This is a genomic window from Micromonospora nigra (assembly GCF_900091585.1).
Taxonomy (GTDB): Bacteria; Actinomycetota; Actinomycetes; order Mycobacteriales; family Micromonosporaceae; genus Micromonospora; species Micromonospora nigra.
On the sequence record NZ_FMHT01000003.1, the window covers coordinates 863,065 to 1,595,000 of the forward strand.

General features: G+C 73.0%; 639 protein-coding genes, 4 tRNA genes, 2 rRNA genes, 1 other RNA gene, 7 pseudogenes and 2 riboswitches (2 of these 655 only partly in view). Of the genes and pseudogenes, 247 read left to right on the forward strand and 406 right to left on the reverse strand.

Annotated features, from left to right (window positions below):
• The 4 genes from GA0070616_RS03220 to GA0070616_RS03235 form a co-directional block, all read left to right on the forward strand.
• A protein-coding gene (locus GA0070616_RS03220; RefSeq protein WP_091075951.1) for an amylo-alpha-1,6-glucosidase crosses the window boundary here: on the forward strand, positions 1-372 show its 3' portion. Its footprint begins 1,569 nt before the window's first position; the window shows 372 of its 1,941 coding nt (coding positions 1,570-1,941); its start codon lies off the left edge, out of view; its stop codon occupies positions 370-372.
• Between the two features lie 214 nt (positions 373-586).
• Positions 587-1,918, forward strand: coding sequence for a glycosyltransferase family 4 protein (locus GA0070616_RS03225; RefSeq protein ID WP_091075954.1), 1,332 nt, complete (start codon positions 587-589; stop codon positions 1,916-1,918).
• A 62-nt stretch (positions 1,919-1,980) separates the two neighbouring features.
• Positions 1,981-3,936, forward strand: a complete 1,956-nt coding sequence (locus GA0070616_RS03230; RefSeq protein ID WP_091075958.1) for a serine/threonine-protein kinase — start codon at positions 1,981-1,983, stop codon at positions 3,934-3,936.
• Positions 3,937-4,127: 191 nt separating this feature from the next.
• The gene (locus GA0070616_RS03235; protein ID WP_091075961.1) at positions 4,128-4,937 is read left to right on the forward strand and encodes a metal-dependent hydrolase; all 810 of its coding nucleotides are present in this window, start codon (positions 4,128-4,130) and stop codon (positions 4,935-4,937) included.
• On the opposite strand, the gene GA0070616_RS03240 is transcribed toward GA0070616_RS03235, so the two are convergent.
• The 8 genes from GA0070616_RS03240 to GA0070616_RS03275 form a co-directional block, all read right to left on the reverse strand.
• Positions 4,921-5,418, reverse strand: a complete 498-nt coding sequence (locus tag GA0070616_RS03240) for a hypothetical protein (RefSeq protein ID WP_091075965.1) — start codon at positions 5,416-5,418, stop codon at positions 4,921-4,923. The genes GA0070616_RS03235 and GA0070616_RS03240 overlap by 17 nt on opposite strands.
• A gap of 95 nt (positions 5,419-5,513) precedes the next feature.
• Positions 5,514-6,107, reverse strand: a complete 594-nt coding sequence (locus GA0070616_RS03245) for a nucleotidyltransferase family protein (protein ID WP_091075970.1) — start codon at positions 6,105-6,107, stop codon at positions 5,514-5,516.
• Between the two features lie 248 nt (positions 6,108-6,355).
• Positions 6,356-6,769, reverse strand: a complete 414-nt coding sequence (locus GA0070616_RS03250) for a carbonic anhydrase (RefSeq protein WP_091075974.1) — start codon at positions 6,767-6,769, stop codon at positions 6,356-6,358.
• 2 nt (positions 6,770-6,771) lie between these two features.
• Positions 6,772-8,532 (reverse strand): SulP family inorganic anion transporter, encoded by a 1,761-nt coding sequence (locus tag GA0070616_RS03255; protein WP_091075977.1) that lies wholly within the window; start codon positions 8,530-8,532, stop codon positions 6,772-6,774.
• Between the two features lie 123 nt (positions 8,533-8,655).
• Entirely contained in the window at positions 8,656-9,243 is a 588-nt protein-coding gene (locus GA0070616_RS03260) for a rhodanese-like domain-containing protein (RefSeq protein ID WP_091075980.1), read from the reverse strand.
• Between the two features lie 109 nt (positions 9,244-9,352).
• Positions 9,353-10,753 carry an MBL fold metallo-hydrolase gene (locus tag GA0070616_RS03265; protein ID WP_091075984.1) on the reverse strand — a complete coding sequence of 467 codons (1,401 nt, stop codon included), beginning with the start codon at positions 10,751-10,753 and terminating at the stop codon, positions 9,353-9,355.
• A gap of 135 nt (positions 10,754-10,888) precedes the next feature.
• Complete coding sequence (locus GA0070616_RS03270) at positions 10,889-11,158, reverse strand: metal-sensitive transcriptional regulator (RefSeq protein WP_091089764.1); 270 nt, start codon at positions 11,156-11,158, stop codon at positions 10,889-10,891.
• A gap of 79 nt (positions 11,159-11,237) precedes the next feature.
• The gene (locus GA0070616_RS03275; RefSeq protein ID WP_425412921.1) at positions 11,238-12,917 is read right to left on the reverse strand and encodes a bifunctional 3'-5' exonuclease/DNA polymerase; all 1,680 of its coding nucleotides are present in this window, start codon (positions 12,915-12,917) and stop codon (positions 11,238-11,240) included.
• 429 nt (positions 12,918-13,346) lie between these two features.
• Between GA0070616_RS03275 and GA0070616_RS29400 the strand changes: the two genes are divergently transcribed.
• On the forward strand, positions 13,347-13,664 hold the full coding sequence (locus tag GA0070616_RS29400; protein WP_175439974.1) for a TOBE-like domain-containing protein: 318 nt from the start codon (positions 13,347-13,349) through the stop codon (positions 13,662-13,664).
• Here the strand turns inward: GA0070616_RS29400 and GA0070616_RS03290 are convergent.
• From GA0070616_RS03290 to GA0070616_RS03325, 8 genes are all read right to left on the reverse strand, one after another.
• Positions 13,570-16,800 carry an ATP-binding protein gene (locus GA0070616_RS03290; RefSeq protein WP_217628178.1) on the reverse strand — a complete coding sequence of 1,077 codons (3,231 nt, stop codon included), beginning with the start codon at positions 16,798-16,800 and terminating at the stop codon, positions 13,570-13,572. The two genes, GA0070616_RS29400 and GA0070616_RS03290, sit on opposite strands and share 95 nt — an antisense overlap.
• Entirely contained in the window at positions 16,797-17,474 is a 678-nt protein-coding gene (locus GA0070616_RS03295) for a hypothetical protein (protein ID WP_091075990.1), read from the reverse strand. The genes GA0070616_RS03290 and GA0070616_RS03295 overlap by 4 nt, the downstream gene beginning before the upstream one ends.
• Positions 17,471-18,574 (reverse strand): endonuclease domain-containing protein, encoded by a 1,104-nt coding sequence (locus tag GA0070616_RS03300; protein WP_091075993.1) that lies wholly within the window; start codon positions 18,572-18,574, stop codon positions 17,471-17,473. Before GA0070616_RS03300 ends, GA0070616_RS03295 begins: the two co-directional genes overlap by 4 nt.
• Before the next feature lie 167 nt (positions 18,575-18,741).
• The gene (locus GA0070616_RS03305) at positions 18,742-19,704 is read right to left on the reverse strand and encodes a carbohydrate ABC transporter permease (protein ID WP_091075997.1); all 963 of its coding nucleotides are present in this window, start codon (positions 19,702-19,704) and stop codon (positions 18,742-18,744) included.
• Between the two features lie 13 nt (positions 19,705-19,717).
• Positions 19,718-20,659: a carbohydrate ABC transporter permease gene (locus GA0070616_RS03310; protein ID WP_091076000.1), complete on the reverse strand. Its 942-nt coding sequence runs from the start codon at positions 20,657-20,659 to the stop codon at positions 19,718-19,720.
• Between the two features lie 40 nt (positions 20,660-20,699).
• Positions 20,700-22,106, reverse strand: coding sequence for an N-acetylglucosamine/diacetylchitobiose ABC transporter substrate-binding protein (gene ngcE, locus GA0070616_RS03315; RefSeq protein WP_091076003.1), 1,407 nt, complete (start codon positions 22,104-22,106; stop codon positions 20,700-20,702).
• A gap of 25 nt (positions 22,107-22,131) precedes the next feature.
• On the reverse strand, positions 22,132-22,881 hold the full coding sequence (locus GA0070616_RS03320) for a sugar isomerase domain-containing protein (RefSeq protein WP_091076006.1): 750 nt from the start codon (positions 22,879-22,881) through the stop codon (positions 22,132-22,134).
• Positions 22,878-23,840, reverse strand: a complete 963-nt coding sequence (locus tag GA0070616_RS03325) for a MurR/RpiR family transcriptional regulator (RefSeq protein ID WP_091076010.1) — start codon at positions 23,838-23,840, stop codon at positions 22,878-22,880. The genes GA0070616_RS03320 and GA0070616_RS03325 overlap by 4 nt, the downstream gene beginning before the upstream one ends.
• 192 nt (positions 23,841-24,032) lie before the next feature.
• On the opposite strand from GA0070616_RS03325, the gene GA0070616_RS03330 reads away from it, so the two are divergent.
• Both GA0070616_RS03330 and GA0070616_RS03335 read left to right on the forward strand, forming a co-directional pair.
• Positions 24,033-25,022: an N-acetylglucosamine kinase gene (locus tag GA0070616_RS03330; protein WP_091076013.1), complete on the forward strand. Its 990-nt coding sequence runs from the start codon at positions 24,033-24,035 to the stop codon at positions 25,020-25,022.
• Between the two features lie 82 nt (positions 25,023-25,104).
• Positions 25,105-26,625 (forward strand): acyltransferase family protein, encoded by a 1,521-nt coding sequence (locus GA0070616_RS03335; protein ID WP_091089775.1) that lies wholly within the window; start codon positions 25,105-25,107, stop codon positions 26,623-26,625.
• 46 nt (positions 26,626-26,671) lie between these two features.
• Here GA0070616_RS03335 and murD read toward each other — a convergent pair whose 3' ends face one another.
• Positions 26,672-28,021: a UDP-N-acetylmuramoyl-L-alanine--D-glutamate ligase gene (gene murD / locus GA0070616_RS03340; RefSeq protein WP_091076017.1), complete on the reverse strand. Its 1,350-nt coding sequence runs from the start codon at positions 28,019-28,021 to the stop codon at positions 26,672-26,674.
• A gap of 86 nt (positions 28,022-28,107) precedes the next feature.
• Between murD and GA0070616_RS03345 the strand changes: the two genes are divergently transcribed.
• On the forward strand, positions 28,108-29,457 hold the full coding sequence (locus GA0070616_RS03345) for a MurL-like N-terminal domain-containing (RefSeq protein WP_091076020.1): 1,350 nt from the start codon (positions 28,108-28,110) through the stop codon (positions 29,455-29,457).
• Positions 29,458-29,543: 86 nt separating this feature from the next.
• On the opposite strand, the gene GA0070616_RS03350 is transcribed toward GA0070616_RS03345, so the two are convergent.
• On the reverse strand, positions 29,544-31,019 hold the full coding sequence (locus GA0070616_RS03350; protein ID WP_091076024.1) for a GDSL-type esterase/lipase family protein: 1,476 nt from the start codon (positions 31,017-31,019) through the stop codon (positions 29,544-29,546).
• A 190-nt stretch (positions 31,020-31,209) separates the two neighbouring features.
• On the opposite strand from GA0070616_RS03350, the gene GA0070616_RS03355 reads away from it, so the two are divergent.
• Positions 31,210-32,979, forward strand: a complete 1,770-nt coding sequence (locus GA0070616_RS03355; protein WP_139128837.1) for an ATP-binding protein — start codon at positions 31,210-31,212, stop codon at positions 32,977-32,979.
• A 52-nt stretch (positions 32,980-33,031) separates the two neighbouring features.
• Here the strand turns inward: GA0070616_RS03355 and GA0070616_RS03360 are convergent, their stop codons facing one another.
• The 6 genes from GA0070616_RS03360 to GA0070616_RS03385 all read right to left on the reverse strand — a co-directional run bounded on the left by GA0070616_RS03360 (position 33,032) and on the right by GA0070616_RS03385 (position 40,591).
• Positions 33,032-34,726 carry a PucR family transcriptional regulator gene (locus tag GA0070616_RS03360; RefSeq protein WP_483819049.1) on the reverse strand — a complete coding sequence of 565 codons (1,695 nt, stop codon included), beginning with the start codon at positions 34,724-34,726 and terminating at the stop codon, positions 33,032-33,034.
• A gap of 46 nt (positions 34,727-34,772) precedes the next feature.
• Positions 34,773-35,705 carry a TrmH family RNA methyltransferase gene (locus tag GA0070616_RS03365; protein WP_425412922.1) on the reverse strand — a complete coding sequence of 311 codons (933 nt, stop codon included), beginning with the start codon at positions 35,703-35,705 and terminating at the stop codon, positions 34,773-34,775.
• Between the two features lie 67 nt (positions 35,706-35,772).
• On the reverse strand, positions 35,773-37,974 hold the full coding sequence (locus GA0070616_RS03370) for a transglycosylase domain-containing protein (RefSeq protein WP_091076035.1): 2,202 nt from the start codon (positions 37,972-37,974) through the stop codon (positions 35,773-35,775).
• Between the two features lie 99 nt (positions 37,975-38,073).
• A complete protein-coding gene (locus tag GA0070616_RS03375; protein WP_091076039.1) occupies positions 38,074-38,865 on the reverse strand; it encodes a hypothetical protein in 792 nt (263 codons plus the stop codon).
• Positions 38,866-39,006: 141 nt separating this feature from the next.
• Entirely contained in the window at positions 39,007-40,116 is a 1,110-nt protein-coding gene (locus GA0070616_RS03380; protein WP_091076043.1) for an SPFH domain-containing protein, read from the reverse strand.
• Between the two features lie 4 nt (positions 40,117-40,120).
• Positions 40,121-40,591 (reverse strand): NfeD family protein, encoded by a 471-nt coding sequence (locus GA0070616_RS03385; protein WP_091076047.1) that lies wholly within the window; start codon positions 40,589-40,591, stop codon positions 40,121-40,123.
• A gap of 84 nt (positions 40,592-40,675) precedes the next feature.
• Here GA0070616_RS03385 and GA0070616_RS03390 point away from each other — a divergent pair, with 84 nt between their 5' ends.
• Positions 40,676-41,992, forward strand: coding sequence for a serine hydrolase domain-containing protein (locus GA0070616_RS03390; RefSeq protein WP_091089781.1), 1,317 nt, complete (start codon positions 40,676-40,678; stop codon positions 41,990-41,992).
• A 103-nt stretch (positions 41,993-42,095) separates the two neighbouring features.
• On the opposite strand, the gene GA0070616_RS03395 is transcribed toward GA0070616_RS03390, so the two are convergent.
• Positions 42,096-42,908 carry a DUF3097 domain-containing protein gene (locus tag GA0070616_RS03395; RefSeq protein ID WP_091076050.1) on the reverse strand — a complete coding sequence of 271 codons (813 nt, stop codon included), beginning with the start codon at positions 42,906-42,908 and terminating at the stop codon, positions 42,096-42,098.
• Between the two features lie 279 nt (positions 42,909-43,187).
• Here GA0070616_RS03395 and GA0070616_RS03400 point away from each other — a divergent pair, with 279 nt between their 5' ends.
• The gene (locus GA0070616_RS03400) at positions 43,188-43,982 is read left to right on the forward strand and encodes a hypothetical protein (RefSeq protein ID WP_091076055.1); all 795 of its coding nucleotides are present in this window, start codon (positions 43,188-43,190) and stop codon (positions 43,980-43,982) included.
• 29 nt (positions 43,983-44,011) lie between these two features.
• On the opposite strand, the gene GA0070616_RS03405 is transcribed toward GA0070616_RS03400, so the two are convergent.
• From GA0070616_RS03405 to fabG, 4 genes are all read right to left on the reverse strand, one after another.
• Positions 44,012-44,791, reverse strand: coding sequence for an HAD-IIA family hydrolase (locus tag GA0070616_RS03405; RefSeq protein ID WP_091089784.1), 780 nt, complete (start codon positions 44,789-44,791; stop codon positions 44,012-44,014).
• 161 nt (positions 44,792-44,952) lie between these two features.
• Positions 44,953-45,984: a ferrochelatase gene (locus tag GA0070616_RS03410; protein ID WP_091076058.1), complete on the reverse strand. Its 1,032-nt coding sequence runs from the start codon at positions 45,982-45,984 to the stop codon at positions 44,953-44,955.
• A gap of 80 nt (positions 45,985-46,064) precedes the next feature.
• On the reverse strand, positions 46,065-46,832 hold the full coding sequence (gene fabI / locus GA0070616_RS03415; protein WP_091076063.1) for an enoyl-ACP reductase FabI: 768 nt from the start codon (positions 46,830-46,832) through the stop codon (positions 46,065-46,067).
• A gap of 19 nt (positions 46,833-46,851) precedes the next feature.
• Entirely contained in the window at positions 46,852-47,556 is a 705-nt protein-coding gene (fabG, locus tag GA0070616_RS03420) for a 3-oxoacyl-ACP reductase FabG (protein WP_091076067.1), read from the reverse strand.
• A gap of 669 nt (positions 47,557-48,225) precedes the next feature.
• On the opposite strand from fabG, the gene GA0070616_RS03425 reads away from it, so the two are divergent.
• Entirely contained in the window at positions 48,226-49,152 is a 927-nt protein-coding gene (locus GA0070616_RS03425) for an NAD(P)/FAD-dependent oxidoreductase (protein WP_091076070.1), read from the forward strand.
• 127 nt (positions 49,153-49,279) lie between these two features.
• On the opposite strand, the gene GA0070616_RS03430 is transcribed toward GA0070616_RS03425, so the two are convergent.
• From GA0070616_RS03430 to GA0070616_RS03440, 3 genes are read right to left on the reverse strand one after another with little or no spacing between them, the layout of a single operon-like run.
• A complete protein-coding gene (locus tag GA0070616_RS03430) occupies positions 49,280-50,230 on the reverse strand; it encodes a VWA domain-containing protein (protein ID WP_091076073.1) in 951 nt (316 codons plus the stop codon).
• On the reverse strand, positions 50,227-51,234 hold the full coding sequence (locus GA0070616_RS03435; protein ID WP_091076077.1) for a DUF58 domain-containing protein: 1,008 nt from the start codon (positions 51,232-51,234) through the stop codon (positions 50,227-50,229). The genes GA0070616_RS03430 and GA0070616_RS03435 overlap by 4 nt, the downstream gene beginning before the upstream one ends.
• Positions 51,213-52,322 carry an AAA family ATPase gene (locus GA0070616_RS03440; RefSeq protein WP_091076080.1) on the reverse strand — a complete coding sequence of 370 codons (1,110 nt, stop codon included), beginning with the start codon at positions 52,320-52,322 and terminating at the stop codon, positions 51,213-51,215. Before GA0070616_RS03440 ends, GA0070616_RS03435 begins: the two co-directional genes overlap by 22 nt.
• Positions 52,323-52,561: 239 nt before the next feature.
• Between GA0070616_RS03440 and GA0070616_RS03445 the strand changes: the two genes are divergently transcribed.
• The 3 genes from GA0070616_RS03445 (at position 52,562) to GA0070616_RS03455 (ending at position 55,012) form a co-directional block, all read left to right on the forward strand.
• Positions 52,562-52,792 carry a hypothetical protein gene (locus GA0070616_RS03445; protein ID WP_091076083.1) on the forward strand — a complete coding sequence of 77 codons (231 nt, stop codon included), beginning with the start codon at positions 52,562-52,564 and terminating at the stop codon, positions 52,790-52,792.
• A gap of 22 nt (positions 52,793-52,814) precedes the next feature.
• Positions 52,815-53,351, forward strand: a complete 537-nt coding sequence (locus tag GA0070616_RS03450; protein WP_091076086.1) for a PH domain-containing protein — start codon at positions 52,815-52,817, stop codon at positions 53,349-53,351.
• A gap of 143 nt (positions 53,352-53,494) precedes the next feature.
• Positions 53,495-55,012 (forward strand): PH domain-containing protein, encoded by a 1,518-nt coding sequence (locus GA0070616_RS03455; RefSeq protein WP_425412923.1) that lies wholly within the window; start codon positions 53,495-53,497, stop codon positions 55,010-55,012.
• An 18-nt stretch (positions 55,013-55,030) separates the two neighbouring features.
• Here GA0070616_RS03455 and GA0070616_RS03460 read toward each other — a convergent pair whose 3' ends face one another.
• Positions 55,031-56,095, reverse strand: a complete 1,065-nt coding sequence (locus tag GA0070616_RS03460; RefSeq protein ID WP_091076093.1) for a phosphatase PAP2 family protein — start codon at positions 56,093-56,095, stop codon at positions 55,031-55,033.
• A 130-nt stretch (positions 56,096-56,225) separates the two neighbouring features.
• Between GA0070616_RS03460 and GA0070616_RS03465 the strand changes: the two genes are divergently transcribed.
• On the forward strand, positions 56,226-56,630 hold the full coding sequence (locus GA0070616_RS03465) for a thioesterase family protein (protein WP_091089786.1): 405 nt from the start codon (positions 56,226-56,228) through the stop codon (positions 56,628-56,630).
• On the forward strand, positions 56,627-57,496 hold the full coding sequence (locus tag GA0070616_RS03470) for an MBL fold metallo-hydrolase (RefSeq protein WP_245712641.1): 870 nt from the start codon (positions 56,627-56,629) through the stop codon (positions 57,494-57,496). Before GA0070616_RS03465 ends, GA0070616_RS03470 begins: the two co-directional genes overlap by 4 nt.
• Positions 57,497-57,540: 44 nt before the next feature.
• Here GA0070616_RS03470 and GA0070616_RS03475 read toward each other — a convergent pair whose 3' ends face one another.
• The gene (locus tag GA0070616_RS03475; RefSeq protein WP_091089793.1) at positions 57,541-58,476 is read right to left on the reverse strand and encodes a carbohydrate kinase family protein; all 936 of its coding nucleotides are present in this window, start codon (positions 58,474-58,476) and stop codon (positions 57,541-57,543) included.
• Positions 58,477-58,961: 485 nt separating this feature from the next.
• On the opposite strand from GA0070616_RS03475, the gene GA0070616_RS03480 reads away from it, so the two are divergent.
• Complete coding sequence (locus GA0070616_RS03480; RefSeq protein WP_091076097.1) at positions 58,962-60,077, forward strand: lytic polysaccharide monooxygenase; 1,116 nt, start codon at positions 58,962-58,964, stop codon at positions 60,075-60,077.
• 138 nt (positions 60,078-60,215) lie between these two features.
• Here GA0070616_RS03480 and asnB read toward each other — a convergent pair whose 3' ends face one another.
• The gene (asnB, locus tag GA0070616_RS03485) at positions 60,216-62,177 is read right to left on the reverse strand and encodes an asparagine synthase (glutamine-hydrolyzing) (protein WP_091089797.1); all 1,962 of its coding nucleotides are present in this window, start codon (positions 62,175-62,177) and stop codon (positions 60,216-60,218) included.
• A gap of 159 nt (positions 62,178-62,336) precedes the next feature.
• On the opposite strand from asnB, the gene GA0070616_RS03490 reads away from it, so the two are divergent.
• The 3 genes from GA0070616_RS03490 (at position 62,337) to GA0070616_RS03500 (ending at position 68,119) form a co-directional block, all read left to right on the forward strand.
• A complete protein-coding gene (locus tag GA0070616_RS03490) occupies positions 62,337-63,818 on the forward strand; it encodes an aminopeptidase P family protein (protein ID WP_091076100.1) in 1,482 nt (493 codons plus the stop codon).
• A 456-nt stretch (positions 63,819-64,274) separates the two neighbouring features.
• Entirely contained in the window at positions 64,275-66,062 is a 1,788-nt protein-coding gene (locus GA0070616_RS03495) for a hypothetical protein (RefSeq protein WP_091076102.1), read from the forward strand.
• Positions 66,063-66,475: 413 nt separating this feature from the next.
• On the forward strand, positions 66,476-68,119 hold the full coding sequence (locus GA0070616_RS03500; protein ID WP_091076108.1) for a hypothetical protein: 1,644 nt from the start codon (positions 66,476-66,478) through the stop codon (positions 68,117-68,119).
• 102 nt (positions 68,120-68,221) lie between these two features.
• Here GA0070616_RS03500 and pulA read toward each other — a convergent pair whose 3' ends face one another.
• The 5 genes from pulA to GA0070616_RS03525 all read right to left on the reverse strand — a co-directional run bounded on the left by pulA (position 68,222) and on the right by GA0070616_RS03525 (position 76,536).
• On the reverse strand, positions 68,222-73,726 hold the full coding sequence (gene pulA / locus GA0070616_RS03505; RefSeq protein ID WP_091076111.1) for a pullulanase-type alpha-1,6-glucosidase: 5,505 nt from the start codon (positions 73,724-73,726) through the stop codon (positions 68,222-68,224).
• Between the two features lie 118 nt (positions 73,727-73,844).
• Entirely contained in the window at positions 73,845-74,582 is a 738-nt protein-coding gene (locus GA0070616_RS03510) for a cellulose binding domain-containing protein (RefSeq protein WP_091076116.1), read from the reverse strand.
• A 91-nt stretch (positions 74,583-74,673) separates the two neighbouring features.
• Positions 74,674-75,336, reverse strand: a complete 663-nt coding sequence (locus GA0070616_RS03515; protein ID WP_139128838.1) for a hypothetical protein — start codon at positions 75,334-75,336, stop codon at positions 74,674-74,676.
• A 77-nt stretch (positions 75,337-75,413) separates the two neighbouring features.
• The gene (locus GA0070616_RS03520) at positions 75,414-75,803 is read right to left on the reverse strand and encodes a hypothetical protein (protein WP_091076124.1); all 390 of its coding nucleotides are present in this window, start codon (positions 75,801-75,803) and stop codon (positions 75,414-75,416) included.
• A 37-nt stretch (positions 75,804-75,840) separates the two neighbouring features.
• Positions 75,841-76,536 carry a hypothetical protein gene (locus GA0070616_RS03525; protein WP_091076127.1) on the reverse strand — a complete coding sequence of 232 codons (696 nt, stop codon included), beginning with the start codon at positions 76,534-76,536 and terminating at the stop codon, positions 75,841-75,843.
• Between the two features lie 19 nt (positions 76,537-76,555).
• On the opposite strand from GA0070616_RS03525, the gene GA0070616_RS03530 reads away from it, so the two are divergent.
• Positions 76,556-76,741, forward strand: coding sequence for a hypothetical protein (locus GA0070616_RS03530; RefSeq protein WP_175439932.1), 186 nt, complete (start codon positions 76,556-76,558; stop codon positions 76,739-76,741).
• A gap of 82 nt (positions 76,742-76,823) precedes the next feature.
• Here the strand turns inward: GA0070616_RS03530 and GA0070616_RS03535 are convergent, their stop codons facing one another.
• On the reverse strand, positions 76,824-77,177 hold the full coding sequence (locus tag GA0070616_RS03535; RefSeq protein ID WP_091076134.1) for a VOC family protein: 354 nt from the start codon (positions 77,175-77,177) through the stop codon (positions 76,824-76,826).
• Between the two features lie 161 nt (positions 77,178-77,338).
• Here GA0070616_RS03535 and GA0070616_RS03540 point away from each other — a divergent pair, with 161 nt between their 5' ends.
• Positions 77,339-80,224, forward strand: coding sequence for an aconitate hydratase (locus tag GA0070616_RS03540; protein WP_091076137.1), 2,886 nt, complete (start codon positions 77,339-77,341; stop codon positions 80,222-80,224).
• A gap of 72 nt (positions 80,225-80,296) precedes the next feature.
• On the opposite strand, the gene GA0070616_RS03545 is transcribed toward GA0070616_RS03540, so the two are convergent.
• Positions 80,297-80,881 carry a GTP-binding protein gene (locus tag GA0070616_RS03545; RefSeq protein ID WP_091076140.1) on the reverse strand — a complete coding sequence of 195 codons (585 nt, stop codon included), beginning with the start codon at positions 80,879-80,881 and terminating at the stop codon, positions 80,297-80,299.
• The gene (locus GA0070616_RS03550; RefSeq protein ID WP_245712642.1) at positions 80,862-81,230 is read right to left on the reverse strand and encodes a DUF742 domain-containing protein; all 369 of its coding nucleotides are present in this window, start codon (positions 81,228-81,230) and stop codon (positions 80,862-80,864) included. The genes GA0070616_RS03545 and GA0070616_RS03550 overlap by 20 nt, the downstream gene beginning before the upstream one ends.
• Positions 81,231-81,467: 237 nt before the next feature.
• Between GA0070616_RS03550 and GA0070616_RS03555 the strand changes: the two genes are divergently transcribed.
• On the forward strand, positions 81,468-81,716 hold the full coding sequence (locus GA0070616_RS03555) for a DUF2630 family protein (RefSeq protein WP_091076146.1): 249 nt from the start codon (positions 81,468-81,470) through the stop codon (positions 81,714-81,716).
• 58 nt (positions 81,717-81,774) lie between these two features.
• Here the strand turns inward: GA0070616_RS03555 and GA0070616_RS03560 are convergent, their stop codons facing one another.
• Positions 81,775-82,710 (reverse strand): serine protein kinase RIO, encoded by a 936-nt coding sequence (locus GA0070616_RS03560; RefSeq protein ID WP_091076150.1) that lies wholly within the window; start codon positions 82,708-82,710, stop codon positions 81,775-81,777.
• Positions 82,711-83,032: 322 nt separating this feature from the next.
• Positions 83,033-83,677, reverse strand: coding sequence for an HAD family hydrolase (locus GA0070616_RS03565; protein ID WP_091076154.1), 645 nt, complete (start codon positions 83,675-83,677; stop codon positions 83,033-83,035).
• Between the two features lie 183 nt (positions 83,678-83,860).
• Between GA0070616_RS03565 and GA0070616_RS03570 the strand changes: the two genes are divergently transcribed.
• The 6 genes from GA0070616_RS03570 to mug all read left to right on the forward strand — a co-directional run bounded on the left by GA0070616_RS03570 (position 83,861) and on the right by mug (position 88,222).
• Positions 83,861-84,433 (forward strand): TetR/AcrR family transcriptional regulator, encoded by a 573-nt coding sequence (locus tag GA0070616_RS03570; RefSeq protein WP_091076158.1) that lies wholly within the window; start codon positions 83,861-83,863, stop codon positions 84,431-84,433.
• 141 nt (positions 84,434-84,574) lie between these two features.
• Entirely contained in the window at positions 84,575-85,477 is a 903-nt protein-coding gene (locus GA0070616_RS03575) for a TIGR04222 domain-containing membrane protein (RefSeq protein WP_091076161.1), read from the forward strand.
• A 62-nt stretch (positions 85,478-85,539) separates the two neighbouring features.
• A complete protein-coding gene (locus tag GA0070616_RS03580; RefSeq protein ID WP_091089799.1) occupies positions 85,540-86,358 on the forward strand; it encodes an MbnB/TglH/ChrH family RiPP precursor modification enzyme in 819 nt (272 codons plus the stop codon).
• A complete protein-coding gene (locus GA0070616_RS03585) occupies positions 86,355-86,846 on the forward strand; it encodes an SCO6045 C-terminal-like domain-containing protein (RefSeq protein WP_091076164.1) in 492 nt (163 codons plus the stop codon). Before GA0070616_RS03580 ends, GA0070616_RS03585 begins: the two co-directional genes overlap by 4 nt.
• Before the next feature lie 51 nt (positions 86,847-86,897).
• Complete coding sequence (locus tag GA0070616_RS03590; protein WP_091076167.1) at positions 86,898-87,659, forward strand: SDR family oxidoreductase; 762 nt, start codon at positions 86,898-86,900, stop codon at positions 87,657-87,659.
• Complete coding sequence (gene mug, locus GA0070616_RS03595; protein WP_091076171.1) at positions 87,656-88,222, forward strand: G/U mismatch-specific DNA glycosylase; 567 nt, start codon at positions 87,656-87,658, stop codon at positions 88,220-88,222. The genes GA0070616_RS03590 and mug overlap by 4 nt, the downstream gene beginning before the upstream one ends.
• Positions 88,223-88,344: 122 nt before the next feature.
• Here the strand turns inward: mug and GA0070616_RS03600 are convergent, their stop codons facing one another.
• The 4 genes from GA0070616_RS03600 to GA0070616_RS03615 form a co-directional block, all read right to left on the reverse strand.
• Positions 88,345-90,321, reverse strand: coding sequence for an ABC transporter ATP-binding protein (locus tag GA0070616_RS03600; protein WP_091089803.1), 1,977 nt, complete (start codon positions 90,319-90,321; stop codon positions 88,345-88,347).
• Positions 90,322-90,444: 123 nt separating this feature from the next.
• The gene (locus tag GA0070616_RS03605; RefSeq protein WP_091076174.1) at positions 90,445-91,212 is read right to left on the reverse strand and encodes an enoyl-CoA hydratase/isomerase family protein; all 768 of its coding nucleotides are present in this window, start codon (positions 91,210-91,212) and stop codon (positions 90,445-90,447) included.
• Positions 91,213-91,258: 46 nt separating this feature from the next.
• The gene (locus tag GA0070616_RS03610) at positions 91,259-91,486 is read right to left on the reverse strand and encodes a helix-turn-helix domain-containing protein (protein ID WP_007072022.1); all 228 of its coding nucleotides are present in this window, start codon (positions 91,484-91,486) and stop codon (positions 91,259-91,261) included.
• A gap of 171 nt (positions 91,487-91,657) precedes the next feature.
• Positions 91,658-93,262, reverse strand: coding sequence for an ABC-F family ATP-binding cassette domain-containing protein (locus GA0070616_RS03615; protein ID WP_091076178.1), 1,605 nt, complete (start codon positions 93,260-93,262; stop codon positions 91,658-91,660).
• Between the two features lie 245 nt (positions 93,263-93,507).
• Between GA0070616_RS03615 and ypfJ the strand changes: the two genes are divergently transcribed.
• Positions 93,508-94,422, forward strand: a complete 915-nt coding sequence (gene ypfJ / locus GA0070616_RS03620) for a KPN_02809 family neutral zinc metallopeptidase (protein WP_091076181.1) — start codon at positions 93,508-93,510, stop codon at positions 94,420-94,422.
• Positions 94,423-94,633: 211 nt separating this feature from the next.
• Here the strand turns inward: ypfJ and GA0070616_RS03625 are convergent, their stop codons facing one another.
• The 10 genes from GA0070616_RS03625 to GA0070616_RS03670 all read right to left on the reverse strand — a co-directional run bounded on the left by GA0070616_RS03625 (position 94,634) and on the right by GA0070616_RS03670 (position 103,332).
• On the reverse strand, positions 94,634-95,290 hold the full coding sequence (locus GA0070616_RS03625; protein WP_091076185.1) for an acVLRF1 family peptidyl-tRNA hydrolase: 657 nt from the start codon (positions 95,288-95,290) through the stop codon (positions 94,634-94,636).
• A 78-nt stretch (positions 95,291-95,368) separates the two neighbouring features.
• On the reverse strand, positions 95,369-95,989 hold the full coding sequence (locus tag GA0070616_RS03630) for a LysE family transporter (RefSeq protein WP_091076188.1): 621 nt from the start codon (positions 95,987-95,989) through the stop codon (positions 95,369-95,371).
• Between the two features lie 318 nt (positions 95,990-96,307).
• Positions 96,308-96,808 carry a metal-sulfur cluster assembly factor gene (locus GA0070616_RS03635; protein ID WP_091076191.1) on the reverse strand — a complete coding sequence of 167 codons (501 nt, stop codon included), beginning with the start codon at positions 96,806-96,808 and terminating at the stop codon, positions 96,308-96,310.
• On the reverse strand, positions 96,805-97,281 hold the full coding sequence (sufU, locus tag GA0070616_RS03640) for a Fe-S cluster assembly sulfur transfer protein SufU (protein WP_091076193.1): 477 nt from the start codon (positions 97,279-97,281) through the stop codon (positions 96,805-96,807). Before sufU ends, GA0070616_RS03635 begins: the two co-directional genes overlap by 4 nt.
• A 45-nt stretch (positions 97,282-97,326) precedes the next feature.
• Positions 97,327-98,661, reverse strand: a complete 1,335-nt coding sequence (locus GA0070616_RS03645) for a cysteine desulfurase (protein ID WP_091076196.1) — start codon at positions 98,659-98,661, stop codon at positions 97,327-97,329.
• Between the two features lie 7 nt (positions 98,662-98,668).
• Positions 98,669-99,442: a Fe-S cluster assembly ATPase SufC gene (gene sufC / locus GA0070616_RS03650; RefSeq protein ID WP_091076200.1), complete on the reverse strand. Its 774-nt coding sequence runs from the start codon at positions 99,440-99,442 to the stop codon at positions 98,669-98,671.
• Positions 99,442-99,786 (reverse strand): non-heme iron oxygenase ferredoxin subunit, encoded by a 345-nt coding sequence (locus GA0070616_RS03655; protein ID WP_091076204.1) that lies wholly within the window; start codon positions 99,784-99,786, stop codon positions 99,442-99,444. Before GA0070616_RS03655 ends, sufC begins: the two co-directional genes overlap by 1 nt.
• On the reverse strand, positions 99,786-100,982 hold the full coding sequence (gene sufD / locus GA0070616_RS03660) for a Fe-S cluster assembly protein SufD (RefSeq protein WP_091076208.1): 1,197 nt from the start codon (positions 100,980-100,982) through the stop codon (positions 99,786-99,788). Before sufD ends, GA0070616_RS03655 begins: the two co-directional genes overlap by 1 nt.
• Positions 100,983-101,071: 89 nt before the next feature.
• Positions 101,072-102,502 carry a Fe-S cluster assembly protein SufB gene (gene sufB, locus GA0070616_RS03665; RefSeq protein ID WP_091076211.1) on the reverse strand — a complete coding sequence of 477 codons (1,431 nt, stop codon included), beginning with the start codon at positions 102,500-102,502 and terminating at the stop codon, positions 101,072-101,074.
• Positions 102,499-103,332, reverse strand: coding sequence for a helix-turn-helix transcriptional regulator (locus GA0070616_RS03670; RefSeq protein WP_091076214.1), 834 nt, complete (start codon positions 103,330-103,332; stop codon positions 102,499-102,501). The genes sufB and GA0070616_RS03670 overlap by 4 nt, the downstream gene beginning before the upstream one ends.
• A gap of 98 nt (positions 103,333-103,430) precedes the next feature.
• Between GA0070616_RS03670 and GA0070616_RS03675 the strand changes: the two genes are divergently transcribed.
• Positions 103,431-104,402, forward strand: a complete 972-nt coding sequence (locus tag GA0070616_RS03675) for a COX15/CtaA family protein (RefSeq protein WP_091076218.1) — start codon at positions 103,431-103,433, stop codon at positions 104,400-104,402.
• Positions 104,403-104,532: 130 nt separating this feature from the next.
• On the opposite strand, the gene GA0070616_RS03680 is transcribed toward GA0070616_RS03675, so the two are convergent.
• The 3 genes from GA0070616_RS03680 to GA0070616_RS03690 all read right to left on the reverse strand — a co-directional run bounded on the left by GA0070616_RS03680 (position 104,533) and on the right by GA0070616_RS03690 (position 107,132).
• Positions 104,533-105,456: an ATP-grasp domain-containing protein gene (locus GA0070616_RS03680; protein ID WP_091076222.1), complete on the reverse strand. Its 924-nt coding sequence runs from the start codon at positions 105,454-105,456 to the stop codon at positions 104,533-104,535.
• Between the two features lie 7 nt (positions 105,457-105,463).
• Positions 105,464-105,799 carry a hypothetical protein gene (locus GA0070616_RS03685; protein ID WP_091076225.1) on the reverse strand — a complete coding sequence of 112 codons (336 nt, stop codon included), beginning with the start codon at positions 105,797-105,799 and terminating at the stop codon, positions 105,464-105,466.
• Positions 105,800-106,178: 379 nt separating this feature from the next.
• Positions 106,179-107,132 carry a heme o synthase gene (locus GA0070616_RS03690; protein ID WP_091076229.1) on the reverse strand — a complete coding sequence of 318 codons (954 nt, stop codon included), beginning with the start codon at positions 107,130-107,132 and terminating at the stop codon, positions 106,179-106,181.
• Between the two features lie 267 nt (positions 107,133-107,399).
• Between GA0070616_RS03690 and tkt the strand changes: the two genes are divergently transcribed.
• The 5 genes from tkt to pgl all read left to right on the forward strand — a co-directional run bounded on the left by tkt (position 107,400) and on the right by pgl (position 114,407).
• Positions 107,400-109,538 carry a transketolase gene (gene tkt / locus GA0070616_RS03695; RefSeq protein ID WP_091076232.1) on the forward strand — a complete coding sequence of 713 codons (2,139 nt, stop codon included), beginning with the start codon at positions 107,400-107,402 and terminating at the stop codon, positions 109,536-109,538.
• 16 nt (positions 109,539-109,554) lie between these two features.
• Positions 109,555-110,736, forward strand: coding sequence for a transaldolase (gene tal, locus GA0070616_RS03700; protein ID WP_091076235.1), 1,182 nt, complete (start codon positions 109,555-109,557; stop codon positions 110,734-110,736).
• Positions 110,737-110,999: 263 nt separating this feature from the next.
• On the forward strand, positions 111,000-112,514 hold the full coding sequence (gene zwf / locus GA0070616_RS03705; RefSeq protein ID WP_091076239.1) for a glucose-6-phosphate dehydrogenase: 1,515 nt from the start codon (positions 111,000-111,002) through the stop codon (positions 112,512-112,514).
• Positions 112,511-113,527, forward strand: a complete 1,017-nt coding sequence (locus GA0070616_RS03710; protein ID WP_091076242.1) for a glucose-6-phosphate dehydrogenase assembly protein OpcA — start codon at positions 112,511-112,513, stop codon at positions 113,525-113,527. The genes zwf and GA0070616_RS03710 overlap by 4 nt, the downstream gene beginning before the upstream one ends.
• A gap of 109 nt (positions 113,528-113,636) precedes the next feature.
• Positions 113,637-114,407, forward strand: a complete 771-nt coding sequence (gene pgl / locus GA0070616_RS03715) for a 6-phosphogluconolactonase (RefSeq protein WP_091076246.1) — start codon at positions 113,637-113,639, stop codon at positions 114,405-114,407.
• Positions 114,408-114,601: 194 nt separating this feature from the next.
• Here pgl and GA0070616_RS03720 read toward each other — a convergent pair whose 3' ends face one another.
• The 8 genes from GA0070616_RS03720 to rapZ all read right to left on the reverse strand — a co-directional run bounded on the left by GA0070616_RS03720 (position 114,602) and on the right by rapZ (position 121,793).
• On the reverse strand, positions 114,602-114,946 hold the full coding sequence (locus GA0070616_RS03720) for an RNA polymerase-binding protein RbpA (protein ID WP_091076249.1): 345 nt from the start codon (positions 114,944-114,946) through the stop codon (positions 114,602-114,604).
• Positions 114,947-115,108: 162 nt separating this feature from the next.
• The gene (gene secG, locus GA0070616_RS03725) at positions 115,109-115,363 is read right to left on the reverse strand and encodes a preprotein translocase subunit SecG (RefSeq protein ID WP_091076253.1); all 255 of its coding nucleotides are present in this window, start codon (positions 115,361-115,363) and stop codon (positions 115,109-115,111) included.
• 95 nt (positions 115,364-115,458) lie between these two features.
• On the reverse strand, positions 115,459-116,250 hold the full coding sequence (gene tpiA / locus GA0070616_RS03730) for a triose-phosphate isomerase (RefSeq protein WP_091076258.1): 792 nt from the start codon (positions 116,248-116,250) through the stop codon (positions 115,459-115,461).
• Entirely contained in the window at positions 116,250-117,530 is a 1,281-nt protein-coding gene (locus tag GA0070616_RS03735; RefSeq protein WP_091076261.1) for a phosphoglycerate kinase, read from the reverse strand. The genes tpiA and GA0070616_RS03735 overlap by 1 nt, the downstream gene beginning before the upstream one ends.
• A gap of 52 nt (positions 117,531-117,582) precedes the next feature.
• Positions 117,583-118,587 (reverse strand): type I glyceraldehyde-3-phosphate dehydrogenase, encoded by a 1,005-nt coding sequence (gap, locus tag GA0070616_RS03740; protein ID WP_091076264.1) that lies wholly within the window; start codon positions 118,585-118,587, stop codon positions 117,583-117,585.
• A 267-nt stretch (positions 118,588-118,854) separates the two neighbouring features.
• Positions 118,855-119,835 (reverse strand): DNA-binding protein WhiA, encoded by a 981-nt coding sequence (whiA, locus tag GA0070616_RS03745; RefSeq protein WP_091076269.1) that lies wholly within the window; start codon positions 119,833-119,835, stop codon positions 118,855-118,857.
• Positions 119,836-119,889: 54 nt separating this feature from the next.
• A complete protein-coding gene (locus GA0070616_RS03750) occupies positions 119,890-120,879 on the reverse strand; it encodes a gluconeogenesis factor YvcK family protein (protein ID WP_091076273.1) in 990 nt (329 codons plus the stop codon).
• Complete coding sequence (gene rapZ / locus GA0070616_RS03755; protein WP_245712643.1) at positions 120,876-121,793, reverse strand: RNase adapter RapZ; 918 nt, start codon at positions 121,791-121,793, stop codon at positions 120,876-120,878. Before rapZ ends, GA0070616_RS03750 begins: the two co-directional genes overlap by 4 nt.
• A gap of 225 nt (positions 121,794-122,018) precedes the next feature.
• On the opposite strand from rapZ, the gene recQ reads away from it, so the two are divergent.
• Positions 122,019-123,854, forward strand: a complete 1,836-nt coding sequence (gene recQ, locus GA0070616_RS03760) for a DNA helicase RecQ (protein WP_091076277.1) — start codon at positions 122,019-122,021, stop codon at positions 123,852-123,854.
• Positions 123,855-124,464: 610 nt separating this feature from the next.
• On the opposite strand, the gene uvrC is transcribed toward recQ, so the two are convergent.
• Both uvrC and GA0070616_RS03770 read right to left on the reverse strand, forming a co-directional pair.
• Positions 124,465-126,522, reverse strand: coding sequence for an excinuclease ABC subunit UvrC (gene uvrC, locus GA0070616_RS03765; protein WP_091076280.1), 2,058 nt, complete (start codon positions 126,520-126,522; stop codon positions 124,465-124,467).
• A gap of 10 nt (positions 126,523-126,532) precedes the next feature.
• Entirely contained in the window at positions 126,533-127,867 is a 1,335-nt protein-coding gene (locus GA0070616_RS03770; protein ID WP_091076284.1) for a jacalin-like lectin, read from the reverse strand.
• Positions 127,868-128,056: 189 nt separating this feature from the next.
• Here GA0070616_RS03770 and GA0070616_RS03775 point away from each other — a divergent pair, with 189 nt between their 5' ends.
• On the forward strand, positions 128,057-131,296 hold the full coding sequence (locus GA0070616_RS03775) for a penicillin acylase family protein (protein WP_091089810.1): 3,240 nt from the start codon (positions 128,057-128,059) through the stop codon (positions 131,294-131,296).
• Positions 131,297-131,355: 59 nt separating this feature from the next.
• Here GA0070616_RS03775 and GA0070616_RS03780 read toward each other — a convergent pair whose 3' ends face one another.
• The 3 genes from GA0070616_RS03780 to rsgA all read right to left on the reverse strand — a co-directional run bounded on the left by GA0070616_RS03780 (position 131,356) and on the right by rsgA (position 136,238).
• Positions 131,356-131,838, reverse strand: coding sequence for a Rieske (2Fe-2S) protein (locus GA0070616_RS03780; protein WP_091076287.1), 483 nt, complete (start codon positions 131,836-131,838; stop codon positions 131,356-131,358).
• Positions 131,839-132,007: 169 nt separating this feature from the next.
• On the reverse strand, positions 132,008-134,983 hold the full coding sequence (gene uvrA, locus GA0070616_RS03785; RefSeq protein WP_091076291.1) for an excinuclease ABC subunit UvrA: 2,976 nt from the start codon (positions 134,981-134,983) through the stop codon (positions 132,008-132,010).
• A 199-nt stretch (positions 134,984-135,182) separates the two neighbouring features.
• The gene (gene rsgA, locus GA0070616_RS03790) at positions 135,183-136,238 is read right to left on the reverse strand and encodes a ribosome small subunit-dependent GTPase A (protein WP_091076295.1); all 1,056 of its coding nucleotides are present in this window, start codon (positions 136,236-136,238) and stop codon (positions 135,183-135,185) included.
• A 178-nt stretch (positions 136,239-136,416) separates the two neighbouring features.
• On the opposite strand from rsgA, the gene GA0070616_RS03795 reads away from it, so the two are divergent.
• Complete coding sequence (locus tag GA0070616_RS03795) at positions 136,417-137,070, forward strand: MBL fold metallo-hydrolase (protein WP_091076298.1); 654 nt, start codon at positions 136,417-136,419, stop codon at positions 137,068-137,070.
• A 54-nt stretch (positions 137,071-137,124) separates the two neighbouring features.
• Here the strand turns inward: GA0070616_RS03795 and GA0070616_RS03800 are convergent, their stop codons facing one another.
• Both GA0070616_RS03800 and GA0070616_RS03805 read right to left on the reverse strand, forming a co-directional pair.
• Positions 137,125-137,736: a DedA family protein gene (locus GA0070616_RS03800; RefSeq protein WP_091076301.1), complete on the reverse strand. Its 612-nt coding sequence runs from the start codon at positions 137,734-137,736 to the stop codon at positions 137,125-137,127.
• 94 nt (positions 137,737-137,830) lie between these two features.
• Complete coding sequence (locus GA0070616_RS03805) at positions 137,831-138,511, reverse strand: class I SAM-dependent methyltransferase (RefSeq protein WP_091076303.1); 681 nt, start codon at positions 138,509-138,511, stop codon at positions 137,831-137,833.
• A gap of 188 nt (positions 138,512-138,699) precedes the next feature.
• On the opposite strand from GA0070616_RS03805, the gene GA0070616_RS03810 reads away from it, so the two are divergent.
• Entirely contained in the window at positions 138,700-138,903 is a 204-nt protein-coding gene (locus GA0070616_RS03810) for a cold-shock protein (protein WP_007462771.1), read from the forward strand.
• 177 nt (positions 138,904-139,080) lie between these two features.
• Here GA0070616_RS03810 and GA0070616_RS03815 read toward each other — a convergent pair whose 3' ends face one another.
• Positions 139,081-139,965: a hypothetical protein gene (locus tag GA0070616_RS03815; RefSeq protein ID WP_091089813.1), complete on the reverse strand. Its 885-nt coding sequence runs from the start codon at positions 139,963-139,965 to the stop codon at positions 139,081-139,083.
• A 269-nt stretch (positions 139,966-140,234) separates the two neighbouring features.
• Positions 140,235-140,750, reverse strand: a complete 516-nt coding sequence (locus tag GA0070616_RS03820) for a MarR family winged helix-turn-helix transcriptional regulator (RefSeq protein WP_091076306.1) — start codon at positions 140,748-140,750, stop codon at positions 140,235-140,237.
• Positions 140,751-140,946: 196 nt separating this feature from the next.
• Here GA0070616_RS03820 and GA0070616_RS03825 point away from each other — a divergent pair, with 196 nt between their 5' ends.
• The gene (locus tag GA0070616_RS03825; protein WP_091076311.1) at positions 140,947-143,070 is read left to right on the forward strand and encodes an MMPL family transporter; all 2,124 of its coding nucleotides are present in this window, start codon (positions 140,947-140,949) and stop codon (positions 143,068-143,070) included.
• A 73-nt stretch (positions 143,071-143,143) separates the two neighbouring features.
• Here GA0070616_RS03825 and GA0070616_RS03830 read toward each other — a convergent pair whose 3' ends face one another.
• Together GA0070616_RS03830 and GA0070616_RS03835 are read right to left on the reverse strand one after the other, a co-directional pair.
• Entirely contained in the window at positions 143,144-144,007 is an 864-nt protein-coding gene (locus GA0070616_RS03830; protein WP_091076315.1) for a lytic transglycosylase domain-containing protein, read from the reverse strand.
• 35 nt (positions 144,008-144,042) lie between these two features.
• On the reverse strand, positions 144,043-145,527 hold the full coding sequence (locus tag GA0070616_RS03835; protein ID WP_091076318.1) for a DedA family protein: 1,485 nt from the start codon (positions 145,525-145,527) through the stop codon (positions 144,043-144,045).
• Between the two features lie 134 nt (positions 145,528-145,661).
• Between GA0070616_RS03835 and typA the strand changes: the two genes are divergently transcribed.
• Positions 145,662-147,530, forward strand: a complete 1,869-nt coding sequence (gene typA / locus GA0070616_RS03840) for a translational GTPase TypA (RefSeq protein WP_091076322.1) — start codon at positions 145,662-145,664, stop codon at positions 147,528-147,530.
• A gap of 139 nt (positions 147,531-147,669) precedes the next feature.
• Complete coding sequence (locus tag GA0070616_RS03845) at positions 147,670-148,512, forward strand: serine hydrolase (RefSeq protein WP_091076326.1); 843 nt, start codon at positions 147,670-147,672, stop codon at positions 148,510-148,512.
• 7 nt (positions 148,513-148,519) lie between these two features.
• Here the strand turns inward: GA0070616_RS03845 and GA0070616_RS03850 are convergent, their stop codons facing one another.
• Together GA0070616_RS03850 and GA0070616_RS03855 are read right to left on the reverse strand one after the other, a co-directional pair.
• Positions 148,520-149,317 carry a tyrosine-protein phosphatase gene (locus GA0070616_RS03850; RefSeq protein WP_091076330.1) on the reverse strand — a complete coding sequence of 266 codons (798 nt, stop codon included), beginning with the start codon at positions 149,315-149,317 and terminating at the stop codon, positions 148,520-148,522.
• A gap of 164 nt (positions 149,318-149,481) precedes the next feature.
• Positions 149,482-150,480 (reverse strand): TerC family protein, encoded by a 999-nt coding sequence (locus tag GA0070616_RS03855; RefSeq protein WP_091076334.1) that lies wholly within the window; start codon positions 150,478-150,480, stop codon positions 149,482-149,484.
• A 610-nt stretch (positions 150,481-151,090) separates the two neighbouring features.
• Between GA0070616_RS03855 and GA0070616_RS03860 the strand changes: the two genes are divergently transcribed.
• Positions 151,091-151,384: an antibiotic biosynthesis monooxygenase family protein gene (locus tag GA0070616_RS03860; protein ID WP_091076336.1), complete on the forward strand. Its 294-nt coding sequence runs from the start codon at positions 151,091-151,093 to the stop codon at positions 151,382-151,384.
• An 812-nt stretch (positions 151,385-152,196) separates the two neighbouring features.
• Here GA0070616_RS03860 and GA0070616_RS03870 read toward each other — a convergent pair.
• Complete coding sequence (locus tag GA0070616_RS03870) at positions 152,197-153,054, reverse strand: helix-turn-helix domain-containing protein (RefSeq protein ID WP_091076344.1); 858 nt, start codon at positions 153,052-153,054, stop codon at positions 152,197-152,199.
• Between the two features lie 110 nt (positions 153,055-153,164).
• Positions 153,165-155,267, reverse strand: coding sequence for an excinuclease ABC subunit UvrB (gene uvrB, locus GA0070616_RS03875; RefSeq protein WP_091076348.1), 2,103 nt, complete (start codon positions 155,265-155,267; stop codon positions 153,165-153,167).
• Between the two features lie 296 nt (positions 155,268-155,563).
• Between uvrB and GA0070616_RS03880 the strand changes: the two genes are divergently transcribed.
• Complete coding sequence (locus GA0070616_RS03880) at positions 155,564-157,174, forward strand: hypothetical protein (protein ID WP_091076352.1); 1,611 nt, start codon at positions 155,564-155,566, stop codon at positions 157,172-157,174.
• Positions 157,175-157,305: 131 nt separating this feature from the next.
• Here GA0070616_RS03880 and coaE read toward each other — a convergent pair whose 3' ends face one another.
• Both coaE and rpsA read right to left on the reverse strand, forming a co-directional pair.
• Positions 157,306-158,487, reverse strand: a complete 1,182-nt coding sequence (coaE, locus tag GA0070616_RS03885; protein WP_091076355.1) for a dephospho-CoA kinase — start codon at positions 158,485-158,487, stop codon at positions 157,306-157,308.
• Between the two features lie 229 nt (positions 158,488-158,716).
• On the reverse strand, positions 158,717-160,213 hold the full coding sequence (gene rpsA / locus GA0070616_RS03890; protein ID WP_091076359.1) for a 30S ribosomal protein S1: 1,497 nt from the start codon (positions 160,211-160,213) through the stop codon (positions 158,717-158,719).
• 368 nt (positions 160,214-160,581) lie between these two features.
• On the opposite strand from rpsA, the gene GA0070616_RS03895 reads away from it, so the two are divergent.
• Positions 160,582-161,382 (forward strand): class I SAM-dependent methyltransferase, encoded by an 801-nt coding sequence (locus tag GA0070616_RS03895; protein ID WP_091076364.1) that lies wholly within the window; start codon positions 160,582-160,584, stop codon positions 161,380-161,382.
• A 149-nt stretch (positions 161,383-161,531) separates the two neighbouring features.
• On the opposite strand, the gene GA0070616_RS27960 is transcribed toward GA0070616_RS03895, so the two are convergent.
• Complete coding sequence (locus tag GA0070616_RS27960) at positions 161,532-161,711, reverse strand: hypothetical protein (protein WP_175439975.1); 180 nt, start codon at positions 161,709-161,711, stop codon at positions 161,532-161,534.
• 86 nt (positions 161,712-161,797) lie between these two features.
• Between GA0070616_RS27960 and GA0070616_RS03905 the strand changes: the two genes are divergently transcribed.
• Positions 161,798-162,145, forward strand: coding sequence for a DUF3140 domain-containing protein (locus GA0070616_RS03905; protein ID WP_091076366.1), 348 nt, complete (start codon positions 161,798-161,800; stop codon positions 162,143-162,145).
• 20 nt (positions 162,146-162,165) lie between these two features.
• Here GA0070616_RS03905 and polA read toward each other — a convergent pair whose 3' ends face one another.
• The 8 genes from polA to GA0070616_RS03945 form a co-directional block, all read right to left on the reverse strand.
• Entirely contained in the window at positions 162,166-164,865 is a 2,700-nt protein-coding gene (gene polA / locus GA0070616_RS03910) for a DNA polymerase I (protein WP_091076369.1), read from the reverse strand.
• A 105-nt stretch (positions 164,866-164,970) separates the two neighbouring features.
• Positions 164,971-165,681, reverse strand: coding sequence for an ABC transporter ATP-binding protein (locus tag GA0070616_RS03915; RefSeq protein ID WP_091076372.1), 711 nt, complete (start codon positions 165,679-165,681; stop codon positions 164,971-164,973).
• Positions 165,671-166,588, reverse strand: a complete 918-nt coding sequence (locus GA0070616_RS03920; RefSeq protein ID WP_175439976.1) for an ABC transporter ATP-binding protein — start codon at positions 166,586-166,588, stop codon at positions 165,671-165,673. Before GA0070616_RS03920 ends, GA0070616_RS03915 begins: the two co-directional genes overlap by 11 nt.
• Positions 166,585-167,733: a branched-chain amino acid ABC transporter permease gene (locus GA0070616_RS03925; RefSeq protein WP_091076376.1), complete on the reverse strand. Its 1,149-nt coding sequence runs from the start codon at positions 167,731-167,733 to the stop codon at positions 166,585-166,587. Before GA0070616_RS03925 ends, GA0070616_RS03920 begins: the two co-directional genes overlap by 4 nt.
• Positions 167,730-168,680 carry a branched-chain amino acid ABC transporter permease gene (locus tag GA0070616_RS03930; RefSeq protein ID WP_091076379.1) on the reverse strand — a complete coding sequence of 317 codons (951 nt, stop codon included), beginning with the start codon at positions 168,678-168,680 and terminating at the stop codon, positions 167,730-167,732. Before GA0070616_RS03930 ends, GA0070616_RS03925 begins: the two co-directional genes overlap by 4 nt.
• A gap of 94 nt (positions 168,681-168,774) precedes the next feature.
• The gene (locus GA0070616_RS03935) at positions 168,775-169,938 is read right to left on the reverse strand and encodes a branched-chain amino acid ABC transporter substrate-binding protein (RefSeq protein ID WP_091076383.1); all 1,164 of its coding nucleotides are present in this window, start codon (positions 169,936-169,938) and stop codon (positions 168,775-168,777) included.
• A 251-nt stretch (positions 169,939-170,189) separates the two neighbouring features.
• Positions 170,190-171,491: a hypothetical protein gene (locus tag GA0070616_RS03940; RefSeq protein WP_245712644.1), complete on the reverse strand. Its 1,302-nt coding sequence runs from the start codon at positions 171,489-171,491 to the stop codon at positions 170,190-170,192.
• Between the two features lie 87 nt (positions 171,492-171,578).
• Positions 171,579-172,199, reverse strand: a complete 621-nt coding sequence (locus tag GA0070616_RS03945) for an ANTAR domain-containing response regulator (protein WP_091076390.1) — start codon at positions 172,197-172,199, stop codon at positions 171,579-171,581.
• A gap of 104 nt (positions 172,200-172,303) precedes the next feature.
• On the opposite strand from GA0070616_RS03945, the gene GA0070616_RS03950 reads away from it, so the two are divergent.
• Positions 172,304-172,377, forward strand: a tRNA-Leu gene (locus GA0070616_RS03950).
• A gap of 50 nt (positions 172,378-172,427) precedes the next feature.
• On the opposite strand, the gene GA0070616_RS03955 is transcribed toward GA0070616_RS03950, so the two are convergent.
• On the reverse strand, positions 172,428-173,639 hold the full coding sequence (locus GA0070616_RS03955; protein WP_425412924.1) for a trans-sulfuration enzyme family protein: 1,212 nt from the start codon (positions 173,637-173,639) through the stop codon (positions 172,428-172,430).
• An 83-nt stretch (positions 173,640-173,722) separates the two neighbouring features.
• On the opposite strand from GA0070616_RS03955, the gene GA0070616_RS03960 reads away from it, so the two are divergent.
• On the forward strand, positions 173,723-174,202 hold the full coding sequence (locus GA0070616_RS03960; RefSeq protein ID WP_091076393.1) for an Lrp/AsnC family transcriptional regulator: 480 nt from the start codon (positions 173,723-173,725) through the stop codon (positions 174,200-174,202).
• Between the two features lie 218 nt (positions 174,203-174,420).
• A complete protein-coding gene (locus GA0070616_RS03965) occupies positions 174,421-175,425 on the forward strand; it encodes an LLM class flavin-dependent oxidoreductase (RefSeq protein ID WP_175440232.1) in 1,005 nt (334 codons plus the stop codon).
• A 362-nt stretch (positions 175,426-175,787) separates the two neighbouring features.
• Here GA0070616_RS03965 and GA0070616_RS03970 read toward each other — a convergent pair whose 3' ends face one another.
• A complete protein-coding gene (locus GA0070616_RS03970) occupies positions 175,788-178,067 on the reverse strand; it encodes a rhamnogalacturonan lyase family protein (RefSeq protein WP_091076399.1) in 2,280 nt (759 codons plus the stop codon).
• Positions 178,068-178,282: 215 nt separating this feature from the next.
• On the opposite strand from GA0070616_RS03970, the gene GA0070616_RS03975 reads away from it, so the two are divergent.
• A complete protein-coding gene (locus GA0070616_RS03975) occupies positions 178,283-179,719 on the forward strand; it encodes a pyridoxal-dependent decarboxylase (protein ID WP_245712645.1) in 1,437 nt (478 codons plus the stop codon).
• On the opposite strand, the gene GA0070616_RS03980 is transcribed toward GA0070616_RS03975, so the two are convergent.
• From GA0070616_RS03980 to GA0070616_RS04000, 5 genes are all read right to left on the reverse strand, one after another.
• Positions 179,684-180,613, reverse strand: coding sequence for a sulfite exporter TauE/SafE family protein (locus tag GA0070616_RS03980; protein WP_091076405.1), 930 nt, complete (start codon positions 180,611-180,613; stop codon positions 179,684-179,686). The genes GA0070616_RS03975 and GA0070616_RS03980 overlap by 36 nt on opposite strands.
• A 129-nt stretch (positions 180,614-180,742) precedes the next feature.
• The gene (locus GA0070616_RS03985) at positions 180,743-181,210 is read right to left on the reverse strand and encodes an RrF2 family transcriptional regulator (protein WP_091076409.1); all 468 of its coding nucleotides are present in this window, start codon (positions 181,208-181,210) and stop codon (positions 180,743-180,745) included.
• 57 nt (positions 181,211-181,267) lie between these two features.
• Positions 181,268-182,152 carry an acyl-CoA thioesterase gene (locus tag GA0070616_RS03990; RefSeq protein ID WP_091076413.1) on the reverse strand — a complete coding sequence of 295 codons (885 nt, stop codon included), beginning with the start codon at positions 182,150-182,152 and terminating at the stop codon, positions 181,268-181,270.
• Positions 182,149-183,597 (reverse strand): pyruvate kinase, encoded by a 1,449-nt coding sequence (gene pyk, locus GA0070616_RS03995; RefSeq protein ID WP_091076416.1) that lies wholly within the window; start codon positions 183,595-183,597, stop codon positions 182,149-182,151. The genes GA0070616_RS03990 and pyk overlap by 4 nt, the downstream gene beginning before the upstream one ends.
• A gap of 215 nt (positions 183,598-183,812) precedes the next feature.
• Complete coding sequence (locus GA0070616_RS04000; protein ID WP_091076419.1) at positions 183,813-184,178, reverse strand: YciI family protein; 366 nt, start codon at positions 184,176-184,178, stop codon at positions 183,813-183,815.
• 169 nt (positions 184,179-184,347) lie between these two features.
• Here GA0070616_RS04000 and GA0070616_RS04005 point away from each other — a divergent pair.
• Positions 184,348-185,213: pseudogene (locus GA0070616_RS04005) on the forward strand (aldo/keto reductase).
• Positions 185,214-185,274: 61 nt separating this feature from the next.
• Here GA0070616_RS04005 and GA0070616_RS04010 read toward each other — a convergent pair.
• The 3 genes from GA0070616_RS04010 to GA0070616_RS04020 all read right to left on the reverse strand — a co-directional run bounded on the left by GA0070616_RS04010 (position 185,275) and on the right by GA0070616_RS04020 (position 188,077).
• A complete protein-coding gene (locus tag GA0070616_RS04010) occupies positions 185,275-186,141 on the reverse strand; it encodes an alpha/beta hydrolase (protein WP_245712646.1) in 867 nt (288 codons plus the stop codon).
• Positions 186,142-186,373: 232 nt separating this feature from the next.
• Positions 186,374-187,168, reverse strand: a complete 795-nt coding sequence (locus tag GA0070616_RS04015) for a TerC family protein (protein WP_091076422.1) — start codon at positions 187,166-187,168, stop codon at positions 186,374-186,376.
• A 537-nt stretch (positions 187,169-187,705) separates the two neighbouring features.
• Complete coding sequence (locus tag GA0070616_RS04020) at positions 187,706-188,077, reverse strand: YciI family protein (protein ID WP_091076425.1); 372 nt, start codon at positions 188,075-188,077, stop codon at positions 187,706-187,708.
• A gap of 193 nt (positions 188,078-188,270) precedes the next feature.
• On the opposite strand from GA0070616_RS04020, the gene GA0070616_RS04025 reads away from it, so the two are divergent.
• The gene (locus GA0070616_RS04025; protein WP_091076428.1) at positions 188,271-188,768 is read left to right on the forward strand and encodes a YcxB family protein; all 498 of its coding nucleotides are present in this window, start codon (positions 188,271-188,273) and stop codon (positions 188,766-188,768) included.
• A 129-nt stretch (positions 188,769-188,897) separates the two neighbouring features.
• Here GA0070616_RS04025 and GA0070616_RS04030 read toward each other — a convergent pair whose 3' ends face one another.
• The 3 genes from GA0070616_RS04030 to GA0070616_RS04040 form a co-directional block, all read right to left on the reverse strand.
• A complete protein-coding gene (locus tag GA0070616_RS04030) occupies positions 188,898-189,383 on the reverse strand; it encodes an SRPBCC family protein (RefSeq protein ID WP_091076431.1) in 486 nt (161 codons plus the stop codon).
• Between the two features lie 4 nt (positions 189,384-189,387).
• Positions 189,388-189,729, reverse strand: coding sequence for an ArsR/SmtB family transcription factor (locus GA0070616_RS04035; RefSeq protein ID WP_091076434.1), 342 nt, complete (start codon positions 189,727-189,729; stop codon positions 189,388-189,390).
• A gap of 113 nt (positions 189,730-189,842) precedes the next feature.
• Positions 189,843-191,450, reverse strand: a complete 1,608-nt coding sequence (locus GA0070616_RS04040; protein WP_175439977.1) for an RNA polymerase sigma factor — start codon at positions 191,448-191,450, stop codon at positions 189,843-189,845.
• A 131-nt stretch (positions 191,451-191,581) separates the two neighbouring features.
• Between GA0070616_RS04040 and GA0070616_RS04045 the strand changes: the two genes are divergently transcribed.
• Together GA0070616_RS04045 and GA0070616_RS28640 are read left to right on the forward strand one after the other, a co-directional pair.
• Positions 191,582-192,454 carry a hypothetical protein gene (locus tag GA0070616_RS04045; protein WP_139128840.1) on the forward strand — a complete coding sequence of 291 codons (873 nt, stop codon included), beginning with the start codon at positions 191,582-191,584 and terminating at the stop codon, positions 192,452-192,454.
• Positions 192,455-192,763: 309 nt separating this feature from the next.
• Entirely contained in the window at positions 192,764-192,937 is a 174-nt protein-coding gene (locus GA0070616_RS28640) for a hypothetical protein (protein ID WP_245712647.1), read from the forward strand.
• 29 nt (positions 192,938-192,966) lie between these two features.
• Here the strand turns inward: GA0070616_RS28640 and GA0070616_RS04055 are convergent, their stop codons facing one another.
• The 3 genes from GA0070616_RS04055 to GA0070616_RS04065 form a co-directional block, all read right to left on the reverse strand.
• The gene (locus tag GA0070616_RS04055; protein ID WP_091076444.1) at positions 192,967-193,431 is read right to left on the reverse strand and encodes a hypothetical protein; all 465 of its coding nucleotides are present in this window, start codon (positions 193,429-193,431) and stop codon (positions 192,967-192,969) included.
• Complete coding sequence (locus GA0070616_RS04060) at positions 193,428-193,874, reverse strand: hypothetical protein (RefSeq protein WP_091076447.1); 447 nt, start codon at positions 193,872-193,874, stop codon at positions 193,428-193,430. Before GA0070616_RS04060 ends, GA0070616_RS04055 begins: the two co-directional genes overlap by 4 nt.
• A 330-nt stretch (positions 193,875-194,204) precedes the next feature.
• A complete protein-coding gene (locus GA0070616_RS04065; protein ID WP_091076450.1) occupies positions 194,205-194,468 on the reverse strand; it encodes a DUF6244 family protein in 264 nt (87 codons plus the stop codon).
• Between the two features lie 391 nt (positions 194,469-194,859).
• Here GA0070616_RS04065 and GA0070616_RS04070 point away from each other — a divergent pair, with 391 nt between their 5' ends.
• Positions 194,860-195,225, forward strand: coding sequence for a winged helix-turn-helix domain-containing protein (locus tag GA0070616_RS04070; RefSeq protein ID WP_245712648.1), 366 nt, complete (start codon positions 194,860-194,862; stop codon positions 195,223-195,225).
• Positions 195,189-195,809 carry a transposase gene (locus GA0070616_RS04075; RefSeq protein ID WP_245712649.1) on the forward strand — a complete coding sequence of 207 codons (621 nt, stop codon included), beginning with the start codon at positions 195,189-195,191 and terminating at the stop codon, positions 195,807-195,809. Before GA0070616_RS04070 ends, GA0070616_RS04075 begins: the two co-directional genes overlap by 37 nt.
• A gap of 4 nt (positions 195,810-195,813) precedes the next feature.
• Here GA0070616_RS04075 and GA0070616_RS04080 read toward each other — a convergent pair whose 3' ends face one another.
• The 4 genes from GA0070616_RS04080 to GA0070616_RS04100 form a co-directional block, all read right to left on the reverse strand.
• Positions 195,814-196,761: a hypothetical protein gene (locus tag GA0070616_RS04080; RefSeq protein WP_139128841.1), complete on the reverse strand. Its 948-nt coding sequence runs from the start codon at positions 196,759-196,761 to the stop codon at positions 195,814-195,816.
• Positions 196,762-197,397: 636 nt separating this feature from the next.
• On the reverse strand, positions 197,398-198,177 hold the full coding sequence (locus GA0070616_RS04090) for a transposase family protein (RefSeq protein ID WP_091089831.1): 780 nt from the start codon (positions 198,175-198,177) through the stop codon (positions 197,398-197,400).
• A gap of 151 nt (positions 198,178-198,328) precedes the next feature.
• A complete protein-coding gene (locus GA0070616_RS04095) occupies positions 198,329-199,375 on the reverse strand; it encodes a DUF4236 domain-containing protein (protein WP_091076460.1) in 1,047 nt (348 codons plus the stop codon).
• A 297-nt stretch (positions 199,376-199,672) separates the two neighbouring features.
• Positions 199,673-199,891, reverse strand: coding sequence for a winged helix-turn-helix domain-containing protein (locus GA0070616_RS04100; RefSeq protein WP_091076463.1), 219 nt, complete (start codon positions 199,889-199,891; stop codon positions 199,673-199,675).
• A gap of 275 nt (positions 199,892-200,166) precedes the next feature.
• On the opposite strand from GA0070616_RS04100, the gene GA0070616_RS27465 reads away from it, so the two are divergent.
• Together GA0070616_RS27465 and GA0070616_RS04105 are read left to right on the forward strand one after the other, a co-directional pair.
• On the forward strand, positions 200,167-200,388 hold the full coding sequence (locus GA0070616_RS27465) for a hypothetical protein (protein WP_139128842.1): 222 nt from the start codon (positions 200,167-200,169) through the stop codon (positions 200,386-200,388).
• Entirely contained in the window at positions 200,385-201,362 is a 978-nt protein-coding gene (locus GA0070616_RS04105; protein ID WP_091076466.1) for a hypothetical protein, read from the forward strand. Before GA0070616_RS27465 ends, GA0070616_RS04105 begins: the two co-directional genes overlap by 4 nt.
• A 476-nt stretch (positions 201,363-201,838) precedes the next feature.
• On the opposite strand, the gene GA0070616_RS04110 is transcribed toward GA0070616_RS04105, so the two are convergent.
• The 6 genes from GA0070616_RS04110 to gltB all read right to left on the reverse strand — a co-directional run bounded on the left by GA0070616_RS04110 (position 201,839) and on the right by gltB (position 215,403).
• Positions 201,839-202,681 carry a hypothetical protein gene (locus GA0070616_RS04110; RefSeq protein ID WP_091076470.1) on the reverse strand — a complete coding sequence of 281 codons (843 nt, stop codon included), beginning with the start codon at positions 202,679-202,681 and terminating at the stop codon, positions 201,839-201,841.
• Positions 202,682-205,303: an FtsK/SpoIIIE domain-containing protein gene (locus GA0070616_RS04115; RefSeq protein ID WP_091076474.1), complete on the reverse strand. Its 2,622-nt coding sequence runs from the start codon at positions 205,301-205,303 to the stop codon at positions 202,682-202,684.
• A 112-nt stretch (positions 205,304-205,415) separates the two neighbouring features.
• The gene (locus GA0070616_RS28645) at positions 205,416-207,104 is read right to left on the reverse strand and encodes a type 1 periplasmic-binding domain-containing protein (protein WP_245712650.1); all 1,689 of its coding nucleotides are present in this window, start codon (positions 207,102-207,104) and stop codon (positions 205,416-205,418) included.
• Between the two features lie 1,104 nt (positions 207,105-208,208).
• Complete coding sequence (locus GA0070616_RS04125) at positions 208,209-209,009, reverse strand: SGNH/GDSL hydrolase family protein (protein WP_091076478.1); 801 nt, start codon at positions 209,007-209,009, stop codon at positions 208,209-208,211.
• Positions 209,010-209,207: 198 nt separating this feature from the next.
• Complete coding sequence (locus GA0070616_RS04130; protein WP_091076482.1) at positions 209,208-210,680, reverse strand: glutamate synthase subunit beta; 1,473 nt, start codon at positions 210,678-210,680, stop codon at positions 209,208-209,210.
• Positions 210,673-215,403, reverse strand: a complete 4,731-nt coding sequence (gene gltB / locus GA0070616_RS04135; protein WP_425412925.1) for a glutamate synthase large subunit — start codon at positions 215,401-215,403, stop codon at positions 210,673-210,675. The genes GA0070616_RS04130 and gltB overlap by 8 nt, the downstream gene beginning before the upstream one ends.
• Positions 215,404-215,550: 147 nt before the next feature.
• Here gltB and GA0070616_RS04140 point away from each other — a divergent pair, with 147 nt between their 5' ends.
• A complete protein-coding gene (locus GA0070616_RS04140) occupies positions 215,551-216,396 on the forward strand; it encodes a GNAT family N-acetyltransferase (RefSeq protein ID WP_245712651.1) in 846 nt (281 codons plus the stop codon).
• Between the two features lie 123 nt (positions 216,397-216,519).
• Here GA0070616_RS04140 and GA0070616_RS04145 read toward each other — a convergent pair whose 3' ends face one another.
• Both GA0070616_RS04145 and lgt read right to left on the reverse strand, forming a co-directional pair.
• Positions 216,520-217,716, reverse strand: a complete 1,197-nt coding sequence (locus tag GA0070616_RS04145) for an FAD-dependent oxidoreductase (protein WP_091076490.1) — start codon at positions 217,714-217,716, stop codon at positions 216,520-216,522.
• Positions 217,717-217,728: 12 nt separating this feature from the next.
• Positions 217,729-218,874, reverse strand: coding sequence for a prolipoprotein diacylglyceryl transferase (gene lgt / locus GA0070616_RS04150; protein WP_091076493.1), 1,146 nt, complete (start codon positions 218,872-218,874; stop codon positions 217,729-217,731).
• 102 nt (positions 218,875-218,976) lie between these two features.
• Here lgt and GA0070616_RS04155 point away from each other — a divergent pair, with 102 nt between their 5' ends.
• Positions 218,977-219,534, forward strand: a complete 558-nt coding sequence (locus tag GA0070616_RS04155) for an NUDIX hydrolase (RefSeq protein ID WP_091076497.1) — start codon at positions 218,977-218,979, stop codon at positions 219,532-219,534.
• Positions 219,535-219,644: 110 nt separating this feature from the next.
• Here GA0070616_RS04155 and trpA read toward each other — a convergent pair whose 3' ends face one another.
• Genes trpA through trpC form a run of 3 tightly spaced genes read right to left on the reverse strand, consistent with a single transcriptional unit; the run spans position 219,645 to position 222,532 of the window.
• Positions 219,645-220,448 carry a tryptophan synthase subunit alpha gene (trpA, locus tag GA0070616_RS04160; RefSeq protein ID WP_091076503.1) on the reverse strand — a complete coding sequence of 268 codons (804 nt, stop codon included), beginning with the start codon at positions 220,446-220,448 and terminating at the stop codon, positions 219,645-219,647.
• Between the two features lie 8 nt (positions 220,449-220,456).
• The gene (gene trpB / locus GA0070616_RS04165; protein WP_091076506.1) at positions 220,457-221,692 is read right to left on the reverse strand and encodes a tryptophan synthase subunit beta; all 1,236 of its coding nucleotides are present in this window, start codon (positions 221,690-221,692) and stop codon (positions 220,457-220,459) included.
• 36 nt (positions 221,693-221,728) lie between these two features.
• Complete coding sequence (gene trpC / locus GA0070616_RS04170; RefSeq protein ID WP_175440234.1) at positions 221,729-222,532, reverse strand: indole-3-glycerol phosphate synthase TrpC; 804 nt, start codon at positions 222,530-222,532, stop codon at positions 221,729-221,731.
• Positions 222,533-223,010: 478 nt separating this feature from the next.
• On the opposite strand from trpC, the gene GA0070616_RS04175 reads away from it, so the two are divergent.
• Positions 223,011-223,268: a hypothetical protein gene (locus tag GA0070616_RS04175; RefSeq protein WP_091089844.1), complete on the forward strand. Its 258-nt coding sequence runs from the start codon at positions 223,011-223,013 to the stop codon at positions 223,266-223,268.
• Here GA0070616_RS04175 and GA0070616_RS04180 read toward each other — a convergent pair.
• From GA0070616_RS04180 to GA0070616_RS29290, 4 genes and pseudogenes are all read right to left on the reverse strand, one after another.
• On the reverse strand, positions 223,261-223,878 hold the full coding sequence (locus tag GA0070616_RS04180; protein ID WP_245712652.1) for a Trp biosynthesis-associated membrane protein: 618 nt from the start codon (positions 223,876-223,878) through the stop codon (positions 223,261-223,263). The two genes, GA0070616_RS04175 and GA0070616_RS04180, sit on opposite strands and share 8 nt — an antisense overlap.
• The gene (locus tag GA0070616_RS04185; protein WP_091076513.1) at positions 223,875-225,428 is read right to left on the reverse strand and encodes an anthranilate synthase component I; all 1,554 of its coding nucleotides are present in this window, start codon (positions 225,426-225,428) and stop codon (positions 223,875-223,877) included. Before GA0070616_RS04185 ends, GA0070616_RS04180 begins: the two co-directional genes overlap by 4 nt.
• Complete coding sequence (gene hisI / locus GA0070616_RS28650; protein ID WP_091089841.1) at positions 225,425-225,850, reverse strand: phosphoribosyl-AMP cyclohydrolase; 426 nt, start codon at positions 225,848-225,850, stop codon at positions 225,425-225,427. The genes GA0070616_RS04185 and hisI overlap by 4 nt, the downstream gene beginning before the upstream one ends.
• A gap of 243 nt (positions 225,851-226,093) precedes the next feature.
• Positions 226,094-226,717 (reverse strand): annotated as a pseudogene (locus GA0070616_RS29290) (phosphoribosyl-AMP cyclohydrolase); the annotation flags it as partial.
• 179 nt (positions 226,718-226,896) lie between these two features.
• On the opposite strand from GA0070616_RS29290, the gene GA0070616_RS04195 reads away from it, so the two are divergent.
• The 3 genes from GA0070616_RS04195 to GA0070616_RS04205 all read left to right on the forward strand — a co-directional run bounded on the left by GA0070616_RS04195 (position 226,897) and on the right by GA0070616_RS04205 (position 229,100).
• The gene (locus GA0070616_RS04195; RefSeq protein ID WP_091076517.1) at positions 226,897-227,649 is read left to right on the forward strand and encodes an ABC transporter ATP-binding protein; all 753 of its coding nucleotides are present in this window, start codon (positions 226,897-226,899) and stop codon (positions 227,647-227,649) included.
• On the forward strand, positions 227,646-228,401 hold the full coding sequence (locus tag GA0070616_RS04200) for an ABC transporter permease (RefSeq protein WP_091076520.1): 756 nt from the start codon (positions 227,646-227,648) through the stop codon (positions 228,399-228,401). The genes GA0070616_RS04195 and GA0070616_RS04200 overlap by 4 nt, the downstream gene beginning before the upstream one ends.
• A 66-nt stretch (positions 228,402-228,467) precedes the next feature.
• Positions 228,468-229,100, forward strand: coding sequence for a TetR/AcrR family transcriptional regulator (locus tag GA0070616_RS04205; protein WP_091089848.1), 633 nt, complete (start codon positions 228,468-228,470; stop codon positions 229,098-229,100).
• 64 nt (positions 229,101-229,164) lie between these two features.
• Here GA0070616_RS04205 and GA0070616_RS04210 read toward each other — a convergent pair whose 3' ends face one another.
• The 3 genes from GA0070616_RS04210 to GA0070616_RS04220 form a co-directional block, all read right to left on the reverse strand.
• Entirely contained in the window at positions 229,165-229,926 is a 762-nt protein-coding gene (locus tag GA0070616_RS04210) for a DUF2470 domain-containing protein (protein ID WP_091076523.1), read from the reverse strand.
• A 63-nt stretch (positions 229,927-229,989) separates the two neighbouring features.
• Complete coding sequence (locus GA0070616_RS04215) at positions 229,990-231,792, reverse strand: ABC transporter ATP-binding protein (RefSeq protein WP_091076527.1); 1,803 nt, start codon at positions 231,790-231,792, stop codon at positions 229,990-229,992.
• 43 nt (positions 231,793-231,835) lie between these two features.
• Positions 231,836-233,704 (reverse strand): ABC transporter ATP-binding protein, encoded by a 1,869-nt coding sequence (locus tag GA0070616_RS04220; protein ID WP_091076530.1) that lies wholly within the window; start codon positions 233,702-233,704, stop codon positions 231,836-231,838.
• A gap of 260 nt (positions 233,705-233,964) precedes the next feature.
• Between GA0070616_RS04220 and GA0070616_RS04225 the strand changes: the two genes are divergently transcribed.
• The 3 genes from GA0070616_RS04225 to GA0070616_RS04235 all read left to right on the forward strand — a co-directional run bounded on the left by GA0070616_RS04225 (position 233,965) and on the right by GA0070616_RS04235 (position 237,630).
• Positions 233,965-234,594, forward strand: a complete 630-nt coding sequence (locus GA0070616_RS04225) for a TIGR03085 family metal-binding protein (RefSeq protein WP_091076534.1) — start codon at positions 233,965-233,967, stop codon at positions 234,592-234,594.
• 124 nt (positions 234,595-234,718) lie between these two features.
• Entirely contained in the window at positions 234,719-235,666 is a 948-nt protein-coding gene (locus GA0070616_RS04230) for a terpene synthase family protein (protein WP_091076538.1), read from the forward strand.
• A gap of 137 nt (positions 235,667-235,803) precedes the next feature.
• Entirely contained in the window at positions 235,804-237,630 is a 1,827-nt protein-coding gene (locus tag GA0070616_RS04235) for an AMP-dependent synthetase/ligase (protein ID WP_091076540.1), read from the forward strand.
• 226 nt (positions 237,631-237,856) lie between these two features.
• Here GA0070616_RS04235 and yczR read toward each other — a convergent pair whose 3' ends face one another.
• On the reverse strand, positions 237,857-239,314 hold the full coding sequence (yczR, locus tag GA0070616_RS04240) for a MocR-like transcription factor YczR (protein ID WP_091076543.1): 1,458 nt from the start codon (positions 239,312-239,314) through the stop codon (positions 237,857-237,859).
• A gap of 79 nt (positions 239,315-239,393) precedes the next feature.
• Here yczR and yczE point away from each other — a divergent pair, with 79 nt between their 5' ends.
• Positions 239,394-240,140: a membrane protein YczE gene (gene yczE, locus GA0070616_RS04245; protein WP_091076546.1), complete on the forward strand. Its 747-nt coding sequence runs from the start codon at positions 239,394-239,396 to the stop codon at positions 240,138-240,140.
• A 159-nt stretch (positions 240,141-240,299) separates the two neighbouring features.
• A complete protein-coding gene (locus GA0070616_RS04250; protein WP_091076550.1) occupies positions 240,300-240,761 on the forward strand; it encodes a hypothetical protein in 462 nt (153 codons plus the stop codon).
• Positions 240,762-240,767: 6 nt separating this feature from the next.
• Here GA0070616_RS04250 and hisF read toward each other — a convergent pair whose 3' ends face one another.
• From hisF to hisD, 11 genes are all read right to left on the reverse strand, one after another.
• Positions 240,768-241,535: an imidazole glycerol phosphate synthase subunit HisF gene (gene hisF, locus GA0070616_RS04255; protein ID WP_091076554.1), complete on the reverse strand. Its 768-nt coding sequence runs from the start codon at positions 241,533-241,535 to the stop codon at positions 240,768-240,770.
• 73 nt (positions 241,536-241,608) lie between these two features.
• Positions 241,609-242,607, reverse strand: a complete 999-nt coding sequence (locus tag GA0070616_RS04260) for an NADP-dependent oxidoreductase (RefSeq protein WP_091076558.1) — start codon at positions 242,605-242,607, stop codon at positions 241,609-241,611.
• A 42-nt stretch (positions 242,608-242,649) separates the two neighbouring features.
• A complete protein-coding gene (locus GA0070616_RS04265; RefSeq protein ID WP_091076561.1) occupies positions 242,650-243,081 on the reverse strand; it encodes an organic hydroperoxide resistance protein in 432 nt (143 codons plus the stop codon).
• 2 nt (positions 243,082-243,083) lie between these two features.
• A complete protein-coding gene (locus GA0070616_RS04270) occupies positions 243,084-243,557 on the reverse strand; it encodes a MarR family winged helix-turn-helix transcriptional regulator (RefSeq protein WP_091076564.1) in 474 nt (157 codons plus the stop codon).
• Between the two features lie 107 nt (positions 243,558-243,664).
• On the reverse strand, positions 243,665-244,390 hold the full coding sequence (gene priA / locus GA0070616_RS04275; protein WP_091076566.1) for a bifunctional 1-(5-phosphoribosyl)-5-((5-phosphoribosylamino)methylideneamino)imidazole-4-carboxamide isomerase/phosphoribosylanthranilate isomerase PriA: 726 nt from the start codon (positions 244,388-244,390) through the stop codon (positions 243,665-243,667).
• A gap of 18 nt (positions 244,391-244,408) precedes the next feature.
• A complete protein-coding gene (locus GA0070616_RS04280; protein ID WP_091076571.1) occupies positions 244,409-244,732 on the reverse strand; it encodes a hypothetical protein in 324 nt (107 codons plus the stop codon).
• Between the two features lie 75 nt (positions 244,733-244,807).
• Positions 244,808-245,440 (reverse strand): imidazole glycerol phosphate synthase subunit HisH, encoded by a 633-nt coding sequence (gene hisH / locus GA0070616_RS04285; protein ID WP_091076573.1) that lies wholly within the window; start codon positions 245,438-245,440, stop codon positions 244,808-244,810.
• Positions 245,437-245,610, reverse strand: coding sequence for a hypothetical protein (locus GA0070616_RS27970; protein ID WP_175439979.1), 174 nt, complete (start codon positions 245,608-245,610; stop codon positions 245,437-245,439). The genes hisH and GA0070616_RS27970 overlap by 4 nt, the downstream gene beginning before the upstream one ends.
• A gap of 43 nt (positions 245,611-245,653) precedes the next feature.
• Complete coding sequence (gene hisB, locus GA0070616_RS04295) at positions 245,654-246,265, reverse strand: imidazoleglycerol-phosphate dehydratase HisB (RefSeq protein WP_091076581.1); 612 nt, start codon at positions 246,263-246,265, stop codon at positions 245,654-245,656.
• A gap of 55 nt (positions 246,266-246,320) precedes the next feature.
• The gene (locus GA0070616_RS04300) at positions 246,321-247,391 is read right to left on the reverse strand and encodes a histidinol-phosphate transaminase (protein WP_091076584.1); all 1,071 of its coding nucleotides are present in this window, start codon (positions 247,389-247,391) and stop codon (positions 246,321-246,323) included.
• The gene (gene hisD, locus GA0070616_RS04305) at positions 247,388-248,710 is read right to left on the reverse strand and encodes a histidinol dehydrogenase (protein ID WP_091076588.1); all 1,323 of its coding nucleotides are present in this window, start codon (positions 248,708-248,710) and stop codon (positions 247,388-247,390) included. Before hisD ends, GA0070616_RS04300 begins: the two co-directional genes overlap by 4 nt.
• A gap of 107 nt (positions 248,711-248,817) precedes the next feature.
• Here hisD and GA0070616_RS04310 point away from each other — a divergent pair, with 107 nt between their 5' ends.
• Complete coding sequence (locus tag GA0070616_RS04310; RefSeq protein WP_091076592.1) at positions 248,818-249,519, forward strand: LON peptidase substrate-binding domain-containing protein; 702 nt, start codon at positions 248,818-248,820, stop codon at positions 249,517-249,519.
• Here the strand turns inward: GA0070616_RS04310 and GA0070616_RS04315 are convergent.
• From GA0070616_RS04315 to mraZ, 24 genes and pseudogenes are all read right to left on the reverse strand, one after another.
• Positions 249,431-250,423 carry a DUF2567 domain-containing protein gene (locus GA0070616_RS04315; protein WP_342672257.1) on the reverse strand — a complete coding sequence of 331 codons (993 nt, stop codon included), beginning with the start codon at positions 250,421-250,423 and terminating at the stop codon, positions 249,431-249,433. The two genes, GA0070616_RS04310 and GA0070616_RS04315, sit on opposite strands and share 89 nt — an antisense overlap.
• A gap of 52 nt (positions 250,424-250,475) precedes the next feature.
• On the reverse strand, positions 250,476-252,008 hold the full coding sequence (locus GA0070616_RS04325; RefSeq protein ID WP_091076604.1) for an AAA family ATPase: 1,533 nt from the start codon (positions 252,006-252,008) through the stop codon (positions 250,476-250,478).
• Positions 252,009-252,107: 99 nt separating this feature from the next.
• Positions 252,108-253,118: a hypothetical protein gene (locus tag GA0070616_RS04330; protein WP_091076608.1), complete on the reverse strand. Its 1,011-nt coding sequence runs from the start codon at positions 253,116-253,118 to the stop codon at positions 252,108-252,110.
• A 43-nt stretch (positions 253,119-253,161) separates the two neighbouring features.
• Positions 253,162-254,040 carry an RluA family pseudouridine synthase gene (locus GA0070616_RS04335; RefSeq protein ID WP_245712935.1) on the reverse strand — a complete coding sequence of 293 codons (879 nt, stop codon included), beginning with the start codon at positions 254,038-254,040 and terminating at the stop codon, positions 253,162-253,164.
• Positions 254,041-254,084: 44 nt separating this feature from the next.
• Entirely contained in the window at positions 254,085-254,684 is a 600-nt protein-coding gene (gene lspA, locus GA0070616_RS04340; RefSeq protein ID WP_091076614.1) for a signal peptidase II, read from the reverse strand.
• A gap of 66 nt (positions 254,685-254,750) precedes the next feature.
• Complete coding sequence (locus GA0070616_RS04345) at positions 254,751-255,170, reverse strand: TraR/DksA family transcriptional regulator (protein WP_091076618.1); 420 nt, start codon at positions 255,168-255,170, stop codon at positions 254,751-254,753.
• Positions 255,171-255,464: 294 nt separating this feature from the next.
• On the reverse strand, positions 255,465-255,764 hold the full coding sequence (locus tag GA0070616_RS04350; protein WP_091076621.1) for a DUF167 domain-containing protein: 300 nt from the start codon (positions 255,762-255,764) through the stop codon (positions 255,465-255,467).
• 13 nt (positions 255,765-255,777) lie between these two features.
• Positions 255,778-256,404 (reverse strand): hypothetical protein, encoded by a 627-nt coding sequence (locus GA0070616_RS04355; RefSeq protein WP_091076624.1) that lies wholly within the window; start codon positions 256,402-256,404, stop codon positions 255,778-255,780.
• A 74-nt stretch (positions 256,405-256,478) separates the two neighbouring features.
• Complete coding sequence (locus tag GA0070616_RS04360) at positions 256,479-257,273, reverse strand: DivIVA domain-containing protein (protein ID WP_091076626.1); 795 nt, start codon at positions 257,271-257,273, stop codon at positions 256,479-256,481.
• 44 nt (positions 257,274-257,317) lie between these two features.
• A complete protein-coding gene (locus tag GA0070616_RS04365) occupies positions 257,318-257,623 on the reverse strand; it encodes a YggT family protein (protein WP_091076630.1) in 306 nt (101 codons plus the stop codon).
• A 29-nt stretch (positions 257,624-257,652) separates the two neighbouring features.
• Positions 257,653-258,342, reverse strand: coding sequence for a cell division protein SepF (locus GA0070616_RS04370; RefSeq protein ID WP_091076634.1), 690 nt, complete (start codon positions 258,340-258,342; stop codon positions 257,653-257,655).
• Between the two features lie 194 nt (positions 258,343-258,536).
• Positions 258,537-259,283 carry a YggS family pyridoxal phosphate-dependent enzyme gene (locus GA0070616_RS04375; RefSeq protein WP_091076638.1) on the reverse strand — a complete coding sequence of 249 codons (747 nt, stop codon included), beginning with the start codon at positions 259,281-259,283 and terminating at the stop codon, positions 258,537-258,539.
• 8 nt (positions 259,284-259,291) lie between these two features.
• Positions 259,292-260,407, reverse strand: a complete 1,116-nt coding sequence (gene ftsZ, locus GA0070616_RS04380) for a cell division protein FtsZ (RefSeq protein ID WP_091076643.1) — start codon at positions 260,405-260,407, stop codon at positions 259,292-259,294.
• A 252-nt stretch (positions 260,408-260,659) separates the two neighbouring features.
• Positions 260,660-261,475, reverse strand: a complete 816-nt coding sequence (locus tag GA0070616_RS04385) for a cell division protein FtsQ/DivIB (protein WP_091076646.1) — start codon at positions 261,473-261,475, stop codon at positions 260,660-260,662.
• Entirely contained in the window at positions 261,472-263,094 is a 1,623-nt protein-coding gene (murC, locus tag GA0070616_RS04390) for a UDP-N-acetylmuramate--L-alanine ligase (protein ID WP_091076650.1), read from the reverse strand. Before murC ends, GA0070616_RS04385 begins: the two co-directional genes overlap by 4 nt.
• Positions 263,091-264,197, reverse strand: a complete 1,107-nt coding sequence (gene murG, locus GA0070616_RS04395) for an undecaprenyldiphospho-muramoylpentapeptide beta-N-acetylglucosaminyltransferase (protein ID WP_091076653.1) — start codon at positions 264,195-264,197, stop codon at positions 263,091-263,093. The genes murC and murG overlap by 4 nt, the downstream gene beginning before the upstream one ends.
• On the reverse strand, positions 264,197-265,624 hold the full coding sequence (locus GA0070616_RS04400) for an FtsW/RodA/SpoVE family cell cycle protein (RefSeq protein WP_091089851.1): 1,428 nt from the start codon (positions 265,622-265,624) through the stop codon (positions 264,197-264,199). The genes murG and GA0070616_RS04400 overlap by 1 nt, the downstream gene beginning before the upstream one ends.
• Before the next feature lie 396 nt (positions 265,625-266,020).
• On the reverse strand, positions 266,021-267,154 hold the full coding sequence (gene mraY, locus GA0070616_RS04405) for a phospho-N-acetylmuramoyl-pentapeptide-transferase (protein WP_091076657.1): 1,134 nt from the start codon (positions 267,152-267,154) through the stop codon (positions 266,021-266,023).
• Between the two features lie 131 nt (positions 267,155-267,285).
• Positions 267,286-268,689, reverse strand: a pseudogene (locus GA0070616_RS04410) (UDP-N-acetylmuramoyl-tripeptide--D-alanyl-D-alanine ligase); the annotation flags it as partial.
• Positions 268,686-270,245 carry a UDP-N-acetylmuramoyl-L-alanyl-D-glutamate--2,6-diaminopimelate ligase gene (locus GA0070616_RS04415; protein WP_175439980.1) on the reverse strand — a complete coding sequence of 520 codons (1,560 nt, stop codon included), beginning with the start codon at positions 270,243-270,245 and terminating at the stop codon, positions 268,686-268,688. The gene GA0070616_RS04415 and the pseudogene GA0070616_RS04410, both read right to left, overlap by 4 nt.
• Positions 270,246-270,297: 52 nt before the next feature.
• Entirely contained in the window at positions 270,298-272,514 is a 2,217-nt protein-coding gene (locus GA0070616_RS04420) for a peptidoglycan D,D-transpeptidase FtsI family protein (protein ID WP_091076667.1), read from the reverse strand.
• Between the two features lie 3 nt (positions 272,515-272,517).
• On the reverse strand, positions 272,518-273,123 hold the full coding sequence (gene ftsL, locus GA0070616_RS04425; RefSeq protein ID WP_091076671.1) for a cell division protein FtsL: 606 nt from the start codon (positions 273,121-273,123) through the stop codon (positions 272,518-272,520).
• Positions 273,104-274,231, reverse strand: a complete 1,128-nt coding sequence (gene rsmH, locus GA0070616_RS04430; RefSeq protein WP_091089854.1) for a 16S rRNA (cytosine(1402)-N(4))-methyltransferase RsmH — start codon at positions 274,229-274,231, stop codon at positions 273,104-273,106. Before rsmH ends, ftsL begins: the two co-directional genes overlap by 20 nt.
• 211 nt (positions 274,232-274,442) lie before the next feature.
• A complete protein-coding gene (gene mraZ / locus GA0070616_RS04435) occupies positions 274,443-274,874 on the reverse strand; it encodes a division/cell wall cluster transcriptional repressor MraZ (protein ID WP_091089857.1) in 432 nt (143 codons plus the stop codon).
• 610 nt (positions 274,875-275,484) lie between these two features.
• Here mraZ and GA0070616_RS04440 point away from each other — a divergent pair.
• The 3 genes from GA0070616_RS04440 to GA0070616_RS04450 are packed head-to-tail and all read left to right on the forward strand — an operon-like array spanning position 275,485 to position 278,121.
• Positions 275,485-276,732, forward strand: a complete 1,248-nt coding sequence (locus GA0070616_RS04440; RefSeq protein WP_091089861.1) for a MurT ligase domain-containing protein — start codon at positions 275,485-275,487, stop codon at positions 276,730-276,732.
• Entirely contained in the window at positions 276,722-277,444 is a 723-nt protein-coding gene (locus GA0070616_RS04445; RefSeq protein ID WP_091076675.1) for a type 1 glutamine amidotransferase, read from the forward strand. Before GA0070616_RS04440 ends, GA0070616_RS04445 begins: the two co-directional genes overlap by 11 nt.
• Positions 277,441-278,121, forward strand: a complete 681-nt coding sequence (locus GA0070616_RS04450) for a TVP38/TMEM64 family protein (RefSeq protein ID WP_091076679.1) — start codon at positions 277,441-277,443, stop codon at positions 278,119-278,121. The genes GA0070616_RS04445 and GA0070616_RS04450 overlap by 4 nt, the downstream gene beginning before the upstream one ends.
• Before the next feature lie 31 nt (positions 278,122-278,152).
• On the opposite strand, the gene leuS is transcribed toward GA0070616_RS04450, so the two are convergent.
• The 8 genes and pseudogenes from leuS to GA0070616_RS27975 all read right to left on the reverse strand — a co-directional run bounded on the left by leuS (position 278,153) and on the right by GA0070616_RS27975 (position 287,416).
• Positions 278,153-280,981 carry a leucine--tRNA ligase gene (gene leuS / locus GA0070616_RS04455; protein WP_091076683.1) on the reverse strand — a complete coding sequence of 943 codons (2,829 nt, stop codon included), beginning with the start codon at positions 280,979-280,981 and terminating at the stop codon, positions 278,153-278,155.
• A gap of 300 nt (positions 280,982-281,281) precedes the next feature.
• Complete coding sequence (gene mnhG, locus GA0070616_RS04460; protein ID WP_091076687.1) at positions 281,282-281,665, reverse strand: monovalent cation/H(+) antiporter subunit G; 384 nt, start codon at positions 281,663-281,665, stop codon at positions 281,282-281,284.
• Complete coding sequence (locus tag GA0070616_RS04465; RefSeq protein WP_091076691.1) at positions 281,662-281,922, reverse strand: MrpF/PhaF family protein; 261 nt, start codon at positions 281,920-281,922, stop codon at positions 281,662-281,664. Before GA0070616_RS04465 ends, mnhG begins: the two co-directional genes overlap by 4 nt.
• A complete protein-coding gene (locus GA0070616_RS04470; RefSeq protein ID WP_091076695.1) occupies positions 281,919-282,329 on the reverse strand; it encodes a Na+/H+ antiporter subunit E in 411 nt (136 codons plus the stop codon). The genes GA0070616_RS04465 and GA0070616_RS04470 overlap by 4 nt, the downstream gene beginning before the upstream one ends.
• Complete coding sequence (locus tag GA0070616_RS04475) at positions 282,326-283,792, reverse strand: monovalent cation/H+ antiporter subunit D family protein (protein WP_425412926.1); 1,467 nt, start codon at positions 283,790-283,792, stop codon at positions 282,326-282,328. Before GA0070616_RS04475 ends, GA0070616_RS04470 begins: the two co-directional genes overlap by 4 nt.
• A gap of 254 nt (positions 283,793-284,046) precedes the next feature.
• Positions 284,047-284,316, reverse strand: a pseudogene (locus GA0070616_RS04480) (sodium:proton antiporter); the annotation flags it as partial.
• Entirely contained in the window at positions 284,313-287,060 is a 2,748-nt protein-coding gene (mbhE, locus tag GA0070616_RS04485; RefSeq protein ID WP_091076698.1) for a hydrogen gas-evolving membrane-bound hydrogenase subunit E, read from the reverse strand. The gene mbhE and the pseudogene GA0070616_RS04480, both read right to left, overlap by 4 nt.
• A 215-nt stretch (positions 287,061-287,275) precedes the next feature.
• The gene (locus GA0070616_RS27975) at positions 287,276-287,416 is read right to left on the reverse strand and encodes a hypothetical protein (RefSeq protein WP_175439981.1); all 141 of its coding nucleotides are present in this window, start codon (positions 287,414-287,416) and stop codon (positions 287,276-287,278) included.
• Positions 287,417-287,662: 246 nt separating this feature from the next.
• Between GA0070616_RS27975 and GA0070616_RS04490 the strand changes: the two are divergent.
• The 3 genes and pseudogenes from GA0070616_RS04490 to GA0070616_RS04500 all read left to right on the forward strand — a co-directional run bounded on the left by GA0070616_RS04490 (position 287,663) and on the right by GA0070616_RS04500 (position 292,502).
• A pseudogene (locus GA0070616_RS04490) lies at positions 287,663-288,717 on the forward strand (AAA family ATPase).
• A 1-nt stretch (position 288,718) separates the two neighbouring features.
• Positions 288,719-290,014, forward strand: coding sequence for a DUF58 domain-containing protein (locus GA0070616_RS04495; protein WP_091076702.1), 1,296 nt, complete (start codon positions 288,719-288,721; stop codon positions 290,012-290,014).
• A 16-nt stretch (positions 290,015-290,030) separates the two neighbouring features.
• On the forward strand, positions 290,031-292,502 hold the full coding sequence (locus GA0070616_RS04500; RefSeq protein ID WP_091076705.1) for a transglutaminase TgpA family protein: 2,472 nt from the start codon (positions 290,031-290,033) through the stop codon (positions 292,500-292,502).
• Between the two features lie 355 nt (positions 292,503-292,857).
• Here GA0070616_RS04500 and GA0070616_RS04505 read toward each other — a convergent pair whose 3' ends face one another.
• The 9 genes from GA0070616_RS04505 to GA0070616_RS04540 all read right to left on the reverse strand — a co-directional run bounded on the left by GA0070616_RS04505 (position 292,858) and on the right by GA0070616_RS04540 (position 303,676).
• A complete protein-coding gene (locus GA0070616_RS04505) occupies positions 292,858-293,256 on the reverse strand; it encodes a DUF3040 domain-containing protein (RefSeq protein ID WP_091076708.1) in 399 nt (132 codons plus the stop codon).
• Between the two features lie 115 nt (positions 293,257-293,371).
• Positions 293,372-294,631: a DNA polymerase IV gene (locus GA0070616_RS04510; protein WP_091076712.1), complete on the reverse strand. Its 1,260-nt coding sequence runs from the start codon at positions 294,629-294,631 to the stop codon at positions 293,372-293,374.
• A gap of 38 nt (positions 294,632-294,669) precedes the next feature.
• Positions 294,670-295,854, reverse strand: a complete 1,185-nt coding sequence (locus GA0070616_RS04515; protein ID WP_091076716.1) for an alkaline phosphatase family protein — start codon at positions 295,852-295,854, stop codon at positions 294,670-294,672.
• On the reverse strand, positions 295,851-296,615 hold the full coding sequence (locus tag GA0070616_RS04520) for a methyltransferase domain-containing protein (RefSeq protein ID WP_091089868.1): 765 nt from the start codon (positions 296,613-296,615) through the stop codon (positions 295,851-295,853). The genes GA0070616_RS04515 and GA0070616_RS04520 overlap by 4 nt, the downstream gene beginning before the upstream one ends.
• Before the next feature lie 219 nt (positions 296,616-296,834).
• Entirely contained in the window at positions 296,835-297,008 is a 174-nt protein-coding gene (locus tag GA0070616_RS27980) for a hypothetical protein (RefSeq protein ID WP_175439982.1), read from the reverse strand.
• 104 nt (positions 297,009-297,112) lie between these two features.
• Positions 297,113-300,385 (reverse strand): error-prone DNA polymerase, encoded by a 3,273-nt coding sequence (locus tag GA0070616_RS04525; RefSeq protein ID WP_425412982.1) that lies wholly within the window; start codon positions 300,383-300,385, stop codon positions 297,113-297,115.
• A gap of 228 nt (positions 300,386-300,613) precedes the next feature.
• A complete protein-coding gene (locus GA0070616_RS04530; RefSeq protein WP_091076721.1) occupies positions 300,614-302,290 on the reverse strand; it encodes a Y-family DNA polymerase in 1,677 nt (558 codons plus the stop codon).
• A complete protein-coding gene (locus GA0070616_RS04535) occupies positions 302,287-303,072 on the reverse strand; it encodes a hypothetical protein (protein ID WP_091076725.1) in 786 nt (261 codons plus the stop codon). Before GA0070616_RS04535 ends, GA0070616_RS04530 begins: the two co-directional genes overlap by 4 nt.
• A gap of 154 nt (positions 303,073-303,226) precedes the next feature.
• Positions 303,227-303,676, reverse strand: coding sequence for an SAV_6107 family HEPN domain-containing protein (locus GA0070616_RS04540; RefSeq protein ID WP_091076728.1), 450 nt, complete (start codon positions 303,674-303,676; stop codon positions 303,227-303,229).
• A 498-nt stretch (positions 303,677-304,174) separates the two neighbouring features.
• On the opposite strand from GA0070616_RS04540, the gene GA0070616_RS04545 reads away from it, so the two are divergent.
• The 6 genes from GA0070616_RS04545 to GA0070616_RS04570 are packed head-to-tail and all read left to right on the forward strand — an operon-like array spanning position 304,175 to position 309,497.
• A complete protein-coding gene (locus tag GA0070616_RS04545) occupies positions 304,175-304,663 on the forward strand; it encodes a YbaK/EbsC family protein (protein ID WP_091076732.1) in 489 nt (162 codons plus the stop codon).
• Positions 304,660-305,394 (forward strand): monooxygenase, encoded by a 735-nt coding sequence (locus GA0070616_RS04550; RefSeq protein WP_091076735.1) that lies wholly within the window; start codon positions 304,660-304,662, stop codon positions 305,392-305,394. Before GA0070616_RS04545 ends, GA0070616_RS04550 begins: the two co-directional genes overlap by 4 nt.
• Complete coding sequence (locus tag GA0070616_RS04555; RefSeq protein WP_091076738.1) at positions 305,391-305,981, forward strand: GNAT family N-acetyltransferase; 591 nt, start codon at positions 305,391-305,393, stop codon at positions 305,979-305,981. Before GA0070616_RS04550 ends, GA0070616_RS04555 begins: the two co-directional genes overlap by 4 nt.
• Complete coding sequence (locus tag GA0070616_RS04560; RefSeq protein ID WP_091076740.1) at positions 305,978-306,877, forward strand: carotenoid biosynthesis protein; 900 nt, start codon at positions 305,978-305,980, stop codon at positions 306,875-306,877. Before GA0070616_RS04555 ends, GA0070616_RS04560 begins: the two co-directional genes overlap by 4 nt.
• Entirely contained in the window at positions 306,874-308,001 is a 1,128-nt protein-coding gene (locus GA0070616_RS04565; RefSeq protein WP_091076743.1) for a glycosyltransferase family 2 protein, read from the forward strand. Before GA0070616_RS04560 ends, GA0070616_RS04565 begins: the two co-directional genes overlap by 4 nt.
• Positions 308,002-308,012: 11 nt before the next feature.
• On the forward strand, positions 308,013-309,497 hold the full coding sequence (locus GA0070616_RS04570) for a phytoene desaturase family protein (RefSeq protein ID WP_091076747.1): 1,485 nt from the start codon (positions 308,013-308,015) through the stop codon (positions 309,495-309,497).
• A gap of 94 nt (positions 309,498-309,591) precedes the next feature.
• Here GA0070616_RS04570 and GA0070616_RS04575 read toward each other — a convergent pair whose 3' ends face one another.
• Both GA0070616_RS04575 and metF read right to left on the reverse strand, forming a co-directional pair.
• Positions 309,592-310,281, reverse strand: coding sequence for a CDP-alcohol phosphatidyltransferase family protein (locus GA0070616_RS04575; RefSeq protein ID WP_091076751.1), 690 nt, complete (start codon positions 310,279-310,281; stop codon positions 309,592-309,594).
• A 44-nt stretch (positions 310,282-310,325) separates the two neighbouring features.
• On the reverse strand, positions 310,326-311,243 hold the full coding sequence (metF, locus tag GA0070616_RS04580; RefSeq protein WP_091076755.1) for a methylenetetrahydrofolate reductase [NAD(P)H]: 918 nt from the start codon (positions 311,241-311,243) through the stop codon (positions 310,326-310,328).
• A gap of 205 nt (positions 311,244-311,448) precedes the next feature.
• Between metF and GA0070616_RS04585 the strand changes: the two genes are divergently transcribed.
• Both GA0070616_RS04585 and GA0070616_RS04590 read left to right on the forward strand, forming a co-directional pair.
• The gene (locus GA0070616_RS04585) at positions 311,449-312,855 is read left to right on the forward strand and encodes an NsdA family TPR-like regulatory protein (RefSeq protein WP_091076758.1); all 1,407 of its coding nucleotides are present in this window, start codon (positions 311,449-311,451) and stop codon (positions 312,853-312,855) included.
• A gap of 37 nt (positions 312,856-312,892) precedes the next feature.
• Positions 312,893-313,975, forward strand: a complete 1,083-nt coding sequence (locus GA0070616_RS04590) for a polyprenyl synthetase family protein (RefSeq protein ID WP_091076761.1) — start codon at positions 312,893-312,895, stop codon at positions 313,973-313,975.
• A 15-nt stretch (positions 313,976-313,990) separates the two neighbouring features.
• Here GA0070616_RS04590 and GA0070616_RS04595 read toward each other — a convergent pair whose 3' ends face one another.
• Entirely contained in the window at positions 313,991-314,380 is a 390-nt protein-coding gene (locus GA0070616_RS04595; RefSeq protein WP_091076763.1) for an Rv2175c family DNA-binding protein, read from the reverse strand.
• 142 nt (positions 314,381-314,522) lie between these two features.
• On the opposite strand from GA0070616_RS04595, the gene pknB reads away from it, so the two are divergent.
• Both pknB and GA0070616_RS04605 read left to right on the forward strand, forming a co-directional pair.
• The gene (gene pknB / locus GA0070616_RS04600) at positions 314,523-316,514 is read left to right on the forward strand and encodes a Stk1 family PASTA domain-containing Ser/Thr kinase (protein WP_091076766.1); all 1,992 of its coding nucleotides are present in this window, start codon (positions 314,523-314,525) and stop codon (positions 316,512-316,514) included.
• A complete protein-coding gene (locus GA0070616_RS04605) occupies positions 316,514-317,386 on the forward strand; it encodes a deoxyribonuclease IV (RefSeq protein ID WP_091076769.1) in 873 nt (290 codons plus the stop codon). Before pknB ends, GA0070616_RS04605 begins: the two co-directional genes overlap by 1 nt.
• A gap of 87 nt (positions 317,387-317,473) precedes the next feature.
• On the opposite strand, the gene GA0070616_RS04610 is transcribed toward GA0070616_RS04605, so the two are convergent.
• The 7 genes from GA0070616_RS04610 to GA0070616_RS04640 all read right to left on the reverse strand — a co-directional run bounded on the left by GA0070616_RS04610 (position 317,474) and on the right by GA0070616_RS04640 (position 326,688).
• A complete protein-coding gene (locus tag GA0070616_RS04610) occupies positions 317,474-318,505 on the reverse strand; it encodes a threonine aldolase family protein (protein WP_091076774.1) in 1,032 nt (343 codons plus the stop codon).
• A 14-nt stretch (positions 318,506-318,519) separates the two neighbouring features.
• On the reverse strand, positions 318,520-319,926 hold the full coding sequence (locus GA0070616_RS04615; protein WP_091076778.1) for a class II 3-deoxy-7-phosphoheptulonate synthase: 1,407 nt from the start codon (positions 319,924-319,926) through the stop codon (positions 318,520-318,522).
• An 86-nt stretch (positions 319,927-320,012) separates the two neighbouring features.
• Positions 320,013-320,507: a hypothetical protein gene (locus tag GA0070616_RS04620; RefSeq protein ID WP_091076782.1), complete on the reverse strand. Its 495-nt coding sequence runs from the start codon at positions 320,505-320,507 to the stop codon at positions 320,013-320,015.
• Positions 320,508-320,689: 182 nt separating this feature from the next.
• Entirely contained in the window at positions 320,690-322,315 is a 1,626-nt protein-coding gene (locus tag GA0070616_RS04625; RefSeq protein WP_091076786.1) for a glycosyl hydrolase family 18 protein, read from the reverse strand.
• A gap of 286 nt (positions 322,316-322,601) precedes the next feature.
• A complete protein-coding gene (locus tag GA0070616_RS04630; protein ID WP_091076790.1) occupies positions 322,602-323,171 on the reverse strand; it encodes a GNAT family N-acetyltransferase in 570 nt (189 codons plus the stop codon).
• Positions 323,172-323,416: 245 nt separating this feature from the next.
• On the reverse strand, positions 323,417-324,610 hold the full coding sequence (locus GA0070616_RS04635; protein ID WP_091076796.1) for an McrC family protein: 1,194 nt from the start codon (positions 324,608-324,610) through the stop codon (positions 323,417-323,419).
• Positions 324,607-326,688, reverse strand: a complete 2,082-nt coding sequence (locus GA0070616_RS04640; protein ID WP_091076799.1) for an AAA family ATPase — start codon at positions 326,686-326,688, stop codon at positions 324,607-324,609. The genes GA0070616_RS04635 and GA0070616_RS04640 overlap by 4 nt, the downstream gene beginning before the upstream one ends.
• Positions 326,689-327,016: 328 nt before the next feature.
• Between GA0070616_RS04640 and GA0070616_RS04645 the strand changes: the two genes are divergently transcribed.
• A complete protein-coding gene (locus tag GA0070616_RS04645; RefSeq protein ID WP_175439983.1) occupies positions 327,017-327,805 on the forward strand; it encodes an exonuclease domain-containing protein in 789 nt (262 codons plus the stop codon).
• Positions 327,806-327,888: 83 nt separating this feature from the next.
• Here the strand turns inward: GA0070616_RS04645 and GA0070616_RS04650 are convergent, their stop codons facing one another.
• From GA0070616_RS04650 to GA0070616_RS04665, 4 genes are read right to left on the reverse strand one after another with little or no spacing between them, the layout of a single operon-like run.
• Positions 327,889-328,146, reverse strand: a complete 258-nt coding sequence (locus GA0070616_RS04650; RefSeq protein WP_091076806.1) for a DivIVA domain-containing protein — start codon at positions 328,144-328,146, stop codon at positions 327,889-327,891.
• Positions 328,146-329,216, reverse strand: coding sequence for an oxidoreductase (locus tag GA0070616_RS04655; protein ID WP_245712653.1), 1,071 nt, complete (start codon positions 329,214-329,216; stop codon positions 328,146-328,148). Before GA0070616_RS04655 ends, GA0070616_RS04650 begins: the two co-directional genes overlap by 1 nt.
• Complete coding sequence (locus GA0070616_RS04660) at positions 329,213-329,569, reverse strand: globin family protein (protein WP_245712654.1); 357 nt, start codon at positions 329,567-329,569, stop codon at positions 329,213-329,215. The genes GA0070616_RS04655 and GA0070616_RS04660 overlap by 4 nt, the downstream gene beginning before the upstream one ends.
• The gene (locus tag GA0070616_RS04665; protein WP_342672259.1) at positions 329,566-329,835 is read right to left on the reverse strand and encodes a hypothetical protein; all 270 of its coding nucleotides are present in this window, start codon (positions 329,833-329,835) and stop codon (positions 329,566-329,568) included. The genes GA0070616_RS04660 and GA0070616_RS04665 overlap by 4 nt, the downstream gene beginning before the upstream one ends.
• 234 nt (positions 329,836-330,069) lie before the next feature.
• Between GA0070616_RS04665 and GA0070616_RS04670 the strand changes: the two genes are divergently transcribed.
• Positions 330,070-331,236 carry a helix-turn-helix domain-containing protein gene (locus GA0070616_RS04670; RefSeq protein WP_091076812.1) on the forward strand — a complete coding sequence of 389 codons (1,167 nt, stop codon included), beginning with the start codon at positions 330,070-330,072 and terminating at the stop codon, positions 331,234-331,236.
• A 9-nt stretch (positions 331,237-331,245) separates the two neighbouring features.
• The gene (locus tag GA0070616_RS04675) at positions 331,246-331,971 is read left to right on the forward strand and encodes a 5-formyltetrahydrofolate cyclo-ligase (protein ID WP_091076817.1); all 726 of its coding nucleotides are present in this window, start codon (positions 331,246-331,248) and stop codon (positions 331,969-331,971) included.
• Positions 331,972-332,040: 69 nt separating this feature from the next.
• Here GA0070616_RS04675 and GA0070616_RS27470 read toward each other — a convergent pair whose 3' ends face one another.
• From GA0070616_RS27470 to GA0070616_RS04715, 9 genes are all read right to left on the reverse strand, one after another.
• Complete coding sequence (locus GA0070616_RS27470) at positions 332,041-332,541, reverse strand: hypothetical protein (protein WP_139128843.1); 501 nt, start codon at positions 332,539-332,541, stop codon at positions 332,041-332,043.
• 488 nt (positions 332,542-333,029) lie between these two features.
• Entirely contained in the window at positions 333,030-336,953 is a 3,924-nt protein-coding gene (locus GA0070616_RS04680; RefSeq protein WP_091076820.1) for an Eco57I restriction-modification methylase domain-containing protein, read from the reverse strand.
• Positions 336,950-339,796 (reverse strand): helicase-related protein, encoded by a 2,847-nt coding sequence (locus tag GA0070616_RS04685; protein ID WP_245712655.1) that lies wholly within the window; start codon positions 339,794-339,796, stop codon positions 336,950-336,952. The genes GA0070616_RS04680 and GA0070616_RS04685 overlap by 4 nt, the downstream gene beginning before the upstream one ends.
• Before the next feature lie 34 nt (positions 339,797-339,830).
• On the reverse strand, positions 339,831-344,996 hold the full coding sequence (locus GA0070616_RS04690; RefSeq protein ID WP_091076824.1) for a DEAD/DEAH box helicase: 5,166 nt from the start codon (positions 344,994-344,996) through the stop codon (positions 339,831-339,833).
• Between the two features lie 224 nt (positions 344,997-345,220).
• Positions 345,221-345,571, reverse strand: coding sequence for a DUF2203 domain-containing protein (locus GA0070616_RS04695; protein WP_091076830.1), 351 nt, complete (start codon positions 345,569-345,571; stop codon positions 345,221-345,223).
• Between the two features lie 219 nt (positions 345,572-345,790).
• The gene (gene proC / locus GA0070616_RS04700; protein ID WP_091076833.1) at positions 345,791-346,609 is read right to left on the reverse strand and encodes a pyrroline-5-carboxylate reductase; all 819 of its coding nucleotides are present in this window, start codon (positions 346,607-346,609) and stop codon (positions 345,791-345,793) included.
• A 67-nt stretch (positions 346,610-346,676) separates the two neighbouring features.
• Positions 346,677-347,705: a 6-phosphofructokinase gene (locus GA0070616_RS04705; protein WP_091076837.1), complete on the reverse strand. Its 1,029-nt coding sequence runs from the start codon at positions 347,703-347,705 to the stop codon at positions 346,677-346,679.
• Positions 347,706-347,874: 169 nt separating this feature from the next.
• Positions 347,875-348,369: a pyridoxamine 5'-phosphate oxidase family protein gene (locus GA0070616_RS04710; RefSeq protein ID WP_091076840.1), complete on the reverse strand. Its 495-nt coding sequence runs from the start codon at positions 348,367-348,369 to the stop codon at positions 347,875-347,877.
• Between the two features lie 81 nt (positions 348,370-348,450).
• On the reverse strand, positions 348,451-348,948 hold the full coding sequence (locus tag GA0070616_RS04715; RefSeq protein ID WP_091076844.1) for a polyadenylate-specific 3'-exoribonuclease AS: 498 nt from the start codon (positions 348,946-348,948) through the stop codon (positions 348,451-348,453).
• Between the two features lie 333 nt (positions 348,949-349,281).
• Here GA0070616_RS04715 and GA0070616_RS04720 point away from each other — a divergent pair, with 333 nt between their 5' ends.
• Entirely contained in the window at positions 349,282-349,974 is a 693-nt protein-coding gene (locus GA0070616_RS04720) for a Crp/Fnr family transcriptional regulator (protein ID WP_091076847.1), read from the forward strand.
• Positions 349,975-350,114: 140 nt separating this feature from the next.
• Here GA0070616_RS04720 and GA0070616_RS04725 read toward each other — a convergent pair whose 3' ends face one another.
• Positions 350,115-350,312 (reverse strand): hypothetical protein, encoded by a 198-nt coding sequence (locus GA0070616_RS04725; RefSeq protein WP_245712656.1) that lies wholly within the window; start codon positions 350,310-350,312, stop codon positions 350,115-350,117.
• Positions 350,313-350,495: 183 nt separating this feature from the next.
• On the opposite strand from GA0070616_RS04725, the gene GA0070616_RS04730 reads away from it, so the two are divergent.
• Complete coding sequence (locus tag GA0070616_RS04730; protein WP_091076854.1) at positions 350,496-354,065, forward strand: ATP-binding protein; 3,570 nt, start codon at positions 350,496-350,498, stop codon at positions 354,063-354,065.
• A gap of 92 nt (positions 354,066-354,157) precedes the next feature.
• On the opposite strand, the gene GA0070616_RS04735 is transcribed toward GA0070616_RS04730, so the two are convergent.
• Positions 354,158-354,862 carry a lysophospholipid acyltransferase family protein gene (locus GA0070616_RS04735; RefSeq protein ID WP_091076857.1) on the reverse strand — a complete coding sequence of 235 codons (705 nt, stop codon included), beginning with the start codon at positions 354,860-354,862 and terminating at the stop codon, positions 354,158-354,160.
• A gap of 339 nt (positions 354,863-355,201) precedes the next feature.
• On the opposite strand from GA0070616_RS04735, the gene GA0070616_RS04740 reads away from it, so the two are divergent.
• Together GA0070616_RS04740 and GA0070616_RS04745 are read left to right on the forward strand one after the other, a co-directional pair.
• Positions 355,202-356,035 carry a hypothetical protein gene (locus GA0070616_RS04740; RefSeq protein ID WP_091076861.1) on the forward strand — a complete coding sequence of 278 codons (834 nt, stop codon included), beginning with the start codon at positions 355,202-355,204 and terminating at the stop codon, positions 356,033-356,035.
• Between the two features lie 172 nt (positions 356,036-356,207).
• Positions 356,208-357,641 (forward strand): alpha,alpha-trehalose-phosphate synthase (UDP-forming), encoded by a 1,434-nt coding sequence (locus tag GA0070616_RS04745; protein WP_091089880.1) that lies wholly within the window; start codon positions 356,208-356,210, stop codon positions 357,639-357,641.
• Positions 357,642-357,666: 25 nt separating this feature from the next.
• Here the strand turns inward: GA0070616_RS04745 and GA0070616_RS04750 are convergent, their stop codons facing one another.
• The 6 genes from GA0070616_RS04750 to GA0070616_RS04775 form a co-directional block, all read right to left on the reverse strand.
• Positions 357,667-358,470, reverse strand: coding sequence for an alpha/beta hydrolase (locus GA0070616_RS04750; protein ID WP_091089883.1), 804 nt, complete (start codon positions 358,468-358,470; stop codon positions 357,667-357,669).
• A 190-nt stretch (positions 358,471-358,660) separates the two neighbouring features.
• Positions 358,661-360,070: a flavin-containing monooxygenase gene (locus GA0070616_RS04755; protein ID WP_091076865.1), complete on the reverse strand. Its 1,410-nt coding sequence runs from the start codon at positions 360,068-360,070 to the stop codon at positions 358,661-358,663.
• A 95-nt stretch (positions 360,071-360,165) separates the two neighbouring features.
• Complete coding sequence (locus GA0070616_RS04760; RefSeq protein WP_091076869.1) at positions 360,166-360,873, reverse strand: endonuclease/exonuclease/phosphatase family protein; 708 nt, start codon at positions 360,871-360,873, stop codon at positions 360,166-360,168.
• Between the two features lie 10 nt (positions 360,874-360,883).
• The gene (locus GA0070616_RS04765) at positions 360,884-361,831 is read right to left on the reverse strand and encodes an ROK family glucokinase (RefSeq protein ID WP_091076872.1); all 948 of its coding nucleotides are present in this window, start codon (positions 361,829-361,831) and stop codon (positions 360,884-360,886) included.
• A 76-nt stretch (positions 361,832-361,907) separates the two neighbouring features.
• Positions 361,908-362,552 (reverse strand): hypothetical protein, encoded by a 645-nt coding sequence (locus GA0070616_RS04770; RefSeq protein ID WP_091076876.1) that lies wholly within the window; start codon positions 362,550-362,552, stop codon positions 361,908-361,910.
• A 67-nt stretch (positions 362,553-362,619) separates the two neighbouring features.
• Positions 362,620-363,075, reverse strand: coding sequence for an SRPBCC family protein (locus tag GA0070616_RS04775; protein ID WP_091076880.1), 456 nt, complete (start codon positions 363,073-363,075; stop codon positions 362,620-362,622).
• 201 nt (positions 363,076-363,276) lie between these two features.
• Between GA0070616_RS04775 and GA0070616_RS04780 the strand changes: the two genes are divergently transcribed.
• The 5 genes from GA0070616_RS04780 to GA0070616_RS04800 all read left to right on the forward strand — a co-directional run bounded on the left by GA0070616_RS04780 (position 363,277) and on the right by GA0070616_RS04800 (position 370,212).
• Complete coding sequence (locus GA0070616_RS04780; RefSeq protein ID WP_091089887.1) at positions 363,277-365,079, forward strand: AMP-dependent synthetase/ligase; 1,803 nt, start codon at positions 363,277-363,279, stop codon at positions 365,077-365,079.
• A 14-nt stretch (positions 365,080-365,093) separates the two neighbouring features.
• Positions 365,094-366,788, forward strand: a complete 1,695-nt coding sequence (locus tag GA0070616_RS04785) for a sensor histidine kinase (RefSeq protein WP_091076883.1) — start codon at positions 365,094-365,096, stop codon at positions 366,786-366,788.
• A 7-nt stretch (positions 366,789-366,795) separates the two neighbouring features.
• Complete coding sequence (locus GA0070616_RS04790) at positions 366,796-367,464, forward strand: response regulator transcription factor (RefSeq protein WP_007072219.1); 669 nt, start codon at positions 366,796-366,798, stop codon at positions 367,462-367,464.
• Positions 367,465-367,658: 194 nt separating this feature from the next.
• The gene (locus tag GA0070616_RS04795; protein ID WP_091076887.1) at positions 367,659-368,468 is read left to right on the forward strand and encodes an SAM-dependent methyltransferase; all 810 of its coding nucleotides are present in this window, start codon (positions 367,659-367,661) and stop codon (positions 368,466-368,468) included.
• Positions 368,419-370,212, forward strand: coding sequence for a putative bifunctional diguanylate cyclase/phosphodiesterase (locus GA0070616_RS04800; RefSeq protein ID WP_091076890.1), 1,794 nt, complete (start codon positions 368,419-368,421; stop codon positions 370,210-370,212). Before GA0070616_RS04795 ends, GA0070616_RS04800 begins: the two co-directional genes overlap by 50 nt.
• A 72-nt stretch (positions 370,213-370,284) precedes the next feature.
• On the opposite strand, the gene GA0070616_RS04805 is transcribed toward GA0070616_RS04800, so the two are convergent.
• The 4 genes from GA0070616_RS04805 to GA0070616_RS04820 form a co-directional block, all read right to left on the reverse strand.
• Entirely contained in the window at positions 370,285-371,409 is a 1,125-nt protein-coding gene (locus GA0070616_RS04805) for a glycosyltransferase family 4 protein (RefSeq protein ID WP_091076894.1), read from the reverse strand.
• Positions 371,406-372,665, reverse strand: coding sequence for a M48 family metallopeptidase (locus GA0070616_RS04810; protein ID WP_091076897.1), 1,260 nt, complete (start codon positions 372,663-372,665; stop codon positions 371,406-371,408). The genes GA0070616_RS04805 and GA0070616_RS04810 overlap by 4 nt, the downstream gene beginning before the upstream one ends.
• 160 nt (positions 372,666-372,825) lie before the next feature.
• Positions 372,826-373,044, reverse strand: a complete 219-nt coding sequence (locus GA0070616_RS04815) for a hypothetical protein (RefSeq protein WP_091089890.1) — start codon at positions 373,042-373,044, stop codon at positions 372,826-372,828.
• 97 nt (positions 373,045-373,141) lie between these two features.
• Complete coding sequence (locus tag GA0070616_RS04820; RefSeq protein WP_091076901.1) at positions 373,142-374,536, reverse strand: NYN domain-containing protein; 1,395 nt, start codon at positions 374,534-374,536, stop codon at positions 373,142-373,144.
• A 127-nt stretch (positions 374,537-374,663) separates the two neighbouring features.
• On the opposite strand from GA0070616_RS04820, the gene GA0070616_RS04825 reads away from it, so the two are divergent.
• From GA0070616_RS04825 to GA0070616_RS04845, 5 genes are all read left to right on the forward strand, one after another.
• On the forward strand, positions 374,664-376,418 hold the full coding sequence (locus GA0070616_RS04825) for a DEDD exonuclease domain-containing protein (RefSeq protein ID WP_091089894.1): 1,755 nt from the start codon (positions 374,664-374,666) through the stop codon (positions 376,416-376,418).
• Positions 376,419-376,547: 129 nt separating this feature from the next.
• Positions 376,548-378,338 (forward strand): RelA/SpoT family protein, encoded by a 1,791-nt coding sequence (locus GA0070616_RS04830; protein ID WP_091089897.1) that lies wholly within the window; start codon positions 376,548-376,550, stop codon positions 378,336-378,338.
• A 55-nt stretch (positions 378,339-378,393) separates the two neighbouring features.
• Positions 378,394-378,936, forward strand: a complete 543-nt coding sequence (locus GA0070616_RS04835; RefSeq protein ID WP_091076905.1) for an NUDIX hydrolase — start codon at positions 378,394-378,396, stop codon at positions 378,934-378,936.
• Entirely contained in the window at positions 378,933-379,769 is an 837-nt protein-coding gene (locus GA0070616_RS04840; protein WP_091076908.1) for a nucleotidyltransferase family protein, read from the forward strand. Before GA0070616_RS04835 ends, GA0070616_RS04840 begins: the two co-directional genes overlap by 4 nt.
• Positions 379,770-379,854: 85 nt before the next feature.
• On the forward strand, positions 379,855-380,142 hold the full coding sequence (locus GA0070616_RS04845; protein ID WP_091076911.1) for an Lrp/AsnC family transcriptional regulator: 288 nt from the start codon (positions 379,855-379,857) through the stop codon (positions 380,140-380,142).
• 122 nt (positions 380,143-380,264) lie between these two features.
• Here GA0070616_RS04845 and GA0070616_RS04850 read toward each other — a convergent pair whose 3' ends face one another.
• The 5 genes from GA0070616_RS04850 to ctaE form a co-directional block, all read right to left on the reverse strand.
• Positions 380,265-380,888: a DUF4142 domain-containing protein gene (locus GA0070616_RS04850; protein WP_091076914.1), complete on the reverse strand. Its 624-nt coding sequence runs from the start codon at positions 380,886-380,888 to the stop codon at positions 380,265-380,267.
• A 133-nt stretch (positions 380,889-381,021) separates the two neighbouring features.
• The gene (gene qcrB / locus GA0070616_RS04855; RefSeq protein ID WP_091076918.1) at positions 381,022-382,641 is read right to left on the reverse strand and encodes a cytochrome bc1 complex cytochrome b subunit; all 1,620 of its coding nucleotides are present in this window, start codon (positions 382,639-382,641) and stop codon (positions 381,022-381,024) included.
• Positions 382,638-383,723, reverse strand: a complete 1,086-nt coding sequence (gene qcrA / locus GA0070616_RS04860; protein ID WP_091076921.1) for a cytochrome bc1 complex Rieske iron-sulfur subunit — start codon at positions 383,721-383,723, stop codon at positions 382,638-382,640. The genes qcrB and qcrA overlap by 4 nt, the downstream gene beginning before the upstream one ends.
• 67 nt (positions 383,724-383,790) lie before the next feature.
• The gene (qcrC, locus tag GA0070616_RS04865) at positions 383,791-384,627 is read right to left on the reverse strand and encodes a cytochrome bc1 complex diheme cytochrome c subunit (RefSeq protein ID WP_091076925.1); all 837 of its coding nucleotides are present in this window, start codon (positions 384,625-384,627) and stop codon (positions 383,791-383,793) included.
• A gap of 73 nt (positions 384,628-384,700) precedes the next feature.
• Positions 384,701-385,300 (reverse strand): aa3-type cytochrome oxidase subunit III, encoded by a 600-nt coding sequence (ctaE, locus tag GA0070616_RS04870; protein WP_091076929.1) that lies wholly within the window; start codon positions 385,298-385,300, stop codon positions 384,701-384,703.
• Positions 385,301-385,456: 156 nt separating this feature from the next.
• On the opposite strand from ctaE, the gene GA0070616_RS04875 reads away from it, so the two are divergent.
• The 4 genes from GA0070616_RS04875 (at position 385,457) to GA0070616_RS04890 (ending at position 388,643) form a co-directional block, all read left to right on the forward strand.
• A complete protein-coding gene (locus tag GA0070616_RS04875; RefSeq protein WP_091089901.1) occupies positions 385,457-386,401 on the forward strand; it encodes a cytochrome c oxidase assembly protein in 945 nt (314 codons plus the stop codon).
• Between the two features lie 105 nt (positions 386,402-386,506).
• Positions 386,507-386,902: a response regulator gene (locus GA0070616_RS04880; protein ID WP_091076933.1), complete on the forward strand. Its 396-nt coding sequence runs from the start codon at positions 386,507-386,509 to the stop codon at positions 386,900-386,902.
• Positions 386,903-386,987: 85 nt separating this feature from the next.
• A complete protein-coding gene (trpD, locus tag GA0070616_RS04885; protein WP_091076936.1) occupies positions 386,988-388,034 on the forward strand; it encodes an anthranilate phosphoribosyltransferase in 1,047 nt (348 codons plus the stop codon).
• A 402-nt stretch (positions 388,035-388,436) separates the two neighbouring features.
• Positions 388,437-388,643 carry a hypothetical protein gene (locus GA0070616_RS04890; RefSeq protein ID WP_091076940.1) on the forward strand — a complete coding sequence of 69 codons (207 nt, stop codon included), beginning with the start codon at positions 388,437-388,439 and terminating at the stop codon, positions 388,641-388,643.
• A gap of 156 nt (positions 388,644-388,799) precedes the next feature.
• Here the strand turns inward: GA0070616_RS04890 and GA0070616_RS04895 are convergent, their stop codons facing one another.
• The gene (locus GA0070616_RS04895; protein ID WP_091076944.1) at positions 388,800-389,225 is read right to left on the reverse strand and encodes a cytochrome c oxidase subunit 4; all 426 of its coding nucleotides are present in this window, start codon (positions 389,223-389,225) and stop codon (positions 388,800-388,802) included.
• 10 nt (positions 389,226-389,235) lie between these two features.
• Positions 389,236-390,207 (reverse strand): aa3-type cytochrome oxidase subunit II, encoded by a 972-nt coding sequence (ctaC, locus tag GA0070616_RS04900; protein WP_091076947.1) that lies wholly within the window; start codon positions 390,205-390,207, stop codon positions 389,236-389,238.
• A gap of 197 nt (positions 390,208-390,404) precedes the next feature.
• Between ctaC and GA0070616_RS04905 the strand changes: the two genes are divergently transcribed.
• Together GA0070616_RS04905 and GA0070616_RS04910 are read left to right on the forward strand one after the other, a co-directional pair.
• Entirely contained in the window at positions 390,405-391,556 is a 1,152-nt protein-coding gene (locus GA0070616_RS04905; RefSeq protein WP_091076950.1) for a cysteine desulfurase family protein, read from the forward strand.
• On the forward strand, positions 391,553-391,786 hold the full coding sequence (locus GA0070616_RS04910) for a sulfurtransferase TusA family protein (protein WP_091076953.1): 234 nt from the start codon (positions 391,553-391,555) through the stop codon (positions 391,784-391,786). The genes GA0070616_RS04905 and GA0070616_RS04910 overlap by 4 nt, the downstream gene beginning before the upstream one ends.
• A gap of 138 nt (positions 391,787-391,924) precedes the next feature.
• Here the strand turns inward: GA0070616_RS04910 and GA0070616_RS04915 are convergent, their stop codons facing one another.
• From GA0070616_RS04915 to GA0070616_RS04925, 3 genes are all read right to left on the reverse strand, one after another.
• Complete coding sequence (locus tag GA0070616_RS04915; RefSeq protein WP_091076956.1) at positions 391,925-392,902, reverse strand: carbohydrate kinase family protein; 978 nt, start codon at positions 392,900-392,902, stop codon at positions 391,925-391,927.
• A 198-nt stretch (positions 392,903-393,100) separates the two neighbouring features.
• On the reverse strand, positions 393,101-393,469 hold the full coding sequence (erpA, locus tag GA0070616_RS04920) for an iron-sulfur cluster insertion protein ErpA (RefSeq protein ID WP_091076960.1): 369 nt from the start codon (positions 393,467-393,469) through the stop codon (positions 393,101-393,103).
• A gap of 181 nt (positions 393,470-393,650) precedes the next feature.
• Complete coding sequence (locus GA0070616_RS04925) at positions 393,651-394,814, reverse strand: glycerate kinase family protein (RefSeq protein ID WP_175439984.1); 1,164 nt, start codon at positions 394,812-394,814, stop codon at positions 393,651-393,653.
• 44 nt (positions 394,815-394,858) lie between these two features.
• Here GA0070616_RS04925 and nadA point away from each other — a divergent pair, with 44 nt between their 5' ends.
• The 3 genes from nadA (at position 394,859) to GA0070616_RS04940 (ending at position 398,322) form a co-directional block, all read left to right on the forward strand.
• Positions 394,859-396,034 carry a quinolinate synthase NadA gene (nadA, locus tag GA0070616_RS04930; protein ID WP_091089904.1) on the forward strand — a complete coding sequence of 392 codons (1,176 nt, stop codon included), beginning with the start codon at positions 394,859-394,861 and terminating at the stop codon, positions 396,032-396,034.
• A gap of 229 nt (positions 396,035-396,263) precedes the next feature.
• Positions 396,264-397,619: a UDP-N-acetylglucosamine 1-carboxyvinyltransferase gene (gene murA, locus GA0070616_RS04935; RefSeq protein WP_091076967.1), complete on the forward strand. Its 1,356-nt coding sequence runs from the start codon at positions 396,264-396,266 to the stop codon at positions 397,617-397,619.
• A 103-nt stretch (positions 397,620-397,722) separates the two neighbouring features.
• Positions 397,723-398,322: a DUF3043 domain-containing protein gene (locus tag GA0070616_RS04940; RefSeq protein ID WP_091076969.1), complete on the forward strand. Its 600-nt coding sequence runs from the start codon at positions 397,723-397,725 to the stop codon at positions 398,320-398,322.
• 52 nt (positions 398,323-398,374) lie between these two features.
• Here the strand turns inward: GA0070616_RS04940 and GA0070616_RS04945 are convergent, their stop codons facing one another.
• From GA0070616_RS04945 to GA0070616_RS04955, 3 genes are read right to left on the reverse strand one after another with little or no spacing between them, the layout of a single operon-like run.
• The gene (locus GA0070616_RS04945; RefSeq protein WP_091076972.1) at positions 398,375-399,340 is read right to left on the reverse strand and encodes an ABC transporter ATP-binding protein; all 966 of its coding nucleotides are present in this window, start codon (positions 399,338-399,340) and stop codon (positions 398,375-398,377) included.
• On the reverse strand, positions 399,337-400,137 hold the full coding sequence (locus GA0070616_RS04950; RefSeq protein ID WP_091076975.1) for an ABC transporter permease: 801 nt from the start codon (positions 400,135-400,137) through the stop codon (positions 399,337-399,339). Before GA0070616_RS04950 ends, GA0070616_RS04945 begins: the two co-directional genes overlap by 4 nt.
• On the reverse strand, positions 400,130-400,981 hold the full coding sequence (locus tag GA0070616_RS04955; protein WP_091076980.1) for an ABC transporter permease: 852 nt from the start codon (positions 400,979-400,981) through the stop codon (positions 400,130-400,132). Before GA0070616_RS04955 ends, GA0070616_RS04950 begins: the two co-directional genes overlap by 8 nt.
• A gap of 2,690 nt (positions 400,982-403,671) precedes the next feature.
• Between GA0070616_RS04955 and GA0070616_RS29405 the strand changes: the two genes are divergently transcribed.
• The gene (locus tag GA0070616_RS29405) at positions 403,672-405,888 is read left to right on the forward strand and encodes a WG repeat-containing protein (protein WP_425412983.1); all 2,217 of its coding nucleotides are present in this window, start codon (positions 403,672-403,674) and stop codon (positions 405,886-405,888) included.
• A gap of 81 nt (positions 405,889-405,969) precedes the next feature.
• On the opposite strand, the gene GA0070616_RS04965 is transcribed toward GA0070616_RS29405, so the two are convergent.
• The 3 genes from GA0070616_RS04965 to GA0070616_RS04975 form a co-directional block, all read right to left on the reverse strand.
• A complete protein-coding gene (locus GA0070616_RS04965; RefSeq protein ID WP_091076984.1) occupies positions 405,970-407,562 on the reverse strand; it encodes a hypothetical protein in 1,593 nt (530 codons plus the stop codon).
• Between the two features lie 65 nt (positions 407,563-407,627).
• Positions 407,628-408,143, reverse strand: coding sequence for a hypothetical protein (locus GA0070616_RS04970; protein WP_091076988.1), 516 nt, complete (start codon positions 408,141-408,143; stop codon positions 407,628-407,630).
• Positions 408,144-408,154: 11 nt separating this feature from the next.
• Complete coding sequence (locus GA0070616_RS04975) at positions 408,155-408,715, reverse strand: DUF3558 domain-containing protein (protein WP_175439985.1); 561 nt, start codon at positions 408,713-408,715, stop codon at positions 408,155-408,157.
• Between the two features lie 131 nt (positions 408,716-408,846).
• Here GA0070616_RS04975 and GA0070616_RS04980 point away from each other — a divergent pair, with 131 nt between their 5' ends.
• Positions 408,847-409,518 carry a TetR/AcrR family transcriptional regulator gene (locus tag GA0070616_RS04980; protein ID WP_245712660.1) on the forward strand — a complete coding sequence of 224 codons (672 nt, stop codon included), beginning with the start codon at positions 408,847-408,849 and terminating at the stop codon, positions 409,516-409,518.
• A gap of 103 nt (positions 409,519-409,621) precedes the next feature.
• Positions 409,622-410,620 (forward strand): aldo/keto reductase family protein, encoded by a 999-nt coding sequence (locus GA0070616_RS04985; protein ID WP_091076991.1) that lies wholly within the window; start codon positions 409,622-409,624, stop codon positions 410,618-410,620.
• 36 nt (positions 410,621-410,656) lie between these two features.
• On the opposite strand, the gene GA0070616_RS04990 is transcribed toward GA0070616_RS04985, so the two are convergent.
• Positions 410,657-411,460 carry a site-2 protease family protein gene (locus tag GA0070616_RS04990; protein WP_091076994.1) on the reverse strand — a complete coding sequence of 268 codons (804 nt, stop codon included), beginning with the start codon at positions 411,458-411,460 and terminating at the stop codon, positions 410,657-410,659.
• On the reverse strand, positions 411,457-411,657 hold the full coding sequence (locus tag GA0070616_RS04995) for a hypothetical protein (RefSeq protein ID WP_091076998.1): 201 nt from the start codon (positions 411,655-411,657) through the stop codon (positions 411,457-411,459). The genes GA0070616_RS04990 and GA0070616_RS04995 overlap by 4 nt, the downstream gene beginning before the upstream one ends.
• Positions 411,658-411,886: 229 nt before the next feature.
• On the opposite strand from GA0070616_RS04995, the gene GA0070616_RS05000 reads away from it, so the two are divergent.
• From GA0070616_RS05000 to GA0070616_RS05015, 4 genes are all read left to right on the forward strand, one after another.
• Positions 411,887-412,093 (forward strand): hypothetical protein, encoded by a 207-nt coding sequence (locus GA0070616_RS05000; RefSeq protein ID WP_091077001.1) that lies wholly within the window; start codon positions 411,887-411,889, stop codon positions 412,091-412,093.
• A 72-nt stretch (positions 412,094-412,165) separates the two neighbouring features.
• Positions 412,166-414,064 (forward strand): bifunctional adenosylcobinamide kinase/adenosylcobinamide-phosphate guanylyltransferase, encoded by a 1,899-nt coding sequence (locus GA0070616_RS05005; protein WP_091077004.1) that lies wholly within the window; start codon positions 412,166-412,168, stop codon positions 414,062-414,064.
• Positions 414,057-414,827 (forward strand): adenosylcobinamide-GDP ribazoletransferase, encoded by a 771-nt coding sequence (gene cobS, locus GA0070616_RS05010; RefSeq protein WP_091077007.1) that lies wholly within the window; start codon positions 414,057-414,059, stop codon positions 414,825-414,827. Before GA0070616_RS05005 ends, cobS begins: the two co-directional genes overlap by 8 nt.
• 65 nt (positions 414,828-414,892) lie before the next feature.
• On the forward strand, positions 414,893-416,188 hold the full coding sequence (locus tag GA0070616_RS05015) for a DUF2314 domain-containing protein (protein ID WP_091077010.1): 1,296 nt from the start codon (positions 414,893-414,895) through the stop codon (positions 416,186-416,188).
• A gap of 21 nt (positions 416,189-416,209) precedes the next feature.
• On the opposite strand, the gene gcvT is transcribed toward GA0070616_RS05015, so the two are convergent.
• Positions 416,210-417,337 carry a glycine cleavage system aminomethyltransferase GcvT gene (gene gcvT / locus GA0070616_RS05020; RefSeq protein ID WP_091077014.1) on the reverse strand — a complete coding sequence of 376 codons (1,128 nt, stop codon included), beginning with the start codon at positions 417,335-417,337 and terminating at the stop codon, positions 416,210-416,212.
• Positions 417,338-417,495: 158 nt separating this feature from the next.
• Here gcvT and GA0070616_RS05025 point away from each other — a divergent pair, with 158 nt between their 5' ends.
• A complete protein-coding gene (locus tag GA0070616_RS05025) occupies positions 417,496-419,061 on the forward strand; it encodes a leucyl aminopeptidase (protein ID WP_091077017.1) in 1,566 nt (521 codons plus the stop codon).
• A 148-nt stretch (positions 419,062-419,209) separates the two neighbouring features.
• Here the strand turns inward: GA0070616_RS05025 and GA0070616_RS05030 are convergent, their stop codons facing one another.
• Positions 419,210-419,539, reverse strand: a complete 330-nt coding sequence (locus GA0070616_RS05030; RefSeq protein WP_091089916.1) for a hypothetical protein — start codon at positions 419,537-419,539, stop codon at positions 419,210-419,212.
• A gap of 182 nt (positions 419,540-419,721) precedes the next feature.
• Here GA0070616_RS05030 and lpdA point away from each other — a divergent pair, with 182 nt between their 5' ends.
• The 4 genes from lpdA (at position 419,722) to GA0070616_RS05050 (ending at position 425,585) form a co-directional block, all read left to right on the forward strand.
• Positions 419,722-421,113, forward strand: a complete 1,392-nt coding sequence (gene lpdA / locus GA0070616_RS05035) for a dihydrolipoyl dehydrogenase (protein ID WP_091077021.1) — start codon at positions 419,722-419,724, stop codon at positions 421,111-421,113.
• 70 nt (positions 421,114-421,183) lie between these two features.
• Positions 421,184-423,043, forward strand: coding sequence for a 2-oxoglutarate dehydrogenase, E2 component, dihydrolipoamide succinyltransferase (sucB, locus tag GA0070616_RS05040; RefSeq protein ID WP_091077025.1), 1,860 nt, complete (start codon positions 421,184-421,186; stop codon positions 423,041-423,043).
• Positions 423,044-423,136: 93 nt separating this feature from the next.
• On the forward strand, positions 423,137-424,483 hold the full coding sequence (locus tag GA0070616_RS05045; RefSeq protein ID WP_425412927.1) for a low temperature requirement protein A: 1,347 nt from the start codon (positions 423,137-423,139) through the stop codon (positions 424,481-424,483).
• A gap of 202 nt (positions 424,484-424,685) precedes the next feature.
• Positions 424,686-425,585 carry a TIGR01777 family oxidoreductase gene (locus GA0070616_RS05050; protein ID WP_091077034.1) on the forward strand — a complete coding sequence of 300 codons (900 nt, stop codon included), beginning with the start codon at positions 424,686-424,688 and terminating at the stop codon, positions 425,583-425,585.
• 63 nt (positions 425,586-425,648) lie between these two features.
• Here GA0070616_RS05050 and GA0070616_RS05055 read toward each other — a convergent pair whose 3' ends face one another.
• Positions 425,649-426,884 carry an extracellular catalytic domain type 1 short-chain-length polyhydroxyalkanoate depolymerase gene (locus GA0070616_RS05055; RefSeq protein WP_091077037.1) on the reverse strand — a complete coding sequence of 412 codons (1,236 nt, stop codon included), beginning with the start codon at positions 426,882-426,884 and terminating at the stop codon, positions 425,649-425,651.
• 175 nt (positions 426,885-427,059) lie between these two features.
• Here GA0070616_RS05055 and GA0070616_RS05060 point away from each other — a divergent pair, with 175 nt between their 5' ends.
• On the forward strand, positions 427,060-428,880 hold the full coding sequence (locus tag GA0070616_RS05060; protein WP_091077040.1) for a DUF6311 domain-containing protein: 1,821 nt from the start codon (positions 427,060-427,062) through the stop codon (positions 428,878-428,880).
• A gap of 47 nt (positions 428,881-428,927) precedes the next feature.
• Entirely contained in the window at positions 428,928-429,569 is a 642-nt protein-coding gene (gene lipB / locus GA0070616_RS05065) for a lipoyl(octanoyl) transferase LipB (protein WP_091089919.1), read from the forward strand.
• 150 nt (positions 429,570-429,719) lie between these two features.
• Here lipB and aspS read toward each other — a convergent pair whose 3' ends face one another.
• Positions 429,720-431,006 (reverse strand): aspartate--tRNA(Asn) ligase, encoded by a 1,287-nt coding sequence (gene aspS, locus GA0070616_RS05070; RefSeq protein ID WP_091077045.1) that lies wholly within the window; start codon positions 431,004-431,006, stop codon positions 429,720-429,722.
• 352 nt (positions 431,007-431,358) lie between these two features.
• On the opposite strand from aspS, the gene lipA reads away from it, so the two are divergent.
• The gene (gene lipA / locus GA0070616_RS05075; RefSeq protein WP_091077048.1) at positions 431,359-432,408 is read left to right on the forward strand and encodes a lipoyl synthase; all 1,050 of its coding nucleotides are present in this window, start codon (positions 431,359-431,361) and stop codon (positions 432,406-432,408) included.
• 110 nt (positions 432,409-432,518) lie between these two features.
• Entirely contained in the window at positions 432,519-433,208 is a 690-nt protein-coding gene (locus GA0070616_RS05080; protein WP_091077052.1) for a DUF4191 domain-containing protein, read from the forward strand.
• A 69-nt stretch (positions 433,209-433,277) separates the two neighbouring features.
• Here GA0070616_RS05080 and GA0070616_RS05085 read toward each other — a convergent pair whose 3' ends face one another.
• Positions 433,278-433,679 (reverse strand): RDD family protein, encoded by a 402-nt coding sequence (locus GA0070616_RS05085; RefSeq protein WP_175439986.1) that lies wholly within the window; start codon positions 433,677-433,679, stop codon positions 433,278-433,280.
• 252 nt (positions 433,680-433,931) lie between these two features.
• On the opposite strand from GA0070616_RS05085, the gene glnA reads away from it, so the two are divergent.
• A complete protein-coding gene (glnA, locus tag GA0070616_RS05090) occupies positions 433,932-435,356 on the forward strand; it encodes a type I glutamate--ammonia ligase (protein WP_091077057.1) in 1,425 nt (474 codons plus the stop codon).
• A gap of 213 nt (positions 435,357-435,569) precedes the next feature.
• Positions 435,570-435,698, forward strand: coding sequence for a hypothetical protein (locus tag GA0070616_RS29115; protein WP_281187784.1), 129 nt, complete (start codon positions 435,570-435,572; stop codon positions 435,696-435,698).
• Between the two features lie 20 nt (positions 435,699-435,718).
• Here the strand turns inward: GA0070616_RS29115 and mptB (GA0070616_RS05095) are convergent, their stop codons facing one another.
• A complete protein-coding gene (gene mptB, locus GA0070616_RS05095) occupies positions 435,719-437,203 on the reverse strand; it encodes a polyprenol phosphomannose-dependent alpha 1,6 mannosyltransferase MptB (protein WP_091089923.1) in 1,485 nt (494 codons plus the stop codon).
• Between the two features lie 139 nt (positions 437,204-437,342).
• Complete coding sequence (gene mptB / locus GA0070616_RS05100) at positions 437,343-438,740, reverse strand: polyprenol phosphomannose-dependent alpha 1,6 mannosyltransferase MptB (RefSeq protein WP_091077060.1); 1,398 nt, start codon at positions 438,738-438,740, stop codon at positions 437,343-437,345.
• A gap of 45 nt (positions 438,741-438,785) precedes the next feature.
• Between mptB (GA0070616_RS05100) and GA0070616_RS05105 the strand changes: the two are divergent.
• Together GA0070616_RS05105 and GA0070616_RS05110 are read left to right on the forward strand one after the other, a co-directional pair.
• Positions 438,786-440,548: pseudogene (locus GA0070616_RS05105) on the forward strand (hypothetical protein).
• Between the two features lie 112 nt (positions 440,549-440,660).
• Complete coding sequence (locus GA0070616_RS05110; RefSeq protein WP_091077065.1) at positions 440,661-441,347, forward strand: SAM-dependent methyltransferase; 687 nt, start codon at positions 440,661-440,663, stop codon at positions 441,345-441,347.
• Positions 441,348-441,353: 6 nt separating this feature from the next.
• Here the strand turns inward: GA0070616_RS05110 and GA0070616_RS05115 are convergent, their stop codons facing one another.
• Positions 441,354-444,494 (reverse strand): bifunctional [glutamine synthetase] adenylyltransferase/[glutamine synthetase]-adenylyl-L-tyrosine phosphorylase, encoded by a 3,141-nt coding sequence (locus GA0070616_RS05115; protein WP_091077068.1) that lies wholly within the window; start codon positions 444,492-444,494, stop codon positions 441,354-441,356.
• Complete coding sequence (locus tag GA0070616_RS05120; RefSeq protein WP_091077073.1) at positions 444,494-445,258, reverse strand: type 1 glutamine amidotransferase; 765 nt, start codon at positions 445,256-445,258, stop codon at positions 444,494-444,496. Before GA0070616_RS05120 ends, GA0070616_RS05115 begins: the two co-directional genes overlap by 1 nt.
• 164 nt (positions 445,259-445,422) lie before the next feature.
• On the opposite strand from GA0070616_RS05120, the gene GA0070616_RS05125 reads away from it, so the two are divergent.
• Positions 445,423-446,298, forward strand: a complete 876-nt coding sequence (locus GA0070616_RS05125) for a S66 peptidase family protein (RefSeq protein ID WP_091089927.1) — start codon at positions 445,423-445,425, stop codon at positions 446,296-446,298.
• A gap of 180 nt (positions 446,299-446,478) precedes the next feature.
• Here GA0070616_RS05125 and GA0070616_RS05130 read toward each other — a convergent pair whose 3' ends face one another.
• Positions 446,479-446,904, reverse strand: a complete 426-nt coding sequence (locus tag GA0070616_RS05130; protein WP_091077075.1) for a DUF350 domain-containing protein — start codon at positions 446,902-446,904, stop codon at positions 446,479-446,481.
• A 133-nt stretch (positions 446,905-447,037) separates the two neighbouring features.
• A complete protein-coding gene (locus tag GA0070616_RS05135; protein ID WP_091077078.1) occupies positions 447,038-448,387 on the reverse strand; it encodes a glutamine synthetase family protein in 1,350 nt (449 codons plus the stop codon).
• Positions 448,388-448,574: 187 nt separating this feature from the next.
• Between GA0070616_RS05135 and GA0070616_RS05140 the strand changes: the two genes are divergently transcribed.
• The 3 genes from GA0070616_RS05140 (at position 448,575) to GA0070616_RS05150 (ending at position 451,906) form a co-directional block, all read left to right on the forward strand.
• Positions 448,575-450,338, forward strand: a complete 1,764-nt coding sequence (locus GA0070616_RS05140) for an NAD+ synthase (protein WP_091077081.1) — start codon at positions 448,575-448,577, stop codon at positions 450,336-450,338.
• A gap of 126 nt (positions 450,339-450,464) precedes the next feature.
• Positions 450,465-451,310 carry a 3-methyl-2-oxobutanoate hydroxymethyltransferase gene (gene panB, locus GA0070616_RS05145; RefSeq protein ID WP_091077085.1) on the forward strand — a complete coding sequence of 282 codons (846 nt, stop codon included), beginning with the start codon at positions 450,465-450,467 and terminating at the stop codon, positions 451,308-451,310.
• An 89-nt stretch (positions 451,311-451,399) separates the two neighbouring features.
• On the forward strand, positions 451,400-451,906 hold the full coding sequence (locus tag GA0070616_RS05150; protein ID WP_091077088.1) for a hypothetical protein: 507 nt from the start codon (positions 451,400-451,402) through the stop codon (positions 451,904-451,906).
• Positions 451,907-452,018: 112 nt separating this feature from the next.
• Here GA0070616_RS05150 and npdG read toward each other — a convergent pair whose 3' ends face one another.
• From npdG to GA0070616_RS05170, 4 genes are all read right to left on the reverse strand, one after another.
• Positions 452,019-452,717, reverse strand: a complete 699-nt coding sequence (npdG, locus tag GA0070616_RS05155; RefSeq protein ID WP_091077091.1) for an NADPH-dependent F420 reductase — start codon at positions 452,715-452,717, stop codon at positions 452,019-452,021.
• A 136-nt stretch (positions 452,718-452,853) separates the two neighbouring features.
• Positions 452,854-454,287: an RNB domain-containing ribonuclease gene (locus GA0070616_RS05160; RefSeq protein WP_091077094.1), complete on the reverse strand. Its 1,434-nt coding sequence runs from the start codon at positions 454,285-454,287 to the stop codon at positions 452,854-452,856.
• Positions 454,288-454,355: 68 nt separating this feature from the next.
• Positions 454,356-455,156 carry a histone gene (locus GA0070616_RS05165; protein ID WP_245712661.1) on the reverse strand — a complete coding sequence of 267 codons (801 nt, stop codon included), beginning with the start codon at positions 455,154-455,156 and terminating at the stop codon, positions 454,356-454,358.
• A 79-nt stretch (positions 455,157-455,235) separates the two neighbouring features.
• Positions 455,236-455,436, reverse strand: coding sequence for a hypothetical protein (locus tag GA0070616_RS05170; RefSeq protein ID WP_091089931.1), 201 nt, complete (start codon positions 455,434-455,436; stop codon positions 455,236-455,238).
• Between the two features lie 193 nt (positions 455,437-455,629).
• On the opposite strand from GA0070616_RS05170, the gene GA0070616_RS05175 reads away from it, so the two are divergent.
• From GA0070616_RS05175 to GA0070616_RS05185, 3 genes are read left to right on the forward strand one after another with little or no spacing between them, the layout of a single operon-like run.
• Positions 455,630-455,863 (forward strand): hypothetical protein, encoded by a 234-nt coding sequence (locus tag GA0070616_RS05175; RefSeq protein ID WP_091077098.1) that lies wholly within the window; start codon positions 455,630-455,632, stop codon positions 455,861-455,863.
• Between the two features lie 60 nt (positions 455,864-455,923).
• Positions 455,924-456,433, forward strand: a complete 510-nt coding sequence (locus tag GA0070616_RS05180; protein WP_091077102.1) for an NUDIX hydrolase — start codon at positions 455,924-455,926, stop codon at positions 456,431-456,433.
• Positions 456,426-457,298: a nucleotidyltransferase domain-containing protein gene (locus GA0070616_RS05185; RefSeq protein WP_091077105.1), complete on the forward strand. Its 873-nt coding sequence runs from the start codon at positions 456,426-456,428 to the stop codon at positions 457,296-457,298. The genes GA0070616_RS05180 and GA0070616_RS05185 overlap by 8 nt, the downstream gene beginning before the upstream one ends.
• Positions 457,299-457,309: 11 nt before the next feature.
• Here the strand turns inward: GA0070616_RS05185 and GA0070616_RS05190 are convergent, their stop codons facing one another.
• From GA0070616_RS05190 to rnpB, 5 genes are all read right to left on the reverse strand, one after another.
• Entirely contained in the window at positions 457,310-458,176 is an 867-nt protein-coding gene (locus GA0070616_RS05190; protein ID WP_091077109.1) for an AraC family transcriptional regulator, read from the reverse strand.
• Between the two features lie 145 nt (positions 458,177-458,321).
• On the reverse strand, positions 458,322-458,558 hold the full coding sequence (locus GA0070616_RS05195) for a DUF6289 family protein (protein WP_091089935.1): 237 nt from the start codon (positions 458,556-458,558) through the stop codon (positions 458,322-458,324).
• A gap of 193 nt (positions 458,559-458,751) precedes the next feature.
• Complete coding sequence (locus GA0070616_RS05200) at positions 458,752-459,699, reverse strand: GNAT family N-acetyltransferase (protein ID WP_245712662.1); 948 nt, start codon at positions 459,697-459,699, stop codon at positions 458,752-458,754.
• A gap of 204 nt (positions 459,700-459,903) precedes the next feature.
• Positions 459,904-460,230, reverse strand: coding sequence for a hypothetical protein (locus GA0070616_RS05205; protein WP_091077117.1), 327 nt, complete (start codon positions 460,228-460,230; stop codon positions 459,904-459,906).
• Positions 460,231-460,276: 46 nt separating this feature from the next.
• Positions 460,277-460,690: RNase P RNA component class A (rnpB, locus tag GA0070616_RS05210), an RNA gene on the reverse strand.
• A gap of 187 nt (positions 460,691-460,877) precedes the next feature.
• Between rnpB and GA0070616_RS05215 the strand changes: the two genes are divergently transcribed.
• A complete protein-coding gene (locus tag GA0070616_RS05215) occupies positions 460,878-461,639 on the forward strand; it encodes a sulfite exporter TauE/SafE family protein (protein ID WP_091077119.1) in 762 nt (253 codons plus the stop codon).
• A 63-nt stretch (positions 461,640-461,702) separates the two neighbouring features.
• Here the strand turns inward: GA0070616_RS05215 and GA0070616_RS05220 are convergent, their stop codons facing one another.
• The 5 genes from GA0070616_RS05220 to GA0070616_RS05240 form a co-directional block, all read right to left on the reverse strand.
• Positions 461,703-462,926 carry a bifunctional RNase H/acid phosphatase gene (locus GA0070616_RS05220; RefSeq protein ID WP_091077123.1) on the reverse strand — a complete coding sequence of 408 codons (1,224 nt, stop codon included), beginning with the start codon at positions 462,924-462,926 and terminating at the stop codon, positions 461,703-461,705.
• Positions 462,927-462,929: 3 nt separating this feature from the next.
• Positions 462,930-463,664, reverse strand: coding sequence for a zinc ribbon domain-containing protein (locus GA0070616_RS05225; protein WP_091077126.1), 735 nt, complete (start codon positions 463,662-463,664; stop codon positions 462,930-462,932).
• Entirely contained in the window at positions 463,661-464,488 is an 828-nt protein-coding gene (locus GA0070616_RS05230; protein ID WP_091089939.1) for a Nif3-like dinuclear metal center hexameric protein, read from the reverse strand. The genes GA0070616_RS05225 and GA0070616_RS05230 overlap by 4 nt, the downstream gene beginning before the upstream one ends.
• Before the next feature lie 111 nt (positions 464,489-464,599).
• Positions 464,600-465,172, reverse strand: coding sequence for a flavoprotein (locus tag GA0070616_RS05235; protein ID WP_091077130.1), 573 nt, complete (start codon positions 465,170-465,172; stop codon positions 464,600-464,602).
• Positions 465,173-465,188: 16 nt separating this feature from the next.
• Positions 465,189-466,418 (reverse strand): helix-turn-helix domain-containing protein, encoded by a 1,230-nt coding sequence (locus GA0070616_RS05240; protein WP_091077134.1) that lies wholly within the window; start codon positions 466,416-466,418, stop codon positions 465,189-465,191.
• 249 nt (positions 466,419-466,667) lie between these two features.
• Between GA0070616_RS05240 and GA0070616_RS05245 the strand changes: the two genes are divergently transcribed.
• Positions 466,668-467,339 carry a bifunctional DNA primase/polymerase gene (locus GA0070616_RS05245; protein WP_091077137.1) on the forward strand — a complete coding sequence of 224 codons (672 nt, stop codon included), beginning with the start codon at positions 466,668-466,670 and terminating at the stop codon, positions 467,337-467,339.
• Between the two features lie 314 nt (positions 467,340-467,653).
• Here GA0070616_RS05245 and GA0070616_RS05250 read toward each other — a convergent pair whose 3' ends face one another.
• The 5 genes from GA0070616_RS05250 to GA0070616_RS05270 are packed head-to-tail and all read right to left on the reverse strand — an operon-like array spanning position 467,654 to position 473,900.
• Positions 467,654-468,376 (reverse strand): FAD:protein FMN transferase, encoded by a 723-nt coding sequence (locus GA0070616_RS05250; RefSeq protein WP_091089942.1) that lies wholly within the window; start codon positions 468,374-468,376, stop codon positions 467,654-467,656.
• A 54-nt stretch (positions 468,377-468,430) separates the two neighbouring features.
• Complete coding sequence (locus GA0070616_RS05255; protein ID WP_091077141.1) at positions 468,431-469,027, reverse strand: FMN-binding protein; 597 nt, start codon at positions 469,025-469,027, stop codon at positions 468,431-468,433.
• A gap of 12 nt (positions 469,028-469,039) precedes the next feature.
• Positions 469,040-470,458 carry a ferredoxin reductase family protein gene (locus tag GA0070616_RS05260; protein ID WP_091077145.1) on the reverse strand — a complete coding sequence of 473 codons (1,419 nt, stop codon included), beginning with the start codon at positions 470,456-470,458 and terminating at the stop codon, positions 469,040-469,042.
• Positions 470,455-471,834, reverse strand: coding sequence for a DUF1501 domain-containing protein (locus tag GA0070616_RS05265; RefSeq protein ID WP_091077148.1), 1,380 nt, complete (start codon positions 471,832-471,834; stop codon positions 470,455-470,457). Before GA0070616_RS05265 ends, GA0070616_RS05260 begins: the two co-directional genes overlap by 4 nt.
• Before the next feature lie 8 nt (positions 471,835-471,842).
• The gene (locus GA0070616_RS05270) at positions 471,843-473,900 is read right to left on the reverse strand and encodes a DUF1800 domain-containing protein (RefSeq protein ID WP_091077151.1); all 2,058 of its coding nucleotides are present in this window, start codon (positions 473,898-473,900) and stop codon (positions 471,843-471,845) included.
• A gap of 493 nt (positions 473,901-474,393) precedes the next feature.
• Here GA0070616_RS05270 and GA0070616_RS05275 point away from each other — a divergent pair, with 493 nt between their 5' ends.
• Complete coding sequence (locus GA0070616_RS05275) at positions 474,394-474,651, forward strand: DUF3040 domain-containing protein (RefSeq protein WP_091077156.1); 258 nt, start codon at positions 474,394-474,396, stop codon at positions 474,649-474,651.
• Between the two features lie 132 nt (positions 474,652-474,783).
• Here the strand turns inward: GA0070616_RS05275 and GA0070616_RS05280 are convergent, their stop codons facing one another.
• From GA0070616_RS05280 to GA0070616_RS29410, 3 genes and pseudogenes are all read right to left on the reverse strand, one after another.
• On the reverse strand, positions 474,784-475,755 hold the full coding sequence (locus GA0070616_RS05280) for an SWIM zinc finger family protein (RefSeq protein ID WP_091077159.1): 972 nt from the start codon (positions 475,753-475,755) through the stop codon (positions 474,784-474,786).
• Positions 475,752-478,007 carry a DEAD/DEAH box helicase gene (locus tag GA0070616_RS05285; RefSeq protein WP_425412984.1) on the reverse strand — a complete coding sequence of 752 codons (2,256 nt, stop codon included), beginning with the start codon at positions 478,005-478,007 and terminating at the stop codon, positions 475,752-475,754. Before GA0070616_RS05285 ends, GA0070616_RS05280 begins: the two co-directional genes overlap by 4 nt.
• Before the next feature lie 26 nt (positions 478,008-478,033).
• Positions 478,034-478,979: pseudogene (locus GA0070616_RS29410) on the reverse strand (ATP-dependent helicase); the annotation flags it as partial.
• Positions 478,980-479,044: 65 nt separating this feature from the next.
• Here GA0070616_RS29410 and GA0070616_RS05290 point away from each other — a divergent pair.
• Complete coding sequence (locus GA0070616_RS05290; protein ID WP_091077165.1) at positions 479,045-479,914, forward strand: carbohydrate kinase family protein; 870 nt, start codon at positions 479,045-479,047, stop codon at positions 479,912-479,914.
• A gap of 51 nt (positions 479,915-479,965) precedes the next feature.
• Positions 479,966-480,172 carry a hypothetical protein gene (locus GA0070616_RS05295; protein WP_091077167.1) on the forward strand — a complete coding sequence of 69 codons (207 nt, stop codon included), beginning with the start codon at positions 479,966-479,968 and terminating at the stop codon, positions 480,170-480,172.
• A 65-nt stretch (positions 480,173-480,237) separates the two neighbouring features.
• On the opposite strand, the gene GA0070616_RS05300 is transcribed toward GA0070616_RS05295, so the two are convergent.
• Both GA0070616_RS05300 and GA0070616_RS05305 read right to left on the reverse strand, forming a co-directional pair.
• Positions 480,238-481,386, reverse strand: a complete 1,149-nt coding sequence (locus GA0070616_RS05300; RefSeq protein ID WP_091077170.1) for a polysaccharide pyruvyl transferase family protein — start codon at positions 481,384-481,386, stop codon at positions 480,238-480,240.
• Positions 481,387-481,475: 89 nt separating this feature from the next.
• Positions 481,476-482,060, reverse strand: coding sequence for a TetR/AcrR family transcriptional regulator (locus GA0070616_RS05305; protein WP_091077173.1), 585 nt, complete (start codon positions 482,058-482,060; stop codon positions 481,476-481,478).
• Positions 482,061-482,136: 76 nt separating this feature from the next.
• Between GA0070616_RS05305 and GA0070616_RS05310 the strand changes: the two genes are divergently transcribed.
• Both GA0070616_RS05310 and GA0070616_RS05315 read left to right on the forward strand, forming a co-directional pair.
• Positions 482,137-482,703, forward strand: a complete 567-nt coding sequence (locus GA0070616_RS05310) for a dihydrofolate reductase family protein (protein WP_091077177.1) — start codon at positions 482,137-482,139, stop codon at positions 482,701-482,703.
• Between the two features lie 73 nt (positions 482,704-482,776).
• Positions 482,777-483,712: a phosphotransferase gene (locus tag GA0070616_RS05315; protein ID WP_091077180.1), complete on the forward strand. Its 936-nt coding sequence runs from the start codon at positions 482,777-482,779 to the stop codon at positions 483,710-483,712.
• 9 nt (positions 483,713-483,721) lie between these two features.
• Here the strand turns inward: GA0070616_RS05315 and GA0070616_RS05320 are convergent, their stop codons facing one another.
• The gene (locus tag GA0070616_RS05320) at positions 483,722-484,519 is read right to left on the reverse strand and encodes an alpha/beta fold hydrolase (protein WP_091077183.1); all 798 of its coding nucleotides are present in this window, start codon (positions 484,517-484,519) and stop codon (positions 483,722-483,724) included.
• Positions 484,520-484,724: 205 nt separating this feature from the next.
• On the opposite strand from GA0070616_RS05320, the gene GA0070616_RS05325 reads away from it, so the two are divergent.
• The 5 genes from GA0070616_RS05325 (at position 484,725) to GA0070616_RS27480 (ending at position 488,323) form a co-directional block, all read left to right on the forward strand.
• Positions 484,725-485,084: an ArsR/SmtB family transcription factor gene (locus GA0070616_RS05325; protein WP_091077186.1), complete on the forward strand. Its 360-nt coding sequence runs from the start codon at positions 484,725-484,727 to the stop codon at positions 485,082-485,084.
• The gene (locus GA0070616_RS05330) at positions 485,081-485,779 is read left to right on the forward strand and encodes a cation diffusion facilitator family transporter (protein ID WP_091077190.1); all 699 of its coding nucleotides are present in this window, start codon (positions 485,081-485,083) and stop codon (positions 485,777-485,779) included. The genes GA0070616_RS05325 and GA0070616_RS05330 overlap by 4 nt, the downstream gene beginning before the upstream one ends.
• Positions 485,780-486,145: 366 nt before the next feature.
• On the forward strand, positions 486,146-486,691 hold the full coding sequence (locus GA0070616_RS05335) for a GrpB family protein (protein ID WP_091077193.1): 546 nt from the start codon (positions 486,146-486,148) through the stop codon (positions 486,689-486,691).
• 626 nt (positions 486,692-487,317) lie between these two features.
• On the forward strand, positions 487,318-487,869 hold the full coding sequence (locus GA0070616_RS27475; RefSeq protein ID WP_139128844.1) for a hypothetical protein: 552 nt from the start codon (positions 487,318-487,320) through the stop codon (positions 487,867-487,869).
• A complete protein-coding gene (locus GA0070616_RS27480; protein ID WP_139128845.1) occupies positions 487,856-488,323 on the forward strand; it encodes a hypothetical protein in 468 nt (155 codons plus the stop codon). Before GA0070616_RS27475 ends, GA0070616_RS27480 begins: the two co-directional genes overlap by 14 nt.
• A gap of 567 nt (positions 488,324-488,890) precedes the next feature.
• On the opposite strand, the gene GA0070616_RS05340 is transcribed toward GA0070616_RS27480, so the two are convergent.
• Both GA0070616_RS05340 and GA0070616_RS05345 read right to left on the reverse strand, forming a co-directional pair.
• Positions 488,891-489,433: an ATP-binding protein gene (locus tag GA0070616_RS05340; RefSeq protein ID WP_091077198.1), complete on the reverse strand. Its 543-nt coding sequence runs from the start codon at positions 489,431-489,433 to the stop codon at positions 488,891-488,893.
• Positions 489,433-490,248 (reverse strand): AAA family ATPase, encoded by an 816-nt coding sequence (locus GA0070616_RS05345; RefSeq protein WP_245712663.1) that lies wholly within the window; start codon positions 490,246-490,248, stop codon positions 489,433-489,435. The genes GA0070616_RS05340 and GA0070616_RS05345 overlap by 1 nt, the downstream gene beginning before the upstream one ends.
• Positions 490,249-490,488: 240 nt before the next feature.
• Between GA0070616_RS05345 and GA0070616_RS05350 the strand changes: the two genes are divergently transcribed.
• The 12 genes from GA0070616_RS05350 to GA0070616_RS05405 all read left to right on the forward strand — a co-directional run bounded on the left by GA0070616_RS05350 (position 490,489) and on the right by GA0070616_RS05405 (position 498,661).
• On the forward strand, positions 490,489-490,806 hold the full coding sequence (locus tag GA0070616_RS05350; RefSeq protein WP_091077203.1) for a hypothetical protein: 318 nt from the start codon (positions 490,489-490,491) through the stop codon (positions 490,804-490,806).
• A gap of 242 nt (positions 490,807-491,048) precedes the next feature.
• Positions 491,049-491,987, forward strand: coding sequence for a hypothetical protein (locus tag GA0070616_RS05355; protein ID WP_245712664.1), 939 nt, complete (start codon positions 491,049-491,051; stop codon positions 491,985-491,987).
• 83 nt (positions 491,988-492,070) lie between these two features.
• A complete protein-coding gene (locus GA0070616_RS05360) occupies positions 492,071-492,940 on the forward strand; it encodes an FtsK/SpoIIIE domain-containing protein (RefSeq protein WP_091077206.1) in 870 nt (289 codons plus the stop codon).
• The gene (locus GA0070616_RS05365) at positions 492,937-493,146 is read left to right on the forward strand and encodes a hypothetical protein (RefSeq protein ID WP_091077210.1); all 210 of its coding nucleotides are present in this window, start codon (positions 492,937-492,939) and stop codon (positions 493,144-493,146) included. The genes GA0070616_RS05360 and GA0070616_RS05365 overlap by 4 nt, the downstream gene beginning before the upstream one ends.
• Before the next feature lie 85 nt (positions 493,147-493,231).
• On the forward strand, positions 493,232-493,669 hold the full coding sequence (locus tag GA0070616_RS05370; protein WP_091077213.1) for a DUF6197 family protein: 438 nt from the start codon (positions 493,232-493,234) through the stop codon (positions 493,667-493,669).
• The gene (locus GA0070616_RS05375; RefSeq protein WP_091077216.1) at positions 493,666-493,965 is read left to right on the forward strand and encodes a hypothetical protein; all 300 of its coding nucleotides are present in this window, start codon (positions 493,666-493,668) and stop codon (positions 493,963-493,965) included. Before GA0070616_RS05370 ends, GA0070616_RS05375 begins: the two co-directional genes overlap by 4 nt.
• Positions 493,962-494,336 carry an RRQRL motif-containing zinc-binding protein gene (locus GA0070616_RS05380; RefSeq protein WP_091077220.1) on the forward strand — a complete coding sequence of 125 codons (375 nt, stop codon included), beginning with the start codon at positions 493,962-493,964 and terminating at the stop codon, positions 494,334-494,336. The genes GA0070616_RS05375 and GA0070616_RS05380 overlap by 4 nt, the downstream gene beginning before the upstream one ends.
• 121 nt (positions 494,337-494,457) lie before the next feature.
• Entirely contained in the window at positions 494,458-495,144 is a 687-nt protein-coding gene (locus tag GA0070616_RS05385; RefSeq protein ID WP_245712665.1) for a hypothetical protein, read from the forward strand.
• Positions 495,141-495,404: a hypothetical protein gene (locus tag GA0070616_RS05390; RefSeq protein WP_091077227.1), complete on the forward strand. Its 264-nt coding sequence runs from the start codon at positions 495,141-495,143 to the stop codon at positions 495,402-495,404. Before GA0070616_RS05385 ends, GA0070616_RS05390 begins: the two co-directional genes overlap by 4 nt.
• Positions 495,404-497,191 (forward strand): replication initiator, encoded by a 1,788-nt coding sequence (locus tag GA0070616_RS05395; protein ID WP_091077230.1) that lies wholly within the window; start codon positions 495,404-495,406, stop codon positions 497,189-497,191. The genes GA0070616_RS05390 and GA0070616_RS05395 overlap by 1 nt, the downstream gene beginning before the upstream one ends.
• A 31-nt stretch (positions 497,192-497,222) precedes the next feature.
• Positions 497,223-497,420 (forward strand): helix-turn-helix domain-containing protein, encoded by a 198-nt coding sequence (locus GA0070616_RS05400; RefSeq protein ID WP_245712666.1) that lies wholly within the window; start codon positions 497,223-497,225, stop codon positions 497,418-497,420.
• On the forward strand, positions 497,420-498,661 hold the full coding sequence (locus GA0070616_RS05405; protein ID WP_091077233.1) for a tyrosine-type recombinase/integrase: 1,242 nt from the start codon (positions 497,420-497,422) through the stop codon (positions 498,659-498,661). The genes GA0070616_RS05400 and GA0070616_RS05405 overlap by 1 nt, the downstream gene beginning before the upstream one ends.
• 74 nt (positions 498,662-498,735) lie before the next feature.
• Here GA0070616_RS05405 and GA0070616_RS05410 read toward each other — a convergent pair.
• From GA0070616_RS05410 to GA0070616_RS05430, 5 genes are all read right to left on the reverse strand, one after another.
• Positions 498,736-498,810, reverse strand: a tRNA-Val gene (locus tag GA0070616_RS05410).
• 82 nt (positions 498,811-498,892) lie between these two features.
• Positions 498,893-499,360, reverse strand: a complete 468-nt coding sequence (locus tag GA0070616_RS05415; RefSeq protein WP_091077235.1) for a peroxiredoxin — start codon at positions 499,358-499,360, stop codon at positions 498,893-498,895.
• Positions 499,361-499,414: 54 nt separating this feature from the next.
• Positions 499,415-499,852, reverse strand: a complete 438-nt coding sequence (locus GA0070616_RS05420) for a DUF3052 domain-containing protein (RefSeq protein WP_091077239.1) — start codon at positions 499,850-499,852, stop codon at positions 499,415-499,417.
• Between the two features lie 114 nt (positions 499,853-499,966).
• On the reverse strand, positions 499,967-502,486 hold the full coding sequence (locus GA0070616_RS05425; protein ID WP_091077242.1) for a transketolase C-terminal domain-containing protein: 2,520 nt from the start codon (positions 502,484-502,486) through the stop codon (positions 499,967-499,969).
• Between the two features lie 50 nt (positions 502,487-502,536).
• Positions 502,537-503,028, reverse strand: coding sequence for a MarR family winged helix-turn-helix transcriptional regulator (locus tag GA0070616_RS05430; protein WP_091089949.1), 492 nt, complete (start codon positions 503,026-503,028; stop codon positions 502,537-502,539).
• A gap of 178 nt (positions 503,029-503,206) precedes the next feature.
• Here GA0070616_RS05430 and GA0070616_RS05435 point away from each other — a divergent pair, with 178 nt between their 5' ends.
• From GA0070616_RS05435 to GA0070616_RS05450, 4 genes are all read left to right on the forward strand, one after another.
• Positions 503,207-503,686 (forward strand): GbsR/MarR family transcriptional regulator, encoded by a 480-nt coding sequence (locus GA0070616_RS05435; protein WP_091077245.1) that lies wholly within the window; start codon positions 503,207-503,209, stop codon positions 503,684-503,686.
• The gene (locus tag GA0070616_RS05440) at positions 503,679-504,590 is read left to right on the forward strand and encodes an ABC transporter ATP-binding protein (protein WP_091077249.1); all 912 of its coding nucleotides are present in this window, start codon (positions 503,679-503,681) and stop codon (positions 504,588-504,590) included. Before GA0070616_RS05435 ends, GA0070616_RS05440 begins: the two co-directional genes overlap by 8 nt.
• Positions 504,577-505,374, forward strand: a complete 798-nt coding sequence (locus tag GA0070616_RS05445; RefSeq protein WP_245712667.1) for an ABC transporter permease subunit — start codon at positions 504,577-504,579, stop codon at positions 505,372-505,374. Before GA0070616_RS05440 ends, GA0070616_RS05445 begins: the two co-directional genes overlap by 14 nt.
• A 224-nt stretch (positions 505,375-505,598) precedes the next feature.
• The gene (locus GA0070616_RS05450; RefSeq protein WP_091077253.1) at positions 505,599-507,284 is read left to right on the forward strand and encodes an alkaline phosphatase D family protein; all 1,686 of its coding nucleotides are present in this window, start codon (positions 505,599-505,601) and stop codon (positions 507,282-507,284) included.
• Positions 507,285-507,321: 37 nt separating this feature from the next.
• Here GA0070616_RS05450 and GA0070616_RS05455 read toward each other — a convergent pair whose 3' ends face one another.
• Positions 507,322-507,726 carry a YjbQ family protein gene (locus GA0070616_RS05455; RefSeq protein WP_175439988.1) on the reverse strand — a complete coding sequence of 135 codons (405 nt, stop codon included), beginning with the start codon at positions 507,724-507,726 and terminating at the stop codon, positions 507,322-507,324.
• A gap of 271 nt (positions 507,727-507,997) precedes the next feature.
• On the opposite strand from GA0070616_RS05455, the gene aceE reads away from it, so the two are divergent.
• The 3 genes from aceE (at position 507,998) to GA0070616_RS05470 (ending at position 513,233) form a co-directional block, all read left to right on the forward strand.
• On the forward strand, positions 507,998-510,736 hold the full coding sequence (gene aceE / locus GA0070616_RS05460) for a pyruvate dehydrogenase (acetyl-transferring), homodimeric type (protein ID WP_091077261.1): 2,739 nt from the start codon (positions 507,998-508,000) through the stop codon (positions 510,734-510,736).
• Positions 510,737-510,990: 254 nt separating this feature from the next.
• Positions 510,991-512,280, forward strand: a complete 1,290-nt coding sequence (locus GA0070616_RS05465; RefSeq protein ID WP_091077264.1) for a choice-of-anchor B family protein — start codon at positions 510,991-510,993, stop codon at positions 512,278-512,280.
• Complete coding sequence (locus GA0070616_RS05470) at positions 512,277-513,233, forward strand: hypothetical protein (protein WP_091077268.1); 957 nt, start codon at positions 512,277-512,279, stop codon at positions 513,231-513,233. The genes GA0070616_RS05465 and GA0070616_RS05470 overlap by 4 nt, the downstream gene beginning before the upstream one ends.
• Positions 513,234-513,359: 126 nt before the next feature.
• Here GA0070616_RS05470 and GA0070616_RS05475 read toward each other — a convergent pair whose 3' ends face one another.
• Complete coding sequence (locus GA0070616_RS05475; protein ID WP_091077272.1) at positions 513,360-513,806, reverse strand: SRPBCC family protein; 447 nt, start codon at positions 513,804-513,806, stop codon at positions 513,360-513,362.
• A 190-nt stretch (positions 513,807-513,996) separates the two neighbouring features.
• Between GA0070616_RS05475 and GA0070616_RS05480 the strand changes: the two genes are divergently transcribed.
• From GA0070616_RS05480 to gltX, 3 genes are all read left to right on the forward strand, one after another.
• Positions 513,997-515,346 carry a GH1 family beta-glucosidase gene (locus GA0070616_RS05480; RefSeq protein ID WP_091077276.1) on the forward strand — a complete coding sequence of 450 codons (1,350 nt, stop codon included), beginning with the start codon at positions 513,997-513,999 and terminating at the stop codon, positions 515,344-515,346.
• Positions 515,343-516,620, forward strand: a complete 1,278-nt coding sequence (locus GA0070616_RS05485; RefSeq protein ID WP_091077280.1) for an MFS transporter — start codon at positions 515,343-515,345, stop codon at positions 516,618-516,620. Before GA0070616_RS05480 ends, GA0070616_RS05485 begins: the two co-directional genes overlap by 4 nt.
• Before the next feature lie 91 nt (positions 516,621-516,711).
• Positions 516,712-518,121 carry a glutamate--tRNA ligase gene (gltX, locus tag GA0070616_RS05490; RefSeq protein ID WP_091077283.1) on the forward strand — a complete coding sequence of 470 codons (1,410 nt, stop codon included), beginning with the start codon at positions 516,712-516,714 and terminating at the stop codon, positions 518,119-518,121.
• A gap of 58 nt (positions 518,122-518,179) precedes the next feature.
• Here gltX and GA0070616_RS05495 read toward each other — a convergent pair whose 3' ends face one another.
• The gene (locus GA0070616_RS05495; RefSeq protein WP_091077286.1) at positions 518,180-518,812 is read right to left on the reverse strand and encodes a copper resistance CopC family protein; all 633 of its coding nucleotides are present in this window, start codon (positions 518,810-518,812) and stop codon (positions 518,180-518,182) included.
• 253 nt (positions 518,813-519,065) lie between these two features.
• Between GA0070616_RS05495 and GA0070616_RS05500 the strand changes: the two genes are divergently transcribed.
• On the forward strand, positions 519,066-519,713 hold the full coding sequence (locus tag GA0070616_RS05500) for a hypothetical protein (RefSeq protein WP_091077290.1): 648 nt from the start codon (positions 519,066-519,068) through the stop codon (positions 519,711-519,713).
• Positions 519,714-519,747: 34 nt separating this feature from the next.
• Here GA0070616_RS05500 and GA0070616_RS05505 read toward each other — a convergent pair whose 3' ends face one another.
• The 3 genes from GA0070616_RS05505 to GA0070616_RS05515 all read right to left on the reverse strand — a co-directional run bounded on the left by GA0070616_RS05505 (position 519,748) and on the right by GA0070616_RS05515 (position 521,773).
• On the reverse strand, positions 519,748-520,674 hold the full coding sequence (locus tag GA0070616_RS05505) for an NADP-dependent oxidoreductase (protein WP_091077294.1): 927 nt from the start codon (positions 520,672-520,674) through the stop codon (positions 519,748-519,750).
• A gap of 35 nt (positions 520,675-520,709) precedes the next feature.
• Complete coding sequence (locus tag GA0070616_RS05510) at positions 520,710-521,093, reverse strand: hypothetical protein (RefSeq protein WP_091077298.1); 384 nt, start codon at positions 521,091-521,093, stop codon at positions 520,710-520,712.
• 134 nt (positions 521,094-521,227) lie between these two features.
• On the reverse strand, positions 521,228-521,773 hold the full coding sequence (locus GA0070616_RS05515) for an orotate phosphoribosyltransferase (RefSeq protein ID WP_245712668.1): 546 nt from the start codon (positions 521,771-521,773) through the stop codon (positions 521,228-521,230).
• Positions 521,774-521,879: 106 nt separating this feature from the next.
• Between GA0070616_RS05515 and GA0070616_RS05520 the strand changes: the two genes are divergently transcribed.
• The 8 genes from GA0070616_RS05520 to GA0070616_RS05555 all read left to right on the forward strand — a co-directional run bounded on the left by GA0070616_RS05520 (position 521,880) and on the right by GA0070616_RS05555 (position 530,388).
• Entirely contained in the window at positions 521,880-523,115 is a 1,236-nt protein-coding gene (locus GA0070616_RS05520; RefSeq protein WP_091077303.1) for a sensor histidine kinase, read from the forward strand.
• Positions 523,112-523,774 carry a response regulator gene (locus GA0070616_RS05525; RefSeq protein WP_091089960.1) on the forward strand — a complete coding sequence of 221 codons (663 nt, stop codon included), beginning with the start codon at positions 523,112-523,114 and terminating at the stop codon, positions 523,772-523,774. Before GA0070616_RS05520 ends, GA0070616_RS05525 begins: the two co-directional genes overlap by 4 nt.
• Positions 523,775-523,877: 103 nt before the next feature.
• Positions 523,878-525,212, forward strand: a complete 1,335-nt coding sequence (locus GA0070616_RS05530; RefSeq protein ID WP_425412985.1) for a PucR family transcriptional regulator — start codon at positions 523,878-523,880, stop codon at positions 525,210-525,212.
• Between the two features lie 78 nt (positions 525,213-525,290).
• The gene (locus GA0070616_RS05535) at positions 525,291-526,460 is read left to right on the forward strand and encodes an acyltransferase domain-containing protein (RefSeq protein WP_091077312.1); all 1,170 of its coding nucleotides are present in this window, start codon (positions 525,291-525,293) and stop codon (positions 526,458-526,460) included.
• On the forward strand, positions 526,457-527,401 hold the full coding sequence (locus GA0070616_RS05540) for a beta-ketoacyl-ACP synthase III (RefSeq protein ID WP_091077314.1): 945 nt from the start codon (positions 526,457-526,459) through the stop codon (positions 527,399-527,401). Before GA0070616_RS05535 ends, GA0070616_RS05540 begins: the two co-directional genes overlap by 4 nt.
• A gap of 78 nt (positions 527,402-527,479) precedes the next feature.
• Positions 527,480-527,719: an acyl carrier protein gene (locus GA0070616_RS05545; protein WP_007072348.1), complete on the forward strand. Its 240-nt coding sequence runs from the start codon at positions 527,480-527,482 to the stop codon at positions 527,717-527,719.
• A 1-nt stretch (position 527,720) separates the two neighbouring features.
• Positions 527,721-528,947, forward strand: a complete 1,227-nt coding sequence (gene fabF, locus GA0070616_RS05550; RefSeq protein WP_091077318.1) for a beta-ketoacyl-ACP synthase II — start codon at positions 527,721-527,723, stop codon at positions 528,945-528,947.
• A gap of 22 nt (positions 528,948-528,969) precedes the next feature.
• On the forward strand, positions 528,970-530,388 hold the full coding sequence (locus GA0070616_RS05555; RefSeq protein WP_091077321.1) for an acyl-CoA carboxylase subunit beta: 1,419 nt from the start codon (positions 528,970-528,972) through the stop codon (positions 530,386-530,388).
• Positions 530,389-530,518: 130 nt separating this feature from the next.
• Here GA0070616_RS05555 and GA0070616_RS05560 read toward each other — a convergent pair whose 3' ends face one another.
• Entirely contained in the window at positions 530,519-533,398 is a 2,880-nt protein-coding gene (locus GA0070616_RS05560) for a glycosyl hydrolase (protein WP_245712669.1), read from the reverse strand.
• Positions 533,399-534,052: 654 nt separating this feature from the next.
• On the opposite strand from GA0070616_RS05560, the gene GA0070616_RS05565 reads away from it, so the two are divergent.
• Entirely contained in the window at positions 534,053-534,700 is a 648-nt protein-coding gene (locus tag GA0070616_RS05565) for a lipoprotein (RefSeq protein WP_139128846.1), read from the forward strand.
• 57 nt (positions 534,701-534,757) lie between these two features.
• On the opposite strand, the gene GA0070616_RS05570 is transcribed toward GA0070616_RS05565, so the two are convergent.
• Together GA0070616_RS05570 and GA0070616_RS05575 are read right to left on the reverse strand one after the other, a co-directional pair.
• The gene (locus GA0070616_RS05570; RefSeq protein ID WP_091077331.1) at positions 534,758-536,491 is read right to left on the reverse strand and encodes a glycoside hydrolase family 3 protein; all 1,734 of its coding nucleotides are present in this window, start codon (positions 536,489-536,491) and stop codon (positions 534,758-534,760) included.
• A 75-nt stretch (positions 536,492-536,566) separates the two neighbouring features.
• Positions 536,567-537,058, reverse strand: a complete 492-nt coding sequence (locus GA0070616_RS05575; protein ID WP_091077334.1) for a DUF3145 domain-containing protein — start codon at positions 537,056-537,058, stop codon at positions 536,567-536,569.
• A gap of 310 nt (positions 537,059-537,368) precedes the next feature.
• On the opposite strand from GA0070616_RS05575, the gene GA0070616_RS05580 reads away from it, so the two are divergent.
• From GA0070616_RS05580 to surE, 7 genes are all read left to right on the forward strand, one after another.
• Positions 537,369-537,698 (forward strand): hypothetical protein, encoded by a 330-nt coding sequence (locus tag GA0070616_RS05580; protein WP_091077338.1) that lies wholly within the window; start codon positions 537,369-537,371, stop codon positions 537,696-537,698.
• A 201-nt stretch (positions 537,699-537,899) separates the two neighbouring features.
• Positions 537,900-538,814, forward strand: coding sequence for an alpha/beta fold hydrolase (locus tag GA0070616_RS05585; RefSeq protein WP_091077341.1), 915 nt, complete (start codon positions 537,900-537,902; stop codon positions 538,812-538,814).
• Between the two features lie 132 nt (positions 538,815-538,946).
• Positions 538,947-541,064, forward strand: coding sequence for a HelD family protein (locus tag GA0070616_RS05590; protein WP_091077344.1), 2,118 nt, complete (start codon positions 538,947-538,949; stop codon positions 541,062-541,064).
• A 72-nt stretch (positions 541,065-541,136) separates the two neighbouring features.
• Positions 541,137-542,054, forward strand: a complete 918-nt coding sequence (locus tag GA0070616_RS05595) for a cation diffusion facilitator family transporter (protein ID WP_091089964.1) — start codon at positions 541,137-541,139, stop codon at positions 542,052-542,054.
• Between the two features lie 153 nt (positions 542,055-542,207).
• A riboswitch (cyclic di-AMP (ydaO/yuaA leader) is annotated at positions 542,208-542,339 on the forward strand.
• Between the two features lie 4 nt (positions 542,340-542,343).
• Positions 542,344-543,444 (forward strand): coiled-coil domain-containing protein, encoded by a 1,101-nt coding sequence (locus GA0070616_RS05600; protein WP_091077347.1) that lies wholly within the window; start codon positions 542,344-542,346, stop codon positions 543,442-543,444.
• A gap of 105 nt (positions 543,445-543,549) precedes the next feature.
• On the forward strand, positions 543,550-544,563 hold the full coding sequence (locus tag GA0070616_RS05605; protein WP_245712670.1) for a 1-phosphofructokinase family hexose kinase: 1,014 nt from the start codon (positions 543,550-543,552) through the stop codon (positions 544,561-544,563).
• Entirely contained in the window at positions 544,560-545,384 is an 825-nt protein-coding gene (gene surE, locus GA0070616_RS05610; RefSeq protein WP_091077350.1) for a 5'/3'-nucleotidase SurE, read from the forward strand. Before GA0070616_RS05605 ends, surE begins: the two co-directional genes overlap by 4 nt.
• Before the next feature lie 44 nt (positions 545,385-545,428).
• Here surE and GA0070616_RS05615 read toward each other — a convergent pair whose 3' ends face one another.
• Complete coding sequence (locus GA0070616_RS05615; RefSeq protein WP_091077354.1) at positions 545,429-545,791, reverse strand: STAS domain-containing protein; 363 nt, start codon at positions 545,789-545,791, stop codon at positions 545,429-545,431.
• A 330-nt stretch (positions 545,792-546,121) separates the two neighbouring features.
• On the opposite strand from GA0070616_RS05615, the gene GA0070616_RS27985 reads away from it, so the two are divergent.
• The gene (locus GA0070616_RS27985) at positions 546,122-546,268 is read left to right on the forward strand and encodes a hypothetical protein (RefSeq protein ID WP_175439989.1); all 147 of its coding nucleotides are present in this window, start codon (positions 546,122-546,124) and stop codon (positions 546,266-546,268) included.
• 148 nt (positions 546,269-546,416) lie between these two features.
• On the forward strand, positions 546,417-546,821 hold the full coding sequence (locus GA0070616_RS05620; RefSeq protein ID WP_091077359.1) for a hypothetical protein: 405 nt from the start codon (positions 546,417-546,419) through the stop codon (positions 546,819-546,821).
• Positions 546,822-547,041: 220 nt separating this feature from the next.
• Here GA0070616_RS05620 and GA0070616_RS05625 read toward each other — a convergent pair whose 3' ends face one another.
• On the reverse strand, positions 547,042-549,792 hold the full coding sequence (locus GA0070616_RS05625; RefSeq protein WP_091077361.1) for a cellulose binding domain-containing protein: 2,751 nt from the start codon (positions 549,790-549,792) through the stop codon (positions 547,042-547,044).
• 336 nt (positions 549,793-550,128) lie between these two features.
• Between GA0070616_RS05625 and GA0070616_RS05630 the strand changes: the two genes are divergently transcribed.
• Both GA0070616_RS05630 and GA0070616_RS05635 read left to right on the forward strand, forming a co-directional pair.
• On the forward strand, positions 550,129-550,827 hold the full coding sequence (locus GA0070616_RS05630; RefSeq protein WP_091077364.1) for a BON domain-containing protein: 699 nt from the start codon (positions 550,129-550,131) through the stop codon (positions 550,825-550,827).
• Positions 550,828-550,936: 109 nt separating this feature from the next.
• A complete protein-coding gene (locus GA0070616_RS05635) occupies positions 550,937-551,482 on the forward strand; it encodes a DsbA family protein (RefSeq protein ID WP_091089971.1) in 546 nt (181 codons plus the stop codon).
• Between the two features lie 19 nt (positions 551,483-551,501).
• On the opposite strand, the gene GA0070616_RS05640 is transcribed toward GA0070616_RS05635, so the two are convergent.
• Positions 551,502-554,318, reverse strand: coding sequence for a helix-turn-helix transcriptional regulator (locus GA0070616_RS05640; protein ID WP_425412928.1), 2,817 nt, complete (start codon positions 554,316-554,318; stop codon positions 551,502-551,504).
• Between the two features lie 82 nt (positions 554,319-554,400).
• Here GA0070616_RS05640 and GA0070616_RS05645 point away from each other — a divergent pair, with 82 nt between their 5' ends.
• The 5 genes from GA0070616_RS05645 to serS all read left to right on the forward strand — a co-directional run bounded on the left by GA0070616_RS05645 (position 554,401) and on the right by serS (position 559,850).
• Positions 554,401-554,838 carry an SRPBCC family protein gene (locus tag GA0070616_RS05645; protein WP_091077370.1) on the forward strand — a complete coding sequence of 146 codons (438 nt, stop codon included), beginning with the start codon at positions 554,401-554,403 and terminating at the stop codon, positions 554,836-554,838.
• Positions 554,835-555,989 carry an alcohol dehydrogenase catalytic domain-containing protein gene (locus tag GA0070616_RS05650; protein WP_091077373.1) on the forward strand — a complete coding sequence of 385 codons (1,155 nt, stop codon included), beginning with the start codon at positions 554,835-554,837 and terminating at the stop codon, positions 555,987-555,989. The genes GA0070616_RS05645 and GA0070616_RS05650 overlap by 4 nt, the downstream gene beginning before the upstream one ends.
• A 171-nt stretch (positions 555,990-556,160) precedes the next feature.
• Complete coding sequence (locus GA0070616_RS05655; RefSeq protein ID WP_091077377.1) at positions 556,161-557,354, forward strand: saccharopine dehydrogenase family protein; 1,194 nt, start codon at positions 556,161-556,163, stop codon at positions 557,352-557,354.
• 46 nt (positions 557,355-557,400) lie between these two features.
• Positions 557,401-558,468 carry a DNA polymerase III subunit beta family protein gene (locus tag GA0070616_RS05660; protein WP_091089975.1) on the forward strand — a complete coding sequence of 356 codons (1,068 nt, stop codon included), beginning with the start codon at positions 557,401-557,403 and terminating at the stop codon, positions 558,466-558,468.
• A 98-nt stretch (positions 558,469-558,566) separates the two neighbouring features.
• Positions 558,567-559,850 carry a serine--tRNA ligase gene (gene serS / locus GA0070616_RS05665; RefSeq protein WP_091077381.1) on the forward strand — a complete coding sequence of 428 codons (1,284 nt, stop codon included), beginning with the start codon at positions 558,567-558,569 and terminating at the stop codon, positions 559,848-559,850.
• Between the two features lie 16 nt (positions 559,851-559,866).
• On the opposite strand, the gene GA0070616_RS05670 is transcribed toward serS, so the two are convergent.
• Together GA0070616_RS05670 and GA0070616_RS05675 are read right to left on the reverse strand one after the other, a co-directional pair.
• Complete coding sequence (locus GA0070616_RS05670) at positions 559,867-561,330, reverse strand: NADH-quinone oxidoreductase subunit NuoF family protein (RefSeq protein ID WP_091077385.1); 1,464 nt, start codon at positions 561,328-561,330, stop codon at positions 559,867-559,869.
• Entirely contained in the window at positions 561,327-562,991 is a 1,665-nt protein-coding gene (locus GA0070616_RS05675; RefSeq protein ID WP_245712671.1) for a ferric reductase-like transmembrane domain-containing protein, read from the reverse strand. The genes GA0070616_RS05670 and GA0070616_RS05675 overlap by 4 nt, the downstream gene beginning before the upstream one ends.
• Positions 562,992-563,300: 309 nt before the next feature.
• Between GA0070616_RS05675 and GA0070616_RS05680 the strand changes: the two genes are divergently transcribed.
• From GA0070616_RS05680 to GA0070616_RS05690, 3 genes are all read left to right on the forward strand, one after another.
• Positions 563,301-564,749, forward strand: a complete 1,449-nt coding sequence (locus GA0070616_RS05680) for an alpha-amylase (protein ID WP_091077389.1) — start codon at positions 563,301-563,303, stop codon at positions 564,747-564,749.
• 121 nt (positions 564,750-564,870) lie between these two features.
• Positions 564,871-565,770 (forward strand): L,D-transpeptidase, encoded by a 900-nt coding sequence (locus GA0070616_RS05685; RefSeq protein WP_245712672.1) that lies wholly within the window; start codon positions 564,871-564,873, stop codon positions 565,768-565,770.
• Between the two features lie 152 nt (positions 565,771-565,922).
• Complete coding sequence (locus tag GA0070616_RS05690; RefSeq protein ID WP_091077393.1) at positions 565,923-567,077, forward strand: site-2 protease family protein; 1,155 nt, start codon at positions 565,923-565,925, stop codon at positions 567,075-567,077.
• A gap of 73 nt (positions 567,078-567,150) precedes the next feature.
• On the opposite strand, the gene GA0070616_RS05695 is transcribed toward GA0070616_RS05690, so the two are convergent.
• The gene (locus tag GA0070616_RS05695) at positions 567,151-568,383 is read right to left on the reverse strand and encodes a D-arabinono-1,4-lactone oxidase (RefSeq protein ID WP_091077396.1); all 1,233 of its coding nucleotides are present in this window, start codon (positions 568,381-568,383) and stop codon (positions 567,151-567,153) included.
• A gap of 87 nt (positions 568,384-568,470) precedes the next feature.
• On the opposite strand from GA0070616_RS05695, the gene GA0070616_RS27990 reads away from it, so the two are divergent.
• Positions 568,471-568,647, forward strand: coding sequence for a hypothetical protein (locus GA0070616_RS27990; protein WP_175439933.1), 177 nt, complete (start codon positions 568,471-568,473; stop codon positions 568,645-568,647).
• A 42-nt stretch (positions 568,648-568,689) separates the two neighbouring features.
• Here the strand turns inward: GA0070616_RS27990 and GA0070616_RS05700 are convergent, their stop codons facing one another.
• The 6 genes from GA0070616_RS05700 to GA0070616_RS05725 all read right to left on the reverse strand — a co-directional run bounded on the left by GA0070616_RS05700 (position 568,690) and on the right by GA0070616_RS05725 (position 573,098).
• Complete coding sequence (locus GA0070616_RS05700) at positions 568,690-569,619, reverse strand: LLM class F420-dependent oxidoreductase (protein WP_091089985.1); 930 nt, start codon at positions 569,617-569,619, stop codon at positions 568,690-568,692.
• A gap of 23 nt (positions 569,620-569,642) precedes the next feature.
• Complete coding sequence (locus GA0070616_RS05705) at positions 569,643-570,341, reverse strand: hypothetical protein (protein WP_091077399.1); 699 nt, start codon at positions 570,339-570,341, stop codon at positions 569,643-569,645.
• On the reverse strand, positions 570,338-571,255 hold the full coding sequence (locus tag GA0070616_RS05710; protein WP_091077403.1) for an ABC transporter ATP-binding protein: 918 nt from the start codon (positions 571,253-571,255) through the stop codon (positions 570,338-570,340). The genes GA0070616_RS05705 and GA0070616_RS05710 overlap by 4 nt, the downstream gene beginning before the upstream one ends.
• A complete protein-coding gene (locus tag GA0070616_RS05715) occupies positions 571,255-571,611 on the reverse strand; it encodes a GntR family transcriptional regulator (RefSeq protein WP_091077407.1) in 357 nt (118 codons plus the stop codon). Before GA0070616_RS05715 ends, GA0070616_RS05710 begins: the two co-directional genes overlap by 1 nt.
• A 180-nt stretch (positions 571,612-571,791) precedes the next feature.
• Positions 571,792-572,829, reverse strand: coding sequence for a hypothetical protein (locus GA0070616_RS05720; protein WP_091077411.1), 1,038 nt, complete (start codon positions 572,827-572,829; stop codon positions 571,792-571,794).
• On the reverse strand, positions 572,829-573,098 hold the full coding sequence (locus GA0070616_RS05725; protein ID WP_091077414.1) for a hypothetical protein: 270 nt from the start codon (positions 573,096-573,098) through the stop codon (positions 572,829-572,831). Before GA0070616_RS05725 ends, GA0070616_RS05720 begins: the two co-directional genes overlap by 1 nt.
• A 311-nt stretch (positions 573,099-573,409) precedes the next feature.
• On the opposite strand from GA0070616_RS05725, the gene GA0070616_RS05730 reads away from it, so the two are divergent.
• From GA0070616_RS05730 to GA0070616_RS05740, 3 genes are all read left to right on the forward strand, one after another.
• Positions 573,410-573,775 (forward strand): YciI family protein, encoded by a 366-nt coding sequence (locus tag GA0070616_RS05730; RefSeq protein WP_139128847.1) that lies wholly within the window; start codon positions 573,410-573,412, stop codon positions 573,773-573,775.
• On the forward strand, positions 573,745-575,004 hold the full coding sequence (locus GA0070616_RS05735; protein ID WP_245712673.1) for an RNA polymerase sigma factor: 1,260 nt from the start codon (positions 573,745-573,747) through the stop codon (positions 575,002-575,004). Before GA0070616_RS05730 ends, GA0070616_RS05735 begins: the two co-directional genes overlap by 31 nt.
• A 101-nt stretch (positions 575,005-575,105) precedes the next feature.
• Entirely contained in the window at positions 575,106-575,810 is a 705-nt protein-coding gene (locus tag GA0070616_RS05740; RefSeq protein WP_091077416.1) for a dihydrofolate reductase family protein, read from the forward strand.
• Positions 575,811-575,851: 41 nt separating this feature from the next.
• Here the strand turns inward: GA0070616_RS05740 and GA0070616_RS05745 are convergent, their stop codons facing one another.
• Together GA0070616_RS05745 and GA0070616_RS05750 are read right to left on the reverse strand one after the other, a co-directional pair.
• Positions 575,852-576,658: a hypothetical protein gene (locus GA0070616_RS05745; RefSeq protein ID WP_091077419.1), complete on the reverse strand. Its 807-nt coding sequence runs from the start codon at positions 576,656-576,658 to the stop codon at positions 575,852-575,854.
• A gap of 199 nt (positions 576,659-576,857) precedes the next feature.
• Positions 576,858-577,457: a helix-turn-helix domain-containing protein gene (locus GA0070616_RS05750; RefSeq protein ID WP_091077422.1), complete on the reverse strand. Its 600-nt coding sequence runs from the start codon at positions 577,455-577,457 to the stop codon at positions 576,858-576,860.
• Between the two features lie 325 nt (positions 577,458-577,782).
• Between GA0070616_RS05750 and GA0070616_RS05755 the strand changes: the two genes are divergently transcribed.
• From GA0070616_RS05755 to GA0070616_RS05770, 3 genes are all read left to right on the forward strand, one after another.
• Complete coding sequence (locus GA0070616_RS05755) at positions 577,783-579,390, forward strand: cellulase family glycosylhydrolase (protein WP_091077426.1); 1,608 nt, start codon at positions 577,783-577,785, stop codon at positions 579,388-579,390.
• Between the two features lie 406 nt (positions 579,391-579,796).
• Positions 579,797-580,237 (forward strand): VOC family protein, encoded by a 441-nt coding sequence (locus GA0070616_RS05760; RefSeq protein ID WP_245712674.1) that lies wholly within the window; start codon positions 579,797-579,799, stop codon positions 580,235-580,237.
• Positions 580,238-580,780: 543 nt separating this feature from the next.
• Positions 580,781-581,179, forward strand: a complete 399-nt coding sequence (locus GA0070616_RS05770; protein ID WP_175439990.1) for an NPCBM/NEW2 domain-containing protein — start codon at positions 580,781-580,783, stop codon at positions 581,177-581,179.
• 284 nt (positions 581,180-581,463) lie between these two features.
• Here the strand turns inward: GA0070616_RS05770 and GA0070616_RS05775 are convergent.
• From GA0070616_RS05775 to GA0070616_RS05795, 5 genes are all read right to left on the reverse strand, one after another.
• Positions 581,464-581,540: transfer RNA gene (locus tag GA0070616_RS05775), tRNA-Ile, on the reverse strand.
• Positions 581,541-581,601: 61 nt separating this feature from the next.
• A complete protein-coding gene (locus GA0070616_RS27995) occupies positions 581,602-583,296 on the reverse strand; it encodes a M16 family metallopeptidase (RefSeq protein ID WP_091077441.1) in 1,695 nt (564 codons plus the stop codon).
• Positions 583,293-584,243, reverse strand: a complete 951-nt coding sequence (locus GA0070616_RS05785) for a hypothetical protein (RefSeq protein WP_091077445.1) — start codon at positions 584,241-584,243, stop codon at positions 583,293-583,295. Before GA0070616_RS05785 ends, GA0070616_RS27995 begins: the two co-directional genes overlap by 4 nt.
• 46 nt (positions 584,244-584,289) lie before the next feature.
• On the reverse strand, positions 584,290-585,528 hold the full coding sequence (locus tag GA0070616_RS05790) for an FAD-dependent oxidoreductase (RefSeq protein WP_091077449.1): 1,239 nt from the start codon (positions 585,526-585,528) through the stop codon (positions 584,290-584,292).
• A gap of 549 nt (positions 585,529-586,077) precedes the next feature.
• A tRNA-Asn gene (locus GA0070616_RS05795) sits at positions 586,078-586,150 on the reverse strand.
• Between the two features lie 274 nt (positions 586,151-586,424).
• On the opposite strand from GA0070616_RS05795, the gene GA0070616_RS05800 reads away from it, so the two are divergent.
• Positions 586,425-586,829, forward strand: coding sequence for a hypothetical protein (locus tag GA0070616_RS05800; protein ID WP_091077453.1), 405 nt, complete (start codon positions 586,425-586,427; stop codon positions 586,827-586,829).
• A gap of 80 nt (positions 586,830-586,909) precedes the next feature.
• Here GA0070616_RS05800 and GA0070616_RS05805 read toward each other — a convergent pair whose 3' ends face one another.
• The 23 genes from GA0070616_RS05805 to GA0070616_RS05915 all read right to left on the reverse strand — a co-directional run bounded on the left by GA0070616_RS05805 (position 586,910) and on the right by GA0070616_RS05915 (position 615,555).
• Positions 586,910-587,917 (reverse strand): sugar phosphate isomerase/epimerase family protein, encoded by a 1,008-nt coding sequence (locus GA0070616_RS05805; RefSeq protein ID WP_091077457.1) that lies wholly within the window; start codon positions 587,915-587,917, stop codon positions 586,910-586,912.
• 222 nt (positions 587,918-588,139) lie between these two features.
• Positions 588,140-588,973, reverse strand: a complete 834-nt coding sequence (locus GA0070616_RS05810; RefSeq protein WP_091077461.1) for an ABC transporter permease — start codon at positions 588,971-588,973, stop codon at positions 588,140-588,142.
• Positions 588,970-589,899 carry an ABC transporter ATP-binding protein gene (locus GA0070616_RS05815; protein ID WP_091077464.1) on the reverse strand — a complete coding sequence of 310 codons (930 nt, stop codon included), beginning with the start codon at positions 589,897-589,899 and terminating at the stop codon, positions 588,970-588,972. Before GA0070616_RS05815 ends, GA0070616_RS05810 begins: the two co-directional genes overlap by 4 nt.
• 91 nt (positions 589,900-589,990) lie before the next feature.
• Entirely contained in the window at positions 589,991-590,656 is a 666-nt protein-coding gene (locus GA0070616_RS05820; protein ID WP_091077468.1) for a response regulator transcription factor, read from the reverse strand.
• The gene (locus GA0070616_RS05825) at positions 590,653-591,840 is read right to left on the reverse strand and encodes a sensor histidine kinase (RefSeq protein WP_091077471.1); all 1,188 of its coding nucleotides are present in this window, start codon (positions 591,838-591,840) and stop codon (positions 590,653-590,655) included. The genes GA0070616_RS05820 and GA0070616_RS05825 overlap by 4 nt, the downstream gene beginning before the upstream one ends.
• A 181-nt stretch (positions 591,841-592,021) precedes the next feature.
• Complete coding sequence (locus GA0070616_RS05830) at positions 592,022-594,136, reverse strand: ThuA domain-containing protein (protein WP_091077475.1); 2,115 nt, start codon at positions 594,134-594,136, stop codon at positions 592,022-592,024.
• Complete coding sequence (locus GA0070616_RS05835) at positions 594,133-597,000, reverse strand: carbohydrate-binding protein (protein WP_091077478.1); 2,868 nt, start codon at positions 596,998-597,000, stop codon at positions 594,133-594,135. Before GA0070616_RS05835 ends, GA0070616_RS05830 begins: the two co-directional genes overlap by 4 nt.
• Positions 597,001-597,290: 290 nt before the next feature.
• The gene (locus tag GA0070616_RS05840; RefSeq protein WP_175439991.1) at positions 597,291-598,682 is read right to left on the reverse strand and encodes an alkaline phosphatase family protein; all 1,392 of its coding nucleotides are present in this window, start codon (positions 598,680-598,682) and stop codon (positions 597,291-597,293) included.
• A complete protein-coding gene (gene eboE / locus GA0070616_RS05845; protein WP_091077483.1) occupies positions 598,679-599,860 on the reverse strand; it encodes a metabolite traffic protein EboE in 1,182 nt (393 codons plus the stop codon). The genes GA0070616_RS05840 and eboE overlap by 4 nt, the downstream gene beginning before the upstream one ends.
• Positions 599,860-600,714: a TatD family hydrolase gene (locus tag GA0070616_RS05850; RefSeq protein WP_091077486.1), complete on the reverse strand. Its 855-nt coding sequence runs from the start codon at positions 600,712-600,714 to the stop codon at positions 599,860-599,862. The genes eboE and GA0070616_RS05850 overlap by 1 nt, the downstream gene beginning before the upstream one ends.
• A 1-nt stretch (position 600,715) precedes the next feature.
• The gene (locus GA0070616_RS05855; protein ID WP_091077490.1) at positions 600,716-601,336 is read right to left on the reverse strand and encodes an EboA domain-containing protein; all 621 of its coding nucleotides are present in this window, start codon (positions 601,334-601,336) and stop codon (positions 600,716-600,718) included.
• 25 nt (positions 601,337-601,361) lie between these two features.
• Positions 601,362-602,267 carry a sugar phosphate isomerase/epimerase family protein gene (locus GA0070616_RS05860; RefSeq protein ID WP_091077494.1) on the reverse strand — a complete coding sequence of 302 codons (906 nt, stop codon included), beginning with the start codon at positions 602,265-602,267 and terminating at the stop codon, positions 601,362-601,364.
• Positions 602,264-603,127, reverse strand: a complete 864-nt coding sequence (locus tag GA0070616_RS05865) for an SCO3242 family prenyltransferase (RefSeq protein WP_091077498.1) — start codon at positions 603,125-603,127, stop codon at positions 602,264-602,266. The genes GA0070616_RS05860 and GA0070616_RS05865 overlap by 4 nt, the downstream gene beginning before the upstream one ends.
• Positions 603,111-604,271: an inositol-3-phosphate synthase gene (locus GA0070616_RS05870; protein WP_091077501.1), complete on the reverse strand. Its 1,161-nt coding sequence runs from the start codon at positions 604,269-604,271 to the stop codon at positions 603,111-603,113. The genes GA0070616_RS05865 and GA0070616_RS05870 overlap by 17 nt, the downstream gene beginning before the upstream one ends.
• A 700-nt stretch (positions 604,272-604,971) precedes the next feature.
• A complete protein-coding gene (locus tag GA0070616_RS05875) occupies positions 604,972-606,219 on the reverse strand; it encodes a Gfo/Idh/MocA family protein (RefSeq protein ID WP_425412986.1) in 1,248 nt (415 codons plus the stop codon).
• A 53-nt stretch (positions 606,220-606,272) separates the two neighbouring features.
• Entirely contained in the window at positions 606,273-607,316 is a 1,044-nt protein-coding gene (locus GA0070616_RS05880) for a substrate-binding domain-containing protein (RefSeq protein ID WP_091077506.1), read from the reverse strand.
• A 108-nt stretch (positions 607,317-607,424) separates the two neighbouring features.
• Entirely contained in the window at positions 607,425-608,564 is a 1,140-nt protein-coding gene (locus GA0070616_RS05885) for an ABC transporter permease (protein WP_091077510.1), read from the reverse strand.
• Complete coding sequence (locus GA0070616_RS05890) at positions 608,561-610,123, reverse strand: sugar ABC transporter ATP-binding protein (RefSeq protein WP_245712675.1); 1,563 nt, start codon at positions 610,121-610,123, stop codon at positions 608,561-608,563. The genes GA0070616_RS05885 and GA0070616_RS05890 overlap by 4 nt, the downstream gene beginning before the upstream one ends.
• Positions 610,120-611,298: an ROK family protein gene (locus tag GA0070616_RS05895; protein ID WP_091077514.1), complete on the reverse strand. Its 1,179-nt coding sequence runs from the start codon at positions 611,296-611,298 to the stop codon at positions 610,120-610,122. The genes GA0070616_RS05890 and GA0070616_RS05895 overlap by 4 nt, the downstream gene beginning before the upstream one ends.
• A gap of 422 nt (positions 611,299-611,720) precedes the next feature.
• Entirely contained in the window at positions 611,721-612,809 is a 1,089-nt protein-coding gene (locus GA0070616_RS05900; RefSeq protein WP_091077517.1) for a YihY/virulence factor BrkB family protein, read from the reverse strand.
• 64 nt (positions 612,810-612,873) lie between these two features.
• The gene (locus tag GA0070616_RS05905; protein WP_091077521.1) at positions 612,874-613,683 is read right to left on the reverse strand and encodes an ABC transporter permease; all 810 of its coding nucleotides are present in this window, start codon (positions 613,681-613,683) and stop codon (positions 612,874-612,876) included.
• 9 nt (positions 613,684-613,692) lie between these two features.
• On the reverse strand, positions 613,693-614,451 hold the full coding sequence (locus tag GA0070616_RS05910; RefSeq protein WP_091090001.1) for an ABC transporter permease: 759 nt from the start codon (positions 614,449-614,451) through the stop codon (positions 613,693-613,695).
• Between the two features lie 171 nt (positions 614,452-614,622).
• Complete coding sequence (locus GA0070616_RS05915; protein ID WP_091077525.1) at positions 614,623-615,555, reverse strand: ABC transporter ATP-binding protein; 933 nt, start codon at positions 615,553-615,555, stop codon at positions 614,623-614,625.
• Positions 615,556-615,893: 338 nt separating this feature from the next.
• Between GA0070616_RS05915 and GA0070616_RS05920 the strand changes: the two genes are divergently transcribed.
• The 5 genes from GA0070616_RS05920 to GA0070616_RS05940 all read left to right on the forward strand — a co-directional run bounded on the left by GA0070616_RS05920 (position 615,894) and on the right by GA0070616_RS05940 (position 622,969).
• The gene (locus GA0070616_RS05920; protein ID WP_245712676.1) at positions 615,894-618,158 is read left to right on the forward strand and encodes a TRAP transporter permease; all 2,265 of its coding nucleotides are present in this window, start codon (positions 615,894-615,896) and stop codon (positions 618,156-618,158) included.
• Entirely contained in the window at positions 618,155-619,174 is a 1,020-nt protein-coding gene (locus GA0070616_RS05925) for a TAXI family TRAP transporter solute-binding subunit (protein ID WP_091077528.1), read from the forward strand. The genes GA0070616_RS05920 and GA0070616_RS05925 overlap by 4 nt, the downstream gene beginning before the upstream one ends.
• Positions 619,175-619,236: 62 nt before the next feature.
• Positions 619,237-621,615, forward strand: a complete 2,379-nt coding sequence (locus GA0070616_RS05930) for a sensor histidine kinase (RefSeq protein WP_091077532.1) — start codon at positions 619,237-619,239, stop codon at positions 621,613-621,615.
• Positions 621,612-622,004 (forward strand): roadblock/LC7 domain-containing protein, encoded by a 393-nt coding sequence (locus tag GA0070616_RS05935; protein WP_091077535.1) that lies wholly within the window; start codon positions 621,612-621,614, stop codon positions 622,002-622,004. The genes GA0070616_RS05930 and GA0070616_RS05935 overlap by 4 nt, the downstream gene beginning before the upstream one ends.
• Positions 622,001-622,969: a TAXI family TRAP transporter solute-binding subunit gene (locus GA0070616_RS05940; protein ID WP_091077538.1), complete on the forward strand. Its 969-nt coding sequence runs from the start codon at positions 622,001-622,003 to the stop codon at positions 622,967-622,969. The genes GA0070616_RS05935 and GA0070616_RS05940 overlap by 4 nt, the downstream gene beginning before the upstream one ends.
• Positions 622,970-623,155: 186 nt before the next feature.
• Here the strand turns inward: GA0070616_RS05940 and GA0070616_RS05945 are convergent, their stop codons facing one another.
• Both GA0070616_RS05945 and dnaG read right to left on the reverse strand, forming a co-directional pair.
• Entirely contained in the window at positions 623,156-623,692 is a 537-nt protein-coding gene (locus GA0070616_RS05945; RefSeq protein ID WP_091077540.1) for a hypothetical protein, read from the reverse strand.
• Positions 623,693-623,694: 2 nt separating this feature from the next.
• Positions 623,695-625,563, reverse strand: coding sequence for a DNA primase (dnaG, locus tag GA0070616_RS05950; RefSeq protein ID WP_091077544.1), 1,869 nt, complete (start codon positions 625,561-625,563; stop codon positions 623,695-623,697).
• A gap of 331 nt (positions 625,564-625,894) precedes the next feature.
• On the opposite strand from dnaG, the gene GA0070616_RS05960 reads away from it, so the two are divergent.
• The gene (locus GA0070616_RS05960; protein WP_091077552.1) at positions 625,895-626,584 is read left to right on the forward strand and encodes a hypothetical protein; all 690 of its coding nucleotides are present in this window, start codon (positions 625,895-625,897) and stop codon (positions 626,582-626,584) included.
• 201 nt (positions 626,585-626,785) lie between these two features.
• Here GA0070616_RS05960 and GA0070616_RS05965 read toward each other — a convergent pair whose 3' ends face one another.
• The 3 genes from GA0070616_RS05965 to GA0070616_RS05975 are packed head-to-tail and all read right to left on the reverse strand — an operon-like array spanning position 626,786 to position 629,291.
• On the reverse strand, positions 626,786-627,622 hold the full coding sequence (locus GA0070616_RS05965) for a siderophore-interacting protein (RefSeq protein WP_091077556.1): 837 nt from the start codon (positions 627,620-627,622) through the stop codon (positions 626,786-626,788).
• Between the two features lie 59 nt (positions 627,623-627,681).
• Positions 627,682-628,935 (reverse strand): deoxyguanosinetriphosphate triphosphohydrolase, encoded by a 1,254-nt coding sequence (locus GA0070616_RS05970; RefSeq protein WP_091077560.1) that lies wholly within the window; start codon positions 628,933-628,935, stop codon positions 627,682-627,684.
• Positions 628,932-629,291, reverse strand: coding sequence for a VOC family protein (locus GA0070616_RS05975; RefSeq protein ID WP_091077564.1), 360 nt, complete (start codon positions 629,289-629,291; stop codon positions 628,932-628,934). Before GA0070616_RS05975 ends, GA0070616_RS05970 begins: the two co-directional genes overlap by 4 nt.
• A 286-nt stretch (positions 629,292-629,577) precedes the next feature.
• Here GA0070616_RS05975 and GA0070616_RS05980 point away from each other — a divergent pair, with 286 nt between their 5' ends.
• A complete protein-coding gene (locus GA0070616_RS05980; protein ID WP_091077568.1) occupies positions 629,578-630,075 on the forward strand; it encodes a roadblock/LC7 domain-containing protein in 498 nt (165 codons plus the stop codon).
• A 272-nt stretch (positions 630,076-630,347) separates the two neighbouring features.
• On the opposite strand, the gene ppdK is transcribed toward GA0070616_RS05980, so the two are convergent.
• Positions 630,348-633,107 (reverse strand): pyruvate, phosphate dikinase, encoded by a 2,760-nt coding sequence (ppdK, locus tag GA0070616_RS05985; RefSeq protein WP_091090009.1) that lies wholly within the window; start codon positions 633,105-633,107, stop codon positions 630,348-630,350.
• Between the two features lie 364 nt (positions 633,108-633,471).
• Here ppdK and GA0070616_RS05990 point away from each other — a divergent pair, with 364 nt between their 5' ends.
• A complete protein-coding gene (locus tag GA0070616_RS05990) occupies positions 633,472-635,283 on the forward strand; it encodes a beta-N-acetylhexosaminidase (protein WP_425412987.1) in 1,812 nt (603 codons plus the stop codon).
• Between the two features lie 439 nt (positions 635,284-635,722).
• Entirely contained in the window at positions 635,723-636,376 is a 654-nt protein-coding gene (locus tag GA0070616_RS05995; RefSeq protein ID WP_091077575.1) for a C39 family peptidase, read from the forward strand.
• A 124-nt stretch (positions 636,377-636,500) separates the two neighbouring features.
• On the opposite strand, the gene dusB is transcribed toward GA0070616_RS05995, so the two are convergent.
• From dusB to GA0070616_RS06030, 7 genes are all read right to left on the reverse strand, one after another.
• Positions 636,501-637,676 (reverse strand): tRNA dihydrouridine synthase DusB, encoded by a 1,176-nt coding sequence (gene dusB / locus GA0070616_RS06000; protein WP_091077578.1) that lies wholly within the window; start codon positions 637,674-637,676, stop codon positions 636,501-636,503.
• A 100-nt stretch (positions 637,677-637,776) separates the two neighbouring features.
• Complete coding sequence (locus GA0070616_RS06005) at positions 637,777-638,610, reverse strand: hypothetical protein (protein ID WP_091077581.1); 834 nt, start codon at positions 638,608-638,610, stop codon at positions 637,777-637,779.
• Positions 638,603-639,502: a hypothetical protein gene (locus GA0070616_RS28000; protein ID WP_091077583.1), complete on the reverse strand. Its 900-nt coding sequence runs from the start codon at positions 639,500-639,502 to the stop codon at positions 638,603-638,605. Before GA0070616_RS28000 ends, GA0070616_RS06005 begins: the two co-directional genes overlap by 8 nt.
• A gap of 31 nt (positions 639,503-639,533) precedes the next feature.
• Positions 639,534-640,367 carry a hypothetical protein gene (locus tag GA0070616_RS28005; RefSeq protein ID WP_091077587.1) on the reverse strand — a complete coding sequence of 278 codons (834 nt, stop codon included), beginning with the start codon at positions 640,365-640,367 and terminating at the stop codon, positions 639,534-639,536.
• Between the two features lie 188 nt (positions 640,368-640,555).
• Complete coding sequence (locus GA0070616_RS06020) at positions 640,556-641,935, reverse strand: glycine--tRNA ligase (RefSeq protein WP_091077590.1); 1,380 nt, start codon at positions 641,933-641,935, stop codon at positions 640,556-640,558.
• Between the two features lie 115 nt (positions 641,936-642,050).
• Positions 642,051-642,497, reverse strand: coding sequence for an Rv0361 family membrane protein (locus tag GA0070616_RS06025; protein ID WP_091077594.1), 447 nt, complete (start codon positions 642,495-642,497; stop codon positions 642,051-642,053).
• Between the two features lie 194 nt (positions 642,498-642,691).
• On the reverse strand, positions 642,692-643,033 hold the full coding sequence (locus GA0070616_RS06030; RefSeq protein ID WP_091077597.1) for an antibiotic biosynthesis monooxygenase family protein: 342 nt from the start codon (positions 643,031-643,033) through the stop codon (positions 642,692-642,694).
• A gap of 27 nt (positions 643,034-643,060) precedes the next feature.
• Between GA0070616_RS06030 and GA0070616_RS06035 the strand changes: the two genes are divergently transcribed.
• The 7 genes from GA0070616_RS06035 to GA0070616_RS06065 are packed head-to-tail and all read left to right on the forward strand — an operon-like array spanning position 643,061 to position 647,411.
• Complete coding sequence (locus GA0070616_RS06035; protein ID WP_091077601.1) at positions 643,061-643,318, forward strand: hypothetical protein; 258 nt, start codon at positions 643,061-643,063, stop codon at positions 643,316-643,318.
• 53 nt (positions 643,319-643,371) lie between these two features.
• Entirely contained in the window at positions 643,372-644,388 is a 1,017-nt protein-coding gene (locus GA0070616_RS06040; protein WP_091077603.1) for a metal ABC transporter substrate-binding protein, read from the forward strand.
• Positions 644,385-645,149 (forward strand): metal ABC transporter ATP-binding protein, encoded by a 765-nt coding sequence (locus tag GA0070616_RS06045; protein ID WP_091077607.1) that lies wholly within the window; start codon positions 644,385-644,387, stop codon positions 645,147-645,149. The genes GA0070616_RS06040 and GA0070616_RS06045 overlap by 4 nt, the downstream gene beginning before the upstream one ends.
• On the forward strand, positions 645,146-646,018 hold the full coding sequence (locus tag GA0070616_RS06050) for a metal ABC transporter permease (RefSeq protein ID WP_091090012.1): 873 nt from the start codon (positions 645,146-645,148) through the stop codon (positions 646,016-646,018). The genes GA0070616_RS06045 and GA0070616_RS06050 overlap by 4 nt, the downstream gene beginning before the upstream one ends.
• Before the next feature lie 37 nt (positions 646,019-646,055).
• Positions 646,056-646,355 carry an ArsR/SmtB family transcription factor gene (locus tag GA0070616_RS06055; protein ID WP_091077610.1) on the forward strand — a complete coding sequence of 100 codons (300 nt, stop codon included), beginning with the start codon at positions 646,056-646,058 and terminating at the stop codon, positions 646,353-646,355.
• Entirely contained in the window at positions 646,352-646,750 is a 399-nt protein-coding gene (locus GA0070616_RS06060) for a Fur family transcriptional regulator (RefSeq protein WP_091077614.1), read from the forward strand. The genes GA0070616_RS06055 and GA0070616_RS06060 overlap by 4 nt, the downstream gene beginning before the upstream one ends.
• A gap of 49 nt (positions 646,751-646,799) precedes the next feature.
• Positions 646,800-647,411: a hypothetical protein gene (locus GA0070616_RS06065; protein WP_091077618.1), complete on the forward strand. Its 612-nt coding sequence runs from the start codon at positions 646,800-646,802 to the stop codon at positions 647,409-647,411.
• A 79-nt stretch (positions 647,412-647,490) separates the two neighbouring features.
• Here the strand turns inward: GA0070616_RS06065 and GA0070616_RS06070 are convergent, their stop codons facing one another.
• From GA0070616_RS06070 to GA0070616_RS06090, 5 genes are all read right to left on the reverse strand, one after another.
• Positions 647,491-649,461, reverse strand: coding sequence for an acyl-CoA dehydrogenase family protein (locus GA0070616_RS06070; RefSeq protein WP_425412929.1), 1,971 nt, complete (start codon positions 649,459-649,461; stop codon positions 647,491-647,493).
• A 116-nt stretch (positions 649,462-649,577) separates the two neighbouring features.
• Positions 649,578-650,072 (reverse strand): DUF6328 family protein, encoded by a 495-nt coding sequence (locus tag GA0070616_RS06075; RefSeq protein ID WP_091077626.1) that lies wholly within the window; start codon positions 650,070-650,072, stop codon positions 649,578-649,580.
• Positions 650,073-650,177: 105 nt separating this feature from the next.
• Entirely contained in the window at positions 650,178-651,002 is an 825-nt protein-coding gene (locus tag GA0070616_RS06080; protein WP_091077630.1) for an alpha/beta fold hydrolase, read from the reverse strand.
• Positions 651,003-651,034: 32 nt separating this feature from the next.
• Positions 651,035-651,838 carry a TIGR03943 family putative permease subunit gene (locus GA0070616_RS06085; protein ID WP_091077633.1) on the reverse strand — a complete coding sequence of 268 codons (804 nt, stop codon included), beginning with the start codon at positions 651,836-651,838 and terminating at the stop codon, positions 651,035-651,037.
• Positions 651,835-652,881, reverse strand: a complete 1,047-nt coding sequence (locus GA0070616_RS06090) for a permease (protein WP_091077637.1) — start codon at positions 652,879-652,881, stop codon at positions 651,835-651,837. The genes GA0070616_RS06085 and GA0070616_RS06090 overlap by 4 nt, the downstream gene beginning before the upstream one ends.
• A 177-nt stretch (positions 652,882-653,058) precedes the next feature.
• Positions 653,059-653,163: riboswitch (TPP riboswitch) on the forward strand.
• A 73-nt stretch (positions 653,164-653,236) separates the two neighbouring features.
• Here GA0070616_RS06090 and GA0070616_RS06095 point away from each other — a divergent pair.
• From GA0070616_RS06095 to gndA, 4 genes are all read left to right on the forward strand, one after another.
• The gene (locus GA0070616_RS06095; protein WP_091077641.1) at positions 653,237-653,827 is read left to right on the forward strand and encodes an ECF transporter S component; all 591 of its coding nucleotides are present in this window, start codon (positions 653,237-653,239) and stop codon (positions 653,825-653,827) included.
• A 42-nt stretch (positions 653,828-653,869) separates the two neighbouring features.
• Positions 653,870-655,408 (forward strand): ABC transporter ATP-binding protein, encoded by a 1,539-nt coding sequence (locus GA0070616_RS06100; protein WP_091077644.1) that lies wholly within the window; start codon positions 653,870-653,872, stop codon positions 655,406-655,408.
• Complete coding sequence (locus GA0070616_RS06105) at positions 655,405-656,202, forward strand: energy-coupling factor transporter transmembrane component T family protein (RefSeq protein WP_091077648.1); 798 nt, start codon at positions 655,405-655,407, stop codon at positions 656,200-656,202. The genes GA0070616_RS06100 and GA0070616_RS06105 overlap by 4 nt, the downstream gene beginning before the upstream one ends.
• A gap of 213 nt (positions 656,203-656,415) precedes the next feature.
• Entirely contained in the window at positions 656,416-657,861 is a 1,446-nt protein-coding gene (gndA, locus tag GA0070616_RS06110) for an NADP-dependent phosphogluconate dehydrogenase (RefSeq protein WP_091077652.1), read from the forward strand.
• A 94-nt stretch (positions 657,862-657,955) separates the two neighbouring features.
• Here the strand turns inward: gndA and GA0070616_RS06115 are convergent, their stop codons facing one another.
• From GA0070616_RS06115 to recO, 3 genes are all read right to left on the reverse strand, one after another.
• Complete coding sequence (locus tag GA0070616_RS06115) at positions 657,956-658,141, reverse strand: hypothetical protein (protein ID WP_091077655.1); 186 nt, start codon at positions 658,139-658,141, stop codon at positions 657,956-657,958.
• 65 nt (positions 658,142-658,206) lie between these two features.
• A complete protein-coding gene (locus GA0070616_RS06120; RefSeq protein WP_091077659.1) occupies positions 658,207-659,019 on the reverse strand; it encodes an isoprenyl transferase in 813 nt (270 codons plus the stop codon).
• Positions 659,016-659,861, reverse strand: coding sequence for a DNA repair protein RecO (gene recO, locus GA0070616_RS06125; RefSeq protein ID WP_245712677.1), 846 nt, complete (start codon positions 659,859-659,861; stop codon positions 659,016-659,018). Before recO ends, GA0070616_RS06120 begins: the two co-directional genes overlap by 4 nt.
• A gap of 102 nt (positions 659,862-659,963) precedes the next feature.
• Between recO and GA0070616_RS06130 the strand changes: the two genes are divergently transcribed.
• A complete protein-coding gene (locus GA0070616_RS06130; RefSeq protein ID WP_175439992.1) occupies positions 659,964-660,740 on the forward strand; it encodes a DUF4097 family beta strand repeat-containing protein in 777 nt (258 codons plus the stop codon).
• On the opposite strand, the gene GA0070616_RS06135 is transcribed toward GA0070616_RS06130, so the two are convergent.
• The 8 genes from GA0070616_RS06135 to GA0070616_RS06170 form a co-directional block, all read right to left on the reverse strand.
• Positions 660,721-661,806 carry an acyltransferase family protein gene (locus GA0070616_RS06135; RefSeq protein WP_091077663.1) on the reverse strand — a complete coding sequence of 362 codons (1,086 nt, stop codon included), beginning with the start codon at positions 661,804-661,806 and terminating at the stop codon, positions 660,721-660,723. The genes GA0070616_RS06130 and GA0070616_RS06135 overlap by 20 nt on opposite strands.
• A 148-nt stretch (positions 661,807-661,954) precedes the next feature.
• Positions 661,955-662,851, reverse strand: a complete 897-nt coding sequence (gene era, locus GA0070616_RS06140; RefSeq protein WP_091077667.1) for a GTPase Era — start codon at positions 662,849-662,851, stop codon at positions 661,955-661,957.
• A gap of 64 nt (positions 662,852-662,915) precedes the next feature.
• On the reverse strand, positions 662,916-663,293 hold the full coding sequence (locus GA0070616_RS06145) for a cytidine deaminase (RefSeq protein ID WP_091077670.1): 378 nt from the start codon (positions 663,291-663,293) through the stop codon (positions 662,916-662,918).
• On the reverse strand, positions 663,286-664,695 hold the full coding sequence (locus GA0070616_RS06150) for a hemolysin family protein (protein WP_091077673.1): 1,410 nt from the start codon (positions 664,693-664,695) through the stop codon (positions 663,286-663,288). The genes GA0070616_RS06145 and GA0070616_RS06150 overlap by 8 nt, the downstream gene beginning before the upstream one ends.
• Positions 664,671-665,144, reverse strand: a complete 474-nt coding sequence (ybeY, locus tag GA0070616_RS06155; protein WP_091077675.1) for an rRNA maturation RNase YbeY — start codon at positions 665,142-665,144, stop codon at positions 664,671-664,673. Before ybeY ends, GA0070616_RS06150 begins: the two co-directional genes overlap by 25 nt.
• A gap of 14 nt (positions 665,145-665,158) precedes the next feature.
• Complete coding sequence (locus GA0070616_RS06160) at positions 665,159-666,217, reverse strand: PhoH family protein (protein ID WP_091077679.1); 1,059 nt, start codon at positions 666,215-666,217, stop codon at positions 665,159-665,161.
• A 149-nt stretch (positions 666,218-666,366) separates the two neighbouring features.
• Entirely contained in the window at positions 666,367-667,713 is a 1,347-nt protein-coding gene (locus tag GA0070616_RS06165; protein ID WP_091090019.1) for a serine hydrolase domain-containing protein, read from the reverse strand.
• 23 nt (positions 667,714-667,736) lie between these two features.
• On the reverse strand, positions 667,737-668,096 hold the full coding sequence (locus tag GA0070616_RS06170) for a histidine triad nucleotide-binding protein (RefSeq protein WP_091077682.1): 360 nt from the start codon (positions 668,094-668,096) through the stop codon (positions 667,737-667,739).
• Between the two features lie 68 nt (positions 668,097-668,164).
• Between GA0070616_RS06170 and GA0070616_RS06175 the strand changes: the two genes are divergently transcribed.
• Positions 668,165-668,926, forward strand: a complete 762-nt coding sequence (locus GA0070616_RS06175) for an SDR family NAD(P)-dependent oxidoreductase (protein ID WP_091077687.1) — start codon at positions 668,165-668,167, stop codon at positions 668,924-668,926.
• A gap of 19 nt (positions 668,927-668,945) precedes the next feature.
• Here the strand turns inward: GA0070616_RS06175 and GA0070616_RS06180 are convergent, their stop codons facing one another.
• From GA0070616_RS06180 to hrcA, 3 genes are all read right to left on the reverse strand, one after another.
• On the reverse strand, positions 668,946-669,680 hold the full coding sequence (locus tag GA0070616_RS06180; RefSeq protein WP_091077690.1) for a 16S rRNA (uracil(1498)-N(3))-methyltransferase: 735 nt from the start codon (positions 669,678-669,680) through the stop codon (positions 668,946-668,948).
• Position 669,681: 1 nt separating this feature from the next.
• Complete coding sequence (gene dnaJ, locus GA0070616_RS06185; RefSeq protein ID WP_091077693.1) at positions 669,682-670,827, reverse strand: molecular chaperone DnaJ; 1,146 nt, start codon at positions 670,825-670,827, stop codon at positions 669,682-669,684.
• 74 nt (positions 670,828-670,901) lie between these two features.
• Positions 670,902-671,924 (reverse strand): heat-inducible transcriptional repressor HrcA, encoded by a 1,023-nt coding sequence (hrcA, locus tag GA0070616_RS06190; RefSeq protein WP_091077697.1) that lies wholly within the window; start codon positions 671,922-671,924, stop codon positions 670,902-670,904.
• 223 nt (positions 671,925-672,147) lie between these two features.
• Here hrcA and GA0070616_RS06195 point away from each other — a divergent pair, with 223 nt between their 5' ends.
• A complete protein-coding gene (locus GA0070616_RS06195; protein ID WP_091077702.1) occupies positions 672,148-672,744 on the forward strand; it encodes a DUF4870 domain-containing protein in 597 nt (198 codons plus the stop codon).
• 42 nt (positions 672,745-672,786) lie between these two features.
• Here GA0070616_RS06195 and hemW read toward each other — a convergent pair whose 3' ends face one another.
• On the reverse strand, positions 672,787-674,010 hold the full coding sequence (gene hemW, locus GA0070616_RS06200) for a radical SAM family heme chaperone HemW (protein WP_091077706.1): 1,224 nt from the start codon (positions 674,008-674,010) through the stop codon (positions 672,787-672,789).
• 20 nt (positions 674,011-674,030) lie between these two features.
• Between hemW and GA0070616_RS06205 the strand changes: the two genes are divergently transcribed.
• The 3 genes from GA0070616_RS06205 (at position 674,031) to GA0070616_RS06215 (ending at position 677,033) form a co-directional block, all read left to right on the forward strand.
• The gene (locus tag GA0070616_RS06205; RefSeq protein ID WP_091077709.1) at positions 674,031-674,822 is read left to right on the forward strand and encodes an enoyl-CoA hydratase family protein; all 792 of its coding nucleotides are present in this window, start codon (positions 674,031-674,033) and stop codon (positions 674,820-674,822) included.
• 131 nt (positions 674,823-674,953) lie between these two features.
• Positions 674,954-675,910, forward strand: a complete 957-nt coding sequence (locus tag GA0070616_RS06210) for a hypothetical protein (RefSeq protein ID WP_091077713.1) — start codon at positions 674,954-674,956, stop codon at positions 675,908-675,910.
• Between the two features lie 220 nt (positions 675,911-676,130).
• Positions 676,131-677,033, forward strand: a complete 903-nt coding sequence (locus tag GA0070616_RS06215) for a phytanoyl-CoA dioxygenase family protein (RefSeq protein WP_091077716.1) — start codon at positions 676,131-676,133, stop codon at positions 677,031-677,033.
• 68 nt (positions 677,034-677,101) lie between these two features.
• Here the strand turns inward: GA0070616_RS06215 and GA0070616_RS06220 are convergent, their stop codons facing one another.
• The 8 genes from GA0070616_RS06220 to GA0070616_RS06255 all read right to left on the reverse strand — a co-directional run bounded on the left by GA0070616_RS06220 (position 677,102) and on the right by GA0070616_RS06255 (position 684,794).
• Positions 677,102-677,749, reverse strand: a complete 648-nt coding sequence (locus GA0070616_RS06220; protein ID WP_091077719.1) for an MOSC domain-containing protein — start codon at positions 677,747-677,749, stop codon at positions 677,102-677,104.
• 118 nt (positions 677,750-677,867) lie between these two features.
• Positions 677,868-678,668, reverse strand: coding sequence for a carbohydrate ABC transporter permease (locus GA0070616_RS06225; RefSeq protein ID WP_091090023.1), 801 nt, complete (start codon positions 678,666-678,668; stop codon positions 677,868-677,870).
• Between the two features lie 107 nt (positions 678,669-678,775).
• Positions 678,776-679,762, reverse strand: coding sequence for a carbohydrate ABC transporter permease (locus tag GA0070616_RS06230; protein ID WP_091077721.1), 987 nt, complete (start codon positions 679,760-679,762; stop codon positions 678,776-678,778).
• Positions 679,759-681,045, reverse strand: a complete 1,287-nt coding sequence (locus GA0070616_RS06235) for a sugar ABC transporter substrate-binding protein (protein WP_091077724.1) — start codon at positions 681,043-681,045, stop codon at positions 679,759-679,761. Before GA0070616_RS06235 ends, GA0070616_RS06230 begins: the two co-directional genes overlap by 4 nt.
• 210 nt (positions 681,046-681,255) lie before the next feature.
• The gene (locus GA0070616_RS06240; protein WP_091077727.1) at positions 681,256-681,540 is read right to left on the reverse strand and encodes a GlsB/YeaQ/YmgE family stress response membrane protein; all 285 of its coding nucleotides are present in this window, start codon (positions 681,538-681,540) and stop codon (positions 681,256-681,258) included.
• Positions 681,541-681,855: 315 nt separating this feature from the next.
• The gene (locus GA0070616_RS06245; RefSeq protein WP_091090027.1) at positions 681,856-682,143 is read right to left on the reverse strand and encodes a GlsB/YeaQ/YmgE family stress response membrane protein; all 288 of its coding nucleotides are present in this window, start codon (positions 682,141-682,143) and stop codon (positions 681,856-681,858) included.
• Positions 682,144-682,287: 144 nt separating this feature from the next.
• Positions 682,288-684,165 carry a translation elongation factor 4 gene (gene lepA / locus GA0070616_RS06250; protein WP_091077731.1) on the reverse strand — a complete coding sequence of 626 codons (1,878 nt, stop codon included), beginning with the start codon at positions 684,163-684,165 and terminating at the stop codon, positions 682,288-682,290.
• 92 nt (positions 684,166-684,257) lie between these two features.
• Entirely contained in the window at positions 684,258-684,794 is a 537-nt protein-coding gene (locus GA0070616_RS06255; protein WP_091077735.1) for a DUF4240 domain-containing protein, read from the reverse strand.
• Positions 684,795-684,914: 120 nt separating this feature from the next.
• On the opposite strand from GA0070616_RS06255, the gene GA0070616_RS06260 reads away from it, so the two are divergent.
• A complete protein-coding gene (locus GA0070616_RS06260) occupies positions 684,915-685,973 on the forward strand; it encodes a phosphotransferase (RefSeq protein ID WP_245712678.1) in 1,059 nt (352 codons plus the stop codon).
• Positions 685,974-686,119: 146 nt separating this feature from the next.
• A complete protein-coding gene (gene rpsT, locus GA0070616_RS06265; protein WP_091077738.1) occupies positions 686,120-686,386 on the forward strand; it encodes a 30S ribosomal protein S20 in 267 nt (88 codons plus the stop codon).
• Between the two features lie 115 nt (positions 686,387-686,501).
• Here the strand turns inward: rpsT and GA0070616_RS06270 are convergent, their stop codons facing one another.
• The 9 genes from GA0070616_RS06270 to pepN all read right to left on the reverse strand — a co-directional run bounded on the left by GA0070616_RS06270 (position 686,502) and on the right by pepN (position 696,918).
• Positions 686,502-687,056 (reverse strand): hypothetical protein, encoded by a 555-nt coding sequence (locus tag GA0070616_RS06270; RefSeq protein ID WP_245712679.1) that lies wholly within the window; start codon positions 687,054-687,056, stop codon positions 686,502-686,504.
• Positions 687,053-688,030 carry a DNA polymerase III subunit delta gene (gene holA, locus GA0070616_RS06275; protein WP_091077741.1) on the reverse strand — a complete coding sequence of 326 codons (978 nt, stop codon included), beginning with the start codon at positions 688,028-688,030 and terminating at the stop codon, positions 687,053-687,055. Before holA ends, GA0070616_RS06270 begins: the two co-directional genes overlap by 4 nt.
• A 97-nt stretch (positions 688,031-688,127) precedes the next feature.
• The gene (locus GA0070616_RS06280; RefSeq protein WP_091090034.1) at positions 688,128-690,497 is read right to left on the reverse strand and encodes a ComEC/Rec2 family competence protein; all 2,370 of its coding nucleotides are present in this window, start codon (positions 690,495-690,497) and stop codon (positions 688,128-688,130) included.
• Between the two features lie 38 nt (positions 690,498-690,535).
• Entirely contained in the window at positions 690,536-691,372 is an 837-nt protein-coding gene (locus GA0070616_RS06285) for a ComEA family DNA-binding protein (RefSeq protein ID WP_245712680.1), read from the reverse strand.
• Between the two features lie 241 nt (positions 691,373-691,613).
• Positions 691,614-692,474, reverse strand: coding sequence for a DegV family protein (locus GA0070616_RS06290; RefSeq protein WP_091090039.1), 861 nt, complete (start codon positions 692,472-692,474; stop codon positions 691,614-691,616).
• A gap of 152 nt (positions 692,475-692,626) precedes the next feature.
• A complete protein-coding gene (locus GA0070616_RS06295) occupies positions 692,627-693,256 on the reverse strand; it encodes a histidine phosphatase family protein (RefSeq protein ID WP_091077744.1) in 630 nt (209 codons plus the stop codon).
• The gene (gene rsfS, locus GA0070616_RS06300) at positions 693,253-693,651 is read right to left on the reverse strand and encodes a ribosome silencing factor (protein WP_091077748.1); all 399 of its coding nucleotides are present in this window, start codon (positions 693,649-693,651) and stop codon (positions 693,253-693,255) included. Before rsfS ends, GA0070616_RS06295 begins: the two co-directional genes overlap by 4 nt.
• 99 nt (positions 693,652-693,750) lie before the next feature.
• The gene (nadD, locus tag GA0070616_RS06305; protein WP_091077751.1) at positions 693,751-694,347 is read right to left on the reverse strand and encodes a nicotinate-nucleotide adenylyltransferase; all 597 of its coding nucleotides are present in this window, start codon (positions 694,345-694,347) and stop codon (positions 693,751-693,753) included.
• Between the two features lie 57 nt (positions 694,348-694,404).
• A complete protein-coding gene (gene pepN / locus GA0070616_RS06310) occupies positions 694,405-696,918 on the reverse strand; it encodes an aminopeptidase N (RefSeq protein WP_091077754.1) in 2,514 nt (837 codons plus the stop codon).
• 68 nt (positions 696,919-696,986) lie between these two features.
• On the opposite strand from pepN, the gene GA0070616_RS06315 reads away from it, so the two are divergent.
• Positions 696,987-697,205 (forward strand): DUF397 domain-containing protein, encoded by a 219-nt coding sequence (locus GA0070616_RS06315; protein ID WP_091077759.1) that lies wholly within the window; start codon positions 696,987-696,989, stop codon positions 697,203-697,205.
• Positions 697,206-697,277: 72 nt separating this feature from the next.
• Here the strand turns inward: GA0070616_RS06315 and GA0070616_RS06320 are convergent, their stop codons facing one another.
• A complete protein-coding gene (locus tag GA0070616_RS06320) occupies positions 697,278-697,676 on the reverse strand; it encodes a hypothetical protein (RefSeq protein WP_245712681.1) in 399 nt (132 codons plus the stop codon).
• Positions 697,677-697,950: 274 nt separating this feature from the next.
• Here GA0070616_RS06320 and GA0070616_RS06325 point away from each other — a divergent pair, with 274 nt between their 5' ends.
• Entirely contained in the window at positions 697,951-699,198 is a 1,248-nt protein-coding gene (locus tag GA0070616_RS06325) for a cytochrome P450 (protein WP_091077765.1), read from the forward strand.
• A 67-nt stretch (positions 699,199-699,265) separates the two neighbouring features.
• Here GA0070616_RS06325 and GA0070616_RS06330 read toward each other — a convergent pair whose 3' ends face one another.
• Both GA0070616_RS06330 and GA0070616_RS06335 read right to left on the reverse strand, forming a co-directional pair.
• Entirely contained in the window at positions 699,266-700,435 is a 1,170-nt protein-coding gene (locus tag GA0070616_RS06330; protein WP_091077769.1) for a zinc-dependent alcohol dehydrogenase, read from the reverse strand.
• Positions 700,432-701,067, reverse strand: a complete 636-nt coding sequence (locus GA0070616_RS06335) for an SRPBCC family protein (RefSeq protein ID WP_091077774.1) — start codon at positions 701,065-701,067, stop codon at positions 700,432-700,434. The genes GA0070616_RS06330 and GA0070616_RS06335 overlap by 4 nt, the downstream gene beginning before the upstream one ends.
• Positions 701,068-701,202: 135 nt before the next feature.
• Between GA0070616_RS06335 and GA0070616_RS06340 the strand changes: the two genes are divergently transcribed.
• Positions 701,203-702,261: a glycosyltransferase family 2 protein gene (locus GA0070616_RS06340; RefSeq protein ID WP_139128849.1), complete on the forward strand. Its 1,059-nt coding sequence runs from the start codon at positions 701,203-701,205 to the stop codon at positions 702,259-702,261.
• An 83-nt stretch (positions 702,262-702,344) separates the two neighbouring features.
• Here GA0070616_RS06340 and GA0070616_RS06345 read toward each other — a convergent pair whose 3' ends face one another.
• The 3 genes from GA0070616_RS06345 to GA0070616_RS06355 are packed head-to-tail and all read right to left on the reverse strand — an operon-like array spanning position 702,345 to position 704,280.
• A complete protein-coding gene (locus GA0070616_RS06345; RefSeq protein ID WP_091077776.1) occupies positions 702,345-702,995 on the reverse strand; it encodes a DUF3618 domain-containing protein in 651 nt (216 codons plus the stop codon).
• Positions 702,992-703,444: a phage holin family protein gene (locus tag GA0070616_RS06350; protein ID WP_091077779.1), complete on the reverse strand. Its 453-nt coding sequence runs from the start codon at positions 703,442-703,444 to the stop codon at positions 702,992-702,994. Before GA0070616_RS06350 ends, GA0070616_RS06345 begins: the two co-directional genes overlap by 4 nt.
• Before the next feature lie 20 nt (positions 703,445-703,464).
• Entirely contained in the window at positions 703,465-704,280 is an 816-nt protein-coding gene (locus GA0070616_RS06355; protein ID WP_091077782.1) for a hypothetical protein, read from the reverse strand.
• A 225-nt stretch (positions 704,281-704,505) separates the two neighbouring features.
• On the opposite strand from GA0070616_RS06355, the gene GA0070616_RS06360 reads away from it, so the two are divergent.
• Positions 704,506-704,985: a DUF4383 domain-containing protein gene (locus tag GA0070616_RS06360; protein ID WP_091077785.1), complete on the forward strand. Its 480-nt coding sequence runs from the start codon at positions 704,506-704,508 to the stop codon at positions 704,983-704,985.
• A gap of 10 nt (positions 704,986-704,995) precedes the next feature.
• Here the strand turns inward: GA0070616_RS06360 and GA0070616_RS06365 are convergent, their stop codons facing one another.
• The 8 genes from GA0070616_RS06365 to GA0070616_RS06400 form a co-directional block, all read right to left on the reverse strand.
• Positions 704,996-705,445, reverse strand: a complete 450-nt coding sequence (locus GA0070616_RS06365) for a GNAT family N-acetyltransferase (RefSeq protein WP_091077788.1) — start codon at positions 705,443-705,445, stop codon at positions 704,996-704,998.
• A gap of 88 nt (positions 705,446-705,533) precedes the next feature.
• The gene (gene obgE / locus GA0070616_RS06370; RefSeq protein WP_091077791.1) at positions 705,534-707,006 is read right to left on the reverse strand and encodes a GTPase ObgE; all 1,473 of its coding nucleotides are present in this window, start codon (positions 707,004-707,006) and stop codon (positions 705,534-705,536) included.
• A gap of 128 nt (positions 707,007-707,134) precedes the next feature.
• A complete protein-coding gene (gene rpmA, locus GA0070616_RS06375; RefSeq protein ID WP_091077796.1) occupies positions 707,135-707,389 on the reverse strand; it encodes a 50S ribosomal protein L27 in 255 nt (84 codons plus the stop codon).
• Positions 707,390-707,400: 11 nt separating this feature from the next.
• Positions 707,401-707,715 carry a 50S ribosomal protein L21 gene (rplU, locus tag GA0070616_RS06380; protein WP_091077800.1) on the reverse strand — a complete coding sequence of 105 codons (315 nt, stop codon included), beginning with the start codon at positions 707,713-707,715 and terminating at the stop codon, positions 707,401-707,403.
• A gap of 248 nt (positions 707,716-707,963) precedes the next feature.
• Entirely contained in the window at positions 707,964-708,509 is a 546-nt protein-coding gene (locus tag GA0070616_RS06385; RefSeq protein ID WP_091077803.1) for a hypothetical protein, read from the reverse strand.
• A 225-nt stretch (positions 708,510-708,734) separates the two neighbouring features.
• On the reverse strand, positions 708,735-711,998 hold the full coding sequence (locus GA0070616_RS06390) for an Rne/Rng family ribonuclease (RefSeq protein ID WP_245712682.1): 3,264 nt from the start codon (positions 711,996-711,998) through the stop codon (positions 708,735-708,737).
• 129 nt (positions 711,999-712,127) lie between these two features.
• Positions 712,128-712,883: a TIGR03936 family radical SAM-associated protein gene (locus GA0070616_RS06395; protein WP_281187830.1), complete on the reverse strand. Its 756-nt coding sequence runs from the start codon at positions 712,881-712,883 to the stop codon at positions 712,128-712,130.
• A gap of 198 nt (positions 712,884-713,081) precedes the next feature.
• A complete protein-coding gene (locus tag GA0070616_RS06400) occupies positions 713,082-715,121 on the reverse strand; it encodes a TIGR03960 family B12-binding radical SAM protein (protein ID WP_091077807.1) in 2,040 nt (679 codons plus the stop codon).
• Positions 715,122-715,309: 188 nt separating this feature from the next.
• Between GA0070616_RS06400 and GA0070616_RS28670 the strand changes: the two genes are divergently transcribed.
• Positions 715,310-716,842 (forward strand): hypothetical protein, encoded by a 1,533-nt coding sequence (locus GA0070616_RS28670; RefSeq protein ID WP_281187832.1) that lies wholly within the window; start codon positions 715,310-715,312, stop codon positions 716,840-716,842.
• Positions 716,843-716,975: 133 nt separating this feature from the next.
• Here GA0070616_RS28670 and GA0070616_RS06410 read toward each other — a convergent pair whose 3' ends face one another.
• From GA0070616_RS06410 to ndk, 3 genes are all read right to left on the reverse strand, one after another.
• Positions 716,976-717,674: a lysophospholipid acyltransferase family protein gene (locus GA0070616_RS06410; protein ID WP_091077810.1), complete on the reverse strand. Its 699-nt coding sequence runs from the start codon at positions 717,672-717,674 to the stop codon at positions 716,976-716,978.
• Positions 717,675-717,816: 142 nt separating this feature from the next.
• Positions 717,817-721,020: an isoleucine--tRNA ligase gene (gene ileS / locus GA0070616_RS06415; RefSeq protein ID WP_091077813.1), complete on the reverse strand. Its 3,204-nt coding sequence runs from the start codon at positions 721,018-721,020 to the stop codon at positions 717,817-717,819.
• A 342-nt stretch (positions 721,021-721,362) separates the two neighbouring features.
• Positions 721,363-721,788: a nucleoside-diphosphate kinase gene (ndk, locus tag GA0070616_RS06420; protein WP_091077816.1), complete on the reverse strand. Its 426-nt coding sequence runs from the start codon at positions 721,786-721,788 to the stop codon at positions 721,363-721,365.
• A 143-nt stretch (positions 721,789-721,931) separates the two neighbouring features.
• Here ndk and GA0070616_RS06425 point away from each other — a divergent pair, with 143 nt between their 5' ends.
• Positions 721,932-723,275, forward strand: coding sequence for a VOC family protein (locus GA0070616_RS06425; RefSeq protein WP_091077821.1), 1,344 nt, complete (start codon positions 721,932-721,934; stop codon positions 723,273-723,275).
• Positions 723,276-723,392: 117 nt separating this feature from the next.
• Here the strand turns inward: GA0070616_RS06425 and GA0070616_RS06430 are convergent, their stop codons facing one another.
• From GA0070616_RS06430 to GA0070616_RS06440, 3 genes are all read right to left on the reverse strand, one after another.
• A complete protein-coding gene (locus GA0070616_RS06430; RefSeq protein WP_091077824.1) occupies positions 723,393-723,794 on the reverse strand; it encodes a DUF4233 domain-containing protein in 402 nt (133 codons plus the stop codon).
• Entirely contained in the window at positions 723,791-725,062 is a 1,272-nt protein-coding gene (locus GA0070616_RS06435) for a bifunctional folylpolyglutamate synthase/dihydrofolate synthase (protein WP_245712947.1), read from the reverse strand. The genes GA0070616_RS06430 and GA0070616_RS06435 overlap by 4 nt, the downstream gene beginning before the upstream one ends.
• 101 nt (positions 725,063-725,163) lie before the next feature.
• A complete protein-coding gene (locus GA0070616_RS06440) occupies positions 725,164-727,782 on the reverse strand; it encodes a valine--tRNA ligase (RefSeq protein ID WP_091077831.1) in 2,619 nt (872 codons plus the stop codon).
• Positions 727,783-727,850: 68 nt separating this feature from the next.
• On the opposite strand from GA0070616_RS06440, the gene GA0070616_RS06445 reads away from it, so the two are divergent.
• Positions 727,851-728,534, forward strand: coding sequence for a hypothetical protein (locus tag GA0070616_RS06445; RefSeq protein WP_091090063.1), 684 nt, complete (start codon positions 727,851-727,853; stop codon positions 728,532-728,534).
• Positions 728,535-728,669: 135 nt separating this feature from the next.
• On the opposite strand, the gene rrf is transcribed toward GA0070616_RS06445, so the two are convergent.
• A 5S ribosomal RNA gene (rrf, locus tag GA0070616_RS06450) occupies positions 728,670-728,786 on the reverse strand.
• Between the two features lie 107 nt (positions 728,787-728,893).
• Positions 728,894-731,936, reverse strand: a 23S ribosomal RNA gene (locus GA0070616_RS06455); it runs 67 nt beyond the window's last position.

Here is a 731,936-nt window from a genome sequence, read left to right on the forward strand (position 1 = left end):
CCGCTGGAACCGGACGCGGCGACCCTGGGTTGGGTCGCCGCCGGCCTGCTCACGCCGCTGGGCCCGCGCAGCCTGTCCCCCGACGCACCGGAGTTCGCCGGCCAGCACCGCGGTGGGCCCGCCGAGCGGGACGGCGCATACCACCAGGGCACGGTGTGGCCGTGGCTGCTCGGCCCGTACGCGGACGCCTGCCGCCGGGCGGAGCTGCCGGTCGACGAGTTGTTCGTGGGCGTCGAGGCGCACCTGAGCGAGTACGGCCTCGGCTCCGTGAGCGAGACGGCCGACGGGTCGGCCCCGCACGCCGCCACGGGGTGCCCCTTCCAGGCGTGGTCGGTGGCGGAGGTGCTACGGGGGCGGCGGCTGCGCCGCTGACCTCCCCGCGGACGGCACCGCCCCGGTCGAACCGCTGCCGGTCACCGCCGCCGGCAGCGGTCGCCGGCAGCGGTTTACACCGCCGCAACGGTGATGTCTCCGCTGGTTATCCAGCCGCGAGCAGGATGGGTCCCGATCCAGCAGCGACCGTGGGACGCCGGGTTTCCGGTGCCGGCCGGCGCGCGGGTGCCGACAACTCCACCGAGGGGGCCGCATGTCACCGAACGCCGACGTGATCGACATCAACCCCGCCCGTCAGCAGCGGATACTGATGCTCTCCTGGGAGTACCCGCCCGTCCTCGTCGGCGGCCTCGGCCGACACGTACACGCCCTCTCGGTCGCCCTCGCCACCGCCGGCCACCACGTCACCGTCGTCACCCGCCACACCGAAGGCGCACCCCACGAGGAATACGCCGACGGCGTCCGCATCCTGCGCGCCGCCGAAGACCCCGTCACCTTCCCCCTCGCCACCGACTCACTGCTGGCCTGGACCATGGCCTTCAACCACACCCTCACCCGAGCCGCCCTCCGCGCCACCGAATCCGCCACCTACGACGTCATCCACGCCCACGACTGGCTCGTCGCCCACACCGCCATCACCCTCGCCGAACACCTCGACATCCCCCTCGTCACCACCATCCACGCCACCGAAGCCGGCCGACACCAGGGCTGGCTCCCCGACGACATGAACCGCACCATCCACGGCGTCGAACACTGGCTCAGCACCGAGTCCGGCCGGGTCATCGTCTGCTCCGGCTACATGCGCGACCAGGTCACCACCCTGTTCGGTGTGCCGACCGAACAGATCGACGTGGTGCCCAACGGGGTCGACGACCGGGCCTGGCGGGCGCGGCCCCGGGCGGTCGCGGCGGCCCGTGCCCGGTTCGCCGGTGCCGGGCCGCTGGTCGGGTACGCGGGCCGGCTGGTGTACGAGAAGGGCGTGCAGCACCTGGTGGAGGCGGTGCCGGCGCTGCGTCGCCGGCATCCGGGGCTGCGGGTGCTGATCGCCGGCGACGGGCCGTACCGGAGTGAGCTGGAAGACCGCGCCCGTCAGCTCGACGTGGACGGCACCGTCCGCTTCACCGGCTTCCTCGACAGCACCCAGCTGCCCGCCGTGCTGGGGGCCACCGACGCGACGGTGGTGCCCAGCCTCTACGAGCCGTTCGGCATGGTCGCCCTGGAGGCGGCGGCGGCCGGCGCGCCACTGGCCGTGGCCCGCACGGGCGGGCTGGCCGAGATCGTCGAGCCGGGCGTGACGGGGGTGTCCTTCCCGCACAGTGATCCGCAGGCCCTGGCGGGGGCGGTCGGGCAGCTCCTCGGCGACGAGGTGTTCGCCCGCCGGGTCGCCCGACAGGCCCGCGTCATGGTGGGCCAACGCTACGGCTGGGCGACCATCGCGGCGCACACCGCCGGCACGTACGCGGTCGCCGGCCGCGAGCACGGCCCGTGGCAGGCGCGGCGGGCCGCCGCCCGCCTGGCCGGTGGCCACCGGAGCGTCTCCGTTCCGGACGGCAACCTCCTCGCGGTCGGAGGCGCCGCCTGCTGAGCGGATAGGTCGACCCCGATCCCGGTGGCTAAGGTGTACGCCGACGGCGGGATGGGGGACGTGTGCGCCAGGTGCTGATCGCCGGCCGGTACCGGCTGCTCGACCTCGTCGGACGGGGCGGGATGGGCACGGTCTGGCGGGCCCGTGACGAGGTGTTGCACCGGGAGGTCGCCGCCAAGCAGGTGGTGCCGCCCGCGTGGCTGACCGGCGGCGAGCGCGACGAGGTACGCGATCGCACCCTGCGCGAGGCGCGCACGGCGGCCCGGCTCAGCCACCCCGGGGTGGTCCGCGTCTACGACGTGGTCCGGCACGGGGACAGCCCGTGGATCGTGATGGAGTACGTGCCCTCGCGCACCCTTCAGGATCTGCTGGACTCCGACGGTCCGCTGGCTCCCCGGCGGGCGGCCGAGATCGGGCTGGCCCTGCTGGCCGCGCTGCACGCCGCGCACACCGCCGGGGTGCTGCACCGTGACGTCAAGCCGCAGAACGTGCTCGTCGCCCACGACGGCCGGATCATGCTGACCGACTTCGGCCTGGCCGTCTTCGACGGTGGCGACGGGGTGATGACCCGGCCGGGCGTGGTGCTCGGCTCGCCGCAGTACGTCGCTCCCGAACGGGCTGCCGAGGGGGTGTCCAGCGTGGCCGCCGATCTCTGGTCGCTCGGGGCGACCCTGCACGCCGCGGTGGAGGGGCGGTCCCCGTACGCCCGCAGCACCGCCATGGCGACGCTGAGCGCGCTGGCCTCCGCGCCGCCGGACCCGGCACCCCACGCCGGGCCGTTGGCCCCGGTGCTGGCGGGCCTGCTGCGCCGGGATCCACGCCACCGCACCGGTCACGCCGAGACCCGGCGGCGGCTGGAGGGTGCCGTCGGGCCGCCCGCGCCCCGGCCGGTCGACGACGACGCCACCCTGGTGGTCCCGCGCGCGACGTCCGGGCCCGACGCACCCACCGACCCGATCGGGGTACGCCCGCCGACCGGCCCGTCCCCGCACGCCGGCACCGCGACGCCCGACGCGCCGACCGACCCGGTCGGGGTACGCCCGCCCCGGCGTCCCGGTGCCGTCGCTCCGGACGCGCCGACCGACCCGGTGGGTGTGCCCGCGCCGCGCCGCCGGGATCTCAGCCCGCCGGAGCGGTGGGTGTCGGCACCCGCCCAGGTCGACGCACCGGGGGGCGGGCACGGCGTTGCGGGGGCCCGGCGGAGCGTGGCCACCCCGGCCGGCGGCGAAGCACCCCGTCCGCCGGCCGCGACCCGCCCCTGGACGATGGTCGCGGTGTCGCTCCTGGTGGCCGTCGCCGCCGGGGTGGGCAGCGCCATCGCGGTGCTGGGGGCGACCGGCGACGAACCGGACGCACCGCAGGGGTCGGCGAACCTGCCCGCCCTGTCCCCGGGTGACGGCGGCCCGCCGGGCGATCCCCGGGTCACGACCGCCGACGACCGGTGGGCCGGCGACCCCGGCCGCCCACCCCGACCCGGGCCGGGCGGGCCCCTTCCACCGCCGCCGTTCCCCTGTGTCCGGCCGGTGATCCGGGGCGAGCCGGTGTCCGCCGCCGAACCGGCCGCCGGTGAGCAGTTCCGGCTGCCCAGGGGGTGGGCGTGGCACGCCGACGCCACCGGTTTCCGGGTGGCGGTGCCCGTTGGCTGGCGGTACTCACGCGACGGTGACGTGGCGTGCTTCCAGGACCCGGTCACCGGCCGGGCGTTGAGTGTCGCCGGTTCGGGCGACACCACCGCCGGGGCGCTGACCCGGCTGCGCGCCGCCCGCAAGCGGGCGCTGGACGCCGGCGCCCTTCCCGGCTACCGGGAGGTCCGGCTGGCCCAGGTGGGCGACGCCGCCGAGTGGGAGTGCGAGTGGACCACCCCGCACGGCGGCCGGCTGCGCGCCGCGCAGATCGTGCCGAACCGGCCGGCGCGAACCCGCTCCTGGACGCTCGGCTGGATCGCCCGGGACGCGGACTGGTCCGCGTCGACCCGGCAACTGTCCACGGTGCGGGCCAGTTTCCGGCCGGGCCGCTGACGCGGTCCCATCTCCGACAGATCGGTTCGCCGAGCCGGTCGACGCGCCATACTGCCTGGTGATCCTGGGTGGATCCGGGCCCTCTCCCCGGCACTGTCCGGTGTGGACCTCCTGGCGGTGCCCTCCGGCGACGGCGCCGACTACAGTGGCGTAGTTTTGGCGCTCAAGATCCCTGGGGAGGGTGAACCGCGATGATGGGACCGTCCCACGCGCTGTCCGGTGCCGCCGTGTGGCTGACCGGGTCCTGGGCGCTGGACCACTTCTGGGACTACGAGCAGTCACCGCTCGCGCTCGCCGTCGGCACCGCCGTCTGCGCCGGCGGTGCGCTCTTTCCCGACCTGGATCTCTCGGGCAAGGTGACCCGCAACCAGGGCGGCGCGACGGTGGCCCGCACCTTCGGCGTGTTCTCGCTGTTCGTCGCCGAGGTGGTGGAGAAGGTGTCGCTGGGGGTCTACTACGCGACCAAGCTGAGCAGGGACCCGCGCCGCAGCAACGGCCATCGCACCCTGACCCACACCATCCCGTTCACCGTCCTGGTCGGCTGGGGCACCACGGCACTGTGCGCCGCGTACGGCAAGTGGGCCGTCATCGGCATCCTGTTCTTCATGATCGGCCTGGCCCTGCGCGGCCTGTTCGACAAGTGGGCGGAACGGGCCGGCTGGGTCATCGTCACGCTCGTGTCGGCCGGCGCGGCCTGGTTCACCGCCGCCAACCTGCCCGGCGACCGGGGCTACCCGTTGATCGGGTTGGCTGTCGGGGTGGGCTGCTTCGTGCACATCCTCGGCGACATGATCACTCGGGCCGGTGTGCCGCTGTTGTGGCCGATCCCCATCAAACGGCGCATGTGGACGCCGATCAGCCTGCCCGACCGGATCGCCCTGCGGGCCGGCGGCAAGACGGAGGTGGTGGTCGTCCGCAGCGTACTGACCGTCGTCTCGGTGCTCGCGGCGGTGGGCCTGGTGGCCCCGTCGGTGCTCCAACGCTTCAACATCGAGATCTGACCCGCCCCGCGGCGGATGTGGGGGTCTGTCCGGCCGGCCCCGGTGCGTCCGCGTGGAGCCGGCCCACGGCGCGGGTCCCGTGCACCACGACGGCGTAGCCCACCGCCGGCAGCGGCAGCGCCAGGGCCAGCAGCGCCGGGGTGGTGCCGACGGCGCCGCCGACCATGCCGGCGGCGGTCGCGTACATCGCCCCGAGCGCCGACGCGACGGCGCTGGCGATCGCGATGCGGGCGGCGGGCCGGAGCCGGGCCGCGACGGCCTCGGCGATCGCCACGGCGGGCGTCACCGCCGTGGGCACCAGGACCAGGCCGAGCAGCACCGCCATGAGCACCATGACGGGTCCGGCGAGGGGGCCACCGGCGTCCGCGCCGGTGACCAGCGCCAGGCTCAGCAGGCCCAGGTAGTTGAGGAACCCTTCGGCGAGGAACACCGACAGCGCGGCCACCGCCGCCACAAGGTGCCGGGTGACGGTGGCGACCATCGGCGAACCTCCCCGTGTCGACGCGCGCGGCGCCGACCGTACCGCATCGCGACCGGGCCCAGCGCCGGCCCCGCCGGGCAGGGACACCGGCCCGGTCAGACGCCCACGCGCTGCGGTGGCACGGTGAGGCCGTAGAGGGCCATCAGTTCGGGGGTGTCGACGCGGCTGCCGTCGGCGACCGCGTCGCAGGCGATGTCGACGATCTGGTCCTTGTGCGCCAGCAGGTAGGGGCGGGCACCGACGTCCGCGCTGGCCAGGGTGGCGATGCCGGCCCAGTGCCGGCGGCCGAACAGCATCGGGTAGCCGCGCAGGCCGTCGTAGGTGGCGCAGACCAGCACGTCCGGGTACGGCAGGGCGGCCACCCGGCGGACGGCCACGGCGGTCAGTCCCGGCATGTCGACGGGGACCACCACGACGGCTTCGATCCCGTCGTCGTCGAGGGCGGCCAGCCCGGCCCGGATGGACGAGCCGACGCCGGTCCCCCAGGCCCGGTTGACCACCACCGTGGCGCGGGTCAGGTCGGCGGTCTCGCGGACCTGGTCGGCTGCCGCGCCGAGCACGACCACGATGCGGTCGCAGCCCGCCTCGGTCATCGTGTCGATCATCTGGTTCACCAGGGGCTTCTCACCCTGGTGCAGCAGAGCTTCGGGGCCGCCGATGCGGCGACCACCCCCTGCGGCGATGATCATTCCTGCGATCCGGTTCAGCTGCGCCCCCTCCACCGTGGAGCCTTGGCGCGAACCACGGCCCGCTCCGTCGTACGGACACCGGGAGAAACGAGGAGGCCCGGTGTCGGGTAGCGGGGCGAAACGGAGAAATAGTACAAGCCGTTCCGGCGGCCACCGGTCACGACCAGCGCGGCGGGGGGAAACGCCCGCCGGCGGGCCCGGGTCACCAGCCCCGAAGGGCTCCTGACCCGAGGGTCCGCCCGACACGGTCAGTCGGCGGCGGTGGCACCGGCGACGACCTCGGCGACCAGGGTGGGTGCCCAGCAGCCCGCACCGCAGGTGCCGGCGTGCAGTGCCAGGATGCGGGTGCCCGGTAGTTGGGCGGCGAGCCGGGTGGCGGCCGCCCGAAGCTGGCGTCGATGTTCGTCGTCGCTGACCGGGTTGCCGGCGCAGTCCGAGTGACCGGCGATAACCAGTACCCGGCTGCCGTGCGCGTCCTGCGAGACCCGCACCTTCGCCATCAGCGCCGCCAGGCCGTCGCCGCTGACGACCGCCGACTCGGGCCCGGGCTCGGTGATGGTGTCGACGTAGTCGACGTCGAGATGCGCCCTGGTCCACTCGTCGAGGGGCCGCTGGATCCGGCCGTCGATACAGGTGAGGATGGTGGCGAAACGGTCCGGCACTCTCAGATCACCTCGTCTGCCAGCGCACGGGACGATCGCTGCCCCGTCGCGGCGGTGCCGGCCGCCGCTGCCGCCACGGCATCGGCGACGTCGCGATGGACCAGGTTCGCCTCCCGCAGTGACTGCCACAACCCGGCCCGGCTGAGCAGGTCCCGAACCGGGCCACGGACGGTGGCCAGCCGCAGCGTGACGCCCCGGTCGGCCAGCCGCGCTCGCAGCTGGGCCAGCGCGTGGGCGCCGTCGGCGTCGCAGTCACCGATCCCGCTGGCGTCCAAAATCACCGTGTGGACCTGGTCCCGCTGCTCGGCCAGGCCCTGCAGCGAGTCCTCGATCTGCTGGGCGTTGGCGAACAGGAGCGGGCCGTCGACCCGGATCACCGCGATCCGCGCATCGGTCTCCAGGCCCTGGTAACGGGCCACGTTGCGGTAGGTGGTGCTGCCGGGCACCCGCCCCAGTTCGGCGGTGTGCGGGCGCGAGGATCGCCACAGGAACACGCCGATGCTGACGGCGACACCGGCTGCCAGGCCGGGCTCCACCCCGAACAGAAGGGTCACCAGGAAGGTCAGGGCCAGGGTCAGGCCATCGGCCCGACGGGTCCGCCAGGCCGCGACCGCGCCGGCGCGGTCGACCAGGCCCAGCACGGCCACGACGACGATCGCGCCGAGCACCGCCTTGGGCAGGTGGTAGAAGGCCGGGGTGAGGGCGAACGCCGTCACCGCCACCACGACGGCGGTGACGATGGTCGCCACGGGGGTCCGCGCACCCGCGGAGTGGTTCACCGCGCTGCGGGAGAAGCCGCCGGCCACCGGGAAGGCACCGAACACGCCCGCCGACGCGTTGGCCGCGCCGACGGCCACCAGTTCGGTGTTGGCCAGGACCTGCTGGCGTGACTTCGCCGCCAGCGACTTCGCCACGGCGATGCCCTCCATGTAGGACACCAGCGCGATCGCGATCGCGGCGGGCAGCAGCGCGGTGACGTCCGCTGCCGCCAGGCTGGGCAGTGCCGGCACCGGCAGCCCGGCGGGCACCTCGGTCAGGATCCTCACGCCTCGGTCGCCGAGGGCGAACACCGCGCTGACGGCCGTCACCCCGGCCACCACCAGCAGCGCCCCGGGCAGCTTCGGCAGGTGGCGCTTGAGCAGGACGAGGGCTGTGATGCTCGCGACGGAGACGGCGACCGTCAGGCCCTGAACGGTGCTGGCGGCCTGCCACACCGAGGTGACGATCCCGGGGAAGTTCTCCGCGCGCTCCGCGTCGAGACCGAGCAGGTCCTTGAGCTGGCTCGCGGCGATGACGATGGCCGCGGCGGAGGTGAAACCGGACAGGACCGAGTGCGACATGAAGGTGACGACCGCGCCCAGGCGCAGCGCACCCATGCCCAGTTGGATCGCGCCGACCAACAGCGCGAGCAGGCCGGCGAGGGCCGCGTAGCGATCGGCGTCCCCGTTGGCCGCGGGTGCCAGCGCGGCGGCGGTCATCATGGCGGTGATGGCGACCGGGCCGACCGCCAGCGACCCTGAGGTGCCGAGGACGGCGTAGACCAGCAGGGGCACGATCGAGGCGTAGAGCCCGGTCACCGGGGGCATGCCCGCGAGCGCGGCGTAGGCCATGCTCTGCGGCACGAGCATGACCGCGACGGTCAGGCCGGCGACGAGGTCGTGGCGCAACACGGTGCCGCGGTATCCCGGCAGCCAGCCGAGCAGCGGAACGAACCGGGCCGCACCGGTCCGTCGCTGCTGGGGGTAGGTGTCGGTGGTGCTCATGCCCGCACCGCCCGGTACGCGGCGGCACAGGTCGCGATCGGGGCCCGTACGGTGCCGACGACGACGATCGACTCGGCCATGGTTGCCTCCATCACGCTCGGTGGGTCCGGTGGAAGTCCGCGCCTACCGTGCCGGGCCCTCGCGCAACTGACCGACGATGCTGTCCAGGTCGCAGCTGGCACCCCGGTTGTAGGGGAGCTTGCCGAGCAGCATGCCCATCGCGCAGGTGTTGGTGACCGCGGCGAAGGTCAGGCCGGCTCCGATGAACCCGGCGACCCACTTCAGCTGTGGCACGAACACCGAGCCGAGGATGCTGGCCAGCACGACGGCCCCGGCGACGAGGCGGACCTGGCGCTCCAGGTCCCACCGGGGCCTGCCCTGGGCGATCGGGGCGTGGGCGGCCTGCCAGGCCATGATCCCGCCCTTGAGGACCTTCAGGCGGGGCAGGCCGGAGCCGGCGAGGACCTGTTCGGCCCGGGTGGCGCGGGCCCCGGAGCGGCAGATCAGCACGACGTCCTCGTCGAGGTGGCCGCGCAGCTCGTCGCGGTGCTCCTTGAGCAGGTCCAGGGGGACGTTGTAGGAGCCGGGGATGTGCGAGGTCTCGAACTCCCCGGGCGTGCGCACGTCGAGCAGGCGCGGGGCGCGGCCGGAGTCGATCAACTCGCGCAGGGTCGCGGCGTCGAGCGTCGAGGGGGTGGTCGGGGTGGTCATTTCTCTCCTCGGGTGTCGCTTCCTCAGGTGGGCGGGCCGACCTGCGCGGCCTCGCCGGGTGGGGCACCGTCCGGGCACCCCGGCCCGGCGGGGCCGGACGGCCGGGGCGTCAGGTGGTCGGGGCCATCCGGACGCCGGCGGACTCGGCCCGGCCGAACGTGTCGTCGATGACGACGACGTCGCGGCCGGCGTTGGCCAGCAGTGCGGCGGCGGCGGTGGCGCGGTAGCCGGAGCCGCAGTGCACCCACACCGTTCCGGGGGGTACCTCGCCGAGGCGGTCGGGCAGGTCGGGCAGCGGGATGTGCACCGCACCGTCGAGGTGGCCGGCCTGCCATTCGTTGGTCATCCGCACGTCGAGCACGACCTGGGGCGCGGGCAGCCCTCCGGGGGTGTTCCCGGCCTGCGCGGCGGCGAGGGACGGGAAGTCGGCCAGCGGCAGTTCCCGCAGGTCGGACCGGTCCGCGGCCCACTGCTCGGGTGCTCCGGTGGCCTGGGCGGCGGGTCGGTCGATGCCGATGCGGACCAGTTCCCGCTGGGCGTCGGCGACCTGCTCCGGCGTCTCGGCGAGCAGGGTGATCGGGGTGCCCCAGTCGATGAGCCAGCCGAGCCAGGTCGACATCGGCCCGTCGAGGCCCAGGCTGACGGTGCCGGCGAGGTGCGAGGCCGCGTACGCCTTGCGGTGGCGCAGGTCGACCACCCACTCCCCTGCCGCGATCCGCTCCCGCAACTGCCCGGCCTCGGCCCGGGTCACCGGGCTCAGGTCGACCGGGGTGGGGCCGGCGGTGTTGGCCACGCCCATGTGGGCGTAGTACGCCGGGTAGGCGTCCAGCCCGGCCAGGGTCTCGGTGACGAACTGGTCGGCGGCGAGGCGCAGCACGGAGTTGGCCTGCCTCTCCCGCCCGATGGTCGACTCGGGGGCGTCGGCCTGGCTGGCCGAGCAGAAGCTGCCGAAACCGTGGGTGGGCCACACCTGTGCACCGTCGGGCAGCAGGTCGGCGAGCCTGCGCGCCGAGGCGTGCTGGTGGTGGGCCAGGACGTGGGCGTGCTGTTGACCGAGCAGGTCGGTTCGACCGGTGGTGCCGAACAGCAACGACCCGCCGGTGAACACCCCCAGCGGCGACCAACCACCGTCGTCGGCCTCGTCCAGCACGTACGACAGGTGGTGGAACGTGTGCCCCGGGGTGCCGACGACCCGCAACCGCAGCAGGTCGGACACGGCCACCTCGTCGCCGTCGGCGACCCTCATCCGGTCGAAGTCCACCTCGTCGTCGGCGGAGACCAGGTAGTGCGCGCCGGTCAGCCGGGCCAGTTGCAGGCCACCTGAGACGTAGTCGTTGTGGATGTGCGTTTCCACCACGTGGGTGATCCGCACGCCCTTCTCACCCGCGAGATACACGATCCGGTCGATGTCCCGTTGCGGGTCCACCACCACCGCCACCCGGCCGTCCGTGGCCAGGTAGCTGCGGTCGCCCAGGGACGAGGTCGCGATGACCGCCACCTGCACCGTCATCTGTCTGCTCCTTTCATCACCCGCATACCTCCGGGGGTATATGGGATCCAGTCGTCACCCTTGGCCGAACATGCGAACGCGAGTACCCGTCCCGGCGGCAGGCACGCCGCCGGGCCCAGAGTCAGTCCCGGCGGATCACGCCAGGGCCAGGAACAACTTCTCCAGTTCCTCTTCGGTCATCTCCGGCTGCTCGCCGCGGTCACGGGCACCGGAGCAGTGCCGCATGCCGGAGGCAATGATCTTGTAACCCGCGCGGTCGATCGCCTTCGACACCGCGGCGAGCTGGGTCAGCGCCTCACGGCAGTCCTGCCCGCTCTCCATCATCTCGATGACCGCGTTGAGCTGCCCTCGGGCCCGCTTCAGGCGGGTCAGTGCCTCACCGGTCATCTCGGGACGCAACTTCATCTCATCCACCTCCGCCTCCACCGTAGCGCTTACCCCGGGGGGTATACACACGAGCCGCACGGCCACCCTCGCCCGGCCCTCAGGACGCGTCGGCATAGCAGTCGACGACGGACACGTCCAGCGGGAACCGCACCGGAGTGGCCCCGAAGAGCAGGGCGGTGGCGCGCTCACCCGACACGGTCACCGCCTCGGCCACCCGCCCCGCCTGCTCCGCCGGGCAGTGCACGACCACCTCGTCGTGCTGGAAGAAGACCAGCTCGGCGTCGGTGCCGGCGAGCGCCCCCCGCAGCACCGCCAGCAGCGTCGACGCCCACTCGGCGGCGGTGGCCTGGATGACGAAGTTGCGGGTGAACCGCCCCCGCGACCGGGCCGCCCGCGCCCGGGGCGACTGCGGATCGCCGGCCAGGACCGGATCGACCGGCTCCCGCTCCCCGTCGCCCGGGCCGGCCGCCCCCGGCGGGCAGGTACGCCCCAGCCAGGACCGCACCAACCCGCCGGCCTCGCCGGTGCGCGCCGCCGCCTCCACGAAGCCGAACGCCGTCGGATAGCTGCGCCGCAGCACCGCCAGCGCCGGCACCGCCGCGCCGCCGGTCTGCCCGTACATCGCCCCGAGCAGGGCCAGCTTGGCCCGCTCCCGGTCCCCGGCGAACGCGTCGCGGGCCAACGCCGCGTAGAGGTCACCCGTCGCCCCGGCAGCCGCCAGCCGGGCGTCCCCCGACACCGCCGCCAACACCCGGGGCTCCAGCTGCCCGGCGTCGGCCACCACGAACCGCCAGCCGGGATCGGCCACCACCGCCCGCCGGATCACCTTCGGGATCTGCAACGCGCCGCCGCCCCGGGTCGCCCACCGGCCCGACACCACCCCACCGGGCACGTACTCCGGCTGGAAGCGGCCGTCGCGCACCCAGGCGTCGCGCCAGGCCCGGCCGTGCGCCGTCCAGATGCGGTAGAGCTCCTTGTATTCCAGCACCAGCGGCACCGCCGGGTGGTCGACCTCGCGCAGCGCCCAGGCCCGGGTGTTGGGCAGCTCCACCCCGGCCCGGGCGAACGCCCGCAGCAGCTCCGCCGGGGAGTCGGCGTGCACCTGTCGTACGCCGAACGCGTCGGCGATCCGCGTGGCCAGTTCCGCCAGCCGGCGCGGCGGCCCACCCACCGGGGACACCTCGCCGAGCAGTTCGGCGAGGATCTCGTCGTGGACGTGGGCGCGCCAGGGCAGCCCGGCCGCCCCCAGCTCCGCCGCGACCAGCGCGCCGGCCGACTCGGCGGCCACCAGCAGCCGGAACCGGCGGGGATGCCCGGTGGCCGCGATCCGGGCGAGTTGGTCGGCGTACACCCGCCGCAACGCCTCGACGCCCGGACCCGGTGGGCCGGGCAGGGCGTCGAAGAGCGCGGCCTGGCCGTCACCCGGCGGCGCGGGGGGCCGAGGCGGCGGGTCGGCCGGCACGGGTGCGCCGGTCAGCCGGGCCCACGCCGCGGCCACCGAGCGGGGCTCGCCCCACCGGCCGGCGTGGCCGAGCAGCAGCGCCTCGGTCAGTTCGACGTCGTGGCAGCGTTCGACCCGGACACCGGCCCGCAGCAGCGCCGGATAGAGCGTGGCGCCGGAGGCCCAGACCCAGCGCGGCCGGCCGACCCGCTCCCGGACCGCGACGGCTCCGGGCAGGTCGCTGACCTGCTCGGTCGGGCCGGTCGGCAGGCCGGCGGAATCGAGGGGTTGCAGCACCGCACCGCCCCGCCCGTCGGGCACCACCGCCACCAGCACGGACGCGATTCTGCCCGGCCCCTGTGACACGCCTGCCGAAGGGACGCCCAGACGGCGGGCGGTCCACGAGGTCAACCCGGGTGCGGTGGTCGCCGTGACGAGTCCGCCGGACCGCGAAAGGTGCCACGCTGGCGTCGAGCCAGGCCATCCCGCACCTGTTCCTGCGAGACATCCTGCTCGACCTGCGTCGGGCCGATCCGGTGAACAGCCTCCGCGGTGCCGAGGGGGCTACCGCCTGACCCGACCACCGCACGAGACGAGAGCTGGTCCGCGCTGTCCACCAGGTTCTTCGACGAGAACAACGGCATCGTCGCCAAGATCATAGCTACTTCCGGGAAGGCGCAGTGACCTCCACCACGCTCGTCCCTGGCGGACCTCGTCCGGCCGCACGACCTGCAGATCCACACCCGTGGCGGGGCGCCTGCGGCGGTGGCCGGGCGGGTCACCCGGACCAGTCGCGTCGGCTTCGAGAACCGCGTCGAGGTCACCACCGTCGCGGGTCAGGTCGTCACCGTGACCCTGACCCGCGACGAGTTCCTCGCCCTCGGCCTCCACGACGGCGCGTCGGTCCCACCTGACGGTCTCACCGGACAGCCCCACGGTCGCCACCACGCCCCGGCCCCGCCCGTCGGCGTCACCGAGCCTCGCCATCTCACACTGCATCACCCCGGCCGGCGCCGGACTCCTGGGACCGGGCCCGGACGGCGACCTCCTCGGGGGTCAGCGGCGCCTTCGGATGGTGGGTGAGGCACAGCGGGGTGCGTACCTTGACGAACGAGAACCCCTCCCCCGCCGCGTAGAACTCGCCGCTGCTGAGCAGGCCGATGTCGGGCAGCCGCCCACCCTTGGCCTCGGCGAGCTGCCGGGCCGCGTCGATCTGCGCGGGCGCATTCAACAGCCCGAAGAACTGCGTGGTCGCGTTGCCGGAGATCTGGTTGTGCAGACCCTTGGGCGCCTGGGTGGCGAACACCAGCCCGAGGCCGTACTTGCGGGCCTGCGAGGCGAGCGCGATGGAGCTGGCCGTGCAGGCCGTGTTCCCGGTCGACGGGGCGAGCGTCTGCGCCTCGTCCATGACGAACAGCCCACCGAGCGGCCGGTCACCGGCGGGGTGCCGCTTGATCCAGGCGAAGAGCGCCATCTGCAACTGGTTGACGAAGCTCTGCCGCTCCTGTTCGGAGGTGAGACCGACGAAGCTGATCACCGACACCCGGGCTCGCCGGCCGGGCGACGGGGTCAGCAGCAGCCCGGGGTCGGCCGGTGCGCCGACCCCGCCGAAGAGCGGGTCGGTGACCATGGCCGCCTTGAGCGTCTCGGCCAGGTCGTGGGCGAGCCTGTCGGCGCGGGCCAGCCGGCTGACCCCGTCCGGCAGGTCGGCGAGGAACTCGGTGAAGCCGGGCAGGCCGACCATGCCGCTTCTCGCGTACGCCTGGAGGGCCTCGGTGAGGACGGCCTTGCCCTGCTGGGCGAGCCGGGTCGACCGGTCGACGCCGGCGCGCGGCGCGAGCGCCTCCACGGCGGAGCGGATCGCCTGGTCGAACTCGTCCGGCCAGTCACGCAGCGCGGTGAAGTCGGGCAGCGGCTGGAAGCTCAGCGGGCGGCCGGCGGTGACCCGGGGCGTCCACACGACGACCTCGGTGTGGGCGAGGTAGTCCTCGGCCCGGTCGGCGTCGCCGGGCCCCCAGCCGCCCGGCGGGTCAGGCCACGGGTCACCGAGCCGGGCGAGGTCGTTGTTGGGGTCGAGCACGATCGCGGAGACGCCCTGCCGGGCGCACTCCTCGACGAGGCGGCGGATGAGCACAGTCTTGCCCGAGCCGGAGCCGGCGAACACGACCGCGTGCCGGCGGAGCGACTCCAGGTCTACCCGGAAGGGGTGTCCTCCCTCGACCGTCCGGCCCAGCCCGATCGACCGCCCGTCGTCGACGGCGGCGATCGGGGGGTGTGTCCGGCTGTCGGCGCCCACGACGAGATCGACCGCGTCGCCGGGTACCGGTGGGGTGGCGTAACCGTTCGGCGGGGCGGGCACGGCCGCACCGGCCGTCGCGTCGGGTCCGGGCAGGACCGACCGGAACAGGGCGGTGCTACTGGCCGGACGCCGGGCCACCAGCCACTCCTGCAGGGCGGCGGACGGCTCGGCCACCAGCACCCGCAGTGCCGCGAAGACCCGCAGGTCCGCCTCCGCCACCGGGCATCGGACGCCGCCGGCCGCGTCGAAGGCGGTCAACACCTCGGTCGTACGCATCCCGGTCGGCCACGGGCCGTTGCGCAGCAGCACGAGCCGGCGTTGTGGCAGTTCGCGGTCCAGGCCGGCCATGACGCAGGCGGCCTTGACCCGTGCGGTGACCGCCACCGCGTTGGGGTGCGCGACGGCCCGGAAACACCAGTGCGCCTCGTTCTCGGTGGCCTCGTCGAGCACCTCGATCAGCCGCCCGTGCAGCGCGGGTTTACGCCCCGGCGGCGGGTCGTACTTGTAGGTGGCGCCGGTCGGGGCCTGCTCGGCGATCCAGGCCGCCAGGCCCGCCGCGAGCAGTGGCGGCATGTGCTCGTCCTCGGTGGAGGGGGCGAGGGCAGCCGCCACGTCCGCCGCCGCGACCAGCTCGGCGAACCGGACGTCCAGCCGGTGGAGCTGGCGCTCGTCCGCCGCCGGGTCGCCCGTACCGGCCGGGACGACGGTCGGTGCCGGTGCCGGGCCGGTGCTCTCGACGAGACGGTCGAGTTCCACCACCTCGTCGTGGTCTCGGCACCACGAGACGTGACGGTCCACCCGGCGCAGCAGGGCCCGCGGCGTCAGGGTGGGCGCGTCGGCGAACGCGGCCGGGTCGATCGGCCACGTGGGGTGGGGCGGCACGAAGCGCGGGCCGGCGAACGCGGCGGACAGCCGCTTCGCGACAATGGCCCGGCCGATCTCCGGGGTGGGGATCCGGTCCGGGAGCGCGGCCTGGCGGAACCGGTCGCCGACCGGGGTGGGCGCGCTGCGGGCCAGCAGCTCCCAGGTGTCCGGCAGGCAGGAGACGACGACGAGCGTACGGCGGGTGACGTCGCGCAGCTTGAGCAGTCCGTCGGCGATCGGGCCGATCACCTTGGCCTGGCCGTCCTCCAACCCGGCGTGCTGGTCCAGCAGGGACGTGCTGGTCTGGGCGAAGAGCGTGTCGAGCTGGTCGACGGCGAGGACCGTGGGATCCAGCGTCAACGCCATCAGCCGGGAGATGTCCTGGACGATCTGCTGCGGGGTACGGAGCGCGGCGCTCAGCCCCCACGCCGCCCGCCCGGCCGGATCGCCCGGTTCGGAGATCAGGTGGGCGTAGCCGACGTCCTGCGCCTCGAAGTCGACGGTGCCGTGCAGGACCAGCGCCCGGGCGGTGTCCTGACAGTCCCGCCCGACCTCCCGGTCCCGGGTACGCAGCGCACGGACGAACGCGTCGAGCTGCTCGCGCTCGACCGGTCGCATGCCGGCGACCGCGTCGCGTACGTCGGCGGGCAGGCCGATCTGGGCGGTGAGCCGGCGCAGGAAGGTACGCAGCTGGGTGCCCCAGCCGATCGCGTCACGCCCCATGCCCTCGACCAGGGCCAGCGCAACGCTCTCCCAGAACGTCTTGCCGCTGACCAGCTCGACCAGGAAGAAGTAACCGCCGTCGTGCTGGATGCGTTCGCGCACCGCGCCGAGAAGATGGGTCTTGCCGGCACCGGCACGGCCCTGCATCGCCACGCCGAGCGGCACGCTGGTGTCGTCGGTGCGCGCCCGCGCGACCCCGCGCAGGATCTCCGCGACCACCCTGTCGTGCAGCTCCGGCACGTTGTGTCGGCTGGGCCGCCACACGTCGTCCGGGGTGACGGCCGGGTTGAGGCTGACCGCCTCCAGGGCGGCGCGCTGGTCGTCGGGGATCACGCGGCGCCGATCGCCAGGGCGTGGTTGTCCTCGTTGCCGATGCGGACGGCCGCGGCCCGGTCGCGGGGGGTCAGCGACTTGGTGTTCGCCACCGGGATGATGCGGACGTCGTCGCGGACGACCATGGCCCGCAGGGTCGCGTCGACGGTCGCGCGGTCGTGGTCGGCGAGGCGGTCCCGGACGTCCGCGAGGCCGACCCAGGCGCCCGGCGCGGTGGCCAGGTCCCGGTAGGCCGCGCGGACCAGCGCCTCCACGTCCGCCGGCGTGGGTGCCGCCGCGCCCGGCTCGGGCGCGGCGGACACCGTGACCTCACCGGTCTGCTTGAAGAAGTCGCCGTGGCTGACGCGAAGCCGGTCCAGCGACCGGTGCAGGTTGGTCAGGACGGTGAACAGGGACCGGCTGGCGGACCCGCCCGACTTCGGCGGCGCGGCGGTGTGCAGCTGCCGCACCACGCGCCAGCCCTCGTCGGTCAGCTCGTGGGCGAACGGCCGGGTCGTCCGGTCGGTCTCGACCAGCCCCAGCGTGACGAGTTTCCGGTTGTCGGCACCGTTGAGCGGGAAGCCGGCCAGCTCCCGCAACTCGTTGTTGGTGAGTCGGCGTGCCTCGACCATCAGCACCACGAGGGCGTTGATCTGGTTCGGCGTCAGGTTCGGGACGTCCGCCGGGCTCGTCATGGTGTCTCATCTCCGTGGGGGTGAGTGCCGCCCGACCGGCGCCGGGCCAGCAGCCGACGGATCCCGTCGACCACCGCCGGCGCGTCGGCCAGCACCTGCTCGTTGGTGAAGCGGAGCACGTCCAGCCCGAGGACCTGCAGCTGCACGTCCCGCCGCCGGTCGTTGGCGAACGCGATCCGTCCCCGATGTTCCGGGCCGTCCACCTCCACCGCAAGTCCCTCAGCGGGCCAGAAGAGATCCAGCCGGTACGACTCACCGAGCGGGTGCCACTCGTACGTCTGGTTCCACCGTCTCCCGCGAGCCCACCCGTGGGGCGCGAGCGCGCGTTCCAGTGCCTGCTCGGCCGCGCTGTCGCCGCGCGGCACGCCCGCGATCGGCGGCCACGCGAGCACCGCCGGCTCCGGCGGCCAGGCCGGCACCGCCGGCTCCGGCGGCGGGCCGGTGTCAGTCATCCGACCGGCCGGGCCGGCCAGGTCCGCGAGACGCGCCGGCAGTACCACCGGCACCGCACGGACCCGGTCGGCGTGGCGCAGGTTCGCGCCGACCAGCCACACCGTGAAGCCGCCGTGCCGGACCAGCCACTCGGCCGCGGCCACGAGCGTCCGCTCGGCGTCCGGGTCCAGCTCCGACAGGGCGACCAGGAGTACGCAGCCCTCCCGGTCGTACGCCTGCGCGATCACCCGGGCGAGCCCGGCGGCGCGTACCTCCGCCGCGAAGCGGGACCGGCCACCGGGCCGGCGCGGACCGCGCAGCCCACGCTCGGCGAGGTCGGCCAGGAACGGACCGAAGTGCCGGGAGCGGGCGGCGGTGCGGGCCGCGAGGGCACGGACCGCCGCCACACCGAGCGTCCCGCCGCCGTCGAAGCCTTCGCCTCCCGGCAACCAGCGCGGGAACATCGCCAGCGCCACCGCGTCCAACTGGTCGAGGAGGGCGTCCACCAAATCGCCGAGCGGGCCCACGGCGGCGGGCCGGTAGTGCACGACCGCCGGGGCCGCCGCGGGCAGGGGGTCGAGCGCCACCCGCAGCAGTTCCGGGTCCAGGTCCGGCAGGTGGCTGACCCGCCGTGGCGGCGGAACCGCCCACCACGGGCGCGAGGTCACCGCAGGGCGGTGCCGCGGTACGCCCGGGCGCGCGCGGCGGGCCGGACCGGTGGCACCATGCGGGCACTGTACGACAGTGCCGCGACGGCGTTCGGTCGAGGTGTCCAGCCGGTTGACGGGTGGTGTCGAGCAGCCGGGCGACCGGCAACGTGCCGGCGTCCGGCCAGCTACTTGCTGACGCCGGCGGTGAGACCGGACTGCACCTGGCGCTGGAAGACGATGTACACGATGAGCACCGGCAGCATCGCCATGGTGACGCCGGCGAACAGACCCGACCAGTCGGACTTGTAACCCTGGTTGACCGACAGCTCGATCAGGCCCTGGGCGATCACCTGGTTCTTCGGCTCCCCTCCGACGGACTGCATCAGCAGCGTCGGCAGGTACCACTGGTTCCACTGGCCGAGCACGTTGAAGATGCCGATGCTGATCAGGCCGGGCTTGGCCATCGGCAGCATGACGCTGAAGAACAGCCGGCTGTGCGACGCCCCGTCGACCATCCCCGCCTCCGCGATGGCGGTGGGCAGCGTCCGGAAGAACGAGTGCATGAAGAACACCGTGAAGGCCAGCGACCAGGCCACGTACACCAGAATCAGCATGACGTGGCTGTTCGGGCCGAGCAGCGGGAAAACCACCCCGGTGTTGTAGACGCCCTTGAACAGCGGCACCGCCGCCAGGTAGATCGGCAGGGTCAGGCCGGACAGGAACATGTAGTAGATCAGCCGGTTGCCGGGGAACTGGTAGCGGGCCAGCACGTACGCGGCCATCGAGCCGAGCAGCATGGTCAGGAAGACACTGCCGACGAGCACCAGCAGGGTGTTGAAGAAGAACGACCCGAGCTGGCCCTCGGTCCACGCCCGGCCGAAGTTCTCCCACCGCAGGGTGTCGGGGATCAGCGACAGCGGCTCGCGGATGACCTCCGAGTCGCTCTTGAGCGCCGACATCACCACCCACACCAGCGGGTAGAGCACCATGATCGCCCAGACGGCGAGGAACAGGTGCGAGAAGCCGTTGAAGAACTTCGCGCCGATCACACCGCCGCGCCCGGCCGGCGGACCGGCCGGCGTACGGTGGCCGGGCGGAGCCTGGCCGGGCCCGGCCGTACCACCCGGGCTGTGGGTCACCGTGCTCATCGTCCAGGTCTCCTCAGAACTCGATCCGCTCACGACGGGTGATCCTCAACTGCGCGGCGGCCAGCAGGATCGTGAAGATCGCCAGCGCCACGCCCATCGCGCAGGCGTAGCCGAACTGGCCCTTCTGGAACGCGGTGAAGTTGAGCACCGACGCGAAGATCTCGCTGGCGTGGTTCGGTCCGCCCTGACTGGGCGTCATGACGAACACCAGCGCGTACATGTCCAGTGCGATGAAGCCCAGGTAGACCCAGGCCACCGACACCGTCTCCCGCAGCAGCGGCAGGGTGATGCGGAAGAAGGTGTGGAAGCGGCCCGCCCCGTCGAGCAGGGCCGCCTCGTAGATGTCCTTGGGGATCGACTGCATCGCGGCGGAGAACAGCACCATGTAGAAGCCCGCGCCACTCCACACCGCGATCAGCAGCAGCCACCACAGCACCGCCGGTACGCCGAGGAAGGGCTCCGGGTCGTACATGAAGGTGATCGGGTCGCTCTCGTCGACCAGGCCGAGCTTCATCAGCAGGCCGTTGATCAGGCCCTGGCCGTCGGCGCGGTAGACCTGCTGCCACATCACCGCGATGACCACCAGCGACAGCACCTGCGGGAAGAAGAAGATCACCTTGTACAGGCCGGAGCCGAAGACGCCCCGGATGCCGGCCCTGTCCTCGCGTCCGCCCACGTTGAGCAGGAACGCGAGGAACAGGGCCAGCGCGATGGTGAACAGCGGCACGGTGATCAGGAAGAAGACGTTGTGCCAGAACGCCTTCCTGATCAGCTCGTCGGAGAACAGCCGGACGTAGTTGTCCAGCCCGACGAACTGCTGCCTGTCGGAGTAGCCTCCCCAGTCGGTCAGCGAGTATCCCGCCGCCTGCGCGAAGGGCCACACCACGTAGAAGAGGTACAGCCCCACGGGCAGCGCCAGGAAACCCGTGACGAAACGCGCAACACCGTGCCGCATTTCCTCTCACTTCCTCGGTTCGGTCGGCTGGACAGCCGGGTCAGGCGTTGCGGGTCTGCTTGGTGATCGACGAGTCCTTGGCGACCTTGTCGGCGGCGGCCTGCATCTTGTCGACGAACTGCGCGGCGGTGAGCCGGCCGGCCATCAGCTCCTGGGTGAGGTTCTGGCTCTCCTTGTCCAGGTCGGCGTAGAAGTCCCAGAGCTTGACCGAGATGAGGTCCGACCCGGCGTTCTTCATCAGCTCGTTGGCGCTGGCCAGCGCCGAGTCCTGCACGTTGTCGCCGGAGCCCTTGGTCGAGGCGAGGGACTTGGTCAGCTCGGCGAACTGCGCCGCACCGGACTTGGACAGCACCGCGCGCAGGAACTCCTTGGCGGCGGCCTTGTTCGGGGCCTTGCTCGGCACCACGAAGCCCTCGCCGGAGCCGGCGAAGACGTCCTTCGGGGCCTTGTCGGTGGCACCGAGACCCCAGTAGTCGGACAGCTTCATCTCGAAGCCCGGCGGAATGGTGGCGGACATCTCGTTCTTGAGCCAGGTGCCGACCTGGATGAAGGCGGCCTTGCCGTCGAGCCAGGCCTGCTGCGACTGGGTGTGGTCGAGCTTGCCGGGCAGCAGCAGCTTGTCCTTGACCAGCTTCTCCCACGCCTCCAGGGCGGGCAGGACGCCCTCGGCGCGCCAGGCGTTCTCCTTGAGGTTGTCCATGTCGACCACGGCCTGCTTGCCGGCGGACTTCCAGATCGTGGCCATCAGCGCCCAGCGCGGGTAGTAGCCGTGCACGGCGTCGTAGACGTACGGAGCGATGCCCTTGGCCTTGATCTTCGGCGCGAGGGCGAAGAACTCGTCGAACGTCGTCGGCGGGGTCCAGCCCTCGCGGCTGAACAGCGCGCCGTTGTACCAGTTGCCCCAGACGGTGAAGGCCACGTTGACCACGTAGTACTTGCCCTGGAAGGTGCCGTCGCCGACGGTGCCGGGCAGCAGGGTTTCGGCGACCGTGCCGCCGCCGTCCCAGGCCGGCGCGGCGAGCAGGTCGTCCAGCGGCTCGATGGCGCCCTCGTTGACCAGCGTGCTGATGTCCATCATGTCGGCGCCCGAGTTCATCACCAGGTCGCTCGGCTGGGTGGCCATCTTCGGCTGCTCTTCGGTCTTGATCTTCTGGGTGGAGCTCATGTTGACCGTGACGCCGGGGTGCTTGGCGGTGAAGATCGCCTGGTCCGCCTTCGCCCAGGCATCGCCGAGCCCGCCGTTGAAGATCACCACCTTGACGGCGCTGTCGTCCTTGAGGCCGAACGGGTTGTCGGCGCTCTTCTGGCCGGACGACGTGTCGTCGGACGTGCTCGGCTCGCTGCCGGCGCAGGCGCCGAGCAGTCCGGCGGCGGGAACGGCCAGCAGCCCCGCGGCGGCTGCGCGGCGCAGCAGGGTCCGGCGGTCGAGATCGGGGGTAAACGACATCTTCGACTCTCCTTGTGGTGTTCGGTCAGGCGGTGCGCCGGAGACGCCCGGCGTACCGCGACTCGAGGGCGAGGTTGTGTTCGTCCCCACCGGGGACGTTGGCGGAGAGGTAGACAGGGGGAACCTCTCCGGCCTGGTGGAACCGTCGTACGACCTCCGCGGTCAGCAGCTGCGCCAGCAGCGCCGCGGTGACCGAGGAGACCGCACAGACCGCGCCGCCGCCCTCGAGCGGCAGCAGTGCGTCGCCGTACGGCGCGCCGTTGTCCAGCACGACGTCGGCGAGGTCGGCGAGCCGCCGGCCGGACGGGTGCCGGGGGGCGACCCGCGCGGTGTGCTCGACCGAGGTGACCGCGATCAGCGGATGACCGTGGCCGGTGACCAGCGCCGCCAGCTCGACCACCGAGCCGTTGATGCCGGACTGGGACGCCATCACGAACACGTCCCGGGGCTGGGGCGCCGCGAGGGCGTAGAGCTGGTGGGCGATGGCGGGGTCGCGTTCCAGCTTGGGATCGGCGAGCAGGTCGCGTGGGGCGTCGCCGTGCAGCACCAGATCGTGCAGGGAGAGCCGGTTGGCCGGCACCAGGCCGCCGGCCCGGGCCACCAGTTCGGCGGCGAACACCTCGGAGTGGCCGGCCCCGAACGCCTGGAGCACCCCACCGGCGCGCAGGCTGGCGGCGATCAGGTCGGCGGCGGCGGTGAGCGCGTCGCCGCAGGTGTCCACGACCCGGTCGAGCACCGGGCGGACCGCCTGGGCGTACCCCTGGGCGCTGATCATGCGATGGTCCCCTTCGCGGCCTTGTGTCCGTCGACGGCCTGGGCGGTTCGCCGGAAGGCCGCGTGGGCGCGGTCGTGGGTGCGCTGCGCCACGGCGATGTAGAGCAGGTCGAGCACGACGAGCTGCGGGTGCCGGGCGGACAGCGCGTCGGGTCGGAAGGTGGTGGCGTGGCTGGCGGTGAGCAGCACCACGTCGGCCAGTTCGGCCAGCGGCGAGCGCGGGAAGCCGGTCAGCGCGACGGTGGTCGCGCCCCGGCTGCCGCCCTCGGCGAGCATCTCGATGGTCTCCCGGGTCTGCCCGGTGTGCGAGATGCCGAGCGCGACGTCGCCGGGGCCCAGCAGGGCGGCGGAGGCGAGCCCGGAGTGGATGTCGCTCCAGGCCCAGGCGGCCACCCCGATGCGGTGCAGGCTGAACTGCATCTCCTCGCCGACCAGGGCGCTGCCGCTGGCGCCGAAGATGTTCACCCGGCTCGCCCCGGCGATGGCCACCGCGGCGCGTTCCACCTCGGCGAGGTCGAGCAGCGCGGCGGTGTCGTGCATGGCCCGGGTGTCGGCGGCCATGATCTGGTCGAGCACCCGCTCGAGGGGGTCGCCGGGCTGGATCTCCCGCCCGATGTCGACGGTCCAGCCGGCGGAACGGGCGCGGCCGGTCTCGGCGGCGATGCCCAACCGCAGGTCGGCGTACCCGTCGAAGCCCAGCGCCCGACAGAACCGGGTGATGGTGGCCGGTGACGTGCCGCTGCGTTCGGCCAGCTCGACGATGGTGGCCCGGGCCGCCGCCTCCGGGTCGCTGAGCACGTGCTCGGCGACCCGGCGCAGCGCACCCGTCAGCTCCCCCACCTCGGCGCGGAGCCGGGCCAGCACCCCGTCGCCGGGAGCCCCGATCACGCTCCGGCGGTCGGCCGTGGGGGCGTCGACCACCGCGGTCCCCGCGGCGCCGTCCACCTCGTGCTCGACCATCCGTCGCCCTTTCAAAAAAGACTGTTAACTGTTAGTGGTAAAAGTTCTTACTGGAGGGCCCCATGTGTCAAGAGCGTGGGCGAAGTTTTCAAACTGTTACCTGGCTCGCGGTCGCCGCCCGCGGCCTGCCCCTTGCCCCACACCACCATGCCCACCAGCATGAACGTGCGTCGAGCGGAAGGTGGTGGGGCCATGTCCGACACCGTCGTGGTCGGCCTCGACGTCGGGGGTACGTCCACCCGCGCGCTCGCGGTGCGGCTGGACGGCACCCGGCTGGGCACCGGACGCGCCGGCGGTGGCAATCCCACCAGCCACGGAGCCGACCGTGCGGCCGGTGAACTCGGGGCCGCCCTGCGGCAGGCGCTCACCGACGTCGACCCGGCCCGCGTCCGGGCCGGCACGATCGGACTGGCCGGGGCCGGTCGACTCCTCGCCGACCCGGACGGGCGCGCCGCCTTCGACCGGGCCTGGCACTCGGTCGGCCTGCGCTGCCCGTACGCGGTGCACGGCGACGCCCTCGTCGCGTACGCCTCGGGCACCGCCGCCGTCGACGGCACCATCCTCGTCGCCGGCACCGGAGCCATCGCCGCCGGAGTCCGCGACCTGCGGCTGGATCGCGTCGCCGACGGGCACGGCTGGCTGCTCGGTGACCTCGGCTCCGGCTACTGGCTCGGCCGGGAAGCCGTCCGTCGGCTGCTGGCTGCCCTCGACGCGGGCGACGAACCCGGCGGGTTGGGCCGGCGGGTGCTCACCGAACTGCTGGGCTCCGCCCAGCTCGCGGCCCGCCCCCGGGACACCGTCGACACGCTGATCCAGACGGTCACCCGACGTGCGCCGGTCGAGTTGGCCCGGCTCGCCCCGATCGTGGTCGCCGCCGCCGGGCACGGCGACCCGACCGGGGGTGCGCTGGTCGACGAGGCCGCGGCACACCTGGCCGGCAGCGCCGCCCGGATCCGCCCCGCCGGGGACACCACCCCCCTCGTGCTCGGTGGCGGGCTGCTCACCGGCGACACGCCGCTGGCCGCCGCCGTCCGGGTCGAGGTCGGGCGGCGCTGGCCCGCCGCCCCGCTCCGGTCGGCCGGTGACGGGGCCGCCGGGGCCGCCTGGCTCGCCGCCCGCGCGCTGCCCGAGGTCACCGACGCGGCGGCCCTGCACGACCGGCTGGTCCCCCGCACCTGCTGAGGGAGGCCAGGGTGGCGTGGCCGGTGGGGTCGGCGGCGGCAACCCCGCCGCGCCGGCAGCCGGCCTGCCGTACCCTCGGAACATGCGCCGCCTGGCCGCCCTCGCCGCGCGGACGCCGGCCGGCCGCGAGCGCTACGTCGACCTGCTCCGGGCGCTCGCCATCGCGCTGGTGGTCCTCGGCCACTGGCTGGTCGCCACCGTCGAGCACGACGCCGCCGGCCAGCCCACCGGCCGCTCGGCGCTGCCCGACCTGCCGTGGGCACACCCGCTGACGTGGGCCGTCCAGGTCATGCCGGTGTTCTTCCTGGTCGGCGGCTACGCCAACGCCGCCTCCCTGACCGCACACCGGGCCCGGGGCGGCGACGCCACCGGCTGGCTGCTCGGGCGCAGCGCCCGGCTGCTGCGCCCCACCACGACGCTGCTGGTGACCCTGACCGCCGGGGCCCTGGTCGCCTTCACCGTCGGGGTCGACGCCTCCCTGGTGCGCACCGTGACCTGGTTCGCCACCATTCCCCTGTGGTTCCTCGCCGCCTACCTGGTGATGGTGCCCCTGACCCCCCTGACCCACGCGGCACACCGGCGGTGGGGCCTGGCCGTGCCCGTGGCGCTGGCCGCGCTGGTGGCCCTGGGCGACCTCGGCCGGGCGTTCGGTCCCGCCGAGGCGGCCCTGCCCAACTACCTCTTCGGCTGGCTCGCCGTGCACCAGCTCGGGTTCGCCTGGCACGACGCCCGCGTCGCGGGCCGCGACGCCGGCACCGGCGGAACCACGGACGACAGCGCCGCCGGCCGGCGCGGCGAGCCCGGCGGGGCAGCAGGTGGGCGCGGTATCCGGTCGCGGCGGTTGCCGCTGTCACGCCGGGCGGCAGCGGCGATGCTGGCCGGCGGGCTGGCCGTCGCGGTGCTGCTGACCTGGCCCGGCCCCTACCCGGTCAGCATGATCAACGTGCCGGGCGAACGGCTGGACAACGCCGCCCCACCCAGCGTGGCGCTGCTGGCCGTGGCCACCGCCCAGCTCGGGCTGATCCTGCTGCTGCGGCAGCGCACCGAACGTTGGCTGCACCGTTCCGGCCCGTGGCAGGTGGTGATCGCGGTCAACGCCGTCGTGCTCACCGTCTTCCTGTGGCACCTCACGGCGGCGATCCTGCTGGTCGGCGCGCTGGACGCGGCGGGCGCGCTGCCGACCCCGGCAGCCGGCACCGGCGCCTGGTACGCGTGGCGGCTGCCCTGGCTGCTCATGCTGTTCGTCGTGCTCGCCGCCCTGGTCGCCGTGTTCGGCCCCGTGGAGGCCCGCACCCGCCGGCCCGGCGGCACGGCCGGCAGCGGCCGTGCCAGCGGTCGGACCGGCACGACGCGGCCTCCGGCCGGCCGGTGGGCGTGGCTGCGCACGGCGCTCACCGCCGCCGCCTTCGCCGCCGTGGTGTACGCCCTGGTCGCCAACAGCACCGTCCCCCGGGAGGCGGCCGAACCGCTCGGCCTGCCGGTCGCCGCCCTGGTGGCCTACCTGGCCGGCGCGGGCACCCTGCGACTGCTCAGATCCGGGTGGGCGAGCCCGGCCGTTCCCTCCCGGCGATCCGCTCCGCGATCCGGTCGGCGCGCGCCCTGACGGCGACGCTCGGCTGCGACCGCCGGCCACCCGGCGGGCCGCGGGGTCACCGGCCCGAGGTGTCGGCCACGGCTCGGGCGAAGACCTCGGAGCGGTGTTCGAAGTTGCGGAACCGACCGTAGCTGGGCGCCGCCGGTGACAGCAGCACCACGCCGCCGACCGGGGTGACCTCGCGGGCCAGCCGGACGGCGTCGACGAGGTCGTCGACCGTCTCGGTACGCACCTTCGGCAACCCGTCGAGCACGGAGACGATGCGGGGGCCACTGTCCGGGATGCCGATCACCGTCAGCTCCCGATCGGCCAGGTGCTCGCGCAGCGGCGCGTAGTCCACGCCCCGGTCGGTGCCGCCGACGATCACCGTCAGCGCCCGCCCGTCGTACGCGTCGATGGCGTGCATGGCCGCGTACGGGCTGGTGGCGAGGGTGTCGTCGACGAAGGTCAGGCCGGACGGGTCGGCGATCTCGGTGAGCCGGTGGGCCAGGCCCTGGAACTCGGCGACCGCCACGGCGAGGGTGTCGCGGCGGGCCACCACGTCGACATCGAGCGCGTCGAGCACCGCCAGGGCCACGCAGAGGTTGCCCTCGTTGTGCCGGCCCACCAGCGGCAGCACGGCGCGCGGGAACAACGGCCGGTCGGCCAGGTGGAACCAGGGCGTGCCGTCCGGGCCGGGAGCCACGTGGGTGGTGTCGGGGCGGCCCGCGCGCACGACCGGGCGGTCGCCCAACTCGGCGGCGAGCCGGGGATCCGACCCGTTGACCACGACCGTCTCCGGGCCGTGGGCGAGCAGGTTCAACTTGTCCCGGTAGTACTCGCGCTCGCCGCCGTGCGCGTCGAGGTGCTCGGGGAACAGCGCGGTGACCACGGCGATCCGCGGCGAGTCGGTCAGGTCGCTGCACTGGTAGCTGGACAGTTCCAGCACGTACAGCTCCGCGTCGGGCAGGTCGAGGGTGGGTACGCCGATGTTGCCGCCGAAGACGTTCGGCCGGTCCACGGCCGCGAACAGGTGGCTGATCAGGCTGGACGTCGTGGACTTGCCCTTGCTGCCGGTCACCCCGACGGTGCGGGCGGCGTGGTCGGCCATCCACAGCGCGGTGCCCTGGGTGACGGTCGCTCCGCGCCCGCGCAGCTCGACCAGCCACGGGTGGGTGTTCGGCACCCCGGGTGAGCGGACCACCACGTCGGCGGCGGCCAGCCGGGCGTACCCCTGCTCCCCGGTGACCAGCGGCGCCGCCTCCGCCAGGGGGCCCTCCCAGGGCAGGCTGAGGAAGTTGGCGCTGTCGTCGACGGCGACCAGGTCGGCCGGGCCGTGCGCGGCGATCGCGGTCACCGCCGCCCGGCCCTCCCGACCGGCACCCCAGACGGCGACGGTACGGCCGCGCAGGTCAGACAGGCGCACGGGCTCTCCTCGGGGGTCTCGACGCGGTGCTCGGGCCTGGTGCGCCAGCCGGACACGGCCGGACGAACCAGGGCCTAGTATGGCGTGTGCCCAACGAGCAGCTCCGGCGGATGGACGCCTTCACCTTCCCGTCCTACTCGATCGATCTCGCCACCGGTGAGGCGGTGTTCGACTACGCCCTGACCGGCCCCGACGGCGAGCGGCGGTTCACCGAGGTGATCACGCTGCCGCTGCCCGCCGAGCCACCGTCCGACACGACGGTCGCCGCCCTGGGCCGGGTGCTGGAGCTGCTGCACGTGGTCGCCGGGGTCAGCTACTACAAGGCTGCCGCGCCGCCCCGGCTGGTGCTGCCGGCACCGCTCGGCGGGGCCGCCACCGCGCTGGTCAGCGCCGTCTACACCAAGGGCCTCGCCGAGTACGCGTACCGCAACGCGCTGCCGCACGTGCTGGAACTGACCCCCGAGGTGCCGGCCGGCACCGTCGCGCCGGCCGCCCCGCTCGACGACGCGGACCGTCGGCCCCTGTCGGCGGTCGGCGGCGGCAAGGACTCCATCGTGAGCCTGGAGGCGCTGCGCCGGGCCGGCTTCGACCCGGTGCCGTTCTCGGTCAACCCCAACCACGTGATCGTGTCGGTCAACGAGGCGTCCGGGTTGTCGGCGCTGGCCGCCCGGCGTCGCCTCGACCCGGCGCTGTTCGACCTGAACGCGGCCGGGGCGCTCAACGGCCACATCCCGGTCACTGCGATCAACTCGCTGATCGCCGTCGCCACGGCGGTGCTGCACGGGCTGGGCCCGGTGGTGATGTCCAACGAGCGGTCCGCGTCCGACCCGAACCTGGTCTGGAACGGGCACGAGATCAACCACCAGTGGTCCAAGGGCGTCGAGGCCGAGGGGCTGCTGCGGGCGGCGCTGGCCGAGCACGCCGGGCTGACCGAGCCGTACTTCTCGCTGCTGCGCTCGCTGTCGGAGCTGCACATCGCCCGCCTGTTCGCCGCCATCGACCGGTATGACGACGTCGTGACCAGCTGCAACGCCGCGTTCAAGCTGCGCGACGCGAGCGAGCGGTGGTGCCGCGACTGCCCGAAGTGCCGGTTCGTCTTCCTGGCGATGGCGCCGTTCATGCCGCGCGGGCGGATCGTGCGCATCTTCGGCGGCGACCTGCTCGCCGACCCCACGCAGATCCCCGGCTACCGGGAACTGCTGGGCGTGGACGGGCACAAGCCGTTCGAGTGTGTCGGCGAGGTGGAGGAGTCGGTGGTGGCGCTGAGCCTGCTCGCCGAGCAGGACGAATGGCGCGACGCCCCCGTCGTACGGGCCCTGGTCGGGGCGGTCCCGCCGACCGCGTGGTCGGCGGCGGCCTCGTCGGACGTGTTCACCCCGGGCGGCCCGAACCACGTCCCGGCGCACTACGCGAAGGTGCTCGACGCCCTCACCTGAGTGCGGTGGGCCGACCACCGGGGGAGGTGGCCGGCCCACCGGCTACGGGCCCACCGACGGCTGCGGCAGTTCCCGACTGACGGGCGCTACAGGGTGTTGCGGATCAGCCGGGCCATCTCCATGTGCCCACGGGCGTTGAGGTGGTACCAGTCGTTGGTGTCGAAGCCCTGGTTGCCCGTGGTCCACGGGTCGGCCGCGCAGGCCGTGTGGGTGCGGAAGGAGGTGGCGATGTCGACCACCCGCAGCCGGGTGCCGAGCACGGTCCGGGCGTCGTTGACCGCGTCCTGGATCGTCTGGTTGAGGCGGTTCTGCGTCCGGGTCAGCATGCCGATCTCGGTGTCGCTGATCCCGACCCGACAGTTCCACGGGTCGGAGGTGGCCACCGGCAGCGGGTAGTTCGGCACCCGGATCTGGGCGTTGGGGGCCTTGCGTCCCATGTCGAGGTAGATGTCCTTCAGCCGGGTCCGCAGCGTCGGCATCGCGTTGGTGAGCACCTGCTCGGTGTTGCCACGGGTGCAGTCCTGGGGCCAGTACGGATCCAGGACGCAGTCCTTGAGCAGCCCGCTGAAGCCGAGGTCGTTGCCGCCGATGGTGATGGTGGCGACCGCCGTCTCCGCGCCGTTGAACTGGCTGCCGTACCCGCCGGTGGCGAGGTTCAGGGTCTGGTTGAGGAAACCGGTCTGCGCGGACCGGGTGTAGCCGTCCTTGGTCGCCTGCGGGGTCCAGTAGCCACCGCCGGTCTGTGCCCAGTAGACCAGCCCGCCCAGACCCGTCTGGGCACCGCCGCAGGACGGCCCGAAGGACCAGGTGAACGGGACCGTCCGGCCCGCCTCGCGGAAGGCGTCGTCGAGCTTGTTGGCGTAGTTGTCCCACGAGTTGTAGCACTTCGTGTCCACGTAGTTGCCGGCCCCGTTGCCGGCGGAGAACGAGTCGCCGAGCGCCACGTACCGGAACTTGGTGTGCCAGTCCAGGTAGAAGCGCTGGTCCCAGATGTTCACGCACCCGGTGGCGTGCGGGATGAAGGTGTAGCCGTTCCACCGGGCGGACAGGCACAGCTTGACGCCGTTGCTGTTGCGGGTCTCGTAGTAGTGCCCGCCCTGCGGGTGGCTCGAGATGTTCCACACCATTCCGCTGGTGTTGTTGCAGGACCTGGTGGTCACCGGGGAGTCGGTGGCGCTGGGGTTGAGCATGCCGAGACAGACGCCGTTGCCGGCGACGATCTTCCCGCTGGAGATCCGCTCCCACTTCTGCCGGTGGTTGCCCTCGCAGCTCCACGTCGTCACGGTGGCGTTAATGGCGTAGTTGCTGAAGGCCGGCTCCGGCACACCGAGACACATGTCGCCGTGGCCGAGGAAGTAGAACATCCGGCCGGCGCCGCTGCTGATGACGGCGGCCTGGGCGGGGGCACCGGCGCCGGCGACCACGGCCAGGCCGGCGACCAGCGTCGCCACCAGGACGGCCGCCAGCCGTCGGACGAACCACGGACGGGTCGGGCGGTTCAGGGGTTCGGGGAGAAGGCGGCGGGGACCGCGCGCGGAAGGGCCATCGGCCGTACCGATCATGGGTGTGTTCCTTCACGGACCGACAGGCGGGGTTACCTGTCGGCGGCAGTGTGCGGTGTGGTCGTTTAAGGACGGTCAAACCGCAGCTCAGCCGGCGTCAGGTGACGGCGGACGGGGCAGTCCGTACGATGCAGGCACCGACCGGCCGGCTTGTCCCGACCCCGATCGGTGGCGCGATTGAGGAGGCTCGGTGGCCCTTCCCACGGCACCCGTGACGCGCGGAGACCTGGAACGCGCGGCCGGCGGCTCGGACGAGGAACTGGCTGCCTGGCTGGACCAGCACGCCGCCGCGCTGCTGGCCGGCAACAGCACCCTGTTGATCCCGCACCTCGACCGGCTGCTCTCCCTGCCGTACCAGGGGCGTCCCTGGCTGGAACTGGTGACCGCGGCCACCCTGTTCACCCGCAGCAGCCGCGACGAGCGGGCGTGGCGGCTGCTGCGTACCGCCCGGGGCAGGTTCCAGCGGGCCGGCGACCGGACCGGCCTCGGCTGCGCCCACTACGTCGAGGGCAACTGGCAGGTCACCGTCGGCGACGTCCAGGACGCCGCCCGCAGCTGGCAGGAGGGGCGGGCCCACCTGGGGCCGCACACCCCGGCCTACGCGCACTCGCTGGCCAACCAGGCATGGGGTGCCTACGCCAGCGGGGAACTCGGCCACGCGTGCACCCTCGCGCAGGAGGCGGTGGCGCTGGCCGTCCGGGTCGGTGACAGCCGGGCCCTGGGCACGGCCTACACGCACCTGGCCGCGTACGAGATCTGGGTCGGGGCGTTCGGTCAGGCGGCCCTCGACCTGGACCGCGCCGACCGGGCCTTCCAGGGGCTCAGCGACCCCGGCGAGCGGTACGAATGGCCGCTGGCGCTGGTCATGACCGGGGCCGTCCACGTGCTGCGCGGCCGGCACGAGCTGGCCGAGGTGTCGTTCCGGCAGGCCGTGACGGCGGCGGAGGCAACCGGTTCGCAGTGGGTGGCGGGTGTCGTGCACGCCATCCGCGCCGACGTGTGCGCGCCACGGGTGCCACAGCGCAGCATCGAGGACGGGCAGCATGCGCTCGCCGTCCTCGCCGACGTGGGTGAACGCTGGTGGTCCACCTGGGCCCGGGTGGCGATCGGACGGGCGCTGGGCGCGCAGGGGCACCGGCACGCGGCGGCCCGCACGATCGGCGAGGTGCTGGACGAGGGCGGCACGCCGCCGGTGGAGGGTGCCCGGCACCTCATGCTGCTCGGCGAGCAGTTCGTCGACGTCGACCCGGCCCGCGCCGCCGACCTGTTCACCGACGCGATCCGGCGGTTCGACCAGTACCACGCGCCCTACTGGTCCGCGCATGCCCGCGCCCGGCTCGCACTCGTCGACCGGACCCGGTCGACCCGGCACTGGGACGCGGCCCGCGCGACGGCGCCGCACGAGCCGGCGGTGGCCCACATGATCCGTGAACTCGCCACCCTGCGGGTGTGTTTCCGGTCGATGCCGACGGTGCAGGTCGACGGCAGGGAGGTGCGCTTCCCCACCCGGCACGCCCTGCACGCCCTCCTGCTGCTCGCCGCCCACTCCCCGGACGGGTTGCGGGCCGACACCCTCGGCGCGCATCTCTGGCCCGACGCCGACACCGCCACCCAGGCGCACCGGCTCAAGACGACCCTGTGGCAGGTCCGTTCCCAGCTCGGCTCCGCCGCCGGCCGGCTGCACCGCCGCACCGACCGGGTGATCCTCGACCTGACCCCCGACGAGTGCGACCTGCGCGAGTCGGTCGAGCGGGCGAGGGTGCTGCTCCGCGCCGCGGACCCCGACGAGGCCGAGGTCGCCGCCACCTGCCGGGCGCTGCGGCAGCCGTTCGTCGTCGCGGACGCGGAGGAGTGGGCCGCCGAGCTGACCCGGCTGTGCGACGGTCTGGTGCACCGGCTCACCGAGGGCAGCCGGCGGCGGGCCCGGCGACATCCCGTCCGGCCGGCGACCCGCCACTGACACCGTTGCGGCCTGCCGGTCCGGCTGGAGGTCACGGGGGGCGGGGCCACGATCAGGGGTGGCGGACGGCGTCCAGGGCGAGCAGGGCCACGTGCAGGGACAGGCAGGCGTCGACCGAGTCGAGGTCGACGTCGAGGATCCGGCCGATGCGCGCCAGCCGCTCGTAGAACGCCGGCCGGGACAGGTGCGCCACCGCTGCGGCGGCGGACTTGTTGCGGCCCTGATCCAGATACACGCGCAGCGTGCCGAGCAACTGCTCGCGGGGGTGCCGGGCGTCGTGCTCCAGCAGAGCCCCGAGTTCCCGCTCCACGAACGTCTGCAACCGGGGCTCGTCGCGCAGCAGGTGCAGCAGCCCGGCCAGGCCGACGTGCGGCAGCCGGAAGATCGGCAGATCCCGCCGGTCCCGGCGGGCCGCGTCGGCGACCTGCCGGGCCTCGATGAGCGACCGGCGGGCCTCCCGCAGGCTGCCCACCCCGGAGCCGGCCGCCACCAGCAGGGCGGAGTCGGCGACCACCGGCCGGGCCGGCACGCCGTTGGCCGGCGGGTCGGGCCGGGCCCGCCGCAGCGCCGTGGCGAACGCGGCCAGCGCGCGGTCCTCCGCCGCCGCGTCGGGCAACGCGAGCAACGCCCCGACGGCCTGGTCGTCGAGGGCGCTGCTCAGGCCGGTCAGCCGGGCCTCGCGCAGTGCCTGCCCGACCGCCTCGGCGAGGTCACGCAGCCGGGCCGGGCCGGCCTCCGGGGCGTCCGGGTCCACGCCCGCGTCGCCGGGGTCGTCGCTGCGGTGGCGCACCACCACCCCGACCAGGTGCCGCCGTTCCAGCACCACGCCGAGTGCCCGGGCACGCAGGGCCACCTCGTCGACCGGGCGGGAGTGGTCCAGCAGCGCCGTGAGCAGGGTGCGGTGGATCTGCCGTTCCAGCCCTTCGGCGTCGCGGCGGATCAGCCGGCCCAGCGCCAGCGTGGAGGCGGCCCGCTCGACGAGGATGGTCAGCCGGGTCGGCGGCTGGCCCGGGGCCGGGTCACCACCAGCGGGCCAGCGCAGCAGCAACCGCCCCCAGTCCTGCCCGCGTGCTCCGACGGTGGTCACCAGCCACCCACTGTCCGCGTCGTACGCGGTGCGCCCGGACGGCCGGATCCGCCGGGAGTGCTGCTCCCAACCATCCAGCAGCAGTTCGGCGTTCTCCCCCGCCGGGTCGTACGCCAGCACCTGCCGGGACAGGTTCTCCAGCACCAGCGGGCAGCCCGACAGCTCGGCGGCCTGCCGCACCACCTCGCCCGGACCGGCGCCCTCCACGGACAGTTCGGTGAACCGCTGGTGGATCTCCTCGGTGGCGCGCAGCTCGTGCAGCTGGGCGTCGACGATCAGCGCGTGCACCGCCTCGGTGATCCGCACGAACGGGGTGGCCCGGCGCAGCTCGACCAGCGGCAGCCCGCGCCGCCGCGCGGCGGCAGCCATCACCTTCGGCACCCCGTCGAGGTAGCGGCGGCCCAGCTCCACCACCAACCCGGACACGCCCACGTCGGCCAGGTCGCCGATGAAGGCCCGCAGCCCGGCGTCGTCGGCGGGCAGCCCGATGCCGGTGGTGAGCACCAGTTCACCACCGCCGAGCAGGGTGGCGATGTCGGGCACCTCGGCCACGTGCACCCACCGCACCAGCCGGTCCAGGCCGGCGTCCCCGGCGACCAGGCGGGGCGCGCCGTGCCGGACGGGATCCAGCGCCAGCACCTCACGCACGGTAGGGAACACGGCCGACACGCTACCCTCCGTCACCGCAGGTCTCGACGGCCCCGGGTCAGAGCGGGTCGTCGCGCCCCAGTTCCCAGCAGGCCACGGCGGTCGCGGCGGCGACGTTGAGGGAGTCGACGCCCCGGCGCATGGGAATCACCACGCGTGCGTCGCTGGCCTGCATGGCCGCCCCGGTCAGGCCGGCTCCCTCCGCACCGAGCAGCAGCGCCGCGCGGGCGCGCTGCGCCCGGTCGAGCCGCTGGATCGGCACCGCGTCGGGTGCCGGGGTCAGGGCCAGCACCGTGAAGCCGGCCGCGCGCACCTCGGCCAGCCCGTCGGGCCAGGGCTCCAGCTTCGCGTACGGGACGGCGAAGACCTCGCCCATGCTGACCCGTACGCTGCGCCGGTACAGCGGGTCGGCGCAGGTGGGCGAGAGCAGCACCGCGTCCACCCCCAGCCCGGCCACGGCCCGGAAGATGGCGCCGAGGTTGGTGTGGTTGTTGACGTCCTCGAGGACGACCACCCGGCCGGCGGCGGCGAGCACCTCGGCGGCGCTGGGCAGCGGCGTGCGCCGGAACGACGCCAGCACCCCCCGGTGCACGTGGAAGCCGGTGGCCCGCTGGAGCACGTCGGGAGCGGCGGCGTAGACGGGCACGTCGCCGGTGTCGAGGTCGGCGAGCTGGTCGACCCGCTTGGCGTCCACCAGGTACGACCGGGCCGGGTACCCGGCCCGCAGCGCCCGGCGCAGCACCAGCTCCCCCTCGGCGATGAACAGGCCGTGCGGCGGTTCCCAGCGGGTGCGCAGCTCGACGTCGGTCAACGCCCGGTAGTCGGCGATCCGGTCGTCGTCGGGGTCGGTGATCAGGTGGACAGGCACCCGCCGATTCTGCCGGACCCGTCGTTCGGCGGCCGGTGCCGGTGCCCCTCTCGCCCGACGGCGGGGCGGACACGCGACCAGGTTGCGGTATCCGGACCAGGTGAAGGCGCCGCCCTGCCGCATGTCGCGGCGTTCCTGCGCCGAAGGCCCGCAGCGCGACCGCTACGGGCCTTCGTCCCGACCGCCGATCTCAGTCAGGATCGTCGAACCAGCGGCGCAGGTCGTCCAGCAGTTCCTGCCGGTACTCGGGCTGTGTCGGGTGGGGTGCCCCGCGTCGGGCCGCGCGCGGCGCCGGCCGACGCGGCTCGCCGACCAGCTCGCGGCTCGGAGCGGCGTACTCCTGCTCCTCCTGGCCGTCGACGGCGGTGGCGATGACCTGGGCCACCGCCTCGATGACCTGCCCCTGCACCGCTCCGCCGACCAGGTCGCTCGGGTCGTCCGGGTTGGCGGCGATCCCGGCCACCGCGACCTGCGGGGTGAAACCGACGAAGGTCTCCGTGGCGTTGCTTTCCGAGCTGCCGGTCTTGCCGGCCACCGGACGGCCGCCCAGGATCTGGTCCACCGCCGGGGCGGTGCCACCGTTGCACTGGTGGTTCGACGACTGCTGGCCCACCGGGCAACGAGCCGCGTCGATGGCCGCGCGGGCCACGTCGGCCTCCAGCACCCTCTTGCAGGCCGGTTCACCGACGGGCAACTGCTCGCCGTCGGACGTGGTGACCGACACCACCGGCAGCGGCGCGCAGTACGTGCCCTCGGCGGCCACCGTGGCGTACGCGTTGGCCAGGTCGAGCGGGGTCGTGGACGCCACGCCGAGGGTGAACGCACCCCAGTCGGCCGCGTTGTCGGCCGCGAAGGTGGCGTCGGACTCGGCACGGAAGGCGATGCCGAGCCGCTGTGCCATCTCCACCACCTTGTCCGGGCCGACCTGCTCGGCCAACCAGACGAAGTAGGTGTTCACGGAGCGCCCGAAGGCGTCCCACATCATCCGGTAGCCGTCCATCCACTCCGGGGTGGCGTTGGCCGGGCACCAGCGCCCGCCGCAGCTACCGTAGCCCTCGGCGGGATACCGGGTGGGCAGCCGGCTGGGGGCGTCGAACCCGGTGGACAGAGGCTTTCCGGCCTCCAGCGCGGCCAGCATGGTGAACATCTTGAAGGTGGAGCCGGCCTGGTAGCCGGCGACGTCGTCGCCGCCGGAGATCAGCGGGTTGACGGTGTTCGGATAGTTGGCCTGCCCTTCGGGGTTGGCGTCGAGGCTGAAGTGCCGGTTGACCGCCATCGCGAGGATCCGGCCGGTGCCGGGTTCGACCGCGGCGATCGGCAGGGCGCGCTCGCTGTCGTGGCCGTACACGGCGGTGGCCTGCTTCTGGGCGGTGGCCTGGACCTGCGGGTCGAGCGAGGTGACGACGGTGTAGCCGCCCCGGCGCAGCGCCTGCCGCCGTTCCTCGACCGTCCCACCGAACTCTGGCCGGGCCAGCCACCACTGGCGCAGGTAGTCGCAGAAGAAGCCCCAGTTGTCGTGGTCGCCGTCGACGGCGGTGCACCCGTTGGGCTGGGCGGTGGGACGCAGCGCCAGCTTCTCGGCCTTGGTCTCGGTGGCCTGCGCCGCCGTGATCGCCCCGGTGTCGGCCATCGCGTCGAGCACGTCGGCCCGGCGGGCCAGTGCGGCGTCGGTGTCCCCGTTGATCGGGTTGTACGCCTCCGGCGACTGCACCAGGCCGGCGAGCAGTGCCGCCTCGGCCAGGGTCAACTCTGCGGGCTCCTTGCCGAAGTAGCGCTGGCTGGCCGCCGCGACACCGTACGCGCCGGAGCCGAAGTAGGCGATGTTGAGGTAACGGTTGAGGATCTCGTCCTTGCTCAGCCGCTCCTCAAGCGCCGCGGCGTACCGGATCTCCTGGAGCTTGCGGCCTACGGTCTGCTCGGTGGCCGCCGCCCGTTCCTCGGCGGTGCGGTTCGGGTCCGCCTTGAGCACGTTGCGGACGTACTGCATGGTCAGGGTGGAGGCGCCCTGGGTGCTGCCGCCGGTGACGTTGGCCACCAGGGCCCGGAACATCCCGCGCAGGTCCGTGCCGCCGTGGTCGTAGAAGCGGCGGTCCTCCACGGCGACGATGGCCTGCCTCATGGCCGGGGCGATGTCGGACAGCGCGACGTCTGTCCTGTTCACCTCGTAGAACGTGGTGACGAGCGTCTTGCCGTCATTGGCATAGAGGTAGGAGCGTTGCGGGGTGGCCGGGTTGCGCAGCGCCTCCGGCAGCGCGGCGTGGCTGTTGAGCGCGGCCTTGGCGGCGAACCCGAGGACCAGGTTGCCCGGCAGCGCGGCGACCAGGACGAGGCCGGCAAGCGTACCGGCGAGCACCAGGGTGAACAGCCGCGCCAGCGGCGAACGGGGGAGCATGCCCGCAACGACTGCCAGGAAGGACCTCAAGCGCCCACCTCCGAAGTAAGCTTTGTCAGCAATTGCACGCCTCCTGCCAGCACTTCCCCGGCCGGTGGGTCACCCGGTGGCACGGGGGCCACCGGGCAGGCCGGGAGTGGCGAGGCTGGCGTTGGCGGCGTCCCGGATGATGTCCCGTGGGACGAGACGGCCCGACCGGTAACCGATGCCGATTGCGGCGATCAGCACGAAGATCGCGCCGAAGGTCTGCAACGGGTTGATCAGCGCCCCGGCCAGGCCGAGCAGCGGCGCGGCGATCATGAGCAGGACGCCGTCGCCCATGGCGAACATCCCGGACCGGGCGACCGCCCAACCGGTCAGCAGCCAGCCGACCGAGTAGCAGCCGGCTCCGACGAGCACCAGCGTGCGGGCGGTGGTGCCGAAGACCGGCGTCTGTTCGGCGAGGCCGGCGAACGGCAGCATCAGCACCGTCCCGGCGATGCCGACCAGCAGCCCGGCGGCGGCGCACCGGCGGCTGCGGGTGGCGGCGAGCAGGCCGGTGAGCCCGAGCTGCGCGAGCAGTCCCAGCCAGATCGCGGCCACCCAGCCGACCAGGTGGAGCGGGCGGCCGTCGGCCGGGTACGGGGAGTTGACCGCCCCGCCGTCGCCGGCCATCGCCACCGCGCCGTAGAGCAGCGCGTAGACCGGCAGCAGCCAGATCGCCACCCGGGACAGTCGGCGCAGCGACCACGCCCAACTCGCGTTGGTGGCGGGGCCGGCCGGTCCCGGGTCGTCAACGAAGGGCAACACGCCGAAACCGCCGCCGGTACGCCGGGTGCCCAGCGGTCCCGCCGGATCGTGCGCGCCGGTCACCGGTGCCGTGGACCGCGCCCGCTTCGCCGGATCCTTCATGCGTCACCTCGCTCGTCCGAGAGCGGTGCGGGACGCGCGCCGAGGCGCCCCGTTGCCTGGTCAACCACCCGTCCTAGGACCAATGGTGGCAGGCAGCGGAGCGCCTCGTGAGAACTTCTCGCATTTATCCCCGGCAGCCGGTCAGGCCCGGTCACGCTCCTGCGCCGGGTCGGCGACCAGGCTCGTCGGGGACACCGGCTCCGGGGCCGGCAACCCCTGCGGCTGCTTGCCACCGCTGGCCTGCGCCTCGGCCACGCGTACCTCGTCGTGGATCTGCGCCGCTGCCGCCGCCGCGGCCTCGGCCGCCTCGACCGCCTCCCGCTCGACGGCGCTGGCGTCGTCGGCCGCCTGCGGCGACGGGGAGTCACCCACCATCTGGCTCAGCCCGCCCAGCGCACCGCCCATGCCCTCCAGGGCCTTGGTCAGTTCCGCCGGCACGATCCACACCTTGTTGGCGGTGCCGTTGGCGATCTGCGGCAGGGCCTGAAGGTACTGGTAGGCCAGCACCTTCTGGCTCGGGTTGGCGGTGTGGATCGCGTCGAACACGGTCCGGATCGCCTTCGCCTGCCCCTCGGCCTGCAGGATCCGGGCCTGCCGGTCACCGTCGGCCCGCAACACCGCGGACTGCTTGTCACCCTCGGCGGTGAGGATCTGCGACTGCTTGTGCCCCTCGGCGGTGAGAATCGCCGCCCGGCGGTCCCGCTCGGCGCGCATCTGCTTCTCCATCGAGTCGCGGATGCTCGGCGGCGGCTCGATCGCCTTGATCTCCACCCGGGTCACCTTGATGCCCCACCGGCCGGTGGTCTCGTCCAGCACCCCGGACAGGTGCCGGTTGATCTCGTCGCGGCTGGTCAGCGCCCGCTCCAGATCCAGCGAACCGATCACGTTACGCAGCGTGGTGACGGTGAGCTGCTCGATCGCCTGGAGGAAGTTGGCGATCTCGTAGGTCGCCCGCACCGAGTCGACCACCTTGAAGTAGAGCACCGTGTCGATCGAGACGACCAGGTTGTCGGAGGTGATCACCGGCTGCGGTTCGAAACTGACCACCTGCTCGCGCATGTCGACCTTGGTTCGCACCGCGTCGACGAACGGCACCAGCAGGTTCAGGCCCGGATTCAGGGTGCGCTTGTACTTACCGAGCCGCTCGACCACGTCCTGCCGCTGCTGCGGAACGATCCGCACCGCCTTGGCCAACGTGATGACGCCGATCAACGCGAGCGCTATCAACAGGACGGGGAGGATGAATTCCATCCGCTCACCTTTCCACTTCAGGAAGTTGCCCAATGATGGAGTCGTCACGCCAGACCAGGGCCACCGCTCCCCGAACCTGGATGACCTGCACCCGGTCACCGGGCGCGAAAGCCTGCGTGGCGTCGTAGGAACGGGCGCTCCACATCTCGCCGTCGATCTTCACCATGCCCCGGTCGGCGTCGACCGTCTCCAGCACCAGGGCCGTGGATCCCTCGATCGCCTCGACCCCGAACGGCGTCTCGCCGCTCTCGACCGCCGAGCGACGGTGCCGCTGGATCGTCGGCCGGGCCGCCAGCACCGTCAGGGCCGACACCACGGCGAACACGACCGCCTGCACCGCCACGGGAGCGCCGAGCGCCGCGGCGCCCGCCGCGGCGAACGCGCCGACCGCGAACATGATCAGAAACAGCGTCGCCGTGAAGATCTCGGCGACCGCCAGTACCACACCCAGCACGATCCAGAACACGGCGTCCACCACCCGATCGTGACACGCCCGCGCTCGTGTCATCGAACTGTCATGATCGGTGCGCTTCCCGGCCACCCGATCGAGGAGGATCCGTTGCCCCTGTCGCCCGGCACCGCCCGCGAGGTCGACAATCTCGTCGCCACCGCCCAGGCCGAGGGCCGCACCCCGTCGCTGGCCGTCGGCGTGGTCCGCGACGGCGCGCTCACGCACCTGGCCACCGCGGGCGGGCACCCACACCCCCACGCCGACCTGCAGTACCGGATCGGCTCGATCAGCAAGACCATGACGGCGGTGCTGATCATGCAGGAACGTGACGCCGGCCGGTTGACCCTCGACGACCCCCTCGACCGGCACCTGCCGGGCACCGCCGCCGGCGCGCTCGCCCTGCGTCACCTGCTCGGGCACGCCAGTGGCCTGCAACGCGAGCCCGACGGCCCCTGGTGGGAACGCAGCGAGGGCGTCGACCTGGCCACCCTGCTCGCCGGGGTCACCCCCGCCAAGGTAGCCCTGCCGCCGTACCGCGCCTACCACTACTCCAACCTGGCGTACGGGCTGCTCGGCGGGGTGCTGCACCAGCTCACCGGCACACCGTGGTCCGAGCTGGTCCGCGAACGGATCCTCGAACCGCTGGGCATGCGGCGCACCACGTACGCGGCCACCGAGCCGTACGCCCGGGGTTGGGTGCGCCACCCGTGGCGGGACACGATGCGCGAGGAGCCGCGTACCGACACCAGGGCGATGGCGCCGGCCGGGCAGCTCTGGTCGACGGTGGCGGACCTGGCCCGCTGGGCGGCCTTCCTGGCCGACCCCGACCCGACGGTCCTGGCCCCCGACACCCTCACCGAGATGTGCGCCCCCGTGGTGATCAACGACCTGGAGTCCTGGCGCGGCGGGCACGGGCTCGGCGTGCAGCTCTACCGCGACGGCGACCGGGTGTACGTCGGGCACGGCGGCTCCATGCCCGGGTACGTGGCCGTCCTGACGGTGCACCGGGCCAGCCGCACCGGGGTGGTCGGCTTCGCCAACTCGTACGGCTTCCGCACCGGCGGCATCGGCGGGCTCGGCCAGCGGGTCCTCACCACCGTGCTGGACGCCGAACCGACGGCTCCCCGGCCGTGGCAGCCGGCCGACGCCCCGCCCCCGGCCGACGTGGCCCCGCTGACGGGTCGCTGGTGGTGGATGGGCATCCCGCTGGACGTCACCTGGGACCACGCGGCCGGCGAGTTGGTGGGCCACCTGCGCGGCGAACGGGTCAGCCGGTACGCCCCGGAGGGCGTCGACCGCTGGCGGGGCCGCAGCGGCCCGGAGCACGGCGAGGTGCTGACGGTCCTGCGCGACGGCACGGGCTTCCCGGTGGCTCTGGACATCGCCACCTTCGTCTTCACCCGATCCCCCGACGACGAGCCCTGATCCACCACCCTGACCGGCGGCCCTGGCGGTCTTGCTTGCCGGCCCCGGCCCGGACCGGCAGCCCTGACTGGCGGTCCGGGCCACGCCGGGCGACCGGAGCGCGTCAGGCCGGTTCGGTGACGAAGTCGATCAGCCGTTCCATCGCGTTGATCAGCGGGGTCTCCACGTCGGCGAAACTGTCCACCCGGGACAGGATGAGCCGCCACATGTCCGCCGGTTCGGCCACGCCGAGCGCCGCGCAGACCCCTTCCTTCCACGGCCGCCCCGGCGGCACCACCGGCCACGCCGCGATGCCCAGCGCCTTCGGCCGGACCGCCTGCCACACGTCGACGTACGGGTGCCCGGTGACCAGGACGTGCGGCGACGTCACCCGGGCCACGATCCGGCTCTCCTTCGAGCCGGGCACCAGGTGGTCGACCAGCACGCCGAGGCGGCGACCCGGTCCGGGGCCGAAGTCGCGGATCTGCGCGTCGAGGGCGTCGATGCCGTCGAGCGGCTCCACCACGACGCCCTCGATCCGCAGGTCGTCGCCCCAGATCCGCTCGACCAGGGCGGCGTCGTGCACGCCCTCCACCCAGATCCGGCTGGCCTTGGCCACCCGGGCGCGTACCCCGTCCACCGCGACCGACCCGGAGGCGGTGCGGCGGCGGGCGGCCGGCACGGGCGCGCGGGCCGGCCGGCGCAGCGTCACCGGACGCCCGTCGAGCAGGAACGCCGCCGGCAACAGCGGGAAGTTGCGGCGCTTGCCGTGCCGGTCCTCCAGCACGACCGCGCCGGCCTCGAAGCCGACCACCGCACCGCAGAAACCCGAGTCGACGTCCTCGACCACCAGATCCGGCTCCGCGTCGACCTCGGGGGTCACCTTCCGCCGCCGCCAGTCGCCCGCCAACACGTCGTCCGCGTACCGCCCCGCCATACCGATCACGTTAACTCCGGCCCCGCCCTCGCACCGGTCGGACGCGCCGCCCACCGCAGCCGGGCCACCGCAGCCGGGCCCGCCCGCGCCGCCCGCGCCGCCCACTCCCGCCCGTTCGTCACCGGGCCCGCCCGCGTCGCCTCACGAAAGGCGCGTAGCTAACGAACCGGGCGCCACGGCGGGACGGAACGCCGGGAACAACCGGGCCCCGGGGCAGGTGGGGCGGGTCGCAGAGCGGCAGTCGAGACACGGACGGTGGTGACCACGTACCCTTTCGGCATGTCCACCCCCGCTGCGGGTGCGGCCATCCTCACGCCGCGCCGGTCGAGCCGGTTCGTTGCCTGGGTGCGTGCCTGGCGCGCCGGGCTCGTGCCCTTCGACGAGGTTCCCGACGCCGTTGCCGGCAACGAGGAACACCTCGTCGCCGACTCGCCCGGCACCTGGACCGACGTCCCGCTGCGCGAGGCGCTGCCCGCCCTGGCCAAGCTCTCGCCGGACGAGATCCGGCTCGTGCTCCCCGCGCCGGGCGACCCGCGTGGCCTGCCCGGGCCGGGCGACTTCGCCGGGGCCGCGCTGCTGGCCGGCGAGGCCGTGGTGGCCGGCGGGCTGGGCCTGATTCCGCAGGTGCGGGAACACATCTCCGGCTCCGGCGACATCTTCGAGACCGTGCTGTGGCGGGTGTACCCGCTGCCGGCGGACGCCCCCGCCGCCTCGCTGACCCTGCCCGGCGCGGCCGAGGCCGAGGCCGAGCTGGCCGCCGCGCTGGCCGACACGACCGCCGCGCTGACCCGCCTCGACGTGGCACAGTGGCGGCCCGAGCTGGCCGGCGCGCTGGCCGCGCTGCGCCGCCCCGACGGGACCACCGACCTGCCGCCCGGCTTCGACCCGCGAGCCCGCCGGCTGTTCGCCCGGGCCGCCGTGCTCGACCGGGTGCTCGCCCTGGCCGGCCACGCCGCCCCCGGCGGGGCGATCAACAACTACGAGGCCCAGCAGCGGGACGCGGCCCTGCGTCCCCTCACCACCGCCTGCCGGCAGGCCCTGGTGGCCGCCTGCAACGCTCCCCTGCGCCCCTGACCCACCCCACCCCCGGGCCCCGGGTGGGGTCAGAGGTCGTCGATGAGGTCCGCGACCGAGTCGACGATCCGCGACGGGCGGTACGGATAGCGCTCCGCCTCGGCGCGGGTGCTGATCCCGGTCAGCACGAGGATCGTCTCCAGGCCCGCCTCCAGGCCGCACAGGATGTCGGTGTCCATCCGGTCACCGATCATCGCGGTGGACTCGGAGTGCGCGTTGATCGTGTTCAGCGCCGAACGCATCATCATCGGGTTCGGCTTGCCGACGAAGTACGGCTCCACCCCGGTCGCCTTGGAGATCATCGCCGCGACCGAGCCGGCCGCGGGCAACGCCCCCTCCACCGACGGGCCGGTCACGTCGGGGTTGGTGCAGATGAACCGCGCCCCGTCGTTGATCAGGCGCACCGCCTTGGTGATCGCCTCGAAGCTGTAGGTGCGGGTCTCCCCCAGCACCACGTAGTCGGGGGCGAAGTCGGTCAGCACGTAACCCACCGCGTGCAGGGCGGTGGTCAGCCCGGCCTCCCCGATCACGTACGCCGTGCCACCCGGCCGCTGGTCGGCCAGGAACTGGGCGGTGGCCAGCGCGGACGACCAGATCGCCTCCTCGGGCACGTCGAGGCCCATCCGGGCCAGCCGGGCCTGAAGGTCGCGCGGCGTGTAGATCGAGTTGTTGGTGAGCACCAGGAAGGGCTTGCCGGAGGCGCGCAGGCGCTTGACGAACTCCGGAGCGCCGGGCACGGGCTGACCCTCGTGCACCAGCACGCCGTCCATGTCGGTCAGCCAACTCTCGACGGGCTTGCGGTCATGCATGTGTCGTCCCAGGGGTGTGTCGGGGTCGGCGCGAAAGGGCGGCCGGCGCGGGCGGGGCGGGGCGGGCAGGTGATACGCCGATGGCGGTGCGGGCGGGGCCGGCAGGTGGTTCGCCGGGCGGCCGACGGCGCTCCCGGTGGGACCGCCCGTCGGTACGGCGGTCAGGCGGGGCGGCGGGTCGGCACGCAGCAGACCGTCGGGCAGGTGTCCCACATCGGCAGCTCACCCAGCCGGCGGCGCAGGGCCGCCCCGTCGGGGTCGGTACGCTCCCGCACCAGCTCCCGCACCATCGCCACGAATCGCGGGTCGGTGCCCGGGGTGCCGGCCCGCGCGTAGTCCAGGCCGAGCTGCTTGGCGGTCTCCATGGCCTCGGTGTCGAGATCCCACACCACCTCCAGGTGGTCGGAGACGAACCCGATCGGGCTCACCACCACCCCGGTCACGCCCTGCCCCGCGAGGGTGGCCAGGTGGTCGTTGACGTCCGGCTCCAGCCACGGCACCTGCGGTGGGCCGGAGCGGCTCTGCCACACCAGGTCGTACGGCAGGTCCGGGGCCGCCGCCGCGTGCACCAGCCGGGCCGTCTCGGCGAGCTGCGCCTCGTACCGGCCGCCGTGCGGCCCGGCGTTCGCGGCCATCGAGTTCGGGATGGAGTGCGCCGTGAACACCAGGCGGGTGCTGTCCCGCTTCGCCGGGTCGAGCTGGGCGAGCGCCGCGCGTACCGCGTCCACGTGCGGCTCGACGAAGCCCGGATGGTCCCAGAACTGGCGGAGCTTCTCGATCACCGGCGCGTCCGCGCCGACCGCCGCGCGGGCGGCGGCGATGTCCTCCTGGTACTGCCGGCACGAGGAGTAGCCGCCCAACGCGCTGGTGACGAACGCCAGCGCGTGCGTCACCCCGTCGTCACGCATCTGCGCCACCGTGTCGGCGAGCATCGGGTCCCAGTTCCGGTTCCCCCAGTAGACCGGCAGGTCGATGCCGTTGGCGGCGAAGTCCGCCCGGACCGCCGCGAGCAGGTCGCGGCACTGCTGGTTGATCGGGGAGACCCCGCCGAAGTGCAGGTAGTGCTCGGCGACCTCCGCCAGCCGCTCCGGCGGGACGCCCCGCCCCCGGGTCACGTTCTGCAGGAACGGCATCACGTCCTCGGGTCGTTCAGGACCGCCGAAGGACACCAGCACCACCGCGTCGTACGCCATGCCCCCATTGTTCCCCGCCGACGGCGATCGTCCACCGACGCCCCCGGATCCGGTGCCACGGGCGTCGGTGGACGGCGTCGTCAGGCGCCGATGGCGTGGTAACCGCCGTCGACGTGCACGATCTCACCCGTGGTGGCGGGGAACCAGTCCGACAGCAGCGCCAGGCAGGCCCGGGCCGCCGGCTCGGTGTCGGTCAGGCTCCAGCCGAGCGGAGAACGCCGGGTCCAGACCTCCTCGAACTGGTCGAAACCCGGGATGGACTTGGCGGCGATGGTGCGCAGCGGCCCCGCCGCCACCAGGTTGCTGCGGATGCCCTTCGGCCCGAGGTGCAGCGCCAGGTACCGCGACGCCGACTCCAGCCCGGCCTTGGCCACCCCCATCCAGTCGTAGACGGGCCACGCCTTGGCGGCGTCGAAGGTCAGGCCCACCACCGCACCGCCGGGCGCCATCAGCGGCAGCGCCGCCATCGCCAGGGACTTGTAGGAGTACGTGGAGACCTGCAACGCCGTGGCGACGTCCTCCCAGGGTGCGTCGAGGAAGCCACCGCCGAGGCAGTTCTGCGGGGCGAAGCCGATCGAGTGCACCACACCGTCGAGCCCGTCGACGTGTTCGCGTACCCGGTCGGCGAGGCCGGCCAGGTGTTCGGCGTTGGTCACGTCCAGCTCGATCACCGGCGCGGGTTGGGGCAGCCGCTTGGCGATCCGCTCCACCAGGGAGAGCCGGCCGTAGCCGGTGAGCACGACCTGAGCGCCGTTCTCCTGGGCGAGCCTCGCCACCGCGAAGGCGATCGAGGCGTCGGTGATGACACCGGTGATCAGCAGGCGCTTGCCGGCCAGCAGTCCGGACATCGTGTTCCTCCGTCTTCCCTCAGTGACCCATGCCCAGGCCGCCGTCGACCGGGATGACGGCGCCGGAGATGTAGCCGGCGGCGTCGCCGGCCAGCCAGGTGACCACACCCGCGACCTCGTCGGGAGCCGCGAACCGACCGGCGGGGATGCTCCTGCGGTACTCGGCGCGGCGCTCCTCGGTCAGCGACGCGGTCATGTCGGTGTCGATGAAGCCGGGCGCGACCACGTTGGCCGTGATGTTGCGGCTGCCCAGCTCCCGGGTGACGGACCGGGCCACGCCGACCAGCCCGGCCTTGCTCGCCGCGTAGTTGACCTGCCCGGGACCGCCGTACAGGCCCACCACCGACGACATGAAGATCATCCGACCCCACTTGGCGCGGAGCATCCTCCCCGAGGCCCGCTTGGCGCACCGGAACGCGCCCGTCAGGTTGGTGTCCAACACCCGGGTGAACTGCTCCTCCGACATCCGCATCAGCAGCGTGTCGTCGGTGATGCCGGCGTTGGCGACCAGCACCTCCACCGGGCCGAGTTCGGCCTCGACGGTGGTGAACGCCGCGTCGACCGAGGCCATGTCGGTCACGTCGCACCGCACCCCGAACACCCCCTCCGGGGCGTCGCCGGACCGGTGGGTCACCGCCACCCGGTCGCCCTGCTTGGCGAAGGCCTGGGCGACGGCCAGACCGATTCCCCGGTTGCCGCCGGTCACCAGCACGGTACGGGCCACGGGTCCCCCTCTGCTCTCACGCTGATCTCGCGGTCGGTCGGAGCCTAGGCGTTACCGGCAGGTAAGCGCTAACACCGGTGCCGTTGTCGCAGTTCAGGAGGCGTGCCTGACCGGGGCGGACCCGGATCGGCGGCCAGCCGGAGAAGCCATCAGCAGCCGGGTGTACGATGATCGGCGTTCGCGGGTGGCGTACGCCCCCGCACTCCGGGCCCCGCCGACCACAGGAGGTGATCGCTGTGCGAGATAGCGATCCTCCCAGTCGTGGCCGGGCCGTCCGTCCGCCCCGCTGAGCCGCCGCTCGGCCCGGGCTGACCAGCTCGCTCCCCGCCACCACCCACCACCCGGCCGACGGCCGGGACGGTCGGCGCGTGGTGCGCCCGGGAGCCACCCCGGTCACGACTTCGTGTGTGTGCGTCCTGATCCACCCCCCGCGGTCCCCGTGGACCGACCCGTCGCCACCCCGGAGCCTCCCATGAGCCGCTACGTCGCCCCGCTGGGCTTCACCCTCGCCGCCGTCTGGGTCGCCGTCGTCTTCTTCCTCGCCAGCGCACCCCACTAGACCCACCCCACACGCGCGATGCGTGGATCAGACGACCCTCCTCCCATAACCGTTTGCCGATATGGCAAGGATTCTTTGCACGCCTCATGGTTTGCCAGTGCACTGGAATCATGAGTGAACGGTGGGATGTGATCGTGGTCGGTGGTGGTGTGGCCGGTCTGTCGGCGGCGCTCACCCTGGGTCGGGCACGCAGGCGCGTGCTGGTGGTCGATGCGGAGGAGCCGCGTAACCGGTTCGCGGCGCAGGTGCACGGCGCGCTGGGTCACGAGGGGACGGACCCGGCCGAGTTGCTGCGGCGGGGGCGTGAGGAGCTGGGCACCTACGACGTGACCATCCGTCCCGGCACGGTCGAGCAGGTCGCGGACACCGAGGGCGGCCTGACCGTGGCACTCGGCGGCGGCGATACGGTGTCCGCTCGGGCGTTGATCGTCGCGAGTGGTCTGACCGATGAGCTGCCTGACATCGCTGGCACCGGTGAGCAGTGGGGCGTCGGCGTCCTGCACTGCCCCTACTGCCACGGGTGGGAGGTCCGCGACCAGCGTCTCGCTGTGCTGGGCACCTCGCCGGTGTCGCTGCATCAGGCCGAGCTGGTCCGTCAGTGGAGCGACCGGCTCACGTTCTTCACCGCCGCGTGCGGCCCGCTCGACCCCGAGATCGCGGCACGTCTGCGCTCGCGGGGTGTGGAGCTGATCGAGACGCCCGTGGCCGAGATTCTCAGCGACAACGGCCGGTTGACCGGTGTACGACTGACGGACGGCAGTCAGGTCGCGCTCGATGCGGTGTTCATCGCACCGACCCTCCGTCCGCATGACGAGTTCCTCGCGGCGCTGCGGCTGGAGCGCGCCGAGAACCCGATGGGCAGCTTCATCGCCGTCGACCCCACCGGAAGGACGAGCCACCCGCGCGTCTGGGCGGTCGGCAACGTGGTCAACCCCGGAGCGAACGTGCCGATCTCCATCGGAGCCGGGTCGATGACCGGCGGTGTGGTCAACATGGCGTTGGTGACCGAGGACTTCGAGCACGCCGCCTCCGAGTGAGAGGCCACGGCCGGGGAGATCCACAGCCGTCAGGCCACCGGCCCGGACGGGCAGGAGACGGCGACGGTCAAGGACGGAGTGGCTCTCGTGCGACGCCGGACCACCCGGTGGCGCAGGCATCCCCAGGTCAGAGCATGCGGGAGGTCCACAGCAGGCTCAGCCCGCCGGCCGTCAGCGCCAGCAGCAGCGCCAGGCCCGCGTACCACTGGGTGATCTCGCGGGGTGCCGTCCGGAAGCCGATCGAGCTGCCCATGTCCTGGTAGACCTGCTTGAGTTCGGTCACCGAGGCCGCCTCGTAGAAGTAGCCCTCGGTCGTCTCGGCCAGGTCGGCCAGCGCCAACCGGTCCACCGGCACCCGCTGCAACTGCCCGCCGATGTCCACCTGGCCGCCGTCGGTGCCGAACGCGATCGTGGAGACGGGCACGTTGGCCGCCTGTGCGGCGGCCGCCGCCTCCTCCACCGGGCGGCCGGAGGTGCGGTACCCGTCGGAGAGCAGCACGATCCGCGCCGGTGGGATCCCCGCCGCCCCGTCCGCCGGCACCGACCGGATCGCCTCCAGGCAGGTGAACACCGCCTCCCCGGTGGCCGTGGACTCGGCCAGCGCCAACCCGTCGATCGCGCCGGTGACCGCGTCCCGGTCCTTGCCGGGCGGCACCAGCACGTTCGCCGCCTTGGCGAACGAGACCAGCCCCAGGTTGTAGCTGGCCGGCAGTTCCTCGACGAACTGCTTGGCGGCCTCCTGCGCCGCCTCCAGCCGGGTCGGTTCCACGTCGTCGGCCTGCATGGACAACGACACGTCGATGGCCAGCATGACCGTGGCCCGTTCCAACGGCTCGCGGGTGTCGATCGACGGCCGGGCCAGCGCGCTGGCCAGCACCAGCAGGCAGAGCAGGAACGCGGTCGCCGGAGCGTGCCGCCGCCAGCCCAGCCCCTGCGGCACGATGGTGCGCAGCAGCTCCACGTTGGTGAACCGCAGCGCGTACGCCCGGCGGTGACGCTGCCGCCAGACGTACAGCGCGGCCAGGGCGAGCACCGGCAGCACCGCCAGCAGCCACCACGGTTGCAGAAAACGGATCATCGCGTTGTCCCCCTGGTACGAGCGTGCCGCTGCGCGGCCACGAAGCGCACCATGTCCAGCAGCCAGTCTCGGTCCGTACGCAGTCGCAGGTGGGCCGCCCCGGCGGCGCGCAACGCGGCGGCGATCTCCGCGCGCTGCGCGGCGGCGGCCGCGGCGTAGCGGTGTCGCAGCGCCGGGTCGGCGGTCTGCACCTCGTGCAGCTCGCCCGTCTCCGGGTCCACCACCGGGAGCACCCCCACGTCGGGCAGTTCCAGCTCACGCGGGTCGACCACCTCGATCGCCAGCAGGTCGTGGCGGACCCGCAGCTTGCGCAGCGGCCGGGCCCACTGCCGCGGTGGAGCGAGGAAGTCGGAGATCACCACGGCCACCCCGCGTCGGCGGGGCGGCCGGTTGAGCATGTCCACCAGCGCTCCCAGGTCGCTGCGGCCGGGCCGCGGCGGTGTCTCGGCGATGGCCCGCAGCAGGCCCTGCGCCTCCCGCCGTCCCGACCGGGCAGGCAACCGGACCAGTTGGCCCGGCCCGACGGGCGGCGGCTGCGGACGCCAGCGGCGGGCCGGCGGGGCTTCGACTCCGCCACTGCCGACGACCGCACCCACCCGGTTACCACCCCGGACGGTGAGGTGGGTGACGGCGGTGGCGGCGGCGACCACCACGTCCCGCTTGAGCCACCGCCCGGTGCCGAAGTCCAGGCTGGCCGACAGGTCCACCGCCAGCCACGTCTCCAGCTCCCGGTCGGCCACGGTGCGCCGCACGTGCGGCATCGTCGTGCGGGCGGTCACCGGCCAGTCCATCCGGCGTACGTCGTCGCCGGGGCGGTACTCCCGCGACTCGCCGGCCTCGCTGCCCGGCCCCGGCAGCAGCCCCGCGTAGTCGCCCTGGAGCAGCCCGTCGAGCTTGCGGGTCACCAGCAGTTGCAGGCGGGCCAGCACGGCACCGGAACGGGTGGAGTCCGCCGCCCCGGCGGGTCGAGGGGTGGCTGGGGTCACGGCCGCTGCCCAGGCCACCCGGCGGCACCGGGGGCGGGCACACCCGGGGCGGGGGTGGCCTGCTGCCGGGGCGCGACCGAGGGCAGCGGGATGGTCGACATCACCCGGTGCACCACGTGGTCGGCCGGCACGTCGTCGGCGAGCGCGTCGTAGCTGAGCACCAGCCGGTGCCGCAGGATGTCCGGGGCGATGTCCTGCACGTCCTGCGGCAACGCGTAGTCGCGACCGCGCAGCAGCGCCAGCGCCCGGGTCGCGCGGACCAGGCCGAGCGAGGCCCGCGGGCTGGCCCCGTACTGGATGAGCTGCGCCACGTCCGGCATCCCGTGCTCGGCCGGGGAGCGGGTGGCCAGCACCAGCCGTACGGCGTAGTCGACCAGGGCGTTGTGCACGAACACCTGGTCGGCCTTGCGTTGCAGGGCGATCAGGTCGTCGGTGTCGAACACCGGGGTCGGCTCGGGCGGGGCGACGCCCATCCGGTAGACGATCTCCCGCTCCTCCGCGTCCGTCGGATACCCGACCACGATCTTCATCAGGAACCGGTCCCGCTGCGCCTCGGGCAGCGGGTAGACGCCCTCCTGCTCGATCGGGTTCTGTGTCGCCATCACCAGGAACGGGTCGGGCACCCGGTGGGACTCGCCGCCGATGGAGACCTGCCGCTCGCTCATCACCTCGAGCAGCGCCGACTGCACCTTCGCCGGTGCCCGGTTGATCTCGTCGGCGAGCAGGAAGTTGACGAACACCGGCCCCAGCTCGACGTCGAACTTCTCGCTGGACTGCCGGTAGATCCGGGTGCCCATGATGTCGGCCGGCACCAGGTCGGGGGTGAACTGCACCCGGGCGAAGGATCCGCCGACGACCTTGGCCAGGGTCTCCACCGCGAGGGTCTTCGCCACCCCCGGTACGCCCTCCAGCAGGCAGTGCCCCCGGGCGAGCAGCGCCACGAACATCCGCTCGACCATCCGGTCCTGCCCGACGATGACTCGCTTGATCTCGAACAACGCCCGTTCGAGCAGCGTCGCATCCTGCGCGGGCGTGCTCACCGGCGGCGGCGCGTCCGGGACGGTGCCGTTCGGCGTCGGGGCGTCGGGTGTGGTCGGCTGGGCCACCGGTCCTCCACAGCATGAATCGATCGTCGCGGCGTGGTGCGCTGTCAAGACTCCCATGCCCGGCTGAGTGCCGAGGCGGGGAGAACCCGATTTCCGCCGTGCCGTCCCGTACCCCCGAATCGCCGATCACCACTGGGTGGACAGCAACCGGTCACGGGTGTGTACCATTCACCCGTCGCCGGGCGGCTCCCCCCGTGGCCGCCCGGCGCTCATCCTTCCGTCGTCCTACACTGGCGGCGATGAACCTGCCGCACCCCGCCGACGATGCCCTGGTCTGCTCGTCCCGCGGGTGCCGCGCCCCCGCCGTGTGGGCGTTGCGCTGGAACAATCCCCGCCTGCACCCGCCGCAGCGGCGCAAGACCTGGCTCGCCTGCCCCGACCACCGGGCCACGCTCGGGGGCTTCCTGGAGGCGCGGTCCTTCCTGCGCGAGGTCGTCCCACTGCCGGGATCGCCTACGCTCGAAGGGTGAACGCGTACGACGGACTTCCGCGGTGACCGGTGCCGAGCCCGCCAACCAGCCAGCACCACCGGCCGGGCGGCCGGATCCCCTCGCCCCGTGGCCGGACACCGTGCGGTGGCAGTCGATCTCGCCCGACCTGGTCTGGGTGGAGCTGCTACGGATGGCGGCCTGGCTGGTCGTCCTGACAGTCGGGCTCGGCGTCGGGTGGGCCTTCACCGGCCACTGGACGTTCGGTGCCGCCCTCGGGGCCACCCTGCTGCTGGCCGTCTGGCGGGCGGTCACGATCGTGCGCGCGGTGCACGCGTGGGGGTACGCCGAGCGCGAGGACGACCTGCTCGTGCGGCACGGGCTGCTGATACGCCGGCTGTCCATCGTGCCGTACTCGCGGATGCAGTTCGTCGACGTCAGCGCCGGTCCGCTGGAGCGGGCCTTCGACCTGGCCACCGTCCAACTGCACACGGCCGCCGCCGCGAGCGACGCCCGGGTGCCGGGGCTGCGTCCGGCGGAGGCCGCCCGGCTGCGCGACCGGCTCACCGCCCTCGGCGAGGACCGGGCGGAGGGCCTGTGAGCGACCCGGGGGCGCCCGAACCTCACCGGCTGGAACCGCCCGCCCCACCTCCGCCGCCCCCCGCGACCGTCCCACCGGCCCCCACCGGTCCACCGCCCGCGGGTTCCCCACCCCCCGGCCCACCGACCGCGCACCCCGGACCGGTGCATCCCGGACCGGTACATCCCGGACCGGTACATCCCGGACCGGTACATCCCGGCCAGGCATACCCCGGCCAGGCGTACCCGGCCGGGCACGGCGCGGCGGCGCCATCATGGCCACCGGCCGGGTCGGGCTTCCCTCCCGGCCCGCCGCACGGGCCCGATCCCGGCTGGCACCCGTACCCCCAGGTGCCCGGCGAACCGACCGCCGGGGCACCCGAGCCCCGACAGCGGCTGCACCCGCTCAGCCCCGCGCTGCACGGCGCCAAGTCGCTGGTCGTGGTGATCGCCGGCCTGTCCTGGTCGACGCTGAACCGGGTCGGGTTCGGCTGGTTCGCGGCGATGGTGGTGGTGCTGGCGCTCGGCGCGACCGTGCTCGCGGTGGTGAGCTGGTACAACACCGGCTACCACGTGGTCGGCCGCGAACTTCGGGTGTACGAGGGGCTGCTCTGGCGGCGCACCCGGGCCATCCCGCTGGAACGGCTCCAGGCCGTCGAGGTGGTCCGTCCGCTGCTGGCCCAGCTCACCGGACTGGCCGAGCTGCGGCTGGAGGTGGTCGGCGGGGGCAAGACCGAGGCGCCGCTGGCATATCTGGGGGTGGCCGAGGCGGGTGCGCTGCGCCAGCGGCTGCTGGTGCTGGCGGGCCGTTCGGCGGGTACGCCGGACCCGGCGGGTCCGCAGGCCATGCCCGGCAGCGCCGAGCCGACGCCGCCCGGCCGGCCACTGCACGCGGTCCGCAACGTCGACCTGCTGGTCAGCCAGTTGCTCACCCCACAGGCGTTCCTGTTGCCCTTCGGTGTGGCGTTCGTGGTGGCGCAGTTCCTGTCCGAGGATTCCTGGTCGTTCATCGCGGTGGCGAGCACGCTGACCGCGATGGCCGGGGTCTTGCTGCAACCGGCCCGCCGGGTGCTCGACGACTGGCAGTTCCAGCTCGCCCGCGACGCCGGGACGCTGCGGGTGCGCAACGGTCTGCTGGAGACCCGGGCGCAGACCGTCCCGTTGGACCGGGTGCAGACCGTCGGTGCGACCTGGCCGCTGCTGTGGCGGGCCAAGGGCTGGCTGCGGCTGCGGCTGGAGGTGGCCGGCTACTCCGCCCTCGAGTCCGACGAGCGCAACCGGCCGGACCGCCTCCTGCCGGTCGGCGACCTGGCGACCGCCACGGCGATCGTCGGCGAGGTGCTGCCGGGGGTCCGCCTCACCGAGCTGCCGCTGACCCCGCCGCCGGTCCGGGCGCGCTGGCTCAACCCGCTCAGCCGGGCGGTCCTCGGCGCCGGACTCGCCGACACCGTCTTCGCCGCCCGCTCCGGCCTGCTCACCCGGCAGCTGACGATCGTGCCGTACGCCCGGATCCAGAGTGTGCGGGTCGTCCAGGGGCCGGTGCAGCGGTGGCTGCGGCTGGCGACGGTCCACGCGGACACGGCCGGCGGCGCGGGTGCCGCCGCCCGGGACCGGGACCTGGCGGAGGCGTGGGAACTGGCCGCCGACCTGACCGCCCGGTCCCACGCCGCCCGCCGCGGCTGACCCGGCGGGCGGGGCCGCTCAGCGGACGGCCGGGTCCGCAGCGGGCGTGGGCCGCTCGGCGGCCCCGCCCGCCGGCACCGTCCCGGTCTCGCCGGCCGGGTCCCGCTCCCCGTCGGCCGGCAGCGGGGTGCGCCGGGCCTGGCGGGCCGCCCACCAGCGCTCGGCCAGGCCGACGAAGAGGAAGGCCATTCCGACGTACGCCCAGCCCACCAGCACGTCGATCACGTAGTGCTCGCCGCTGTAGACCAGGGTGAAGGTCATGGCCAGCGGGTACGACAGCAGCAGCGGCCACCAGCGCCGACGCGTCTGCCGCAGGAAGAACAGCACCACGAACAGCGCGAAGGCGGTGTGCAGCGACGGCATCGCCGCCACCGGGTTCGAGGCGATCTGGCCGGCGTTGAGCAGGTTGCCGGCACCGTGCATGCCGAAGGCCTTCCAGCCCCGGGTGGAGATCCGGGCGACCTCCTCCAGCAGGCCGTTCTGGGCCGCCCACCACGGCGGTGCCGCCGGGTAGAGGAAGTAGGTGACCAGCCCGGTGGCACACAGGAACGCCCAGCGGCGCATGAACGCCGCCCATCGCGCCCGGTTGCGCATCCACAGCACCGCCGCGGCGGCCAGGGCCACCACGAAGTGCGAGAAGTACACCCAGCTGACGGCGACGTCCCACCACCGCACCTCGGGCTGGTAGAGGTGCTGCTGCAACCAGACCGTGGGCACCTCGCCGCCGGTGGCCCAGCCGAACATCAGCCGGTCGGCGACGATCAGCTCGTAGGCGTGCGGGACGGCACCGTTGTCGGCGAAGCCCCGGGAGAGGTTGTAGACGGCCAGCAGCAGGACCACCGGCACCCAGTCGCGGGCGAAGCGCAGGTGGCTGCGCCACGGCCGGGTGGAGTTCCAGGCGATCGTTCCCGCCCAGATCCACAGGAACGCGTAGGCCGGGTCGGTCGGCAGGCCGATGAGGAGCCAGCCGGCGACGAACGCGACCGACCAGATCGCCATGGCGACGACGCGGCGTCGCCCGCCGTCGGGGTCGGCCGGCGGGTCGGTCCGGACGGGGGGCTGGGCATCGGTCGCGGCAGACATCGCGGTCAAGGTTAACGGCGGACCCCGGGCACTCCCACGCAGGACCACCGGCGGGTGTCCGGCGGGGCGGATCCGGGGCGATCCGGCCGTGCGCGTGGTCGGCACGGAACCGAGCCCCTACGCTGTGGCCATGCCGGAGCAGCTGACGCACGCCCTGACGACCGGGCTGTCCGCCCAGGTCGAGTTGACCGTCACCGACGCCGACACCGCGCAGGCGGTGGGCTCCGGAGACGTGCCGGTGCTGGGCACGCCCCGGCTGCTCGCCCTCGCGGAGGCCGCCACCGTGGCGGCGACGACCCGGGACCAACCGGCCGGCACGACCACCGTCGGCACCCGCGTCGAACTGGACCACCTCGCCCCGACCGCCGTCGGCCGTACGGTCGTCGCGCACGCCCGGCTGGTCGAGGTCGCCGGCCGTCGGCTGGTGTTCGAGGTGCTGGTGGTCGAGGGCGACCAGACCGTGGCGCGGGGGCGGGTGGAGCGGACGGTGGTCGACCGGCAACGGTTCGTCGACCGGGTGGCGCGGACGTCATGACGGGCACCGACGGCCGGATGGTCCGCGACGGCGAACAGCTCGGCCGCTTCGTGCGGGTCGCCGACGGCGTGCACGTGCTGCGCGAGCCGCTGCTGCGGGTCAACGTCACACTGGTCGTCGGCGACGGCGCGGCGCTGCTGGTCGACACGCTCTCCACGGCCGGGCAGGCCACCGCGCTCGCCGCCGCCGTGCGCGCCGTCACCGACGAGCCGCTGACCCTGGTGAACACCCACCACCACTTCGACCACTGTTTCGGCAACGCCACGCTCGCCGGTGACCCGCCCCGGCCGGTGTGGGCCCACGAGCGGGCCGCGCGACTGGTGCGCGAGGAGCCGGACCGGCTGCGCCGGGAGGCCCACGAGGAGATGCGCGCCACGCAGCCCGAGCTGGCCGCCGAGCTGGCGCGGACGGAGCTGTTGGCGCCCGGGCACACGGTGCGCACCGAGGAGGTGCTCGACGTGGGGGGACGGCGGGTGGTGCTGCGCCACCCCGGGCCCGGGCACACCGCCGCCGACCTGGTGGTGCAGGTGCCCGACGCGGACGTGCTCGTCGCCGGGGACCTGGTGGAGCAGGGTGGGCCACCGGCCTTCGAGGACGCGTACCCGTTGCGGTGGCCGGACGCGGTGGCCGAGCTGCTGCGCCTGACCACCCCGGCCACGGTGGTCGTGCCGGGTCACGGCGAGGTGGTGGACGCGGAGTTCGTTCGCACCCAGCACGCCGAGCTGGCCGAGCTGGCCTGGCTGATCCGGGCGGCGCACACCGCCGGAGCCCCGCCGGACCGGGTGGCCGCCGAGGCCCCGTTCGGCGCCCGTCCCGCTCTGGTCGCGGCGCGACGCGGCTACGCGGAACTGGACGGCACGGCCTGACCCACCCACTTCCGTCGACGCCGACCGGTATCGGGGTGGACAGGTCAGGAGGGGAACCGGGAGTGGACGTGGGCACGGGTGGGCATGGCCACCGCCCCACCGGGGGACTCGCACACGACGGCGGCGACGCGCAGGGCGTAGGCGACCCGCTCGTGCCAGCCCGCCGGGTCGCCGGGTTCGCCGTCGCGCAGCAGGTCGGCCACGAGCGCGGCCATCACCGAGTCCCCCGCCCCCGTGGCGTCGACCGCCCGGACCGTCGGGGCGGGCACCCGGACCGGGTCGGCGTCGGCGGGGGCGACCACCGCGCCGTCCGCCCCGAGGGTGAGCACCACGGTGGCCGCCCCCAGCTCCCGCAGGTACGCGGCGACCCCCTCGACCGGCTCGCCGGGGTAGAGCAGCTCGGCGTCGGCCCGGCTGAGCTTCACCAGGTGTGCGCCCGCGGCGAACTCGGCCACGACCTCGCGGAGCCGGCCGAGAGCCTCGGGGCCGTCGAGCAGCCGGGGCCGCACGTTCGGGTCGAGCACCCGCAGCCCGCCGGCCAGTGACCAGGCCCGCCGGGACGCGGCCAACGTGGCCGGCTGGAGCAGCACGATGGACCCGCAGTAGAGCACGTCTGCCCCCTCGACCAGGGCGACGTCGAGGTCGTCGGCGGTGAGCAGGCCGTAGGACGGCGGGTCGCCGTAGAACCGGAAGTCGGGTTCGGGGCCGGCGTAGGTGGCCACGGCGAGGGTGGTCGGCGCGGTCACCGTGACCGTCCCGGCCAGCCCGACGCCCGCGCCGGCCAGCAGCGCCCTGATCCGGTCGGCCAGCACGTCGTCGCCCAGCGACCCGAGGAACTGCACCTGCCCGCCCAGCCGGGCCACCCCGACGGCGACGTTGAGCGGGCCACCGCCGACAGCCTGCCGGTAGACCGGCGCGCCGCCGCACTCGCCGTCGAGCAGGTCGACCAGCGCCTCGCCGAGCACCGCCGCGTACCCCATCCGCATGTCCCTTCACTCGGCCGGTCACCGCCGGCACGCGTCGCCGCGCCCGGTGCGGGCGGCACCGCCCCAGGTTGGCACACCGGGTGGCGACCCACCTTCCGGAACGGCCGAGGAACCCGCGGCCCGCCGGCCCGCCGGTGCGCGGTGTGCCGCACGGCGTGGGTCCTCGCGCGCCGGCGGTTGCCCCGGACCCGCCGGACATCGAGCGACGGCTATTGCGCGTCACGGGTCGGCGTGGTGGGATGAGGGAGCCGGGCGGTGCGGGGGCTGCGCACCGTCGGCGCCGGGTACATCACCACGCGAGGGCATCCGGCCCGCTCCAGGCGGGCCGTCGACGGTACGCGCCCGATCGGTGGGTCAACCATCCACCGGGGCAGGTCGCCGCGACCGTCGTGTCCGCTCGTCGTCGCGGGAGTGGTCGTCCACCTCCCGCGTTCGCAGCGGGGTCGCCGACGTGGTGTCCCCGCGAGTCAGGAGAACCCGTGCACCGTCGTTCCCGTACGGCCGCGCTGCTCACAGCGGCCGCCACCATCCTCGCGGGCGCGGTCGCCGTGACCGCCAGCCCCGAGCCCGCCGCCGCCCACGGCGCGGCGATGACCCCGGGCAGCCGCACCTTCCTGTGCTGGAAGGACGGCCTCACCGCCACCGGCGAGATCCGGCCCAACAACCCGGCCTGTGCCGCTGCCGTGGCGCAGAGCGGCGCCAACTCGCTGTACAACTGGTTCAGCGTGCTGCGCTCGGACGCCGGCGGCCGCACCGTCGGATTCGTTCCCGACGGCCAGCTGTGCAGCGGCGGCAACACCGGCTTCAGCGGTTACAACGCCGCCCGCACCGACTGGCCGCTGACCCACCTGACGGCCGGCCGCACGATGGAGTTCCGGTACAGCAACTGGGCCCACCACCCGGGCACGTTCTACTTCTACGTGACCAAGGACAGCTGGTCGCCCAACCGGCCGCTGGCCTGGAGCGACCTGGAGGAGCAGCCGTTCCTGCAGGTGACCAACCCGCCGCAGCGCGGCGCGGTCGGCACCAACGAGGGCCACTACTACTTCACCGGCGCCCTGCCGGCGAACAAGAGCGGCCGGCACATCATCTACTCGCGGTGGGTCCGCTCGGACAGCCAGGAGAACTTCTTCGGCTGCTCGGACGTCACCTTCGACGGTGGCAACGGTGAGGTGACCGGCATCGGCGGCGGCAACTCGCCCGCCCCGACGACCCCGCCGCCGAACCCCACCACCCCGCCGCCGAACCCGACCACTCCCCCGCCGAACCCGACCACCCCGCCGCCGCACGGTGGTGACTGCATGGCCGTCTACAAGGTGACCAACACCTGGTCGGGTGGCTTCCAGGGCGAGGTCACGATCATGAACCACACCGACTCGACGTGGTCGGGGTGGACGGCGAACTGGACCTGGGCCGGCGGGCAGACCATCAACAGCCTCTGGAACGGCACGTTGAGCGGTTCCGGGTCGTCGGTGACGGTGACCAACGCGGCGTGGAACGGCGCGCTCGCCCCGGAGGGTACGACCACCTTCGGCTTCGTCGCCAACAGCACCGGCACGAACTCGCTTCCCACGGTCACCTGCTCCGGCCGCTGACCGGTACCACCACCGCCACGGGGGCGGTCGGGCTTCCGCCCGGCCGCCCCCGTTCCCGCTGGTCCGAACGACCCGCCGCTCCCGGCCCGGCGGCTGCCGGTCCCCCGGGCGTTCCGACGACGCGTTCCCGCCCGGCGGTCAGCGGACCATGCTGCCGACCACCGGCTTCGTCAGCAGCGCCGACTGGTTGCGCTGGATGCCCGGATCGAGGGTCTTCGCCACGAAGATGGCGTGCCAGATGCAGAAGATCAGCACCGTCCACACCTTGCGGGAGTGGTCGGCCTCCTCCCGCTTGTGCTCCTCCAGCAGACGCAGCGCGTACGACAGGTCGAGCAGGTCACCGGCGCCGGAGGTGGTCAGCACGTGCCGGGCCCACTCGTACATCTCGCCGCGCAGCCAGACCCGGGTGGGAGTCGGGAAGCCCAGCTTCCTGCGGTTGACGATGGCCGGCGGGACGACGCCCTGCAACGCCTGGCGCATCGCGTACTTGGTGGCGTCGGAGCGCGGCGGCAGTTTCAGGTCCACCGGGATCTTCGCCGCGACGTCGAAGACCGCCCGGTCGAGGAACGGCACCCGCACCTCCAGCGAGTGCGCCATCGAGATGCGGTCGGCCTTGACCAGGATGTCGCCGCGCAGCCAGGTGTACAGGTCGACGTACTGCATCTTGGTGACGTCGTCCAGCTCGGTGCACTCCGCGTAGATCGGCGCGGTGACGTCGGTGTAGCGCACCGAGGGGTCGTAGCGGCGCAGCAGGTGCTGCTTCTCCTCCTCGGTGAACATCCGGGCGTTGCCGTAGTAGCGCTGCTCGATCGGGGTGGTGCCGCGCTCCAGGAAACTCTTGCCCTTGACGCCCTGCGGGATCGCCCTGGACACCGCGCGCAGGCCCTTCTGGACGCCGTCGGGCAGCCCGTTGACGGAACTGAGCGACAGCGGTTCGCGGTAGATGGTGTAGCCACCGAAGAACTCGTCGGCGCCCTCCCCGGAGAGCACCACCGTCACGTGCTCGGCGGCCTTCTTCGCCACGAAGTACAGCGGCACCAGCGCCGGGTCGGCCACCGGGTCGTCCAGGTGCCAGACGATCTTCGGCAGCGCGTCGATCATGTCCTGCGGCCCGATCTTCGTCGGGATGGTGGTCACGTCGAGGTGCCGGGCCGACTCCTGCGCGACGTCGATCTCCGAGTAGCCGGGCACGTCGTAGCCGACGGTGAAGGTGAGGATGTTCGGGTTGAACTCCCGGGCCAGGGCGACCACGGCCGTCGAGTCGATGCCGCTGGACAGGAACGAGCCGACCGGCACGTCCGAGCGCATGTGCATGCGCACGCTCTCCCGCAGCGTCTCCCGGATCTCGTGGTAGAGCTTCTGCTCGTCGGGCACCGGGGCGGGCCGGAACACCGGCCGGTACCAGCGCCGCACGTCGATCCGGCCGCCCGGGGTCCAGGTGAGGTACTCCCCCGAGCCGATCCGGCTGATGTCCCGGTGCAGGGTGCCCGGCTCGGGCACGTACTGCAGGGTCAGGTAGTGGCTGAGGTTGGCCGCGTCCACCCCGGCGTCGCCCTGGTAGTTGGAGTGCGCGAAGGGCAGCAGCGCCTTCTTCTCCGAGGCGAGGTAGAGGCCGTCCGGCGTCTCCAGGTAGTGCAGCGGCTTGATGCCGAAGTAGTCGCGGGCACCGAACGCCCGCCGCTGCTGACGGTCCCAGATCACGAAGGCGAACATGCCGCGCAGCCGGGTGAGCACCTGCTCGCCCCAGTGATGGAAGCCGGCGACGATCACCTCACCGTCGCCGTTGGTGGCGAACCGCGCGCCGTGCTCGCGGATCAGCTCCTCGCGCAGCTCGATGTAGTTGTAGATCTCGCCGTTGAAGGTGAGCAGGTAGCGCCCGTCGGCGTACGGCAGCGGCTCGTGACTGAGTGCCACGTCGATGATCGCCAGCCGCTTGTGGGCGAACACCCCGTCCGCGTACCGGCCGGAGGCGTCGCCGACCACCTCGACACCGGTTTCGTCCGGTCCGCGGTGGTGCAGGCATTCCAACGCCCCGGCGATGTTGTCGCGGTGGGCGGCGGCGTCGCCGCGCGCACTGAAGAAGGCCAGGAGTCCGCACATGGTGGTCATCTTTCCACGCCGCTTCACAGGCCGTGCCGGCCGCCGGTCGGAAGCGGGGACCGGTGGCCGGTAGCCGCCGAGACCGAAGGTGCCGGGGCGGCACGGCGGGTGGATCGCGCGGTACCGTCGGCACCAGCAACGTCGCGGAGGGAGCGGAGCATGACCGAGGAACGCACCGACGGCACGCCGACCGACGGCACCGAGTCCCACGACCCGGACTTCCCGGAGGCGTTTCTGTCCTTCATGCGGCGGGGCTGGCGGGACACGACCCTGCCGGTCGGTCCCCGGCCGGAGGTGCCGAACTACGCCAAGCGCCGGGCCGCGCTGTCGGCGGCCTTCCCGGGCGAGACGCTGGTCATTCCCACCGGCGGCGAGAAGGTACGCGCCAACGACACCGAGCACCCGTTCCGGCCCGGCAGCGACTTCGCGTACCTGACCGGCGACCACGCTCCCGACAGCGTCCTGGTGCTGCGACCCAACGGTTCGGGGCACGACGCCACGCTGTACATGCGACCACGGTCCTCCCGGCAGACCGACGAGTTCTTCCGCAGCCGCCACGGCGAGCTGTGGGTGGGCCGGCGGCACACCCTGGCCGAGAAGTCGGCCGAGCTGGGTCTGCCGACGGCCGACCTGACCGAGCTGGACGCGACCCTGGCCGACCTGGCTCCGGGGCGTACCCGGGTCCTGCGGGGTTTCGACGCCCGGGTGGATGCGGCGGTGCGCCCGTGGGACGGGCCGCGCGAGGAGGGCCAGCCGGCCCGCGACCGGGAACTGGCGATCGCCGTCTCGGAGATGAAGCTGGTCAAGGACGAGTGGGAGATCGCCCAGCTCCAGGAGGCGGTCGACGCCACCGTCCGGGGCTTCGAGGACGTCGCCCGGGTGCTGCCGGCCGACCGGGGCGTCTCCGAGCGGCTGCTGGAGGGGATCTTCGCGCTGCGCGCCCGGCACGACGGCAACGACGTCGGTTACAGCTCGATCGTGGGCGCGGGCGAGCACGCCACGATCCTGCACTGGGTGCACAACCACGGCTCCACCCGGCCGGGTGAGCTGCTGCTGATGGACATGGGCGTGGAGGGGCGGAACCTCTACACCGCCGACGTGACGCGGGTGCTGCCGGTCAACGGCCGGTTCAGCCCGTTGCAGCGCCAGGTCTACGACATCGTGTACGCCTCGCAGCAGGCCGGCATCGACGTCATCAGGCCGGGCGTGAAGTTCAAGGACGTGCACCTGACCTGCATGCGGGTGCTCGCCGAAGGGCTGGCCGACCTGGGTCTGCTGCCGGTGAGCGTCGACGAGGCGATGGACGAGAAGTCGACGATCTACCGGCGCTGGACGCTGCACGGCTTCGGGCACATGCTCGGCATCGACGTCCACGACTGCTCCAACTCCCGCAAGGAGATGTACAAGGACGGCGCCCTCGGCGAGGGCTACGTGCTCACCGTCGAGCCGGGGCTCTACTTCCAGCCCGAGGACGAACTGGTTCCCGAGGAGCTGCGCGGGATCGGCATCCGGATCGAGGACGACGTGCTGGTGACCACCTCCGGCGCGGTCAACCTCTCCGCGGGGCTGCCCCGGCGGGCCGACGAGGTGGAGACCTGGCTGGCCGAGCAGCGCGAGGCGGGCCCCCGTCTGCCGGGCTGACCTTCCGGGAAACCGTTCGCGCCTGCCGGCAGATCGTTCGCGGGCCGTGCCGGGGCCCCGACTGCCGTAGCCGACTCCGATTCCGGGGCAGGTTGCGGCGGTCGGGGCCCCGGCCGCGTCACGCCCGCGACGGCCAGCAGTGGCGCGGCCAGCAGTGGCACGGCCAGCAGTGGCACGGCGGTGACGGCCGACGCGCTCGCCCCGGCACCTGGAGCCACGGGGGGCGCGTGGGGTGGTCGGGCACCTCCGCGCCGGCCGGACCCTTTCGCCCGTACCCATACCGATTAGGGGTCTGCGCGAGATCCGAGAAGAATGCGGAGTTTCCTCGGATCCGTCCTCCTTACGAGGAACCTTCTCATACGGTGGTCGTCAGAGGCTGCAACCGATTTGTAGCTGGTCGCACCATCTTCGGAGGGTGCGACCCCGTCTGGTAGCAGGAAAGGGCGGAAAGCTCTGATGTCCGATGACGTGACGACTTCTCCTCCCGGTGAGGCCGCAGTGGGCCCGCCGGCGCGGGGACGACGCAAACTCTGGATGGCCGCCGGGGTCGCCGGACTGACCGGCGTGGTCGGCCTCGCGGCGCTCGGCGGCGTGGCCGCCCGGGACGACAGGTCGGGCGGGACCCAACGGGTGTCCGACGCGCGGGCGTCCACCCCCGAGCAGCAGGTCAGCGACGCCGGCGCGGCGGAGGGCGCCGACGCCAGGGGCGGGGACGACCGGGCCGACGGCCAGTGGGGTGGCGACACCGACAAGGACCGGTCGGGCAAGGATCACGGCCGGCAGGGCGGCGGCAAGGACCACAACCGGCAGGGCGGCAAGGGCCGGGAGGTGCCCTGCAACAGTGACAAGCTCATCCAGGCCGTCGTGGAGGCCAACCGCGAACACGGCGACGTGCTGCACCTGGCCAAGGGATGCACCTACGAGCTGACCCGGTCGGGCGAGGGCGGCGGGCTGCCGGTCATCACGCGGTCGATCACGCTCAAGGGGCACGACTCGAAGATCGTCCGGGCGGCTGTGTCGGACTACTTCCGCATCTTCACGGTCGGGCGCAGCGGTCACCTGACCCTGAAGAACGTGACGGTCATGGGCGGTCAGACCGGTCCTGAACTGGTCGGCCCCCCGGTCCCGCCGGCTGCGGTCGACCTGTTCGGGTCGACCACCGCCACGACCAGGGCAGCGAAGCCCGCCACGGCGGGTGCCACGCCGCCGGCCAAGCCGGCGAGGGCGGCGACCGGGACGGCGAACAAGACGGCCAAGGTCGCCAAGCCAAGCAAGGCGGCCAAGCCAAGCAAGACGGCCAAGGCGAACAAGCCCGTCAAGGCGGCGGCCGTGCCGCCGAGCGGTGCTGCCGTGGCGCCCCTGGTCGAAGCCGGGCCGAGCGACGGCGCGGGCATCCTCGTGCTGCGGGGCGGCACCGCCGACATCGAGCACAGCGAACTGGTGCAGAACCACGCGGGTGGCCACGGCGGCGCGATCGCCAACTACGGCACGACCCGGGTCGCCCACTCGCTCATCGAGCGCAACAGTTCCGCTGGCGTCGGCGGCGGCATCTTCAACGCCGGGGTGCTGCGCGTCGAAGAGTCGAAGGTGGCGAACAACAGCGCCCGGATCGGCGGCGGCGGCATCGGCAACGGGGTGCCCGCCAACGGCACCTCGGTCGAAGGCGGCACAGTCTGGGTGTGGAAGAGCACGATCAGCCACAACCGGACCTCCGGCCTCGGTGGCGGCGTCCTCGACGACGGGGGCACCACCACGCTCGCCCAGAGCCAGCTGACCGACAACGACGCCGGGCAGGACGTCGGCGGCGTGGTCGCGCTCAATGACAGCGAGCTGACCCTGGAACACGTTCTCGTGGCCCGGAACGCGGCCGACGGCGATGCCGGCGGCGTGGGGGTGGGCGAGGGCAGCACCGTGGTCGCCACGCACACCACGATCGCCGAGAACGTGGCAGTCACCTCCAGCGGCGGTCTGTTCAACGTCGGCGGTGACGTCGTCCTCCGCGACAGTGCGGTGGTGGCGAACCAGGCCGTCGGACTCACCGCGATCGGCGGGGGCATCCTCAACCGGTCCGGCACCATCCGGCTGGTCGGGACGAAGGTCAGCTACAACTTCGCCCCCCAGGCACCGGGTGGCATCTTCACGGACAACGACGGTGTGTCGATCGACCGCACGTCGGCCGTCACCGGCAACCGGCCGACCAACTGCGTCGGCAGCCCGGTGATCCCGAACCGCTGCTTCGGCTGACCCACCACGCGTCCGCATCACGGACAGCACCACCACATAGCAGGAACCCCGTCGCGCCGTCCTGACGGCGCGGCGGGGTTCCGAACGTGGTTACCCGGAGCCCCGTCGCGACGGGAGCGGGCGTCACCGCCGACCGGGTCCGCTCCGGGACCCGTCGTGGACGGTCCGTCCGGATCACGCCCGGCTGCCCGCCCTGGCCCGACTGCGGCGGTCCGGGAGCGAGGGAACGTGAATCGGGCTTCCCGGCCCGGACAGTCCGATCCCGCCCTTAATGCGGGCTTCTTTCGGATACGCCCGCGAAGCGAGGAACACTCTCATACGGTGGTTCTGGGAGCTACAACCGATTTGTAGCAGGGGACGCTCACCTGTGCGTGACGACCCTGTCTGGTACGAGGAGAGGGCAGAGAGCTCCGATGTCCAACTACCTAACTGAGAACAACGCCGAAGGGTCGCAGGTGGCGCCGAAGCGGCGCCGCAGGCTCTGGCTCGCCAGCGGTGTCGCCGGGCTCACCGGCGTGGTCAGCATCGCCGCCGTCGGAATCGCCACCGGTGCCGGCGCGGTCGGCAGCGAAAGCCTCCGCTGGTCCACCGCGCAGCAGGTCAGCAAGGACGGGGACCTGGGCGCGGAGGGCAGTGAAGGCGCGAAGGACCACAAGGGCAAGGGTGACCGCGCCGGGGACCACCGCGGCCGGTACGACGACACCAAGGACCACGGGAAGGAGGTGCCCTGCGACTCCGACAAGCTGATCCAGGCGATGGTCTTCGCCAACGAGAACCACGGCGGAGTGTTGCACCTGGCCAAGGGCTGCACCTACAAGCTGACCCGGTCCGACGCCCTCGGCAACGGCCTGCCGGTGGTCGAGGAGCACGTCGTCCTCAAGGGACACGACACCAAGATCGTCCGGGACGCGACAGCCGACCGGTTCCGGATCCTCAACGTCGGTCGCGGCGGGCACCTCACCGTCAAGGGCCTGACCATCAAGGGCGGACAGACCGTCGAAGTACCGGTCAACGGCGACACGCCGGAGGCGGTGTGGTCGCGGTTCTCGAACTCGGCCGAGGCGACTCGGGCGGCCGAGGCGGGCAAGCCGTACCTGCCGCTGCTCCAGGCCGAGCCGAAGGGGGCCGCGCTCAAGGCCGCCCAGGCCAAGGGTGAGGTTTCGCCTCTGGCCGAGCCGGAGCCCAACGACGGAGCGGGCGTGCTCGTCCAGCCGGGCGGCTCGGCGACGTTCGAGGAGACGCACATCGTCGGCAACCAGGCTGGTGGCGTCGGGGGCGGCCTGGCGAACTTCGGCAAGGCCAGCCTCCACCACACCACGGTCGCCGACAACACCGCCTTCTTCTACGGCGGCGGCATCTTCAACGCCGGCGTCCTGCGGGTGAGCAAGTCGAAGATCCACAACAACGACGCCATCATCGGCGGCGGCGGCATCGCCAACGGCGCGGCGTTCATCTTCCGTGATGACGTCGACGGCGGCACCGTGTCGATCGAGAAGACCGAGATCGTCGGCAACGAGGTCCTCGGCTTCGGCGGTGGCCTGCTCGACATCGAGGGCAACACCACCGTCGCGTACTCGAAGATCACCGACAACATGGCCGTCCTCGCGGGCGGCGGGGTGGCCGCGGCAGGCGACGACTCCACCATCGAGTTGTCGCACGTCGAGGTCGCCAGGAACACGACGGTGGGTGTCGGCGGCGGCATCGCGCTGGCCTTCGGCGCGATCGCCAACATCGAACACAGCAAGGTCGACGACAACAAGGCCGGCTTCTTCGGGGCCGGTGTGTTCAACGGCACCGGCGCGGCCACCTTCCGGCACAGCCAGATCAACGGCAACCGGGCCGTCGGCCCGCTGGGCAGCGGCGGCGGCATCTTCAACGTCTTCGGCGAGATCGACCTGCAGAAGACGAAGGTGGCGTACAACTTCGCCACCCTCCCGCCGGGCGGCGTGTTCAACTTCGGCGGGGTGGTCGACGTGGACGACAAGTCGGCCATCACCGCCAACAAGCCGACCAACTGCCAGGGAAGTCCCACCCCGGTTCCGAACTGCTTCGGCTGATCACCTCCGGGTGACGGGCGGCCACCGGCCGCACGGAGCACACCGGTAACGGGGACGGCCCCCTCCCGCCACGGCGGGAGGGGGCCGATCCGCGTTCCGGGGTCAGCGCTGCACGTACACGGCGACGCTGCGGGCCGGCACGGTGAACGTGCCGCTCGTCCGGTCGAACGAGGCCGTACGCAGCACCGGGTCGGCGGAGTCCCGCAGCACCGGGTGCAGGGACACGTCCGCCCCCCGCAGCCCGGTGACCCGCTGCGTCGCCACCTGCGGGGTGCCGTTGAACACCACGGTCACCGACTTCCACCTCCCGCCGAGCCCCCGGGCGTCGAGGGTCATCGTCAACACCCCCGGGGTCTCGTCCACCCCGGAGAGCGGGAAGGCGACCCGCATCTGCACCTGTTCGGCGGTGGGCAGCCCGAACACCGGCGTGGAAGCCCGGACCTTGAGCAGCTCGGCGTACCGGGCGTCGGTCAGCTCGACCGCCGCGCAGTCCGGCACCAGCGTCGCGTCGGCCAGCAGCGGCCGGGCGTACGACCACTTGTCCTGGTTGTCCTGCGCCGGGGGCAGGCCGATGCCGAACCCGTTGCCCTGCGCGCAGTCCCAGCGGATCTGGTTGAACCAGTCACCGGAGTTGTACGAGTTGCGGTCCAACGACTTCGACCGCAACCGCTCCGTGCCGGTGGTGACGAAGCCGGCGCCCTGGCCCATGACCACGGTGCTCAGGGCCAGCACCTGCATCCGGGCCCGATCGGTCACCGACGTGTCCTGCGGCAGCTTGTACGCCAGCGCGTCGAACAGGATCTCGTTGTCGTGCGCGTCGACGTAGGTGACCGCCTCCCCCGGCGCGGCGGTGTAGCCGGCGGGCGAGCCGTTGTAGTCGACGTCGGCACCGGTGACCCGATTGCCCGCCGAGTCGACGAACCGGTAACCGCGCAGGTTCCCGGTCAGCCCGACCTTGATCAGGTCGTGCTGGTGCAGCAGCCGGGCCTTCTGCTCGGCGGTCGTGCCGTTGACCGGGTCACCGTTCGGGTCGGTGAAGAGGCCCGACGCGAAGCCCTGCACGCGGGGGTTGCCGTCGAACGGGCCACCGCCGCGCACCGCGTCGCGGAGCCGGTCGTTGAAGGTGCCGATGCCGGTGCCGGCCATGTTGGCCTGGGTGGCCTGCACGAACCGGGCGTCGTCAGCCACCTCGCCGAAGTTCCAGCCCTCGCCGTAGAGCAGGATCGCCCTGCCGTCCACCCCGTCACGCCGGACGGTCAGCGAGTCCAGCGCCTCGCGTACCGCGAGGATGTTCGCCTTCGGGTGGTGGCCCATCAGGTCGAAGCGGAACCCGTCGACCTTGTACGCCTTCGCCCAGGTGACCAGCGAGTCGACCACCAGCTTGCCCATCATCGCGTGCTCGGGCGCGGTGTTGGCGCAGCAGGTGGAGTTGGCCACGGTGCCGTCGTCGAGCAGCCGGTGGTAGTAGCCGGGGACGATCTGGTCGAGCACCGACTTCGGGTCGGTGCCCGCCGCCGACGTGTGGTTGTAGACCACGTCCATCACCACGCGCAGACCCGCGTCGTTGAGGCCGGCGACCATCTGCCGGAACTCGGTGGTCCGCTGCGCACCGTTCGGGTCGACGGCGTAGCCGCCCTCGGGGACGGTGTAGTGCAGCGGGTCGTAGCCCCAGTTGTAGCCGTCGGTGTCCTTCACCGTCTCGATGCAGGCCTGCTGCCGGTCGGAGTCGCGCGGCAGCGCGGCCAGGTCGCAGGCCGGCTGCTGCTGGTCGGCCCGCCGCTCGGGAATGGTGGCGAAGTCGAACGCCGGCAGCAGGTGCAGGTGGGTGACCCCGGCGTCGCCGAGCTTGCGCAGGTGGCTCATCCCGGCGGTGGCCGGATCGGTGAAGGCGAGGAAGGTGCCCCGCCGCTGCGCCGGCACGGTGTTGTCGGCGATGGAGAAGTCCCGCACGGACAGCTCGGAGATCTGCACCTTCGCCGAGGGCACCGCCGCCGGCTTGCGCAGCGTCGACCAGCCCTTCGGGGCCAGCTCCGGGTCGGTCAGGTCGACGATCTGGCTGTGCGTGGAGTCCGCCGCCAGCGCCACCGAGTAGGGGTCGGTGACCGCCGCGGTGACCATCTTCTGCGCCGCGGGCTGCCAGGCCTCGACCTGGTAGCGGTAGAACTTGCCGGCCCAGGCGCGGGATCCGCGCACCGACCACACGCCGGTGCGGTCGTCGCGCCGCATCGACACCGTCCGGGCCGGAGCGGTGGGTGTGTCGAACAGTTGCAGCGACACGGCGCGGGCGGTGGGCGCCCACACCGACAGCGTCGGCACCCTGCCGGAGAACGTCACACCGAGCCGGGCCTTGGTGGCCCGGGCGTACAGGTCGTCGAGCACACCGGGGATCTGCAACCCGGTGGCCCCCAGCAGGGTCCCGTCGGCGGCCCGCTCGGTCACCAGCAGCTGTCCGCGCAGGGCGGCGGGCACCCGGGCCAGGTCACGCCGGTCCAGGGTGAAGGTGTCGTGGGTCCACAGGTGCGGGAAGGCCGTGCGCTGGGCCTCGGTGAGCCCGTTGCGCTGCGCGGTCAACGGCAGCGAGGTGTACGTCCCGGCCAGCTCGCCGTCAGCCACGGTGACCCCGCCGGCCGGGGCGGAGACCAGGGCGTACGTCCGGCCGTCGGTGGGCCGGGCCGACCAGGCGATCGTGGACCGGTCGATCCAGTGCGCCCTCTGCCGGCTGATGTCGATGTCGGTGGCGGTTCCGGTGGCCACCGACGGCAGCAGCCGTCCCGGTGTCGCGGCGAGCAGCCACACCTCCCGCCCGGCGTCGGCGAAGTCGAGCCGCTGGTCCTGCGGCAGGTCCTTCTCGTCGCCGGAGTGGATGATGTAGCTCAGCCCCGTGGCCCCGGCGGCCAACGGCACCCGGAACTCGGCGCCGAAGGAGTCGACGCGGGTGGGCGGCATCGGGGTGGCCCAGTCGGTGGGGTTGGCCGCGCCGTCCCACAGGTGCAGGCCCCAGCCGTCGTAGTTGTTGTCGGCCCGGCGGTAGTGGATGACGGCGACGCCGTCCTCGACGGGCGGGTCGGGTTCGCCGGTGGCCTCCTGCCGGGTCGGGTACAGCGCCGGGTCGCCCTGTTTGACCCACACCTCCCCGGTCCGTGTCACGTCGACGGTGCGGTCGTTGTCGACGTCCTTGTTGCCGTCGGCGTCGACGACCAGGAAACCGACCGACTTCGCGCCCGGCTTCAGCTTGACCCACGCGAACCGGCCGAAGGAGTCCTCACCGGCGAACGGCTGCCCGTCGGGCCACTCGGTGGCGTACGCGGGGTCGATGTCGCCCCAGGCGTACAGCCCCCAGTCGTCGTAGTCGCCGGCCGGGCGCTGGTAGTGCACCACCACCCAGTCCCGGGACGCGCCGCCGGCCACGGGGGTGCCGACGCTCGCGGTGGACCGGGCGGTCGCGGTGCGGCCCCTGCCGTCCCGGACGACGGCCTTGTACTCGATCCTCGTGCCGCCGGCCAGGCCGGTCAGGTCGTGGTGCACCGTGTACGGGGCCTTGTCGGCGCTGCCGAGCAGCGTCCACCTCCCGCCGGCCACCCGGGCGGCGACCGTGACCGTGGCCAACGGGTCGCCGGTCACCTGGGCGGTGACGGCGGCGCGGGTGGCCACCGGCTCGTCGGCGGTGGGGGCGGTGACGGTGATGCCCGGCTTGCCGTCCGCGTGCGGGATCGGCGTTGCGGCGCGGTGGACCACGGCCGACAGCGGCGGCACGGTCACGGTCAGCTTGCCGTCGCCGGCCGCGACGGGCGCGGCGCCGCTGCCGTACACGCCGGTGAAGGTCGCGCCGGCCGACCAGGTGTCCACGGTGACAGTCTGCTCGGTCGCCGCGTTGTTGACCGCGACGACGTACTCGGTGCGGTCGCCCGGGTCGATCCGGGAGAAGGCGAAGACGCCGGGGCCGTCGGCGGCGTGCCGGGTGACCTGGATGCCGTCGCGCAGCGCCGGGTGGGCCTGGCGCAGCGCGCCCAGCTCGGCGATCGCCCGGTACAGCGGGTGCGTCGGGTCGAACTGGTCCTCGGCGTGGGTGCGGTCGGTCCCGAGCAGGTCGTCGTCGAGGTAGTCGGGGGTCTTCGACGCGAACATGGTCTGCCGGGAGTCCTTGTCGCCGCCGGGGCCGGTGAAGCCCTGCTCGTCGCCGGAGTAGACGACCGGCTGGCCGCGGGTGAGGAACATCAGCTCGTGGGCGAGCTGGTCGCGGCGCAGGTGGGTGGCCGGGTCGGTGGGGCCGCCGGCGATGAAGGAGCCGATCCGGCCCATGTCGTGGTTGCCGAGGAAGGTGGTCAGCCGGTTCGCGTCGGTGTCCCGGGCGGAGTACAGGTCGTCGCGGGCGTACACGTCGGCGAGGGACTTCGCTGAACCGTCGTTGGCGGTGAACCCGCGCGCCGCCTCCTGGAACGCGAAGTCGAGCGTCGCGGGCAGGCCACCGCGCCGTACGTAGGTGGAGGTGATCTCCGGGTCGGCGCTGTAGACCTCACCGAACATGAAGAAGTCCTTCTTGCCGGCCCGCTGCGCCGCCTGGTCGATGCCCCGGCTGAACTGCGGCCAGAACTCCAGGTTGGCGTGCTTGACGGTGTCCAGCCGGAACCCGTCGACGCCGGTGGAGGTGACCCAGTCGGCGTACACCTTGGTCAGGCCGCGCACCACCTCGGGGCGTTCGGTCCACAGGTCGTCCAGGCCGAAGAAGTCGCCGTACTCGCTGTTCTCCCCGGCGAAGGTGGAGTCGCCCCGGTTGTGGTACATGGTCGGGTCGTTCAGCCACGCCGGGACCTTGACCCTCGCGTCGGCCGGGGTCTCGAAGGTCGGGGTGTACGGGAACGACTTCTCGTTGACCGTCGGGAACCTGCGGCTGCCGTCGGCGTAGTTGCGGTCCTCGAAGGGCCGGCCCTGCGCGTCGGTGTACGGCGCGGTGGTCTTGTCGACGTAGCTGTACTCGTCCTCGGCGTACCTGATGACGTCGGCGGTGTGGTTGACGATGACGTCGAGGTAGACCTTGATGCCCCGCCGGTGGGCGAGCCGGACCAGCTTCTTCAGGTCGTCCTTGCTGCCGAAGTGGGGGTCGACCTGGGTGAAGTCGGTGATCCAGTAACCGTGGTAGCCGGCGGAGACGTCGTCGCCGGTGCCCTGCACGGGCCGGTTCTTGAACACCGGCGCGAGCCAGATGGCGGTGGTACCCAGCCCCTGGATGTAGTCCAGGCGGTCCATCACGCCCTTGAGGTCGCCGCCCTGGTAGAAACCCTTGTCCTTCGGGTCGTACCCGGTCTTGAGCCGACCGCCGGTCAGGCCACCGCGGTCGTTGCGGCGGTCACCGTTGGCGAACCGGTCCGGCAGGACGAAGTAGAACTGTTCGGCCGTCGGGTCGTTCTTGCCGGCCCGCAGCAGCGCCTCGGCCGAGGGCTCGGAGCGCCACTGCACGGCACCGGCTGCGGCGAGCTGGTCGGGGCGCGCCGGGTGCGCGGCCTCGTCGGTGTCGAGCTGGCGTGCGGCGACCGGAACGCCGACGAGGGTGAGGGTGAGCAGGAGAACGAGGGCGAGCAGGGCCTTACGCGGTATCGGCGGGGGTGTCATCGACGGCCTTCCTCTGGTCGCTGATTGGCCCGCACGCTAGCCCTTGCTGCAACGTTCTGCAATACCTTGCAAACCAAGTCGCAACAAAGCAGTTACCTTGCAGGACGGGCGGGTGCCGTCACCCGCCGGCGCAGTCCCGCCCGTCCACCGTGCACGACGCCGGATGCCGGTCCGGGCCCTCGATGTGGAACCGCAACGACACCGAGGCACCCGCGGCCAGGTCCGGACCGCTGCGATAGGTGAAGCTGCCGCCGGACTGGTGCACGCTGCCCTGCGGCACCCCCTCCAGCCAGGCCGCCACCAGCCGGCCACCCGGGAAGTCCAGCCGCGCCGTCCACGCACGAGGCTCCGCCGAGGTGTTGCGGACCAGCACCTCGGCGATGAAACCACCTGAAAACGTTTGCAGGACCTGGTATCGGCCGACGACCGACGCGGGTGGCGGTGGCGCCTCCGACGACGCCGGCACCCCGGTCGAGGGCACCCCGGCCGGGGGCGGGGTGGCCGGCGCGGCGGCCCCGGAGCCCGGCTCCCCGGTCGGCAGGTCGCTGGGCAGGCTCGTGGCGCGCGGGGACAGTCCGGGTTGGCCGGGCACGGGGCCGGGCACGGCCGAGACGCCACGTCCCGCCGAGGACGCCTGGCCCACCGGCGGCACCACGAACCCGGGTCCGGGCGGAGCCGGGTCGAAGTCGGAGCCCCGCCCCCGGTAGGTGCCCACGGCGACGACGAGGAGGACCACCATCACCCCGACCCCGATCAGCACGACGATCCAGGGTGAGGACGCGACGGCGACGGGCTGCCGGGGCGGCTGGGGGTCGTGGGGGGTACCGGTGCGCGGGGCTCGGCGAGTGCCGGACATGTCCCTCCTCAACGGGGCGTCCGGAAAGCGTAGCGATCAGGGACAATGCCGGAAAGCGCCGGGACGTGCGCTGAAGAACCCTGCCAGTTCCCTACCCCAGGACACACTGCCCGTCCTCCACCGTGCACTGGTCCGGATACTCGTCGGCACCGCTGCCGGTGAACCGCAGGGTGACCGTCTGGCTGGCCCCGGCGGCGAGCGGCCCCCCGCGCACCACGTACCAGCCGGCGCCCCGCACCGTCACCGAGATGGCAGCGGAGCTGCTCACCCGTACCCCCTCCACGTTCCCCGCGAACCGCAGCTCCACCTCCCAGCCACGGCTGGCGCCGGTGTCGTTGCGGACGGACAGCTCGGCGCGGAACGTGTCCTGGTCGCTGTCGAGCGTCCGGTAGCGGGCGGTGACGGTGCCGAAGCCGGAGCCGAACAGCGACGGGCGGTCCGTGGTCGGCGACGGCCGGGGCGTGGGTCGCCCGGACGTCGAGGCCGACGGTGCCGCCGTCACCCTCGCGGTCGGCGTCGCCCGCCTCGGCTCCGCGGGCGTGGGTGACGCGGCGGTGGCCGGCAGGCTGGGAAACACCATCGGCGGCGCCGGGTCCGGTGCCGCCGCCCGCTCGGACCCCCGGAACGCCGACATCGCCAGGACCAGCAACGTCACCAGCAGCCCGACCCCGATCCCGACCACCGCCCAGGGCACCGAGGCCACCAGCCGCGTGGCCGCCCGGGCCGCGGGATCGCCGTCGGACCGCACAGACATAAGGTCTCCCTCGTCGAGCTGACGCGCCAGCCTAGCCAGCCACGGACGGGGAACGGAATCGCCCGGACGGCGACGCCTCAGCCGGCGCGGACGACGGTGCAGATGCGCGGACCGTCGTCGGTGCCGCGCAGCAGGTACTGGTACCGCTCGCCGGGCACCGAACGGCCCTGGCTGTCGAGGAACTCCCACCGCACGGCGACCATCGTGAGCAGGGCCGCCAGCGGTCGGACGTCCTCGATCTCGGCGTGCGCGGCGACCAGCTCCCGCTCCGTGTAGTCGGGTGCGGCGCCCACGAAGGACAGCGCAACCGCCGCCGGCGAGGTGAACGAGAAGCTGTAGGTGTCGGCGACCACCAGGCCGGGCAGCGCGTAGCAGCCGGCGATCGCGGGCAGGTCGCCGGCGGTCAGCGCCACGCCGTACCGGTCGAGGAAGTCGGTCAGCGTGGTCAGATCGGTGGAGGCAGTCACGACCTCGACAATTGCCGGACGCCCCGCGGGCCAAACCTCAGCGCGGCGGGATCCGCACCTCGATCTCCGCACCGAGCCGGGCGTCGCCGCCGAGGCCGAGGTCGTCGCCGCTCCAGAACCGCCCCGGGTCGTACCAGTTCGGTCGACGGCCTGCCGGCAGCAGCCCCATCTCCTCATAGGTCACCGCGACCACCTCGGCGCAGTACGCCGTCTCCAACGCCCGCTCCCGGGGGCCGGCGACGGCCCGGTCCCGCCCCGGCAGCTTCGGCATCCGGTGTGCCGGGACCCGGCCGCGCAGCCACCGCCACGCCAACTGGGCCGTCGACGGGAACGGGGTGCCGTCGAGACGGGCGATGGTGCGCAGCACCGCCCGCTCCATCTCCGCGTCGACCGGCGGGTCGAGCTGGCGCAGCCAGGCCCGCTGGCCGTACCGGTTGGCCCAGACGCAGACCGCGTCGCGCAGGTCGTGCAGCTGCACGCCGCGCTGGTGGGTGCCCGTCCACATGTCCGGCAGCGAGCGGCCCAGTTCGGCGTGCCACATCAGGGGCGGCAGGTCGTCGAGCACCACCGCCATGCCCACGTGGTTCACCGGGCTGTTCGTGGTCAGCTGAATCGCCCGGTCCGGCACGCTGCGACCACGGAACACCCACACGTCGCCGGTCCGGGACAGCTCCACCGCCTCGTCGAGGCTGATCCCGGTGCCGTGCCCGCCGTCGGCGATCTGTTCGCTCATGGGGGTCTACCCTAGGCGGATGCGGCAACGGGTGCGGTGGTGGAAGGTGCTGGGGCTGGCCGGGCTGGCCGGCGTCGCGGCGTCCGGTGTGGTGATCGCCCGGGCCGAGCGGCGGCGGCGCGCGTACACCCCGGAGGAGATCCGGGCCCGGCTGCGCGACCGGCACGCGGAGGCCGCCGCGTCGCCGGCCGACGAACCGCGCTGATCTGTTCCGCCCCTGTGGGAGCGTGTCCTGTTCCGCTCCGGCAGGAGCGCGCAGGGCGTGATGGCGCGTGACGGGCGGTCGGTCAGGGGTGTGGGGCGAGGAACTCCAGGCGGTTGCCGTGCACGTCGTGCGTGTGGAACCGGCGCAGCCCGGGCAGTTCGTCGCCCCAGGTGACCGGGTGCCCGGCGGCGATCAGCCGGTCGGCTAGGGCGTCCAGGTCGGGCCGCAGGAGGGCGGGGTGCGCCTTGCGGGCGGGCCGGAAGTCGTCCTCGACGCCGAGGTGCAGTTCTGCGCCGTACCCGCTGAACCAGCAGCCGCCCCGGGCGGCGAGGACGGGTGGCTTGGGCTGCTCGGTCAGGCCGAGCACGCCGACGTAGAAGGCCCGCGACGCGCCTTCGGAGCCGGGCGGGCAGGCGAGCTGTACGTGGTGGATCATCTGAACACCTCCTCGTCCCGCACACTGGCACGAGGTTGCGCTAATAGCAAGACGGACGTACGGTTTTGTAGACGAGCGGTAATCGGCGGTAAGTGTTGCCTAACCACGGCAGCCGTCCGGCCGGTGCGACAGACTGCTCAGGACTACTCACGGTCGCTGGTGTGAAGGAGTACGACGTGGCGAGCCTCGACACCTTCGGTGCGAAGACCCAGCTACGCGTCGGAGACGCGAGCTACGAGATTTTCAAGATCAGCAAGGTGGAGGGCCACGACCGGCTCCCCTACAGCCTGAAGATCCTGCTGGAGAACCTGCTGCGGACGGAGGACGGCGCGAACATCACCGCCGACCACATCCGCCAGCTCGGCGGCTGGGACGCCACCGCCGACCCGAGCGTGGAGATCCAGTTCACCCCGGCGCGGGTGCTGATGCAGGACTTCACGGGCGTACCCTGCGTGGTCGACCTGGCCACCATGCGCGAGGCCGTCCGGGACCTCGGCGGCGACCCCGCCAAGGTCAACCCGCTCGCCCCTGCCGAGCTGGTCATCGACCACTCGGTCATCGCCGACCTGTTCGGCCGCGAGGACGCCTTCGCCCGCAACGTCGAGCTGGAGTACGAGCGCAACAAGGAGCGCTACCAGTTCCTGCGCTGGGGCCAGACCGCGTTCAACGAGTTCAAGGTCGTGCCGCCGGGCACCGGCATCGTGCACCAGGTCAACATCGAGTACCTGGCCCGCACCATCATGGAGCGCGGCGGCCAGGCATACCCGGACACCGTCGTCGGCACCGACTCGCACACCACCATGGTCAACGGCCTCGGCGTGCTGGGCTGGGGCGTCGGCGGCATCGAGGCCGAGGCCGCCATGCTCGGCCAGCCGGTGAGCATGCTGATCCCGCGCGTGGTGGGCTTCAAGCTCTCCGGCGAGATGCCGGCCGGCACCACCGCCACCGACCTGGTCCTCACCATCACCGAGATGTTGCGCAAGCACGGCGTCGTCGGCAAGTTCGTCGAGTTCTACGGCCCCGGCGTCAGCGCCGTGCCGCTGGCCAACCGGGCCACCATCGGCAACATGTCCCCGGAGTACGGCTCCACCGTCGCGATCTTCCCCATCGACGCCGAGACCGTCCGCTACCTGGAGCTGACCGGCCGCGACGCCTCTCAGGTCGCGCTCGTCGAGGCGTACGCCAAGGAGCAGGGCCTGTGGCACGACCCGGACCACGAGCCGGAGTACTCCGAGCGCCTCGAACTGGACCTCGGCACCATCGAGCCGTCGCTGGCCGGCCCGAAGCGCCCGCAGGACCGGGTGCCGCTGGGTAACGCCAAGACGCTGTTCCGCTCGGCGCTGACCAACTACGTCGCCGCGGACGAGACCGGTGGCGACCGCGACCGCAAGGCGGGCGTACCGCAGCTGACCAAGCCGTTCGGCACCGCCGGCCCGGCCGACGAGGCCAGCGCCGAGTCGTTCCCGGCCAGCGACGCGCCGGCCAACGAGGTCAACGACCCGGCCGACGCGCCGCGTGAGCTGACCAACGCCGCCGTGGGCGCGGGTGGACGCGCCAGCAACCCGACCCGGGTGACCGGCGCCGACGGCGTGGAGTACGAGCTGGACCACGGCTCCGTGGTGATCGCGGCGATCACCTCCTGCACCAACACGTCCAACCCGCAGGTCATGATCGGTGCCGCGCTGCTGGCCCGCAACGCGGTGGACAAGGGCCTCACCCGCAAGCCGTGGGTCAAGACCACCCTGGCGCCCGGGTCCAAGGTCGTCATGGACTACTACGAGCGGGCCGGGCTGACGCCCTACCTGGAGAAGCTCGGCTTCCACCTGGTCGGCTACGGCTGCACCACCTGCATCGGCAACTCCGGCCCACTGCCGGAGGAGGTCTCCGCCGCCGTCAACGACGCCGACCTCGCCGTCGTCTCGGTGCTGTCCGGCAACCGGAACTTCGAGGGCCGGATCAACCCGGACGTCAAGATGAACTACCTGGCGTCCCCGCCGCTGGTCGTGGCGTACGCGCTGGCCGGCACGATGGACATCGACCTGGCCAACGAGCCGATCGGTTCCGACAGCGAGGGCAACCCCGTGTTCCTGCGGGAGATCTGGCCGAACACCGCCGAGATCCAGGACGTCATCGCCTCGGCGATCGGCGCGACCGGGTTCAGCTCGGCGTACGCCGACGTGTTCGCCGGCGACGAGCGGTGGCAGTCGCTGCCCACCCCGACGGGCGACACCTTCGCCTGGGAGGACGACTCCACCTACGTGCGCAAGCCCCCGTACTTCGAGGGCATGCAGCGGGAGCCGCAGCCGGTCGCCGACATCTCCGGCGCCCGCGTGCTGGCCAAGCTGGGCGACTCGGTGACCACCGACCACATCTCCCCCGCCGGTGCCATCAAGGCCGACTCCCCCGCCGGGAAGTACCTGGCCGAGCACGGCGTGCCGCGGCACGAGTTCAACTCGTACGGCTCGCGCCGGGGCAACCACGAGGTGATGATCCGGGGCACCTTCGCCAACATCCGGCTGCGCAACCAGTTGCGGGTCCCCGGCACCGGCTCCGAGCCGGGCGCTGCCCTGCCGGAGGGCGGCTTCACGGTCAACCACCTGACCGGGGAGCAGAGTTCGATCTACGACGCCTCGGTCGCCTACCAGGAGGCGGGTATCCCGCTGGTCGTGCTGGCCGGCAAGGAGTACGGCTCCGGTTCGTCGCGGGACTGGGCTGCCAAGGGCACCATGCTGCTGGGCGTCAGGGCGGTCATCGCCGAGTCGTACGAGCGGATCCACCGCTCCAACCTCATCGGCATGGGCGTGCTGCCGTTGCAGTTCCCCGGCGGCGAGAACGCCGAGTCGTTGGGCCTGACCGGCACGGAGACCTTCTCCATCACGGGGGTGACCGCGCTCAACGACGGCGACACCCCGCGCACGGTGACGGTCAACACCGACACCGGTGTGGAGTTCCAGGCCGTGGTCCGGATCGACACTCCCGGTGAGGCCGACTACTACCGGCACGGCGGCATCCTGCAGTACGTGCTGCGCCGCATGATCGCCAACTGACGTACCGCCCGCAGGGGCCCCTTCCCGCGTCTCGGCGCGGGAAGGGGCCCTGTCCGTTCCGGGGCGCGGTGGTCAGGCCCGCTGGGCCTCGCGGATCTCCATCACGTGTTCCAGCAGGGTCACCAGCACCTCCTTGCCGGAATCCCGGCGGCGGGCGTCGCACAACAGGACGGGCACGTCCGGGTCGAGGTTGAGCGCCGTCTGCACCACGTCGAGCCCGTGCCGACCGCCGTCGTCGAAGCGGTTGACCGCCACCACGAAGGGGGTGCCCCGCGCCTCGAAGAAGTCGACGGCGGGGAAGCAGTCCGCCAGCCGGCGGGTGTCCGCCAGCACCACCGCCCCGAGGGCCCCGATCGCCAGTTCCTCCCACAGGAATCCGAACCGGTCCTGGCCGGGGGTGCCGAACAGGTAGAGCACGAGGTCGTCGTCGATGGTGACGCGGCCGAAGTCCATCGCCACCGTCGTGGTGGTCTTGTCCTCCACACCGGACAGGTCGTCGACGCCGATCCCGGTCTCGGTGAGCAGTTCCTCGGTGCGCAGGGGCGGTGTCTCGCTGATCGACCCGACCAGGGTGGTCTTGCCCGCACCGAGCCCGCCCGCGACCAGGATCTTGACGGCGGTGAGCCGCTTCGGCCGCTCAGAGTGCCCGTAGTCCATCGATGACCGCCTCGAAGATGCTGGTGTCGGGTACGCCGGCCGGGGTCCAGGGCTCCTGCACGCGGATCAGGTCACGCGCCGCCAGGTCGCCGAGCAGGACCCGCACGGTGCCCAGGGGAAGGTCCAGGTGGGCGGCGATCTCGGCCACGGACCGCGCCAGCCGGCAGTGCTGCACGATCGCCCGGTGCTCGGGCCCCAACGCGACTTCCGCGTCCGCCACCGCCCCGGTGGCCGTGACCAGGGAGATCAGGTCGAACACACCGACGACGGGCCGGGCCCGTCCGCCGGTCACCGCGTACGGGCGGACGACGGGACCGGCCTCGTCGTCGGGGTCCGTGGGCCCGGTCACCGGCATCGCCTCCCGCCGCTTCGCTGCGGGGCACGGGTGCCACCGGCCCGACCCACACCACGCACACCCACTGTCACGCCGGAACGACAGACCGGCCCGATCCGTTCACTACTGTCGATCTCCGCCCACACCGGCGCAACGTAGCAGTGTCCGAAACGACACTCAAGCGACCGCGCGGGGTGTCGCGGGGCCGGCGAATCCGGGCGCACCCGGCGGGGGCTGTGCCAGGCTCAGGGCATGGACGACAAGACCATCCTGAGCCGGATCTCCGAGCTGGTCGACCAGGAGCACCGGCTGCGCGCCGAGGCGCAGGCCAACGAGGCGGGCACCGACGACGAGGCGCGCACCCGGCTGCGCGAACTGGAGGAATCCCTGGACCAGTGCTGGGACCTGCTGCGGCGCCGCCGCGCCGCCCGGCAGACCCACGGCGACCCGGACGCCCAGGGCACCCGCCAGGTGCCGGCGGTCGAGCGTTACCTCCAGTGAGCACCGCTGGTGCCCCGGGCAGCGCGACGCCACCCGGGGCACACCTACCGGAACCCTCTCAGCGGACGCCCGCCTCGCGCAGCAGCGCCCCGGTCAGCGCCTCCGGGTCCACCTCGGCCGCCGGCAGCCCCCGGGAGGCGAACCAGGTGGCGACGACCCGCACGTCCCGGGCCAGGAACTCGTGACCCTGGGGGTTGGCCACCACGTCGACCACCTGCGGCAGGTCGATCATGACCAGTCGCCCCTGGTGCACCAGCAGGTTGTACGGCGACAGGTCGCCGTGGGCGTACCCGGCGCGGGCGAGCACCACCAGCGCGTCGACCAGTTGCGTCCACAGGTCCCGCAGGTCGGCCGGGTCGGGTCGCAGCTGCGCCAGCCGGGGCGCGGCACTGCCCTCCCCGGGGTCACCCAGGAACTCCAGCATCAGTTCGGTGCCGCGCAACTGCACCGGGTAGGGCACCCGGATCGTGCCGTACCGGTCGCCGATCTCCCACAGTCGGGCCAGGGCGGCGAACTCGGCCGCCGCCCACTGGCCGGCGATCATCTGCCGGCCGAACGACGTGCGCCCGGCCATCGCCCGCATCTCCCGTGACCGGCGGACCCGGCGGCCCTCCAGGTATCCGGCGTCGCGGTGGAACAGCCGGTGCTGGGCGTCGCGGTACCGCTTCACCGCGAGCAGGCAGAAACGGTCGGTGCCGGGTACGCCGCGACGCACCAGGTGGACGTCGGCCTCCTTACCGGTCTTGAGCACACCGAGTTCGGAGTCCTTCGCGGCGAGTTCGGTGACCAGCCAGTCCGGGTGGGGCTGCGGGCCGTGCACGGCGTCGCCCCAGGAGGACCAGCGCTCGCCGGTCTGCGGGTCGGGCTCGTCGTCGGGGTCGGCGGGGGCAGGCTCGGCGGCCCGACCCCGCTTCAGGAACTGCGGTTCGTCGTCGTCGAAGCGGCGCTTGCCGCGGGTACGGCGCTCGGGCGCCGGAAGGTCGTGATCGCGCACTGCGGTGGTGTTCCCTTGTTCGAGGCTGATGGGGGCAGGTGGAAGCGACCTGCGAAGACGGTCATGACCGACCCCCTCTCCTCGACCGGGCGCCCGCCCGGGAGCACGTGTGCGGCGACCACACCCACGGCGCGGTCGCCGCCCATCGTCGCGGTACGACCACGACGGGGCAACCGATTTAACGGCTCACGGTGGCGACGCCCTCAGGCGGTCAGGGGGCGACGCGTTCAGGCGGTCGGGGGCGACACCATCAGACGGTCACGGTCGCCGCGACCTCCGGCGCCCGTGGTCCACGGGGCGACCTCAGGCGCTCATGATGGCGTCAGGCGCTCATGATGGCGGCGACGGCGGCGATCACGCCGTCGCAGACCGCCGTGGGCGCGAACCGGGTGTCGGTCCAGGATCGCCCCCGGTGCAGCCAGATGCTGGGGAGGCCGACGGCGGTCGCCCCGCCGATGTCCGCCTCCGGGCTGTCGCCGACCACCCAGGCACCCCGCAGCGGCAGCCGGACCCGCTGCGCGGCCAGCGCGAAGATCCGCGGGTTGGGCTTGCTGACTCCGGCCTCCTCGGAGATCACCCAGTCCGCCACGTAGCGGTCGAGTCCGGTCCGACGGATCTTGGTGTCCTGCTGGCGTACCGCACCGTTGGTCACCACGACCGGCACCCAGCCGGCCTCGTCGACGATCCGCAGCGCGCAGGCGACCAACGGGTCGAGCCGGGTGAACTCGGCCACGCCCTCGTGCAGCTCGTCGACCAGGTCGATGGAGGGGATCCGCAGGTCGTACCGGTCGCGGATGGCGTCGGCGACGTCCCACCGGTCGGTCAGCCCGTCGGCGTCGATGGACAGCAGCCAGTCGATGTCGGACGGGGGCGCGCCGATGCCGGCCAGGAAACGCTCCGCCCAGACGCGGAACGGGCCGGCCCGGTCGAGCAGCGTGTTGTCCAGGTCCAACAGGAGCAGCGGCACTCGGGAACCCTACGCGACCAGCCCGGGTGCTCGACAGGGCCGACCACCCACGGATCAGGCTGCCGACGGCCCGCGGACCAGGCTGGTGGCGACGACCGGACCCCGCCCCCGGCGAGAGCCGGGACAGATCACAAGCCGTACGTACGGTTTGCAGGACGCGCGTTCACCTGACACCATCCACCTGTGCCCAGAGTAAGTCAGGACCAGCTCGACGCGCGTCGGCAGGAGATCCTCACCGCCGCACGGGCCTGTTTCGCCCGGCACGGCTACGAGGGCGCGACCGTACGCCGACTGGAGGAGGCCACCGGCCTGTCCCGGGGTGCCATCTTCCACCACTTCCGCGACAAGGACTCGCTCTTCCTCGCCGTCGCCGAGGACGACGCCGGCGCGATGGTGGAGACCGTCGCCCGCAACGGTCTGGTCCAGGTCATGCGGGACCTGCTCGCCCGGGCGGTCTCCCCCGACACCACCGGCTGGCTGGGCAGCCAACTGGAGGTGTCCCGGCGGCTGCGCACCGACCCGGCCTTCGCCCAACGGTGGGCCGAACGTTCCGCGGCGATCGCGGAGGCCACCCGCGAGCGGCTGATCCGCCAGCGGGAGGCCGGCGTGCTCCGCGAGGACGTGACCATCGACGTGCTCGCCCGCTTCCTTGAGCTGGCCTACGACGGGCTGGTGCTGCACCTGGCCATGGGTCGGCCGGCCGGCGAGATGGGCCCCGTGCTCGACCTGGTCGAAGAGGCGGTCCGCCGCCGCTGAGCGCTGCCGTACCGGCGACCGCGCCGACGACCGATCGCCCGGCCCGGCCACGGCCGGCGGCTGCCCCGCCGTGCTGGATGCGCCCTGGTGTCCCTGGTTCACAATGGGGCCGCCGATCCCCTCCGGCGACAGGAGCAGCCCATGTCCGTCCTCGCCGCGCCCGGCGACACCTGGGGCGTCCCGGGCCCCGTGTTCCTGAGGCTGTACCTGCTGGCCGCCGCCCTGCTGGTCGTCGGCACCCTCGTCCACCGCGTGCGCGCCCTGGCCGGCCCCGACCAGACCGGCACCCTCGGCCCGCAGCAGGCCGCCTACCTCGCCGGCGGTTCCCGGCAGGCGGTGTGGACCGCGCTCGGCGGGCTGCGCGGCAGCGGGACGATCGGGGTCCGCCCCGACCGGCGACTCACCACCGAGGGCTACCCGCCCGCCGGCCTCACCCCCCTGGACCAGGCGGTCCATCGCGCGGCGGCGCGGCACGTCACCACCGGCGAGTTGCTCGGCGACGCGGGCGTCCGCGCCGCACTCGACCAGCTGCGCGCGGGCCTGGAGCAACGCGGCCTGCTGCTGACCGCGGGGCGGCGGGCCACCACCCGGGTCGGTGCGCTCCTGCTGACCGGCCTCCTGGCGCTCGGGGTGCTCCGCGTCCTCGCCGGTCTGGCGAACCAGCGCCCCGTGGGTTTCCTGGTCCTCAGCCTGATACCGCTGGCTGTCGTCACCCTCGTGTTCCACCGGGTACCCCGGCGCACCCGCGCCGCCGGCCGGGCACTGCGCGAGCTGCGCCGACAGCACACCTACCTGCGCCCCGCCGCCGCGCCCGCGTACGCCACGTACGGCGCGGCGCAGACCGCCATGGGCGTCGCGTTGTTCGGCACGGCCACGCTGTGGGCCATGGACCCGGGATTCGCCGAGCAGGCCGAGATCCAGCGCCAGGCGCTCGGCTCGGGCGGCGGGTCCGCCGGAACCGGCTGCGGAGGCGGCAGCTCCTGCGGCGGCGGCAGCTCCGACGGCGGCGGTGGTGGGTGCGGCGGTGGCGGGTGCGGCGGATGACCGGCACAACCGGCGCGGCGGCCGGCGCAACCGGCACAACCGGCGCAGCGGCCGGCGCAGCCGTGGTCGGTCCGGGTGGGGTCGGCATCGGCTGGCGGCCCGAGATCGCCGGGTTCGTCGCCGCGCTGCCCGGCCTGCGCTTCACCGAGGTCGTCGCCGAGTCGGTCGCCGTCACCGGGCCGTTGCCGGCCGAACTGGCCGAACTACGGCGGCGCGGCGTCGCCGTCGTGCCGCACGGGGTGCGGCTGTCACTCGGCGGCGCGGAACCGGTCGACCCGGCGCGGGTGGCCCACCTCGCCGCCGTCGCCGGACGGCTGGACGCGCCGCTGGTCAGCGAGCACATCGCCTTCGTCCGGGCCGGCGGCCTGGAGGCCGGGCATCTGCTGCCGCTGCCCCGCAGCCGGGAAGCGGTGCGGGCGGTCTGCGCCAACGTCACCCGCGCGCAGGCGCAACTGCCGGTGCCGATCGCGCTGGAGCCCGTCGCCGCGTTGTTCGACTGGCCCGACGACGAGCTGGACGAGGCGGCGTTCCTGACCGAGATCCTGGACCGCACGGGCGCGCTGCTGCTGCTGGACCTGGCCAATGTGTACGCCAACGCCCGCAACCGGGGCACCGACCCGGCGGCCCTGCTGGATCGGCTGCCGCTGGACCGGGTCGCGTACGTGCACGTGGCCGGCGGCGCCGAACACGACGGCCGGTACCACGACACCCACACCGACCCGGTGCCCCGTGCGGTGCTCGACCTGCTGGCCGACCTGTGCGCCCGGCAACGCCCACCGGCGGTGCTGCTGGAACGCGACGGCTGCTACCCGTCCGCCGCGACGCTGCGGGCGGAACTGGACGCCCTCGCCGCCGCGTCCGGCCACCCGGCGGTGACATGAGCACCCAACCCACGCCCGGCGGTGACGTGACCACCCCGCCCACACCCGGCGACCTGGCCGCCCGGCAGGCGGAGCTGGTGGCGGCGCTCGTGGCCGGCGGCGCGGATCCGCCCGGATTCGACTCCGCGCCGCTGGCCGCCGCGCGGGCCGCGCTGCTGCGCAAGCGGGCCGGCGACGTGGCCCGGCACTGGCCGCTGCTCGCCGCCGGCCTCGGGCAGCGCTGGTCGGCGGCGTTCGCCCGCTGGGCGGCGAACCGACCCACGACCGGATCGCTGCGCGACGGCTGGGACCTCGCCCGCGAGCTTCGGGACCGGGGGGAGTTGCCGGCGCTGGGCGCGGAGGAACTCGCCGCCCGCGAGGCCACCGCCCGCTACGACGGCCGTACCGCCCCCCGGCCGCGCCGGCTGCCGGGTCTCGGGCGGGCCGGCGGCGCCGTCGCGGTGCAGCTCGCCGGGCGGGTACGCCTGCTGCGTTCCGCCCGCCGCTGAGTGGCCGCCCCCGGGCGGGCGCCGGCGGGCCGGCTACGGCAGGATCGGGCCATGGATCTCGGACTGACCGATCGGGTGTACGTGCTGACCGGCGCCTCCCGGGGGCTCGGCCTCGCGACCGCACAGTGCCTCGTCGCCGACGGTGCCCGGGTGGTGGTGTCGGCCCGGGACGCCGCCGCGGTCACCGCCGCCGCCACGCAGCTCGGCGGCCCGCAGCGGGCCGTCGGCATCGCCGCCGACCTGGCCGATCCGGACACCCCACAGCGGCTGGTGGCCGCCGCCCGTGACCACTTCGGACGGCTCGACGGGGCGCTGGTGTCGGTGGGCGGCCCGCCGCCGGGCACTGCCGCCACCATCGACGACGCGCAGTGGCGGGCCGCCTTCGACACGGTCTTCCTCGGCACCGTCCGTGCGGTGCGCACCGTCGCGGACGCGCTGACCGACGGCGGCGCGATCGGGCTGGTGCTGTCGACGTCCGCCCGTGCCCCCGTGCCCGGTCTGGGCATCTCCAACGGCCTGCGGCCCGGCCTGGCCGGTGTCGCCAAGGACGTCTCCGACGAGTACGGCCCCCGGGGCGTACGCGTGGTCGGGCTGCTGCCCGGACGCATCATGACCGACCGCAACCGGGAGCTGTTCGCCGCCACGGGCGACCCCGACCGGGCGCGTGCCGAGGCGGAGGCCGCGATCCCGCTGCGTCGCATCGGCGAGCCGGCCGAGTTCGGTCGGGTGGCCGCGTTCGTCCTCTCTCCCGCCGCCAGCTACCTGACGGGCGTCACCGTGCCGGTCGACGGCGGCGCCTTGCGCGGCCTGTGACAGCGGCCGGCAACCGCCACCCCCGACCCAGCCGGGAGGAGTTGGCCGCCGCCGCGCACCGGACCCTGCCGGACGTGGTCGCACCCGGCCTGGACGTGCTGTTCGTCGGCATCAACCCGGGACTGTGGTCCGCGGCGACCGGCTGGCACTTCGCCCGGCCGGGGAACCGGTTCTGGCCGGCGCTGCACCGGGGCGGGTTCACCCCCCGGCTGCTGCACCCCGGCGAACAGGACCAGTTGCCCACACTCGGCCTCGGCATCACCAACATGGTGGCCCGGGCCAGCGCCCGCGCCGACGAGCTGACCGCCGCCGAACTGGTCGACGGTGCGCGGCTCCTCGCCGACAAGGTGGGGCGGTACCGCCCGCGCTGGGTGGCGGTGGTCGGGGTGACCGCGTACCGGATCGGGTTCGGCCGGCCGAAGGCCGGCTTCGGCCCGCAGCCGGAGCCGCTGGGCGGCGCCCGGCTGTGGGTGCTGCCCAACCCCAGCGGCCTGAACGCCCACTTCACCCCGGAGACACTGGGCGCGGCGTTCGCCGAGCTGCGGACGGCCGTACAGGCCTGACCGGCAGTTCGCCGACGACGGGGGCGTGGCGTTGGCCGGTCTGTCCACGGGTGTGCGCACCCGCCGGAATCGTGACGGCCGGCCGGGTCACGCCGATCTGCACCGTCGACGCCGTTCGAGCATCAGTTGGCGGCGGCCGGCGGCATCGCCTCGTCGGGCACGTACTCCCGCATCGGCATCACCACCGGTTCGGGGCCGGTGGCGTCCACGTAGGGGGCCGGCGAGTCGGCCACCGCGAACTGGGTGCGGTACAGCTCGGCGTAGAGGCCGCCGACGGCCACCAACTCGTCGTGCCGGCCGCGCTCGACGATGCGGCCGGAGTCGATGACCAGGATCTGGTCGGCGTCGCGGACGGTGGACAGCCGGTGCGCGATCACCAGCGCGGTACGCCCCGTCAACGCGACGGACAGGGCCCGTTGCACCGCTGCCTCGCTCTCGGAGTCGAGGTGGGCGGTGGCCTCGTCGAGGATCACGATCGACGGGGCCTTGAGCAGCAGCCGGGCGATGGCGATGCGCTGCTTCTCGCCACCGGAGAAGCGGTAGCCGCGTTCGCCGACGGTGGTGGCCAGCCCGTCGGGCAGCGACCGCACCAGCTCGGCGACCTGCGCGCCCGCCAGGGCCGCCCACAGCTCGTCGTCGGTGGCGTCGGGCTTGGCGTAGCGCAGGTTCTCCGCGATGGACTCGTGGAAGAGGTGCGAGTCCTGGGTGACCACGCCGATCTCGTCGCGCAGGGAGTCGAGGGTGGCGTCGCGGACGTCCACGTCACCGACGAGCACCTGGCCGTCGGTCACGTCGTAGATCCGGGAGATCAGCATGGACAGCGTCGACTTGCCGGCCCCGGACGGGCCGACCAGGGCGACCATCTGGCCGGGCTCGACGCGGAACGACACGCCCTTGAGCACCGGCTCGTTGACCGTGCGGTCGAGGGTCGCGACCTCCTCCAGCGACGCGAGGGAGATCTCGGCGGCGGTGGGGTAACGGAACCGCACGTCGCGGAACTCGACCGTGCCGGCCCCACGCGGCACCGGCACGGCGTCGGTCTTCTCCTGGATCGCCGGCTGGAGGTCGAGCACCTCGAAGACCCGGTCGAAGGAGACCAGTGCGCTCATCACGTCGACCCGGACGTTGCTCAACGCGGTGAGCGGGCCGTAGAGGCGGGTGAGCAGCAGGGCGAGGGTGACCACGGTGCCGGCGCTGACGTCGCCGGTGACGGCCAGCCAGCCGCCGAGTCCGTAGGTGAGCGCCTGCGCCAGCGACGCGACCAGCAGCATCGCCACGAAGAAGGTACGCGAGTACATCGCGGACTGGATGCCGATGTCGCGGACCCGCTCGGCGCGGCCGGCGAACCGGCGGGCCTCCACCTCGGGCTGGCCGAACAGCTTGACCAGGAGCGCGCCGGCGACCCCGAACCGCTCGGTCATCGTCGCGTTCATCCTGGCGTCGAGGTTGTACGACTCGCGGGTGATCTCGGCGAGCCGTCGGCCGACCCGGCGGGCCGGGATGATGAAGATGGGCAGCAGCACCAGGGACAGGGCGGTGATCCGCCACGACAGGGTGAACATCACGGCGGCCGTGAGCACCAACTGGATGACGTTGCTGACCACACCCGACAGGGTGGAGGTGAACGCCCGCTGCGCGCCCAGCACGTCGTTGTTGAGTCGGCTGACCAGGGCGCCGGTCTGGGTGCGGGTGAAGAACTGCAGCGGCATCCGCTGCACGTGGTCGTACACCCGGGTGCGCAGGTCGAGGATGATCCCCTCGCCGATGCGCGCCGAGTACCACCGCTGCGCCAGGGACAGCAGCGCGTCGACCACGGCGAGCCCCGCGATGAACAGGGCGAGCCGGACGACCAGCGAGGCGGCCTCCGGGCCACCCCGGTTGATCGCGTTGATCACGTTGCCGGCGAGGACCGGAGTCGCCACGCCGATGCCCGCGGCGAGCACCACGGTGACCAGGAAGACGACGATGTCGCGGCGGTACGGCCGGGCGAAGGCGACGATGCGGCGGGCGACGCCGCGTTGCAGGCGATGGGTGGAGACCTCGTCGCGGTGGCGCATCGACCGGAGCATGCTCCACCCGCCCATGCCCCCACCGGCCATCGGGTTGGACACCGCTCACCTCCGGGTTCGTCAGGCTGACGGGACCGTCTCCGTCGATTCTCCCGACGCCTGTGACAACCTCGGTCGTAACCCGAATCTTCCCGAACGGCCCTTACCGGTCAGTCAGTCTCCCCGGCCGGCCAGATCCCGCAGTCGACGGGTCTGCGCCTCGCGCTCGGCCCGTTGCTGCTCGGCGGCGGATCGCGTGCCGGCCCCGGCGAGCAGCGCCTTGATCTCCACGACGGCGTTCCGGTTGTTGGCGAGCAGTCCGGCCGTGAGGTCGCGCACGGCGCCGTCCAGCTCGGCGTTCGGCACCACCAGGGTGGCCAGGCCGATGCGGTCCGCCTCGGCGGCGTCCATCCGCCGGCCGGTCGCGCAGATCTCCAGCGCGCGGGCGTAGCCGACCAGGTCGACCAGGCGTTTCGTGCCCGCCAGGTCGGGCACCAGCCCGAGGGTCACCTCGGCCATCGACAGCTTCGCGTCCTCGGCGAGCACCCGCAGGTCACAGGCGAGGGCCAGCTGGAAGCCGGCTCCGATGGCGTGCCCCTGCACGGCCGCCACCGAGATCACGTCCGGCCGGTGCAGCCAGGTGAAGCCGCCCTGGAGTTCGGCGATCCGGTCGGCGCACTCCTGCTCGGGCAGCGTGGACAGCTCCGCGAAGGAGCCCGGCCCGGACGCGCCCGCCACCGAGAGGTCGAGCCCGGCGGAGAACGCCCGGCCCTCGCCCCGGACGACCACCACGCGCACGTCGCCGGGCAGGTCACGGGAGAAGTCGCTCATCGCGCGCCACATCGCCGGGGTCTGCGCGTTGAGCACGTCGGGCCGGCACAACGTGACCGTCGCGACCGGCCCGTCGCATTCCAGCCGGACCCCGGTCGCCTCGGCGGTCACCGGGCGGCCCGGGTCACGGCGCTGATGCACGACGGCGACAGGCGGGTCACGCCTTCTTGCGACGCCGAGCGCCGCCACGCTGCCGCAACTGCACCCCGGACTCGGTGAGTACGCGGTGGATGAACCCGTAGGATCGGCCGGTCGAGGCCGCGAGCGCACGGATGCTCTCGCCCCCCGTGTACCGCTTGACGAGGTCCTTGGCGAGCGTCTGACGCTCGGCTCCGACGATCCGGCGACCCTTCTCAGTGCTGGTGGCTGTGCCAGTGGCTGCCATGCTGTGTCCTCACGTCCCAGACTGTGCGGTTCGGATACGGTCCCACCTATTAGACCGCCTCGAACGATCATGCGCCAGATATCAACTATTCGCCAACCGACACGCTATGCGATGTCGGGTACCCGATAGGTGATCCTCGTCTTCCGCTGCGACCGGGCGCGCCGGGGAGGCTCAGGCGAGTTCGACCAGTTCGAGCAGGTCGTCGCTCCAGGCGTCCTCGTCGCCGTCGGGCAGCAGGATCGCCCGGTCCGGCTTGAGCGCGAGGACCGCGCCGGGGTCGTGGGTGACCAGCACGATCGCGCCCGGGTAGCGGGCGATCGCGTCGAGCACCTGCTCCCGGCTGACCGGGTCGAGGTTGTTCGTCGGCTCGTCGAGCAGCAGCACGTTCGCCCCTGAGCAGACCAGGGTGGCCAGGGCCAGCCGGGTCTTCTCCCCGCCCGAGAGCACCCCGGCCGGCTTGGCCACGTCCTCACCCGAGAACAGGAAGGCGCCCAGGATCTTGCGCAGATCGGTGTCGGTCTGCTCGATGGCGGCGGCACGCATGTTCTCCAGTACCGTCCGCTCCACGTCCAGGGTCTCGTGCTCCTGGGCGTAGTAGCCCAACCGCAGCCCGTGCCCGGCGTTGACCTGCCCCGTGTCCGGCTGCAACAGGCCGCCCAGCATCCGCAGCAGGGTGGTCTTGCCGGCACCGTTGAGCCCGAGGATGGCCACCCGGGATCCCCGGTCCACCGCCACGTCCACGTCGGTGAAGATCTCCAGCGAGCCGTAGGACTTCGACAGGCCGCTCGCGGTCAGCGGGGTCCGGCCGCAGGGCGCCGGGTTCGGGAAGCGGACCTTGGCCACCTTGTCGGCGACCCGGACCTCCTCCAGGCCGGAGATCAGCTTCTCGGCCCGGCGGGCCATGTTCTGCGCGGCCACGGTCTTGGTGGCCTTGGCCCGCATCTTGTCGGCCTGGGCCATCAGCGCGCCGGCCTTCTTCTCGGCATTGGCCCGCTCGCGGCGACGCCGCCGCTCGTCGGTCTCCCGGGCCTCCAGGTACGCCTTCCAGCCCAGGTTGTACACGTCGACCACGCTGCGGGTGGCGTCGAGGAACCACACCTTGTTGACCACCGACTCCAGCAGCGCGCCATCGTGGGAGATCACGATGAGACCGCCCTTGTGGTTGGCCAGGAAGCCGCGCAACCAGGTGATCGAGTCGGCGTCGAGGTGGTTCGTGGGCTCGTCGAGCAGCAGGATGCCGCCGCCGTTCTCGCCGGCGTCGCGGAACAGGATCCGGGCCAGCTCGATGCGCCTGCGCTGACCGCCCGACAGGGTGCCGATGGTCTGCGCGAGCGCGCGGTCCGGCAGGCCGAGGTTGGCGCAGATGCGGGCGGCCTCCGCCTCGGCCGCGTACCCGCCGAGCGCGGCGAACTGGTCCTCCAGGGCGCCGTAGCGGCGGACCAGCTTCTCGTCACCGCCATCGGCGAGTTGCTGTTCCAGGTCGTTCATCTGCGACATCAGCACGTCCAGGCCCCGCGCGGAGAGGACCCGGTCCCGCCCGGTGACCTCCAGGTCGCCGGTGCGCGGATCCTGCGGCAGGTAGCCGATCGCGCTGCGGCGGTCGATCTGGCCGGCGTAGGGCTGCCCCTCGCCGGCCAGGACCTTCAGCGTGGTGGTCTTGCCGGCACCGTTGCGCCCGACCAGGCCGATCCGGTCACCGGGCTGCACCCGCAGCGTGGTGTCCGACAGCAGGATCCGGGAGCCGGCGCGCAGTTCGAGGCCGGTGGCAGTGATCATCTCGCAGGACTCGCTCTCGGGGTCTGGAAGGGCTGACTCGGGGCACGCGAAAGCGCCGGCGGGCTCGGGGCCCGTCGGCGCGGGGCGGTTCAGCCTTCGCAGAGCAGCACGCGACAAGTGTACCGGGCGCGCCCCGCGCCCTCCGCCGGATTACCAACCAAGATCATCGGGTACCGGATCGCCGTCCGGACCCGGTCCGGTACCGCAACCACCGACAAGAGGACGACAGGGCGATCGGGGTAGACATGGAGCTGAACGAGAACGCGCGGATCGACACCGGTCAGGTGGACGACCGGCGGGGTTCCGGTGGCGGCGGCGGCATCGGCGGGATCCCGATCCCGATCGGCGGCGGCCGGGGCAGCATCGTCGGAATCGTCGTCGCCGTGATCGTCGCCCTGGTCGGCGGCGGTTTCGGCCTCAACGCCGCCACCAACGGCGGCGGCGAACAGGGCGACAACACCTCGCTGGAGCAGAAGTGCTCCGCCGAGGACGCGCTGGAGCAGCTCGACTGCCGCAACGCCCTCTACGTCAACTCGATCCAGGCGTACTGGACCAACGCCCTGCCCCAGGCGTTCGGCGAGCGGTACCAGCCCACCGACACCGTCTTCTTCAGCCAGGCCGTGAACACCCGCTGCGGCCAGGCCGACTCCGGCGTCGGGCCGTTCTACTGCCCCGCCGACTCGCTGGTCTACATCGACCTGTCCTTCTACCAGGTCCTCGGCCAGCAGCTCGGCGCCTCCGGCGAGTTCGCCCAGCCGTACGTGCTGGCCCACGAGTACGGCCACCACGTGCAGAACCTGCTCGGCACCAACGAGCAGGTGCGCCGCCAGCAGCAGCGGGACCCGGACAACGCCAACGACCTGTCCGTGCGGCTGGAGTTGCAGGCCGACTGCTATGCCGGGGCCTGGGCCAAGAACGCCACCGGCACCGCCGACGCGCAGGGCCAGAAGATCTTCACCAGCATCAGCGAGCGGGACATCCAGGAGGGCATCGACACCGCCGAGAAGATCGGCGACGACGCCATCGCGAGACGGGCCGACCGGCCGGTCAACCCCGACGAGTTCACCCACGGCAGCTCCGCCCAGCGCCGGGAGTGGTTCACCAGGGGCTACTCCACCGGCGACCCGAAGTCCTGCGACACCTTCAGCGGCGCGGTCTGAGCCCACCCTCAGCGGCGCGGTCTGAGCCCACCCTCAGCGGCGCGGTCTGAGCCCACCCTCAGCGGCGCGGTCTGAGCCCACTGCTCCGGCGGCACCCGGTCGCGGCGCTCCCTGAGCGCGACCGGGTGCCGTTCCCGCATCCGACGGCAGCCGACGGGCCACCATCCCCGGGCCGGGCCCGTGCGCACCCCGCACCAACCGGCCGGGCCGCTCAACCGGCCGGCTGTGGATCGCGGACCAGGACGTGCACCGCGCGGGCGGCCCCCGCCGCCGCCAGCAGCACCGCGTGCCGGGGCTCCGGCACGTCGAGCAGCCGCTCGGCGCGCAGCGCGGCCAGCGGAGCGAGACGACGGTCGGCCAGCACCGCGTCCACCGCCCGGCGGTCGCCGCCGGCCACCAGGGCGTCCAGCCGGTCGACCTCCGGCAGCAGCAGCCGCAGCGCCAGGTCCACCGCGTCGCCCGTCGCCGCCTTCGCCTGGTTGTCCCGCCGCCGGGCGAACCGCTGCTGGGACCAGCCACCGGCCGCGGTGCGCCCCTGTACGTACCGGGTGTCCACCTTGTGCACCGGCAGCTGCTCCCCCACCGCGACACCGACCGCCACCGCGCCCTTGCGGGCGAGCAGCAGGCCGATCCGGCGCGGCGCGACGGCCTCCGCCACGAAGGTGTCCAGGTTCGACGAGGCGGGCGCGCCCGGCGGGATGTGCAGCTCGGCCGTGGCGCCGTCCGGGGCGGTCAGCAGCAGGCCGTACTCCTGGATGGTGGTGGTCGGCGGGCCGTGCCGGTCGGCGAAACCGGCGACCCAGCGCGCGACGCGCGGCGGGTCGACCTCCACCCACCGCCCGCCTCCGGCCGCCGGCCTGCTGCTCACGCACCCGAACCTACGGCACCGTCGGCCACCGCACCCCGGCGGGCGGCGGCAAGCGGCCGCCCCTGCGGTCAGTCGCACTCAGCAGACCAGGGTCACCACGGCCAGCGCGGCGACGATGGTGCTGGAGACCAGGGCCGTGTACCGCCGGCCGCGAGGCCCGGACAGCACCCGTCCCACCACCGAACCGCCAACCGCGATCAGCAGTTGCCAGCTCGCCGAGGCGAGGAACGCCCCGAGTACGAACGCCAGCGTGGCGGCCGGGTCAGGGTCGGCGGCGTCGTCGCGGCCGAGCACCAACGCGGTGAAGTAGACGACGGTCACCGGGTTCAGCATGGTCAGCGCCAGCACCCCGGCGAACGCACGCGCCGGGGTGTCCAGCCCACGACGACGTCTCGCCGGCTCGACCGGAACCGGGCGCAGGGCCGGCCACGCGGTGTACGCGGCGAGAACGAGCAGGACCACGGCCGCCACGACCCGCAGCGGACCGGCGACCGGAGCGATCGTCGCCGCCAACGCCGCCCCGCCCAGCGCGGCGGCGGCGGCATACAGGCCGTCGGCCGTGGCGACACCGAGCGCGGCTGCCGTACCGACCCGGAACGACGTTCGGGCGGCCAGCCCCATGACGAGCACGGCGATGGCGCCGACCGGGATCGCGACGCCGTACCCGGCGACCACCCCCGCCAGGAACGCCGCCGTCACGACGGCCGGCGGCGCGGCGGGGCGGACGCCGTCGCGGTCCGCTGTCGGCGTGCGGCGGTGGCCGCACGGACGGGGACCTGCTTCGGGTACGCCTCGCTCACGGACCCATTGTGGATCCGAACCGACCGACGGCGCCTCTCGTTATACCGCGCCGGAGTAGGCCCTGGTGGACACGGTGCAGGCGACGCGACGGCATGGCTTCGGTACGCGGATCAGGCTCGGCGCACGAGGAGAACCCCCGTGCGCTCCACGCTCTGGTGCCCGGGAACGCGTCGAGCGCGGCACCCCGGCGGGGCACCGCGCTCGACGCGCAACGGGTCAGACGTTGAAGCCGAGGGAACGGAGCTGGTCGCGTCCCTCGTCAGTGATCTTGTCAGGGCCCCACGGCGGGAGCCACACCCAGTTGATCCGGATGTCGTCGACCAGACCGCCGCCGGGGCCGGTGGTCAGCGCCTGCCGGGTCTGGTCCTCGATGACGTCGGTGAGCGGGCAGGCCGCCGAGGTCAGCGTCATGTCCAGGGTGGCGACGTTGTCGTCGCCGACGTGCACCCCGTACAGGAGACCGAGGTCGACCACGTTGATGCCCAGCTCCGGGTCGACGACGTCCTTCATCGCCTCCTCGATGTCGGCCACCGCGGCCTTCCCGCCGGCAGCCGGCGCGGCGCTGCCGGCGGCAGCCCCGTCCGCCGTCGCGGGGGTCTGCGGGGCGGCGGTGTCGGCGGAGACGGTGGCGTCGCCCGCACCCCCGGCCGCCGGCGCGGCGGTGGCGGCGTCCGCCGCCTCCCCGGTCTCCGGCGTCGTCACGGTGTTCTCGCTCATGCCTTCACCTCCGTCGGGCTCACGCCCACACCGGCGCGTGCCGCGGCGTCCCTGAACGCCATCCACGGCAACAGCGCGCACTTGACCCGGGCGGGGTAGCGGGCCACGCCCGCGAACGCGACCCCGTCACCGAGCACGTCCTCGTCCGGCGTGACCTGGCCACGACCGGACAGCAACTCCACGAACGCCTCGTGCACCTCGAACACCTCACCCGCGCCCCGGCCGGCAAGCAGCTCGTGCAGCACGCTCGCCGACGCCTGGCTGATCGAGCAGCCCACGCCGTCGTACGACACGTCGTGCAGCACCTCGCCGTCGGTGGCGACCCGGACGGTCACCTCGTCGCCGCAGGTCGGGTTGACGTGGTGCGCCTCGGCGACCCGGTCGGTCGGATCGTCGGCGTCGCGCAGGCCACGACCGTGCGGGCGCTTGTAGTGGTCCAGGATGATCTCCTGGTAAAGAGACTCAAGCTGCATCGGGCTGAACTCCCGTCGATTCGCCGGACTCCTGCGTCGCCCGGCTCACCGGAACACCTTCCGCACCCGCTCCAGGCCCGCCACCAGGGCGTCGATCTCTCCGGTGGTCGTGTAGAGGTAGAACGAGGCCCGGGTCATCGCCGGCACCCCGAACCGGGTGCACACCGGCTTGGCGCAGTGGTGACCCACCCGCACCTGCACGCCCAGCGAGTCGAGCACCTGCCCGACGTCGTGCGGGTGGATGTCGCCCAGGGCGAAGGAGATCGTGCCGCCCCTTCCGACCGGCACCTCCGGGCCGAAGATCCGCAGGTCGGGCACGGTGGCGAGGGCTTCCAGCGCGTACGCCGTCAGCTCCTTCTCGTGCCACTGGACGGCCCGCATGCCGATGCCGGTCAGATAGTCCACCGCCGCGCCCAGCGCGACCGCCTCGGCGATCGGCGGGGTGCCGGCCTCGAACCGGGCCGGCGGGGCGGCGAACGTCGACCCCGCCATCGACACCGTCTCGATCATCGAGCCGCCGCCGAGCACCGGCGGCATGGCCGCCAGCAGCTCCCCGCGCCCCCACAGCACGCCGACGCCGGTCGGGCCGCACATCTTGTGCCCGGTGAACACGACGAAGTCGGCGTCGAGGTCACCCACGTCGATCGGCATGTGCGGCACGGACTGCGAGCAGTCGAGCAGCAGCAACGCCCCCACCTCGCGCACCCGCGCGGTGATCCGCGAGGTGGCGTTGATCGTGCCGAGGATGTTGGACATGTGCACCAGCGAGACGATCTTCGTCCGTTCGGTGACCAGGTCCTCCAGCCCCGACTCGTCGAGGCGGCCGTGGTCGGTGACCGGGAACCAGCGCAGGGTCGCGCCGGTGCGCTCGCAGAGCAGCTGCCACGGGACGATGTTCGAGTGGTGCTCCATCTCGGAGATCACCACCTCGTCGCCGGGGCCGATCCGGAACCGGTCGGCCGTCTCGCGGGGCCCCGCAGCCAGCGGAGCGGCGCCGGGGCGCAGCGAGGCGTTGGAGAACGCGTACGCCACCAGGTTGATCGCCTCGGTGGAGTTCTTGGTGAACACCACCTCGTCCACGCTGGGCGCGTTGACGAACGCCGCGATCTTCGCCCGCGCGCCCTCGTACGCCTCGGTGGCCTCCGTGCCCAGCGTGTGCACCGAGCGGGACACGTTGGCGTTGTGCCGCTCGTAGTGCCCCCGCAGGGCGTCGAGCACCTGGCGCGGCTTGTGGGAGGTGTTGGCGCTGTCGAGGTAGACCAGCGGGTGACCGTTGACCTCCCGGCCGAGGATCGGGAAGTCCGCGCGCACCGCCGCCACGTCGAAGCGGGGCACCTCGTCGTACTGCGGCATCCCCGGCGGGATCACGAGAGACGTCATGCCAGCCTCAGGCCCGCGCCGACCCGGCCCCGGCGGCGTACCGCTCGTAGCCCTCTTCCTCGAGCTTGTCGGCCAGCTCCCGGCCGCCCTGCTCGACGATCCGGCCGGCGACGAAGACGTGCACGAAGTCCGGCTTGATGTAGCGCAGGATCCGGGTGTAGTGGGTGATCAGCAGCATCCCGGTGTCACCGGTGTCACGGACCCGGTTGACGCCCTCGCTGACCACGCGCAGCGCGTCCACGTCGAGGCCGGAGTCGGTCTCGTCGAGGATGGCGATCTTCGGCCTGAGCAGTTCCAGCTGCACGATCTCGTGCCGCTTCTTCTCGCCGCCGGAGAAGCCCTCGTTGACGTTGCGCTGGGCGAAGGCCGGGTCCATCTGGAGCCGCTCCATCGCGCCGCGCAGCTCGCCGCCCCAGGTGCGCAGCTTCGGCGCCTCGCCGTCGATGGCGGTCTTGGCGGTCCGCAGGAAGTTCGCCACCGAGACGCCGGGCACCTCGACCGGGTACTGCATGGCCAGGAACAGACCGGCGCGGGCCCGCTCGTCGACGGACATCTCGAGGACGTCCTCGCCGTCGAGGGTCACCGTGCCGCCGGTGATCTCGTACTTGGGGTGGCCGGCGATCGAGTAGGCCAGCGTCGACTTGCCGGAGCCGTTGGGGCCCATGATGGCGTGGGTCTCGCCCGACCGCACGGTCAGGTCGACACCGGCCAGGATCGGCTTGAGCTCACCCTCGGGCAGCTTGACCGACACCTTCAGGTCGCGGATCTCCAGGGTGCTCATTATCGGGTCACTCCATTGCTCGGCATGGGGCGACCGTCGTCGCCCACGGGAAGGTAGATCTCGCCGTCGCGGACTTCGACGGGATAGACGGGAACGGGTTCGGTGGCGGGCAGCCCGGTCGGCTCGCCGGTCCTCAGGTCGAAACGGGAACCGTGCAGCCAGCATTCCAGCGTGCACCCGTCGACCTCCCCCTCGGAGAGGGCGACCGCGGCGTGCGAACACTCGTCGTAGACGGCGTGGAACGTGCCGTCCTCGGCGTGCACGACCGCGATCTTCGTGCCGTCGACGTCCGCGCTGACCACGGTGCCCTTCGGCACGTCCTCGGTGGAGCAGATCCGGATCATCAGGCCCTCGCCTTCGCCGTGGCGTCCCCGCTCGCGAGTCCGGCGGTCCCGAACTCGCTGCCTCCGCTCGCCAGCCGCGCCTCGATCGCGTCCCCCAGACGCTCACGCAGCTCCTCGACCGGGATCTTGTTGACCAGCTCGGCGAAGAAGCCGCGCACCACCAGGCGGCGGGCCTCGGCCTCGGGGATGCCCCGGGCCATCAGGTAGAACAGCTGCTCGTCGTCGAACCGGCCGGTCGCGCTCGCGTGGCCGGCACCGGCGATCTCGCCGGTCTCGATCTCGAGATTGGGTACGGAGTCGGCCCGTGCGCCGTCGGTCAGCAGCAGGTTCCGGTTGATCTCGTACGTGTCGGTGCCGGTCGCCTCGGCGCGGATCAGCACGTCGCCGACCCACACGGTGTGGGCGTTCTCCCCCTGCAACGCGCCCCGGTAGCCGACGTGGCTGCGGCAGTCCGGCACCGTGTGGTCGACCAGCTGCCGGTGCTCCAGGTGCTGCCCGGCGTCGGCGAAGTAGACGCCGTACAGCTCGGCCTCGCCGCCCCGGTCGGTGTACTCCACGGAGGTGTACTGCCGGACCAGGTCGCCGCCGAGGCTGACCTGGATGTGCAGCACCCGGGCGTCGCGCCCCAGCTTCACCTTCAGGTGCTGCGCCTGCACCGCGTCGTCGGCCCAGTCGGCCACGGTGACCAGGGTCAGCTTCGCGCCGTCGGCGACCGTGACCTCGACGTTGTCGGCGAGGGTGGTCGAGCCGACGTGCTCCAGCACCATCACGACCTCGGCGAACCGACCCACCTCGATGAAGGTGTGCCCGAAGGCCAACCCCTCGGCGCCCTCCCCGACGACCCGCAGGGTCACCGGGCCGCTCACCACGGCGTCCTGCGCCACCCGCACCAGCAGGGCCTGCCCGGCCCCGCCGAAGGCCAGGGCGCTGACCCGGTCGACGGGGGTGAGCACGCTGCCCACCCGCGGGTCGTCCCGGCCGATTCGCTCGATCGACACAGCTTCGGGCAGGTCGCCGTGCTCGTGCCGGACCGAGCCGGTCGCGGCCCGGTCGTCGCCGACCAGCCCGCGCAGGCGCTTGAGCGGGGTGAAGCGCCACTCCTCCTCCAGGCCGGTGAGGGCCGGGAAGTCGGCGACGTCGTACGAACGGAGCGCCTGCGACTTGGTGCTGGGCGGCGCGGAAGCCTGGGTAGTCATCTCTTCCTTGGTCTGTCTCTGCGACGACGGTGTCTGGTGCGGGATGGCGGGCCGGGTGTCCCCCGGCCCGCCGGGGAAGCGGTGCGGCGTCAGCCGACCGCGCCCTCCATCTGCAGCTCGATCAGGCGGTTGAGCTCCAGGGCGTACTCCATCGGCAGTTCCTTGGCGATCGGCTCGATGAACCCGCGCACGATCATCGCCATCGCCTCGTCCTCGCTCAGGCCCCGGCTCATCAGGTAGAAGAGCTGGTCCTCGCTGACCTTGGAGACGGTCGCCTCGTGCCCCATCGACACGTCGTCCTCGCGGATGTCGACGTACGGGTAGGTGTCGGAGCGGGAGATGGTGTCGACCAGCAGCGCGTCGCACTTGACGGTGCTGCGGCTGTTGGTCGAGCCCTCCAGCACCTGGACCAGCCCCCGGTACGAGGTGCGACCGCCGCCCCGGGCGATCGACTTGGAGACGATGGTGGAGGAGGTGTGCGGCGCGGCGTGCACCATCTTGGCGCCCGCATCCTGGTGCTGCCCCTCGCCGGCCATGGCCACCGAGAGCACCTCGCCCCTGGCGTGCTCGCCGGTCATGTAGACCGCCGGGTACTTCATGGTGACCTTGGAGCCGATGTTGCCGTCGATCCACTCCATGGTCGCGCCCTCGTGGCACACGGCACGCTTGGTGACCAGGTTGTAGACGTTGTTCGACCAGTTCTGGATGGTCGTGTACCGGCACCGGGCGTTCTTCTTGACGATGATCTCGACCACGGCGCTGTGCAGCGAGTCCGAGGAGTAGATGGGCGCGGTGCAGCCCTCGACGTAGTGCACGTACGCGCCCTCGTCGACGATGATCAGCGTCCGCTCGAACTGGCCCATGTTCTCGGTGTTGATCCGGAAGTAGGCCTGGAGCGGGATCTCCACGTGCACGCCCTTCGGCACGTAGATGAACGAGCCACCGGACCACACGGAGGTGTTCAGCGCAGCGAACTTGTTGTCGCCCACGGGGATGACCGTGCCGAAGTACTCCTTGAAGACGTCCTCGTGCTCGCGCAGGGCGGTGTCGGTGTCCAGGAAGAGGACGCCCTGCTCCTCCAGGTCCTCGCGGATCTTGTGGTAGACCACCTCGGACTCGTACTGGGCGGCCACACCGGCGACGAGCCGCTGCTTCTCGGCCTCCGGGATGCCCAGCTTGTCGTAGGTGTTCTTGATGTCCTCCGGCAGGTCCTCCCAGCTGGTGGCCTGCTTCTCGGTGGACCGCACGAAGTACTTGATGTTGTCGAAGTCGATTCCGGTGAGGTCGGCGCCCCAGGACGGCATCGGCTTGCGGTCGAACAGGCGCAGACCCTTCAACCGCAGGTCGAGCATCCAGGCCGGCTCGCCCTTCTTGGCCGAGATGTCCCGCACCACCGCCTCGCTGAGACCGCGCTGGGCGACCGCCCCGGCGACGTCGGGGTCGGCCCAGCCGTACTCGTAGGTGCCCAGGGCGGCGAGCTGCTCCTCCTGGGTCAGGGGCTGGACGATCTGCTCGGTCATCTATCTGTCCTCACAGTGGTGACGGTGTTACCGGACTGGGTGCGGGCCGGCTGGGCCGGGATGTGCGTGGTGCACACCCCGTCGCCGTGCGCGATGGTGGCCAGACGCTGCACGTGGGTGCCGACCAGGCGGGAGATCACCGCGGTCTCGGCCTCGCACAGCTGGGGGAACTCGGCGGCCACGTGCGCCACCGGGCAGTGGTGCTGGCAGAGCTGGCCGCCGGAGGCGATCGTGGACGCGTTGGCAGCGTAACCCTCGGCCGTGAGCGCCCCGGCGAGTGCCTCCGCGCGGGCGAGCGGGTCGTCGCCGGCGTCCTCCATCGCCGCCCGGCACCGGGTCTCCAACGCGGAGACCTGCTCGGTGGCGAACGCCTCGACCGCGGAGGAGCCTCCGTTGCGGGCGATCCAGCGCAGCGCGGCGGTTGCCATGTTGTCGTAGTGGTGGGTGCCGCAGCGGCCCCGGGCCGCGTCGGTCAGCAGGAAGACCTTGGCCGGCCGACCCCGGCCCCGGTGGCCGCGTACGGTCTGCTCCCGGGCGACGACGTCGCCGTCGGCGAGCATCGCGTCGAGGTGCCGGCGGATCGCGGCCGGGCTGAGCCCGAGCGCGTCGCCCAACTGGGCGGCGGTGGTGGCGCCCCGTTCCAGCAGGAGCCGGGTGACCCGGTCGCGGGTCGACAGGTCGGTGGCGGCCGGACCGGATGCGGACCGGGCGGCGGTGGAGGCGGCCTGGGCGGCGGCCCCGGTGGACGGCAGGCGGACGGCCGACGCCGACCGGCCGACGGCCCCCAGGGCAGCCGGCTGGCGCCCGGAGAGCCCCGCCGCGTTTTTCACAACGCCCACGTTACGTAATTCGGCAGGGGCCCGCAAACGCGGGGGTCGGTGATCCCAACCACCGCCGTGTCGGAGTCACCCGATCGGGCACCACTACGATGCGTAGGATTTGCGCCGTGAAGCCTGCCGTCCCGTTCTCTGTCTCCACCACCCTGCTGCGCCGCCTGGCGTACGCGAACATCGTCGCGAACGTCGCGATCGTCGTCACCGGCGGGGCGGTCCGGCTGACCGCGTCCGGACTGGGCTGCCCCACGTGGCCCCGGTGCACCGACGAGTCGTACACGACCACGCCGGAGATGGGCGTGCACGGGGTGATCGAGTTCGGCAACCGCCTGCTCACCTTCGTGCTGGTGCTGATCGCGGGCGCGACCCTGCTCGCCGCGCTGCTGCACCGTCCGCGCCGACGGGGCGTGGTGCTGCTCGCGCTGTCCGTGGTGCTGGGCATCGTGGCGCAGGCCGTGATCGGCGGGATCACGGTACGCACCCAGCTGCACCCCTCGATCGTGGGCATCCACTTCGTGGTGTCGATGCTGCTCCTGCTCGCCACGTACGCGCTGTGGCGACGCGTCGACGAGCCCGACGGGCCGACCGCCCCGGTGGTCCCGTCGCCGCTGCGGGCGCTGACCTGGCTCACGGTCGCCGCCAGCGCCGCGGTGATCGTCGTCGGGGTCGCGGTGACCGGCAGCGGACCGCACGCCGGTGACGCCGACGCGGTACGCAACGGCCTCGACCCCCAGGCGATCTCCCAGGTGCACGCCGACCTGGTGTTCCTGCTGATCGGCCTGACCGCGGGGCTGTGGCTGGCCCTGCGGGCCGTCGGCGCACCCGGCCGGGCGGTGCGCGCGGCCGGCGTGCTGCTCGTGGTCGAGCTGGCCCAGGGCGTGGTGGGTTTCGTGCAGTACGTCACCGACCTGCCCGCCATCCTGGTCGGCGCGCACATGCTCGGTTCGTGCCTGGTCTGGCTCGCCACGCTGGCGGTGCTGTGGTCGACCCGCGAACGCCGGCCGGCCGGGCCCATGCCGACCGTCGCACCGGCCGCCGCCCCACCACCGGTCCCGGCCCGCGTCTGACCTCCACTCGCCGGAACCCGGCCCCCGTGACCCAGCGGCGGGGGACCCGCCCGGGCGGGCGGGCGGAGGACTCGCCGGGCCCGACGGCACGCAGACCCGGCCGGGTGGGAGGCCGCCGGGTCGGGGTGGCTCAGGCGCCGCCGCGGGAGAGGTGGGTGACGATCGCGTCGGCCAGGCGGTCCGGGGCGCCGTCGGCGTACCCGAGGAACAGCGACGGCTCCGTCAGCTCCAGCTCCACCAGCACGGGGGTGCCGTCCGGGCCGGGGATCAGGTCCACCCGCGCGTAGAGCAGCCGGCCGGATCCGCCGGGCACCGCCGCGAGGGTCCGCTCCGCGACCGCGAGTTGCGCGGCGGTGGCGGTACGCGCGGTGATCTCCTCCGGCCGGTGGTGGTCCGCCACGCCCTCGTCCGGGCCGGCCAGCATGGGCCCCTTGCGGATGGCGTGGCTGAAGGCGGGGCCGTGCGGGCCGGCGAGGAAGAGCAGGGCCGTCTCCCCCTCGGTGTCGACCGCGGTGAGGTACGGCTGGACCATGGCGACCCGGCCGGCCGCGCCGAGCCGCCGCACGTGCGCCTCGGCCAGGTCGCGGTGGTGCGGGTCGGCCAGGTCGTAGCGGCCCGTGTCCTGGCTGCCGGCGCTGACGGCCGGCTTGACGACGTACTCGCCCCGCTCGGCGGGCGGTCGCCACGGGCGGCCGGGCAGCACCCAGCCCGTCGGCACGGTGGGAACCCCGGCGGCGGCCAGTTCGTCGAGGTAACGCTTGTCGGTGTTCCAGCGGACCACGTCGGCCGGGTTCGCCAGCCGGGGCACGCCGGCGGCCCAGGCCACGAACTCGTCGGGGCGGAGGATGTAGTCCCAGGGCGACCGGAGCACGACCAGGTCGTAGCCGGCCCAGTCGACGGTGGGGTCGTCCCAGACCGCGGGCACGGCCAGCACCCCCCGCTCGGCGAGCGGCCCGAGGACGAGCCGGTCGTCCGCCTCCAGAGCGGCCCGGTCGGCGCAGGTAACGAGAGCGACCCGGGGTTTCCCCCGGGTCGACTGGTGGAAATCGGTCACATCTATGTCAACGGGCCATCGTGCGCCGGGCCATCGACCGCCACAGGTCGTTGCTCGGCCGCATCTGGTCCATCAGTTCACGCTCCCAGGCGTTCTCGACGTCGACCCCCGCGGTCGCGCAGGCCTGACGGGCGACGCCCGTGTCCTCCGCGAACTGGTCGCCCCACGCCCCGTCCGCACCGACGAGGACGATGCGGGCACCGCGCTTGCCGACGTACTCGATGACCGCCTTCGCCCCGCCGTGCTCGGCGGCGAACGACTTGATACCCGCGACCAGGCCGTTGGGGGCCTGCCCGGAGACGGTCTGCTCAGCCGTCAGCGTCGTATCGGAACCATCTGCCATGACGCGAAGCCTAAGCAGACGCCCACCCGGGTGGGCGAGAACCATGAACCTTTTGTGATGCCAATTACCCGGAGGTTTAAGGAGATCCCAAGGCGATCTGCCCCGCTATGTCGGGACATGGCCGGGCCAAGCGGGCTGGCAAAAGCCGGTTACCACGGCGATTCGAGCAGGTCAGATCCTTGATCAGAATTTCGCAGATGTGACCTGAAACCCGGACATCATATCCATCATGATGATTTGTCGAAGGCTGACGACCACGTCCGGTGACCATCCAACCACTACCCCGACCGCATCGGCACGAGGCAGGTCCACGCCGCCCCGCCACGTGGGCGCGGGGCGGGGCGACACCGCCCGGCCGCCGGAGGGCCGACCCCGGAGGTCAGACCAGCGCGTCGAGCGCGACGGCCGCGAACAGGATCGTCAGGTACGTGGTCGACCAGTGGAACAGCCGCATCGGCTTGGCCGCCTCGCCGCGCGACACCCGACCCGCGAGCCTGTGCGCCTCCACCAGGAAGACCGCGCCCACCACCAGCGTCGGCACGCCGTAGACGGCGCTCAGACCCAGCGGCCAGGCGACCAACGAGGTCAGCACGGTGAGCCAGGCGAAGATGACGATCTCCGCGTTGACCCGGCGGGCGGAGGCGACCACCGGCAGCATCGGAATGCCCGCACGGGCGTAGTCGTCCTTGTACTTCATCGCGAGCGGGTAGAAGTGCGGCATCTGCCAGAAGAAGACCACCGCGAACAGCGCCCAGGCCACCGGCGACAGCGAACCGGTCACCGCCGCCCAGCCGATCAGCACCGGAGCGGCCCCGCACGCGCCGCCCCAGAAGGTGTTGGCCGGCGTGGTGCGCTTGAGCCACAACGTGTAGACGAGGTCGTAGTAGACGATCGCGGCGAGGGTCAGCCCGGCGGCGAGCAGGTTGGTCAGCGCCGCCATCATCGCGATCGACACCACCGCCAGCACCAGCCCGAAGACCAGGGCGTTGCGGGGCGACACCGTGTGCGCGGGCAGCGGGCGACGCTTCGTGCGCCGCATCAACTGGTCGATGTCCCGGTCGATGTAGCAGTTGAGGACGCTCGCCGCGCCGGCCGCGAGCGAGCCGCCGACCAGCACCACGGCCACCAGCCACAGCGGCGGCATCCCGCCGTCGGCGAGCATCATCGCCGGCACGGTGGTGACCAGCAGCAGCTCGACGATGCGCGGCTTGGTCAGTGCCACGTACGCGGCCACGACCGCCCGGACGTCCCGCGGACGGGCGACCTCGCCCACCGTGCCCACCGGCTGCGTCCCGGCAGGGTTGCTGACGGGGCGCTCGGTGATCATGCTCACGGATTGCCACCTTCCGGTGTCGGCAGGGGAGGTTCGGTTCGGTCGCCGCCCGGCTCGGGGCCACACACCGACCCACACACTACGCGTCGTCGTTCTGGCTGCCCGGGCGACCCGGCAACGGTGCGGGCCGTCACACCCACCGCTGAACGCCGAACCGGCCGCACACGTACAGACCAGCATGCTGAGATCCGCGGGCGCACGTTTAGGGCCGCTCGATAGGGTCACCAGTGAGGGTTCCGCCCATCTCGCCGAGGAGCACAAACCATCGTGGCTGCCAACCGACCCGAGTACCCCGCACTTGACTGGTCCGACCTCGACCGCCGGGCCGTGGACACCGTCCGCGTGCTGGCCATGGACGCCGTGGAGAGATCCGGCAACGGCCACCCCGGCACGGCGATGAGCCTCGCCCCCGCGGCGTACCTGTTGTTCAACCGGGTCATGCGGCACAATCCGGCGGATCCGAACTGGCCCGGCCGCGACCGCTTCGTGCTCTCCGCCGGCCACTCCAGCCTCACCCTCTACATCCAGTTGTTCCTCTCCGGCTACCCGCTGAGCCTGGAGGACCTCCGCTCGCTGCGGCAGTGGGGCTCGCTGACCCCCGGGCACCCGGAGCACGGGCACACCCCCGGGGTGGAGACCACCACCGGGCCGCTGGGCCAGGGCCTGGGCAACGCGGTCGGCATGGCGATGGCGGCCCGCCGCGAGCGCGGCCTGTTCGACCCGGAGGCCGAGCCGGGCACCTCCGTCTTCGACCACCACATCTGGTGCATCGCCTCCGACGGCGACATCGAGGAGGGCATCAGCCACGAGGCCAGCGCGCTGGCCGGGCACCAGCAGCTGGGCAACCTCTGTGTGATCTACGACGACAACGAGATCTCGATCGAGGACGACACCCGCATCGCCAAGAGCGAGGACGTCGCCGCCCGCTACGAGGCGTACGGGTGGCACGTGCAGACGGTCGACTGGCGCAGCGGCGACGCCGACCAGGGCGACTACCACGAGGACGTGGAGGCGCTGCACCGCGCGCTGCTCGCGGCGAAGGCGGAGACCGACCGTCCCTCGTTCGTCGCGCTGCGCACCATCATCGGCTGGCCCGCCCCGAACAAGCAGAACACCGGCAAGATCCACGGCTCGGCGCTCGGCGCCGACGAGGTGGCCGCCACCAAGCAGGTGCTCGGCTTCGACCCGGCGCAGACGTTCGAGGTGACCGAGGAGGTGCTCGCCCACGCCCGCACGGTGATGGGTCGCGGCGACGCCGCCCAGCGTGAGTGGCGGCAGGCGTTCGACTCCTGGGCTGCCGCCAACGCCGAACGCAAGGCGACCTACGACCGGATCGCCGGCCGGGTGCTGCCGCAGGGCTGGGCCGACGCGCTGCCGACCTTCCCCGCCGACGCCAAGGGCATCGCCACCCGCGCCGCCTCCGGCAAGGTCCTGGAGGCCCTCGCGCCGGTGCTGCCCGAGCTGTGGGGCGGCTCGGCCGACCTGGCCGAGAGCAACAACACCACCATGAAGGGCGAGCCGTCGTTCGTCCCGGCCGTCCACGCCACGAAGGACTTCCCGGGCCACGAGTACGGCCGGACGCTGCACTTCGGCATCCGCGAGCACGCCATGGGCGCGATCCTCAACGGCATCGCCCTGCACGGCGGCACCCGCCCGTACGGCGGCACCTTCCTGGTGTTCAGCGACTACATGCGCCCGGCGGTGCGGCTGGCCGCGCTGATGAAGCTGCCGGTGGTCTACGTCTGGACGCACGACTCGATCGGCCTCGGCGAGGACGGTCCCACCCACCAGCCGGTGGAACACCTGACCGCGCTGCGCGCCATCCCCGGCCTGGACGTGGTCCGCCCGGCGGACGCCAACGAGACGGCCTGGGCGTGGCGACAGGCGCTGGAGCACACCGACCGGCCGACCGCGCTGGCGCTGAGCCGGCAGGCGCTGCCGACGCTGGACCGCACGTCGCTGGCCGGGGCCGAGGGGGTCGCCAAGGGCGGCTACGTGCTGGCCGAGGCGTCCAACGGCAAGCCCCAGGTGATCATCATCGGCACCGGCTCCGAGGTGCAGCTGTGCCTGACCGCCCGGGAGCGCCTGGAGGCCGGCGGCACCCCCACCCGCGTCGTCTCGATGCCCTGCCAGGAGTGGTTCTTCGCGCAGGACGAGGCATACCGGGAGTCGGTGCTGCCGCGCGGGGTAAAGGCCCGGGTGAGCGTGGAGGCGGGTATCGCGATGTCCTGGCACGGCATCGTCGGCGACTGCGGCGAGAGCGTCAGCCTGGAGCACTACGGCGCGAGCGCCCCGCACTCCGTGCTGTTCGAGCAGTTCGGCTTCACCCCGGACCGGATCATGGCCGCCGCGCACGCGGCGCTGGCCCGGGTCGGGGACATCACCGGTTTCACGACCGGCAACTGAGGGGAGCGTTGGCGGCATGACGACGGACAGGCTGAGCGAGCTCACCGCCGCGGGAGTGGCGGTCTGGCTCGACGATCTTTCCCGGGTACGGCTGTCCACCGGCGGGCTGGACCAGCTGCGCCGGGAGAAGCACGTGGCCGGGGTGACCACCAACCCGACGATCTTCGCCAAGGCGTTGAGCGACGCCGACGAGTACGACTGGCAGCTGCGCGACCTGGCCACCCGGGGCATCGGGGTCGAGGAGGCCGTACGGATGCTCACCACGTACGACGTGCGGTGGGCGTGCGACGTGATGCGGTCCTCGTACGACGCCAGCGCCGGCGTCGACGGCCGGGTGTCCATCGAGGTGGACCCCCGGCTGGCCCACGAGACCACGAAGACGGTCGCCGAGGCCAGGGCGCTGTGGTGGCTGGTCGACCGGCCCAACCTGTTCATCAAGATCCCGGCCACCGAGGCCGGCCTGCCGGCGATAACCGCGGCCCTGGCCGAGGGCATCAGCGTCAACGTGACGCTGATCTTCGGGCTGGACCGCTACTCGCAGGTCATGGAGGCGTTCCTCGCCGGTCTGGAGCAGGCGAAGGCCAACGGCCACGACCTGTCGAAGATCGGTTCGGTGGCCTCGTTCTTCGTCTCGCGGGTCGACAGTGAGGTCGACAAGCGGCTGGAGAAGGTCGGCTCCGAGGAGGCCAGGGCGCTGCGCGGCAAGGCCGCCGTCGCCAACGCCCAACTGGCCTACCAGCGCTACGGCGAGGTGTTCGCCAGCGACCGCTGGCAGGCCCTCGCGGACGCCGGGGCCCACCCGCAGCGTCCGCTGTGGGCGTCCACCTCGACGAAGAACCCGGACTACCGGGACGTCATCTACGTCGAGGAGCTGATCGCCCCCGGCACGGTCAACACCATGCCCGAGCCGGTCATCCACGCCTACGCCGACCACGGCGAGACCCGGGCCGACACCATCACCGGCGCGTACGACGCCGCCCGGCAGGTCTTCGCCGACCTGGAGTCGGTGGGCATCGACATGGCCGACGTGATCGCCGTGCTGGAGCGCGAGGGCGTGGAGAAGTTCGAGGCCAGCTGGCTGGAACTGCTCGACGGCGTACGCCGCTCGCTGGAGGCCGCCGCCCGGGGCACCGGGCACCCGGGGGACGCCGCCCGCCCCAACGCGGAGGCCGCCCAGCAGGCCGGGGGCAACGCGTGAGCCGTGACGCGTCCCGCTGACCGGTCGGGACCGGCGGGCCGTGCCGCATCGGTGCGGTGATCCTCCGGCCCCGCCGGGCCGTACACCTTTCGCAACCCGCCCGCCGACGGAGCCGTCGACGGGCGAGCGGGCACCGGCCGACGTCGGACGATGCCCACCGCACCCGACCGACCGGTCGGTGCCCGGCCCGGCCGCGCGACGCGGCCGGGCCGCCGCCGACGGAGACGACTGACGATGTGGACCGAGCGGAGCGAGGAGGCGGCGTGAACCCGCTGCGCGACCCGCAGGACCGGCGACTGCCGAGGATCCCGGAGCCCTGTGCCCTGGTGATCTTCGGCGTGACCGGTGACCTGGCCCGGAAGAAGCTCCTTCCGGCTGTGTACGACCTGGCCAACCGGGGGCTGCTGCCGCCCGGTTTCGTGGTCCTCGGGTTCGCCCGGCGGGACTGGGTCGACGGCGACTTCGAGGCGCTGGCGCACGAGGCGGCGAGGGAACATGCGCGTACCCCCTGGCGGGACGAGGTGTGGGCCCGCCTGGCCGGCAACATCAAGTTCGTGGGCGGCTCGTTCGACGACGACGCCGCCTTCGACCGGCTGGCCCGGACCCTCGACGACCTGCGCGACAGCCACGGCATCCACGGCAACGCGGCGTTCTACTTCTCCATCCCCCCGACCGCGTTCCCGGTGGTGCTCAAGCAGTTGGCCCGCACCGGGATGGCCGACAACGAGAAGTGCGGCGGCTGGCGCCGGGTGGTCGTGGAGAAGCCCTTCGGCCACGACCTGCCCTCGGCGAAGGCCCTCAACGACCTCGTCGACGACGTCTTCACCCGGCAGGACGTCTTCCGGATCGACCACTACCTGGGCAAGGAGACGGTCCAGAACATCCTCGCCCTGCGCTTCGCCAACAGCCTGTTCGAGCCGCTGTGGAACTCCAAGTACGTCGACTCGGTGCAGATCACCATGGCCGAGGACGTGGGCATCGGCAGCCGGGCCGGGTTCTACGACTCGGTGGGCACCGCCCGCGACGTGCTCCAGAACCACCTGCTCCAACTGCTGGCCCTGGTCGCCATGGAGGAGCCGACCAGCTTCGACGCCGACGAGATCCGGGCCGAGAAGCTGAAGGTGCTCAAGGCGATCACCCTGCCCGGCGACGTCGCCCGGGACACCGTGCGCGGGCAGTACCTGCCCGGTTGGGTGGGCGGTCAGCGGGCCCGCAGCTACCTGGACGAGGAGGGCGTTCCCGCCGGCTCCACCACCGAGACGTACGTGGCGGTGCGGCTGGGCATCCAGAACCGGCGCTGGGCCGGGGTGCCGTTCTACATCCGCGCCGGCAAGCGGCTGCCGCGCCGGGTCACCGAGGTCGCCATCATCTTCAAGAAGGCGCCGCACCTGCCGTTCAACCCGGCCGACATGGAGATGCTCGGCAACAACCAGTTGGTCATCCGGGTGCAGCCGGACGAGGGCGTGGTGCTCAAGTTCGGTTCGAAGGTGCCCGGCACCACCATGGAGGTCCGCGACATCGCGATGGACTTCCAGTACGGCGAGGCGTTCACCGAGTCCAGCCCCGAGGCGTACGAACGGTTGGTGCTGGACGTGCTGATCGGCGACCGCACCCTGTTCCCCGACGCCGCCGAGGTCGAACAGAGCTGGGCGGTGGTGGACCCGCTGGAACACGCCTGGGAGGGCACCGCACCGGAACCGTACCGGTCGGGTGAGTGGGGCCCCCGGGCCGCCGACGAGATGCTGGCCCGCGAGGGCCGGGCCTGGAGACGAGCATGATCGGACTGTGGGACACCACCGGCAACGAGGTGGTCAAGGCACTCGCCGCCGAGCGGCGCAGCGCCGGCGGGGTGGCCAGCGGCATGGCCCTCACCCTGATCGTCGTGGTGGACGAGAAGCGGGTCCGCGAGGCGGAGGCGGCCGCCACCATCGCCGCCGCCGCCCACCCCTGCCGACTGCTGGTGGTGGTGCGCTCCGACGTCGACCGGGACCGCAACCGTCTCGACGCGGAGATCGTCGTCGGTGGTCGGCTGGGCCCGTGCGAGGCGGTGGTGACCCGGATGTACGGCCGGCTCGCCCTGCACGCCGAGTCGGTGGTCATGCCGCTGCTCGTGCCGGACGTGCCCGTGGTGACGTGGTGGCACGGTGAGCCGCCGGACGAGATCGCCACGGACTTCCTCGGCGTGGTCGCCGACCGGCGGATCACCGACGCCGCGCAGGCCGCCGACCCCATCGAGGCGCTGCGCCAGCGGGCCCGCGACTACGCGCCCGGCGACACCGACCTGGCGTGGACCCGGATCACCCCGTGGCGCACCCTCGTCGCCGGGGCCTTCGACACCACGGAGGCCCGGGTCACCGACGCCACCGTGGTCGCCCCGCCCACCGACCCGACCGCCGCGCTCATGTGCGGCTGGCTGAGCAGCCGGCTCGGCATCCGGCCGCGCTGGGAGCACACCGACGCCGCTCCCCGGATGCGCGAGGTGCAGCTGCGCTGCGTCAACGGTGACGAGCTGACGCTGACCCGCGACGACAGCAGGGCGACGTTCCGGCGTACCGGTCAGGAGGACCGCAACCTGCCGCTGGTGCGTCGCCCGCTCGGCGACGAGCTGGCCGAGGAGCTGCGCCGCCTCAACGCCGACCAGGTGTACGCCGAGGCCCTCGGCACCGCCGCCGGGCTCACCGGCCTGGAGCAGCGCCAGGGGCAGCGGGTGCACGTCTGGAAGGACCCGGCGACCGCCCAGCGGGCCGAGGCCGGGGTCACCGCGCACGCCGGCACGTCGGGGCAGGAGTGAACGCCCCGGGCCGGCGGGGCCGCCGGGTTCCGCAACGGGTCGACGTCGCCCCGAACACACAGGTACCGACACCGGCCGCCGGGCGGTCGCGGACACGAAGGCACAGCGAATGAGTGAGGCGAGTGTCGCCGTCCACGCCGACGCCGACCTGCTGGCGCAGGCCGTGGCGGCCCGACTGCTGGTCAAGGTGCTCGACGCGCAGGCGGAGCGGGGGCAGGCGTCGGTGGTGCTGACCGGCGGGCGGATCGCGGCGGCCGTCCACCGGGCGGTGGCCGCCCTGCCGGCCCGTGACGCGGTCGACTGGTCCCGCGTCGACGTCTGGTGGGGCGACGAGCGGTTCCTGCCCACCGGCGACCCGGAACGCAACGAGACCCAGGCCCGGGCGGCGCTGCTGGACGTCGTGCCGCTGGACCCGGCCCGGGTGCACGCCATGCCGGCCTCCGACGGCCCCGACGGCGCCGACCCGGAGGAGGCCGCCGCGCGGTACGCGGCCGAGCTGGCCGCCGCGGCCCGGCCGGGCACCGCCACGCTCCCCCACTTCGACGTGCTGATGCTCGGCATCGGCGAGGACGGGCACGTCGCCTCCGTCTTCCCCGAGCATCCGGTGCACTACGACACCCGGCCGGTCAGCGCGGTGCGGGGCAGCCCGAAACCGCCGCCGGTGCGCACCACGCTCACCCTCCCGGCGATCAACACGGCCGAGGAGGTGTGGCTGGTAGCCGGTGGCGCCGACAAGGCCCGCGCGGTCGGGATGGCCCTCGCCGGAGCGGGGCCCGTGCAGGTGCCGGCGGCGGGTGTCCGGGGCACCAGCCGGACCCTGTGGTTGCTGGACCGGGCGGCGGCGGCCGACGTCCCCACCCGGTTGCGCAGCCTGCGCTGAAGCCCTCCGGTGCCACCGCCGCGCCCGACGGGCCGACCAACGGCGGGACCGCTGGCGCCGACAACATGCGGCAAGTTGCGGTGTCCGGAGCCGGGGACACCGCGACTTGCCGCAACTTGCGGCAGGGGCGAGACGGGGCGGCCGGGGGCGAGACGGGGCGGCAGGGACGGGACGGGGCGGCCGGTCAGCGTGGGTCAGGAACGGCCCCGACGGCGGTGCAGGGCGGCGAGGGCCTCGGCGAGGATCGCCTCCCCCTCGGCCTGGGTGCGCCGCTCCTTCACGTACGCCAGATGGGTCTTGTAGGGCTCGGGGCGCGACCGGCCCGGCGGGTTCTGGGCGTCCTGCCCGGCGGGCAGACCGCAGCGCGGGCAGTCCCAGACGGGCGGAGCCTCCGCCTCGGCGGCGATGCTGATCTCGACCCGGTGGTCGTTGCGACACCAGTAGCTGACGGCCCGCCGGGGAGCCGGCTCGTAGCGCTGGGCGTGGCGGGCGGGTGCGGACCCGATCCGGGTGCCCCGGATGACATTGCCGTTCGGCACGGCGCTCGCTCCTGTCGTCGGAGGGGACCGCCGTCGGAGGGGGTGGCGGCGGGCGACGCGGTGCAGCGGAGAAAAGGACTGCGCGCGGCCCGTCAGTGACGGACCGCGCGCAGATTGTACGCTTCGGCGGGCACCCTCAGCTGCCCCCGGTGCGCGGAGTGTTCAGCTGCCCACCTGGAGTCGCAGCCAGAGCCCCAGCCCGACGATGCAGGCGAACCAGACGATACCCACCAGGACGGTGTAGCGGTCGAGGTTCTTCTCGGCCACCGACGACCCGGCCAGGCTGGAGCTGACGCCGCCGCCGAACATGCTCGACAACCCACCGCCCTTACCGCGGTGCAGCAGGATGAGCATGGTCAGGATGACGCTCGTGATGACCAGCAACACGATCAACGTGTATGCGAACCAGATCGGCATGGCTGGGGTCAGTCCTCTCGTTACGATCCTCGCCCGGGCAGATCGGGCACCGTGGCACCGACCGACGGACGGGCGGGATCAAGGATAGCGAGCGATCAGCGGGTGATGTGCTCCGGGAACCGGCAGATCTTCGCGAACTCCTCGGCGTCCAGGCTCGCGCCGCCCACCAGAGCCCCGTCCACGTCCGGCTGCGCCATGATCGCCGCCACGTTCGACGACTTCACCGAACCGCCGTAGAGGACCCGGACCTGGTCTGCGGTGCCCTGGTCGTAGTTCTCCGCCAGCCGCTGCCGTAGCGCCCCGCACACCTCCTGGGCGTCCTCGGGCGTCGCGGTCTTGCCGGTGCCGATCGCCCAGACCGGCTCGTACGCCACCACGACCTTGGTCACCTGCTCGGCGGAGAGGCCCTTCAGGGCGCCGTCGAGCTGCTCGTTGCAGTGCGCCACCTGGTTGCCCTGCTCGCGGACGTCCAGCCCCTCCCCCACGCAGAGGATCGGGGTCAGGCCGTTGGCCAGCGCCGCCTGCACCTTGGCGCCGACCAGCGCGTCGTCCTCCCGGTGGTACTGCCGCCGCTCCGAGTGGCCGACCGCCACGTACGTGCAGCCGAGCTTGGCCAGCATCGAGCCGGAGATCTCGCCCGTGTACGCGCCCGAGGCGTGCGGGGACAGGTCCTGCGCGCCGTAGCCGATGAGCAGCTTGTCGCCGTCGACCGCCGTCTGCACGGTGCGCAGGTCGGTGAACGGGGGCAGCACCACCGTCTCGACGTCGGTGAGTTGCTTCTCGGTGAGGCTGGCCGCCAGCTTCTGCAGCAGCAGGTTGGCCTCGAGGTGGTTGCAGTTCATCTTCCAGTTGCCGGCCATCAGCGGCCGACGGGTGGCGCTCGCCATCAGTTCTCCAGAGCCGCGATGCCGGGGAGGGTCTTGCCCTCCAGGTATTCCAGGGATGCCCCGCCACCGGTGGAGATGTGGCTGAAGGACTTCTCGTCCAGGCCCAGCGCCCGCACCGCGGCGGCGGAGTCGCCGCCACCGACCACGGTGAACGCGTCAGCGCCGGCGATGGCCTCGGCCACCCCGCGGGTGCCGTTGGCGAACGCCGCCATCTCGAACACGCCCATCGGGCCGTTCCAGAAGATCGTCCGCGCGCCGCCCGGCTCACCGGACGCGGTCTCCTTGATGGCGGCGGCGAACGCGGCGACCGTCTGCGGACCGATGTCCAGCCCGATCCGCTTGCTGGGGATGCCGTCGGCCGGCACCACGTCGTGCGCGGCGTCCGGGGCGAACGCGTCCGCGGCCACCACGTCGACCGGGAGCATGATCTTGCCCTCGGCGCGCTCCAGCAGGTCGCGGCAGGTCTGGACCATCTCCTCCTCGAGCAGGGAGGAGCCCACCTCGTGGCCCTGGGCCTTGAGGAAGGTGAAGCACATGCCACCGCCGATGAGCAGCCGGTCGACCGTCGGCAGCAGGGCCTCGATCACCGCCAGCTTGTCGGAGACCTTCGACCCGCCGAGCACCACCACGTACGGCCGCTCGGGAGAGGCGGTCAGCTTCGAGAGCACCTCCACCTCGCGCAGCACGAGACGGCCGGCAAAGTGCGGCAGCCGGGCCGGCACGTCGTACACGCTGGCGTGCCTGCGGTGCACCGCGCCGAACGCGTCGTCGACGTACGCGTCGCCGAACGCGGCGAGCTGGTCGGCGAACGCACCGCGCTCGGACTCGTCCTTGCTGGTCTCGCCCTTGTTGAAGCGCAGGTTCTCCAGCAGGGCGACCTGGCCGTCGGCCAGGGCGTCCACCGTGGACCGGGCCGAGTCGCCGACGGTGTCGGTGGCGAAGTGCACCGGCGCGTCGAGCAGCTCACCGAGGCGCCCGGCGACCGGACGGAGGCTGAACTGCGGGTCCGGAGCGCCCTTCGGGCGGCCCAGGTGCGAGAAGACGACCACCTTCGCACCGGCCTGCACCAGCGCGGTCAGCGTCGGCAGCACCGCGCGGATGCGGCCGTCGTCGGCGATCCTCGTTCCGTCCGGAGTGCCGCCCTGCGGCCCGGAGGCGGAACCATGATCGTTGATCGCTCCGGTCTGCTTGTCGAGCGGGACGTTCAGGTCGGCGCGCACCAGCACGCGCCGACCCGACACCCCCTCGGCGAGCAGGTCGTCGAGGGTACGGATGCTCACAGAGTCAGTCCTCCGTTCGTGACTGCGGGGCTCGCAGGCTCACTCCTCGCACTCACAGAGACTGACCCACCAGCTTCACCAGGTCGACCAGGCGGTTCGAGTAGCCCCACTCGTTGTCGTACCAGCCGACGACCTTGACCTGGTTGCCGACGACCTTGGTCAGCGGCGCGTCGAAGACGCACGACGCCGGGTCGGTCACGATGTCGGCGGAGACGATCGGGTCCTCGTTGTAGACCAGGATGCCCTTGAGCGGGCCCTCGGCGGCGGCCTTGATCGCGGCGTTGACCTCGTCCACCGTGGTCTCCCGGTTGACGTCCACGGTCAGGTCGGTCGCGGAGCCGGTCGGGATCGGCACCCGCAGCGCGTACCCGTCGAGCTTGCCCTTGAGCTCCGGCAGCACCAGGCCGATCGCCTTCGCGGCACCGGTCGAGGTCGGCACGATGTTCAGCGCGGCGGCGCGGGCGCGACGCAGGTCCTTGTGCGGCGCGTCCTGGAGGTTCTGGTCCTGGGTGTACGCGTGGATGGTGGTCATCAGACCGTGCTGGATGCCGAACGTGTCGTGCAGGACCTTCGCCATCGGCGCCAGGCAGTTCGTGGTGCAGGAGGCGTTGGAGATGATGGTGTGCTTGGCCGGGTCGTACTCGTCGTGGTTGACGCCCATGACGACCGTGACGTCCTCGTTCTTCGCCGGGGCGGAGATGATGACCTTCTTGGCCCCGCCGTCGACGTGCGCCTTGGCCTTGGTGGCGTCGGTGAAGAAGCCGGTGGACTCGATGACCACGTCGACGCCCAGGTCGCCCCACGGCAGGTTCGCCGGGTCCTTCTCCGCGTACGCCTTGATGGTCCTGCCACCGACGGTGATCTCGTCGGCGGTGGCCTTCACCTCGTGCGGGAGGCGACCCAGGATGCTGTCGTACTTGAGCAGGTGGGCGAGCGTCGCGTTGTCGGTCAGGTCGTTGACGGCCACGACCTCGACGTCAGCGCCGGATGCCAGCACTGCCCGGAAGAAGTTACGGCCGATCCGGCCGAAGCCGTTGATGCCAACCCGGATGGTCACAGGTTCCATCTCCTCGCGTTCTGGTCCGCCGGCGTGGAGATCCTCGGCACGGCGGAGTGATGTGCGCCGACCGTTGGAGCCGGCCGTTGACGGTTCATCTCGGCCGCCCCGCCGCGGTCTGAGAGGACCTGACCGCCCGAGGCGGTGAGTACGGCGGGAAGGCCGCTGCCGGCCCCCTTGCCGTACCCAGCGACCCTATCCGAGCATGCGGCAGCGCGCTGCGGCGGGTGGTGATCCCGCTCGCGTCGTACAGCCGGCACCGCCCTATCAGACCACGAGCATGTCGGGCGTGACGGCCGCTTCCGTATCCGGGATACCCAGGTCGCGGGCCCGCTTGTCGGCCAGCGCCAACAGCCGGCGGATCCGCCCGGCGATGGCATCCTTGGTCAGCGGCGGATCGGCCAGCGCGCCCAGCTCCTCCAGGGACGCCTGGCGGTGCTCCAGGCGCAGCCGGCCGGCCGAGGTCAGGTGGTTCGGTGCGTCGTCGGCCAGGATCTCCAGCGCCCGGGTCACCCGCGCGGCGGCGGCCACGGCGGCGCGGGCCGACCGGCGCAGGTTGGCGTCGTCGAAGTTGGCCAGCCGGTTCGCGGTGGCCCGCACCTCGCGGCGCACCCGGCGCTCCTCCCAGGCCAGCACGCTGGAGTGGGCCCCGATCCGGGTGAGCAGCGCCGCGATCGAGTCACCGTCCTTCACCACGACCCGGTCCACGCCGCGGACCTCGCGGTTCTTCGCGGTGATGCCCAGGCGGCGGGCAGCGCCGACCAGTGCCAGCGCCGCCTCCGGGCCCGGGCAGGTGATCTCCAGGGCGCTGGAGCGGCCCGGCTCGGTCAGCGAGCCGTGCGCCATGAACGCGCCCCGCCACGCCGACACCGCACAGCACACGTTGGCCGCCACGACGTGCGGCGGCAGGCCCCGCACCGGTCGTCCCCGCACGTCCAGCAGCCCGGTCTGCCGGGCCAGGGCCTCACCGTCCTTGACCACCCGGACGATGAAGTGGCTGCCCTTACGCAGCCCGCCCGAGGCCAGCACGTGGATCTCGCTCGGGTAGCCGTAGACCTCCGCGACCTCCCGCCGCAGCCGCCGGGCGGCCGCCCCGGTGTCCAGTTCGGCCTCCACCACCACCCGGCCGGAGACGATGTGCAGCCCGCCGGCGAAGCGCAGCAACGCCGCCATCTCCGCCCGCCGGCAGCAGGGCTTGGGCACGTCGACCCGGCTCAGCTCGTCCTTGACCGCCGCCGTCATCGCCATTGTGCGTCCTCTCACGGACCTGTTCCGGCGTGTCGCCGGAGATTACGTACGTGTCTAACGATCGGCGCCCAGGACGGGCACCAGTGCGGCGCCCAGGGCGGCCGGATCATGACGGGGCGTGCCGTCGGTCACCGCGACGGGGGCGAGGACCAGTCGGGCCCCCAGCGCCTGCGCCGCCCGCGCGACGGGCTCGAGTTCACCGACCGCCTTGACGTCGGCCAGCACGTGGTCGACCGTCAGCTCCGGCAGGTACCAGCGCAGGGCCGCCAGGTGGTCGGCCACCGACAGGCCGAGCGTCTCCTTCTCGGCCGCCAGGTTCAGCGTGACCAGCCGACGCGCCGGGCTGGCCAGGATCGCGGCGGCCAGCTGCGGAACCAGCAGGTGCGGCAGCACGCTCGTGTACCAGCTACCCGGACCGAAGATCAACCAGTCGGCCGCGCCGATCGCCGCGAGCGCCTCCCCGCACGCGGCCGGCGTCCGCGGGGTCAACCGCAACGACTCGACCCGCCCGGTGGTCACGGCGACCTGGTGCTGGCCGCGTACGGTGCACAGCTCGTCGGGTCGGTCGGGGTCCGCGCCCCGCACCCGCGCCTCGATGCCGACGGGCTGACGGGACATCGGCAGCACCCGACCCACCGTGCCGAGCATGGCCCCGGCGTGTTCCAGCGCCGCGACCGGGTCGCCGAGCAGCTCCATCAGCCCGCAGAGCACCAGGTTGCCCACCGCGTGCCCGGCCAGCCCGTCGCCGTGCCCGCCGTCGCTGTGCCCGCCGTCGCGGTGCACGGCCGCGAAGCGGTGCTGGAACAGGCCGGCGCTGCGCCGCGTCGCCGGGTGGTCCCCGGCCAGCGCGACCAGGGCCTGCCGCAGGTCGCCCGGGGGCAGTCCACCGCGCTCGGCGCGCAGCCGCCCGCTGGAGCCACCATCGTCACCGACGGTGACCACTGCGGTGATGTCCAGATCCAGTTCGGGAGCGCAGCGCCGCAACGCCCGCAGCGACGCCGACAGCCCGTGCCCGCCCCCGAAGGCGACCACCCGGGTCGTCACTCCCGCCCCAGATCCCGGTGCTGGGCGTTGGCCGCGAGACCGCAGCGGCGCAGACGGGCGGCCAGTTCCTCAGCGATCGCCACGCTGCGGTGCTTGCCGCCGGTGCAGCCGACCGCCACGGTCAGGTAGCGCTTGCCCTCCCGCTCGAAGCCGGTGGTGGTGGCGTTGACCAGGTCCACGTACGCCTCGACGAAGGCGTCCGCGCCCTCCTGCCCCAGCACGTACGCGCTGACGCCCTCCTCCTGACCGGTGTGTTCCCGCAGCTCCGGCACCCAGTACGGGTTGGGCAGGAACCGGGCGTCGAGCACGAAGTCGGCGTCGGGCGGCAGGCCGTACTTGAAGCCGAAGGAGATCACGGTCAGCCGCAGCCGGCGGGCGTCCTCACCGCCGAACAGCTCCTCGATGCGCCGCCGCAGCTGGTTGACGTTGAGCTGACTGGTGTCGATGATCACGTCGGCCTGGTCGCGGGCCTCCTCCAGCAGCCCGCGCTCGACGGCGATGCCGTCGGCGAGCCGACCGTCGCCCTGCAACGGGTGCGACCGCCGGACGCTCTCGAACCGACGGATCAGCACCTCGTCGTCGGCGTCGACGAACACCACCCGGGGGGAGTAGCCGCGGTCCTTGAGCTCCCGGATCGCGCCGGCCAGGTCGGTGGAGAAGGCGCGGGAGCGGACGTCGAGCACCATCGCCGTGCGGCGGGCGGCCCCGCCGGCCTTCACGGCCAGCTCCGCCATGTCCAGCAGGAGGGCCTGCGGCAGGTTGTCGACCACGTAGAAGCCGACGTTCTCCAGCGCCCGGGCCACCGTGCTGCGCCCGCCGCCGGACAGTCCGGTCACCACGACCAGAGTGGTGTCCGGTTCGGCCGGCAGACCCGCCGGGGCGGCGTGCTGCCCGTTCGTGTGCGCCTCGCTCACCCAGTACCCCCAAGACATGCCGCCGCGACCGGTCGCCCCCGGCCACGGGCGTCGAACAGCGACTCTAACCCGCCGGGCCGGCCGGGCGGCGGCTGCGCCCGCCCGGCCGGTCGCCGCAGGTCGGCCGCGTCGCGCCCCCCGACTGCCACAAGCTGTCAACGATCGGTGACCCGTCGAGATCGTGGCCGTCATGGCGGTGTCGGGGACAGCTCGTAGAATCCCGGGATGCCCTCCCCCACCGCACCGGCCGTCGGGGCCGCGCTGGACGTGTTGCGCCGGGTCTTCGGCTACGACGCCTTCCGTGGCTTCCAGCAGGAGGTCATCGAGCACGTCGCGGCCGGCGGCGACGCGCTGGTGCTGATGCCCACCGGCGGCGGCAAGTCGCTGTGCTACCAGATCCCGGCGCTGGTCCGCGACGGCGTCGCGGTGGTGGTCTCCCCGCTGATCGCGCTCATGCAGGACCAGGTCGACGCCCTGACCGCCGTGGGCGCGCGGGCCGGCTTCCTCAACTCCACCCAGGACCCCGCCGCCCGCCGCGCGGTCGAGGCGGCGTTCCTGGCCGGCGAGCTGGACCTGCTCTACCTCGCCCCGGAGGCCCTGGGCACCCGGTCGGCCCAGCAGCTGCTCGACCGGGGGCGGATCAGTCTGTTCGCCATCGACGAGGCGCACTGCGTGTCGCAGTGGGGGCACGACTTCCGCCCCGACTACCTGGCCCTGTCGATGCTGCACGAACGTTGGCCCGGGGTGCCGCGCATCGCGCTGACCGCCACCGCCACCAGCGCCACCCGCACCGAGATCGCCACCCGGCTCAGCCTCACCGACGCGCGGCACTTCGTGGCCAGCTTCGACCGGCCCAACATCCAGTACCGGATCGTGTCGAAGCGGGAGCCCCGCAAGCAGCTGCTCGCCCTGCTGCGCGACGAGCACCCCGGCGACGCCGGCATCGTCTACTGCCTGTCCCGGGCCTCGGTCGACAAGACCGCCGAGTTCCTCGTCGCCAACGGCATCGACGCGCTGCCCTACCACGCGGGTCTGGACGCGACGACCCGCGCCGCCAACCAGCAGCGGTTCCTGCGCTCCGACGGCCTGGTGATGGTGGCGACCATCGCCTTCGGGATGGGCATCGACAAGCCCGACGTACGCTTCGTCGCCCACCTCGACCTGCCCAAGTCCGTCGAGGGCTACTACCAGGAGACCGGCCGCGCCGGCCGCGACGGGCTGCCGTCGACGGCCTGGCTCGCGTACGGGCTCCAGGACGTGGTGCAGCAACGCAAGATGATCGAGACGTCGGAGGGCGACCTGGCCCACCGCCGCAACCTCGCCGCCCACCTCGACGCGATGCTGGCGCTGTGCGAGACCGTCCGCTGCCGCCGGGTCCAGCTGCTGGACTACTTCGGCGAACGCCTCGACTCGCCCTGCGGCAACTGCGACACCTGCCTCGATCCGCCGCAGTCCTGGGACGGCACGGTCGCCGCGCAGAAGCTGCTGTCGACCGTGTTCCGGCTCGACCGCGAACGCAACCAGCGCTTCGGCGCCGGGCAGTGCGTCGACATCCTGCTCGGCCGGCGCACCGACAAGGTCACCCAGTTCGGCCACGACTCGCTGACCGTGTTCGGCATCGGCACCGAACTCGGTGAGGCGGAGTGGCGCGGCGTGGTGCGCCAACTGCTGGCCGAGGGGCTGCTCGCCGTCGAGGGCGACTACGGCACCCTGGCGCTCACCGACGCCAGCGCGGAGGTGCTGGGCCGCCGCCGCACGGTCATGATGCGCCGCGAGCCCGAGCGCCCGGCGCGGACCGCCAAGCCCCGTGGCGCGGCCACCGTCGTGGCGGAACTGCCGGCGGAGGCGGCCGGCGTGTTCGAGCGCCTGCGCGCGTGGCGGGCGGCCACCGCCAAGGAACAGGGCGTTCCCGCGTACGTGATCTTCCACGACGCCACGCTGCGACAGATCGCCACCGACGCACCGGGTTCGCTGACCGAGCTGTCCCGGGTCGGTGGGGTGGGCGAGAACAAGCTGGCGAAGTACGGCGAGCAGATCCTGGGCGTACTCGCGGAGGGCTGAACGGCCCACCGTGGCCGGGGTCACGAACGTTGCCGACGGGCACGCCGCCGGACCGACGGGCTCGGCCGACCGTGGCACGGAGGACGAGAGACGACCGGGCTGGCGGTGTTCGGTCCCGCACGCCTCTATCGAGCTGCACCGGCTGCGCTCTCAGCGGGTTAGCCGGGCAGGCGAGGCGTGTCCGACAACGCCGACACCCACCCGCTCCGTCTACGCCATCAGCTCGGGAGGATCGGCGGCAACGCCCCCAGGCCAACGCCCGCAGGCGAGCCGACCTGCGGGCGAACCAGCCTGCGGGCGAACCAGCCTGCGGGCGAGCCAGCCGGGCCTGCGGGGGCCGGCCCGGCCTGCGGGCGAGCCGGCCGCGACATTCGCCATCCTGGCCTGTCCCACGACCTGCGGCCCAGAACCGACGGGCGCACGGCTTGCCCACGACCAGCCCAAGACTTGCGGCACCTCGGCCCATCGGGCGGCGCAGATACCGCAGGTTGCCGAAATTGGGGCGGGGTTACCTCCCGCCGGGGTGCGCAGCCGACCATCGTCGACCTGGTCAGCCAACTGGTGAGCCCGCGCCCGGGCCGACCGGAGGACGACCCCCGAGGCCGGCGCCTCACTCCCCGGCAGGCGGGGCCGGGATGACTGGGTTGGCCGGGGTCGCCGGGGTAGCCGAGTCCGCCGGGGTAGCCGGGTCCGCCGGGGTGGAGTCGGTGTCGAGGGCGGCCAGGATCGCCTCGGCGGTGCGCCGCCCCACGCCCGGCACCTCGGTGATCTCCTCCACCGTGGCGGCGGAGAGCCGCTTCAGAGAGCCGAAGTGCCGCAGCAGCGCCTTGCGGCGCATCTCGCCCAGGCCGGGGACGTCGTCGAGCGCGGAGGTGGTCATCCGCTTGGAGCGACGCTGCCGGTGGAAGGTGATGGCGAACCGGTGGGCCTCGTCGCGCACCCGTTGCAGCAGGTAGAGCCCTTCCGAGGCGCGCGGGAGGATGACCGGGAAGTCGTCGTCGGGCAGCCAGACCTCCTCCAGCCGCTTGGCGAGCCCGCACAGCGCGACGTCGTCGATGCCGAGTTCCGCGAGGGCCTGGGCCGCCGCCGCGACCTGCGGCGCGCCGCCGTCGACCACCACCAGTTGCGGCGGGTACGCGAACTTGCGCGGCCGGCCGGTGGTCGGGTCGACCAGGACCCCGACCCGGGGCTCGTCCGCCCCTGCCTCGGGGCCGCCCCGGCTCGGCGCGTCGAGGTCGTCGGCGGCCTCGACGCCCGCCTCGCCGGTCTCGGCGCGGGCGTCGAGGTAGCGGGCGAAGCGGCGGCGCAGCACCTCCGACATCGCCGACAGGTCGTCGGTGGCACCGCGGATGATGAACCGGCGGTACTCGCCCTTGCGGGGCAGGCCGTCCTCGAACACCACCATGCTGGCCACCACGTCGGTGCCCTGGATCTGCGAGATGTCGAAACACTCGATGCGCAGCGGCGCGGTGCGCATGCCCAGCGCCTCGGTGATCTCGTCGAGGGCCTTGCCCCGCGTGGTCAGGTCGCCGGCCCGCTTGAGCTTGTGGCGGGCCAACGCGTCCTTCGCGTTGCGCTCCACCGTTTCCAGCAGGGCGCGCTTGTCGCCCCGCTGCGGCACCCGCAGGCTCACCCGGCTGCCCCGTCGGCCCGAGAGCCAGTCGGCCAGGGCGTCGGCGTCGGCGGGCAGCTCCGGCACCAGCAGCTCGCGGGGCACGTCGGCCTCGCCGTGCTCGCCCCCGTACACCTGGGTGCAGAAGTGGTGCACCAGGTCGCCGGTGGTCAGTTCCTCGGTCTTCTCCACCACCCAGCCGCGCTGGCCGCGCACGCGGCCGTCGCGGACGCGGAAGACCTGCACGGATGCTTCGAGGGGATCGTCGGCGAAGGCCACCACGTCGGCGTCGGTGCCGTCGCCGAGCACCACGGTCTGCTTCTCCATGGCCCGGCGCAGCGCGGCCACGTCGTCGCGCAGCCGGGCGGCCCGCTCGAACTCCAACTGCTCGCTGGCCTGGAGCATCTCGCGTTCCAGCTTGCGGACCATGCTGTCGGTGCGACCTGCCATGAAGTCGCAGAAGTCGTCGACGATCTCGCGGTGCCGTTCGGCCGACACGCTGCCCACGCAGGGCGCCGAGCACTTGCCGATGTAGCCCAGCAGGCAGGGACGGCCGACCTGGCCGGCCCGCTTGAACACCCCGGCGGAGCAGGTGCGCGCGGGGAACACCCGCAGCAGCAGGTCGAGCGTCTCGCGGATCGCCCAGGCGTGCGAGTAGGGCCCGAAGTAGCGCACCCCCTTGCGCTTGGCGCCCCGCATGACCTGTAGCCGCGGGTAGTCCTCGTCGAGGGTGACGGCGAGGTAGGGATAGGACTTGTCGTCGCGGTAACGGACGTTGAACCGCGGGTCGTACTGCTTGATCCAGGTGTATTCGAGTTGGAGCGCCTCCACCTCGGTGCCGACGGTGACCCAGTCGACCGACTCGGCCGTGGTGACCATCTGCTGGGTGCGCTGGTGCAGCCCCCACGGGTCGGCGAAGTAGGAGTTGAGCCTGCTGCGCAGGTTCTTCGCCTTGCCGACGTAGATCACCCGGCCGGTGCCGTCGCGGAAGCGGTAGACCCCGGGGGACTCCGGGATCGTGCCGGACGCGGGACGGTAGGTCGAGGGATCAGCCACGTCACCGAGCCTAGTCGCCGGGGCTGACAGCCCAGATCACGCCGAGCTGGTCGACCTCGTCGCCGCAGCGGCCGAAGAGACCGGCCAGCCGCCCGCCGGGCGGCGCGGTGAAGGTGACCGCGTCGGCGGTCGGGGTGCCGCCGGTCAGGGTGCGGCCCAGGTTGGTGGTGAGCCGGGCCGAGAAGATCCGGGTGCGCCCGTTGCGCTGCCCCTGGGTCAGGGTGACCTGGGTGACGTGCTCGTCCGGGGCCAGGGTCAGCGTGGCGGGGGTGCCGCCGGTGCCACCGTGGGTCGACCGGGTGCCGTCGGCGAGGCCGACCCCGACGGCGTCGAGGCGGGAGCCGGCGCGCAGCGTGACGCTGGTGACCGGGGAGCCGACCAGGTCGGCGTCGGTGAACGGGGTGCCGTGCGGGCCGCCCCAGGTGTCGCTGGCGCGCAGCCCCGGGTCGCGGGTCCAGGAGAACCAGGCGGCGTGCGGCCAGTGGTCGGACAGCGCCGCCCCCGCGGGGTCGAGGAACCGGGTGTGCTCGTTGTGGTAGCGGGTCAGCTCCAGCCGGACCAGCCGGCTGCCCCGGTAGAGGATCTTGTCGACGACCTCGCAGGCGTCGGTCACGGCGGCCGGGTCGCAGACCAGGGCGGGGCTGCCGGCGGCCGGTGGGACGCCGCCGCGTTCCTGCTGCACCCAGGCGTCGGTCAGCCCGTTGGCGGTGAGCAGTTCGCGGACGTTGTCGCCGGCCCGGGTGTAGCGCGCGTTGAGGTCGCCCATCACGATCACCGCGTTACCGGTCGAGTTCGTGGCGACGTACCGCGAGAGCTGGCTGATGTTGGCGCGGCGGGCCGCCAGGTCGGCGTCGGTGCTGCCGGCGTTGGTGTGGGCGTTGTAGAGGTCGACGAAGACGCCCTCCGCGAGGCGGACCCGCGCGTACGTGAAGCCCTTCGGGGTCAGGCAGTCGGTGCCGTTGCAGCGGTCCCACCGCACCCGGGTGAACCCGGACGACGGGTACGCCGACATGGTGTTGAGACCGTCGCCGAAGGGCACCCCGCCGCTGGTGGGCGTGCGGTGCGGATGCATGTCGGTTTCGTACAGGTCGGCGTGGTAGTTGAAGTCCTCCTGGACGTTGACGATGTCGTAGGCGTTGACCCGTTCGCCGATGGGGCGGGTGTTGACCGCCGGGTTGCCGCCGGACAGGGGCTCGGGCAGGCCGGCGACGTTGTAGGTGAGCACCGAGAACGCGCCGGAGGCGGCGGCCGGTGCGGGGGCGGGTGCGGCGGCGGACGCCGGGCCGGCCACCGGCAGCAGCGCGGCCACCAGCGCCGCGGACGCGAGCAGACGTACGGGGTTCATCGGCCGTCCTATCAGGGCGCTGGTCGGCCGGGGCGCCGGCCGAGGGGCGAGCGGGAACAGAAGGTTATCCGCCCGCTGGAGCCGTCCTCAAGAGACCGATTCATGTCTTCCGATAATCGCCCCGGGAACGTTACCATCCGGTATCCGAATGTTCTTCGTGTAATGATCCCCACCCCCCGGGAGATCGTCATGCCCCGTACCGCTCACCGCCTGCTGGCCGGCGCGACCGTCCTCGTCGGAACCGCCGCCCTGCTGACCGCCCCCAACCCCGCCGCCGCCGACCCCCCGGCGGCAGCCACCCGCGCCTCCGTCACCACCTACACCCCCGACGACTACTGCCTCGGCGAGTGCGGCGACATCCTGCCGCCCGGCCAGAACGGCAACGCCACCCTGGTCGAGGTCCTCGGCAACCAGGCCCTCGGCACCCTCCCCCGGCACTCCGCCGACCAGCTCGACCGCTACGCCAACCTCGTCTACGGCTACGCCGGGCTGCGCGAGGACCAGGTCGGCACCTTCTTCAACGACGCCTCCTTCGGCGTCCCGCCCGACCAGGTCGAACGGGACTACTCCCCCCGCGCCGACGTACGCATCGTCCGCGACCGGGCCACCGGCGTCCCACACGTCACCGGCAGCACCCGCGGCGGCACCATGTTCGGGGCCGGCTACGCCGGTGCGGAGGACCGGCTGTTCACCATGGACCTGCTACGCCACGTCGGCCGGGGCACGTTGACCCCGTTCGCCGGCGGCGCACCCGGCAACCGGGCCCTCGAACAGAGCGTCTGGCGCACCTCCCCCTACACCGAGGCCGACCTGCAGGCCCAGGTGGCGGCGCTGCGGGCCAAGGGTCCGCGCGGTCAACAGCTCTACTCCGACGTGCAGGAGTACATCGCGGGGATCAACGCCTACATCGACACCTGCATGGACAACCGCAACTGCCCCGGCGAGTACGTCCTCACCGGCCACCTCGACGCGATCACCAACGTCGGCGGTCCGAAGCCGTTCCAGATGACCGACCTGATCGCCATCGCCGGCGTCGTCGGAGGCCTGTTCGGTGGCGGGGGCGGCACCGAGATGCAGTCCGCCCTGGTCCGCATCGCCGCCCGCGCCCGCTACGGCCCCACCGAGGGCGACCGGGTCTGGAACGGCTTCCGGGCCCAGAACGACCCCGAGACGGTGCTCACCCTGCACGACGGGCAGAGCTTCCCGTACGGCGCCGCCGACGACGACGCCCCCAGCGTCGTCATGCCCGACGCGGGGTCGGCGCGGGTGGAACCGATCGTCACCGACGCCACCGGTTCCGCCACCGGCACCGCGACGGCCGCCTCCACCCGCTCGTCGGAACTGGCCGCCGCCCTGTCGGGGCTCACCATCGCCCCCGCCAACCGGGGCATGTCCAACGCCGCCGTCGTATCCGCCGCCCACTCGGCCACCGGCCACCCGATCGCCGTGTTCGGCCCACAGACCGGCTACTTCTCTCCGCAACTGCTGATGGTGCAGGAGTTGCAGGGCCCCGGCATCAGCGCCCGGGGGGCCGCGTTCGCCGGCCTCAACCTGTACGTGCTGCTCGGCCGGGGCCAGGACTACGCATGGAGCGCCACGTCGTCGATCCACGACATCACCGACACGTACGCGGTGCCGCTGTGCTCCCCCGACGGTTCCACGCCGACGCTGGCCAGCAACCACTACCTGTTCCGTGGCGCCTGCCTGCCGATGGAGGAACTGTCCCGGGTGAACCGGTGGAGCCCCACGGTCGCCGACAGCACCCCGGCCGGGTCGTACAAGCTCATCGCCCGCCGAACCAACCTCGGTCTGGTGGGGTGGCGTGGCACGGTCGACGGCCGCCCGCACGCCTTCACCCAGCTGCGCTCCACCTACCGGCACGAGGCCGACTCCGCGATCGGCTTCCAGATGTTCAACGACCCCACCCAGATGGGCACCGCCGACGCCTTCGTGACCTCGGCGAACAACGTCGAGTACGCCTTCAACTGGTTCTACGTCAACTCCACCCAGGCGGCGTACTACAACTCCGGCCTCAACCCGGTGCGGGCCGCCGGGTCGAACCCGAACCTGCCGATGCGGGCGGAGCGGCGCTTCGAGTGGCAGGGGTACGACCCGGTCGCCAACACCGCCGCGTACGCGCCCCTGTCGGCCCACCCCCGCTCGGTCGACCAGGACTACTACGTCAGCTGGAACAACAAGCAGGCCAAGGACTTCGGAGCGGCCGACGGCAACTTCAGCTTCGGCGCGGTGCACCGGGGCGACCTGCTCGACCGGCCGATGCGCGCGGCGATCGCGGCCGGGCAGAAGTTCGACCGGGCCTCGCTGACCTCGCTCGTGCAGCGGGCCGGGCTGACCGACCTGCGCGCCAGCGAGGTGCTCGGTGAGCTGATCCGGGTGCTGGAGAGCCAGCCGGTCACCGACGCGGCGCTGGCCGCCGAGATCAGCCGGCTGAAGGCGTGGCGGGCCGCCGGAGCGCTGCGGGTCGAGACCGCCCCCGGCTCCAAGGTCTACCAGCACGCCGAGGCGATCCGGACCCTCGACGCCTGGTGGCCGCTGCTGGTCCGGGGCATGTTCCGCGCCCCGCTCGGACCGGATCTCTACCAGTCGCTGGTCAACACCCTTCAGGTCAACGAGTCGCCGTCGGGCCGCCAGGCCGGGGACGTCTCCGACCTGCCGGGCTCGGCCAGCAGCGCGCAGACCCACAAGGGCTCGGCCTTCCAGTACGGCTGGTGGGGCTGGGTCGACCGGGACCTGCGGGCGGTCCTCGGCGACCAGGTCCGGGGCGGCCCCGGCCGCACCTTCTGCGGCGACGGGAACCTCGCCGCCTGCCGCCAGGTCCTGCTCGACACGCTGCGCACGGCGAGCACCACCCCGCCGGTCCAGGTGTACCCGGGCGACGAGCACTGCGACGCCGGCGACCAGTGGTGCGCCGACTCGATCGTGCAGTCCCCGCTGGGCGGCATCAAGCACGCGAAGATCGCCTGGCAGAACCGGCCCACCTACCAGCAGGTCGTGTCGTTCCCGGCGCGTCGCGGTGACGTCTCGCCCAACCTGGCGGCGGGCCGGCCGGTGACGGCGTCGAGCAGCCAGCTGTTCAACGGCCCCGGCCGGGCGGTCGACGGCGACGACGGCACCCGCTGGGCCAGCTCCTGGTCCGACAACCAGACGCTCACCGTCGACCTCGGCACGACGCGGCAGGTCGGCCGCGTGGTGCTCGCCTGGGAGGCGGCGTACGCCCGGTCGTACCGGATCGAGGTCTCCACCGACGGGACCACCTGGCGGACGGTGTGGTCGACGGCCGCCGGGGACGGGGGCACCGACGTGGCCGCCTTCCCGGCTGCATCCGTCCGGTACGTGCGGATGCGCGGGCTGACCCGCGCCACCACGTACGGATTCTCCCTCTGGGAGTTGGCGGTGTACGCCCGCTGAACCGACGCGCGGCCGGCGCGGGAGTCCCCGCGCCGGCCGCGCGCGACGTCGTGGCGCCGTCAGGCGAGCGTGATGCGGTCGCCTTCGACCTTGACCGGCTTCTCCGCGAGCGGCTGCGTCGCGGGGCCGGCCTTGACCGAGCCGTCGGCGATCGAGAACTTGCTGTTGTGGCAGGTGCAGTTGATCGTGCCGCCGTCGACGTTCGAGACGGGGCAGCCCTGGTGGGTGCAGATCGGGTCGAAGCCTTTGAACTCACCGGCCTTCGGCTGGGTGATCACGATGCCCTGGGCGGCGAGGACGGCACCCCCGCCGACGGGGATGTCACCGGTGCGGGCCAGCGACTGGGCGCCCTCACGGTCGCCGCCGCCGGCGTCGCCGGTGTTGGTGACGGCCGGACCCCCGCTGGTCGGCGCGGCGCCGTCGCCGGGTTCGTCGCTGCCACACGCGGCCAGCACCACGGCCGCGCCGACCACGCCCGCACCGGTGAGCAGCGCACGACGGGTCTGCACACCCGGCCCGGTCAACACCTGATCGTCACTCATGCCTCGCCTCTCTCTCGGCTGCCGCCACCATGATGTCTCCGCTGCCGCCACCGTGATCTCCCGGGCTGCCGCCCACCTGATCCACGGCCACACCCGGCCGTCCGTACCACTGTGCCCGTCGGTTCACCCGATCGGCGACCCGCCCCGGGCGGGCGCCGCGACCCGGCCGTCAGCCGGCGGCGGCCGGGGCCTTGCGGGTGGTCCGGGTCTTCACGGGCTTGACGCCGTTGACCTTCCCGGCCTTGACGCCGTTGGCCTTCGCGGCGCGGGCGGTGGCCGCCGCCGCGCCCCGGGCGGCCCCGTCGAGCCCGAGCACCTGCCGCAGGAACTGGCCGGTGTGGCTCTCGGCGACCTCGGCGACCTCCTCGGGGGTTCCGGTGGCCAGCACCGTGCCACCCCGGTGGCCGCCCTCCGGACCCATGTCGATGATCCAGTCCGCCGACTTGATCACGTCGAGGTTGTGCTCGATGGTGATCACCGTGTTGCCCTTGTCGACCAGACCCTCCAGCACCAGCAGCAGCTTGCGGATGTCCTCGAAGTGCAGGCCGGTGGTCGGCTCGTCCAACACGTAGACCGTCCGACCGGTGGACCGCTTCTGCAGCTCCGAGGCGAGCTTGACCCGCTGGGCCTCGCCGCCGGAGAGCGTCGGCGCGGGCTGGCCCAGGCGTACGTAACCCAGACCCACGTCGACCAACGTCTTCAGGTGCCGGTGGATCGCCGGGATGGCGGAGAAGAACTCGGCCGCCTCCTCGATCGGCATCTCCAGCACGTCGGAGACCGTCTTGCCCTTGTAGTGCACCTCCAGGGTCTCCCGGTTGTACCGGGCGCCCTTGCAGACCTCACAGGGGACGTACACGTCGGGCAGGAAGTTCATCTCGATCTTGATCGTGCCGTCGCCGGAACACGCCTCGCACCGGCCACCCTTGACGTTGAACGAGAACCGACCCGGCCCGTACCCCCGGACCTTGGCCTCCGTGGTCTCGGCGAACAGCTTGCGGACGTGGTCCCAGACCCCGGTGTAGGTGGCCGGGTTGGACCGCGGCGTACGCCCGATCGGCGACTGGTCGACCCCGACGACCTTGTCGACGTGATCCAGCCCGGAGACCCGGGTGTGTCGGCCCGGCACCAGCCGCGCGCCGTTGATCTGGTTGGCCAGCACGGCGTGCAGGATGTCGTTGACCAGGGTCGACTTGCCGGATCCGCTGACCCCGGTGACCGCGATCAGCTGGCCCAGCGGGAACGACACGGTGAGGTTGCGCAGGTTGTGTTCCCGCGCCCCGTGCACCACCAGCTCCCGCCCCGGCGTCTGCGGCCGGCGCACCGCCGGCGTGGGGATGACCCGCCGCCCCGACAGGTACGCCCCGGTGATCGACTCGGGATTGTCGAGCAGCGCCGGCACCGAGCCGCTGTGTACGATCCGGCCGCCGTGCTCGCCCGCACCGGGGCCGATGTCGACGATCCAGTCGGCCGTGCGGATGGTGTCCTCGTCGTGCTCGACCACGATCAGCGTGTTGCCCAGCCCGCGTAGCCGCACCAGGGTCTCGATCAGCCGGTGGTTGTCACGCTGGTGCAGGCCGATCGACGGCTCGTCGAGCACGTACAGCACGCCGACCAGCCCGGAGCCGATCTGGGTGGCCAGCCGGATGCGCTGCGCCTCCCCGCCGGAGAGCGTGCCGGCGGGCCGGTCGAGGGAGAGGTAGTCGAGGCCGACGTCGAGCAGGAACCGCAGCCGGGCGTTGATCTCCTTGAGCACCCGCTCGGCGATCATCTTCTGCCGGTCGGTCAGCTCGATGCCCGCCAGCAGGTCGGCGCACTCGCCGACCGACAGGTTGCAGACCTCGGCGATGCTCCTGCCGGCCAGCGTGACGGCCAGCACCTCGGGCTTGAGCCGGGCGCCCCCGCAGGCGGCGCACGGCACGTCGCGCATGTAGCCCTCGTACTTGTCCCTCGACCACTCCGACTCGGTGTCGGAGTGCCGGCGCTCGATCCACTGCACCACGCCCTCGAAGCCGGTGTAGTAGGAGCGCTCACGGCCGTACTTGTTGCGGTAGCGCACGTGCACCTGGTCGCCGGAGCCGTGCAGGATCGTCTTCTGCGCCCGCGCCGGCAGCGCCCGCCACGGCGTGTCGATGTCGAAGTGCTCCGACTCGCCCAGGGCCTCCAGCAGACGCAGGAAGTATTCCAGGTTGTGCCCGGTCGACCAGGGCTGGATCGCCCCCTCGCGCAGGGTGCGCTCCGGGTCGGGGACGACCAGCTCCGGGTCGACCTCCTTGCGGGTGCCCAGGCCGGTGCACTCGGGGCAGGCGCCGTAGGGCGCGTTGAACGAGAAGACCCGGGGTTCCAGGTCCTCGATGGCCAACGGGTGGTCGTTGGGGCAGGCCAGGTGCTCGGAGTAGCGGCGTTCCCGGTCCGGGTCGCCCTCGGGAAGGTCGACGAAGTCGAGCAGGACCAGCCCGTCGGACAGCCCCAGCGCCGCCTCGACCGAGTCCGTCAGCCGCTGCTTGGCGGCGGCCTTGACGGTGAGCCGGTCGATGACCACCTCGATGGTGTGCTTCTCCTGCTTCTTGAGCTTCGGCGCCTCGGTGAGCTGGTGCACCACCCCGTCGACCCGGGCCCGGGCGTACCCCTTGGCCTGGAGTTCGGCGAACAGGTCGAGGTATTCGCCCTTGCGGCCCCGGATCACCGGGGCCAGCACCATGAACCGGGTGCCCTCGGCCATGGCGAGGACCCGGTCGACGATCTGCTGCGGGCTCTGCCTGGAGATCTTCTCGCCACACACCGGGCAGTGCGGCTGACCGACGCGGGCGAACAGCAGCCGCAGGTAGTCGTAGACCTCCGTGATCGTGCCGACGGTCGACCGCGGGTTGCGCGACGTCGACTTCTGGTCGATGGATACGGCGGGGCTCAGACCCTCGATGAAATCGACGTCGGGCTTGTCCATCTGGCCGAGGAACTGTCGGGCGTACGAGGACAACGACTCCACGTAGCGTCGCTGCCCCTCGGCGAAGATCGTGTCGAAGGCCAGGCTCGACTTACCCGAACCGGACAGCCCCGTGAACACGATCAGGGCGTCCCGGGGCAGGTCGAGACTGACGTCGCGCAGGTTGTGCTCGCGCGCGCCACGGATGATCAGTCGGTCGGCCACAGCCGTGTACTCCCGGGTCAAGGCGGTGAAGAGGATCTGTCCGCTCTGCGGGGATTCCGCAGCTGACCAGCCGTCTGGGTAGTCTGTGCGGAATCCGAGCGGTTGTTCGGGGCGCGAGGAAGCGCCCCGGCAACTCTAGCCCCGAGGTACGACAACATCCCGTGGGCGGGCGTTGCCCCAGCTCACCCGGCCCGCCGGCTCACGATCGCGTCGGGCGGCGGCGGCCCGCACGCCACCCACCGCGCCGCTCGGCAGCCAGACGCGCCGCACGACGGCCGCTCTCGTGGGCGACCTCGCGTTGCAGCCGCCGCCAGCTCTCCCAGCGCCGCACCGGCAGGTCCCCGGCGGCCAACGCCTCCCGCACCGCGCACGCGGGCTCGGACTCGTGCGTGCAGTCGGCGTAGCGGCAGCCGGCGGCCAACTCGGCGATGTCGGCGAAGGCCCGGTCGAGCCCGGCGGAGCCGTCGAGCAGGCCCACCGCGCGTACCCCGGGGGTGTCCAGCACCGCACCGCCGCCGGGTACCGGCACCAGCGACCGCCAGGTGGTGGTGTGCCGGCCCTTGCCGTCCACCCGACGGATCGCCTGGGTGGGCATCACCACCGTGCCCGCGAGCGCGTTGACGAGGCTGGACTTGCCGGCGCCGGACGGCCCGAGCAGGCCCAGGGTGCGCCCGGGGGCGACCTCGGCGCGCAGCGGGTCGAGGCCGGTGCCCCGCTCGGCGCTGACCGCCAGCACCGGCACGCCGGGGGCGACCCCGGCGAGCTGCCGCGCCACCGCGGCCGGGTCGGCGGCGAGATCCGCCTTGGTCAGGACCACCAGCGGCCGGGCACCCGACTCGTGGGCCAGGGAGAGCAGCCGCTCGATCCGGCCCACGTCCGGTTCCGGATGCACCGGTTCGACCACGGCGGCCGCGTCGAGGTTGGCGGCCAGCACCTGTCCACTGGCGTCCTTGCCGGCGGTGCGCCTGATCAGCGCGGTACGCCGGGGCAGGACCACCTCCACGGTCACCCGCCCGTCGGGCCAGGTGCCCAGCAACGCCCAGTCGCCGGCGCACGGTAGACAGGTCAGGTCGCGGGCGGCCGCGGCCAGCACCGCGCCACCCAGGGAGGCCCGGACGGGCCCGTCGGCGGTCAGGACGGTGCAGACCCCGCGGTCGACCCGGGCCACCCGGCCCGGACGGTGGTCGGTGCGCCGTCGTCGATGGTGGGCCGCCCGGTCGGCGTCCCAGCCGAGGGCGGTCAGGTCGATGGTCATGGCAACCTCGTCGAATGTCGGTACGGGTGATCCACGCGTGCTGCTGGGACCGGCATGACCACCACCTCCCCCGACTCTCCCGGTGCCGCGTACGCCGCGACCGTAGGCCCGCGACGGGGCACGGCGAAACTGATTTCCCCGCCCGACGCGGGCCCGCGCGGGCGACTAGGGTCGTCTGATGACCTACAGCGGCAATGTCACGCCCGGCGGAACGCCGGCGGTACGCGAACTCGACGGGCTCACCATCACGAAGGTGTCGGTCGGGCCGATGGACAACAACGCGTACCTGCTGCGCTGCCGGACCACCGGCGAGCAGGTGCTCATCGACGCGGCGAACGAGGCACCCCGCCTGCTCGACCTGGTGGGCGAGGCCGGGCTGGCCGCCGTGGTCACCACCCACCAACACATGGACCACTGGGTGGCGCTGGAGGAGGTCGTGGCCGCCACCGGCGCGCGGGCGCTGGTGCACGAGGAGGACCGGGCCGGGCTGCCGATCGAGGCGCAGACCGTCGCCGAGGGCGACACCGTGGCGGTGGGCCGGTGCGCGCTGGAGGTGATCCACGTGCGGGGTCACACGCCGGGCTCGATCGCGCTGCTCTACCGCGACCCGGCCGGCGTGCCGCACCTGTTCACCGGCGACTCCCTCTTCCCTGGTGGGGTGGGCAACACCGACCAGGACCCGCAGCGGTTCGCGGCGCTGATCGACGACGTCGAACACAAGCTCTTCGACCGGCTGCCCGACGAGACGTGGTTCTACCCGGGCCACGGCGACGACAGCACCCTCGGCGCCGAACGCGCGTCGCTGCCGCAGTGGCGTGCTCGCGGCTGGTGACGGTCGACGGTCACGTCGGTGGCCGGGGCGAACCGCCCGGAAACCCGGGCGCGGTCACGCCGCGGTGACGGCGCGGAGCTGACGGCGGGTGACCAGCAGCACCAGACCGGCCAGCAACAGGCCGACGGCCATGGTGACCAGCAGCGGGCTGGGCTGGCCGGGCAGCAGCCCGGCCAGCGACCGGGAGGCCGAGCCCAGCACCAGGTAGAGACCGGCCCAGGCCGCCGCCCCGAGGGCGGCACAGCCGAGGAACCGGCGGTACGACATCCGCAGTCCGCCCGCCGCCAGCGGCAGCAGCGCGTTGAACACCGGCAGGAACGGCGCGACCAGCACCATCCGGCCGCCGCCGCGGCGCAGGACGCCCTCGGCCGCCGCCCAACGGGGCTCGCCGATCCAGTCGCCCACCCGGCTGCGTCGCAGCCGGTCTCCCCAGTGCCGGCCGACGAGGAAGCTCAGCGACCAGCCGACCAGGCAGCCGGACACCACGGAGGCGAAGGTCGCCAGGCCGGCGGCGGGGCCACCCACCCCGACCGCCGCCAGCACCGCGACGTCGCCGGGCACCAGCACGCCGAGCAGGGGTACGGCGTCGACGAGCATGACCACACCGAGCACCCCCATCAACAGGCTGAGGGGGAGTTCTCCGACCTGGGCCAGCTGATCCGCCATGCTCCGTACGCTACGGCCGCCCGACCACCCGGGGGATCGGGTGTGACCCCCACCGTCCCCCGGAATCGGTCTCGGGGTCGCCCCTGAGGTGGGTTCACCGGGCCCGGAGCACCTGCACCCGGCGCACCGGGGAGCCGACGCAGGGTTCGGTGGTGGGCACCGGGTAGTCGGCGACCACCGCCAGCCGGTGGGCGGGCAGGTGACCGCGCCCCGGGTCACCGACCAGCACGTCGGTGCCGGCGGCGGCGGCCCGGTGCAGGAACGGCAGCACCCGGCGGGCCATGCCGCGGTCGTAGAAGACGTCGCCGGCGACCAGCAGGTCCACCCCGGCGGGGACGGAGTCGAGCAGGTCAGCGCCGCTGGTGGTGACCCGGACCCGGTTGGCGCGGGCGTTGAAGGTGACGGCGGCGACGGCGTACGGGTCGATGTCGTTGGCCTCGACCCGGTCGGCGCCGGCCAGGGCGGCGGCGACGGCGACCAGCCCGGAGCCGGCCGCCAGGTCGAGCACGCGACGGCCGGCGGCCAGTTCGGGATGGTCCAGCAGGTGCCGGGCCAGGGCCTGGCCGCCCGCCCAGACCGACGCCCAGTAGGGCGGGGGCAGTCGACGGCCGACGGACGCCTCCATGCGGGCCCACCAGACGATGGCGTCCTCGGCCAGGTGCAGCCGCACCTCGGGCACGAACGGGACCGGCGTCAGCCGCAGCCGGTCCAACCCGGCGCCGGGCACGACGATCTCCCGTTCCAGCTCGGCCAGCACGTGCGCGGCAGCCCTCATCGGCGCAAGCATGCCGCAGCGGACCGGCCGCCGTGGGAGTTTCGGTAGGCCGACTTTCGGAGTTCATGGGATCGCCTGCGGCACTTCGCACGCCATCGGGCCCGTTGGCCGGTTACTGTCATGGTGGTATCGGACGATCATCGGCCGTGGAGTCGAGGGTCGCCCGCAGTGAAACAGGGAGAAGACGCATGGCAACCGGCACGGTTAAGTGGTTCAACTCGGAGAAGGGCTTCGGCTTCATCGAGCAGGACGGTGGAGGTCCGGACGTGTTCGTCCACTATTCGGCGATCGCGAGCAGCGGTTACCGGGAGCTGAACGAGGGCCAGAAGGTCGAGTTCGAGGTGACCCAGGGGCAGAAGGGTCCGCAGGCGGACAACGTCCGACCGATGTGATCCGTGCCGGTGGCGGCGGCCGGACCACCGGCCGCCGCCGCAGCGCATGTCACCCTGACGGGACAGGCCCGCCTGCGGGGTGGCGACGCACGTGGTCAGGCAGTGCCCGCCTGCGGGTGGGTTCGATCACGGACGGGGGGACGTCGCTCGACGCGCCCAGCGTGCCGCTGACCGGCGTCAGGCGACCAGGCGACGGCTCAGTTCGTCGGCGACCTGCCGGGCGACCGTGGGCGGGATCGCCGCCGCGATCTCCTCCGGGCTGAGCCCGGCCAGCACGCCGGGGACCACCGACGACTCATCCTCCGTGAGGCCGGAGGCGAGCAGGGATGCCACGGTCGTCTGCAACGCGCTGAGCTGCGCGCCGATGGTCCTCAGGCTGGGATGCGGCACCACGTAGGACGGGTCGGTGTGGTCCTCGCCCATCGCCATCCGGGTGTAGATCTGCCCGATCGGGTTGCGCCCGTCCAGGACGGTCAGGTTGCGGTGGACGGTCTCCAGCCAGGCGTGCTCTTCGGGGGTCATGTCGTCCTCCAGAAGTCCGATGGTGCTCAGGTAGCGGCGAAAGAGTGGGGTCAGGTCGCGGTTGGCCTTGGTGGAGTCGCGGAAGAAACTGAAGTGCGTGTGCCACAGGTGTGAGCTGTCGCCGGAGCTGCGCCTGCCGAGCCGGTCCCACCGTCGGACGACCCTGCCGTCGGGTGAGTAGATGATCTCGCGGATGTCCCGGCTGTCCGGGGTGTTGGCGGCGCACTGCTGCACGCACCAGATCGAGAAGGTGAACAGGTTGTGCGTGCTCCCCGCGGAGCGCACCTGGAACATGCCGACGTCGAGCGCGGACGCGTTCAGGGTCAGCCCGGCGCGATCGCGGGGCGACTCGACGACGGAGTAGTCGTTCGTGATGACCCGGTCGGAGCCGGTGTGGTAGCCGCCACGATGGGAGGCGCTACCGACGATGCCGACCTCGGCGGGTTCGAGATCCTCGGAGCGGACCCGATCCGGGTCGACGTTGAGGTGGTCGAGTAGTAGGCGACGGACGGCAAGCAGATTCTCTGGTGCCCGCGTCATGGGATCCCCCTTGCGGACGTGGTCGGCACCGGACACGACGTGACGCCGCGTGTGCGGCGGGGGTTCGTGGACGAGGCCCGAGTATTGGTTGCACAGCGCCGGGCAGCGACTCCACCATAGCCCGCTCTTCGGACAAACGACCAGTTCAGGGCACCTTCAATCACTCTGGATCCGGGGCCAGACACCCCGGTGGACAGCCAGAGTCACCAATGCCGCACCCCACGCGCCCGCCCACCGACGATCACGCAACGTGAAGAGATCTCGGGCAGTCAGTCGGTCGGCGGGGACGGCGTACCGGTACGGGCGGCCCGCACCGCGTCCCGGTGCTCGCGCATCGAGGTGGTCATCGCCGACATGAAGCGGTGTACGGTCTCCAGCTCCTCGTCGCTGAAGCGGGCCATCACCTCGTCGGTGCGCCGACCCAGTGGACGGAAGAAGTCCATCGCCAGTGCGGCGCCACGGTCGGCGTAGTGCAGCAGCACCTTGCGACGGTCGGTGGCGTCCCGGTCGCGGCGGATGTGGCCGGCGCGTTCGAGTCGGTCGACGAGCGCGGTGACCGAGCCGGAGGAGAGGTTGAGCTGACGGCCGAGGCGGCCGGGGGTCATCGGGTCGCCGTACAGTTCGGCGTCCATCACGGCGATCAGGGCGTGCAGGTCGGTGGTGCCGAGGCCGTGCAGGCCGGCGAAGGCGTGGCCGATGTGCTGGGCGTCGACCGAGTATCGCCGCAGCTCGGCTGTGATCTCCGCGACCAGCAGGTCGCGGCGGGTGTCTCGCCGCCGGTACATCCCGTGAGCCGCCACGTCGCGCTGGTTCCTCCGCCCGTTCGATCCGACCTGCAGTCTAGTGGAGCGGCTAACAATCTCGATCGTCGAGATACTTTGCGATCGTGACATGCGCCGCGCCCGGTTGCCGACAGGCGGTTGATGAATCAGAATCTCGACAGCCGAAAGACTCATCCTTCGAGAGACCGCGAGGCATCGGATGTCCGTGTTCACCCACGTCGCCCGTGGCCGCCTGGCCGCGTGGCTCACCGTGGTCGCCGCGATCGTGTTCGGCGCGATCGTCTTCGGGCTCCCGAAACCCGACAACCCCGAACCCGTCTCCGCCACCGGACTGTCCGTACGGTGGCAGTCCACCCAGGTCGAACGCCTCCAGCAGGACCTGCCCTCCAACGACGTCCAGCCGGCACTCGTGGTGGTCAGCCGGGCCGACGGCGGCGTGCTCACCGACAGCGACCGGGCCGCGCTGGCCGCGCAGTCCGGGCAACTCGCCGGTCTCGCCGTCGGCGGACAGATCGGCCCACCCCGGATCGCACCGGACGGCACCGTGGCGTTGCTCGCCGTACCGCTGTCCACCGCAGGCGGGCAGCAGGCCGTCGCCGACACCGTCGACCGGCTCCGCAACACCGTCACCGACCTGCCCGAGGCCCTCACCGTCGAGGTGACCGGCGGCCCGGCGTTCACCGCCGACCTCACCAAGGTCTTCGACGGCGCCGACACCACCCTGCTGATCGTCACCGCGAGCGTCGTCGCGCTGCTGCTGCTCATCACCTACCGCAGCCCGTTCCTGTGGATCGTGCCGCTGGTCATCGTCGCCGCCACCGAGCAGCTCACCCTGCGCGCCCTCGACACGGTCGTCCCCGCCACCGGCATCAACCTCGCCGGCGGCGCGGTCACCGGCATCGCCAGCGTCCTGGTCTTCGGTGCCGCCACCGACTACGCCCTGCTGCTCATCGCCCGCTACCGCGAGGAACTACGCCGCGAGGAGAACCGCTTCACCGCGATGCGCGCAGCCCTGCGCCGCACCGCCGAACCCATCCTCGCCAGCGGCTTCACGGTCGTCCTCGGCGTGCTGACCCTGCTGCTGTCCGAGCAGGAACTCAACCGGGCCCTCGCGGTGGCCTGCGCCACCGGCGTGGTCCTGGCCATGCTGTCGGCGCTGTTCGTGCTCCCCGCCGCCCTGGTGCTGTTCGGCCGGGGCCTGTTCTGGCCCTTCGTGCCCCGCGTCGGCAGCCCCGCCCGCGAAGGCAGGCTGTGGGGACGGCTCGGCGGCCTCGTCATCCGCCGCCCGGCGCCCGTCGCCGTGCTCGCCGGGCTGCTGCTGCTCGGGCTGTCCCTCGGTGGCCTCGGCATCCGCACCGGGCTGTCCGAGACCGAGCAGTTCCGCGTCGAGCCCGAGGCCGTCGCCGGAGCACAGACCCTGGCGGAGGCGTTCCCCGCCGGCACGACCGCACCCGTGGCGGTGCTGACCGACCCGGCGGCCGTGCCGGCGGTCACCGCGGCCGCCGCCGCCGTGGACGGCGTGGCGTCCGCCCGGCCCGGCGAGACCACCGCCACCGTCGCCCAGGTCGACGTCGTGCTGGACGCCGAACCGGGCACCCCCGCCTCGGACCGGACCGTCGAGGCGTTGCGCGCCGCCGTCGCCGCCGTCCCCGGTTCCGCACCCCCCACGGTCGACGGTGCCGAACCCTTCGCCGGCGCGGTCGTGGGCGGCTCGGTCGCCGCGACCTACGACTCCGACGAGGCCAACGCCGAGGACCTGCGCCTGATCCTGCCGATCATCCTGCTGCTCGTCGGCGCGGTGCTGGTGCTGCTGCTGCGCGGCCTGGTCGCGCCGGTACTGCTGGTGCTCACCGTGATCGCCTCGTTCTTCGCCAGCCTCGGCGCGGCGTGGCTGCTGTTCGACCACGTCCTCGGCTTCCCCGCCCTGGACAGCGGGGTGCTCCTGCTGGCGTTCGTCTTCCTGGTCGCCCTCGGCGTGGACTACAACATCTTCCTGGTCACCCGTGCCCGGGAGGACGCCCGCACCGCCGGCACCCGCGACGGGATGCTCTCCGCGCTGCGGGTCACCGGCGGGGTGATCACCAGCGCCGGCATCCTGCTCGCCGCGGTCTTCGCCGTGCTGGGCGTGCTGCCGCTGATCACGCTGACCCAGATCGGCATCATCGTCTGCATCGGTGTGCTGCTGGACACCCTGCTGGTGCGGACCGTCGTGGTGCCCGCCCTGGCATTCCTGCTCGGCGACCGGTTCTGGTGGCCGGGACGGATCACCGCCGAACCGGACGACGACACCGCGCCCGAGGCGACCACGGCCCGCCGGACCTGAAACTCGGCGGCGACCCTGGTGTCGGCTGCGGAGACCCCCGGGGGTGCCACCCCGCGGACCCGCAGGAGCGCCGTCAGTAGTCCAGGCAGACACACCCGGTCATCAACGCGCGGACGTTGCGCACGTAGCCCGGATTGGGCACGACCAGCGGACGCCCCTCCCGGGCCACCGCGGCATGCCCGTAGTTGTACGCCGCGATGACCGCGTTCAGCAGACAGGAGTCGAGGTCGGCCGTGCACAGGGCGGCGTCAAGCCGATAGTCGCCGTCGAAGTACATGTCGCCGAGGTACTTCGTCAGCCACGCCAGGTAGGTGCCGCCGAGGTAGGCGTTGTCGCGATGGTCGTCGACGTCGTAGCTCTGCTCGAAACGCTGGTTCATCCAGACGGCGGTGTCCGGCATCACCTGCATCAGCCCGATCCCGCCGTCGCAGGCGACGATGTGCGACTGCCAGCCGCTCTCCTGCCAGGCCGTCGCCTTCACCAAGGCCAGCGGGATCCGGATCTGCGGCGCGGACGTCGGCCAGTACGTCCGCTGCGCGGCGTCGGTCAGGGCGGCCTTCACCTGCCCCCGGGTGGCCTTCTTGCCCTGGTAGCTCGGCTTGCAACCCGACGGCGACGGCACCGGCGGAGGTGGCGGCAGCTTCGTCTCGGTCGGCGGTCTCGGCACCGCCCGCGGCCCGGCCGAACGGGACGGCTTCGGCTTCGGCTTCGGCTTCGGTTTGGCCTTCGCCGTCGGTGACGGCCTGCTGCTCGGTGTCTCCTCCGGCTCCGCTGTCGTCGGCGACGGATCCGGCTGCCGCGCCTCGTCGGACCCCTCGACCTCCGGCAGCGCGACGGGCGCGGCCACCCGAGACGGGCGACGTTCCTGCCCCGCGCACCCAGCCGCCGTCAGCAGCACGGCCACGGCCACCACCGCACTCACTACGCTCCGACGCATCCCCGACCCCGTTCCGTGACGCAACCCGCCGAACCCTAACAGGCATCGACGTCCGGGCGCTGTCCCGCACGCTCCGCCCCAGCCCGGGGCACCGGAGCTTCCGCCCCGCCGGGAGATTCCGCCACCTCCACCCCGCCCCGGGACGCCGGAACCTCCGCCCCGCCCCGGGTTCCCGGCACCAGCACAGCACCCACCGCGCGGTCCCGGGTGGCCCAGGCCACCATGAACACGGCCGTCCACGCCGCGCCCAGCAGCACCGAGGTGACCGTGCCGCTGGCCGTGCTCCACCCCAGGTACAACCGGGCGCCGCCGGTGCCCACCACCCCGGCGACGGCCACCGTCCACGCCGCCACCGCGACCGGCCAGCGGGCCTGCCGCGACAGCAGCCACGCCAGCGTGCACAGGCTCGCGGTCACCACCGCGTTCTGGGTGGGCAGCGCCGCGCCGTCGCCACCCGGACCGGCCAGGTCGGCGACCACGGCCAACACCACCAGCGGTACGAAGGCTCCGACCGTGCCCACCACACTGAGCAGGTCGGCCCGCCAGGGCCGGTGCCGCCACGCCAGCACGGCCGCCACCACCGCCACCACCACGATCAGGAACGAGCCGCGCAACACCGACACGCCGGCCATCGTCACGTCCATCGCCCCCGGGGTGCGCCGCTGGGCGAACCAGCCGGCGATCGCCCCGTCGACGACGGCCAGACCGCTGTGCCGCACCACCGCGCCCAGCACCCAGGCGATCGCCAGACCTCCGGCGAACAACAGCAGCAGCCCCGCCGCCAGGTTCGCCAGCAGCGTCCAGGCCGGCCCGATGTGCATGGACAGCAGAAAGAACAGCACCCCGTAACGGGCGCGCAGCCACCGCACCGGCACCCACGCGCCGGCCCGGCCCAGCAGCACCCGCACCGGATCCGGGTTGCGGCCCAGCCACCGCCCCGCCAGAACCACCGCCACCAGCGCCGCCACCAACACCAGCACCGCCCCGGTAGCCTGGCCCAACAGCCGGGACACCGTGTCGTACGACTCACCGGCCAGGTTGCCCACCATCACCGACCCGCCCACCCAGGTCGCCACCCCGGCCAGGTTCCACGGCGCGAACCGGCGGTACGGCATCCCCGACGCCCCCGCCAACCGGGGTACCAGGGTGCGGGCGAACGCGACCCACCGGGCGGTGAACACGCCCCGCCCGCCCAGCCGGCCGAGCATCGCGTCGGCGCGGGCCCACCGGTGCGCCCCGATCCGCCGCCCGAACCGCCCGCCCCGCAGCCGCGGCCCGTGCCGGCGACCGGCGCGAAACGCCACCGCGTCACCGGCCACCGCTGCCACAATCATCACCAGCAGCGCCGGTCCGAGCCGCAACGCCCCGGTGTAGGTGAGGAAGCCGACCAGCAGGAGGGTGGCCTCGCCGGGGGCCAACAGCCCGACGATCACCGCCGTCTCCCCGGCCACGATCAGCGCGGCGACCAGGTACACCAGCAGCGACGGCAGGCCCTCCAGGGAGTTCAGCAGGTCGTGCATGGCGGCTCCGGGGTCACCTCGTCAGCCTGCCAGCCGGCGTACGGCAGGTGACAGCAGTTTCGGCCGGGATCCGGGACGAACCGGGGGGTGACCCCGACGCGGCCCCTGATCCCGCAGGCGGGAGGATGGAGCCCATGCAGCTTCGCACCGACCTCCGCAACGTCGCCATCATCGCTCACGTCGACCACGGCAAGACCACCCTGGTCGACGCCATGTTGCGGCAGGCTGGCGCCTACGGCGCCCGTGGCGAGACGACCGAGCGGGTGATGGACTCGATGGATCTCGAACGCGAGAAGGGCATCACCATCCTCGCCAAGAACACCGGCGTACGGTATATGCCGGCCGACGGGTCCGACCCGGTCACCATCAACATCATCGACACCCCCGGGCACGCCGACTTCGGCGGCGAGGTCGAGCGGGGCCTGACCATGGTCGACGGTGTGGTTCTGCTCGTCGACGCCAGCGAGGGCCCGCTCCCGCAGACCCGGTTCGTGCTCCGTAAGGCCCTCAAGGCCCGGATGCCGATCATCCTCGTGATCAACAAGGTGGACCGCCCCGACGCCCGGATCAAGGAGGTCGTCGACGACACCTACGAACTCTTCCTCGACCTGGACGCCGACGAGGAACAGATCGACTTCCCCATCGTCTACGCCTGCGCCCGCGACGGCATCGCCTCGCTGACCCAGCCCGCCGACGGCGCGGTGCCCGACGACAGCCACAGCCTGGAGCCGCTGTTCCGCACCCTGCTCGACACCATCCCGCCGCCCGCGTACGACGAGGACGCCCCGCTCCAGGCGCACGTCACCAACCTCGACGCGTCACCGTTCCTCGGCCGGCTGGCGCTGTGCCGGGTAAGGCAGGGCACGATCGCCAAGGGTCAGACCGTCGCCTGGTGCCGCACCGACGGCAGCACCCAGCGGGTCCGCATCTCCGAACTGCTGATGACCGAGGGCCTGGAGCGTAAGCCCGCCGACTCGGCCGGCCCCGGCGACATCATCGCCGTCGCAGGCATCCCCGAGATCATGATCGGCGAGACCCTGGCCGACGCGGAGAACCCGATCCCACTGCCGCTGATCACCGTCGACGAACCAGCCATCTCGATGACCATCGGCACCAACACCTCGCCCCTGGTCGGGCGGGTCAAGGGCGCCAAGGTCACCGCCCGGATGGTCAAGGACCGTCTCGACAAGGAGCTGGTCGGCAACGTGTCACTGCGGGTGCTGCCGACCGAGCGCCCCGACGCGTGGGAGGTGCAGGGTCGTGGTGAGCTGGCCCTGGCCATCCTCGTCGAGCAGATGCGCCGCGAGTCCTACGAACTGACCGTCGGCAAGCCGCAGGTCGTCACCAGGGAGATCGACGGGAAGGTCTGCGAGCCGGTGGAGCGCCTCACCATCGACGCCCCCGACGAGTACCTGGGCGCGATCACCCAACTCCTGGCGACCCGCAAGGGCCGGATGGAGCAGTTGGTCAACCACGGCACCGGCTGGATCCGGATGGAGTGGCTGGTCCCCGCCCGCGGCCTGATCGGCTTCCGCACCGAGTTCCTCACCGACACCCGGGGCACCGGCATCCTGCACCACGTCTTCGAGTCCTACGAGCCGTGGTTCGGCGAGCTGCGGACCCGCCAGAACGGCTCCCTGGTCGCCGACCGGGCCGGCGCGGTCACCTCGTTCGCAATGATCAACCTTCAGGAACGCGGCCAGCTCTTCGTCGAACCGACCACCGAGGTGTACGAGGGCATGATCGTCGGAGAGAACTCCCGCTCCGACGACATGGACGTCAACATCACCAAGGAGAAGAAGCTCACCAACATGCGCGCGTCGACCTCCGACGAGACCGAGAAGCTGATCCCGCCGCGCAAGCTGTCGCTGGAGCAGGCCCTGGAGTTCTGCCGCGAGGACGAGTGCGTCGAGGTCACCCCGACGGCGGTGCGCATTCGCAAGGTCGTGCTCGACCAGACCCAGCGGGCCCGCACCGCCGCCCGCCGCAAGCACACCGGCTGACCCGCCGACCCCAGCACGGGAGCCCGGACCGCCCACAGCGGCCGGGCTCCCGTCGACCACCGCCGCAGACCCACCCCGCCGCTCCGCCTGCACCACCACGACGGGGCGACACGCCAGCCGCGTCCGCTACCGTCGGCACATGACCTGGGACGACCTCGACGCCCGCCTGGACGCGGCACCCGGCACGGTGTCCGCGTACGTGGGCCGTCCCGGCATAACCCCCACCTGGACCCGGCACGCCGACGCGCCCCACTACGCGGCGAGCACCATGAAGGTCGCCGTACTGGCCGCCCTGCACCGTGCCGCCGAGGCGGGCCGCCTCGACCCCGACGCGCCCGTCGAGGTGCGCAACGACTTCACCTCCGCCCGGCCCGGCGCACCCCGGTTCACCTGCGCCCGGCACTTCGACAACGACCAGGTGGTCTGGGACCGTCTGCACCGCCCCGCGTCGCTGCGCTGGCTCGCCGAACGGATGATCGTGCGCTCCAGCAACCTCGCCACCAACCTGGTGATCGAACACGTCGGCCTGCCCGCCGTCGCCGAGGTGTGGGCGCTGGTCGGCGCCCGGCACAGCGTCACCGGCCGGGGCATCGAGGACTTCGCGGCCCGCGAGGCCGGCGTCACCAACCTGGTCACCGCCGCCGACCTGGCCGCCCTGTTGGGCGCGCTCGCCGACGGCGCCACCGCGCCGGGGCCCCTCGCCGCCCCGGCCGCCTGCGCCGCCATGCTGGACGTACTGTGCGCTCAGGAGTTCCGCGACGACCTGGCCGAGGGTCTGCCGCCCGGCACCCGCATCGCCCACAAGAGCGGCTGGGTGCGCGGCGTACGACACGGCGCCGGGGTGGTCTTCCCCGACGACGCGCCCCCGTACCTGGTCGTCACCTGCACCAGCACCGACCTCGTCGACGCCGACGCGGACGCCTGCCGGCTCGTCGCGGAGGTCTCCGCCGCCGCCTGGGCCGCCCGCCACGACCTCCGCTGAGGTCATCTCACTCCAGCAGGTTCGCCCGCAGCGCGGCAATCATCTCTCCGGTCACCCCCAGGCCGTCCCGCAGGTACGCCCCGAACGAACCGTGCACCTGTCGCACCTGCGCGTACGCGGCGTCCAGGTACTCCTCGCGCACCTCCAGCACCGCCCGCACGGCCGCCTCGTCCATGTCGGGCTGCCGCCGGCGGATCGCCTCCACGATCACCTCGCGCAGGCTGCTGGTCAGCCCGTTGTTGGCCAGGTAGTCGGCCCGCACCGCCGCCTCGTCCACCCCGAGGGCGTGCAGCAGCACCACCGTCAGCCAGCCGGTGCGGTCCTTGCCGGCCGAGCAGTGGTAGATCAGGGGAAGGTTCTCCTCCTCGGTCGCCAGCCGGACAGCCGCCGAGAACCCGGCCCGCGCCGCCTCCCCGGTGACGAACCAGCGGTAGATCGCCTCCATCGCCGCCGGAGTGCCCTCCCGGGCCAGGTCCACGTAGCCGGTCAGGTCGTGCCCCAACAGCACCGCCGAAACGTACGTGAACACGGGGTGCGCCGGGTCGTGGACCGGCAGGTGCACCACCTGCGGCTGTCCCGGCAACCGGTCCGGTGGTGCCACCGCCATCTCCGAGGCGGCCCGCAGGTCCACCACGCAGGCCGGCCCGAGGCCCGCCAGCAGCGGCAGGTCCTCGTCGGTCAGCCGACCCAACGCCGGGGTACGCAGCAGCCGCCCCGCGCGCACGCGCCGACCGTCGAATCCGATCATCCCGCCCAGGTCGCGGGCGTTCGGCGCGCCCACCATCGTCCGGTCCCGCCCGATCATCCGGCCTCCCCATCGCCACCGCCTGTGCCTACAGGGTGCCGCACCGGACGATCACCGCAGCAGGCACCCACCGGTGCACCGCGCCCCGCACACCCCGTTGGTGCCGCCCCGTGGCGCACTGGCCCGACGCAGGGACGGCGGATGCCGCACCCCTGCCACCGGGCTCAGCCGCTCACCTTGACCAGTTCCCGACGCCGGTCCCGGGACGACTTGAGCAGGCTCGCCACCGTCGCCACGGCCAGAGTGCCGAGGATGACCAGCAGGGAGAGCCAGATCGGGATGTGCGGTGCCCAGCCGACGGGCTCGCCGCCGTTGACGAACGGCAACTTGTTGTCCGCCAGGGCCTCCAGGATCAGCTTGACGCCGATGAATCCGAGCACCACCGCGAGCCCGTGGCTGAGGTAGATCAGCCGGTCCAGCAGACCGCCGAGCAGGAAGTAGAGCTGCCGCAGGCCCATCAGGGCGAACACGTTGGCGGTGAAGACCAGGTACGGCTCCTGGGTGATGCCGAAGATCGCCGGGATCGAGTCCAGCGCGAAGATGAGGTCGGTGGTGCCGATCGCGATCATCACGATCAGCATCGGGGTGAACAGTCGCCGGCCCTGCACGCGCGTGGTCAGTTTCGCCCCGACGTACCCGGAGGAGATCGGCAACGCCCGACGGCTCCAGCGGATCAGCACGTTCTCGGTGAACTCCTCCTCGCTGGACTCCCCCTGCCGGGCCAGGTTGATCGCGGTGTAGATGAGGAACGCGCCGAAGATGTAGAACACCCAGGTGAACTGCGAGATCAGTGCCGCGCCGGCAGCGATGAAACCGCCGCGCATCACCAGGGCCAGGACGATGCCGACGAGCAGCACCTTCTGCTGGTACGCCCGGGGCACCGCGAACCGGGCCATGATGATCACGAAGACGAAGAGGTTGTCGACCGAGAGGCTGTACTCGGTCAACCAGCCGGTGTAGAACTGCCCGGCCGCGCCCGCACCCGCCGTGGCCCAGAGGCCGACGCCGAACAGCAGGGCCAGGCCGACGTAGAAGCCGACCCAGAGGCTGGACTCCCGCACGCTCGGTTCGTGTGGTCGCCGGCCGATGATCAACAGGTCGACCAGGAGAACCGCGGTCAGCGCGACGAGCGTCGCCGCCCAGATCAGTCCGGACACATCCACGTTTTCGTTCCTCCGGCAGACACGCAGCGACCGGCACACCGTACTCCCCGGACCACGGGGGTCGACGTGCCGGTGACGCTGGCTGTGGTGACTGTCGGAGGTCTCTTCCGCCGCCGGCCCGGGACGGGACGGCGACCCACGGGGCCGGGTCGCGTCGCCGCGGTGTGCGGCACTCGACCGTGCTGACGACTCCGTCGCGGGGGAATACTCCCCTCCTCGGGGGTCATTGTGGCCTACCCCGTCCGGTCCACGCACGACCCGTCAGCCGAGGTGCTTTCCATACCCGGGCACCGGACCGCGTCGCGCCTGCGGCTTTACCGATCCGCTGTGACCGCACTCACCCCGCGCAGAGCATCCTAGGAGGCTAGGTGAAAGACGGGGCTCGGGAGGTCCCGGTGCGAGGGCCGCGAGGGCCGCGAGGGCCGCGAGGGCTAGGCCGTGACGCCGGGCCCAGACTGTGACGCCGGGGCTGGGCCCGGCATGGCCCAGCCGCTGGGCCGCCGGCTGCGGAGGCTGGGACGCACGAAGCCCGCGCTGCCCGGCCGGTCCGCGAGATGGGAACCGGGTCCCCGGACCGGCGGACGGGACGCCGCCGTGAAAGGCTGCGGCAATGGTGCTTGAGGTCGCGCTGATCGACGTCCTGCCGGGTCACGAGGACGAGTTCGCCGCCGCGTACGCGCAGGGGCATCCCGTGCTCGCCGGGACGCCCGGCTGCCGGTCGGTGCGGATGACCCGGGGGGTCGAGTCGCCGACGCGGTTCGTGCTGCTGGTCGAGTGGGACTCGGTGGAGGCCCACAACGACAACTTCCGGGCAACTGAACGGTTCACCCGGTGGCGACAGTTGATCGGGCCGCACTTCGCCGGCCCGCCCCTGGTCGAACACTTCGTCGACGTGCCGGCCTGACAGCCTGACGAACGCTCGACGCTCGACGCTCGACGCTCGACGCTCGACGCTCGACGCTCGACGCTCGACGCTCGACGCTCGACGCTCGACGCTCGACGCTCGACGCTCGACGCTCGACGCTCGACGCTCGACGCTCGACGCTCGACGAGAGTGTCGTACCGGGCACTTATCGTGCTCTCACCCGCCCGGCCACCGGTCCCGACGGGCTCGGGGGCGCCGGGCCCGGAGGCCGGGCGGGAAGCCACGTGCGTACATTCCGGGCACGACCGCACCAATAAGCCTGGAACGGTAGCGACAGGGCCCGAGCCCCAGGGCGACCGGCAGCGGCCGAGGCGCCGGTAGTAGGCCCCGCGCTTGGGTAGCTGACCCAGCACCGGCCGGGCAGGCACCGATGTTCGCGCACGTGCGCATCGGTGGCGTGCAAACGCGAACCCGACCACGCTGGCACCGTGGGTGTCGGTGTAGTTCGCGTCGGATTCGACCGGCCGGTACGCCGTGTTGTCGCAGCGGAACCTCCAGCGCGGCCAGCAGCTTCGGCAACATCGTCCGATGATGGTGCGAGTACGACCGCCTGATCCACCCGCAGCAACGGCCTGTACAGCCCTTACAGCGGGCAGGCCGTCGCCATCCTGCCGAGCAAGGATCAAAGCTTCGTGGTGCTGGGTCAACTAACCAGGCGTGGGGGCCTGGCTAGTAGGCAGGGCACCGAGCACAGGCAGGGTGCCGGCACCGGGTCGGTGCACCGCCCCAGCACCCGGCCGCCCGGCCCACCTCGTCCGTGGCGTCGTCCAGCGAGGCGCCGACGGGTGCCGTCAGCCGTCCAGGCGCAGGGTCAGGGCCACCATCGATTCCTCCGCCGACAGCGCCACCTCCAGCAACCATTCCGTGAGCCGCTCGTAGCGGTCCACGTCGGCGGCGGTGACCAGCCGCACGTCGGTGGTCGGTGCCTCCAGCATCACCGTGCGCGGATCCGCCGGGTCGGGGAACGAGTAGCAGGAGTACGGCGTGAGCGGGTACGGCCCTCGACCGTTCGCGCTGGTCGGCACCAGTCGGATCGTCACGTGGGGCACCTCCGCCAGCGTCACCAGGTGTCGCATCTGCTCGTGCCACACCTCGTGTGGATCGGCGCCCGGCTCGCACACCGCCTCGGCCAGCAGGGCCGTGTACCGGGGCGGGTCCGCCCTGCGCAGCACCGCCTGTCTGGCGGCACGGGCTCGCAGGTCGGCTTCGACGTCGATGCCGGGGTCGAGCAGACCGCCGGCGGCGATCCGCAGCCGCGCGTACGCCGGAGTCTGCAACAGCCCTGGCACGACGGCGGGCTGATATTCCGTGATGCCGGCCGCACCGGCCTCCAACTCGGCGTAGGTGCGTTGTCGCTCGCTCATCTCCCCCAGGGTCCGCCACCACCCGCGGCTGGTGGCCGCGTCCCGGGCGATGACGATCAGCGCGTCCCGCTGTTCGGGCTGCACCTGGTAGACGTCGAGCAGGTCGAGCACGTCGGCCAGATCAGGCCGACTCTGCCCCAGCTCGATGCGGGACAACTTCGAGGTCGAGGCCCAGCCCAGCTGGCCACAGACCTGTTCGAGCGTCAGGGCATCACGCCGCCTGAGCTGGCGCAGCTCTGCGCCAAGCCGTGCGCGTCGAATGACCGGACTCGTTGGCAACGGCATTCCCGCCTCCCCACCGAGCGAGATTACGCAGGACGATCACCCAGCGCAATAGCTTGCTTGCGGAAAGCGACGGGATCTGGGCCCCTGCCGCCACAACAGCGGCGCCGGGCTCACTTCACCCCGGCGGCGTCCATGCCGCGCAGTTCCTTCTTCAGGTCGGCCACCTCGTCGCGGATCCGGGCGGCCAGCTCGAACTGCAGCTCGCGGGCGGCGGCCAGCATCTGGTCGCTGAGCTCCTGGATGAGCTGCGCCAGCTCGGCACGGGCCATCCCCTCGCGGGCCGGAGCCCCGGCGGAACGGCTGCGGCTGCGGGTCTCCTTGACCGGGGCCTTGCCCCTCGACAACTGGCGGGCCGCCCCGCCCACGCGGTTGTCGGTGTCCTCCGCCTCGCGGTAGATGTCGTCGAGAATGTCGTGGATCTTCTTGCGCAGCGGCTCGGGGCTGATGCCGTTCGCCTCGTTGTGGGCGATCTGCTTGGCCCGCCGCCGGTTGGTCTCCTCGATGGCGTCCGCCATCGACGGGGTGATCTTGTCGGCGTACATGTGCACCTGGCCGGAGACGTTACGCGCCGCACGGCCGATCGTCTGGATCAACGAGCGCCCGCTGCGCAGGAAGCCCTCCTTGTCGGCGTCGAGGATCGCCACCAGGGACACCTCGGGCAGGTCGAGGCCCTCCCGCAGCAGGTTGATGCCGACCAGCACGTCGTAGTCGCCCTTGCGCAGCTCGCGCAGCAGCTCGACGCGGCGTAGCGTGTCCACCTCGGAGTGCAGGTAGCGCACCCGGATGCCGTTCTCCAGCAGGTAGTCGGACAGATCCTCGGCCATCTTCTTGGTCAGGGTGGTGACCAGCACCCGCTCGTCGCGCTCCGTGCGCAGCCGGATCTCGTGCATCAGGTCGTCGATCTGCCCCTTGGTGGGCTTGACCACCACCTCGGGATCGATCAGGCCCGTCGGGCGGATCACCTGCTCCACGTACTCGCCCTGGGCCTGCTCCATCTCCCAGGGGCCCGGGGTGGCGGAGAGGAAGACCATCTGGCCGACCCGCTCCAGGAACTCGTCGAAGCGCAGCGGCCGGTTGTCGGCCGCGCTGGGCAGCCGGAAGCCGTGGTCGATCAGCATCCGCTTGCGGGAGGCGTCGCCCTCGTACATGCCACCGATCTGGGGAATCGTCACGTGGGACTCGTCGACGACGGTGAGGAAGTCGTCCGGGAAGTAGTCGAGCAGGCAGTGCGGCGGGCTGCCGGGCAGCCGGCCGTCGATGTGCATGGAGTAGTTCTCGATGCCCGAGCAGAAGCCGACCTGCCGCATCATCTCGATGTCGTAGGTGGTTCTCATCCGCAGCCGCTGCGCCTCCAGCAGCTTGCCCTGCCGCTCCAGCTCGGCCAGCCGCTCGGCCAGCTCCGTCTCGATGTCGCCGATCGCCCGCTCCATCCGCTCGGGACCGGCGGCGTAGTGGGTGGCCGGGAAGATCAGCAGGTGGTCGACCTCGCGGACCACGTCGCCGGTGAGCGGGTTGAGATAGTAGAGCTTCTCCACCTCGTCACCGAACAGTTCGATGCGCACGGCAAGTTCCTCGTACGCCGGGATGATCTCCAGGGTGTCGCCACGGACCCGGAAGGTGCCCCGCTGGAACGCCATGTCGTTGCGGGTGTACTGGATGTCGACCAGCCGGCGCAGCAGCTGGTCCCGGTCGAGTTCCTGGCCGACCGTCACCCGCACCGCCCGGTCGAGGTACTCCTCCGGGGTGCCCAGGCCGTAGATCGCGCTGACCGTGGCGACCACCACCACGTCGCGGCGGGTCAGCAGCGACATCGTCGCCGAGTGGCGCAGCCGCTCGACCTCCTCGTTGATCGAGGAATCCTTCTCGATGTAGGTGTCGGTCTGCGGGATGTAGGCCTCGGGCTGGTAGTAGTCGTAGTAGGAGACGAAATACTCCACCGCGTTGTGCGGCAGCAGCTCGCCGAACTCCTTGGCCAACTGGGCACAGAGCGTCTTGTTGGGAGCCAGCACCAGCGTGGGGCGCTGCAACCGCTCGACCAGCCATGCCGTGGTGGCGCTCTTGCCGGTTCCGGTCGCGCCGAGCAGCACCGTGTTGCGGTCGCCGCGGCGCACCCGGCGCTCCAGGTCGTCGATCGCTGCCGGCTGGTCGCCGGCGGGCTGGAAGTCGCTGACCACCTGGAAGCGGCCGTCGAGACGGGGAATGTCGAGCGCCATGACCCCCACCGTACGCCCGGGGTCCGACAACCCGCGGCGACTACGGGCGGTCCCTGATCAGCTTCGATATTCGCATTGTGTGGGCCATCTCACCGGGCTACCCTTCTGCTGTAGGCCGCTCGCGGCGGCCGTCCGGGCCGGCGACCGGGCCACGAGGTCCCGTCGCCCCCGGCACAGGAGGTCGCAGCACCCGGTTCTCCGGCGTGCGCACCCGACGTGGTCGCGCTCGCGCGCTGACCGGCCGCCGCGAGCGCCCCTGCTCGTCACTCCCTGCTCTCCCAACCGTTCAACTAGCCGTGGACACCTCGCGCCCGGCACCCGAGCACCGTGACGTCCCCCCGGCCCGGGAGCCGGGTGACGCCGGGCCGGTCCCCGACGTCACCGGAGCCCCGCCTGCCGACCGGACCCGCCGGCCCCGCCGCGCCGGCAGCGCCGGTCCCCGCCGGCCGCGCCGGCACCGCGCCGGCACCGCCCCGCCGGCCGCGCTGGGCCTCGGCCTCGGCGACCCGGCCACCGTGCTCGGGCTGCACGGACCCGATCCGGTTCCGGCAGCCGGCGACCCCGCCGACGACGACGCCGATCCTGGACCGGAGCGGGCCAACCTCCGTGGTCGACGCCGCCTCCTGCTGGCCGTCCTCGCCGGCGTCGCCGTCGCCTCCGCCACCGCGCTCGTCGTCGGGCTCGTCGGGTGGGCCCCGGAGGAGACCCCGCCGCCGCGGAACCTCACCGCCGCCGAGCGGGACCGGCTCGCCGCGGTACGCGTGACCAACTTCCGGGACCTGCGGGCAGGGCTGCGGGTGACGGCCGGCACCGGCGCCGACCGCACCGACGTCGTCGGCTGGGTCGACTGGGCGCGTCCGCTGGTCTACGTCGACGTGGGCGGCCCCGGTGCGGGCCCGATCCGAGGGCTGGTGCAGGCCACCCCGCGGGTGGTGCTCGTACGCCCCGACCCCGGCGCCGTGCCCACGCCGGCCGAACCTCCGCTCGTCCCACCGACCGACCGGTGGCGGCTGCCCGACAGCCATGACCTCGACGCCCTGCTCGCCCTGGTGTTCGCGCTCGCCGCCGACCGGCCCGACCCGTCCGGCGCGACGGACGGCGGCCGCTGGGTGGGACGGGAGACCGTGGCCGGGCAACCCGTCGACGTCCTGGAGGCCCCCGCCCCGGCGGCTGCCGGCGCCACCGCCCGCCACTGGGTCGACGAGGCGGCCCGGCTGCACCGGCTGGAGACCCGGCTGCCCGGGATGGGGCCGGTGTCCGTGCACCTCGACCGCGCCAACCGGCCCACCCTGCGCCCGGTCGACGGTCTCGGCGGCCGACCCGGGCTGCCCCGCGCCCTCACCGCCGCCGAACGGGACCGGATCCGTCGACTGCCCGCCCGGCTGCGCGCGGCCCGGGGCGCCACCGTCACCCTGACGGCTCCCCTGGGGACGAACCTGCGCGGCGCCGGCTGGCTGGACTGGCGCGCCGGCCGGGCCTACCTCAGCGTCGCCGACCTCGCCGAACCGCAGACCCGTACGCTGGTGCGCCACGGCCGGGAGGGCGTGACACGGCGGGCGGACGGCCCCGGGGCCGGCACCCCCGAGACACCCGGTCCCCCGCCCTTGCCGGCACCCAGGACCGGCTGGCGGTCGGGCTCCCACCCGACGGAGGCGCTCGTCCCCCTGGTCGACGCGGCGCTGCGGGCCGCGGTGGACGGACCGCGGGGCGGGGTACGGCGGCTGCGCGGGGACGGGCTCGGCGGCACCACGGTCGACGTGGTCGAGTCCCGCGTCGCCGACGCGACCATGCGCTGGTGGATCGACCGGGCCGGCCTGCTCCGCCGGGTGGAGACCCGCACCCCGGCGGGGGCCTGGGCGCAACTCGACCTCCACCCCGGGCGGGTGCCCGACCTGCCGGGACGCTGACCGGCCGGCACGCTGCCGCGGGTCGACGGGACCAGCCGGCACCGTGCCGCGGGCCGACAAGGCCGGCCGGCCGCCGCGCACGGAATCCGGGCGCCGTCAGGGCCGCCATCCGGACGGAATCCGGGGCGCCGTCAGGGCCGCCAACCGGTCCGCGCGGCCCACTCCTCGGCCCGGTGGTGCTCCTCGTCGAACCACGGGTCCTTGGCGGTCGTGTACGTCGCGACGTCCGGTGCCGCGGCGGCCAGTTCCCGTTTGAACACCAGGTACGCGGCCCGCTGGTCCGGGTCGGCCCGCAGGTGGTCACGCATCATCAGGGCGTACCGCCAGCCAGGTGAGCCCGTCTCGCGGATGTGCAGGTTGACCGGGCGGGCCGGGTCCGCGCTGCCGTGCAGCCGCTTCTCCCACCGGCCGCTGCCGGCCGGTCGGGGGCTGTCCCACCACTCGCCGGGCAGCCGGGGGAAGCCCGCGTCGGCCAGGCGCTCGGCCAGCGGCCCGTCGGCGTCCGCCAGCGACGGCACGCCGAGCTGGATGTCGATGACGTCCTTGGCCGCGAGGCCCGGTACGGCGGTGGATCCGATGTGGTCGAGCCGCAGGTCCGCCGGGGTGACCGCGTGGCGGATCCGGGCCGCCAGCCGGGCGTACTGCTGCGGCCACGTCGGGTCGGCCTCGGCCAACGCGACCCGCGCCGGCCGGACGGCCCGCCGCTGCCGCAGGTTGACCTCGTAGGGCACCAGCCGGTCGTGCCACAGCGCGTCGACCGACCCGTGCAGGTCCGCCAGTTCGGCGTCGTTGGTCAGCACCACGTCCGCGGCGGCCCGCCGGCGCTCGTCGTCGGCCTGCGCGGCGATGCGCCGCTCGGCCTCCGCACGGCTCATCCCCCGGCTCCGCGTCAGCCGTTCCAGCCGGGTCGCCACCTCCGTCTGCACCACGACCACGAGGTGGTACGTCGGGGCGAGCCCCACCTCGACCAGCAGCGGGACGTCGTTGACGACGATCGCATCGGGGGCCGCCCCGGCGGCCAGTTCGGCGGCGCGGGCCCGGACGCGGGGATGGGTGATCGCCTCCAGCTGGCGGCGCGCGGCCTCGTCGTCGAAGACCAGCGCGCCGAGGGCGGCCCGGTCGAGGGCGCCGTCGGCGTCGAGCACCCGGTCGGAGAACGCGGCGACGATCTCGGCCAGCCCGTCGGTGCCGGGCGCGACGACCTCGCGGGCGAGGCGGTCGGAGTCGATGAGCACCGCGCCCCGCTGCACCAACCGGCTGGCCACGGAACTCTTGCCGGATCCGATTCCTCCGGTCAATCCCACCCTCAGCACCGCACCAGTCAACCGGATCATCGGCGCGACGCCAAACCCGGGCCGCTACGGCCCGATTCCGGGGCGGGGTCCACGGGGCACCGGTGCGCGCCGCGGCCGCAACAGGCGAGGGCGGCGTCCACAAGGCACCCGTGCGCGCCGCGGCGGCCCGACCGCAACAGGCGAGGGCCCCGCCCCCGGCGGCCCGGCGTACCGGATCGCGGGGGACGGGGCCCTCGTCGTCAGCGGGTCACTTACCGCCGGCGAGCTTCTCCCGCAGAGCGGCGAGCGCCTCGTCGGTGGCCAGGGTGCCGGCCGGCTCCTCGGCCTGGCGGCTCGGGGCCGCGCTGGTCGAGGAGGTGGTGGTGCCACCAGCGGTCGGGGCCGGAGCCGGGTTCGCGGCGGCCTCGGCCTCGGCGGCGCGGGAGGTCTGCACCTGCTTGGTGTGGGCCTCCCAGCGCTGACGCGCCTCCGCGTACTGGTTCTCCCAGGTCTCGCGCTGCTTGTCGTACCCCTCGAGCCACTCGCCCGTCTCCGGGTCGAAGCCCTCCGGGTAGATGTAGTTGCCCTCGTTGTCGTAGGTCGCGGCCATGCCGTAGAGGGTCGGGTCGAAGTGCTCCTCGCCCTCGACGAAGCCCTCGTTGGCCTGCTTGAGCGACAGCGAGATCCGACGGCGCTCCAGGTCGATGTCGATGACCTTGACCATGACCTCGGAGCCGACCTGGACGACCTGCTCCGGGATCTCCACGTGACGCTCGGCCAGCTCGGAGATGTGGACCAGGCCCTCGATGCCGTCGTCGACCCGGACGAACGCACCGAACGGCACCAGCTTGGTGACCTTACCCGGCACGATCTGCTGGATCGCGTGGGTGCGGGCGAACTGCCGCCACGGGTCTTCCTGGGTCGCCTTCAGCGACAGCGAGACCCGCTCGCGGTCCAGGTCGACGTCCAGGACCTCGACCTCGACCTCCTGGCCGACCTCGACGACCTCGGACGGGTGGTCGATGTGCTTCCAGGACAGCTCGGAGACGTGCACCAGGCCGTCCACGCCACCCAGGTCGACGAACGCGCCGAAGTTGACGATCGAGGAGACGACGCCCTTGCGGACCTGCCCCTTCTGGAGCTTGTTGAGGAACTCGGTGCGCACCTCGGACTGCGTCTGCTCGAGCCAGGCCCGGCGGGACAGGACCACGTTGTTGCGGTTCTTGTCCAGCTCGATGATCTTGGCTTCGAGCTCCCGGCCGACGTACGGCTGCAGGTCCCGCACGCGGCGCATCTCGACCAGGGAGGCGGGCAGGAAGCCGCGCAGCCCGATGTCGAGGATGAGGCCACCCTTGACCACCTCGATGACCGAACCGCGGACGACGCCGTCCTCGTCCTTGATCTTCTCGATCGTGCCCCAGGCCCGCTCGTACTGCGCCCGCTTCTTCGAGAGGATCAGCCGACCCTCTTTGTCCTCCTTCTGGAGGACCAGGGCCTCGATGTGGTCACCGACCGAGACAACCTCGGCGGGATCCACGTCGTGCTTGATCGACAACTCCCGAGAGGGGATGACACCCTCGGTCTTGTAGCCGATGTCGAGCAGGACCTCGTCCCGATCGACCTTGACGACGGTGCCTTCGACAATGTCGCCGTCATTGAAGTACTTGATGGTCTCGTCGATCGCGGCGAGGAAAGCCTCCTCGGAACCGAGATCGTCGTGGGTGACCCGGGTGGCGCTCGAGGGGGCCTCGATGCTGCTCGTCATGTGGGCGGTTGCTCCGGTCGGATGGGTTGTCACAGCAGGCTGGTGTCGCAGTGACCTGTTCGCGCCAGCGGACCCGCCGACCGGCACACCAGGAGATCGCTGGAAGAGATCACGATGTGCTCCGTCGACCGCGCACCTGCTCCCTGCCGAGGCACACGATCCGCGAGCGCATCCTCTACCCTACCCGCTGCATTACCACAGCGTGCAAGGCCTCCCGGCTCGTCGCCACCGCGCCACCTGCGAAAGCGGAGATTTCGCCCCGACTATCACCCACGTCACAACAACCCCAGCGACCATCGTCACCGCCGGCTGGTCCGCCCCGGCGGGCCGCCGTGCCCACCGGAGGGCGTGGGGCCTAGCGTGAACGGGTGGACGCAGAGGAGCGGGTGACCCGGCGCGGGGTCGACGACGCCGAGGCGCGCCGGGCCAACCGCCGCTGGTGGGACGCCGACGCGGATGCCTACCAGGCGGAACACGGCGACTTCCTGGGCGACCTCGACTTCGTCTGGTGCCCCGAGGGCGTCCGCGAGGCCGACGCGCGCCTGCTCGGAGAGCTGACCGGGCGGCGGGTGCTGGAACTGGGCTGCGGCGCCGCGTCCTGTGCCCGCTGGCTGGCGACCCAGGGGGCCAGACCGGTCGCCGTCGACCTGTCCGCCGGCATGTTGCGCCACGCCGCCCTCGCCGCCGACCGCACCGGGGTACGCGTGCCGCTGGCGCAGGCCGACGCCCTCGCGCTGCCGTTCGCCGACGCGGCCTTCGACACGGCCTGCACGGCGTTCGGCGCGGTCCCGTTCGTCGCCGACTCGGCGGCGCTGATGCGCGAGGTGCACCGCGTGCTGCGCCCCGGCGGGCGGTGGGTGTTCTCGGTGACCCACCCGATGCGCTGGATCTTCCTCGACGACCCCGGTGTGGGCGGGCTGACCGCCGTGCACTCCTACTTCGACCGCTCCCCCTACGTCGAGCAGGACGAGCACGGCGAGGCCACGTACGTCGAGCAGCACCGCACCCTGGGCGACCGGATCGGCGAACTCGTCGCTGCCGGCTTCCGCCTCACGAACCTGGTGGAACCGGAGTGGCCGGCGGGGCACGAGGGGATCTGGGGGCAGTGGAGCCCGCTGCGCGGGCGGCTGTTCCCCGGCACCGCCATCTTCGTGGCCGAGAAGACGTGAGCGGTCCGCCCGAGGGACGCACCAACCCGGACCCGACAGGTGGCGGGTCACACCTCCCGCGTCGAACTCGTCGACGGAGCCATCCAGGTGACGCCCTCCCCCACCCTGGGCCACCAGGACATCTCGTCGCTGCTGAGCCTGTGGCTGCGCTACGGCCCGCGGACGTCGTCCTGGCCGTCGAGATCGTCCCGCCGGGCACCCGCCGGGTGGTGAGCGGGCAGCACGAGCTGGCGGTCGACAGCGGCGGACCTGGTCGAGCTGACCGAGCCGTTCGACATCAGGCTGCCGACCGCCGAGATCACCCCGTAGCGGGAGTCGTTTCCGGTCATCGGGGGCGGGTAACCGGGCGGCATGGCCGACGAGGAGTTCCACCGTGAGGGCCGGGGCGTCGCCCACCGTCCGGGAGCGCTGCGCCATGAAGGCTGACGACGAGCAGGGAATCTACCGGGAGTTCACCGAGGCGGTGAACATGAAGCCCGGCGAGCTGTCGACGTGGCTGGAGACCGACGAGTCCAAGCAGGTCGGGTGGCACAAGGGCGGCCGGTCCGGCGGCGGCGAGTCGGTCGGCCACGAGTCCGGCCGCCGGATCATCGAGCTGCTCCGGCGCAAGCGCGGCGAGCTCTCCGCCGCCGACTATTCCCACATGCGCAAGGTGGTCGGCTACGTGCACCGGCACCTGGCGCAGCGCCCGTCCGGCGACGTCCGCGACACGAAGTGGCGCTGGTCGCTGATGAACTGGGGCCACGACCCGCTCAAGAGCTGACAACCAGCGCCGCCGGACGGTCAGTGGTCCGCGCTGTTCCAGTCTCGGCCTTCGCCGACCGACACCTCCAGCGGCACCGACAGCGGATAGGCCCCGCCCATCTCCCGGCGCACCAGGGCCTCCAGGGTCTCCCGCTCGCCCGGGGCGACCTCGAAGACCAGTTCGTCGTGCACCTGCAACAGCATCCGCGACCGCAGCCCGGCGTCGCGCAGCGCGGTGTCGACGTGCAGCATGGCGACCTTGATGATGTCGGCCGCCGACCCCTGGATGGGGGCGTTGAGCGCCATCCGCTCGGCCATCTCCCGGCGCTGCCGGTTGTCGCTGACCAGGTCGGGCAGGTAGCGCCGCCGGCCGAGGACGGTGGAGGTGTAGCCGTCCTGCCGGGCGCGGGCGACCACCTCCTGGAGGTAGTCGCGTACGCCGCCGAAGCCGGCGAAGTAGTTCTCCATCAGCCCGCGCGCCTCCTCGGCGGTGATGCCGAGCTGCTGGGACAGGCCGAAGGCGCTCAGCCCGTACGCCAGGCCGTAGTTCATCGCCTTGATCTTGCGCCGCTGGTCGGCGGTGACGTCGGTGACCGGCACGGCGAACACCGACGAGGCGGTGGCGGCGTGGAAGTCGTGGCCGGAGTTGAACGCCTCGATCAGCGCCGCGTCGGACGACAGGTGCGCCATGATCCGCATCTCGATCTGGCTGTAGTCGGCGGTGAGCAGGCACTCGTAGCCCTCCCCCACCACGAAGGCGCGGCGGATGCGCCGCCCCTCCTCGGTGCGGATCGGGATGTTCTGCAGGTTGGGCTCGGTGGAGGAGAGCCGGCCGGTGGCCGCCACCGTCTGGTTGAAGGTCGTGTGGATGCGACCGTCGTCGGAGACGGACTTCAGCAGACCGTCGACGGTGGACTTCAGCTTGGCCACGTCGCGGTGGCGCAGCAGGTGCTCCAGGACCGGATGCGGGTTCTGCCCGTGGAGCCACTGCAACGCGTCGGCGTCGGTCGTGTACCCGGTCTTGATCTTCTTCGTCTTCGGCAGGTTCAGCTCGCCGAACAGGATCTCCTGGAGCTGCTTGGGCGAGCCCAGGTTGAACTCGCGCCCCACCGCGGCGTACGCGCCCTGCGCGGCGGCCTTCACCTCGGCGGCGAAGTGCGCCTCCAGTTCCGACAGGTAGGTCGTGTCGGCGGCGATGCCGATGCGCTCCATGTCGGCGAGCACCCGCATCAGCGGCAACTCCACCCCGGCCATCAGCCGCGCCGACTGCTCGCCGTCGCGGGAGAGCTCGGCGTCGATCGCGTCGGCCAGGTCGAGAGTGGCCCTGGCCTGGAGCATCAGGTTCTGTTCGACTTCGCCGTCGTCGCCGAGCCCGGCGAGGGTCAGCTGGCCGGTCTCGGGGACGTCGACCCGAAGTTCGCGGTGCAGGTATCGCAGGGCCAGGTCGGTCAGGTCGTAGGACCGCTGGTCGGGACGGGCCAGGTAGGCCGCGATCTGGGTGTCGCGGGCGATGCCGTCCAGCGTCCAGCCGTGCGCGGCGAAGGCCAGTACGGCGGGCTTGCTGTCGTGCAGCACCTTGGGCCGGGCGGCGTCGGCCAGCCAGCCCGCGAGCGCGCCGTCGTCGGCCGGTTCCAGGCTCGCCGGGTCGAACCAGGCAGCCGCGCCGTCGGCGGTGGCCAGGGCCATGCCGGTGACGGTGGCGGTGTGCCGGCGGTTCGGGCCGGTGTCGAGCTTGACGGCGACGCCCACCGGGGTGCCGGCGGGGGCGTGTGTCTCCAGCCAGCCGGCCAGGGCACCGGGTGCGGCGAGCACCTCGCCGGCCAGGTCGAAGCCGGCCTCGGCCTCCGGCTCGACGGCCTCCAGGTACTGGTAGAGCCGGTCGCGCAGGATGCGGAACTGGAGGGTGTCGAAGACCTGGTGCACCGCCTCGCGGTCCCAGCCCTGCCAGCGGGCGTCCTCGGGACGGATCGGCAGGTCCAGGTCGGCGACCAGGCAGTTGATCTCGTAGTTCCGGATCACGTCGGCCAGTCGCTCGCGCAGGCTGTCGCCGGCCTTGCCCTTGATCTCGTCGGCCCGGGCGACGACGCCGTCGACCCCGCCGTAGGTGGTGATCCACTTGGCGGCCGTCTTCGGGCCGACGCCGGGAATCCCGGGCAGGTTGTCGCTGGTCTCGCCGACGAGGGCGGCCAGGTCGCGGTAGCGCTCGGGGGGCACGCCGTACTTCGCCTCGATCGCCGCCGGGTCCATCCGGGCCAGGTCGGACACGCCCTTGCGCGGGTAGAGCACGGTGATCTGCTCGCCGACGAGTTGGAAGGCGTCCCGGTCGCCGGTGCTGATCAGCACCGACATGCCCTGGTCACGGGCCTGGCAGGCCAGCGTGGCGATGATGTCGTCGGCCTCGTAGCCCTCCTTCTCGACCACCGGCACGCGCAGCGCGGCGAGGACCTCCTTGACCAGGCTGACCTGCCCCTTGAAGTCGGCCGGGGTCTCGCTGCGGCCCGCCTTGTACTCCGCGTACTTCTCCGTGCGGAAGGACCGGCGGGAGACGTCGAAGGCGACGACGATGTGGCTGGGCTGCTCGTCGCGCAGCACGTTGATCAGCATCGAGGTGAAGCCGTAGACCGCGTTGGTCGGCTGCCCGGTCGTGGTGGAGAAGTTCTCCACCGGCAGGGCGAAGAACGCCCGGTATGCCAGGGAGTGTCCGTCGACAAGAAGCAGGCGTGGGGTCGTAGCTGTCACGGCAGCGACTCTAGTCCGTACGCCCGACAGTCTTCGCCTCGACGTGACCGTCGGCAACGGAACCGGCCGGTGGGTTTCCACCCACCGGCCGGTCCGCGACGCGGGTCACGCCACGCCGAGGTACGCCTCCTTGACCGCCGGGTCGTGCAGCAGGGCCTGGCCGGTGCCCTCCTTGACGATCGAGCCGGTCTCCAGCACGTAGCCCCGGTGGGCCCGGGCGAGGGCCTGCTGGGCGTTCTGCTCCACCAGCAGGATGGTCGTGCCCTGCTCGTTGATCCGTGTGATGATCTCGAAGATCTGCTGGATCAGCTTGGGCGCGAGCCCCATCGACGGCTCGTCGAGCAGCAGCAGCCGCGGCCGGGCCATCAGGGCCCGACCGACCGCGAGCATCTGCTGTTCGCCGCCGGAGAGGGTGCCACCGGCCTGCTTGCGGCGCTCGGCCAGCCGGGGGAACAGGTCCAGCACCATCGCCATGTCCTTGGCGATCTCCGAGCGGTCCCGGCGGGTGTAGGCCCCCATCTCCAGGTTCTCCAGCACCGTCATGCCGGGGAACACGCCCCGCCCCTCGGGCGCCTGGCCGATACCCCTGATGACACGCAGATCGGCGCGCATCCGGGTGATGTCGGTGCCGTCGAAGACGATGGAGCCCGAGGCCACCGGCCGCAGCCCGGAGATCGCCCGCATGGTGGTGGTCTTGCCGGCGCCGTTCGCACCGATCAGCGCCACCACCTCGCCCTCGTTGACGACCAGGCTGATCCCGTGCAGGGCCTGGATGCGCCCGTAGAGCAGGGTCAGGTCCTTGATCTCAAGCAGCATCGGTCGGCACCCCCAGGTAGGCGGCGATCACGTGCGGGTTCTCGCGGACGTCCGCGGGCAGCCCGTCGGCGATCTTCTCGCCGAACTCCAGCACCACGATCCGGTCGGTGACGCCCATGACCAGTCGCATGTCGTGTTCGATGAGCAGCACGGTGGTGCCGCTGTCCCGGATCTTGCGGATGAGGACGAGCAGTTCCTCCTTCTCCGCCGGGGTGAAGCCGGCGGCCGGCTCGTCCAGGCAGAGCAGGGTCGGATCCGTCGCCAGGGCCCGCGCGATCTCCAGCCGCCGCTGCTCGCCGTACGACAGGTTGCGGGCCAGGTCGTTGACGCGCCGCTCGATGCCGACGAAACGCAGCAGTTCGTGGGCCTTGTCCCGGCCGTGCCGCTCCTCCTTCCAGTGCCTCGGCAGCCGCAGCATGGCGGAGATGACGCTGGTCTTGTGGTGGGCGTCCGCGCCCACCATCACGTTCTCCAGCGCGGTCATCTCCGGGAAGAGCCGGATGTTCTGGAACGTCCGCGCGATGCCCGCCTTGGTGATCCACGACCGGCGCCGGCCGCTGACCCGCTCCCCCTTGAACCGGATCTCGCCCTCGGTGGGGCGGTAGACGCCGGTCATGGCGTTGAAGCAGGTGGTCTTGCCGGCGCCGTTGGGGCCGATCAGCCCCAGGATCTCCCCCTTGTACAGGGTGAAGGTGACGTCGTTGAGTGCGACCACGCCGCCGAAGCGCAGCGTGACGTGGTCGACCTCCAGCAGCGGCTCCCGGCCGGCCGGGTCCACCGGTGCCCGATGCGCCTCGGCGGGGCCGGACGGCGGCTCGGGCGGCACGCCCACCGTGCTCCGGCCGTCGGCCACGATGTCGCGGTCGCTGCTCTCGTCCCGCTCGGTGTTCATCTTCGGCTCACTCATTGGGCACCGTCTCCTGCAACCGCTTCCTTGCGCCGGTCGGCGAACTCGGCCGCCCGCCGCCTGTTCGGCACCAGCCCCTGCGGGCGGAAGATCATCATCACGATGACCACCAGGCCGAAGATCAGGATGCGGTACTCGGCGGTGTCGATCTCCAGACCGATGATCCCACCGAACCCCCGGAACCACTCCGGCAGATACCAGGTGAGCGCACCACCCACGATGGCACCCTTGATGCCGCCCGCGCCACCGAGGATCACCGCGGCGAGCACCAGGATCGAACTTTCCAGCAGGAAGCTGTCGGAGTTGATGAAGGTCTGCTTGCCGGCGAAGATCGCGCCGGTCAGACCACCCACCGCCGCACCGATGGCGAACGCCCAGAGCTTGTACTTGAACGTCGGCACACCCATGATCTCGGCGGCGTCCTCGTCCTCACGGATCGCCACCCAGGCCCGGCCGACCCGGCTGTGCTCCAGGTTCCGCATCAGGAAGATGACCAGGATGATCACCGTGAGGATCAGCCAGTAGTACGGCTTGGAGTCCACCACGCTGAACAGCGGCTGGCCGTCCGAGCCCGTGCCCGGCGGGTGCGCCACCTCGGGGATGCCCCGCTGGCCCTGCAACAGGCCCTCGTTGCGGGCGGCGTAGAGCCGGATCATCTCGGCGAAGCCGAGCGTCACGATCGCCAGGTAGTCGCCCCGCAGCCGCAGGGTCGGGGTACCCAGGATGACACCCGAGACCATCGTCACGGCGATCGCCACCGGCACCGCCGCCAGCCACGGCCAGGTCAGGTCGAGTCGGCTCTCCGGCGAGGTCAGCAGCGCCACCGTGTACGCGCCGATCGCGTAGAAGCCGAAGTAGCCCAGGTCGAGCAGGCCGGTGAAGCCGACCACCACGTTCAGGCCGACGGCCAGCAGCACGAACACCGCGGTGTCGAACAGCACCGCCGCGAAGTCCGACCGGGTGGTGTAGAACGCGAAGTACTCGCTGCCGATCGGAAAGCCCAGGTACTCGTAGAACCAGCGGTTGGGCAGGATGTAGAGGAAGACGACCAGCGCTGCCAGGCCGGCCCAGCGGACCTGCCGGGGCATGTTCGCCCAACGCTGCTTGAACTGGGACAAGCGTCCCTTGTTCGCGGTGACGCTCATGCGCGTGCCCTCCCCAGCGACTCACCGAGCAGACCGGTCGGCCGGAACATCAGGAGGATGACCAGCAGCACGAAGCCGGTGAAGTCCTTCCAGTCGCCGCCGAACAGGCCGGCGGCGTAGTTCTCCGCGATGCCCAGCAGCAGCCCGCCGAGCAACGCCCCGCGCAGGTTACCGATCCCGCCGAGCACCGCCGCCGAGAACGCCTTCAACCCGATGAGGAAGCCGACGTTGAACTTGGTGTAGCCGTACCGGAGGTTCCACAGCAGGGCCGCCACGCCGGCCATGAGACCGCCGAGGACGAAGACCAGCATGATGACCCGGTCCTTGTTGACGCCCATCAGCGCGGCGGTGTCGGCGTCCTGGGCCACGGCCCGGATGCCGCGACCGAGGCGGCTGCGGTTCACGAACTGGTCCAGCGCCACCATCATCACCAGGGTGACACCGAGAACCATCACCTGGATGTTGGTCACCGAGGCGCCGAAGACCGTGAACAGCGTCTCCGAGGGGATCAGCACCGGCATGCCGAACGGGGCCCGCTCGGTGCCCACACCGAACGACTCGGCGATCACGAACGACGCGCCGATGGCGGTGATCAGGAACGCCAGCGGCGGGGCGTTGCGCTTGCGCAGCGGCCGGTAGGCCACCACCTCGACGGTGACCGCGGTGGCCGCCGAGGCCAGCGCGGCGGCACCCAGACCGGCGAGGACCGCGAGCAGCATCCCCCCGAAGGCGGGGGCGGCGGTGTTCTGGTTGTAACCGAACGCCTCCCAGGTCCACAGGCCGACGAAGGTGCCGACCATGAAGACCTCGGAGTGGGCAAAGTTGATCAGACGGAGGACACCGTAGACGAGGGTGTAGCCGAGGGCCACGAGCGCGTAGATCGCGCCCTGCTCCAACCCGGTAATGGTGAGTGCGGGAAAGTTCCCGATCAGCTCATCGAAGTTCACTGAGGGCTCCAACTGTGCGGCCAAACGGTGCGGCCGGGAGCAGAACTCCCGGCCGCGTCGTCTGGCGTCCCGTTAGGCGGAACCGGATATCCGGTCAGGCCTTGGGGATCTCGATGTCCGGAACGACCTGACCCGCGTTGACCTTGAAGGCCCAGACCACGACCTGGGTCGGGTCCAACTCACCGTTGGGCCCGAACTTGTAGGTCACACCGGTGGCGGTGCCGGCCTTGTTGTAGGCCTTGATGAAGGCGAGGATGTCCTCACGGCTGGACTTCCCGTCCTTGATGGCCTCGAGGAAGATCTTCGTGATGTCGTAGGACACGTCGCCGTAGGTGCCCGGTTCGGCGTTGAACGCCGCCTTGTAGTCGGTCAGGAAGGTGCCCTTGGCCGCGGTGGCCGGGGCGCACGGGCAGGTCAGGACGGTGCCCTCGGCGACCGCGTCGCCGGCGACCTTGATGAAGTTGGCGTCGTTGACGCCGTCACCGGCCACCATCGTGCCCTTCCAGCCGGCCTCCTTGAGCTGCTTGAGCAGCAGGCCCGCCTCGGTGTAGTAGCCACCGAAGAAGAGGACGTTGGAACCACTGCCAATGATCTTGGTGACGACGGCGGAGAAGTTGGTCTGCTTGACCTGGATCTTGTCCTCGCCGGCCACGGTGCCGAGGACCTTCTTGACCTCGTCCACCAGGCCCGCGCCGTACGCCGACTGGTCGTCGACGACGTAGACCTTCTCGGCCTTCAGCACGTTCTTGATGTACCGGCCGGCGGCCGGCCCCTGGGAGGTGTCGTTACCGACGCCCCGGTGGAAGATCTTCCAGCCCTTGGTGCTCAGGCTCGGGCGGGTCGCCGACGGGGTGATGATCGGCAGACCGGCCTGGTCGAAGATCGGGTCGGCGACCTCGGACTCACCCGAGAACGCCGGGCCGACGATGCCGACGACCTTGGCGTCGCCGACGGCCTGCTGGGCGAGCGCCGGAGCCTTGGCCGGGTCGCCCTGGGAGTCGTACTCCACCAGGTTGACCTTGCAGTCGGCGTTCTCCGCGTTGTACTGGTCGATGGCCAGCTTGGTGCCGTTGCGCATGTGGATGCCGAGACCCGCGGCGTCGCCGGTCAGCGGACCGAAGAAACCCAACTTGAGGTCACAGGCGGCCGAGCTGCCTTCGCCCTCGGTACCACTGTCGGCCTTACAAGCGGCCGCGCCACTGATGACGAGCGCGCTGATGGCCACACCACCGAGCACCCGTGCGAGCTTCTGCCTCACGGCTCGTACCCTCCTTGTTCGATGGCCCGACCCATCGCACGAAAGCACTGCGAGGTGGACCAGGCCGACCGCGATCCCGGTCTGGGCCGGGACGTTATCCCACACGTGAGCGATGGCGTAAGCCCTGGGCGGGGGGGTTGATCGAACCGTTACACGCGGTGGCGGATCGGAAACGATCGCTGTAAGAAACGTCAGTCGCGAGGCTCCTGCACCTTTGTTTCGTTGGTAACGACCGAATCGACCTTCACCCGCTACGAATCGAGCTTGGTAAACCCGGTTGACCAGGCACGGAATCCGTCGGCCCCGTCGGCGAACAGCACCAGCCGATCGTCACCCACCACCACCGACGAGACCCCGTCGCGCTCCGCCGGCACCATCACGGGCCGCCACGAGGAACCCGCGTCACCCGATGACCACACGGCCGCGCCGTCACCGGACACCGCCGCCACCACCCGAGCGCCCCTGGCCGCCAACCCGACCACCGACCGCACCCCGCCACCCCCGGTGGCACCTTCCGGGCCGGCGGCCCCGAACCGGGCGGCCAACTCCCAGCCGGCTGCCGCGCGCCGCCACACCGCGAAACCCGCCCCCGCCGGCCCCACCGCCACCACGGCGGCACCCGCCAGCACCACCCGCCGAACCGACCCCCCGTCCCCGCCGGCCGCCCCGCCCGCACCAGCCGACGGCAGCGGCCAGCGACGCCAGCCACGGCCGTCCGTCGATGTCCAGGCCACGGGCAGGAAACCGGTGCCGTCCGGCGGCAGCAGGTCCCCCACCACCAGCCACCCGTCCGGCACCGCCACGACGTCGTGGGCTGTCGTGCGCCCCCGCCCGTCCCCGGCCAGTTCGGGCAGCGCGGCCGGCGGCTCCAGTTCCGCCGCCCCGGGTTCCCCCGCCCCCGGCGCGGCCCCCCGGCCGGGCACACCTGACGGGTCGGGCGTCGACGTCCCGCCCGGGGTCGTGACCGCCAACGGCCCCCCGTCCGGCGGCGACCAGGACCAGACCGCCGCGCCCGCCACCCGGCTGCCCGCCACCAGCCATCCGGCCGGGGCACCCGCCACCCGGGACACGGCCACCGCCTCGGGCCCGCCGAACACCTCGAACTCCGCCGGCACCTCCACCAACGCGCCACCCGCGACCCGCCACGCGCTCACCCGGGGATTGCCGTGCACGCCACCGGACTTCGCCCCCACCGCGACCACCGAACGGCCGCGGCAGGCCACCGCGTACAGGACGTTCTGCGCGCCGTAGAACGACACCGCCCGCACCGCAGCCGCCGACCAGGTCACCGCGTCGGCGCTGGACCACAGCGCCGGCCGGGTGCCCCCGGCCGCGTCGCGCACCGCGCCCGCCGCGTAGAAGCGGCCCATGCACGCCGCAGCGTCACGCACCACGGGAACGCCGGGCGGGCCGGGCGGCACCGGGAGCACGGCGGGTTGCCACGCGGGGCGCAGCGGGGCCGGCGCCGGCGACGCGCCCCGACAGCCGGCCGCGGCGAGCACGCCCGAGAGGACCACCGCCGTCAGGGCCACCACCGCACGTCGCGCCCGCACCCATCCGATGCTATCGATCGGGTACGCCGCCGCCCCGTCGCGGAGGCCGCCGCCCGACGGACGTCGACCCCGGGGCGGCGCGACGGATCAGGAGGCGGGCAGAGCCACCTCGCCGCCGGCGGTCTCGGCGAGGATCCGCTCGGCGACCTCCTTCATGGTCATCCGGTGGTCCATCGCCGTGCGCTGGATCCACTTGAACGCCTGCGGCTCGGTCATGCCGTACGTCGTCATCAGCGCGCCCTTGGCCCGCTCCACCGTCTTGCGGATCTCCAGCCGGTCGGTCAGGCCGGCGACCTCCGCCTCCAGCGCGGCGAACTCCGAGTAGCGGGACAGCGCGATCTCCACCGCCGGCACCAGGTCGCTCTTCTGGAACGGCTTCACCAGGTAGGCCATGGCGCCGGCCGCCCGCGCCCGCTCCACCAGGTCACGCTGACTGAACGCGGTCAGGATGATCACCGGGGCGATCCGGGCGCCGGCGATCCGCTCGGCGGCGGCCAGCCCATCCATGATCGGCATCTTGATGTCGAGGATGACGAGATCGGGCTTGAGCTCCTCGGCCAGCCGGACGGCGGACTCGCCGTCACCGGCCTCGCCGACGACCTCGTAACCCTCCTCGGCCAGCATCTCCGCCAGGTCCAGCCGGATGAGCGCCTCGTCTTCGGCGATCAGTACGCGCCTGCGCTCGGCATCCGTCTGCATCTCGGCCACGAGCCACTCCCACCAGTCTGCGCGCGATACCCGCCGTGCCGGGTATCGCCGCCACTAGCGTAGTAGGTAACCTATGGCGTGACGCGACAGCGTCGGCTAGGTCGGTCCCCGTATTCCAACCGGTAGAGAAGCGGAGCTCAAACCTCCGACAGTGTGGGTTCGAATCCCACCGGGGGCACCGGAACTGTCATTCCAGGTGTTCGAAGATCGCGTGGCCCCGCCCACCGGTCAGCAGGCCACCCGGTCGAGCGCCTGCTCCAGATCGGCGCGCAGATCCTCCGGGTCCTCCAGCCCCACCGACAGGCGCAGCAGCCCGGCGGCCGGCTTCGCCTCGCCCTGCACCGGCCGGTGGGTCAGCGACGCCGGGTGCTGGATGAGGGTGTCCACCCCGCCCAGCGACACCGCGTGGGTGATCAGCCGGCAGGCGTCCGCGACGGCGCAGGCGGCGGGCGCACCACCGCGTACCTCGAAGGCGAGCAGGCTGCCCGGTCCGGACATCTGCCGGCCGACGAGCCCGGCAGGGTCGTGCAGCGACGGGTGGTGGACCCGGGCGACGGCGGGGTGGCCGGTGAGCCAGGCGGCGAGTTTCTCCGCACCGGCCTGCTGGGCACGGACTCGCACGGGCAGGGTCTGCAGGCCACGGTGCAGCAGGTAGCCGCCGAGGGGGTGCAGGACCGCCCCGGTCAGGGCGCGGACCTGGCGCAGCCGGGTGGCCCACTCCGTGTCGCAGGCGACCACGCCGGCGAGGACGTCGCCGTGGCCGCCGATGCTCTTGGTGGCGCTGTGCAGCACCAGGGCGGCGCCGTGGCGGGCGGGCCGCTGGAGCACGGGGGTGGCGACGGTGTTGTCGACCAGCAGGGGCACGTCGCCGGCGGCGCGGGCGAGGACGGCGATGTCGACCAGGTCGAGGGTGGGGTTGGCGGGCGTCTCGACGATCACCAGGGCGGTGTCGGCGCGTACGGCGGCGGCGACCTCGTGGGGTGGGGCCCAGGTGACCTCGGTGCCGAGCAGGCCGGTGGCGAGGACGTGGTCGGTGCCGCCGTAGAGGGGACGGACGGCGACGACGTGCCGGCTGCCGTCGCGGGTGGCGGCGAGCAGGGTCGCGGTGAGGGCGGCCATGCCGCTGGCGAAGGCGACGGCCTCGGCGGTGCCTTCCAGGTCGGCGAGCGCGGTCTCGAAGCGGGCCACGGTGGGGTTCCACAGCCGCTGGTAGACGGCGCTGCTGCCGGGTGGCAGAGGACCGCCGGTGGCGAGGGTCTCGTACGCGTCGCCGCCGTGCTCGACCGAGGACAGTGGGTTGGTGGTGGACAGGTCGATGGGCGGGACGTGGACGCCGAGGGCGGCGAGGTCGTCGCGGCCGGCGTGCACGGCTCTGGTGTCCACGGCTCTGGTGTCCACGGCTCTGGTGTCCACGGTCGTCATGCCGGAAGGATCGAACAAGACCACCGTGTCAGGCAACAGAACCGAAGATGATTCGTGGGAAGGGCTTGGGTTGTCGCATCGGTTCGGTAGAGGATGTCGGCATGCCCCTCGCGACGAATCCCGTGCGGCGCTTCGCCGCCCTCGACGACACCGACCGCACGATCCTGGCGGAGCTGGCCGCCGACGGGCGGATGCCGAACAACGCCCTCGCGGAACGGGTGGGGGTGGCACCGTCGACGTGCCTGACCCGGACCCGGGCGCTACGCGAGTGCGGGGCGATCCGGGGGTTCCACGCCGACGTGGACCCGGCGGCGGTGGGGCTGCCGTTGCAGGCGTTGGTGTCGGTGCGGCTGACCGCGCACGAGCGGGCGGCGGTGGACGCGTTCCGCGCCCGGTCGGTGCGGCTGCCGGGGGTGGTGTCGGTGTTCCACGTGGCCGGCGCGGAGGACTACGTGCTGCACGTGCGGGCGGCCTCGGCGGACGCGCTGCGCGACTTCGTGCTGGATTATCTGGCGGTGGACCCGGCGGTGCAGCACACGCAGACGAGTCTGATCTTCGAGCAGGCCCGGGGCAGAGGCTGAGTCGCCCGCCACACCGGCCGGGGCGATCACCGACCGGGCGGGGAGATCACCGACCGGGCGGGGAGATCACCGACCGGGCGGGGCGATGACCGACCGGGCGGGGCGATGTGCGGCATGTCGCGGTGTCCGACGCCGATTACACCGCCGGTTGCCGCAAAGCGCGCAGCGTGACCGCCTCTGGGGGAACAACGCAGGCGTGCGCCGGGTTGGCCAGCGGTGTGATCGACGTACCGTTGTCTGTTCTTGATCTTGCGCCGGTTGCCGCCGGAGCCCCCGCCGGGGAGGCGTTGCGGCACACCACCGAGCTGGCCCGGCGCACGGAGCAACTGGGCTACCGCCGGTTCTGGGTGGCCGAGCACCACAACATGCCGGCCATCGCCTCGTCCGCCCCGGCGGTGCTCATCGCGCACCTGGCCGCGCACACCGCCACCATCCGGCTGGGTTCGGGCGGCGTGATGCTGCCCAACCACGCGCCGTTGGTGGTGGCCGAGCAGTTCGGCACCCTGGAGGCACTGCACCCGGGCCGCATCGACCTGGGCATCGGCCGCGCGCCCGGCACCGACCAGGTGACGGCGCTGGCGCTGCGCCGCACCGTGGAGGGCCTGTCGGCGCAGGGTTTCCCCCGCGAGCTGGCCGACCTGATGAACTACTTCACCGGCGACGATCCGGGGCCGATCACGGCGACCCCGGGTCGCGGGCAGCAGCCGGCGGTGTGGCTGCTCGGGTCCAGCGGGTTCAGCGCCCAACTCGCCGGAACGCTCGGGTTGCCGTTCTCGTTCGCGCACCACTTCAGCGCGCAGAACACGGTGCCCGCGCTGGAGTTGTACCGGCGCAGCTTCCGGCCGTCGCGCTGGCTGGAGCGGCCGTACGCGATGGTGGCGGTGAACGTCGTGTGCGCGGAGACCGACGAGCGGGCGCAGTGGCTGGCCGGGCCGGCCGGGTTGTCGTTCCTGCGGCTGCGGTCGGGGCGGCCCGAGCCGCTCGCCACGCCGCAGGAGGCGGCGGCGTACCCGTACACCGACGTCGAACGCGAGTTCCTGGCGCAGCGCCGCGACGGCCAGGCGACGGGGTCGCCGGAGACGGTCCGCCGGCAGCTCGGTGAACTGCTGGGGCGTACGGGGGCGGACGAGTTGATGCTGACCACGCTGGTGTACGACGTGGCGGATCGGGTGCGCTCGTTCGAGTTGGTGGCCGGGCAGGCGACGGGTGGTCTGCGGAGCTGACGGGCGCGGTCCGGACCCGCGAAACACGATCTTCATGTCGGCGTCACCCTGGCGACCCCGGCCCTGCCTAATGTTGGTTCCGGTGGTGGTACGGCACTCCCCGGTCGGGACGGGTCGGGGGTGCCGCGGTGTGGGGCGCCGGGTCGCAACTGAGCGGATTCCGCGGTTGCGACCCGGCGCCTGTTCCGTTCTCCGGGCCGGGCGGCGAGGTCGACGGGCGCCGCCGGGCCGGGCGGCGAGGTCGACGGGCGCCGCCGGGCCGGGCGGCGAGGTCGACGGGCGCCGCCGGGCCGGGCGGCAAGGTCGACGGGCGCCGCCGGGCCACCCGTGCCCTGGCGGGGCCGGGCGGCCCGGGTGGGGCGTCAGCGCAGGTAGATGCGCGGGGTGGGCGGGGTGGTCATGCCGTCGCCCAGGAAGAAGCCCGGGTGCGGCGGCTGGTTGTAGGCGGTGTTCTGCCAGGCGATCGCCACCCGGTACTGCGGGTCGTGCATGAGGGTGTGGATGCGCGTGCCGGTCTGCGTCGGGGTGCTGTAGATCCGCAGCGCCCGGCTGTCGGTGGTCCGCCAGACCACCTCCTCCCGCCAGTCGCCCAGGATGTCGGCCGACAGCGCGGGAGTGGACTTGGTGCCGTTGTTGGACGACACGCCGCTGGCGGTGAGCAGCCGGGTGTCGCCGCCGGTGCCGTACTTGTCGATGCGGGTGCCGTCGAGCAGCTCGCGCACCGGGTCGCCGTCCCACCAGGCGAGGAAGTTCGTCGAGGACGGCTTGCGCCCGACGTTCTGGCCCCGGGTGTTCGCCAGGCCGCTCACGGCCGACGACCACGACTCCGCGCCGGGGCTGCCGGCCCAGATGTCGCCGGAGACACCCCGGCCGTTGTCGCCGCCGGTCGGGGTGGACCACAGGATCTGGCCGGTACGGGCGTCGGCGAACCAGGAGCTGGGCTTGCTGCCGTCCTCACTGACCTTGAAGTACTCCAGGCCGGGGCGGGACGGGTCGAGGTCGCCGACGTGCCCGGCGTCACCGTGGCCGTGACCGGTGGACCAGAGCAGCCGGCCGTTGTCGTCGATGGTGGCGGCGCCGTAGACGATCTCCTGTCGGCCGTCGGCGTCGACGTCGGCGATCGACAGGCTGTGGTTGCCCTGCCCGTACGCGGCGCCGTTGCCGGAGGCGTTCGAGTCGAACGTCCACCGCCTGGTGAGGGTGCCGTTGCGGAAGTCCCAGGCGGCGATCACGGCGCGGGTGTAGTAGCCGCGGGCCATGATCAGGGAGGGACGCTGCCCGTCGAGGTACGCGGTGCCGGCGAGGAACCGGTCGACGCGGTTGCCGTAGTTGTCGCCCCAGGAGGAGACGTTGCCGCGGGGCGGGTCGTAGTTGACGGTGGACAGGGCGGCGCCGGTGCGGCCGTCGAACATGGTCAGGAACTCCGGGCCGGCGAGGACGTAGCCGGAGGAGTTGCGGTGGTCGGCGGAGGCGCTGCCGATGACCTGGCCGGTGCCGGAGCGGGTGCCGTCGGCGGTCTTCATGGCCACCTCGGCGTCGCCGTCGCCGTCGTAGTCGTACACCTGGAACTGGGTGTAGTGGGCGCCGGCGCGGATGTTGCGGCCCAGGTCGATGCGCCACAACCGGGTGCCGGTGAGGGTGTACGCGTCGACGTAGACGTTGCCGGTGTAGCCGGACTGCGAGTTGTCCTTGGCGTTGGACGGGTCCCACTTGACCACGAACTCGTAGTCGCCGTCGCCGTCGAGGTCACCGACGCTGGCGTCGTTGGCGGAGTAGGTGTAACCCTCGCCGCTGGGCGTGGTGCCGGCGGGCGGGACCTGCAACGGCACGTCGAGGTGGCCGGACGGGAGCTGGAGGGCGGGCGCGGAGGCGGCCTGCTCGGCGCCGTTCACCACGGCCCGCACCGTGTACGCGGTGCCGGCCGCCGCCCCGTTGTCGAGCCAGTTCGTGGCGCCGGTGATCGGGCTGGCGTTGACCTTCGTCGAGCCTCGGTAGAGGTTGAACGCCACCCCGGAGGTCTCGGTGCCCAGCAGCCGCCAGGACACCAGGTTGCCCGAGCCGGAGCGGACGCTGACCAGGCCCCGGTCCAGGTCCTCCATCTGCACGGCCCCGGGGGGCGGGGTGGTCGGCGGAGGCGTGGTGGGGGGCGGGGTCGTCGGTGGTGGCGTGGTCGGCGGCGGGGTGGTCGGCGGTGGGGCGGTGGTCGGCGGCGCGGTGGTCGGGGTGGTCGCGCCGGTGCAGGTGGTGCCGTTGAGGGCGAAGCTGGTGGGGGCCGGGTTGCTGCCGGTCCAGGAGCCGTTGAAACCGAAGCCGGTGCTGGCGTTGGTGCCGAGCGTGCCGTTCCAGTCGACGTTGCGGGCGGTGGCCTGCGCGCCGCTCTGGGTGACGGCAGCTCCCCACGCCTGGGTGACCTGCTGACCGGCGGGCCAGGCCCAGGTGAGCGCCCAGCCGGTCAGCGGGTCGCCGAGGTTGGTGACGGTGACGTCGGCGCCGAAGCCGCCGGGCCACTGGTTGGTGACCCGGTAGTCGACGCGGCAGCCGGCGGCGGCGGCCGAGGCGGTGAGGGTGGTGAGCCCGCCGGCGGCGAGGGTGGTGGCGGCTGCCGCTGCGAGCAGTGCGACGCGGCGTGTGGTGTGGGGCATGGGGTGTCCTCCGGTGGAGGTCGGGGCGCGCGGTGACCCGTGGTCCGCCGGGCCTGCCCGGGGCCGGCGGGGGTGCGCCGCGCTGGCGGCAGGAGAGTGACGCATAGACGTCGATGCACGTGGCTCCGCGCATCGCCGATGCTAGGGCAAGCGCTTTCTCGACACAATCCGCCAGCGCGCTTGCCCCCGCGACGCAATCTTGATCGACTCTGCGGGTGGCAACGCACATGACGCCGGAGGAGTTCCGCCAGGCCGGGTACGCCGTGGTGGACTGGATCGCCGACTACTGGAGCACCCTCGGGCAGCGGCCCGTGACCTCGCAGGATCCGCCCGGCGCGGTGGCCGCCGCGCTGCCCGCCGGGCCGCCGGCCCACGGCGAGCCGGTCGAGGCGGTGCTGGCCGACCTCGACACCCTCGTCACGCCCCGGCTGACCCACTGGCAGCACCCGGGCTTCTTCGGCTACTTCCCGGCCAACACCTCCGGGCCCAGCGTGCTGGGCGACCTGGTCAGCGCGGGCCTCGGCGTACAGGGCATGCTCTGGGCCACCGGCCCCGCCTGCACCGAACTGGAGACCGTCCTGCTGGACTGGCTCGCCGACCTGCTGGGCCTGCCGGCCCGGATGCGGTCCTCGGCCACCGGTGGGGGCGTCATCCAGGACTCGGCCTCCTCGGCGACCCTGGTGGCCACCCTCGTCGCCGTGCACCGGGCCAGCGGAGGCCGGTGGCGGGAGGCCGGCGTCGACCGCCGGTACCGCGCGTACACCTCGACGCAGGGGCACTCCTCCATCGAGAAGGCCGCCCGGATCGGCGGGCTCGGCGCCGAGGGCGTCCGCCTGGTCGACGTCGACCCGGACACGCAGGCCATGTCCCCGGCCGCGCTGCGGACGGCTGTCGAGGCCGACCTCGCCGCCGGGGTGGTGCCCGCCATCGTGGTCGCCACCGTCGGCACCACCTCCACCACCGCGGTCGACCCGCTGCCCGAGATCGGCGCGATCTGCGCCGAGTACGGCATCTTCCTGCACGTCGACGCCGCCTACGCGGGGGCGGCGGCGGTCTGCCCGGAGCTGCGGGCCGGGCACGCCGGTCTGGAGTACGCCGACTCGTACTGCTTCGACCCGCACAAGTGGCTGCTCACCGGCTTCGACTGCGACGCCTTCTGGGTGGCCGACCGGGGTGAGCTGATCGAGGCGCTGACGGTGTTGCCGGAGTACCTGCGCAACGCGGCCACCGAGTCGGGTGCGGTGATCGACTACCGGGACTGGCAGGTGCCGCTGGGCCGCCGGTTCCGCGCGCTGAAACTGTGGTTCGTGCTGCGCTGGTACGGCGTCGAGGGGCTGCGGGCGCACATCCGCTCGGGCGTGGCGCTCGCCGCCGGCTTCGCCGACCGGGTGCGCGCCGACGACCGGTTCGAGCTGGTGGCCCCACACCCGTACGCCCTGGTGTGTTTCCGGCTGCGCGGCGACGACGCGACGAACGAGGCGTTGCTGGAGCGGGTGAACGCCTCCGGTCGGGTGCTGCTGACCCACACCCGGGTGCGCGGGCGGCACACGCTGCGGCTGGCCGTGGGCTCCCCGCAGACCACGCAGGCCCACGTCGACGAGGCGTGGGAGCTGCTGTCACACGCGGCTGACGAGCTGACCGCCGGCCGGTGACATCTCGGCCAGGGCGGCCTCGGCGACGGCCCGCTCGCGGCGGGTGCGCAGCAGCACCCGGGTCGCCAGGGTCAGCGCGACGATCCACGCGGCCGTGAGCAGCAGGTAGACCGCCGGTGGCACCGCGCCGTCGAACTCGGCGGCGCGCATCAACGTGCGCGCGTTGGTCAGCACGATCACCCCGCCGATCGCCGCGCCGAGCAGCTGGGCCGGCACGATCCGCACCAGCCAGGCGGCGATCGGGGCGGCGACGAGGCCACCGGCGAGCAGGGCCAGCACGATCGGCAGCACGAACCCGTCGGAGCCGAGGCCGATCAGGAAGCCGACGCTGGCGGCGCTCGCCACGACGAACTCGGACGTGTCCACCGAGCCGATCACCTTGCGCGGTTCGATGCGTCCGCTGACGAGCAGGGCGGGCGTGGCGACCGGGCCCCAGCCGCCACCGCCCGTGGCGTCGACGAAGCCCGCGACCAGCCCGAGCGGGCCGAGGAACCGGCCGCGCAGTCGCCCGGCGGCGGGGCCGCGGCGCAGGGGGCGGGTGAAGCGCACGAGCAGGTAGCTGCCGAGGGTGAACAGGATGGCGGCCATCCAGGGGGCGGCGGCCTCGGTCGACAGGGAGCTGAGGAACGTGGCCCCGGCGAACGCGCCGACCGCGCCCGGCAGGGCGATGCGGGAGACCACCCGCCAGTCGATGTTGCCGAACCGCCAGTGCGCCGCGCCGGAGGCCAGCGTCGTGCCGATCTCCGACAGGTGCACCGAGGCGGACGCCGCGGCGGGCGCCACCCCGGCGAGCAGCAGCAGGGTCGACGAGGTCAGGCCGTAGGCCATGCCGAGGGCACCGTCGACCAGTTGGGCGGCGAGCCCGACCAGCGCGAGGACCAGCAACTTCCGCACGAGTGCCCCCAACTTCTCGGCATGTCCTATCGACTTGGTCGAGAATGCGGGACAACGGTGGCGCGGTCAACCCCCGGATCGGTCAGTGAGACGACACTGGCCGGGCGGTCACCGCGACGGGGAGGTGGGTCAGATCCAGGCGCTGGGGTCGGCCACCAGCTCGGTTATCGGCTCCGGCAGCTCGCCGCTGGCCACGTCGGCGACGGTGACCAGTTCGAGGATCTGCCGTTCGCTGGCCCGCAGCGCGATCCACACGTCCTGCAGGGCGCGGGCCGCGCCGTGGTAGCCGAGCTGCTCGGGGCGCTGCCCGCGCACGTGCGCCAGCGGACCGTCGATCACCCGGATCACGTCGGCGAGGGAGATCTCGGCGGCCGGGCGGGCCAGCCAGTAGCCGCCCTCGGGGCCCCGCTGGGCCTGCACGATGCCGCCCCGACGCAGTTGTAGCAGGATGCTCTCCAGGAACTTCGGCGGGATCTCCTGGGTGCGCGCGATCTGGTCGGCGGTGACCGGGCGGCCCCGACCGGCACCGGCGGCGGCCACGGAGGCCAGCTCGGCGGTCGCTCGCAGGGCGTAGTCGACCCGGGCGGACAGGCGCATGCCGGCAAGGTTAGCCGCCGGTCACCCCGCCCGGCCGGTCACCCCTCGGCCGATCGGTCACTCGCCGACGCGGCGGAGCAGGCCCTCCTGCACGGCGCTGGCGATGTGCCGGCCGTCGGCGGTGAACATCCGGCCGGTGGCGAGCCCTCGCGCACCCGAGGCCGAGGGGCTCCAGCAGTCGTAGAGGAACCAGTCGTCGGCGCGGAACGGCCGGTGGAACCACAGCGCGTGGTCGAGGCTCGCGCCGACGACGCCGCCCGGCCCCCACACCTCGCCGTGTACCGACAGCACCGAGTCGAGCAGGGTGAGGTCGGAGGCGTACGTCAGGGCGCAGGCGTGCAGCAGCGGGTCGTCGGGCAGCTTCCCGTCGAGGCGCATCCACACCCGCTGGTGCGGGTCGGCGGGCCGGTCACCGGGGGGCACCCAGCCCGGCTCACCGACGTACCGCACGTCGATCGGCCGGGGGATCTGCCCCCAGATGCCCAGCCGCTCCGGGTACCGCGACAACCGCTCGGTCATCGTCGGCACGTCGTCCGGCCCCGGTACGTCCGGCGGGGTGGGGGCCTGGTGGTCCAGCCCCTCCTCCCGACGCTGGAACGAGGCCGACATGAAGAAGATCGGCTTGTCGTGCTGGAGCGCCACCGCGCGGCGCACCGAGAAGGACCGGCCGTCGCGGATGTTCTCCACCTCGTACGCGATCGGCTCGGCGGGGTCGCCGGCCCGGACGAAGTAGCCGTGCAGTGAGTGCACGAACCGTTCCGGGTCGACGGTGCGGCCGGCGGCCACCAGGGCCTGCCCGGCGACCTGCCCCCCGTACACCCGCTGGGGACCGACCGGGGGGCTCATCCCCCGGAAGGTCATCTCCCCGGTCGAGGTGAGGTCGAGGACCTCCAGGAGCTGGTCGACGGCGGCCTGGCCGGAGGGTGTGCCGTCGACGCTCACTGCAACGCCCGTGCCGACGCGGCGTCGACCAGCGAGCCGAGCTGGTGCACGCGCAGGGTGTTGGTGGAGCCGGGGGTGCCGGGCGGGCTGCCGGCGACGATCACCACGTAGTCGCCCGGGTCGGCCAGCCCCAGCCCGAGCAGTGCCTGGTCGACCTGGCGGAACATGTCGTCGGTGTGCTCGACGAACGGCATGTGGAAGGTCTCCACGCCCCAGCACAGCGCGAGCTGGTTGCGCACCTCGGGCACCGGCGTGAAGGCCAGCAGCGGCAGGTCGCAGTGCAGCCGGGACAGCCGCCGCACGGTGTCGCCGGTCTGCGAGAACGCGACCAGGGCCTTGGCGCCGATCGCGCGGGCGATCGACGAGGCGGCCACGGTGAGCGCACCACCGTGCGTACGCGGGTCGTGCTGGAGCCGGGGCACCCCGATCGAGCCGGCCTCGGTCGTGGTGACGATCTTGGCCATGGTGCTGACGGTCAGCACCGGGTACTTGCCGACGCTCGTCTCGCCGGAGAGCATCACCGCGTCGGCGCCGTCGAGCACCGCGTTGGCCACGTCGGACGCCTCGGCCCGGGTCGGCCGCGAATTCTCGATCATCGAGTCGAGCATCTGGGTGGCGACGATCACCGGCTTGGCGTTCTCCCGGCACAGCTGGACGGCGCGCTTCTGCACCAGCGGCACCTGGTCCAGCGGCAGCTCCACGCCGAGGTCACCGCGGGCCACCATGACGCCGTCGAAGGCGAGCACGATCGCCTCCAGGTGGTCGACCGCCTCCGGCTTCTCCACCTTCGCCAGGACAGGACGGTGCACGCCCTCCTCGGCCATGATCGCGTGCACCAGCTTGATGTCGTCGGCGGAGCGCACGAACGACAGGGCGATCAGGTCGGCACCGAGCCCGAGGGCGAACCGCAGGTCGTCCGCGTCCTTCTCGGACAGGGCGGGGACGCTGACGGCGACGTTGGGCAGCGAGACGCCCTTGTTGTTGGAGACGGGGCCGCCCTCGGTCACCAGGCAGCGGATGTCGTTGCCGGTGACGTCGGTGACCTCGACGGCGACCCGGCCGTCGTCGATCAGCAGCCGGTCACCGGGCCGGACCTCCTGCGGCAGCTTCCGGTAGGTGCAGGAGACCCGGTCCTTCGTGCCCACCACGTCGTCACCGGTGATCACCACGGAGTCGCCGGTGCGCCACTCGTGCGGGCCGTCGGCGAACCGGCCGAGGCGGATCTTCGGACCCTGTAGGTCGGCCAGGATGGCAACCGGCTTGCCGGCCGCGTCGGCGGCCTCACGCACCAGGCGGAAGACCGTTTCGTGGTCTTCGTGGCTGCCGTGGCTGAAGTTGAGCCTCGCCACGTTCATGCCGGCCTCGACGAGGCCACGGATGCGCTCCGGGGACGAGGTGGCAGGACCAAGGGTGCAGACGATCTTCGCGCGGCGTGTCACGCCCATCAGGCTAGTCTCTCCTCCGGGTCGGACTGCCGGCCGACCCCTTGCGCACTGCGGAACATAGAACCAACGACGCGCGCAGAGGGTGCGCGCGGCCGAGGGGCGGGCGAAACCCGCACCGGGACGTTGAGGCGGGCATCGGCGACCGCGCGCCGGAATCGTACGCCTCCGCCGCCACCCCGCACCCGCCCGCTCCCCCGGCCCCGCCCGGCCAGCCGTCAGCTCTGCGCCTTGACCAGCGGGAACTCCAGCGAACCCGCTGGACAGAGGAACGTCATCACGTCCACCTTGTAGAGGCCGGCCTGGACCGCCGGGTCGGCTTCCATGACGCTGCGGACGTCGTCGACGGAACCGGTGTAGGCCAGGCCGAAGCCCAGCGGCGGGTCGGGCCGCCGGGCCGGGCCGTCGATCGAGCCGGCGACCAGGATGATGCCGCGGCGCTGCAGGGCCTGCATGTGCTCGATGTGCTCGGCCTGGAGGCGCTGGACGGTCTCCGGTGCCAGCGCCCGGCCGGCCGCGCCCGGATAGAGCACGATGCACTCGTAGGTGTCGAGCGCGAAGTCGACCTCCGGCATGCCCGTCATGGTGCTCCCTCCCGACGACGCGCCCGACCGGCTGACCTCGCGCCCGCCCCGCGCCGACCCGCGCCCAGCCTCCCACGCAGCCCCGCGCCGGAGGTGACGATCCACGGGAAAGCGGGCACCGCGGTGGCAAGATCTGTCGCTGACGACCGCGAAGATCGGAGACCGCCCCATGGCGACCAGCACCCAGCCCGCGAAGGCGTCGGGCACCTACCGTATCGGCGGCGACCTCCAGGTCGACCGCCTCGGCTACGGGGCCATGCAGCTCACCGGTCCCGGCGTGTGGGGCGACCCGAAGGACCCGGCGGAGGCCGTACGCGTGCTGCGCCGGGCGGTGGAGCTGGGCGTGACGTTCATCGACACCGCTGACTCGTACGGGCCGTTCGTCAGCGAGCTGCTGATCCGGCGGGCGCTGCACCCGTACGCCGACGATCTGGTCGTGGCGACCAAGGGTGGGCTGACCCGTTCCGGTCCGGGCGACTGGCGGCCGGTGGCCGCCCCGAGTACCTGCGCCAGCAGTGCGAGCTGAGCCTGCGTCACCTCGGCGTGGACAGCATCGGGCTCTACCAGTTGCACCGCATCGACCGGAAGGTGCCGCTGGAGGACCAGCTCGGCGAGCTGACCCTGCTCAAGCAGGAAGGCAAGATCCGGCACATCGGTCTGTCGGAGGTGACCGTCGCGCAGATCGAGGCGGCCCGGAAGGTCACCCCGATCGTGTCGGTGCAGAACCTCTACAACCTGGCCGACCGCAGCGCCGAGGAGGTCCTCGACCACTGCGAGCGCAACGATCTGGCGTTCATCCCGTGGTTCCCGATCGCCACCGGGAACCTGGCGCGGCCGGGCGGCCCGCTCGACGCCATCTCGACCGAGCACGGCGCGACGCCCGCGCAGCTCGCCCTGGCGTGGCTGCTGCGCCGCTCGCCGGTGATGCTGCCCATCCCGGGCACGTCGTCGGTGGCGCACCTGGAGGAGAACGTCGCGGCGGCCGAGGTGCGGCTCACCGATGACGAGTACGAGGCCCTGGGCAAGGCGATCTGATCGCGTGTGGTGGGTGCCCGGGGGCGGCCGGTCGCGGTGCCGCCCGCCCCCGGTGCCGGGGCTACAGCGCGAAGCAGTTGGGGCGGATCGCCTGGTCGCGCAGGGCCTGCCGGATCACCGTGTAGGTGGTGCCGTCGAGCACCAGGGCCAGGTGCCCGACCACCCGCAGCGGGCACGAGGCCTGGATCAGCACGTTGGTCGCCCCGTCGGCCAGCCGGGCGTTGTCGACGGGTCGCACCAGCTCGTCCTGGAGGGTGCGCACGGCCGTCCAGCGGACCGCGCCGGGGGTGTCGTCACCGGCGTTGAGGCCGGCGAGGAACGTCGAGCCGATCGACATCTGCTGGCAGGCGACGATGCCGGCGCAGCTGCCCAGGCCGAGGAACTTCACGATGTTGGCCACGTACGTGCCGTACTGCGGGCTGCCGAGGCTGACGTAGCGGCCGACGGCACTGGCCCCGCCCAGGCTCTTGATGTAGTAGCGGGACACCAGGCCGCCCTCGGAGTGGGCGACGACGTCGACCTTGGCCGCGCCGGTGGACGCACGGACCTGCCCGACGAAGGTGCTGAATGCGCGGGCCGAGTCGGTGATGTCGCCGAGTCCGAGGTTGGGTAGCTGGTAGATCCAGACCCGGTATCCGTCGGCGCGCAGCCGGGCGGCCAGCGGCTGGTAGACGGTGGCGATGCCGCTGAGGCCGCCGACGACGATGACGGGGTTGCCGGCTGCTGCGGCGGCGATCTGGGCGGCGGTGCTGGTCTCGCGGTCCCCGGCGGCGGGGGTGCCGGTACGGCTGGCCGCCGGGTCGGCCGGGGCGGCCCGGTCGGCGTCGGCGGCCGGCCGGTCGGGGGCCGCGAGCGCGGTGGTGGCGGGGGCGGCCAGGACCGCGGCGACGGTGAACGCGAGGACGGGAACGATCTTTCGGAGCAGCAAGGCTGCACCTCCCATGGCGGAACCCGGTGGCACCGGGCTGAGGCGGGGGTGGGGCGGGTCCGATCGATCGTGGAATGATGATGCCCGTCACAATCCAGCAACGTCAATGGAAAGTTACGGTCGGGTAGCGCCGGCCGGGTCTGGGATTCGCGGTCGCGGCCCGAGGTCCGTCCGCCACGACGAACGCCGCACCCGCCCGGGTGGGCGGGTGCGGCGTCGGGGGTTCGTCGGGTCAGCTGGCCGGCGTCGCGGCCTCCGGCTCGGACTCCGGGCGGGCCTGGCCCTTCTTGACGTACGTCGGGTGCAGGTGCACCGGCTTCGCCTCCTGGCGCTTGCGACGGGCCCGCAGGTTGAGGAACTCGACGAAGATCGAGAAGGCGATCGGGCCGTACACGTAGCCCTTCGGGATGTGCTGGTCGAAACTCTCGGCGATCAGGCTGGCACCGATGAGCAGCAGGAACGACAGGGCCAGCATCTTCACCGTCGGGTGCTGGTTGACGAAGTTGCTCACCGCGCCGGCCGAGACCAGCATGATGATCATCGCGACGACGACCGCCGCCACCATGATGAACAGCTCGTCGACCATGCCCACGGCGGTGATCACCGAATCCAGCGAGAAGACCACGTCGAGGACGAGGATCTGCGCGATGACCGAGCCGAACGAGACGGCCTTGGACTTCTTCGCGTGCTCCTCGCCCTCCAGGTGCTCGTGGATCTCGTACGTCGCCTTGATCAACAGGAACAACCCACCCAACAGCAGGATGAGGTCCCGCCCGGAGATCTCCTGACCCAGCACCGTGAACAGCGGCGCGGTCAGCCCGATCACCCAGGACAGCGACGCCAGCAGGATCAGCCGGGTGACCAGGGCCAGGCTGATTCCGATCGTGCGGGCCCTGGCCTGCTGGTGCTCGGGCAGGCGCCCCGCCAGGATCGAGATGAACACGACGTTGTCGATGCCCAGCACGACCTCCAGCAGGAGCAGGGTCGCGAACGCGATCCACAGCTCGGGGCTGGCTAGAAACTCCATGTCATCCTCGTCTTTCGCGACCGCCGCCGGGTCGGCACCCGGTCCAACGGCTGATCGTCACCGCATGACGTACCCCGCGCAACCCCCCGCCGCAACCTGGAGCGCGTCACACACCTGAAGCCCACGTGGCCGAAGCAGCGGAACGTGTGTGCACGCCGCGCAGAATGGAGAGGCTCAGAGTAGGTCCCGCATGGTCGGCGATGAAGCCGCCTGAACCACGGGGCGAGCGGGCGGACTCTACGCTCTGCGGATGGCGGCTGCTGAATCTACTGGTCTGGGCACGGTCCAGTTCTACGACAACGGGGATGGGGTCCCCACCAGGTGGCCTGACGGCGACGTCGAGAACTACATCGACGTCGACCGCGTCTACGGGATCGACCACAACGTGACGGATGCCCGACGGCGGCCCGACCCGGTCATTCTTCAACGCCGACGGCGTAACCCCCCGGCGACTCCGCTACCCCCTCGACACATGGACGCTGATCAGTAGCCCGACTCGCTGGCGGCGAGCCGGGCCGCTGCCTCGGTGGTGTGTCGTCATCGCCTGTCTGCCGCGCGGAGTATCGCGTCTGTCTCCGGGTCGGGCATCAGGTGCCGGACCTCCTGCGCACAGCGGCAAGCGGCGGCGAACTTCGCAGCCCAGGCCAGCGCCTCTTCGCGTGCGGCAAGGTCGAGGACCACGAACCCGCCGATGACCTCCCTGGTCTCCGGGTAGGGCCCGTCGGTGACCATCCCGTCCGTGGCCACGATGCTCGCCTGCTGGCGTTGCAGCCCGGTGCCGAACACCCACACACCGGCGTCCACGGCCTCCTGGACCACTGCGTGCGCGGCCTTGCCCACGTCGGGAATCTCGTCGTCGGGGATGTGGTCCATCGCGCCGTCGTTGAACGAGATCAGATACCGCGTCATCCCATCACTCCCATCTCCCGGCGGCCCTCTCCGGCCGCCTCACACCTGTCCTACGAACGACTCACCCCGGATCCGACGCTATGCCGGGATACTTTTCTGACGGGACGTCCGCCACGCGGCACCTGCGGGCGCGAGGCCCGGGTCGCGGCCCTCAGGCGCTGCCCGCAAGCGGGTGGGGCACTATCGTTCTGACGTGCACATCCGTTTCGACGTCCCCGCCGATCCCGCCTATCCAGGCCGCGTGGCCGCTGCGCTCAGCAGTGTTCGGCTGCGCAGGTACGGCTACATCGGCGCGGTGCTGGCGGCCGTCGGAGCGATCGGTTTCGTCGTGTCGCGGGGGTTCGCCTGGGCCGATCAGGTCTCGTCGCTGTGCATGGCGATGGTCGTGGTCGGCCTGCTGTCGATGCTGTACTCACCGTGGGTGGCGTGGCGCGCCCGGCGTCGCTCCAGTCGCTACGCCGTCGAGGGCGGCTACGACATCACCGACGACAACATCATGATGCGCAGCGGCTCGGAGTCCGGCGGCATCGCCTGGGACGGTGTGACCAGGGTGAAGGACACTCCCGAGTTCTGGATCGTGTTCGTCGGCCGGATGCCGGCGACCGTGATCCCACGCCGCCTGATGGCCGCTGAGGACGCCGAGACGTTGCGTGCTTTCATGGCCGAACGAGGGCTGCTCCAGCTCCGCTGACCTCGTCTGCCGCCTCTGGTGTCCGGTCACCGCCGGGGCGTCTGGTCAGTGGCACGACACCATGTCCGTGCGCTCCGATGGTTGTTGGGAGGCCGGGTTGTCACCTCGGCCTCCCAACAGGTCGACAGTTCAGGAGGCGAGCAGGTCGTCGATCTGGTTGATCGCCGCGGTGGCACCCTCCACCACGCCCATGTCGAGCACCTGCTGCAACGCTTCGGCGGACTCGTACCTGCTTACGTAGGTGGCGCGGGTGCCGCCGTCGTGCTCGGTGAAGGTGTAGACGTTGGTCGAGACGGGCAGTCCCGGCTTCGGGTTGAAGTCCAAATCGGCGAAGCCGTCGTCGAAGGAGAAACTCCTCGGCTCGTCCACGGTGGTGACCAGCCAGTATCCGGCGAACTTGTCGCCCTCGGGGCTGGTCATGTAGTAGGTCACGCGACCGCCGGGCGTGAGGTCGTGGTCGACCACCGTCGCCGGGTAGGTCGGCGGTCCCCACACCTTCTCCAACTGGCGTGGATCGGCGTAGACCTGCCAGATCCGCTCGACGGGAGCGGCGAAGTCCGCCGTGATGGTCAGGGTGAGGTTGTCGAGGTCCTGCTGGACGTCGGTCACGGGCATGGTGTCAGTCCTCCTGGTCGAAGTCGGATGCGATGAGTACGTCGATGCGCGCGATGCGGCCACGCCACACCCTTTCCAGCTCGGTGAGCATGGACGCCACCGAACGCACCGCCTCCACGTCCCCGCGGGCCAGCTGCTCGCGACCGTGGCGTCGCTTGATGAGCAGACCGGCCTTCTCCAGCACGGCGACGTGCTTCTGTACCGCCGCGAAGCTCATGTCGTACTTCGCCGCGAGAGTGGAGATGGAGTGCTCCCCGGCCAGCACACGGCGCAGGATGTCGCGCCGGGTGCGGTCAGCGAGCGCGTGGAACAGAGCGTCCGCTCGGTCAGCGCTCTCGTCCGTCACAACCTCAATATACAACCGATCGGTTGTACGTTGTCAAGCTCGCCTGCGACTCTGCGCGCATCCCATCCGCACGTCGACAGTCCCGGCCGCTGACCGGTGCCACGACCCGGTGCCTACCCCGGCCGGACGCACGGGTCGGTGACCGCATGGGTCGGGCTCTGCGCCGTGCGACCGTCCGTGGCCGTCGCCCGTACCGACCACGTCAGCCTCGGCGCGCCCAGCCGCCCCACGCTGACCCGCGCGGCCGCCCCGTCCACCGTCATCGCCCGGACCGACGTGCTGCCGCCATTGGGCGTCCAGCGAACCTCGGCACCGTCGAGCGCGGCGCTGCCGGTGGCCTCCACCACGAGGGTGTACGTGTCCGAGCCGCACCGCACATGGGCGGTGGCGGTGACCGTGAACGCCGCGGCGACCGGCGGTGCGGCAGTCGGCCGGGGTGCCGTCGGAGGCCTGGACGGCGCCGCGGTCGGCGACGGCACGGGTCTGCCCGGCACGGCGTCGGGCGCGTCGGTCCTGGCGGCACCGTCGCCCTTCGACGGCGCGACCACGGCTCCGGGCGTCGGACCGGCGGCGCCTGCCGGCGGTTCGGCGGCCCGCGTACCGGTTGCCGGAGCGGCGACCGGCGGCGGCGCGGCGGCGTGCGTCGCCGAATCGCCGGCCGCCGGTCCACGCGCCTGCGACGCCGGCTGGCCGGAGGCGTCCCGGGCGGCGGTCGGACGCCCCGGTGCCAGCGCCCAGGTCCCGAGGGCGGCGAGGAGGATCAACAGGGCCACGGTCGCGGCCATCCGCCGCCGGTGCCGCTCGTGGCTCGCAGCCGAGGTCGTCCGCACCGGACGGGCCGCCGGCGAGAGGTCGGCCACGACCGCGCCCACCGGGTCAGCCGCCGCACCGGGCGCCGGGGCGGCCTCCGCGAAGGACGCCGGGTCGGCCCCGACGCCGGTCGCCCACGTCTCGACCAGTCGCGGCCACACCGTGTCAGCGGCGACCAGGAAGGCCGGTGCCGTGTACGCCGACAGCAACGCGGCCGGGCTGAGCTGTTCCCGCCGGAGCAGCCCGCACACCGCGCAGCTCTCGATGTGCCGGGAGACCCGCTTGCGCAACGTCGGGGTGAGCCGACCCTGCCAGCCGTCGATCAGACCGGCGAGAGTCGGGCAGTCCCGGGCCCCGGTGCTGGCCACCAGCAACGCCCCCAGTGCCCGTTCGAGCTGCGAGCGGGCGCGCGACAACCGGGCGTGCGCGTGGTTCGTGGGCACCCCGAGGGCCGTACCGATGTCGGCGGACGACAGGTCGTGACGGATGGCCAGGTGCACCACCTCACGGTCGCCCGGGTTCAACGCGGCGACCGCCGTGTGCACCAGGTCGCGTACCTGCTCGGCGTTGACGCCCGCGCCCGGGTCCGCCCCGTCGGCCGCCGGTTCGCCGGCCTCCTCCAGCGGCAGGGAACGGGACCGGTCCCGGAGCTGCCGGAGGCACTCGTTACGCACGATCGCGTACAACCAGGAGCGCAACCGGTCGGGCTCGCGGAGCTGGTCGATGCGCTGACTGGCCGCGAGGAACGCGTCGTGGACGGCGTCCGCGGCGGCCTCCGGCTCGCGCAGCACGGTGCGGGCGTACGTGTAAAGCCGGTCGACGTAGCGCCGGTACATGCCCTCCAGCCCGGCCCGCTCGCCGCGCCGCAGCGCCTCGACCAGGGTGGAGTCGTCCTGTGCCGCCGTGTCCATCGTGCCCCCGTTGCTCGTCGTCGGGTCCAGTGAAGCGGCGGAGCTTTCATCTCCGGAGTTTCTGTTGGCATCCCGACCCGCCCCGACTCCTACCGGTGTCATCACGACGAACAACCCGAAGGGACAACACCATGCGAGAAGGATCGAAGCACGTCCGGTGGGCACGTCGGACGGCCACCGTGGGCGGGGCCGCGCTGAGCGCACTCGTACTCGGTCAGCTCGCCCTCACCGGGCCGGTGGCGGCGGTGCCCGGCCTGAGCATCAAGACGACGACCGGCCCCAGCAACAGCAACGCGAAGACGCAGAACGCGGTCTGCCCGACCGGCACCAAGGTCATCGGCGGCGGCGGCGCGATCAGCGGTTCCGGCCTCGGCCAGGTCGGCATGGACATCATGCGGCCGCTGATCGGCGGGGACGCGTACTCGGTGACCGGACGGGAGGACGAGAACGGCGTCGGCGGCAACTGGGCGGTCACGGCGAACGCGATCTGCGCCACGCCGCCGGCCGGCCTGGTGATGGTGTCGGGCAGTTCGACGCCCAGCTTCGGCACGTCGAACTGGTTCGAGAAGCCCTGCCCTGCCGGCAAGCACGCCATCGGGGTCGGTGGCGCGGTCGTCGGGGCGTCGAACAGCGAGGTCGTCCTGGAAGACCTGCGCATCCACAAAAACAGCGTCGTCGTGGCGGGCGCCGAGGACGGCACGGGCTTCGCCGACACCTGGTGGCTGGACGCCACCGCGATCTGCGCCGACCCGCTGCCCGGCGAGCAGCGTGTGATCAACGACAGTGCCTACAGTTCCGCCGCCACGCGGTCGATCACGGCCACCTGTCCCCCCGGTACGCGGGTGCACGGCGTGGGCGGTGAGATCCTCGGCGGCGACGGGCAGGTGCGCCTGACCCAGATGCGGGCCACGACCTCGACCGTCGTCACGGTTTCCGCCGCCGAGGACGAAAACGGTTTCAGCAGCAACTGGAAGGTGCGCGCGTACGCCGTCTGCGCGAACTGACCCCGACAGGGGGGCCGGCGGGTCGCCGGCCCCCCTGTCTCGCGTGCGGACCGGATGGTCCTGCGGCCGGCCGGTCCGCCGGGTCCACTGTCATCGACACGACCAACGGCCGGGCCGTGCGGTCCGAGCTCATGGCCGACTTCGCGAACGCCTGGCAGGCGGCGGACAAGGTTGTCTACTCCACGACCCTCGCCGCGGTGTCGACCGCCGACACCCGACTCGAACGCCAATTCGACCCCGCCGCAGTACGCCAACTGAAGGCCACGGCCGGCAGCGACCTCACCCTGGGAGGTGCGAACCTCGCGACCCATGCCTGCAAAGGCCGGGCTGGTCGACGAGTGCCAGCTGTTCGTCTGGCCCGTGGTCGTCGGCGGGAGCGAGCCGGGGTTGCCGACCGGCATGCGCACCGACCTCGAACTGCTCGATGAGCGCCGCTTCCGAAACGGCGTCGTATACCTCCGCTACCGGCCTCTCGGGCAGTGACCGACAGCCCGCCTGCTGGCCGGGATGCTCTACTGGCCCGGCGCAGGTTCCTCCTGATTCTGCACCGTCACGATTGCCAGCGCCGTCGCCGTGAGTTGCTCCCGGTCCACCTGGCCGGGTTCGACCAGCACGTTGACGGCGACGCCAGGTTCGGCCAACCAGAACGCCTGGGAATCGTCACGAAGTCCCGTGGTGTCGCCGTGGGTGAACTCGGTCAACGGCCAGTCGGCCGGGTCGCGCTCGTGGTAGTCGGTGAGGAAGTCGCGCAGGGCGGCGAGGTCGGTCAGCCGCTCGCCCCGCATGACGTGGACGCGCAGGTCGACCCGGTAACCGTCGTCGGTCTGCCGCTCCCAGACGCGCGTGGCGAACCGGACGTCGTCCCATTCGCTGGCGAAGTCGGAAACCTCGGTGCCGACGTCACCCGGCACCTGCCGGATGTGGAACCCGTTCAGCACGCCGCCGTCGCGCCCCACCGGCCCGGACGCCCCGCTCATCCCGCCGCCTCGATCGCCGCCTCGACCTTGTCCAGGTAGTTGAACCACCACTCTCCCTCATCCGGCTGGGACGCAGCGGCAAGCAGGTTCGCCGCAATCACAAATGGAACGGCGGCCGACGCTGAACCACTCCCCATTGCCACCGGGCTTCCAGTCGTTATCGCCCGAAGCAGGGCGTCGACCTCGGCGGCTCGCACCCCGCTCCACCGTTCCTGCTCCGCTATCGTCCGGGAGATCTCCGTGACCTGGTCGGCCGAAGGCATCCCCTCGTGAACCTCGAAGAGCACGGCAGCCGCTACCGCGAGGCTGAGTTCCACAGCCTTCGTCACGGTTGCCTCGTCCCCGAGCGACGCCGTTGCCGCAGCAAGACGGTCGGCATCCTTGTGGACCGCCGCATCTAGAACAGATCTGACCAGCGCCTCGACACGGTCATCGATTTTCATCGACCCTACTCCGATCTTTCCGCTTTGCTTGCCATGCCTTGTACGAGCCGACAGATGTGGCGGCAGCCAGGACGGTGCCGGCGACCGCTTTCACCACAGGCGGCAGGAACTCCTGGAACGTCGCATACGCCGTCGCCGTAGCTGATGTCCACCAAACAATCGATTCACTGGAAAGGCGTTCACGGGGGCGCGCAGGAGGAGCAACCTGCTCGCGAGCGCCGGCATCGAGCCGTCGAGGAATCGCCGGCCGAATCACGGGTCCCGCGACAACGGGTGGCTGACTGGTCCGCGCCACGGGTGGTTGGCTGGTTGCGCCGCCACCACCCGTACTCAGTTTCCCAGCGCATGCACCTTGGCGATCGTCTCCTGCACCTGCTGCTTGGCGGGCTCACTACCCTGCGCGGCCCGCATCAGCGCCTCGCGGTACGAGTCGATCATGCCGATCAGGGGCCCGGCACCGATGCCCTGCAACGCGCCCGCGACGAGCTGCCGCGCCTCGGCCGCATCCTGCGCAGCCGCCGCCGTCTTCGCCTTCGCCTCGTCCAGCTTCTGCGACGCCGCCGCCAACCTGGCGATCATCTCCGCTGCGCTCACGTGCCCTCCCCCGGTGCACCGCTGATGACGGTCACGCCCCGCACGAGCCACGACCACAGAGGAGAGTACGAGATCAGCGCACCTAGCGCGACCGTCCGGTCACCGCAGCGCAGAAGCGCGGGCGAACAAATATCAGATGTGATGTGAAGCCCGGGCAACTTGCGGCAGGCGGTCATCGCCAGCCGTGGTGCTGCTACAGATCTTGATTGGTCAGGTTTGTCCGATGTGGTCTGTGTGACGTTATGGGGCTGGGGTAGATCGATGGGATGAGGTATCCCGATGGAGGTGGGTTGTCCGCGCGGGGGCGGGCGAAGCGTGAGGCGATACGACGGGAGGCGGCCGGGTGGTTCGCCCAGGACGTGTCGGTGCCGGAGATCGCGCGTCGGCTGCGGTGTCGCAGACCGCGGTGTACGGCTGGCGCAAGCGGTGGCGGGCCGGTGGTGAACAGGCCCTCGCCTCGAAGGGGCCGGGTGGGTCTCGGTGTCGGCTGGATGAGGGCCGGCTGCGGCGGCTGGCCGACGCCTTGGACGAGGGTCCGGCGGCGCACGGGTTCGGTAGTGATCAGCGGTGGACCCTGGCTCGGGTGTCGGACCTGATCGCTCGGATGTTCCGCACCCGGTACACACTGCGCGGGACGGCGAACATCATGTACCGGCTGGGCTGGTCGGTGCAGGTGCCCGCGCATCGTGCGGTCGAGCGGGACGAGGCAGCGATCATCACGTGGCGGCGGGAGACGTGGCCGGCGGGAAAACGGTAGCGGCGCAGCGGCAGGCGTGGCTGGTCTTCGAGGACGAGGCCGGTCAGACGCTGCGCCCACCGAAGGCACGCACCTGGGGACGACGCGGGCACACCCCCGTGGTTCCGGTGTCGGGCAAGGGCTCCGGCCGCGTCTCGATCGCCGGACTGACCTGTTACCGGCCCGGGCAGCGGTCCCGGCTGATTTATCGCACGATCGTGCACCGCGGCCGCAAGAACGAGCGGCGCAGCTTCAGCGAACGCGACTACATCGCCCTGCTGGATGCCGCCCACCACCAGCTCGACGGCCCGATCGTGTGTGTCTGGGACAACCTGAACACCCACATCAGCGCCGCGATGCGCGCCATGATCGACGTCCGGGACTGGCTGACCGTCATCCGGCTACCGGCCTACGCCCCGGACCTGAACCCGACCGAGGCCGTGTGGTCCCACCTCAAACGCAGCATCGGCAACCTCGCCGTGACCGGCGTCGACCACCTCCTCGCGATCATCCGCAACCGCCTCAAGCGCATCCAGTACCGCACCGACCTACTCGACGGCTTCCTCGCTCACACCGGCCTGACCCTCGAACCCGACACAACCTGACCATTCAAGATCTGTAACGGACGAGACCGAGCCGGTGCTCCGTCATCCGCCGCCGGATACCCCCGGCGGTCGCCTTTACTTCTTCCAGCAACTTCCTGGTCTGGTAACGGCTACGTCCCCGCAGCACTCCCAACAACCCGGCGCCGGTCGACAGGACGACGACGACGAACCCACCGAGCACGAGGATCGCGCCGGTACGGCCTTCGCTAGGCTGTGGCAGCGCTGCCAAGGTCACGGCAGCTAAGGTGAAGACCGCCCAAGCCACTACTGCAGTCGTGATGCCTGAGTGGTCGCGGAGCCATCGAATCAGGCTCCGATCATGGCGAGCCTGCAGCGCCGGCAGCAGGTCATCCAGTAGGGATGTCAGTACGGTGTTGAGCAGGGGGAGATCGGCATTCCTGAGGTCTGCGCTTTTCAGGCTCACTTTCCGCAGGGTGCTACGGATCTTGACCGGGTCGCCGGCCGGTACGATGACGTGCGGCCACTCCCGTTCGAACTCTGATTGGCGACACATCCGAATCCCGTTCCACGTCACCATGACGAGAGGTATCGGGAGAGCAAGGATCAGGCCAACCCAGCCCCAGGGGCTGTCTCCGGTTAACATGTTAATGCCGTAGCCGCTGACTGCGGCGACGAGGGCCGCTGCGGCTGGTCCCTGAATGTGTTTCAGGTACTCTTTATCGAGGACCCCTTGCAAGAAGCGGTTGACCGGCTCGATTCGATCTCGCAAGAGGTAAACGAGAAAGTTGCTCAGGAAAACCGTGATCATCACGACGGTGGAGTACACGGCGACGAACAGCGAAAGAGGGGTTTCTGCGGGCTCGGAAGAGGGGGCTAGTGCGAACCAGTTCATGGCCGGAAGGTTAGCCGAGCCGTCAACCATGTGCTGCCAGGGGTGCTGTCCGGCAAAGACGGAAGTGAGTCTATTTTTCAATGACAAGTTGAAGATCATTCACTTTGGGTCGCTGTGGGGTTCGGCAGCGGCAAATCGTTTCGATGTCGCCTCGATGCTCCCGGGCGTAGTCGAGCGCTTGGTCAATGGTGAACCGGACGCCCTCCGGGTTTCGCGGAACCCGTGCCCGAGCGGCAGGCTGAACCCGTACGCCTCGGCCACCGCTTCGTCGATCTCGACCCCGCAGCCGCCGGATGCCTGCGCCGGTTACCGACTCGTCGTGCACCAGGTTGTAAGCTTCGTCAGCCCCAACTCCCGCCCCGACATCACCCACCGCCGGTACGAATCCAACTCCGCGCCAATCTCCCTAATCCGGTCCTTCGGCGGTAGCTGCGGGTAGGTCTCAAACCCGTCTGAGGGTGTGTACAGGGGGTCAGATCGCAAGCTGGCAAACATGCCAAGTGCATGAGAGAGCGGCGACATGTCAGGCGCTGGCCGAGACCTTCTTGAGCAGCTGAATCTCGACTCGCTTGTTCTTGACGAATGTCAGGTTGTGCGAGGTGCAGCAGAGGATACCAAGCCGAAGAGTCATCAGTGAAATCGATGTCCTTAGCTGCCGTGACCGTGGCAGCGCTGCCACAGCCTAAAGGATGTCTCGTAACTCGGTGAAGGCGTTGCTCGGCAACGGCGCTGGTGTCACCCGGCGAGGATGATGTTGTGGAGGTGGGCGATGCCGGAAGCGGTGTCGGTCAATGTGTGGGCGGCGCGGCGGTAGTCGCGCAGGATCTTGAAGCACTTCATGCGGGCCAGTACGTGTTCGACCTGCGCTCGGATGGTGCGGTGCTGCTTGTTCAGCTCCGCTTTCCACTCGGGCAGTTCGCTGCCGTCGGCGGGCTTGCGGTAGGGGATGATCACCTCGGGGTTGCCGCGGTAGGCGCCGTCGGCCATGACCGGCCGTCCGGCCAGCTTCTGGTCGATGCCGCTGGTGCGGTAGACGATGGTGTCGTTGCGGTTGCCGGGCTGCGGGTCGCCGAGTGCGACCACGAGGCGGGTGTGGGCGTCGATGGCGACCTGCAGGTTGGTGCTGTAGCGGTAGTTCTTGCTCGGGGCGGCCAGGCGGTGATCCCGGGTTGGGATCAGGGTGCCGTCAACGATGGTGATCTGGTCGACCCGACGCCGGCGTACCGGGGCCAGGGCGAGCAGCGGACCGAGGGTGTCGATGACTCGATGGGCGGCGGAGTGCGACACCCCGAACAGCGGGCCGATCTGCCGCATCGTCAGGTTCGTGCGCCAGTAGGCGGCTACCAGCAGCACCCGATCGGCAAGGTTGAGAGACCACTGCCGCCCCGGCCGCCCGTCAGCGATCGCGTCACCGCCACGCTCGGCGACCAGCCGGACCAGTCTGCGGAACTGAGCGGGCTGCAGCCCCGTGAACGGGAAGATCCACTCCGGGCGGGCCGCCGTGATCACCTGCACCACGACATGATCCACCATGGACCGACCACCGAGTTACGAGACGTCCCTTAGCGTCGTGCAACTGGCGGAGTCACGGCCGAGCATCCAACCGCATCCCAGGCGGGCTTCGGTGTGATCCTTGAGCCCTGCACCGTGCCCGGTCGTTCCGCAGCTACCGCATCCCGCAAAGTGCTTCGGCCAGTTCCGCTGCAACGTCAGGCCGGGAAAAGTCCCAGACAATCAGCAGCCCTTCTGAGCTTGTGATGGTGAGCCTGCCATACAACATGACTGGCAATTGCCTGTTGTTCTTGAAGCGGCGATCTGGGCCACCGGACTTGTTGGTGTACTGCCAGGTCGTTCCAACACGCGGGGCGTCGGCTGGCGGCGTGTCCGACTCAATGAACCGCTGAACCTGCGCGTGGGCGTTCACTGCGGCATAGGGAAAGCCTGCGTACTGGGCGCCGTGACGGACGATCACCCGGTCTGGAAGGAAGTACACGGAGCGGTCTTTTCCGTGCAGGCTCGGCACGGCTATGTTTGTCACGAGCACGGGCGGACCAGCCAGATTCAGTTGGGCTGGGCTTCGGCGGATCAACGCTCCGGCCCCAGCGTTGACTTTCCGCTGATAGGAGGTGTCGAGGGCACCTTCGGCTTCGACGTGCCAAACGCGTTGAACCCGGCTAACGAAGCTGCTACTCGTGATGAGACGCTCGTAGTTAAGGGCTGGTACGTCATCGACCTGGTAGAAGACGACGACTGATCGCCGGGCAAGGTCGCGCTGCCGAAGCCACCACACTCCAGGCAGGCCGGGCACGAGCAGCAGGAGCCCATACGGTGCAGAAATTAGCGCCAGGAGTGTGAGGGAGGCAGCGACCCACGGCCACAGCAGATGCCGTCGGGCCGCTGCCTGGATCTGACTTATCAGGTCGGAGGGATGCGCTGCAACCAATTGCTGTACCGGTGCGCCGGACAACTCCTGCATGACGATCCCGTCGTTGCGAGTCGCTGGCGGCATCGGCATCGGACTACCGGAGGAGATCGGGGCGGTAGCCCCGCCGCCGAAGTAGGTCGTGCCGAGACCGGCAACCCGGACGTAGTTGCCGCGAGGCCCGGTGCCGACGCGAAACCCTGGAACCCCAGCGGAGACACCGACGCCCGAAGGTGACAGGTTGAATCTAAAGGGACCGGCCTTCAGGCTGGTCCGCAGGTAAAAGCCCATGAGTGCCCTCGCGTCGCCGCCGACAATGCGGGCAACGGTAGGTCTTAGTACGCGGCGAGAGAACCAGACTATCGGATATTGGGCAGCAAGCGGCCAAGGAAATCAGATGGAAGCACGCGAAGACCAAGTTGACTATCAAGCCGTGGTCCTGGACCTCTGGGGGGATCAATCGCCGGGCGTCGCCCGGGCACGTTCGGACGCCCCCGGTTGGGCGAGTTGGCCCGCACACCGGCAGTGGGTTGAAGGTTCCGACTCGGGACGCTCGGCTGACGACAGCGCAACGTCGAGTTCGGGTGTTCACTCATCAACGACGAAAACACCCACACCCTGAACACCCTCGATCAGCCCCTCGGTACGCAGCTTGAAGATGGCCTGGCGCACGGTGATCGCAGAGACCTTGTGCTCCGTGCACAGCTCGGCGGTCGACGGCAGTTTGGCTCCGGGCGGCAGCTCACCCGACTCGATCTGAGTGCGCAGATGGTCGGCGAGCCGCTCCCACTTGGGTTTGGCGGGCATGTGGACTCCCTGGTCAGCACCGCTATTCGATCACGCCAGGGCTTTACATGGCAAGAAATGACTACCCTTCCCCGCCGACGCTTGCTTTAGATGGGCGCACATGTAAAGCTGTCCCTCGACCGGCTCCCTGGTCAGCACCCACGGGACCCGGTTCTTCCCCACCGCACAGAGCGCCCGGCCGGTCGGTCCCCCTGGTCGGCCGGGCGTGCCGTGGGTCGCCCGCACGCGGCCCCGGCTGGATTCCGCACCGCCATCGACGGACGGGAGTTCCCCTCGTGCCCCACCCACCAGACTCACCAGACCCACCACCCGCCGACCGCACACCACCCGTCGGCACGGCGTTCGTGTCGGCGCAGGACGTCGAGGACGCCGACGACGTGCTGTTCGCCCACCCGCCCCGACCGGTGACGCGCTGGATGTGCGGGTGCGGCGAGCCGTACCCGTGCCCGGAGGTGAGCTTCGCCCACCTGGTGAAGCATGCCAGGGTCGCCCCGTGAACGCCGACGAGCTGCGCCGTCACGTGCTGCGCGAGTTGGCCGGGGCGCGTCGCACGGTCGTCGAGCACGACACGGAGGCGTACACCGGGATCTGCCGTAGCTGCGGGCGGCCCGGCCCCTGCGACGCGCAGCGCGCCGCGCGGGCCCGCCTCCACCAGCGCGACGCCCTGCCGCAGATCCGGCCGGCGTCGCCCGTACCACCGGCCACCCGAGGTCCGGTGATGCCGCCAAAGCTACCGGGGCACGAGGATGCCGTGGACCGGCTGCGTGATGCCTGGCTGGCCACCATCGCGGCGGCGGACCGGGCGGGCGGGTTGCTGCACGGCGCGGGGCCGCCCGGTCGGCGGCTGCCCTGGCAGGACGCCGTGACCGAGTGCTGGCGCGCGCTGGGTCTCGTGCACGCCGGCCTCGGGGAGGCCCGCGCCGGCTCCGGCAACGCCGGTGACCTGCTCGCCGGGCTGCGGTTGGCCCGCGCCGACGCGCACCGGGCCGCCGCCGAGGCGGCCAGGACCCGGTGGTGGCTGGCTGCGGCCGAGGACCGGTTGCGCCGCCGCCACCGCGCTGCCGTCGATCCGCCGCGCCGGACCGACGCGCGCCTCCCCGACCATGCGCGGCAGGCGGGTGAGCTGGCGGCGGCGAACCGGTTCCGGGCGGCCGTGGCCCGGCTCGACCTGGTGGCCGCGCGGCTGGCGCTCGGCGGCCGGGCCATCGACCGGTGGGCCGCCGCGTTGGCCGGTGACCCGGAGCCGACCCCCGCGCTGCCACCGCACCGGGTCGCCACGGCGCAGCCGTCGGCGACCGCGCAGGCAACGGCCCAGGAAGCAGCCCAGGCGACGGCCCGGGGGGCGCGGGCCGCCGCCGCCCTGGTCGTCGCCGGCACCAGGCGCAACGACCGGCGGGCCGCAGCGGGCCTGCCGGGCAGCCCACAGCACCCACGCAGCCGACAGAACCGAGGAAGGTGGAACCGAGCATGACCGACGACCCGACGACCGCCCTGCGGAGCCTGCTCGACGGGCGACTCGGCCGGCACGACCGCCGGTTGCGCCGGTTCACCGAGCCGCAGTGGCTGCGCTACGCCGACCTGCTCGCCGGGGCGCTGCTGGTGGCCGCGCGCCGCCGGTTCGCCGCCGGGCAGGACCGCGCGCCGCTGATCAGGTTCGTCGCGGCGGCCCGGGAACGCTACGACCTGACCGGCGTGGACGTCGACCCGACGCTGGCCGAGGCACTGCTCGGCGCGGCCCTGGGCGAGCGCCCGCCGCCGCCCGGCACGGCCGGTGCGGTGACCGCCGGTACGGTGCTGCTGCTGGCGTTGCTCGAGGACGAGGGTCTCACCCCCACCGAACTGGACGCCTTCCTCGCCGCCACCGAGACCGCCGCCCGACGCGACGACACGACCTCACCGCCGGGCACGGCAGCAGCGCGGGGCACCGTGTGCGCAGACACCACGACCTCAGCGCAGGGCGCGGAACACCAGCAGGTAGCCGCAGTACGCCAGCGGGACGGCCAGGAAGCACACCAGGATGCCCAGCAGGGGGTAGCGCGGTGGCGTGCCGGCGACCACGGCGGGAGTGCCCCAGCGACCGAGGATCAGCCACCCGGCGATCAACGACACGGCGGGCAGCCCGGCGCACATCCACGTGTAGAGCGTGCCGAGGCCGAGGGCCCCGACGCCGGAGGCGAGCACCATGACCAGCATCAGCACCACGCCGACGCCGGCACAGCCGAGATAGACGGCGAGCGCCCGAGCCATCGGTGACCAGCTCGGCAGCAGCGCCGGCCGTTGGGCCAGCAGCTCGGTCCGCTGGCCCAACCGGTCGGCCTCGTCGGCCCAGCGCCGCGCCGACTCCAGCTCCGCCGCCGGATCGGTCTCGCCGGCGCGCGGCGCGGGTACCCCGCCCGGCACCGCCAGTGCCGTCTCCCCCGGCCTCCCCTGGGGGTACGCCCCGACCCCCGGCCGCCCCGGCGCGGCGGCTGCGCCGCCGACCGACCCCGTGCCCGGTCGCGGCCCCGCGTCGCGCTGCCCGGCCGACGGCACCCCGACGGTCGACGGGATCGGCTGACCCGGCACAGGCTGACCCGGCAGCGGCTGGCCCGGAGGCGGAGGCGGGCTGCCGATCGTGTGGCCGAGCTGGTCGAGGCGCTGCCCCTGCGCGGTCAGCCGGCGGTCGAGGTAGTCGACGGCGGCGTGCAGATCCTGGCGGCGGGCCGACTCGGCGGCAGCGCCCTGCTCGCCGGCCCGCCGCTGCGTGGCGAGATGGCGGGCCAGCGCCGCGTAGTCCTCGAAGCTCGACACTCAGCTCTCCCCGTCCGGCGCGTGCCCGTCGCGGGTGAACGGCACGATGAGGCGTACCCGCTGGTCGTGCCGGTCGACCAGCAGCGCCCGGTCGGCGCGCGGCTGGTAGGCCAGGTCGTGCACGCCCAGGTGCAACCCCAGCTCGGCCCCGGTCACGTTCAGGGCGACCAGGCAGGCCACGTCGTCGCGGTTCTGGGTGCCGCCGATGTCGTCGGCAAGCCGCCGCAGGCCGCGCCACCAGCCCAGCAGGTGCACGCCGCGCCCCGGCCCCTGGCGCAGCAGGGCGCGCAGGTCCTCGTGGGCGGCGCGGAACGTCACCGGGTCGGCGGCGGCGAGCACGGCGGCAGCGGCGTCCATCCCGAACACGACGAGGTAGGTGCGGGCCGACCCCGCAGCCCCCGCCGGGCCGGTCGCCGCGCTCGGGCCGGTCGCCGCGTTGGGGTCGGCCGCCGCGCCGGGGGCCGCGTTCGAGCCGGGTGCAGGCGCGGCCAGCTCCACGACGCGGTCGCGCAGGGCGTGCGCGTCGAGGCGTTCCACGGGGTGGCCGGCGGCCACGAGCGCGGCGACCGTGTCGTCGACGGCGGGATCGGCGGCGGCCACGAGAGGCGCGAGCAGGAACCGCGCCTCGCCGGGGCGGTGCTGGCGGGCGAGGCTGAGGGTGGCCGCGCGCAGCACCTCGGCGGCGGTGGCGGCGGTGCCCACGACAGCCAGGTGCCGGCCAGGGCTGGTGTCCAGCATGAACAGCGCGGACGTGCCGTCCACGTCGACGGTGCGGCCGACCAGCGCCAGGGGACGCCGGCCGCCGGGGCGCAGCCCGACGAACGTGGCGTCGTCCTCGACGCGGGCGCCCTCGTACCCCCGGAACACCGACGGCGGGCGGGCCCCCTGCGGGCGGGCCTGCCACAGCTCGTGGCGCAGCCGGGCCAACGCGCCGGTCTCGGCGTGGGCGTCGGGGAACCGGACGACGGTGTCGGCCCCGGCGGCCCCGGCGGCGGTGTTGAGCACGGCCGTGCCGACGGCCAGGGTTGCGGCGGCGGAGTTGTCGCGGTCGAGCACGCCCCCGCCGCCGGGCAGCGCCACCCGCAGGGCGAACTGCCCGAACACGGCCTCGGCCCGCCCGTAGAGGGCCTCGATGCCGGTCATGGCCTGGCTGGCCAACACCAGGTGCACCCCGTAGGAGCGGCCCTTGCGGGCCAACTCCTCCAGCAGGTCGACCGACTCCCGGGCGATGGCGTCGTTGCCGGCCAGCAGCACCTGGAACTCGTCGACCACCGCCACGACCCGGGGCGCGGGCACGTCGGCGGGCAGGTCGGCGAGCTTCGTGACGCCGTGCCGCTTGAGCAGGGTCGCCCGGCGGTGCAGTTCGCGACGTAGCTCGCGCAGCACGGCGACGCCGTACTCGCGGTCGCTCTCGATGCCGACCGTGCGGGCGTGCGGCAACCAGGACGGGTCGCGCTCGGTCGGTACGAACTCGGTGAAGCTCACGCCCTCCTTGAAGTCGAGCAGGTAGAGCTGCAACTCGGCCGGGGAGTAGCGGGCGGCCAGCCCGTAGAGGACGTCGAGCAGGAAGACCGTCTTGCCGGCACCCGTGCGCCCGCCGACGAGCCAGTGCGGGGTGGCGTCGTCGAAGGCGACCGGAGCGGGATCGCGGCCGGCCCGCCCGACGACGGTACGCAGGCCCGCCCGCCCCGACTCCGCCCACCGGCGCGGGGGCAGCAGCTCGGCGAAACCCACGGCGGCGTGCCGGCGGGCGGCGGCGTCGAGATGCCCCGCGAGGGCCGACACGGCCGCCGGTGGCGGATCGCCGTCGAGCAGCACCGGCACGGCCAACCCGCTGCCGTCGGCGCTGAACGGCGCCCCGGGCGGGTCACCGACGTGGGCGTACCCGTCGGGGGTCAGCCGCAGCGCGGTGGTGGTGCCCAGCGGCGGCGGTGGGGTGGCCGACGACCCGGTCGGCCAGCCACCGACCAGCACGCAGACGGCGGCGGCCGGGCCGGCGTGGGTGAGCGCGGCGAGCCGGGCGGCCTCACGGGGCGGTGGGGCGGACGCGGCCACCACCAGCAGCAGCTCCTGGTCGTCGCGGTCGCTCTGCCGGGCGGCGCGGGCGTGCCGCTCGGCGTCGTCGAGCAGCGCGGCCACCTCCGCCTCGGTGGTGGCGGGCGGGTCGAGCACCCCGGCGTCGACCAGCGGGCGCAGCGGCCCGAACGTGGCCCCGAGGGCGGCGGCGTCGAGACCGGCGACCCGCAGCCCGCCGGGCGGCGCGGTGGCGAGCATCCGCAGGACGACGGCCCGCAGCAGCGCGGCGGCCCGCGGGTCACGGGCGTCGACGTCGACGGACAGGTGGTGACCGCCGCCGAGGGGCACCAGCACGGGGAACCCGCCGCCGGCGGTGATCGCCTCGCCGAGGCGCACCGGCAGCGGCGTACCGGTCAGCGGGGTGCCCGGGGCCGGGGCGGCCAGCGCGCCGCCGACGCGGGCCAGCCGGGCGACCAGGTCGGGGTCGGCCGGCGGCGGGGCCGGCGGCGGCGCGGCGCGCAACGCGGCACGGGCGTTGTCGAGGTGGACGCGGGCGGCCCGGTGGGCGGACACCGCCTGCCCGTACGCCGACGCGAGCCTGCCCACCCTCTGCCCCTCCGCCGACGCCGGTCCGATCCTGGGAAACCCTAACGGACCGCGCCGGTGTCGGCACAGTCCGAACCGGACGCGTCGGACCGGACACGCCGGACAGTACGCGTCAGGGGGCGGGCGGGGGCACCGGGCCGCAGGCCGCCGCCGTCGACGGATCACCGTCCCCGCACCGGAACACCTCCACCGGCTCGACCGTCACCTCGGGCACCCGTTCGACGCGCATCAGCGAGATCGGCTTGTCCAACGGCTCACCCGAGTCGGGGGTGTAGCGGATCGGTCCGGCGACGCCGGGGTGCCCCCGGCCGGTGGTCTGCCGCAGCACCTCGGCGTGCACGCTGACCGGGTTGACCGAGGTGGGTTCCCACCGTCGGCGCGGGTCGGCGTGCCGCAGCCGGGCGGCGAGGCTCTCCATGGCCCGCACCAGCATCATGGCGGCGTCGTAGGCGAGGCTGACCCGTTCGCCGACCGGGACCGGGCTCTCGGGCCGGCAACGCGGCGGGTCGAGCAGGTTGCGGGCCTGAACAAGGTCGAGGAAGCCGGCACGGGTGTCGTCACGGCGCGACGCGGCGTCCCGCAGGGCCGGGCAGGTGGCCAGGGCCGCCTTGGACACGTAGGTGACGGGGATGTTGCCGGGCGCGGCGTCGCGCAACGCCGGGTTGGCCATGTAGCGGTTGACGGAGTCGTCGGCCACCAGGTGTCGTGGCGGGTTGTCGCCACACTCGCGCAGGGCCCGCATGAACCCGTTGAACTCCGACCAACGCCCGGCGTAGAAGAGGAGGCCGGGGAAGCCACACTCGGCGGTGAGCCGGTGGCCCGTGCGCCACTCGTCGACCGAGGTGATGCGGCTGCCGAAGCGTTGCCGCAGCCCTTCCACGAGGGTACCGACGTACAGGTCGTCGGCCAGGGAGCTGTTCTCGCCGGTGGTCCAGTACACGTGTGCCTCGTCGACCCGCAACACGTTCCGCGCGTACGCCTCGACCATCCGGACCTGGTCCGCGTTGGGCGCGGACACCTGGAGGTAGAGCCGCGAGTGGGCGTCGATGCGGTCGGCCGACAGGGTGGGGGCGAGCACGGGCAGGCCCACCCGGTTCAGCTCGCGCAGGGCGTCGGCGGTGCTGCGGCGGCTCTCCACCATCCCGACGACACCGAGCACGGTGGGATCGTCCCGGGCGAGATCGGCCAGCATGGACACCGCCTGGCCGGCGTGACGCATCTGCCGGCCACCGTTGGCGACGACGATCCGCAGCAGGGCCGCCCCGTCGGCGCTGGCCGGCTCCAGGAGCAGGGCCCGCTGGGCGGTCGCCATGCCCTCCAGTTCCTCCCGCTCGGAGACGTAGGACTCCTCGTCGGCCCGGGTCCGGTTGCCGGTGAGGGTGCCGAGGTAGACCAGGGTCAGGTAGGGGCGGCGGCGGTCGCTGCGCTGCCAGATGTCCTCGGCGGCGCGGTTCTGGGCGAAGATGCGCCGCTGCACCGCGCGCAGTCGCTCCTGACCCGGGTCGGTGTTGAACACCTGCGCGGCGGTGTCGCTGTAGCCGACGCACTCCCCGTCGACCATCCGCACCGACACCCGCCCCGTCAACGCGGGATGGCAGCCGGGGGCCCAGCGGGAGCCCACCCAGAGGCCGCCCGCGGCGACCAGCACCAGGCACAGGGCGGCGGGCAGGAAGCGGCGCGACCACCAGGGCGGCTCGGGGGCGGCGAAGGCGCGTACCCCGCCGCGTGGCGGTGGCCCGGCGTCGGTGCTGTCGGGACGCAACACCACCAGCCACGCCGCGGCGCGGCGCAGCCGCCGCATCTCCGGCAGTGCCTCCGACCAGTCGCCGAACGCCTCGTCGGCGTCGGCGAGGGGTGCGGCCGGGGCAGTTCGGGCGGCGGTGCGTCGGCCACGGCGACGACCAGCAGCGGATCGTTGCGGCCGGTCTCGTTGCGGACGTCGTTGAGCAGGCGGGTCAGGGTGTGACCGACGCCGTCGGGGGCGACGTGGTCGAGCAGGAGGACGGGGTACGCGGTGCGCCGCCAGTCCGACGGTCGCCACAGCCGTCGCCGGTACGCCTGGCGCAGGTCTTCGAGGAAGGCGTGCAGCAGCAGCTTGTTGACCTGGTCGGGCTGTTCGCCGTCGCGCCAGCCGGCGGTCAGCCGTTCGGCGAAGCCGAGGAACGTCACGGACTGCCGGGGGGCGAGGTACTGCTGGCGCATGAACCAGCGGTAGTGCTGCCCGACGACGGGCACCCGGCCGGACACGGCGATCCGGAACACCACGCCGGGAACGGCGTGGCGGACCAGCCACAGCAGCACCTGCGTGACGAGGCCGACGGTGTCGGAGGCGGCGGGTGCCGGTTCCCCGGCGGGCCGGCCGCCCCGGCGGTCGCGCAGGCGACGGACCAGCGTGGACCGGCCGTCCTCGGCGTCGACGCCGGGACTGAGGCTCTGCTGCATCAGCCAGTCGGCCAGCGGATAGTGCCGGAACCGCAGCCGGGCGGTGCCGAACGCCTCCAGGGACAGCTGCCGGTGCAGGTCCCGCAGCAGGATCGGCACGTCGGTGCCGGTGGGCTGGGCCGCGACGTCGAGCACGGCGTGCGGGACGCGCCGCCGTGGCCCCTGGCCGAGGAAACGGCGCAGCAACGCCATCGGGTCGGCGGTGTCGGCGGGTCGGACCAGCCAGATCACCGGGAGGCGTCGCTCGCTGCGGCGCGGCCGGCGCAGCAGCCGCGCGAGCAGGGCGAGCAGGTCCAGCCCGCCGGCCGGGAGCAGGTCCCGCGCTGGCGGGGTGTGCTGGTCGGTCGACTCGCGCATACCCACCCCCTGCGACGACGCCGTGGCGGGGCGTCGATCCGTCCAGTGTGGCGGAGGTGGGCAAGCCGCGGCGGCCGGCGTTCCCGCCGGCCGCCGCGGTCCCGGATCAGCCGGTGACGGCGTTCAGCGCCGGCAGGTAGCCGTCGCGGTAGCCGGCGGAGTTCGGGTGGTACGCCTCGATGACGCCGCTGACGTCACGGATCCACGGGTCGTCGGCGCACACGCCGTGGCCGGCGAAGGTGGGCCGGGTGTCGGCGAAGGTCGCCCCGGCCGCGGCGGCCCGGTCGGAGATGACGGTGGCGAGCACGTCGGCGGCCTGATTGAGGATGGTGCGCTTGTAGGAGCTCATCGCCAGCAGGCCGCACCAGCCCGTCTCGAACAGGCGGGGGTAGCCCAGCACGATCAGTCGGGCGTTGGGGGCGCGCTCGCGGATCGCGGCGTAGGTGCGGTCGAGCCGGCCGGGCAGCGTGGCGGTGGCGAACGCCTTGGACTCGTTGACCGCGTCGGTGCACTTCGACGTGCTGCCGAAGCGGCAGCTGGTGATCACGTCGGCGAAGCCGGCGTCGTTGCCGCCGATGGTGATGGTGACCATGGTGGTGCTGCTGCTCAGGGAGCTGACCTGGTCGTTGATGACGTCGGCGGTGACCGCGCCGCCGCAGGCGGCGAAGCGGAAGCTGTCGACGTCGTTGGCGGCGGCCCACAGCGGGGCGTACGACTTCTGGCTGCGCAGGCAGCCGGACCAGTCGTACGGGCCGGCGCCGACACCGGAGGAGTACGAGTCGCCGAGGGCGACGTAGTGCACGGGCGCGGCGGCCTGGGCGGCGGCGGGGACGGCGACCGCGCCGAGGATGCCGATGAAGAGGGTGACCAGCGCGGCCAGGGCACGCGCCAACGGACGGTGTGGCATGGGACCTCCACGGAACATGGGGGGGTGGTGGAGCCCGGTGACCGCGCGCGTGGCCAGGGGTGTGATGGTTGTTACTAGCCGGTAAGACTAACGAAACATTCGAATCAATGGAACAGGATCAGATCACTCGATCCACTCCGCAAAGACGAACCCGCCCGCCCCGGAGGCCGGGGCGGGCGGGTTCGTGACGGACTGTGGTCAGTGGGCAGCGAGGGGTCGGGTGGCCGGGTCCACCGGAGCGGGCAGCGCACCCGCACCGTCCAGATAGGCGTGCATGGCGGCAGCCGCCGCCCGGCCCTCGGCGATCGCCCAGACGATCAGCGAGGCACCCCGGTGCATGTCACCGGCCACGAACACCCCGTCGGCGGCCTGCCAGTCCGGGCGGGCGTCGACGGCCCCCCGGGCGTTGCGGGCCACCCCGAACTGGGCCAGCAGCGGCTGCTCCTCGGTGCCCTCGAAGCCGATCGCCAGCAGCACCAGGTCGGCCGGCAGTTCCCGCTCGGAGCCGGGCAGCACGGTGACGATCCGCCGGCCGTCGCGCTTCTCCACGGTCACCTCGGCGATCCGCACCGCCCGCACCTGCCCGGTGCCGTCGTCGACGAACTCCTGCACCGCCACCGCGAAGACCCGCTCGCCGCCCTCCTCGTGGGCCGCGTACTCCCGCAGGATCCACGGCCAGGTCGGCCACGGGTCACGGGCCTCGTCGCGCTCCCGCGGCGGCTGCGGGTACAGGTCGAGCTGGTGGATGCCCGCCGCGCCCTGCCGGTGGGCCACCCCCAGGCAGTCCGCCGCCGTGTCGCCGCCACCGATGATCACCACGTGCTTGCCGGCGGCGTCGATCGCCGCAGTCGCCTCCCGGCCGCTGACCACCCGGTTCGCGGCCACCAGATGGTCCATCGCCTGGTGCACGCCACGCAGCGCCCGCCCCGGCGTCTCCGGGGTGTCCCGCCCCTGCAACGCGCCGCAGGCCAGCAGCACCGCGTCGTGCTCGGCGCGCAACTGCTCGGCGGTGACGTCCACGCCGACGTGCACGCCGGTGCGGAAGCGCACCCCCTCGGCCGACATCTGGGCCAGCCGCAGGTCGATGTGCTCCTTCTCCAGCTTGAAGTCGGGGATGCCGTAGCGCAGCAGGCCGCCGACCGCGTCGTCGCGCTCGTAGACCGTCACCGCGTGACCGGCGCGGGCCAACTGCTGCGCGGCGGCGAGCCCGGCGGGCCCCGAACCGACCACGGCGACCGACCGACCGGACGGCGTCGCCACCGGCCGGGGATGCAGGCCATCCCGCGCCGCCGCGTTGGCGATCTCCACCTCGACCTGCTTGATGGTCACCGGCTCGCCGCCGGAGATGCCGAGCACGCACGCCGCCTCGCAGGGCGCCGGGCAGAGCCGGCCGGTGAACTCCGGGAAGTTGTTGGTGGCGTGCAGCGACTCCACCGCCGCGTCCCAGTTGCCCGTCCGCACCAGGTCGTTCCAGTCCGGGATCCGGTTGCCCAGCGGGCAGCCGTCGTGGCAGAAGGGGATGCCGCAGTCCATGCACCGGGTGGCCTGCTCGCGGATCAGTTCCGCACCGGCCGGCGGGTAGACCTCCCGCCAGTCGCTGATCCGCACCGGCACCGGCCGGCGGGCCGGCATCCGCCTCGGGTAGCGCAGGAAACCGTTCGGGTCAGGCACGAGCCACCTCCTGGGCGACCGCCCGCGGGGCGGGCGGCACCGGCACCGCCGGCGCGGCGGGCGCGGTCAGTTCCTTCATCACCGCGTCGTCGACGTCATGGCCGGCGGCTTCGGCGGCCCGCATGATCTCCAGCACCCGGCGGTAGTCCCGGGGCACCACGGCGGTGAACTCCTCCACCGCCTCCGTCCAGCGCTTGAGCAACCCCTCGGCGACCGCCGAATCGGTCTCGGCGAAGTGCCGCTGCACCAGCTCGTGCAGCCGGGACCGCTCCTCCTCCCCCAGCGGCGACAGGTCGACCAGCTCCGGATTGACCAGCCGGCGGTCCAGCCGGTGCACGAAGGCCGTGCCCCCCGACATGCCGGCGGCGAAGTTGCGGCCCGTCGGACCCAGCACCACCACCGTGCCACCGGTCATGTACTCGCAGCCGTGGTCACCGACCCCCTCGACGACGGCCACCGCTCCGGAGTTGCGCACCGCGAACCGCTCCCCCACCCGGCCCCGGAGGAAGACCTCTCCCTCGGTGGCGCCGTACAGGATGGTGTTGCCGGCGATGATCTGGTCCTCGGCGCGCTGCCCCGCGACGGCGTCGACGTCGACGAACGGAGCCGCCGCATCCGGACGGACCACGAGCCGCCCCCCGGACAGGCCCTTGCCGACGTAGTCGTTGGCGTCGCCGTGCAGCCGAAGGGTGACCCCACGCGGCAGGAACGCGCCGAAGGACTGCCCGGCCGTGCCGCGCAGGGTGAACTCGATCGTGTCCGAGGGCAGCCCGGCACCACCGTGCCGGCGGGTCACCTCGCCGCCGAGCATCGCGCCGACGCTGCGGTGCTCGTTGCGCACCGCCACCTCGACCCGCACCGGGGTGCCGTCGCGCAGCGCCGGCTGCGCCAGCGCGATCAGCTCGTTGTCGAGCGCCAACTCCAGGCCGTGGTCCTGGGCGCGGACGCCCCGACGGGCCGCCCCCTCGGGCAGCTCCGGCAGGTGCAGCACGCGGCTCAGGTCCAGCCCACCCGCCTTCCAGTGCTCCACCGCCGGGGCGAAGTCGAGCAGCTCCGCACGCCCGATCGCCTCGTCGATGCTGCGCAGGCCCAGCTCGGCCAGGTAACCGCGGACCTCCTCGGCGAGGAACAGGAAGAAGTTCTCCACGAACTCCGGCCGGCCGGTGAACCGCTCGCGCAGCACCGGGTTCTGGGTGGCGATGCCCACCGGGCAGGTGTCCAGGTGGCACACCCGCATCATGATGCAGCCCTCGACGATCAGCGGCGCGGTGGCGAAGCCGAACTCCTCCGCCCCGAGCAGCGCCGCGACCAGCACGTCCCGGCCGGTCTTGAGCTGACCGTCGACCTGAACAGTGACCCGGTCGCGCAGCTTGTTCAGCAGCAGCGTCTGCTGCGCCTCGGCCAGGCCCAGCTCCCAGGGGGTGCCGGCGTGCTTGAGCGAGTTCAGCGGGGACGCGCCCGTGCCGCCGTCGTGCCCGGAGATCAGGATGACGTCGGCCTTCAGCTTGGCCACCCCCGCCGCGACGGTGCCCACGCCGACCTCGCTGACCAGCTTGACGTGCACCCGGGCGGCCGGGTTGACGCACTTGAGGTCGTGCACGAGCTGGGCGAGGTCCTCGATGGAGTAGATGTCGTGGTGCGGCGGCGGGGAGATCAGCCCCACCCCGGGTGTGGCGTGCCGGGTGCGGGCGATCCACGGCCACACCTTGTTCCCGGGCAGCTGACCGCCCTCGCCGGGCTTGGCGCCCTGGGCCATCTTGATCTGGAGGTCGTCGGCGTTGACCAGGTACTCGCTGGTCACCCCGAACCGGCCGCTGGCGATCTGCTTCACCGAGGAGCGACGCGCCGGATCGTACAGACGCTCGACGTCCTCGCCGCCCTCACCGGTGTTGGACTTGCCGCCGAGCCGGTTCATCGCGATCGCCAGGGTCTCGTGCGCCTCCGCCGAGATCGACCCGTACGACATGGCGCCGGTGGCGAACCGCCGGACGATCTCGCTGGCCGGCTCCACCTCCTCGATCGGCACCGGCGGCAGCACGCCCGTGCGCAGCCGGAACAGGCCACGCAGCGAGCCCGCCCGCGCCGCCAGCTCGTCGACCTTCGAGGTGTACCGGCGGAAGACGTCGTACTGCCGGCTGCGGGTCGCGTGCTGGAGCAGGAAGACCGTCTCCGGGTTGAACAGGTGCAGCTCACCCTCGCGGCGCCACTGGTACTCGCCGCCCACGGGCAGCCGGTCGGACGCCTCCGCGCCCGGTGCCGGCCAGGCCAACGCGTGCCGGGCGGCCACCTCGGCGTGGATGCCGTCGAGACCGACGCCGCCGATGGTGCTCGGGGTGCCCCGGAAGTAGCGCTCGACGAGCCGGGCGTCGAGGCCGACCGCCTCGAACACCTGGGCCCCGCAGTACGACGACACCGTGGAGATGCCCATCTTGGACATGATCTTCAGGACGCCCTTGCCGAGCGCCTTGACGTAGTTGCGGATCGCGGTGCCCGACTGCAACCCGACCAGTACGCCGGTGGAGGTCATGTCCTCCACCGACTCGAACGCCAGGTAGGGGTTGACCGCCGCCGCGCCGTACCCGATCAGCAGCGCCGCGTGGTGCACCTCGCGGCAGTCGCCGGACTCGACGACGAGCGCCACCTGGGTGCGGGTCTGCTCCCGCACCAGGTGCTGGTGCACCGCCGCGGTGAGCAGCAGCGACGGGATCGGGGCCAGGTCGGCGTTGGAGTCCCGGTCCGACAGCACCAGGATCCGCACGCCGTCCTCGATCGCCTCGGACACGTGCCGGCAGATCTCGGTCAGCCGGGCCCTGATGCCGGCGCCGCCGTCGCGCAGCCGGTACAGGCCGGAGACCCGGACGGCCTTGAAACCGGGCAGGTCGCCGTCCTCGTCGATGCAGAGGATCTTCGCCAGCTCGTCGTTGTCGATCACCGGGTAGGGCAACACGATCTGCCGGCAGCTCGCCGGGCCCGGATCGAGCAGGTTGCCCTCCGGGCCGATGGTCGACGCCAGGCTGGTCACCAGCTCCTCGCGGATGGCGTCCAGCGGCGGGTTGGTGACCTGGGCGAACAGCTGGTGGAAGTAGTCGTACAGCAGTCGCGGCCGGGTCGACAGCGGCGCGATGGGGGTGTCGGTGCCCATCGAGCCGATCGGCTCGGCACCCACTCGCGCCATCGGCGCGAGCAGGATCTTCAGCTCCTCCTCGGTGTAGCCGAAGGTCTGCTGCCGGCGGCGCACCGAGTCGTGGGTGTAGACGACGTGCTCGCGGGCCGGCAGGTCGTCCAGCTCGATCAGCCCGGCGTGCAGCCAGTCGGCGTACGGCTGGGCGGCGGCCAGCTCGGTCTTGATCTCGTCGTCGTGCACGATCCGGCCGGCGACGGTGTCGACCAGGAACATCTTCCCCGGCTGGAGGCGGCCCTTGGCGACCACGCGGGCCGGGTCGAGGTCGAGCACGCCCGCCTCGCTGCCCAGCACCACCAGGCCGTCGGCGGTCTGCCACCAGCGCCCCGGGCGCAGCCCGTTGCGGTCGAGCACCGCCCCGACGATCTCGCCGTCGGTGAAGGCGACCGACGCGGGGCCGTCCCACGGCTCCATCAGGCTGGCGTGGAACCGGTAGAAGGCGCGCTTGTCGGCGCGCATGTCCGGGTCGTTCTCCCACGCCTCCGGGATCATCATCAGCACCGCGTGCGGCAGGCTGCGGCCGGCCAGGTGCAGCAGTTCCAGCACCTCGTCGAAGTTCGCCGAGTCGGACGCCGCCGGGGTGCACACCGGGAAGACGCGCCGGATGTTGCCGGGCAGGTTCTCGCTGCGCAGCAGCGCCTCCCGCGCCTGCATCCAGTTGCGGTTGCCGCGAATGGTGTTGATCTCACCGTTGTGGGCGATGATCCGGTACGGGTGCGCCAGCGGCCAGGACGGGAACGTGTTGGTCGAGAACCGGGAGTGCACCAGCGCGATCGCGCTGTCGACCCGCTCGTCGGTCAGGTCCGGATAGAAGGCCGGAAGCTGGTCGGGGGTGAGCATCCCCTTGTAGACGAGGGTCCGCCCGGACAGCGACGGGAAGTACGCCGGCACGCCGCGCTCGGCGGACTCCCGCTCGGCCTGCTTACGCACGCAGTACGCCACCCGCTCCAGCTCGACGCCCGACAGGGGCGAACCGGCCGGACCGGCGGGCGTGTCGGTGAGCCGGGCCGCCGCGAGGAACAGCTGCCGCACCCGGGGCATCGCCGCCAGGGCGGTCTCCCCCAGGTCGGACGCGTCGACGGGGACGTCCCGCCAGCCGAGCAGGTCGGCGCCCTCCACCAGGGCGTACTTCTCCACCACCCGGCGGGCCCGCGCCTCGGCGTCGTCGTCGTCGGGAAGGAAGACCAGCCCGGTGGCGTACTGGCCGGCCGGGGGCAACGGGAAGTCCACCACCGCGCGCAGGAACGCGTCCGGCACCTGGATCATGATCCCCGCGCCGTCACCGGTGTTCGGTTCCGCGCCCCGAGCGCCCCGGTGGTCCAGCCGGCGCAGCGCGCCGAGACCGTTGGCGACGACCGTATGGGAGCGCCGGCCGTGCAGGTCCGCCACGAAGGCCACCCCGCAGGCGTCGTGCTCGCGCGCGGGATTGTAGAGGCCGCCCGAGGGCGCTACCGGGCCGTGCGCGGCGGAGCGCCCGGACACGGGCGCTACCTGGTCGTGCTGCGGGGCCGGCTGGGGGCTGTGAGGGTACGCAAAGGCCACCGGGCCTCCTGTCGTCGCTCAGGGTGGATCATGGTCGGGACGACGTCGGCCCTCATTCGGTCTATTGAGTCTACGTTAGGGCGGTCTGCGCAGGGCAGGTGCAGATAGATCACACCTTCCAGAGTGTGAGACGTGTAGTCTCGCGCGGTGGATACCCGGCACAGGGGCCTCTTCGAGGCGTTGGAACGGTTCTACGACGCGCTGCCCCGGGACGCGGCCCACGCCGAACAGCACGGCGGTCTGGTGCTGTTCGTCCGGAACGGGGCGGGATGGCCGTTCTACGCCCGGCCCCGCCTCGACGCGGCCCCGCCGCCGTCGCTGGCGGACATCACCACCGTACGTGAACGGCAGCGGGAACTCGGCCTGCCGGAGACCTTCGAGTGGGTGCACGAGAACACCCCCGACCTGCTCGCGGTGGCCCGCTCGGCCGGCCTGGCCGTCGTCGAGGCACCCCTGATGGTGCTGGACCCGGCCGCCCTCGTCGACCCGGCGACCCTCACCGGCGTACCCGTGCGGCTGCTCGACGCCGACGCGCCCGACTTCGGCGCGGCGGTGGCCGCCCGCCGCGCCGTCGCCACCGTCGGCTTCTCCGCCCCCGGCACCGCCACCGGACCGGCCGGCGCGGCGGAGCGCGACGCCGCAGTCGGCGAACTGGACCTGGCGGCCCTGGCCGAGGAACGCGCCATGATCGCCGACGGGCGGCGGCTGTCCGCGCTGGCCGGCACCCCCGACCTGGGCGTCCTGGCCAGCGGCATGGCCATGCGGGTGGGCGACGTGGCGGAGATCGCCGGGGTGGCGACGCTGCCCGCCGCCCGGCGGCGGGGACTCGGCGCGGCCGTCACCGCCGCCCTGGCCCGGCAACTGCTGGCCGCCGGAACCTCACTGGTGTTCCTGTCCGCCGGTGACGAGGACATCGCCCGGGTGTACGTGCGGGTCGGCTTCCGCCGCGTCGGCACCGCCTGCATCGCCGAACCCGCCCCGCTCACCCCCTGAGCCCTCGCCCGCCCCGCGCCCCGGGCGGCTCAGGCAGGGGCGTCACCGGGACGGGGCCCGGCGGTGGGCGCACGACAGCCGGGCGGCTCAGGCGGTGGGTGGACGCCACCCGGGCGGCTCAGGTCAGGCGGTGGGTGGCGGACGCCACTGGGCGGCGACCGCGGCGGCGCTGCTGCGCAGCCGGGGGGTGATCGTGCCGAGGGCGGCGTCCCGGGCGCGCAGGGCCAACCGGCCCCGGGTCTGCAACACCGCCGACATCCGGCGCGTCTGGCGCACCACCGCCGCCGCCCGGGGCCGGCGCACCCGGTCGTACGCCGCGACGGCGTCGGGCAACCGGGACTCGCGCAGCAGGGCGGCGAGAGTCGCCGCGTCCTCGAACGCCAGGCAGGCGCCCTGGCCCAGGTGCGGCGGCATCGCGTGGGCCGCGTCGCCGAGCAGCACCACCCCACCCGGACCGGCCGGGAAGCCGTACGCCCGGGGCAGCGGACGCAGCTCCCGGATCTCCTGCTGCACCAGGTCCACCGGCTCGGTGGCGGCGAGCAGCTCGCCGATCGGCGCCGGCCAGCCCGCGAACCAGCGGCGCAGCAGCGCGAGCTGGGTCTCCGGCGGCTCGGGGCGGGGCGCCCCGGCCGCGGTGGCCACCCAGTAGATGCCGCCCCGGCTGGACGCCCCGGAGGATCCGCGCTCGCCCAGGGAGGCCGCCACGAAGCGGTAGCCGGCGCCCAGCACCTCCCCGCCGAGCGGCTGGTCGGCGGGCAGCCTGGGGGCCCGGTACCAGGGGATCACCGCCCGCCAGGCGGCGCAGCCGGAGCTGACCACGGCGGCTTCGGGAGCGAACTGACGGCGGATGGCGCTGTCGGTGCCGTCGGCGGCCACCAGCAGGTCCGCCTCGAACATGTGCCGGCCGTCACCCACCGCCGGGCGCTGCCCGGCCACGGCATGCACCGTGCGCACGGTGCACCCGGTGCGCAGCTCGACCTGCTCCCCCAGCCCGGCGATCAGGGCGTCGTGCAGGTCCTCCCGGTGCACCACCACCGGCACCCGGTCGTCGTCGGGGGTGGGACGCGGCTGCACCAGCCAGTGCCCGTCGGGCCGGCGGACGCCGCCGTCGGGCAGCGGCGTGGCGATCGCGTCCAGACCGGCACCCAGCCCGAGGGCGCGCAGCGCGCGGACGCCGTTGGGCCACAGCACGACGGCCGTCGGCTCGGGGCGGACCCGGTCGACCCGTTCCAGGAGGGTGACCCGCCAGCCGGACCGGGCCAGCGCACCGGCGACCGTCAGCCCGCCGAGCCCGGCGCCGACCACCACCGCGGTACGCATCGCCGCCCGCCCTCAGCTGTCGCGGTCGGAGGCGGCCCGGTCCGATGTCTGGTCTGTCCCGGTCGGGGTGCCGGCGTCCGCCGGGGCGGACCCCGCCGGGACCTCGGTGTCCGCCGGGACCTCGGTGTCCGCCGCCCCGGGGGGCAGTTCGCCGGTCTCCCGCCAGGCGCGGAAGCTCTCCTCGTCGACCACCCGGTAGCCCTCCGGCTGCCCCTTCGGCGCGGTCGCCTCCCGCGCGGACAGGTCGACCTGGGACAGGTCCGCCGCGCCGGCCGCGGTCGGCGCGGCCGGGGCCTCGATCGGGATCAGGTACTCCCGGGGGCCGCGCACCCGGACGAAGTAGACCAGCGCGCCGAGGAAGACCAGCGCGGCCGTCCACACGTTGAGGCGTACGCCGAGGATGGTGTTCGCCTCGTCGGTACGCATCAACTCGATCCAGAAGCGGCCGGTGGTGTAGCCCATGACGTACAGGGCGAACGCCCGGCCCCGGCCGAGCCGCAGCTTGCGGTCGAGCACCAGCACCAGCACCGCGACGCCCACGTTCCACAGCGCCTCGTAGGCGAAGGTGGGGTGGTAGAGCCCGGGTTCGAGGATCGGCTGCCCGGACTCGTCGCGCAACGCCTGACCGGGATTGTTCGGATCCATCCGGTGGATCTCCAGCCCCCACGGCAGGGTCGTCCGGCCGCCGTACAGCTCGTTGTTGAACCAGTTGCCGAGGCGGCCGACCGCCTGCGCCAGCGGCAGGCCGATGGCGAGCGCGTCGGCGATCACGGTCAACGGGATGCCGAGCTGCCGGGCGGCGAACCAGGCACCGACCGCGCCACCGGCCACGGCGCCCCAGATGCCGAGGCCGCCCTCCCAGATGGCGAACGCCGCCATCGGGTCGCCGCCGGTGCCGAAGTACTTCTCCGGCGAGCTGATCACGTGGTAGATCCGGGCACCGACGATGCCGGCCGGCACCGCCCAGACCGCGATGTCGAGCACCGCCCCCGGGGCGACGCCGCGCTGGCGCAGCCGTCGCTCGGTGACCCAGCAGGCCACCACGATGCCGAGGATGATACACAACGCGTACGCCCGGACGGGCAGCGGCCCGATCTGCCACACCGCGGTGCTGGGGCTGGGCAGGGCCGCCTGGGGGGTCAGCGAGGCGAGGTTCACGGGTGCACACGCTACCGCTGCGGACCCCTCCGACGGCACCCCGGTCCGGCTCGACCGCGCGCCGGAGCGTCCAGGCCGGGTCGCGGCGTAGGATTCGGGCTCATGAGGGCGCTCACCTGGGCGGTCGCCGCGGTCGTCACCGACGGGTCCGGCCGGGTGCTGCTCTGCCGGCAGAGTCCACCCGCCGCCTGGTACGCGCCGTCGGACGGGCACCCCGAACCCGCCGCCCGGTACGCGCTGCCGGGCGGGCGACTCCGTCCCGGGGAGGGGCCGGTCGAGGCGGTGGCCCGCGACATCCTGACCGAGACGGGCTGGCCCGTCGAGGTGGTCGACCTGGTGGGTCTCTACCGGCTGCTCCGGGCGGGTCCGACGCCGGCGGCCGGTCGGGCCGGCCCCCCGCCCGACGTGCTGGTCCACGTGTTCCGGGCCCGGGTCGGTGCCGCCGCGCCCGCGACCCGGCCGGCGGGTGGCTGCCACCTCTCCTGGCACGCCCCACCCGATCTGCCGGAGCAGCTCACCCCGACCACCCGGGCCGCGCTCGCCGACGCCCTGGCGGGCCGCTCCGGCGTGCTACGGACCTGGGCGGCGACGCCCCGGGCCCCATCGCAGCGCCCCGGAGCCTCGCCCGACGACGGCGCGGACACCCGCGCCCTCCCGTGACCCACCCGCGCCCCGCCCCCGGTACGTCGGTCGGTCGCGGGAGAGTGTGCCCGCGCGGACGCCGGTCAGGTCGCGGGGGCGCGGACGCCCTCGGCGAGTTCGGATGCCGGTCAGGTCGCGGGGGCGCGGACGCCCTCGGCGAGTTCGGCGCTCAGGGCACGCAGGGCGGTCAGACCGGCGGCCGGGTCGGGGGCGTCGAGGACGCAGCGGACGAGCGCGCTGCCGACGATCACCCCGTCGGCGTACCCGGCGACGGTGGCCGCCTGCGCCCCCGTACCCACACCCAGGCCGACGCCGACCGGCAGGTCGGTCACCCCACGCACCCGGGACACCAGCACCGGGGCCGCCTCCGAGGTCTGCGACCGGGCCCCGGTGACCCCCATGATCGCGGTGGCGTAGACGAAGCCACGGCAGTGTTCGGTGGTCATCCGCAGCCGCGCGTCGGTGGACGACGGGGACACCAGGAACGTGCGGTCCAGCCCGTACGCCTCGGAGGCGGCCAGCCACTCGCCGGCCTCCTCCGGGATCAGGTCGGGGGTGATCAGCCCGGTGCCGCCGGCGTTGGCGAGATCGCGGCCGAACGCGTCGACGCCGTACCGCTCGACCGGGTTCCAGTAGGTCATGGTGACCACCGGCGCGCCGGTGGCCGCGACCGCCTCGACGACGCGCAGCGCGTCGGCGGTGCGGACGCCGCCGGCCAGGGCGATGTCGCTGGCCCGCTGGATCACCGGGCCGTCCATCACCGGGTCGGAGTACGGGATCTCCACCTCGATGACGTCGACCCCGGCCTCGACCATCGCGGTCATCGCGGCGATGCTGCCCTCGACGGTCGGGAACCCGGCCGGCATGCAGCCGACCAGCACCGCCCGCCCGTCCGCGCGGGCCTTGTCGAACGCCACCCCGATCCGGCTCATGCCGTCCCTCACTCCTTGTCGAGGATGCCGAAGTACTCGCCGGCGGTGTGCACGTCCTTGTCGCCCCGCCCGGAGAGGTTGACCACCACGACCGGTTCCCGACCCAGCTCGGCGGCGAGCCGCGGGGCGATCTGCCGGGTGCCGGCGAGCGCGTGCGAGCTCTCGATCGCCGGGATGACGCCCTCGGTGCGGCAGAGCAGCTCGAACGCGGCCATCGCGTCGGCGTCGGTCACCGGCAGGTAGGTGGCCCGGCCGGTGTCGTGCAGCCAGGCGTGCTCCGGCCCGACGCCCGGGTAGTCCAGGCCGGCGGAGATCGAGTGCGACTCCACCGTCTGCCCGTCTTCGTCCTGGAGCACGTACGTGCGGGTGCCGTGCAGCACACCGGCGGAACCGCCGGTGATGCTGGCGGCGTGCCGGCCGGTGTCCACCCCGTCGCCGCCGGCCTCGAAGCCGTACAACCGCACGTCGGCGTCGTCGACGAAGGCGTGGAAGATGCCCAGCGCGTTGGAGCCGCCGCCGACGCAGGCGGTGACGGCGTCCGGCAGCGCACCGGTGAGGTCGAGGCACTGCTGGCGGGCCTCGTCGCCGATGCCCCGGACGAAGTCGCGGACCATCGCCGGGAACGGGTGCGGGCCGGCGGCGGTGCCGATCAGGTAGTGGGTGTCGTCGACGTTGGCCACCCAGTCGCGCATCGCCTCGTTCATCGCGTCCTTGAGGGTGCGCGAGCCGGTGGTGACCGGCACGACGGTGGCGCCCAGCATCCGCATCCGGGCGACGTTGAGCGCCTGGCGCTCGGTGTCGACCTGGCCCATGTAGACGACGCAGTCCAGGTCGAACAGGGCGGCGGCGGTGGCGGTGGCGACGCCGTGCTGGCCGGCGCCGGTCTCGGCGATGACGCGCCTCTTGCCCATCCGCTTCGTCAGCAGCGCCTGCCCGAGCACGTTGCGCACCTTGTGCGCGCCGGTGTGGTTCAGGTCCTCCCGCTTGAGCAGCACCCGGGCACCGACCTGGGCGGAGAACCGCCGGGCCTCGTAGAGCAGCGACGGCGTTCCGGCGTAGTCGCGCAGCAGTGCGCCGAACTCCGCCCGGAACGCCTCGTCGGCCGTCGCGGTGCGCCACGCCCCGTCCAGCTCGTCCAGCGCGGCCACCAGGGCCTCGGGGACGAAACGACCACCGAAGCGGCCGAAGTGGCCGGCGGGGTCGGGGAACGCTGCGGCCGGGGCGGCCAGCGCGTCGGCGCTCATGGCGGGGTTCCTCTCGCTGCGTGACCCGGCGCGCGGCTAGCGCGCCGGGCGGGGCGTCGCCGGGTGGTTGCCGGCGTTGACCAGCTCGGCCACCGCCTCCCGGGGGCTCTTCTGGGTGACCAGACCCTCGCCGACCAGCACGGCGTCGGCGCCGGCCGAGGCGTACCGGATCAGGTCGTGCGGGCCGCGTACCCCGGATTCCGCGATCTTGACGACGCTGCTGGGCAGGCCGGGCGCGATCCGTTCGAACACCGAGCGGTCGACCTCCAGGGTACGCAGATTGCGCGCGTTGACGCCGATCACCTGCGCGCCGGCCTCCAGGGCCCGGTCGGCCTCCTCCTCGTCGTGCACCTCGACCAGGGCGGTCATCCCGAGGGACTCGATCCGCTCCAGCAGGCCCACCAGGGCGTTCTGCTCCAACGCGGCGACGATCAGCAGGACCAGGTCGGCGCCGTGCGCCCGGGCCTCGTGCACCTGGTAGCTGGACACCACGAAGTCCTTGCGCAACACCGGAATCTGCACGGCGGCCCGCACGGCGGCCAGGTCGTCCAGCGAGCCGCCGAACCAGCGCCCCTCGGTCAGCACGCTGATCACCCGCGCGCCACCGGCAGCGTAGTCACCCGCCAGGTCGGCCGGGTCGGCGATCTCGGCGAGCTGACCCTTCGAGGGCGAGGACCGCTTGACCTCGGCGATCACGCCCACGCCCGGCTTGCGCAGGGCCGCGTACGCGTCGAGCGGTGGCGGTGCCGCAGCCGCCAGTTCACGGATCCGCTCGAGCGGAACCTGCTCCTGCCGCCGGGCCACGTCCTCGCGGACGCCGACCAGGATCTCGTCGAGCACACTGACGGGCGCCGCCGGACCGGCTTCGTCCCCCTCCGCGTGCGCATGCTCAGCAGTCACCAACGGACTCCCCTCTCCGGGTGTCATGGGCCGATGCTAGGGGGCGCCACCTGGCGACAGGCGCCGGGGGTATGGCGCGCCTCACGAGATGGGCTGCGGCATAATGGCCGACTTCGGCGAACGGAGCGTGACACTGTGTCACGCCCTCCCCCGCTTCCGCGTCACGAAGCTCATCGATGCCCGCCCATGCCCCATTCCACCACGCGGCGCGGGTCGGGCGCAGCGCGCCGGGGCCGGGCGCGATGTGACCAAGCTCAAGGGTGACCTGGGACCTAGGTCCCTTCCCTGGTGGCGGGCACCGCCAGCAGAGTTGACCCGTGGGTCACCACCGCGAAACGTGAGCCGGCCACCATCGTCCCAGGGCAGACTCGATGACGTGTCCGCCCACCCGCCACCGACGACCTCCCAAGAGGTGATCATGAACCCCTCCGGGCCCCACCAGACCATCGGCCTGACGACCATCTCCCGGACCGTCGCGTCGCTCGCCGTCGGCGTGGTGCACACGCTGGAACGCGCCGTGGTGGGCGAGGCACGGGTGCGCACCGCCCAGGGCAACGCCTGGGAGGCGGTCTGCGCCGACCGGGCCCGCGCCGACCAGCGCGCCGAACTCGACCGCCTGGTGGCCGAGCTGTCGGCCGCCCGGGCCGCCGCCCGGGACCGCCAGCCGGTCAGCTGACCGTCGGGTCCTCGCCCCGGTCCAGGGCGTCCCACGCCTGGGTGGTGCCCCGGCCCTCGATCGGGCCGGCCGGCTGGGGCGCCGCCGGCCCGCCCGGCCGGGTCGTCACCTGGCCGGGCCGGGCCGGACGCTCGTAGCGGGCCCCCATCGCCGGCCACCGGCCGCCCCGCCACCCGGTCAGCAGGCCGCCGCCGGCGGTGAGGAGCCCGCCGACGAGGCACAACGCCGGCCACTGCCGGCTCACCTCGCCGTCGAACCCGGCGACCAGCCCCTGGACGCCGCCCGCCGCCACGGCGAGCCCGAGCAGCGCCAGCAGCCCGCCCAGCACCTGCCGCAGCCGGCCCCGGGTGGCCAGCACCGCGCCGCCGCCGGCCAGTGCGACCACCGCCAGCGCCGGCAACCACGGCACCAGCGCCGCACCGGTACTGGTGTCGCGCACCGGCGGCAGCGGGGCCGGGCGGGCGCTCAACTCGACCGCCCAGGTCCGGGTGGCCGCCCACAGGGCCAGGCCCGCGCCGGCCAGGCAGAGCAGCACCGCGTAGGTCAGCTCCCGCCGCCCCGCCGGCCCGCCCCGGGTCACCGCGCCGGCCGGTGCGGGAGCGGGGCTCACCGGGCCGCCCGCAGCGTCTCGGCGGCGGCGATCGCGGCGAGCACGGCGGCGGCCTTGCTGCGGGTCTCCTGGTCCTCCGCGGCCGGATCCGAGTCGGCCACGACGCCCGCCCCGGCCTGCACGTACGCCCGCCCGTCGCGGATCAGCGCGGTGCGGATCGCGATGGCCATGTCCAGGTCGCCGCCGAAGCCGAAGTAGCCCACGGTGCCGCCGTAGAGCCCCCGCCGGACCGGCTCCAGTTCCTCGATGATCTCCATGGCGCGCACCTTGGGGGCGCCGGACAGGGTGCCCGCCGGGAAGGTGGCGGCCAACGCGTCGAAGGCGGAGCGGTCCTCGCGCAGCGTGCCCACCACCGTCGAGACAATGTGCATGACGTGGCTGTACCGCTCGATCGTGGCGAACTCGGGCACCTCGACCGTGCCCGGCAGGCAGACCCGCCCCAGGTCGTTGCGGCCCAGGTCGACCAGCATCACGTGCTCGGCCCGCTCCTTCGGGTCGGTGAGCAGTTCGGCGGCGAGCCGGGCGTCCGCCTCCGGGGTGGCGCCCCGCGGCCGGGTCCCCGCGATGGGGTGCAGCAACGCCCGGCGGTGCCCCTCGGCGTCCGCCGTCACCTTCAGGTGTGCCTCCGGCGACGAGCCGACCACGTCGAAGCCGTCGAAGCGCAGCAGGTACATGTAGGGGCTGGGGTTGGTGGTGCGCAGCACCCGGTAGACGTCCAACGGGTCGGCGTCGGTCTCCCGCTCGAACCGCTGCGCCAGCACGATCTGGAAGCACTCGCCGGCCCGGATCGCCTCCTTGGCCGCCTCCACCGCCTTCGGGTAACCACCGTCGGGCGTACGGCTGCGTACCCGGTCCACCGCCGGCCTGGCCACCGTGGAGATCATCGGCGGGATCGGCCGGGACAGCGCGGTCGTCATCGCGTCCAGCCGGCCCACCGCGTGGTGGTACGCCGCCGCCACCCGGTCCGCGCGCTCCGGTTCGTCCGGCGCCGGCAGGACCGCGTTCGCGACGAGGATCGCCGAACCGTCGTAGTGGTCGAGCACCACCAGGTCGGTCGCGAGCATCATGCCCAGTTCGGGCAGCCCGAGGTCGTCCTCGGTCAGCGCCGGCAGTCGCTCGAACCGCCGGACCAGGTCGTAGCCGAGGTAGCCGACCATGCCGCCGGTCAGCGGGGGCAGGTCGCCGCCGGCCTCGGCGGCCGGCCCGGCGAGCGCGGCCACGGTGGCCCGCAGCACCCGCACCGGGTCCCCGGTGGTCGGCAGGCCGGCCGGCGGGGTGCCGGTCCAGACGGCCACCCCGTTCCGCTCGGTCAGCGTGGCACTGCTGCGCACCCCGATGAACGAGTAGCGGGACCAGGCCATCCCGGCCGAACCGACACCCTGCTCGGCGGACTCCAGCAGGAACGTGCCGGGGCCGCCGGCCAGCTTGCGGTAGACCCCGACCGGGGTCTCGGCGTCGGCGAGCAGCCGCCGGGTGACGGGCACGACCCGCCAGCGGGCCGCCAGGTCGGTGAAGGTGGCGAGGTCGGGGCTCACCGAGCCGTCCGTCATGACTCCTCCCGGGCGCCGGTCACCGGCAGGTCCTCGAAGAAGCAGGTGCGGTGCCCGGTGTGGCAGGCCGCGCCCAACTGGTCGACGCTGACCAGGATCGCGTCGCCGTCACAGTCCATCGCCACCGACCGGACGTACTGGTGGTGGCCGGAGGTGGCGCCCTTCACCCAGTACTCGCCCCGGCTGCGGGACCAGTAGGTGGCCCGGCCGGTGGTCAGGGTGCGGTGCAGCGCCTCGTCGTCCATCCAGGCGACCATCAGCACCTCGCCGGAGTCGTGCTGGCGCACCACCGCGGCGACCAGGCCGTCGGGGGTGCGGCGCAGCCGGGCGGCGATGGACGGGTCGAGCCGGGACGTCCGGCCCGGGGCGGGTTGCTGCGGGCTGGGGTGGGCGCCGCTCACCGGCGCGTCAGGTACGGGCACAGTGAGCCATTGTCCCGCACCCGCCGTGCGCCCCGGTGCCGCCTCCCGGCGGGGGCGGGGCGGCCGGCCGGCGGGCCGGCCGAGCTGGGCCACGTAACGCCGGAGCCGACCGTCCACCAGGGCCGCAGCCAGGTCCGCGCCGGCCACCTCGGCGATCTCGGCCGCGTACGGGCGCACCAGCGGCAGCGTGCCGCCGACGAGGCGGCTGGCGGCGGCGGCGAGCTGGCCCACGGAGCCGGGCCGCAGCCCGAGGCAGAGCAGCATGTCCTCCCGGTAGCCGGCCGGCGCCACGGGCAGGTCGAGCGCGGCGGACAGGGCGGAGCGGCGGGACACCACCCGCACGGACGGGTTCGCCAGCCGCAGCACCGAGGGGGTGAGGCGGGCCAGGTCGGCGGCGGCCAGCCGGATTCCGAGCTGGTCCCCGGCGTCCCGCGCCCCGGCGACCTTACCCAGCGTGGCAATCAACTCCTCCAGCCGCGGCTCGTCGGCCGGCTGGCAGAGCACGGGCAGGTCGATCCGGGGCCGCCAGTGCGGCTCCGCCCAGAGCAGCCGGGCGGGCGCGGTGACCGGCAGCCCGAACGCCCAGTCGGCGGGCTCACCCAGCCGGACGATCCAGGACCGGACGTCCCGCGACGCCACCGACAGGTGGGTCAACCGGCCCGAGTGCTCGGCGAGGTACGCCCGGCGGGCCGCGTACGGAGCGCCGCCGACCAGCACGTCCACGTCGACGTCGCTGTGGGCGGTGGCGGCCCGTCGGGCGTGGCTGCCGCGCAGCAGGATGCCGACCACGGGCCGGTCCGCACCCGCCCGCAGCCGGGCAGCCCACTCGTCGAGAAAGCCGCTGTCCGGTGACGGAGCGTGATCCACCGCGCCATCGTGCCGTACGTCCGATCAGGGTGCAATGCCCGTTGCCGGACTCTGTGTCCGGTCCGCAGGACCCCGATCGTGCTGGTGGCCGAGTCGCGCGGTCGACGGGTCGTTGCGCGACCGGGCATATGTCATCTAGCGTTGAGTTCAACGTCCGATGAGTTTTGGGGAGGTGGGCGATGGAGAACGCGATCGCCGTCCGGGACCTGGTCGTGGACCGGGGCGGGCGGCGGGTGCTGCACGGGCTCAGCACCACCGTGCCGGCCGGCGCGGTCACCGGGCTGCTCGGCCCGAGCGGCAGCGGCAAGACGACCCTGATGCGGGCCGTGGTCGGGGTGCAGCGGGTCGCCGCCGGCACGGTCACCGTGCTGGGCCGACCAGCCGGCACCGCCGAGCTGCGACACCGGGTCGGCTACCTGACCCAGGCGCCCAGCGTCTACGCCGACCTGACCGTGCGGGAGAACGCCCGCTACTTCGCCGCCCTGCACGGACGCGGCCGGGCCGAGGCCGACCGGGCCGTCGCCGACGTGGGGCTCGCCCCGGCCGCCGGCCAACTGGTGGGCACCCTGTCCGGCGGCCAGCGCAGCCGGGCCTCGCTGGCCTGTGCGTTGGTCGGCGAGCCGGAGCTGCTGGTGCTCGACGAACCCACCGTCGGGCAGGACCCGGTGCTGCGGGCCGACCTGTGGGCCCGGTTCCACGCGCTGGCCGCCGCCGGCACCACCCTGCTCGTCTCCAGCCACGTGATGGACGAGGCGGCACGCTGCGACCGGCTGCTACTGGTCCGCGCCGGGCGGATCGTCGCCGACGACACCCCCGACGCGGTACGCGCCGCCGCCGGGGTCGACGACCTGGACGAAGCGTTCCTGCGCCTGATCCGGGCCACCGAACGCGCCGCGTCGGACGCCGACGCCGAACGGGAGGTGTCGTCGTGAACCCACGGATCCTGACCGCCACGACCGGCCGCATCCTGCGCCAGCTGCGCCACGACCGGCGCACCGTCGCGCTGCTGGTGGTGGTGCCGGCGGTGCTGCTGGCCCTGGTCCACTTCATGTACGTCGACCAGCCGACGCCGCCGGGACAGCCGTCGACCTTCGACCGGGTGGCGCTGGTGATGCTCGGCGTCTTCCCCTTCGTGATCATGTTCCTGGTGACCAGCATCGCGATGCTCCGGGAACGCACCACCGGCACCCTGGAACGGCTGCTGACCACCCCGCTGGGCAGGCTCGACCTGCTCTTCGGCTACGGCATCGCGTTCGGGCTGGCCGCCGTCGGGCAGGCGGTGGTCGCCTCGGCCGTCGCGTACGGCCTCCTCGGCCTGCACACCGCCGGCGGCAGCGGCCTGGTCATCATGATCGCCGCGCTGAACGCCGTACTCGCCGTGGCCCTCGGGCTGTTCTGCTCCGCCTTCGCCCGCACGGAGTTCCAGGCCGTACAGTTCATGCCGGTCGTGGTCGTCCCGCAGCTGCTGCTGTGCGGGCTGTTCGTACCGCGCGACGAGATGGCCGGCTGGTTGCAGGCGGTCAGCGACGTACTGCCCCTGTCGTACGCCGTCGAGGCCCTTCAGGAGGTCGGCGCGCACGCCGACCCGACGGCCACGATGTGGCGCGACGTCGCGGTGGTCGGCGGGGCGGTGGTGCTGGCGCTGGTTCTCTCGGCGGCCACCCTGCGCCGCCGCAGCGGCTGACCCGTGTCTCCGGTCGGGCTGCCGGCGGCCCGACCGGAGACGCGCGACGACGAGCGAAGGGTGACGATGACACGGCGGACCGGACGTCGACCCGGCAACCCGGACACCCGGGAGGCGATCCTGACAGCCGCCCGGGCGGCATTCGCCGACCGGGGCTTCGACGCGACCACGATCCGGTCGGTGGCCGCCTCGGCGGGTGTCGACCCGGCGCTGGTGCACCACTACTTCGGCAGCAAGGACAAGCTGTTCCTCGCCGCCATGCAGGCCCCGCTGGACCCGGGCGAGCTGGTGCCGCGGATCCTGGCCGGCGACCCCGAGGGCGTCGGCGAACGCCTCGTCCGGGCGTTCCTCGGGGTGTGGGACTCACCCGCCGGTACCGCCGGGGTGGCGCTGCTGCGCACGGCGGTGACCACCGAGTGGGCCGCGCGGCTGCTCCGGGAGTTCCTGGTCACCCAGGTGCTGCGCCGCATCCAGGAGCACCTCCCCGGCGACCGGAGGCAGCTCCCACTGCGTGGTTCGCTGGCCGCCAGCCAGCTGCTCGGGCTGGTCATGATGCGCTACGTGATCCGGCTGGAGCCGGTCGCCTCCGCCACGCCGCAGGCTCTCGTCGCGGCCGTCGGGCCCACCGTGCAGCGCTACCTGACCGGCGACCTGGCCGGCGTCTTCGACGATCCGGCGGGCGCCGTGGCGCACCGCTAGCCGCCCCGGACCGGGGGCATCGACGGCCCGCACGGTGGGGCGGGTCAGCGGCCGGCGGGGCGGATCAACGCTGGTCGGCGGTCCCCCGGACGGCCGCCCGGGGGCAGAGCACCGGGTGCAGGGCACGGGCCAACCCCGCCCGGTCGGTCACCGGGTCGGTGAACGCGAGCCGGGCCCGGCGCCGCGCGCCCGGTCGACCGAAGGAGACCAGCAGGCCGTACCGGTCGACGCGCTCCACCCGGGGCGTCCACCGCGGATCGTCGGCGACCAGGCCGAGCTGCCGGCGCAGGTACCCGGTCAGCCGCTCGCTGTGCCGCTCGGCGAGTTCGGTCAGCAGTTCCGCCTCCACCGGGTGCAGCGGGTCGGGTTCGGCCCCGGCGTACTCGACGGGATCGATCCGGCGGACGGTGCCGGCGCGTTCCCAGCGGACCTCGACCACCTCGAATCGGTACAGCCGGAACCGGGTGCCCACGTCGAGCAGGTCGCCGGTGGGCTCCACGGCGGCGAAGTCGAGCGCTGCGCTGCGGGCCTCGTCACCGTCGAGTCGCCCCGCCCAGCCGGAGACCCAGGCACGGCCCAGTGACGGCGCACCGGCCGCCGGGGGCAGGTCGAGCACGTCCAGCACCACCGCGACCTCCCCGCCACCCCCGGTGGGGCGCAGCGCGCCGGCCAGGTCGCTGACCACCGGCACGAGCAGCAGCACCCGCCCGTCGGGGTCGGTGGCGTGCCGCACGTGGTAGGGGCCGGGCCGGTGCGCCAGGTGGGCGAGACCGGGAAGCCGGCCCGCGACGAGGGTGCGGACGATCTCGGCGGGGCTGGGCCGCATGGCACGACCTCCTTAAGGTTAGGCTTACCTAACTCGGAGGGTAGAGCACCGCGCCGGCCCCGTCTACCTGGTCTGCTCCAACCACGAGGCGTAGAGCAGCGCGTACACCGACTCCGGATCCCGGACCAGCTCGTCGTGCGGCCCGCGCTGCACGATCCGGCCCCGGTCCACCACGATCACCTCGTCGGCGGCCTGGGCCGTGGACAACCGGTGCGCGATCGCGAGCGTCGTCCGACCCCGGGTCACCGCGTCCAGGGTGCGTTGCAGCCGCACCTCGGTCGCCGGGTCCACCGCGCTCGTCGCCTCGTCCAGCACCAGCAGATCCGGGTCGGCCACGTACGCCCGGGCCAGCGCGACCAGCTGCCGCTCCCCCACGCTCAGCGCCTCACCCCGCTCCCCGACCGGGGTGAGCAGGCCCGACGGCAGACCGTCCAGCCAGTCGGCCAGCCCCAGCTCGGTGAACGCGGTGGTGAGCTGCGCGTCGGTCAGCTCCGGACGAGCGAAGCGGACATTCTCCGCCACCGTCGCGTCGAACAGGAAGCCGTCCTGCGGCACCATCACCACCCGGGCCCGCAGCGAGTCGAACCGCACCTGCGTCAGCGGCACCCCGGACAGCAGCACCTCCCCCTCGGTCGGATCCATCAGCCGGGTGAGCAGCTTCGCGAACGTGGTCTTGCCGCTGCCCGTCTCGCCGACCACCGCCACCCGGCTCTTCGCCGCGATGTCCAGCGTGACGTCGTGCAGCACCGGCGGGCCGCCCGGATAGGCGAAGCCGACCCCCGCGAACCGGACGTCCAGCGGCCCCGACGGCAACGCCCGGCCCCGCTCGCCCGGGTCGGCGACGTCCGGGGCCATGTCCAGCACGTCCAGCACCCGTCGCCAGCCCGCGATGGCGTTCTGCGCCTCGTTGAGCACCTCGGTGGCGATCTGCACCGGCTGGATGAACAGGGTCACCAGGAACAGGAACGCGGTCACCTCACCGATGGTCAGCGTCTGGTCGGCCCCGAGGACCACCCCCAGCGCCACCACCCCGGCCAACGCCAGCCCCGCCGCCAGCTCGCCCACCGAACTGCCCAGGATGCTGATCCGGATCGCCTTCTGCTGGGCCTGACGCTGGCCGTCGATCGCCTCGTCCAACCGGCGGGCCGTCCGCCCCGCGATCCCGTACGCGCGGATCACCGGCGCACCGACCACGCTCTCCCCGATCGCGCCCAGCAGCGCGCCGGTGCGCTGGCGCACCACCCCGTAGGCGGCCCCCAGCCGCTGCTGCAACGACCGGATGATGAACACCGCGGGCAGGAACGCGGCGAACACCACCAGCGTCAACTGCCAGGAGTACACGACCATCACCGCCGTGGTGACCGCGAGCTGCCCCAGGTTGACCAGCAGGATCACGCCGCCCCACTGGAGGAACTGGGTGATCTGGTCGACGTCGCTGGTCACCCGGGACACCAGGGACCCGCGCCGCTCCGACTGCTGGTGCAGCATCGACAGGTCGTGCACATGGCGGAACGCCCGCACCCGGACGCCCGCCAGGGCCGTCTCGCTGACGGTGAACAGTCGGCGCATCATCAGGTAGCCGCAGGTGGTGGTCACCACCAGCACGGAAGCGGTCACGGCGACCACGCCGTAGAGCGCGCCGAGATCCAGGCCGCCGCTGATGCCGTTGTCGATGCCCTGCTGCACCGCCACAGGCACGGCCACCCGGCCGACCATGTAGACCAGTGCCAGCCCCAGGGTGCCGACCAGACCGACGCGCAGCTCCGGGGAGAGCGACAGCCCTCGGCGCAGGGTGTGCCAGGTCGACTCGGCCGCCGCCACGGGCTTCTCGGCCACCACGGGCTTCCCGGTCACCGTCGCGCTCATCGGGCCCGCCTTCCGTCCGCCGCCGCGCCGCACCGCGTCGCACTCACCGGTCCACCTCCAGGCCGGAGGACACCTGCGTGACCTCGTCGAAACCGCGGTGCGGGTCGTCGTCCACCTCGGCCTGCTCGTAGGCGGTGACCAGGTCGATGTAGCCGGGCACCGTGGCGAGCAGCTCGGTGTGGGTGCCCCGGGCCAGCACCCGCCCCTGCTCCACATAGATCACCTCGTCGGCGAGGGCGATGGTGGCCCGCCGGTACGCCACCACCAGGATCGACGCGGCCGGTCCGCCGCCCGCCGAGGCGCGCAGCCCCGCCAGGATCGCCGCCTCCACCCGGGGGTCGACGGCGCTGGTCGCGTCGTCGAGCACCAGCAGCCGGGGGCTGCCGGCGAGGGCGCGGGCCAGGGTGAGCCGCTGTCGCTGCCCGCCGGACAGCGACGTGCCACGCTCGCCGACCATGGTGTCCAGCCCGTCGGGCAGGGCCGCGACGAACCCGTCGGCCTCGGCCAGCCGCAACGCCGCCCAGACGGTCTCGTCGTCGATGCCCGGCCGGTCCAGGGCGATGTTCGCCCGCACGGTGTCGTCGAAGACGAACGGCACCTGGGCGACCAGGGCGGCGGTGCGGGCCAGCGAGTCGGCCGTCAGCTCCCGCACGTCCACCCCGTCGATGGCGACCGTGCCGGCCAGCGGGTCGACCAGCCGCACGGCCAACGAGGCGACGGTCGACTTGCCGGCGCCGGTCGGCCCGACCAGGGCCACGGTGCGACCCGCCGGGACGGTGAAGGAGACCTCGCCGAGCACCTGCGCACCGGGCAGGTGCGCCTCGGCCGGCTCGTAGCCGAAGCCGACGCCGGTGAAGGTCAGGGTGGCCGGGCGGGGGTCGGCCGGATCCAGGACGGTGTCGCCGTACGGCATCTCGCCGGTGGCGTCGAGCACCCGGCTGACCCGGTCCCAGCCGGCGACGCTGCGCGGCAGCTCGGCCAGCACCCAGCCGATGGCCCGCACCGGGAACGCCAGCACCGTGAACAGGAACGCCACGCTGACCAGCTCGGTGACCGTGATGGCGCCCCCGCGCAGCCGGATCGCGCCGACCACCAGCACGGCGAGGGTGCCGAGGCTGGGCAGGGTCTCCAGCATCGGGTCGAACACGCCCCGCAGCCTGCCCACGGAGATCAGCGCGTCGCGCAGCTCACCGGCGCGGGCCGCGAACCGGTCGGCCTCCTGCGCCTCGCGACCCATCGTCTTGACCACGAGCGCCCCGTCGAAGCTCTCGTGGGCGATGCCGCTGACCTCGGCGCGCAGCCGCTGGGCGCGGGCCTGGCGGGGGGCCATCCGTCGGGAGTAGACGACGTTGAGCGCGAACAGCGCCGGGAAGACGGCCAGGCCGACGAGGGCCAGCGCCCAGTCGGTGACGAACAGCGAGACCACGGCGCCGATCAGCATCACCAGCGTGCCCACGGCGAAGGGCAGCGGGGCGATCGGGTACCAGGCGGCCTCCACGTCGGAGTTGGCGTTGGACAGCAGGGTGCCGGTGGCGTTGCGGTGGTGCCAGGACAGCGGCAGGTCGAGGTAGCGACGGGTGACCCGCCGGCGGTAGGCGGCCTGGAGGCGGAACTGCATGTAGCCGGCGCCCAGCCGGCGGCCGAAGATGCCGACCACCCGCAGCACGCTGATCCCGATCAGGGCCGCCGCGGCGAGGGCCAGCACCCCGACCCCGACCGAGCCGCGCTCCACCGCCGGGACGACCACCTCGCCGACCACCGCGCCGACCACGAAGGCGCTGCCGATCACCATCAGGCCGAACAGCACGCTCCCACTGACCGCGACCGCGAAGATCCGCGGTTGTTCCCGGATCGCCCGCCCGAGAACGCCCAGGCCACGGCCGAGCACATCCCGATTTGTCCTGCTCGCCAACGCTCTCCCCCGCCGTAAGCCGCCATTATCTCCCTCATCCTTACGGGTCGGGAACCCCCGTGCCGACCCGGGGGCGATATGTCTGCCGTCACCATCGTCCCGTCACCCGGACCACCACAGCGCCGCCCACCCGCGCCACCTACCGCGCCGACGCCGCACCGCCCGGCCGCCCGGGCCACCCGCCCGACCCACGGGCGCCACGGCCGACCCTGGCAGTCCCCGACGCGCCGAACGAGCCGCGCGGCCCTACGATCACTGGCATGTCGCGGTACGCCCGTTCGGAGCGCGAGGCGCTCACCGACCTGATGTCAACCCTGGGACCTGACGCACCGACGGTCAACGAGGGCTGGACGGTCCGTGACCTCGCCGCCCACCTGGTGGTGCGGGAACGCCGGCCGGACGCGGCCGGCGGCATCGTGATCAAGCCCCTGGCGGGCTACACCGAGCGGGTCCGGCTCTCGGTCGCCGCGCGCCCCTGGGCGGATCTGCTCGACCAGGTGCGACGGCCGCCGCTGTGGAGCCCGACGAGCAACCCGTTGACCGACGAGCTGGTCAACACCATGGAGTTCTTCATCCACCACGAGGACGTGCGGCGCGCCCAGCCGGAGTGGCAGCCGCGCGACCTGCCGCCCGGCCTGCAGGCCGCGCTGTGGCGACGCACCTCCGCGATGGCCCGGCTGGCGCTGCGTCGCTTCCCCGCCGCCCTGCGCGTGCAGGCGCCGGGGCACGGCGAGCGGTCGGTGGGCCGGGGTGGCGAGCCGCTGCGCCTGGTGGGGCCACCGGGCGAGCTGACGCTGTTCCTGTCGGGCCGGCAGCGGGTCTCCCGGGTCCAGATCGACGGGTCGGCGCCCCTGACGGAGCGGCTGCGGAGCACCCACCTGGGCTTCTGACACAGGGTACGGAGACCGTCACCGTACTGCCCGAATTGTTACTCACCGATCGACCCGTCCCGATCGGCTGCTCCCGTTACGCTGTCCCGCACCGCCCGCCCCGGGCGGCGCGACAGGGAGCACCATGCGGACCTTTGCGGTCTCGACACTGCGGGAACCCCCCTTCCCGGCTGGCCGGCACGACGGCACGGAACAGGTGGCCCGGGACAGCGTCAACTGGGCCCGCGAGCACGACCTGATCCCGTCCGGCCGGCGGCTGGACCGGCTGCGGCGGGCCGACGCGGCGGGGCTGGCCGGCCGGGCGGGGCCCGACGCGCCGCTCGACCGGCTGCGCCTGCTGGCCGACCTGATCACCTGGCTGTTCGTGATGGACGACGCCTGCGACGAGGACGGTCTCGGCGCCACGCCGACCCGCCTGAACCCCACGGTCTGCGGGCTGCTCGACGTGCTGGACCGACACGGCGCCCCCGGCCCGCCGCCCCCGGGTGCCGCCGAACTGGGCGTCGCGCTCGACGACCTGTGCCGGCGGGTCCGCGCCCGGGGTCGCCCGGCGACGCTGCTGCGCTTCGTCGCGGAGATGCGGGAGTACCTGCTCGCCCTGCTCTGGGAGGCGGGCAACCGGGAGCATCGCCGGGTGCCGCCGCCGGACGAGTACGCGCAGATGCGCCGCCACACCGGAGGGGTGCGCCCCTGCCTGACCCTGACCGACCTGGCGTTGGGCGTGCCGCCGTCGGCCGATTGGCGGGCCGCCCCCGACTGGGTCGTGCTGGACCTGCTCGCCACCGACCTGGTGTGCTGGTGCAACGACGTCGTGTCCTACGGCAAGGAGCAACACGTCGCACCCGACCCGCACAACCTGGTCACGGTGCTCGCCGCCGGAGACGGCGACGGTGAGGCGGCGGCGCTGCGGGCCGCCGCGGGCCGGTTCAACCGAGGGTTGGACGCCTTCGTACGGGTGGAACGGGTGCTGCGGGCCGACCCGGCCCCCGGCGTCGACCGGGCGTTGGCGGTCCGGTGCAACTGGGTCCGGGCGACCTACGACTGGTCCCTGGCGGTGGCCAGGTACGCCTGAACTGCCCGTTCGTCCCGCGAACCGGGCCATCGGATGATCGTCGGGGCTAGCCGATGCGCGGGTGCACGCAATACCCTTCGGTAACGAACACCGACGTGACGACTGTCACGCCTCCACCCTCGAAGGCGGCTACAGCGATGGCTCTCGATGTACCGTACCGCTCCATTCCTGACATGTTCCTCAAGCGCGTGGCGGCGACTCCCGACCGCCACGCTTTCGCCCACCCGGCCGCCGACGACTCCGGACCGGTCTGGCTGACCTGGGGGCAGGTCGCCAAGCGCGCCAAGGCCGTCGCCGCCGGGCTGCACGGCCTCGGCGTCGAACAGGAGGACCGGGTCGCGATCCTGGCGAACACCCGGCTCGACTGGGTGCTCGCCGACCTCGGGATCATGTGCGCCGGCGGCGCCACCACCACGGTCTACCCGACCACCGAGCCGGAGGACGCGAGCTACATCATCGCGGATTCCGGCTCGCGGGTGCTGTTCGCCGAGAACCCCGCCCAGGCCGCGAAGATCGCCGGGGCGACGCTGCCGGCGCTGACCCACGTCGTGCTCTTCGACGGCGCGGCCGACCCGTCCGCGGCCGTGCCCCAGCTCACCCTCGCCGAACTGGAGGAGCAGGGCAACCGGCGGCTGGCCGAGCAGCCGAACCTGATCGAGGAACTCGTCGCCGGCATCGGCCCGGAGAACCTGGCCACCCTGATCTACACCTCGGGCACCACCGGCCGCCCCAAGGGCGTCGAGCTGCTGCACGGCGGCTGGTGCTGGGAGGGCGTGGCGCAGGCGGAGAGCGGGCTGCTGCGCGACGACGACGTGCAGTACCTGTGGCTCCCCCTGTCCCACTCGTTCGGCAAGACCCTGCTCTGCGGTGTGATCCACACCGGGCTGCCGACGTACGTCGACGGGCGGGTCGACAAGCTGGTCGAGCTGCTCGCCGTGGTCAAGCCGACGCTGCTGTGCGGCGCACCCCGGATCTTCGAGAAGGTCTACAACAAGGCGGTGACCACCGCGCGGAGCGCGGGCGGCGCGAAGGCGAAGATCTTCGCCTGGGGTGTCGAGGTCGGCCGGAAGAAGGTCGGCCTGGAGCAGGCCGGCAAGCCGCTGCCCGCCGGGTTGAAGCTGAAGTACGCCCTGGCCGAGAAGCTGGTGTTCAGCAAGCTCCAGGCCCGTCTCGGCGGCCGGATCAGGGTGCTGGTGTCGGGGGCCGCCCCGCTCAGCCCCGAGATCGCCGAGTTCTTCGCCGCGGCCAACCTGCCGATCCTCGAGGGCTACGGCCTGACCGAGAACTGCGCCGGAGCCTTCGTCGGCCGACCGGGTGCCCTGCGCATCGGCACCGTCGGCACGGCGATGGGCGACCTCCAGTGCCGCATCGACAGCGACGGCGAGATCCTGCTCAAGGGCCGGCCGGTCATGCGCGGCTACCACAACCTGCCCGAGGAGACCGCCGCCGCGTTCACCGAGGACGGCTTCTTCCGCACCGGCGACATCGGCGAGCTCGACGCCGACGGCTACCTGAAGATCACCGACCGCAAGAAGGACCTGGTCAAGACCTCCGGTGGCAAGTACATCGCGCCCTCGCACATCGAGGGCCTGTTCAAGGCCACCTGCCCGTACACCTCCCAGGCGGTGGTCATCGGTCAGGCCCGCAACTTCTGCACCATGCTGGTGACCCTCGACCCGGACGCGATCGTCGGCTGGGCCGCGGGCACCCCGCTGGAGGGCCGCCCGTACGCGGAGATCGTCGCCTCGCCCGAGGCGCAGGCCATGGTCGAGGAGTACGTCGCGCAGCTCAACAGCAAGCTCAACCGCTGGGAGACCATCAAGAAGGTCACCATCCTGCCGCGCGACCTGACCATCGAGGACGGCGAGATCACCCCCTCGCTGAAGATCAAGCGCCGGGGTGTGGAGGGCAACTTCGCCGCCGAGATCGACAAGATGTACGCCGGGACGGTCGCCGAGATCTGACCGGTCCGTCGCGGCGGCCCCGTACCCGGTCGGGTGCGGGGCCGCCGCGCTGCCAGCCCCCTCCGCCCGCCGCGCTGCCAGCGCTGTCCGCCCGCCGCGCTGCCAGCGCTGTCCGCCCGCGGCACTGTCCGCCCGCGGCACTGTCCGACCGCGGCACTGTCCGACCGCGGCACTGTCGTCGAGCGGCCCCGACCGGCGCTACCTGCGACGGCCGCCCCGCCCCGGGTCAGGCGATGACGGCGGGCTCCCGCCACGGGGGCAGCCCCGCCCGGTCCAGGTCGTAGCGCACGGCGGCGATCCGCGCGACCGCCTCGACCAGGTCGGTGGCGGGCAACGTGAACGGCAGGCGCAGGAAGCGCTCCAGCGTCCCGTCCAGGCCGAAGCGGGGGCCGGGTGCCAGCCGTACGCCGGCCTCCTCCGCGGCGCGGGCGAGCGCGCTGGAGATGGGTCCGTCGAGTTCCGCCCAGAGGGTCACCCCGCCGCGCGGCACGGTGACCCGCCAGTCGGGCAGCCGCTCCGCCAGCGCGTCGAGCAGCGTGTCGCGTTGGGCGGCGAGCTGCCGGCGGCGGGCGGCCACGATGGTCGGCGCGGCGGCGAGCAGGTGGACGGCGACGAGCTGGTCGAGCACGGGGCTGGCCATGTCCACCCCGACCCGGGCGGCGGCCAGGCGCTGCACCTGGGGTGCGGAGGCGCGGACCCAGCCGATGCGCAGGCCACCCCAGAACGGCTTGCTCATGCCGCCGATGCTGACCACCCGCGAGTGCCGGTCGAAGCTGGCGGTGGGGGGTGGCACGGGGGTGCCGTCCAGCGGCAGGTCCACGAACGACTCGTCGACGACCAGGTCGATGCCGGTGGCGTGCGCGGTGGCCACCAGCCGTTCGCGCAGCTCCGCCGGCATCAGGTGCCCGGTCGGGTTCTGGAAGTCGGGGATCAGGTAGGCCAGCTTCGGCCGGGTCTGACGCAGGCTGCCCAGCAGCAGGTCGGCGTCCCAGCCGGGTTCCCGCCCGGCCAGGCCGTGGGTGCTGATCCGGGCGCGGCGGGCGCCGAGGGCGGCGAGGGCGTTGGGGTAGCTGGGGGACTCCACCAGGACGTTGCCGCCGGGCACGAGCGTGAGGCGCAGCACCAGGTCCAGGGCGTGCTGCGTGCCGTTGGTGACCATGATCTGGTCGGGCGACGTGGGCAGGCCCCGTGCGGTGTAGCCGTGGGCGACCGCCTCGCGCAGCTCGACGATCCCGGTGGGGTGGTAGCCGGCCCCGCCCAGATACCGGGGCAGGTCCTCGGTGGCGGCGCGGGCGGCGGACAGCAGCTCCGGCGGGGCGGCCAGGGCGGCCACCCCGAGGTCGATCATGTCGCGGTCGTCGTGCGGGGTCCACAGGCCGGTGCTGGCGACGCGGTGGGTGCCGGGCAGCATGGTCCAGCTGCCCGCGCCGCGCCGGCTGGCCAGGTGGCCGCTGTCGCGCAGTTCCCGGTACGCGGCGGTGACCGTGGTCCGGCTGATCCGCAGCGCCTCGGCCAGTTCCCGCTCGGCCGGCAGGCGTACGCCGAGCGGCAGCCGACCATCGGCGAGCAGGCCGCGCACGGCGCCGGCGAGCGCGGCGTAGTCGGGGTTGCGCCGGCGGCCCGGGAGGGCGTGCCACTGCCCGAGCAGACGGGCCAGTTGACTGCCCCGCACCTGACTCGTCATGGCCACTCCCCACTCGCCATGGCCACTTCCCGCCTATTGGCCTCTTCGATCCCACAAATTGGCCTCTAGAGTGGCACGCATGGCAGAAATTGGCAACGTCCGACACCGTCCGGCGCGACGACTGACCCAGCTCTTCGCCGGACTGGTGCTCTACGGGGCCAGCATGGCGATGATGATCCGCTCCGGGCTCGGCCTGAACCCGTGGGACGTCTTCCACCAGGGGTTGTCCCGGCTGACCGGGCTGTCGTTCGGCACCGTGACCATCGCCGTCGGCGTGGTGGTGCTCCTGGCGTGGATCCCCCTGCGCCAGCGGCCGGGGATCGGCACGGTGAGCAACGTGCTGGTGATCGGCCTGGTGGTGGACGCGAGCCTGGCCCTGCTGCCGTCCGGCGGTCCGCTGCCGGCGCGGATCGCTCTGCTCGTGGTCGGCATCGTGGGCAACGGCGCGGCCACCGGCCTCTACCTCGGCGCGCGGCTCGGGCCCGGCCCCCGCGACGGGCTGATGACCGGCTTCGTCGCCCGGCGCCCCGGCCGGTCGATCCGGGTGGTCCGCACCGCCATCGAGGTCGGCGTGCTGGCCGCGGGATGGCTGCTCGGCGGCACGGTGGGTCTCGGCACGGTCGCCTACGCCCTGGCCATCGGCCCGCTCGCCCAACTGTTCGTGCCGATGTTCGACGTGGCCGGACCACCCCGACCGCTGGCTGGCGGCGCGGCGGGGGTGGGCGGGGCAGCCAGGCCGACGGCCGGTGCCGGGCCGACCCCGACCGCCGTGCCGGACGAACCCGTCGACGCGCCCCGAACCGCCCCGTCGTCGTCCCGACCATGACCGTCGTCGTCCCGACCGTGACCGTCGTCGTCCCGACCGTGACCGTCGTCGTCCGCCCGTTACCGCCCGGCCGCAACCCTCGGCGGCGGAGAGATCACCCACGGTCGTGATGCGCCGCCGGGTGTTCCCAACCGGGCGGGCGCCCGGCAGAATCTGCGCATGGGGGAGAACGGGTGGCGTCGTACCGACGCCTGGATCTTCGTCTCGTTGGTGATCGCCAGCGGCGCCGGCCGGCACCGGCGCGCGGCGTCGAGCCGTCGGCCCGAGGGAGTACGACTGGCCGACGTGCTGTCCACAGCCGACCATCTCAACCAGACGATCCCCGAACGGCACGAGGTGGAGGAGGCGGTCCGCCGCCTCGTCGGCGCGGGCCTGGTCGACGTGTCCGACGGCTGGTTCCGGATCACGGCCGAGGGGGAGCAGTTCTGGCGCAGCCGACCCAACGCCGGTTTGGCCACCACAGTGGACACCGTGCAGGGGGCGCTCAGCCGGCGACACACGCCGGGCAGCGCCGACTGGAACCTCGACGAGGCCGACCACGCCGCGGCCGTCCAGGAGTACGTGGTGCGGTCGATCCCGATGCCGCGCCGCTCGCCGGAGGGCCACTCCGGGCGGGGCTGAGCCGCGCTAGCGGACGGGGTGCCCCGCGCCGCGCAACGCGGCCTTGACCTCGCCGACGGTCAGCTCGCCGAAGTGGAAGACACTCGCGGCGAGCACGGCGTCCGCGCCCGCGCCGATCGCGGGCGGGAAGTGTGCCACCTCACCGGCCCCGCCGCTGGCCACCACCGGCACGTCGACCACCGCGCGCACCGCGGCGATCAGCGCCAGGTCGAACCCGGCCTTGGTGCCGTCGGCGTCCATCGAGTTGAGCAGGATCTCACCCGCGCCGAGTTCCGCGCCGCGCCGCGCCCAGCCGACCGCGTCGATGCCGGTGCCGCGCCGCCCGCCGTGGGTGGTGACCTCGAAGCCGCTGGGCGTCGTGCCGGCGGGCGCCCGTCGCACGTCGAGGGAGAGCACGAGCACCTGCCGGCCGAACCGGTCGGCGATCTCGGCGATCAACTCGGGACGGGCGATGGCGGCGGTGTTCACCCCCACCTTGTCGGCACCGGCGCGCAGCAGGGTGTCGACATCGGCGACCTGCCGGACACCGCCGCCGACGGTCAGCGGAATGAACACCGACTCGGCGGTACGCCGGACCACGTCGAGCATGGTGCCCCGGTCGCTGGAGGAGGCCGTCACGTCCAGGAAGGTCAGCTCGTCGGCCCCGGCGCGGTCGTAGGCGGCGGCCAGCTCCACCGGGTCGCCCGCGTCGCGCAGGTCGAGGAAGTTGACGCCCTTGACCACCCGCCCGGCGTCCACGTCGAGACAGGGGATCACCCGTACCGCCACGGTCATGCCGTGAGCCTATCCAATGCGCGTACGGCGGTGGCCGACCCGACCGGGCCGGCCACCGCCGATGAGCCGTGGGTCACACCCGGACGAGCATCTTGCCCAGGTTCTCGCCGCGCAGCAGGCCGAGGAAGGCCGACGGGGCGTTCTCGATGCCGTCGACGACCGTCTCGTCGTAGGACAGCGTGCCGTCGCGCAGCCAGCCGGAGACCTCCTGCTCGAACTGCTCCCGCAGGTGCCCGAAATCGCTGACGAGGAAGCCGCGCAGGGTGAGCCGCTTGCCGATGAGCATCGCCAGGTTGTGCGGGGCGGCGGCCGGCTCGGTGTCGTTGTACTGCGCGATCATGCCGCAGATGGCGGCCCGGCCGTGCAGCCGCAGCGACGAGATCGCCGCCTCCAGGTGCTCGCCGCCGACGTTGTCGAAGTACACGTCCACGCCGTCGGGGGCGGCCTCCTTCAGCAGGTCGCGAACCGGGCCGTCGTGGTAGTCGAACGCGGCGTCGAAGCCGAGAGCCCGCAGCCGCTGCACCTTGGCCGCGGACCCGGCGCTGCCGACCACCCGGCCCGCGCCCCTGAGCCGGGCGATCTGGCCGACCATGCTGCCCACCGCGCCGGCCGCGCCCGAGACGAACACGGTCTCCCCCGGCTTCATCGCGGCCACGTCGAGCAGCCCCGCGTACGCGGTCAGCCCGGTCATGCCGAGCACGCCGAGGTACGCGGCCACCGGGGCGAGGCTCGGGTCGACGACCCGGGCGGCACGCGCGTCGAGCAGCGCGTACTCCCGCCAGCCGAGCCCGTGCAGCACGGTGTCGCCGGGCCGGACGCCCTCGGCCTCGCCGGCCACCACCTCGCCGACCGCGCCCCCGTCGAGCGGGGCGTCGAGGGCGAACGGCGGCACGTAGGACTTGACGTCGTTCATCCGTCCGCGCATGTACGGGTCGACCGAGATGTACTGGTTACGGACCACGATCTGCCCCGGACCGGGGCTGGGGACCTCCGTCTCGACGAGGCGGAAGTTGTCCTCGGTGGGCCAGCCCTGCGGGCGGGAGGCCAGGTGGATCTCACGGTTGCTGCTCACGGGCGTCCTTTCGGCTGCGGTAGACGGGCCTGCAGGCGGGGCTCACGCCGCCAGGGTCTCGCGGACGCGGAGCGCGACCTCGACGTTGCCCCGGGTGGCGTTGGAGTAGGGGCAGACCTGGTGGGCCCGCTCGACCAGCTGCTCGGCGGCCTCCCGCGGGACGGCGGGCAGGTCGACGACGAGGGCCACGGCCAGCCCGAAACCACCGTCGTCGTCGGGGCCGATGCCGACCTCCGCCTCGACGACCGATCCCGTGACGTCGGCCCTGGCCGTGCGGGCCACCAGGCGCAGGGCCGAGTGGAAGCAGGCCGCGTAGCCGGCGGCGAACAGCTGCTCCGGGTTGGCGGCGTTGCCGGCGCCGCCCATCTCCTTCGGCACCGCGAGGTCGAGTGCGACGGTGTCGTCCGAGGTGCGGACGTGGCCGTCGCGGCCGTCGCCGGTGGCCGTGGCGTGGGCGGTGTAGAGCACCTGCATGGTCACTGCTCCTTCTGCTGTCGGTGGATCCGGTCGGTGACCCGGGTGAGGGTGTCGCGCAGCTCGACGAGATCCGCGGCGGACAGCCCGGTCGCCCGGGCCACCCGCAGCGGCACGTCCGCCATCCGCTCGCGCAGCGCCCACCCCTGCGGGGTCAGGCCCACCGCCACCCGCCGCTCGTCGGTCGCGGAGCGCCGCCGGACGACCAGGCCCGCCCCCTCCAGCCGCTTCAGCAGCGGGGAGAGGGTTCCGGAGTCCAGGCGCAGCCGCGCGCCGAGTTCGGAGACCGTGGGCCCGTCGTCGTGCCCGTCGCGGCCGGGACCGGTGTCGTGCTCCCAGAGCACCAGCAGCACCAGGTACTGCGGGTAGGTGAGCCCGAACCCGTCGAGGATCGGCCGGTAGACGTCGGTCAGCGCCCGGGAGGCGGCGTAGAGCGCGAAGCACACCTGCCGTCGCAGCTCCAGATCGTCGGTCACCGAGGAAAGGTAGCGTGCAATCAAGTTGCGCACAACTCGATTGTGCGGACGGACACCGCAGCGGCCGGGCACATCCGCACCCGGCCGCTGGCGACGTGTTGCGACCGTCAGGCCCGAGCGAGCACCGCCAGGGCCTCCGCAACGGTGAACGCGCCCGCGTACAGCGCCTTACCGGCGATCACGCCCTCCACACCCACCGGCTCCAGAGTGGCCAGGGCCCGCAGGTCGTCCAGGGTCGAGACACCGCCGGACGCGATCACCGGGGCCGTGGTGCGCGCACACACCTCGCGCAGCAGATCCAGGTTCGGACCCTTCATCGTGCCGTCCTTGGTGATGTCGGTCACCACATACCGCGACGCGCCCGCCTTGTCCAGCCGCGCCAACACCTCGTACAGGTCACCGCCGTCGCGGGTCCAGCCCCGCGCGGCGAGGGTCGACCCGCGCACGTCCAGCCCGATCGCGACCCGGTCGCCGTACTCGCCGCAGACCCGGTCGCACCAGTCGGGGTCCTCCAGCGCCGCCGTGCCGATGTTCACCCGGGCCGCGCCGGTGGCCAGCGCGGCGCGCAGCGAGGCGTCGTCGCGGATGCCGCCCGACAGCTCCACCCGCACGTCGAGGCGGCGCACCAGGTCGGCGAGCAGCGCCGCGTTCGACCCCCGGCCGAAGGCGGCGTCCAGGTCCACCAGGTGGATCCACTCCGCCCCGTCGCGCTGCCAGGCCAGCGCGGCCTCCAGGGGATCGCCGTACCCGGTCTCGCTACCGGCAGCGCCCTGCACGAGCCGGACGGCCTGGCCGTCGACGACGTCCACGGCGGGCAACAGGGTGAGGCTCACGGTCTGTCTCTCCTCGGGTCAGGTACGACGGTCCAGGGCGATCACCACGATCGCCGGTAGTACGAGCAGCAGCAACGCGATCAGTCCGATGCGCAGCGCCACGTCCGGCACGAACACCCAGATCAGGGCGATCGCGGCCAGGGTGAGCAGCACGATGGCGGCCCGTTCACCCCGGCTGTGGCGGGGCAGTCGACCGGTGCGGCCCCGCCGCCAGGTCGGGGTCAGCCGGCGCACCAGCGCCCGCCGCCGCGCCCGGCGGGTCCGCCGCCGCTCCCGGGTCGCCCGCGCCCGGGCCGCCTCGGCCTCCCGCACCGCCCGCCGACGGGCCCGTTCCTTGCTCACGCGGACGCCCCCACCCGGCGGGCGAGGGAGCCCTCACCGGCCGGGCGTGCCCCCGCCCGAGGCCCGGCCACCGGCTCAGCCACCGGTGGGCAGCGTGGCCAGCCAGTTGCGCAGCAACACGGCACCGGTGTCGGCGGACTTCTCCGGGTGGAACTGGGCCGCCGACAGCGACCCGCGCTCCACCCCGGCCACGAACGCGGCCTCGTGATGGGCGGTGGTCACCGTGGCCCCCGCAGCGGTCAGGGCCGCGACGTCCGACACCGCGTACGAGTGGACGAAGTAGAACCGGCTGTCCGCCGGCAGGCCGGCGAACAGCACCGACCCCACGGGCACCTGCACCGTGTTCCAGCCCATGTGCGGCAGCCGGGTGGCGGGCAGCCGCGTCACGGCCCCGGGCAGCAACCCGAGCCCCTTGGTGACCACGCCGTGCTCGTCGCCGTGCTCGAACAGCACCTGCATGCCCACGCAGATGCCGAGCACCGGCCGGCCCGCCGCCACCCGCTCGGCGATCACCGGGCCCGCGCCGAGGGCCTCGATGCCGGCCATGCAGGCGGCGAAGGCCCCCACCCCGGGCACCACCAGGCCGTCCGCCTCGGCGGCGGCGGACAGGTCGTCGGTCACCGTCACGTCCGCACCGGCCGCCGCGAGGGCCCGCTCGGCCGACCGCAGGTTGCCCGACCCGTAGTCGAGCACCACCACCCTGTTCACGAACCCTCCCCCGGAAGAAGCCAGAGCACGCCGGCGATCGTGGCCAGCACGGCGAGCAGCGCGGTGACCACCACGGCGGCGCGCGGCGCCCCCTGCCGGTGCAACGACACGGCTCCCCCGACCAGCACGCCGGCCAGGATCAGGACCAGGGTCGGCAGCACGCCCCCCATCAGCGCCACCCCCCGACCGGTGCGGTCGGGTTCCCCACGCCGCTCACAGCGCCCCCTTGGTGCTGGGGATCGCGCCCGCCGCGCGCGGGTCGACCGCGGTCGCCTCGCGCAGCGCCCGGGCGACCGCCTTGAACTGGGCCTCCACCACGTGGTGCGCATCCGGGTGGCCGCCGGGACGGGCCGCCCGCAGCACGTCGACGTGCAGGGTCATCCGGGCCGCCTGGCCGAATGACTCGAAGATGTGCCGGGTCATGCTGGTCGCGTAGACCGGCCCGATGTACGGGGCGAGCACCGGCTCGTCGTGCACCACGTACGGCCGGCCGGACAGGTCGACCGCCGCCCGGACGAGGACCTCGTCCATCGGGATCGTGGCCGAGCCGTACCGCCGGATGCCGGCCTTGTCGCCCAGCGCCTGGTCGAACGCGGCCCCCAGGGCCAGCGCCGTGTCCTCCATCGTGTGGTGGGCGTCGATCTCCAGGTCACCGACGGTGCGGACGGTCACGTCGAAGCCGCCGTGCCGGGCGATCTGGTGCAGCATGTGGTCGTAGAAGCCGACCCCGGTGCTGATCTCGGCCCGGCCGGTGCCGTCGAGGTCGACCTCGACCAGGACCTCGGTCTCCTTGGTGACCCGCTCGACCCGGGCGGTGCGACTCATGGCGTGCCTTTCGGTCTCGGCTGCGGGGCCCACGGGCCCACTGCTCGCGCTCCCACTAGAGCGTCTCCATCGCGGTCAGGAAGGCGTCGGTCTCGGCGGGGGTGCCGGCGGTGACCCGCAACCAGCCCGGCAGCCCGACGTCCCGCACCAGCACACCCGCCTCCAACAGGGTGCGCCAGGCGGCGGCCTGGTCGCCGCCGACCTCGTAGAGCACGAAGTTGGCGTCGCTGTCCGCGACGCGCCGGCCGCGCGACCGCAGCACGGTCACGATCCGGTCGCGCTGGCGCATGATCTCGGCCACGGTGCCGAGCAGGGCGTCACGGTGGGCGAGCGCCGCCCGGGCGGCGGCCTGGGTGAGCGCCGACAGGTGGTACGGCAGACGTACCAGCTGCACCGCCGCCACCACCGCCGGGTCGGCGGCGAGGTAGCCCAGCCGCCCCCCGGCGAACCCGAACGCCTTGCTCATGGTGCGGGTGACCACGAGCCGCGGGTGACCGGGCAGCACCGCCAGGGCGCTGACCGTGCCGGGTCGGGCGAACTCGGCGTACGCCTCGTCGACCACCACCATGCCGGGCGCGACGTCGAGCACGGCGGCGACGACCGCCGGGTCGAGCGCGGTGCCGGTGGGATTGTTCGGCGAACACAGGAACACCACGTCCGGGGCGTGCTCACGCACCTGGGCGACCGCCTCGTCGGCGGTCAGCCCGAAGTCGGCACCACGCCGGGCGGGCACCCAACGGGTGCCGGTGCCCATCGCCAGCAGCGGATGCATCGAGTACGCGGGCACGAAACCCAGCGCCGTGCGCCCCGGCCCGCCGAACGCCTGGAGGAGCTGCTGCTGGATCTCGTTGGAGCCGTTGGCCGCCCACACGTGCTCGACGGTGAGGTCGTGTCCCAGGTAGCCGGCCAGGTCGGCGCGCAGCGCCACGGCGTCGCGGTCCGGGTAACGGTTCAGGTCCCGCAGCTCGGCGGCGAGGGCCTTGCCGATCGCCTCGACCACCGGCTCGGGCACCGGATAGGAGTTCTCGTTGGTGTTCAGCCGCACCGCCACGTCCAGCTGCGGCGCCCCGTACGGGGTGAGCCCGCGCAGGTCGTCGCGGATCGGCAGGTCGTCGAGGCTGGTCATGCCAGCTCCTGCGGGAAGCGGGCGGCGACCGCCCGGCCGTGCGCCGGCAGGTCCTCCACCGTGGCCAGGGTGACCACGTGCGGGGCCACCTCGCGCAGTGCCTCCCGGGTGTACTCCACCAGGTGCACACCGCGCAGGAAGGACTGCACGGACAGCCCCGAGGAGTGCCGGGCGCAGCCGCCGGTGGGCAGCACGTGGTTGGAACCCGCGCAGTAGTCGCCCAACGACACCGGCGACCACGCGCCCACGAAGATCGCCCCGGCGTTGCGCACCCGCAGCGCCCACTGCCGGGCGTCCACGGTCTGGATCTCCAGGTGCTCGGCCGCGTACGCGTCGACCACCCGCAGCCCGGCCGCCAGGTCGTCGACCAGCACCACACCGCTCTGCTCGCCGCGCAGCGCGGTGGTGACCCGCTCGACGTGCTTGGTCGCCGGCACCTGCCGGGCCAGCTCGCAATCCACGGCGTCGGCCAGCGCCACCGACGGGGTGACCAGCACGCTCGCCGCGAGGGGGTCGTGCTCGGCCTGGCTGATCAGGTCGGCGGCCACGTGCGCCGGGTCGGCGGTGTCGTCGGCCAGGATCGCGATCTCGGTCGGGCCGGCCTCGGCGTCGATGCCGACCACCCCGCGCAGCAGCCGTTTGGCGGCGGTGACCCAGATGTTGCCCGGCCCGGTGATCATGTCGACGGGGTCGCAGTGGGCGCTGCCGGCGGCGTCGACCGCGCAGCCGTAGGCCAGCATCGCCACGGCCTGGGCACCGCCGACGGCGTACACCTCGTCGACGCCGAGCAGCGCGCAGGCGGCGAGCACCCGCGGGTCGGGCAGGCCGCCGTTGTCCTTCTGCGGTGGGCTGGCCACCACCAGCGACCGGACCCCGGCCGCCTGGGCCGGGACGACGTTCATCACCACGGTCGACGGGTACATCGCCAGGCCGCCGGGCACGTACAGGCCCACCCGGTCGACCGGCACCCAGCGCTCGGTGACCGTGCCGCCCGGCACCACCTGGGTGGTGTGGTCGGTGCGGCGCTGGTCGTCGTGCACCCTGCGGGCCCGCGTGATCGACTCCAGCAGCGCGGCGCGGACCTGTGGCTCCAGCGTGCCCTCGGCCGAGGCGATCGCCTCGGCGGGCACCCGCAGCACCTCGGGAGCCACACCGTCGAACCGCTCGCTGGCCTCCCGGACCGCCTGGTAGCCATGCTCCCGGACCGCCTCCACGAGGGGGCGGATCCGCTCGACGGCGACGGACACGTCGAGCTGGGCACGGGGCAGCAGGCGGCGGGGGTCACGCACGCCGCCGCGCAGGTCGATCCGATTCAACACGCCTGCGAGTCTAGGCGGCCCGCCCGGGAGCACCCCGCGCCGCCCGCTCGGCGGGACGGTGAGCCGGGACACGCGCGCCGTCGGCGGATCGGGCTACGCTCGACCACGTGACCGCACGGCTGCCGGTGTTCCCGCTCACGACGGTGCTCTTTCCCGGCCTGGTGCTGCCGCTGCACATCTTCGAGGAGCGCTACCGGGCCCTGGTCCGCCACCTCGTCGCCCTGCCCGACGGGGCCCCGCGCGAGTTCGGGGTGGTGGCCATCCGCAGGGGCTGGGAGGTCGCGCCCGCCGCCGGCCGGGCCACCCCCGGCGGCGGCGAGGTGACCCTGCACGAGGTGGGCTGCACCGCCGAGCTGCGGCAGGTCACCGAACTCGACGACGGCGGCTTCGACATCGTCACGGTGGGCCGCCGGCGGTTCCGCATCACCGACGTCGACGCGCGCTCCACGCCGTACCTGACGGCCGAGGTGCAGTGGCTACCCGAGGCGAGCGGCCCCGACGAGGCCGCCGAGGTGCTGGCCGCTCGGGTGATCGCGGTCTTCCGGCAGTACCTGGGCCTCATCCGCGCCGACCCGGAGGAGATCTCCGAGCAGCTGCCGGAGGACCCGACGGTGCTGTCGCACCTGGTCGCCGCCACCGCCGCGCTGACCGTGGCCGACCGGCAGCGGCTGCTCGCCATCGACGACACCGCCGCCCGGCTGCGCGCCGAGCTGCGGCTGCTCAACCGCGAGGCGGCCCTCCTGCGCCAGGTGCGGGCGGTTCCGGTGCCGCTGGCGGAACTGGCCGCTGCCCCGCCGGCCCCCAACTGAGTTCGCCCGGGGCCGGCCCACCGTCACCGCCGCCGGGAGCCCCGCCCGGGGCTGTCGCCTGGTCGCCGCCACCGGGAGCCCCGTCCGGGGCCGGCCCACCGTCACCGCCGCCGGGTGCCGCGGGCGACGGCGACCAGGCGATGGCCGGCTCGGGCTCGGGTCGCAGCGACGGCCACCGCGACCAGCCCGCCAGCAGGGTGTACGTCACGGCGGCGGCGAACGCCGGCAGCAGCAGGTTGCCGTGCGGCACGGGCAGGACGCCGAGCAGCCAGTCGACGCCGCCGGCGCGCAGGTCGGCCGGCTTGGCGAAGGCACGGCCCTCCGGGGCGGTCGCCAACAGCCGCTCGTAGCCGGCCAGTCCGATGCGCCGCCCGACCTGCCAGGCCACCGGCGCGGCGCCCAGCGCACCCAGCACCACCGCGAACAGGCCCACGGGCCCGCGCCACCGGCGCAGCAGGAACCACACGGCCAGGGCGGCGAGCACCCCGAAACCGGCACCGAGGAAGCTGAACCACCCGTCGGCGGCGATCGGCTGCTCCGGCTGCGCCTGCGCGTACACCGCCCCGTCGGGGGTCTTGAGCACCGGCGTGTCGGGGGCGAGGGCCGCCCAGACCAGACCGAACGGCACGCCCAGCAGCGCGCCGACGAGTGTCACGGCGAGCACGGCGCGCACCGCCGGGGCCGCGGGCACGGCCGGAGCGGCGGGGCCGGGAGCCGCCGGGGTGGGCGTGGAACCGGGGCCCGCCGAGGCGGGCGTGGGGCTGGGGCCCGCCGAGGCGGGCGTGGGGCTGGGGCCCGCCGGGGCGGGCGTGGGGCTGGGGCCCGCCGGGGCGGGCGTGGGGCTGGGGCCCGCCGGGGCGGGCGTGGCGACGGGCCGTTCGGGGTCAGGGGTGTCCGGGCTCACCCGATGATCCTCGCAGTTAGCCGTGGGGTCCGGGGGCGGTCGTGGCGGCCGGTCACCGGGCGAACGGTTCCAGCATCACCGCGGCCGCCCGCAACCAGGCCTGCCGGGTCTCCGGCTGGAGCTGGTGGTACTCGATCGACGAGCCGGTCTCCAGCGCCGGGTCGTAGGGCACCACGGCCACGGCGCGGGTACGGGTGGCGAAGTGACGTTCCAGGTCGTTCTGCAACGACGAGCGGCCGGGCGTCGGGCAGGAGATCAGGGTGACCGCGTTGTCGGCCAGCTCGCCCATGCCCACCTCGTGCAGCAGGTCGAGCATCCAGTCGGCGCTGAAGGCCGCGTCCTCCCGGGGAACGGTGGTGACGACGAGCTGGTCGGCGGCCTGCATCACGCTGCGCCAGTTGGCGCTCTCCACGTTGTTGCCGGTGTCCACGCAGACCACGTCGTGGGTGCGCCGCAGCAGCTCCAGCACCCGCCTGACGGTGAACTGGTCCAGCCGCTGCGCGAAGCGTGGGCTCTCCTCGCCGGCGAGCACGTCGTACGAGCCGTCGGAGGCGTGCCGCAGGTAGTCGTCCAGCGCCTCCAGCAGGTCGTTGCCCTCCCGGATCTCGATGTGTGCCAGGTCCGAGACCAGGTGTCGGATGGTCCGGGCGTGCCGGGCGCTGCCCGCGCGCAGCCCGAGGGTGCCGCGCAGCTCGTTGTCGTCCCAGGCCAGCACGCCCCGGCCCCGCACGCTGCCCACCGTGGCGGCGGCCAGCACGGTGGCGGTGGTCTTGTGGACGCCGCCCTTGGGGTTGGCGAACGCGAGCACCCGGGGGGCGCCCAGGTCCCGGCGCAGCACCCCGGCGGCGCGCTCCAGGTCGTTCTCCCCGCCCCGGGGCCGCCACTCAAGGCGGGGTGGGTAACCCCGGTCGACGGCGGTGGACGCGGCCGGCACGGCCGGCGGCACGACCGGAACAGCGGGCGGGGCGGGCGGGGGCGGAGCGGATCGGTAGCCGTTGTCCAGCACCGCGTAGCGGGACTCCACCGGCGGCGCGGCGTGTCGGTAGCCGTTGTCCAGCACCGCGTACCGCGACTCCGGCCGACGCTGCTCCGGCACCGGCGGGCGCACCGGCTCCGGCGGATGGCCGGGCTGCCGCGGACCCGGATCGGCCGGGTAGCCGGACTGCCGCGGCGCGGGCTCGGCCGGATGGCCGGACTGCCGCGGCGCGGGCTCGGCCGGGTAGCCGGACTGCCGTGGCACCGGCTCAGCCGGATAGCCGGGATCCGCCCGGTACGCCGGGTCGACCCGGAAGGCCGCCTCCGCCCGGTAGCCGGGCTCCGCAGCGTAACCGGGCTCCGCAGCGTAACCGGGCTCCGCAGAGTAACCGGGCTCCACCGGCGGCGGGGCCGGGAACCGAGCGGCGTAGCCGGCGGCCGACCCGCGTCGGGGCAGCGGCTCCGGCGGGGTCGGCGGCGGCTCCTCGGCACGCCGCTCCGGCTCGGCCTGGTCGCCACCGCGACCGCCGAGCCGGGCCCGGTCGAGCAGCGCCCGCCACCGAGGTGCTGGTTCGGCCGGCCGCCCCCAGCCGGTCTCGCTGCCGTCCACGGCTCGCCCTCCCAGCACTGTTCATCTCTGCCTGACAGGCTACGAACGAAACCCTATTCGGGCCACACCCGTAGCCGTACCCTCACCGCCCACCCGCGCTCAGCCGGCCGGGGTCGCCGAGCCCCTCTCGGGCACGTCCCCCCAGGTCGAAGCAACCGGGGACGGGACGACCGACGACGGCGTGGACGCGGGCCGGGGTGACGAAGACGTCACGTCCGGTGGGGACGGTACCGCCTCAGGCGACGGAACGCCCGTCGGCCCGCCGGAACGGTCCTCGATGGACGGTGCCGCGTCGAGCCCCGCGTCGACGGTCGGTCGCACCACGTCACGCTGCTCGGGCAGCGGCGGGGTGAACACCGCACGCTCCAACCGGTCGACCTCGGGCGCCGGGTCGACCGCCCGTACGCCGGGCCGGTTCGCCACACCGCGCAGCACCCCCGGCTGGGCGCGCACCACCACCGCGTACAGGCAGGCGCAGCCGGAGCGGTAGGCCGCCGCCTCCTCCGCCGCCACCCGGGCCCCGACCTCGTAGAACTGGCGCAGCTCCCGCTCCTGGGCGTTGCCGCCGGCCAGCACGGCGGCCCGCGCCCGGTAGTCGGCCGCCTCACGGTCCTTGCGATCGGCCAGCACGGTCATGCCGGCGGTCACGTCGTCGGGGAGCCGCTGGGCGGCGATGCGCACGATCTCGGTCTGCCGGTCGGGCAGCGGGACCCGACCGAGCACGGCGGCGACCCGGACGTCCCCGACCACCCCCGGAAGCGACTGCGGGGTCAGGTACTCCGACAGGGTGACCAGGGCGTACGTCCCGTCGCGCGGCACGGTGACGGACGCCGGCAGGGCCGCCAGGTCCGCCGCCGCGGCCTGCACGTAGCCGGGAATCGAGTCGCCGTCGGACACCCCCACCCGGGTCACGTCGCCGAGGGTCGGGTCGCCGACGGGCCGGGAGTCGGCGGCCCACATGGCGGTGGCCATGACCGCGGCGGCGCAGAACACCGCCACCCAGGACAGCACCGGGGGGCGGGTCGGGCCCTGCCCCCAGCAGGTCACGGCCCCGACCAGGCGGGGCAAGAGACGCTGGTCCAACTGCCGCAGCAGATCGCCGGCGCGCACGGGCGGACTCCTCGTCACCGTCGGGGTCGGACGGGCCGCCGCGCTAGTCGCGGAGGATCTCCAGCGCGCGTCCCAGGTCGTCAGGGTAGTCGCTGACGAAGCGGACCTCGTCCCCCGTTCGGGGGTGCGCGAAGCTCAACTCGCGGGCGTGCAGCCACTGTCGGCCGAGTGTCAACCGGGCCGCCAGGGTGGGGTCCGCGCCGTAGGTGAGGTCGCCCACGCAGGGATGGCGCAGGGTCGACAGGTGCACCCGGATCTGGTGGGTACGCCCGGTCTCCAGCCGGACGTCCAGCAGGCTCGCGGCGGGGAACGCCTCCAGCGTGTCGTAGTGGGTGATGCTCGGCTTGCCGCCGGAGACCACCGCCCAGCGGTAGTCGTGGTGCGGGTGCCGGTCGATCGGGGCGTCGATGGTGCCGCGCAGCGGGTCGAGGTGGCCCTGCACCACGGCGTGGTAACGCTTCTCCACCTCGCGGTACTTGAAGGCCCGCTTCAACACCGTGTACGCCTGCTCGCTCTTGGCGACCACCATGATCCCGGTGGTGCCCACGTCGAGCCGGTGCACCACGCCCTGCCGCTCGGCGGCACCGCTGGTGGAGATCCGGTGCCCGACCGCCGCCAGGCCGCCGATCACCGTCGGGCCGGTCCAGCCGGGGCTGGGGTGCGCGGCGACGCCGACCGGCTTGTCGACCACCACGATGTCGTCGTCGGCATGGATCACCCGCAGGCCGGGCACGGCCTGCGGCACCACGGTGGGCGGGGCCACCGGCGCGGGCAGGGTGACCTCGAGCCAGGAACCCGCCTTGACCTTGTGGGAGTTCGCCCGGGCCGCGCCGTCGACCAGGGCGTCACCGGCGTCGACGAGCGCGGCGGCGGCGGTGCGGGACAACCCGAACAGGCGCGAGACGGCCTGGTCGAGGCGCATCCCGTCGAGGCCGTCGGGCACCGGCAGGGACCGCTGGTCGCCGCTCACGCCGTCTCCTTCTGTCCGGCGGGGTCGTCGACCGGCGAGTCGGCACCGGACCCGACGCGACCGCCCTCGCGCCGCCGGCCGGTCAGTTCCAGACCGACGGCCAGCACCACACCGCAGAACAGGGCGCTGTCGGCCAGGTTGAACACCGGGAAGGTCCGGCCGTACGGCTCGAGGACGCTCACCATGTCCACCACGTGGCCGACGAACACGCCGGGGGCGCGGAAGATCCGGTCGGCCAGGTTGCCCAGCGCACCGCCGAGAACCAGGCCGAGCGAGAGCGCCCAGGGTAGTGACCGCAGGGTCCGGGCCATCCAGACGATCCAGCCGACCACCCCGAGGGTGATCAGCGGGAAGACCCACGTGTAGTCCGAGCCGAGGCCCCACGCGGCACCACTGTTACGCACCAGCGAGAACCAGACCAGGCCGCCGAGCACCCGCACCGGTTCGCGGCCCTCCAGGTTGACCAGCGCCAGGTGCTTGGTGAGCAGGTCGAGCGCCAGCAGCAGTGCCGCGATGGTGAACAGGATCGTGACGGCCCGTCCCCGGGATCCATCCCGGGTGGCGGGCCCGGCGACGCCGGGCGGTGCTGCGCTCATGTGCTCCCCATCGACACTCGCGGCGGTGTGAGACACCGCCCCTTCACGGCCGCCGGGGAGCGGACCTCAGCGCCGCTCCTCCAGCTGCTTGCACGTCACGCAGAGGGTGGCCGACGGGAAGGCGGCGAGCCGCTCCACCGGGATGGGGTTGCCGCACCGCTCGCACCAGCCGTAACCACCCTCGTCGAGCCGCTCCAACGCGCGCTCGACCTGCGTGATCCGTTCCAGGATGTTGTTGGCGAGAGAGATCTCCTGCTCCCGCTCGAGCGTCTTGCTGCCGGTGTCGGCCTGGTCGTCCCCGGCCGAGTCGGTCAGCCGGTCGCGCTGCAGCTCGGTGATCTCGCTCAGCGTCTGATCGTACTCGGCACGCAGTTCGTCTCGCCGCGCCGCCAGGGCCGCCCGGATCTTCTCCGTCTCCGCGGCGCTACGGGTGGCCTTCGCCGCCGGTTTGCGGCCGGCGGTCCTGGTCTCGGCTGGCTTCGCCATCGTCGCTCCCTCGGCCGCGGAGCCGCGGCGGTCCGCGGCACCTGGACAGGGGCCGCCGACATCGGCCGCCCCAGGTACGAAAAGGGGCGCACGGCGGGCACGCCGTGCACTCCGGAGGTTGGCAAGGATACGGAACGTACAGGCGTCCGACAATGTGGCGCACCGCCGGAGAGCGTCCCGACCCCGAGACCTGCCTTATCGGGGCAAAGGGAACGCTAGCAGATCATCGGGGCTGACCCCGTCGTACTCATCAAAAGCAGAAGGCCGTAGGCCCCCGGCGGCCGCCGGGGCCGGTCACCCGCCGCAACCGTCACGGAGCCGGGCCAGCACCGCCGCCAGCTGCGGACCCGCCGGGTCGACGTGGAAGAGCTTGTCCCGACTGGCCGCACCGCTCCGCAGGGACACGGCACCGGGCCGCACCCCCAGGGCCTCGGCCAGGGCACGCCGGGCAGCCTCGGTGGCCCGGCCGTCGACCGCGGGCGCGTTCACCGCGATCACCAGGGCGGGGCCGTTCGGGCCGTCGAAGCGGCCCCCGACCCGGGCCCGGGAGGAACCCGGCTTCACCCGGACCGCGACGGTGATCGCGTCGTCCACCGGCGGGCCAGGCTCAGGAACGGCCGGCGTCGGCGAGCAGGGCGGTGGCCGGCGCGCAGTGGGCGCAGGGGGTGAAACCCAGTTCGACAGCCTCGGCGACCGGCAGCGCCTCCTGGGCGCGCCCGACGAGATGCGGGCAGGAGGCCAGGTGGAAACGGGGCCGACCGTCGACCACCACGACCTCGACGGGCAGGTTCGCCAGCCGTGCCACCTCGGTGGTGGTGACGAGTTGGGCGGCCGGTTCGTCGTCACCCACGCCCACAGGGTCCGCGCTGACGGCAGACGGGTCCTCGCCCGGTGCCACAGCCGGGGAACCGGGAGGACCGGTCACCGGTGACCCAGGTGGTTGCCGCCACCCGGAGTCGCCGGTCTCGACCGTCGAAGGAACGTGCTGGGCCGGGATGCCCGGCCCGGTCGCCGCAGACGCCGGTCGGTCACCGGCACCGCGCCCCCGCGGAAAGGACTCGGCGCCGGACGCCGCCCGGACCGCAGCCGCCTGGCGGGCGCCCACGACCAATGCGACGGCCGCCAGCAGGCTGGCCGCGATGGAGACCACCAGCAGGCCGCTGGAGCCCTCGGCCAGGCCGAGGACCAGCAACACCACCGCGACGAGGATGAGCAGGATGCTCGCGACGATCACGGCTCACCTCCGCCTGGTCGTGTCGAAGAGGCGAGTCGGCGACCGGCGCGGCTGCGACGGTCGCCGACCGGAGATCAGCGACCGGCTTCGAGCGCTCCGGAGCGACCGCCGCCGTAGGAACCGGCGAGGCCGGCAGCGGCGAGCCCGTTGCCACCCCGACCGCCCTCGCCCCGGGTCAGCTCGGCCTCCAGGCCCTGGCCACGCCCGTCGAGGTCCCGAAGCTGGCTCTCCAGGTAGGCCTTGAGACGGGTGCGGTACTCCCGCTCGAACTGCTTGAGCTCCTCGATGTGCTTCTGCAGCGCGGTGCGCTTGGCGTCCAGGCCGCCCATGGCCTCCTGGTGCCGCTGGCGCGCGTCCCGCTCGAGGGCGTCGGCCTTGGCCCGCGCCTCACGGGTGACCTCCTCGGCCTTGGAACGGGCCTCGGAGAGCAGCTGGTCGGCCTCGCGGCGGGCGTCGGAGACGTGGTCGTCGGCAGTGCGCTGGGCCATCATCAGCACCCGCAGCGCCTGCTGCTCGCCATCACCGCCCGGCACCGGACCACCGGTGGTGCGGACCTGCTCCAGCTCCGCCTGCATGGCGCGGGCGGCCTGCTCGGCGGCGGCCTTGTCGCGCTGCACCCGGTCGAGCTGGGCCTTGACCTCGTTGAGTTCGGCCGCGAGGCGGGCGTCGCCCCCCGGACCGGCGGGAGCGCCGCCCCGGCCGCCGCGCTCCACCTGGGCACGCAGCTCGTTGTTCTCCTCGATCAGACGGGCGAGTTCGCGCTCGACCTCGTCCAGGAAGGCGTCGACCTCCTCCTCGTCGTAGCCCCGCTTGCCGATCGGCGGCTTCTTGAAGGCGACGTTGTGGACGTCGGCCGGGGTCAGCGGCATCGAAACTCCTCGGGTCAGTTGCGGCCGCGATAGCGCGTCGGTCATCAGGCGGTCCTGATGATCGCCGGCTCTAACACAAACCTCATCAGCACGAACAGGATAACCAGGAGCACAAGGGAGGCCAGGTCGATGCTCACGGTACCAATTCGCAGCGGAGGGATCACACGCCTCAACGCCCAGAGAGGGGGATCAGTGACGCTCCACACGGATTCCAGTCCGGCCGACGCTCCGCGGCCAGGTTGCCAGCGTCGGCCGTACTGGAGAACAGCGCTGAGGACGAACCGGGCCAGAAGAAGGATCAGGAAGACATACAGGATCAGGTAGAGCACCTGGAGCACGATCGACAACACGGTAAGCGACGTCCCTCGGGTCGGGCGGGTCAACTCAGGCTGAAGAAACCGCCCTCAGCGATCTTGGCCTTGTCCTCAGCGGTGACCTGGACGTTTGCTGGTGAGAGCAGGAACACCCGGTTGGTCACGCGCTCGATCGTACCGCGCAGCCCGAACGCCAGACCGGCGGCGAAGTCCACCAGACGGCGGGCGTCCGCCTCATCCATCTCGGTGAGATTGATGATCACAGGGACACCGTCGCGGAAATGCTCGCCGATGGTGCGCGCCTCCCGGTAGGTGGTCGGGTGCAGCGTGGTGATCTGATAACGCTGCTCCTCCTCGGGCATCACCCGCTCGCGGGGCTGGACCTGCGGAGCCAGGGCGAGATTGTCCCGCGTGTGGTAGGTCAGCGCGCCCGACGTCTCACCCGAGGACCGGGTGATCGACCGGACGCTGGACCGCTCGGGCCGCTCCGGGCGCTCGGGCTCCGCCCGCTCGGACTCGACGGTCCGACCACTCGACCGCTCGCCCAGACGACCACGGTCGCCGAGCCGCGACCGGGGAGCCGGCGCCTCGTCGGCGTCGTCCTCCTCCTCGTCGGCGAACTCCTCGGCGTACCGACTCTGCCGGTACCGCGACTCCCGGTAGCCGCCCTTGTCGTAGCCGCCGTCGTCGTAGGCCCGCTCGTCGTCCTCCTCGACCAGGCCGAGCCAGACCCCCGCCTTGCGCAGTGCACCCATCCCGCGCCCTTCCCGTCCGCCGTGCGGCACACGCCCCCGATGCGTGTCGCCTGTCGCGAGTAGGCTTTTCCTGCCCACCGGACCGGACCGGCAATCCCCTGGCGCACGATTCGCGTCGCACACCACGACCCCCGACGAGGGGATACCGGTTCCTCAAAACAACACTGATGTAATTTGCTTCTCCCGCGGCCAGGCTACCGCAGCGTGGGACGCATTCCGAGCAACGCGCTGCCGACGCGGACATGTGTCGCACCGAACCGGATGGCGACCTCCAGGTCGCCGCTCATTCCGGCGGACAGCGCGGTCGCCGCCGGATGGACGGCACGCACGGCCGTCGCGATCTCGGCGAGCCGGGCGAACGCGCGCTCCGGTTCCCAGCCCAGCGGAGCGACCGCCATCAGCCCGGTCAACCGCAGCGCGGCCGTGCCGGCCACCGCGTCGGTGACCGGGCCGAGCCCGGTGTCCGGGTCGGCCGAGTCCGGCACCGCGCCACCCCGCGCCGGGTCGCCGTCGATGCTGACCTGCACCAGCACGTCCAGCGGCCGGTCCCGGCCGCTGGCCGAGGCCGCGTCCAGGGCCCGGGCCAGCCGGACGCTGTCGACCGAGTGAACCACGTCGGCGTAGCGGACCACCGATCTGGCCTTGTTGCGCTGCAACTGGCCGACGAAGTGCCACCGGGGACTGACGCCCGCGGCGGCGACCTCGGCGGCCTTGCCGGCCGCCTCCTGGTCGCGGTTCTCCCCCACGTCGGCGACACCCAGCCCGGCCAGGGCCACCACGTCGCTGGCCGGGTACGTCTTGGTCACCGCGATCATCGTGACCTCGGCGCGGTCCCGGTCCGCCGCCGCGCAGGCGTCGGCGATCCTGGACCTGACCCGGGCCAGACCGGCCGCGAGTTCGGCCCGCCGGTCGGGGCGGACAGTGGAGGGGCTGTCGACCATGGAGGCGCTCAGGATCCGTTCTTGAGGAAGTCGGGCACGTCCACGTCGTCGAAGAGCACGCGGCGCGGGGACTGCTGCGGGGCGGGCGGGGTGGCCGGCGGCGCCACCGGGACGCTGGGCTGCGCCGGCTGATTCTGGTTGGTCTTGCGGGCCGGCTCCGCGGCCTTGTACGCCGGGGCACCCCCGTCGAAGCCCGCCGCGATCACGGTCACCCGCACCTCGTCGCCGAGCGCGTCGTCGATGACCGCGCCGAAGATGATGTTCGCATCCGGGTGGGCCGCGTCGGTGACCAGCTGCGCCGCGTCGTTGATCTCGAACAGGCCCAGGTCGGAGCCGCCGGCGATGGACAGCAACACGCCCCGCGCGCCGTCCATGCTCTGCTCCAGCAGCGGGCTGGAGATGGCCGCCTCGGCCGCCTCGACCGCGCGGTTCTCACCACGGGCGCTGCCGATGCCCATCAGCGCGCTGCCGGCGCCGCTCATGACGCTCTTGACGTCGGCGAAGTCCAGGTTGATCAGACCCGGGGTGGTGATCAGGTCGGTGATGCCCTGGACACCGGAGAGAAGCACCTGGTCGGCGGTGCGGAACGCGTCCATCATGGAGATGTTGCGGTCGCCCAGCGCGAGCAGCCGGTCGTTCGGGATGACGATGAGGGTGTCGCACTGGTTGCGCAGCTCGTCTATCCCCGCCTCGGCCTGCACCTGGCGGCGCTTGCCCTCGAAGGAGAACGGTCGGGTCACCACACCGATGGTGAGCGCGCCGAGCTTACGGGCGATGTTCGCCACCACGGGCGCGCCGCCGGTGCCGGTGCCGCCGCCCTCGCCGCAGGTCACGAAGACCATGTCGGCGCCCTTGAGCACCTCCTCGATCTCGTCGCGGTGGTCCTCGGCGGCGTTCTTGCCGACGTCGGGGTTGGCACCCGCGCCCAGCCCCCGGGTCAGCTCGCGGCCGACGTCGAGCTTGACGTCGGCGTCGCTCATCAGCAACGCCTGCGCGTCGGTGTTGATCGCGATGAACTCGACGCCCTTGAGCCCAACCTCGATCATCCGGTTGACGGCGTTGACGCCGCCGCCCCCGATGCCGACGACCTTGATGACCGCCAGATAGTTGTGCGGAGGTGTCATCTCCGGTCCTTTCCCTTCGAGATTGGCTACTCCCCGACCCGGTACGGCGTGGCCGGACCGGCGGTCGACGACAGCTGTCACCAGCGGGGCCGCGAGGCAAACCCTCACCCTCTACTAGAGGGTTACGGTTATGTCAACCACCGATCCCCTTCGGGGCAACGTAAGCGCACCTGAGCGATGAGCCAAGGACCTGCCCGGCGTGTCGCCCACCGAGCGGAACAGGTCACGTCCGCGCCACCGCTGAGCCGCCACTCATCGGAAGGTCACCACGTCGGGGGCGCTGACGTCGATCCGGGCGGCATCCCGACCGAGCAGCGCGGTGGCCACCCGCGCCTTCTCGGCGCCCCGGGTCGCGTCCCCCCAGAAGACCGTACGGTCGTCGCGCAGCCGCACGCTGATCCGGGCCAGGCTCTCGACGGTCACGTCCACCAACTCCCCCCGCAGTTGCGGGGTGAGCGCGCCGAGCACCTCCAGCCCGGCGAGGGTGCCCGGATCCTGCGGCCCCGGCGCGGCGACCCGCAGCACGGGCAACGCCGCCGGCCGCTGCGGCACCGTCCGGAAGGCCACGCCGGCGGCGTCCACCAGCACGAACCGCTCCCCGCGCGGCACCGCCGCCACGGCGGTGCGCTCGGTCACCCGCACCACCAGCGTGTCCGGCCACTCCCGGGTCACCGAGGCCCGCTCCACCGGAGCCAGCGCCCCCACCCGGCGGGCCGTCTCGGCCAGGTCGATCCGGGCGAGTGGAGCCCCGTCGGGCACCCCCGCCGCGTCCCGGACCTGCACCCGGGTCACCAGTTCGGCACCCTCCACCCGTACCTCGCGCACCCCGAACAGCCCGGTGCCCAGCAGCGTCCAGGCGACCAGCCCGGCCACCGCGAGCAGCCCGCCGGCCACCGCCCACGGCAGCGCCGCGCGCATCCGGCGCTGCCGTGCCCGGGCCATGAACCGGCGGGTCGAGGCGGGCACCGCGTCGCTGCCGGCCCGCACCAGCTGCCAGCGGCGCACCGGCCCGCGCCGGCCGGAGCCGTCCGCGCCGCTGGTGCGGCCACGTGCCGGGCCGGGACTCATCCGACCGGGGAAGCCGGGCCGCCTCCGCCCGCGCTCGGCACGCCGGGCACCGTGCCGCCGACACTCGGCGGCTCCCCGGCCACCGTGCCGCCGACACTCGGCGGCTCCCCGGCCACCGTGCCGCCGGCCTGCGGTGAGTCCCCGGCCACCGTGCCGGAGGCCACACCGTCGGAGGCCGCACCGTCGGGGGCCGCCGGATCTGCGGTACGCGCCGCCAGCGCGGCCAGCAGCTCGTCACCCATCAGCGAGATCGGCGGCGCACCCATGGTCACCACCACGTCACCCGGGCGGGCCCGGCGGGCCACCTCGACCGGCGCGTCCTCCCAGGAGTCGACGAACACCTTCCGCCCCGCCGGCAGCGTCACCGCCTCCACCAGCGCCGCCGACCCCTCACCCGGGGCCCGCAGCTCACCCGGCCCGAAGACCTCCAGCAGCACCAACTCGTCGGCGATCGCCAGGGCCTCGGCGATCTCCGCCTGGAGATCGCGGGTGCGGTAGAGCCGGTACGGCTGGAAGACCACGATCAGCCGACCGTCACCGGCCACCTCGCGCAGCGTGCGCAGGGCCAGCGTCATCGACGTGGGGTGGTAGGCGTACTCGTCGTAGACCAGCACGTCGTCGACCACGCCCTTGCGCTCGAAGCGCCGGCGCACGCCCGGGAAGGTTCCCAGCGCGGCCTCGGCCGCCTCCAGCGGCAGCTCCAGCAGGTAGGCCGCCAGCACGGCCGAGGCGCTGTTGAGCCCCATGTGGCGGCCCGGCACGGGCATCCGGAACTCGCCCAGCGAGCGGCCGTCGATCGCGGCCAGATAGCGCACCCCCCGCGCCGACGAGGCCATCTCGGTCAACCGCAGGTCGGCGTCGGCGGCCTCGCCGTAGGTCCACACCCGGCGACCCTCGGCGCGCAGCGTCGCCGCCAGCCGCCGGCCGCCCGGATCGTCGGCGCAGGTGATGACGAAACCGGCCGGGTCGGTCAGCCGCGCGAACTCGGCGAAGGTGGCCTCCAGCGTGGCCAGGTCCCCGTACGTGTTGAGGTGGTCGGCCTCGACGTTCGTGACGATCGAGACGAACGGGCGGTAGACCAGGAAGGACTTGTCGCTCTCGTCGGCCTCGACAACGAAGTACTCACCGGTGCCGTGGTGGGCGCCCGAGCCGCCCTCGGAGATCTCCCCGCCGATGACGAAGGACGGATCCACCCCGGCCTGCTGGAGCACCATGGTGACCATCGAGGTGGTGGTGGTCTTGCCGTGGGTGCCGGCCACCGCGACCGTGCGTCGACCGGTCATGGCCGCCGCCAGCGCCTCGGACCGGTGCAGCACCCGCAGGCCCCGCCGGCGGGCCTCGACCATCTCCAGGTGGTCCTGCGGAATCGCCGAGGAGTAGACCACCGTGTCCACGCCGTCGAGGTTCGCCGCCTCGTGGGTCATGTGGATGGTGCCGCCCAGGGCGCGCATGCCCGCCAGGGACGGCCACTCCCGCAGCTCGCTGCCGGAGACCGGCAGCCCCCGGGTGAGGAACAGGCGGGCCAGGCCGCTCATGCCGACCCCGCCCACCCCGATCAGGTGGATGCGGCCGAGATCCTCGGCGGTCAGCGCGCCGGCCGGACTGAACCGGGTGGTCATCGGGCCACCGCCTCGTAGACGAAGTTCAGCAGCGCCTCGTCGCCGTCGCGCCGCCCGTACGCGGACGCCGCCGCGCCCATCGCGTGCAGCCGCTGCGGGTCACGGACCAGCGGGATCACCGTCCGTTCGATCCAGTCGGGGGTCAGTTCGGCGTCGTCGACCAGCAGGCCGCCACCGGCCTCGACCACCGGCAGCGCGTTGCGCTTCTGCTCCTGGTTGCTGTGCGGGTACGGCACATAGATCGTGGGCAGCCCGATCGCGGCGACCTCCGCGCAGGTCATCGCCCCACCCCGACCGACCATCAGGTCGGCGGCGGCGTAACCGGCGTCCATGTCGGACAGGTACGGCAGGGTCACGTAGGGCACCGGCAGGTCGGTGGGGATGGGCACCGGCTCGTTGCGGGCACCCATGACGTGCAGCACCTGGATGCCGTTGCGGGCCAGTTCCTTGGCGGCGCCGGCCACCGCGAGGTTGATCGAGCGGGCGCCCTGGGAACCACCGGCCACGAAGAGCACCGGCAGGTCGGGGCGGAGTCCGAAGTGGGCACGGGCCGCCCCCCGCATGGCCTGCCGGTCCAGCCCGGCGATGCCCCGACGCAGCGGCACGCCGACCACCCGGGCGTCGCGCAGCGCCTCGGACTGCGCCGGCTGGTGGGGGAAGCCGACAGCCACGTGCCGGGTGAACTTCATGCCGAGCCGGTTGGCCACCCCCGGCGGCACATTCACCTCGTGGATCACGATGGGCAGTTCCCGCCGCCACGCGGCCAGGTAGGCCGGCACCGAGACGTACCCGCCGAAGCCCACCACCACCTCGGCGCGCACCTCGTCGATGACCTTGCCCGCCGCGCGGGCGGCGGTCCACATCCGGCCCGGGGTGCGCACCAGGTTCATGTTGATCGACCGGGGCAGCTGATAGGCGGGAATCTGCCGCAGGTCGTAGCCGGCGGGCGGGATCAGCTCGTTCTCCAGGCCCTTCGGGGTGCCGAGGCAGGTGATCTTGACGCCGGGGTCGTGTCGGCGCAGGCAGTCGGCGAAGGCGAGCAGCGGGTAGATGTGCCCCCCGGTGCCACCTCCCGCGAGCACCACCGAACGCAGCGGACCCATCAACGTCTCCTCTCGTCCGCCGACCTGTCGCGCGCCCGGTTCCCCCGGGCGCCGCGCGGTGCGGCCTGGTCGTCCCTGCGCCGCTCCCGGGCTCTGGGCACGGACCCCCGGGCAGCCGGCGGCGCCGTCGGGCGGCGCCGCCGCCCGGGAAGCGGCGGCAACGGAGCCCACACTAGTCGGACCCATCGGGCCGGCGGACGGGCATGCAGCGCTCTGGCCGCATCGGGTTCGGCGCGGGCGAACGAGGCGAGCATGCCGACGGCGGCGAGGGTGACGACCAGGGCGCTGCCGCCGTCGGAGATGAACGGCAGCGGTACGCCGGTCAGCGGCAGCAGACCGACCACCCCCCCGATGTTGATCATCGCCTGGCCGACCAGCCAGGCGGTCACCCCGGCGGCGGCGAGCCGCCGGAACGGGTCCTCGACCCGCCGGGCGATCCGCAACCCGGTGTACGCGAGCACGGCGAACAGCGTCACCACCACCACGCAGCCGACCACGCCCAACTCCTCGGCGATGACGGCGAAGATGAAGTCGTTCTCCGCCGCCGGCAGCCAGGCCCACTTGGAGCGCCCCTGCCCCAGCCCGGTGCCGAACCAGCCGCCGTTCTCGATGGCGTACCGGGCCTGGGCGATCTGCCAGCAGTCGGTCTCCTTGCACTGCTGCGGCGGCGGCGGGTTGACGAAGTTGGTCAGCCGGGCCAGGCGGTAGTTCTCCTGGCCCGCGACCCCGGAGCCGGCACCGAGGGAGGCCACCGCGACCAGCAGGCCGATGCCCATCAGGCCGACCGCGCTGAGGGCGGCGAACACCCGCTTGCGCACCCCGGCCGCCCACAACAGGCCCACCACCAGCGCCAACAGGCAGAGCATGGTGCCCAGGTCGTTGTAGCCGACCAGGACGAACAGCAGCCCGACCACGGGAAACAGCGGCGTCGCCAGCTCCCGCCACCAACCCAGCGCCGCACCCTTGCGGGCGATCACGTGCGCGCCCCACAGCACCAGGGCGAACTTCGCCAGTTCGGACGGCTGTAGCTGGAGGCCGCCGACGAACAGCCAGAGCAGCTCGGCCTCCAGCGGGCCGATCCGGGCGGGACCGTTGGTGAGCAGTCCGTAGGCGACCAGCAGGTTGAGCACCAGCAGCAGCACCACGGCGACGAGCAGCAGCGGCCGGCCCAGCACCCGGTAGGTGCGGGCGGGCAGCCGCTGGCAGGCCCAGAAGGCGACGATGCCGATCACCGCGAAGATCGCCTGTTTGGTCAGCGAGGCCGACGCGTTGCCGTCCACGGCGTAGTCGCGCACGCTGGTCGCCGAGAAGACCATGGTCAGGCCGATCAGCAGCAGCAGGCCGGCACTGGAGATCAGCAGGTAGTAGGAGGCCAGCGGGCGCTCCAGCAGGCCACGCAGGGCGGCCAGGCCACCGGCGGCGTCCATGCCGCGCCACGCGCCGTCCGCCTCCGGGAGGCCACCGGCCGACGCGGGGCCGACCGGTCGCGTCGCCGTGGCCGCACCGCCGGTAGCCGGTCCGTGCCCCGCCGGCCCCCGCCCGGTTCGCGAACCGCCCGCCGCCCGGCGGGTGCCCGGATCGGTGCCGCCCTCGGTTCCAGATGCCTCCCCCACCCCGCCATCATCGCGGGTGGCGCGGGTCGGCACCGGCGCAACGGGCCCGTCGGCGTGTCGTGCTTGCGCCGGTCACCCCACGCCGTCACGCGGACACGCTCGGCCTATCCGCGCCGGCAGGGGAGTCGCCGCCCGCCCGCCGCCCGGGCAGGAGAGTCGCCGCCCACCGCCCGGGCAGGAGGGTCGTCCCGCCCGGGCAGGGTGGCGCACTCAGCCCATGTTGGCCAGGAAGTCGCTGTAGAACAGGCCCAGCGCGATCGCCACGCCGATACCGGCGATGATCCAGAAGCGGACCACGATGTTGACCTCGCTCCAGCCGGCCAACTCGAAGTGGTGCTGGAGCGGCGACATCCGGAACACCCGCTTACCGGTGGTCTTGAACGAGATGATCTGGATCACCACGGACATGGTGATGATCACGAACAGGCCGCCGATGATCGGCAGCAGCATGATGGTGCGGGTGGACATCGCCATGCCGGCGATCAGGCCGCCGAGGCCGAGCGCGCCGGTGTCGCCCATGAAGATCCGGGCCGGCGAGGTGTTCCACCACAGGAAGCCCACGCAGGCGCCGGCGGCGGCGCCCGCGATCAGCGCGATCTCCAGCGGATCCCGGACCGTGTAGCAGTAGTTCTCCGGGTTGGCGGTGTACGAGGGGTCCGCGCACCAGTGCCGGTACTGCCAGAACGCGATCAGGGCGTACGCCGCGAGAACCATCACCGAGGCCCCGGTGGCCAGGCCGTCGAGACCGTCGGTGAGGTTGACGCCGTTGGTCGCCGCCATCACCACGAAGATGAAGATGATCACCGCGCCGACCTTGGTGAGCTCCAGCGCCGGGATGTCCCGGATGAAGCTCAGCGTCGTGCTGCCGACGGTCTCGGTGTTGGTCACCGCGCCGGAGGCGTCGGTCATGGTCGACGGGAACCAGAGGGCGACCACCCCGAACACCGCACCGACCAGGATCTGCCCGAGCAGCTTGCCGCGAGCGCTCAGGCCGCCGCTGTGCCGCTTGCGGACCTTGAGGAAGTCGTCGATGAAGCCGACGGCTCCGGAGAAGACCATCAGGCCCAGCAGCACCAGCGCGGTGATCGTCGGCTCGACCTGGGCGATCTGGGCGTCCGGCAGCGTGGTCAACGCGAGGTGACCCGCCACGTACGCGATGACCGTGGCCAGGATGAACACCACGCCGCCCATCGTCGGCGTGCCCTTCTTGCCCTGGTGCATCTGCGGACCCTCGGCCCGGATGGGCTGCCCGGCCTTGAGCCGGGTGAACACCTTGATCGCGATCGGGGTGCAGAACAGCGAAACCAGGAAGGCCACCCCGATGGCCACGATGACCGCCCTCACGCGGTGCCGTCCTCGGTCGCGGCTGCGGGGCTCGCAAGCTCACTCCTCGCACTCCCCGTGCCGTCCTCGGTCGCGGCTGCGGGGCTCGCAAGCTCACTCCTCGCACTCCCCGTGCCGCCCTCGGTCGCGGCTGCGGGGCCCGCCTCGCCCGCGACGACGGCCCCGGCGCGCAGCGCGTCGGCCACCTCCCAGGTCCGGTACCGGGAGCCCTTCACCAGGACGACGTCGCCCGGCCCTAACTCGTCCCGCAGCACCTCGACGGCCGCCGCCTGATCGGTGAGCAGCACCGACTCTCCTCCCCAGTCACCTACCGATGTCGCGCCCCCGTGGATCGGGGCCGCCGGCTCGCCCACCACGAGCAGCCGGTCCACGCCCAGTTCGGCCGCGAGCCGACCCACCTCGGCGTGCCCCTCGGCCTCGTACGACCCCAGCTCGGCCATGTAGCCCAGCACCGCGACGGTGCGCCGCCCCCGCCCGATCCCGGCCAGCGCACGCAGCGCCACCGCCATCGAGGCCGGGTTGGCGTTGTACGAGTCGTCGATCACGGTCACCCCGTCGGGGCGTTCGAAGACGTCCATCCGACGGGTCGAGACCAGTCCGAGCCCGCCGAGCGCCGTGGCCAGCTCGGCCAGCGGCATGCCCAGCTCCCGGGCCACCGCCGCGGCGGCGAGCGAGTTCGACACCTGGTGCCGCCCGGTCAGGCCCAACCGCACCGGCGCGTCGCCCTCCGGCGTCACCAGCGTGTACGCGGGCCGCCCCCGCTCGTCGAGGGTCACGTCCTCGGCGCGAACGTCGGCGTGCGCGGCCTCGCCGTAGCGGATGACGCGGGCCACCGTACGGGTGGCCATCGCGTCGACCAGCGGGTCGTCGGCGTTGAGCACCGCCAGGCCGTCGGCCGGCAGCGCCTCCACCAGTTCCCCCTTGGCCACCGCGATCATCTCCCGGGAGCCGAACTCGCCGATGTGCGCCACCCCGACGTTGAGCACCACGGAGATCCGGGGCGGCACCACGTCGCACAGGTAACGCACGTGCCCCACCCCCCGCGCGCCCTTCTCCATCACCAGGTAGCGGGTGTCCGGCCCGGCCTGCAACGCCGTGTACGGGTGCCCCAGCTCGTTGTTGAACGATCCGGGCGGCGCCACCGTGGGGCCGAGCCGCGCGGTCAACTGGGCGATCAGGTCCTTCGTGGTGGTCTTTCCGGAGGAGCCGGTCAGCCCGATCACCGTCAGGTCGGGCAGCCGGTCCACCACGGCCCGGGCCAGCCGGCCCATCGCCGCGAGGGCGTCGTCCACCAGCACCATGGGCACCCCGGGCACCTCGCGGGTGCCCAGCACCGCCACGGCACCGGCGGCCACCGCCGCGGCGGCGTAGTCGTGGCCGTCGACCTTCTCGCCGGGGAAGGCGACGAACAGGCACCCCGGGGCGACCTTGCGGGAGTCGAACTCCACGCTGCCGCTCACCCGCACGTGCGGGTCGGCGGCGACCAGCCGCCCGTCGACCACCTGGGCGACCTCGGCCAGGCGCAGCGGGATCACTGCCGACCCGCCGGGTCGCCGAAGCGGGCCCGCAGGGCGGTGGCCAGTTCGACGCGGTCGTCGAACGGATGCACCTGCCCGGCCACCTCCTGCCCCTGCTCGTGTCCCTTGCCCAGCAGCGCCACCACGTCGCCGGGTTCGGCCAGCCGGACCGCCTCGCCGATGGCCGCCCGCCGGCCGGCCACCTCCAGGATCCGGGCCGACGCGCCCGCGGCGTACGCGCCGGCGAGCACCTCGGCGCGGATCACCGCCGGATCAGCCGTACGGGGATTGTCGTCGGTCACCAGCACCAGGTCGGCCCCCCGCGCCGCCGCGGCACCCATGTGCGGGCGCTTGCCCCGGTCCCGGTCGCCACCGGCACCGATCACGCAGATCAGCCGGCCGCTGCTCAACTCCCGGAGGGCGGCCAGCGCCGCCACGATGGCGTCGGTCTTGTGCGCGTAGTCGACGACACCGCGCACCGGGCCGGGCGCGTCGACCAGTTCCAGCCGGCCGGGCACCCCGCCGCAGGCGGCCACCCCGTCGACGGCCGTCTTCGGGTCCACCCCGGCACCGACCAGCATCGCCACGGCCAGCAGGGCGTTCGCCACGTTGTGCCGGCCGGGCAGCGCCACCCCGGCGGGCAGGGTGAGCCCGTCCGGGCCGTGCAGGGTGAACCGCTGCGCGTACCCCGCGCCGTCGACGCCGTCGGCCCACCAGGTCGCCGACCGGTCACCGGCCGCCGAGTAGGTCACCGTGCGGGCCTTGTACAGGGGCCGCAGGGCCGGGTCGTCGTGGTTGAGCACCTCGACGTCGCAGCGACCGTCGAACAGCCGGGCCTTGGCCGCGAAGTAGTCCTCGACGTCGGCGTGGAAGTCCAGGTGGTCGGAGCCGAAGTTGGTGTAGCCGCCCACGGTGAACCGCACCCCGCCGACCCGGCCCATCGCCAGCGCGTGGCTGGAGACCTCCATGACCAGCGCGGTCACCCCGCGCTCGCGCGCGGCGGCCAGCATCGCGTGCAGGTCGGTGGCCTCCGGGGTGGTCCGCACGCTGTCGACGACCAGGTCGCCCAGGCGGGTCTCCACGGTGCCGATCAGCCCGGTGGTGTGACCGGCGGCCCGCAGGCCCGACTCGACCAGGTACGCCGTGGAGGTCTTGCCGGCGGTGCCGGTCACCCCGACCACGGTCAGCGTCGACGTCGGATCGCCGTACACGGTCGAGGCGAGTACGCCGAGCACCGCGCGGGGGTCGGGCACGACCAGCGCCGGCAGGCCCGCGGCGGCGGCGAGTTCCGCACCGGCCGGGTCGGTCAGCAGCGCGACCGCGCCGGCCGCCGCGGCGTCGGCGGCGAACTCCGCGCCGTGCCGGCGGGCACCGGGCAGGGCCGCGTACAGGTCGCCGGGGTGGACCTCCGCACTGGCGTGCGTCACACCGGTGACCAGCGGGTCCGCACCTGACGGGGCCGCCACGGCGAGCCGGGCGGCGAGGTCGCCGAGCGGGGTTCCGGTCAGGGTACGGGGACGAGGATTGCCGGGCACGGCGTCAGACCCTACCCGGTCGTCCGGTTCCGGCCGCACAGCCGCCCCGGTGGTTCGTCCGCACTCACCGATCATGTCCCGCCGTGACTGGTCAGCGTGGATAGACCACGAACTTCGGGGCCGTCCCGGCACCCGACGGGGGCACCCGGTCGTGCCGCAGCGCGAACTGCATCATCTCCCGGAACGCGGGCGCGGCGATGTCACCGCCGCCACCGCCGGGGGTGTGCGCGAACACCGCGATGACGTAGCGGGGCTTCTCGGCGGGTGCCATCCCGATGAAGGACGCGACCTCGCCCGGCTGCTTCTGCCCGTTCACCAGCCGCCAGCCGGTGCCGGTCTTGCCGGCGACCCGGTAGCCGGGAACGGCCGCGGCCCGACCGGTGGCGCCCTCGACGGTGGTCACCGCCTCCAGGATGGTGCGCAGCGCGGCGGCGTTGTCGGGGCTCAGCACCGGACGGGTGACCGGCGGCTCGGCGGGCACCCGGGTGCCGTCCGGCTCGATGATCTCCTTGACCAGGTGCGGCTGCACGTAGGTGCCGTCGTTGGCGATGGCGGCGTACGCCGCGGCCATCTGCAACGGGGTGGCGTCGACGCTGTGCCCGATGGGCACCGACCCGTACGACGAGTCGCTCCACTCCTGTGCGGGCAGCAGCCGGCCGCTGGCCTCCCCCGGCATGCCCACCCCGGTCGCCCGGCCCAGCCCGAAGCGGCCCTGGTAGTCGATCAGTCGTTCCTGGCCGAGCTTGTCGGCGATCTGGATGGTGCCGACGTTCGACGAGTACGCCATCATCCCCGCCAGGCTCATCCGCCGCCCGTTCGCCTGGTGGGTGTCGGAGAACCAGGTGTCGCCCTTGCGGATGCCGTTGGCCACCGGGAACGACGTGTCGGGGGTGATCACGCCCTCCTGCAACGCCGCCCCGAAGGTGATCGCCTTGTGCACCGAGCCGGGATCGACCACGAAGCTGGTGGCCGCGTCCTCCCGGTCGGAGGGTCGGCTGGCCTCCGGCCGGGCCGCGTTGTACGTCGGGTGGCTGGCCTGGGCCAGCACCTCCCCGCTCGGGATCTCGATGACCACGGCGGCGCCGGTGCTGCCCTTCACCTCGGCCATCCGCTCGCTGAGGATGCGCTGCACCATGAACTGCAGGTCACGGTCGATGGTCAGCCGCACCGAGCTGCCCGGCTCGGCCGGCGTGGTGCGGCTGTAGCCGCCGGGGATCGGCGCGGCCAGATCACCGAGGCCGACCTCGAACACCCGCTGACCGTCCTCGCCGTGCAGCAGGTCGTCGTAGCGGGCCTCCAGCCCCTCCAGGCCGACCATGTCGGGGCTGGTGAAGCCGAGCAGGTTGGCCGCCAGGTCACCGCCGGGCACCTCCCGCCGCTCGTCGCGGTGGGTGTTGATGCCCGGCAGCTCCAGTGCCATGATCTGGCGGGCCCGACCGATCTCCACCCCCCGTGCGAGGTACTCGAACTGGGAGTCGACGCCGTTGATCCGCTTGCGTGGCTGCATCTTCTCCGCCAGCTCCGAGGCGGGCACGCCGAGCAGCGGGGACAGCGCCTTCGCGGTGGCCGCGATGTCCTCCACCTGGGTCGGGTCGGCGTAGACGTAGCGGGCCTCGACGCTGTGTGCCAGCGGAGCGCCGTCCCGGTCGTAGATCGCCCCGCGCGGGGCGAGCAGTTGCACCGTCCGGGTGCGGTCGGAGAGCCCACCGTCGGCGTACGCCGGGGTCTCCACGGTCTGCAGGTGCACCAGCCGGATGCCGACGGCGGCGAACAGGGCCAGGGTGAGCGCCGTGCCGAGACGCAGCCGGCGACCCGGATCGGCGAGCTTCGGCGGGCGTGGCGGTTTCCGGGACGGGCGGCGCGCGGCGGCCGGGCGGCGGCCCGGAGCCGGGGTGGTACGCCGACGCGGCGCGGGCGGCGGCCCGTCGTCGGTGGAACCCGGACCCCGCGGCGTGACCGTACGCACGACGGCGGTGGTCTCCCGCCGCCCGGAGCGGGCGGCGGCGCGGCCCCCGTCGAGCACCTGGAGGGCGGGGCGGAACGGATCGGCGGAACGGGTGCTGCCGCGCGGGGTGCGTCGCTGTTCGGCGCGGCCCGGACGGTCCTGTTGTTCGGCCCGGCCGGTGCCGGCCTGGCCGGCGCTCTCCTCACGGATCGTGCGGCCCCGGGGGGTGTACGCGCGGGCGCCGGAGATCCCACCGGCCGCCTCGCCACCGCGTGCCCCCGCGGCCCGGCCGCCCGTGGCACGCGACGAGCCGCGCCGGGAGCCTGTGGCGTCCCGGCGCGGTTCCTCGGATCTCGGTGGCACGGCCTACCCCTCCGCGCCCTGCTGGCTGGTGACCGACGGCTGCCCGTCGGCCGGCTGCGGCACGCCGATGACCTTGCCGTCGGGCAGCCGGATGTACGCCGGCTCCCCGGACTCGACCAGGCCCAGCCTGCGGGCCTCGGCGGCCAGGTTGCCCGGTGCCTCCGCCTCGGCGATCTGCTTCTTCAGCTGCTGCTGCTCGACGTCGAGCCTGGCCTGCTGCTGCTGGAGCTTCTCCAACCGGAAGGCGTTCTCGTTGATCTTCGTGTTGACCGCGAGGATGCCCAGCACCCCGCCGACGACCAGCACCACGACGAGCGCCGCGAACGGTGCCCGGGGTGCCTTCACCGGCGGCGGCGGCGCGACCCGCAGACGCGGCGGGTTCGCCTGCTCGGCGGCGCCGGCCTTCTCGACCGGACGCAGCGCGGCGCTGCCCTGGGTGAGGTACTCGTGCGCCCCCCGGGCACGAGTCTCCTCCAGCCGGTTCATCCGGTCCGCGTGCGGTGTGCCGCCCCCGGCCCGCGTGGTCCGCTGCGCCGCGGTCCGGCCCCCCGACCGCGGTGCGCGCGGCACGCCGGCGAACTCCCGGCGCTCACGCTTGTTGACGTCCATATCCCTCCCCCTCTTCGTCCGTCCCTGTCCCGTCCCTCGGCATCCGCCGTGACCCCCGTGCGGGTGTCACGGCCGATCCCGCCCCCGGTTCCTGCGTCGTCGTGGCCCTGCGGCGGTACCGTTCGCGGTCGGCCCGCCCCTGCTGCCGTTCCTCCGGGTCGAGGCGCTCCGCGGCCCGCAACCGCACGGAGGCGGCCCGCGGGTTCGCGGCGACCTCCGCCTCCCCGGCCAGCTCCGCGCCCCGGCTCAGCAGCCGGAACGTCGGACCCGAGCCGGGCAGCTCGACCGGGAGGTCGACCGGGCCCTTGCTGCGGACCCGGTCGGCGAGCGCCTGCTTGGTGAGCCGGTCCTCCAGCGAGTGGTAGGACAGGACCACCAGGCGACCGCCCACCGTGAGCGCGTCGAGGGCAGCCGGCAGTGCCGTCTCCAGCACCGCCAGTTCCCTGTTTACCTCGATCCGTAAAGCCTGAAACGTTCTCTTTGCCGGGTGACCGCCCGTTCGTCGGGCCGGTGCCGGAATAGCCTCCCGGACCAGCTCGGCCAGTCGCGCCGACGAGGTGATCCGGACCCGTTCCCGGTCCCGGATGATCGCCGAGGCGATCCGCCCGGCGAACTTCTCCTCGCCGTACACCCGCAGCACCCGGGCCAGCTCCGGGTGGCCGTAGGTGTTGACCACCTCCTCGGCGGTCACCCCCCGGGTCTGGTCCATCCGCATGTCCAGCGGGGCGTCCTGCGCGTACGCGAACCCGCGATCGGGCGCGTCGAGCTGCAACGAGGAGACCCCCAGGTCGAACAGGATCCCGTCGATGCCGGGGTAACCCAGCCGGGCGAGCACATCCGGCAACTCGTCGTAGACGGCGTGCTCCAGGTGGACCCGGTCGGCGAAGCGGGCCAGCCGGACCCGCGCGTGCGCGAGGGCCTCGGTGTCCCGATCCAGGCCGATCAACAGGGTGCTCGGGTGCCGTTCCAGCACCGCCTCGGCGTGCCCGGCCAACCCCAGCGTCGCGTCGACGTGGACTGTCCGGTCACCCCTGCCCAGCGCGGGGGCGAGCAGCTCGAGACACCGCTCGAGCAGCACCGGCACGTGCGTGCCGCGAAGCTCCCCCATGTCGACCCCCACTGGTTGCGCCTGTTCTTCTCGTTCCGCGTTCTGTTCGTCGGACGACGCCGTGCCGCCGTACCGCCAGATCCCCATCCGCTCCCGCCCGCCCGCCGGGCCACGGCCCACCGTGACGGATCGTGCGCCTGGCACCGGGGAAGGGATGCCAGGAACTCGAAAGCGGCTGGAGATCTCGCAGTACGCCGGACGTCGTCACGCCCTACAGACCGCCGGGCAACACCCCCTCGGAGATGTCGGCGAAGTCGTCTTCGCTCTCCGCGAGGTAGTTGTCCCAGGCCGCCCTGTCCCAGATCTCCACCCGGGTGCTCGCCCCGATGACCACCAGCTCCCGCTCGAGGGCCGCGTACGTGCGCAGGTGTGCCGGGATAGTCACCCGGCCCTGCTTGTCGGGCACCTCGTCGTGGGCGCTGGCGAAGAAGACCCGGCTGTAGGCCCGGGCCGCCTTGTGCGTCATCGGCTGCGCGCGCAACTGCTCCGCGATCCGTTGGAACTCGGGCGTCGGGAAGACGTACAGGCAGCGCTCCTGCCCTTTGGTGATCACGACACCCCCCGCCAACTCGTCCCGGAACTTCGCCGGAAGGATCAACCGGCCCTTGTCGTCCAGGCGTGGGGTGTGGGTGCCGAGGAACATCGGCCCAACCCCCTCGCCCTTGTAGCGGCGTTCGCGCGCCGCTGACCCCCCGGGCCGGTGGGCCCTCCCGGCCTCACCAATGCGCCCCACTCTACTCCACTTCCCTCCACCCGCAACCAGATTCGGCCCCACGGCGCGCCGTCTCGGCGCGCAAAACCGCACGTCAACACGGGTGGAGCGGAGTGGAGGGCCCCGGCGCCCCCGCCGGGTCCGCTTTCCGACATCGATCGACCCACGCCGTCCCGGGTCATCGTGCGGCAGGCCCGGACGGGCCCGTCGGCGGCGCGTCGGCGGGCGCGTCGGCGGGGCGTCGCAGCATGCGGCATGCTGCGCTATCCAGAGCTGAAGATGCGCCGACTTGCCGCAAGACCCGCCCACCCCCGCACCGGCCACGTCCGCCCGGGCGGACCGCACAGCCACGTCGGCCCGAGCGGACCGCACGGCCACGTCCGCCCCGGCGGACCGCACAGCCACGTCCGCCCGAGCGGACCGCACAGCCATGTCCGCCCCGGCGGACGGAACGCCCTCGGCCCCGGCGGACGGAACGCCCTCGGCCCCGGTCTGGCGGGTGCCGGGGTCCGGTAACCTCGCTCGGGTGACGGACGCGAAGATGCCCCTGCGGGCGAAGGTGGCCAGCTCCGTGTCGCGGACCGCGGCGGCGCTGTCGCGGGCCGCCGGCCGTGGCGACGGCTCGGTGATCGGTGGTTGGATCGGCCTGAAGATCGATCCGGACCTGCTGGCCCATCTGGCTGCCGGTCGGGCCATCGCGCTGATCTCCGGCACCAACGGCAAGACCACGACCACCCGGCTCGCCGCCGCCGCCGTGGGGGTGCTCGGCCGGGTCGCCACCAACTCCTTCGGCGCCAACATGCCCACCGGCCACACCTCGGCGCTCGCCAAGGCCGGCAGCACCCCCTACGCCGTGCTGGAGGTCGACGAGCACTACCTCGCGCAGGTGTTGGAGGCGACCGAACCGCACGTGGTCGCGCTGCTCAACCTCTCCCGCGACCAGCTCGACCGCGCCAAGGAGGTCGCCATGATGGCGCAGCTCTGGCGCGCGGCCCTGGTCCGCCACCCCGACGTGCGCGTCATCGCCAACGCCGACGACCCGATGGTGGTCTGGGCGGCCAGCCCACCACCGGCCCACGACCACCGGATCACCCCACCCCAGGTGGTGTGGTTCTCCGCCGGTCAACGCTGGCACGACGACTCGTGGGTCTGCCCCGAGTGCGGTTCGACGATCCAGCGCGCCGAGGGACAGTGGTGGTGCACCGGGTGCCCGCTGCGCCGCCCCGAGCCGCAGTGGACGGTGGAGGACGACGGCGTGGTCGACCCGACCGGCGCCTGGCACCGGGTCAAGCTCCAGCTCCCGGGCAAGGTCAACCTGGGTAACGCGGCGACCGCGCTGGCCGTGGCCGCCGAGTTCGGCGTCCGCCCGGTGGACGCCTCGCTCAAGCTCAAGGACGTCACCTCCGTCGCCGGCCGCTACGCCCAGGTGGAGCGGGACGGGCGCAACATCCGGCTGCTGCTGGCCAAGAATCCGGCCAGTTGGCTGGAGGCGTTCGACATGGCCGACGAGGCGCCGACACTGCTGTCCATCAACGCCCGCGACCCCGACGGGCTGGACACCTCCTGGCTCTTCGACGTCGACTTCGCCCCGCTGCGCGGCCGGCACGTGCTGATCACCGGCGACCGGGCGTACGACCTCGCCGTCCGTCTCGACGTCAACGACGTGCCGTTCCAGCACGTACGCACGTTCGACGAAGCCGTCCGGGCGGTGCCTCCGGGGCGCCTGGAGGTCATCGCGAACTACACCGCGTTCCAGGACATCCGAGCGGAGTTGGACCGTGTCAACTGAGAGCCTGCGTATCGTCTGGGTCTACCCCGACCTGCTGTCCACCTACGGCGACCGGGGCAACGCGCTGATCCTCGCCCGGCGGGCGCAGCAGCGCGGCTTCCCCGTCGAGGTGCTGGAGGTCCGCTCCGACCAGCGGCTGCCCGCGTCGGCCGACATCTACCTGATCGGCGGGGGCGAGGACGGCCCGCAGGCGCTGGGCGCGCAGCGGCTGATCACCGACGGTGGCCTGCACCGCGCCGTCGCGCAGGGCTCCGTGGTGTTCGGGGTGTGCGCCGGCTACCAGTTGCTCGGCGTGTCCTTCTTCGCCAAGGGCACCCGGTGCGCCGGGCTGGAACTGCTCGACATCAGCTCCGACCGCGGGCCCAGCCGGGCGGTCGGCGAGCTGGCCGGCGACGTCGACCCGCGGCTGGGCCTGCCGCCGCTGACCGGCTTCGAGAATCACGGCGGCCGCACCCACCTCGGCCCCGGTGCCGCACCGCTGGCACGGGTCACCGCCGGGGTGGGCAACGACGGGGCGACCGAGGGCGCGTGGCGGGGCAAGCTGCTCGGCACGTACTCGCACGGGCCGGCGCTGGCCCGCAACCCGGCCCTGGCCGACCTGCTGCTGCGCTGGGCCACCGGCGTCCACCAGCTTCCGCCGCTGGACGACACCTGGTCCGACCGGCTCCGGTCCGAGCGCCGCGCCGCGGTGGCCGCCGCCGACCGGGCATGATCCCCGCCGTCCGGCGGCTGCTGCGGCAGCCGTCGGCCGTGCGTTTCGCCGGGCTGCTGCTCCTGCTCGCGATCCTCACCCCGGTGGCGCTGCTGGCGCCCCGGCCGGAGCTGTCGGAGCTGCCGGAGCGGGCCGACCAGCTCGGCGGGTACGCCCCGATGGCCGCGATCGTCGGCGGGGCGCTGTTGCTGGTGGCGCTGGTGCCCCGCACGTTCGTCACACTCGCCTCGGGGGCCATCTTCGGCGCGTGGGAGGGGGCCGCGTACGCCCTGGGGGCCGCGCTGCTCGCGGCGGCGCTGGGCTTCGCGGTGGGCCGGTTGCTCGGGCGCGAGTTCGTGGCCGAGCGGGTCCGGGGGCGGCTGGCCCGGCTGGACGGCTGGTTCGCCCGGCAGAGCGTGCTCGGGGTGATCACCGTGCGGCTGCTGCCGATCTCCGGTTTCGGCATGGTCAGCTACGGCTACGGCACCACCGGGGCGCGGCTGCTGCCGTTCCTCGCCGGCAGCGTGATCGCCTCCGCCCCCACCGCCTTCGGGTACGCGGCGGTGGGGGCGGCGGTCACCACGTCGGGTGACGTCAACTGGTTCGCCGCCGCCCCCGCCGGCCTCGGCGTGATCGCCAGCGCCGTGCTCGTCCACCGCTGGTGGCGCGCCGAGCGCCGCCGCCCCACCCCCACCTGACGCGTACCGTCCTTCGTCTTCGACCCGGCGGTCAGGCGACGACCGAGACCATCCGGCCCGGGACCACGATCACCTTGCGGGGTTCCCGGCCGGCCAGGACGGCGGCGACCGCCTCCAGGGCCGCCGCGCGGACGTCGGCCTCGGCGGCGTCGGCGGGCATCTCGACCCGACCCCGGACCTTGCCGTTGACCTGCACCGGGTACGTCACCGACTCGGCCACCAGCAGCGCCGGGTCGGCGGTCGGGAAGTCCACGTACGTCAGCGAGGTGTCGTGCCCCAGCCGGTGCCACAGTTCCTCGGCGACGTGCGGGGCGAACGGCGCCAGCATCAGCACCAGCGGTTCGGCCACCTCGCGCGGGGTCTGCGACAGCCGGGTCAGCCCGTTGGTCAGCTCGATCAGCTTGGCGATCGCGGTGTTGAACCGGATCGCCTCCATGTCGGCGCGGACCCCGTCGACGACCTTGTGCAGCAGCCGCCGGGTGGCCTCGTCGGCCGGCGCGTCGGTGACCCGCGGCGCGCCGGTCGACTCGTCGACGATCGCCCGCCACACCCGTTGCAGGAACCGGTACGAGCCGACGACCGCCCGGGTCTCCCAGGGGCGGGACACCTCCAGCGGGCCCATCGACATCTCGTACACCCGGAAGGTGTCGGCGCCGTACGCGGCGCACATCTCGTCGGGGGTGACGACGTTCTTCAGCGACTTGCCCATCTTGCCGTACTCGCGGCTGACCTGCGTGTCGCCCAGGTAGTAGCCGCCGTCACGCTCGACGACCTCCTCGGCGGGCACGTACGCGCCGCGTTCGTCGGTGTAGGCGTACGCCTGGATGTAGCCCTGGTTGAACAGCTTGCGGAACGGCTCGAACGACGAGACGTGGCCCAGGTCGTACAGGACCTTGTGCCAGAACCGGGCGTACAGCAGGTGCAGCACGGCGTGTTCGGCGCCGCCGACGTACAGGTCGGTCCCGCCGCAGTCGCCCTCGCCGCGCGGCCCCATCCAGTACGCCTCGTTCTCGGCGTCGACGAACCGGTCCGGGTTGGTCGGGTCCAGGTAGCGCAGCTCGTACCAGCACGAACCGGCCCACTGCGGCATCACGTTGGTCTCGCGGGTGTAGCGCTTCGGCCCGTCGCCCAGGTCCAGCTCCACCTCGACCCAGTCGCGGCGGCGCGACAGCGGGGTCTCCGGGTTGCTGTCGGCGTCGTCCGGTTCGAACGTCTTCGGCGAGAAGTCGGCCACCTCGGGCAGCTCGACGGGCAGCATCGACTCGGGCAGCGCGATCGCCGCTCCGGTCTCGTCGTACACGATGGGGAACGGCTCGCCCCAGTAGCGCTGCCGGGAGAACAGCCAGTCCCGCAGCCGGTAGGTGACCGCCCCGCTGCCGTGTCCCTCGGCCTCCAGCCACCCGATGATGCGGGCCTTCGCGTCGGCCACCTCCAGGCCGTCCAGGTTCAGGCCGCGCTCGGGTGCGGCGCTGTTGACCGCCGGGCCGTCACCGGTGTACGCCTTGCCGGCGAAGCCCTCCGGCGGCTGCACCGTGCGCACGATGGGCAGGTCGAACACCTCGGCGAAGGCCCAGTCCCGCTCGTCCTGTGCCGGCACCGCCATGATCGCGCCGGTGCCGTAGCCGGCCAGCACGTAGTCGGCGATGAAGATCGGGATCTCGGTGTCGGTGACCGGGTTGACGGCGTACGCGCCGATGAAGACGCCGGTCTTGTCCTTCGTGTCGGCCTGCCGCTCGACGTCGGTCTTGGCCGCCGCCGCCTTGCGGTACGCCTCCACCGCCGCCCGCGGGCTGGCGTGCCCGCCGGTCCAGGCGTCCCGCGTACCGTCCGGCCAGGCCGCCGGCACCAGCGCGTCGACCAGCTCGTGTTCGGGAGCCAGCACCATGTAGGTGGCGCCGAAGATCGTGTCGGGGCGGGTGGTGAACACCCGGACGGGGGCGACGCTCGTCGCGAAGTCGATGTGCGCGCCCTGCGAACGGCCGATCCAGTTGCGCTGCATCAGCTTGATCGGTTCCGGCCAGTCCAGGGTGTCCAGGTCGTCCAGCAGCCGGTCCGCGTACGCGGTGATCCGCATCATCCACTGCTTCAGGTTCCGCTTGAAGACGGGGAAGTTGCCCCGCTCCGAACGGCCGTCGGCGGTGACCTCCTCGTTGGCCAGCACGGTGCCCAGCCCCGGGCACCAGTTCACCGGGGCCTGCGAGACGTACGCCAGCCGGTGGTCGTCGACGACCGCCCGGCGCTCGGCGACGGTCAGCGCGGCCCAGGGGCGGCCGTCGGGGGTGGGCCGGTTCCCGCCCTCGAACTCGGCGATCAGCTCGGCGATCGGCCGGGCCCGCTTCGCGTCCGGGTCGTACCACGAGTTGAACACCTGCAGGAAGACCCACTGGGTCCAGCGGTAGAAGTCGGTGTCGATGGTGGCCACCGAACGGCGCTCGTCGTGGGCCAGGCCCAGCCGGCGCAGCTGCTCCCGGTACCGGCCGATGTTCGCCTCGGTGGTGGTGCGCGGGTGGGTGCCGGTCTGCACCGCGTACTGCTCGGCGGGCAGGCCGAACGCGTCGAAGCCCATCGCGTGCAGCACGTTGCGGCCCGCCATCCGCTGGTAGCGGGCGAAGCAGTCGGTGCCGATGTAGCCCAGCGGGTGCCCGACGTGCAGGCCGGCGCCCGACGGATAGGGGAACATGTCCAGCACGTACAGCTTCTCCGCGCCGGCGCGCGGGTGACCGGGGTCGGCCAGCGGGCCGGTCGGGTTCGGGGCGTGGAAGGTGCCCTCGCGTTCCCAGGTGTCCTGCCAGCGGCGTTCGATCTCGTCGGCCATCGCCGCCGTGTAGCGGTACGGGGGAATCTCGCTCTGCTCGCTCATGCCGGCGCTCCGCTGCGCTCCGCGCCGACATGAGGCACCACCGCACTGATCCTGATGATTCGCTCGCTCTGCTCGCTCATGGCCTCTCCTCGCGTGGCTCGGCGGAGTCTCTCGCTGGCTGGTCCCGTGCTCACCGCCCGGCGGGGCGGACGACCACCCGCGGGCACGAAAAAGCCCCTCACGCATGAGGGGCCGCCGTGCTGTCGCGCTCAGCGCATCAGCACGGCCCGGTAAGAAGCAGGAAGACTCCGGCCATGCACGGCAGTGTACCGTGCCGGCGGCTTGCGGATGTCGCCACCGTCAGGTGGGACGGTCGGGGCGGCCCGGCCGGTCCCCTCCCCCGGCGACCGGCGGCCCGTCGTGGTCGTGGTCGTGGTCGTGGAACAGGGTGCCGGCCGCCAGCGGGGCACCCGCCCGGTACGCCGCCCGGGCCAGGGCGTAGCCGCCGACCGGGGCGGTGAACAGTTGCAGCCCGACGGCCACCAGCACCACCACGGCGGTGCGTACCCCCGGCATCAGCAGCAGCACCCCGAGCAGCACGCAGACCAGGCCCAGGCTCGCCGCCTTCGCCACGGCGTTCATCCTGTTGTAGACGTCCGGCAGCCGGACCAGGCCCACGGCGCTGATGGCCACCAGCAGCACGCCGACCCCCAGCAGGGCCGTCCCCGCCACGACCCGGATCACCGCTGCTCCCGGTGCACGAGCCGGGCCAGGGCGACCGTGGCCAGGAAGCTGACCAGTGTGCCGGTGAGCACGAGGTCGAGCAGGTTCGGCTGGTCCAACCGGACGGCGAGCACCGCCACGGCCGCCAGGAAGACGAAGAAGCCGAGGTCGAGGGCCGCCGCCCGGTCGGCGTCGGTCGGACCGGCCACCAGTCGGCCGACGACCACCACCATGGCGGACGCGAGCACCAGCAGCGCCACGTCGAGCAGGATCGTCATCGTTCACCTCCATTACGGTTCGCGCCGCCGATAGGGTGCGCGCCGCCGACGGGGCGCAACGCCGCCAACAGGTACCCCTCCAACTCGGCCAACTGCCGGCGGAACGTCTCCGCGTCGCCGGCGTGCATGCCGTGCACGGACAACGCAGGCGGATCCCGGTGCACCCCCACGGTCAGGGTGCCGGGGGTGAGGCTCACCGCCAGGGCCATGGCCGCCACCTCGGTGTCCGTCCCGGCGCGCAGCGGCACCCGCACGATCGCCGGGCACAGCGCGTGGCCGGGGGTCAGGATCTCCCGCGCCACCACCAGATTCGCCTGCACCAGCCGGACGGTGAAGAAGCCGGCGAAGCGCAGGATCCGCCCGGTTCGCCACACCACCCGCCGGGGCAGCCCGGCCCGAGGGCTCATCGTCCCGTCACCGCCCGTACGTAGCCGTCCGGGTCGAGCAGGCCGGCCGCCGCCGCGTCGGCCACGTCCAGCAGCGGCTGCGCGACCAGCCCCGCGACCAACGACAGTCCGGCCAACACCAGCGGCGCGACCACCAGCCGCTGCCCGGTCCACTCCGCCGACGTCGGCGCCTCGGGCGGGTCACCGGCGAACAAGGCGCTCCAGATCTTGAGCATGGACAGCAGGGTGATGAGGCTGACCAGCACCGCCACCGTCACGGCGAGCCACTGCCCGGCCTCGGTGGCAGCCCGCAGCAGCACGAACTTGGCCAGGAAACCGCTGTACGGGGGCAGACCGGCCAGGGACAGGGCCGCCCAGGCGAACGCCAGGGCCAGCATGGGCCGGGCCACGTAGAGCCCACCCGGCCCGTCGAGCCGGTCGGAGCCCCGGGAGGCCCGCACCGCCGCCGCGCACAGGAACAGCGCGGCCTTCACCACGATGTACTGGGCCAGGTAGTACACGGCCGCCGCCAGGCTCGCGGCGGTGAACAGGGCGAGCCCGAGCAGCACGTACCCGATCTGGCTGACCATGTGGAACGACAGGATGCGGCGCATCGAGTTCTCGCCGACCGCGCCGAGCACACCCACCACCATGGAGGTCAACGCCACCGCGCCGAGCAGCACGTGGTAGGTGGGGTCGCCGTCGTAGACCACCGCGAAGATCCGGATGACCGCGTACAGGCCGACCTTGGTGAGCAGGCCGGAGAACAGCGCCACCACCACCGGCGAGGCGGCCGGATAGGTGCGGGGCAGCCAGTCGTGCAGCGGCACGAACGCACTCTTGATCGCCAGGGCCACCAGGACCACACCGCCGGCCGCCGCGACCATCGGGTCGTCCCGGGCCGCACCGGCGAGATCCCCCAGGCCGACCACTCCGGTCACCCCGTAGACCAGGCCCACGCCGGCCAGCAGGATCGTGGAGCCGAGCAGGTTCGTGGCGACGTACACCCGGCCGGCGGACGTGCGCCGCGTCCCGCCGGCCAGGCCGAGCAGCACGTACGACGGCACCAGCATGACCTCGATCAGCACGAACAGGTTGAACAGGTCGGTGGTGAGGAACGCGCCGTACGCCCCGGCGGAGAGCACCAGCGCCAGCGGGAGCAGGTACGGCTGGCGGTCCTCCCCGGTGGCGGCGGCCGAGACGAGGCAGCCGAGCACCACCAGCGCGGCCACCGTGACCAGCAGGGCGCTGAGCGGATCGGCGGCCAGGCTGATGGCGACGACAGGCGGCCACCCGCCGGCCCGGAGCACCGGCACGGCACCGCCACGGGTGGCCGCCAGGAGCACCCCACCCGTGACCAGCACCGCGATCGTCACGGTGGAGGCGGCCACCCGGTGCAGCACCGGCCGACGCGGCGCCGCGAGCAGGACGCCGGCGGCCAGCAGTGGCCCGGCCACCGGCAGCAGCAGGACCAACGCGATCACGGTCGACCTCCGCCGGTTCCCGCGTCGGTCCCGTCGTGACGAGACGCGGGGCCCGGTTCGGGGCCACCACCAGCGGCGGTCCGGGGGGCACCGTCCGCGGCAGGGGGCGCCCCGGTCCCCGGCCCCCGGGGACTGTCGGCGTCGGACCCCGGCCCCCGGGGACTGTCGGCGTCGGGTCCCGGTCCTCGCGGGCGGCCGGCGCTCGGCCCCGGTCCTCCGGGACCGTCGGCGTGCGGCCCGGGGGCCGCTGGATCACGGCGGAGGAGCCCGAGCAGGTGCACGGTGATCCCGAAGGTGATCACGATCGCGGTCAGCACGAACGCCTGCGGCAGTGGATCCGCCGCGTCCGGCGCCGGCCCCTCCAGCGCGGACGTCCGCCGCTGGAGTCCGCCCGCCGCCAGCAGCAGCACGTTGACGGCGTGCCCGAGCAGGACGAAGCCGAGCACCACCCGCAACTGCCCGGGCCGCAGCAGCAGGAAGACACCGGCGGCCACGAGGACGCCCGTGACCAGGGCGGCGCTCATCGTACGACCTCCGGATCCGGCAGCCGCCCGCCCGGCGTACCGGCCAGGCGCCGGACCGCCGCCACCACCAGGGCCAGCACCATCAGGTAGACACCCAGGTCGAACAGCAGCGAGGAGGACACCGACGGAACCGGGGCCGGCAGGCTGACCGTGACGGGGGTGAGCAGGGGCCGGCCGGCCACGGCCGGCGCGACTCCGACGCCGACGGCCACCAGCAGTCCGACGGCCAGCAGCGGCACCGCCCGCAGCCGGCCCAGCAGCGGTGTCCCGCCGGGGTGGGCGAGCTGACCCAGCCCCACGGCGGTGCCGGCGAGCAGTGCGCCGATGAAACCGCCACCGGTCTGCTCGTGTCCCCGCAGGAACAGCACCACCGAGGCGGCCAGCATGACCGGCGCGAGCACCCGGTGGGCCAGGGTCAGCACCACGTCCCCGCCGATGGCCTCCACCCCGCCCGGCCCGGCCGGACGGGCGACGTCCCGGCCGAGGCGGACCAGTCCCAGTGCCACCGCCGCGAGCACCACCGCCTCGCCGAGGGTGTCCAGGGCACGGAAGTCCACCAGGATGGTGTTGACGGTGTTCGCGCCGCCGGTCAACTCCTCGGCCCGGTCGAGATACCAGCGGCCCGCCGCCGACAGCTCGCGGCGCCCGGCCGAGGCGGCGGTGACCGCGGTGGCGGCGACGCCCGCCGCCACCGCGAGCAGTGCGCTGGCGGCCACCCCGACCGGCCGGCCGACGGAGGCCAGCCGGGCCGGCTGCTGCCGCAGCACGAGCATGACCACGACGACGGTCAGCACCTCCACCAGCATCAGGGTCAGTGCGACGTCCGGTGCCCCGGCCGTCAGGAACCACGCCGACAGCAGCAGCCCGACGACCCCGGTCAGCCCGATCGCGGCCAGTGCCGAGCGGGTCAGCACCAGGGCGCCCAGGATGCCGACGAGCAGGGCCAGCAGCAGCCAGTCGCCCCACCGGTCGGGGTCGCCGGCCGGGGCCGGCAGCCGGCCGCTGGTCCCCACCGCGACCGCCGCGAGCACGACCAGGGCCAGCACCGGCCGGGCCAGGTACGGGGCCGGCTCCGGCGGGTGGGCCGGCCGGGCCACCAGGGCGCCGAGGCGCAGCAGCCCCGCTCTGGCACGCTCCCACGATTCGGCGAAGGGCCGGGTGGTCGGCACGGCCCGCACGATCCGGTCGGTCCGGGCGCGGAACGCGAACAGCAGTACGCCGAGCAGCACGGTGAGCGCGGAGAGCCCGAGTGCCGGGGTGAAGCCGTGCCAGAACGCGAGGTACGGCGGAACGCCCTGCGGGCGGGCGTCGTCGGCGGCCCGCTGCACCAGCGGGCTGAGCACGCCCACGGTCGGCCCCAGCACCGTCGCGATCACCGCCGCCACGGCCGCCGGGGCGAGGAACGACCAGGACGGCTCCCGCAACTGCCGCTGCTGGACCGCGCCGGCGTAGATCCCGTGGACGAGGCGGGCGGCGTACGCGAAGGTGAGCACCGAGGCGAGGACGCCGAGAGCGGCTGCGGACCAGCCCAGCAGGGGGGCACCCTGCGCGCCGGACAGCGACTCGAAGATCGCCTCCTTGCCGACGAATCCGATCGTGGGTGGCAGCCCGGCCATGGACATCGCGGCCAACGCGGTGAGCCCGACCGTCACCGGCATGACCTGGCGCAGGCCGGACAGTCTTCGCAGATCCCGGCTGCCGGCCTGGCGGTCGATGATCCCCACCAGCATGAACAGGGTCGCCTTGAACAGCGCGTGGGCGACGGTGTAGAGGATCGCCGCCGCGTCGGAGGCCGGGGTGCCCACGCCGACCACCCCGACCAGCAGGCCGAGCTGACTGATAGTCGAGTACGCCAGCAGCGCCTTGAGGTCGTACTGGCGCAACGCGATCAGTGCACCGACGACGGCGGTGAGCAGCCCGACCACGATCAGGGTCACGTCCCAGGGCCATCGGCCACCGAACATCGCCGAGAACCGCATCAGCAGGTAGATGCCGGCCTTGACCATCGTCGCGGCGTGCAGGTAGGCGCTGACCGGGGTGATGGCCACCATCGCGCCGGGCAGCCAGAAGTGGAACGGCACCTGGGCCGACTTGGTGAACGCCGCGACGACGATCAGGGCGCCGGCTGCCAGGGCGGGCCCGCCGGTCAGCCGTTGCGGGTCGGCCAGGATGGCGTCGAGGTCGCTGGTGCCGAGGTGCACCGTCAGCACCACGACACCGGCCAGCAGGGCGAGCCCACCGGCGACGGTGACGAGCAGGGCCCGGACGGCGGGGCCGGTGGCGTCGGGCCGGCCGCCCAGCCCGATCAGCACGAACGACAGGATCGAGGTCGTCTCCCAGAAGACGAGCAGCACGACCAGTTCGTTGGCGAGCACCACGCCCAGCATCGAGGTGGCGAAGAGGGTCATCGTGGCGTACAACCCGCCGTGCCGGACGTCGGCGCTGAGATAGCGCGGGCAGTAGGCCATGATGAACGCCCCGACACCGAGCGCGAGCAGGGCGAAGACCATGCTGAGGGCGTCCATCCGCAGCGCGGCGCTGACCTCCAGCGAGGGCAGCCACCGCCAGGAGACCGCCACGGCCCGGTCGTCGAGGATCACCGGTAGCCGGGTGAGCAGCAGCCCCGCGGCGATCAGGTAGCCGACGGCCAACACGTAGCCCGCGTTCCGGCCGAGCCACCGGGTGAGCAGCGGGGAGATGACGGCCAGGGCGGTCTGCCAGCCGAGCACGACGGCGAGGATCACGGCCGGCGCCCGGGTTCCGGTCGGCGCGAGCCGGGATGGTCCGGCGCACGGTGCGAGGAACAACTGACCTGGGCGCGACGCGGGGAAGCACGGGCCTGGGCGCGACGCGGGGAAGCACGGACCTGGGCGCGACGCGGGGAAGCACGGTCCGGCACGCGTCGCGGGCCGGGCCGCGACGGTTGCGGCCGCAGTGGGCGAGCAGCCATCGGGCGGCTCTAGGAACCGGGCGCGGCGGCGTCGCCCCGCAGGTAGGCAGCCGACACCCGCAGGTCCGGCCCGGCGCGGCGCGGCACCGCCGGCCACCGGATCGCGAGCAGCCACGAGCCCGGGTTGATCGGCGGGCTCGACTCGCTCATGGTCCTCCGTCCGAGGGCGCGGGGCTGGCGGCGCTTACCCCGACGAACCGGGAGCATGCGTTGCGTGACCGGTGAATCACTGCGTAACCGGTCAAACACCTGCGGCTGTCGGCGTTGACGACAAACATGGTTAGCCTGAGAGGCCAGTGAGATTGCTGCGGCAGACGAGGCTCGCACGTCGCGAACCCAACGGCGGGTCCAGGTGCTCTATACAGAGCTGCCGTGACGGCGACGAGGAGGAGGCCCGTGACACAACAGACCTGGGACGAGGTGGGCGGTCTGCTGCCGCACGACGAGTTCCGCGCCGCCAGTGACGCCATCGTGAGCAACATCGAGCAGGTGATCGAGGGCAAGACCGCCACCGTACGGCTGGCCCTGGCCGTGCTGCTCGCCGAGGGCCACCTGCTCATCGAGGACGTACCGGGCGTCGGGAAGACGAAGTTGGCCAAGGCCCTGGCCCGGTCGATCGACTGCTCGGTGCGCCGCATCCAGTTCACGCCCGATCTGCTGCCCAGCGATGTCACCGGAGTCAGCGTCTACAACCAGGAGACCCACGACTTCGAGTTCCGCCCCGGTGCCGTCTTCGCCAACCTGGTGGTCGGCGACGAGATCAACCGGGCCTCGCCGAAGACCCAGTCGGCGCTGCTGGAGTGCATGGAGGAACGGCAGGTCACCGTCGACGGGGTGACCTACCAGTTGCAGACGCCGTTCATGGTGATCGCGACCCAGAACCCGATCGAGATGGAGGGCACGTACCCGCTGCCGGAGGCGCAGCGCGACCGGTTCACCGCCCGGATCGCGATGGGCTACCCGGACGTGGGCGCGGAACTGGCCATGCTCGACGCCCACGGCAAGGTCGACCCCCTCGCCGGCCTGCGGGCGGTCTCCGACGCCGACACCGTGCGCCAGCTGATCGGCCACGTCCGGCAGGTGCACGTGGCCGACGCGGTCAAGCAGTACGCCATCGACCTGGTCACCGCCACCCGCGAGTCACCGGACCTGCGGCTGGGGGCCTCCCCCGGGCCACCCTCCAGTTGCTGCGCACCGCCCGCGCGGTGGCCGCCCTGGAGGGCCGCGACTACGTGCTCCCCGACGACCTGCAGGTGCTGGCGGTGCCGGTGCTGGCGCACCGGATCATCCCCACCGCCGACGCGCAGCTCGCCCGGCGCACCACCGACGCGATCGTCGCCGAGCTGGTGCACCGGCTGCCACTGCCGCACGACCGGCACCGTTCGCCGTACGACACCCGGCCGCCGGCACCCAGCAACGGCCGCGCGCCGTACGAGCCGCGGAGGCCGTGACGTGCGCGACGGGCTGCGGGGGCTGACCACCCGGGGCCGCTCATTCCTGGCCGCGGCGGTCGCCGCGGGTGTCTCGGCGGGCATCCTCGGCGAGAAGGACCTGCTCCGGGTGGCCGTGCTGCTCGCCATCCTGCCGCTGCTCGCCGCGCTCTACGTCGGGCGCAGCCGTTACAAGCTGGCCTGCACGCGGTCGCTGGAGCCGCCCCGGGTTCCGGCCGGTGCCAGCGCCCGGGTGATGTTGCGCCTGCAGAACCTGTCCCGGCTGCCCACCGGCACCCTGCTGCTGGAGGACCGGCTGCCCTACGCCCTGGGCAGCCGACCCCGCGTGGTGCTGGAGCGGCTGGGTGCCCACCAGGCCAGTTCGGTGGCGTACACCGTGCGGGCGGACGTGCGCGGGCGCTACGAGGTCGGTCCGCTGGTGGTTCGGCTGACCGACCCGTTCGGCCTGTGCGAACTGAGCCGGGCCTTCCCGAGCACCGACCGGCTCACGGTGATCCCGCAGGTCACCCCGCTGCCGCCGGTCCGGCTTCCCGGGGAGTACGCGGGCAGCGGCGACAGCCGGGCCCGTTCCGTGGCGGTGCACGGCGAGGACGACGCGGCGACTCGGGAGTACCGGCGCGGCGACGACCTGCGCCGGGTGCACTGGAAGTCGACGGCGCGCACCGGCGAGTTGATGGTGCGCCGGGAGGAGCAGCCCTGGGAGAGCCGGGCGACGGTCCTGCTGGACACCCGCGCGTTCGGGCACCAGGGTGAGGGACCGACGGCCAGCTTCGAGTGGGCCGTGTCGGCCGCCGCCAGTGTCGCCGTGCACCTGCGCCAGGCCGGCTACAAGCTGCGCCTGGTCACCGGCTCGGGCACCGACGTCGACGCCACCGAGGCGGCCGGCGAGGGGCTGCTGCTCGACCATCTGGCGGAGGTCCACCTGGACCAGCGGGTCGAGATCACCGACCTGGTGCAGCGGGTCCGGCAGCGGGCCGACGGCGGCCTGATCATCGCCCTGCTCGGGTCGTTGAGCACCGCCGAGGCCGAACTCCTGGCCGGTCTGCGCGGCAACGGGGCGACCTGCGTGGCCTTCCTGCTGGACTCCGCCGCCTGGCTCAACCTGCCCGCAAAGGCTCGGGTCGAGGCCGACCAGGCCCACGACGCCGCCGCGCTGGCGCTGTTGCAGAGCGGCTGGCGGGTCGTCGGGGTCGACCACGGCGGCCGGCTGCCCGCGCTGTGGCCCCAGGCGGGCCGCGGTTCGCAGGGCTTCGCGCTGCGGGCGGCGATGGCCGAGACAGTTGCCGGCGCGCGATGAACGGAAGGGTCCCCTCATGACCGCCCACCGGAACCTGGGCCTCGTCGCGGCGGCGGCGACGTTGCTGGCCGCCGCGCCGCTGTCGGCCATCTTCGACCGCTGGACGTGGCTGGTGCAGTCGATCATCGCGGTCGCCGCCGTCGCGGCGGCGGCGGCGCTGGCCCGGATGCTGCGGGCCCCGCTGTGGGCCCAGGTGCTGGCCATGGCGGCCGGGCTCACCCTCGCCCTGACCTGGCTGTTCCCGAGTGGCGGGGAGCTGCTCGCCGTGCTGCCCACCCCGGACACGTTCGCGCACTTCGCCGCCCTGCTCGGCGACTCGGTACGGGACATGCGCTCGTACGGCGTCGAGGTGCCGGACACCGATCCGCTGCTGTTCATCACGGTTCTCGGCGTCGGCGGGGTGGCCGTGGTGGTGGACGTGGTCGCGGTGGGGCTGCGCCGCCCGGCGCTGGCCGGCCTGCCCATGCTGGCCATCTACTCGGTGCCGGTGGCGGTGTACGTCGACAGCGTCCCGCCGGTGCCGTTCGCCATCGGCGCCGCCGGCTACCTGTGGCTGCTGGTCACCGACAACGTCGACCGGGTACGCCGGTTCGGTCGGCGGTTCACCGGGGACGGCCGGGACGTCGACGTCTGGGAGGCTTCGCCGCTGGCCGCCGCGGGGCGCCGCCTGGCGGTGGTCGGGGTGGCGCTGGCCGTGATGCTGCCGCTGGCCGTGCCGGGCATGACCGGCGGCCTGCTGACCACGCTCGGCGGCGGCGCCGGCACCGGCACCGGTGGCCCGGGGCTGGGCGGTGTCCCCGGCCGGGTCGACCTGTTCGCGGCCCTCAGCGGGCAGCTCAACCAGAGCGAGGTCACCGACCTGGTCAAGGTCACCACCACCGAGTCCGAGCCGTTCTACCTGCGCTTCGGGGTCGCCGACGAGCTGACCACGGACGGCTTCCGGGTGCGCAGCCCCACCGGTTCCCCCGTCACCCGGGAGCTGCCCGAACCGTCGGGGCGCGACCTGGCGGGCGTGGACCGGGCCCGACACCGGGCGGTCGTCGAGGTGACCCGCAGCCTCGCCATGCCGCTGATGCCCGTGTACGCCGAGCCGGTGCGTACCAGCGACCTCAACGGCAACTGGCTGTACGACCCCAACCTCCAGATCATCTTCTCGAATCGGGAGAACTCCCGCGGCAAGCGGTACGAGTTCGACTACGTGCGTTCCACGTACAGCCCGGCGGTGCTGCGGACGGCCGGCCCCCTGTCGGCGGAGAGCCCGCTGCGCCGACAGCAGACCCGCACCCCGGACGTGCCCGAGGTGGAGGCCCTCGTGGAGACGCTCACCCGGGGCGAGCGCACCGAGTACGACAAGGTCCGGGCGATCTACGACTACTTCTCGGCGGAGAACGGCTTCAGCTACCGGCTGAGCACGGAGGAGGGCACCAGCGGGCAGCAGATCCTCGACTTCCTCGGCAACAAGGTGGGCTACTGCCAGCAGTACGCCGCGGCGATGGCGTGGATGGTCCGCGACGCGGGCATCCCCGCCCGGGTGGCGTTCGGCTTCACCAACGGCAGCAACCGGGACGGGGACACGCGCACCCTGACCAACCGCAACCTGCACGCGTGGACCGAGGTCTACTTCGACCGGATCGGCTGGGTGCCGTTCGACGCCACCCCGGCGTACGGGGTGCAGGGTTCCACCCGTTCGGCCTGGGCGCCCGACACCGACGCGCCTGAGACGGTGACGCCGTCCGCCGGCGCGACGGACGGCCCGGACGGTGCCGACCCGTCCGCCGGGCCGCAGCGGCCCAACCAGTTCGAGGAGTCGCTGGATCCGGGCGTCGCCGCCGGCTCGGACACCCCGGCCGGGGGGATGCCGGTGTGGCCGCTGTGGGTGGCCGGGATCCTGGGGTTGCTCCTGCTGCTGGCCGTACCCGCGTTGCGGCGAATGGCGCTGCGGCGCCGGCGGGGCGGTCGGTTCGCCACGGCCCGGCCGGCGGTCGCGGCCGGCGGCGGCCCGGAGGCTGTCGCGGGGCGGCCGTCCGTGGTGGTCGCCGTGGATCCGGACCGGGCCCGGGCGGACGCGCACGCCGCCTGGGACGAGCTGATCGACACGCTCGTCGACTACCGGGTGCCGGTGGACCGGACCGAGACGCCGCGGGCCACCGCCGACCGGCTGGTCCGTGACGCGCTCGTCGACGACGCCGAGGCGGATTCGGCGGTACGGCTGCTCGGCCGCGCCGAGGAACGCGCCCGGTACGCCCGCGACCCGCTGACCGGCGAGCCCCTGCTGCCGGCCCTGCGCACGGTACGCGGCGTGCTCGCCAGGAAGGCCGGTCGGCGTACCCGACTGGTGGCCGCCGTGCTGCCGCCGTCGGTGCTCCAGCGGTGGCGTACGGGCACCGCGGACGCCTCCTCGCGCGCCGTGGTGAGGGTCGGCGAACTGCGGGAGCGGCTGCTGCGCTGGAGTCCGCGCCGGCTGCTCGCGGGCCGGGCGGCCCGCTGACCTCCCGTCCGACCTGAGCCCACGCCGGCCCCGGGCGCGCTGGTGCCGGGCGCGCTGGTGCCGGGCGCGAGATGCGGCATACCGGCCCAACGAGCAGTGCGGATACCGCCGGATGCCGCATCTCGCGTGCAGCCCGGGCCGGACCACCCACCTCGGGCGGGTACCCGGGCGGCGGGACCGGCGGTCCGAACCCGCCGGGACCGCCGGGACCGCCGAACCCGCCGGGACCGCCGGGGCGGTCCGAGCCCGCCGGGGCCGGCGAGCCCGCCGACCTCCGAACACGGCGGAGGCCGCCGAGCATCAGCTCGACGGCCTGACCGTCAGATGTGCGCCCCGCCTCAGCGGCGGGACAGCGTCAGCGGTGCCCCTCCGGGCGCTGCCGCCACCGGTCCTCCATCCGATCCAGGAAAGACGGCCGCCGGCCCGCCGCGCGGCTGCGGGTGCGCCGACGACTCGTCGTGCCCCCCACCACGTGCAGGTCGGGTGACTGCGCCCGTCGGTGCGACTGCACCGCGAACGCGGCCGAGGCCAGCATGACAACGAATCCCGCCACTGCCAGTGGCGGAGTCTTGATCACCGCGCCATAGACCAACAACGCCAGGCCAGCGATGATCACGCCGGCAGCGACGAGCAGGCGACGCCGCGTGTGTAAACGCGGATCGCTGGCGCGCACGGCCGAGGCGAATTTGGGGTCCTCGGCAAGCGACCGCTCGATCTGCTCGAACAGCCGCTGCTCGTGCTCCGAGAGCGGCACGGCACTCCTCCCCGGTCACGTTGGTCGGCCCGGTCGGACCGACAGACCGTGGCAGCCATCCGGCTGCTTACCCGCAAGTCTACGAGGGCCTCCGCGTGTCGGAAAGCGGGACGACCTACGGCCGGGTCGGATTTTCGTTCCGGCGGGGGTCCCGGGCCCCGAGCAGACTCGCCGGACCTATGACGGACCGCCCGAAACGGGCAGCCGCCGCGTCGGCGGCGGCCTCCGCCTCACGCCAGCCACGCTCGGGCGCGCCGAGGGTGAGCTGTCGGGGCGTGTCGCCCACCCCGGACAGCCCCTCCACCCGTACGCCGACCAGCCGGACCGGTTCACCCGGGTCGAGCGCGGTGTAGAGGGCCCAGACCGTGTCGAAGATCTCCCGGGCGACGTCCGTGGACACGTCGAGGGTGCGGGATCGGGTGACCGTGCGGAAGTCGGTGAACCGCACCTTCACCGACACCGTCCGCCCCACCTGACCGCTCCGCCGCAACCGCGCTCCCACCTTCTCGGCGAGACCCAGCACCGCACGACGGATCTCGCCGGGGTCGACGACGTCCACGTCGAACGTCAGCTCCGCGCCGATCGACTTCTCCACCTGCTCCGGGGTGACCCGCCGCGGATCCCGCCCCGAGGCCAGCTCGTGCAGGTGGGCCGCCGCCGTGTCGCCGACGGCCCGGCGCAGCAGGCCGACCGGGGCCGCCGCCAGGTCGCCGACCGTGGTGAGACCCAGCCTGCGCAGCGTCTCGGCGGACCGCTCCCCCACCCCCCACAACGCGGCGACCGGTAGCGGGTGGAGGAAGTCGAGCACCCGACCCGCCGGCACCACCAGCATCCCGTCGGGCTTGGCGCGGGTGGAGCCCAGCTTGGCCACGAACTTGCTCGGCGCGACCCCCACCGAGCAGGTCAGCCTCTGCTCCGCCTCGACCCGTTCGCGGATGCGGCGGGCGATCGTCGCCGGCGAGCCGAACAACCGCCGCGCCCCGGCCACGTCGAGGAACGCCTCGTCGAGCGACAACGGCTCGACCAGGGGCGTGACGTCACGGAAGATCTGCATGACCGCGCGGGAGGCCGCCGTGTACCGCGCGAAGTCGGGCGGCAGGTACACCGCGTGCGGGCACAACGCGCGGGCGCGGGCGGTCGGCATGGCGCTGCGGACGCCGTACCGCCGGGCTTCGTAGCTGGCCGAGCTGACCACCCCGCGCGGGCCGACCCCGCCGACCACGACGGCCCTGCCGCGCAGCTCCGGCCGCTGACGCACCTCGACCGAGGCGAAGAAGGCGTCCATGTCGACGTGCAGGATCGGGCAGCCGGTGTCGTCGGCGTCCGGCCCGAACCGGGGGTCGTCACCCCGGGGCAACGACTGGCTGCGGCCCATTCCGGCAGCGTAGCCACCGGCCCCGACAATCGGCCCGGTCAGCCCCGCACGACCAGCAGCGGGATCGTCATCTCGGCGGCGGTGTCCGCGCCGTGGAAGGCCACCAGGCGCGACACCACGGGTGGCTCGGAGCGGCTGGCCAGCACCGCGTACGTGTCGTTGCAGACCACCACGACGTCCCCCACGCGACGCAGGTGCTCCTCGGGCACCGGACCGAACCAGCCGGTCGCCACCGCCTCCGCCCGGGTCAACACCCGCGCGGCGTCACCGAGCACCGCCGACCAGGCGGCCACCACGTCACCGTCGGCACCGGGCGCGACGTGCAGGTAACGCACCCGCGGCTCACCGGCGACGACCCGCACCCCGGCCCGCAGCCGGGGATCGGTGTCCAGGTCGAACCGGTGCCCGGCGGGCACGTCGAGCTGCCCGTGGTCGGCGGTGACCAGCAGCGCCGCGTCGGGCGGCAGCCCGTCCACCAGCCGCGTCAGCAGCGCGTCGACCTCGGTGGCGGCGGCCCGCCACGGTGCCGAGTCGACGCCGCTGAGGTGCCCGTGCCGGTCCAGGTCGGGGTGGTAGCCGGAGACCAGGGTCGGGCCGTCACCGGCGGACAGGGCCGTCAGCATCGTGGTGACCAGCGCGTCGACGCCGGCCGCCCCGCGGTAGTCGCCGCCCCGGTTCGCCGCCACGGTCAGCCCGCTGCCGCCGAACTCCGGGCGGCTGACCACGGTCACCGCGATCCCCGCCGCCCGTGCCTGTTCCAGCCGGGTCGGGACCGGCTGCCAGCGCAGCGGCTCCGGATCGGCCGCCCATTCGATGTGGTTGACCACCCGGTCGGTGCCCGGCACCCGCAGGGTGAACCCGAGCACCCCGTGCGTGCCCGGCGGCACACCGGTGCCCAGGGTGACCAGGCTGGTGGGGGTGGTGGAGGGGAAACCAGAGGTCAGCGGTCGACCCACGGTGGCGGCCAGCCCGGCCAGGGTCGGCGCGTGGGGCGCGGCCGTGGGGATCTGGTACCAGCCCAGCCCGTCGACGAGCAGCACCGCGACCCGGCGCACCCCGGCCAGGTCGGCGGCGAGCCCGAGCGGGTCCGCGACACCCGGCACGCCGAGCACGGCCAGGGCGCTGGGCAGCACGTCGGCGAGGCTCCCGCCGCCGTAGCGGGGCGCCACCGGCGCCAGCGGGTCGACAGCCGGCGGACCGACGCCGGGACCGGTGACGGTCATGCCGGACGGCGGGCGAACAGGTGCAGCTGCGCCGCGAGGTCCCGCCAGGGCGGCCGGGCGGCGAGGGCCCGCTCCAGCTCCACCAGGGTCGCGGGCTGACCGTCGGCGACCGCGGCGGGCAGCAGGTCGGCGAGCACGCGTACCCCGTGGATCTCCTCCACCACGAGCCCGGCGGCGGCCAGCAGCGCGGCGGCGCCCTCGACGTCGTAGCGCCGGCGCAGATTGTCCCGGGGCCCGGCGGTGCCGTGCGGGTCGTCGGCCAACGCGGCGGCCGTGTCGAGGTGGCCGTTGACGGCCCGGCCGAGCACCGCGGCGGCCCGGCCGGCCACCAGCACACTTGCCGCGCCGCCCGGTCGCAACGCGCCGGCCACGGCGGACACCACCGGCACCGGGTCGTCGACGACCTCCAGCACGGCGTGGCACAGCACCAGATCGGCCGTCGCGGGCTCGACCAGCCCGGCGAGCGCGTCACCGTCGCCCTGCACGGCGCGGACCCGCTCGGCGACCCCGGCCTCGGCGGCCCGACGGGTCAGCGCCGCGAGCGCGTCGGGACTGGCGTCGACCACCGTGACCCGGTGCCCTGCCCGGGCCAGCGGCACGGCGAACCCGCCGGTGCCACCACCCACGTCGACGACGGTCAGCTCGGCCCCCGGCCGGCGCTCCAACTCGGCGCGCAGCACCGACCAGATGACAGCGGTACGGGGGGTCAGCGGCGGCCCGGCGAGGCCTCGGGTCTGCTCCACCTGGCTGAGCCTAGTCACCCGGTCCACCCGGCCCCCGCCACCGGGGCCGCCGTCGCACGACGACCGGCCCCTCGACCGGCGCGCGGGGCGCCGCCGGGCCGCTCCCGCAGCCCGCGCCGCCCCCGAGCGCTCCCCCGCGGCAGTGCCCCGAGCGCTCCCGCGGCAGTGCCCCGAACCGCTCCCCGCGGCAGTGGCCCCGAACCGCTTCCTCACGGCAGTGACCCGGCGGTGCCCCGGTCATGCCCCGCCGGCCTGCTCCTCCTCGGCCCGGGACCGCCGCACGTTGGCGACCGGACCGTCGGTGACCTGGTACTCCCGGGTCTCAGGGTGGTGGGTTGGCGCCCACCCCGCGCCGAGCCGCGTGCGACGGGCGTTGGCCACCGCACCGAAGGACGTCTGCTTTCCGCTCACTGCTCATCCCTCCCCGCGCGGGCCGCTCTGCCCACGCGTGCCGGAATTCTCCCCCGTCCGGGTCGGACAAACAGTGAGCTGAGCCACTGCCGACCAGTGGTGATTCAGCGGAAGTCGCGGGAGGGCGGACTGACCGGTGGTTCGATCGGGTCGAGCCGGTCGGCGGTCAGGCTGGTGACCCCCTCGTGCCGGTGCAACCGGCCCCGCACCACCAGCGCGGGGCTGCTGCGGGCCACCCGCCGGTAGCGCTGCCACAGCCCTGGCGAGCAGGTGACGTTGAGCATGCCCGTCTCGTCCTCCAGGTTGAGGAAGGTGACCCCGCCGGCGGTCGCCGGGCGCTGCCGGTGGGTGACGATGCCGCCGACCCGGATCCGCCGGCCCGGCTCCACCCGACCCAACCGGTCGATCGGCACCACGTCGAGGGCGTCGAACTGCGGGCGGAGGAACCGTGCCGGATGGCTCTCCGGGGACAGCCCGGTGGCCCACACGTCGGCGACGAGACGGTCCACCGCCTCCAGGCCCGGCAGGGTCGGCGCGGTCGTACCGGTGACGGTGCCGGGCAGCCGGCCCGGCCGGTCCTGGGCCGCCGCGCCGGCAGCCCAGAGGGCCTGCCGCCGGGTCAGGCCGAAACAGGCGAAGGCGTCCGCGGTGGCCAGCGCCTCCAGCTGCGCGGCGGTGAGGCCCACCCGCCGCGCCAGATCCGGCATGTCACGGTACGGCCCGGCCGCCGTCCGCTCCGCCTCGATCCGCTCGGCCACCGCGTCGCCGAGGGTACGCACGCTGCCCAACCCGAGCCGCACGGCCGGCCCGCCCAGCCCCCAGGCGTGCGGCGGCTCTCCCGGCACGCTGCCCCACCGGGTGTCCGGGGTGGACTCCAGCACCGCCGCCGCACCGCTGGCGTTGACGTCCGGCCGGCGGACCTCCACGCCGTGCCGGCGGGCGTCGTCGACCAGGGTCTGCGGCGAGTAGAACCCCATCGGCTGCGCGTTGAGCAGGGCGGCCAGGAACGGGCCCGGGTGGTAGCGCTTGAGCCAGGAGCTGGCGTACACCAGGTAGGCGAAACTCATCGCGTGGCTCTCCGGGAAGCCGTAGCTGGCGAACGCGGTGAGCTTGCGGTAGACGTCGTCGGCCAGTTCCCCGGTGATGCCGCGAGCCGCCATCCCCGCGTACAGCCGGTCGGCGATCTGCGCCATCCGCTCCACCGACCGTTTAGCCCCCATCGCCCGGCGCAACTGGTCGGCCCCGGCGGCGTCGAAGCCGGCCAGGTCGATGGCGAGCTGCATCAGCTGCTCCTGGAACAGCGGCACCCCGAGGGTCTTCTCCAGCGCGTTGCGCATCAGCGGGTGCGCGTACGTCACCGGTTCCTGGCCGTTCTTACGCCGGATGTACGGGTGCACCGAGCCACCCTGGATGGGGCCCGGACGGATCAACGCCACCTCGACCACCAGGTCGTAGAAGCACCGCGGCTTCAGCCGGGGCAGCGTGGCCATCTGGGCGCGGCTCTCCACCTGGAACACCCCGACCGAGTCGGCCCGGCACAGCATGTCGTACACCTCGGGATCGTCGAGCGTCATGTCGCCCAGGTCGAGACTGGCACCGATCATGTCGTAGCCGTAGTGCAGCGCGGAGAGCATGCCGAGACCGAGCAGGTCGAACTTCACCAGCCCCACGGCGGCGCAGTCGTCCTTGTCCCACTGGAGCACGCTGCGGCCGGGCATCCGCCCCCACTCCACCGGGCACACCTCGATCACCGGCCGGTCGCAGATCACCATGCCGCCGGAGTGGATGCCCAGGTGTCGGGGGAACGTCTGCACCTCGTTGGCGTACGCCACCACCTGCTCGGGGATGTCCGGCACGTCCACGGTGGCCACCTCGCCCCACCGGTCGATCTGCTTGCTCCAGGCGTCCTGCTGGCCGGGGGAGAAACCGAACGCCCTGGCCACGTCCCGCACCGCCGAACGCGGCCGGTACGAGATGACGTTGGCGACCTGGGCGGTGTGCTCCCGGCCGTACCGGGCGTAGACGTGCTGGATCACCTCCTCCCGGCGGTCGGACTCGATGTCCACGTCGATGTCGGGCGGGCCGTCGCGTTCGGGGGCGAGGAACCGCTCGAACAGCAGCCGGTGCCGGACCGCGTCCACGTTGGTGATCCGCAGCGCGTAGCAGACCGCCGAGTTCGCCGCCGAGCCCCGCCCCTGGCAGTAGATGTCCTGCTGGCGGCAGAAGGTGACGATGTCGTAGACCACCAGGAAGTAGCCGGGGAAGTCCAACGCCTCGATCATGTCCAGTTCGTGGTCGAGCTGCGCGTACGCCTGCGGGTGCGCCTCACGCGGGCCGTAGCGTTCCCGCGCGCCGTCCATGGTGAGCCGGCGCAGCCAGCTCATCTCGGTGTGCCCTGGCGGCACCGGGTACGCCGGCAACCGCGGCGCCACCAGTTGGAGGTCGAAGGCCAGCTCGGCGCCGAACGCGGCGGCCCGGGCCACCGACCCCGGGTACGCGGCGAACCGGGCCGCCATCTCCGCCCCGCTGCGCAGGTGCGCGGTGCCGGCCGCGGGCAGCCAGCCGTCGATCTCGTCCAGGCTGCGCCGGGCCCGCACCGCGGCCAGGGTGGTGGCCAGCCGGCGCCGCCCCGGGGTCGCGTAGTGCACATTGTTGGTGGCCACCGTGGGCAGCCCGGCTGAGGCGGCCAGCTCGGCCAGGGCGTCGTTGCGGTCGGCGTCGACGGGGTGCCCGTGGTCGGTCAGTTCCACCGCCACGGTTTCCGCGCCGAACAGGACGGTGAGCCGGTCCAACTCGCGGGCCGCCGCGTCGACCCCCTCGGTGAGCAGTGCCGACGGCACGTGCCCCTTGCGGCAGCCGGTCAGCACCAGCACGTGGTCGCGCAGGTCGGCCGCGACCTCCTCCAGCGTGCCGTAGACCGGACGGCCCTTCTCCCCGCCCCGCAGGTGGGCGCGGGCGATGGTGGTGGCAAGCCGGGCGTACCCCTCGTGGCCGTGGGCGAGCAGCAGCAGGTGCGTGCCGTGCGGGTCGGGTTCACCGTTCTGTGGCCCCGGCAGCCCGAGGGACAGCTCCGCGCCGAACACCGTCGGCAGGTGGAGCGCGCGGGCCGCCTCGGCGAAGCGCACCACCCCGTAGAAGCCGTCGTGGTCGGTGACGGCCAGGGCGGTGAGCCCCAGCCGGGCGGCCTCCTCGGCCAGTTCCTCGGGGTGGCTGGCCCCGTCGAGGAAGCTGAAGTTGGTGTGCGTGTGCAGCTCCGCGTAGGGCACCGGGTCGTCCGGGCGGGGCAGGTCGGGCGGCCGGTAGTGCTGTCGCCGGCGACTCCAGGCCGGCGCGTCGCCCCCGTCGGCGTCGACGGCCAGCGGGTCCACCACGTGCAGGTGCCGCTCCGCGCGCCCCCGCGCACCACCCCCGGCCGGGCCCGGCCCAGCCCCGGCGGGGTGGGCGTCGGCGGGTCGGCCGCCTTCCCCGGACCGGCCGGAGAGCACCCGCTCCAACTCGGACCACGGCAGCTCCGGATTGTGGAAGCTCACCGTGCCACTCCCCCACCGTGGACGACGCACGCGCCGGGTCGGTCGGGCGCGTGGATGACAGCCGCGCCCCGGTGGTCAGTCATAGATCGCCTCCACCAGCCACCGGCCCGACTCGACCGCGAGCAGCAGGGCTCCCCCGTCGGCGAGGCAGACCTGGAAGCGGGCCCGACGGCACGCCTCGGCCGGCGACCACCAGCGCTCGTCGACCGGCCAGGGACCGACCCAGCCGACGATCTCCACCGGCCGGCCGCCGTCGACGGCCAGCCGGGCGGGTGGGGCGCTGAGCTGGAGCCGGGCGCTCACCCCGACCGGCCCTCCGGTGGCGTCCTGGACGACCGCCGCCACCGGCACGGGCAGCACCACGGCGGGCGAGGGCGGCGGCAGCCGGCCGGGCCACGGCGGTCCGCCCGCCCCACCAAGGACCCCCGCCCGCCCGGCCGCAGTCTCCCCGGCCGCCACCACCGTTTGCGCGGACACCGCCGCAGACGGTGTCGGGGCCCCCGGTCGCGCCGGGAGCCGTTCGTCGCCCCACGGCACCAGATGCGTCTGGTCGGCCGGGGACCGCCCGCCACCGAGCACCGCCGTGACCACCGACTCGGGGCCGAGGATGCCCTGGACCCGGCTCAGCGCCCGTTGCGCCCGCTCCCGTTCCTCGCCGACCTCCCCCCACAGGCCCGGTTGCAGGCTCGCCCTGGCCACCACCCCGTCGGGCACCAGCCGCAGCCGGACGATGCCCGACGTCGGTCGGGCCGGCCGGGCACCGGCCCGACCGGTGGCACCGGAGAGCCACCCGTCGAGCTGCCACCGCACCCGGTCGGCGATGGCCGACGCGGTGAGCAGGCCGTCGTGCCGCCATACCCGGTGCAGCTCCGCCCCGTGCGCGGTGACCGCCTCGATGCCGAGCCGGGTGCAGGCCAGTCCGTGCGCGGCGAGCCGCTCGTGCAGCCGCTCGGCCAACGCCCGAGCGGCGAACGCCGCGGCGTCGACCCGGTCGAGCGGCTCGTCGTGGTCGGCGGTGACCGTCAGGTCGGCCGGGGGTCGCCGCGCGGCGGGCAGGCGATGGTCCCGCCCGGTCGCGAGCCGATGGGCCAACGCGCCGTCGAAGCCGAACCGGGCCAGCACGTCGCCGGGCGGCAACGCGGCGAAGTCGCCCAGGGTCCGCACGCCGAGCCGGCGCAGCAGGTCGGCCAGCGCCGGACGGCTGAGCGCCTCGACCGGCAGGTCGGCGAGGAACCGGGGGCTGTTCCCGGCCGGGACCACCCGTCCGGTGCGGGCGGCCAGCCCGGCGGCGAACATGCCGTCGGCCACCCCGATCTGGCCCTCCACCGCGCACGTCTGCGCCACGTGTTCGACGATCCGCTCCGCGGCCGCCTCCTCGCCGCCGAGATGCCGGCTCGGACCCCGGGCGGACATCGCGCAGGCGCCGGGACGCACCACCTCGACACCGGCGACCAGTTCCTCCACGGCCGCGACCACCGGCTCGAACGCCCGGGCGTCCCGCCCAGGGTCGTACTCGACGACGGTGAGCTGCGGACACCGGCCCTGGGCGTCCCGCTTGCGCAGACCCCGGTGCACCCCCTCGGCGCGGGCCCGCGCCGAGCAGGCGACCACCCGGTTGGCGTGCAGGACGGCCACCGGACCGGTGGCGGGCACCCCGTCGACGATCTCGGCGGCGATCACCGGCCAGTCCGGGCACCACAGCAGCATCGTGCGCACCGGCCCGTCCGGTCGGCGGGGGGCGGTTCCGGTCATGCCGGCCCCATCACGGCGAACGCGGGACGGAAGGGGCTGGGCGCGGCGGCGGGAAGTGCACGGAGGCGGCCCGCCGTCGACCGGCCGGTGGCCGAGGCGACCGCCGTCGGGGCGGGGGCCGGGATCACCCGGGTGAGCCCGTCACCGGGTAGCCACACCGTGGCCTCCCGGGGGCGCGCGGCGGCACCGCGCCCCCGCGCGGAGATGGTGACCGCCCGGCGGCGCAGCCGGCCCCGCCCCGGCCCGAGGCCCTCCCATGCCCCCCGGACCACCCGCAGGGTGACGTCGGCGCCGTCCCACCGGCCGTACGGGACCAGGACGCTGCCCCGCTGGCGGGCCCGGGCGGCCAACCGGGCGGTGACCGAGGCGGAGACGGTGCCCGGCACCGCGGTCACCACGACGTCCATGCCGTCGATCAGGGCGGCGACGACGGTGGCCCACTCCGGCCCGGGATGCGGCACCAGGGCGAGCCGGTCGAGGGCGATGCCCAGCTCGGCGGCTGCGCCCGCCCCGAAGGTGGGCACCCCCACCACGGCGCACCACGACCCGGCCCGGGACGCCTCGGCGAGCAGGGCCAGCACCAGGGAGGTGGTGCCGCTGCCCGGGGACTGGGCCGCGGCGACCGCGACGGTGCTGCCCCGGCGCAGCCCCCGGCCCGGCAGGAGGGCGGTCAGTTCCGGGGCGACCGGCAGGACGCGGTGACCGCCTGCCGGGTCGGGTGCGCTCGCCGGGCGCACCAACTCGGCCAGTGCGGCGGAGCCGACCATCATCCGGCCCGCCATCGGACCTACCCCCTGTCGTGTGTGCCACGGGTTCCGGCCCGCGGCTGGTGCTGTGTTCGGTCGGCGCGCCGAGGAGTTGGCTGGCTCACCGAGGACGCGCCGGACGGCGTCCGGCCACCGCTGGGTCCCGCCGGTGGTGGCCGGACGCCGTGTCTCAGGCGGCGAGACCGTCGAGCTGTGGCTGGTGGACCAGGCCGAGAGCGGTCTCCACCACCGCGACGAACTGCTCGGCGGCGCGGAGCAGGTCGTCGGCCTCCCGGGCGGTGACGACGCGGGGGATGCCGGCCTCGGCGGCGGCCCGTTTACCGGCGCCGGCGGCGAAGAACCGGGCCCACTCGTCGAGCTCGGGGGCGACGGTGCAGAGCAGGACCCAGACGCTGGTGACCCGGTGCCGCCGGGTCGGCGCGGGACGGGCCCGGGCGGCGAGCAGGGCGGCGGCGGCACGCAGCGCGGCGAGGTGGGCGGCGGCGTAACGGAGACCGTCGGGGCGGGTCTGGGCAGCCTCGGCCAGCCCGCGCCGGGAGACCGCGAGGAGCTGGGCGGGGGTGCGGTGCGGCAGCACGTGCGCCGGCACCGTCGGCGCCTGAACCGGATTGGTCGGCATGGGCTGTCTCCTCCACGTGGCCGAGGCGCCACCCCGCGCGGACAGGCCGCCGGCGGGGCGCCGGGTCGGGTGGGTGCGGAGGAAGACGCACCGCTTGTGGGGGCCGGCCGGGTGCGGAGCTTCCCCACACCACACCCGGCCGGCGTACCGGCGGGTTCGTCGGCCGCCGCCCGGGGGTCGTGGGCGGCGGCCGACGCTCCTGCCTGACGGGACCGGACTCGCGACTGCCCGGAACCCCTGGCGCGGCCCGCGGTGCCGCACCGCCCGGGACCGGTGCCGCGAAACACCGTCCCGGGGTGGTTGGAACGAACGTTCGAGGCAATCGAACACTCGTTCTAACTACTGCTGACAGTACACCCTCCCCCGGACGAAAGTGCAACGTGTGACGCGCGCGGCGGGGCATCCGCTCCGGCACCCCTGCGCTGATCACGGCACCGGGCGGGACGCGGCGGCGTGGCCGGTCGAGCCCCGCACGGACGTACCGGGAACAATGGCGGCATGCAGTCACACCCGAACGTCCGAGCAGTGCAGGACGCGCTCTCTGGCGCCGGCGCGCGGGACGGCTCCGGCGCACCCAGCGCGGTGCGTCTGCTGCCCGAGGCGGTGCACACCGCCGCGGCAGCCGCGCAGGCGCTCGGCGTCGAGGTCGGCGCGATCGCCAACTCGCTCGTCTTCGACGCCGACGGCACGCCGCTGCTGGTGCTCACCTCCGGCGCGCACCGGGTGGACACCACCGCCCTGGCCGCCGCCGTCGGGGTCACCCGGCTGCGCCGGGCCGCCCCGGACTTCGTCCGCGAACACACCGGCCAGGTGATCGGCGGAGTCGCCCCCGTGGGTCACCCACGGACACTGCGCACCCTGGTGGACACCGCCCTGGCCACGTACGCCGAGGTGTGGGCCGCCGGTGGCGTCCCCCGGGCGGTCTTCCCCACCACGTACGCGGAGCTGCTGCGGCTCACCGCCGGCACCCCGGCCGACGTGGCGTGAACACCGTCCCCGACCTCGTCACCCTGCACGTGTGGCAGGTCCCCCGGACAGCGCTGCCCCGCGTGCTGACCCGGATGGCGCTGGATCCGCGCCGGCTGCGCGCCCTGCCCGGCGTCCGGTTCGCCAAACTGCTCGGCACCGGCACGGGAACCGGCTTCGGGCCGGGCGACGCCGACCCGACCCGGTGGGCGGCGCTGACCGTGTGGGACTCTCCCGCCGCGGCGGCGGGCTTCGACGCCTCACCGGTGGGTCGCGCCTGGGCCCGGCTCGCCCGCGCGGCGGTCCGGGTCGACCTGCGCCCGGTGACCAGCCGGGGCGAATGGTCCGGCCGGCGGCCGTTCGGCGACCCGGCCGGCGGGCGGGTGGCCGGGCCGGTGCTGGCCCTGACCCGGGCCCGGCTGCGGCTGCGCCGGGCGGCCACCTTCTGGCGGGCGGTCCCGCCGGTGGCCGCCGCCCTGCACGCCGCACCCGGGCTGCTGGCCCGCTTCGGCGTCGGCGAGGCACCCCTGGGCTGGCAGGGCACCGTCAGCGTGTGGCGTGACCAGGCGGACCTGGTGGCCTTCGCGTACCGTCGCCCGGAGCACCGCGCCGCGATCACGCGGACCCCGACCGAGGGGTGGTACGCGGAGGAACTCTTCGCGCGGTTCGAGGTGCGTGACGTGGTCGGCGACCGGACGGTGCTGGGCTGGGTCGCCGACGGCGACACGATCGCGGAGGATGGGCGGGTATGAGGCTGGTGCGGTGGACGCCGGACGATCTCGTCCGCCGGCTGGACGACGTGGTGGCCGTCTACGGCGAGGCGATGGGATACCGTGCCGAGCTGCTCCAGGCCCGGCGCGGTTACATCGCCACCCACGTCCGCCGGCCCGGCTTCCGTGCCGTGGCCAGCCTCACCAGCGAGGGCCACCTGGCCGGTTTCGGGTACGGCTATCTCGGCGCCCCCGGTCAGTGGTGGCACGACCAGGTGTGGCGGGCGTTGTCCCCGGAGGCCCGGCAGCGCTGGCTGACCGACTGCTTCGAGGTGGTCGAGTTGCACGTGCGGCCCCCCGCACAGGGGCACGGCCTGGGTGCCGGTCAACTGCGTGCCCTGCTCACCATGGCGGAGGGTACGACCACCCTGCTGTCCACCCCCGAGGCCGACGAGGGCACCTCACGGGCCTGGCGGTTGTACCGCCGGTTCGGCTTCCTCGACGTGCTGCGCGACTTCCACTTCCCCGGCGACGAGCGCCCCTTCGGGGTGCTCGGCCGGAGCCTGCCGCTGCCCGCGCCCGGCCCCGCGCCGGCCACCCCGGCGCCTCCCGGACCGGCCGCCCGGTGACCGGCCACACCGGCTCCGGCCACCCCGGCCACCGGCTGACCGCCCGGCTGCCCTGGGCCCTGCTGGCGGTCCTGGTGCTGGCCCAGATCTGCTACCCGCTGACCGGCGGGCAGACCCGGGCGGAGCTGACCGTGGCCACGGTCGTGCTGGGCTACCTGCTCTCGGTCGGCCACGCGCTGCTCACCCGCGGGCCCCGGGCGGCGGCGGCACTGGTCGCGGTGGCCACCGGCGGCGGCTTCGCCATCGAGGCCCTCGGCGTGGCCACCGGCTTCCCGTTCGGCAGCTACGACTACTCGGGCCAGCTCGGGCCGAAGCTCGCCGGAGTGCCGCTGATCATCCCCCTCGCCTGGACCTGGATGGCCTGGCCGGCCTGGCTGGCGGCGACCCGGCTGACCGGTGGGGGCCGGCCGGGTCGGGGGGCCGCACCGGGGCGGCCCGCCTGGTCGCGCCGGCTGCACCTGCCCCGCATCGCGCTGGCCACGCTCGGCCTGACCACCTGGGACCTCTTCCTCGACCCGCAGATGGTGGCCGAGGGCCACTGGACCTGGCGGGACGCCACCCCGGCCCTGCCCGGCCTGCCCGGCATCCCGATCAGCAACTACCTGGGCTGGCTGCTGTTCGCGGTGCTGATGATGACCGCCCTGCGTCCCCTCGCCGGGTCGACCGTCGCCGCCACCGACGCCCGGGACCGGCCGATGTACGCCCTCTACCTGTGGACGTACTTCTCCAGCGTGCTGGCCCACGCGGTCTTCCTCGGCCTGCCGGCGTCGGCGGTGTGGGGGGCGGGCGCCATGTCGGTGGTCGCGGTGCCGCTGGCGGTGACGCTGCTGCGGGGCCGACGACGGGCCGACGACGGCGACCGCCCCCGACCCACCCGGGTCGACGTGCCGGCATGACCGGCGCGCTCGCCCTGCTGCTCGGCGTCGCCGTGCTGACCGGGCACGCCCTGGTCAACGCCGGGCGCTGGCTGCGCCGGCCCGCCGACCGGCCGGCTGAGGTCACCGAGACCGTGGCGGTGCTGCTGCCGCTGCGCGACGAGGCCGACCGCGTCACCCCCTGCCTGCGGGCCCTGCTCGCCCAGCGGGGCGTGCCGGGGCTGCGAATCGTGGTGCTCGACGACGGGTCGACCGACGGCACCGCCGAGGTGGTCCGCGCCGTGGCCGGCGACGACCCCCGGGTCACCCTGCTGACCGGGGTGGCCCCACCGCCGGGCTGGCTGGGCAAGCCGCACGCCTGCTGGCAGCTGGCCACCCGGGCTGATCCGGCGGCCACCGCACTGGTCTTCGTCGACGCGGACGTGGTGCTGCGCCCCCACGCGGTGGCGGCCGCCGTCGGCGAGCTGCGCGCCGCGCGGGTGACGCTGCTGTCGCCGTACCCCCGGATCCTGGTGGCGACGGCGGCCGACCGGCTGGTCCAGCCGCTGTTGCAGTGGTTGTGGCTGACCTTCCTGCCGCTGCGGGCGATGGAACGCTCGCCTCGGCCGTCGCTGGCCGCGGCCGGCGGGCAGTTCCTGGTGCTCGACCGGGCCGGCTACGTCGCCACCGGCGGGCACGCCGCGGTGTCCGACAAGGTGCTGGAGGACGTGGAGCTGGCGCGGGCCGTCAAACGCGCCGGCGGGCGGGTCGCCCTCGCGGACGGCTCGCGGCTGGCCGCCTGCCGGATGTACGACACCTGGCCGCAGCTGCGCGACGGGTACTCCAAGTCGCTGTGGGCCTCGTTCGGGCACCCCGGCGCGGCGGCGGCCGTGGTGGCGCTGCTGCTGACGCTCTACACCGCTCCCCCGCTGGTGGCCGTGGGTGCGGCTCTGGCCGGCGCGCCGGCGGTCGCCGGCCTGGCGTCGGCCGCGTACGCGGCGGGCGTGGCCGGGCGCGTGGTGGCCGCCCGGGCCACCGGCGGGCGGTGGTGGCCCGACGCGCTGGCCCACCCCGTGTCGGTCGTGGTGCTCGGCTGGCTGACCGCGCGGTCGTACCATCTGCGGAAGCGGCGGCGCCTGTCCTGGCGTGGCCGGCCGGTCACCTAGGAGGGCGCGGCATGGCGCGGATCGTGGTCGTGGGCGCCGGGGTCGGCGGGCTGGCCGCCGCCGCCCGGCTGGCCGTCACCGGGCACGAGGTGACCGTCTTCGAACGGGCCGACACCGTCGGGGGCAAGCTCGGCCGGCACACGCACGACACCCCCGAGGGGACGTTCCACTTCGACACCGGGCCGAGCCTGCTGACCCTGCCGCAGGTCTTCCACGACCTGTTCGAGGCGACCGGCGCGAAGCTCGACGAGTATCTCGACCTGGCCCCCCTGGACCCGATCGTGCGGCACGTCTTCGGCTCCGGCGAACCGCTGGACTCCTGCGCCGACCCGGACGAGTTCGCCGCCCGCATCGGGGCGGTGCTCGGCGGCCGGGCCGCCGCCGACTGGCAGCGGTTGTGGCGGCGCGCCGGCCGGGTCTGGGCGGCGTCCGAACGGGACATCCTGCGCCGGCGGGTCGACTCCCCGCGTGACCTGGCGTCGCTGGCGTGGCGGCTGGGCGACCTGGCCGCCATCGCTCCCGGCCGCACCCTGCGCGGGCTGGGTCGCAGCCACCTGTCGGACCCCCGGCTGCGGATGCTGCTGGACCGGTACGCCACGTACACGGGCGCGGACCCGCGCCGCGCCCCGGCGGCGCTGGTCGCCGTGCCGTACGCGGAGCTGACCTTCGGCGGCTGGTATCTGCGCGGCGGGCTGGGCACCCTCGCCGACGCGCTGCTGTCGCGCTGCCTCGACCTGGGCGTGGTCGTGCAGACCGGCGCCACGGTCACCGGCATCGACGCCGTGGGCGGTCGGGTGCACGGGGTACGCCTCGCCGGCGCGACCGCGCCCGTCCCCGCCGACGTGGTGGTGGCCAACGTCGACGCGCTCACCGTCTACCGGGACCTGCTGCCCACCCCGCGCCGGCTGGCCACCCTCACCGACCGCAGCCTCGCCGGTTTCGTACTGCTCCTGGGGGTGCGCGGCGACTCCGGGCTGGCCCACCACAACGTCTTCTTCCCGCGCGACTACGACGCCGAGTTCGATGCCGTCTTCGGCGATCCGGGGCGGGGCCTGCGGGCCCGGCCGGCCGTCGACCCGACGGTCTTCGTGACGGTCGCCGACGACCCGACGGTCCGGCCGGCCGGGCACGAGGCGTGGTTCGTGCTGGTCAACGCCGCGCGGCAGGGCACCGCGCCCGGTGCTGTGGACTGGCGTCGGCCGGGGTTGGCGCAGGCGTACGCCGACCGGGTCCTCGACGTGCTCGCCGAACGCGGCGTGGACGTGCGCGACCGGCTGCTGTTCCGCCAGGTCCGCACCCCCGCCGACCTGGACGCGGCGACCGGCGCACCGGGCGGGGCGATCTACGGCACCGCGGGCGGCCTGCTGCGCCCCGCCAACCGTGGCCCGGCGCGCGGACTGTGGCTGGTCGGCGGGTCCAGCCACCCCGGCGGTGGCCTGCCGATGGTGGCCCTGTCGGCCCAGATCGTCGCCGAGGAGATCGGCCCCGCCTGGTGACCGGCGACCGTCGCCGCGCGGTGCCCGACCGGCACGGGCGGTGGTGACCCGGCCCGGGTGGGCGGTGGTGACCCGGCCCGTCCGGCCGGGGCGGTCAGCCGGCGTCGATCAGCGCCCGGCGGACGGCCGAGAGCAGCTGGCCGAGGCCGAACGCGGCCAACAGCACCCAGACGGCCGTCGCCATGGTGATCGTGCCGGCGGCGAGGTCGGTCTCGACCAGACCTGTCAGGCCCGCCAGCAGCAGCCCGACCAGGGCCACCGAGACGCGGGTGGGTCGTTCCCCCACCGTGACCGCGCCGAGTTCCCGCATCCCGGCCGAAACCGCGCGGGCCCGCACGTACTCGTGCAGCCAGGACAGCGCCCCACCGGCGACGACCAGCGCGCCCGGCGCACCGACCAGCCAGAACGCGACCAGCCAGGCGACCTCGCCGAGCCGGTCGGCCACCGAGTCGTAGACGTACCCGAGTCGGCTGGTGCGGCCCGTGGCCACCGCCACGGCACCGTCGACGCTGTCGGCGACGGCGGCCAGCAGCACGAACAGCGCCCCGAGGAACGGCCCGTCCCCGGGCCGGACCGCCAGCAGCGGAACGCAGAAGCAGAGCAGCACCCCGGCCACGGTGACGGCGGTCGGGGCGACCCGGAGCCGACCCAGCACGTACCCGACGTGGTAGGCGAGACGCAGCCAGCCGCGTACCACCGGCGTCGCGGCGCGCGGGTCGAAGCCCCCGTGCAGCCGCGCCCACGCCGTGGCGTACTCGTTCCAGTTCAGCTGTGTGCCCACCACGGCTCAACCGTCTCGGCGGCGCTCAGGTGTCGCGACGCCCACTGTCACGTCCGGGCGCCGACCTGGAGGTTCTGCCAGACCTCGCGGGTGGCCGTGGAGCGGTTGAGGGTGATGAAGTGGATGCCCGGAACGCCCTCGGCCAGCAGGCGGGCGCACATCTCGCTGGCCTGCTCCACGCCGAGTCGACGCACCGCCTCCGGGTCGTCGGCGACCCGCTCGAACCGCGCGGCCAGCGCCGCCGGGAACGGCGCGCCGGACAGTTGCACCGACCGGGCGATCGTGCCGATCTGGGTCACCGGCATCACGCCGGGCAGGATCGGGGTGTCGCAGCCGGCGGCGGCGACCCGGTCGCGCAGCCGCAGGTAGTCGTCGGCGTCGAAGAACATCTGGGTGATGGCGAACTCCGCGCCGGCCCGGCACTTGCGCACGAAGTACGCGGTGTCGGAGTCGATGTCGGGCGAGCGGGGGTGCTTGTACGGGAAGGCGGCCACCCCGACGCTGAAGTCCCCGGCGGCCCTGACCAGCCGCACCAGATCCTCGGCGTAGAGCACCCCCTGCGGGTGCGGGAGCCACTCGGCGGTCGGGTCACCCGGCGGGTCGCCCCGCACGGCCAGCACGTTGCGCACCCCGGCGGCGGCCAGCCGGCCGACGACGTTGCGCAGCTCGGCCACGGAGTGGTTGACCGCGGTCAGGTGGGCCATCGGCAGCAGGGTGGTCTCCGTGGCGATCCGCTCGGTCAGCGCCACCGTGGTGTCCCGGGTCGAGCCGCCCGCGCCGTAGGTGATCGAGACGAACGAGGGGCGTAGCGACTCCAGTTCGCGGATCGCCTGCCAGAGCAGCACCTCACCCGGGGCGGTCTTCGGCGGGAAGAACTCGAACGAGAAGGTCGGCCGGCAGTCACGGATCAGCTCCCCGATCGCTGGCTGCGGGTTGGGGAGGACCGAGGGAAGACCGAGCGCCACGCCCCGACTCTAGCCGCACGACGCGCGGGCACCCCAGCGGCTTCCCGTCGCGCGGGAAAACGTCGTACCGCGGGGATAGAAGTGGGGCGCGCGGGCGGGCCGCAGGGCGGTCCGCGGGGGCCCGCGCGGGGGTCAGCCGTCCACCGGCGGCACGCCGGTCGCATCCGGGTGTCGCCGGCACCGCCGACCCCTCGGGAGGCCCCGCATGACCCCGTCCCTGACCGGGCCGACGATCGCCCGGCTCCGCCTGGCGAAGGGCTGGAGCCAGTCCCGGCTCGCCGCCGAGCTGTGCGCCGCGGCGGGCGTGCCGACGCTCAGCCGGCACGAGGTTTCCCGCTGGGAACGGCAGGCGCGCGTCCCCGGCGCCTTCTGGCGGGGGTGGCTGGCGGTCGTCCTCGACGCTCCGGCCGGGCGGCTCGACGAGGCCGCCGCCCACGCCCGACGCCTGGCCGTCCCGACCGTGCGGGGCACCGGGGCGCGCTCCCGCGCCGCGCTGCTGGCCCTGGCCCACCGCTTCGCCACCACAGCGGACACGCCGCTGCCGATGACCGCCGGTCCGGCGTACGTCCCTCCCCGGGGCGTCGCCGGTGCCCCGGCCGGGCCCCGGGGGGCCGGTGACCCCGGCGGTGCCGGGCCCCGGGGGGTCGGCGGTCCACCCGGGGAGGTCCCGGCCGACGGCCCGCCGGAAGCGGCGCTGGCCGAGCTGCGCCGGATGGACGACCTGTGCGGCGGCGTCGACCTGGTCGGGCTCGGGCGGGCCCGGTGGGGTCGGGCGGTCCGGGCGCTCACCGGGGCCGGCCCGGTCGGGCGCCGCCGGCTGCTGCCGGTGGTGGCCGAGTCCGCCCAGCTCGCCGGGTGGCTGGCCGCCGACGCCGGTGACCCGGAAGCCGGGCTGGACGCCTACCGCCTCGCCCTGCGCGCCGCGAGCGCCGCCGGTGACCCGGCGCTGGCGGGGCACGTCCTCGGCTGCGCCAGCCACCTGCTCGCCGGCCTCGGCGACCCGGCGGGCGCACTGCTGCTCGCCACGGCGGGGCACACGGGCGCCGGCCGCCGGGCCGGTCCGGGGCTGCGGGCCCTGCTGCTGCACCGGGTGGCGCTGGCCGCGGCGCTCGCCGGTCGGGTCGCCGCCGCCGGGCGGGCCCTCGACGCGGCACGCCGGGTCACCGAGGAACCGGCCGTCGAACGGGAACCGGGCTGGCTCTACTGGCTCGACGGCCACGAGCTGGCCCGGCTGACGGGCCGGACGCTGGTCGCGCTGGGCCGGCCCCGCGCCGCCGAGATGCTGCTGGTCGCCGGTCACCGTCGGGGCGGCCCGCGCGACCGCGCCGTCTACGGCACCTGGCTGGCCCGCTGCCACCTGGAGGTGGGCGAGGTCGAGCAGGCGTGCGCGGCGGCCGGCGCGGCGCTGCTCGAGGCGATCCGTGCCGGGTCGCCCCGGGCGGTGCGCCCACTCGCCGCGCTGCGCCGCCGGCTCGCCCCGCACCACGAGCTACCGGCGGTACGTCGCTACGCCGCGCTCCTCGCCGCGACCGGCCCCTACCTGCCCCGGGGGCCGGGCGCGCCGTGGCCGGGGCCGACCCCCGGTTGGTCCGGCGCGTCGTGGTGGTGCTGAGGCGGCGGGCCCCACCCCGACCGGCTAGCGTCGAGGCGTGACCCACGCTGCTCCCGTCTCCCCCGTCGACCGCGCCGACCTGCGCCAGCGGGTCGACAAGTCCCTCACCGAGTTCCTCGCCGCCCGCCGCGCCTGGATGGCCGGCGTCGACGACGCCCTGGTTCCGGTGGCCGAGGCGATCGAGGCGTTCGTGCTGGGCGGCGGCAAGCGGCTGCGGCCGGCCTTCGCCTACTGGGGGTTCCGGGGTGCCGGTGGGGTCGACACCGACCCGGTGGTGACCGCGCTGGCGGCGCTTGAGTTCGTCCAGGCCAGCGCCCTCATCCACGACGACCTGATGGATCGCTCGGACACCCGGCGCGGCGAGCCGGCGGTGCACCGGCGGTTCGCCGCCCGGCACCGGGCGCAGGGCTGGGGCGGCGACGCGGACGGCTTCGGCGACTCCGCCGCCATCCTGCTGGGCGACCTGTGCCTGGTCTGGTCGGACGAGCTGCTGCACTCCGCCGGCCTGGATCCGCGCACCGTGGCCCGGGCCCGGCCCGACTTCGACGACATGCGCAGCGAGGTCACCGTGGGGCAGTACCTGGACGTGCTGACCCAGGCCACCGGGGACACGTCCCTGGAGCGGGCCGGGAAGGTGGCCCGGTACAAGTCGGCGAAGTACACGGTCGAGCGGCCGCTGCTGCTGGGCGCGGCGCTGGCCGACGCCCCCGCCGACGTCCGGTTGGCGTACTCGGCGTACGGGCTGCCGCTGGGTGAGGCCTTCCAGTTGCGCGACGACGTGCTCGGCGTGTTCGGCGACCCGGCGCAGACCGGCAAGCCGGCCGGCGACGACCTGCGCGAAGGCAAGCGGACCTACCTGGTGGCGGCGGCCCTGGAGGCGGCGGACGACGCCGGCCGCGCGCTGTTGCTGGGCGCGTTGGGCGACCCGGGGCTGGACGAGCCGGGCGTCGCCCGGCTACGGGATCTGATCACCTCGACCGGCGCGCTGGCGCGCACCGAGCAGCGGATCGGCACACTGACGGACACGGCCCTGGCCGCGCTGGGCGCCGTCGACCTCGACACCGAGGCCCGGCAGGCCCTGGTCGACCTGGCCATCGCCGCCACCCGTCGCGCCGACTGACCCGGGCCGGTGGGGTCAGAAACCCAGGGCCTGGGCCCGGCGCTTGACCTCCCGGGCCTGGTCGCCTCCGAGAGCCGCGGCGGGGGTACCCCCGGGTAGCGTCTCGTCCTGCTCGTACAGCCAGCGCAGCGCCGCCTCGTCGTCGTAGCCGGCGTCGGCGAGCAGGTTCAGCACTCCGGGCAGGTGCTTGAGCACGGTGCCGTTGGCCACCAGGTCGGCGGGGATCCGGCGGACCCCGTCCCGGCGCACGGCGAGCAGCTCGCGCTCCCGGAGCATCTGGTGGACCTTGCTGATCGACACGTCGAGTCGCTCGGCCACGTCCGGCAGGGTCAGCCAGGCGGAGAGGTCGGCGGGGCCGGCGAGAGGGGCGTCGGACGCCCGGTCGGCGGGTACGGAGTCGGTCACCCGACCACCCTGCCATGTCGCCCCCGGCCAGGGCCAAACGGCACCCCGCCGGACCGGGTACGCGCGGCGGGACGTGCCGTTGGCAGCACGGCGGTAGCATCCTGTGCAACATTCACCCCGCCGACACATAGACTGCCTGCCGATGGACACACAGGTCGCCGACACGTTGCCGGGCTCGCTGATCGACGGGCGCTACCGCATCCGCGGTCGCGTGGCCCGTGGCGGCATGGCGACCGTGTACACCGCCACCGACGAGCGCCTCGAACGCACCGTCGCTGTCAAGATCATTCATTCGAGTCAGGCGACCGGGGCGCGGGCCCGCCCGGCCGACTTCCTCGACCGGTTCACCGACGAGGCCAAGGCCATCGCCCGGCTGACCCACCCCAACGTGGTCGCCGTCTACGACCAGGGCACCCACGCCGGCCTGCCGTACCTGGTCATGGAGTACGTGCGGGGCCGGACCCTGCGCGAGGTCCTGTCGGAGCGGCGGCGTCTGAACCCCGACGAGTCCCTGGCCATCGCCGAGCAGATGCTCGCCGCGATCGCGGCCGCCCACCGGGCGGGCCTGGTGCACCGAGACATCAAGCCGGAGAACGTCCTGGTCGCCGAGGCGCCCACCGGCGGCCCGGCCAACCTGGTCGACAGCGTGGTCAAGGTCGCCGACTTCGGGCTGGCCCGCGCGGTGGAGGCCAGCACCGACGAACAGGACGGCAGCCAGCTGATGGCCACCGTGGCGTACGTCGCGCCGGAGCTGGTCACCGACGGGCACGCCGACGCCCGTACCGACGTCTACTCGGCCGGCATCGTGCTGTTCGAGATGCTCACCGGCCGGGTCCCCTACGACGGCGACCGCCCCGTCGACGTCGCCTGGCAACACGTCGACCGGGACGTGCCCACGCCGTCGACCCTGGTGCCCGGCCTGCCCCGGGTGCTCGACGACCTGGTGGCCCGCGCCACCCGGCGGGATCCGGGTGCGCGGCCGACCGACGCCGGCGCGTTGCTCGCCGAGGTGCAGGTCGCCCGGGACGACCTCGGCAACCCGAACACCCACACCGCCGTGCTGAGCCGGATCACCGACGAGTCGGCCGTGTCCCAGCCGACGATGGTGGTGGCCGCGGTCGCGCCGTCCCAGCGGCCGGCCTGGGCACGACTGCCCGAGGGCGGCGGTGGCAGCGGCCGGGGCCGCCGACGGGCCGCCCCGACCCGCGGCGGCGACCTGTGGTCCCGGCTGGCGGCCCTGCGTACGCAGGTCATGGGCAGCCCGCGCGGACGCCTCGCGGTCGCCGCGGCCGTGGTGGCGCTCGGCCTGGTGGCCGCCCTCGGCGGCTGGTGGTTCGGGGTGGGCCGCTACACCGTCGCGCCGCAGCTGGTGAGCATGAGCCAGGCCGACGCGGAGGCGCAGGCCGCCCGCGCCGGCTTCACCGTCGCCTACGACGAGCCACGACACGACGAGCAGATCCCCCGCGACGGTGTGGTGGCGCAGAACCCGGCGCCGGCCGCTCGGATCCTCAAGGGCGACACGATCCGGCTCACCCTCTCGCTGGGTCCCGAACGGTTCCCGGTGCCCGACGTGGTCGGCAAGGAGTTCGAACTGGCCGAGGCCGACCTGACCAGCCTGCGGCTGGAGGTGGTCAAGGGCAACGCACGCTACGACGACAACCTGCCCGAAGGCGTCGTGGTGGCCACCGACCCGGCGGTCGGTGCCGAGGTCAAGCCGGGCGACAAGGTGACCGTCGTCCTGAGCCGGGGACGGGCCCCCATCACGGTGCCGAACCTGGTCGGCAAGAACCTCAACGAGGCGCGGGCGACCATCGCCCAGCTGGGCCTGGTGCTGGTCGAGCCGACCTACAAGGATTCGGACAAACCCCGCGACGAGGTTCTCGGGCAGAGCCCCGCCGACGGCGCGGGAGTGGTGAAGGGCACCCAGGTGCGGCTGGAGGTCAGCAAGGGCCCGCCGCTGGTGGCGGTGCCCAAGGTCGTCGGCCTGCCCTGCCCACAGGCCAAGCAGGTGCTGGAGGCCCAGGGTCACCCGGTGACGGTGCAGTTCAACCCGAACGGTGTGGCCCGGTTCCAGAACCCGGCCGAGAACACGCAGGTGAACCCGGGCAGCGCGGTCACCATCGGGTGCTTCTGATGCCCGCGCCGACCCCGGCGCACCGCCCCGTCGGCGCGCACACCCCGACCGGGGGTGGGCTGGCGAGGGCCGCGCTGCCGTACCTCGACGCGGCCGGTGCGGAGGTGGTGCAGGTCTACGTGTCCAACTCGCGGGGCTGGGCGCTACCGGAGGGCGACCCGGCCCAGGACGCGCTGTTCCGCGACGGCTGCGCGCACCGCGGCCTGCCGGTCTTCGTGCACGCCTCCCTGCTGGTCAACGTGGGTTCCCCGACGGCTGCCACGGTCGAGAGGTCGGTGGCGACCCTGGCGCACGCCCTGCGCCGGGGCGCGGCGATCGGGGCCCGTGGAGTCGTGTTCCACGCCGGCAGCTCCGTCGACGCGGGGCACGCCGAAGCCGCTGTGCGGCAGGTACGCGAGACGCTGCTGCCGCTGCTCGACTCGGCCGCCGCAGCCGGTGGTCCGATGCTGCTCGTGGAACCGAGCGCGGGCGGCGGGCGGTCGCTGGCCTCGCGGGTGGAGCAGCTCGGGCCGTACCTCGACGCGGTCGACCGGCACCCGTGGCTGGGCGTGTGCTTCGACACCTGCCACGCCTGGGCGGCGGGGCACGACCTGGCCGCCGAGGGCGGAATGACCGCCACACTGGACACGCTGGTGGCCACGGTCGGCGCGGACCGGCTGCGGTTGGTGCACGCCAACGACTCGAAGGACCTGTGCGGTTCCACCCGGGACCGGCACGAGAACGTCGGCAAGGGCTTCATCGGCGAGCCGGCGTTCGCCGAGCTGATGGCCCATCCCGCCACCGCCGGGGTGCCCGTCGTGGTGGAGACCCCGACGGAACGCCACGAGGGCCACGCGGCCGACATCGCCACGCTGCGCCGCCTCCGCCCCTGACCCGGCACCCCGACGTGCGACGGGGCGGGCACCCGCCACCGCCGGGCGCGGGCCGTCAGGCCCGCGGACCGGCGGACCGGCGGACCGTCAGGCGCGGAGAACCTCGGTGAGGACGGTGGCGGCGCGGTCGACCGCGGCGTCGTCGACCTCCATGTGGGCGACCAGGCGGGCCGTACGGGGGCCGAGCACGGAGACCAGCACGCCCCGCGCGCGGGCGGCGGCGGCCAGGGCGGGCGCGTCCAGCGACGACTTCGTCAGGTCCAGCGGGACGATGTTGGTGCGCACGGCCGTGGCGAGCACCCCGAACGGGGCGACCGCCTCGGCCAGCCGGGCCGCTCTGGCGTGGTCGGCGGCGAGCCGCTCGACGTGGTGGGCGAGGGCGTACCGGCCGGCGGCGGCGAGGACGCCCGCCTGCCTCATCCCGCCGCCCATCCGCTTACGGACGAACCGGGCCCGTCCGATCTGCTCGGCGCTGCCCACCACCAGCGACCCGACCGGCGCACCGAGCCCCTTGGACAGGCACACCGAGAGGGTGTCGAAGAGCCCGCCGTAGGTCGCCAGCGGCACGCCGTCGGCCACGTGCGCATGCCAGATGCGGGCACCGTCACAGTGCAGGGCCACCCCGGCGGAGTCGGCGACCCCCCGCAGGGCACGCAGCACGTCCAACGGGATCACCCCACCGCCGCTGCGGTTGTGGGTCTGTTCCACGGCGATCGCCCGGGTCGGCACCGCCCAGTAGCCGTCCGGACGGACCATGGCGGCGACCACGTCGGGATCGACGTCCGCGCCCACCGCCGGCCACGTCCGCGAGGAGATGCCGCCGTACGCCGCAGCCGCGCCGATCTCGTACGTGACCACGTGCGCGTCGGCGTCGCAGAGCAGCTCGTTGCCCGGCGACACCAGCAGTTGCAGGGCGATCTGGTTCGCCATCGAGCCGGTGGGGCAGAACAGCGCCGCCTCGTGCCCGAACAGGGCGGCGACCTCGGCTTCCAGGGCGTTGACCGTGGGGTCCTCGCCGTAGACGTCGTCCCCGACCTCGGCGGTGGCCATCGCCTCCCGCATCCCGGCGGTCGGCCGGGTCACCGTGTCCGAACGCAGGTCGATCATCACGTCAGCCATGGTTCTCCCTCGCGTCAGCCACGGAGCATCTCCGCCACCAGGAAGGCCAGTTCCAGCGACTGCTGGGTGTTCAGGCGCGGGTCGCAGGCGGTCTCGTACCGGTCGGGCAGGTCCAGGTCCTCGATGCCCTGGGCACCACCGAGGCACTCGGTGACGTCCTCGCCGGTCAGCTCGACGTGCAGGCCACCCGGGTGGGTCTCCAGGCCACGGTGCACCTCGAAGTAGCCGAGCACCTCGTCGACGATGCGGTCGAAGTGCCGGGTCTTGTAGCCGTTGGACGACTCGTGGGTGTTGCCGTGCATCGGGTCGCACTGCCACACCACCTTGGCCCCGGCGGCGGTGACCTTGGCCACGATGGGCGGCAGCGATTCGCGGACCTTGTGGTTGCCCATCCGGCTGATCAGGGTGAGCCGGCCGGGGATGTTGTCGGGGTTGAGCTTCTCGCAGAGCTCGATCGCCTGGTCGGGGGTGGTGGTCGGGCCGAGCTTCACCCCGATCGGGTTGGCGATGCGGGAGATGAAGTCGATGTGCGCCCCGTCGATCTGGCGGGTGCGCTCGCCGATCCACAGGAAGTGCCCGGACAGGCCGTACGCCCGGTTGTCGGACACCCGGGTCAGCGCCCGGTCGTACTCCAGGGCCAGGGCCTCGTGGGAGCAGTACAGGGTGACGGTGCGCAGCGCGTCGTCCTCGGTCATCCCGCAGGCCCGGATGAAGGCCAGCGCCCGGTCGATCTCGCGGGCGATGGCCTCGTACCGCTCACCGGCCGGGGAGTTGCGCACGAAGCCCTTGTTCCAGTCGTGCACGGCGTGCAGGTCGGCGAGCCCGCCGGCCAGGTACGCCCGGAGCATGTTCATCGCGGCGGCGGAGTTCGCGTACGCCCGGATCATGCGCTGCGGATCGGCGACCCGGGCCTCCGGCGTGGCCTCCAGCGAGTTGATCAGGTCGCCCCGGTACGCCGGCAGCCCGCGCGCGTCGGTCGGCAGCGACCGGGGCTTGGTGTACTGCCCGGCGACACGGGCGACCTTCACCACCGGCAGGGACGCGCCGTAGGTGAGCACGATGGCCATCTGGAGCAGGGTGCGGGCGTTGGCCAGCAGATGGCTCTCGGTGTTGTCGGCGAAGGTCTCGGCGCAGTCGCCGCCCTGGAGCAGGAACGCCTTGCCCTCGCAGACCAGGGCGAGTCGCTGGCGGAGCTGGTCGACCTCGTAGGGCGCGACGACCGACGGGACGGTGTCGAGCACCCGGCAGACCTGGGCCACCTCGGCGGGGTCCGGCCAGGGCGGGGTCTGGGCGCGTGGCAGGTCCCGCCAGCGGTCCAGGCCGAGCGCCGCGTCCTCGGCGGAGTCGACGGTCGGGCGGCTGGTCTGCAGGACCGGGCTGCCCACGGCGGGATGACTCAACTGATGCCACTCATGGCGCATGACCAAAGCGTACGGCGACAGCCCGGGTACCCCGTCTCCGAGGGGGGCGGTTCCGGCAGGTGGACGACCGCCCCGGGGCGACCAGGTCAGGGCGTCGGGGCCGGGGTGGGGGTGCCCCCGGGGGTGTTGCCGCCGGGTTCCTCACCGGAGATGCACCAGTCGGCGCCGTCGCGGGTGACGGTGAACAGCAGCGGCCGGGTGGCCGTGCGGCTGCTGACGGTCACCGACACGGTGGCGCTGACCTGCTGTCCGGCGGGGCCGGGCCGAACGTCGGTGATCTGCGCCCGCGGCACGGTGAAGTGGTCGGCGAAGTCACCGTTGGGGCCGGTCGCGGCGGCGTCGAACGCCTCGTGCAGCGCGGCGCAGAGTTGGTTGCGCCCGGCCGCGACGTCCTTGGCGGTCATCGCGTCGAGGTACGCCTGCACCCGCTCCCGGGATCTGGCGGCGGCCTCCTCGGCGGGAGCGCGGCCCGGCTTGCTCGCCTCGTCCTCGTCGGCACCGATTCCGCAGCCGAGCAGGCTGACCGACAGCGCGGCGGCCGTCGCGGCGGCCACGGTCGCACTCCGGGTCGTCACCCCCATCGCTACCTCCCGGCGCCGGTGGACATCGATTGCCGTTCGAGCCGCGAGTCTGTCACATCGACGGTGGTGCCGACCGTCGGGCCCGAGGGGCCGACGGTCGGCACCACCGGGGGGTACGCCGGGCGGGGAGGGACCGGTGCGTGGTCCCTCCCCGCCGGGTGGGTGGTGCGTCGGCCTGCGGACTAGCCGAGACCGCCCTTGATGGCGCCGATCAGTTCGCCGTTTCCGGTGTCACCGGAGAGCTCCCAGAAGAAGGCGCCACCGAGGCCCTGGTTCTTGGCGTACGTCATCTTGCCGCCGATGGTGGCGGGGGTGTCGTAGCTCCACCAGTTGCTGCCGCACTTGGCGTACGCGGTGCCGGCGATCGTGCCCGTCGCCGGGCAGCTGTTCTTGAGCACCTTGTAGTCCTCGATGCCCTGCTCGTAGGTGCCCGGGGCCGGGCCGGTGGCGGTGCCGCCCGGCGCGGTCTGGGTCACCCCGGTCCAGCCCCGGCCGTAGAAGCCGATGCCGAGCAGCAGCTTGTTGGCCGGGATGCCCTTGCTCTTGAGCTTCTGGATGGCCGCGTCGGACCAGAAGCCCTGCTGCGGGATGCCCGGGTACGAGGTGAGCGGGGAGTGCGGGGCGGTGGGGCCCTGCGCGTTGAAGGCGCCGAAGTAGTCGTACGTCATCGGCATGATCCAGTTCAGGTGCGTGGCCGCACCGGCGTAGTCGGTGGCGTCGATCTTGCCGCCGTTGCTGCCGTCCGCGGTGATGGCGGCCGTGACCAGGTTGCCCGAGCCGAACCGGGCCCGCAGCGCGCTGACCACGTTCTTGAACGCGTTCGGGCCGCTGGAGTCACAGGTGAGGCCGCACGCGTTCGGGTACTCCCAGTCGACGTCGATGCCGTCGAACACGTCCGCCCAGCGCGGGTCCTCGACCAGCCGGTAGCAGCTGTCGGCGAAGGCGGCCGGGTTCTGCGCGGCCTGGGTGAAGCCGCCGGACCAGGTCCACCCACCGAAGGACCAGATGACCTTGATGTGCGGGTACATCTTCTTCAGCTTGCGGAGCTGGTTGAAGCTGCCGCGCAGCGGCTGGTCCCAGGTGTCGGCGACGCCGTCGACGCTGTCCGCCGCCGTGTACGCCTTCTCGTAGTCGGCGTAGCTGTCACCGATGGTGCACCGGCCGCCGGTGGTGTTGCCGAAGGCGTACAGGATGTGGGTCAGCTTCGAGGCCGAGCCGCTGGTGTGGATGTTCTTCACGTGGTAGTTGCGGGCGTAGACGCCCCACTGTGCGAAGTACCCGACGACCTTCTTGCCGTTGGGGTCCGGCGGCGTCGTGGTCGGGGGCGGGGTGGTGGGTGGAGGCGTGGTCGGCGGCGCCGTCGTCGGCGGGGTGGTGGTCGGCGGCGCGGTGGTGGGCGGCGGGGTGCCCCCGCCGCACGGCGCGCCGTTGATCGTGCAGTTCAGCGGCGCCCGGTACGCCCCGGCACCGTTGTAGCCCCAGCTGAAGGAGGCGCCGGGGGCGAGCCCGCCGGCCCAGCTCTTCTTGACCGCGACGTAGTGGTTGCCGCTGCGGGTGACGTCGGCGTCCCAGGAGCTACTGATGCTGGTGCCCGAGGGCAGGTCGAACTCGATGCGCCAGGTGGCGACCGTGGCGTCCGAACCGTTGGTGATGGTCACCCGGGTCTCGTGACCGGTCCCCCAGTCCTGCACCTTGGTGAACGTGGTCGTCACGCTTCCGGCGCCGAAGGCCGACGCCATCGGGGCGGTCGCGGCGGTCAACGCGACCACGGCGCCGACCCAGAGGGCCCGGCGGAACGATCTCTTCATGTGGCGTCTCCCCAAACAGTTAGGAAACTTTCCAAAAGGATGAGGAGACGCTACTCACACCGTCATCACTTCGTCAAGATGCGCATGCGTCGATTTGCCCTGGGAGCGCTACCAGCCGATGGAATCGCCTGTGCGGGATGCCGCAGGGCGGGTGGAACCGGCCGACGGCAGGCGCATCACGAGCGCGGCCGGCGGCACGACGTGCCTCCGAGCACCCCGCAAGGTGCGCTCGCCCGCCCGTTGGCGGACGCGACGGTGGTCAGGGCCGGGTTCAGCCGCCCGGGCGTCAGCCGGACGCCGCCGACGAAGTGCGTCGCGCCCGCCACTCGGGGGCCAGCACCGACCAGACCTCCAGATCGGTGCGCCCCTCCGGACCGGGCAGCAGCTCGCGCAGCACGCCGTCGCGACGCATGCCGAGCCGGCGGGCCACCGCGATGCTGCGGGCGTTGCGGGCATCGGTGCGCCACTCGACCCGGTGCAGGCCACGCTCGTCGACTACCCAGTCGATGAGACGGGTGACCGCCCGGGTCACCAGCCCGCGCCCCTCGGCGGCCGGCTCGAGCCAGCAGCCCGCCTCGCAGACCCCACGCGCGGCGTTCAGCGAGACGAGCAGCACCCCACCCACCAGCGTGCCGCCGCACCAGATGCCCCAGATGCCGCCGTCGTCGCGGGCCCAACGGTCGGCGTAGCCCTGAAGCACGTGCCGCGCTCCGTCGAGGTCGGTAGCCACGAAGGACGGTGCCACCCAGGGGGCGATGTGCGCACGAGACCGGTCGAGATTGGCCAGGAACTCCTCGGCCTGCCACGGATTGAGGGGACGCAGCTCGGCGTCGGCGGTCAGCGGCACGGCGAACATCAACGACCACCGACCGGCAGAACCCGCCGCGCGGCCGGCACCGGGGTGGCGCGCAGGCCCCACTCCCGGGGTAGCGATTCACCCTCGGCGCTGGCCTTCAGGTCGACCGGGTGGACCGCCGGATGACCGGCCACCGCTTCACTCCGATCTTCAGCGACTGTTCCAGCGCCAACTTCCTGGCCCGCTGCTGAGCACGCAGCAGCTTGCGGGAAACACCTCGAACGCCCGCTGCGCGCAAGGCAACCCTAGCGAAGCGCAGCCGCCGGCACAGGCCCTGAACGGGTTATCTCCCCGGCCAACGCGTCTATCCGCGCGAGCAACTGCACCGGGTCGGTGTCGAGATCGAGGGAATGGCACATGATCTCGACCCCGGCGTTGCAGACGATATGACTCAGCGGCGGATGCTCGCCGGCCGGATACACCAGGTGGCCGCGCGACAGGCGGTAGGCGATGCAGTATGCGAGCATCTGGTAGGCGTCGCCGTGGCCGATCGCCGCCTTGTACTTGGCGTCCACCACGGCTCCGACAGCACCCGCTCCGTTGCGCCAGAGGATGTCGGGACGCAGTTCGAGGCGACGCTGCAGGTCGAGGTGGTGGTGCGCCTGGAGCAGGACTTTCCCGCCGTACGCAGGCTCGACGGCGACGCGAAGCGCGACCGAGAGAAAGTCTTCGTAGACGCGCCACATGTCGAGCAAGAAGGCGTTTGCCAGCACCCCACCCCGGCCCGCGTCGACGGAGGAACCGGCGAGCACCAGCTCGGCGAGCCCGAGTGCGATGACCAGCCGCTCGTTGAGCCGGGTCCGCCGCCAAGCCGGTGGGGGTTCGCCCGGCAACAGACGGGTCACGCCTGCGAGACGCCCGGCAAGGTGTCGCAGCCTGCGCCGGGAGCTTGCGTCGATGCCGGGAACCCGTAACATCCGGTCGACTGCGGTGGCGAGGATGCGGTTCTCGGCGATGTCGACCGTGTAGTCGTCGTGCCGGACCTCCAGCGGCAGCGCTCGACCCGCACGTCGGGACAGTTGTGCGGTCTCGCGCAGCCGGCCGCGCAGCACCGGCGAGGTCTCGTCAACCGTCCGGTAGCCCTGGAGAAGACCCGGGCGTAGGGCACGATCGGTCTGCCGCCACAACGCCTCAGCCAGTGCAGGCACCAGACCGGCGTGTTCGGGCAGCGGCACGGTCTCGTCACGCCAACCCTTCGGATTGCGGACGTATCCCATCAGGAACATCAGCCGCGCGATCGGCATCTTCGGCTCGATGTGCACCTCGACGCGACCGATCCGGGCCACACCGACCTTCCGTCCGGCGCGCACGTGCCACTGGCCGTCGGCCGGCCCCGGGCGGACGTCGACGACTCCCGAGGCGGCGAGCCGGCGCGCGTCGTCGGCACCGAGCCGCATCTGCACGGAGGGGCCGGCTTCGCGTACCCGGATGAGGGTCATGGCACCTCAGGCAACGACTGCCGCAGCGTGTCAAGGCCATAGTGCTGCGTGACGTCGACGTCGTCGGCGTAGTGGTGTTCGACGAGCAGCGGCAGGATGTCATGCCGCCACACCCGGTCGAGGCCGTCCGGCCTGACGTGAACCGACTCCCGCATGAGATACGACGGGCCGATCGCGTAGTCGGCGTCGGCGAGTCGGGCGTTGAGCGCGTCGAGCAGGGCCGGTGCGTCCGAGGCGAGGCCCTTCTGGTCGAGCCAGCGGTTCAACAGTCCGTGCACGGGCAGTTTGGCCGGGTGCAGCTCGACGAACGCGAACCGCCGCCGCATCGCCGCGTCGACGAGGGCGATGGACCGGTCTGCGGTGTTCATGGTGCCGATCAGGTAGAGATTCGCCGGCAGGGTGAAGTCCTCCGCCGAGTACTGGAGGCGAATTCGCTGGTCGCGATATTCGAGCAGGAAGTACAGCTCGCCGAAGATCTTCGCCAGGTTGCCCCGGTTGATCTCGTCGATGATCAGGATGTACGCGGTGGACGGGTGCTCGCGAGCGTCGTCGGCGAGTTGTCGCAGCGGCCCGGAGGTGAGCTTGAACCGCAGCGTCCCGTCGTCGCCGCTCTCCGGCCGGAAGCCTTCGAAGAAGTCCTCGTAGGTGTATGAGGGGTGGAACTGGATGAGCTTCACCGCGTGGGGTTCGGTGAGTCGAGCCGCCAGCTTCTGCGCCAGGTAGGTCTTTCCGGTGCCCGGCGGGCCAAAGAGGATTACCTGCCGCCGCTCGGCGAGCAGTTCCCGCAGGTCGGACAGCCAGCCGAGGTCGGTGAGCAGGTCAACGGCCGTCCTGTCGGTCACCTCCGCAAGCCGTGCCTCCGGAGCTGGCTGCGGCACCGGCTGCTCGGGCACCAGATCGGCGTAGAGCCGATCGAGCGCGTCCAGCGCGTCGGTGAGGTCGATCAGGTCGTCCTGGCTCTGCGTCAAGGCAGGCAACGGGCCGGTCAGGTCGGTGAGATCCCGCGGCCCGCCGACGTTGAGCCACCGTACCGGGCGGCGCAGGTTGGACCGCCGGTCCGGCGACTCCACGAAGTACGCGGCCCCGTCGACGTGGCCCAGGTAGACCTCGCCCCGGTGCATCGTCATCAGATAGTCGCCCGGTCGCATCTTGCGCAGGAAAGCGCCAAAGTAGCCGAGCAGTTTCTCCCGCACGGAGTAACTCTTGTGCCGGTACTCCTCCTCGACGATCTGCTGGAGGCGCTGCTGCTCGATGTCATCGTCCAACTCGGGCAACTGCGAGGCGGCCAGGGACACCCAGCCCTGCGCCAACCACTGCGGCACGAGGTCGACACCATCGACATTGGATCCGCGTACGAGCCAGGCACGGCGCGACGTGGTCTCCGGGGTGGTCGTTTCCGCTTCCGCCTGCCGCTTGCCCAGGAGGTCTGCCGTGATGCGCTGCTCGGGGTTGGCCTGCCGTCCCTCGAACTCGACGCCCTCCTCGACCAGTTGGGCACGCACGTCGCCGCCCCGGTACCTGAAGTGTTGGTGCATAGCGGGTGGTACCTGCCCGTCGGCCTGCAGCACCCGGTGTGAGTTCTCGACGTAGGTCTCGGCCAGCAGGTGGGCAATCTCGTCCGGCGAGCCGTCGACGAGATCCGCGAGGTCGTCGTACGCGGTCCAGGAGCCGTCCGGGACCAGCGCGAGCGCGGCGGCGATGGTGTGCAGTTTGCTCTCGTACTTCTTGCGGGCCTGCTTCCGGCTACGAAAGACCTCACGGTGCCGGCGACCGATCTCGGCAGACAAGGAATCCGGATCCTGATATGTCTCCAGCGCCCGTCGGCCGTCGTCGGTGATCCACCAGAACCCGTCCCGCTTCACCATCCACCCGGCGGTCGCCGCGTCGCCGGTGTGGAATCGGGCCGCCACGTTCCAGGCAGCGGCGCCGCTCTTGTGGGTTCTCCGCTCCGCCTCGGTCAGGTCGACACGTTGAGCGACCTCGGCGAGCACCTCCCGGCCGTGCATCCGGCCGCCGGCCTCGCGCAGCACCTCCAGACAGGTGCGCACCAGCAGCGCGTACCGGACCCCCTCGGACATTGTGCTGACCCCTCGTACGTGTTGATCGCCGGCGATCGGGACAGCCTACGTTCGGTGGGCATGACGAAGCTACGGGTGCTCGGCGTGGACGCCTGCGGCGGTAGACACTGCCAACAAACAGCCACACTTCACCATCCACAATGGTGGGTGAATCCACCCCGGCCGACGGTGCTCGCAGTGCGGCGGACGACCCAAGATCTTCCTGTGCGGAATGTTCACGCCTCGGATCCCGTACGCGCGACACGAATCAGCGCGCTCGAAACCATCGCAGGAGCCCCTCATCATGATCAATAAGTACCCTGGAAGCTGTGGTAGTTGCGGAGGCTTGGTGAAAGCCGAGCTCGGACAGGTGGTCAAGACCGGCAGCCGTTGGACCACCTATCACCATGAATGTGCCCCGGTCAGGAACGCTCCGCCCTCCGGGACCCATAGCGGCTGGCACGACCTGCCGATGGTGGGCTTCGACATCGAGGGCACCGACAAGGAGCCCATGGATAGCCGCATCGTCTCCGCAGCCCTGGTTTACGCCGACGGCACAACGTCAAGCTGGCTCATCAACCCCGGCGTACCCATTCCGTCCGAAGCCTCCATGATCCATGGCATCACCAACGAGATGGTGCGTAGCGCCGGAAGGCCACCTCGGGAGGCGCTGGCCGAGCTGGCAACGGCGATTTCTAAGGTGATCGCGGACGGCACACCGCTGGTTGCCTTCTGCGCCCACTACGACGTCACGACGCTGCACACCGAGCTGGCACGCCACAGTCTTCCGGCCGTGGACTGGGATCGCGCCGACATCGTCGACCCCTCGATTCTGCACGGGGAGGTCGAGCCCCGCTGGTACGACAGCCGGCAACTAAGCGGCCTGTGCAAGTACTACGGGGTCGAGCTGACGACCGCTCATAACGCCGCGAGCGATGCACGCGCGGCTGTCGACCTGGCGACATCGATCGCGGCCCGTCATGAACGGATCGCCCGACTGCGCCCTGATGCCCTGCATCAGGCGCAGATCGACTGGTATGTCAAGCAAAAGCGGGAACTCCAAGCCTTTTTCGACAGGCAGGGCCGCGTTGAAACAGTGAGCTTGGATTGGCCTCTCGAGACCAAGCGACGCGGATAGCGCAACTCGCACCACCGCAGTGCGCAATCACGGTGCCAGGAAGAATTGGTAGAGGAGGGACAGAGCTGGCAGGGAAACCGGCGTCACCGCTCGTGGCGCGTGGTGGCGTGCTCGGACTGCCAGGTGCGAAGGGCGTGTTTGAGGCGGCGGTTCTCCTCCCACACCTGGTCGCGCTGCCGGATGCGCTCCCCAATCTCGTACGCGAGCCGGTGCAGCAGGGCGTCGACGTCGTCGGGCCGGTAGCCGCGCCGGCCCAGCGGCGTGCGGTGCAGCTCGACCGCAGCCAGCCGGTCGGGGGTGAGCGGGCCGGCCAGCGCGTTGCGGCTGTGGTAGACGCCCATCAGCGGCCGAAGTCCCGGGCAAGGTGGAGCCGGTCGACGGGCATGCCGGCGGCGGGCAGCCGACGCCTGGCCGAGGCGAGCATGGCCGGCGGGCCACACACGTAGACCTCCTGGTGGGTGTGGTGGTCGAGGGCGAAGGTGAGGGCGTCGCCCTGTTCGGCCGGTTCCGCCGACGTGTCGTGGGAGAACGCGGGCACGATGGTGAGCCAGTCGTGGGCGCGGTCGAGCGTGTCGAGCGCGATGGCGTCGTAGAGGTCGGTGAAGGTGCGCGTACCGGCGATCAGGGTGACCCGCCGCCCGGCCGGCGCCACGGCGACCTGTTCGACCAGGGCGCGTAGCGGCGCAAGCCCGGTGCCCCCGGCGGCCAGCAGCAGATCCGCCCCGCAGGTCGGGTCGAGCCGCAGCCCGGTGTCGCAGGGCGGGCCGAGCCAGAGCGGGTCGCCGGGGCGTACCGCGTGGACCAGCGCGCGGGAGACGGCGGCGACGGCACGGACGTGGAACTCCAGCGTGCCGTCGGGGCGCGGGGAGTTGGCCGGTGAGTACCACCGCCACCGGCCGGGCCAGCGTTCGGTGCAGACCGGCACCGCCTGGCCGGGCTGGAACGGCAGCCGACGCCAGGGGCGTACGGTCAGGATGGCGACGCCGTCGGCGGGCCGGTCGTGGCCGATCACCTCGGCGGGCCACCAGGCCGGGCCGTCGCCGGTCTGTTCGGCGGCCTCGACCACCGCCGCCGACGCCAGCCGCCCGGCGCGTTCCCAGGTCGCCGCCAACTCCGGCGTCCAGGGCAGGTGACGGGCGACGGTGCCGGTCAGCGCGGCCTCGACGGCCCGCCGGTGCGGCAGCAGCCGGTAGCGGCGGTAGGCCCGGCCGAGCACGGCCAGCAGCGCCGCCCGCCCCGCCGGGTCGTCGCCGCCGCTGGCGAGCCGCCCCAGCGCGGCGAGGAACACACCCGCCGTCCGTTCCGGCAGCAGCCCCGGGCAGCGGTCCTCGACCGTGCACCAGAAGTGGTCGGCGGCCTGGCGGGCGTACCGCATGGTGACGCTCCACGACGCGCCCAGCGCGGCGGTCACGACCCGGCCTCGTCTGCGAAGGCCCGCCGCGCTGCGGCGACCGCGCCGGCCGGCACGCCCAGCGCCGTGAGTGCCCCCGCCAGGTAGTCGACCACCCGTCGGTGCTGCGCCTCGGTCAGGCCCAGACCGCGCCACGCCCCGGCCGCCGGCCGGGCGATGTCGCCGGCTGGCCCGCCGAGCGCCACCGTGAGAGTCAGCGCCAGATGCCCGGCGAGGCGGGCACGATCAACCCCGATCAGGTACGGCGCCAGGTCCGCGTCCGCCGCCACCGCCCCCCACCACCGCGCCACCGCTTCGCGCACCAGCTCCGGCCCGGTCACACCCGCCATCGGGTACGCCCGGAGCCCGGTCACGCCCACGGCCAGACATCCGGGTCACCGGCGGCGACCAGCTCATCGACCCGAGCGTCGGTGACCCCGGCCGCCCGCAGCGTGTCCCGGCCCCAGCGCGCCAGCCGGCACGGATGCGGCACCCGCTCACTGCGGCACAGTGGACCCGCCGGCCACCGTTCCGGCGCATGCGTCAACACCGCCCGCACGGCCACCGCCACATCGTCGTCGCTGACCGGGATGAGCACCGGGAAGTCTTCCAGCACCGCCGTCATGGAGAGCCTTTCCACCGAGATCGAGATTGGAGCGGCACCGGAGCGGGCGGGGACGGCGGATGCGTTCGGGGGTACGCCCCACCGGAGCCCAGCACCCGCCCCGGGCCATGCCTACACCCTGCTGGCGAAGGCTTCGCTACCCCAGGGCAGCAACTTCGCGAAACATGCGCATAGGTGTTGCATCTTGATCACCTGGTGGAGTAACTGTTTAGTGCTGCCTGATTACATTCCGCAACGGAAGGTACCGTGATGGCCCTCAAGCGACACCGCCTCGCCGCACGCCGGAAGACGGTCGGCCACACCCAGGAGAGCCTCGCGGAAAAGCTGGGCGTCGACCGCACGACCGTCGTCCGGTGGGAACGCTGCGAGTCGGAGCCCCAGCCGTGGGTTCGCCCGAGGCTCGCCGATGCGCTGCGGGTATCGCCCGATGAACTAGGTACCTTGCTCGCCGAGACACAGGATGCCGAGTCCCGGCACAGCGACCGTCTGGCCGTGGCGCTCAAGAAGCCCCGCACAGTCGACCTTGCGGCCGTGGCCCACCTGAAACAGGAGCTTGATCGGCTGATCGACAGCTATGACGTCCGGCCATCCGTCGCGCTCTTACCGGACGCCAGTCGCCTGCACAGCGACGTGCGCTTCCTGCGCAAACATGCCGCCGGGGACGCCGTCCGCCGCGCCTTGCGCAACGTCGAGGCGGCGGCCTCAATCTTCATGGGTCAACTCGTCTGGGATGTCTCGCAGCGGAGGAACAGCCAGACAGCGCTCAGCTACTTCGACCAGGCGGCCTACACCGCGCAGCAGAACCGCGACGCCGAGGCAGAGTCACAGGCCAGACTTCGCCAAAGCTATGTGACCCTCTACAGCGAGTGCGAACCAAAGAGCGGTCTCGCCCAGGCGAGACGCGCCGCTCAGCTCGCCTCCCAATGCGGCAGCCACTCGCTGTCCGCCCTCGCTCTGCTGCACGTGGGCGAGGCCAATGCGATGATGGGCGAACGCTCGGCGTGTGAACGGGCACTCAGCCAGGCCGAAAGCCACCTGAGCCGAACAGAACCGAAGGATCCGGCAAAGGCCCTCATCTCAGCCGGGCAACTGCAACGGCTGGCCGGCTCCTGCTACCTCTCGCTTGGCGAACCCAAGCGGGCGCAATCCCTCCTCGGAGCGATCCCGGCAGCAATACAGGACCGCCGGAAGTCCCATGCGATCGCGCTCGCCAATCTCGCGCTGACTCACGTACGGCAGCGTGAGATTGACGGTGCGACCGAGACACTGCACCAGGTCATCGATTCGATCGAGCAGACTCGCGGTGGCGGGGCGGTCAACGTTCTCTTCACGGCCAATCGTGAGCTGCAACCATGGCGAGACCGGCCGGATGTCCAAGAGGTCATGGACCGGACCTTCGCGCTGATGTCGTCCTGAGGAGGCCGCGTGGACATCGACAAGGCAAAGCAGGCCGTTCGTGAAGCCGTCTGGTCGCGACTGGAGCAGGCCAACCAGGCGCTGCCCCCAGGCGCTCACGGGCGCATTCCGAACTTCGTCGGTGCCGAGCTGGCCGCCGAACGGCTCGCGGATCATCCAGCATGGCGAAACGCCAAGGTCATTAAGTCAAACCCGGACAAGGCCCAGTTGCCGGTGAGGCTTCGAGCGCTGGATGAAGGCAAGCTGCTCTATATGGCGGTGCCGAAGATTGCCGACATCCACCCCTTCTACCTGCTTGATCCCGCCACCCTGAACGCAGCACCGCAGGAGATTGCTACTGGCAGCGGCGCTGCTGGCCGTGCGCCGAAGCTCGACATCAGCGAGATGCGCCCCGTGGACCTGGTGGTGTGCGGAAGCGTCGCCGTCAACAGTGACGGGGTGCGGGTCGGAAAGGGCGCAGGCTACTCGGACATCGAGCTAGCCCTACTCACCGAGGCTGGACTGGTCAGCCCCTCCACCGTCCTCGCAACATCGGTTCACTCGCTTCAAGTCGTTGCCGGGCCACTGCCGGAGGCAGAACACGACTTCAGGGTAAACCTGATCATTACTCCAGACGAGGTAATTGAGTGCCCGCCACATGAGCAACCAACCGGCATCTACTGGAACAGCCTCCACCCCAGGAAGGTCGCCGAAATCCCAGCTCTTGTCGAGCACCCCTCTAACTACTACAACTAGAACGGAAGCTGCCTGGCTGACATTACGCCTAGGACGCCTTCGCGCACGGCCGAAGCTAGAGGCCGATAATCAATCTCGAACCTCATCACCCAGTCCCGCAAAAAATCCCTCAGCAACCATCCCCACAAAAACACTCGGGCGATAAATCGCTATCCCACGCCCGACGGCCTCCCGAACCATTAAACCGCCAGGATTCTTCCTGCTTCGTGACAGAAGCACGCCGGGAAGTCCGTCGAGGTTGAATTGAAGGGCCAGGCCGAGTCTTCGACAGAATCGTTCAACGAATTCTCGCTCCTCGATCGAGGATCCTTCCATAGCCACAGTAAAGCCATCCGAAACATGCAAAGGATCAAGTTCGACAACACCCTGCCCCCCAAGATCCTTAAGCTCCGATGCAATCGATCGCCACTTATTGCAATATCCATAGCGGGATAGATATGTGGCTAGCACTGTGGACAAGTTGAGCCTCCAGGCGTCACGCCCATCAGCCGTGGCTCCGCCCGTCCAGTCGAAGAGGTTAATACCGTCAGAATGAGGCATGAGCAGCCGAAGCTCATCACCCTCCTGCACCAACGGGACCAGAAAGTGTTTGCCCCTCGCAGCTAAACGACCAACGAAATCGTAAAGGCCCCCAGACGAAAGGCTGGGCCAAACACATCCGACGTGACCCTCTCTTGTCACTATACCGACCATATTCTGAACATGCTGATCTGATATGCCTCGATAAAGCACCCCGACATGCCATGGACTACCGAAGGGATCGACACCGTCGGGTCTCGCGTCCATCAGTCTTTGCGCCCGATCCTCATTGTGGTGGGCCCCGTATATCCAACGAGCATGCACGATGCCCGAATCCCACCACGGCAATGTAAACAGATCAATCGTTTGCTCGCCTGACGAGATCACCCTCCCGGCTCTCGGCCAGGAGATCCGAGGAGGGCACTTGGACTCATATAGCCGATATTGCTCGAACGCCACGATTTGAATTAGCTCCCATCAGCCGGATTGCACACCCCTTCCCTTACCTCTGATCGAACGACAGATCGAACGTCAGTTCATCAACTGCGGAAGGCATCGTAGCGGTCGAGGATGAGGCGTTTGGTACGGTATTCACCGTGGGCGGCCTCGTCCTTCTGGCGGACAACCTTGAAGGTTTCCATGATGTAGTCAACGTCTTCGCGGCCGATGCCATAGAGGTGGAAGTATGCGGCATCAAGTTCGGCGCGAAGCAGCTCACGACGGGCTGGGTCCCATCGGAACGGCGGGCCTTCGTAGCCAAGGTCTCGGGCGTAGGGCGCAAGGTCATGGGCGGTGTATGTCAACTCCAGAATCCGGCATGTAACCCAAGCATCGAGATGCTCACCCGCCCGAGTCCACGGCGCACTCTCGCTATATATCTTGAGAGGCAGCACCGGAAGTTGCTTAAAGAGGAAAAACCCGAGCGACGATCCCGATAGTTTTTGGCGAACAATGTAGTCCAGAACGTACGAGCTCAAATTGGCTTGCAACAAAGCCCATCCGTCGCCGGGGAAGGCTAGGGCGAACTTATGTCCAACGGCGGTTCGCGGGATGACGGTGGCGATTAGAGTGCGCTCGTCAGTGCTGCGGCACATATCGCGCCAACCGAGGAGCCAGCCGCGTTTCCATCGCTGCCCTAACTGCTCTTCAACCTCAGTCGCAGGCACCCAATAGTCAGGCATTGTCAGAATGTTTGCATCAGCATGATCAGCATCGCTTAGGCGGGGCATAGTGCCTTTGTTTCGCTGAGCCTGTGTCGCGTTCTCGTAGGTAGCGAAACGGTGATCGAAGAGCCCGGTCATCTTCGCCTCATATAGCGGGAGCATGCGCTCATCCCCACGAACGAAGTGGTTGCCAGCTCGCTTCCAACCCTCGGATTCAAGCTGACGCGCGTTCCGGAAGAGACGAGAGTCGGCAGCCATATTGAACAGCCCCTGGCGGAACCAGAGTCCCCAGGAGTTGTCGGCAGGAGCATTCTCGCGCCAGAGAACTGGAACCCTCCGGTAGATGCTGAGCGTGATGTCGGCGTCTCGGCGCGACTTGAAAACCGGGCAAGTCCCTGTGTTCGGATTTAATAGGGTGATCTCGTCAGGAGTCAGCGTGTATGCCCGCAGTGAGATTTGAGCCGCCTGTCGCACCTGAAAGACAAGCGATATCTCCTTTGCCTCACGAAGGCAACCACCAACCACTAATAGCGCGAACCGAAAACGATTTGTCACCGTCGCAAATATCTTCTCCTCGTTCTCGAAATCAAAAAGTGAGACTAGCCTCCGCTGAATCACTAGATCCTTGAAGAAGTCCTGAGTAGTCGCGTCCGTAGCAATTCCCGTCGGAACAACAAAGCCGAGCTGTCCACGAGGGGCAAGCACAACGCGACCGGTCTCGGCGAACACCGCATAGGTGTTGAGCCGACCCTGACCGGTTAATGGGTAGCGGCCGGACGAGCGGATCGAATGGCTGATACCTTCGACCGCACGCTGGCTGGCGAGGTAGTCGCGATAGAGCGCCTGCCCCGCGCTCTCGCCGCTAGACGCGAGTTCCTTGATAAGCCTAGCGCGGGCGGCAGCATTCTGCGCATTGGCGATTTCAGGGGCTGTCGGTAAGAAGAACTCTTCGTGCTTAAACTCAATCTTTTCCCAGGGCGGGTTGCCGAGGACGCACGAGAAGCCGCCCTGCCAGCCGGTCGCCTCGTCCACTGTGCCGTGGTCGGGCACCCGGAAGATGTGCGGGAACTCGATGTGCCAGTGGAAGAAGCGGTACTGCCGGGTCAGCTCCTCCACGAGGGTTTCGACCCGGTGCATCTCCAGCGAATCTTCGCCCTTGTCGAGGCGTTCCAGCATACCCTGGGTGATCGCGGTCTCCCGGGTCGCCTCAGTCTTGGGTTGGACGAAGGCGGCGCACCAGGCGTCGGCGACGGTCTTGGTATGCCGGCGGTTCTGCTCCACCCCCCGCGCCCGCTTGGCCTGCACGTGCACGTCGGCCAGGGAGCGTGGCTCCGCGTACACAATCCTCTTGACCTCGGCGGCGAGTAAGGCGTTGCCGACCTGAATGCCGGCCGCGCCGAAGAGGTCCCCCTGCCCAGACGATTCCTTGCCGTTCTGCTTCTTGAGGGCGGTGGCGACCTTCTTGTCGTCGCCGGTGAGGGCGGTGAAGGCCGAATCGGGGATGCCGTCCTTGAGCAGGCGCGGCGTGACACCGAGCAGGGAGTTGCCGACCCGGATGTTGGCGTCGAGATAGCCGAGCGGACGGCCCGGCTCCATCGCCTCCAGCCACAGCGACACCTTGGCCAACTCGGCGGCCATCTCGTTGACGTCGACGCCGTAGATGCAGCGGGCCACCACCCGGCGCATCGCCGAGCGGACCGCGGCCGGGGCCGGCTCCAACTCGTCGGTCTCCTCGGCGGCGACCCGCTTGGCGATCCGGCGGGCCGCCGCGATCAGGAAGTGCCCCGACCCACAGGCCGGATCGCAGACCGTCAGGTCGAGCAACGCCGCGATGCGCTCCTCGGGCGTGGGCAGCGCGGTGGCCTCGTCCAGCAGCGGGTCGAGTGCCGAGTCGAGCAGGCACTCCACCAGGGACGACGGGGTGTAGTAGGAGCCGGTGGTCTTGCGTTCGTTACCGGCCAGCCGTTCGGCGTGGAAACGGCGGGCCGCCGCGTCCCAGCGGGGGCGCAGCTCCAACAGCGACTCGTAGACGCTGCCCAACTCCTCCGCGCCGAGGTGCTGGAAATCGACCCGCTGCCGGCCTGCGCCCCGGCGGGCCGGCAGCACCGCCAGAGCCTCCACGGCCCGCAGCAGCGCCGTGTTGCTCAGGCTCGCCTCGGCGATCGGCCTGTCCAGTGCACCGGGCTCGTAGAGGCCGCCGATGCCGGGCAGGCCCAGCGTCGGGTTGCCCGACTCCCGACCGAGCAGGTCGAACACCAGCCGCACCGACTCCCACAGGTCGCCGTGGCCGGAGTGCCGGCGGCGCAACGCCAGCTCGCGTAGCCGGCGGGCCGAGAAGTACGTGTCGTAGCGGCGTCTCGCCTCCGGCGTCGCCGCCGGATCTGACAGCGCGTCGCGGTCCTCGGCGACGAACCAGAACAGCAACCGGTAGACCAGGCGCAGCAGGGACCGCTTGTAGTCCTCCAGCGACAGGGTGGCGTCGACGCGTTCCCGCAGACCGGCGTTGTCGGGGTGGTCGAGGAAACCGGTGCCGAGGATCTCCAGCGCCGCCTCCACGCCGTCCCGAAGCTGGGCCAGGGCCCGTTCGCCCTGCTTGGCTCCCTCCGTACGCCAGGCTTCCAGCAGGCAGGACGACGGCCCGGTCGCCGCGTCGAGGGCGGTGAGCCGGCTGGCGTGCGCCACCCGGTAGAGCAGCACGAAGTCGGGAAACAGGTCACCCTCGAAGATCGCCTCCAGGTCGAATTCGAGGTAAGCGGTGCCGACCAGGCTGGTCGAGTCACGCAGCAGCCGCAGCCGCTGCCCGTTGGCGACGACCCCCCACAGGTGCTGCTCGGAGCGGTTGAGCAACTGCTGCATCAGCGAGTGCGGGGCAGCGGCGGCAGCGCCACGCAAACCCGCCGTCCGCCGGTCCAGATCCGTGCCCCAGCCGAGCAGATGCACCGGTACGCAGTCCCAGCGGTGACTGACCGGGAAGGGCTTCTCGTCCACGGTGATGCCGCCGGGCAACACCTCGATGCCGTCGTAGCCCAGCTCGCGGAGCAGGATCAGCAGCCAGCGTTCCCGGGTCAGCCGGGCACTGTCGCCGGAGCGGGCACGGTGCCGCGCGAAGTCCCGCCACACGTCCTGGAGGTAGGCGTAGGAGCGGTTGGCGTAGCGGCGCACCGACTCGCCGGACTGAAGGCCGTAGCTGGCGGCGTCGGAGCCGGTCAGCTCGGCCGCGCCGTCGCCGATCCGCTGCACCAGGCCGGCGGGAAGCAGCCCGCCCTCGACCCGGACAGCGGGATAGGTGACCGCGCTCATGAGGTGGCCTCCGGCAGGTAGACGTAGACGCCGAGCACGTCGGCGGGTTTCTGGGCGGCGACGGTGATCTGGCGGCGGACCCGCTGCCCGGCCGCCTCCCGCACCCGGATGTGCGAGGAGCGCAGCGCGTCGGCGAGCCGGTCGGCGGTGCCGTCCAGGTGTGGCACGACCTCGTCGAGCTTGCCGATCACCCGCTCCAGCAACGGGGTGGCCGCCTCGGGCAGCACGTTGCCGGTCGGGCTGGCCGCCAGCAGCGTCGCCACCTCCTCGTCGGGCAGCCACTCGGCGGCGGTCGGGGCGCCCCGGAAGGCGAGCAGCCGGGCCTCCTCGGCGACCAGCCGGCGCGGCTCGGCGTCCACCGCCCGGGTAGGCAGCGTCAGGTGCAGCCGGAACCGCACCAGCAGCAGGGTCGTCCGCTTCGACACCGCCGACGTACGCATCACCCCGGCCCGTCGGGCGGGCCGCTGGTCGGCGGGAACCGTCGGATCCAGGGCGCTCTCCAGCAGGTGGCGGGCCAGCGCGGCGACGTACGGGTCGGTGCGGTCCAGGTGGGCGGCGCGGGCCGGGGTGGGCAGCTCGCGGCGCAGGGCCAGGGTGGCCGGATAGCCGGCCGGGAAGGCGTCACGCAGCGGCAGCGGCAGCCCACCGGTGCTGGTGTCGAAGCCGTCAGGCTTGCCGACCACGTCCGCGCCGAGCGCGGCGAACCCGGCCCGGGCGAACTCGGCAACCTCGTCCGGTGAGCCGAGGCTGGCCCGGATCTCGGCCAGCTCGGCGGCCACCTCGGCGGGCTGGATGCCCCGCTGGGCGTACTTGGTGCGGGACTCCTTCTCCTTCTGAGCCGCGCTCTCCCACTCGCGGTGCAGCTCCTCGCGGGACTCCGTGCCCAGCCCCTCGATGGTGAGCTGCTCCGGGGCGTCCGGGGCGATCAGCAGCTCCTGCGCGATGGTCTGGAGCACGTCGTCACTGCGGTCCGGCACCGGCACCGAGACACCGAGCGCCCTGCGGATCTGCTCATGCTTGCGCAGCAGCACCTTGAGCACGATCTCGTCGATCCGGTTGTCCGTGCCGTAGATCATCACGGCACGGACCTTCGGGGCCCGCTGCCCGAAGCGGTCGACGCGGCCCTCCCGCTGCTCGTGTCGGGTCGGGTTCCACGCCAGGTCGTAGTGCACCACCGCCTGAAAGGCGTCCTGGAGGTTGACACCCTCGGACAGGCAGTCGGTGGCGACCAGCACCGGCCGGCGTTTCAGGTCGGCGGTCAACTCCCTGATCCGGTCGGTGCGTTCCTCGGGCGGCAGCGCGCCGGTGACGCAGCCGACCGCGAAGTTCCTGCCCAGCGCGGCGGTCAGCCGCTCCGCGACATACTCGGCGGTGTCGATGTAGCGGCAGAAGACCACCGGATTGAACCCGTCGCCGAGCAGCGCCTTGACCTCCTTGACCAGCAGGTCGAGCTTGCTGTCTCCCTTGGCGGCGAGGGCTTCGGCGCGGCGGGCGAAGGCGAGCAGCTTGCGCCGCTCGGGGCTCCCCGAGTCGGCGTCGGTGTCGGCCCCGGGCACCAGGTCGACCGATTCCTGGGTCTCGTCGTCCGGTAGATCCAGCACGGCGGCCCTACCCAGCGCGTCGGCCTCGTCGGCGTCGGTGGCGTCCGCGTTGGCCGCCCGGGTCCGCAGCGTGGCGGCGGCGGCCTGCGGCGAGGATGCCATCGCCCGCAGCAGGGCCAGCGCCGACCAGTAGCGCACCCGCTGGCGGACCTGGCCGCCGATCGGGTCGCGGACGGTCTGCCGGGCATAGGTGACCACGTCGTCGAAGAGGCTCCTGTAGTCGCCGGTCAGCCGATAGGGACGCTCGGTCGACTCCCGGTCCTCCGGAAACGGGGTGTCCTCCAGGAAGCGGCGGATGTCCACCCGGCGGCGCTGCACGAAGTGCCGGGCCAGGAGTTCACGGCCCTCCGCGTGGTCCAGGTCGACGGTCTCCAGCCTCGGGTCGAGGAGGCCGACCAGATTGCGGAAGCCGGCGTCCTTGCCGCTGTGCGGGGTGGCGGTGACCAGGATCAGGTGCCGGTCGGCGCGGGCCGCGAGCCGGCGCACCAGCTCGTGCCGCAGCATCCGGGACCGGCCACCACGGTTGCTCTCGTCCAGCACGGCCGAATGCGCCTCGTCGACGATGACCAGGTCGGGGGCACCCCGCAGGAACTGGTCGCGCAACTCCGGCCGCTTGATGTAGTCGGTGGACACCACCACGTGCCGGTACCGGTCGAAGACGGACTGCGCACCGACCAGGTCCCGCTCCAGCCGGCGTACGGTGCCAGGCAGCACCAGCTCGGCGGCGATGCCGAACTTCTCGGCCAGTTCCCGCTGCCACTGCTCGGCCAGGGCCGGGCTGCACAGCACGGCCAACCCGTCGGCGTCGCCCTGCGCCAGCAGCTCGGCAGCGATCAGGCCCGACTCGACGGTCTTGCCGATGCCGACGTCGTCGGCGATCAGCAGCCGTACGGTGTCCTGCCGCAACGCCATCAGCAGCGGCACGAGCTGGTAGGGCCGGGGCTCCACGGCCAGCCCACCCAGAGACCGGAACGGCCCGCCGGTGGAGCGGAACCCGATCCGCAGCGCGGTACGCAGCAGCCCGGCGCGGCTGGCGTTGCCGGCGTCGGTGGGATCGGGGTAGGCGAAGGTCGCCTCTTCGACCACCTCCAGGTCGGTCAGCACGGCCGCCCGCTCGTCATCCGAACCGCCGAGCGGGCGCAGCACCAGCAGCCCCGGCTCCGACTCGGGCAGCACCACCCACTCTCGGCCCCGTGCTCTGACCAGCGTGCCCGGCTCGAACCGCTCCGCGGTCACCGTCACCGTGCCACCTTTCGTCCGCGACTACCGGGCCCGCTCATCGCGTCCCTGCCTGGTGCTGCCCGAACACACTCGGGTAGCGGTCCACTGCTCGTTGCCACTCGCCCGCCGTCACCCTGATCGGCGTCCACCCCGCGTCGATCAGGCTCTCCTCGGCGTCGAGGTCGCGCCCCTGCCCGGCCGCCTCGCCGGGAACATCCACGAAGACCGCCGCGCGGTGCTCGCGATAGACCAGGTCGACCAGCGCCTCTGCCACCCGCTCCCGCCCGCCCTCCGGCGTCCGGTAGCCCGCCTGCGTCAGCCACGCCACGAACTGGGCGCCGGCTCCGCTCGCGTCGAGGCGGCCCGCAGCGTCGGCGGCACCGGTCGGGGTGGTCCGCGACCCGACCAGATCGAGCAGCAGGTTGGCGATCAGGTGCCGGTCGATCAGGCGGTGACAGGGCTGGTTCGAGTACGACAGCAGGCAGTCGTAGCAGCCCTGCACGCAGCGGTCGTCACCGCCGGCCACGTCCTGTTCCGCTTCCTCACCGGTCGCCGGGTCGAAGTGGGCGATCCGCAGCGCCTCGGTCGCCACCAGACTGATCGCGTCGGGTTCCTCGACGAGCCGGCGCAACACACCCGCACCGCCCTCGGCGCTCTCGATGAACAACATCCGCCCCTGCTCGTCAAGGTCGGGCAGCAACTCGCCGGCCAGCTCCGAATCCTCCAGTTGGAACGTCGCCTCGATGCCGCGCTCCAGGGCATATAGCAGTGACACCGCCTCCTCGTGCCGTGCCCTGCGGGTCAGCCGCAGCACCAGGATGTTACGGCGATCCTCGACGTACGGGATCACCCGCTGCTTGCGCTTGGTCTCGTCGGCGGAGCCGAGGTCCTCCTCGTCGGTCGTCTTCTCGGCCGCCTTCGACTCAGAGAGCCACTCCCCGCTGGTGGTGTCCAGCCAGAAGCCACGGATCTTCTGGTCCTTGCGCCGGGTCAACCCCAGGTTCGCCCGGCGGACGGTTGCCGCGTCGCCGTACACCAGGGCCGCCACGGCCGGGCCGTCCTCCGGCCCCACCGTCGCGGTGAGCTTGCCGGGCCGTCCGCCATGCTGGTGGAAACGGTACGACGTCTCGATCTGGAAACCGGAACGGCGGCGCTCCTCCTCGTCCGAGGAGATCCGCTCCCGGCGTTGGGTGCGGACCGTGTACAGGCGCAGCAGGTTCTCGTCGGTCGCGCCGAGCTGTTCGCCGCAGCTTTCGCAGACGTCGATGCCGGGTACGTCGTCGTGCAGGTGCCCGCAGGCGCGGCAACGCCGGGCGGAGCTGGTGAGCACGCTTTCCTTGCCCGGCTCCGCCGCCTGCTGCAACTGCACACCGCGCACCATGTAGCGGGCACCCTCGTGGTAGATCAGCGCCCCCGGGCCGAACTCGCTGATGCCGATGAAACGAGGCCGGTGGAGGTAGTCGCCCTGCCGCTGCCCGTTGAGCCCGGGAATGTAGGCGGCCAGCGGAAGTCGAGGGAACGAGTAACCCGGCAGGAAGCCCTCGGAAGCCAGGTAACGGTAGGTGTAGAAGTCGGTCTGAGGTTCGTCGGAGTCCTCGTTGCGTAGCAGGTCGAGCTGCACCCGGGCGTCGTTGGCCCGGCGGTGTGCCTCTTCCCGGGCCCGGTGCGACACGTTGGTGTCGACAGCCCGACGCCCCTGCACCTCGTACTCCCTGAACGCGGCACGGTAAAGCTTGCGCCACCGCTCCAGCGCCTCCTCGAAGCTGCGCGGGGCGCGTGCGATGACATCAGCCACCCAACTGGGGCGCCACCAAGGCGCGCTCGGCAGCTCCCCCGCCAGGTCGCTGGCAAGGGCCGCCTCGGCTCGGGCCAACGCCCGGCAGCGGGCCTCCGGGTCCTCGACAGACTTCTTCAGCTTGGGCAGCAGCTCCAGAGCCGGGTTCTCCCCACCGGTCTCCATCACCGCCGCCAGCGAGCTGGGCAGTTCCTCCGTCGTCTCAGCCAGCCAGATAGCCTGAAGGTGCGAGCGAACCAGATCCTCGTTGGCCAGGTCAAGGCGAGGGGGCTGCACCGCGCCGCCCACCATCTCGGTCTGACGCTTGAAGTAGTACTGGTCGTGCGCGCTGCCGGTGGAGCAGTAGGTGACCACCAGGGCCGGCTGGCCGGAACGGCCCGCCCGACCAGCCCGCTGCGCGTAGTTGGCCGGAGTCGGTGGCACGTTACGCAGGGCGACCGCGTTGAGTTCCTTGATGTCGACGCCCAACTCCATCGTCGGCGAGCAGAACAGCAGCGGCAGGTCGCCCTCGCGGAACTCCCGCTCCCGCTCCTGTCGCACCACCGGTGTGACCTGGGCGGTGTGCTCCTTGGCCTGGAGGCCGGTGAGCAGGTGCGAAGTGTCGCGATAGAGACCGCGGAAGAAGGTGTTCACCCGGGCGCCGACCTCACCGGAGAGCTGCTTGCGGACCCGGTCCTCTGCGCCCGCCCTGCCGTCACCGGCCTGCCAGAGCAGTGCGTCAGAACGGAGCCGGTAGCCGCCGATCAGGTCCTCACCTTCACCCGGTGCTGCCTGGATCACCAGACCCGCCTCGGTGAGCACCGCCAACAGGTCACGGATCATGCTCTGCGCATCGGCGATCCCACAGGGCCGGCCGGGGCCCTCATACTGCCGCTTGAGGTATCTCCCCAGCGCGCCACGGCCGGACAGGTGCAGGTATGAGCGAGGGCGTCCCCTGCCGCTCGGCTTCGGGAAGGCGATGGCCGCCACGGTGGCCCGCTCCCGCACACCGAGCGCCCACGGTTCGGCCAGGTGCTGGACCGACAGGCGGCGGATCTCGTCGAAACCCTCCTCGGTGAGGCACCGCACGTCGATAGCCAGGTTCCGGCGCAACTCGTCGAGCAGGGTCGCCGCGACCTCGTGGCGGTGCTCAGGGCTGTCATCGCGCAGCAGGTGATGGCTGCCCTCCCAGATCTCCTGGTCGGCCGCGACCTCGTCGAGGTAGCGGTAGCCGATGCGCAGTAGGCCGGTCTGCTCAAGGTTGGGCATGGTCACCCGCCAGCCGCGTTCCAGATCCAGGTAGAGCCGGTAGTTGACCATCTCGCGCAACGCCCGCCAGATCTCCTCCTTGCCGTAGCGGACCTCCGGCCTGCGGGCGAACTCGGTCAACTGCAACCCCAGCGCCGCCGTGACCTGCTGGGCCACCCGTTCGTGGGTGAGACCCTCCGGCTCCTTCTCGGCCGCCCGGTAGAGAGCACCGCGCAGCTGCACCACCTGCACGAAGTCGTTGAAGTGCCCGGCCTGGAGCGAGGCGTCCTGCCGGTTGTCGACGAACGACAGCAGCTTCCGCGCCGGCTTTTCGAGCGCCGGTTCGGCGCGCAGCGCCCGGACGATGCTGGCCCCGACCACCGACAGTGCCGAGCTGCGGCCCTCCGTGGATAGCTTGGCGAGTTGGGCGAAGTCGGTGCCCCGGTGACGCTCGTAGGAGACCCGGCAACGCAGGCAGAACCGGAAGGGGGCGGCGACCCAGGCGGCGGCGAAGCCCTTGCCCGCATCGACCTCGAACCCCTCGGCGTCGACGTGCACCACCTCAGGCAGATGCTTGCGCTTGTCCTCCGCCGGGATCGTGCTTCCGTCGTCGGCGAGCACCGTCCACGAGTACGGCAGCCGGCCATCTTGCACAGCGATCTCCAGGCTGTCGGGCCACGGCAGATCGTCGGTGAGGAAGAGGTAGCCGCCGCCCTCGCTGCCGTCCGCGTCCTGCCGCGCCTCGAAGCCGTTCACCGTCCGGCGGACGGTCAGATACTCCTGTCCGCACTCCCGGCAGAAGGCCAGCGGCACGAGGATCTTCCGCTCGGTGGAGCCGCTGTCCGGTGAGACGGTCTGGTAGCGGCTGGTGATGTGCCGTTGGACCGGCGGCTCGATGGTCACGTAGACGTTGTCGCCCTTGGAGAGGAACTGGTGCAGCCGGAAGGCGAACACGGGTCGGTCTGTCTCCGGGTCGATGAGCTGGGCACCGGCCTGAAGTACCGCCTGGATCGCAACCCGGCAGTCGTCGGTGGTCTCGCCGGTCAGCTCGGCCAGGTTGTCGGCGGCGTCCGGGACGGTGCGCGGACGCTTGCGGACCAGATGACCCGTACCCTCCTTTGGCTCGATGCCGAAGGCGCTCTCCACCCAATGGGCCAGCGGGTCCCCCAGGAAGCCAGCCAAATCTGGGCGGTTACCTGCTCGCAGCCAGCGTCGTACCCGCTCGGCGAGACCACCGGCTCCTGCTCCGCCGCCCGTCGTGGCCCGCCGCAGAGACTCGCCGATGACGTGCTCCGCATGAACGACCTGTCCGAACAGCCGGGTCGCCACGGCGGCGACCGCAGCACGCTGGTGTGCGGCGTCACCCTGGGTCGTCATGGTGGCCGACGTGCCGATGCATTGAAGATCCGGCGCTGCGCAGGCGTCTTTCGTGCGACGGACGAGGAACGCCACATCCGCCCCCTGCCGCCCCCGGTACGTGTGCAGTTCGTCGAGGACGAGGAACCACAACCCACCGGCCGCCCGGATCAGCCGGTCCCGTTCCCGGTGCCGGGTGAGCAGCAGTTCGAGCATCACGTAGTTGGTCAGCAGGATGTCCGGCGGATCCTTGAGGATCCGACGCTTGGCCTCGGCATTCTCCTGACCCGTGTAACGGTCGAAGCTGACCGGTGGTTCGCCGTCCGAAAGGCCCCAGCGCACGAACTTCTCCAGCTCGTGCATCTGGCTGTTGGCCAGCGCGTTCATCGGGTAGACGATGATCGCCTTGACGCCCGGCTGATACGTCCCGTCCGCCTTCGCCCGCAGCACCCGGTCAACGATCGGCACAATGTAGGACAAGCTCTTTCCCGAGCCGGTGCCCGTCGTCAACACATAGCTGTGGCCAGCCCGGGCAGTGACGATTGCCTCGCGCTGATGCTGGTGCAGACGCAGCGGCTGGCCGCCCGGGTCACCCTGGTGCTTCTTGGTGCGGAAGATCCGCTCGCAGTCCCTATGTAGCAGACCCTCGGCGACCAAACCGTCGATCGTTCCGCCGGAGGCGAAATTGGGGTTCAGCGACAGGTACGGAGCTGGCCACTGGTAGCCGGAGGCGTGCAACGTCTCGACGTGCTTCCGGACACGCTCGTCACGTGGATCGACGAAACTCGACGTGAACTCGCGGTAGTCCCCGATGAGTCGATCCCGCACATCGAAGACGTCCATAAGTGCTCCCGACACCTCACTGTATGAGGCTCCGATTCAACCACCCCGCAACCGATCCGGAAGACTCCGGTGTCGGGTCGAGACCTACTCCAGACCGTTGTCTTGAGGTGTCAGACCCCGACCGTCCACCGGTCAACCACCTCGTGTCGAAACTGCCTGTCGGCATTCCGACTTGATGGTCGAATTGGAGCCCGTACGGCTCGCCTGCCCTCGCTCCGGCGGCCTCAGACCGGGCGGCGGCCCGCGAAGCCGCACTCGACGCGGTGGTACCACCGCACGTCCGTGTCCCCCTCCAGCCAGCACCACAGCACCGGTCGGCCGTCGCGCTCGCCGGGGAAGTCGAGCAGCACCGGGGCGACGCCCTTGACCTGGATGTCGTGCTGGTGCAGCTCGTCGAGGACGCCGTGCAGCCGCGCCTCCAGGCCCTTCAGTTCGGCGCGGCCACCGAGCACGCTCAGACCGTGGTCGGCGAGGTCGGCGCGCAGTTCGGCCAGGTCGGCCCGGATCCTGATCAGCTCGTCGATCCGTGGGCGCAGGGTGGCCACCAGGTGCCGGGCCTGGGCGAGAGTGAACACCGGGCCAGTATGGGGCACCACGCTCACCGGAACGACCCGCGGCCTCGACGGGTTCGGCGTCGGGCAGGTGCAGAGGGCCGACCGGCCACCCGTCGCCGCACCAGACGCCGCACGAGACGCCGCGACTCGCGCCTTCGACCGGCCCGGAAACCGCGACCTGCCGCGATCCGCGTGGCACCAGCGCCGGACCGGCGCCGCGTGCTCTCGGCGCCGGTACGCTCAGTCGATCTGGGCGGCCAGCTCGCGGGCCCGGTCGCGGGCGGCTTCCAGGGCCGCCAGCAGGGCCGCGCGTACGCCGTGGCGCTCCAGCTCGCGGATGGCGGAGATGGTGGTGCCGGCGGGCGAGGTGACCGCCTCGCGCAGCTTCACCGGGTGTTCGCCGGAGTCGCGCAGCATGACCGCCGAGCCGATCGCGGTCTGCACGATCAGCTCGTGCGCCACCTGGCGGGGCAGGCCGAGCAGGATGCCGGCGTCGACCATCGCCTCCACCAGCAGGTAGAAGTAGGCGGGGCCAGAGCCCGACAGGGCGGTCACCGCGTCCTGCTGGGACTCGGGAACCCGGACCGTCGCCCCGAGGGGCTTGAACATCTCCTCGGCCAGCGCCAGGTGGGTGCCGGTGGCGTGCGCACCCGCCGAGATCGCGGTCATCGCCTCGTCGACCAGCGCGGGGGTGTTGGTCATGACCCGCACCACCGGAGTCCCGTCGGGCAGCCGGCGACCGAAGAAGGTCGTCGGCAGGCCGGCACACATCGAGATGACCAGCTTGTCTGCCGGCACCTTGGGCCCGATCTCCTCCAGCAGCGCCGCCGCGTCCTGCGGCTTGACGGAGATGGCCAGCACCTCGGCCTCGTCGACGGCGGTGAGGTTGTCGACCACCCGGACGCCGTAGCGGGCGGACAGTTCCTCCGCGCGGGCCGGCCGGCGGGCCGTGGCCAGCAACCGGTCCACGGGCCATCCCGAGCGCAGCAGCCCGGAGAGCATCAACTCGCCGATCTTGCCGGCTCCGATCACCGCGACCGTGTGCACCGCACCCGCCATCGGCCGTACCCCTTCCTGGTGGCACGGTGTCGCGGCGGGCCGAAGCCCGCCGCGACACCGGGGACGATCAGCTGCCGAAGAACACCTCGGCCTCGGCGTACCGCTCCAGCGGAACGGTCTTCAGCTCGGCCGTGGCGTCGGCGAGCGGCACCCGGACGATGTCCGTGCTCTGCATGGCGACCATCTTGCCCCAGTCGCCCTCGTGGACGGCGTCGATGGCCTGCAGGCCCAGCCGGGTGGCGAGCACCCGGTCGAAGGCGGTGGGGGTCCCGCCGCGCTGGATGTGCCCCAGCACGACCGTGCGGGCCTCCTTGCCGGTCTTGGCCTCCAACTGCTCGGCCAGCCACTGGCCGATGCCGCCGAGGCGGACGTGGCCGAAGGCGTCGAGCTCCTGGTTGTGCAGGACCATCTGGCCGTCCAGCGGCTGGGCGCCCTCGGCGACCACGACGATGGGGGCGTACTGGTGCTGGAAACGCTTCTCGACGTACCCGGCGACCTGCTCGACGTCGAACTGCCGCTCGGGCAGCAGGATCACGTTGGCACCGCCGGCGAGGCCGGCGTGCAGGGCGATCCAGCCGGCGTGCCGGCCCATCACCTCGACGACGAGGGTGCGGTGGTGGCTCTCGGCGGTGGTGTGCAGCCGGTCGATGGCCTCCATCGCGATGTTCACCGCGGTGTCGAACCCGAAGGTGTAGTCGGTCGCGCCGAGGTCGTTGTCGATGGTCTTCGGTACGCCGACGACGTTGACGCCCAGCTCGTGGAGCTTGGTCGCCACACCCAGGGTGTCCTCGCCGCCGATGGCGATGAGCGCGTCGACGCCCTGGGCGGCCAGGTTCTCCTTGATCCGCTCGACGCCGTTCTCGATCTTGAATGGGTTGGTCCGGGACGAGCCGAGGATGGTGCCGCCGCGCGGCAGGATGCCGCGCACCTCCGCGATGCCCAGCGGGCGGGACAGGCCCTCCAGCGGGCCCTTCCAGCCGTCCTGGAAGCCCACGAACTCGTGGCCGTAACTGGCGACGCCCTTGCGGACCACCGCCCGGATGACCGCGTTGAGACCCGGGCAGTCGCCGCCGCCGGTGAGCACGCCGATACGCATGATTGCTCATCCTCCTGGGGATCATCAGGTAAAGCCCGACAAAGCCCCAGGATATGGGTCAGAACAGACCATCGGCGCCGTTGCCGGCCCGGGGCGGGCCGTCACTGCGCACTGTAGTCGCCGTCCGGGCGACCCGACACACGCGCCCCGACCCCCACCCGGCTACCGGTCAGTAGTCGACCTGGCGGTTGTCACCCCCCGGCGGCTTGCCCGTCACCAGCACCCTGGCGATGCCGAGCAGGCTGACCACCCGCCCGCTGGGGTAGTCCCAGTACTCGGCGGAGGTGGCGTGCACGGTCACCAGGGTCAGGCCGGCGGTGTCCACCCCGTCCGGGAACCACGCCTTCAGCAGCGGGCTCCACAGCTGCTCGGCCTTCGCCCGGTCGAAGCCCTCCCGGGCGGTGCCGGACACCGACACCCAGGACTGCCGCTTCTGGTCGGAGAAGCTCAGGTTGACCTCGGGATTGACCCTCAGCTGACGCACCTTCGCCGAGTCGGCGTACGCGAAGAACCACAGCTCACCGTCGAACTCGGCCTCCTGCAGGGCCATCGGCCGGCTCACCAGGCGGCCGTCCAACGACGTGGTGGTGAACATGCAGACTCCCGCGTCCCGGATCAGCTCGGTGACCTTGCCACGGGGATCAGTGGTGGACTCGTCGGTCATGGCGACTCCTCGGGTCGGTGATCCCGAACCTCCTCGGGTCGGTGATCCCGAACCCCGTGCCCCAGACGGTGCGGAGCAAACCTAGGAACCGGTCATCGTCCGCCAGCGGGCCAGATTGTGCCGGGCGTCGACCAGGGCGTCGTGCCGGGCCGCGTCGGCGTCCGGCAGCGGCGGGCGGCCCCGGTCGTCCCACAACTGGCGCAGATCCTTGGTGAACCGGGGGATCTCCCGTGGCAGCGCCGTCATCGGCCCCCACAACTGGGCCAGCACCACGTGGTCGTACGCGGCGTACCAGGCCCACAGCTCCACCTGCTCCCCCGGACGACCCCGGACGGGCTCGACGAGGAACTCGTACAGCTCGTCGCGGATGCGCTGGCGGGACCGCCAGGCCCGGTCGGCCGGGGACGGCAGCCGGTCAAGCACGTTGCGCCGCACCCACGGCACCGCGCGGGAGTCGTCGAACTCCGTGGAGACCGCGTAGAACTCGCGGCCGTACTCGTCGACGACGCCGATCGACACCAGGTCGACGGTCCGGCCGTCCTCGATGAACTCGCAGTCGTAAAAGTAGCGGTACACCATCTGCGTCATCCTCGCCCACGCCGACCCGCACCGCGCGGGCGGGGCGGAGCCGGGGGTCGACCACGCGGTCCGCGGGGCGGGCGGGAAGCGACGAACCCGGGCGCGACGGTGCCGCCGACCCCTCGCCGGGAGCGTTCCCGGAGGTCAGAGCGCCACGCACCGGGATTCGGAACGGTCACGGAAGTGATTTCAGGGGTGTACAGCAAGCGACCGGAGCGTCATGATCTGATGTGTACCGCTGCCGGCGGGAAGCCGGCGTCAGTTCACCTAGTCAGGGGCCGTCAGGGTTCACGCGGTGAGCGGTGTGGTCCTTGACCGGGGAGGGGTGGGACCGTGGAGATGCGCCTGCCGGAGCCAGGCGACGCGCTCACGGGTGTCGAGATGTTCGCCGGGCTGGAGGCCGAGGCCCGCCAACGGGTGATCGCCGCCGCCGTGCCGCGCACCTACCGCAAGGGCCAGCTGCTGTTCGTGGAGAACGATCCGGGCGAGTCGCTGATCGTGCTGCGCCGGGGAGCCGTCGCCGTGTTCCGCACCGCTCCGACCGGCGAGCGTGCGGTGCTGTCGGTGATAAGACCGCCGGACGTGCTGGGCGAGGTCTCGCTGCTCGACGCCTCCACCCGGTCGGCGTCCGCTGAGGCCATCGAGGACTGCGCCGCGCTCGCGTTGTCCCGTCCGGCGTTCATGGACCTGGTCCACTCGAACCCGCGGATCCTCGACGCGGTGATGCGCTCGCTGGGCGCCCTCATCCGCCGGCTGACCGAGCAGAACGCCGATCACGTCTTCCTCGACCTGCCCGGCCGGGTCGCCAAGACCCTGGTCCGACTCGCCGGCGAGAGCCAGGCCCCCATGATCACCATCGAGTTGAACCAGAGCCAGCTCGCCGAGATGGCCGGTGGTTCGCGACAGAGCGTCAACCAGGCGATCGGCTCGTTCGCCAACCGCGGCTGGCTGCGCACCGAGGGGCGACGCATCGTGGTCACCGACGTGGCGGCGCTACGCCGCCGGGCGGGGATGAGCGACCGCTGACCCGCCGGGTGACGGTGACCCGGCCCTGACCCGCCGCCGACCCGGCCGGCCCCGCCGCCACGCCCCGAGCGACCGCTGAGACGACGCGCGGGGTCGGCGGCGTCCCACGCCGCCGACCCCGCGTCGGGCGGGTGCGCGATTCAGGGCGTGGTGCTGCCCGGCCCGGCCCAGTCGGTGCCGCCGGGCCCAGCCCAGTCGGTGCCGTCCTTGGTTCCACCGGACTGCTCGCTGACGATGCCCTGCGCCTGGAGCGCGGCGAGTGTCGCGGCGTCGACGTCCACGGAGTCACCGGCGAGGTGGGTGACCCCGCTGCTGTCGGTCCAGTCGCTCTGCAGCATGACGAAAACCATGGAACTTCCCCCCTGGTCAGCGGTTGACGATCGGCCGCCTGAATCTAGCCGTTCGGCACCGACGACGGAGCCCGACGCGGTGTCCGCAAACCAACAGCCCGGTACCCGACAACACGGGCGGCCGAGGATACTCGTTGTCAACCGACGCCGTCGGGCGTCGGCCGCTCGCCAGTGGAGGGTGTCATCGCCGCGCAGTGTGACCGCTGTGGACGCACCGCCGCCGAGGGCGACCGCTTCTGCGGTAGCTGCGGGGCGGAGCTCGGTGCCGTGTGCCCACACTGCCTGCGTCCGCTCGGCCGGGACGTCGCCTTCTGCACGTCCTGCGGCGCGCCCAGGGCAGGTGCGGAGCGCCCGCCGGTCATCCCCCAGGAGGACCGCCGGCGCGTCAGCGTGCTCTTCGTCGACCTGATCGACTTCACCCCGTACGTGGAGCGGGCCGACCCGGAACTGGTCCGGGGCATGCAGACCGGCTTCTTCTCCGCCGCCCGTCGCGTGGTCGGCCAGTACGGCGGGGTGGTGGAGAAGTACATCGGCGACGCGGTGATGGCGCTGTTCGGAGCGCCCGTGGCCACGGAGACCGACGCACAGCGCTGCGTACGGGCCGGCCTGGAGTTGCAGCGGGTGCTGACCCGGTTCGCCCCCACCGGCACCGACGGGCTGCGCTTCCGCGTCGGGGTGGCCACCGGCGAGGCCCTGGTCGACGTGGCCGCCGCCCGGGACGGCGGGCAGGCCATCGTGGCCGGTGACGTGGTGAACACCGCCTCCCGCATGCAGTCCGTCGCGCCGCCCGGCGGGGTGCTGGTCTGCGGCACCACCCACGCGCTGACCCGGGACACCATCCGGTACTCGGAACAGCCGCCGGTCACCCTGCGTGGAAGGTCCACGCCGACCGAGGTGTGGCTGGCGCTGGCGCCCGTACGCCGCCAGCCCACCGACCGCGAACCGGACACCACACCCCTGATCGACCGGGAACACGAGCTGGGCATCCTGGTCAACGCCCTGCACCGCAGCCTGCGTGACCGCCGTCCACAGGTGGTGACCGTCTTCGGGCGGGCCGGCATCGGCAAGAGCCGGCTGCTGCGCGAACTGCACCGGCACACCGACCGGCTGGTGGACGAGCCGCTGACCTGGCGTACCGGGCGCTGCCCGCCGTTCGGGGAGAACGTCACGTTCGCCGCGCTGGCCGACATCGTCAAGGCCGAGGCCGGCATCCTGGACACCGACCCGGCGGGCAGCGCCGCCCAACGTCTCGGCGTCGCGGTCGGTGAACTGGTCGGTGAACTGGTCGGCCCCGGCGAGCGGGACCGGGTGACCGACGCGCTGCGCCCCCTGGTCGGCCTGCCCGGCACCGCCCTGCCCGCGGAGGAGGCCGAGTCGGCGTGGCGGCGCTTCCTGCTCGCGCTGGCCGCGCGCGGACCCACCGTCCTGGTCTTCGAGGATCTGCACTGGGCCGACGACGCCATGCTGCGGTTCGTGGAACTGCTCGGCGCGGCGGCCCGGGACGTGCCGCTGCTGCTGCTGTGCACCGCCCGGCCGGAGCTGGTCGACCGCGATCCGAGCTGGGCGGGCACCATCACCGGGTCGGTGACCATCACCCTGCCGCCGCTGCGCGACACCGGCATCGCCTCGCTGTACGCGCACATGTTCGGCCCGGCCCCCTTCTCCGCCGACCTGCTGACCCCGCTGATCGAGGTGGCCGGCGGCAATCCCCTGTACGCCCACGAGTACGTGCGGATGCTGATCGAGCAGGGGGCGCTACGCCACTCCGGGCGGGGCTGGTCGCTGGACGACCACCTCGACCTGCCGATGCCGGAGAGCGTGCACGCGGTCATCGCCAACCGGGTCGACCTGCTCGACGCGAAGGACCGCGCGGTGCTGCTGGCCGCGGCGGTGGTCGGGGTGCAGTTCTGGCCGGGGGCCGTGGCCGCCGCACTGGGGCAGCCGGTCGAGTCGGTCGAGCGCGCCCTGCGTCGGCTCGAACAGCGCGACTTCGTCCACGAGCAGGCGACCTCCACCATGGCCGGGCAGCCGGAGTACCGGTTCCGGCACGTGCTGGTGCGCGACGTCTGCTACCAGCGGCTGCCCCGCACCGAGCGGGTCGCCCGGCACGAGCGTACGGCGGACTGGCTGGACACCCTGTCCTCCAGCCGCGACACCGACCTGGCCGAGGTGCTGGCCCACCACCGCTGGGCGGCCCACGAGATCGCCCGGACGCTGGGCGTGGACACCCGCCGCTACGCGGGGCCCGCGCGGGCCGCGCTGCACCGGGCGGCCCGTCGGGCGTACGCGCTGCACGGGCTGGACGCGGCCGCCGGCCACGCCGGCCGGGCGCTCGGCCTCGTCGACGACTCGGATCCGACGGCCCGGTTGCAGCTGGAGCTGCTGAGCACCGAGATCTCCTTCTACCGCGACGGCAACGCGTTCCTCTCCGGTGGTGGGCCCGTGCAGCTCCAGACCCTCGCCGACCGGTTGATCGCCCACGGCGACGACGCCTGCGCGGCCCGCGCCTGGACGCTGCTCGGGCAGGCGGCCTGGCTGCGTACCGACCGGCCGGCCGCGCTGGCCTGCCTGGACCGGGCGGTGCGGCTGTTCGAGCCGCTGCCCGACAGCGCCCAGAAGGCCGACGCGTACGCCGAACTGGGCCGGCTGCACATGCTCAACTACGAGCGCGATCCGGCGGTGGCGGCGGCGGACACGGCGGCGGAGATCGGCGAGCGGCTGAGGTTGACCGAGACCCGGACCAACGCGCGGATCACCGCGGCCACCGCGCGGTACCAGGCGGGTGACCGGGCCGGCCTGGACGAGCTGTACGCCCTGGTGGAGTTCAGCCGGGCGGGCCAGCTGCTGGCGCTGCCCCGGGCCACCCAGAACCTGGCGTACGCCGTTCGGGAGGAGGGCGACTGGCTGCGCTCGGACGCGCTGTTGTCGGCGGCACCGGCCCGGACCGCGAGCGGGCAGACGCTGACCACCAGCTATTCGGCCGAGGCGATGCGCGCCTGGTTCGAGGGCGACTTCGGCCGGCTGCTGACCGCCGCCGAGGCGTTCGTGGACACCCCGACGGGCGGTTGGGACATGCAGGTCCGCGGCCTACGGTCGTGTCTGCTCGTGCTGCGTGGCCAGCCGGTGCCCGCCGGGCCCGTCGCCACCGGGCCCGTCGCCACCGGGCCACCGCCGCGCGACGACGTGGCCGCCGCCCTGGACACCGCCCGCCGCAGCGGCTTCCACCGGTTGCACTGGACGATGCTGGCGATGGGCGCGCTGTGCCGTGCGGTGCAGGGGCGCACCGAGGAGGCCGCGGCCCTGGTCGACGAACTGGCCGACTCGTGGACGGCGGTGCCGGCCCTGGCCAGCGGCGAGTGGATCGCCGCAGCGGGTTGGGCGGCCACCCTCGCCGGACGCAAGGCCGCGGTGCGGGTGCGCACCATGCTCGATCAGGTCGGCCACCGCACGCCCTGGTCGGAGGCGGCCCTGCGCACCGTGACCGGGGCGCTGGCCGGAGCCGACGGCGACCACCGGCACGCCGCCGAACTGCTCGTGGCGGCCGCCGACACGTACGCGGGGATCCCCGACGTCACCGACCGGATGCTGGCGCTCACCTTCGCGGCCCGCGAACTGCAGCGGGCCGGTGACCGGGCGGCAGCCACGGGGCCGCTGGTCGAGGTGCGCGCCTTCGCGCTGCGCAACGACGCCCCCGTCCTGCTCGACCTGGCCCAACCGCCCTCCGCCGCGCTGGCCTGCTGAACCACGCCGCCGCCCCCGAGCCGCCCGCCCCGCACCTGCCCGCCCCTGCCCGCCCAAGGTGTGCCCAGCCCGGTTCAGCCCCGCTGCGCCCCTCAGGCGACGACGGGTTCCGCCGGTGTCGCGGCGGGCTGGAGCTTGAGTTTCTGGGCGTACGTGTCGACGTACTCGCGGCCGGACAGCTCCATCAGCTCGTACATGATCTCGTCGGTGACCGCCCGCTCGACGAACCGGTCGCCGGACAGGCCGGCGTAGCGGGAGAAGTCCAGTGGCGCGCCGAACCGGATCCGCACCCGTTTGACCTTGGGGATGAGCGTGCCGGGCGGCTGGATCTCGTCGAGGTTGAGCATCACCACCGGCACCACGGGTGCCCCGCTCTCCAGGGCCAGCCGGGCGACGCCGGTCTTGCCCCGGTAGAGCCGCCCGTCCGGCGAGCGGGTGCCCTCCGGGTAGATGCCGGCGACGCCCCCGGCGCGGAGCACCGCCAGCTGGGTGTCCAGCGCCGCGCGGGCGGCCCGGCCGCCGGAGCGGTCCACCGGGATGGTGCCGGTGCCCACGAAGAACATCCGGGTGAGCCAGCCCTTGATCCCCCGGCCGGTGAAGTACTCGGCCTTGGCCACGAAGGTGACCTTCCGTGGGGTGATCAACGGGGTGAAGATCGAGTCGGAGAACGACAGGTGGTTGCTGGCCAGGATGACCGGGCCGGTGGCCGGTACGTGGTGCAGACCCTCGACCTGTGGGCGGAAGACCGCCCTCAGCAGCGGGCCCAGGAGGACGTACTTCAACAGCCAGTACAGCACCGGCGTCCTTTCGTACGAGAGTGGGGCGCGACGGCGCCGCCCGGGTCGTCTCCGGCGGCGCCTGCCGTCGCCTGCGAGCCTACGAACTGCGGGCCGCGCACCACAACGGACGCCCGGACCGGCGTGGCTCACGCCCTTCAGCCCGGCGGTCCCCTCGCGGTCAGCGCGCAAACGGACATTGGTGCCGGGCCGCGACCAGCAGTCGGGCGACGACTTTGGAAGACGCGACACAACGCACTCCCGCAACCCCGTGCCGACGTGTCACGATTCAAGGCACAGCGTGCGATGGGCGTCGAGGGGCGGACACGACGCGCACGGGCGCGACGAGGAGGGTGGCCGGTGTCAGCGGGTGGTGCCCGTCGGGGACGACGGGACAACGGGCTCGACGCGAGCGAGTACGCCGTCGCCGGCGACGTGGATCCGCGCGTCGGCGAGCACCTGCTCGACGTGCTCGCCGCCGGCGGGATCGCCGCCTACCTCCAGCCCTCCGCCGACCTGAACCCGGTCACCCGCACCACCACCGTGCCGTCCCGTCCGGTCGACCGGCTCTACGTCGACCGTTCCCACCTGCGCACCGCACGGGACTACCTGACCCAGCTCGCGGACGAGACGGGCGGTGACCGGGGGCGCGAGGAACCGGACGTCGACGCCGAGTGGGCCCGGATCGTGGCCGGTTTCCACACCACCTCCTCCGGCGAACGTCCCTGGCCGGAGGCCGAGGACCTGGACGACGCGCCGCAGCCGCCGCCGGGCAGCACGGTCCGCTCCGGCGCTGACGAGATCACGGGGCCGACAGCCACCGACGTGCGCCGGCTGCCCTACGCGGCGGACGTGTCGGGCATCTCCCTCGGCCGGGGCCACCAGGACGAGCCCTCGCTGCTGGACGGGCTGGACACCTTCGGCGCGAACCTGCCCGACGAGGAGAGCGGCGACGATCGCTACGTTCCGCCCCCTCCCCCGCCGCTGCCGCGCATCTCGAAGTTCGCGGCCGTGGGGGTGCTGGCGGTGGTCGGGGGGTTTGTCCTCTTCCTCTCCCCCGACCTGCTGCCCGTCGACCGGGGGGTGGCGACGTTGCTCGGGTTCACCGGAGTCCTCGCCGGCTTCGCGACCCTGATCTGGCGGCTGCGTCCCGGCGACGGCGACGAGGATCCCGACGACGGCGCGGTCGTCTGACCGGCCGACTGTCCCCGCCCGCATTCCGGAACGATCACCGGCCCCACGACGGGGACGTAACAGTGGTGTAACTTACTGTCAGTAGGAATACCGCAGTACGTCACGTCCCCCGCTGACTGCCCGGTTCCTCTCCCACAGGGCGGTCACTCCCCTGCTGATCGGAATGCCCGAGATGCGACAGAGTTCCCTCGTGGTGGTGGCCAACCGCCTACCCATCGACGACAGCGTGGCACCCGACGGGGCCTGTGAATGGCGCCGTAGCCCCGGCGGGCTGGTCAGCGCCCTGCACTCCCTGCTGCGGCACACCCCCGCCACCTGGGTCGGCTGGGCGGGCGGCACCGGTCCCGCGCCCGCGCTGCCGGACGTCGACGGCGTCCGCATGCACACCGTCCCGTTGACCGCCGAAGACCTACGCGACCACTATGAGGGGTTCGCCAACGCCACCCTGTGGCCGCTCTACCACGACGCGGTCGAGCAGCCGGAGCACCACCGACGCTGGTGGGAGGCGTACCAGCGGGTCAACCAGCGCTTCGCCGAGGCCGCCGCCGAGGTCGCCGAGCCGGGTGCCGTGGTCTGGGTGCAGGACTACCACCTGCACCTGGTGCCGGGGCTGCTCCGGGCCCTGCGGCCCGACCTGCGCATCGGCTTCTTCCTGCACGTGCCGTTCCCGCCGCCCGAGCTGTTCATGCAGCTGCCCCGCCGGGCCGAGCTGCTACGCGGCATGCTCGGCGCGGACCTCGTCGGTTTCCAGCGGGCCCAGGCGGCGCACAACTTCGCCCAACTGGTGGCCAAGGTCCTCGGCCTGCCCGCCACCGACCGGCGGATCGCCGTCGACGACCGGGTGGTGCGCATCGGCGCCTTCCCGGTCTCCATCGACACCACCGAGATGGGCGCGTTGGCCCAACGCCCGGACGTCGCCGACCGGGCCCGCCGGCTGCGCAACGACCTCGGCAACCCCGACCACGTGATCCTCAGCGTCGACCGGATGGACTACACCAAGGGCATCGAGCAGCGGCTCAAGGCGTACAGCGAGCTGCTCGCCGACGGGCACGTGAAAGTGCGCGACACGGTACTCGTACAGGTGGCGGTGCCCAGCCGGGAACGGGTCGGGCAGTACCAGATCCTGCGCGACCGGGTCGAGCGCGAGGTCGGCCGGATCAACGGCGAGTTCGGCCGGGTCGGCGAGCCTGCCATCCACTACCTCACCCAGCCGTTCGACCGGGCGGAGCTGGCCGCCCTCTACCGGGTCGCCGACGTGATGGCGGTGACTCCGCTGCGCGACGGCATGAACCTCGTCGCGAAGGAGTACGTCGCCGCCCGGCTGGACGACACCGGGGCGTTGCTGCTCAGCGAGTTCGCCGGGGCCGCCGCCGAGCTGCCGCAGGCGTACCTGGTCAACCCGCACGACCTGGAGGGCCTCAAGCGCGGACTGCTCTCGGCGTTGCGGGCCGACGAGGCCGACGTGAGCGCCCGGATGCGGGCGATGCGGGACCACCTGCACCGGCACGACATCCGGGCCTGGGCCCGTTCCTACCTGACGGCTCTCGACGAATCCGGCTCGCTGCTGGCCCGGCTCAACGCACCGGCTGACCCCACCACCGGCTGACCCACCGGCCGCAGACCCCGGCCGGTCAGCGACCGTCGTCGGCCGTCGGGTCCTTGACCAGCCAGTCCAGGATCGCGTCGATCGGTTCCCGCCAGCGCGCGTCGAGCATCATGTCGTGCCCCATCCCGGGAAACAGCAGCGGCGCCGAGCCGTACCGCCGCGCCGCGCGGGTCAGCGCCGCCGGCGGCACCACCCGGTCGTCCGGGCTGCCGAGCACCAGCACCGGCGGCCCGCCGACCGCCGGTTCCGGGGTCGCGCCGGCCAGCAGTTGCCACTGGGCGCGCCACCCGGCCCGGCCCAACCTCGCCGCGTACCGCCGGGCGTCGGAGTCGGGCAGCTCCCGGCTGAAGAGCTGACGGCGGTGCAGCCGCAGTCCCGCGCCGACCGCCGCCGGCAGGGTGCCCAGCGGGTTGCGGCGCAGCGCGGTGACCGCCGTCGCCCAGCCTCCCAGCACCGGGGCGACCAGCACCGCCGCGCGGGCCGGGTAGCGGGCCAGGGCGTGCGCCACCACCAGGGCCCCGGCGCCGTGTCCCACCAGCACCGCCTGGCGCGGCAGGCCCGCGGCCACCTGGACCACGTCGTGGGCGTACGCCCGCAGCGTCGCCTCCGGCGCCGCGCCGCTGCCGCCGTGTCCGCGCAGGCTCACCGCGTGGGCGGGGAAGCCCCGGTCGGCGGCGTGCGCCAGCCAGTGTTCGGCGTACGCCCAGGCACCGTGGCCGAAGCCCGGCACGAACAGCAGCGGTGGGCGGCCCTCCTCGACGTCGGGGACGACGCCGAGCACCTCCCGTGTCACCGGTCGGACCGGGCGGGCCCACTCCCGCCCCCGCATGATCCGCACCCGTTCGACCGTCCGCGTCACTGTGCCCGCCTCTCGCCAACCACCGCGGGGCCGCTCCGCCGCACGGCGGCCACACCGGCCTCCCCGCTCTCGACGGCAGTGCTCCGCCGTGCTCCACATCCGCCCACCACACCGGCCGCCACCTCGGACGGCGGGTGCCGCCGCACCGCACCCCACCCGGTCACCGGGAGCCCTCCAGGTCGTGCAGCGCCCGCTGGACGGCGCGCAGGTAGTCGGCGTGGCCGACCTCGAACCAGTGCCGGCTGGAGTCCTTGACCGGCCCCGAGTAACGCTGACCGGCACCCGCGACGACCTTGGCGGCGAAGGCGTCGGCCCGGTCGGGTCGGGTGGCGCGCAGCCGCAGCAGCCGGGCGAACAGCACCGTCTGCCAGTGCGACAGGGTGAAGATGCCGGAGTCGGGCTGCACCAGGCCGGCCACCGCGAGCGTCGGGTGCCCGGGGACGAAGGCGTTGAGCCACAGCCGGGGCCGGCCCGCCCCCTCGCCGTCACCGAGGATCCGCGGGTCGAGGAACTCGAAACGCGGCAGGTAGCCGGTGGCGAAGACGACCAGCTCCGGATCGATCTCGCGACCGTCGGACAGCTCGACGGCGTACGGGTGGAAGCGGGTGACGTCCGGCACCGGCCTGATCGCCCCGTGCCCCACGTAGTAGACGAGCTGGCTGTTGGCGATGGGGTGGGTCTCGTACACCCGGTGGTCGGGTCGGGGCAGCCCGAACCGGGTGAGGTCGCCGACGGTCAGCCGCAGCGTCCAGTGATAGAGCCACTGCCGCACCCGCAGCGGCACCCGCAACGCCAGCAGCGCGTCGTTGACCTGGTCGGCCGGACGGCCGAGCACGTACTTCGGGGCGTACCAGTAGCCGCGTCGGGTGGAGTGCCAGCACCGGGACGCCTGCTGGGCGGCCTCGACGGCGATGTCGCAGCCGGTGTTGCCCGCTCCCACCACGAGGACCCGCTTGCCGCGCAGCTGCGTCGGGTCCTTGTAGGACGAGGCGTGCATGACCTCACCGCGGAACTGTTCCAGGCCCTCGTACCGGGGCAGCTTCGGTGACCAGTTGTGCCCGTTGGCGACGACGACGGCCGCGTACCGGGAGGTGCGTTCCGGGCCGTAGCCGCCGGTGCTGCGGGTGGTGACGTCCCACCGTCCACCCTCGACGGGCTCGACGCGGGCCACCTCGGTGCCGAACCAGATGTGCGAGCGCAGGTCGAAGTGGTCGGCGTACCGCTCGAAGTACGCCAGCACCTGACTGTGGTGCGGGTAGTCCGGCCAGTCGTCCGGCATCGGGAAGTCGGGGAACTGGGTGAAGGGCCGCGACGAGATGAGGTGGGTGCTGGCGTACACGGGACTGCGGTCGTGTCGCCAGTTCCACGCGCCGCCGACCCCGGTCTCCCGCTCGTAGCAGTCGACGCCGAAGCCGTGTTCCCGCAGGTTCTTGATGGCGGTCAGGCCGCTGGCCCCCGCGCCGACGACGCAGACCGTGTCGCCCCGGTCGGAGACCGGGCGGCCGTCACGGGTCAGGGCGAGCGTGCTCGCCTCCGGGTCGGGCCGGCCGGGGTCGGTGGAGGTGGGCACCGGTGATCTCCTTTTGTGCGGCACGAGTGCCGGGACGCGCTGCATCCTCTCCACAACGACAGCGGTATGTCCAGCCCCCGGCGCGGTGTCGCCGGTCAGTCGGCCGCGGGCAGCAGCAGGTCGACCAGGACCGGGAAGTGGTCGCTGGCCCGCCGGGTCAGCGGGGTGTCCACCACGTCGTAGTCGACCACCTGGATCCGGGGGTCGACGAACAGGGCGTCGATGCGCCGGCTCGGGTTCGCGCAGGAGAAGGTGAGCCGGTCGGCGCGGTCGGTGGCCACGGCCGCGTCGGTGAGCCCGGCGGCGACGGTTGCCCAGGCCGGGCCGTCGGGGCCCTCGTTGAGGTCGGCCGCGGCGATCACCGGCAGCGTCACCTCGTCGAGGTCGCGCTTGAACAGGGCGGCCTGACCGGGCCGCTCGGCCGCATCGGTCGACAGGTGCGAACCCGCCACCGTGAACCGCGCGCCGCCACCGACCCGGCAGTCGGCGTACGCGGCGCCGCGCAGGTGCCGACCCGGGGTGAGCGGGAACCGCCGGCAGCGGGTGCCGGTGACCCGCACCCGCAGGCTGGTCAGCAGCAGGTTGCCCAGCGAGGGCAGCCCGCCGGCGGCGACCACCAGCCCGAAGGACTCGGCCAGCGCGGCGGACTTCTCCCGCCAACGGAACCGGCGGGGCCCCTCCTGCACGATCACCACGTCCGGCGCGGCGGCGCGGACCACCTCGGCGAGCGCGGCGGTGTCGTCGCGCTGGCCGTGGACGTTGTACGACACGACGCGCAGCGGCACGCCCGGAGCCTGGCTCATCCCACCCGCCCTAGATCCGGCGGGCCAGGTCGGCGGCGCCGATGACCCCGGCGGTGTTGCCCAGCTCGGCCGGGCGGATCTCGGCCACCGGCAGTCGGCTGCGCTGTGCGAGGGCGTCGGCGAACGACCGGCGGGTCGGGCCCATCAACAGCTCGCCCGCGTCGATCACACCGCCGCCGACGACCAGCACCTGCGGGTCGAGGATCTGCGCCATGTCGGCGAGACTGGTGCCGAGCCAACGCCCGACCTGCGCGAACGCCTCGGCGGAGACGGGGTCGCCGCCCTGCGCGGCGGTGGTGACCATGGGGCCGGTGACCGCGTCGGCGTCGCCGCCGGCCAGTTCCAGCAGGGCGACGGCCCGGTGCGGCTCCTGCCGGGCGGCGGCGCGGGCGAAACGCACCAGGGCGCTGCCGCTGGCGTACTGCTCGATACAGCCGAGGCGTCCGCAGCCGCACTGGTGACCGTCCGGGACGGTGAGCATGTGGCCCAGCTCGGCGGCGATACCGTGGGCGCCGCGTACCAGGTCGCCGCCGAGCACGATGCCGCCGCCGACGCCGGTGCCGATGGTGAACATCACCATCGAGTCGTCGGCGTGCCGGGCGGCGCCGTAGCGGAACTCCGCCCAGGCGGCCACGTTGCCGTCGTTCTCCACGATGACCGGCAGCCCGACGGCCGTGCTGACGTACGCCCGCAGCGGCTCGTCCCGCCAGGCCAGGTTCGGGGCGAACAGCACCGTGGAGCGGGTGGCGTCGATCCAGCCCGCGGCCCCGATGCCGACGGCCTCGATGTGATGGCCGGCGGCCAGCTCGGTGACCAGCTCGATGATGACGTCCCGGGTCTTGCCGACGTCATCGGCGGGGGTGTCCCGTCGGGTGTGCACGAGGACCGTGCCGGTGTCGTCGACGACACCGCCGGCCACCTTCGTTCCACCGACGTCGACTCCGATGGTCAGCGTCACCGCTGCCTCCCCCTCTGCTGTGCTGCCCGGCATCCGGGCGGAACCGCCCGTGGTCGGATGCCGGATTGTCCGGTGGTCAGGCTCCGTCGCCCGGTGCGCTCTCCTCGTCGCCGGGCTCCCGCGAGACGGGCACCACGGGACGCTCGGCCGACGTGCGGACGGGCACCGCGGCGGCCGGCCCGGCTGCGTCGACGGGCGGAGCGGCGGCGGCCGGGACGACCACGTCCCCCGCCCGGGTCGCGGCGGACCAGACGTCCCGCTCCGGCGCCGACGGAGAATCATGCCCGCTACGGGTGGCCTCGCGCCACACGTGGTCAGCGTCGGCGGCCGGGGTCGCGCCGTCGGCCGACTCCGGTGGGGACGCCGACGGGGTGTCGGCCGGGGCGAAGGCGCGCAGGAAGCTCGCCAGGCCGGCAGCCAGGTCACCGGCCCCGGTGGCGAGTCGCTCGGCGAACTCGGGGCTGGGATCACGCAACGCGGCAATGCCCCGACAGACCGGACATACAGCCCATTCGGCGGCACCGGTGGTGAAACCGGTGCTCGAACCGGCGTCGGACGCGCCCGACCTGGCGTTGTGACCGAGGACACCCGACACGATCCCACCGAGCGGACCCCACTGCCCCGCCCCCGGAGCTGCCGCGGCGATCCGTGCGGTGGCCAGCACCGTGGCGACCAGTCGCTCCGCCTCCTCCCGGGCCGAACCCGGTTCCGTTGTACCCATGCGGGGCTCCTCTACCGTGGTGACCGGGTCGCCACAGCCGCCCTGAGCCGTCAGGGCGCCTGCCGTGTCACTGCACCGAACCAGGTGCTTCTACCCGGCGCTTGAGCTGCTTCAACGCCGTATCCATGATCATTCTTTCGGCCTTGCGCCGGAACATCCCGAGCATCCCCACGGAGAGCTCCACCTCCAGGGTGTAGGTCACCGTGGTGCCACCGCCCGCCCCGGCCACCAGGTCGTACGAGCCGCGCTGGCTGCGCTGCATCTTCGACGGCGCCACCAGGTGCCACTCGATGCGGGTCAGGTCCTCGGCGTACTCGTAGGCGAGCACGTACTCGTCGGCCATGACTCCGGCGTCGATGGTGAACCGGACCTGGCTGGCGTAGCCGTCCTCGTACTCCTCGACCACCTCGACGTCGCGAACCGCCTCGGTCCACTCCGGGTAGCTCGGGAAGTCGCAGATGACCGCGGCCACCTGGGCCGGTGCCGCGTCGATGGTGATCGACTGGGTGGAGGAGTCCGCCATGTCCGGGAGGCTACCCGCCCGGCGGGCCCCTCGGAATGATCCACTCGTGTGCCGCATGTCGCGCCCGTCGGGGGCGCGGGGGCGGGGCGACCTGCCGGGACCAGGCAACCTGCCTGTGCAGCCCATATCAGCGGGCAGGTAGGTTTCGTCAGAGCCGTCCCGAGGTGGCGGCCCCGGCCAGTCCGACCACGAGGAGTGCAGGTGCGCGAGTTCTCCGTCCCACCAATCGTCACCGTCGGCGACTCGGCCAACCTCACCGACCCGGTCTGGGACAATGCCGCGGCAGCCCCGGAGACGGTCCAGTTCATCCGACCCGGCGCGGCCGGTCAGGCCCCCGTCGAGGTGACCTGCCGGCAGTTCCGCGACGAGGTCACCGCGGTCGCCCGGGGCCTGGTCGCCGCCGGCGTGCAGCCCGGTGACCGGGTCGCGCTGATGAGCCGCACCCGCTACGAGTGGACCCTGCTCGACTACGCCATCTGGGCCGCCGGTGCCGTCACCGTGCCGATCTACGAGACCTCCAGCGCCGAGCAGGCCGCCTGGATCCTGGCCGACTCCGGCGCGGTGGCCTGCGTGGTGGAGACCACCGCGCACGCCACCCTCGTGGCGGGCGTACGGGACCGGCTGCCCGACCTGACCCACCTCTGGCAGATCGACCTCGGCGCGGTCGACGACCTGGTCGCCTCCGGCGCGTCGGTCGATCCCACCGAGATCGACCGGCGACGCGCCGGCCGGCACGCCGGGGACGTGGCCACCGTCATCTACACCAGCGGGACGACCGGTCGCCCGAAGGGCTGCGTGCTCACCCACCGCAGCATGTACGCCGACATCGCCAACGCGGTGCCGGTGCTGCCGAACCTCTTCCGCGAGGGCGCGTCGACCCTGCTGTTCCTCCCGCTGGCACACGCCTTCGCGCGGCTCATCCAGGTGGGCGTGGTGCAGGCGCGGGCCACCATGACGCACAGCGCCGACACCAAGAACCTCGTCGCCGACCTACAGGCGTTCCGGCCCACCTTCGTGCTCTCGGTGCCCCGGGTGTTCGAGAAGGTCTACAACGGCGCCAAGCAGAAGGCCGAAGCCGAGGGCAAGGGCACGATCTTCGCCCGGGCCGAGGCGGTCGCCATCGCGTACAGCGAGGCGCTGGAGACCTCGCGCGGGCCGGGCCTGGCGCTACGCACGCAGCACGTTCTGTTCGACAAGCTGGTCTACCGCAAGCTGCGGGCGGCGCTGGGCGGGCGGTGCCGCGACGCGATCTCCGGCGGCGCGCCGCTCGGCGCCCGGCTGGGGCACTTCTTCCGCGGCATCGGCGTGACCATCTACGAGGGCTACGGCCTGACCGAGACCTCGCCGGCCGCCACTGCGAACCTGCCCTCGGCCATCCGGATCGGGTCCGTCGGCCGGCCACTGCCGGGCGTGACCGTCCGCATCGACGACGACGGCGAGGTCCTCATCACCGGCGACCTCGTGTTTCAGGGCTACTGGCGCAACGAGTCGGCCACCGCCGAGGCGATCACGGCCGACGGCTGGTTCCGCACCGGCGACCTGGGCCGACTCGACGACGAGGGCTACCTGACGATCACCGGGCGCAAGAAGGAGATCATCGTGACGGCCGCGGGCAAGAACGTCGCCCCCGCCGTGCTGGAGGACCAGGTCCGGGCGCACCCGCTGGTCAGCCAGTGCGTGGTCGTCGGTGACCGGCAGCCGTTCATCGCCGCGCTGGTCACCCTCGACGAGGAGGCCCTGCCGACGTGGCTGGAGGGCGCCGGCCTGCCGGCCGACACGCCGGTGGAGTCGCTCCGCGACAACGAGGCGCTGCGGGCGGAGATCCAGGGCGCGATCGACACCGCCAACCAGGCCGTCTCCAGGGCGGAGGCGATCAAGGTGTTCCGCATCCTGCCGCACGACTTCACCGAAGCCACCGGTGAGATGACCCCCTCGCTGAAGGTCAAGCGGCAGGTCGTCCACAAGACCTACGCGGCGGAGATCGCCGACATCTACCGGGGCTGACTACCATCCGTCACGTGCCCGCCTCCACAACGGTCCCGGCCCGTCCGCATCCCCTCGCCGCCGCCGCGCGCGTGGTCATGCTGGCGCTGGTCGCCGTCCTGACGCTGCTGGCCACACACGACGTCCGTCAGCTCTGGTGGATCGTGCTGCTGGCCATCGCGGGCCTACCCGCGCTGCTCGCCCCGCAGCACCGGCTGCTGGGCCCGCTGAGCCGGGTGGCCGAGGTGGTGCTGCTGGGACTGGCCGCCAGCCAGGTCGGAGCCGTGGCCACCGTCTCCGCGCAGCTCGGTGGGCTGGGCGCGTCGGCCGTGCTGCCCTACCTGGCGGTGCCGGTGACGGTGACCGCGCTGCGCCGCAGGTTCCGCGAGGGTGCCGCGCTGCTCGCGGTCACCGCGGCGACCCTGCTGGTGTCCGGGGCCTTCACCGAGGTCGACGGCGTCCGCCAGCTCGCCCAGCCCGGCTACCTCGCGGTCTGCGCGCAGTGGCTGATCCTCGCCGCGCTGGGCCTCCACGCGGCCAGCACGCTGCACCGGGTCATGCGGGTACGCACCGACGGGGAACCCCAGCCGTACGCGGAGGCGACCCGGCTGCTGACGCAGCTGCGCACCGTCGCCCGGCAACTGCCGGGGGCCACCCTCGACCCGGGCGGGATCTCCGAACACCTGCTCGAGGAACTGCGCACGGTGACCCGTACCGACCGGGGTGCGGTGCTGTCGGCCAGTGGAGGCGGCCGGCTGGTGGTGCTCGCCCAGATCGGCGTCGAGCGGGTCGACTGGGAGACCACCCTCGACGCGGACTCGGCCATCGCCGACGCCTGGGCCAGTCAGCAGCCGCACACCGCGGCCAGGTCGCAGTCGCGCTCGCACACCGGCGGCGACGTCTCCGCGCTGATCGTGCCGCTGGTGGCCGGGGTCCGCACCGTCGGCCTGGTGGTGCTGGAGACCGACGCCGCGCACGCGTACCCGCCGCCGGTGGTCTCCCGGGTGACCGCGCTGACCAGCCCCGCGGCGCTGCGCCTGGAGGCGGCGCTGCTGTTCGACGAGGTGCGCTCGCTGGCCACCAACGAGGAGCGGCAGCGGCTGGCCCGGGAGATCCACGACGGCGTGGCCCAGGAACTGGTCATGGTCGGTTACGGCATCGACAACGCGCTGGCCACGGTGCACGACGACGCCGAGGAGACCGCCGAGTCGCTGCGGCTGCTGCGCCAGGAGGTGACCCGGGTGATCACCGAGCTGCGGTTGAGCCTGTTCGAGCTGCGCAGCGAGGTGGACCGGCACGGTGGGTTGGCCGCGGCGATCGCCGAGTACGCCCGCACCGTCGGCGCGTCCGGCGGCCTGCGGGTGCACCTGTCGCTGGACGAGTCCACCGCGCGGCTGCCCGCCGCCACCGAGGCCGAGTTGCTGCGGATCGCCCAGGAGGCGGTCACCAACGCCCGCAAGCACGCCGGTGCCGCGAACCTCTGGGTAACCTGCGAGGTGGACCCGCCGTACGCGCAGATTGAAGTGTCGGATGACGGTCACGGCATCGGTGACCAGCGCGTCGACGGTCACTACGGTCTTGCGATCATGGCCGAGAGGGCGGAACGTATCCGGGGCCGGTTGGAGATCAGGCCGCGCCAACCCAGCGGCACGACCGTGGCGGTGGTGGTCGGTTCGTCGCCCCGGCGCGATAACGTGCGCGATAGCGCAGCTCCAGCAGAAGGGGAGTAACCCGAGGATGACCACAAGTCCGACACCGGCCACCCGTACCAAGGTCCTCCTTGTCGACGATCACGATCTCATCCGCAAGGGCCTGCGGCACGCGTTCGAGCGGGACCGGCAGTTCGAGGTCGTCGGCGAGGCCGCCACGGCGGCGGAGGGCGTACGCCAGGCGGGTGCGCTCCAGCCGGACGTGGTGATCATGGATCTGCGGCTGCCCGACGGCAGCGGTCTGGAGGCCACCCGCGCCCTGCGCAAGTCCAGCGCGTCCATGGGCATCGTGGTGCTCACCATGTATGCCGGTGACGACCAGCTCTTCGGCGCGCTGGAGGCCGGGGCGAGCGCGTTCGTGCCCAAGACCGCCCCGGCCGACGAGGTGGTCGCCGCAGCCCGGCACGCCGCCTCCTCCCCCAGCGCCTTCACCGCCGCCGACCTGGCCGAGGCGATGAAGCGTCGACTCGCCCCCTCCGGCCCGCAGCTTTCCCCGCGCGAGGGCCAGGTGCTGCGCCTGCTGGCCGACGGCATGAGCGTCGCGGGGATCGCCAAGCAGCTGTTCGTCAGCGAGTCCACCGCCAAGACCCACATCTCGAAGCTCTACGAGAAGCTGGGTGCGGCCAACCGGGCCCAGGCGCTGATGACGGCGCTGCGGCTCGGCCTGCTCGAGGCGCCGGACGCCCCGAAGTTCTGACGCCACCCGGTAGCCGGCCGCGAAGGGCCCGCGCCCGCCATTGACGGCGGCGCGGGCCCTCGCGCACGGGTTGCCGGCCGCCATCGACCACTGTCGGGTCCCGGGTCGACCGTCGGCTATGGTCTCCCGGGGGCGACAGCGCGGCAGAACACCGGCCGGGCGACGATGCCCCGGGGCGCACGAGGGAGTGGAACATGCAGCGGCCGGACTGGGCACCCGAGACGATCGATGTCGAGCGGCCCAGCGTGGCGCGCATGTACGACTACTACCTCGGCGGTTCGCACAACTTCGCGGTCGACCGCGCGGCGGCGCAGGCGATGATGGCCGCCGTGCCGGAGGCCCCGCTGATGGCCCAGGCCAACCGGGCCTTCCTGCGTCGGGCGGTGCAGTTCCTCGTCGCCGCCGGCGTACGGCAGTTCCTGGACATCGGCTCCGGCATCCCCACCGTCGGCAACGTGCACGAGATCGCCCAGCGGCACGCCCCGGACGCCCGCGTCGTCTACGTCGACGTCGACCCGGTGGCGGTGGCCCACAGCCGGGAGATCCTGGCCGGCGACGAGCGGACCCGGATCGTGCAGGAGGACCTGCGACGGCCGGAGCACATTCTCGCCCACCCCGACGTGCGGGGGCTGCTCGACTTCTCCCAGCCGGTCGCCCTGCTGGTCGTGGCGGTGCTGCACTTCGTCTCCGACGACGACCGGCCGGCCGAGCTGCTGCGCACCCTGCGCGGGGCGCTCGCCCCGGGCAGCTTCCTGGTGCTGTCGCAGGCCAGTGACGACGGCCGGCCCGCCGACGAGCGGGCCGATGCCGAGGACGTCTACCGGCGCACCGACAACCCGCTGCACATCCGCGGCCGGGCCGAGCTGACCGCCCTGTTCGACGGCTTCGACCTGGTCGAGCCGGGGGTGGTCTGGGTGCCGCAGTGGCGACCCGAGACCCCGGACAGCGCCGAGGATGCCGAACGGGCGGTGTTCCTGGGCGGCGTGGGACGGCTCGGTGGGTGAGCCCCCGGGACACGGCCACCTTCCCGGCGTCTTCGCCCGCGCCTGGGCGAAGGCGGTGGCGGGCACGAGTTACCTGCCGATGACCCACAAGCAGTTGGAGGAGCTGTTGCAGGGGCTCACCGAGCAGCTGGCGCAGGCACTGCGCGCGGAGCCGCTGGATCTGCGCGTCGGGCATCGGGTGGGTGCCGAACTGGTGGCCGCACACGTCGCCTCGGCCGAAGGGCTGGGCCGCACCGTGGAGGTCATCCAGCTCCGCCTCGTCCGTGACCTCGGATTGGTCGCCGACGACCTTGAGGACCGGATGGCACGCCTGCTGGGGGCGGTGGCGACCGGATACGCCCGCGCGCTGCGGGACCGGACCCTCGACGAGCAGGAGTCCATCCGCCGGGCGGCCATGACCGCCCGAGCCGAGGCGGAGGGCGCGCTGCGGGCCAGCGAGGCCCGGTTCCGGCACCAGGCGACCCACGATCCGCTGACCGACCTGCCCAACCGCGCGCTGTTCGCCGAGCGGCTGGCCGAGGCCGTGCAGGCCCCGGACCGGGACGGCCGCCGGGTGGGTCTGTGCTTCCTGGACCTGGACCGGTTCAAGGCCGTCAACGACGCGTACGGCCACCGGGCCGGCGACCAGGTGCTCGTGACGGTGGCGGGCCGGCTGCGGCAGGCCGTCGGGGACCACCTGGTGGCCCGGCTCGGCGGGGACGCGTTCGTCGTGCTGGTGGAACACACCGGCGGCACCGGCGACGTGGTGGGCGTCGCCGAGGCGGTGCTGGCCGCCCTGGCCGAACCGGTGCCGGTCGACAACCACCAGGTGACCCTGGCCGCCAGCGTCGGGGTGGTGGAGCGTCAGGTCGCCGGCACCTCCCCCGACGAACTGATGCGGGCCGCCGACAGCACCCTGCACTGGGCCAAGGGCGCCGGTGGCGGGCGCTGGCAGTTGTACGACGCGGACCGCGACCGGCGGGAGGTGGCCCGCCAGGCGCTCAGCGCGGCCATCCCGGCGGCGCTGGAGCGGGGCGAGTTCTTCCTGGACTACCAGCCGCTGACCTCGCTGCGTGACGGGAGGGTGGTCGGCGTCGAGGCGCTGGTGCGCTGGCGGCACCCCGAACTGGGGGTGCTGCGGCCCGACAGCTTCATCTCCCTGGCCGAGGAGACGGGGCTGATCGTCCCGCTCGGCGCCTGGGTGCTGGCCGAGGCGTGCCGGGAGGCGGAGTGCTGGTCGGCGACCTCCGGTGAGCCGCCCTTCGTCAGCGTCAACCTGGCCGTGCGTCAGGTGCACCGGCCGGGTCTGGTGCAGGAGGTGCGCGAGCTGCTGGAGCGCACCAACCTGCCGCCCCGACGGCTCCAGTTGGAGATCACCGAGAGCACCATGATGAGCACCGCGGAGGAACCGGTCCGTGCGCTGCGGAACCTGGCCGACCTGGGGGTGCGGATCGCCATCGACGATTTCGGCACCGGATACTCCAACCTGGCGTACCTGCGCGAACTGCCGGTCACGGAGTTGAAGGTGGCCGGCGAGTTCGTCCGCGGGCTGCGGGGCCCGCAGTCCCGTGCCGACGAACGGATCCTCGCCTCGCTGGTGTCCCTGGCCCACGCCCTGGACCTGACGGTCACCGCCGAGGGCGTGGAGACCGTCGCGCAGGCGGAGCGGCTGCGCGCCATCGGCTGTGACGCCGGGCAGGGCTGGCACTTCGGCCGGCCCGGGCCGGCGGAGCAGTGCGTGGTGCGGACACCCGCCGCCTCCTGACGGCCGCGACGAAGCCGCTGGCGGTGATGGGCCGACCTCCGGTGCCCGCGGCGGGTCGGCCGCAGCCGGCGGTCAGCCGGCGAGCAGGGCGGCCATCCGCTGCGCCTGGGTCTCCCAGCGCCACTCCCGTTCCACCCAGGCGCGGCCGGCCGCGCCGAGTCGGCGAGCCAGGTCCCGGTCGGCGAGCAGGGTCGCCACCCGGTCGGCGAGTTGGGTGACGTCGCGTCCGCGCACGACGTACCCGGTCTCGCCCTCCCGCACGGCGTCGGGTGCGCCGCCGGAGTCCCCGGCCACCACGGGCAGGCCGGTCGCGGAGGCTTCCAGGTAGACGATGCCCAGGCCCTCCACGTCGAGGCCCCGGTTGCGGGTGCGGCACGGCATGGCGTACACGTCGCCGGCCGCGTAGTGGGCGGGCAGTTCGACCGCCGGCACCGAGCCGGTGAAGACGACGGCGCGCTCGACGCCCGTCTGCCGGGCCAGTTTGACCAGGGCCGCCCGGTAGGGGCCGCCGCCGACCACCAGCAGCACCGCGTCGGGCACCCGCCGCCGGATCTCGGGCATGGCGCGGATCAGCATGTCCTGCCCCTTGCGGGGAACCAGGCGGGACACGCAGACCACCACCGGCCGGTCGGCCAGCCCGAGGCGGTTCCGCACCGCCTGGCCGTCGGCGGCGGGATGGTAGGTGTCGGTGTCGACGCCGGGGGCGAGCCGACGCAGGTCGGTCACCCCGTGCAGTGCCCGGTCCAGCCGGCTGCGGGTGTACTCCCCCAGGTAGGTGACCACGTCGGTGCCGCGTCCGATGCGGCGCAGCGCGGCTCGGGCGCCGGGCAGCGCCGCCCAGCCGACCTCGTGGCCGTGGGTCAGGGCGACCACCCGCCGGACGCCGGCCCGGCGGCGCAGGCCGGAGGCGAGCAGGCCGAGGGGGGCCGCCGCCCCGAACCAGACGGTGTCGCAGTCGTACGCGCGGGCCAGCCGGGCGGCCCGGCGGGCCACCAGCGGGGTGGGCAGCAGAACCCGGGTGCGTTCCCGGACCACCTCGAAGGGCTGGTCGGCGTCGAACTTCTCGGCGTCGCGCCAGCTGGACGCGTAGACCACGACGGAGCCGGCGGGCTGACGCACCGCCAGGTTGTGCACGAAGGACTGGATGCCGCCGGGGCGCGGCGGGAAGTCGTTGGTGATCAGCAGCGTCCGGCTCATCCGCCGACCTCCCTGGCGTACGCGCGGGCGGCGGCGATCCGCTCGACCGTGGACGGGTGACTGGCGGAGTAGAGGTACTCCCACCGGGGCGGGTCGGGGTCGGCGAGGTTGATCGCGGCGAGCCGCCGCTGCATCGACTCGAAGGCCGCCGGGTCGCCGGTGAGGGCGAGCGCGTGCGCGTCGGCACGGGCCTCGACCCGGCGTGACATCAGGGCCTGTGCCGGGGCGGAGACGATGCCGGCGACCGTGACGAGGGCCAGCAGCAGCGGGAACGCCCGGGGCTGGGCGACGGTGTCGACGCCGGCCAGCCGCAGCAGCGGCGGCCACGAGCCGAGCAGGTAGAGCGCCACCACCGCGGCGGCGGCCCCGAGCGCCCCGGTGAGCGTGCCGACCGGCACGTCCCGGTCCCTGGCGTGCCCCAGTTCGTGGGCGACGACGGCCGTCACCTCGGCGGGGGTGGCTTCGCGCAGCAGGGTGTCGTAGACGACGATCCGGCGGGTCGGGCCGAGCCCGGAGACGTAGGCGTTGACCGCACGGGTACGCCGGGAGGCGTCGGCGACCAGCACGTCGCGCACGGGCACGCCGTCGCGGTCGGCCAGCTCCATCAGCTGGCTGCGCAGCGGGCCCTGCTCCATCGGGCTGAACCGGTTGAACACGGGCTCGACGAGCACCGGCAGCACGAAGGACAGCAACGCCACCAGGGTGGCCGCCCCGGCCGCGCCGAACGCCCACCACCACCGGGGGGCGAGTCGCAGGACGGCGTAGAAGCCGAGCAGGGCCACCGAGCCGATCACCGCGCTGACCGCGTACGACTTGAGCAGGTCGACCGTCCAGCCGGCCCAGCCGTTGGTGGCCAGGCCGTAGCGGATGAGCACGGCGTGTCGCCAGGCGGCGAACGGCAGGGTCAGCAGGTCGGCGACGAGCAGCACGGCCAGTCCGCCGAGGACGGCCTGGGCGGCCCAGTGGCCGCCCAGGGGCCGCCCGGCCAGCTCGACCAGGCGGCTGCCCAGCGGGGTCAGGCCGAGCGCCAGCGCCACGAGCAGACCGAGGCCGAGCGCGGCCCAGCCGCCGGGGCGCAGCGCGTAACGGAACTCCCGGGCCTGGGCCACCTGGTCGGCGGGCAGCTCACGCAGCGCCGCGAGCTGGTCGGAGCGGGGGGCCGGCGGGTGGCTCCACGGGATCAGCACCGCGACGGTGACCAGCAGGGCCACCGCCAGGACGGCGAGGGTGAGCACCGCCCCGCCGCGCGGGGTCATCCGGTCCCCCCGGCGCGGGCCGGCTGGTCGCCGCCCCCGCGTGTCGTGCCGCCGCCGCTGTCCGTCATGGCCGCTCATCCTATTGCCGCGCCACCGACGCCTCGAGCGGGAGGTCACAGGTGGCGGTCACGCCACCCGACGCGCCCACCGCGCCCCGCGGTCACGCCACCCGACGCCGACCGCCCCGCCCACCGCGCCCCGGCCGGCGGGGCGTGGACAGCACCTGCACGTCGAAGCCCGCGCGGGCGAACACCTCGACCGCGTGGGCCTCGGCCGCGTCCAGCCCGGCGGCCGGTGACGCGTCGTCGAACAGGGCGGTGACCAGGCAGCCGGCGCATCCGTCGCCCCGGACCGCACACCCGTCGCACCCGATGAGCATCTCGCCTCCCACACGGCTTCGGCGACCTCGCGTCGCCGGATCGGCACCGTCGGTGAGCACGCTAGGCCGGGGGTACGACAGAAAACGGACAGCCGGTTCAGGAACGGGACAACCGCCGCAGCAGCGAATCCGCGCCCAACGGGTACGCGCCGTGCCGGCGTACCCCGTCGGCGACCTCCCGGTCGGAGCTGACCACCACCACCGGCCGGCCCGGCGGCTCGGCCCGCACCAGGCGACGGATCAGCTCGTCGGCGGTCTCCCCCTTGCGGGAGAAGAGCACCCGCACCCCGCGTGGGGTGGGCGGCAGGCCGTGCATCCGCTCGGCCCCGTCGAAGACCACCGTGACCTCGTCGCCGGTCTGCGCGGCGATCCCGCCCAGGCCGGTGATGAGGCGCTTGCGCTGCTGCTCCAGCGACATGTCGCCGAAGCCCCGCTTGGTGACGTTGTAGCCGTCGACCACCAGGTGGGCGCGGGGCAGGGCGAGCAGCTGGTCCAGCCGGGCCGGGTCGTCGGTATCCCGGGCCCGGGCCGCCGTCCCGCTGGGGGTGGCGGCGGAGGACGAGTCGGCGAACGCGTCGGCGACGAAGTCCGCGGGCAGCCGGTCCACCGGATCCAACGCCAGCTCCCGGCGCAGCCCGACGGCGGCCTGACCGATGGTCTCCAACAGCAGCCACAGCCGGGCGTCGTCGACCGAACGGGCCTCCTTGGCGCTCGCCTTCGCCACCCCGGCGGCGGCCTCCGCCTCGGCCAGGCGGGCCCGGACACGACGCAGCTCGGCGTCGGCGTCGATCGCCGCGCGGGCGGCCCGTCCCCGTTCGGTGGCCAGCAGCTCGGCGGCCCGGCGTTCGCGGGCCTGGCTCTCCCGCAGCGCCCGGGCCGTCTGCCGGTGCTCCTCGCGCAACTGGCCCAGCTCGTCGCGGACCCGCGCCAGCTCGTCGCGCAGCTTGTCGGCCTCGACCCGGGCCACGGCCCGGTCGTGTTCGGCCCGGCTCGCCCGCTGTTCCGCCTCACGGACCAGCTCGGCGACGACGGCGCTGTCGGCCTCGGCCCGCACGGCCGCCCCGCTGGCCTCGATCAGGTCCCGCCAGCCGGGCGGCCTGGCCAGGTAGGCCAGGGCGGCCACCTCGACCGGGTCGGCGGCGGCCGGGGCCGGCCCCTCGACGACGGCCCTGCCCAGGTCACCGGCGTCGGCCAGCACCCGGGCGGTGACCCGCTGCCGGAACAGCGGGTCGGCGGTCAGCTGTGCGGCGATGGCGGGTGCGCCGAGTCGGGCGCGGCGGTTGGGCGCGAACTTGGCGACCCGGCGCAGTGGCACGGGCACCTCGTCGGTGGGCAGTCCCGGCAGCACGGCAGCGGTCAGCGACACGATCCGCTGCCGGACCGGCTCGGGCAGCACGGGCTCGGCCTCCGGACCGCCCCCACCGGCCCCGGGCCCACCACCGACCGGCTCCTCCTCCGGGAGGCGGTCGTCGTGCGGCTCGGTGAGGGGCATGTGGCAAGTCTCCCACCGCGACCGGGCCCACCGTCGGGTGAGTGAGCCGATCTCTCATCCTAGACCGGTGGTGACAGGTGGGACTCCTGCGGCGGGAGTGTCGCACCGGGCCGCTAACCTGCGGCGCGTGGCACCTGGGGAGTACGTCCAGCAGACCCTGGCGGGTCTGGACCCGGCAACCGGCGGCGTCGACCCGGCCCTGCCGCTGTACGCGACCACCTTCGTCGTACTCGACCTGGAGACCACCGGCGGGGCCCCCGACGGCGGCGGAATCACCGAGGTCGGCGCGGTCAAGGTGCGCGGCGGCGAGGAGCTGGGGGTGCTGGCCACCCTGGTCAACCCGGGGGTGCCGATCCCGCCGTTCATCACCGTGCTGACCGGCATCACCCAGGCCATGCTGGTGCCCGCGCCGCCGATCGAGCAGGTGCTGCCGAGCCTGCTGGAGTTCCTCACCGACGCCGTGCTGGTGGCCCACAACGCCCCCTACGACGTGGGATTCCTGAAGGCCGCCTGCGCGCGGCACGGCTACCCCTGGCCCCACCCCCGGGTGCTGGACACGGCCGCGCTGGCCCGCCGGGTGCTCAGCCGCGACGAGGTACCCAACCGCAAACTCGGCACCCTGGCCGCATACTTCCGCACCGCCACCCGGCCCACCCACCGGGCGTTGGATGACGCGAAGGCCACCGTCGACGTGCTGCACGGGCTGATCGCCCGCCTCGGTGGGCACCGCGTCGACACGATCGGCGACGCGATCGAGTTCGCCCGCGCGGTCACCCCGACCCAGCGACGCAAGCGGCACCTGGCGGAGGGGCTGCCGAAGGTGCCCGGCGTCTACATCTTCCGGGCCGCCGACGACCGGCCGCTGTACGTCGGCACCTCCGTCGACATCGCCACCCGGGTGCGCAGCTACTTCACCGCCAGCGAGAAGCGGGCCCGCATCTCCGAGATGCTGGCCGCCGCCGAGCGGGTGGAGGCGGTGGAGTGCGCCCACTCGCTCGAGGCGGAGGTGCGCGAGCTGCGGCTGATCGGCGCGCACGCCCCGCCGTACAACCGGCGTTCGAAGTTCCCCGAGCGGGTGGTGTGGCTGAAGCTGACCGACGGGCCGTACCCCCGGCTGTCGGTGGTGCGGGAGATCGCCCCCGCCGACCGGGCCTACCTCGGGCCGTTCACCTCCCGGCGGGCGGCCGAACTGGCCGCGGCGGGCTTCCACGACGCGGTGCCGCTGCGACAGTGCACCCACCGGCTCTCGCTGCGCACCGTGACGCCGGCCTGCGCCCTGGCCGAGCTGGGTCGCTGCCCGGCGCCCTGCGAGCACCGCATCACCCCCGAGGAGTACGACGACCGCGCGGTCGCCCCGTTCGCCACCGCCACCGCCGGGGATCCCCAGCCGGTGGTGGACGCGCTGCTGAGCCGGATCGGCGCGCTGTCGGCGGGGCAGCGCTACGAGGAGGCCGCCGTGGTGCGTTCCCGGCTGGCGGCGGTGCTTCGAGCGACCGTCCGCATGCAACGGCTGTCGGCTCTGACGGGCATCGCCGAGCTGGCCGCCGCGCGCCCGGCCGCCGGGGGCGGGTGGGAGTTGGCGCTGGTGCGGCACGGCCGGCTGGCCGGGGCGGGGGTGTCCCCGCCGGGGGTCCATCCCCGACCGACGATCCAGGCCATCCGGGCCACCGCGGAGACGGTGCTGCCCGGTCACGGCCCCACCCCCAGCGCCTCGGCGGAGGAGTCGGAGCGGATCCTGTCCTGGTTGGAGCGACCGGAGACACGGCTGGTCGAGATGTCCTCCGGGTGGGCCTCCCCGGCTGCCGGCGCGGCCCGCTTCCGTGACCTGCTGCACAAGGCGGAGAGCGCGACGACCCACCAGATCTGGACCGAACGCTCATGAGCAAGTGACCGATCGGACTACTGAACCTCACTTACTCTGTTAAGGAAGTGCAGTCCTGCCCGTTTCGTGGGTCTGCTCCCGGTTGCCGGTTCCGGCCGTCCCGGGAGCCGGGGTGAGGAGGTGTCCCAGGTGGACGTCGACGCCGGACACGGCGCCGCCCTGGGGGGCGCGCTTCCCGCCACACCGGGCGAGCTGCCGCTGGCCCGCCGGCTGCGGTCTCTGCTGACCTGGCCGTCAGCCGACGCCGAGCCGGTCACCCATCTGGTCCGCGCCCACCGGGGCATCCACCCGGGCGCCGACCCGGCCGTGCTGCGCCGGGCCTACACGATCGCCGAGAACATGCACCGCGGCCAGTTCCGCAAGAGTGGCGAGCCGTACATCACCCATCCGCTCGCGGTCGCGCAGATCTGCGCGGACCTCGGCATGGACACCACCACCCTGGTCGCCGCGCTGCTGCACGACACGGTGGAGGACACCCGCTACACCCTGCAGGCCCTCGCGGAGGACTTCGGGCCGGAGGTGGCCCACCTGGTCGACGGGGTGACCAAGTTCGACAAGGCGTTCTACGGCAAGGCCGCCGAGGCCGAGACGATCCGCAAGATGATCGTCGCGGCGGGCAAGGACGTCCGGGTCCTGATCATCAAGCTGGCCGACCGGCTGCACAACATGCGTACCCTCGGAGTGCGCTCGGCTGCATCCCGGGAGCGGATCGCCCGCAAGACCCAGGAGGTGCTCGTCCCGCTGTGCGACCGGCTGGGCATCCAGACCCTCAAGCGGGAACTCGACGACGTGGTGCTGCTGCACCTGGAACCCGACGAGCACGCCCGCATCGCGCGGCACGTGCACGACCGCCCCGGCTGGGACGCCTACCTCTCCGACGTGGTGGCCAGGGCCAGGGTCGCGCTGCGGCGCAGCCGGGTCGACGCGGAGGTCACGCCCCGCCCCCGGCACCTCTACTCGATCTGGAAGGACACGGTGGCCGGCAGCCACGCCACCCCGTTCGACCTGCCCCGCATCGTCGTGGTGGTCGACGGTCCGGCCACCGACTGCTACGCCGCGTTGGGCGCGATCCACGGCACCTGGCGGCCGGTGCCCGGCCGGTTCAAGGACTTCATCGCCTCGCCGAAGAACAACCTCTACCGCTCGCTGCACACCAGCGTGTGCGGGCCGAAGGACCGCACGGTCGAGGTGCTCATCCGCACCGAGGAGATGCACCGCGCCGCCGAGTACGGCATCGCCGCCGACTTCCGCTTCCCGCCCTCCGGCGGTGCCGCCGCGGCCCGCTCCCAGCAGTTGGACTGGCTGCGCCGGGTGCTGGGTTGGGAGCAGGACGCGCCCGACCCGGCGCAGTTCCTGGAGTCGTTGCGGTGCGACCTGGCGGAGGCCCAGATCCAGGTGGTGGCCGACGGCCGTCAGGTGGTGCTGCCGGCCGGGGCCACCCCCGTCGACCTGGCCTACGAGTTGGGCACCGAGTGCGGCGAGCGATGTCTGGCGGCGCGGATCAACGGTCGACTGGCCCCGCTGTCGTCGGAACTGGCCGAGGGCGACGTGGTGGAGATCTACACCGAGACGGATGCCGAGAACGGTTTCGACGCCGTCGTCGCGCCGCGGGGGCCGCGCCGCGAGTGGTTGGGCTTCGTCAAGTCCCCGCACGCGCAGATGCAGATCAACCGGTGGTTCGCCGACCACACCGAGCCCGGCATCTCCATCGCCGACAAGGTACGACTGGGCCGCGCCACCATCGGCCTGGCCCTGCGCCAGCACAACCGGGGCCTGGCCAGCGACCTGCCGCTGCTGCGGCTGTCGGAGGAACTCGGCTATCCCGACCTGGAGACCCTGCTGGTCGCCGTCTTCGACCGGGTGATCGCACCGGACGAGGTGGTCCGCCAACTGATCGACCTGGTCGACCACCGGCAGTGACCGCGACGCCGCCCGTGCCGCGCGGGGCACTTTCGGCGGCCACTAGCCTGGGGGGATGATCCCCCGCAGCCGCGCCGCCGGACGTGCCGTCGTCTACCAGGTCTTCTACCGGCTGCCGCTACCCCTGCGCCGCCGCCTGGTGCGGCTCGCCGTGCCGAAGTACATCGTCGGCGCGGTCACCCTGGTCCGCGACAGCGAGGCCGAGGGGGCGGGCCGGCTGCTGCTACTGCGCCAACCCCCGGGCAGGGGCTGGACGCTGCCGGCCGGCCTGCTCCAGAAGGGCGAGGCCCCGGTGGTGGGCGCGGCCCGGGAACTGTACGAGGAGTCCGGCGTCCGGCTGCCCCCCACCGCCCTGCGGCCGGCCACGCCCAACGCGATCGTGCACGCCAAGGGCTGGGTGGACGTGGTGTTCACCACCGAGGTGCCGGCCTCGTCCACCGCGTTCACGGTCGACGGGGCGGAGGTCTTCGAGGCCGCCTGGCACCCGCTGGACGACCTGCCCAAGCTGACCTGGCCGACGGCGCGGCTGCTCGCGTACTACGACATCGGGCCACTGGCCGGGCAGTTCCCCCCGCCGGTGCCCGACGCGCTGCCGTGACCGTCGAGATCTGCGCCGTCGTCCTCGCCGCCGGCGAGGGCACCCGGTTGCGTCCGCTGACCGACCGGCTGCCCAAGGCGCTCTGCCCGGTCGGCAACGTGCCGCTGCTCGACCGGGCCCTGCACCGGCTCGCCGGGCTCGGCCTGACCGGGCCGACCCGCGTCGCGGTGAACGCCTGCTACCTCGGCGGCCGGGTCGTCGCGCACGTCGGCGACCGGGCCCACCTGTCCGTGGAACCGGGCGACCCGCTGGGCACCGCGGGCGGGGTGGCCCGCCTGCGGAACTGGATCGACGGCCGGGGCGTGCTGGTGGGCAACGCCGACGCCTACCTGTCCGCCCCGACGGCACCGCCCGGCCCCGACGTGGCGGCGCTGCTGCACGGGTGGGACGGCGACTCGGTGCGCCTGCTCGGTCAGCCCGCGCCGGATCCGGCCGCTCCGGGGACCTTCGACGGCCACCTGTTCACCGGCTTCTCACTGTTGCCGTGGCGGCTGGTCCGCGATCTGCCGCAGGGCTTCGGTGACCTGGTCCGGGCGGTGTGGCGGCCCGCCGAGGCCGCCGGCCGGCTCGCCGTGGTGCCGTACCGGGGGACGTTCCTCGACACCGGCACCCCGGCCGACTACCTCGCCGCCAACCTGCACGCGGCCGACGGCGGTGTCCTGGTCGCCGCCGACGCCACGGTGACGGGCCGCTGCCGGGAGTCGGTGGTCGGTGCGGGCGCGACGGTGCGCGGCGACATCACCCGCACGGTGGTCTGGCCGGGTGCCACGGTCGGTCCGGACGAACGCCTGCACGACGTGGTCCGCACCCCCACCGGCACCGTCCGGGCCTGACCCCGGCCGGGTGCCGGCTGTTCGCGGCGGGGCCGGCGGGAAGGCTCTACCATGAGCGGGACGTCGACGAACGGAGAAGCCGCCCGTGATCACCGCGATCGTGCTGATCGACTGCGCCACCGACTCGATTCCCGAGGTGGCCGAGACCCTGGCCGCGCTGCCCGGCGTCAGCGAGGTCTACTCGGTGGCCGGGCACGTCGACCTGATCGCCATGGTCCGGGTCCGCGAGTTCGAGCAGATCGCCCAGGTCATCGCCGGCAGCATCTCCAAGGTCCCGGGCGTACTGAACACCGACTCGCACATCGCCTTCCGGGCGTACTCGCAGCACGACCTGGAGGAGGCGTTCGCGATCGGGTTGGCGAACGCCGACTGAACCGCCCCCGGCGGCGCGCGGGCGAGGGCTCGACGGCGGAGCGGACCGACCCGCCCAGGCGGCGCGCGGACGATGGCCGGCCCACCCGTGAGGGGTGGACCGGCCATCAGTCACCGGATGGTTCAGCTCTGCTGCGGAACCGGTGTCTCGGTGGTGGTGCCACCCGGGGCCGGGGTCATGGTGCCGCCCGGGGTGGGCGTACCGGTACCGGAGGCCTGCGGGACCGGGATGCCCATGTGCTCGGCCAGCTGCACCAGCGCGTCGTAGTGCGCCTGCAGGACCGGCAGCGCGGTCTGGGCCAGCTGGACCACCTGCGGCTCGCTACCCTGCGAGATCTCCGTCTGGGTGGCCTGGATGGCCGTGACGTGGCCGTTCAGCGACTGCGTCACCCACAGCCGGTCGAACTCCTCACCGCTGGCGTTCCTGAGCTGCTCCAGCCCCTGCTTCTGCTCGCCCATGAGTTCGGTCGGCAGTTCGATGCCCAGTTGCTGCGCCAACTCCCGCACCGACTGGTCGAGCTGGGTGTGGTCGATGTAGAGCTTCTGGGCGAGTTCCTTGACCTCCTGACTCTGCGCCTTCTGCTGCGCCAGTTCGCCGGCTTCGATCTCGTACAGGTTGGCCTGGTGGACCGCCTGCACGTACTGGGTGTCCTGCTCCGACGGCTGCGCCGCCTGCGCCGCCGCAGCGGGCGCCAACCCGACCAGCACCAGCACGGCCAGCAGGCCCAGGCGTTTGATACCCAACATGCTTCCCCCCCTTGAGACGTTGGACCGCACGGATACCCGACTGGCCGGGGATATTCCTGCGATCGCTCACCGGGCGGAAACGCCACGTGGCGCCCCCGGATCGCTCCGGGGGCGCCACGACGTGTCGCGAGGGTCAGCGGCGCTCGCCGCTGCCGATCTCCTCCCGCCCGGGGGCGGGCTCGACGGGCGGGTGGCCCGGCGAGACCGGTGCCTCGGCCGGCCGCTCGATCGGGTAGAAGAAGCCCCGGATGGCCGGCCCGAGGGCCCCCAGCCGGTTCATCTTCTTCGGCACGACCCAGTCGGAGTACTCCAGCTCACCGTGCCCGTCGGCGGCGGCGCTGAGCGGCTGGTGCACCTCGACGAACCGGCCGTCGGGCAGGCGCCGGATGATGCCGGTCTCCACGCCGTGGGCCAGCACCTCCCGGTCGTGCTGTTGCAGGCCGAGGCAGATGCGGTAGGTGAGGTAGTAGGCCAGCGGCGGCAGGATCAACAGGCCGATCCGACCGGCCCAGGTCATCGCGTTCAGGCTGATGTAGAACTTGTCGGCGATGACGTCGTTCGCCCCGGAGAGGGTCAGCACGACGTAGAAGGTGATGGCCATGGCGCCCAGGCCGGTCCGGAACGGGACGTCCCGGGGCCGCTGGAGCAGGTTGTGGCTCCTGCGGTCCTTCAGGTGCCGGGCCTCCATGAAGGGGTAGAGCGTGGAGAGCGCCACCAGGATGCCCGGTAGGACCACGGTCGGCCAGAACAGCGGCGGAATGACGTACCCGTCGCCGATCGGAATGTTGATCTCCCAGGCCGGCATCAGTCGGGTCGAACCGTCGAGGAACATGACGTACCAGTCGGGCTGGCTGGCGGCCGAGACCACCCACGCCTCGTACGGGCCGAACAGCCAGATCGGGTTGATCTGGAACAGACCGCCCATGAGGGCCACCACGCCGAAGACGACCATGAAGAAGCCGCCCTGCTTCAGCGCGTAGCGCGGGAACATCCGCTCGCCCACCACGTTGCCGTTGGTCCGGCCGGGGCCGGGCCACTGGGTGTGCTTCTGCTTGAAGACCAGACCGAGGTGGGCGCTGATCAGCGCCACCAGCAGGCCCGGGATGAGCAGCACGTGGGCGATGAAGAACCGGCTGATGATGATCGTGCCGGGGAACTCGCCGTCGAAGACCGCGGCGGTCACCCAGGAACCGATCACCGGGATGGACAACATGATCGCCGAGGCGATCCGCAGGCCGGTGCCGGACAGGCCGTCGTCCGGCAGCGAGTAGCCGGTGAAGCCGGCGAGGAAGCCGACCCAGAACAGCAGCGAGCCGATGATCCAGTTGGTCTCCCGCGGCTTGCGGAACGCGCCGGTGAAGAACACCCGCATCATGTGCACCACGATCGCGGCCATGAACAGCAGCGCCGACCAGTGGTGCATCTGCCGCATGATCAGACCGCCGCGGACGTCGAACGAGATGTCCAGGCTGGAGGCGTAGGCGGCCGACATCGGCGTGCCCCGCAGCGGGGCGTAGCTGCCGTTGTAGATGACCTCGGTCATCGCCGGCTCGTAGAAGAAGGTGAGGAACACGCCGGTCAGCAGCAGGATCACGAACGAGAAGAGCGCGATCTCGCCGAGCAGGAACGACCAGTGGTCGGGGAAGACCTTGTTCAGCAGCCGACGCAGGGGCGTGGCCACCTGGAACCGGTCGTCCACCCCGCGAGCGGCGTTGCCTGGTACCGCTGCCATGTCAAACTTGCGCCGTTTCACGGCCGCTCCCAGAAGTCGGGCCCGACGGTCTCGGTGTAGTCGGACTTCGCCACGAAGTAGCCCTCCGAGTCCACCTCGATCGGCAGTTGCGGCAGTCGCCGGCTGGCCGGGCCGAAGATGGGCTTGGCGTTGTCGGTGATCAGGAACTGCGACTGGTGGCACGGGCACAGCAGCCGGTTGGTCTGCTGCTCGTACAGGCTGGCGGGGCAGCCGGCGTGCGTGCAGATCTTGGAGTAGGCGGCGTAGTTGCCCCACATGTAGCCGCCGTTGCCCGCGCGCTCGTTGTTGCGGCGCGAGATCTCCGCGTCCGAGTCCCGCAGGTGGATCAGCAGGGTCGGCGACTCGGCGTACTGGTTGCTGACGCCGTGCGGCACGCCCGGGAACACGGTGATCTGGCCGCCGGCGCTGACGTCCGCCGGCCGGATCGGCCGGCCGTCCTCGCGGACCAGTCGGATGCGCTCACCGTCCCGAGGCGCGAAGCCGGTGGTGAACATCTGGTTGTCCTCGTGCGGCTGGGAGATCAGCCCACCCACCAACGGCGCCGCGGCGACCGCGCCGACCGGCGCGAGGCCCGCCAGCAGCGACAGGCCCAGCAGCGGACGACGCTTCACGCCCAGTTCGTCGGCCATGTACAGCATGGTCTGGCCGGTGATGGTCCGGTCGTCGGCCGAGAAGGCGCCCTCGTGCCGGTCCTGGATCGAGACCTCCTTGGGCAGCAGCTTCTTGCCCCAGGTGAGGATGCCGAAGCCGATGCCCAGCAGGGCGACGCCCAGGGTCAGGCCGAGCAGCGGGGTGTAGAACTCGTCACCGCCACGACCGGCGGAGTACTCCCACGGCCACCAGATGTAGACCACCAGGAAGGCGGTGGCCGCCAGGCCGGTCAGCAGGAAGAACGCGGCGACCACGCGGGTCAGCCGGCGCTCGGCCTTGCTGCCCGGGACGACCTGCGGCTCGTAGTGGACGATCTCGATGTCGTCCCGGCGGGCGCCCTCGCGGACGATGTCGAACTGGGTCACCCCGGGGGCGTGCACGTCGAGCGGCTCCCGACCCTGTTGGGCCCGGTGCTCAATCTGGGTGCTCATGCCGTCACCTCGCTACGGGCGGTGCCGGGGCACGGCACCGCGGCGCTGATTCCAACAGTCGGCCCGGTCACGACTTGCCCGCAATCCACAGGCTGGCGAAGACGAGCGCGACGATGCCCACCAGGAAGATCGCGAGACCCTCGGTGGAGGGGCCGTACCGACCCAGGTTGAACCCGCCCGGGTCCCCGTCGTTCTTCAGCGTCTCCTGGATGTAGGCGATGATGTCCGCCTTCTCCTCGGGAGCGAGCTGGTTGTCGCCGAAGACCGGCATGTTCTGCGGGCCGCTCAGCATGGCGGCGTAGATCTGCCGGTCGGTGGCCGGGGCGAGGCTCGGGGCGTACTTGCCGGACGAGAGCGCGCCGCCGCCGCCGCTGAAGGCGTGGCACTGCGAGCAGTTGATCCGGTACAGCTCGCCACCCCGGGCGACGTTGCCGTCGGCGTGGAGGTTGTCGCCGGCCGGCACCTGCGGGCCGCCGCCCAGTTCCTGGATGTACTGCGCGAGCTGACGGGTCTCCTCGTCGGTGAAGACCTCCGGCTTGCGGGCCGCCTGGACCTCCTGGCGGGCCATCGGCATGCGTCCGGTCCCGACCTGGAACTCCACGGAGGCGGCGCCGACGCCGATCAGGCTCGGCCCGCGGTCCTCGACGCCCTGGGCGTTGCGGCCGTGGCACGTCACACAGCTCACGTCGAACAGCGCCTTGCCCTCGGCTGCGGCGCCGCTCAACGGCGGGTTTTCCTGCGCCTGCACGCCGGGGGCGAAGACGGTGTAGGCACCGCCGGCCAGCATCAGCGCGGCGACCAGCCGGACCGCGGCGCCCAGCCGGCGGCGGCCCCTGCTGCGCGCGGCGGGCCGCTCGCGCAGCCGCGCGAGCAGACCGCGTCGGCGGTCGTTGTCAGAAGTCATGACCTGTGTCCTTAACCGGTTGGACCTTGCCTGAGAGGGACGGAGCAGAGGCGCGGTTCGTGACGCGCCAAGATCACTGAAGCCAGTAGATCATGGCGTAGAGCCCGATCCACACGACGTCGACGAAGTGCCAGTAGTAGGACACGACGATCGCCGAGGTCGCCTGGGCGGGTGTGAACCGGCCCATCGTCGTGCGGATCATGAAGATCACGAAGGCGACCAGACCGCCGGTCACGTGCAGGCCGTGGAAGCCGGTGGTCAGGTAGAACATTGAACCGTAGCCGTCTGCGTTGATCTTGATGCCCTCGTGCACCAGCTCGCGGTACTCGTTGAGCTGGCCGAGAACGAAGATCAGGCCCATCACGAAGGTGATCGTGAACCAGCGCCGCAGGGCGTGCACGTCCCCCTTCTCCGCAGCGAAGACACCGAGCTGGCAGGTCACCGAGGACAACACCAGGATCACCGTGAACGTCGTCGCGTACGGGATGTTCAGGTGCTGGGTGTGCTCCGCCCACTGCTCCGGCGCCGCCGCGCGGATGGAGAAGTACATCGCGAACAGCGCCGCGAAGAACATGAGTTCGCTGGAGAGCCACACGATCGTTCCGACGCTGACCATGTTCGGCCGCGTCAGGGAGTGGATCCGGCTCTTGTCAATGGCTGGGGCCGCAGTCACGCGGTCATTATTGCCCCTGACCACGGCCGGCGATCAGCGGGGGGCCAAACCTGTGGTCCGGGTGGCCCGATCGGTACCGTCCGGTTCGCCTGACCTAGGCTGATTGTCGTGCTGCACGTCGATCCGATCTCCGTCGCCACCTCGACGGGGCCGCAGCTGACCGGGGCCACGAGCGACCCGGCCGGCGGCCCGGTGGCGTCCGGGGTGCTGGCCGCGGAACCCCCGCCGCCGTTCTCCGTCACCACCGTGTTCACCGAGACCCAGCTCGACAGCTGGCTCGCCCTCGGGCTGGTCCTCGCCGCCGGACTCTACCTCTACGGTGTGCACCGGCTGCGGGTACGCGGCGACCGCTGGCCGGTGGCCCGCACGATCTTCTTCCTCGGCCCCGGACTGGGCGGCATCGCCTCGGTCACCGTCAGCGGCCTGCACGCGTACGACACGGCCCTGCTGTCGGTGCACATGGTCCAGCACATGGTGCTGTCGATGATCTCGCCGATCTTCCTGGCGCTGGGCGCCCCGGTGACCCTGGCCCTGCGGACCCTGCCGGCGCGCCCCCGCAAGCGGCTGCTGGCGGTCGTGCACAGCCGGGTCGCCCGGATCTACACCTTCCCGCTGGTGGCCTTCGCCATCTTCGTGGTCAACCCGTTCGCGCTGTACTTCACCGACCTCTACCGCTACACCCTCGAACACGTCTGGGCCCACGAGCTGGTGCACGCGCACTTCATCATGACCGGCTGCGTGTTCTTCTGGCCGCTGCTCGGCCTGGACCCGCTGCCCGGCCGCTGGCCGTACCCCGGACGGGCCCTGCTGATGCTGCTGTCGGTGCCGTTCCACACCGTGCTCGGGCTCACCATCATGCAGTCCACCACACTGTTCGGCGGCGACTGGTATCCCTCCCTGGGCCTCGACTGGGCCGACCCGTGGGAGGACCAGGTGCTGGCCGGGGGCATCCTGTGGGCCGGCGGTGAGTTCGTCAGCGTGACGATGCTCGCGGTGCTGGTCGTGCAGTGGATGCGCCAGGCCGAACGAGAGGCCCGCCGCGTCGACCGCGACCTCGACCGCCAGGAGGCGCGCCAGCGCGCCGCGGAATCCGCTGCCTGAGGCCCTCGCGCCGGTACGCCCGCCGCGCCGGCCCGGGATGTCACGCGCGCCACAGCGACCGGTACGATCGACCCCGCAGCTACGAGGTGGGAGCCACTAACCGTCATGAGCGATCGTCTGTGCACCGTCCTGCTCTACAGCGACGACCCGCAGGTCCGCGACCGGATGCGGCTCGCCGTCGGCCCCCGTCCCGCCCCCGGGCTGCGGATCGAGTTCGTCGAGGCGTCCACCTACGCCGAGTGCATCCGGCTGGTCGACGACTACGAGATCGACCTGATGGTGCTCGACGGTGAGGCCAGCCCCGGTGGCGGCATCGGCATCGCCCGGCAGATCAAGGACGACCGGGACGACGCCCCCCCGACCTGCGTGGTCATCGCCCGCGCCGCCGACCGGTGGCTCGCCGCGTACGCCGAGGTCGACGCCACCCTGGTGCACCCCCTCGACCCGGTGACCACCGGCACGACGGTGGCCGAGCTGCTGCGGACGCACGCCCCCGCCTGACGTTTCCGCTGCGGCACCGCCCGCGGCGGCTGGACGAGCCGACGCCGGTTCCGCCCCACCGCACTCGTACGCTCGGGAGGCCCGCATGGGCGATCGGACCTGGCCCCATCTGCTCACCACGCTGCTGCGCGGCGAGGAGCTCTCCACGGCCGACACCGCCTGGGCCATGGGCGAGATCATGTCCGGCGCGGCGACCCCGGCCCAGATCGCCGGCTTCGCCATGGCGCTGCGCGCCAAGGGCGAGACCCCGGCCGAGGTGGCGGGGCTGGTCGAGGCGATGCTCGGGCACGCGGTCCCGGTCGACCTCCCCGAACCGACCCGCGCCACCGCCCTCGACGTGGTCGGCACCGGCGGTGACCTCGCCCACACCGTGAACATCTCCACCATGACGGCGCTGGTGGTCGCCGGCGCGGGGGTCCGCGTGGTCAAGCACGGCAACCGGGCCGCCTCCTCCTCCTGCGGCACCGCCGACCTGCTGGAGTTCTTCGGCATCCCGCTCGACCTGGGCCCCGGTGGCGTGGCCCGGTGTGTCGAGGAGGCCGGCATCGGCTTCTGCTTCGCCGCCCGCTTCCACCCCGGCATGCGTCACGCCGGCCCGGTACGCCGCGAGCTCGGCGTGCCCACCGCGTTCAACTTCCTCGGCCCGCTGACCAACCCGGCCCGGCCCCGGGCCGGCGCGGTGGGCTGCTTCGACCTGCGGATGGCGCCGGTCATGGCGGCCGTCTTCGCCGCCCGGGGCGACTCGGTGGTGGTGATGCGCGGCGAGGACGGTCTCGACGAGTTCACCACCGCCGCCCCCACCCGCTTCTGGGTGGCCCAGGGCGGCACCGTCCGGGAGACCCTGGTCGACGCGACCGACCTCGGGGTACCCCGTGCCACCCTCGCCGACCTGCGGGGCGGCGACGCCCCGCACAACGCCGACGTCGCCCGCCGCCTGCTGGCCGGCGAGCCCGGCCCGGTACGCGACGCCGTCCTGGTCAACGCGGCGGCAGCCCTGGCCACCCAGGGCCCGCTCGACGGCGACCTGCCCGAGGCGCTGCGCGCCGGAATGCAGCGGGCCGCCGACGCGATCGACTCGGGCGCTGCCGCCCGCACCCTGGACCGTTGGGTCGAGGTCGCCCGCACGGCCTGACCTCGCGCCTGCCACGGCACGGCCTGACCCGCACGGCCTGACCACGCGACCGCGGCGGCGTGGCCGCACCCGGAGCGTGGCCCGGCCCGGCGGGAAGCGGACGGGCCACCGGCGAGAGCACCGGCCCGGCGGGAAGCGCGCGGACCGTCGGGAAGCGCGCGGACCGGCGGGAAGCGCGCGGACCGTCGGGAAGCGCGCGGACCGTCGGGACGGCGCGACGGGACCGCCGGGCCCGTTCCAGGGTCGGGGGTGGCGGAGTCAGGAACGTCGGACCCCCGTGGGAAACTACAGACGAGTAATTCCCACGATCAGGTCCGCGACCGTCGGCCGGTCACCGACCGACGCGCCACTGCCGCCCGGAGACCGGGTGGTGTTCGTGGCCAGCAGCGAGAGGAGCCGCCCGTGTCGGAGCGCGAGCTTCACTGCGACACCTGCGAGGGCGTTCAGCCGTTCGAGGCGCCACCGTGCGTCGACGACCACGGTGCCGACTGCCCCGAACTGATCTGCACCCGTTGCGGTACGGCGGTGCTCATCGCCACGTTCGCCTTCGGCGCCGCGCGCATGGCCGCTCGCCGACGCCGCCCGCCGGTCCACCGCCGCGCCGCCTGAGCTGACCGGTCTCCCCCGCCGCCTTCCCCCACCGCCGGGCACCGCGCCACCGCCCGCACCTCGACCGGGCCACCACGGGCCGCAGGCCCACCCGCGCACCCGACACGCGACAGCCCGCCTTCCCAGCTCGGAAGGCGGGCTGTCGCGTGTCGCGGGTCAGTGCTCGGCGGTGCGCCGGGTGCCCGTGTAGTACTCGAACAGCAGTCCGCAGGTGGCGAGGATGACCGCCAGCAGGCCGACGCCCAGCAGCCAGAGCTGCCAGAACACCAGGCCGAGACCGGCGGTCGCGGCGGCGAGCGCCAAGCCGAACGGCCAGTAGCTGCCCGGGCTGAAGAAGCCGATCTCACCGGCGCCGTCGGCGATCTCACCGTCCGGCCGGTCCTCCGGGCGCAGGTCGATGCGGCGGGACACGAACCAGAAGAAGCCGCCGCACATCGCGCAGAGCAGAAACGACAGGGCCAGCGCCACGGTGCCGATCCACTCGACCCGGCTGGCCTCGGCGGCGGTCCAGCCGCCGTAGAGCACCGTCGCGAAGAGCAGGAACCCGGCGATGGTGAGGAAGATGCGCCACTCGGTCTTCATGCCCGCTGCCTCAGCTTCCCGCGCCGGCCGGAGCGTTGTCCGGGTTGAAGTTGCTCTCGGTACGCCGCGTGTCGAACGGCCTGGTGGTGACCGCGTACGGTTCCTCGCCGATCGAGGTCAGCGCCTCCTGGGTCGACGCGCCGCCCTGCTTGGCCGCCAGGAACTGGTCGTACTGCTCGGGCGAGACCACCCGCAGCTCGAAGTTCATGAAGGCGTGGTAGCTGCCGCACAGCTCGGCGCAGCGGCCCACGTACGCGCCCTCGGCCTCCAGCTCGGAGACCTGGAACTCGTTACGGATGTTGCCGGGCATGACGTCGCGCTTGAACAGCATCTCCGGCACCCAGAAGGAGTGGATGACGTCGCGGCTGGTCTCCTCGAAGCGGATGGACCGGCCGGTCGGCAGCACCAGGATCGGGATGACCTCGCTGGTGCCGAGCACCGAGGCGACGGTGTTGGCCTCCGGGCCCTGCCCGTCGCGGTAGTTGAACTGCCAGTTCCACTTGAAGGCCACGACCTCGACGGTGACGTCGGGGTTGCGGGTCGTGCGCACCACGTCGGTCTGCACGATCGCCGTGTAGTAGAAGAGCACGGAGACGATCAGGATCGGCGCGATGGTGTAGAGGAACTCCATCGGCAGGTTGTAGCGGGTCTGCACCGGCAGCTCGTTGCCCCGCTTGCGGTAGCGCACGACGCACCAGAAGATCAGGCCCCACACGAAGACGCCGACCGCGAGCGCCGCGATGCACGAGGCGATCCACAGGTCGTACATCCGCTGGGCCTCCGGCGTGATGCCGCCCTGCGGCCAGCCGAAGCCGCCGAACGCCGCGCCGACGTCACAGCCCGTGAGCAGGACCAGCAGCGCCGTCGCGCCGAACCCGAGCCCGGCGACACGCCCGGCACCAGGCTTCCGGCGCCCACCGGCCCCCGCCGAAGCGCTGCGCCGTACGCCCGCGGGCCGTACCTCCGAACTCCTTGCGACCACCTGGTCCTGCCTCCCTAGCGCGCCGCGGGTGTCTGTCCCGGTCTGGTGTCCTCCGCGTCGCGGAGGGACCGCACCGGCGGCAAAGGCGTCACCGACGGTCGCAGATTACTCGACCATGACGGGCTGGACCGTGTTGGGGTCAGTCTCCGCACCCTTCGGGGGATCTTGACGGCGGTGACGCGCTAGCCTGGGCAGTCGTGAGCCCCACCCCGGTCTACCTGGACTCGGCCACCGCCGCTCCGCTGCATCCGGTCGCCCGGCAGGCGCTGCTGGCGGCGCTCGACGACGGCTGGGCGGATCCGGGCAGGCTGTACTCGCGCGCCCGCCGCGCCCGTCAGCTGCTCGACGCCGCGCGGGAGGCCACCGCGGTCACGCTCGGCGTCCGCGCCGACGAGCTGTCCTTCACCCCCAGCGGCACGACGGCCGCGCACGGCGCGGTGCTGGGCGGCCTGGCGGGTCGCGGTCGGGTGGGCCGGGTGCTGGTGCACTCGGCGATCGAACACTCGGCCGTGCTGCACGCGGCGGAGCGCCACGTCGCCGACGGCGGCGTCGCGACGAGCGTGCCGGTGGACCGCCTGGGCGGGCTGGACCTGGACGCCTGGTCGGCGGCGGTCGCCGCGCCGGGGGTGGCGCTCGCCACGCTGATCGCGGCCAGCCACGAGGTGGGCACCGTGCAGCCGGTAGCGACGGCGGCGGCGACCTGCGCCGACGTGGGGGTTCCGCTGCACGTGGACGCGGCGCAGGTGGTGGGGCGGTGCCCGCTGCCGACCGGCTGGTCGCTGCTCACCGCCAGCGCCCACAAGTGGGGCGGCCCGCCCGGGGTGGGCCTGCTGGTGGTGCGCAAGGGCACCCGCTGGGAGTCGCCGTGGCCGGCCGACGAGCGGGAGTCGGGGCGTACCCCGGGGACGTTGAACCTGCCGGCGGTGGTGGCGGCGGCGGCGAGCCTGCGCGCGGCGGCGGCCGACGCGGCGGCCGAGGCGGCCCGGCTGGCGCCGCTGGTGGACCGGATCCGGGCGCGGGTGGCGGCAGAGGTGCCGGACGTGGAGGTGGTGGGTGACCCCGACCACCGGCTGCCGCACCTGGTGACGTTCTCGTGCCTGTACGTCGACGGCGAGGCGCTGCTGCACGCGCTGGACCGGCGGGGCTTCGCCGTGTCGTCGGGATCGTCGTGCACGTCGTCGACGCTGCGCCCGTCGCACGTGCTGGCGGCGATGGGGGTGCTGTCGCACGGCAACGTACGGGTGTCGCTGCACCGGGAGACCACGGAGGCGGACGTGGAGCGGTTCCTGGCGGAGCTGCCGGGGGTGGTCGCCGGCCTGCGCGCCGAGGCCGGGGTGATGGGGCTGTGACGATGCCGGCGGAGGTGCTCGACTGCCGTGGCCAGCGGTGCCCGCTGCCGGTGATCGCGCTGGCCCGCCGACTGCCCGACGTGCCGGTGGGCACGGCGGTGCGGGTGCTGGCCGACGATCCGGCCGCCGCCGTGGACATCCCGGCGTGGTGCCGGATGCGCGGCCAGGAGTTCCTGGCGACCGTCACCGGCCCCGACGGCCCCGCCTACGACGTCCGTCGCACCCACTGAGCGTCCGCGCCGTTCCGCCACGCCGAGCCGTCCTGCCACGCCGAGCCGTTCTCCCCCGCTCCTGCGCTGCCGGAACCCGACGAAGCGGGCAGCGGCCGTGATCCGGGGCCGAGAGCGCAGGAGCGACGCGGGAAGCGGCTACGGCAGCAGGTGCGCGCGGACCTCGTCGGCGGCCTCGTCGCCGTAGGACTCGCCGAGGCGCTTGACGAACAGGTCGGGACGAACCTGGTATTCCTGGGTGCCCACCGTCTCCAGCACCAGCGTGGCGAGCAGCGAGCCCACCTGGGCGGCCCGTTCCAGGCCGAGCCCCCAGGACAGCGCCGTGAAGAAGCCGGCGCGGAAGCCGTCGCCGACACCGGTCGGGTCGACCGCCTGGGTCTCCCGGGCGATCGGCACGTGGATGGGGTCGATGCCCCGTCCGACGATCTCCACACCGTGCTTGCCCAGCGTGGTGACCCGGATCGTGACCAGGTCGAGCAACTGCTCGTCACTGAGCCCGGCCTTGCTCTGCAACAGCGACTTCTCGTAGTCGTTGGTCATCAGGTACTCGGCACCGTCGATCAGCCCCACCACGTCCTCGCCGGGCATCCGGGCGAGCTGCTGGGAAGGGTCGGCGGCGAACTTGAAGCCGCGCTCGCGACACTCGGCGGAGTGCCGCAGCATGGCCTCCGGGTCGTTCGCGCCGACCAGCACCAGGTCCAGCCCGGCGAGCCGGTCCGCGACCGGGGACAGTTCGATGTTGCGGGCCTCGCTCATCGCACCCGCGTAGAACGAGGCGATCTGACACATGTCGGTGTCGGTGGTGCAGACGAAGCGGGCGGTGTGGGCGACCTCGCTGACGTGCACCGATTCGCAGTCCACCCCGTGCCGCTCCAGCCAGGAGCGGTAGTCGGCGAAATCCGCCCCGACCGCACCGACGAGCACCGGCCGCAGGCCGAGCTGCCCCATGCCGAACGCGATGTTGGCCGCCACTCCGCCGCGACGCAGCACGAGATCGTCCACCAGGAAGGAGAGCGACACCTTGTGCAGCTGATCGGCGATGAGCTGGTCGGCGAACCGGCCGGGGAAACTCATCAGGTGGTCGGTGGCGATCGAGCCGGTCACGGCGATCTTCATGGCAACCCTCGGGGGTCGGGAGCAGAGCGCGGTCAGCCTACCGGGCCGTGGCCCCCTCGGGCGACGCCCCGGGCCACCCCGTGGACCTCCTTGCTCCCACCTGTCACACGGGCCCGGCGGTTGCGCGGCGGACCGACCCGGACGCCGACGGGCGGCCCCGTGGTGGGACCGCCCGTCGGCGCAGGTCGGGACGACGACTCAGCTGAACGAGTCGCCGCAGGCGCAGGAGTTGCCCGCGTTGGGGTTGTCGATGGTGAAGCCCTGGGCGTCGATCCGGTCGGCGAAGTCGATCGTCGCGCCGGTCAGGTAGGGAGCGCTCATCCGGTCGACGACGACCTCGACGCCGTCGAAGTCGGTGACGACGTCACCGTCGAGCGAACGCTCGTCGAAGAAGAGCTGGTATCGCAGGCCGGAGCAGCCACCCGGCTGCACGGCGACCCGGAGCCGCAGGTCGTCACGGCCTTCCTGCTCGATCAGGGCCTTGACCTTCTGCGCCGCGACGTCGGTGAGGACGACGGACGTGGGGGCCTTGGCCTCGGTCGAGTCGGTCTGCGCTGGCGTGGTCACGTGGAATTCTCCCTGCGCGCGTTCGGTGTGGTCTCTCCTGGCCAACGTAGGCCGCCGGTCGGTGATTCCCACAGTGGTCCAGCTACTGATTGTAGGCCGCCCGGGGCCGGGCCACCCGGCGGCGTGACCAGGCCCGCCCCGGAGCCGGCCGGCCCGCGCGCCCCGGGCGCCCGCGCAGGCGTCACCTGCTCCACTGGCGGGCCAGTCGCGCGCCGAGCGCCCGCAGCCCCTCGGCGGGCCGCTCCAGCGCGGCCGTCAGGCCGCCGCGCTGCTCGCCCCCGAAGTGCTCCACCAGGCTGTACGCGTCGGTCACTCCCGCCGCGGCGGCCTCCCGGCGGCCGGTGCTCACCTGACCGGCGAGCACCACGCAGGGCAGCCCCCGGTCCCGGGCCCCACCGGCCACCCCGGCGACCACCTTGCCGCGCAGCGACTGGTGGTCGAAGGATCCCTCCCCCGTCACGACCAGGTCGACGGTGTCGAGGGCCGCGTCCAGACCGGTGGCGCGGGTGACGAGGCCGATGCCCGACTCGCGGTGCCCACCCAGCGCCAGCACCGCCGCCCCCAGCCCGCCGGCCGCACCGCCGCCGGGCAGCGCGCCGAGCCCGTGCGGGCAGCCGGGCAGGTCCCGTTCCAGGACGTCCGCCCAGCGTTGCAGCGCCGCGTCGAGCAGCAGCACGTCGGCACGGTCGGCACCCTTCTGCGGGCCGAACACGTTGCTCGCCCCGTGCAGGCCCAGCAGCGGGTTGTCCACGTCGCTGGCGGCGACCAGCCGGGCGTCGCGCAGCCGGGGCGCGCCGTCCAGCGCGGCCACGCCCACCAGTGCGGCGCCGCCGTACGGCAGGGCCAGTCCGGTGGCGTCGAGCGGGGTCACCCCGAGCGCGGTCAGCAGGCCCGCGCCGCCGTCGTTGGTGGCGGAGCCGCCGAGCCCGACCAGCACGGTGCGGGCACCGGCCTCCACCGCGGCGGTGACCAGCAGTCCCAGCCCGTACGAGGTGGTGACCTTCGGGTCGCGTTCGGCAGCGGCGAGCAGGTGCAGGCCGCACGCCTGGGCGCTCTCCAGCCAGGCGGTCGCCCCGTCGTCGGTGAGCAGGATCTCACCGGTCACGGGCCGGCCCAGCGGGTCGACGGTGGGCACGGGCACCCGCCGACCGGGCACCGCCCCCGCGAGCACGTCGAGGAAGCCGGGGCCGCCATCGGACAGGGGGCGGAGCAGCAGCTCGTCGGCGGGGGCGACCTCCCGCCAGCCCTCGGCGACCGCCGAGGCCGCCTGCGGGGCCGACAGCGTGCCGGCGAACGTGTCGGGGCAGAGCAGGACGCGCATGCCGAGCAGTGTGGCAGCACACATCTTCGGCGGCTGCGGGCGGACGGCGTTGTGGGAGCATGGGGTACGTGACTTCGACCTGGGTTGAGCCGTCCAACACCGCGACCGCGCTGCTGCTCCTCGGCCGGGGCAGCGACCCCGCCACCGAGCGCGGGGTCGAGTGCCCGGGCGACCTGCCGGCGCCGAGCGACCCCGACCTGGTGGCCCGGGCCGCGGCGGCCAAGGCGGCGCTGGGCGAGCGGGTGTTCGTGCTGGGGCACCACTACCAGCGCGACGAGGTGATCCAGTTCGCCGACGTGACCGGCGACTCGTTCAAGCTGGCCCGGGAGGCGGCGGCCCGGCCCGGCGCGGAGTACATCGTCTTCTGCGGCGTGCACTTCATGGCCGAGAGCGCCGACATCCTCACCTCCGACGCCCAGAAGGTGATCCTGCCCGACCTGGCCGCCGGCTGCTCGATGGCCGACATGGCCGTGCTGTCGCAGGTCGAGAAGGCGTGGGACGTGCTGACCGAGCTGGGCGTCGCCGCCGACACCGTGCCGGTGACCTACATGAACTCGTCTGCCGACATCAAGGGGTTCGTGGGGCGCAACGGCGGGGTGGTGTGCACCTCGTCGAACGCGAAGCGGGCCCTGGACTGGGCGTACGAGCAGGGCGGGAAGGTGCTCTTCCTGCCCGACCAGCACCTGGGCCGCAACACGGCGGTGCTGGAGATGGGCTTCTCGCTCGACGACTGCGTGCTCTACGACCCGCACAAGCCGAACGGCGGGCTCAGCCCGGAGCAGCTGCGCGACGCGCGGATGATCCTCTGGCGGGGGCACTGCTCGGTGCACGGCCGGTTCACCCTCGACAGCGTCAACGACGTCAGGGAGCGGGTGCCCGGGGTCAACGTGCTGGTACACCCCGAGTGCCGGCACGAGGTGGTGCGGGCCGCCGACCTGGTGGGCTCGACGGAGTACATCATCCGCACGATCGAGTCTGCGCCGGCCGGCTCGGCGTGGGCGGTCGGCACCGAGCTGAACCTGGTGCGGCGGCTGGCGCTGGCCCACCCGGACAAGCAGATCATGTTCCTGGACAAGGCGGTCTGCTACTGCTCGACCATGAACCGGATCGACCTGCCACACCTGGTGTGGGCCCTGGAGGAGCTGGTGGCCGGCCGGGTGGTCAACCAGATCACCGTGGATGCCGACACCGCGCACCACGCGCGCGTCGCGCTGGACCAGATGCTGGCGCTGCCCGGGGCCTGATCCGCCCGGCCTCGATCACGCACAGTGACACCTCTGGCACACAAAAGTGCCGGATCACCGATAAGTACCCCGCAGTACGGTGTGACCCGGTCCAGCGTCGTCACCGAGGGCTATGCTGCCGGAGCGACGACGCACATGGGCCGATTCGACCTGGACACATCCCGGGTAGCGATCACCCCATCGTGCGCTGCACCCCTGACACGGCACCATCGACGCGCTGGAGGTTGCGTTGACCGACGACGTCCTGGTCGTACACGGAGGCACTCCGCTGGAAGGGCGGATCCGCGTGCGCGGCGCGAAGAACCTGGTCTCCAAGGCGATGGTCGCCGCCCTGCTCGGTGACAGCCCGAGCCGGCTGTTCGACGTGCCGAAGATCCGCGACGTCGAGGTGGTACGCGGCCTGCTCGGCCTGCACGGCGTGAAGGTCACCGACGGCGGCGAGGACGGCGAACTGGTCTTCGATCCGGCGAACGTCGAGAGCGCCAGCACCGACCAGATCAACGTGCACGCCGGTTCCAGCCGCATCCCGATCCTGTTCTGCGGGCCGTTGCTGCACCGGCTGGGCCACGCCTTCATTCCCGACCTGGGCGGCTGCCACATCGGCCCGCGCCCCATCGACTTCCACCTGCGGGCGCTGCGGGAGTTCGGCGCGACGGTCGAGAAGACCCCGGAAGGGCTGCACCTGTCGGCCCCCAACGGCCTGCACGGCACCAAGTTCGCGCTGCCGTACCCGAGCGTCGGCGCGACCGAGCAGGTGCTGCTGACGGCGGTGATGGCCGAAGGGGTCACCGAGCTGCGCAACGCGGCGGTCGAGCCGGAGATCATCGACCTGATCTGCATCCTGCAGAAGATGGGCGCGATCATCAAGGTGCACACCGACCGGGTGATCGAGATCCAGGGCGTGCCGAAGCTGCACGGCTACACCCACCGGCCGATCCCCGACCGGATCGAGGCGGCGAGCTGGGCGGCGGCGGCGCTGGCAACCCGGGGGCACGTCGAGGTGCTCGGCGCGCAGCAGGCCGACATGATGACGTTCCTCAACGTGTTCCGCTCGGTCGGCGGCGAGTACGAGGTCACCGACGCCCGCCCGCCGAAGCTGGGCGACCCGGGCCAGGAGGGCGGCATCCGGTTCTGGCACCCGGGCGGCGAGCTGCACGCCGTGGCGCTGGAGACCGACGTGCACCCGGGCTTCATGACCGACTGGCAGCAGCCCCTCGTCGTGGCGCTGACCCAGGCGCGCGGCCTGTCCATCGTCCACGAGACGGTGTACGAGCAGCGGCTGGGCTACACCGAGGCACTGAACTCGATGGGCGCGAACATCCAGGTCTACCGGGACTGTCTGGGCGGCACCCCCTGCCGCTTCGGCCGGCGCAACTTCAAGCACTCGGCGGTCATCGCCGGGCCGAGCAAGCTGCACGCCGCCGACCTGGTCATCCCCGACCTGCGGGCCGGTTTCAGCCACCTGATCGCGGCGCTGGCCGCCGAGGGCACCTCCCGGGTGTACGGCGTCGACCTGATCAACCGGGGCTACGAGGACTTCGAGGCGAAGCTCGCCGACCTGGGCGCGCACGTCGAGCGCCCCTGAACCGACCGGCCCGACGGCCACGCAGGTCGACCTCGACCATCGACGCCCGCGCCCGGTGCACCGCGATGTGCACCGGGCGCGGGCGTTTGGCTACCCTTGCCGCGTGCCGTCGCTGTTTCGCCGCAAGTCCGCCGACCTCGTCGACGAGGCCGTCACCCCGGTGACGCCCGACGAGGAGTCCGAGTCCGCCCGCCCCCGGGGCTACACCCCGGCCAAGGGACGTGAGACGCCGAAGCGGCCTGCCGCGGGTCGCCGTCCGGCCGGGGCCACCAAGCCGCTGACCAAGGAGGAGGCGCGGGAGCGCCGGCGGCAGCAGCGGGCCGAGTCGGCGGCGGAGTTCCGCCGCGAGGGCGGCCCACGCGACCGGGGCCCGGAGCGGCTGCTGGCCCGCAACGTGGTCGACTCGCGGCGCACCGTCGGCACGTGGTTCTTCGGCGGGGCGCTCATCGTGCTGATCGGGTCCAACGCGGCGATGCCGCCGGCGATCCGGCTGGCCTCGAATCTGCTGTGGGGTGCGCTGGCCGTCGGCCTGGTGATCGACTCGGTGCTGATCTCGCGGAAGATCAAGAAGCTGGTCCGGGACCGGTTCCCCCACACCGACCAGCGGATGGGCTCCCTCTACTTCTACGCGATCATGCGGGCGATCACCTTCCGCAAGCTGCGTACCCCCGAACCGAGGGTGAAGATCGGCGACCCGATCTGAGTCCGGCCGGCTCCTGCGGCCCCTTCCCCGGTCCCGGGGCGAGGGGCCGCTGTCATGCCGGGGTGCGGTAGAGCCGCGTGACGACGTCCTCGATCGCCGGTTCGACGATCGAGACGTCCCGTAGCGTGCCCAGCCCGGCCAGCGCGGCGACCACCTCGGCCACGCCGGCCGACTCCAGGACGAACACCAGCCGGTGCCCGTCGGCCTCCACCCGCAGCAGCGGCGCGCCGGGCAGCGTCGGCGGCGTGGGCAACGCCGTGTCCAGGTCCGCCACGACGAGCCGCCGGGAGCCGTACCGCTCGTGCAGTGCGGCGATCGTGCCGTCGTGCACCACCCGGCCGTGGTCGATCACCACCAGCCGGTGGCAGAGCCGCTCGATGTCGGCGAGGTCGTGGGTGGTCAGCACCAGGGTGGTGTCGCCGGTGCCGCCCAGTTCGGCGAGGAAACCGCGCACCGCCTGCCGACTGACCACGTCCAGGCCGATGGTGGGCTCGTCGAGGAACAGCACCTCGGGGCCGTGCAGCAGCGCGGCGGTCAGCTCGCCCCGCATCCGTTGGCCGAGGGAGAGCTGCCGCACCGGCACGTCCAGGAAGGGATCCAGGTCGAGCAGGACACGGCAGCGACGCAGCCGGGCGGCGTGGTCGCCGGCCGGCACCCGGTAGACGTGCCGCAGCAGGTCGAACGACTCCCGCAGCGGCAGGTCCCACCACAGTTGGGACCGCTGCCCGAAGACCACGCCGATGCGCAGCGCGAGCCGGGTGCGCCGGGCCACCGGCGCCAACCCGCACACCAGGGCCGTGCCGGAGGTGGGCGTCAACACGCCGGTGAGCATCTTCAGGGTGGTGGACTTGCCCGCACCGTTCGGGCCGATGTAGCCGAGCAGCTCGCCCCGGCCGACCCGCAGATCGACCCCGTCGACGGCGGTGACCAGCCGCCTGGTTCGGCGCAGCCGGCCGACCTTCACCAGGACGGTGAACTCCTTGCGCAGCGCGTGCGCCACGATCACGTCGTCGCTCATGACCCCGTACTCCGGTAGTGGCGGACCCCCGCGCGCCAGGCCGCCGCGGCGAGCGCGGCGGCGACCAGCGCGACGGCCGGCGAGACCCGACCCACCCAGGCGGGCAGGCCCAGCGGGTCGGCCCGGCCGAGCAGCGCCAGCGCCGGGTGGTAGCTGACGAAGGCGAACCCGAGGCCGTACGCGAACAGCGCGCGGAACCAGCCGTCGTAGACGGTCATCGGGTACGAGGTGAAGTCCCGCCCCCCGTAGGTGACCGAGTTGGCCAGCTCGCCGGAGTCGACCCAGCGGAACGACAGTGTCGCCGTGGCCACGAACACCGACCCGAAGAACACCACCGCGGCCACCGGTGCGACCACCGCGAGCAGCAGCCGCCCCGGCGTCCAGTCGATCTCCGCGGAGCGCAACGCCACCAGGTAGACCGTCAGCCCGAAGGCCGCCCGGGAGAGCTTGCGCAGCGGCAGCTCCATCAGCAGCAGCTGCGGCAGGGCACCCAGCGGACGCACCAGGACGGCGTCGAACAGGCCGGTGCGCACGTACCGGGGCAGCCGTTCGATGTTGCCGACCAGCAGGTCGGCGACGGCGAACGAGACGGCCGTCAGCGCCACCAGCACCAGCGACTCGCGCAGCGTGAAGCCACCCAGTTCGCGGGTCACCCCGAAGATGACCAGCACGGTCAGCACGTCGAGGACGGTGGCCCCGACGTTGCCGACGAGGTCGACGGCGAACGAGGTGCGGTACGCCGCCTGCGAGCGGGCCTGGCCCCGCAGCAGCGCCCAGTACGCGGCCGGCTCACCCACCCTGCGCCACCATCCGGCGCTCGGCGCGGTGCTGCACCAGCCGGCAGGCCGCCAGCACCAGCCCCGCCCAGGCGACCTGAAGGGCGACCAGGCCGAGCTGGGTACCCGTCGGGTCCCGCTCGACCAGCACGTCGAGCGAGGTCTGGAGCAGGCTCGGGAACGGGGTGCCCAGCCAGAGGACGAGCTGGAGCCAGTCGGGCAGGAAGCGCAGCGGGAAGTACAGCCCGGCGAGCCCGGTGGAGGCGAGCAGCCACAGGATCATCGGCCCCCGTACGTCGTGCAGCCAGTACGCGGTGGCGTTGACCAGGAACCGGCAGCCGAAGCCGAGGACCACGGCGACCGGCACGGACAGCAGGAACAGCGGCACGGTGGCGGGACGGTCGGGCAGGTGGACGGGGAAGAACAGCGGTCCGACGAGCAGTGGGGGCGGCAGCCGGGTCAACGCGGCGTACCAGGCGCGGCCCAGGTCGGCGGCGAGCAGGCTGGTGACCGGGTGGACGGGACGCAGCAGGTCGGTGACCACCTCCCCGGTGCGGATCCGGTCGGCCAGCTCGGTCCACGAGCCGACCAGAATCACGGCGAGCAGGCCCTGGCTGGCCCAGACGAAGGTGACCAGCTGCGCGCGGTCGTACCCGGCCACGGTGCCGGCGGCCCCGGCCACGGCGAGCAGGACGTAGCAGCGCAGGAAGCCGAAGACGGTGTTGGTGACCACGCCGGCCACGGTTGCCTGCCGGTAGGTGGAGTATCGTCGGAAGCCCGATCCGGCTATAGCCCTAAATGTCCGGAACCATAGGATAACGTTTGACGCCGGGGGCGGTGCCACAGTGGCGGTGACCGAGCCCACGCCGCTACCCTCCATCCGCAGCCACGACGTGCCGGAGGGGCGACTCTACCGGCACGTCGAGGGGCCCAGCGCGACAATTCCCGACGAGGTGACATCGCCGTGAGCGAGCGGACGCGAGCCGGCCACCGGGACACGGCCGTGAGCGAGCGGACGTCGACCGGGCGGCTCCGCCCGCACCGGGATCGCCCCGGCCACCGCACCCCGGTCCTCCTCCGCCACGGCTGCCCGGACGACAGGTCGCAGGGATGAGTCGCGGCTACGCCGACCGGTGGCACGACCCGGCCGAACCCTCCTGGGTCGCCGAGCCGACCAGCGAGTGGCAACCCCAGTTCCCCGGCCAGCGCTACCCCGGCGACATCGGCGTCCAGTACCTCCCCCCGACCGGCGCGCCCCGGGGAGGCTCCGCCATCGGCCGCGCCGAGGTGCCTCCGCTCGCACCCACCCGGCCCGACGGCACGTACCTGGGCCGGTCCTGGGACGAGGAGCCCGACCACGGGTACGCGGCCCCCGGCCGGCGGAGCTGGGACGACCCCGAACCGCACGGCTGGGACCACTCCGGCCCGACCCGGCACGGCACCGCCGACGCGCGACGCCGGGACGGCACCGGGGCCCTCCCCGGCGGCGGCAGAGGCCCACGCCGGGACGGCACGGACGCCCGGTGGGAGCGTCCGCGGGCACGACGCGACGACGTCGGCGGGCCGCGCCAGCCGGACAGCTACGACCACACCCTGTACCAACGGCCCCACCCCGACCGGCCGGCACCCGACGGCGGGTTCGTCGGCGGCGACCTCCACCGGCCCGGCGACGAGCGACGCGCCGACCGCCGGACGAGGTCGGACCAGGCCTGGGCCGCCGACCCCACCGTCGACCGCCGGACAGGGCCCGATCAGGCATGGGCTGGCGACCGGCAGCAGCCGGTCGCCGGGCAGCCGCGCGGCCGGGGCGAGGTGACCTGGTCCGACTACGGCCACCCCGAACGACCCGCACGGGAGCAGGGTCGCCGCCCCGACCGCACGGAACCGGAGCGGCCCGGGCCGACCGACTGGGAGCGGCGGGTCGAGGTGACCCCCGTCTCCCCCGCCAGCCACGGCGAACCCGACTGGCTGCCGGAACCCGGGGAGCGGACCCACCGGTCGAGCCGCTATCCACGGCCCGCCGAGGGGACGCAGCGACGGGTCCCCGGCGACGCTGAGCGCCGCCCCCGGTACCAGTGGAGCGACCACCCCGGCGGGCCCAGGTACGACGACGAGGCGGACCGTGACGCCGCCCGAGCCCAGCACCGAGCCGTCCCGCTCGCCGAGCCGGCGTACCCGGACAGCTACGTGGACGACGACCCGCCGGTACCACCCGTGCCCCGCAGCCACCCGGACGACCGGCCCCGCGTCGACGAGCGCCGCCGGACCGACCGCGACGAGCAGTGGACGAACCGCGACGGCGCGGGAGACCGGCCGCGCCGCGAGGACCCCCAGCCGACGACCCCGGTCCGGGGCCACCTGCCGTGGCCGGCCGAGGGCCCACTGCGCCCCGGCTACGGCCCCGAGCCGGTGGGTCACGCCGAGCCGGTGGGTCACGCCGATCCGGGCGGGTCACACCGGTCGGCGAGAGCCTCCGCGCCGCCACCACTGTCCCACCAGGGCGACATCCGGCCCTCCGGCCCGCAGACCCCGCCGCAGCGTCCACACCTTCGAGTGGTACGCGATCCGGACGAGCGGGAGCGCGAGGTGCCCTCCTCCCGTCAGTCCGTCTCCCCGGCGCCGCCCGAGCACCCGGTCTCCCCGGCGTCGCCGCCCCGACGACCGGCCGGCCCCGACCGCCCGGTCTCCCCCGCCGCCGGGTACGAGCGTCCGGCCTCCCCCGCCCCGGCATACCAGCGCCCCGAACCACCCACCGCCGACCAGCGCCCCGAATCACCCGCCGGACACGAACACCCCACCGGTGCAGAGGCGGTCCCGCCCGTCGCTGCGGAGAGGCCCGTGTCGCCAGCCCCGGCCGGCGAGCGCCCGCACCGTCCCGCACCCGCACCCGCACCCGCACCCGCACCCGCACCCGCACCCGCACGGGAACGCCCGGCAGTCGCCAGCGATACGGTCGTGCCCGCGCCGACGGACCGGCACCCGACTCGACACCCGGCTCAGGACCGCCCGGCCCCGCCTCCACCGGCCCAGGCCCGTCCAGCCCCGCCCGTCCCGACCCCGCACCGGCCGCTGCCGCCCTCCCCGGAGCAGCCGGCACCGCCGAGCACGTCCGACCCGCGCCCGGCACCGCCGGGAACGTCCGCCCCACGCCCGACACCGCCGAGCACCGCCCCACGCCCGACACCGCCGAGCACGCCCGGCCACGACCCGTCACCGCCGCTTGTCGCCCCGCGGCCACAGGATGTTCCCCCACCCCCGGCAGCCGGGCCGACGACCCGACCGGACGCACCGGACACCGGCCCCGCACCACAGTCACCTGCCGCCCGACTGCGCATGGAGTTCCTTCCGGCCCCATCCGGCGAGACTCCCGCTTCGCGGGATCGTCCGTCGTCGGAAGTGCCCGGACCGGGACAGCCCCGGCGGTACGTCCCCCCGCCGCCAACCGATCCCGAACCGGCTCCCCGCGCCGCCCGGCCGCCGTCGGGCGGTCCGGCCGCGTGGTTCCAGCCCGCCCGTCCTCCGGCGCCGGACGGGCCGGTGGACGGCACCGGCGCGGTGGTCGACGACGCGGAGCCGGAGGCACCGATCCCACCCCGGCCAGTCCGCGACGTCGACCTGGCCCCCGCCCGCCCTGCTCCACCGGCGTCCCACGAGGTGGCCCCGGTCTCCGCCCCGCCCGGCCGACCCGACGAGCCCGGGCCGGCGACCGCCGACGGTACGCCGGACGAACCGGCGGCACCGTCCACAGCCGACGGCACCGCACCAGCGGCGACCGGCCCGTCCGACCCCGCCGCTCCGGCCGTCCCCGCCCCCACGCCCCCGGACACTCCCGACCCCGTACCGCCGACCGTGGAACCCGGTTCGGCAGTCGAGCAGGATCCGGTCGCGCACCGAACCGACCCCGCCCCCACGGTCGAACCGGCACCTGCCAGCCCACCCACACCCGAAGACCCCGCGTTGCCCGGCGCTGTCGCAACCCACTCCGCCCCACCGCCGGGCCCGACGCCATCGGCACCACCACGGCCGGTGCCGCCCGACGAACCACGGTCGACACCGCCGGTCGAACCACGGCCGGTGCCGGAGGAAGCCGCGCCGGAGCCACTCGCGACGGCTGTCCCGGCAGCCGCCGCGTCCGCTCCACCGCAAGGCCCGGCCGACACTCCGCCGGGCGGTCCCACCGCCACCGACGCTTCCCCGGCGACCCCGCCCCCCGTCCCCGCACCGCAGCCGGCCCGGCCGGTGTCGGCGCCACCTACCGCCGCGCCGCCCGTCCCGGCACCACCCGCACCACCCGCACCACCCGCGCCGCCCGTCCCGACACCACCCGCGCCGCCCGTCCCGGCACCACCCGCGCCGCCCGTCCCGACACCACCCGTCTCAGCACCACCCGTCTCAGCACCACCCGCAACCCCCACCTCGGCACCACCTGTGGGGCCGGGACCGGGCGGGCGGTCCGACCTGACCCCGGGCCCGCAGGTGGATCCCGAGCAGGTGCTCGCCGGATATCCGTGGCGGTTGCACCCGGAGAAGCTGCGCGAGCTGGTCGACGAGCCGGAGGACCTGCGATCGGTACGCCGCCGGCTCACCGAGAAGCTCGGTACGGCTCTCGACAACCGGTCCCGGGCCCGACTGCTCAGCCTGCGCTCGGTGGTCTCCCGCGTTCTCGACGACCTCGACGACGCGCTGTCCGACGGTCGGCTGGCGGTCACGTACGCCGAGGCGACCGGTGAGCTGCGTCGGACCGCCATCGCCCAGGCACGACTCGCCCACGTGCTCCAGTGGCGGGGCGAGTACGCCGAGGCGGACCGGCTCTACGCCGAGGCGAACTCACCCGAGCTGCCGGCCCGGCTCCGGGCGACCCTGCACGAGCACGCCGGCCGGTCCTGTTACGACCAGGGCCGGCTGATCGAGGCGTGCCACCACTTCGAACGCGCGTTGGACCTGCGCGGGGTGCAGGACCGGGAGCTGACCGCACGCATCGAGGTGTCGCTGGACGCGATCGCCGCGCGGGCCGCCAGGGACGGCTTCGGGCCGCCACCACGGACCCTGGCCGAGGTGCGGGACCTCGGCCGCGAACCGGTGTTGACGTTCGACGAGCGGCAGCGACGCTGGGGGTACGCCGACAGCGAGGGCGATCTGGTGCTCGACGGGTACGCCGAGGCCAGGCCGTTCCAGGAGGGGGTGGCGTGGGTACGGCGACCCGACCGGGCGACCTGGGAACTCATCGACACCACCGGGTCGACGCTTCTCGGGCCGCACTTCCGGGCCGTCGGGTCCTTCTCCGACGGGTTGGCCTGGGTGTCGGTCGACGGCACGGGTGACTGGTTCGCGATCGACCGGGCGGGTGAGGTGGTCGTCCCACCCGGTTTCGAGGACGTACGCCCCTTCCGCCGGGGCGTGGCGGCGGTGCGCCGGGGCGGCTGGGGTGCCGTCGACCGCACCGGCCGGCTGGTGGTGCCGACGCGCTACCACGGCATGACCACCCCGCTCGCGGACGGCCGGTACGTCGACGGTTTCACCGACGAGGGACTGGCGGTGGTGGACGCCGGTGGGCGGCGTGGCGTGGTGGACCGGACGGGACGGACGGTCGTGCCCGCGGCGCACCCGGTGCTGGTCATCCACCCGGTGGCCTTCCTGGTCGGCGACGGGGCGGGACGCTGGGGTGCGCTCGACCGGCGCGGCGCCCCGCTGATCGAGGTGGCACACCGCAGCCCGGCCCGGTTGGTCGAGGAGATCGACCAGTTGCTCACCGACACCCGGCCGGTGCTCTGACCGGGGACACCCGCCGGCCGCGACCTGCTCGCCGTGACCGCCCGACAACCTGGCGGTCACCGTGGCAGGTGCCGCCGTCGGTCAACTCGGCGCGGGTCCGCAGGTTCTGACGTCGGGGACGACCTCCTCGTTGGCGTACACCTTCGCCTTCGCGTGGATCCCACCCGTGGTCTTGATCGGTGGCAGGCTGAACAGGCTGAGGAAGCGGTTGATCGCGTTGGCCACCGGTTGCAGGATGGAGTAGCCGATCCCGAACGTCGCCGTCACGCCGAGGCCGACTCCCCGGCAGAGCGCGTAGGGGGCGCCGAGGGCCGAGCCCATCGTCATGCCGTAGCGGGTGGCGAGTTCGAAGTAGACACCGGCGGTCAGGACCAGGGCGTTGAATCCCACGGTGAACCGCACGCGGTGTTCGAGCACCATCCCCATGACCCCGACCGGCACCCCGGTCAGCGAGTTGAGCAGGCTCTTCTTCCGGGCGAAGTTCATCCGCACCTGAGGGCCGAACGAGCCGTCCGCGTACCCGTAGCCGAGGCTGGAGGCGAGGGAGAACTCGCCTGACCCCTTGACGGTGCCGAGGGTGGCGCCGAACGCCGACGCTATCCGCAACGACTGGCCGATGGTGAACGTGAGCGGCACGCCGAACACCTGGGCGATGGGGAAGGAGAAGTCGGCCCCGATCGGAAACTCGGCCCTGATGTTCCTGCCGCTCTCCGTGCCGGCCTCGACGTCGACCCGGATCCCGAAGCCGCCGCTGATCTCCAGTTCGGCGCGGGTCACCGAGCCGCCCCGGATCGCCAGGTGGAAGTCCGCCGAGGGCTTGCGGAAGCTCAGGGTCACGGTGCCGTTGAGCCGGGTGCCGGCCTCGGCGTACCGGAAGTGGGCGCCGACCCCGTCGGTGCAGCAGGAGGCGAACACCGAGTAGGCGCCCGCCCTGGTGCCGATCCCGCCGCCACCCCGTCTCGGCGGCGGACGGTCCGGCCGGTCGGACGCCACCGGAGGCCCCGCCGGTATCGCGCGCCCGCCGTCACCGACGCCACCGGCCGGTACGCCGACGGGTGGTGCCGGCAGGGCGATGCCGGCCGCCGACCGGGGGCCGGGTCGACCGGACCGGTCGCCGTGCTCGGCAACCGGAACCGGGCGGCTGCGGCCGAACCGGCCGGATGGGAGGGGCCCACCGCCGCCGGTGCCCCCGTCGTCCGGGTCGGCCCAGAACGGCTCTCCGGCCGGGTAGACGACCGGGGTGTCGAGGGTCAGTCCCTGCCGGTCGAAGGTTCCGTCCCTGATCACCTCGGTCACGTCGACCGGCCCGACCGTCACCACCAGGTCCCGGTCGTCCCGGCGCACGTCGAGCACCCGACCGACGCTGCGGCCCGTGACGAACATGACCCGCCCCGGAGCGAGTTCGTCGGCGCGGGCGGCCCGGGGGTCGATGCGCCAGGTCAGTCCGTCGGCGGTGACCGACCTGATCGACTCGCCGCCCCCGGCGACGACGACCACGTCAGGTTGCAGGGTCACCTCGGGGGAGGCCAGCGGTGCCAGCCCGTGTCGCAGCGCGGCGTCGCTCCACGGATCCTGCCCGCCACCCCCGGCCGGGGACCCGGAGCCGCATCCCGTCGCCAGCAGCAGCGCCACGACGACGAACGCGCCGGGTCGGGTCCAGGTTAGGGTTCGCACGACGTTCCACCTCACGGTCGGACGGGATCGGACGGGTCGGTGCCGCACCGGTGGGTCGGGGGCGTTCAGCCGTCGATGGCGTCGAGCAGGCGGCGCAGGACCTGGTCGTAGCCGGCCGGGTCGAGCCGGGTGAAGCTGCTCATGGTGAGGGTGTACGCCCCGGTCCCGTCGACCAGCACGGCCTCGCCCTCGATGTCCTTCACGGCGACGTACGCCATGTCGCCCTGGTCGAGGTCGTCGACCCGGTCGTACCGTTTGCCGGCCTGCTCCCGCTGGTAGGCGAAGGTGCCGTTGCCGGCGATGGTGGACGCGGTGGTGACGGTGAGGCTGGCGACGCCGGCACCGTCGGTGAACAGGCAGCGTCCCTCGTCGACCATCGGCTGCCCGACGAGCGTCGACACCTGCTCGGCGGTGAACGGGCAGGGCGGCGGCCCGGCGGCGACCGCATCGGACTGCGTCTCCGTCTCCGCCCGGTCGGGCGCCGGTGCCGTCCCGGAGGACCCGCAGCCGGTCACCCCGAGCAGGGCGACGACAGCGGGTACGAGCAGGCGACGGATCACCGGGTGACGTGGTTGTCGCATGACGGTTCCTCTCAGATGCGGGTGGCCACGGTGCGGGCCGCCTCGGCGAGCGGTTCGGCGTTCTCGGCGGGGTCGACGAGGCGCACCAGGCGCACGGACACCCAGAGGTCCCCCCGGCGGACGAAGATCTCGGACTCGTCGGCAAGGCACTCGTCGCCGATGCCGGGAAGGGTCCGCAGCTCGTGGCCGAGGCTGCGCTGGATGTCGAGGTACTTCTTGGCGCCGTCACCGACGAAGACCTCGACCTGCGCCGTCGGGCCGGTCACCGGCCCGGTGCGGGTGCAGGTCAGCCCGGCGGGGACCGGATCCTGCAGCGGGGTGCCGGCCAGCCGCTCGGCCTCCTCGTCGGTCAGCAGCATGCAGGGGTCCACCGTCACCGGGGCTGCCGTCGCCGGGTCCACCGCCGTCGGGGTGTCCGCCGGGACGGTGGGTGCCGTCAGCGGGGCGTCCGACCCGGACGGGGTGGCGGCGACCGGGGCGTCGGCGGGTGTCGAGCAGCCGGTCAGCGCGATGACCACCGCAGCGGCCAGACCGGCCACGGGCAGACGCAGCGGGACGGGAGGGGTGGTCACGGGCCTGCCTCCTGGTCGGGTTCGGGGTGCGCGGCCATCTTCGAGAGACAAGGGATCTTGAATAGCCGAGCGTACTTTCGATAGCTGACAAACTTTTCGATAGTCAGCGTTATATCCATTGTGCTGCTAGTATGGGCAGCGCCATGGCCGACGTCAAGGACACAAAGCCGACCCGGCGTTACCACTCCCCCGTGCGGGAGGAGAACGCCCGCCGCACCCGGCGTGCGGTGGTGGCCGCCGCGACCGAACTCTTCGTCGCCCGGGGGTACACCGCCACGTCGCTGGCCGACGTCGCCGCCGCCGCGGGGGTGGCCCGCCCCACCGTGGCCGCCGCCTTCGGCTCCAAGCCGGCACTGCTGCGGCAGGTGCTCGACGAGGCACTGGCCGGCGACGACGCTCCGGTGCCGGTGGCCCAACGCCCCTGGTACAAGCCCGTGTGGGACGCCGACACCCAGCCGGCGGTCCTCGACGCGTACGCCGGGGTGTGCACGCTGATCGGCGGCCGGACGGCGGCGATCTTCGAGACGGTGCGCCGGGCGGCGGACACCGCCGAGGAGGTGGCCGAGGTCTGGGAGACCCTGCTGCGCAACCGCCGGATCGGCGCGCGCAGCGTGGTCGAGCGACTGCGCTCGCTGGGCGGCCCCCTGCGTCAGGGTGCGGACGCGGAGCGGGCGGCCGACGTGGTGTGGTTCTTCAACGATCCGGCGCACTACGCCGCGCTGGTGCAGCGGGCCGGCTGGTCGCCGGACGAGTTCCGGGGGTGGCTCGCCGCCCGGATGCGCGACGCCCTGCTGCCCGACTGATCCACCCGACCTGAGCCGCCCGCCGACGACTCCCCGGCGACCCGCCCGGAGTGCCGCGGGCACACCGGATGTGGGACGGGCCGGTCCGCACTAGGGTCGGAGCATGGAATTCCGACACCTGGGCCGCTCCGGCCTGATGGTCAGCGAGATCTCGTACGGCAACTGGATCACCCACGGCTCGCAGGTGGCGGAGGACGCCGCGTTCGCGTGCGTCCGGGCCGCCCTGGACGCCGGCATCACCACCTTCGACACCGCAGACGTGTACGCCGGAACCCGCGCCGAGGACGTGCTCGGCCGGGCGCTGCGGGACGAGCGGCGCGAGGGCCTTGAGATCTTCACGAAGGTCTACTGGCCGACAGGTCCCGGCCGCAACGACCGCGGCCTGTCCCGCAAGCACATCATGGAGTCGATCGACGGCTCGTTGCGCCGGCTGCGAACCGACTACGTGGACCTCTACCAGGCCCACCGGTACGACTACAGCACCCCGCTGGAGGAGACGATGGAGGCGTTCGCCGACGTCGTGCACTCCGGCAAGGCCCACTACATCGGTGTCTCCGAGTGGAAGGCGTCGCAGCTCCGCGAGGCCCACCGGCTGGCCCGGGAGCTGCGCATCCCCCTGGTGTCCAACCAGCCGCAGTACTCGATGCTGTGGCGGGTCATCGAGACCGAGGTGGTGCCCACCAGCGAGGAACTGGGCGTCGGGCAGATCGTCTGGTCGCCGATGGCACAGGGCGTATTGTCCGGCAAGTACCTGCCCGGCCAGCCCCCGCCGGCGGGTTCCCGGGCCACCGACGAGAAGTCCGGCGCGGGCTTCATCGCCAAGTGGCTGACCGACGACGTGCTGGTTCGGGTGCAGCAGCTCAAGCCGCTGGCCGAGCAGGCAGGGCTGAGCATGGCGCAGCTCGCCCTGGCCTGGGTGCTGCAGAACCCCAACGTCTCGTCGGCGATCGTCGGGGCGTCCCGCCCCGAGCAGGTGCACGACAACGTCAAGGCCGCCGGCGTCAAGCTCGACGCCGACCTGCTCAAGGCCATCGACGAGATCGTGGAGCCGGTCACCGAACGCGACCCGGCCCGCACCGAGTCCCCCGCCGAACGGCCGTGACGCCCGGTCCGGCCGGCGCGGACGCGTCGGCCGGGCTCAGGGCCGCCAGATACGGATCAGGTCGAGTCCCAGCGCGTACAGGCCGGAGGGCAGTCCGAGCAGGTCGGCGACGGCGAAGACCCCGCCGAAGAACCGTTCGCCGATGGCCGGGTTCCACAGCAGCGCGAACAGCAGGATGAAGCCGTACGGGGCGAACAGGTCGTACATCCGGCGGTACGGGGGGCTCAGCCACGGCTGGAGCATGTTGCCACCGTCCAGGCCCGGCACCGGCAGCAGGTTCAGCACGCTGGCGGTGAGTTGGAGGAAGGCCAGCAGCGCCCACCCGGCCCAGAACTCCAGCGTCCCGCCGCCGGGGGCGACGAGCCGCAGCACCGCCACCAGCACGAGGGTGAACAGCACATTGGTGGCCGGGCCGGCCAGGCTGACCAGGGTGTGCCGCAGGCGCCCCGGTATCGCGTGCCGGTCCACCCAGACCGCCCCACCGGGCAGGCCGATGCCGCCCAGCAGCACCACCACCACGGGCAGCACCACCGACAGCAGCGGGTGGCTGTACTTCAACGGGTTCAGCGTGAGATAGCCGCGGTGGGCGACGCTGCGGTCGCCGGCCCGGAAGGCGACCACCGCGTGGGCGTACTCGTGCAGGCAGAGCGAGACCAGCCAGCCGGTGACGACGAAGCCGAACACGGCCAGCCGTACGTTGCCGGCTCCCTGCCAGGCCAGCACGCCGCAGGTGACGAAGAGCGCGACCAGGCCGAGGAACACCGGGCTGGGCCGCAGCGCCGCCCGGGGGACGCCGAGCACCAGTGGCTCGCCGTCCCCCGGCCGGTCGTACGCCGTCACTCCGCCGCGGGTTGCAGGCTCATCCGGTAGTCCACCCGGTCGTCCTCGACGAGCGCGACCGAGGTGACGCCGGACGCCGCGAGTTCCCGCCAGGTCTGGCCGATCCAGGACTCGGCGTCCGCCTGGCTGCTGAACGACTCGGCCGGCCCCTCGACCGGCTCGCCGTCCACACCCTCGTACCGCCAGCTCCACGCCATGTGCGCGTCTCCCCTCGCCGCTGATGCCCTGTCGGACGGACCCCGACAGCGTAGTCGGCCCCGACGGCGACGGCCGGTCCGCGCCGACGGCAACCGGCCGTGGTCCGCACCGGCGGGGGTCCGGTCCGCGCCGGCGGGGACCGGCCGTGGTTCCCCGGCGCGTGGCGGGGTAACCCGGATATGTCGGTGGCGGGGCGAACCCGCCCGTTCCGAGGACGAGGGAGGCACGATGACCCGGCCGGTACAGGAAATGGACACGGCGGAGCTGCGGGCCATGGCGGTACGCGGCGGGATCGAGGGCGCGCGGGACATGGACCGGGAGGATCTGGTCGTCTCGCTGCTCGCCCGGCCCGGTGAGGGCGCCTGGCAGGAGGATCCGAAGCCCGCCGACGTCAACCCCAACGACTACCGCTTCCACGCCCCCGACGAGCCGTGAGCCGGCTGCGGCGGGCCCGCCGGTGGCACACCTGCGGTGCCGCGCGGCCCTGGCTGCCTCTAAGGTACGGGCATGTCCGTTGACGGGTGGAACACCCTCCTGGTGCTCGGCGGTGTCCGGTCCGGCAAGTCCGAGTTCGCCGAGTCCCTGGTGGTCGACGCGCCCACGGTCCGGTACGTGGCCACCGCCGCCGACCCGACCGACGACGACGCCGAGTGGGCCGCCCGCATCGCCGAGCACCGCTCCCGCCGCCCGGAGACGTGGCACACCGAGGAGACCGCCGACGACCCGCGCCGGCTGGCCGACGTGATCGCCGCCGCCGCGCCCCACGAGACGCTGCTCGTCGACGACCTCGGCGGCTGGGTGACGGTGCTGCTGGATCCGGTCCACCAGCCCGCCGACGACACCGCCACCATCACCGAGCTGGCCCGGGCCGTCCGCGGCTGCGCGGCCCGGCTGGTGCTGGTCAGCCCCGAGGTGGGGTTGTCCCTGGTGCCCACCACCGCGCTGGGCCGGGCGTTCACCGACGCACTCGGCACGGCCAACCGGGCGGTGGCCGACGCCTGCGACGCGGTGGTGCTGGTGGTCGCCGGTCAGCCGTGCTGGCTCAAGCCGACCGCCGGCCCCACCTCGCCCGCCGGCACCGGGCCGGACTCCACCCGCGTCGCCGGCACCGGATCCGGCCCGACGACCGCCGCGCCCACCACCGACACCGTCCCGGCCGCCGGCCCGCCGCCGGTGCCCGCCCAGGGCGCCCCCGCCATAACCGGGACCCCCGCCGACCCGGACGGCACCCCCTGGGCGGCCCCCACCATGGCCCTGCCGATGGTGGCCACGGGCCTGGTCATCCAGCCCGGCATGGAACTGCCCATGCCCGACGAGTACGCCGGCCCCCAGGCCGTCGAGCGGCTGGCCACGCTGGACGTTCCCGGGGCCGGTCTCGGCGTGCTCGAACGGGTGGTCGGCTTCGCCGCCGCCACCCAGGGCACCCCCGTCCCGGCCCCCTGGACGGCGGCGCGGGTGCTGCTGCTGCACGGTGACCACACCGGCGGGGCCACCGCCGGAACCCCGGCCGGCCAGTCGGCCCGTCGGGCCGCCCAGGCCCGCGCCGGACAGGGCGTCCTGGCCCGGCTGGCCGCAGACGGCGATGCCGACCTCCGGGTGGTGGACGCCCCCTCCTCCGCCCCGATCGAGGACGGGCCGGCGCTGGACGCCGAGCGGGTCGAGGCGGCACTACGTGACGGTTGGCGGCTCGCCGAGGAGGCCGCCGACGCGGGCGTACGCCTGTTGGTGCTGGCGGCGTGCGGCGCGGGCGCCGACGCGGCGGCGGCGGCGGTGCTGGCGGCGACCGCCGGCGCCGAGCCCCCCACGGTGCTCGGTCGGGTGGTCACCGCCTCGGGCGAGTACGACGACAACGCCTGGATGACCCGGTGTGCGACGGTCCGCGACGCGTTGCACCGCACCCGCAACTCACCGCGCACCGCGAAGGACGTGCTGGCCGAACTGGGGGGCGGCGAGATCGCCGTGGCCACCGGCGTCCTGCTCGGCGCGACCGCCCGACGGTTGCCGGTGCTGCTGGACGGCCCGGTCGGCGTGGCCGCCGGCATGGTCAGCCGCGACCTGGCCGGCCAGGCCCGGCACTGGTGTCTGCTCGCCGACCACGGCGGGCACCCCGCGGTGCGGCTGGCCGCCGACGTGCTCGGCCTGACCCCGCTGGTCGACCTGCGTCTCGACCTGGGCGAGGGCGCGAACGCCCTGACCGTCCTGCCGCTGCTGCGCTCGGTGCTGTCGCTGGCCGCCGCGCTGCCGGCCCGCCCGTCCGACGACCCGACGGGCGCACCGCGACCCGACCACGACACGTCCGGCGGGGAACCCGACGACGACGCGCCGGAGTTCGCCGAGCCGGAGCCGGCCGGGCCGGGTCCCACCACCACCGAGCCCGCCCCGGACCACGCCGGCTGGCGTGCCTGAGGCGTCGCTGACCGACGGCGTACGGCTGGCGCTGACCACCTTCACCACGGTGCCGGTGCGCGCCGGGCGCGTCGACCGGTCGGCCGCGGGCACGGCGATGGCGCTCGCCCCGGCCGTCGGCGCGGTGCTGGGTGTGCTCCTCGGCGGGGTGCTGCTGCTGGCCGGCGCGCTGACCGCGCCGCTGGTCGCGGCCGGGGTGACCGTCGGGGTCGGCGCGCTGCTCACCCGGGGTCTGCACCTCGACGGGCTGGCCGACACCGTCGACGCGCTGGGTTCGTACCGGCGGGGCCCGGCCGCGCTGGAGATCATGAAGAAGCCGGACGTGGGCCCCTTCGGGGTGGTCGCGCTGGTGGTCGTCCTCCTGGTGCAGGCGGCGGCTCTCGCGGAGCTGGCGGCACGGTCGTGGCCGGCGCTGCTCGCGGCGGTGGTCACGGCCACGGCGGCGGGCCGGCTGGCCGTCGGGGTCGCCTGCCGGCGCGGGGTGCCGGCCGCCCGGCCCGAGGGCCTGGGCGCACTGGTCGCCGGCACGGTGGAGCCCGTCGCGCTGGTGGTGGGGGCGCTCGCCGTCGCGCTGGTCGCGGTGGCGGCGGTGCCGGACCGACCGTGGCAGGGGCCGCTCGCCGTCGTCGCCGCGCTGGCCGTCGCGGGGTGGCTGCTGGGGCACGTGGTACGCCGCCTCGGCGGGATCACCGGCGACGTGCTCGGCGCCGCCGTCGAGGTGGTCACCACGCTGGTCTACCTGGGACTGGTGCTGTCCGGCTGATTGGCGGCACGGACGGCGGGTAGCGTTCTCCCACGACAGCACCGGCGCGGCCACCGGGGGACGACATGCTCATCACGGACGACTTCCTGCCCGTCCCGGTCCCGGAGTCGCTGAGCGCGACCTATCTGGTGCCGATGGCGGGGCTGCCGAAGGTCAGCGCGAAGACGGCGGTGCGCGGGTTGGCTGGCCGGCTGGCCGAACCGGTGCACGGCCTGGCCCGGCAGATGCTGGACAGCCCGCTGATGAGCGTGGACACCCGGCCCATCGGCGAGTTCCCCGAGCTGCCGCCCGACCTGCTCACCGCGTTCGGCGCGACCGAGGAGCAGCTGGGCCGGCTGGCCGCGGCGAGCCACCTGGTGGTCGTGCAGGCCGAGTACCGGCCGGGGTGGCCGCCGGCGCACGAGTGGGCCGCCCGCGCGGTCGCCGCCGCCGTGGCCGAGACGGCCGGCAGCGACGTGGTCGACGTGTTCGGTCTCCAGTTCCTCGACCCGGCAACGGCGCTGCGTTCGCTGCCCGACGACCAGGGACGGATCCGGCTGGTCGACTGGGTGCTGGTGCCCTACTCCTCGGACGCGGAGGGGCTGTGGTTCACCACGAAGGGCCTGCGCCGGTTCGGGTTGCTGGAACTGCAGACGCAGGGCGTGCCCGACCACCTGACCCGGGCGTGGGGCGCGGTGATGACCGGAGCAGCCCGCCGGCTGCTGCGGGACTGGACCGACGGGCTGGCCGGCGAGGAGGTGCCCGCCTTCGTACCGCTGCCGGTGCTGGCCACGGTGACCGGGCACGACATCGCGGTGGCGTACGGCAATCCGGAGCAGCACGGGGCGACCGCGCCGGTGCTGCTGCGGCTGGAGCTGGATCCGGCCACCGACCCGGAGGCCGACTCGTTCCTCAGCCTGCGCCCACCGGCCGGTCACCCGGGTCCGGCGGGGCGCTACTTCGCCGCCGCGTGCGCCACGCTGTTCACCGGGATCCAGCCGGATGTGCGCTATGCCCGCCCCGGTGACGCCATGAGCCGGGCGATCGCCACGGCCCGCGGCGCGCTGGGCGACGTGCGGGCACGGTTCGTCGCCGGTCAGCTTCCGCCGCAGACGCAGCTGGTGGTCAAGTACGGCCTGCCGGGCGACGACGGCCCGGAGTACGTGTGGGCGGGGGTCACGTCGTGGGAGGCGCCCGAGCGGATCGTGGGAGCCAGCGCCAGCGACGCCCACACCGACCCGAGCGTCCGGATCGGTTCCCCGGTGGTGGTGGAGACCGCTGACGTCGTCGACTGGGCCCTGCTGGACGCCTCGGGCGTCATCGAGGGCGGCTGGACCCAGGCCGTCCTCGACGCCGGCGAATCCCCCCCTCCCCCACCCTGACCCGGGCGGGGCGGGCGGAGGTCACTTGACCGAGGGGGTGACGAAAGGGGGACGGGTCAGGCGCATGGCGACGCGCCGGCCACGGATGTCGACCTCGACGGTGTCGTCGTCGGTGAGGTCGGCGGCGGTGTCGATGAGCGCCAGGGCGACGCCCTGCTTCCTGGTCGGGCTGAAGGTGCCGCTGGTGACCGTGCCGACCCGCGCGTCGCCGCTGAACACGGCCATTCCCGGACGCGGGATGGCCCGATCGACGGCCACCAGGCCGCGCAGCGTACGACGGGGGCCGGCGGCCTTCTCGGCGAGCAGCGCGTCGCGCCCCCAGAAGGCCGGCTTGTCCCAGCCGACCGCCCACCCGGCGCGGGCCTGCACGGGGGTGATCTCCAGGGACAGGTCCTGACCGTGCAGCGGGTAGCCCATCTCGGTGCGCAGGGTGTCCCGGGCGGCCAGCCCGCAGGCGCGCGGCGCGAACCCGTCGACGCCGAACACCGCGTCCCACACCGCGACGGCGTGCTCCGCCGGTACCACCAGTTCGTAACCCAGCTCCCCCGTGTAGCCGGTGCGGCAGACGGTCAGCTCCGCCCCCGCCACCGACCCCGGCGAGAAGCTCATGTAGCCGTGCTCCGTCGGCAGTCCCAGCGCGCCCAGCAGTTCCGCCGAGCGCGGCCCCTGCACGGCGAGGACGGCGTACGCCTCGTGTTCGTCGGTGACGGCGACCGACGGTGGGGCGGCGGTGCGCAGCCGGCGCACCACCTCGGCGGTGTTCGCGGCGTTCGGGACGAGGAAGACGTGATCGTCGGCGTACAGGTAGGCGATGACGTCGTCGACCACGCCGCCGGTGGCGTCATCGCAGCACAGGGTGTACTGGGCCCGGCCCGGCGCGATGCGCCGCAGGTCGTTGCTGAGGCAGGCGTTGACGAGGTCGGCCGCGCCCGGCCCGGTCACCCGGGCCTTGCCCAGGTGGGACACGTCGAAGATCCCGACATCGGTCCGCACGGCGGTGTGTTCCCTGAGCACCCCGCCACCGGCGTACTCCAGGGGCATCTCCCAACCACCGAACGGGGCGAACTTGGCGCCGAGCGAGGTGTGCCGCTCGTGCAGCGGGGAACGGCGCAGCCGGGTCTCGGCGGCACCGGAGGTCACGTCGGTCATGGGTGGCAACTTACCGGGGTCAGCGGGCCTGGTTAGCATCGGCGGGACCCGTCGAACCATCGGCGGGCAGCCCACCCGTCCGGCGGATGCCCCATCCGTCGGAGCCTCCACCGCCGGTCGCGACGCCGCGACCGGCCAGGCCCGCCGGAGTAGCCCTCGTGACATCGCCCAGCACCACACTGAGCCTGGTCGACACCGACCCCGCCGAGCTCGCCGTCGACGCGATCGTGATCGGCGTGCACAGCCAGACGGGGGACGCCGCCGACGGCCCCGCCGCCGCCCTGCTGCTGGCCAGCGGCGCGGAGAGCATCGCGGCGGCGTTCGACGGCAAGCTGACCGAGACGCTGGCGCTGCTCGGCGCGACCGGCAGCCCCGGCGAGGTGGTCAAGCTGGCCACGCTCGGCACCGTCACCGCTCCGCTGGTCGCCGCGGTCGGCCTCGGCCCCGAGCCGTCCGGTGCCGCTCCGGCGCCGGAGACCCTGCGCCGTGCCGCCGGCGCGGCCGTGCGGGCCCTGGCCGGCGCGCCCCGGGTGGCACTGGCCCTGCCGGTGCCGGACGACGCGGACGCCGCCGCGGCCCTGCGCGCGGTGGCGGAAGGCGCGCTGCTGGGCAGCTACCGCTTCGCCGGCTACAAGACCCGCCCGCAGCCGGCCCGCCGGGAGCCGGTGGCCGAGGTGCTGGTGGCCGTGCCGGACGCCGGTGACGCGGGCGCGCGGGCCGAGATCGACCGGGCGACGATCGTGGCCGGGGCCGTGCGACGCACCCGCGACTGGGTCAACGCCGCGCCGAACGAGCTGCGTCCGCCGACGTTCGCCGACGCTGTTGCCGAGGCCGCCCGGGAGGCCGGCCTGGGCGTCGAGGTGCTCGACGAGGCCGCGCTGCGCGAGGGCGGGTACGGGGGCATCACCGCCGTGGGCCAGGGCTCGGAGGCCCCGCCGCGCCTGGTCAAGCTTACCTGGACGCCCGAGGGTGGCGGTTCGGGCAAGCGGGTGGCGCTGGTCGGCAAGGGCATCACCTTCGACACCGGCGGCGTCTCGATCAAGCCCGCGCAGGGCATGTGGGAGATGAAGTCCGACATGGCCGGCGCGGCGGCGGTGGCCGGGGCGATGCTGGCGGTCGCGGCGCTGCGGCCGGCGGTGGCCGTGACCGCGTACGTGCCGATGGCGGAGAACATGCCGTCGGGCAGCTCGTACCGGCCGGGTGACGTGATCACCATGTACAACGGCAAGAAGGTGGAGGTGCTCAACACCGACGCCGAGGGCCGGCTGATCCTCGGCGACGCGATCGCCCGAGCCTGTGAGGACGGCTGCGACTACCTGTTCGAGACGTCCACCCTGACCGGCGGGCAGGTCGTGGCACTGGGGAAGCGGATCGCCGGCGTGATGGGCACCCCGGAGCTGTGCGAGCGGGTGAAGGCGGCCGGCGAGGCGGTGGGCGAGCTGGCCTGGCCGATGCCGCTGCCGGACGACGTGCGCAAGGGCATGGACTCCGAGGTCGCCGACATCTCCCAGGTCAACGCCGGGATGGACCGCGCCGGCCACATGCTCCAGGGCGGGGTGTTCCTGCGCGAGTTCGTCACCGACGGGGTCGCCTGGACGCACATCGACGTCGCCGGGCCGAGCTACCACTCGGGTGAGGCGACCGGCTACTGGACCAAGGGCGGCACCGGCGTCCCCGTCCGCATGCTGCTCCAGCTCGTCGACGACATCGCCGCCAACGGCTGACCGGGCGCACAGTCCCGGAGCCGCCAACGGCTGACCGGGGCGCGGAGTCCACGGGCGCCCTCCCGCGTGGGAGGGCGCCCGGGGCAGCCTCACGTACGGCGTCGGCTGTCCGGGCTGGTCGATCCGGCTCGGTCGCCCCGGGTGGGTCTCAGTACAGCTCGGGACGGCGCTTGCGGCGTTCGTTGTAGTCGCGCATGCGCTGCGGGTAGCCCATCAGCGCCACGTCGTAGACCGGGATGCCCACCCGGTACGCGAACCGCCGCGCCCCCTCGGGGCCCTCGACGCGGCGGCGCGTCCACTCCCCGTCGTCGGCGATCAGCATGACGGTGGTCTCGGTCACGGTCGTCCGGGGTTCGATGTACGCCTCCACCCCGCGCCGGGTGCGGACGAAGGTCTCCAGATGTTCCAGGTCGGCGCGGTCGGCCGTGCGATCGAGGCTTCCCGCGGGCGCCTTCCTGCGTCGCCGGAAAAGTGCCACCGCGCCGTCTCCCCCCACCATGCGTCATCGAAGGCCGTGCCAAGCGTACGTGGCGGTGACGTGTCGTTGGGCACCTCGGTACGCGGCCTGCTCGCGGTGGTGACAAGATGACCGAGGTGGGGTGTGCCCGTTCACCCCTCCGTGAGACGCCCCGAAGCAGCGAAGCGACCTGGGAGTTGGACGTGAGCGAGCCGAACGACGCAACCTTCGACATCGTCATCCTCGGAGGTGGCAGCGGCGGCTACGCCACCGCCCTGCGCGCCGCCCAGCTCGGACTGACGGTCGCGCTGGTCGAGAAGGGCAAGCTCGGCGGCACCTGCCTGCACAACGGCTGCATCCCGACCAAGGCGCTGCTGCACGCGGCGGAGATCGCCGACCAGACCCGCGAGTCGGAGCAGTTCGGCGTGAAGGCCGAACTGGTCGGCATCGACATGGCGGCGGTCAACTCGTACAAGGACGGCGTGATCTCCCGGCTGTACAAGGGCCTGCAGGGCCTGGTGGGCGGCTCGAAGGGCATCACCTTCGTGGCGGGTGCCGGCAAGCTGGTCGCGCCGAACGCGGTCGAGGTGGACGGCAAGCGGTACACCGGCCGCAACGTGGTGCTGGCCTCCGGCTCGTACGCCAAGAGCCTGCCCGGCCTGGAGGTCGACGGCGAGCGGATTCTCACCAGCGACCACGCTCTCACCCTGGACCGGGTCCCGGCGTCGGCGATCGTGCTCGGCGGCGGCGTGATCGGCGTCGAGTTCGCCAGCGTGTGGAAGTCCTTCGGCGTGGACGTGACGATCGTCGAGGCGCTGCCCCGGCTGGTGGCCGCCGAGGACGAGGAGTCGTCGAAGGCGCTGGAGCGGGCCTTCCGCAAGCGGAAGATCAACTTTAAGGTCGGCAAGCCGTTCGAGAAGGTCGAGAAGACCGACCAGGGCGTCCGACTGACGATCGCCGGCGGCGAGACCGTCGAGGCGGAGCTGCTCCTGGTCGCCGTCGGCCGGGGCCCGAACACGGCCGACCTCGGGTACGAGGAGCAGGGCGTCAAGATGGACCGCGGCTACGTGCTGACCGACGAGCGGCTGCGCACCAGCGTGCCGAACGTCTACGCGGTCGGCGACATCGTGCCCGGCCTCCAGCTCGCCCACCGCGGCTTCCAGCAGGGCATCTTCGTCGCCGAGGAGATCGCCGGGCAGAACCCGGCCGTGATCGACGAGGCGGGCATCCCGCGGGTCACCTACTCCGATCCGGAGCTGGCGTCGGTCGGCCTCACCGAGGCGAAGGCCAAGGAGCAGTACGGTGCCGACAAGGTGAAGGCCTACAACTACAACCTGGGCGGCAACGGCAAGAGCCAGATCCTCAGGACGGCCGGCTTCGTGAAGCTGGTCCGGGTGGTCGACGGCCCCGTCGTCGGCGTGCACATGGTCGGCGCCCGGGTCGGCGAGATGGTCGGCGAGGCGCAGCTCATCTTCAACTGGGAGGCGTACCCGGCCGAGGTGGCGCAGCTCGTGCACGCCCACCCGACGCAGAACGAGGCCCTGGGCGAGGCGCACCTGGCTCTCGCCGGCAAGCCGCTGCACGCGCACGCCTGACACGAGAACACCGCGGCGTCCGGCGGCAGACGGGCGAGATCGCACCAGGGGAATGAAGGAGTCGTAGAAGATGCCGGTATCGGTCACCATGCCCCGGCTCGGCGAGAGCGTCACCGAGGGCACCGTCACGCGCTGGCTCAAGCAGGAGGGCGACACCGTCGAGGTCGACGAGCCGCTGCTGGAGGTGTCCACCGACAAGGTCGACACGGAGATCCCGTCCCCCGCGGCCGGCGTGCTGACCCGGATCGTGGTGGGCGAGGACGAGACGGCCGAGGTCGGCAGCGAGCTGGCCGTGATCTCCGGCGAGGGTGAGTCGGAGGGTGGCGGGGCCGCCCCGCAGCAGGAGCAGGCCCCGGCCGAGCAGGCCGCCGAGGCTGCCGCGCAGCCGCAGGCCGAGGCGGAGCAGTCGGCCGTCGAGGAGCCGGCGCAGGCCGAGGCCGCCCCCGCGCCGTCGGGCGAGGGCACCCCGGTGAAGATGCCGGCCCTCGGCGAGAGCGTCACCGAGGGTACGGTCACCCGCTGGCTCAAGCAGGTCGGCGAGACCGTCGAGGTCGACGAGCCGCTGCTGGAGGTGTCCACCGACAAGGTCGACACGGAGATTCCGTCGCCGGTCGCCGGCACCGTACTGGAGATCACCGTCGCCGAGGACGAGACGGCCGAGGTCGGCGCGACCCTGGCAGTCGTCGGCGCGGCCGGAGCCGCCCCGGCGGAGGCGAAGCCCGAGCCGAAGCCCGAGCCGAAGCCCGAGCCGAAGCCCGAGCCGAAGGCGGAAGCGAAGCCCGAGCCGGAGGCCACGCCGCAGCCGAAGGCCGAGGAGAAGCCGCAGACGAAGGTCGAGGAGCCGACGCCGGGCCTGTCCTACAACGAGCCGTCCGCCGAGGCCGAGGTCGCCGCGGATCCGGCCGAGGCGGAGCGGGCGGCCACCCCCTCCGCGGCGGCCACGACCCCGCAGCGCCCGTCGACGGCCGCCCAGAACGGCGACGAGGGTGCCGGGTACGTGACCCCGCTGGTGCGCAAGCTGGCGAACGAGCACGGCGTGGACCTGTCCTCGGTCAACGGCACCGGCGTGGGTGGCCGGATCCGCAAGCAGGACGTGCTGGAGGCGGCGGAGAAGGCCAGGGCGGCCAAGGCCGCCCCCGCGCAGCAGCCCGCAGCGGCGCAGGCGGCCCCGGCGGCGAAGCCGGCCGCGAAGCCGCAGCCGAGCGCGAAGCGCGGCACGACCGAGAAGCTGCCCCGGATCCGCGCGGCCATCGCCAAGCGGATGCAGCAGTCGCTGCACGAGATGGCGCAGCTCACCACGGTGATCGAGGTGGACGTCACCCGGATAGCCAAGCTGCGTGCGCGGGCCAAGGAGTCGTTCCCGCAGCGGCACGGCGTCAAGCTGTCGTTCCTGCCGTTCTTCGCCCTCGCGGCCATCGAGGCGTTGCAGCGGTACCCGATCGTCAACGCGCAGATGGACCTCGACGGCGGAACGATCACCTACCCGGAGTCCGAGAACCTCGGCATCGCCGTGGACACCGAGCGCGGGCTCCTCGTACCGGTCATCCACAACGCCGGTGACCTCAACCTGGGCGGCATCGCCAAGCGCGTCGCCGACCTGGCGGAGCGCACCCGCACCAACAAGATCAGCCCGGACGAGATCGCCGGCGCGACCTTCACGCTGACCAACACGGGCAGCCGGGGCGCGCTGTTCGACACCCCGATCGTGCCGTCGCCGCAGTCGGCGATGCTCGGCACGGGTGCCGTGGTGAAGCGTCCGGTCGTGGTCAACGACCCGGAGCTGGGCGAGGTCGTCGCCGTCCGGTCGATGGTCTACCTGGCCCTGTCCTACGACCACCGGCTGATCGACGGCGCCGACGCGGCCCGTTTCCTGGTCGCGGTCAAGGAGCGGCTGGAGGCCGGTGCCTTCGAGGCCGAGCTGGGCCTGTAACACGTACCGCCGACGGGCGTTCCGGTCCACCTGGACCGGGGCGCCCGTCGGCGTTCGGCAGCCGGGCGGGCAGGACGCTGCCAGAGTGATCTGGTGGACAGCGGACGGGGACGAGGACGGCTGGGGCCGGCCGTGCCGGTGGCGCCCGGCGCCCGCGTCGACCGGTTCGAGATCTTCTTCGACCTGGTCTTCGTCTTCTCGTTCTTCATCATCACGCGGGCCACCGCCGCGCACATCAGCGGCACGCAGCTGCTACAGGCCATGCTGGTGCTCGCCGTGCTGTGGTGGAGCTGGGTGGTGCACAGTCTGGTGGCCACCCGGGTACGTCTCGGCGAGGGTTTCGTCCCGGTGCTGATGGTCGTCGGCATGGCCGCGCTGTTCTGCTTCGCGCTGGGTCTGCCGCAGGCGTTCGCGGATCCTCGCGCCAACGCCGCCGGGCCGATGGTGGTGGCGGTCAGCTACCTGGTCGTCCGGGTCGTGCACTTCGTGCTGTTCTGGCACGCCATCCGCCACTCTTCCGAGCTGCGCCGCAGGGGGCTCCGCTTCGTGCCGGAACTGGCCTTCAGCACGGTGCTGCTGCTGGTCGCCGCGCTGCTGCCGCCTCGCATCGACGACATCGGGCAGGCGGAGACGGCCCGCGACAGCCTGTGGTTGGGCGTCGTCCTGCTCCAGTACGCCACGGGCCTGATCGCCCGTCCGCAGAGCTGGAACGTGATCTCGGCCGAGCACTGGACCGAACGGTACGACCTCATCCTGATCATCGCGTTGGGTGAGTCGGTGATCTCGGTGGGCATCGGCAGCAACCTGCTCGGTCAGCCGCCGACCTGGGCCGCCGTCGCCGCCGCCGTGCTCGGCATCTTCTTCACCGCCGCGCTGTGGTGGGTGCACTACGACATGGTCGGCCCCGCCGCCCGGATCGCCCTGCACGCCTCGACGGGCACGGCCCGGGTGACCATGGCGCGCGACGCGTACGCGTACCTGTACCTGCCGATGATCGCGGGCATCATCCTGTTCTCGCTGGGCGCCGAGGAGATCGTGCACGACATCACCGACGTGAACGTCCCCCTCTCGGCACCCTCGCAGGGGCCCGGCGTACCGCTGCTGTTCGGCGGGGTGATCTGCTACCTGGTCGGCAACATGCTGTTCCAGCTGCGTACCCTGCACACCCTGTCGTGGACGCGGGTGGGCGCGGTCGGGCTGCTGGCCGTCGCCCTGCCGGCGGCCATGCCGCTGCCGGGACTGGCCGCGATGACCGTGCTCACCGCGATCTGCATCGGGCTGGTCGCGGTGGAGGTCGTCGTGTACGCCGACGCCCGGCACGCCCTGAACCGGCTCGTCTTCGCGGAGAAGACCACCCACGAGACGCACGAGGCCGCCTTCCGGGCCCGCTGGCACGACGACGAGCCGACTCGACCGGGCCCGGACGCCAGCGAGTCGTGACACCGTCGGCACCATCGGCACCGCCGCCGGGCACGGCCTCGGGGCGAAGGCACGCCCACCGGCAGACCACGCAGTGCAACGCCGCTCCACGACGCCGATCCGGTCACGCGCGGTGCGTGGCGGGGCGGTTCCGTGCCGTGCGGGGATGGTTGCTCACCGGCTCCGTGCATCCGGACCGTCGCTCGTACCCGAAGATGGGAGTATGCGGATCCTCATGGCCGGCGCGTCCGGCTTCCTCGGCACCCGGCTGGTCGACCTGTTCACCGCCGACGGGCACCAGGTCGTCCGGCTGGTCCGTCGGGCGCCGCGCGGCCCCGACGAGCGGCGGTGGAACCCGTCGGCGGCCCAGCTCGACCCGACGCTGGTCGCGGAGGCCGACGCGGTGGTCAATTTGGCCGGTGCGGGCGTGGGCGACCGGCGGTGGAACGAGGAGTACAAGCGGCTGATCCGCGCCAGCCGGGTGGACACCACCAGCACCCTGGCGATCACGATCGCCGGGTTGCCGGCCGCCGACCGCCCCGAGGTTCTGGTGAACTCCTCGGCGATCGGCTGGTACGGCAACACCGGTGACCGGGCCGTCGAGGAGGACGCGCCGGCCGGCGAGGGGTTCCTCGCCGACGTGGCCCGGGTCTGGGAGGCGGCGACCCGGCCGGCCGAGGACGCGGGGGTCCGGGTGGTTCGGCTACGCACCGGGCTGCCGCTGCACCGCGACGGCGGGCTGCTCAAGCCGCAGTTGCTGCCGTTCAGGCTGGGCATCGCGGGCCGGCTGGGCAGTGGACGGCAGTGGGTGCCCTGGATCTCCATGACGGACTGGCTGAACGCCGCCGCGTTCACTCTCGCCAGGGCCGACATCGCCGGTCCGGTGAACGTGGTGGGGCCGACCCCGGTGACCAACGCCGAGTTCACCCGGGAACTGGCCCGCCAGCTGCACCGTCCGGCGGTCATCCCGATCCCGGCACTGGCCCTGAAGGTGGCCCTGGGCGGCTTCGCACAGGAGGCGCTGACCAGCACCAGGGTCCTCCCCGGCGTCCTCAACCGCGCCGCCTTCACCTTCCGCCACCCCGACCTGCCCTCCGCCCTCACCGCCGCCCTGTCCCCCTGACCCACCCCGGCCCACCCCGGCCTGCTCCGGCGGGGTGGGCGGGGGCACGGTGCGGGGTGGGGGTCAGCAGCCGATGGTCCAGTGGGCGGGGGCGGTCTGACGCAGGGTGGTGGTGTAGAAGATGTTGTAGAGGCCCATGCGCTGGTTCGAGCCCCTGGCGTAGGCGTATCCGCCGGAGTGGTACGCACGGCCCGCGCTCACGTGGGCGTAGTTGCTGGCGGTGACACACGTCGGGGGTGCCGTCGGGGTCGGGCTCGCCGTCGGGGTGGGGGTCGGCGTCGGGCCCGTGGTGGGACCGGCCGTGGGCGTGGGGCTCGGCCCCGCGCCGCCGTCGAGGCCGAAGAAGACCGCGTCGTGGTACGTCGAACAGATGGTGTCCAGGATGTACGCGGCGGCGGTGCCGCACTGGTCGGGGGCGGAGCCGGGGTCCACAGGGGTGCCGTGGCCCATGCCGGCCACCCGGTACACCCGTACGTCGTTGTTGCCGTACACCTCGAGGCTGGTGTTGGCGGGCAGCGACGCGGTGCTGGTCGGGGTCTGCGACACCCCGCGGACGTTGGTCCACTGGTCGCGCAGCTCGGTGGCGTTCGCCGGCACCACGACGTAGTCGGAGGTGCCGTGCCAGATGGCCACCCGCGGGCGCGGCCCGGTGTACCCGGGGTACGCGTTGCGCACCAGGTCACCCCAGGCTGCCGGGGACTTGTCCACCCCGCTGTACTGGCAGGTGCTCGTCGCGGCCGGCGGCGAGCAGCGGTACGGAAGACCGGCGATCACCGAGCCGGCGGCGAACACGTCCGGGTAGGTGGCGAGCATGACCGCGCTCATCGCGCCCCCGGCGGACAGGCCGCTGACGAAGATCCGCTTCGGGTCGGTGCCGTAGGTGTTCCTGGCGTGGTCGGTCATCTGCCTGATGGACAGCGCCTCGCCGGAGCCGCGTCGGATGTCACCTTCGACGAACCAGTTGAAGCAGGAGGTGGCCTGGTTGGCGCTGGACTGCTGGGCGACGATCACGGCGAAGCGCCACTGGTCGGCGTACTTCTGCCAGCCGGTGTTGGCGAAGTAGCCGGCCGCGTTCTGGGTGCAGCCGTGCAGCAGCACGACGGCGGGGGCGCCGGCGGGCAGGTTGTCGGGACGGTAGGCGTACATGGTGAGGTTGCCGGGGTTCGAGCCGAACCCGGTGACCTGGGTCAGGGTGGCGGCCCGGGCGGGCACGGCGACGGCGACCGCGGCCGTGGCGGCGAGGACGGCTGCGGCGAGCGCGCCGGCCAGCCGGGCGAAGAGGGACGGGGTACGGCGCACGGGACCTCCTTGTCGGGCGTGTGACCTGGATCACCCGCGAATTGCCGTGACGTTACGCCCGAATGACAAGGCCGTGACATGGGTCACCGTCACACATTCACTGAGATCAGGATGTGTCCGTACCGGCTCGCGGGTCTGACCGAGCTGTCCCGGTCCGGTTGGTAACGTCCGCTGCGTGTCGACCTCCCCGTCCCCGGCCTCCGCGCCCGAGGCGCCCCGGCGTCCCACCCGCGACCGACGCGCCGATCTGATCGTCGCGCTGCTCGCGCTGGCGCTCGCCGGCTGGGTGACCAGCGGACTGTGGCGGGACCCGAACGTCCGCACCATCACCGTGAACTCCAGCGACCAGGCGCTGTTCGAGTGGCTGCTGGCCTTCGGCGGACACGCCGTCACCCACGGCGACAATCCGCTGTTCACCTACCTGATCAACGTCCCCGACGGGGTGAACCTGGCGGTCAACACCTCGATCACCGTGTACGCGGTGGTGTTCGCCCCGCTGACGTACCTGATCGGGCCGCCGGCCACGTTCCTGGTGATCCTCACCCTCAACCTGGCCGCCACCGCGTACGCCTGGTACTGGCTGCTGTCCCGGCACCTGGTCCGCAGCCCGCTCGCCGCCGCCGTCGGCGGGTTGTTCATCGGCTTCTCCCCCGGCATGGTGTCGCATGCCAACGCCCACCTGAACTGGACCGCCGGCTGGCTGGTGCCGCTGCTGGTGTGGCGGCTGTTCGCGCTGCGCCGCCCCGGCCACTGGCTGCGCGACGGGGCGGTGCTGGGGCTGTTGGTGGCGGTCGCCTTCTCCATCGCCGCCGAGGGCCTGTTCTTCACCGCGCTCGCCCTCGGCCTGTTCGTGGCCGGGTGGGCGCTGCACCCCGCCAACCGGGCGGAGGCACGGGCCGTGCTGCCGAACTTCCTGCGCGGGCTCGCGGTGACCGCGGTGGTCGCCGGGGTGCTGCTGGCGTACCCGCTGTGGCTGCACTTCGCCGGCCCGCAGCGCTACCACGGCACCGGCTTCGACGCGGTCATCCACTCCGAGGACATCGCCGCGTACGCGGCCTGGCCGCGCCGCTCGCTGGCCGGCGAGGCCGGCCTGGGCACCAGCCTGGCCCCCAACCCGACCGAGGAGAACTCCTTCTTCGGGGTGCCGCTGCTGGTGCTCGCCGTCGCCTGTTTCGTGCTGGTGTGGCGCCGCGCCGACCCGGCCCGCCGGGCCACCCTGTGGGCGTTGGGCATCACCGCCGTGGCCTTCACCGTGCTCTCCTTCGGGCCGGTGGCGAAGGTCGCCGGCCAGCGCACCGACCTGCCGATGCCGTTCGACCTGCTCGGCCAGTTGCCGGTGGTGAACGCCGCCCTGCCGGCCCGGTTGGCGTTGGTGGTGGCCCCGGTGATCGGGGTGCTGCTGGCGTACGCCGTGGACCAGCTCCGCGCCCGGCCGCCGCGCCGCCCGGCGGCGCTGGCGTGGGCGGCGGCGTTCGTGGTCGCGCTGCTGCCGTTGCTGCCGACGCCGCTGCTGACCAGCGAGCGGGAGCCGATCCCCGCGTTCATCACCTCCGGCGTGTGGCGGGAGTACGTGTCCCCCGGCGGCGTGCTCACCCCCGCGCCGCTGACCCTCGACGTCTACCCGGACGGGCAGCGCTGGCAGGCGTACGCCCTGTCGCACCGGCAGGGCGAGTTCGCCATCCCCTCCGGGTTCTTCCTCGGCCCCGGCGGCCCCGACGACCGGGGCCGGATCGGTCCGGTGCCGCGCCCCTTCAGCGCGCTGCTGGACCAGGCGGCCCGCAGCGGCACGACCCCGATCGTCACCGAGGGAACCAGGAACGAGGTGCGGGCCGACCTGGAACACTGGCGGATCGAGACGATCGTGCTGGCCGACGAGGTGCACGGCGCCAAGTGGCCGGTCGACGAGGACGCGCTCCGGCGCACACTGACCCTGCTGTTCGGCGAGCCGCAGCGGGTCGAGGACGTCTGGCTCTGGCGGGTCGGCCCGCCACGGTGAGCCGGCTCACCGCAGGTGACCGGCCGGTACGCCGCTACGCTGGTGCCGTGACCGCGACCACCTCCGGCCTCACGGCCGTGCGCGCCGGCGTCCTCGACTACACCGCCGCCTGGGACGAGCAGCGCCGCCTCCACGAGGCGGTGGCCGCCGGCGAGCGCGGCGACACGGTGCTGCTGCTGGAGCACCCGAGCGTCTACACGGCCGGCAAGCGCACCGAGCCGTGGGACCGGCCGACGGACGGCACCCCGGTCGTCGACGTCGACCGGGGCGGCAAGATCACCTGGCACGGCCCTGGGCAGCTCGTCGGCTATCCCATCGTGCGGCTGCCCGACCCGGTCGACGTGGTCGCCTACGTGCGACGCACCGAACAGTTGCTGATCGACGTGTGCGCGGAGTTCGGGCTGGCCGCCGGGCGGGTCGAGGGGCGCAGCGGCGTCTGGGTGCCGGAGGACGACCGGGGCCCGGCCCGTAAGGTCGCCGCCATCGGCATCCGGGTCGCCCGCGGGGTGACCCTGCACGGCTTCTCCATCAACTGCGACTGCGACCTGGCGTCCTTCGACCGGATCGTCCCGTGCGGGATCCGTGACGCCGGGGTCACCTCGCTGACGGCCGAGCTGGGCCGCCCGGTCACCGTCGCCGCCGTCCTGCCGGTCGTCGAACGCCACCTGCCCACCCTCGTCGACGCCTGACCCGCACCCGACCTCGGGCGACGGCGCTGCGGTGCTCCACCGCCGCCGGTTTCCCACAGCGCCGTGGCGTCTCCACAGCGCCGTGGCGACCAGGTCCCAGGCTGGGCCGCAGCGGCCACCTGAGGCCCGAGGTCGGGCGTGGTGGTGGGCCTAGGGGGTCAGGCGGTGCAGGTCGCGAGGGAACGCGGTGACCTCCCGGACGTTGGCCGCGCCGGTCAGGCGGGCGACGAGGCGTTCCAGCCCGATCGCGAAGCCGCCGTGCGGGGGCATGCCGTGCCGGAACGCGTCCAGGTAGCCGGCGTACGGTTCGACCGGCTCGCCGCGCGCCGCCAGGGCGGCCAGGTAGTCGCCGTGCCGGTGCAGGCGCTGCCCGCCCGTGACCAGCTCCACGCCCCGGAACAGCAGGTCGAACCCGTTGGAGTACGCCGGCCGCGCCGGGTCGGGGTGGGTGTAGAAGGGCCGCTTCGCCATCGGGTACCCGGTGACGAAGAGGAACTCGCAGTCGTGTTCACGCCGCGCCCACTCCCCCAGGGCCCGCTCGTGCGCCGGGGCCAGGTCCGGCTCGTCGGCCGGTGCCCCGGCGATCGTCAGCGCCTCGGTGAAGTGCACCGCCGGGATCTGCGCCGGCACCTGCGGCACGGTCACCCCGAGGGTGGCCAGCGCACCACCGGCCCGGTCGGTCACCGTGGCGAGCATCCCGGCGAGGGTGTCGCGCAGCACCCGCATGACGTCCCGGTGGTCGGTGACGAAGCCCAGTTCGGCGTCGAGCGACGTGTACTGGGCCAGGTGCCGGACGGTGTCGTGCGGCTCGGCGCGGAACACCGGCCCGACCTCGTACACCCGCTCGAACACGCCCACCATCAGCTGCTTGTAGAACTGCGGAGACTGGGCCAGGTACGCGGGCCGGCCGAACCAGTCGAGGGCGAACACGTCGGCTCCGCTCTCGGTGGAGGCACCCACCACCTTCGGGGTGTGGATCTCCACGAAGTCCCGGTCGTCGAGGGTGGCCCGGAAGCCGGCGACCGCCGCCGCCGAGACCCGCAGCGCCGCCGCCCGGGTCGGGTGGCGCAGGGCGACGGGCGCGTGGTCGAGCTGGGTGGGCAGGGTGGCGGTGAGCGCCGGCCGGTACAGGTCGAACGGCGGCGGCACGGCGGGCGGGCCGAGCGGTCGTACCGCCGGGTCGGTCAGCTCGACCCCGGCGGGCGCGGTCGGGTTCGCCACCACGGTGGCGGTCACCTCGACGACGGTCTCCTCCGGCAGCCGCTGCACCTCGGCGCGTACGCCCGGGTCGGTGACCACGACCTGGCTGAGGCCGGCGGCGTCCCGCACGATCAGGAAGGCCACCGACTTGAGCAGCCGACGGCGGTGGACCCAGCCGGCGACCCGGACGGTCGCGCCGACGTGGGCGGTGAGCTGGTGGGACAGGATGCGTTGCACGGCGGTTACCTCCTCGGTGTCTCGCAACGCGATCCCCAGGGAGGTGTGGGCGAGCGGGAGCCTCGCGGTGCCACCACACCTTCGCCCCCGCGCGGCGGAGGCCTCGTTCGTCGCCTTTTCACCGGGGCCAGCCGGGCGGGGTCTACTGGGCGTGCGCTGTTCTTCCCGCAGCTCGGGAGGGTCTTCACGCGTCGGCGGCAGACCGCCTCGCAGCAGCCGGCGGCTCTCTTCAACTGACGGTCGACGCGCTACTCGGCTCCGTCACAGCTCTGGCGGGCACGCTAGCACCGCACGCCCCTCGGCGTGACGGCGTTTTCTCGGCTCCGGTGTCCGGCGTCACAGCAATCACGGCGTGACGGCGGTCGCCCGATGTGCATCGACCGCCACCGACGGGCGTAGGCTCGGTTCCGTGACGATCGAGCACTCCGCGCCGACGACCGGCCAGGCAGCGCGCACCGCGACGCCCGCCCCCGAGGGGCGGCGCCTGCTGCGGATCGAGGCGCGCAACGCCGAGACCCCGATCGAGCGCAAACCGCCGTGGATCAAGGTCAAGGCCAAGATGGGCCCGGAGTACACCCAGCTGCGCGGGCTCGTCTCGCGCGAGGGCCTGCACACGGTGTGCCAGGAGGCCGGCTGCCCCAACATCTACGAGTGCTGGGAGGACCGCGAGGCGACCTTCCTCATCGGCGGCGACCAGTGCACCCGGCGTTGTGACTTCTGCCAGATCGACACGGGCAAGCCGGCCGAGTTCGATGCCGACGAGCCGCGCCGGGTGGCCGAGTCGGTGGCCGCGATGGGCCTGCGCTACGCCACCGTCACCGGCGTCGCCCGCGACGACCTGCCCGACGGCGGCGCGTGGCTGTACGCCGAGACCGTCCGGCAGATCCACGCCCTCCAGGCCGGTTGCGGCGTGGAGTTGCTGATTCCCGACTTCAACGCGGTGCCCGACCAGCTCGCCGAGGTGTTCGGCGCCCGGCCGGAGGTGCTGGCGCACAACGTCGAGACGGTGCCCCGGATCTTCAAGCGGATCCGCCCGGCGTTCCGCTACGAGCGGTCCCTCGACGTCATCCGGCAGGCCCGCGCCGACGGCCTGGTCACCAAGAGCAACCTCATCCTGGGCATGGGCGAGGAGCGGGCCGAGGTGTCCCAGGCGCTGCGCGACCTGCACGACGCCGGCTGCGAGCTGATCACGATCACGCAGTATCTGCGGCCCACCCCCCGCCACCACCCGGTCGCGCGGTGGGTCAAGCCGGAGGAGTTCGTCGAGCTGCGCGAGGAGGCCGAGGAGATCGGCTTCGCCGGCGTGATGAGCGGGCCGCTGGTGCGCTCGTCGTACCGGGCCGGCCGCCTCTACCGGCAGGCCCTGGACGCCCGCGCGTCGCAGGCCGTCGTCGCCCGCTGAGCCGCGACCGACCCGGCACGATCCGGGTCGGTCGTGCCACGTTGCCGCGCCGCGCGGTCCCCGGGCGGGCGCGGATCAACGGGCGGACGCCGCCCACTAGACTCTGCGGCATGGCAAAGCCCCAGGAGAAGGTCTCGTTCGGCCAGCGGCTGAAGCAGATCGGGATGGTGTTCAAGTTCACCGCCAAGCAGGACAGGTGGTTCGCGCCACTGGCCGCCGCGGCGGTGCTGATCCCGCTCGCGCTCACCGTGGTCGCCGTCCTGGTCTGGGGCTGGCTGTGGCTTCCGCTGGGCATCCTGTTCGCCCTGCTCTGCCTGCTGATCGTGCTCAACCTGCGGTCCAACCGGGCGATGATGAACGCGGCCGAGGGGCAGCCGGGCGCCGCCGCCCAGATCATGGAGAACATGCGGGGCGACTGGCGGGTGACGCCGGCGGTCAGCTCCACCACCCAGATGGACATGGTGCACCTGGTCATCGGCCGACCGGGCGTGATCCTGCTGGCCGAGGGCAACCCGCAGCGGGTACGCGGCCTGCTCGGTCAGGAGAAGCGGCGGCTGGCCAAGGTGATCGGCAACGCCCCGCTCTACGACTACATGATCGGCCAGGAGGAGGGCGAGCTGCCCATCCGCAAGCTGCGGATGACGCTGATGCGGCTGCCGCGCAGCCTCAGCGGCAAGGACGTCAACTCCCTGGACAAGCGGCTGAAGGCGCTGACCGCCCGGCCGCAGCTGCCCAAGGGCGCGCTGCCGAAAAACATGCGTCCGCCGCGCGGCGCGTTCCGCCAGAGCCGGGGCCGCTGACCCCGAACCCCACACGACGAACGAGAGCCGGCCCGCGGGCCGGCTCTCGTTCGTCCGGCGGTGCTGCGGTCAGGGGCGGGGGGCGGCGGTGATGACGGAGCCGGTCAGCCGGTCGTGCAGGCCCCGGCGGTGCTCGTCCATGAGCAGCGCCGGGACCACCAGGGCGAGCAGGAGGCCGCGCAGCAGGGCGCGGACCAGCCCGATCCGGCCACCGTCGTACCAGGCGACGCAGCGGATCTTCGTGATGAACATGCCGGGTGTCTGGGCGAACAGGCCGAGGAAGAAGCCGTACTCGACGATCAGCACGACGACCGGCGCCCAGGCGTCCCGGGTCGGGTCGGCGAAGGTGTTCGCCACCAGCAGGCAGAGCACCCAGTCGATGACCAGCGCCCCGAACCGGCGACCCAGGTCGGGCGGGGTGAAGGCGGGGTCCGAGGCGGGCGGCGTGGGATGCTGCGGCGGGTTGGTCACAGCGGTCAAGGGTATCGAGGGCCGAGGTCGGCGTTCCGTGCCGGTGGCGCAAAAACGGACTAACAACTGCAAGTGTCACTACACTGGCACAGCCGGGTCCGTCCCCCCGGTGTGCTCGTGGCCGCACGAGGCCGCAACCAGCGCTTCGCGAGGGACGTAACACGGCAGAAACACTGGAGACATGGCCGGGCAACCCCGTGGCCATAGCGTCGCCAGCAGCCTAGCTACCCCGTGGACGTGCCAGGAGGACGTGTGTTCGCCAATCCCGAGGAACTCCTGCGATACCTCAAGAACGAGGACGTGAAGTTCGTCGACGTTCGTTTCTGTGACCTGCCCGGCGTGATGCAGCACTTCAACATGCCGGTGGAGTCGGTCGACGACGCGCTCCTCACCGAGGGTCTCGCTTTCGACGGCTCGTCGATCCGCGGTTTCCAGGCGATCCACGAGTCGGACATGCTCCTGCTCCCGGACGTCGCGACCGCCTTCATCGACCCCTTCCGGGCGCAGAAGACCCTCGCCCTGAACTTCTTCATTCACGACCCGTTCACCCGCGAGGCGTACACCCGCGACCCGCGCAACGTGGCGAAGAAGGCGGAGGCCTACCTGGCCGCCAGCGGCATCGCCGACACCGCCTACTTCGGCGCCGAGGCCGAGTTCTACATCTTCGACTCGATCCGCCACGAGACGTCGGCGCACCAGTCGTACTACTACATCGACTCGATCGAGGGCGCCTGGAACTCGGGCCGCGAGGAGGCGGGCGGCAACCGGGGTTACAAGACCGCCTACAAGGGCGGCTACTTCCCGGTGCCGCCGGTCGACCACTACGCCGACCTGCGGGACAGCATCGTGCGCCGCCTGGTCGACAACGGCTTCACCGTGGAGCGCTCGCACCACGAGGTGGGCACCGCCGGCCAGTCCGAGATCAACTACAGGTTCTCGACGCTGCTGCACGCCGCCGACCAGCTCCAGCTCTTCAAGTACATCGTGAAGAACGAGACCTGGGCCCACGGCAAGACCGCCACCTTCATGCCGAAGCCGCTCTTCGGCGACAACGGTTCGGGCATGCACACCCACCAGAGCCTCTGGCTCAACGGCGAGCCGCTGTTCTATGACGAGACCGGCTACGCCGGCCTGTCGGACACCGCCCGCTGGTACATCGGCGGTCTGCTGCACCACGCTCCGTCGCTGCTGGCGTTCACCAACCCGACGGTCAACTCGTACCGCCGGCTGGTGCCGGGCTTCGAGGCCCCGGTCAACCTGGTCTACTCGCAGCGCAACCGTTCCGCCTGCACCCGGATCCCGGTGACCGGTAGCGACCCGAAGGCCAAGCGGGTCGAGTTCCGGGTGCCGGACCCGTCCAGCAACCCGTACCTCGCCTTCTCGGCGATGATGATGGCCGGCCTGGACGGCATCAAGAACAAGATCGAGCCGCCGGCGCCGATCGACAAGGACCTCTACGACCTGCCGCCGGAGGAGTGGGGCGACGTCAAGCAGGTGCCGGGCTCGCTGCCGGCGGTGCTGGACTCGCTGGAGGCCGACCACGACTACCTGCTCGACGGCGGGGTCTTCACCCCGGACCTGATCTCCACCTGGATCAGCTGGAAGCGGGCCAACGAGGTCGACCCGGTGCGCCTGCGCCCGACCCCGCACGAGTTCGCGATGTACTTCGACTGCTGACGAGCGACACGAGAACCACCGGCCGGGCCGGCTCCGCGACCATGCGGGGCCGGCCCGACCGTGTCAGAGCCGGCCCGACCCGTGCCAAGGGCCAGACCGGCGCCCGGCCGGCGGCAGCACCGCGCCCCGCCGCAGACCTGGCATGAGCGACCCTCGACGCGAGCAGACCGACGGCACCGCCCGTGATCGGAAGCCCGGCACGAACGAGCCGCGGTGACCGCCGTCGGTCCCGCCCCACTGCCCGCGATGATCGCCCTACTGTCCGCGATGATCACCCTGCGCCGGCGGGTGACCGTGCCGGTGAACGCCGGGCGCTGCCCCACCTGTGGGACAGCCCGCTGACGGCCCGCCGGTCTCCGGTCTCACCTGCGGGGCGACTCGACAGCGGTTCGGTCCGGGTCGACGATCGCGTGCCGCAGGCGGGGTAGGCCCCACACCGCCACGGCGACGAGCAGTGCGGTCATCGCCACCGCGCCGGGGGCCTTGGTCAGCCGGGCGAGGTTCGTGCCGTCGGGCAACGCGAGGAAGGAGGCCCCCACGGCGGGCGGTACGAACCAGAGGGTGTGCCGGGCGGCGACCGCCAGCAGGAGCAGCGGCCACGTCGCGTACCAGGGATGGAAGACCGGCGCGAGGGCGACCGTGGCGGTCAGCGCCAGGCCGGCGCCGAGCAGGGCGACCCGGGGCCGCCGGGCCGCCTCCACAGGGGTCATCCGCTGCCGGGCGTCGGTGAGCCCGCGCAGCGTCGTCCAGACCCGCCACCAGAGCAGGATCAGTAGCACGGCCAGCACCACGAGGGCCGCCGCCCGGGCCACCGGCACCGCCGCCGGAGCGCGCCCCGCCGCCTCGCCCACGTAGTCGGCGACCATGCCGACGGCGGTCGGCGGCGAGGTCCACTGCTCGGAGTCGCCGCTGCGGCCCAGCCCGGCCACCCAGCCCAGCCCCAACCCGGAGGCGACGGACACCCCCGCCAGCGCGGCCAGCGCCCCGCCGGCCAGCCAGCCGCCGCCACGCAGCAGCGTCGGAACCGTGTACCGGCCGGCGACCGCCGTCAGCGCCGCGAACGGCAGCACCACCAGGGCGGTCGCCTTCACCGCCACCGCCAGCCCGAGCAGCACCCCGGCCACGAGCAGCGCCCGGGGCCGGTCGGGGCGGCGGACCAGCACCAGCAGGCCGAGCAGCAGCAGGCCCAGCATGACCGCGTCGTTGTGCGCGCCGGCCACCAGATGCACCCCGACCAGGGGACAGGCCAGCGCCAGCCAGGCCGCCCGCCGGGTCGGCACCCCGGCGGCGCGGGCCAGGCCCGGCAGGCAGGACGCGGCCAGCACCACCCCGCCGACGGCGACCATCCGCAACGCGACCACCACCCCGGCCAGGTCGCCGCCGACGGTCACCGCGAGGGCCGCCAGCAGGACGAAGAACGGCCCGTACGGGGCCGGCGTGTCCCGCCAGATCGGGGCGACCGCGTCCGCCCACGGGCAGCCGGCCGCAGCCACCCCCGTCGCGTACGGGTCGACGCCGTGCGCGTACGCCCAGCCCTGGCAGGCGTACGAGTAGACGTCCCGGCTGGCCAGCGGTGCGGTCAGCAGCAGCGGCAGGGCCCACAGCCCGGCGGTGACGTACGCCCAGCGGGTCGACGGCGCACCTCGGCGCAGTGCCCACCACGCGCCGGTCATCGCGGTGGTGCCGGCCAGCCACAGCGCGACGGTCAGCGGGCCGTCCTCGGCACGCCACACCCGCTCGGCGGTGGCGTCGGGCAGGGCCCCGCCCACGTAGCCGGCCACGGCCAGCAGGACCGCGCCGACCAGCCCCGCCCAGCGGGCCCGCCCCGCCACGCGGGTCGACGGCACCGGCCCGACGGAAGCGAAGGGACCGCCAGGAGCAGCAGAGCCACCGGAGGCGGCGGACACGCCGGGGTCGGGCGGGCGGGCGGCGGACACGCCGGGGTCGGGCGGGCGGGCGGCGGGCTCCGTCACCGCGTACCTCTCCTCAGTCGGTGGCCGGTTCTCTGGCCGCCCGCGCCGACCGTACCAAGCGCACGGCCACCCAGATGGTCAACAGCGTCATCAGCGGGGCACCGGGAACCTTGGTGTACCGGGCCAGGCCGGTGCCGTCCGCGAGCACCAGGAACGACGCGACGACGGTCACCACGCAGAACCAGCCGGTGCGCCGGGCGGTGGCGGCGAGCAGCGCCAGCGGCCAGAACCAGTACCAGGGGTGGAACAGCGGCGCCAGGGCCACGGTCGCGGTCAGCGCCAGCGCGGCGTGCCACAGCGGGTCGCGGGTGCGGGCCCGCCACCACAGCCACACCAGCAGCACCGCCAGCACGGCCATGCCGATGCCCCGGGTCACCGGCAGCGCGTCGACGTGCAGGCCGAACGGCAGCACGAGGTAGCCGACGGTCTGCCCGACGGCGGTCGACGGTGACGTCCAGGCCACCACGTCGCCGCCCCGGGCCAGGCCGCTGATCCAGCCGAAGTCCAGACCGGCCGCGAGCGTGGTGCCGGCGACGGTGGCGATCGTGGCGGCGACCACCCAGCCGCCGTGACGCAGCAGCGCCCGCACCGAGTACGCCCCGACGATCGCGGCGAGGGCCGCGAACGGCACCACCACCAGGGCGGTGATCTTGACCGAGGCGGCCAGGCCGAGCAGCGCTCCCCCGGCCAGCAGCGGTCCGGGGCGACCGGGTCGGGACACCACCACGGCCAGCCCGGCCACCAGCAGGCCCACCATGAGCGCGTCGTTGTGCACCCCGGAGACCAGGTGCACGGCCACCAGCGGGCTGCCCAGGGCCAGCCACAGCGTCCGGGGCACCGGAACGCCGCAGCGGCGGGCCAGCACCGGCAGGCAGACGGCGGTCAACGCCACACCGGCCACCGCGATCAGCCGGAACAGGGCGATGCTGCCGAACAGCGAGCCGGTGGCGGCGACCACCGCGCCGGAGAGCACCACGAACAGCGGCCCGTACGGAGCCGGCGTGTCCCGCCAGATGTACGAGATGGTGTCCAGCCAGGGGCAGGGCAGCGCCGACACGCCCTGCTCGTAGGGGTTGACGCCGGCGGAGTAGCTGGCCCCCTGGCAGGCGTACGCGTAGGCGTCGCGGCTGCCCAAGGGCGGCGCGAACAGCAGCGGCGCCAGCCAGAGCCCGACGGTGACCAGGGCCCAGCGCGCTGACGGCACCCGGTCGCGCAGGGCCCACCAGGCGCCGGCCATCGCGGCGGTGCCGACCAGCCACAGGCCGATGATCAGCGGCCCGTTCGGCCCCTGCCAGATGCTGACCGGGGTGGGGCGCAGGTCCCCGTCGGGCAGCGCCCCACCGAGGAACGCGGCCACGGCGAGCAGCGTCGAGCCGGCCAGTCCGATCCAGCGCGCGAGGTGGTGGGGCACGGAAGGACATGCTGCCAGTACCCTGGGCGGCCTACGGAGGTGGGCATGCGGGGAATCCGGGTGGTGGTGCTGGCCACCGCGTCGGCAGCCGTGCTCGGCGTGGCGTACCTCACGCTCCCGCCGATGGGATCCGACCTCGCCGCCCAGGTGGCCCGGGCCGACTTCTTCGCGGCCCACGGTGGCACGCCGGTGGACCTGCGCTGGTACGGCGGGGTGCACCAGTTCGGCTACAGCCTGCTCACCCAGCCGGTGATGGCCGTCCTGGGTGTCCGGGTCACCGGGGCGCTGGCGCTGGTCGCGGCGGCGGCGGCGTTCGCGGCGCTGCTGGTGCGCGTCCGGGTGCCCCGACCGCTGGCGGGGGCCCTGGTCGGGGTGGCCGCGATCGCCGGGAACCTGGTCGCCGGTCGGGTCACCTACGGCGTGGGCGTGGCGTTCGGGCTGGCCGCACTGCTGGCACTCACCCTGCCGACCCACCGGCGGGGCGAGCCACCACCTCGGCCGGGCCGGCCGCCCCGCCAGCCTGGACTGTCGCACCGGCCGGGCCTGCGGCTGGGGCTCGCCGCCACCGGCGCACTGCTCGCCTCGGCGGCCAGTCCGGTGGCCGGGCTGTTCGTCGGCCTCGCCGGTGCGGCGCTGCTGCTGTCCCGCCGGTACGCCGACGGCCTGGCCCTCGGTGTCGCGGCGGCGCTGCCCCTCGGCGTGACGGCGCTGCTCTTCGGTGACGGGGGCTGGATGAACATCAGCCGCACCGACACCGTCCGCGCGGTGGTGACGGCGCTGCTGGTGGCGGCGCTGGTCGGATACCGGCCGGTGCGGGTGGGGGCGCTGCTGGCGGCGGGCGGGGTGCTGGTCGCCGCGCTGGTGCACACCCCGGTCGGCCTGAACGCGACCCGGCTGGCGGCGATGTTCGCCCTGCCGCTGCTGGCCGCCGCCGCCCGCCCGCCCGCCTGGGCGGCGCTGCTGCCGCGCCTGGGCACGGGGTCCAGCCGGGGGTCGGCGGGTCCCGGGGGCCAGCCGGCACGCGCGGCGGAACGGCCCCCCGAGGGCCAGCCGGCACGCGAGGCCGCGCGGGCCCGCGCGGCGGGGCGGGCACGCGAGGTCAGGCGCGCCGGCGAGGCGTCGAGGTGGCCGCCCTGGTGGCGCTGCTCGCGGCGGTGTGCTGGTGGCAGCCGCCGGTGGTCCCGGCCGACCTGCGCAGCATCGGCGACCCGACCAGCCGGGCGGCCTACTTCGCCCCGCTGCGCGACTTCCTCGCCGGGCAGCGCCTGACCGGACGGGTGGAGGTGCCGCCGACCCGCAACTACTGGGAGGCCGCGTCGCTGGGCGAGGTGCCGCTGGCCCGGGGCTGGCTGCGGCAGGCCGACATCGACCGCAACCCGCTGTTCTTCACCACGGTCCCCGGTGCCGCCGGCACCGGCGTGCCGCTGACCCCGGACACCTACCGGGCCTGGCTGGTCGAGAACGCCGTGCAGTTCGTGGCGGTCCCCGACGCGCCGCTGTCCTGGGTGGGGCGGGCCGAGGCGCACCTCGTCACGGCAGGGCTGCCGTACCTGACGCCGGTCTGGTCCGGCCCGCACTGGCGGGTCTGGGCGGTGACCGACCCGACCCCGCTGGTCGGCGCACCGGGTGTGCTGGTCGCGCAGGACGGGGCCGCGGTGACGTTCGAGACGACCGGCCCGGGGGTGGTTCCGGTGCGGGTGCGCCACAGCCCCTGGCTGACGGCGTCCGGCGGCGGTGTCGTGCGGGCGTCCGGCGACTGGGTGACCGTGACCGTGCCCGGTGCCGGCCGCTACACCCTCGGCAGCTGAACACCGACTTTTGCCAAACCAGCAATCTTTCTTGCCGGTACGTGTGCGGCGCCGGACGATCGGTGCGGCGGGGCCCAGAGGATGGGGCCCGGCAACCACCTGAGGAGGAAGCATGCGCCACGACGGCGAGACCGCACCGCGCACCCACCGGCAGCCGACGCAGGACCGGCCGGCCGGAGTGGACGACGAGACGGCCCGGTTCTGGGACGACCTCTACGGCCAGCGGGAACGACGCTGGAGCGGGCGGGCGAACCCGCACCTGGTCGACGTCGCCGGCCCGCTGCCCGCCGGCACCGTGCTGGACCTCGGCTGCGGCGAGGGCGGCGACGCGGTCTGGCTGGCCCGTCAGGGCTGGCGGGTGACCGCGGTCGACGTCTCGGCCACCGCCCTGGACCGGGCCGGGGCGGCCGTCGCCGCCGCCGGTGTCGCCGCCCGCGTCGAGTTCCAGCGGCACGACCTCACCCGCACCTTCCCCACCGGAACGTACGACCTGGTGTCCGCGCAGTTCCTCCAGTCGCCGCTGGAGTTCCCCCGGCTGGAGGTGCTGCGCGCGGCGGCCCGGGCGGTGGCCCCCGGCGGCCGGCTCCTCGTCGTCGAGCACGGCGAGGTGCCCCCGTGGGCGCGGGCCGCCCACCCGGACGTCCAGTTCCCCACCCCGCAGGAGACTCTGGCGGGGCTGGACCTGGAACCGGGCCGCTGGGAGACCGAGCGGCTCGACGCGCCGCGCCGCACCGCCACCGGCCCCGACGGTCAGCCCGGTCACCTGGTCGACCACCTGGTGCTGGTGCGCCGCCGGTAGCGGCCGTCAGCCCTCCAGCACCCGTTCCATCGCCGTCCGGGACCGGCGGCCGGTGCGCAGGTACTCGTCGAGGAACTCGCCCGGGTCGTCCCGGCCGAGCAGCCGCACCACCCCCGCCAGTTCCACCCCGTGCCGGGGCAACTGGTCGCCGGCGCGGCCCCGCACCAGCATCAGCGCGTTGCGGACCTGCGCGGCGAGCGTCCAGCCGGCCGCCAGGGCCTCGGCGTCCGCCGGGTCGACCAGGCCCGCGTCCCGCGCCGCCGACAGGGCGTCGAGGGTACGCGTGCCGCGCAGGGCCCGGTTCCCGCCGGCGTGCCGGAGCTGGAGCAGCTGCACCGCCCACTCGACGTCGGCCAGGCCACCCCGACCCAGCTTGGTGTGGGTGGCCGGGTCGGCGCCCCGGGGCAGCCGCTCGTTCTCCACCCGTGCCTTGATCCGCCGGATCTCGACGACCTGTTCGCGGGTCAGCCCGTCGGCCGGGTAGCGGACCGGGTCGACCAGGGTCTCGAACTCGGCACCCAGGTCGGCGTCGCCGCAGACGAACCGGGCGCGCAGCAGCGCCTGCGCCTCCCACACCTTCGACCAGCGCGCGTAGTACTGCGCGTAGGCGGCGAGGCTGCGCACCAGGGGGCCCTGCCGGCCCTCGGGGCGCAGGTCGGCGTCGACACCGAGCGGCGGGTCGGGAGCGGGCATGCCGAGCAGCCGGCGCAGTTCCTCGGCGATCGACTGGGCGGCGGCGCTGGCGGCGCTCTCCGCCATCCCGTCCGGCGGGTCGTAGACGAACAGCACGTCGGCGTCGGACAGGTAGTTCGACTCGTACCCGCCGAGGCGACCCATGCCGATCACCGCGAGACGCAGCCCCGGCGTGGGCGGCTGCGCGGCCTGCGCGGCCCGCAGCGCGGCGGCGAGGGTGGCGTCGGTGACGTGGGACAGCGCGGTGCCCACCGCGGTGACGTCCGCCAGACCGGGGGCCGCCCGCCCGCCGCCGTCGGGGCGCGGCGGAGCGGGGGCCAGCGAGCCGGCGCGGCTGAGGACATCGGTGCAGGCGAGCCGGACCAGTTCCCGGCGACGCAGCGCGCGGACCGCCCGGGTGGCCTCGACCGGGTCGGCGTGCCGCCCCGCCGCGGCGGCGAAGCCGGTGCAGAGCACGTCGCGCGGGCGTGGCGTCAGCTCGGTCTCCTCGGCCAACAGGCGCAGCGCCTCCGGCTCCCGGGAGAGCAGGTCGGCGATGTACCGGGACGACGACAGCACCCGGGCGAGCCGGCGGGCCACCGGCCCGGAGTCCCGCAGCAGCCGCAGATACCACGGGGTGCTGCCGAGCGAGTCGGAGACCTGGCGGTAGTTGAGCAGCCCGCGATCCGGTTCGGGGGCGTCGGCGAACTCGCTGAGCAGCACCGGCAGCAGCGTGCGTTGGATCGCGGCGGTGCGGCTCACCCCGCCGGTGAGGGACTGGAGGTGACGCAGCGCCCCGGCCGGGTCGGCGAAGCCGAGGATCTCCAGCCGGTTGCGGGCCGCCTCCGGGGTCAGCCGCAGCCCGTCGGCCGGCACGCGGGCCACCGACTCCAGCAGCGGCCGGTAGAGCAGCTTGGCGTGCAGCCGGCGTACCTCGGTGGCGTGGGTGACCCACTCGGCGCGGAACTCCTCGACGGCGCTGCGGCCCGGCCCGGCCGTGTGGCCCAGCGCGGTGGCCAGCCAGCGCAGCCCGGCGGGATCCGTCGGCACGGTGTGGGTGCGTCGCAGCCCCTGGAGCTGGAGGCGGTGCTCGACGTTGCGCAGGAAGCGGTAGCCGCGCAGCAGGGCCTCCCCGTCGGCGCGGCCCACGTAGCCGCCGGTGACCAGCGCACGCAACGCCGGGATGGTGCCGGGCGGTCGCAGCGACTCGTCGCCGCGACCGTGGACGAGTTGCAGCAGCTGGACGGCGAACTCGATGTCGCGCAGCCCGCCCGGACCGCGCTTGATCTCGCGTTCCAGCTCCTTCGGCGGGATGTTGTCGATGATCCTGCGGCGCATGGCCCGGACGTCCTCGACCGCCTCCGGGCGTTCGGCGGCCCGCCACACCAGCGGGGCCAGCGCGTCGATCCACTCCCGGCCCAACGCCAGGTCACCGGCCGCCGGGCGGGCCTTGAGCAGGGCCTGGAACTCCCAGGTGCGCGCCCAGCGGCGGTAGTAGGCCAGGTGGCTGGCGAGCGTACGCACCAGCGGGCCCCGGTTGCCCTCGGGGCGCAGCGCGGCGTCGACCGGCCAGGCGACCAGGCCGCAGACGTGGATCAGCCGGGTGGCGACCGTGGTGGCCGCCGGCAGGTCGTCGTCCTCGGCGGCCACGAAGATCACATCGACGTCGGAGACGTAGTTCAGCTCCCCGCCCCCGCACTTGCCCATCGCCACCACGGCCAGCCTCGGCGCGGGCGTGCCCTGCGGCAGTTCCGCGACGGCGATCGCGTACGCGGCCGACAGGGTGGCGTCGGCCAGCGTCGACAGCGCGGCCATGGTCTGCTCCAGCCCGCGCCCCCCGGTCAGGTCAGCCGCCGCGATGCGCAGCAACGCCAGCCGGTAGGCCCGCCGCAGCACCGCCACCGGGTTGCCGTCGCCGCCCAGGTCGAGCCGCCCGTCGGCGGTCGGTGCGAGCCCGTCGGGCGCGGTGCGCAGCGTCGCCCACTGGTCGGGGTTGGCGACCAGGTGGTCACCGAGCGCCGAGGAGGCCCCCAGCACGGCGACCAGCCGCCGACGCAGCCCCGGATCGTCGTGCAGCGCGCCGAGCAGCGCCGAGCCCGCGCCGATACCGCCCGGGGCGCCCACTGAGCCGTTCCCACCAGAACCGGCCGCCGCGTCGTTCCCGCCACCCGGGCCGGCCGTCGTGCCGTTCCCACCACCCGGGCGGGCCGTCGCGCCGTTTCCGCCGCGCACCGCCCGCCGCTCAGCCTCGACGAGGCGGTGCAGTTGGCGCAGGGCCAGATCCGGGTCGGCGGCCCGGGAGAGCGCAGAGAGCAGGTCCTGGGCCCGGTCGTCGGTGGGCTCCTGCGTCTCCGGCCGCCACAGGGCGAGACCGTCCGGGCCGAGCAGGTCGGCGGCGCGGGCACCGACGAGGTCGTCGGTGCTGCCGAAGCCGTACCGGGCCAGGCGACCTGCGGCGCTGGTCGGCCGGCCCATCAGTGCCCGAGCAGGGGAAGGCTGCGGACGGGGGCCTCGTCCAGCTCGCCGAGCGCCAGCGCGGCGAACCGGGCGGCGAAGGGCTGCCAGACCTCCTCCACGTCGGCCATCACCGCGTCGCAGGCCGCCACCACCAGCTCGGGGTCGTGGCCCAGCTCGGCCAGCAGCGCGGAGTTACGCGCCCAGTCGGCGATCATGGCGGTGTCGCACTCGATGTGGAACTGCAGGCCCCAGGCCCGGTCGCCGAGGCGGAACGCCTGGTGCGGGTAGCGGGTGGAGGCGGCCAGCAGGGTGGCCCCCCGGGGCAGCTCGGTGATCTCGTCGGAGTGCCACTGGAGCACGTCGGGGATCAGCGGCACGTAGCGGAACAGCGGATCCGCCTCGGCGGCGTCCCGCCGGCCCACCACCGCGGGGCCGACCTCGGGCCCGGACGGGCTGCGCTCGACCAGACCGGCGTGGGCGGTGGCGAGCAGCTGCGCGCCCAGGCAGACCGCCAGGGTGGGCACCCGGTGCCGGACCGCCTTGCGCAGCAACCGCTCCACCGCCGGGAACCAGGGCGCCCCGGGCCCGCCGTCGGGCAGCTCGTATGCCTGCTGCTCCCCGCCCAGCACGACCAGCGCGGCGTACCCGTCGAGGTCGGCGGGGAGGTCCTCGCCCGCGTGCGGGCGCACCACCCGCAGGCCGAGGCCGGCCTCGGTCAGCCACTCCCCCAGCCGGCGTGCGTCGTCGGTCGGGTCGTTCTCGATCACCAGCGCGGTTGCCACGCGTCGAGGCTATCCGGTCGTCCCGACAAAGGCCGGAACGGCTCCACCGGGCGGCTGGCACGGTGTCGGGGTTCTGGCAGCTAGGCTCTGCCGCTGTGTCCGACCGCCGCACTCCCGACGACACCGTCGTCCGCCCACCGGCCCTGCGTCCCGGCGACACGGTGATGCTGGTGTCGCCGTCCGGGCCGACCCGGCCCGAGCGGGTGGCCCGGGGCATCGAGCTGATCACCGGGTGGGGACTGCGACCGGTGCCCGCGCCGAACGCGTACGCCCGGCAGGGCTATCTGGCCGGCGGGGACGCGCTGCGCGCCGCGGACCTGAACGCGGCCTTCGCCGACCCGCAGGTACGCGGGGTGATCTGCACCCGGGGCGGGTACGGCGCGCAGCGGGTGGTGGACGCGATCGACATGGCGGCGGTGCACCGCGACCCGAAGGTGGTCGCCGGCTTCTCCGACATCACCGCGTTGCAGTTCGCGCTGTGGCGGGGTGCCCGACTGGCGACCGTGCACGGGCCCGGGGCGGTCTGGCTCGACGAACGGACCCCGCCGCGCTCGGCGGAGTCGCTGCGCGCCGCGCTCACCACCACCCGCCCGGTCACGGTCGTCGCCGATCCGTTCGAGGAGACCCACCCGGTGCGGGTGCCCGGACGTGCCACCGGGCCGCTGCTCGGCGGCAACCTGTGCCTGGTCGTGGCCTCGCTGGGCACCCCGGACATGCCCGACCTGACCGGGGCGGTGCTGCTGCTGGAGGACGTGCAGGAACCGCCGTACAAGATCGACAGGATGCTCACCCAGCTCCGCCGGGCCGGCGTGCTCGACGGGCTGGCGGGGGTGGCGGTGGGTCAGTTCACCGACTGCGCCGACGGCTGGGACGTCGGCGTGGTCGACGTGCTCGCCGACCGCCTCGGCGATCTGGGCGTGCCGGTGCTCGGCGGTCTGCCGATCGGGCACGGCGTCGGGCAGCTCACCGTTCCCGTCGGCACCGACGCCACCCTCGACGCGACCGCCGGCACCCTCACGGTCTGTCCCGCCGTCCGCTGATCGAGGCGGTCGACGGGCCGGTGGCGGCGGGCCGCTTTGTCGGTTGGGGGCCGCGCGGTTTGCGGCGTACCGGGCTGTCCGGTGCCCGGGATGCCGCGGATTGCCGCAACTGGGGCCGCCCAGCACGGGGACGGCCAGGTTCCCCGCAACCGAGATCTCAGCCGGCCGCCGTCCGGCCGGTCAGGCGATGCAGGCGCAGACGATCAGCGCGGCGCCGAAGTGGGTGGCGGCGCTGACCCGGGCCGCCGGATGCGGCTCGTCGGAGCAGATGATCTCGCCGAGCTTGCCGGGGGTCAGCAGGTCGAGCACGAAGAACGCCAGCGCCATGATGAGCAGCCCGACGCCGCCGAAGACGAGCGTCGAGGCGATGCCCTTGGCGAAGTCGCTGTAGCTGGTCAGGATCGCCGTGAACACGATGCCCGCGACGCCGAGCTGGTTCGCCGCCAGGAGCAGGCCGGCGTTGGCGTTGCGGCGGACCCAGATCAGCTCCCGCAGCCTGCCGGGCGTGAGCAGGTCGACCAGGACGAAGCCGGCGACCATCAGGGCAACCCCGACCACCCCGTAGACCACGCTCTGCCACGCTCCGCTGAGCAGATCCTCCAGCACCGACTGCCTCCCGCCTCCACCGCCGGCCGAGGTGCCGGCGCAGTGATCGAGACGATAGCCTCCCGACGCCACCAGCGGCAGTCCGGGCGTCGGCCCACCGGGCCGGACCGCCCGATCGGCCGGCGGGTGCGAGCTACAGCGACAGGTAGTGCTGCCGCTCGTACGGGGTGACCTCGCGGCGGTACTGCTCCCACTCGGCGCGCTTGTTGCGCAGGAAGAAGTCGAAGACGTGCTCGCCGAGCACCTCGGCGACCAGTTCCGAGCCGGCCATCACGTCGATCGCCTCGGACAGGTTCTCCGGCAGCGGCTCGTACCCCATCGCCCGACGCTCGGCGCTGGTCAGCGACCACACGTCGTCCTCGGCACCCGGCGGCAGCTCGTAGCCCTCCTCGATGCCCTTCATCCCCGCGCCGAGCAGCACCGCGAAGGCCAGGTACGGGTTGGCGGCCGAGTCGGGCGAGCGGATCTCCACCCGGGCCGAGTTGGGCTTGCCGTACGCGGGCACCCGGACCAGCGCGGACCGGTTCAGGTGGCCCCAGCAGACGTACGCCGGGCTCTCGGTCACCCGATCCGGCAGGGCCTGCGGGAACAGCCGCTTGTAGGAGTTGACCCACTGGTTGGTGACGGCGGTGTACTCCCGGGCGTGCACCAGCAGGCCGGCGATGAAGGCGCGGGCCACCTTGGACAGCTTCATCGGGTCACCGGCGTCGTGGAAGGCGTTGCGCTCCCCCTCGAACAGCGACAGGTGGGTGTGCATGCCGCTGCCGGGCTGGTCGGTGAACGGCTTCGGCATGAACGTCGCCTGCACGCCGGTGGACAACGCCACCTCCTTGACCACGTGCCGGAACGTCATGATGTTGTCGGCGGTGGTGAGGGCGTCGGCGTACCGCAGGTCGATCTCCTGCTGGCCGGGGGCCACCTCGTGGTGGCTGAACTCCACCGAGATGCCGATGCGCTCCAGCGCCAGCACGGCCTGCCGGCGGAAGTCGCGCGCCACGGCGTGGGTGGTGTGCTCGAAGTAGCCGCCGGTGTCCACCGGGATCGGCACCGACCCGTCCCACGGGCCGTTCTCGAGCAGGAAGAACTCGATCTCGGGGTGGGTGTAGAAGGTGAAGCCCTTGTCGGCGGCCCGGGACAACGCGCGGCGCAGCACGTGCCGCGGGTCGGCCCAGGAGGGGCTGCCGTCGGGCAGCAGGATGTCGCAGAACATCCGGGCGCTCTCGCCGCTGACGCCGCCCTCGAACGGGAAGACCTGGAACGTCGTCGGGTCGGGCATGGCCACCATGTCGGACTCGAACACCCGGGCGAAGCCCTCGATGGCCGAGCCGTCGAACCCGATGCCCTCCTCGAAGGCCGCCTCCAGTTCGGCGGGGGCGACCGACACGCTCTTGAGCGTGCCGAGCACGTCGGTGAACCACAGCCGAACGAACCGGATGTCCCGCTCTTCCAGCGTACGGAGGACGAACTCCTGCTGACGGTCCACTTCCACCCCTCGCGACACTGTTGTCCGCTTCGACCGGGCTCGCCCCGGCCTGACCGACCAGTCTCCACCGGCCCGATTACGCAGACGTTACGCGACCACGGCCGGGTCGTCCCGCCGTGGTCCCGGGTGGTCCGGGTCTCCCACTGCCCAACGTGTCGCCTCCGGCCGGCTGGGGCAAGATGAGGACATGCCCACCCTGCGTCTCGCCCTGTGCCAGGTGAATCCGAGTGTCGGAGACCTCGCCGGCAACGCCGAACTGGTCCGGTCCTGGTCCCGCCGCGCCGCCGACGCCGGCGCCCAGCTCGTGGCGTTCCCGGAGATGGTGCTGACCGGGTATCCGGTGGAGGATCTGGTCTTCCGCCGGTCGTTCGTCGCGGCGTCGAGGGCCGCGCTGGACCGGCTCGCCGGCGACCTCGCCGCCGACGGCCTGGGCGACCTGCCGGTCGTGGTGGGCTACCTCGACGCCGACGGTCCGCCACAGATCGCCGCGGACGCCGAGCCCGGGCGGGGGGCCCGCAACGCGGCCGCCCTGCTGCACCGGGGTGCCGCGGTGGCCACCTACTTCAAGCACCACCTGCCCAACTACGGCGTGTTCGACGAGGACCGCTACTTCGTCCCCGGCGACGAGCTGACCGTGGTGCGGGTCGGCGGAGTCGACGTGACGCTGACCATCTGCGAGGACCTGTGGCAGGCCGGCGGGCCGTTCGCCGCCGCCCGGCAGGCCGGCGTGGGCCTGGTGGTCAACATCAACGGTTCGCCGTACGAGTTGAACAAGGACGACATCAGGCTGCCGCTGGTGCGTCGCCGCGCCGTCGAGGCGGGGGCCACCATCGCGTACGTCAACATGACCGGCGGCCAGGACGAACTGGTCTTCGAAGGCGACTCGATGATCGTCGGGGCGGACGGCGGGCTGCTGGCCCGGGCCCCGCAGTTCGTCGAGCACCTGCTCGTGCACGACCTGGAGCTGCCCGGGGCCACGGGCGACGGGGTGGGCGACGGCGAGGAGCTGACCGACGGGCTGCGGGTGGTCCGCCGTACCGTCGACACCCTGCCGGCGGCCCCCACGGGCCCGGCGGCGACCGGCGGGACCATCGAGCCGGTGGCCGACGAGGCCGAGGTGTGGCACGCCCTGGTGCTCGGGCTGCGCGACTACGTCAACAAGAACCGCTTCCCGTCGGTGGTGCTCGGTCTCTCCGGCGGCATCGACTCGGCGGTGGTCGCCGCGCTCGCCGTCGACGCGCTCGGCCCGAGCCGGGTGGTCGGGGTGTCGCTGCCCAGCCAGCACTCCTCGGAGCACAGCCGGGCCGACGCGGCCGACCTGGCCACACGCACCGGCCTCGACTACCGGGTCGAGCCGATCCAGCCGATGGTGGACACCTTCCTGGCGAACATGTCGCTGTCCGGCGTGGCGGTGGAGAACCTCCAGGCCCGGGTGCGTGGGGTGATCCTGATGGCCCTGTCGAACCAGGAGGGCCACCTGGTGCTCACCACCGGCAACAAGAGCGAGCTGGCAGTGGGCTACTCGACCCTCTACGGCGACTCGGTCGGCGGCTACAACCCGGTCAAGGACGTCTGGAAGACCCTCATCTGGCGGCTGGCGAAGTGGCGCAACGTCGACGCGGTCCGGCGGGGCGAGACGCCGCCGATCCCCGAGAACTCCATCGGCAAGCCCCCGTCGGCGGAACTGAGCCCCGGCCAGCTCGACAGCGACACCCTGCCCGACTACGACGTGCTCGACCCGATCCTGATCGGCTACGTCGACGGTGACCTGGGCCGCGAGGGCCTGGTCGCCTCCGGCCACGACCCGGCGGTCGTCGACAAGGTGCTGCGGATGGTGGATACCGCCGAGTACAAGCGCCGCCAGGCCGCGCCGGGCACGAAGATCTCCATGAAGGCCTTCGGGCGGGACCGCCGGCTACCGGTCACCAACCGCTGGCGCGAGGACGGCTGAGCGTCCCGGACGACAGAGCCCGGGAGTGAATTCCTCCACTCCGCACTGCCGCGGGTCGACCGGATGGTGCGACGATCGCGGCGGAACCCGGGGACCGCGTACGCGGCCTCGAGGAAGGAGAAGACCATGGTGGAGTCCACCCCTGCCGAGGTGACCGCCCTCTACGGCGGCCCGGCTACCCGACGGGTACGCACCCGCGACCTGCTCGCCGCCAAGGAACGCGGCGAGAAGTGGTCGATGCTCACCTCGTACGACCAGTACACGGCGTCGATCTTCGACGCCGCCGGCATCCCCGTGCTGCTGGTCGGCGACTCGGCGGCGAACAACGTGTTCGGCTACGAGACCACCCTGCCGGTGACCGCCGAGGAGCTGCTGCCGCTGGTCCGGGCCGTGGTCCGGGCCACCCGGCAGACGCTGGTGGTCGGCGACCTGCCCTTCGGCTCGTACGAGGAGGGGCCGACGCAGGCGCTGCGTACGGCGGTGCGGTTCATGAAGGAGGGCGGCTGTCACGCGGTGAAGCTGGAGGGCGGCCGGCGCTGCGCCGACCAGATCGCGGCGATCGTCGGGGCCGGCATCCCGGTGATGGCGCACGTCGGGTTCACTCCGCAGAGCGAGCACGCCCTCGGCGGATACCGGGTGCAGGGGCGCGGTGACGCCGCCGACGAGGTGGTCGCCGACGCCCGCGCCGTCGCCGAGGCGGGCGCGTTCGCGGTGGTGCTGGAGATGGTGCCCGGTGAGGTCGCCAAACGGATCACCGCCGACCTGCCGATTCCCACGGTGGGCATCGGAGCCGGTCCCGACACCGACGCCCAGGTGCTGGTGTGGCAGGACATGGCCGGGCTGCGGACCGGGCGGGCACCGCGTTTCGTCAAGCGCTACGCGGACGTGGCGGGTGCGTTGTCCCAGGCGGCCCGCGCGTTCGCCGACGAGGTACGCGGCGGCGAGTTCCCCGGCCCCGAGCACACCTTCTGACGGCGTCGCGGCGGCGGCCCGCTACCCGTGGGACCGCCGCCACGACCCGGGGCAGCAGAGCCTCGCATACGCGGTTAAGGTACCCGCTCGTGATCAAACTTCGTGTTCTTCCTGCTGTTTTCGCCTGCGTCTCTCTCCTGACCCTCTCCGCCTGCGGTGGGGAGGACGAGTCGACGACGGCCGGCTCCACCCCGTCCGGCGCCGCGACGTCCGCCGCCGCCGAATCCCCCTCGGCCGCCCCCGCCACCTCGGCTGCCGTCGAGACCGTGACCGACAAGAAGCTCTGCGAGTCGGCGGAGAAGGCCAGCGCCGACCTGAGGGCCAGCTTCATCAAGGTCATGTCCTCGGGCGAGGAGCCGTCGCCGGCCGACTTCCAGAAGCTCTACGACGAGCTGGAGAAGGAGATGTCCGCCGTGGCCGCCAGCGGTGGTGCCGACAGCGAGGTGGCCGCCGCCCTGACGGCGTTCGGCGCGGAGGCCGGCAAGGCGGCAGCCGCCGCCGACCCCGCGGCGACCGCCGACAACCCCGCGTTCGAGAAGGCCGGCACGGACATCACCGCCGCCTGCAAGAAGGTCGGCGTCAGCGTCAACTTCTGATCACCCTGCACGATCGCGGCCCGCCGGAACTCCGGCGGGCCACAACCATGAGCGGACGTCGGCCGCTGCGTGGGCCGACTGTCGCAGCACGCCCGGTTGCCGCTGTCGCAGATCAGAGGTCGGTGACGCGGATGCCGGCGTGAGCCTTGTAGCGCTTGTTGATGGCGATCAGGTTGGCCGTGAACGCCTCGATCTGGTGGGCGTTGCGCAGCCGTCCCGCGTAGATGCCCCGCAGGCCGGGGATCCGCGCGGCCAACGCGGCGACCACGTCGACCAGTTCCCGGTCCTCGGTGCAGATCAGCACGTCCAGCTCGATCCGGTCGATCTCCGGGTCGGCCAGCAGCGGGGCGCTGACGTGGTTGAACGCCGCGCAGACCCGGGAGTTCGGCAGTAGCCCGGCGGCCTGCTGCACGGCGCTGCCCTCGGCGACGGGCAACGCGTAGGGGCCCTGCTTGTCGAAGCCGAGCGGGTTCACGCAGTCGACCACGATCTTGCCGGCGAGCGGTCCGGCGAGCGCGGCGACGGTGGCGGCGTGCCCGTCCCACGGCACCGCGATGATCACCACGTCGCTGCGCCGGGCCACCTCGTCGTTGTCTGCGCCCGTGACGCTCACGCCGGCCGGCACACCGGGCAGAGCGGCGATCTCCGCTGCGGACCGCACGGCCCGCTCGGCGGAGCGGGAACCGATCAGCACGGTCTGCCCGGCCCGGGCGAACCGGTAGGCCAGGCCCCGCCCCTGGTCTCCGGTGCCGCCGATGATGCCGACGGTGAGCCCGGACACGTCGGGCAGCGTGCTCGCGTCGTATGCCATGGTCGTCATCCTCGCAAACCCGCCCGTCCGCAGGCAGTGCCGGGCGCTGTGACAATGTCCGCCGCCGCTCCGCTCAGTCCGCCGCCCGCCTGCGTTCAGGCCGCCGCCCGCTCCGCTGAGCCTGCCGCCCGCTCCCTCACGGGTGCTCGAAGACCACCTGGCGGGCCGTGGGGTCGGCCCTGACGAGTCGGACGCGCACCCGCTCGCCCAACGGCAGCTCGCCCACGCAGCGGGCGCGCACCGGCGGGTCGTCGAGCGCGACGGTACCGCCGAGCGGGCGGCCCGGCCGGGCCCTGCCGTCGGGCGGGACGTCGACGTCGAGCACGGCCGCGTCGAAGGTCTCCCCCACCCGGTGCTCCAGCAGCACCGCCTCCGCCAGCTCGATGGCCCCGCGGGTGGCGGCACCGGCGGTCCGGTCGGTCGCGGCCATCGTCTCGGGCAGCTTCGGCAGCGCGGCGCGGACCCAGTCGGGCACCTCGCGGCCCTCGTGCAGGGCCAGGCAGACCTCCGTGGCGTACCGATCGACCAGTCGCCGCAGCGGCGCCGTGACGTGGGCGTACGCGGCGGCGACCCCGCCGTGCGCGGGCTGCTCGGGCAGTTCGCCGTCGAACGCCGTGTACGCCGCGCCACGCATCAGCTCGGCGGCCTGGTCGACGAACGCCGCCGTCCGGGGTCGGGTCGGGTCCAGGGCGGCGATCACCTCGCCGGGGCCCGCCCCGTCCGGCCAGTGCACGCCCAGCGGAGCCGCGGCGGCCCGCAGCCGCTCGACCGCCTCGGGCTTCGGCGGTGGCATGGTACGCAGCAGCCCGATCCGCCCGGCCAGCATGAGATCGGCGGCGGCCATGCCGGTCAGCAGCGAGATCTGCGCGTTGTGTTCCTCCATCGGCGCGGGCCCGCGCAGCACCAGCCGCCAGCCGTCGCCGTCGGCCTCGACGTCCTGCTCCGGCAGGGGCAGGTTGATCGCGCCCCGGCTCAGGGCCCGCGCGGTGAGCAGGGTGCCGATCTCGGGCAGCAACGCGATCGGTTCGGGCAGCCGACCGGCGTCGGCGTCGGCCTGGACACCGGCGTAGTCCAGCTTGGCCCGGCTGCGCACCAGCGCCCGTTCCAGCCGCACGTCGACCATGTCGCCGTCGGCGTCCAGGTCGACGGTCCACACCACGGCGACGCGGTCGACGTCGGGCAGCAGGCTGGCCGCGCCCTCGCTGAGGGTGTGCGGATGCAGGGGAACGTTGCCGTCGGGCAGGTAGACCGTCTGCCCGCGCCGCCAGGTCTCGGCCTCCAGGGCACCGCCGGGGCGTACGTGGGCGGTCACGTCGGCTATCGCGTACCGCACCCGGAAGCCGCCACCCGGGCGGCGGCCGAGGTGCATCGCCTGGTCGAGGTCCCGCGACGTGGGCGGGTCGACGGTGACGAAGGGGATGTCGGTGCGGTCGACGGAAGGCCGTGGCGGGGCGGCGGCAGCGGCGTCGGCCTCACGCTGCGCCGCGTCGGGGAACGTCTCGGGCAGTCCCAACTCGCGGCGCAGCGCGCCGAAGTCGATGCGGGGCGCGGTGACACGTCGGATGACCACGGGACCCATCCTGACAGCGCGCCGCCCGGACCGCCCGCCGGAGCGCCGCGTCTCGGTAGGCGGCGCGGTCAGCCGGTGGCCTTTCGCGCGGCAGCCCGGCCACCACGCGGCGGGGTGGCCCGGGCGGCTGCGGTGCGGGCGGGTGCCTTGCGGGCGGTGACCTTCTTCGCCGGGGCCTTCGCGGCGGTGGTCCGCTTCGCGGCCGTGGTCTTCTTCGCCGCCGTGACCTTCGGGGCCGCGGTGGTCTTCGCCGTCGCCGTCCTGCGGGCGGTGGTCCGCTTCGCCGCCGTCTTGCGGGCGGCGGCCTTCGTCGCCGCCGACCTGGCGACGGGCGCGTTCTTCGCGGTGGCCTTCCGGGCTCCGGCAGCAGGACGGGTCGTGGCGGTGTTGCGGGCGGCGGCCTTCTTCGCGGGGGCCTTCTTCGCCGCATCGGGGCGGGCTGCCGTCGTCTTCTTCGCCGTCGTCTTCGCCGTCGCGGTGGTGTTCTTCGCCGCCGTGGCGACCTTGCGGGCGGCCGTCGAGGTCTTCCCGGTCGCCTTCCGCGCCGTCGCGGTGGTCTTGCCGGGTGCCTTCTTCGCGGCCGAGGTGGTCTTCGTCGCCGCCTTCTTCGCCGGGGCCTTCGCCGCGACGGTCTTCTTCGCGGTCGTTCCCTTGGCCGCGGTCGTCTTCTTCGCCGCCGCCTGCTTCGCCGGGGCGGTGGCGGTCTTCCTCGCCGGGGCGGACCCGGCCGTGGACCTGCCGGCCGCCGTCGCTGGCGAGCGACGCGTGGGGGCGGTCCGGCTCAGGCCGGCGGTGCGCTCCGTCGCGGCGGTCTTCCTCGCGGGCGTACGCTTCGCGTTCGGGCGGGTGGCCTGTTGTGCTTCGGCCATCTCGGTTCCCTCCTTGGGGACGTGCCTCCGCCCTCGCGGAGCACACGGCGTGCCTCGACGCGGGCCCCTCCCGCGTCGTCTACCTGTCCTCCCCGGCCCAGCGGGCGTCCTCGGCCTCCCACACTTCGTTGCGCTCCCGCACCTGTTGCAGGGCGTTCTCCGCGTCGGCGGCAGAGGCGTACGGCCCGAGGACGTGCCGCGCGGGGCACACGTCAGCACCGGATTCGACCCGGTGGTGCCGCGTGCACCAGTAGAAGCGCCCACGTCCGCTGTCGCTCATGGGATCACTGTGCACCGCGAACCGGCCTTCCGCCACCGGAACACCGCAAGTCACCGGGCGTCTCCACAGTAGATGCGCCCGGTGTCGGCCGGGCCGCAACAGCGAAAGTCACCCGACCGGGGGCACGGGGCACGGGGCACGGGGCACGGGGCACGGGGCAGCCGGATGTTGCGCCGATGGCCGAGAGTTTCCCGTGTGGGAGCTGCGCCGGGTCGCCGCAGGTGTGGCGGGCGTCGAGGTGCTGTCCGTGCGGCGGGACGGGTCGCCGCCGACGGCGGGGACGCGGCTGGTTTTCCGGGTCCGGGTCGACAAGACGGCGTCGTCGCTGTTCGGCTGGCAGCGGGCCCGGTCGTCGGGTTGCTTCGCGCAACTGGTGCGGACCGGGTCGGAGCCTTCCGGGCTGGAACGCCTGCCCTGCCCTGCCTGACGGCCCCGCCCGGCCGGGTCCCGTCCGAGGGCGTCGCGGCACGCCCGATATGGTCGCCCGATGCCGGTTCCTGACTACATCCTGCGGATGCGCAAACACGTCGGACACGACCTGCTGTGGCTGCCGAGCGTCAGCGCCGTGGTGTGCAACGACGCCGGTGAGCTGCTGCTCGCCCAGCAGGCCGACGGCGGGCGCTGGTCGGTGGTGAGCGGCTTCGTCGAGCCCGGCGAGCAGCCGGCCACGACGGTGGTCCGCGAGGTGTGGGAGGAGACCGGGCTGGACGTGGAGCCCGTCCGGCTGAGCAGCGCCGTGTCGCACCCGCACAGCTATCCCAACGGCGACCGCTGCGAGTATCTGAACCTCGGGTTCCACTGCCGCCTGCTCGGGGGTGAGAACCGTGTCAACGACGACGAGTCGCTGGCCGTGAAGTGGTTCGCCCCGGGGCGGCTGCCCCGCCTCGACGAGCACGCACGGCTGGTGATCCGGCACGCACTGGGGCCGCAGGCCCCCACCTTCTTCCTGCCGGCCGGCACCGACTGGGGCGAGCCGGGCAACGACTGGGATGACTGAGGATCACCCGACCGGCACCTGGTCGGGCCACGCGGGACCGGTCGTCCAGCACTATCTGGACGACCTCGTGGCGTCGGCCGGCGACGTGCTGGGTGCCGGACTGGTCGGTGCGTACGCGGCCGGTTCGGTGGCGTTGGGGGCCTACCAGCCGGGGCGCAGCGACGTCGACGTGGCCCTGGTGTGCGCCGACCCGCTGGACCCGGCCGTGGCGCGGCGGCTGGTGGCGCGGCTGCGGCACGAGTCCCTGCCCTGCCCGGCGCGCGGGCTGGAACTGGTCGTCTACCGCCGGGAGGTGGCCCGCCGCGGTGCCCCGGAGCCCGGCTTCGAGGTCGAGTTGAACACCGGTGCGGCGGTGCCGTTCCGCGCGACCTACGACCCCGCCGATCGGCCCGCCGCCGACGGGTCGTTCTGGTACGGGCTGGATCGCAGCATCCTGCACCAGAGCGGGTGGGCCCTGCTCGGCCCGCCGGCCGCCGCGACGTTCACCGACCTGACCCCGGCGGACCTGCGGCGGCTGCTGGTCGACGCCCTGCGTTGGTGGCTGGACCGGCCTGTCCCGCCCGGGGACGGGCCGGCGCCCGGCGCGGAGGACGCGGTGCTGGGCGCCTGCCGGGCCTGGGTGCGGCTGCGCCACGGGGTGTGGCTGGACAAGGCCGCCGCGGGCCGGCGGGTCCTCGCCGACGCCGCGGCGGCCCGGAGTCCGGGCTCCGCCACCCGGCCCGGCCACCACCCGCTGGTCGACGACGCGACCGTCGGGGTGGTCGCGCGGTCCGTCGCCGCCCGGAGCGGCGGCGTGCCGCCGAGCGGCCCGCAGGCCCGCGCCCTTCAGCGTCGGGTGCTCGCCGAGCTGGGCGCGGGCCACTGAGCGCAGCGCCGTCAGGCGGCTGCCGGTTCGACGGGGATCCACAGCTGTGCGTCCACGTGCCCGCCGTCGGCCGAGATCCGGCTGCGGGAGATCTCCGGCCCCGGCCGCGAGCGGTACGGGTTGGACGGGAACCACTGGGTGAAGACGTCCCGCCACAGGTGCTGCACCGCCTGCGGGAACGGTCCGGAGGTCTCGAACACCGCCCAGGTGCCCGCCGGCACGGGCAGCACGTCCAGGTCGTCGGGGACGTCGGCGCCGGTCACCGCGCCGTACCAGTAGTCGAGTTCGGTGCCCTCGGCCCGGCCGTCGGCCACGCCGTCGCTGACGTTGACGACGCCGGCCGGCTCCTGGTCCGACAGTGCCTCGATCCGTTGCCGGGTCTCGGCCGGCAGGCCCTTGACGAACTCCACGATGGCCGGGTTCATCCCCTCGTGCACCAACGGCACCCGGGCCTTGCGGCCGACCAGGTGAAAGCTGTCCTTCTGTACGATGCGGTACCGCATGCTGGCGCTCCCTTCGACGGTCAGGCGGAAGGACATCCGGGGCTGGGCGCGCAGCGGCGCTCCCGTACGGCGGGCCTCGCCGGGGCCGACGCCATGCACGGCCCGGAACGCCCGGGCGAACGCCTCGGCGGAGCCGTACCCCCAGCGGACGGCGATGTCGAGCAGCGTGCGCTGGCCCGCGACCACCTCCGCGCCCGCGACGGTGAGCCGACGACGGCGCACGTACTCGGACAGCGGGACCCCGGCGAGCGCGGAGAACAGCCGCCGGAAGTGGTACTCCGACGTGACGGCGATCCGCGCCAGCTCGGCGGCGTCGACCGGCTGGTCGAGGTGCCTTTCGATGTGGTCCATGGCCTGGTTGAGCCGCTCCAGCACCCCGGCCTCCTTCCCTTACGCCGACCACGCTAGGTGGGCGCGGGGGCGGCCGACCCGACATGTCGTGCCCGGTCCGGTCGGGTAGTCGGCCTGGTCGGGCCGGCCGCCGCCGTGGTGGCCGGGGGCCGGCCCTCGAGGGGAACCGTCAGCGGCAGGGAACCTCGGTGAAGCTGACGTGGGCGGTACGGGTGCCCCAGTTCGCGCGGTACCCGTCGCAGTCCTCGTAGAGGGCGCCGACGATCGTCGTGCGGGACGAGTCCGAATAGTAGTACGTCGTGCACTGCCAGTCGATCATGCAGGCTCGGGCCTGGGCGGGTGCGCCGGGCAGGAGGGCGAAGATGCCGGCGGCGACGGTGGCCGCGGCGAGCGTACGACGGATCATGTCAATCCCTTCGACGGGCGGACCGGTCGCCGGTCGGTCGACCGATCCATCGATCATAGGGGTCCATCGATGCAAGCGCTGGTGATCGAGTGCTTCAGCCTCCAGAGGAGGCGGCTTGATGGTGGAGGGCCTGACGGTAGGCCCGTACCTGGGTACCGGATGCAAGCCCGCGTGTCTCCGCCCGACGCCCGGCTCAGGTGGCGACGGTGCGGTGCAGCCGGAGGAAAGTCTCGGTAAATCCCAGCGTCGGCCAGGTGCGCGAGGCGAGCAGGTTCGTCACCCGCCAGTCCGTCACCACGCTGTCGAACCCGCTGTCGACAGCCCAGTCGATGACGGCCGCGCCGAGTGCCCGCCCCGCACCCCTGCCCCTGGCGTGGGGAAAGACGGCGGCGAAGCCCAGGAATCCGGCATTGTCCAGGCGGGCCAGGCTCAGGTGCGTGCTCGACTTCTCCAGGGCGCAGCCGATGGCCGAGCCGAGCACGTCACCGTCAACCTCGGCGACGAACGTGGCGAAGCCGTCGTCGGCGAAGCTCTCCTCCCACTCGGCCAGGTTCTCCTCCAGCGTCGACACCACGCCCGACGAGAACGTCGGGGACGCCCCCTGGTGGCGGGGCAGTTCGAGGTCGAGTTCGGCGAGTGCCCTGATGTCCGCCCGAACAGCCCGACGCACCGTCAGCCCGTTCAGTTCGCCGCCGGCTCGCGTCCTGACCGCAGGTCGGACCCCGTGGGCATGCTGCTGGCCGAAGCCGAGTCGGAACCAGGCCCGGACCAGTTCCGCGTCGTACGCCGGCACCAGCACGTAGTGGGCGGTCCGACCCTCCCCGACCCACCGGGCCGCCGCCATCGCGTACAGGTCACGCATCACCTCCCCGTCGGTCGCCGCCAGACCGGCCGCCTCCACCCAGACGTTCGGCCCCCACAGCGGTGAGGACTTCGGGGCTCCGAGGACGAACCCGACCGGCACACCATCGCGCAGCGCCACCGCACCCGACGCGTCGGTCGTCTCGAACGCGGCGGTCACCTCGCGCACCGCGGCGCCCACCTCGCAGAACCGCACGGACAACAGCGGCTCGACCATCAGGTGCCGGCGGTGCCGCTCCGCCAGCAGCGCGCCGCACGCGGCCAGATCAGCGGACTCCATCGGCCGTACGGTGACTCGGGACATGGCCCGGGACGGTACCCACTCGCCGCCGGGTTGGCATCGGGTTTTTGCAGCGAGCGACGGCTATCGGAATGTCGCCGCTCAGCTACTCACCACCACCGGCGACAACCCTACGCGCCGACCTCGCCGCTCTCGCCCCGTTGATGACCTGACGAACAAAGGCACGGCGGCAGCGCCGCCGCGTCAGCGCTCACCGTGCTTGCCGAGTTTCGCGAGCAATCCGAGCACTCCAGCGCCGATGACGAGACCGATAACGGCGAAGGCAAGAGTCTGAACCAGCCAGTGAACGTCGCTCAGTAACGAGCTGGCCAGCCAGGCGCAGAGAAGACCGGCCGGCAGCGCTGCAACCAACGCCACGACAGTCGCCGTGAGTCGCTGCCCGCCCGTGGCATCGGGGTATGTATTGAACCTGCTGCTCGGAGACCGACCCTGCTGCGTCATGTCGTCCCAACTACCCGAGACATGGCCTTCGCGAAACTCGTTACCAACGAACGCAATGACGACCGGCACCGGAGCCAGCTCAGGACCTTGATCAGGTCTCTGAGCTGGTGGGCGACGGACGAGTCGACCTGTACGCCGGATTCTGTGCCCGGCGCGTACCTCGGAAGGCACGCGCCGGCGGCGGCCATCCATCTCGGCCTGCCGTCGCCGGCAGGCTCCTGCGGCCTACCCGCAGACATCGGGCGGGCCACCCTCAAGCGTCTGCGCAGGTCGTCATCATTGCGGTGACGGCCCTTCTTGGCCTTGCTCCGGGTGGGGTTTACCGAGCCACCCCGGTCACCCGGGGTGCTGGTGGGCTCTTACCCCACCGTTTCACCCTTACCGTCCCCGTCGGGTCGGCGGTCTGTTTTCTGTGGCACTGTCCCGCGGGTCGCCCCGGGTTGCCGTTAGCAACCACCCTGCCCTGTGGAGTCCGGACGTTCCTCGGCGGCGGGCCGCAGCCCGCCGACGCGACCGCCCGGTCGACTCGTCCGTCGCGTACCTATCCTAACGACGCGTCGCCGCCCGCTATTGCCGCCCTCGACGCACGTTGCGCGCATGGCCGGCGCGCACCGCACCGAGCAGCCACCCGGCACGGGAGCCGCCCGGCCCGGGGGAAGCCACCGGGGCGGTGACCGGGCGGGGTGGGTCGCAGCGGGGCGACTAGCCTCGGGATCATGGAACTCGCCGACGCCGCGCTGCTGCTCACCGCCGGGTTGGCCGCGGGCACGGTCAACGCGGTCGCCGGGGGCGGCTCGTTGATCACGTTCCCGGCGCTGCTCGCCGTGGGGCTGCCGCCGGTGCCGGCGAACGTGAGCAACTCGGTGGCGGTCTTCCCCGGCTACGTGGCCGCCGTGGCGGGCAGCCGGGTGGACCTGCCGCGCGGGCGGATCCTGGCCGCGCTGGTGCCCACCGCCGTGCTCGGCGCGATCGGCGGGGCGGTGCTGCTGCTGGTCACCCCGGCGCGGGCGTTCGAGCTGGTCGTACCGTTCCTGGTGCTCGGGGCCACGGCGGTGCTGGCGTTCCAGGATCCGCTGCGCCGCCTGGTCGGCCACCCCCGGGACCTGCCGCCGCGCCGCCGGGCCCTCACGGTGCAGGCGATGGTCGCGCTGGGTGCCGTGTACGGCGGTTACTTCGGTGCCGCGCTCGGGGTGATGCTGGTGGCGGGTCTGGCCCTGGTGCTGGACGCGACGCTGGCCCGGGTGAGCGCGATCAAGAACCTGCTCTCGGCGGTGGTGGGGCTGACCACGGTGCTGGTGTTCGCCCTGGTGGGGCCGGTGAACTGGGCGGCCGTGGCGGTGGTCGCCCCGGCGACGCTGGTCGGCGGGTACGCGGGCGCCCGCCTGGTCCGCCGTCTGCCCCCGGTGGTCCTGAAGACAGTCATCGTCGTCTTCGGCACCACCATCGGTCTCCACCTGCTCCACCGCGCGTTGACCTGAACCACCGGGGCGGCTGTCTGGAACACGCTGGTCAGGAACCCGCTGGACGCCCGGCGGGCCGGCTCAGACGTCGGTGAGGTGGCCGGTCTCGTTGACCGAGCGGACGGCGATGCCGCCGTCGGGCCACGTGTCGAGCACCGAGATGCCGGCGGCGTCCAGGTAGAGGCGGTGCAGGAAGGCGTCGGGGGCGGCCAGGGCGTCGCGCAGGATCAGCTTGATCGGCGAGACGTGCGACACCACCACGACGGTCTCCCCGGGGTACGCCGCACACAGCTCCCGCACCACCCGGGCGCTGCGGGCCGCGACGTCGGTGAACGACTCGCCGTCGGGCGGGGCCACCCTTGTCGACGCCAGCCAGGCGTCCAGCTCGCCCGGCCAGCCCTCGCGTACCTCGGCGAAGGTGCGGGACTCCCAGGCGCCGAAGTCGCACTCGATGATGCCGTCCTCGCGGCGCACCGGGACCCCGCCGAGGGCCCGGCTGATCGCCTCCGCGGTGGCCGTACACCGGGACAGGGGTGAGCTGACCACGGCCGCGACCGTCGGGGCGAGCGCGGCCACCCGCGCGGCCGTGGCCCGCACCTGAGCCTGGCCCCGGGTGGACAGCGGCACGTCGCCGCGCCCCGAGTAGCGCCCCTGCTCGGTGTACTCGGTCTCGCCGTGGCGCACCAGGATCAGCCGGGTGGCCGTGAAGGTGGGCCGGGGCTCCCAGGAGGCCGGGACGGTGGCGGGGTCGCTGCCGGCGGTCTTCGCGGCCCGGCCGGCGGCCCGGCCCGCCGCCTCACGGGCCGCCGCGCGGGCCGGCGAGTCGGGCCCGGCGATCTCGCGGGGCGGCTCCACCACCCGGGGCGGCTCCACGACCGGCCGCGCCGGGGTCCGCCCGGCGGCGGCGTCCATCGCGGCGTTGGCGAGGGCGTCGGCGTGGGTGTTGCGGTCCCGCGGGATCCAGGTGAACCGGACGGCCGTGAACCGGTCCACCAGCGCGGCGGCCTGCGCGGCCAGCGGACGCAGGCCGGGGTGCTTGATCTGCCAGCGGCCGCACATCTGCTCGACCACCAGCTTCGAGTCCATCCGCGCCTCGACCTCGGCGGCGCCCAGTTCGGCGGCGGCCTCCAGCCCGGCGATCAGTCCCCGGTATTCGGCGACGTTGTTGGTGGCGGTGCCGATCGACTCGGACCGTTCGGCGAGCACCTCGCCGGTGGCCTGGTCACGGACCACCGCGCCGTAGCCCGCCGGGCCCGGGTTGCCCCGGGACCCGCCGTCGGCCTCGACGACGACGCGCGGTGCCACCGGCTACCGTCCCTCGGTGCCGCGCACCATGATCCGGCGACACTCCTCGCAGCGCACCACGTCGTCCGGCGCGGACTTGCGGATGCGGGCGAGGTCGGCTCCGGACAGGTCGAGCCGGCAGCCGCCGCACCGGCTGCCGGTGAGCAGGGCCGCACCCAGTCCCGTGTCGGCGCGGATCTTGTCGTAGAGCTGCACCAGGTCGGCGGGAAGGTCACCGGCCAGCGGCTGGCGGGCGGTGCGCCTGAACTCCTCCTCCTTGGCGATCTCGGCGAGGCTGGCGTCGCGGCGCTGCTCGGTGGCCTCCCGCTTCTCGCGGGTTTCCGTCAGCCGCCGCTGCACCCCGTCGAGGACGCCCTGGGCGGTTTCCCGCTGTTCCATCAGCTCCAGCTCGGCGTCCTCCAGGTCGCTCTGCCGACGGTTCAGCGAGGCCAGTTCGTGCTGGAGCGCCTCCAGCTCGCGGGCCGGGCCAGTGCCGGCGGCCAGCCGGGCCTCGTCCTTGGCCTTGCGGGCCCGCACCTGTTCGACGTCCTTGTCCAGCCGGGCGATGTCGCGGTCCAGGTCGTCGACGGTGACCTGGGCACGGACCCGCTCGTCCTCCAGGGCGGACAGTTCCCGCGCGAGGGCCTCCAGCTCGGCCAGTTCGGGCAGCGCGCGGCGGCGGTGCGCGAGTTGGGCCAGGGCGGTGTCGATCGCCGCCAGGTCGAGCAGGCGGTGTTGGACCTTCGGGTCAGCCTTCACAGTCGGGGCTCCTTGTCGTCCGCCGCGGGTGGGGCGGCGTGTACGGTCCACGGGTCGGTGTCCAGGTCGGACACCAGCGTCTCGACGCCCGGGGCCTCCCGCAGGATGGCGGCCAGGTCGTCCAGCCACGGTCGTTCGGTCGCCCAGTGCGCGGCGTCGATCAGGGCGGGGCCGTCGGCGGCGACGTGTTCGCCTGCCGGGTGGTGCCGCAGGTCGGCGGTGAGGTACGCGTCCACTCCCGCAGCGGTCGCCGCGGCGAGGAAACCGTCGCCGGAGCCGCCGCTGACGGCGAGGGTACGAACCCTACGCCGGGGGTCACCGGCGGCGCGAACGCCCCACGCCGTCACGGGCAGCACGGCGGCGGCGTGCCGGGTGAGTTCGGCGAGCGTCATCGGCGCGGGCAGTTGGCCGATCCGGCCGATGCCCCGGCCGGGTCCGGCCGCCGGGGAGCCGGGCACCGGCGGGTGCAGCGGGCGCAGGCCGGTCAGCCCGAACCGGGCGGCGAGGGCGTCGGAGACACCGGGGGCGGCCACGTCGGCGTTGGTGTGCGCCACGTACAGGGCCACGTCCGCCTTGATCAGTTGGTGCACGATCCGGCCCTTGTACGTCGTCGGGGCCACCGACGACACCCCGCCCAGCAGCAGCGGATGGTGGGCGACGATCATGTCGACCCCGGCGGTGAGCGCCTCGGCGACGGTTTCGGGCACCACGTCGACCACGCAGAGGACCCGGCGTACGGGGGCGGACGGCTCACCGAGCACCAGGCCGACCCGGTCCCACTGCTCGGCCCAGCCGGGCGGGTAGCGCCGCTCCAGTTCGGCCATCACGTCGGCGACGGTCGGCGCGGCTGCGGTTGTGCTCACGGCCGGTCAGCTTACCGGCGCGCCACGCGGGACACGGGCGGCGGGCACGGCCGTGTCCCGCGCGGCATGGCGTCAGGCCGCCGTCGTGACCCGCTGTCGGTCCCGCAGCGCGTCGAGGGCGGCCTCCCAGGGGAAGGTGTGCAGGTGCCGCTCCCCCGCGCCCGGCGCGTGCAGCGGGAAGACGTGTTCGCCGAAGACGACCGTGGTCCCCCACTCCGCCAACCGGGCGAGGCCGGCCCGGAACGCCGGGTGCGCCGCCATGGCGGCGTTCGTGTAGGGCACCGCCACCACCGGGAGCCCTCGGCCCTGCCCCTCGAACAGCAGTCCCAGGGCCAGCGTGTCGGTGATCCCGGCGGCCCACTTGTTGACCGTGTTCACCGTCACCGGGCAGACGATCATCGCGTCGGCCGGGGGCAGCACGTCGGGGTCGCCCGGGTTCTTGTAGTACGTACGGACCGGGTGGCCGGTCTGTCGGGCCAACGCGACCCGGTCGACGAACTTGGCCCCGTCCGGCGTGGTGACCACGCAGACGTCCCAGCCGTCCTGTTGGGCCAGCTCGACGAGCCGGCCGACGTGGCGGGCCAGCGGCGAACCGCAGGCGATGACATAGAGCACCTGGCGGCGCCCGGCGTGCGGATCGGCCATCACGATCGCTCCGCGCTCATACTCCGACTCCCATGTGCTCAGCCAACTCCGCTACCGGAGAAGGCGGCGCACCCCGTGTGCGACGGAGGATGTCCGCCATCACCTCGTGGGCGATGGGACGGCACCGGATCTCGGACGGGGCCAGCCGGTCCCCGCGCAGCAGCATCTCGCCGGCGGTGGCGAGGTTGCCGATCTGGGCGTAGCCCCGGGCGAGGTCGAGCAGGTGGTGGGCACGCCGCTCGGGCAGCAGGCCGTTGAACGCCGGCTCCTGGATCCGCTGCTCGTGCACCTGCACCGCCCGGCCGCCGTCGCCCAGTTCCACCGCCGCGGCGGCCCGGTGCAGTTCCACGTTGGTGGGGCCGAACGACGTCCAGTAGTGGTTCTGGTCGCCGCCGAGCAGGTCCGCCGCGTCCCAGGCACCGTTGATCAGGTCGTCCACGGTCGCCGAGTCCCCGACCCGCGCGGCGGCCATCGCGCCCTGCAACAGCAGCATCCCGTAGACGGAGAGTCGTTCCGGGGTGGCGTCGTTGCTTCCGCCGGGGGCGAGCCGGTTGGCGATGGTGACGTTGAGTTCCAGGGCCGGACGGGGCCGGCCCATCGCGACGAGGGCGTTGCAGACCCGGGTGGTGGCGATGCCGGCCAGCAGTGGGTCGTCGGCCCGCTGGGCGACCGCGATGGACCGGTCGGCGGCCAGCCAGGACAGGTCACACTCGCCGAGCTTGCGCAGCACCGAGGATGCGATCTGGTAGACCTGCCCGAGCAGGTGCGCGGCGGCCCGGGACTGCTCGCCCTCGTGACCGGCGTCGGCGGCCTGGGCGTCCCGCAGCAGCTTCGGCAACGCCCGGGTGAGCATCCCGTAGCGGCCGTACTGGTAGGTCAGCCAGGCGTGGGTGACGGCCTTGCGCAGGTCGGTCAACGGCGGCGGGTAGGGCGCGGCGTCGAAGTAGGCGCTGATCGAGTCGTACCGTTCCAGGGCGGCCCGGATCTCCTGGACCTCGACCTGGTCGATGCAGTTGAGCGCGTCGGTACGCCGCTCCGGGTCCTTGCCCAGCAGCAACTGCACGTCGAGTTCGAGGATGTCGGCGATCTCGTAGAGGACGGAGAACTTGTCGAGGCGGCGTACGCCGCGCTCGACCTTGTCGACCCAGCTCTTGGACTTGCCCAGCCGGTCCGCGAAGACCTGCTGCGACATCTTCCGCCGCCCCCGCCAGTAGGCGACCCGCCGCCCTATGGGTAGCTCGTCCATCTCGCCATTCCTTCCCTGCGGGGCGCGGTCGGACGGGTCGACGGGCCCGGTCGGTGGGCGCGGCGATCCGTCCGTATCTCGGGTTTTCGCTGGTCGCACAGGTTGTGCGTCAGCCGTCCGGGCAGTTCTCGTACTTTTCGTGCAAGTTGCATCGGCCGTTCGTCAGCTCAACGATCGCGGGTTACGGCAGTGACGGTGTTCGACATGCCACCTGGGCCCGACCGGGCCCGTCGAGGGGAGATGACACACATGTGGGGGAACGTGGGACCGCGCGTCGCACACCTGTCGCCGCTGGAACGGGTCCGCCTGCGAAGGGTCGCCGTGCGCTACGCGCTGCACGGCTGGGAGGTCACGCCTGGGGCCTGCCTCGCCCGCAGCCGGTTCGTGTGCGGCCGTGCCGGCTGTCCCACGGTCGGCTGCCACCCGGCCCTGGAGAACTGGGAGCACGTGGCCAGCGCCGACCCGGCCCGGGTGGCCACCTGGTGGCAGGCCCGACCGCACGCGGTCCTGCTGCCCACCGGCCGGGCCTTCGACGTGCTGGAGGTGCCCGCGCACCTGGGCCGCCACATGCAGGACGCGGTCCGGGCCCACCCCGCCGGGCCGGGCGTGCGCGGCCCGGTGCTGGTGACCCCGACCGGGCGGTGGATGTTCCTGGTACGCCCCGGCGACCCGCTGCGGCCCGAACTGGAACACTGCTTCCAGGTGGTGCGGCACGGGCCCGGTTCGTGGATCGCGGCACCCCCCACCCGGCTGCCCGAGGGGTCGGTGCGCTGGGTCGTCGCCCCCGAGCAGGTCCGCTGGCGGCTGCCCGACTCCTACCTGGTGCAGAACACCGTCGTCGGCTGTCTGCGCGCCGCCGGCGTCACCCTGGCCCCGGACATGGTGCCCGGTCACCTGCCCCTGCCCCGACGGGGTCGGTAGCCGGCGGGCCAACGGGCGGGGCCGGCAGGTGGTGGGCCGGCAGGTGGTACGCCGACATCCGGTGTGCCCGCCGGCAGCGTCGTCCGGGGGGCGGTGCTCGTTAGGCACCTCGGAGGCGCACACGCGCCAGGAGCGGGGGTCCGATGTCCACCGACGACACCATGCGCCAGCCCGGCGACGCCGAACCGCACCGTCACCACCGACCGCGTCGCCGCTGGTCGCACACGCGGCCCCTGGGCACCCGCCCGGGCCGGCCCCGGCCACCCGGCGCCCGCCCCGCGACAGGCCACCGCCCGAACCGCTGACCCGGCGGCTCACTCCGCCAACGGCAGGTCGCGGGAGTGCAGGCAGCGGCCGTCGTCGGTGACCACCGCGTGGCGGTGCCCGGCGAGACGGTCCAACCAGCCGATCCCCGCCCCGCCCATCGCGACGGCGGCGGTGGCGTACGCGTCGGCCACTCCCAGGTCGGCACCGACCACGGTGACCGAGCGCAACCCCCGGGCCGGTGCCCCCCGACGCGGATCACGGACGTGGTGGCCCCGCTCGTACACCCCGGAGGTGGCCACCGCCAGGTCGGTGCCGGTGAGCACCAGACAGGTCGAGGTGGCGTCCCACGGGTGACGGATGCCGACGCGCCACGGCCGACCGGTCGACGACAGCCCGCGTACCCGCACGTCACCACCCGCGTTCAGGCAGTGGTTCGCCACACCGGCGGCGAGCAGCCGGTCCGAGGCGACCTGCGTCGCCCAGCCCTTGACGTACCCCGACGGATCCAGCCCCCCGGTGGCGTACGCGTCGAACCAGCCGTCGGTGGCGGCCCACAGGTCGGCGCAGCGCTCCAGCACGGCCCGCAGGTCGGCCGACGCCCCGGCCAGCGGCAGCTCGCCCCGGTCGAAGCGGCACACCTCGCTGTCGGCCCGGTAGGTGCTGAACCGGGCATCCACGTCACGCAACCAGGCGAACACCTCGTCGGCCAGCCCGGCCAGCTCGGCGGCGGGCCGGTCGTCGGCCAGGTCCAGACTGATCGCCGTACCCATGACGTGCTCGACCCGCCGCAGGCCCGGCCGGGCGGGCGCCGACGCCGACACGGCTCAGCCCGCCCGATCGATCGCGGCCTGCAACGACTGCCGGTAGGAGGTGCTGGTGGCGGTGGCTCCGGACACCGCGTCCAGGTCGGCGTTCTGCTGCCGCACCACCAGCCCCGACGACCCGCTGTACCGGCCGTCGACCTGGTCGCTGCGCTCGTCGGACTGCGCGGTCGTCTCCGGCAGCTCCAGGGCCACCACGTCGACGATCCGGCTGCCGGACAGGGTGACCTGCACCTGCACGTTGCCGAACTCGTTCGACACGACCGGCCCGGTGACGGTGCGGGTGGTCGACCGCGGTGGCGCGGTGGTGCGCGACGTGGCCGGCGGCCGAATCGTGGTGGCGGTGCCGGGCCGTCGCGTCGGGGCTTCGGTGGCGCTGCGGCCGGGCTTCGGTGACCGGCTCGTGCGGGCCGACGGGTCGGGGGCCGACTTCCCGGCGACGGGCGTGTCGTCGGGCGCGGGGCCGGCGGGGGCGACGGGCTGCCCCCCGGTCGGCACGTCGCCCGCCGCGGCGGGGGTGCTGCCCGGTGCCCCCTTGAGCACCACCAGCGCGGTGGTGCTGGCGGCCAGTCCGGTGATCGCGAAGAGCGCGCGGCGCATCGGGAGACCTTCCTACAACTCGAACGTGGCGAGGTGGATCTGCCGGGACGGCACCCCGGCCTGGCGCAGTACCCGCACCGACTCCTCGACCAGGCCGGCCGGCCCGCACAGGTAGACGTCGCGGCGGGCCACGTCCGGCACCAGCCGGATGATGCCCTCCGGGCTCATCACCTGACGCGGCCCGGGGTCGGACCGGGAGCCGACGACGTACCAGACCGACACGTCGCGGGCCTCGGCCAGCCAGTCCAGCTCGTGGGCGAGCAGCACGTCGGCCGAGGTGCGGGCACGGTAGATCAGCGCCGCGCCGGGCGGCAACTCCTCCAGCATGGCCCGGATCGGAGTGATGCCGCTGCCGCCGGCGATGAGCAGCGCCCGCTCCCGCGTCCGGTGCGCGGCGGTGAAGGTGCCCGACGGGCCCTGCGCCCAGACCCGGGTGCCCTGGTCCAGGTCACGCAGACCGTGGGTGTACGAGCCCACCACCTTGACGGTGAGCCGCAGCCAGCGGCCGTTCGCGGCGGCGGAGACGGAGAACGGGTGGGACTGCCACCAGCAGCCCCGGGTGAGGAAGCGCCAGCGGAAGAACTGGCCGCCGAGCAGCTCCAGCCGGTCCAGCCGCTCGCCGGTCAGATAGATCGAGATGGTGTCGGGGTTCTCCGCGACCACGTCGGCGACGCGCAGCCGGTGCCGCAGGTTGAACACCAGCGGACCGAGCACCCGCCCCCAGAGCAGGGCGGCGACCACCAGCACGTACATCGCGATCCACCCGGTGCGCACCGGACCGGGCCGGAACAGCTGCGCGCCGTTGCTGAACTGGTGGCCGAAGCCGAGGAGCAGCACCGCGTACGCGGGCAGGTGCAACGCCCGCCACAGCTCGTAGGGCAGCACCGCGCGGACCCCCCGGATGCTGGTGAAGCCGACCACCACCATCAGGCCGGCGGCGCTGAACGCGCCCACCATGTCCTCGTAGTCGCGCAGCATCACGCCCGCCTCGTCGAGCAGCGACCGGCCCTCCAGCCGGGCGTACCCGACCAGGATCAACGCGGTGTGCGCGAGGGTCGCGACGAGCAGGGTGGCCCCCACGTCGCGGTGCCAGCGGGCGAGGTTCTCGCCACCGATGAGGCGTTCCAGCAGCGGCAGCCGGCTCATCATCAGCACCTGCACGAGCAGCAGGTAGCCGGCGACCAGGCCGGTGATCCGCCCGGCGGCGGTGAGCATGGCGGTGGTGTCGCGCAACGAACCCGCCGGGGTGTCCAGCCACCACGGCACCACGCTCGCGAACAGGCCGACGACGGCCACGGCGACCAGCAGCCGCCGCCCGCCGGGCCCGCGCGGCGCCGGCACCCGCGGCGGTACGCCGGCAGCCGGACGGCCGCCGGACCGGGACGGAGTCCCGGTGCGGCGGCCGGCGGCGGGCGGGTTCGCGTACGTCACGCGTACAGCTTCATCGGGGCGTACTTCATCCGGGGGAAGATCTTGTCCACCTCCGCGTTCGTGAGCCCGAACCGACCCTGCGCGACGGACCCGTACACGTTGAACATGTTGTTGTACTCGGGTACGTCGCCGGAGTCCAGATCGTTCAGACCGTCCCACTTGCCGAGCAGCGAGCCGGCGAGCTTGCGGCCGGAAAGGACGGTGACCACCCCGCCGTGGCCGTGGTCGGTGCCGCCGCCGTTGGAGGCGACCCGGCGACCGAACTCGCTGGACACCATGATCGTCACGTCGGCCGCCCGGTCACCCAGATCGGTGAAGAACGCCGCCATGGCGCTGGCCAGCTCGCCGAGGCGCCGGTGCAACTGGCCGCCGTCGCGGGTGCCCTGGTTCTCGTGGGTGTCGTAGCCGCCCATGCCGACCGTGGCGACCCGCACGTTCGCCCCACCCTTGATGAGCTGGGCGAGCTGCTGGAAGGCGTTGCCGACGCCGCGGTACTCCACCCCGCCCGCCGGCTGGTACGGCGTGGCGGCGAGCTTCTGCGCCGTGGTGAGCGCGCCGAGGCCCGCCTGCACGGCCTCCTCGACCGGGTGGTTGATGTTGGTGAACAGGCCCTTGATGGCCTTCTCGGTGGCCTCGCGGTACTTGTCGCTGCCGTTGAGGCGCAGCGAACCGACGTTGTTCATCGACAGCGCGCCGTTGGTGCCCACCAGGGATCGGGGCAGGGTGCTGCCGATGCCGACGCTGCGGAAGGCGGTGCCCTTGCCGAGGGAGTCGACCAGGCTGTCGAGCCAGCCGCGCCCGCCGGTCTCGCCGGGCAGGCCACCGAGGTTGCAGGCGTCGGCGGCCTGGAAGTGGCTGCGGGACAGCCGCGGGTCGGACACACCCGGGATGAAGCCGAGCTGCCCGGAGCGCAGCCACGGCTCCAGCGGCTTGAACGCGCTGGTCAGCTTGAAACCACGGCCCACGGCCAGGGCGTCGTTGCCGAGCAGCAGGTCGGGCCGGGCCCTGGCGAGCACCGGGTCGTCGGCCGGCGCGACGAGGCTGAGCCCGTCGAGGCCGCCGTAGAGGAAGACGTGGATCAGGGTGCCGGTCTTGGTGGCGGCGAAGGACGCGGAGGTGGTGACGAACTGGGCGGTGGCCAGCGCGGTGGCGGTGGCGGCCGCACCGGCGACGAACGTACGCCGGGTGACGCCGCGGCCGTCCTGCTGGGCCTCCTCCAGGTCCTCCAGCCGACGGTAGCGGTCGGCCTCGGCGGCGTTCTCGGCGGCGACGATGTCGGCCTCCGCCCGCAGCAGCGCCTCGGCCGGGTTGTCGGCCAGCCGCCGCACGTCGGGGCATTCGGGGTGCAGGGGGAACGTGTGCACAGTCTTCTCCATCGGATGCCTCACCGGAGGTGGTGCTGGGGGGATGCGAGGATCGCCCGCACGACGGCGGTGACGGCCCCGTTGAGCGACGCGTCGACCCGGTCGCCGGCCGACAGACCGGCGACGCCGAGGATCAGCGTCCGCTCCCGGTCGGTGAGCTTCTGGTGCACCAGCCGCTTGGCCAGCGCGTCCACGTACGCCCCGGCGGTCGTCGGTGGCTTAGCCACCAACTTCTCCGGCTTCGTGTGGGTGAAGGTGGTCCGGTACCCGGCGGCGATGTCGCCGGCCTCGTTCCAGCCCCTGACCATCGCACCGGCGGAGGTCCAGGCGACGTAGACGTCGGGGTACCCGTCCGGGGTGGGCTGGCCCATCGGGTACTGGCCCAGTTCCCGCATCCTGTCCTGGATCTGCCGCAGGCCCCGGGCGAACGGGGTACGCCGGTTGTCGCCGTTGTCGTGGTTCGGCGCCGCGTCCGGCTGCACGCCGAGGGTGCGGTACGTGGCGACCAGGTACTCCATGGGACGGCGTACCTTCTGCCCCACCCCGGCCCAGAACTCCGAGGAGCTGAACAGGGTCATCAGCACGGGCTTGATCAGGCCCTTGTTCGCCGTGTACGTCTTGGCCAGCCGGTTGACGAGAGACTTCGGCGGGGTGTCCGAGACGAACCGGGTGGCCAGGTTCTGCGCCACGTACTTCGCCGTCGACGGGTGCAGGGCGATGTACGTCAGGTAGGCGTCGATCGCCGCCTCGGCCTTCTTCGGGTCCTGCGAACTGTTGGCGTGGGTGAAGCCGAGGATCTTCACCTTGCCCACGTAGTGCCGCTCGGGGCGGAAGACGTACGCGCCGTCGTTGATGCCGCGGCCGGTCTGCAACAGGGCCGCCTGCCGCACGTCGGCTTCGGTGTAGCCGCCGTCGACGCCCACCGAGTACAGCTCCAGGTTCTCCCGGGCGAGGTTCTCGTTGACCGCGTCGGCGCGGGAGTCGTTCTGGTTGAGGTAGAGCAGCAGCGCGGGGTGCCGGTTCGCGGCGAGCAGCATCTCCGGGTAGCTGCCCAGGGCGTGCTTGCGCACGACGTCCCGGTCGAAGGAGCCGCGGTAGACCTCACCGCCGTCGAAGTCGGCGGCGACGTGCAGGAAGTCGTTCCAGAAGTCGACCATCACCTCGAACAGCTGCCGGTCCGACCAGATCTGCCGGGCGATGGTCGCGTCGACCAGCTCCCGGTGCGGCTGCGCACCGCGCTCGTTGAGCTGCTCGCGCTGCTCGCGAAGCTGCTTGGGAGACAGCTTGAGGGTGGGCAGGTCGGCCAGCTTCAGCTCCGCCTTCGTGGGGGCGATCTGCTCCGGTTCGAGCTGCCGGCGGATCCAGCCGTCGATGCCGCGCTCGCGGATGTCGGCGAGCACCTGCGGCGTGGCGCCGAAGGTCAGCCGGCGGGCCAGGTGCACGACCGGGTCCTTGGCGAGCACGGTCTTGACGCTCACCTTCGTCTCGGCCGCGGCGGCGGCCGGCCCGGAGAAGGTGCGCCCACCGCTCGGAGCGTTCTTCTTCAGCGCCTCACCGGCGCTGGAGCCCATGTAGCTCTCGTTCTGCTCGGTGTAGGTGCGCACCGTGCTCGGCTGTTGGCCGCTGGGGCGGGCGGGGGTGCCGTCGGTGACGGTGGCGCCGGTGGCGTCGCCGGCCACCACCTCCTCGCCGCCGAACAGGCTCCGCACCTGCGGGGTCATCGCCAACGCGGCACCACCGGCGACCACGGCGGCGGTACCGCCGAGGGCGGCCAGTGCCTTGCGACGCCCCACCCGACGTCCCGGTTCGTCGTCGTCCAGGTTGGGCAGTCCGCCGCCGGCCGGGCCCGCCGGGGGCGCGGTCCGGCCGAAGCCCTCCGGGCCGACCCACTGTGGGCCGCGGGCGGGGGCGGCCGGGGGGTGCGCGTACGCCGCGCGGGGATCGGCCGGGTGGGGCGGAGGTGTGCCGTAGCCGTACGACGCGTGCGGGTCGTGGTATCCGTCCGTGGTGGGGTGCTGGTGTGCGTCCCACCCGCGGTCGTCCCGCGGTCGACGTGGTGGCACATTCTGGTCGGCCATGTACCAATCCCGTTTTCTGCTGGGCGTCGACACGTCTGCGACCTCGTAGGGGTACAGGTGCGACGACAATTGCCTGAGGGGGTTGCCACGGGAAGGTAGCCGCGTGCCCGGCGTGCCTCAAGGCGCACCGGGCCGCCCGCCGGGCACACTTAAGACAGCCCTCAGCGCCGAACCGGGAATGCCTTGTTACCGACCAGTCGGGCAGGGACGCCGCGAGCAGGGCCGACGCGGACCGGGCGGGACCGGACGGGGTGTTTCCCGCCCACGCGACGCGTCCCGCGCCGTTCACCACCTGAACAAAACTTAAGCAACTGATAACCCTGCGCAAAGGCTGATCTTGCCCTGCCGGGGTACGAACCCGCGCTGCCCGTCACACCCCTGCGGGCCCCGGGCACCGGGCTGCGCCGCCGGCAAAGTAGCACCAGCGGAAGCGCGTGAGCCGCCGCCCCAGCGGGTATGCCGCCGAACCGCTGAACACGTGAGGGGAAGGCACATGCTCAGCAAAGAGGATCAGCGCAGGTTCGAGCAGATCACCCGTAACCTCCGAGAGAGCGATCCGGCGTTCTTCGCACGGCTCGACCATCGGACCCGGGCCCGGCGCGCCCGGTGGCTGATGCTGGTGACCGTCCTGCTGTGGGCGTCGTTGCCGGCGACGACCGTGCTCGCCGGCCCACTGCCGGCGGTGATCTGCGCGGTGGTGCTGACCGCCAACGGCGCGCTCCTGTGGCGCTTCCGCCGCCGCTGGCTGTGAACGGACGCCCGTTGCCGGGCGCACCCACGAGCGGACCAGACAACGGCCGTCCCGACCGGTCGACCGGGCGACGACTCCGGCGTGCAGCGCGCGGCCGGGCTGGCCGGGCTGCCCGCGCTGGTGGCTGAGCCGTCAACGATCGGTTCCGCCGTCGAGCAGCCGGTAGGCGCGGCGGAGCCGCTCGACCAGGCCCGGACCACCGATCGCGGGAGCCGGCGGGCCCAGCTGACGCAACAGCAGGTCGGGGCCGGCGCTCAGGACGGGTGGGCGGTCGGGCAGTGGCACCGGTGATGACCAGAAGACGTCGACCATCTCGGGCAGCGGCGGCGCCGGGATTCCGCCGAGGGGACGCGCCGCCCCGGCGACGTCCACCGTGGACGACGTCGGGTGGGTGCGGCCCGGCACCACCACACCGGTCCCGTCCACCGGCGCGGCACCACTCGCCCCGTCCACCGGCGACGCACCACTCGCCCGGCCCACCGGCGCGGCACCGGTCACGCCTACCGCTGCCGCCGTCGTGCGCAGCGCGCGCAGCCGGTCCAGCAGGTCGACGCGGCGGCGGCCACGCCAGTGCAGCAGTTCGAAGGGGTCGGCGTCGAACGTCTCGGCGAGCAGGTAGAAGGTGGCTGCGAGGTGCTTGCACGGGACGGCGACGTCCGGGCAACTGCACCACTGGTCGAGGTCGGACACCCCGGTGGGGAACAGGGGCGCGCCGGCGGCGACGAACACCTCCTCCAGTTCCACGGGCAGGTCACCGGCCAGCAGCCGGGCGCTGAAGAACGCCTGCCCCGCCAGGTCCGCCTCCACCCGCTCCCACAACGCGGCGGGAAACGGTGACAACGCGACGCGTACCCGGTACGGCTGGGCGCGCGACCCCTGCACCACGGCGGTCACCACGCCCGGCGCGACCTCCAGCCGCACCACCTGACCCGCGCGGGCGTACGAACGGCCCCGGGTGAGCCGGGTGCCGAGCGCAAAGGACTCCAGCACCTCCAGGAACCGGCGCGACCACCAGGACACGCCGATCGCGCCCCGGGTGCTGCGGGCCCGCAGGCCACCGGAGACCCGCCGGGGTGGGCCGTAGTCGGCGAACCGGTCGGTCACTCCGCCACCGCCCCGGCCTCCAGCGCGAACAGCTCGCGCAACTGCGCCGTGGACAGCTCGGTCACCCACTGCTCGCCGGTGCCGACCACCGATGCGGCGAGGCTGCGCTTGTCGGCGATGAGCGCGGCGACCTTCTCCTCCACCGTTCCCGCGCAGACGAACTTGCGGACCTGGACGCGGCGGCGCTGACCGATCCGGAACGCCCGGTCGGTGGCCTGGTCCTCAACCGCCGGGTTCCACCACCGGTCGACGTGCACCACGTGGTTGGCGGCGGTCAGGGTCAGGCCGGTGCCCCCGGCCCTGAGCGAGAGCACGAACAGTGCCGGCCCGCCGTCGGACTGGAACCGGGTGACCATCGCGTCCCGGTCGGCCTTGCCGACACCGCCGTGCAGGAACAGCACCTCCCGGCCGAAGCGGGCGGCCAGGTGCCCGCGCAGCATCCCACCGAACTCGGCGTACTGGGTGAACAGCAGGGCCTTCTCCCCCGCCGCGAGGACCTCGTCGAGGATCTCCTCCAGCCGGGCCAGTTTGCCGGAGCGGCCGGTCAGTGGCGAGCCGTCGCGCAGCAGCTGGGCCGGGTGGTTGCAGACCTGTTTGAGCCGGGTCATGGTGGCCAGCACGAGGCCGCGCCGCTCGATGCCGTCGCTGGTCTCGATGCGGGCCAGCATGTCGTCGACGACCGCCCGGTAGAGGGCGGCCTGCTCGGCGGTCAGGTTGCAGAGCACCTCCATCTCCAGCTTCTCCGGCAGGTCCGAGATGATCGACGAATCCGTCTTGAGGCGGCGCAGCACGAACGGGCCGGTGATCCGGCGCAGCCGTTCGGCGGCCTCGGTGTCGCCGTGCCGCTCGATCGGCTCCGCGTACGCCTTGCGGAAGCCGGCGGCCGGCCCCAGCAGGCCCGGGTTGGCGAACTGCATGATGGACCACAGGTCGGCCAGGCGGTTCTCCACCGGGGTGCCGGTGACGGCGATCCGGTGCCGGGCAGGCAGCGCCCGGACCGCCTCCGCCTGCCGGGTGGCGGCGTTCTTGATGGCCTGGGCCTCGTCCACCACCACCCGGTGCCAGTCGATCCCGGCCAGGTCCGGCGCGTCCCGGGCCGCCACCGTGTACGTGGTGAGCACCAGGTCGGCGTCGTGCACGGCGGTGGTGAACGCCTCCCCCCGGGCGCGTTCGGCGCCGTGGTGCACGTGCACCCGCAGCCGTGGGGTGAACCGGGCGGCCTCCCGCTGCCAGTTGCCGACCAGGGACATGGGGCAGACCAGCAGGGTGGGCCCGGCCGACGGCGGGTCCCCGGCCAGCAGTGCGAGCAGTTGCACCGTCTTGCCCAGGCCCATGTCGTCGGCGAGCACCCCACCCAGTCCGAGCGACTGGAGGAACGCCAGCCAGGCCAGTCCGCGCCGCTGGTACGGCCGCAGCACCCCGGCGAACCCCGGCGGCTCGGTCAGCGGGGTGAGCCGGCGTTCGACGGCCCCGGCGAGCAGGTCGCCGAGCGCACCGTCGGCGCTGACCTCCAGCACCGGCAGCGCGTCCGGCCCGTCGGCCCCGGTCAGACCGAGCCGCAGCAGGTCGGCCACGGTCAGTTCGCCGGAGGAGCGCAGCAGCCGCAGCCCGGCGGCGAGCCGCTTCGGATCCAGCTCGACCCACCGGCCCCGCAACCGCACCAGCGGGGTCCGCCGGGCGGCCAGCTCGGCCAGTTCCTCGGCGGTCAGCGGCTGATCGCCGAGGGACACCTCCCAGCGGTAGTCGACCAGGGCGTCCAGCCCGACCCCGCCGGCGGTGGCGGCGACGGTGCCGGGGGCGGTGCGGGAACGGGCCCGCAGCCGGGTGCCGAGCCGGGACGAGGGTCGCCGCCACCAGCTGGGCAGCAGGACGGTGAAGCCGGCGGCGTGCAGCACCGGCGCACCCTCGCGCAGGAAGCGGTGTGCACCGGCCACGTCCAGTGTCAACGCCTCCGGGGTGGCGACGCGCAGGGCCGCGTCCAGTTCGGGCCACAGCCGGCTGGCCCGGCCCAGTTCGGCAAGCAGCACCTCCTGGGGGCTGTCGGCGAGGGCGGTGGCGGCGCTCGGGTCGCGCCACACCTGCCCGGCGTCGACGTGCAGGCCGGGCTCGCCGACGGCCTGGAGTCCGAACTGGACCCGCCACCGGTCCGGCGGCACGTCGGCGTCGGGGCCGACGGATCCCGTCGAGGCGGCGGGACCGGCCGGGGCGGGGCCGGTCGGGGCGGCGGGGCCGGCCGGGGCGGCGGGCACCACGGTGACCGGCCCGGTGATCTCACCGTCGGGCGGTTCGACCAGCCGGAAACTGGCCCGGACCGTTCCCCCGGCCGCGTCGCGCTGCCAGGCGTCGAGTTCGGCCCGGAGCACGTCCAGGCCGGCCGGGTCGGCCGGGAAGGTCCGCCGCGTGCCGGTCAGGGCGTCCAGCCAGGCGGCCACGGCGCCGTGGGGGCGTACTCCCCGGGCCAGCGCGGAGGCGGGCAGCGTGGCTCGGACGGCGGCGTCGGTGAGCACGTCGAGGGCGTCGGCGACCAGCGCGCCGGGCGCGTCGTACCCGGCGACGACCGGCAGCGGCGCGTCGCCGTCGGGGGGCGGCCCGGTCAGCTCCACCCTGGTGACCGCTCGGGCCGCCGGGGGCAGCGCCAGGGCGAGGGCCCGCGCCCAGGCGGCGTCGGTCCCGGTCAGCAGGGGTCGCCACAGGGCCTGGGCGGGCGGTGCCGGGGCGGGCGGGCCCGCTGCCGGCGCGAGACCGGGCAGGACCCGGCCGCGGGCGGCCAGGTCGACCGCGAAGGAAGCCACCTCCACGAGGTGCCGCAGGGTCGCGCCGGCGGCGGTACCCGGGGCCGCCGGCCGAGCAGCGGCGTCCACCAGGTCGGGGGTACGCAGCAGCGCCAGGGCGGCGTCCGGCGCGTACGCCAGCAGGGGCACCCGCCACCCGGCGAGGGTGAGCCTGCCCCGGACCTGTGCCACGACGGCGGTCCGGACCAGTTCGGGTGAGTCGACGGGCGAACCGCCCCGGGTCGGCAGGGTGAGCAGGGCGGAGCCGAGGCCGGTGGGTTCGGCGGCCCCGGCGAGCGCGGCGGCCAGCGTGGCGTGGTCGGCGGCGAAGGGGTGGGGGCGGTCCCGGGGCGGCCGGCCGGGCCGGCGTGGCGCGTGGGGCGGCCGGGTGCTGTCCTCTGCCCAGACGGCGAGCCCACCGTCGGGCAGCCACGTCCCGTGGACGACCAGCACCCTGCTCCCCCTCGTCGACGCCCGGGAGACAGGATAGGCGGCCCCGACGGGCTACCGTCGGCGTCATGTTCGACCTCCTCGTGGTCGGCGGTCTCGGGGTGGACGTCCGGGTGCGGGTGCCCGGCATGCCACTGCCGGTCGTCGACTCCCTCCTCGTCGACCCGATCGACCTGCGGATCGGCAACACGGGTGCCGGTGTGGCGCTCGCCGCGCACGCGCTCGGGCTGCGGGTGGCGGTGCTCGACACGGTGGGCGCGGACGCCGCCGGCGACGTGGTACGGGCAGCGCTGGCCCGCACCGGTGTGCACGCCGTGCTGCGCGACGACCCGGCCGGCACCCGCCGCTCGGTGAACCTCGTCGACCCGGCCGGGCGACGGATGTCGCTACACGATCCCCGGCCGCCGGCGGGACCGACGCCGATCACGGCGGCGGAGGTGGCGGCGCTGGTGAACGATGCCACGCACGTCCACGTGTCGATCATGGGCTGGGTCCGTGACCTGTTGCCCGACCTGCGGGGCGTACTGGGTGAGGGGGTGGGAACCTCCACGGACCTGCACGACTGGGACGGCCGCAACCCCTACCACCGCCCGTTCGCCGAGACGGCCGAACTGGTGCTGGTCAGCGGGGTCCGGCTCGATGACCGGGCGGCGACGGTGGCCGCCTCGCTGGCCCCCCGCCCGGTGCTGGTGACGCGGGGCGCCGACGGCGCGGACCTGCACGTCGGGGGTCACGTCACGCGGGTGCCCGGCGAACCGCCGCCCGGCCCGGTGGTCGACACCAACGGGGCCGGGGACGCCGTCGTCGCGGGGATGGTCGCGGCCCGGCTGCGGGGTGCGACGTGGGTCGAGGCGGCCGGCTACGGGGCCCGGGTGGCCGCCGCCGCCTGCACCCACGACGGCATGGAGTACCCGCCGGGCCTGCTCCCCCACCTGTGACCGCCCCGCTATCCGCTGCGGTGCGGCGGTCGCCGGGGCAGGATGGTTCGCATGGCATCCACGGTTGAGATCCCCCTGGTGGGCGGCACCGCCGACGGCGAGCACGTCACCGTCGAGCTGGACCCGAACGGCCGCCCCCCGCTGACCCACCATCATCTCGGCTCGGCGGGTCTGGCCGACGCGGAGATCTACGAGCTGGAGTCCGTCGAGGTCGACCCGCAGCGATGGCGCTACTCCTGGCGCGGCCAGGCGGCCTGAAGCCCGCGGACGCGGGGCGGACGGCCTCAAGCCCGCAGACGCGGGGCGGACGGCCTGAAGCGCCCTCAGACCGCCAACTGGGTGAAGGTGCGGTTGCGCAGGCTGTCCAGCACCGCCCGGGTGACCTGCGAGGTTCCCCGGGCCTCGTCGCACACCTGCGCCACCCGTCGGGCGGTGGACTCGGCCCGCTGGTCGCGTTCGTCCCACAGCCGGTCCACCTCCGCCAGCAGCGGGCCCTCCACCTCCCGTTCCACGCCGCGCAGCGCCGGCACGCCGAGCCGCTGGGCGAGGTCGAAGACCTTGCCGGCGTACGGCAGGGGCAGGAACGGGGTGCCGACCATCGCGGCGAAGATGAGGAAGTGCAGCCGCATCCCGACCGCGAGGTCGAAGTGCCGCATCAGGCCGAGCACCTGCTGCGGTGAGTACTCGCCGTGCAGGATGCGCCCCCGCTCGGCGGCGACCATGTGCGACAGGACGCCGTTGGAGTGCCGGATGTCGTCGCGCTCCATCGGCACGAACAGCACGTACGCGTCGACCCGGTGCACCAGGAAGTCGCCGATCTGGGCCAGCAGGCGGTGGTAGCCGTCGACGTCGAGGCGTTCGGCGGCGCGGCCGGGTTCGCGCACGCTCATCCCGATGAGCCGCTTGCCCGCCGGCACCCCCTCCTCGCGTAGCAGGTGCGCGGGGAAGTCATCGGGTTGCAGCAGGAACGCCGGGTCGGCGGTCACGGTGATCGGGTTGAGCAGTCCCGCCTCCTCCAGCACCATCCGGGACTCCTGGTCCCGCACGGTCACCTGGGCGGCGCTGGCGAGGGTCTCCCGCACCATGCCGGTGTCGACCATCTCGCTGAGCGGCCCCACGCCCACCGCGTAGGTCAGCAGTGGCAGGCCGCGCTCCTGGGCGACGCGGACGACGCGCAGGTAGCGGCGGGCCTCCCGGTCGTAGAGGATGCCGCCGCCGCCCAGGATGAGCAGGTCGAGCTGGGCGAGCACGAGAGCGGAGTCGATCCGGCTCACGCCCTCCCACGGCACCGCCTCCACGTCCGGGTGCGCCACCTTGGTGTGCGCCGGGTTGCGGGAGAACACGATGATCCGGGCGTTGGGTTCCTGAGTACGCAGATCGTGCAGCAACCCGGTGAGGATCGCCTCGTCGCCGAGGTTGCGACCGCCGTACGAGCCGAGCACGCCGATGGTCAGTCCGGCACCACGCGTCATCCGTCGCTCCTCCCCAGGTGCGTCCGGTGGCGGGTTCCCGTTGCTCGGGTGAACAGTCATCGACCGTGCCGCCCGACAGTCCCGTCCCGTCAGGGGCCGGGGGGCGGTGGGGCGACGAGACGGGCCACCAGGGCGGCAACCACCTCGTCGGGGTCGAAGCCGGCGTCGATCGAGGTGGTGAGCAGGTCGAGCAGCAGCCCGTCCACCGCGTAGTGCAGCAGGGCCACCTCGAACGCCCCACCGGGCAGGCCGGCGGCCAGGTGGAAGGCGACGTCCTCGTGGTAGCCCCGGCGCAGCGTGTCGCCGAGGATCCGGGCCAGGCCGGGGCGGCGGGCGGCTTCCAGGCGCAGTTCGACCAGGGCCCGGGTGAGTTCGGGGTGGCGGGTGGTGCGCTCGACGATGTAGCGCACGTAGTCGGTGAACAGTGCCAGGGTGGGTTCCCGGGCGCCCAGTTCGGTCAGCACGGCCTGGTCGGGGGCGAACCGCTCGAAGATGCGTTCACCGAGCGCGCCGAGCAGGGCGTCGCGGGTGCGGAAGTAGTTGGAGGCCGTGCCGACCGGCACGCCCGCCTCGGCGTCGACGGCGCGGTGGGTGAGGCCCCGCGCACCGGTCGCCGCGAGGACCCGCAGCCCGGCGTCCGCCAGGGCCGCCCGCCGTTCGGGGTTGCGCGCCACGGGAAAGAACCTAGCAGCGAGTACGACAGGTGTTGTAGTTTGCTGACCACGACATCCGTAGTGATTGGGGTCCGGTTTGCGTACGCTCGTGTACTACGTCGCCAGCACCGTCGACGGCTTCATCGCCGGCCCCGACGGGTCGTACGACTTCTTCGGTCTTGATCCCGACGTGGGCCGACATCTCGCCACCCACTGGCCCCAGACCTTCCCGACCGTCGCCCACGGACAGTTCGGCATCGACGGTCGGCAGGGGCGCTTCGACACCGTGGTGATGGGCCGGGGCACCTACGAGCCGGCGCTGAGGGCCGGCATCACCAGCCCGTACGCCCACCTGCGGCAGTACGTCTTCTCCCGCTCGCTACCCCCGTCCGACGACCCCACCCTCCAGGTCGTCTCCGGCGATCCCGTGGAGTTCGTCCGGGACCTCAAGCAGCGGCCCGGCCGTGACATCTGGCTGTGCGGCGGCGGCGACCTCGCCGGGCAACTGCTGCCCGAGGTGGACGAGCTGGTCGTCAAGGTCAACCCGGTCGTGGCCGGCAGCGGTGTCCCGTTGGCCGGCCGCGCCTTCGATCCACACCGGTTCACCCTCACCGACGCCACCCCGATCGGCGGCGGCGTGGTCGTCCTGCGCTACGCCCGGTAGCCGGCGTGGGTCCCCCTGCCGCAACGGTGGAACTCCGTTGCGAGCGGGGCCGACAGTCCCCGACCGTGGACGGATGAGCGGACGCGCCGTGCCCCGGATCGGCTGGGCCCACCTGCCCGACCACGTACGCGGCGCGGTGCAGGGCATCCTCGGCGACCGGGTGGTCGACGCGGTGTCCCAACCCGGCGGCTGGTCGCCCGGCACCGCCGACCGGGTCCGCACGGCGACCGGCCGACGGGCCTTCGTCAAGGCGGTCAGCCCGGCGCAGAACCCGGACAGCCCCGGCATGCTGCGTGCGGAGGCACGGATCGCCGCCGACCTGCCCGCGCACGCCCCGACGTCACGCCTGCTCGGCACGCACGACGACGGCGAGTGGGTGGCGCTGGTCTTCGCCGACGTCGAGGGCCGGCACCCGGTCACGCCATGGGACACCGACGAGCTGACCACGGTCCTGGACACCCTGGCGGCGATGGCCGCCGCGCTCACCCCCTGCCCCGCCGGTCGGGCACCCACCGCGGCCCGGGCGCTGGCGTACGACTTCGCCGGCTGGCACCGGATCGCGGCGGACCCTCCGGCGGACCTCGACCCGTGGGTCGTCGGGCACCTGGACGCGCTACGGGCCGCCGCCGACCGGGGTGCCGCCGCGCTCGACGGCGACACCCTCTGCCACGTCGACATCCGGGCCGACAACCTGCTGCTCGACGCGGCCGGCGCGGTCACCGTGGTCGACTGGCCGTGGGGTTGCCAGGGGCCGACCTGGCTGGACACGGCGCTGCTGCTGGTCAATGTCCGGCTGCACGGCGGTCACGACACCGAGGCACTGCTGCGGTCACTGCCACTCACCGCTGACGTCGACCCCGACGCGCTGACCGGCGTGTACGCCGGCCTGGCCGGGTTCTTCGCCGACGGGGCCCGCCGTCGGGCACCACCCGGCATCCCGACGCTGCGCGCGTTCCAGCAGGCCCAGGCCGACGCCCTGCTCTCCTGGCTGGCCGAGCGCCTGCGCTGAACGCCGGCGTCAGGTCGGCGGGCCGGCCGGGTGGGTGAGGAACGGTAGCACCGCCGCAGGCAGCGCCGGGGAGTCGAGGATGTCGTAGTGGGTGAGCCCCGGCAGCACGGCCAGCCGGGCAGCGGGCCGGCCGACGCCGTCCCACCCCGCGTCCCGGTGCCCGCCGCCGAGGAGCCCGAAGAACTCCACCATGTGGGCGGCGCGTACCGAGTCGGCGTCGGCGAAGACCAGCAGGGTGGGGGTGGTCAGGGCGGCCACCTCGGCGGACCAGTCGTACTCGCGGCGCAGCAGTTCGCCGGTCTTCGCCCAGAGCGCCGGCCAGTCGCCCGGACGCGGGGCCATGCGTTCGTAGCGCTGGTGCGGCGGGGTGCCCCGCATCCGCTCACCGTACGCCGCGTCCTGCTCGGCCATCGCCGCGAGCACCTCCGGATACCAGCCCTGCCGCCGGCACGGAGCGGAGACCACCACCAGCCGCCGGACCAGGTGCCGGTGCTGGATCGCCGTCCGCAGGGCCACGCCCCCTCCGAGGGAGTAGCCCAGCAGGTCGACCTCGGCCAGGCTGAGGTGGACGACCAGCGCGGCGACGTCGTCGGCCATCGTCTCGTAGCGCAGCGGCCGGTCGACGTCGGCGGTACGCCCGTGGGCCTGGAGGTCGACGCCGACCACCCGCCGGCGGGCCGTCAGGGCGGGCAGCATCGTCTCGAAGTTCTCCACCGCGCCGAACCCGCCGTGCAGCAGCACGAGAGGCCGCCCGGCGCCGTGCGACTCGTACCAGAGCCGCACTCCGTTGACCTGGGCGTAGGCCATGCCGATCCCCTCCCGGCCGCACGGTCGATCCCATCGCGTGTCCGTGCGTGCGGTGCCGCTGCCGAGCCGGGCAGGGCCGGGCACGCGGATCGAGAACCCAGACGAATCGACCTTACGCCGGACCGGGCACGCGGGGCGCGACCGCAGCGGCTCCGGCGTCGGCCCGCACGTGAAACCGATACCGTGGCGGGGATATCATCGTGCCATGACGATTGGTTGTTCTCCGGGTTCGGCTCCCGCCGTGGCGCTGTTCCGGTCCCTCGGCGACCCGACGCGCCTGGCGATCCTGCGCCGGCTGGCCGTCGGCGAGGCGCGCGTGGTGGACCTGACGGGTGAGCTGGGGCTGGCCCAGTCGACGGTGTCGAAACACCTGGGGTGCCTGCGTGACTGCGGCCTGATCGACTACCGCGTCGAAGGGCGGCAGTCGTTCTACGCGCTGACCCGACCGGAGCTGATGGACCTGCTGCGCGCGGCGGAACAACTCCTCGCCGCCACCGGCGAGGCGGTGGCCCTCTGCCCGGTCTACGGAACCGCGACCGACCCGGCGGCGGTGGTGACCGGATGACCGCCTCGCTGCTGACCCCGCAACGGCGGGCGGTGCTGTCGCGACGCAGCCTGTGGCTGGCCTACGCCACCGCCGGCTACAACCTGCTGGAGGGCCTGGTCGCGATCGCCGCGGGCGCGGCGGCCTCCTCCACCGCGCTGATCGGCTTCGGCCTCGACTCGTTCATCGAGGTGTCCAGCGCCGCCGTGCTGATCTGGCAGTTCCGCTCCCGGGTGCCCGAGGACCGGGAGCGACTGGCGCTGCGGCTCATCGGCCTGTCGTTCTTCGCCCTCGCGGCCTGGGTGAGCGTCGAGGCCGCCCGCTCGCTGCTGGCCGGCGGCGACGCGGACGCCAGCCCCGTCGGCATCGGCCTCGCCGCCGCCTCCCTGGTCGTGATGCCCCTGCTCGTACGGGCCAAGCGACGCACCGGCCGGGAACTCGGCTCGGCGACGGTCATGGCCGACTCCACCCAGACCATGCTGTGCACCTACCTGTCCGCGGTGCTCCTCGTCGGCCTGGTCCTCAACGCCGTGTGGGGCTGGTCGTGGGCGGACCCGGTCGCCGCGCTCGTCATCGCCGGGGTCGCGGTCAGGGAAGGTGTGCAGGCCTGGCGCGGCGAGCAGTGCGACGACTGCGCGCTGCCCGTGGCCGACGAGGCCCCGGACCGCGCCGACGCCTGCTGCTCCGACCGGAACTGCCACGACCCGCGCGCGTGATGGTCGCCGTCACCCAGTTCCGGGGCGGCGGCGGCCTCACCAACAGCTCCGGCAGCGGATCGATCACCTGCGGGTAGCGGGCCTGCGGGAGAGAGGTCCAGACGTACGCGACATCCCGCGCCAGCCCGTCAGCCGACGACACCGGACGGCGGGCGCCCGGACACGCCAACGCGATCTCGTACGTCGACAGCGCCGCGCGGATCCGCTAGGGGCGCGGCGACACTGCTCCTGGCAGTACCGCTGCCGAGAAGTCGAGAGGGCAGCACGCCGGCCAACCTGAGCCGGCCCAGGATCAGAGCCTGACTCTGCTCGGCCTGCCAGGCTGTGGGCCGACAACTCACGCCAGGCACGTGCCATAGTGAGCGGATGTCGAGCCCTGTGGAGATCGTCGACTACCAGCCTGTCTGGGGCGCGGCCTTCGACGACCTGGGCGCCACGCTCCGCCAGGCGCTCGGCGACGTCGCGCTTCGGATCGACCACATCGGTTCCACTGCGGTTCCCGGTCTGGCCGCCAAGCCCGTCATCGACATCCAGATCTCGGTACGGTCGTTGGAGCCGGTCGACGAGTTTCGAGGACCACTCGAAGGTCTGGGCTACGTCTACCGGGCCGACAATCCGGAGCGAACGAAGCGCTACTTCCGGGAGCCACCCGGACATCGACGGACGCATGTCCACGTGCGGCAGCACGGCAGCTTCTCCCAGCAGTTCCCGCTGCTGTTCCGGGACTATCTGCGGTCCCATCCGAACGTGGCCGCCGAGTACGCCACGGTGAAGCGCCGATGTGCGCGACAGTTCCACCACGATCGGCAGGCGTACGTCGAGGCGAAGGACCCCTTCATCTGGACGACCATTCGGCACGCCGACGCGTGGGCGCAGCAGGTCGGTTGGACGCCCGGCCCCAGCGACGCCTGACCGGTGGTGGGCGCGGCAGGTTTCGAACCTGCGACCCCTCGCTTGTAAGTTCTGGGCGCTTCGTCCGGGCCGGTCCGCGCACGTCTCCTACGTGGAGAGTTGATCCGTCGTCGGCCCGGTTCGGCTCTCACTGTCCAGCCCTGTTGCTGTCAGCGTTGCTGTCGACAGCAACAGGACCAACCGCTCCTACTCTGACCGCTCGGGTTGCGGAGGTGCGAATGGGTTGAACCTCTCTCGCCTCGCGTCCTCGACCTCCAGGTCTCTGCCAAGCACGGCTATTGCACACCGCTTCGAGCAGGTCACGGCGGCAAAGTTCGTCTGGACGACGTGGCTGCCATGCTGGTCGGCCGGGGCCAACGTCGTCTGTTGAACCTGGACCCAGGTCGACCAACGGCTCGTGTCCAACCACTGTGCCTCTGGGCAGTCCGGGTTTGCGCAGGTGGCCATCTCAACCCTCCCTCGTGGTGGGCCAGAGCCTACCGTCGGCCCGCAGTCGCACCGCGCGCCGTCGACACCCACTGGTCCGCCAACATCCCGGGCTGGTCGGTGGAAGCGGGTAGCCCATAACCATCTATCCTGGATGAGGACCTAGCCGACGCCGTGAAGATGCGAAGCCAGGAGCAGGGGTGTCAACCAGGAATAACAAGAAGAGCACCCTACTTTCACTTGTGGAATCCGAAAAGCGTTACCAGATTATTATATCTTCGGTAGTCATTGTTGCCACCTTTGCCATTCCAGCACTACGGCCATCTATCCCGAAGTTGGCCGTCACGGGATTGCAAATTCTTGGAGCCATTGCGGGAGCCTATTTAGGTTCACTGTTCCAGCGAGATCGCACAAGAGTTGTAATCGCCAGCCATGTCCGACTCTCCGTGCGTCATCTATTGGACATTCTCAGCAACTTGCGGTCACTTACTATTCTTGCGGGCGATTTTCGAGCCCGACTACAGGAAGAAGGATCCGCAAACGACAAACGCTTAATAGTAGCTCGCACTGAAGAATGGCTTGAGCGGATTGAAGATGACGCCCGAAAGCTCATCGGCTCGGTTGCCTCCTCAACTGAGAGCTGGAAGGACCTGAGTGAAGAGGCGTACCAGACCGAGGTGCAGGAATATGCACGTCGAGATGCGCGTCTCGGAACAAACGGCGAGAAGGAGGAGCCCAGTGGAGAACACTGAAGAAACACGGATCACTGGCCGCGTGGCTCGGGTCGTGAGTATTCGAGATCTGATCATCAACCGAGGCCGACAACATGGAGTCGTTGAGGATCAGGTCTTCAAGGTCCTAGATGGCGACCCATACAAGGTCGAGGACCCAGAGACCGGACAGCTTCTCGGCGAGATCCGTCGCGTCAAAGTGCTCGTAAAAGTTAAAGAGGTTTCAGACCTCTTCTGCATTGCGCGAACTTACAGAACTCGACGAATCAATACGGGAGGAAGAGGTGCCACATTCAGCCTTGAAAAGATGTTCCAACCCCCCAAATATGAATATCTCGTAGAGACCCTTGAGCGCCATCCTCGCCAGAGGGAAGTAGATCCCGATAAGGCTCTGATAGAGGTTGGCGACCCTGTAGAATCTTTACTCTCCGACGAGAATGACGACGACATTGCCTCAATTGCCGTCTGGGAATAGGCGACGAAGAGGCCCAACCGCCATCCCGTCTGCCGTCGACCCGCCCTCCTGGGGAGCGGGCCGCCGCCCGGCCCGCCATGTCAAGCGGACCTTGACGCACGTTCGGACGCTGGCGGGTCGGGCGGTGGTCTGCTCGGCTTGCCCGGGTCGATGGCAGGCGGGGTGGCCTACCGCACCCACCCACGGACCGCAAGCCGCCGACGAACCCCCGGCCATCCTGGAGCCGGAGCGCCCCCGCCGGAGGCGCAGTAACCGCAACCCCGCCGCTCACCCGGCAGCCGCCGACAGACCCGACGTGCGCTCCCCCACGCCGCGCGGACTGCTAGGCCGCGCGGCCCGGCCGGCTGCCGGCCCACCACCCCACCGGACAACGGCCTGTCGTCATCCGGCGGCCCACCGGGCTACCCGCCCTCCGCGCCAGCCGCCGGGCGTGTTGCGTGGCCGGAGTCGGAGCGCCAGCGGAGCGACGGACACGCGCCCAGGCGGCGGCGCGTGCGGCCCGTTCAGGGCCGCCTTGAAGACGTACAGAAACTTTGAACCACTTCGCCGGCAGTCGGCCGCCCGGCCTTACTCCGGGGCGGTCAAGCTGCCCCGGACCGCCTGGTCGATCAGCTTGGCGGCTCTGTCCGGGCAAGTCTCGGACGTGTCGATGGTGAGGTCGGCGGCCCCGATTGCTTCTGTCTGGTCCCAGGCTTGAAGACGTTCCGCCGTGTCGCCGGTCTGCCGTTGCGCTATGCGCGCTGCCGCCACGTCTCGGGGGCACGTGAGGGCAACGACGGTCCATTGCGCGTCGGGGAATGCCTCGCGTACAGCGTCAACCGCGTCGACTTGGCCGAGGTGCACTACGGGGATGCCATCGTGGAGCTGCCGACGCAGGCCGTGGTCATCGACGACGTAGACGGCCCCATACCGTCGGTTCTCCCACACCACCTCGCCAGCGGCTCGTAACGCCGCCAATTCTGGGGCGGTGGTCATCCGGTAGCCCGTCGTGCGGCCGGACCCGACCTTGAGGCGCTGGAACTGCTGGTATCGGTTGTCGAGCCGGTGTAGCCCTGCGGTGACGGTGTCTTTGCCCGATGCTGGCGGGCCGTAGAGGATGACGCCCCGCATCAGTCGAGTTCCAGCCCCATCAACGACTTCACGAGCGCTTCCGCCTGGTGCTGGAGCGGCTTGGCTGAGGTGCAGTTGTTGATGACGACGTGCTCAACCAACGGACGAAAGTCGGTGTCGATGCGTCCGAGGTAGCCAGTCCAGTCAGCAAGCTTGGCCGAATCTCGGGCCGCCCCTCGCTTACGGATGTAGAGGTTCATCGTGTCGGGGTCGCAGTACACCCACACGACACTCACCGACGCGCCCATGTCCGTGAACCGGGCGTTGGTCCGGCTCAACCACTGTGGGTCCTGGAACTCCGCGATGAACGGGGCAGTCACGATGGCACTGTTGCCGCACTGCACGTTCTCTTCCGCCGCACTGCTCAACGCCTCGTACTCACGGGGTCGAACAACCTCCAAGTAGGTCTTCGACTCCCGGTCATGAGGTGAGAGTCCAAGGATCTCTAGCGCCACCTCGACGACGGGGCGCGTCAAGGTGTCCTTGTCGAGCATCGGCCAGCCCGTAGCTCGTGCCAGGATCCGCCCCAACTCGGTCTTGCCACTGCCTGGGTATCCGCCGACAAGAACCACACGAGGTTTCGGCAGACGCACCGGGCTGCGCCGTTCCTGGTTCGGCACTCGCACTACGCGCTTCGAGCGGGACTTGCTCTCGATGAACCCTTCCGCCTCTAGCACCTTCATCGCTTCCGTGATGGTGAACGAGCTCGTGTCCCACTCGGCGGCCAGCTCTCGGCTGGACGGGAGGACGTCACCGTCTCGGCGGACCCCTGCGGCAATCTCGTTGCGGATGTGCCGGGCAATCTGCTGGTACATGGACTCACCCCGGGTCAACCGGGGTCGGGGCGATGACATGGGCATCCTCACGGTAGGCGCATCCAGCTACCAGATCCTACCAGTTAGCTAACAGCCGCCACGCCTAGTAACGGCACGTCAGAGGCCCGTCTCAGATCGTAGACGCCTCACAGTTGCTATGGATGCCTACCAACTGCTAGCGTCAGCACATCGAGCAGACGTCCATAGGGGACGCGCTCTACTAGAAGGAAGGACACAGCCTTGAAGCTGTACGTGGACACCCAGAGCAAGCAGGTTCAGGTGACGAAGGACCCGGAGCCGAAGAACGACCAGAACGGCAATCAGCGGTCGGAGAAGAACACTGGCCGGCTCATGTGGTCCACCCAGGTCTTCGTACTCGACGAGACCGGCGGCGAGATCATCACCATCACCACGGCGGGAGAGAAGCCGGGCGTGACGGTGGGACAGCTCGTCGCTGTCGAGCAGTTGGAGGCCATCCCGTGGGCGACCAACGGGCGTAACGGCGTCGCGTTCCGCGCCATCTCGCTGAAGCCGAAGGCTGGTTCGGCGGCAAAGTAGGTTCCTCGCTCACCGTGCTGTGTGAAGCCTCTGGTGTCTGATGCACGAAGCGGCCTGATGGTCCGCTGATCTGAGTTCCCAGGTCCGGGAGTGGTTCCGACTCCTACATTCCCGGCCCGTCATCACCTGTGGTGGTGGCATCCCCCGTAAGAGAGCTGGCGCGGGGTCGGTCCGACTCCTACATCTGCCGACCCCGTGCCCTCCAACCCATCCAGCCCAACTCGCGATTGGGAGGACGTGTCGTGTCCAAGTCTAGCCCTCGCCGCCCCTTCGGGCGGAAGTCCAACGGCACCATCACAGTCATCGAGGCCAAGGTCCACCGTTCCTCGGCCCGCAACGCCCGGTTGGCGTTCATTCTGACGGCGGTCATCGTCGGTCTCCTCGCGGCCGTGGTGGCCGTTTCCTACATGCACCCGATCCTTGCCCTGTTCGTCGGTGTCCTGGTCGGCGTTCCCCTGGGCGGGCTCGTGTGGGTGCTGGTGCGGATCTGGCCGGTGCTGCGGCTGCTGTGGTGGTGGACCCCGGAAATCGGGATCACCACACTCCTCGGCGCGGGCTGGGTACAGCTCGCCAACCACACCCCCGCCCTGGTGACCCTCGCGGTCGTGGCCCTGGTCGTCGGTGTCCCCGCCGCCGTTCCGGTATCGCGTCACCAGGTGGTGGCGTGGACGTGGTGCCTGATCGTGCGCCACCGGCTGCGCGTGTGTTTCGCGCAGTTCATCATCGCCAACCAGTCCGGCAGCCTGCCGCTGATCCTGTGGGCCAAGCCGACCCCGGTCGGTGAACGGGTCTGGGTCTACCTGCGGCCTGGTCTGTCCCTGGCTGACCTGGAAGGTCGTCTCGACCGCATCGCGGTCGCCTGCCACGCCTCTACCGTCCTGGTCGAGCGGGCCTCTGACGGCAACGCCGCCTATCTGCGGTTCGACATCAAACGCCGTGAGGTGCTCACCGCGACGGTGGGCTCTCCGCTGGTCGACGTCATCACCGGCGACGCCCCGGCCACCGACCGGCCTCAACCGGTCGTGCCGACGGCTCTGGACCTGCCCGACGTCGACGCACCCACCATCACCCTGCCCTCCCAGGGCAAGCCGGCCGCGAAGACGCCGGCCACCACCGCCAACGGCAGCAAGCCCGCGGCGACGTCCTCGGCTGTCGAGGACGACGTCTCCGACTGGATCTGACCCACGCCCAACCCGGACGCGAGGAGCCCTGCGGCTCATTCGTGTGGCTCCTCGCGCCCATCACTGCCCAAGGAAGGCACACCATGACCACCACGGCACCCGCCCCGACCGCCGGCATTCCGGTGGGGCCTGGCCTGTCCATGTTCGACCCCATCTTCGTCGGCATCGACGAGTTCGGTCAGCCTGTCTACATCACCCTGGCCTACCGCAACCTCCTCGCCGGCGGTGAACCCGGCGGAGGCAAATCCGGCCTACTCAACTGCATCGCGGCCCACGCCGCCCTGTCCGTCGATTCCCGCCTCGTGCTGCTCGACGGCAAGCTCGTCGAACTCGGCCAGTGGGAAGACAGCGCCGACGCCTTCATCGGCCCCGACATCACCGCCGCCCTCGACGTCCTGCGACGCCTCCAGCAGGTGATGAACAACCGGTACGCCTGGCTGCGCGCCCACGGCCGCCGCAAAGTCACCGCCCTCGACAACCTGTCGGTCATCACCGTCCTCGTCGACGAAATCGCCTTCTACTCCGCCACCATCGGCAGCAAGCAGGAACAAGAAGAGTTCGTCGCACTCCTACGCGACCTGGTCGCCCGTGGCCGGGCCGCCGGCATCCCCGTCGTCGCCGCCACCCAGCGGCCCTCATTCGACATCATCCCCACCAGCCTGCGGGACCTGTTCGGCTACCGCGCCGCGTTCCGCTGCACCACCCCCAACAGCTCCAACATCGTCCTCGGTCACGGCTGGGCCGAACAGGGCTACTCCGCCACCGACATCGCCCCCACCAACCAGGGCGCGGCCTACCTCATCGCCGAAGGCGGCATCCCCCGCCGCATCAAGGTCGCCTACCTCAACGACAGCCAGATCGCCGGCATCGCCGACTACGCCGCCTGGATCCGCCGACCCGGCACCCTCACCACCCCGACCGACACCACCGGCGAGTGGGAGATGGCGGCATGACCACCCGCAAACGCGCCCAGGCACGCGCCAACAACCAACGGGCCGCCCAGTACACCGAAATGTGGATCGTCGGCCCCCCTGAAGACCTGGCCGTGATGCTCCACGCCGCCGCCCAGACGGGCCGGCTCGTCTACGTCTCCGCACCCCACCAGATGGGCGGAGACGACACCCGCCACCGCCGCTACCTGCGGCTGCGCTCCACCTGATCGGCCGACAGGACCAGGTCACCGCCTGCCAGCAGAGCTGGTCCTGCCGACCTCCCACCAGCCCTACCGAAAGGACGTGGCTGCCATGAAGGCTACCCAAAACTCACCTACCGGAGTCCAGGTCACCCCTGCTGACCTGCTCCGGTGCGCTGCCCTCTACCTGCGCCGGCACGGCTGGCACCAGGGCACCTACTACGCCCCCACCGACACCCTCACCCCGCCGGCCTGCGCCGCCGGGGCCATCGGCATCGCCTGCGCCGGCCACACCGTCGAGCACTTCTCCCAGCTCGACCCCGACACCCTCGCTGACTACCTAACCGCGATGGCGGTGTTCGTCGACTACCTCGACGCCTTCGCTCCGGTCTTCCACCTCGATGAGGACGGCTACCTGATCGACGAGCACACCTCGCCGTACTCGTGGAACGACGACCCGGCTCGCACCGCCAAGCAGGTCATCACCGCCCTTGAGGACGCCGCCGACGAGTGGAACCGCCTCCACACCGACGGAGGCGAGAACCGATGAACACCGTCAAGCACACCTTGACCCCCCGCATCCCGGTTCAGAAGCGACGCGATGTCGTCGAGAACACCGAGTTCGCCGCGTTCGCCCGGCGCATCATCCGCGCCCACGGCCGCCGCGTCGCCACCGGAGACGTCGAAGCACTCCGCGACCTCGTCGCCCTCTCCACCGAACTCGACCACGCCATCGGTGAAGCCGTCATCGGCCTGCGGGCCTTCGGCTACTCCTGGGCCGAAATCGGTGCCCGACTCGGCATCTCCCGCCAAGCCGCCCAACAACGGTGGGCAGACAAGTCATGACCGACTTCACCGACCACATCGGGCTACGAGTCCGCTTCTACGACCCGCTCGGCACCCGCTACGGGTTCCCCACCTTCCCCTACCAATCCGCCCCCACCGGCCTGGCCACCCGCCGGCAACTCCGCGCCGCCGGCCTCCGCCCAGGCGGACACGACCCCGTCGCGCAAATCCTCTGGCGTCGCGGCAAACGCGTCGCCTACCTCTACCGCCTCGACTGGGCCAAACCCAAACGGATCGCCACCCCCGCCCAGCGGGACGCCATCGCCAAAGCCCTCACCGCCCGACGCACCTGCCGCTACTGCGGCCACGTCAAGCCCTACTACATCCCCCGCCGCTACGGCTGCTGCCTCGACTGCCACGGAGGCCACTGATGACCACCAACCCCCGACCAGCCGGGGCACCCGCGTCGAGGGTGTCGTCCTGGTCCTCATCCTGCTCACCGTCGCCGGCTTCGCCGGAGCCGCCTCCTTCACCCACGTCCACGACTGGACCATGGCCAACAGCCCCCAGGGCACCTCCGGATGGTTCGGCTGGGCCAACGCCGTCATCTCCGAACTCGTCCCCATCGCCGCCCTGCTCACCATCCGGCAACGCCGCCGCACCGGCGGCCCCATCGGCTACCCGCTGTTCCTGCTGATCGCCTCCGCCGGCCTCTCCCTGGCCGCGCAACTCGCCGTCGCCAAGCCCGGCCCGTCCGGTTGGCTCCTGTCCGCCGTCCCGGCACTGGCCTTCATGGCCCTGGTCAAACTCGTCCTCGCCCCGGCTCCCGCCGCCTCGGAGGACACCAAGCCGGCCGTCGAGCCGGCCGAACCGATCCGCGTCCAGGCCACCGAACCGGCCACCACTGAGCCGGTACCGCCGGCCGGCATCACGGCCCCCGACCTGATCCCGGCACCCGAACCGGCCACCACCCCGGCCGACGTCACCCCGGAACCCGCCACCATGCCGACTGAACCGGCATCCGTCCCCGCCCCGGCCCCAACGTCAGTCGACGTCCCCACCCACCTGCTGCCCATGGCCCGGTTCTCCGCCGTGCAGCACGAACAGGCCACCGGAGCGGCCATCACACCGGCCGAGCTGGCCGACCGTCTCGACGTCACCCCAGCCGTCGCCGGTCACCTCCTGGCCGCCATCACCGCCCCGGCCCTCAACGGCCACACCCTCGGCGGTGGCCGATGACCATCGTCATCGTTGACATCGAGCAGATCACCCACGTCTGTCCCGCCCACGCCGACCCGCACCCGGTCGACACCCGCCGGACCATCATCGACGTGATCCCCGGCGGCCCCTGCCGCACTCCCGTCACGATCCGCTGCGGTGACACCGTCGTTCAGATCCCGTGCCACCGGCACGAACCGGCCAAGCGCCAATGCGGCGCCTGCCGGATCATCGTCACCGAACGCACCATCACCACCCGCCCCCAACAGGTTGCGGCCTGATGGCGTCGACGCTGGACCTCACCCCCCGGACCGCTCTGGCCCGGGGGGTGGGCTCGAACGCCGACACCCCACCCGTCTACGACTACACCGCCGAAGGGTCCGCGTTCGTCCGCGCCACACAACCGGACTACTTCGGGTGGCTGGAACACGTTCGCGCCGCCGCCGGCTGTACCCGCCCCATTCGCCTCGCCGGCAGCCTCTACACGGTCGACCAGGCCACCGGCCGCGTCGTCGAGCAGCGGCACACCGACGCCATGCCCGACGCCGCGATTTACACCGCCTGCGGCAATCGCCGCGCCACTATCTGCCCCTCCTGCGCCCAGACCTACCAACGCGACGCGTTCCAACTCCTACGCGCCGGCCTCGTCGGCGGCAAAGGCATCCCCGACACCGTCGCCTCCCACCCCGCTGTGTTCGCCACCTTCACTGCACCCTCCTTCGGGACCGTCCACGCGCGGGTGGTCAAGCAGCACACCTGTAGCAACCGCAAACGCTGCGACTGCCGGGCCGAGCCCTGCCACGCCCGCCGCGACGCCGGCCTCTGCCCCCACGGCCGACCCGCCGTCTGTTGGGCACGTCACGAGACCGGTGACAAGGTGCTCGGGCATCCGCTGTGCCTGGACTGCTACGACCACGACCACCAAGTCGTCTGGAACATCTTTTCGGGCGAGTTGTGGCACCGGACCAAGCAAGCCGCGGAGCGCTACCTAGCGAAGCTCGCTCGCCGCCGCGGCATTCCCCGCGTCGAGGTCGTCACCGCCTCCGGCAACACCCGCAGGGTCCCTCCGGTCCGGCTCTCGCCCGGCAAGGTCGCCGAACTACAAGCACGCGGGGCGGTGCACTTCCACGCCATCGCCCGCCTGGACGGCGTCGACGGCCAGGACCCGGACGCTGTCGTACCCCCACCCGCCGGGTTCGGCCTCGTCGACCTCGTCGACGCCCTCCGCCACGCCGCCGAACAGATCGGCTTCCACACCCCAGCCCACCCCGACCGGCCGCACGGGTGGCCGATCGCCTGGGGTAAACAGGTCGACCTAGAACCGATCAACACCAGCGGAACCGGTGAGGTCACCGACAGCCTCGTCGCCGGCTACCTTGCCAAGTACGCCACCAAAAGCACCGAGGCCACTGGGCACACCTCGACCAGACTGACTGCCGAATCGATCGGGGACTACGCCGACCCCGACGGCGACCACACCGCCCGCCTCATCGACGCCTGCTGGCGCATCGGCCGACCCACCCACTCATCCGTCCCCCTGTCGGAACGGCCCCGCGACCCACGGCCACGATCCGGCTTCGTCGAGCGCTGGGAGTGCCCCGACTGCGGCACCCACACCCGCTACGCCGCCTGCCCCGTCTGCGTCGCCCAGCGTCAAGCCGCCCTTGACACCGAAACCGCCACCAAGCCGACGGCCACCAACCCCTACGCCCGACTCCGGCGGTGGGCTCACATGCTCGGCTACGGCGGCCACTTCCTCACCAAAGGCCGCCGCTACTCCGTCACCTTCCAGCTCCTGCGGGACACCCGCATCGCCTACCGCCGCCACGAGCATCACCACCAGGCCGACGAGCACACCGGCCCCCATCACGCCGTCACCCACCACGACGACGACACGACGCTCATCGTCGGCGCCCTCACCTTCGCCGGCGTCGGATGGCACACCTCGGGTGACGCCCTGCTCGCCAACACCGCCGCCGCCATGGCCCGCGAACGACAAGCCGCCGGCCGTGAAGAACTCGCCCACGAACTCACCACCCCGGCCGGCACCGTCCCGGCTGCCGCCTGACCCCCTGCCGCCACACGAGGAAGGCCATCCGATGGACACCCCCAATCCGATCACTCCTCGCGTGCTGCGCGTCGAGGAAGCCGCCCGCGCGCTCGGCATCGGCCGCTCGCTCGTCTACGACCTCATCCGCTCCGGCCGACTGCGCTCCTTCAAGGTCGGCAGCCGCCGCCTCATCCCCGCCGCCGCCATTGACGACGTCATCACCACACTCACCGAGGAAGCCGCCTGATGCCCAGAGAACCGAAGCAACGACAGCCCACCGCCCGCCGCAACCCCAACGGCGAAGGCTCCATCTACCAACGCGCCAGCGACAGCCGCTGGGTCGGACAGGCATACGTGCTCACCACCGACGGCACCCGCAAACGCAAGTTCGTCTACGGAACGACCTGGGAGGAAGCCCACGCCAAGCTCGTCGACCTGAAATCCCGATCCCAACGCGGCATCCCTGTGCCCGACCGAGCCTGGAAACTCGCCGACTACCTGCCCTACTGGCTCGCCGCGTACGTCACCGACCTCAAGCCCACCACCGCACGCGGCTACGAAAGCGCCGTCCGACTCCACCTGATCCCCGCCCTCGGCACCAAACGACTCGACGGACTACAGGTCCAACACGTCAAGGCATTCATGGACGAGTTTCGCCGTAGATGCCTCTGCTGCACGGCCGGACTCGACAAGAGCCGTCGCGCTGCCCGGCAGTGCTGCTCGGTCGGCATGTGTTGCCAGCGGTACCCCAGCGCCCGGCAGATTCAGTTCGTACATGCGGTGCTCCGCAACGCGCTCCAACACGCCATGCGCGAGGAACTGGTGTCCCGCAACGTCGCCAAGCTCGTCCGGGTGCCGTCGCCTCGCTACAGGGTCGGCAAGGGCCTCTCCGTCGAGCAGGTCCGAAAGCTCCTCGCCGCTTGCGAAGGGCACCGACTTCACGCCCTCTACGTCGTTGCCGCGACGCTCGGACTCCGGCGCGGTGAACTCCTCGGCCTGCGCTGGTCGGACCTCGACCTCGACACCGGCACGGCGGCCATCGGTCAGACCGTTCAGCGGGCCGGCGGGAAGCTACACCTGCAAGACACCAAGACGGAGGACTCGGATAGTGTCCTTCCTCTGCCCGACTGGACCTGGTTGGCGCTGCTCGACCATCAGGAGCGCCAGGGACGGGAACGGAAGAGGTTGGCCGAGATCTGGCAGGAACACGGCTTGGTCTTCCCCTCCGAGGTCGGCACCCCGATGGAGCCGCGCAACCTCAACCGTCACTTCGCCGGGCTTCGGGAGAAAGCCGGCTGCCCTGATGTCCGGCTGCACGATCTTCGACACACGGTGGTGTCACTGCTGATGGAGTTGGGCGTCCCGCCGCATGTCGTCCAGGCGATCGCTCGTCACGCCGACGTGAAGATCACGCTGAAGGTGTACTCCCACGCGAACCTTGACGTGATGCGGCAGGCGCTCGGCAAGCTCGATGACAGGCTTTCGTGAGCCCTGTTGCTGTCACCATTGCTGTCACCGCCTCGGGAAGTGATCTTCTCGGGGCGGTTTCCGCTGGTAGTGCGTGGTGGGCGCGGCAGGTTTCGAACCTGCGACCCCTCGCTTGTAAGGCGAGTGCTCTCCCACTGAGCTACGCGCCCGGTACGCCCGTACGGCGGGCCGGTGGCTGGCAAGCTTACCCTGCCGGCCGCCGACCCGGTCGTACGGTCGTGGGGTGTGGGATCAGGCGGCGGCGGCCTCGGCGAGGGCCTTGCGCCAGCCCTGCTGGTCACGGGCCTCGCCCGGCATGTTCATCTCGGCGAAGCGGACCACGCCGGCCTTGTCGATGACGAAGGTGCCCCGGTTGGCGATGCCGGCGACGTCGTTGAAGACGCCGTACGCCTGGGCGACGGCCCCGTGCGGCCAGAAGTCGGACAGCAGTGGGAACTGGTAGCCCTCCTTGTCCGCCCAGATCTTGTGGGCGTACACGGAGTCGACGCTGACGGTCAGCACCTGCACGTCGTCGTTGACGTACTCGTTGAGGTTGTCCCGCACCTCACACAGCTCACCCTGGCAGATCCCGGTGAAGGCGAGCGGGTAGAAGACCAGCAGGACCGTCTTGCGGCCCCGGAAGTCGGCGAGCGCGACCTCCTGGTTGTTCTGGTCCTTCAGCACGAAGTCGGGCGCGGCGGCGCCAACCTCGATCGGCATGCGAGCTCCTTCGGTCAGTTCTGGTGAGAGCAGCCTTTCACACCGGCAGGTCGGCTACTTCTTGCCCTTTGCGCCTCGGCGCAGCACGAGGCGTGCGCCGCTCCAGTCCTGGCCGGCGTTGACGGTGGAGGTCTGCTGGAGGCCGGCGGTCGGCGCCGCCTCGGCGATGTCGCTCGGCTCGACGTGCCCGTCGCGCCCCGCCTTGGGCGTGAGCAGCCACACGACGCCGTTGTCGGCCAGCGGGCCGAGGGCGTCGACGAGGAGCTCGAACAGGTCGCCGTCACCGTCCCGGTACCACACCAGCACCGCGTCGACCACCTCGTCGGTGTCCTCGTCGACCAGCTCTCCACAGCGGTCGGTCAGGGCGTCCCGGAGATCCTGGTCGACGTCGTCGTCGTACCCCATCTCCATGACGACCATCCCCGGCTCGATCCCGAACCGGTCCGCCAGGCTGCGTACCCCGTCGGCGGCCTGACCAGCGGTCGCGCTCACTGTCGCGTGCCTCCTCATCTCGTCCCTGCCCGCGGCGTCCGCTTGAAACGCCGTCAGGCAAAGTCCACACAGTTGTGCCTCCGCGCGCAAGTGGCGCACCGGGTGGAACGGAATTTACCGTGCCAGCAGCGTACGGGCACCCTGGGTGATGGCTTCCTCGGAGACCAGCACCTGACAGGCCGCCGGACCTAATGGTACAAAAGAGTCGACTCCGGCTACTCGCCGCACGGCACCGACATACCCGGCATCCACCAGGGCGGCGATGATCCCCTCGCCGACCCCTCCGGAGCGCCGGGTCTCGTCCACGACCAGCACCCGACCGGTCGCCGCAGCCTCCCGGATGAGGTCCGCGACCGGCAGCGGCGACAACCACCGCAGGTCCACCACCCGGGCACCGATCCCCTCGTCGGCGAGGGTCGCGGCGGCCCGTAGCGACATCCGGACCCCATTACCGAAGGTGACGATCGTGACGTCCTCGGCCGAGCCCACCCCGTAGACCCGGGCCCGGCCGACCGGCACGTGCCCGCTCGACCACGCCCCCGGCTCCGGATAGGCCGCCAACCACTCATCGTCACCATCCGCATACAGATCCCGGGTGTGGTAGAGCGCCACCGGCTCCAGGAACACGCAGACCGTGCCGTCCACCGCCGCGCTGGCCAGGCAGGTGCGCAGCATCGCCGCGGCGTCGTCCGGCCGGGCCGGCACCGCGACCACCAGGCCGGGCACATCCCGCAGGACGGCCACCGAGTTGTCGTTGTGGAAGTGGCCGCCGAAGCCCTCCTGGTACGCCAACCCCGCCACCCGCACAACCATCGGGTTGCGGAACGCGCCACGGGAGAAGAAGCGCATCGTGGCCGCCTCGCCCCGCAACTGGTCCTCGGCGTTGTGCAGGTAGGCCAGGTACTGGATCTCCGGCACCGGCAACATCCCGGCCAGCCCGGCACCCAGCCCGAGCCCCAGGATCGAGGTCTCGTCGAGCAGGGTGTCGAAGACGCGGGCCGCGCCGAAGCGGTCGCGCAGCCCCCTGGTCACCCCGTGGACACCACCCCGGGCGGCCACGTCCTCACCGAACACGGCCATCTGGGGGTGGTCCAGCAGCCCGTCGGTGAGCGTGGCGTTGATGCTCTCCGCGAGGGTCAGCGGGCCGGCCAGCTCCGGCGGCTTGCCGCCGAACGCCTCGGCGCGGGCCGCCGCCGCCGGGCCGGCGGCCCGCGTTCCCGCGTCGGCCACCGCGCGGGCCACCCGCACCGGCCGGCGCGGGGCCAGGGAGGCGAGCACCTCGGCGGCGCTGCTCAGCTTGGGCTCGTCGAGCACCTCCTCGGCGATGCGGCGCACCTGCCAGCCGATCTCGTCGTACCGGGCGAGCAGTTCCTCCCCACTGGCCAGTCCCGCCCCGACCAGCAGGCGCGCGGTCGCGACCAGCGGATCCCGGGCCAGGTCGGCCTCGATCTCGTCGGGAGTCCGATACGCGGACTCGTCGTCCGTCCCGGCGGGCCCCAGGAGTCGCACAGTGGTCAGGTGGAGCACCGCCGGTCGACGGTGCCGGCGTACCCAGTCCGCCGCCTCCTGCGCCGCCGCGTACGACCCGACCAGGTCGTCGCCCGCGGCGGCGAAGTAGCGGACGCCGGGCCTGGTCCGCAGGGCGGTCTCCACCCAGCCCTTCGGCGAACGGACGCTGGTCCCCAGCCCGTTGTCCTCGCAGACGAACAGCACCGGGATGCGCAGGCCGGTGTGGTCGTACCAGCCGGCGGTGTTGAACGCGGCGGTGGCGCTCGCGTGGTTGACGGATGCGTCGCCGAAGGAGCACACGACGATCGCGTCCGGCGACCAGCCGGCGTGCTCCGTGTCCCCGCCGCCGCCCCGTACGCTCCCCTCCCGCCGGCCGTCGAGTCGGCGCAGCCGCTCCACCGCCAGTCCCATCCCGACGGCGCGGGGCAGATGCGAGGCGATGGTCGAGGTGGTCGGCACGACGGCCAGGTCCGCCCGGCCGAACACCTTGTGCCGCCCACCCGCGATCGGCTCCATGCTGGAGGCGACCATCCCGCGCAACACGTCCCGGGCCGCCCCGGCGTACGCGGGCGGGAACGGGCGGTCGACGACGGATCCGGCGTCGCCGGCCGCGTCCGACGTGGCCGGTGGTTCAGGCGGAGCCGGCGCGTCACGCGTGGCGGGTGCTTCAGGCGGAGCCGAAATCTCAGGCGTGGCCGGCTGGTCTGGCGTGGTCGGCTGCTCGGGCGGGGCCGGTGGGTCGGACGGCGTGGTCGGCTGGTCGGGTGTGGTGGGCTCGTCGGCGGCCTGGGCGGCCCGCGTGCAGTAGAACGCTCCGGAGCGGTAGTGCAGCAGCGCCGGGTCGGTGGGGCGCAGTGCGGCGGCGACCGCCGCGTTGCCCTCGTGCCCGGCGGACCCGGTCGTGTACCAGCCCTCGCCGAAGCTGCGCAGCCACCAGCCGGCGAGGTCGAGTTGCCGGCTGGTCACCTGCGCTTCGAACAGGTCCAACGCGCGGGTGCCGGTCAGCGTTGCGCCGGGCTTGACCGGCGCGGCGGGGTCGCCCGGTCGTGGTGGAGCGGCCAGCGCGGCCAGGGCCGCCCGGAACCTTTCGTCGAGATCGTGCGGGGTGGTCACGTCGGACAGCATTACCGACCCGGGCCGCTCGCGCCCACTCGGACACGTTCCACCCACTCGGCTCAGTCGGTCGCGCAGCTCTCCGGGCAGCCCCCGTCGGAGACCTTCCACACCAGCTCACGCAGGGCGGCCAGTTCCTCGGCGGTGAGCCCGGCCAGCAGCCGGGAATCGGACAGCACCCCGTGCACCCGCTGACGCATCCGGCGGCCGGCGTCGGTCACCACGAGAACCCGCTGCCGCCGGTCGGCGGGGTCGGCGCGGCGCTCGACGAGCCCGGCCTGCTCCAGCTTGTCGACCAGCGCGGTCACGTTGGACCGGTCACAGCGCAACTGCTCGGCGAGGTCACGGGCGGGCAGCGGGCGGTCGGGGTCGAGCTCGTGCAGCGCCCGTGCGGCGGCCGGGGTCAGGCCCAGTTCCCCGAACTCCACATCCTGGTGGTGCCGCATCGCGCGGGCGATGTGCATGAGCCGCCGCACGGTGTCACCGGCGACGGCGGACCGTTCGCCGTCGGCGACGGCAGCCCGTTCACCGTCGGGCCGGGTGGGCAGCGTCATGACCACATGTTACCGGCGGGTTCGGGCCGGTCCGCGCCGCTGACCGGGGCTCGCTCAAGGAGCAGCCTTGCCGGCAGGGGACGGCGGACGTATCCTTCGTTCAGAAGTTACTGAAAGTTCCAAACGATCAGCGCGGAAACGATCAGCGCGGAAACCAACGAGCGCGGAACGAGGAGCGATGACGGACCTGTCCGACCAGCGGCGGTACGCCGAGGACGCCGCCGTCGTGCTGAGCGGCCTGGGGCTGCCCCCGGCGTACGGGAAACTGCTCGGCTGGCTGCTGGTCTGCGATCCGCCCTGGCAGACCAGCGGCCAGCTCGCCGAAGGGCTCGGATTGTCCAAGGGTTCGGTCAGCACCGGGATGCGGATGCTGGAGACCAGCGGGCTGGCCCGCCGGGTGCCCGTGCCCGGCCGACGTGGCCACGCCTACGAGGTGCGGGGTGACGCGATCGTCCGGATCGCCGCCGACGCCACGAAGTTCCGCACGTTCCGGGAACTGATGGAGCGCGGCCTGGAGGTCGTCGGCGGTGAGGACGCCCCCGGCACCGGGCGGCTGCGGCTCATGCGCGACTTCTACGCCTTCATCGAGCGCGAGATGCCGAAGCTCGTCGCACGCTTCGAAGCCGAGTACCCGCGGAAGGGGAACCACGATGAGTGAGCCCGCCGTCCACACCGAGGCCCTGGTCAAGACGTACGGCCGAAACCGTGGCCTGACCGGCCTGGACCTGCGGGTCGAGCCCGGCGAGGTGTACGGCTTCCTCGGCCCGAACGGGTCCGGCAAGTCCACCACCATCCGGCTGCTGCTCGACCTGATCCGTCCCACCAGCGGCCACGTCCGCGTGCTCGGCGTCGACCCGCGCCGCGACGGTGTGGCACTGCGCCGCCGGATCGGCTATCTGGCCGGCGACTTCGTCGTCAACGGCCGGCAGACCGCGCGCGAGCTGCTGACCTACCTGGGCAACCTGCGTGGCGGGGTGCCCCGGGCGCGGATCGACGGGCTGGCCGACCGGCTCGACCTCGACCTGGGTCGCCGCATCCGGGGGCTGAGCAAGGGCAACCGCCAGAAGGTCGGGGTGGTCCAGGCCTTCATGCACGATCCGGAACTGCTCGTCCTCGACGAGCCGACCAGCGGTCTGGATCCGTTCCTCCAGCAGGAGTTCCTGACACTGGTGCGGGAGGCCCGCGACGGCGGCCGGACGGTCTTCATGTCGTCCCACGTGATGAGCGAGGTGCAGCAGGCCGCCGACCGGGTGGGCATCATCCGGGACGGCCGGCTGGTCACCGTTGCCCGGGTCGAGGACCTGCGCGAACGCGCCGTACGCCAGGTTGAGATCCACTTCGCCGACCCGGTCGACGGCGCACAGTTCGCCGCGCTGCCCGGCGTCAGTGAGGTCAGCGTCGTCGGCACCACCCTGCGCTGCCGCCTCGACGGCCGGGCCGACGCCCTGGTCAAGGCCGCCGCGGCGCACACCGTCGTCGGACTGCTGTCCGCCGAGCCCGACCTGGAGCAGATCTTCTTCGGCTACTACTCCCGGGAGGAGCAGGCCCGTGTGGCTGCGTGACCCCTTCACCAAGACGCTGCGGGACGCGCGGCGGTCCCTGCTCGGTTGGGCGGTCGCGATCGTCGCCGTCGGCGCCATGTACGGCTCGTTCTGGCCGACCATGCAGACCCCCGAGATGACCCGCGCGCTGGAGGCGTACCCGCAGGGGCTGCTGGAGGCGATCAACTACACCGATCTGACCACCGCGGCCGGCTACCTCGGCAGCGCCGTCTACGGGATGCTGGTACCGCTGCTGGTGGCGGTGTTCGCGATCGCCGCAGGCGCCCGGGTGGTGGCGGGCGACGAGGAGGCCGGCACGCTCGACCTGGTGCTCGCCCACCCGGTGGGACGCGTCCGGCTGGCCCTGCTCCGCTACGCGGCGGTGGCGGTGGGCGTCGTCGCGGTGACCGGGCTGCTGGGGCTGGCCCTGGTCGCGCTACGGGGTCCGGCCCGCTTCGACGGCATCGGGGTGGGCGGCTTCGCCGCCATGACCCTGCACCTGGCCCTGTTCGGCCTGCTGTTCGCCGCGCTGGCCTTCGCGGTGGGGGCGGCCACGGGTCGGCGGGCCGCCGCGCTGGGCGTCAGCGCCGGCGTCGCCGTGCTCGGCTACCTGGCGAACTCGGTGTTCCCCCAGGTGAACGGCCTGGCCTGGGCCCGGGAGCTGTCCCCGTTCCACTGGTATCTCGACGGCTCGCCACTGGTCGGCGGAGTGCAGCCGCTCGGCGCGGGGCTGCTGCTCGGCGTCAGTGTCCTGCTCGTCGTCGCGGGCGTGTTCGCGTTCGACCGCCGGGACGTGGCGGTCTGACGCGTCGGGCGTGGCGAGGCCCCGGCCGGCGGCGGGACCGTCCCAATTGGACGGCTCGTCCCGGTCGGGGCCGCTTTGGCGGTGCGGGCAACCGGACGCGTCGACGAATGGCATGATCATCCGCGCCTGATCGGTGGATGGCGAGATACCGGAGCCCGGATGTCATCCGGCCACCGCCGTCAGGGTCACTTCCCCGCATCGGGGTGGACCGACCTGGAGGATCCGTGCCGCTGTCCCGACGTTCCGTCCTGATCTCCGGCGCGGCCGTCGGTGCCACCGGGGCGGTCACCGCCCTGCCCGACCCGGCGTCCGCGCGGCCCCGTCCCGCCCCGATCGGCGGCAGGAGCAGCTACCGGAAGCTGCCGTACCCGTTCACGCTCGGGGTGGCCTCCGGCGACCCGGACCACGAGGGCGTGGTGCTCTGGACCAGGCTCGCCGTCAACCCGCTCGCCGAGGACGGTCTCGGCAGCATGCCCTCGCGGATCGTCCCCGTCGAGTGGGAGGTGGCCGTCGACGCCGGGTTCCGGGTCGTCGTGCGGCGGGGCGTCGAGTACGCCCGGCCCGAGAACGCGCACAGTGTCCACGTCGAGGTTTCCGGTCTGCTGCCGAGCCGGTGGTACTTCTACCGGTTCCGCGCCGACGGCCACCACTCCCGCATCGGTCGCACCCGCACCGCCCCGAGCCCGTTGGCCGATCCGTCCCGGCTGGGAGTCGGCTTCGTCTCCTGCGCTATGTGGGAGCACGGCTACTTCACCGCGTACCGACGGCTCGCGGAGACCGGACCCGACCTGATCCTGCACCTGGGCGACTACCTCTACGAGCACCCGACGGGCAGCTGGCAGACGCCCGGGGGGAACCCCCGGCTCCACGACGGGCCGGTGACCCGGACGCTGGCGAACTACCGGCAGCGGCACGCCCAGTACAAGACCGACCCGGACCTGCAGGCCGCCCACGCGGCCGCCCCCTGGGCGGTGGTCTTCGACGACCACGAGGTGGACGACAACTGGGCCGGGATGGTGCCCAGGCTGCCCGACCCCGACTTCGCGGCCCGGCGGGCCGCCGCCTTCCAGGCGTACTACGAACACATGCCGCTACGGCGCACCTCCCTGCCCGACACCGCCGGCATGCAGATCTACCGGCGGCTGCACTGGGGGCGCCTGGCCACCTTCCACCTGCTCGACACCCGCCAGTACCGCGACGACCAGGTTTGCGGTGACGGGTACGTCCGCGACTGCGCCGAGGCGCAGAACCCCGCCCGGTCGATTCTCGGCCTGACGCAGGAGTCGTGGCTGCTGGACGGCTTCCAGCGCTCCCAGGCCCGGTGGGACCTGCTCGCCCAGCAGGTGTTCTTCGCCCACCGTGACCGGGACCGCGGGCCGGCCGTCGAATCCGCCATGGACGCGTGGGACGGCTACGCCGCCTCCCGGGACCGGATCACCCGCGGCTGGGTCAACGCCGGGGTGCGCAACGCGGTCGTGCTCACCGGGGACGTGCACGCCCACTGGGCCGCCGACCTGAAACTGGACTGGCGCGATCCGGGCTCGCGCACCGTCGGCACCGAGCTGGTCTGTTCCTCGGTCACCTCCGGCGGCGACGGGGCGGACTCGCCGAGCGGCTCGCACCCGTGGTTCGCCTGGAACCCCCACCTGCGCTTCAACAACAACATGCGCGGCTTCGTCCGGGCCACCATCACCCGCAGCACCCTGACGGCGGACTTCTCCGTGCTGCCGTACGTGCGCCGCAAGGACGCGCCGGCGTACACCCGCGCCCGGTTCGTCGTCGAGGACCAGGCGCCAGGTCTGCACCAGACGTACGACAAGCCGCCGGCCCCGACGGGCACCAAGGGTCTCCTCCGGGACGGCGTGGACGCCGACCGCGCCACGGTGGAGGCGGAGACCCGGCAGTACTGACGAGGGGTCAGCCGGGCAGGAACGTGCCGCGCACGGGTCAGCCGGGCAGGAAGGAGAACCGGACCTGCCGTTCCGGGTTGTCGCCGTTGGTGTCGACGAGGCAGATCGACTGCCAGGTGCCCAACGCCAGTCGCCCGTCCAGCACGGGCAGCGTCGCGTACGGGGGCACGAAGGCCGGCAGCACGTGGTCACGTCCGTGGCCCGGGGACCCGTGGCGGTGTCGCCACCGGTCGTCGGTGGGCAGCACGTCGTCCAGCGCGGTGAGCAGGTCGTCGTCGGAACCGGCACCGGTCTCGATGACGGCCACCCCGGCCGTGGCGTGCGGCACGAACACGTGCAGCAACCCGTCGCCCTGCCCGCTGACGAACCGCTCGGCCTCCGCGGTGATGTCCCGGACGGTCGGCCGGGATCCGGTCCGGACGCTGATCACCTCACTTCGCATACGACGCATTCTGCCCCAGGCGCCCGGGTCACCGACCACCCTGGCCCGCTCCCGTCGCCCGCACGGCGGGCAGGGGCGTCGTCCCACCGCCGGCCGAGGGACCGGGGAGCCGGGCGGGCGCGTCCGGCGGAGGGGCCCATTCGTCGCGCAAAGTTACTGATGGGTACCTGTGTCGAGCGTCGCGTCTCGGGCCGGTGGACGTGACGGCGGGTGCCACCAGGGGGCAGGATGGCGCTAGAGACCTATCCCACACGAAACCGAGGGAACGCCTGTGGCTACGGAACGCAAGCGCCCGGTGATCACCGCTGGTCTGCCGAGCCAGCTTCCGGACATCGACCCTGAAGAGACCGGCGAATGGGTCGAGTCGCTCGACGGTGTCATCGACGAGCGCGGGGCCAAGCGGGCCCGCTACGTGATGCTGCGCCTGCTGGAGCGGGCCCGCGAGCGCCAGGTCGGGGTGCCGTCCCTGACCACCACGGACTACATCAACACCATTCCGCCGGAGCGGGAGCCGTGGTTCCCCGGCGACGAGCACGTCGAGCGGCGGATCCGGGCGTACGTGCGGTGGAACGCGGCCATGCTGGTGCACCGCGCGCAGCGGCCGGAGATCGGCGTCGGCGGGCACATCTCCACCTTCGCCAGCTCCGCCTCGCTGTACGAGGTGGGCTTCAACCACTTCTTCCGGGGCAAGGACCACCCGGGCGGCGGCGACCACATCTTCTACCAGGGTCACGCCTCCCCCGGCATGTACGCGCGGGCGTACCTGGAGGGTCGCCTCTCCGAACACCAGCTCGACGGTTTCCGGCAGGAGCTGTCGCATCCGGGCGGCGGGCTGCCGTCGTACCCGCACCCGCGGCTGATGCCGGGCTTCTGGGAGTTCCCGACGGTCTCGATGGGCCTGGGTGGGCTGAACGCGATCTACCAGGCCCGGTTCAACCGGTACCTACAGCACCGGGGCATCAAGGACACCTCCGACCAGCACGTCTGGGCGTTCCTGGGCGACGGCGAGATGGACGAGCCGGAGACGCTGGGCGCGATCGGGGTGGCCGCCCGCGAGGAGCTGGACAATCTCACCTTCGTGATCAACTGCAACCTGCAGCGCCTCGACGGCCCGGTCCGGGGCAACGGCAAGGTGATGCAGGAGCTGGAGGCGTTCTTCCGGGGAGCCGGCTGGAACGTGATCAAGGTGGTCTGGGGCCGCGAGTGGGATCCGCTGCTGGCCCGGGACACCGACGGCGCGCTGGTGAACCTGATGAACACCACGCCGGACGGCGACTACCAGACCTACAAGGCGGAGTCCGGGTCGTACGTGCGGGAGCACTTCTTCGGTCGTGACCCGCGCACCCGCCGGATGGTCGAGCACCTGTCCGACGACGAGATCTGGAACCTCAAGCGCGGCGGGCACGACTACCGCAAGCTGTACGCGGCGTACAAGGCGGCCATGGAGCACGCCGGCCAGCCGACCGTCATCCTGGCGAAGACGATCAAGGGTTGGACGCTGGGTTCGCACTTCGAGGGCCGCAACGCCACGCACCAGATGAAGAAGCTGACGCTGGAGGACCTGAAGACCTTCCGCGACCGCCTCTACCTGGACATCCCGGATTCGGCGCTGGAGGAGAACCCCTACCTGCCGCCGTACGTGCACCCGGGCAAGGAGTCCGACGAGATGCAGTACCTGCACGAGCGGCGCAAGCAGCTCGGTGGCTACCTGCCGTCGCGGCGGACGACCGGCAAGACGCTGGCCATCCCGGGCAGCGAGCGGTTCGCCGACATCAAGCGCGGCTCGGGCAAGCAGAAGGTGGCCACCACGATGGCCTTCGTCCGGCTGCTCAAGGACCTGATGAAGGACAAGGAGTTCGGCAGGCGCTGGGTGCCGATCATCCCGGACGAGGCGCGCACCTTCGGCCTGGACTCGATCTTCCCGACCGCGAAGATCTACTCGCCGCACGGTCAGCGGTACACCTCGGTCGACCGGGAACTGTTCCTGTCGTACAAGGAGTCCACCGCCGGGCAGATCCTGCACGAGGGGATCAACGAGGCCGGTTCGGTCGCCTCGTTCACGGCGGCCGGCTCGTCGTACGCCACGCACGACGAGCCGATGATCCCGATGTACATCTTCTACTCGATGTTCGGCTTCCAGCGCACCGGTGACGGCTTCTGGGCGGCGGCCGACCAGATGACCCGCGGTTTCGTGCTGGGCGCCACCGCCGGGCGCACGACGCTCAACGGCGAGGGGCTCCAGCACGAGGACGGCCACTCGCTGCTGCTGGCGGCCACGAACCCGGCGGTCGTCGCGTACGATCCGGCGTTCGCGTTCGAGATCGCGCACATCGTGGAGAACGGCCTGCACCGGATGTACGGCGCGGAGCAGGAGAACGTCTTCTACTACCTCACCGTCTACAACGAGCCGATCCACCAGCCCGCCGAGCCCGAGGGCGTCGACGTCGAGGGCATCGTCAAGGGCCTGCACCGCTACTCCCCCGCCCCGCAGGTCGACGGCCCGAAGGCGCAGCTGCTGGCATCCGGCACGGGCGTGCAGTGGGCGTTGAAGGCACAGCAGCTGCTGGCCCAGGACTGGGGGGTGGCCGCCGACGTGTGGTCGGTGACCTCGTGGACGGAGCTGCGCCGCGACGCGGTGCTCTGCGAGGAGCACAACCTGCTGAACCCGGGCGCGGAGCAGCAGGTGCCGTACGTGGCGCGGAAGCTGGCCGACGCCGAGGGCCCGAAGGTCGCGGTCAGCGACTGGATGCGCGCGGTTCCGGACCTGATCTCGCGTTGGGTGCCGGGTGACTGGACGTCGCTGGGCACCGACGGGTTCGGCATGTCCGACACGCGGCACGCTCTGCGCCGGCACTTCCACGTGGACGCCGAGTCGGTGGTGGTCGCGACGTTGCGGCAGCTCGCGCTGCGCGGCACGGTGGCGGCCACCGTGCCGGCCGAGGCGGCCAAGAAGTACGCGATCGACGACGTCAGCGCCGCCCCGGTGGGCGAGACCGGCGGCGACAGCTAGGCGGGGAGCCACCCGGGGGCCCGACGCGGTGCACACCGCGTCGGGCCCCTGCGCGTACGCCCGGTGGTATGACGCAGCCGGTATCGATGGCCGTCTTTCGCCCGTAACATCTCGCATCCACAATTCTCGATAGGCGTCCAGGGGTCCGCGCTCCCGCGCGGGCACCCGGGTCGGCCGGTGGATCTCCCCCGTCGCGCCCGTCCACCACCGGCCGGGACGCCCCGCCGAACCGGCGCGACGGAGAGAAGGTGCACATGCGAGTCGTCCGGATCGGTATCGCCCTGGCGGTCGGCACCCTGGCGGTGTCGATGCTGGGGCCGGGTGCGCCATCGGTGGCGCACGACCCCGCCACCCCCGCCGGGCGGGCCTCGGCGCAGGAGTTCATGGCGCAACGTGAGCCCAGCCAGCCCCTCGCCGCCGCCGCGGCGGCGACCTGCACGAACGGCCAGGCGGCCGGCTACCCCTGCCGCAACGTCGACCTGCTGTCGTTCATGCCGCTGTCCACCATCGGCGGCAGCCAGGCCAACGACATCTGGGGCTGGACCGACAGCGCCACCGGCAAGGAGTACGCCCTCGTCGGGCGGCGCAACGGCACCTCGTTCGTCGACGTGTCGAACCCGACCTCGCCGGTCTACCTGGGCAACCTGCCCGCCTACCAGAACCGCAGCGCCGTGTGGCGGGACATGAAGGTCTACCGTGACCACGCGTACATCGTGGCCGACGTGTCCGGGCACGGCATGCAGGTGTTCGACCTGACCCGACTGCGCGGGGTCACCTCGCCGCGCACCTGGTCGGCCGACGTGCACTACAGCCGGTTCGGCAACTCGCACAACATCGCCATCAACGAGCAGACCGGCTACGCGTACGCGGTGGGCACGAACACGTGCAGCGGCGGCCTCCACATGATCGACATCCGTACCCCCCGGTCTCCCGCGTACGCGGGCTGCGTCAGCAACGACGGGTACACCCACGACACCCAGTGCGTGGTCTACCGGGGGCCGGACTCGGCGTACAACGGTCGGGAGATCTGCGTCAACTCCAACGAGGACACCGTGACCGTGGTCGACGTGACCAACAAGTCGGCGCCCCGGCAGCTGTCGCGCATCGGCTACTCCGGCCGCGCGTACACCCACCAGGGTTGGTTCACCGAGGACCAGCGGTACTTCCTGCTCGACGACGAGCTGGACGAGTCGCGACGCGGGGTGAACACCCAGACGTACATCTGGGACCTGGCCGACCTGGACGCGCCCCGGCACATCGGCACCTACAGCGCGCCCTCCGGCGTCCGGGCCACCGACCACAACCAGTACGTCAAGGGCAACTACAGCTACCAGGCCAACTACCGGGCCGGGCTGCGGATCCTGGACGTGCGCAACGTGTCGAGCGGCCGGGCCACCGAGGCCGGCTACTTCGACATCTACCCGTCGAGCAACAGCGCCTCGATGAACGGAGCGTGGAGCACGTACCCGTACTTCCCGAGCGGCATCGTGGTGGTCAGCGGCATCGAGCAGGGGCTGTTCGTCCTGCAGCCCCGGTTGCCGTGACGGCGACCAGCGACCGGCGACTGTCGGTGACCGCGCACACCGACCACGTCGAGGGGGCGTCCCAGCCGGGGCGCCCCCGCCCCGCCGACCCGACCGGACCGCCGGCCCCGGCCACCGGCCGCGCCTGGCGTCACGTCGCCACGGCGCTGGTGCTCGGCCTGACCCTCGCGGTCGGCTTCTTCGCCGGCCGGGCCGGTGACACCGCCGGCGGGCCGGTCCGGGCGGCGGCGCCCGACCCCACCGCGCACCTCGGCCACGGGCCCGGCGGGCTGGAGGTGTCCCGCGACGGCTGGACGTTGGCGATGGACACGCCGAGGCTGACCGTCGGGAAGCCGGGCGAGCTGGTGTTCCGGATCACCGACCCCACCGGCGCGGCGCTGACCACGTTCAAGGAGAACCACGAGCGCCGGATGCACCTGGTGGTCGTGGGCCGGGACCTGGCCGGCTACCAGCACGTGCACCCGCAGATGTCCCCGGACGGCACCTGGCGCGTCGCGGTCACCCCGGCCGCGCCCGGCCCGCTGCGCGCCATCGCGGACTTCTGGCCGGAGGGTGCGCCGGCGCAGGTGACGCTGGGGGTGGACGTGCCGGTGCCCGGTCGGTACGCGGCAGGGCCGCTCGCCCCGCCCGAGGAGACGATCCTGGTGGACGGCTACACGGTCACCCTGGACGCCGGACTGCGTGCCGGCGAGTCCAACCAGGTGCTGGTCTGGCTCGGGCGCAACGGTCAGCCGGTCAACGACCTGCAACCACACCTGGGGGCGTACGGGCATCTCGTGGCGCTCCGCCAGGGCGACCTCGCCTACCTGCACGTGCACCCGGCGGCGGCCAGCCAGCCCAGCTCGGTGGTGGCGTTCGGCGTCACGGTGCCGTCGGCGGGCACGTACCGGTTGTTCTTCGAGTTCCGCCATCTCGACAAGGTGCACGTCGCCGCGTTCACCGTGACGGTGTGAGCCGGCGACGGCGCGATCCGGCGACGAGGGTGCGGGGCGGCGGCGCACAGCGGCGGCGGCCCGGGTGTTCCTGGCGGGAACACCGGGGCCGCCACCGTCGCGGGTGACGCCAGGACGTCGGCCCGGTCAGCCGACGGCGGCCAGATCGGTCAGCCGGGCGAGCGAGTCCTCCAGGTCGGCGCCGACCCGACGCAGGCCGAGGCGGAGCAGGGCGGCCTTGACCGGGCCGGCCGGCCAGCGTACGACGATGAGCCGCACGACCGTCCCACCCTCCTCCTCGTCCGCGGTGAGCTGGACGTAGATCTCGGTGCGCGCCTCCGCTCGGGCACCGGCACCCTTGGCACGTTCGCGCCAGCCGATCAGGGTCGGCTCCTGGTAGGCGATCACCTCGGCCTCATGCGCCGCGCCGCGACCGGCCTGGACCAGCTGTCGCCGGCCGAAGCCCTCCCCCGAGAGCACCTCGGCCGCGCGGACCCCCGCCAGCCAGGCCGGCAACTGCTCGGCGCGCTGCACGACGTCCCAGACCACTTCCACCGGCGCCGCCACGTGCGCACTGCGTTCCACGAGGATCATTTCCGTCTTCCTCCAGTGAGGACATCCCACGATATTTGCCACTGTATGCGCAAAAACGGACGTACTGGGACGTGTTTGGAAAAGACACGCCGAAACCCATTGCGCTTCCATCCGCCACGGCCTATGGCGCGAATGCTCGACGCGCCCTAGAGTCGCGAACACGTTTCGCGTTCGATCCCGGGAGGACGCAATGTCGACCGCACCACCGCCCCAGTTCCCCGCCGGCTTCCGGTGGGGCGTGTCCACCTCGGCCTACCAGATCGAGGGTGCCGCGACCGAGGACGGCCGTGGACGGTCCGTCTGGGACACCTTCGCCCACACCCCGGGGCGGATCGCCGACGGCAGCACCGGGGACGTGGCCTGCGACCACTACCACCGGCACGCCGAGGACGTCGCGCTGCTGGCCGGGCTCGGCGTGTCCGCCTACCGGTTCTCCGTCGCCTGGCCCCGCGTCCAACCGGACGGCAGCGGCGCGGTCAACCCCGCCGGCCTGGACTTCTACGAACGGCTCGTCGACGACCTGCTCGCCCGGGGCATCGACCCGGTCGCCACCCTGTTCCACTGGGACCTGCCCCAGCGGCTGGAGGACGCCGGCGGCTGGCTGGCCCGCGACACCGCCCACCGCTTCGCCGAGTACGCCGACCTGGTCGCCGCCCGCCTCGGCGACCGGGTGAAGCTGTGGATCACCCTCAACGAGCCGTTCATCCACATGAGCCTCGGCCACGGCACGGGTAAGCACGCCCCCGGCCGCACTCTGCTGTTCGACGCCTTCCCGGCCGCCCACCACCAGCTGCTCGGCCACGGGCTCGCCGTCGCCGCCCTGCGGGCCCGCAGCGGCAGCCCCGTCGCCATCGCCAACAACTACTCGCCCGTGCGGGTCGTCGGCGACACCGGGGCGGACGTCGCGGCGGGTGCGGCGTACGAGGCGCTGCACAACCGGCTGTTCACCGACCCGCTGCTGGGCCGGGGTTACCCCGAGGAGCTGGGCTTCGACCAGACCCCGGTACGTGCCGGCGACCTCGACACGATCGCCGCGCCGCTGGACGTGCTGGGCGTGAACTACTACAACCCCACGGGGGTACGCGCCGCCGCCGACGACTCGCCCCTGCCGTTCGAGCTGGTGCCGCTGGAGGGCTACCCGCGCACCGCGTTCGACTGGCCGGTCGTGCCCGACGGGCTGCGCGAACTGCTCGGCTGGCTGCACCGCACGTACGGCGCCGCACTGCCGCCCGTGCAGATCACCGAGAGCGGCTGCGCGTACGACGACGCCCCCGACGCCGAGGGCCGGGTGCCCGACCCGCACCGGATCGCCTACCTCGACGGGCACCTGCGCGCCCTGCGCGCCGCGCTCGACGACGGGGTGGACGTCCGTGGGTACTTCGTCTGGTCGTTGCTCGACAACTGGGAGTGGGCCGAGGGCTTCACCAAGCGCTTCGGCCTGGTGCACGTCGACTTCGCCACGCAGGCGCGCACCCCGAAGTCCTCGTACGCCTGGCTGCGCGAGGTGATCGCGGCCTCCCGCCGTGGGCCCGACCGGTGACCACCGTCGACCCCACGCCGGCATCGTTGCCGGCGGCCCTCGCGGAACCGGCGCTGCCGGTGCGGCGTGGCTGGGTGGCGCTGCTCGCCGCCGCGAACCTCGGGGTCTGGATGGCGTTCTTCACCCCGATCCAGGTGCTGCTGCCGCAGCAGGTCGGCCGGATCGTACCGGCCGACAAGGAGGCCGCCCTCGCCCTGGTCACCGGCCTCGGCGCGCTCGCCGCCGTGATCGCCAACCCCCTCGCGGGCGCGCTGTCGGACCGCACCTGCCTGCGGCTGGGCGGACGCGAGTTCGGCCGCCGGCACGTCTGGACCGCCGGCGGGGCCGTGCTCGGGGCGGCGGCCCTGGCGCTGCTGGCCCAGCAGCGCACCGTCGTCGGGGTGGCGCTGGCCTGGGTCGCCGCGCAGGTCTGCTTCAACGCGATGCTGGCCAGCCTGACCGCCGCGGTGCCGGACCGGGTGCCGGTCGTCCAGCGCGGCGCGGTGTCCGGCTGGGTGGGCATCCCGCAGGCCTTCGGCCTGGTGCTCGGGGTGGTGCTGGTGACCGCCCTGGTGACCGGCAACGCCGCCGGCTACCTCGCGGTCGGGGCGGCCGTGCTGCTGCTCGCGCTGCCGTTCGCGCTACTCACCACCGACGACCCGCTGCCGCGCGCGCACCGGCCCGCGCTGCGCCCCGGCGCCCTGCTCGCCTCGATGTGGGTCTCACCCCGCCGGCACCCCGACTTCGGCTGGGCCTGGATCACCCGCTTCCTGGTGCAGCTCGGCAACGCCCTGGGCACCCTCTACCTGCTGTACTTCCTCACCGACGAGGTGGGGGTGGCCGACCCCGAGGGCGGCCTGCTGGTGCTGATCCTGCTGTACACCGTCGGCCTCGCCGCGACCGCCGTGGTGGCCGGACGGCTGTCGGACCGCTCCGGCCGGCGGAAGATCTTCGTGATCGCCTCCGGGGTGGTCATGGCGGCGGCGACGGTGCTGCTCGCCGTCGCGCCGGTCTGGCCCGTGGTCATGGGGGCGGCCCTGCTGCTCGGCGCCGGCTACGGGGTCTACCTGTCCGTGGACGCCGCCCTGATCACCCAGGTGCTGCCGCACGCCACCAACCGGGCCAAGGACCTCGGCGTGATCAACATCGCGAACTCGGCGCCCCAGGTGCTCGGGCCGGCGATCTCCGCTCCGATCGTGGTGCACCTGGGCGGCTACCCGGTGCTCTACGCGGCCACCGCGGTGGTGACGCTGCTCGGCAGCGCCCTGGTGGTGAAGATCCGCTCGGTGCCCTGACCCGCGCTCGGGCGACGGCCCCGGGGCGGCGGCGGGCCCGGGGGCGGCCCCCTGGGCCGAATGCGGTCGCGGCCGGCCGTAGGCTGGGGGCGTGACGGTACGTGTGCGCTTCGCCCCCTCCCCGACCGGTATGTTCCACGTCGGCGGTGCCCGCTCGGCGCTGCAGAACTGGATCTACGCCAAGCAGCAGGGCGGTGTCTTCGTGCTGCGCGTCGAGGACACCGACGCGGCGCGCAACAAGCCGGAGTGGACCGAGGGCATCCTGTCGGCGCTGGACTGGATCGGCATCGCCCGCGGCAGCTACGAGGGCCCGTACTTCCAGTCGCAGTACGCCGGTGAGCACCGCGCCGCAGCGCAGCGGCTGTACGACTCCGGCCGGGCGTACCACTGCGACTGCACGCGGGAGGAGGTGCAGGCGCGCACCGGCTCCCAGTACACCGGGTACGACGGCTTCTGCCGCGACCGGGGACTTCCCGCCGGTGAGGGGCGCGCCCTGCGCTTCCGCACGCCCGACGAGGGGACGACCGTGGTGGTCGACCTGATCCGCGGCGAACCGACCTTCGAGAACAAGCTGATCGAGGACTTCGTCATCGCCCGGGGCGACGGCTCGCCCGTCTTCCTGCTGGCCAACGTCGTCGACGACATGACCATGGGCATCACCCACGTGATCCGCGCCGAGGAGCACCTGCCCAACACACCCAAGCAGCAGCTGCTGTGGGACGCGCTCGGGGTGAAGCCTCCGGTGTGGGCCCACGTGCCGGTGGTGGTCAACGAGAAGCGGCAGAAGCTGTCCAAGCGCCGCGACAAGGTGGCCCTCGAGGCGTACCGGGAGGAGGGCTACCTCGCCGCCGCGATGCGCAACTACCTGATGCTGCTCGGCTGGGCCCCCTCCGGCGACCGGGAGATCGTCCCCTGGTCGGTCATCGAGGACGAGTACCGGCTCGAGCAGGTCAACCCGGCACCGGCCTTCTTCGACGAGAAGAAGCTACGGGCGTTCAACGGGGAGTACATCCGCGCGCTGCCGGTCGACGAGTTCGTGGCCGCCTGCCAGCCCTGGCTCACCGGCACCGGCACCATCGCGCCGCCGCCGTGGCAGCCCGACGAGTTCGACGCGCGTGTCTTCGCCGCCGTGGCACCGCTGGCCCAGACCCGCATCGCGGTGCTCAGCGAGATCGTGCCGAACGTCGACTTCCTGTTCCTGGCATCCCCCCTGATCGACGAGGCCGCCTGGGCGAAGGCGATGAAGGAGGGCGCGGCCGACCTGCTCGACGCGGCGATCACGGCGTACGAGGGGCTGACCTCCTGGAACGCGGAGACCCTGAAGTCGACGCTGGAGGCGGTCGGCGCGGAGCGCGGCCTCAAGCTGGGTAAGGCACAGGCCCCGGTGCGGGTCGCGGTCACCGGCCGCACGGTCGGGCTGCCACTGTTCGAGTCCCTTGAGGTGCTCGGCCGCGAACGCACCCTGGCCCGGCTGCGCGCCGCCCGGCTCCGCCTGGTCTGACCACACCGTCCACGGGCAGGTCGCGGGTCACGATCCGGCGGGCGGAGGGCTTCCCCGGTCAGCGGCGTGCCCTGCGGCGACGGAGCAGGAACCCGCCCGCGAGCACGGCGATCAGGGCCACCCCGCCCCCGGCCGCCCACCACCAGCCCCGCCCGGCCGGCTCGCCCCCGCCGGCAGAACCGACGGCGCTGTCGGGGTCGGTGGCCGGCGGCTCGCTCGGCCCGTTCTCGGACGGGCTGGGCGCGGGGGTCGTCGACGCGGCGGGGGTCGAGGTGACACTCGACGCCGGTTCGGCGGGGGTACCCGTGGTGAGCGTGAAGCGGACCTGCCCGGAGACCGGGTGCCCGTCGCTGGACACCACGCGGTACGAGACGATGTAGAGCCCTGCCGCACCCGGGGTGAACGGCACGCTGACCCGGTTGCCCGACACCGTCGGTGGCCCGCCGGCAGCCGCCACGTTGTCCGGCCCGGTGACCGTGACCTTCGTCGTGGCCGGGTCGGCTCTGGCCAGGAACCGCAGTTCGATCCGCTGCGGAGCGGTCGCCACCCGGGCGCCGTCGCGCGGATCGCTGCCGGTCAGCGCGTTGTGCGCGACCGCCGGGGCCGCCGGCAGCAGCACCGCCGCCGCCGCCAGCAGCACACCGAGCACGACCGGCCAGGTCCGTGCCGCCCGTGCGACCCTGCCGCTCATGGGATCTCCTTGGCAGACCCTGCCCCTCATGTGTTCTCCTTGGTGAAGGTAAGATCGACCGCTGATCTACATCCGCTCATTGGTCGGGTCGAGATCCCAGATAGTTCCAAATACTGTTCCACCAGCTGCAACCGATCGACGTTCCGCGGAGTCTTTGAGGTAGGCATCCGGCCTGACGGCAGGGTCACCTACGCCGATCTTCCAACGCGTGACCTGCAGCACAGCCAGCCATCGAACGGGGCGAGGAGGCGGCATGGTCCAACGGACGAGGCGATTGGTCGTACTGGTGGGCGCGCTGGCGGCGATGCTGGTGTCGCTCGGTCTGACCGGGCCGGCAGGCGCGGCGCCGAAGGCCCCACCGGCCGGAGTGGACATCACCGGCGAGGGCATCGACGAGCCGCTGCGGCTGCACGCCGACACCCATCCGGCGGAGGTCGTCGGGGTCATCGAGCAGGTCAACTTCCTCGGCCGGGTCGGGTACTCGAAGGGTCCGAAGGCGGACACCCTCGGTCCGAAGTACACGGTCGTGGTGCTCGCCGGTGACGTCGCGAAGCAGACCTACGACCTCTACCCGAAGGCCGAGGGCGGTCCACGGGTCTTCCGGCCGGCCAAGCAGCCGGACAACCGCAAGACCGCCGCCGCCTGGTTCCTGGGCCGGCTGGACATGTCCGAGAAGCTGCGGGTCGCCGGGGTGCCGCTGGAACGCACGTACGACACGATCAGCGGTGGTGTCGGCGGCGGCGAGCGGATCATTCCGGAGGACGCGGTCAACCCGGCGCGGGACATCGACGAGGCCCTCGGCGAACTCCAGCGTCTGCTGCTACTGAACGTCGCCGTGGTGCTGGTCATCACCGCCGGCCTCGCCGGCATCGCGCTGCTGGTCCGCCGCCGGACCCGCTGACCGCCGCCGGCTGGCGTGGTCGGCGGGCGAACGGCTAGACCTCCAGCACGACCTTGCCGCGGACGTGTCCCGTCTCGACCATCCGGTGCGCGTCCGCGGCCTGCTCGAGGGGAAAGACGCGGTCCACGTGGACGCGCAGGCGACCCGCGTCGACCAGGCCCGCCAGGACGGTCAGGTCGGCGGTGGACGGCTTCACGAACACGTAGCTGCCGCCGAGCCGGGTGACGTGCTCCGGGTCGGCGACGGAGACCAGCCGCGCCGGCCGGACCAGCAGCCGCGCGGAGACCTCCAGCGCCAGCCCGCCGAACAGGTCGAGAGCCACGTCCACGCCGTCCGGGGCGACCTCGCGGATCCCGTCGAGCAGACCCGCCTCGTAGCTGACCGGCTCGGCGCCCAGCGACCGGACGAAGTCGTGATGGGCCGCGCTGGCCGTGCCGATCACCCGGTCGGCGCCGAGCGCCCGCGCGATCTGCACCGCGAGGTGCCCCACGCCACCGGCCGCGCCGTGCACCAGCACCGTGTCGCCCGCCCCGGTGCGGGCCAGCCGCAACGCCTGGTACGCGGTCAACCCCGCCAGCGGCAACCCGGCCGCCTCGGCCCAGGACGCCCGGACCGGCTTGTCGGCCAGCGTCCGTTCCGGGGCGGGCACCAGTTCGGCGTACGTGCCGTGCTGGACGTGGTCGCGCCGCACGTACCCGACGATCTCGTCGCCGACGGCGAAGCCGGTCACCGCCGGGCCCACCGCAGCCACCACTCCGGACGCGTCCCAGCCCGGCACGAGCGGGAAGTGGGTCGGCAGCGCCCCGGCGAGTTGCCCCTCGCGGACCTTCCAGTCGACCGGGTTCACCCCGGCGGCGCGGACCGACACCAGAACCGTGTCCGGGCCGACCGGAGGATCCGGTAGTTCCCGAAGGGCGAGCAGGTCAGCGGGCCCGTACCGGTCGATCGCGATCGCCTTCACGCCCTCACGCTAGCGGCCGGAGGGCCGTCAGCGGGTCAGCACCAGCGGCGCGGCGGCCGTTCCCGCCGGACCGCCCGGTGGCGCGGGCGGACGGGGCCGTGCCGGTGTCCCCCGGCCCAGCCCGGCAGCTCACTGCGGCACCCCTGACCAGCCGACTCCGCCTCCTCGGGCACGGCCCGACGGTCGAGGGAGGGCTCGGCGGCGCGTTGGCGGGGCAGCGTCAGGTCGTTCTCCCACGCGGGCCCGTCGTCGCCCCAGGGCCGCCCGGGTTCGTCGTCCACCCGCTCGCCGACCGACTCCGGAGGGTGGGCGACACCCGTCGCCCACCGGGGGTGCTTGCCGCCCGAGGGCTGGTCGTGGTGGCCCGGCCGGCAGGGTTCCCCCTGGGCGCAGCCGTGCTCGGCCTCCCCGTGCGCCATCCCGGTCTCCTCACGCTCGCCACGCCCGCCGGGTGGTGGCCCCGGCGTGCCCTGACACCGTACTGGCCGGGTCGGACAGGCCGTGCAGGGCGTACCGGGTCGGCACGGCAGTGGGGGACACGGCCGGCGGGCCGTCAGCCCACCCGGTGGGCGTCCAGGTCGGCCCGGGTGAGCAGGGCCCGCAGGGCGATGCCGTGGCCGGCCAACGCCTCGGCGCCGCCCTCGGCCCGGTCGATCACGCACAGCGCGTGCTCGACGCGGGCCCCCAGGTCACGGAGCTGCCCGGTGGAGATGACGACCTGGCCGCCGGAGGTCACCACGTCCTCGACGACCAGCACCTGCCGGCCGGCCACCTCGGCCCCCTCGGCGAGCCGGGCCGTGCCGTACTCCTTGGCGGCCTTGCGCACGAAGGCGCAGGGCAGGCCCGTGTGCCGGCCCAGGGCGGTGACCACGGGGATGCCGCCCATCTCCAGTCCGGCCAGTACCTCGGTGCCCGCCGGCACCAGGGCCGCCAGCCGCGCGGCGACCCGGTCGAGCAGGCGCGGGTCGGCCTCCAGCCGGTACTTGTCGAAGTACTCGGACGCGACCCGGCCCGACCGGAGCACGAAGCGTCCGGTGAGGCGGCAGGTGGCGTCGATCTCGCGGGCCAGGGCGGTCAGTTCGGTGTCGATGTCCGTCACGGGTGGTCATTGTGGCAGGAGCCCGGCGGTGTCCCTCGTTCGACGGAGCCCGGACGGCCGGTGACCTCCTCCCCCGGTGGGCAGCCGACTGTGGTGGGATCGGGCCATGGGACTGCCGCCGTGGCTCGGCCCGGACACGGCCGGCCGTGACACCGCGCTGGCCGGCGCGTCGGCGGCCGGTGGCCTGGTGATGTACGGCCTGGGCACCCAGCCGCAGGTGGACTGGCGGCCCGACGTGCCGAAGCCGCTGTTCCTGCTGCCGCTGGCCGCCGTCTGCGTGGCCGTCGGGCTGCGCCGGGTGGCCAGCCGGGGCAGCCTGGGCCTGGGCACGGCGGCGGTGGTGGCCGATCTGGGGCTGGGTGGGTCGCTGGCCACGATCCTGGTCTACACGCAGGTCCTCTACGACGCCTGCGTCTTCGGTTCGGCGCGCACCTGGCGGCGGCTGCTGGCGGCGACCGTCGGGCTGAGTGTGCTCGGCGTCGGGCTGGGCGTCACGCTGACCGGCGACTGGCGCGGGGTGGGATTCGGGGCGCCGGTGGTGCTGGCCGGGGTGCTGCCGGTGCTGACCGGGCTCAGCGTGCGGCAGTACCGGGACCAGGCCGCCACCGAACGGGCCCGGGCCGAGCAGACCGCCCGGCTGGTGGAGCTGGACCGACGGCAGGCGGTCGCCGCCGAACGCGCCCGGATGGCCCGGGAGCTGCACGACGTGGTCGCCAACCATCTCAGCGCGGTGGCCATCCACGCCACCGCCGCGCTGTCGGTGCCCGGTCTGGACCGGGCGCAGGTCACCCGGGCGCTCACCGTCATCAGGGAGAGCAGCGTGCAGGGACTGGCGGAGATGCGGCAGATGATCGGGCTGCTCCGGGAACCGGCCGAGGGGACGGCCGCCGACGCGACGGAGGGGGCGACCCGGGCCCGGCTGGGTGAGCTCGACCGGCTGCTGGCCCGGGCGGGGGAGGTCGGACTGACCGTGCGGGCCCGGACAGTCGGCGAACCCGCGGCGCTGCCGGTGGGGGTGGACCTGGCCGGGTACCGGCTCGTGCAGGAGTCGCTAACCAACGCGGCGAAACACGGCACGGGCGAGGTCGACCTGGTGGTGGCGTACGAGCCGGGGCGGGTGGTGCTGACCGTGGAGAACGCGGTACGCGGCGGGCCGGCGGGGCTGCCCGGGGCGGGTGCCGGGCTGATCGGCATGCGCGAACGCGCGGTGCTGCTGGGCGGGGAGTTCCGCGCCGGTGCCGAGGGCGGCCGGTGGCGGGTCCGGGCGGTGCTGCCGACCCGTGCGGCGGACGGGACGCCGCCGCCCGCCGCACGGCTCGACGGCGGGCCGGTGTCCCGGTGACGGTGCGGGTGGTGCTGGCCGACGACCAGCCCGCGGTGCGGGCCGGGCTGGCGCTGATCCTGTCGGCCGCCGCGGACGTGGAGGTGGTGGGTGAGGCCGACGACGGCGCGGCGGCGGTGCAGCTGTGCCGGGCGCTGCGCCCCGACGTGGCCGTGCTCGACGTGCGGATGCCACGGCTGGACGGGATCTCGGCGACCCGGGAGATCGTCGGTGGGCGGACGGCGGACGTGCTGGTGCTGACGACTTTCGACGTCGACGAGTACGTCTTCGGGGCGCTGCGGGCCGGGGCCGCCGGGTTCCTGCTCAAGGACACCGACGCCGGGTCGCTGGTCGCCGCCGTCCGCACGGTCGCCCGGGGTGAGGGGTTCATCGCCCCGGCGGTGACCCGCCGGCTGATCACCGCTTTCGCGGCGACCGCGCCGGAGCCCCCGGCGGCCACCCGGGCGGCGGTGGCGGCACTGACGCCCCGGGAACGCGACGTGCTGGCCTGCCTGGGGCTGGGCCTGTCCAACCACCAGGTCGCCGTCCGCCTGGGAATGGCGGAGAGCACGGTCAAGACACACGTCAGCCGGATCCTGACCAAGCTCGACCTGCGCAGTCGGGTGCAGGCCGCGATCCTGGCCCAGGAGCTGGCCCTGCCCGTGCCCCCACCCGCCTGACCGGCCCCCACCCGCCTGACCGGCTCCCGCCCCATGGCCCGCCCCGGCCGGTCCGGGCGCCCGGCCGGGTCTCGTTCGCCGACGGCAGGACGTCGCGGCCGAGCTGACCGGTCGACGGTCCTCCGCTCCGCCGGGCAGCCGGCCGCCCCGCGTACCGGGGCAGGTCCCGACGTGCCAGGCTAGGGCGGTGAGCGAGCCGGGCGGGACCGAGCTGGCGGCCACGCTGCGCCGCATCGAGCGGGCGGCCGGGGCGCTGGCCACCGCGAGCGTGTCCCGGATGGACGACAGGCTGCCGTGGTTCCGTGAGCTGCCGGCCGACCAGCGCTCCTGGGTCATGCTGGTGGCACAGGCCGGCGTCCGCTCGCTGGTGCAGTGGCTGAGCTACGGCGGCGGCAGCGCCGAGGAGGGCACCCAGGAGGTCTCGGACGAGGTGTTCGCGACCGCGCCGCAGGCCCTGGCCCGGTCGATCAGCCTCCAGCAGACGGTCGCCCTGGTCAAGGTCACCATCGACGTGGTGGAGGAGCAGGTCGGCCACCTCGCGGTGGAGGGCGAGGAGCAGCAGCTGCGGGAGGCGGTGCTGCGCTTCTCCCGCGAGATCGCCTTCGCCGCGGCGCGGGTGTACGCCCGCGCCGCCGAGTCGCGCGGCTCGTGGGACGCCCGGCTCCAGGCCCTGCTGGTGGACGCGCTGCTGCGCGGCGACTCCCCGGACGTGCTGGCCAGCCGCGCGGCGGCGCTGGGCTGGACGGACGCGCCGCCGGTGGCGGTGGCGGTGGGCCGGTCCCCCGGTGGCGAGGTCTCGGCGGTGCTGCACACCGTCTACCGGCAGGCCCGGCGGATCGGCGCGGAGGTGATCGGCGGGGTGCACGGCGACCGCCTGGTGATCGTGCTCGGCGGCGTGGCCGACCCGGTGGCGGCGACCGGCAAGCTGCTCACCGCGTTCGGTGACGGCCCGGTGGTGGTCGGCCCGGCGGTGCCGAGCCTGGACGAGGCGACCGAGTCGGCGCGGGCCGCGCTGGCCGGCTTCCGGGCCGCCCCGGCGTGGCCGGCCGCGCCGCGTCCGGTGCCGGCCGGTGACCTGCTGCCCGAGCGGGCGCTCGCCGGGGACACGGAGGCACGCCGGCGGCTGCGTCACGACGTGTACGCGACGCTGGTCCGCGCGGGCGGGGAGCTGCTGGAGACGCTGGACGCCTTCTTCGCGGCGGGCGGGACGCTGGAGAGCGCGGCGCGGACGCTGTTCGTGCACCCGAACACGGTCCGCTACCGGTTGCGGCGGATCTCGGAGGTGACGGGCTTCTCCCCGCTGGTGCCCCGGGACGCCTTCGCGTTGCAGGTGGCGCTCACGGTGGGGCGACTCGATCCGGTGACCCAGCCCCAGACACTGCTCCCGGCCGCCGGTAGAAGACCGCAGAACGGCGATGAGACCCGCCGATCTTTGTAGGATCCCTCCAAAGGTCCTAGTGCGGTTTGGTGGCGGTCCGCACAGCGCTACCCGCCCGTATCCAGGAGAGTCATAGACGTGCTCGCCGTACTCTCGCCCGGCCAGGGTTCCCAGAAACCCGGCTTCCTGACCCCATGGCTCGACCTGCCCGGCACGGAGGCGCGGCTGCGCTGGTGGTCCGCGCTGGCCGGCGTCGACCTGGTACACCTGGGCACCGACGCCGACGCCGACGAGATCAAGGACACGGCGCTCACCCAGCCGCTGCTGGTCGCCGCCGCGCTGCTCGCCGCCGAGCACCTGCCCATGTACGACGTGACCCTCACCGCCGGCCACAGCGTCGGCGAGCTGGGCGCGGCCGCGCTGGCCGGCGTGCTGCCGGCGGAGGCGGCGATCACCCTCGCCGGGGTCCGCGGCCGGGAGATGGCAGCCGCCTGCGCCCTGGAACCGACCGGCATGGCCGCTGTGCTCGGCGGGGACCCCGACGAGGTGCTCACCGCGCTCGCCGCCCACGGGCTGCACCCGGCCAACCGCAACGGCGCCGGTCAGGTCGTGGCCGCGGGCTCGGTCGACGGCCTGGACAAGCTGGCCGCCGAGCCGCCCGCGCGGGCCCGGATCGTCCGGCTCCGGGTGGCGGGCGCGTTCCACACCCCCTACATGGCGGCCGCCGAGTCGGCCCTCGCGGCGGTGGCCGCGGGGATCACCCCCACCGACCCGGCCCGGATCCTGTTGTCCAACCTCGACGGCGCCGCCGTCACCCACGGCCGGGAGATGGTGCAGCGGCTGGTCCGCCAGGTCGTCTCACCCGTGCGGTGGGACCTGTGCGTGGCCACCATGGCCGACCTCGGGGTGACCGGCGTGCTGGAGCTGCCGCCCGCCGGGACTCTCGCCGGCCTGGTCAAGCGCGAACTCAAGGGCAACGGCGCCCCGGAGATCGTCACCCTGAACACCCCCGACGACCTGCCCGCGGCCCGCGACCTGATCGCCCGGCACGGGATGGCCCCCAGTCACGAGCCGACCATGCAGTTCCGCGTCGTGGTCGCGCCGTCGGCGGGCAACTTCGCGCCGGCTCCGGACGTGGCGGAGGGCGACGACGTCCGCGTCGGCCAGGCCATCGGTCAGGTCGTCACCCGGCAGGGACCGGTCGAGGTGACCGCCCACGACAGTGGCGTGCTCACCGAGTGGCTGGCCCACCACGACGACCCGGTCGCCCCGGGTCAGCCGCTCGCCCGCATCGGAGGTCACTCATGACCGGGAGCCGCATCCTCGCGCTGGGGCACTACCAGCCCTCACGCGTGGTGACCAACGACGAGATCGCCCAGCTCGTCGAGACCAACGACGAGTGGATCCGCGACCGGGTGGGTGTGGTCACCCGGCGCATCGCCGGCGACGAGACGGTGGCCGACATGGCCGCCGTGGCCGCCGGCAAGGCCCTGGCCAACTCCGGCCTGACCGCCGCCGACATCGACCTGGTCGTGGTGGCCACCTGCACCTCCGTCGACCGCAGCCCCAACGTGGCCTGCCGGGTGGCGGCCAAGCTGGGCATCAGCGCGCCCGCGGCGTACGACATCAACACCGCCTGCTCCGGGTTCGCCTACGCCCTCGGCACGGTCGACCACGCGGTCCGGGCCGGTGCGTCGCGCCACGCCCTGGTCATCGGGGCGGAGAAGCTGTCGGAGTTCGTCGACTGGACGGACCGTTCGACCTGCATCATCTTCGGCGACGGCGCCGGTGCCGCGGTGGTCACCGCGACCGCCGAGGGCGAGCCCGCCGGGATCGGTCCGGTGGTGTGGGGATCGGCGCCGGAGAAGGGCGACGCGGTACGCATCGAAGGCTGGCGCCCGTACGTGGCGCAGGAGGGCCAGTCGGTCTTCCGGTGGGCCACCACGGAGCTGGCGCCGCTGGCCCGGCAGGCCTGCGAGCGGGCCGGCGTGCACCCGTCGGAGCTGGCCGCGTTCGTCCCGCACCAGGCGAACACCCGAATCATCGACGGCATCGCCAAGCGGCTGGGCATCCCCGACGCGATCATCGCGAAGGACATCGTCGAGTCCGGCAACACCTCGGCGGCGAGCGTGCCGCTGGCCCTGTCCAAGCTGGTCGAGCGGCGGGAGGTGCCCTCGGGCGCGCCCGTGCTGCTGTTCGGCTTCGGCGGCGGCCTGACCTACGCCGGTCAGGTCGTCCGCTGTCCCTGATGCCCCTCCGGCCCGCCCGGAGAGCGACGGTCGGCGTCGTCGACCGTCGAGTAACCCCGATGAGAGGAACCCACCGTAATGACCCGTGACGAGATCACCGCCGGCCTCGCCGAGATCCTCGAAGAGGTTGCCGGGGTGAACCCGGACGACGTGGCCGAGGGGAAGTCCTTCACCGACGACCTGGACGTCGACTCGCTCTCGATGGTGGAGGTCGTGGTGGCCGCCGAGGAGAAGTTCGGCGTCAAGATCCCCGACAACGAGGTGCAGAACCTCAAGACCGTCGGGGACGCCGTCAGCTACATCGAGGCGCAGTCCTGAGATGAGTCGCACCGACGTCGTCGTCACCGGGCTCGGCGCGACCACCCCGCTGGGCGGGGACGTCGCGTCGACCTGGGACGCCATGCTCGCCGGCCGCTCCGGGGTGAGTGCGCTCACCCAGGAGTGGGCCGGGCAACTGCCGGTCCGGATCGCCGCCCAGCTCGCGGTCGATCCGGCCGGCCTCATCGACCGGGTCAAGCTGCGCCGGCTGGACCGCTCCGAGTCGATCGCGATCATCGCCGCGCACCAGGCGTGGGCGGACGCGGGGCTGGCCGACTCCGGGCTGGACCCGGAGCGGCTCGGCGTCAGCGTCGGCTCGGGCATCGGCGGGGCGCTGACCCTGCTGGCCCAGGACGACATCCTGGAGGCCTCCGGGCCGCGGCGGGTCTCCCCGCACACCATCCCGATGCTGATGCCCAACGGCCCCGCCGCGTGGGTCGGGCTGGAGTTGGGCGCCCAGGCCGGCGTCCACTCGGTGGCCAGTGCCTGCGCGACCGGCGCGGAGGCCATCGCGCTGGGCATGGACATGATCCGGGCCGGCCGGGCAGACGTGGTGGTGGCCGGCGGCACCGAGGCGGTCATCCACGCGCTGCCGATCGCCGGCTTCTCGTCGATGCGGGCGATGTCGACCCGCAACGACGACCCGGAGCGGGCCTCCCGCCCGTGGGACAAGGGCCGCGACGGCTTCGTGCTGGGCGAGGGCGCCGGCATCCTGGTGCTGGAGCGGGCCGAGCACGCCACCGCGCGTGGTGCCCGGATCTACGCGCGTCTCGCCGGGGCGGGCATCACCTCCGACGGCTACGACATCGTCCAGCCGCATCCGGAGGGTGCCGGCGCGATCCGGGCAATCTCGAAGGCGATCACCGACGCGGACATCGCCAAGATGGACATCGTGCACGTCAACGCACACGCCACCTCCACGCCGGTGGGTGACCTGGCGGAGATCACCGCGCTGCGGACGGCGCTGGGTGACCACCCGGTGCTGACCGCCACCAAGTCCATGTCCGGTCACCTGCTGGGCGCGGCGGGGGCGTTGGAGTCCATCGCCACCATCCTGGCCATCCGGGACGGCGTCGTACCTCCGACGATCAACCTGGACGACCCGGACGACAGTCTCACGCTGGATGTGGCCGCCAACAAGGCGCGTCACCTGGAGATCCCCGCCGCGCTGAACAACTCGTTCGGCTTCGGCGGACACAATGTGGCTCTCGTCTTCACGCGGGCCTGAGACCACAGCCTTGGAGGCTCACGTGACCACCACCGTCGTCGGCGCGGACACCACCGTCGTGGACCATCGGGATCCCGAGGTGCGGCTGCGGTCGTTGCTCGACGCCGGTACGTTGCGGTTGCTCGCGCCGCGGGACACGTCGGGTGTGTCGTGGGCACGCGGCGAGATCGACGGCACGCCGGTGGTGGCGTATGCCACGGATGCCACGCGGATGGGCGGGGCGATGGGCACCGAGGGGTGTCGGCACATCGTGGACGCTATCGACACCGCGGTGCGGGAGCGGGTGCCGGTGCTCGGGTTGTGGCATTCCGGTGGCGCCCGGTTGGCCGAGGGTGTGATCGCGCTCGACGCGGTGGGGCAGGTGTTCGCCGCGATGGTGCGGGCCTCGGGGCGGGTGCCGCAGATCTCGGTGGTCCTCGGTCCGGCGGCCGGTGGTGCCGCGTACGGGCCGGCGTTGACCGACATCGTGGTGATGAGCGGCGCGGGCCGGATCTTCGTCACCGGCCCGGAGGTGGTGCGCAGCGTCACCGGTGAACAGGTCGACATGGAACGCCTCGGCGGCCCCGAGCCGCACGGCCGGCGTTCCGGGGTCGTGCACGTGACCTGCGCCGACGACGACACGGCCCTGACCGAGGCACGGAAACTGGCCGCGTTGCTGGGCCGCCAGGGGCGGCTGAGCCCCGACGACGTGACCGACGCCGCCGGCCACGACCTCGCCGCCCGGATGCCGGCCGAAGCCAACCGGGCCTACGACGTCAAGCCGGTGGTCACGGCTCTCCTCGACGCCCCCGGCGTGGAACTGCACGCCAAGTGGGCACCGAACGTGGTGACCACCCTCGGCCGCTTCGCCGGACGCACCGTCGGCGTGATCGCCAACAACCCGCTCCGCCTGGGCGGCTGCCTCGACGCCTCCAGCGCCGAGAAGGCCGCCCGCTTCGTGCGCATGTGCGACTCCCTCGGCGTGCCCCTGATCGTCCTCGTCGACGTCCCCGGCTACCTGCCCGGCCTCGGCCAGGAGTGGGACGGCGTCGTGCGCCGCGGCGCGAAACTCCTGCACGCGTTCGCCGAAGCCGTCGTGCCCCGCGTCACCCTCGTCACCCGCAAGGCCTACGGCGGCGCCTACATCGCGATGAACTCCCGTTCCCTCGGTGCGACCGCCGTGTTCGCCTGGCCCCACGCCGAGGTCGCCGTCATGGGCGCCAGCGCCGCCGTCAACATCCTGCACCGCAAGAGGCTCGCCGCCACCCCGGCCGAGGAACGCGACACCCTCCGCGCCCAGCTCGTCGCGGAGCAGACCCGCGAGGCCGGCGGCGTCAACCGCGCCCTCGAGATCGGCGTCGTCGACGACGTCATCACCCCCGCCGAAACCCGACGACGCATCGCCGAGGCGCTCGCCACCGCTCCCGCCGCCCGCGGTGCGCACAGCAACATCCCGCTGTAGCCGGCCGCACCGGAACAGGGCCCGCGCTCCGTCGAGCGCGGGCCCTGTTCCCTCACCACCTGCGGCACGGTGCGCCTTCCCGGGCTCCGAGTGCCGCGTCACGCCGCAGGTGGCGGTGTCCTACCGACTCTCAGGAGGCGGTGAACGGAAGGGTGACCGTCGACCGGTCGCCGATCCCCAGGCTCGTGTCGGTGTTACCGATCGCGTTCCAGACCTCGACCTTGACCGTGCCGCCGGCCAGGTCGCCGAGGGTGCCGGTCGAGGAGCGCAGGCCCTGGGTCTGCCTGTAGTGCTCCCAGCCGACCAGCGGGTCGGTGGCGAAGTAGGCGTACGTCTCCACCCGGTCGACGACACCGTCGCCGGTCAGGTCGTACGACACCCGGGCCTGGACGCCGTTGCCGATGCTGGTGCCGGAGTCCACGGACAGGTCGAAGGTGGTCGCCTGCCCGGTGTAGGTGCCGGTGAGCCCGGTGGCGGTGAACACCTGCGCGTTGGTCGGCGTGCCGTCGTGGTTGCCGTTCGCCGCCGCTACCGACACCGATCCCCCGGTGCCCGCCGCACCGCCCAGTGCGCCACCGGCGAGCAGGTACTGGGTCGGACTCATCGGGTTCGGGGGTTCCGTCGGCGTCGGGGTCGGCGTGGCCGTCGGCGTCGGCGTGGCCGTCGGGGTCGGCGTGCCCGTGGGCGTGGGGCCCGGCGTGACGACCTTGCCGCCCGTGGCGTTGCCGCCGCTCCAGGTGAACGCGCCCGAGGTCGCGGTCTTACCCGCCGGCACGTCCAGCGTGGTGCCGTCGGAGAAGGTGACCGTCAGCGCCTCGGCGGTGATGTTGGACGCGACGTAGGTGCGTGCCCCGTCCTTGGTGAACACCCTTGCCAGCGGGTGGTTCGCGGTCACCGTGTTGTCCGTGTTGCCCAGCGCGGCCAGGTTGCGGATCCAGTGGAAGGTGTGTGCCTTGCTCTCGCCCTCCTCGCTGGTGAAGGTCGGATTGGCGCGGAACTCCCGCAGGGCCCGCTCGCCGTCACCGGCGGCCAGGAAGTTCCAGATGATGTCCTGCCACACCGTCGGCTTGCCGAAGTTGTTGCGCAGCAGGTCCTCGTAGTTGGCCGTGACGTACTCCGGGTGGTCGCCGAAGTAGAGGTGACCGCCGGTGACGGGCAGCATGTTGATGCCCTGGATCATCTCCGGGTCGGCGGAGAACCAGGTGGCGTACGCACCGCCGTCGCCCCAGACCATGCCGACCGACTCGCGGCCGAACTCGGCCGGGAAGTTCTCGTCGTGCACGTCGAACCAGTACTCGGCGATTGCCTGGGCCTGTGTGGTGTAGATGAAGATGCCGGCGTCCCGGATCGCCTTGTTGTTGGTCGCCTGGCCCCACTGGATCAGGCCGTTGGCGAAGTTCATGCCCTCGGACGAGGACTCCTGGTTGTTTCCGGAGCCGAACGGCGCCAGCCCGGAGGCCCAGTCGTGGCCCGCGTAGATGTCGTAGTCCCGCAGGTAGGGGAAGCGCTCGTCCTGACGGTCGTAGCTGTTGGCGTCCCGGATCAGGACGTCCACCATGCCGCCGTACTGGCTGTCGCTGGCGAACTCGGGATCGAACTTGGCCAGGGTGGCGGCGGCGGCGATGAAGTAGCCGTAGTGGAAGTGGTGGTCGTTGAGGTCCTCGTCGGACAGGTACGACGCGGGGTAGCCGATCAGCGTGCCCCAGTTCCGGTCGTAGTAGAAGAGCTGGCCGGTCTCGCCCGAGCTGGCGGTGAACCAGTCGATGAGCCGCTCCTTGATGACCCTGAGCGCGGAGTCGCGCACGTCGGTCATGTCCAGCTGGTCGGCGATCTCCGCGATCCGGGCCGCGCGGCCGAGACCCTTGCCGGTCCAGTAGGTGTCCGGGCCGAGGAACTTCGCCGGGTCGGCGAGCTCCGCGTTGAGGTAGTTGGTGATGGTGGTGCGGTCCGCGCCGGAGGAGTCGGCGACGGCCGGGACCTCCGGCAGGACACCGTGGAACGCCATCCGGGTGGTGAAGGACGCGGTGCCGACGAGGTTCTTCATCCTGCCCCGGGCGGAGGCGTAGGTCTGCGCGATCGGGGTGCCCCCGACCATGTTGCGCCACTGGTGCGGGTAGAGCGAGGCGACGGTCCTCGTCTCGGTGCCCTCACGCGGGGTGGTGACGAACTCGTACGTCGTGCGCACCGTGCTGGTCGACTCGTCGAACGAGTACGCCATGCGGGTGTCGGTGACGTGGGCGTGGGCGTACCTGCCGTACTCGGCGGCCAGTTCCTGCCGGTCGGCGCCGTCGGGGAGCACGGCGACGGAGAAGTAGCCCCGGCCGCCCAGGTCGGAGGTGATGACCCCGCCGGAGACGTTCCAGGCCGCGCCGGTCGGCGCGTACGCGACGTAGTTGTCGGTGCCGATGCTGAAGCCGATCGTCGAGCCGCTGTTCGACCAGACGGTGGGTGCGACCGTGCTGCCGGTGATCCGGGCGTTGCCGCCGGTGATCTGGTAGTGGCTGAACGGCATGCCGTGGCCGATGGTGGCCTTCATCGTGCGCTGACCGTCGCTCCAGAACGGAGTCACGGTCCAGTCGGTCCAGTCGGCGACCTTGACGACCGGGGCGCTCATCCCGGTGACGCCGACCCGGATGTCCTCGGTGTAGTCGAACTTGAACTCGCTGACCCCGGTGGCACCACCGGTGATCCGCGCCGTGTTGGTGTACGACAGCCCGATGCCGTTGTTGAAGGTGTCGTAGGAGACCGGGTGGGCGTGCAGGGGCTCGCTGTAGGCGCAGTCATTGCGCTTCCACAGCAGCGACGACCACCAGTCGTTGGTGGGCACCGCGCCCTGCGGCGCGTCGGGGGTGACGAAGAGCCGGGGGTTGGTGGCGATGTCGCCGCAGCCCTTGGGCAGCAGGCGACCGGCCGGCAGGGTCTCGGTGTAGCTGCCCGCGCCGACGGGGCCGGCAGCGGCGACGCCGCCGCCCACGACGCCGAGGACGCCGGCCGCGAGGCACCCGGCCATGGCGACCGCGATGACGCGCGACCGGCTGCGGCGCGGGAGGGACGAGGGGGCGGGTATGGGCGCGGGGCCGGGGTCGGGGGCGTGGCCTCGTAGGGTGGGTGCCATCGCGTTCGCCTCCGTCAAGGAGTGTCGTGGGGTGGGAGAACCAGACCTGAGAGAGCGCTCTCTTGAAACCGAGGTTAAGTTTCTGTTACCCGATACGTCAATGGTCACCGATCCGGAGAGCGCTCTCTGACGCTCCGGACCGCACCCACGGACCACGTCCGACGGGCCGCTGAGCAGCGACTCCGCGCATCGACGGGCACCCCTTGCCGGGGTCTGAGGCGCGGCAAACTCAGCACGGCGGCGGCGCATCCGGGATCACCGTCGGTGTTGCGGCTCCGCCCCAGAGTCACACCGGTCGAGCCCTCCCCGCCCCCGTTGCCGGCCGGGCTGCCGGGCCCACCCGCCACTCCCCGACCCACCGCCACTCCCCGAGCCACCGCCACTCCCCGACCCACCCACCGGCTCCGGTGCCGGCCCGCTCCCCCACCCACCCGCCCGCTCACGAGCCACCCACCGGCTCCGGTGCCGGCCGGGCTGCGTCGGTTGACACCGGGAGTCCTCGTCGGCTTTCCTGAGCGCCGTTGACGATCATCACGGGGAGTGGAAAGCATGCGACGACGGGTGTCCGCGACGGTCCTGGCGGTCCTCACCATCAGCCTGGTCGGCGGCTGCGCCGACGAGCCCACTCCGGAGGCCGCCGCCCCCCGGTCGACCGGGGCACCCTGGCACGACGAGCACACCGCCGGCACCGGCGCCGGCAGCGTCGGCGCCCCGGGCACGGCCTGCGAACTGCCGGTGGCCTTCCCGCTGCCCGAGGGCTGGAAGGCGGAGGCCGTCGACGCCAACCCGGACGGCGAGATCGAGGAGGCCATCGTGGAGGCGCTCACCAAGCGGGGTGGCACCACCGCCGTCTGCGAGGTGGACGGTCGCGAACAGGGCGGCGGCTTCCTCCGGGTGTGGACCGCCGACCAGCCCGATGCCGCGCCACGGGACGCGCTCGAGACGTTCGTCGCCGCCGAGGAGGGCCTGACCGACCAGGAGTACCGGGAGGTCCGGGCCGGAACCTTCGACGCGGTCGAGGCGACCTGGTCGGCCACCAGCGAACTGCTGGAGGAGGACAGCAGGTCCTGGGCGACGGCGGTACGGGTCGGCGACACGACGGTGCTGCTCACCGTCAGCGAGAGCCTGCTCGCCGAGGCCGGGGACATCCTGCCCGCGTACCGCCTGGCGACCGGTCAACTCGCCGCGGCCGGCTGACCCCGGCCCGCACCGCCAGCCGCTGAGGTTGTCGCTGCGGCGTTACGGCAGGTCCGGTCAGGTCCCGCAGGTGGTGGCCGGCAGACCCGGCACCTTCACCGGGGACCGGCCGCCCGGCCGGGCCTTGCCGGCGAGCACCTCGGCCAACGCGTCCATCGAGGACCGGCTCGACGAGTACGTCGCGAGCAACGTCGGCGAGGCGGCGTCCGCCAGCACGTACGGGGTGTCCATCGCGACGGTCACGGCGGCCCCGGCCCGCAGGTCGCCCCTGCCGTCGCCGTAGCCGACCAGGTGGACCACCGTGCCGCCGCTCGGCATCACCTTCACCCCGGCCGCCGTCAGCGCCTCGGTCAACGCCTTGCGGGTGTGCTCCCGCCCGCCGGAGGAGGTGACGGTCACCGGCCCGCGCACCCCGTCGCCCGCGCAGGAGCCGCGCAGCACGGTGACGGCCGCCGCGGCGAGCCGCCGTGCCGCGTCCCGGTGCTCCGGCGCACGCAGCGTCGACAGCTCCGGCGTGGGCCGGTCGGCCAGCCGGAACTTCATGGTCAGCACCCGGGTGGCCGCCTCGACGAGCCGGGCCCGGGGCAGCGACCCGTCCCGCAGCGCCGCGAGCAGCCCGTCGTACGCCTGGCCGACGTGCGGCGGCATCAGGATCAGGTCGTTGCCGGCCTTCAACGCGCGTACCGCGGCCTCCCCCGGCGCCCAGCGCTTGGCCGGCGGCATGTTCATCCCGTCGGTGATCACCACGCCCTGGAATCCGAGCTGTCCCCGCAGCACCTCGGTCAGCAGCTTGTACGAGAACGTGGCCGGCGTTCCCGGGTCGACCGCGCGGACGTCGAGATGGGCCGACATGACGGCCATCGCCCCGGCGTCCACGCCGGCGGCGAACGGCGACCACGCCGCCTCCTCCAGCGTGCGGCGCGACTGCCGCAGCACCGGCAGGCCCTCGTGCGAGTCGGCGGCGCTGTGCCCGTGGCCCGGGAAGTGCTTGACGGTGGCGGCGACCCCGGCGGACTGCAGTCCCCGGACCGCCCCGCCGACCTGCGCCGCCGCCCGCTCGGGGTCCGCGCCGAAGGAGCGGGACCCGATCACGGTGCTGCGCGTGACGAGCACGTCGGCGACGGGCGCGAAGTCGAGGTTGACGCCCATGGCGGCCAGCTCGGTGCCGGCGGCCCGCCAGGCGGCCTCGGTCAGCGCCGGGTCACCGGCGGCCCCGGCCGCGAGGGCGCTGGGCAGCATGGTCACTCCGGTGGTGACGCGGGTGACCACGCCGTACTCCTGGTCGGTGCCGATGAGCAACGGCGCGGCACCGGCGGGCAGCTTGCCGGCGGCCTCGCGCAGGCCGGCGGTCAGCGCGCGGACCTGCTCCGGGTTGTCGACGTTGGTGGTCTCCTGGTTGCCGCTGGTGGGGTCGTCCGCGCTGAAGCCGACCAGGATCAGCCCGCCGAGGCGGTACTTCGTCACCATCTCGGCGGGGGTGTCGACCCCGCCGAGAGCGCGGTTGCCGGCCGCCGAGCCGGACGACACCTCGGTGGCCCTGTCGCCGTAGGCGTAGGGCATCAGGACCTGACCGACCAGGTCCTCGTCGGCCAGGCTGGCGACCAGGGCCGCGGCCCTGGCGGCCGGATCGCCGGCCGGTGCGCCCGCCCCGGGCGTCGCGGCGGTGGCCGGGGCCGAGGTGGGGGCCGGGCCGGGCCGCCGATCGTCGCCGGAGCACCCGGCGGCGAGCAGCGCGGTCAGGACGACGAGCGCGGCGCCGACACGCCGCGGGGTAATCGACACACGGCCCATCCCACCAGCTTTCCGCGCACCGGGGCAACTCGACCTCGGCCCGGCCACCCGACCGGGCGACCCGTCGACGGCCGGTCAGCCGACCCGGGTCAACAGGGTCACCGGCGCGCCGTCGCCGGCATGGCGGTAGGGCTCCAGTTCGGCGTCCCAGGCCGTGCCGAGGGCCTTGTCGAGGGCGTGCGCGAGGGCTTCCGGGGCCCGCGCGGACGCCATGATGCTGCGCAGCCGGTCCTCCCCGAGCTGGATGTCACCGGCCGCACCCACGCTGGCGCGGAACAGCCCGCGCCCGGGTACGTACATGAACCGTTCGCCGTCGACCCCGGGGCCGGGCTCCTCGGTCACCTCGAAACGGATCATGGGCCACTGCCGGAGGGCAGCAGCCAGCTCGGCGCCCGTCCCCGGACGACCGGACCACCCGCACTCCGCCCGGCGGGCGCCGGGATCGACGGGTTGGGTTGTCCACTGCAGGTTGACCGGCGCGGCGAGGACGCGCGCGATCGCCCACTCGACGTGTGAGCACACGGCGAGCGGGGTCGAGTGGACGTATACGACGCCACGCGTTGGCACGGTGACCTCCCGGAGAGCGAGGTGCGTCTTCCCCTACGACCTCGCCCACACCCGGGTGGTTTCTGCAACACATGATGACTCCTGTGACGGATGGTGCGCCAGGGAATCGCAGAATTCGCTGCTGGAATACCTGCGGCCCGGACCGCGGTTCCACCTCGTGACGCCGCGATGACCAGCCAGGGTTCGTGGTCGTGTAAAGTTCCATCGGCGGCCTGTGCCGCGCACGTCTTCGCGGGTCCACCGTCCCGGTGCCGCCCGCACAGCCCCCGGACGAAACAGTCCTCCCGTACGTCTTGCAAGGAGTACCTCCGTGGCGAGCAACACCTCTAAGACCGCGCGCGCGTCAGTCCGGGCCGGCCAGGCTGGCCAGGGTGGCGCCCTCAGCGTGCTGGGCGAGTTCAAGTACGTGATCCCGCTCAACGGCGGCAAGCACGCCTACGTGCGGAACCTGACCAACGGCAAGACGGTTCACCTGCGCACCGACTCCGAGGCCTTCGTCGAGGAGATCCGGGTGCTGGCGGCAGCCGGCCACGCCACCAAGATCCGGGCCGAGCTGAACACCCTCAACGCCGCCCACCCGGGCGACGGCTGGGACGCCACCGAGAAGCGCCTCGTCGAGGCCGGCGTCTTCGAGGGCTGAGCCCCTTTCGCAGCATCCGAACGCCCGCCGGGTCCCCCGGCGGGCGTTCGCGCGTCCGGGGCAGGCGGGGGCCCGGCGTACGCGAGGCACGCTTGCGGATCTTCTCAACGGGGTAGGTGGCGTGGTGTCATGGGGGATAACCCGTGTTACCACCGGGTATCCCGGGCGTTACGGCCCTGTGCGGCCTGGGGAGGTTCGACGATGCCGGAACACGTCGAGGTACGGCTTCCCGACGACGTACGCCTCCACGTGGAGGCCGTCGGCCCGGCGGACGCCGAGGTGACCGCGGTGCTGCTGCACGGCTGGACGCTGGACGGACGCAGCTGGCACCGGCAGTTGGCCGCGCTGCGGGCGGCCTTCGGGTCGGTGCGGGTCGTCACCTACGACGCCCGCGGGCACGGTCGCTCCAGCTGCATGACACTGCCCACCGCGACCCTGGAACAGCTCGGCGACGACCTGGCCGCCGTGCTCGACACGGTGGCCCCGACGGGCCGGGTGGTGCTGGTCGGGCACTCCATGGGCGGCATGACGATCATGGAGTACGCGCACCGCCACCCCGGGCACTTCGCCTCCCGGACGGCCGGCCTGGTCTTCGTGTCCACGACCGCCGAGGGGCACGCCCACACCGTCTACGGCCTGTCGCCACGGATCGCCCGGCTGATCCGGCTGGCCGAGACCACCGGCGCGGGGGTGCTGGCCCGCTGCGGGGCCTGGCGTCCGCCCCGGGCACTGCTGCGGGCGCTGCGGCCGTCCATCCGCTGGATGCTCTTCGGCGACCGCTGCGACCCCACCGACATCCGCCTGGTCACTTCGGCGGTGGCCCGCGCGACCCTGCGCTCGATCGGCGGGTTCCGCGCCTCGATCGGCACCCAGCACCGGCTGGACACCCTGGCCACGCTGGCCCACCTGCCGGCGGCTGCCCTGGTCGGCGACCGGGACCGGCTGACCCCGCCGCCGTGCGCCGAGTCGATCGCCGCCGCCCTGCCGGCCACCGAGCTGACCGTCTGCCCCGGGGCCGGGCACATGCTGATGATGGAGCGCCCCGACAAGGTCAACGAGGCGTTGTTCGGCGTCCTGCGGCGGGTGCTCGCCCAGACCCCGCTCCACGGGTTCTGACGGCGGTGGGCCGGGCAGCCGGCCGACGGTCTCGCGAGGTCGGCGACCTGGGGCACGGCGCGGTGGGCGGGGGCGTACCCTCTTGCGGTTGGCCTCGTGGCGTCCGGTGGCCGACGTCAGGAGGAACGAGCGTTGACCGACCAGACCACCCTGCGCCGGGAGATCGCCTCCGAGCAACGGCATCTCGACCGGGTGTACGCCCGGCTGGCCGAGCTGCGCCGGTCGGCGGTCCGGGCCGAGCGGGACGGCTACCGGCTGGCCCGGGTCGGCAACTTCGGTGCGCTGGTGGAGCGGGACGCGATGGTGTTCCACGCCGCTCAACGTCGCCACACCCTGGACGCCGAGTACGAGGGCCTGGTCTTCGGCCGGCTCGATCGGCACGACGGGCAGGTGCTGCACGTGGGCCGGCTCGGCATCCGCGACACCGACGCCGCCACCCTGGTGGTGGACTGGCGGGCCCCGGCCGCCGCGGCGTTCTACCAGGCCACCCCGGCGCAGCCGCTGGGCGTGGTGCGCCGCCGCACGATCCAGTCCCGCGGGGAGCGGGTCACCCGGATCGAGGACGACCTGCTCGACCCGGCCGCCGCACCGCCGGACATGGCGGTGGTGGGCGACGGGGCCCTGCTGGCCACCCTGTCCCGGGCCACGGGCCGGGGCATGCGCGACATCGTGGCCACCATCCAGCGGGAGCAGGACGAGGCGATCCGCTCCCCCGGTTCGGGCGTGACGATCGTGTCCGGCGGGCCGGGCACCGGCAAGACGGCGGTGGCGCTGCACCGCGCGGCGTACCTGCTCTACTCCGACCGCAGCCGGTACGCCGGCGGCGGCATCCTGGTGGTCGGCCCCTCGTCGGTGTTCGTGGAGTACATCGCCTCGGTGCTGCCCTCGCTGGGTGAGGACACGGCCACCCTGCACTCGCTGGGCAGCCTCTTCCCCGGGTTCACCGCCACCCGCACCGATCCGCCCGAGGTGGCGGCGGTCAAGGGATCGCTGCGGATGCGGCGGGTGCTGGAGCGCGCCACCCGCGACGCGGTGCCGGACGGCCCGGGCGAGCTGCGGCTGCTCTACCGGGGGCAGCTGCTGCGGCTGGAGCGGGCCGAGCTGGACGCGATCCGGGACCGGGCGTTGCCGCGCGGGGCGCGCCGCAACGAGGTGCGCCGGGCGGGTTTCGACGGGGTGCTGGCCGCGTTGTACGCCCAGGCCCGCCGGTTGGCGGTTCCCCGGCTGCCCGAGCAGCGCGCCTTCGAGGACGAGCTGATCGACCGGGCGGACTTCCGGGACTTCCTCAGGGCGTGGTGGCCCCGGCTGCACCCCCGCCATGTGCTGGGCTGGCTGGCCCGCCCGGATCGGCTGCGCCGGTACGCGGGCGGGATCCTGTCCGGCGCGGAGATCCGGCTGGTGCAGCAGGCGTACGGACGGTTGGCCGTCGACGGGCTCACGGTCGCCGACGTGGCGCTGCTCGACGAGCTGGACGCGCTGCTCGGCCAGCCGGTGCGGCCGGCGAGGCCGAAGCGGGATCCGTTCCGGCTGGCCGGCGGCGTCCGCGAGTTGAGCACCTTCGCCGACCGCCAGCGGGCCGCCCGGGAGGCGGCCCGGCAGCGCCCGGAGGACTACCGGGAGTACGCCCACGTGGTGGTGGACGAGTCGCAGGACGTCTCGCCGATGCAGTGGCGGATGATCGGCCGGCGGGGGCGGCTGGCGTCCTGGACGGTGGTGGGCGACCCGGCGCAGACGGCCTGGACGGGCGACCCGGAGGAGCTGACCCGGGCACGGGACCAGGCGTTGGGCCGACGCCGGAGGCACCACTTCACGCTGACCACGAACTACCGGAACTCGGCGGAGATCTTCGCGGTGGCGGCGGCGGAGATCCGTCGCCTCTACCCCGACCTGCCGCTGCCCACGGCCGTGCGGTCGACGGGGATCGAGCCGGTCCGCCTGACGGTCGGGGCCGACGAGTTGTCCACCACGGTGATCGCGGCGGCGAGCGCACTGCTGGCCGAGGTGGAGGGCACGGTCGGGGTGGTCACGCCGGTGCCGCGTCGCGACGAGGTCGCGGCCTGGCTGGGCGCGCTCGGCGGGTCGCGGTTGCAGGTGGTGACCAGCCTGGAGGCCAAGGGCATGGAGTACGACGGGGTCGTGCTGGTGGCCCCGGGAGAGATCCGGGCGGATCCGGGTTCGGGGATCCGGACGCTCTACGTGGCGTTGTCCCGGGCCACCCAGCGGCTCACCACGGTCGACCCGGTCACCTGAACTTCACTTGCATACATAGCGATGTGAGCATAGATTGTGCTCCGATCCCGACAGGTGACGGAGGGTGTCTGCGTGGGCGCGGGTCATGACCATCACCACGGCGCGGTCGCCAACGCCGCGCACCGCCACGCGGGGCGGCTCTGGGCGGCGTTCGCCCTGCTCGCCACGCTGATGGTGGTCGAGGCCGTGGCCGCCCTGCAAACCGGTTCGCTGGCCCTGCTCTCCGACGCCGGCCACATGTTCACCGACGTGCTCGGCATCGGGATGGCCCTGGCCGCCGTCGCCGCCACCCGACGGGCGGCGGCGGATCCGCAACGCACCTTCGGCCTCTACCGGCTGGAGGTGCTCGCCGCGCTGGCCAACGCCGTACTGCTCTCCGGCGTCGCCGTCTACGTGCTGGTCGAGGCGGTCCGCCGGTTCGGCGACCCGGTCGAGGTGCCGGCCGGGCCGATGCTGGTGGTGGCGGTGCTCGGTCTGCTCGCCAACGTGGTCGCCTTCGCCCTGCTGCGCCCGGGGGCCAAGGAGAGCATCAACCTGCGCGGGGCCTACCTGGAGGTGCTGGGCGACCTGCTCGGCTCCCTCGGCGTGATCGCGGCGGCGCTGCTGATCGCCGTCACCGACTGGTGGTGGGCAGACCCCCTGGTGGCCGTCGGGATCGGCCTGTTCATCCTCCCCCGCACCTGGCGGCTCGGCCGGGCGGCGGTGCGCATCCTCGTGCAGGCGGCCCCGGAGCACCTCCAGGTCACGGCGGTGCACGACCGGCTGGCAGCGGTGCCCGGGGTGGCCGAGGTGCACGACCTGCACGTCTGGACGCTCACCTCCGGCATGGAGGTGGCCTCGGCGCACCTCACCATGGCCCCGGACGCCGAGGTCGGGGCGGTGCTGACCGCCGCGCGCACCGCCCTGCGGGAGGACTTCCGCATCGAGCACGCGACGCTGCAGATCGAGCCCGGCGCGTCGCCCGGGGCCTGCGGGACGGTGGAGTGGTAATGAGCACACGAGTGAATGGTGGAGTGTATTGTGCACTCATGCCGGATTTGCCCGTGATAGCCCGCGTACGTACCGTCACAGGTGCTGCACCAGTCACAGGAGCACCGGTACTCTCAGACCCGGCCCCCGCCAGGCGGCACCCAACGGTGCCGGCGGCGGCCGCCGCCTAATCGCCGACGACGGCGAACCGGGGAACCATGTTCCTGGGGTGCATCCGCGCATGCGGTAGGGATCTTCCGTCCCGAACCCGTCAGCTAACCCGGTCGGCGGCTGACGGAAGGACACGTGCATGCCAGTAGTGGCACCAGTCAGACGACGCGCCGCCCGGACGGCGGCCCTGATCGTTGCGACGCTCGCTCTCGGCGTCGCGATCGCCCCGGTGGCTCCGGCCACGGCGGCACCACGCGCCGGGTTCCTCGCGGCCCCGTCCGACCCGGGCGACGAGGGTGGCACCCCCGCCCTGCGGGCCCAGCTCGAGGCCGCGAGCAAGGGCTACCTCGACGCCAAGCGGGCCCTCGACAGCTCCGTCCAACGTCAACGCGAGTTGGCCACCCACCTCACCGCCACCGAGGCGCAGCTCGCCGAACGCAGCACCAAGGTCGGCGAGATCGCGGCCCAGGCGTACCGCTCGGGTGGACTCTCCGCCGCGTCGGCGCTGCTCAAGAGCGACTCCCCCGCCGGCTTCATGGATCGCGCGGCGGCGCTCGACGCGGTGGCCGCCAACGAGGACCGGGCGCTGCGCGAACTCCAGCAGACCCGTGACGAGGCGGTCCGCACCAAGACCGCCCTCGACGGCGAGATCCGCGAGCAGCGCAAACAGGTCGCCGTCATGGCCAGGCGCAAGGAGCAGGCCGAGAAGGCGTTGACCGTGGCCAACCAGAAGGAGAAGGAGAAGGCGGCGGCGGCGGCCAGAGCCGACGACGGCGGCAGCAGGAGCGGCCGGAGCACCTCCACGGCCAAGGCCAAGCCGGCACCCCGCAACTCCGACGGATCGTGGCCGGCCGAGTCGTGCAGCGTGAACGACCCCACGCCGGCCAACGGCTGCATCACCCCCCGCACCCTGCACGCGCTCAACCAGGCCAAGGCGGCCGGGTTCACCCGGTACGTCTCCTGCTACCGGCCGGGCGGCTCCGGCGAGCACCCCAAGGGCCGGGCCTGCGACTTCGCGGCCCAGAAGAACGGGTTCGGCGGGGACGCCACCGGCGGCGACCGCACGTACGGCAACAACCTGGCGGCGTTCTACGTCAACAACGCCAACCGGCTCGCCGTGCTCTACGTGATCTGGTACAGGCAGATCTGGCTGCCCAGCAGCGGCTGGAAGTCGTACAGCGGGGCCAACGGGGACCCGTCGAGCGACCACACCAACCACGTGCACCTGTCGGTGTACTGACCCCCGCACGAGGCCCGGGAGCTGCCGGTGAGGGCTCCCGGGCCTCGTGCGGCGCGTCGGACCCGACGTCCGGCGGAGCGCCGGTCGGTTGGTTACGGTCGGCAGATGGCAGTCGACCAGACCCACCGATCGGAACCGACCGTGGGTGACCACGTCATGGTCTTCGCCCCGACGCCCCGGCTCACCGTCACGGTGGACCAGCCGAGCGACGTGCCCGAACTGCACCTGCACCCGGGCGGGCAGGGCGTGTGGCAGGCCCGGATGATCATGTCGCTCGGGGTCGACGTGGTGCTCTGCACCGCCCTCGGCGGCGAGATCGGGCAGGTCCTGCACCCCCTGCTGGTGAGCGAGGGCGTGGACCTGAAGGTGGTGCTGCGCGACTCCGGCAGCGGCGGGTACGTGCACGACCGGCGCGCGGGCTCCCGCCGCGAGGTCGTGGACGTGCCCGGCCAGCCGCTGAGCCGCCACGAACTGGACGATCTCTACAACCTGGCGCTCGGCGAGGGACTGCGGGCGGCGGTCAGTGTGCTCAGTGGCCCCAACGAGCCCTCCCTCGTGCCGGCGGACCTCTACCGCCGGTTCGCCGCCGACCTCGGCGCCAACGGCAGCCGGGTGGTGGTCGACCTGTGCGGCGAGCACCTCACCGCCGTCCTGGACAGCGGGGTCTTCTTCCTCAAGGTCAGCCACGAGGAGCTGATCGCCGACGGGCGTGCGGCCGGCGACGACGAGGAGCAGCTCACCCGGGCGATGTACGACCTGCACGCCGGCGGCGCGGAGAACGTGGTGGTCAGCCGCGCCGACCGGCCCGCCCTGGCCCTGGTCGACGGTGAGGTCTTCGAGGTGGAGATGCCCCGCCTCCAGGCGGCCGACCACCGGGGCGCGGGCGACTCGATGACCGCCGGGTTCGCCGCCGTGGTGGCCCGGGGCGGCGACGTACACACCGCCGTACGCACCGGGGCGGCGGCCGGCGCGCTGAACGTGACCAGGCACGGGCTGGGCACCGGCCGGCTCGACTCGATCACCGGCCTGGTCGACCGGGTCCGCCTGCTGCCGGCCGGCAGCCGCCCACAAGGGCGGACCACCCCCGACGAACTGGCCGACCGGGTGGCGGGCCGATGACGCTCCGGGTCCTGATCACCAACGACGACGGCATCGGCGCCCCCGGCATCCAGGCACTGGCCCGGGCGGCGGTGGACCGCGGGCTGGACGTGGTGGTCGCCGCTCCCCTGGAAGAGGCCAGCGGCACGAGCGCCGCGATGACCGCCGTGGAACGCGACGGTCAGGTGGTGGTACGCCCACATCCGCTGCCGGAACTGGACGGGGTACCGGCCTTCGGCGTCGGCGGATCCCCCGGCTTCATCGCGCTGATCGCCACGCACGGCGCGTTCGGGCCCCCGCCCGCCATGCTGCTCTCCGGCGTCAACCGGGGTGCCAACGCCGGCCGGGCGGTGCTGCACTCCGGCACGGTGGGAGCCGCCTTCACCGCCGCCGCGAACGGCTGCCGGGCCATGGCGGTGTCCCTGGACGTGCTGTCGGCCGGGGAGGCCACCGCCGCCAGCGGCGGGGCGGCGGTGGCGGCCGCCGCGCGGGTCCGCGACTCCGAACGCCACTGGACCACCGCCGCCCGGGTCGCCCTGGACCTGCTGCCCCGGCTCACCGCCGCGCCGGCGGAGAGCGTACTCAACGTCAACGCGCCGGACCTGCCGCACAGCCAACTGCGCGGGGTGCGCCGGGGGGCGCTGGCGAGCTTCGGCCAGGTGCAGATGACGGTGGCCGAGGCGGGGCACGGCTTCGTGCGCACCTCGCTGGAGGAGCCCGGACAGTCGGTGCAACCGGGCACCGACCTGGCACTGCTCGCCGACGGGTACGCCTCGGTGACGGCGGTCCGGGCGGTCACCGAGGTCGCCGACGTGGACCTGTCCGGCCTCGGCGAGGAGTGAACGCCGACCCGTGGCGGTGGCTGAGGGCCCCCGTTGCGGGTGGCTCAGGCCCCCGGGAGCACCTCGGGGGTGGCGGCACCCGCGTAGTAGGGCTCCGGGGCACCGAACAGCCCGAGCAGACCGGTGACCCAGAGCTGCCGGTGCACGAACCGGCTGGGTTGGGTGACCACGAGCTTGACGCCGCTGACCTCGGCGGTCTGGAACCCGGCGACCATCGCGCTGATGCCGACCGAGTCGATGAACGAGACCAGCCGCATGTTCAGCTCGATCCGGGCGGGACGCCCCTTGGCCAGAACCTCGGCGATGGCCTCGCGAACCTCGTACGCGGTGTCGACGTCGATCTCGCCCCGAGGGGCGATCTCGATGACACCACCGGGTAGCACCGACTGAACGATCGACAGGCTCACGCGAGCACCTCCACTCACCCGTTCGACGGGCGCCTCATCAGTACGCGGGCCGCGACCGACAGTATTCCTCCGACTGCCCGGTCGCCACCCCTCGGGATGAGCAATTCGCGGATTCAGGCAGACCGGGCCACCCGATTCCGACATTCACGTCTTTTTGTCACTAGGGTCGGCTGGTCGCCGACGCGTTGCCGCACCAGAGTAGCCGCCCCACGCGAAGAGTGCCGACACCGACGTCCCGGCGCGGCGCCACGACGCCGCGCGGCGGCGTGCCGGTGTTGCCCGGCACGCCTAGCATCACCTCGACGGACAGCACGACGAGAGGAGCCATCGATGCTCAGGAAGCTTGCCGGTCTGGCTGGGGTCACCGCCCTGCTCGCCCTTGTACTGGCCTGCGGCTTCGGCGGCGGGGGCGAGGACGACGACGATGACGACGACGACTTCGCCCGTGGCGTGAGTGCCGCCGTCGTGCTGCGCTGACGACGACCGTCGGAGGCCGGGCCGGTCGTGCGCGGGTTTGCGAAAGCACCGGGCGGGGCACAGGCCGGACAGGCGAACCGCAACGCGCCGGGCAGCCGCCACAGATCGACGCCGGCGCCGGCTTCGGCACTCCGAGGAGGAAGAGAAGATGTTCGCAACCAACCTGCTGGACCGCCGCAGCAAGCCGGAGCGGGTCGCGGACCAGGCCTGGCGGCACCTGCTCACCGCGGTGAGCTCGGCCGGCGACAGCGTACGTGACACGGCCCGCTCGGCCCGCCGCAGCGGCTCCGGCATCGCCGACGACGCCGGGGACCTGGTCGGTTCGGCGGCGGACGAGGCACGCCGACGCGCCGCCCGGGCCGTCGACGCGCTGGCCGGCCGCCGGCCCGCCCTGCCCTGGACCCTGCTGATCGGCGCGGCGCTGGTGGGCGCGGCGGTCGGCTGGGCCGCCGGCACCGCCGCCCGCGCCGCGGGCAGCCACGACCGGGCCGCGGACGACATCGAGTTCGTCGACGTGGACCGGCCCAACTCCCCCGTCGGCCTGGACGGCTGACCCGACGCACGACCACGGGCCCCGTCGACGCTCGGTCGGCGGGGCCCGTGCCGGGTGCCCACCCACGCCTCGCGGGCGTCGGGCGCTGCCCCTACCGGGGCCCGGTCCGCCGGGGTGCCGGACCCCTCAGGCGGGCCCCGGCGGACCGGAGTTCAACTGCACCGCTGGCCTGCCCGGGGCCGGCGACCGGGACGGTTGCCGTCCACCCGGGGCGGGCGGCTCAGCGGGGGGTGCAGGTGATGGTGGACGGGGGGTTGTTGGCGGTGGCGTACGTGGCCAGGAAGCCGACGGAGGCGGTCGCGCCCGGAGCGAGCGCGCCGTTCCAGCCCGCGTCGCGCACCGAGACCGTCGCGCCGGTCTGGGTGTGGCTGCCGCCCCACAGCTGGCTGACCTGCTGACCGTTCGGGAACGTCCAGCTCAGCGTCCAGCCGGTGATCGAACTGGTGCCGGCGTTGCGCACCACGACCTCGCCCTGGAAGCCGCCCGGCCAGGAACCGGTCACCCGGTAGGTGGCCGCGCACCCGCCGGGCGCGGGGGTGGTCGGCGACGGATCGGTGGGGCTCGGCGACGGGCTGGTCGGGGACGGCGACGGACTGGTGGGGCTGGGCGACGGACTGGTCGGGGACGGCGACGGGCTGCCGGTCGGGCCGGTCGGGGTGGGGGTCGGGCCGCCGACCCGGTCGGCGACCAGGATGCCCCGACCGTTGGTGCCGAGGTAGACCCGCCCGTAGACCCGGGGGTCGCCGGTCAACGCCTCGCCCGCGTTGCCGTACTGGTGCTCGTCGTCGTTGATGCGTACCCAGGTCGCCCCCGCGTCGTCGGAGCGGTGCACGCCGTGCTGCCCGTCGACGGTGCCGAACAGGTACAGCGCCGGGTAGGTGCGGCCGGGCGCGGCCTTGCCGAAGCCGATGTTGCCCGACGTGCTCACGGTCGTCGACGTCGCGAAGGTGGCCCCGGAGTCGGTGGAGTGCCACAGGCCGCCCTCGCCGGCCAGCCACAGCTCACCCTCCCGGCCGGGCAGCGCCTTGAACTTGACGTTGCCGGTGCTCGGCAGGCCGGTGGCGGCCGAGGCGGTGAAACTGGCCCCGCCGTCGGTGCTGACGTAGAGCCGGCCGCCGCTGTAGCCGTAGAACGTCAACGGGTCGACCCGGTCGGACTCGATGACGGCGTTGGCGGGGATGCCGGTCGAGGCCGTCCACGAGGTTCCGAAGCCGACCGAGTGCACGACCTGCTGCCCCGCGTCGCCCGGTGCCCAGACGAAGCGGCTGCCGTCGGCGGCGGCGGCCACGGTGCCGCCGCTGTTGATCCCGGACGGTTCGCTGCCCTGGAACCAGTTGGCCCCGCCGTCGGTGGAGAAGGCGACGTGGCTGTCGTTGGGGCGGTCGGCGTCGGCGAAGTTGCCGGCCCGCACCATCACCGCAGGGTTGGCCTCGGCGTAGTCGAGACTGGTGGTGCTGGTGAAGTTCGGCTGCGTGAACATCATCGGCGGGACCGCGTCGAGGTCGGTGTGCCGGAACCCGCCGATGTCACCGAGGGCGCTGACCAGCGGTGCGCCCGTGGGCGGGCTGACCAGGTCGAGCACCGCGGTCTCCTCCAGCCCACGGACCATGGGCCGGATGGTGAACGTGCCGCCGGTGTCCCACTTCGTCAGGTCGGTGCTGCCGTAGATGGTGGCGCCGGTGCCGTAGAGGAAGCGGTCCGAGTCGTGCGGGTCGATCTCCACCGACTCGTTCATCCAGCCCAGCTTCGGGGTCTCCTCGGGCGGCGACGGGTTGCTGCCGAAGGTCAGCCACGGCACGGAGCTGACGTCCATGGTGTACTTCTTGTCCCGTTGCGGATAGCTGCCCCAGTCCCAGATCCGGCTCCAGGTCGCGCCGCCGTCGGTGCTGCGCCAGAAGACCGCGTCCGGCCACCACGAGATCTGGGTGGCCACCATGAGCGTGTCCGGATTCTGCCGGTCGATGGTCAGGCCGCTGTAGCCGAAGTACGCGTCGGTGCTGCTCGACGGGACCGGGCTGATCTGCGTCCAGTCGCCCGTGGCACGGGTGAACTTCCAGACGTCACCCTTGGCACCGTCGTACGGGCCGCCGGTGTCGCTGGTGGCGATGTACAGGTGGCCGCCGACGTGGTCCACCACACCCTTGTGGGCGAGGTAGCCGGTGGGCTGGCCGGGGATCCGCTCCCAGGTCACGCCACCGTCGACGCTGCGGTACACCGGGTTCTCCTTGTCGGCCACGCCGACGTAGATCGTCTGCGTGGCGGTGCCCGGCGTGCCGGTGCCCTTGTCGAAGCTCACCCAGGTCAGGCCCTGGTTCTGGGCCTGGTAGCCGCTGCTGTCGGTCGGGTCGGCGACATAGTTTCCGACGTTCGGGAAGGCGGTGACCTGCGCCCAGGTCGCACCGAAGTCGGTGCTGCGCCACAGGCCGTTGCCGCCCTCGGCGGCGTAGTAGACGATGCTGTTGCGGTTCGGGTCGACGGCGAGGCGTTCGCCCATGCCCCGGCCGGGCATGTTCCCGCCGTTCTTGAACGGCAGCTCGAACGCCTGCCACGTCTCGCCCTTGTCGGCCGAGCGCAGGATCGCCCCGTTGTTCGGGTCCCAGCTGTTGGTGTACATGCCGACGGCCGCGTACACCCGGTTGGTCTGCACCGGGTCGGTGGCCAGGCTGACGACGCCGTTCCAGCCCCACCGGTCCTCGCCGACCCAGTCCAGCAGCGGCTTCCACGACTGGGTGGCCTGCTCCCACCGGTACGCCCCGCCGATGTCCGTGCGCGCGTAGATCAGGTCCTTCTCGGTGGGGTTGAAGACGATGCCGGGAACGAAGCCACCGCCGTCGATCCGGACGTTCTTCCAGGTGTACGTCTCGGCCGCGGCCTCCGCGGCCGGTGCCGAGCTGGCGGTGAGCGGCACCGCCACCACGGCTGCGGCGGCGACCAGGGTGGACACGGTCGCGCCGACGAAACCTCTCCGCATCTGCGGTTCCTTCCTCAGGACGCCCACGAGTGGGCGTGGCGTGCCCGCGCCCGGCGCGGACGACGTGGGGGATCACGGTCGGAGTCGATGCCCTGGCTCCGGCCACCGGGGCGTGGCTCCCGCGCCCGAGGAACGCGCCCACCCTACCCGATGACCAAGTTGGATGGAAGCGCTCCCATCGCTGGTCATCCACCTCGGGTGAGGGCTACTCACCCGGCCCGCCGGCAGCATCGACGCGGACCGTCCCCACGTAGAGACGCAGCCCGTACCCGCGTGACGACGCACACCGTTCCCGCTCGACGACCCAGACCGTTCCCGCTGAACAGGAGCGAGCCGATGGCCACCCTCTCGACGATCGACCGCATCGACCGCACCGACCGGCAGATCCAGTCCGCCGTGCTCGACGAACTGACCTGGGAACCCCGGGTACGCGCCCACGACGTCGGCGTCACCGTCGCCGAGGGCGTGGTCACGCTGACCGGCCGGGTCGACAGCTACGCGAAGAAGTGGGCCGCCGAACGGGCCGCACACCGGGTGGCCCGGGTGCGGGCCGTCGCCAACGACCTGACCGTGAACCTGGGCACGGGCGCCGAGCGGGCCGACCCGGACATCGCCGCCGCCGCCCGGCACGCCCTGGAATGGGACGCCTTCGTCCCGGTAGACGGGCTCGACGTGACCGTCTCCCACGGCTGGGTCACCGTGCACGGCGAGGTGGAGTGGGAGTACCAGCGCCGCGCCGCCGAACGCGCCGTGGGCCGGCTGACCGGCGTACGGGGTGTCAGCAACGGGATCACCGTGCGACCACAGGTGCGCCCGGACGGGCACCTCCTCGTCGAACGGATCGTCGACGCGTTGGCCCGCAACGCGGCCACCGAGGCCGAACGGATCACCGTGCGGGTGCACGGCGACACCGTGCTGCTCAGCGGCCTGGTGCACGCCATCGCCGAACGGGCGGAGGTGGAGCGGGTCGTCTGGTCGGCACCGGGCATCCGCGAGGTGCACAACCACATCGCCGTGGCGCCGGTGCTGGGCTGAACCGGAACGACCGGATTCGGCCCGACCCGGGGTCACCGGCCGAACCACCCGGGTCGGGTGAGCCACCCTCACCCGACCCGCGACCAGGCTGACGGTCATGACCGATCGGATGACCACGCCCTTGCAGGTCACTGCCCGGCTGCGCACCCCGGTCACGGAACACGACCACGTCCGGGGCCCGGTGGACGCGCCGGTGACGATCGTGGAGTACGCCGACTTCCAGTGCCGCTTCTGCGGCCTGGCGTACGGCGAACTGCGGGAGCTGCTGCGGCAGCGCGCCGAAACCGTACGCCTGGTCTACCGGCACTTCCCGATCAGTGGCATGCACCCGCACGCCGAGAACGCGGCGGAGGCGGCGGAGGCCGCCGGCCGGCGCGGGCGGTTCTGGGAGATGCACGACTGGCTCTACGAGCACCAGGACCAACTCGACCGCGTGCACCTGACCCTCGGCGTGGAGCAGCTCGGCCTGCCCGCCGCCGAGATGGACGCGGAAGTCGCGCGGCAGTCGCACGGCGACCGGGTGCGGCTCGACTTCGTCGGCGGCATCCGTAGCGGCGTGGACGCCACCCCCACCCTGTTCGTCAACGGGGTACGCCACGACGGCCCCGTCGACCTGGCCACCCTTCTCGTCACGGTGGACACCGCCACCGGCTGACCGGCCGTGCTGCCGCCCCTCAGATGAGGTGCAGTTCGCGGGCGCGGCGCACCGCGTCACGACGGCGGGTGGCGTCCAGCTTCCGGTAGATGTTGCGGACGTGGGTCTTGACGGTGTTGACCGACAGGGACAGCTCGGCCGCGATCTCCACGTTGGACAGGATGCTCTGCAGGTACCGCAGGATGGTCATCTCCCGTTCGGTGAGGGGTTCGTCGAGCGTTCCCGCCGCCGGCTGCCCGGCCGGTGCGCTGCCCGCCGTGTCGACGGCACGCACCAGGTCGCTGACCGTCGACCAGTGCGCCGTACCGGCGTCGAGGTGCGCCGCCAGCAGCTCCCGCAGCCCTGGCTCGGCCCGGGTGAACGCCCGCCGGAAGCCCTGCGCGTCGGCCAGGTCCAGGGCACGTTCCAGCACTCGGCCCGCCCGCCGGCCGTCGCCGGCCTCCGCCGCCAGCACGACGTCGAGCAGGGCGGCGTCGAGGCGTACCGGCAGGGGCCAGTCGTCGGCGTCCGCCCAGTCGGGTAGCAGGCGGGCGGCGGCGCGGGGGTCCCCGGCACGCCGGGCGAGCCGGGCCGTCGCGACGACCACCGACGCCCGCGCGCCGCCCGCATCGACGGGACCGGCCGGGTCCGGCCCGTACCCCGCCACGCCCAGCAGGTCCCGGGCCCCGTTCAGATCCCCCCGGGCGGCGCGCAGGTCCGCCTCCGCGGCGGCCAGCAGCGCGTGCAGGCCCCCCGCCGGACGGTCGGCCAGCCGACCCCGGGCCGCGGCCAGCAGCCGCTCACCCTCGCCGGGGTCCCCCGCGTCAGCCGCCAGGGCCGCCCGGCACCAGGCCAGCACCGCGCCGGCAACGGGCTCGGCCCCCGCCGCGCCCCCGGGCACCAGGTGGGCGCGGGCCTCCTCCGGCTGGTCGCGGTGCACGGCCACCACGGCCAGGGCCAGATAGGCGTACGCGCAGTCCACCTGCGACGACCAACCCTGGCAGGGTGGCAGGGCCAGGGCCTGCCGGGCCGTCTCCTCGGCCGTCCGCAGCCCGCCCCGCAGCGCGGCGAGCAGCGCCGCGCGGCTCGCGCAGACCAGCTCGGTGCGGGGCCGACCGGCTTCCCGGGCCGCCGCCAGCGCCTCCCCGAACCCCCGCCCGGCCGTCTCCAGCTCCCCCTCGGCCAGGTCGACCAGCGCCAGGGCGACGCCCGCCACCGCCCGCACGTCGGCGTCGCCGACCGTGTCGGCCCTCGGCGCGGCGGCGGGCACCGGATCGCCCGCCCGGGTGGCGAGCAGCCGGCCGGCGGCGGCTCGCACCCGGTCGTGGTCGTCGTCGAGCCGGGCCAGCGCCAACTCCACGGCGGCGACCAGCCGCAGGAACCGCTGCCGACGTGGCGCGGGCAGCGCCGGGGCGTACTCCGCCGCCAACCGCAGGTACGCGCCGGCGGCCTCGACGTCGCCGGCCTGCGCCCGCTCTGCCGCGCAGGCCAGCGCCAGCTCGGGCCCGGCCGCCACAGCCGGTGCGGGCGGAGGCGCGGGTGCCGCCGGGGCCGGCACGTCCCGGTCGTACGGGGCCAGCTCCGGCCAGCGCGCCACGAACAGCTCGGTCGCGCCGTCCCAGTCGCCGGCGGTGAGGGCGTGCCGCAGCCCCTCGGCGGGCCGCCCGTTGCCGGCGTACCAACCGGCCGCCCGCAGGTGCAGGTCGCGCACCTCGTCGGCGGGCAGCCCGCCCAGCTCGGCCCGCAGCACCTCGGTCAGCAACGGGTGGCACCGGTACCAGGGCGGCCGGCTGTCGTCCCGGCCCAGCAGCCCTCCCCCGTCGGCGAGGCCGGCCAGGACGGGTTCGGTGTCCGCCCGCCCGGTGAGCGTGTCGGCGAGGCCGGCGCACAGGGCGTCGGCGACGGCACCCCGGCGCAGCACGTCCCGGGTGCCGGGGTCGAGCCCGGCCAGCACCTCCTCGCGCAGGTACCCGGCCAGCTGCGGCTGGTCGGCGCCGAACCGTTCCACCCAGCGGGCCGGGTCCGGCTGCCCGCGCAGCGCCACCGCCGCGATGCGCAGCGCCGCCGGCCACCCGTCGGTGCGTTCCCGCAACCGGCGCACCGCCGCCAGCGGCAGGGCCACGCCGTGCGCGGTGAGCAGGTCGGCGATCTCGTCACCGGTGAAGGCCAGGTCGTTCGGCCCCAGCTCGGTCACCTCCCCGGCCAGGCGCAGCCGGTGCACCGCCAGCGACACCTCCGCCCGCCCGGCGGCGACCAGCCGCAACCGCTGGTCGGTGTGGCGCAGCAGGAACTCCAGCCCGGTCAGGGCCGCCGGGTCGGTCACCCGGTCCAGGTCGTCGAGGACCAGCAGCAAAGGACGCTCCCGGGCCGCCAGCGCGGCGGCCAGCAGCTCCAGTTGGTCAGGGCGGGGGGCCCGGTCGGGCACCGGCGGTCCGGCCCCGGCGGCGGGGTCGGTGGCGGCCCGCAACGCCGCGGCCAGGTACGCCCAGAGACGGTCCGCGTCGTCGCCGGCCTCCACCGACACCCAGGCGGGTACGGGGGTGCCCGCGTCGGCCGCCGCGCGGCACCAGGAGGCCAGCAGCGTCGTCTTGCCCCAGCCGGCCGGCGCCCGCACCAGGGTGAGGGAGCCGGCCACCGCCGTGTCGAGGGCCCGGGCCAGCCGGGGCCGCAGGACCACCGGCTCGGGCGGTGCGGCCGGGGCGAGCCGGGACGCCAGCAGGGGCGGACCGGCCGGTGCCGGCACGGTCACGACATCACGAGCAGCGCTGTGGCCCTCCGGCATCCGGCCCCCACCCCCACGGACGCGATCACTCCTTCGGTCCTGCGGCGGCCGGTTACCCGGCCGCAGCCGGTTCACCCCTTCCGGGGGACCCCCCTTCACCCGCCGCCGGTCCACCCTGACGGGGACGGACGTCGGGACGGGAGGACGGGTGAGGCGGATGGGACCGGTGGGTCGGACGGTGGCGGCCCTTGCGGCGGTCGCCGGGGGTACGGCGGTGACGGCGGTGCTCGCCCGGCGGCGGGTGGCACGGCGACGCTCGGGCGGCCACGCCGGCACCGGGCGGTGGCAGGTGGTGACCGTGGGCGGGCCGCCGGGACGGGTGCTGCCCGGCGGCGGCTGGCCGGAGCCCCTGCGCCCGCTGCACGGTGCGGTGGCCGTACGGGTCCGACCCGCGCCCGGGGGCCGGGGCACCGAGCTGGCCGCCCGCGCGTTGCCCGGCCGGACCCCCGCCGGGCTGGCCGCCCACCTGGTCGGTGACGACCCGGCGCTGCTGGTGCGCCGGGCGCTGCGGGAGGTCAAGCAGCTCGCGGAGACCGGCGAGGTGCTGCGCGCCGACCGGTCGCCGGCCGAGCGCCCGACGACGCCGCCCGGATGAGGGCGCTGTGCTGGGCCGGCGACGGGCACCTGGCGGTGCGGCAGGTGCCGGACCCGGAGCTGCGCAACGACCAGGACGCGATCGTCCGGGTCCGGTGCAGTGCCACCAGCGGGGCGGACCTGCCCCTGCTGGCCGGCGGGTCGCCCACGTTCGCCGTGGGCGACGTGCTGGGGCACGAGTTCGTGGGCGACGTGGTCGAGGTCGGCCGGCGGGTGCACCGGCACCGTGTCGGCGACCGGGTGGTGGTCGCCGCCACGGTCTCCTGCGGGGCCTGCTGGTACTGCCGGCGCGGCCTGCCCGCCGCCTGCGACAACGGCAGCGTCGGGCCGACCGTGGACGACCCGGCCTGGGGGGAGTCGGTCGCCGGATGCTTCGGCCGTCCCCCGGCCGGTGGTGGCCTGCCCGGCGGCCACGCCGAGTACGTGCGGGTGCCGTACGCCGACGTGGGGGCGTTCGGGGTGCCGGAGCCGGTGCCCGACGACCGGGCGTTGTTCGCCTCGGCCGCCGCGCCGGCCGGTTGGCTCGGTGCCGAACTGGGCGGGGTGGGCCCCGGCGATGTCGTGGCGGTCTGGGGCGCGGGCGCGGTGGGGCAGCTGGCGGCCCGCGCCGCCCGGCTGCTCGGCGCGGACCGGGTGGTCGTGGTGGACCGGCATCCCGACCGGCTGCGGTTCGCCCGGTGGTACGCCGAGGCCGACACCCTGGACCACGCGAACGCCGACGTGCTGGCGGAGCTGCGCGAACTCAGCGGCGGGCGGGGTCCCGACGTGTGCGTCGAGGCGGTCGGGGCCGACGGTGGCCCGCCCCGGTCCCGGGCGGAGCGGTTCCTCGGCGCGGGCCGCCCACCGGACGCGGTCCGCGAGGCGGTGTACGCCTGCCGCAAGGGCGGCACGGTCGTCGTGCTGGGTGACCGGACCGACTTCGCCGACGCGTTCCCGCTCGGCGTGCTCACCCGCCGGGGCGTGACCCTGCACGGCTCGCGTCCGCAGGCCCACCGGCACATCCCCATGCTGCTCGGGCGGATGGCCCGCGACGAGCTGCGTACCGAGCACCTGGCCACCCACCACCTGCCCCTGGACCGGGCAGCCGACGGGTACGCCCTGTTCCGCGACCGCGCCGACGGCTGCCTGCGGGCGGTGTTCAGCCCCGGCTAGCCCGGTGTCGCGGGCGGTGTTCAGCCCCGGCTAACCCGGTGTCGCGGGCGGTGTTCAGCCCCGGCTAACCCGGTGTCGCGGGCGGTGTTCAGCCCCGGCTGGCCCGGTTCCCAGCCCCGGCTGGCCCGGTGTCCCCGGGCGACGGGCGCTCCGAGGTGGCAGGATCGCGGGATGGGTGAGGATCGGGCATACGACGTCGTGTTGTTCGGGGCCACCGGGTTCACCGGCGGGCTGACCGCCGAATACCTGGCCCGGCACGCGCCGGCCGGGCTGCGCTGGGCGCTGGCCGGGCGCAACCCGGCCAAGCTGGCCGCGGTACGGGACCGGCTGGCCGCGATCGACCCGGGGCTCGCCGGGCTGCCGCTGCTGACCGCCGATGTGACCGACGCCGACGCGCTGCGGGCGGTGGCGGAGAGCACCCGGGTGCTGGCCACCACCGTCGGGCCGTACGTGCACCACGGGGAACCGCTGGTCGCGGCGTGTGCCCGCGCCGGCACCGACTACCTCGACATCACCGGCGAGCCGGAGTTCGTCGACCTGATGTACGTCCGCCACCACGCCGAGGCCGTCCGCACCGGGGCCCGCCTGGTGCACGCCTGCGGCTTCGACTCGGTCCCGCACGACCTGGGCGTCTGGTACACGCTCAAGCAGTTGCCCGCCGACGTGCCGATCGCCGTCGACGGGTTCGTCCGGGCCGGTGGCGCGTTCTCCGCCGGCACGTACCATTCGGCGCTGACCGCCTTCTCCCGCACGGCGCAGACGTCCCGCGCGGCGCGGGACCGCCGCGCGGTCGAGCCGCGACCGGACGACCGTCGCGTCCGCGCGGTGCCGGGGAAGCTGACCCGGTCGAGGGAACTGGGCGTCTGGACGGTGCCGCTGCCCACCATCGACCCGCAGGTCGTACGCCGGTCGGCCGCGGCCCGTCCCGAGTACGGGCCCGACTTCCGCTACCGGCACTTCGCGGCGGTGAAGCGGCTGCCGACGGTGCTGGCCGCCGGGGCGGGCCTGGGTGGCCTGGCCGCCCTGGTGAAGCTGCCACCGACCCGGCGCTGGCTGCTGGGGCGGCTCACCTCCGGGCAGGGGCCGAGCGCCGAGCGGCGCGCGAGGTCGTGGTTCCGGGTGCGGTTCGTCGGCACCGGCGGCGGCCGGCGGGTGGTGACGGAGGTGGCCGGCGGTGACCCCGGCTACGACGAGACGGCCAAGATGCTCGCCGAGTCGGCGCTCTGCCTCGCCCTGGACGACCTACCCGCGACCTCCGGCCAGGTGACACCGGTGACCGCGATGGGTGACGCCCTGCTGGAACGGCTCGTACGGGCGGGCCTGACGTTCCGGGTGCGGGAACAGACCACCAGCGGAACGGCTTGACCCTCCACCAGGTCGAGGTCACAGGATCAGCGGCGTGGAGAGTGGACTGCGCAGCATCGGCGAGCTGGCCCGGGCCAGCGGGCTGACCGTGAGCGCCCTGCGGTTCTACGACCGCACGGGCGTCCTGGTCCCGGCCCTGGTCGACCCGGTCACCGGCTACCGCTGGTACGCCGACGACCAGGTGGCCCCGGCCCGGCTGGTGGCCGGCCTGCGCCGGGTCGGGATGCCGCTGGCCGAGATCACGGCGGCGGTGCGCCACCGCCGTGACCCGGCGGCGGTGACCCGGCTGCTCGACAGGCACCTGCGCCGCCTCGAGGACGGCCTCGCCGATGCCCGCCGCGAACTCTCCCGGGTCCGTAGCCTGATCGATCCGGAGGAACCGATGACCACCCGACTCACCCTGTCCCCCGCCGCGTTCGCCGCCGCCGTCGACGCCGTCCGGTTCGCCGTCGGCGACGATCCCGACCTGCCGGTGCTGGCCGGCGTGCTGTGCGAGGTGACCGACGACGGCCTGCGGCTGGTCGCCACCGACCGGCACCGGCTGGCGGTGGCCCGGGTGGCCGGCACGCCCGCCGGCCCACCGGTGCGGACGCTCGTTCCGGTCGCCCTGGTCGACGAGGTCCGCGGGCTGCTGGCGACGGCCGGTCCGCAGGCGCACCTGACGGTGTCCGCCTCGACGGTGGCGGTGTCCGTCGGTGAGCGGGAGGTGACGGCGGCCTGCCTGCCGTACGACTTCCCGGACTACCGCCGGCTGCTGCGCGACGCGGCCTCCGGAGCCCCGACCCGCCGGGTCCGGGTGGAGGTGGCGGCGCTGCGGGAGTCGCTGACCGCCGGGCTGCCGCTGGTCAGGGAGCACGACGGGGTACGCCACGAGGTGACCGCCCTGGGCGTCGACGGCCGGGGCGGGTTGCGGGTGCTCGCCGCCGACGACCTCGCCGCCGACGACCCGGGCGTGCTGCGGGTCGGGGTGAACCGGGAGTACCTGCTGGAGGCGTTGACGGCGGGCGGACGCGGCCAGTTGGTGCTGGAGCTGGACGGCCCGATCACCCCCCTCGCCGTCCGGCGCGAGGACGACGCCGACGCCTTCTCGATCCTGATGCCGATCCGCCTGTGACGGGGGGCCTGCGTCCGGGTGGGCCGGGGCGCGGGAAGGCGCGACGGTAGCATTCGAGGGTTACCCCAGCCGACCCGGACGGAGGCGTACGGAGCAGCATGCTCGACATGGACTTGATCCGGAAGGATCGCGAGGCGGTGGCGACCGCGTTGGCGAAGCGGCTGGATCCCGCCGAGGTGTCCCGGGCGTTGGACGAGATCCAACGGCTCGACCAGGAGCGCCGTGCCCTGATCAGCGCGATCGACGGCGAGCGGCAGCGCCGCAAGGCCGACGCGCGGGCGTACGCGCAGGCCAAGCGGGCCGGGGTCGAGCCGGAGGTGGCGACGCCGGAAGCCGGCCGCAAGCAGCTCGCCGACCTGGAGTCCGAGCTGGACGAGGTGCAGGCCCGGCTGCGCACCTCGATGAGCGAGCTGCCGAACCTGCCCGCCGACGACGTCGTGCCCGGCGGCAAGGAGGCCAACCGGGTGGTAAAGACCTTCCGGGAGCCTCCGGCGATCGAGAAGGTCCGCGACCACGTGGAGCTGTCCCGGATGCTCGGTCTGGTCGACCACGAACGCGGCGTCAAGCTCGGTGGTTCCGGCTTCTGGATGTACACCGGCCTGGGCGCCCGGCTGGAGTGGGCGCTGATCAGCTGGTTCATCGACGAGCACGTGCGGGCGGGCTACGAGTTCCTGCTGCCGCCGCACCTGCTGCTCGACACGGCCGGGTTCGCCGCCGGCCAGTTCCCCAAGTTCTACGACGACGTCTACCACCTGGATCGGGAGTCGGCCCCGCGCGGGCAGTTCCTGCTGCCCACGGCGGAGACCGCGATTCTCGGCGCGTACCAGGACGAGATCCTGGAGACGGCGGCGCTGCCGCTCAAGCGGTTCGCGTACACCCCGTGCTACCGGCGGGAGGCGGCCGGCTCGCACTCGGACGAGCGCGGCACCGTGCGGGGCCACCAGTTCAACAAGGTGGAGATCTTCCAGTTCACCCTGCCGGAGCAGGCGGACGCGGCGCTGGAGGAGATGGTCGCGCACGCGGAGCGCCTGGTGGAGAAGCTGGGGCTGCACTACCAGCGCAGCCTGCTGTCGGCCGGCGACGCCAGCGCGTCGATGCGCAAGACGCTCGACATCGAGGTGTGGATGCCGAGCACCGGCAAGTACAAGGAGGTGTCGTCGGTCTCCTGGGCGGGTGACTACCAGGCCCGCCGGGCGGCGATCCGCTACCGGGAGCCGGGCGGCAAGCAGACCCGTTTCGTGCACACCCTCAACGGGTCGGCGCTGGCGACGAGCCGCCTGTTCCCGGCCATCCTGGAGCAGTTCCAGCAGCCCGACGGCTCGGTGCTGCTTCCGGAGGTGCTCCAGGCCCGCCTCGGCACCGACCGCCTGACCCCCCGCTGACCGGCTGCCCGGCGGGTCAGGCGTCGGTCAGCCGCAGCGCGAGCGCCGGGCAGACCTTCACCGCCTTGAGCGCGCCCTCCCGCAGCCAGGTCGGCACGGGAGTGGGCGGGAAGGCGGGGTATCCGTTCTGGTCGAGGCGGATGAAGTCCGGCACGACGTGGGCGCAGAGGCCGTGTCCGTCGCACCGGGACCAGTCCAGCACGAGCTTCTGCGGGTCCGGGTCGGGCGCACCGGGCAGACCCATCATGCCCTTGACGCGGCGTCCGCAGCCCTCGCCGGTGGTGTGTTTGGCCAGGTCGTCGGCGAACACCTCCATGGCGGACAGGGCGAATCGGGACGTACCGTCGGGGTGGCTGCACGCACCACGGCCCTTGACGTCACCGGCGGCGGCCCGGACGACCTCGACCGGCGCGCTGCCGGAGACGGCCAGGTCGACGGCGCGGGCCAGGTCGGGCAGGCCGCGCTTGCACGGGCCGCACTGCCCGGCGGACTCCCCGGCCAGGTAGCGCACCACCTGGGCGGCCTCGCCGAGGGGGCAGGTGTCGTTGCCCAGTGGGACGATGATGCCCGCTCCCAGGGTGCCGCCCACCCTGGTCAGGCCTTTGCGGGAGATCTCGGCGGTGTCCGCCGACTGCTGGGTGATCCACTTGCCGTGGTAGCCGCCCATCAGGATGCCCGGACCGTCGGGCACCTCGCACAGGTCGAGGATCTCCCGCAGCGGGGTGCCCGCCGCACACTCGACGACCGCCTGGCGGGCGGCCGCGCCGGTCACCGTCAGCAGGACGGTGCCCGGTTCGTCGTCGGTGCCGAGCGCCGCGTACTCGTACGGGCCGAGGCGGGCGGCGATGGCCAGTTGCGCGTACGTCTCGGCGTTGCTGAGCAGGGTCGGCAGGTTGCGTACGCCGGAGTCACTGGACCGCTTCTTGGTGCCGGGCGGGATGTGTGGCAGGCCGTTGATGCCGTTGACCAGGGCGCCGCCCTCGCCGGAGATGAACCGGTGCGGCACCGTGACCACACTGGTCGGTGCGGGCATCGGGCGTTCGTCGAGGGCCTCCAGCAGGGAGTCCCGGCCGACGAGGTCGTCGGCGACGCAGAGCACGATCTCCTCGGCGTCCAACGCGAACGCGGCGAGTGCCGCCCCGTCGAGAATCAGGTGCGGGGCCCGGGTGAGCAGCACCTTGTCCTTCCAGCTGGCGGGCTCCCCCTCGCTGGCGTTGACCACCACCACGGGCGGCAGGTCCTGCCGCTCGCAGGACTCCAGCACCGCGCGCAGCTTCCTGGCGAACGGGAAGCCCGCGCCGCCCTTGCCCTTGAGCTGGACGCCCTCGGCCAGCCGCAGCAGGTTGGCCGGCTCCATCGGCCCGATCGGGCCGTGCACCAGTTCGTGCGCCCGCAGGTCGAGCCGACCGAACTCGGCGAACCCGGCGGTGAGTCGGGGTTCGCCGACGCAGGCCACCGGAGGCACCGTCGTGCGCATCACCTCGCTTCACCCCGCAGCCCGGCCCAGTACGCCCCGTCGACCGCGTCCGCGTTGGCGCGACGGCGGCGCGGGTCCCTGGCGGATCGCCGCGCCTCGCGTCGGGAGGCCAGGTCGACCAGGGTGGGGGTGTCGTCGGCCGGCACGTCGTCGGTCAGGTACCGCGCCGGCGGCCGCCAGTAGTCGGGTTCCTCCTCCGGCAGGTCGTCGTCGACGCTGTGCCGGCCGCCACCGCTGCGCGGCGCGGCGGAGATCGGGCTGCCGGAGATCGGGCCGGCCGAGATGGGCCGGCCCGCGGTCCAACGACGCGGGCTGTCCCAGGGCTCCTCCGGCTCGTCGAGGGGCTGCGGCGGGGCCGAGTAGCGGGTGCCGGCGTCCACGTCGGAGCGGGACCGGCGCGAGGGAGCGTCCTCCTCCTCGCGGCGACGCCGACGGGCGGGCTCCTCCTCCCGCAGATCCTCGTCGCGGCGCGACGCTCGGCGGCCGACCGACTCGTCGGCACGCCGGGAGCGACGGACAACGGGCTCCACGTCCTCCTCGCGGCGGGAGCCACGGACGACCGGCTCCACGTCCTCCTCGCGGCGGTATCGGCGGGCGGTCTCCCGTTCCTCGGTCTTCCGGCGGGCGGAACGGCCCGTCGCCGGCTCCAGGTCCTCGGCACGCTGGCGGCGGCCCGGCCGCACCGGTTCGCGCAGGGTCCCCGGTTCGGGGACCACCGGCACCGTGAACCGCTCGGGGTCGGTGCGCCGGACGGTGGGTCCGGCCCAGGTGCCGGAGGTGCTGTCGGCCCAACTCGTCTCACGGGCGGTCCGCTTCTCCCGGCGTTCCTCGTCCTCCCCACGGCGTCGGGTGATCGCGCCGAGCAGCAGGTTGCCCCGGGTGTCCTCGCTGCCCCTGCCGGTCATCACGGCGTTGAGCACGGCGGCCTGCTGCTGCTCGCGGCTGGTCCGTTGCAGGGCCACCGAGAGACGCACCAGCAGCGCCACCACGACCAGCAGGACACAGGCCAGGTAGCTCAGGGTCACCCAGGACGTGGCGGGTCGGCCCGCGTTCAGGCCGTGGACGATGGCGAACGGCCAGGAGGCGTACGCGGTGGAGTGCAGCACCCGCCACAGCCACTTCGGGCCGACGCCGGCGAACCGGGCGCGGATGAGGCCGGTCCACAGCACGCTGACCATCAGCAGGGCGGCGACGGTGCCGAGTCCGACGTAGATGCCCCGGCCGCCGACGAAGGGCACGAGCGCGTCGGTGGGGCCGGCCCGACCACTGGCGATCTTCGTGATGACGTGGAAGACCAGCCCGGCGACGCCGAGGATGCCGGTGGCCCGGTGGGCGGACTGGAGCAGCACCCGATGCCGGATGAGCAGCACCAGCCGATCGGTGGCGAGCAGCCCCATCATCACGGTCAGGCTGAGCGACACGAGGGCGATCACGCCCGCGAAGAACTCGGTGAAGAAGAAGCCGTACGCGTACGCCGTCTGCGCGGCACCGGTCAGCATGGTGACCGCCCACAGCGCCGCGAGCGCGGAGGCGCCCAGCAGGATCACCGTCGAGCGGGATGCTGTGCGGACCCCCCGGCTGGACGAGGCGGTGCGGACGGTCGTCGGCTTCTCGTTCTGCTTGGCCCGGGCCATCTGCTCCTCGATCGTCTCGCGGCGGCACACCGCCGGCCGACCCTTTTCCGTCCACGGGTACGCAGCCCGGGCACGGTCGGATCAGCGACGGCGGGAACTTTTTCCGCGAGTTGTCGAACCGGCCCGTCTCCGGCTGCGTGTAGCCGCCGCCGGCGCCCTGCGCGAGCAGTCAGGCGACAGTGACCACTCTCCATGCGTTGACAGTTCTTGCAACGCGCTCGTAATCTTGCCGCAACCTTTCAGTCGGGTTTGCAAGATCCCGGCAGCGTCGCCCGTTCCCCCAGCTCCGACCCGTGCTCCATCCCCCGTCCCGCAGCCCCCCCGCCCCCAGGAGTACCGATGCATCGACGCAGATCTCGCCTCGCGATCGCCACGTTGGGTGTGATCGCGAGCCTCCTCGCCCCGACCGTCGTCGCCGCGAGTCCCGCCGCCGCAGCCCCCAGCGGCGGCAAGAAGGTCATCGCCAACCTGTTCGAGTGGACCTGGCCCTCGGTGGCCAGCGAGTGCACGAGCACGCTCGGCCCCAAGGGATACGGCTACGTCCAGGTCTCCCCGCCGCAGGAACACGTCCGGGGCAACCAGTGGTGGGTGGCCTACCAGCCGGTCAGCTACCGGATCGAGTCCCGCAAGGGCACCCGGGCACAGTTCAGGTCCATGGTCGACACCTGCCACGCGGCAGGCGTGAAGGTGATCGTGGACGCGGTCGTCAACCACATGTCCGGCCAGGACAACGGCGGCACCGGCTGGGCCGGCTCGTCGTACGGGCACTACAACTACCCGGGCATCTACTCGGCGCAGGACTTCCACTACTGCGGTCGCAACGGCGGCAACGACATCGCCAACTACAACGACCGGTTCGAGGTGCAGAACTGCGAACTGGTCAACCTCGCCGACCTCAAGACCGGTTCGGACTACGTACGCAACCGCCTCGCCGCGTACCTCAACGACCTGCTCTCCCTCGGGGTGGACGGCTTCCGGATGGACGCCAGCAAGCACATGCCGGCCGCCGACATCGCCGCCATCAAGAACCGCCTGTCCCGGCCGGCGTACATCGTGCAGGAGGTCATCTACGGCGCGGGTGAGCCCATCCAGCCGTCCGAGTACACCGGCAACGGCGACGTGCACGAGTTCCGCTACGGCAAGGACCTGGCCCGGGTGTTCCGCTCGGAACGACTCGCCTACCTGCGCAACTTCGGCGAGGGCTGGGGCCACCTGCCCAGCGGCGTCGCGTCGGTGTTCGTGGACAACCACGACACCCAGCGCGATGTGGGCGGGGTGCTGACCTACCGGGACCGGGGCGTGTACGCGCTGGCCAACGCCTTCATGCTGGGCTGGCCGTACGGGTCGCCGACGGTGATGTCCAGTTACACCTTCACCAACCGTGACGCCGGCCCGCCGTCGGACGCCAACAACAAGACCCGGGCCACGACCTGCTACTCGGGATGGGAGTGCGAGCACCGCTGGCCGGTGATCGCCAACATGGTCGGCTTCCGCAACGCCACCGAGGGCACCGGCGTCAGCAACTGGTACGACAACGGCAACAACCACATCGCCTTCAGCCGCACCGGCAGGGGCTACCTCACCCTCAACGACGAGGACTACGCGATCACCGGTCGCTCGTACTACACCGGGCTGCCGGCCGGCCGCTACTGCGACGTCATCCACGGCACCTTCAGCAACGGCACGTGCAGCGGGCCGGTGATCACCGTGGACGGGAACGGCTGGTTCTCCGCCACCGTCCCCGCCAAGGACGGGATCGCCATCCACGTGGGCGCGCGCCTGAGCTGACCGGGCAGGTGCCAGCGGGCCCCCGCCGACCGGAGCGATCACCGGCCGGCGGGGGCCGTTCCCCACCACGTCGTGGCGCCGTTCCACCCATCCCGCCGCCGACGGCGATTACACTCCCAATGTGGCGTTTGACCGATTCGAGCGGCAGTGGTTGGGCGGTGTGTTGGGCGTGGCCGTGCTGCTGGCCGGCGCGGGCTTCACCGGCTACGCGCTGACCCCGACACCCGCGCCCCCACGATCCGCCCTTCCGGCACCCGTGGCCTCCGCCGACGTCGTCGCCCCGACCGGGGCGCCCACGCAGCCCGTCGCGCCCGCCGCGCCCGCTCCCGACGGGCTGCCCGAGATCACCTACGATCCCGCGCCGGACGGCTTCCCCGCCGACCCGGACACCCTGAGCACCACACCGCTGACCGAGGGCCTGCGCCCCACCCGCCGGCTCGCCGCGTACGACGCGCCGGGCGGCCGACCCCTGGCCTTCCTCATGCCCACCATCAGCGGGGTGGACCTGACCGTGCCGGTCGCGCGGCGCGACGCCGGCTGGACGGCGGTGCTGCTGCCGTCGGCGAACCGCCGGCTGGCCTGGCTGCCGCCCGGTGGCTTCACCACCGTTGCGCTGCGCGACCAGCTCGTGATCGAACGGGTGCCGCACCGGATCACCTGGTACCGGGCCGGGCGGGCCATCCGCTCCTGGAAGGTCAGCCTCGGCCAGCGCGGACAGGAGACCCCGCTCGGGCGGACCTTCATCCTCGGCCGGACCCCGCCGCCGGAGAGCGTCTACGGCGGGGTCGACATCTTCGCCCTCGGCGCCGTGCCCGACGACCCGGACGCCGTGCCGGCGGGCCTGCGCGGCGCGCACATCGGCATCCACACCTGGCACCACGACGGGGAACTGGGCCGCGACACCACCAACGGCTGCATCCGGCTGACCCCCGGCGGGCAGCGGGAACTGCTCGCGGAGCTGCGCGACGGCACCCCCGTGGTCGTCGTCGACGCGCTCCCCGCCCCGCCCCCGACCGCCTGAATCCCGACCGCGTACGGCCGAGACCGCCCCACCGAGCGGGACGGGCGCCCGTCAGCCGTGGTCAGCGGTCTTTGGCGCGGTCGGATGCGCGCCGCGAGTACGCTGACCTTCGCCCCTGGCATGAGATCAGGCTGCGGGGGTATGACGGGAACATGAGGGCGAGTTTCCGGCTTGGCCGGATCGCGGGCGTACCCGTCGGCGTCAACTGGAGTGTCCTGGTCATCTTCCTGCTGATCGCGTGGGGGCTGTCGGCCGGTCAGTTCCCCCGCTCGTACCCCGATCAGCCGGTCGTCTTCTACGTGCTCGCCGGGCTCGCGGCGGCCGTGGTGTTCTTCCTCGGCCTGCTCGCCCACGAGGTGTCGCACGCGGTGGTCGCCAAACGCAACGGCCTCGCCGTCGAGGGGATCACCCTGTGGCTGTTCGGCGGCGTCGCCGAACTGCGGGGCGAGGCGAGGGATCCGGGCGCGGAGCTGCGCATCGCGGGGATCGGCCCGCTGGTCAGCCTCGTCATCGGGGTGTTCTTCGGCGGGGTGGCGGTGGTGCTCGCCGCAGCCGGCGTCGAGGGGCTGCTGCTCGGCGCGCTGGCCTGGCTCGCCGGCATCAACATCCTGCTGGCGGTGTTCAACATCCTGCCGGCCGCGCCGCTGGACGGCGGACGGCTGCTGCGCGCGGCGGTCTGGAAGGCCACCGGCGACCGGACGAAGGCATCGGTGGTCGCGGCCCGCGCCGGTCGGGTGCTCGGCGCGCTGCTGATCGGTCTGGGTCTGTGGCAGTTCCTGGTCGGCGCCGGCTTCGGCGGGCTGTGGCTGGCCCTGATCGGCTGGTTCCTGATCGGCGCCGCCGGCATCGAGGAGCGGCAGGCCCGGATGGGCAGCGCGCTGCGCGGCGTGCGGGTCGGCGACGTCATGACGCCGCAGCCGCAGACCGCTTCCGGCGAGCTGACGGTGGCCGACTTCGTGGACAACTACCTGTTCGCGTACCGACACTCGGCCCTGCCGCTGACCGAGCAGGGACGGCCGGTCGGCCTGGTCACCCTCGACCGGGTACGCGGGGTGCCGACCGAGCAGCGCGGCACGACGACCCTGTCGACGGTGGCCTGCCGGGCGGACGAACTGGTGCTGGCCTCCCCCGACGAGCAGCTCACCGACCTGCTCCCCCGGCTCAGCGAGTGCACCGACGGGCGGGCCCTCGTCGTGGTCGACGGCCGGCTGGTCGGCATCGTCTCGCCCAGCGACATCAGCCGGGCGGTGCAGCGCGGCAGCCTGCGCGACCAGCTCGACGCGGGCCGCCTCGACGCGGGCCGCTGAGCGGCCCAGCCCGCGGCACCGACCGACCGGGCAGGGCCGCCCACCAGTGCCGGGGATGCGCGGGGCGGCGCGGTCAGCGGGGCAGGTGGCGGTCCAGTTCGGCGGTGGCGAACACCCCGTTCGGGTCGAGGCGACGCCGCAGGGCACGGAAGTCGTCCCACCGGGGATAGGACGCGGCGAGGGCCGCCGCGTCCACGCCGAACACCTTGCCCCAGTGCGGGCGCGGGTGAAACGGCGCGAGCACCCGCTCCACCTCGGCCACGACCGGCAGCACCCGGGCGGCGTCGGCGATCCAGGTGAAGTGCACCGCGAGGCTGTCCCGGTCGTGGTTCGGGCTGAGCCACAGCGGGTCGGCGGCGACGGTACGCAGCTCGCTGACCTGGAGAACCGGCGTGATCAGGTGGGCGACGCCGTCGAGAGCGGCGAGTGCCCCGGCGGCCTTCGCGCGGGGCAGGTGGTACTCCGACTGGAGTTCCTCGCCGCTGCTGGGCGTGAAGCCGAGCCGGAAGTGCGGAAGCCGCTCGTGCCAGGGGCCGGGCTCGCCTAGCTGTGCGGTGCAGTTCTGCGCCGGCATGCCGGGCACCGGGTGACACGGCCCCTCGGCCGCCCTGGTGCCGAGCCAGTCCGCCGGGGGCGGGGGCTGGTCCGCGAGCTGCTTGCGCCAGACCTGGGTGCCGCGCGCCCCCCGCCAGTCGGTGAAGACGCTGACGCTGTACGCCGAGGCGAACGCCTCGTCCAACGCCGGACGGGGCAGGCCCAGGCACACGTACTGCCGCAGGTCGTACGTGGGCACCACGTCCAGGGTGACCCGGGTGACCACGCCCAGCGCGCCGAGGGAGACCACCATGCCGGCGAAGTCGGGGGTGCCCCGGTCGACGGTCAGCAGGTCGCCGTCGGCGGTGACCAGTTCCAGCCCGGTCACGGCGCTGGCGAGGTTGCCCGTGGCGTCCCCGGAGCCGTGGGTGCCGGTGGCGACGGCCCCGGCGACCGAGATGTGCGGCAGGGACGCCAGGGCGGGCAGCGCCCAGCCCCGCGCGTGCAGCCAGGTGGCCAGGTCGCCGTAACGAATCGCGGCGGGCACGTCGACGGTGCGCCGGTCCTCGTCGAGGCGCACCTGCCCGGGCAGCCCCGCGAGGGACACCAGATCGCCGTCGGTGTCGCCGAGCCGGTTGAAGGAGTGCCCGGTGCCGACGACGCGAAGCCGGTCGCTGCCGGCCACCAACCGGCGCAGCTCGTCCACGGCGGAGGGCCGGTGGTACGCCCGGGCGGCGTACCGGACGTTGCCGGCCCAGTTGGTGGGCGGCATCGCGGGCGCGGTGGGGTGGGATGGCGGCACGGGTACCCCTTCGATCGGCGGCGGTTAGCGTCGGCCTCGTCGGGGAACCCTACGCCGATGAGCAGCTACCGCGATCCCGCCCTCCGGGGCGACGTGTACCCCTCCGAGGAGGAGATCGACCCGGCTGGTGCGACCACCCCCGGCCCGCAGCCGACGCCGGCCCCGTCGCCCGCGCCGACTCCGGTGCCGACTCCCGGCCCGCCGCCACGGCTGACCGGGGACGGTCGAACGTGAGCCGCTGACGCGCCCGGCACCGACCGCACGGTCGCGCCGCCGTCAGAGCTGGGGCATCACCTCGGTGGCGACCAGGTCCAGGTGGTCCAGGTCAGCCAGGTCGAGCACCTGGAGGTAGAGCCGGCGGCTGCCGATCCCGGCGTACCTGCCGATCGTGTCGACGACCTCGGCGGGCGTGCCGGCCAGCCCGTTCTCGCGCAGCTCGGCGGGCTCCCGGCCGATGGCGGCGGCCCGGCGGGCCACCTCGGCGTCGTCCCGGCCGCAGCACAGCACCAGGGCGTTGGACCACATCAGCTCGGCCGGATCCCGGTCGATGGCGGCGCAGGCGGCGCGGACCCGCTCGAACTGGGCGGCGGAGTCCGCGAGAGAGGCGAAGGGCAGGTTGAACTCGTCGGCGTACCGGGCCGCGAGCCGGGGCGTGCGCCGGGGGCCCATGCCGCCGAGCAGGATGGGCGGGCCGGGCTGCTGCACCGGCTTGGGCAGGGCCGGCGATCCCGTCACCGGGTAGTAGCGCCCGGCGAAGTCGAAGTTCTCCCCCACCGGGGTCCGCCACAGCCCGGTGATGACGGCTAGCTGCTCCTCGAGGCGGTCGAACCGCTCCCCCAGTGACGGGAACGGGATGCCGTACGCCTCGTGCTCCTCGGCGTACCAGCCGGTGCCGATGCCCAGTTCGACCCGGCCGCCGCTCATCTGGTCCACCTGCGCGACGGTGATCGCCAGGGGGCCGGGCAGCCGGAACGTGGCCGCGCTCATCAGCGTCCCGAGCCGGATCGTGCGGGTGTCACGGGCCAGCCCGGCCAGCGTGGTCCACGCGTCGGTGGGGCCGGGCTGGCCGCTCACCGAGCCCATCCTGAGGTAGTGGTCCGAGCGGAAGAAGGCGTCGTAGCCCGTCTCCTCGGCACGGCGGGCCACGGCGAGCAGGTCGTCGTAGGTGGCGCCCTGCTGGGGTTCGGTGAAGATCCGCAGTTCCATGTGGTCGAGCATATGGACAACGGTCAGGGCGTCGCGCGCCGAATGGCGAGGTAGCTGAGCACGGCGAGCGGCAGGGTGAGCAACGCCGGCCAGCCCACCAGCAGGGCCGCGCCGGACTGGTCGGCGAACCAGCCGCCGACCGCCGGCCACCAGCCCCGCCAGGTGGCGAGTACGGCGAGCCCGCCGAACCCGACCAGCGCGACCGTGCTCAGGGTGAGCATGCCGTTCACCCCCCAGCGCTTGAAGACCAGGGCGATGGCGATGCCGAGAAAGCCGAGCAGCAGGAACGGGACCGCGAAGGCGAGGAACCGCAGCGCCGGGTTCTCCACCCAGCCGAACGGCAGGCCGAAGAAGCGCAGGCCGATGCCCCAGCCGTTGGTGGCCTGCTCGACGAGCGTCAGCAGGTAGAGCACCGCCGCGTAACTGATCGCCTGACCGACGAGCTGAAGCACGTTGCCGAGGTAGAAGCTGCGGCGCGTGATGCCCAACCCGATGGCGAACGGGAACTCCTGGGTGATCGAGCTGACGCAGGCAACGAACATCACGACATAGATGCTGGCCAGTCCCCCGGTGATCGGTTGCCCGGCGCCGGTGGGCTCGTTGATGGTGGCGAACAGCGCCAGGTTGATGAGGAAGCTGAGGGCCAGGATCCCCCAGGGCCAGCCGACCACGCCGGGCCAGGCGACGAACTGGAGCCGGGCGACCGTCAGGGCACGGTTCATCGGACAGCCTCCTCGTTGGTCGCGCCGACGCCCGGTGCGTGGCCGTGGTGCGACGTGGTCAGACGGACGACGATGTCCTGGAGCGAGGCCGCTTCGAGGCCGAGGCCCAGGGACCGGGCGCGGTCGTGGTCGGGCGGGCCGAAGTCACCGCGTACGGTGGCTCGGGCGGTTCCACCGAGGAGCACCCGGTGCAGTTCGGTGCAGGTACGGGCGAACTCGTCCACCTTCGCGACGGGGCCGGAGACGGTGACCACCTGGCCGCGCAACGCCTCCGCCTCGACGTCGAGCAGCAGCCGACCCTGGTCGATCAGGAGCACGTGCTCGATCAGGTCGCTGACCTCGTCGATGAGGTGGGTCGACAGCACGATCGTGCGGGGGTGTTCGAGGTAGTCGGCCAGCAGGCGGTCGTAGAAGAGCTGCCGGGCGACGGCGTCCAGGCCGAGGTAGGGCTCGTCGAAGAAGGTCAGCGGGGCCCGCGAGGCGAGGCCGACGATGATGCCGAGCGCGGAGAGCATGCCCCGGGAGAGCTTGCGGACGTTGCGTTGCCGCGGCAGGCGGAACTCGTCGACCAACCGCTGGGCGAACTCCTCGTCCCAGTCCGGGTGGGCCAGGTCGGCAGCCCGCAGGACGTGCGCCACCCGCAGGTGCGACGGGTAGGTCTGGCTCTCCTTGATGAAGGAGGTCCGGGCGAGCACGCGCTCGTTCTCGTACGGGTGCTGGCCGAAGACGCAGACGTCCCCGCTGGTGGCGAAGTTCTGTGCGGTGAGAACCTGCATCAGGGTGGTCTTGCCGGCGCCGTTGCGCCCCAGCAGGCCGTAGATCCGGTTCTCGGTCAGCGAGAAGCTGACCCCGTCCAGCGCGGTGACGTCCCGGTACCGTTTCGTGAGGTCGGTGACGGTGACCACCGGGCTCATCAGCTCTCCTCCCAGCCGTCGATCATGTTCTTGAGTTCCGCCGGGTCGATGCCGAGCTTGCGCGCCTCCACCAGCAACGGTCGGACGTACTGCCGGGCGAACTCGTCACGGCGCCGGCCGCGCAGCTTCGCACGGGCGCCGGGAGAGACGAACATGCCGATTCCTCGCTTCTTGTAGAGAGTTCCGTCGTCGACCAGCTTGTTGACCCCCTTCGCGGCGGTCGCGGGGTTGATCCGGTGGAAGGCCGCCAACTCGTTGGTCGAGGGCACCTGGCTCTCCTCGGGTAGCGCCCCGTCGAGGATCGAGTTCTCCAGCAGCTCCGCGATCTGGAGGAAGATCGGCCGGCCTTCCTCCATCACGCCAGCCGTCCCGACCCGCCGCCAGGGTTCGTCGGTTCATTACTCATGTAACTAACCATGCAACCCTGGTGGCCCCGCTGTCAAGGCACAAGCGTGGGCGGGCCCGACCTGGGTCGGCCCCGCCCACGCCACGCCCGCCCGGTCCGGGCTCGCCCCGGCCCGGGCGGGCGTGCGAACTCAGACGTACGGTCGCCGCAGGTACGCGGCCCGCAGCGCCGCCAGGCCGATCGCCTTCGGCGACAGGGTGCCCCAGCCGGAGTTGAAGTAGTTCGTCCGCGCGATCCGCGGCCCGCGCTCGGCGTTGAGCGCCACGATCGCCGCCGGCACCGTGGCGATCCAGCCGGCCTGGTCGGGGACCTCGGCCGCCCGTACGCCCCACTCGGCGATCAGCACCGGGCGCGACAGGGCCACCGGGCCGAGGTCGGCCACCGCCCAGTCCTTCGTACGCCGGAAGCGGGCCAGGGCGGTGTGGGTGGCGCTGGTGGCGTAGACGTTCCACTGGAGAAAGTCGAGCCTGGTCATCAGCGCCTCGGGGTGGGTGCGCCGGTAGCAGGCCCGGTCGAAGCCGCCGACGCCGACCGAGAAGGTGGAGCCCTGCGGCAGTTCCTTGCTCTTGAACCAGTTCACGATGTATGTCACCGCCTGCACCGCGCGGGCGTCGGACTCGGCCCAGGTGTACGCCTTGCCGGCCTCGGTGGTGCCGAACTCGTGGTCGGTGTCCAGTTCGGAGGCGAGCTGGATGTTCACCCCGAAGCCCAGCGTCCGGTACTGCGCCAGCGCGCGGGCGAACAGCCCGTCGCACTGCCCGGCGAGCACCTGCCCGTACCCGTAGGCCTTCGGCCAGACGGTGCCCGGCCGCTGTTGGATGGTCATGGCGGGGGCCGGGACGGTGTAGGTCACCCCGTCGACGGTGAAGGTCTGCGGCCCGGCGTCGGGGGCGCCGTAGTGCTTGAGTTCCAGCACCATGTTCATCTGGACGCCCAGCCGGCCCAGGGTGATCAGCCACGGCCGGCGGTAGCCGGGGAAGACGTACCCGTCGGCGAAGCTGCGGTACTGGGTGAGCGAGCGGAAGTTCCCACCGGCCATGTCCGCGGTGGGATCGGCGCCCCCGGACAGGTAGTAGCCGCCGAGCACCGGCGACTGGACGCTGTAGTCGGCGGTGGCGGTGGCGGTGTGCCCACCCGAGTCACGCACCGTCACCGTGACCCGGGGCATCAGGCCACCGCCCGATAGACGGCCACGGCGCCGTTGTCGGAGATCCGGGTCCAGGTGCGGCCGGAGTCGTCGGTGACGGTGAGGGTGAGCGGGTCGATCACGGCGGTGACCTGCACCGGTGCGCTGCTGCTGCCGTGGACGTCGGTGACCACGAGGGTCACGCTCATCGGCTGCGTGTCGGCGTCGCCGTAGAGGGCGGTGAGGGTCATCGGCTGGCCGGGTTCGTAGATCGCGGCGTCGAGGGCGGCGGTCACGGTGGGAGCGGCCATGGCCTGCTCCTTCCTGGTGGTTCGCCGGGGGCGGCGGATGGGCCGCCACCCGGGGTGCGGGCTCGACGACCGGGGCGGCGCGCCGGTGCGACCGACTCCGGTCAGGAGTACGACCCGACGTCGGTGTCGGGTACGGGAGGAGGTGCGTGGCCCGCTAGCCGCAATCCCTCCACCTGCTACAACAGTGCGGTGTCCACCGACCGGTCGTCTTGTCCGTCATCAGACGGCATATCGGTCACGTAGGTGATTGCGGTAAACAACCAGAGTGCGCAGGATGCCCGTCGGGCCGCGCACCGTCGACGAGGAGCGTCGTGAAGTACCTGATGTTGATCTACGGCAACGAACAGGTCTGGAACAGCCTTCCGGCCGCCGACCTGACGACCCTCATCGGCGAGGTCGACGCATTCAACGAGGCACTGCGAGCCAGCGGCGAGCTGGTGGACAGCCAGGGCCTGGTGCCCCGTCCCCGCGCGGTGCGGATCGTGGGCGACGCGCCGGTGGTCACCGATGGGCCCTACCTGGAGGCGAAGGAGTACGTGGGCTCGTACTTCGTGGTGGACGTCGACAGCGAACAGCGGGCGCTGGAGATCGCCCGGTCGTACCCGGGACTGCGCTTCGCCCCGAGTGCGGGCGGTGGACTGGAGATGTGGCCACTGATGGGCGGGGGCGTCGACTGAGCGCGGTCGACCCGGTGGGCGACCTGCTGCGGGAACTCGCGCCCCGGGTGCTCGGCCCACTGGCCCGTCGCCACCGCGACTTCGCCCGCGCGGAGGACGCCGTGGCCGAGGCGGTGGTCGACGCCGTCGAGGCGTGGCGGCACGGCGGCGTGCCCGAACATCCCCTGGGCTGGCTGCGCACCGTCGCCGCCCGGCGTTACGTCGACCAGGTCCGCGCCGACACGGCCCGGCGACGCCGCGAACTGGCCCTGCTCGACGCCACCCCGCGCGATGCGCTGGTCGCACCGCCGCCCGACGCCGAACCCACCCGCGACGACCTGCTGGAGCTGCTGTTCCTGTGCTGCCACCCGGCGCTCGGGCCGGCCGCCCAACTCGCGCTGACCCTGCGCGCCGTGGCCGGGCTGACCACGGCGCAGATCGCGGCGGCATTCCTGGTGCCCGAGGCGACCATGGGGCAGCGGATCGTCCGGGCCAAGCAACGCCTACGGGAGGCCGGGGCCCGGTTCACCCCGCCCCCGCCGGCCGAACGCGCGGCGCGGCTCACCGTGGTGCTGCACGTGCTGTACCTGCTGTTCAACGAGGGTTACGCGGCCAGCGGCGGCCCGCGCCTGCACCGGGTGGACCTGACCGGCCAGGCGCTGCGCCTGACCCGTCGCCTGCACGACCGGCTGCCCGACTCCGGTGAGGTGACGGGCCTGCTCGCGCTGATGCTGCTGACGGAGGCGCGGGCCGCGACGCGTACCGGGCCGGACGGCGAGCTGGTGCCGCTGACCGAACAGGATCGCAGCCGCTGGAACCGGGCCGCGATCGCCGAGGGGACGGCACTGCTCACCGGCAGCCTGTCCACCGCACCGCTGGGGCCGTACCAGGTGCAGGCCGCCATCGCCGCCGTGCACGCGGAGGCACCGACGGCACCGGCCACCGACTGGGCCCAGATCCTGGCCCTGTACGAGCTGCTGGAATGTCTCGCACCCAACCCCGTGGTCACGCTCAACCGGGCCGTGGCGGTGGGCGAGGTGCACGGCCCCACGGCCGGCCTGGCCCTTCTTGACGAGGTGGCGGCGGGGCCGCTCGCCGGGCACCACCGGCTGCTGGCCGTCCGCGCCCACCTGCTGGAGCAGGCCGGCGAGCGCGCGGCTGCCGCAGCGGCCTGGCGGGGAGCCGCCCGCCAGGCCGGCAGCGTCCCCGAGCAGCGGCACCTGCTGCGCCGCGCCGCCCACTGCGAGTGACCGGCATCACATCCTGGTCCGGTCGAAGCACGCCGGCCGGCACCGATCCCACCCGTGTACGGCTCCCGGACGGGTGCCGCCGGACGGAACGGAGACGGGACATGACCAGGGTGACCGCGCAACTGTCGGTGTCGCTCGACGGGTACTACGCCGGCCCCCGGCACAACGGTGCCGGCGACTGGGTGGCCTCGGCCGAGAGCGCCGGGTTCTTCCGGGTCACCCGGTGGGCCACCGACGCGATGGCGTGGCGCGAGCGGCAGGGCTTCACCGGCGGTCTGCGGGACACGAACTCCGAGGTGGTCGCCGAGTCGTTCGAGACGGCCGGCGCGTACGTGATGGGACGCCGGATGGCCGACGGCGGCGAGGTGCCCTGGGGCGACGAACCGCCGTTCCGCGCCCCGGTCTTCGTGGTCACCCACCGCCCCCGGCCCACCCTGCTACGCGGGGGCGGCACCAGCTTCACCTACGTGACCGAGGGGGTGGCCGCCGCCGTCGACCGGGCGCGGGCGGCGGCAGGCGACCGAGACGTGGCGGTGGCCGGGGGCGGCAGCCTCGTCCGCCAGGTGCTCGTCGCCGGCCTGCTCGACGAGCTTGAGCTGCACGTGGTGCCGGTGCTCCTCGGCGCCGGGCTGAGCCTGTTCGACGGCGGCCTGGGCCTCGGCGCGTTCGACGCGATCGAGCTGAGCCCGGCCCGGGTGCTGCACACGCCGCAGGTCACCCACATCCGGTACGCCGTCCACGGCCGCGCCCCGCTGGTGTTCGACGACCGCGGCAGCGGCGGCGGCCCGACCACCGCGGTCGACTGACCGCCGGACGGCCCCCGCGCCGCGCCCCGGCGGTCAGCGGCTCACCACGGCTCGGGGACGTTCAGCGGAAGGCAGCGCTGCGTGCCGGGCACCGGCTGGTAGCAGGCCGACGCCTCCAGGTTGCCGGTGTGGTCGAACCTCGTGAAGGACCTGCTGCCGCCGTTGACGCAGGTGCCGCCGCTGACGGCCGTCCCACCGGTGACCTTGGCGGTGGCGCACCCGACCGTGTCGACGGTCTTCTGCACCGTGTTCACCGACGACCGCTCGTCGAACGACTGGTGCGCGCCGTAGCCGACGAGCCGCACCCCGGGCCGGGTCACCGTGTACTGGAACGCGGTCGGCGTGTAGTACGACCAGCTCGCCCCGGTGCCGACGGTCCGCAGCTGCGGGTCGGCGGCAGAGCCGGGGATGTAGAGGTGGTGGCCCTTGTCGTGGGTGGAGGTGCCCTGGACCATCCGGTAGACGATCACCAGTAGACCCTGGCTGTAGCTTCCCGTGGCGTACGTCAGGAAGCTGCCGTTGCCGCAGGTGGTGCGATCGGCCACGTAGCCCACCCCGTACGCGTAGAGCATCACCCGGGCGCAGCGCCCGTCGTCGGCGGTGTCCTCGATCGAGCCGACCGTGGTCGAGGTGCCGGAGTTGTCGGTGGCGTAACCGGTCAGCCGCACGCCGGGCAGGGTGCCCGAGTACTGGTATGCGGTCGGCTGGTAGTAGCTCCACGAGGCCGACCAGCCGCTACCCGTGGGCAGGGCCAGTGCGGGTGAGGCGGGCAGCAGCGCGGCCACGGCCGCGACCAGGACGGCGAGCAGAGCCGCCCCGGTCGTACGCCGTCCATGGTGGATTGCCATTGGTCCTCCCCTTCCGACGCGCGGAACACCCGGCGTCAGGGACGACAGTGGCGCACCGCCGGCTCGAAGGGGCGTCTCAGTCCCCTACAGGACATGTCGGATGCCCGCCGACTGCCCGGCTCGGCGCGCCCGAGCCACCCACTTGCCCGGGCCGCCCCTTGCCCGGGCCGCCCGACGGGTGCCGGCTCTCGGAGCAACCTCAGGACGGGGGCGACTGCCGCTCGCGGGGGCGGGCGCGCAGGTGGGCGCGTTCGCCCTGCCGGCCGAACAGGCTGAGGAACTCCACGGGCCGGCCGTCGGCGGCACCGAACCAGTGCGGGATCCGGGTGTCGAACTCGGCCGCCTCGCCGGGCGACATGACGAGGTCGTGCTCCCCGAGGACGACCCGTAGCCGCCCGTCGAGGACGTAGAGCCACTCGTACCCCTCGTGGGTCTTCGGATCGGGCTCACGCGGCCGGTCACTGCCCGGGATGATCAGCTTGTACGCCTGGATGCCGCCGGCCCGCCGGGTCAGCGGGAGCATGGTCATGCCATGGCGGGTGACGGGGCGCAGGTGCACCCGGGGGTCGCCGGTGGGCGGGGCACCCACCAGTTCGTCGAGGGTGACACCGTGGGCGCGGGCCAGCGGCAGCAGCAGTTCGAGGGTGGGCCGGCGGGTGCCGGACTCCAGCCGGGACAGGGTGCTGACCGAGACGCCGGTCTCCGTGGACAGGTCGGCCAGCGTGGTCCCCCGCTGCCGGCGCAGGTCGCGCAGGCGGGGGCCGACCGCGTCGAGCGCCTGGTCGAGGTCGTCGTCCATCCCGTCAGTTTGCCAGAACAGCAAGGGAACTTGCCATCCGGTGGCAACGGCCGACCTGGGGGCAGCTCCGCCACGGCCTTGCGGACGATCTCGACGGCCCGGCCGGCCCACCACTGTTCTGCGAGCGGACGACCGGGGTCAGGCCGTTCGACACGACCAGACCGTCCAACACGGCCAGGGTGACAACAAATAGATGGTTTGCGATGATGGGAGCGCTCCCGAGGCGTGTTCGTACTGATGGCCGATCCTGCCCGGTCGACCAACCTCATCGACGAACCCGAGCTCGGCCAGCTCCAGCGCTCGATTCCGACGAGAAGGAACAACTATGAGTTCGAGAGTAAGGAAGGCCGGGCTCGCACTCCTTGCCGCCACCCTGACCTTCGCCGGCACCGTTTACGGCGTGACCAGGTCGGCCTCGGCCGACGTCGTGGCCCAGCAGAACGCTTCACAGCTGGTAGCCGACATGGGTGCCGGCTGGAACCTGGGCAACACGCTCGAGGCCAACAACAACGGCATCCCCAGCGAGACGGCGTGGGGAAACCCGGTCGTGACGCAGGCCCTCATCGACCGGGTGCGAGCGTCGGGATTCAAGACGATCCGGATCCCGGTCTCCTACCTGGGGCACATCGGGGCCGGCCCGAACTACACGATCAACGCCGCCTGGCTGAACCGGATCCAGGAAGTCGTCGACTACGCCCACAGCCGGGGCCTGTATGTGCTGATCAACATGCACGGCGACGGGTACAAGACCGTCACCGGGTCCTGGCTGATCTGCGATGCGGCCGACCAGGCGACGATCAAGGACAAGTACCAGAAGGTCTGGCGACAGGTGGCGACCAGGTTCCAGAGCTACAACGACCGCCTCATCTTCGAGTCCATGAACGAGAACTTCGACGGGCAGTACGGCAACCCGACCCAGCCGTGCTACTCGAACATCAACGCGTACAACCAGATCTTCGTGGACACCGTGCGCCGGACCGGCGGCAACAACGCGTCCCGGTGGCTGCTGGTGCCCGGCTGGAACACGAACATCGACCACACCGTGGGCAGCGGATTCGTGCTTCCCACCGACCACAACCGGTCGTCGGCCATCCCTGCCAACGAGCAGCGGATCATGATCTCCGTGCATTACTACGACCCGTGGGACTTCGCGGGACAGGAAGACGGCACCATCACGCAGTGGGGCGCGGGCACGACGAACCCAGCGAAGAGGTCGGTCTGGGGACAGGAGGACTTCCTGGACGGGCAGATGAAGAAGATGTACGACACGTTCGTCACGCGCGGATACCCGGTATTCGTCGGTGAGTACGGCTCGATCGACAAGACGACGTACGACTCCGCGAGCAACCGCTACCGCGCGGACTACGCACGCGCCGTGGTGGCGACCGCCAAGAAGTACGGCGCAGCCACCGCCTACTGGGACAACGGCTGGAACGGGCAGCACGGCTTCGGCCTGTTCAACCGCAACTCCGCCACGGTGACCCAGCAGGGCATCATCAACGCCATCATGAGCGCCGTCGGCGGCAGCCAACCCACCACCCCGCCGACGACCCCACCCACCACGCCGCCGCCCACCACCACGCCGCCGACCACCCCGCCGCCCACCAGCCCGGGCGGCACCGGCGCCTGCCGGGTCAGCAGCGCGGTCAACGCGTGGAACACCGGCCTGACCAACAGCATCACCATCACCAACACCGGCACCGCCGCCATCAACGGCTGGGCTCTGGCCTTCACTCTGGCCGCCGGACAGACCATCGTCTCCGGGTGGAGCGCCAGCTACGCCCCGACCAGCGGCACGGTGACCGCAACCAACGCCAGCTACAACGGCACTCTCCCGCCGGGCGGCTCGGCCACCATCGGCTACCAGGCCAGCCACAACGGCAACGCCGCCGCCCCCACCGCATTCCGACTCAACGGCACTCCCTGCAACTGACCCACCACGACGGGGCCGACAGGCCGGGGCCGGCGAAGCGGCCCCGGCCCGTCGTGCGCTGCGGCCTATCGAGCAGGCCGAACAGCCCGTGGTGAGGCTCGTACGCAGCCAGGTGAGCACCGCCGCCGTCGCCACGAACACCGCTGTGTGGACGGTGGGTCACCGCTCTGCCCCGAACCCCCGGCCGGGCAGGCCGGCCGGTTTGGCGACTGCCCGACGAGGAGAGCCGCTCAGGTTCCGGCATCACGCGCAGTCCGCCCAGTCGGAATATTGCGGGGGTAAATCGGATCAAGTAACGTCACCGATCGTGAACACCGGACCGGCTCTACGCCACGCACGGATTGGCGACCCGGTGGAGGGCTGATCGCACGGCGGGTGCGGAGAGGGCACCCCCCAGATTCGGCACGTGGACCTCCCTGCGGCCTCGCACCACAGGTCCCTGTTTCGTGTCGAGCGCAGCGAGGTCAGCCGAATGACAGTCAGGTTCAACCACACCATCATCGCCGTCAAGGATCGCAACGAGTCGGCTCGGTTCTTTCGAGAGTTGTTGGAACTCCCGGAAGCACCGTCCTGGGGCGTGTTCACCAACATTCAGCTCACCGACGGCGTGCTGCTTCAGTTCGCCGAGCCACCGGTGGAGATTCAGATGCAGCACTACGCTTTCCTGATCGACGATGACCTTTTCGATCGGGCGTATCAGCGGCTGTGTGATCAGGGCATCGAGCACTGGGCCGATCCACAGATGCGACGACCCGGCGAGATCAACAACGAGCACGGCGGCCGAGGCGTCTACTTCAAGGATCCGGCCGGCCATGCCATCGAGCTGATCACCCGCCCGTACCTGTAATCCCAAGAAGTAGTTCCTGGCCGGGCATCCGCAACGGGTGCTCGGTCAGCGAACCAAGGTGACGCTTCGGGCCAACTGGATGTGGCGGTTACCCGAACCGTTCCGCCAGATGCGCTGCGGGCTGGAGAACGGACGCCCGGAGGACGCGACCTTTTGCAGGCGGCGAGTGCCGGGAAGGTGAGGCCAGCCTCACCTCTCCCGCAAACACCTCGCTTGCACTTTGTCACCGCGCGTCACTGCGATGCGTCGCATGTCCTCAGCGGATCGCGAGTCACCCTCGAAGTCCTCCTCCATCCGGCGTCTGCTCCACGACCGGTCGGTGGCGTTCCGGCAGGTGACGTCGGGTGTCTGCGCAGTGATCACGCTGATCACCGCCTGCGGCACCTGGGGATGGGCGCAATTGCGCTCACCAGAGGATCCGGCGCAGGACAATCTGTCTGCCACGTCAGCACCGACCGCGGCCGTTCCGCCCGGGCCAGCACCATCGACCACCCTGCCGGAACCGTCGACCTTCTGCCGGAACCGTCCACGCAGCCCTCATTCGTGGCCCGGGAAACAAAGTACCTGACCACCGTGGAGCCGGTTAAGGAGTATTCCTGGTGGGGAGAGTGGACCGATGCGCCGGCGACCGTCAACAATGTCGCTTACAAACGAGCGATGGCTACCTCGACATGCGGCTACGACCTTTACCGCGAGTATCTCGTCAAGCGCCAGTACAAGTACTTTCGGGCCGATGTCGGTATCGCCGACGACACCGAGGACGCCTCTGAAACGGAGGTGCACGTCGTCAACGAGGAGGGCAGGGTTCTCGAGCGTGCCACGGTCCGCCCGGGTACGCCGGTCTCCTTCGACGTACCGATCGATGACGTGCTCCGCCTGAGGCTCCTCGTCGTGGAAGGGGCTGCTGGACTCGCACGGTGGTATGGGGCGACGCTCGCATAGTGCGATAGGTGGCCTACGTGACGGTGCGTATCCCCTTTCAGCCGTCGTCGGTCAGTCGCCGCCCCGCGTCACTCGTCCCACCGTCACCGGCAGCGTCATCAACGTCGACCAGGCGGTGATCGTCCACGGGGCTGACCACGAGGAGACCCGGGAGATCGGCGACGTCCTCACCCGCCTACGCCGGGATGGCGGAGGAACGGGACAGACACTTCCCAACACGAGGATGCCCCGTCCAACCCGGGCGGCAGGCACTTCGAAGCCACCGGTTCGCACAGTGTCTTCCCTGGTGGGGCGGACGGGACTCGAACCCGTGACCGAGGGATTATGAGTCCCCTGCTCTAACCGGCTGAGCTACCGCCCCCTGCACCGCGCCGCATCCTATCCCGCCCGGTCGATCACCGGCCAGCATCGGCACTCCGCCGTCACCTGCGCCGCGCTCGCCGCAACAGCACGATGGGCAGCGCGAGAGTAACAGTGAGCAGCCAACCGACCACGATCACACCCCACAGCCACTGCTCGTCCGCGCCGGTGGGAGTGATGAACATGCCGAGGGTCAGCAACAGCGTGAGCCCGCCGACGCCGAGGGCGGCGACGCCGCTCAGCACCATCAGCGGCACTTCCCACCAGGCCCGCTTCGGTCGGGCCAGGTGTGCACGGGCCTCCCGGACGGCACGCGGCTGCGGGATGCGCTCGGGGTCGCGCGCCGGCATGGGCACCTGCCGGTCGGCGGGCACCGCGGCATCGATCGTGGCCATGGTCCGGGGGTGCATGTCGAACAGGGTGGGCTCGATGTGCAGCACGATGGCGTCGACGCAGACGAGCTGCCGTGCGCCGTCGGGCCAGGCGAGCATGGCGGCGCAGTCGGCCCAGCGTACGGTCAACGGGCCGGAGCCGCTGACGAGGCTGATCCCGTCGGGGCCGACGATCAGCCGGCCGTCACCGTCGCGCTCGTGGTAGGTGGTGCCGGGCAGCACCGCCTCGGAGTGGGTGGGCGCGGCGGTGAAGCCCGCCCAGTCGGCGCGGGTGCCGTCGGGCACCATCAGCAGCGCCGAAGCGCACACTTCCTCGGCCACCTCGTGCAGGTCGGCCACGGTGACGGTTTTCAGTTCGGCTCGGTGCTCGTCGATGGTGAGGTTCGGCTGCCCGGTGAGCAGGTTGAAGGCGTACGACGGCAGCCGGGCCGCGTCCACCTCGGCGGTGCCGAGCACGTCCTCCCGCTTGGCGACCACGGCGTCGAGGTCGGCCTGCTCGATCCGGCCGACCCGCAGCTTCGCCAGCACGTCGACGAAACCGCCGAGCACGGCGTCCTGCTTCTCGGCGAGCGCGTCGGCGAGGGCGCGCAGGGTGGCGTACCCGTCGCCGCGGGGGTCGTACCCGGTGGTGGTGGTGTAGGACAGGCCGGCGTCCTGCCGCAGCGCCCGGAAGAGTTCGCGTTCCAGCACGTCGGCGAAGACGCCCGCGGCGGTCCGCCGCCGCACCACCGCGTCGAGCACGACGGCCCGTGAGCCGTGGACGAAGTACGCCGGGGTGTGGGGCAGGGCCGTCGAGGCCGCCGGAACGGATTGTCGGGTCCCGGCGGGCAGGCCCAGCCTGAGACCCGCGGGCACCCGGTCACCGGTGATCCACAGAACGGCGTTCTCTCTGGTGAACCATCGGGCGGCCCACTCGCGCAGGTCGTCGGCGGTGAGGCGGGCGAGCCCCCACTCGGGGTAGCTGCTGAGGCCGAAGTTCCGCGCGCCGTGCCGCCACAGGGGAATGTCGTCCAGTGGGGTGCCGCCCCGGCTGCTCCACTCGGTGCGCAGGATCTCCTTCTCGATCTCCAGCCGCCCGGTGGGCAGGTCGGAGAGGCTGGCGCAGACGGCGGTCAGGAAGCCCTTGATGTCCTGCTCGGAGCCCTGCATGTGGAAGGTGGTGAACACGGGCGCGGTGGCGCCGTTGAAGTGGTAGTCGGCCAGCCCGAGGGGGGCGAGCGCGAGGTGTTCCAGCAGGTGGGTGATGCCGGCTCGGTGGAGCGTCTCGTCGGCGGTGCCGACCCGGAAGGTGAGCCCGGCGCGCATCGGCCCGCCGGTGGGGGCCAGCAGCGTCGGCACCCCGTCGGTGTCCAGGTGTTGGATCACGGCCGCCCACCCTTCGCGTACGCCTTGTCGCGGTACTTCTGGAACTGCTTCTCGCCGTCGCCGAAGTAGCCGAACATCGACGTGTGACCGAACGGCTCCATGGCCGCGAACTGCTGGGCGGCCGACTGCCACTCCCCCATGAGGCAGAAGGCGAGGGCGAAGGTGCTGCGGGTCATCAGCCAGCCCCACGTGTGTCGGAAGTCGGGGTGCCAGATCGATCGCTGGGCGGCGGCGTGGATCTCGTCGCGTACCCGCGCACCGCACAGCAGGTCGCGTGCGGAGGCGAGGTCGCCGTGGTCGAGGGCCTGCTCCAGGTGGGCCTCGACGACCAGCACGGCGTGCGGGCCGCCGACCGGGGCGGCGTCGACGCACTCCCGGGCGAAGTCGTGCGCCCGCTCCCAGCTGCCGCTCCACTTGGGGCAGAACTGTTGCAGCAGCGAAGCCTGTGCCGGCAGGTGGTGCGGGGTGTGCGCGGCGAGGCGGTCGTAGCGGCGGCGGGCCTCGGCCTGGCCGACTTCCAGGCCGCGGGCGCTGGTGATCCGCTGCGTCCAGGCCGCCGACTCCTGCGGATGACGGGCGGTGACGTCGATGAGCACCTGTTCGGCCTGACGCAGGTGGTCGAAGAACCGGGCGAACTGCTCCCGGCTGACGTACTGCGCGCGCCGTGCCGTGCGGATTCTCCAACCTGCCTTGATCAGGTGTGCCCCGAGCATGGTGGCCGCCAGCGGATCGTCCGGGTACTCCGCGACGATCTTGCGCAGGAAGCCCTCGATGTCGGTCTCGTCGCTGACCTCGTCCACCAGGACCGTCCGGCCGTAGGGGTCCTGCGCGTCGACGAGCGCGCGCAGGGCCGGCCAGTCGCGGGCCGCAAGCGCCGCGCGGGCCTGGCCGACCTGGGGGTACGCCGCCGCGGCGTCGAAGGCGGGCGGCGGGATCGGTGCGGGCATGGCGAGGATGATAGGTGATCATCATCGAGGTGGTGATCCCCGTTTCTCACCCCCGACGCAGGTGCTCCAGCACCGCCCCGGCGGCACGCCAGCCGCTGGCCAACGCCCCTTGGATCGACGGGCTGTCCCGGTGGTCACCGGCCACGAACAGGCCCTCTCCCAACGCGACCGGCTTGCGCAGCCGCCCCTGCGGGGGTGGGGCGGCGGGCAGCGCGTCGGGGATCGACACGGTGGTCAGGTGCTCCCAGGCGGCGGTGGACCGACCGTACAGCCGGGCCAGTTCCACCCGTACGGCCGGTTCGGTCGGGGCCGTGGGGCCGACGACCGAGGTCGCGACGAGGTGCCGTCCGGCGGGGGCGTAGCTCGGCGCGGCCCGGCTGACCACCACGGTGTTGGCGACCATCCCCCGGCGGTCGCCGTCGACGAGCAGGATCGGCTCGCGCAGGGGCGGCTCGGCCGTGGCGTGGTAGTAGGTCGTGTAACCGTGCATGCGTACCCGGGGCAGGGCGGGCAGTAGCGCGCTCGCCGCAGGCGGGTCGACGGCGACCACGACCGCACGGCAGGCGACGTCGCCGCCCGGGGTGCGTACCCGGCCGGGGGCGACCTCGGCCACCGGCGTGGCCAGGTCGATCAGTTCGGCAGGCAGTGCTTCGGCGACGGCCCGGGGCAGCGCCGCCATGCCCCCGGCCGGCAGGCCGATCCGACCGCGGACGAACGAGCGCAGCACCATGGCGAGCACATGGCTGGAGGTTTCCAGTTCCCGGTCCACGAACACCCCGGACAGGAACGGACGTAGCACCTCCTCGATGATCTCGTCGGAGAGGCGGGCGCGGCGCAGCGCCGACTCGGTGGTGGTGTCGGGTGTGGTCAGCAGCCGACCGGGCGGCAGGATGGCGCAGCCGGCGGCGAGGGCGGCGAAGCGCAGCCGGTCGGCCACGGACCCGACGCCGGCCAGCGCCGTGCGGGGTGCACCCGCCGGCTCGCGCAGCGGGTTGACCAGCCGGAGCAGGTCGTGGCCCCGGCGTACGAGGACTCCGGAGGTGAAGTACCCCAGCCCGAGGCGCTCGATGTCGAGCAACGTGCCGAGGCGGGGATAGGCGGTGTTGAGCACCTGGAAGCCCCGGTCGAGCAGGTAGCCGTCGACGGTGTCGGTGGCGACCCGACCGCCGAGCCGGTCGGCGGCCTCCAGCAGCCGCCAGGGCACACCGGCCCGGTGCAACCGGCGGGCGGCGGCGAGCCCCGCCAGGCCGCCTCCGACGACCACCACCTCGGTCGCAGCGACCATTGCGCACTCCCCTCCGGGTTCGGCCGACACCCCGTGTCCGGCCCGACCAGCCCGCCCTGCACGGCCGACTCCGGATACCCACCGCCCCGGAATCGACGCGCAAACCGACGCATGATGAGTCTACGGTCACTGAGCTGGCGGGGCGGGCGACCCACCTCCCGACCGATCGGTGCAGGTCGGCCGGCCCCGCTTCGTTGCGGTCCAGGTCGACCCCCAGCGCAGCCTCCCGAGCTGAGAGCACGGACGAGGCACGGGCTCACGGGCCAGACACCGACCGGCAGCAGGAAAGAACCCGTTGCCGCCGGCGCGAGGAACGCTGCGGGAGACCGATGGCACTGACGATGCAGCGCGGGAGGATCGGAAGGCATGCACTGCCGACCTCGCCAGGACGTCGAGGGCCACAAGGGCGCGCGGTCACCAGGGCCGGGAAAGGGTTCGCATGCCGAGGGGTCGCATGCCGAGGGGTCGGAGGCCGAGACCGGTCGGGGACTGCGTCCGATGAACGACGAACGCCCGCCGGCGGTGGCCGACGGGCGTCAGGTGGTGAAGCTCCCCCGTTTGGACTCGAACCAAAAACCTGCCGGTTAACAGCCGGCTGCTCTGCCAATTGAGCTACGGGGGATCGCGCCTGCCGCCCACCGCGGATCTCTCCGGCGCTGTGCGACGGGACAAGAGTACAGGATTCCGGGGGGCAATGGTCCAGGGGGTGACCGACCCGGTTCACACCGCCCGGACATGACCAGAAAGTTGGGCAAATCGCCATCAGGGCACAGGGAGGTATGAGCGCGGAGCAGGATGGGTAGTTAGCTGCCGACAGAGGATGTAGGCGCGAACTGGTCGCACCCGGCGGGACAACCCGGCGGGACGACGGCGCGCCAGGTACGAGAGGAGCCGCCATGCGCGGAAAGATCATGTTCCTTGGCGGGCTGGCTGCGGGATTCGTCCTGGGCGCCCGTGCCGGCCGGGAGAAGTACGAGGAGCTGATGGTCCGGGGCCGCAAGGTTCTCGACCACCCGACCGTCCAGGAGGCGGCCGGCGTGGCGCAGGCCCAGGCCAACCGGCTCTACAGCGAGGGCAAGGACAAGCTCGGCCAGTCCAAGCTCGGTGAGAAGCTGAACAACGGCAACGGCAGCAAGCAGAGCCTGACGGCCGCCGACGACACGTTCGCCGGCACGCCGGCCACGGTCGGCGCGAAGTCCGGTTCCGCCTCGTCGAGCAGCTCGGGCTCGACCAGCTCGTCGGCCACCACGACGCCCCGCAGCAAGCCGTCCGGCTCGGGCACCAACGGCAGCACCGTCTGACCGTCCGCACCCTGAACGGGCCGGCCGCCACTGGCGACCGGCCCGTTTGCGTGAACGGCCCGTTTGCGTGACCGGCCCGGTCAGTCCCCGCTGCTGAAGGCGGCGTCGAAGGCCGCCGACGGGGCGTCGAAGGCGAGCCGGCGCACGAACTGCAGAGCCTCGGGGGCACCGACCAGGCGGTCCATCCCGGCGTCCTCCCACTCGATCGAGATGGGGCCGGCATAGCCGATCGCGTTCAGGGCGCGGAAGCAGTCCTCCCAGGGGACGTCGCCGTGGCCGGTGGAGACGAAGTCCCAGCCGCGCCGCATGTCCGCCCAGGGCAGGTGGGAGGCCAGCCGCCCCCGCCGACCGTCGCCCGTACGCACCTTCGCGTCCTTGCAGTCGACGTGGTAGATCCGGTCGGCGAAGTCGAAGATGAAGTTGACCGGGTCCAACTCCTGCCAGACGAAGTGCGACGGATCCCAGTTCAGCCCGAACGCGGGTCGGTGGCCCACCGCCTCCAGCGCCCGCTTCGTCGTCCAGTAGTCGTACGCGATCTCACTCGGGTGGACCTCGTGGGCGAAGCGCACCCCGACGGAGTCGAACACGTCGAGGATCGGGTTCCACCGGTCGGCGAAGTCCTGGTAACCGCGCTCGATCATCGCCGGCGGGACCGGCGGGAACATCGCCAGGGTGTGCCAGATGGACGAGCCGGTGAAGCCGACCACCGTGTCCACCCCGAGCTTCGCGGCCGCTCGGGCGGTGTCCTTCATCTCCTCGGCGGCGCGGCGGCGGACCCCCTCGGGCTCCCCGTCACCCCAGATCCGGGCGGGCAGGATGCCCTGGTGTCGTTCGTCGATCGGATGGTCGCAGACCGCCTGACCGACCAGGTGGTTGGAGATCGCGTACACGCCCAGGTGGTGCTTGGCGAGTGTCTCCCGCTTGCGCTCGACGTAGGAGTCGTCGGCGAGCGCCCGGTCGACCTCGAAGTGGTCGCCCCAGCAGGCGATCTCCAGACCGTCGTACCCCCACTCGGAGGCGAGCCGGCAGACCTCGTCGAACGGTAGATCGGCCCACTGGCCGGTGAAGAGCGTGATGGGACGCGCCATTGTCCTTCTCCCCTGTCGTCGTGATGGGGATTCCGTACGTGCGGGACCGGGGCGAGGGGTGACCGGCCGAGCCGGTGCGGCGGCGGACGGGCACGGACCGGTGGGCACGAAGACATACCTGGGCCCGGCGGGTTGCGCCTCCCGCCGGGTCACCGGCCACCTGCACGGTCGCCACCCCCACTCTATTTCCGCCGGGGCGCGTTGCGGAAGGCCCTGCACCGGTCAGGCGTCGCGGCGGCGCAGCAGCACGGTGGCGGTGCCGACGAGGGCCACCAGCCAGCCCACGAACACCGCCGCCCCGGCGCCCGGGGAGAGCAGGTCCTGGTGGGACGAGATGGACATGAACGCCTCGCCGGCGTTGGACGGCAGGTACGGCGAGACCGCGTCGGAGACGCTCTCCGGCAGCAGCGAGATCACGCCGGGCACGACCAGGAGCAGCGCCACCACGGTGGTGATCGCCCCGGCGGTGTTGCGCAGCAGCGCGCCCACGGCCATGCCGAGCACGCCCACGCCGGCCAGGTAGACCGCCGCGCCGAGCACCGCCCGCACCACGCCGTCGTCGCCGAGGGAGACGCCCTCGTCGCCGAGGAGGCCCTGGGCGCCGACGAAGGTCAGCAGGGCGGTCGGCACCAGCACCGCGAGGGAGACACCGGCGAGAACGGCGATCTTCCCGACGAGCACGGGCCAGCGCTTCGGCACCGCGGCCAGCGAGGAACGGATCATCCCGGTGGAGTACTCGCCCGCGACCAGCAACACCCCGAGGGTGCCGATCAGTAGTTGGGCGAGGTTGACGCCGCCGAGACTCGCGCCCAGCGGGTCGAGCGAGGAGGGGCCGCCGGGCGGTGCCGGCGTGCCGGGCTGCGGCGGGTTGTCCGCCAGCACGGCGGAGAAGGCCAGGCCGAGCCCGGCGAACAGGGCGACGGTGGCGATCAGCATGATCACCGACGAGCGCAACGAACGGAACTTGATCCACTCGGCGCGCACCACCCGGGCGGGGGTGACCCGCGCGTCGGCGGGGACGGTGGCGGTTGCCGGGGTCAGGGTGTCGGTGCTCATCGGGCGGTCCTTCCGGCAGCGGCGGGCTCGGCGGCGTACTCGACCGCGTCGCGGGTCAACGTCATGAACGCCTCCTCCAGCGAGGTCTGCTGGGAGGACAGTTCGTGCAGGGTGAGGCCGGCGGCGGCGGCCCGGTCGCCGATCTGCTCCCGGGTCAGCCCGGTGACCTCCAGCAGGCCGGGCTCACCGCCGGTCACCGTCACGTCCGGGCCGACCAGCAGGTCACGCAGCGTGGCCGCCTGCGGCGAGCGGACGCGTACGGTGTCCTGCGCGGCCTGCGCGACGAACTCGGCGACGGACACGTCGGCGATGAGCCGACCCCGGCCGACCACGATCAGGTGCTCGGCGGTCATCGCCATCTCGCTCATCAGGTGCGACGACACGAAGACCGTCCGGCCCTCGGCCGCGAGGCCCCGGAGCAGGTCCCGGATCCAGCGGATCCCGTCCGGGTCCAGGCCGTTGACCGGTTCGTCGAGCATCACGACCTTCGGGTCGCCGAGCAGCGCGGCGGCGATGCCGAGTCGCTGGCCCATGCCGAGGGAGAATCCGCCGGCCCGCTGGTCGGCCACCTCGTGCAGGCCGACCAGGTCGATCACCTCGTCGACGCGTCGACGGCCTATGCCGTGGGTGGCGGCCATGGCGAGCAGGTGGTTGCGGGCGGTACGGCCGGAGTGCACGGCCTTCGCCTCCAGCAGCGCGCCGATCTCCCGCAGCGGGGCGGCGTGGTCGGCGTACCGGTGGCCCCCGACGGTGACGCTGCCGGAGGTGGGGGTGTCCAGGCCGAGGATCATGCGCATGGTGGTGGACTTGCCGGCGCCGTTCGGTCCGAGGAATCCGGTGACGAGACCCGGTCGTACCTGGAAGGTCAGGTCGTCGACGGCGACCTTGTCGCCGTAGCGCTTGGTCAGGTTGGTCACATCGATCATGCGACCAACGATCGCCCGCGTAGTCGGGCCCCCGCGTCGGCCAGCGGCGGACACCTGGACGTACCGCGGGCGCGGTAGGCGGGCGCCCTCCCTACCGCGGCTGGACCAGACCGCTCCGGTACGCGATCACGACGAGCTGCGCCCGGTCCCGCGCGCCGAGCTTCGCCATCGCCCGGTTCACGTGGGTCTTCGCGGTCAGCGGGGAGACCACCAGCCGCTCGGCGATCTGCTCGTTGGACAGGCCGGTGGCGACCAGCGTGACGACCTCCCGCTCCCGCTCGGTGAGCACCCGCAACTGCTCGGGGTTGGCAGGCGGACCCGGCTCCGGCTGCGTCAGGAACCGGGCGATCAGCCCCCGGGTGGCCTTCGGCGACAACAGGGCGTCGCCGGCGGCGACGGTCCGGATGGCGTCCAGCAGCTCGGCAGGGTCGGCGCCCTTGCCGAGGAAGCCGCTGGCCCCGGCCCGCAGCGCCGCGAAGACGTACTCGTCCACCTCGAACGTGGTCAGGATCAGCACCCGTACGCCGGCCAGGGCCGGATCGGCGGTGATCTCCCGGGTGGCGGCGAGGCCGTCCAGCTCGGGCATCCGGATGTCCATCAGCACCACGTCGACGGGCGTCGCGCGGAGCTGGTCGACCGCCTCCCGACCGGTCGCCGCCTCGCCGACCACGGTCAGGTCGGGGGCGGAGTCGACGAGCACCCGGAACCCGGCGCGCAGCAGCTTCTGGTCGTCGGCCAGCAGCACGCGGATCGTCACTCGGCCACCTCCTGGGGCGCGGGCAGGTCCGCGCGTACCTGGAAACCACCGGCGGGTCGCGGGCCGGCGGTGAAGGTGCCGCCGACCGACTCGGCCCGCTCCCGCATGCCGAGCAGCCCCATGCCGCTCCCGGGCCCGGCGGGTGCGGGCGGCGGGGAGCCGACGCCGTCGTCGCGTACCTCGATGGTGAGGCCCGCGGGGTCGTAGCGCAGGCGGACCGCGACGGCCGCCCCCGGCGCGTGCCGGTGGGCGTTGGTCAGGGACTCCTGGATGATCCGGTACGCGGCCACGTCGACCGCGGTGGGCAGCGGCCGGGGCTGCCCGGCCACGGTCCAGCGCACCGGCTGCCCCGTGGCGAAGCCCTCCACCAGCGCGTCCAACCGGTTGAGGCTCGGTGCCGGCTCGACCGGCGCGTCGGTCTCCTCGTCGCGGCGCAGCACCCCGAGCACGGTGGCCAGTTCGTCCAGCACGGTGCGGCTGGCCGTGCGGACATGTCCGAGCGCCTCCTCGGCCGCGTCCGGCTGCCCGCGCAGGAGATGGCCGGCCACCCCGGCCTGCACGTTGATCAGGGCGATGTGGTGGGCGACCACGTCGTGCAGCTCGCGGGCGATGCGCAGCCGCTCCTCGGCCACGCGGCGGCGGGCCTCCTCCTCGCGGGTCTGCTCGGCGCGCAGGGCCCGCTCCTCCAGCACCGCCACGTACGCCCGCCGGCTGCGCACGGCGTCACCGGCCGCGACGGCGACGCCGAACCAGAGCAGCAGCGCCACCACCGCCGGGTCCACCCAGGAGACGCCGAGGGTGACCACGGCCGCCGCGCCGACCATGACCGCGCTGATCACGCCGGCCACGGCGGCGGTGCGCCGGTCGGTCCGGTTCGCGACGGTGTACGCGGCCAGCGCCACCGACAGCACGAACGGTCCCCGGGCCTGCTCCACCAGGATGGACAGGGCCGCCGTGCCGGTGACCACCGCGAGCACCGGCAGCGGGTGACGGCGGCGCAGCACCAGGGCGCCGCAACCGGTCAGGGAGATGAGTAGCGCGCCGACGCTCAACGGATCGCGGGGCGGCCCGCCCGGCGGGTCCACCGGCAGCAGGCTGACCACGAAGAGCAGCGCGGCCAGCGCGGCGTCACCGCCGGTCGGATGCGCCCGTACGGCCCGGCGCCACTCCGCGAGGCGTCCCATGCGATCAAGGTACGGCAGCAGCCCCGGTGCCGGCCGCTCCCCGCGGCCAACCCGACCCGGCGGAGGCAGACCGGTTGCCGGCGGGTCACGCTCGACTCGGTGCCGGTGCCCACCCACGGGGCCCCTGCCGTGGCAGGGGCCCCGTGGGTGGGAGAGAGCCGGTTTCGCCGGTGGCCTCAGATCAGGGCAGGATCCACTTCTGGTTGGCGCCGGTGTGGCAGGTCCACAGGTGCACGGCCTGGCCGTCGGCCGAGGAGTTCGCGGAGACGTCCAGACACTTGCCCGACTGCGGGTTGCGCAGGGTGCCGTCGGCCTGCGCCGACCAGTTCTGCGCACCCGTCCCGTTGCAGGTCCAGAGCTGGATCTTCGTGCCGTCCGCCGAACCACCGCCCGAGACGTCCAGACACTTGTTCAGCGCCCTGACCGTCGAGTTCGGCGTCACCGTCCACGTCTGCGCGGCGGCGCCGTTGCAGGTGTAGATCTGGATCTGCGTACCGTCGGCGGTCGCCGCGTCGCGGACGTCGAGGCACTTGCCGGCCAGGCCCTTAATCGGACCGGTGCCGGGGGTGCCCCCGCCCCCCTTCACCAGGGTGAAGTCGTCCACGTCGAAGAGCCCCGAACCCGAGCCGGTGAAGGTGAGGTAGAGGTTCTGGGTGCCCGACGGGACGGTGGACAGACTCGTCGTGACGTCGGCGAAGCTGGTCCAGCTACCCGTGTTGGGCACCGCGACCGAGCCGAGCACGGTCCCGGTGGTCGACCCGGTCCGCACCTGGATCGTGCCGCCCGGCCCGCCGGAGACGACCCGCGCCTTGAACGACGTGACGCCGGTCAGGTCGACTCCGTGGTACGCCGCCCAGTCACCCGGGTCGATGTAGCCGAGGGTCTGGCCGCCGTTGGCGCCGGCCTTGGTGAAGGGGGTGACCCCGCTCGACGAGCTGAACGACTCGGCCTGGACCGTCGTGTTCCCGGGCGGCGGTGGGTTGGATCCCAGTTCCTTGATCCGGATGTTGCGGAACGACGCGTCGTCGCCGTTGCCGTGGTTCTGGATGCCGATGTGGCCGGCCAGCGAACGCGCCGGGTTGGTGTTGGTGAAGTCGTTGATCTTCGAACCGTTGAGGAAGACCTGGAGCCGCTCTCCCTCGACCAGCAGCTCGTAGGTGTTCCACTCCCCCGGCGGGTTCAGCGCGGCGTCGCGGGCGGGGATGTCGGCGGACTTGAACGTGTACACCGACCCGGTGGTGCGGTCGGCGGCGTCGGTGGCGTCGATCTGGATCTCGTAACCGTTGTTCACCGCCGACCACGGGTCGCTCGACGGCGGGAAGCCGATGAAGACGCCCGAGTTGTCGTCCCCGGCGAGCTTCCAGTCGAGCTTGAGGGAGTAGTTGGTGAACTCCTTCGCGCTGTACCAGAGCATGCCGAGCCCGCCGACGGATGTCAGCGTGGCGTCGGAGTTGGTGAAGCTGCCCGGCCCGGCCTGCGACCAGCCGGTGGTCGAGCCGTTGTAGAGGGCGGTGTAACCGGTCTCCGCGCGGCAGTCGGCCTTGCTCCGGCCGGCCGCGTACCGGATGCCGCCGAGCAGGTGCGCGCGGAACGCCGCGTCGGAGTACGACGCCTGGGTGTGCCCGCCGCCGGTGTAGAAGGCCCGGCCGCCGCTGTAGGTCTTGCACCACGCGTGCGGGTGGTCGGCGCCCATCGAGCCGCCCGAGTACGAGCCCTCGTCGAGGGTGGCCAGGACCCGGGCGGTGGAGCGGGCGTTGGTGGTGTAGTTGTACCACTCGTCGGTGCGGTTCCAGGTCTGCGGCAGGTGGGCCGTGGCCGCGTGGGCCCGGTTCTCCACCTTGACGTTCGCCTGCTGGATCGCCGGGTGCGAGGCGAAGTACGCGCCGACCAGGTTGCCGTAGAACGACCAGTTGTACTCGGTGTCGGCGGCGGAGTGCACGCCGACGTAGCCGCCGCCGGAGCCGATGTACGACTCGAAGGCGGACTGCTGGGTGGCGTTGAGCACGTCGCCGGTGGTGTTGAGGAAGATCACCGCCTCGTACCGGGCGAGGTTGCCGGTGGTGAAGGCGGTGGCGTCCTCGGTGGCGGTGACGGTGAAGTTGTTCGCCGCGCCGAGGTCCCGGACGGCCTGGGTGCCGGCCGCGATCGAGTCGTGCCGGAAGCCGGCGGTCTTCGAGAAGACCAGCACGTCGTAGGCGGCGTCCGCCGCGCTGACGGGGCTGGCCGGGGTGGTGGTGCAGAAAAGTACGGCGAGAGCGGCGGTTGCCACCCCGAGTGCGGGTCGGAGCATTCTCATGGCAGGGTCCACTTCTGGTTGGCGCCGGTGTGGCAGGTCCACAGGTGCACGGCCTGGCCGTCGGCCGAGGAGTTCGCGGAGACGTCCAGACACTTGCCCGACTGCGGGTTGCGCAGGGTGCCGTCGGCCTGCGCCGACCAGTTCTGCGCACCCGTCCCGTTACAGGTCCAGAGCTGGATCTTCGTGCCGTCCGCCGAACCACCGCCCGAGACGTCCAGACACTTGTTCAGCGCCCTGACCGTCGAGTTCGGCGTCACCGTCCACGTCTGCGCGGCGCTGCCGTTGCAGGTGTAGATCTGGATCTGCGTACCGTCGGCGGTCGCCGCGTCGCGGACGTCGAGGCACTTGCCGGCGAGCCCCACGATCGGTCCGGTCCCGCCGCCGGAGGCCCCGGTGGTGAAGGTGAACGAGTCGATGTCGAAGAGCGCCCCGGCGCCACCGGCGAAGGTCAGGTAGAGCGTGGTGGTGCCGGCCGGCGGGCTGGAGATGGTGCCGGTGACGTTCTGGAAGGTCTCCCAGGAGCCGGTGACCGGCACGGTGGCCGAGCCGAGCACGGTTCCGGTGGCCGAGCCGGCACGGACCTGGAGGGTGCCGCCGACGCCGCCGGAGGAGACCCGGGCGGTGAACGAGGTCAGGTTGTTGATCCGGTACGGCTCGAACGCGATCCAGTCGCCGTTGTCGATGCTGCCGACGGTCTTGCCGCCCTCGGCCGTCGTCTTGCTGTACTGCGCGATGCCCGAGGAGGTCTTGTAGTGCTCGGCCTGCCGCTTCTTCGGCTGGAGGGTGTGCTGCTTGTGGGTGGTCAGCCCACCCGCGTCGGTGTACTCGGCGTCGAAGATGGCGAAGATGTTCGCCGCGTCGTCGTGCTCACCGTCGACCGGGATCGTGATCGACCCGGAGCAGCCGGTCTTCGAGGTGATCTGGTGGCCGTGGCTGTCGTGCCCGAGCACGTAGGTCATCTTGACCTTGGTGCAGTCGATGGTGCCGTCCTCCGGGTCGGTCACCGTGATGCTGAACGGCACGGTGTCCCCGTAGCTGAACAGCTGGCCGTTGCCGGGGCTGGTGATGGTCACGGTGGGCGCGGTGTTGCCGACGCCGATCTGCACGTTCGCCGTACCGGTGGCGTTCTGCGGGTCCTTGACGGTCAGCGTGACGGTGTACGTGCCGTTGGCGGTGTACGTCTTGCTCGGGTTGGCCGCCGTCGAGGTGGTGCCGTCACCGAAGTTCCACGAGTAGGTCAGGGCGCCACCCTCCGGGTCCGACGACCCGGCCGAGGAGAACTTCACGGTCAACGGGGCGGTGCCGGAGGTCCTGTCCGCCGCCGCGACCGCGGTCGGCGCCGCGTTGCCGCCGCCGATGTGGTCGTACCGGTAGAGGGCGGAGTTGGCGTCACCGTTGAAGTAGCCGGTGCCGTAGTCCAGGACGTAGAGCGCGCCGTCCGGGCCGAACGCCATGTCCATGACCTGCTTGCCGTTCCACGGGAAGGTGTCGATGGTGCCCGGGGAGCCGTCGCTGTCGACGTGGATCGGCTTGATCCAGCCCCGGCCCAGTTCACCTGCGAAGAACTGCCCGTCGAAGGACTGCGGCCACTTGGTGGCGGAGTTCAGCGAGGCGTTGTACCGGTAGACCGGCCCACCCATCGGCGACTCGGAGCCGCCGCCGAACTCCGGCGGGCTGCCGGCGTCACCGGCGTACCGGATCCAGGCCGCCTTCGCCCCCGGCAGGGTGGTCAGGCCGGTGTTGCGGAACGAGTTGTTGGTCGGGCCGCCGGTGCAGTCGTACTTGGCGCCGGCCGTGCTGTTGGAGAAGTTCCACTCGGCGTACGTCTCGTTCGCGGTGTTGGTCCCGGTGCAGTACGGCCAGCCGTAGTTGCCCGGCCCGGTGATCCGGTTGAACTCGACCTGGCCGCTGGGGCCGCGGCTGGTGGTGGTGCCGGCGTCCGGCCCGTAGTCACCGACGTAGACGATGCCGGTGGCCTTGTCCACGCTCATCCGGAACGGGTTGCGGAAACCCATCGCGTAGATCTCGGGCCGGGTCTTCGGGTCCGAGTCGACGAACATGTTGCCGGCCGGGATGGAGTACGTCCCGTTCGCGTTGACCTTGATCCGGAGGATCTTGCCGCGCAGGTCGTTGGTGTTGGCGGAGGTGCGCTGCGCGTCGTACGCGGGGTTGCGGTTGGTCCGCTCGTCGATCGGCGCGTACCCGGAGGAGTCGAACGGGTTGGTGTCGTCACCGGTCGACAGGTAGAGGTTGCCGGCGGCGTCGAAGTCGATGTCGCCGCCGACGTGGCAGCAGATGCCCCGGTCGGCCGGGACGTCGAGGACGTCGACCCTGCTGCCGGTGTTGATCGTGAAATCGCTGTTCAGGGTGAACCGGGACAGCCGGTTGACGCCCTGCCAGGCGGAGAAGTCGCTGCCGGTCGCCGGCGCGTCGCCGGACGGTGTGGACAGCGGCGGCGCGTAGTAGAGGTAGAGGTGCCGGTTGGTGGCGAAGTTCGGGTCCACCCCGACGCCCTGGAGCCCCTCCTCGTCGTGTGTGTACACCGGGAGGGTGCCGATGACGGAGGTGTTGCCGGCGGAGTCGGTCCGGCGCACCGTGCCGTTGCGGGCGGTGTGCACGACCGAGCGGTCGGGGAGCACCGCGATGGTCATCGGCTCGCCGACCTCGGCGACGCCCTTGGCGAGGGTGACCTGCTGGAAGTCGGTGCCCACGACGGGGTGGGCGGAGGCTGCCGTGGGCCCGCCCAGCGCGGTGGGCCCGGCGCCCAGGGCGACCGTGCCGGCGGCGGCCAGGACCAGCGCAAAGCCGGCGGACAACCATCGTCGACTGCGATGCGGAGTGGTGGTGATGCCCGATGTGGACATGGTGGTCCCTTCCTGACGAGTGATCTGCCAGGGCGGGCGCGCGCCGTCGCGCCGAATGCCGTAGCGGGAGGATGCGGGCCTGCCGGGTGCAGACCCGGCAGGCGTGACGACCGGTGGCCGGTAGGCCACGCGAAGGTCACGAGTCGATGGGTTCCCGCGCCGCCGGTTCACCTCGACGAAACACCGTTGCGATGGTCACGACATTAAGTCGGAACCGTCGATGTGTCTATACCTTCCGACCAACCAACGTGAACTTTCGTACATGGAAGCAAAAGTCCCGGAGAGCGGTCTCATCGCCGGTCGGACAGCCCGGCCAGGTGCAGCAGCAGGGCCTTGACCTCGATGGCGGCGATCCGGTCGCGCGCGGCCGACGCGTCGGAGCAGAGCAGCACCGGACCGTCGGCCGGATCGGCGGGCAGTCGACCGTGCGAACCGCGCACCGCCCGGGCCCCGGCATCCAGCCCGACGACACTCATCAGGTAGCGCATGCCCAGCTTCCTGCGGGCCAGTGCGACCGCGGCCCGCCGCTTCGCCGCACGCGGAGCCGTCGGGTCGAAGAACAGCTCCGCCGGGTCGTACCCGGGTTTGCGGTGGATCTCCACCAGCCGGGCGAAGTCGGGCGCCCGGGCGTCGTCGAGCCAGTAGTAGTACGTGAACCAGGCGTCCGGTTCGGCCACCAGCACCAGCTCACCGGCGCGCGGGTGGTCGAGCCCGTACCCGGCCCTGGCGGCCTCGTCGAGCACCTCGGCCACCCCGGGAAGCCCGGCGCAGAGCTTCGCCACCGCCGGCACGTCCGCCGGGTTCCGCACGTAGACGTGCGCGATCTGGTGGTCGGCGACCGCGAAGGCCCGCGACGTCCACGGGTCCAGGTACTCCATCCCGGCCTGGGTGTGCACCCGCAGCAGCCCCTCGACACGCAGCAGGCGGTTCACGTCGACCGGGCGGGACACGTCGGTGATGCCGTACTCCGACAGGACCACCACGGTCGTGTCCCGGTCCCGGGCGGCGTCCAGCAGCGGCGCGAGGACACCGTCCAGCTCGGCCGCCGCGGCGGCGGCCCGGGGTGACGAGGGCCCGAAGCGTTGCAGGTCGTAGTCCAGATGTGGGACGTACACCAGGGTCAGGTCCGGAGCCTGCTCGGTGAGGATCTGCTCGGCGGCCCGGCAGATCCACCGCGACGACGGTAGACCTGCGGTCGGTCCCCAGTAGGTGAACAGCGGGAAGGTGCCGAGCCGGTCGGTGAGCGCGTCGTGCAGCTCCGGGGGGTCGGTGTAGCAGTCCGGCTCCTTGCGCCCGTCGGCGCGGTAGACCGGCCGTGGGGTGACCGTCCAGTCGACGTCGGCGCCCATCGCGTACCACCAGCAGACGTTGGCCACGGTGTAGCCGGGCCGCACCCGGCGGGCCGCCGTCCACAGCTTCTCGCCGCCCACCAGGGCGTTGTGCTGCCGCCACAGCAGCACCTCGCCGAGGTCCCGGAAGTACCACCCGTTGCCGACGATCCCGTGCTCTGCCGGGAGGGCCCCGGTGAGGAGGGTCGACTGCACCGAGCAGGTCACGGCCGGCAGCACGGTGCCCAGCTCGGCCCGGAACCCACCGTCAGCCACCGCGCGCAGGCGGGGCATGTGCGCCAGCAGCCGGGGCGTCAGTCCCACCACGTCCAGCACCAGCACCTTTCTGCTCATGCCGCCACTCCCCGTCGTTCGGTCAGGCCCAGTCCGACCAGTTCGTCGCGGGCGAAGGCCAGTTCCGCGGCGATGCCGGCCGCCAGCTCCGCGTCGGTGCGGGGGCGCCGCGCCGCCGGCAGCACCCCCCAGGTGTACGTCTCGACGTCCAGGTGGTCGCAGCCGGCGACCGGGCCGGCGAACAGCTCCGCCAGCGCGGCACGCAGCACCGGCAGGGTCGACTCCAGCGGTGGTTCGGGCGGCGCGTGCAGCGGCACGTGGTAATGCACCCGCCACGGGCCGGGTAGTCGCGCCTCCAGCGCGGCATCCAGGTCGTCGGTGCTGTGGGCCGGGTCGGCCGGGTCGGTCACCGCCCCGCACCCCGCGGACCGGGTCTGGTGCAGGAAGCGCGGCTCGACCCAGCGGCGCAGCGCCTCCGTCGTACCGGCCGGCGCCTCGATCGCGGCGGAGACCTGCACCTTGACCACCGGCAGCCGGGCCGCCGCCAGCCGGGCCAGCGCCGCCGCCGGGTCCTCCCAGGCGCAGGCCAGGTGAGCCAGGTCCAGGCAGACCCCGAGCCGGTCGGTGTCCATCCCGGCCAGCCGCGAGCCGGCCTGGCCGGTCGTCTCCACCACGCACCCCGGTTCCGGCTCGAAGCCGATCCGGACCGGGCGGCCGGTGTCCCGCTCGACCGCCGCGAGGCCGGCCGCCAGCTGGTCCAGCCGGTGCCGGGCGGCGTCCGCGCGTGCCGCGTCCCAGGGCTCCCGCCAGGCCAGCGGCAGGGTGGAGACCGATCCGCGCACCGCGTCGTCCGGGAGCAGGTCGGCCAGCACCCGGGCCAGGTCCAGGGTGTACGCCAGCCGCGCGTCGGTGGTCCAGTCCGGGTGGTACACGGCGTCCTTGACCACCGGGGCCTGGAAGGCCGCGTACGGGAAGCCGTTGAGGGTGACCACCTCCAGACCCCGCGCGGTCAACTCGGCACGCAACCGGCGGCGCAGCGCCGGATCGGCGGCCAGCTCGGCGGCGACCGGCGCGGCCAGCCACAGCCCGAGGCCGAGCAGGTCGACGCCGAGCCGCTCGCGGACCGGCCGGGCGTGGCTGTCCAGCTGGGCGACGATGCCGGCGAGGTCCTCGGCCGGGTGCACGTTGGTGCAGTAGCCGAGGTGGACCGTCGTGCCACCGGCGTGCCGCAGCCGCATCAGGTGCCGCCGCGCAGGATCGAGCTGCCGGTCTCCGGGTCCACGGCGGCGAGGTCCAGCTCGGTCAGGTCGAGCCGCCCGGACTGGCCGTAGAACTCGACCGGGTTGCGCCAGAGAACCCGGTCGACGTCGTCGTCGGTGAACCCGGCCAGCAGCATCGCCTCCCCGGTGGCCCGGGTGAGCAGTGGGTCGGACCGCCCCCAGTCGGCGGCCGAGTTGACCAGCATCCGTTCGGTGCCGTGCTCGCGTAGCAGCTCGACCATCCGCGGGGGCGACATCTTCGTGTCCGGGTAGATCGAGAAGCCCATCCAGCATCCGCTGTCCCGGACGAGCGTGACGGTCACCTCGTTGAGGTGGTCGAGCACGACCCGGCCGGGAGCGATGCCGCACTCGGTGACCACGGCGAGACTGCGCTCCACGCCCCGGGCCTTGTCCCGGTGCGGGGTGTGCACCAACGCCGGCAGGTCGTGGGCGACGGCCAGGGCGAGCTGCACGGCGAAGACCTCGTCCTCCTCCGGCGTCATCGAGTCGTAGCCGATCTCGCCGACCGCCACCACACCGTCCTTCTCCAGGTAGCGGGGCAGCACGTCGAGCACCGGCCGGCAGCGCGGGTCGTTGGCCTCCTTCGGGTTCAGTGCCACCGTCGCGTGGTGCCGTACGCCGAACTGGCCGGCCCGGAACGGCTCCCAGCCGACCAGCGAGTCGAAGTAGTCGGTGAACGACCCGACGCTGGTGCGTGGCTGGCCGAGCCAGAACGCCGGTTCGACCACCGCGCGGACCCCGGCGGAGGCCATCCGCTCGTAGTCGTCGGTCGTCCGCGACGTCATGTGGATGTGCGGGTCGAAGATCCGCATGTCACGCCTCCCTGGGATGCGGGTGGTCGGCCGGGGCGGCCAGCCGGTCGAGCAGGTCGGTGGCGTCGGCGGGCATGGTCCGGCCGGCGGCGGCGCGTTCGGCGGCGAGGGCGGCGAGCATCAACGCCAGCTCGCCGTCGGCCCGTTCGTCGAGGTCGGCGACCACGGCCAGCGGCACACCCGTGAACACACACTTGAGCACGGCCTGCCGCCAGGCGGACGGGTCCAGGTGCCGGGCGTACGGGCCGAGGGCGGCGGCGACCAGTCGGGTGTCGTTGGTGCGGATCGCGTCGTGCAGCAGCGGCACGGCGTCCGCGCCGACCGGCAGCAGCGGCAGCGCCCGCAGCACCGCCCGCCTCTCGGCGGCGTCACCGTGCCGGTAGAGGAGGTCGGTGAACGCGGTGTGGTCGGCGGGCAGGGCGGTCAGCAGCAGCACCCGCGCCGCGTCGTCGGCGGTCCAGCCGGGCAGCTCCGGCAGCTCGTTGCGGCCGCAGCGCCGGCCGGCGGCGGCGAACACGCCGGTGATCGCGGCGGGCTCGGCCGTCACCCGGCGCAGGGCCGCGTCCAGCCATTCGGGATCGGGTACGCCCCGAAGGGCCTTCCGCAGTCGATCCGGTGTCATCGGACCCTCCTCCCTCGTGTGCTGTTCAGCGGAGCGCGATGGTCCCGTCGTCGACGTCGGCCGCGTCGGCGGCGCGCAGGAAGTCCAGGGAGCGGGCGGCGACGGCGGGGGCGGCGTGCGAGTGCCGGGGCAGCTCCACCGCGACCAGGCCGCGATAGCCGACCGCCCGCAGCGCACGCAGCACCGGCGGGAAGTCGATCTCGCCCGTGCCGAACTCCAGGTGTTCGTGGACGCCCCGCCGCATGTCGTCGATCTGCACGTTCACCAGGTGTTCGGCCACCTGGCGCACGCAGTCGGCCACCGGCCGGGGCTCCAGACAGCGGCAGTGTCCGATGTCGAGGGTGATGCCGAACCGCGCCGGTGCGCCGAGCGCGGCGTGCAGGCGGTGCCAGCCCGCGACGTCCTCGACGAGCATTCCTGGTTCCGGCTCGAAGCCGAGCGTCACGCCGGCCGCGTCGGCGGCGTCGACCACGGTCGCGCAACCGGCCACCAGCCGGTCCCAGGCGATCGCCGGCGGGACGGTCCCGGGCCGCACGCCGGCCCAGAAGGAGACGGCCTCCGCACCCAGATCGGCGCCCACCCGTACGGCCCGGTGCAGGAACTCGATCCGCCGGGCCGGGTCGTCGTGCAGCAGCGTCGGGGCGTGCTTGTGCCACGGATCGAGCAGGTACCGGGCGCCGGTCTCCACCACCACGGCGAGACCGAGCGCGTCCAGCCGACGCGAAACGGCGGCGACCCGCCCGGCCAGCCCGGGGGCGAACGGGTCGAGGTGGTCGTGGTCGAGCGTGAGCGCCACCCCCGTATAGCCCAGCTCGGCGATGACCGCCAGCGCGTCGTCCAGCCGGTGGTTGGCGAAGCCGTTCGTGCCGTACCCGAACCGCAACCCGCCCTCGCCGGACCGGCTCTCACCAGCGGCCTGTGGGACGGTCATGTCGGGGAGACCCTCCGGGCCAGCCGGCGGGCCAGCGGCGCCGCCGCCGCGACCGCCGCGCCGAGCAGACCGGCGCCGGCGCGGGCGGTCAGGGCGCCCTGGAGGGCGGGCAGCCCGGTGATCCCGGCACCGACCGCCGCGCGCACCCGACCGGCGGACGGGTCGACGACCACCCGGGCCTGCGCCGCCCCGTACCGGGCGGCGTACCAGGTGGCCAGCAGGGCCGGCAGGGCGGCGAGGGGTGAACCGGTGGTGGCCGGTGGGCGGCCGGCGCTGGCGGCGACGAGGGCGGTGCCGGCGAGGGTGCGCAGCGGCAGTGCCCGGTCGGCGCCGTCGACCTCGCGGCGGGACAGCGCCGTGACGGTCCAGGTGTGCGCGGCGACGGTGACCGCCGCCGGGACGGCCCGGGACAGCCGGCCGCCGGTCGCGCCGAGCAGCACGTCCAGCCCTCGGCAGGCGGCCATCACGGCCGGTCCGGCGGAGGTGTTCTTGGCACGCAGGTCGTACCCCCAGACGGCCGTGGCGAGCGGGACCGCGACCGCCGCCGCCCTCCCGCCCCCGACGGCGGCGGCGAGGCCGACCCCGGCGGCGGTGAGCCCGACGGCCAGGCCGAGCGCGACCTCCGGGGTGACCCGGCCAGTGGGGATCGGCCGCTCCGGGCGCTCGACAGCGTCCAGCCGCCGGTCGGCCCAGTCGTTGCCGGCCATGCCGGCCCAGTAGAGCAGCACCGAGGCGGCGGCCAGTCCCGGCGTCCGCCGGCCCAGCGACCCGGCCGCCGCGGCGCCGGCCACGACGTCGCCGGGAACCGAGAGCGCCGCCGGGGCCCGCACCAGCTCGGCGAGATCAGCGAGGGTAGGCACCGGAAACCCCCTCGTGCAGGCGACGGGTGTACGCGCACAGCCGGTGCCACTGGTCGCCGAGCGCGTGCGTGGGCTCGCCCAGTGGGTCCTTGAAGAAGAACGCCAGGTCCTCCAGCGGTCCACTGTCACCGGCGGCGTGCGCGGCGGCGGTGAGCCGGGCCAGGTCCAGCACCAGCGGGGCGGCCAACGCGGAGTCGCAGCCGTGCCAGGTGAACTCGAGGCGCATCCCGACGCCGAGGAACCCCGCGAAGGTGACGAGGTCCCAGGCGGACTTGTGGTCGCCCAGCTCCTCGACGTAGTCGATCCGGGTGCCGCCCTGCGGGACGTAGCCGAGGATCTCCCCGAGTACCCGCTGCTTGCTGGCCACCTTGGCGGCGTTGGCAGCCGGATCGGCGAGGGTGGCGCCGTCGCCGCCGCCGAGCAGGTTGACCCCGCTCCACGAGCGCACCGCCAGGTGCCGCATCGCGAACATCGGGGCCAGCACGGACTTGACCAGCGTCTCCCCGGTCTTGCCGTCGTGCCCGGCGTACGGCAGGCCCCGCTCGTCGGCGAGCGCCCGCAGGGCGGGCAGGCGCAGGCCTGTGGACGGGGTGAAGTCGACATACGGGCAGCCGGCCTCGACGGCCGCGTAGGCGTAGAGCGAGCTGGTGGGCAGCACCGCCTCCGCACCGGCCAGCGCGGCCCGCAGCGCGACCGGGTCCGTGTGAGCCGGGTGTGGGCCGGCGGCCGGCTCGGTGGCCGAGACGTTGACCACCACCACCCGCGCGAGACCGTGCCGCTCTCGGAACGCGGTCAGCTCGGCGATGGTCGCAGCCGCCCGGTCGGCCTGGGTGCCGACGGTGGGTGCGAGGCGTAGCTCCCGCTCGACCTCGGCCAACTCGGTGCCGAGGGCGTCGACCAGGCGGCCCGGCACCACGCCGGCGGCGGCGAGCGTCTCGGCGCGCTTGGCCAGTGGTGTGGCCACCACGTCGTGTCCGCCGAGGACCAGGTCGGAGAAGGCCGGCAGGGCGGGACCGCGAAGCTCGGGCAGCTCGGTGACGCAGCCGGTCGGGTCGGTGAGCCCGGACCGCAGGGCGAGCGCCCCGACGATGCTGGTGGTCGCGACGGAACCGCGAGCCCCCACCAGCCAGACACCCGTACGCAATGGTGCTCCCCTCCGGTCGCGAGGAACCGACCTTGCATTGATATATAGCAATATCAAAGATTTGGTCCGAGAACTACTCGTCTGAGCGGATGGGCCCCGTCCGCCGACCAGCCCGGGAGAAGGTCCGAACCGGCGTCGAAGTCGGCGGCGACGACGCCGGACCGGCGCCCGGTGCAGGTGCGGACGGACGGGGCTGGCAGGCAGGGGCGGTCGGCGTCCCGACCCTGCCTCCCCCGCATCCGGCCGGTCGGACGACGGCGCGCCCGACCGGAGGTCATCAGGAAACCGGATCCGCCGTGCGGCGGAAGGCGACGTGGTTGCGGCGGCAGGAAACCGGGTCCGCCGTGCGGCGGCGAGGTGGGTCTGCGTGGGCGGCGGTAGAGGCTGGTCGGGGCACGGTGTCCTCCGGGTGGCCGGGGCCCGCAGGTCGTCGCGGCGGTCCTGCGGCGCGCGGGACGGGGTGGTGTGTTGGCGCTCCGGTGGGTGGTGGGTGGTGGTGCGGTGGCGAGCCTTGCGGGTCGCCGGATGTGCGGTCCTCCGGTGCGGCCGGGGAATCCCGGTCCGGCCGCACCGGAGACCGTCCTGCTCGTGCCATTCGTGCCGTGGCGGCCCGGATGGCACGCCCCGTCCGGCGCCGACCTCGTCCCGACCGCGGGGCGCAACCGCGGACGGTCCCTCGCCGGTCGGCGTCGGGGGTGGCTCAGGCGGCTACCGTGGCCAGCGCCGGCTCCACCTCGGTCCACGAGGAACCGCGGTCCGCCGAGCGGGTCACCGCGTCCAGCACGAGCTGGACCTGCAACGCGTCGGCGAACGAGGGAGTCGGGTCGGCGCCGGTGGCGACCGCCTCGATGAAGTCCCGCATCTGATGGGTGAAGGAGTGCTCGTACCCGATGATGTGGCCCGGAGGCCACCAGGCCGACATGTACGGGTGCTCGGCCTCGGTCACCAGGATGCGGCTGAAGCCCTGCTCGGCGGCGGGTCGCGTCGCGTCGTAGAACTCCAGCTCGTTGAGGCGCTCCAGGTCGAAGACCACCGAGCCGAGCGACCCGTTGATCTCCACCCGGAGGGCGTTCTTGCGACCCGTCGCGAAACGGCTCGCCTCGTACGTCGCCACGGCGCCGCCGTCGAGCCGGGCCACGAAGACCGCGGCGTCGTCGACGGTGACCAGCCCCGTGGCCGGCCGACGGCCATCGGCCGGACCATGACCGTCGACGGAGCCGTGACCGTCGACCGAACCGTGGCCGTCCATCGGTACGGCGCCGTCCACGGTGGCGGCCAGTCCGCTCGATCCGGCGGGCAGCGGCCGTTCCCTGACGAAGGTCTCGGTGAGGGCGCTGACCCCGCTGATCTGCTGGCCGGTGACGAACTGGGTCAGGTCGATGATGTGCGCGCCGATGTCGCCGAGCGCGCCCGAGCCTGCCCGCTCCCGCTGCAACCGCCACACCAGCGGGAACTGCGGGTCCACGATCCAGTCCTGCAGGTAGGTGGCGCGGACGTGCCGGATCACCCCGAGCCGCCCGTCGGCGACGAGTTGCCGCATCAGGGTCACGGCGGGCACCCGGCGGTAGTTGAAACCGCACATCGACCGCACACCGGCGGCCTGCGCGGTGGCCGCGGCGGCGGCCATCGCCCGTGCCTCGGCGACCGTGTTGGCCAGCGGCTTCTCGCACAGCACGTGCTTGCCGGCGGCCAGCGCGGCGAGGGCGATCTCGGCGTGGCTGTCCCCCGGCGTGCAGATGTCGACCACGTCGATGTCGTCGCGGGCGACCAGGCCGCGCCAGTCGGTGGTGTGCGCCTCCCAGCCGAGCCGGTCGGCGGCGTCGGCCACCCGCCCGGCGTCCCGGCCACAGATGAGCGCCATCCGGGCCCGCGCCGGCAGGTCGTACACGCGGTTCACGGTGCGCCACGCCTGCGAGTGCGCGGCGCCCATGAACGCGTAGCCGACCATGCCGACCCGCAGTTGTCTGTCTGTCGTGGACAAGGTGGGTCTCCCCCCGTTCGTCAGAACCCGAGCTTGAGGTAGTCGCCCGCGTTCTCCTTGGTGATCGTCTCGGAGGCGAGGATGATCTCCTTCGGTACCTGGAGTTCCACCAGGTCGGACATGCCCCGGCCCTGGGCGATGAGCCGGGCCAGGGACACTGCCGAGGACGCCATCGACGGGCTGTAGGTGACGGTGGCCTTCAGCACGGTGTTGTCGGCCTGGATGTCCTCCATGGCCTTCTTCGAGCCGGCCCCGCCGACCATGAAGAACTCCTTGCGGCCCGTCTGGTTGACCGCGGCCAGGACGCCGATGCCCTGGTCGTCGTCGTGGTTCCACAACGCGTCCAGCTTCGGCAGCGCCTGGAGCAGCTGCGTCGCCGCCTGCTGACCGGAGTCGACGGTGAACTCGGCCGGCCGGCGGTTGGCGACCCGCAGGCCGTTGGCCGCCAGGGTGTCGGCGAACCCCTTGGAGCGCTCCTGGGTCAGCTCCAGCGAGTCGATGCCGGGGATCTCCCCGATCACCGGGTTGCTGACGTTGCGCGCCTTGAGCTGCTCGACGATGTAGGTCGCGGCGGCCACGCCCATGCCGTAGTTGTCGCCCTTGATCTGGCACCGGTAGGCCCGCGGGTCGGGGAAGGCGCGGTCCAGGTTGACCACGGGGATGCCGGCGTTCATCGCCTCCAGGCCGAAGGCGTTGAGTTCCTTGCCGTCGTGCGGCAGCAGCACGATCACGTCGGGCTTCTGCGAGATGAGGGTGGACAGCGCCGCGCGCTGGGCTGCCGCGTCCGCGCCGGCCTCCACGCTCTTGAACTCCACGTCGGAGTACGCGGCGGCCTGCGCCTTGGCGTTGTTGGTGATGGCGGCGATCCAGCCGTGGTCGGCGGCCGGGGCGGAGAAGCCGACGACGACCCGCTTGCCGGGCTCGCTGTTGCCGCCCGCCGGGTCGGCCGCCTTCGTCTGCGCCTCGGTGGGTGTGCTCTCGTTGCTCGTGCAGCCGGCGAGCAGGACGCCGGCGCCGACGGCGGCACCGCCGAAGAGCAGCCGACGGCGACTGTGCTGGGTCATGACGACCTCCTGGAGGGGGTGGTGGTGGGCGGGAGGAAGGGCGTACGGGGTCCGGCCACCGTCGCGTGCTCGGGCGGCCGGGTCGCGTGGATCGCAGGTGGGGACGGGTCAGCCGGCGCGGAGCCGGTTGCGGCTCAGGAACTGGGTGACGCTGCGGAACTGGAACTGCTGGACCAGGACGGCGGCGACGATGATGCCGCCCTTGACCATGTTCTGGGCCTCGGTGGACAGACCGTTGATGGCGAAGAGGTTGGTGATGGTGGCGAAGATGATCACTCCGAGCAGGGAGCCGATGATGGTGCCCCGCCCGCCGCTGAGCAGTGTGCCGCCGATGATCGCGGCGGCGATCGCGTCCAGCTCGTAGAGGTTCGCCATGGCCGCCTGGGCCGAGTTGGCCTGGGCGGTGAGCATGACGGCGGCGATGCCGCAGCACAGCCCGGACAGCGCGTACAGCAGCACGGTGTGCCGCCGGACGTCGATGCCGGCCAGCCGGGCGGCCTCCGGGTTGCCGCCGACGGCGACGGTGCGCCGGCCGAAGGTGGTGCGGTTGAGCAGCACCCAGCCGGCCGCCACCACGGCGGCGAGGATGTAGACCAGCACCGGGATGCCGAGCAGGTCGGTGCTGGCGATACCGTTGATGGTGGCGTTGTCCGACACCTGGGTCTGCTTGTCGGAGATCTCGGCGGCCAGGCCCCGCGCGGCCACCAGCATGGCCAGGGTGGCGATGAACGGCACCAACCGGCCGTACGAGATGAGCAGCCCGTTGACCACGCCGACCACCACACCGACGGTCAGCGCGGTGAAGACCATGCCGCCCGCGCCGAAGCTCTGGGTGGCCACCGTGGTGCACCAGACCCCGGCCAGCGCGACGATCGCACCCACCGACAGATCGATGCCCCCGCCGATGATGACGAAGGTCATCCCGACGGTGACCACGCCGACCACCGCGGCCAGTTTGAGGATGGTGAGGCTGTTGTCGAGCACCCAGTCCCCGTTGGAGTAGAGGTCGGGTCGGGTGGCGACGCCGATCACGACCAGCACCACCAGCACCCCGAGCAGGCCGAGGTTGCGTTTCGCGCCCTCGCCGCCGTCGCCGCTCCACCAGGAGATCCGGCCTCCGGCCGGGCTGGTGCGCACGGCGGTGTGCTCACCGGCCGCCGCGGTCTGCGCGGGGTCCACCGGGGGTGACTGCGCCGGGAGCTCCGCCTCCCTCGTCGACGCCGTGGCCGCCTTGCCCGTCTCGGTCATGCGGATGTGCCTTCCATCAGGGACCCCGCCATGACGAGGTCGAGCACGGTGTTCTCGTCGAGTTCGCCGGCCGCTGCCTCGCGGACGACGCGGCCCTCCCGCATCACGAGCACCCGGTCGGCCAGACCCAGCACCTCGGGCACCTCGCTGGACACCAGCAGCACCCCGACGCCACGCGCCGCCAGGGCGCGGACCACCTGGTAGAGCTCGGCCCGGGCACCGACGTCGACGCCCCGGGTCGGCTCGTCGAGCAGCAGCAGCCTCGTGTCACCGAGCAGCCACCGCCCGACGACCACCTTCTGCTGGTTGCCGCCGGACAGGGTGCGTACCGGCCGGCGCACGTCGCGGGGGCGCAGCTCCAGGCTCTCGGCGACCCGGTCCGCCTCGGCGCGTTCCCGCCCGACGTCGGTGAAGCCGAGCCGGGCGTACCGGGCGAAGGTGGCCAGGGTGACGTTGCGGTAGATCGGCTCGTCGAGCAGCAGCGCCTGGCTCTTGCGTTCCTCGGGGGCCAGGCCCATGCCGGCCCTGACCGCAGCCCCGATGCTGCCGGGCCGCAGGGCCCTGCCGCCCATCCGCACCGTGCCGGCGTCGGCCCGCCGCGCCCCGTAGATGGTCTCCAGCAGCTCGGACCGGCCCGAGCCGACCAGCCCGGCGATGCCGACGATCTCACCTGGCCGCACCCGCAGGGACACGTCGGTGAACTCGCCGGATCGGGTCAGCCGGTCGACCCGCAGCAGCTCGCCGCCCTCGGGGGCGTCGGTGGGCCGGTCGGGGAAGACGTACTCGATGGTCCGGCCGGTCATCCGGGCGACCAGGTCGCCGGTCGGGGTGTCGCGGGCCGGCAGGTTGGCCGCCGTGGTGCGGCCGTCCTTGAGGACGGTGACCCGGTCGCCGATCTCGCGGATCTCCTCCAGCCGGTGGGAGATGTAGATGACGGCGATGCCCTGGGCGGTCAGCTCGCGGACGATCCGGAACAGGTTGCCCACCTCGTCGTGGGCCAGCACTGCGCTCGGCTCGTCCATGATGATCAGCCGGGCCTCGTGGGACAGGGCGCGGGCCATGCTGACGATCTGTTTGCCGGCGGCGGGCAGCGCCCGCACCATCCGCCCGGGTGGGATCTCGGCATGCCCGAGCCGGCCGAGGAGTTCCCGGGTACGCCGGGCCATCCGACCCCGCTGGACGAAGCCCAGACGCCGCGGTTCGTGGCCGAGGAAGGCGTTCTCCGCGACCGACAGGTCTTCCACGAGGTCGAGTTCCTGGTAGATGGTGGCGATGCCGGCGCGCATGGCGGCCTGCGGGTTCGCGAAGGTCACCGGCTCGCCGCGCCACTGCACCTGGCCGGAGTCCGGCCGGTGCACGCCCGCGAGCACCTTGATCAGGGTCGACTTCCCGGCGCCGTTCTGCCCGAGCAGGCAGTGCACCTCACCGGCCCGGACCTCGAGCTGCACGCCGTCGAGGGCGCGTACGCCGGGGAAGGTCTTGACCAGGTCGGTCAGGCGCAGCACCACCTCGCCGGTGGGGGCGTCCGTCGGCCGCCGCGTGTCGTCCCGGCTGGTCACGATGCCTCCGCGAAGGCCACGTCGCTGGCGAGCACGGCGGCACCGGCGACGCCGGCGCGGGGGCCCAGCTCCGACAGCACGACCGGAAGGTTGCCGGTGGCCAGCGGCAACGAGCGCCGGTAGACGACGCTGCGGATCTCGGCGAGCAGGATGTGCCCGAGCTGGGCGAGCCCGCCACCGATCACGATCATGGACGGGTTGGTGAAGCTGACGAGCCCCGCGAGGACACCCCCGACCCGGCGTCCGCCGTCGCGGATGAGCTGGATGCAGGTGACGTCTCCCTCGCCGGCACCGGCGGCGACGTCCAGCGCGGTGACGGTGCTCCGGGCGGCGAGCCGCTCGGCCAGCGCGGGCGAGCTGCCGCCGCGCGCGGCGGCCGTGGCGTCCTTGGCCAGGGCGGCGCCGCTGAACAGCGCCTCCAGGCAGCCGATGTTGCCGCAGGAGCAGACCGGCCCGTGCGAGTCGACCTGGATGTGGCCGATGTCCCCGGCGCAGCCGTCGGTGCCCCGGTAGACCTCGCCGCTGAGGTAGATCCCGCACCCTATGCCGGTGCCGATCTTGACGAAGAGGAAGTCGTCGATGGAGTGGGCGACGCCGCCGTGCCGCTCGCCGATCGCCATGATGTTGACGTCGTTGTCGACCACGGCGGGGCATCCGTGCTCACGGGTGAGCAGTTCGCGCACCGGGAACCGGTCCCAGCCGGGCATGATCGGCGGCGACACCGGGACGCCGTCGCGGAAGCTGACCGGCCCGGGCACGCCGATGCCGACGGCGGCCAACCGCTCGTACGCCCCGTCGACGCGCGCCTTGTGCAGCAGGTCGTTGACGCGTTGCAGGATCACCTTCGGGCCGGAGCGGATGTCGGCGGGCTCGGCGTACGCGGCCACCGGTTCGAGCCGGCCGTTGACCACCTCGACGTCGATGGAGCTGGCACCGAGGTCGACGGCGGCGAAGCGCAGGTGCGGGCTCAGCTCGACCAGGGTGGATCGGCGGCCACCACGGGAGGCGGCCATCCCCGCCTCGGCCACGTAGCCGAGCCCGACCAGGCGTTCCAGCTCGGCGAGCAGGCGCGGGCGGGGGATCTGGAGGCGGTCGGCCAGTTCGGCCCGGGACACCGCCCCCTCGTCGCGCAGCAGCCGCAACAGGCGTTGGTGCAGGGGTTCGACGGTCCGCACCGGTCCACCTCCGTCGGTGTCGGGTCACGTCGACGTGTCGTCGACGTGTAGTGCCCGTCACAGTAGGAGGCTTCCGCAGAGCTGTCCATACCTTCAGACAACTTGTGCCGAACTTTTGTCGGACCGAGCAAAAGCCGGAGTGGCGCTGTGGCCCGCGCAGGTGCTCCCCTGAGTGCAGGTGCTCCCCTGAGTGCAGGTGCTCCCACGGGTGCAGGTGCTTCCACGGGGCAGGTGCTTCCGCGGGTGCAGGTGCTCCCATGGTGCGGCAGGACGGGGAGTCCTCGGCCAATGACACCGCCGCCTGCCGCAACTGGTGCGGCAGGCGGCGGCGGTCGGGCTCGGTCAGTGGCGGTCGGGCCCGGTCAGTGGCGGTGGGGACCGGTCAGCGGCGGTCGGGGACGGTCAGCGGCGGTCGGGGCCGGTCAGTGGCGGTCGGGAGCGTTGCGCTTCTTGCGCAGCTTGCGGTCGTCGCGCAACTCGACGTACGGCTCCTCGTCGGTCGGCCGCAACCCGGCCTGGATCGCCCGGCCGCGCTCCAGTTCCGCGTCGAACTCGGCGCCCAGCAGGATCGCGATGTTGCTCAGCCACAGCCAGACCAAGAAGATGATCACGCCGGCGAGCGCCCCGTACGTCTTGTTGTACGAGCCGAAGTTGCTGACGTACAGCGCGAACAGGCCGGAGACCACCAGCCAGATCACCACGGCCACCACACCACCCGGGCTGACCCAGCGGAAGCCGCCGTGCCGCGCGTTCGGCGACGCCCAGTAGAGGATCGCGAACATCAGGCTGACCAGCACGAGCAGGACCGGCCACTTGGCGTAGTCCCACACGGTCACGGCGGTGGACCCCAGGCCGATCGCGTCCCCCACCTGTTCGGCGAGCCGACCGGTGAAGACCACGATGACGGCGCTGGCCAGCAGCATCACGCCGATCACGGCGGTCACCCCGACCCGGATGGGCAGCGTCTTCCAGATCGGTCGCCCCTCGGGCACGTCGTAGATGGTGTTGGAGGCGCGCATGAAGGCGCCGACGTACCCGGACGCGGACCAGAACGCGCCCAGCAGACCGAGGATCGCCGCGACACCGGCCAGCCCGCCGTTCTGCTGGGCCTGCGTGATGGCGCCGTCGATGATCTGCCGGATGTTCTGCTCCGGCACCGCCTCGTTGACGGTGTTCCTGACCTGATCGGTCGCGTCCGGGCCGAGCAGACCGAGCAGGCTGACCAGCACCAGCAGGCCCGGGAAGATCGACAGCACGCCGTAGTAGGTCAGGGCCGCCGCCCAGTCGATGAGACTGTCGTCCCGGAACTCGCCGACAGTGCGGCGCAGCGCCCCCTTCCAACCGGTGCCCGGCAGGTCGGCCGGGCTGTCAGGCCCCTCGTCCGGCCCGACCGGCCCGGTGGCCCGGCTGTCCCGGGCATCGACGGACCGGCCGTCCCGGACGTCGGTGGAACGCCCGTCGGTGGTCCGGGCGGACCGGGTGTCACGGTCGGAAGACTCGTCGGAGGCCATCGCCCCTCCTCGTGATCGGGCTGTCGTCCCGGACCACATGCCCCGCCCGCCCCCGGCGTAACCCCTACCGGTAGAGCAACCTGGCCATCCGGCGGGAGGTGACCGCCACTCCACCGACCAGCACCACCAGCAGGTACGCCACGTCGAGCAGCCAGGTCGCGTCGGCGGTGTCGAGCGTCACGCCCCGTAACAGGTGTACGGCCCGGTACAGCGGGGTCGCCTCCACCAGCCAGCGCAGCACCACCGGGTAGGTCTCGGCGGGCACGAACGTGCCGGAGAACAGGAACAGCGTGAACTGGGCCGATCCGACCAGGTCGAAATCCTGCCAGCCGCGCATGAACGTGGAGACCGCCATGCCCAGCGCGCCGAACGCGAAGCCCACCAGCACCGCCGCCGGCAGGGCGAGCAGCGCCCGCCCGACGTCGGTCAGACCCATCGCCACCATCACCCCGAGGAACGCGGCCGAGTACGTGGTGCCCCGCAACATCGCCCAGCCCAGCTCGCCGAGCGCGATCTCGACCGGCCGTACCGGGGTGGCGATCACGCCGTCGTACAGCCGCATGTACTTGAACTTGCCGAAGAAGTTGAAGGTGGTCTCCGCGAGCGCGCCGGTCATCGCCGACGAGGCCAGCATGGCCGGGGCGACGAACGCCGCGTAGGACACGACACGTCCGCCGGCCAGCGTGAGATCGCCGACCATCGCGCCCACCCCGACGCCGATCGACAACAGGTAGAGCAGCGGCTCCACGAAGCCGGACACGAGCAGCAGCCAGTAGACCGAGTGCAGTGCCGCCACGTTGCGGGCGGTCACCGACGCCGCGCGCCGCGACGTGTCGGTGAGGCCCACCAACCGGGGCAGGACCAGCGTGACCATGCCGCCCTCCTAGAACACGAGCCGGCGGCGGAACCCCCGGCAGGCCAGCACCCAGCCGGCCGCCGCCCAGGCCGCCAGGTAGAGCAGGTGACCGACGACCGACCACTGCGGGGCGGTGCCGAGGGTCGCCGCCCGGCACAGGTCGACGCCGTGCCAGAGCGGAGTCACGTACGCCAGGGCGCGCAGCCCCGCCGGCAGCGACTCCACCGGGAAGAACACGCCCGCGAACAGGGTCATCGGGATGACCGCGAAGCGGAACAGCATCGCCAGCCAGCTGTCGCTGTCCACCATCGACGAGTACGCGAACGTCGGTGCGGCGACCGCCGCGCCGAGCAGCAGCACCACCACCGGCACGGTCAGCGCCCAGGGCGAACGCACCGCACCGAACAGGGCCGCCACCAGCAGGAACGTCACGACGCTGGTGGTCACGCGGAGAAGCACGAAGGCCAGGTGCCCGGTGACGATGTCGGCGACCCGCAGCGGCGCGGTGATCTGGGCGAGGTAGGACCTGGTCCACCGGAAGCTGCTGAACACCGGGAAGGTCGACTCGGCGGTGGCGACCTGCACCGCCGTCGACGCGAGCAGCCCCGGCACCAGCCAGTCGAGGTAGGACACTCCGCCGACGCCCTGGTCGATGAAGGCACCCACGCCCAGCCCGAATCCCGCCACGGTCAGCACCGGCAGCAGGAACGACGAGAACACCCCGGCCCGCCAGGTGCGCCGGTAGCCCGTCAGGTGGAAGGCGAGCACCGCCAACGTGGGTGCCATCGGATTGCCCCGCGCCCGAACACGCCGCCCCACCACCACCGCGACCACCCCCCGTTCGCCGTACTCCGTGATCTTCCTGCCCCGCGGCGGCGACGGACCTGCGGCCGGCCGCCACCCGGGTCGCCCGATGCCGGCCGACCGACTCCCCACCCCCCGTGGGCTGGAAGTCGGTCAGTCGATCAGGGTACGACCGGTCAGGTGCAGGAAGACGTCCTCCAGACTGCTGCGGCGCACCAGCACCGTGGCCGGCGACAGCCCCCGCTCCTGCACCAGGGCGACGGCCGCGTCGCCGTCGGGCACGTAGAGCAGGATGCGGTCGGGCAGCACCTCGATCCGCTCCCCCAGCCCGCCGAGCTTGCCGGCGTACGCCTCCTGGGACTCACCGGCGAAGCGCAGCTCCACCACCTCGCGGGTGGAGTGCTGCTCGATCAGGGCGCGTGGTGAGCCCTCGGCGACGATCCGGCCGCCGTCCATCACCACCAGCCGGTCGCACAGCTGCTCGGCCTCGTCCATGTAGTGGGTGGTGAGCACCAGCGTGACGCCCTGCTGTTTGAGCCGGAACAGCCGCTCCCAGACCAGATGCCGGGCCTGCGGGTCGAGCCCGGTGGTGGGCTCGTCGAGCAGCACGATGTCGGGTTCGTTGACCAGCGCCCGGGCGATGGTGAGGCGGCGTTTCATGCCACCGGACAGCGGCTCGACCCGGCTGTCGGCGCGCTCGCCGAGCTGGACGAAGTCGAGCAGCTCGGCGGCCCTGCGCCGGGCGACCCGGCCGGGAACGCCGAAGTAGCGGGCGTAGGTGACGAGGTTCTCCCGGACGGTCAGCTCCGGGTCGAGGTTGTCGAGCTGGGGGCAGACCCCGAGGCGGCCCCGGATGGCGGCACCGTCGCGGACCGGATCCTGGCCGAGGATGCGCAGTTCCCCGTCGCTGGGCGGGGAGATGCAGCCGATCATGCGCATGGTGGACGACTTCCCGGCCCCGTTGGGACCGAGGAACCCGAACGCCTCGCCCGGGTGCACGTCGACGTCGATCCCGTCGACGGCGGTGAAGTCGCCGAAGCGCTTCACCAGCCCCCGTGCCCGGATCAGGGGTGCGGCGGTGGTCACCGACCGACCGTAGCCGCCCGGTCCGACAGCATCGACCGGTTATTGGCATCACGTTGAGTAGTCCTATCACTTTCAGTGATCGGTCAGGGAACGCGCCGCAAGGATGGGGTGAGGGACGACCCTCGCCCGCGAGTGCGCGACCAAAGCCGCATACCGGAGGCGAACGGGCGCCGCGGGCTCCACAGTGCACCCGTTTGCCACCCTTCGATGACCGTCGCCCGCCAATAGCATTCCGAATTGCCGCTCCACAGAGTTACGTAAACGCCGTTAAGGTGACCGTAAGCAATCATGATCGGCAATGTTCCAAGGCGCAGACAATTCGCGTATCGTGCCCCCTCGTGTCGCGTATCCGAATCCCCGACGGATCTTCGCCAGCCTCGGGGAACCCCGGTCCGGGATTCGTCGGGTCCGATGCGGAGATCGGAGGCGAAGGTCCGGCCCCGCGGGAAACCGCCGCCGCCGACGGGCCGCCCTCACCGGACCCACGCGAACTGGCCGCCCGATTCGAGGACGAGAAGCCCGGCCGGGTGCTGTCCGGCCGCCTCGGCGTCGCCCTCACCGCCGCCGCCCTGCTAGTCGCCCTTCTCGCGCTCCACCAGGTGTTCCGGCCCCTGTCCCAGGGCAGCAAGTACTACCTGATCCTCTTCCTCGCCGGCGTGCTGCCACTGGTCTTCGTGGCGTACCCGGCCGGGCTGCGGTGGCCCCGACGCCGGCAGCGGGAACCCGCCACCGACACACCCGGCACACCAGCGCCACCCACCGCCGACACTCCCGACGGGACGACCCCCGCCAGCGCCGGGGAGACACCGGCCGGCACCGGCGGCCCGAGCGTGTCCGACTGGACGCTGGCCGCCGTCGCCCTGCTCGCCTGCCTCTACCCCGTGCTACCCGTCGCACTGGGTGCCGGCGGTGGCGGATACGACGCGTTCCTCGACCGGCAGGGCCTGCTCGTCGGGGTGGACGTGGCCATGGGCACCGTCCTGCTGCTCCTGCTGCTGGAGGCGTGCCGCCGCACCACCGGCTGGATCCTGCCCGCCGTGTGCCTGGTCTTCCTCGGCTACGGCTACTACGGCGGGCTACTGCCCCAGCAGTGGCCCGTCGCGCACGCCGGACTCGACTTCGGGCAACTCGTCGACGCCTTCTACAACTCCGACAGCGGCTTCTACGGCACCCCGCTCGACGTGGCCGCCACGTACATCGTGCTGTTCACCATCTACGGCGCGGTCCTCGACCTCTCCGGCGCGGGCCGCTTCTTCGTCGACCTCTCCGCCGCCGCGTTCCGCCGCTCCCGCACCGCCGCCGGCCGCACCGCCGTCGCGTCCGGCTTCCTGCTCGGCACCGTCTCCGGCTCCGGCGCGGCCACCACCGTCAGCATCGGCGCGGTCACCTGGCCGATCCTGCGCAAGGCCGGCTACCCGCCGGAACGGGCGGGCGGCATGCTCGCGGCGGCCGGCGTCGGGGCCATCCTCTCCCCGCCCACCCTGGGTGCGGCGGCCTTCATCATCGCCGAGTACCTGGGCGTGTCGTACCTGCGGGTGCTCGGCTGGGCCACCGTTCCCACCGTCCTGTACTACCTCGGCATCCTGCTCGCCGTGGAGATCGACGCACGGCGCTCGGGCGTACGCCCGGTGGCCGTCGCCGCTGGTTCCTTCGGGCGTCTGCTGGCCCGCTTCGGATACCACTTCGCCTCGCTGTTCGTCATCGTCGGCCTGCTCGCCATGGGATTCTCCGCCACCCGCGCGGTGGTGTACGCCACCGTCGTCGCCGTCGCGCTGTCCTTCCTCGACCGGCACCACCGGCTCACCCCCACCCGGCTGGTCGCCGCGCTCGCCGGTGGCGTACGCGGCGTCCTCGCGGTCACCGTGGTCTGTGCCGCCGCCGGCATCATCACCGCCACCTCCACGAAGACCGGCCTCGGTCCCCAGGCGGCGGCGCTGCTGATCGGCGCGGCCGGCACGGTCAGCTCCGAACCGGCCGTGCTGCTGGCGCTGACCGCGCTGCTGGCCGCCGTGGCGCTCAGCCTGCTCGGTCTCGCCGTTCCGGTGACCGCCTCGTTCGTCATCGGCTGGGTCATCATCGGCCCGGCCCTGCTCGACCTGGGCGTCACCCCCGCCGCCGTCGCGATGTTCGTCTTCTACTTCGCGGTGCTCTCCGAGGTCTCCCCTCCGACGGCGCTCGCGGCGGTCGCCGCCGCCGCCGTCACCGGCGGTCGGGTGGTGCCGACCATGTGGCAGACCCTGCGGTACGCGCTGCCGGCGTACCTCATCCCGCTGGCCTTCGTGTTCACCCCCACCGGGCTGGGGCTGCTCGGCATCGGCGGCCCCCGGCAGATCGCGGTCGCCGCCGCCGTGACCGCCCTGGCCGTCGGCGTGCTGGCCGTCGCGGCAGGTGGCTGGCTGCCCGGCGTGGGTCCCGCCGGGGTGCCCGAACGGATCCTCGGCACTGCCGCCGGGCTGTGCCTGCTGTGGCTCGAACCCGTGCCCGTCGCGGTCGGCGTCGCACTGGCGGCGGGCGCGGCGACGGGTGTCCTCGTACGACGCGGCACCGCCACCGGTGGGCCGCGCGCCGGATCACCGGCACAACCCAGGGAGGAGACAGAGTGAGACGGATCAACGTGCGGCTCGCGGCGGGCGTGGGCGCGTTCGCCCTCGTCGCGGTGGGCACCGCTGGTTGCGGGGGCCGTCAGGACAGCGCGGCCAAGGACGACACCGCGTCGGCGGTCACCTGCGAGGTGGGCGCGAACACCCGGGTCGGCATCGCCACCGGCAACGCCACCGGGGTCTACTACGCGGTCGGCAACGCCCTGGCCACCCAACTCGCCGACGCCACCGGCGGCAGGGTCACCGGCACCGCCGCCGAGACCGGCGCCTCCGTGCAGAACATCGAGCAGCTGGTCGGCGGCCAGTACGACGTGGCCTTCTCGCTGTTCGACACCGCCGTCAACGCGGTGCAGGGCAAGGAGAGCTTCAGCTCCCCCCAGCCCGTCGAGGCGCTGGCCCGCATCTACGACAACTACACGCAGGTGGTCGTCCGCACCGACTCGGGCATCAACTCGGTGGCCGACATGAAGGGCAGGAAGATCTCCACCGGCTCCCCGAAGTCCGGCACGGAGGTGATCGCCAACCGGCTGCTGGAGGCCGCCGGCCTCGACCCGGCCACCGACGTCCAGGCACAGCGCCTCGACCTGACCAAGACCGTCGAAGGCGTCAAGGACGGCAGCATCGACGGCTTCTTCTGGTCCGGCGGCATCCCCACCGCCGGGGTCACCGACCTGTTCACCACCGCCGGCGGTGCGGTGAAGTTCATCGACATCACCCCGCTGCTGCCGAAGATGGCCGAGCTGAACCCGGCGTACCAGGCCGGCACCATCGCCGCCGACGTCTACTCCACCGGCGCGGACACCCCGACCATCGTGGTGCCCAACGTGCTGCTCGTGCGCAAGGACCTCGACGCCAACGTGGCGTGCGCGATCACCCGCACCGTGTTCGAGAAGAAGGACGCACTCGCCCAGGCCAGCTCGGCCGCGAAGGGCATCAGCCTCGACTCCGCGCGCAAGACCGATCCGGTCGGGCTGCACCGGGGCGCGGCCAAGGCGTTGCAGGACCTCGGCGCGAGCTGACCGACGGTGGCCGGGCCCGGTGACGGGCCCGGCCACCCCCGACCCGTCTCCCGGAGATCCGCGTGCCGCCTGCCAGCCCCGCCCGCGTACGCCGGCACAACCGGCCCGCCGGCCACACCGACCGGTGGTGGTCGGTGCGTACCCAACTGCTCGCACCGATCCTGGTGGCCATCGTCGGTCTCGTCGCGCTGGGCGCGATCCAGACCGGCGACGCCCTGGCCGACTCCACCGACGCCGACCGCGCCCGGGTACTGGCCGGCACCGCCACGGCCACCGTCTCGCTGGTGCACGAGCTGGAACGCGAACTCGGCGAGACCGCCGCCCTGCGCCAGCGCGGCGGCACCTCCGGCCGGAAACTGGTCGACGCCCAACGTTCCCGGGTGGACGCCGCCGTCTGGCGCTACCGCCAGGCCAGCGCCGACGGCCGCCGGGCCGCGCCCGACCTGGGCCCCGCGCTGGACGCGGTCGACGACCAGCTCGACCAGTTCGCCGCCGCCCGCGAGGCCGCGCTCACCGGGGACGGCGGCGACCCCACCTACCAGACGCTGGTCGAGTCGCTGCTGGCCGTCGCCGACGCGCTGCCCGCCCAGGTGCGCGACCCCGACCTGGCCAACGGGGCCCGCGAGGTCGCCGCCGTCGCCACCCAGGAACACCTCGCCGCCCTCGAACGGGACCTGCTGCGCACCGTCTTCGTCCGCGGTGAGCTGGGCAGGGGCGACCTGGCCCGGCTCGGGCGGCTGCGCGGTGCGCAGGAGCAGCGGCAGGCGGAGTTCTCGCGGATCGCCGGCCGGCCGGCCACCGCCGCGTACACCCGGCTGCTGGCCGGCGTCGACGTCTCCACCGCCCGCCGGATGCGCGACAGCGCGCTCAACGCCGACTCCGAACCGGGCGCGCTGAGCACCGACGCCGACGCCTGGTACGTGGCGCAGAGCGGCACCATCCGGCGGTACAACCTGCTCGGCCGCGAGTTGTCCGAGGACCTCGACGTCCGCGCCGCCGAGCTGGCCGGCGACGCCCGGCAGCGGGCGCTGGCCACCGGCGCAGCGACCACCGCCCTCGCGCTGGCGTCGCTGACGGCCGCCGGCTGGCTGGCGGTACGCACCAGCCGTCGGCTGCGCCGGCTGCGCGTCGCCGCGCTGACCATGGCGCACCGGGAGCTGCCCGAGCGGATCACCGCCATCGCCGCCGGCGAGGTCGCCCCCTCCGAGGGGGCGACATCCCAGCTCACCGAGGGGATCAGCCGGGGCCGCGACGAGATCGCCCAGGTGGCCGAGGCGTTCGACACCGTGAACCGGGCCGCGCTGCGGCTGGCCGGCGAACAGGCCGAACTACGGATGGACGTCACCCGGATGGTCGAGGCGCTGGCCCGGCGGATCCGCACCCTGATCACCCGTCAGCTGCGCCTGCTCGACGAGTTCGAGAAGGAGGAGACCGACCCGGACGCCCTGGCCCGGCTGTTCGCGCTGGACCACCTGGCCGCGCGCATGCGCCGCAACGGGGAGAACCTGCTCGTGCTGGCCGGCGGCGAACCGGGCCGTACGCAGGAGGGCACCCACCTGCTCGCCGACGTGGTGCGCGGTGCCGCCTCCGAGATCGAGGAGTACGCCCGGGTCGAGATCGACGTACCGGCCGCGGCGGTGCACGGCTCCGCCGTGGGCAACCTCGTGCATCTGCTCGCCGAACTGCTGGAGAACGCCGCCGCGTACTCGCCCCCGCACACCCCGGTGCACGTCGACGGCCGGCGCACCGTGGACGGGTTGACGCTGCGCGTGCACGACCAGGGCATCGGCATCAGCGACAGCCGGCGGGCCGAGATCAACGAACGGTTGCGGGCCCCGGCGGTGCTCTCCAGCGCCGCCGCCGGCAGCATGGGCCTGCACGTGGTGTCCCACCTGGCCGCCCGGCACGGCATCCAGGTGCAGCTGCACAGCACCGGGGTCGGCACGGTGGCGCAGGTGGACGTGCCGGAGGCCGCGCTGACCCGGATGGAGGACGTGGCCGGACGCCCCTCGACCGACGGGCGGGCGGCGATGCCGGTGACGGGCGGAGCCTGGTTCCGTACCCGCACGGGTGCACCCGTCACCCCGGCGTGGAGCCCGGCGGCGTCGGCCGGATCCGCCGGCCCGCCAACCGCCGGCGGGTTCACCGCGCACACCGGCTTCCATGGCCCGACGGTGACGCTGCCGGTGCTCGGTGGTCCCGCCCTGCCGGCCGGCGACCCACCCCCGCCGACCGGCACTCCCGGGACTGGCGGCGGCCTGCCCCGGCGCACCCGCGGCGGTCAGCTCCAGCCCGGTCTGCACCAGGCCCCGCCGCCCCGCCCCGTGGACGACCTGCTCGACCCCGAGGTCGTGCGGGCCCGACTGTCCGCACTGTCCGAGGGGGTGGCCTCCGCGATGCGACGTACCCAGCAGACGAAACCGAAGGGGAGACCCGAATGAGCCCACATGCGAACGCCGGCCTCGACTGGCTCCTGGCGAACTTCGCCGAGCAGGTGCCGGACGTGTCGCACGCCCTCGCCGTGTCCGGCGACGGGCTCCGGTTGGCCGCCTCACCGCACCTGTCCGCCGACCAGGTCGACCAGCTCGCCGCCGTGATCAGCGGCCTGGCCAGCCTGACCGTCGGGGCGGCCCGGCTGATGTCGGCCGGCCGGGTACGCCAGCAGATCGTGGACATGGACGGCGGAGTGCTGCTGGTCATGGCGGTAGGCGACCGGGCGCTGCTCGGGGTGCTGGCCGCGTCCGGCTGTGACCTCGGCCAGGTCGGCTACGAGACGGCGACGCTGGTGCAGCGGGTCGCCGAGGCGCTGGAACCGGCGGCCCGGACATGAGGCGGGCCAGCCGCCTGTTGGCGGCCCTGCTGGCGGTCACGCTGGCCGGCGGCTGCGGCGGCGACGATCCGCCCACGCCCGAACCGTGGCACGACGGCCGGATCTTCCTCGCCACCGGCAACACCACCGGCGTGTACTACCAGCTCGGCGGCGGGTACGCCGACGTGATCAGCCGGCACCTGCCCGGCTACGAGGCGCGGGCCGAACCGACCGGCGCGTCCGGGGAGAACATCACCCGCCTGGTCAACGGCGACATGGAGATCGCCTTCAGCCTGGCCGACACGGCCGCCGACGCGTACGCCGGGCAGGGCGCGTTCGCCGGTCAACCCCAACCGGTGCGGGCGCTGGCCCGGGTCTACAGCAACTACACGCACGTGATCGTGCGCGCCGACGCGGGCATCAGCAGGGTGGCGGAGCTGCGCGGGAAGCGGGTGTCCACCGGCTCGCCGAGGTCGGGCACCGACATCATCGCCGGCCGGCTGCTGACCGCCGCCGGGCTGGACCCGGAACAGGACGTACGCCGGGCCCGGCTGTCGCTGCCCGAGACGGTCGCCCGGATGCGGGCCGGCAAGCTCGACGCCCTGTTCTTCTCCGGCGGCCTGCCCACGCCCGGCGTCGCCGATCTGCTGGCCGGTGCACCCGGCCGGTTCGTGCTGCTGCCGATCGCCGACCTGATCGAGCCACTCAACGCCACCTACGGGTCGGTCTACACCACGGCCGAGCTGCCCGCCGACGCGTACGGCACACCCACCGGCACCGCCACCGTCACCGTGGCCAACGTGATCCTGGTCGGTGGGGACATGCCGGAGCAGCTGGCGTACGACCTGACCCGGCTGCTGTTCACCCACCAGGCGGAGCTGGGCGCGGTGCACCCCGAGGGTGGGAACTTCACGAAGCAGACGGCCGCCGGCACCGACCCGATCCCGCTGCACCCCGGGGCGGCCCGCTACTACCAGGTGGGCTGAGCGGCGGAGCGCCGCGACCCGTCGACCCGACCGCGGCTGAGCCGCCGTACGACTCGGATCTTGGTACGGAAGCGCCCCGGGAGGGGCCGGAACGTACCAAGATCGGCACGCCGACTGTCGTGCGGAGCGTCACGTGCCATCCGGAGCGTCACGTGGTCACACGGGTGGACGCGTGGCCGGTTGGGGTCAGATGTCCCGTGGAGTCGTCGCGGCGCGGGCCGCCGCGACGAGCCGGTCGGTCTCCGCGAGGATCTCCGGGGCGTCGGCGGGGGTGCCCGGATCGAAGCGGACCATCCACGTCAGACCGTCCACGCCCGGCGCCCGCCGCCCCACGACGCGGCCGGCACCGCCGGGCAGGGCGTGATGCTGGGTGTACGCCACTGACTTGGTGACCCGGGCGCGCACCTGCTGAGGCAGGTCACCCGGATCGACCAGCAGATAGGTCTCGGCCGGCAGGTCGGCGACGACCAGCCAGCCGTCGTGCTCGGCGACCCGCTCGCCCGGGGTGACGGTCAGCTCCCGGCCCGACCAGGTGACCTTGACGACGTCGTGCCAGCCGATCCGGTGCCCCCGACCGGGCAGCCAGAGCCCGAGGTTGGTGGCGACCAGCACCCCGTCACCCTCGCCGTTGCCGGCGGCGGCCCAGGCCAGCACCCGCTCGTCGCGCTCCAGGGGCGGGCGGTCGGCGGCCGGCAGCTTCGGTCGGCGGCGGAACAACGCCATGTCTACAGCCCTCCCGCGGCCTGTTCACGCAGCGCCCGGGCGTGCTGCTCCAGCGACAGCAACTCCCCGAACGCGGCGAAGTACTCGTCTTTGTGGGAGACCGGGTTGATCCGCTGGATCCGGGACTTCAGCTCCCTGATCCGGCCGGTCACCGAGCCCCACTGGAGGCGGGCCATGGTCACCGACACGTAGCGCGGGTCCGGTTCGCCGTCGAGACGCAGCGGCTCGACGGCCAGCTCACCCACGAGCGCCTGGGCCGCGAGATCCTCGCAGGCGTCGCGCACCGACTCGATCCACACCGCGCCGCCCGTCGCCGCCGAGGCGCCGCCGGCGGCGGCGACCGCCGAGCGCACCGCCACGTGTACCGGGTGGCGGTAGTCGGACGCCTCGACCGCGTCGAACATCGGCCCCGCCAGCACCGGTTCCTGGAGGGCGAGCTTCAACGCCTCCCGCTCCACCATCGAGTGTGGACTGTCCACCGCCGGTTCCGGGCGGGCGGCGGGACGGGCGGGAGCCGCTTCCTCCCGACCGGACTGCCCGTTGGCGGCGGCGAGCACGGCCCGCTGCACCGGCTCGATCTCCATGCCGAGGTCGCCGGCGAGCTTGCGGACGTACTCGGGACGCTTCTCCCGATCCTTGATCCTGGCGACGAGGGGGGCGGCCCGGCGCATCGCCTCGACCCGGCCGTCGACGGTGTCCAGGTCGTACCGGTTGATCACATGACGCAGCGCGAAGTCGACCAGCGGCTCGCGGCGGGCCACCAGGTCACGCACCGCCAGGTCGCCCTTGGCCAACCGCAGCTCGCACGGATCCATGTTGTCGGGGCTGACCGCGATGAAGGTACGCCCCACGAAACGCTGATCGTCCTCGAAGGCGCGCAGGGCGGCCTTCTGACCGGCCGCGTCCCCGTCGAAGGTGAAGATGATCTCGCCGGCCACGGCGTCGGTGTCCAGCAGCAGACGGCGCAGCACCCCGATGTGGTCGGCGCCGAACGAGGTGCCGCAGGTCGCCACCGCCGTGGGCACGCCGGCCAGGTGACAGGCCATCACGTCGGTGTATCCCTCGACGACGACCACCTTGCCCTGCTTGGCGATCTCCCGCTTGGCCTGGTCGATGCCGTAGAGCACGTGCGACTTCTTGTAGATCGGCGTCTCGGGGGTGTTCAGGTACTTCGGGCCGTCGTCGTCGTCGAAGAGCCGACGCGCACCGAAGCCGATCACATCCCCGGTGAGGTCGCGGATGGGCCACAGCAGCCGGCGGCGGAACCGGTCGATCAGGCTGCCGGAGCGGGCCGGGCGGGACAGGCCGGCGGTCACCAGCTCGTCGTGGCTGAAACCCTGCTGGCGCAGGTGTCTGGTCAGCAGGTCCCAGCCGTCGGGGGCGAACCCGCAGCCGTACCGCTGCGCGGCGGCCCGGTCGAAGCCCCGTGTGGCCAGGAACTCCCGCGCCGGGCGGGCCCCGGCGGTGGTGAGCTGCGCGGTGTAGAACTCCACGGCGGCGGTGTGCGCGGCCACCAGGCGCTGGCGCTGACCCTGCTGCGGGCGGGCCCGGGGAGTGTTGTCACCCTCGACGTAGCGCAACTGGATGCCGGCGCGGGCGGCGAGCCGCTCCACGGACTCGACGAAGCTCAGGTGCTCGGCGTCCATCAGGAACTTGATGGCGTCGCCGCCGGCCCCGCAGCCGAAGCAGTACCAGACGTTGCGGGCCGGTGAGACGTTGAACGACGGGCTCTTCTCGTCGTGGAACGGGCACAGCCCCTTGAGGTTGCCGCCGCCGGCCGAGCGCAGCGTCACCGTCTCGGCGATCACGTCGGCGATCGAGGTGCGCTCGCGGACCAGCGCGATGTCCTCGTCCCGGATCCGCCCCGCCATGCCGCCACCCCCCTCGGCCTACATCCTGCCCTGCCCCACCGACACCGCGCCGCCGGGGGACACCGGGTGTGGCGACCGCCGCCGCGCGCCCGCCGGGGCAGTGCGCCGCGCGGCGGCCGGGGCAGTGGTCAGCAGCCGGTACCGTCGCCGACGGCATCCGACGGCCAGGCCCTCCGGGCAGCACACTCTCCGGGCGACGCGGGCCAGGCAGGGAGGCGACCGGCGGGCGACACGGGACCGGCGGGGCGAACCGGACCGGCGGGGTGAACCGGACCGGCGGGGTGCCAACCGGCGGGCGGCGCGGGACCGCCACGATGCGGAGGAGTACGCAATGGCCGACGAACCGGACGTACCGCTGACTGTCGCGCTCGCCGAGTACGAGCACCTGCGCGAGCTGAGCCGAGCGGTGCACGACCAGTCGACGGCGAGGTTCACGTTCTTCCTGGCGGTGGCCTCGGCGGCCACGGCGGTCTCGGCGGGACTGGTCACCACCGGCTCGCCGGGCGGGCGGTACGGTCCGGCGGTCCTGGGTGGGCTGGGGGTGCTCGTGCTGCTCCTGGGCATCTCGGTGTTCGCCCGCCAGGTCGAGCTGAACGACCGGGGACGCCGGTACGCGGTGGCCGCCACCGTGCTGCGTACCTATCTCGCCCGCCGGGCGGAGGGTCTCGCGCCGTACCTGATGCTGCCGACGCTGGACGATCCGGGGCCGTTCGCGCCCGAGCCGTTCCGGCGGCACTGGTTCCGGGACCTGGTCAGTCAGGCCGGCATGATCGGCCTGCTCAACAGTGTGCTGGTGGCCTTCGCCGCCGCCCTGGCCACGATGGCGACCGGGCCGGCCTGGGCGGGCGCGGTCGCCGCGGCGGTGCTGTTGCCCGTCTCGGCCGCCGTCCACCTACGGGTCATCCGCCGCCGCGTGGCCCGCTCCGCCACCCAGGTAGGCACCGTCCTCACCCACCGCCCCCCGCTCCATCGCGTTGATCATGAAATTGTTCCCGAGGAGTCGGACAACTCGCCGGCATGACGTCACGGTCAACGGGGCGCGGTGGGGCAGGCGAGGCGAGGCGGGGCAGGCGAGCGGGGCAGGCGAAAGGGGGCAGGCGAAACGGAGCGGGCGAGGCGGACGGGCGGGCGGGCGAGGCGAGACGGGACGGGCGGGCGAGGCGGGACGGGCGGGCCAGCGGGGTGAGGCGAGCTGGGGCGGGCGGCCCGGGGGTGGGTGGGGTCAGGGAGTGGCGAGAGGGGTCTCGTCGGCTTCGACCTGGCGGTTCCAGTCCGGTTTGGTGGCACGCCAGCCCTCGTCGTCCATGCCGAGGCGCCAGTAGCCGGAGATCGACAGGCAGTCGCGCGGCACCCCTCGCTCGACCCGCAGCAGCCGGCGCAACTCGCGGACGAAGGCCGCCTCGCCGTGCACGAAGGCGTGCACGTCCCCGGCCGGGAAGTCCAGTCCACGCACGGCAGCCACCAGCGCCTCACCCACCGGCCGGCCGCCCCGGTGCAGCCAGGTCAGGTGCACCGCTCCCGGGCTGGGCAGCGACTGCTCGTCGGCGGCGTCGGCCACCTCGACGAACACGTGGGCCGGCGCGCCCTGCGGCAGCCGGGTCAGGGCGGCGGCGATCGCCGGCAGCGCGCTCTCGTCACCGACCAACAGGTGCCAGTCCGCTGTCGGGCTCGGCGCGTACGCCCCGCCGGGGCCGGTGAACAGCACGGGGTCGCCGGGGCGCAGCGCCGCCGCCCACGGCCCGGCCAACCCCTGGTCACCGTGGTGTACCACGTCGACGGTCAGCTCGCCGGCCGCCGCGTCCCACGCCCGCACGGTGTACGCCCGCAGCCGGGGCCAGTGTGCGCGGGGCAGTTCGCGACGGATCGCGGCGAGGTCCATCGGACGCGGATAGTCCACCCCGGCCACCGGGAACACGATCTTGATGTAGTGGTCGGTGAACTCGCCCACGGGCAGGCCCACCAGTTCGTCCCCGCCGAGCACCAGCCGGACCACGTGCGGAGTGGGCCGCCCCGTGCGTAGCACCCGGGCGGTGGTGACTGTCTTCGGGCGCTCCGTCATGCGGTCAGGTTAGCCTCAGCTAACTGTGGGGATCCGGCCCGCCCCCCACTGGCGCTCGGCTAGCTGTGCGGACCCACCCCGCCCCCACCGGCGAGCCGGGCGTGCCAGGCCAGCGCGGCGGGGTCGGTGAGGGAGGCCACCTGGTCCACGACGACCCGCAGCCGGGCCGCGTCGTCGCCGGCCGCCCGCCACAGCGGGGCGAAGACCTCGTCGAGCCCGTCCGGGGCGCGGTCGACCAGCACCGCCACCAGTTCGGTCAGGATCTGCCGCTGCTGTTCGTAGCGTTCCCGCGCGCCGGGGCGGCGCATCACGTACCGCAGGGCGATGCCCTTGAGCAGCGCGCACCGCGCCCGGACGCGTCGGGGCACGACCAGGTCGGCGGCGTACCGGCGGTGCGGGCCGGGGCCGTGGCGGGCGGTGGTGGCCTCGACGGCGGCGGAGACGAACCGGCCGGTGAGCACGCTGGTGGTCGCCTTCAGGGCCGCCTGGGCGCGGTGGCTGGCGTCGTAGCCGGCCAACGGGGCGAGCACCGGGTCGGCGAGCAGGTCGAGCAGCACCTCGCCGAGGTCGGCGGGGCTCTCGCCCGAGTAGGTGGCGGCGACGTCGGCGCACAGCGCGGCCCGCTCGTCGGCGTCGGCGAGCAACGGCCCCAGGGCCACGTAGCCGCCGTGGATGCCGTCCTCGACGTCGTGTACCGAGTACGCCACGTCGTCGGCCCAGTCCATCACCTGCGCCTCCAGGCAGCGCCGGTCGCCGGCCGGTGTCGCGGCCCGCAGCCAGTCGAACACGGGCAGGTCGTCGGCGTACACCCCGAACTTGCGCCGGCCGGGCCGGCGCGCCCAGGGGTACTTGCTCACCGCGTCGAGCGAAGCCCGGGTCAGGTTGAGCCCGGCGGACGTGCCGTCGCCGGCGATCACCTTCGCCTCCAGGCGGGTGAGCACCCGCAGGGTCTGGGCGTTGCCCTCGAAGCCGCCGCAGCCGGCGGCGAGGGCGTCCAGCGCCACCTCGCCGTTGTGCCCGAACGGCGGGTGGCCCAGGTCGTGGGCGAGCCCCGCGGTGTCCACCACGTCGGGGTCGCAGCCCAGGCGGGCACCCATCTCCCGGGCGATCTGCGCGACCTCCAGCGAATGGGTCAGCCGGGTACGCAGGAAGTCGTCCGTGCCGGCGGTGTGCACCTGGGTCTTGGCCGCCAGCCGGCGGAACGCCGCCGAGTGCAGCACGCGGGCCCGGTCGCGTTCGTACGGCGAGCGGCCGTGACCGGAGTCCTTCGCCGGTTCGGTGACGAGGCGGTCGGTGTCGGCGGGCGGGGTCAATCGCCACCTTCGCGCTGTCGCAGGACGCAGAACTCGTTGCCCTCGGGGTCGGCGAGCACCGTCCAGTCCACCTCGCCCTGACCGATGTCGACGTGCCGGGCACCCATGTCGACCAGCCGTTCCACCTCGGCCTCCTGGTCGTCGGGGCGCAGGTCGAGGTGCAGCCGGTTGCGGGTCTGCTTGCCGGTGGCCACCGGCACGAAGACGATGCCGGGCAGCCGGTCGCCCGACGGTCGGATCTCCACCCCGTCCGGCTTCTCGGCGACCACCTGGTAGCCGAGGGCTTCCGCCCACCAGCGGGCCAACCGGGCGGGGTCGCGGGCGTCGACGGTCAGGCTCTCCCAGACACTGCTCATCGCGCCACCGGCCCTTCGACACGTTCTCCGGTCAGTGCACTGTGCTCACTCATGCCGCCACCCCTCGTACGCGGACATCGGTCCTCGGGCGAGCCCAGGTTACGCCCGGACGGGCCGGTCGGCGCGTCGACGACGTGTGCCGGCGGGTCCACATCCCCCGATCAGTCGAGAGTTGCCATCCGATCGCCGACCGTCACGGGATCGCGGAAATCGATGGCCGCCGGTAGCGTCGCCAGCGCACAACGTGACCGGGCGCTATCGACCTCGACCCAACGGGAGACACCTCGTGGACGCGCAGACGGTGATGGGAACGGAGTTGAGCGGGCTGCGGCGGCGTCGCCCGGAGGTCGCCGGCTCGGTCCTCGCCGGCACCGACGGCCTGTTGATCTCCAGTGATCTGCCCGCGACCGACGCCACCCACCTGGCGGCGCTGGCGGCGGCCAGCTTCGGGCTCGGCCACCGGGTCGCCGACACCGTGCGCCACGGCGAGTTCCGCGAATCCGTGGTGCACACGGCGACGGGATGCGTGGTCACCTGGCCCGCCGGGCGCGACGCCCTGCTGACCCTCGTCACCGCCGCCGGCGCCGATCTGGACGCGTTGCGTGAGGAGGCCCGTGCCGTGGTGCACCGGGCCGGCCCGCTGCTCGCGGCCCGGCAGGGTGCGCACAGCGTGATCCGCCCGCCGGACCCGCAGGCACCGCTGGCCGTGCGCACGCCGATGGCCACCCTGCCGGCCCACGCGAGCCGCCGGCCACGCCCCGGCTGGCGGCGACCTCCCCTCTAGGCCCCACGCGGGAGCGTCGGGGGTGGCGGCGGTCCGGGCCCGCCGCCACCCTCCGGCTCCGCGACCCACCGGCCGGCTTCCCGCCCCTGGGTCCGACCCGGCGCCCCAGCCGGCCGGCTCCCGCCCCGCCGGCCGGCTCCGCGACACGGCGGCCGGCTCCGCGACACGGCGGCCGGCTCCGCGACACGGCGGGCGGCTCCGTGACACGGCAGGCGGCTCCGCGACACGGCAGGCGGCTGGGCGGGCCGACGCTCCGTCGGGGACGTCCGACCTCAGCGGCTGTCCGAGCCCGCCGTCTCGATGGCGGCGCGGCCGGCCTCCAGCCGGGCCACCGGCACCCGGAACGGCGAGCAGGACACGTAGTCCAGGCCCACCTCGTGGAAGAAGTGCACCGACTCCGGGTCGCCGCCGTGTTCACCGCAGACGCCGAGCTTCAGCCCCGGCCGGGCCGCGCGGCCCTCCTCGGCGGCGATGCGCACCAGCCGGCCGACCCCCTCGCGGTCGATGGACTCGAACGGGGAGATGCCGAAGATGCCCAGTTCCAGGTAGCGCCAGAAGAAGGCACCCTCCACGTCGTCGCGCGAGAATCCCCAGCCCATCTGGGTCAGGTCGTTGGTGCCGAAGGAGAAGAACTGCGCCGCCTCGGCGATCTGCCCGGCCGTCAGCGCCGCCCTGGGCACCTCGATCATCGTGCCGATCAGCACCTCGACGCCGCTGTCCCCGACGACCTCGGCGATGATCCGTTCGGCTTCGGCGCGCACGGTCTCCAACTCCTGCACGGCCCCGACCAACGGCACCATGATCTCCGGACAGGCCACACCGCCGTCACGGACGACCGCCACGGCGGCCTCCGCGATCGCCCGGACCTGCATCGCGAACAGACCGGGGATGACCAGACCGAGGCGTACGCCGCGCAGGCCCAGCATGGGGTTCTGTTCGTGCATGCGGCGCACGGCCGCGAGCAGCGCCTCCTCCTGGGCGACGTCCTCGCCGCGCTCCTGGGCGACCGCGACGTTCACCGCGAGCTGCTCCAGCGGCGGCAGGAACTCGTGCAGCGGCGGGTCGATCAGCCGGACGGTGACCGGCAGCCCGTCCATCTCCCGGAAGATCTCCACGAAGTCGGCCCGCTGGAGCGGCAGCAGCGCCGCCAGGGCGTCGTCGCGTTCCCGCCCGTCGCGGGCCAGGATCAGCCGCTCGACCAGTTCGCGGCGGTCGCCGAGGAACATGTGCTCGGTGCGGCACAGGCCGATGCCCTCCGCACCGAAGCGCCGGGCCCGGGCGGCGTCCGCGCCGGTGTCGGCGTTCGTCCGGACCCGAAGCCGGCGGGCCGCGTCGGCGTGCGACATGATCCGGTGTACGGCCCGGACGAGCGCGTTGTCGACGTGTTCCGGGTCGAGACTGCCCTCGAAGTACTGCACCACCTCCGACGGCATGACCGGCACCTCGCCGAGGTAGACCGCGCCGGTGGTGCCGTCGACGGAGACGACGTCGCCTTCGACGACGGTGTGCCCGGCGACGGTGAACTTCCGGGCCGGGACGTCGATGTCCAGCTCGTCGGCGCCGGAGACGCAGGTCTTGCCCATCCCCCGGGCCACCACCGCGGCGTGGCTGGTCTTGCCCCCGCGGGAGGTGAGGATGCCCTGGGCGGCGATCATGCCGTTGAGGTCGTCGGGGTTGGTTTCCCGGCGGACCAGGATGACGGCCCTGCCCTCGGCGGCCAGCTCGACCGCGCGGGCGGAGGTGAACACCACCGTGCCGACGGCGGCGCCCGGCGACGCCCCGATGCCCTTGGCCACCGGCTGGAGCCCGTGGTCGAGCTGGAAGCGCGGGAACATCAGCTGGGCGAGCTGGGCACCGTTGACCCGGTGCAGCGCCTCGTCGAGGTCGATCAGGCCCTCGTCGACGAGCTGGCCGGCGATGACGAACGCGGCGGCGGCGGTGCGCTTGCCGACGCGGGTCTGGAGCATCCAGAGCTTGCCGCGCTCGATGGTGAACTCGATGTCGCACAGGTCCCGGTAGTGCTCCTCCAACCGGGCCATGATGCCGAGCAGTTCGTCGTACGACTTCTTGTCGAGCTGCTCCAACTCCTGGAGTGGCACGGTGTTGCGGATGCCGGCGACCACGTCCTCGCCCTGGGCGTTGGCCAGGTAGTCGCCGTAGATGCCCTGGGCGCCGCTGGCGGGGTCGCGGGTGAAGGCGACGCCGGTGCCGGAGTCGGGGCCGAGGTTGCCGAAGACCATCGCGACCACGTTGACCGCGGTGCCCAGGTCGGCCGGGATGCGCTCCTGGCGGCGGTAGAGCACGGCGCGGTCGGCGTTCCACGACTCGAACACGGCGCGGATGGCCAGGTCGAGTTGCTCGCGCGGCTGTTGCGGGAACTCCCGCCCGGTGTGCTTCGCGAAGATCCTCTTGTACGCCTCGACCAGCCCGCGCAGGTCGTCGGCGTCCAGGTCGAGGTCGTCGGTGGTGCCCTTGGCTCGTTTGGCCTCGTCGAGGGCGTGCTCGAACTCCTCGCCGGGCACCTCGCAGACGGTCTTGCCGAACATCTGGATCAGCCGCCGGTAGGAGTCCCAGGCGAACCGGTCCGCTCCGCCGGGGGCGGCCCCGTCCGCACCGCCGTCGGCGGCCGGGTCTGCCCGGCCGCCGGCCTGTCGGGCGAGTCCCAGCACGGACTGGTCGTTGAGGCCGACGTTGAGGACGGTCTCCATCATGCCGGGCATGGAGAACCTGGCCCCGGAGCGGACGGAGACCAGCAGCGGGTCGTCGGGGTCGCCGAGGCGACGGCCCATGCCCCGCTCCAGCGCCTCCAGGTGCGCCTCGATCTGGGCGGCCAGGCCGTCCGGTTGCCGCCCGGTCGCCAGGTACGCCTTGCACGCCTCGGTCGTGATGGTGAAACCGGGCGGCACCGGCAGGCCGAGGTTGGTCATCTCGGCCAGGTTGGCTCCCTTGCCGCCGAGCAGATCCTTGAGCTCCTTGTTGCCCTCGGCGAAGTCGTAGACGTACTTGCCTTCCACCGTCTCTTGCGCTGCCACCAGAGCCTCCCACGCGCGCCGGTCCGACACTTAACGAAGGTTCAGTTGCTTGCATACCCCGGGGCCTACCTCCGGTAATCCCGGGATCAGCGCCGATCGGTGGGCGAAGGTTAAGCGAACAACCAGAGGCATGGGCCTATTCGTGAGGTTAGGCACAGCCATCACGACTATCCGCGTTCGTGACGGTTTTTGGGAACGCTTCCACGCGCATGATCACGCAATTCCACCTCCTCCCCGTACCCTTGTCGGCACGCGTTCCGCGGAACCTGACCTTTGCCATAACCGACGCGAATACACCCCCGGAGCCGCCACCGTGTCCGCCACCCCCACCGCCGCCCCCGAGCCCGCCGACCGGCCGCGCGACCTGCTCGCCGACGGCAGCGCCGCACCGTCCGGTCCCGGCACGACAGCCCAGCCCGGTGCGGGCAGCGCCGCCCAGCCCGGCGACGCCACGACAGCCCGGCCCGGGGTCGCCGTACCTGGTGACGGCAGCGCCGCCGTGCCGGGTGACGGTGCGGCCGTCGCCGTGCCGGCGGCGCGGCAGCCGCAGGTCGACCCGGCTGCGTCGGGTACCGCCGGGGAACTGGCCGGGGTCGCCCAGCGCGCCGCCGAGGCGCTGCTCACGCCCACCGCGCCGGCCCGACTGGGTGACGTGGTGCCCGCCCCCGAGCGGGTCACGCCCGACCCCGCCGCCGACTTCACGCTCACCCCCGACGCCGTGATCCGGGTCAGCGCCGACCCGGCCGCCCTCGCCGTGGGCGAGCGGCTCGCCGCGCTGCTGCGCCCCGCGACCGGTCACCCCCTGCCGGTGACCGACGCCACCGCCCCACAGCCGGCCGGCGGCATCGCGCTGGTGCTCGACGGCGACGCCGGCCTCGGGCCCGAGGGCTACCGGCTCTCCGTCACCCCCCACGGGGTACGGATCACCGCCGACACCGCCACCGGCCTGCACCACGGCGTGCAGACGCTGCGTCAACTCCTGCCCGCCACGGTCGAGAGCCCGACGCCGGTCAGGCAGCGCTGGGTGCTGCCCGGCGGCGAGATCCTCGACCGACCCCGGTACGCCTACCGGAGCGCGATGCTCGACGTGTCCCGACACTTCTTCGGCGTCGCCGACGTGCTGCGGGTCGTCGACCACCTGGCCCGCTACAAGCTCAACCACCTGCATCTACACCTCACCGACGACCAGGGCTGGCGGATCGCCGTCGACTCCTGGCCGAGGCTGGCGACCGTCGGCGGCGCGACCCAGGTCGGCGGCGGCCCCGGCGGCCACTACACGAAGGGCGACTACCGGCGGATCGTGGCGTACGCCGCCGAACGGGGCATCACCGTCGTACCCGAGATCGACCTGCCCGGGCACACCCACGCGGCGCTGACCGCCTACGGTGAGCTTTCGCCCGACCGGATCGCGCCGCCGCCGTACACGGGCACCGAGGTCGGGTTCAGCTACGTCGACCCGGCCAGTGGGCGCACGTACGAATTCGTCGCCGATGTGCTCGGTGAGATCGCCGCGCTCACCCCCGGCCGGTTCCTGCACATCGGCGGCGACGAGGCGTTCAAGGTCAAGGGTGCGGCCTACACCGGCTTTGTCGAGCGGGTTCAGCGGATCGTCGCCGGTGTCGGCAGGACGGTCGTCGGCTGGCACCAGATCGCCCCCGCCGCCCACGTCGACGGCCGGGTGCTGCAATGGTGGGGCACCGACGGCGACGACGCGGTGACCGCCGAGGCGGTGCGCCGGGGGGCGCGGCTGATCCTCTCCCCCGCCAACCACGCCTACCTCGACATGAAGTACGCCCCGGACACCCCGATCGGGCACGACTGGGCGGGACTGGTCGACGTGCGCCGGGCGTACGACTGGGACCCGGCGACCCACCTGAACGGGGTGCCGGCCGAGGCGGTGCTCGGCGTCGAGGCGCCGCTGTGGACCGAGTCGGTGACGACGCTCACCGAGGCCGAGTTCATGCTGTTTCCCCGGCTGCCCGCGATCGCCGAGCTGGGCTGGTCAGCGCGAGCCACCCACGACTGGGCCGGGTTCCGACAGCGGCTGGCCGGGCACGGAGAGCGCTGGTCGACGGCGGGCATCGCGTACCACCGCTGCCCGACGGTGCCGTGGCCGGGGCCCTGCGGGCGGGTTCCGCTCCCCCGGTCAGCCGGGAGCACCGACCGTTCCGCCTGAACGTCACCGTCGCCCGGTTCCGCCGCCGGGCGACGGTGACGCCCGAGTCGCCAACGACGCGTCGAATGTCCGATTACCGCGGTCCGGGCTGCGCATCATGTCCGGTTCATGGCGGTATACGGCGTGGGCGGGGCCACGCTGGCGACGGAATCGCGGATGGGGTGCCGGCGTTGTATCCGACATACCCGCGGCACTCCCCCGCCGCGGCGGCCGATCCCCCGGCGGAATGCACGCCGGCCCCCGGTCGTTGAGAACCCCGTACCGCCCCGTGGCACTCCCCCGCCACGACCGACCGGCCCCCGGCGGAATGCACGCCGGCCCCCGGTCGTTGAGAACCCCGTACGCCCCGCAGGCCTTCCGGCCGACGGGCAGATCCCCTCCCCCGCGCACCGCATCCCCCCTCGCGGTCGCGCACCCCCGGACGAGAGGACGATCCTCCATGCGTACCGACATCTTCCGCAAGGCCGCCCTGACCGCTGCCGCCTTCACCGCCACCGCCGGTGGCATCGCCGGCCCGGCGGTCGCCGCCAACGCTGCTCCGTCGAACGCGCCGACCAGCGCCGTGCAGAGCGAGCGCAAGCCGGCCGGCGAGCGGCAGCTCAACGTGAAGTACGAGGCGCAGCCGAACTTCTACTACTGTGGCCCCGCCGCCGCCCGGAACGCGCTGAGCGTGCAGGACAAGCTCATCGACGTCGAGGACATGGCGAACCGGATGGGCACCACCGAGTCCGGCACCAACAGCATCAATGACATCACCCCCGTCCTGAACAAGGAGACCGGCCGGGACGCCTACCGCAGCGTCGAGATCAGCAGCCCCGAGGCCGACGGGAAGCAGACCGACACCCTGCGCGCCGACATCGTCGCCGCCGTGGACGAGGGCCACGCCGTGGTCGCCAACATCGCCGGCACCGCCACGGACATCGACGGTGGCACGCACTCCTTCGAGGGTGGGCACTACGTCAGCGTGGTCGGCTACCGCGACGGCGGGAACATCGTGAAGATCGCGGACTCCGCCGACCCGGCCTCCGCCTCCTACGAGCTGGACGTGGACACCCTGGCCGACTGGATCGCCACCCGCGGCTACGCCCACTGACCCATCCCTGAACGACCGGTACCGCACGCGACAGGGCCGGCCCCCGGAAGGGGGCCGGCCCTTCGTCGTGTCACCTCGGCGGCGACGAGCAGGCCGAGGGTGACGGTGGCGACGGCGCGAACCCTCAGCCGCCGGAGTCGGCGAGTTCCGCCCCCTCGGGCACGGTGTCGTCGTCACGGCTGGCCAGCCAGCCGTCGGGCAGGAAGACCTTGCCCGGGGAGTTGGTACGCCCACGCGGCTGGCCGAGCGTCTCCACCGGGAACGGCACCGTGGGGTCGAGCTTGCCGAGCAGGTCGTCGAGCTGCGCCAGGCTGTCGATCATCGCCAGTTCGCGGCGCAGCCCGCTGCCCACCGGGAACCCCTTGAGGTACCAGGCGACGTGCTTGCGGAAGTCCGTGCAGCCGTCCCGCTCGCCCCGGGCCGGGTTGCGGGCCCCTGCGGTGAACTGGCCGACCAGCAGCTCGGCGTGCCGGCGCATGGTCGCCGCGACCTCGCCCAGGGTGGGCAGCCGCCGCTCGGCACTGCCGTCGAAGGCGGCAGCCAGGTCGGCGAACAGCCATGGCCGGCCCAGGCAACCCCGACCGATCACGACGCCGTCCACGCCGGTGTGTGCGACCATCCGCAGCGCGTCGTCGGCCTCCCAGATGTCGCCGTTGCCGAGCACCGGCACGTCGAGGGCCTGCTTGAGGGTGCCGATCGCGTCCCAGTCGGCCGTGCCCGAGTAGCGCTGCGCGGCCGTCCGCCCGTGCAGGGCCACCGCCGCGACGCCCGCGTCCTGGGCGGCCAGCCCCGCCTCGACGTACGTCAGGTGGTCGTCGTCGATGCCCTTGCGCATCTTCACGGTGACCGGCACTCCGGCGGGCGAGGCGGCGTCGACCGCGGCCCTGACCAGGCGGGCGAAGAGCCGGCGGCGCCAGGGCAGCGCCGACCCGCCACCCCGGCGGGTGACCTTCGGGACCGGGCAGCCGAAGTTGAGGTCGATGTGGTCGGCGAGCCCCTTGTCGACCACGATCCGCACGGCGGCGGCGGTGATCTCCGGGTCGGTGCCGTAGAGCTGGAGGCTGCGCGGGCGCTCGTCGTCGCCGAACGCGATCATGCGCAGCGTCTTCGGGTTCCGTTCGACCAGCGCGACCGTAGTGATCATCTCGCAGACGTAGATGCCGCCGCCCTGTTCGCGGCAGAGCTGCCGGAAACCGACGTTGGTGATGCCGGCCATCGGGGCGAGCACCACCGGCGGCCACACCCGGTGCTCCCCGAGGGTGAGCGGGCGGCGGACGGCGGAGGCGGCGGCACTGGTCACGTGACCAAGAATCCCACGCCCGCCGGGGCGGGCGTCCGGTGGCCGGTCGACACGGCGGACGCGGGCGAACCCGCACCCGCCGCACCGGCCGGCGGGCCGGTCAGGGGGCGGCGGGATTGGCCAGGATCAGGCCGGACACGTCCACGATCACCGACGTGGCGCTCGCCGTGTAGATCGAGAAGGAGAAGCCCCGGCCGCCGTACGCGCCGAGCTGCACCTCCACCAGGTTCGACAGGATCTGGTTCGGCCCCCACCAGTTGAGCGAGGAGGTGCCCGGCGTGGCCACCGACGCGCTGTGCGCGGTGAGGAAGCCGCCGGCGACCGTCCCGGCCACCGTCACGTTCACGTACGCGGCCAGCGCCCGGCCGGGCTCGACCTCGGGCAGGGTGCTGATCGACAGGTGGATCGACGTCTTCGCCCGCAGCTTGCCGGTGGCGTCGACGTTCCCTGCACCCCCGACGACGTAGTCGCCCCAGGAGTTGATCGAGCGGGTGTCGAGAACCCGGCGGGGCGGCACGGCGAGGGTGCGGTTGGCCCACCGGGAGGTGTTCACGTACGCCCGGGTGTTGGCCCGGCCCCCGATGACCAGGTCGCCGGACTCGTCGATCGCCAGCGAGCCGGTCGGCAACTCCTCGGGCAGGGCCGCCGCGGGCGTCTGGCTGAGGATCAGCGGCGACCGGTCGATGGCGTGGTCGAGGGCGAGCGTGGGCCCGGCCGACGAGCCGCCCACCAGCAGGGTCTCCGCCGTGCCGGCGTCGTTGGCCTCGTCCAGCAGGACGGGGTCACCGGCGGCGGCCCGCGCGGGGGTGGCCACGGCGGCTGCCGCGCCGACGCCGGCCCCGGCCACCACCGCGCCCCTGATGACCCGGCGGCGGCTGGTCGGCCTGCTCTGGTCGGCGGTCACGGCGTGCTCCTCGGTCTCGTGCTCACTCACCGGCCTGCTCCTTCGCGGCGATCCGCTGCGCGGTGGCTTTGACCTCGCGGGTGCGCACCGCACGGGTCTGCGGGTCGGCGGCCGCGGCGCGGCCGGCTCCGTGCGGGTTGTTGATCACCACCGACTCCGGGGCGTAGACCAGCAGGCCGGTCACGTCCAGGATGACGGCGGTGGTGGCCTGCACGTACACGCCGACGGTGTTCTGCCAGGGGTCGATCTGCGTGATGAACGCGTTGGCGAGCACCTGGTCCGCCGCCCACCAGTTGATGGTGGAGGCGGTGGGCCGGTTGCCCCGGCCGTAGACGGTGGCGAAGCCGCCCTTGGTGGTCTTGGCGACGGTGATGTTGCCGAGCATGCCGTCGCCCCCGTCGACGATGCCGTCGAGGTGCACCAGCAGGTAGGTGCCGGCGACCGCGCGCCCCTGCGCGTCGAACTGTCCCTCGATGAGCCGGGCCCGGCCGGCGGAACTGCGGGTGTCGAGGATCCGGGTCGGCCGGATCGGCACCAGCATCGTCGAGTTGGCGGTGGTGTGCACCTCGTGCCGCTCGACGGTGCCGTCGACGACCCGGTGGACGCCGAGACCGGCGGGCGTGGAGACCACGGAACCGCCCCAGCCGACGTACGACGGCCGCCGCCCGAGGTGCAGCGGGGCCCCCGTCGGGTTCTTCAGCGCCAGGGTCGCCCCGCCCTCGACGGCGGCGGTCAACTGGGTCCAGGTGGTCGCCTGGTTGGGCAGCCCGAGGGCCACCGCACCGTCCGTGGCGGCGGCGGCCGGCGCGGCGTCGAGGGCCGAGGCGGCGGTGGTGGCGGCGACCGCGGCACCGCCGGTCACGGCGGCCCGGCGCAGCAGGCCGCGCCGGGAGGCGCGGCGGTCGGGTTCGGACGACGGCATCTCAGTTCCCCCGTGGGTGGTGGACGGACGATCAGGCACCGGTGACCTGGCTCGGGTGGCCGACCAGCAGGCTGGTCAGGTCGACGATCACGTGGGTGGGCGAGCTGATCGCGTCGATCGTGATGACGCTGCGCCACGCCCCCACCGCGCCGAGCTCCGTGAACAGGAAGTTCGACAGGATGGTGCCGGTGGTCGCCCAGTTCAGGGTGGACGCGTTGGGTTTCGGGCCGGAACCCCACACGGTGAGCACGCCGGGGCCGGTCATTCCCACCACGGTGACGTTGCCCTTCATGGCGTAACCGTCCCGGACGAAGCTGTCCAGGCTGACCACGATCGGCTTGCCGGGCACGACCCGACCGGCGGAGTCGAGGGTGCCCGCACCGGAGACGATGTGCCGACGCAGGTCCGCGTCCCGGGTGTCGAGCACGCGGGTCGGCTCGACGGTGACCGACGTGGTGGCCCACTCGCTGGTCCAGGCCCAGCCGTTGGTGCCGTCGCGTTCGCTGCTGTGGTGGCCGGCGCGGACGAACAGGTCGCCCATGTCGTCGACGGCCACGGTGCCGACCTCCGAGTCGAGCACCTGGGGGTAGAGGCTCTCGCTGGGCACCAGCCGCAGCGGTGCGCCCGCCGTGTTCGTCAGGACCAGCGTCCCCGGGCCGGAGGCAGCGCTCAGGGTGGTCGTCGCGGGACCGGACTCGTTGCTCTCCCCCATGGTCAGGTCGTCACCGGGGGCGGCCTGCGCGGTCCCCGGGACGGCGACGGCCGCCACCGCGCCCGCGCCGACGGTCGTCGCGGCGAGGGCGGCGGCGCGGCGCAGCACCGTGCGCCGCCGCGAATCGTGGTCGTGCTGTGTCTCGCGCGCCATGCGCACACCCCCGTGAGTAGAAAGAGCCCGGGGAATGCTCGCACGAGATCAACCGCCGCTCAACCACCCGCCGGTCGGCGTTCCGACCCGGCGGGAGAGCGCGGGAAGGCCGACGGCCCCGCCTCAGGTCGGGGCGGGGCCGTCGGCCGACCTACGCGGCGACCACGCGGGGCCGTCGCCGGTACGGCTCAGCAGCCGGGCAGCCGCTCGATCAGGTACCGCTCCACCTGGTCCAGGGCGATCCGCTCCTGGGTCATGGTGTCGCGGTTGCGCACGGTCACCGCGTCGTCGTCGAGGGTGTCGAAGTCGACGGTGACGCAGAACGGGGTGCCGATCTCGTCCTGGCGGCGGTAGCGGCGGCCGATGGCCTGTGAGTCGTCGAACTCCACCACCCACCGCCTGCGCAGCTGCGCGGCGAGCGCCTTCGCCTTGGGCGAGAGCGCCTCGTTACGAGACAGTGGCAGCACGGCCACCTTGACCGGGGCCAGCCGAGGGTCGAAGCGCATCACGGTGCGCTTGTCCACGCCGCCCTTGGTGTTCGGGGCCTCGTCCTCGTCGTACGCCTCGAGCAGGAAGGCCAGCACCGCGCGGGTGAGGCCGGCGGCCGGCTCGATGACGTAGGGCATCCAGCGTTCGCCCTTGCTCTGGTCGAAGTAGGACAGGTCGACGCCGGAGTGCTTGCTGTGCGTGGACAGGTCGAAGTCGGTGCGGTTGGCGATGCCTTCCAGCTCGGCGAACTCGGTGCCGCCGAACTGGAACCGGTACTCGATGTCGACCGTGCGCTTGGAGTAGTGGGAGAGCTTCTCCCTGGGGTGCTCGTAGAACCGCAGGTTGCTCTCGGACAGGCCGAGGTCGACATACCAGTTCCAGCGCTCGGAGAGCCAGTACTCGTGCCACTTCTCGTCGGAGCCCGGCTCGACGAAGAACTCCATCTCCATCTGCTCGAACTCGCGGGTACGGAAGATGAAGTTGCCCGGCGTGATCTCGTTGCGGAACGACTTGCCGGTCTGCGCGATGCCGAACGGCGGCTTCTTGCGGGCGACCGTCTCCACGTTCTTGTAGTTGACGAAGATGCCCTGGGCGGTCTCCGGGCGCAGGTAGTGCATGCCCTCGTCGCTCTCCACCGGGCCGAGGTAGGTCTTCATCAGGCCGTTGAACATCTTCGGCTCGGTGAAGGTGCCCTTGTTGCCGCAGTTCGGGCAGTTCAGCTCCGTCAGCGCGGCCGGCGGCCGGCCGTGCTTGGCCTCGTACGCCTCCTCCAGGTGGTCGGCCCGGAAGCGCTTGTGGCAGGACTGGCACTCGGTCAGTGGGTCGACGAAGGCGTCGAGGTGGCCGGAGGCGGCCCAGACGTCCCGGGCCAGGATCACCGCGGAGTCGAGGCCGACCACGTCGTCGCGCTGCTGGACCATGGTCTTCCACCACTGCCGGCGCACGTTCTCCTTGAGTTCCACGCCGAGCGGGCCGTAGTCCCACGCCGACCGGGTGCCCCCGTAGATCTCGCTGGAGGGGAAGACGAAGCCCCGGCGCTTGGCGAGGCTGACGACGGCGTCGATACGGTCGGCTGGCATGTTTCCTCCTACGCCGACTGGCGGTCGGCGGGGACGCGGTGGGATGAACCGGAACGGTCCGGGTCGACCGTAGGGCGGTGGCCGACCCGGGAACCAGCACATTACCGGGGACGGGTCAGTCGACCCCGCAGACCTCCAGGCCGCCGGTCTGCCGGTCCTGCCGGAGGGTCACCTGCTGGCGTTCCCGCCCGCCGCCGGCGTAGGTCACGTCGACCGGGACCGTGAGCGTGGTCGGGTCCACCTCGCCGACCCGGTAGCTCGCGATCTGCGGCTCGGCGGACACCCGGCGCTCGAACTCCGGCCGCGACTCGCGGCGCTTGGCGTCCTCGCAGAGCTGGTCGTAGGCCTGGCCGTAGCGCTGCTCGGACAGGGCGCGGTAGTAGTCGGAGGAGACCGTGCGACTCTGCTCCTCGATCGCCTGCACCCCGCTGACGAGCAGGCCGACCACGGCGGTTCCGCCCCCGCCGCAGCACAGCAGCAGGGCGAGCGCGCCGGCACCGAGGCCGAGCCAGAGTCGGGCCCGGCCGCCCTCGGTGGGCGGGGCGGCGAACGGCGGCGCCACCCCGGGCCCGGCCGGCGGCGCGGGGGCCCCGGAGGCGGCGGGGGCGGGCCCGTGGGCGGGCCGGGCGGCTGCGTGGGGTGCGGGCCCTGACCGGTCGTGGGGTGCGGCGGAGGCCCGGACAGGGGCAGCGCGGGGTACGGCGGGGGGCCTGCCGGTCCGGGTACGGTCATACGAGCAGCGTAGTGCCCGAGCGCTCAGCGGTAAGGACCCGCGGCCCGATCACTGGCGAGCACCAACACGTCGCCGCCGGGAGGGGCGGTTGCCAGCGCCTCGTAGGCGGACGGCTCGTCGACGCTCTCGGCGAGCAGCGGCACCGCGGTCACCTTGACGTCGAAGCCGCCCAGGGCCCGGCGGTAGGTGCCGACGGACTCCCACTCGGTGACCAGACACCAGTGCCGGGGGTCGTCGAGCGCCCGGACGAGTTGCCCCCGCAGGTAGCCGGGCCGGGCCGCGAGGGCCGCGAGGGCCGCGTGCGCCCGCTCGGTGAACGCCTCGGCGAGTTCCGCCTCGACCACGAACCGGTTGGTCACCAGCACCGGCTTCCTCCTCGTAAAGTTGGTGGGATGCAGCGTACGCAGAACTCCCTGCCCGCCCGGCTGGCCCGGCAGAACCCGACGACGGTGTTCCTGGTCACCCTGCTGGTGGCGCTGGTCGCGTTCTTCACTCCCGGTGTCCTCGGTGGCCTGCTCACGCTGCTGCTGGCCGCCGGGGTGGCCGCGCTGCTGGTGACCACCTGGGCGGTACAGACCCCGCCGACCCGGGTGATCCGGCTGCTGGTCCTCACGCTGCTGGTCACCGCGGGTCTGGTGAAGCTGCTCTGACATGCAATCATGCGTTTTTGACAATCATTGTCGTTCCGCGGAAGGTTGAGCCCATGAACCTCCGCCCGACCCCTCGCGCCCTGGCCACCGCCTCCGCCGCCCTGCTCGCCCTGGGCGGCGTCGCCGCCTGCTCGACCGAGGACGCCCCGGCCGGGGCCGACCCGCAGCGCATCGACGTGGTGGCCGCCTTCTACCCGCTCCAGTTCGTCACCGAGCGGGTCGGCGGCGACGCGGTGACGGTGACCAACCTCGCCAAGCCCGGCGCGGAACCGCACGACCTGGAGCTGAACCCCGGCCAGGTCGGCCAGATCAGCGAGGCCGAGCTGATCGTCTTCCTGGACGGCTTCCAGCCGGCGGTCGACGAGGCCATCGAGCAGAACGGCGGCGACCGGGCCTTCGACGTGGCCACGGTCCAGCCGCTGCTCGACGCGGCAGCCGGCGGCCACGACCACGGCGCTGAGGACGAGCACGGCCACGACGGCGAGGGCGAGCACGCCGAGGACGAGCACGCCGAGGCGGAGAAGCCGGGCGAGCACGCCGAGGAGTCCGGCGGCAAGGACCCGCACGTCTGGCTCGACCCGACCCGGCTGGCCACCATCGGCGACAAGCTCGCCGAGCGGCTCGGTGCCGTCGACCCGGACCGCGCCGGCGAGTACACCGAGCGGGCGAAGGCCCTGCGCACCGAGCTGGAGAAGCTCGACACCGAGTTCACCGAGGGCCTCAAGACCTGCCAGCGGCGGGAGATCGTGGTCAGCCACACCGCGTTCGGCTACCTCGCCCAGAAATACCAGCTGGAGCAGATCGGCATCACCGGCCTGACCCCCGAGAACGAGCCGTCGCCGCAGCGGCTGGCCGAGGTCGCCGAGGAGGCCCGTGAACACAAGGCCACCACGATCTTCTTCGAGACCCTCGTCAGCCCGAAGGTCGCCGAGACGATCGCCGAGGAGGTCGGCGCGCAGACCGCGGTGCTCGACCCGCTCGAGGGCCTGTCCGCCGACGGCGGCGGCGACTACCTTTCGGTGATGCGCACCAACCTGCAGAACCTGAGGACGGCGTTGAGCTGCTCGTGACAACCCCTGTCATCACCGTCACGCACGGGGTGGTCGGCTACGACGGCCGCCCCGTGCTGCGTGACGTGTCCCTGACCGTGACCGCCGGTGAGGTCGTCGCGGTGCTCGGCGCCAACGGCTCCGGCAAGTCCACCCTGATCCGCGCCGCGCTCGGGCTGGTCCCGCTCACCGCCGGCGCCGTCGCCCTCTTCGAGCGCCCGTTGCGGCGGTTCCGCCAGTGGCACCGCATCGGGTATGTCCCGCAGCGGCTCGGCGCGGGCGGCGGCGTACCGGCCACGGTGTCCGAGGTCGTGGCGTCGGGCCGGCTGGCCCGCCGCGGTGTGCTGCGCCCGCCGGGCCGCGCCGACCGGGAGGCGGTCGCCGAGGCACTGCGCGCGGTGGGGCTCGCCGACCGCGCGAAGGACCCGGTGTCCACCCTGTCCGGCGGCCAGCAGCAGCGCACCCTCATCGCCCGCGCGCTCGCCGGCCAGCCGGAACTGCTGGTGCTCGACGAGCCGACCGCCGGGGTGGACGCCGCCAGCCAGGAGGCGTTCGCCGGGGCGCTGCGCGGCTTCGTCGACGGCGGCGGGACGGTGCTGCTGGTCGCCCACGAGCTGGGGCCGCTGCGTCCGCTGATCAGTCGGGCCGTGGTGGTGCACGGGGGCGGCATCGCCCACGACGGCGCGGTGCCCGAACCGGCGGGCCACCACGCGGCGCCCGACCACGACCACGTGCACCCGCACGGCCCCGAGGAGCCCGCCGGGCTGTGGAGTGCCCCGTGAGCCTGTTCCAGTACGAGTTCATGCTGCGCGCCCTGGTCGGCGCGCTGATCATCGGCCTGGCCGCACCGGCCCTCGGCATCTATCTGGTGCAGCGGCGGCTGGCCCTGATCGGCGACGGGATCGGCCACGTCGCGCTGACCGGCGTCGGCGCCGGCCTGCTGTTCAACCAGTCCCCCGTGCTGATGGCGGTGGCGGCGGCCACGGTCGGCGCGGTCGCCATCGAGCTGATCCGCGAGCGCGGACGCACCTCCGGCGACCTGGCGCTGGCGCTGCTGTTCTACGGGGGCATCGCCGGTGGGGTGGTGCTCGTCGGGCTCTCCGACAGCAGCAACTCCAACCTCAACGCCTACCTGTTCGGGGCCCTGACCACCACCTCCCGCCAGGACCTGACCACCATCGCGGTGCTGGGGGTGGCGGTGCTGGTGGCCATGCTCGCGCTGCGCCCGGCGCTGTTCGCGATCTGCCACGACGAGGAGTACGCCCGCGTCTCCGGCCTGCCGGTACGCGCCCTCAACCTGCTGCTCGCGGTCACCACCGCGGTCACGGTGACCATCGCCATGCGGGCGGTCGGCGTCCTGCTGATCAGCGCGCTGATGGTGGTGCCGGTCGCCACCGCCCAGCAGGTCACCAGGGGGTTCCGCAGCACGATGACCGCCGCGATGGCGCTCGGCCTGTTCGCCGCGGGCGCGGGGATCTGGGTGGCGGCGGTCGCCGACACCGCCCCCGGTGCCTCGGTGGTGGTGCTCGCCATCGCCGGTTTCCTGGTCGTGGCGGTGCTCGGGGCGCTGTGGCGGGGGCTGCGCCGGCAGCCCGCGCCGGCCCCCGTCGTGGCGGAGGAACCGCCCGAGGTGGTGCTGCACCGATCCTGACCGGCGGCTCGGCCGTGGGATTGGTTACCGTTGCGGGGTGACCATCGGATCCGGCTACGACGCCTACGAGGGTGCCAGCGAGCTTCTGCGCGCCCTGTCGGCACCGATCCGGCTGGCCATCGTCAGCGAGCTCGCCGAGGGTGAGCGCTGTGTGCACGAGCTGGTCGAGAAGCTCGGCGCGGCGCAACCGCTGGTCTCCCAGCACCTGCGGGTGCTGCGGGGCGCGGGCGTGGTACGCGGCTCCCGACGGGGCCGCGAGATCGCGTACGCCCTGGTGGACGAGCACGTCGCGCACATCGTGGCCGACGCGGTCAGCCACGCCGGGGAGGCGTCATGAGTGAGGGCGGAACGGCGGTCCGCAACACCCGTCAACGGTCGGCGGTCAGCGCTCTGCTGGCCGAGGTGGAGGGCTTCCACAGCGCACAGGACCTGCACGCGATGCTGCGGGACCGGGGCGAGCGGGTCGGCCTGACCACCGTCTACCGCACCCTGCAGAACCTCGCGGACGCGGGCGAGATCGACGTGATGCGTCCGCCCGGCGGTGAGCATCTCTACCGGCGGTGCAGCGAGGGGCACCACCACCATCTGGTCTGCCGCTCCTGCGGGCGGACGGTGGAGGTGGCGGGGCCGACCGTGGAGAGCTGGGCCGAACGGGTGGCCGCCGAGCACGGCTTCACCGACGTCAGCCACACCCTGGAGATCTTCGGCACCTGCCCGACCTGCGCCCGCTGACCGGTCGGCGGGGTGCCCCGGGGGCCCGGTCCGTGGCACGCTGTGCGGCGTGAGGATCTACGCTGATCGTTTCCCGGTCGCCGTCCGCCAGGTGGTCACCGACCTGCTCGTCGTCGCCTGGGTCTATGCGGCGGTGCGCGGCGCGATGTGGCTGCACGACCTGGTGCGACGGCTGGCCGTACCCGGGGAGAAGCTGGAGTCGGCCGGCGGCGGACTGGCCGACAACCTGGGCGAGGCCGGCGGCAAGGTCGGCCGGGTGCCGCTGGTCGGCGACGAGCTGACCGCGCCGTTCGAGCGGGCCGCCGAGGCCGCCCGCTCGCTGGCGGAGGCGGGGCGCGACCAGCAGGAACTGGTCGACCAGTTGGCCCTGGCGCTGGCCGTGGCCGTGCTGGTGTTCCCGCTCGGGCTGGTGCTGTTCGGCTGGCTGCCGCTGCGGGTGCGCTGGATGCGCCGGGCCGGGGCGGCGGCGACCCTGGCCGCCGCACCCGGCGGCCGGGACCTGCTCGCCCTGCGGGCGCTGGCCGGTCAGCCGCTGGGCCACCTGACCCGGATCGCCCCGGACGTGGCGGAGGCGTGGCGTCGGGGCGACGACGACACGGTCGACGCCCTGGCCGCCCTGGAGCTGCGCCGCCTCGGCCTGCGCCCCCCGCGCCCACGCTGAACCCCGCCCGCCGGCCCGGGTGACCGCTGCCCCGGCGACCGGAGCTCCGGCACCCTCGGGCCGGCGGGCGGTGGCGGGGTCAGGGGATCGGGGGGATGCGGCGGCGGACGTCGCGGGCCGTGGACTCGCCGGGGGTCCAGCGGGCCACCCAGGGCAGGTCGGCCGGCGGGGTGATCACGTCCTCCTCCAGCGACGCGTACCGGCCGGCGAGGATCCGCCGCGCCGCGACCACGTCGACGGAGTCGGTGTTCTCCCACAGGGCGGTGAACAGGGCAGCAACCCGCACCCGCGCCTGCCGGCAGAACAGGTCGGCCAGCTCCACCCCCTCGGGGCGGGTCTCCCGCTCCGCGCGGGCCCGAACGCAGACCGCGCTCATCGCGAACAGCTCCGCGCCGATGTCCACCACCCGGCCCAGGAACGCCTGCCTGCGTTCCATCTTCCCCTGCCAGCGGGACATCGCGTAGAAGGTGGACCGGGCCAGCTTCCGCGAGGCGCGCTCGACGTGGCGCAGGTGTCCGGCGAGGGGGCCGAACTCGGCGTACGCCGTGGGACGCTGGCCCGCTCCGACCGCGAGGGTGGGCAGCCACCGGGCGTAGAACGCGCCTGCCCGCGCCCCGGCCCTCGCCTTGCGGCCCAGACCGGCGTCCGGGTCGATGATGTCGCCGGCCACGGACAGGTGCGCGTCGACCGCCTCCCGGGCGATCAGCAGGTGCATGATCTCTGTCGAGCCCTCGAAGATGCGATTGATCCGCAGGTCACGCAGCATCTGCTCGACGGCGGCGGGCCGTTCGCCCCGGGCAGCCAGGGAGTCGGCCGTCTCGTAACCCCGACCGCCACGGATCTGGACCAGCTCGTCGGCGACGCGCCAGGCCATCTCGCTGGCGTAGAGCTTGACCAGCGCCGCCTCGATCCGGATGTCGTTTCGGTCGTCGTCGGCCAGCAGGCAGCACAGGTCGAGCATGGTCTCCATGCCGTACGTGGTCGCCGCGATGAACGACAGCTTCTGCGCCACGGCCTCGTGCTCGCCGACCGGCCGGCCCCACTGCACCCGGTCCGCGGCCCACTCCCGGGCCACGTTGAGCGCCCACTTGCCGGCGCCGACACACATGGCGGGCAGCGACAGGCGGCCGGTGTTCAACGTGGTCAGGGCGATCTTCAGCCCCTTGCCCTCGCCGCCGATGACGTTCTCCTTCGGCACGAACACGTCGTGGAAGCGGGTGAGGCTGTTCTCCAGGCCGCGCAGTCCGAGGAAGGCGTTGCGCCGCTCGACGGTGATGCCCTCGGCGTCGCCCTCGACGACGAACGCCGTGATGCCGCCGCGTCGGCCGTCGGCGGCCGGCACCCGGGCCATCACCACGAGCAGGGTGGCGATGGTGCCGTTGGTGGCCCAGAGTTTCACGCCGTTGAGCCGGTAGCCGCTGCCGTCGGGGGTCGGCTCGGCGGTGGTGGCCAACCGGGCCGGGTCGGAGCCCACGTCCGGCTCGGTGAGCAGGAAGGCGGAGACCTCCCCGGCGGCCAGGCGGGGCAGGAACCGGTCCTTCTGCTCGGGGGTGCCGAACATCTTCAACGGCTGCGGGACGCCGATCGACTGGTGCGCCGACAGCAGCGCGCCGAGGGCGGGACTGACCGATCCGGCCAGCATCAGCGCCCGGCAGTAGTGCAGGTTGCTCAGGCCGAGCCCGCCGTGGGCGCGGTCGATCTTCATGCCGAACGCGCCGAGCCGGGCCAGCCCGTGGAACACCTCGTCGGGGATGTGGGCGTCGCGTTCGATCGCGGCGCCGTCCACCTCCGTCGCGCAGAACTCCCGCAGCCGGCCGAGGAAGTCCTCGGCCCGGGCGGTGTCGGCCGGGTCCGGACGCGGCCAGGGGTCGATCAGGTCGACGCGGAGCCGACCGAGGAAGAGTTCCCGGCCGAAGCTCGGTCGGTCCCAGGCGGATTCGCGGGCCGCCTCGGCGACCCGGCGGGCCTCCTTCTCGGACACCTGGCCCGCCTCGCCGGGCAGGGGCCCGGCTCCGTCGGAGGTGGATGGAGTGTGCTCTGTCGTGGTCACGGCTGCCCCCTCGAACCTCGGTTCGGTGTGCTGCGTCATGTGCTCGACGAACGTGACGCTACCCCCGGGTGTTACCCAGGGGTAGCGTCGCGCAAATATCGAGGGATATCGAGGCGTCAGGCGATCCGGTCGTCGTCCTCGTCGTCGTCCTCGTCGTCGTCACCCCAGTTGCGCCGGGAGAACGGCAGCACGGCCCAGAACGTCAGGAACCACAGGGCCGTGATCGCGCTGAGCACGAAGGCGACCGGCCGGTCGAGCACGAAGTCGGTGACCAGCAGCACCGCGCTGACCATCGAGATCAGCATCAGGGCCAGCCCGCCGCTGGCCATCCGGTGCGCGAAGCGCACCAGTTCCGGCTTGCGCCCCTGCCGGAACAGCGCCCGGTGGAACGCCACCGGAGAGATGATCATCGCGGTGGCACCGGCCGCGGCCAGCAGGGCCACGATGTAGACGTCCTTCTGGAACTGCGTCGTCCGCTCGAAGCCGGCACTGAAGGGCAGAGTGAGCAGGAACGCGAAGAGGATCTGCACGCCGGTCTGCGCGACCCGCAGCTCCTGCAACAGATCGGTGAAGTTGCGCTGCCAGCGCTGCTTCTCGGTTTCCTTCGACACGGGCGACCTCCGGTGAGCGTACCCCCGGCGGTGTGCGACACGCCGGCGGAACGCTTGTGCCCCAACGGAAGCGGCATGAAACCGCTTCGCCAACCGGGCGGCGGGTCAGGCCCGCACCCGGGCCAGGATCGCCTCCGCCAGCGCCGCCGGCGCCTCGTCGGGGATCCAGTGGGTCACCCCGGGCAGCACCACGAAGCGGTAGTCGCCGGGCACGTGCGCGGCGCACGCCTCGGCAGCGGTGCGGCCGATCGCGAAGTCCCGGTCGCTCCAGACGTACGTGGTCGGCACCGGCACCGGCCCGGTGGTGGCCATGTCCCTCCGGGACATGGCCCGGTACCAGTTCAGCGCGGCGGTCAACGCGCCCGGCTCGCGCATCGGATCCGCGTACGCCGCCACCCTCGCCCGGCCGCCCACCCCGCGCAGCAACCGGCGCAGGCCGAACCCCTTCAGCGCCAGCAGCGCCCGCTCCGCCCGGCCCGTCTGACGGAACAGCACCATGTACGCCGAGCGCGCCTTCTGCCGCGTGTCGGTGGTCAGCGCGTGCGCCATGGCGGCCGGGTGCGGCACCGACACGGCGGTCAGTGTGCGGACCCGGTCCGTGTGCCCGGCGGCCAGCTTCCAGGCGACCACCGCACCCCAGTCGTGACCGACCACGTGCGCGGCCTCGACGCCGAGGGCGTCCAGCACGGCCACCGCGTCGGCGACCAGCTCCGGCATCCGGTACGCCTTGACCGCAGCCGGCCGGGCCCCGGGCGAGTATCCCCGCTGGTCCAGCGCGTACGTGCGCAGTCCGGCGGCGTGCAGGGCGGGCACCACGTCGTCCCACTCGCCGGAGTGCTGCGGGAAGCCGTGCAGCAGCAGGACGGGCTCACCGCCCTCCGGACCGCCGACGCGTACCTCGAACTCCAAGCCCCTGGCTGCGATTCGCATGATCGGCACCCTACCCGCGGGCCGCCCCGGGGTCACTCGTACTGACGCCGGGGGGTGGGCACCTGCCGCCAGGACTCCACCTCGATGAAGGGGATCTCCGCGTCGTTGACCGGGTCGCGGCCCAGCCGGTCGCTGTAGCGGCCGGTCACCTCGATCCAGGTGTCGTTCGCCAGCCCGGCCGGCACGTCGCCGGTCAGCCCGAGCTTGACCGGCCGGCCGTCGGCGGCGCAGCAGGACATCACCATCCGGGCCAGGATGGGCTGGCCGTCGGGGCCGGCGGCGACGAAGCCGGTGAGCATCACCCGCCGACCACCGATCGAGGCGCCCTTGTCGAACAGCGCCCGGGAGGCGTAGTCGAGCACGCTCACCTGCACCGGATCGCCGTCGGGCAGGGGCGGGTAGTCCGACTGCTGCTGGCTGGCCAGCGCCGTGCCCGCCTGCCCCGCCGCGTACGACCCGAGGGCCGGCGGCGCGACGAGCAGCAACCCGAGCACGGGCAGGATCAGCAGCCAGCCGACCCGCGGCTCGTGGTGACCGTGGCCGTGCCCGTCGTGCTCCGACCCGGCCACGGCGGGTCCGTGCCCGGCGTTCCCCGGGCCGCCCGCCGGCACGTCACCGGCCACGTCCGGGCTCCCCGCCGGGACGGCCACCCGGGCGGCCGGGCGCAGCTCGTACCACAGGGTCATCACGGCGGCGACGATCAGCAGCAGGCCGGCGGCGATCAGGAAGGGACGCAGCCCCTCCTTGACGTAGCGCAGGTAGAGGTCGGTGACGCTGGCCCGGACCACCGCGCCGCCGAGCAGGAGCAGGACGACCGCCTGCGCCTGCCGGTTCACAGCAGCACCGCCCCGGCGCCCACGGCCACCAGCACGGCCACCGCGAAGGTGGTCGGGGCGAACCGGAAGGCGAACCGGCGGCCGAACACCCCCGCCTGCATCGAGATCAGCTTGAGATCGACCATCGGCCCCACCACCAGGAAGACGAGTCGGGACGTGAGGGAGAACTGCGACAGCGAGGCCGCCACGAAGGCGTCCGCCTCCGAGCAGAGCGACAGCAGCACGGCGAGGACCGCGAGGGCCAGCACCGACAGCCAGGCGTTGTCGGCGAGGGTCTGCAGCCACCGCTCGGGCACCAGCACGTTGATGCTGGCGGCGGCCATCGCGCCGAGCACCAGGAAGCCCCCGGCGTGGGTGACGTCGTGTCGGACGGCCGCCCAGAAGGCGCGCCCGCGCGAGGCGTCGTCCAGCTCGGGCCGGCGGGGCAGCCGGATCCAGTCCGCGCGGCCGAGGCGCAGCCACAGCCAGCCCATGACCATCGCCACGATCAGGCTGGCCAGCCCCCGGGCCAGGACCATCTCCGGGTTGTTCGGGAAGGCGACCGCGGTGGCGGTGAGCACGATCGGGTTGATCGCCGGGGCGGCCAGCAGGAAGGCCAGGGCGGCGGCCGGGGTGACTCCCCGACGCATGAGCGACCCGGCGATCGGCACCGCGCCGCACTCGCAGCCGGGCAGCACCACGCCGGCCGCACTGGCCGCCGGCACGGCGAGCGCGGGATGCTTCGGCAGCGCCTTCGCCCAGAAGGAGCGGGGCACGTAGACCGCGATCACGGCCGACAACACCACGCCGAAGGCGAGGAACGGCACCGCCTGCACCATGATCGAGACGAAGACGGTGGTCCAGGTCTGCAACCGGGGCTCGGCGAGAGCGGTGGCCAGCGGCGCCCGGAAGATGATCAGGAGGACCAGCAGCGCGGCGAGGACCTCGACCGAGCCGATCCGGCCACCGAACAGCCGCCGGTCGTCGGCCGGGGCGTCGGGCGGGGCGGGGGCGCGCCCGGGCGGCTCGCCGGGCGGCGCGGAGTGCTGGGTGTCTGTGCTCACGTGTTCGTCCTCTGCCCGTCCGGATCGGCGGCATGAGGTTACCGCGTGCAGCCGTTCACGTCGATGGATGTCACACCCTTCGGCGGGTTCGCGGCCTCGAAGGTGCGTCGCCATGACCTGCGGAAAGATCACTTTGCCTGATGATCTTCGCTGGTGTTAGCGTCGGTGCGACAACGTCACCTCCGACAGGGGAGCGCGCAGCGCTGAGAGTGCGGGTCCGCCCGCAGACCCTCGAACCTGATCTGGGTAATGCCAGCGCAGGGAGTTCGGTCGACCTCCAGCCGCGCCGTCGTCCGGCCACCACCGGGCGCGGCGTGCGTCTTGCCTGGTTCACCACGGACTGGGGAGCAACCGCATGAAGCACACCGACACCAACCGTTGGCGCACGATCGACATCGTCGTCGCCTCCGTCATCGCCGTCGCCTTCGGCGTGATCTTCTGGGCCTGGGGCCTGCTCTGGAGCGCTACCGAGGCCGCCTTCGCCTTCTTCCCACCGGCCCAGGCGCTGATCTACGGCATGTGGCTGGTGCCCGCCGTGCTCGGCGGGCTGGTCATCCGCAAGCCGGGAGCGGCGGTCTACTGCGAGCTGCTGGCCGCGATCGTCTCCGCTCTGCTCGGCAGCCAGTGGGGTGCGCTGACCATCGTGCAGGGCCTGTCCCAGGGCCTCGGCGCGGAGCTGGCGTTCGCCGCCTTCCGGTACCGCACCTTCCGGTTGCCCACCGCGCTGCTGGCCGGCGCGCTGACCGGCCTCGGCGCCGCGCTGTTCGACTTCTTCTACTGGAACGTGGCCACCGACCTGACCAGCTACCGGATCCCCTACGCGCTGATCACCATCCTCAGCGCGACCGTGCTCGCCGGCGCCGGGGCGTACGCCCTGACCCGCGCCCTGGCCACCACCGGCGTCCTCGACCGGTTCCCCGCCGGCCGCGACCGTGCCCTCGTCTGACCCGACCGACTGAACCGGCGAGCCGGGCCACGAGGAGGTGGGATGAGCGGCGTCGACCTGCGGGGGTTCGGGTGGCGGCACGCCGGGCGACGCGCCTGGGCCGTCCGGCAGGTCGACCTGCGGGTGCGGCCCGGCGAGCGGGTGCTGCTGCTCGGACCATCCGGTGCGGGCAAGAGCACCCTGCTGGCCGCCCTCGCGGGGCTGCTGCCCGACGACTCCGGTGAACGGGAGGGCGACGTCACCGTCGACGGGCTGGAACCCCGCGACGCCCGCGAACGGGTCGGCATCGTCTTCCAGGATCCCGAGACCCAGTTGGTGATGGCGCGCTGCGGCGACGACGTGGCGTTCGGGCTGGAGAACCGGGGTGTGCCGGCCGGGGAGATCTGGCCCCGGGTGGACGAGGCCCTGCACCGGGTCGGCTTCCCGTACCGGCGGGACCGGCTCACCGCCGCCCTGTCCGGCGGCGAACAGCAGCGGCTGGCCCTGGCCGGGGCGCTGGCCCTGCGGCCGCGCCTGCTGCTGCTCGACGAACCCACCGCCAACCTCGACCCGGCCGGGGCGGCGTTGGTGCGGGAGGCGATCGGTCGGGCGATGGACGCCGACACCACCCTGGTCCTCGTCGAGCACCGGGTGGCCGAGGCGCTGCCGCTGGTCGACCGGGTGGTCGTCCTCGACCCGGGCGGCGGTGTCCGTGCCGACGGCCCGCCTGACGACGTCTTCGGCCGGTACGGGGACGCCCTCGCCGCCGAGGGGGTGTGGGTGCCCGGCCGCACCGTGCCGCCCCGCCGCGCCCGCAACCCGGCCGGCGACGTGCTGCTCACCGCCGACCGGCTCGGCCTGCCGCCCCGGCTGGCCGCCACCGACCTGACCGTACGCGCCGGTGAGGCCCTGGCGGTGCTCGGCCGCAACGGCACCGGCAAGTCCACGCTGGCGCTGCTGCTCGGCGGGCTGCTCCGGCCGGGCCTTGGGCGGGTCACCGCAAGTCGGGCCCTGGCCGGAGCCGACACCCGCACCCCGCCGCACCGGTGGCGGGGCCCCGCCCTGGCCGACCGGATCGGCTCGGTGTTCCAGGACCCCGAGCACCAGTTCGTCGCCCGCACCGTCTTCGACGAACTCGCGTTGGGCCCACGCCGCGCCGGCCAGCCCGACGCCGCCGTCCGGTCCACCGTGGACACCCTGCTGGAACGGCTGCGGCTGACCCGGCTCGCCGGGGCCAACCCGTACACCCTCTCGGGCGGCGAGGCGCGGCGGCTGAGCGTCGCGACGGCCCTTGCCACCGCCCCCCGCCTGCTGATCTGCGACGAGCCCACCTTCGGTCAGGACCGGCGCACCTGGCGGGAACTGCTGGACCTCTTCGCCGACCTGCGCGACGCCGGGCACGGTCTGGTCGCGGTGACCCACGACATCGACTTCGTGGCCGCGCTGGCCGACCGCACCGTCGCCCTGGGCCCGTCGACACCCGGCCCGGCCGACCCGTCGGGCATGGCTCCGGACGCCCCGGAGGCCCCGGAGGCCCCGGAGGCCCCGGACACCTTGGACGCCCCGGACGCCCCGAACCAGCCCGGCTGGGCGGGCCGGTGATCGGCGTCGAGCCGGTCGCCCGGCCGGACGCGCCCCTGGCCCGGCGCAACCCGGTCGCCAAGCTGGCCGCGGCACTGCTGTTCTCGCTGATCCTGGTGGCGACCCTGGACCCGGTCACACCGGCCATCGCGATCGGCGTCGAGATGGCGCTGCTGCCGCTGTTCGGGGTACGCGCCGGCCTGCTGCTGCGCCGCGCCTGGCCCCTGCTGGTCAGCGCCGTCGGGGTCGTCGTCACCCTGGTGCTGTTCGCGGCCGACCGTTCGGGGCGGGTGCTGCTGGAGGCCGGTCCGGCGGTGGTGACCTCCGGGGTGCTGCTGACCGCCCTCGGCCTGGTGCTGCGGACGTTCGCCGTCGCGCTGCCCGGGGTGATCGTCTTCGCCACCACCGACCCGACGGACCTGGCCGACGCGCTGGTGCAGAACGTGCGGGCGCCGGCCCGCTTCGCGGTGGGGGCGCTGGCCGCGTTCCGCCTGGTGCCACTGCTCGGGCAGGAGTGGCAGATGATCAGCATGGCGCGCCGGTCGCGCGGTGTCGAGGCCGGACGCAACCCGGTGGCCAGGCTGCGGCTGTTCGTCTCGACCGCGTTCACGCTGCTGGTCGGCGCGATCCGCCGGGGCACCCGGCTGGCCGTGGCGATGGACGCCCGGGGCTTCGACGCGGGCACGCCCCGCACGGTCGCCCGGCGGCAGCACTTCGGGATGGCCGACGCGCTGCTGGTCGTGGGGGCGGTGCTGCTGGCCGGCGGGGCGCTGACCGTCAGCGTGCTGCTCGGCACCTTCCGCCCGATCGTCTGAGCCGGTGGCCCTCCCCCGGACGGCGCAGCGGGCCGGGGTGCGCCCGGCGCCGGGCGGACGGGAGCCGGCACCGGCGAAGGAGGGTCCACCTTCTGGAACATCCGCTGCCCACGGCGACTCCCCGCTGCCCGCCCGTCGAGACGACAGCGCGGATATCCGCCGCCCGCGATACGGTCGCAGCACTACTGACCGACGTGAGAGGTGGCGACGAGGATGGCGGATCGGGCGACGGCGCAGATCGGTGTGACCGGGCTGGCGGTGATGGGGCGGAACCTGGCCCGGAACCTGGCCCGCAACGGGTTCACCGTGGCGGTGCACAACCGCTCGCCGGAACGCACCCGCGCCCTGGTGGCCGAGCACGGCGACGAGGGCACCTTCGTGCCGGCGGAGTCCCTGGCGGACTTCGTGGCGGCGCTGGAGCGGCCCCGCGCGGTGATCGTCATGGTGAAGGCCGGCGGCCCGACGGACGCCGTGATCGACGAGTTGGTGCCGCTGTTGGAGGCCGGTGACATCGTCATCGACTGCGGCAACGCCCACTTCGCCGACACCCGGCGCCGGGAGGAGGCGCTGCGGGCCCACGGGCTGCACTTCGTCGGCACCGGCGTGTCCGGCGGCGAGGAGGGCGCCCTGCTCGGGCCGAGCATCATGCCGGGCGGTTCGGCCGAGTCGTACCGCAAGCTCGGGCCGATCTTCGAGAAGATCGCCGCGCAGGTCGAGGGCGAGCCGTGCTGCCGGCACGTCGGGCCGGACGGTGCCGGGCACTTCGTCAAGATGGTCCACAACGGCATCGAGTACGCCGACATGCAGCTCATCGCCGAGGCGTACGACCTGCTGCGGGCCGGGCTCGGGGCGGAGCCGGCGGAGATCGCGGAGATCTTCCGGGAGTGGAACTCCGGCGAGCTGGAGTCCTTCCTGATCGAGATCACCGCCGACGTGCTGGCGCACACCGACGCCGCCACCGGGCGGGCCTTCGTCGACGTGGTGCAGGACCGGGCCGAGCAGAAGGGCACCGGCCGATGGACGGTGCAGATCGCCCTCGACCTGGGCATCCCGATCACCGGCATCGCCGAGGCGACCTTCGCCCGGTCGCTGTCCGGGCATGTCGGCCAGCGGGAGGCCGCGGCGCGGGCGTTCCCCGACACCAGCGAGAAGTGGCAGGTCACCGACCGGGACGCCTTCGTCGAGGACGTGCGACGCGCGCTGCTGGCCAGCAAGATCGTCGCGTACGCGCAGGGCTTCGACCAGATCCGCGCCGGCAGCGCCGAGTACGACTGGAACATCGACCTGGGCGGCACGGCCACCATCTGGCGCGGCGGCTGCATCATCCGGGCCCGCTTCCTCGACCGGATCAAGCAGGCGTACGACGACCAGCCCGACCTGCCCACCCTGCTGGTGGCCCCGTGGTTCGCCGACACGGTCCGTGACGGGGTGCCGAGCTGGCGGCGGGTCGTGGCCGAGGCGGCGCGGGCCGGGGTGCCCGCACCGGCGTTCGCCTCGTCACTGGCCTACTTCGACGCGATGCGCGCGGAGCGCCTGCCGGCCGCCCTCATCCAGGGGCTACGGGACAACTTCGGCGCGCACACCTACCGCCGGGTCGACCGGGACGGCTCGTTCCACACCCTCTGGGCCACCCCCGACCGCACCGAGGTCGACGCCTGACCGGCGCTCACCGACTCCGACGCCCCGCTGGCAGGTCAGCACAGCGGGGCGTCGGAGTCGGTGGGCCAGCCGCGACGACGCGGGTTGCGGCGCGTCAGAAGAAGCGACGACGCTTGGCCTTCTGCGGGCGGAGCATGTCGGCGCCCTTGTTGAGCAGGCGGGTGATCCCGGAGGCACCACGTCGGGCCTCCAGCGCGTGGCTCAGCCGGCGGGCGCCGGCTGCGGCCACGGGGACCGCGATGGCCATCATCGCCCACTGGGCAATGCGCTTCTGGATCATGTGGGTTCACCTCCGTCAGTGGCTCGTGACGACAGGGATACCCCGGATCGCCCTCCGATAAGCCCTCAGGTGGTCGGTGCCACCGGATTGGGCAGTGCGCCCCCGAACCGGCGGTCCCGCTGGGCGTACAGCTCGCAGGCGTACCACAGGTGGCGGCGGTCGAAGTCGGGCCAGAGGGTGTCGAGGAAGACCAGCTCCGCGTACGCCGTCTGCCAGAGCAGGAAGTTCGACGTCCGCTGCTCCCCGGAGGGGCGCAGGAACAGGTCCACCTCGGGGATCTCGGGATGGTAGAGGTACTTCGCCACCGTCTTCTCGGTGACCTTCGCCGGATCCAGCCTCCCGGCGGCGACGTCGCGGGCGATCGCGGCGGCGGCGTCGGCGATCTCGGCCTGCCCGCCGTAGTTCACGCAGAACTGCAACGTCAGCGTCGAGTTGCCCCGGGACATCTCCTCGGCGGTCTGCAACTCGGAGATGACGCTCTTCCACAGCCGCCCCGCCCGGCCCGACCAGACCACCCGGACGCCCAGGTCGACGAGTTGGTCGCGGCGGCGGCGGATGACGTCCCGGTTGAAGCCCATCAGGAACCGCACCTCGTCGGGCGAGCGCCGCCAGTTCTCGGTGGAGAAGGCGTACGCCGACAGGTAGGGAATGCCCAGCTCGATCGCGCCCTCGATCGTGTCGAACAGGGAGAACTCCCCCGCCTCGTGGCCCTTCGTGCGGGGCAGTCCGCGATCCTTCGCCCACCGCCCGTTGCCGTCCATCACCACGGCGACGTGCCGGGGCACCGCATCCGGCGGGAGTGCCGGCGGGCGGGCACCCGACGGGTGTGGGGTGGGCGGCGTCGGCGTACGCCGGCCGGCCCTCGTCGATCGGATCACTCGGCTCTCTCCCTGTTCCCGTCCTGCCGGCGCGGGGCCGGGGCACCCGCGCGCGGCGGGACCGGCCCGGTCTCCGGGCCGCCCCGGTCGACCAGCGGCAGCGAGCGTAGCGCGCGTTCCAGGTGCCATTGCAGGTGCGCCGCGACCAGGCCGCTGCACTCGCGGCGTACCCCGGTCTCGGTGGCGTCGGCGATCCGCCAGTCGCCGCTGGTCAGAGCGGACATCAGGTCGATGGTGGCAGGCGCGGGGTGGGCCGCGCCGGGGGGCCGGCAGTCGGGGCAGACGGCCCCGCCCGCCGGTACGGAGAACGCCCGGTGCCGCCCCGGCGTGCCGCAGACGGCGCAGGCGGTCAGGGCCGGCGCCCAGCCGGCGAGGGCCATGCCGCGCAGCAGGTACGCGTCGAGCACGAGGGTGGTGGCGTGGCTGCCCTCGGCGAGGGCCCGCAACGCGCCGAGGGTCAGCTGGAACAGCCGCAGTGACGGCTCCCGCTCGACGGGGGTGAGCCGCTCGGCGGTCTCGGCGACGGCGCTGGCCGCCGTGTAGCGGGGGTAGTCGCCGAGGAACCGCTTGCCGTAGAGGTCGATCCCCTCGACCTGGCTGACCGTGTGCAGGGAACTGCCCGTCTCCCCCTTGGGATCGCCGGCCAGTTGCAGGTCGACGTGACCGAAGGGCTCCAGCCGCGCGCCGAACCTGCTGGTGGTGCGCCGCACGCCCCGGGCGACGGCGCGCAGCCGGCCGTGTCGCCGGGTGAGCAGGGTGATGATGCGGTCGGACTCACCGAGCTTCTGCACACGCAGAACCACCGCGTCGTCGCGGTAGAGCTGTCGGCGGTACCCGGCCATCCGGCCATTCTCCCTCGGGGTGCGACGTCAGGGTCGGCTCGGGGTACACGGTCGGGGCGACCCGGATGTGCGGCGGCGGGCATCGGTCGTAGCGTGCTCGCCATGGCCCTGCACCGCATCGTCGCCGCGACCGCCGCGACCGCCGCCCTGATCGTCCTCGCCGGGTGTGACAACCTCTCCTTCCGGCAGCTCGACTTCGACACCGTCGAGCCGGTGAAGGTCACCTCGGTCCGGGTGCTTCCCGGCGCGGGGGACGTGGTGGTCCGGGCCTCCGGCGACCCCGCCGAGGTACGCGTCAAGCGCAGCCTGCGCTACCAGGGCACGCAACCCGACGCGACGTACGAGGTGACCGGCGGCGAGCTGGTGCTGGACACCGACTGCGGCAACCTGTGCAGCATCTCCTACGAGGTGACCGTCGGCGCGGGCGTCGCCGTCGAGGGCGAGAGCGGTGCCGGGAACGTCGACCTGAGCGGGGTCGGTGCGGTGCAGCTGCGGGTGGGCTCGGGCAACGTCCGGATAGCGGGGGCCGGCGGGGCGGTGCGGGTGGAGACGGGGTCGGGCTACATCGAGGTGTACGACGTCGCCGCACCCGTCACGCTGCGCGCCTCGTCGGGGAACGTGACCGCCACCCGGATCGCCGGACGGGTCGACGCGGAGGCCAGCTCCGGTCACGTCACGGTGGAGCTGGACCAGCCGAACTCGGTGCGGGCGCACGCCTCCAGCGGCGACGTGGAGGTGACGGTGCCCGCAGCCGCATACCAGGTGCGTTCCGAGGCGGGTTCGGGTGACGTCGAGCTGGGGGTGCTGCACCGCCTGGGCGCGCCGCTGGTGCTGGACGTGGCCACGGGCAGCGGTGACATCAGGGTGATCCAACGCTGACGCCCGTGCCGTCCTCCACCGGGCGGCGGCGCTGCTCCGGCACCACGCTCCCGGCCGGGCGGGGCCGGGGACCGCCGGGGAGCAGCTCCGGCCGGCGGCCGGCGGCCACGTCCTCGACCCAGCCGACCAGCGCGGTGACCAGCCCGACCAGCAGGAACACCAGCGCCACCCGGATCGCCAGGCCGATCGGGTCCTGGTGGGACCAGCCGACCACGTCCACCAGCGGGGTCAGGGCGACCACGAACGCCATGTGCCACAGGTAGACGGTCAGCGCGCGACGGTTGAACACGGTGACGACGCGGCCGAACACCGGGCTGCGGTCGATCCACTGCGCACCCGCCGGCCCTCGGCCGAGGAGCACGAGGATGAAGGCGGCCGACCAGAGCGCGTTGCCGAACGGGTTGTCGTTCAGGTCGTACCCGCGCGGCCCCGGATGCGTGACCAGCCAGGTGCCGCCGACGGTGGCCAGGACCAGCACGACCGGCCACAGCACCCGGTTGCCGAGGCGGCGCAGCGTTCCGTCCTGGTGGGCGAAGCCGAGCAGCCAGGCGCCGAAGTACAGGCCGAAGTGCCGGGCCACCACGGGCGCGTTCGAATACAGGTCGAACTCGATCGTCGCGAGCAGCAGGTACGGGGCGACGAGGGTGGGCAGGGGGGCCCGCCGGTACAGCCACAGGGCGACCGGCGAGGCGAGCACGAACCACAGGTAGTCCCGCAGGTACCAGATGGGGCTCAGGGCCAACGCCCCCCACCCGTTGGCGGGCGGGTCCACCACCGGGAAGAGCCAGAGCAGTACCCGTGGGCTCAGCGGCAGCCCGGTGAGCAGCATCGCCGGCACGAACACGGCGGCGAGCACCCACAGCGACGGCAGCAGGCGGCGGAGGCGCCTACCGACCGCCGGACCGCCGGACCGCCGCAGCGACGCCGCCATCAACGATCCGGCGAGCGCGAACATCACCGACATGGCCGGGAAGAGCAGGGTCAGCGTGGCCCACCCGGTGACGTGGTAGACGACGACCCGCACGATGGCCAGGAACCGCAACAGGTCCAGGTATCTGTTTCTCATCAGCCTGCATCTATGTCCGGCGGGCAGGGAGCATATGTTTCTACCCTGCGCCGGACCGTCGTGAAACGACGAAGGATCCAGGAGAAGAGTGACAGTCGCCATAGACCTGACCGTTTGGGGGTGTGGTGATCCCCCCGGCAGGACGCGGTCAGAAACCGAGCTTGCGCAACTGCTTCGGATCGCGCTGCCAGTCCTTCGCCACCCGTACGTGCAGGTCCAGGTAGACGCGGATGCCGAGCAACTCCTCGATCTGCCGCCGCGCCCGGATACCGACATCCTTGAGCCGGCTCGCCCGGTGCCCGATGACGATGGCCTTCTGGCTGGGCCGCTCCACGTACACGTCGGCGTAGATCTTCATGAGCTGGCCCTCGGGGACCATCTCCTCCACGACCACCGCGATCGAGTGCGGCAACTCGTCGCGCACGCCCTCCAACGCGGCCTCCCGGATCAGCTCCGCGACCAGCACCTGCTCCGGGTCCTCGGTGAGCATGTCGTCGGGGTAGAGCTGCGGCGACGGAGGGAGGTAGCCGGTCATCACGTCGACCAGGGTGTCGACCTGGTGGCCGGAGACCGCACTGACCGGCACGACGGCGGCGAACTCACCCAGCTCGCTGACCGCCAGCAACTGCTCGGCCAGCCGCTTCTTGTCCACCAGGTCCGTCTTGGTGACCACCGCGAGCACGGTGGCCTTCAGCTCGGCGAGCTCACCCGTGATGAACCGGTCACCCCGGCCGACCGCCTCGTCGGCGGGGATGCACAGCCCGATCACGTCGACCTCGCTCCAGGTCTGCCGGACCAGGTCGTTGAGGCGCTCCCCGAGCAGCGTCCGGGGTCGGTGCAGGCCGGGGGTGTCGACCAGCACCAGCTGCGAATCCGGCCGGTGCAGCACCGCACGGATGACGTGCCGGGTGGTCTGCGGCTTGTTCGACGTGATCGCGATCTTCTGGCCGACGATCGCGTTGGTCAACGTCGACTTGCCGGCGTTGGGCCGCCCGACGAAACAGGCGAACCCGGCCCGGTAGGGCCGCTCCCCACGATCACTCACCGCGCCACCCCGATCCGCTGCGCGCCGACGCGCGGGGCCGCCCCGGGCCCCACGGTCCGCACCGTCACTCGGACACCGTGCCCAGGACCGTGCCGTCCGGCGCGGCCAGGTGGACCGGCGCGTCGACGGCGAGGTCGCGCACCGCCGCGTACCCCGCGCCGTCCACGGTCGACGCCTCCGTCACCACCACGGCGGCCTCCAGCCGGGTCGCACCCGCAGCCACCGCCGACGCCACCGCCAACTGGAGCGCGGTGACGGTCAGCGAGGGCAGGGCGACGCTGGCCGCCGCGTACGTGCGACCGTCCTGGTCGCGTACGGCGGCGCCCTCCACGGCACCGACCCTTCCCCGGGCTCCCCGGGCCAGAACGACCAGCTTGCCGTCCTCGGCGCTCAGTGCGGAGCCGACGGGCCGGACGGCCGGCGCGGTGGGTGTCTCAGGCATCGGCGGGTTGCCTCTCCTCGGATCGGTCGGTGTCGCCCCGGGACGCGGTCCGCGCGCCGCCGGATTCGTCCTGCGGGTCGGCCGCCGCGACCCGACGCACCAGCACGGTGTCGATCCGGTTGCGGCGACCGGTGGTGCCCTCGGCGAGCAGCCGGAGCCCGGCCACCTCGGCCTCGGCCCCGGGGATCGGAACCCGGCCCAGGGACTGGGCGAGCAGACCACCGACGGTCTCGACCTCCTCGGCGGGCAGTTCGGTGTCGAACAGCTCGCCCAGATCCTCCACGGGCAGCCGTGCGGTCACCCGCACCGCCCCGTCCGTCAGGTGCTCGACCGGTGGGCGTTCGACATCGTACTCGTCGGTGATCTCACCGACGATCTCCTCCAGGATGTCCTCGATGGTGACCAGGCCACCCGTGCCGCCGTACTCGTCGACCACGATCACCAGGTGGTTGCGGGCCGCCTGCATCTCCGACAGCAGGTCGTCGACCGGCTTGGACTCCGGCACGAAGGTGGCCGGACGCATCAGCTCGGCGACGGGAAGCCGACGGTCCTCCGGCGCGCCGCCCTGGGTACGACGGATCAGGTCCTTCAGGTAGAGCACACCGAGCACGTCGTCGACGCTCTCGCCGATCACCGGGATCCGGGAGAAGCCGGAGCGCAGGAAGAGGGCCAGGGCCTGGGCGAGTGTCTTGTGCCGCTCGATCCACACCATCTCGGTGCGGGGCACCATCACCTCGCGAGCGATCGTGTCGCCCAGGGCGAACACCGAGTGGATCATCTGACGCTCACCGTGCTCCACGACACCGCGCTGCTCGGCTAGGTCGACCAGCTCCCGCAGCTCCACCTGGGTGGCGAACGGGCCCTCCCGGAAACCACGACCCGGGGTCACCGCGTTGCCGATCAGGATCAGCAGGGACGCCAGCGGGTTGAGCACCCGACCCAGCCAGCGCACCAGCGGAGCGGCGGCACGGCCCACCGCGTACGCGTGCTGCCGGCCCAACGTGCGCGGGCCCACCCCCACCACGACGAAGCTGATCACGGTCATCGCCCCGGCGGTGACCAGCGCCGCGCGCCAGCCCGCGCCGAAGCTGTCGACAGCGACGAGAGCGACCAGGGTGGTCGCCGTCAGCTCGGCCAGCAACCGCAGCAACAGCAACAGGTTGAGGTGACGGACCACGTCACCGGCGACCACCTGGAGGGTACGCGCGCCACGCGCCCCGTCCCGGGCGAGTTCGGCGGCGCGGGCCGGGGAGACCGCGGCCAGGGCGGCCTCCGTCATCGCGATCACCCCGGCCAGCACCACCAGCCCGGCCGCGAAGACGATCAGTTGCAGGTCGGGCAGGCCGGCAGGGGCCGCCGCGGACAACGGAGTGGACATCATCGGGACCGGGTCGACCGCCAGCTGTCCAACAGCTTGGCCTGGAGCCCGAACATCTCCCGTTCCTCCTCCGGCTCCGCGTGGTCGTAGCCGAGCAGGTGCAGTACCCCGTGCACGGTGAGCAGGTGCAGCTCGTCGGCGGCCGCGTGGCCGGCTGCGGCGGCCTGCTTCGCCGCCACCTCGGGGCAGAGCACGATGTCGCCGAGCAGGGCCGGCTCGGTACCGGCTGCCGTGCTCTCCCCGGGGCCGTGGTCGACGCTGCCCTCGTCCATGGGGAAGGCCAGCACGTCGGTCGGCCCGTCACCGCCCATCCAGCGGTGGTTCAACTCGGCCATGTACTCGATGTCGACCAGCAACACGGACAGCTCGGCGAGGGGGTTGACCCCCATCTCGTCGAGGGCGTGCCGGGCGACGGCGAGCACGGCGTCGGTGTCGACGTCGACCCCGGACTCGTTGGCGATCTCGATGGACAACTTCGTTCCTCTGGCTAGCGGCGCCGGCCGGACCGGCCGCCCTGGGCGGAACGCCCGGGCACGGCGTGCACGCCCTGGGCCTGCTGGTTCTCCCGCTCGGCATCCCAGCGGGCGTACGCGTCGACGATCTCCCCGACCAGCCGGTGGCGCACCACGTCCGAGCTGGAGAGCTCGGCGAAGTGCACGTCCTCGACGTTGCCCAGGATCTCCCGGACGACCCGCAGTCCGCTGGTCGTCCCGCCGGGAAGGTCCACCTGGGTGACGTCACCCGTGACCACGATCTTGGAACCGAAGCCGAGCCGGGTCAGGAACATCTTCATCTGCTCGGGCGTGGTGTTCTGCGCCTCGTCGAGGATGATGAACGCCTCATTCAGGGTTCTTCCCCGCATGTACGCCAGCGGGGCGACCTCGATCGTGCCCGCGGCCATCAGCTTCGGGATCGTCTCCGGGTCGAGCATGTCGTGCAGCGCGTCGTACAGCGGGCGCAGGTAGGGATCGATCTTCTCGTTCAGCGTGCCGGGCAGGAAGCCGAGCCGCTCGCCCGCCTCGACCGCCGGCCGGGTGAGGATGATCCGGTTGACCTGCTTGGCCTGCAACGCCTGCACGGCCTTCGCCATGGCCAGGTACGTCTTGCCCGTGCCGGCGGGCCCGATGCCGAAGACGACGGTGTGCACGTCGATCGCGTCGACGTAACGCTTCTGTCCGAGCGTCTTGGGGCGGATCGTGCGACCGCGCCGCGAGAGGATGTTGAGCGTCAGCACCTCGGCGGGCCGCTCGGCGCCGCCCTGCTCGAGCATGCCGACGGTACGCCGGACCGCGTCTGTGGTCAGGGTCTCGCCTTTCTCGATGAGTTCGAGGAGTTCGCTGAACAGCCGCTCGGCGAGGGCGTTGTCGGCGGGGGTGCCGGTGATGGTGATCTCGTTGCCCCGCACGTGCACGTCGCTGGACACCGAGCGCTCGACCAATCGCAGGATCTCGTCACCCGCGCCGAGCAGGTTCACCATGATCTTGGGGTCGGGGACCGTGATCCTGGTCTGCACCCGGGGCGGGCCGGGAGGTGGGGTGCCGGTCATAGGTCGGGCCGTGGGGCCCTGCGCCACCTGCTCTCGATCTCGGCGCGGGTCGGCGGGCGGTACGGCCTGCTGGCCCGGCGTGCGGACGTCGACCTCCATGGTATCCGTTCACCCGCACCGGCACCGCGCCCATTCTCCGCCCGTCGCGGTCAGTCCCCGACGCGGAAGTCGTACCCGTCGAACGTCTCCTGCGCCCGGGTGAACCGGTAGGTCGCCCAGTGCATCCGCACCACCCGGCCCGTGCCGTCGCGGGTCAGCCGCAGCAGCTCCCCCACCTCCCGGCCGGAGACCGTCCGGTAGACGTCGGGGCGACCGGGCACCGGCGCGAACACGGCGGGCGGTTTGCCCGCCGGGTCGCCGGCGCCCCGCGCCCGCAGCGCCCCGTCGTGCCAGGAGAAGACGTACTCGAAGCCCTCCCCCCACCAGCGGCCGAGCAGGCCGCGCACCTCCGCCGGGGCGGGCGGGCCGGGCCGCCACGGCACGACGTCGGCCGGGTCGTGCTCGACGGCGGCGGCCAGCAGCCGGTGCGGCAGGTCGAACAGTTCGGCGGCCGTGCCGGAGGAGCCCAGGACGGCGGCGCCCATCGCCCCCGGGGTGCCCTCGCCGCCCCGCCGGCCGTACACGGCGGCCAGGAAGCCGGGCATCGCGCCGTCGTGCCCCACGTGCACGACCCGCTCGCCCTGCGGGACCAGGATCAGGCCGAGGCCGAACCCGGCCGACCAGAGCGTCTCGTCGGTGACGGTGGCCGGCCAGCGCATCTCGTCGAGGGTGGCCGGGGCGAGCACCGCCCCGGCCGGGTCCAGCGCCGCCGGGTCCGCCAGGAAGGCCGCCCAGCGGGCCATGTCGGCGGCCGTGCTCCAGAGCTGGGCCGCCGGACCCACCGCACCGAAGTCGGCCGGCGGCTCCGGCCGGGCCTCGTCGGAGTACGCGTCGACCAGGTACCCGGTGACGGCGGTGGGGCCGGGCGCCACGGTCGTGGCGGCCAGCCCGAGCGGCGTCAACACCCGGTCGGCGAGCACCTCGGCCCACGTGCCGCCGCGCAGTTCGCCGACCAGCCGGCCGAGCAGGGCCAGGCCGAGGTTCGAGTAGTGGAAGCGCCGTCCCGGTGGCAGGACCCGTTCGGCCCGGGCCAGGTCGGCCACCAACGCCTGCGCGTCCGGCGCGCGCAGGGTGTCCCACACGTCGCCGTCCGGCTCCCGTTGCAGGCCGGCGGTGTGCGAGAGCAACCGCCGCACGGTCGCCTCGCCGTGTGCGGGCAGGTCCAGGTGACGGCCGACCGGGTCGTCGAGGTCGAGCAGGCCGTCGTCGCGGCACTGGAGGGTCAGCACGGCGGTGAACGTCTTGGTCACCGAGCCGATGCGGAACCGGGAGTCCGGCCCGAGCGGCGTGCCGGCACCCGAGTCGCCGACCGCGCATCCCCACGCTGGCCGGTCGGCCCGGTGCAGGGCCGCGGCCAGCGCCGGGATCCGGGCGTCGGCCTGGACCCGGCGGACCATCCGGTCCAGCCGGTCGGTCACCGTCACGCCACGCCCCGGGCCAGCATCGGGCCGAGGGGGGTGCCGCCGAGAACGTGCGCGTGCACGTGGAAGACCTCCTGGCCGCCGTACGCGCCGGTGTTGAACATCAGCCGGTAGCCGTCACCGAGCAGGCCCTCGTCCTCGGCCACGGCGGCGGCCGTGGCGAGCAGTTCGCCGGCCAACGCCGGGTCGCCCTGGCCGAGCGTGGCCACGTCGGCGTAGTGCTCCTTGGGGATGACCAGCACGTGCACCGGCGCCTTGGGGTCGATGTCGCGGAAGGCGAGGGTGGTGGGGGTCTCGCGGACCACGGTGGCCGGAATCTCCCCGGCGACGATGCGGCAGAACAGGCAGTCGGTTCCCATCCGGGCATGGTAAGCGCCGGACCGGGGGCGGGCGGACAGGCCCGTCGGGGTGCCGGCATGATGGCCGCGTGACTTCACGGGCGGTACTGGTGACGGGGGCCTCGCGCGGCATCGGGCGCGCGGTGGCCGGGGTGTTCGCGGCGGGCGGCGACCGGGTGGCGATCCACCACCGCGACTCGGCGGAGCTGGCCGAGCGGCTGCGGGCGGAACTGCCCGGCGACGGGCACGTGGTGGTCCGCGCGGACCTGGCCGACCCGGAGGCGGTGCGGGCGATGGTGGACCTGGCCGCCGAGCGGCTCGGTGGGCTGGACGTGCTGGTCAACAACGCCGGGGTGTTCGGGCCCGCCGACCCGCCCCACCCGGTCTTCGAGACCTCCTACGAGCAGTGGCGGCAGCGCTGGCGGGAGGTCCTCGACACGAACCTGTTCGGGGCGGCCAACGCCTCGTGGTGCGCGGCGCAGCACATGCGGGGGCGGGGCGGGCGCATCGTCAACGTCTCCTCGCGGGGCGCCTTCCGGGGCGAGCCGAGCAACCCGGCGTACGGGGCGAGCAAGGCGGGACTGAACGCGATGGGTCAGTCCCTGGCGGTGGCGCTGGCGCCGTACGGCATCGCGGTCGCCACGGTCGCGCCCGGCTTCGTGGAGACGGACATGACCAACGAGCACCTCAAGTCGCCGCGCGGCGACGCGGTACGGGCGCAGAGCCCGTTCGGTCGGGTCGCCCGTCCGGAGGAGATCGCCGCCGCCGTGCACTGGCTGGCCAGCCCGCAGGCGCAGTGGGCCTCGGGCACCATCGTCGACCTGAACGGGGCGTCCTACCTGCGCAGCTGAGCCGGCTCGCGGGTGGGCGTCACCAGCGGCCGAGCCGGGTGGACAGCACGCTCAACGCGGCCACCCCCGCCGTGGAGGTGCGCAGCACCGACGGGCCCAGGCGGACGGGACGCGCCCCGGCCCCGGCGAGGACCCCCACCTCCGCGTCGGTGATGCCGCCCTCGGGGCCGACCACCAGCACGACCTCCCCGCTGTCGGGCAGGTCGGCGGTGGTCAGCCGGTCGGTGGCGTCCTCGTGCAGCACGTACGCGGCGGCGGCCCCGGCGACCCGGCGGGCCACCGTCGCGGTGGACTCGTCCGGCGAACCGGCGACGACCGGCAGCCAGGGCCGGCGGGCCTGCTTCGCCGCCTCCCGAGCGGTGGCGACCCACTTCTGCCGGGCCCGCCCGCCCCGGTCGCCACGCCACTGCACCACGCAACGGGACGCCGCCCAGGGCACGATCTCGTCCACGCCGACCTCGGTCATCGCCTGCACGGCCAGGTCGCCCCGGTCGCCCTTGGCGATGCCCTGCACGACGACCAGCCGGGGGTTCGCGGCGTCGGCGTACCCCCGGGAGGTGACGTCGAGGTCGAGGGTGCCCCGGCCGACGGCGGTGACCACGGCGGTGGCCGTGCCGCCGCGACCGTCGGTGAGCAGCAGTTCCTCGCCCACCCGCAGGCGCTGCACGGTCGCGGCGTGGTGCCCCTCGGGGCCGTCGAGGGTCAGCGAGTCGCCGGTGGGCAGCGCCTCGACCAGGAACAGTGGGGCGGACACCTCAGGCGTGGCCGTTGAAGGCGTCGCGCATCCGGGAGAAGAAGCCGCCCTGCTTGGTCAGCTCGGCGACCTCCTCGCCCCGGGTCTTGGCGAAGTCCCGCAGGACGCGTTCCTGCTCGGCGTCCAGCTTGGTCGGCGTGCGCACGTCGAGGTGCACGTAGAGGTCGCCCCGGCCGGTGCCGCGCAGGTGCGGCACGCCCCGGGCCCGCAGCCGCAGCGTGCTGCCGGGCTGGGTGCCGGGCTTCACGTCGACCGTCTCCTCGCTGTCGAGGGTCTTGATGGTCAGCCGGGTGCCCAACGCCGCCGCCGTCATCGGCACGGTGACCCGGCAGTGCAGGTCGTCGCCCTTGCGGGAGTAGACGTCGTGCGGTCGCTCGTGGATCTCCACGTACAGGTCGCCGGCCGTGCCGCCGCCCGGGCCGACCTCACCCTGCTGGGCGAGGCGGATCCGCATGCCGTCCTCGACCCCGGCGGGGATCTTGACGGTCAGCGAGCGGCGGGTGCGGACCCGGCCGTCGCCCGCGCAGGTCGGGCAGGGCTGCGGGATCGTGGTGCCGTAGCCCTGACAGACCGTGCAGGGCCGGGCCGAGACCACCTGGCCGAGGAAGGTGCGCTGCACCGACTGCACCTCGCCCCGGCCCCCGCACGCCTCGCAGGTGGCCAGGTGGGTGCCGGCGGCGGTGCCCGCCCCGGAACAGGTCGTGCAGAGCACCGCCGTGTCGACGGTGATCGGGGCCTCGACGCCGAACGCGGTCTCGTGCAGGTCGAGTTCCAGCCGCAGGATCGCGTCCGCACCCGGCCGGGTACGCGGGCGCGGACCCCGAGCGCCACCGGCCGCGCCGCCGAAGAAGGCGTCCATGATGTCCTGGAAGCCCACGAACGGGCCGGCCCCGCCGGGACCTCCCGGCCCACCGGCGCCCCCGCCGCCCGGGGCGAGCGGGTCGCCGCCCAGGTCGACGATCTGGCGCTTACGGTCGTCCGAGAGGACCTCGTACGCGGCGTTGATGTCCTTGAACTTCTCCTGTGCCTCCGGGTCCGGATTCACGTCCGGGTGGAACTTCCGCGCCAGCTTGCGGTAGGCGCGCTTGATCTCGTCGTCGGAGGCCTCCCGGCTCACGCCGAGGATGCCGTAGTAGTCCCTGGCCACTGCGTTCCCGTGTCCTCATGTTCGTCTCGCGTTGCGCCGGTCGGCGGCCGGAGCCGGCCGTCGGCCCTGACTGGTCAGTTCTGGGCCAGCAGCTCGCCCACGTAGCGTGCCACGGCCCGCACCGTGGCGATGGTGCCGGGGTAGTCCATCCGGGTCGGCCCCAGCACCCCCAGGCCCCCCACGATGGTGGCACCCGGGCCGTAGCCGGTGCTGACCACCGAGGCGGCACGCAGATTGTCGATCTCGTTCTCGTCGCCGATCCGTACGCGCAGCGTGCTGGGCTCCACCTCGCCGATCAGCTTGAGCAGCACGACCTCCTCCTCGAGGGCTTCGAGGATCGGGCGCAGCGTGCCTTCGAAGTCGAGCAGACCGTTGCGGGTGAGGTTGGCCGTGCCGGCCAGGGCGATGCGCTCCTCGTGCCGCTCGACCAGGGTCTCCAACAGCACCGTGGAGAGCGTGGTCATCGCCGGGCGCAGGTGTGGGGCGGACTCCTCCACCAGCGCCTGGACCAGCGGCGGGGTGTCCGACAGGCGGGTGCCCACCAGCTTGTCGTTGACCAGCCGGCGCAGGTCGGTGACGTCGTCGGCGGGGGTCGGCGCGGGCAGCTCGACCAGCCGCTGCTCGACCCGGCCCGTGTCGGCGATCATCACCAGCATCAGCCGGGTGGTGGACAGCGGCACCAGCTCCAGGTGTCGCACCGTGGAACGGGCCAGGCTCGGATACTGCACCACCGCCACCTGCCGGGTGAGCTGCGCCAGCAGCCGCACGGTGCGGTACACCACGTCGTCGAGGTCGACCGCGCCGGCCAGGAACCGCTCGATGGCCCGCCGCTCGGCGGGGCTGAGTGGCTTGACCCGGGACAACCGGTCGACGAAGAGCCGGTAGCCGAGGTCGGTGGGCACCCGACCGGCGCTGGTGTGCGGCTGGCGGATGTAGCCCTCCTCCTCCAGCACGGCCATGTCGTTGCGGACCGTCGCGGGTGACACGCCGAGCTGGTGGCGCTCCACCAGGGCACGGCTGCCGACCGGCTCCTGCGTGGCGACGTAGTCTTCGACGATCGCGCGGAGCACGGCGAGCTTGCGGTCGTCGAGACCCACTCCCCCACCTCCTGTCGCAGGTCGATGCCCGGCGGAGGCGGGCCCCGCCGGGATCCTGGCACTCGACTGTAACGAGTGCCAGTCTACGTCGGCGGAGCCGCCAAAGCGATGATCAACCTCGGACCGTCGGTCCGGTCCGGCACGTGCCCGAACCGATCGTCCAGCACATCCCGGTCGGTGTCGCTCTGGTGCGCCGTTGCCCCCGGCACCTACCGTGACCTCCATGACTGAACCACCTCGCCCGCCCGGGCCCCCCGGGTCCAGCCCCGACGAACCCACCGCACCACTGTCCGGCGGGGCGGACCCGGCCGGCTATCCCCCGCCCGGTGGCTATCCGCCGCCCGGCGGTTACCCACCGCCCACCGGCGACCAGCCGCCGTCGGCCGGATACCCACCGCCCGGGGGCTATCCCCCGCCGGGCGGCTACCCGCCCGGCGGCGGCTACGGTCCGGCGCCCTCCGGCTACCAGAACAACGACGACAAGACCTGGGCGCTGATCGCGCACTTCGGCGGAGCCGCCGGGGTGATCGTCGGCGGTGGCCTGCTCGGCTGGGTCGCGCCGCTGATCGCCATGATGACCAGGGGACAGCAGTCGCCGACGGCGCGGGCGCACGCGGTCGCCGCGTTGAACTTCCAGCTCACCTGGGCGATCGTCGGAGTGCTGAGCTGGGTGCTCACCGCCATCACCTGCGGGCTGCTGTTCTTCGTACCGATGATCGTCTGGATCATTCCGGTGATCTTCGGGATCATCGGCGGCGTGAAGGCGATCGAGGGCGTGCTCTACGGCTACCCGATGAGCTACGCGTTCGTGAAGCGCTGACGCCTCCGGGCCGGCCGCTCTCCCCGCGGCCGGCCGGGTGGCTCACGGCAGCAGGTCGCGGACCACGGCGTCGGCGAGCAGCCGGCCGCGCAGCGTCAGGACGGCCCGCCCGGCCGCGTGCGCGGGCGCAGCCAGCAGCCCGTCCGCCACGGCCCGCGCGGCGGCGGCCCGACCGGCGTCGTCCAGGGCGGCCAGCGGCAGCCCGTCGGCGAGCCGCAGCCGCAGCATCACGTCCTCCGTGTACGCCTCGTCGGGCGTCAGCACCTCCCGGGCGAGGCCGGGTGACCGACCATCGGCCAGGCGCTTCGCGTACGCCGTGGGGTGCTTGACGTTCCACCAGCGCACCCCGCCGACGTGGCTGTGTGCCCCCGGGCCGAGGCCCCACCAGTCGGCGCCGGTCCAGTACAGCAGGTTGTGGCGGCAGCGGGCCGCCCCCGAGCGCGCCCAGTTCGACACCTCGTACCAGGAGAACCCGGCCGCGCCGAGGGCGGCCTCCGCGGCCAGGTAACGGTCCGCCGCCACGTCGTCGGAGGGGTACGGCAGCTCGCCGCGCCGCATCCGCGCGGCCAGCCGGGTGCCGTCCTCGACGATCAGGGCGTACGCGCTGACATGGTCCGCCCCGGCGGCGACCACCTGGTCGAGGGAGGCGGCGAAGTCCTCCGCGCGCTCCCCCGGCGTGCCGTAGATCAGATCCAGGTTGACGTGGTCGAATCCGGCCTCCCGGGCCTCCACGGCGGCCTCGACGGCCCGGCCGGGCCGGTGCGTGCGGTCGAGGACCGCCAGGACCCCGGACGCGGCGGACTGCATGCCCAGCGAGATCCGGGTGTAGCCGGCCGACCGCAGCTCCTTCAAGGTCGCCGGGCCGACCGATTCGGGGTTGGCCTCGGTGGTCACCTCGACGTCGGCCGCCAACCCCCAGACGCGGTCGATCCCGTCGAGGATCCGGGCCAGGTCGTCCGGCGGCAGCAGGGTGGGCGTGCCGCCGCCCACGAAGACCGTGTCGACCCGCGACGGCGGGGTGTCGCCCAGGACCCGGGCGGCCAGCGTCAGCTCGGCCAGCACGGTGTCGGCGTACGTCTCCCGGCTCGCCCCGCCGCCCAGTTCCGCCGCCGTGTAGGTGTTGAAGTCGCAGTAGCCGCACCGGCTGGCGCAGAACGGCACGTGCACGTACACCCCGAAGCCGCTGGCGCCCACCGCGCGGGTGGCGGCGGCGGGCAGCGACCCGTCGACGGGGACGGGTTCGCCTGCTGGAAGGACGCCGGGCATGCGCACTAGTGTGCCCTCACATGACCTCTCCCGACGCGCTCGTGCGGGTCGCCACGACCCGCGGGGTGACGACCCTCACCCTCGACAGCCCGCACAACCGCAACGCGCTCTCCACCCCGCTGATGACCGAGCTGCTGGCGGGACTGGCCGCCGCGGTCGCCGACGACACGGTCCGGGCAATCGTGCTCGACCACACCGGCCCGGTGTTCTGCTCCGGGGCGGATCTGAAGGAGACGGCCGCCGCGTACGCCAGTGGCACGGTGCCTGCCGGGAAGCTGGGCGACGTGCTCGCGGCCGTCTGGGAGTGCCCCAAGCCGGTGCTGGCGCGCGTCGCCGGGCCGGCGCGGGCCGGCGGCCTGGGGCTGATCGCGGCGGCCGACCTGGCGGTCTGCGCACAGGAGGCGACGTTCGCCTTCACCGAGGTGCGGATCGGGGTGATCCCGGCGGTCATCTCCGCTACCGTGCTGCCCCGCCTGCACCCGCGCGCCGCGGCGGAGCTGTATCTGACCGGGGACACCTTCGACGGCCGGCGGGCCGCCGAGGTCGGCCTGGTCACCACCGCCGTGCCGGCCGCCGACCTGGACGCGACCGTCGCCCGGTACTGCGACTCGCTGGTGCGCGGCGCGCCGGGCGCCCTCGCCGGGGCGAAGCAACTGCTGCGCCGGCCGGCCCCCACCGACCTGCGGGCCGAGATCGCCGAGCTGACCGAGCTGTCCACCGGCTACTTCCTGTCCGAGGACGGCCGGGAGGGCGTGTTGGCGTTCCGGGAGAAGCGGCCGGCGCGCTGGGTGCCCGCCACCGACGCCGACTGACCGCCCGCCGCCCGGGAACCGGGAGCGGGAACGGGTTGGCCGGGGGCGGGGGCGGGAAGCGCCCGAACCGTCCGGGTGGCCACGGACCGCTCGTTCGGGGACGTACTCTTGTCGCACTTGTCGTACGGGAGGTGTGGGTGCGGACTCGGGCAGTCGTGGCGGGCGGAGTGGTCCTGGTGCTCGTCGCCGTGGTCGGGATCGTCCTCGGGCTCCGGCAGGTCGGTGACCGGCTACGGCTACCGCTGACCGGCCGTGCCTGCACGGTGCAGACCGACGACGGGCAGGTGTCGCTGAACGCCGAACAGATGGCCCACGCGGCGACGATCGCGGCGATCGGCAGCCGGCGCGGCATGCCCGAACGGGCGGTCGTGGTGGCTCTGGCGACCGCCTACCAGGAGTCGGGGCTGCGCAACCTGGCCGGCGGCGACCGCGACTCGATCGGGCTGTTCCAGCAGCGGCCCAGCCAGGGCTGGGGCACCCCCGAACAGATCCGCGACACCCGGTACGCGACGAGGAAGTTCTACGCGGCGCTGAAGAAGGTGCGCGGCTGGGAGGAGATGCGCGTCACCGACGCCGCGCAGAAGGTCCAGCGCTCGGCCTTCCCCGAGGCGTACGAGAAGTGGGCCGACGAGTCGCAGGTGCTCACCCAGGCGCTGCTCGGCCACGCCACCACGGCGGTCACCTGCACGCTCGGCGGCGATCCGGCGATGCGGGGCGCGGCGGCCCTCGACGCGCTGGGTCGGGGTCTCACGCTCGACTGGGGTGTGGCGGCCTTCGCCTCCGGCGACGACCAGCCGGCAGGGAGGGGCTACTTCAGCACCGACGTCGACGGCGACCCGACCCTGCTGAAGGTGGGGGTCAACGACTTCGAGCGGAGCCCCGAAGGCAGCCTGATGACCTCCGCCGAAGGCGTGCGGGCCGGTTGGCGGTATGCGCACTGGCTGGTCTCCCACGCCAAGCCGCACGGGGTGAAGCGGGTGGTCTATGACGGCCGGGAGTGGACCGCCAAACGCGGCGACTGGAAGCGCCTGCCGGACAGCGACCGGGGCGACACCCAGGTCCTCGCCGAGGTCCACGCCGACGTGTGAGCGACCCCGATCGCCTTACCTACAGTCACCGCACATTCCGGCCAATCCCTTCATATCCCCCAGCGATGGCGCGCTGAGCAACGTTCGGTAGCCGCGCCACCGCCCTCGGTCGCCGCGCCCGTGGGATCGCTCCACGCGCGTCCCCCGGTCTCACGTACGCGCGTTACGATCAGCGGCCTGTGCCAGAAAAGGTTTCACCTCAGGGGGAGGGTACGACGCGGTGTTCGACTACGGCGACCGGACCGGTTACGAACCGATCAGTGACATCGACCGCAAGGAGTTCCACGAGCAGGGCTTCCTCCTGCTGCGCAACGTCCTGACGGAGGACCACCGGGCCGCGCTCGAGGCGGCGGTCGACCGCGTCTACGCGGAGGAGAAGGCCAAGGGCAACACGACCAAGGACGGCACCCTGCACCTGCTGGGCTTCCTCGATCGTGACGAGCTCTTCGGCGACCTGCTGACCCACCCGATCGCCTTCCCCTACATGTGGGGCCTGGCGGGGTGGAACATCTACACGCACCACAACCACCTCGACGTCACCCCGCCGGCGCTGGAGCCGGAGAAGCCGTACTGGGGGTGGCACCAGGACGGGTACCGGCAGAACTCCGACCCGGAGACGATGGACCCGAACCTGCCCCGGCCGATGTTCTCGCTGAAGGTCGCCTACGTGCTGTCCGACCTGTCGGAGAACGGTCGCGGGGCGACCAAGGTGATCCCGGGCAGCCACCTGTGGAACTCGCTGCCCCGACCGGCGGACACCACCGTGCACAACCCGGACCCGGAGGGCACGGTGGAGATCACCGCCAACCCGGGTGACGCGTTCATCTTCGACCGGCGGCAGTGGCACTCCCGGTCGACGAACCTGTCGACCATCACCCGCAAGATGCTGTTCGTCGGCTACACGTACCGGTGGATCCGCCCGCTGGACGAGCTGCACATCGACAAGGACGGCGAGTGGTGGGCCAACCGGACCCCGGTGCAGCGCCAGCTCTGCGGTGAGGGCACCCACACCGCGAACTACTGGGGCATCAACTGGGACGGCTACATCGACGACCAGATCCCGCTGCGCAAGGAGCTGAAGGAGCGCGGTCTGCTCGACCGCAACATCCCCTGGCTGCGCTGACCCCGCGCGCCCGGACGGGCCTCCTCCCCTGCGGGAGGGGGCCCGTCGGCGTCAGCGCCCCGCGGCGGTCAGGAGTTGTCCGCTCCGGCCAGGCGGCGGCGGGCCTTCTCCCGGATCCACTCCGGAAGGTCCTCGGCCTCCAGCAGCCGGGGCAGCAGGGCCGGCTCCAGGCTCGTGGCCCGGAACACCTCGCCGATGGTGACCCCGTGCGAGGGCCGGTGCACCACCTCCACCGGGTCACCGGCGCTCACCTCTCCCTCGCGCAGTACCCGCAGGTACGCCCCGGGGGTCCCCCGGGCCGTGAACCGCTTGATCAGATCCGGTACGCCCCAGAAGCCGGCGAACGTGGTGCACGGGGTACGCGGCATGCTCACCTGGAGCACGACTGGGCCGATCGCCCACCGCTCCCCGATCACCGCACCGGTCACGTCCACCGCGTACGTCGTCAGGTTCTCGCCGAACCCGCCGGGGCGGACGGCGCGGCCGATCTCGGCCGCCCACCAGGCGGCGTCCTCCTCGGCGTAGGCGTACACCGCCTTGTCGGGGCCGCCGTGGTGGGCGGGCTCCCCGATGAAGTCGCCGGCCACCCCGTCGGTGCGGAGGAACACCGGCCCCTCGACCGGCCGCTTGTCGATGCCGCTGCGCCCGTTCGCGGCACCCGCCCAGGCCGCCTCGGTAACGCCGCCTACATTGACCGATGTCACCCTACCCGTCATGATCGTCAGCCTACCCGCCGAAGCTGGTCGCCTCCACGGCCGTCGCGTCGCGCTGGCCGAGCGGATCGCCCCACCGACCGGACCGCCCCTCCAACCTGCTCGCGACAACCGGGGCGGATCAGCCCTTGACCGCGCCGGCGACCAGGCCGGAGACCATCCGGCGCTGCACGAGCAGGAAGAACACGATCACGGGGAGGGTGAACAGGGTGGAGGCGGCCATGACCGGCCCCCAGGCCGTGTCGTCCCGGCCGAAGAAGAACGTCATCGCCACCGGCAGGGTGTAGCTGTCCTGGTCGTTGATGAAGGTCAGGGCGAAGATCAGCTCGTTCCAGGCGGTGATGAACGAGAAGATGCTCGTCGCCACCAGGCCCGGCGCCACCAGCGGAAAGAGGATCCGGCGGAAGATCTGCGCCCGGTTCGCCCCGTCGATGGCGGCGGCCTCCTCCAACTCCTTCGGCACCGCGGCGACGAAGCCTCGCAGCATCCACACCGCGAAGGGCAGCGAGAAGCCGAGGTAGGTGAGGACGAGACTGGGCAGCGTGTTGTAGAGCCCGAGCCGCTGGATCATCAGGAACAGCGGGATGACCAGCGCCTCCAGCGGGATCATCTGCACGATCAGCAGCATGATCAGGAAGCTGGTCCGCAGCGTGAACCGGAACCGGGCGACGGCCGTGGCGGCCAACAGCGCGACGAGGCCGCTGAGCAGCACGGTGCTCCCGGCGACCAGCACGCTGTTGAGGAAGAAGTCACCGAAGGTCACGCCGGGGATCAGGTTTCCGGTGAGGATCTCCCGGTAGTGCTCCAGGGTCGGTTCGGTGGGCACCGGCCGGGGCGTACTGGAGAAGATCTCCCGGCTCGGCTTCAGCGAGGTGGCGATCATCCAGTAGACGGGGAAGGCCGCGAAGAACGCCACGAGCAGGCCCGCGCCGTTGAGCGCCCACCGGCGCGCACGGCGACCGGCGGGGCGTCCGGGCGTACGCCGGGGTGGGCCTGCTGCCGGCGCGGGGTGCGCCGTCGCCTGCGGAGTCACGCGTCCTCCTCCTGCCTGAGCACCATGCGGACGTACATCCCGGTCACCGCCAGCAGGATCAGGGTGAGGATCACCGCGATCGCGGCGCCGAGGCCGTACTTGGGCGGGGGTGAGAACGCCTCGGCGTACGAGTAGATGGAGAGCATGAACGTGGGCCGGTCCTGGGTGCCACCGGCGAGCACGAACTGCTGGGTGAAGACCTTGAAGTCCCAGATCGTGCTGAGCACGACCAGGATCCCGAACACGGGGCGCAGCAGCGGGAACGTGATCTTCCAGAACACCTTCCACGGGCCGGCCCCGTCGACCCGGGCGGCCTCGTGCAACTCACTCGGGACGCTCTTGAGGCCGGCGAGGACGCTGACCGCGATGAACGGGAACGAGTGCCACACCACCACCAGGGTGAGGATGGCGAAGAACATCAGCGGCGAGTTGAACCAGCCGTAGCCGGTCCAGTCGCTGCGCCCGAACAGGCCCTGCGACAGCCCGTCGGGCAGCGCGTTGAACAGCCAGGTGACCAGCCCACTGGTGTCGTCGAAGATCCACTTCCAGACGATCGTGCCGGTGAGCGCGGGTGTGGCCCAGGCGAGCATCACGCAACTCGCCACGAACGTGGCCATCCTGCTGCCGAGCCGGTTGAGCAGCAGTCCGACCATCGTGCCGAGCACCATGGTCAGCGCCACGTTGGCGGCGGCGAACAACACCGTGTTGCGCAACACCGTGTGGAAGAAGGGGTCGGCCAGGATCTGGGCGTAGTTGCCGAGGCCCACCCACGGCCACTCGCGGTCGCCACGCAGTTGGCGGACGTTGTCGAGCCGGTGGAACGACATCACCACCACCTGGCCGAGGGGCCAGAGCAGCAGGACGCCGATCACCAGGAGGCAGGGCAACAGCAGGAGGTACGGCAGGCGGTCGACGCGACGACGCCGCCGCACGGGGGTCTCCCGCGCGGCGGACGTCTGTGGCGCCTCGGTCAGGGTGCTCACTTGGCGTTGAGGATGCTTTCCATCTCCGCGGCCGCGTCAGCCGTGGCCTGGTCGACCGTCTTCTGACCCTTCATGACCGAACTGTTCATCGCCTGGGTCACCGTCTTGTTCCGGCTGACCTCGACCCAGTTGGGGGTGAGCGGGGTGAGTTTGGTGCTCTTCAGCGTGGTGGCGAACGCGGCCATGATCTTGTCGTCGGCGTAGCTGCCGCCGCTGACCAGGTCGGAGTAGACCGGGAAGAAGCCGAGGCTGTCGGCGAAGGTCTGGGCGTTCTTCTTGTTCAGCAGCACCGTGAGGTAGTCCCAGGCGAGGTCCTGCCGCTTGCTGTCGCGCCACAGGGCGAGGTCGGAACCGCCGGCGAAGGCCGGGGCCGGCTGGCCGTTCGGGCCGGGGATCGGGAAGGTGCCCCACACCTTCTCGATCTCGGGATTGTCCTTCTTGATCGCGGCCTGCTGCCAGCTGCCGGCGAAGGCCATGGCCGCCTTTCCGGTCGCGAACTGGGTCCGCGCGTCGATCTCGTTCCAGCCGGCGGCGGCGGGCGGGGCCACCTTGTGCACGGTGACCAGCTCGGTCCAGTAGGTGACCGCCTGCCGCGCCTGCGGCGAGGTGTAGCCGGACTTCCAGGCGTCCCCCTCCTTGGTGGCGATCTCCCCGCCGGCGCCCCAGAGGAAGGAGTAGAAGGGCAGCTCGGAGTTGCCGGGCAGGGCGATGCCGTAGGTGCCCGGCTTCTTGGCCTGCACCGCCTTGGCCACCGAGACCAGCTCGGCCCAGTTGGTCGGCGGCTGGACGCCGGCCTCGGCGAACCAGTCGGCGCGGTAGAACATGGCCCGCACGCCCGCGTACCACGGGACGCCGTACTGCCGGCCGTCGAGCTGGGCGTTGCGGACGAGGTCGGGAAGGATGTCCTTGCCGTCGGCCCAGCCGTCGAGCCGGTCGGTGACGTCGGCCAGGGCTTCCTGGGCGGCCCAGCCCTGGGTCTCGGTGTTGCCCAACTCGGTGATGTCGGGCCCTTCGCCGCCCGCGAGCGCGGCCTGGAACTTCTTGGGCGCCTCGAGCCACGGGACGTACTGCACCACCACGTCGGTATCCGGGTGCTTCTGCCGGAACTCGGCCTCGACGCCGTCGAGGAAGGCGGTCTGGGCCTCGCTGCCCTCGCCCATCATCCAGACCGTCAGCTTGCTGTTGTCAGCCGCCTCGTCGCCCGAGCCACCGCAGCCGGACAGCACCATCGCGGCCGAGGCCACGACGGCGGTGACCGGGGTCAGCCGCTTCCACCTGTTCACGCCACAACTCCCTCGCGCCGTCGTTGGCACTTACCTTCCCTGCGGCACCCTAGTACGAAAAATTCCTTTACGACAGGGCCGGTGCCGGGGCGAGGCGACCGTATCCCAGCAGAGGGCTGAACCGCCCGGCCGGAGGACCCTGACGAAAGGGTCGTACGCAGACGAAAGCGCCCGGCCCCACGAGGGCCGGGCGCTTTCGAGCTTCAGTGGTTACCGGTGGGTGACGCCGCGGCGACGACCCACACCAGCCACCAGCGCGACCGCGACGGCGGCCAGCAGGACCTGCAGCATCAGCTCGCGCCAGTCGATACCGGAGGTCTCGGCGAAGCCGCTGGCCCGGGCGATGACGGTACCGAGCAGAGCGGCGCCGACACCGATGAGCATGTGCAGCCAGATCGGCATGTTCTGACGGCCCGGTACGACCAGGCGGGCCAGCGCACCGACGATCAGACCAACGATGAGTGCAGTGATGATGCCCCACACGGTCAGCTCCACGGTAACCCTCCTTGATAGATAAAGAATCTGTAACCACATTCGGTGGTGTTGCTCTAGTGACCCTGTAGTGCCCGACCCTCCGAAAATCCAAACCGGCTTCGCCAGCCCGAATTCCCCAACCGACCCACAACCGGACACGGCCCACCCCGCGCCGTACCGCCCGCACCGCACGGCAGCACTCGCACGCCCCCACCCGCTCACCAGCACCCCGCACGCCAGCGCCCACACCCACGCCAGCGCCCACAGCCGCACGCACGACGAGACGGGCCCCCGACCTTCCGGTCGGGGGCCCGTCGTCAGGAGTCGGGATCGGAGCTACCGGTGGGTGATGCTGCGCCGACGTCCCACGCCGGCCACCAGCGCGACGGCGATCGCGGCGAGCACCACCTGCACCGCCAGTTCGGCCCAGTCGACACCGCCGGTCACGGTGGCGATGCCCATCGCCCGGGCCAGCACCGTGCCCAGCAGCGCGGCCCCCACACCGATGAGCATGTGCAGCCAGAGCGGCATGTTCTGGCGGCCCGGCACGACCAGGCGGCCCAGCGCACCGACGATCAGACCGACGGCGAGCGCGGTGAGGATGCCCCACACGGTGAGCTCCATGATCACTCTCCCTCGAGAAATTGCCACCCGGCGGCTTTCCGGTTGGCACCGTCGACTTCCCGGGTTGCCGAAACCCCAAACCGCGCGGCGTCGATCACGCTGTCGTCCGTCAATGCACCCACCGCAACCGGGGTGCCACCCGCGCTACTTCTTGCCCGAAGCCTTACCGTCGCCGGCGTCGGAGGACAGCGCGGCGATGAAGGCCTCCTGCGGGACCTCCACCCGGCCCACCATCTTCATCCGCTTCTTGCCCTCCTTCTGCTTCTCCAGCAGCTTGCGCTTACGGCTGATGTCGCCGCCGTAGCACTTGGCGAGCACGTCCTTGCGGATGGCGCGGATGGTCTCCCGGGCGATGACCCGGCTGCCGATGGCCGCCTGGATCGGCACCTCGAACTGCTGGCGCGGGATGAGGTTACGCAGCTTCGCGGCGATCGTGGTGCCGTAGTTGTACGCCTTGTCCTTGTGCACGATGGCGCTGAACGCGTCGACGGGCTCGCCGTGCAACAGGATGTCGACCTTGACCAGTTCGGACGCCTGCTCACCCGAAGGCTCGTAGTCCAGCGAGGCGTAGCCCTTGGTGCGGCTCTTCAACTGGTCGAAGAAGTCGAAGATGATCTCAGCCAGGGGCAGGGTGTACCGCAGTTCCACCCGGTCGGCGGAGAGGTAGTCCATGCCGAGCAGGCTGCCCCGCCGGCCCTGGCACAGCTCCATCACCGCGCCGACGTAGTCGTTGGGGGTCAGTACGGTGGCGCGCACGGTCGGCTCGTACACCTCGGCGATCTTGCCGGTCGGGTACTCGCTGGGGTTGGTGACCGTGATCTCCACGCCGTCCTCCTGGATGGCCCGGTAGACCACGTTCGGCGCGGTGGAGATGAGGTCGAGGTTGAACTCCCGCTCCAGCCGCTCCCCGATGATCTCCAGGTGCAGCAGGCCGAGGAAGCCGCAGCGGAAGCCGAACCCCAGGGCGCCGGAGGTCTCCGGCTCGTAGGTCAGCGCGGCGTCGTTGAGCTTGAGCTTGTCGAGGGCGTCCCGCAGGGCCGGGTAGTCGGAGCCGTCGATCGGATACAGGCCGGAGTAGACCATCGGCTTCGGATCCTTGTAGCCGCCGAGCGCCTCGCCGGCCGGCCGCCCGTTGATGGTGACCGTGTCACCCACCCGGGACTGGCGGACGTCCTTCACGCCGGTGATCAGGTAGCCGACCTCACCGACGCCGAGGGCGTCGGCCTTGACCATCTCGGGGGAGATGACCCCGATCTCCAACAGCTCGTGCACCGCGCCGGTGGACATCATCTTGATCCGGTCCCGGGCACTGATCCGCCCGTCGACCACCCGGACGTAGGTGACCACGCCCCGGTAGACGTCGTACACCGAGTCGAAGATCATTGCGCGGGCGGGGGCGTCGGCGTCGCCGACCGGCGGGACGAACTGCCGGACGATCTCGTCGAGCAGGTACGGCACACCCTCGCCGGTCTTGCCGGAGACCCTGATGCAGTCCGCCGGGTCGCCACCGATCAGGTGGGCCAGCTCCTCGGCGTACTTCTCCGGCTGCGCGGCCGGCAAGTCGATCTTGTTGAGGACCGGGATGATGTGCAGGTCGTTCTCGAGTGCCAGGTAGAGGTTCGCCAGGGTCTGCGCCTCGATGCCCTGGGCGGCGTCGACCAGCAGGATCGCCCCCTCGCAGGCCGCCAGCGACCGGGACACCTCGTAGGTGAAGTCGACGTGCCCGGGAGTGTCGATCATGTTGAGCACGGCCGTCTCGCCGACCCGGTCACCCTCCCGGATGACCCACGGCATCCGGACGGCCTGGCTCTTGATGGTGATGCCGCGCTCGCGCTCGATGTCCATCCGGTCGAGGTACTGCGCACGCATCAGCCGGGGATCGACCACGCCGGTGAGCTGCAACATCCGGTCGGCCAGGGTCGACTTCCCGTGGTCGATGTGGGCGATGATGCAGAAGTTCCTGATACGCGCCGGGTCGGTGGCACCAGGAGCGTTCGCGCCGGAATCGAGCGTCGGTGGCACAGCGGTCCGTTCTGGTCGGCTGACGTGAGCGGGCCGGCGTACCGCCGGCCCCCTCTATGCTCCCACGCCGCCACCGGGCTCCCGGCCCGGCCTCACTCCACGGGCGGCTCGACGAACAGAGCGGCGAGCTTCGGCAGCCGCCGTCGGGCCTCGTCGGGGTCGTCGACGTCCCACAGGTCCGCCAGGTCGGGCATCGTCGCCGACATGCGGTCCACCGGCAGCTCGGCTGCGGTGGCCCTGCGGTGGGCGTCCCAGGGCACGGTCAGCATCTCCTCGCTCGCGCACTCCTCGCCGGTCAGCGAGGCGGCCCGGACCTGCGGCAGCTCGGCCAGCGAGTCCGGGTCGGCGACGGCACGGGCGAAGACGGCCCGGCCCTGGGTCATCAGCCAGCCCCGGAACTGGTGGAAGCCGTCGTCGGAGACCCCACCGTTGACCAGGTAAGCCGCACCCCACAGGTCGGCCGTGTGCGAGGCGGACAGCACCCGGGCCTGGTGGCGGGCGTACCCGACGATCTCCTCCGGGTCGCGCTCGGCGAGGAGGGCGACCGTCCGGGCGGCGACCGCACCCGGTTCTCCCCCGCCCCCGGCGCGGGCCCGGTCGATCAGCTGCCAGAAGTCGTCGGTCCTCATGGCCTGGCAGTCTGACAGACCCAGGGGCGTCGACGGTGGCGCGGCGTGGATGTGCACCCGGCACGACCGGGGGCGTGTGCACCCGGCGCGGTATGGGTCTGCACCCGGCACGATGGGGGTGTGCACCCGGCGTACCCGACGAGCACCCGGCGGCCCGGCTGGGCCGCGCTGCCGCCGCGGCTGCGGGCCGCCCTCGCCGGCCGGCTCGGCGCACCGGTGGTCGCGGTCCGCACCGCCGAGGCCGGGTTCACCCGGGGCTTCGCCGGCGTGCTCACCACCGCCGACGGGGATCGGGCCTTCGTCAAGGCCGCGCCCGCCGCCGGGCAACCGCACCTGGTCGACTGGTACGCCCGGGAGGCCGCGATCCTCGACCGGCTGCCGGTGGACCTGCCCGCGCCCCGCCTCCGCTGGGCGCTGCGGGAGGCGGGCTGGTACGCCCTGTGTCTGGACGCCGTCGACGGGCGCGTGCCCCGGTCGCCGTGGCACCCGGCGGAGCTGACGGCCACCCTCGACGCGTACGCCCGGGTGGCCGCCGCCCTGGCCGAGCCGCCGGCCGAGCTGGTGGCGCTGGGCCTGCCCCACCTGGCGGACCTGGCCCGCACCGACATCCTCTGGTGGGAGGAGGTGGCCGCCGGTCGCGAATCCGTGCCGGCCGGCCTGCCCCCGCCCCTGCGGGCGCGGCTGCCCGAGCTGGTCGCCCTGGAGTCCCGGCTGCCCGGGTACGCGGCGGCGGCCGGCGGCCTGGTCCACGGCGACCTGCGGCGGGACAACGTGCTGGTCGACCGCGAGGGGCGGGCCTGGTGCTGCGACTGGACCTGGCTGTGCCGGGGGCCGGCCTGGTTCGACCTGGCCACCCTGCTCCTGTCCGGGCGGGACCACCCGGCGGCAGCCGGTTCCGCGCCGGCACCTGACGCCCGCCGCACGGAACCCCCGGCCACCGCCGAACCACCCCCGGCCACCGCCGACCCACCCGACCTCGACTGCGCCTTCGCAGAGCACCCGGCCGCCGCCGACGCACCGCCGGACGCCCTCGACGTCACGCTGGCCGCCCTGGCCGGCTACCACCTGACCGCGGCGGCCTCGTCCCCGGCGACCGCCTCGGCCGACCGGCCGGCGCACCAGCGCCGCACCGGCGGCCACGCGCTGGACTGGCTGGCGCGGCGGCAGGGTTGGACCTGACGTCGCCCGGCCGCCACGCTCCTCCGACGGGGGGCGTTTTGGCTCGTTCCACGGCGACCTGGTAGCCTGGCTCTTCGCGCAGCGATGACGCATGCTCGTCGGGCGCACAAGCTGACCAACCCGAGCTATCAAGACGAGGCTGTCGCGTGGCGAACATCAAGTCCCAGATCAAGCGCAACCGGCAGAACGAGAAGCGCCGGCTGCGTAACAAGTCGGTCAAGTCGTCGCTGAAGACCGCCATCCGGAAGTTCAACGAGGCCGCCGAGGCCGGTGACGCCGAGAAGGCCGCCGTGCTCATGCGTGACGCCTCGCGCAAGCTGGACAAGGCCGTCAGCAAGGGCGTGATCCACTCCAACCAGGCCGCGAACCGCAAGTCCGCGATCGCCAAGCGCGTGGGTACGCTCTCCGCCTGACGAGCGACGCCAGACCCTGACCGGAAGCCCCGGGGCCGCCGCCCCGGGGCTTCCGCCTGCCCACGGTTCACCCGAGCCGGCTGATCCGGCGGCACCGCGGGGTGACCGCCGGCGGTCACCACTCGGGGCGACGGGCCGTCCGGCGGCGCGACGGGGCGGGCGGATCCGCGTGGTGACCTGCGGACCAGGTGGGGCCACCCGAAGGTGTCCCACCCCAGAGGTGGGGGTTCCCAGCACGCAGTTCCGCGTGTCCGGGGCCGGTGGTGGGACGATCGGCCGGTCCGGCCTCGGCGGTGACGACCTCGCCGGGCACGCTGTGTCGTAGCCAGTCGACCCTGGCCCGCCCCACGACGGGCTCGATCTGCCGTCGGAACCGGTCCCGCTCCTGCTCCGGTACGGCGGCCGCCGAGCGGATCACCGTTGCGGCCACCAGGTCGTTGAGCTTCACCATCACCGCCACCGCAGCCGGCAGAACCAGCACCGCCCACCAGGTGACCAGTTCGGCGAGTGCGAGCAGGGCGGCGAGCGCCACGGACCCCTCGAAGAAGACGAAGCAGAGCACGCCGCCCGGATTCACGAACCGCAGACCGAGAAGTCTCGCGTACAGCGGCCGGTGCCACTGCTCCTCGACCGGGACAGTGGCCCACGTGCCACGGGAGGCTCCGCTCACCGGGCAGCGCCCTGTCGGGCGGCAGCCACGGAGAAGACGGCCCGTTCCAGCGCGTACGCCCGGTCGTCGGAGCCGCCCTTGACGGCGGCGTTGCAGTCGGCCGCGGCCCGCATCGCCACCACGAGGCCCTCCGGTGTCCAGCCCCGGCCCTGCCGTTGCGCCCGCTCCACCTTCCACGGCGGCATGCCCAGGCTGCTCGCCAACTGGTAGGGGCTACCCCGACCGGCCGAGGCGACCCGGGCGACGGTACGCACCCCGTCGGCGAGGGCGTCGGCGATCGGCACCGGGTCGACACCCACGTGCAGCGCCCACCGCAGTGCCTCCAGGGCGGCCGGCACGTCGCCGACCATGGTGGCGTCGGCGACGGTGAACCCGGTCACCTCGACCCGCCCCCGGTAGTAGCGGGCCACGGTGTCGGCCCCGATCCGCCCGCCCGTGTCCGCGACGAGCTGGGAGCAGGCCGCCGCGAGTTCCCGTAGGTCGTTGCCGACGGCGGCCAGCAGCGCCTCGGCCGCGTCCTCACCGCACGAGCCGCCGTGCCGACGGATCTCGTCGCGGACGAAGCCGACGCGTTCCCGGTGCCCCTTCAGCTTGACCGCCGGCACCACCCGGGCGCCGGCCGCCTTCAGCCCGTCGGCGAAGGCCCTGCCCTTGCCCCCGCCCAGGTGCAGCACGACCAGCTGGACGTCCGGGTCGGGGTTCTTCGCGTACGCCAGCAGGGCCGCGGCCAGGTCCTTGCGGGCGTCCTGGCCGGCGCGCAGCACCAGCACCCGCCGCCCGCCGAACAGGGACGGGCTGAGCATCTCCGCGATCTCGCCGACGGTCAGGGAGCCCGCCTGGTACTCGCGGACGTCCACGCCCGGATCGGCGGCGCGGGCAGCCGCCACGGTCTCGGCCACCGCGCGCGTGGCGAGCAGCTCCTCGTCCCCGAGGACGAGCAGAATGGGATCGGCGCTGGCGGTCACGCCGCCCATATTCGCACGCTCCCGGGTCAAGGCCAGCCCGCTCGTCCGGACTGTACTGGCAGACCCCGCACTCAGCGCAAATCCAGACATTTACCTTGTTATCCCGTCAGTCCGGCGAATCGGCGTCTATGTCTGCGCTTCGGCGACGGCCGCGCCGCACCCCGGTGCCGGGCCCTCGCGTCACCACCGCCAACCCCGGGCCGCCCACCACCGCCGCCACGTCCCCGTCGGTGTCGGTACGCAGTACCCGCGCTCCGCCCCTGGTCAGGCGGCCGAGAACCGCCGGGTTGGGGTGCCCGTAGCCGTTGCCCGCCCCGACGGGAACCAGCGCCACCCGGGGCCTTACGGCGTCCAGGAACTCCGGATCCTGGTAGGCGCTGCCATGGTGCGCGACCTTCAACACCTCCGCCCGCAGCCCACCCGACGGCAGGCGCTCCCGCACCGCCTGCTGCTCCTCCGTCTCGGCGTCCCCGGCGAGCAGGATCCGCACCCCGGCTACCGTGGCCATCAGCATCAGCGAGTTGTTGTTCGGATCGGAACGGGTGCCCCGGATCGGGTAGGGCGGCCCGAGCACGACGAGGTCGACCGCGCCCGTCCCGTAGCGCCACCCCGCCGGGGCCGCCACCACCCGGGCCCCGTGGGCGGCGGCGGTGGCCCGGACGAGCTCCCGGCCGGCGGCCGGCTCCGGCCACCGTGGGGTGAGGACGGCGTCGACCGGACGCCCCCGGAACACGCCCGCGACACCGCCGACGTGGTCGAGGTGGAAGTGGCTGATCACCAACAACGGCACCGCCCGGACGCCGAGCCGGTGCAGGCACCCGTCCGCCGCCCCCGGGTCGGGCCCCGCATCGACGACCACCGCCTCCCCGTCGGCGACCGGTAGCACCACCACGTCGCCCTGCCCCACCGCGCACGCGGCCACCACCCACCCCACGGGCGGCCAACCCGGGGCCACCAGCCGCACGGGCAGACTGCCCAGCAGCACCGCGACCGTGCCCACGGCGACCAGCCGACGCACCAGCGGGCGGCGGGCCGCCACCAGCAGGGCGACGGTCAACCCGGTCAGCAGCAACGCGCCCGGCACACCCCCGGGCCAGGGCAGGTTGCCACCCGGCAGGCGGGCCCCGTGCCGCGCCACGGTCACCAGCCACCACGCCGGCCAACTGCCCAGCCAGGCGAGGAACTCGGCACCGGCCGGCCAGAGCGGCGACACCACCGCGGCCAGCACGCCGAGAATGGTGGCCGGAGCGATGGCGGGGACCACCAGCAGGTTCGCCGGCACCGCGACCAGACTGACCGTGCCGGAGATGCCGGCGACCACGGGTGCGCAGGCGAGCTGGGCGGCGGCCGGCACCGCGAGCGCCTCCGCCACACCCGCCGGCACACCCCGTTCGCGCAACGCGTCCCGCCAGCGCGGGGCGAGCAGCAGCAGACCCCCGGTGGCGAGCACCGACAACGCGAAGCCGGCGTCGCCGGCCAGCTCGGGGTCGACCAGCACCAGGATTCCCACCCCGGCGGCCAGGGCGGGCACCGCCGCGCGGGACCGGCCCGAGGCGAGTGCCACCAGACCGATCGCGCCCATCGTGGCCGCCCGCACCACGCTGGGCGAGGGGCGGACCAGGATGACGAAACCGACCAGTGCCAGCCCGCACAGCGCGGCGGCCGCCCCGGGCCCGGCCCGTGCCCAGCGGGCCAGCAGCAGCACCGCCCCGACCACGATGGCCACGTTCGACCCGGAGACGGCGTTGAGGTGGGTCATGCCGGTGGCGAGGAAGTCCTCCTCCACCGTCGGCGGTAGCCGACTGGTGTCACCCACCACCAGGCCGGGCAGCAGCCCACCCGGCTCGTCGGGCAGCGGCCCACAGGCCCGCTGGAGCCCGGCCCGCAGTTGCCCGGCGGCCCGTTGGAACACCGAGGGCGCCCCGTGCCGGTCGGGAGGGCCGGTCGTGCTCAGCACGGCGGCGGTCAGGTCGCCACCGCGTGGCTCGGCGAGCCGGCCCGCAGCGCTGGCCCGCTGCCCCGGCAGCAGCCCCCGCCACGCCGGGTCGGTGGCCAGCACCAGGATGCGGGCCGGCAGGGCGAGCCGCCGCCCGTCGGGGCCGGTGACGGACACCAGGTTGGCCGGCACCACCAGCATGGCCGGCCGCCCCACCGCGCCGCGCACCGGGCGGGGATCGTCGCGGACCACCAGCTCGGCGCTGACCCGGGCCCGCTCGTCGGCGAGGGTGCGCAACGGGCCGGCATCGCGCACCGTCAGCCGGGCGGCGGTGGCGCTCGCCCCGCAGAGCACCCCGATGAGCACGGCGACGACGATCCAGCCGTGCCGCCGGGCCGCCGGTCGAGGCCGGCCCGCGATGCCGAGCAGGTGCGACGCGCCGGCCACCGCCAGGCCGCCCGCGACGGTGGCCAGCAGCGCGGTGCTGCCGGCGTCCAGGTGCAGCCCGGCGAGCGCGGCCAGCCAGGCGGCGACGGCCATCCCGGCCAGTCGCAGGTCGGGTATGCGGTCGCCGGCGGTCACACCGTCACCAGGTCCTTCAGCTGCTCGTAGCGGGCGTCGCCGATGCCGTTGACCTGCCGCAGGTCGCCGACCGACCGGAAACCACCCTGCCGGTCACGGTGATCGAGGATCCGCTGGGCGAGCACCGGACCGACCCCTGGCAGCGCGTCGAGCTGCGCCAGTGTGGCGGTGTTGAGGTTGACCGGAGCACCCGCGCCCGGTTGCCCACCCGGCACGGGCCCGCCAACCGCCGGCACACCCGGTGGCGGCGTCACCCCGACCAGGACCAGTTCCCCGTCGGTGAGCCTGCGGGCGGGGTTGAGCAACGCCACGTCGACGCCGGGCAGAGCCCCGCCGGCCGCCTCGACGGCATCCGCGACCCGGGCACCGGCCGGCACCCGCACCAGCCCTGGTCGGCGCACCCTGCCGGCGACGGCGACGACCAGTTCGTCGGCGGGGGTGGCCGTCGGGTCGTCGACCACCGGCGCCACCTGGGCGTCCGACGGGACGCCAGCCCTCGCGGCGGCCAGCGGTTCGGCCTGCGGCCGGGACCGCCACGCCCAGAGCCCGGCGACGAGCACCACCACGACAGCGACGGCGGCCAGGGCCCGCACGCCCCGCCGACCGGGGTCGAAAGCACCAGGCCCGGCCAGCAGCGGAGCCGGCGGAGGATCGTCACCGCGATCCTGCCCTCCGCCCGCCGCCTGGCCCGCGTCGGTCTCGGTGACCGTCGTGACCGGCGGCCATGCGGGCACCTCCGGTCGCGATGGCGCTGGAAACCAGGTCGGCTCCGCCTGACCGGGCATCAGGCGGCGCAGGCGCACGCTGGCCGCCGTCTCCTCCATGTTGGACACGGCGCGACCGTAGGTCCCCGGCGGCACCGACGGGATCGGCCGGCGTCCTGCTGTGGACGACGCGGCCCACTGTGGACAAGCCCCTGATCATGGCGATCGCGTGCTATACCCGGCGGGATCGGAGCCCGTGTACGCCCGCAGCACCGCCAGGAAACGCGCAGGACCACCGGACGCCCACGACGCCACGCGGACAGCCCTGCGGACGACCACCCAGCCGCGTGGACACGACCAGGAAGCCGCGTCAGGTGACGGTCGGGGTGCGGCGGTGAACCACGACGCAGGCCAGGCCCGGTCCGGCGTGGGCCGCGACGACGCCGCCCGCCTCCGACACGTAGGTGTCGCGCAGGCGGTCGCCGAGACGCCCGGCCAGGGCCGCGACCAGCGCTTCGGCCCGCTGCGGGGCGGCCAGGTGGTGCACCGCCAGGTCGACGTCGGCCTCGCCGGCGGACTCGACGGCGAGGTCGACCAGCCGCGCCACGCCACGGCTGGCGGTGCGCACCTTGTCCAGCAGCACGATCCCGCCGTCGGGCATGTGCATGATGGGCTTGACCGACAGGGCGGTGCCGAACAGGGCCTCGGCGGCGTTGATCCGGCCGCCCCGCCGCAGGAACTCCAGCGTGTCGACGTAGAAGAAGATCGTGGTCCGCGCGACGGCGGCGGAGGCGGCCTCGCGTACCCCGTCGAGGTCGGCCCCCCGCGCGGCGGCCTCGGCGGCGGCGACGGCCGGGAAACCGATGCCCATCCCGCAGGAACGGCTGTCGACCACGGCGACCCGGTCGCCGATCTCGGCGGCGGCCAGCCGGGCGGCGGCCACCGTGCCGGACAGTTCCGCCGACAGGTGCACCGAGACCACGCCCGCCGCGCCCGCGTCGAGCAGCCGGCGGTACGTCTGCGCGAACTGCTCGGGCGAGGGCCGGGACGTGCTGGCGGAGACCCGCCGGGCGCTGAGCGCACGGGTGGCGTCGGCGGGGAAGGTCTCGACGCCCTCCAGCCCTTCGGCGCCGTTGAGGACGACGGTCAACGGCACCACGGTCAGCTCGTGGCTGCGCAGCAGATGGGGCGGAAGGTAGGCGGTGGAGTCGGTCACGACCGCGACGGGCATGACCGGCACGGTAGCCGATCGGGCTGGGTGCGCACCCGCACCGGCGGGAACACCGCCCGCCGGGTCGCCGCCCACCGGCCCACTGCCCACCGGCCCACCGCCCGCCGGGTCGCCGCTCACCGGCCCACCGCTCACCGGGTCGCCGCCTGCGCTCAGACCGGATCCGGGGTGGGGGGCATGGTGATCGGGCCGACGTTGTGGGCCCGCAGGTGCCAGCCCCGCAGATCGTTGTGGCGCAGTTCCGTCCAGTGGCAGTTCTGCAGAGAGCCGATCGTGCGCAGCACCAGATGGTCCCACCCGATCAGATAGCCGCAACCCTGCCGGGCCGCGCCGCCGTGGGTGGCCACGACGACCGTCCCGCCGGGCACGGCGTCGACCGCCTCCTGCAGGGCGGTGCCGATCCGCTTGCCGAGGTCGTCCATGCTCTCGATGTCGGCGCCGGGGTCGGGGTCGCCGGCCCGCCAGCGGGCGTACTCGGTGGGGAAACGCGCGGCGGCCTCGGTCAGGGCGAGGCCCTGCCACCGGCCGAAGTGCCGTTCGCGCAGCCGCGCGTCGGTGCGGACCGGCAGTCCGGTCAGCGCGGCCAGCGCGGCGGCGGTGTCCGCCGCACGCCGCAGGTCGCTGGCGACGACGGCGTCGGGACGCAGTGCGGCGAGCAGCGGCGCGGCGATGCGGGCCTGCTCCCGGCCGAGGTCGTTGAGCGGGACGTCGGTCTGCCCCTGCACCCGGCTGGCGGCGTTCCAGTCGGTGTTGCCGTGCCGCCAGATGATCAGGCGGGTCACTCGCCGGCACCGGCGTCGGCCCGGGCGAGGTCCCGGTCGACGAACGGGATGGTCGGGCAGTCCTTCCAGAGCCGGTCGAGGGCGTAGAACTCGCGCTCCTCGGTGTGCTGGACGTGTACCACGATGTCGACGTAGTCGAGCAGCACCCAGCGCCCGGCCCGCTCGCCCTCGCGCCGGATGGGCTTGGCCTTCTCCGGCAGCTCCAGCAGGGCCTCCTCGATGGCGTCGACGATGGCCAGCACCTGACGCTCGTTGGGGGCCGAGGCGAGCAGGAACGCGTCGGTGATGGCGAGCTGGTCACCCACGTCGATGATGACGATGTCCTGCGCCTTCTTGTCGGCGGCGGCCTGGGCGGCGGCGAGCGCCAGCTCCTGAGCGCGGTCGGAAACTGTCACCGTTCTCCTTCGATCATCCGTGCGAGGCTCCAAGCCTCTCATATGCGCCGGACGATCGACTCGCCAGTTCTTGCTGCAAAACGGCACGAACTGGGGCGATCACCCCTGGTAGAGCCGCCGTTTTGCGATGTACTGCACCACACCGTCGGGCACCAGATACCACACCGGCTCGCCTCGGGCCACCCGCGCGCGGCAGTCGGTGGACGAGATGGCCATCGCGGGCACCTGCACCAGGCTGACCGTGTCGGCCGGCAGGTGGGCGTCGGTCAGCTCGAAGCCGGGCCGGGTCACCCCGACGAAGTGCGCCAGCTCGAAGATCTCCGCCAGATCCTTCCAGCTGAGGATGCGCTCCAGCGCGTCCGCGCCGGTGATGAAGAACAGCTGCACCTTAGCGCCGTACTCGGCGTACAGGTCACGCAGCGTATCGACGGTGTAGGTCGGGCCACCCCGGTCGATGTCGACCCGGCTGACCTGGAAACGCGGGTTGGAGGCGGTCGCGATCACCGTCATCAGGTAACGGTCCTCGGCCGGCGTGACCGGTTGGTCCGCCTTCTGCCACGGCTGGCCGGTCGGCACGAACACCACCTCGTCCAGCCCGAACCGATCCGCCACCTCACTGGCGGCCACGAGGTGCCCGTGGTGGATCGGATCAAAGGTGCCACCCATGATGCCGACCCGCCGGATGTCTTCCTCCACCCCGCGATCCTAGGCCGATGCCGGGGGCCGCTCTCCGACCCCCGGCAAAGCCACGGATCAGGCGACGGTCGCGGCCACCGCGGTGCGGGCCACCAGGGCCCGACGCAGGTCGTCGTCGGCGTCGACGACAGTCCGGCGCAGTCCGGGCGTGAGATCGTCGCGGTCGAGCAGCGCCGCGGCGGCCTCCCGGGTGGGCTGCGCCACGGCGTAGCTGGGGAACGCCAGGCTCGCCACCCGGTCCGCCACCCACGGGGTACGCAGCCGGGCGGCAGCCGGCATGTCGGCGAAGTACCGCGGCACGTACGCCGCGGTCAGGTCCGCCTGCTCCGGCTGCCAGAAGCCCTCGGCGGTGGCCTCCACCAGCCGGTTGGACAACTCGGTGTCGGCCACCACGATCCGCCAGGCGGCCTCCTTCGCCGCCGCGTCGGGCAGCGCCCCCCGGCAGCGGGCGGCCCGCTCCGCACCGGCCGCGCTCGGGTCGGTGGCCGCTTCGGCGGCGATCTCCGGTTCCCCGGCGGCCCCCAGCACCACGAGCCGGTACAGCAGCGCCCAGCGGAGCTCGGCGTCGACCGCGAGACCGGCCGGCACGTCGCGACCCGCGAGCCAGCCCGCCAGCAGGTCCACCTCGGTGGTAGCGCGGATCAACCCGCGCGCCGCCGCCAACTGGTGGGACCGCCCCGGCGCGGCGGTGTCGAGCAGCCGCCGGCAGGTGGCGGCGATCCGGGCCAGGGCCGCCGCACGGGTCGGCAGGTCGAGGTAGCGGTCGACCAGCGAGCGGCTGAGGGTCAGCACGTCCTCGGTGATGATCACCTCGGTCTCCGCGGGCAGGGCCGCGGAGATCAGGTCCACCACCGCGGTGACCGGTCGTTCCCCGTCGGTCGCCGCATCGAGGGCCTCCCGCCACAGCAGCGCGCGGGCGAGAGGGTCGTCCAGCCGGGGCAGCAGGCCCGCCACGGCCCCCGCCGACGCCGGGTCGAGGCGGATCTTCGCGTACGTCAGGTCGCCGTCGTTGGGCAGCAGCAGCGCCGCCGCCGGCTCGCCGACCAGCCCCGTCAGCTCGACCCGGCGCGCGTCCGGGTCGATGTCGACCTCGGTGCGCCCGGCGAGGGTGCCGTCGGCGGCGTACCGGCCCACGCCGATGCGGTGCGGGCGCAGCACGGGGTGACTCTGCGGGGCGCTCTGCGCGACGGCCACCTCGGCGTACCGGCCGTCGGCGTCGACGGTGACCTCGGCCCGCAAAGTGTTGACCTGGGCCTCCCGCAACCACAGCCGGGCCCAGCCGGTCAGGTCCCGCCCGCTGGCGGCGGACAGGCTGGCGAGCAGGTCGGCGAGGGTGGCGTTGCCGAACCGGTGCGCGGCGAAGTGGGCGTTGAGGCCGGCGAGGAACGGGGCGTCGCCGAGCCAGGCCACGAGCTGGCGCAGCACGCTGGCACCCTTGGCGTACGAGATGCCGTCGAAGTTGAGCAGGCCCTCGGCGGCGTCGACCACCTCCCCCGGCGCGACCGGGTGGGTGGAGGGCCGCTGGTCGGCGGCGTAGCCCCAGGCCTTGCGCCGCATGGCGAAGGTCGTCCACGCCCGGTCGAAGCGGGTGGCCTCGGCGGTGACCCGGATGCCCAGGTACTCGGCGAACGACTCGTTGAGCCACAGGTCGTCCCACCAGCGCATGGTGACGAGGTCGCCGAACCACATGTGCGCCATCTCGTGGGCGATGGTGGTGGCCCGCAGCTCACGCTGGGTGTCGGTGACGGCGGACCGGAACACATAGTCGTCGCGCAGGGTCACCAGGCCCGGGTTCTCCATGGCACCGGCGTTGAACTCGGGCACGAACGCCTGGTCGTACTTGCCGAACGGGTAGCGCTCGTCGAACAGCTCGTGGAAGCCGTCCAGGCACTGCCGGGTGACGGTGAGGATCTCCTCGGCGTCGGCGTCCAGGTGGGCCGCGAGGGACCGTCGGCACCAGATGCCGAGGGGGATGCCGTCGTGGGTGTCACGGCGTACGTGCCACGGGCCGGCGATCAGCGAGAAGAAGTACGTGGCCAGCGGCGCGGTGGGGGCGAACTCCCAGCGGCCCGGCCGGGGGTTGCCGGCCAGTTCGCCGTTGGCCGCCACCGTCCAGTGCTCCGGTGCGGTCACCGTCAGGGTGAACGGGGCCTTCAGGTCGGGCTGGTCGAAGGCGGCGAAGATGCGCTGCACGTCGTCGAGGAAGCTCATCGCGTACAGGTACGTCTCGCCGTCAGCCGGGTCGACGAAGCGGTGCATCCCCTCCCCGGTGTTCGAGTACGCCATCTCGGCCTCGACGGTCAGCGTGTTGGCCTCGGCCAGCCCGGTCAGGGGCAGCCGGTTGTCGGCCAGCGTCGCCGGGTCGAGGTCGGCGCCGTTGAGACGTACGGCCAGCAGGCGGGCCGGCTTCACCTCGGCGAAGGTCCCGGAGCCGGGGGTGGCCCGGAACCGGATGGTGACGTGGGAGCGGAACCGCTCTCCGCCGCCCGTCAGGTCGAGGTCCACCTGGTAGGACTCGACGGTGATCGACGCGCCACGCGCGGTCGCCTCTACACGGCTCAGGCTCGGCATCCGCTTATCCTGCCCGATGGGGAACCGGACGGGTTCCCCGACAACCCCCGGCACTGGAGGACTGAACGATGGCTTCGCACCCCAAGGGTGACTTCGACCTCTCCCGGGCGGTCTGGCAGCGGGCCGAGGGCGACACCTCCGAGGCCGCCGTCGAGGTCGCCTTCGTCGACGACCTGATCGGCATGCGTAACTCCGCCGAGCCGGACGGCCCGGTGCTGGTCTTCACCCAGGCCGAATGGGACGCCTTCGTCGCGGGTGCCCAGGACGGCGAGTTCGACCTCGACTGACACGCCGACCAGCGCGGTCGCCCGGCCTCGGGACCGCCCCGACCGGGGCGGTCCCGCCGCGCGGTACGGCTGTCAGTCACCGTCGCCCCAGCCCAGACCGCCCGGCCCGGGGGCGTGGTGGAAGCCGGGGTGCCCGGCGACGTCGGCGCACCGCTCGCCGTCCGGGCCGGGCGCACCGCAGAACAGCCGCTCGGCGCGGTGCCAGGCGTCGGCCGGCGACAGCGCGGACGCCCCGAGGGCCAGTTCGGGACACAGCAGGCTCAGCGCCTCGGCGTACCCGACGGCACGCTCCCGCGCGACGGCCGGGCCGGGCGCGGTGAAGCCGAGGTGCACGGTGAACCAGCCCTCCGGCCTGCCGGCGGCGACGGGCGGTGCGACCAGCGGCCCGTCTCCCCCGCCGCCGAGCGCCGCCACCACCCGCCGCTGCCGCCAGTAGGCCGGCCTGTTGTCCCGCATCGATCTGTCCCGCACCGATCCTCCCCTGTCTGTCCGGCCGTCCCGGCCACTCCGGGCGCAGGTGTGGCCCGTCCCGGAACCGAGGTGTGGCCCTGCCCGACCCGCCCGGTCGACCGGGCCGTCCCCACCTCATCAGCTTTCCGCCCTCCGGGGAGGGGCCAGCGGACGTCACCTTCGCCGGCCCCGGTGGTGGCCCACGCCGGCAGGGTTCAGCGCCGCTGACCCGGGTAGAAGCGACCGGACAGACCGCCCGCCCGGCGCAGTCGGGCACGCCCGCGGGGAGCGAACCATGGCGACCATCCCGTCCGACCGCCTCCCGGACAGCACCGTCGCCTTCCTCCGCAGCGGGTACCGGTTCGTCGGCGAGCGCTGCGAACGGTACGGCTCCGACATCTTCCAGGCCCGGTTGCTGCTGGAGCGGACGATCTGCCTGCGCGGACGGGAGGCCGCCGAACTGTTCTACAACCCCGAGCGTTTCGTCCGCGCGGGCGCGCTGCCCAGGCGCGGGCAGCGGACGCTGACGGGCGTGGGCGGGGTGCAGGGGCTCGACGGCGCGGCCCACCGCGTACGCAAGGCCATGTTCATGTCCCTGATGACGCCGACCGCTGTCCGGCACCTGGGCCAACTGTTCGCCGACGAGTGGCGGGCCCGGATCCCCACCTGGGAGTCGGCCGACCGGATCGTGTTGTACCCCGAGGTGGGTCGCCTGCTCACCCGGGCGGTGTGTGCCTGGGCCGGGGTGCCACTGGCCGAGCGGGAGGTCGACCGGCGGACGACCGAGCTGCACGCCATGATCGACAGCGCGGCGGCACTGGGCCCCCGGCACCTGCGGGGACGACTGGCCCGCAGGGCGGGCGAACGTTGGGCAGGGGACCTCGTCGAACGGGTCCGGGCCGGGACGCTGCCCGCCCCGGAGGGCAGTGCGCTGCGGGTCATCGCCGAGCACCACGACGAACAGGGCCGGCCGCTGCCGCGTCGGATCGCCGCGGTCGAACTGCTCAACGTGCTGCGTCCCACCGTCGCCGTCGACCGCTTCGCGGTCTTCGCCGCGCTGGCGCTGCACGACCACCCCGCGTGGCGGCAGGAGGTACGCGGCAGCGACGACGTCGCCGAGCAGTTCGTGCAGGAGGTACGCCGGTACTACCCGTTCTTCCCGGTGGCCGCCGCCCGGGTCCGGCGCTCCTTCGAGTGGCGGGGTCACCACTTCCCGCAGGGTCGCCGGGTGCTGCTGGACCTGTACGGCACCGACCACCACCCCGCCCTGTGGCCGGAGCCGGAGCTGTTCCGGCCGGAACGGTTCGCCGGCTGGCGCGAGGACCCGTTCGCACTGGTCCCGCAGGGCGGCGGCGGGCACCTCACCGGCCACCGGTGCGCCGGCGAGTGGATCACCATCGAGCTGATGAAGCAGGCGCTGGCCATGCTGACGGGCGCGATGCGGTACGACGTCCCCCCGCAGGATCTCTCGGTGAGCCTGCGGCGGATGCCGTCCCTACCGGCCAGCGGGTTCCTGGTCACGGGGGTTCGTCGCACCGCCTGACGACCGCCGGCGGGCCGCCGCGTGAGGTCATCCGCCGACGACGACACCCCGGCGGCCCGCCCGACGATCAGGGGTGCAGCACGCTGCGCAGGCAGCCGTCCTGCTTCTTCTCGAAGACCTCGTAGCCCCGCACGCCCTCGTTCAACGGCATCGGGTGGGTGGCCAGGTAGCCGGGGTCGATCTCACCGGCGGCCAACCGGTCGAGCAGCATGGGAATGTAGCGCTGCGCATGCATCTGCCCCATCCGCAGCACCAGGGCCTTGTTCATCGCCGCGCCAAGCGGAAACTTGTCGACCAGCCCGGCGTAGACGCCGACGATGCTGACCGTCCCGCCCTTGCGGGCCGCGATGATCGCCTGGCGGACGGAGGTGGGCCGGTCGGTCTGCGACCGGACGCTCTGCTTGGCCCTGTCGTACGCGTACGCCGGGCCGACGTCGTGGGCCTCCATGCCGACGGCCTCGATGCAGGCGTCCGGCCCACGGCCCGCGGTCATCTCCCGGAGGGCCTCCAACACGTCGGTCTCGGCGTAGTTGACGGTCTCCACCCCGAGGCGGTCGGCGGCCGTGGCCAGCCGTTCCGGCAGCCGGTCGATCACGATGACCCGTTCCGCGCCCAGCAGTTGCGCGGCCCGGGCGGCCATCTGCCCGACCCCGCCGGCACCCCAGACCGCCACCACCTCCCCGCCTGTGAGGTTGCAGAAGTCGGCGGCCATCCAGCCGGTGGGCATCGCGTCGGAGGCGAACACGACAGCGTCGTCGGACACCCCCTCGGGCACCTTGAAGGCACCCACGTCCCCGAAGGGGACCCGGACGTACTCGGCGTGGCTGCCGGTGAAGCCGCCGGTGGCGTGCGAGTAGCCGATGATGCCCGCCGGGGAGTGCCCCCACAGCTTCTCCGCGAAGACCGGCTGCGGGTTGGAGTTGTCACACAGCGAGTACTGCTCGGTGCGGCAGTACCAGCAGCCCCCACACGCCACGATCGAGCCGACGACCACCCGGTCGCCCACGGACAGCTTCCGTACCCCCGGACCCGTCTCCACCACCTCGCCGGTGAACTCGTGCCCCAGGACGTCGCCCTCCTGCATCGCGGGGACGTACCCGTTGATCAGGTGCAGGTCGGAGCCGCAGACGCTACTGGCCCGCACCTTCACCACGATGTCGCCCTCGGCGCGGATCCGGGGCTCCGGCACGTCCCGGACGGCGAGTTCGCCGACTCCCTCCCAGCACAGCGCCTTCACGCCCGTCCTCCCGTCGTCAACCGCTCGCGGACCGAGTCGGTGGCCTTCTCCTTCGCGCGGCCACGCCCGGACGGGTCGTGGCGGGTGGCGATCACCTGGCCGCACTCGATGAGCGCCTTGATCCGGCGCAGCGTGGTCCGCAACGCCAGGTCGGGTTCGTGGCCGGCGGCGAGGCCGAACGCCCGGCGCAGCCGCCCGGAGCGGTACCGTAGCTCGGCCCGGATCTCGGTGCCCCGGCCCTGCGGGGCCGGCACCAGCTCGACCGTGCCCCGCTGCTCGACGCCGCCGGAGACCCGCCAGCTCAGCCGACCCGGACCGGTGACGGTGATCTCGGCCCGCCACTCGGTGTCACCATCGTCCGGGTCGACGGCCACGCAGCGCCAGCGCTCGTCGTCGATCTGTTCCAGGGTCGCCCACTCGGCCAGGGCACGGTCCAGCCGGGCCTGGTCGGTCCAGAAGCCCACCACCGCCGCCACCGGCCGGTCGACCGTCACGCCACGGCGCACCACGTACCAGCCGTCCTGCCGCTGCGGCTGGTGGCGCCGACGCCGCTGGGCCACCACCCGGCCCACCCCGACCACGGCCACCGTCGTGGCGCCGAGCAGCGTCCACCTCGTTGCGTTGCTGGCCATCACGTCTCCTCCCGGCGTCCAATGTCGGACCGCCCGTGGGTGCGCTACCCGGCGTGAGCTGCTCGAAACTGCCAGCCGGTTTGCCGCCTCACCTGTCGGGGATACGGTGCGGCACCTGCCGTCCCGGGAGACGCCATGGCCTTCGACGCCGCGACCAGCGGTTCCGCATCGGACAACGCATCGGCGCGAGTGGCGGCGCCCGTCGGGACCGCCCGGGCCGCCGACTGGTCGCTGTGTCCGCCGCGCCGGCTCGCCCTGTCGTACGTGCTGCCGCTGCGGGGGCGGGACGACACCGATCTCACCGAACTGACGCAGTACCTGCGGTGGCTGGCCGAGCGGGTCGACGTGGTGGTGGTCGACGACTCCCCCGCGGAACTGTTCGCCCGGCATCAACTGCTGTGGCGGGGCCTGGTCCGCCACCTCGCCCCCGACCCGGCGATCCACGGACTCAACCGCAAGGTCGTCGGAGTGCTGACCGGCGTGCCGCTGGCCCGCCACGAGCACGTCGTCATCGCCGACGACGACGTCCGCTACGACGGGGCCGGGCTGCGTGCGGTGCACCGGCTGCTGGACTCCGCCGACCTGGTGCGCCCGCAGAACTACTTCGACCCGCTGCCCTGGCACGCCTGGTGGGACACCGGGCGGACACTGCTCAACCGGGCGCTCGGCGGCGACTATCCCGGCACGCTGGCCGTACGCCGCAGCACCTTCCTCGCCATGCGCGGGTACGACCCCGACGTGCTCTTCGAGAACCTGGAGCTGATCCGCACCGTGCGGGCGTACGGGGGCGTCGAGGTGGCACCGGCGGGGCTGTACGTGCGCCGACTGCCGCCGTCCGCCGCGCACTTCCGGGGGCAGCGGATCCGTCAGGCGTACGACGACCTGGCCCAGCCGGCCCGGCTGGTGGCCGCGCTCGCGGTCCTGCCGGCGCTGGCGGTGGCGGTCGCGTCCCGGCGTCCGGGGCTGCTGATCGGCGCGGCGGCGACCATCGTCGCGCTGGCCGAGGCCGGTCGCCGCCGCGCGGGCGGACGCCGGGTCTATCCGCCCTCGACGGCCCTGGCCGCGCCGGCATGGCTGCTGGAGCGGGGCGTGTGCGGCTGGTTGGCTCTGGGCGCCCGGCTACGCGGCGGGGCCCGGTACGCGGGCACCCGCATCCCCCGCGCCGCCCACCCCGTGCGTACCCTGCGCCCCTGAACCCCACCCGCAGGTCCATGCGGCGCGGCCACAGTCCGGACGGGTCCGGACCGTGGCCGCAGGTGCCGACTGTGCTGGCTGCGTCAGGAACGCACCTGGTCGCGGGCGTGCTGGGCCTGGTCCTTCACGCCGTGCGCGGCGGACCGGCCGTCGTCCTTCACCGTCTGCGCGGCGTCCTGGGCGGTCGACTTCACCGACTCGGCGGCGTGCTGCGCCGGCTCGCGCAGTTCCTCCTTCAGCTCGGTGGCCACCTCGCCCAGCTTCTGGGTCACGGCTCCGCCGTGCTCGCCCGCCTTCTGCCGCACCTGCGTCGCCACCTGCTGCTCGCGGCGCGTCGCCGGGATCAGCGACGAGGCCAGCATGCCCACCCCGAAGGCGATCAGGCCGGCGGCCAGCGGGTTGCCCTCGGACTTGTGCCGGAGCACGTGCGGTGCCCGGTGGGCGGCGTCGCCGACGGAGGCGGCGGCCGAGTGCGCCTTGTCACCGACCGTGGCGGCCGCCGACGAGGCCCGGTCGCCGACGGAGTGCGCGCCGTTGGACGTGGCGTGGCCGAGGTCGGACGCGCTTCCCATGACTGTTTCCCTCACATTCTGCAGCGCGGAACGGACCCGCTGCTTGCGGTCGTCGACGATGCGGCCCGGACTGACCTTGTACGCCAGCGCGTCCACGTCGGAGCTGAGGTTGTTGCGGGTGGCTTCGATCTCCCGGCGGATCTGGTCGGGGTCGGTGCTCATCGGGTGACTCCCTCCGAGTGCGGCTTCAGCGCGTCGGGGATGCGCTGCACGGTGGCGTTGGTCTGCGTCAGCCCACGGATGTGCTCGGCGTTCTTCCGGCCCATCGAGTAGAGGACCGCGGCGATCGCGCCCCAGAGCACGGCCACGATCAGCGCCGCCCAGCCGCCGTCCATCACGTTGGACAGGCCGGCCCACAGCGCCAGCGACAGGAACAGCGCGACCATGTAGCCGCCGAGACCGGCACCGCCGAAGAAGCCGGCGGCCTTGCCCGCCTTCTTCCCCTCCTGCCGGATCTCGGCCTTGGCCAGCTCGACCTCCTGCCGGACCAGCGTCGACAGGTCGCTGGTGACCTGCTTCATCAACTCGCCGAGGGAACTGCCGCGAACCTCGTCGGCCTCGTGCGGGTGGTAGCCCGGGGCCAGCCCGGGATCCTGGGTGGGCGTGGTCATGGTGCCTCCCTTCGCGGCGCTCACGGCCGGTTGGTCCCGCTCGCCGGCACGCCGGGCAGCGGGTCGGTCTGGCTCGGGGGCGGCAGCGGCTGTCCGGTGCCGGTCGGCTCGGCGTACCCGCCGCGGGTCGGGTCGGTGTAGGCGTCCGGCTGCGGGTCGGCGTACCCGGTCTGCGGGTCGGCGTAGCTGCCCGGCTGCGGGTCGAGGTAGCCGCCCGGCGGCACCGCGTCCGGCACGGCACGCGAGGCCGGGGTGGGGATGACCGCGGTGCGGTCCGGGTCGTACCCGTCGTTGGTCTGCCCCGGTCCACCGTCGCCGGTCGAGGCGAGGTTGCGGGTCAGCCGGCCGGCGACCACACCGAGCACCGCGGCGCCGATGAGGAACGTGCCGGGGTTGCGGCGGGCGTAGTCGCGCACCTCGGTGAGCAGGTCGCCCGGTTCCCGCTGCTCCAGCCAGCCGGCCGCGCCGTGCACCCGGTCGGCGGCCTGGCGGGCGATCTCGCTCACCGGTCCGCCCTGGCCGCCGTTGTCGGCCATCGAACGCATCTCGTCGGCCAGCGAGCGGAGCCCGCCCGCGGCGCGGCGCTGCTGTTCGCCGGCCTGCCCGGAGAGCTGGGTACGCGCCTCGCCGTACAGGTCACGGGCCTGCCGGGCCGCCTCGTGGCCGACCTCGCGGCCCTGCTCCCTGGCGGTCTCGGCGACTGCGCCACCGGCCTTCGCGGCCTCCGACCCGACCTGCTGGGCCTGGTTCCGGACGCCGTTGCCGTTGCTCGACTGCGAGTCGTGGCTCGACTGGGATTCGTAGATGGCAGGGGTAGGTGACAGATCGTAAGTCATGATGTCCCTTCCGCTCGGAGGAGTCGTCGCGGTGGTCAGGGGGATTGCGCCGGCTCTGGACCGGCCTCGACTCATGACCTACCCTGCGGCGGCGCGCCCATGCCTGATTTGCCGTTTCTCTGCGCGACCGCCGGATCGACACACACAATGGAGGATCGTCGGCCCGGGCGGGTGTTCGGCCCGGGCCTGGGGCGGGTGCCCCGGGGATCCAGGGAGGTGACATCGATGGCGCGTCACATGCGCGGTCGTCCGGCCCGAGATCGGGCCCGGGTGCAGCTCGCCGCCGCGGCGGTCGCCGGCATCTTCCTGCTGATCGGTGTGCTGGGCTTCATACCGGGCGTCACCACGGACTACGGGGACCTCGCCTTCGCCGGGCACCACTCGGGGGCGATGCTGCTCGGCCTGGTCCAGGTGTCGGTCCTGCACAACCTGGTACACCTCGGCTCCGGCCTGCTCGGACTCGCGCTGGCCCGCAGCGTCGTCGGGGCGCGGGTGTTCCTCGGCGTCGGCGGCGCGCTCTATCTCGGGGTGTGGGTGTACGGGTTGGCCATCGCGGACGACAGCGGGGCCAACTGGCTGCCCGTCGACGCAGCCGGTGACTGGCTGCACCTCGTTCTGGGGTTCGGCATGCTGGCGCTGGGGCTGCTGCTGTCCCCCCGCTCCGGCACCGGCGGCCGCCCCGACACCCCGATCGACCGGCCCTGACCCGGCGGTCTCAGGCCGCGACCGGCAGCCGCTTGGCGAAGCAGACGCTGTACGGGTTGTCCACGTACTGCCCGTAGACCGGAATCGGCTCGTACCCGCAGGACCGGTAGAGCGCGATGGCTGCCGGCAGGTACGTCCCGGTCTCCAGGCAGACCACGCAGTGCCCCTGCTGGAAGGCCAACTCCTCCAGGGCCGCCACGAGCTGACGGGCGATGCCGCGCCCACGGTGGGCCGGCCGCACGTACATGCGCTTGACCTCGCCGGTGGTGGCGTCCAGCGACTGGAGGCCGCCGCAGGCCACTGCCCGCCCGTCGACGACCACCGCCAGGTAGCGGATGTCGTCGTGGGTGACGGTGACCTGACCGTCGAGGCCCCCGTCGGCCTCGCGCAGCTCGCGCTGCTGGGCCGTGACCAGGGCCGCGATCTCCGGATCGGTGGCGGGACGGGACTCGATCAACACTCCGTCACGGTAGGCCGGACGGATTTCGCGCAGGTTTCCGGCAGTCGACCCCGTCGCGGACCACGCCGGGCTGTTCGGCGTCGCCGGGCTACTCGGCGTCGCCGCGCTCGTCGACGTCGTCCGACACGTCGGCGTCGGTGCCCTCGAACTCGTCCTCGGGCCGCTTCCGGCGGGCCTTGCGCGCGGCCAGCCGCTCGGCTGCGGTGGCCCGGGTCGACTTGTCCTCCAGCCGCACGTCGGTGCCCCGGTTGCCCGGCACGAAGTCGACGCCGGCGTACAGGGTGGGCTGCCAGTCGAACTCGCGCTCACCGATCCGGACCAGGTCGCCGGGCTGCGCGCCGGCCTTCGCCAGCTTCTCCTCGACGCCGAGGCGGGCCAGCCGGTCGGCGAGGTAGCCGACGGCCTCGTCGTTGTCGAAGTTCGTCTGGAGCACCCACCGCTCGGGCCGGGTGCCCCGCACGGTGTACGAGCCGTCCGGCTGGGCCTCGATGGTGAAGCCGGCGTCGTCGACGGCCCTCGGCCGGATCACGATCCGGGCGGGCTCGGCCGGCGGGGCGGCGCGACGGGCCTGCTCGACCAGCTCGGCCATCGCGTACGTCAGCTCCTTGAGCCCTTCGCGGGTGGCGGCGGAAACCTCGAAGACGCGGTAACCGCGCTCCTCCAGATCGGGCCGCACGATCTCGGCCAGATCCCGACCGTCCGGTACGTCGATCTTGTTGACCGCGACCAGTCGGGGACGGTCGGCGAGACCGCCGTACTCGTTCAGCTCCGCCTCGATGGTGTCGATGTCGGCCAGCGGGTCACGGCCGGGTTCCAGCGTCGCGGCGTCGATCACGTGGACCAGCACGGCGCAGCGCTCGACGTGCCGGAGGAACTCCAGGCCGAGCCCCTTGCCGGTGGCCGCGCCGGGGATCAGGCCGGGCACGTCGGCGACGGTGAAGGTGTGGTTGTCCACCCGGACCACGCCGAGGTTGGGCACCAGCGTGGTGAACGGGTAGTCGGCGATCTTCGGCTTCGCGGCGGAGATCACCGAGATCAACGACGACTTCCCGGCGGACGGGAAACCCACCAGGCCGACGTCGGCGACGCTCTTCAGCTCCAGCACCACGTCGAGTTGCTCGCCCGGCTCGCCCAGTTCCGCGAAGCCGGGGGCCTTGCGCCGGGCGTTGGCCAACGAGGCGTTGCCGCGCCCGCCGCGCCCGCCCCGGGCCACCTCGAAGGTGGTGCCGGCACCGACCATGTCGGCCAGCACGGTGCCGTCGAGGGTCTGCACGACCGTGCCGTTGGGCACCGTGAGGACGAGGTCGCGGCCGTTGGCCCCGTCCCGGTTCGACCCGGCGCCGCCCTTGCCGTTGTCGGCCTTGACGTGCGGGCGGAAGTGGAAGTCGAGCAGCGTCGTCACCTGCGGGTCGACCACCAGCGAGACGCTGCCGCCGTGCCCGCCGTTACCGCCGTCGGGCCCGCCGAAGGGCTTGAACTTCTCCCGGTGGATCGAGGCACAGCCGTGCCCACCATCGCCGGCCTGCAGGTGCAGGACGACCCGGTCCACGAACGTCGCCACGGGCCTCAATCCTTCCAGCGAGGGGGAACCCCCGCACGACTTCCAGCGAGGGCGGACCCCCGCCCAAGAAAAGCGAAGCGGGCCGGGACCCGAGGTCCGCGGCCCGCAGCGCCTTGAACTGCTGCTGCCTACTGCTGCGGCACGATGCTGACGGTCTTGCGACCGCGCCGGGTGCCGAACTGGACGGCACCGGCGGACAGCGCGAAGAGCGTGTCGTCCCCGCCGCGGCCGACCAGGTCACCGGGGTGGAACTTGGTGCCACGCTGCCGGACGATGATCTCGCCCGCGCTGACGACCTGACCACCGAAGCGCTTCACGCCGAGTCGCTGGGCCGCGGAGTCCCGGCCGTTACGCGAGCTGGACGCACCCTTTTTGTGAGCCATCTGAGGACGACCTACTTCCCGCTGGAGATGCCGGTCACCTTGACCTGGGTCAGCGGCTGACGGTGACCCTGGCGCTTGTGGTAGCCGGTCTTGTTCTTGAACTTGTGGATCCGGATCTTCGGGCCCTTGGTGTGCGCGGCGATCTCGCCGGACACCGAGACCTTCGCAAGCTTCGCCGCGTCGGTCACCAGGTCGTCACCGTCGACGAGGAGCACCGCGGCAAGCTTCACCGCGTCGCCGGGGGCACCGGCGAGCTTCTCGACCTCGATCACGTCGCCCTCGGCGACCTTGTACTGCTTGCCGCCGGTCTTGACGATCGCGTACATCGGAGGCGGACTCCCTGTCGTTGAGGCTGCTGGCGTCGTTTTCCCCACCGTTGCCGGTCGGTCGTTCCCACGGCGGCTCGCCGGGTAGCAGAGGCGCGGCGGCGCGGGCACGCGGGAACACGGCACACCAAAGTGTGCCGCAGGCAAGCGTACGCCATGGTCGGGCCGTCACCCAAACCGGGCCCGCCGCCCTGGCTGCCCGGTCGCGCGTGCGACCGGCCCCGGACCGCGATCCGCACGAGCCGCCCCTAGCGGGCGCAGAGCTGGTCGAGGCGCTGCTGGAGCCGGTCGAGCTCGGTCTCGTCGACCGAGTCGAGGTCGGTACCCAGGCCGGACACCTCCGCGGCGAGCTCGGTCAGCAGCGTCCTGAGCTGCGGGTCCTCGGCACGGTTCGACTGCTGTCGGAGCGCCGCCGCCCAGCCGGTCAACGCGCTCTCGGCCCGCTTCCGGGCGGTCTGCGCCGCCGCCGGGTCGTTCGCCCCGACAGCGGCGATCATCTTGCCGAGTTCCTCGACGTAGCTGCGCACGGCGGTGCTGCCGGCCTGCTGCGCGGCGGCACAGACCTCGGCGGCGTTGCCCCCGGCGGCTCCCGAACCCACGCCGGGCGTGCCGGGAACCGTCGTCCCACCGGGCGTGCCCGGGGCCGGCGGCCCGCCCGGCGTGCCGGCGGTGGGGGCACCCGCCGTCGCGGGCGCGGTGGTCGGGGCGGCGGCCCCGGACCGGTCGTCCGACCCGCACGCGGTGCCGGCGAACAGGACGGTGGTGACCGCGGTGGCGGCGAGCAGGCGACGCATTCTTCTCCTCCCGGCCGGCCCGGTTCAACCGGTCCGACCTTCCGGCTGGCCCGGTTGCCCGGCTGTGGCCCGCCGGCCGGCCCGGTTGCCCGGCTGTGACCCTCCGGCCGGCCCGCACCCGGGCTGTGACCCGCCGGGCGGTCCGGCCGGGCTCGACCATACGACAGGGCCCCTCCCGTCGGACACCACCGTCGGAAGGGGCCGCGTCGCGCCACGGTCAGTCGGTCACGGCCGGGTACGCCGCCGTGCCCCACCCCGACGGGACCGGCGCCGGCCGGCGCCCCCCTCGGCGGTGTCCTCGTCGGTGTCGCCGAGGGCGTCCGGGTCGTCCGGAGCAGCCAACCGCGCCGACTCGCCCTGCTGGCTGTCGGCGACCTCGGGTGCGGCGGCGGTGTCCGACTCGTACCGGGACAGGTCGTAGCCCATGGTGTCGTGGTAGTCCGCCTCGACGGTGGGGGCGGCGATCTCCTCGGCGACCTCGTCCTCGGTGACCTCGACCACGGTCCGCTCGGTCGGCGCGCTCTTGCGGGCCCGGCGGCGGGACGACGTGGTCGGCTGCTCACCGCCGGTCACCGCCGAGGCGACCGCCTTGACCTTCTCCCCCGCACCGCCACCGGAGCGGGACTTCTCCGGAACCGGCTCGGTGTGGATGATCAGACCCCGGCCCTTGCAGCAGTCGCAGGTCTCGCTGAACGCCTCCAGCAGGCCCGCGCCGATCCGCTTGCGGGTCATCTGCACCAGACCCAGCGAGGTGATCTCGGTGACCTGGTGCTTGGTGCGGTCCCGGCCCAGGCACTCGGTCAGCCGGCGCAGCACCAGATCACGGTTCGACTCCAGCACCATGTCGATGAAGTCGATCACCACGATGCCGCCGATGTCCCGCAGCCGCAGCTGTCGGACGATCTCCTCGGCCGCCTCCAGGTTGTTGCGGGTGACCGTCTCCTCCAGGTTGCCCCCGGTGCCGGTGTACTTGCCGGTGTTGACGTCGATCACGGTCATCGCCTCGGTCCGGTCGATCACCAGCGAACCGCCCGAGGGGAGGAAGACCTTGCGGTCCAGGCCCTTGAGGATCTGCTCGTCGATCCGGTACTCGGCGAACACGTCGGTGGTGCCGACGTGCCGGCGCAGCCGCTCGACCAGGTCCGGCGACACGTGCGACAGGTACGACTCGACCATGTCGTACGACTGGTCGCCCTCGATGACCAGGTCGCGGAAGTCCTCGTTGAACAGGTCCCGCACGACCCGGATGACCAGGTCGGGCTCCGCGTAGAGAAGCACCGGCGCGCCACCCTCGGTGGCCTTGGCCTGGATGTCCTCCCACTGCGCCTGGAGCCGCTTGACGTCCCGGGCCAGTTCGTCCTCGCTGGCCCCCTCGGCGGCGGTACGCACGATCACGCCCGCGCCCTCGGGCACCAGCTTCTTCAGCACGTCGCGCAGCCGCTTGCGCTCGGTGTCGGGCAGCTTGCGGCTGATGCCGGAGGCGTTGCCGCCGGGCACGTAGACCAGGTGCCGACCGGACAGCGCGATGTGGCTGGTCAACCGGGCGCCCTTGTGGCCGATCGGATCCTTGGTCACCTGCACCAGCACCGAGTCGCCCGACCGGAGGGCCTGCTCGATGGAACGCGCCCGCCCTTCCAGGCCGGTGGTGTCCCAGTTGACCTCACCGGCGTACAGGACGGCGTTACGACCACGCCCGATGTCGACGAAGGCCGCCTCCATGCTGGGCAGCACGTTCTGCACCTTGCCGAGGTAGACGTTGCCGGCCATCGTGGTGGCGGAGTTGCGGGTCACGTAGTGCTCGACCAGCACGCCGTCCTCGAGCACCGCGATCTGCGTCCGGTCGCCGCGCTGCCGCACGGCCATCACCCGGTCGACAGCCTCGCGGCGGGCCAGGAACTCGGACTCGCTCAGGATCGGCGGACGGGTCCGCCGCTGCTCCCGGCCGTCGCGCCGGCGCTGACGCTTGGCTTCCAGCCGGGTGGAACCGGAGACGCCCTGCACCTCGTCGACCGTACGGCGGGGTTCACGGATCTTGACCACCGTCGGCACGCCGTCGTCGGCGCTGCCCTCGGCGTCCCCCGCGCCCCGGCGGCGACGGCGACGCCGACGGCGGGTCATCCCCTCGCCGCCCTCGGCGTCGTCCTCGGCCTCCTCGTCGGCCTCGTCCTCGGTGCGCGCCTCCTCCTCGGACTCCTCGTCGTCGGTGTCGTCGGCGCCGCCCTTGCCCCGCCCGCGTCCCCGGCGACCACGCCGGCGGCGGCGCCGGGCGGCGGCGGTGTCGTCGTCCTCGTCATCGTCGGCGGTCTCGTCGGCCTCGGTCGCCGGTTCCTCCGCCTTCTCGACGGGCTCCACCGGCGCGACGGCCTCGACGGCCTCGGTGGTGTCGACGTCCCGGCGGCCCCGCCGGCGACGGCGCGACGGCTCGGCCGGCTCCTCGGCGGCCTCCTCCACGACCGGCTCGGGCGCCGCGGGCCGGACGATCGGGGCGTCCTCCGGAAGTGGGGCCATGAACAGCACGGTGGGCGCGGCGAGTGCAGCCCGGCGGCGTCGGGTCCGGGGCTCCGGCTCGGGCTCGCCGGTCGTCGCGGGCTCCGTCGCGGCGGGCTCGGCCGGGGTGGCGGCGGCGGACCCGGTGGACTCGGACGCTGCGTCCTCGACCACGGTCGAGGACGCGGCGGCGCCGGTCGGCGCGGAAGGCGCGGCGGCACCGAAGTCCGTGCCGGCCGCGGGCTCCACACCGGTGTCCGCGGCGGTCGGCTCGGGCGTCGGCGTGGCGGTCTTCCGCCGGCGGGTGCGGGTGGCCTTCACCGGCGGCACCTCCTCGGCGGCCGGCTCGGCGGCGGAGAGGGCCGGTTCCTCGGCGGCCTTCGTGCTGGTGGTGGCCTTGCGGCGGCGGCGCGTGGTCTTCGGGGCGGCGTCCAGGTCACCGGAGACCGGCGCGAACACCTCGGCCTGGGGGGCCTCGCCGCTGCCGGGAACGGTCCCGGTGGGGGCCTCGACCGGGGCCTCGGTCTGCTCGGGCTGGGCGACGGACGTGGCCCGGCGGCGGGTGGCCCGCTTGCGCGGCGGGGCTGCCTCCGCCACCGTCGGTCCCTCGATCGCCGCGGTGCCACTGGTCAGCCCCGACCCGGCGGGGGCGCCCGGGTCGACGGTGGCCGTGGGGGTGCCGGCGGCGGGACCGAGGTCGGCGGCACCGGCCCCGTCGGCCGTGCCGGCACCGACGTCCGGCTCGGCTTCGGCAGCCGGCTCGGCTTCGACGGTCAGGCCCGCGTCGGTCGACTCCCCCTCGCCGGCCGGTTCCGGGTCGGCCTCGGGCGACCCGCCTTCGGCGGAGCGCGGACCGGTAGCCTCGGGCGTCGCCCCGGCGGCACCGCCCCGGCGGTCGGTGCCGGGCGTCCGGTCGACGCCGTCGACGGTGCGGTGGTCGGCGGTCTCCCCGGCCGGCTGTGAACCGGTCCGTTCGCCGCCCTCGGGCTCGTTCTCGAGCATGGACGTTCTCCAGTTCTGGCTGCCCCGGGCGCGGGTGAGCGCTGCCACGCAGGGTCGCCGCAAAAAGGTGTTTCCGCCAGGCGCGTTACGCGACCGGCGAAGTCTGCCTGCCTGGGCCCTGACCGTCGGTCAGCGCCCGCCGATGGTTGCCCCGTCGCGGTCCGCGTCCAACGGATCCACGATCGCGCCCTGCGCGGTCAGCGTGCCCTGAGCCAGCCGGATCACCTTCGGCGAGACCGCCGGCTCCAGGCCGGCCACCACGCGGAGGCCGGAAAGGACGTCATCGGGTCGTACGGACGGGGTGACCTGCCGCACGACCAGTTCGAGTATCGCACACGGTACGGCCGGAGCCCCGGAAGGCATCTCCGACGGGTTGATCACATCGATGGCGATGACGGCCGACCGGGCGTCGAAGGTGCGCCGTCCCTGCTTCGTCATCCGCTCGACCAGCACCTCGTCCGCGCTGGTGAAGGCAGCCACCGCCTGCCCCAGCGCGACCGGCTCCACCTCGGGAAGCTCGATCCGCCAGTGGGACGCCTGGATCCGGTCGGGCAGGCTGCCGCCCGTCGCCTCCACCGCGTCGAGCACGTCGAGCCCGGGCGAGAGCGCGGCGTCCAACGCGACCCGCAGCGCGGCGGGGTCGACCGGCTCGCGCAGGGCGATCTCCAGGTATTCGGCCTCACTCGCCACACCGGTCGGGGCCGCGCTGGCATAGGAGATCTTGGGGTGAGGGGTGAAACCCTGGGAGAAGGCGATGGGAACACCGGCGCGGCGCAGCGCCCGCTCGAAGGCCCGCGCGAAGTCCCGGTGCGAGGTGAACCGCAGCGGCCCACGCTTGGCGTACCGGATCCGGACGCGCTGGACGACCGGCGCCTGTCCGCCCACGGGTTGCGTTCTCTTGCTGATCGTCGTGCTCCTCGTCGAGTCAGACCCCGTTGATCATGACGTTGTCACCGGCGACACGTCGTGCAAGAGAGGATAGCTTCATGATCAACGTTTCGGGGGCGGGGCGCGCGGGGGGCCGGAGACCCCTGCCCGGGGCCCCTGGCGGGAGACCCCTGACCGGAGGCCCCCGGCCCAGGGCTAGTTGGCAGGGGTCGGGGGGAGCTTCAGGCCGCTGACCGGGGTCAGGGGGAGCAGCTTGCGGCCCGTGGGACCGATCTGGATCTCCGTGTCCATCGACGGGCACACACCGCAGTCGAAGCACGGGGTCCACCGGCAGTCGTCCTGCTCGTACTCGGACAGCGCGTCCTGCCAGTCCTGCCAGAGCCAGTCCTTGTCCAGACCCGAGTCAAGGTGGTCCCAGGGCAGGACCTCCAGTTCGTCACGCTCCCGGGTGGTGTACCAGTCGAGGTCCACCCCGAAGGCCGGCAGCACCTCGGCGGCGGCGTCCACCCAACGCTGGTACGAGAAGTGCTCGCTCCAGCCGTCGAACCGGCCGCCGTCCTCCCAGACCCGGCGGATCACCGCGCCGACCCGGCGGTCACCGCGGCTGAGCAGGCCCTCGATCAGCGACGGCTCGCCGTCGTGGTAGCGGTAGCCGATCGCCCGGCCCAGCGAACGGTCCGAGTTGATCGCCTGCTTGAGGATCCTGAGCCGGTGGTCGATGACCTCCGGCCGGTCCATCGGCGCCCACTGGAAGGGGGTGTGCGGCTTCGGTACGAAACCGCCGATGGAGACCGTGCAGCGGATGTCCTTCGAGCCGGTGGCGGCCCGACCCGCCCTGATGACCTCGTGCGCCATGTCCGCGATCTCCAGGACGTCGGCGTCGGTCTCCGTGGGCAGACCGCACATGAAGTACAGCTTCACCTGCCGCCAGCCGTTGGTGTACGCGGTGACCACCGTACGGATCAGGTCTTCCTTGGACACCATCTTGTTGATGACCTTGCGGATCCGCTCCGATCCGCCCTCCGGGGCGAAGGTCAGGCCGGTGCGGCGCCCGTTGCGGGACAGCTCCTGGGCCAGGTCGATGTTGAACGCGTCCACCCGGGTCGACGGCAGCGACAGCGACACGTTGGTGCCCGCGTACTGCTCGGCGAGACCGGAGCACATGTCACCGATCTCCGAGTGGTCGGCCGAGGACAGCGACAGCAGGCCCACCTCGTGGAAGCCGGAGAACTCCAGCCCCTCCTTCACCATCTGCCCGACGGTGGTGATCGAACGCTCCCGCACCGGGCGGGTGATCATGCCCGCCTGACAGAACCGGCAGCCCCGGGTGCAACCCCGGAAGATCTCCACCGCGTACCGCTCGTGCACCGTCTCGGCCAGCGGGACGAGGGGCTTCTTCGGGTACGGCCAGGCGTCCAGGTCCATCGTCGTGCGCTTGTGCACCCGGAACGGCACGTCCGCCCGGTTCGGCACGACCCGTTGGATCCGGCCGTCGGGCAGGTAGTCCACGTCGTAGAAGCGCGGCACGTAGACGCTCTCGGTGCGGGCCAGCCGCAACAGCAGCTCGTCGCGGCCACCCGGGGAGCCCTCGGCCTTCCACTCCCGGACGATCGCGGTGATCTCCAGGACCGCCTCCTCGCCGTCGCCCAGCACGGCCGCGTCGACGAAGTCGGCGATCGGCTCCGGGTTGAACGCGGCGTGCCCCCCGGCCACGATCACCGGGTCGGCGTCGGTGCGGTCGACGGCCAGCAGCGGGATCCCCGCCAGGTCGATCGCGGTGAGCAGGTTGGTGTAGCCCAGCTCGGTGGAGAACGAGACGCCGAACACGTCGAAGTCGCGTACCGAGCGGTGCGCGTCGACGGTGAACTGCGGCACGCCGTGGGCGCGCATCAGCTTCTCCAGGTCGGGCCAGACCGCGTAGGTGCGCTCCGCCAGCACGTCGGGCAACTCGTTGAGCACCTCGTAGAGGATCTGCACGCCCTGGTTGGGCAGGCCGACCTCGTACGCGTCGGGATACATCAACGCCCAGCGGACGGTCGCCGCATCCCAGTCCTTGACCACCGCGCCCAGCTCACCACCGACGTACTGGATGGGTTTGGTCACCTGGGGCAGCAGCGGCTCCAGCCGGGACCAGACCGAACGTTCCAGGTCGCGGCGCGGCGACGGCCGCGTCGAGCCGGAGTTGTCATCGGAACTGGCCGCCGTCGGGCGCGCCGTGGTGGACGGGACACTCATGATGCCCAAGGGTACGCGCCTGCCCGCCGCCGACCGCCGACGGCGTACGCCCCCGGGCCGTCGTCATCCGGTGACCGCGCCGACAGCCGGTTGCCCGACCTGCGCAGACGCCCACCGGGCCCGGCCGGCTCGTCGATGGTGGCACGACGGTACTAACCTCGGATCGGCGTGAGAGGAGATTGCCGACGATGCCGGAGCCGCAGCCGGGAGCAGACCGGCCGGTCGACGGGAACACCCCGGACCCCCGCGGGCACGGGGAGCAGGCGGTCACCGAGGAGCAGGCGGTCACCGAGGAGCACGGCGCGGCCGTGCCGCCGGCCGACGCCACGGCGGCCGATCCCATCGCGAACCCCACCCCTGCCCCATCCACCGGTGCCCCCACCGCCGAGCAGCCGAGCGCCGGCCCGAACGGCACCCACGAGCTGCCGGCGCGGGACGCCGCCACGACGACGCCCGACCCGGACGCCGGTTCGGGGCCGTCGGGCACCCGCAAGCTGTCCGCCGAGGCCCTGGCGGCCGGCCCTCAGGGCACCCGCAGGTTCTCCGCCGAAGCCGTGGACGCCGACCACCAGGGCACCCGCAAACCGACCGACGGGCCGGCGGCCGGCCCGCACGGCACCCGCAAACTGACCGACGGGCAGGCGACCGACGAGGCGGCACGCTTCAGTGGTTCGGCAGCGGTTCCGCCGCCGCCCGTGCGCCGCCGCTCATGGGGTGAGTCGGCCGAGCCGACCCCCGTGCCGCCGACACCGACGCCGCAGCCGGAACACCAGGTGCCGGTCGACCCGTGGGCGGGCGCGGACACCGGCGGTTGGGAGCTGCCGTCCGCCGACTTCCCGGCCCTGCCGCCGCCTCCACCCCCACCGGCGCCGACCCGGCCGTACCCGGTGCCGCCCGTGTCGCCCGCCCCGGCGTCCCCGCCGATGGCCCGCCCGACCTCCCCACCGCCGGCCCCGGTCGCCTACCCGGTCTCACCGCCCCCGCCGGCGGCCCGGCACGTCGCCCCGCCGCCCCCGCAGGTGGCCCGCTCCGTCTCCCCGTCGCCGGCCTACCCGCCGCCCCACCCGGCACCGGCGGTGGCCGCGCCTGCGACGAAGCAGCGGCGCGGCCGCACGCCGCGCCCGGCCCCGCCGCCACCCGGCCCGCAGGCGCCTCCGGCCGTCAAGCGCAAGCGGCGCCGCTGGCCCTGGCTGCTGTTGCTGACCATCGCCTGCTGCTGCGGCTGCCCGGCCTACTACGGCACGCCCATGTTCAGCCAGTACCCCGTCGACGCCGCCCTCCCCGCCCAGGTCAACGACCTGCGCCTGCGCGAGGACGACCGCAGCGAGGAGGCGGTCAGGAAGCTGAAGAGCGAGGTACGCCAGGCACACTGGCTCGCCGAGGACACCTTCGCCGGCATCTACACCACCCCCGCCGGCAAACGGATCACGGTCTTCGGCGGCACCGGCATCCGGTTCACCCCGGAGTCCGACGCGAAGGCGGAGATCGAACGCCTCTCCGGCCAGTACGCGCTGCGGGAAAGCCAGGTCGTCGAGACCAACGTCCGGGGTCGGTACGGGCGTTGCGCCGTGGGCCGGGCCAACGGCACCGGCGTGGTGGTCTGCACCTCGGTCGACCACGGCAGCATCACCAGCGCCGTGTTCACCGGCCTGTCGGTGGACGACAGCGCCCGCCTGCTCGACACCCTGCGGCAACAGATCGTGACCACTGACGCGCAGTGAGCCGGGGTTCCCGCGCCCCGGGCGACTCAGCCCGTCGGGACGGCTCAACCCGTCGGACGGCTCAACCCGTCGGGACGGCTCAACCCGTCGGGACGGCTCAACCCGTCGGGACGGCTCAACCCGTCGGGACGGCTCAGGCCCCGTCGGGTTCGCCGGCGACCGGCGGGTGACCACGCGGCGGCGCGTAGCGCGGCACGTACTCCTGGCCGGTGAGCTTCTGGATCTCGCTCATCAACTCGTCGGTCATCTGCCGCAGCGACGTCCGGTCGTCCGAACGCCCGGTGAAGTCCAACGGCTTACCGAACCGCACGATGATCTTCGCCCGGCCCGGCCGGGGCATCCGCGCCCCGATCGGTTGGGCCTTGTCGGTGCCGATCATGCCGACGGGGATGACCGGCACTCCCGCGGCCAGGGCCAACCGGGCCGTGCCGGTGCGCCCCCGGTAGAGCCGCCCGTCCGGCGACCGGGTTCCCTCCGGGTAGATGGCGACCAGGTCGCCGCCCCTGAGCGCGGGAATCGCCGCGTCGAAGGCGGACAGCGCCGCCCGCCCGCCGGCCCGCTCGACGGGAATGGCCCCCAGGCCCTCCAGCACGAACCGCTGGATCGCGCCCTTGATCCCGGTGCCCTTGTAGTACTCCGACTTGGCCCAGAAGGCCAGGTGGCGGGGCACCACCGTGCCGAGGAGCAACTCGTCGGCGACCGACAGGTGATTGCCGGCGAAGATCGCACCGCCGGTCTCCGGGATGTGCTCCAGCCCCTCCACGGTCGGTCGGAGCGCCAGCCGCATCGTGGGAGCCACGGTGAGCTTGCCGATGGTGTAGAGCAGCGGCACTGGTCCTCCGGCAGATCGTGTCCGAACAGGCGGTGTCACCGTAGCGGACGGTCGCACCGCGCCCTCTGCGGGTGGCGGACGGTCCGGCCGGTGGGCGGCCCGGGGGCCGGCGGAATCCGCCGGCCCCCGGATGGTCAGGTCGTCACACCCGTCGCACGGCCACCGTCACCCGGTCGCCCTCGCCGACCTCGCCGGTGAAGCCGTCGACCCCGTCGGCGAAGTCGACCGAGTCGGCCAGCACCTCCCGGGCCACGAACCCGGCGTACGCCGACACCGCCGCGCGGACCTCCTCCGTCGCCGAGACGGTCACCACGATCCGGTCCGAGACGTCCAGGTCGGCGTCGCGGCGGGCCTGCTGCACCACCCGCACGACGTCCCGGGCCAACCCCTCGGCGGCCAGTTCGGGGGTGACCCCGGTGTCCAGCACCACCACGCCGTCGGCGCCGGGCAGCGGCGCGGAGTGCTCGGCGTCGGCGGCGACCAGGCGCAGCTCGTACTCGCCCTCGGCGAGGGTCACCCCGGCGGCGACGGGTACGCCGTCGTGCAGCTCCCACTCCCCCGCCTTGACCGCCTTGATCACCTGCTGGACCTGCTTGCCGACGCGGGGGCCCAGCGCCCGGGGCACCACGGTCAGCACCTGCTGGCAGTAGGCCTGCACCTCGTCGGTGAACTCGACCGCCTTGACGTTGACCTCGTCGGCGACCAGGTCGGCGAAGGGACGCAGGGCGTCGGCGGTCGGCGAGGCGACCGTCAGCCGCGACAGCGGCAGCCGCACCCGCAGCCCCTTGGCCTTGCGCAGCGACAACGCCGCCGAGCACACCTCCCGGGTGGCGTCCATCGCGGCGACCAGGTCGTGGTCGGCCGGGAACTCGTCGGCCGACGGCCAGTCGGTCAGGTGCACCGAGCGTTCACCGGTCAGGCCGCGCCAGATCTCCTCGGCCGTCAGCGGCACCAGCGGCGCGACCACCCGGCACAGCGTCTCCAGCACCGTCCACAGGGTGTCGAACGCGTCGGCGTCGCCCGCCCAGAACCGGTCCCGGGACCGTCGCACGTACCAGTTGGTCAACGCGTCCAGGTAGGACCGGACGGTGGCGCAGGCACCGGAGATGTCGTACGCGTCCATCTGCGCGCCGACCGTCTCGACCAGTTCCCGCGTCTTGGCCAGCACGTACCGGTCGAGCAGGTGTCCGGCGGCGACGCCACCGGCCGACCCGGCGTCGACCTTCCGCTTCGCCACGTACCCGTCGGCGTTGGCGTACAGCGAGAAGAAGTACCAGACGTTCCACAGCGGCAGCAGCACCTGCCGGACGGCGTCGCGGATACCCGACTCGGTGACCGCCATGTCGCCGCCGCGCAGCACCGGCGAGGACATCAGCATCCAGCGCATCGCGTCGGAGCCGTACGAGTCGAACACGTGGTAGACGTCCGGGTAGTTGCGCAGGCTCTTGGACATCTTGCGCCCGTCCGAGCCGAGCAGGATGCCGTGGCTGAGGCAGTTGCGGAACGCCGGCCGGTCGAACAGTGCGGTGGCCAGCACGTGCATGGTGTAGAACCAGCCGCGGGTCTGCCCGATGTACTCGACGATGAAGTCGCCCGGGTAGTGGTGCTCGAACCAGTCGCGGTTCTCGAACGGGTAGTGCACCTGGGCGAACGGCATCGAGCCGGACTCGAACCAGCAGTCCAGCACCTCCGGCACCCGGCGCATCATCGAGCGCCCGGTCGGGTCGTCCGGGTTGGGGCGGACCAGGTCGTCCACCGCCGGCCGGTGCAGGTCGGTCAGGCGTACGCCGAAGTCCCGCTCGAGGTCGGCCAGCGAGCCGTACACGTCCACCCGCGGGTACGCCGGGTCGTCGGAGCGCCACACCGGGATCGGCGAACCCCAGAACCGGTTCCGGCTGATCGACCAGTCCCGGGCGTTGGCCAGCCACTTGCCGAACGAGCCGTCCTTGATGTGCCCCGGGGTCCAGTTGATCTGCTGGTTCAGCTCCACCATCCGGTCCCTGAACCGGGTCACCGCGACGAACCACGACGACACCGCCTTGTAGACCAGCGGAGTGTCGCAACGCCAGCAGTGCGGGTACGGGTGGGTGTAGGTGTCCTGCTTGAGCACCACCCCCCGCTCCTTCAACTCGCGGATCACCGACCTGTTCACGTCGAACACCTGCTCGCCCTGGTACGGCGGCACCAGCGAGGTGAACCGGGTGTGGTCGTCGACGGTGACGATGGTGGGGATGCCGGCGGCGGTGCAGACGTTCTGGTCGTCCTCGCCGAACGCCGGGGCGAGGTGGACGATCCCGGTGCCGTCCTCGGTGGTGACGAACTCCGCCCCGAGCACCTGGTAGGCGTGGTCACCCGCCCGCTCGACCAGGAAGTCGTACAGCGGGACGTAGCGGCGACCGGTGAGGTCCGCGCCCCGCACCGTGCCGAGCAGCTCGTACCCCTCCAGTTCCTTGGCGTACGCGGCCAGCCGGGCCGCGCCGACCAGGTACCGCTGGCCGTCGCGCTCCAGCACCGCGTACTCGATCTCGGGGCCGACGGCCAGCGCCAGGTTCGACGGCAGGGTCCACGGCGTGGTGGTCCACACCCCCAGCTTCACCGGCCCGCGTACCAGCTCGGGGGCGTTCTCGTCCGCCGTGAGCGCGAACCACACCGACAGGGTCGGGTCGTGCCGGTCCCGGTAGACGTCGTCCATCCGGGTCTCGGTGTTCGACAGCGGTGTCTCGCAGCGCCAGCAGTAGGCCAGCACCCGGAAGCCCTCGTAGACCAGACCCTTGTCGTGCAGGGTCTTGAAGGCCCACATGACGCTTTCCATGTAGTCCAGGTCGAGGGTCTTGTAGTCGTTGGCGAAGTCGACCCAGCGGGCCTGTCGGGTGACGTAGCGTTCCCAGTCCTGGGTGAACTCCAGCACCGAGGTGCGGCACGCCTCGTTGAACCGGGCCACGCCCAGGTCGAGGATCTCCGCCTTGCTGGTGATGCCGAGCTGCTTCTCGGCCACCACCTCGGCGGGCAGGCCGTGGCAGTCCCAGCCGAAACGGCGCTCCACCCGCCGGCCGCGCATGGTCTGGTAGCGCGGCACCACGTCCTTGACGTACCCGGTGAACAGGTGGCCGTAGTGCGGCAGCCCGTTGGCGAACGGCGGGCCGTCGTAGAAGACGTACTCGTTGTCGGCGGAGCCGCCCCCGGCGACGGAGTCCGCCGGCGACCGGCCGGAGGCGGGCCGGGCCTCGACGCTGGCCTCGAAGGTCTTGTCGGCCGTCCAGTGTTCCAGGACCCGGCGCTCGACCGCGGGCAGGTCCGGGCTCGCCGGGACACCGGCGGCGGTCGGGTCGTGCAACGGATAGGCCATCGGGGGTCGCTCTCCTCAGCAGCTCACTGTCGTGTGGTCTGCGAGGACGAGCCGATCGGGTACGCCGTTGCCGGCGCCCCGCGTCGACCCGCGGTACCACCCCGCTTGGCGGCCAGGATCGACCGCCCGCTCATTGGCCGGCTGTGACGGGCCGGACCCGTCCGGTTCTACTGAGCCGGTCACCCGGCCGTTCTTCCGGAGGCTCACCGGTGATAGCCGGATCATCGCCGTACGCCCAGATCCTACCCGCCCCCACCCCCGGCCCGCCGCCGACTAATCCCCCACCGGGCCACCGTGGTGATCATGGCGCGGGGAAGCGGGCCCGGTGGGCGCGGACCTGCCTCAGCCCAGCTCGGGGAACCAGAGCCCGAGTTCGCGCTTGGCGCTGTCCGGGGAGTCGGAGGCGTGCACCAGGTTCTCCCGGTTGGACAGCGAGAGGTCGCCCCGAATGGTGCCGGCGGCGGCCTTGCGGCCGTCGGTGCTGCCGATCATCGCCCGGACCACGTCGATCACCTGGTCGCCGGAGAGCACCAGGGCGACCAGTGGGCCGCCGGTCATGAACGCCTTCAGCGGCGGGTAGAACGGCTTGTCGACGTGTTCGGCGTAGTGCTGGTCGGCGAGGTCACCACCCAGCGTCCGCGTCTGCATCGCGTCGATCCGCAGCCCCTTGCGCTCGAAGCGAGAGATGATCTCGCCGACCAGTCCGCGGCGGACCGCGTCGGGCTTGATCAGTACGAGCGTGCGCTCGTCCGCGCTGCTGCTGGACACGCTGGGTTCCTCCTGTGAGCGGAAGGGGGCCGGGCTCGGTACGGTCAGCCTAGCGACCCGGCCCCGGCGCCGGCGCGGCGGCTGGTCCTTCCCCCGGCGGCCCGTCCGGCCTAGCCTGGCCCTTGACCCTCGGGAGGTCCACAGTGGCGAATGGCGGGAGCCGGCCCATCGCACCGGTACGCAGGCTGATCGCGGCGGTGCTGGGCACCGTGGCCACGTTCGTGGTGCTCTTCGGCCTCGGCATGACGAGCTGGGCGATCGTCGCCCTGGGGGTGGCGCTGCTGGTGCTGGCGATCGCGTTGGCCACCGTGCGCGGTGGCGGGCGCACCTGGGTGGTCGGGGCCGGGCATGTGCACAGCGCGTCCGAGCCGCCCACCCAGTACGCGTTCGGCCGCTGCGAACTGCAACTGGTGATCGACGCGCCGGGCCTGCCGCCCCGCTCCAAGAAGATCATCGAGCCGCGGGTGCCGGTGGCCAAGTGGCCGTCGCTGGGCCAGACCCTGCCCATCCGGGTGGCTCTGGACGACCAGCGCCACGTCCGGGTGCTCTGGGACGACGTGCCGACCCACGCCGAGACCGCCGCCGAGACCGCCGCCGGGGTCGACCTGCCGTCCGGGTACGCCGAACCGGAACCCGTCGACGAGACGCTCATCCGGCAGGAGGCCCCGCCGTGGGCCGACCGCGCCGCCGAGGACGACTTCCACGACGACGTCCGCGACCCGGTGGGCGACCCGATGCGGGAACCGCCGCGCGCCGACCTGCCGGTGCGGGCGGACGAACCGCCGCGGCTGCACCAGCGCCCCGGTGGTCCGGTGGTGCTGGAGGGCATCCTGGTCGAGCAGACGGTCGGCGGCACCCTGCCCCGCCGGGCCACCCCCGCCCCGCGCACCCCGGCCGAGGAACGCTTCGACCCGCCCGCTCCCACCACCCACGCCGACCCGGCCGTCGCACCCGACCTCGCCGACCCGATCGACCTCCCGCTCGACGACGGTCCGGTTCCGGGCAGGTCCCGACCCGAGCGGGAGAAGGTCGAGCGGGAGGAGGACGTCAGCACCGAGGATCTCGACGAGGCGATCTTCGGCTTCGACCCCGACGCCGCCGACCCGGCGGGCCCGATCAGCGGGGTGGGCCTGACCCTGCTGGTCACCGAACTGGACCGGTCGCTGGAGTTCTACCGGGACCGGCTCGGCTTCACCGAGGTCGACCGGGGATCCGGCAACGCGGTACTGGCGTCCGGGGCGACCAGGTTGGTGCTGCGCGAGATCACCGGGGCGGCACCGATCAGCCGCCGGCTGGTCCACGTCAACCTCGACGTCGACGACATCCAGGCAGCGTACGAGCGGCTCCGCGACACCGGGGTGCGGTTCACGTACGCCCCCCGGGTGGTCAACCGGGGCACCAGACTGGAGGTGTGGGCCGCCGCCTTCCGGGATCCGGACGGTCACGGCATCGCGCTCACCCAGTGGCGCGAGCGCGCCGACGCCTGATCCACGCCGGGGCGTACGCCGTGGCCCACCCCGGCCGCCCGGATCCACCCCGGCCCGTACGCCTGATCACGTCGGGGCCGCCCGGGCGACAGGTGCCGGCACGGCCGCCGGCCCGGGTCAGCCGAGGATGACCCGTCGCACGTGCAGCGCGTACGCCCAGACCAGCGCGAAGATCACCCCGAGCGCGAACAGCGACCAGTGCAGCAGACCGGCCAGCATCAGCAGGCCCTGGAGGGCCGTGCCGGCGTGCCAGGCCCAGGGCCGGCGCATCATGCCGGCCAGCACGATCGCGGCCACGGCCAGGGCCGCCACCGCCGCGATCGCCGCGCCGCCCAGATCGCCGCCGACCACCCGGATGGGCTGGATGGCCAGCAGCAGCACCAGCGCCTCCAGGCCGAGGGTGCCCGCGCCCAGTCCCCGTACCGCCCGCTGCGGGTCCCGCAGCCCCGACCGGCGGGGACCTTCGCCCGGCGGCGGCGATGCGGCCACCGGCTCGTCCTCCGGCGTACGGCCGGTCATCGCTTCAACAGCCGGCGGGCGTCGGCCACGGTCACCACCGACCCGGTGACCAGCACCCCGACCCCGGCCAGCTCGCCCGGGACGTCCTCCTCGGCCAGCGTCACGGCCACCTCGATCGCGTCCGGCATCTCCTCGGCCACCTCGACCCGGTCCGGCCCGAACACCTCGGCGGCGAGCGCCGCCAGTTCCCGTGCCGGCATCGCCCGGGGCGAGCTGTTGCGCGTCACCACCACCTGGTCGACGACCGGTTCGAGCAGTTCCAGCAGGCTTGCCGCGTCCTTGTCCGCGAGCACGCCGAGCACCGCCACCAGCTTGCTGAAGGCGAACTCCTCCTGGAGCGCGGCGACCGTGGCGGCCATGCCGTGCGGGTTGTGGGCGCCGTCGAGCAGGATCGTCGGTGCGGTGCGGACCCGTTCGAGGCGGCCCGGCGAGGTCGCCGTGGCGAAGCCCTCGCGGACGGTCTCCACGTCCAGTTGCCGCTTCGCGCCCGCGCCGAGGAACGCCTCGACGGCGGCGAGCGCCACCGCCGCGTTCTGCGCCTGGTGGGCACCGTGCAGCGGGACGAACACCTCGTCGTAGACGCCGCCCAGGCCCTGGATGCTCAGCATCTGCCCGCCGACCGCCACGGCCCGCCGCAGCACCCCGAACTCGACCCCCTCCCGGGCGACGGTCGCGCCCACCTCGGCGCACCGTTCGAGGATCGGCCGAGCGGCCTCCTCCTCCTGCGCGGCGCAGAGCACCGTGGCCCCGGGGTGGATGATGCCGGCCTTGGCCAGGGCGATGTCCTGGAGCGTGTCGCCGAGGAACTCGGTGTGGTCCAGCCCGATCGGGGTGAGCACGCACACCCCGGCCTGGATCACGTTGGTGGAGTCCTCCGCGCCGCCGAGGCCCACCTCGACCACCGCGACGTCGACCGGCGCGTCGGCGAACGTGGCGAACGCCAGCGCCGTGGTCATGTCGAAGTACGTCAGGGGCTCCGCCGACCGGGCGTCCACCAGCTCGGCCAGCGGCTCCACCTCCCGGTACGTGGCGGTGAACCGCTCCTCGTCCACCGGCTCGCCGTCCAGGCTGATCCGTTCCCGCACCGTCTCCAGGTGCGGGCTGGTGTACCGGCCGGTGTGCAGCCCGAACGCCCGCAGCAGCGAGTCGATCATCCGGGCCGTGGAGGTCTTGCCGTTGGTGCCGGTCAGGTGGATCGACGGGTACGCCCGCTGCGGGCTGCCCAGCAGGTCGAGCAGGGCCGCGATCCGGTCCAGCTCGAACACCATCCGGGTGAAGCCGCGGCCGGCCAGTTCGGCCTCGACGGCGGCGAAGCCGGTCTGCGCGGCACGGCTCGCCCGGCCGGCAGTCGAGGTGTCGGTGTGGTCGGTCACGAGGGCAGCGCCTCCAGAGCGGCGTCGATCCGGGTCAGGTCGGCTTCGGCAACGGCCAGCCGTTCGCGGATCTTGGCAACCACGTGCTCGGGAGCCTTGCCGACGAACGCCGGGTTGTCGAGCTTCGCCCGCGCCTGGCCCGCCTCCTTCTCGGCGGCCGCGCGGTCCTTCGTGAGGCGGGCCCGCTCGGCGGCCACGTCGATCGAGCCGCGGGTGTCCAGCGCGACGGCCACCTCACCGGGCATAGCGAGGGTGGCGCTGGCCTGGAAGCCGTCCCCCGCCTCGTCGAGGCGGACCAGCGAGCGGATCAGCGGCTCGTGCCCGGCGATGCCGGCACCCGGCAACCCGTCGAGCCGGGCGGCGACCCGCTGCGTCGGGCGCAGGCCCTGGTCGGAACGGAACCGGCGGATCTCGGTGACCACCCGCTGGAGGGTGCCGATCTCCGCCTCGGCGGCATCGTCGACCAGCGCGCGGTCGGCGACCGGCCAGGCTGCGGTCATCACCGTCTCGCCACCGGTGAGCGCCGTCCACAGCTCCTCGGTGACGAACGGGACCACGGGGTGCAGCAGCCGCAGCAGGTGGTCGAGCACGTGCCCGAGAACGCGGCGGGTGGTGTCGGCGGCGGGACCACCGGCCGCCAGTACCGGCTTGCTCAACTCCACGTACCAGTCGCAGACGTCGTCCCAGGCGAAGTGGTACAGCAGGTCGCAGACCTTCGCGAACTCGTACGCCTCGAACTGTTCGTCCACCTCGGCCGTCACGTGCGACAGCCGGGACAGGATCCATCGGTCGACCGTCGACAGGTCGTCGACCGGCGGCAGCCCACCGCGCGTGTGCGCGCCGTTCATGAGGGCGAACCGGGTGGCGTTCCACAGCTTGTTGCAGAAGTTGCGGGAGCCCTGGCACCACTCCTCGCTCACCGGCACGTCCCCGCCCGGGTTCGCACCCCGGGCCAGGGTGAACCGGGTCGCGTCAGCGCCGAAGCGCTCGATCCAGTCCAGCGGGTCGACCACGTTGCCGAACGACTTCGACATCTTCTTGCCGTGCTCGTCACGCACCATGCCGTGCAGGGCGACGACGTCGAACGGCGGTCGGCCGTCCATCGCGTACAGCCCGAACATCATCATCCGGGCGACCCAGAAGAACAGGATGTCGTACCCGGTGACCAGCACACTGGTCGGGTAGAACTTCGCCAGGTCGGGGGTCTGCTCCGGCCAGCCGAGCGTGGAGAACGGCCACAGGCCGCTGGAGAACCAGGTGTCCAGCACGTCCTCGTCCTGGTGCCAGCCCTCGCCGGTGGGCGGCTCCTCGTCCGGTCCCACGCAGACGATCTCACCGGCCGGGCCGTACCAGACGGGGATCCGGTGACCCCACCACAGCTGCCGCGAGATGCACCAGTCGTGCATGTTGTCGACCCAGGCGAAGTAACGCTTCGCCAGCTCCGCCGGCTCGATCTTCACCCGGCCGTCGCGGACCGCGTCGCCGGCCGCCTCGGCCAACGGCGAGGTGTTGACGAACCACTGCAACGACAGTCGGGGCTCGACCGTGGTACGGCACCGCGAGCAGTGACCCACCGCGTGCACGTACGGCCGCTTCTCGGCCACGATCCGGCCCTGCTCGCGCAGTGCGGCGACGATCGCGGGCCGCGCCTCGTAGCGGTCCAGGCCCTCGAACGGGCCGGAAGCGGTGATGACGCCGCGCTCGTCCATGATCGTCAGGGCCGGCAGGCCGTGCCGCTGGCCGATCTCGAAGTCGTTCGGGTCGTGTGCCGGGGTCACCTTCACCATGCCGGTGCCGAAGGCCGGGTCGACGTGCGCGTCACCGACGATGGGGATCCGACGGCCGGTCAACGGCAGTTCGACCTCGGTGCCGATCAGGTGCCGGTACCGCTCGTCGTCGGGGTGCACCGCCACCGCCGTGTCGCCCAGCATGGTCTCGGCCCGGGTGGTCGCCACGACGACCTCGTCGCTGTAGCGGATCGAGATCAGTTCGCCGTCGTCGTCGGTGTGCTCCACCTCGATGTCGGACAACGCGGTGAGGCAGCGCGGGCACCAGTTGATGATCCGGTTGGCGCGGTAGATCAACCCGTCGTCGTAGAGCTTCTTGAACATGGTCTGGACGGCCCGGGACAGGCCCTCGTCCATGGTGAAGCGCTCACGGTCCCAGTCGACCGAGTCACCGAGGCGACGCATCTGGCCCAGGATCGCACCACCGGACTCGGCCTTCCACTGCCACACCCGCTCGACGAACGTCTCCCGGCCCAGGTCGTGCCGGGACAGGCCCGCACCGGCGAGCTGCCGCTCGACCACGTTCTGGGTGGCGATGCCGGCGTGGTCCATGCCGGGCAGCCACAGCGCCTCGAAGCCCTGCATCCGCTTACGCCGCACCAGGGCGTCCTGCACCGTGTGGTCGAGCGCGTGGCCCATGTGCAGCGAGCCCGTGACGTTCGGCGGGGGGATGACGACCGTGAAGGCGGGCTTGTCGCTGCCGGCGGACGCCCGGAACCGACCGTCGGCCACCCAACGCTCGTACCGTCGCTGCTCTACCTCGCCGGGCTGGTACTGGCCGGCAAGGGTCGGGGCGTCGGGGCGTCGGGCATCCAGTCTCTCGGTCACCCTGAGAGTCTACGGAGCGCTTCGGCGGACCCGGCATGCGCCACCGGTGCTTCGCGTACGGTGTCGGCATGTCCGACGCACATCTCACCGAGCGTCAGCTCCCCGGTCGGGCCGAGCCCGTCGACCTGACCGACGAGCCGTTCCAGCTCAGCCATCCCGGTTCGGCGGAGCCCTCGACCCGACGAGCCGGTGGGTCGCGGCGTCGGCGGGCGATCCTGGCCGCCCTGGCGGCGCTCGGGCTGCTGGGAGCCGGCGCCCTGGGCTCCGCCGGCTGGCGGATCGCCCAGCAGAAGGACGCGGACATCGCGACCCCCGATCGGGTCGCCGGCCTGGTCCGGGACGACAGCGAACGGGCCCGCAACACGGCCGACTACCTGCGCTCCGGCTTCGCCGCCGACATCGAGCTCGACCGCAGCTTCGGCACCGTCTACCGCGACCCGGCCGACGAGAGGCGCTCGGTGCTCATCTTCGGCGGCACCACCCTGCTCTGGCAGCCGGAACGCGACCTGGACAGCCTGTTCGGCCTGATGACGGAGACTCCCGGGGAGGTGACCGGCCTGCGGGAGGTCCCGGCGGGTCGGCTCGGCGGGTTCGTCAAGTGCGGCACCACCAGCGGTGAGGGCGGCGACTTCGCGGTCTGCGGCTGGGCCGACCACGGCAGTGTGGTGATGGCGATGTTCCCGGGCCGCTCGGTCGACGACTCGGCCCGCCTGCTCCGCGAGATCCGCGAGACGGTCCAGACCCGCCGCTGAGCCGCTCGCCGGCCCCGTGCGGGGGCTCACCGCCCTCAGGTCCCGGTTTTGGTGGGTGTCCGGCTCGGGTGTGGTGTGGTGTGGGAATGCGTTCAGGGCCACCCCATGAAATGGGGTGGCCCTGAACGAATGTGTGTCCGGCGGTGTCCTACTCTCCCACACCCTCCCGAGTGCAGTACCATCGGCGCTGGAGGGCTTAGCTTCCGGGTTCGGAATGTTGCCGGGCGTTTCCCCTCCGCCATGACCGCCGTAACTTTATGGACATGTCAAACAAACCGTTCCATCGACCCCGATGTTTCTGGGGTGTGGTGTGGTGTGTTCGTTTGTCTAGAGTTGCACAGTGGACGCGTAGCAGCTTGGTAGTCAAGTCCTCGGCCTATTAGTACCGGTCAACTGAACCCGTTACCGGGCTTACATTTCCGGCCTATCAACCCAGTCGTCTAGCTGGGGGCCTTACCCCACCAATGGTGGGTGGGATACCTCATCTTGAAGCGAGCTTCCCGCTTAGATGCTTTCAGCGGTTATCCCTTCCGAACGTAGCTAACCAGCCGTGCCCCTGGCGGGACAACTGGCACACCAGAGGTTCGTCCGTCCCGGTCCTCTCGTACTAGGGACAGCCCTTCTCAAGTATCCTACGCGCACGGCGGATAGGGACCGAACTGTCTCACGACGTTCTAAACCCAGCTCGCGTACCGCTTTAATGGGCGAACAGCCCAACCCTTGGGACCTGCTACAGCCCCAGGATGCGACGAGCCGACATCGAGGTGCCAAACCATCCCGTCGATATGGACTCTTGGGGAAGATCAGCCTGTTATCCCCGGGGTACCTTTTATCCGTTGAGCGACACCGCTTCCACTCGCAAGTGCCGGATCACTAGTCCCGACTTTCGTCCCTGCTCGACCTGTCAGTCTCACAGTCAAGCTCCCTTGTGTACTTGCACTCAACACCTGATTGCCAACCAGGCTGAGGGAACCTTTGGGCGCCTCCGTTACCCTTTAGGAGGCAACCGCCCCAGTTAAACTACCCACCAGACACTGTCCCTGAACCGGATAACGGTCCGAAGTTAGATACCCAAATCAACCAGAGTGGTATTTCAAGATTGCCTCCACCCATACTGGCGTATGAGCTTCACCGGCTCCCACCTATCCTACACAAGCTAATTCGAATACCAATGTCAAGCTATAGTAAAGGTCCCGGGGTCTTTCCGTCCTGCCGCGCGTAACGAGCATCTTTACTCGTAATGCAATTTCGCCGGGCCTGTGGTTGAGACAGTGGGGAAGTCGTTACGCCATTCGTGCAGGTCGGAACTTACCCGACAAGGAATTTCGCTACCTTAGGATGGTTATAGTTACCACCGCCGTTTACTGGCGCTTAAGTTCTCCGCTTCGCCCCGAAGAGCTAACAGGTCCCCTTAACGTTCCAGCACCGGGCAGGCGTCAGTCCATATACATCGAATTACTTCTTCGCATGGACCTGTGTTTTTAGTAAACAGTCGCTTCCCCCTGCTCTCTGCGGCCATACAACGCTCCACCCGCGTGGGGCTTCACGTCTCCGGCCCCCCTTCTCCCTAAGTTACGGGGGCAATTTGCCGAGTTCCTTAACCACAGTTCGCCCGATCGCCTCGGTATTCTCTACCTGACCACCTGTGTCGGTTTGGGGTACGGGCCGCTCAGAACTCGCTAGAGGCTTTTCTCGGCAGCATAGGATCACTGACTTCACCTGAATCGGCTCGGCATCACGTCTCAGCCTTCATGCGTCGCGGATTTGCCTACGACACGGCCTACACGCTTACCCCGGCACAACCACCGGCCGGGATCAGCTACCTTCCTGCGTCACCCCATCGCTTGACTACTACCCGTCAGGTTCCCACGCTCCCCATCATCGGTCCGAAGACCTCCGACAGTTCGGGTGGTTAGCACAACGAGGTTCATCAGGGACGCTCTTTCGCGGGTACGGGAATATCAACCCGTTGTCCATCGACTACGCCTCTCGGCCTCGCCTTAGGTCCCGACTCACCCAGGGCGGATTAGCCTGGCCCTGGAACCCTTGGTCATCCGGCGGAAGGGTTTCTCACCCTTCTTTCGCTACTCATGCCTGCATTCTCACTCGTGCCGCGTCCACAACTCGATCACTCGGCTGCTTCACCCCCGGCACGACGCTCCCCTACCCATCCACACACCTGCACAACACATCAAGGCGTTGCGAAGTCACATGTGAATGCCACAGCTTCGGCGGTGTGCTTGAGCCCCGCTACATTGTCGGCGCGGAACCACTTGACCAGTGAGCTATTACGCACTCTTTAAAGGGTGGCTGCTTCTAAGCCAACCTCCTGGTTGTCTATGCGACCCCACATCCTTTTCCACTTAGCACACGCTTAGGGGCCTTAGCTGGTGATCTGGGCTGTTTCCCTCTCGACTACGAAGCTTATCCCCCGCAGTCTCACTGCCGCGCTCTCACTTACCGGCATTCGGAGTTTGGCTGATTTCGGTAAGCTTGTGGGCCCCCTAGACCATCCAGTGCTCTACCTCCGGCAAGAAACACGCGACGCTGCACCTAAATGCATTTCGGGGAGAACCAGCTATCACGGAGTTTGATTGGCCTTTCACCCCTAACCACAGGTCATCCCCCAACTTTTCAACGTTGGTGGGTTCGGCCCTCCACGCGGTCTTACCCGCGCTTCAGCCTGCCCATGGCTAGATCACTCCGCTTCGGGTCTAGGACACGCGACTGAATCGCCCTATTCAGACTCGCTTTCGCTACGGCTCCCCCACACGGGTTAACCTCGCCACATGCCACTAACTCGCAGGCTCATTCTTCAAAAGGCACGCCGTCACCCCGCAAGGCTCCGACGGATTGTAGGCGAACGGTTTCAGGTACTATTTCACTCCCCTCCCGGGGTACTTTTCACCATTCCCTCACGGTACTCGTCCGCTATCGGTCACCAGGAAGTATTTAGGCTTACCAGGTGGTCCTGGCAGATTCACGGCAGATTTCAGGGGTCCGCCGCTACTCGGGAACACTCACAGGAGGTCAGCCACTTTCACCTACCGGACTTTCACCGCCTACGGTCAGCCATTCCAGACTGTTCGGCTAGCAACTGACTTTGTAACTCCTCACACGAGTGTCAGCTCGTGTAGCAAGGTCCCACAACCCCGACCACGCAACCCCTGACAGGTATCACACGCAGCCGGTTTAGCCTCAATCCGCTTTCGCTCGCCACTACTCACGGAATCACTAATTTGTTTTCTCTTCCTACGGGTACTGAGATGTTTCACTTCCCCGCGTTCCCTCCATACACCCTATGTGTTCAGGTGCAGGTGACATCACATGACTGATGCCGGGTTCCCCCATTCGGACACCCTGGGATCACAGCTTGGTTGACAGCTCCCCCAGGCCTATCGC

Bases quoted from the DNA above. Each gene is read 5' to 3' on its own strand.
- GA0070616_RS06355 (WP_091077782.1), bottom strand. From the start codon at position 704,280: ATGACTTACGATCTGTCACCTACCCCTGCCATCTACGAATCCCAGTCG.
- GA0070616_RS04925 (WP_175439984.1), bottom strand. From the start codon at position 394,814: ATGTGTGCTGCCACACTGCTCGGCATGCGCGTCCTGCTCTGCCCCGAC.
- GA0070616_RS03335 (WP_091089775.1), top strand. From the start codon at position 25,105: ATGCGCCGCCTGGCCGCCCTCGCCGCGCGGACGCCGGCCGGCCGCGAG.
- GA0070616_RS05740 (WP_091077416.1), top strand. From the start codon at position 575,106: ATGACCAGGGTGACCGCGCAACTGTCGGTGTCGCTCGACGGGTACTAC.
- GA0070616_RS03970 (WP_091076399.1), bottom strand. From the start codon at position 178,067: ATGCCCCACACCACACGCCGCGTCGCACTGCTCGCAGCGGCAGCCGCC.
- GA0070616_RS05265 (WP_091077148.1), bottom strand. From the start codon at position 471,834: ATGGAGAAGACTGTGCACACGTTCCCCCTGCACCCCGAATGCCCCGAC.
- GA0070616_RS05710 (WP_091077403.1), bottom strand. From the start codon at position 571,255: ATGAGCCCGGTGGTCACCGTCACCGACCTCACGAAACGGTACCGGGAC.
- GA0070616_RS06130 (WP_175439992.1), top strand. From the start codon at position 659,964: ATGGCCCTGCACCGCATCGTCGCCGCGACCGCCGCGACCGCCGCCCTG.
- GA0070616_RS05645 (WP_091077370.1), top strand. From the start codon at position 554,401: ATGGGACCGGTGGGTCGGACGGTGGCGGCCCTTGCGGCGGTCGCCGGG.
- GA0070616_RS04440 (WP_091089861.1), top strand. From the start codon at position 275,485: ATGCCCCTGCGGGCGAAGGTGGCCAGCTCCGTGTCGCGGACCGCGGCG.
- GA0070616_RS05960 (WP_091077552.1), top strand. From the start codon at position 625,895: ATGGCCGACGAACCGGACGTACCGCTGACTGTCGCGCTCGCCGAGTAC.
- GA0070616_RS06315 (WP_091077759.1), top strand. From the start codon at position 696,987: ATGGCTTCGCACCCCAAGGGTGACTTCGACCTCTCCCGGGCGGTCTGG.
- GA0070616_RS04915 (WP_091076956.1), bottom strand. From the start codon at position 392,902: ATGAAGATCGCCGTGACCGGCTCGATCGCCACCGACCACCTGATGAGT.
- GA0070616_RS06035 (WP_091077601.1), top strand. From the start codon at position 643,061: ATGCAGCGTACGCAGAACTCCCTGCCCGCCCGGCTGGCCCGGCAGAAC.
- GA0070616_RS05720 (WP_091077411.1), bottom strand. From the start codon at position 572,829: ATGCCCCGGGTCACGGTGACGGTGCGTGACTCGGGTGGGCACACCGCC.
- GA0070616_RS04465 (WP_091076691.1), bottom strand. From the start codon at position 281,922: ATGACGATCCTGCTCGACGTGGCGCTGCTGGTGCTCGCGTCCGCCATG.
- ileS (WP_091077813.1), bottom strand. From the start codon at position 721,020: ATGGCCTATCCGTTGCACGACCCGACCGCCGCCGGTGTCCCGGCGAGC.
- GA0070616_RS05995 (WP_091077575.1), top strand. From the start codon at position 635,723: ATGCGTACCGACATCTTCCGCAAGGCCGCCCTGACCGCTGCCGCCTTC.
- yczR (WP_091076543.1), bottom strand. From the start codon at position 239,314: ATGACGAGTCAGGTGCGGGGCAGTCAACTGGCCCGTCTGCTCGGGCAG.
- GA0070616_RS28670 (WP_281187832.1), top strand. From the start codon at position 715,310: ATGCCGGAGCCGCAGCCGGGAGCAGACCGGCCGGTCGACGGGAACACC.
- GA0070616_RS05110 (WP_091077065.1), top strand. From the start codon at position 440,661: ATGCGCCACGACGGCGAGACCGCACCGCGCACCCACCGGCAGCCGACG.
- GA0070616_RS03655 (WP_091076204.1), bottom strand. From the start codon at position 99,786: ATGATCCGGATCTGCTCCACCGAGGACGTGCCGAAGGGCACCGTGGTC.
- GA0070616_RS06400 (WP_091077807.1), bottom strand. From the start codon at position 715,121: ATGAGTGTCCCGTCCACCACGGCGCGCCCGACGGCGGCCAGTTCCGAT.
- GA0070616_RS05240 (WP_091077134.1), bottom strand. From the start codon at position 466,418: ATGGACGAGCTACCCATAGGGCGGCGGGTCGCCTACTGGCGGGGGCGG.
- GA0070616_RS04810 (WP_091076897.1), bottom strand. From the start codon at position 372,665: ATGACCCCGCGCGGCGGGGCGGTGCTCACCCTCGCCGTCCTGGCGGTG.
- GA0070616_RS03235 (WP_091075961.1), top strand. From the start codon at position 4,128: ATGATGGGACCGTCCCACGCGCTGTCCGGTGCCGCCGTGTGGCTGACC.
- GA0070616_RS06040 (WP_091077603.1), top strand. From the start codon at position 643,372: ATGAACCTCCGCCCGACCCCTCGCGCCCTGGCCACCGCCTCCGCCGCC.
- GA0070616_RS05635 (WP_091089971.1), top strand. From the start codon at position 550,937: ATGACCACGCCCTTGCAGGTCACTGCCCGGCTGCGCACCCCGGTCACG.
- GA0070616_RS05810 (WP_091077461.1), bottom strand. From the start codon at position 588,973: ATGAGCACCGACACCCTGACCCCGGCAACCGCCACCGTCCCCGCCGAC.
- GA0070616_RS03495 (WP_091076102.1), top strand. From the start codon at position 64,275: ATGTCCGATGACGTGACGACTTCTCCTCCCGGTGAGGCCGCAGTGGGC.
- GA0070616_RS03960 (WP_091076393.1), top strand. From the start codon at position 173,723: ATGCCCCTCGCGACGAATCCCGTGCGGCGCTTCGCCGCCCTCGACGAC.
- GA0070616_RS04775 (WP_091076880.1), bottom strand. From the start codon at position 363,075: ATGGCGGACTCCTCCACCCAGTCGATCACCATCGACGCGGCACCGGCC.
- GA0070616_RS03600 (WP_091089803.1), bottom strand. From the start codon at position 90,321: ATGGCCGGTGGGGGCATGGGCGGGTGGAGCATGCTCCGGTCGATGCGC.
- GA0070616_RS03800 (WP_091076301.1), bottom strand. From the start codon at position 137,736: ATGGCGGATCAGCTGGCCCAGGTCGGAGAACTCCCCCTCAGCCTGTTG.
- GA0070616_RS04760 (WP_091076869.1), bottom strand. From the start codon at position 360,873: ATGAGCCAGGCTCCGGGCGTGCCGCTGCGCGTCGTGTCGTACAACGTC.
- GA0070616_RS06360 (WP_091077785.1), top strand. From the start codon at position 704,506: ATGGCGCGTCACATGCGCGGTCGTCCGGCCCGAGATCGGGCCCGGGTG.
- GA0070616_RS03500 (WP_091076108.1), top strand. From the start codon at position 66,476: ATGTCCAACTACCTAACTGAGAACAACGCCGAAGGGTCGCAGGTGGCG.
- GA0070616_RS03400 (WP_091076055.1), top strand. From the start codon at position 43,188: ATGTCCACCCCCGCTGCGGGTGCGGCCATCCTCACGCCGCGCCGGTCG.
- whiA (WP_091076269.1), bottom strand. From the start codon at position 119,835: ATGGCGATGACGGCGGCGGTCAAGGACGAGCTGAGCCGGGTCGACGTG.
- GA0070616_RS04510 (WP_091076712.1), bottom strand. From the start codon at position 294,631: ATGGGCCGCAGCCAGTCGTTGCCCCGGGGTGACGACCCCCGGTTCGGG.
- GA0070616_RS03820 (WP_091076306.1), bottom strand. From the start codon at position 140,750: ATGTACCGGCGGCGAGACACCCGCCGCGACCTGCTGGTCGCGGAGATC.
- GA0070616_RS27985 (WP_175439989.1), top strand. From the start codon at position 546,122: ATGCTCAGGAAGCTTGCCGGTCTGGCTGGGGTCACCGCCCTGCTCGCC.
- GA0070616_RS27970 (WP_175439979.1), bottom strand. From the start codon at position 245,610: ATGGGGGGCGTGCTGCCGACCCTGGTCCTGATCCTGGCCGGCGTGCTG.
- GA0070616_RS05115 (WP_091077068.1), bottom strand. From the start codon at position 444,494: ATGGGCCGGCCGACCAGCGCCGCAGGTCGCCTGGCCCGGTACGGCTTC.
- GA0070616_RS04535 (WP_091076725.1), bottom strand. From the start codon at position 303,072: ATGGCGGGCCGGATGATGGTCGGCTCCGCCGCACTGGCCGAGTTGGTG.
- GA0070616_RS06290 (WP_091090039.1), bottom strand. From the start codon at position 692,474: ATGCCCGTCGCGGTCGTGACCGACTCCACCGCCTACCTTCCGCCCCAT.
- GA0070616_RS04225 (WP_091076534.1), top strand. From the start codon at position 233,965: ATGTCGCGGTACGCCCGTTCGGAGCGCGAGGCGCTCACCGACCTGATG.
- GA0070616_RS04650 (WP_091076806.1), bottom strand. From the start codon at position 328,146: ATGGGCGTCTACCACAGCCGCAACGCGCTGGCCGGCCCGCTCACCCCC.
- GA0070616_RS05330 (WP_091077190.1), top strand. From the start codon at position 485,081: ATGACCGCCTCGCTGCTGACCCCGCAACGGCGGGCGGTGCTGTCGCGA.
- GA0070616_RS06220 (WP_091077719.1), bottom strand. From the start codon at position 677,749: ATGACGGGTAGGGTGACATCGGTCAATGTAGGCGGCGTTACCGAGGCG.
- GA0070616_RS03260 (WP_091075980.1), bottom strand. From the start codon at position 9,243: ATGACCACCCCGACCACCCCCTCGACGCTCGACGCCGCGACCCTGCGC.
- secG (WP_091076253.1), bottom strand. From the start codon at position 115,363: ATGCCGATCTGGTTCGCATACACGTTGATCGTGTTGCTGGTCATCACG.
- GA0070616_RS03325 (WP_091076010.1), bottom strand. From the start codon at position 23,840: ATGGTCGAGCACGAGGTGGACGGCGCCGCGGGGACCGCGGTGGTCGAC.
- gcvT (WP_091077014.1), bottom strand. From the start codon at position 417,337: ATGACCGACGTGACCTCCGGTGCCGCCGAGACCCGGCTGCGCCGTTCC.
- gndA (WP_091077652.1), top strand. From the start codon at position 656,416: ATGGCGGATCGGGCGACGGCGCAGATCGGTGTGACCGGGCTGGCGGTG.
- GA0070616_RS04145 (WP_091076490.1), bottom strand. From the start codon at position 217,716: ATGCGTACCGCGGTGGTGGTCGGCGCCGGGCTCGGCGGGCTGACGGTC.
- GA0070616_RS05315 (WP_091077180.1), top strand. From the start codon at position 482,777: ATGAGCGGACGCGCCGTGCCCCGGATCGGCTGGGCCCACCTGCCCGAC.
- GA0070616_RS06020 (WP_091077590.1), bottom strand. From the start codon at position 641,935: ATGCCAGCCGACCGTATCGACGCCGTCGTCAGCCTCGCCAAGCGCCGG.
- GA0070616_RS05680 (WP_091077389.1), top strand. From the start codon at position 563,301: ATGCATCGACGCAGATCTCGCCTCGCGATCGCCACGTTGGGTGTGATC.
- GA0070616_RS04100 (WP_091076463.1), bottom strand. From the start codon at position 199,891: ATGCCCGCCAAACCCAAGTGGGAGCGGCTCGCCGACCATCTGCGCACT.
- GA0070616_RS04300 (WP_091076584.1), bottom strand. From the start codon at position 247,391: ATGACCAGCCTCGACGACCTGCCGATCCGCGACGACCTGCGCGGGCTC.
- GA0070616_RS04215 (WP_091076527.1), bottom strand. From the start codon at position 231,792: ATGAGCGCGACGGTGACCGGGAAGCCCGTGGTGGCCGAGAAGCCCGTG.
- GA0070616_RS05395 (WP_091077230.1), top strand. From the start codon at position 495,404: ATGGCGTCGACGCTGGACCTCACCCCCCGGACCGCTCTGGCCCGGGGG.
- GA0070616_RS05855 (WP_091077490.1), bottom strand. From the start codon at position 601,336: ATGACACCGGATCGACTGCGGAAGGCCCTTCGGGGCGTACCCGATCCC.
- GA0070616_RS04705 (WP_091076837.1), bottom strand. From the start codon at position 347,705: ATGCGTATCGGCGTGCTCACCGGCGGCGGCGACTGCCCGGGTCTCAAC.
- GA0070616_RS05830 (WP_091077475.1), bottom strand. From the start codon at position 594,136: ATGAGAATGCTCCGACCCGCACTCGGGGTGGCAACCGCCGCTCTCGCC.
- GA0070616_RS06280 (WP_091090034.1), bottom strand. From the start codon at position 690,497: ATGGCCGTCGCCGCCTGGCTGGCCGCGCTCGCCGGGCTGCACCTGGAC.
- GA0070616_RS04770 (WP_091076876.1), bottom strand. From the start codon at position 362,552: ATGGGTACAACGGAACCGGGTTCGGCCCGGGAGGAGGCGGAGCGACTG.
- GA0070616_RS05540 (WP_091077314.1), top strand. From the start codon at position 526,457: ATGACCGGGAGCCGCATCCTCGCGCTGGGGCACTACCAGCCCTCACGC.
- ngcE (WP_091076003.1), bottom strand. From the start codon at position 22,106: ATGTCGTTTACCCCCGATCTCGACCGCCGGACCCTGCTGCGCCGCGCA.
- GA0070616_RS04515 (WP_091076716.1), bottom strand. From the start codon at position 295,854: ATGACCGTCACCGGTCCCGGCGTCGGTCCGCCGGCTGTCGACCCGCTG.
- GA0070616_RS03850 (WP_091076330.1), bottom strand. From the start codon at position 149,317: ATGATCGGGCGGGACCGGACGATGGTGGGCGCGCCGAACGCCCGCGAC.
- GA0070616_RS28005 (WP_091077587.1), bottom strand. From the start codon at position 640,367: ATGGCGCGCGAGACACAGCACGACCACGATTCGCGGCGGCGCACGGTG.
- GA0070616_RS27960 (WP_175439975.1), bottom strand. From the start codon at position 161,711: ATGACCGGAAACGACTCCCGCTACGGGGTGATCTCGGCGGTCGGCAGC.
- sufB (WP_091076211.1), bottom strand. From the start codon at position 102,502: ATGACCGAGCAGATCGTCCAGCCCCTGACCCAGGAGGAGCAGCTCGCC.
- uvrB (WP_091076348.1), bottom strand. From the start codon at position 155,267: ATGGCGCTCGACATTCCCCGTCTCGACGGCCGCTTCCAGGTGGTCAGC.
- GA0070616_RS06205 (WP_091077709.1), top strand. From the start codon at position 674,031: ATGACCTCTCCCGACGCGCTCGTGCGGGTCGCCACGACCCGCGGGGTG.
- GA0070616_RS05250 (WP_091089942.1), bottom strand. From the start codon at position 468,376: ATGGGTACGGCGATCAGTCTGGACCTGGCCGACGACCGGCCCGCCGCC.
- GA0070616_RS05380 (WP_091077220.1), top strand. From the start codon at position 493,962: ATGACCGACTTCACCGACCACATCGGGCTACGAGTCCGCTTCTACGAC.
- GA0070616_RS05390 (WP_091077227.1), top strand. From the start codon at position 495,141: ATGACCATCGTCATCGTTGACATCGAGCAGATCACCCACGTCTGTCCC.
- hisF (WP_091076554.1), bottom strand. From the start codon at position 241,535: ATGACCGTGGCGGTACGGGTGATCCCCTGTCTCGACGTGGACGCCGGG.
- GA0070616_RS05300 (WP_091077170.1), bottom strand. From the start codon at position 481,386: ATGACGCGTGGTGCCGGACTGACCATCGGCGTGCTCGGCTCGTACGGC.
- GA0070616_RS04210 (WP_091076523.1), bottom strand. From the start codon at position 229,926: ATGCGGCCCAGCCCCGCCGAGATCGTCCGCACCCTCGTCGCGGGCCGG.
- GA0070616_RS05165 (WP_245712661.1), bottom strand. From the start codon at position 455,156: ATGGCCGAAGCACAACAGGCCACCCGCCCGAACGCGAAGCGTACGCCC.
- GA0070616_RS05005 (WP_091077004.1), top strand. From the start codon at position 412,166: ATGTCCGTTGACGGGTGGAACACCCTCCTGGTGCTCGGCGGTGTCCGG.
- GA0070616_RS06060 (WP_091077614.1), top strand. From the start codon at position 646,352: ATGAGTGAGGGCGGAACGGCGGTCCGCAACACCCGTCAACGGTCGGCG.
- GA0070616_RS06350 (WP_091077779.1), bottom strand. From the start codon at position 703,444: ATGACCACGCCCACCCAGGATCCCGGGCTGGCCCCGGGCTACCACCCG.
- GA0070616_RS03860 (WP_091076336.1), top strand. From the start codon at position 151,091: ATGGTGCTTGAGGTCGCGCTGATCGACGTCCTGCCGGGTCACGAGGAC.
- GA0070616_RS03460 (WP_091076093.1), bottom strand. From the start codon at position 56,095: ATGTCTGCCGCGACCGATGCCCAGCCCCCCGTCCGGACCGACCCGCCG.
- GA0070616_RS05650 (WP_091077373.1), top strand. From the start codon at position 554,835: ATGAGGGCGCTGTGCTGGGCCGGCGACGGGCACCTGGCGGTGCGGCAG.
- GA0070616_RS04980 (WP_245712660.1), top strand. From the start codon at position 408,847: ATGGGCAGCGCCATGGCCGACGTCAAGGACACAAAGCCGACCCGGCGT.
- GA0070616_RS04080 (WP_139128841.1), bottom strand. From the start codon at position 196,761: ATGATCTTCAACTTGTCATTGAAAAATAGACTCACTTCCGTCTTTGCC.
- GA0070616_RS05440 (WP_091077249.1), top strand. From the start codon at position 503,679: ATGAGTGAGCCCGCCGTCCACACCGAGGCCCTGGTCAAGACGTACGGC.
- GA0070616_RS04895 (WP_091076944.1), bottom strand. From the start codon at position 389,225: ATGAAGACCGAGTGGCGCATCTTCCTCACCATCGCCGGGTTCCTGCTC.
- GA0070616_RS05325 (WP_091077186.1), top strand. From the start codon at position 484,725: ATGACGATTGGTTGTTCTCCGGGTTCGGCTCCCGCCGTGGCGCTGTTC.
- GA0070616_RS06080 (WP_091077630.1), bottom strand. From the start codon at position 651,002: ATGCGAATCGCAGCCAGGGGCTTGGAGTTCGAGGTACGCGTCGGCGGT.
- GA0070616_RS06385 (WP_091077803.1), bottom strand. From the start codon at position 708,509: ATGCGTCGCCTGCTCGCCGCCACCGCGGTCACCACCGTCCTGTTCGCC.
- GA0070616_RS05885 (WP_091077510.1), bottom strand. From the start codon at position 608,564: ATGACCGAGACGGGCAAGGCGGCCACGGCGTCGACGAGGGAGGCGGAG.
- GA0070616_RS03815 (WP_091089813.1), bottom strand. From the start codon at position 139,965: ATGACGCGGGCACCAGAGAATCTGCTTGCCGTCCGTCGCCTACTACTC.
- GA0070616_RS06195 (WP_091077702.1), top strand. From the start codon at position 672,148: ATGACTGAACCACCTCGCCCGCCCGGGCCCCCCGGGTCCAGCCCCGAC.
- pulA (WP_091076111.1), bottom strand. From the start codon at position 73,726: ATGACACCCCCGCCGATACCGCGTAAGGCCCTGCTCGCCCTCGTTCTC.
- lspA (WP_091076614.1), bottom strand. From the start codon at position 254,684: ATGAGCGCAGCACCGCCCGGCGTCGCCGGGCCCGCCACCCGGGATGGA.
- GA0070616_RS27990 (WP_175439933.1), top strand. From the start codon at position 568,471: ATGAGCAGCTACCGCGATCCCGCCCTCCGGGGCGACGTGTACCCCTCC.
- GA0070616_RS05455 (WP_175439988.1), bottom strand. From the start codon at position 507,726: ATGCGAAGTGAGGTGATCAGCGTCCGGACCGGATCCCGGCCGACCGTC.
- GA0070616_RS04385 (WP_091076646.1), bottom strand. From the start codon at position 261,475: ATGAGTCCCGGCCCGGCACGTGGCCGCACCAGCGGCGCGGACGGCTCC.
- GA0070616_RS04985 (WP_091076991.1), top strand. From the start codon at position 409,622: ATGGAATTCCGACACCTGGGCCGCTCCGGCCTGATGGTCAGCGAGATC.
- GA0070616_RS05875 (WP_425412986.1), bottom strand. From the start codon at position 606,219: ATGGTCGGCTACGCGTTCATGGGCGCCGCGCACTCGCAGGCGTGGCGC.
- murC (WP_091076650.1), bottom strand. From the start codon at position 263,094: ATGACCACCCGGTTCAGTCCGGCCGGCGCGCTGACCGCCGAGGATCTC.
- GA0070616_RS05815 (WP_091077464.1), bottom strand. From the start codon at position 589,899: ATGATCGATGTGACCAACCTGACCAAGCGCTACGGCGACAAGGTCGCC.
- GA0070616_RS04370 (WP_091076634.1), bottom strand. From the start codon at position 258,342: ATGGGTGCACTGCGCAAGGCGGGGGTCTGGCTCGGCCTGGTCGAGGAG.
- GA0070616_RS03575 (WP_091076161.1), top strand. From the start codon at position 84,575: ATGTCCGTCCTCGCCGCGCCCGGCGACACCTGGGGCGTCCCGGGCCCC.
- GA0070616_RS06115 (WP_091077655.1), bottom strand. From the start codon at position 658,141: ATGATCCAGAAGCGCATTGCCCAGTGGGCGATGATGGCCATCGCGGTC.
- GA0070616_RS05705 (WP_091077399.1), bottom strand. From the start codon at position 570,341: ATGAACCGTGCCCTGACGGTCGCCCGGCTCCAGTTCGTCGCCTGGCCC.
- GA0070616_RS04725 (WP_245712656.1), bottom strand. From the start codon at position 350,312: ATGCTGCAGAGCGACTGGACCGACAGCAGCGGGGTCACCCACCTCGCC.
- GA0070616_RS04670 (WP_091076812.1), top strand. From the start codon at position 330,070: ATGGCCCTCAAGCGACACCGCCTCGCCGCACGCCGGAAGACGGTCGGC.
- GA0070616_RS06335 (WP_091077774.1), bottom strand. From the start codon at position 701,067: ATGGCCAGCAACGCAACGAGGTGGACGCTGCTCGGCGCCACGACGGTG.
- hemW (WP_091077706.1), bottom strand. From the start codon at position 674,010: ATGCCCGGCGTCCTTCCAGCAGGCGAACCCGTCCCCGTCGACGGGTCG.
- GA0070616_RS04635 (WP_091076796.1), bottom strand. From the start codon at position 324,610: ATGACCCTCATCCGGGTACGCGAAGCCGGCCCCTCCGTGCAGATGCGG.
- GA0070616_RS04470 (WP_091076695.1), bottom strand. From the start codon at position 282,329: ATGAGCCCTCGGGCCGGGCTGCCCCGGCGGGTGGTGTGGCGAACCGGG.
- GA0070616_RS06095 (WP_091077641.1), top strand. From the start codon at position 653,237: ATGAAGCACACCGACACCAACCGTTGGCGCACGATCGACATCGTCGTC.
- GA0070616_RS04790 (WP_007072219.1), top strand. From the start codon at position 366,796: ATGACCACAAGTCCGACACCGGCCACCCGTACCAAGGTCCTCCTTGTC.
- leuS (WP_091076683.1), bottom strand. From the start codon at position 280,981: ATGAGCGAGCAGAGCGAGATTCCCCCGTACCGCTACACGGCGGCGATG.
- GA0070616_RS05715 (WP_091077407.1), bottom strand. From the start codon at position 571,611: ATGGAGGAAGGCCGGCCGATCTTCCTCCAGATCGCGGAGCTGCTGGAG.
- GA0070616_RS04570 (WP_091076747.1), top strand. From the start codon at position 308,013: ATGGCGCGGATCGTGGTCGTGGGCGCCGGGGTCGGCGGGCTGGCCGCC.
- GA0070616_RS05965 (WP_091077556.1), bottom strand. From the start codon at position 627,622: ATGACGGAGCGCCCGAAGACAGTCACCACCGCCCGGGTGCTACGCACG.
- GA0070616_RS06345 (WP_091077776.1), bottom strand. From the start codon at position 702,995: ATGAGCACCGACCCCGACCAGATCCGCCGGGAGATCGAAGCCACCCGC.
- GA0070616_RS06170 (WP_091077682.1), bottom strand. From the start codon at position 668,096: ATGGGAACCGACTGCCTGTTCTGCCGCATCGTCGCCGGGGAGATTCCG.
- GA0070616_RS04235 (WP_091076540.1), top strand. From the start codon at position 235,804: ATGGCTCTCGATGTACCGTACCGCTCCATTCCTGACATGTTCCTCAAG.
- GA0070616_RS03915 (WP_091076372.1), bottom strand. From the start codon at position 165,681: ATGCTGCTTGAGATCAAGGACCTGACCCTGCTCTACGGGCGCATCCAG.
- GA0070616_RS05750 (WP_091077422.1), bottom strand. From the start codon at position 577,457: ATGGACGACGACCTCGACCAGGCGCTCGACGCGGTCGGCCCCCGCCTG.
- GA0070616_RS05620 (WP_091077359.1), top strand. From the start codon at position 546,417: ATGTTCGCAACCAACCTGCTGGACCGCCGCAGCAAGCCGGAGCGGGTC.
- GA0070616_RS05975 (WP_091077564.1), bottom strand. From the start codon at position 629,291: ATGAGCAGTGTCTGGGAGAGCCTGACCGTCGACGCCCGCGACCCCGCC.
- GA0070616_RS03255 (WP_091075977.1), bottom strand. From the start codon at position 8,532: ATGAGCACCACCGACACCTACCCCCAGCAGCGACGGACCGGTGCGGCC.
- rpsA (WP_091076359.1), bottom strand. From the start codon at position 160,213: ATGACGAGCAGCATCGAGGCCCCCTCGAGCGCCACCCGGGTCACCCAC.
- GA0070616_RS04020 (WP_091076425.1), bottom strand. From the start codon at position 188,077: ATGACGCGGTATCTGATCTCGTTCAACGACGGCGCGATGGACCACATC.
- GA0070616_RS04345 (WP_091076618.1), bottom strand. From the start codon at position 255,170: ATGGCGAAGCCAGCCGAGACCAGGACCGCCGGCCGCAAACCGGCGGCG.
- GA0070616_RS03380 (WP_091076043.1), bottom strand. From the start codon at position 40,116: ATGGAATTCATCCTCCCCGTCCTGTTGATAGCGCTCGCGTTGATCGGC.
- GA0070616_RS04995 (WP_091076998.1), bottom strand. From the start codon at position 411,657: ATGGCGTGGAGCTGGCGGTACGAGGGTGTGGACGGCGAGCCGGTCGAG.
- GA0070616_RS05015 (WP_091077010.1), top strand. From the start codon at position 414,893: ATGCTCATCACGGACGACTTCCTGCCCGTCCCGGTCCCGGAGTCGCTG.
- GA0070616_RS05510 (WP_091077298.1), bottom strand. From the start codon at position 521,093: ATGGCGCACGGGGAGGCCGAGCACGGCTGCGCCCAGGGGGAACCCTGC.
- GA0070616_RS05340 (WP_091077198.1), bottom strand. From the start codon at position 489,433: ATGCGGGGCGTCATCCTCTACGGCCCGCCAGCATCGGGCAAAGACACC.
- GA0070616_RS05235 (WP_091077130.1), bottom strand. From the start codon at position 465,172: ATGGCCGATCCGCACGCCGGGCGCCGCCAGGTGCTCTATGTCATCGCC.
- murG (WP_091076653.1), bottom strand. From the start codon at position 264,197: ATGGGTCCGCTGCGTTCGGTGGTGCTCGCGGGAGGTGGCACCGGGGGG.
- GA0070616_RS05245 (WP_091077137.1), top strand. From the start codon at position 466,668: ATGTGGGGGAACGTGGGACCGCGCGTCGCACACCTGTCGCCGCTGGAA.
- GA0070616_RS03305 (WP_091075997.1), bottom strand. From the start codon at position 19,704: ATGAGCACGGTGACCCACAGCCCGGGTGGTACGGCCGGGCCCGGCCAG.
- GA0070616_RS05825 (WP_091077471.1), bottom strand. From the start codon at position 591,840: ATGGGACGCCTCGCGGAGTGGCGCCGGGCCGTACGGGCGCATCCGACC.
- serS (WP_091077381.1), top strand. From the start codon at position 558,567: ATGCTCGACATGGACTTGATCCGGAAGGATCGCGAGGCGGTGGCGACC.
- GA0070616_RS05860 (WP_091077494.1), bottom strand. From the start codon at position 602,267: ATGACCGTCCCACAGGCCGCTGGTGAGAGCCGGTCCGGCGAGGGCGGG.
- GA0070616_RS04880 (WP_091076933.1), top strand. From the start codon at position 386,507: ATGAGCGATCGTCTGTGCACCGTCCTGCTCTACAGCGACGACCCGCAG.
- GA0070616_RS03545 (WP_091076140.1), bottom strand. From the start codon at position 80,881: ATGGACTACGGGCACTCTGAGCGGCCGAAGCGGCTCACCGCCGTCAAG.
- GA0070616_RS05255 (WP_091077141.1), bottom strand. From the start codon at position 469,027: ATGCGCCGCGCGCTCTTCGCGATCACCGGACTGGCCGCCAGCACCACC.
- GA0070616_RS03535 (WP_091076134.1), bottom strand. From the start codon at position 77,177: ATGATCCACCACGTACAGCTCGCCTGCCCGCCCGGCTCCGAAGGCGCG.
- GA0070616_RS05270 (WP_091077151.1), bottom strand. From the start codon at position 473,900: ATGGCCGACCAGAATGTGCCACCACGTCGACCGCGGGACGACCGCGGG.
- GA0070616_RS04820 (WP_091076901.1), bottom strand. From the start codon at position 374,536: ATGCCCCTCACCGAGCCGCACGACGACCGCCTCCCGGAGGAGGAGCCG.
- GA0070616_RS05840 (WP_175439991.1), bottom strand. From the start codon at position 598,682: ATGAGCAGAAAGGTGCTGGTGCTGGACGTGGTGGGACTGACGCCCCGG.
- GA0070616_RS04155 (WP_091076497.1), top strand. From the start codon at position 218,977: ATGAGGGCGCTCACCTGGGCGGTCGCCGCGGTCGTCACCGACGGGTCC.
- GA0070616_RS27975 (WP_175439981.1), bottom strand. From the start codon at position 287,416: ATGAGCGAGTCGAGCCCGCCGATCAACCCGGGCTCGTGGCTGCTCGCG.
- GA0070616_RS03430 (WP_091076073.1), bottom strand. From the start codon at position 50,230: ATGATCCGTTTTCTGCAACCGTGGTGGCTGCTGGCGGTGCTGCCGGTG.
- GA0070616_RS05475 (WP_091077272.1), bottom strand. From the start codon at position 513,806: ATGATCCTCGTGGAACGCAGTGCGCACGTGGCGGCGCCGGTGGAAGTG.
- GA0070616_RS05910 (WP_091090001.1), bottom strand. From the start codon at position 614,451: ATGGCACCCACGTTGGCGGTGCTCGCCTTCCACCTGACGGGCTACCGG.
- GA0070616_RS04710 (WP_091076840.1), bottom strand. From the start codon at position 348,369: ATGACCGACGAGTCCACCACTGATCCCCGTGGCAAGGTCACCGAGCTG.
- pyk (WP_091076416.1), bottom strand. From the start codon at position 183,597: ATGGGCGTGACACGCCGCGCGAAGATCGTCTGCACCCTTGGTCCTGCC.
- GA0070616_RS03870 (WP_091076344.1), bottom strand. From the start codon at position 153,054: ATGCCGTTGCCAACGAGTCCGGTCATTCGACGCGCACGGCTTGGCGCA.
- GA0070616_RS04375 (WP_091076638.1), bottom strand. From the start codon at position 259,283: ATGGTCGACAGCCCCTCCACTGTCCGCCCCGACCGGCGGGCCGAACTC.
- GA0070616_RS03530 (WP_175439932.1), top strand. From the start codon at position 76,556: ATGCGGCAACGGGTGCGGTGGTGGAAGGTGCTGGGGCTGGCCGGGCTG.
- GA0070616_RS04750 (WP_091089883.1), bottom strand. From the start codon at position 358,470: ATGCGGGGGCGGGAGTGGGCCCGCCCGGTCCGACCGGTGACACGGGAG.
- GA0070616_RS05695 (WP_091077396.1), bottom strand. From the start codon at position 568,383: ATGCCGCCCACCAACTGGGCCGGCAACGTCCGGTACGCCGCCCGGGCG.
- GA0070616_RS06255 (WP_091077735.1), bottom strand. From the start codon at position 684,794: ATGAGGACCGACGACTTCTGGCAGCTGATCGACCGGGCCCGCGCCGGG.
- GA0070616_RS05275 (WP_091077156.1), top strand. From the start codon at position 474,394: ATGCTCAGCAAAGAGGATCAGCGCAGGTTCGAGCAGATCACCCGTAAC.
- sucB (WP_091077025.1), top strand. From the start codon at position 421,184: ATGCCGGTATCGGTCACCATGCCCCGGCTCGGCGAGAGCGTCACCGAG.
- GA0070616_RS03515 (WP_139128838.1), bottom strand. From the start codon at position 75,336: ATGTCTGTGCGGTCCGACGGCGATCCCGCGGCCCGGGCGGCCACGCGG.
- GA0070616_RS05585 (WP_091077341.1), top strand. From the start codon at position 537,900: ATGCCGGAACACGTCGAGGTACGGCTTCCCGACGACGTACGCCTCCAC.
- GA0070616_RS05180 (WP_091077102.1), top strand. From the start codon at position 455,924: ATGCCGGTTCCTGACTACATCCTGCGGATGCGCAAACACGTCGGACAC.
- GA0070616_RS04095 (WP_091076460.1), bottom strand. From the start codon at position 199,375: ATGGGCTTTTACCTGCGGACCAGCCTGAAGGCCGGTCCCTTTAGATTC.
- GA0070616_RS03635 (WP_091076191.1), bottom strand. From the start codon at position 96,808: ATGAGCGAGAACACCGTGACGACGCCGGAGACCGGGGAGGCGGCGGAC.
- GA0070616_RS06325 (WP_091077765.1), top strand. From the start codon at position 697,951: ATGGCGACCATCCCGTCCGACCGCCTCCCGGACAGCACCGTCGCCTTC.
- rsgA (WP_091076295.1), bottom strand. From the start codon at position 136,238: ATGACCATCGACCTGACCGCCCTCGGCTGGGACGCCGACCGGGCGGCC.
- tpiA (WP_091076258.1), bottom strand. From the start codon at position 116,250: ATGGCGAGCGCCACCCGTCGGCCGCTGATGGCCGGCAACTGGAAGATG.
- GA0070616_RS05625 (WP_091077361.1), bottom strand. From the start codon at position 549,792: ATGCGGAGAGGTTTCGTCGGCGCGACCGTGTCCACCCTGGTCGCCGCC.
- GA0070616_RS03350 (WP_091076024.1), bottom strand. From the start codon at position 31,019: ATGATCGGTACGGCCGATGGCCCTTCCGCGCGCGGTCCCCGCCGCCTT.
- GA0070616_RS03265 (WP_091075984.1), bottom strand. From the start codon at position 10,753: ATGACGGTGCAGGTGGCGGTCATCGCGACCTCGTCCCTGGGCGACCGC.
- qcrA (WP_091076921.1), bottom strand. From the start codon at position 383,723: ATGAGCACCCAGATTGAGCACCGGGCCCAACAGGGTCGGGAGCCGCTC.
- GA0070616_RS05385 (WP_245712665.1), top strand. From the start codon at position 494,458: ATGGCCAACAGCCCCCAGGGCACCTCCGGATGGTTCGGCTGGGCCAAC.
- GA0070616_RS05900 (WP_091077517.1), bottom strand. From the start codon at position 612,809: ATGGCCTCCGACGAGTCTTCCGACCGTGACACCCGGTCCGCCCGGACC.
- GA0070616_RS03365 (WP_425412922.1), bottom strand. From the start codon at position 35,705: ATGCGGCAGGGCGGCGCCTTCACCTGGTCCGGATACCGCAACCTGGTC.
- GA0070616_RS04615 (WP_091076778.1), bottom strand. From the start codon at position 319,926: ATGCGCCATGAGTGGCATCAGTTGAGTCATCCCGCCGTGGGCAGCCCG.
- npdG (WP_091077091.1), bottom strand. From the start codon at position 452,717: ATGGCATACGACGCGAGCACGCTGCCCGACGTGTCCGGGCTCACCGTC.
- GA0070616_RS04630 (WP_091076790.1), bottom strand. From the start codon at position 323,171: ATGTTCGCCGTGCCGCTGACCGCCGACGCCGAGCTGCGTCCCCTCAAT.
- GA0070616_RS05290 (WP_091077165.1), top strand. From the start codon at position 479,045: ATGTTCGACCTCCTCGTGGTCGGCGGTCTCGGGGTGGACGTCCGGGTG.
- GA0070616_RS06435 (WP_245712947.1), bottom strand. From the start codon at position 725,062: ATGGTGTTCGAGCTGGACCGGATCGCGGCCCTGCTCGACCTGCTGGGC.
- GA0070616_RS04945 (WP_091076972.1), bottom strand. From the start codon at position 399,340: ATGAGCGACGACGTGATCGTGGCGCACGCGCTGCGCAAGGAGTTCACC.
- GA0070616_RS03320 (WP_091076006.1), bottom strand. From the start codon at position 22,881: ATGATCAGCGCCCAGGGGTACGCCCAGGCGGTCCGCCCGGTGCTCGAC.
- GA0070616_RS05375 (WP_091077216.1), top strand. From the start codon at position 493,666: ATGAACACCGTCAAGCACACCTTGACCCCCCGCATCCCGGTTCAGAAG.
- GA0070616_RS05480 (WP_091077276.1), top strand. From the start codon at position 513,997: ATGTCGACCGCACCACCGCCCCAGTTCCCCGCCGGCTTCCGGTGGGGC.
- GA0070616_RS03590 (WP_091076167.1), top strand. From the start codon at position 86,898: ATGGATCTCGGACTGACCGATCGGGTGTACGTGCTGACCGGCGCCTCC.
- GA0070616_RS04125 (WP_091076478.1), bottom strand. From the start codon at position 209,009: ATGCCACACCGTCCGTTGGCGCGTGCCCTGGCCGCGCTGGTCACCCTC.
- GA0070616_RS03805 (WP_091076303.1), bottom strand. From the start codon at position 138,511: ATGAGGGCTGCCGCGCACGTGCTGGCCGAGCTGGAACGGGAGATCGTC.
- GA0070616_RS03780 (WP_091076287.1), bottom strand. From the start codon at position 131,838: ATGAGTGACGATCAGGTGTTGACCGGGCCGGGTGTGCAGACCCGTCGT.
- GA0070616_RS04500 (WP_091076705.1), top strand. From the start codon at position 290,031: ATGACCGCCCACCGGAACCTGGGCCTCGTCGCGGCGGCGGCGACGTTG.
- GA0070616_RS05905 (WP_091077521.1), bottom strand. From the start codon at position 613,683: ATGGTCACGCTGGTCCTGCCCCGGTTGGTGGGCCTCACCGACACGTCG.
- pepN (WP_091077754.1), bottom strand. From the start codon at position 696,918: ATGCCGAGCCTGAGCCGTGTAGAGGCGACCGCGCGTGGCGCGTCGATC.
- GA0070616_RS03425 (WP_091076070.1), top strand. From the start codon at position 48,226: ATGAGTGAACGGTGGGATGTGATCGTGGTCGGTGGTGGTGTGGCCGGT.
- GA0070616_RS04400 (WP_091089851.1), bottom strand. From the start codon at position 265,624: ATGGACGCCGCCGGTGGCCTGGCCGCCCTGCGTGGCCTGCTGGAGCGC.
- GA0070616_RS06340 (WP_139128849.1), top strand. From the start codon at position 701,203: ATGGCCTTCGACGCCGCGACCAGCGGTTCCGCATCGGACAACGCATCG.
- GA0070616_RS04690 (WP_091076824.1), bottom strand. From the start codon at position 344,996: ATGGACGTCTTCGATGTGCGGGATCGACTCATCGGGGACTACCGCGAG.
- tal (WP_091076235.1), top strand. From the start codon at position 109,555: ATGACGACGGACAGGCTGAGCGAGCTCACCGCCGCGGGAGTGGCGGTC.
- ftsZ (WP_091076643.1), bottom strand. From the start codon at position 260,407: ATGACACCTCCGCACAACTATCTGGCGGTCATCAAGGTCGTCGGCATC.
- typA (WP_091076322.1), top strand. From the start codon at position 145,662: ATGCAGCTTCGCACCGACCTCCGCAACGTCGCCATCATCGCTCACGTC.
- yczE (WP_091076546.1), top strand. From the start codon at position 239,394: ATGGCAGAAATTGGCAACGTCCGACACCGTCCGGCGCGACGACTGACC.
- GA0070616_RS06445 (WP_091090063.1), top strand. From the start codon at position 727,851: ATGTCCGACGCACATCTCACCGAGCGTCAGCTCCCCGGTCGGGCCGAG.
- GA0070616_RS05400 (WP_245712666.1), top strand. From the start codon at position 497,223: ATGGACACCCCCAATCCGATCACTCCTCGCGTGCTGCGCGTCGAGGAA.
- GA0070616_RS05430 (WP_091089949.1), bottom strand. From the start codon at position 503,028: ATGACGCTGCCCACCCGGCCCGACGGTGAACGGGCTGCCGTCGCCGAC.
- GA0070616_RS28000 (WP_091077583.1), bottom strand. From the start codon at position 639,502: ATGCCGTCGTCCGAACCCGACCGCCGCGCCTCCCGGCGCGGCCTGCTG.
- GA0070616_RS06165 (WP_091090019.1), bottom strand. From the start codon at position 667,713: ATGGTCCGCCGGGTCCAGGCCGACGCCCGGATCCCGGCGCTGGCCGCG.
- GA0070616_RS28640 (WP_245712647.1), top strand. From the start codon at position 192,764: ATGCCTGCAAAGGCCGGGCTGGTCGACGAGTGCCAGCTGTTCGTCTGG.
- GA0070616_RS05725 (WP_091077414.1), bottom strand. From the start codon at position 573,098: ATGGCCGCTCCCACCGTGACCGCCGCCCTCGACGCCGCGATCTACGAA.
- GA0070616_RS05605 (WP_245712670.1), top strand. From the start codon at position 543,550: ATGGCAGTCGACCAGACCCACCGATCGGAACCGACCGTGGGTGACCAC.
- GA0070616_RS03585 (WP_091076164.1), top strand. From the start codon at position 86,355: ATGAGCACCCAACCCACGCCCGGCGGTGACGTGACCACCCCGCCCACA.
- dnaG (WP_091077544.1), bottom strand. From the start codon at position 625,563: ATGGCGGGGCGGATCCGGGACGAGGACATCGCGCTGGTCCGCGAGCGC.
- GA0070616_RS04640 (WP_091076799.1), bottom strand. From the start codon at position 326,688: ATGTCCGAGGGGGTCCGGTACGCGCTGCTGGTGCGCACCTGTCTGGAG.
- GA0070616_RS04545 (WP_091076732.1), top strand. From the start codon at position 304,175: ATGCAGTCACACCCGAACGTCCGAGCAGTGCAGGACGCGCTCTCTGGC.
- GA0070616_RS03835 (WP_091076318.1), bottom strand. From the start codon at position 145,527: ATGCACGACCTGCTGAACTCCCTGGAGGGCCTGCCGTCGCTGCTGGTG.
- GA0070616_RS05465 (WP_091077264.1), top strand. From the start codon at position 510,991: ATGCGAGTCGTCCGGATCGGTATCGCCCTGGCGGTCGGCACCCTGGCG.
- GA0070616_RS04620 (WP_091076782.1), bottom strand. From the start codon at position 320,507: ATGGGGGTGACGACCCGGAGTGCGACCGTGGCCGCCGCGACGGCCGCC.
- GA0070616_RS04265 (WP_091076561.1), bottom strand. From the start codon at position 243,081: ATGCAGGTGCTCTACACCGCCCACGCCACGGCCACCGGCGACGGCCGC.
- GA0070616_RS04055 (WP_091076444.1), bottom strand. From the start codon at position 193,431: ATGAGCGGGGCGTCCGGGCCGGTGGGGCGCGACGGCGGCGTGCTGAAC.
- GA0070616_RS04815 (WP_091089890.1), bottom strand. From the start codon at position 373,044: ATGCTCATCGGGTGCGACGGGTGTGCGGTCCGGGGCGACGGATGCGCC.
- GA0070616_RS05560 (WP_245712669.1), bottom strand. From the start codon at position 533,398: ATGGCCGGGTGCCTCGCGGCCGGCGTCCTCGGCGTCGTGGGCGGCGGC.
- GA0070616_RS04585 (WP_091076758.1), top strand. From the start codon at position 311,449: ATGACCCCGTCCCTGACCGGGCCGACGATCGCCCGGCTCCGCCTGGCG.
- GA0070616_RS03295 (WP_091075990.1), bottom strand. From the start codon at position 17,474: ATGACGAGCCCGGCGGACGTCCCGAACCTGACGCCGAACCAGATCAAC.
- GA0070616_RS05880 (WP_091077506.1), bottom strand. From the start codon at position 607,316: ATGACCCAGCACAGTCGCCGTCGGCTGCTCTTCGGCGGTGCCGCCGTC.
- ypfJ (WP_091076181.1), top strand. From the start codon at position 93,508: ATGGAGCTGAACGAGAACGCGCGGATCGACACCGGTCAGGTGGACGAC.
- GA0070616_RS04185 (WP_091076513.1), bottom strand. From the start codon at position 225,428: ATGACGGACGGCTCGGTGAGCCCCGACCTCGCCACCTTCACCGACCTG.
- GA0070616_RS05335 (WP_091077193.1), top strand. From the start codon at position 486,146: ATGTCGAGCCCTGTGGAGATCGTCGACTACCAGCCTGTCTGGGGCGCG.
- trpD (WP_091076936.1), top strand. From the start codon at position 386,988: ATGGGCGATCGGACCTGGCCCCATCTGCTCACCACGCTGCTGCGCGGC.
- GA0070616_RS05000 (WP_091077001.1), top strand. From the start codon at position 411,887: ATGACCCGGCCGGTACAGGAAATGGACACGGCGGAGCTGCGGGCCATG.
- GA0070616_RS03710 (WP_091076242.1), top strand. From the start codon at position 112,511: ATGATCGGACTGTGGGACACCACCGGCAACGAGGTGGTCAAGGCACTC.
- pgl (WP_091076246.1), top strand. From the start codon at position 113,637: ATGAGTGAGGCGAGTGTCGCCGTCCACGCCGACGCCGACCTGCTGGCG.
- GA0070616_RS05755 (WP_091077426.1), top strand. From the start codon at position 577,783: ATGAGTTCGAGAGTAAGGAAGGCCGGGCTCGCACTCCTTGCCGCCACC.
- GA0070616_RS06430 (WP_091077824.1), bottom strand. From the start codon at position 723,794: ATGACCGGCCGTACGCCGGAGGACGAGCCGGTGGCCGCATCGCCGCCG.
- GA0070616_RS05630 (WP_091077364.1), top strand. From the start codon at position 550,129: ATGGCCACCCTCTCGACGATCGACCGCATCGACCGCACCGACCGGCAG.
- GA0070616_RS04625 (WP_091076786.1), bottom strand. From the start codon at position 322,315: ATGAAGAGATCGTTCCGCCGGGCCCTCTGGGTCGGCGCCGTGGTCGCG.
- surE (WP_091077350.1), top strand. From the start codon at position 544,560: ATGACGCTCCGGGTCCTGATCACCAACGACGACGGCATCGGCGCCCCC.
- sufU (WP_091076193.1), bottom strand. From the start codon at position 97,281: ATGCAGCTTGAGTCTCTTTACCAGGAGATCATCCTGGACCACTACAAG.
- GA0070616_RS04850 (WP_091076914.1), bottom strand. From the start codon at position 380,888: ATGTTGGGTATCAAACGCCTGGGCCTGCTGGCCGTGCTGGTGCTGGTC.
- rpmA (WP_091077796.1), bottom strand. From the start codon at position 707,389: ATGGCTCACAAAAAGGGTGCGTCCAGCTCGCGTAACGGCCGGGACTCC.
- GA0070616_RS05800 (WP_091077453.1), top strand. From the start codon at position 586,425: ATGCGCGGAAAGATCATGTTCCTTGGCGGGCTGGCTGCGGGATTCGTC.
- GA0070616_RS03490 (WP_091076100.1), top strand. From the start codon at position 62,337: ATGACCGAGGAACGCACCGACGGCACGCCGACCGACGGCACCGAGTCC.
- GA0070616_RS03825 (WP_091076311.1), top strand. From the start codon at position 140,947: ATGTCCGTGTTCACCCACGTCGCCCGTGGCCGCCTGGCCGCGTGGCTC.
- GA0070616_RS06145 (WP_091077670.1), bottom strand. From the start codon at position 663,293: ATGCCTGAGACACCCACCGCGCCGGCCGTCCGGCCCGTCGGCTCCGCA.
- GA0070616_RS05230 (WP_091089939.1), bottom strand. From the start codon at position 464,488: ATGGCCGAACTGGAGCGGCGCTACCCGCCCGGCTGGGCCGAGCAGTGG.
- GA0070616_RS04195 (WP_091076517.1), top strand. From the start codon at position 226,897: ATGGAGAACGCGATCGCCGTCCGGGACCTGGTCGTGGACCGGGGCGGG.
- GA0070616_RS03395 (WP_091076050.1), bottom strand. From the start codon at position 42,908: ATGGCGGGGCGGTACGCGGACGACGTGTTGGCGGGCGACTGGCGGCGG.
- GA0070616_RS03795 (WP_091076298.1), top strand. From the start codon at position 136,417: ATGACCTACAGCGGCAATGTCACGCCCGGCGGAACGCCGGCGGTACGC.
- recO (WP_245712677.1), bottom strand. From the start codon at position 659,861: ATGGCCGGGTACCGCCGACAGCTCTACCGCGACGACGCGGTGGTTCTG.
- GA0070616_RS03985 (WP_091076409.1), bottom strand. From the start codon at position 181,210: ATGCGCCTGTCCGCCCGGGTCGACTACGCCCTGCGAGCGACCGCCGAG.
- GA0070616_RS05940 (WP_091077538.1), top strand. From the start codon at position 622,001: ATGAGGCGGGCCAGCCGCCTGTTGGCGGCCCTGCTGGCGGTCACGCTG.
- GA0070616_RS04045 (WP_139128840.1), top strand. From the start codon at position 191,582: ATGCGAGAAGGATCGAAGCACGTCCGGTGGGCACGTCGGACGGCCACC.
- GA0070616_RS03370 (WP_091076035.1), bottom strand. From the start codon at position 37,974: ATGCTCCCCCGTTCGCCGCTGGCGCGGCTGTTCACCCTGGTGCTCGCC.
- GA0070616_RS04335 (WP_245712935.1), bottom strand. From the start codon at position 254,040: ATGCGCCTCGACCAGGCCGTCTCGCGCCTGTTCGGGTTGTCCCGCACC.
- GA0070616_RS04030 (WP_091076431.1), bottom strand. From the start codon at position 189,383: ATGCCCGTGACCGACGTCCAGCAGGACCTCGACAACCTCACCCTGACC.
- GA0070616_RS05600 (WP_091077347.1), top strand. From the start codon at position 542,344: ATGCCAGTAGTGGCACCAGTCAGACGACGCGCCGCCCGGACGGCGGCC.
- GA0070616_RS03475 (WP_091089793.1), bottom strand. From the start codon at position 58,476: ATGGGGTACGCGGCGGTGCTCGGCGAGGCGCTGGTCGACCTGCTCGAC.
- trpA (WP_091076503.1), bottom strand. From the start codon at position 220,448: ATGAGCCGGATCGGGGTGGCGTTCGACAAGGCCCGCGCGGACGGGCGG.
- fabI (WP_091076063.1), bottom strand. From the start codon at position 46,832: ATGTCCGGACTGCTGGCCGGCAAGCGCCTGCTGATCACCGGTGTCATC.
- GA0070616_RS05360 (WP_091077206.1), top strand. From the start codon at position 492,071: ATGACCACCACGGCACCCGCCCCGACCGCCGGCATTCCGGTGGGGCCT.
- GA0070616_RS05295 (WP_091077167.1), top strand. From the start codon at position 479,966: ATGGCATCCACGGTTGAGATCCCCCTGGTGGGCGGCACCGCCGACGGC.
- GA0070616_RS03240 (WP_091075965.1), bottom strand. From the start codon at position 5,418: ATGGTCGCCACCGTCACCCGGCACCTTGTGGCGGCGGTGGCCGCGCTG.
- GA0070616_RS05790 (WP_091077449.1), bottom strand. From the start codon at position 585,528: ATGGTCGCTGCGACCGAGGTGGTGGTCGTCGGAGGCGGCCTGGCGGGG.
- GA0070616_RS04205 (WP_091089848.1), top strand. From the start codon at position 228,468: ATGACACGGCGGACCGGACGTCGACCCGGCAACCCGGACACCCGGGAG.
- GA0070616_RS06245 (WP_091090027.1), bottom strand. From the start codon at position 682,143: ATGGAGCTCACCGTGTGGGGCATCCTCACCGCGCTCGCCGTCGGTCTG.
- GA0070616_RS03270 (WP_091089764.1), bottom strand. From the start codon at position 11,158: ATGAAGTTGCGTCCCGAGATGACCGGTGAGGCACTGACCCGCCTGAAG.
- GA0070616_RS03225 (WP_091075954.1), top strand. From the start codon at position 587: ATGTCACCGAACGCCGACGTGATCGACATCAACCCCGCCCGTCAGCAG.
- qcrC (WP_091076925.1), bottom strand. From the start codon at position 384,627: ATGACTTCTGACAACGACCGCCGACGCGGTCTGCTCGCGCGGCTGCGC.
- GA0070616_RS03685 (WP_091076225.1), bottom strand. From the start codon at position 105,799: ATGGCAGATGGTTCCGATACGACGCTGACGGCTGAGCAGACCGTCTCC.
- fabF (WP_091077318.1), top strand. From the start codon at position 527,721: ATGAGTCGCACCGACGTCGTCGTCACCGGGCTCGGCGCGACCACCCCG.
- GA0070616_RS04565 (WP_091076743.1), top strand. From the start codon at position 306,874: ATGACCGGCGCGCTCGCCCTGCTGCTCGGCGTCGCCGTGCTGACCGGG.
- GA0070616_RS05700 (WP_091089985.1), bottom strand. From the start codon at position 569,619: ATGGAACTGCGGATCTTCACCGAACCCCAGCAGGGCGCCACCTACGAC.
- GA0070616_RS05200 (WP_245712662.1), bottom strand. From the start codon at position 459,699: ATGGAGTCCGCTGATCTGGCCGCGTGCGGCGCGCTGCTGGCGGAGCGG.
- GA0070616_RS03905 (WP_091076366.1), top strand. From the start codon at position 161,798: ATGAAGGCTGACGACGAGCAGGGAATCTACCGGGAGTTCACCGAGGCG.
- GA0070616_RS04555 (WP_091076738.1), top strand. From the start codon at position 305,391: ATGAGGCTGGTGCGGTGGACGCCGGACGATCTCGTCCGCCGGCTGGAC.
- GA0070616_RS04175 (WP_091089844.1), top strand. From the start codon at position 223,011: ATGAACCCCTCCGGGCCCCACCAGACCATCGGCCTGACGACCATCTCC.
- GA0070616_RS05195 (WP_091089935.1), bottom strand. From the start codon at position 458,558: ATGATCCGTCGTACGCTCGCCGCGGCCACCGTCGCCGCCGGCATCTTC.
- pknB (WP_091076766.1), top strand. From the start codon at position 314,523: ATGGACACACAGGTCGCCGACACGTTGCCGGGCTCGCTGATCGACGGG.
- GA0070616_RS05370 (WP_091077213.1), top strand. From the start codon at position 493,232: ATGAAGGCTACCCAAAACTCACCTACCGGAGTCCAGGTCACCCCTGCT.
- GA0070616_RS03245 (WP_091075970.1), bottom strand. From the start codon at position 6,107: ATGATCATCGCCGCAGGGGGTGGTCGCCGCATCGGCGGCCCCGAAGCT.
- mraZ (WP_091089857.1), bottom strand. From the start codon at position 274,874: ATGTTCCTCGGCACCCACACCCCACGCCTGGACGACAAGGGCCGGTTG.
- GA0070616_RS03675 (WP_091076218.1), top strand. From the start codon at position 103,431: ATGCGTAGGATTTGCGCCGTGAAGCCTGCCGTCCCGTTCTCTGTCTCC.
- GA0070616_RS06160 (WP_091077679.1), bottom strand. From the start codon at position 666,217: ATGACCGGCACCCCACCTCCCGGCCCGCCCCGGGTGCAGACCAGGATC.
- GA0070616_RS05935 (WP_091077535.1), top strand. From the start codon at position 621,612: ATGAGCCCACATGCGAACGCCGGCCTCGACTGGCTCCTGGCGAACTTC.
- GA0070616_RS05050 (WP_091077034.1), top strand. From the start codon at position 424,686: ATGCGGATCCTCATGGCCGGCGCGTCCGGCTTCCTCGGCACCCGGCTG.
- GA0070616_RS05170 (WP_091089931.1), bottom strand. From the start codon at position 455,436: ATGAGCGACAGCGGACGTGGGCGCTTCTACTGGTGCACGCGGCACCAC.
- GA0070616_RS05500 (WP_091077290.1), top strand. From the start codon at position 519,066: ATGGTCCAACGGACGAGGCGATTGGTCGTACTGGTGGGCGCGCTGGCG.
- GA0070616_RS03775 (WP_091089810.1), top strand. From the start codon at position 128,057: ATGCCCCGTACCGCTCACCGCCTGCTGGCCGGCGCGACCGTCCTCGTC.
- GA0070616_RS06100 (WP_091077644.1), top strand. From the start codon at position 653,870: ATGAGCGGCGTCGACCTGCGGGGGTTCGGGTGGCGGCACGCCGGGCGA.
- asnB (WP_091089797.1), bottom strand. From the start codon at position 62,177: ATGTGCGGACTCCTGGCCTTCTTCAGTGCGCGCGGCGACGCCGCCGCC.
- GA0070616_RS04805 (WP_091076894.1), bottom strand. From the start codon at position 371,409: ATGAGCCGGACGCTGCTGATCACCAACGACTTCCCGCCGCGCCCCGGC.
- ftsL (WP_091076671.1), bottom strand. From the start codon at position 273,123: ATGGACGTCAACAAGCGTGAGCGCCGGGAGTTCGCCGGCGTGCCGCGC.
- GA0070616_RS05425 (WP_091077242.1), bottom strand. From the start codon at position 502,486: ATGCTGTCCGACGTGACCACCCCGCACGATCTCGACGAAAGGTTCCGG.
- GA0070616_RS05125 (WP_091089927.1), top strand. From the start codon at position 445,423: ATGCTGGTGTCGCCGTCCGGGCCGACCCGGCCCGAGCGGGTGGCCCGG.
- GA0070616_RS06135 (WP_091077663.1), bottom strand. From the start codon at position 661,806: ATGAGAAACAGATACCTGGACCTGTTGCGGTTCCTGGCCATCGTGCGG.
- GA0070616_RS03830 (WP_091076315.1), bottom strand. From the start codon at position 144,007: ATGCGTCGGAGCGTAGTGAGTGCGGTGGTGGCCGTGGCCGTGCTGCTG.
- GA0070616_RS05405 (WP_091077233.1), top strand. From the start codon at position 497,420: ATGCCCAGAGAACCGAAGCAACGACAGCCCACCGCCCGCCGCAACCCC.
- GA0070616_RS04795 (WP_091076887.1), top strand. From the start codon at position 367,659: ATGCAGCGGCCGGACTGGGCACCCGAGACGATCGATGTCGAGCGGCCC.
- GA0070616_RS04000 (WP_091076419.1), bottom strand. From the start codon at position 184,178: ATGACGGGCATGCCGGAGGTCGACTTCGCGCTCGACACCTACGAGTGC.
- GA0070616_RS05415 (WP_091077235.1), bottom strand. From the start codon at position 499,360: ATGCCGATCGAGGTTGGCGCCGCCGCGCCCGACTTCGTGCTGAAGGAC.
- GA0070616_RS04745 (WP_091089880.1), top strand. From the start codon at position 356,208: ATGCGACAGAGTTCCCTCGTGGTGGTGGCCAACCGCCTACCCATCGAC.
- GA0070616_RS03510 (WP_091076116.1), bottom strand. From the start codon at position 74,582: ATGTCCGGCACTCGCCGAGCCCCGCGCACCGGTACCCCCCACGACCCC.
- GA0070616_RS05345 (WP_245712663.1), bottom strand. From the start codon at position 490,248: ATGTACCAGCAGATTGCCCGGCACATCCGCAACGAGATTGCCGCAGGG.
- GA0070616_RS04540 (WP_091076728.1), bottom strand. From the start codon at position 303,676: ATGCCGACCAATCCGGTTCAGGCGCCGACGGTGCCGGCGCACGTGCTG.
- GA0070616_RS04835 (WP_091076905.1), top strand. From the start codon at position 378,394: ATGATCCCCCGCAGCCGCGCCGCCGGACGTGCCGTCGTCTACCAGGTC.
- GA0070616_RS05745 (WP_091077419.1), bottom strand. From the start codon at position 576,658: ATGGCAATCCACCATGGACGGCGTACGACCGGGGCGGCTCTGCTCGCC.
- GA0070616_RS03810 (WP_007462771.1), top strand. From the start codon at position 138,700: ATGGCAACCGGCACGGTTAAGTGGTTCAACTCGGAGAAGGGCTTCGGC.
- rplU (WP_091077800.1), bottom strand. From the start codon at position 707,715: ATGTACGCGATCGTCAAGACCGGCGGCAAGCAGTACAAGGTCGCCGAG.
- GA0070616_RS04800 (WP_091076890.1), top strand. From the start codon at position 368,419: ATGCCGAACGGGCGGTGTTCCTGGGCGGCGTGGGACGGCTCGGTGGGT.
- GA0070616_RS03310 (WP_091076000.1), bottom strand. From the start codon at position 20,659: ATGCGGCACGGTGTTGCGCGTTTCGTCACGGGTTTCCTGGCGCTGCCC.
- GA0070616_RS03525 (WP_091076127.1), bottom strand. From the start codon at position 76,536: ATGAGCGAACAGATCGCCGACGGCGGGCACGGCACCGGGATCAGCCTC.
- GA0070616_RS04060 (WP_091076447.1), bottom strand. From the start codon at position 193,874: ATGAAAATCGATGACCGTGTCGAGGCGCTGGTCAGATCTGTTCTAGAT.
- GA0070616_RS04250 (WP_091076550.1), top strand. From the start codon at position 240,300: ATGGGGGAGAACGGGTGGCGTCGTACCGACGCCTGGATCTTCGTCTCG.
- GA0070616_RS05545 (WP_007072348.1), top strand. From the start codon at position 527,480: ATGACCCGTGACGAGATCACCGCCGGCCTCGCCGAGATCCTCGAAGAG.
- GA0070616_RS05080 (WP_091077052.1), top strand. From the start codon at position 432,519: ATGGCAAAGCCCCAGGAGAAGGTCTCGTTCGGCCAGCGGCTGAAGCAG.
- GA0070616_RS05785 (WP_091077445.1), bottom strand. From the start codon at position 584,243: ATGCCCGCACCGATCCCGCCGCCCGCCTTCGACGCCGCGGCGGCGTAC.
- proC (WP_091076833.1), bottom strand. From the start codon at position 346,609: ATGGCGGGTGCGGTGCACACGGTCGCGGTGATCGGAGCCGGCAAGATC.
- holA (WP_091077741.1), bottom strand. From the start codon at position 688,030: ATGGGCGGCGTGACCGCCAGCGCCGATCCCATTCTGCTCGTCCTCGGG.
- GA0070616_RS04610 (WP_091076774.1), bottom strand. From the start codon at position 318,505: ATGGCTGACGTGATGATCGACCTGCGTTCGGACACGGTGACCCGGCCG.
- GA0070616_RS03470 (WP_245712641.1), top strand. From the start codon at position 56,627: ATGACGGGCACCGACGGCCGGATGGTCCGCGACGGCGAACAGCTCGGC.
- GA0070616_RS05215 (WP_091077119.1), top strand. From the start codon at position 460,878: ATGGAACTCGCCGACGCCGCGCTGCTGCTCACCGCCGGGTTGGCCGCG.
- sufD (WP_091076208.1), bottom strand. From the start codon at position 100,982: ATGACTACCCAGGCTTCCGCGCCGCCCAGCACCAAGTCGCAGGCGCTC.
- GA0070616_RS05565 (WP_139128846.1), top strand. From the start codon at position 534,053: ATGCGACGACGGGTGTCCGCGACGGTCCTGGCGGTCCTCACCATCAGC.
- GA0070616_RS03445 (WP_091076083.1), top strand. From the start codon at position 52,562: ATGAACCTGCCGCACCCCGCCGACGATGCCCTGGTCTGCTCGTCCCGC.
- GA0070616_RS05185 (WP_091077105.1), top strand. From the start codon at position 456,426: ATGACTGAGGATCACCCGACCGGCACCTGGTCGGGCCACGCGGGACCG.
- GA0070616_RS03925 (WP_091076376.1), bottom strand. From the start codon at position 167,733: ATGAGCGTCACCGCGAACAAGGGACGCTTGTCCCAGTTCAAGCAGCGT.
- GA0070616_RS04230 (WP_091076538.1), top strand. From the start codon at position 234,719: ATGCGGACCTTTGCGGTCTCGACACTGCGGGAACCCCCCTTCCCGGCT.
- GA0070616_RS04605 (WP_091076769.1), top strand. From the start codon at position 316,514: ATGCCCGCGCCGACCCCGGCGCACCGCCCCGTCGGCGCGCACACCCCG.
- GA0070616_RS05435 (WP_091077245.1), top strand. From the start codon at position 503,207: ATGACGGACCTGTCCGACCAGCGGCGGTACGCCGAGGACGCCGCCGTC.
- GA0070616_RS05320 (WP_091077183.1), bottom strand. From the start codon at position 484,519: ATGGCCTACGCCCAGGTCAACGGAGTGCGGCTCTGGTACGAGTCGCAC.
- GA0070616_RS03375 (WP_091076039.1), bottom strand. From the start codon at position 38,865: ATGAAGGATCCGGCGAAGCGGGCGCGGTCCACGGCACCGGTGACCGGC.
- GA0070616_RS03410 (WP_091076058.1), bottom strand. From the start codon at position 45,984: ATGGCGTACGACGCGGTGGTGCTGGTGTCCTTCGGCGGTCCTGAACGA.
- GA0070616_RS04680 (WP_091076820.1), bottom strand. From the start codon at position 336,953: ATGAGCGCGGTCACCTATCCCGCTGTCCGGGTCGAGGGCGGGCTGCTT.
- GA0070616_RS04530 (WP_091076721.1), bottom strand. From the start codon at position 302,290: ATGACCGGAACCGCCCCCCGCCGACCGGACGGGCCGGTGCGCACGATG.
- GA0070616_RS05140 (WP_091077081.1), top strand. From the start codon at position 448,575: ATGCCCACCCTGCGTCTCGCCCTGTGCCAGGTGAATCCGAGTGTCGGA.
- GA0070616_RS05495 (WP_091077286.1), bottom strand. From the start codon at position 518,812: ATGAGCGGCAGGGTCGCACGGGCGGCACGGACCTGGCCGGTCGTGCTC.
- GA0070616_RS04450 (WP_091076679.1), top strand. From the start codon at position 277,441: ATGATCCCCGCCGTCCGGCGGCTGCTGCGGCAGCCGTCGGCCGTGCGT.
- GA0070616_RS05690 (WP_091077393.1), top strand. From the start codon at position 565,923: ATGAGGGCGAGTTTCCGGCTTGGCCGGATCGCGGGCGTACCCGTCGGC.
- GA0070616_RS03330 (WP_091076013.1), top strand. From the start codon at position 24,033: ATGTCCGACACCGTCGTGGTCGGCCTCGACGTCGGGGGTACGTCCACC.
- GA0070616_RS03405 (WP_091089784.1), bottom strand. From the start codon at position 44,791: ATGCATGACCGCAAGCCCGTCGAGAGTTGGCTGACCGACATGGACGGC.
- GA0070616_RS06390 (WP_245712682.1), bottom strand. From the start codon at position 711,998: ATGCTCGAGAACGAGCCCGAGGGCGGCGAACGGACCGGTTCACAGCCG.
- GA0070616_RS04970 (WP_091076988.1), bottom strand. From the start codon at position 408,143: ATGCGACAACCACGTCACCCGGTGATCCGTCGCCTGCTCGTACCCGCT.
- GA0070616_RS04360 (WP_091076626.1), bottom strand. From the start codon at position 257,273: ATGCCGCTGACCCCGGCCGACGTCCACAACGTCGCCTTCAAGAAGCCG.
- GA0070616_RS03845 (WP_091076326.1), top strand. From the start codon at position 147,670: ATGACCTGGGACGACCTCGACGCCCGCCTGGACGCGGCACCCGGCACG.
- GA0070616_RS05835 (WP_091077478.1), bottom strand. From the start codon at position 597,000: ATGTCCACATCGGGCATCACCACCACTCCGCATCGCAGTCGACGATGG.
- panB (WP_091077085.1), top strand. From the start codon at position 450,465: ATGGTGGAGTCCACCCCTGCCGAGGTGACCGCCCTCTACGGCGGCCCG.
- eboE (WP_091077483.1), bottom strand. From the start codon at position 599,860: ATGCGGCTGCGGCACGCCGGTGGCACGACGGTCCACCTCGGCTACTGC.
- sufC (WP_091076200.1), bottom strand. From the start codon at position 99,442: ATGAGCACCCTGGAGATCCGCGACCTGAAGGTGTCGGTCAAGCTGCCC.
- GA0070616_RS03465 (WP_091089786.1), top strand. From the start codon at position 56,226: ATGCCGGAGCAGCTGACGCACGCCCTGACGACCGGGCTGTCCGCCCAG.
- GA0070616_RS03555 (WP_091076146.1), top strand. From the start codon at position 81,468: ATGGACGACAAGACCATCCTGAGCCGGATCTCCGAGCTGGTCGACCAG.
- GA0070616_RS05365 (WP_091077210.1), top strand. From the start codon at position 492,937: ATGACCACCCGCAAACGCGCCCAGGCACGCGCCAACAACCAACGGGCC.
- GA0070616_RS05805 (WP_091077457.1), bottom strand. From the start codon at position 587,917: ATGGCGCGTCCCATCACGCTCTTCACCGGCCAGTGGGCCGATCTACCG.
- GA0070616_RS05570 (WP_091077331.1), bottom strand. From the start codon at position 536,491: ATGGGCCGTGTGTCGATTACCCCGCGGCGTGTCGGCGCCGCGCTCGTC.
- GA0070616_RS05850 (WP_091077486.1), bottom strand. From the start codon at position 600,714: ATGCGGATCTTCGACCCGCACATCCACATGACGTCGCGGACGACCGAC.
- GA0070616_RS05945 (WP_091077540.1), bottom strand. From the start codon at position 623,692: ATGGCGTTGTTCCGCCGCCGACCGAAGCTGCCGGCCGCCGACCGCCCG.
- GA0070616_RS04715 (WP_091076844.1), bottom strand. From the start codon at position 348,948: ATGGTGTACCGCTACTTTTACGACTGCGAGTTCATCGAGGACGGCCGG.
- trpB (WP_091076506.1), bottom strand. From the start codon at position 221,692: ATGAGCGCCGACGCGCTGGCCGCCCCGGCCGCAGCGTTCCCCGACCCC.
- GA0070616_RS05655 (WP_091077377.1), top strand. From the start codon at position 556,161: ATGGGTGAGGATCGGGCATACGACGTCGTGTTGTTCGGGGCCACCGGG.
- GA0070616_RS05520 (WP_091077303.1), top strand. From the start codon at position 521,880: ATGGGACTGCCGCCGTGGCTCGGCCCGGACACGGCCGGCCGTGACACC.
- GA0070616_RS03770 (WP_091076284.1), bottom strand. From the start codon at position 127,867: ATGAACCCCGTACGTCTGCTCGCGTCCGCGGCGCTGGTGGCCGCGCTG.
- GA0070616_RS03610 (WP_007072022.1), bottom strand. From the start codon at position 91,486: ATGGCAGCCACTGGCACAGCCACCAGCACTGAGAAGGGTCGCCGGATC.
- GA0070616_RS03645 (WP_091076196.1), bottom strand. From the start codon at position 98,661: ATGACGTCTCTCGTGATCCCGCCGGGGATGCCGCAGTACGACGAGGTG.
- GA0070616_RS28645 (WP_245712650.1), bottom strand. From the start codon at position 207,104: ATGCGGCGGCTGCGCCGCGCCGCGGCGTGGCTGGTGGTGTTGCGTCCC.
- rsmH (WP_091089854.1), bottom strand. From the start codon at position 274,231: ATGGGGGAGCTTCGCGGCACGCACGTGCCGGTGCTGCTCGAGCGGTGT.
- hisB (WP_091076581.1), bottom strand. From the start codon at position 246,265: ATGAGTCGCACCGCCCGGGTCGAGCGGGTCACCAAGGAGACCGAGGTC.
- recQ (WP_091076277.1), top strand. From the start codon at position 122,019: ATGCCCTCCCCCACCGCACCGGCCGTCGGGGCCGCGCTGGACGTGTTG.
- GA0070616_RS04015 (WP_091076422.1), bottom strand. From the start codon at position 187,168: ATGGAGTTTCTAGCCAGCCCCGAGCTGTGGATCGCGTTCGCGACCCTG.
- GA0070616_RS03920 (WP_175439976.1), bottom strand. From the start codon at position 166,588: ATGAGTGAGCCGAAGATGAACACCGAGCGGGACGAGAGCAGCGACCGC.
- GA0070616_RS03615 (WP_091076178.1), bottom strand. From the start codon at position 93,262: ATGATCACTGCCACCGGCCTCGAACTGCGCGCCGGCTCCCGGATCCTG.
- GA0070616_RS04040 (WP_175439977.1), bottom strand. From the start codon at position 191,450: ATGGACACGGCGGCACAGGACGACTCCACCCTGGTCGAGGCGCTGCGG.